General features: G+C 41.2%; 857 protein-coding genes, 11 tRNA genes, 3 rRNA genes, 1 other RNA gene and 9 pseudogenes (1 of these 881 cut by a window edge). 359 read left to right on the forward strand and 522 right to left on the reverse strand.

Going from position 1 to position 922,746, the window contains the following annotated elements; genetic code table 11:
- Positions 1 to 1,091 carry the 3' portion of an aspartate ammonia-lyase gene (gene aspA / locus AC0VYT_RS06505; RefSeq protein ID WP_005404103.1) on the forward strand. 364 nt of this gene lie to the left of the window's left edge, so only the last 1,091 of its 1,455 coding nucleotides appear in the window; its start codon lies beyond the left edge, outside the window; it ends in the stop codon at positions 1,089 to 1,091.
- A 74-nt stretch (positions 1,092 to 1,165) separates the two neighbouring features.
- Here aspA and AC0VYT_RS06510 read toward each other — a convergent pair whose 3' ends face one another.
- Both AC0VYT_RS06510 and AC0VYT_RS06515 read right to left on the reverse strand, forming a co-directional pair.
- Entirely contained in the window at positions 1,166 to 1,606 is a 441-nt protein-coding gene (locus AC0VYT_RS06510) for a hypothetical protein (protein WP_005014411.1), read from the reverse strand.
- A 97-nt stretch (positions 1,607 to 1,703) separates the two neighbouring features.
- Positions 1,704 to 3,257 carry a phospholipase D family protein gene (locus tag AC0VYT_RS06515; protein ID WP_005405002.1) on the reverse strand — a complete coding sequence of 518 codons (1,554 nt, stop codon included), beginning with the start codon at positions 3,255 to 3,257 and terminating at the stop codon, positions 1,704 to 1,706.
- 139 nt (positions 3,258 to 3,396) lie between these two features.
- On the opposite strand from AC0VYT_RS06515, the gene AC0VYT_RS06520 reads away from it, so the two are divergent.
- The gene (locus AC0VYT_RS06520) at positions 3,397 to 4,506 is read left to right on the forward strand and encodes an S-(hydroxymethyl)glutathione dehydrogenase/class III alcohol dehydrogenase (RefSeq protein WP_005014406.1); all 1,110 of its coding nucleotides are present in this window, start codon (positions 3,397 to 3,399) and stop codon (positions 4,504 to 4,506) included.
- A gap of 75 nt (positions 4,507 to 4,581) precedes the next feature.
- Here the strand turns inward: AC0VYT_RS06520 and AC0VYT_RS06525 are convergent, their stop codons facing one another.
- Together AC0VYT_RS06525 and AC0VYT_RS06530 are read right to left on the reverse strand one after the other, a co-directional pair.
- On the reverse strand, positions 4,582 to 5,796 hold the full coding sequence (locus tag AC0VYT_RS06525) for an amino acid aminotransferase (RefSeq protein ID WP_005404101.1): 1,215 nt from the start codon (positions 5,794 to 5,796) through the stop codon (positions 4,582 to 4,584).
- 93 nt (positions 5,797 to 5,889) lie between these two features.
- The gene (locus AC0VYT_RS06530) at positions 5,890 to 7,275 is read right to left on the reverse strand and encodes an amino acid permease (RefSeq protein ID WP_005014401.1); all 1,386 of its coding nucleotides are present in this window, start codon (positions 7,273 to 7,275) and stop codon (positions 5,890 to 5,892) included.
- A 472-nt stretch (positions 7,276 to 7,747) separates the two neighbouring features.
- On the opposite strand from AC0VYT_RS06530, the gene AC0VYT_RS06535 reads away from it, so the two are divergent.
- The gene (locus tag AC0VYT_RS06535; protein WP_005014399.1) at positions 7,748 to 8,527 is read left to right on the forward strand and encodes an IclR family transcriptional regulator; all 780 of its coding nucleotides are present in this window, start codon (positions 7,748 to 7,750) and stop codon (positions 8,525 to 8,527) included.
- Between the two features lie 113 nt (positions 8,528 to 8,640).
- Here the strand turns inward: AC0VYT_RS06535 and hppD are convergent, their stop codons facing one another.
- On the reverse strand, positions 8,641 to 9,699 hold the full coding sequence (gene hppD, locus AC0VYT_RS06540) for a 4-hydroxyphenylpyruvate dioxygenase (RefSeq protein ID WP_005014397.1): 1,059 nt from the start codon (positions 9,697 to 9,699) through the stop codon (positions 8,641 to 8,643).
- 821 nt (positions 9,700 to 10,520) lie between these two features.
- On the opposite strand from hppD, the gene AC0VYT_RS06545 reads away from it, so the two are divergent.
- Entirely contained in the window at positions 10,521 to 11,567 is a 1,047-nt protein-coding gene (locus tag AC0VYT_RS06545) for a 3-deoxy-7-phosphoheptulonate synthase (protein ID WP_005014395.1), read from the forward strand.
- A gap of 57 nt (positions 11,568 to 11,624) precedes the next feature.
- On the opposite strand, the gene AC0VYT_RS06550 is transcribed toward AC0VYT_RS06545, so the two are convergent.
- From AC0VYT_RS06550 to AC0VYT_RS06580, 7 genes and pseudogenes are all read right to left on the reverse strand, one after another.
- Positions 11,625 to 12,809 carry an MFS transporter gene (locus tag AC0VYT_RS06550; RefSeq protein WP_005014393.1) on the reverse strand — a complete coding sequence of 395 codons (1,185 nt, stop codon included), beginning with the start codon at positions 12,807 to 12,809 and terminating at the stop codon, positions 11,625 to 11,627.
- 283 nt (positions 12,810 to 13,092) lie between these two features.
- Complete coding sequence (gcvH, locus tag AC0VYT_RS06555; protein ID WP_005014391.1) at positions 13,093 to 13,467, reverse strand: glycine cleavage system protein GcvH; 375 nt, start codon at positions 13,465 to 13,467, stop codon at positions 13,093 to 13,095.
- A gap of 70 nt (positions 13,468 to 13,537) precedes the next feature.
- Complete coding sequence (locus tag AC0VYT_RS06560) at positions 13,538 to 14,566, reverse strand: AraC family transcriptional regulator (protein WP_005014389.1); 1,029 nt, start codon at positions 14,564 to 14,566, stop codon at positions 13,538 to 13,540.
- Positions 14,567 to 14,662: 96 nt separating this feature from the next.
- Positions 14,663 to 15,112, reverse strand: coding sequence for a MaoC family dehydratase (locus AC0VYT_RS06565; RefSeq protein WP_005014387.1), 450 nt, complete (start codon positions 15,110 to 15,112; stop codon positions 14,663 to 14,665).
- Positions 15,112 to 16,969 (reverse strand): annotated as a pseudogene (locus AC0VYT_RS06570) (ABC transporter ATP-binding protein). The gene AC0VYT_RS06565 and the pseudogene AC0VYT_RS06570 overlap by 1 nt, the downstream one beginning before the upstream one ends.
- Before the next feature lie 302 nt (positions 16,970 to 17,271).
- Positions 17,272 to 18,207 (reverse strand): sensor domain-containing diguanylate cyclase, encoded by a 936-nt coding sequence (locus AC0VYT_RS06575; RefSeq protein WP_005404097.1) that lies wholly within the window; start codon positions 18,205 to 18,207, stop codon positions 17,272 to 17,274.
- Between the two features lie 18 nt (positions 18,208 to 18,225).
- Positions 18,226 to 18,477 carry a hypothetical protein gene (locus AC0VYT_RS06580; protein ID WP_005405005.1) on the reverse strand — a complete coding sequence of 84 codons (252 nt, stop codon included), beginning with the start codon at positions 18,475 to 18,477 and terminating at the stop codon, positions 18,226 to 18,228.
- Between the two features lie 450 nt (positions 18,478 to 18,927).
- Here AC0VYT_RS06580 and AC0VYT_RS06585 point away from each other — a divergent pair, with 450 nt between their 5' ends.
- Positions 18,928 to 19,350: a DUF6438 domain-containing protein gene (locus AC0VYT_RS06585; protein ID WP_005405006.1), complete on the forward strand. Its 423-nt coding sequence runs from the start codon at positions 18,928 to 18,930 to the stop codon at positions 19,348 to 19,350.
- Positions 19,351 to 19,563: 213 nt separating this feature from the next.
- On the opposite strand, the gene AC0VYT_RS06590 is transcribed toward AC0VYT_RS06585, so the two are convergent.
- From AC0VYT_RS06590 to AC0VYT_RS06625, 8 genes are all read right to left on the reverse strand, one after another.
- Positions 19,564 to 21,135: a sensor domain-containing diguanylate cyclase gene (locus AC0VYT_RS06590; protein WP_005404095.1), complete on the reverse strand. Its 1,572-nt coding sequence runs from the start codon at positions 21,133 to 21,135 to the stop codon at positions 19,564 to 19,566.
- A gap of 243 nt (positions 21,136 to 21,378) precedes the next feature.
- Positions 21,379 to 22,323 carry a sensor domain-containing diguanylate cyclase gene (locus tag AC0VYT_RS06595; RefSeq protein ID WP_005014374.1) on the reverse strand — a complete coding sequence of 315 codons (945 nt, stop codon included), beginning with the start codon at positions 22,321 to 22,323 and terminating at the stop codon, positions 21,379 to 21,381.
- A gap of 891 nt (positions 22,324 to 23,214) precedes the next feature.
- Entirely contained in the window at positions 23,215 to 24,501 is a 1,287-nt protein-coding gene (locus AC0VYT_RS06600) for a mechanosensitive ion channel family protein (protein ID WP_005014370.1), read from the reverse strand.
- A 101-nt stretch (positions 24,502 to 24,602) separates the two neighbouring features.
- Positions 24,603 to 25,139: a DUF2058 domain-containing protein gene (locus AC0VYT_RS06605; protein WP_005014367.1), complete on the reverse strand. Its 537-nt coding sequence runs from the start codon at positions 25,137 to 25,139 to the stop codon at positions 24,603 to 24,605.
- Between the two features lie 6 nt (positions 25,140 to 25,145).
- Positions 25,146 to 25,832: a YoaK family protein gene (locus AC0VYT_RS06610; protein ID WP_005014364.1), complete on the reverse strand. Its 687-nt coding sequence runs from the start codon at positions 25,830 to 25,832 to the stop codon at positions 25,146 to 25,148.
- 34 nt (positions 25,833 to 25,866) lie between these two features.
- Positions 25,867 to 27,060, reverse strand: a complete 1,194-nt coding sequence (sstT, locus tag AC0VYT_RS06615; protein WP_005014362.1) for a serine/threonine transporter SstT — start codon at positions 27,058 to 27,060, stop codon at positions 25,867 to 25,869.
- Positions 27,061 to 27,251: 191 nt separating this feature from the next.
- Positions 27,252 to 28,994, reverse strand: a complete 1,743-nt coding sequence (locus tag AC0VYT_RS06620) for a SulP family inorganic anion transporter (protein ID WP_005014358.1) — start codon at positions 28,992 to 28,994, stop codon at positions 27,252 to 27,254.
- A gap of 120 nt (positions 28,995 to 29,114) precedes the next feature.
- Entirely contained in the window at positions 29,115 to 29,423 is a 309-nt protein-coding gene (locus tag AC0VYT_RS06625) for an ArsR/SmtB family transcription factor (protein ID WP_005014356.1), read from the reverse strand.
- Positions 29,424 to 29,723: 300 nt separating this feature from the next.
- Here AC0VYT_RS06625 and AC0VYT_RS06630 point away from each other — a divergent pair, with 300 nt between their 5' ends.
- Positions 29,724 to 30,215 carry a Dps family protein gene (locus AC0VYT_RS06630; protein WP_005014349.1) on the forward strand — a complete coding sequence of 164 codons (492 nt, stop codon included), beginning with the start codon at positions 29,724 to 29,726 and terminating at the stop codon, positions 30,213 to 30,215.
- A gap of 58 nt (positions 30,216 to 30,273) precedes the next feature.
- Here the strand turns inward: AC0VYT_RS06630 and AC0VYT_RS06635 are convergent, their stop codons facing one another.
- Both AC0VYT_RS06635 and AC0VYT_RS06640 read right to left on the reverse strand, forming a co-directional pair.
- Positions 30,274 to 32,136, reverse strand: a complete 1,863-nt coding sequence (locus AC0VYT_RS06635; protein ID WP_005014347.1) for a non-contractile tail sheath protein — start codon at positions 32,134 to 32,136, stop codon at positions 30,274 to 30,276.
- Between the two features lie 241 nt (positions 32,137 to 32,377).
- Positions 32,378 to 32,926, reverse strand: coding sequence for a hypothetical protein (locus tag AC0VYT_RS06640; protein ID WP_005014345.1), 549 nt, complete (start codon positions 32,924 to 32,926; stop codon positions 32,378 to 32,380).
- A 600-nt stretch (positions 32,927 to 33,526) separates the two neighbouring features.
- Here AC0VYT_RS06640 and AC0VYT_RS06645 point away from each other — a divergent pair.
- The 6 genes from AC0VYT_RS06645 to AC0VYT_RS06670 all read left to right on the forward strand — a co-directional run bounded on the left by AC0VYT_RS06645 (position 33,527) and on the right by AC0VYT_RS06670 (position 39,836).
- On the forward strand, positions 33,527 to 33,712 hold the full coding sequence (locus AC0VYT_RS06645; RefSeq protein ID WP_005405009.1) for a hypothetical protein: 186 nt from the start codon (positions 33,527 to 33,529) through the stop codon (positions 33,710 to 33,712).
- A gap of 668 nt (positions 33,713 to 34,380) precedes the next feature.
- A complete protein-coding gene (locus tag AC0VYT_RS06650) occupies positions 34,381 to 35,676 on the forward strand; it encodes a DcaP family trimeric outer membrane transporter (protein ID WP_005014343.1) in 1,296 nt (431 codons plus the stop codon).
- A gap of 666 nt (positions 35,677 to 36,342) precedes the next feature.
- Positions 36,343 to 37,098, forward strand: coding sequence for a class II aldolase/adducin family protein (locus tag AC0VYT_RS06655; protein WP_005014341.1), 756 nt, complete (start codon positions 36,343 to 36,345; stop codon positions 37,096 to 37,098).
- The gene (locus AC0VYT_RS06660) at positions 37,095 to 38,018 is read left to right on the forward strand and encodes a 2-hydroxyacid dehydrogenase (RefSeq protein ID WP_005014340.1); all 924 of its coding nucleotides are present in this window, start codon (positions 37,095 to 37,097) and stop codon (positions 38,016 to 38,018) included. Before AC0VYT_RS06655 ends, AC0VYT_RS06660 begins: the two co-directional genes overlap by 4 nt.
- A 21-nt stretch (positions 38,019 to 38,039) precedes the next feature.
- Positions 38,040 to 38,831: an enoyl-CoA hydratase-related protein gene (locus AC0VYT_RS06665; RefSeq protein ID WP_005014338.1), complete on the forward strand. Its 792-nt coding sequence runs from the start codon at positions 38,040 to 38,042 to the stop codon at positions 38,829 to 38,831.
- Between the two features lie 18 nt (positions 38,832 to 38,849).
- Positions 38,850 to 39,836: an NAD(P)H-dependent flavin oxidoreductase gene (locus AC0VYT_RS06670; protein WP_476496673.1), complete on the forward strand. Its 987-nt coding sequence runs from the start codon at positions 38,850 to 38,852 to the stop codon at positions 39,834 to 39,836.
- A gap of 26 nt (positions 39,837 to 39,862) precedes the next feature.
- Here the strand turns inward: AC0VYT_RS06670 and AC0VYT_RS06675 are convergent, their stop codons facing one another.
- The gene (locus AC0VYT_RS06675; RefSeq protein ID WP_005014332.1) at positions 39,863 to 40,141 is read right to left on the reverse strand and encodes a helix-turn-helix domain-containing protein; all 279 of its coding nucleotides are present in this window, start codon (positions 40,139 to 40,141) and stop codon (positions 39,863 to 39,865) included.
- Complete coding sequence (locus tag AC0VYT_RS06680) at positions 40,134 to 41,438, reverse strand: type II toxin-antitoxin system HipA family toxin (RefSeq protein WP_005014329.1); 1,305 nt, start codon at positions 41,436 to 41,438, stop codon at positions 40,134 to 40,136. The genes AC0VYT_RS06675 and AC0VYT_RS06680 overlap by 8 nt, the downstream gene beginning before the upstream one ends.
- 195 nt (positions 41,439 to 41,633) lie before the next feature.
- Here AC0VYT_RS06680 and AC0VYT_RS06685 point away from each other — a divergent pair, with 195 nt between their 5' ends.
- Positions 41,634 to 42,545, forward strand: coding sequence for a bestrophin family protein (locus AC0VYT_RS06685; protein WP_005014327.1), 912 nt, complete (start codon positions 41,634 to 41,636; stop codon positions 42,543 to 42,545).
- A 274-nt stretch (positions 42,546 to 42,819) separates the two neighbouring features.
- On the opposite strand, the pseudogene AC0VYT_RS06690 reads toward AC0VYT_RS06685, so the two are convergent.
- Positions 42,820 to 43,446: pseudogene (locus AC0VYT_RS06690) on the reverse strand (PLP-dependent aminotransferase family protein); the annotation flags it as partial.
- On the opposite strand from AC0VYT_RS06690, the gene AC0VYT_RS06695 reads away from it, so the two are divergent.
- The 5 genes from AC0VYT_RS06695 (at position 43,441) to AC0VYT_RS06715 (ending at position 51,031) form a co-directional block, all read left to right on the forward strand.
- On the forward strand, positions 43,441 to 44,709 hold the full coding sequence (locus AC0VYT_RS06695) for an MgtC/SapB family protein (RefSeq protein ID WP_005404090.1): 1,269 nt from the start codon (positions 43,441 to 43,443) through the stop codon (positions 44,707 to 44,709). The pseudogene AC0VYT_RS06690 and the gene AC0VYT_RS06695 overlap by 6 nt on opposite strands.
- A gap of 172 nt (positions 44,710 to 44,881) precedes the next feature.
- Positions 44,882 to 45,292, forward strand: coding sequence for a cation efflux protein, CzcI-like (locus tag AC0VYT_RS06700; RefSeq protein WP_005404089.1), 411 nt, complete (start codon positions 44,882 to 44,884; stop codon positions 45,290 to 45,292).
- 47 nt (positions 45,293 to 45,339) lie between these two features.
- Positions 45,340 to 46,665, forward strand: coding sequence for a TolC family protein (locus AC0VYT_RS06705; protein WP_005014309.1), 1,326 nt, complete (start codon positions 45,340 to 45,342; stop codon positions 46,663 to 46,665).
- The gene (locus AC0VYT_RS06710; RefSeq protein WP_005014307.1) at positions 46,666 to 47,904 is read left to right on the forward strand and encodes an efflux RND transporter periplasmic adaptor subunit; all 1,239 of its coding nucleotides are present in this window, start codon (positions 46,666 to 46,668) and stop codon (positions 47,902 to 47,904) included.
- Positions 47,894 to 51,031 carry an efflux RND transporter permease subunit gene (locus AC0VYT_RS06715; protein ID WP_005014306.1) on the forward strand — a complete coding sequence of 1,046 codons (3,138 nt, stop codon included), beginning with the start codon at positions 47,894 to 47,896 and terminating at the stop codon, positions 51,029 to 51,031. The genes AC0VYT_RS06710 and AC0VYT_RS06715 overlap by 11 nt, the downstream gene beginning before the upstream one ends.
- 336 nt (positions 51,032 to 51,367) lie before the next feature.
- On the opposite strand, the gene AC0VYT_RS06720 is transcribed toward AC0VYT_RS06715, so the two are convergent.
- Entirely contained in the window at positions 51,368 to 54,847 is a 3,480-nt protein-coding gene (locus AC0VYT_RS06720; RefSeq protein WP_005014304.1) for an indolepyruvate ferredoxin oxidoreductase family protein, read from the reverse strand.
- Between the two features lie 201 nt (positions 54,848 to 55,048).
- Here AC0VYT_RS06720 and AC0VYT_RS06725 point away from each other — a divergent pair, with 201 nt between their 5' ends.
- Complete coding sequence (locus tag AC0VYT_RS06725) at positions 55,049 to 55,987, forward strand: LysR family transcriptional regulator (RefSeq protein WP_005014301.1); 939 nt, start codon at positions 55,049 to 55,051, stop codon at positions 55,985 to 55,987.
- A gap of 183 nt (positions 55,988 to 56,170) precedes the next feature.
- Here AC0VYT_RS06725 and AC0VYT_RS06730 read toward each other — a convergent pair whose 3' ends face one another.
- Complete coding sequence (locus AC0VYT_RS06730) at positions 56,171 to 56,506, reverse strand: hypothetical protein (protein WP_005014282.1); 336 nt, start codon at positions 56,504 to 56,506, stop codon at positions 56,171 to 56,173.
- Positions 56,507 to 56,517: 11 nt separating this feature from the next.
- On the reverse strand, positions 56,518 to 57,738 hold the full coding sequence (locus AC0VYT_RS06735) for a phage/plasmid replication protein, II/X family (protein WP_005014279.1): 1,221 nt from the start codon (positions 57,736 to 57,738) through the stop codon (positions 56,518 to 56,520).
- A 119-nt stretch (positions 57,739 to 57,857) separates the two neighbouring features.
- Here AC0VYT_RS06735 and AC0VYT_RS06740 point away from each other — a divergent pair, with 119 nt between their 5' ends.
- The gene (locus tag AC0VYT_RS06740) at positions 57,858 to 58,058 is read left to right on the forward strand and encodes a hypothetical protein (protein ID WP_005014276.1); all 201 of its coding nucleotides are present in this window, start codon (positions 57,858 to 57,860) and stop codon (positions 58,056 to 58,058) included.
- Positions 58,059 to 59,430: 1,372 nt separating this feature from the next.
- On the opposite strand, the gene AC0VYT_RS06745 is transcribed toward AC0VYT_RS06740, so the two are convergent.
- From AC0VYT_RS06745 to AC0VYT_RS06775, 7 genes are all read right to left on the reverse strand, one after another.
- Positions 59,431 to 60,708 (reverse strand): zonular occludens toxin domain-containing protein, encoded by a 1,278-nt coding sequence (locus tag AC0VYT_RS06745; protein ID WP_005014295.1) that lies wholly within the window; start codon positions 60,706 to 60,708, stop codon positions 59,431 to 59,433.
- Positions 60,708 to 60,989 carry a DUF2523 family protein gene (locus tag AC0VYT_RS06750; RefSeq protein WP_005014293.1) on the reverse strand — a complete coding sequence of 94 codons (282 nt, stop codon included), beginning with the start codon at positions 60,987 to 60,989 and terminating at the stop codon, positions 60,708 to 60,710. The genes AC0VYT_RS06745 and AC0VYT_RS06750 overlap by 1 nt, the downstream gene beginning before the upstream one ends.
- Positions 60,989 to 62,257, reverse strand: a complete 1,269-nt coding sequence (locus tag AC0VYT_RS06755; protein WP_005014291.1) for a virulence factor TspB C-terminal domain-related protein — start codon at positions 62,255 to 62,257, stop codon at positions 60,989 to 60,991. The genes AC0VYT_RS06750 and AC0VYT_RS06755 overlap by 1 nt, the downstream gene beginning before the upstream one ends.
- A 151-nt stretch (positions 62,258 to 62,408) precedes the next feature.
- Positions 62,409 to 62,663, reverse strand: a complete 255-nt coding sequence (locus AC0VYT_RS06760) for a hypothetical protein (RefSeq protein WP_005014288.1) — start codon at positions 62,661 to 62,663, stop codon at positions 62,409 to 62,411.
- Positions 62,664 to 62,864: 201 nt separating this feature from the next.
- Positions 62,865 to 63,176, reverse strand: a complete 312-nt coding sequence (locus AC0VYT_RS06765; protein ID WP_005014284.1) for a hypothetical protein — start codon at positions 63,174 to 63,176, stop codon at positions 62,865 to 62,867.
- Positions 63,177 to 63,334: 158 nt separating this feature from the next.
- Complete coding sequence (locus AC0VYT_RS06770) at positions 63,335 to 63,670, reverse strand: hypothetical protein (protein WP_005014282.1); 336 nt, start codon at positions 63,668 to 63,670, stop codon at positions 63,335 to 63,337.
- Between the two features lie 11 nt (positions 63,671 to 63,681).
- Complete coding sequence (locus tag AC0VYT_RS06775) at positions 63,682 to 64,902, reverse strand: phage/plasmid replication protein, II/X family (RefSeq protein ID WP_005014279.1); 1,221 nt, start codon at positions 64,900 to 64,902, stop codon at positions 63,682 to 63,684.
- A gap of 119 nt (positions 64,903 to 65,021) precedes the next feature.
- On the opposite strand from AC0VYT_RS06775, the gene AC0VYT_RS06780 reads away from it, so the two are divergent.
- Positions 65,022 to 65,222, forward strand: a complete 201-nt coding sequence (locus AC0VYT_RS06780; protein ID WP_005014276.1) for a hypothetical protein — start codon at positions 65,022 to 65,024, stop codon at positions 65,220 to 65,222.
- Between the two features lie 318 nt (positions 65,223 to 65,540).
- On the opposite strand, the gene AC0VYT_RS06785 is transcribed toward AC0VYT_RS06780, so the two are convergent.
- The 7 genes and pseudogenes from AC0VYT_RS06785 to AC0VYT_RS06815 all read right to left on the reverse strand — a co-directional run bounded on the left by AC0VYT_RS06785 (position 65,541) and on the right by AC0VYT_RS06815 (position 74,193).
- A complete protein-coding gene (locus AC0VYT_RS06785; RefSeq protein WP_005014273.1) occupies positions 65,541 to 66,878 on the reverse strand; it encodes an MFS transporter in 1,338 nt (445 codons plus the stop codon).
- Between the two features lie 120 nt (positions 66,879 to 66,998).
- A complete protein-coding gene (locus AC0VYT_RS06790; protein WP_005014272.1) occupies positions 66,999 to 68,024 on the reverse strand; it encodes an enoyl-CoA hydratase/isomerase family protein in 1,026 nt (341 codons plus the stop codon).
- A 12-nt stretch (positions 68,025 to 68,036) separates the two neighbouring features.
- Positions 68,037 to 68,810: an enoyl-CoA hydratase gene (locus tag AC0VYT_RS06795; protein WP_005014270.1), complete on the reverse strand. Its 774-nt coding sequence runs from the start codon at positions 68,808 to 68,810 to the stop codon at positions 68,037 to 68,039.
- Between the two features lie 44 nt (positions 68,811 to 68,854).
- On the reverse strand, positions 68,855 to 69,982 hold the full coding sequence (locus AC0VYT_RS06800; RefSeq protein ID WP_005014268.1) for an acyl-CoA dehydrogenase family protein: 1,128 nt from the start codon (positions 69,980 to 69,982) through the stop codon (positions 68,855 to 68,857).
- Between the two features lie 50 nt (positions 69,983 to 70,032).
- The gene (locus AC0VYT_RS06805; protein ID WP_005014266.1) at positions 70,033 to 71,691 is read right to left on the reverse strand and encodes an AMP-binding protein; all 1,659 of its coding nucleotides are present in this window, start codon (positions 71,689 to 71,691) and stop codon (positions 70,033 to 70,035) included.
- Positions 71,692 to 71,768: 77 nt separating this feature from the next.
- A pseudogene (mmsB, locus tag AC0VYT_RS06810) lies at positions 71,769 to 72,660 on the reverse strand (3-hydroxyisobutyrate dehydrogenase).
- A 15-nt stretch (positions 72,661 to 72,675) separates the two neighbouring features.
- Positions 72,676 to 74,193 carry a CoA-acylating methylmalonate-semialdehyde dehydrogenase gene (locus AC0VYT_RS06815; RefSeq protein WP_005014262.1) on the reverse strand — a complete coding sequence of 506 codons (1,518 nt, stop codon included), beginning with the start codon at positions 74,191 to 74,193 and terminating at the stop codon, positions 72,676 to 72,678.
- A 164-nt stretch (positions 74,194 to 74,357) separates the two neighbouring features.
- Between AC0VYT_RS06815 and AC0VYT_RS06820 the strand changes: the two genes are divergently transcribed.
- The gene (locus AC0VYT_RS06820) at positions 74,358 to 75,239 is read left to right on the forward strand and encodes a LysR family transcriptional regulator (protein WP_005014261.1); all 882 of its coding nucleotides are present in this window, start codon (positions 74,358 to 74,360) and stop codon (positions 75,237 to 75,239) included.
- A gap of 21 nt (positions 75,240 to 75,260) precedes the next feature.
- On the opposite strand, the gene AC0VYT_RS06825 is transcribed toward AC0VYT_RS06820, so the two are convergent.
- From AC0VYT_RS06825 to paaA, 9 genes are all read right to left on the reverse strand, one after another.
- Positions 75,261 to 75,875, reverse strand: a complete 615-nt coding sequence (locus tag AC0VYT_RS06825; RefSeq protein WP_005014259.1) for a carbonic anhydrase — start codon at positions 75,873 to 75,875, stop codon at positions 75,261 to 75,263.
- Between the two features lie 36 nt (positions 75,876 to 75,911).
- Positions 75,912 to 76,850, reverse strand: coding sequence for a phenylacetic acid degradation operon negative regulatory protein PaaX (gene paaX / locus AC0VYT_RS06830; protein ID WP_005014257.1), 939 nt, complete (start codon positions 76,848 to 76,850; stop codon positions 75,912 to 75,914).
- A 61-nt stretch (positions 76,851 to 76,911) separates the two neighbouring features.
- Positions 76,912 to 78,204 carry a phenylacetate--CoA ligase PaaK gene (paaK, locus tag AC0VYT_RS06835; protein WP_005014254.1) on the reverse strand — a complete coding sequence of 431 codons (1,293 nt, stop codon included), beginning with the start codon at positions 78,202 to 78,204 and terminating at the stop codon, positions 76,912 to 76,914.
- A gap of 98 nt (positions 78,205 to 78,302) precedes the next feature.
- Positions 78,303 to 79,094 carry a 2-(1,2-epoxy-1,2-dihydrophenyl)acetyl-CoA isomerase PaaG gene (gene paaG, locus AC0VYT_RS06840; RefSeq protein WP_005014252.1) on the reverse strand — a complete coding sequence of 264 codons (792 nt, stop codon included), beginning with the start codon at positions 79,092 to 79,094 and terminating at the stop codon, positions 78,303 to 78,305.
- 45 nt (positions 79,095 to 79,139) lie between these two features.
- The gene (gene paaE, locus AC0VYT_RS06845; protein WP_005014249.1) at positions 79,140 to 80,195 is read right to left on the reverse strand and encodes a 1,2-phenylacetyl-CoA epoxidase subunit PaaE; all 1,056 of its coding nucleotides are present in this window, start codon (positions 80,193 to 80,195) and stop codon (positions 79,140 to 79,142) included.
- A 35-nt stretch (positions 80,196 to 80,230) separates the two neighbouring features.
- Entirely contained in the window at positions 80,231 to 80,731 is a 501-nt protein-coding gene (gene paaD / locus AC0VYT_RS06850; RefSeq protein WP_005014246.1) for a 1,2-phenylacetyl-CoA epoxidase subunit PaaD, read from the reverse strand.
- 24 nt (positions 80,732 to 80,755) lie between these two features.
- Positions 80,756 to 81,511: a 1,2-phenylacetyl-CoA epoxidase subunit PaaC gene (gene paaC, locus AC0VYT_RS06855; protein ID WP_005014245.1), complete on the reverse strand. Its 756-nt coding sequence runs from the start codon at positions 81,509 to 81,511 to the stop codon at positions 80,756 to 80,758.
- Between the two features lie 12 nt (positions 81,512 to 81,523).
- On the reverse strand, positions 81,524 to 81,814 hold the full coding sequence (gene paaB / locus AC0VYT_RS06860; protein ID WP_005014243.1) for a 1,2-phenylacetyl-CoA epoxidase subunit PaaB: 291 nt from the start codon (positions 81,812 to 81,814) through the stop codon (positions 81,524 to 81,526).
- 42 nt (positions 81,815 to 81,856) lie between these two features.
- The gene (gene paaA, locus AC0VYT_RS06865) at positions 81,857 to 82,801 is read right to left on the reverse strand and encodes a 1,2-phenylacetyl-CoA epoxidase subunit PaaA (RefSeq protein ID WP_005014240.1); all 945 of its coding nucleotides are present in this window, start codon (positions 82,799 to 82,801) and stop codon (positions 81,857 to 81,859) included.
- A 260-nt stretch (positions 82,802 to 83,061) separates the two neighbouring features.
- On the opposite strand from paaA, the gene paaZ reads away from it, so the two are divergent.
- Both paaZ and AC0VYT_RS06875 read left to right on the forward strand, forming a co-directional pair.
- The gene (paaZ, locus tag AC0VYT_RS06870; protein ID WP_005014236.1) at positions 83,062 to 85,176 is read left to right on the forward strand and encodes a phenylacetic acid degradation bifunctional protein PaaZ; all 2,115 of its coding nucleotides are present in this window, start codon (positions 83,062 to 83,064) and stop codon (positions 85,174 to 85,176) included.
- 223 nt (positions 85,177 to 85,399) lie between these two features.
- The gene (locus AC0VYT_RS06875) at positions 85,400 to 86,260 is read left to right on the forward strand and encodes an MBL fold metallo-hydrolase (protein WP_005014234.1); all 861 of its coding nucleotides are present in this window, start codon (positions 85,400 to 85,402) and stop codon (positions 86,258 to 86,260) included.
- A 52-nt stretch (positions 86,261 to 86,312) separates the two neighbouring features.
- Here the strand turns inward: AC0VYT_RS06875 and AC0VYT_RS06880 are convergent, their stop codons facing one another.
- From AC0VYT_RS06880 to AC0VYT_RS06940, 13 genes are all read right to left on the reverse strand, one after another.
- Complete coding sequence (locus tag AC0VYT_RS06880; RefSeq protein ID WP_005014233.1) at positions 86,313 to 86,969, reverse strand: ATP-binding cassette domain-containing protein; 657 nt, start codon at positions 86,967 to 86,969, stop codon at positions 86,313 to 86,315.
- 1 nt (position 86,970) lies between these two features.
- Positions 86,971 to 87,654: a molybdate ABC transporter permease subunit gene (modB, locus tag AC0VYT_RS06885; protein ID WP_005014232.1), complete on the reverse strand. Its 684-nt coding sequence runs from the start codon at positions 87,652 to 87,654 to the stop codon at positions 86,971 to 86,973.
- 8 nt (positions 87,655 to 87,662) lie between these two features.
- A complete protein-coding gene (modA, locus tag AC0VYT_RS06890; RefSeq protein WP_005014230.1) occupies positions 87,663 to 88,424 on the reverse strand; it encodes a molybdate ABC transporter substrate-binding protein in 762 nt (253 codons plus the stop codon).
- 14 nt (positions 88,425 to 88,438) lie between these two features.
- Positions 88,439 to 89,680: a molybdopterin molybdotransferase MoeA gene (locus AC0VYT_RS06895; RefSeq protein WP_005014225.1), complete on the reverse strand. Its 1,242-nt coding sequence runs from the start codon at positions 89,678 to 89,680 to the stop codon at positions 88,439 to 88,441.
- Positions 89,677 to 90,600, reverse strand: coding sequence for a bifunctional molybdenum cofactor biosynthesis protein MoaC/MoaB (moaCB, locus tag AC0VYT_RS06900; RefSeq protein ID WP_005014224.1), 924 nt, complete (start codon positions 90,598 to 90,600; stop codon positions 89,677 to 89,679). Before moaCB ends, AC0VYT_RS06895 begins: the two co-directional genes overlap by 4 nt.
- A 54-nt stretch (positions 90,601 to 90,654) precedes the next feature.
- The gene (locus AC0VYT_RS06905) at positions 90,655 to 91,206 is read right to left on the reverse strand and encodes a molybdenum cofactor biosynthesis protein MoaE (RefSeq protein WP_005014222.1); all 552 of its coding nucleotides are present in this window, start codon (positions 91,204 to 91,206) and stop codon (positions 90,655 to 90,657) included.
- A gap of 1 nt (position 91,207) precedes the next feature.
- Positions 91,208 to 91,459: a MoaD/ThiS family protein gene (locus AC0VYT_RS06910; RefSeq protein WP_005014220.1), complete on the reverse strand. Its 252-nt coding sequence runs from the start codon at positions 91,457 to 91,459 to the stop codon at positions 91,208 to 91,210.
- A 1-nt stretch (position 91,460) separates the two neighbouring features.
- Entirely contained in the window at positions 91,461 to 92,513 is a 1,053-nt protein-coding gene (gene moaA / locus AC0VYT_RS06915; protein WP_005014218.1) for a GTP 3',8-cyclase MoaA, read from the reverse strand.
- Between the two features lie 133 nt (positions 92,514 to 92,646).
- A complete protein-coding gene (gene mobA / locus AC0VYT_RS06920; RefSeq protein WP_005014217.1) occupies positions 92,647 to 93,285 on the reverse strand; it encodes a molybdenum cofactor guanylyltransferase in 639 nt (212 codons plus the stop codon).
- Entirely contained in the window at positions 93,282 to 96,062 is a 2,781-nt protein-coding gene (locus tag AC0VYT_RS06925) for a nitrate reductase (protein ID WP_005014216.1), read from the reverse strand. Before AC0VYT_RS06925 ends, mobA begins: the two co-directional genes overlap by 4 nt.
- A 280-nt stretch (positions 96,063 to 96,342) precedes the next feature.
- Positions 96,343 to 97,953, reverse strand: coding sequence for a nitrite reductase small subunit NirD (gene nirD, locus AC0VYT_RS06930; RefSeq protein WP_005014214.1), 1,611 nt, complete (start codon positions 97,951 to 97,953; stop codon positions 96,343 to 96,345).
- 24 nt (positions 97,954 to 97,977) lie between these two features.
- Entirely contained in the window at positions 97,978 to 100,524 is a 2,547-nt protein-coding gene (nirB, locus tag AC0VYT_RS06935) for a nitrite reductase large subunit NirB (protein ID WP_005014209.1), read from the reverse strand.
- 31 nt (positions 100,525 to 100,555) lie between these two features.
- Positions 100,556 to 101,896, reverse strand: coding sequence for an MFS transporter (locus AC0VYT_RS06940; protein ID WP_005014208.1), 1,341 nt, complete (start codon positions 101,894 to 101,896; stop codon positions 100,556 to 100,558).
- Positions 101,897 to 102,302: 406 nt separating this feature from the next.
- Here AC0VYT_RS06940 and AC0VYT_RS06945 point away from each other — a divergent pair, with 406 nt between their 5' ends.
- Together AC0VYT_RS06945 and AC0VYT_RS06950 are read left to right on the forward strand one after the other, a co-directional pair.
- Positions 102,303 to 102,890, forward strand: coding sequence for an ANTAR domain-containing response regulator (locus AC0VYT_RS06945; protein WP_005014207.1), 588 nt, complete (start codon positions 102,303 to 102,305; stop codon positions 102,888 to 102,890).
- Between the two features lie 3 nt (positions 102,891 to 102,893).
- Entirely contained in the window at positions 102,894 to 103,889 is a 996-nt protein-coding gene (locus tag AC0VYT_RS06950; RefSeq protein WP_005014206.1) for an ABC transporter substrate-binding protein, read from the forward strand.
- A gap of 122 nt (positions 103,890 to 104,011) precedes the next feature.
- Here AC0VYT_RS06950 and AC0VYT_RS06955 read toward each other — a convergent pair whose 3' ends face one another.
- Positions 104,012 to 104,461 carry a hypothetical protein gene (locus AC0VYT_RS06955; protein ID WP_005404068.1) on the reverse strand — a complete coding sequence of 150 codons (450 nt, stop codon included), beginning with the start codon at positions 104,459 to 104,461 and terminating at the stop codon, positions 104,012 to 104,014.
- A 364-nt stretch (positions 104,462 to 104,825) separates the two neighbouring features.
- Between AC0VYT_RS06955 and AC0VYT_RS06960 the strand changes: the two genes are divergently transcribed.
- Both AC0VYT_RS06960 and AC0VYT_RS06965 read left to right on the forward strand, forming a co-directional pair.
- The gene (locus tag AC0VYT_RS06960; RefSeq protein WP_005014201.1) at positions 104,826 to 106,070 is read left to right on the forward strand and encodes a carbohydrate porin; all 1,245 of its coding nucleotides are present in this window, start codon (positions 104,826 to 104,828) and stop codon (positions 106,068 to 106,070) included.
- A 102-nt stretch (positions 106,071 to 106,172) separates the two neighbouring features.
- The gene (locus tag AC0VYT_RS06965) at positions 106,173 to 108,566 is read left to right on the forward strand and encodes a glucose/quinate/shikimate family membrane-bound PQQ-dependent dehydrogenase (protein WP_005014199.1); all 2,394 of its coding nucleotides are present in this window, start codon (positions 106,173 to 106,175) and stop codon (positions 108,564 to 108,566) included.
- 227 nt (positions 108,567 to 108,793) lie between these two features.
- Here AC0VYT_RS06965 and AC0VYT_RS06970 read toward each other — a convergent pair whose 3' ends face one another.
- Positions 108,794 to 108,916: a hypothetical protein gene (locus tag AC0VYT_RS06970; protein ID WP_005404932.1), complete on the reverse strand. Its 123-nt coding sequence runs from the start codon at positions 108,914 to 108,916 to the stop codon at positions 108,794 to 108,796.
- 284 nt (positions 108,917 to 109,200) lie between these two features.
- Here AC0VYT_RS06970 and xseA point away from each other — a divergent pair, with 284 nt between their 5' ends.
- From xseA to AC0VYT_RS06995, 5 genes are all read left to right on the forward strand, one after another.
- Entirely contained in the window at positions 109,201 to 110,466 is a 1,266-nt protein-coding gene (gene xseA / locus AC0VYT_RS06975; protein WP_005014196.1) for an exodeoxyribonuclease VII large subunit, read from the forward strand.
- The gene (gene xseB / locus AC0VYT_RS06980) at positions 110,459 to 110,653 is read left to right on the forward strand and encodes an exodeoxyribonuclease VII small subunit (protein ID WP_005014193.1); all 195 of its coding nucleotides are present in this window, start codon (positions 110,459 to 110,461) and stop codon (positions 110,651 to 110,653) included. The genes xseA and xseB overlap by 8 nt, the downstream gene beginning before the upstream one ends.
- Positions 110,654 to 110,798: 145 nt before the next feature.
- A complete protein-coding gene (locus tag AC0VYT_RS06985; protein WP_005014192.1) occupies positions 110,799 to 111,137 on the forward strand; it encodes a hypothetical protein in 339 nt (112 codons plus the stop codon).
- A 310-nt stretch (positions 111,138 to 111,447) separates the two neighbouring features.
- The gene (locus AC0VYT_RS06990) at positions 111,448 to 112,098 is read left to right on the forward strand and encodes an SOS response-associated peptidase (RefSeq protein ID WP_005014191.1); all 651 of its coding nucleotides are present in this window, start codon (positions 111,448 to 111,450) and stop codon (positions 112,096 to 112,098) included.
- A 172-nt stretch (positions 112,099 to 112,270) separates the two neighbouring features.
- A complete protein-coding gene (locus tag AC0VYT_RS06995) occupies positions 112,271 to 112,705 on the forward strand; it encodes a PaaI family thioesterase (protein ID WP_005014190.1) in 435 nt (144 codons plus the stop codon).
- A gap of 114 nt (positions 112,706 to 112,819) precedes the next feature.
- Here the strand turns inward: AC0VYT_RS06995 and AC0VYT_RS07000 are convergent, their stop codons facing one another.
- The 6 genes from AC0VYT_RS07000 to AC0VYT_RS07025 form a co-directional block, all read right to left on the reverse strand.
- On the reverse strand, positions 112,820 to 114,022 hold the full coding sequence (locus AC0VYT_RS07000) for an MFS transporter (RefSeq protein ID WP_005014188.1): 1,203 nt from the start codon (positions 114,020 to 114,022) through the stop codon (positions 112,820 to 112,822).
- Positions 114,023 to 114,046: 24 nt separating this feature from the next.
- On the reverse strand, positions 114,047 to 115,312 hold the full coding sequence (locus tag AC0VYT_RS07005; protein ID WP_005014184.1) for a DcaP family trimeric outer membrane transporter: 1,266 nt from the start codon (positions 115,310 to 115,312) through the stop codon (positions 114,047 to 114,049).
- 41 nt (positions 115,313 to 115,353) lie between these two features.
- Positions 115,354 to 116,004: a 3-oxoacid CoA-transferase subunit B gene (locus AC0VYT_RS07010; RefSeq protein WP_005014181.1), complete on the reverse strand. Its 651-nt coding sequence runs from the start codon at positions 116,002 to 116,004 to the stop codon at positions 115,354 to 115,356.
- Positions 116,001 to 116,675 (reverse strand): 3-oxoacid CoA-transferase subunit A, encoded by a 675-nt coding sequence (locus tag AC0VYT_RS07015; RefSeq protein ID WP_005014179.1) that lies wholly within the window; start codon positions 116,673 to 116,675, stop codon positions 116,001 to 116,003. Before AC0VYT_RS07015 ends, AC0VYT_RS07010 begins: the two co-directional genes overlap by 4 nt.
- A 49-nt stretch (positions 116,676 to 116,724) precedes the next feature.
- The gene (locus AC0VYT_RS07020) at positions 116,725 to 117,996 is read right to left on the reverse strand and encodes an MFS transporter (protein WP_005014178.1); all 1,272 of its coding nucleotides are present in this window, start codon (positions 117,994 to 117,996) and stop codon (positions 116,725 to 116,727) included.
- Between the two features lie 61 nt (positions 117,997 to 118,057).
- Positions 118,058 to 119,212, reverse strand: a complete 1,155-nt coding sequence (locus tag AC0VYT_RS07025) for an acyl-CoA dehydrogenase family protein (protein WP_005014176.1) — start codon at positions 119,210 to 119,212, stop codon at positions 118,058 to 118,060.
- 609 nt (positions 119,213 to 119,821) lie between these two features.
- On the opposite strand from AC0VYT_RS07025, the gene AC0VYT_RS07030 reads away from it, so the two are divergent.
- Positions 119,822 to 121,027 carry a 3-oxoadipyl-CoA thiolase gene (locus AC0VYT_RS07030; RefSeq protein ID WP_005014174.1) on the forward strand — a complete coding sequence of 402 codons (1,206 nt, stop codon included), beginning with the start codon at positions 119,822 to 119,824 and terminating at the stop codon, positions 121,025 to 121,027.
- A gap of 108 nt (positions 121,028 to 121,135) precedes the next feature.
- On the forward strand, positions 121,136 to 121,987 hold the full coding sequence (locus AC0VYT_RS07035; protein WP_005014172.1) for an IclR family transcriptional regulator: 852 nt from the start codon (positions 121,136 to 121,138) through the stop codon (positions 121,985 to 121,987).
- 43 nt (positions 121,988 to 122,030) lie between these two features.
- Here AC0VYT_RS07035 and AC0VYT_RS07040 read toward each other — a convergent pair whose 3' ends face one another.
- Positions 122,031 to 123,248 (reverse strand): CaiB/BaiF CoA transferase family protein, encoded by a 1,218-nt coding sequence (locus tag AC0VYT_RS07040; protein WP_005014170.1) that lies wholly within the window; start codon positions 123,246 to 123,248, stop codon positions 122,031 to 122,033.
- Positions 123,249 to 123,494: 246 nt separating this feature from the next.
- Here AC0VYT_RS07040 and AC0VYT_RS07045 point away from each other — a divergent pair, with 246 nt between their 5' ends.
- From AC0VYT_RS07045 to AC0VYT_RS07055, 3 genes are read left to right on the forward strand one after another with little or no spacing between them, the layout of a single operon-like run.
- Positions 123,495 to 124,649, forward strand: a complete 1,155-nt coding sequence (locus AC0VYT_RS07045; RefSeq protein WP_005014166.1) for an acyl-CoA dehydrogenase family protein — start codon at positions 123,495 to 123,497, stop codon at positions 124,647 to 124,649.
- Between the two features lie 22 nt (positions 124,650 to 124,671).
- Entirely contained in the window at positions 124,672 to 125,949 is a 1,278-nt protein-coding gene (locus AC0VYT_RS07050; protein ID WP_005014163.1) for an MFS transporter, read from the forward strand.
- Between the two features lie 49 nt (positions 125,950 to 125,998).
- Positions 125,999 to 127,177: an MFS transporter gene (locus AC0VYT_RS07055; RefSeq protein ID WP_005014162.1), complete on the forward strand. Its 1,179-nt coding sequence runs from the start codon at positions 125,999 to 126,001 to the stop codon at positions 127,175 to 127,177.
- A gap of 35 nt (positions 127,178 to 127,212) precedes the next feature.
- Here the strand turns inward: AC0VYT_RS07055 and AC0VYT_RS07060 are convergent, their stop codons facing one another.
- Together AC0VYT_RS07060 and AC0VYT_RS07065 are read right to left on the reverse strand one after the other, a co-directional pair.
- Entirely contained in the window at positions 127,213 to 128,058 is an 846-nt protein-coding gene (locus AC0VYT_RS07060; RefSeq protein WP_005014160.1) for an IclR family transcriptional regulator, read from the reverse strand.
- 103 nt (positions 128,059 to 128,161) lie between these two features.
- A complete protein-coding gene (locus AC0VYT_RS07065) occupies positions 128,162 to 129,379 on the reverse strand; it encodes a CaiB/BaiF CoA transferase family protein (RefSeq protein ID WP_005014158.1) in 1,218 nt (405 codons plus the stop codon).
- Between the two features lie 336 nt (positions 129,380 to 129,715).
- Here AC0VYT_RS07065 and AC0VYT_RS07070 point away from each other — a divergent pair, with 336 nt between their 5' ends.
- The 3 genes from AC0VYT_RS07070 to AC0VYT_RS07080 all read left to right on the forward strand — a co-directional run bounded on the left by AC0VYT_RS07070 (position 129,716) and on the right by AC0VYT_RS07080 (position 134,157).
- On the forward strand, positions 129,716 to 130,870 hold the full coding sequence (locus tag AC0VYT_RS07070) for an acyl-CoA dehydrogenase family protein (protein WP_005014156.1): 1,155 nt from the start codon (positions 129,716 to 129,718) through the stop codon (positions 130,868 to 130,870).
- A gap of 54 nt (positions 130,871 to 130,924) precedes the next feature.
- On the forward strand, positions 130,925 to 132,169 hold the full coding sequence (locus tag AC0VYT_RS07075) for an MFS transporter (RefSeq protein WP_005014155.1): 1,245 nt from the start codon (positions 130,925 to 130,927) through the stop codon (positions 132,167 to 132,169).
- 278 nt (positions 132,170 to 132,447) lie between these two features.
- Complete coding sequence (locus AC0VYT_RS07080; RefSeq protein ID WP_034433123.1) at positions 132,448 to 134,157, forward strand: electron transfer flavoprotein-ubiquinone oxidoreductase; 1,710 nt, start codon at positions 132,448 to 132,450, stop codon at positions 134,155 to 134,157.
- 1,173 nt (positions 134,158 to 135,330) lie between these two features.
- On the opposite strand, the gene AC0VYT_RS07085 is transcribed toward AC0VYT_RS07080, so the two are convergent.
- Positions 135,331 to 135,879 (reverse strand): cytochrome b, encoded by a 549-nt coding sequence (locus tag AC0VYT_RS07085; RefSeq protein ID WP_005014152.1) that lies wholly within the window; start codon positions 135,877 to 135,879, stop codon positions 135,331 to 135,333.
- A gap of 829 nt (positions 135,880 to 136,708) precedes the next feature.
- Between AC0VYT_RS07085 and AC0VYT_RS07090 the strand changes: the two genes are divergently transcribed.
- Positions 136,709 to 137,395 carry a type 1 glutamine amidotransferase domain-containing protein gene (locus AC0VYT_RS07090; protein ID WP_005014151.1) on the forward strand — a complete coding sequence of 229 codons (687 nt, stop codon included), beginning with the start codon at positions 136,709 to 136,711 and terminating at the stop codon, positions 137,393 to 137,395.
- Positions 137,396 to 137,572: 177 nt separating this feature from the next.
- Here AC0VYT_RS07090 and AC0VYT_RS07095 read toward each other — a convergent pair whose 3' ends face one another.
- The 3 genes from AC0VYT_RS07095 to AC0VYT_RS07105 form a co-directional block, all read right to left on the reverse strand.
- Positions 137,573 to 138,307, reverse strand: a complete 735-nt coding sequence (locus tag AC0VYT_RS07095) for an ATPase (protein ID WP_005014150.1) — start codon at positions 138,305 to 138,307, stop codon at positions 137,573 to 137,575.
- A gap of 2 nt (positions 138,308 to 138,309) precedes the next feature.
- Entirely contained in the window at positions 138,310 to 138,570 is a 261-nt protein-coding gene (locus tag AC0VYT_RS07100) for a hypothetical protein (protein ID WP_005014149.1), read from the reverse strand.
- 98 nt (positions 138,571 to 138,668) lie between these two features.
- On the reverse strand, positions 138,669 to 139,568 hold the full coding sequence (locus tag AC0VYT_RS07105) for a LysR family transcriptional regulator (RefSeq protein ID WP_005014148.1): 900 nt from the start codon (positions 139,566 to 139,568) through the stop codon (positions 138,669 to 138,671).
- A 114-nt stretch (positions 139,569 to 139,682) separates the two neighbouring features.
- Here AC0VYT_RS07105 and AC0VYT_RS07110 point away from each other — a divergent pair, with 114 nt between their 5' ends.
- Together AC0VYT_RS07110 and AC0VYT_RS07115 are read left to right on the forward strand one after the other, a co-directional pair.
- Positions 139,683 to 140,105 (forward strand): CidA/LrgA family protein, encoded by a 423-nt coding sequence (locus AC0VYT_RS07110; protein ID WP_005014147.1) that lies wholly within the window; start codon positions 139,683 to 139,685, stop codon positions 140,103 to 140,105.
- Positions 140,102 to 140,803, forward strand: coding sequence for an LrgB family protein (locus tag AC0VYT_RS07115; protein WP_005014146.1), 702 nt, complete (start codon positions 140,102 to 140,104; stop codon positions 140,801 to 140,803). Before AC0VYT_RS07110 ends, AC0VYT_RS07115 begins: the two co-directional genes overlap by 4 nt.
- On the opposite strand, the gene AC0VYT_RS07120 is transcribed toward AC0VYT_RS07115, so the two are convergent.
- The 6 genes from AC0VYT_RS07120 to ybaK form a co-directional block, all read right to left on the reverse strand.
- Positions 140,800 to 141,552: an adenosylcobinamide-GDP ribazoletransferase gene (locus tag AC0VYT_RS07120; RefSeq protein ID WP_005014145.1), complete on the reverse strand. Its 753-nt coding sequence runs from the start codon at positions 141,550 to 141,552 to the stop codon at positions 140,800 to 140,802. The two genes, AC0VYT_RS07115 and AC0VYT_RS07120, sit on opposite strands and share 4 nt — an antisense overlap.
- Positions 141,549 to 142,157, reverse strand: coding sequence for a histidine phosphatase family protein (locus AC0VYT_RS07125; RefSeq protein ID WP_005014137.1), 609 nt, complete (start codon positions 142,155 to 142,157; stop codon positions 141,549 to 141,551). Before AC0VYT_RS07125 ends, AC0VYT_RS07120 begins: the two co-directional genes overlap by 4 nt.
- Positions 142,158 to 143,210, reverse strand: coding sequence for a nicotinate-nucleotide--dimethylbenzimidazole phosphoribosyltransferase (gene cobT, locus AC0VYT_RS07130; RefSeq protein ID WP_005014135.1), 1,053 nt, complete (start codon positions 143,208 to 143,210; stop codon positions 142,158 to 142,160). It lies immediately after the preceding gene.
- A complete protein-coding gene (cobU, locus tag AC0VYT_RS07135) occupies positions 143,210 to 143,728 on the reverse strand; it encodes a bifunctional adenosylcobinamide kinase/adenosylcobinamide-phosphate guanylyltransferase (protein WP_005014132.1) in 519 nt (172 codons plus the stop codon). Before cobU ends, cobT begins: the two co-directional genes overlap by 1 nt.
- The gene (locus AC0VYT_RS07140) at positions 143,710 to 144,357 is read right to left on the reverse strand and encodes a 2'-5' RNA ligase family protein (RefSeq protein ID WP_005014131.1); all 648 of its coding nucleotides are present in this window, start codon (positions 144,355 to 144,357) and stop codon (positions 143,710 to 143,712) included. Before AC0VYT_RS07140 ends, cobU begins: the two co-directional genes overlap by 19 nt.
- Before the next feature lie 696 nt (positions 144,358 to 145,053).
- Positions 145,054 to 145,521: a Cys-tRNA(Pro) deacylase gene (gene ybaK / locus AC0VYT_RS07145; protein WP_005014130.1), complete on the reverse strand. Its 468-nt coding sequence runs from the start codon at positions 145,519 to 145,521 to the stop codon at positions 145,054 to 145,056.
- Between the two features lie 238 nt (positions 145,522 to 145,759).
- On the opposite strand from ybaK, the gene AC0VYT_RS07150 reads away from it, so the two are divergent.
- Positions 145,760 to 146,278 carry a lytic transglycosylase domain-containing protein gene (locus AC0VYT_RS07150; protein WP_050762826.1) on the forward strand — a complete coding sequence of 173 codons (519 nt, stop codon included), beginning with the start codon at positions 145,760 to 145,762 and terminating at the stop codon, positions 146,276 to 146,278.
- Positions 146,279 to 146,601: 323 nt separating this feature from the next.
- Here AC0VYT_RS07150 and rrf read toward each other — a convergent pair.
- The 5 genes from rrf to AC0VYT_RS07175 form a co-directional block, all read right to left on the reverse strand.
- Positions 146,602 to 146,716 (reverse strand): 5S ribosomal RNA (gene rrf / locus AC0VYT_RS07155).
- 190 nt (positions 146,717 to 146,906) lie between these two features.
- Positions 146,907 to 149,796: ribosomal RNA gene (locus AC0VYT_RS07160) — 23S ribosomal RNA — on the reverse strand.
- A gap of 363 nt (positions 149,797 to 150,159) precedes the next feature.
- A tRNA-Ala gene (locus AC0VYT_RS07165) sits at positions 150,160 to 150,235 on the reverse strand.
- A 55-nt stretch (positions 150,236 to 150,290) separates the two neighbouring features.
- Positions 150,291 to 150,367: transfer RNA gene (locus AC0VYT_RS07170), tRNA-Ile, on the reverse strand.
- Positions 150,368 to 150,428: 61 nt separating this feature from the next.
- Positions 150,429 to 151,965: ribosomal RNA gene (locus AC0VYT_RS07175) — 16S ribosomal RNA — on the reverse strand.
- The 16S, 23S and 5S rRNA genes sit together here with 2 tRNA genes alongside, the layout of an rRNA operon.
- Positions 151,966 to 153,040: 1,075 nt before the next feature.
- Here AC0VYT_RS07175 and cydP point away from each other — a divergent pair.
- From cydP to AC0VYT_RS07200, 5 genes are read left to right on the forward strand one after another with little or no spacing between them, the layout of a single operon-like run.
- On the forward strand, positions 153,041 to 153,232 hold the full coding sequence (gene cydP / locus AC0VYT_RS07180) for a cytochrome oxidase putative small subunit CydP (protein ID WP_005020165.1): 192 nt from the start codon (positions 153,041 to 153,043) through the stop codon (positions 153,230 to 153,232).
- Positions 153,232 to 154,839: a cytochrome ubiquinol oxidase subunit I gene (locus AC0VYT_RS07185; protein WP_005020163.1), complete on the forward strand. Its 1,608-nt coding sequence runs from the start codon at positions 153,232 to 153,234 to the stop codon at positions 154,837 to 154,839. Before cydP ends, AC0VYT_RS07185 begins: the two co-directional genes overlap by 1 nt.
- Positions 154,836 to 155,981 (forward strand): cytochrome d ubiquinol oxidase subunit II, encoded by a 1,146-nt coding sequence (gene cydB, locus AC0VYT_RS07190; protein ID WP_005020162.1) that lies wholly within the window; start codon positions 154,836 to 154,838, stop codon positions 155,979 to 155,981. The genes AC0VYT_RS07185 and cydB overlap by 4 nt, the downstream gene beginning before the upstream one ends.
- Before the next feature lie 20 nt (positions 155,982 to 156,001).
- Complete coding sequence (gene cydX / locus AC0VYT_RS07195) at positions 156,002 to 156,103, forward strand: cytochrome bd-I oxidase subunit CydX (protein WP_000270276.1); 102 nt, start codon at positions 156,002 to 156,004, stop codon at positions 156,101 to 156,103.
- Positions 156,104 to 156,107: 4 nt separating this feature from the next.
- The gene (locus tag AC0VYT_RS07200; protein WP_005020161.1) at positions 156,108 to 156,404 is read left to right on the forward strand and encodes a cyd operon YbgE family protein; all 297 of its coding nucleotides are present in this window, start codon (positions 156,108 to 156,110) and stop codon (positions 156,402 to 156,404) included.
- Between the two features lie 40 nt (positions 156,405 to 156,444).
- Here AC0VYT_RS07200 and AC0VYT_RS07205 read toward each other — a convergent pair whose 3' ends face one another.
- From AC0VYT_RS07205 to ftsY, 3 genes are all read right to left on the reverse strand, one after another.
- Positions 156,445 to 157,107, reverse strand: a complete 663-nt coding sequence (locus AC0VYT_RS07205; protein WP_005020159.1) for a DUF2057 family protein — start codon at positions 157,105 to 157,107, stop codon at positions 156,445 to 156,447.
- 203 nt (positions 157,108 to 157,310) lie between these two features.
- Positions 157,311 to 157,904 (reverse strand): nitroreductase family protein, encoded by a 594-nt coding sequence (locus tag AC0VYT_RS07210; protein WP_005020157.1) that lies wholly within the window; start codon positions 157,902 to 157,904, stop codon positions 157,311 to 157,313.
- Between the two features lie 242 nt (positions 157,905 to 158,146).
- Positions 158,147 to 159,247, reverse strand: coding sequence for a signal recognition particle-docking protein FtsY (gene ftsY / locus AC0VYT_RS07215; RefSeq protein WP_005020155.1), 1,101 nt, complete (start codon positions 159,245 to 159,247; stop codon positions 158,147 to 158,149).
- A gap of 246 nt (positions 159,248 to 159,493) precedes the next feature.
- Between ftsY and AC0VYT_RS07220 the strand changes: the two genes are divergently transcribed.
- Together AC0VYT_RS07220 and AC0VYT_RS07225 are read left to right on the forward strand one after the other, a co-directional pair.
- Entirely contained in the window at positions 159,494 to 160,822 is a 1,329-nt protein-coding gene (locus AC0VYT_RS07220; protein ID WP_217449106.1) for a M16 family metallopeptidase, read from the forward strand.
- Positions 160,823 to 160,835: 13 nt separating this feature from the next.
- The gene (locus AC0VYT_RS07225; RefSeq protein WP_005020152.1) at positions 160,836 to 162,413 is read left to right on the forward strand and encodes a M16 family metallopeptidase; all 1,578 of its coding nucleotides are present in this window, start codon (positions 160,836 to 160,838) and stop codon (positions 162,411 to 162,413) included.
- Here AC0VYT_RS07225 and AC0VYT_RS07230 read toward each other — a convergent pair.
- Positions 162,334 to 162,660, reverse strand: coding sequence for a hypothetical protein (locus AC0VYT_RS07230; RefSeq protein ID WP_005020151.1), 327 nt, complete (start codon positions 162,658 to 162,660; stop codon positions 162,334 to 162,336). The two genes, AC0VYT_RS07225 and AC0VYT_RS07230, sit on opposite strands and share 80 nt — an antisense overlap.
- 118 nt (positions 162,661 to 162,778) lie before the next feature.
- Positions 162,779 to 163,183: a hypothetical protein gene (locus AC0VYT_RS07235; protein WP_005020150.1), complete on the reverse strand. Its 405-nt coding sequence runs from the start codon at positions 163,181 to 163,183 to the stop codon at positions 162,779 to 162,781.
- Between the two features lie 221 nt (positions 163,184 to 163,404).
- Between AC0VYT_RS07235 and AC0VYT_RS07240 the strand changes: the two genes are divergently transcribed.
- The 3 genes from AC0VYT_RS07240 (at position 163,405) to AC0VYT_RS07250 (ending at position 164,736) form a co-directional block, all read left to right on the forward strand.
- Positions 163,405 to 163,638, forward strand: a complete 234-nt coding sequence (locus AC0VYT_RS07240) for an SEL1-like repeat protein (RefSeq protein ID WP_005020149.1) — start codon at positions 163,405 to 163,407, stop codon at positions 163,636 to 163,638.
- A 139-nt stretch (positions 163,639 to 163,777) separates the two neighbouring features.
- Entirely contained in the window at positions 163,778 to 164,152 is a 375-nt protein-coding gene (locus AC0VYT_RS07245) for a DUF2750 domain-containing protein (RefSeq protein ID WP_005020148.1), read from the forward strand.
- A gap of 152 nt (positions 164,153 to 164,304) precedes the next feature.
- A complete protein-coding gene (locus AC0VYT_RS07250) occupies positions 164,305 to 164,736 on the forward strand; it encodes a CBS domain-containing protein (RefSeq protein ID WP_005020147.1) in 432 nt (143 codons plus the stop codon).
- Positions 164,737 to 164,812: 76 nt separating this feature from the next.
- Here the strand turns inward: AC0VYT_RS07250 and trpB are convergent, their stop codons facing one another.
- The 9 genes from trpB to AC0VYT_RS07295 all read right to left on the reverse strand — a co-directional run bounded on the left by trpB (position 164,813) and on the right by AC0VYT_RS07295 (position 172,558).
- Positions 164,813 to 166,018 carry a tryptophan synthase subunit beta gene (trpB, locus tag AC0VYT_RS07255; RefSeq protein ID WP_005020146.1) on the reverse strand — a complete coding sequence of 402 codons (1,206 nt, stop codon included), beginning with the start codon at positions 166,016 to 166,018 and terminating at the stop codon, positions 164,813 to 164,815.
- A gap of 38 nt (positions 166,019 to 166,056) precedes the next feature.
- Positions 166,057 to 167,244 (reverse strand): vWA domain-containing protein, encoded by a 1,188-nt coding sequence (locus AC0VYT_RS07260; protein ID WP_005020139.1) that lies wholly within the window; start codon positions 167,242 to 167,244, stop codon positions 166,057 to 166,059.
- Positions 167,245 to 167,256: 12 nt separating this feature from the next.
- A complete protein-coding gene (locus AC0VYT_RS07265) occupies positions 167,257 to 168,108 on the reverse strand; it encodes an AAA family ATPase (protein WP_005020138.1) in 852 nt (283 codons plus the stop codon).
- Positions 168,109 to 168,130: 22 nt separating this feature from the next.
- Entirely contained in the window at positions 168,131 to 168,475 is a 345-nt protein-coding gene (locus tag AC0VYT_RS07270; RefSeq protein WP_005405118.1) for a hypothetical protein, read from the reverse strand.
- 34 nt (positions 168,476 to 168,509) lie between these two features.
- Positions 168,510 to 168,821: a YcgL domain-containing protein gene (locus AC0VYT_RS07275; protein WP_005020136.1), complete on the reverse strand. Its 312-nt coding sequence runs from the start codon at positions 168,819 to 168,821 to the stop codon at positions 168,510 to 168,512.
- 128 nt (positions 168,822 to 168,949) lie between these two features.
- Positions 168,950 to 170,092, reverse strand: coding sequence for a ribonuclease D (locus AC0VYT_RS07280; protein ID WP_005020134.1), 1,143 nt, complete (start codon positions 170,090 to 170,092; stop codon positions 168,950 to 168,952).
- A gap of 311 nt (positions 170,093 to 170,403) precedes the next feature.
- Positions 170,404 to 171,000 carry a recombination mediator RecR gene (recR, locus tag AC0VYT_RS07285; protein WP_005020133.1) on the reverse strand — a complete coding sequence of 199 codons (597 nt, stop codon included), beginning with the start codon at positions 170,998 to 171,000 and terminating at the stop codon, positions 170,404 to 170,406.
- A 13-nt stretch (positions 171,001 to 171,013) separates the two neighbouring features.
- A complete protein-coding gene (locus tag AC0VYT_RS07290; RefSeq protein WP_005020132.1) occupies positions 171,014 to 171,343 on the reverse strand; it encodes a YbaB/EbfC family nucleoid-associated protein in 330 nt (109 codons plus the stop codon).
- Between the two features lie 27 nt (positions 171,344 to 171,370).
- Positions 171,371 to 172,558 carry an O-succinylhomoserine sulfhydrylase gene (locus AC0VYT_RS07295; protein WP_005020131.1) on the reverse strand — a complete coding sequence of 396 codons (1,188 nt, stop codon included), beginning with the start codon at positions 172,556 to 172,558 and terminating at the stop codon, positions 171,371 to 171,373.
- 140 nt (positions 172,559 to 172,698) lie between these two features.
- Here AC0VYT_RS07295 and AC0VYT_RS07300 point away from each other — a divergent pair, with 140 nt between their 5' ends.
- The gene (locus tag AC0VYT_RS07300; protein ID WP_005404514.1) at positions 172,699 to 173,796 is read left to right on the forward strand and encodes an alpha/beta fold hydrolase; all 1,098 of its coding nucleotides are present in this window, start codon (positions 172,699 to 172,701) and stop codon (positions 173,794 to 173,796) included.
- Positions 173,793 to 174,665 carry an NAD(P)-dependent oxidoreductase gene (locus AC0VYT_RS07305; RefSeq protein WP_005020127.1) on the forward strand — a complete coding sequence of 291 codons (873 nt, stop codon included), beginning with the start codon at positions 173,793 to 173,795 and terminating at the stop codon, positions 174,663 to 174,665. The genes AC0VYT_RS07300 and AC0VYT_RS07305 overlap by 4 nt, the downstream gene beginning before the upstream one ends.
- A gap of 262 nt (positions 174,666 to 174,927) precedes the next feature.
- On the opposite strand, the gene arsB is transcribed toward AC0VYT_RS07305, so the two are convergent.
- Complete coding sequence (arsB, locus tag AC0VYT_RS07310) at positions 174,928 to 175,917, reverse strand: ACR3 family arsenite efflux transporter (RefSeq protein WP_005406322.1); 990 nt, start codon at positions 175,915 to 175,917, stop codon at positions 174,928 to 174,930.
- A gap of 61 nt (positions 175,918 to 175,978) precedes the next feature.
- Positions 175,979 to 176,293 (reverse strand): metalloregulator ArsR/SmtB family transcription factor, encoded by a 315-nt coding sequence (locus AC0VYT_RS07315; protein ID WP_005020124.1) that lies wholly within the window; start codon positions 176,291 to 176,293, stop codon positions 175,979 to 175,981.
- An 85-nt stretch (positions 176,294 to 176,378) separates the two neighbouring features.
- Here AC0VYT_RS07315 and arsC point away from each other — a divergent pair, with 85 nt between their 5' ends.
- Entirely contained in the window at positions 176,379 to 176,807 is a 429-nt protein-coding gene (arsC, locus tag AC0VYT_RS07320; RefSeq protein WP_005020122.1) for an arsenate reductase (glutaredoxin), read from the forward strand.
- 1,128 nt (positions 176,808 to 177,935) lie between these two features.
- Here arsC and AC0VYT_RS07325 read toward each other — a convergent pair.
- Both AC0VYT_RS07325 and AC0VYT_RS07330 read right to left on the reverse strand, forming a co-directional pair.
- The gene (locus tag AC0VYT_RS07325; protein WP_005020120.1) at positions 177,936 to 178,163 is read right to left on the reverse strand and encodes a DUF2171 domain-containing protein; all 228 of its coding nucleotides are present in this window, start codon (positions 178,161 to 178,163) and stop codon (positions 177,936 to 177,938) included.
- Positions 178,164 to 179,396: 1,233 nt separating this feature from the next.
- Positions 179,397 to 179,720, reverse strand: coding sequence for a GrlR family regulatory protein (locus AC0VYT_RS07330; protein ID WP_005020117.1), 324 nt, complete (start codon positions 179,718 to 179,720; stop codon positions 179,397 to 179,399).
- Between the two features lie 286 nt (positions 179,721 to 180,006).
- Between AC0VYT_RS07330 and AC0VYT_RS07335 the strand changes: the two genes are divergently transcribed.
- Positions 180,007 to 180,153 (forward strand): hypothetical protein, encoded by a 147-nt coding sequence (locus tag AC0VYT_RS07335; RefSeq protein ID WP_005020116.1) that lies wholly within the window; start codon positions 180,007 to 180,009, stop codon positions 180,151 to 180,153.
- Between the two features lie 142 nt (positions 180,154 to 180,295).
- Here the strand turns inward: AC0VYT_RS07335 and AC0VYT_RS07340 are convergent, their stop codons facing one another.
- From AC0VYT_RS07340 to AC0VYT_RS07350, 3 genes are all read right to left on the reverse strand, one after another.
- Positions 180,296 to 180,694, reverse strand: a complete 399-nt coding sequence (locus AC0VYT_RS07340; protein WP_005020114.1) for a hypothetical protein — start codon at positions 180,692 to 180,694, stop codon at positions 180,296 to 180,298.
- A 286-nt stretch (positions 180,695 to 180,980) separates the two neighbouring features.
- Positions 180,981 to 181,394 carry a hypothetical protein gene (locus AC0VYT_RS07345; RefSeq protein WP_005020112.1) on the reverse strand — a complete coding sequence of 138 codons (414 nt, stop codon included), beginning with the start codon at positions 181,392 to 181,394 and terminating at the stop codon, positions 180,981 to 180,983.
- Positions 181,395 to 182,063: 669 nt separating this feature from the next.
- On the reverse strand, positions 182,064 to 182,450 hold the full coding sequence (locus tag AC0VYT_RS07350; protein WP_005020109.1) for a hypothetical protein: 387 nt from the start codon (positions 182,448 to 182,450) through the stop codon (positions 182,064 to 182,066).
- A gap of 706 nt (positions 182,451 to 183,156) precedes the next feature.
- On the opposite strand from AC0VYT_RS07350, the gene AC0VYT_RS07355 reads away from it, so the two are divergent.
- On the forward strand, positions 183,157 to 183,366 hold the full coding sequence (locus AC0VYT_RS07355; RefSeq protein ID WP_005020108.1) for a cold-shock protein: 210 nt from the start codon (positions 183,157 to 183,159) through the stop codon (positions 183,364 to 183,366).
- 55 nt (positions 183,367 to 183,421) lie between these two features.
- Here AC0VYT_RS07355 and AC0VYT_RS07360 read toward each other — a convergent pair whose 3' ends face one another.
- On the reverse strand, positions 183,422 to 184,360 hold the full coding sequence (locus AC0VYT_RS07360; protein WP_005020107.1) for an LpxL/LpxP family acyltransferase: 939 nt from the start codon (positions 184,358 to 184,360) through the stop codon (positions 183,422 to 183,424).
- Positions 184,361 to 184,951: 591 nt separating this feature from the next.
- Positions 184,952 to 185,197 carry a hypothetical protein gene (locus AC0VYT_RS07365; RefSeq protein ID WP_005020106.1) on the reverse strand — a complete coding sequence of 82 codons (246 nt, stop codon included), beginning with the start codon at positions 185,195 to 185,197 and terminating at the stop codon, positions 184,952 to 184,954.
- Between the two features lie 741 nt (positions 185,198 to 185,938).
- Here AC0VYT_RS07365 and AC0VYT_RS07370 point away from each other — a divergent pair.
- From AC0VYT_RS07370 to AC0VYT_RS07380, 3 genes are all read left to right on the forward strand, one after another.
- Positions 185,939 to 186,208 (forward strand): YARHG domain-containing protein, encoded by a 270-nt coding sequence (locus AC0VYT_RS07370; RefSeq protein WP_005020103.1) that lies wholly within the window; start codon positions 185,939 to 185,941, stop codon positions 186,206 to 186,208.
- Positions 186,209 to 186,226: 18 nt separating this feature from the next.
- Positions 186,227 to 186,640: an HIT family protein gene (locus AC0VYT_RS07375; protein ID WP_005020100.1), complete on the forward strand. Its 414-nt coding sequence runs from the start codon at positions 186,227 to 186,229 to the stop codon at positions 186,638 to 186,640.
- A 263-nt stretch (positions 186,641 to 186,903) separates the two neighbouring features.
- Positions 186,904 to 188,007, forward strand: a complete 1,104-nt coding sequence (locus AC0VYT_RS07380; RefSeq protein ID WP_248130415.1) for a porin — start codon at positions 186,904 to 186,906, stop codon at positions 188,005 to 188,007.
- 40 nt (positions 188,008 to 188,047) lie between these two features.
- Here AC0VYT_RS07380 and AC0VYT_RS07385 read toward each other — a convergent pair whose 3' ends face one another.
- Positions 188,048 to 188,731 carry a YidB family protein gene (locus tag AC0VYT_RS07385; RefSeq protein WP_005020096.1) on the reverse strand — a complete coding sequence of 228 codons (684 nt, stop codon included), beginning with the start codon at positions 188,729 to 188,731 and terminating at the stop codon, positions 188,048 to 188,050.
- A 108-nt stretch (positions 188,732 to 188,839) separates the two neighbouring features.
- Entirely contained in the window at positions 188,840 to 189,316 is a 477-nt protein-coding gene (locus AC0VYT_RS07390) for a DUF6231 family protein (protein WP_005020095.1), read from the reverse strand.
- 33 nt (positions 189,317 to 189,349) lie between these two features.
- Here AC0VYT_RS07390 and AC0VYT_RS07395 point away from each other — a divergent pair, with 33 nt between their 5' ends.
- A complete protein-coding gene (locus AC0VYT_RS07395; protein WP_005020094.1) occupies positions 189,350 to 190,219 on the forward strand; it encodes a DUF2797 domain-containing protein in 870 nt (289 codons plus the stop codon).
- An 84-nt stretch (positions 190,220 to 190,303) separates the two neighbouring features.
- On the opposite strand, the gene lpxB is transcribed toward AC0VYT_RS07395, so the two are convergent.
- Positions 190,304 to 191,479, reverse strand: a complete 1,176-nt coding sequence (gene lpxB, locus AC0VYT_RS07400; protein ID WP_005020093.1) for a lipid-A-disaccharide synthase — start codon at positions 191,477 to 191,479, stop codon at positions 190,304 to 190,306.
- A gap of 222 nt (positions 191,480 to 191,701) precedes the next feature.
- Here lpxB and AC0VYT_RS07405 point away from each other — a divergent pair, with 222 nt between their 5' ends.
- The 5 genes from AC0VYT_RS07405 (at position 191,702) to AC0VYT_RS07425 (ending at position 198,861) form a co-directional block, all read left to right on the forward strand.
- Positions 191,702 to 193,834 (forward strand): TonB-dependent siderophore receptor, encoded by a 2,133-nt coding sequence (locus AC0VYT_RS07405; RefSeq protein WP_005020089.1) that lies wholly within the window; start codon positions 191,702 to 191,704, stop codon positions 193,832 to 193,834.
- Between the two features lie 360 nt (positions 193,835 to 194,194).
- A complete protein-coding gene (locus AC0VYT_RS07410; protein ID WP_005020088.1) occupies positions 194,195 to 195,751 on the forward strand; it encodes a PepSY-associated TM helix domain-containing protein in 1,557 nt (518 codons plus the stop codon).
- Between the two features lie 436 nt (positions 195,752 to 196,187).
- Positions 196,188 to 197,066: a sulfite exporter TauE/SafE family protein gene (locus AC0VYT_RS07415; protein WP_005020087.1), complete on the forward strand. Its 879-nt coding sequence runs from the start codon at positions 196,188 to 196,190 to the stop codon at positions 197,064 to 197,066.
- Positions 197,067 to 197,192: 126 nt separating this feature from the next.
- A complete protein-coding gene (locus tag AC0VYT_RS07420) occupies positions 197,193 to 198,284 on the forward strand; it encodes a 3-deoxy-7-phosphoheptulonate synthase (protein WP_005020086.1) in 1,092 nt (363 codons plus the stop codon).
- Between the two features lie 52 nt (positions 198,285 to 198,336).
- Positions 198,337 to 198,861, forward strand: a complete 525-nt coding sequence (locus AC0VYT_RS07425) for a protein tyrosine phosphatase family protein (RefSeq protein WP_005020085.1) — start codon at positions 198,337 to 198,339, stop codon at positions 198,859 to 198,861.
- On the opposite strand, the gene ispF is transcribed toward AC0VYT_RS07425, so the two are convergent.
- Positions 198,849 to 199,343 carry a 2-C-methyl-D-erythritol 2,4-cyclodiphosphate synthase gene (gene ispF / locus AC0VYT_RS07430; protein WP_005020084.1) on the reverse strand — a complete coding sequence of 165 codons (495 nt, stop codon included), beginning with the start codon at positions 199,341 to 199,343 and terminating at the stop codon, positions 198,849 to 198,851. The two genes, AC0VYT_RS07425 and ispF, sit on opposite strands and share 13 nt — an antisense overlap.
- Positions 199,344 to 199,441: 98 nt before the next feature.
- Between ispF and AC0VYT_RS07435 the strand changes: the two genes are divergently transcribed.
- Positions 199,442 to 200,095, forward strand: a complete 654-nt coding sequence (locus tag AC0VYT_RS07435) for an A1S_1983 family putative colistin resistance protein (protein WP_005020083.1) — start codon at positions 199,442 to 199,444, stop codon at positions 200,093 to 200,095.
- Between the two features lie 76 nt (positions 200,096 to 200,171).
- On the opposite strand, the gene AC0VYT_RS07440 is transcribed toward AC0VYT_RS07435, so the two are convergent.
- The 6 genes from AC0VYT_RS07440 to AC0VYT_RS07465 all read right to left on the reverse strand — a co-directional run bounded on the left by AC0VYT_RS07440 (position 200,172) and on the right by AC0VYT_RS07465 (position 205,693).
- Positions 200,172 to 200,519, reverse strand: coding sequence for a four-helix bundle copper-binding protein (locus AC0VYT_RS07440; RefSeq protein WP_005404505.1), 348 nt, complete (start codon positions 200,517 to 200,519; stop codon positions 200,172 to 200,174).
- Between the two features lie 207 nt (positions 200,520 to 200,726).
- Positions 200,727 to 201,458: a 2-C-methyl-D-erythritol 4-phosphate cytidylyltransferase gene (gene ispD, locus AC0VYT_RS07445; RefSeq protein ID WP_005020076.1), complete on the reverse strand. Its 732-nt coding sequence runs from the start codon at positions 201,456 to 201,458 to the stop codon at positions 200,727 to 200,729.
- The gene (gene ftsB, locus AC0VYT_RS07450; protein WP_005404503.1) at positions 201,421 to 201,813 is read right to left on the reverse strand and encodes a cell division protein FtsB; all 393 of its coding nucleotides are present in this window, start codon (positions 201,811 to 201,813) and stop codon (positions 201,421 to 201,423) included. Before ftsB ends, ispD begins: the two co-directional genes overlap by 38 nt.
- 15 nt (positions 201,814 to 201,828) lie before the next feature.
- Complete coding sequence (gene eno / locus AC0VYT_RS07455; protein ID WP_005020073.1) at positions 201,829 to 203,118, reverse strand: phosphopyruvate hydratase; 1,290 nt, start codon at positions 203,116 to 203,118, stop codon at positions 201,829 to 201,831.
- A gap of 45 nt (positions 203,119 to 203,163) precedes the next feature.
- A complete protein-coding gene (kdsA, locus tag AC0VYT_RS07460) occupies positions 203,164 to 204,021 on the reverse strand; it encodes a 3-deoxy-8-phosphooctulonate synthase (protein WP_005020068.1) in 858 nt (285 codons plus the stop codon).
- A 31-nt stretch (positions 204,022 to 204,052) separates the two neighbouring features.
- Positions 204,053 to 205,693: a CTP synthase gene (locus tag AC0VYT_RS07465; protein ID WP_005020067.1), complete on the reverse strand. Its 1,641-nt coding sequence runs from the start codon at positions 205,691 to 205,693 to the stop codon at positions 204,053 to 204,055.
- A gap of 226 nt (positions 205,694 to 205,919) precedes the next feature.
- Between AC0VYT_RS07465 and AC0VYT_RS07470 the strand changes: the two genes are divergently transcribed.
- Positions 205,920 to 206,351, forward strand: coding sequence for a hypothetical protein (locus tag AC0VYT_RS07470; protein WP_005020066.1), 432 nt, complete (start codon positions 205,920 to 205,922; stop codon positions 206,349 to 206,351).
- 86 nt (positions 206,352 to 206,437) lie between these two features.
- Here the strand turns inward: AC0VYT_RS07470 and AC0VYT_RS07475 are convergent, their stop codons facing one another.
- The 4 genes from AC0VYT_RS07475 to AC0VYT_RS07490 form a co-directional block, all read right to left on the reverse strand.
- A complete protein-coding gene (locus AC0VYT_RS07475; RefSeq protein ID WP_005020064.1) occupies positions 206,438 to 206,848 on the reverse strand; it encodes a GNAT family N-acetyltransferase in 411 nt (136 codons plus the stop codon).
- Positions 206,849 to 206,962: 114 nt separating this feature from the next.
- Positions 206,963 to 208,063, reverse strand: coding sequence for a YheT family hydrolase (locus AC0VYT_RS07480; RefSeq protein WP_005020062.1), 1,101 nt, complete (start codon positions 208,061 to 208,063; stop codon positions 206,963 to 206,965).
- Positions 208,064 to 208,117: 54 nt separating this feature from the next.
- Entirely contained in the window at positions 208,118 to 208,531 is a 414-nt protein-coding gene (locus AC0VYT_RS07485; RefSeq protein WP_005020061.1) for a nuclear transport factor 2 family protein, read from the reverse strand.
- 84 nt (positions 208,532 to 208,615) lie between these two features.
- A complete protein-coding gene (locus AC0VYT_RS07490; protein ID WP_005020059.1) occupies positions 208,616 to 210,640 on the reverse strand; it encodes an NADPH-dependent 2,4-dienoyl-CoA reductase in 2,025 nt (674 codons plus the stop codon).
- A gap of 130 nt (positions 210,641 to 210,770) precedes the next feature.
- On the opposite strand from AC0VYT_RS07490, the gene AC0VYT_RS07495 reads away from it, so the two are divergent.
- Together AC0VYT_RS07495 and AC0VYT_RS07500 are read left to right on the forward strand one after the other, a co-directional pair.
- Positions 210,771 to 211,304 (forward strand): PadR family transcriptional regulator, encoded by a 534-nt coding sequence (locus AC0VYT_RS07495; RefSeq protein WP_005020057.1) that lies wholly within the window; start codon positions 210,771 to 210,773, stop codon positions 211,302 to 211,304.
- A 16-nt stretch (positions 211,305 to 211,320) separates the two neighbouring features.
- Complete coding sequence (locus AC0VYT_RS07500; protein WP_005020056.1) at positions 211,321 to 212,235, forward strand: alpha/beta fold hydrolase; 915 nt, start codon at positions 211,321 to 211,323, stop codon at positions 212,233 to 212,235.
- A gap of 18 nt (positions 212,236 to 212,253) precedes the next feature.
- Here AC0VYT_RS07500 and AC0VYT_RS07505 read toward each other — a convergent pair whose 3' ends face one another.
- Entirely contained in the window at positions 212,254 to 213,168 is a 915-nt protein-coding gene (locus AC0VYT_RS07505) for a LysR family transcriptional regulator (protein ID WP_005020054.1), read from the reverse strand.
- Between the two features lie 109 nt (positions 213,169 to 213,277).
- Between AC0VYT_RS07505 and AC0VYT_RS07510 the strand changes: the two genes are divergently transcribed.
- The 15 genes and pseudogenes from AC0VYT_RS07510 (at position 213,278) to AC0VYT_RS07580 (ending at position 229,087) form a co-directional block, all read left to right on the forward strand.
- Positions 213,278 to 214,384, forward strand: a complete 1,107-nt coding sequence (locus tag AC0VYT_RS07510) for a muconate/chloromuconate family cycloisomerase (RefSeq protein ID WP_005020053.1) — start codon at positions 213,278 to 213,280, stop codon at positions 214,382 to 214,384.
- Between the two features lie 24 nt (positions 214,385 to 214,408).
- The gene (gene catC / locus AC0VYT_RS07515) at positions 214,409 to 214,699 is read left to right on the forward strand and encodes a muconolactone Delta-isomerase (protein WP_005020051.1); all 291 of its coding nucleotides are present in this window, start codon (positions 214,409 to 214,411) and stop codon (positions 214,697 to 214,699) included.
- A gap of 174 nt (positions 214,700 to 214,873) precedes the next feature.
- Positions 214,874 to 215,794 carry a catechol 1,2-dioxygenase gene (gene catA, locus AC0VYT_RS07520; protein WP_183078890.1) on the forward strand — a complete coding sequence of 307 codons (921 nt, stop codon included), beginning with the start codon at positions 214,874 to 214,876 and terminating at the stop codon, positions 215,792 to 215,794.
- A gap of 79 nt (positions 215,795 to 215,873) precedes the next feature.
- Positions 215,874 to 217,256, forward strand: coding sequence for a benzoate 1,2-dioxygenase large subunit (benA, locus tag AC0VYT_RS07525; protein ID WP_005020045.1), 1,383 nt, complete (start codon positions 215,874 to 215,876; stop codon positions 217,254 to 217,256).
- Positions 217,253 to 217,762, forward strand: coding sequence for a benzoate 1,2-dioxygenase small subunit (benB, locus tag AC0VYT_RS07530; RefSeq protein ID WP_005020044.1), 510 nt, complete (start codon positions 217,253 to 217,255; stop codon positions 217,760 to 217,762). The genes benA and benB overlap by 4 nt, the downstream gene beginning before the upstream one ends.
- A gap of 73 nt (positions 217,763 to 217,835) precedes the next feature.
- Positions 217,836 to 218,852: a benzoate 1,2-dioxygenase electron transfer component BenC gene (gene benC / locus AC0VYT_RS07535; protein ID WP_005020042.1), complete on the forward strand. Its 1,017-nt coding sequence runs from the start codon at positions 217,836 to 217,838 to the stop codon at positions 218,850 to 218,852.
- Between the two features lie 17 nt (positions 218,853 to 218,869).
- Positions 218,870 to 219,652, forward strand: coding sequence for a 1,6-dihydroxycyclohexa-2,4-diene-1-carboxylate dehydrogenase (locus AC0VYT_RS07540; RefSeq protein WP_005020037.1), 783 nt, complete (start codon positions 218,870 to 218,872; stop codon positions 219,650 to 219,652).
- A gap of 65 nt (positions 219,653 to 219,717) precedes the next feature.
- Complete coding sequence (benE, locus tag AC0VYT_RS07545; RefSeq protein WP_005020036.1) at positions 219,718 to 220,938, forward strand: benzoate/H(+) symporter BenE; 1,221 nt, start codon at positions 219,718 to 219,720, stop codon at positions 220,936 to 220,938.
- Positions 220,939 to 220,968: 30 nt separating this feature from the next.
- On the forward strand, positions 220,969 to 221,655 hold the full coding sequence (locus AC0VYT_RS07550; RefSeq protein ID WP_005020035.1) for a 3-oxoacid CoA-transferase subunit A: 687 nt from the start codon (positions 220,969 to 220,971) through the stop codon (positions 221,653 to 221,655).
- Positions 221,656 to 221,673: 18 nt separating this feature from the next.
- On the forward strand, positions 221,674 to 222,327 hold the full coding sequence (locus tag AC0VYT_RS07555; protein WP_005020034.1) for a 3-oxoacid CoA-transferase subunit B: 654 nt from the start codon (positions 221,674 to 221,676) through the stop codon (positions 222,325 to 222,327).
- Positions 222,328 to 222,372: 45 nt separating this feature from the next.
- Positions 222,373 to 223,578, forward strand: coding sequence for a 3-oxoadipyl-CoA thiolase (gene pcaF, locus AC0VYT_RS07560; protein ID WP_005020033.1), 1,206 nt, complete (start codon positions 222,373 to 222,375; stop codon positions 223,576 to 223,578).
- A gap of 20 nt (positions 223,579 to 223,598) precedes the next feature.
- Positions 223,599 to 224,375, forward strand: a complete 777-nt coding sequence (gene pcaD / locus AC0VYT_RS07565) for a 3-oxoadipate enol-lactonase (RefSeq protein ID WP_005020031.1) — start codon at positions 223,599 to 223,601, stop codon at positions 224,373 to 224,375.
- 327 nt (positions 224,376 to 224,702) lie between these two features.
- Entirely contained in the window at positions 224,703 to 226,061 is a 1,359-nt protein-coding gene (locus AC0VYT_RS07570; RefSeq protein ID WP_005020030.1) for an aromatic acid/H+ symport family MFS transporter, read from the forward strand.
- 273 nt (positions 226,062 to 226,334) lie between these two features.
- Positions 226,335 to 227,492, forward strand: a pseudogene (locus AC0VYT_RS07575) (OprD family outer membrane porin); the annotation flags it as partial.
- A gap of 299 nt (positions 227,493 to 227,791) precedes the next feature.
- On the forward strand, positions 227,792 to 229,087 hold the full coding sequence (locus AC0VYT_RS07580; RefSeq protein ID WP_005020024.1) for an MFS transporter: 1,296 nt from the start codon (positions 227,792 to 227,794) through the stop codon (positions 229,085 to 229,087).
- A gap of 76 nt (positions 229,088 to 229,163) precedes the next feature.
- Here the strand turns inward: AC0VYT_RS07580 and AC0VYT_RS07585 are convergent, their stop codons facing one another.
- Positions 229,164 to 229,925, reverse strand: a complete 762-nt coding sequence (locus AC0VYT_RS07585) for an alpha/beta fold hydrolase (RefSeq protein WP_005020022.1) — start codon at positions 229,923 to 229,925, stop codon at positions 229,164 to 229,166.
- A gap of 247 nt (positions 229,926 to 230,172) precedes the next feature.
- On the opposite strand from AC0VYT_RS07585, the gene AC0VYT_RS07590 reads away from it, so the two are divergent.
- Entirely contained in the window at positions 230,173 to 231,270 is a 1,098-nt protein-coding gene (locus AC0VYT_RS07590) for a catalase family protein (RefSeq protein WP_005020019.1), read from the forward strand.
- 84 nt (positions 231,271 to 231,354) lie between these two features.
- Positions 231,355 to 232,056: an SIR2 family NAD-dependent protein deacylase gene (locus AC0VYT_RS07595; protein ID WP_005020018.1), complete on the forward strand. Its 702-nt coding sequence runs from the start codon at positions 231,355 to 231,357 to the stop codon at positions 232,054 to 232,056.
- A gap of 8 nt (positions 232,057 to 232,064) precedes the next feature.
- Here AC0VYT_RS07595 and AC0VYT_RS07600 read toward each other — a convergent pair whose 3' ends face one another.
- Both AC0VYT_RS07600 and AC0VYT_RS07605 read right to left on the reverse strand, forming a co-directional pair.
- Positions 232,065 to 233,474, reverse strand: a complete 1,410-nt coding sequence (locus AC0VYT_RS07600; protein ID WP_005020017.1) for a heavy metal sensor histidine kinase — start codon at positions 233,472 to 233,474, stop codon at positions 232,065 to 232,067.
- Positions 233,471 to 234,142, reverse strand: a complete 672-nt coding sequence (locus tag AC0VYT_RS07605; protein ID WP_005020016.1) for a heavy metal response regulator transcription factor — start codon at positions 234,140 to 234,142, stop codon at positions 233,471 to 233,473. Before AC0VYT_RS07605 ends, AC0VYT_RS07600 begins: the two co-directional genes overlap by 4 nt.
- Positions 234,143 to 234,250: 108 nt before the next feature.
- On the opposite strand from AC0VYT_RS07605, the gene AC0VYT_RS07610 reads away from it, so the two are divergent.
- The 5 genes from AC0VYT_RS07610 to AC0VYT_RS07630 all read left to right on the forward strand — a co-directional run bounded on the left by AC0VYT_RS07610 (position 234,251) and on the right by AC0VYT_RS07630 (position 239,334).
- Entirely contained in the window at positions 234,251 to 234,760 is a 510-nt protein-coding gene (locus tag AC0VYT_RS07610) for a GlcG/HbpS family heme-binding protein (protein ID WP_005020014.1), read from the forward strand.
- Positions 234,761 to 234,764: 4 nt separating this feature from the next.
- Positions 234,765 to 235,166, forward strand: coding sequence for a hydroxyisourate hydrolase (gene uraH, locus AC0VYT_RS07615; RefSeq protein ID WP_005020012.1), 402 nt, complete (start codon positions 234,765 to 234,767; stop codon positions 235,164 to 235,166).
- Between the two features lie 373 nt (positions 235,167 to 235,539).
- The gene (locus tag AC0VYT_RS07620) at positions 235,540 to 237,666 is read left to right on the forward strand and encodes a TonB-dependent receptor family protein (RefSeq protein WP_005020011.1); all 2,127 of its coding nucleotides are present in this window, start codon (positions 235,540 to 235,542) and stop codon (positions 237,664 to 237,666) included.
- 114 nt (positions 237,667 to 237,780) lie between these two features.
- The gene (gene trmA / locus AC0VYT_RS07625; protein WP_005020009.1) at positions 237,781 to 238,866 is read left to right on the forward strand and encodes a tRNA (uridine(54)-C5)-methyltransferase TrmA; all 1,086 of its coding nucleotides are present in this window, start codon (positions 237,781 to 237,783) and stop codon (positions 238,864 to 238,866) included.
- 240 nt (positions 238,867 to 239,106) lie between these two features.
- On the forward strand, positions 239,107 to 239,334 hold the full coding sequence (locus tag AC0VYT_RS07630; RefSeq protein ID WP_005020007.1) for a hypothetical protein: 228 nt from the start codon (positions 239,107 to 239,109) through the stop codon (positions 239,332 to 239,334).
- Positions 239,335 to 239,427: 93 nt separating this feature from the next.
- On the opposite strand, the gene AC0VYT_RS07635 is transcribed toward AC0VYT_RS07630, so the two are convergent.
- From AC0VYT_RS07635 to rutD, 8 genes are all read right to left on the reverse strand, one after another.
- Positions 239,428 to 240,309 carry an NAD(P)-dependent oxidoreductase gene (locus AC0VYT_RS07635; protein WP_005020006.1) on the reverse strand — a complete coding sequence of 294 codons (882 nt, stop codon included), beginning with the start codon at positions 240,307 to 240,309 and terminating at the stop codon, positions 239,428 to 239,430.
- An 80-nt stretch (positions 240,310 to 240,389) separates the two neighbouring features.
- Positions 240,390 to 241,742 carry a solute carrier family 23 protein gene (locus AC0VYT_RS07640; RefSeq protein WP_005020005.1) on the reverse strand — a complete coding sequence of 451 codons (1,353 nt, stop codon included), beginning with the start codon at positions 241,740 to 241,742 and terminating at the stop codon, positions 240,390 to 240,392.
- Positions 241,743 to 241,783: 41 nt separating this feature from the next.
- On the reverse strand, positions 241,784 to 242,311 hold the full coding sequence (rutF, locus tag AC0VYT_RS07645; RefSeq protein ID WP_228127194.1) for an NADH-dependent FMN reductase RutF: 528 nt from the start codon (positions 242,309 to 242,311) through the stop codon (positions 241,784 to 241,786).
- A 156-nt stretch (positions 242,312 to 242,467) separates the two neighbouring features.
- Positions 242,468 to 242,851, reverse strand: coding sequence for a pyrimidine utilization protein C (gene rutC, locus AC0VYT_RS07650; RefSeq protein ID WP_005020003.1), 384 nt, complete (start codon positions 242,849 to 242,851; stop codon positions 242,468 to 242,470).
- A gap of 34 nt (positions 242,852 to 242,885) precedes the next feature.
- Positions 242,886 to 243,626, reverse strand: coding sequence for a pyrimidine utilization protein B (rutB, locus tag AC0VYT_RS07655; RefSeq protein WP_005020002.1), 741 nt, complete (start codon positions 243,624 to 243,626; stop codon positions 242,886 to 242,888).
- Entirely contained in the window at positions 243,623 to 244,735 is a 1,113-nt protein-coding gene (rutA, locus tag AC0VYT_RS07660; RefSeq protein WP_005020001.1) for a pyrimidine utilization protein A, read from the reverse strand. The genes rutB and rutA overlap by 4 nt, the downstream gene beginning before the upstream one ends.
- A gap of 785 nt (positions 244,736 to 245,520) precedes the next feature.
- A complete protein-coding gene (locus AC0VYT_RS07665) occupies positions 245,521 to 246,120 on the reverse strand; it encodes a malonic semialdehyde reductase (RefSeq protein WP_005020000.1) in 600 nt (199 codons plus the stop codon).
- Positions 246,121 to 246,140: 20 nt separating this feature from the next.
- Positions 246,141 to 246,923 (reverse strand): pyrimidine utilization protein D, encoded by a 783-nt coding sequence (rutD, locus tag AC0VYT_RS07670; protein WP_005019999.1) that lies wholly within the window; start codon positions 246,921 to 246,923, stop codon positions 246,141 to 246,143.
- 280 nt (positions 246,924 to 247,203) lie between these two features.
- Between rutD and AC0VYT_RS07675 the strand changes: the two genes are divergently transcribed.
- Entirely contained in the window at positions 247,204 to 247,737 is a 534-nt protein-coding gene (locus AC0VYT_RS07675; RefSeq protein WP_005019997.1) for a lecithin retinol acyltransferase family protein, read from the forward strand.
- A 17-nt stretch (positions 247,738 to 247,754) separates the two neighbouring features.
- Here the strand turns inward: AC0VYT_RS07675 and AC0VYT_RS07680 are convergent, their stop codons facing one another.
- Both AC0VYT_RS07680 and AC0VYT_RS07685 read right to left on the reverse strand, forming a co-directional pair.
- Complete coding sequence (locus tag AC0VYT_RS07680; RefSeq protein ID WP_228127193.1) at positions 247,755 to 248,498, reverse strand: hypothetical protein; 744 nt, start codon at positions 248,496 to 248,498, stop codon at positions 247,755 to 247,757.
- A gap of 81 nt (positions 248,499 to 248,579) precedes the next feature.
- A complete protein-coding gene (locus AC0VYT_RS07685) occupies positions 248,580 to 250,304 on the reverse strand; it encodes a glutamine--tRNA ligase/YqeY domain fusion protein (protein WP_005019995.1) in 1,725 nt (574 codons plus the stop codon).
- Positions 250,305 to 250,471: 167 nt separating this feature from the next.
- Between AC0VYT_RS07685 and AC0VYT_RS07690 the strand changes: the two genes are divergently transcribed.
- The 3 genes from AC0VYT_RS07690 to nfsB all read left to right on the forward strand — a co-directional run bounded on the left by AC0VYT_RS07690 (position 250,472) and on the right by nfsB (position 252,494).
- Positions 250,472 to 250,981: a peptidylprolyl isomerase gene (locus AC0VYT_RS07690; RefSeq protein WP_005019994.1), complete on the forward strand. Its 510-nt coding sequence runs from the start codon at positions 250,472 to 250,474 to the stop codon at positions 250,979 to 250,981.
- An 18-nt stretch (positions 250,982 to 250,999) separates the two neighbouring features.
- A complete protein-coding gene (locus tag AC0VYT_RS07695) occupies positions 251,000 to 251,719 on the forward strand; it encodes a UDP-2,3-diacylglucosamine diphosphatase (protein ID WP_005019993.1) in 720 nt (239 codons plus the stop codon).
- Between the two features lie 121 nt (positions 251,720 to 251,840).
- On the forward strand, positions 251,841 to 252,494 hold the full coding sequence (nfsB, locus tag AC0VYT_RS07700; RefSeq protein ID WP_005019992.1) for an oxygen-insensitive NAD(P)H nitroreductase: 654 nt from the start codon (positions 251,841 to 251,843) through the stop codon (positions 252,492 to 252,494).
- A 305-nt stretch (positions 252,495 to 252,799) separates the two neighbouring features.
- Here nfsB and AC0VYT_RS07705 read toward each other — a convergent pair whose 3' ends face one another.
- The 4 genes from AC0VYT_RS07705 to AC0VYT_RS07720 all read right to left on the reverse strand — a co-directional run bounded on the left by AC0VYT_RS07705 (position 252,800) and on the right by AC0VYT_RS07720 (position 256,528).
- Entirely contained in the window at positions 252,800 to 253,654 is an 855-nt protein-coding gene (locus tag AC0VYT_RS07705) for a DMT family transporter (protein ID WP_005019990.1), read from the reverse strand.
- A gap of 88 nt (positions 253,655 to 253,742) precedes the next feature.
- Positions 253,743 to 254,780 carry a class II fructose-bisphosphate aldolase gene (fba, locus tag AC0VYT_RS07710; protein WP_005019989.1) on the reverse strand — a complete coding sequence of 346 codons (1,038 nt, stop codon included), beginning with the start codon at positions 254,778 to 254,780 and terminating at the stop codon, positions 253,743 to 253,745.
- A gap of 124 nt (positions 254,781 to 254,904) precedes the next feature.
- A complete protein-coding gene (locus tag AC0VYT_RS07715) occupies positions 254,905 to 255,201 on the reverse strand; it encodes a hypothetical protein (protein ID WP_005019988.1) in 297 nt (98 codons plus the stop codon).
- A 139-nt stretch (positions 255,202 to 255,340) separates the two neighbouring features.
- Positions 255,341 to 256,528 carry a phosphoglycerate kinase gene (locus tag AC0VYT_RS07720; protein WP_005019986.1) on the reverse strand — a complete coding sequence of 396 codons (1,188 nt, stop codon included), beginning with the start codon at positions 256,526 to 256,528 and terminating at the stop codon, positions 255,341 to 255,343.
- Between the two features lie 139 nt (positions 256,529 to 256,667).
- Between AC0VYT_RS07720 and AC0VYT_RS07725 the strand changes: the two genes are divergently transcribed.
- From AC0VYT_RS07725 to tehB, 5 genes are all read left to right on the forward strand, one after another.
- A complete protein-coding gene (locus tag AC0VYT_RS07725) occupies positions 256,668 to 257,051 on the forward strand; it encodes a DUF2237 family protein (protein WP_005019984.1) in 384 nt (127 codons plus the stop codon).
- On the forward strand, positions 257,051 to 257,644 hold the full coding sequence (locus AC0VYT_RS07730) for a Maf family protein (RefSeq protein WP_005019983.1): 594 nt from the start codon (positions 257,051 to 257,053) through the stop codon (positions 257,642 to 257,644). Before AC0VYT_RS07725 ends, AC0VYT_RS07730 begins: the two co-directional genes overlap by 1 nt.
- A 31-nt stretch (positions 257,645 to 257,675) precedes the next feature.
- Positions 257,676 to 258,848, forward strand: a complete 1,173-nt coding sequence (locus AC0VYT_RS07735) for a ribosomal protein uL16 3-hydroxylase (RefSeq protein WP_005019981.1) — start codon at positions 257,676 to 257,678, stop codon at positions 258,846 to 258,848.
- Positions 258,849 to 259,017: 169 nt separating this feature from the next.
- Positions 259,018 to 260,688, forward strand: a complete 1,671-nt coding sequence (locus AC0VYT_RS07740; protein WP_005019980.1) for an FMN-binding glutamate synthase family protein — start codon at positions 259,018 to 259,020, stop codon at positions 260,686 to 260,688.
- A gap of 76 nt (positions 260,689 to 260,764) precedes the next feature.
- Positions 260,765 to 261,634, forward strand: coding sequence for an SAM-dependent methyltransferase TehB (tehB, locus tag AC0VYT_RS07745; protein WP_248130413.1), 870 nt, complete (start codon positions 260,765 to 260,767; stop codon positions 261,632 to 261,634).
- A 115-nt stretch (positions 261,635 to 261,749) separates the two neighbouring features.
- Here the strand turns inward: tehB and AC0VYT_RS07750 are convergent, their stop codons facing one another.
- From AC0VYT_RS07750 to AC0VYT_RS07765, 4 genes are read right to left on the reverse strand one after another with little or no spacing between them, the layout of a single operon-like run.
- Positions 261,750 to 262,781, reverse strand: a complete 1,032-nt coding sequence (locus AC0VYT_RS07750) for an alpha/beta hydrolase (protein ID WP_005019975.1) — start codon at positions 262,779 to 262,781, stop codon at positions 261,750 to 261,752.
- Positions 262,781 to 263,920: a YdcF family protein gene (locus AC0VYT_RS07755; protein WP_005019973.1), complete on the reverse strand. Its 1,140-nt coding sequence runs from the start codon at positions 263,918 to 263,920 to the stop codon at positions 262,781 to 262,783. The genes AC0VYT_RS07750 and AC0VYT_RS07755 overlap by 1 nt, the downstream gene beginning before the upstream one ends.
- A 7-nt stretch (positions 263,921 to 263,927) precedes the next feature.
- On the reverse strand, positions 263,928 to 265,010 hold the full coding sequence (gene murB, locus AC0VYT_RS07760; protein ID WP_005019972.1) for a UDP-N-acetylmuramate dehydrogenase: 1,083 nt from the start codon (positions 265,008 to 265,010) through the stop codon (positions 263,928 to 263,930).
- Positions 264,982 to 265,491 carry a low molecular weight protein-tyrosine-phosphatase gene (locus tag AC0VYT_RS07765; RefSeq protein ID WP_005019970.1) on the reverse strand — a complete coding sequence of 170 codons (510 nt, stop codon included), beginning with the start codon at positions 265,489 to 265,491 and terminating at the stop codon, positions 264,982 to 264,984. Before AC0VYT_RS07765 ends, murB begins: the two co-directional genes overlap by 29 nt.
- A 116-nt stretch (positions 265,492 to 265,607) precedes the next feature.
- Here AC0VYT_RS07765 and AC0VYT_RS07770 point away from each other — a divergent pair, with 116 nt between their 5' ends.
- Entirely contained in the window at positions 265,608 to 266,768 is a 1,161-nt protein-coding gene (locus tag AC0VYT_RS07770; RefSeq protein WP_005019968.1) for an iron-containing alcohol dehydrogenase, read from the forward strand.
- On the forward strand, positions 266,765 to 267,199 hold the full coding sequence (locus AC0VYT_RS07775) for an acyl-CoA thioesterase (protein ID WP_005019966.1): 435 nt from the start codon (positions 266,765 to 266,767) through the stop codon (positions 267,197 to 267,199). Before AC0VYT_RS07770 ends, AC0VYT_RS07775 begins: the two co-directional genes overlap by 4 nt.
- Positions 267,200 to 267,204: 5 nt before the next feature.
- Here AC0VYT_RS07775 and dnaX read toward each other — a convergent pair whose 3' ends face one another.
- From dnaX to AC0VYT_RS07800, 5 genes are all read right to left on the reverse strand, one after another.
- Positions 267,205 to 269,370, reverse strand: coding sequence for a DNA polymerase III subunit gamma/tau (gene dnaX, locus AC0VYT_RS07780; RefSeq protein ID WP_005019965.1), 2,166 nt, complete (start codon positions 269,368 to 269,370; stop codon positions 267,205 to 267,207).
- Positions 269,371 to 269,550: 180 nt separating this feature from the next.
- Positions 269,551 to 270,510, reverse strand: coding sequence for a methyltransferase (locus tag AC0VYT_RS07785; protein ID WP_005019964.1), 960 nt, complete (start codon positions 270,508 to 270,510; stop codon positions 269,551 to 269,553).
- Positions 270,511 to 270,535: 25 nt separating this feature from the next.
- Entirely contained in the window at positions 270,536 to 271,798 is a 1,263-nt protein-coding gene (locus AC0VYT_RS07790; protein ID WP_005019961.1) for a serine hydrolase domain-containing protein, read from the reverse strand.
- Between the two features lie 84 nt (positions 271,799 to 271,882).
- Complete coding sequence (locus tag AC0VYT_RS07795) at positions 271,883 to 272,737, reverse strand: MaoC family dehydratase (protein ID WP_005019958.1); 855 nt, start codon at positions 272,735 to 272,737, stop codon at positions 271,883 to 271,885.
- A gap of 136 nt (positions 272,738 to 272,873) precedes the next feature.
- A complete protein-coding gene (locus tag AC0VYT_RS07800; protein WP_005019956.1) occupies positions 272,874 to 274,265 on the reverse strand; it encodes a 3-oxoacyl-ACP reductase in 1,392 nt (463 codons plus the stop codon).
- 239 nt (positions 274,266 to 274,504) lie between these two features.
- Between AC0VYT_RS07800 and AC0VYT_RS07805 the strand changes: the two genes are divergently transcribed.
- The gene (locus AC0VYT_RS07805) at positions 274,505 to 275,995 is read left to right on the forward strand and encodes an acetyl-CoA C-acetyltransferase (RefSeq protein ID WP_005019953.1); all 1,491 of its coding nucleotides are present in this window, start codon (positions 274,505 to 274,507) and stop codon (positions 275,993 to 275,995) included.
- A 228-nt stretch (positions 275,996 to 276,223) separates the two neighbouring features.
- Here AC0VYT_RS07805 and aceI read toward each other — a convergent pair whose 3' ends face one another.
- Positions 276,224 to 276,649: a chlorhexidine efflux PACE transporter AceI gene (gene aceI / locus AC0VYT_RS07810; protein ID WP_005019951.1), complete on the reverse strand. Its 426-nt coding sequence runs from the start codon at positions 276,647 to 276,649 to the stop codon at positions 276,224 to 276,226.
- Between the two features lie 87 nt (positions 276,650 to 276,736).
- Between aceI and aceR the strand changes: the two genes are divergently transcribed.
- The 4 genes from aceR (at position 276,737) to AC0VYT_RS07830 (ending at position 280,751) form a co-directional block, all read left to right on the forward strand.
- Entirely contained in the window at positions 276,737 to 277,624 is an 888-nt protein-coding gene (gene aceR, locus AC0VYT_RS07815) for an HTH-type transcriptional regulator AceR (RefSeq protein WP_005019947.1), read from the forward strand.
- 92 nt (positions 277,625 to 277,716) lie between these two features.
- Positions 277,717 to 278,706 carry a transaldolase gene (tal, locus tag AC0VYT_RS07820; RefSeq protein ID WP_005019946.1) on the forward strand — a complete coding sequence of 330 codons (990 nt, stop codon included), beginning with the start codon at positions 277,717 to 277,719 and terminating at the stop codon, positions 278,704 to 278,706.
- Positions 278,707 to 278,784: 78 nt separating this feature from the next.
- Positions 278,785 to 279,438, forward strand: a complete 654-nt coding sequence (gene leuE, locus AC0VYT_RS07825; protein WP_005026293.1) for a leucine efflux protein LeuE — start codon at positions 278,785 to 278,787, stop codon at positions 279,436 to 279,438.
- 131 nt (positions 279,439 to 279,569) lie between these two features.
- Positions 279,570 to 280,751: a benzoate/H(+) symporter BenE family transporter gene (locus tag AC0VYT_RS07830; protein ID WP_248130414.1), complete on the forward strand. Its 1,182-nt coding sequence runs from the start codon at positions 279,570 to 279,572 to the stop codon at positions 280,749 to 280,751.
- 17 nt (positions 280,752 to 280,768) lie between these two features.
- On the opposite strand, the gene AC0VYT_RS07835 is transcribed toward AC0VYT_RS07830, so the two are convergent.
- The 4 genes from AC0VYT_RS07835 to AC0VYT_RS07850 form a co-directional block, all read right to left on the reverse strand.
- Positions 280,769 to 281,113: a DMT family transporter gene (locus AC0VYT_RS07835; RefSeq protein ID WP_005019942.1), complete on the reverse strand. Its 345-nt coding sequence runs from the start codon at positions 281,111 to 281,113 to the stop codon at positions 280,769 to 280,771.
- A 24-nt stretch (positions 281,114 to 281,137) separates the two neighbouring features.
- Entirely contained in the window at positions 281,138 to 281,581 is a 444-nt protein-coding gene (locus AC0VYT_RS07840) for an RDD family protein (RefSeq protein ID WP_005019940.1), read from the reverse strand.
- A gap of 638 nt (positions 281,582 to 282,219) precedes the next feature.
- Positions 282,220 to 282,597: a hypothetical protein gene (locus AC0VYT_RS07845; protein WP_005019939.1), complete on the reverse strand. Its 378-nt coding sequence runs from the start codon at positions 282,595 to 282,597 to the stop codon at positions 282,220 to 282,222.
- A gap of 277 nt (positions 282,598 to 282,874) precedes the next feature.
- Positions 282,875 to 282,988, reverse strand: a complete 114-nt coding sequence (locus AC0VYT_RS07850) for a hypothetical protein (RefSeq protein WP_005405080.1) — start codon at positions 282,986 to 282,988, stop codon at positions 282,875 to 282,877.
- Between the two features lie 304 nt (positions 282,989 to 283,292).
- Between AC0VYT_RS07850 and AC0VYT_RS07855 the strand changes: the two genes are divergently transcribed.
- The gene (locus tag AC0VYT_RS07855) at positions 283,293 to 283,736 is read left to right on the forward strand and encodes a universal stress protein (RefSeq protein WP_005019936.1); all 444 of its coding nucleotides are present in this window, start codon (positions 283,293 to 283,295) and stop codon (positions 283,734 to 283,736) included.
- Positions 283,737 to 283,857: 121 nt separating this feature from the next.
- Here AC0VYT_RS07855 and pepN read toward each other — a convergent pair whose 3' ends face one another.
- On the reverse strand, positions 283,858 to 286,464 hold the full coding sequence (gene pepN / locus AC0VYT_RS07860; RefSeq protein ID WP_005019935.1) for an aminopeptidase N: 2,607 nt from the start codon (positions 286,462 to 286,464) through the stop codon (positions 283,858 to 283,860).
- Between the two features lie 307 nt (positions 286,465 to 286,771).
- Between pepN and AC0VYT_RS07865 the strand changes: the two genes are divergently transcribed.
- Entirely contained in the window at positions 286,772 to 287,935 is a 1,164-nt protein-coding gene (locus tag AC0VYT_RS07865; protein WP_005019932.1) for a hypothetical protein, read from the forward strand.
- A gap of 41 nt (positions 287,936 to 287,976) precedes the next feature.
- Positions 287,977 to 288,807 (forward strand): hydroxyethylthiazole kinase, encoded by an 831-nt coding sequence (gene thiM / locus AC0VYT_RS07870; protein WP_005019931.1) that lies wholly within the window; start codon positions 287,977 to 287,979, stop codon positions 288,805 to 288,807.
- A 51-nt stretch (positions 288,808 to 288,858) separates the two neighbouring features.
- Here thiM and AC0VYT_RS07875 read toward each other — a convergent pair whose 3' ends face one another.
- Together AC0VYT_RS07875 and AC0VYT_RS07880 are read right to left on the reverse strand one after the other, a co-directional pair.
- Positions 288,859 to 289,227 carry a 5-carboxymethyl-2-hydroxymuconate Delta-isomerase gene (locus tag AC0VYT_RS07875; RefSeq protein ID WP_005019928.1) on the reverse strand — a complete coding sequence of 123 codons (369 nt, stop codon included), beginning with the start codon at positions 289,225 to 289,227 and terminating at the stop codon, positions 288,859 to 288,861.
- Between the two features lie 48 nt (positions 289,228 to 289,275).
- Complete coding sequence (locus AC0VYT_RS07880) at positions 289,276 to 290,991, reverse strand: AAA family ATPase (RefSeq protein WP_005404489.1); 1,716 nt, start codon at positions 290,989 to 290,991, stop codon at positions 289,276 to 289,278.
- Positions 290,992 to 291,212: 221 nt separating this feature from the next.
- Between AC0VYT_RS07880 and mdh the strand changes: the two genes are divergently transcribed.
- Both mdh and AC0VYT_RS07890 read left to right on the forward strand, forming a co-directional pair.
- On the forward strand, positions 291,213 to 292,385 hold the full coding sequence (gene mdh / locus AC0VYT_RS07885; protein WP_005019926.1) for an iron-dependent methanol dehydrogenase: 1,173 nt from the start codon (positions 291,213 to 291,215) through the stop codon (positions 292,383 to 292,385).
- Positions 292,386 to 292,544: 159 nt separating this feature from the next.
- Positions 292,545 to 293,513 carry an alpha/beta hydrolase gene (locus AC0VYT_RS07890; RefSeq protein ID WP_005019924.1) on the forward strand — a complete coding sequence of 323 codons (969 nt, stop codon included), beginning with the start codon at positions 292,545 to 292,547 and terminating at the stop codon, positions 293,511 to 293,513.
- 4 nt (positions 293,514 to 293,517) lie between these two features.
- Here AC0VYT_RS07890 and AC0VYT_RS07895 read toward each other — a convergent pair whose 3' ends face one another.
- Positions 293,518 to 294,708: a sigma-54-dependent transcriptional regulator family protein gene (locus AC0VYT_RS07895; RefSeq protein WP_005019919.1), complete on the reverse strand. Its 1,191-nt coding sequence runs from the start codon at positions 294,706 to 294,708 to the stop codon at positions 293,518 to 293,520.
- Positions 294,709 to 294,861: 153 nt separating this feature from the next.
- Between AC0VYT_RS07895 and exaC the strand changes: the two genes are divergently transcribed.
- The 5 genes from exaC (at position 294,862) to AC0VYT_RS07920 (ending at position 301,056) form a co-directional block, all read left to right on the forward strand.
- Complete coding sequence (exaC, locus tag AC0VYT_RS07900) at positions 294,862 to 296,373, forward strand: acetaldehyde dehydrogenase ExaC (RefSeq protein WP_005019918.1); 1,512 nt, start codon at positions 294,862 to 294,864, stop codon at positions 296,371 to 296,373.
- Between the two features lie 206 nt (positions 296,374 to 296,579).
- Complete coding sequence (gene eat, locus AC0VYT_RS07905; protein WP_005019916.1) at positions 296,580 to 298,016, forward strand: ethanolamine permease; 1,437 nt, start codon at positions 296,580 to 296,582, stop codon at positions 298,014 to 298,016.
- A 16-nt stretch (positions 298,017 to 298,032) separates the two neighbouring features.
- Positions 298,033 to 299,418: an ethanolamine ammonia-lyase subunit EutB gene (locus AC0VYT_RS07910; protein ID WP_005019914.1), complete on the forward strand. Its 1,386-nt coding sequence runs from the start codon at positions 298,033 to 298,035 to the stop codon at positions 299,416 to 299,418.
- 9 nt (positions 299,419 to 299,427) lie between these two features.
- Positions 299,428 to 300,243, forward strand: coding sequence for an ethanolamine ammonia-lyase subunit EutC (gene eutC / locus AC0VYT_RS07915; protein ID WP_005019913.1), 816 nt, complete (start codon positions 299,428 to 299,430; stop codon positions 300,241 to 300,243).
- 87 nt (positions 300,244 to 300,330) lie between these two features.
- Positions 300,331 to 301,056, forward strand: a complete 726-nt coding sequence (locus AC0VYT_RS07920; RefSeq protein WP_005019911.1) for a glutamine amidotransferase — start codon at positions 300,331 to 300,333, stop codon at positions 301,054 to 301,056.
- A gap of 92 nt (positions 301,057 to 301,148) precedes the next feature.
- On the opposite strand, the gene AC0VYT_RS07925 is transcribed toward AC0VYT_RS07920, so the two are convergent.
- From AC0VYT_RS07925 to tkt, 3 genes are all read right to left on the reverse strand, one after another.
- A complete protein-coding gene (locus AC0VYT_RS07925; protein WP_005019909.1) occupies positions 301,149 to 301,748 on the reverse strand; it encodes a YceI family protein in 600 nt (199 codons plus the stop codon).
- A gap of 274 nt (positions 301,749 to 302,022) precedes the next feature.
- Positions 302,023 to 302,574, reverse strand: coding sequence for a DUF4385 domain-containing protein (locus AC0VYT_RS07930; protein WP_005019908.1), 552 nt, complete (start codon positions 302,572 to 302,574; stop codon positions 302,023 to 302,025).
- 160 nt (positions 302,575 to 302,734) lie between these two features.
- Positions 302,735 to 304,723, reverse strand: a complete 1,989-nt coding sequence (gene tkt / locus AC0VYT_RS07935; RefSeq protein WP_005019907.1) for a transketolase — start codon at positions 304,721 to 304,723, stop codon at positions 302,735 to 302,737.
- A gap of 390 nt (positions 304,724 to 305,113) precedes the next feature.
- On the opposite strand from tkt, the gene metK reads away from it, so the two are divergent.
- The gene (metK, locus tag AC0VYT_RS07940; protein WP_005019905.1) at positions 305,114 to 306,280 is read left to right on the forward strand and encodes a methionine adenosyltransferase; all 1,167 of its coding nucleotides are present in this window, start codon (positions 305,114 to 305,116) and stop codon (positions 306,278 to 306,280) included.
- Between the two features lie 147 nt (positions 306,281 to 306,427).
- On the opposite strand, the gene AC0VYT_RS07945 is transcribed toward metK, so the two are convergent.
- A complete protein-coding gene (locus AC0VYT_RS07945) occupies positions 306,428 to 306,691 on the reverse strand; it encodes a hypothetical protein (RefSeq protein WP_005019902.1) in 264 nt (87 codons plus the stop codon).
- A gap of 266 nt (positions 306,692 to 306,957) precedes the next feature.
- Between AC0VYT_RS07945 and AC0VYT_RS07950 the strand changes: the two genes are divergently transcribed.
- Positions 306,958 to 307,155: a hypothetical protein gene (locus tag AC0VYT_RS07950; protein WP_005019896.1), complete on the forward strand. Its 198-nt coding sequence runs from the start codon at positions 306,958 to 306,960 to the stop codon at positions 307,153 to 307,155.
- Between the two features lie 56 nt (positions 307,156 to 307,211).
- Here AC0VYT_RS07950 and AC0VYT_RS07955 read toward each other — a convergent pair whose 3' ends face one another.
- Entirely contained in the window at positions 307,212 to 307,793 is a 582-nt protein-coding gene (locus tag AC0VYT_RS07955; protein WP_005019894.1) for an FxsA family protein, read from the reverse strand.
- Between the two features lie 120 nt (positions 307,794 to 307,913).
- Here AC0VYT_RS07955 and ruvC point away from each other — a divergent pair, with 120 nt between their 5' ends.
- Entirely contained in the window at positions 307,914 to 308,459 is a 546-nt protein-coding gene (gene ruvC / locus AC0VYT_RS07960; protein WP_005019893.1) for a crossover junction endodeoxyribonuclease RuvC, read from the forward strand.
- A 22-nt stretch (positions 308,460 to 308,481) separates the two neighbouring features.
- On the forward strand, positions 308,482 to 309,099 hold the full coding sequence (locus AC0VYT_RS07965; protein ID WP_005019892.1) for a LysE family translocator: 618 nt from the start codon (positions 308,482 to 308,484) through the stop codon (positions 309,097 to 309,099).
- On the opposite strand, the gene AC0VYT_RS07970 is transcribed toward AC0VYT_RS07965, so the two are convergent.
- Complete coding sequence (locus tag AC0VYT_RS07970) at positions 309,096 to 310,559, reverse strand: bifunctional ADP-dependent NAD(P)H-hydrate dehydratase/NAD(P)H-hydrate epimerase (RefSeq protein ID WP_005019891.1); 1,464 nt, start codon at positions 310,557 to 310,559, stop codon at positions 309,096 to 309,098. The genes AC0VYT_RS07965 and AC0VYT_RS07970 overlap by 4 nt on opposite strands.
- 24 nt (positions 310,560 to 310,583) lie before the next feature.
- On the opposite strand from AC0VYT_RS07970, the gene queG reads away from it, so the two are divergent.
- The 3 genes from queG to bioB all read left to right on the forward strand — a co-directional run bounded on the left by queG (position 310,584) and on the right by bioB (position 313,114).
- On the forward strand, positions 310,584 to 311,675 hold the full coding sequence (gene queG, locus AC0VYT_RS07975) for a tRNA epoxyqueuosine(34) reductase QueG (protein ID WP_005019889.1): 1,092 nt from the start codon (positions 310,584 to 310,586) through the stop codon (positions 311,673 to 311,675).
- A 111-nt stretch (positions 311,676 to 311,786) separates the two neighbouring features.
- Positions 311,787 to 311,960 carry a hypothetical protein gene (locus tag AC0VYT_RS07980; RefSeq protein WP_005019882.1) on the forward strand — a complete coding sequence of 58 codons (174 nt, stop codon included), beginning with the start codon at positions 311,787 to 311,789 and terminating at the stop codon, positions 311,958 to 311,960.
- 152 nt (positions 311,961 to 312,112) lie between these two features.
- The gene (gene bioB, locus AC0VYT_RS07985; RefSeq protein ID WP_005019880.1) at positions 312,113 to 313,114 is read left to right on the forward strand and encodes a biotin synthase BioB; all 1,002 of its coding nucleotides are present in this window, start codon (positions 312,113 to 312,115) and stop codon (positions 313,112 to 313,114) included.
- A gap of 55 nt (positions 313,115 to 313,169) precedes the next feature.
- Here bioB and AC0VYT_RS07990 read toward each other — a convergent pair whose 3' ends face one another.
- The gene (locus tag AC0VYT_RS07990; protein WP_005019879.1) at positions 313,170 to 313,382 is read right to left on the reverse strand and encodes a hypothetical protein; all 213 of its coding nucleotides are present in this window, start codon (positions 313,380 to 313,382) and stop codon (positions 313,170 to 313,172) included.
- A gap of 706 nt (positions 313,383 to 314,088) precedes the next feature.
- Here AC0VYT_RS07990 and AC0VYT_RS07995 point away from each other — a divergent pair.
- Positions 314,089 to 314,165, forward strand: a tRNA-Ile gene (locus AC0VYT_RS07995).
- Positions 314,166 to 314,488: 323 nt separating this feature from the next.
- On the opposite strand, the gene AC0VYT_RS08000 is transcribed toward AC0VYT_RS07995, so the two are convergent.
- Positions 314,489 to 315,343 (reverse strand): hypothetical protein, encoded by an 855-nt coding sequence (locus AC0VYT_RS08000; RefSeq protein ID WP_005019876.1) that lies wholly within the window; start codon positions 315,341 to 315,343, stop codon positions 314,489 to 314,491.
- A gap of 384 nt (positions 315,344 to 315,727) precedes the next feature.
- Here AC0VYT_RS08000 and AC0VYT_RS08005 point away from each other — a divergent pair, with 384 nt between their 5' ends.
- A complete protein-coding gene (locus AC0VYT_RS08005) occupies positions 315,728 to 315,955 on the forward strand; it encodes a hypothetical protein (protein ID WP_005405020.1) in 228 nt (75 codons plus the stop codon).
- Positions 315,956 to 316,545: 590 nt separating this feature from the next.
- Positions 316,546 to 317,295, forward strand: coding sequence for a YebC/PmpR family DNA-binding transcriptional regulator (locus AC0VYT_RS08010; RefSeq protein WP_005019870.1), 750 nt, complete (start codon positions 316,546 to 316,548; stop codon positions 317,293 to 317,295).
- 50 nt (positions 317,296 to 317,345) lie between these two features.
- Here AC0VYT_RS08010 and AC0VYT_RS08015 read toward each other — a convergent pair whose 3' ends face one another.
- Positions 317,346 to 317,828, reverse strand: coding sequence for an Lrp/AsnC family transcriptional regulator (locus tag AC0VYT_RS08015; protein WP_005019868.1), 483 nt, complete (start codon positions 317,826 to 317,828; stop codon positions 317,346 to 317,348).
- Between the two features lie 481 nt (positions 317,829 to 318,309).
- The gene (locus AC0VYT_RS08020) at positions 318,310 to 319,074 is read right to left on the reverse strand and encodes a glutathione S-transferase family protein (protein ID WP_005019867.1); all 765 of its coding nucleotides are present in this window, start codon (positions 319,072 to 319,074) and stop codon (positions 318,310 to 318,312) included.
- 379 nt (positions 319,075 to 319,453) lie between these two features.
- On the opposite strand from AC0VYT_RS08020, the gene AC0VYT_RS08025 reads away from it, so the two are divergent.
- The 9 genes from AC0VYT_RS08025 to AC0VYT_RS08065 all read left to right on the forward strand — a co-directional run bounded on the left by AC0VYT_RS08025 (position 319,454) and on the right by AC0VYT_RS08065 (position 329,085).
- The gene (locus tag AC0VYT_RS08025) at positions 319,454 to 320,656 is read left to right on the forward strand and encodes an SfnB family sulfur acquisition oxidoreductase (protein WP_005019866.1); all 1,203 of its coding nucleotides are present in this window, start codon (positions 319,454 to 319,456) and stop codon (positions 320,654 to 320,656) included.
- A gap of 11 nt (positions 320,657 to 320,667) precedes the next feature.
- Positions 320,668 to 321,888: an SfnB family sulfur acquisition oxidoreductase gene (locus AC0VYT_RS08030; protein WP_005019864.1), complete on the forward strand. Its 1,221-nt coding sequence runs from the start codon at positions 320,668 to 320,670 to the stop codon at positions 321,886 to 321,888.
- Positions 321,888 to 323,300: an LLM class flavin-dependent oxidoreductase gene (locus AC0VYT_RS08035; RefSeq protein WP_005019863.1), complete on the forward strand. Its 1,413-nt coding sequence runs from the start codon at positions 321,888 to 321,890 to the stop codon at positions 323,298 to 323,300. Before AC0VYT_RS08030 ends, AC0VYT_RS08035 begins: the two co-directional genes overlap by 1 nt.
- Positions 323,301 to 323,329: 29 nt before the next feature.
- A complete protein-coding gene (locus tag AC0VYT_RS08040) occupies positions 323,330 to 324,160 on the forward strand; it encodes a MetQ/NlpA family ABC transporter substrate-binding protein (RefSeq protein ID WP_005019862.1) in 831 nt (276 codons plus the stop codon).
- A gap of 10 nt (positions 324,161 to 324,170) precedes the next feature.
- Positions 324,171 to 325,007, forward strand: coding sequence for a MetQ/NlpA family ABC transporter substrate-binding protein (locus AC0VYT_RS08045; RefSeq protein ID WP_005019860.1), 837 nt, complete (start codon positions 324,171 to 324,173; stop codon positions 325,005 to 325,007).
- Positions 325,008 to 325,018: 11 nt separating this feature from the next.
- Entirely contained in the window at positions 325,019 to 326,089 is a 1,071-nt protein-coding gene (locus AC0VYT_RS08050; protein WP_005404486.1) for a methionine ABC transporter ATP-binding protein, read from the forward strand.
- Positions 326,070 to 326,729: a methionine ABC transporter permease gene (locus AC0VYT_RS08055; protein WP_005404485.1), complete on the forward strand. Its 660-nt coding sequence runs from the start codon at positions 326,070 to 326,072 to the stop codon at positions 326,727 to 326,729. Before AC0VYT_RS08050 ends, AC0VYT_RS08055 begins: the two co-directional genes overlap by 20 nt.
- Before the next feature lie 105 nt (positions 326,730 to 326,834).
- A complete protein-coding gene (ychF, locus tag AC0VYT_RS08060; protein WP_005405018.1) occupies positions 326,835 to 327,926 on the forward strand; it encodes a redox-regulated ATPase YchF in 1,092 nt (363 codons plus the stop codon).
- Between the two features lie 220 nt (positions 327,927 to 328,146).
- The gene (locus AC0VYT_RS08065; protein ID WP_005404483.1) at positions 328,147 to 329,085 is read left to right on the forward strand and encodes an AEC family transporter; all 939 of its coding nucleotides are present in this window, start codon (positions 328,147 to 328,149) and stop codon (positions 329,083 to 329,085) included.
- A gap of 65 nt (positions 329,086 to 329,150) precedes the next feature.
- Here AC0VYT_RS08065 and AC0VYT_RS08070 read toward each other — a convergent pair whose 3' ends face one another.
- Positions 329,151 to 329,633, reverse strand: a complete 483-nt coding sequence (locus AC0VYT_RS08070) for a hypothetical protein (protein WP_005019855.1) — start codon at positions 329,631 to 329,633, stop codon at positions 329,151 to 329,153.
- A gap of 181 nt (positions 329,634 to 329,814) precedes the next feature.
- Between AC0VYT_RS08070 and AC0VYT_RS08075 the strand changes: the two genes are divergently transcribed.
- The 5 genes from AC0VYT_RS08075 (at position 329,815) to dapC (ending at position 336,044) form a co-directional block, all read left to right on the forward strand.
- Positions 329,815 to 330,489 carry an AzlC family ABC transporter permease gene (locus tag AC0VYT_RS08075; protein WP_171053894.1) on the forward strand — a complete coding sequence of 225 codons (675 nt, stop codon included), beginning with the start codon at positions 329,815 to 329,817 and terminating at the stop codon, positions 330,487 to 330,489.
- The gene (gene ygaH, locus AC0VYT_RS08080; RefSeq protein WP_005019845.1) at positions 330,486 to 330,827 is read left to right on the forward strand and encodes an L-valine transporter subunit YgaH; all 342 of its coding nucleotides are present in this window, start codon (positions 330,486 to 330,488) and stop codon (positions 330,825 to 330,827) included. The genes AC0VYT_RS08075 and ygaH overlap by 4 nt, the downstream gene beginning before the upstream one ends.
- Before the next feature lie 115 nt (positions 330,828 to 330,942).
- Positions 330,943 to 332,160 (forward strand): formate-dependent phosphoribosylglycinamide formyltransferase, encoded by a 1,218-nt coding sequence (purT, locus tag AC0VYT_RS08085; protein ID WP_171053881.1) that lies wholly within the window; start codon positions 330,943 to 330,945, stop codon positions 332,158 to 332,160.
- Between the two features lie 22 nt (positions 332,161 to 332,182).
- Positions 332,183 to 334,849 carry a [protein-PII] uridylyltransferase gene (glnD, locus tag AC0VYT_RS08090; RefSeq protein ID WP_005019843.1) on the forward strand — a complete coding sequence of 889 codons (2,667 nt, stop codon included), beginning with the start codon at positions 332,183 to 332,185 and terminating at the stop codon, positions 334,847 to 334,849.
- A 25-nt stretch (positions 334,850 to 334,874) separates the two neighbouring features.
- On the forward strand, positions 334,875 to 336,044 hold the full coding sequence (dapC, locus tag AC0VYT_RS08095; RefSeq protein WP_005404480.1) for a succinyldiaminopimelate transaminase: 1,170 nt from the start codon (positions 334,875 to 334,877) through the stop codon (positions 336,042 to 336,044).
- Positions 336,045 to 336,098: 54 nt separating this feature from the next.
- Here the strand turns inward: dapC and AC0VYT_RS08100 are convergent, their stop codons facing one another.
- The gene (locus AC0VYT_RS08100) at positions 336,099 to 336,581 is read right to left on the reverse strand and encodes a glutathione peroxidase (RefSeq protein WP_005019841.1); all 483 of its coding nucleotides are present in this window, start codon (positions 336,579 to 336,581) and stop codon (positions 336,099 to 336,101) included.
- A complete protein-coding gene (gene msrB / locus AC0VYT_RS08105; protein WP_005019840.1) occupies positions 336,578 to 336,997 on the reverse strand; it encodes a peptide-methionine (R)-S-oxide reductase MsrB in 420 nt (139 codons plus the stop codon). The genes AC0VYT_RS08100 and msrB overlap by 4 nt, the downstream gene beginning before the upstream one ends.
- Positions 336,998 to 337,152: 155 nt before the next feature.
- Here msrB and AC0VYT_RS08110 point away from each other — a divergent pair, with 155 nt between their 5' ends.
- The 9 genes from AC0VYT_RS08110 (at position 337,153) to AC0VYT_RS08150 (ending at position 350,907) form a co-directional block, all read left to right on the forward strand.
- Complete coding sequence (locus AC0VYT_RS08110) at positions 337,153 to 338,388, forward strand: pyridoxal phosphate-dependent aminotransferase (RefSeq protein ID WP_005019839.1); 1,236 nt, start codon at positions 337,153 to 337,155, stop codon at positions 338,386 to 338,388.
- Positions 338,389 to 338,882: 494 nt separating this feature from the next.
- Positions 338,883 to 339,752 carry a MetQ/NlpA family ABC transporter substrate-binding protein gene (locus AC0VYT_RS08115; RefSeq protein ID WP_005019838.1) on the forward strand — a complete coding sequence of 290 codons (870 nt, stop codon included), beginning with the start codon at positions 338,883 to 338,885 and terminating at the stop codon, positions 339,750 to 339,752.
- Between the two features lie 75 nt (positions 339,753 to 339,827).
- A complete protein-coding gene (locus AC0VYT_RS08120) occupies positions 339,828 to 340,853 on the forward strand; it encodes a methionine ABC transporter ATP-binding protein (RefSeq protein ID WP_005019835.1) in 1,026 nt (341 codons plus the stop codon).
- Complete coding sequence (locus tag AC0VYT_RS08125; protein WP_005019833.1) at positions 340,850 to 341,545, forward strand: methionine ABC transporter permease; 696 nt, start codon at positions 340,850 to 340,852, stop codon at positions 341,543 to 341,545. The genes AC0VYT_RS08120 and AC0VYT_RS08125 overlap by 4 nt, the downstream gene beginning before the upstream one ends.
- 884 nt (positions 341,546 to 342,429) lie before the next feature.
- A complete protein-coding gene (dnaE, locus tag AC0VYT_RS08130) occupies positions 342,430 to 345,996 on the forward strand; it encodes a DNA polymerase III subunit alpha (RefSeq protein WP_005019831.1) in 3,567 nt (1,188 codons plus the stop codon).
- A 19-nt stretch (positions 345,997 to 346,015) separates the two neighbouring features.
- Complete coding sequence (locus tag AC0VYT_RS08135; RefSeq protein WP_005019830.1) at positions 346,016 to 346,858, forward strand: RNA methyltransferase; 843 nt, start codon at positions 346,016 to 346,018, stop codon at positions 346,856 to 346,858.
- Positions 346,851 to 347,669: a serine O-acetyltransferase gene (gene cysE, locus AC0VYT_RS08140; RefSeq protein WP_005019829.1), complete on the forward strand. Its 819-nt coding sequence runs from the start codon at positions 346,851 to 346,853 to the stop codon at positions 347,667 to 347,669. Before AC0VYT_RS08135 ends, cysE begins: the two co-directional genes overlap by 8 nt.
- Before the next feature lie 109 nt (positions 347,670 to 347,778).
- Positions 347,779 to 348,753, forward strand: a complete 975-nt coding sequence (locus tag AC0VYT_RS08145; protein WP_005019827.1) for an ABUW_2363 family tetratricopeptide repeat lipoprotein — start codon at positions 347,779 to 347,781, stop codon at positions 348,751 to 348,753.
- A gap of 120 nt (positions 348,754 to 348,873) precedes the next feature.
- Positions 348,874 to 350,907 (forward strand): esterase/lipase family protein, encoded by a 2,034-nt coding sequence (locus AC0VYT_RS08150; RefSeq protein ID WP_005019826.1) that lies wholly within the window; start codon positions 348,874 to 348,876, stop codon positions 350,905 to 350,907.
- Positions 350,908 to 350,964: 57 nt separating this feature from the next.
- On the opposite strand, the gene AC0VYT_RS08155 is transcribed toward AC0VYT_RS08150, so the two are convergent.
- Together AC0VYT_RS08155 and def are read right to left on the reverse strand one after the other, a co-directional pair.
- A complete protein-coding gene (locus AC0VYT_RS08155) occupies positions 350,965 to 351,768 on the reverse strand; it encodes a thioesterase family protein (RefSeq protein WP_005019825.1) in 804 nt (267 codons plus the stop codon).
- Positions 351,769 to 352,125: 357 nt separating this feature from the next.
- Entirely contained in the window at positions 352,126 to 352,605 is a 480-nt protein-coding gene (gene def, locus AC0VYT_RS08160) for a peptide deformylase (RefSeq protein WP_005019824.1), read from the reverse strand.
- Positions 352,606 to 352,737: 132 nt separating this feature from the next.
- Here def and AC0VYT_RS08165 point away from each other — a divergent pair, with 132 nt between their 5' ends.
- Positions 352,738 to 352,941: a hypothetical protein gene (locus tag AC0VYT_RS08165; protein WP_005019823.1), complete on the forward strand. Its 204-nt coding sequence runs from the start codon at positions 352,738 to 352,740 to the stop codon at positions 352,939 to 352,941.
- A gap of 101 nt (positions 352,942 to 353,042) precedes the next feature.
- Here AC0VYT_RS08165 and AC0VYT_RS08170 read toward each other — a convergent pair whose 3' ends face one another.
- From AC0VYT_RS08170 to AC0VYT_RS08235, 14 genes are all read right to left on the reverse strand, one after another.
- Positions 353,043 to 354,239 (reverse strand): hypothetical protein, encoded by a 1,197-nt coding sequence (locus tag AC0VYT_RS08170; protein WP_005019822.1) that lies wholly within the window; start codon positions 354,237 to 354,239, stop codon positions 353,043 to 353,045.
- A gap of 153 nt (positions 354,240 to 354,392) precedes the next feature.
- Positions 354,393 to 356,033 carry a thiamine pyrophosphate-binding protein gene (locus tag AC0VYT_RS08175; RefSeq protein ID WP_005019821.1) on the reverse strand — a complete coding sequence of 547 codons (1,641 nt, stop codon included), beginning with the start codon at positions 356,031 to 356,033 and terminating at the stop codon, positions 354,393 to 354,395.
- A gap of 38 nt (positions 356,034 to 356,071) precedes the next feature.
- Entirely contained in the window at positions 356,072 to 357,538 is a 1,467-nt protein-coding gene (locus AC0VYT_RS08180; protein WP_001040544.1) for an aldehyde dehydrogenase, read from the reverse strand.
- Positions 357,539 to 357,551: 13 nt separating this feature from the next.
- A complete protein-coding gene (locus tag AC0VYT_RS08185; RefSeq protein ID WP_005019818.1) occupies positions 357,552 to 358,343 on the reverse strand; it encodes an aspartate dehydrogenase in 792 nt (263 codons plus the stop codon).
- Between the two features lie 15 nt (positions 358,344 to 358,358).
- A complete protein-coding gene (locus AC0VYT_RS08190) occupies positions 358,359 to 359,153 on the reverse strand; it encodes an SDR family oxidoreductase (RefSeq protein ID WP_005019816.1) in 795 nt (264 codons plus the stop codon).
- 15 nt (positions 359,154 to 359,168) lie between these two features.
- Positions 359,169 to 359,993: an alpha/beta fold hydrolase gene (locus AC0VYT_RS08195; protein WP_005019813.1), complete on the reverse strand. Its 825-nt coding sequence runs from the start codon at positions 359,991 to 359,993 to the stop codon at positions 359,169 to 359,171.
- 36 nt (positions 359,994 to 360,029) lie between these two features.
- The gene (locus AC0VYT_RS08200) at positions 360,030 to 360,551 is read right to left on the reverse strand and encodes a cupin domain-containing protein (RefSeq protein ID WP_002117566.1); all 522 of its coding nucleotides are present in this window, start codon (positions 360,549 to 360,551) and stop codon (positions 360,030 to 360,032) included.
- Between the two features lie 22 nt (positions 360,552 to 360,573).
- Positions 360,574 to 361,797 carry an MFS transporter gene (locus tag AC0VYT_RS08205; protein ID WP_005019812.1) on the reverse strand — a complete coding sequence of 408 codons (1,224 nt, stop codon included), beginning with the start codon at positions 361,795 to 361,797 and terminating at the stop codon, positions 360,574 to 360,576.
- 42 nt (positions 361,798 to 361,839) lie between these two features.
- Positions 361,840 to 363,051: an NAD(P)/FAD-dependent oxidoreductase gene (locus AC0VYT_RS08210; RefSeq protein ID WP_005019811.1), complete on the reverse strand. Its 1,212-nt coding sequence runs from the start codon at positions 363,049 to 363,051 to the stop codon at positions 361,840 to 361,842.
- A gap of 30 nt (positions 363,052 to 363,081) precedes the next feature.
- Positions 363,082 to 364,011: a VOC family protein gene (locus AC0VYT_RS08215; RefSeq protein ID WP_005019810.1), complete on the reverse strand. Its 930-nt coding sequence runs from the start codon at positions 364,009 to 364,011 to the stop codon at positions 363,082 to 363,084.
- Positions 364,012 to 364,022: 11 nt separating this feature from the next.
- The gene (locus AC0VYT_RS08220) at positions 364,023 to 364,787 is read right to left on the reverse strand and encodes an SDR family oxidoreductase (protein ID WP_005019809.1); all 765 of its coding nucleotides are present in this window, start codon (positions 364,785 to 364,787) and stop codon (positions 364,023 to 364,025) included.
- Entirely contained in the window at positions 364,780 to 365,847 is a 1,068-nt protein-coding gene (locus AC0VYT_RS08225) for an aromatic ring-hydroxylating oxygenase subunit alpha (protein WP_005019805.1), read from the reverse strand. Before AC0VYT_RS08225 ends, AC0VYT_RS08220 begins: the two co-directional genes overlap by 8 nt.
- Positions 365,848 to 365,863: 16 nt before the next feature.
- Positions 365,864 to 366,163: a recombinase-like helix-turn-helix domain-containing protein gene (locus AC0VYT_RS08230; RefSeq protein WP_005019803.1), complete on the reverse strand. Its 300-nt coding sequence runs from the start codon at positions 366,161 to 366,163 to the stop codon at positions 365,864 to 365,866.
- Between the two features lie 27 nt (positions 366,164 to 366,190).
- Complete coding sequence (locus AC0VYT_RS08235; RefSeq protein ID WP_002117586.1) at positions 366,191 to 366,496, reverse strand: non-heme iron oxygenase ferredoxin subunit; 306 nt, start codon at positions 366,494 to 366,496, stop codon at positions 366,191 to 366,193.
- A gap of 253 nt (positions 366,497 to 366,749) precedes the next feature.
- On the opposite strand from AC0VYT_RS08235, the gene AC0VYT_RS08240 reads away from it, so the two are divergent.
- The 6 genes from AC0VYT_RS08240 to AC0VYT_RS08265 all read left to right on the forward strand — a co-directional run bounded on the left by AC0VYT_RS08240 (position 366,750) and on the right by AC0VYT_RS08265 (position 373,516).
- On the forward strand, positions 366,750 to 367,562 hold the full coding sequence (locus AC0VYT_RS08240; RefSeq protein WP_005019800.1) for an IclR family transcriptional regulator: 813 nt from the start codon (positions 366,750 to 366,752) through the stop codon (positions 367,560 to 367,562).
- A gap of 164 nt (positions 367,563 to 367,726) precedes the next feature.
- Positions 367,727 to 369,142 (forward strand): anthranilate 1,2-dioxygenase large subunit, encoded by a 1,416-nt coding sequence (gene antA, locus AC0VYT_RS08245; RefSeq protein ID WP_005019798.1) that lies wholly within the window; start codon positions 367,727 to 367,729, stop codon positions 369,140 to 369,142.
- 2 nt (positions 369,143 to 369,144) lie between these two features.
- A complete protein-coding gene (gene antB / locus AC0VYT_RS08250; RefSeq protein WP_005019796.1) occupies positions 369,145 to 369,636 on the forward strand; it encodes an anthranilate 1,2-dioxygenase small subunit in 492 nt (163 codons plus the stop codon).
- 10 nt (positions 369,637 to 369,646) lie between these two features.
- Entirely contained in the window at positions 369,647 to 370,681 is a 1,035-nt protein-coding gene (gene antC / locus AC0VYT_RS08255; RefSeq protein ID WP_005019793.1) for an anthranilate 1,2-dioxygenase electron transfer component AntC, read from the forward strand.
- A gap of 101 nt (positions 370,682 to 370,782) precedes the next feature.
- Positions 370,783 to 371,703, forward strand: a complete 921-nt coding sequence (gene catA / locus AC0VYT_RS08260) for a catechol 1,2-dioxygenase (RefSeq protein WP_005019792.1) — start codon at positions 370,783 to 370,785, stop codon at positions 371,701 to 371,703.
- Positions 371,704 to 372,172: 469 nt separating this feature from the next.
- A complete protein-coding gene (locus AC0VYT_RS08265; protein WP_005019791.1) occupies positions 372,173 to 373,516 on the forward strand; it encodes an MFS transporter in 1,344 nt (447 codons plus the stop codon).
- A gap of 71 nt (positions 373,517 to 373,587) precedes the next feature.
- Here the strand turns inward: AC0VYT_RS08265 and AC0VYT_RS08270 are convergent, their stop codons facing one another.
- A complete protein-coding gene (locus AC0VYT_RS08270) occupies positions 373,588 to 374,574 on the reverse strand; it encodes an AraC family transcriptional regulator (RefSeq protein WP_005019790.1) in 987 nt (328 codons plus the stop codon).
- Positions 374,575 to 374,939: 365 nt separating this feature from the next.
- Between AC0VYT_RS08270 and AC0VYT_RS08275 the strand changes: the two genes are divergently transcribed.
- The gene (locus tag AC0VYT_RS08275) at positions 374,940 to 375,728 is read left to right on the forward strand and encodes a DUF4198 domain-containing protein (protein ID WP_005019789.1); all 789 of its coding nucleotides are present in this window, start codon (positions 374,940 to 374,942) and stop codon (positions 375,726 to 375,728) included.
- Between the two features lie 216 nt (positions 375,729 to 375,944).
- Positions 375,945 to 376,865, forward strand: coding sequence for a LysR family transcriptional regulator (locus AC0VYT_RS08280; protein WP_005404475.1), 921 nt, complete (start codon positions 375,945 to 375,947; stop codon positions 376,863 to 376,865).
- 52 nt (positions 376,866 to 376,917) lie between these two features.
- On the opposite strand, the gene madM is transcribed toward AC0VYT_RS08280, so the two are convergent.
- From madM to AC0VYT_RS08330, 10 genes are all read right to left on the reverse strand, one after another.
- Entirely contained in the window at positions 376,918 to 377,679 is a 762-nt protein-coding gene (madM, locus tag AC0VYT_RS08285) for a malonate transporter subunit MadM (protein WP_005019787.1), read from the reverse strand.
- Positions 377,680 to 377,715: 36 nt separating this feature from the next.
- Complete coding sequence (madL, locus tag AC0VYT_RS08290) at positions 377,716 to 378,117, reverse strand: malonate transporter subunit MadL (protein WP_005019786.1); 402 nt, start codon at positions 378,115 to 378,117, stop codon at positions 377,716 to 377,718.
- Positions 378,118 to 378,171: 54 nt separating this feature from the next.
- Entirely contained in the window at positions 378,172 to 379,098 is a 927-nt protein-coding gene (gene mdcH / locus AC0VYT_RS08295) for a malonate decarboxylase subunit epsilon (RefSeq protein ID WP_005019784.1), read from the reverse strand.
- Position 379,099: 1 nt separating this feature from the next.
- Entirely contained in the window at positions 379,100 to 379,714 is a 615-nt protein-coding gene (locus tag AC0VYT_RS08300; RefSeq protein ID WP_005019783.1) for a malonate decarboxylase holo-ACP synthase, read from the reverse strand.
- Entirely contained in the window at positions 379,711 to 380,538 is an 828-nt protein-coding gene (mdcE, locus tag AC0VYT_RS08305) for a biotin-independent malonate decarboxylase subunit gamma (protein WP_005019781.1), read from the reverse strand. The genes AC0VYT_RS08300 and mdcE overlap by 4 nt, the downstream gene beginning before the upstream one ends.
- The gene (locus AC0VYT_RS08310) at positions 380,535 to 381,386 is read right to left on the reverse strand and encodes a biotin-independent malonate decarboxylase subunit beta (protein WP_005019779.1); all 852 of its coding nucleotides are present in this window, start codon (positions 381,384 to 381,386) and stop codon (positions 380,535 to 380,537) included. The genes mdcE and AC0VYT_RS08310 overlap by 4 nt, the downstream gene beginning before the upstream one ends.
- Positions 381,376 to 381,678, reverse strand: a complete 303-nt coding sequence (locus AC0VYT_RS08315) for a malonate decarboxylase subunit delta (protein ID WP_005019778.1) — start codon at positions 381,676 to 381,678, stop codon at positions 381,376 to 381,378. The genes AC0VYT_RS08310 and AC0VYT_RS08315 overlap by 11 nt, the downstream gene beginning before the upstream one ends.
- 2 nt (positions 381,679 to 381,680) lie before the next feature.
- Positions 381,681 to 382,565: a triphosphoribosyl-dephospho-CoA synthase gene (locus AC0VYT_RS08320; RefSeq protein WP_005019776.1), complete on the reverse strand. Its 885-nt coding sequence runs from the start codon at positions 382,563 to 382,565 to the stop codon at positions 381,681 to 381,683.
- Positions 382,565 to 384,244: a malonate decarboxylase subunit alpha gene (gene mdcA, locus AC0VYT_RS08325; protein ID WP_005019774.1), complete on the reverse strand. Its 1,680-nt coding sequence runs from the start codon at positions 384,242 to 384,244 to the stop codon at positions 382,565 to 382,567. The genes AC0VYT_RS08320 and mdcA overlap by 1 nt, the downstream gene beginning before the upstream one ends.
- Before the next feature lie 459 nt (positions 384,245 to 384,703).
- Positions 384,704 to 385,135 carry a PACE efflux transporter gene (locus AC0VYT_RS08330; RefSeq protein ID WP_005019772.1) on the reverse strand — a complete coding sequence of 144 codons (432 nt, stop codon included), beginning with the start codon at positions 385,133 to 385,135 and terminating at the stop codon, positions 384,704 to 384,706.
- A gap of 96 nt (positions 385,136 to 385,231) precedes the next feature.
- On the opposite strand from AC0VYT_RS08330, the gene AC0VYT_RS08335 reads away from it, so the two are divergent.
- The 3 genes from AC0VYT_RS08335 to AC0VYT_RS08345 all read left to right on the forward strand — a co-directional run bounded on the left by AC0VYT_RS08335 (position 385,232) and on the right by AC0VYT_RS08345 (position 389,206).
- A complete protein-coding gene (locus tag AC0VYT_RS08335) occupies positions 385,232 to 386,125 on the forward strand; it encodes a LysR family transcriptional regulator (protein ID WP_005019771.1) in 894 nt (297 codons plus the stop codon).
- A gap of 371 nt (positions 386,126 to 386,496) precedes the next feature.
- On the forward strand, positions 386,497 to 388,065 hold the full coding sequence (locus tag AC0VYT_RS08340) for a sensor domain-containing diguanylate cyclase (RefSeq protein WP_026444359.1): 1,569 nt from the start codon (positions 386,497 to 386,499) through the stop codon (positions 388,063 to 388,065).
- A gap of 529 nt (positions 388,066 to 388,594) precedes the next feature.
- Entirely contained in the window at positions 388,595 to 389,206 is a 612-nt protein-coding gene (locus AC0VYT_RS08345; protein WP_005019768.1) for a LysE family translocator, read from the forward strand.
- Between the two features lie 94 nt (positions 389,207 to 389,300).
- Here AC0VYT_RS08345 and AC0VYT_RS08350 read toward each other — a convergent pair whose 3' ends face one another.
- From AC0VYT_RS08350 to AC0VYT_RS08360, 3 genes are all read right to left on the reverse strand, one after another.
- Complete coding sequence (locus tag AC0VYT_RS08350) at positions 389,301 to 389,792, reverse strand: flavin reductase (protein WP_005019766.1); 492 nt, start codon at positions 389,790 to 389,792, stop codon at positions 389,301 to 389,303.
- A gap of 185 nt (positions 389,793 to 389,977) precedes the next feature.
- The gene (locus AC0VYT_RS08355) at positions 389,978 to 391,021 is read right to left on the reverse strand and encodes a methionine synthase (protein WP_005019764.1); all 1,044 of its coding nucleotides are present in this window, start codon (positions 391,019 to 391,021) and stop codon (positions 389,978 to 389,980) included.
- Between the two features lie 21 nt (positions 391,022 to 391,042).
- Positions 391,043 to 392,029, reverse strand: a complete 987-nt coding sequence (locus AC0VYT_RS08360; protein WP_005019763.1) for a DUF1852 domain-containing protein — start codon at positions 392,027 to 392,029, stop codon at positions 391,043 to 391,045.
- 678 nt (positions 392,030 to 392,707) lie between these two features.
- On the opposite strand from AC0VYT_RS08360, the gene AC0VYT_RS08365 reads away from it, so the two are divergent.
- A complete protein-coding gene (locus AC0VYT_RS08365) occupies positions 392,708 to 394,042 on the forward strand; it encodes a PepSY-associated TM helix domain-containing protein (protein WP_005019761.1) in 1,335 nt (444 codons plus the stop codon).
- Positions 394,043 to 394,438: 396 nt separating this feature from the next.
- On the opposite strand, the gene AC0VYT_RS08370 is transcribed toward AC0VYT_RS08365, so the two are convergent.
- A complete protein-coding gene (locus AC0VYT_RS08370; RefSeq protein WP_005019759.1) occupies positions 394,439 to 394,951 on the reverse strand; it encodes a hypothetical protein in 513 nt (170 codons plus the stop codon).
- A gap of 335 nt (positions 394,952 to 395,286) precedes the next feature.
- On the opposite strand from AC0VYT_RS08370, the gene AC0VYT_RS08375 reads away from it, so the two are divergent.
- On the forward strand, positions 395,287 to 395,586 hold the full coding sequence (locus AC0VYT_RS08375; RefSeq protein ID WP_005026535.1) for a hypothetical protein: 300 nt from the start codon (positions 395,287 to 395,289) through the stop codon (positions 395,584 to 395,586).
- Between the two features lie 357 nt (positions 395,587 to 395,943).
- Positions 395,944 to 397,998, forward strand: a complete 2,055-nt coding sequence (locus tag AC0VYT_RS08380; protein WP_171053892.1) for a TonB-dependent siderophore receptor — start codon at positions 395,944 to 395,946, stop codon at positions 397,996 to 397,998.
- 384 nt (positions 397,999 to 398,382) lie between these two features.
- On the opposite strand, the gene AC0VYT_RS08385 is transcribed toward AC0VYT_RS08380, so the two are convergent.
- A complete protein-coding gene (locus tag AC0VYT_RS08385) occupies positions 398,383 to 398,976 on the reverse strand; it encodes a DUF4142 domain-containing protein (protein WP_005019756.1) in 594 nt (197 codons plus the stop codon).
- 466 nt (positions 398,977 to 399,442) lie between these two features.
- Complete coding sequence (gene gcvA / locus AC0VYT_RS08390; protein ID WP_005019755.1) at positions 399,443 to 400,357, reverse strand: transcriptional regulator GcvA; 915 nt, start codon at positions 400,355 to 400,357, stop codon at positions 399,443 to 399,445.
- A 292-nt stretch (positions 400,358 to 400,649) separates the two neighbouring features.
- Here gcvA and AC0VYT_RS08395 point away from each other — a divergent pair, with 292 nt between their 5' ends.
- From AC0VYT_RS08395 to AC0VYT_RS08405, 3 genes are all read left to right on the forward strand, one after another.
- A complete protein-coding gene (locus AC0VYT_RS08395) occupies positions 400,650 to 401,333 on the forward strand; it encodes a cupin domain-containing protein (protein WP_005019753.1) in 684 nt (227 codons plus the stop codon).
- A gap of 171 nt (positions 401,334 to 401,504) precedes the next feature.
- The gene (locus AC0VYT_RS08400) at positions 401,505 to 402,686 is read left to right on the forward strand and encodes an MFS transporter (protein WP_005019752.1); all 1,182 of its coding nucleotides are present in this window, start codon (positions 401,505 to 401,507) and stop codon (positions 402,684 to 402,686) included.
- A 139-nt stretch (positions 402,687 to 402,825) separates the two neighbouring features.
- Positions 402,826 to 402,885: a hypothetical protein gene (locus tag AC0VYT_RS08405; RefSeq protein WP_443744788.1), complete on the forward strand. Its 60-nt coding sequence runs from the start codon at positions 402,826 to 402,828 to the stop codon at positions 402,883 to 402,885.
- 515 nt (positions 402,886 to 403,400) lie between these two features.
- On the opposite strand, the gene aliA is transcribed toward AC0VYT_RS08405, so the two are convergent.
- The 4 genes from aliA to AC0VYT_RS08425 form a co-directional block, all read right to left on the reverse strand.
- Entirely contained in the window at positions 403,401 to 405,035 is a 1,635-nt protein-coding gene (aliA, locus tag AC0VYT_RS08410) for a cyclohexanecarboxylate-CoA ligase (RefSeq protein WP_005019750.1), read from the reverse strand.
- Between the two features lie 48 nt (positions 405,036 to 405,083).
- Positions 405,084 to 406,241, reverse strand: a complete 1,158-nt coding sequence (aliB, locus tag AC0VYT_RS08415) for a cyclohexanecarboxyl-CoA dehydrogenase (RefSeq protein ID WP_005019748.1) — start codon at positions 406,239 to 406,241, stop codon at positions 405,084 to 405,086.
- A 12-nt stretch (positions 406,242 to 406,253) separates the two neighbouring features.
- A complete protein-coding gene (gene badI, locus AC0VYT_RS08420) occupies positions 406,254 to 407,036 on the reverse strand; it encodes a 2-ketocyclohexanecarboxyl-CoA hydrolase (RefSeq protein ID WP_005019747.1) in 783 nt (260 codons plus the stop codon).
- A 75-nt stretch (positions 407,037 to 407,111) separates the two neighbouring features.
- Positions 407,112 to 407,876 (reverse strand): glucose 1-dehydrogenase, encoded by a 765-nt coding sequence (locus AC0VYT_RS08425; protein ID WP_005019745.1) that lies wholly within the window; start codon positions 407,874 to 407,876, stop codon positions 407,112 to 407,114.
- 503 nt (positions 407,877 to 408,379) lie between these two features.
- Between AC0VYT_RS08425 and AC0VYT_RS08430 the strand changes: the two genes are divergently transcribed.
- Complete coding sequence (locus AC0VYT_RS08430) at positions 408,380 to 408,862, forward strand: MarR family winged helix-turn-helix transcriptional regulator (RefSeq protein WP_005019743.1); 483 nt, start codon at positions 408,380 to 408,382, stop codon at positions 408,860 to 408,862.
- A gap of 96 nt (positions 408,863 to 408,958) precedes the next feature.
- Here the strand turns inward: AC0VYT_RS08430 and AC0VYT_RS08435 are convergent, their stop codons facing one another.
- From AC0VYT_RS08435 to AC0VYT_RS08500, 14 genes are all read right to left on the reverse strand, one after another.
- Entirely contained in the window at positions 408,959 to 409,312 is a 354-nt protein-coding gene (locus AC0VYT_RS08435) for a hypothetical protein (RefSeq protein ID WP_005019741.1), read from the reverse strand.
- A complete protein-coding gene (locus AC0VYT_RS08440; RefSeq protein WP_005019740.1) occupies positions 409,309 to 410,826 on the reverse strand; it encodes a PepSY-associated TM helix domain-containing protein in 1,518 nt (505 codons plus the stop codon). The genes AC0VYT_RS08435 and AC0VYT_RS08440 overlap by 4 nt, the downstream gene beginning before the upstream one ends.
- A gap of 11 nt (positions 410,827 to 410,837) precedes the next feature.
- A complete protein-coding gene (locus tag AC0VYT_RS08445) occupies positions 410,838 to 411,110 on the reverse strand; it encodes a hypothetical protein (protein ID WP_005019738.1) in 273 nt (90 codons plus the stop codon).
- An 83-nt stretch (positions 411,111 to 411,193) separates the two neighbouring features.
- Entirely contained in the window at positions 411,194 to 413,392 is a 2,199-nt protein-coding gene (locus tag AC0VYT_RS08450) for a TonB-dependent receptor (RefSeq protein ID WP_005019736.1), read from the reverse strand.
- A gap of 199 nt (positions 413,393 to 413,591) precedes the next feature.
- Positions 413,592 to 414,191, reverse strand: a complete 600-nt coding sequence (locus tag AC0VYT_RS08455) for a GNAT family N-acetyltransferase (RefSeq protein WP_005019735.1) — start codon at positions 414,189 to 414,191, stop codon at positions 413,592 to 413,594.
- On the reverse strand, positions 414,191 to 414,841 hold the full coding sequence (locus tag AC0VYT_RS08460) for an RraA family protein (protein ID WP_476496651.1): 651 nt from the start codon (positions 414,839 to 414,841) through the stop codon (positions 414,191 to 414,193). The genes AC0VYT_RS08455 and AC0VYT_RS08460 overlap by 1 nt, the downstream gene beginning before the upstream one ends.
- Before the next feature lie 14 nt (positions 414,842 to 414,855).
- Positions 414,856 to 415,620: a (2Fe-2S)-binding protein gene (locus tag AC0VYT_RS08465; RefSeq protein WP_005019731.1), complete on the reverse strand. Its 765-nt coding sequence runs from the start codon at positions 415,618 to 415,620 to the stop codon at positions 414,856 to 414,858.
- A gap of 41 nt (positions 415,621 to 415,661) precedes the next feature.
- Entirely contained in the window at positions 415,662 to 417,587 is a 1,926-nt protein-coding gene (locus AC0VYT_RS08470; protein WP_005019729.1) for an IucA/IucC family protein, read from the reverse strand.
- A gap of 11 nt (positions 417,588 to 417,598) precedes the next feature.
- The gene (locus AC0VYT_RS08475; RefSeq protein ID WP_005019726.1) at positions 417,599 to 419,440 is read right to left on the reverse strand and encodes an IucA/IucC family protein; all 1,842 of its coding nucleotides are present in this window, start codon (positions 419,438 to 419,440) and stop codon (positions 417,599 to 417,601) included.
- Positions 419,441 to 419,462: 22 nt separating this feature from the next.
- A complete protein-coding gene (locus tag AC0VYT_RS08480) occupies positions 419,463 to 420,899 on the reverse strand; it encodes an MFS transporter (protein ID WP_005019725.1) in 1,437 nt (478 codons plus the stop codon).
- A 13-nt stretch (positions 420,900 to 420,912) separates the two neighbouring features.
- Positions 420,913 to 422,322, reverse strand: coding sequence for a lysine N(6)-hydroxylase/L-ornithine N(5)-oxygenase family protein (locus tag AC0VYT_RS08485; RefSeq protein ID WP_005019724.1), 1,410 nt, complete (start codon positions 422,320 to 422,322; stop codon positions 420,913 to 420,915).
- Positions 422,315 to 424,105 (reverse strand): IucA/IucC family protein, encoded by a 1,791-nt coding sequence (locus AC0VYT_RS08490; protein ID WP_005019723.1) that lies wholly within the window; start codon positions 424,103 to 424,105, stop codon positions 422,315 to 422,317. The genes AC0VYT_RS08485 and AC0VYT_RS08490 overlap by 8 nt, the downstream gene beginning before the upstream one ends.
- Positions 424,106 to 424,650: 545 nt before the next feature.
- A complete protein-coding gene (cueR, locus tag AC0VYT_RS08495; protein WP_005019722.1) occupies positions 424,651 to 425,043 on the reverse strand; it encodes a Cu(I)-responsive transcriptional regulator in 393 nt (130 codons plus the stop codon).
- A gap of 63 nt (positions 425,044 to 425,106) precedes the next feature.
- The gene (locus tag AC0VYT_RS08500) at positions 425,107 to 427,584 is read right to left on the reverse strand and encodes a heavy metal translocating P-type ATPase (protein ID WP_005019721.1); all 2,478 of its coding nucleotides are present in this window, start codon (positions 427,582 to 427,584) and stop codon (positions 425,107 to 425,109) included.
- Between the two features lie 151 nt (positions 427,585 to 427,735).
- Here AC0VYT_RS08500 and AC0VYT_RS08505 point away from each other — a divergent pair, with 151 nt between their 5' ends.
- Positions 427,736 to 427,930, forward strand: a complete 195-nt coding sequence (locus tag AC0VYT_RS08505; RefSeq protein ID WP_005019720.1) for a heavy-metal-associated domain-containing protein — start codon at positions 427,736 to 427,738, stop codon at positions 427,928 to 427,930.
- Positions 427,931 to 427,957: 27 nt separating this feature from the next.
- Here AC0VYT_RS08505 and AC0VYT_RS08510 read toward each other — a convergent pair whose 3' ends face one another.
- The 7 genes and pseudogenes from AC0VYT_RS08510 to AC0VYT_RS08540 all read right to left on the reverse strand — a co-directional run bounded on the left by AC0VYT_RS08510 (position 427,958) and on the right by AC0VYT_RS08540 (position 435,879).
- Positions 427,958 to 428,101 carry a hypothetical protein gene (locus AC0VYT_RS08510; RefSeq protein ID WP_005405170.1) on the reverse strand — a complete coding sequence of 48 codons (144 nt, stop codon included), beginning with the start codon at positions 428,099 to 428,101 and terminating at the stop codon, positions 427,958 to 427,960.
- A 467-nt stretch (positions 428,102 to 428,568) separates the two neighbouring features.
- Positions 428,569 to 428,739: pseudogene (locus tag AC0VYT_RS08515) on the reverse strand (hypothetical protein); the annotation flags it as partial.
- Positions 428,740 to 429,385: 646 nt separating this feature from the next.
- Complete coding sequence (locus AC0VYT_RS08520) at positions 429,386 to 431,116, reverse strand: esterase/lipase family protein (protein ID WP_005019717.1); 1,731 nt, start codon at positions 431,114 to 431,116, stop codon at positions 429,386 to 429,388.
- 1 nt (position 431,117) lies between these two features.
- On the reverse strand, positions 431,118 to 432,173 hold the full coding sequence (locus AC0VYT_RS08525; protein WP_005019714.1) for a T6SS immunity protein Tli4 family protein: 1,056 nt from the start codon (positions 432,171 to 432,173) through the stop codon (positions 431,118 to 431,120).
- A 20-nt stretch (positions 432,174 to 432,193) separates the two neighbouring features.
- The gene (locus tag AC0VYT_RS08530; RefSeq protein WP_005019712.1) at positions 432,194 to 434,926 is read right to left on the reverse strand and encodes a type VI secretion system Vgr family protein; all 2,733 of its coding nucleotides are present in this window, start codon (positions 434,924 to 434,926) and stop codon (positions 432,194 to 432,196) included.
- A 288-nt stretch (positions 434,927 to 435,214) separates the two neighbouring features.
- Entirely contained in the window at positions 435,215 to 435,541 is a 327-nt protein-coding gene (locus tag AC0VYT_RS08535; protein ID WP_005405167.1) for a site-specific integrase, read from the reverse strand.
- 98 nt (positions 435,542 to 435,639) lie between these two features.
- Positions 435,640 to 435,879: an RNA-binding protein gene (locus AC0VYT_RS08540; RefSeq protein WP_081402465.1), complete on the reverse strand. Its 240-nt coding sequence runs from the start codon at positions 435,877 to 435,879 to the stop codon at positions 435,640 to 435,642.
- A gap of 455 nt (positions 435,880 to 436,334) precedes the next feature.
- Here AC0VYT_RS08540 and mutS point away from each other — a divergent pair, with 455 nt between their 5' ends.
- The 4 genes from mutS (at position 436,335) to AC0VYT_RS08560 (ending at position 441,634) form a co-directional block, all read left to right on the forward strand.
- Complete coding sequence (gene mutS / locus AC0VYT_RS08545) at positions 436,335 to 438,986, forward strand: DNA mismatch repair protein MutS (RefSeq protein WP_005019710.1); 2,652 nt, start codon at positions 436,335 to 436,337, stop codon at positions 438,984 to 438,986.
- A 662-nt stretch (positions 438,987 to 439,648) separates the two neighbouring features.
- Positions 439,649 to 439,972, forward strand: a complete 324-nt coding sequence (fdxA, locus tag AC0VYT_RS08550) for a ferredoxin FdxA (RefSeq protein ID WP_005019709.1) — start codon at positions 439,649 to 439,651, stop codon at positions 439,970 to 439,972.
- Positions 439,973 to 440,102: 130 nt separating this feature from the next.
- Positions 440,103 to 440,819: a D-Ala-D-Ala carboxypeptidase family metallohydrolase gene (locus AC0VYT_RS08555; protein WP_005019708.1), complete on the forward strand. Its 717-nt coding sequence runs from the start codon at positions 440,103 to 440,105 to the stop codon at positions 440,817 to 440,819.
- A 146-nt stretch (positions 440,820 to 440,965) separates the two neighbouring features.
- A complete protein-coding gene (locus AC0VYT_RS08560) occupies positions 440,966 to 441,634 on the forward strand; it encodes an O-methyltransferase (protein WP_005019707.1) in 669 nt (222 codons plus the stop codon).
- A gap of 186 nt (positions 441,635 to 441,820) precedes the next feature.
- Here the strand turns inward: AC0VYT_RS08560 and AC0VYT_RS08565 are convergent, their stop codons facing one another.
- The 11 genes and pseudogenes from AC0VYT_RS08565 to AC0VYT_RS08615 form a co-directional block, all read right to left on the reverse strand.
- Entirely contained in the window at positions 441,821 to 442,663 is an 843-nt protein-coding gene (locus tag AC0VYT_RS08565) for a universal stress protein (RefSeq protein ID WP_005019705.1), read from the reverse strand.
- Positions 442,664 to 442,815: 152 nt separating this feature from the next.
- Positions 442,816 to 443,433 (reverse strand): acyltransferase, encoded by a 618-nt coding sequence (locus tag AC0VYT_RS08570; protein ID WP_005019704.1) that lies wholly within the window; start codon positions 443,431 to 443,433, stop codon positions 442,816 to 442,818.
- Positions 443,426 to 444,022 (reverse strand): IMPACT family protein, encoded by a 597-nt coding sequence (locus AC0VYT_RS08575; protein ID WP_005019703.1) that lies wholly within the window; start codon positions 444,020 to 444,022, stop codon positions 443,426 to 443,428. The genes AC0VYT_RS08570 and AC0VYT_RS08575 overlap by 8 nt, the downstream gene beginning before the upstream one ends.
- Positions 444,023 to 444,116: 94 nt before the next feature.
- Positions 444,117 to 445,307: an HlyD family type I secretion periplasmic adaptor subunit gene (locus AC0VYT_RS08580; protein ID WP_005019702.1), complete on the reverse strand. Its 1,191-nt coding sequence runs from the start codon at positions 445,305 to 445,307 to the stop codon at positions 444,117 to 444,119.
- Positions 445,304 to 447,448, reverse strand: a complete 2,145-nt coding sequence (locus AC0VYT_RS08585; protein WP_005019701.1) for a type I secretion system permease/ATPase — start codon at positions 447,446 to 447,448, stop codon at positions 445,304 to 445,306. Before AC0VYT_RS08585 ends, AC0VYT_RS08580 begins: the two co-directional genes overlap by 4 nt.
- A pseudogene (locus AC0VYT_RS08590) lies at positions 447,445 to 448,953 on the reverse strand (TolC family protein). Before AC0VYT_RS08590 ends, AC0VYT_RS08585 begins: the two are co-directional and overlap by 4 nt.
- Before the next feature lie 217 nt (positions 448,954 to 449,170).
- Complete coding sequence (lptB, locus tag AC0VYT_RS08595) at positions 449,171 to 449,917, reverse strand: LPS export ABC transporter ATP-binding protein (protein ID WP_005019697.1); 747 nt, start codon at positions 449,915 to 449,917, stop codon at positions 449,171 to 449,173.
- Positions 449,917 to 450,483, reverse strand: a complete 567-nt coding sequence (gene lptA / locus AC0VYT_RS08600; RefSeq protein ID WP_005019696.1) for a lipopolysaccharide transport periplasmic protein LptA — start codon at positions 450,481 to 450,483, stop codon at positions 449,917 to 449,919. Before lptA ends, lptB begins: the two co-directional genes overlap by 1 nt.
- Positions 450,467 to 451,015 (reverse strand): LPS export ABC transporter periplasmic protein LptC, encoded by a 549-nt coding sequence (lptC, locus tag AC0VYT_RS08605; protein ID WP_005019695.1) that lies wholly within the window; start codon positions 451,013 to 451,015, stop codon positions 450,467 to 450,469. The genes lptA and lptC overlap by 17 nt, the downstream gene beginning before the upstream one ends.
- Before the next feature lie 39 nt (positions 451,016 to 451,054).
- Complete coding sequence (locus AC0VYT_RS08610) at positions 451,055 to 451,594, reverse strand: KdsC family phosphatase (RefSeq protein ID WP_005019694.1); 540 nt, start codon at positions 451,592 to 451,594, stop codon at positions 451,055 to 451,057.
- A gap of 4 nt (positions 451,595 to 451,598) precedes the next feature.
- Positions 451,599 to 452,576: a KpsF/GutQ family sugar-phosphate isomerase gene (locus AC0VYT_RS08615; RefSeq protein WP_005019693.1), complete on the reverse strand. Its 978-nt coding sequence runs from the start codon at positions 452,574 to 452,576 to the stop codon at positions 451,599 to 451,601.
- A 210-nt stretch (positions 452,577 to 452,786) separates the two neighbouring features.
- On the opposite strand from AC0VYT_RS08615, the gene cysS reads away from it, so the two are divergent.
- Together cysS and AC0VYT_RS08625 are read left to right on the forward strand one after the other, a co-directional pair.
- Positions 452,787 to 454,208 carry a cysteine--tRNA ligase gene (cysS, locus tag AC0VYT_RS08620; protein ID WP_005019687.1) on the forward strand — a complete coding sequence of 474 codons (1,422 nt, stop codon included), beginning with the start codon at positions 452,787 to 452,789 and terminating at the stop codon, positions 454,206 to 454,208.
- A 169-nt stretch (positions 454,209 to 454,377) separates the two neighbouring features.
- Positions 454,378 to 454,453 (forward strand) — tRNA-Gly (locus AC0VYT_RS08625).
- A gap of 107 nt (positions 454,454 to 454,560) precedes the next feature.
- Here AC0VYT_RS08625 and AC0VYT_RS08630 read toward each other — a convergent pair.
- On the reverse strand, positions 454,561 to 455,025 hold the full coding sequence (locus AC0VYT_RS08630) for a 2-thiouracil desulfurase family protein (protein WP_005019684.1): 465 nt from the start codon (positions 455,023 to 455,025) through the stop codon (positions 454,561 to 454,563).
- A 428-nt stretch (positions 455,026 to 455,453) separates the two neighbouring features.
- On the opposite strand from AC0VYT_RS08630, the gene AC0VYT_RS08635 reads away from it, so the two are divergent.
- Both AC0VYT_RS08635 and AC0VYT_RS08640 read left to right on the forward strand, forming a co-directional pair.
- Positions 455,454 to 456,242 carry an amidohydrolase family protein gene (locus AC0VYT_RS08635; protein WP_005019682.1) on the forward strand — a complete coding sequence of 263 codons (789 nt, stop codon included), beginning with the start codon at positions 455,454 to 455,456 and terminating at the stop codon, positions 456,240 to 456,242.
- Complete coding sequence (locus AC0VYT_RS08640; RefSeq protein WP_080548199.1) at positions 456,172 to 457,044, forward strand: amidohydrolase family protein; 873 nt, start codon at positions 456,172 to 456,174, stop codon at positions 457,042 to 457,044. Before AC0VYT_RS08635 ends, AC0VYT_RS08640 begins: the two co-directional genes overlap by 71 nt.
- A gap of 111 nt (positions 457,045 to 457,155) precedes the next feature.
- Here the strand turns inward: AC0VYT_RS08640 and bla are convergent, their stop codons facing one another.
- The 3 genes from bla to AC0VYT_RS08655 all read right to left on the reverse strand — a co-directional run bounded on the left by bla (position 457,156) and on the right by AC0VYT_RS08655 (position 462,682).
- On the reverse strand, positions 457,156 to 458,019 hold the full coding sequence (gene bla, locus AC0VYT_RS08645; protein ID WP_005019677.1) for a putative subclass B3 metallo-beta-lactamase: 864 nt from the start codon (positions 458,017 to 458,019) through the stop codon (positions 457,156 to 457,158).
- A gap of 350 nt (positions 458,020 to 458,369) precedes the next feature.
- The gene (locus tag AC0VYT_RS08650; protein ID WP_005019675.1) at positions 458,370 to 459,470 is read right to left on the reverse strand and encodes a 5-methyltetrahydropteroyltriglutamate--homocysteine S-methyltransferase; all 1,101 of its coding nucleotides are present in this window, start codon (positions 459,468 to 459,470) and stop codon (positions 458,370 to 458,372) included.
- A gap of 644 nt (positions 459,471 to 460,114) precedes the next feature.
- Positions 460,115 to 462,682, reverse strand: coding sequence for a bifunctional diguanylate cyclase/phosphodiesterase (locus AC0VYT_RS08655; protein ID WP_005019674.1), 2,568 nt, complete (start codon positions 462,680 to 462,682; stop codon positions 460,115 to 460,117).
- A gap of 686 nt (positions 462,683 to 463,368) precedes the next feature.
- Here AC0VYT_RS08655 and AC0VYT_RS08660 point away from each other — a divergent pair.
- Positions 463,369 to 464,976 (forward strand): purine-cytosine permease family protein, encoded by a 1,608-nt coding sequence (locus AC0VYT_RS08660; protein WP_005404850.1) that lies wholly within the window; start codon positions 463,369 to 463,371, stop codon positions 464,974 to 464,976.
- A gap of 410 nt (positions 464,977 to 465,386) precedes the next feature.
- Here the strand turns inward: AC0VYT_RS08660 and AC0VYT_RS08665 are convergent, their stop codons facing one another.
- The 16 genes from AC0VYT_RS08665 to AC0VYT_RS08740 form a co-directional block, all read right to left on the reverse strand.
- Positions 465,387 to 465,956 (reverse strand): HupE/UreJ family protein, encoded by a 570-nt coding sequence (locus AC0VYT_RS08665; RefSeq protein ID WP_005019671.1) that lies wholly within the window; start codon positions 465,954 to 465,956, stop codon positions 465,387 to 465,389.
- A 10-nt stretch (positions 465,957 to 465,966) separates the two neighbouring features.
- Entirely contained in the window at positions 465,967 to 466,581 is a 615-nt protein-coding gene (ureG, locus tag AC0VYT_RS08670; RefSeq protein WP_005019668.1) for an urease accessory protein UreG, read from the reverse strand.
- Positions 466,582 to 466,637: 56 nt separating this feature from the next.
- Entirely contained in the window at positions 466,638 to 467,303 is a 666-nt protein-coding gene (locus tag AC0VYT_RS08675) for an urease accessory protein UreF (protein WP_005404453.1), read from the reverse strand.
- Positions 467,290 to 467,775, reverse strand: coding sequence for an urease accessory protein UreE (ureE, locus tag AC0VYT_RS08680; RefSeq protein WP_005404452.1), 486 nt, complete (start codon positions 467,773 to 467,775; stop codon positions 467,290 to 467,292). The genes AC0VYT_RS08675 and ureE overlap by 14 nt, the downstream gene beginning before the upstream one ends.
- A gap of 125 nt (positions 467,776 to 467,900) precedes the next feature.
- Entirely contained in the window at positions 467,901 to 469,019 is a 1,119-nt protein-coding gene (locus tag AC0VYT_RS08685) for a V-type ATP synthase subunit I domain-containing protein (RefSeq protein WP_005404451.1), read from the reverse strand.
- A 54-nt stretch (positions 469,020 to 469,073) separates the two neighbouring features.
- Complete coding sequence (gene ureC / locus AC0VYT_RS08690) at positions 469,074 to 470,774, reverse strand: urease subunit alpha (protein WP_005404450.1); 1,701 nt, start codon at positions 470,772 to 470,774, stop codon at positions 469,074 to 469,076.
- Positions 470,771 to 471,097, reverse strand: a complete 327-nt coding sequence (locus AC0VYT_RS08695) for an urease subunit beta (RefSeq protein WP_005404449.1) — start codon at positions 471,095 to 471,097, stop codon at positions 470,771 to 470,773. Before AC0VYT_RS08695 ends, ureC begins: the two co-directional genes overlap by 4 nt.
- Positions 471,098 to 471,106: 9 nt before the next feature.
- Complete coding sequence (gene ureA / locus AC0VYT_RS08700; RefSeq protein ID WP_005019651.1) at positions 471,107 to 471,409, reverse strand: urease subunit gamma; 303 nt, start codon at positions 471,407 to 471,409, stop codon at positions 471,107 to 471,109.
- A gap of 86 nt (positions 471,410 to 471,495) precedes the next feature.
- On the reverse strand, positions 471,496 to 472,368 hold the full coding sequence (locus AC0VYT_RS08705) for an urease accessory protein UreD (protein WP_005404448.1): 873 nt from the start codon (positions 472,366 to 472,368) through the stop codon (positions 471,496 to 471,498).
- A 231-nt stretch (positions 472,369 to 472,599) separates the two neighbouring features.
- Entirely contained in the window at positions 472,600 to 474,027 is a 1,428-nt protein-coding gene (locus AC0VYT_RS08710) for an amino acid permease (protein WP_005404447.1), read from the reverse strand.
- Positions 474,028 to 474,790: 763 nt separating this feature from the next.
- Entirely contained in the window at positions 474,791 to 476,197 is a 1,407-nt protein-coding gene (locus AC0VYT_RS08715) for an aldehyde dehydrogenase family protein (protein WP_005019648.1), read from the reverse strand.
- Between the two features lie 345 nt (positions 476,198 to 476,542).
- On the reverse strand, positions 476,543 to 477,478 hold the full coding sequence (locus AC0VYT_RS08720; RefSeq protein ID WP_005019647.1) for a p-hydroxyphenylacetate 3-hydroxylase reductase component: 936 nt from the start codon (positions 477,476 to 477,478) through the stop codon (positions 476,543 to 476,545).
- A gap of 140 nt (positions 477,479 to 477,618) precedes the next feature.
- Positions 477,619 to 479,067 carry an NAD-dependent succinate-semialdehyde dehydrogenase gene (locus AC0VYT_RS08725; protein ID WP_005019646.1) on the reverse strand — a complete coding sequence of 483 codons (1,449 nt, stop codon included), beginning with the start codon at positions 479,065 to 479,067 and terminating at the stop codon, positions 477,619 to 477,621.
- 334 nt (positions 479,068 to 479,401) lie between these two features.
- Positions 479,402 to 480,274 carry an MBL fold metallo-hydrolase gene (locus AC0VYT_RS08730; protein WP_005019644.1) on the reverse strand — a complete coding sequence of 291 codons (873 nt, stop codon included), beginning with the start codon at positions 480,272 to 480,274 and terminating at the stop codon, positions 479,402 to 479,404.
- A 13-nt stretch (positions 480,275 to 480,287) separates the two neighbouring features.
- Entirely contained in the window at positions 480,288 to 480,701 is a 414-nt protein-coding gene (locus tag AC0VYT_RS08735; RefSeq protein WP_005019643.1) for a DUF6691 family protein, read from the reverse strand.
- Complete coding sequence (locus tag AC0VYT_RS08740) at positions 480,698 to 481,120, reverse strand: YeeE/YedE family protein (protein WP_005019642.1); 423 nt, start codon at positions 481,118 to 481,120, stop codon at positions 480,698 to 480,700. The genes AC0VYT_RS08735 and AC0VYT_RS08740 overlap by 4 nt, the downstream gene beginning before the upstream one ends.
- Before the next feature lie 313 nt (positions 481,121 to 481,433).
- Here AC0VYT_RS08740 and dsbD point away from each other — a divergent pair, with 313 nt between their 5' ends.
- A complete protein-coding gene (gene dsbD / locus AC0VYT_RS08745; RefSeq protein WP_005404446.1) occupies positions 481,434 to 483,284 on the forward strand; it encodes a protein-disulfide reductase DsbD in 1,851 nt (616 codons plus the stop codon).
- A gap of 149 nt (positions 483,285 to 483,433) precedes the next feature.
- Here dsbD and AC0VYT_RS08750 read toward each other — a convergent pair whose 3' ends face one another.
- From AC0VYT_RS08750 to gabT, 3 genes are all read right to left on the reverse strand, one after another.
- Positions 483,434 to 484,705 (reverse strand): Glu/Leu/Phe/Val family dehydrogenase, encoded by a 1,272-nt coding sequence (locus AC0VYT_RS08750; protein WP_005019637.1) that lies wholly within the window; start codon positions 484,703 to 484,705, stop codon positions 483,434 to 483,436.
- 152 nt (positions 484,706 to 484,857) lie between these two features.
- Positions 484,858 to 486,306 (reverse strand): NAD-dependent succinate-semialdehyde dehydrogenase, encoded by a 1,449-nt coding sequence (locus tag AC0VYT_RS08755; protein WP_005019634.1) that lies wholly within the window; start codon positions 486,304 to 486,306, stop codon positions 484,858 to 484,860.
- A complete protein-coding gene (gene gabT, locus AC0VYT_RS08760) occupies positions 486,303 to 487,583 on the reverse strand; it encodes a 4-aminobutyrate--2-oxoglutarate transaminase (protein ID WP_005019631.1) in 1,281 nt (426 codons plus the stop codon). The genes AC0VYT_RS08755 and gabT overlap by 4 nt, the downstream gene beginning before the upstream one ends.
- 384 nt (positions 487,584 to 487,967) lie before the next feature.
- Here gabT and AC0VYT_RS08765 point away from each other — a divergent pair, with 384 nt between their 5' ends.
- From AC0VYT_RS08765 to AC0VYT_RS08790, 6 genes are all read left to right on the forward strand, one after another.
- Entirely contained in the window at positions 487,968 to 489,398 is a 1,431-nt protein-coding gene (locus AC0VYT_RS08765; protein WP_005019629.1) for a gamma-aminobutyraldehyde dehydrogenase, read from the forward strand.
- Positions 489,399 to 489,415: 17 nt separating this feature from the next.
- Positions 489,416 to 490,186: a nuclear transport factor 2 family protein gene (locus AC0VYT_RS08770; RefSeq protein WP_005019627.1), complete on the forward strand. Its 771-nt coding sequence runs from the start codon at positions 489,416 to 489,418 to the stop codon at positions 490,184 to 490,186.
- Between the two features lie 56 nt (positions 490,187 to 490,242).
- Positions 490,243 to 490,962: a FadR/GntR family transcriptional regulator gene (locus tag AC0VYT_RS08775; RefSeq protein ID WP_005019626.1), complete on the forward strand. Its 720-nt coding sequence runs from the start codon at positions 490,243 to 490,245 to the stop codon at positions 490,960 to 490,962.
- A gap of 73 nt (positions 490,963 to 491,035) precedes the next feature.
- On the forward strand, positions 491,036 to 491,743 hold the full coding sequence (locus tag AC0VYT_RS08780) for a cache domain-containing protein (protein WP_005019624.1): 708 nt from the start codon (positions 491,036 to 491,038) through the stop codon (positions 491,741 to 491,743).
- A 195-nt stretch (positions 491,744 to 491,938) separates the two neighbouring features.
- Positions 491,939 to 493,270 (forward strand): APC family permease, encoded by a 1,332-nt coding sequence (locus AC0VYT_RS08785; protein ID WP_005019621.1) that lies wholly within the window; start codon positions 491,939 to 491,941, stop codon positions 493,268 to 493,270.
- A gap of 19 nt (positions 493,271 to 493,289) precedes the next feature.
- A complete protein-coding gene (locus tag AC0VYT_RS08790; protein WP_005019620.1) occupies positions 493,290 to 494,705 on the forward strand; it encodes an NAD(P)/FAD-dependent oxidoreductase in 1,416 nt (471 codons plus the stop codon).
- Positions 494,706 to 494,821: 116 nt separating this feature from the next.
- Here AC0VYT_RS08790 and AC0VYT_RS08795 read toward each other — a convergent pair whose 3' ends face one another.
- The gene (locus AC0VYT_RS08795) at positions 494,822 to 496,069 is read right to left on the reverse strand and encodes an aromatic amino acid transport family protein (protein WP_005019617.1); all 1,248 of its coding nucleotides are present in this window, start codon (positions 496,067 to 496,069) and stop codon (positions 494,822 to 494,824) included.
- Between the two features lie 249 nt (positions 496,070 to 496,318).
- On the opposite strand from AC0VYT_RS08795, the gene pdxR reads away from it, so the two are divergent.
- Positions 496,319 to 497,806 (forward strand): MocR-like pyridoxine biosynthesis transcription factor PdxR, encoded by a 1,488-nt coding sequence (gene pdxR / locus AC0VYT_RS08800; RefSeq protein WP_005019616.1) that lies wholly within the window; start codon positions 496,319 to 496,321, stop codon positions 497,804 to 497,806.
- Positions 497,807 to 497,900: 94 nt separating this feature from the next.
- Here pdxR and AC0VYT_RS08805 read toward each other — a convergent pair whose 3' ends face one another.
- Positions 497,901 to 499,010: a beta-ketoacyl-ACP synthase III gene (locus AC0VYT_RS08805; RefSeq protein WP_005019614.1), complete on the reverse strand. Its 1,110-nt coding sequence runs from the start codon at positions 499,008 to 499,010 to the stop codon at positions 497,901 to 497,903.
- Between the two features lie 30 nt (positions 499,011 to 499,040).
- On the reverse strand, positions 499,041 to 502,865 hold the full coding sequence (gene hrpA, locus AC0VYT_RS08810; protein ID WP_227592525.1) for an ATP-dependent RNA helicase HrpA: 3,825 nt from the start codon (positions 502,863 to 502,865) through the stop codon (positions 499,041 to 499,043).
- Between the two features lie 373 nt (positions 502,866 to 503,238).
- On the opposite strand from hrpA, the gene ahpC reads away from it, so the two are divergent.
- Together ahpC and AC0VYT_RS08820 are read left to right on the forward strand one after the other, a co-directional pair.
- Positions 503,239 to 503,802: an alkyl hydroperoxide reductase subunit C gene (gene ahpC, locus AC0VYT_RS08815; protein ID WP_005019607.1), complete on the forward strand. Its 564-nt coding sequence runs from the start codon at positions 503,239 to 503,241 to the stop codon at positions 503,800 to 503,802.
- A gap of 183 nt (positions 503,803 to 503,985) precedes the next feature.
- Positions 503,986 to 504,192, forward strand: a complete 207-nt coding sequence (locus AC0VYT_RS08820; protein ID WP_005019605.1) for a KTSC domain-containing protein — start codon at positions 503,986 to 503,988, stop codon at positions 504,190 to 504,192.
- Positions 504,193 to 504,226: 34 nt separating this feature from the next.
- Here AC0VYT_RS08820 and AC0VYT_RS08825 read toward each other — a convergent pair whose 3' ends face one another.
- Together AC0VYT_RS08825 and AC0VYT_RS08830 are read right to left on the reverse strand one after the other, a co-directional pair.
- Positions 504,227 to 504,811, reverse strand: coding sequence for an O-methyltransferase (locus AC0VYT_RS08825; RefSeq protein WP_005019602.1), 585 nt, complete (start codon positions 504,809 to 504,811; stop codon positions 504,227 to 504,229).
- A 45-nt stretch (positions 504,812 to 504,856) separates the two neighbouring features.
- Entirely contained in the window at positions 504,857 to 505,072 is a 216-nt protein-coding gene (locus tag AC0VYT_RS08830; protein WP_005019600.1) for a DUF1653 domain-containing protein, read from the reverse strand.
- Between the two features lie 310 nt (positions 505,073 to 505,382).
- On the opposite strand from AC0VYT_RS08830, the gene ahpF (AC0VYT_RS08835) reads away from it, so the two are divergent.
- From ahpF (AC0VYT_RS08835) to AC0VYT_RS08845, 3 genes are all read left to right on the forward strand, one after another.
- On the forward strand, positions 505,383 to 506,948 hold the full coding sequence (ahpF, locus tag AC0VYT_RS08835) for an alkyl hydroperoxide reductase subunit F (protein WP_144745057.1): 1,566 nt from the start codon (positions 505,383 to 505,385) through the stop codon (positions 506,946 to 506,948).
- Between the two features lie 152 nt (positions 506,949 to 507,100).
- Complete coding sequence (locus tag AC0VYT_RS08840; RefSeq protein WP_005019597.1) at positions 507,101 to 507,460, forward strand: hypothetical protein; 360 nt, start codon at positions 507,101 to 507,103, stop codon at positions 507,458 to 507,460.
- Between the two features lie 182 nt (positions 507,461 to 507,642).
- Positions 507,643 to 508,026, forward strand: coding sequence for a hypothetical protein (locus tag AC0VYT_RS08845; protein WP_005019596.1), 384 nt, complete (start codon positions 507,643 to 507,645; stop codon positions 508,024 to 508,026).
- Positions 508,027 to 508,064: 38 nt separating this feature from the next.
- Here the strand turns inward: AC0VYT_RS08845 and AC0VYT_RS08850 are convergent.
- Both AC0VYT_RS08850 and yaaA read right to left on the reverse strand, forming a co-directional pair.
- Positions 508,065 to 508,693: pseudogene (locus tag AC0VYT_RS08850) on the reverse strand (HD domain-containing protein).
- A 122-nt stretch (positions 508,694 to 508,815) separates the two neighbouring features.
- Entirely contained in the window at positions 508,816 to 509,595 is a 780-nt protein-coding gene (gene yaaA / locus AC0VYT_RS08855; RefSeq protein ID WP_005019593.1) for a peroxide stress protein YaaA, read from the reverse strand.
- Between the two features lie 124 nt (positions 509,596 to 509,719).
- Here yaaA and AC0VYT_RS08860 point away from each other — a divergent pair, with 124 nt between their 5' ends.
- A complete protein-coding gene (locus AC0VYT_RS08860; RefSeq protein WP_005019592.1) occupies positions 509,720 to 510,352 on the forward strand; it encodes an alpha/beta hydrolase in 633 nt (210 codons plus the stop codon).
- 58 nt (positions 510,353 to 510,410) lie between these two features.
- Here the strand turns inward: AC0VYT_RS08860 and AC0VYT_RS08865 are convergent, their stop codons facing one another.
- From AC0VYT_RS08865 to pheA, 3 genes are all read right to left on the reverse strand, one after another.
- Complete coding sequence (locus tag AC0VYT_RS08865; protein ID WP_005019591.1) at positions 510,411 to 510,791, reverse strand: hypothetical protein; 381 nt, start codon at positions 510,789 to 510,791, stop codon at positions 510,411 to 510,413.
- Positions 510,792 to 510,915: 124 nt separating this feature from the next.
- Positions 510,916 to 513,162 (reverse strand): bifunctional prephenate dehydrogenase/3-phosphoshikimate 1-carboxyvinyltransferase, encoded by a 2,247-nt coding sequence (locus AC0VYT_RS08870; protein ID WP_005019590.1) that lies wholly within the window; start codon positions 513,160 to 513,162, stop codon positions 510,916 to 510,918.
- A 192-nt stretch (positions 513,163 to 513,354) separates the two neighbouring features.
- Positions 513,355 to 514,464, reverse strand: coding sequence for a prephenate dehydratase (pheA, locus tag AC0VYT_RS08875; protein WP_005019589.1), 1,110 nt, complete (start codon positions 514,462 to 514,464; stop codon positions 513,355 to 513,357).
- 553 nt (positions 514,465 to 515,017) lie between these two features.
- Between pheA and AC0VYT_RS08880 the strand changes: the two genes are divergently transcribed.
- On the forward strand, positions 515,018 to 516,736 hold the full coding sequence (locus AC0VYT_RS08880; RefSeq protein ID WP_005019588.1) for a long-chain-fatty-acid--CoA ligase: 1,719 nt from the start codon (positions 515,018 to 515,020) through the stop codon (positions 516,734 to 516,736).
- 54 nt (positions 516,737 to 516,790) lie between these two features.
- Here the strand turns inward: AC0VYT_RS08880 and AC0VYT_RS08885 are convergent, their stop codons facing one another.
- Both AC0VYT_RS08885 and AC0VYT_RS08890 read right to left on the reverse strand, forming a co-directional pair.
- Positions 516,791 to 517,930 (reverse strand): acyl-CoA dehydrogenase family protein, encoded by a 1,140-nt coding sequence (locus AC0VYT_RS08885; protein ID WP_005019587.1) that lies wholly within the window; start codon positions 517,928 to 517,930, stop codon positions 516,791 to 516,793.
- A gap of 148 nt (positions 517,931 to 518,078) precedes the next feature.
- Positions 518,079 to 519,422, reverse strand: a complete 1,344-nt coding sequence (locus AC0VYT_RS08890) for a dicarboxylate/amino acid:cation symporter (protein ID WP_005019585.1) — start codon at positions 519,420 to 519,422, stop codon at positions 518,079 to 518,081.
- A 430-nt stretch (positions 519,423 to 519,852) separates the two neighbouring features.
- Here AC0VYT_RS08890 and AC0VYT_RS08895 point away from each other — a divergent pair, with 430 nt between their 5' ends.
- Positions 519,853 to 520,854 (forward strand): glycosyl transferase family protein, encoded by a 1,002-nt coding sequence (locus AC0VYT_RS08895; RefSeq protein WP_005019582.1) that lies wholly within the window; start codon positions 519,853 to 519,855, stop codon positions 520,852 to 520,854.
- Between the two features lie 99 nt (positions 520,855 to 520,953).
- Complete coding sequence (locus AC0VYT_RS08900; protein ID WP_005019581.1) at positions 520,954 to 521,295, forward strand: hypothetical protein; 342 nt, start codon at positions 520,954 to 520,956, stop codon at positions 521,293 to 521,295.
- A gap of 97 nt (positions 521,296 to 521,392) precedes the next feature.
- Here AC0VYT_RS08900 and AC0VYT_RS08905 read toward each other — a convergent pair whose 3' ends face one another.
- Both AC0VYT_RS08905 and AC0VYT_RS08910 read right to left on the reverse strand, forming a co-directional pair.
- Entirely contained in the window at positions 521,393 to 521,665 is a 273-nt protein-coding gene (locus tag AC0VYT_RS08905; protein ID WP_005019580.1) for a YeaC family protein, read from the reverse strand.
- Positions 521,666 to 521,667: 2 nt separating this feature from the next.
- On the reverse strand, positions 521,668 to 522,573 hold the full coding sequence (locus tag AC0VYT_RS08910) for an NAD(+) kinase (RefSeq protein ID WP_005019578.1): 906 nt from the start codon (positions 522,571 to 522,573) through the stop codon (positions 521,668 to 521,670).
- Positions 522,574 to 522,764: 191 nt separating this feature from the next.
- On the opposite strand from AC0VYT_RS08910, the gene mrcB reads away from it, so the two are divergent.
- Together mrcB and AC0VYT_RS08920 are read left to right on the forward strand one after the other, a co-directional pair.
- On the forward strand, positions 522,765 to 525,167 hold the full coding sequence (gene mrcB, locus AC0VYT_RS08915; protein WP_005019576.1) for a penicillin-binding protein 1B: 2,403 nt from the start codon (positions 522,765 to 522,767) through the stop codon (positions 525,165 to 525,167).
- An 18-nt stretch (positions 525,168 to 525,185) separates the two neighbouring features.
- Positions 525,186 to 525,740 carry a tetratricopeptide repeat protein gene (locus tag AC0VYT_RS08920; protein WP_005019573.1) on the forward strand — a complete coding sequence of 185 codons (555 nt, stop codon included), beginning with the start codon at positions 525,186 to 525,188 and terminating at the stop codon, positions 525,738 to 525,740.
- A 31-nt stretch (positions 525,741 to 525,771) separates the two neighbouring features.
- Here the strand turns inward: AC0VYT_RS08920 and AC0VYT_RS08925 are convergent, their stop codons facing one another.
- Positions 525,772 to 526,671, reverse strand: coding sequence for an NUDIX domain-containing protein (locus AC0VYT_RS08925; RefSeq protein ID WP_005019571.1), 900 nt, complete (start codon positions 526,669 to 526,671; stop codon positions 525,772 to 525,774).
- Positions 526,672 to 526,808: 137 nt separating this feature from the next.
- On the opposite strand from AC0VYT_RS08925, the gene hemP reads away from it, so the two are divergent.
- Complete coding sequence (gene hemP, locus AC0VYT_RS08930) at positions 526,809 to 526,979, forward strand: hemin uptake protein HemP (protein ID WP_005019570.1); 171 nt, start codon at positions 526,809 to 526,811, stop codon at positions 526,977 to 526,979.
- A gap of 65 nt (positions 526,980 to 527,044) precedes the next feature.
- Here the strand turns inward: hemP and AC0VYT_RS08935 are convergent, their stop codons facing one another.
- From AC0VYT_RS08935 to tfpB, 4 genes are all read right to left on the reverse strand, one after another.
- Positions 527,045 to 528,391, reverse strand: coding sequence for an ATP-binding protein (locus AC0VYT_RS08935; RefSeq protein ID WP_005019568.1), 1,347 nt, complete (start codon positions 528,389 to 528,391; stop codon positions 527,045 to 527,047).
- Positions 528,392 to 529,051 (reverse strand): response regulator transcription factor, encoded by a 660-nt coding sequence (locus tag AC0VYT_RS08940; protein ID WP_005019561.1) that lies wholly within the window; start codon positions 529,049 to 529,051, stop codon positions 528,392 to 528,394.
- Between the two features lie 154 nt (positions 529,052 to 529,205).
- Complete coding sequence (locus AC0VYT_RS08945; protein ID WP_005019560.1) at positions 529,206 to 529,565, reverse strand: NirD/YgiW/YdeI family stress tolerance protein; 360 nt, start codon at positions 529,563 to 529,565, stop codon at positions 529,206 to 529,208.
- A 92-nt stretch (positions 529,566 to 529,657) separates the two neighbouring features.
- On the reverse strand, positions 529,658 to 531,415 hold the full coding sequence (tfpB, locus tag AC0VYT_RS08950) for a type IV pilus assembly ATPase TfpB (RefSeq protein WP_005019558.1): 1,758 nt from the start codon (positions 531,413 to 531,415) through the stop codon (positions 529,658 to 529,660).
- Between the two features lie 308 nt (positions 531,416 to 531,723).
- On the opposite strand from tfpB, the gene AC0VYT_RS08955 reads away from it, so the two are divergent.
- Complete coding sequence (locus AC0VYT_RS08955) at positions 531,724 to 532,668, forward strand: GGDEF domain-containing protein (RefSeq protein WP_005019557.1); 945 nt, start codon at positions 531,724 to 531,726, stop codon at positions 532,666 to 532,668.
- A gap of 2 nt (positions 532,669 to 532,670) precedes the next feature.
- On the opposite strand, the gene tsaA is transcribed toward AC0VYT_RS08955, so the two are convergent.
- Entirely contained in the window at positions 532,671 to 533,372 is a 702-nt protein-coding gene (tsaA, locus tag AC0VYT_RS08960) for a tRNA (N6-threonylcarbamoyladenosine(37)-N6)-methyltransferase TrmO (protein WP_005019556.1), read from the reverse strand.
- A gap of 101 nt (positions 533,373 to 533,473) precedes the next feature.
- On the opposite strand from tsaA, the gene AC0VYT_RS08965 reads away from it, so the two are divergent.
- The 3 genes from AC0VYT_RS08965 to AC0VYT_RS08975 all read left to right on the forward strand — a co-directional run bounded on the left by AC0VYT_RS08965 (position 533,474) and on the right by AC0VYT_RS08975 (position 536,123).
- Complete coding sequence (locus AC0VYT_RS08965; RefSeq protein WP_005019549.1) at positions 533,474 to 534,253, forward strand: ferredoxin--NADP reductase; 780 nt, start codon at positions 533,474 to 533,476, stop codon at positions 534,251 to 534,253.
- Positions 534,254 to 534,463: 210 nt separating this feature from the next.
- Positions 534,464 to 535,858, forward strand: a complete 1,395-nt coding sequence (gene trhP, locus AC0VYT_RS08970) for a prephenate-dependent tRNA uridine(34) hydroxylase TrhP (protein WP_005019548.1) — start codon at positions 534,464 to 534,466, stop codon at positions 535,856 to 535,858.
- A 1-nt stretch (position 535,859) separates the two neighbouring features.
- Positions 535,860 to 536,123 carry a YfhL family 4Fe-4S dicluster ferredoxin gene (locus AC0VYT_RS08975; RefSeq protein WP_005019547.1) on the forward strand — a complete coding sequence of 88 codons (264 nt, stop codon included), beginning with the start codon at positions 535,860 to 535,862 and terminating at the stop codon, positions 536,121 to 536,123.
- 210 nt (positions 536,124 to 536,333) lie between these two features.
- On the opposite strand, the gene ahpF (AC0VYT_RS08980) is transcribed toward AC0VYT_RS08975, so the two are convergent.
- The 5 genes from ahpF (AC0VYT_RS08980) to rnk all read right to left on the reverse strand — a co-directional run bounded on the left by ahpF (AC0VYT_RS08980) (position 536,334) and on the right by rnk (position 541,588).
- Positions 536,334 to 537,899, reverse strand: a complete 1,566-nt coding sequence (gene ahpF / locus AC0VYT_RS08980) for an alkyl hydroperoxide reductase subunit F (protein ID WP_034672806.1) — start codon at positions 537,897 to 537,899, stop codon at positions 536,334 to 536,336.
- Between the two features lie 164 nt (positions 537,900 to 538,063).
- Positions 538,064 to 538,984, reverse strand: a complete 921-nt coding sequence (locus AC0VYT_RS08985) for a hypothetical protein (protein ID WP_005019545.1) — start codon at positions 538,982 to 538,984, stop codon at positions 538,064 to 538,066.
- A 57-nt stretch (positions 538,985 to 539,041) separates the two neighbouring features.
- On the reverse strand, positions 539,042 to 540,172 hold the full coding sequence (locus tag AC0VYT_RS08990; RefSeq protein WP_005019543.1) for a toxic anion resistance protein: 1,131 nt from the start codon (positions 540,170 to 540,172) through the stop codon (positions 539,042 to 539,044).
- 23 nt (positions 540,173 to 540,195) lie between these two features.
- Complete coding sequence (locus AC0VYT_RS08995) at positions 540,196 to 540,978, reverse strand: tellurium resistance protein (protein ID WP_005019541.1); 783 nt, start codon at positions 540,976 to 540,978, stop codon at positions 540,196 to 540,198.
- 205 nt (positions 540,979 to 541,183) lie between these two features.
- The gene (gene rnk / locus AC0VYT_RS09000) at positions 541,184 to 541,588 is read right to left on the reverse strand and encodes a nucleoside diphosphate kinase regulator (protein WP_005019540.1); all 405 of its coding nucleotides are present in this window, start codon (positions 541,586 to 541,588) and stop codon (positions 541,184 to 541,186) included.
- A gap of 419 nt (positions 541,589 to 542,007) precedes the next feature.
- On the opposite strand from rnk, the gene AC0VYT_RS09005 reads away from it, so the two are divergent.
- Positions 542,008 to 542,367, forward strand: coding sequence for a hypothetical protein (locus AC0VYT_RS09005; RefSeq protein ID WP_005019538.1), 360 nt, complete (start codon positions 542,008 to 542,010; stop codon positions 542,365 to 542,367).
- 318 nt (positions 542,368 to 542,685) lie between these two features.
- Positions 542,686 to 543,111 carry a hypothetical protein gene (locus AC0VYT_RS09010; protein WP_005019536.1) on the forward strand — a complete coding sequence of 142 codons (426 nt, stop codon included), beginning with the start codon at positions 542,686 to 542,688 and terminating at the stop codon, positions 543,109 to 543,111.
- A gap of 248 nt (positions 543,112 to 543,359) precedes the next feature.
- On the opposite strand, the gene glyA is transcribed toward AC0VYT_RS09010, so the two are convergent.
- Together glyA and AC0VYT_RS09020 are read right to left on the reverse strand one after the other, a co-directional pair.
- Positions 543,360 to 544,613, reverse strand: a complete 1,254-nt coding sequence (gene glyA / locus AC0VYT_RS09015) for a serine hydroxymethyltransferase (protein ID WP_005019534.1) — start codon at positions 544,611 to 544,613, stop codon at positions 543,360 to 543,362.
- 455 nt (positions 544,614 to 545,068) lie between these two features.
- Positions 545,069 to 545,326 carry a hypothetical protein gene (locus AC0VYT_RS09020; protein ID WP_005019532.1) on the reverse strand — a complete coding sequence of 86 codons (258 nt, stop codon included), beginning with the start codon at positions 545,324 to 545,326 and terminating at the stop codon, positions 545,069 to 545,071.
- Positions 545,327 to 545,665: 339 nt separating this feature from the next.
- Between AC0VYT_RS09020 and AC0VYT_RS09025 the strand changes: the two genes are divergently transcribed.
- The gene (locus AC0VYT_RS09025) at positions 545,666 to 546,358 is read left to right on the forward strand and encodes a DNA exonuclease (protein WP_005019531.1); all 693 of its coding nucleotides are present in this window, start codon (positions 545,666 to 545,668) and stop codon (positions 546,356 to 546,358) included.
- An 83-nt stretch (positions 546,359 to 546,441) separates the two neighbouring features.
- Complete coding sequence (locus AC0VYT_RS09030) at positions 546,442 to 547,011, forward strand: hypothetical protein (protein WP_005019528.1); 570 nt, start codon at positions 546,442 to 546,444, stop codon at positions 547,009 to 547,011.
- 142 nt (positions 547,012 to 547,153) lie between these two features.
- Here the strand turns inward: AC0VYT_RS09030 and AC0VYT_RS09035 are convergent, their stop codons facing one another.
- The 38 genes from AC0VYT_RS09035 to AC0VYT_RS09220 form a co-directional block, all read right to left on the reverse strand.
- Entirely contained in the window at positions 547,154 to 548,929 is a 1,776-nt protein-coding gene (locus AC0VYT_RS09035) for a hypothetical protein (RefSeq protein WP_005019527.1), read from the reverse strand.
- Positions 548,919 to 549,365: a hypothetical protein gene (locus AC0VYT_RS09040; protein WP_005019526.1), complete on the reverse strand. Its 447-nt coding sequence runs from the start codon at positions 549,363 to 549,365 to the stop codon at positions 548,919 to 548,921. Before AC0VYT_RS09040 ends, AC0VYT_RS09035 begins: the two co-directional genes overlap by 11 nt.
- On the reverse strand, positions 549,365 to 553,876 hold the full coding sequence (locus AC0VYT_RS09045) for a tape measure protein (protein ID WP_005019525.1): 4,512 nt from the start codon (positions 553,874 to 553,876) through the stop codon (positions 549,365 to 549,367). The genes AC0VYT_RS09040 and AC0VYT_RS09045 overlap by 1 nt, the downstream gene beginning before the upstream one ends.
- A gap of 85 nt (positions 553,877 to 553,961) precedes the next feature.
- Positions 553,962 to 554,423, reverse strand: coding sequence for a PH domain-containing protein (locus AC0VYT_RS09050; protein WP_005019524.1), 462 nt, complete (start codon positions 554,421 to 554,423; stop codon positions 553,962 to 553,964).
- A 163-nt stretch (positions 554,424 to 554,586) separates the two neighbouring features.
- On the reverse strand, positions 554,587 to 555,171 hold the full coding sequence (locus AC0VYT_RS09055) for a hypothetical protein (RefSeq protein ID WP_005019522.1): 585 nt from the start codon (positions 555,169 to 555,171) through the stop codon (positions 554,587 to 554,589).
- A 94-nt stretch (positions 555,172 to 555,265) separates the two neighbouring features.
- Positions 555,266 to 555,838 (reverse strand): hypothetical protein, encoded by a 573-nt coding sequence (locus AC0VYT_RS09060; RefSeq protein ID WP_005019520.1) that lies wholly within the window; start codon positions 555,836 to 555,838, stop codon positions 555,266 to 555,268.
- Positions 555,839 to 555,889: 51 nt separating this feature from the next.
- Positions 555,890 to 556,198, reverse strand: coding sequence for a hypothetical protein (locus AC0VYT_RS09065; RefSeq protein ID WP_005019519.1), 309 nt, complete (start codon positions 556,196 to 556,198; stop codon positions 555,890 to 555,892).
- A 189-nt stretch (positions 556,199 to 556,387) separates the two neighbouring features.
- Positions 556,388 to 557,134: a phage tail tube protein gene (locus AC0VYT_RS09070; protein WP_005019518.1), complete on the reverse strand. Its 747-nt coding sequence runs from the start codon at positions 557,132 to 557,134 to the stop codon at positions 556,388 to 556,390.
- Positions 557,124 to 557,324: a hypothetical protein gene (locus tag AC0VYT_RS09075; RefSeq protein ID WP_005019516.1), complete on the reverse strand. Its 201-nt coding sequence runs from the start codon at positions 557,322 to 557,324 to the stop codon at positions 557,124 to 557,126. The genes AC0VYT_RS09070 and AC0VYT_RS09075 overlap by 11 nt, the downstream gene beginning before the upstream one ends.
- Before the next feature lie 9 nt (positions 557,325 to 557,333).
- A complete protein-coding gene (locus tag AC0VYT_RS09080; protein WP_005019515.1) occupies positions 557,334 to 557,762 on the reverse strand; it encodes a phage tail terminator protein in 429 nt (142 codons plus the stop codon).
- Positions 557,752 to 558,300: a phage virion morphogenesis family protein gene (locus AC0VYT_RS09085; protein WP_005019514.1), complete on the reverse strand. Its 549-nt coding sequence runs from the start codon at positions 558,298 to 558,300 to the stop codon at positions 557,752 to 557,754. The genes AC0VYT_RS09080 and AC0VYT_RS09085 overlap by 11 nt, the downstream gene beginning before the upstream one ends.
- Positions 558,301 to 558,309: 9 nt before the next feature.
- Complete coding sequence (locus AC0VYT_RS09090) at positions 558,310 to 558,750, reverse strand: gp436 family protein (RefSeq protein WP_005019513.1); 441 nt, start codon at positions 558,748 to 558,750, stop codon at positions 558,310 to 558,312.
- 8 nt (positions 558,751 to 558,758) lie between these two features.
- A complete protein-coding gene (locus AC0VYT_RS09095; protein WP_005019511.1) occupies positions 558,759 to 559,130 on the reverse strand; it encodes a hypothetical protein in 372 nt (123 codons plus the stop codon).
- Between the two features lie 10 nt (positions 559,131 to 559,140).
- Complete coding sequence (locus tag AC0VYT_RS09100) at positions 559,141 to 560,220, reverse strand: major capsid protein (protein ID WP_005019510.1); 1,080 nt, start codon at positions 560,218 to 560,220, stop codon at positions 559,141 to 559,143.
- A 5-nt stretch (positions 560,221 to 560,225) separates the two neighbouring features.
- The gene (locus tag AC0VYT_RS09105; RefSeq protein WP_005019509.1) at positions 560,226 to 560,600 is read right to left on the reverse strand and encodes a hypothetical protein; all 375 of its coding nucleotides are present in this window, start codon (positions 560,598 to 560,600) and stop codon (positions 560,226 to 560,228) included.
- 3 nt (positions 560,601 to 560,603) lie between these two features.
- Positions 560,604 to 561,572 carry a hypothetical protein gene (locus AC0VYT_RS09110; protein ID WP_005019506.1) on the reverse strand — a complete coding sequence of 323 codons (969 nt, stop codon included), beginning with the start codon at positions 561,570 to 561,572 and terminating at the stop codon, positions 560,604 to 560,606.
- A 120-nt stretch (positions 561,573 to 561,692) separates the two neighbouring features.
- Positions 561,693 to 562,076, reverse strand: a complete 384-nt coding sequence (locus tag AC0VYT_RS09115; RefSeq protein WP_005019504.1) for a hypothetical protein — start codon at positions 562,074 to 562,076, stop codon at positions 561,693 to 561,695.
- 45 nt (positions 562,077 to 562,121) lie between these two features.
- On the reverse strand, positions 562,122 to 563,327 hold the full coding sequence (locus AC0VYT_RS09120) for a phage head morphogenesis protein (RefSeq protein ID WP_476496652.1): 1,206 nt from the start codon (positions 563,325 to 563,327) through the stop codon (positions 562,122 to 562,124).
- Positions 563,305 to 563,508, reverse strand: a complete 204-nt coding sequence (locus AC0VYT_RS09125) for a hypothetical protein (RefSeq protein WP_005019499.1) — start codon at positions 563,506 to 563,508, stop codon at positions 563,305 to 563,307. Before AC0VYT_RS09125 ends, AC0VYT_RS09120 begins: the two co-directional genes overlap by 23 nt.
- Positions 563,508 to 564,986, reverse strand: a complete 1,479-nt coding sequence (locus AC0VYT_RS09130; protein WP_005019496.1) for a phage portal protein family protein — start codon at positions 564,984 to 564,986, stop codon at positions 563,508 to 563,510. Before AC0VYT_RS09130 ends, AC0VYT_RS09125 begins: the two co-directional genes overlap by 1 nt.
- 14 nt (positions 564,987 to 565,000) lie before the next feature.
- Complete coding sequence (locus AC0VYT_RS09135) at positions 565,001 to 566,677, reverse strand: terminase large subunit (RefSeq protein WP_005019495.1); 1,677 nt, start codon at positions 566,675 to 566,677, stop codon at positions 565,001 to 565,003.
- The gene (locus AC0VYT_RS09140) at positions 566,674 to 567,171 is read right to left on the reverse strand and encodes a DUF2280 domain-containing protein (protein WP_005019494.1); all 498 of its coding nucleotides are present in this window, start codon (positions 567,169 to 567,171) and stop codon (positions 566,674 to 566,676) included. Before AC0VYT_RS09140 ends, AC0VYT_RS09135 begins: the two co-directional genes overlap by 4 nt.
- Before the next feature lie 53 nt (positions 567,172 to 567,224).
- The gene (locus AC0VYT_RS09145; protein ID WP_005019493.1) at positions 567,225 to 567,866 is read right to left on the reverse strand and encodes a putative metallopeptidase; all 642 of its coding nucleotides are present in this window, start codon (positions 567,864 to 567,866) and stop codon (positions 567,225 to 567,227) included.
- On the reverse strand, positions 567,826 to 568,302 hold the full coding sequence (locus AC0VYT_RS09150) for a hypothetical protein (protein WP_005019491.1): 477 nt from the start codon (positions 568,300 to 568,302) through the stop codon (positions 567,826 to 567,828). The genes AC0VYT_RS09145 and AC0VYT_RS09150 overlap by 41 nt, the downstream gene beginning before the upstream one ends.
- A gap of 459 nt (positions 568,303 to 568,761) precedes the next feature.
- Positions 568,762 to 568,977: a hypothetical protein gene (locus tag AC0VYT_RS09155; RefSeq protein WP_005019487.1), complete on the reverse strand. Its 216-nt coding sequence runs from the start codon at positions 568,975 to 568,977 to the stop codon at positions 568,762 to 568,764.
- A gap of 250 nt (positions 568,978 to 569,227) precedes the next feature.
- Entirely contained in the window at positions 569,228 to 569,470 is a 243-nt protein-coding gene (locus tag AC0VYT_RS09160; protein ID WP_005019484.1) for a hypothetical protein, read from the reverse strand.
- Positions 569,471 to 570,223: 753 nt separating this feature from the next.
- Complete coding sequence (locus tag AC0VYT_RS09165) at positions 570,224 to 570,664, reverse strand: BLUF domain-containing protein (RefSeq protein WP_005019483.1); 441 nt, start codon at positions 570,662 to 570,664, stop codon at positions 570,224 to 570,226.
- 359 nt (positions 570,665 to 571,023) lie between these two features.
- The gene (locus tag AC0VYT_RS09170; protein ID WP_005019482.1) at positions 571,024 to 571,344 is read right to left on the reverse strand and encodes an I78 family peptidase inhibitor; all 321 of its coding nucleotides are present in this window, start codon (positions 571,342 to 571,344) and stop codon (positions 571,024 to 571,026) included.
- A gap of 42 nt (positions 571,345 to 571,386) precedes the next feature.
- On the reverse strand, positions 571,387 to 571,842 hold the full coding sequence (locus AC0VYT_RS09175) for a hypothetical protein (RefSeq protein WP_005019479.1): 456 nt from the start codon (positions 571,840 to 571,842) through the stop codon (positions 571,387 to 571,389).
- Between the two features lie 23 nt (positions 571,843 to 571,865).
- Positions 571,866 to 572,132 (reverse strand): hypothetical protein, encoded by a 267-nt coding sequence (locus AC0VYT_RS09180; RefSeq protein ID WP_005019476.1) that lies wholly within the window; start codon positions 572,130 to 572,132, stop codon positions 571,866 to 571,868.
- Between the two features lie 193 nt (positions 572,133 to 572,325).
- Positions 572,326 to 572,595 (reverse strand): hypothetical protein, encoded by a 270-nt coding sequence (locus tag AC0VYT_RS09185; RefSeq protein ID WP_005019475.1) that lies wholly within the window; start codon positions 572,593 to 572,595, stop codon positions 572,326 to 572,328.
- A gap of 669 nt (positions 572,596 to 573,264) precedes the next feature.
- Positions 573,265 to 573,741, reverse strand: coding sequence for a hypothetical protein (locus AC0VYT_RS09190; protein ID WP_476496675.1), 477 nt, complete (start codon positions 573,739 to 573,741; stop codon positions 573,265 to 573,267).
- Positions 573,741 to 574,151, reverse strand: coding sequence for a DUF559 domain-containing protein (locus AC0VYT_RS09195; protein WP_005019472.1), 411 nt, complete (start codon positions 574,149 to 574,151; stop codon positions 573,741 to 573,743). Before AC0VYT_RS09195 ends, AC0VYT_RS09190 begins: the two co-directional genes overlap by 1 nt.
- A complete protein-coding gene (locus AC0VYT_RS09200) occupies positions 574,151 to 575,104 on the reverse strand; it encodes a helix-turn-helix domain-containing protein (protein WP_005019470.1) in 954 nt (317 codons plus the stop codon). The genes AC0VYT_RS09195 and AC0VYT_RS09200 overlap by 1 nt, the downstream gene beginning before the upstream one ends.
- Positions 575,101 to 575,421 (reverse strand): hypothetical protein, encoded by a 321-nt coding sequence (locus AC0VYT_RS09205; protein WP_005019468.1) that lies wholly within the window; start codon positions 575,419 to 575,421, stop codon positions 575,101 to 575,103. The genes AC0VYT_RS09200 and AC0VYT_RS09205 overlap by 4 nt, the downstream gene beginning before the upstream one ends.
- Entirely contained in the window at positions 575,418 to 575,696 is a 279-nt protein-coding gene (locus AC0VYT_RS09210; RefSeq protein WP_005019466.1) for a hypothetical protein, read from the reverse strand. The genes AC0VYT_RS09205 and AC0VYT_RS09210 overlap by 4 nt, the downstream gene beginning before the upstream one ends.
- Before the next feature lie 158 nt (positions 575,697 to 575,854).
- Positions 575,855 to 576,343 (reverse strand): phage regulatory CII family protein, encoded by a 489-nt coding sequence (locus AC0VYT_RS09215; protein ID WP_005019465.1) that lies wholly within the window; start codon positions 576,341 to 576,343, stop codon positions 575,855 to 575,857.
- Between the two features lie 58 nt (positions 576,344 to 576,401).
- Positions 576,402 to 576,650, reverse strand: coding sequence for a hypothetical protein (locus tag AC0VYT_RS09220; RefSeq protein WP_005019464.1), 249 nt, complete (start codon positions 576,648 to 576,650; stop codon positions 576,402 to 576,404).
- Positions 576,651 to 576,766: 116 nt separating this feature from the next.
- Between AC0VYT_RS09220 and AC0VYT_RS09225 the strand changes: the two genes are divergently transcribed.
- From AC0VYT_RS09225 to AC0VYT_RS09270, 10 genes are all read left to right on the forward strand, one after another.
- Positions 576,767 to 577,465 (forward strand): LexA family protein, encoded by a 699-nt coding sequence (locus tag AC0VYT_RS09225; RefSeq protein WP_005019463.1) that lies wholly within the window; start codon positions 576,767 to 576,769, stop codon positions 577,463 to 577,465.
- 47 nt (positions 577,466 to 577,512) lie between these two features.
- Positions 577,513 to 577,803, forward strand: a complete 291-nt coding sequence (locus AC0VYT_RS09230) for a hypothetical protein (protein WP_005019462.1) — start codon at positions 577,513 to 577,515, stop codon at positions 577,801 to 577,803.
- A 167-nt stretch (positions 577,804 to 577,970) separates the two neighbouring features.
- Complete coding sequence (locus AC0VYT_RS09235) at positions 577,971 to 578,198, forward strand: hypothetical protein (RefSeq protein ID WP_005404923.1); 228 nt, start codon at positions 577,971 to 577,973, stop codon at positions 578,196 to 578,198.
- A gap of 51 nt (positions 578,199 to 578,249) precedes the next feature.
- Entirely contained in the window at positions 578,250 to 578,576 is a 327-nt protein-coding gene (locus AC0VYT_RS09240; protein WP_228127192.1) for a BstA C-terminal domain-containing protein, read from the forward strand.
- A gap of 255 nt (positions 578,577 to 578,831) precedes the next feature.
- Complete coding sequence (locus AC0VYT_RS09245) at positions 578,832 to 579,188, forward strand: hypothetical protein (protein ID WP_005019460.1); 357 nt, start codon at positions 578,832 to 578,834, stop codon at positions 579,186 to 579,188.
- A 221-nt stretch (positions 579,189 to 579,409) separates the two neighbouring features.
- The gene (locus AC0VYT_RS09250; RefSeq protein WP_005019459.1) at positions 579,410 to 579,667 is read left to right on the forward strand and encodes a hypothetical protein; all 258 of its coding nucleotides are present in this window, start codon (positions 579,410 to 579,412) and stop codon (positions 579,665 to 579,667) included.
- On the forward strand, positions 579,667 to 580,485 hold the full coding sequence (locus AC0VYT_RS09255) for a RecB family exonuclease (RefSeq protein WP_005019458.1): 819 nt from the start codon (positions 579,667 to 579,669) through the stop codon (positions 580,483 to 580,485). The genes AC0VYT_RS09250 and AC0VYT_RS09255 overlap by 1 nt, the downstream gene beginning before the upstream one ends.
- A 20-nt stretch (positions 580,486 to 580,505) precedes the next feature.
- Positions 580,506 to 582,119, forward strand: coding sequence for a recombinase RecT (locus AC0VYT_RS09260; RefSeq protein WP_005019457.1), 1,614 nt, complete (start codon positions 580,506 to 580,508; stop codon positions 582,117 to 582,119).
- Positions 582,120 to 582,176: 57 nt separating this feature from the next.
- Positions 582,177 to 582,320, forward strand: a complete 144-nt coding sequence (locus tag AC0VYT_RS09265; protein ID WP_005404974.1) for a hypothetical protein — start codon at positions 582,177 to 582,179, stop codon at positions 582,318 to 582,320.
- A gap of 28 nt (positions 582,321 to 582,348) precedes the next feature.
- Positions 582,349 to 582,615, forward strand: coding sequence for a helix-turn-helix transcriptional regulator (locus tag AC0VYT_RS09270; protein ID WP_005019453.1), 267 nt, complete (start codon positions 582,349 to 582,351; stop codon positions 582,613 to 582,615).
- On the opposite strand, the gene AC0VYT_RS09275 is transcribed toward AC0VYT_RS09270, so the two are convergent.
- Positions 582,610 to 583,890: a tyrosine-type recombinase/integrase gene (locus AC0VYT_RS09275; RefSeq protein ID WP_005019452.1), complete on the reverse strand. Its 1,281-nt coding sequence runs from the start codon at positions 583,888 to 583,890 to the stop codon at positions 582,610 to 582,612. The genes AC0VYT_RS09270 and AC0VYT_RS09275 overlap by 6 nt on opposite strands.
- 168 nt (positions 583,891 to 584,058) lie before the next feature.
- Positions 584,059 to 584,135 (reverse strand) — tRNA-Arg (locus AC0VYT_RS09280).
- Between the two features lie 178 nt (positions 584,136 to 584,313).
- On the opposite strand from AC0VYT_RS09280, the gene AC0VYT_RS09285 reads away from it, so the two are divergent.
- The 8 genes from AC0VYT_RS09285 to AC0VYT_RS09320 all read left to right on the forward strand — a co-directional run bounded on the left by AC0VYT_RS09285 (position 584,314) and on the right by AC0VYT_RS09320 (position 591,468).
- Positions 584,314 to 585,249 (forward strand): ABC transporter ATP-binding protein, encoded by a 936-nt coding sequence (locus AC0VYT_RS09285; RefSeq protein ID WP_005019451.1) that lies wholly within the window; start codon positions 584,314 to 584,316, stop codon positions 585,247 to 585,249.
- The gene (locus AC0VYT_RS09290; RefSeq protein ID WP_005019450.1) at positions 585,246 to 586,019 is read left to right on the forward strand and encodes an ABC transporter permease; all 774 of its coding nucleotides are present in this window, start codon (positions 585,246 to 585,248) and stop codon (positions 586,017 to 586,019) included. Before AC0VYT_RS09285 ends, AC0VYT_RS09290 begins: the two co-directional genes overlap by 4 nt.
- On the forward strand, positions 586,016 to 586,828 hold the full coding sequence (gene queF / locus AC0VYT_RS09295) for an NADPH-dependent 7-cyano-7-deazaguanine reductase QueF (RefSeq protein WP_005019448.1): 813 nt from the start codon (positions 586,016 to 586,018) through the stop codon (positions 586,826 to 586,828). Before AC0VYT_RS09290 ends, queF begins: the two co-directional genes overlap by 4 nt.
- 25 nt (positions 586,829 to 586,853) lie before the next feature.
- Complete coding sequence (locus tag AC0VYT_RS09300) at positions 586,854 to 587,504, forward strand: hypothetical protein (RefSeq protein ID WP_005019444.1); 651 nt, start codon at positions 586,854 to 586,856, stop codon at positions 587,502 to 587,504.
- A gap of 180 nt (positions 587,505 to 587,684) precedes the next feature.
- Positions 587,685 to 588,827 (forward strand): rod shape-determining protein RodA, encoded by a 1,143-nt coding sequence (gene rodA / locus AC0VYT_RS09305; protein WP_005019443.1) that lies wholly within the window; start codon positions 587,685 to 587,687, stop codon positions 588,825 to 588,827.
- 17 nt (positions 588,828 to 588,844) lie between these two features.
- Positions 588,845 to 589,846 (forward strand): lytic murein transglycosylase B, encoded by a 1,002-nt coding sequence (mltB, locus tag AC0VYT_RS09310; protein WP_005019440.1) that lies wholly within the window; start codon positions 588,845 to 588,847, stop codon positions 589,844 to 589,846.
- Positions 589,847 to 590,132: 286 nt separating this feature from the next.
- Positions 590,133 to 590,744 (forward strand): septal ring lytic transglycosylase RlpA family protein, encoded by a 612-nt coding sequence (locus AC0VYT_RS09315; RefSeq protein ID WP_005019438.1) that lies wholly within the window; start codon positions 590,133 to 590,135, stop codon positions 590,742 to 590,744.
- Between the two features lie 271 nt (positions 590,745 to 591,015).
- Positions 591,016 to 591,468: an Mpo1 family 2-hydroxy fatty acid dioxygenase gene (locus AC0VYT_RS09320; protein WP_005019436.1), complete on the forward strand. Its 453-nt coding sequence runs from the start codon at positions 591,016 to 591,018 to the stop codon at positions 591,466 to 591,468.
- A 158-nt stretch (positions 591,469 to 591,626) separates the two neighbouring features.
- On the opposite strand, the gene tsf is transcribed toward AC0VYT_RS09320, so the two are convergent.
- Both tsf and rpsB read right to left on the reverse strand, forming a co-directional pair.
- Positions 591,627 to 592,502 (reverse strand): translation elongation factor Ts, encoded by an 876-nt coding sequence (gene tsf, locus AC0VYT_RS09325; protein WP_005019434.1) that lies wholly within the window; start codon positions 592,500 to 592,502, stop codon positions 591,627 to 591,629.
- A gap of 143 nt (positions 592,503 to 592,645) precedes the next feature.
- Positions 592,646 to 593,392, reverse strand: coding sequence for a 30S ribosomal protein S2 (rpsB, locus tag AC0VYT_RS09330; RefSeq protein WP_005019432.1), 747 nt, complete (start codon positions 593,390 to 593,392; stop codon positions 592,646 to 592,648).
- Between the two features lie 207 nt (positions 593,393 to 593,599).
- On the opposite strand from rpsB, the gene map reads away from it, so the two are divergent.
- From map to AC0VYT_RS09350, 4 genes are all read left to right on the forward strand, one after another.
- Positions 593,600 to 594,427 (forward strand): type I methionyl aminopeptidase, encoded by an 828-nt coding sequence (gene map / locus AC0VYT_RS09335; RefSeq protein ID WP_005019430.1) that lies wholly within the window; start codon positions 593,600 to 593,602, stop codon positions 594,425 to 594,427.
- A 280-nt stretch (positions 594,428 to 594,707) separates the two neighbouring features.
- Complete coding sequence (locus tag AC0VYT_RS09340) at positions 594,708 to 595,805, forward strand: OmpW/AlkL family protein (RefSeq protein ID WP_005019428.1); 1,098 nt, start codon at positions 594,708 to 594,710, stop codon at positions 595,803 to 595,805.
- Between the two features lie 187 nt (positions 595,806 to 595,992).
- Positions 595,993 to 597,207 (forward strand): MFS transporter, encoded by a 1,215-nt coding sequence (locus AC0VYT_RS09345; RefSeq protein ID WP_005019427.1) that lies wholly within the window; start codon positions 595,993 to 595,995, stop codon positions 597,205 to 597,207.
- Positions 597,200 to 597,334: a hypothetical protein gene (locus tag AC0VYT_RS09350; RefSeq protein WP_005019426.1), complete on the forward strand. Its 135-nt coding sequence runs from the start codon at positions 597,200 to 597,202 to the stop codon at positions 597,332 to 597,334. Before AC0VYT_RS09345 ends, AC0VYT_RS09350 begins: the two co-directional genes overlap by 8 nt.
- Before the next feature lie 152 nt (positions 597,335 to 597,486).
- On the opposite strand, the gene sthA is transcribed toward AC0VYT_RS09350, so the two are convergent.
- The gene (gene sthA, locus AC0VYT_RS09355; protein ID WP_005019425.1) at positions 597,487 to 598,902 is read right to left on the reverse strand and encodes a Si-specific NAD(P)(+) transhydrogenase; all 1,416 of its coding nucleotides are present in this window, start codon (positions 598,900 to 598,902) and stop codon (positions 597,487 to 597,489) included.
- 205 nt (positions 598,903 to 599,107) lie between these two features.
- On the opposite strand from sthA, the gene lipA reads away from it, so the two are divergent.
- Positions 599,108 to 600,121 (forward strand): lipoyl synthase, encoded by a 1,014-nt coding sequence (gene lipA / locus AC0VYT_RS09360; protein WP_005019423.1) that lies wholly within the window; start codon positions 599,108 to 599,110, stop codon positions 600,119 to 600,121.
- A 66-nt stretch (positions 600,122 to 600,187) separates the two neighbouring features.
- Here the strand turns inward: lipA and AC0VYT_RS09365 are convergent, their stop codons facing one another.
- Positions 600,188 to 600,352, reverse strand: coding sequence for a hypothetical protein (locus tag AC0VYT_RS09365; protein ID WP_005019422.1), 165 nt, complete (start codon positions 600,350 to 600,352; stop codon positions 600,188 to 600,190).
- A gap of 422 nt (positions 600,353 to 600,774) precedes the next feature.
- On the opposite strand from AC0VYT_RS09365, the gene AC0VYT_RS09370 reads away from it, so the two are divergent.
- On the forward strand, positions 600,775 to 603,267 hold the full coding sequence (locus tag AC0VYT_RS09370) for an acyl-CoA dehydrogenase (RefSeq protein WP_005019421.1): 2,493 nt from the start codon (positions 600,775 to 600,777) through the stop codon (positions 603,265 to 603,267).
- A gap of 46 nt (positions 603,268 to 603,313) precedes the next feature.
- Here the strand turns inward: AC0VYT_RS09370 and AC0VYT_RS09375 are convergent, their stop codons facing one another.
- Positions 603,314 to 603,571 (reverse strand): hypothetical protein, encoded by a 258-nt coding sequence (locus AC0VYT_RS09375; protein WP_005019420.1) that lies wholly within the window; start codon positions 603,569 to 603,571, stop codon positions 603,314 to 603,316.
- A 301-nt stretch (positions 603,572 to 603,872) separates the two neighbouring features.
- Here AC0VYT_RS09375 and AC0VYT_RS09380 point away from each other — a divergent pair, with 301 nt between their 5' ends.
- Positions 603,873 to 605,084: a YeeE/YedE family protein gene (locus AC0VYT_RS09380; RefSeq protein WP_005019419.1), complete on the forward strand. Its 1,212-nt coding sequence runs from the start codon at positions 603,873 to 603,875 to the stop codon at positions 605,082 to 605,084.
- Between the two features lie 33 nt (positions 605,085 to 605,117).
- Here the strand turns inward: AC0VYT_RS09380 and AC0VYT_RS09385 are convergent, their stop codons facing one another.
- From AC0VYT_RS09385 to AC0VYT_RS09395, 3 genes are read right to left on the reverse strand one after another with little or no spacing between them, the layout of a single operon-like run.
- Positions 605,118 to 605,648 (reverse strand): hypothetical protein, encoded by a 531-nt coding sequence (locus AC0VYT_RS09385; protein WP_005019418.1) that lies wholly within the window; start codon positions 605,646 to 605,648, stop codon positions 605,118 to 605,120.
- Between the two features lie 54 nt (positions 605,649 to 605,702).
- The gene (locus tag AC0VYT_RS09390) at positions 605,703 to 606,509 is read right to left on the reverse strand and encodes a TIGR03915 family putative DNA repair protein (RefSeq protein ID WP_005019416.1); all 807 of its coding nucleotides are present in this window, start codon (positions 606,507 to 606,509) and stop codon (positions 605,703 to 605,705) included.
- Positions 606,510 to 607,769 carry a putative DNA modification/repair radical SAM protein gene (locus tag AC0VYT_RS09395; protein WP_005019414.1) on the reverse strand — a complete coding sequence of 420 codons (1,260 nt, stop codon included), beginning with the start codon at positions 607,767 to 607,769 and terminating at the stop codon, positions 606,510 to 606,512.
- Positions 607,770 to 608,082: 313 nt separating this feature from the next.
- On the opposite strand from AC0VYT_RS09395, the gene AC0VYT_RS09400 reads away from it, so the two are divergent.
- Complete coding sequence (locus AC0VYT_RS09400) at positions 608,083 to 609,144, forward strand: NAD(P)H-dependent flavin oxidoreductase (protein ID WP_005019413.1); 1,062 nt, start codon at positions 608,083 to 608,085, stop codon at positions 609,142 to 609,144.
- Between the two features lie 56 nt (positions 609,145 to 609,200).
- On the opposite strand, the gene dusB is transcribed toward AC0VYT_RS09400, so the two are convergent.
- Positions 609,201 to 610,175, reverse strand: coding sequence for a tRNA dihydrouridine synthase DusB (dusB, locus tag AC0VYT_RS09405; RefSeq protein ID WP_050762827.1), 975 nt, complete (start codon positions 610,173 to 610,175; stop codon positions 609,201 to 609,203).
- Between the two features lie 566 nt (positions 610,176 to 610,741).
- Entirely contained in the window at positions 610,742 to 610,924 is a 183-nt protein-coding gene (locus AC0VYT_RS09410) for a hypothetical protein (RefSeq protein ID WP_005019410.1), read from the reverse strand.
- Between the two features lie 382 nt (positions 610,925 to 611,306).
- Here AC0VYT_RS09410 and AC0VYT_RS09415 point away from each other — a divergent pair, with 382 nt between their 5' ends.
- Positions 611,307 to 612,881: a sensor domain-containing diguanylate cyclase gene (locus AC0VYT_RS09415; protein WP_005019409.1), complete on the forward strand. Its 1,575-nt coding sequence runs from the start codon at positions 611,307 to 611,309 to the stop codon at positions 612,879 to 612,881.
- 145 nt (positions 612,882 to 613,026) lie between these two features.
- On the opposite strand, the gene AC0VYT_RS09420 is transcribed toward AC0VYT_RS09415, so the two are convergent.
- The 3 genes from AC0VYT_RS09420 to AC0VYT_RS09430 all read right to left on the reverse strand — a co-directional run bounded on the left by AC0VYT_RS09420 (position 613,027) and on the right by AC0VYT_RS09430 (position 616,610).
- Positions 613,027 to 614,553 carry a TerC family protein gene (locus AC0VYT_RS09420; RefSeq protein ID WP_005019408.1) on the reverse strand — a complete coding sequence of 509 codons (1,527 nt, stop codon included), beginning with the start codon at positions 614,551 to 614,553 and terminating at the stop codon, positions 613,027 to 613,029.
- 344 nt (positions 614,554 to 614,897) lie between these two features.
- Positions 614,898 to 615,080, reverse strand: a complete 183-nt coding sequence (locus AC0VYT_RS09425) for a hypothetical protein (RefSeq protein WP_005019406.1) — start codon at positions 615,078 to 615,080, stop codon at positions 614,898 to 614,900.
- 294 nt (positions 615,081 to 615,374) lie between these two features.
- A complete protein-coding gene (locus AC0VYT_RS09430) occupies positions 615,375 to 616,610 on the reverse strand; it encodes an acetamidase/formamidase family protein (RefSeq protein ID WP_005019405.1) in 1,236 nt (411 codons plus the stop codon).
- Between the two features lie 240 nt (positions 616,611 to 616,850).
- On the opposite strand from AC0VYT_RS09430, the gene AC0VYT_RS09435 reads away from it, so the two are divergent.
- Positions 616,851 to 618,035 carry a DUF1615 family protein gene (locus AC0VYT_RS09435; RefSeq protein ID WP_005019404.1) on the forward strand — a complete coding sequence of 395 codons (1,185 nt, stop codon included), beginning with the start codon at positions 616,851 to 616,853 and terminating at the stop codon, positions 618,033 to 618,035.
- Positions 618,002 to 618,655: an HAD family hydrolase gene (locus AC0VYT_RS09440; RefSeq protein WP_005019403.1), complete on the forward strand. Its 654-nt coding sequence runs from the start codon at positions 618,002 to 618,004 to the stop codon at positions 618,653 to 618,655. Before AC0VYT_RS09435 ends, AC0VYT_RS09440 begins: the two co-directional genes overlap by 34 nt.
- Positions 618,656 to 618,682: 27 nt before the next feature.
- On the opposite strand, the gene proB is transcribed toward AC0VYT_RS09440, so the two are convergent.
- The 8 genes from proB to uvrB all read right to left on the reverse strand — a co-directional run bounded on the left by proB (position 618,683) and on the right by uvrB (position 628,346).
- Positions 618,683 to 619,816 carry a glutamate 5-kinase gene (proB, locus tag AC0VYT_RS09445; protein WP_005019402.1) on the reverse strand — a complete coding sequence of 378 codons (1,134 nt, stop codon included), beginning with the start codon at positions 619,814 to 619,816 and terminating at the stop codon, positions 618,683 to 618,685.
- A gap of 17 nt (positions 619,817 to 619,833) precedes the next feature.
- Entirely contained in the window at positions 619,834 to 621,042 is a 1,209-nt protein-coding gene (gene cgtA, locus AC0VYT_RS09450; protein WP_005019400.1) for an Obg family GTPase CgtA, read from the reverse strand.
- 224 nt (positions 621,043 to 621,266) lie between these two features.
- Positions 621,267 to 621,956 (reverse strand): hypothetical protein, encoded by a 690-nt coding sequence (locus AC0VYT_RS09455; RefSeq protein ID WP_005019397.1) that lies wholly within the window; start codon positions 621,954 to 621,956, stop codon positions 621,267 to 621,269.
- 12 nt (positions 621,957 to 621,968) lie between these two features.
- The gene (locus AC0VYT_RS09460) at positions 621,969 to 622,679 is read right to left on the reverse strand and encodes a hypothetical protein (protein ID WP_017400855.1); all 711 of its coding nucleotides are present in this window, start codon (positions 622,677 to 622,679) and stop codon (positions 621,969 to 621,971) included.
- Between the two features lie 149 nt (positions 622,680 to 622,828).
- A complete protein-coding gene (locus AC0VYT_RS09465; protein ID WP_005019394.1) occupies positions 622,829 to 624,286 on the reverse strand; it encodes a glyceraldehyde-3-phosphate dehydrogenase in 1,458 nt (485 codons plus the stop codon).
- A 263-nt stretch (positions 624,287 to 624,549) separates the two neighbouring features.
- A complete protein-coding gene (rarD, locus tag AC0VYT_RS09470; protein ID WP_005019392.1) occupies positions 624,550 to 625,485 on the reverse strand; it encodes an EamA family transporter RarD in 936 nt (311 codons plus the stop codon).
- A gap of 131 nt (positions 625,486 to 625,616) precedes the next feature.
- Complete coding sequence (locus tag AC0VYT_RS09475; RefSeq protein WP_005019391.1) at positions 625,617 to 626,201, reverse strand: lipocalin family protein; 585 nt, start codon at positions 626,199 to 626,201, stop codon at positions 625,617 to 625,619.
- Between the two features lie 123 nt (positions 626,202 to 626,324).
- Complete coding sequence (uvrB, locus tag AC0VYT_RS09480) at positions 626,325 to 628,346, reverse strand: excinuclease ABC subunit UvrB (RefSeq protein WP_005019389.1); 2,022 nt, start codon at positions 628,344 to 628,346, stop codon at positions 626,325 to 626,327.
- A gap of 193 nt (positions 628,347 to 628,539) precedes the next feature.
- Between uvrB and AC0VYT_RS09485 the strand changes: the two genes are divergently transcribed.
- Together AC0VYT_RS09485 and AC0VYT_RS09490 are read left to right on the forward strand one after the other, a co-directional pair.
- Positions 628,540 to 629,343, forward strand: coding sequence for an A1S_2505 family phage non-structural protein (locus AC0VYT_RS09485; RefSeq protein WP_005019388.1), 804 nt, complete (start codon positions 628,540 to 628,542; stop codon positions 629,341 to 629,343).
- Positions 629,344 to 629,564: 221 nt separating this feature from the next.
- Complete coding sequence (locus tag AC0VYT_RS09490) at positions 629,565 to 630,998, forward strand: sensor domain-containing diguanylate cyclase (RefSeq protein WP_005019387.1); 1,434 nt, start codon at positions 629,565 to 629,567, stop codon at positions 630,996 to 630,998.
- Positions 630,999 to 631,047: 49 nt separating this feature from the next.
- Here AC0VYT_RS09490 and AC0VYT_RS09495 read toward each other — a convergent pair whose 3' ends face one another.
- A complete protein-coding gene (locus tag AC0VYT_RS09495; RefSeq protein ID WP_005019383.1) occupies positions 631,048 to 631,215 on the reverse strand; it encodes a hypothetical protein in 168 nt (55 codons plus the stop codon).
- Positions 631,216 to 631,427: 212 nt separating this feature from the next.
- Here AC0VYT_RS09495 and AC0VYT_RS09500 point away from each other — a divergent pair, with 212 nt between their 5' ends.
- On the forward strand, positions 631,428 to 632,663 hold the full coding sequence (locus tag AC0VYT_RS09500; RefSeq protein ID WP_005019381.1) for a pyridoxal phosphate-dependent aminotransferase: 1,236 nt from the start codon (positions 631,428 to 631,430) through the stop codon (positions 632,661 to 632,663).
- A gap of 112 nt (positions 632,664 to 632,775) precedes the next feature.
- Here AC0VYT_RS09500 and AC0VYT_RS09505 read toward each other — a convergent pair.
- Positions 632,776 to 633,090, reverse strand: a pseudogene (locus tag AC0VYT_RS09505) (winged helix-turn-helix transcriptional regulator); the annotation flags it as partial.
- Between the two features lie 108 nt (positions 633,091 to 633,198).
- On the opposite strand from AC0VYT_RS09505, the gene AC0VYT_RS09510 reads away from it, so the two are divergent.
- A complete protein-coding gene (locus AC0VYT_RS09510; RefSeq protein WP_005019378.1) occupies positions 633,199 to 633,636 on the forward strand; it encodes a PaaI family thioesterase in 438 nt (145 codons plus the stop codon).
- A 181-nt stretch (positions 633,637 to 633,817) separates the two neighbouring features.
- Here the strand turns inward: AC0VYT_RS09510 and AC0VYT_RS09515 are convergent, their stop codons facing one another.
- Positions 633,818 to 634,276 (reverse strand): hypothetical protein, encoded by a 459-nt coding sequence (locus AC0VYT_RS09515; RefSeq protein WP_005019377.1) that lies wholly within the window; start codon positions 634,274 to 634,276, stop codon positions 633,818 to 633,820.
- 238 nt (positions 634,277 to 634,514) lie between these two features.
- On the opposite strand from AC0VYT_RS09515, the gene AC0VYT_RS09520 reads away from it, so the two are divergent.
- A tRNA-Asn gene (locus AC0VYT_RS09520) sits at positions 634,515 to 634,590 on the forward strand.
- Between the two features lie 118 nt (positions 634,591 to 634,708).
- Here the strand turns inward: AC0VYT_RS09520 and AC0VYT_RS09525 are convergent.
- The 11 genes from AC0VYT_RS09525 to AC0VYT_RS09575 form a co-directional block, all read right to left on the reverse strand.
- On the reverse strand, positions 634,709 to 635,365 hold the full coding sequence (locus AC0VYT_RS09525; RefSeq protein WP_005019376.1) for a MiaE family protein: 657 nt from the start codon (positions 635,363 to 635,365) through the stop codon (positions 634,709 to 634,711).
- Between the two features lie 2 nt (positions 635,366 to 635,367).
- Complete coding sequence (gene pdxJ / locus AC0VYT_RS09530; RefSeq protein ID WP_005019374.1) at positions 635,368 to 636,093, reverse strand: pyridoxine 5'-phosphate synthase; 726 nt, start codon at positions 636,091 to 636,093, stop codon at positions 635,368 to 635,370.
- Positions 636,094 to 636,106: 13 nt separating this feature from the next.
- Positions 636,107 to 636,817, reverse strand: a complete 711-nt coding sequence (gene recO / locus AC0VYT_RS09535) for a DNA repair protein RecO (RefSeq protein ID WP_005019373.1) — start codon at positions 636,815 to 636,817, stop codon at positions 636,107 to 636,109.
- Positions 636,818 to 636,826: 9 nt separating this feature from the next.
- Positions 636,827 to 637,000, reverse strand: coding sequence for an NF038104 family lipoprotein (locus AC0VYT_RS09540; RefSeq protein ID WP_217449019.1), 174 nt, complete (start codon positions 636,998 to 637,000; stop codon positions 636,827 to 636,829).
- Positions 637,001 to 637,040: 40 nt separating this feature from the next.
- Positions 637,041 to 638,069: a GTPase Era gene (gene era, locus AC0VYT_RS09545; protein WP_005019371.1), complete on the reverse strand. Its 1,029-nt coding sequence runs from the start codon at positions 638,067 to 638,069 to the stop codon at positions 637,041 to 637,043.
- Between the two features lie 5 nt (positions 638,070 to 638,074).
- Complete coding sequence (gene rnc, locus AC0VYT_RS09550) at positions 638,075 to 638,767, reverse strand: ribonuclease III (RefSeq protein WP_005019370.1); 693 nt, start codon at positions 638,765 to 638,767, stop codon at positions 638,075 to 638,077.
- A complete protein-coding gene (locus AC0VYT_RS09555) occupies positions 638,748 to 639,113 on the reverse strand; it encodes a DUF4845 domain-containing protein (protein ID WP_005019368.1) in 366 nt (121 codons plus the stop codon). The genes rnc and AC0VYT_RS09555 overlap by 20 nt, the downstream gene beginning before the upstream one ends.
- 21 nt (positions 639,114 to 639,134) lie before the next feature.
- On the reverse strand, positions 639,135 to 639,962 hold the full coding sequence (gene lepB, locus AC0VYT_RS09560; RefSeq protein WP_005019366.1) for a signal peptidase I: 828 nt from the start codon (positions 639,960 to 639,962) through the stop codon (positions 639,135 to 639,137).
- A 21-nt stretch (positions 639,963 to 639,983) separates the two neighbouring features.
- On the reverse strand, positions 639,984 to 641,801 hold the full coding sequence (gene lepA, locus AC0VYT_RS09565; RefSeq protein ID WP_005019363.1) for a translation elongation factor 4: 1,818 nt from the start codon (positions 641,799 to 641,801) through the stop codon (positions 639,984 to 639,986).
- 174 nt (positions 641,802 to 641,975) lie between these two features.
- Positions 641,976 to 642,419 (reverse strand): acyl-CoA thioesterase, encoded by a 444-nt coding sequence (locus AC0VYT_RS09570; RefSeq protein ID WP_005019361.1) that lies wholly within the window; start codon positions 642,417 to 642,419, stop codon positions 641,976 to 641,978.
- Between the two features lie 123 nt (positions 642,420 to 642,542).
- On the reverse strand, positions 642,543 to 643,925 hold the full coding sequence (locus AC0VYT_RS09575) for a Do family serine endopeptidase (RefSeq protein WP_005019360.1): 1,383 nt from the start codon (positions 643,923 to 643,925) through the stop codon (positions 642,543 to 642,545).
- 220 nt (positions 643,926 to 644,145) lie between these two features.
- On the opposite strand from AC0VYT_RS09575, the gene nadB reads away from it, so the two are divergent.
- Positions 644,146 to 645,804 (forward strand): L-aspartate oxidase, encoded by a 1,659-nt coding sequence (gene nadB, locus AC0VYT_RS09580; protein WP_005405373.1) that lies wholly within the window; start codon positions 644,146 to 644,148, stop codon positions 645,802 to 645,804.
- 30 nt (positions 645,805 to 645,834) lie between these two features.
- Here the strand turns inward: nadB and tmk are convergent, their stop codons facing one another.
- The 3 genes from tmk to pabC are packed head-to-tail and all read right to left on the reverse strand — an operon-like array spanning position 645,835 to position 648,312.
- Positions 645,835 to 646,443: a dTMP kinase gene (gene tmk / locus AC0VYT_RS09585; RefSeq protein WP_005019357.1), complete on the reverse strand. Its 609-nt coding sequence runs from the start codon at positions 646,441 to 646,443 to the stop codon at positions 645,835 to 645,837.
- A gap of 9 nt (positions 646,444 to 646,452) precedes the next feature.
- Positions 646,453 to 647,496 carry an endolytic transglycosylase MltG gene (gene mltG / locus AC0VYT_RS09590; RefSeq protein ID WP_005019356.1) on the reverse strand — a complete coding sequence of 348 codons (1,044 nt, stop codon included), beginning with the start codon at positions 647,494 to 647,496 and terminating at the stop codon, positions 646,453 to 646,455.
- A gap of 3 nt (positions 647,497 to 647,499) precedes the next feature.
- A complete protein-coding gene (gene pabC / locus AC0VYT_RS09595; RefSeq protein WP_005019354.1) occupies positions 647,500 to 648,312 on the reverse strand; it encodes an aminodeoxychorismate lyase in 813 nt (270 codons plus the stop codon).
- Positions 648,313 to 648,480: 168 nt separating this feature from the next.
- Between pabC and AC0VYT_RS09600 the strand changes: the two genes are divergently transcribed.
- The 6 genes from AC0VYT_RS09600 (at position 648,481) to AC0VYT_RS09625 (ending at position 653,989) form a co-directional block, all read left to right on the forward strand.
- Positions 648,481 to 649,494 carry a sulfate ABC transporter substrate-binding protein gene (locus tag AC0VYT_RS09600; RefSeq protein ID WP_005019352.1) on the forward strand — a complete coding sequence of 338 codons (1,014 nt, stop codon included), beginning with the start codon at positions 648,481 to 648,483 and terminating at the stop codon, positions 649,492 to 649,494.
- Positions 649,495 to 649,521: 27 nt separating this feature from the next.
- Positions 649,522 to 650,133 carry an RBBP9/YdeN family alpha/beta hydrolase gene (locus AC0VYT_RS09605; RefSeq protein WP_005019350.1) on the forward strand — a complete coding sequence of 204 codons (612 nt, stop codon included), beginning with the start codon at positions 649,522 to 649,524 and terminating at the stop codon, positions 650,131 to 650,133.
- Positions 650,134 to 650,219: 86 nt separating this feature from the next.
- The gene (cysT, locus tag AC0VYT_RS09610; protein ID WP_005019345.1) at positions 650,220 to 651,053 is read left to right on the forward strand and encodes a sulfate ABC transporter permease subunit CysT; all 834 of its coding nucleotides are present in this window, start codon (positions 650,220 to 650,222) and stop codon (positions 651,051 to 651,053) included.
- Entirely contained in the window at positions 651,050 to 651,943 is an 894-nt protein-coding gene (gene cysW / locus AC0VYT_RS09615) for a sulfate ABC transporter permease subunit CysW (RefSeq protein WP_005019344.1), read from the forward strand. Before cysT ends, cysW begins: the two co-directional genes overlap by 4 nt.
- An 11-nt stretch (positions 651,944 to 651,954) precedes the next feature.
- A complete protein-coding gene (locus AC0VYT_RS09620) occupies positions 651,955 to 653,016 on the forward strand; it encodes a sulfate/molybdate ABC transporter ATP-binding protein (protein ID WP_005019343.1) in 1,062 nt (353 codons plus the stop codon).
- Between the two features lie 49 nt (positions 653,017 to 653,065).
- The gene (locus AC0VYT_RS09625) at positions 653,066 to 653,989 is read left to right on the forward strand and encodes a CysB family HTH-type transcriptional regulator (protein ID WP_005019342.1); all 924 of its coding nucleotides are present in this window, start codon (positions 653,066 to 653,068) and stop codon (positions 653,987 to 653,989) included.
- Positions 653,990 to 654,076: 87 nt separating this feature from the next.
- Here AC0VYT_RS09625 and carO read toward each other — a convergent pair whose 3' ends face one another.
- The gene (carO, locus tag AC0VYT_RS09630) at positions 654,077 to 654,805 is read right to left on the reverse strand and encodes an ornithine uptake porin CarO (RefSeq protein ID WP_005019341.1); all 729 of its coding nucleotides are present in this window, start codon (positions 654,803 to 654,805) and stop codon (positions 654,077 to 654,079) included.
- Positions 654,806 to 655,097: 292 nt separating this feature from the next.
- On the opposite strand from carO, the gene dapD reads away from it, so the two are divergent.
- The 5 genes from dapD (at position 655,098) to AC0VYT_RS09655 (ending at position 658,355) form a co-directional block, all read left to right on the forward strand.
- Positions 655,098 to 655,919, forward strand: coding sequence for a 2,3,4,5-tetrahydropyridine-2,6-dicarboxylate N-succinyltransferase (dapD, locus tag AC0VYT_RS09635; RefSeq protein ID WP_005019340.1), 822 nt, complete (start codon positions 655,098 to 655,100; stop codon positions 655,917 to 655,919).
- A 79-nt stretch (positions 655,920 to 655,998) separates the two neighbouring features.
- The gene (gene queE / locus AC0VYT_RS09640) at positions 655,999 to 656,709 is read left to right on the forward strand and encodes a 7-carboxy-7-deazaguanine synthase QueE (RefSeq protein ID WP_005019339.1); all 711 of its coding nucleotides are present in this window, start codon (positions 655,999 to 656,001) and stop codon (positions 656,707 to 656,709) included.
- A 31-nt stretch (positions 656,710 to 656,740) separates the two neighbouring features.
- On the forward strand, positions 656,741 to 657,409 hold the full coding sequence (queC, locus tag AC0VYT_RS09645) for a 7-cyano-7-deazaguanine synthase QueC (RefSeq protein ID WP_005019336.1): 669 nt from the start codon (positions 656,741 to 656,743) through the stop codon (positions 657,407 to 657,409).
- Between the two features lie 16 nt (positions 657,410 to 657,425).
- Entirely contained in the window at positions 657,426 to 657,836 is a 411-nt protein-coding gene (locus AC0VYT_RS09650) for a hypothetical protein (RefSeq protein ID WP_005019333.1), read from the forward strand.
- Positions 657,837 to 657,887: 51 nt separating this feature from the next.
- On the forward strand, positions 657,888 to 658,355 hold the full coding sequence (locus tag AC0VYT_RS09655; RefSeq protein WP_005019332.1) for a peroxiredoxin: 468 nt from the start codon (positions 657,888 to 657,890) through the stop codon (positions 658,353 to 658,355).
- 183 nt (positions 658,356 to 658,538) lie between these two features.
- On the opposite strand, the gene AC0VYT_RS09660 is transcribed toward AC0VYT_RS09655, so the two are convergent.
- On the reverse strand, positions 658,539 to 659,108 hold the full coding sequence (locus AC0VYT_RS09660) for a nicotinate-nicotinamide nucleotide adenylyltransferase (protein WP_005019331.1): 570 nt from the start codon (positions 659,106 to 659,108) through the stop codon (positions 658,539 to 658,541).
- Between the two features lie 98 nt (positions 659,109 to 659,206).
- On the opposite strand from AC0VYT_RS09660, the gene AC0VYT_RS09665 reads away from it, so the two are divergent.
- Both AC0VYT_RS09665 and AC0VYT_RS09670 read left to right on the forward strand, forming a co-directional pair.
- Entirely contained in the window at positions 659,207 to 660,055 is an 849-nt protein-coding gene (locus AC0VYT_RS09665) for an enoyl-CoA hydratase-related protein (protein WP_005019330.1), read from the forward strand.
- A gap of 112 nt (positions 660,056 to 660,167) precedes the next feature.
- Positions 660,168 to 660,950, forward strand: coding sequence for a nitroreductase family protein (locus AC0VYT_RS09670; protein ID WP_005019329.1), 783 nt, complete (start codon positions 660,168 to 660,170; stop codon positions 660,948 to 660,950).
- Between the two features lie 227 nt (positions 660,951 to 661,177).
- Here AC0VYT_RS09670 and AC0VYT_RS09675 read toward each other — a convergent pair whose 3' ends face one another.
- On the reverse strand, positions 661,178 to 661,492 hold the full coding sequence (locus AC0VYT_RS09675; RefSeq protein ID WP_005019328.1) for a YqfO family protein: 315 nt from the start codon (positions 661,490 to 661,492) through the stop codon (positions 661,178 to 661,180).
- Between the two features lie 118 nt (positions 661,493 to 661,610).
- Here AC0VYT_RS09675 and AC0VYT_RS09680 point away from each other — a divergent pair, with 118 nt between their 5' ends.
- Positions 661,611 to 662,462, forward strand: coding sequence for an SDR family oxidoreductase (locus tag AC0VYT_RS09680; RefSeq protein ID WP_005019327.1), 852 nt, complete (start codon positions 661,611 to 661,613; stop codon positions 662,460 to 662,462).
- A 56-nt stretch (positions 662,463 to 662,518) separates the two neighbouring features.
- Here the strand turns inward: AC0VYT_RS09680 and purL are convergent, their stop codons facing one another.
- Together purL and AC0VYT_RS09690 are read right to left on the reverse strand one after the other, a co-directional pair.
- Positions 662,519 to 666,352 (reverse strand): phosphoribosylformylglycinamidine synthase, encoded by a 3,834-nt coding sequence (purL, locus tag AC0VYT_RS09685; RefSeq protein ID WP_005019326.1) that lies wholly within the window; start codon positions 666,350 to 666,352, stop codon positions 662,519 to 662,521.
- Positions 666,353 to 666,735: 383 nt separating this feature from the next.
- Positions 666,736 to 666,900 (reverse strand): hypothetical protein, encoded by a 165-nt coding sequence (locus AC0VYT_RS09690; protein WP_005404413.1) that lies wholly within the window; start codon positions 666,898 to 666,900, stop codon positions 666,736 to 666,738.
- Positions 666,901 to 666,902: 2 nt separating this feature from the next.
- Between AC0VYT_RS09690 and AC0VYT_RS09695 the strand changes: the two genes are divergently transcribed.
- From AC0VYT_RS09695 to ruvB, 3 genes are read left to right on the forward strand one after another with little or no spacing between them, the layout of a single operon-like run.
- Positions 666,903 to 668,234: a deoxyguanosinetriphosphate triphosphohydrolase gene (locus tag AC0VYT_RS09695; protein WP_005019325.1), complete on the forward strand. Its 1,332-nt coding sequence runs from the start codon at positions 666,903 to 666,905 to the stop codon at positions 668,232 to 668,234.
- A gap of 20 nt (positions 668,235 to 668,254) precedes the next feature.
- Complete coding sequence (gene ruvA / locus AC0VYT_RS09700) at positions 668,255 to 668,857, forward strand: Holliday junction branch migration protein RuvA (protein ID WP_005019323.1); 603 nt, start codon at positions 668,255 to 668,257, stop codon at positions 668,855 to 668,857.
- A gap of 20 nt (positions 668,858 to 668,877) precedes the next feature.
- Complete coding sequence (ruvB, locus tag AC0VYT_RS09705) at positions 668,878 to 669,882, forward strand: Holliday junction branch migration DNA helicase RuvB (protein ID WP_005019321.1); 1,005 nt, start codon at positions 668,878 to 668,880, stop codon at positions 669,880 to 669,882.
- 88 nt (positions 669,883 to 669,970) lie between these two features.
- Here the strand turns inward: ruvB and AC0VYT_RS09710 are convergent, their stop codons facing one another.
- The 3 genes from AC0VYT_RS09710 to AC0VYT_RS09720 are packed head-to-tail and all read right to left on the reverse strand — an operon-like array spanning position 669,971 to position 673,388.
- Positions 669,971 to 671,515, reverse strand: a complete 1,545-nt coding sequence (locus tag AC0VYT_RS09710; RefSeq protein WP_005019320.1) for a flavin-containing monooxygenase — start codon at positions 671,513 to 671,515, stop codon at positions 669,971 to 669,973.
- A gap of 13 nt (positions 671,516 to 671,528) precedes the next feature.
- Positions 671,529 to 672,362: an SDR family NAD(P)-dependent oxidoreductase gene (locus AC0VYT_RS09715; protein ID WP_005019319.1), complete on the reverse strand. Its 834-nt coding sequence runs from the start codon at positions 672,360 to 672,362 to the stop codon at positions 671,529 to 671,531.
- A 30-nt stretch (positions 672,363 to 672,392) separates the two neighbouring features.
- Positions 672,393 to 673,388, reverse strand: a complete 996-nt coding sequence (locus AC0VYT_RS09720) for a metal-dependent hydrolase (RefSeq protein ID WP_005019318.1) — start codon at positions 673,386 to 673,388, stop codon at positions 672,393 to 672,395.
- A gap of 519 nt (positions 673,389 to 673,907) precedes the next feature.
- Between AC0VYT_RS09720 and ybgC the strand changes: the two genes are divergently transcribed.
- The 6 genes from ybgC to pal all read left to right on the forward strand — a co-directional run bounded on the left by ybgC (position 673,908) and on the right by pal (position 679,046).
- Positions 673,908 to 674,315 carry a tol-pal system-associated acyl-CoA thioesterase gene (gene ybgC, locus AC0VYT_RS09725; RefSeq protein ID WP_005019316.1) on the forward strand — a complete coding sequence of 136 codons (408 nt, stop codon included), beginning with the start codon at positions 673,908 to 673,910 and terminating at the stop codon, positions 674,313 to 674,315.
- A 22-nt stretch (positions 674,316 to 674,337) separates the two neighbouring features.
- Positions 674,338 to 675,036, forward strand: coding sequence for a protein TolQ (gene tolQ, locus AC0VYT_RS09730; RefSeq protein WP_005019314.1), 699 nt, complete (start codon positions 674,338 to 674,340; stop codon positions 675,034 to 675,036).
- Positions 675,036 to 675,485, forward strand: coding sequence for a protein TolR (gene tolR / locus AC0VYT_RS09735; protein WP_005019311.1), 450 nt, complete (start codon positions 675,036 to 675,038; stop codon positions 675,483 to 675,485). The genes tolQ and tolR overlap by 1 nt, the downstream gene beginning before the upstream one ends.
- A 4-nt stretch (positions 675,486 to 675,489) precedes the next feature.
- Positions 675,490 to 676,872, forward strand: a complete 1,383-nt coding sequence (tolA, locus tag AC0VYT_RS09740) for a cell envelope integrity protein TolA (protein WP_005404411.1) — start codon at positions 675,490 to 675,492, stop codon at positions 676,870 to 676,872.
- A 280-nt stretch (positions 676,873 to 677,152) separates the two neighbouring features.
- Entirely contained in the window at positions 677,153 to 678,436 is a 1,284-nt protein-coding gene (tolB, locus tag AC0VYT_RS09745; protein WP_005404410.1) for a Tol-Pal system beta propeller repeat protein TolB, read from the forward strand.
- 37 nt (positions 678,437 to 678,473) lie between these two features.
- On the forward strand, positions 678,474 to 679,046 hold the full coding sequence (gene pal / locus AC0VYT_RS09750; RefSeq protein ID WP_005019302.1) for a peptidoglycan-associated lipoprotein Pal: 573 nt from the start codon (positions 678,474 to 678,476) through the stop codon (positions 679,044 to 679,046).
- Between the two features lie 53 nt (positions 679,047 to 679,099).
- On the opposite strand, the gene AC0VYT_RS09755 is transcribed toward pal, so the two are convergent.
- The gene (locus AC0VYT_RS09755) at positions 679,100 to 679,288 is read right to left on the reverse strand and encodes an NF038105 family protein (RefSeq protein ID WP_005019301.1); all 189 of its coding nucleotides are present in this window, start codon (positions 679,286 to 679,288) and stop codon (positions 679,100 to 679,102) included.
- Between the two features lie 173 nt (positions 679,289 to 679,461).
- Here AC0VYT_RS09755 and AC0VYT_RS09760 point away from each other — a divergent pair, with 173 nt between their 5' ends.
- The 5 genes from AC0VYT_RS09760 to AC0VYT_RS09780 all read left to right on the forward strand — a co-directional run bounded on the left by AC0VYT_RS09760 (position 679,462) and on the right by AC0VYT_RS09780 (position 682,759).
- Positions 679,462 to 680,436 (forward strand): class 1 fructose-bisphosphatase, encoded by a 975-nt coding sequence (locus AC0VYT_RS09760; protein ID WP_005019300.1) that lies wholly within the window; start codon positions 679,462 to 679,464, stop codon positions 680,434 to 680,436.
- 52 nt (positions 680,437 to 680,488) lie between these two features.
- Positions 680,489 to 681,265, forward strand: coding sequence for a TrmH family RNA methyltransferase (locus AC0VYT_RS09765; protein ID WP_005019298.1), 777 nt, complete (start codon positions 680,489 to 680,491; stop codon positions 681,263 to 681,265).
- A gap of 163 nt (positions 681,266 to 681,428) precedes the next feature.
- Positions 681,429 to 682,049 (forward strand): RNA polymerase sigma factor, encoded by a 621-nt coding sequence (locus AC0VYT_RS09770; protein ID WP_005405094.1) that lies wholly within the window; start codon positions 681,429 to 681,431, stop codon positions 682,047 to 682,049.
- Complete coding sequence (locus AC0VYT_RS09775) at positions 682,042 to 682,362, forward strand: hypothetical protein (RefSeq protein WP_005019291.1); 321 nt, start codon at positions 682,042 to 682,044, stop codon at positions 682,360 to 682,362. Before AC0VYT_RS09770 ends, AC0VYT_RS09775 begins: the two co-directional genes overlap by 8 nt.
- Positions 682,352 to 682,759 carry a DUF3106 domain-containing protein gene (locus AC0VYT_RS09780; protein WP_005019290.1) on the forward strand — a complete coding sequence of 136 codons (408 nt, stop codon included), beginning with the start codon at positions 682,352 to 682,354 and terminating at the stop codon, positions 682,757 to 682,759. The genes AC0VYT_RS09775 and AC0VYT_RS09780 overlap by 11 nt, the downstream gene beginning before the upstream one ends.
- A 47-nt stretch (positions 682,760 to 682,806) precedes the next feature.
- On the opposite strand, the gene AC0VYT_RS09785 is transcribed toward AC0VYT_RS09780, so the two are convergent.
- The 4 genes from AC0VYT_RS09785 to cxpE form a co-directional block, all read right to left on the reverse strand.
- Positions 682,807 to 685,212, reverse strand: coding sequence for a CSLREA domain-containing protein (locus tag AC0VYT_RS09785; protein ID WP_005404407.1), 2,406 nt, complete (start codon positions 685,210 to 685,212; stop codon positions 682,807 to 682,809).
- A 13-nt stretch (positions 685,213 to 685,225) separates the two neighbouring features.
- A complete protein-coding gene (rbtA, locus tag AC0VYT_RS09790; protein WP_005405093.1) occupies positions 685,226 to 687,037 on the reverse strand; it encodes a rhombotarget A in 1,812 nt (603 codons plus the stop codon).
- A gap of 116 nt (positions 687,038 to 687,153) precedes the next feature.
- Positions 687,154 to 687,861, reverse strand: a complete 708-nt coding sequence (gene hda, locus AC0VYT_RS09795) for a DnaA regulatory inactivator Hda (protein WP_005019285.1) — start codon at positions 687,859 to 687,861, stop codon at positions 687,154 to 687,156.
- Positions 687,862 to 687,882: 21 nt separating this feature from the next.
- Entirely contained in the window at positions 687,883 to 689,070 is a 1,188-nt protein-coding gene (gene cxpE, locus AC0VYT_RS09800) for a chloramphenicol efflux transporter CxpE (RefSeq protein ID WP_005019283.1), read from the reverse strand.
- Between the two features lie 137 nt (positions 689,071 to 689,207).
- Here cxpE and purM point away from each other — a divergent pair, with 137 nt between their 5' ends.
- A complete protein-coding gene (gene purM, locus AC0VYT_RS09805; protein ID WP_005404405.1) occupies positions 689,208 to 690,278 on the forward strand; it encodes a phosphoribosylformylglycinamidine cyclo-ligase in 1,071 nt (356 codons plus the stop codon).
- 6 nt (positions 690,279 to 690,284) lie between these two features.
- Positions 690,285 to 690,917, forward strand: coding sequence for a phosphoribosylglycinamide formyltransferase (gene purN, locus AC0VYT_RS09810; RefSeq protein ID WP_005404404.1), 633 nt, complete (start codon positions 690,285 to 690,287; stop codon positions 690,915 to 690,917).
- A 61-nt stretch (positions 690,918 to 690,978) separates the two neighbouring features.
- Here the strand turns inward: purN and AC0VYT_RS09815 are convergent, their stop codons facing one another.
- Both AC0VYT_RS09815 and sppA read right to left on the reverse strand, forming a co-directional pair.
- A complete protein-coding gene (locus tag AC0VYT_RS09815; protein WP_005405286.1) occupies positions 690,979 to 691,776 on the reverse strand; it encodes an alpha/beta fold hydrolase in 798 nt (265 codons plus the stop codon).
- A 17-nt stretch (positions 691,777 to 691,793) separates the two neighbouring features.
- Complete coding sequence (gene sppA, locus AC0VYT_RS09820; protein ID WP_005404402.1) at positions 691,794 to 692,810, reverse strand: signal peptide peptidase SppA; 1,017 nt, start codon at positions 692,808 to 692,810, stop codon at positions 691,794 to 691,796.
- Positions 692,811 to 692,939: 129 nt separating this feature from the next.
- Here sppA and AC0VYT_RS09825 point away from each other — a divergent pair, with 129 nt between their 5' ends.
- Positions 692,940 to 693,890 (forward strand): lysophospholipid acyltransferase family protein, encoded by a 951-nt coding sequence (locus tag AC0VYT_RS09825; protein WP_005404401.1) that lies wholly within the window; start codon positions 692,940 to 692,942, stop codon positions 693,888 to 693,890.
- Here the strand turns inward: AC0VYT_RS09825 and AC0VYT_RS09830 are convergent.
- The 3 genes from AC0VYT_RS09830 to AC0VYT_RS09840 form a co-directional block, all read right to left on the reverse strand.
- A complete protein-coding gene (locus tag AC0VYT_RS09830) occupies positions 693,883 to 696,321 on the reverse strand; it encodes a DNA internalization-related competence protein ComEC/Rec2 (protein WP_005019274.1) in 2,439 nt (812 codons plus the stop codon). The two genes, AC0VYT_RS09825 and AC0VYT_RS09830, sit on opposite strands and share 8 nt — an antisense overlap.
- 84 nt (positions 696,322 to 696,405) lie before the next feature.
- Positions 696,406 to 697,089, reverse strand: a complete 684-nt coding sequence (gene lolD / locus AC0VYT_RS09835; RefSeq protein WP_005019272.1) for a lipoprotein-releasing ABC transporter ATP-binding protein LolD — start codon at positions 697,087 to 697,089, stop codon at positions 696,406 to 696,408.
- Complete coding sequence (locus AC0VYT_RS09840) at positions 697,082 to 698,317, reverse strand: lipoprotein-releasing ABC transporter permease subunit (RefSeq protein WP_005019271.1); 1,236 nt, start codon at positions 698,315 to 698,317, stop codon at positions 697,082 to 697,084. The genes lolD and AC0VYT_RS09840 overlap by 8 nt, the downstream gene beginning before the upstream one ends.
- A 25-nt stretch (positions 698,318 to 698,342) precedes the next feature.
- Between AC0VYT_RS09840 and AC0VYT_RS09845 the strand changes: the two genes are divergently transcribed.
- Positions 698,343 to 698,915 (forward strand): PilZ domain-containing protein, encoded by a 573-nt coding sequence (locus AC0VYT_RS09845; RefSeq protein ID WP_005019270.1) that lies wholly within the window; start codon positions 698,343 to 698,345, stop codon positions 698,913 to 698,915.
- A gap of 9 nt (positions 698,916 to 698,924) precedes the next feature.
- Here AC0VYT_RS09845 and AC0VYT_RS09850 read toward each other — a convergent pair whose 3' ends face one another.
- Both AC0VYT_RS09850 and AC0VYT_RS09855 read right to left on the reverse strand, forming a co-directional pair.
- The gene (locus AC0VYT_RS09850) at positions 698,925 to 699,851 is read right to left on the reverse strand and encodes a DMT family transporter (RefSeq protein WP_005019269.1); all 927 of its coding nucleotides are present in this window, start codon (positions 699,849 to 699,851) and stop codon (positions 698,925 to 698,927) included.
- Entirely contained in the window at positions 699,848 to 700,318 is a 471-nt protein-coding gene (locus tag AC0VYT_RS09855; protein WP_005019268.1) for a YaiI/YqxD family protein, read from the reverse strand. Before AC0VYT_RS09855 ends, AC0VYT_RS09850 begins: the two co-directional genes overlap by 4 nt.
- Positions 700,319 to 700,608: 290 nt before the next feature.
- Here AC0VYT_RS09855 and AC0VYT_RS09860 point away from each other — a divergent pair, with 290 nt between their 5' ends.
- Positions 700,609 to 701,553, forward strand: coding sequence for a hypothetical protein (locus AC0VYT_RS09860; protein ID WP_005019267.1), 945 nt, complete (start codon positions 700,609 to 700,611; stop codon positions 701,551 to 701,553).
- A gap of 38 nt (positions 701,554 to 701,591) precedes the next feature.
- Positions 701,592 to 701,741 (forward strand): hypothetical protein, encoded by a 150-nt coding sequence (locus AC0VYT_RS09865; RefSeq protein WP_005019266.1) that lies wholly within the window; start codon positions 701,592 to 701,594, stop codon positions 701,739 to 701,741.
- A 67-nt stretch (positions 701,742 to 701,808) separates the two neighbouring features.
- Here the strand turns inward: AC0VYT_RS09865 and serC are convergent, their stop codons facing one another.
- Positions 701,809 to 702,888, reverse strand: coding sequence for a 3-phosphoserine/phosphohydroxythreonine transaminase (serC, locus tag AC0VYT_RS09870; RefSeq protein ID WP_005019265.1), 1,080 nt, complete (start codon positions 702,886 to 702,888; stop codon positions 701,809 to 701,811).
- A gap of 446 nt (positions 702,889 to 703,334) precedes the next feature.
- Between serC and AC0VYT_RS09875 the strand changes: the two genes are divergently transcribed.
- The 4 genes from AC0VYT_RS09875 to AC0VYT_RS09890 are packed head-to-tail and all read left to right on the forward strand — an operon-like array spanning position 703,335 to position 708,207.
- Positions 703,335 to 704,843: a TolC family protein gene (locus AC0VYT_RS09875; RefSeq protein ID WP_005019263.1), complete on the forward strand. Its 1,509-nt coding sequence runs from the start codon at positions 703,335 to 703,337 to the stop codon at positions 704,841 to 704,843.
- Between the two features lie 18 nt (positions 704,844 to 704,861).
- The gene (locus AC0VYT_RS09880; protein WP_005019262.1) at positions 704,862 to 705,992 is read left to right on the forward strand and encodes an HlyD family secretion protein; all 1,131 of its coding nucleotides are present in this window, start codon (positions 704,862 to 704,864) and stop codon (positions 705,990 to 705,992) included.
- Positions 705,992 to 707,122: an ABC transporter permease gene (locus AC0VYT_RS09885; RefSeq protein ID WP_005019261.1), complete on the forward strand. Its 1,131-nt coding sequence runs from the start codon at positions 705,992 to 705,994 to the stop codon at positions 707,120 to 707,122. Before AC0VYT_RS09880 ends, AC0VYT_RS09885 begins: the two co-directional genes overlap by 1 nt.
- Positions 707,119 to 708,207: an ABC transporter permease gene (locus AC0VYT_RS09890; RefSeq protein WP_005019254.1), complete on the forward strand. Its 1,089-nt coding sequence runs from the start codon at positions 707,119 to 707,121 to the stop codon at positions 708,205 to 708,207. Before AC0VYT_RS09885 ends, AC0VYT_RS09890 begins: the two co-directional genes overlap by 4 nt.
- Positions 708,208 to 708,254: 47 nt before the next feature.
- Here AC0VYT_RS09890 and gyrA read toward each other — a convergent pair whose 3' ends face one another.
- The 4 genes from gyrA to AC0VYT_RS09910 form a co-directional block, all read right to left on the reverse strand.
- Positions 708,255 to 711,212: a DNA gyrase subunit A gene (gyrA, locus tag AC0VYT_RS09895; protein WP_005019251.1), complete on the reverse strand. Its 2,958-nt coding sequence runs from the start codon at positions 711,210 to 711,212 to the stop codon at positions 708,255 to 708,257.
- 374 nt (positions 711,213 to 711,586) lie between these two features.
- Positions 711,587 to 712,519: an FAD-binding protein gene (locus AC0VYT_RS09900; protein ID WP_005019249.1), complete on the reverse strand. Its 933-nt coding sequence runs from the start codon at positions 712,517 to 712,519 to the stop codon at positions 711,587 to 711,589.
- A gap of 18 nt (positions 712,520 to 712,537) precedes the next feature.
- Entirely contained in the window at positions 712,538 to 713,290 is a 753-nt protein-coding gene (locus tag AC0VYT_RS09905; protein WP_005019247.1) for an electron transfer flavoprotein subunit beta/FixA family protein, read from the reverse strand.
- A 500-nt stretch (positions 713,291 to 713,790) separates the two neighbouring features.
- The gene (locus AC0VYT_RS09910) at positions 713,791 to 714,396 is read right to left on the reverse strand and encodes a LysE family translocator (RefSeq protein WP_005019245.1); all 606 of its coding nucleotides are present in this window, start codon (positions 714,394 to 714,396) and stop codon (positions 713,791 to 713,793) included.
- A gap of 115 nt (positions 714,397 to 714,511) precedes the next feature.
- Between AC0VYT_RS09910 and AC0VYT_RS09915 the strand changes: the two genes are divergently transcribed.
- A complete protein-coding gene (locus tag AC0VYT_RS09915; protein WP_005019243.1) occupies positions 714,512 to 715,006 on the forward strand; it encodes an Lrp/AsnC family transcriptional regulator in 495 nt (164 codons plus the stop codon).
- 323 nt (positions 715,007 to 715,329) lie between these two features.
- Here AC0VYT_RS09915 and AC0VYT_RS09920 read toward each other — a convergent pair whose 3' ends face one another.
- From AC0VYT_RS09920 to AC0VYT_RS09945, 6 genes are all read right to left on the reverse strand, one after another.
- The gene (locus tag AC0VYT_RS09920; protein WP_005019240.1) at positions 715,330 to 715,701 is read right to left on the reverse strand and encodes a hypothetical protein; all 372 of its coding nucleotides are present in this window, start codon (positions 715,699 to 715,701) and stop codon (positions 715,330 to 715,332) included.
- A gap of 178 nt (positions 715,702 to 715,879) precedes the next feature.
- Complete coding sequence (xerA, locus tag AC0VYT_RS09925; RefSeq protein ID WP_171053886.1) at positions 715,880 to 716,770, reverse strand: site-specific tyrosine recombinase/integron integrase; 891 nt, start codon at positions 716,768 to 716,770, stop codon at positions 715,880 to 715,882.
- An 80-nt stretch (positions 716,771 to 716,850) separates the two neighbouring features.
- Positions 716,851 to 717,696 carry a diaminopimelate epimerase gene (gene dapF / locus AC0VYT_RS09930; RefSeq protein WP_075040392.1) on the reverse strand — a complete coding sequence of 282 codons (846 nt, stop codon included), beginning with the start codon at positions 717,694 to 717,696 and terminating at the stop codon, positions 716,851 to 716,853.
- 10 nt (positions 717,697 to 717,706) lie between these two features.
- Positions 717,707 to 718,957: a diaminopimelate decarboxylase gene (lysA, locus tag AC0VYT_RS09935; RefSeq protein WP_476496653.1), complete on the reverse strand. Its 1,251-nt coding sequence runs from the start codon at positions 718,955 to 718,957 to the stop codon at positions 717,707 to 717,709.
- Between the two features lie 23 nt (positions 718,958 to 718,980).
- Complete coding sequence (gene lptM, locus AC0VYT_RS09940) at positions 718,981 to 719,232, reverse strand: LPS translocon maturation chaperone LptM (RefSeq protein WP_005027117.1); 252 nt, start codon at positions 719,230 to 719,232, stop codon at positions 718,981 to 718,983.
- 137 nt (positions 719,233 to 719,369) lie between these two features.
- Entirely contained in the window at positions 719,370 to 720,773 is a 1,404-nt protein-coding gene (locus tag AC0VYT_RS09945) for an amino acid permease (protein ID WP_005406632.1), read from the reverse strand.
- Between the two features lie 499 nt (positions 720,774 to 721,272).
- On the opposite strand from AC0VYT_RS09945, the gene radA reads away from it, so the two are divergent.
- Entirely contained in the window at positions 721,273 to 722,664 is a 1,392-nt protein-coding gene (gene radA / locus AC0VYT_RS09950; RefSeq protein WP_248124515.1) for a DNA repair protein RadA, read from the forward strand.
- A 106-nt stretch (positions 722,665 to 722,770) separates the two neighbouring features.
- The gene (locus AC0VYT_RS09955) at positions 722,771 to 723,772 is read left to right on the forward strand and encodes a Tim44 domain-containing protein (protein ID WP_476496654.1); all 1,002 of its coding nucleotides are present in this window, start codon (positions 722,771 to 722,773) and stop codon (positions 723,770 to 723,772) included.
- 53 nt (positions 723,773 to 723,825) lie between these two features.
- On the opposite strand, the gene epmA is transcribed toward AC0VYT_RS09955, so the two are convergent.
- Positions 723,826 to 724,800, reverse strand: coding sequence for an EF-P lysine aminoacylase EpmA (epmA, locus tag AC0VYT_RS09960; protein ID WP_005019229.1), 975 nt, complete (start codon positions 724,798 to 724,800; stop codon positions 723,826 to 723,828).
- Entirely contained in the window at positions 724,797 to 725,867 is a 1,071-nt protein-coding gene (locus AC0VYT_RS09965) for a 4-phosphoerythronate dehydrogenase (protein WP_005019228.1), read from the reverse strand. The genes epmA and AC0VYT_RS09965 overlap by 4 nt, the downstream gene beginning before the upstream one ends.
- A 377-nt stretch (positions 725,868 to 726,244) precedes the next feature.
- Here AC0VYT_RS09965 and AC0VYT_RS09970 point away from each other — a divergent pair, with 377 nt between their 5' ends.
- Positions 726,245 to 727,672: a glutamine synthetase family protein gene (locus AC0VYT_RS09970; protein ID WP_005019227.1), complete on the forward strand. Its 1,428-nt coding sequence runs from the start codon at positions 726,245 to 726,247 to the stop codon at positions 727,670 to 727,672.
- 112 nt (positions 727,673 to 727,784) lie between these two features.
- Here the strand turns inward: AC0VYT_RS09970 and AC0VYT_RS09975 are convergent, their stop codons facing one another.
- The 13 genes from AC0VYT_RS09975 to AC0VYT_RS10035 all read right to left on the reverse strand — a co-directional run bounded on the left by AC0VYT_RS09975 (position 727,785) and on the right by AC0VYT_RS10035 (position 746,293).
- Entirely contained in the window at positions 727,785 to 728,480 is a 696-nt protein-coding gene (locus AC0VYT_RS09975; RefSeq protein ID WP_005019225.1) for a response regulator, read from the reverse strand.
- Positions 728,481 to 728,492: 12 nt separating this feature from the next.
- Entirely contained in the window at positions 728,493 to 731,153 is a 2,661-nt protein-coding gene (locus tag AC0VYT_RS09980; protein ID WP_005019223.1) for a sensor histidine kinase, read from the reverse strand.
- A 94-nt stretch (positions 731,154 to 731,247) separates the two neighbouring features.
- Entirely contained in the window at positions 731,248 to 731,853 is a 606-nt protein-coding gene (gene kdpC, locus AC0VYT_RS09985; RefSeq protein WP_005019222.1) for a potassium-transporting ATPase subunit KdpC, read from the reverse strand.
- A gap of 10 nt (positions 731,854 to 731,863) precedes the next feature.
- Positions 731,864 to 733,888, reverse strand: a complete 2,025-nt coding sequence (gene kdpB / locus AC0VYT_RS09990; RefSeq protein ID WP_005019220.1) for a potassium-transporting ATPase subunit KdpB — start codon at positions 733,886 to 733,888, stop codon at positions 731,864 to 731,866.
- A 10-nt stretch (positions 733,889 to 733,898) separates the two neighbouring features.
- The gene (gene kdpA / locus AC0VYT_RS09995; RefSeq protein ID WP_005019218.1) at positions 733,899 to 735,611 is read right to left on the reverse strand and encodes a potassium-transporting ATPase subunit KdpA; all 1,713 of its coding nucleotides are present in this window, start codon (positions 735,609 to 735,611) and stop codon (positions 733,899 to 733,901) included.
- A gap of 415 nt (positions 735,612 to 736,026) precedes the next feature.
- Complete coding sequence (locus AC0VYT_RS10000; RefSeq protein WP_476496655.1) at positions 736,027 to 736,815, reverse strand: TorF family putative porin; 789 nt, start codon at positions 736,813 to 736,815, stop codon at positions 736,027 to 736,029.
- Positions 736,816 to 737,182: 367 nt separating this feature from the next.
- On the reverse strand, positions 737,183 to 738,670 hold the full coding sequence (locus AC0VYT_RS10005) for an amino acid permease (protein ID WP_005019214.1): 1,488 nt from the start codon (positions 738,668 to 738,670) through the stop codon (positions 737,183 to 737,185).
- A 175-nt stretch (positions 738,671 to 738,845) separates the two neighbouring features.
- The gene (astE, locus tag AC0VYT_RS10010; protein ID WP_005019212.1) at positions 738,846 to 739,820 is read right to left on the reverse strand and encodes a succinylglutamate desuccinylase; all 975 of its coding nucleotides are present in this window, start codon (positions 739,818 to 739,820) and stop codon (positions 738,846 to 738,848) included.
- A gap of 36 nt (positions 739,821 to 739,856) precedes the next feature.
- Positions 739,857 to 741,194: an N-succinylarginine dihydrolase gene (gene astB, locus AC0VYT_RS10015; protein WP_005019210.1), complete on the reverse strand. Its 1,338-nt coding sequence runs from the start codon at positions 741,192 to 741,194 to the stop codon at positions 739,857 to 739,859.
- Between the two features lie 32 nt (positions 741,195 to 741,226).
- Positions 741,227 to 742,696, reverse strand: a complete 1,470-nt coding sequence (gene astD, locus AC0VYT_RS10020; RefSeq protein ID WP_005019209.1) for a succinylglutamate-semialdehyde dehydrogenase — start codon at positions 742,694 to 742,696, stop codon at positions 741,227 to 741,229.
- Positions 742,696 to 743,739, reverse strand: a complete 1,044-nt coding sequence (gene astA / locus AC0VYT_RS10025) for an arginine N-succinyltransferase (RefSeq protein ID WP_005019207.1) — start codon at positions 743,737 to 743,739, stop codon at positions 742,696 to 742,698. The genes astD and astA overlap by 1 nt, the downstream gene beginning before the upstream one ends.
- Before the next feature lie 21 nt (positions 743,740 to 743,760).
- Entirely contained in the window at positions 743,761 to 744,966 is a 1,206-nt protein-coding gene (locus tag AC0VYT_RS10030; RefSeq protein ID WP_476496656.1) for a bifunctional succinylornithine transaminase/acetylornithine transaminase, read from the reverse strand.
- A gap of 52 nt (positions 744,967 to 745,018) precedes the next feature.
- Positions 745,019 to 746,293, reverse strand: coding sequence for a Glu/Leu/Phe/Val family dehydrogenase (locus AC0VYT_RS10035; protein ID WP_026055441.1), 1,275 nt, complete (start codon positions 746,291 to 746,293; stop codon positions 745,019 to 745,021).
- 229 nt (positions 746,294 to 746,522) lie between these two features.
- On the opposite strand from AC0VYT_RS10035, the gene AC0VYT_RS10040 reads away from it, so the two are divergent.
- Positions 746,523 to 746,945 (forward strand): Lrp/AsnC family transcriptional regulator, encoded by a 423-nt coding sequence (locus AC0VYT_RS10040; RefSeq protein WP_005019203.1) that lies wholly within the window; start codon positions 746,523 to 746,525, stop codon positions 746,943 to 746,945.
- Positions 746,946 to 747,217: 272 nt separating this feature from the next.
- Here AC0VYT_RS10040 and AC0VYT_RS10045 read toward each other — a convergent pair.
- From AC0VYT_RS10045 to lldP, 6 genes are all read right to left on the reverse strand, one after another.
- Positions 747,218 to 747,307, reverse strand: a tRNA-Ser gene (locus AC0VYT_RS10045).
- Between the two features lie 87 nt (positions 747,308 to 747,394).
- Complete coding sequence (locus tag AC0VYT_RS10050; RefSeq protein WP_005019200.1) at positions 747,395 to 749,425, reverse strand: NADPH-dependent 2,4-dienoyl-CoA reductase; 2,031 nt, start codon at positions 749,423 to 749,425, stop codon at positions 747,395 to 747,397.
- 233 nt (positions 749,426 to 749,658) lie between these two features.
- Positions 749,659 to 751,350, reverse strand: coding sequence for a D-lactate dehydrogenase (dld, locus tag AC0VYT_RS10055; protein WP_005019197.1), 1,692 nt, complete (start codon positions 751,348 to 751,350; stop codon positions 749,659 to 749,661).
- A 4-nt stretch (positions 751,351 to 751,354) separates the two neighbouring features.
- Positions 751,355 to 752,500: an FMN-dependent L-lactate dehydrogenase LldD gene (lldD, locus tag AC0VYT_RS10060; protein WP_005019195.1), complete on the reverse strand. Its 1,146-nt coding sequence runs from the start codon at positions 752,498 to 752,500 to the stop codon at positions 751,355 to 751,357.
- A gap of 1 nt (position 752,501) precedes the next feature.
- Positions 752,502 to 753,245, reverse strand: coding sequence for a transcriptional regulator LldR (gene lldR, locus AC0VYT_RS10065; RefSeq protein WP_005019193.1), 744 nt, complete (start codon positions 753,243 to 753,245; stop codon positions 752,502 to 752,504).
- 21 nt (positions 753,246 to 753,266) lie between these two features.
- Positions 753,267 to 754,901, reverse strand: a complete 1,635-nt coding sequence (lldP, locus tag AC0VYT_RS10070; RefSeq protein ID WP_217449015.1) for an L-lactate permease — start codon at positions 754,899 to 754,901, stop codon at positions 753,267 to 753,269.
- 615 nt (positions 754,902 to 755,516) lie between these two features.
- Between lldP and argG the strand changes: the two genes are divergently transcribed.
- Positions 755,517 to 756,860 carry an argininosuccinate synthase gene (argG, locus tag AC0VYT_RS10075; RefSeq protein WP_005019187.1) on the forward strand — a complete coding sequence of 448 codons (1,344 nt, stop codon included), beginning with the start codon at positions 755,517 to 755,519 and terminating at the stop codon, positions 756,858 to 756,860.
- Positions 756,861 to 756,921: 61 nt separating this feature from the next.
- On the opposite strand, the gene AC0VYT_RS10080 is transcribed toward argG, so the two are convergent.
- Positions 756,922 to 758,181, reverse strand: coding sequence for a GGDEF domain-containing protein (locus AC0VYT_RS10080; protein ID WP_005019186.1), 1,260 nt, complete (start codon positions 758,179 to 758,181; stop codon positions 756,922 to 756,924).
- 148 nt (positions 758,182 to 758,329) lie between these two features.
- Here AC0VYT_RS10080 and pyrC point away from each other — a divergent pair, with 148 nt between their 5' ends.
- The 7 genes from pyrC (at position 758,330) to AC0VYT_RS10115 (ending at position 762,278) form a co-directional block, all read left to right on the forward strand.
- Entirely contained in the window at positions 758,330 to 759,364 is a 1,035-nt protein-coding gene (pyrC, locus tag AC0VYT_RS10085) for a dihydroorotase (RefSeq protein WP_005019184.1), read from the forward strand.
- The gene (rnt, locus tag AC0VYT_RS10090; protein ID WP_005404392.1) at positions 759,349 to 760,008 is read left to right on the forward strand and encodes a ribonuclease T; all 660 of its coding nucleotides are present in this window, start codon (positions 759,349 to 759,351) and stop codon (positions 760,006 to 760,008) included. The genes pyrC and rnt overlap by 16 nt, the downstream gene beginning before the upstream one ends.
- A gap of 20 nt (positions 760,009 to 760,028) precedes the next feature.
- Positions 760,029 to 760,104 (forward strand) — tRNA-Glu (locus tag AC0VYT_RS10095).
- A gap of 190 nt (positions 760,105 to 760,294) precedes the next feature.
- Positions 760,295 to 760,370, forward strand: a tRNA-Glu gene (locus AC0VYT_RS10100).
- Positions 760,371 to 760,468: 98 nt separating this feature from the next.
- The gene (locus tag AC0VYT_RS10105) at positions 760,469 to 761,887 is read left to right on the forward strand and encodes an amino acid permease (protein WP_005019181.1); all 1,419 of its coding nucleotides are present in this window, start codon (positions 760,469 to 760,471) and stop codon (positions 761,885 to 761,887) included.
- Between the two features lie 214 nt (positions 761,888 to 762,101).
- A tRNA-Glu gene (locus AC0VYT_RS10110) sits at positions 762,102 to 762,177 on the forward strand.
- 25 nt (positions 762,178 to 762,202) lie between these two features.
- Positions 762,203 to 762,278 (forward strand) — tRNA-Glu (locus AC0VYT_RS10115).
- 303 nt (positions 762,279 to 762,581) lie between these two features.
- On the opposite strand, the gene AC0VYT_RS10120 is transcribed toward AC0VYT_RS10115, so the two are convergent.
- The 6 genes from AC0VYT_RS10120 to AC0VYT_RS10145 all read right to left on the reverse strand — a co-directional run bounded on the left by AC0VYT_RS10120 (position 762,582) and on the right by AC0VYT_RS10145 (position 772,561).
- Complete coding sequence (locus AC0VYT_RS10120; protein WP_005019177.1) at positions 762,582 to 763,826, reverse strand: NADH:flavin oxidoreductase/NADH oxidase family protein; 1,245 nt, start codon at positions 763,824 to 763,826, stop codon at positions 762,582 to 762,584.
- A 123-nt stretch (positions 763,827 to 763,949) separates the two neighbouring features.
- The gene (locus tag AC0VYT_RS10125) at positions 763,950 to 765,545 is read right to left on the reverse strand and encodes an ABC transporter ATP-binding protein (protein WP_005019176.1); all 1,596 of its coding nucleotides are present in this window, start codon (positions 765,543 to 765,545) and stop codon (positions 763,950 to 763,952) included.
- Complete coding sequence (locus AC0VYT_RS10130; protein WP_005019174.1) at positions 765,520 to 766,533, reverse strand: ABC transporter permease; 1,014 nt, start codon at positions 766,531 to 766,533, stop codon at positions 765,520 to 765,522. Before AC0VYT_RS10130 ends, AC0VYT_RS10125 begins: the two co-directional genes overlap by 26 nt.
- Complete coding sequence (locus AC0VYT_RS10135; RefSeq protein WP_005019173.1) at positions 766,533 to 767,600, reverse strand: microcin C ABC transporter permease YejB; 1,068 nt, start codon at positions 767,598 to 767,600, stop codon at positions 766,533 to 766,535. The genes AC0VYT_RS10130 and AC0VYT_RS10135 overlap by 1 nt, the downstream gene beginning before the upstream one ends.
- Positions 767,601 to 767,637: 37 nt before the next feature.
- Positions 767,638 to 769,482, reverse strand: coding sequence for an extracellular solute-binding protein (locus AC0VYT_RS10140; RefSeq protein ID WP_005019171.1), 1,845 nt, complete (start codon positions 769,480 to 769,482; stop codon positions 767,638 to 767,640).
- A gap of 25 nt (positions 769,483 to 769,507) precedes the next feature.
- Positions 769,508 to 772,561 carry a lytic transglycosylase gene (locus AC0VYT_RS10145; RefSeq protein WP_005019168.1) on the reverse strand — a complete coding sequence of 1,018 codons (3,054 nt, stop codon included), beginning with the start codon at positions 772,559 to 772,561 and terminating at the stop codon, positions 769,508 to 769,510.
- A 220-nt stretch (positions 772,562 to 772,781) separates the two neighbouring features.
- Between AC0VYT_RS10145 and dnaQ the strand changes: the two genes are divergently transcribed.
- The 3 genes from dnaQ to nudC all read left to right on the forward strand — a co-directional run bounded on the left by dnaQ (position 772,782) and on the right by nudC (position 776,686).
- On the forward strand, positions 772,782 to 774,149 hold the full coding sequence (dnaQ, locus tag AC0VYT_RS10150) for a DNA polymerase III subunit epsilon (RefSeq protein ID WP_005019167.1): 1,368 nt from the start codon (positions 772,782 to 772,784) through the stop codon (positions 774,147 to 774,149).
- A gap of 134 nt (positions 774,150 to 774,283) precedes the next feature.
- A complete protein-coding gene (locus AC0VYT_RS10155; protein ID WP_005019166.1) occupies positions 774,284 to 775,927 on the forward strand; it encodes a hypothetical protein in 1,644 nt (547 codons plus the stop codon).
- The gene (gene nudC, locus AC0VYT_RS10160) at positions 775,928 to 776,686 is read left to right on the forward strand and encodes an NAD(+) diphosphatase (protein ID WP_005019164.1); all 759 of its coding nucleotides are present in this window, start codon (positions 775,928 to 775,930) and stop codon (positions 776,684 to 776,686) included.
- Between the two features lie 10 nt (positions 776,687 to 776,696).
- Here the strand turns inward: nudC and AC0VYT_RS10165 are convergent, their stop codons facing one another.
- From AC0VYT_RS10165 to AC0VYT_RS10180, 4 genes are all read right to left on the reverse strand, one after another.
- A complete protein-coding gene (locus AC0VYT_RS10165; protein ID WP_005019162.1) occupies positions 776,697 to 777,569 on the reverse strand; it encodes an alpha/beta hydrolase in 873 nt (290 codons plus the stop codon).
- Positions 777,570 to 777,574: 5 nt separating this feature from the next.
- Entirely contained in the window at positions 777,575 to 778,270 is a 696-nt protein-coding gene (locus AC0VYT_RS10170) for a BON domain-containing protein (RefSeq protein WP_005019161.1), read from the reverse strand.
- Between the two features lie 81 nt (positions 778,271 to 778,351).
- Positions 778,352 to 778,756 (reverse strand): YraN family protein, encoded by a 405-nt coding sequence (locus AC0VYT_RS10175; protein ID WP_005019160.1) that lies wholly within the window; start codon positions 778,754 to 778,756, stop codon positions 778,352 to 778,354.
- A gap of 20 nt (positions 778,757 to 778,776) precedes the next feature.
- A complete protein-coding gene (locus AC0VYT_RS10180) occupies positions 778,777 to 779,727 on the reverse strand; it encodes a penicillin-binding protein activator (RefSeq protein WP_005019157.1) in 951 nt (316 codons plus the stop codon).
- A 12-nt stretch (positions 779,728 to 779,739) separates the two neighbouring features.
- Here AC0VYT_RS10180 and rsmI point away from each other — a divergent pair, with 12 nt between their 5' ends.
- Complete coding sequence (gene rsmI, locus AC0VYT_RS10185; protein ID WP_005019155.1) at positions 779,740 to 780,582, forward strand: 16S rRNA (cytidine(1402)-2'-O)-methyltransferase; 843 nt, start codon at positions 779,740 to 779,742, stop codon at positions 780,580 to 780,582.
- A 74-nt stretch (positions 780,583 to 780,656) separates the two neighbouring features.
- Here the strand turns inward: rsmI and AC0VYT_RS10190 are convergent, their stop codons facing one another.
- The 5 genes from AC0VYT_RS10190 to AC0VYT_RS10210 form a co-directional block, all read right to left on the reverse strand.
- Positions 780,657 to 780,917, reverse strand: coding sequence for a hypothetical protein (locus AC0VYT_RS10190; protein ID WP_005019153.1), 261 nt, complete (start codon positions 780,915 to 780,917; stop codon positions 780,657 to 780,659).
- A gap of 147 nt (positions 780,918 to 781,064) precedes the next feature.
- Positions 781,065 to 782,306: an FAD-dependent monooxygenase gene (locus tag AC0VYT_RS10195; protein WP_005019151.1), complete on the reverse strand. Its 1,242-nt coding sequence runs from the start codon at positions 782,304 to 782,306 to the stop codon at positions 781,065 to 781,067.
- On the reverse strand, positions 782,303 to 783,511 hold the full coding sequence (ubiH, locus tag AC0VYT_RS10200) for a 2-octaprenyl-6-methoxyphenyl hydroxylase (protein WP_005019150.1): 1,209 nt from the start codon (positions 783,509 to 783,511) through the stop codon (positions 782,303 to 782,305). Before ubiH ends, AC0VYT_RS10195 begins: the two co-directional genes overlap by 4 nt.
- 24 nt (positions 783,512 to 783,535) lie before the next feature.
- Positions 783,536 to 784,861: a Xaa-Pro aminopeptidase gene (gene pepP / locus AC0VYT_RS10205; protein WP_034430512.1), complete on the reverse strand. Its 1,326-nt coding sequence runs from the start codon at positions 784,859 to 784,861 to the stop codon at positions 783,536 to 783,538.
- A gap of 71 nt (positions 784,862 to 784,932) precedes the next feature.
- Positions 784,933 to 785,562, reverse strand: coding sequence for a UPF0149 family protein (locus tag AC0VYT_RS10210; RefSeq protein WP_005019146.1), 630 nt, complete (start codon positions 785,560 to 785,562; stop codon positions 784,933 to 784,935).
- Between the two features lie 64 nt (positions 785,563 to 785,626).
- On the opposite strand from AC0VYT_RS10210, the gene AC0VYT_RS10215 reads away from it, so the two are divergent.
- The 6 genes from AC0VYT_RS10215 to AC0VYT_RS10240 all read left to right on the forward strand — a co-directional run bounded on the left by AC0VYT_RS10215 (position 785,627) and on the right by AC0VYT_RS10240 (position 789,988).
- Entirely contained in the window at positions 785,627 to 786,187 is a 561-nt protein-coding gene (locus tag AC0VYT_RS10215; protein ID WP_005019144.1) for a hypothetical protein, read from the forward strand.
- Positions 786,184 to 786,468, forward strand: coding sequence for a cell division protein ZapA (locus AC0VYT_RS10220; RefSeq protein ID WP_005019143.1), 285 nt, complete (start codon positions 786,184 to 786,186; stop codon positions 786,466 to 786,468). The genes AC0VYT_RS10215 and AC0VYT_RS10220 overlap by 4 nt, the downstream gene beginning before the upstream one ends.
- 101 nt (positions 786,469 to 786,569) lie before the next feature.
- Positions 786,570 to 786,753, forward strand: a non-coding RNA gene (ssrS, locus tag AC0VYT_RS10225) — 6S RNA.
- Positions 786,754 to 786,904: 151 nt separating this feature from the next.
- Positions 786,905 to 788,257 carry a tyrosine-type recombinase/integrase gene (locus AC0VYT_RS10230; RefSeq protein WP_034684345.1) on the forward strand — a complete coding sequence of 451 codons (1,353 nt, stop codon included), beginning with the start codon at positions 786,905 to 786,907 and terminating at the stop codon, positions 788,255 to 788,257.
- A gap of 4 nt (positions 788,258 to 788,261) precedes the next feature.
- Entirely contained in the window at positions 788,262 to 789,020 is a 759-nt protein-coding gene (locus tag AC0VYT_RS10235) for a hypothetical protein (RefSeq protein ID WP_034684343.1), read from the forward strand.
- 149 nt (positions 789,021 to 789,169) lie between these two features.
- Complete coding sequence (locus tag AC0VYT_RS10240) at positions 789,170 to 789,988, forward strand: hypothetical protein (protein ID WP_248130353.1); 819 nt, start codon at positions 789,170 to 789,172, stop codon at positions 789,986 to 789,988.
- A 24-nt stretch (positions 789,989 to 790,012) separates the two neighbouring features.
- Here AC0VYT_RS10240 and AC0VYT_RS10245 read toward each other — a convergent pair whose 3' ends face one another.
- A complete protein-coding gene (locus tag AC0VYT_RS10245) occupies positions 790,013 to 790,288 on the reverse strand; it encodes a hypothetical protein (RefSeq protein ID WP_248130354.1) in 276 nt (91 codons plus the stop codon).
- 80 nt (positions 790,289 to 790,368) lie between these two features.
- Here AC0VYT_RS10245 and AC0VYT_RS10250 point away from each other — a divergent pair, with 80 nt between their 5' ends.
- Positions 790,369 to 790,572 (forward strand): excalibur calcium-binding domain-containing protein, encoded by a 204-nt coding sequence (locus AC0VYT_RS10250; RefSeq protein WP_144745115.1) that lies wholly within the window; start codon positions 790,369 to 790,371, stop codon positions 790,570 to 790,572.
- A 552-nt stretch (positions 790,573 to 791,124) separates the two neighbouring features.
- On the opposite strand, the gene AC0VYT_RS10255 is transcribed toward AC0VYT_RS10250, so the two are convergent.
- Complete coding sequence (locus AC0VYT_RS10255) at positions 791,125 to 791,679, reverse strand: XRE family transcriptional regulator (RefSeq protein WP_215898233.1); 555 nt, start codon at positions 791,677 to 791,679, stop codon at positions 791,125 to 791,127.
- Positions 791,680 to 791,764: 85 nt separating this feature from the next.
- Between AC0VYT_RS10255 and AC0VYT_RS10260 the strand changes: the two genes are divergently transcribed.
- The 5 genes from AC0VYT_RS10260 to AC0VYT_RS10280 all read left to right on the forward strand — a co-directional run bounded on the left by AC0VYT_RS10260 (position 791,765) and on the right by AC0VYT_RS10280 (position 795,191).
- On the forward strand, positions 791,765 to 792,667 hold the full coding sequence (locus AC0VYT_RS10260) for a DMT family transporter (protein ID WP_017400997.1): 903 nt from the start codon (positions 791,765 to 791,767) through the stop codon (positions 792,665 to 792,667).
- A 156-nt stretch (positions 792,668 to 792,823) separates the two neighbouring features.
- Positions 792,824 to 793,438, forward strand: coding sequence for a LexA family protein (locus AC0VYT_RS10265; RefSeq protein ID WP_034675294.1), 615 nt, complete (start codon positions 792,824 to 792,826; stop codon positions 793,436 to 793,438).
- An 11-nt stretch (positions 793,439 to 793,449) separates the two neighbouring features.
- A complete protein-coding gene (locus tag AC0VYT_RS10270; protein ID WP_034684863.1) occupies positions 793,450 to 794,748 on the forward strand; it encodes a Y-family DNA polymerase in 1,299 nt (432 codons plus the stop codon).
- A gap of 15 nt (positions 794,749 to 794,763) precedes the next feature.
- Positions 794,764 to 795,006 carry a hypothetical protein gene (locus AC0VYT_RS10275; protein ID WP_052024208.1) on the forward strand — a complete coding sequence of 81 codons (243 nt, stop codon included), beginning with the start codon at positions 794,764 to 794,766 and terminating at the stop codon, positions 795,004 to 795,006.
- A 14-nt stretch (positions 795,007 to 795,020) separates the two neighbouring features.
- Entirely contained in the window at positions 795,021 to 795,191 is a 171-nt protein-coding gene (locus AC0VYT_RS10280) for a hypothetical protein (protein ID WP_171072027.1), read from the forward strand.
- Positions 795,192 to 795,235: 44 nt separating this feature from the next.
- Here AC0VYT_RS10280 and AC0VYT_RS10285 read toward each other — a convergent pair whose 3' ends face one another.
- The 42 genes from AC0VYT_RS10285 to AC0VYT_RS10490 all read right to left on the reverse strand — a co-directional run bounded on the left by AC0VYT_RS10285 (position 795,236) and on the right by AC0VYT_RS10490 (position 830,258).
- On the reverse strand, positions 795,236 to 795,532 hold the full coding sequence (locus AC0VYT_RS10285; protein WP_034684865.1) for a ubiquitination-like system serine protease family protein: 297 nt from the start codon (positions 795,530 to 795,532) through the stop codon (positions 795,236 to 795,238).
- Complete coding sequence (locus tag AC0VYT_RS10290) at positions 795,529 to 796,278, reverse strand: N-acetylmuramoyl-L-alanine amidase (protein WP_034684868.1); 750 nt, start codon at positions 796,276 to 796,278, stop codon at positions 795,529 to 795,531. Before AC0VYT_RS10290 ends, AC0VYT_RS10285 begins: the two co-directional genes overlap by 4 nt.
- Before the next feature lie 13 nt (positions 796,279 to 796,291).
- Positions 796,292 to 796,690, reverse strand: a complete 399-nt coding sequence (locus tag AC0VYT_RS10295) for a hypothetical protein (RefSeq protein WP_005406115.1) — start codon at positions 796,688 to 796,690, stop codon at positions 796,292 to 796,294.
- 66 nt (positions 796,691 to 796,756) lie between these two features.
- Complete coding sequence (locus AC0VYT_RS10300; protein ID WP_034675300.1) at positions 796,757 to 796,987, reverse strand: hypothetical protein; 231 nt, start codon at positions 796,985 to 796,987, stop codon at positions 796,757 to 796,759.
- Positions 796,980 to 799,286, reverse strand: a complete 2,307-nt coding sequence (locus tag AC0VYT_RS10305; RefSeq protein WP_476496676.1) for a hypothetical protein — start codon at positions 799,284 to 799,286, stop codon at positions 796,980 to 796,982. Before AC0VYT_RS10305 ends, AC0VYT_RS10300 begins: the two co-directional genes overlap by 8 nt.
- Before the next feature lie 32 nt (positions 799,287 to 799,318).
- Positions 799,319 to 799,705, reverse strand: coding sequence for a hypothetical protein (locus tag AC0VYT_RS10310; protein WP_476496657.1), 387 nt, complete (start codon positions 799,703 to 799,705; stop codon positions 799,319 to 799,321).
- A complete protein-coding gene (locus AC0VYT_RS10315; protein ID WP_248122979.1) occupies positions 799,702 to 799,986 on the reverse strand; it encodes a carboxypeptidase regulatory-like domain-containing protein in 285 nt (94 codons plus the stop codon). The genes AC0VYT_RS10310 and AC0VYT_RS10315 overlap by 4 nt, the downstream gene beginning before the upstream one ends.
- Complete coding sequence (locus AC0VYT_RS10320) at positions 799,983 to 801,248, reverse strand: hypothetical protein (protein WP_476496658.1); 1,266 nt, start codon at positions 801,246 to 801,248, stop codon at positions 799,983 to 799,985. Before AC0VYT_RS10320 ends, AC0VYT_RS10315 begins: the two co-directional genes overlap by 4 nt.
- Before the next feature lie 53 nt (positions 801,249 to 801,301).
- A complete protein-coding gene (locus AC0VYT_RS10325) occupies positions 801,302 to 802,918 on the reverse strand; it encodes a hypothetical protein (protein ID WP_476496659.1) in 1,617 nt (538 codons plus the stop codon).
- Positions 802,919 to 802,921: 3 nt separating this feature from the next.
- Positions 802,922 to 804,886, reverse strand: a complete 1,965-nt coding sequence (locus AC0VYT_RS10330; protein ID WP_476496660.1) for a hypothetical protein — start codon at positions 804,884 to 804,886, stop codon at positions 802,922 to 802,924.
- Entirely contained in the window at positions 804,876 to 805,301 is a 426-nt protein-coding gene (locus AC0VYT_RS10335; protein WP_034680858.1) for a hypothetical protein, read from the reverse strand. The genes AC0VYT_RS10330 and AC0VYT_RS10335 overlap by 11 nt, the downstream gene beginning before the upstream one ends.
- A complete protein-coding gene (locus AC0VYT_RS10340) occupies positions 805,301 to 809,851 on the reverse strand; it encodes a tape measure protein (protein WP_052026710.1) in 4,551 nt (1,516 codons plus the stop codon). The genes AC0VYT_RS10335 and AC0VYT_RS10340 overlap by 1 nt, the downstream gene beginning before the upstream one ends.
- Before the next feature lie 94 nt (positions 809,852 to 809,945).
- Complete coding sequence (locus tag AC0VYT_RS10345) at positions 809,946 to 810,440, reverse strand: hypothetical protein (protein WP_052017250.1); 495 nt, start codon at positions 810,438 to 810,440, stop codon at positions 809,946 to 809,948.
- Between the two features lie 133 nt (positions 810,441 to 810,573).
- The gene (locus AC0VYT_RS10350; protein ID WP_034670949.1) at positions 810,574 to 811,155 is read right to left on the reverse strand and encodes a hypothetical protein; all 582 of its coding nucleotides are present in this window, start codon (positions 811,153 to 811,155) and stop codon (positions 810,574 to 810,576) included.
- Positions 811,156 to 811,394: 239 nt separating this feature from the next.
- Positions 811,395 to 812,150, reverse strand: coding sequence for a phage tail tube protein (locus AC0VYT_RS10355; RefSeq protein WP_034684821.1), 756 nt, complete (start codon positions 812,148 to 812,150; stop codon positions 811,395 to 811,397).
- Positions 812,150 to 812,326: a hypothetical protein gene (locus AC0VYT_RS10360; RefSeq protein WP_171072026.1), complete on the reverse strand. Its 177-nt coding sequence runs from the start codon at positions 812,324 to 812,326 to the stop codon at positions 812,150 to 812,152. Before AC0VYT_RS10360 ends, AC0VYT_RS10355 begins: the two co-directional genes overlap by 1 nt.
- Positions 812,327 to 812,335: 9 nt before the next feature.
- Complete coding sequence (locus AC0VYT_RS10365; RefSeq protein WP_034680420.1) at positions 812,336 to 812,758, reverse strand: phage tail terminator protein; 423 nt, start codon at positions 812,756 to 812,758, stop codon at positions 812,336 to 812,338.
- A complete protein-coding gene (locus AC0VYT_RS10370; protein ID WP_034684819.1) occupies positions 812,751 to 813,233 on the reverse strand; it encodes a phage virion morphogenesis protein in 483 nt (160 codons plus the stop codon). The genes AC0VYT_RS10365 and AC0VYT_RS10370 overlap by 8 nt, the downstream gene beginning before the upstream one ends.
- Positions 813,234 to 813,242: 9 nt before the next feature.
- The gene (locus AC0VYT_RS10375) at positions 813,243 to 813,683 is read right to left on the reverse strand and encodes a gp436 family protein (RefSeq protein ID WP_034673168.1); all 441 of its coding nucleotides are present in this window, start codon (positions 813,681 to 813,683) and stop codon (positions 813,243 to 813,245) included.
- Positions 813,684 to 813,691: 8 nt separating this feature from the next.
- Positions 813,692 to 814,063, reverse strand: a complete 372-nt coding sequence (locus AC0VYT_RS10380) for a hypothetical protein (RefSeq protein ID WP_034673172.1) — start codon at positions 814,061 to 814,063, stop codon at positions 813,692 to 813,694.
- A gap of 10 nt (positions 814,064 to 814,073) precedes the next feature.
- A complete protein-coding gene (locus tag AC0VYT_RS10385; protein ID WP_034684817.1) occupies positions 814,074 to 815,153 on the reverse strand; it encodes a major capsid protein in 1,080 nt (359 codons plus the stop codon).
- Between the two features lie 5 nt (positions 815,154 to 815,158).
- The gene (locus AC0VYT_RS10390; RefSeq protein WP_034684816.1) at positions 815,159 to 815,530 is read right to left on the reverse strand and encodes a hypothetical protein; all 372 of its coding nucleotides are present in this window, start codon (positions 815,528 to 815,530) and stop codon (positions 815,159 to 815,161) included.
- Positions 815,531 to 815,533: 3 nt separating this feature from the next.
- Positions 815,534 to 816,517, reverse strand: a complete 984-nt coding sequence (locus AC0VYT_RS10395) for a hypothetical protein (protein WP_034684823.1) — start codon at positions 816,515 to 816,517, stop codon at positions 815,534 to 815,536.
- Between the two features lie 65 nt (positions 816,518 to 816,582).
- The gene (locus AC0VYT_RS10400; RefSeq protein WP_034684814.1) at positions 816,583 to 816,792 is read right to left on the reverse strand and encodes a hypothetical protein; all 210 of its coding nucleotides are present in this window, start codon (positions 816,790 to 816,792) and stop codon (positions 816,583 to 816,585) included.
- Positions 816,793 to 816,867: 75 nt separating this feature from the next.
- Positions 816,868 to 818,073, reverse strand: a complete 1,206-nt coding sequence (locus AC0VYT_RS10405; RefSeq protein WP_034684812.1) for a phage head morphogenesis protein — start codon at positions 818,071 to 818,073, stop codon at positions 816,868 to 816,870.
- On the reverse strand, positions 818,070 to 819,548 hold the full coding sequence (locus AC0VYT_RS10410; protein WP_248130443.1) for a phage portal protein family protein: 1,479 nt from the start codon (positions 819,546 to 819,548) through the stop codon (positions 818,070 to 818,072). The genes AC0VYT_RS10405 and AC0VYT_RS10410 overlap by 4 nt, the downstream gene beginning before the upstream one ends.
- 14 nt (positions 819,549 to 819,562) lie before the next feature.
- Entirely contained in the window at positions 819,563 to 821,239 is a 1,677-nt protein-coding gene (locus AC0VYT_RS10415; protein ID WP_476496661.1) for a terminase large subunit, read from the reverse strand.
- A complete protein-coding gene (locus tag AC0VYT_RS10420; RefSeq protein WP_005019494.1) occupies positions 821,236 to 821,733 on the reverse strand; it encodes a DUF2280 domain-containing protein in 498 nt (165 codons plus the stop codon). Before AC0VYT_RS10420 ends, AC0VYT_RS10415 begins: the two co-directional genes overlap by 4 nt.
- 52 nt (positions 821,734 to 821,785) lie before the next feature.
- Positions 821,786 to 822,427 carry a putative metallopeptidase gene (locus tag AC0VYT_RS10425; protein WP_476496662.1) on the reverse strand — a complete coding sequence of 214 codons (642 nt, stop codon included), beginning with the start codon at positions 822,425 to 822,427 and terminating at the stop codon, positions 821,786 to 821,788.
- Complete coding sequence (locus AC0VYT_RS10430) at positions 822,387 to 822,863, reverse strand: hypothetical protein (RefSeq protein WP_476496663.1); 477 nt, start codon at positions 822,861 to 822,863, stop codon at positions 822,387 to 822,389. Before AC0VYT_RS10430 ends, AC0VYT_RS10425 begins: the two co-directional genes overlap by 41 nt.
- Before the next feature lie 68 nt (positions 822,864 to 822,931).
- Positions 822,932 to 823,411, reverse strand: coding sequence for a hypothetical protein (locus AC0VYT_RS10435; protein ID WP_248130427.1), 480 nt, complete (start codon positions 823,409 to 823,411; stop codon positions 822,932 to 822,934).
- Between the two features lie 298 nt (positions 823,412 to 823,709).
- Entirely contained in the window at positions 823,710 to 824,474 is a 765-nt protein-coding gene (locus AC0VYT_RS10440) for a DNA adenine methylase (RefSeq protein ID WP_265776590.1), read from the reverse strand.
- 295 nt (positions 824,475 to 824,769) lie between these two features.
- Positions 824,770 to 825,522, reverse strand: coding sequence for a hypothetical protein (locus AC0VYT_RS10445; protein ID WP_248130430.1), 753 nt, complete (start codon positions 825,520 to 825,522; stop codon positions 824,770 to 824,772).
- A 10-nt stretch (positions 825,523 to 825,532) separates the two neighbouring features.
- Positions 825,533 to 825,946, reverse strand: a complete 414-nt coding sequence (locus AC0VYT_RS10450; protein WP_017401034.1) for a DUF1064 domain-containing protein — start codon at positions 825,944 to 825,946, stop codon at positions 825,533 to 825,535.
- The gene (locus AC0VYT_RS10455; protein WP_248130432.1) at positions 825,924 to 826,346 is read right to left on the reverse strand and encodes a hypothetical protein; all 423 of its coding nucleotides are present in this window, start codon (positions 826,344 to 826,346) and stop codon (positions 825,924 to 825,926) included. The genes AC0VYT_RS10450 and AC0VYT_RS10455 overlap by 23 nt, the downstream gene beginning before the upstream one ends.
- Positions 826,343 to 827,425, reverse strand: a complete 1,083-nt coding sequence (locus AC0VYT_RS10460; protein WP_248130433.1) for a DNA-methyltransferase — start codon at positions 827,423 to 827,425, stop codon at positions 826,343 to 826,345. The genes AC0VYT_RS10455 and AC0VYT_RS10460 overlap by 4 nt, the downstream gene beginning before the upstream one ends.
- The gene (locus AC0VYT_RS10465) at positions 827,422 to 828,042 is read right to left on the reverse strand and encodes a restriction endonuclease (protein ID WP_248130434.1); all 621 of its coding nucleotides are present in this window, start codon (positions 828,040 to 828,042) and stop codon (positions 827,422 to 827,424) included. The genes AC0VYT_RS10460 and AC0VYT_RS10465 overlap by 4 nt, the downstream gene beginning before the upstream one ends.
- The gene (locus tag AC0VYT_RS10470; protein ID WP_248130435.1) at positions 828,042 to 828,956 is read right to left on the reverse strand and encodes a hypothetical protein; all 915 of its coding nucleotides are present in this window, start codon (positions 828,954 to 828,956) and stop codon (positions 828,042 to 828,044) included. The genes AC0VYT_RS10465 and AC0VYT_RS10470 overlap by 1 nt, the downstream gene beginning before the upstream one ends.
- On the reverse strand, positions 828,953 to 829,252 hold the full coding sequence (locus AC0VYT_RS10475) for a hypothetical protein (RefSeq protein WP_248130436.1): 300 nt from the start codon (positions 829,250 to 829,252) through the stop codon (positions 828,953 to 828,955). The genes AC0VYT_RS10470 and AC0VYT_RS10475 overlap by 4 nt, the downstream gene beginning before the upstream one ends.
- The gene (locus tag AC0VYT_RS10480; RefSeq protein ID WP_248130437.1) at positions 829,249 to 829,416 is read right to left on the reverse strand and encodes a hypothetical protein; all 168 of its coding nucleotides are present in this window, start codon (positions 829,414 to 829,416) and stop codon (positions 829,249 to 829,251) included. The genes AC0VYT_RS10475 and AC0VYT_RS10480 overlap by 4 nt, the downstream gene beginning before the upstream one ends.
- 46 nt (positions 829,417 to 829,462) lie before the next feature.
- Positions 829,463 to 829,951: a phage regulatory CII family protein gene (locus AC0VYT_RS10485; RefSeq protein WP_248130438.1), complete on the reverse strand. Its 489-nt coding sequence runs from the start codon at positions 829,949 to 829,951 to the stop codon at positions 829,463 to 829,465.
- Positions 829,952 to 830,009: 58 nt separating this feature from the next.
- Complete coding sequence (locus AC0VYT_RS10490; RefSeq protein ID WP_052026706.1) at positions 830,010 to 830,258, reverse strand: helix-turn-helix domain-containing protein; 249 nt, start codon at positions 830,256 to 830,258, stop codon at positions 830,010 to 830,012.
- 120 nt (positions 830,259 to 830,378) lie between these two features.
- On the opposite strand from AC0VYT_RS10490, the gene AC0VYT_RS10495 reads away from it, so the two are divergent.
- The 10 genes from AC0VYT_RS10495 (at position 830,379) to AC0VYT_RS10540 (ending at position 836,121) form a co-directional block, all read left to right on the forward strand.
- Positions 830,379 to 831,146, forward strand: coding sequence for a S24 family peptidase (locus AC0VYT_RS10495; RefSeq protein WP_248089123.1), 768 nt, complete (start codon positions 830,379 to 830,381; stop codon positions 831,144 to 831,146).
- Between the two features lie 218 nt (positions 831,147 to 831,364).
- The gene (locus AC0VYT_RS10500; protein ID WP_034684611.1) at positions 831,365 to 831,625 is read left to right on the forward strand and encodes a hypothetical protein; all 261 of its coding nucleotides are present in this window, start codon (positions 831,365 to 831,367) and stop codon (positions 831,623 to 831,625) included.
- Positions 831,625 to 831,936, forward strand: a complete 312-nt coding sequence (locus tag AC0VYT_RS10505) for a hypothetical protein (protein ID WP_034684614.1) — start codon at positions 831,625 to 831,627, stop codon at positions 831,934 to 831,936. The genes AC0VYT_RS10500 and AC0VYT_RS10505 overlap by 1 nt, the downstream gene beginning before the upstream one ends.
- An 11-nt stretch (positions 831,937 to 831,947) precedes the next feature.
- Positions 831,948 to 833,066, forward strand: a complete 1,119-nt coding sequence (locus AC0VYT_RS10510) for an ATP-binding protein (protein WP_034684617.1) — start codon at positions 831,948 to 831,950, stop codon at positions 833,064 to 833,066.
- Positions 833,063 to 834,160 (forward strand): hypothetical protein, encoded by a 1,098-nt coding sequence (locus tag AC0VYT_RS10515; protein ID WP_052026707.1) that lies wholly within the window; start codon positions 833,063 to 833,065, stop codon positions 834,158 to 834,160. The genes AC0VYT_RS10510 and AC0VYT_RS10515 overlap by 4 nt, the downstream gene beginning before the upstream one ends.
- A gap of 17 nt (positions 834,161 to 834,177) precedes the next feature.
- On the forward strand, positions 834,178 to 834,300 hold the full coding sequence (locus AC0VYT_RS10520) for a hypothetical protein (protein WP_265588531.1): 123 nt from the start codon (positions 834,178 to 834,180) through the stop codon (positions 834,298 to 834,300).
- The gene (locus AC0VYT_RS10525) at positions 834,300 to 835,106 is read left to right on the forward strand and encodes a hypothetical protein (protein ID WP_034684619.1); all 807 of its coding nucleotides are present in this window, start codon (positions 834,300 to 834,302) and stop codon (positions 835,104 to 835,106) included. The genes AC0VYT_RS10520 and AC0VYT_RS10525 overlap by 1 nt, the downstream gene beginning before the upstream one ends.
- A gap of 87 nt (positions 835,107 to 835,193) precedes the next feature.
- Positions 835,194 to 835,637, forward strand: coding sequence for a DNA translocase FtsK (locus tag AC0VYT_RS10530; RefSeq protein ID WP_081403960.1), 444 nt, complete (start codon positions 835,194 to 835,196; stop codon positions 835,635 to 835,637).
- Positions 835,630 to 835,851 carry a DUF7167 family protein gene (locus AC0VYT_RS10535; RefSeq protein WP_052026708.1) on the forward strand — a complete coding sequence of 74 codons (222 nt, stop codon included), beginning with the start codon at positions 835,630 to 835,632 and terminating at the stop codon, positions 835,849 to 835,851. The genes AC0VYT_RS10530 and AC0VYT_RS10535 overlap by 8 nt, the downstream gene beginning before the upstream one ends.
- Positions 835,852 to 836,121, forward strand: a complete 270-nt coding sequence (locus tag AC0VYT_RS10540; RefSeq protein ID WP_034684621.1) for a hypothetical protein — start codon at positions 835,852 to 835,854, stop codon at positions 836,119 to 836,121.
- Between the two features lie 351 nt (positions 836,122 to 836,472).
- On the opposite strand, the gene AC0VYT_RS10545 is transcribed toward AC0VYT_RS10540, so the two are convergent.
- Positions 836,473 to 836,943, reverse strand: a complete 471-nt coding sequence (locus tag AC0VYT_RS10545; RefSeq protein WP_005019140.1) for an Lrp/AsnC family transcriptional regulator — start codon at positions 836,941 to 836,943, stop codon at positions 836,473 to 836,475.
- A gap of 138 nt (positions 836,944 to 837,081) precedes the next feature.
- On the opposite strand from AC0VYT_RS10545, the gene AC0VYT_RS10550 reads away from it, so the two are divergent.
- The gene (locus AC0VYT_RS10550) at positions 837,082 to 837,723 is read left to right on the forward strand and encodes a LysE family translocator (protein WP_005404390.1); all 642 of its coding nucleotides are present in this window, start codon (positions 837,082 to 837,084) and stop codon (positions 837,721 to 837,723) included.
- A gap of 185 nt (positions 837,724 to 837,908) precedes the next feature.
- On the opposite strand, the gene AC0VYT_RS10555 is transcribed toward AC0VYT_RS10550, so the two are convergent.
- Complete coding sequence (locus AC0VYT_RS10555; protein WP_016801167.1) at positions 837,909 to 838,019, reverse strand: hypothetical protein; 111 nt, start codon at positions 838,017 to 838,019, stop codon at positions 837,909 to 837,911.
- A gap of 187 nt (positions 838,020 to 838,206) precedes the next feature.
- Positions 838,207 to 838,968, reverse strand: a complete 762-nt coding sequence (locus tag AC0VYT_RS10560; protein WP_005019137.1) for a sulfite exporter TauE/SafE family protein — start codon at positions 838,966 to 838,968, stop codon at positions 838,207 to 838,209.
- Positions 838,969 to 839,803: 835 nt separating this feature from the next.
- On the opposite strand from AC0VYT_RS10560, the gene AC0VYT_RS10565 reads away from it, so the two are divergent.
- Both AC0VYT_RS10565 and AC0VYT_RS10570 read left to right on the forward strand, forming a co-directional pair.
- Positions 839,804 to 841,009 carry an alkane 1-monooxygenase gene (locus AC0VYT_RS10565; protein WP_005019134.1) on the forward strand — a complete coding sequence of 402 codons (1,206 nt, stop codon included), beginning with the start codon at positions 839,804 to 839,806 and terminating at the stop codon, positions 841,007 to 841,009.
- Between the two features lie 114 nt (positions 841,010 to 841,123).
- The gene (locus AC0VYT_RS10570) at positions 841,124 to 842,152 is read left to right on the forward strand and encodes an AraC family transcriptional regulator (protein ID WP_005019130.1); all 1,029 of its coding nucleotides are present in this window, start codon (positions 841,124 to 841,126) and stop codon (positions 842,150 to 842,152) included.
- Positions 842,153 to 842,229: 77 nt separating this feature from the next.
- Here the strand turns inward: AC0VYT_RS10570 and AC0VYT_RS10575 are convergent.
- Positions 842,230 to 843,553 (reverse strand): annotated as a pseudogene (locus AC0VYT_RS10575) (amidohydrolase).
- A gap of 878 nt (positions 843,554 to 844,431) precedes the next feature.
- Here AC0VYT_RS10575 and AC0VYT_RS10580 point away from each other — a divergent pair.
- Together AC0VYT_RS10580 and lon are read left to right on the forward strand one after the other, a co-directional pair.
- The gene (locus AC0VYT_RS10580; protein ID WP_005019127.1) at positions 844,432 to 845,013 is read left to right on the forward strand and encodes a 5-formyltetrahydrofolate cyclo-ligase; all 582 of its coding nucleotides are present in this window, start codon (positions 844,432 to 844,434) and stop codon (positions 845,011 to 845,013) included.
- 152 nt (positions 845,014 to 845,165) lie between these two features.
- Positions 845,166 to 847,592: an endopeptidase La gene (gene lon / locus AC0VYT_RS10585; RefSeq protein WP_005019126.1), complete on the forward strand. Its 2,427-nt coding sequence runs from the start codon at positions 845,166 to 845,168 to the stop codon at positions 847,590 to 847,592.
- 259 nt (positions 847,593 to 847,851) lie between these two features.
- Here lon and AC0VYT_RS10590 read toward each other — a convergent pair whose 3' ends face one another.
- Positions 847,852 to 848,802 (reverse strand): M28 family peptidase, encoded by a 951-nt coding sequence (locus tag AC0VYT_RS10590; protein ID WP_476496664.1) that lies wholly within the window; start codon positions 848,800 to 848,802, stop codon positions 847,852 to 847,854.
- A gap of 154 nt (positions 848,803 to 848,956) precedes the next feature.
- Here AC0VYT_RS10590 and rlmH point away from each other — a divergent pair, with 154 nt between their 5' ends.
- The 3 genes from rlmH to AC0VYT_RS10605 all read left to right on the forward strand — a co-directional run bounded on the left by rlmH (position 848,957) and on the right by AC0VYT_RS10605 (position 851,592).
- Positions 848,957 to 849,436 carry a 23S rRNA (pseudouridine(1915)-N(3))-methyltransferase RlmH gene (rlmH, locus tag AC0VYT_RS10595; RefSeq protein ID WP_005019124.1) on the forward strand — a complete coding sequence of 160 codons (480 nt, stop codon included), beginning with the start codon at positions 848,957 to 848,959 and terminating at the stop codon, positions 849,434 to 849,436.
- Positions 849,437 to 849,553: 117 nt separating this feature from the next.
- Positions 849,554 to 850,330 carry a dioxygenase family protein gene (locus AC0VYT_RS10600; protein ID WP_005019122.1) on the forward strand — a complete coding sequence of 259 codons (777 nt, stop codon included), beginning with the start codon at positions 849,554 to 849,556 and terminating at the stop codon, positions 850,328 to 850,330.
- 158 nt (positions 850,331 to 850,488) lie between these two features.
- A complete protein-coding gene (locus AC0VYT_RS10605; RefSeq protein ID WP_005019121.1) occupies positions 850,489 to 851,592 on the forward strand; it encodes an META and DUF4377 domain-containing protein in 1,104 nt (367 codons plus the stop codon).
- 67 nt (positions 851,593 to 851,659) lie between these two features.
- Here the strand turns inward: AC0VYT_RS10605 and gdhA are convergent, their stop codons facing one another.
- Positions 851,660 to 853,003, reverse strand: coding sequence for an NADP-specific glutamate dehydrogenase (gene gdhA, locus AC0VYT_RS10610; RefSeq protein WP_005019118.1), 1,344 nt, complete (start codon positions 853,001 to 853,003; stop codon positions 851,660 to 851,662).
- A gap of 335 nt (positions 853,004 to 853,338) precedes the next feature.
- Between gdhA and AC0VYT_RS10615 the strand changes: the two genes are divergently transcribed.
- Together AC0VYT_RS10615 and nth are read left to right on the forward strand one after the other, a co-directional pair.
- A complete protein-coding gene (locus AC0VYT_RS10615; RefSeq protein WP_005019117.1) occupies positions 853,339 to 854,139 on the forward strand; it encodes an RnfABCDGE type electron transport complex subunit B in 801 nt (266 codons plus the stop codon).
- On the forward strand, positions 854,136 to 854,852 hold the full coding sequence (gene nth, locus AC0VYT_RS10620) for an endonuclease III (RefSeq protein WP_005019116.1): 717 nt from the start codon (positions 854,136 to 854,138) through the stop codon (positions 854,850 to 854,852). The genes AC0VYT_RS10615 and nth overlap by 4 nt, the downstream gene beginning before the upstream one ends.
- Before the next feature lie 7 nt (positions 854,853 to 854,859).
- Here nth and AC0VYT_RS10625 read toward each other — a convergent pair whose 3' ends face one another.
- From AC0VYT_RS10625 to AC0VYT_RS10640, 4 genes are all read right to left on the reverse strand, one after another.
- Positions 854,860 to 855,045, reverse strand: coding sequence for a hypothetical protein (locus AC0VYT_RS10625; RefSeq protein WP_005019115.1), 186 nt, complete (start codon positions 855,043 to 855,045; stop codon positions 854,860 to 854,862).
- Between the two features lie 91 nt (positions 855,046 to 855,136).
- Positions 855,137 to 855,796 (reverse strand): adenylate kinase, encoded by a 660-nt coding sequence (gene adk / locus AC0VYT_RS10630; protein ID WP_005019114.1) that lies wholly within the window; start codon positions 855,794 to 855,796, stop codon positions 855,137 to 855,139.
- Positions 855,797 to 855,902: 106 nt separating this feature from the next.
- On the reverse strand, positions 855,903 to 857,216 hold the full coding sequence (locus AC0VYT_RS10635) for a DUF445 domain-containing protein (RefSeq protein WP_005019113.1): 1,314 nt from the start codon (positions 857,214 to 857,216) through the stop codon (positions 855,903 to 855,905).
- A 60-nt stretch (positions 857,217 to 857,276) separates the two neighbouring features.
- Positions 857,277 to 857,789: a hypothetical protein gene (locus AC0VYT_RS10640; protein WP_005019112.1), complete on the reverse strand. Its 513-nt coding sequence runs from the start codon at positions 857,787 to 857,789 to the stop codon at positions 857,277 to 857,279.
- 238 nt (positions 857,790 to 858,027) lie between these two features.
- On the opposite strand from AC0VYT_RS10640, the gene mrdA reads away from it, so the two are divergent.
- Positions 858,028 to 860,040, forward strand: coding sequence for a penicillin-binding protein 2 (gene mrdA, locus AC0VYT_RS10645; protein ID WP_005019106.1), 2,013 nt, complete (start codon positions 858,028 to 858,030; stop codon positions 860,038 to 860,040).
- 2 nt (positions 860,041 to 860,042) lie between these two features.
- Positions 860,043 to 860,594, forward strand: coding sequence for a 16S rRNA (guanine(966)-N(2))-methyltransferase RsmD (rsmD, locus tag AC0VYT_RS10650; protein ID WP_005019105.1), 552 nt, complete (start codon positions 860,043 to 860,045; stop codon positions 860,592 to 860,594).
- A 19-nt stretch (positions 860,595 to 860,613) separates the two neighbouring features.
- Here rsmD and AC0VYT_RS10655 read toward each other — a convergent pair whose 3' ends face one another.
- Entirely contained in the window at positions 860,614 to 860,850 is a 237-nt protein-coding gene (locus AC0VYT_RS10655) for a hypothetical protein (RefSeq protein WP_005019102.1), read from the reverse strand.
- A gap of 320 nt (positions 860,851 to 861,170) precedes the next feature.
- Between AC0VYT_RS10655 and AC0VYT_RS10660 the strand changes: the two genes are divergently transcribed.
- Positions 861,171 to 861,932: a 3-oxoacyl-ACP reductase gene (locus AC0VYT_RS10660; RefSeq protein WP_005019100.1), complete on the forward strand. Its 762-nt coding sequence runs from the start codon at positions 861,171 to 861,173 to the stop codon at positions 861,930 to 861,932.
- 143 nt (positions 861,933 to 862,075) lie between these two features.
- Positions 862,076 to 862,399, forward strand: a complete 324-nt coding sequence (locus AC0VYT_RS10665) for a hypothetical protein (protein WP_005404384.1) — start codon at positions 862,076 to 862,078, stop codon at positions 862,397 to 862,399.
- A 242-nt stretch (positions 862,400 to 862,641) separates the two neighbouring features.
- Here the strand turns inward: AC0VYT_RS10665 and AC0VYT_RS10670 are convergent, their stop codons facing one another.
- Positions 862,642 to 863,223 carry a 1-acyl-sn-glycerol-3-phosphate acyltransferase gene (locus AC0VYT_RS10670; RefSeq protein ID WP_005404383.1) on the reverse strand — a complete coding sequence of 194 codons (582 nt, stop codon included), beginning with the start codon at positions 863,221 to 863,223 and terminating at the stop codon, positions 862,642 to 862,644.
- A gap of 283 nt (positions 863,224 to 863,506) precedes the next feature.
- Between AC0VYT_RS10670 and AC0VYT_RS10675 the strand changes: the two genes are divergently transcribed.
- Together AC0VYT_RS10675 and AC0VYT_RS10680 are read left to right on the forward strand one after the other, a co-directional pair.
- Positions 863,507 to 863,650, forward strand: coding sequence for a hypothetical protein (locus tag AC0VYT_RS10675; protein ID WP_005019096.1), 144 nt, complete (start codon positions 863,507 to 863,509; stop codon positions 863,648 to 863,650).
- A gap of 221 nt (positions 863,651 to 863,871) precedes the next feature.
- Positions 863,872 to 864,369: a copper resistance protein NlpE gene (locus AC0VYT_RS10680; protein ID WP_005019094.1), complete on the forward strand. Its 498-nt coding sequence runs from the start codon at positions 863,872 to 863,874 to the stop codon at positions 864,367 to 864,369.
- A 77-nt stretch (positions 864,370 to 864,446) separates the two neighbouring features.
- Here the strand turns inward: AC0VYT_RS10680 and AC0VYT_RS10685 are convergent, their stop codons facing one another.
- Entirely contained in the window at positions 864,447 to 866,051 is a 1,605-nt protein-coding gene (locus tag AC0VYT_RS10685) for an isocitrate lyase (RefSeq protein ID WP_005019091.1), read from the reverse strand.
- A 578-nt stretch (positions 866,052 to 866,629) separates the two neighbouring features.
- Between AC0VYT_RS10685 and AC0VYT_RS10690 the strand changes: the two genes are divergently transcribed.
- Both AC0VYT_RS10690 and paeA read left to right on the forward strand, forming a co-directional pair.
- Positions 866,630 to 867,622, forward strand: a complete 993-nt coding sequence (locus tag AC0VYT_RS10690) for a LysR family transcriptional regulator (protein ID WP_005019090.1) — start codon at positions 866,630 to 866,632, stop codon at positions 867,620 to 867,622.
- 124 nt (positions 867,623 to 867,746) lie between these two features.
- Entirely contained in the window at positions 867,747 to 869,069 is a 1,323-nt protein-coding gene (paeA, locus tag AC0VYT_RS10695; protein ID WP_005019087.1) for a polyamine export protein PaeA, read from the forward strand.
- A gap of 343 nt (positions 869,070 to 869,412) precedes the next feature.
- Here the strand turns inward: paeA and AC0VYT_RS10700 are convergent, their stop codons facing one another.
- Together AC0VYT_RS10700 and AC0VYT_RS10705 are read right to left on the reverse strand one after the other, a co-directional pair.
- Complete coding sequence (locus AC0VYT_RS10700; protein ID WP_005019085.1) at positions 869,413 to 869,919, reverse strand: hypothetical protein; 507 nt, start codon at positions 869,917 to 869,919, stop codon at positions 869,413 to 869,415.
- 167 nt (positions 869,920 to 870,086) lie between these two features.
- Positions 870,087 to 871,082: an NAD(P)H-quinone oxidoreductase gene (locus AC0VYT_RS10705; RefSeq protein ID WP_005019084.1), complete on the reverse strand. Its 996-nt coding sequence runs from the start codon at positions 871,080 to 871,082 to the stop codon at positions 870,087 to 870,089.
- A gap of 305 nt (positions 871,083 to 871,387) precedes the next feature.
- On the opposite strand from AC0VYT_RS10705, the gene AC0VYT_RS10710 reads away from it, so the two are divergent.
- Positions 871,388 to 873,790 carry a glycerophosphodiester phosphodiesterase family protein gene (locus AC0VYT_RS10710; protein ID WP_005019081.1) on the forward strand — a complete coding sequence of 801 codons (2,403 nt, stop codon included), beginning with the start codon at positions 871,388 to 871,390 and terminating at the stop codon, positions 873,788 to 873,790.
- A gap of 189 nt (positions 873,791 to 873,979) precedes the next feature.
- Here AC0VYT_RS10710 and cysN read toward each other — a convergent pair whose 3' ends face one another.
- The 4 genes from cysN to lysS form a co-directional block, all read right to left on the reverse strand.
- Positions 873,980 to 875,593 (reverse strand): sulfate adenylyltransferase subunit CysN, encoded by a 1,614-nt coding sequence (cysN, locus tag AC0VYT_RS10715; protein ID WP_005019080.1) that lies wholly within the window; start codon positions 875,591 to 875,593, stop codon positions 873,980 to 873,982.
- A gap of 20 nt (positions 875,594 to 875,613) precedes the next feature.
- On the reverse strand, positions 875,614 to 876,537 hold the full coding sequence (cysD, locus tag AC0VYT_RS10720; RefSeq protein WP_005019079.1) for a sulfate adenylyltransferase subunit CysD: 924 nt from the start codon (positions 876,535 to 876,537) through the stop codon (positions 875,614 to 875,616).
- 257 nt (positions 876,538 to 876,794) lie between these two features.
- Complete coding sequence (locus AC0VYT_RS10725) at positions 876,795 to 878,249, reverse strand: capsule assembly Wzi family protein (RefSeq protein WP_005019078.1); 1,455 nt, start codon at positions 878,247 to 878,249, stop codon at positions 876,795 to 876,797.
- A gap of 153 nt (positions 878,250 to 878,402) precedes the next feature.
- Positions 878,403 to 879,932 carry a lysine--tRNA ligase gene (gene lysS / locus AC0VYT_RS10730; RefSeq protein ID WP_005019077.1) on the reverse strand — a complete coding sequence of 510 codons (1,530 nt, stop codon included), beginning with the start codon at positions 879,930 to 879,932 and terminating at the stop codon, positions 878,403 to 878,405.
- A gap of 245 nt (positions 879,933 to 880,177) precedes the next feature.
- Between lysS and AC0VYT_RS10735 the strand changes: the two genes are divergently transcribed.
- Positions 880,178 to 880,687 carry a YqiA/YcfP family alpha/beta fold hydrolase gene (locus tag AC0VYT_RS10735; protein ID WP_005404380.1) on the forward strand — a complete coding sequence of 170 codons (510 nt, stop codon included), beginning with the start codon at positions 880,178 to 880,180 and terminating at the stop codon, positions 880,685 to 880,687.
- Positions 880,688 to 880,713: 26 nt separating this feature from the next.
- Here the strand turns inward: AC0VYT_RS10735 and AC0VYT_RS10740 are convergent, their stop codons facing one another.
- A complete protein-coding gene (locus tag AC0VYT_RS10740; protein ID WP_005019075.1) occupies positions 880,714 to 881,256 on the reverse strand; it encodes an adenine phosphoribosyltransferase in 543 nt (180 codons plus the stop codon).
- Between the two features lie 577 nt (positions 881,257 to 881,833).
- On the opposite strand from AC0VYT_RS10740, the gene rubA reads away from it, so the two are divergent.
- From rubA to oxyR, 4 genes are all read left to right on the forward strand, one after another.
- Positions 881,834 to 881,998 carry a rubredoxin RubA gene (gene rubA, locus AC0VYT_RS10745; protein WP_005019074.1) on the forward strand — a complete coding sequence of 55 codons (165 nt, stop codon included), beginning with the start codon at positions 881,834 to 881,836 and terminating at the stop codon, positions 881,996 to 881,998.
- Positions 881,999 to 882,068: 70 nt separating this feature from the next.
- On the forward strand, positions 882,069 to 883,247 hold the full coding sequence (locus AC0VYT_RS10750; protein WP_005019073.1) for an NAD(P)/FAD-dependent oxidoreductase: 1,179 nt from the start codon (positions 882,069 to 882,071) through the stop codon (positions 883,245 to 883,247).
- 60 nt (positions 883,248 to 883,307) lie between these two features.
- Entirely contained in the window at positions 883,308 to 884,252 is a 945-nt protein-coding gene (gene estB, locus AC0VYT_RS10755) for an esterase EstB (protein WP_005019072.1), read from the forward strand.
- A 6-nt stretch (positions 884,253 to 884,258) separates the two neighbouring features.
- Positions 884,259 to 885,167 (forward strand): LysR family transcriptional regulator OxyR, encoded by a 909-nt coding sequence (oxyR, locus tag AC0VYT_RS10760; RefSeq protein ID WP_005019070.1) that lies wholly within the window; start codon positions 884,259 to 884,261, stop codon positions 885,165 to 885,167.
- Positions 885,168 to 885,223: 56 nt separating this feature from the next.
- Here oxyR and ppk1 read toward each other — a convergent pair whose 3' ends face one another.
- Positions 885,224 to 887,302, reverse strand: coding sequence for a polyphosphate kinase 1 (gene ppk1 / locus AC0VYT_RS10765; RefSeq protein WP_005019069.1), 2,079 nt, complete (start codon positions 887,300 to 887,302; stop codon positions 885,224 to 885,226).
- Positions 887,303 to 887,410: 108 nt separating this feature from the next.
- On the reverse strand, positions 887,411 to 888,085 hold the full coding sequence (mtgA, locus tag AC0VYT_RS10770; RefSeq protein WP_005019068.1) for a monofunctional biosynthetic peptidoglycan transglycosylase: 675 nt from the start codon (positions 888,083 to 888,085) through the stop codon (positions 887,411 to 887,413).
- A gap of 78 nt (positions 888,086 to 888,163) precedes the next feature.
- Here mtgA and AC0VYT_RS10775 point away from each other — a divergent pair, with 78 nt between their 5' ends.
- Complete coding sequence (locus AC0VYT_RS10775; RefSeq protein ID WP_005019065.1) at positions 888,164 to 888,970, forward strand: rhomboid family intramembrane serine protease; 807 nt, start codon at positions 888,164 to 888,166, stop codon at positions 888,968 to 888,970.
- Positions 888,971 to 888,997: 27 nt separating this feature from the next.
- Here the strand turns inward: AC0VYT_RS10775 and AC0VYT_RS10780 are convergent, their stop codons facing one another.
- Both AC0VYT_RS10780 and AC0VYT_RS10785 read right to left on the reverse strand, forming a co-directional pair.
- Complete coding sequence (locus AC0VYT_RS10780) at positions 888,998 to 891,478, reverse strand: ABC transporter permease (protein WP_005019064.1); 2,481 nt, start codon at positions 891,476 to 891,478, stop codon at positions 888,998 to 889,000.
- Positions 891,459 to 892,205 carry an ABC transporter ATP-binding protein gene (locus AC0VYT_RS10785; RefSeq protein ID WP_005019062.1) on the reverse strand — a complete coding sequence of 249 codons (747 nt, stop codon included), beginning with the start codon at positions 892,203 to 892,205 and terminating at the stop codon, positions 891,459 to 891,461. Before AC0VYT_RS10785 ends, AC0VYT_RS10780 begins: the two co-directional genes overlap by 20 nt.
- Positions 892,206 to 892,289: 84 nt before the next feature.
- Between AC0VYT_RS10785 and AC0VYT_RS10790 the strand changes: the two genes are divergently transcribed.
- Entirely contained in the window at positions 892,290 to 892,847 is a 558-nt protein-coding gene (locus tag AC0VYT_RS10790; protein WP_372410819.1) for an arylesterase, read from the forward strand.
- Between the two features lie 54 nt (positions 892,848 to 892,901).
- Here the strand turns inward: AC0VYT_RS10790 and AC0VYT_RS10795 are convergent, their stop codons facing one another.
- Positions 892,902 to 893,516, reverse strand: a complete 615-nt coding sequence (locus tag AC0VYT_RS10795) for a carbonic anhydrase (RefSeq protein WP_005019060.1) — start codon at positions 893,514 to 893,516, stop codon at positions 892,902 to 892,904.
- A 321-nt stretch (positions 893,517 to 893,837) separates the two neighbouring features.
- On the opposite strand from AC0VYT_RS10795, the gene AC0VYT_RS10800 reads away from it, so the two are divergent.
- Together AC0VYT_RS10800 and AC0VYT_RS10805 are read left to right on the forward strand one after the other, a co-directional pair.
- Positions 893,838 to 894,869, forward strand: a complete 1,032-nt coding sequence (locus AC0VYT_RS10800) for an alpha/beta fold hydrolase (RefSeq protein WP_005019058.1) — start codon at positions 893,838 to 893,840, stop codon at positions 894,867 to 894,869.
- Between the two features lie 17 nt (positions 894,870 to 894,886).
- On the forward strand, positions 894,887 to 895,888 hold the full coding sequence (locus AC0VYT_RS10805; RefSeq protein WP_005019056.1) for a hypothetical protein: 1,002 nt from the start codon (positions 894,887 to 894,889) through the stop codon (positions 895,886 to 895,888).
- Between the two features lie 39 nt (positions 895,889 to 895,927).
- On the opposite strand, the gene AC0VYT_RS10810 is transcribed toward AC0VYT_RS10805, so the two are convergent.
- Positions 895,928 to 898,135: a TonB-dependent siderophore receptor gene (locus tag AC0VYT_RS10810; protein WP_005019054.1), complete on the reverse strand. Its 2,208-nt coding sequence runs from the start codon at positions 898,133 to 898,135 to the stop codon at positions 895,928 to 895,930.
- A 179-nt stretch (positions 898,136 to 898,314) separates the two neighbouring features.
- Positions 898,315 to 898,953 (reverse strand): Fe-S biogenesis protein NfuA, encoded by a 639-nt coding sequence (gene nfuA / locus AC0VYT_RS10815; RefSeq protein ID WP_005019052.1) that lies wholly within the window; start codon positions 898,951 to 898,953, stop codon positions 898,315 to 898,317.
- Between the two features lie 158 nt (positions 898,954 to 899,111).
- Here nfuA and AC0VYT_RS10820 point away from each other — a divergent pair, with 158 nt between their 5' ends.
- The 4 genes from AC0VYT_RS10820 to AC0VYT_RS10835 all read left to right on the forward strand — a co-directional run bounded on the left by AC0VYT_RS10820 (position 899,112) and on the right by AC0VYT_RS10835 (position 904,599).
- Positions 899,112 to 899,732, forward strand: coding sequence for a rhomboid family intramembrane serine protease (locus AC0VYT_RS10820; RefSeq protein ID WP_005019051.1), 621 nt, complete (start codon positions 899,112 to 899,114; stop codon positions 899,730 to 899,732).
- Between the two features lie 166 nt (positions 899,733 to 899,898).
- Positions 899,899 to 901,560: an arylsulfatase gene (locus tag AC0VYT_RS10825; RefSeq protein WP_005019049.1), complete on the forward strand. Its 1,662-nt coding sequence runs from the start codon at positions 899,899 to 899,901 to the stop codon at positions 901,558 to 901,560.
- Positions 901,557 to 902,540, forward strand: coding sequence for an SUMF1/EgtB/PvdO family nonheme iron enzyme (locus tag AC0VYT_RS10830; protein WP_005019048.1), 984 nt, complete (start codon positions 901,557 to 901,559; stop codon positions 902,538 to 902,540). Before AC0VYT_RS10825 ends, AC0VYT_RS10830 begins: the two co-directional genes overlap by 4 nt.
- Positions 902,541 to 903,042: 502 nt before the next feature.
- A complete protein-coding gene (locus tag AC0VYT_RS10835; RefSeq protein WP_005019046.1) occupies positions 903,043 to 904,599 on the forward strand; it encodes a hypothetical protein in 1,557 nt (518 codons plus the stop codon).
- Between the two features lie 77 nt (positions 904,600 to 904,676).
- On the opposite strand, the gene AC0VYT_RS10840 is transcribed toward AC0VYT_RS10835, so the two are convergent.
- Entirely contained in the window at positions 904,677 to 906,293 is a 1,617-nt protein-coding gene (locus AC0VYT_RS10840; RefSeq protein WP_005019044.1) for an inorganic phosphate transporter, read from the reverse strand.
- 476 nt (positions 906,294 to 906,769) lie between these two features.
- On the opposite strand from AC0VYT_RS10840, the gene metH reads away from it, so the two are divergent.
- Entirely contained in the window at positions 906,770 to 910,456 is a 3,687-nt protein-coding gene (gene metH, locus AC0VYT_RS10845; protein WP_005019043.1) for a methionine synthase, read from the forward strand.
- A 188-nt stretch (positions 910,457 to 910,644) separates the two neighbouring features.
- Here the strand turns inward: metH and AC0VYT_RS10850 are convergent, their stop codons facing one another.
- From AC0VYT_RS10850 to AC0VYT_RS10865, 4 genes are all read right to left on the reverse strand, one after another.
- Positions 910,645 to 910,830 (reverse strand): hypothetical protein, encoded by a 186-nt coding sequence (locus AC0VYT_RS10850; RefSeq protein WP_005019038.1) that lies wholly within the window; start codon positions 910,828 to 910,830, stop codon positions 910,645 to 910,647.
- Positions 910,827 to 912,536 (reverse strand): FAD-dependent monooxygenase, encoded by a 1,710-nt coding sequence (locus AC0VYT_RS10855; protein WP_005019037.1) that lies wholly within the window; start codon positions 912,534 to 912,536, stop codon positions 910,827 to 910,829. The genes AC0VYT_RS10850 and AC0VYT_RS10855 overlap by 4 nt, the downstream gene beginning before the upstream one ends.
- Positions 912,537 to 913,168: 632 nt before the next feature.
- Positions 913,169 to 914,557: an MFS transporter gene (locus AC0VYT_RS10860; RefSeq protein ID WP_005019035.1), complete on the reverse strand. Its 1,389-nt coding sequence runs from the start codon at positions 914,555 to 914,557 to the stop codon at positions 913,169 to 913,171.
- 47 nt (positions 914,558 to 914,604) lie between these two features.
- Entirely contained in the window at positions 914,605 to 916,881 is a 2,277-nt protein-coding gene (locus tag AC0VYT_RS10865) for a cytochrome P450/oxidoreductase (RefSeq protein WP_005019032.1), read from the reverse strand.
- A 159-nt stretch (positions 916,882 to 917,040) separates the two neighbouring features.
- Here AC0VYT_RS10865 and AC0VYT_RS10870 point away from each other — a divergent pair, with 159 nt between their 5' ends.
- Positions 917,041 to 917,682, forward strand: a complete 642-nt coding sequence (locus tag AC0VYT_RS10870; RefSeq protein WP_005019026.1) for a helix-turn-helix domain-containing protein — start codon at positions 917,041 to 917,043, stop codon at positions 917,680 to 917,682.
- A gap of 276 nt (positions 917,683 to 917,958) precedes the next feature.
- Positions 917,959 to 919,227, forward strand: coding sequence for an MFS transporter (locus tag AC0VYT_RS10875; RefSeq protein WP_005019024.1), 1,269 nt, complete (start codon positions 917,959 to 917,961; stop codon positions 919,225 to 919,227).
- Between the two features lie 51 nt (positions 919,228 to 919,278).
- Here AC0VYT_RS10875 and AC0VYT_RS10880 read toward each other — a convergent pair whose 3' ends face one another.
- Positions 919,279 to 919,776 (reverse strand): DUF2505 family protein, encoded by a 498-nt coding sequence (locus tag AC0VYT_RS10880; protein WP_005019022.1) that lies wholly within the window; start codon positions 919,774 to 919,776, stop codon positions 919,279 to 919,281.
- 144 nt (positions 919,777 to 919,920) lie between these two features.
- Positions 919,921 to 920,208, reverse strand: coding sequence for a hypothetical protein (locus AC0VYT_RS10885; protein ID WP_005019020.1), 288 nt, complete (start codon positions 920,206 to 920,208; stop codon positions 919,921 to 919,923).
- Between the two features lie 158 nt (positions 920,209 to 920,366).
- Between AC0VYT_RS10885 and AC0VYT_RS10890 the strand changes: the two genes are divergently transcribed.
- The gene (locus AC0VYT_RS10890) at positions 920,367 to 920,831 is read left to right on the forward strand and encodes a copper resistance protein NlpE N-terminal domain-containing protein (protein WP_005019019.1); all 465 of its coding nucleotides are present in this window, start codon (positions 920,367 to 920,369) and stop codon (positions 920,829 to 920,831) included.
- A gap of 26 nt (positions 920,832 to 920,857) precedes the next feature.
- On the opposite strand, the gene pnuC is transcribed toward AC0VYT_RS10890, so the two are convergent.
- The 3 genes from pnuC to AC0VYT_RS10905 form a co-directional block, all read right to left on the reverse strand.
- Positions 920,858 to 921,430 (reverse strand): nicotinamide riboside transporter PnuC, encoded by a 573-nt coding sequence (gene pnuC, locus AC0VYT_RS10895; RefSeq protein ID WP_005019016.1) that lies wholly within the window; start codon positions 921,428 to 921,430, stop codon positions 920,858 to 920,860.
- A gap of 125 nt (positions 921,431 to 921,555) precedes the next feature.
- Positions 921,556 to 921,897 (reverse strand): FKBP-type peptidyl-prolyl cis-trans isomerase, encoded by a 342-nt coding sequence (locus tag AC0VYT_RS10900; RefSeq protein ID WP_005019015.1) that lies wholly within the window; start codon positions 921,895 to 921,897, stop codon positions 921,556 to 921,558.
- Positions 921,898 to 922,020: 123 nt separating this feature from the next.
- Positions 922,021 to 922,644, reverse strand: coding sequence for an MgtC/SapB family protein (locus AC0VYT_RS10905; protein ID WP_005019007.1), 624 nt, complete (start codon positions 922,642 to 922,644; stop codon positions 922,021 to 922,023).
- Between the last annotated feature and the right edge of the window lie 102 nt (positions 922,645 to 922,746).

Raw genomic sequence — 922,746 nt, forward strand, 5'->3', positions numbered from 1 at the left:
TGGCGCTAGAAATGACCGGTCATGACAAGGGCTCATACTATATTATTCATCCCAATGACCATGTGAATAAATCACAGTCAACGAATGATGTCTATCCGACCGCCTTAAGAGTTGCGACCTACTATGCTTTAGATCAACTATTTATGCAGGTCAAAAGTTTAATTACTTCACTTGAATATAAGGCAACTGAATTTCGTTTTGTCTTAAAGATGGGACGTACCCAACTGCAAGATGCAGTACCTATGACCCTAGGACAGGAATTTCGTGCTTTTGCTACTCTGCTTAAAGAAGATGTACGTTTAATTCAAAAAATGCGCCAGCTATTATTGGAAATTAACCTGGGTGCAACAGCGATTGGTACTGGTGTAAATACACCACAGGGTTATGCGGCTAAAGTGGTAGAATGCTTAAAGGAAATTACTGGTCTGCCGCTTTCGGGAGCAGAAGACTATGTAGAAGCAACCAGTGACTGTGGTGTATTTATTATTCTGTCGAGCAGCTTAAAACGTCTAGCGTGCAAACTATCAAAAATTTGTAATGACCTGCGTTTATTAAGTTCGGGACCACGTACCGGGCTAGCTGAAATCAGTTTACCTGAAATGCAGGCAGGTTCATCTATTATGCCGGCTAAAGTAAATCCTGTGATTCCTGAGGTGGTTAACCAGATTGCTTTTAAGGTTATAGGTAATGATTTAACCATTACCTTTGCTGCTGAGGCCGGCCAGTTACAGCTTAATGTTATGGAGCCTGTCATTGCGCAAGCCTTAAATGAATCAATCGGGCTACTCACCCAAGGCATAAAAACACTCGATGAAAAATGTATACAGGGCATTCATGCCAATGAAAAGACCTGCTATGAAGCAGTAATGCGCAGTGTTGGAATAATTACCTTGCTTGAACCGATTCTTGGTCATGGTGCGTGTGATGAAATTGGTAAGCAGTGTATTGCTGAGAATCGTACAATTCAGGACGTAGTTTTAGAGAAAAAACTGCTGACCGAAAAACAGCTGGAAGAAATTTTCTCATTTGAAAATCTGGTGAGTGAAGTATTGTCCGGAAGTGCTTCACAAACATTAGACCAGGTAAGCTAAATAATTTAGGCTAAAGTAATATTTTTAAAATCCAAAAGGATAGCCCACGCAGCTATCCTTTTATATTAATCAGGTTAATCCTGATATTCTATGTAGTCCCATAGATTTAACCGGCTTTTAATTTCACGGCGAATATGAGGGAGCTTTATCAGTAAAGTCCCCTCAATCCATAATGCTAAAGCCTGGCTGGTTACTAGTTCTCCAGAAAGTTCTACAAGCTGGGCACCTTTAACTGTCACTATAACGTGTTCGTTGCGATAGTCTTCAATACCTTTAAAAAGTATTTGCAGCTCATAACCTGTATCGACAATTACCCACTCTAGCTCAATCTGGATATTTTCACTAGATTTTAAAATAGCCTGACCTTCAAGAATATTACTGTCGGAAGCCAGGCAGTCATATTCCACACGGATCTTGCTCAGGAACCATTCCTGTCCACCTAAGTCATCCAGAGTTTTCTTGGGCGTCAAAATATCATTTAAATTAAATTGCCGGCTTAAATCAAAAAATTGCATTACGGGGAGATGTGAACTGTAAAAGTGGCCATCTTAAAAGATCAGGTCGTCAGGCACAACTTTTACAGGATATAAATGCAAATTTTGAAAATCAGACTTACATCATCCATTCAATAGGCAGTCTTGAGACAGTATCCATCATGAAGCGCTGGAAACGGCTAGTCCCGGGTTCATTCTGATGTTCTATCACTTTGCCGTCCTTTTTCTGTTCTAACCAGACAATGTTACCTTTTTGATCTAATTTGAGCTTATAAGCAATCTGGGGAAGGTGCTTGTCGAGATTTAATGTAATCTGTTTTTGTAAAGCTTCAGATTCAATCACCAAGCCTACTTCTGTATTCAGATTAACTGAACGTGGATCAAAATTGAATGAGCCAATAAAAACCTTGCCGTCTACATCAAAAAATTTAGCATGCAAACTGGAACTGTTCTTGCCTTTGGAGGGTATTACGTTACCGGTGGCGACTTCATACCAAGTACGACGCTTTCGCTCCTGATAAGGCTTAAATTCATAAAGCTGCACACCATGTTCAAGCAGACTTTTACGGTACTTTCCGTAAAAGGCATGGACCAAAGCAACATCATTGGCTGGCAGAGAATTGGTTAGAATTCTGACATTAATTCCATTTTTAGAAATATTAGAAAGGTACTTCTGGCCGATTTCTGTAGGTACAAAATAAGCTGAAACCAGTTCAAGATGGTTTTTAGGCTCACCCAATATAGAAATCATCTGGTTATAAATCAGTTCATTGCCAGTTGCTAGTCCTTTAATTTTCTTGGGAGAGTCTGCTACAAAATATGCTTTGGCCCAGTTGATCGGGCGTTCCTGCAAATATTGGTTAATCAGTTCCTGAGCCTGAGAAATCCGTTCTTCCGTCGGGTTGCGAGAATTTTCAATCAGGTCATATTCTTTACGTAATGCAATTAACTGGTCAACCGTACCGAAACCGAGCAGCTGTTGTGATGAGTAGCTCAATTCATGCAGCCAAAATTCTGCAAATACTTGGTTAGCCTGCTCAACAGCTTTACCAGAAAACAGAATGTCCATGTCGGTAAACTGGAATTCCTGACTCGCATCAAAGTATTCGCGGCTAATATTCCGTCCACCTGTTACGGCCATGACTCCATCAGCAATAATAAGTTTATTATGCATACGCTGATTGACATATTTCATGCGAAAAAAATAGTCCAATACCCGCAAATGCCGGTATTTGTAAGGATTAAATATTTTAATTTCAAAATTTGGATGCAGACTGAGTACTTTTAAGGTCGGGTCGAGCTGTGTACCATTCTGATCATCAATTAAAAGCTTTATTTTTACACCACGATCAGCTGCTCTTAGGAGTTCAGCAAACATCAGGTGCCCAATAAAATCATTATTCCAGATATAATACTGTAATTCTAAAGTATTTTTTGCATTACGAATCAGGTGGATACGTGATGCTATACTACTAAATGCATCTTCCATGGCCAAATAGGCAGTGAGTCCCTGTCGGATTTTTTCGTCTTTAGCATCATCATTAATCCAGGGGCGAGAAGGCGTATGTTTATGCTCCGTATATTCCGAGATATTGGGAGGGAGCTCACAGCCAGTTAAACCCGTCAATGTCATACCAATAATTATACCTTTCAGATGATTATCTAATTGCATTTTAATTATGTGTCACGTATCTCTTTCACATTTAAGATAACATCATGCCTGAGTAAATACTTGAATGTTTTAGCGTATTAGAGTTACTGTTAGGTATTAATTTTTCAGTCAGCCTTACAGATTACAGGATGAAAATGTAATGAAATCACGTGCAGCAGTCGCATTTGGGCCAGGTCAGCCCCTGGAAATTGTTGAAATAGATGTTGCTCCGCCAAAAGCTGGTGAAGTACTGGTTAAAATTACACACACTGGTGTATGCCATACTGATGCTTTTACTTTATCAGGTGAAGATCCGGAAGGCGTTTTTCCAGCGGTTCTAGGGCATGAAGGTGGTGGTATTGTAGTTGAGGTCGGAGAAGGGGTTACTTCGGTGAAGCCAGGTGATCATGTTATTCCGCTCTATACTGCAGAATGTGGCAAGTGCAAATTCTGTACTTCAGGCAAAACTAACCTGTGCCAGGCAGTTCGTGCAACTCAAGGTAAAGGCTTAATGCCGGATGGTACCACCCGCTTTTCTTATAATGGTGAGCCTATTTATCATTATATGGGTACGTCTACATTCAGTGAATACACTGTAGTAGCAGAAATCTCTCTCGCTAAAATTGATCCGGAAGCCCCACTTGAAAAAATGTGCCTGCTCGGATGTGGTGTAACGACAGGAATCGGTGCAGTGCATAATACGGCAAAAGTTGAAGAAGGTGCGACTGTCGCGATTTTCGGTTTAGGTGCAATTGGTCTGGCAGCTATTCAGGGTGCAGTGCAAGCCAAAGCTGGCCGTATTATTGCAATTGATATTAATCCGGACAAGTTTGCATTGGCTCAGGAAATGGGCGCGACTGATGTTGTCAATCCGAAAGACTATAGCAAGCCTATCCAAGAAGTCATTGTTGAGATGACTGATGGAGGGGTTGACTATAGCTTTGAATGTATTGGTAACGTAGACATCATGCGTGCTGCACTGGAATGCTGCCATAAAGGCTGGGGCGAGTCAGTTATTATTGGTGTTGCCGGCGCCGGTCAGGAAATACGCACCCGTCCATTCCAGCTGGTAACAGGCCGGGTATGGCGTGGTTCGGCTTTTGGTGGCGTCAAGGGCCGTACCCAGCTACCAGGTATGGTACAGCAGGCAATGCGTGGTGAAATTAAAATTGATCCATTCATCACGCATAATTTACCTTTGAGTAAAATTAATGAAGCTTTTGATTTACTGCATGAGGGTAAATCTATCCGTACAGTGATTCATTTTTAGTTCTAGGCAAACCTAAACTTTATAATCTAAAAAATAAAAAACCGGGAACTTTCCCGGTTTTTTATTTATTTGAAATTAAACAGTGACTAAGCTCTTTTTCAAAACAGCAGCCATTGCTTCAGCCACATAATAAATATTTTTCTGGTTCAGGCCTGCAACACACATACGTCCGCTTCGAACCAGATAAATACCGTATTTTTCCTTAAGCAGATCGACCTGTTCAGCAGTCAACCCGGTATAACTAAACATACCGTTCTGGTTTACCAGGTAGCTAAAGTCTTGATCTGGTAATGCGCGACTTAATTCATCTTTTAGAATCTGACGCATTTTCTGGATACGGGTACGCATACCTTCAACTTCAGTTAGCCAAAGGGAGTGCAGTTCTTCATCATTGAGCACATTTTCAACCAGTAATGCACCCGTTGTAGGGGGGCTAGAGTAAATACGGCGAACAGTAGCCTTTAACTGGCCCAGAACGCGCTGAGCTATTTCTTGGTCGTCACAGACAAAGGAAAGTCCGCCAACACGTTCACCATATAGCGAGAAAATCTTGGAAAATGAATTGCTGACAATAAAGTTCATTCCTGCCTGATCCAGTGCACGGATCAGATAAGCATCTTCTTGCATGCCGTGGCCAAAGCCCTGATAGGCGATGTCCAAAAACGGAATCAGGTTTCCTGTTTTTAATACTTCAATCACCTGATCCCACTGTACAGGAACAAGATCGGCGCCAGTCGGGTTATGACAGCATGGATGCAATAATACGATACTTTGTTCTGGCAGCTGCTTTAAGGTATCTAGCATACCCGCAAAGTCCACACCACGGGTTTCAGCATCAAAATATGGATAGTAATGTGTGTTGATACCTGCACCATTGAAGATGGCTACATGATTATCCCAAGTTGGATTACTTACCCAGATTTCAGACTCAGGAAAGTATTTCTTAAGAAAATCTGCACCCACTTTAAGAGCGCCTGATCCGCCTAATGTTTGAATTGTAGCAACACGTCCCTGAGCTCGAGCCGGACTGTTTTCAGTAAACAGCAAGTTTTGAATGGCTTCACGGTAAGGTTTGAAGCCTTCCATTGGCAGGTACAGTTTGGTCGTATCGTTCAGCTTGGCAATATGATTGTACGCTGTTTTAACGGCTTCGAGCTGTGGCACAATACTGTCTTCATTATAATAAAGTCCAATACTCAGGTTTACCTTGTCTGTACGGGCATCCGTATTGAACTCTTCCATTAGAGACAGAATCGGATCACCCGGATAAGGATTTACATGCTCAAACATTCAATTACTTCCTTAAGTCGTACAGCCTTCTAACTGTACTCTGTTAAAAACTGCTCCAGTCCATCATCCATGTTCTGGAGGGGATTTACTGGCTCAGGTGTCAGTTTCCAGAACCATATTATGACGTTGAAGTGCCTTGCGCTTTTTAATCTGATAGGCGATCAGCAGGCACAACAGCCATCCTGGGATCATCATAACTGCAATACGCATATCTGGCGTCATTATCATAATGCCTAAAATACCAATCATAAAGACTATACAGAGATAGTTTGTGAATGGATAAGCCAAACTTGGAAATTGCGTGGTTTTGTTTTCACGTATCATCTGTTTGCGGAATTTTAAGTGAGTGATAAAAATGACCATCCAGTTAATAACGATCGCAGCAACAACCAGCATCATTAGCAGACTAAACGCTTTCTCTGGAAACATGTAATTGAGCAGCACACAGAGCAGGGTAACAAAAGCAGAGATCAGTACGGCTGGCACCGGAATACCATTTTTGTTAATTTTACTCAAAAACTCAGGTGCATTACCCTGTTTGGCCAGACCGAGCAGCATGCGACTGGTACAGTAACTGGTACTGTTATAAACAGAAACTGCTGCTGTCAGTACTACAAAATTCAGTACAGTCGCAACTCCCTGACTGTTAAGAGAATCAAAAATCAGCACAAACGGACTGCCGCCTTCGGCCATTTTGTTCCATGGAAATAGCGATAAAATTACTACGAGAGTACCGATATAAAAAATCAGGATACGGTAGACAATCTGGTTAATAGCTTTAGGCAAGGTTTTCCCGGGTTCGTGCGTTTCTGCTGCAGCAATACCGACAAGTTCAATACCACCAAAAGCAAACATGATTACAGCCATGGCCATAACCAGACCACTGATGCCGTTCGGAAAAAATCCACCTAGTGCCCAAAGATTGCTGATGGTCGATTGTGGTCCTGCGCTACCGGTAGTGAGCAGATAGCTACCGAAGCCGATCATACAAATGATCGCCACCACCTTGATAATAGCGAGCCAGAATTCCATTTCACCAAAAAATTTGACATGAAGCAGGTTAATGCCGTTGATCAGAATAAAAAAGCCTAAGGCGGTCATCCAGGTTGGAATTTCAGGCCACCAGTAGTGGATATAAAGACCGATTGCACTGAGTTCTGCCATACAAACCAGTACGTTCAGTACCCAGTAATTCCACCCAGACATAAATCCTGCGAATTTTCCCCAGTACTTGTAAGCAAAATGACTAAATGAACCGCTTACCGGTTCTTCTACAATCATTTCACCTAACTGGCGCATCATCAGGAAAGCAATCAGTCCTGCTATTGCATAGCCCAGAATAACTGAGGGGCCGGCCATTTTAATTGTTTGAGAAATTCCCAGAAATAGACCGGTACCGATTGCTCCTCCAAGAGCAATCAGCTGAATATGACGATTCTTTAAACCTGCGTTTAAATCACCTTGTTGAGGATTATCCATATGATCCTTTCTTCCTTGTGTTTTTCGTATTCGTAATAATTTTATACTTAATTACGTATAACATAATTTAAACCTTGAGAACATAGCCGATTTTTTAAATTTTTGACTGAAAAGTCTAGTTATATTGTTGGGTTAGCCATTATATAAAAATAAGTTATTGTTTTAATAAATAAAAATTATTAATAAATTTTATTCTAATTGCCGTTGAGCCTGTATCTTTATATGGCATGAGAAAAATTACTCAACGCTGAAATTTTTTCTTTTGGCCCAGTCTGTGATGAACTAAAACATTCAGCTTTAAAGAAGAAAACTATATTTTTCAGTTTTTTCCAGCTTTGTCGGGCTTGGTGATTGCTAAAAAATAATGAACTCTCTATGATCAGGCAGGCTGAAACTTGCTAAGGTCTCAGCATATAAAACCGGAATAGACGAGCGAAGACGGATATTTAAAAAGGATGAAAAGGGTTAAAACATGAGTGAAGAAAAGGTCTCTGGTGGTGTTCAGTCTCTAGAAATAGGACTACACGTATTCAATTCACTGGTAGAACATAATAACCCCATCATGCTGAAAGACCTTTCACACAAACTCGGCATGCATCCTGCTAAAGTCCACCGTTATCTGGCCAGTCTGATACGCATGAATTATGCCAGACAGCTTGAAGATGGCCAGTATGGCCTTGGTGAACAAGCATGGCGTCTAGGTTTACGTTGTATCCAGCATACGGACACCTTGCAACTGGTTCAAAGCCAGATTTATGAAATGCAGGGCAAAATCGGTTCAAGTATTCAGATTAGTAAATGGTCGCCGCGGGGCCCTCTGGTTGTCCAGTCAATTGAATCGTTGCATCCGGTATCGATCGTGACGCGTGTAGGCTCAATCATGCCATTAGTCAACTCTGCTGCGGGCCGGATCTATGCGTCTTACTTGCCTGAACATCTGGTGCGGCCACTTATGGAAGAAGAGTGGAAAAAACATACCTCATCAAATAAAACACTTTCCCCTAAAAATTGGGAAGAGTTCTTAATATTAAAAAATCAGATACAGGCACAAAAAATGTCGGTGGCACAAGGTGATCTTCTGACCGGGATTAACGCAGTTGGTTTACCTATTTTTAATACTTACAATGCTATCGAGTTTTGTATTGTGGTAATTGATAGTGAAGATATGCTGCCCATTCAAGCGAACCATGAAAAAATTATATTTTTAAAGCAGATGGCCGAATCAATTAACCAGTACATCCGTGAAAGATAAATAACTGTTTTAAAATCAAGAAGGTGCTATTAGAGCGCCTTCTTGATTTTATAAAAAATATTATAAAATGCAGGGAAAAAATTCCTGCATTTTCTAAATATAGGGATTATAAATTAATCAGTTACACTGAGTACACCACGTTTAATCTGATCGCGTTCAATTGATTCAAACAGGGCTTTGAAGTTGCCTTCACCAAAACCGTCGTCATCTTTACGCTGAATAAATTCAAAGAAGACTGGTCCGATCATATTCTCAGAAAAGATCTGAAGTAGAAGGCGTTTTTCGCCGTCTTTAGTATTACCATCCAGTAAAATGCCGCGTTTTTTCAGCTCTTCTGTTGGTTCACCATGATTTGGTAAACGCTCAGGCAGCATTTCATAATAGGTTTCTGGTGGCGCCGTCATGAACTTGGCTCCTAAGTCATGTAGCTTATCCCAAGTCGAAACCAGATCATCTGTGATGAATGCAATATGCTGGATACCTTCACCATTAAAGTCAGCCAGGAATTCTGCAATCTGGCCATTTCCTTTATCACTGTCTTCATTTAATGGAATACGAATCATGCCATCTGGAGCAGTCAGGGCTTTTGATGTCAAGCCGGTATATTCGCCTTTAATATCGAAATAGCGGATTTCCTGGAAGTTGAAAATCTTTTCATAGAAATTAGCCCAGTATTCCATACGGCCTTTATAAACATTATGGGTCAAATGATCAATTTCATTTAGACCAGTTCCAACCGGATTTGCATCTACACCTTCCAGGAACTCAAAGTCACTCTGGTAAATATCCCGATCAATCAGGAAAATTGGCATACCACCAATCCCTTTAATCGCCGGGATATTCAGTTCCATTGGACCTACCTTGTTTAGCATTGGTTCAGCGCCCAGCTCAAGCGCTTTTTTATAAGCCTTTGCAGCATCTTTAGTTTTAAAACCCATAGCACAGGCAGAAGGGCCATGCTCATTAAAGAAATAAGATGCGTATGATTCTGGCTGATAGTTTAAAATAATATTGATATTGCCTTGGCGCCATAAATAAACATTCTTAGACTTGTGGCGGGCTACTTTAGTAAAACCAATCGTTTGAAACACCTGATCTAGTTCACCATCCTTCGATACGAATTCAATGAAAGCAAATCCGCAGAGTTCTAAAGGATTTTCTAAAACGTTCATACAACTTCCTCTTGTTGTGTTCAAAAGCCTGTTCAGCTTTTGCCTTCTACCTGAAATTATTTTTAATTCTGAACATGAATCCGGATTGGAAATATAGAAATACTCAAATATGTTTTTCTACTCTTAAGCATCCGAGCCTGTTACAGAGTTAAAATTTTTAGTGAAATTTTCAGAATGTCCCATAATTAATTCTATTGCTTATTTCCATGCCCTAGATAAATTACAGACTACATCCCATTTGGTTCAATGATACTCAAAACAAAAAGTTATGCAATACATAATTGAATTATGTAGTTTGTAATTTAGGTAATAATTATATAAGTTTATGTTGAGGCAAAACAGGCTAAAAATTTTTCCTTATAGAGTTTAACAATTGTTTTATCTAGGTTTTATTCATTAAATCTTAATCATAAATAGAAGTTTATTTAATAATAAATAATTTTTTTAGTTTAAGTTCTTGTCAAAGAAACAATGTACGCGTATTTTAGAAAATAGATATTTTCTCAAACATTGGTACAAGATGTTAAAGCAACCTGAACTTATGAACGCATATTATTATTTCTGGCAGTTTAAATGATTGCCTGAATGCGTTCGGGCAAATAAAGGTTGCCCATCAAAATTAAAACCTGATTGGCAAACCTGATCAGGTTTTTTTATGTCTTATAGATTGATAATTATGGAGCTTCCCTCATGTATACATTTAACTTTACTTATTTTGGCAATTTTTATTGGTTTTATTTTGGCCAGCACATGCAATCGCTTAGATCCCTTACGCTCAAATAAATCATCGGACTGAAATAAACAGTCCAGAGGAATAACCAATGAATGCTCTCAATACTGCTTTAAACCAATCGGCTACAACAGAAAAAACTTTAAGCCTGCCTCATCAATTAAAAGCACAATATTCTTTATCTCCTGCATTAGCCCGGCAAGTTGCTGAGCATCGTACAACTATACAAAATATTCTTTCAGGCGAAGACTCTCGTCTTATGGTAATTACAGGACCTTGTTCTATTCATGAGCCGGCTGCTGCACTCGAATATGCCCAAAAATTAAAACAGCTCCAAACTAAAATTTCAGACCAGATTTTTCTGGTCATGCGTGCTTATATTGAGAAACCCCGTACTACGGTCGGCTGGAAAGGGTTTTTATATGATCCACATTTAAATGGTTCTTCAGATGTGCAGTCAGGCCTGGAGCAATCCAGAGCTTTATATCTGCAACTCATCAGTATGGGTTTACCTATTGCGAGCGAAATTTTAAATCCGATGGCTACGGCATATTTTGATGACCTATTGGCTTGGGGAGCCATTGGCGCACGAACCAGCGAATCACAAATTCATCGAGAAATATCCAGCCATATGCCGTACAGCATTGGTTTTAAAAATGGTACCGATGGTTCAATTCAGATTGCACTAGATGCCATACAGTCAGCCAGAAACTCACATCAGTTCATGGGTATGAGCCAAAATGGCTTACCTTGTATGTTAAACAGTCTGGGTAACAAGTTACCACATTTGATATTACGTGGTGCAAATTCAGGCCCTAATTATGACCTTGCATCAATTGAACGGATACGTGTCTGTCACAAAGCTGTGCTTCCACCTTTAGTTATTGATTGCAGTCATGGCAACAGTTCTAAAAATCCTTTATTACAGACCTCGGTACTCCAGCAAATTATTGCTGAGCGTAGTGAAACTGATGTACGGGGAGTAATGCTGGAAAGCCATCTTGTAGATGGAAACCAAGCAATCTCCTGTAATATGATATATGGTCAGTCAGTCACAGACGGTTGCTTGGGATGGGATAAGACATCTGCCTTGTTGCTTTCTGTTGCAGAGCAGATGCGCTATGAATGTGTAGTATAAAATATAAATAAGAGCAGGGGCCCGTATACTTCAAGAATACGGGCTATATCTGTAAATTTAGGGTTGTAGGGGGTTCTGTCTGTCTACAACAAACTTATAAAAGATCAAGCTTAAAGCGATAATAAAAGCACAAAGCAGGTACATCACCGTATAGCCGTACAATGCAACTACATAGCCCAGTAATACAGCCCCTAATGCTATCCCTGTATCATATAAAGTAAAGAAGGTTGAAGTCGTATGGCCAATACGATATCTAGGCGAACGCTGGATTGCCAAAGTTTGTAAACAGGGCTGAAGTGAGCCGAAACCCATACCGATAAATATTGCACTGATCATTAGACCGGTTAAAGTTTCAATCTGGCTAAGAAGTATCAAACCCATAATAAAAAGAATGATAGATGGATAAATAATGATATTTGGGCCTTTAATGTCATATAGTCGGCCAGTAAATGGACGAATACTCATCATAGCCACAGCAAATACTACAAAAAACAATCCAGCAGAGCTGAGTAAGCCTTTAGTTTCAGCAAAAGTTGAAATATAAGACATGATACTAGAGTAACCAAATGCCAGGAGCATAACCATCAGGGAAGCAGGTAAGGCACGTTTTTCAACAAAATCCTGTAAGCTGATTTTCTTTTTCTCAGTAACTTCAGGTAATTTTTTAATTTCGCGAATGGGGATAAGCAGGCAGAAAGCAAAGCCTAGACAAATAATGGTTGCTAAAATCAGCGCGACGGTAGTGTAGCCTAATGGTTGAATCAAGCTAAGCCCTAAAAGTGGACCCAGCACCAGCCCCAAGTTTATTGACATAATAAAATAGCCCATGCCTTCGCCTTTACGTTTTTCTGGAATGAAGTCATTGGCAATCGGTACACAAACCGTAGTAAGAATACTAAACCAGATACCATGCAGAAAACGGATAACCAGCAGAACACTAAGATTGTCTGCCAGAAGATAAGCGAATGAAAAAAGACAAAAAATCAGCTCAGAGACTAAAAAGGTCTTTTTCTTGCCAAATTTTTCAATGATTAAGCCACTAAATGGTCGCACTACAATAGAAGAGACCATAAATAGAGTCATGGCTAAACCAGCCTGAGCTACAGTACCATTCAGGTCACTTATAATATAAACGGGTAGCACTGCAGTTTGTGCGAAATAAAATATGAACAAAAACATGTTATTGAATAAGCAAAAAATAAAGAACTTATTCCATAACCGAGAGGAGTCTATGGATGCCATGATAAACCTATAATAACCGGGAGAGCATGACTTGAGACGCAGAGAAATTGATATTTTTTATAATAGGAAAAGAGGGAGATAAATAAAAAGTAAATACGTCATAAAGTCATATAACCTGTAAATTATAAGTGAAAGTATGTAAATTGTATAGAGACGATGAACTAAAGCAAGATTATGAGAAATAGCGATTAAGCTACATATGATATATAAATACAGAAACAGCTTCTTCTACAGTCTATGAGTGAATCTCAAGTTATGTAAAAGAAGCTGATGAAATTAATTTTTAAAGTCCAGCTTCATAAGCTGTATTAGAAAGTAATGTGTCTACATCTTGCATATTATCTGGACGAATTTTATAGATCCATCCCTTACCATACGGATCTTCATTGATAAAGTCTGGATCATCTTCAAGTGCAGAATTGATTTCTACAACTGTGCCTGAAACTGGTGCATGAATATCAGAAGCAGTTTTTACGGATTCGACCACACCAGCCTGTGCACCTGCTGTAATCTGACTGCCAACCTCTGGCATTTCTACATAGACCAGGTCACCTAAAGCATCTTGAGCGTGGTCGGAAATACCAGTGACCACAAGATCACCTACAATTTTTACCCATTCATGTGTACTTGCATACTTCAGTTCCGAAGGATGATTCATGCCGATTCCTCAAAAAGTTTTAAAGCATTTTTGCTTTGTGTTATACAGGTTTTTGTTTAAAAACTAAAGTCTATAAATACGGATCTTTACGCCAATTACTAGGACTGCGGCCGCTCCAGCGCTTAAAGGCACGGCTAAAATTGGCAACGTCAGAATAGCCCAGCTCGTCGGCAATCTGTTCAAGGGTATAGTCAGTCCGTGAGAGAAGTGATGTAGCATGCCGGTAGCGCACTTCATCAACCAGACTAGAAAAAGAGGTGCCCTCAGCAGCCAGCTGGCGTTTTAAGGTACGGTCTGACATATGCAACCGATCGGCCACGCTTTCTATACTAAGATAGTGCTGTTCTGAATGAGTGAGGATATCACGCACCCGCATAGCCAGACGTCGGCGTTCACCCAAAGCAGAAAGTTCAGCTTCACACTGGTTAATTGCGATTTGACTGGCAATCGGGTCAGCATTAACCATCTGTAAACCCAGAAACTTTTTATCAAAGCTGGAAAGTATGTGTGGCTGATTAAAACGGAAATGATGTGAAGGCATTTTGGCTAAATAGCGGTCAAATCCTTCAGGTTTGGCAAAATCAAAATCAATTTCTCCTTCAAGGTTATTAATGCCAGTAATAGCCTTGGCCATACTGATAATACCAATAGTCAGGGCAAGAATAATTTCGGTCCTTAAAGGTTCAAGTTGTATGTCACACTGTAATTGCAGGGTTGCCTTATCACCAAAAGTAGAAAAATAAAGCTGTAGAAAGGGCATACGAAGTTGAATAAAACGTGCAGCAAGAACCAGGGCTTCAGATATATTACTGGCTGTCATGATTGCATAGCCAATAAAGCCATGAATTGAAATTCGCATTTGGGTACCAAGATGGTAGCCTAAAGATTGCTCGCCTGTAATTTTTAAGGCATGTTTTATCAGTTCGTTGGCAAGAGGAGTTGGAATACGGTAATCCGGGTGTGCGAGCTGTTCACTACTAAAATGAAAGGGGGCAAATAAAGTCTCTGCGCTATAGCCCCAGCGTGACACCACATCTAGCAATAACAGGCCATATACCCCTGGAATACCCACATCTTGCCGGGATGAAATTATCTCCATGCGCTATCCATTGCTCTCATGCTTTCCAACGTGCTGTTTACATCTTGGCATGAAATTAAACTTTAAACTAGAAGAATTGTTGGACAAATCAGTTGCTTAATTTTCAATTGCTGCTTTTTTAAATACTACTATTTTTGTAGTAGAGATTAATAGGAGATCCTGAAATTGGTTATAAGCCTGAGTGACATAAGTAACAATACCCCGATCATTTTTAGTTCTGGATGGAGTGATTGCTGTAATTTCGACTTCAACATGAATGCGATCTCCCGGCCTGGTAGGCTTGGGCCAACGTAAACTGGTTTCGGTACCAATTAAACCGCCTGCTACCGGAAAGCACTCTGTCCATAAACGCATGGTAATTGCAGAGGTGTGCCAGCCACTTGCGGCCAGACCTTGAAAAACAGGATGCCGGCTTGCTTGCTCTTCATCCAGATGAAAAACCTGTGGATCATATTGAGTGGCAAATTTTTTGATTTCTTCAGCAGTCATTTCATATTCACGGCTGATAAAACGATCACCAATGTGTAAATCTTCCAGATAAAGCATTATTCTGTGTCCTCAACTTTCTTTGGTATTTGCTGTTCAACTAAAAAGCCACCAGTTTGACGTTGCCATAGTTGAGCATAAATACCATTTTGCTGAATCAGTTGCTCATGAGTACCCTGTTCAGCGATCCGGCCCTGATCCAGTACAATTAAACGGTCCATCTGGGCGATGGTCGAAAGCCTGTGAGCAATTGCAATGACTGTTTTGCCAGTCATAAGAGCGTCTAGACTTGACTGAATGGCAGCTTCGACTTCAGAATCCAGTGCACTGGTAGCTTCATCTAAAATCAGAATAGGTGCATCTTTTAAGAATACGCGGGCAATTGCAATACGTTGACGCTGTCCACCTGAGAAGCTTGACACCACGTTCACCCACCTGCGCATCATAGCCCCGACGCCCCCCCAGATCAGTTAACTGAGGAATAAAGGTTTCTGCCTGAGCTTTACGTACAGCTTCATACATTTCCTCATCAGTTGCATCTGGCCGACCATATTTAATATTTTCTGATACGCTACGGTGTAGTAGAGAAGTATCCTGAGTAACCAAAGCAATATTAGCGCGCAGGCTGTCCTGAGTTACATTTTGGATATCTTGGCCATCTATTAAAATACGGCCATTTTGAATGGTATAAAACCGTAGCAACAATTGAATAAGGGTTGACTTACCTGCGCCAGAACGGCCAACAATCCCGATTTTTTCACCTGGCCGAATGGTAAGATTCAACTGATCAATTACATTTTTTTCATTATAAGCAAAAGATACATTATCAAAACGAATTTCACCCGCAGTTACTTTTAATGGCTTGGCATTTTTTTTATCCTGTATTTCTACCGGTCTGCTTAAGGTTCCCATTCCATCCTGAATTGTTCCGATATTCTCAAAAAGGGCAGAAATTTGCCACATGATAAAGAATGCCATACTGTTAAGCTTCATAATCATAGCTGTGGTTGCGGCAACCACTCCAAGACCGGCTTTACCTTCTACCCATAGATGAATGGCTGTTCCCAATACACCTAGAAAAAGTACAGCACTCAGCATATTTACACTGATTTCAAATTTAGCTCCAAGACGCATTTGCCGATATACTGTCACCATAAATTCCATCATGGACTCTTTGGCATAACGACTTTCACGGCCGGCGTGTGCAAATAGCTTGACAGTCTGAATATTGGTATAGGCATCTGTAACACGTCCAGTCATGACAGCACGGGCATCAGCTTGCTGTTTTGACACTTTACCCAAGCGTGGAATAAAGTAGTAAGCTGCGATCATGAACAGAAGTAACCAGACGAGTAGGGGTATCATTAGAACAGGTGAAATACCTATAAACACAATACTGATCGTAGTGAAATAGACCACTACGTAGGCCATCATGTCGCCTAAAATAACCCAAAATTCTCGTACTGCTAACGCTGTCTGCATGACCTTGGCAGATAAGCGCCCGGCAAAATCATTATGGAAAAAATCGAGACTTTGCTGTAAAAGAAAATTGTGAAAACGCCAGCGCAGACGCATTGGGAAATTGCTATATAAAATCTGATGCTTAACAATAGACTGCATACTGGCAAAGAAGATGTTGGCAAACAGAAAGCTGGCCAGAATCAGCAGATTGGTTTCATGATTTACATAAAAAGTATCAGGTTGGCTTGTACCTAGCCAGTCAACCAGTTGTCCTATTTTCGAATAGAGTAAAGCCTCAAAGCTTGCGGCGCCCGCAGTTACAAGGACTAATAAAAAAATATAAGGACGCAAGCCTTTGGTCGCCTGCCAGATAAATGGAAAAAACCTTCTTGGTAATGGTTCGTAAAGACCTTCAGTGGGATAGGCATCGACACGCTTTTCGAACCACTTCAACATTATTTTTTCCTCTGAATACAATATATTAACTAATATAAGTTTAATTCAATTTATAGGAGAGATAGAGATTGATCAATCATTAATTTAGCCATATTCCGCCACATAATAATATTCAAAATATGAGTTTTTTAGCCGTACTACACTTAATTTTACGCCATATAAGAGAAAAGATAATGGCGTAAATTGTGAATTCAACAGGAAAAACAGATATGAAAAAATTATTAGCTAGCGGTAGACTTGAAAAGCTGGTGCGATTTTGAAAGATAAAAAAATCTGCTTGTAACTTTACCGGATTAATAAAATCAGGACTTGCTGAGCCGCTTATGTGTATACATCTGTTGATCTGCTTCTCTGATAGCAGCTGATAGACCAAAAGTCGGATGACGCATAGCCAGCCCGATTGAAGCACTAATCTTTGCCTTTTCAAAGGCCTGTGTAATGCGATTAACCAATGATTCAGCACCTGAATAATCATTTTCAATACTTAGTATGGTGAACTCGTCACCTCCTAAGCGGGCTAGAATATCATTATTACGTACATTATCACGCAATACGACAGCTGTCTTGCGAATTAACTCATCACCAGCCTCATGACCCAGATGATCATTAACAGTTTTAAGATTGTTGAGGTCTATCATAACCACAGCAGCAGGGTGACCTAACTGCTTGCAACGTTCTTCTTCTGCATTTATTAATTTATCCCAAGCCCGCCGGTTATATAAACCAGTCAAACCATCACTCATTGCTTCTACTTCAAGACGCTCACGTTGTCTAACCTGTTCAATTTCACGCAGTTCAGCCTGTAGAATCCGGCTTAAAAGCTCTCCAAAGACTTCGATCAGTTTTGCTTCTTGAACCAGTTCAGGCGCTTGCGGGTGAGGGTCAATCGCACAGAGTGTGCCAAATAAATGACCATCTTCACTTACTAAGGGCTGTCCAATATAAGCCTGAATCTCTACCTGTTTCCTGATAGGGGCGTTTAGATATAAGGGTATATCATCAGAACGTGGTGCAATTCTTGGTGCATTACCTGTGACCATATGTGAACAGAAAGAATCTGCCCAGCGAAAAACTTGTCCAGGTTGAACATTATAGCCATGATCTTCACTCTGCAGCACGATCCAGTCATCGCCTTCAACCCGTGTAATCATCCATAGATTAAAACCGAACCGGTCATGAAGATAACGTAAAACAGCCTGGCCTGCTTCCTCAAAGTTTTTCGAATATGAAATACCCATATAACCAGCCTTTATATCTCAAGATTTAACTTCTATAACCTTAATAGGGCGACCTTGACCAATTTTCAAGATTCCACTGCCACTGTTAAAATGAATCGATGTGTTTCCATTTTCCAGTCGTATACCATTTTTTGTTTTAACCCGCTTAAGATAATAAACAATGCCTCTCTGATCAGTAAGTTCCGCAGTTTCGAAATTATTTGTGGTTTTGAGAATGATTACTATATTATCAGGATCTATGAATTTGAGTACCTGTTCTTCTTCATTCATATTTATAACCTGCTTAGATGTCATCTGGGTAGCTACTATTTGATTTGGAGAGATTTGAACAGCATAGGATCTACTCCATATATAACTTAATAAAAGTAATGCTATAATAACATTTATATATCTCATGCTTTTATTCTCTCAATAATATAAAATTTAATAAAAGATATACAAAAATTCTAGATACTAAAAAGCATAAAATTTAATATTTGTCTGTGAAGACTACTTTTTTGGTAAACAGATTTCAACAAAATATATAATGAAGCACTATTAAACTTTAAATAAAAACTATTAATCTAAAGATATTTATTCCTTTTTTATGTTAGATAATAAAAAAATACAGAATAAAATATAAATATGTATATAATAATATTTTTATATTTTAAAAATAAAATGATGAATAAATTCTTTCTTCTGTCTACTGTATTTTTCTGCTTAACAGGGTGCGCTTCTGTGTCTTATCCAGATCAGAATAGGATTTTAGAAGAAACAATTAGTTATTCTACGTCACGTTGTTTTGGTGCCTGTCCGGTGTATTCTGTAACAATTCAGCCTAGTGGAGCTGTACATTTTAACGGGGACCGGTTTACAAAAATTATCGGAGAGCAAAATATCATTGTTTCCCCTGGGATCTATAAAAAGCTTTCTAGTCAATTAAGCAGATATAAGCCCGTACCAGGAAAAGTAGAAAATAATTATAATTGTGTAAATAAAGCTACTGATCATCAAACGGTCAGTTTTGTATGGACGGATAAAAGTGGAGTAGAAACAAAGTTAGACTATTATATGGGATGTATGAATTCATCTGATAAAAGTTTTAATCAATTTATCGAACAATTACCTGAAATGCTTGGAATTAATGTTTTAATACGTTAAACATAAAAACAATCTAACTTTATAAAAAATTAATCTTTTATATAGGTCCCATTTATATAAAAGATTAATAAATATATATTTTTATAAGTAGTGTTTTATAAATTTTAGGTTTATACACTTTAATATTAACGATATCTCTAAAATAAAAAAATTTTATTTTCAAGTTTTATGGGGCAGTAAAACTGTTTATAAAAAATAGCCTAAGCATAGTTTCTAATAATAGACCTGGTTGCGACCTGCAATTTTAGCCTGATAAAGTTTTGCATCAGCTATTTCAAAAACTCTTGCTACTTCTCTCGAAGTTTCTGGCCAGAATGCGATACCAATAGAAATTGTTATCGGGCCGATACCATCGTTTAAGGTATTTTCCATTTTCTTTCTTAAACGTTCAGCACTTTTGTATGCGTTTTCTATATCAGCTTGAGGCATAAGCACAACAAATTCTTCACCACCATAACGACAGCATAAATCATTTTTCCTGAAGTTATTTAAAATATGTTGAGCCACTTGCTTTAAAATTCTGTCACCTTGAGCATGACCATAAGAATCATTAATCTTTTTAAAATAATCAATATCTATCAGTAAAACTGCAAAGTGAGTCTGGGTACGAGTCATTTCCTCAATAAAGATTTCTAGTCCTCTGCGATTAAAAAGGCCAGTAAGTGGGTCAGAATTAATATGAAAATTCATTTCATCAATTTTATGAGTAAACTTTTCTACACTGGAAAGAAGGGAAAATTTGAATTTTTGCACTTCGTAGTACCATGGTTTGATCGCCTTAATTTTCACTTCAGTTTCTGGCTGATTTAAAGAGCTGGCAATTTTGGCGAGGTCATGAAGAGGAGAGGCTATAAAGGTAGAGGCCTTCCATACCAGATAAAAGATCAGGAGATAAAAAAGAAAAATTCCTCCGGACACTCTGGAAATAATTGATTTCGCGCGTTTAAGTAATTCATCTGTAGGCTGTTGTGAGACTACAATCCAGTTAGTGGTGGGAATATGCGCGAAACCGACCAGATTCTTTACTCCCATACTGTTTACTAATTGAATTTTACCGTTCTTCTTTTTATTCATATAAGTCAACCCTGTATTCCCGGTTACAGTTTGACCTATTCTTTTCATATCAGGGTGAAATATAATTTTATTATTCTGGTCTAATACATACATATAACTATTTCTATAACTGTATTGAATGGTCAGTAGCTCATTGATGATATTTTTTTCTTTCAGATAAATTGCTGCACCTACATAGCCTTTGTAGACATGGTTATGGTCAAAGATAGGCTGAGAGATAAAAACAATTAAATTATTTTTAACTGAGTAATATGGAGGAGAAACATAGGGTTGCTTACTTTTTAAAGATTCTTGTGTTCCTAGTGACATTTGAACCTGTTGTTTGCTCAGGTTCAGATAATCAGGAGTATATTCAACGATAATTCCTTTAGAGTTACATATAACTACAGTATTGAAGTGATGTGATTGTCTCCTAAGACGATCAACTTCTGATGCTCTTACAGTTTCGTTGTTAAAAGACTTTCCTATAACTTCAGCACTATATTTGAGCTCATCCAAAGCTGTCTGAAATTGCCCATCTGTGTTTAAAGCAATTTTAGAAGCATATTCATAATTAATTGAAAGTGAGTTTTCTATTAATTCCTGCTTGAGAATGCTATAGCTTATAAGGAGAGAAATAACAAATAAGGCGGAAACCGCTAAAATAGTTAAAATTAAAATTAATTTCCTTAAATTAAGCTTAAAGTAATTTTTTAAATTATAAGTGAGCATAGATGAGCTGACATTAAGGTAGAGTACATCTCTCATACTACTGTATTTAATATTACTAAATATTTATTCTTTGTTTCTATAAGTTAGACCATAGGCAGGCAGGATCAAAACAGTTCTCATAAATTTTATTATATTGCCAACACATATATAAGAGCATAATTTATTTAGTTAGGCTGTAGTATAGTTAAGTTATTAAATGAAATCTGGCTATAAATTTTTTAATTAAACCAGATACTTATGTTTTTAAGTTTTAGTTTTACCTGACCGTTTATGCTCAAACATATTTTTATCTGCTGCGATTGCTGCTTTGTTAAGACCATGATGAGGTCGCCGCGAAGCAACTCCAATAGCGGCATCTATTCCGGCTTCTTTAAAAGCCTCCTGAATACGGTGAAATAAAGCTAAAGCACCTTCTTGATCATTTTCTATACTTAAAATACCAAATTCGTCTCCACCCAAGCGAGCCACAATATCTTTACGCCTTACACTGGCACGAAGTACAGAAGCTGTTTTCTGAATTAATTCATCGCCGGAAGTATGCCCCAGACTGTCATTAACAATTTTTAAATTATTGAGATCAACAATAAGAATTGAAGCAGGGTGTCCATGCCGTTTACAACGGTCTTCTTCGGCAGTGACCAAATTATTCCAGGCTCTACGATTATATAGCTCAGTCAAGCTATCTCTTAATGCTTCAGCTTCAAGTCTCTCATGCTGTCGAATTTTCTCGTTTTCACGTAGCTCAGTTTGTAAGATATAACTTAATAACTGTGCAAAAAGCTCAATCATTTCAGCATATTGTAAAATTGATTCTGGTTGTGGTTGTGGGTCAACTGCGCATAATGTACCGAACAGGCTGCCATCTTCATTAAGCAGGGGCTGACCAATATAAGCTTCTATATTGACCTGCTTGTTTATAGGTGCATTAGCATACAGAGGAATATCTCTAGAGCGAGGTACAATTCTGGGTACTGTTTCCGTCACCATCTGCGAGCATAGCGTATCGGTCCAGTTCAGGACTTGGCCTTGCTTGACATTATATCCATGATCTTCACACTGTAAGATGATCCAGTTTTTACCTTCTACTCGGGTAATCATCCACAGGTTAAAACCAAGATGGGCATGCAAGTAGTGCAGGACAGCTTGCCCAGCCTCTTCAAAACTTTTGTAATTAAATCCATTTATCATATATTTTATTTACCTGATTAATAGCTTCTGTTCAAAATGAATAGCTAGAGCTTACTTACTTTCAAAGTTGAACTTATTCTTGCAGAAAACTATTTTTCTTAAACTTTAGTCTTTTAAAAGCTTATATCCTTAAGAGAAAATTATGCTATCAGCCCTTATCATACAAGAAGCTTTTCAGTAAAAATTCATTTTTAATTTTAAGAGAAGGATTAATTATATTAAATAGATGATCATGAAATATAAAATTTATAAGAATACAAGAGGTTAATTGTGTTTAAAATCCATTTAAATAAAAAAATATTTTATTATTTTGTATATATATTAAATTAAATCATACAAAATTAGTCAGATTTTATTAAAGAGAAGGTAAAAATTGTGAGGATAAGATTAGTTGCACTTTTCTTATTATTTGTTGGTGGATTATTCTATTATGCTTATAAATCTCAGCATGAACATGTACTTAAAAGAAGAGCGAATATTATGTCTACAGCACCTTTCCATACTTCTCCAGACCGTATTTATTCAGGAAAAAACTTTAAATTTACTAAAATTGATCAAAATGGACAGATCATTTTTAAGAGAAAAGAAGAATGAGCTCAATGGCGGTATGTATTTTAATCATTGTATTTTCTGAATTAACTCTATAATTTTATATAGGTAAAATAGGGCTGTATATTAATTGAGCTTTATAAATATTAGTATTATAAAATTTTCTTTAGTATTTCATCTGGTGTTTAAATTTTTAATATTAATAAGTGTCGTTTAAATAATGCATAAGCCAACGCCTGAGATAGTAAAATAGAATGAACTTCTCACAATACTATAATTTAAAAAATAAGTACTTATATAACAGGCTTCGTTGTAAAAGCCTGTTATACAGTGTGTAAAAAATCAGGAATGTTCAATAACTTCTGCATTAGACAAGACTTTCCAGTCTTGCCCAGAAGGGGCTTGATAAACCTGTAGTCCAAATTCTCCAATAATGGCAATCAGGTGGTCAAAAATATCTGACTGAATGGCTTCATAATCTACCCATGAAGTTGTATTACTAAATGCATAAATCTCAAGGGGAAGTCCTTCACTGGTAGGTTGTAATTGACGCACCATAATTGTCTGATGCTGAGCAATACCTGGATGCTGTTTTAAATAAAACTCTATATAAGCACGAAATGTACCTAAGTTTGTCAAGCGACGCTGATTATAAATAGCCTGATTGCCAAGCTGCTGGTTAAATTTTTGAATTTCACTTTCTTTAATATTCAAATACTGGTCAAGAAGCAAAAAGTCCTTTAGTTTTTGCTGCTCTTCATTCGTCATAAAATGTACTGTGCTTTGGTCAATATAGATAGCGCGTTTGATACGTCTTACCCCGGCATTGCTCATACCACGCCAGTTTTTAAAAGTATCAGTAATCAGTTTATTGGTGGGAATGGTTGTAAAGGTCTTGTCAAAATTTTGTACTGTGACCGTATGTAAAGACATATCAATGACATCGCCATCCGCATTTAATGACGGCATTTCAATCCAGTCTCCGATACGTACCATATCATAAGAAGAAATTTGTACACTGGCCACCAGCGAAAGAATAGTATTTTGAAAAACCAGCATCAGCACAGTCGCCATAGCACCAAAGCCTGCTAGCAGGGTAAACACATCTTTCTTCAGGAAAGTACCTAAAATCATTAAAGCACAGACGATATACAGCATTAATTTAACCAGCTGCAAATATCCTTTGATAGGCTTATTTTTTGATTTTGGATTACGCTGATAAATTAGGTTAAAAATATTAAGAAGTTCACTCAGAGCCAGCGCTAATGTAAGGAAAATAAAAGCCTGTGCTCCCATTTGTACAAAAGTTACAAGCTTGAGTGAAAGATGTGGAACTGTAGTGATGCCGTTCATAATGACGATAGCCGGAACAATATTAGCTATACGACGAATTACACTATGTTCAGCGAAAATACTGCTATTGGTAAACTTCATCTTGCTGATGAGTTTACGTAGGCCTCTAACTACGACCTGTTTGGCGATAAAGTTAGCCAAAGCGGCTAGCAGAATAAGAATGCCTAATGATGTCAACATCTCTAGCCAAGGAAACTGATCTGACCAGTCCTGAATATTTTGTATAAAAGCCAGCTGTTCCAAGCCGTTTACCCCTACAATTATGATTAATTCCATGATTGTAAAAGTTTATTGCTTGAAACAGGCTATAAACAACTTTTTATATACGTTTTATTAGCAAATTGAAACTTTATAGCATTACCTCAGGGAGAGGTGTTTTACCACATTAAATCATCAGGAATAACATATGCTGCATATGGGTCTTCTTCATCAGTTGATTGATCATTGGCCTGCATACTATTATGTAAAATAAACCCTGCCATGCGCGCATCAATTTTTTCTGCCAAGGCTTTTGGTAAATAGGCATAGCTGCCATTATCTCGTGCAATCATTAAACTGCCTGAAACCAGTGCATTATAAACCTGTTGTGAGATATAGACTTTTTTGATTTTGCCTTCATCGATAAACTGATAAGTGATATCGCCGTCAGTTTCCTTGATCTTATGATGAGAGATCATTTGGACAATATTGGCTTTTAAAGTTTTTTCTTCAAGCTGACGCTGTTTTTCCTGATTTAGGGCCTGATCTTTAGCTAACTTTTCCTGTTTTTCATGCTCAATTTTTGCCTTGAGTGCAGCCTCGTCACTTTGACCGGTACGCTGTTCATGCTGTGCCTGTTTGCTCAGCTTTTTTGCTTTTTTATTATCTACCAAGCCGGCTTTTAAAAGTTGGGCCTGTAGTGCATTTTTAACCATGTTTGATTACTCCCAGCTTGAATGCTGTGTAGACTTATGACGAAAGTATATAGACCAGTAGATGATGCTGAGCGATAAACTCAAAACTGCCGGTACGAGAAATGACTGTAATTTTAGATAAGGATAAATCAGACTGGCAACAATACCACCGATTAAAAAGCCGAAGAGAATAAGTAAATGAAGAATAATACGACGCTTTCCAACGCTCAGGCCACGTAGGCAATAACCTAGCGCCAGCCCAAGATCAGTTAATACCCCTGATAAGTGGGTAGTGCGAATGATTGTACCTTTATAATGGCTAACCATTGCATTTTGCACGCCCATTGCAACACAGGCCCACAATAAAGCATATCGTGGGAAATAGGGTAACAATATCCAGCACAGGAAAATGAATAGCGCAACCAGACTAAGTGGCAAACCATAACGGCGTCCAAGCTGAAAGTGACTATTTCCAAGAATCAGGCCACTATAAAATGAACCGGTAACATAGCAAAGGACCACCAGTATCAGGTACAGAACACTAGAGGGTTCCCAATTAATCAGGCTCATGGCCAGCATACTAATATTACCGGTCATATGTGAGACAGACTGATGCAAGACAGTCACCAGTCCAAGTACATTAATCATGCCCGCATTGATTGCCAGTAAAAAAGCACCTATTTGAATCCATGCAGGCAGTTTTTGAAAAGGCATCGCTACACTCGCGAATTATTGTCCTTTCAATAGATTAACGCATTCCACGGTCAACAGCAGCAGTAAATAGTACATCAGTTGATGAATTTAATGCAGTTTCAGTCGAGTCCTGAAGCACACTGATCACCATTCCGATTGCAACCACCTGCATAGCAATTTCAGATGAAATACCGAACAGGCCGCAGGCCACAGGAATCAGTAGCAATGAACCGCCAGCAACCCCAGAAGCTCCACAGGCCGATACCGTAGCAACCACGGAAAGGATTAACATGGTTGAAAGGCTGACCGGTATGCCTAAAGTATGTACAGTCGCGAGTGTTAGCACAGTAATGGTGACCGCCGCACCTGCCATATTGATAGTAGCACCCAAGGGAATAGATACACTGGCAGTTGCTTCATTTACACCCAAACGTCGTGCCAAGTCGAGGTTAACCGGAATATTGGCAGCGGAACTACGGGTAAAGAAAGCAGTAATGGCACTTTCGCGTAAACATGTTAAGACTAGCGGATAAGGGTTACTGCGGGTAACAACTGCAACCAGCAAAGGATTAATGATAAGAGCAACAAAAAGCATGGTGCCAAGCAGCACTGCTAAAAGCTGTGCATAACTTTCCAGAGTTTTTAAGCCAGCATCAGCGAAAGTTGCAGCAACCAAACCGAATATACCCAATGGAGCAAAGCGGATTACAATTGCGATCACTTTACTGATAGCATTGGAAACATCAGTCAGTACCACACGTGAAGTCTCAGACGCGTGGCGAAACGCTAGCCCCAATATGACAGACCACGCTAAAATTCCAATAAAGTTCGCTTCACTCAGCGCCACAACTGGATTGGCAATAAAGCTCAATAACAGGTTTTTCAGTATTTCTCCCAATCCCCCTGGAGCTTGTACTTCGAGCTGACTTGGCACATCCAGGAACAATGTACTTGGAAACATTAGACTGGCAAAGACAGCACTAAATGCAGCTAGAAGCATACCAACCATATACATCATTAGAATAGGTTTGATATGTGCAGTCTGACCCAGTTTGAAATTGGCAATGGAAGCCATAACTAAAACAAAAACAAGAATCGGGGCAACTGACTTAAGTGCCTTAATAAAAAGATCACCCAGTAAGCTGAGATAGGGAGCTGCTTGAGGAAAAAGCCAGGTTACCAGCATGCCCAGAATAATGGCAATGACAATTTGAGTAACCAGGCTTAAGCGAAATAAGTATGAGAACATAGGAAAGCCTTATGAGACCTATAAGGGCCAAAAGTACAAGCCGGCTATTTTATACATAAAATACATAAAGCTTGAAATTAATTTTTACTGACCCGTCCATGGTCTTTCGAATGATATAAATATAATAAAAGCTAAATACTTTTATCACATTTGAATATCCATAGATCACTTGCATTATTAATATTTAAATTTTAATGGGGCATTTCAGGCTGAAAAAGCTCTGGTGCCAAGTTCTGCATTGCCTGAAAGTGAGAGAAAAAAACCTGACCATTTAAATGCTGCAATAAGGGGGAGTCTTTAAGCTTATCCATAACAGGGCCTTTGATTTCTGAAAAATGCAGCTGAATATGAAGTTTAGCGAGCTCTGCATTTATTTCCTCAAGCATTTCCAGTGCACTTAAGTCGATAGCGCTAATGCTTGAGCAGTTAATAATGACATGCTCAAGCTGGGCATTTTTACTTACTTCAGTAATGATATAGCCTTTTAAGGTATTCGCATTTAAAAAGCTCAAGTTTTCATCAATACGGATCGAAAAGATTTTGGGGCTGGTTATAACCTGATACCGTGAAATATTACGGAAATGTTGTGTTCCTTTAACCAACCCAATCACTGCAATATGAGGACGGCTAATTCGCCAAAGCATTAAAATAAATGTAGAGATAATTCCGATTATCAGACCGGTAGAGATATCAATGCAAATAACACTGAAAAATGTAATCCACATTGCGATGCCATCTGCCTTAGAATAACGCCAAGTTTCAAGAAATGGTTTAAATTCAACCAGCTTCCAGATAGAAACAATAATGGTTGCAGCCAGGATAGCCAGCGGTAAATCTCGCAGGAACCCGGTAAAATACATACTAACCACAATAATAAACAGTGAAGAGAGTACGCCAGCCATTGGAGTGCGTGCACCAGCATCGGCATTTACAACTGTACGTGACAAACTTCCTGTTACGGGAAAGGCAGAGGTGACTCCGGCACTAATATTCGCCAAGCCAAGTGCAATAAGTTCCTGATTACTGTTCAGGTTACTACGCTGCTGCAATGCAGTGGCCTGTGCAATTGAAAGAGACTCTACAAAGCTGATCATTGCAATAAGAGCAGCACCAGGAAGCAAATCAATTACCATTTGCATGTTCCAGTGTGGTAGAGCAATAGGGGGGAAACTTGAAGGAATTTCTCCTACAGTTTTAATGCCTGCCTGCTGCAAGTTCAGAAAATACATCAGTCCAATCGAAACTATAACCAGAATGAGGGGTAAGGCACGAATCAGAAAAATCAGTGAACTTGCTCTGGTCTTTATAAAGGCTGAATTTAAAAAGGTAGGAATATATACCAGAAATAATATAGCAGTGATTCCAAGCGCCAGAGTAGCAAAGTTGCTATAACGTACATACTGCCAAAAAGATACCAAGAATTCTGAAACATTATTGGTTTGTAAGGGGATATCAAACAGAAATTTAAATTGGCTTAAGGCAATAAGCAGAGCTGAAGCAATAATAAAACTTTTTATAACCGGATGACTAATCAGCTGAATGAGAAAACCAAAACGGAATATACCTAAAAGTAAAGAAATAAAGCCGGTGAGTAGCGCTAGCAGACAAGCTGCTTCAACATAAACTGGCGAACCTACTTCGTATAGCGGGGCAAGGGTGCCAAAGACCATCATGGAGATAATAGCAACTGGACCAATTGAAAGGGTTGGACTGCCACCGACCATGGCATAAATAATCATGGGCAGGATACTGGCGTATAACCCCATTACAGGAGGCAGACCGGCGACCATAGCATAGGCCATACCTTGTGGTACCAGCATTGCAATAACGATTAATGCTGCCAGTAAATCTGATCTAAATTTTGGTCCGTTATATCTACTCAGCCATTGCCATGCCGGAAAAAGAGAGGGTATAGATAAACGACGCATAGCCATATAACAGCCTAAATCACATTTTTTCATATATTATGCATAAAAAGTGATAAAAAGTCGCTGCCTTTAAAAGTACTACTTAATAAACTGCTATTAATTTACTGAATATATAGAATTTTATTATTATTTTGGACAATAGAGGTCATAAAGTGTATGTAAAACTTGGATTAGTTTCTGATCTTTAATTGAATAAAAAATCTGCTTTCCCTGACGCCGTGTGATAACTACATTACTCTTACGTAACATCATCAGCTGTTGAGATAAGGTAGGCTGAGTAATTTGAGTTTTTTCCTCAATTTGAGAAACGTTTAATTCTTCTTGAGCTAAATGGCACAAGATTAATAGGCGATCTGTATTGGCCAGCGATTTTAGTATACTCACGACGGTGTCAGCAGAATCGCGCATGACATCGATTTGGAGAGCAGGTTGCATAATCAAATCCGTTAAATTGAGTGCGCCATAGTATAAATGTACTAAGAGAAAATAAAGATTAATTAAGAAGAATAATTCATGGCTTTTGATGAAGAAGTTAATCAGTAAAACTGATACATGGTATATATAAATCCAAGTTTTTAATTTGAAAAATATACTTTTTCTTTTTTAAAATCAATTCAGCGTGTAAAAATAAACATATTAATAAATCTTTTTACTTAAGAATGCTACTACCTCATAAGCTGCTCAGGTATAACAAATATGGTAAACCATTCAAAAAGCTATAATCTGGAGTAAAAAATGGCTAAGAACCAGACTAATGAAATTGAAATTAATATCGGGATTTCCACTGAAGGCCGCAAGAAAATTGTTGAGGGATTATCCCGTCTTTTAGCAGATAGCTATACTCTATATCTGATGACGCACAACTTTCATTGGAATGTTACGGGCCCAATGTTCAGTAGTCTGCATGCAATGTTTATGGAGCAGTATACAGAACAGTGGAATGCACTTGATATTATTGCTGAACGTATTCGTGCCCTTGGATTTCCTGCGCCCGGCACCTATAAACAGTTTAATGACCTAGCTACAATTAAAGAAGTAGAGGGTGTGCCTACTGCTGAGGAAATGATCCGTTATCTGGTCAATGCTCAAGAGGCAACTGCACGCACTGCACGTGAACTTTTTCCTGTCGTAGACGAAGTAAATGACCAGCCAACTGCTGATGTATTAACCCAGCGTATTGATGTGCATGAAAAAACTGCCTGGATGCTGCGTAGCCTGCTACAGTAAAAAAGCTTTTTAGAGCCAAACCCGCTCTATTTTGAGCAGGTTTGGTTCTGGCTTTAACTTATAAGTAAATTTCAGGCGGGTAGGGCGTATTATCATTTATTGCAGAATAATATTGTTCTGCCAAAAAAAAGCCATCTGGTGCATTCTTGATATCAATTGTAAGGGAATGAGCCATAACTTGTGGATATGCCCAGATTAACTGTTTCATTAACCCAAAAGTTTCATTGTTCTGCATATCTCCTAAAATCCTTTGCCAGATAGCCCTATGGTAAGGTTCCTTATTATTGAAACCATAAAGATATGCCAAATTCTCTAGTGGTACAAAACCTGCCAGATAAGCTGTTTTGTCACTAGGATATGCTAATTCATCTAAGGCAACTTCCATAATTGTACGGTGGGCTTGTTCCAGGTTATTTTCTAAAATCCAGTCATAAGCTTCGACTATAATGTAGTCAAAATTAGGATACCTATAGTATTCCTGTGGATAGTTGATACTGGTTAACAGAGTGGGCTGCTGAGTACGTATAGCAGGTAAGAATAATAAGGGACAAAACTGCGCATCTGGATAATTCTTTTTGAGAATAGTGCGGATATCCTGACATGTCTGGCCTAGCTTTGTTCGTAGCCACTGTCTGAATTCTTCATAAGGTGTACCAGTCTGGTAGACTGGTTGAAAAATGTCTCCTAAATCTGGTGCATATAGGCCTGTATCTTGGTTAAAGGCTAATCGGGTAGAGTAATCATATATGCAGGGTAAGTTGGTTGCAGGATTATACCACCACCGAGGTTCTCCAATCTGCATATTGACCTGGCAGCCGCCTATCTGCATAGTTTCAGCGAATTCCAGAAAACCTTTTTGTAAATATGCCATAGCATTTATATTGCTAGGACTGAAAAAATAGCTGGGTGGCTCATAAGCCGTTTTACCCAGATTGTCATGAATGTCTCTTTGTGCCCAATATTCGTTGGCAGCAAGAGAGTACATTTCAAAGCTTAAGCTGAAAACAGGAGCAAAGGCTGCTTCATGCAATGCTTTAGCATAAACCTGATGCCATTTTAACGCACATGGATTAACTACATTTACCCCTGTAGCAAGTGTGTCAGGAATCTGCCATCTGTTTACTTGTATGTCCCAGTACATGTCTGGATAACGTGACATTCCGCAATAATGATTAAGTAATCCCCGATAACCAAGCGCCACAATATTACTGACTATACGTTGAGGATTTAAATCATAATGATCATCATAACTGGTACATATACCTTTATGATGTGCAGATACTACTATCTGTTTAAGTTCTAATTGTGTGTTAGTTCCTTGAACTGTAGAGTTGGTGATTCTGACATAACAAAGTTCAGGATCAGGCAGTGGATAAGGCAAAGTCGCAGGATTATAACTGCTTGCTACCACATTCAATACAATACGCTGGATATGATTGACTGGAAAAGGAATGGTCGCATTAAAACCTGCTTTTACAGTATCCCAGTCAATCTGGATATGAGCCTGTCTGGACACAGGCTGATCTGCATAATTGAAAAGCGGAATATATGCTATTTGTTCAATTTCATTTTCCAGATAATATACTGCTAGCGTAAGTGCCATCTGTTCATTATTGATCATAGGCATGTGTGTAGAAATTTCTATATCAAAATTCCAGACCATACCACTGTAGTCATATAGTGTTTCATAACTTAAAAACTGATGATCTTTATGATCCTCAGACTCCCAGATAATACCTATAAGATCACTACTGAGGCGGGGTTTGAATAGTACTTCAAAACCGTTTCTGTAATTGGTAAGACTAAAGGATGCTGTATCTGGACCTTCTACCCGCCAATAATGAGGATGAAAACGTGGCAGGGTTAGAGTTGTCCATGAAAGTTGAGGGGGTATTTTCTGATAGGGAAAAGCATTTTGCATAACCGGCACCCTTTTAATAAATTAAGACAGTTTTCCAGAGTATATTTTTCAGATTTTTGGAAGTCGTATTTAGATACTAAAGAGGTATTATAAAAAAACTCGTTTTAATTCTTTGATTTTGTAAGATAAGAATGTAATTGATACTTATAATTGAGCATAAATCAGAATATATATCATGTAATTATAATAAAAGCCCATAATTTAAAAAATTATGGGCTTTAAAATAAATTCAATAGGTATATCAAATTAGAAAAAATTGAATACTCAAAGAAATAATCATAAATAAGACAGCTAGTCCCGTAAACTTATACTTTATATTTTGAACCACTTCCGGTTTAGGAACAAAACTGTCGCGTCTTTCTATATTAATAAAATACTTTGCATATTTATCCATGAAAAATGATGCAATAGCAAAAATAGCAAATGTATTGGCCAGATAAATGTGTGGAACCTGATCTGCCCTGAATATAAAAAGGAATAGCCACATACCTATAGGCGTTAAAGTCATATAAGCTAAATCGAACCAGCTGCTCATATTTACTTTTACTTTCGCTCTTAAGCGGCAAAGCGTATCGAAAAGAGTAATTAAAGCAAAAATAAACCATACATTCATAAGTAAAAAGAATGCAAGCTCATAAGTCAAGTCACCTTTTTCTCCAGACATTCCCATGCTGACCAGCGTAACTGGCATGAGACTATAAGCGATAGACAGCAAACCAATACGGGTAATGTTACCTGTAACAGTACTTGAGAGATGTTTTTCCCAGCGTAAAAAATAAGTCCGGATCATGGCGATATATCTTTAGAAATAAATCAGATTAAAAAAACTGTTGTATTATGGTAAAAAAATATACTTTTTGCACGAGAATTGAATAATTTTTGTGTATCTAATACATAAAAATTTTTAACATTTTGATAATAAGGCTGAAAATATTAAACCATTATTTTTTTCAAAGAGATTAATACTTGTTACAAGAAGGGACAGGGAGTTTATACAGAAAGTTAAGGACAAAGATTCATTTTTATTTATAAATTAAAACAATAAGCATATAAAGGAATAAGGTGATATATCTATGACTAGTTCTAAAAATTAAATATATATTTTTTATATAATTAACTGCTTATTAAAGTTAACTTTGATTTTTAAAACTTGTGATTTGAATTTAGTCTGATACTGATTTTCACGATAGATCAAGTCACTTGCGTTATTTTGAAACATATCAAATAAAGGAATATTCAATCATGAAGAGAATGACAAGCATAGTTTGAATTGGGTTAAGTGGGAGCATGCTCAACAATACCAGAATCAGAGTACCAAACAGCTGAAGTATATAAAACTTTAGGTTCCAGACAATGTGAACAAATTGACAGGACGAAGAATATCGTAGCGATGAAGCAGCAGTTAGTTCAAAACCAGATTAAAGTCCTCTCTTCTTATATTACTGATGACGGTCAGATACGGATTTCTCTCTGCGGTGCATCAGACGGTAAAATTGTAGTATTTAAAATTCCTGCTAATAAAATACAGCAGGCCCAAACTTTTGGCTTTCAGGATTTGAACCTGCTGAAGCACTGACTAATTTGAAACTGTATAAAATGACTTTTGCTACAGAGATGTATTTGGAGTACTTCTTCATTTACGTGCTGAAAAATAGCAGGCGCTTTATATTATAGAACTTATTTCTAAACAATTTAGCCTAAGTAAAATTAAATCATCTATATCAGACAATATCTAAATTTGACAACAGACAAACAAAAATAATTTTAAAATTCAAGCATAAAATGAATTAAGATTCATAAATTCTATCTTAGAAACCACTGTAAATGTAACAAAATATTTTATTTTTATTTCTTTAAAATTGAAAAATATATTTAAAATGAAATATATATTCTATTTTTAGGCGCATTAAGAAATATATAGAATAAGCAGTTCTCTAATACAGATTGAAATGAATTTCCTTTTTCGTTAAGTTCTGTAAGCAAATAATTTATAAAATTTAATAGAAAAGGGGACAATAGCATGAAAGGGATGAAGGTGAAGAGTAGTGTCTGGCATCTACAAAGTGATGCCAGCCAAAAATTTAAACAAGCTTTAGTAGAAAATTAAAAATAGTTTTTATATTTCAGCTTTTTAAATTTCTAAATATCTTATTAAAGTTATTTAAAAATTTTATCTAGAAAGCTGAACAATAACAATTAGATCTGAATACTCAGCAAATCTTTAGTAATACGGATATTAAAGTTATGGATAAACTTATTAATTTACGGTCAAAACATCTGGTACTTGCTGTAAGTAGCATGGCAGTCATGTCGCTAGCACATGCAGGAGAGAACACAACAGAAATAGAACAATTACGTCAGGAAGTAAAAGAGCTGCGAACTTTACTAAATGCCTCACTACAACAGCCTGCTGTAACTCTTAAGCCCCGGAGTGATGTGACACCTCAGGTCAAAACTACCCCTTTAAATACATCCCAATCTGTTAAAACAAATATATTGCCTTCCGGAGCTGAAGTGAATCTTTATGGTTATATTCGTGCTGACGCTTCTTACCAGATGGAAGGCGCGGCAACCATGTATAACAATATTAGTGGAGTACCGCTTAAAGATACAGTAGAAGCAACTAATCAAAAAGATCGCTTGAGAACTACCGTTAATGTGACACGCCTGGGCCTGAACTTTAAGACACCCACCTCTATTGGTGATATTGGCGGTAAACTCGAAATGGACTTTTTCGGAGGTTCAACCCGAGACCAGTTCCGTATACGTCATGCGTACTTAACTTATGATAAATGGCTAGTTGGTCAGACTTGGTCGACCTTTGTTGCACCAGAATACATACCAGATACTGTAGACGCAGCAACATTTGTGGGAGGAGCCTTACAGCGTTCTCCATTAATTCGTTATAGTGATCAGCTTTCTGAAAATACTAATTATGCCATCAGTATAGAAGACCCGAAATATACTGAAGCGACTGATCCGGCTAACAGAATGCGTATGCCAGCCCTTGTCGGACGTTTGAACCATAAGTTTGCTGATGGCTCAACGATTTCCGGCCGTAGCTTTATTGCAGAGAAAAAAACCGGTGAAGATGAACAGCTGGCTTGGGGTATTGGCTTAGGCGGGAAATACCAGATCACCCCAGAGACTCTATTAAAGGCAGATTATTATCATGTAAAAGGGGATGGACGCTTCGTACTATGGAGTAACAGTGGATATGCAATTGATGAAAATAATAATATGCATAGTAATGAGTTCGATGTAATTGCTGCCGGTATTACCCATCGTTTTACACCTAAAATCAGATCAACTTTGGGCTATGGCTATATGAAAGCTCAAGATGATAATGAATTTTCACGCTTGAAATATGATGATGCATCTCAGAACAAGCAACTCTGGCAGGGATGGATTAATGCCATGTATAACCCTTATAAGCCGGTAACTTTTGGAGTGGAATATGTTTATGGAGAGCGTGAAACTTTCAATAATCGGACCGGTGTAGATAATCGTTTCAATATGATGGCTATTTATGACTTTTAAATAGATAAAAACCAATTTAAAAGCTGTTTGCATTAGTTTATTTAAAAAAGCTCATGAGATTGATGGGCTTTTTTACCTATAAAAAACATATAGATATAAAATTTAAATGATCACTTCTATTAAATGTAATTATTTTACTCATAGTTAGAAAAATTATTTTATATTTTAATAAAATAGCCTAAGTGATTTTATAAAAATTTCTAAACAATAAAACCTATTACAATAATATAAATTAGACATAGAAAATAAAAAATCAGTTTTATAAACCAAGACTTTATTAAAAAAAGTAAATCTAGAAAGCATACTCATAACACTAAACTAAAAAAGCATCACTACCTTAATAAACCAACAACAGAGATTGAACCTAGAAAAGCATACTGTAACAGGCTAATTTCAGTAATCCAGTACAAATAATTATTTGACAGTAAAGATAACAATACCTCGTACTAAAGCTATAAATTAGAGAAAACAGGCAACACAAAACTTTATAAGTATTAAAACTAGCGAGTCAATATACATTAGATAGTTAATACTATTAGGCATGCATATAGATTTAATTGAATAATAGAATTTGATTTTGCTTAACGAAATTAAATTCTATATTATAGAAAAAATTGTTCTAATTCGCTCAATAATAAAATTAACTCTATCATAAGGACCAAGATTATGAGTTTACAAGACAAGATGTCAGCTTCGGAGTGGGAAGCACGTTGCCAACTGGCTGCACTATATCGCTTGATTGCTTATTATCGCATGACTGATTTGATTGATACGCATATCAGCCTGAGAGTACCAGACCAATCTGAATACTTTCTGATTAATCAGTACGGCGTAACATTTGATAAAATGACAGCTTCTCAGCTGGTCAAAATCGATCATGATGGAAATATTGTTTCTGATTATGATCAGGGAAAACCAGTTAATGTGGCAGGTTTTGTAATTCATTCAGCCTTGCATACTGCACATACATATATAAACTGCGTAATTCATACTCATACAGCCGATGGTATTGCCGTTTCAGCGCAGAAACACGGTCTTTTACCAATTTCCCAGCATGCTTTAAAATTTTATAACCTGATGAGCTATCATGAATATGAAGGAGTGGCGCTCTCTACCGATGAGCGAGAACGTCTGGTTCATGATTTAGGACAAAACCGGGTCATGATTTTAAGGAATCACGGCTTACTATCTGCAGGCGAAACCATCCAGCGTGCCTTCCATGAAATTTACTTTCTGGAAAGAGCCTGTCAGGCACAGATTAAGGCATTAGCGGGAGGATCTGAGTTACATTATCCTACGCCCGAAGTATGTGAACGTACCGCAAGACAGTTTAACAGCCCCGCGGTAGAGCCAATTATCTTGAACGCATGGAATGCTGCACTCAGTCTGATTGAAAATCAGAAAGCAGAGTACTGTTCATGATAGTAATTTCCTGCAAAATACCTGAAATCGAGAAAATTCTACTCAAGGTCTTTCAAAAATATGCACCCGAAGGAACCTATTGTCTGCCAGAAAGTGAACAGGCACAACAGGCTACTACGGCGGCTTGCTGGTTTCCGGATATTGAACAGCTAAAACAGCTTCCCCAACTGAAAGTCATTCATTCCATTGCGGCAGGAATTGAACATCTGGATCTAAATCTTATTGACCCTTCATATCTAGTGTGTCGGGTTATTGATGAGCAGCACCAGAAGGGAATGTTTGAATATCTGTTATGGGCTGTCCTGTATTATCAGCGTCAGTTTGACCGGGCTATTAACCAGCAGAAACAGCAATTATGGAAACAGTACCGGCAATTTTCCAGTCAGGATATCCAGATTGGAGTGATGGGTCTTGGGCATATAGGGGGATATGTAGCAACCCATTTCGCACAGATGGGCTATCAGGTTTCAGGCTGGGCACGTTCTAAGAAAAACTTGCACAGAGTTCAATCATTTGCAGGAAATGAAGAGCTAGATGGCTTTTTAGCCAAGAGTCAAATCTTGATCAATCTTTTGCCGTTAACTGCACAGAATCATTCTATTTTATCAGCCCAGGTTTTAAAAAAGCTGCCAGAACAGGCCTGTGTCATTAATTGTGGCCGCGGTCAACATCTGGTTTTGCCAGATCTTGTTGCAGCACTTGATTCTGGTCATTTAAGAGGGGCAGTTCTTGATGTCTTTGAACGGGAACCCCTTGAGCAAGCCGATCCGTTATGGACTCATGAAAAAGTTCTGATTACGCCTCATGTGGCTTCGCATGCGCCAATGTCAATTGTCGTCGAGCAGATTCTGGAAAATGACCGTCGTTATAAAGAACATGAGCCATTAAACCATCAGATTGACTCTGCCAGAGGATATTAAAATAACACTTAGGAGTAAAAAATGGATTTTGAAACGATTAAAGTCAGTATAGATGCTCAGATTGGTAGACTACAGCTAGACCGGCCTGAAGCTATGAACAGTTTTAATGAAAAAATGCATCAGGAAGTTCAAATTGCCATACGCCAACTGGTCGATTTGGAGCAGGTCCGGGTCATTATTATAACCGGTTCAGGCAGGGCATTTTGTGCTGGCCAAGACTTGAAAGAGCGTGCCGGTCAGCTTGACCAGATTGCATTGCCTAATGAAGGTACACTGGCTAAATATTATAATCCTCTAATTGAAACGATTACCCACGCCCCTAAACCGGTGATTGCAGCAGTTAATGGGGTGGCTGCTGGCGCGGGTGCCAATATTGCCTTGGCCTGTGATCTGGTCGTTGCTAAACAGAGCGCATCTTTTATTCAGGCCTTCTGCAAAATTGGTCTAATTCCAGATGCCGGTGGAACCTGGCTTTTACCACGACTGGCCGGACATGCTAAAGCAATGGGACTCGCCTTACTAGGCGATAAAATTTCCGCTGAACAGGCGGAAAAACTGGGACTGATCTGGCAGGTTGTACCAGATGAACAGTTTGATTCTGAAGTACAGCAACTGGCCCAAAGACTGGCACAACAGCCAACCTATGCTTTGTCTCTTATTAAACAGGCTATTCACCGGTCTACTCATCATACTTTGACTGAACAGCTTGAGCTGGAGAAAAACTTGCAGTATCTAGCGAGTAACAGCCAGGACTATAAAGAAGGAGTAAAAGCATTTACTGAAAAGAGAACACCACTATTCATGGGTAAATAATCAGGTGAGAATTTAAAAATGAATTTAAATACGCGTGTAACAGAACTCTTAGGCATTCAGTATCCTATTGTTCAGGGTGGTATGATGTGGGTAGGAACTGCCGAACTGGCCAGTGCGGTTTCTAATGCTGGTGGTTTAGGGACAATTACTGCACTGACCCAACCTACACCAGAAGCTTTATATAAAGAAATTGCACGTTGCCGTAACCTGACCGACAGGCCTTTTGCAGTAAATCTCACTTTATTGCCTGCTGTGAAACCACCACCGTATGCTGAATACCGTCAGGCCATTATTGAAAGCGGAGTCAAAATTGTAGAGACGGCAGGAAATAAACCACATGACCATATTCAGCATTTTAAACAGCACGGTATAAAAATTATTCATAAGTGTACGGCAGTCCGTCATGCACTCTCTGCCCAGAAAATCGGAGCAGATATAATTTCAATTGATGGTTTTGAGTGCGCTGGCCACCCTGGTGAAGATGATATTCCTGGACTTATCTTGATTCCTGCTACTGCTGACCAGATTGACATTCCAATCATCGCCAGTGGAGGGTTTGCCGATGGGCGTGGGCTGGTAGCTGCGCTGGCATTGGGGGCTGAAGGTATAAATATGGGGACCCGCTTTTGTGCAACACAAGAAGCGCCCGTACATGAACGGATCAAGCAGTTCTATCTGGACAATGACGAACGTGATACCAATCTGTTGCTTAGACCTTTTCGAAATACTTCACGCGTAGCAAAAAATAGTATATCAGACCGTGTGCTGGAGATCAGTCAAAAGCCTGACCTGAAATTTGAAGATATTCAGCCTTATGTCTCTGGCTTAAAGGGTAAACTGGCTTTAGAAACTGGAGATATCGATGCCGGGCTAATTACAGTGGGGCAAGTGCAGGGCCTGATCCATGATATTCCAACCTGTAAAGAGCTGATAGAGCGTATTATTCAGGAAGCAAACCAGATTATTGACAGCAGACTGACAAAATTTATTCGAGCCAATGAATAAAAAAGTAATTCTGGTTTTGGTTGGTATTAACACTTTTTAATGACTAAAGTCAGTCCAAAAGCATTAAATAGTTTTAAAATAGAATGCAGGGTCGGATTACTATGCGGCTGTTCCAGCTTTTGTAGTGTTTGCGGAGCAATTTTTGTAATTTTTGCCATATCCTCTAAGGTCAGGCGCAATTCAGTCCGCAGATACCTGGCAACCTGATGAATTTCCCACTCTGGATGCTGTTCTATAGTATCAAGTACCTGCTGGCGCCGTTGCATCTGCTCAATCGGCGTCATCGATTTAAAACGTTTATCCATGACTCAGCTCCTGAAGTTGCTGACAGATATTTTCTATTCTTGGCTCGCTATTTTCGATAATTTCCGGATCGATACCGATACGTTGCATATAATTGAGCAGACCTTGATATTTTAGGAACTGTTCAGCCAGTGCTGAGCGAAGAGTATCCTGCGCAATAGGCATAATAGTTTGAATTTGCTCAATGACTGATGCCCAGCATGGAGCGCCGCCCTGATCATCTCTTTCCCAGCGGGTGGTTCTGGCTATTCCATCAGGATGTAACCACATTGGCGCAAAATCAAAAAGTGGCGTAAGCTGGATCAAGCCACTTTCATGGCGTTGGATCGCTGTATTACGGGTATGATTGTCTTTATTTCCTAGAGCTACATTGGCAATGTCTCTTTTTAAATATTCAACTATTTCAGTTTCTGCATACGTACAGCTTTGGAGGATGAGCATACAGATCTGGTTGTGAGAAAGGCGTACTCCAAACCCGGCCTGATTGCTCAGTGACGCAATACTTTCCTGGGCAATACGTTTGACCTTCCCATTGACTGTCTGGTGGTCAAAGCGGGGAATAAAAAGAGTACGATCATGAAGTTCTAGCTTTTCATGCACTCGCAGACCAAGATATTCTGCTAGTTGCATATACAAGGCTTCTTGAGCCAGGATTTTTTCTAGCCGGGGATGATCACCCCGGCTAAACTTGACTAGCCAGTGTTTGGCTGCATGCTCATCTGGCAAGGTATGATCCAGATAAAACAGTCCATCATGCGCTTGGGTCAGCAATAGTTTAGGCCATTCTCCCTGCACTCCGGAGGAACCGCCCACAAACAGTCCATAAGATGCTAATGATTCAATAAAATATTCACGGCGTTCAGCAATTTCATGTAGGGTAAAACCCTTCAGGTTAGGATCAGGAAACTTTGCATTTAACCACTCATGAGCCTCTTTAATACGAAGATGGCCAATGGGATTACCGGCACCGGCCTTTAATAAAGCCCAGTCAGCTGTTTGTTGTGCTGTTTCATTATAGTCCAGCTGTTTGAGCAGCTCTTTACGTCCATATCCTTGGGGTAACAGGTCCATCAGAAAAGCGGGCCAAGTCTCTGCATAATTACTTTGCACATTTACGGGCAAATTAAAAGACACTGCTCGTGCATCACGGCAGTCCATATAAGAAATAGCATATTCAAACAGATAAGATGTACGGGTTCCTGCCTCCCACCCCAAGTGTGTAGCATTGAGTAATTCTACTAGAGCACAGTCGAGCCACTGATGGTCCTGATAAATCTGTATAGTGCAAAAATTATTCATTCTTTTATTATAATATAAAAATAATAAGTAGAATAGAGGATAGTTATTTATTAAAATAAAATATTATGAATTTATGAGCCAAGAAATTAACCGGATTAAAAGATACTCAGGCGTGTGAGATAACAGATTATAAAAATCATAGAGAATGGTTTAAGATAGTCCACTCAACATAAGTAATGTTTTCAATTAAATCTTATGATTATTCGTGATAAAACTAGTAATCTGGCTTTACTTTTTGCGTGGCAAGGAACAATACTGCCTACAGTTTTACCTGCGCTCACCTTTGTTGTTTTAATCTCTGCGGTAATTGGTTATTTGACCTCTCATCATATGCTGAATGTGCCGGAAGTGCCTGCTATAGGGTTTACCATTTTCGGCATTATTCTTTCTATTTTTTTAAGTTTTCGAAATAACGCCTGCTATGACCGCTGGTGGGAAGGGCGTAAATTATGGGGAGCCCTTATTGCGAATTCCAGGCATATTGCCCGTGATTCTCATGTATTACCTGATCGAGAGCGCCGGATTCTCATGTACAGGGTAATGTTTTTTACTCATCTTTTAAGAAATCGCCTGAGAAAAACCAATACTCCATTCAAGTTAGATACTCATCATCTGGCGCTGGAGCAACACGCACTGAATCATTTGGATCAGCATATTAATGCTGCACAGTTTGTGCTTGAATGCATTCAGAAAGACCTGGTTCAACTCCTGAGACAGGGCCTGATCAGCGATATCATTTATAGTACATTGAACCGGCATATTGTTGAATTGGGTAATATTCAGGCTGGCTGTGACCGTATATTAAGTACACCTTTACCATTTTCGTATTCAGTTTTATTACACCGTACTGTTTATTGTTTCTGTTTTATTTTACCTTTTAGTCTAGAAGCTGACTTAGGTATATGGACACCTATTGTAGTTGGATTAATTGCTTATCTGTTTTTAGGGCTGGATGCTTTAAGTGCCCAGCTTGAAGAACCCTTTGGGCTTGAAGAAAATGATCTGCCACTTGATTCGATTGTACGTTTGGTCGAACGGGAGATGTTGAGTTCGCTTGGAGAGGAATTGCCCGATACTATTTTGCCTATTAGGGGCAATTTAAGTTAATCAAGTGCTGCGCTACAGGTATTTCGCAAATTAAAAAAGCTATTTATATAGGGCTGAACTCTTTAACTCAAAATCTTCAATCTCCTCACTAGCATTTATTCGTTTTAGAATAAAATTCATCTAAAATGATCAGATGGTTATTTCTACATCATGAAATAATATTATTATTCATATGGTTAATTTTGAATTAATCATAAAAATGGATATTAAAATTATAGAGTTTTAATACCCGATTACCCCTATGATGATATAAAACTATTTTTCCTTAGAAACTTCAGGACTCATCTTTTTTAGTTCCCAGATATTCCTGATAGGCATCTTCGGCAAAGCGTCGTAGAGAATCACCGATTGCAGCATATTGGTAAGCATTTAGATTGGCTAATGAAGCACGTGCCGATGGATGGGATACCCCAAAGCCAGAACCTGGCAACAGAACGACACCGGTTTCATCTGCTACCCGAAATAATAATTCTGTCGGGTTTTTATTGACCATGACCCAGTTGGCAAAATCGTCACCATATAATATGCGGGCTGTTCTTTCCAGATCTACCAAGGTGTAATAGTCAACAGCGTTAAGATCTTCAGGGACTTCAACACCAAGCTGTCTATAAAGTGCAGCATCGCGTTCCCGGACTACAGACTTGACAGCTTTTTTATAAGCCTGACGAGAATCCATCATATTAAACAGGGCAAAAAGAACCATCTGTACCTGCTGCGGTGTTGACAGACCTGCGGTGTGATTCAGTGCAACATTACGGCTATCTGCTACCAAACGGTCAATAAACTTGATTTTTTCTGGTTCAGTAGTTAATGATGAATAACGTTCTTCAAGTTCCTGCTTTTCCTGATCTGAAAGCGCTGCAATCTTCTGATCAATGATATTGTTATTCGACAGCTGAATATTCTTTTGCAAAGTCTAACTTTTCAAGAACTTCTCACAATTATATTGTCTGCATTAGGATGTGGTCTTTTAATCGGGCTAGAGCGGGAACGTAATAAAAATACCCGCAATGAACAAAGTTTCGCGGGATTAAGGTCTTTTACGATCAGCGCCTTATTGGGGGCTTTGTGTTTTGTTATACACCCGTATGTTGGAGTAGTGGGGGCAATAGCCGTAAGCCTGTTCTGCCTGTATAGTTTATCTCAACAAAAAGAAGATATTGGTTCCACCACTGAACTGGCTTTTTTAATGACCTACCTTATTGGGGCGGCGTGTGTCTGGAATATCCCATTAGCAGCCAGTATGGCAGTATTGCTTACCCTTATTTTAATGGGGAAAACCAGCCTTCATCGCTTTGCTGGAAAAACCATTCGAGATTATGAACTCCGGGATGGACTCCTTTTACTGGCCCTCATTTTGATCGCTTTACCGATCATGCCAAATAAACCCCTATGGGGTTCAGTGCTAAGCCCATATGTCATTTTAAAATTACTGGTTTTAATCCTTATTGTGCAATCTATGGCACATGTGGCAAAACGTATTTTATCAAATGACAAAGCACTGATTTTATCTGCTCTAGCTTCAGGTTTTGTCTCTAGTACTGCCACTATTGCCAGTCTTGGCATGCAAGTCCGCTCCGGAGAAGCCATTGCCAAAGTGAATGCCGGTGCTGCTCTGATGTCATGTGTAGCGACTTTGCTGCAATTACTGCTGATTGTCTCAGGTGTAAGTTTAATGTGGTTCAAACTGCTTTTTGTCCCAAGTCTGGCTGGGATAAGCATACTATGTGCTGCTACAGGCTTATTCATGTACCGGTCAAATCATTCAGATATCCGTTTAGTAAATCAAGTTAACCAAGCAGATGACCGCATGTTTAGTCTCAAGGAAGCCGTCATTATTGCAATTAGCCTCACTCTCATTCAGGCCGGAATTTATGGAGCAAATCTTATATTAGGAGATAAAGGCTTAATCTTGAGCACTTTTCTAGCTTCACTATTTGAAGTTCATGCTGCTATGGCCGGGGTGGTAGTACAAGGAAACCCAGCTAATCTGACTCTGATTTATGCAGTTGTCATTGGTTTGGCTGCACATGCACTTTCAAAAAGTATTAATGCCTTTCTAACCGGTGGCTGGAAGTTTTTTTTATATTTTGCACCTGTGCAAGTTGTTCATATGGCGGTCGTTATAATGCTGATTATTTACTTTCATCAAATCTTAATCTGAAAGCATAATTTAAAATCCAGATCTCTGAAGTATTTTTGAAGTTTTACCAAAACAGGTAAATTTATTAAAAATATCGTTCAAATGAGCCGATTCTCAATAAGAACTACATAGAACTTGCTAGCCAACACATACTCTCTATAATAACAAGCAATTTAATTCGTTAAAGTACCGTATGCGGTCTACCACATGGATTACAGTCTTGGTTGGATTGTTCATGTTCCAAAGTCTTTGGAACATGGCAGCGGCCTTTTGCGTCCATGAAGAGCAAACTTTAGTACAGCAGAGTTATCATTTTGGCCATCATCAAAATACCCTATGTATCAGTAATGACCGCCAGCATAAGCATGATACCCAATCAGATCATAAAGACATAAAGAATAATAATTTAAAGCTTGGTGAAGATCATCAGGATCATCTGCCTTCCATGACGCATCTGATTGTGCAAAATGAAAAAATCTCGGTTTTAATTCCAGTTTTTGAAACTCATGTCATTCCAGAGTTTCACTGGAAGAACAGCTATCAGGCACCTGACCTGTTTCAGCAAAGTCCACCTCCCGAATTTTCCCCGCTTATGGTGGGGTAGCCTAAAACATTCTCACCACTTCTAAATTTAATTAAGTGGGAAAAATCATGTCTTTACAGTCAAGGACGTTATTACGTCATGCTCTGATGGCCTGTCTATTTACAGTTGTTGTGCCATCATATAGTTATGCTGAAAATATTAGCAATTTTGAATCTGCGTATGCCAAAGTACAGAGATATCATGTACAAGCTGAAGTAGCTCGGCATTATGCACAAATTTCTGATTTAAATATTCGCCAAAGCCAATTATGGCAAAATCCGAGCCTAACGGTTGAACAGTCAGGATTCGGTTCAGATCAGGAGCAGGAATTCAGCCTCGGTATTCGCCAGCCCTTAGATATTTTTGGTCAGCGCAAGCTTAGCCAGGCCATAGCCAATACATCAGGTCAGCAGTTGCAATTGCAACAACAGTTATGGAATGCGCAAAGCCAATTAATTGTCAGATATGCATGGTCACAGTTAACAATTGCAGAAACGGAACGTACTGTGTATGCATCGCAGCTTAGAGTAAGTAAAGCTAATTTAGAGAGTGCCCAGAAGCGCTATCAGGCAGGAAGCATTGCTCTGGTTGATTATGAGCGGGCTCAGATTGAAGCGTTAGAAATGGAACGGCTTTATCAGCAGACTGTATTAAATCAGCAGTCGGCAGGGCGTCAACTCTCAAATTTATGGGGTGAAACCCATGCACAAATTGATTTAACTAAAACTTCTATTCCTTGGCCAGATCAGAGTAATCAGACAGTACAGCATTATATTTCTGAAGGATGGCTAGAAAAACTTTATGCTTTAAATATCCGGCAGTCCAATTACCGGATTGAACGTTTAAAAGTTCAAGCTCGCCCACAACCCGCCTTAAATGTAGGGATGAACCGTACAAGGTCTCCTGATGAAAATAATGAGACGGCGTTAACACTGGGGGTCGATCTTCCCCTTAATCTTTTCGACCGTCAGCAATATGCCATCCCTATTGCGCAACAGCAGCAGATCTTGCTGAATCAACAGCAGCAGCGTGAACTAAAACAGCAAATACTTGATATTGCAAATAGCATGCATCAACTCAAGGCTTTACGGAATCAATATGAACTGATCACAAGTCAAATTGACTTGGCTGAAAAAGTCCAGAGCAGGACCTTACAGGGCTTTAAGGCAGGTAAATTGTCAATTACAGATGTCCAGCAGGCGACTTCACAGCTGCACAGTCTACGTTTGGCAATGTTACAGACATTACGGCAAGCCTGGCAAAGCGCACTTGGTGCTGAAGCTCTAAGTATTGGAACAAGCTATGAAGAAATCAGCCGTTCTGATGCTTACATACAACTAAATCAAAATGCGACTGAAACATTACAGAATTTAATTAATGAGGGGACACGATAAATGAACTTGAAACAATATGGAAAATTATCCCAGCCTCTCATGATTGCAATTCTGATTGCACTAACCGTACTGGTCAGCCTGATCATCTGGTTAAATAAGCAGGAAACGAGAACTGCTGAACATGGACATGAGAATGAACATACCGGAGACGTCAAGGATGAGGCTCATGCGACAGAAGAGCATGTTAAGGAAAAGGAAGGCGAGATAAAACTGACAGCCCGTCAAATGGCTGAACAGGGTCTAAAAGTCGCCATAGTAACTACAGGCCCAGTGGAAGAGGTTACTCTGTTGCCAGGTAAACTGGTCGTAAATACTGACCAGCAAGCCCATGTATCGCCGAGTTTCAGTGGTCATGTTGAGCAAGTAAAGGTGTCTTTAGGGCAAAGTGTTCAAAAAGGACAAACTCTAGCCGTGCTTTTGGTTCCTGAACTGATTGATCAGCAGGCAAATTTACGTATGGCACAGGCAAATCTTCAGCTTGCCAAACAAGACTATCAACGTGAACAGCAACTCTGGACACAGGGTATTTCAGCCAAACAGGATTATCAGCGTGCTGAAAATGCGTACCGTCAGGCACAGCTTGCTGTACAAGCCTCACAGGCACGCTTAAACGCTTTGGGGGCAAGTAGTAATACTCATGGGCGTTTTGTTATTCGGGCACCGATTTCTGGTGTCATCAGTCAGAAAGATATTGTAGTAGGTGAAAATGTCCAGTTAGCTGATCAAATTTTTGTCATTGAACAGCTCAATAATTTATGGCTTGAGTTTACTTTACCCGCTCAATACGCAGGACCCATACAAGCCGGACAGAAAGTTTTATTTAAACTAATGGGTACAGAGCAGACCTACACCGCACGAATACAAAGTTTAACCTCGCAGGCAGACAGTCAGACAGGGCGGCTAATAGTCCGTGCCAAGCTTGATACGCAGTCTGCCAGTTTACGTCCTAATGTATTAGTAAGTGTTTTGATGGCCAAGCCTGCTGCTAAAACGTCTCTTCGGGTAAAAAAAGCAGCCGTACAACGTATTGAAGGTGAAGATACCGTTTTTATTTTGCAGTCTGAAGAAAAAGGACAGGTTCATCTAAAGGCTCAACAGGTGAAATTGGGCCAAGCCTCAGGTGACGGGGAGTGGCTTGAGGTAATTTCCGGGCTTGCTAACGGCGAGAAGTATATTAGTGAAGGTAGTTTTCTGCTGAAGTCTGAACTGGAAAAAGATGAGGCCGGTCATGAACACTAACTCTGAACTGCCAAGAGCAGAAGGCCTGTTTGAACGTATTATCCAGTTCTCTATTCAACATGCTATATGGGTCATGCTGTTTGCCTGTATCTGGATTGCGGTTGGAATTTACAGTTATCAAAAGTTACCTATTGATGCAGTACCAGATATTACGAACACCCAAGTACAGATTAATACCCAGGCAAATGGGTTTACTGCACTTGAAGTAGAACAACGTATTACTTATCCCATTGAAAATGCAATGGCCGGAATTCCTGACCTTGAATTAACCCGTTCTATTTCCCGCTATGGACTGTCTCAAGTTACCATTGTATTTGAAGATGGTACCGATATTTATTGGGCACGTCAGCAGATTAACCAGCGAATACAAGAGATTCAGGCAGAGTTACCGGCACAAACCAGTCCAATCATGTCACCTGTTTCTACAGGGCTTGGAGAAATTTATCAGTGGGTACTAAGAGCAGGGCCAAAGGCGAAAAAATCTGATGGAACTGCTTATACCGCTATGGATTTACGTGAAATTCAGGATTGGGTAGTTCGGCCTCAGCTGCAGCGTGTACAAGGTGTGGCTGAAGTAAACAGTATTGGCGGTTTTGAAAAAAACTATGTGGTATCACCTGACTTCAACTACATGCAACAGCTTAATATCTCTTTAGAACAGCTACAGCAGGCTCTAAACCAAAATAATGAAAATAGAGGAGCAGGATATATTGAAGATAATGGACAGCAACTTACAGTCCGTATTCCTGGCACACTCAACAACATTTCAGATATTGAGAATACTTTAGTCACCAGTTCCAGTGGTCGTGCCATTCGGGTCAGTGACATTGCGCAAGTTTCCATAGGACATGATCTAAGAACAGGCGGTGCAACCTATAATGGTGAAGAAACTGTTCTGGGAATTGCCATGATGGCAATGGGAGAAAATAGCCGGACTGTTTCTAAAGCGGTAGATGCCAAAATCCGGAATATTCAAAACAGTTTACCCAAGGGAGTATTTATAGAAACGGTCTATGACCGTACGTCTCTGGTTGAAAAAGCAATTAAAACTGTACAGAAAAATCTGGTTGAGGGAGCGGTACTTGTTATCGTTATACTATTCTTATTTTTGGGAAACATACGGGCAGCTCTGATTACCGCCTGCGTTATTCCGCTCTCCATGCTATTTACCTTAACAGGAATGGCACAAAAAAATATTAGTGCTAATTTGATGAGTCTGGGGGCACTAGATTTTGGAATTATTGTTGATGGTGCAGTGGTAATTGTTGAAAACTGTATACGCCGTCTGGCCCATGCACAGCATTTACTTAAACGTCCATTAACGCAAAGCGAGCGATTTAAAGAGGTATTTTTAGCTGCTCGACAGGCACGACGTCCCCTGATTTTCGGGCAGCTTATTATTTTAGTGGTGTATTTACCAATTTTTGCTTTAAGTGGTATAGAAGCGAAAATGTTTCATCCGATGGCTTTGACTGTAGTTCTGGCACTTATCGCTGCAATGATTCTGTCTATAACTTTTGTCCCTGCTGCAGTCGCTTTATGGGTTAAAGGAGATATTCGCGAAACTGAAAGTGGCTGGATGACTTCGCTCAAGAAATCTTATGAAAAGACTTTAAATGTTGCTTATGAATATAAAGCAGTAGTCTTAACATTTGCTATTTGTCTTCTGGTGGTTACAGGTGTTTTAACTACTAAACTTGGGAGTGAGTTTGCGCCACAGCTTGGTGAAGGTGATTTCGCCGTACAACAATTACGTTCTCCTAGTACAGGATTAGAAGAATCTTTACGTATGCAGGAAAACACAGAGAAGCTTTTATTAAAGAATTTCCCTGAAATTAAAACAGTATTTGCACGTACCGGCACCGCTGAAGTCGCAACAGATGTCATGCCACCTAATATTTCTGATGGCTATATCATGCTTAAACCACATGAAAAATGGCCTAACCCTAAAGAGAGCATTGATGAGCTCCGATCCCGGATGGAAAGTTACCTTGCAACAATTCCGGGGAATAACAGTGAATTTTCTCAACCGATTGAGCTGCGTTTTAATGAGTTAATTTCAGGGGTACGTAGCGATGTAGGAGTCAAGATTTTTGGTGATGATATGCAAGTTCTTAATGGCGAGGCTGCTAAAATTGCCAAAATTATTCAGCAGGTCACAGGAAGCAGTGCGGTAAAGGTTGAACAAACCTCAGGTTTGCCTTTACTCAATGTTGAGGTTGATAAGTTTTTAGCTTCGCAATATGGCTTAAGTGTTAAATCTATTCAAGATGTGGTAGCTACAGCCATTGGCGGACAGCAGGTTGGAGAAATTCTGGAAGGAGACCGCCGTTTTGATTTCGTTATTCGTTTAAGAGATCAGGACAGAAATGTGGCTGATGTGTCCCAATTGCCAATACGACTCCCAAATGGCGGCAGTATTATATTGTCTGATGTCGCAAAAGTTGCCAGTATTGAAGGTATCAATCAGGTAAGTCGTGAGAACGGTAAACGCCGTATGGTTATCACTGCCAACGTTGAAGGGCGAGACTTGGGCTCATTTATTAGTGACTTGCAGACACAGCTTAAAACCTATGATTTACCAAGTGGCTACTGGATAGAATATGGTGGCCAGTTTGAAAATCTGGCTTCAGCTAAAACCCGTATGCAAATTGTTATTCCATTGGCTCTAATTACGATTTTTATTTTATTGATGGCAGTTTTTCATAATATGAAAGACAGTCTTCTGGTATTTACAGGAGTTCCTTTTGCATTGACGGGAGGAGTTCTATTTCTCTGGCTGAGAGATATTCCATTATCCATGTCAGCAGGGATTGGATTTATTGCTTTATCTGGTGTGGCTGTACTGAATGGTCTGGTAATGCTGACGTTTATTAAAGAGTTACGCTTGAAGTACAACTTGCATGAAGCAGTATGGCAGGGGGCGATTTTACGATTGCGTCCTGTATTAATGACGGCTTGCGTGGCATCACTGGGCTTTGTTCCTATGGCGCTTGCTACAGGTACAGGTGCTGAAGTACAAAGGCCCCTTGCAACTGTAGTCATCGGTGGAATTATATCGTCTACCTTGCTCACACTTGTACTGTTGCCTATTCTCTATAGATGGGTGAATAGTCCTCAGAGGTAAAATGAGTCTTATGAAAGCCTTTGACTGTTCAAAGGCTTTCTTTTAAAGGTAATTTTATAGTAGAAAAATTTCAAAAGTGTAAATATATAATAAGTGACTTCAGGAGAAGTAGGTCTAAGCTTTAATTACTATTCAGAATAATAATCCTCAGAGAGTAGAACGAATTCACATGAAAAGACTTATATATAAAAAAATGCTGAATGGTGAAATAGGGGCTATGTATTAAATAAGCCATGAGATTTATTTCTGTATAGCTTAATTAAGTAGCTGGACAGGTACAGCAAGATTTAAGTCTGGGTTTAATCCTGTTTCAGCTACTATATACACTGATCCTGTTTATTGATCAGCTCTATGAAGACTTAATGAAAGCTCATCCCAACGTTGTATTGCTGTTTCCATTGCTTGCATTTTGACAGGGCCAAAACCCCGTACATCTGCAGGTAAATTAGCGATTTGCTGAGCAACAGATAAATCATAATTTTCAGGTGCAGAAGTAATGGATTTCACAAATGTGATATAACGATCACGCCAAGCCTGTTCTTTTTGTCGTTCTTGCTGTAACGCAAAGGGATCAAGGAACGTTTCCCGAAGCCACTGCAGTCGTCCAAGAATCATCATTGGAATGCGCATCCAATATCCGAAAGCACGTTTGCGTATAGTACCATGAGCCCCCAAAGCTGGAGGTGCTAAATGATAAGTTAAACGTAGACCTTGACCAAACTGCGCTTCAATAGACTGTTTAAAACTTTTTCCTGTGAGTAAGCGTGCAACTTCGTATTCATCTTTATATGCCATGACTCTATATAGCTGAGTCGCTATTGTTCCAGTCAGGTCTTCTGGTAAGACTTTGGCAGCCTGTTCCACAAGTGCCCGATACTGGGCTGCATAATCCTGATTCCAGTACTCGACAAGGCGAGAAGAGCGGTCTTCAACTAATTCAGCCAATGTAGCTGGTTTATTCGTTACTGTTATGGTTGCAATAATGCGTTTTGCTAAGTCAGGGTCACTCATCAGATGACAACCGATGCGGAAAGCTTCAAGATTTTTTTCAGCTGCAGTGGCATTAAGATAGATGGCCTTTTCAATACTTTCACGATTTAACGGGATCTGACCTGATTGCCAGGCCATTCCAAGTAGTATCTGATTTGCAAAGATTGCATCACCCAGCACTAGTGTAGCAATACGTGTTACGGGCAAAGATACGAGTTTTCCTTGTGTAGTGCGATTACGCAGCCGATTAATCAAGTCAGTAATAGGAGCATACCAGTCACGAGACTCAAGGAAATCATACGTAGGGGAACCATCTTCATTGACTATTACCATAGCCTCGGCCTTTAAGCGAGAAAGTGCTGCATTGCTACCTGCGACAATAGGATCTGCACCGATTAAAAGATCACATTGACTAGCAGGGATCTTGGTAGAAGAGATTTGATCATCTTCTGTAGCGAGCTGTACGTAAGAATAAACCGTACCACCTTTCTGAGCCAGTCCCGCCATATCCATAATACGTGCAGCTTTACCCTCCAAATGAGCAGCCATTCCAAGTAAAGCGCCTGCGGTAACCACACCTGTACCACCAACACCACCGACCATTATACGTACTGGTTGTTGATCGAGTTCAGGAAGAATTGGCTTCTCAGGCCAGCCAGCTTCTATACCTTTGAATATTTCCGGGCGTTTCATATCGCGAGTATGGACTGTCACAAAACTTGGACAGAAACCTTCTACACAGGAGAAGTCTTTATTACAGCTACTCTGATTGATTTGTCGTTTCGTTCCTAACGCTGTTTCAACGGGTTCAACAGATAAGCAGTTAGATTTTCTGGAACAGTCACCACAGCCTTCGCAAATATCAGTATTGATAAAGACTCGCTCTGCAATATCCGGATAAGCGTTGCGTTTACGGCGGCGGCGTTTTTCACTGGCACAAGTTTGAACATAAATTAGCGCCGTAACGCCTGAAATTTCACGTAATTTGCGTTGAACATCATCCAACTCATTTCTGTGGTAAATTTCTACGTGAGGCGCAATACCTTCTTCTGTATGAATCAGCTCAGGTTCATCTGTAACAATCACTTGTTTTTTGATTCCCTCAGCATCAAGTTGTCGTGTTAACTGCGCCACGCTAAGATGACCATCGACATGCTGCCCGCCAGTCATTGCTACTGCATCGTTATAGAGAATCTTGTAGGTAATATTGAGTTTTGCAGCAATAGCTTGACGTATTGCAAGATAACCTGAATGGAAATAAGTTCCATCTCCCAGATTAGCAAAAATATGCTTTTCGTTGGTGAAATGAGAGGCGCCAGCCCAACTCACACCTTCACCACCCATCTGCGAGAAGGTCTCTGTACCACGATCCAGTGAAACAGCAATAAAATGACAACCAATTCCCCCTAATGCACGGCTACCTTCTGGTAATGCGGTTGATGAATTATGAGGGCAGCCACTACAGAAGAAAGGTTTGCGTTCTGCAATATCAAGAACACGGCGTGATTCCTGTTCTGCTTTTTCTAACAGCTCAACTCTGTTTTGGATTTGTGTTTTTAAGGTTTCTGGAATCTCCAGTTTCAAGAATCGAGCTGCCAGCATTTTGGCAATAGGTTCAGTCTGAAATTCATAATGACCAATCAAAGGCGCTTCATTAATAGATGTACTCCATTCACCCTTTCCATCACAGGCTTTACCGATGACACGAGGGCGTTTGGCATCTGGAAGTGCATATAGCTCGTCTTTAATTTGTGCTTCCAGGATAGAGCGTTTTTCTTCTACAACGATAAGTTCCTCTAAACCTTCGGCAAATTCACGAAGACCTTGAGGCTCCAGGGGCCAAATCAGCGCAACTTGGTATACTCTCAGTCCGAGCTGTTGGGCTGTCTGACCTTCAATTCCTAGAATACGTAACGCTTCAATTGTATCTAAATAACCTTTACCACTTGCTACAATACCAATACGGGCATCAGGACAATGCCATGTCACCTGATTCAGTTCATTTTCACGCGCATAAGCCAACACAGCGGGTAAGCGATATTTATAAAGACGTTCTTCTTGCTGAATGCCGTGATCTGGCCAACGAATATTTACGCCATCTTCAGGCATTTGAACATTTTTGGGTAATACAGGAATGACCCGATCTAAATTAACATGAACAGAAGCAGAGGTTTCGACGATTTCACTGACTAATTTCATCGAAGTCCATACACCTGCAAAGCGTGACATTGCTACCGCATGAGCACCTAAATCAAGAATATGTTGTATTGAAGTAGGATAAAAAATTGGAATGCCACAACCAATCATGACATGTTCTGACTGGTGTGGAATACTAGAAGATTTACAAGAGTGATCATCTCCAAAGAAGGCAACCACGCCACCTTGCTCTGATGTTCCTGCAAGATTGGCATGACGGAGTACATCTCCAGAACGATCTACCCCAGGGCCTTTGCCATACCACCAGGCGGTTACCCCGTCATATTTACCTTGACCTGCGAGATTGGCTTGTTGCGTACCCCAAATTGCAGTAGCAGCTAGATCTTCATTTACACCAGGCTGAAAAACAACATGATGGTCTTTAAGTATATTTTCAGCCTGCCAGAGAAAATTGTCATAATTCCCTAAAGGGGAACCACGATAACCAGATATAAAACCAGCATTATGATAACCGTTTAAAGTATCCCGCCGTGTTTGCGCGAGTGGTAAACGCACCAATGCCTGAATACCTGTCATGTAAGCAGTACCGTTATCACTTAGATATTTGTCTTCAAGTGATACGTCCTTAGTTAAAATCTTATTTGGAGTAAATTTTGTAGATATATTCATTTTATGTCTCCTTAGAATCTTGTAGTTCAAGCTACTTTATGTTCAACATCCGGTTGAATATTTGGAGTAAATGACATACTTAAAAAAGGATTGATCAGTTCAATTAAAACAATGGAACTGATTAATGTATGTACATTAATGTCATTGTGGTTGATCCATACTGGTGCAACAATGCGTAATTAAGAAAAAGATATTTACGTTATGCGCAAAAATCTTGATGGTGGATTGCTACATGCAATGCATGCTTTTCTAAAAGTCATTGATAGTGGGAGTTTTACGGCTGCTGCAGAGCAGATGGAGCTTACAACAGCGCAAGTGTCCCGACTTATTAGCGAGTTAGAAGGGCGTTTAGGCACAAAATTACTACAGAGATCTACGAGGCAACACGCATTAACCGATATTGGTGCAAGTTATGCAGAACAGTGCCGGCAAGTACTTGCGATGGTAGAAGAAGCTGAAACTCAGGCAATGGGAATGGCAACCGAACCGCAGGGGAGGTTACGTGTTTTGAGCATGGGAAGCTTCGGACATCATTATATATCACCAGTAATGGCGGAGTTCTGTCAAAACCATCCAAAGCTTACGGTTGAGTACCGTACTTCACAGAATGTGCCAGACCTGTTAGGTAAAGGAATTGATGTAAGTTTATATCTTACGGAATCATTGACTGACTCAAGATTTGTTGCTCGTCAAATTGGGACAATATTTTCATTACTTTGTGCATCACCGGCCTATTTAAAAAAATACGGTGAACCAGAATCATTAGATGACCTGCAAAAGCATGCCTGCTTAAGATTGGTGAACCCATCTATTACACCGCAATGGCATCTCATCAGTAAAAATAGTTGTTCATACCAAGTCGATATTACAGGGCCATTAATTGCAGACACGCCAGAATTATTACTGGATATGGTACAGCAAGACATGGGTATTGCTTTGCTTCCAACTTTTACTGTTATCGAAGCTGTACGTACTGGACGATTATGTCGCGTTTTAGCAGACTGGAGATCACCTGATATTGGTGTTTATACCTTATTACCATCACGTCATTTTATTGATGCTAAAACAAGAGCATGGTTAAGGTGGGTCGATCAGCATATTTCGCCTAAGATTCAGAATGATACAGAATATTTTTTATAACTCTGATTCACTGTCAAAATTATTAAGATATAAAATCAGAAGGGTTCTGTGATAAACAATTTATAAAACAGTCAGCTATCTTTATAAATGTACGAAATACTATGGACCATGCTATAACATGTGCAGGCTACAGTCTCAGATATCCTATTTAACATAATATACATTATACGAAATGCTATATAGTTAAAGCTTTGTTTCTAATACCTTTTTTGAATCTATAAAATCCAAAGCCACTAACTGAGCCACTGGAACTTTACGACTAACATCAAGTCGGAAAATTAATTGAGCATCGGCAGGAAGTTTTTGTCCCTGATAATCATGATAAAACTGTGCACCTTTAATCTTGTACTCAGTAGACTTCATACCAATTGCTCCAGAAGCAATTTCTTCTTCTGTAAATGGCTGCAATACAGTTACCACCGTATTACTGAAATCAATATTTTTACCTTCAGAACTAAAGTTACCTTCGGATTTACGAATGCCTGTAACTGTTAAAACTGGTTGGTCAATTGCGCTCATGCTATATGCTCCTAAGCAATTAGATAATTAAACTTACTCTGTGGCTTTTCATACCAATCAGGCAGTTGTTGATTGAAGTCGATCTCAACGAGCTTCACGAACGGAATGATGTTTTTGGCCTTCTCATCATGAAGGTTCTGGAGATAAGCTTTTGAAAAGCCACACTCACATAAGTCGGCAACTAATTTATAAAATTGAGTTTTACCGTAAGTCGTTTTAATTTCTTCTAAACCTTTCTCTCGGATCAGACAGAAAGCAGCAAATAAATTGCGAATACGTGTTGGAGATGGTTTACCGTTTTTAGTTAAAACTACTTGAGAAGTTTCAATTGCACGATAAACACTAGAATCATCAGTTAATTTCATAGTTTGACCTCTCAGAGCATCAAAAATACTACTTGTGGCTTTTATCCAAAGTGTTTGCAAAAGATTAGGATTATCTCGCTCGAATTTAATTAATTCGATCAAGTTGGTAGGTATACCATTACGTTCTAACCAACGTTTCTTCATACGTGATTCAAAACGTAATAAACCGACAGTCCAATTGTATAAACGAATATCAGACATAACTTCTACGACTCGCATCGCTGCTTTATCGTTCTTTTTTGCAAGCTGTTTCTGATGCTCAAACTGGACAATATATTCATCATGCTTGAGATAGCATTTATGATTAATTAATCGCGAAGTCTCCCCGCCCCAGTAAGTTGTACTGTCATAACGTTTATTACTAATTCTTGTTTGGCCATTTGATACACGGCTCAAAAACTCAAGAACTTGCTTAGCAGTATGTTGATCTTTGACACGTGCTGAATAAGTAACATCTATGTATGAAACCCAAGCTTTAGATATATCTAACTTCTTACAAATTTCAGGATAAGCCATATGCAAATAGCCAAGCATTTCAGCAGCACCCTGCTCTAACGAAATGTCAGCGAATACATTATGTCCTTGGAGTAACTTCGCAGGACTGGCCTTAATCTGAACATAAGGAAAATATGCAGAGTCAAAAAAAACCTTACAAGCCATGCCTGTGTAATGTGTTGGCAATGACTCATAAGGATGAAATAAAGCTGAAGCATTGAGCGTACCATCTACATTCATATGTACTGAACGTGATGCAAGCGGAATATCCATACATAAAGGATCAAAATTAATAAATGCATAACGACCTTCCTGATCACATACAACGTATTGATCAGCGAATGGAATGTTTATGCAAATATGATCGTTCATTAAATGTGTCCACATGCATGCAGGAATGCAATAGGCGGAAATTAACACAAGTATGCATGCATATACAATACATGCATGCAAAAATACATGTATGATTTTCCACATTTAGGAAATTAGGTATGAAAACGATGGTTAAAAGCGTCAGGATAAATGATGAGGAACAAGAGCAATTAAGAAAAAAAGCTGTTGAATTAAATAAAGTCTTAATTCAAAAAGGTCAACAGCCACTTAGAGATAGTGAAATTGTTCATATTCTAATCGATGAAGGCCTAGAATTATTAGAAGTAGGCAGCAGTGGTAAAGTGAAAATCATCAAATAATTCCGGAATTCCGGACTAGAGTCCACCATTAGAAAACGTGGACTCCCCTCGACTGCTAATTTCGCATAATGCAGATTGATGTTAAATGCACTTCTCTGCTCTGCCTATCGTAGCAACATTGACAAAAAAAATGCTCACTGGAGATACCATTGAGCATTTTTATTTGTAGCAATGTGAAGTGCAAGTAACATAATCCTGCACACATTATGCGAAATCAGCCACAGTAAATTTGACTATTTTCACAAGCACTTTGTTGACATTGTTTGGTAGTCAAAGAGAGTAGAAACAAGAGAAAAAATAAAGGTAATATCCGTATAAATGCTTTAATAATAATGACCATCGATGTCTCCAGTAAGGGGGAAAACTTAAGTTATTTTGTGAGGCCGGTCATGCAAAATACAGTGCATAGGCGCAGCTTCTTATTTTTTACTTTCTAATCGTCTCACCGACTACTGCAATCGCATCTCACATTTTTACTTTCTAATCGTCTCACCGACTTATCTTAGTCTGGTTTCCCAAAAATGTCGCGCGGCCGGCTTTCCTGTTCCTCTCTCTTTGGTTTTTCAAAGCTGTGATTCTCACCTGTGACCCTCACAATAAAAAACGTTTAAAAGCAGGTCGTAGCAGCCTATGGACAGTCCTTCGGAACGGTTTTTCTGATCTGTGAACAAACCTGATGGATAAATCCGCATAACTGCTGTGGGAGTTATACGTTGATTTCTCCACAAGTTTGATTCACAGGAAAAACCTCTGCCCACAGTCTGCTTTACTCCCTTAATCATAGATTTTTTAAACTTAATTTTTATTTGTTTAGGTACATCAAAGACGGTTTCGAATTCACTGGTACGCTTTATCAAACGCCTGCATCTATCGGAATAATGCTGGGAAAGCCGGCCGCGCTAATTTCTGTGAGCCTTGCATCCTTTCACTAAGATCGGATTCGACTCAAAAAGAAAAAATGCTTATGCTCACTGGTAGATCGGATTCGACTCAAGAAGCAAAAAACACTCATCTGCTGTCTGATCTCATATCAAGAAGTGTGCTTCTCTAATATGAATTTTTCCATTAGTCGAACTGTCTAGACTACGCCTTTGCACACCCATCTTAAAATTAAAGTCATATATTAACTAAATGTGTGCAAATTCCCCTGAAGACAGTCCTTTAAATATCACGGTAGAACATCTTGAGGGATTTAGTAATCAGGGAAAAGTCATTTTTTAACAGTAATACAATATGATCCACCAACAGCCGGAGAACATTGTTGTACTTCTTCTTGTTCAGCATTACGTATAACAGCCACTATGATTAGGACTAATATAAATATAGCTAAACCCATATAAAGTTTAGTAATCCGGTTAAACATAAATAATGCCTAAATCTGCCTTGAAGTTAAATTATTGCTTTCAACTACAACATTATTAGCCTGCTGAGTTTGTTCCAGGTACTGCAAATATTTGTAATATTGCTCAGGTGTCATACGATGTTGACTATAAACAGCCTGATCATTAGAAACATTTTGAACATTATTAATATTGTTAGCAGAAACTGCATTAGCAGAAGTATTGCTGAAATAATTGAATGGTCTATCACCATCATCAATAAGGCGCTTGCAATCATCAGTAGAAACATCCAGACGAGTTCCTTGCTGTGAATAAGCAACATATTTATTTCCTGACTTGATGCATCCGGAAAATACTGGCTGAGCCGTAACTTGATAGTTTCCTTTGTACTGGACATCATACGGTCGGGAAGCATTATACTGAATAACAATTTCATCCATCGTATTGTTGTTTCTTGCCAACATTGCATCATTATTTCTCTTTAAATATTCAGGGTCTAAACCTTCACGACATTGCTCAGGTGTCCACTTAAACTGACTGACACACTGGTTAATTTTGTTCTGTAATTCTGCTGTTATTGATTCATCCTGCTGCACTGGTGTAGGTTGTGTAAAAGGATTAGTCGTTTGATTTTTCTTTTCAGATTTCTGCTCAGTTCCATTGGTAGCGTTAATTGCCATGCCATCAGATGAACCCTGATAAATAAAGTAACCACCCAACATGGCAACAATAGCAAGCGTAATTCCAGTAGAAACAACACCCTTATTTAAATAAGACTTTTCTGCATGTTTAGCATCTGTTTCAACTGATTTATAGTATTGATAAAGTTCTTCAGGATAAGCAAAAACGTAACTGTCAAAAGCAAATAATTTCTTTGTTTTTGTTATATTAATTTCAGCATCATTAAATTCCCAAACCTTAGCAGTTTTCTTTCCATTCCGTTCAATTTGAAAATGTTTGTCTACCAGACCCAAAACATCAGCATTTAAAAAACGTGCTTTCTGAGTAATAATCCATATCGCAATCCCACGTTTACGCATTGTTGTTAGATCAAGAATTTGTGTGTCACGTTTAGAATTATGGCGACTAAATAAAATCTTAAACTGCACCTCGTCGAATACAATTAATGAGTTATTTGGAATATCACGCCAGTCTTCTGGTGCTTCTTTAACACCCGTATGCTTTAAACCGGTTATGTCAGAGTAGTATGCTTCATAGAATCCTTTTTCAAATTCTTTAAACAACTGATCAACTGTCCAGAGCGTTTTCCCAGAACCTTTTTTTCCAGTAATTAAACGTAATTCACTCATTATGATTTCCTAATCAATGAAAGCTTCGCACTACCAGAAGTCAGTTTCCAAACAATGGCCCCAAATATCATTGATAGCGAAATATGAGCACCTGACAATGCAGCGAGGGCAAGCATGTCAGTGGAGAAACTAGAGCTTTGAGCAATAACTTTATTGATATATGTATTAACAATCGTAAGAGAAACAGCAGCAGTTCCAAGTCCAAGACCTGCACCCTTCAACGCAGATTGAACAGAACCTTTTAAAAGCCATTCACTAAATAAAGTTAGAAAACGCCACATTAGTCATCACCTCGTACAGAGACACCAGAAATAATCATCAGAGAAGCCAGTGCACCGGCTAAAAGTACAAATGGTCTAACTTCTGATGCCATCTGACACCAACTGGTCAAATCAGAATCAAGCTGAGATGTTTCACCATTAATTTGAAGGCTTGTTGATTGCGGAGTAAAAGGACAATAAGCGTTCCATTGAAGATAATTAGATTCAGGTATAGGGACTACAGTTTCTTCAATTTGAACCTTTGTATCTCGTTCAACAGGTTCCTCTGTTTTAACCCAATCTTTAACCTCAGCCCATGCACCAGAAATTGAGCTAGCCCACGAATCAGCTTTTTGATTTGTTGTATCCCACCAATTAGTCAGAGTGCGCGGAAAAGATATAACTGTTTGAGCAGCTTCGCAGACAGTCGGAGCCCAACCGCAGAACGCTGGAAATTCCAAAGAAATATCTGTGACATTGGGCTTTTCAGGATTTTGTGTTTGTTCGCCAGTAGCCGTGTTTTCCTCTTCGATTGCTTTTGATGCTTCTAGTTGCTGAATAATCGGAGCAGCTTTAGCACTGTCTTTTTCAGCATCATTAATAATCTCTTGTGCAGCAGACATAGTTGCTTGTTGCGCTGATACATCACCGCCGGCAGCATTAGAAATAACCTTCTGAGCTACAGTTTCTAGAGGAATGGATTTAGGATAGTCATCTTCAGCAGTTTCAGAATAATCAGGATTTAAAATAGGACTTGCAGAACCGACAGTACCGCCAAGCCCAGCACATTCAATCGTAGCTGTACCGCCAACATTCGGAATATGTACAGAACAGTCAGGATTTTCAAAACCCATATCTAAATAGAATTTATTTGCAGCGGCAGCAAGAGCGTTGGGACAATAATCCTTACCTTTATATTTGTATAAATACTGACACTGATCAGGTTCAGTTCTATATCTAATTTTATTATTTTCAGCATCTAAAACCCAGTCGACTGCACCCAAAAGCTGTTCTACAGCGACAGACAATGCATAACCTGCAACACCATTTCTTAAAACTTTTGCAACTTGAGAAGCATTGGGCGTTATTTTTGCAGTGCCTTTTGCTATTTTTGAAGCACCGTTTAAGATAATTTCTTTCGTACCATTCACAATTGCAGAAGCACCGGAAGCTACCGGAGAACCAAGCGACCAACCACCAAGACCAGCAGCATTAGCAGATACAATAATAAATGTTTGTGAAAAAACCAGAATGATACTTAACAAGAAAATATTAATGCGGTGAATCATAAAACCTCCCGCACTAATGAATGATTATGAAAAAACCTACAAGTGCGACGATGATATATAGCGTTGTCATTTAGAACCTCATGCACATTGCGTGCGTCGGTCGGTCGGCAAAGCTCCTCCTCGCACGCAATGTGCGAAGAGGTTCTTTTGATTAACGACCAATAAAGCCGAGAATCTTGCGGTAACCCCACATCATGAATGAAGGACTTGCCTTGATTGCAAAGACTGTTGCAGCAGCAGCAGAAAGACCAGTCAGCCCCAAAGTACCTACATCAATTGCAGCTTCCTCAGCATGTGCAGCACTGATCAGTACAATTGGAGTAGCAATAATTGCAGCCTGAGTAGAAAGACGGTTAACTTTTTGCTGCAAACCTTCTTTACGTTTTGCGTTTTGTTGTTGTGTCATAATGATCACCTTTGTATGAACTTTAACAGGGCTTTATAGCCCCAACATAGGAGCCAAAATCCAACAATCTTGGTCAGAAGGTTGTTGGCATCGGCCTGGCTTAATTGGTTCAGTTGATCAAGCCAAGAGACTTGAACATCTGACCACTGTAGGCAAAGATTCGTTGCCGAATCGACAAAATCACAAACCTTTGCCATTTCTTTAATCCTGTAAAATCTTTTTTATATCTTCAAAGCTAACTTCTGGTTCCCAGAAATCCATATAGCTGCAAAGACGATCTCTATAATCATTAAAATCAAAAGAGAAAAAATAAATACGAGAACCTTTCACCTTAGTATCTGGATTGCATATAGGCTCAATAGAAGTAATAAAGGACTTTCTCAATGCTTTATTACCAATAAAGACCAGATCATCAGGCTTTGCATTTGCAATGACTGAATAGAAAACTTCGGCTTTACTCTGCAAAGCTTGTACTTTTTTTGCAGTGTCGTTTTTCTCTGTTGAGCCAAACATTTCTAACCCCTGCACTGGTAATAATGGACACAGTATTGAGCATGTACGCTGAACTGTTTGCCACACTTCTTGCACTTATACATAAACTGTGTCATATTAATTATTACCGTAACTTATTGATTTTTAACATATTATACATTATACGAAATGCTATATAGTTAAAGCTTTGTTTCTAATACCTTTTTTGAATCTATAAAATCCAAAGCCACTAACTGAGCCACTGGAACTTTACGACTAACATCAAGTCGGAAAATTAATTGAGCATCGGCAGGAAGTTTTTGTCCCTGATAATCATGATAAAACTGTGCACCTTTAATCTTGTACTCAGTAGACTTCATACCAATTGCTCCAGAAGCAATTTCTTCTTCTGTAAATGGCTGCAATACAGTTACCACCGTATTACTGAAATCAATATTTTTACCTTCAGAACTAAAGTTACCTTCGGATTTACGAATGCCTGTAACTGTTAAAACTGGTTGGTCAATTGCGCTCATGCTATATGCTCCTAAGCAATTAGATAATTAAACTTACTCTGTGGCTTTTCATACCAATCAGGCAGTTGTTGATTGAAGTCGATCTCAACGAGCTTCACGAACGGAATGATGTTTTTGGCCTTCTCATCATGAAGGTTCTGGAGATAAGCTTTTGAAAAGCCACACTCACATAAGTCGGCAACTAATTTATAAAATTGAGTTTTACCGTAAGTCGTTTTAATTTCTTCTAAACCTTTCTCTCGGATCAGACAGAAAGCAGCAAATAAATTGCGAATACGTGTTGGAGATGGTTTACCGTTTTTAGTTAAAACTACTTGAGAAGTTTCAATTGCACGATAAACACTAGAATCATCAGTTAATTTCATAGTTTGACCTCTCAGAGCATCAAAAATACTACTTGTGGCTTTTATCCAAAGTGTTTGCAAAAGATTAGGATTATCTCGCTCGAATTTAATTAATTCGATCAAGTTGGTAGGTATACCATTACGTTCTAACCAACGTTTCTTCATACGTGATTCAAAACGTAATAAACCGACAGTCCAATTGTATAAACGAATATCAGACATAACTTCTACGACTCGCATCGCTGCTTTATCGTTCTTTTTTGCAAGCTGTTTCTGATGCTCAAACTGGACAATATATTCATCATGCTTGAGATAGCATTTATGATTAATTAATCGCGAAGTCTCCCCGCCCCAGTAAGTTGTACTGTCATAACGTTTATTACTAATTCTTGTTTGGCCATTTGATACACGGCTCAAAAACTCAAGAACTTGCTTAGCAGTATGTTGATCTTTGACACGTGCTGAATAAGTAACATCTATGTATGAAACCCAAGCTTTAGATATATCTAACTTCTTACAAATTTCAGGATAAGCCATATGCAAATAGCCAAGCATTTCAGCAGCACCCTGCTCTAACGAAATGTCAGCGAATACATTATGTCCTTGGAGTAACTTCGCAGGACTGGCCTTAATCTGAACATAAGGAAAATATGCAGAGTCAAAAAAAACCTTACAAGCCATGCCTGTGTAATGTGTTGGCAATGACTCATAAGGATGAAATAAAGCTGAAGCATTGAGCGTACCATCTACATTCATATGTACTGAACGTGATGCAAGCGGAATATCCATACATAAAGGATCAAAATTAATAAATGCATAACGACCTTCCTGATCACATACAACGTATTGATCAGCGAATGGAATGTTTATGCAAATATGATCGTTCATTAAATGTGTCCACATGCATGCAGGAATGCAATAGGCGGAAATTAACACAAGTATGCATGCATATACAATACATGCATGCAAAAATACATGTATGATTTTCCACATTTAGGAAATTAGGTATGAAAACGATGGTTAAAAGCGTCAGGATAAATGATGAGGAACAAGAGCAATTAAGAAAAAAAGCTGTTGAATTAAATAAAGTCTTAATTCAAAAAGGTCAACAGCCACTTAGAGATAGTGAAATTGTTCATATTCTAATCGATGAAGGCCTAGAATTATTAGAAGTAGGCAGCAGTGGTAAAGTGAAAATCATCAAATAATTCCGGAATTCCGGACTAGAGTCCACCATTAGAAAACGTGGACTCCCCTCGACTGCTAATTTCGCATAATGCAGATTGATGTTAAATGCACTTCTCTGCTCTGCCTATCGTAGCAACATTGACAAAAAAAATGCTCACTGGAGATACCATTGAGCATTTTTATTTGTAGCAATGTGAAGTGCAAGTAACATAATCCTGCACACATTATGCGAAATGCTGTGGTAAAGTTAAATCCTATAAAAATACCGCCATACACTTTGTATAACGGTATTCAAAAATCCAGCTTCAGTAAAACTTGTTAAAAGCTTTTAGAAAGCTCTATAAAGTTTTAATTTCTTTCTGTGTAAACGTTTCTGTAGGCTTGAGCTTCTGGTCAGGCTTTAAGAATGAAGAAGCAATAATTGCCAATACTGCAAAGCTTATAATATACATAATAATTAAGTGCGGACTTCCTTCACCAATACTCAATAGCTTTGTAGCAATCAATGGCGCCAAACCGCCACCTAACACACCTGCAAATTGTACCGAAATTGAAATACCGCTATAGCGAATTTCAGCAGGAAATTGGCGAGCAAATAATTGTGACTGCGGTGCATACATAATTGGAAAAATTACACCAATTGCCAATACGATTGCTGTCCATACTAAAACAGGATCTTTTGTATTTAACATCGCAAAGAATGGATAGCTATATAGTGCAAGCATACAAAGACCAAATCTGAACATATTACGCTGGCCGACTTTATCGGATAAATGTCCGCATAATGGAGTCATTACCATAATGACAGCAGCGCCACAAATTGTTGCAAATAGAATATCTTGTCTAGGAATATTTAACTGCGTGGTGGTATAGGCTAAAGCAAAGGTGGAAGCCAAGTAGAACCAGGCATTTTCAGCAGCGCGTGATAGAATAATTGTAATTAACTGTTTTGGATGATTTTTAAACACCTGTAATGCAGGAACTTTAACTTCTTTCGCTTTTTCTTTAATTTTTTCAAAGTCTGGCGACTCAGGAACTTTCACCCGGATATACCAACCTACCGCCAACAGCACTATACTGGCTAAAAATGGTAAGCGCCAGCCCCAGCTAAACAATGCTTCCTCGGGTAGTAAAGACACTAGACCCAAAGCCACCGAAGCCAGCATTAAACCGCCTCCAGTACTGGCCTGTGGTAAACTTCCCCAAAAACCCTTTCCACCTTCTGGAGCATGTTCAACAGCCATGAGAACTGCCCCGCCCCATTCGCCGCCCATCGCCATACCCTGAATAAATCTTAAAATAATCAGACAAACCGTAGCCCAGTAACCAATCGACTCAAATGTAGGTAACAGTCCGATTATGACTGTCGGGATACCCATTAACATTAAAGTCACTAATAACATGGATTTTCGGCCAACCTTGTCACCAAAATGGCCAAATACAATACCGCCTAATGGTCGACCAATAAATCCGACAGCGTAGGTTGCAAAAGCTGCGAGTACACCGGTGAGCGGATCAAGGTTTGGAAAAAATAGTTTATTAAAAATGAGTGCAGCAGCAGCACCATAAATAAAAAAGTCATACCATTCAATAGTCGTCCCTACCATACTTGAAATGCCTGCCAGGCGGTGAGAAGACTTTTTAGAATGCGAACCGTTTCCATGTATTGTTTGCATTGTCATATTCCTTTTTAGATTTTCTTGTTTTGAGTTTTTATACGTATAATCAGCCCTGACCATAAGTATTTTCAGTTTCTCTCTAGTCTCCTTGAATGTATTAACTTATGTATGAATGACTCAGCCGAGTCGCTCTAGAATTTGTTCAAGTTCTGGATTCTCCTTTTTCCATTGCGGCTGTTTGTCTTTATCAACAATAAGTGCACGGACACCTTCAATAAAATCACCATGTTCAAACCAGATATCTTGTAAATCACGCTCAATCTGCATGCATTGTTGTAATGACAAACTTCGTCCTAAGTGCTGTAGTTTCAGGCTGGTCTGTTTCGCAATCAGGGAACGCTGCTGCAAGGTAATCAGTATTTTATTTGTCCATGCCTTGTACTGCTCGTCTTGTTCATTTTCCAGACTCTGTTCGATATCCTGCAAATTTTTAAAACCAAAATGTTTTCGAATATTTTCAGACCGTGAACTTAGATCACTCTCAGCAGGACGGGTAATATACTTTCTAACCATCTGTTGTATTTTTTCTTTATTTAAACTGGATGAATGAGCCAGCTCATTCTGTAAAGCCTGAAGTTTTTCTCCAGGCACATGGTAGTCAATCAGATCAAGATAAAGTGCATCACTACTGCTGATTTGCTCGCCGGTAATCGCCATATAGACGCCGATATCATCAAGACGAGATAGAAAGTGTGTTGCTGCAACATCAGGGAAAAAGCCGATTGCTGTTTCCGGCATGGCAAAACGTGACTTTTCACTACTCACAATAATATGACAGGCCTGTGCCAGACCAAAACCTCCACCCAGCACATAGCCATCCAGTATGACTATAACCGGTTTCTGATAATCACGAATCATGTTAAGCATGTCGTATTCAGCACTAAAATATGCTTTATGCGCTTCAGTTTGGTTTTTATAATTATCATACAGATAACGAATATCGCCACCTGCGCAAAAAGCTTTTGGACTGTTTGATTTAATCAATATAGCCTGAATGGAATGATCCTGTTGCCATGTCTCAAATTGCATATGAATCTGATGAATCATCTCAATTGAAAGTGCATTAAGATTTGCGACACGGTTTAGACTAATTATTCCCAGAACGCCCTGCTGTTCGATGATTAAATGCTTTTCCATATCCATCTCATCATTCTCCTATTGATTTTTAAAATGAGCCTGGCGCTTTTCAATAAATGCCTGCATACCCTCTTTCTGATCTAGCGTTGCAAATACAGAATGAAAAGCACGGCGTTCAAAGCGTAGACCTTCAGCCAGATTTACTTCAAAGGCACGATTAATCGACTCTTTAATCATCATGCTTGCAGTTAAAGATTTGGATGCAATTTTTTCAGCTGCCTGCATGGTCTGTTCTAGCAGTTGCTCTTTACTGAAAATGCGGGCAACCAGACCGCACTGCTCTGCTTCAACAGCCTCCATCTGGCGTGCGGTCAGGCACATTTCCATTGCTTTGGCTTTATCTACTGCAAGTGTCAGGCGTTGTGTGCCCCCTATACCCGGTATCACACCTAAAGTTAATTCTGGCAAGCCAAACTTGGCATTATCTGCACAGCAAATAAAATCGCACATTAATGCTAATTCACAGCCGCCCCCTAACGCATAACCGCTTACTGCTGCAATTAAAGGTTTACGGCGCTGTGCAATTCGGTCGGCAAGGTTAAAAAAATCATCAAGATAAATTCCGGGAAAGGTAAGCTCAGCCATTTCCTTGATATCTGCGCCCGCAGCAAAAGCTTTTTCTGAACCTGCCAAAACCATGCAGCCAATTTCTTGATCTTTTTCCAGATCATCAAGTGCTAGATTTATTTCACCGATCAACTCGGAATTTAATGCATTCAAGGCCTTAGGCCGGTTCAAGGTAATGAGGCCTACCCCGTTACGTTTTTCTAGTAAGATTGTTTCAAACTGCATACTTCATCCTTATATTTTTATAATCCTTCCAAACTGTTAGAACCTTATAGGCTACGCGCAATCACCAGACGCTGAATATCGCTTGTACCTTCATAGATCTGACAAATACGAGCATCACGATAAATCCGCTCAATAGGAAAGTCTTTTAAATAGCCATAGCCGCCAAAAATTTGTAAAGCTGACGAACATACCCGCTCTGCCATTTCCGAAGAAAATAATTTCGCCATAGACGCTTCATTCAGACAGGGTTTACCTGCTTCTTTAAGACGGGCTGCATGATGAACCAGTTGACGGGCTGCTTCAATTTCTGTCGCCATACTGGCTAAACGAAATGCAATAGCCTGATGTTCAAAAATAGGCTGGCCAAAGGTAATGCGTTCTTTAGCATACCGGGTCGCTTCTTCAAGTGCAGCACGTGCCAGTCCAACAGCTTGCGCGGCAATTCCAATACGGCCCCCTTCCAGATTGGAAAGTGCAATTTTCAGCCCTTCACCTTGTTGTCCCAACATTAAAGTATTAGGTACACGTACATTAGTTAAGGCAATCTGGCAGGTATCTGAAGCATGTAAGCCAAGCTTTTCCTCGGTACGAACGACTTCATAGCCTTGTGTTTCACGAGGCACAATAAATGCACTGATTCCTTTTTTACCTGCTTCCGGATCAGTTATGGCAAACACAATAATAACTCCTGCATTATTTCCAGAAGTAATGAACTGCTTGGCACCATTAATAATCCAGTCATCTCCATTTTTTACCGCACGGGTTTTGATAGCAGCTGCATCTGAACCGGTATGAGGTTCAGTCAGTGCAAATGCGCCAATCATCTCACCTTGAGCCAATGGCATCAGATATTTCTGTTTTTGCTCGGCTGTGCCAAATTTAGCTATAGGTACACAACCAACAGAATTATGGACACTCATAATGGTCGAGGTTGCACCATCTGCAGCCGCAATTTCTTCAAGGGCCAACACATAGGCCAGATTCCCGGTGTCTGAACCACCCCACTGCTCTGGAATAAGCATACCCATAAGACCCAGCTTGCCCATTTGCGATAAGACTTCTTTAGGAAAAGTACTATGTTTATCCCACTCGGCTGCTTTGGGCTTGATTTGTTCCTGCGCAAAACTTCTTGCCATATCCTGAATTAATAACTGTTCTTCCGTAAATTGCATCTCATGATCCTTGAGTAAGTTATCCTCTTTATGAATGAGGTATTGCCTCATCAGACAGCCTTGCTGTTTGCCTGCTGTTTTGCGATTTCCTGATTACGTAGTAAAAAGCGCTGTATCTTTCCGCTTGGCGTTTTAGGGAGTTCGGTCACGAATTCAACCTGTCTTGGGTAAGCATGGGCGGATAGACGTTTTTTTACAAATTGTCCAAGCTGCTCTGACAGCTCATCTGAGGGAGCTCTGCCTTCTGCCAGAACGACGAAAGCTTTTACAATTTCAGTGCGCTCCGGGTCAGGTACTCCAACCACAGCTGCTTCAATTACGGCATCATGCTCGAGAAGTGCACTTTCTACATCGAAAGGTCCAATACGGTAACCCGAAGTTGTAATGACATCATCACTTCTGCCTACAAAACTCATACTGCCATTTTCATGGAGTTCGGCAGTGTCACCTGTAAGGTAATAATGCTTTACGAAAGGAGATTTACGGCTCTCTTTATAACCGCCAAACCACATCATGGGAGACTGATTAATGTCTACTGCCAAAATACCTGGAGTACCTGCAGGAAGTTCACTTCCCTGCTCATCTACGACAGCAATACGGTAACCCGGGCTTGCGAAGCCGGCTGTACCTGCACGGATCTCATGATTTAGTCCATGGTGGTTACATACCACCATACCTACCTCGGTCTGGCCATAATGGTCAAAAATTGGTGCATCCAGAACCTGTCTGAACCAGCGAAATACTTCTGGATTTAAGGGTTCACCTGCACTGCTAACCACACGGAACTTTCCTTTAAGCTGGCCCATCTGTGCAGGGTCAGCAGCCATCATCATACGGTAAGCGGTAGGTGCGCCTGCCAAATTGGTAATTTGATAATCATTTACAATCTGGCATAAGCTTTCGATACTAAAGCCCCCTTCATAAAACAAGGTGGCATGACCTAAAAGTAAGGGTCCGGTTATTCCATAGTACAAACCATACGCCCAGCCCGGATCAGCAATATTCCAGAAGGCATCTTCAGCTTTCAGTCCAATAGCATCCTTCATATAGTTGCCAAAAGCGATTAAGGCTTTCAATGGTACTTCCAGTGGTTTTGCAGGACCAGTTGTGCCGGAAGTAAACATGAGCAAGAACGGGTCCTGAACGGTTTGCATAACCATTTCACATTGGTCAGATTGCGCATTAACCATATTCCAGAAGTTTAGATCACCCTGTGGAACATTACCCTCCCGGTCTGCCACGGTCACAATTTGCGGACACTGTTCGACTTCTTCGAGCTTACTACGGTTCCCAATATCGGTAATGACCAGTTTGCTTTTTGCCAGCTGTAAGCGATGTTCTATAGCTTTAGGTCCAAAAGCCGTAAACAGGGGCTGATATACTGCGCCAATACGCCAAGCGCCTAAAATGGTTACCAGTAATTCAGGTGTTCGGGGTAATAAACCGGATACCCGGTCACCGGGTTTTACCCCTTGAGATTTTAAAAAATTAGCAAACTGACTTGACCATTGCTTTAACTGACCAAATGTATACTGTTCCTTTCGCCCATCCTTGCCCTGCCAGTACAATGCAATCTGGTCACTATCTACATCAGCATGGCGATCACAACATTCATGGCATGCATTAAGTTGTTCCGGTGACCCTGCTAACAGGTTTCTTACTGCCGTATTTAAATCAAATTCTTTTACTGCATCCTGATAATCCAACATGATTGTTACCTCAGTCTAGTTTTATTGTTATTCATGACACGGGTGTTTTGATTCTCTGCCATCCACTGGCTAAATGATTATGCTTGTTTTGGAAGATACTGCTGAATAACGCTTGAAAAATCGAGGTTGGCATTACCCTGCATGCATAGCTGTTGATAAAGCTGCTGCACCAGTCCACCCAATACTACAGGCTGTTTGACCTGCCCCGCTGCTTCAACCGCCAGACCAAGATCTTTCAGCATTAATTGTGTGGCAAAACCATCCTTATAGCCTTTGGAAGCTGGCGCATTTTCACAGATATCTGGCCAAGGGTTGCAAACCTCAGAAGCTCCAGCAGCGGCCACTTGAGCTGTTAATAACACCAGCAAGTGCCTGTGGATCAATCCCTAGCTTGACTCCAAGTGCCATGCCTTCAGCGACGGCGGCCATAGATATGCCTAGAATTAGGTTATTACAGATTTTAGCAATTTGTCCTGCACCTACATCACCACAGTGCACCATGTTTTTGCCCATCGGACTTAACACCGTTTTAACCCGTATAAAAGTAGCCTCATCTGTGCCGACCATAAAGGTCAATGTTCCTGCCTGTGCACCTATGGTTCCACCAGAAACTGGTGCATCACAGATAGTAATCTCTCTTTCTGCTGCACTTGCTGCAATATCTTTAATTGTTTGTGGGTCAATGGTGCTACTGTCGATACATAAACTACCCGCCTTAAGTACTGCCAAAACGCCATTTTCCCCCAGATATACATCCTTTACATGCTTTGCCGCAGGTAACATGGTAATAACGACATCTGCCGTTCGCGCCGCGGCCTGAGGGCTGTCACAAGCAATCCCTCCAGCCTCTGTAAAGTAGGTAACTGCAGTTTCACTTAAATCAAAACCGTAGACATTTAAACCTGCTTTGAGGAGATTCTGGGCCATTTTCCCGCCCATATTTCCCAGACCAATAAAAGCAATATTCATCCTTGAACTCCTGAATTAGCGTAAGCTGATGGTTGTGTTTACTTCGCCTGCTTCCTGCGTATCTTCAAACCAGCGGCTGGTAATGGTCTTGGTCTGTGTATAGAACTGGACAGCCTGTTTCCCATAAGGCCCGAGATCTCCAAGTTTGGAGCCACGTGAGCCTGTAAAACTGAAGAACGGTACTGGTACTGGAATCGGAATATTGATACCAACCTGGCCAATATCAATCATGTTCTGGAAAGTACGTGCTGTTGCACCACTTTGAGTAAACAAACCAACGCCATTACCAAATGGATTGGCATTGATTAGTTCGATTGCTTCTTCAAGAGTATCCACACAGATAATCGAAAGCACAGGCCCAAAGATTTCTTCTTTATAAATACGCATGTCTGTGCTGACATGGTTGAAAATCGTAGCGCCAACAAAGTTGCCATTTTCGTAGCCTTTAACCTCAACATCACGGCCATCTAGTAAAAGTTCGGCGCCCTCTTCTACACCGCTATTAATGAGCTCTACCACTCGGGCTTTTGCACGTTTTGAAATCACGGGTCCAATATCTGTATTTGGCTCATGACCGGCATTTACACTCAGCATTTTGGCTTTTTCTACCAGATCATGAATCCAGTTCTTACTTTCACCTACCATAACAGCTACAGACAGTGCCATACAACGTTGCCCGGCAGCTCCAAATGCGGCGCCTACTAAAGCATTAAGAGTTTGCTCTTTATTGGCATCGGGCATGACAGCCACATGATTTTTCGCACCCATCATCGACTGAACACGCTTGCCATGCTGACCTGCAAGGTTATAGACATGAGTTCCAACAGCGGTTGACCCTACGAAAGAAACTGCCTTGATATATTGATGTGTACACAAACGGTCGACTACGTCTTTGCCACCATGCACAACATTTAATACGCCTGCCGGAATACCGGCCTGAACTGCAAGTTCAACCAGCATCATGGTAGATAACGGGTCCTGCTCAGATGGCTTGAGAACAAATGTATTACCACATACAATCGCCATCGGGAACATCCAGAGGGGAATCATGGCTGGAAAGTTAAAAGGTGTAATACCGGCACAGACTCCTAACGGTTGTTGTAAGGTATAAGTATCTACCCCGCGTGCTACCCCTTCGGCATATTCCCCCATTTGTAATGTGCCAATTGAACAGGCATGTTCGACTACTTCCAGACCACGCTGAATATCGCCCTCAGCATCTGCCAGGGTTTTACCCTGCTCAGTAGTCAGCACATGGGCAATCTCTTTCATGTTGTCACGGATTAAATCTTGCAGCTTGAGCATAATACGCATACGTGCCTGGATCGGGGTTAAACGCCAGCTTTTAAAAGCGTCTTGTGCAGCATTAATTGCAGCTTCTACTTCATCTGGCGTCGCCATCGGCACACGACCCACAACTTCTTGTGTGGCCGGATTAATAATATCCTGCCATTCTGAAGTAGTAGATTCTACAAACTGCCCATTAATTAACAATTTGGCTGTTGTGGTCTGAATATTTGTCATTGTGTTCATAGCCTCTCCATGGGCGATATTCTTGTTGTGCTGTAATCAGAAAATATCCTAAAGCCGTATTTTCATCTTTTCGGTTTCACTTGAGACTAACAAAGAAGGTTTTGACTACCAATACAAATTCGCGCACGATTACTGTGCAAATTTGCACAAGGGATAAAATAAAAATGAAAGTGGATTGGGATCATCTACAGTTTTTTCTGGTATTGGCACGAGCCAAAACCCTGACCAATACAGCACGTATTATTGGAGTAGAACATAGTACGGTATCTAGACGGATTCAGGCACTGGAGCTGGCATTAGGAACGCCGTTATTTAAACGGGAAGCCACGGGTTATGAATTGACCCTTGAAGGGCTGGCTCTGGTTCCACGAGTAGAACAGATGGAACAGGCATTTTTGCAGATAGAAAAGCCTCATCAGCCTTTACAAGGTCGTGTGCGAATTGGCACACCAGAAGGCTTTGGTACTGCATTTTTAGCAAAATTATTGGCAGAATTATCCAAACAGTATCCTCTGCTTACTATTGATTTAATCCCTGTACCTAAAATGATCAAGCTTTCTCACCGCGAAGCCGATATTGTCATTTCGATTGACCGTCCAAAATCCGGGCCTTATATCATTACCCGTCTTAGTGATTACTGTTTAAAAATATATGGCAGCAAAGATTATCTGGCGGCCAGTTCACCTATCCATCAGCTTGAAGATTTAAAACAGCATCGTTTTGTGAACTATATCGATGACCTGATATATAGTCCTGAATTGTACTGTCTGGAACGTTTGCCCCTACAACTGAGTGCCAGCTTCAGGAGTAGCAGTATTTTAGCTCAGCAAATCGCTGTTAGTGCCGGAGCAGGTCTGGCAATTTTGCCCAAATTCTTGGCAGATGAACAACCAGAACTTGAACAGGTACTGCACAAAGAAGTCCGTTTTATTCATACTTTCTGGATGCTGACACTGGTAGATTTACAGCATGAGCCACGCATCAAGCTGGTATGGGATTTTTTAAGAACACAGGCTGACAAATACCAGCATCTACTTATGGATTAAACTTTTTAACTAAAATATTGACTAAATCTGAGCTTTATCCAGTGCGGCTTTAATGACATGCTCTGACTCAAAGTCATGATAGGTCTTGCGTTCAGAATATTCATGAGCCAGAGGTTGTACTTCTTTTAAAGTAAGCCCGCTACGCTCAGCCAAACGTATATACTCTTCAGTTCCTTTCCGCTTCCATTCAATTTCTTGGGCTTCTAATACTCTAATAACCTTAGCCGGGCTACCCAAAGCCAGCACATTTTCAGGAATGACTGCTTTTGCCTTGACCGTGCTATTGGCACCAATAATAGTATTTTCACCAATTTCTGCGTCATCCAGTATGACGCTATTCATACCTACCAGAACATTTTTACGAATTTTACAGCCATGTAAAATGGCGCCATGACCGATATGTCCATACTCTTCAATTAAAGTGATACTGGCCGGGAAGCCATGCAAAGTACATGAGTCCTGAATATTCGCATTTTTCCGAACATGTATACGGCCAAAATCTGCCCGCAGACTGGCAAATGGACCAATATATACTCCCTCTTCAATGATAACATCACCAATCAATACGGCTGTTGGGTGAATATAGGCTCCGGGGCTTACTACCGGAATAACTCCATCAATCTCATAACATGGCATTTTTACTTCCTTTTAATTTATTCTATTTACCTAAAGCTATATGGTAACTTCCTGTTTTAAACCGCCAAAACGTTTGTAAAACTGTGGATGTGCTGGTGGCATAGAGCCTTCTGCAGTTCTGGCCAGCTCCAGAAAAAAATCTTCTGCTGGATGAAAAACCATTTGATATACATTACTGCTAAGATTGCGGGCAGTTAGTGAAAGCCAGTTAGAAGGCAGTAATTCAAAAGGCAGATTTGGATCTTTAAGTAAAATACGGCGGTACTGATGAATCAGTAAAATACGGATCTGGAAGGCTTGTATTGGGTCCAGGTCATCTATACTTTCAATCAGATTCAGGACTTCTCTAAAATCACCAATAAACTTTTCATAACGCTGATGTAATTCCTGCACCGGCCAGTTAGTCTCGACCATACGTTTTACAGTTGGATAAGACTCTTGCCAGAGTTCCAGAGCCTCCGCCTTGAAAAGAACCACCTGATCACTCATTTTTAGGTTAAGTAGCAGACTTTGCAGTTTAAGATGATCACAACCCGGATATGCCATAACATTGGTCGCAATATTGGCGAAACCGAGCCATTCCAGTTCTTTTTTTAAAATAATCTTGTTTTCAAGCTCAACTGAACTGAGTAGCACCAGGTCCCATTTCTGGTCCCATTCTTTATGGCTCAGATTATAAATTTTCTGGTCAGCATTCACAAAGCGCTGGCGACTGCTTTCTGTAACGCGATAATAACTGGTTCTGCCTATTTTTTCAGAAATCAGCCAGCCGTTTTGTGCCAGCCGGAACACGGCTGTACGTACGGAACGTTCGTTGAATCCGAATACATCCATCAGCTGAATCAGGCTGGCGAGACTGATAATTCCACCACGATGGAAAATACAGTCACCAAATACAGTCATAATGAGCGAAGTGCCGCTCAAAGGCTCATTACTGATAAAATCATCGATGACTTGTTTGAGTTTTGGGTTCATCACGTTTAAATTCACCTTTGAAACGAAGTGATTTATCACAGGATAAACCACCTAGACCGATTTATGCCGATTGCCGTATGTCAAACACCCGTTGAGCCTTACCTTCTGAACGCGGGAGGGTGCCTTCAGTCACTATCTCTACACTCACCGTAATACCCACCATTATTTTAATCTGACTGATAAGCTGCTGGGATAGTTGATGTGCCATCATATCATTAATTTCTTTACGCATTTCTGCACGTATGTGCAGGCTATCTAAATGTCCATGTTTACAGATATGAATCTGGTAATTGGGAATGAGCTGCGGGATATGCAGAATCTGCTCTTCAATCTGTGATGGAAAAACATTGACTCCTCGGATAATCATCATATCATCGCTACGTCCGACGATTTTGTCCATACGGCGCATTGGTCGTACAGTGCCGGGTAGTAAACGCGTCAAATCTCGGGTACGGTAACGAATAACCGGCATACCTTCTTTGGTAATTGTGGTAAATACCAGTTCTCCCAGCTCACCATCTGGCAATACCTCACCAGTTTCAGGATCAATAATTTCCGGATAAAAATGGTCTTCCCAGATGGTAGGGCCATCTTTACTTTCTAGACATTCCATTGCTACGCCGGGACCCATAACTTCAGAAAGTCCATAGATATCTAGAGCATCAATATTCAGACGTTCTTCAATTTCACGGCGCATCTCATTAGTCCATGGCTCTGCACCAAAAATTCCAGTTTTAATTGAGGTATTTTTTGCAGTATTAAATTTCTTTTCCAGACATTCGATAATATTGAGGCAGTAAGACGGCGTAACCATTAATGCAGTTGGTTTAAAGTCATGAATCAGTTGTGCCTGACGCTCTGTCTGTCCGCCCGACATGGGAATAACGGTTGCTCCCAGACGTTCCACTCCATAGTGTGCACCCAGACCTCCTGTAAATAGCCCATAACCATATGAGACCTGAATAATATCCTGATTACTTAAGCCAGCAGCTCTTAGCGAGCGGGCAACCAGATCAGCCCAGGTATGAATATCATTTTGCGTATAACCTACTACCGTTGGCTGTCCGGTTGTACCTGAGGATGCATGTACCCTTACAATTTTTTCCTGAGGTACGGCAAACATGCCGAACGGATAATGATCACGCAGATCCTGTTTAGTGGTAAAAGGAAATTTTGCCAGATCTTCCAGATGCTGAAAGTCCTCGGGATGCACGCCTGCATCATCAAATTTTTTCCGGTAAACCGGACTATTCTGATAGGCATGCACCAAAGTTTTCTTTATGCGTTCCAGTTGTACCTTGCGCAGCTCATCGGTTGAAACCGTTTCAATATATTCCATCGTATTGTTATTCATATTCTATACTCCATGTACAGTCATCCTGCCTGTATGATTCTGAAAAGACGATGCTCTTTTCATCCATATTCTTTAAGAATTGTGTAGCCCTGCCTGTTCTAGCAGCCTTTGTATTCAGGTGTACGTTTTTGCATAAAGGCCTGTACACCTTCACGGTAATCCTCTGAACGGCCTGCCAGACGCTGTAAGTCACGTTCAAGAAGTAACTGCTCATCCAGAGTATTATGCGCAGCAGCATGGATTGCTTTTTTAATTAATCCCAATCCATAAGTTGGTTGCTTGGCCAGATGTTCAGCCATTTTCTCAGCTTCAACCTGTAACTGCTCATCTTCAACTACCCGCCAGATCATACCGAGCTGTAATGCCTGCTCAGCCGGGATCTTATCTCCCAGTAATGCCAGTCCCATGGCTTGTGCCCGACCAACCAGCCGCGGCAAGAACCAGGTGCCTCCAGAGTCTGGAACCAGCCCCAAACGGCAAAAAACCTGGATAAATGAGGCTGACTTCGCTGCCAGAACCAGATCACAAGCCAATGCAATATTGGCCCCTGCTCCAGCCGCAACACCATTAACCGCACAAATAACCGGTTTTGGCATCTCGGTAATCAGTTTAATGAGCGGGTTATAGTATTTTTCAATTGAAAGGCCCAGGTCTGGTACTGCTGAATCAGGATCGACTACCCGGTCATTCAGGTCCTGCCCGGCACAAAAACCTCGACCTTGTGCTGAAATAACTACAGCACGAATATCGGGCTGCACAGCCCATTTGTTGAGGACCTGAGCAACTTCCTTATGCATAACTTCATTAAAACTGTTGAGCTGCTCTGGACGATTAAACTTTAAATAGCCCACAGTATTTTTTTCTTCAACAAGAATTGTCTGGTAGTCCATTCAGTATTTCCCTTTGAACCTGATTTTTATTTTAAAATAGATTGATTATTCATCGAAACTTAAGCGTACATTGGCTGTTACCGGTCGTGCCTGACAGCTCAGGACATAACCTTGAGCGATTTCATCCTCTTCCAGACTATAATTAACAGCCATATCAACCTTACCTGCTATTATCTTGCACTTACAGGTGGCACAGACTCCGCCCTTGCAAGCATAGGGTAAATCGGCTCCGGCGCGCAGTGCAGCATCCAGAATACTGTCATCCTGTCTGGAAACCTCTACCACCAGCTCACGTCCATCCAGAATAATCTGAACTTTTTCTTCATTACGGCCTTCAATTTCTCTCGTTGTTACTTTTGTGGTGCCGGTATTAAAACGCTCGGTATGAATTTTACTGTGCTCAATACCGAACTGCGGTAATGTCTGCTCGACGGCATCCATCATGGCCTGCGGTCCACAGGCAAAACAGTGGTCAATGTCCTGATTAATCAAACCGGCACTATAAAGCTGTTGCAGTTTTTCAGTATCGATATGACCATTAAGCAGCTGGCTGTCGTTCATTTCCCGTGAAAAGATATTGATAAGCTGAAAACGTTCTTTAAAGCGATCTTTTAAGTCCATAATCTGTTCTGAAAACATGGTTTGTTTCCATGAACGGTTACCATAAATTAAAGTAAGATTTGCATTTTCCTGCTGGTACAAGACTGATTTAACAATAGAAAGAATAGGTGTAATACCGCTACCTGCTGCGAATGCCAGATAATTTTTTCCGCCAGTTTTTGCAGCCTTCTGAAAAAAAACACCTTGGGGTGGCATGACCTCCAGCACATCACCAGCTTTTAAGCGGTTATTGGCCCAGTTTGAAAATTGCCCCTGTTCAATCTTTTTGATTGCGATACTCATGTCTTCTTGAGTATCGCTACAGATTGAATAGCAGCGACGGATTTCACCGGTTTCACTCATATGCCGGATAGTCAGATGCTGACCTGGCTGATATTGAAATTGCTGTTGCTGTTCAGGTGCAATTTCAAAAGCAATACAGATCGCCTGTTCAGTTTGTGGGCTGACTGATTTAATTTTTAGCGGAATAAATTGGTTCATATAAAAATCCTTCTTTATTTTGACCATTCGGTTATTTAAATACATTTAAAATAGTCAAAAGGTTCCAGGCATTGCTGGCATCGGTACAGTGCTTTACAGGCAGTAGAACTGAATTCACTTAACAGTTTAGTATGCTGGCTATGACAGCGTGGGCACTTAATTCCATCAGACAGCGCAACATGGGTACCACAGCTATGTGCTTCACCCTGTGGCGGAGCAATACCATATTGCTGTAATTTCTGTTTACCGCTTTCACTCATCCAGTCAGTAGTCCAGACTTCGGACAGATCCACTACTACCTGTACCGGAACCAAACCCTGAACAGTAAATGCCTGGGTAATTTCTGCCTTAAGCAGATCTGTAGCCGGACAGCCGCTATAGGTTGGAGTTAAACGAACGATAATTTGATCTTCTTCATTTAGTTCCACTCCACGGATCATACCTAGGTCAACGACTGAAAGAACCGGAATTTCAGGATCAGCCACCTGTTTCAGAGTTTCCCAGCATTCATCCAGACAGTGTTTAATTAGCTCCATACCCGTTACTCCTGTGTTCCCTGCTTACCAGTTCATATTTGGATATGAACGCTGCAAATACTGCATTTCAGCCAGTACATAACCCAGATGTTCAGTATGTAGACCCTGTCTGCCACCACTACGGTAAGCACCGGTTTCCGGAAGAGTCAGCTTAAAACGTTCAATTTCAGCAGTCGTCTGTTCAAGCCATTCAGCTTTTAATGGTTCAAGGTCCATGAGAACCTGTTGTTCAACCAGTATCTGTTCATCAGCATTTAAAACAAATAGTTCATCGCTAAAGCGCCATAGCTGATTTAATCCTGTCTGGGTTTTTTCATGTGCCTCATCTGTTCCCAGACTCAAGCGTTCCATCCAGGCAGTAGAAAACCGCAGGTGATACTTCACTTCTTTTAATGATTTTGCTGCGAAAGCTGCCAGCTCGGCTTGAGAGCTTTTCGCTAGAGCCGTAAAAAGGAGTACATGATAATGATCCATCAGCCATTGGCGGACAATTGTCTGGGCAAAATCACCATTTGGCTGTTCACACAGCAGCAGGTTACGGTATTCACGCTCAGTACGAAAATAAGCCAGTTTGTCTTCATCACGGCCTAACCCTTCGAGTTCACCAGCCAGACTTAAGGCAGTCCGTGCCTGACCCAACAGGTCCAGGCCAATATTGGCTAGGGCAATATCAATTTCCAGGTCAGGTGCATGACCACACCATTCAGAGAGCCGGTGCGATAAAATCAGCTGGCTATCGCCAATATGTAAAAGAAACTGTGCTAAAAGTGGATGATTCATACAATACCTTCCTTACATATGCTCAATGCCATCTGGTATATGGTAAAAAGTTGGATGGCGGTACACCTTGTCCAGAGAGGGATCGAAAAATTCCGGTTTCTCATCTGGCTGCGAAGAAGTAATCAGTTCTGACTTCACCACCCAAATGCTGATGCCTTCATTACGGCGGGTATAAACATCACGGGCATTTTGCAAGGCAATTTCAGCATCAGGTGCACGCAGGCTACCTACATGACGGTGGCTTAAACCCTGCTTGCTTCGTATGAAGACTTCATATAATGACCAGTTATTTTTATGTTCCATGTCGTTTTGTTCCTGTTTTTATTGAATAGCTAAAACCAGATTTCAGGCAACCTTTTTAGATTGTTGCTGTGCCTGCTGTTTTTGGGCATATACAGCAGCAGATTCACGGACCCATTTTCCGCCTTCCCATGCTTTACGGCGGGCATCAATGCGTTCCTGGTTACATGGGCCTTTCCCGGCAATCACAGCAAAAAATTCCTCCCAGTTAATCTCGCCAAATTCGTAGTGGCCAGTTTCTTCATTAAAATGCAGTTTCTCATCAGGTACAGTCAGGCCAAGTTGTAGTACTTGCGGTACAGTGTTATCGACAAATTTCTGGCGCAGCTCGTCATTACTGAAACGTTTAATTTTCCAGGCCATACTCTGTGCACTGTTAGGGGAATTATCATCATTTGGGCCAAACATCATCAGTGCTGGCCACCAGTAACGGTTGACCGCATCCTGTGCCATCTGTTTCTGTTCAGGTGTACCATTTGCAAGCTGCATCATGGCTTCAAATCCCTGCCGCTGATGGAAACTTTCTTCCTTGCAAATTCGTACCATTGCCCGCGCATATGGCCCGTAAGATGTACGGCACAAGGCTACCTGATTAACGATCGCGGCGCCGTCGACCAGCCAGCCAATTGCGGCGACATCTGCCCAGCTTAAAGTTGGATAGTTAAAAATAGATGAATACTTCATGCGTCCCGCAATAAGCTTGTCCATCATATCGTCCCGGTCAGCACCGAGTGTTTCGGCTGCGCTATATAAATACAATCCATGACCTGCTTCATCCTGAACTTTTGCCAGCAGTACTGCTTTACGTTTCAGGGTGGGTGCTCGGGTAATCCAGTTCCCTTCCGGCAGCATACCTATAATTTCCGAATGGCCATGCTGTCCAATCTGGCGAATGAGCGTTTTTCGGTACGCTTCTGGCATCCAGTTCTTTGGCTCAATGGTAATATCTTGTTGTATGGCTTGTTCAAAATCTTCAGCATGATTTTTCATTATTTCCTCACTTGTCCCAAGTGGCTATAATTTAAAATTAAAGCGATACTAAATTTAAATCAATATAAATTTTTAGGTATCATTTAAAATAATTTACTTATAGCTTTTAATAAATTGATTTTTATATAATTTTTAATTTAACTGGTTTTTTTACTTCTCTTTTGACTCAATTTTAATTGACAATTTCATTTTTAGAAATCAAATTATATAACAGGATAATTAAAATTTATTTAAATAAGTATCATAAAATGGAGTTTGTAATGCTCGAACTGGAAACAGGTACACCTTATACGGAAAATGATCATACCCAAGCAGGCAATCCAAGAAGACCGGTAAAAACCTTAAGCTCGCTTGTCTGTGGACAGGAATATATTGCCCAGCAGGATTTACGTACTGTCTATCACGCCATTACTGGTGAAGCTATTTATCAGGTCAGCAGTTATGGTATTGATATGCAGACAGTGGTTAACTATGCCAAAACTCAAGGTTCACTTATTGCGACATGGAGTTTTCATCAGCGCGCACATGCGCTCAAGCAGGTAGCACAATATTTGCTGGAACGTAAGGAGGCCTATTATGAACTGGCGAAAGCAACCGGCTGTACCCGTAAGGATGCCTGGGTCGATATTGAAGGTGGTATAGGTACACTGTTTGCCTACTCCAGTCTGGTACGCCGTGAACTCAGTGATGAAACAGTATTGATTGAAGATAACTGGATTCCACTTTCCAAACAGGGCACCTTCGGGGCAAAGCATCTACTTACCCCTAAGACTGGTGTTGCCGTACATATTAATGCCTTTAATTTTCCGGTTTGGGGGATGCTAGAGAAAATTGCGCCAGCGCTGCTTGCCGGTGTCCCTTGTATTGTTAAACCTGCGACAGAAGGCGCAGAACTTACACATGCTGTGGTTCAGGCTATTTATGCCAGTGGTTTTCTGCCTGAAGGCACTTTACAGTTAATATGCGGTCAAACTTATGACCTGCTAGAACAGTTAGGTCCACAAGATATCGTAACCTTCACTGGCTCTGCAACAACCGGACAGAAATTACGCGCCCACCCTCATCTTAACCGCTACTCGATTCCGTTCAGCATGGAAGCAGACTCAGTAAACAGTGCCATTTTAACCGAAGGAGCCAGCGAAGAAACTATTGAACTGTTCGTCCGTGAGGTTTATCGGGAGATGACGTCAAAAGCCGGGCAGAAATGTACTGCCATTCGTCGGGCTTTTGTGCCGGCTTTCCTGCTGGATACAGTGCAACAAAAACTGCTAGCCCGACTGGAAAAAGTTGTAGTCGGTGATCCAGAACATGAAAATGTGACGATGGGTGCGCTTGCCAGTCTCAAACAAAAATATGATGTCGCTGAAAAAGTCGAACTGCTGAGCCAGGAAGCAAAGATTATCTTTGGTGGACATAATGATCAAAATTTTCAGTTTCACTCAGACTCTCCTGAAAAAGGTGTATTTTATCCGCCTACCTTACTATGCTGTTCAAATCCGGTCACTGCAAGATATGTGCACGAGATTGAGGCTTTTGGTCCAGTTGTAACTTTGATGCCTTATCAAAACCAAACTGAGCTGACTGAGCTGGTTGCCCGTGGTGAAGGTAGTCTCGTTGCTTCAATTGTTCGCAATACAGAGCAAAATATTGAAAGTCTGATTGCAAAAATTGCGCCGTGGCATGGTCGTATTCATATTCTGGATACAGAAAATGCAAAAGAGAGTACCGGTCACGGCTCACCCTTACCGCATCTGGTTCATGGTGGGCCAGGCCGTGCAGGTGGTGGAGAAGAGCTCGGAGGCCTGCGAGCAGTCAAATATTATATGCAGCGTACAGCCATTCAGGGCTCACCTGACGTCATGACACAGATTGGACATAGCTGGACAGCAGGTTCAAGAGTGTTTGAAGATCGCGTACATCCATTTAAGAAAAGCTTTGACGAGCTTCAAATTGGTGAACGTCTGCTTACAGCACGTCGGACAGTTACCGAAGCCGATATCGTAAATTTTGCCTGCTTAAGTGGTGACCACTTCTATGCCCATATGGACAAGATTGCCGCGGCAGATTCATTATTTGGTGAACGCGTGGCTCATGGGTATTTTGTTGTATCTGCCGCAGCGGGCCTGTTTGTAGAGGCAGCACCAGGACCGGTTATTGCCAATTATGGTATGGATAACCTGCGCTTTGTTGAGCCGGTAAAAATAGGTGACACTATTCAGGTTGAATTAACCTGTAAGCAAAAAACGCCAAAACCTCAACGTGAGCCAGAGCAGAAACCACATGGTGTGGTTGTCTGGGATATCAAGGTTAAAAACCAGCGTAATGAACTGGTAGCAACCTATGACATTCTGACGCTGGTTGAACGCGCTGCATAAATACAGGTAAATTTCGGGATAAAAGTCTGCTGAAGGACTTTCATCCTGAAATATAGTTATTTATAGAGCAAGTCTAAAAAAACTAACTATTTGATATAATAAGTAAAAATAATCATAGTTTACCTAAATCATTTACTTATAACAAAACATAAAATTAGGATACTGTACTTCACTCTATACCATGCTAGAAGTGAAATATATAAGCTGATAAAGAGATGATCTGATGCGTGTCCATTTCCTGAACAGTATTTCAACCTGTCCTTTAGGGGGTGCTTTGATGGATGGCTTTTCCTATGCCAAGTTACGGGGGCGTTTGACCTGTACCTGTGTGCTGATTGAAACAGCTGATAGTCTGGTACTGGTTGATACTGGTTTTGGATTACGTGACATTGCTTCTCCACGTACCCGCCTCGGCTGGTTTTTCCGTTTTCTGGTCAGTCCAGAGTGGCGTGAAGAAATGACAGCAATCCGGCAGATTGAACGTTTAGGCTATGACCCGCGTGATGTAAGACATATCATTTTATCGCATCTGGATTTTGACCATGCTGGCGGACTGGATGATTTTCCCCATGCTACTGTTCATATGATGCAAACAGAACGGGATTATGCCCTTTCGCAAAAGACCTGGCTGGACCGGCAGCGTTTTCGTCCACAGCAGTGGTCTTATCGCGAGAAATGGAAAGTATATAACCCTGATACAGGAGAAGGCTGGTATGGTTTTAATTCAGTAAGAGATCTGGATGGGTTACCACCTGAGATTTTATTTGTTCCTCTTTCAGGTCATACACATGGTCATGCCGGCATTGCCATTCAGGCTGGAGATAAATGGCTGCTTAATGCTGCTGATGCCTATTTTTATCATAAGGAAATAGATCCCGTCAGCCCATGCTGTACCCCTGGCCTGCGTTTTTACCAGACCATGCTGGAAAAAGACCGTAAAGCGCGTCTCTCTAATCAGGCCCGTTTACGCCAGCTTCATCAGCACCATGCACATGAAATTGATATATTTTGCTCGCATGATAGTCATGATTTTGAACGCCTGAGTGGCCGTTCGGCAGAGTTACCTGCGTCCTTCTTCAAATAGCTCGCTTCGAGTAAATTTTATAATAATTTTAAATACCTGAAAAAATATCTGCTTATGGGCCGGTTAACATGGAACAGTTCGGTTTGTACTGCTGTAGCATTATGGTATCTGCCTCTAAAAAATCCAGTTCTGCCGGATGATGAGTAACATAGATCATTGGGAGTTCAATATGGCTTTGCAATTGTTTAAGAAAGGGTAAAACCTGCTGTTTTAATTGCTGATCTAAGCCGCTTAGAGGTTCATCAAGAAGCAGCAAGTCTGGAGATGAAAGCAGAGCCCGACCTATTGATACCCGCTGTGCTTCACCGCCCGAAAGTTGGTGAGATTTACGCTGGAGTAATTTTTTTAATTCAAGTAAGTCAACTATATGTTCAAGGCTAATTTTTTGATGGACTGTTTTTGAGAATTTTTTCGCGTAATGCAGATTTTGTAATACATTCATATGGGGAAATAATAAGGCATGTTGAAATATCAGAGCAATATGTCTCTGATGAGTAGGAAGGTTCACATTCTCTACTGTATCGAGCAAAGTAGTTTCTTTAAAGACAATCTGGCCTTCTACCGGAGATAATAAACCTATAATGTTTTTTAAGAATGTTGTTTTCCCGCTTCCTGATGCTCCCACAATCCCCAATACCTGCTGTTGCATGGTCAGGTTTACATCTAATCTGAACCCTGGCTGTTGATAGTGAAATTTGCATTTGAGCATATCACCCCTCCAGTTTTTTCTGGTATTTCTGTAAAATGAAGTAATTGGCGATGAGGGCTGAAAAAGCCAGTACCAGAGATAACATCACCAGCCGCAGAGCCATTTCTTCACCATTGGGCTGCTGTAAAAAAGAATATATAGCAATAGGCACAGTACGGGTCTCACCAGGAATATTGCCTACAAAAGTAATGGTCGCGCCAAACTCTCCGAGACTCCGGCTAAAACATAAAATACTGCCAATGATCATGCCGGGTAAGGCCAAAGGTAGACTAATACTGTAAAAGACCTGAACAGGTGTAGCGCCAAGTGTACCTGCTATATGTTCTAACTGCCGGTTCATTAACTGAAAAGACAGGCGGATTGGCTGTACCATTAATGGAAATGCGACTACCATTGAAGCCAGCACGGCACCTTTCCAGTTAAAGGCCAGTTCCAGTCCAAGAATATGCAGATATTGACCGATCAGCCCTTGCTGACCAAATAGTATAAGTAACAGATAACCTAATACAACAGGCGGCAAGACCATCGGGAGCTGTAATAAGGCTTCAACCATAAATTTTAAACGAAATTCATAACGAGCCAAGTACCAGGCTAATGCAATAGCAAACGGTAAACAGACCAGCGTTGCAAACAGGCCAACTTTGGCTGATAAATAAAGTGCACTCAGCTCTTCTGGTCCGAACATGATTATCCTTAAGGTTTAAGCGAAAAGCCGTAGTGATGAAATATAGTTTTTGACTGTATTGACTCTACAATAAACTTTTGGAATCGTACCGCTTCAGGGCTGTTACTTCCTGCCTTGGTCAAGGCAAGCGGATAAATAACAGGATTATGCAAATGCTCAGGAAAGATTCCTAGGATTTTTACTTTTTGACTGATCAAAGCATCTGTCTTGTACACGATTCCCAGTTTACATTCTCCCCGTTCTACAAAGGTCAGCGTAGAACGTACATCATCTGTACCTACAATGCGCCCTTTCAAATCATTCAGCCAGCGTAATCTGGTCAAGGCCTGTTTAGCGTATTTGCCTGCGGGAACAGTCTCCATCTGTGCTGTACACAAATATCCATTAAAAACTTTAGCTATTTTAAAGTCCGGCTGCGGCTTGAATGGAATATGTAGGTATTTGGGGCTAATCATAACCAGCTGATTACCCAATAAAGGCCTCACTTGATCCGCATGAATTTTATTTTTTCTGACCAGATAAGCCATCCACTCCTGATCTGCTGAAAAAAATAGATCACTACTGGCTCCGGCTTCAATCTGTTTAGCCAGAGTTGAAGAGCCACCAAATACTGTGACAATTTTAGTTTGTGGATATTGAGCCTGATAAATTTTAGCGATTTCAGTCATGGCATTGTTTAGGCTGGCCGCTGCATAGATCTTAACCGTACCGGCCTGTGTAGAGGAAAATGTCAGTGTCAGGCACATATAAGAAAACAGGATTTTTTTCATGTGCATTTTCCTTATTACTGAATAAATAAGCCTTGAACCATATCGCCTTGACTCAGGTTTCGTTCTGCCGGAACCCGTACCAGACAATTAGCCTGCATTAAATTACTCAACATATGTGATTGCTGCCTGGACAAACTCTTAACTGTTAAAACCGAATCATCAAAGCTTGCGTACATTCTTAAAAAACGTTCTCTGGCATCCATTTTTAGATCATGGCTCAGTACCGCATTAAACCAGCTCGGCTGATTTTTTTGACCTTGTAAAACGTTTAATAAAGTGGAAGTATAGACTTGCATACCTACATAAACCGCTGCAGGATTGCCCGGTAGCCCTAGCAGATAACAAGCGGACTTGTCATTACGCTGTAAGTACGCAAAGAATATGGGTTTACCCGGCTTCTGTTTTACTTTCCAGAAAATCTGTTCAAAACCTGACTCTAAAGCAACTGGACGAATAAAATCATAATCTCCCACCGATACACCGCCAGTGGTTAAAATCAGGTCATAACTTGACAATAATTTCTGGATGAGTGCCTGTACAGCCTCTTTGGTATCAGCAATATGAAAGATTTCTACTTGCTGCCCTGCCTGCTGAAACCATGCCTTAATCAAGGGTCCATTGGCATCAAAAATTTTTCCTGCTGCAAAGTCCTCTACACTTTCAGCAACTTCATCTCCTGAAATAACTATGGCAACTTTAGGATATTGAAAGACTTCAACGGTATTGATCCCTGCCATGCTTAAGGAAGCAATTACTCCGACAGACAATTGCTGACCTTCATTTGCCAATAATTGTCCTGCTACAATTTCTTCGCCTACATCCCGGATATCAATATTAGCTTTTAGGTTTTCGATGATTTTAATTCTGGATGAATTGATTAGCTCAACTATTTCCTGACGCGCCACTGTAGTAGTTCCAGATGGAATTTTGGCCCCAGTAAAAATTCGGACTGCCTGCTCTGCCTGGAGTTGTACTTCGACCTGCTGACCGGCCCGAATTTCACCGATGAGCTGGAATTCACTTTCCGGTTCAATCGCTTTTTTGGCACAGATGGCATACCCATCGACTGCACTTTGTGAAAATAAGGGTAAATTGATTGAAGAATAGATATTTTCAGCCAGATAGCGATTTAAGGCGTTCTGTAATTCAAGTTTCTCAGTATCTAAGGGCTGCACATGTTGCAAAATGCGATCCAATGCCTGATCTACACTGATCAGGCCATGTTCAGCACCACACCTTGAGCTGATAGTATTCATTGATACCCTCCCTGATGTGGAATATTTTTTTGCACATCAAACAGATGGATCAAAGCGGGTAAAACTGCAATCAAAGATTCTTTGGCACCTTGACGGCTGCCTGGTAAAGTCATGATCAGACTATTCTCGATATAACCAGCGACACCACGACTTAAAGCAGCATAGGGCGTACGTTTCTGACCAAAATTGCGTGAAGCTTCCATCAAGCCGGGTATTTCCCGCTTTAATAAAGGCTGTAAGGTTTCAACAGTTAAATCTTTAGGGCCGAGTCCTGTTCCGCCTACCGTTAAAATGAGTGGATAATCATTTTTCTGTTGTTCAACCAGTGCCAGTAACTGTTCAGGATTGTCCGGAATGATCTGATAGGCAATATTTGCGAAATTAGCTTCCTGTAATATTTCCAGGACATTTTGCCCTGCTGTATCCGGCTTTTTACCGGCAGCAACCGTGTCTGACAATACAATGATAGAAGCAGGCAAGCTGTTTTTTAAAACGCGGGTAAAATGTGATTTCCCCCCTTTTTTCTTTTGTAACTTGCATTGATCCAGTGATAAATCTTCTGGTTCACAATGAGGCTTTAACATATCATACAGTGTTAAACCGGCCAGACTGACTGCCGTTAAAGCTTCCATTTCCACACCCGTTGGGCCTATGGTTTCAACTATCGCAATAATTTCAACATGCGTATCAAACAGTTTATATTCTACGTCAGCCCGGTAAATGGGTAATGGATGACATAGTGGAATGAGCTCATCGGTACGTTTAGCTGCCAGAATTCCTGCAATGCGAGCCGTCTTGAGAGCATCACCTTTTTCAGTATTACCATTGCGTAATAATTCAATACAATGTGGCGGAGCATGCAGAATTCCTGTGGCCACTGCAGTACGGTAACTTTCTGCTTTCATCCCGACATTTTTCATTGCCTATTCCTGTGGTTCATTCTTTCTTTAAACAAGCGTATTTTCAGTTCTAGCTTATAGCGGCCATTGATAAATCAATGGAGTGTTCTCTTTGGTGTGACGGCAATGCTGATGCTTTTCGGCTGAATGTTCTGGATGATGATGTGCATGACTAAGGTCTGTTTCATCTTTACGGATACAGCAACCCTCAACATATTGGCTACTGCCATCTATATAGAACTCTTCTTTCCAGACCGGTACCTCATGTTTGACCCGTTCTACTGCTTCTTCACAGGCTGCGAAGGCTTCCCGGCGATGTGCTGCATAAGCAATGGCAATAATGGCTTTTTCACCAATCTCCAGTGTCCCAATCCGGTGTATTACACGTACATAAGATACGCCGTATTTAACCTGAATTTCCTGTTCAATCTGACTAATCATTTTTTCTGCAACGGGTGTATAGGCAGTATATTTTAGTGCTTTTACTGCTTTGCCTTCATGGTGATTCCGAACCGTACCGATAAATACTCCAATCCCACCACATTCAGGAAAAGACTGGATCAGATCAAAAATTTCCAGCTTTAAAGCAGCCTCCTGAATCCGGGGAAACCGTTTGTATTCGTCCATTTCAACCTCCTGCTACAGGTGAAAGTAGTACCAGCGTGCTGTCAGTAGTGAGTGAAGTCTGACGTGAAATAATATCTTCACCAATTGCACAGGCACAGCGTTCCATTATGGCAAGGGCTTCAGGATAGTTATGTCCCACCTGATCCAATATCTGAGAAACTGTACTTTGAGATTTGCAGATAATTTCGAAATTTTGCGGTAACTGCCGTTCTACCGCACCGAAGGCTTCAATTCTGATTTTGATTTGTGACATCTTAGCCTCCTATCATATGCATGCTAATCTTGCGGCTGTTTTGGTTCATATTCTGACTTTTTAAACGCTGTGCTATAGCGTAAAAGCCTTGTTCTTTGTTCCAGATGTATGGAGATAAAATGCTGTATAAATTCACTTCACCCAAAGGTAAAGAAGAACCCAGAGAGCGGATTTCATTTTTAATATTCAAACCTTGTGGTGCAAACAGGCAGTTATAAAATTCACCTTGTGCTGTCAACCGTAACCGGTCACAGCTGCCACAAAATGAATTGGTAATGGTCGAGATAATTCCAATCGGATGGCCATCAATCAAATACTGTCTTGCAGGTTCCGAACCTGACTGTGCAGAGTCATTGTTTTTTTCGGTGAGAGTAAATTCAGTCGCCAAGGTTTCTAAAATATATTTTTCACTGACCACATGTTCCGTAGACCATTTTCTATCCCCATCCAAGGGCATAAATTCAATAAAACGCAGCATAATTTTTTGCTGAACCGACCAGCGTGCCAAAGGCAGAATTTGATGGTCATTGATTCCGTTCATCAATACACAATTGATCTTGATCGGTAAGCCAGCAGCTTTGACTGCCTGAATTCCTTCCAAAACGGGTGTTAAATCTTTTTGGGTCAACTGCTTGAACTGCTTGTTATTCAAGCTATCCAGACTGATATTCAAATCATCCAGCCCGGCCTGTTTTAAGTTATCTGCATATTGCTTGAGGTAGTGTCCATTAGTGGTCATCGAAATACGCTTTAGGCCCAGCTTTCTTAGAGCTTGAAGCTGTTCAACGAAATGCACTACTCCCTGCCGCATTAAGGGTTCACCACCAGTAATGCGGATAGCTTCTATACCATGACGAACCATAAAATCACAGAATTGATATAACTCTTCAAAACTGAGCAGGTCTTGTTTTTTCATCCATTCAGGATGTTCTGGCATACAGTAGACACACTTAAAATTGCAGCGATCAGTCACTGAAATACGTAGCTTGCGCTTGCTGCGGCCAAACTGGTCGACAAATAATGCAACGTTTTCAAGCTGTGTCATCGTCTTCATGTTGAATATCCATCTTCAGACTGCGGGCTGGTTATGCGCATCTGCAATGCTTGATACCTGCATTGCTCAATCTTGTAATAATCAGGTTTGCAATAAGTGTTCCAACTTTGCGCTAAAAGAAAAATATTCAGTTTTAGTGCAGAAATTTGAGCTGCTGATACTGTTGCAGCTCATCCAGCGAATTAATACTGTGAAAAAATAGGGCATGATTTTTAAAACATGCAACTTGAGCGTGCAAATCACTAAAACAGTGTTTAAGACTGCGCTGTTCTTGTTCAATATGTAAATTCAGGGTTACCAAGCTGCTGCGCTTGACCAGACAAAATGGATAAAGTGGCTTACCATTGATTTCGACATAAGCGACTTCTGCCAGATTATTTTTAGCTAGAGCCACATGTAGCTTGAGCAGTACTTTGGATGGGATATAGGTTACATCGCAGGGTACAAATAGCACATAGTCTGATTGCACATGCGACCAAGCACTTTTCATGCCCATTAATGGCCCCTGAAAACCGGTCTCATCATCCTGATAATAATAAATATTTGGAATAATTTTTTGATAAATGGAATAGTCACGATGACTATTGATCCAGACCTGTGCAATATTTGGTTTCAGTTGTTGATAAATTTTAATCAGCTGAATCTGTTCATCAAATTTCTGCAACAGTTTGTTGATGCCATTCATCCGTCTGGCCTGTCCACCGGCTAGTATCACCAGATCAGTACGCGGATAAACTGTTTTATTATTTTCTCTCTTGCTTCCTTTTTTCATCCTACTATCTCCATTTGGCATGCTTTAATCAGACCACGGATTTCAGGCAGACATGAACCGCAATTTCCTCCAGCTTTTAAACATGCAGTTATCTGTTTTTCATCCATAATATTTTTAGTTTTAATGGTTTCAATAATGCGGTTTTTACCGACTTTAAAACAGCTACACACCAAGGGACCTTCATTATTCACCATGGACATTGGCTGCCCGGCGAGTAAGGCTTTACGATGCATGGCACTTAAACGTTCACGTTTAAACAGGTTGGCTATCCAGTCCCGGTCTGGTAATAAAGCCTTCGGTGCAATATACAGGCTGGCAATTAAGTGACCTTCTTTCAGTACTACAGTATGGCTGATGTGAGCAGTTTGATCTTCAAGATTTAGCCATTCAAAACTTTCATCCTGAAATGGGAATAATTCTTTTAAATGCTCAGTAGTATGAGCGAATTTTTGACGATCTGCCAGTTCATAACGGAGAGCTTTGGTGGTGGTGATCTTTACCCACCAAACCATATTTTCAATAGACGATTGCACGGTTTTTTCAAAACCCTGACGTACATAAAATACGCCTTGCCACTGAATATGAAAGGGTTGTATGAGCACTGGTGTGTGTTTAAATTCTGGCTCACCGGAAATAGCATCGACTACCGGATTCACGATCTTGCCGATCCTGGCGTCAGAGGCCACCTGGTCATTCCAGTGAATCGGTGCAAAGACCTGTCCACGGCGAATATTGTCACTGACCATTGCACGTAAAACACAATTTCCCCATCTGGATTTAACTTCTACCAGCTCGTCATCTTTAATCCCGTATTTCAAGGCATCATGCGGATGGATTTCACAATACGGTTCAGCACGGTGTGTACTTAAATTGGCAGAGAGTCCGGTACGGCTCATGGTATGCCATTGATCTCGGATCCGGCCAGTATTTAAAATTAAAGGAAATTCACTACAGATTGGATAAACTGGATCTACTGCAGAGACCGCAATAAATTTAGCTTTGCCATCGGCATGGCTAAACTGACCTTGGCTATATAGTCGAGTGACTAAATCATCTGCCTGATCTTTGCTCCACACTGGCCACTGCACTGGTTTTAGCTCATTGTACTCAGCCAAGCTTAAATCGGTTAAACCCTTTAAATTGAAATAACGGAAATATGGTGTTTCAGATCGCTGACTTAAATGAGAATTTTGTTCGGCAGATAATCGGGCATGTTCCAGAAAAATGTCGTGGCTGTTATTAAAATCAAAACCACTAAATCCCATTTTTTGAGCCACCTGACTGATGGCCCACCAGTCAGCTTTGGCTTGCCCTGGTATATCTAAAAAAGCTCGCTGTCTAGAAATACGACGTTCCGAATTAGTCACGGTTCCGTCTCTTTCACCCCAACCAAGTGCAGGTAACAAGACATCGGCATATTGTGTGGTATCCGTATTTTGGCAAATCTCCGACACTACCACAAAGTCACATTTTTCCAGAGCTCGTTTGACCTGATCGGCATCCGGCATGCTCACAACTGGATTGGTCGCCATGATCCAGATTGCTTTAATCTTGCCGCTTTCAACTGCCTGAAATAAATCAACGGCTTTTAGCCCTGCCTGCTTGGCAATATAGGGACTTTGCCAGAAATTTTGCACCAGTTGCTGATGGCTTTCATTTTCCAGCTCCAGATGGGCTGCCAGCATGTTGGCCAGTCCACCCACTTCACGCCCGCCCATCGCATTCGGCTGTCCGGTCATAGAAAATGGTGCGGCACCCAGTTTGCCAATTTTCCCCGTCAATAAATGGCAGTTGCTAATACTATTAGCCTTGTTTACTCCTTGAGAAGACTGATTAACTCCCATTGAAAATAAGGTCATAACTTTTTCAGTTTGGGCAAATTTCTCATAAAAGTTTCGCAGTTTATCAGCAGTAATGTCAGTACGCTGAGCCACTGCTTCAATGGAAGATTCAGTTTCACTCTGTACTAAAGTCTGTTCTAGGCCTTGTGTATATTGAGCAATAAATTTATGGTCTGCGTGACCATTTTTCCAGAGATACTGCAATAAACCATTAAACAGTGCCACATCTTGTCCGGGTAAAATCGGCAAATGCAAGTCCGCAGCTTCACAGGTGCTGGTAAAGCGGGGATCAACTACGACTACAAACAGGTTACGCTGTTCTTTGGCTTGCATGATGCGTTGATATAAAACTGGATGGCACCATGCAGTATTGGAACCCACTAGTACTACCATATCGGTATGTTCAAAATCCTCATAACTCGCAGGGACAATATCCTCACCAAAGACGCGTTTATGTGCGGCAACTGCCGATGACATGCAAAGTCGTGAGTTGGTATCGATATTGGCTGTACCGAGATAGCCTTTAACAAATTTATTGACGACATAATAGTCTTCAGTTAGTAATTGGCCCGATACATAGAAGGCAATACTGTCACGACCATATTGATCAATACATTGCTGGAATTTTTTGGAAATAATAGAAGTCGCAGTATCCCAGCTAGTGATTTCTTGCTGATCTTTACGCCCGATTATCGGTTCTAGGACACGGGTTTCCAGTCCCAAAGTATCTGCCAGATTACTGCCTTTAATGCAGAGCTTGCCATAATTAGCAGGATGATTGACATCGCCTTCTATCGCTACTTTCAGTCCTGATGGTGTTGGCGTCACATGTGCCGTTACTCCACAGCCCACGCCGCAGTATGGACAGGTCGTTTGCGTAGTTATTGTTTTTAAGTCTGTAGAGCTTTCAAGTTCCACAATGGGAATACTGTTCATGGATGCTCCTTAAGTTTTGTAACGGGCTATTTAATTCTTTTAAAAGGGGGTTCATTACAACGGTGTCTTTTCAATTCGACTCATTTTTCTGGATGAACCTTTGGTTCCACCTACTTTTCTTTCGGGAGAAATAGGCAAAACTATTGTCATCCGTAAAAATCGCCTTAATCCATCATTTATCAAAAAGCTTGCAGAAACATTCATTTTCTTATGTTGTCTTGGCTTAAACAGTTGCGGATAACATTTCGCATATCCTGTTTTTCCATGACAAATTGATTTTTTAACCTGCTTTCTTTAATGCAAAATCCCGACCAAAAAGCAGCTTGTTGCGAATATTTGTAATTGGGGTTTGATCTGCAATTAGTTCCGCATACCATGCGCCGTCTTCAGTGTCGCCAAACAACACTGCACCAATCACTTTATCCTTTTGAATAATAATGCGCTTGTAGATCTGACGTTTTTCATCATTTAATATGATATCTTCAAAATCATCTTTCGGCTCAAAGTCACCTGCCGAGAATACATCACAACCACTGACTTTGAGCTGAGTCGGAACAGTGGGAGCTTTGAAGATTAGGCTGCCATGCTCGGCCAGATGCGATGCACAAATAAATGCCTGGCCCCATAATGGTTCAACCAGACCAAAGGTTTGACCACGGTGCTCGATGCATTCGCCTACAGCATAAATACTCGGATCAAAAGTCTGCATGGTGTCATTCACCAATACACCGCGGTTGCACCTCAGACCTGCACTTTGCGCCAAGCTCATGTTTGGACGAATCCCCACAGCGAATACCACCAGATCAGCATCCAGCACAGTGCCATCTTTGAGTTTGACTTGAGTCACGTGACCCTCTTCACCGATCAGACATTCAGTATTGGCTTCAGTCAGAATACGAATGCCTTTTCGTTCAATCGTTGTTTTCAGCATTTGGCTGGCTTTGATGTCCAACTGACGGTCCATGATACGGTCCATCAGGTGCAGCACAGTAACATGCATGCCCTGCTGTTTAAGTCCATATGCTGCTTCTAGACCAAGCAAACCACCGCCTATGATCACCGCATTTTTTTTAGTCTTGCAATAGGCCAGCATCTGGTTGACGTCATAAATATTACGGAAACTGAGTACGCCTTTTAAATCACTACCTGGAATTGGTGGAATGAATGGTTTAGAACCGGTGGCAAGAATCAGGCGGTCATAACTGATTACTTCACCTTTTTCGGTATAAACATGCTTACGCGGACGGTCAATGCGGACTGCCGGATCACCGGCAATCAGGCGAATGCCTTTGTCGGCATACCAGGCATGCGGATGCAGCATAATGTCATCAATGGTTTTCTCACCCGAAAGTACTGGTGATAGCATGATACGGTTGTAGTTACCCCACGGTTCTTCGCCAATCACGGTAATTTCATAATGGTCTGGTGCCATATCCAACAGGTCTTCCAGACAACGCATACCCGCCAAACCATTACCGACCAGTACTAGCTTCATTTTTTCAGGTGAAATACCGTTATTGGTAATATAGGTTTTTTGTGGCACAGGGCTGATGGATACCTTGCCATTTTCAATTTTGCTTGGGAATACCAGCAGTTTCTGGTCTTTATCTTCCAGACAACGGCCCGTCGCCAGACTGAAATGCTGCTTATAAATGGGTGAAGCGACGACGCGCTCACCTTGTAAATCACCAATGATGCCGCGTGACATCACAAAAGCCTTACTAAATGGGTCCTGGTTGCTCAGCGCATATACCCGTTTTTCTGATCCTACACGGAAGATCGCAATTGATTGATCTTCTACTAATGCTGCTACACCAGTATTTGGGGTGATGTCGTCCAGTGCACACACTTCTACCCAATTTAGTTCATTCATGTCTTTAAAAATAGTCATCTTCTTGCTCCTTTGTTATTTGAATCAGGCTTCCACTACTACAATACGGTTTGCATCACGTTCAGCTTTTGTTTTTGGACGAATCTGGCCGCGAACTTCTGTAAACTGGATATGTGGGTCGTTTTGCTGTTCAGCTTTGGCATTAATAAAGGTTTTGAAACGTTTACGAACTTCAGGATCTTCAATTGCAGTACGCCATTCATCCTGATAGGTACCGACCACATGCTGCATACGGCGCTCTAATTCTGCTGCCAAACCGAGTGAATCATTTACGATGACATCTTTCAGATAATCCAGACCACCTTCCAGATTATCGCGCCAGACTGAAGTACGTTGCAGACGATCGGCTGTCTGAATATAAAACATGAAGAAACGGTCGATATATTTGATCAGTGTGGAAGTATCCAGATCTGAGGCGAGCAGTTCAGCATGGCGCGGTTTCATGCCGCCATTGCCGCATACATATAGGTTCCAGCCTTTTTCAGTCGCAATGACGCCCACATCCTTGCTCTGTGCTTCTGCACATTCACGAGTACAGCCAGATACTGCCATTTTGGTTTTATGTGGTGAACGTAGGCCCTTGTAACGGTTTTCCAGGAAAATAGCCAAGCCGACAGAATCATCTACACCATAACGGCACCAGGTACTACCGACACAAGATTTCACGGTACGCAATGACTTGCCATAAGCATGACCCGATTCAAAACCAGCATTAATCAGTTTTTCCCATATTTCAGGCAATTGATGGACTTGTGCACCAAACATATCGACACGCTGACCACCCGTCAGTTTGGTATACAGACCATATTCTTTGGCAATCTGGCCAATCACGATCAGACCATCCGGTGTGACTTCACCGCCAGCCATACGCGGTACCACGGAGTAAGTACCATCTTTTTGAATGTTACCGAGGTAGTAGTCATTACTGTCTTGCAGACCTGCATGGTTTGGTTTCAGCACAAAGTCATTCCAGCAAGAAGCCAGAATATTTGCTACTGTTGGCTTACAGATGTCACAGCCCAGACCGTGACCGTGTTGCTGGATCAGATCATCAAAAGTTTTGATCTCATTGACACGCACCAGGTGATACAGCTCCTGACGTGAATAAGCGAAGTGTTCACACAAATGGTTATTCACGGTTACGCCTTGACGTTGTAACTCAGATTTTAATACTTGTGTTACCAGCGGTGCACAACCACCACATGCCGTTGCCGCTTTGGTGCATTTTTTTAGCGCACCGAGTGAAGTGGAACCATCAGCAATTGCAGAACAGATATCCGCTTTAGACACGTTATTACATGAACAGATGGTTGCGCTGTCTGGGAGTAGATCAACACCGCTACCTCCTGCTTTGGCAGTGGCTTGATCCAAGCCTGGCATGATCAGACTTTCTGGATTTTCCGGTATGTCTAGACCATTCAGCATCATTTGCAGCAGGTCGTTATATTCTTTGGCACAACCGACCAGTACCGCACCAAGCAACTTGGTTTTTTCTGCATTGACCACGATTTTTTTATAAACCATCGCAGCTTCATCAGCATAGAAATAGCTGAGTGCATTTGGAGTCATGGCATGTGCATCACCTACAGATGCGACATCGACACCCATCAGTTTCAGCTTGGTACTCATGTCTGCGCCAGCAAATGCATGGCTTTCTTGGCCCAGTACATGTTTTGCCGCGATACGCGCCATATCATAGCCCGGAGCGACCAAACCAAAAATCTTGTTATTCCACAGCGCACATTCACCAATCGCGTAAATATCTGGATTGGAGGTCTGACAATAATCATTAATCGTGATCCCGCCGCGCTCACCAATGGCCAGCCCGCTTTGACGTGCCAATTCATCACGTGGACGGATGCCTGCAGAGAACAGGATAATGTCAGTTTCCAGTTCTGCACCATCACCGAACTTCATTACATGCTTGGCATTCACACCCTCTTCAATGGCTGAAGTCGCTTTTTGGGTATGAACTTGAACACCCAGATTTTCGATTTTTGAGCGTAAAACTTTGCCGCCCAGATCATCAATTTGAACTGCCATCAAACGTGGTGCAAATTCTACAACATGTGTTTCCAGATTCAGGTCACGCAGAGCTTTGGCAGCTTCTAGGCCTAAAAGGCCACCACCAATCACCACACCCGTTTTGGCATTCAGGCTAGCTGCACGAATCGCGTCCAAATCTTCAATCGTACGGTAAACAAAACAGTTTTCACGATCATTACCCGGAATCGGTGGAACGAAAGCATAGGAACCGGTGGCTAAAACCAGTTTGTCATACGCAATCACATCGCCATGATTGGTAGTCACTGTTTTACTAATTGTATCAATCGCAGTGGCTTTAGTGCTTAAACGTAGATCAATTCCATAAGCATCGGCGAAGTCTGTACGGCAAAGGGTTAAATCCTTGGCTGATTTACCGCTAAAATATTCAGTTAAATGAACACGGTCATACGCCAGATGCGGCTCTTCTGCCAGAATCGTAATTTCAACTTCGTCATCTATCTGCTCAAGCATGGATTCAATAAATTTATGTCCGACCATACCGTGGCCAATTATTACCAGTTTCATATTCTTTCTCCTTTATTCTTTTTTGTATGATTCAAGCTGTTTTGTTGCGCTCAAGAACAGCATCTTCAAACAGCTTCTGCTCTTTGGCCTTATGTTCGACCGAAAAACGAATCATCAGTACAAAGCTTGCGGCAATCACAACCAGTCCGCCCAGCATCATTAAACAGGTTTGTATATCCAGCATACCTTTAAGCAAGAAGCCTGCTGCGACTGCACCAACATTACCCCCTGCTCCGATAATGCCTGCCACGCCTCCTAAAGCATCACGGTCAATAAATGGCACCAGTGCATAAGTCGCACCACAAGCCATATGGGTAAAGAGTGCAAAAATGGTCATAACCAGAATGGCAAGCATGGCGCTATTCATTTGCGAGAATAAAATTAAAAACAGGCCTTCCATCAGAATCATGGCGAACAGCACTTTAGTACGTCCATCCAGTCCCTTTTTAATTGCCACCTTATCAGATACAATGCCGCCCAAAGCACGCGCAAATAATGCCAACAAGCCAAATATGCCTGCTGCCATACCGGCTTCTTTAAGGCCGAAGCTGAAGTGTTCGACGTAATACATCGCCACGATGTTATGTATGAAGATTTCAATTCCGAAACAGGCTGCATAGGCCCCAAATAAAATCCAGACCCGATAGTTACGTGCCGCATGCAGCAGAATCGCCATGCCACCTTTTTTCTCGCTTCCGACCTGTACACCTGCTGCCCGCAGTTCCTTGAAATTACCTTGTGGACAGTCCTGGGTAAATTTCCAGTACAATGCCCCAACAATTATCATCATTATCCCTGGAACAATTAACGCAATTCTCCAGCCTAAGGTCTGTTCAACTCCAAACATTACCAATGCAGCAAGAAGCAGCGGCATGAGCGCCTGAGTGGCTCCACCACCGGCATTTCCCCAGCCAGCTGTGGCAGCATTGGCGGTACCTACTACATTGGATGCAAACATGATGCTGGTGTGATATTGAGTAATTACAAAGCTGGCACCAATAGCGCCAATCAGTAAACGAAAGAACAGAAAGGATTCATAACTGTTGGCAGAGGCTACTCCAAAGACTGGAAGACTGCCAATAATGAGTAATGCGGTATAAGTTTTGCGCGGGCCGTATTTATCACATAAAGGACCAACGATGAGTCTTACGAGAATGGTGATTGCAACTGCAGCAATATTAATATTGGCTATCTGGTCTTTGGTCAGATGAAACTCTCCTGCAATAACTGGCATTAGCGGTGCACAGGCAAACCAGGCAAAGAAGCAGACAAAAAATGCGAGCCAACTCATATGGAAGGCCCGCATCGCTGCAGTACTAAAGTTAAATAGACTTATTTTTGTTGCTTTTTTAGCATTTAAATTTGAAGACATAAGCCATCTCCTACCTGAACTGAACGCATGGACTGGTCTGTTAGTGTTGCCACCTTACAGATTCGAACAGAGCGGACGTCGTTGGCCGTCTTACAAATTTTGAGAGTCTTCTTTGACCCATTCAGTAATATGCAGTTAATATGCCAATTTTAAAAATTATTTTATATTCTATTGATTTTATTTAATTTTTATCAATTAACTAATTTTAATAGTTTTAATTTTATATAAGTTTACTGGTTCGAATCTAAGAATTGCATTATTAAGGTGCAGAGGGTTAAAGCAAAGAGCACTTATTCTGTATTTCTCCATTGAATTTTAATCATCGTGTCTTAAATTTTTATATCAGATTGGCATTCTAATTGCTTTAGATCTTTAACAATTGTTAGAGACACAACCCGAGTGTTGCATGTCAAAACTTAAAATAGTTTTAATCGATGATGACCTGGAGCGAGCAGAATATATTAGAGTTTCTCTGCTGGAACATCATTTTGATGTGGTGGCCTGTCTTGTCATTGACCACTCTAATATGTCTTATTTGCAGCAGTTGCACGCAGATGTAATTCTGCTTGATATACAAAATCCGCATCGAGATATTATTGAAAACTGTGTCAGCCATTTTGATTTGCCTACTGTTCTTTTCACCAAAAATAGCCACAAGGATACGATTAAAAGTGCTATCGATGCTGGAGTAACCGCCTATATCGTTGATGGGATTGATCCGGCCAAACTTGACAGTATTTTGCAGATCTCGATTGAACAGTTTAAAAAATACCGAAAATTGCTTAATGCCTTAAAAGAAACCGAAGGAAAACTGGCTGACCGTAAGGATATTGAAAAAGCCAAAGTGCTACTCATGCAAATGCATCATCTCAGTGAAGAAGATGCATTTCGCCTGTTAAGAAAAAATGCCATGAGCCATCGTATGACCATGGGTAAAATGGCAAGAAGGCTTCTTGACGCACAGCAATTATTACAGACCAGATTAAAGGATTAGGTTATGAAACAGCTTGAAAAAACAGATATTCAGCTAGGCTATATACCATTACTGGACTGTATTGCTATTTTATGGGCCAAATATCGTGGCTTTTTTACAGAAACTGGTTTAAATGTCCAGCTGGTTAAAGAACCATCCTGGGCCAGTCTGCGTGATCGGCTAGCTTTTGGTTTTCTCGATGCTGCACATTGTCTTTCTGCAATGTTACCTGCTGCTGCAATAGGTCTTGATCAGTCAGGGATACCTTTTCAAACACCATTAATATTAAGTACCAATCAGGCTTATATCAGTTTAAGCCAGAAACTGTGTTTTGAACTGGATATTAACTCTAGTGATACAGCACAACAATCTGCACAAAAAGTAGTGCAAGCTTACTTACAGGGACGTCCAATTCAATTAGCGCAGGTTTTTAAATACTCGCTTCATCATTATTGTTTAAGAGAATGGCTGGCTCTGGCCGATGAACAAGTCGCCCAGCACTTTGAATTAAAGACTCTGCCACCGCCGTATATGGTTGAGGCTGTTTCTAATCACTTAATTGATGGTTTTTGTGCAGGTGAGCCTTGGAATACTCAAGGAGAATTACAAGGTTATTCAAAAATAATTACTTCAAGCCAAACCATTATTCCTAAAGTCGCCGATAAAGTATTGGCAGTAACGGCCGAATGGGCTAGCCAGCATCCAAATACATTAACCGCTTTAGTCGAGGCTATTCAAAAGGCACAATATGAATTAAAACAAATGCAAGATTATCAGCAAATCTGGCAACTACTTATTCATTACAATATTATCCGGTTTCAATGTTCTGCTGAGATACACGTAGACAAATTTTATTTTATAAAAAATATTATACAGAACTTTATTGGTGAGTCTGCTCAGCCCCAACTAGCCGATTTTATATGGTTAACTGAAAAAATGCTGAAATGGGAACAGCTTGATTCTTATTCTTCGGATTTCCACCAACTTGGTCAAAGTTGTATATACAAACTTCAATGCTGATATTGGCTCCGGGAAGTTATTTGGATTACTATTAAAAATGAGATAAAAAGTTCTTATAGCAAAACTTTTTATCTCATGAAACGTTTTTAAAGATACTAAGATTAATTTTATAATTCAGTAACCTAGCGGTCTATAATATCATTTATATCTTCAATATCCTCATTATTATAGTCCTCTGGTACTACACCCCCATCGTGTTCATTTCCGTCGCCGTAGTCATCTTCATTAACCAGATCATCTTCTTCTGCTGGTGTAATTCGAATCTGGCTGGCGGTTTCAGGTGAAAGGTCGATACCGGCTTCATCATCTTCAGTGAATTCGGTATAGTTGACTCCGTGCTCGGCGTCATCTGGATCAGTCATACTTGGGATAATCCGAATTGCGGCCATTCCCTTTCCTGATACTTCAAATGTAAGAATATAGCCATTAAAACTTTCCGGATCATGGGTTCCATCCAGATAGGAAGCCTCATAGCTGATGTCACCAACTGGGATAACTGTTCCGTCTTCTAATTTTATCTCTTCAGGAAGATTAATTTTCGGCTCATTAATATCTTGCATATTGTTCTTCATATTTTAATCAGTTGTTTTTAAACTTGCATAAATCTGAAAGAAATGTAAAGTAATTTTATACGGGCTTTTTTTTAAATTTATATCGCTTCTGTATAGAATATTAAGCATTATTTACTGTAATTTCGTATTTTAAATTAGAGTTTTTACTTAAAATAAAATGCTTATAGAAAATCGTCTATCTACTTATTTTTTATAAAAAACTTTTTATTATCTCACAACTATAGAAGATTTAAGAATTGTTAATATTTATTAACTTAAATATATAAAAAGAATACATAGAAAAATCTTATACCTACATTTTATTTTTTGAAAGTTTCATACTTCTCTTTATTAACAATTACAAATATTGTTCAGGATATTCATAATGCCTACTGAAAGTAAATACTTTGTAAGTCTTTTTGGCTTATTGGGTGGTCTGCTAACTTCAAGCGGTCTCTACGCAGCTGTACCTGCATTTTCTACGCAATCTCCCTGGATGTTGGGCGACTGGAATAGCAACAGAACTCAGCTTGAACAGCAAGGCTATCAATTTAGTTTGGGTTATACAGGTGAAATGGCAAGCCTTATAGATGCAAAGAATAATGATAAACATAAAACTGAATACACCGACCAGTTTGCTCTAGGCGCACATTTTGATCTGGAAAAAATTATGGGTTGGGAGGATACAGAAGCCCAGATTACTGTTACTCACCGGAATGGCCGTTCACTTTCGCAGACACATGAGGCCCTACAGGGACATTTGAGTTCAGTACAGGAAGTCTGGGGACGTGGGCAAACTTGGCGTCTGACTGATTTATGGATAAAAAAACAGTTTTTAGACCAGAAGTTAGATATTAAAGTTGGCCGGTTCGGTGAAGGCGAAGATTTTAACAGTTTTGACTGTGATTTCCAGAATCTTACTTTTTGTGGTTCACAGGTAGGTAACTGGGTGGGTGACCAGTGGTATAACTGGCCTGTGAGTCAATGGGCCATGCGAGTTAAATACCAGGTACAGCCAGAACTTTATGGCCAAGTAGGAGTATATGAATATAACCCTGAAAATCTGAAACGTAGTAAAGGATTTAACTTGAGTACAGATGGTTCCAAAGGTGCAATTATTCCTGTAGAACTGGTCTGGCAGCCTAGAGCGTTTTTACAACAGTTACCAGGTGAATACCGCCTTGGTTATTATTATAGTACCGCAGATGTAGAAGAAATTGAAAACCCTATAAAAAATAGCCATAAACAGGGAATGTGGGCAGTAATTCAGCAGAAACTTACTCAGCCTGAACCTGATTCGAATCGTGGTCTAAAAGGCTTTATTAATCTTACCCTGCATGATGATGCAACCAATACTATAGATAACATGCAAAATATTGGTCTGGTCTATACCGGTCTTAGCTTACAACGCCCAGATGATCAGCTCGCTATAGCATTTGGCCGGATTTCTGTGAGTGACAAGGTCCAAACCGGTCAACATGAAGAATATGATGCCGAGCTTTACTATGGTATTCACGCTACAAACTGGCTTACTCTTCGCCCGAATATTCAGTACATCCGTCATGTCGGTGGTTATAAGAATGGCGAAAATGTCTGGGTCGGTGGTTTAAAACTACAGGCTGCTTTTTAATTATATGTTGATTCTGATTAAAGGATTTGATGAACCCTGTTCTATCTTGATGAAAATGCTTAACTCACTAAAAAACTTAAAACTAGGAGGAGATCACAGAAAATGAATCGTGCATCTTCAAGGTCAAAAATGAATCTGATTACCGTGTTCATTTTTACAATTATCGGAATCGGATTGCTCATCGGCGGTATATGGCTCGCCGCAATTGGCGGCTCGATATATTATATTATTGCTGCCGTTCTTATGTTACTTACTGCCTTCTTGCTATATAAAGGCAGAATTTCAGCATTACTGGTATATGCCGCTTTAGTGCTTGGAACTGTAATCTGGGCCATCTGGGAAGTTGGAACCGACTTTTGGGCCCTTGCACCACGTCTGGATATTCTAGGCTTGCTTGGTCTCTGGTTGTTAATTCCAGCAGTTACCTACAACTTTATAAATCGCAAGCCGGCAATCATGGCTTTGGGTGCAGTACTGGCCTTGACAATTTTAGTCATGATTTACTCAATATTTAATGACCCGCAAGAGATTCATGGTGAGTTAAAAGCACAGCAGCCAGCTCAAGGGCAAGCTCTTCCTGGTATACCCCCTGAAGACTGGCCGGCATATGGTCGTACCCAGTCAGGTTTGCGCTATTCTCCCCTAGCTCAGATTAATGCTGACAATGTTAAAGATCTTAAAGTCGCATGGACCTATCGGACCCGTGACTTTAAAACTGACAAGGACTCTGGAGAAACTACAAATCAGGTGACGCCAATTAAAGTTGGCAATAACATGTATATTTGTACTACCCACCAGTTTCTGGTGGCTCTTGATCCCGCTACAGGTAAGGAAAAATGGCGTTTTGATCCAAAACTCAAAACAGATCCAAGTTTTCAGCATTTAACCTGTCGGGGTGTTTCTTACTATGATCAGAACAATACTGCCGAGTTTGCTACAAGCCTGCAGGGCCGTACGTCTACCTCTGCGATATGTCCACGTAAGGTGATCTTGCCTGTTAATGATGGGCGCCTTGTTGCTATTAATGCAGATAATGGTCAGCGCTGTACAGATTTTGGTGAAAATGGTGAAGTTAACCTTCAGCTCTATATGCCAAATGCTTATCCGGGCGGCTATAACCCAACCTCGCCTCCTATTGTAACTGGCAGTACGATCATTATTGCAGGTTCTGTAACCGACAACCTGTCAATTAAAGAGCCTTCAGGAGTTATTCGCGGCTATGACGTAAATACAGGTAAACTGCTCTGGGTATTTGATACAGGCGCAGCCGATCCAAATGCCATGCCAACGACTGGTGGTACATATGTACATAACTCGCCAAATGCCTGGGCACCTCTTGCATATGACTCTCAACTGGATATCGTTTATATTCCAACTGGTGTTTCTACCCCAGATATTTGGGGTGGTCACCGCACACCACAAATGGAACGCTATGCAAATGCCGTAGTAGCTCTCAATGCAAGCACAGGTAAACTTGTCTGGTCATTCCAGACTACACATCATGACTTGTGGGATATGGATGTACCTTCACAGCCTACTCTTGTTGATGTAAAAGCTAAAAATGGTCAAATAGTGCCTGCAATTTATGCGCCGACAAAAACCGGTCATATCTTTGTACTGGATCGCCGTACTGGCCAGCCGGTAGTTCCTGTTCATGAAGAACCGGTTCCACAAGGTGCAGCTAAAGGTGATTGGGTATCTAAGACTCAACCGATTTCCGAGTTTACCTTCCGCCCTAAAAATCATCTGACAGATAAAGATATGTGGGGCGCGACTATGTTTGACCAGCTAATGTGTCGTGTAATGTTCCATAGCCTGGACTATAAGGGCCCTTATACACCTCCTTCTGAAAATGGAACCATCGTATTCCCAGGTAATCTTGGTATGTTTGAATGGGGTGGTATCTCTGTGAATCCGGACCGTCAGGTGGCCGTAATGAATCCAATGGCATTACCATTCGTATCTAAACTCATTCCACGTGGTCCGGGTAATCCGATCTGGCCTGAAGGTGGAGTAAAAGGTACAGGCACAGAGTCAGGCATTCAACCACAATACGGTGTTCCGTATGGCGTAGAAATTAATGCATTCCTCTCTCCTTTAGGTTTACCTTGCAAGCAGCCAGCATGGGGTTATATTGCCGGTGTAGATCTGGATAACCATCAGATAGCATGGAAGAAACGTGTAGGTACAATCCGTGATAGTCTGCCAGGTATTCCATTACCGCCATTTAAGTTAGGTGTACCAATGCTAGGTGGGCCAATTTCAACTGCTGGTAATGTGATGTTCCTTGCAGGTACTCAGGATAATTATATCCGCGCCTTTAATGTTTCCAATGGTGATGAGCTATGGAAAGCCCGTTTACCGGCAGGTGGTCAGGCTACACCTATGACCTACTCAATAAATGGCAAACAGTATGTAGTTATTATGGCAGGTGGGCATGGTTCTTTTGGAACCAAAATGGGTGATTATTTAATCGCTTATGCCTTGCCAGACTGACATTAGTACTAGATTATAATGAGTTAATAGGCCTCCTTGGAGGTCTATTAATTTTTCATCTGTATAAAAAATCAGCTTATTAATAGAAAAGATTTTTGCAATTAAAAATTGCATTTTAGGTATTTAATACATAAATAAAAATCTTTCTCCAAATAGATATGAAAAATAAAAGCTGAAGTAATCCTTATCAGTTACTTCAGCTTTTATTTTTAAAAGACAGTATCAAGTTAGAATTCGAACTGGTCTTTAATGGTTCCACATTTATGACATTGCTTGAGTTTATGTCCATCTTGTTTGGTAAATGACCAGACATGAAAGCATAACCAGCATTTCAATACTTGTTTAAGCATGTCCTTAACTCCTAAACAGTGAAATTCAATATACTCTTTTCAAAGTGCGTTATAAGCTTTCTTAAAGAAACGGAATTCTTGTCCTATAAAAAGTAACAAAATATTTGTGCAGAGATAACATAACCTTTTGATTGTTACATCTGAGAAGTTTTACTAGAGTGATGTTCATATAAGTCCCTTTTATAGTTAACCTTAAATCTTTTAGCCATTCTCACGACCATTCAACAGATGATTTATAATATTCCTGATATTTTTTAATTACGTTTTACTCTAATCAGTGACCTATGGCTGATCCACAACTTTCTTTAAGTGAATATTTATCTGGCGTACAGGAAATTATTCAGCTGACTTTTGACGAGTCCGTTTGGGTCAGGGCAGAAATACGTAATTTAAATATTAAAGGTGGCCACTATTATCTGGAACTTGCTGAAAAAGAACAGCAGAGCGATAAGGTCATTGCTAGTTGCCGGGCAACAATCTGGAAATTTAGTGCGGCAAACATTGTGCTTAAATTCGAGCGTGAAAGTGGAATAGAACTGTCTAAAGACTTAAATGTGCTTATTAAGGTCAAGGCTCGTTTTGATCCGCAATATGGGTTTTCAGTCAATATTGAAGATATAGATTCCAGCTTTACCCTAGGTGATATCGCCAGACAATATCAACAACTGGTTGAACGGTTAACTCAGGAAGGACTGATCGAACGAAACCGTCAGCTTGTTACGCCGTTTGATATCCAGCATGTACTGGTTATTGCCCCACAACAGGCTGCCGGTTTAGGTGACTTTAAAAAAGATGCTGATGTACTACAAAAATATGGTGTCTGCAATTTCATCTATCAAACAGCTACATTTCAGGGCCAAACAGCTCCAAAAAGTATTATAGAGGCTCTACGTAGTGCTCTGAAACACTGGGCTAATGATTTTAACTACCCTCCTGACCTGATTGTAATTATTCGCGGTGGCGGTGCTGTAAATGATTTGGCCTATTTAAATGATTATGAACTGGCTGCCCTTTTATGCAAACGTTCGGTTCCCGTATGGGTAGGTATCGGCCATGAAAAAGACCGGACTATTCTGGATGAAATTGCCCATCGCTCTTTTGATACCCCAAGTAAGGTTATTGCAGGAATTCGAAATACTATCAGTGAAAACGTACAGCAGGTTCAAAATACCTTTCAGCGTATTAAGACTTTATCTCAATATCAGCTTATGGTTTATCAGAGTCAAAATGATCAATATATGCGTTTAATCAGAACTTTATCTCATAGCCAGCTTTCTGAGTCAGCCAAAACCCTAGACGTTTTAAAGGATGTGGTCCATTGCTGTGCCCAGCAGCAAGTTCGTCAGACTAAACAACATATTGACAGCCTATTAAAAGAGATCTTACTGCAAAATCCAAGACATATTTTGAATAAGGGCTATGCAATTGTCCGGTATAATGGTAGGGCCATTCGTTCTGTGCAGCAATTAAATGTTATACAAAATATACAGCTCGAGCTGCAGGATGGTAAGATTCAGGCAGAAATTGTAAAAGGAAGTCAAAATGAATAATGAAGAACTCAGCTTTAAACAGGGTTATGAGATCTTGAAAAAGAATGCCGAGTTTCTGGAAACTCAGGAAGAACCAGACATTGATAATCTGATGGAGATTGTAGAAGAATCTATGCGAGCCTATAAGGCTTGTAAAAGTCGTGTAGAAGCAGTTCAGCAAGCATTAACAGAAACTTTCAAAGAGTGAAGATGGTTTAGCGGGATGAAAAGTATAATATGCTTAGTTTGGATATGTTAACGACCTGTTAAAACTTAACAACTTATAATTGAAATAGTCTAAAGCTGTCTTCATAGTCACTAATAAGAATAGAGTAATGATAGGAAATAAAATTATGAGCATAACTAAAAATCAACTACATGACCGCATTAAAGATTTACAGGTTCGTGCCTATAATATTTCGGAAAAATTGAATAATGCAGGGAATAAAGAATATCAGAGCAACCTGTTTATTCATTCCACAGGCAATGATGAAAGGATGGACTATGGTGTCGATTCAGCATGGTATGCCAAACTTTCTAATAAAAATGAATCTGTGAGAGATAATCTGGAAGTAATTTATCGCACTCTTATTGATAATGACTACAGTGATAACGAATTAAAAATTTTATCGGACAAACTGGATCATTATACGCAAGAACTTACAGCCATTGAGCAGGAATATCATCGCTAACTTTTGGAATTAATTTATTATATTGTAGAATACCAGACAGTTTCTGACATCTGGTATTCTTTAAAAATAATCATCAGGTAAAAATATCTATGCAATTTTTTGATTCTACTACAGCTATCATGCTAATAGTTACTATCATCCTTCTTCTGTTGGTTCGCTATTATTTTAAAAAATAATTTTCTCTCAACCTGACTTGGTTAGCAAAAATTTTATTTTATATATCTGTACTGCAGCTTTTTATGTAGTTAGCTGTACCTCTATTTCGAGTAATTTTAAAGTAGATAAGAAATTATAAATATAGTAGAGCATTATGTGTGCTAATTATTTACCTATCCGACCTGAACATGCACATTTACTAGATTTACCGCAAATGACATTTGACTATCAGGCTGAAGTCTACCCTAGTGATCGGAGTCCGATCATTATTGCTCCAGAACAACAGCCTGAATGGCGCCGTGCCATATTTGGTCTGGTTCCGGTTTGGGCAGAGGATTTAAAAACAGTACAAAAAACTTTTAATGCCCGGAGTGAAACTGCAAGCGAGAAACCAAGTTTCAGACATGCGTGGAAATCAGGCCAGTTTGCACTCATTCCAGTTGAAGTATTTTTTGAGCCTCGCTATATCGAGGGAAAAGCACAACGCTGGGGAATTTATCGTAAAGATGGGCAACCTTTTACAATAGCAGCAATTTATGAGCGCACAAAACTTGAAAAAGAGTTTATACATTCTATGTCTATGCTCACTATAAATGCTGAGAAGCATCCATTAATGTCACAGTTTCATAAGCCAGGAAAAGAAAAACGCTCTGTTGTAGTGATTTCACCCGAGCTACGTCTAGCTTGGTTACAAGCTACCCATCAAGAAGCTCAAAATTTTTTAACCAGCTTTCCTGCTGAAGACTTTATAGCTGAACATATGCCCTATTCAGCACAGCACGATTTTAATATCAATTCATTCTAAACGCAGTATAACTCTATCTTAGATCATAAAAATATTCTTGATCAGCTGGTTTAAGCTTTAACAGTTAGCTTTCTCAACTATTGTTAATAAAATATGAAAATTTCTTATTGCGAAATTAATTTCTATTTAGCAAAATATAATAAAGACTTAAATAAACTATTTTGGAGAATATATGGAATTTAAAAATGGATTTGAATTTCTGATGGCCATAAAGAATGGGAAAATCAAGAGTCCTGCTGCTATGGCTCAAACTATTCCTATGCGTATTATTGATGTGCAGCCTGGTCATATTAAATATGCAGTTACACCAGATGAACGTCATCTTAATTTACAGGGTTTAATTCATGGTGGCTTCTGTGCCACAGTACTAGATACAGCAACTGGAGGTGCAGTTCATACAACTGTTGAGAATGGAGTAAGTTTTGCGACACTGGATTTGAATGTCAAAATGATTCGGCCTTTACAGAAATATAAAACATATATTGCCATTGGGGATGTAATTAATACGGGACGTAATATTTTAACGTCTGAAGCTCGTATAGTTGATGAGAGTGATAAAGTGTATGCTTTTGGTTCAGCTACTCTTATGATTACCAATCGTTCTTGAATTTTTTTATGAGCTTTATGTTGGGAGGTTTGCTTTAAAAATTTAAAACTATACTTAGGCTATTTAATTGAGAATTAATTTACTTAGGCTATTACTTTAGTAGAGCAATAAATCTTACTGAGGGATCGTAGATTGCTTCACTGCTCGGTAATCATAGCGATCAAATAAAAAAATGAGTAATGCGATGCAGACTCCTAATATTACACATACTGGCCAGCCTCCATGTTTCCAGAAAAAGACCGCCAAAAATGAACCTATAGCTGCGCCACCAAAGTACATCGTCATATAAATTGAATTAATCCTTGAACGTGCTGTAGCTGAAATCCGGTAAACCAGATTCTGATTTAATACATGCAAGGCAGAAAGCCCGAAATAGGCTAAAATCACCCCTACTCCATACATCCATAATGATTGCTGAGCAAAATAGAGTGGTAACCAAGATATGATTAATAAACAGATGCATATGCGTGCTACATGGTCATCTTGACCACGGCTGATGAGTTTACCTGCCCAAGGTGTAGCAAAAACCCCTGCTAAACCTACAATTCCAAAAAGGCCAATCTGAAAATCGTTAAAATGGTAAGGAGCATTTGCTAAAAGAAAGGTCATCGTTGTAAAGATAAGAGTAAGCATGCCAAAGCCGAGTCCTCCTACAATACCCCTACGGATCAGATGGGGTTCATGAACAGCAAAGCTGAATAAAGACTGGTAAATTTTCCATATTGTTAAGCCAGATACTTTATTGGACTGAGGCAAGCGTTTCCACATCACCAGTGCAAATAAAAGTATGGTTATACCACTACCCAGATAAATATAGTGCCAAGACCACATGGTAGAGACTAACCCGGCTATTGTTCGGGCGGAAAGTATTCCCATCAGTAAACCACTCATCAGTATACCAACAAGTTCAGCACTTTTACGCGGACATACCAGATTGGAAATGAAGGGAATAAGTACCTGAGCTGCTATAGAAAAGAATGTGGCTAAAAATGTAAAACCATAAAGTACAGAAACTGAATGACTCATGGAAAGCCCAATCTGGGCAATTCCGGTTAAACACATGAGCAGGCAGATAAAACCCCGTTTCTCAAAAAGGTCTCCTAAGGGAACCAATACAAATAAACCGGCAGCATATGAAAGCTGACTAATCACAATTGTAAAGGCTGCCTGTTCTGCACTCACTGAAAGGCTTTCTGAAATTGAATATATTAATGGCTGATTAAAATAATTTGAGCCGGCGCATAAACCGCAGGTAATTGCCAGCATCAGAATCAGACCTCGTGACAGGTCATAATGTTCTGGCTGGCTATTTGGCATAAATGACATCCTTGTCTGGTTAAATTAAAACTTATAACGTGCTGACATATTAACACGTGAAATATCTGCTTCTTTTCCTGCAAAGTTTTCACGTTTACCATGATGATATTCTACACCCAGATCTACGTGCTCCACTGGGGTATAAAATGCATTAACTACATGGTCAGTCAGGCGTTTATTACTTTCTGGATTGGCTTTGGCATATGCACTGTTATCATCATATTGCAGTAATGAAGTTGCAATATTTGCTCGCCACTGGTCATTAAATTTATGAGAGTAACCAATACTCAGGCTATCAAATTCATTTAACAGTATCTCATTATTATCTGTATTTACAGAGAAGTCGCCGCCCCAGTTTGCGTTATCCGAGGTTGAACCCTGATTGGTATAAAATACAAACTTCTGGTCACCTTTTACATGGTAATAGTTCGCCTGAACTGATTGCTGAGCATTAAATTTATATTTAGCACCCGCTCCTACACCCCAACTGACTTTTTCAATATCACCAGTGGTAGCTTGTGCCTGCTTCTCGTTGATGAAGCCCTGCCCCATCAAATGCAATGGTCCATTCTTGTAAGTGTATTTACTGGTCAGGCTTGGAAATTCTGAAGTTCTTTCACCTGAATACTCAAGAGCCATCTGCAATGTATGTGCGGGGCTAAACTGCCACTGATAGCGGACTTGTGGATCACGCAGGATTGAAGCACCGAGTAACTGGGTAAAATCAACTGACTCAGTAATTGTTTCCATATTCGACATAAGCGACCATGTCTGACCAAATAACCAGTCATCGAAACTGACATAAGCATGACGTATCCTGAGTTTACCGTCACCTTTACCACTGTCCACCCAAAAGTCGGCTTCCAGCTTGGCTTTAACATCTTTACGTCCCCCCAGATGATTAATGTCTACTCCAAAGCGGCTGGCGGCTACGGTAAAATCTGAACGGTTTCCCTCAACTCCATCAAAAGGGACACTATTAATCTTATTACTGGTACGCCCTCCGCTTGAACGGCCTGTTGTACTTTTAAAGTCTACAGCACCATCCATACGCAAGATGCCATAAAAATCGACATTGTCTTTCCATGAGGAAGTATTAATTTTCTGTGTTAAAGCGCGATCTTCCTGCTGCTGTGCTTGCAAAACATTTTGTTGCTGTTTTTGCTCTTTAAGCTCGGTCTTTAAGCGCTGTAATTCATTTTCCAACAGTAAAATACGCTGCTCGGTAGAATCGGCGAAAATACTCCCTGAGGCCGCAGCACAGGCTGCAGCTAAAATCATTTTTTTCATTCTTTAATCCTTAAAGATATTAAATCCGTATAAAAAGCTTTTTAAGTTCTGGCGTCGGCAAGTGCACATCCAGTCATAGACTGCAATTCTTCAAAACTTAAGCCTTCAACTATTTCCTTAACTAATGCTTTGCCATTGCTGAGTTCAATAATGCAGAGATCAGTATAAATCCGGTTCACACATTGCTCCCCTGTTACGGGATAAGTCAGTGCATTAACCACTTTAGGCTCACCATGCTTAGTCACATGTTCCATACATACGAAAATAGTTTTTGCGCCGACTGCAAGATCCATTGCACCACCTACAGCTGGTACTGCATCTGCTTCACCAGTATGCCAGTTGGCCAGGTCACCATTTACTGCAACTTGAAAAGCCCCCAGCACACAAATATCCAGATGCCCGCCGCGCATGATGTCAAATGAGTCACCATGATGCATAAAACAGCCACCATCCAGTAAAGTGACAAATTCTTTCCCTGCATTAATGAGATCAGGGTCTTCTTGTCCTGGCTCTGGTGGTGCACCAAAAGCCAATATACCGTTTTCTGAATGCAGAATAATTTCCCGGTCTGTTGGCAGGTATTTAGAAACTTTTGTTGGCAGACCTATGCCTAGATTTACATAAGAACCATCGGGGATATCTTGTGCAATTAACTGTACAATTTGCTCACGTGTACGCTTCTGGATACTCATGCGCCACCTCCTGGCAACTGAAATACATGCTGAACGAAAATTCCTGGTGTGATGACACACTCAGGATCTAATGTACCCAGCTCAACAATTTCATGAACCTGAGCAATTGTGATCTCTGCAGCTTTAGCCATAAGGGGTCCAAAGTTTCGCGCAGCTTTTCGATAAGTCAGATTACCCCAACGGTCTGCTTTGTCTGCATAGATCAGTGCATAGTCAGCTTCAATCGGATATTCAAGTACATAAGCTTTGCCTTTGATAATACGGGTTTCCTTACCTTCAGCAATCTTGGTCCCATAACCGGTCGGAGTAAATACTGCTCCCAGTCCAGCACCAGCTGCCTGAATCCGGCAGGCCAGATTGCCCTGTGGTACTAGCTCCAGCTCTATTTTTCCTGCTTTATAAAGTTCATCAAATACTTTGGTATTATTAGCTTTTGGGAAAGAACAGATCATTTTTTTGACCAGTCCAGCCATTAATAGCTTGGTCAGACCACGGTCACCTGAGGCTGCATTATTATTGATAATGGTCAGGTCGCGTGGGCCAAAGTCAATCAGGGCCTCAATGAGTTCAACTGGTTGTCCAGCTAGTCCAAAGCCGCTTGTCATGATACTGGCCCCGTCTGGAATACCCTTTAAAATCGTTTCAATATCCGGAGTGATTTTATTGATCATCTGAACTTTTACCTTCTCAAATATAAAAAAAGAGCAATGGTAAATACCATTACTCTGCTTTTTGAGGATTATATAAACGGTCTTTAATAAACAAGGCTGGAATTAAACCGCAAAGAAAATAGGCTACACCCATAATCAACAGACCTGTACCTATGGAACCGCCTTGTGCAAAGTAGCCAATAGTAACCGGCGCAAGTACTGCACCCAGACGGCCAATATTGTATGCACCGCCTACAGCTGTACCTCGAACCTTGGTTGGAAAGCTCTCTGTCATATAAGTTGCATTGATTCCGTATGGAATACCGTACAGAAAACCGAATAACAGCATTAGCCATAAAATATTGTCAGGCGTATTACCAAATACAATGATGGGAATAAAGATTGCTGTGCCCATTGTACCGAAGGCAAATACAGCACGGCGTCCAATCCGGTCTGCAATATAGCCTGCAATAATTTTTGTACAGATCATGATAAAGAATGTGCCGATCATATACATGGTCATTTCTTTAAACTTGATACCAAGATCGGATTCTAAATAGGCTGGCAACCAGTTACTTACCCCATAATAGCCGAACTGTAGAAAAGCAGTACTGAATGACCACAGGATGAACATGCGGCGGTTCATGACATCTGCAAAAATTGTCTTGAAAGCACCTTTAGGTTTAGGTTGGCTCTGATCTACTGAAGTGGTAGTGGTGAGGCGCTGGGCACGTGCATCTTTCCATGACTGTGGTTCAGGCACCAGAAAGTGCATGGCTACTGCCAGAACAATAGGAATAATTGAAATATAAAACAGCATGCGCCAGCCGAATTCAGGAATAAGCCAGCCTGCAAGTACCGTAGCCACAATTGAACCCAAGGTCCAGCCAGTCATAAGGGCAGCTAATACAGTCGAACGATATTTTGTGGGCACATATTCAGCCATTAAGGTGTTACAGGCAATGTAGAGTGCCCCTAAACCAATCGCTGAAATAAAACGTAGTGTCACAAATTGCTGGTAACTTTGTGCAAAGCCCAGCCAGCAGGTCAGCAACGAGAATAAGGTAATTGCAATAACAATAACCCGCACCCGTCCAAAACGGTCACAGGCCCAGCCACCAAAGAAGCCACCAATTGCCATGCCTGCCAGTGTCCAGCTTCCGAGTGCGCCTGCCTGTATACTGCTTAAACCAAATTCAGCTTTCAGACTGGTTAGACTATAAGATAAAAAAGCAATATCAGCGCCATCAACCAATAAAGCCAGGAAGGAAAAAATAAAAGCAAATTTCCAGACTTTTGCATTTGTTGTGTTATCTGTTTTTTGAACAGCCTGATCCATCATGTCCATTTCCTTGTAATAAAAGGCATCTTAGCTCTGATGCCTTATCCCCATCATGTCCTCATTACGAAGACACTTCTTTAATCATATTGCGTGCAATAATAATTTGCTGAATCTGTGTAGTTCCTTCATAAAGACGGAACAGGCGTACATCCCGATAGAAACGTTCAATGCTGTATTCACTGATATAGCCAGCTCCTCCATGAATCTGTACACAGCGGTCTGCAACCCGGCCACACATTTCCGTTGCGAACATTTTTGAGCATGAAGCTTCCGTACTGATATTTTCACCCTGGTCACGACGCCGGGCAGCATCGAGCACCATACATTTGGCTGCATAGATTTCAGCCTTGGAATCTGCCAGCATGGCCTGGATTAACTGGAAACTGGCAATTGGCTGACCGAACTGTTTACGTTCAACGGCATACCGCAATGCGTCATCCAGCATACGTTCTGCTACCCCTACACTATAGGCTCCAATATGCAGACGTCCTTTATCGAGGACTTTCATGGCAGTTTTAAAACCGACCCCTTCCACTCCTCCAATCAATGCAGAGGCGGGTACACGACAGTTTTCAAAGATGACGTCACAGGTATGTGAACCCTTCTGCCCCATTTTCTGATCAATTTTTCCAAGAGTAATACCTGGATTATCGGCTTCAACTAGAAAGGCAGAAATACCGCCTGAGCCTTTAATTTCAGGATTGGTTCTGGCCATTACGGTAAAGGTTGCAGCATGTGGAGCATTGGTGATATAGCGTTTAGTGCCATTCAGGATATAAAAATCGCCATCTTTCACTGCAGTCGTTCGTAAAGATGCAGCATCAGAACCCGATTCCGGTTCAGTCAGGCAAAACGAACCGATGATTTCACCACTGGCATAGCGTGGTAAATACTTCTGTTTTTGCTCTTCAGTGCCATCAATCAAGATTGCGCTAGAACCAATACCATTATTTGTTCCAATAAGTGAACGGAAGGCTGGTGAAGTGCGACCCAGTTCAAAGGCAACTCGTACCTCTTCCTCCATAGTAATTCCTAAACCGCCATACTCTTCAGGGATAGTGAGTCCAAATAAACCGAGTTCACGCATTTTCTGGATGAGGTCTTCAGGAATTTTATCTGCTTCGGCAACTTCGTGTTCACGTGGAATAAGTTCATTTTTAACAAAATTTCGAATCGTTGAAAGCAGCTGTTCAAGCATTCCTTCATCACGGATCATCAGAGATCTCCCTACCTATTTATTTTAAACGCTCTAGATTTTTCACTTCATTTAGATTTCACAATGAAAAATCTGGTTTTACTTATGCTGTTCTGAATAGTAAAAGATAAAATGCACAAAATTCAAGCTTTTTTGAAAATTAATTTCGTCGAGCGAAATTAATATTTTTAATTAATATAAATCAAATAATTAATAAAATAATAAAAATGTTTTTAATTCTACTTCGAAATTAATTGCAAAAAAATTTAGACATAACAGGATAAAAAGAATATAGTTTTGCTATACGAAATAAAGTAATCAATATAATTAAGACCTAGGAATCAAGAGTTAAAGGCAATACTTGTCTTTTTCATTGCACTGAAATTTTAAGCTAAAACATAAAAACCCAGTGCTTTTCTAGAATCTTAATTAAGAAGATGGAATGTAAGAAATCCCAAATTTATAGGCCTTATATGTACTCATCATTGACTGCTAAGCTCTTCACAGATTGAACTGATAAATAAATGTAGCATGATGAATGATTTATAAGCCTTAAGCCGTAGTGATACCAAAATATTTTTTGAGTAATCAAAAATTACTCTCTTACTATCTCTGAAATGGAGTTTTCAAATGCTAAATGCCTATATTTACGATGGTTTACGTAGTCCGATTGGCCGTCATGGTGGTGTACTCGCGTCTATACGTCCTGATGATCTGGCAGCAGAAGTTATTAAAAAGCTCATTGAAAAAACAGGTGTACCAGGGACAGATATTGAAGATGTTATTCTGGGTGATACGAATCAGGCGGGCGAAGACAGCCGTAATGTAGCACGTATGGCTGTGTTATTGGCCGGTTTGCCAGTTACCGTACCCGGACAGACAGTAAACCGGTTATGTGCAAGTGGTTTAGGGGCTATTATTGATTCGGCTCGTGCCATTACCTGTGGTGAAGGTGAACTATATATTGCTGGTGGTGTAGAAAGCATGACCCGTGCACCGTTTGTTATGGGCAAAGCAGAAACTGCATTTAGTCGTGAGGCAAAAATCTTTGATACCACTATTGGTTCACGTTTTCCTAACAAGAAAATTACTGCGCAGTATGGTGGCCATTCAATGCCCGAAACAGGCGATAATGTAGCTGTCGAATTTGGAGTTACCCGTGAACAGGCGGATACTTTTGCTGCACAGTCACAGGCGAAATATCAGCAGGCAAAAACTGAAGGCTTCTTTGAAGGAGAAATTACTCCTATTGAAGTTTCTCAAGGTAAAAAGTTACCACCTAAACTGGTTAGTGAAGATGAACATCCACGTCCATCTTCTAATTTTGAAGCCCTATCTAAATTAAAACCCTTGTTTGAAGGTGGTGTAGTTACTGCAGGAAATGCTTCTGGTATTAATGACGGCGCAGCAGCTCTACTGATCGGTTCAGAAACAGTTCAGGAAAAATACGGCTTAAAGCCAATGGCAAAAATTTTGTCAGCGGCAGCGGCAGGTATTGAACCACGTATTATGGGTGCAGGCCCTATTGAGGCAATTAAAAAAGCAGTCAGCCGTGCTGGTCTGACTCTTGATGATATGGACATTATTGAAATCAATGAAGCTTTTGCTTCACAAGTATTGTCCTGTTTGAAAGGTTTAGATGTAGATTTTAATGATCCGCGTGTTAATCCAAATGGAGGAGCAATTGCAGTAGGCCATCCTCTTGGTGCTTCTGGCGCTCGTCTTACACTAACAGTTGCACGTGAATTACAGCGCCGCCAGAAAAAATATGCAGTGATTAGTCTTTGTATTGGTGTAGGTCAAGGTCTGGCTATGGTCATTGAAAACGTTTCCTGATTTTTTGAGTTTAAAGATCCATTCACTATAAAAGTGGTGAATGGATTAATTTTGTTTAACGAAATATAATGAATAACATATTTATTTTTCATTATATTTGAGGCTTGAATGTCTGAAAGTACCAGAGTAGAAAAAACTGAAAAAATAACCAATCTGGATGAAATTCGTCTCGACCCTATCTCTCATATACATCGTGAAAATAATCCGCAATTTATTGCCTCTTTGGCACGTGGATTAGAGTTACTGCGCTGCTTTTCTGCTCATAAACAGGTCTTGGGTAATCAGGAACTCGCCAAGATGACGGGTTTACCGAAGCCGACAATTGCCCGTATTACTAATACTCTAGTAAGCTTAGGCTATTTAAAACAGTTGCCAAATTCTACAAAGTATATGCTTGATATAGGTGTACTTTCCTTAGGCTATTCAGCCTTGTCTAATATCTCTATTCGCAATACTGCTCATCCGCTTATGGAAGAGATGAGTAAATATGCTCAGGCACCGGTCGCTATGGCAACCCGTGACCGGTTGAATATGATTTATATTGATGTAGTACAAGTAGAAAGCTCACTGAATATGCGTCGCCCTATTGGTTCGACTTTACCCATTTATAGCAGCTCTATGGGACGAGCCTGTCTGGCAGCTACACCAGAACATGAGCGCAATTTCTTGATGGATGCACTAGCCAAGAAAAATCCGGAGAACTGGCCTTCAATCAAACGTTCACTTGAACGTGCTTTCCGTGATTATCAGGACTATGGCTATTGTTTATCTTTAGGAGAATGGCATAAGGAAGTAAATTCTGTGGCGGTACCCTTGGTAAGCAGTCAGCATGGATTATATGTCTTTAACTGTGGAGCACCCAGCTTCCAACTCAGTCCCGAGCGCCTCGAAGATGAAATCGGTCCGCGCCTGATTCATATGGTGCACAATATTCAGGACTCATTAAATGAAATTATGTAAAATATAAAAAGTCCCTGACTTGTAAGGATGGGGACTTTTAAATTTACTGAATAATTTTCTTTTCTTTCAGTTCTATAATTTCTGTTTCTGATAAATACCGGCTTAGAATATTTTCGGTATCTTGAGCTAAATACGGCGGCGCCTTTTGATACTCTACCGGTGTTTTTGAAAGTTTAATAGGTGAACCAATAGATGTATAGTTCTGCTGCAAAGAATGAGGCATGTTAACTACCATCTCCCGGGCAATCACCTGCTCTTCTTCTAAAGTCTGCTTTAAATTGTTAATCATGCCGACCGGGACTTTAACCTGATGAATGATTTTTACCCATTCCTCGGCTGGTCGTGTCATAAAGTGTTGCTGTAATAAAGCAGTCAATTCTTCCCGATAAGTGACACGCCCGGAATTTTGCCTGTAATGTGGATGAAGAGCTAACTCAGCTAGACCAATACTTTCACACAGTGCTTTAAACTGGCTATCATTACCACAGGCAATAATAAACTCGCCTTTTTCAGCTTTAAATACCTGATAAGGTACAATATTGGCATGAGCATTGCCGAAACGGCTCGGGACTTTTCCCGAAGTTAAATAATTCATGGCGAGAACAGATAAGGAAGCAACCTGTGTATCTAGCAAGGCCATGTCAATATGTTGACCCTCGCCCGTTTTTTCTCTGGAAAGCAATGCTGCCTGAATAGCAATAGCTGAATAGAGCCCGGTGGTTAAATCTGCAAAAGCCAAGCCAGCTTTCTGGGGACCACCACCCGGCAGGTCATCCCGTTCGCCGGTAACACTCATCATACCGCCCATACCCTGAATAATAAAATCATATCCGGGTTCATCTGCACGAGGTCCTTTCTGTCCGAACCCTGTAATAGAACAATAAACGAGTCGCGGGTTGATTGCTGCTAACGTTTCATAATCAAGACCATATTTTTGAAGTGAACCCGCTTTATAATTTTCAATTAATACATCAGATTCAAGTACAAGTGTCCGGATAAGCTGCTGCCCTTCCAGAGTTGCCAGATCAATAGCGACTGAATGTTTACCCCGATTTGCAGAAAGATAGTAAGCAGACTCCTGAGTGTCTTGTCCTGAATCATCTTTTAACCAGGGTGGTCCCCAACGACGGGTATCATCACCACTATAGGGTTTTTCAATTTTGATGACTTCAGCACCCAAGTCAGCCAGAATCTGACTGCACCAAGGGCCTGCCAGAATGCGGCTTAGATCCAGCACTCTAAAACCTGTCAAAGCACCCATCATTCTACTCCTTACTCTTGTTCTAATTTCCCTAGAAATAAAGTATATTTATTTCACCAAACGAAATAATATTTTATTTATAACACAAAACTATAGATTTTATATAAAATATGAAGCTATATTTAGATAAATTAATTTTGCAGAGTAAAATTAATTTTTATTATTAATTAATTTCAGTGCCAGAAAATTATTCATATAGATTTTTAGTCTTTTCCTTTGTAAAGAATATAACTCCAAGGAGTCAGGATGATTCGTAATCAGGAAACACTGGATCAGTTACTTCATATGATTCAGCAATTTGTTAAAAATGAATTAATGCCACGTGAACATGAGGTGGCCGAAAAAGATGAAATGCCTCAGGACATTATTGACCAAATGAAAGCATTAGGCCTGTTTGGTCTCACTATTCCTGAGGAATATGGCGGTTTAGGACTGACCATGGAAGAAGAACTTTATATAGCCTTTGAAATTGGTCGTACCTCACCTGCTTTCCGCTCTATTTTTGGAACTAATAATGGAATTGGTTCAAGCGGTATTATTATTGACGGAACTGAGGAGCAAAAAAAGAAGTATTTACCACGCTACGCCAGTGGTGAAATCATCGGTTCATTTTGCCTGACTGAACCGGAATCAGGTTCTGATGCCGCATCTTTAAAGACTACAGCAGTGAAAGATGGCGATTTTTATATCCTGAATGGTACTAAACGCTATATTACCAATGCGCCGCTAGCAAGCACCTATACCGTAATGGCCAGAACCAATCCTGATATTAAAGGCTCAGGCGGTATTTCCGCTTTTGTAGTTGACCGGAATACTTCAGGCATTAGCTTAGGTAAAAAAGATAAAAAGATGGGGCAGCAAGGTACTTATACCTGTGATGTCATCTTTGAAAACTGTCGTGTACCCGCCTCTGCCCTGATTGGAGGAGTGGAAGGTATTGGCTTTAAAACAGCCATGAAAGTCCTCGATAAAGGACGTCTGCATATTTCAGCAGTCAGTGTTGGCGCAGCCGAACGTATGCTGGATGACGCACTGCGGTATGCCGTTGAACGTAAACAGTTCGGTCAGCCAATTGCCAGTTTCCAGTTAATCCAGGCCATGCTGGCAGACTCCAAGGCTGAAATCTATGCAGCCAAATGTATGGTGCTCGATGCTGCCCGGCGTCGTGACCAAGGACTGAATGTTTCTACTGAGTCATCTTGTGCCAAGCTGTTTGCAACGGAAATGTGTGGCCGTGTTGCAGACCACTGTGTACAGATTCATGGAGGGGCTGGCTATATCAGTGAATACAGTATTGAACGTTTTTATCGGGACGTACGCCTGTTCCGTCTTTATGAGGGAACTTCACAAATCCAGCAGATCATTATTGCTAAAAATATGATTAATCAGGTTAAGGATTAACCTTTGAATTTCAGGATGAATTATGACCACACCACTGATGCCGGAAACCCTTATCCGGCCAATTTCTAAAACTACGCAGCGAATCGCTTTTGTTTTTGCATTTTTGGCCCTATTAATTGATGGTGCCGATATGCTGCTACTGTCTTTTAGTTTAACCAGTTTAAAAGCCGAATTTGGACTGACCAATTTACAAGCTGGTGCATTAGGAAGTTTTACCCTGGCAGGGATGGCACTAGGAGGTTTCATGGGTGGCTGGGCCTGTGATTATCTTGGACGGGTTCGAACAGTCGTGATTTCGATTCTGGTATTTTCATTATTAACTGCGGCACTCGGCTTTACACAAAGTTTTGAGCAGTTTGCTATCATCCGCTTTCTTTCAGCTTTCGGTATTGGTTCTTTATATATTGCAGCCAATACGTTAATGGCTGAGTACGTACCTACTGAATATCGAACTACAATACTGGGGACTCTACAGGCTGGCTGGACAGTCGGCTATATTGTAGCAACATTGCTAGCGGGCTGGATTATTCCTGAACATGGCTGGCGGGTATTATTTTTTATAGCCATTATTCCTTCGGTATTGGCATTATTTATTCAGAAACTGGTTCCCGAACCGGAATCCTGGCAGCGAGCCCGTCTGGAGCGTCTATCCGCTTCACGGGTTACTGTACAGGCACAGCCGGTAAAACAGCAAAGTACAGTCAAAATAATTTTTGCAGATAAGCGTAATCGCAGAATGTTCATGCTGTGGATTTTAACTGCCGGCTTTTTACAGTTTGGCTATTATGGTGTAAACAACTGGATGCCAGCTTATCTCGAATCTGAACTGGGGATGAATTTTAAAGCCATGACTGGCTACATGATTGGAACCTATATTGCCATGATCTTTGGCAAGATTATTGCCGGTTATGCAGCTGACCGCTTGGGCCGACGCTTTGTATTTGCTTTTGGGGCTATTGGTACAGCTATATTTTTACCTGTGATTGTAATATTTAACTCGCCAGATAATATTGCCTATTTGCTGATTTTCTTCGGTTTCCTTTATGGAATTCCTTACGCCATCAATGCCACTTACATGACTGAAAGTTTTGCTACCAATATTCGCGGAACAGCTGTGGGTGGAGCTTATAATGCTGGCCGTATTGGTGCCATGTTTGCTCCGGCAATTATTGGTGCGGCTGCAAGTGGTGGCTCTATCGGTCTTGGTTTTTTGATCATGGGCGGAGCTTATTTCTTATGCGGTGCAGTATCAGGAATCTTTATTAAAGACCGTCAATATGACCCGCAGAAAACAGCTTAAAGGCTTAACTTGGTAAAGCCTCTACAGAGGCTTTTAATACTAAGAGAATATGAAAAATACGCTTTATACTCCAACAATTATATTAATGGCAATTGCTGCCGGTATCTGTACCGGTAGTAATTATTTTAGTCAGCCACTCATTCATTCTATGAGTCAAAATTTGCAATTACCAGAAACTATGGTTTCCTGGGTACCTACTTTGGCACAAATTGCTTATGCCTGTGGCCTGTTCCTGCTGATGCCTCTTGGGGATATTCTCGAAAAACGCCGCCTACTCTTCTGTTTCATGCTATTTGCTGCACTTGGTCTGATCATCAGCGGTATTTCACTGCATATAAGTCTGCTTATACTGGGTACACTCATTACTGGTCTATTTTCTGTAGCTGCGCAACTATTATTACCTTTAGCAGCCAGTCTGGTTCCAGCACAACAGAGTGGTCGGGTGGTGGGTTTCCTGCTTAGCGGTTTAATGATGGGGGTTCTTCTTGCCCGTTCCCTTTCAGGTTTGGCCTCAAGTTTATTTGCATGGAATTTTATCTATCTGGCCAGTGGTATCTTACTTTTCTGTATTGCTTTTATATTACATCGAAATATCGGGGTTTTCCCACCTACCAGCACTGAGAGCTATACTTATACTCTACGCTCGTTAGCCTCTATTTTTGTGACAAATCAACGCTTACGCCGGCGTAGCTATATTGGCGGATTAACCTTTGCTGGGGTAAGTATGACATTTACTACTATGTCACTACTACTTGCACCAGCTCCTTATCATATGAGCGATTTTAGTATTGGATTATTTGGTCTGGTTGGTATCGTTGGTGTATTTATAGCTAATTTCACGGGTAAGTTTATTGACCGGGGGTATATTCACCAGATTTCTATTTTATGTAGTCTGGGTCTTATCATTTGCTGGCTATTATTTTTACTTACACCTTATCAATTAGCGTTTTATATGATGGCAACGCTTATCCTTTACGCATCACTCTCTGCAATTCATGTAACCAATCAAAGCATAGTATTTAAATTAAGTGAAAACCTCAGATCTCGTTTTAATGCTATTTATATGACAGGTTATTTTGCAGGAGGGGCATTAGGGACTACTGCCGGAGCCTATGCTTGGACTCATTTTGGCTGGACAGGCACCTGCACTTTAGGGATGATATTTGCACTTACCTGTCTAGTGATTTGTATTCTGGAAGAACGATCTGCTTTACCGCTTCAATCATAACAATGCATTGATCTTCCTGACCAATGCATCATATTTTAACTGATTTCAGTACGGATATTATTCACCATATGTAGCAGACGCGGTGCAATATCTTCTTCAAGTTTTTCACGTTTCATAATGAAACTTGGTCCACCGCAGTTAAAAACCAGTAAACCATGCTGTTCATGAATTAAAGGCACTGCGACCGAGTTCACATCCTTATGCCATTCTCCAATCGAGAAACAGTAGCCAAAATCCTGATAATCCTTAAAGGCACGGTCAAGATCACGGTTAATCTTGAACCAGTCTTCCTTATATTTTAAACGGATAGCATCAAGCAGAAAATCACGTTCATCTTCTGGCATAGCTGCCAGACAAGCCCGGCCCATAGAACTTAAATGAATAGGTAAATAAGTTCCTACCTGTCTTCGCATAGTGATATTGCCTTTGCCCTGCACTACATCCAGATAAATCATGTTTAACCGGTCTCGGGTTGCCATGGCTACTGCTGCACCTGCATAGTCAGCGAGTTCTTTCATATAAGGGTTGGCAATTGAACGAATCGATACATTAGCCAGCATGGAGTAACCGAATGCCAGCACCCCAACAGACAGCTGAAACTTGCTCGAATTGGGAACCTGCTTAATATAACCCAGACGAGACAAGGTATGAGTCAGACGGGTAATAGTGGGTTTAGGTAAACCGGTTAATTGGGCTAGTTCCTGATTTCCTAAATGCTGGTGCTTAGGTGTAAAACAACGTAGCAGTTCCAGACCACGGGCCAAGGCAGTAATAAACTGCCTGTCATTCTCATCCTGCATATCTTCAATTGGATGTAGTAACTCATGTCTTAAAGGAGCCAAAATTTTTTCTGTTTGTTCTATATCATTGGTATTATCCATGACTCACTCTCAACCTACTAATGTTTCGCATTGCGAAATTATAATCTATAATTATATTAAATAGCAAAGAAGCAAACTGGCCGATTGCTTCTTTTTTATCAGTTTACTCAATAATACCTTCGGCTTTTAATTTTTTTAAGTGTTCCTGAGAGGCAACGCGACTTAAAATCTGCTCAGTATGTTCTCCTAGCGTTGGAGGCGCGCGACGGTATTCTACTGGTGTACGCGACATTTTTATTGGTGAACCAATAACTGTTAGTTTTTGCTTATATGGATGTGGCATCTCAACCAGCATTTTTCGGGCTACTACTTGTGGTTCCTGAAAAGCCTGTTCCAAGTTATTAATTACTCCCACAGGTACTTTAACTGCATGAATAGCTGTTACCCATTCATCTGCAGTTTTCTTCAAGAAATGCTTTGATAAAATATCAATAATTTCATTACGATGTTTGATTCGGTCAGCATTACGGCTAAAGCGTGGGTCATTTGGTAATTCTGCTAATCCAATACTCTGACACAACTGAATAAACTGTTTATCATTCCCACAAGCAATAATAAAATCCCGGTCGGCCGCTTTGAATACCTGGTACGGAACAATATTAGCATGCGCATTGCCATAACGGCCTGGTACTTTTCCTGAAGCCAGATAGTTCATTCCCTGATTTGCCAACGTGGCAATTTGTACATCTAGCAAAGCCATATCAATATATTGACCCAAGCCGGTTTCATGCCGGTTCAGCAGTGCTGCCTGAATGGCAATCGTAGAATAAAGGCCTGTAGCCAAATCAGAAAATGCTACACCAACCTTTTGTGGGCCGCCTCCAGGCAAATCATCTTTTTCCCCGGTAACAGACATTAACCCGCCCATCCCTTGGATGATAAAGTCATAACCAGGTTCTTCAGCACGTGGTCCATCTTGACCGAACCCTGTAATAGAACAGTAAACCAGTTGCGGATTGATTGCAGCTAAACTGTCGTAGTCCAGATCATATTTTTTCAGTGAACCAGTCTTATAGTTTTCGATCACTACATCGGTATCCTGAATTAAAGCTTTGATCAGCTCCTGCCCTTCCAAACTGGCAATGTCAATTGCTACAGAGAGTTTATTACGGTTCGCAGATTGATAATAAGCAGCTTCACGTGTGTCATCACCTGCATCATTCTTCATCCAGGGTGGCCCCCAGCTACGGGTATCATCACCATGCTGAGGTCGCTCTACCTTAATTACTTCAGCCCCCAGATCTGCCAGTATTTGCCCACACCAAGGGCCGGCCAATACACGACTCAGATCAAGTACACGAATTCCTGTTAGTGCTCCCATTTTTATCTCACTATCCTGTTTAGTTTGCTATAACGAATCTGAATCTCTATTTACTCAAGATTAAGTTTCGCCTAGCGATATTATCTATTTAATATACTCTCAATTTTTGTAAAACAAAACTCTAGAAGTAAGATATTTTATGAAATATAAGAACTGTCTAAGCAAAATCAAAAATTTAATAAGTTAGCTGCAATAGAAATTAATATCGCATTGCAAAATAAATTATCAAAATATATTGTCATGTGAAATCATTTTCTTTAGTATGCCCAAAAAGAAATATACCGGCTCGTCCGCTTATACCACTTCTGTGGTGAAAATAACGACCAAGGAGATGAAATGGTTCGTGATCAGGAAACCCTGGATCAACTACTTGATATGTTACGTCAGTTTGTTGAAGGCGTACTTATTCCGAGGGAAAATGAAGTAGCAGAAACAGATGAAATTCCAGCAGATATTGTTCAGCAAATGCGTGAACTCGGATTATTTGGACTCACTATTCCTGAAGAATATGAAGGTCTGGGTTTAACCATGGAAGAAGAAGTACGAGTTGCCTTTGAACTGGGTCGCACTTCACCTGCCTTTCGCTCACTTATTGGAACAAATAATGGTATTGGAGCTAGCGGTTTAATTATTGATGGCACGGAGGAGCAAAAACAGTATTATCTCCCGCGTTTTGCTAAAGGGGAAATTATTGGTTCGTTTTGCCTGACTGAACCGGAATCTGGTTCTGATGCCGCATCTTTACGCACGACTGCAGTAAAAGATGACGATTTTTATATCCTGAATGGTACCAAGCGTTTTATTACTAATGCTCCACATGCGGGTGCATTTACAGTCATGGCACGTACTAACTCTGAAATTAAAGGTGCAAGGGGCATTTCTGCATTCATTATTGATAGCAAGACACCCGGAATATCTCTAGGTAAACGTGACCAAAAAATGGGACAAAAAGGTGCTCATACCTGTGACGTCATCTTTGAAAACTGTCGTGTACCTGCCTCTGCCCTGATTGGAGGAGTAGAAGGGGTCGGTTTTAAAACTGCCATGAAAGTCCTCGATAAAGGACGTCTGCATATTGCTGCTTTAAGTGTAGGTGCTGCGGTACGCATGCTGGATGATGCACTGCGGTATGCCGTTGAACGTAAACAGTTCGGTCAGCCAATTGCCAGTTTCCAGTTAATCCAGGCCATGCTGGCAGACTCCAAAGCTGAAATCTATGCAGCCAAATGTATGGTACTCGATGCTGCACGTCGTCGTGACCAGGGTGAAAATATCAGTACGGAAGCTTCATGCTCAAAAATGTTCGCAACGGAAATGTGTGGCCGTGTTGCAGATCGCTGTGTACAGATTCATGGAGGAGCTGGCTATATCAGTGAATACAGTATTGAACGTTTCTATCGGGATGTACGCCTGTTTCGTCTTTATGAAGGAACCACACAGATTCAGCAAATTATTATTGCACGCAATATGATTCGTGAAATGACTCAATAAAACCTCAAGCGCTTTAAGGAAAATTAAAGCGCCCTTAATAGTAGGTAATGGATTATGTCTATAAACACAATAACTTCAAGCATTGGCCCGAATACCTGGAAAATTGCATTCTTATTTGCATTTTTAGCTTTACTGGTCGATGGCGCTGATTTAATGCTGCTTTCTTATAGCCTCAACAGTATTAAGGCAGATTTCGGACTGAGTACTGTTGAAGCTGGCATGCTGGGTAGTTTTACTTTAGCTGGTATGGCAATTGGCGGTATCTTTGGGGGCTGGGCCTGCGACCGCTTTGGCAGGGTCAGAATAGTTGTAATTTCAATTTTAACCTTTTCAGTTTTGACCTGTGGCTTGGGCTTTACGCAAAGCTTTATGCAGTTTGGTATTCTACGTTTTTTTGCTTCATTAGGTCTAGGTTCTCTTTACATCGCCTGTAATACTTTAATGGCAGAATATGTTCCTACCCGATACCGCACTACTGTATTAGGTACCCTACAAGCTGGCTGGACAGTGGGCTATATTGTAGCAACTTTGCTAGCCGGCTGGATTATTCCTGATCATGGATGGCGCATGCTGTTTTATGTTGCAATTATTCCAATTGCTATCGCTATCTTTATGCACATTCTGGTTCCAGAACCGGAAGCATGGCAACAATCTCGCTTGAATAAAGCGATAAATAATCATCACCAGAAAAAAGAGTCAGCCTTTAAACTTATTTTCCAGGATAAACGTAACCGCAATATGTTTATACTCTGGGCACTTACTGCCGGCTTCCTTCAGTTTGGCTACTATGGCGTAAATAACTGGATGCCTTCTTATCTGGAAAGTGAACTTGGAATGAAGTTCAAAGAAATGACTGCTTATATGGTAGGAACTTATACTGCAATGATTCTAGGTAAAGTTCTTGCAGGTTATATGGCGGATAAACTGGGTCGCCGCTTTACCTATGCTTTTGGTGCTATAGGAACTGCTGTATTTCTACCATTAATTGTATTTTATAATTCACCAGAGAATATCCTGTACTTATTGATAATTTTCGGTTTTCTGTATGGCGTACCATATGGTGTAAATGCAACCTACATGACTGAAAGTTTTGCAACTGCAATTCGTGGTACAGCAATTGGAGGAGCATATAATGTCGGGCGTCTGGGCGCAGCGATTGCTCCTGCAACTATTGGTTATCTGGCTTCTGGTGGTTCAATTGGCTTAGGCTTTGTAGTCATGGGAGCAGCCTACTTTATCTGTGGAGTTATTCCAGCCCTCTTTATCAAAGAGAAACAATATGACCCCCAGAACTCTTGAGTTCTTTTCCCCAATAACTGGCCAAAAACCAGTTATTGGAATTTTTTATATAAAAATCCAAATCTAAAACATATATAGATTTAATAGTTTCTAAATATATTCAACTCAGCCTTTTAAAAGAGTTTTAGATACAGTTCTCTGCATTTATTTTTCCTGTTCACCTTTATAGTGAAAAGATAATTTATTTTAGCATCTCAGTATACGTGCTATTTAATAGAGAGTTGCCTTTTTACAAATAACAAATTAATATATCGCTAAGCGAAATGGTGTTTCTAATTATGGAAAATATAGAAAGAGAATCAATGGAGTTTGACGTAGTGATCGTTGGTGCAGGACCTGCAGGTCTTTCAGCTGCGATCCGCATCCGTCAACTGGCGATTGAAAACAACCTACCCGATCTTTCCGTTTGTGTCGTCGAAAAAGGTTCCGAAGTTGGTGCGCATATTCTTTCCGGTGCTGTACTTGAACCCCGGGCCATGAATGAACTCTTCCCCGACTGGAAAGAGCTCGGTGCTCCGCTTAATGTCCCGGTGACTGAAGACAGAACCTTTTTCCTGCTCTCTGACACCACCTCCAAAGAAGCACCGCACTGGATGGTGCCAAAAACCATGCATAATGATGGCAACTACGTCATCTCGCTGGGCAATGTCGTACGCTGGCTGGGTGCCAAGGCAGAGGAGCTGGAAGTCTCGATCTTCCCGGGCTTTGCTGCATCAGAAATCCTCTACCATGAAGATGGTTCGGTCCGCGGAATCCAGACCGGTGACATGGGCATTGGCAAAGATGGACAGCCAACCCATAACTTTATGCCGGGCTACGAGTTGCTGGCCAAATATACCCTATTTGCCGAAGGCTGCCGTGGCCATTTAGGCAAGCGCCTGATCCAGAAATTTAACCTGGATAAAGATGCCGATCCGCAGCACTACGGCATCGGTATTAAAGAGCTATGGGAAATTGATCCTGCCAAGCACAAGCCGGGTCTGGTGATGCACGGTGCCGGCTGGCCATTGTCAGAGACCGGTTCGTCTGGGGGCTGGTGGCTATACCATGCCGAAAATAACCAGGTGACGCTGGGCATGATTGTCGACCTGTCGTACAAGAATCCGCATATGTTCCCGTTTGCTGAAATGCAGCGCTGGAAGACTCATCCCCTGATCAGACAATACCTCGAAGGCGGCAAGCGGATTTCTTATGGCGCGCGTGCAGTCACCAAAGGTGGCCTGAACTCGTTGCCAAAGCTGACCTTCCCGGGCGGCTGCCTCATCGGTGATGATGCCGGTTTCCTGAACTTTGCCAAGATCAAGGGTTCACACACTGCCATGAAGTCCGGCATGCTCTGCGGTGAAGCAGTGTTTGAAGCGATTGCCCGCGGTGTAGAAAAAGGTGGTGAAGTGGGCTATGCCCGTGCGGCTGAAGGCGAAGACTTCTTTGAAAAGGAACTGACTGCCTATACCGACAAGTTCAACCATAGCTGGCTGAAAGAAGAGCTGTACAGCTCCCGTAACTTTGGCCCGGCCATGCACAAGTTTGGCCAGTGGATTGGCGGTGCCTTTAACTTTATTGACCAGAATGTGTTTAAGGTTCCATTTACCCTGCATGACCTGCTGCCCGACTTCAAGGCCCTGCAAACTGTAGAGGCAGAAAGCTTCAAGCCCAACTATCCAAAACCGGATGGCAAGCTGACCTTTGACCGTCTGTCTTCTGTCTTTGTATCCAACACGGTACATGAGGAAAACCAGCCGTCTCACCTCAAGCTGGCTGATGCGTCTATTCCGGTTGAGGTCAACCTGCCGAAATATGACGAGCCGGCACAGCGTTACTGTCCGGCCGGGGTTTACGAGATTGTTCAGGAAGAGACTGGACCGCGGTTCCAGATCAATGCAGCGAACTGTGTGCACTGCAAGACCTGTGATATCAAGGACCCTTCACAAAACATCACATGGGTAACACCGGAAGGTGGTGGTGGTCCTAACTACCCAAATATGTAGTAGCTATTTTAGCTCTTCATTTATTATTTTTTAGGTAAATAAGCCCTCTAGAGGGCTTATTTAAATTAAAGCATCTGCAAGGGCCTACTTACAGAGCTCTGCTTAACCAGCTATATCAGATTTTCAATCTTTATACTTTGTAGCTCTTTAATTTATGTTTAATGCTTAATTTAAAATTACCAACCAGCTTTTAGATTCTCTACAGTTTTCTCATTCTGAGTTATATGCTGTACCCGTGCAGAAAAATAAGATTTAAGTTATCTTTTAAATTAAATAAATTCATATACTTGATTTACTAAAAACTATTTTATTTAAATACAGCGCACAAGGGATGCGAATAGAACAAATTTTTCTGATTTATTATGCTTTAACTCTATATCGCCACGAGTAGTATTAAAAGTTATTTATACTGTCATTCTGATTGATATTTACTTATTCTATTTTCTATCATCTATAAAAGAAAAATGGCAGGGTTCAGTTATCTTCCTTTCTCTATTTACTGCTTACCTAAACAATAAGTATTAATTACACTATGCAATGTGTAATGGCAGCTAAGTTATAAGTTCATAAGATGTAAACAAGCGTTTAGCCAGTATTTTATATCGTTTTTTACTTTTTTCTTTTATTTACTTTCTATAGTCTGGATAAATTTTAAAACTACAAGCAGCATAGTTACTACAATCATTCAATTTATAAAGGTAATAAGACTTTACTATAGCTGCTTTTTCTCAAAAAAATCGATAGTTTTAGTTTGGTTTATAAATTCGGTATCAAATTGTGCTTTTAATTTCTGTTAGCAGAAGCTCTACTTGACCTAATAAAAATAACTATTTTGGCACAGTGCTTTCACTATTAAATTTTATGATTAGTAACTGATTATTATACGCTTTTTAGGGAAAAATTTAAATTAATTTAGTGGCCTGATAAAATTTGATCTTTAAAATTAAAAACCCGCTCATTTGAGCGGGCGTGTATTCAATTGCGCTGATTACACAAGATTTGCCTATTTAACAGACATTTCTATAATAAGATAGATAATGTTTTATTTATATACCTAAAAATAAATAACAGATTTGAATCTATTTACCTTTTAAATCATTTAAATATATATTTAATATTAAAAAAGCTTATTAGATTTAGCCTATTAGCTTAGATATAACTCATCTCAAGACTTCAATGGCCTATCATACTTTTCAGAATATGATCTTTATCAATAAAATGATGTTTTAAAGCTGCAAGTATGTGCCCGGCGACTAATAGACCTGCTCCCCAAGATAAATAGATATGTAAAGACTTTACTACTGCAAGTACCTCCTGATTTGGCTGAATAAGCGTCGGTAAATTGAATAAATACAATACAGGAGCAGGATGTCCAGCGGACCAGCTAAATAAACAGCCTGTAACAGGCAAAGCAATCAAGACAAGATATAAACCTAAATGTCCAGCATGAGCCGCTTTTTTCATCATGGGAGACATACTTGCTGGAAGTTCAGGTACGGGATGCGTATAGCGCCATAATATACGCATTACTAAAAGGAAAATAAGTATGGTCGCTATATTTTTATGAAGAGTAATAATATCGCCCTTAAAACCTCCATTAATTTCATAAGTTAAAAAATTTCCACTATAAAAACCTATAAGCCAAGCTGTAAGAAAAATAAATGCCATCACCCAATGCAGGATTTGTGCTGTACGGGTATAATAAACTGACGAATTCGCCATAAATATTCCTAAAGTTATTTTAAGCTCTTATAAAAAAATAGACAGAGAAGCATTTTTTCTGCCTATAGCCTGTTTTATTGAATTTTAATTATATTCTTGGCTGGATTAAACGAGAGCAAATAAAACACATCGTTTCGAAATTGAAATGCTTATCCTCTACATGAAGTTAAAATGACCAATGGTGAGATATTATTTATTATTCTAAATAATTATCTTTATTTAATTAAAACTAAATAGTACAAGCTAAGAATACCTGCTCCTATAATTATCCAACTCAAAATTACCAGCCATTGAAAGTGTTTCTATAAGTCTAGCGACTCATATGGAAATGCATGAAATAACCCAGCACTTCATAAAATGAATATCTTTAAACCTATACAGTAAACATTTCTAGAAAAAATCTTAGCCCAGTGTTCAACTGAGTATATGAGAATAATCAAAAGTAATAGATTGTTTATTCATTTAGAAAACCTATAAAATTCACTATAATTAGTTAACCAGTAATTTCCCAGCTCTGAACAAAAAATAAGCTATGAGTAAAGAAGTAATAAGAAAAGCAGGATCAAATGCAGAGGGCTGATCAGATATTTTTTAATTGAGAGGTCTAAAATGAAAATTTTAAACTTTTTATAAACTCATCTAAATTGATCATTTTATTTTTATAAAGTTTAGTGTTCCTTATCAAAAACAATAAAAATATCAATTCACCTGACTTACACTTTTAATGTGAAAAGATGCATAAGCTTACTTGAACATTAACTCTTTCACTTACAAGCTAATTCTGAACTTTCTATTTAAATTAATACTAGCGTTTACTCAGGATAAATTTATGAAAATTCTTATGGTTTTGACATCTCATAGTGCTTTAGGTAATACAGGTAAAAAAACTGGTTTCTGGTTAGAAGAATTTGCAGCTCCTTATTATGTCTTTAAAGATGCTGGAGCAGACATTACGCTTGCTTCACCAGCAGGCGGTCAACCTCCTTTAGACCCAAAAAGTGACGAGCCAGATGCACAAACTGAGGCCACTCAGCGTTTTAAAGCAGATCAGGAAGCACAACAGGCTCTGGCAAATTCACATATTTTGGCGGAAGTACAACCTGACCAGTTTGATGCAGTCTTTTATCCAGGTGGTCATGGCCCACTCTGGGACCTGAGCAATGATCAGAATTCCTTAAATATTCTGCAGTATTTTGATGAGGCACAAAAACCAATGGCTTTAGTCTGTCATGCTCCAGCTGTGCTTAAAAATTTGACTTCAAATGGTCAAAGCTTTGTAAAAGGTAAAAAAGTGACAGGGTTTTCAAATAGTGAAGAAGATGCTGTAGGCTTAACTGAGGTCGTACCCTTCCTTATAGAAGATGAGTTTAAAGCTCAGGGTGCGTTATATGAAAAAGGTCCAGACTGGCAATCTTTTGTGCTGGTTGAGGGGCAACTCATTACTGGACAAAATCCGGGTAGTTCTGAAGAAGCCGCTGTAAAATTACTAGAGTTGTTAAAACTAGAAAAAGCTTAAAACAACTTAGGCTATTTAGATATCAAAATAATTCTAGCTGTTCAAGTATCAGCTAGAATTTATATTATTTAGTATCGAAATCAAAAAAGTTGTCATAGCTATTTTCTTAGATTAGCTTTATTAATAAGCAGGCTAAGCTTGAAAGAAACTGAGCAATTCTATATATAAATAATATTATTATTCAAATTCACTTAAAACTTTTTCTGCAAACCACCGTGGGACTTCCAGTAATTCTGGGTTAACACGAAGTTTTTCCGCATTTTCTACTTCTGCAATAAATGCAGCTTTTTGTCCATTTGAAGAATTATCAAAAATATAGGTGCGGTCTGAAGCTTCTATAGCCTGCATCAGCAGATCCATACTCCGGTAGTAACGCTCACGGATTTTAATTTCAGGCACTGGATGCCCACCTTGGCTTACGCGATATTCAACTCTGGCAATATTAATATCAGGGTCAATTGTTGAGACATAATAAAGATAAGTGCGAAAACCCTGTTTTTGAGCTTCACGCAAGAACTCGATCTTACTGATATGTGACATGACTGTTTCAAAAGTAAAGCTTACTTTGAGTTCGATAAACTTTAAGCGTATGAAGTCGATAATACGGGCAGCTAGGTAAGAGTCCACCTCATCTGGCTGGAAGATAATATTTTCATCTGGCTCTATAATTGGAGAGGTACTAAGTAAGGGCCCGTTTTTACGCTTTTTGGTCTGTAAAAACTCAATAAGCTCTACTGCTTTTAAAGCTTGATGATAGCTCTTGAGATTACATCGACAGGTTTCTTTAAGCTCTTTTTCCAGCTCATCTGCATTTAAATAAGCCCCAATATAATGGGGCAATAAATATTCTTTAATCGTACTTTTACCGGAACCATTTGGACCGGCAAACATTCTGATTCTAGGTTGAGGCATATTTAAATAGCCGTTTCCTGTTTTTTACGCCGTTTCATTACCTGACGCTGCTGCGGCTGTATAGACTGATATGCATGTCCAGTATCTTTTAAAAAGACTTTTTCACCATCTGGCAAGTGTTTAACCAGTTTATGCTGCTCTGTATAAACGACTTCAGAAGAAGCACATGCCTGTTCAAATGCATGCCGAAATGCCTGTATTGCAAGTTTAGGAATCATTGCTTCCTCATGCATGGACATATTCATCATTGTAAGTGCTGACATTGATTCACCTCTGCGCCAATCTGTACGCATTTAGTTCATCTTATCACAAAGCTGAATTTTGTCTATTTTTACAGCTCACCATTTTAAATCTTATCTATTTATAGATGAATCAGCTGCCGGTTATCCTCAATAATATTTAACCATGCTCGAGTGGCAGCTGACATACTGACAGTAGAGTCCCAAGCCATGCTTAAAGTCCAGTTTAAAGAGGGCTCTTGTAAAATAGATATATTAAATTTAGAAGGATCAAGCTTATTACAATAAAGCTCAGGTAATAACGCGATACCCATACCTGACTCGACCATCTTCGCAATAAAATCCCACTGGCTACTTTTACAGATTACATGAGGTACGAAACCTGCCTGATGTGCAGCTTCAGTAATCATATTATTTAAACTAAAACTGTCATCGTAAAAAAGGAAATCTTGGGTTTTAAGCTCTGCAAGACTGACTGTAGTCCTGCCCTTCCATATCGAGTTGCTCACGGAGAGTAAACATAAGGAAGAATTAACCACCGGGATTGAATTAAATACCGGTTTCAATTCACCTAACAATATACCGACATCAACTGTTTTAGCTAAAATTGCCTGTTCTATACCATTTGCACCTACTTCTAGAAAATTCAGCTCAATTTCTGGATATTTTTGATGAAACAATGCAATAAGTGAGCTGAACAATACAGACCCTAAAGGCGGCAAGCCAAGAGTCAGCTTACCTTTCTGTAAAGATTGGATCTGCTGAATAGTATCAGTTATTTTTTTCTGTTCATCCAAAATAATTAAAGCATGCTGATAAATCTGCTCTCCAAGATACGTTAGTCTGATGTCACGTTTGCGGCCGGCTTTACCCTTCTTGAATAGCTCGCAGCCTAATTCGCTTTCAAGTTGGCCAATCGCTTTACTTACCGCAGGCTGAGTAAGAAAAAGTCGTTCAGCTGCCTGACTAAACCCTTGAGAACGCACAATTTCAACAAAAATTTTTAAAGCTTTAAACTCCATAAATAAATTATTCCAAATAGATATAATCATTTTTATATTATTCATAATTTAATATAAAAATTATATTTAAAATAGCGTAGAGATTTTATTTTTATTTAAATTATGGACGCCATCATGTGGTTACGGCTTTTCTATTCCTTAAAATTACTCATCCAGGTTGGACTGTTATTTGTATTTTGGTGTATAGGATACTTACTGCAAAAGTTATTAAATTTACCAATCTCTGCAGCGGTGCTCGGGCTGATAATTACTCTGCTAGCTCTAGCAAGTGGAGTATTTAAACTTGAATGGATTAAAAAAGGTTCGGATTTTATTTTAAATGAACTGGTCCTGTTCTTTATTCCCTGTGTTATTGGTGTGATGAATTATAAGACACTCTTGCTTAATCAGGGATGGCAGTTAATTGTAAGCGTCATATTAGGTACTATTTGCGTTATGATAGTTACCGCCTATAGTATTTACTTAGGCTTTAAATTTGAACATTATTTAAAAGCTAAAAGACAAGTGCCAACTGATCATGCTGGAGAAAAAGCATGAGTACTACAGTTCTGGCTTATTTACTATTATTGCTGACCTTAGTCAGTTATTACTTTGCTAAAAGACTGTATCAGCAGTTTCCTTATTTACTATTATCTCCAGCTTTTTTTGTACCAATCGTACTGGTCACTGGAATGGTTTATTTTCATATTCCTTATGCAACCTATATGCAGGAGAGTCACTGGCTGGTATGGATGCTAGGCCCGGCCACTGTTGCTTTTGCCATACCGATTTATGAATACCGTAACATTATACGCGAACATTTATTTTCAATCAGTTTAGGGGTATTTGCGGGAATGTTAGCTGGTATTTTAAGTGCTTTCTATCTGGCAAGATTATTCAAGTTTGATAATGCTACCACTTATAGTTTAATGTCACGTTCTATTTCTACTCCGTTTGCCATGGAACTTACTGAACACGTAGGCGGTTCAGTAGAACTGGTCATTTTATTTACCATGATGACAGGCGTTGCAGGAATACTGTGCGGTGATCTAGTTTTGATCGCATTAAAACTCAAGTCCCATTTTGCACATGGCGCGGCTTTAGGTAATGCTGCACATGGTTTTGGTACTACCAAGGCTTATATGCGTCACCGTGAAGAAGGTGTAGTTGCCAGTCTGACTATGGTTTTAGCTGGCGTATTTATGGTGCTCGCCGGACCCTTTCTAATTCGGCTTATTTTGCGCTTAACAGGTTAAACCAAAGCTGGCAGATAAAATACAGACAATGCGCATGTTAATAAAATTGTGGTTTCACTTATTTCGATAGCTGCTCCTACAGTATCTCCAGTAATACCCCCGATGCGCTGAATAAATTTAAATCTTAAATAAAGCAGAGTGACGATTCCGCTTGCAAGACCAATTGATCCGGCTAGACTCAAATAACATGAAAGAAAAGTAATGATAATCAATATACTAAAAGCTATAGTGCGGGGTAAATATTCAGTTATAGCTGAACCCAAACCGGACTTACGCACATATGGAGTCGTCAAAAACAGAAACAATGGCGCTAAACGGCCCAAGAGTGGGATTAAAATAATCAAATCATATTGATGCATTTCAATCAGCAAATATAAAGCCGCTAGCTTTAATAAACTGATTAATATGAGGCTTAACACGCCAATTGGACCACAATTTGGGTCTTTCATAATGTTTAAAGTTCGTTCTGGGTCACCAAAACCGCCAACCCAGGCATCAGCAGTATCTGCGAGTCCATCCAGATGTAAACCGCCTGTGAGCCAAATCCATATGACCAGAACAAAAGTGGCTAGCACTAAACTGGGTAAGGCCTGTAAAAGCAAAGTCAAGGCAAAAAGCAGGCCACCGATCATCAACCCAACCAGTGGATAAAACAGTAAGGATTCCGCATTCTGCTTTAGGCTGGGCATCTGTTTTAATTTAATTGGAAAGACCGTCAAAAACTGTAAAGCAATCATTAAACGAATCATTTTTCAGATGCTTCCAGTGCATATGATTGGGGATTATGCGAGTTTAAGTACAAAGTATGGAGCTGCCCTAATTCAGCCGGTATTTTTAAAAGATGATCTGGTGACTGATCTGAAGCCAGACATTTCATCAATTTAATTACGCCTCCATGACAAATAACCAGTACCTGTCGCCAGTTATTTTCTAACATTTGCTGATGAATAAGCTGGAAAGCCCGTTGAATACGATGTTGAAATTCATGTAATGGCTCGGCTTCAGGCGGTGTATAAAATGAAGGTTTTTCCCAGAAACTGGCTAAGAGTTCAGGTTCACGTTGATAAATCTCTTCAGTACTGCATCCCTCCCATTGTCCAAAATTCATTTCTTTAAGGTCAGAATTGAGAATTAAGGGTAATTTCAGCTGTTGTGAGAGCTGTCTGGCAAAGTGTGAACAACGTATAAGTGTAGAGCTATAAATAGCCTGCCACTGAACCGGTTGTTGTAATTTTTCTAGAACTTCAAGCTGCATCTGCTGCCAACCTTCAGGTGTAAGTGCATCGTCAGTATAGCCACGTAAAGTATGTCCCAACTCAGTCTGACCATGGCGCAAAAGGTCTAGCTGTAACATCTAAACTTTTTCACCAATTACTGCTGCTTCGGCAAAAGTCGCCATTTGATTATGTAAAGCGCAAGCTAATTTAATTATACCTAAGGCAGCACCAGCACCGCTGGCTTCCCCCAACCGCAAGTTCAATTTTAAAAGTGGCTGGGCTTGAAGTTCAGCAAGTATACGCTGGTGGCCATACTCAGCGGACTGATGTCCAAATAGCATCCAATACCGTACTGCTGAATTCAAACGTACAGCACATAATGCAGATACTGAGCTGATAAAACCATCAACTATTATAGGTAAGCCAAGTTGTGCACAGCGTATATAAGCTCCTGTCATCGCTGCGAGCTCTAAACCACCTACAGCACTAAGAATTTTAAAAGCATCTGATCCTGCATAACTTTTATGTAGCTCAATAGCCTGATCAATAACCTGCTTTTTATAAGATAACTGCTCTTGCCGAATACCAGTCCCTACACCTGTTAATTTCTCTGCAGGTTCATTCAATAATAGACATGCTACAGCTGAAGCAGAACAAGTATTTCCAATCCCCATTTCCCCGGCAACAAAGAGTGAAGCTTGCTCTGCCACAGCCTCCTCTACACTTTTTGCACCAAGTTCCATTGCCTGTTTACACTGCTCTTCGGTCATGGCAGTTTGTGTGGCAAAGTTAGCAGTTCCTGGCGCAATACAGTGACATTCAACGCCAGGATAATGGTAAGGCTCCCCAACTGAGCCGCAGTCAATTACTTTCAACTTGGCATTGTATTCTTTGGCAATAACGCTGATACATGCCCCACCTGTCATAAAATTTTGCAGCATTTGGCGGGTAACAGCTTGAGGATAAGCAGAAATATTCTCTTCCATCACTCCATGATCACCAGCAAAAATTGTAATCCATGGGTAGTTAATCTCTGGACGTTCATTCCCCTGCAGGGCAGCTAAACGGACAGCAACCTGCTCCAGTTCTCCAAGAGAACCGGACGGTTTAGTCAGTTGCGACTGTCGTAGTTCAGCCAGTATTTTTATTTCTGTATTTGGCTGCTTACAAGGTTCTAACCACCAGTTCATTATTTTTCCTCTTTGAGTATTATGGGGAATCCAGCTACACAGAACACTACTTTTTGTACGATTTGCCCAATCTGCTGGTGCAAACGTCCAGATTCATCTATAAATTTACGGCTGATGTTCCCCATCGGCACCACACCAAGACCTGTTTCATTACTCACCAAAATAATCTCGGACTTCAGATTTGGTAAAATAGTTAACAGCTTTTGACACTGACTCATCAGCAGTTCTGAAGCATCCTGTAACAACAGATTACTCATCCACAGGGTCAGGCAGTCAATCAGAATAAGTTGATTTTGAGCATCAATTTCTTGTAATTTTTCTGAAAGATACAAAGGCTCTTCAATTACTTGCCATTCTCGTGGCCGTGATTCCTGATGGTGCAAGATTCTCTCTTGCATTTCTTCATCAAGTGGCTGTGCAGTAGCAATATAAATAACATTTAGCCCGCTCTCTAGAGCTATTTTTTCTGCCAGCCTGCTTTTACCTGAACGGGCGCCTCCTAAAATGAGCTGTAACATATATGACCTAACTTAAAAGTAGTATGAGGATATAAAGGGCCTTGCAGAACTTTTGCCTGATAAGTTCCAAATATTAATTTAGATATATTTAAATTAAACCGATCTACTTTAAACTTCTCAATTCGATCCAATACTTGTTTTGCCGGAAAGGCATCACGATATAAACCTAATGTAATATGTGGATAATATTCTAAAGAAGCAATTTCTGGACAATTTAAATTTAAAGTTTGTCTTAACCGGCTAAGCCATTTTCCAGAATCTTCTATATCAATAAATAAAGCTGTTTCAAAACTATTTAATAGACCTGTTTTTAAACTGAATACAGGAGGTGAAAGTCTTTGTAGCTGTTGTAATTGTTGTCGAAATTGCACTGCACTAAAATCATCATCATAAAGTACTACTGAATCATTCATTTTAAAGCCGCATATAAACAGCGTAATATGAAACTGGCGTTGGTTAGGCTCAAGCAGCAAATCCCGAAAAGATTCACGAATATTTTTTAAATTGGCTACTACTTCTGGATCAGTAATCTCGATATACCAGAGTCCGTATTCCTGGCGGCCATGATGCCATTCGGGATAATCCTGTGTAATGGTAGGAACCGTATATAAATTAGGCTTCAAAAACACGTTAGTTACACATCTATTACAACCCTGCTATTAAAGCATTTAATCATCAATTTTGCTTGGGTGAAATTTATGAAATAAGCTTTTCTCACTCACTATTTCAACAGTTTTTAAATATAAAATAAGAAAGTCACCATAATGTTCAAGTTAGCTCAGGCTGTGCATGTGAATCTTAATTCAAAAAGATTCCTCCATCCTGTCTGCTATTATTTGATCAACTTATGTCTATAAAAAGGAATACGATTATCTCTGGTGATCCACACATGCAAATCTTTAGTAAAGCTGGCGCACGACTTAATGATTTTTTGTTATATAGTTGAAATTACTAACTAAACAAAATTTAGTTGTTCAGGAAAATGATGGCTTCAAGCCATCTTTAATGAGATGCAAGAATTTAAAAAAGCAATCAAGCATCAAAGTGAAAGACGTATTGGTCGTGCAGAGTTCTCCAAATTATTAAATCTAGGGTCCGAAATACTAAATACACGAATTAGAGCAAGAAGATATAAAGAACCTTATAAAGATGGAAGGAAAAGGTTCTGGTTCTACTCTTATGTTCAATTTGTGATTCTTGAGGTAGAATCAAATCATAAAGTCGCTTAATGCGGCTTTTATCTTTTTTATATGATCTGCATAAGTGAGTAACAATGTGAGTTAGACTTCAATATATCCTCAAATTAATAAGCTGAAATAAAGTGATTATTCATCAATAATATCAGCAAATTTAGCACCCAAAACCTGCGCTAGGTCATTAGGTTTAATCCCTATATCCAGCCCTCTTTTCCCACCACTTACATACATACATTCAAGTTCTGTAGCACTAATAGAGATAACTGTTTTTAATCTTTTTTTCTGACCAACGGGACTAATCCCACCTACTAAATAACCAGTTAGGCGTTCGGCATCTTTAGGGTCTGCCATATGTAGTTTTTTAGCTCCTACTGCTGTAGCTATTTTCTTTAAGCTTAATTGATGGGCTACTGGTAAAACTGCGACATAATAATTTTTATCATCGGTGACTAATAATGTTTTAAATACTTCTTTAACTTTCAAGCCCAGTTTTTGTGCTGCTTCTAATCCAAAATTTTTAGTATGAGGATCATGCTCATATTCATGAATACTAAAATCAATTTTATTTACTTTTAATAGTCTACATGCAGGCGTCATTTTTTATTACCTTTAAATCAGTATATTTTATATTTTTATATTTAAAAATCCAGATTAACTTAGGCTATTTTTAATATCTAATAATATATGAAAAAATGTAGTAAAAAGTATAGGATGCTTGACTGTCCTTATACTGCATCTTAATATATTTTTCTATAAGTTTTTCTATAGTCGGTTATACATTTTGATTTTGATCAATTATTCAAATGCACAATCTTTTAATAAAAAAAAATCTCTTATAAAAAACTTAATTATAATTACGAGCATTGTAATTATTAGTGGCTGTTCCTCCTTGGGAGGAGGCTCAGTTGCTAAACGTTCAGCCAAGTTAGCTGTGGGCATACAAAAAGCTTATACGGTTGAAGCTGAAACAGCCAATCGGTTATCGCCTATTATTGTAGAAAGTGCAGATAAGTATGCAATCGATCCTTTACTTTTAGCAGCTATGATCCGTCAAGAGTCAAGCTATCGTAATTATGCAATCTCACCAGCTGGTGCAATTGGTTTGACACAGGTTATTCCAAGATACTGGCAACAAAGTTGCCCTAGTGACCTTTTTGAAGAATATAATAATATCAATTGCGGTAGCTATGTTCTAGCAAACTACAATCAGGCAGCTGGAAGCTGGAAAAAGGCACTTGCTTATTATAACGTAGGCCCAACAGGTTATAACTCCAGTTGGAAAATGCGCCGTCAAGGAAAAAAGTATGCGAAACAAGTAAAGCAACATCAGAAAAATCTGAAGCAGGCTTTATAAGAGAAGCTTAATCTATATTTAAGTAATCACTTAAACAGTTTTGATAATAATTATATATTTGAAAAGTATAGATGCTTTTTAGGGGATTAAAAAAGTTGATAAAGCGAATATTAGCTGCATACTCTTATTTATATAAATTATGTTATTCCGAATAATAGTGTCATTGCTTATCTATAGAAAAAAATATCAACCTTAAAAGAACTAGAAGCCACTTAAACCGGACTATCAGCCATTGCCAGCATCACGATGGCTAACTCTTTTTCTTTTACACCTCACGCATAAAAAAAAGCCCCCTCGTATGAGGGAGCTTTTTTAGAATAATGAGCTGGCGATGACTTACTCTCACATGGGTAACCCCACACTACCATCAGCGCTAAGAGGTTTCACTTCTGAGTTCGGGAAGGGATCAGGTGGTTCACTCTTGCTATGGTCGCCAGCACAACTGTTGATGGACTTGTTCGGGTCTGATTTAACTGCGGTGCAGTATATGCCGTACTTTAGTCCAAATGAGTTATTAACAGAGGGCAGATCTGGGTCTGAATTGTATGTTCCAGCATCAGGCTGAATCAAGGGATATTGCATATTTATGAATCGATTGATGCTTTGTATACAACTGTTTGGGTGTTGTATAGTCAAGCCTCACGAGCAATTAGTATTGGTCAGCTTCACATATCACTATGCTTCCACATCCAACCTATCAACGTCCTGGTCTTGAACGGCTCTTTAGGTGACATAAAGTCACAGGGAAATCTTATCTTGAGGTAGGCTTCCCGCTTAGATGCTTTCAGCGGTTATCCCTTCCGAACATAGCTACCCGGCGATGCGACTGGCGTCACAACCGGTACACCAGAGGTTCGTCCACTCTGGTCCTCTCGTACTAGGAGCAGATCCTCTCAAATTTCCAGCGCCCACGGTAGATAGGGACCGAACTGTCTCACGACGTTCTAAACCCAGCTCGCGTACCTCTTTAAATGGCGAACAGCCATACCCTTGGGACCTGCTTCAGCCCCAGGATGAGATGAGCCGACATCGAGGTGCCAAACACCGCCGTCGATATGAACTCTTGGGCGGTATCAGCCTGTTATCCCCAGAGTACCTTTTATCCGTTGAGCGATGGCCCTTCCATACAGAACCACCGGATCACTAAGACCTACTTTCGTACCTGCTCGACTTGTGGGTCTCGCAGTTAAGCGCGCTTTTGCCTTTATACTCTACGCGTGATTTCCGACCACGCTGAGCGCACCTTCGTACTCCTCCGTTACTCTTTAGGAGGAGACCGCCCCAGTCAAACTACCCACCAGACACGGTCCTCGACCCAGATTATGGGTCAGAGTTAGAACCTCAACATTACCAGGGTGGTATTTCAAGGATGGCTCCATAGGAACTGGCGTCCCTACTTCAAAGCCTCCCACCTATCCTACACAAGTAAGGTCAAAGTTCAGTGTCAAGCTGCAGTAAAGGTTCACGGGGTCTTTCCGTCTAGCCGCGGGTACACTGCATCTTCACAGCGATTTCGATTTCACTGAGCCTCTGCTGGAGACAGCGCCGCCATCATTATGCCATTCGTGCAGGTCGGAACTTACCCGACAAGGAATTTCGCTACCTTAGGACCGTTATAGTTACGGCCGCCGTTTACTGGGGCTTCGATCAAGAGCTTCGCTTACGCTAACCCCATCAATTAACCTTCCAGCACCGGGCAGGCATCACACCCTATACGTCCACTTTCGTGTTTGCAGAGTGCTATGTTTTTAATAAACAGTTGCAGCGGCCTGGTTTCTGCGGCTGCCGACAGCTCAAGGAGCAAGTCCTATCACCATCAGCAGCGTACCTTCTCCCGAAGTTACGGTACCATTTTGCCTAGTTCCTTCAGCAGAGTTCTCTCAAGCGCCTTGGTCTACTCGACCTGACCACCTGTGTCGGTTTCGGGTACGATTCCTGTGTAACTGAAGCTTAGAGACTTTTCTTGGAAGTATGGTATCGGCCACTTCGCCAGTAAACTGGCTTGCTATCGACTCTCAGCATAGAGCACCCCGGATTTGCCTAAGATGCATGCCTACTGTCTTCCACCTGGACAACCAACGCCAGGCTGACCTAACCTTCTCCGTCCTCTCATCGCATTACACAGAAGTATTGGAATATTAACCAATTTCCCATCGACTACGCCTTTCGGCCTCGCCTTAGGGGTCGACTCACCCAGCCCCGATTAACGTTGGACTGGAACCCTTGGTCTTTCGGCGAACGGGTTTTTCACCCGTTTTGTCGTTACTCACGTCAGCATTCGCACTTCTGATACCTCCAGCAGACTTCTCAATCCACCTTCATCGGCTTACAGAACGCTCCCCTACCACGCACATAAATGTGCATCCGCAGCTTCGGCACATAGTTTTAGCCCCGTTACATCTTCCGCGCAGGCCGACTCGACTAGTGAGCTATTACGCTTTCTTTAAAGGGTGGCTGCTTCTAAGCCAACCTCCTAGCTGTCTATGCCTTCCCACATCGTTTCCCACTTAACTATGATTTTGGGGCCTTAGCTGGCGGTCTGGATTGTTTTCCTCTTGACTACGGACGTTAGCACCCGCAGTCTGTCTCCCGGATAGTACTCATTGGTATTCGGAGTTTGCATCGGTTTGGTAAGTCGGGATGACCCCCTAGCCGAAACAGTGCTCTACCCCCAATGGTATTCGTCCGAGGCGCTACCTAAATAGCTTTCGGGGAGAACCAGCTATCACCGAGTTTGATTAGCCTTTCACCCCTATCCACAAGTCATCCCCCGGCTTTTCAACGACGGTGGGTTCGGTCCTCCAGTTAGTGTTACCCAACCTTCAACCTGCTCATGGATAGATCACCCGGTTTCGGGTCTATACCCAGCGACTAGACGCCCTATTAAGACTCGATTTCTCTACGGCTCCCCTATTCGGTTAACCTCGCCACTGAATATAAGTCGCTGACCCATTATACAAAAGGTACGCAGTCACACCACGAAGGTGCTCCCACTGCTTGTATGCATGCGGTTTCAGGATCTATTTCACTCCCCTCACAGGGGTTCTTTTCGCCTTTCCCTCACGGTACTGGTTCACTATCGGTCAGTCAGGAGTATTTAGCCTTGGAGGATGGTCCCCCCATATTCAGACAAGGTTTCACGTGCCTCGCCCTACTCGTCATCATTATGTGTGCCCTTTCGTGTACGGGACTATCACCCTCTACGGTTGCACTTCCCAGAGCATTCCGCTAAAACACACATAACTTAATGGGCTGATCCCCGTTCGCTCGCCGCTACTGAGGGAATCTCAATTGATTTCTTTTCCTGAGGGTACTGAGATGTTTCACTTCCCCTCGTTCGCCTTGCATGACTATGTATTCATCATGCAATACCTACCTTATGGTAAGTGGGTTTCCCCATTCAGACATCTCCGGATCACAGGATATTTGCCGCCTCCCCGAAGCTTTTCGCAGGCTATCACGTCTTTCATCGCCTCTGACTGCCAAGGCATCCACCACATGCACTTAATTACTTGACTATACAACCCCAAACAGTCGACGTTACCTACAAGGAGCAACTTCAACATTACAGTTTAGAGTACTGTGCATTTAAGCACTGTACAGCTTCAATCTAAATTCATATACCAAAACGCTTGATTCAGTTAATTTGCTAGTTCTCAGTTCAATCTACGTTAGTTAACAGGTTACCCTGTAACGTCTATTGAATGAGTTGAACAATTTATTTCAGACTCAAATTTGCCAATCTGTTAATGATTCACTGCATCCTCGTCGGACTGCAGTCAACTGTGATAAATCACAGAAGTTAATAAACCAGGATTCTTGAACCTTCCATTTACTAAATTCTGTAATCTTTAGCTTCGAATCAAATCATGTTTGATTCGTGGTGGAGACTAGGAGAGTCGAACTCCTGACCTCCTGCGTGCAAAGCAGGCGCTCTACCAACTAAGCTAAGTCCCCAGCTTATCAATAAGTCAACATATCTGTTTTTCTGCATTACTGCTTTCGTCAGTAGTGGTGGGTCTGACAAGACTTGAACTTGTGACCCCACGCTTATCAAGCGTGTGCTCTAACCAACTGAGCTACAGACCCTCAGATACATCGTCATGAAGAACAACTTGTTGTGGATTCTTACCAATCGTCAATCTTTCGTTAAGGAGGTGATCCAGCCGCAGGTTCCCCTACGGCTACCTTGTTACGACTTCACCCCAGTCATCGGCCACACCGTGGTAAGCGTCCTCCTTGCGGTTAGACTACCTACTTCTGGTGCAACAAACTCCCATGGTGTGACGGGCGGTGTGTACAAGGCCCGGGAACGTATTCACCGCGGCATTCTGATCCGCGATTACTAGCGATTCCGACTTCATGGAGTCGAGTTGCAGACTCCAATCCGGACTACGATCGGCTTTTTGAGATTAGCATCACATCGCTGTGTAGCAACCCTTTGTACCGACCATTGTAGCACGTGTGTAGCCCTGGCCGTAAGGGCCATGATGACTTGACGTCGTCCCCGCCTTCCTCCAGTTTGTCACTGGCAGTATCCTTAAAGTTCCCACCCGAAGTGCTGGCAAATAAGGAAAAGGGTTGCGCTCGTTGCGGGACTTAACCCAACATCTCACGACACGAGCTGACGACAGCCATGCAGCACCTGTATCAGAGTTCCCGAAGGCACCAATCCATCTCTGGAAAGTTCTCTGTATGTCAAGGCCAGGTAAGGTTCTTCGCGTTGCATCGAATTAAACCACATGCTCCACCGCTTGTGCGGGCCCCCGTCAATTCATTTGAGTTTTAGTCTTGCGACCGTACTCCCCAGGCGGTCTACTTATCGCGTTAGCTGCGCCACTAAAGCCTCAAGGGCCCCAACGGCTAGTAGACATCGTTTACGGCATGGACTACCAGGGTATCTAATCCTGTTTGCTCCCCATGCTTTCGTACCTCAGCGTCAGTATTAGGCCAGATGGCTGCCTTCGCCATCGGTATTCCTCCAGATCTCTACGCATTTCACCGCTACACCTGGAATTCTACCATCCTCTCCCATACTCTAGCCAACCAGTATCGAATGCAATTCCCAAGTTAAGCTCGGGGATTTCACATTTGACTTAATTGGCCGCCTACGCACGCTTTACGCCCAGTAAATCCGATTAACGCTCGCACCCTCTGTATTACCGCGGCTGCTGGCACAGAGTTAGCCGGTGCTTATTCTGCGAGTAACGTCCACTATCCTAAAGTATTAATCTAGGTAGCCTCCTCCTCGCTTAAAGTGCTTTACAACCAAAAGGCCTTCTTCACACACGCGGCATGGCTGGATCAGGGTTCCCCCCATTGTCCAATATTCCCCACTGCTGCCTCCCGTAGGAGTCTGGGCCGTGTCTCAGTCCCAGTGTGGCGGATCATCCTCTCAGACCCGCTACAGATCGTCGCCTTGGTAGGCCTTTACCCTACCAACTAGCTAATCCGACTTAGGCTCATCTATTAGCGCAAGGCCCAAAGGTCCCCTGCTTTCTCCCGTAGGACGTATGCGGTATTAGCGCTCCTTTCGGAACGTTGTCCCCCACTAATAGGCAGATTCCTAAGCATTACTCACCCGTCCGCCGCTGAATCCGGTAGCAAGCTACCTTCATCCGCTCGACTTGCATGTGTTAAGCCTGCCGCCAGCGTTCAATCTGAGCCATGATCAAACTCTTCAGTTAAAATCATTTGTACCTTATTTATAGACAAGGTACCAATTCTGGCTCATTAATCTTCTGACTAAAAATTTACTCAAATAAACTTCGAGAAATTTCTACCATTCAATCAATGAAAATTATTTCGATCGATCAATCAGTAAAAATCCACACAAGTTGTTCTTCATATTCTCTTAATGATCTTTCTGCTCTTCGTCAGAGACAGAATTAACGCAAATAAGAACCACCACCTTCACCCTTTAGTGAAGATCTTTGTCTTAATCGCGTCGGGATGCAGCGTATTCTATACAGTTTTTAAAACCTTGCAACCCCTATTTTATCACCCTCTTAACGAGTGTCTATTTTTTAAACTAAAAAGTAATTTTAAACTTTTAAATCTAACTCACCTTAAATAGCTCTTAACCAGATTTCCTTTAACTCAAAATAAAGTAGCAATCAATTTAGTGAGTAGTGACCGTTTCCTTATTATTAAAAAACTATTTTCTTAATTTCTTACTTAATTATAGCTAATAGTCATTAGGAAATAGCTTTTTACAGCTGATTTTTGTCACAGTTTTACATTTCTCTCTCGCCAATATACATGAAAGTATGTAGCCGCCTTATACTTTTATATAGGACCTTTTAATTGTTATGAGTATTTAATTTTTTATCTCCTTTATCGCCTGAGTTTTATTCTATGGATATACCAGTAGCTTTTGTATAAGTTTTGACTTACACATATCTAGTATATTGGTTATTTATTAGTTTTGACTTCCTTACTTACAGCATACTGTTAATCCAAACTGAATAATTAATAAATTTTATTTTCAATCCCAAGTTTTTTAATCTACTTTAATTTATAAATACAACTGTTTTAATCTGATTTAATTATTAATTAAACTAAATTAGTCGGAATTATAAAATTCTTAATCTAACCATTTTAGTAAACTTTACTTTTATTAAATAAAAAATTATTTTTTATTTTCAAGTTATTGATTTATAATTATTTAATAATATATTTTTATTTTAAATGTTTTAAGTATTTATTTTTTGTTTTTATTTGGTTAATAATATAGATAGGTATTTAAATAGGCTTATTTCTATGAGCTTAACTCCCAAAAATTTTAACCAGCGTATAGTTAGAGAAATTACACTCATTTTAATAATCAAGGTTGTAATTTTAATTACTATTAAGAATATCTGGTTCGATTCCCCAACAATTCCCAAGAACTTTGACACTCAAGTTGCCGAGCATATTGCCGGTACTCCCTCTCAATTTAAGGAGACACGTTGATGATTTCAGAAAGCGTGGTCGATCTCTCGCGGTTTCAGTTTGCCATGACCGCGTTGTATCATTTTATATTTGTACCTCTTACTCTTGGTTTAGCTTTTATTCTTGCCATTATGGAAACCACCTATGTGATTTCTGGCAAAGAAATTTATAAGGATATGACCAAATTCTGGGGAAAACTTTTTGGTATTAACTTTGCCTTAGGTGTAACGACAGGCTTAACCATGGAGTTCCAGTTTGGTACAAACTGGGCGTACTATTCACATTATGTCGGTGATATTTTTGGTGCGCCACTTGCTATTGAAGGTCTGATGGCATTTTTTCTTGAATCGACGTTTATCGGTCTGTTTTTCTTCGGCTGGGACCGACTTTCCAAAGTTCAGCATTTGAGCGTGACCTGGCTGGTGGCGCTCGGTTCCAACATGTCGGCACTTTGGATTTTAGTCGCCAATGGCTGGATGCAGAACCCGGTAGGCGCAGCGTTCAACTTTGAAACCATGCGTATGGAGCTGGTTGATTTCGGCGCACTAATTTTCAACCCCGTAGCCCAGGTTAAGTTTGTTCATACCGTATCGTCAGGTTATGTGACTGGTGCCGTTTTCGTTTTAGCCATTTCAAGCTACTACTTGCTCAAAAAACGTGATCTGCCTTTTGCACGGCGCTCTTTCGCCATTGCTGCAATCTTTGGTCTAGCCTCTACACTTTCAGTGATTCTGCTTGGCGATGAGTCAGGTTATGAACTTGGCGATGTACAAAAAACCAAATTAGCTGCAATTGAAGCAGAATGGGAAACTCATCCGGCACCTGCTCCATTTACACTATTTGGTATTCCAAATCAGGAAGAAGAGCGTACTGACTATGCCATCAAAATTCCATATGTGATGGGTATTATTGCAACACGTTCTCTTGATAAAGAAGTAACAGGTCTGAAGGATCTTATGGTTCAACATGAGCTTCGTATCCGTAATGGTATGACTGCATATGCCGAACTTGAAAAACTTCGTGCGGGCGATCGTTCTCCAGAACTCATGGCTTCATTTACAGAAAACCAGAAAGACTTGGGTTACGGACTACTTCTGAAAAAATATTCACCCAATATTGTAGATGCTTCTGAAGAGCACATCAAAGCAGCAACGAAGGATACAATCCCCAACGTTACTGCCCTGTTCTTCTCGTTCCGTGCCATGGTTGCATCAGGTTTCCTCATGCTGCTTCTGTTTATTCTTGCAACTTATGCAGTGGCTAAACGCAATGCAGAAAACAAACCTTGGTTGCTTAAGTTTGCTCTTTACGGCCTGCCATTGCCTTGGATTGCTACACAAACTGGCTGGTATGTGGCTGAAGGTGGCCGTCAACCATGGACAATTGGTGAAGTTCTACCTACACACCTCTCTGCTTCAAGCTTAAGCACTGGAGACATATGGGGTTCAATCCTGGCACTTGCAGCATTCTATACCGTACTTTTAATTATCGAAATGTACTTGATGATTAAATTTGCTCGCTTAGGCCCAAGTTCTTTACATACTGGCAAATACTATTTTGAAAAATCAAATGCCGAGCAAGATGATATTGTTCTTCCACAACACGCATCTGGAGAGGTCCAATCATGATTGAATACGAACTCCTCAAAATAATCTGGTGGGTTTTGGTTGGTGTGCTGCTGATTGGCTTTGCCCTCACCGATGGCTTTGATATGGGCTCCATGGCAATTATGCCATTTGTAGGCAAAAATGATGAAGAACGTCGTGCAGCAATCAATACCATTGCTCCTCACTGGGACGGCAATCAGGTCTGGTTCATTACAGCTGGCGGTGCACTCTTTGCTGCATGGCCAATGGTATATGCAACAGCCTTCTCCGGCATGTACTGGGCATTATTACTCGTACTGTTCGCTCTTTTCTTAAGACCTGTTGGTTTTGACTATCGCTCTAAACTTGAGAATAAAAAATGGCGTAACTCTTGGGACTGGGGTTTGGCTGTTGGTGGTGCAGTTCCTGCTTTAGTTTTCGGTGTTGCCTTCGGTAATATGTTTCTGGGCGTACCATTTACTTTAGATGAAACCGTACGTTCAACTTATACTGGTAGCTTCTTTGCACTACTTAACCCATTTGCACTGGTTTGCGGTATCGTCAGCTTATCTATGCTAAGTGCGCATGGCGGTGCCTGGTTAATGCTTCGTACCGATGGCGACTTGCATGCACGCTCTGCTAAAGCAACTCAATTGATGGGCGTGGTATTCTTAGTCTGCTTCTTGGGCGCTGGAGCATGGTTATATTTCGGTAATATTGAAGGCTATACTTTAGCTCAACCATTTAACACTAACGCTGTAGCAAATCCTCTTGCCAAAGAAGTAATTACCAATAGCAACCATGGCTGGATGAATAACTACTCAACTTATCCAATCACCATGATGGCACCGATCATGGCAATTCTGGGAAGCCTAATTGTGATTGCAGCTGCTGCGAAAGCCAAAGCCGGTTTAAGCTTCCTGGGCACATCTTTGATGGTGATTGGTGCAATTTTAACAGCTGGTTTTGCGTTGTTCCCATTCCTTATGCCTTCAAGCATCAACCCTGTCGCTAGCTTGACCATGTGGGATGCAGTATCAAGTAAAAATACACTCACTGTAATGACTGTTGCAGCCTGTATTTTTGTTCCAATTATTTTGTGTTACACCACCTGGTGTTATTACAAAATGTGGGGCGTGATTACCAACAAACACATCAAAGCCAATTCACACAGCTTGTACTAGGTTTTATCAGGAGAATGCTTATGTGGTATTTCGCGTGGATTTTAGGAATCTTGATGGCCTGTTTTGCAGGTGTGCTCAGCGCGCTCTATATCGAACATCATCAAAATCTGGATGAGGAGTAATAGCATGGCTGTAGTAATGACAACATCAATGAGGCTTACCGTTCATCGTTTGATTATGGCTGTTTCTTTCCTGTTGGCATTGCCACTTGCAGCCATTATGCTGATCCATCCTGCACTTATGCTGGATCAGCATGGTCAGTATAACCATCGTATGATCATGCTGATTATGCTAGGAATTTCAGGGGGGTTTATTTATGGCGTAGGGTTTGTGCCCCGTTTCTGGTTATGGAAATGGTTATTTAGCCCAGTTATCGCTTGGCCCCTTATGCTACTAGGCTATTATATATGGCTGCTTCAGTAGTAAATTCTTATTTTAAAAAGGCCTCATCTTGAGGTCTTTTTTATTGCGCCTGTTCGGCTATCCAATTCATAAAACTTTGCCGCTCTGCTTTAGAAGCTTTTTTCCAGAGTTCAATTAACTGCTGATCTGTTTGAATGTTTCTACTGGTCATAGCAGTTTTTGCTGTACTTGCTGTTGAACTTGAAGCAGTATAAGTAGGCTCAGGCTGATGAACTGATGGCTTTATCTGCTTTTGGGTCAAATCAAAACTGCGCCCTAGCAAACCGCTACCTAACCAAGGTTTAGCTTCAGTATTTGCACCGGTCTGTTGCACAACCAGTTCATTTTTGCTGTTATATAAAGCCACTGTTGGCTGAGCTGCATATATTTTTGCTGCTTCAAAAGACTGAGGTGGATTTACCAGTGCCAAAGTATAAGTTTCACTATCTTTTAGATCTGGTGTCTGAACGGTTACCACACCTGATTTCAGTATGTCATGTTCGCCATTTAAATGTTGAAAGAACTGCCTATAGCGTATACTTAAACTTGCCTTGCCTGCATCAATTTTATACGTACTTTCTTGTGAACGTAGAAAGTTATTTTTTACTTCCTGATCATTTACTGCCAATACATCAATAACTTCTGGCGCTGCAATAGTTACTGCAGCATATGCGACATTTCCTAGTGAAAATATTAAAGCTGCAATGGACAACCTTGAAAGCATAATAGGTACTCTACATGTTATATCTAAATTCTAGCTGCACTATGCTATGCATTTATGACTATTTTATGACATCTTGAACCTTAGATTTTAATTTTGATTAAATTATTAAATGCTAAGTTTTTCTTTTAATTTATTAAGAATGATCTATATGTTTAAAATAAAAAAAGAGTACCTACAAGCACTCTTTTTCAATTTTAGAAAGTTTAGTTAAATGTCTTAAAGCGTGCTGTGTCATCCATAAAAGTTTTTTCACCTGCCGGAGCCTCAATTGAACCAAATACCAGTTGAGCGCGTAATTTCCAGCTTGCCGGAATATCAAAAGCCTGAGCGACTTCTGCATCTACAATCGGATTATAATGCTGTAGTGAAGCTCCAATACCCTGTTCAGATAAAGCCGTCCAGACAGCAAACTGCGCAATTGCAGTAGAATGTTCTGACCACACTGGAAAATTATCCGCATAGGCGGCAAATTGTTCCTGTAAGCCTTTAACTACATCCTGATCTTCATAAAATAAAACTGTGCCATAACCAGCTGCAAAACTGCTGATTTTCCCATCAGTTGCTGCAAATGCTTCAGCCGGTACGATTTTACGTAAAGTCTCGCGTACAATTTCCCAGAATTTGGTATGAGATTCGCCAAACAGAATCGCAGCACGGGAAGACTGTGAGTTGAATGAAGATGGACTGTGCTTGATTGCCTCACGAATTGTTTCTTCGATTTTTGCCTGGTCTACGTTGACATTATTACCAATTGCATAAATTGTACGGCGGTTTTTAACGTGATTCATAAATGACATAATTTTAGTCCTTTCTGTACTTTAAAGATAGATAATCTGTTGTTTGTTAAAATCAGTTTATAAGAATCTAGGAATAACGTCAGCCTTAAATCAATAACATAGTGTTTTATTTTTGGAACAATACTTTAAAATTTTCTTAAATTTCTTTATTTCTGACTCTAATATAAAGCAGATTTATTATTTTATAATTTAAAAAATGAAGAACTCCGCATTTAGCGGAGTTCTTTAAGATATAAGCCAGATCACTTATCAGTTTCAAATAAAGCAGCAACAAAAGCTTTGGCAGAGAATGGACGCAAGTCATCAATTTTTTCGCCTACCCCGATAAATCGGATTGGTACATGAGTACGACTTGCAATATTAAACAGCACACCACCTTTAGCAGTACCATCAAGTTTGGTAATGGTTAAACCGGTTAAACCAACAGCTTCATCAAACATTTGCACCTGATTAATAGCATTCTGGCCTGTACCAGCATCAACAACCAGCATAATTTCATGTGGAGCTGTCGCATCAATTTTCTGCATAACACGCTTAACTTTTTTAAGCTCTTCCATCAAATTACTTTTATTGTGCAAACGTCCTGCAGTATCGGCGATTAGCACATCAATTCCTTTAGCACGAGCACTTTCGAAAGCATCAAAAATAACTGATGCACTATCGGCACCGTGTCCCTGCGCAACCACCTGAACATCATTACGCTCCCCCCAGATTTGCAACTGTTCAGTTGCAGCCGCACGGAAAGTATCGCCCGCAGCCAGCATAACTTTCTTGCCTTCTCCCTGTAAGCGCTTAGCCAGCTTACCAATCGTGGTGGTTTTACCTACACCATTTACACCTACCACTAAAATCACATAAGGATTTTTATTCGGGTCAATATGTAAGGGTTTAACACGCGGCGCAAGCAAGGCAACCAGTTCTTCTTGTAAAGCTTTATAAAGTGAATGTGAGTAAATCAAATCACCCCGAGCAGTCCGCTCAGTCAAATTATTAATAATTGTCTTGGTTGCTTCTACACCAATATCGGCAACCAGTAATTGCTCTTCAACCTCTTCAAGCAACTCATCATCAATTTCCTTACCCCCGATCAGGATATTGACCATTCCATCTGCCAAGTTCTTACGGGTTTTAGTCAGCCCCTGTTTCATCCGGCTAAAAAAACCGCCTTTAGATTTCTCTTCATCTGCCTCTACACTCTGAATACTGGCAGTGACAGGTTGTTCTTGTTTTGGAGTATCAATAATGGGAACGTCAACAGCAGGTAAGCTAGGTAAAGTGACATCGTCATCCCCGATATCAGAATCAATCAAGAATTTATTTTGCACATTAGATTGCTGTTGCATGCCGATTCCTTGAAAAGCATCGCGTTAAAAAAGAAAGAGTTTAGCATAGATTCCTGACCGCGCATGATGCTTAGGCTAAGTCTCAACCAAAACTCAACAACTATGGCTTGCGTTAAAGCCCTGTTTTTTGAACAATAGAACAAAATTATACATACTTGACCGGAAATAATAGTGTCTCAAGTTACACGACAGTTCAAAAAACATCTTAAATCTATCTCTCCTTTTCTTTTTATATCTTTAAGCATTATGGCTGGTACAGTGGTGATCTCTACAGCCCTACAGGCTCAAACCACGACTGAACTTTCCAGAACAACTGTAGAAACCTCATTAAGCAACGGTTTAAAAGTTATTATTCGAGAGGACCATCGTTCACCTGTAGTAATGACCCAAATCTGGTATGGGGTCGGCAGTAGTGATGAGTCTGGTAATCTGCTAGGTATATCACATGCTTTAGAACATATGATGTTTAAGGGAACAACCAAAGTACCTCATAATGAGTTTACCCGTTTAAGCCGCATTTATGGCGGTAGTGTTAATGCCTCAACCTTTACCAATTATACCAACTATTATCAGCTTTATCCGAAAAGCTATTTACCACTCGCACTGGAACTTGAAGCTGACCGTATGACTAACCTGGTGCTTAAACAGGAAGACTTTGAGCCAGAAATTAAAGTCATCATGGAAGAGCGCCGGTTACGTACTGATGATAATCCACGAACTTTGGCTTTTGAACGATTTAAATGGATTACCTATCCTACAAGTCATTATCGCCAGCCCGTAATTGGCTATATGAAAAATCTGCAGAATATTCAGTTAAATGACCTGAAGAACTGGTATCACAGCTGGTATACCCCTAACAATGCTATTTTAATTATAGTGGGCGATGTAAATGTGGAAGCAACTTTAAAGCAGGTAGAAAAATATTTTGGGTCAATTCCTGCACGTAAAACACCAGAACGTAATGATGTCATCGAATTTGACCGCCCAGGTTATCGACATATGGAGCTTTCTCTTCCGGTCCAAATTAATAACCTGTATATGGCTTGGAATGTCCGTTCATTAAAAACTGCCAAAAATCCTCAGGATGCCTATGCCCTTACCATTATTCAGTCCCTACTTGATGGCAGTATTTCTTCACGTTTACAGAACCGGCTGGTAAGGGATAAAAAAATACTGACTGCTGTCAGTGCAAGTTATGATCCTTATAACCGCGGAGATACTCTTTTTAATATTACAGCCTTACCTGCAGATGGAGTCAGTTTCCAAGAGGCACAAGAAGCCATACAGAAAGAACTGGATCAGCTCAAAACTGAGGCGGTGAATTCCAATGAACTGGAACGTGTAATTACACAATTCGTATCTAGTTTAATTTACAGTCAAGATGATATCGCTGGGCAAGCTAAAATGATCGGGAATCTGGAGATTAATAGCTTAAGTTATCGCTTACTGGATAAACTGCCACAGCACTATGAAACAGTGACGCCACAAGATATACAGCGAGTTGCAAATGCCTATTTTGTCCGTGAAAATCTGAGTACGCTTTATTTATCTCCGCTTCCTCAAGATTCAAAATAAAGAAAGGATTGCTATGATTCATCTACGTATGCCTTTATTAATGGCCAGCCTTTCTCTAAGTTTGTCGGCAATTGCTGAAGTCAATTTACAGGAAGCTGACTTTGAGCAGGATAATAGTAAACTATATTCTCTTTCTACCTTACAAAGCTTACGCAGCATTTCTAAGAAGCAGGAATATCAGGCACCTTATGTACATGATCTGACAAATCGCTATAAGGTCCGTAGTCTGTTCGTCGAATCACAAGATTTACCTATCATAGATATACAACTCACCTTTAATGCAGGTTCGGCAAGAGATGAAAGTATAGAAAAAGGATTATACGGATTAGCAAATATGACAGCTAATCTGCTAGATGAAGGCACAGAGTTTTATACTGCGCAAGAGGTTGCAAATACTTTTGAGCGTCTTGGTGCGCAGTTCAGTATAAATGCCTATCGCGATATGTTTATTGTACGCTTGCGGGTTTTATCAGATCCAAAAAAGCTTGAACCAGCTTTAGCAATGATGATTCATCTATTGAATCACTCCAGTTTTAATAATTCAGGCATTAAGCTGATTTTAAACAATACCCAGGCAGGTCAGAAACAGGTTCAAGAGAATCCAGGCAGAATGCGGGATGTACGTTTCTATCGGAGTTTGTATGGGACTCATCCTTATGCAGAACCCACTCCAGGTACCCAGCGTAGTATTAGTAAAATCACCACTAAACACCTGAGAGCTTTTAGAGACACTTTTTTAGTAGCACAGAATATGAATATTGCTATTACGGGTAAACTCAATCAGCGGGAAGCGCTTAAACTTTCTGAACGTATTGCAGGAAATTTACCACAAGGTCAAAGAGCTCCAACACTTCCTGTTCCGGAAGAGCACAACGGTTTTAATATTCAACATATTCCATTTAATTCATCACAGGCTCATGTCAGCATGGGCCAACTGGGCATTACCCGTTTTGATCCAGACAGACTCGCCCTAGAAGTTGCTAACCAGATGCTGGGAGGAAGCGGCTTTAACTCGCTACTGATGCGTGAGTTAAGGGTAAAACGTGGTTATACCTATGGCGCTTATAGCACAATAAACTCAACTCAAGCCCGTGGTGTCTTTAATATTAGCTACTCCACCCGTCAAGACCAGCTGCTAGACAGTATCCGGGTTGCGCACAAAACGCTGCTTGATTTTGTTCAACAGCCACTTGACCAGAAACAGCTAGAAGAAACTAAAGCAGGCATATTACGCGCATTTCCAATGAATTTCAGCAGTAATGCCAGCATGAATGCACAGTTAGGTGCTATCGGGTTTTATGGTCTACCTGCCAATTATCTGACTCAATATTCCAAACAGCTGGCTAATCTGACCACCAAGGATGTAGAAAAGGCCGTAAAATTACATTTAAATCCTGAAAATCTGACTTTAGTTATTGTGAGTGAAACCTTGGACAAACAGGCTATACAGAGCATTTTAGAGCAAAACCTGAATTCACAGATAACATCGCCTGCGGCTTCTAAACCTATACCTAGCGCAAATCCTCTGCCGCCTGTGCCGGATAATGCTTCACCTGTGTCTGTTCAAACTGATACGCCCGCATCAATTTAAGATAATAGATGCGCTGAATCTTTTCAGTTTGTAATAGTTCAAGAGCCATTTTCTGAGTTTTGGGATGAACAGCCTGTTTTGAAAGTATTAAAATATTTTGATATTGGTTGGTGGCAACAGGTCGAGATAGACCAATACAAACCATTAAAAAAATTAGGCCCATAACAAGCAGTACAAAAATATCATAGATACGATCTAGTGTTAGAACTGCTTTAATTTTCTGGAAACTATGTGGGGATATGAGCATAACCTACCTCGAATAACAGGTAGTTTAAAGTGCTCGCAGGTAAAAGTACAAGTAAAGCAGTCTAATAATAGCGCAAGCTGTATATTATTAGACCGGTTCACCATTTGCATATCAATGCTCAGTAAAAGACTACCCGGATTACAGTGTAGTAGAGCACAGCAGCAACAATCGCCATTACTACAAATATTGCAAAAATACCGACTCCACGTTCTGAATCTGCCGGATGCAGGTCGTCTTCATCTGCAATACGTAAAAGTTCTCCATTATAAATTGAGTAAAAACGTACACGGTCATCATATTCATACTGCCGAGTAAAATCATAAACATGCTTGCGCTGTTTCAAACAAAAATTCCCCAAATGCACGTTCTGATCTAATGATGCCGCATCCAGATTACGCCGATGGGCATGTGCCAGTGCGACAATTTGCTGCTCAGTTGGAGGATAGTCAAAATGCAAACCATCAAGGGTATTATATCTTTCATTACTGACAGTTGAAGTATCCGCTATTATTGTGGAAGCCATAATTATTGTCCTCTTATTTATCTAATTTTCTTTTTCATTCTAATAAAAACATTTTTTGTTTAATGTTTAAACATGTAAGCTTGAAAAACAGAATCTTTACCCAATATGTACATTGACAAGTTAAGACTAATGTAATATTAGTTTCACATAGATTTGTTATTTTAATATTAAGACAATTTGTCTTTTATATTCGCAATCATAATTACAATAAGGAGTTTACTATGATTCAAAATATCTCTCATCATGACTTAGAACATGTGTACGCTAATGCTGTAAATACAATACAGTCTCAAATGAATTTTAGCGAGGCTGTACAGCAGCTAGAAGAAGTTGCTCGTGCAGGTCATGGTAAAGCGGCCCTTTTCCTTGCCGAGCTTTATTACCAAGGTTTCCGTGTAGAACGGGATTCCTTAAAAGCTCAGTACTGGCAAAAGATGGCCACGATGCAGGCTTAACAAAACGTCACCTAGGTGGCGTTTTTTAATACCTTAAAATAATAATTTCTTACCGAATATACCTAAAGCTTAAACTGTACTTTCATAATTAAACCTTACAATAGGCCTGACTTCGAAATTCTTATAGCCATGAATGATCATGAATACTTATAGCCAACTTCAACCTGCTTCTAAAGAACTTATAATTAAACTCTCTATTTTAAAAACAATGATGTATTGTGGTGTGGTCTGGGGCCTTTATAATGATGGCTGGGCAATCAAATCAGACCAGGAAGACTATGTTTTTCCTTTCTGGCTTAATGGTGTGCAGGCACACCGTTATGCTCAGGTACATTGGCCAAACTATACGCCACGCCGTATTACTCCGAAAGACTTTCAGAAATCACTATTACCGACATTAACTCGTCTGAATGTTACACCAGCACTATTTAACTCATCTAACCGTAAGTTTAAACTTTCTGCCAATCAGATGTGTCATTTTTTCTTTAGTGAATTAAACTGTGATGCACTTTAAAAAAGTGAATTCATAAGATAAGCTTCCTGAAACCTGTATATCTCGATATACATTTTCAGCATTTTTTAACGAGATTATTTTAAACTCTTTGCATTTTCTAAAAATCAGGCTAAGTTAAATTAAAACGATAAGTAACACCAAGGAATCATTATATGACTACTGTCTCTCAGGTTCTTCACAATAAAACAGAAAAAGCCATTTTTACTATTTCACCAGAAGCTACTGTACTTGAAGCGATTTCACTTATGGCCAACAAGGGAATCGGTGCATTAATCGTAACTGATGAACAGCGTGTCGTTGGAATTTTGTCTGAGCGCGATTACACCCGTAAAGTTGCATTAATGGAACGCTCTTCCTATAACACCACAGTGAGTGAAATTATGACCAATAAGGTTTTAACCGTGGGTCTTAATAATACTGTAGAAGATTGTCTTCAACTGATGACTGACCGCCATTTGCGACATTTACCCGTGCTTGAAGACGAGCGGCTGGTAGGACTGATTTCAATCGGTGATCTGGTCAAAGCTGCAATGGAAGACCAGCGTCTGATGATTGATCAGTTACAGCAATACATTTCAGGTTAAATTTAGAACTTTTAACAACCCTTAATTAAACAGGTATACATAAAGATACCTGTTTAATTATCTTAAAATGTAAAGATTAGAGACCCAGTTTTGCTGCTACATAATCTGAATCTTTATCACCCCGGCCAGAAAGGTTTACAATAATCCGAATCTCTTTAGGCATTTTAGGTGCCTCACGAATTGCCCATGCAACTGCATGAGAGCTTTCAAGTGCAGGTACAATCCCTTCCACGCGCGATAACGTCATAAAGGCAGCCAGACACTCCTCATCACTGGCGGTAGCGTACTCTACTCGACCAATATCCTTGAGGTAACTATGCTGTGGCCCTACTCCAGGATAATCCAGCCCTGAGGCTATAGAGTGAACAGGTAGTGGCTCACCATGCTCATCTTCCAGCACATAACAGGCCATACCATGTAGTTTGCTTGGTTTACCAAGTGTTAGAGATGCTGAATGCATAGGAGTATCTAAACCATGACCAGCCGGCTCAACTCCGACTAATTTAACATCCCGGTCATTTAAAAATGCACTAAATGCACCAATTGCATTAGAGCCGCCGCCTACACAGGCAACAATATAATCCGGATTACTTCCAAAACGCTCATGGGTTTGCTCTTTAATTTCCTTTCCAATAACAGACTGAAAATCACGGACCATTTTAGGAAATGGATGAGGACCGACAACAGAACCAATCGCATAAATAAAGTGATCAGGGTCTTTTAAATATTCTTCAAAAGCACTATCCACTGCATCTTTAAGAGTAGCGGTACCACGCGTTACCGAGACCAGTTTTGCTCCCAGAATTTTCATTTTTACAACATTTGGATGTTCTTTTTCAATATCCACCTGCCCCATGTGAATTTCACAAGGAATACCCACCAATGCACAGGCAGTTGCCAAGGCCACGCCATGTTGCCCGGCTCCAGTCTCGGCAATAACTTTGGTCTTACCCATATATTTGGCCAGTAATGCCTCACCCAGACAATGATTAATTTTATGGGCACCAGTATGGTTCAGATCTTCACGTTTCAGATAGATTTGTGCCCCGCCTAATTGATCAGACAGTCGCTTCGCATGAAATAATGGACTTGGACGGCCAACATAATGTGCAAAAAGATCAGCCAGCTCTTGCTGAAACTCTGGAGTATGACGTATTTCTTCATAAGCCAGATTAATCTGATCCATGGCCTGCTTTAGATGTGGTGGAATAAACTGGCCCCCATATTCACCAAAGAACCCCTGTTCATCCGGTAAAGCTACGCCATTGATTTGATGATTCATAATAAGTTCCAGCTTGTATACATTTTTAAACAGGGAGATTAACGTGCCAGATAGCGGGTCATCTCTTCAATTCCTTTAAGCGTCATTGGATACATGTGATCTTCAAAAATTTCCTTAATCATGGCTATAGTCTGAGTATAATGCCAATAACTTTCCTGCTCCGGGTTCAGCCAAGCTGTTTTATCGAAGTGCTGACGCAGGCGTCTTAGCCACACTTCTCCCGCTTCATCATTCATGTATTCAACTGATCCGCCAACCGATCTGAGTTCGTAAGGTGCCATGCTGGCATCGCCAACTACAATTACACGATAATCTCTGGCATAAGTATTAAACAGCTCTTGCGTTTCCATACGGGTTGAGGAACGCCGATAGTTATCTTTCCAGACATAGTCATACAGGCAGTTATGGAAATAAAAATATTCCAATGTTTTAAATTCGGTACGTGCGGCACTGAACAGTTTTTCACATTCACTGATATGGGCATCCATAGAACCACCCACGTCGAACAGCATCAATACTTTAACCCGGTTACGACGCTCTGGTACCATCTGTACATCCAGAATCCCCTGCTTGGCTGTCTCACGAATAGTACCGTCAATATCTAACTCTTCGGCAGCACCGGTACGGGCAAACTTACGTAAACGACGTAATGCCAGCTGCATCTGCCGCGAACCAAGGATCTGCTCATCATCAAGGTTCTTGTATTTGCGCTGTTCCCACACTTTAACTGCTGAGCGCTTTCGCCCCGGCCCTCCGATACGGACTCCCTCAGGATGATCACCGTAAGCACCAAACGGAGAAGTACCCCCTGTACCAATCATCCGGTTGCCACCCTGATGTTTTTTATGCTGTTCACGCAAGCGCTCTTCAAGCATTTTCATCAGCTCCTCAAGTGAGCCTGCTTTCTTGAGTTCTTCGCGCTGTTCAGGAGTAAGATGTTTTTCAAGCAGCTCCAGATCAAACCAGTCTTTTGGCAGTTTATGAACCTGTTTTAACAACTCATCCAGATCAATACTTTCGATCCCATCAAAATAGTCCTTCATAGCACGGTCAAACTTGTCAAAGAATCGTTCATCCTTGACCAAGATCATTCGTGCCAGCTGATAAAAACCTTCTTCATCAGCAAAGACTAACCCTTGCGCAACTGCCTGATTTAAATCGATCAGCTCCCGGGTAGTCACCGGTATTCCATATTTTCGTAATGTATAAAACAGCCGCACGAACATAGCAGGAGCCTCTTAACGTCGTGACATAAAAGCAAGACGTTCAAGAAGCTGCACATCCTGTTCATTTTTGATCAGGGCACCGTATAGAGGCGGAATTGCCTTAGACTTATCATGATGTCGCAAAATATCTTCTGGCATTTCATCAGCCATCAGCAGGCTCAACCAGTCAATCAGTTCAGAAGTTGAAGGTGGTTTTTTCAAACTTGGTATCTGGCGTAGCTTGAAAAATATCTGCAAGGCTTCACTGACCAGAGTAGCCGAAATATTTGGAAAATGGACATTGATAATAGCCCGCATGGTAGCTTCATCCGGGAACTCAATATAGTGAAAAAAGCATCGACGCAAAAATGCATCTGGTAATTCTTTTTCGTTATTTGAAGTAATAATCACAATCGGACGCTGAATTGCTGTGACTGTCTCACCCGTTTCATATACGAAAAATGACATTTTATCAATTTCATGCAACAGGTCATTTGGAAATTCGATATCTGCTTTATCAATCTCATCAATCAGCAGTACACAGCGTTCTTCACTGGTAAATGCTTCCCACAGTTTCCCAGGCTTAATATAATTTGCAATATCGTATACTCGGTCATCACCAAGCTGACTGTCACGCAGACGCGATACCGCATCATATTCATATAATCCCTGCTGCGCTTTAGTGGTCGACTTGATGTGCCAGGTGATCAACTTTAAACCCAGACTCGCTGCTACCTGCTCTGCAAGCAAGGTTTTGCCTGTTCCTGGCTCTCCTTTAACCAGTAACGGCTTTTGCAGAATACGGGCCGCATTTACTGCAAGTTTAAGGCTTTCAGTGGCAATATATTGCTCTGTACCAGAAAATTTTTGAGAATCCAAAGACATAATTAAACCTTATTTTTATTACTTAAAGTGGCGAAGTCTTTTTGGGTGCCGTATAACGTGTCCACAGATACCCGATTAGCAGGCCAAGCGCAATTACAAACAAAATAGCCGCCAGATTGGACCAAACAAGCGGGTACTCTTTGGTGAGTACACCAAAGATCAGTCCAAAGGTTGCTGGCGCAATGGAAGCATTTGGCCCTTCTGAAACAGTCGGGGTGACCAGAATTGCAAAAACGATAATCCAGCTAATTGCTCCAACCGGCGCTGGAATACGTCTTGCGATATTAGTCCAGCACCATAAAATAATTAATGTACCAAGACCATAAACTGTTACAGCGATGCTATCTTCAGGAATTGAATCGAGCATCGAAAGTAAACTGTTCCAAACTCCTGAAAATTGATCAAGCACCACGCAAGCCCTCTGGTTCTACTGCATTAGGGTTAATTAAACCTTCTGGAGGCATTTGAATAAAAAAGCCTTTGGTTTGTAGGGAATCAAGTACATGTAATACATTTACCCGAGCCAGACGGCGCGTTTCAGATAATTCAAGATGCATTACAAAAGTAGCCCGCCCAAAAGCATGACGTAATACTTCAGGCACTATCTCAAGCGGATCAAGTTCCGAAGAGTCAGACTCGGCTGAATAATCAGGACGTGCAATATAAAGGTACATCTCATCTTTCTTACTAGATCTATAAATATCACAATGCATTTTTGAAACAGAACTCATAAAACTCAAATCAAAGCATACATGAAAAAGACGACGGTTACATTAGCCATCATTAACGCATCAGTCGTGTTTTTACTTAAATATGCCGCTCTTCATCAATTCATATTTAGTTAATTTGTTACTTTTATCTGGGTCGATAAATAACTTTCATCCTGTTGTAAAATCTGGATAAGCGGCTTGGTTAATATTTCATAGCGCCAGCCCAGCAGATAGTCTGGCAAATTCTGCTCATCTCCATGAAAGACGACATGCTGATATAAAGAATTCATCCATTTTTTACGCAGTAGAACCTCTTTGGGTACTTTAGTCTCTTCAACAACTGTTTGAATCAGGTTATCTACCTGCTCGGCAGTAGTTTTTGAGGCCTGTTTGATGGGACGAGCCATACGTAATGGCCACTCTTCTGCTTTAGGCAAAAATTTCAGCAAGTCCAGAATAACTTTTCCATATTCACGTACCACACCGGCACGAATATCTTTAATACTTGCCAGCTGGAAATTATTACGTGGATTTTTCTCGACCAAATCAATCATGGTTGAGTTGCGTAGAATAAAGCTACGAGGCTGGTTAAGTGCCTTAACCATTTGCTCACGCCACACACTTAAATGTTGAAGCTGCATAAGCTGGCGACGTGTATGCCGGTAATTGCCCACATCCTGATACAGTAAATGTAGGGGTGTTTCCTCAGCAATTTCTTGGGTCAGGTGCTTACAGTCTTCAAGTACACACTCATACAGGTTTTTCTGCTTAAGTTCAGTTTTAATCTGTTCGGCTAACTGTCCCAAGTACAACACATCATTTGCTGCATAATGTAGCTGTTCATCCGTCAGTGGTCGAGCTAGCCAGTCAGAACGGGTTTGATCTTTTTCAATATCAATATCAAGCACAAGTTTTAAAGCATTCTGATAACTTACCTGTAAACCTTGGCCTAAAAAAGACAAGCCAACTTGAGTATCAAATACATTGCTTAGGCTATAAGGGCCAGCATAATGATAAATCAGATCAATATCTTCACTACAGGCATGAAAAATATTTTGCTGGGCCCGATAAACTTTTTTCCAGAAAGCTGTAAGGTCTAAAGTTGTACCATCCAGTAAAAATATCTGCTCTGCAATATTAATCTGGAAAACACCGAGTTTAGGCCAAAAGGTATCGACTTTAATAAATTCAGTATCAAGTGCATAAACCGGATGTTGATCCATGAGGTAGAGCACTTTTTCTAAATCAGTTTGCTGTTCGATAAACTGAAACATAGGAGCTCAACAGTAATTTTTTGTTCATATTAACAAGTTAGGGTTATTTTATATATAGGTTTCTACTATTAGTCTTTTGTCTAAATCTTTATTAATTCAATGTTTTTAAATAGAATTAATACGTATTAACTATTTTCCAATCAATTTGATTGGTTATATTTTAGATGATTTCTTATATTTACTTTGGAATTAGCCTTATTTAGCAGTGAGTTTTTTTATATTGTCATAGTTATATCTATTTTCCAGTGACAGAATGTACGACAAAATGCAGTTTTTTTAGCATTACAAATAAAATAAGCACTTATAAGTGCTTATTTTATTCGCATCCGATTGTGTAAAGCTTGGCTTAACGTATGGCTATCTACATATTCGAGCTCACCACCCTGAGGTACTCCTTGGGCAATTCGAGTTAGATGCAAAGGCAAATGTTTGGTAGCTTCAGCCAAATAATGAGCTGTCGCTTGGCCTTCTACTGTAGCATTGGTCGCCAGAATAACTTCTGTAATATGACCTTCACTCAAACGCCGGACTAGATAAGGTATACCAATCTCTTCTGGACCAATCCCATCAAGTGGAGATAAGTGACCACCAAGGACATGATATTTACCTTTAAAACTGCCACTTTGCTCTATTGCCATGACATCGGCTGGTGATTCCACTACACAGAGCTGCTGCTCGTCACGTTCAGAAGATGCACATATATCACACACTTCATTTTCTGTCAGTGAATGACAGACTTTACATTCATGAATATAGGAAGTTGCCTCATTTAGAGCATGAGCCAGTCCTGATGCACCTTCCCGATTTTTCATAAGCAGATGCAATGCCATACGCTGAGCCGATTTCGGCCCAACGCTAGGTAAAATTCGCAATGCCTGTACAAGCTGATCAAAGCGCTCACTGAACACGTAATATTAATCCTTAAAATAATCCGGCCAGGCCTGGTGGTAAGCCCATACCACTATTGGCACTCTTCATTTTTTCTTCAGAAATTGCTTCTGCCTGACGGGCAGCGTCATTAATCGCAGCAGCAATCAGGTCTTCGATCATATCCGGTTCATCCTGTAAAAGGTCCGGATTAATTTCAATACGCTTTACCACATTACGGCATGTCATGGTTACTTTTACCAGCCCACCACCCGCTTCTGCATGTACTTCCATCTGGGCTAGCTCTTCTTTGGCTTTTTTCAGATTACTTTCTACATCCTTCTGCATACGCTGGGCTTGCTGCATCAACATATTAATATTCATTATTACTCTCCAAAAAAATTTAAATGGCTAAATTAAATCTAAACCGCGCGATAAATCGCGAATAATATCATCAATGTCTTCAAGGCCGACAGAAACCCGGATCAAGCCTTCGCGGATACCTGCTGCTTCTTTCGCCTCTGCTGACAATTTACCATGCGTGGTAGTCGCCGGATGAGTAATAGTAGACTTGGTATCGCCCAGATTACCGGTAATAGAAATAAATTGGGTCTGATCAATGACTTTCCAAGCCCCTTCTCGTCCTTTTTTTACCTCAAAAGAAACAATCCCACCAAAACCACTTTGCTGCTTGGCTGCCAGTTCATGGCCTATATGTTCAGGCAGGCCGGCATAATAGACTTTTTCAACTTTTGGATGCTGTTTTAACCATTCAGCCAGTTTTTGAGCACTGGCCGTATGAGCTTTCATACGCAGGTTTAATGTCTCAAGGCCCTTTAAAAAGATCCAGGCATTAAAAGGACTCATTGATGGCCCTAAAGTACGCACCATACCGAAAACGTCTTCAAGCAGTTGATGACCGCCAACCACTGCACCACCTAAAGCACGTCCCTGACCATCAAGATACTTGGTAGCAGAATAAATCACCAGGTCAGCACCGAATTTTAAAGGCTGTTGCAAAACCGGAGTACAAAAACTGTTATCAATCGCCAGTAGAGCACCATTGCTATGCGCAATATCTGCCAGAGACTGAATATCAGCGATCTCGGCCAGTGGGTTAGAAGGTGATTCTACAAAAAGCAGTCGTGTTTCAGGACGTAATGCAGCTTTCCAGGCACTTGTATCTGTTAAATCAACGAAATCTACCGTTACAGCAAACTTGGCAACATATTTTTCAAACAGCGATACAGTAGAACCAAATACCGCACGTGAACAGATGACATGATCACCTGCCTTTAGATAAGACATGACTACAGCCAGTATTGCCGCCATACCCGAACTAGTAGCAACGGCACGTTCTGCGCCCTCTAATGCAGCAAGACGTTTTTCAAACATGGAAACTGTCGGGTTGGTGAAGCGCGAGTAGATATTACCTGGAATCTGACCCGAGAATTTTGCTGCTGCTTCCTCAGCATTGGCATAAACAAATGAAGAGGTCAGGAAGATTGGTTCGCCATGTTCGCCTTCAAAACTGCGTGTATGGCCAGTGCGAATAGCTAAAGTGTCAATTTGATAATCTAGTTCGTCTGGTTGGTTCATGTCTGACTCAGTCCGCAAGACTGCCCTTGATAGAAATTGCCAACATTTTGAGCGTCCAGAGTATTTCTGGTCAAGGTAAAATGCATAATTATCGCTTAGTCTTCATACAAATCTTTTGAAATGAGAAATGAATGCCAAAAATGTTTACCTTAAAAGCCAGAATTCGACAGCAGAAGACCAGATTTTTTCATCTTTCACGCCGTGTACTTAACCCCGAGTCATTGGTTCTTTCCCAATCCACACCCTTTCAGGTAATCAGCAAGTATCATGGTAGCCAGCTGCGTTATTATGCTGCCGCTCATAAACGCTACAAGGAGCCATTAGTTTTTGTAGCACCGCTGGCAGTCGATATGGCGATTTATGATCTATATCCTTACCGTTCTTTAGTACAGCATTTTCAGCTGCAAGGTTTTGATGTTTATCTGGTTGATTGGGGAACCTTCACATTTCAGGACCGATATCGCGATTTTCTATTTTTTATTGATGATTGCTTGCCGCACTATATTAAAACTGTCTGTGAACATTCGCAAAGTGAAAAAATTTCCCTGCATGGCTGGAGTATGGGGGGTATTTTTGCTTTACTCTACAGTGCCTTGGCGAAACAGAGTCATGTTAAAAATCTGATTATTTTAGGTAGTCCAATTGACAGTTACGCTTCGGGTCGGATTGGCAAGCTATTTAAAACAGTAAATCAGTTACTTACCAGACATGCAAAAATCAGGCACAGTATTGAAAATATTCCTGAAGGGCTGATCCATACACCAGGTTTTATTAATGCCTTGGGGTTTAAAATAATTGATCCAGCAGGCTGGTTAAACAGCTGTATTCAGTTATTTAAATATATAGACAATGAAAAATTTCTGCGAGAACACACTACGGTGCAGACATTTTTAAATCATATGAATGATTATCCTGGCGCAATCAATAAAGATATGATTTTTAAAGTCTGGCTTAAAAATCCACTGAAAACAGGAAGTATTGATTTAAAAGATCGGTTAATTGACTTAAAAAATATTGAATGCTCATTACTATTAGGTGCCGGCACCACAGATCAGATTGTGACAGAAGCAGCTATTCAACCCCTTAGCCAATTGACAAATAGTGCAGATGTTTCGTTTACTGCTATTCCTGGAGGGCACATCGGTTTAATGTCAAGCCAGGCAAGTGCCAATGAATTCTGGCCAAAATTGACCGAATGGCTGGTACAACGCTCATCAAGAATAAAGGATACATTATGATTCAAACTGTGGCATTTATTGGTCTTGGAGCAATGGGCTACCGCATGGCTGCACATCTACCCAAACATTTTGATACTGTTTATGTCTGGAATCGCAGCTTTGAAAAGGCTGAACAGCATGCAACTGAGTACGGTACACAGGCAATAGATCTACATCAGGCGGTACAGGCAGATATTATCTTTTCCTGTTTACCTACCAGCCAGGATGTGAAGCAGCTTATTGACTCATTAAATATTAAAGCTGGCGCTATATGGATAGACTGTACAAGTGGTGTTCCTGCAGCAGCAAAAGAGCTGGCAATGAGTTTAAAACAAAAGGACATCGAATTTTTAGATGCGCCTGTCAGTGGTCAAACTATTGGTGCCGAAAATGCCACTTTAACCATAATGGTTGGAGGCGATGCTGCAGTATTTGATCGTGCCCTGCCAGCTATGCAGACCTTTGGCAAGCTGATTAAACATGTAGGTGACTCAGGGGCTGGGTTTGCTGTGAAAGCAGTGAATAATATGTTACTTGCAGTGAACTTATGGTCAGTAGCTGAAGGTTTTACGACTTTAAAAGCCCATGGTGTCAATCTGAATCAGGCCCTTGAATGTATTAATGCCTCAAGTGGTAAAAGTGGCGTCACTGAAACGGCACTGCCCGCACGAATATTAAACCGTAGTTTCCCGTTAACCTTTGCTTTACCTTTGCTTGCAAAGGATACAGGAATAGCACTAGATCTGGTTAATGAAGCAAAGTTACCTGCCCCACTTCTTGCGCTCACACAAAGTCTGATTCAGGCAGCAAATCTGACAGCAGAGCCCGATAGTGATTTTTCCGCTGCTGTAAAAATGTATGAAGCCTGGACCAAGATTATTTTAGAATAATTTTATTTTCCTAAAGCAAAGCTTCATAAAAATGATATAACTTTTGGTGTAAATAAGGCATAACTTATAAATATAACGTGATAAAAAGCCCCTTTTTCGGGGCTTTTTATTGTCTTTAATTTTTGTTCATCTTTAAAAATTTTTTAGATTTATATATTTAATGGTTCTTCATTATTTTCCACAACTCGAGAATAATACTTTGTATCTCACAGTAATCCTTACTTAATTAATATCAAGTAAAGCTAATTTCAGATTAAGAAATTCAGAAAAACTGTTTTTCTTTAAAGCAGGTTTTCTTCAGCCATAGTGAAACACTCACCAGTATAATGAGCACTGGTACTTCAACCAGAGGACCAATTACGGTAGTAAACGCCACGGGTGACGCCAAGCCGAAAGTTGCAATTGCAACAGCTAATGCTAATTCGAAGTTATTTCCCGCAGCTGTAAAAGAAATGGCTGTGGTTTTTGGATAATCATTTCCCATCCATTTGCTCATAAAGAAGCTGATAAAGAACATCAATATAAAATAAATGATCAGAGGAATTGCAATCCGCAAAACATCCAGCGGCAAGCTCACCACATCATTTCCTTTCAAACTAAACATTGCCACAATTGTGAACAATAGAGCCAGTAAACTCATTGGGCTGATCTTTGGCAAAAAGATATTTCGATACCAAGCTAAACCTTTGGCCCGAACCAGAAGAAAGCGAGTCATAAAACCAAGAAAAAATGGAATACCTAAATACACGAGTACCGCATGTGTGATAGTCCAAAAATCAACATTGATCACTTGCCCCGCAACACCAAAATACGGTGGCAAAAAAGTCAAAAACAACCAGGCATAAGTACTGAAGAATAGGATTTGAAAAATGCTATTAAATGCGACTAAGGCTGCAACGTATTGATTATCGCCACAAGCTAGTCCATTCCACACCAAAACCATTGCAATACATCGTGCCAGACCAATCAGAATCAATCCTGTCATATATTCAGGATAGTGAGGTAAAAAGATAACCGCTAAAGCAAACATTAAAACTGGTGCAATAACCCAGTTCTGAACTAGAGATAAAATTAGCGTTTTCTTGTCTTTAAATACCTCTGGCAAAGCTGCATAATCGACTTTGGCTAAAGGTGGATACATCATCAGAATTAAACCAATAGCTATTGGAATATTGATTGAATCTATACTTAACTTATCTAAGTTCACAGAGACTTGCGGAAAAAACACTCCTATAGCTATGCCTAGCGCCATAGCAATAAAAATCCAAAGTGTAAGATTACGATCCAGAAATGATATTTTAGCAGGCACAATATTACTCTTCACAATAGTCCGGAATATTTGAAGTTAAGGGATTAAGTATCGGGTTTAATGCTATTATTTTTAAAATATCATGTGCCCAAGTTGGTAAATCAGGGTTCAGGCGATAATATACCCACTGCCCTTTACGCTGATCCAGTAGCATTCCCAAGTTTCTAAGCAGGGCTAAATGACGAGAGATTTTTGGCTGACTTAATTTTAATTGTGCCGTAAATTCACATACACATACATTTTCTCTGTTCATAACTAATTTTAAAATATTTAAACGTGTTGAATCAGCAAGGCATTTAAAAAAATCTGTCTGTTCCATCTTTTGAAATCTCAAATATTTACTATTGCGAATATACGTATATCCATATATAAAGGCAAACAATACTAAAGAGATCGAGTAACCTATGTCTCAATCCATCAAAATTTATCATAATCCGGAATGTGGAACTTCTAGAAATACATTAGCCCTAATCCGTAATACAGGGCAAGAGCCTGTAATTATTGAGTACTTGAAGACTCCACCTTTAAAAGCAGAGTTAATTCAATTAATCAAGAATTCCGGACTAACTGTACGTGAAGCCATACGCAAGAATGTAGCACCCTACAAAAAGCTAGACTTAGACAAATTACATTGGACAGATGAGCAATTAATCACCTTGATGCTTGAATATCCGATTTTAATTAACCGGCCCTTTGTCGTCACAGAACTTGGAACCAAACTATGTAGGCCTTCAGAAATAGTGCTAGATATACTGTCCGCACCTCAACGTAAGGCATTTAGTAAAGAAGATGGTGAATTAATAATTGATCAAAATGGCAAAAGAGTGAGATAAAATTCAAGTTCAATATAATAAACCAAAGTGAATACTTAATTTTTCACCAGGGACTCTTCAGAGGAAAGTGTTATTGAGCAAATTCCACTTTCTCAAGAATAATTTTGTCATCAGGTCCCACTTTTACAAAAGTAAAATTCTTGCCTGTGCTCATTTTATCAGGATAAAAAGAGGCTTTTGCGATTCTTTTTATATCATCGTTTTTGCCGAAAAAATTATTCCGGGTATTGTATGTCCAGTAGAAAAAACAGCTCATACCTATAAATAAAGTTATTAAAATCCTTATGTGCATCCGAATGAGCCTTATATAGTAGTAATTCGCAGTGACTTTATTAAGTAATCTGCCTTTATACTTATACGTTAAAAATATAAAGAGTAAAAGAAATTTATATCACTGATATATAAATAATTCTTTTTTATAATTTCTATTTCCTTTATCGGTTTTTAAATAATATTTCCCTTTATTCTTAACTTTAGTGCCGGATTATAAATACATATTTATCAGTTATAGCCCATATACCTATAAAGATCAGTAATTTTTCTGGTGATATAATATTCACATACATCACTATAAGAATGACTTTCGATATTTATTAATAAATACTTAGGTTCTGCTTTCCTAGCTTTTTCATTTCTTTTTGCAGTTTGCTTGTAGTTCCAAAGCTACTGAAAACCAGATTATCTTTATCTTTTAAAAAAGATATGAACAAAACAACTGTTAGATAGAGGTAGCTTTACAAGATACCATAATAGTTAATATACCTTCCGGGCCAAAGCTGGTCAGTGATTAAAATTCAAGATTTCGAGTAGAAGTGATTTAGCTTATATCAATATTTTTGCGCCGGGCAATAAATCCAAAGAATCAGAAGCTATACTTATAAGTAATACAGTAAACTGCCAGCAAATGGTCAATACAGATTTACCAGATAGGAAATACCGCACGTCAAAGTAGAAAAGTAGAAAAGTAGAAAAGTAGAAAAGTAGAAAAGTAGAAAAGTAGAAAAGTAGAAAAGTAGAAAAGTAGAAAAGTAGATTTCGGGCTGGATCTACAAATTTTGAATAAATAAATTTAAAAAAACATAGTATTGCCTATGCAATACTATGTTTGACTTACTAAGAATCAACCCTTTACTGAAGAGTCTTCCACTGCTGGTGAACCTCTTCAGCATTCTTATTGAGATGAACTTCACCATTTTCTGCTTTGGCAACCCAGCTTAACGGGATGACATGGTGCTCATTATTTTCGTCATCACTACGAGTCAATTTAATTGAATCTTGGCCTTCTAAATGATCTACCTTTCCAACTTGAGTTCCACAAGAAGCTATTACTACGTCATGTTCATTAATATTTTGCATTGTTAAGCCTTATTATTTAATTCAAGGGAAAAACCACTATAGCAACTTGCCAAATTTGAAGTGTAAATTAATAATGTTTGTATGTTGATCAAATATAGTAGATTTTTAAATTAGGTAATTTAGGGGGACAAAAGCTACAGACTATGAGATATGGGGTCTGGTTTAAATAGATTATGGACCTAAATATCAGTTTTAAAATTTGTGTTGATCGGCTACGTTAGGTCTCCTTATCGTTTTTAAACACTACTTTTTACCGCTAATCTTTTTTTATGATCAATTCTGGCAAATTTAAAACTCTTGAAAGCATTCCTTTTACGTGGATAAAAAGAAGCAATAGCAGCACTATCCAAATTTTTATGATGGGTAAATGCAGGAGTAGTATGAGAATACAAGCAAAAGAATAATACACTCGATACTATAGAGGTCGTTACCAAAAATCTCATGTACACTAAAGAATACTCAAATATTTAGAAAATTTTAGGAAAGTATAGTGAGCTTATACATTAATAAACTTACTATCAAAAGATTTTTTGGCTTGAAGACTACCTTTGTAGCTTTTAAAGGCTGCATAATTAAGGGTTATAAACTGAAGAAGATTAAGCTTGAATTATCTGCAACGTAACTCTTCCAGACATGATGAAAAAATATATGATTGCTCAGCCGGTCCGAAAGCTTGCTGTATAGGGCAAACTTCATTATTAGACTCAGACATGACATATAGTAATAATATGTCCTTCTCAATGGATGATTACCTTAATAAATCTGTTTTCTACTTTCTGATCACCTTCCATCATGAAGTACATATAGTCTCTATTCTTCTGTGTTTTGTTTGCCAGGCAAGTATATATTTGGAAAAACTGACTGTTAGTAGTTAGTTATCATGTTATGAAGACTATAGAAGAAACCTCATCAGTTATAAACTGCAAAGACTGTAAGACTAGACTATGACTAATTGCTTTCTATATCAATAAAGATAAAGAAGTAGTCCAATAAATAGTTTAAGTACTTATTTAATTAATATTTTCAGTTTTAGAAGATTGAGTGAAAAGAAGATTCAACAGAGTTATTAAACGATTTAAAAGTCGCATTAATCCAAAAACATGTATTAACAACACGTTATCGATATAAAAATGATGAGCAAGAAATTATGCTATAGAGTTGCCTTTGATAAGAACAAGATCGTTATATAATTTAAAAGATAATAGAAGAAAACAAAAATAGGTTTTTAAATAATCAGATTACAAGTTCACCAATAAATTTGGCGTCGGCTTCTATAGTAATATTTTGGTTATCTTCAACATGGCCTTTCAGCGAGAAACCAAATCCTGACTCTTGAAAAGTTAGGTTAATTCTGTAATTAGATTCTTGATCAAAGATAGATAGCGCCGACTTCCTGTGCTTATGGACAGTTAGCTTGACAAGATTATCTTTGATGTGGCCTGAATATGTATGGTTAGAATCTCCACCATTAATCTTATTATTGTTTATAACGACAGTACCCTCTCCAAAGCCATGGCCACTATTTCTAAATACAACATAAAATATTCCATCCTTCATAAAGAAATCCTATCAATAAAAATACGCAAATTAAAAATCCCAATTATGTCATCATATCTTAACAATATAGTGATAAATATCTCATTATTCAATTGTATATTAGTATAATAAAGCACCACAAATTTCAATTAGTCTATTCTCAAAGTAAAAAGTCTTTAAGTAATTAGCCAATCAGAAATTTTGTAGTAAAAGACACATAGCTCACACATCACTCTCACAACTATCTTAGTGTAAGTAGACATAAAAGAGCATGATGACTTTCCTTCACATAATAAAGAAGATTGAAATGTCTAATTTTAAAGATTTTTCCGAAAAAGCTGCAAAAGACAATGAGTCAGCCGAGCCTACTCCAGAGATCTCTACACAAACTCCCGATGAAGTAAAGCAAGATGAAAAGTCTCCTACCCCTCATGAACCACAAAATAAAAGTTAAGTGATATCCTAAAAGCTGAATAATACTTCTAAACTTTATTGGGACCTGTTACTAAACAAGGTCCCATTTTTATTAACTTAATAAGCTCTAATGAAAATTTTGTATTATTTTTAGAACTACGAAATTGAATTACAAGTATTGCTTAAGTGGTCTGATTAAATTCTTTAGACCGTAAGTAAGCAGAGATAGCTTCACCATTATTTTCAAGCTTGGGGCTCAGAGGCGAAACTTTTGGGATCTCAACAATAACTTTATCGGTTATTGTCGCAAATACAGTGGCTAGCCATAGTACAAACTCATCTTTTACATTACGGCTTGGCATCAGGCTCATATCAATCATTTTACCTTTGTTCTTATTTATCTCCTTACATAGCTCATCAAAGTTATTAAAATTGTATTTAAATCCAATTCCACTATCTTTAATTTCCTTTTTAATTTCTATTAAAAGAATATCAATATCCTTATAGCTGTCGCCTTGAAATCCATTTTTTTTATAGACTCGGTCATAAACCGTTTCTGCTATTTGAATACATTCCTTCATTCTTATACCTTTTAATGGCGCTTGGAGTATCATTTATATTGAATCTAAATCAAGAAAGGTATAATCAAATTGTTTATTTTTTTAATTTTTTTGGAAAATAAGCCTTATGACAAGGAATGAGCTCAAAAAATTAAAAAAAGCTCACCATTTGGAAAGCTTCTTAAAATCGTATTGTGTTTTCGACCTACGCCGGAATCATTACTCAGGGAACCACTATTTACCTGATCAAGGACAGGAGGGACTTTTAACGGAAATAAAAAATGAGACTTTAGCAGAAAATAGTTGGTTATAGGTCGAACCAATATGTACCTAAAAATACACAACCTATCAGCAAGAACCAACTCATATAACTCCAGACAGAATGTTTTCTTCTAACTGTATTGTCACCAGAGATTCTAAGTTTTGGATAATTTAAGGTCATCGGGTTATGAATCTGGTTTCTGAACTCTTCAGCAGAAACTGCACTCTCTTCTATAAGATATTCATAAAAGCGATTTGCCTGCGATTTTTCCATATTCCGGACAAATTTATGTATATCTTGATCAAGTTCTGTCTGGGCTCGATGGAGTGGAATGGACTTTTCTTGAACCAGATATCCCGCAAAATCAGATTTAGCATAGATTAGTTGTTTTACTTCATTGCGTGAGACAGGTAAATGAATTTTTACGCCAAAGAGCTCACCAAAAAAGCTTTGTTGCATACCACACTCTCATTATTTAGATGGGCCATATGATACCCTTTTATGACTAATGAAAATCAAAGAATCCGAAAACTTATTGTAAACACTAACTTACTAATCTGTTTTAAGGTCAGAAGTTCTTATAAAATAAAGATTAATTTTCTATACGCATATACATTAAATTGTACTATTCTCATTTAAAGTAAGTGAGGCTAGACATTTATAAAATTTTAATGAACTGAATTTTCTAAAATTCTATAAGTCTATTGATTCTTGGCTTAGCTTACAGGAGTACAAATATGCACCCTACCTTTATTTTACTCTATCTCTTTAAAAAGAATGTATGAACACTCATGGTTAATAATAGTGAGGTCCTTCAAGATCTTTGTTATCGTCTTTATACAGAGACATTGAGCACACACCATTCCAGAGCAAATAGTGCTACGGATAAGTTAAATTTTCTGGCTGAAGCTCTAAAATTATTTTCTGAAATTGAAGTGGTGAAATGCTCTATTATGATAAAGACAGTAACTGTTATCTTTAAATTTAATTCACGGCGATATACGTTTTGGAGTGTAGAAATGCCAGAGATAGATGATAAAAATGCGTTTGTTAAGTACCTATCTCATCATTTGAAAGATATGTATAGTGATTGCAAATAATATTGATTAATTAGCTCGCTTATTTTTGCTAGATTCGAAGATAGGTTGTTGTAGTTTCGCTATTATCTAAAACTAGAGATTTTGGTTCTAAGGTAGGCTTCTCTTGAAATGAATCCATCACAATTTTATCGGTCAAGCTTTCAAATATTACTGCTAACCATAGTATAAATTCATCTTTTTGATGTCGACTAGGGATAAGACTTAAATCAAGTGTTTTACCATTGTGTTTTTCAATTTGCTCAATAAGTTCCTTTAAACTATTAAATTCATACTTACATTTGATATCTGTATTTCTGATTTCCCTTTTAAACTCTATTAGGAAAAGGCTCATGTCTTTAGAGTTATTACCTAAGAAACCATTTCTATTTTCAATCTTTCTATAAATTTCTTCAGCTATACGTAAACATGTATCCATCTTTTTTGCTTCTATATATTTAAAAGACTTAGTATGAGCTGTTTAATCAACTTCATTGAGGTAAATATGTAATGATAAGACCCAATAGCAGTTTTATAAAGCGTAATTCTTTCCTGTATTTGTAATCCCATCTCATGTACACAAAACAGAATATAGCTCAAACCATGTAATGCTCACTTCCTATAATAAAACTTTATTTATGGCATTTTACGTCACTCATCTTATTCATATCTTCGATTGTTTCTGAGTCTTGGACTTGAACGTTACACAACTTGCTTGCCCAGATCATCCTCAATACAGATATTTATGCTATACCTTAATATCAGAGAAAAGCCCCATACCTGAAATTCATAGACTTAGGCCTTAGCATTTATAGTTGTCATACCAAGGGAGGTGATAAGTTTCCACATATCATTTTCATTATTTAAATCTGATATAAAAATTAACTTCTTAAGAAGTAGCTGTTAATTAACACTATTTATCAAAAAAATAAATATATAATATAAAAAACTTGAATATTAATTATTTTCATGTATTATTGCCTTAACTAGAAAAAAGTCTTGTCCGGTAAATCTTCTTAAGTATCGCAGTTTTAGTCATAATTCTTCGTTTTTTTCAGATTTTAAGTTCCATTCTTTATTATTTTCAAAGTTATACTCAGTCATTAAAAACGACTAAAAATTATTAAAATTCAATAGGATTTATTATGTCTAATACTATCAATGGTACAGTAAAGTGGTTTAACGAAGCTAAAGGATTCGGTTTTATTCAACAAGAATCTGGATCAGATGTTTTTGCTCACTTTAGTGAAATTGCCAGCTCTGGTTTTAAAACTTTATTCGAAGGTCAGCAGGTATCTTTCAGTGTTGCTCAAGGTCAAAAAGGCCCTAATGCTGTAAATATTGTTGCTCTATAACACATAGCAAGTAATTAAAAAAAGCACCCTAGAGTGCTTTTTTTATTGTTTGAGATTATTTACTTCCATAAATCTTATCATAGCCATCAGGACGGGTTTTGAAGCGCCGGTGAAACCACATATATTGTGTAGGCGCCATACGTATCTGACGTTCTAATATTTTGTTTACTCTAGTGGCATCAGTAATTTCATCCTTACCCGGAAAGTCCTCAAGCTGTGGCTCCAGCAAAATATGATATTGAGGATTTCTAATATCTCCTGTTCTGTAAAAGTACAGAGGGATAGCTAAGGTATTTGATATTTGCATTATACGCCTATGGGCAGTTACTGTGGCGGCTTGAACTCCAAAGAAAGGGGCCATTACGCCCTGCTTGAGGCCAAAGTCCTGATCAGGACTATACCAGACTGCCCGGCCCTGTTTTAACTCCTTGATTAAACCTCGCATATCATTTTTTGAAATCTGGTTGTTGTATACCTTTGCTCTGCCCCGATAAATCAGCATCTCTAATAAAGGATTATTTTGAGGTCGATATACAACATCCAGTTCAAAGAACAAGCTGCACATATATCCCCCTGCATCTAATAAAGTAGTGTGAGAGCTTAAAAGCAGAATACCCTGACCCTTTGCATTTTCTATATATTCAAGTCCCTGAATGTATACACGAGATTTAAACCATTTGGGGGCGTACCAAGCATTTAATGCCTCAAACAGGCCAATCAAGGCATTAAAAAATACTTCTTTTGCAGCCAGCTCGACTTCATCTGGACTCTTTTCAGGAAAACAGATCTCCAGATTCAGGATAGTCGTTTGCCGACGGCTAGATAAAAACCTCCATGCAGGATTAGTAAGCAGTCTAGCTATCCTCCATTGAATGCACCAGGGCAAGACAGCTAAAAAGGAAAATATAAAAACTATTAACCAAATTGCCCAATACTTGGGAAGAAGGAAGGACCACTGAAAATCAGCCGGATTATGTGACGTTTTTATATTCATGCAAATATATTATTAAAGCTGAACCATATGATACCTGTTCAACAGGTTAACAGTAGACCTATCCCGTGCATGATTAGTAAAGTTTTATAGGTCAAAGCTCCCTAAGGCATAAACATAATAGCCCTCTTCAACCTAACATATAGCTACTTGTTTAAGACCTTACCGAACAATGGTTGTCTTTATTACATTCGTCCTGTATTGATGGGTACTCTTATAATTATTAGTGATAATATCAGTCTTAATGAATAAATTATCTTGGATATTAATTTTAGCAATTTTGGCGGTTTTAATAGCGGTTTTTACCTGTACAAGGCAATGGAAGAAGATCCTGATTATCTATTTAAATTATTCGAATAACTATATAAATAAACTTTTTCAAACCTAGATCAAAAGATTCAGACTATCGAAGTTAAGCTTATGCAATTTGATAGTCATCCCATCGTAAAAATGTATTTTGTATTACACTACTGGCTCGAATGGTGAGAATTACATCGAGGGTGTATTCATCACTAAAATACACAAGCAAATTAGAAAAGTTAAATAGAAAAGCACTCTAAAGTGCCTTTTTAAAGATATATCAAGTTCTTTATATTAACCTTGAGCTAAGGTTTTAATGAATAGAATTTTTTGAGATTTTTCAGTGGGGCCTTCAAATTTAAAATTAATTTCTTCCTCATATTTCTTACTCATTTCAGTTTCTACAATATTCATTCCACTAATATCAAATATTCTAAGGGCTTCACCTTCAGCAGTAATTCCATCTTCTTCATTAGCGATTAGAACTTTAAGATCCGGATCAAAGGTCTGTAATCTTGCGATCAATTGTTTAATTAACATGGTTCATTCTCAATTCTTAAAGATATAAACCAGTATTAACACTTTTCTATCTAACTTACTTGGCGATAAAAATTAGTTTTGTAAGCCAAAAATTTTTATCTGTATATCAGATTTTCTGTAATAGAAATATTTTGGTATATATTTTCGTCTATTGATACCCTTCAAATGTTAGGCCTCAACCCGTTTAGTACTAATCTTTCTGGCTATCTTAAGTATGGCCTTGTATTCAATGTCGATGTCTTGTTTAAAGTGGCCGCTGGGGTAAATCCAATAGTCTTCGCCAGCTCAGTCTGCCAATGAAAAGCAGGGCGAGCTGTTTTCAGCGATATATGGCATTACCTTTCCTTTTACTCAACTCAATACTTCTACTCTATTTGATTAAATTTATTTTCTAAGCGTTATATTGATTTGGTTGTATTGCCTGATAAGAAAAGAGAAATATAAACCTTTTTGCTTGTGCGCCTCAACATCATCAGATAATAGTGGTGCAAAGTAGCAAGTAAATAAACACACAAAAAGCGACGAGTAGCAAAACCTAGTAAAATAAAAAAGGATATAAAACAACTTAAGTTAATGTTTTTTTATATTTTTTTAAAATTATTAGGATATGAAGTTTTTATACTATATGGAGTAATTATGGACTAGAATTACACTCGAGTAATTTTTAGTCATTGAATAAACACAAGTAGACCCGATATTGTGAGTATATTGATATACACTGCAGGTCTAGAGGAAACTCTTATGAAAAATTTTACTGTTGCATTATTTGCTGGTCTGATTAGCTTGGCAGGTATAAGTGCACAGGCTGCCACTCCGGAACAGGAGTGTCAAAAGCTCAAAAATGACTATAATGTTATTTATGCTTCTAAAGGCTTCTGTTTTAAAGATAAGGATGCAAAAGAGAAGTTTGGTAATGAAAACTGCTATACTTCAAAACCTAAATTCTCTGAAAAAGAGCAGCAACGTCTTGATGAAATTAAAGAGCGCCAAAAAGAGCTGAACTGTAAATAACTACTGAAAGGAAGAGCTATGGCTTACGATGACCAAAATATCTTTGCAAGAATTATTCGTGGTGAATTACCTGCAATTAAAGTTTATGAAGATGATCAGGTTCTTGCTTTTATGGATATTATGCCGCAAGCCGAAGGTCATACATTGGTCATCCCTAAAACACCGGCAGTTACATTACTTGACCTGCCAGCAGAAGCCGCTGCTTATAGTATTCAGATAGTACAGAAAATTGCAAAAGCAATAGAGAAAGCATTGAATGCCGAGGGAATTGTTTTAATGCAGCTTTCAGGTGCTGCTGCTGGACAAACTGTTCCGCATGTTCATTTTCATCTGATTCCAAGTTCAGTGCACCAGCTAGGTCGCCATGCGGCTGAAATAGGAGATCAGGAGAAAATTAAGGCTATTGCAGAGAGAATCCGTGCTGCTCTTTAAAGCCTTATTTTCAATTAAAACCTAATGGAGCTTCGGCTCCATTTTTGTTTAAATTTCAAAAGTATAAAAAATAATCTAATTCTTCTTTTCTCTTTTTATCCTTCATTAAACTGTCATTTTTCTTTCACTTCTCTGTCACACAGTTTGCAGATACTGCTTAGCAAGTTGGTGAGCTTATGTAACTTTTTGTACACAGGCAAACTATAAAAAAGAGTTAGCAAGGCAAATAGCCATTTTAAAGAATTGTTTTTGGAGAAATCTCAATGAAAAAATTGCTTCTCGCTGCTACAGTAGCAACTTTAAGCTTAAACGCAGCGCAAGCAGCGCCAACTTTGTACGGTAAAGTAAATGTCAGCGTTGACAGTTACGATAATGGCAAAGATGACAAAATTGAAGTTAACTCGAATGCTTCTCGTCTGGGGATTAAAGGCGAAGAAAAACTGACAGATCAGTTGTCTGCAGTGTATCAGGCTGAATGGGAAATTGATGTAGATGGTGGCGATGATGTATTCAAGAAACGTAACATTTTTGCCGGCTTAAAATGGGCAGAAATTGGTACTTTAAGAGCCGGTATTATAGATACACCATTTAAAGATGCAGCAGGCGGTTATCGTGATGTATTTAATGATTATGCACATGCCGATATTAAAGAAATGATGTATGGTGAAGAGCGGGTTGAAAATGTGATCAGTCTTGAGACAGATCCGAAATTACTCGCCGGTGTAGTATTTGCCCTACAGGCTCAGCAAGGCGAGTCAAATACTGAAACCAACAAATATACAGACGGTGCTCGTGACAGCCTAGGAGATGGCCTTTCAACTTCACTATCTTATGCTAATAAAGATTATGGTTTTGAAGGTGTGATTGCTGGAAACTTTAAATCAATTGGCGATTTTGCTGCGGTTGGTCTCAAGGATATTCTTGCTGATGCATTCCGCCTAGGTGCCTCTTTTGACTTGGGTAAAATCGGTGTGCCAGGCCTGTATTTAGGGGCAATGTGGCAGACTGCTGAAATCTCGGATTATAATAATATCAAGCCCCGTGTAGTAACTGATGGTGTTGTTACCTATGCTGGTGATTATAGCAACGTAGAAGAAAAAGCATGGTTAATTTCTGCGACTTATAAACTTGCAAACACGCCTTGGACATTCAAGGCACAGTATCAGTCAGCAGACACTGACTATGCAGTTCTTGCAGGTGCGTCAGGTGACAGCTCAGTTGACCAGTGGGGAATTGGCGCAGATTACAAACTCAATAGCCAGACTAAACTCTTTGCCAGTGCTGTTCAGCGTGAATGGGATAACTCCCCTGCTAAAGGTAATGCAGATGAAAGCGTATACGGTTTAGGTATGGAAATAAAATTCTAATTCTGGCAATTTAAAAAAGGGCTATATGCCCTTTTTTAATTTAACGTTTCAAAAAACCGGAAACCATATTTAAAACATTTTGAATATCATTGTTGGCTTCCTGTTTGTTGGTCTTCTCACCTTGTGGAGTCAGCGCATCAATGATTTGTGGTAATACTGAAGAAATAGCACTGTATACATCCTGTTTAGGTGCATGTGTCTGTTCAGCAACTTTCTCGACTTCCTGATCATCAAATAAACTTTGTATATTTTGCTGCGGCGCATTTTCTTTATTGCTCTGGTTTGGGTCGACCCAGTTCTGTACCTGATTTCCAAGACCGGCATTACGCAATTTGTCTAATGCACCTTGAAGACCACCCTGCTTCTGAATCCAGGCTAGAACCAGTGGCAACACGGCGATCAATAAAGTTTTGGTACTGTTATTTCCACTGTTATGCGGTACTTCATTTTGAGTCTGGCGTGGTTGCTGTTGACGCTGGTTACCATGACCAAATTGCTCAAGTACTGAACCTAAAACGCCACCTAAACCGGATTGACGGCCCTGATTCTGGGTATTCTGATGGTTAGCCTGCGTATTCTGGCCACCGAGCTGACCTAGAACTGCTCCAAGAATTCCGCCGAGACCACTTGGCTGCTGCGTGTTCTGCTGCTGATTATTTTGTGGTTGCTGGTTTCCTAATGCCTGCTTCGCCAGCATTTCCACTATATTGGTCAAGTTGGTCATCACTTACTCCTTGAAAGTGTTATCTTCCTTAAAGCATAAGTGTACCCGACCGGGTGAAACAAAGTCTGATTTGTATATTTTTGCAAGATTTTATAAGTATATTGGCCCTTACCAGCGATATTTGTCCCAATTTTCCGGATTGGCCCAATATTTAGAGTTAAACCAGTCCGGTACGTGCTTATAGGTTAGAATATTGAATTGCCATAATGCGAAATCACTGCTGTTTTCTGTTCTCTCAACCAGTTGGGTAAAACCTAAAGAGCGAAGTAACTGCTCATCCTGAAGACGGCCAACCACAATAATACGCTTCGCCATAAGATCACGTAATTTCACCAGAAGTCTAGAAATATCAGGCAGTTTTAATTCTATGAATTCTGGACCGGTTAAAATGACCATTGCCAGATCATAACGTTCAGTAAAGGGCAGATTTAAAAACTCAGTTGCGTTAAAATAATGCCATTGTATAGCCAGATGTGAAGTATCTTGAACTGTTTCAAGCTGCTGACCAATCGCCAGTGCAGTATGGATGGGCTGTTCGGCAAATAGATCGTCTAGCATAGAAGTGATGACGTTGAGCTTGGCCATAACTGCATCCTGAATTACGTGAGTGAGAATTATATGGAATTACAAGGCATTTGCCATAAAATGCATGCCGGTCTTAGCAAGCCAAGTGTAACTGATCAACAAACGTTAAAGGCAAATGTTGAGTACAAATTTACTCTGGACCGTTCAGAAATTGATCTTCCTTTTACGTTAGGGCAAGAAATTGAAATTGAATGGACTGGTAATATCTATTGCGTATCTTGCGGTGCAAAAACTAAGAAATCATTTTCACAAGGGCATTGTTTTAAATGTTTTAAAACCAAAGCATCCTGTGACATGTGTGTTTTAAAACCGGAAACCTGTCATTACCATTTAGGGACTTGCCGGGAAGACTCATTTGCCCAAGAAGTCTGTTTTCAGCCTCACATTGTATATCTGGCTAATTCAAGTGGTCTTAAAGTCGGCATTACCCGTACTGGCCATATGCCTACCCGGTGGCTGGATCAGGGAGCGACTCAGGCCTTGCCAATTTTTAAAGTCGGTTCACGGCGTTTGTCTGGGCATATTGAGGTAATGTTTGGTAGCCAGATTTCTGATAAAACAGACTGGCGCAAATTGCTTAAAGGCGAAGCGGAACCCGTTAACCTAATTGAAAAACGTGATCAGTTAATTGAAGAATTTGCACCTAAAATTGCCCAGATTCAGGATGAATTCAGTCAGAATTTACATTTTAACGAGTCAGTAGAATTGCTTGATCAGGAACTACCACGTGAGTTTATTTATCCGGTTGAGCAATATCCTGAAAAGATCAAGTCACATAACCTTGATAAAACACTGAAAATTCGAGGAGTGTTACAGGGTATAAAAGGCCAATATCTTATTTTAGACACAGGTGTTATTAATATCAGAAAATATACGGGTTATGAATTAATTCTGAGAGCGTAAGTCTTTCATAAAAATAAACAGTACCGTAATTTGAGTACCGTACTGTTTATTCAAGAGAGCGTCTGATCTGTTGATGGATAAAACTTAATAAGACAGTACTTTCAGAATGGCCTCTACAGGATTTTCACTGTTACCGGCAAGTAGACGCTTATGCATCGCAATATGTTGCATCACCTGAGTTTGTGCGACTTCTCTATTCATTAAATTTTCAATTTCTGTAGCTAACTTTTGTGCAGTGGCATCGGTCTGGATTAGCTCGGCTATAACTTTCTTACCTGCAATAATATTTGGCAGTGAATAATAGGGAATCTTGACCAATAACTTGGCAATAATATAAGTGAGCCAGTTCAGCTTATAAAAAGTCACCATTGGCCGATGTAATAGCATGGCCTCTAGTGTTGCTGTACCTGAAGCCAAGGCCACAATATCACTGGCATTCATTACCATACGGCCAATTTTGGAGTCAGTGCCGGTGTTTTCTAGCACCTTAACCTGTGCCTTAAACTCAGCAGGATAATTTTTTAATTGTTCTTCAATCTGAACTTTTCTTGCTTCATTTATAGCAGGTAATAAAAATTCAATTTCAGGATATTTCTGATAAATAATCTGTGCAGCATCAAGCACCAAAGGACCTAGACGCTCGACTTCTCCACGACGGCTGCCGGGTAATAGTGCAATATGCTGTCTGGCCGGGTCGAGTCCTAACTGCTGTTTGGCTACAATTAGAGGATTATCTAAAGGTAACTGACTTGCCAAAGGATGTCCTACAAATGCAGCAGAAACCTGATAACGCTCATAAAAAGCTTTTTCGAACGGGAACAGGCAAAGTACCAGATCAATAGACTGCTTGATTCCGTGCACACGGCCCTGACGCCATGCCCACACTGATGGGCTTACATACTGTACCGTTTTTATTTTAAGTTGTTTCTGTTTCAGACTTTTAGAAAGCCGCAAATTAAAATCTGGAGCATCAATTCCAATGAAAATATCTACAGGTTTCTGGCTCCAGCGTTCAACAAGTCCATCACGTACAGCAAACAGCTTTTTCAGATCTTTTAAGACCTCAACAATTCCCATGACTGACAGAATATCCATTGGATAATAGCTCTTAAAGCCTTCTGCCATCATTTGTGGCCCACCAATCCCTTCAAATTCAGCTTCTATCCCCTGCTCGCGAAAACTACGAATCAGCTTGGCACCTAAAGTATCACCAGAAACTTCACCTACCACTATACCAATTTTAAGTTTCCGATTTTCCAAGAGTTTTATCTCCACTATAAGATCAAGCTATTTTAACATAACCCTTTTAGATTTAATCAGGCTCACTGTATCCGCATCTAATTTAATCCGATTACACTCTTTAAAAAATTTAAACTTCCTTTTAGAAATTCAAAAATTATCTAAATAATCTATTGTTTACCAATTGTAAATTACCAAAATAAATAATAATATAAATGATAATAATTTTCATTAACTAATATTATGAATTCTCATTTCCCTGCCAGTTGTTTTAAACTCTCTCTCCTTACTCTGGCACTATTAAATGTACAAGCTGCTCTTGCAGCAGAGGCTTCAGATACCCATGCACTTCCTGTTATTCAGCTGCAAGCCAATACTATAAGTGATCAATCTTCTGAACAAACGCAAGCCTATATAGTCAAGGATTCAAACAGTGCTACCGGGTTGAATCTGAGGATTAAAGAAACTCCACAAACAGTGAATGTGGTAACCCATAAGCAAATTAAAGATTTCAACCTGACCGACGCACGTGATGTTTTAGCAGCAGTACCAGGTGTAGTCGTGTCTAGCCAGGAAACTAACCGTACTACTTACACAGCACGCGGCTTTGATATCAGTAATTACCAGATTGATGGAACAAACCTTCAGTTAACTGGTAGTGATTATCAGAATGGAGATATAGATACATTTTTATATGACCGGATTGAAGTCGTGAAAGGCTCAAATGGCTTAACTTCTTCTACGGGTAATCCCTCTGCAACTGTAAATTACATTCGCAAACGGCCAACTACAGACACCCGGACACAAGGCTCTATCAGTTATGGATCTTGGGACACAGTTCGGGGTGAAGCAGATATCTCAGGTAGTTTAACTGCTGATGATCGTATACGCGGACGAGTAATGCTGGCACAGGAAGCCGGAAACTCCTATATGGATCATTACAGCCAGGAAAAAACTGTTGCCGGGCTAATTATTGAAGCTGACCTGACAGAACAGACACTCTTAAGCACAGGGTATAACTTTCAGAAAGACCGGCCTAATGGAAACAACTGGGGCGCCCTTCCCATGCTGGATAGTGAGGGGAAATTATTAAACTATAGCCGTAGTTATAATCCGATGCCGGACTGGGTACACTGGGATATGGAAAAACAGAATGCTTTTATAGAACTCAAACATCAGTTTAATGATGACTGGAGTATAAAAGCCAGTTATAACTATGCCGAACAAAAAGAAGATGGAGCCATGCTGTATTTTACCGGAGCTCCAGATCGGGAAACAGGACAAGGGGTCAGTGAATATCCCTCAGCTTTCATAGAAAAAAATCAGAATCATGATATTGATATCAGTATATTAGGAAAATATTCGTTATTTGGTCAAACTCATGATCTGATGGCCGGCAGCAGCTGGTCCAAAAATGATGTAAAACAAAACTCAAGATATATTGCAAACCGTAGCAGACCAATTCCTGACTGGTTCAATTATTACAACAATACTTATCCAGACTTTATTGATGATACAAACAATCCGGCTAATCAGGCAGATTATACGCAGGAACAGAAACGTGTTTATGCAGCGACACGTTTACATTTGGGAGATAAGTTAAAAGTTTTAACGGGTGCCAATTATACTGATGCTACTTCAAAAGGCCAAAATTACGGCGACTCAACCAATTACAGAGATTCGAAAGTGTTGCCTTATGCAGGGATCACTTATGATATTGACCCAACTTATACAGCATACGCAAGTTACAGTACGATTTTTAAACCGACTTCAAAACTTGGTCTAGACAAGCAGATTTTAAAACCTACAGAAGGAAGCTCCTATGAACTTGGTATTAAAGGTTCATGGTTCGATGATCAGCTCATTGTCTCTAGTGCTGTGTTCCGCAACGAATATGACAAGTTTCCAGTTTATGAAAAATGGGATCAGGCTAACTTATACAGTCAACAAAATATTAAATCACAAGGTTATGAATTTAATATTGCCGGTCAGCTAACTGACCAGCTGAATATATCAGCCGGTTATGTACAGCAGAATATGAAAGACCGTAATACTGGAGCAAGAACCCGTACCTTTGTACCTGAACGCACCTTTAATGTACTTACCAGTTACACGGTTCCGCAATTTCCCCAATTAAAAGTAGGCGCAAATCTGGTCTGGCAAGATAAAATCAGCCAGACAGATAAAAGTAATCTGATACAGGACAGTTATGCTTTACTTGATCTAATGGCCAGCTATGAATTAAATGACCATGTCAGTTTTCAGGCCAATGTAAAAAATATTACTAATGAAAAATATTTTAATTCTCTAGAATATGGCCAGACTTATTACGGTGCGCCCGCTAACTATACAGTCGCGGTAAACTTCAAATATTAATAGTAAACAGTTCAGCTCTCTAAAGAGCTGAACTGTTTATTCTATATATAGAAAATGATGAGAAGCAGATTGAATTTTTTACAGAAGACTTATCCATACTGTGTAGCTTTTTATCGAACCCTGCTAGCCTTTATAGCGGGTTATATATTTATGGCCTATCTAGCTTATGATCTGGCTCACTTATTAAATTTTTATTTTCCAAAAGCCGAATCAATTTACTTGGCGGCAATCACTGCGATTTTACTGTATTTGGTCTTTATTATTTCGAGTTTTTGCATTAATTGCCTTTGGAAGTTAACCCTGCTGAGTCTCATCAGCTGCGGCTTTTTCTATTTTATTTCGCTTTATACAGGTTAAATTATGCAAAAATCTATCCGGCAATCGATGGCATCTTTGCATTCTTGGACCGGTCTTTTACTAGGCTGGCTATTGTTTGCTATTTTCCTGATGGGTTCTACCGCCTATTACCGCCATAATTTAAATTTATGGATGCAGCCTGCACTGGCTCAGATTCAGGTAAACCAGGAAACAGCATTAAATACTGCATATCAATATTTACAGAACGAAGCATCCGACGCTAAAACCTGGTATCTGGAAATAGCAACTCAAGAAAAGCCGTTTAACAAAATGTACTGGCAGAAACAGGATGGCAGTTATGGCAGTGCTTTATTAAATCCGGCCACTGGTCAGGAATTAAAACTCTCCGGAACCCAAGGCGGTGAGTTTTTCTATCTTTTTCATTTTCAGCTGTTTGGTATTCCGGTACTCATTGGACGTCTGATTGCGTGTTTTGCTGCCCTGATCATGTTGATTGCCCTTATTTCCGGTATTATCACTCATAAAAAAATACTGACTGATTTCTTTACTTTCCGTACTTTTAAAGGCCAGCGTTCCTGGCTTGATTTTCATAATATCTGCTCAGTCATTGCACTCCCCTTTTTTTTAACCATTACTTTTACTGGTCTGGCTATTTTGTTTTATTTATATCTGCCATGGAGCCTTAAAAAATTTTATCCTGAAAACAAATACCAGTACTTTGAAGAAATCAATCAGAAAATTTTAACAAAGGAAGATCACCCAAAACCTGCTGCGATGCTTCCGATCCAACAAGTCCTGGCTATTAGCCAGCAGCAATGGGGTATTACAGATTATGCACGACTAGAGGTTAAGAACCCGAATACTACTTCTGCAAAAATAACTCTGGTTCAGTCTACTGATTATTCGATCACCCGTGATGCACCACAATTAACAGTAAACGGTATAAGTGGCCAGATTATAAGTGATACAAAAAACCGTAGCGCAATAGCCACACTTAACTCAGGTGTCTATGGTTTGCATATGGCAACTTTTGCCCAGCCTTTACTACGGTTCGCTTTATTTTTTTCAGGCATACTGGGCTGTTTGATGATTGCCTCTGGTTTATTGTTATGGAGTTTAAAGCGGCATCTACAAAACAAGACTCAAGCCTTTCATTTGGGCTTTTATTTGGTAGACCGGTTAAATGTAGCTACTTTTATAGGTCTTCCTACAGCTATGCTGTGTTATCTCTATGCCAACCGTCTTGTAAGCGTCCAGCCAGGTGGCACAAATTATGAAATTTATAGCTTCTTTATCAGCTGGCTGATCCTGTTTATTTTAGCGATAATGACTAAAAAACAATGGTTATGGAAAATACAGCTTGCTATTTTCATATGTCTCGCTTTTAGTCTGCCAATTTATGATCTTTATTACTTGAGTCAGCAAAATTATATTTCAGGATTATCGCACTATTGGAACTTTCTCAGAATTGACCTGATGCTATGGCTATTTGCTTTTTTAGCCTTCTTTATTTATCGCAATATTGAACCGATACAACTTAAAAGCAGCCAGAAGCTTTCTGCCAAAATTATAAGGAATACCCAAGAGGTTAATTCATGACATTGTTATTAGCTTTTTTTATGCTACTTGCCTGCTTTTATGGATTTTATCTTAGCAGTTCAAAGCAGCTTGCCAAGACTCTTAGTTCTAATAAGGCTTTTCTTGTAAAATACCCCTTATTGCTCAGGTTATTTTGCAGCCTTCTATTTATATCAGCAACCTATTTCATTACCCGTAGCTATCATCTATCCATTGGATTTATTAGTGTCTGGATTTTCGCTACCCCTATTTTATTTTTCATGATCTTGACAATAAATGAATTAAAGCCGAATAGGAAATATCAAAGAAGATCATGAAAATGCTTTATTGGCGTATCTATACAACAAAGTCATCACCGAGCTTAGCGTTTTTTTGCATAAGTAAATCATTAATCGTCACAACTGCTTATATAAAAAAGTCATAACATAGACATGTTTTATTATATTGGCATGAGTTAATGGTTGGTCCTCTAGAATTCATTTTGGCTGGTGTACTGGTTGGTTTTTGTGTAGGTATAACAGGTGTAGGTGGTGGTTCATTAATGACACCTATTTTAATCAGCTTGTTCAGGATCGAACCCCATATTGCGATTGGTACCGACTTGCTCTACGCAGCAATTTCAAAATTCTGCGGCTCACTGGTCCATGCCAGAAAATTAAATATTGTCTGGCCCATAGTTCTCTGGCTGGCATTGGGGAGTATTCCAGCGTCTTTTGCGACCCACTGGGTGCTTGAGCACTATCTGAGCCAGTCCACTCACTATAAAGCTGTTCTTACCACAGTTTTAGGGTTTATGCTGACCCTGACCGGTATTTCAATTATTTTCCGTGCGCAGATTGAAAAATTCTTTAGCCGTTTTCGTAAACCTGAAGTTTCTGATCAGGAACAAGCGCTGTTTGCTAATCCGCGCCGCCGCTTCTATATTTTATTTATGGGTATCGTACTGGGTATATTTGTTACCCTCTCTTCGGTAGGTGCTGGCGCTTTTGGCATTATGGCATTGATTCTTATGTTCCCTAATTTGCCAATGATCCGGATTATTGGTTCCGATGTAGTTCATGCAGTATTGCTAACACTGGTTGCAGGCTTAGGCCACATGAGTTCGGGAAATGTCGATTTCACTCTATTAATGTGGTTACTGGTCGGTTCCATTCCAGCCATTATTGTTGGTACATTAATCAGCTCACGGTTACCTGAACGTATTATTCGCAAGATTCTGGGAATTACCCTGTTTGCTTTAGGTATCAACTTTATGTTGCATCCGGTTAAAGCCAAACCAGTAACTACTTCAGAAAGCGCAGTCATTAGTACTGTTGAAAAAACACACAAGATATAATTAATTCGTAAAATGAATTGCTTTTTCAGGCTTTAACAGAGTTTTTGTATAGCAATTCATCACTTAAATCATGTTATATTCAAGTAACTATAACCACTTCTGTATGAACAATCACCAGTGACGGCAATGAATACACTACAGTCTAAAACAGTATCCCCTTCAGATATCAGTGATGTAAATGTGAAAAGCATTCAACCACTTGTAACTCCTGCAACACTGAAAGAAGAACTTCCTTTAAGTGAAACGGCTTATCAAACCGTCATGAAAGGCCGTGAAACTATACGTAATATTTTAGATGGTATTGATAAACGCCTGTTTGTCGTGATTGGGCCTTGTTCAATTCATGATACGGTAGCTGCACATGAATATGCTGACCGCTTAAAAGTCTTGAGTGAAAAAGTTCAGGATACTCTTTATATCGTTATGCGTGTTTATTTTGAGAAACCACGTACTACTGTAGGCTGGAAAGGTCTGATTAATGACCCGGACATGGATGACTCCTTTAATATTGAAAAGGGCCTTCGTATTGGCCGCCAGCTGTTACTTGAACTTAATGAAAAAGGTTTACCTTGTGCAACAGAGGCCCTTGATCCGAACTCACCACAATACTATCAAGACCTGATTTCGTGGTCTGCTATCGGTGCACGTACTACAGAAAGCCAGACCCATCGTGAAATGTCTTCCGGTTTGTCTTCACCTGTAGGTTTTAAAAATGGTACTGACGGCGGCCTGACAGTAGCTACCAATGCCATGCAGTCAGTTAAACATGGACATAGCTTTCTGGGCCTAAATGAGAATGGCCAGGTTTCTATTATCCGTACTGCAGGTAATGCTTATGCACATGTAGTACTGCGAGGTGGTAATGGCAAGCCGAACTATGATGCTGGTGCTGTGGCCGATGCGGAAATGACTTTGGCTAAAGCCAAGGTTAGTAACAAGATTATGATTGATGCCAGTCATGCCAACTCGAACAAAGATCCGTATTTGCAACCCTTGGTTTTAAAAAATGTGACTGAGCAGATTATTGATGGGAACAAGTCAATTGTCGGTGTTATGGTCGAGAGTCATCTCAAGGGTGGCCGCCAAGATATTCCTGCGAAACTGGATGACCTTGAATATGGCAAGTCAGTCACAGACGGCTGTATAGACTGGGAAACTACCGAAAAGACCTTACTTGCCATGCATGAAGCATTAAAAGACGTTTTACCAAATCGTTAAACATTGAGACGCCATCATCATGATGGCGTTTTTTATATAGGATTTGTACCATATGAATGAACTAGAATATGCTTTAAGCCAGATTCCATATTTTGATTATGTTCATGAGCGCCTGTTTTGCTCAGGGCAGTTGACTACAGAAAATCTCGAACAAATCAAGGCCTATGGTTGCTCGACCATTATTAATCTTGCCTCCAGTAAAGCTGAAATGGCTCTTAGAAATGAAGATCAGTTGTGCCTGGACCTTGACCTCAACTATATTCACATTCCTTTAGATAATGAACGCCCTTCAGCCAATCAGGCTATTCTGGTTTTAGAGCTGATTAATCACTTGGTCTGTGAGCAGACAGTGTGGCTGCACTGTGCTGATAACCGGCAATGTAGTGTGCTGATGTACTTATATCGACAATACTTTATGAATATAGATATGCCTACAGCACAAGAGTATTTGCACAGAATCTGGGAACCCGATGATACCTGGACCGGACTGATTCATGCGGTTGCCTTACAACTTCAAGGCCGCAAAGCAACACGCGAACTGGAACAGTCACTAATGCAGGTTCGTCAGTTTGAGTGAAGTACAAGTAAAACTGTAGCAGTCGCCAAAATGCCTTCCTGACGGCCAGTAAACCCCAGCTTCTCAGTAGTTGTAGCTTTTACACTAATTTGTGAAATATCTGCATTGAGTACTTCAGCAATGCTCTGCCGCATTTCGAGATTATGTTTGGCCAGTTTCGGGCGTTCACAGGCTACAGTAATATCGGCATTACCCAGCATATAACCTTCTTTTAAAATTAAATCGTATACATGCTTGAGCAATATCCGGCTATCCGCACCTTTGAATTCATCGTCAGTATCCGGAAAGTGCTGTCCAATATCTCCTAGTGCCAGTGCCCCCAGTAGAGCATCAGCTAGTGCATGTAAAACTACATCGCCATCTGAATGAGCTTTTAAACCATGAGTATGTGGAATCCTGACACCTGCCAGATGAACAAATTCACCCTCTTCAAATGCATGCACATCAATGCCTTGGCCTATACGGAACTGCGGTCTTAACATGACTGTTTCCTTATAAATAAATCTTAGATCAGTTGTATTTTAGCTTGTGATTTCGCTATATTACGTAAGCAAACTCTATAGCAAAAGTATAAGCGATCATGTTATTGAATACCGAGTTTCCTCACATTAAAATAATAGGATCATTATTTGTAGCGACCTGTTTATGGTCATCAATGGCCGTAGCTCAAGCGTTACAGTGTACATCTGACATTACTGCGCCTGCTTTAAAGCGTATTTGCTCAGATAAGTTCGACACCGAACGTCAAATGCTAAATAATAAATATCTTACAGCTTACCTGATTACTGATGCTCCGGTCCGTTTACTCCAAGATACACATCTGACTTGGCTAAATCGTATGCAACAGTGTAAGAGTAATGACTGTTTTAAACAGCAGTTCGAACTGCGTATGGATGATCTGGATATTTATACTTCAATGAATCAGAGTTTAACCCAGCATTATTTAAAATATGAAAATGGCTTAATTGCGAAACAGCCTGTACATTTACAGGTACATCAACTCTCTAAAGACAGAATCAAGATTGAGGGAATTGCATACCGCAACCCGAATAATCGTAAAGAGACCCAAAACATTGCTTTTCTCGCTTACACCACCCCCGAGAACAAGCAGGAAATTATCGATAATGAACATGACTGTAAATATAGTTTTAACTTTCAGAAAGCCTTGCTTACAGTAAGTTCACAGCAGAAAGGTTGTGAGCGATTCAACGGCATTTACCGTTTATACGACTAAATTTTGTAATTTCAGATTAATACTTAAATAAAAAAGCCCGGACTGCTGAGACCGGACTTTATATTTCTAAAACTTATTAATCAATAGGCATTTCTGAAGCGCGACAGATTTCTGCACACTGCTCGCAGGCCTTAGCACAATGCTGGCAATGCTGATCTTCATGTGCACCACATTCTTCAGCACAACGTTCACATGCCTGAGCACATAGCGCCATCACATTGTCTAAAAGTGCCGAGCCTCTGATTTCATAGCTGATACAAAGACGGCATAGCTCCACACAATCTAAACAGCGACGGATACATTCGCGCATCATGCCTACCATTTCTTCCTGCAAGCATTCTGCTGCACAGGTTTGACAAGCGATAATACATTCAGTACAGGCCCGGATTGAAGCAGAGGCCTGTGAATAAACCGGATTAGTCATTGTTTCATCTTGTTGTATTGGCACTTTCCACCTCATTCACTGTATTTATGAGCCTTTTAAGTATTTCAGGAATGCAGAAAAGGTAGAACCATCTACAGGTAATGAATTGTGCCTTTTTTTAAACAATGGGTAAGCTTATGAAATATTCAGCTGTAGTATCAAAATTTAAGAATAAAAATTAATCCATTGAATATAAATATAATAATACTAAGAAGAAGTTGTATTTTGAGATTCAATAATCAGCTTGGCCAGCTCAAGATCATCGGGATAAGTAATTTTTATATTGTCCGAACGCCCCATTACTACTTGAACAGGATATCCGGCATGTTCAATTGCACTAGCTTCGTCAGTAATTGTGATCTGGTCGGCCAATGCTTTTTCAATCGCAGCTTTAAGCAATCCCAGTCTGGCAAGCTGTGGAGTCTGGGCTTGCCACAAGCATTCACGGCTTACTGTTTTGGTAATGTGCTGTTTATCAGATACCAGTTTCAAAGTATCCCGTACAGCTATAGCAAGAATAGCGCTACAGTTTTGTTCGATAGCGTTCTCAACCAGATTTTGCAAGCTGCTGAACTGGACACAGGGACGCGCTGCATCATGTACCAGTATCAGATCATCTTCATCAGCAATATTACTTAGATAATGGAGAGCATTGAGTACCGAATGCACCCTTTCTTGCCCACCCAGACAAAAGTGAGCTTTCTCAGCCTTTACCAAAGGTAAATTTCGTGCGATATCATCCTGTGCACTAACTGCAAGTATATATCCGGCTAAATCTAGCTGATTCAACCGGTTAACCGTGTGTTCGAGTACAGTTTGTTGCCCAATTAACTGGTATTGCTTAAGTTCATGTTTAGAAAAACGGCTGCCTGAGCCAGCAGCAGGAATTACCGCCCAGAGTTTAGGGTGTTTCGGTAACAGGGTCTGGTTCTGACTCATTGGTTCTTAAATCAACCTTGGCATTAGGATCAATATAAATGGGTTTATATTGAGTACTGATTGTACTCATCTGTACAAAAGTTTCATGGGGCTTGATCAGACCGAGGTCTAAACGCGCATGTTCCTCAATGGCTTCAATACCATGTTTGAGGTCATACACTTCCGCCGCTAAAATGCGATTTCGCTCTTTTAATTCTTGATTAATATCAGCTTGTTGTTGGATTTGCTGAGTCAGAGTCTGATGAGGGAAATAGCCCCCCTCACCAAACCAGAAGCGGTACTGCAGCACGACAATCATAATGATTGCCAGTGCTAGCAATACCTTGCTCGAAATTGAACCGAAAACTTCTTTCATAAAAGCCATGAAAAGTTAGTTCAATCCTTTAAATTCAGCTTTACCGCGGTAAACTGCTTTAGTAACTTCTTCAATACGTAGTAATTGATTATATTTTGCTACGCGGTCAGAACGGCAAAGTGAACCGGTTTTAATCTGGCCCGCTGCTGTACCTACGGCAAGATCTGCAATAGTAGAATCTTCAGTTTCACCTGAACGGTGAGAAATTACAGTCGAGTAACCATTTGCTTTAGCAAGATAGATTGCGTCGAGTGTTTCGGTCAAAGTACCGATCTGGTTATATTTGATAAGGATAGAGTTAGCAACCTTCTCATTAATACCACGCTGTAGTATCTTCGGATTGGTTACAAACAGGTCATCACCTACTAACTGAATCTTGTCATCAAGAATAGAAGTCAGGTAAGACCAGCCTTCCCAGTCAGACTCGTCCAGACCATCTTCAATCGAGATAATTGGATACTGATTTACCAGACCTGCAAGATAGTCAGCAAACTGGTTGCTGGTGAATGCCTTATTGCCCTCACCTGCAAGGATATATTGACCATCTTTATAGAATTCTGAAGATGCACAGTCCAGCGCCAGCATAATATCAGAACCAGCTTTATAGCCAGTTTGCTCAATTGCTGAAAGAATTACAGTGATTGCTTCTTCATTTGAACGAAGGTTTGGTGCAAAACCACCTTCATCACCTACCGCAGTATTTAAGCCTTGTTTCTTTAAAACTGATTTTAAAGAATGAAAAATTTCTGCACCAGCACGCAGGCTCTCAGCGAATGAGGTAAAGCCCACAGGTTCAATCATGAATTCCTGAATATCAACAGTGTTATCTGCATGAGCGCCACCATTTAAGATATTCATCATTGGAACAGGCATAGTCAAAGTTTTCTGGCCACGCAGGTCTGCAATGTATTGGAAAAGAGGAATTTTCTTTTCATCAGCAGCAGCACGGGCAGCGGCTAGAGATACAGCTAGAGTTGCGTTAGCGCCTAGTTTTTCTTTATTCTCAGTACCATCTAAAGCGATCATTGTATTATCAATGTCTTTTTGTTCGAATACTGATTTACCCAATAAAGCATCACGGATTAAGGTATTAACATTATTAACCGCAGTTTGAACGCCTTTGCCCAAATAGCGTGCTTTATCGCCATCACGCAGTTCTAAAGCTTCACGAGAACCAGTTGAAGCACCAGATGGTGCACATGCACGGCCAACTACGCCGGATTCCAAGATTACATCAGCTTCGATGGTTGGGTTACCACGAGAGTCCAAAATTTCACGTGCACGGATGTCAACGATTTGGCTCATGAACAATTCCTCAGTTGAATGAATAACAAGATGCAAGCAGCAGCATCAATGGGTATCTAATTTTTTGAATCCTTTAACCAAAGTATCCAATTCTTTTAATTGTGCTAAAAATGGCTCTAGCTGGTTCAGACGCAACGCACATGGCCCATCACATTTGGCCAGTTCCGGGTCAGGATGTGCTTCCAGGAATAAACCCGCAAGTCCTGTAGCCATACCAGCACGTGCTAATGTAGCAATCTGGGCACGACGGCCGCCCGCAGAATCGGCACGGCCACCTGGCGTTTGCAAGGCATGGGTTACATCAAAAAATACTGGAACATTCATTTCTTTCATAATGTCGAAGCCCAGCATATCAACCACAAGGTTGTTATAACCAAAAGCTGAACCACGTTCGCACAAGATCAGTTTGTCATTGCCGGCTTCCAGACATTTATGCAGAATATGACGCATCTCATGGGGTGCAAGAAACTGGGCTTTTTTAATGTTGATAATAGCCTGGGTTTTTGCCATAGCTTCAACCAGATCCGTCTGGCGGCTCAGGAAAGCCGGCAGCTGGATAATGTCGGCAACTTCTGCAACAGGAGCCGCCTGATACGGCTCATGCACATCAGTGATGATCGGAACATTAAAGTGTTTTTTAATTTCACCTAACCACTCGATTCCTTTTTCCAGGCCCGGTCCACGAAAAGAATTCAGGCTTGAACGATTCGCCTTATCAAAACTGGCTTTAAAGACATATGGGATATCCAGACGTTTACAGATATCGACATAGGTTTCGGCAATTTCGAAAGCAAGATCTTTGGATTCAAGTACATTCATACCGCCGAATAATACAAACGGCAAATGATTTGCCATTTGTATATCGCCTAAACGTACAATTTCTTGTGGTTTTAGTAGTGACATTTAAACTTCCTGGTTTATTTCCTGAACAGTCTTATTTACGCTTCTGATACTGCTGTTTCGCAGCCCCGATAAAGCTAGCAAATAATGGATGACCATCACGTGGTGAACTTGTAAATTCCGGATGGAATTGTACTGCAATAAACCAAGGATGCTCAGGGATTTCAACAGTTTCTACTAAATGCTGTAGTGCAGAATAGCCTGAGATTTTCATACCCGCCGCTTCAATCTGAGCAATAAAGTGATCGTTCACTTCATAGCGATGACGATGACGCTCGCTAATTTCAGCTGCAGCATAAATATCACGGATTTTAGTTCCTGCAACCAGTTCAGACTTTTGAGCACCTAAACGCATGGTGCCACCAAGATCAGATTCAAGACTACGCTGCTGAAGTTCACCACGTTCATCTAACCATTCAGTAATCAGGCCAATAAGCGGGGCTTTAGTTGAACGGTTAAATTCTGTAGAAGTTGCATCAGCAATATTGGCAACGTGACGCGCAAACTCGATCACTGCAAGCTGCATACCCAAGCAGATACCGAAGAATGGAATCTGGTTTTCACGGGCATACTGAATGGCTTTCATTTTTCCTTCAGTACCACGCTCACCAAAACCGCCCGGAACTAAAATGGCATCAGCGGTGGCAAGCACTTCATTCACATCTTCAGCTTCAAGCTTTTCAGCATCTACATAGTCAATCTGTACTTTAACGCGATTTTGGATACCCGCATGAAGTAATGCTTCATTCACAGATTTATAAGCATCTGGAAGTTCAACATATTTACCAACCATGGCAACACGAACAGTAAATTCCGGATTCAGTAAAGCTTCAACTACGTTATCCCAGTCAGTCAGGTCTGCTTCTGGAAGATCGTTATAACCGAAACGTTCACAGATCAGGTCATCTACATTCTGTTCATAGAAGTTACGTGGAATCTGATAGATAGAACGTGCATCTTTGCACACTACAACTGCACGTGCTTCAACGTTAGTGAAGAGTGCAATTTTACGCTTGGTGTCAGCATCTACATCATGTTCGGTACGACAGATCAGAATATCGGGCTGAATACCGATAGACAGCAATTCTTTTACAGAATGCTGGGTCGGTTTGGTTTTAAGCTCTGCTGCAGACTTAATATAAGGTAGCAGTGTCAGATGCATGAGCATGGTACGCTTATGACCAAGCTCGACCATTAATTGACGCACTGACTCCATAAATGGTAGTGATTCGATATCACCCACTGTACCGCCAATCTCAACAATCGCTACGTCATAACCTTCACCTGCACGGAGTACACGTTCTTTAATGTTGTCAGTAATATGCGGAATTACCTGAACCGTACCACCCAGGTAGTCGCCACGGCGTTCTTTGTTTAGAACATCCTGATAAACACGTCCTGAAGTGAAGTTATTCAGTTTGGTCATTTTTGCACGACGCAGGAAACGCTCGTAATAACCCAGATCAAGGTCAGTTTCAGCCCCATCCTCTGTAACAAAAACTTCACCATGCTGGAATGGACTCATAGTGCCTGGATCGACATTGATGTATGGATCCATTTTGACCATGGTGACTTTTAAACCACGAGCCTCTAAAAGTGCTGCTACTGAAGCTGCTGAAATACCTTTACCTAGTGATGAAACTACACCACCAGTCACGAAAATAAAATGGGTCATTGAGTTTCTCGTACAATCGAGCCGAATTCGGCCTGCAATGTTGCGCAATTTTACTTTACTCGGCACCTATAAAGCAAAGTCATTCCGCATCAATTCATAGAACAATAAACAACTGGTTATTCTATCAGCATTTTCGATAAAAAATTAGGCGTAATGTGCATGATTTTTCTGACAGCTTTTACTGTTATAATAGTCTTGTCTCTTTTAAGTCCTGATTTATGCAATTATGAATAAGAAACTTTTGATTTGTGGTGCGATCGCAACAGGTTTGTTCCTCACCGCGTGTGTAAAAAAAGAAGCGCCAAAGGAAGAGGAGCAAGAACAGGTTGAAGTAGTTGAACAACAATCTGTAGCGCCTGCACAAATCGAACCTCTAGAACCGGTTGAAGCTGAACCTGAAATTCCCGAGACAGTTGAAATTGTTCGTGAAGAAACGCCAAATACCACAACCGAAATTCGCCGCGAATATCGTGACCCTGCACCAGTTGAACCGAGACCCGAGCCTAAACCTGAGCCACAAAAGCCAGAGCCTAAGCCAGCTCCAGCACCAAAAGCAGACAGTACCGCCAGCCAGCAAAAATCCAGTTCAGATTCACAGAGTGAAGATGATGCCGTTGCAGCTGCTATGGCGGCTGCCTCACCTGCTCTTGAAAACTAAACAATCCGTTCTTCTGTTCAGTCAGAACAGTAAAAACCCGGTATATTTACCGGGTTTTTTATGAATGATGAGTTGAAGACTTTGACTTAAATAGATGGCTTTTTCACCCAAGCACTAGGATGCTGAGAGAAACCAATTTTGGGGTAGTAAGTAACAGCCTGTGGAGCTGCAAGTAAAGTCAATGTACATTCCGGTTGTAATTGCTGTTCTGTTATTTCAATGAGCTTTTTTCCAATATCCTCTTTTTGAAATCTTACTGTCACTGCCAGATCAGCGAGATAACAGCAAAAATAAAAATCTGTAACCGATCTTGCTATACCTACTAATTCTTGTTTATACCATGCTGAGATAACCAAATTTGAATGCTGTAGCATGCCTGTGATCAGGTCTGCATTCTGGATGGGTCGTCTTGGACCTAATGAAGTTTTCTGTAAAAGGTCAATATACTGCTGCGTACTAACAGGTTCATTTATCAGGTAATGAATCGGTTCAGACATGATATTTTATCTCTTTTATGTTCCTATATTTTAAAGCCCCTTCTGTTTTATGGTTATGGAAGAGGCCAGCTATTTCAGGTTTTTATCATGTTATCTGTTTTAAGCAGACTATTCTTAGTTTACTGAAGCCAGTTTATGTTGTGCAATCAGGTAGTCTGCCATTAAACGTGCCGCCCATGAACGTGTACGGGTAATGCCTTCATAAAATCCGCAGTGGCTGCCTTTACGAGTTGTAATCACCATAATATTTGGCATCTGTATAATCATTTCTTTATATGGCTCAAAATTATCAATATGGCAAACCGGATCATCTTCAGCATTTAAAATCATTAGAGGAATCTGGATATTGTCCATGACATAAACAGGATTGGTTGCCTGATTATAACTTTCAAAGTCTTTATAACCTGCCAGTTCAAAGTAACAGCTCTGAAAGTCAGCCAGACTTTTAACAGCAAGTACTTTCGGCAATGACCCTGTATTTTTCCAAGCGTCCTGATAAGGATGAATAAATGATTTAAACAGTTTCTTTGTCATGGCCTTACTATAAAATGGGTGCACCTTCTGAAAACCAATTTCGGTATTATAGCCCGGACAAAAGGCGAAGGCAGCCTTAAATGGAGTATGATGACCCTCCTCTCCCAGATAGCGCACCAACAGACCAGTTCCTGCAGAAGAGCCTACGCCATACAATACAGATTCAGGAAATTTGCTCTGTATATGAATGAGCTGTTCACGCAGGTCATCAGTTGAACCAAACAGACAGATTTTTGGTACAGTCATTGGCAATTTGGCATGGCCACGGCGCAAACATAACGCAATACGCCAGCCTGTATAGTGATGTAAATCACGCACCAGCTCGCTCATACTTTGTGGTGAGCCGGTAATCGTATGCATTAATACTATAGTAGGTACATCAGCCGGGAGTTGTTCGCCATACCAGGCAATACCGGTAGTGCCACCATCCTGCATGGTTAATGGCTCAATTCTGTCATACTTGAGCTTAATACGTCTTTTCTTGAACAGGTCAAAATATAGCAAGTGTGCATGCTGGTTCGCTAACCACGGTGTTGGCCGATATTTTTCCTTAAGCTGTGGCAAGTGCTCCAGTACCTGCTGGACTTTACCATTCGGGTCAAAGTAGAGTTTAGGCTGTTCAGCGCCTGTAACCTGATCCAATAGTTCTCGTGTCAGGGCAGTCAGCTTTTTTACCATCATTTGATTTAACTCTCGGTATATTTCTAAAGTATGAAGAATGAATTTTAAGTAGACTTAATGGGCTGGAGGCATGAATGCTGCCATCCGCTGTCGCATTTGTGCAGCTAACGCTTCGAGACCACTTTTTGGCCGGATCATAACTTCAAAATCAACAATTTTGCCCTGCTCATTAAAACGGATCATATCGATTCCTTTTAACTGTTTTTCTCCGACATGAGCAGAAAACTCTAACACTACATTGTGACCGTCTTCTGTGTAGAATTCTCGGTGATAAGTAAAGTCCTCAAATATTTCAATGACATTAGTTAATATAAAACGAACGACTGTTTTACCTTCATATGGGTTGAACGCAACAGGTGACCGAAAAATCACTTGTTCGTCTAGAAGTTCGTCCAGAACAGACATATCACGGCTGCAAAGCATTTGGTGCCAAGCCTGTATGGCTTGTTGAGTAGTGGTTAGGATCATCAGTTTTATCTCTCTAACTATTTATTGTTTTAAAGTTGAAAGTGGACAGACGGTATTAACAGGCCGCCTGCCCTATATAAAAACCTAAATAATGGCTGCCAGTTCAGCGCCCTGACGGATGGCGCGTTTAGCATCTAGCTCACCTGCTTCTCTTGCGCCTCCTATTAGATGCACACGTTTTCCGTCAGCTTGCAGCTGTTCGAACATGGCAGTATAAGATTCCTGTCCGGCGCAGATTACAACGTTATCCACTTCCAGTAGCATGGGTTTGCCGTCCACCGTAATATGCAAACCCTGATCATCAATTTTTTCATAATTTACACCAGACATCATTTGCACATGCTTATGTTTTAGGCCAGTGCGATGTATCCAGCCTGTGGTTTTACCCAGATTTGCACCTACAGCCTTTTGCTTGCGCTGTAACAGGTAGACTTCACGCAGTGAAGGTTCAATTTTAGGCTGTTTCAAGCCCCCCGTATGATGATAGGTCGTATCGATTCCCCACTCATCATAAAATTTTTCAGGATTCAAGCTGGCACTTTCCCCTTCATGTGTAAGGTACTCTGCTGTATCAAAACCAATACCGCCTGCTCCGATAATTGCAACCCGCTTTCCAACAGGCAGGCGCTCTTTAAGCACTTCCAGATAGCTTAACGCTTTAGGATGATTCGCACCTTCAATTTCCAAGTGGCGTGGTGTTACACCTGTTGCAATCACAATATCATCAAAATTGGCCTGGCTTAGCTCTTCATAAGTCGCCAAATGATTCAAATGTAGCTGGATATTTGGCTGTAATTCAATCTGGCGCTGAAAGTAGCGAATAGTTTCATAAAACTCTTCCTTGCCCGGAATAGTCTTGGCAATATTGAATTGTCCACCAATCTGGTTACTGCTTTCAAAAATCTTGACCTGATGACCACGACTGGCTGCATAAATTGCAAAACTTAAACCTGCCGGCCCTGCACCTATCACAGCAATCTGTTTCGGTGATCCAGATTCTTTAAAAATCAGTTCAGTTTCATGGCATGCGCGCGGATTAACCAGACAGGATGCAATTTTCATTGAGAAAATATGGTCAAGACATGCCTGATTACACGCAATACAGGTATTAATCTCGTCACTGCGGCCTTCACGGGCTTTTAAAACAAACTCGGCATCGGCCAGCATTGGACGTGCCATCGAAATCATGTCAGCCTGTCCGGAAGACAGGACATATTCTGCCATTTCCGGAGTATTAATACGGTTAGATGTGATCAGTGGCAGCTTCACTTCACCTTTCAGCTTTTCAGTCACCCAGGTAAATGCAGCACGTGGAACCTTAGTGGCGATGGTTGGAATACGTGCCTCATGCCATCCGATACCTGTATTAATAATTGTCGCGCCAGCTTTTTCAATTTCTTTAGCCAGATAAACAACTTCGTCCAGTGTAGAACCGCCTTCTACCAGATCCAGCATCGATAGACGGTAAATAATAATAAAATTCTCTCCGACTGCTTCACGGGTACGCTTGACGATTTCAATCGGAAAACGGATACGCTGCTCATAACTTCCGCCCCATTCATCATCACGATGGTTGGTGCGGGCAGCAATAAATTCATTGATCAGATAGCCTTCTGAGCCCATGATTTCTACACCGTCATAACCGGCATATTGTGCCATCTGTGCACAATTTACAAAGTCACTGACAGTTTGCCAGACTTCAGCCGAGCTTAATTCTTTGGGCTTACTCGGATTAATCGGGGCCTGAATCGCAGAAGGTGCAACCGGATCAGCCTGATAGGAATAACGTCCGGTATGTAAAATCTGCATGGCTATCTTACCGCCAGCATCATGAACAGCCTGAGTAATAATCTTGTGCTTTTCTGCTTCAGCAATAGAATCAAGTTTAGAACCGCCAGCAAAGGTTACACCTGCATCATTAGGTGCAATACCGCCAGTTACAATCAGCCCTACCTCACCACGCGCACGCTCGGCATAAAATGCTGCCATCCGCTCGTATCCTTGTGGAGCTTCTTCTAGGCCCACGTGCATCGAACCCATCAATACACGGTTTTTTAATGTAGTAAACCCGAGGTCTAAAGGGGCAAGTAAGTGTGGATAGTACGACATTTTTTCTCCTTGGCTCGCTATCTTTGCTAGCTTATGCAACTTATTGCATAACTTATAATAGATATTCTTTTTTTATGCAACATGTTGCATAATGTCTGAAGCGTCATTTTTAAATTTGCGGAATTCACCGATGTCTCTTGCCCATGTATTATTGACCAGTTTACTGGAAAGACCGAGTACCGGGTTTGAACTGGCACGCCGTTTTGACCGTTCTATGGGCTTTTTCTGGAACGCAACACACCAGCAGATTTACCGTGAACTAAGCGGTATGCTGAAAAAGGACTGGATTTCTACAGTTGAAGAAGCGCCCAGCCAAAGCAGAAAGAAAACCTATCAGGTTGAACAGGCAGGCCGTATTGAACTGGCAAAATGGATGATGGAACAAAGTCCGCCCGCCCAGTTACGGGAAGAGTTGATGGTACGTCTGCGTGCAGAAGCCCAGTTGGGTGGAAATATTGTACTACCCGAATTGCAGCGACATCTGGAATTACACCAGAATAATTTAAAACTCTACCAGAATATTTATGCGAAGGACTTTGCTGGAAGTGAGTCTACTGACCGTACTTTATACATTCATAAAATGATTTTGCAGCTGGGTATTGATCTGGAAATTCACTGGATCAAATGGCTTGAAGAAGTCATTCCTGCATTGGAAAAGTTCTAGTACTGAGGAGTTAATCATGCCACTTTACCGCATGCCTGATGGAGAAAACCTGTATGTGCGCCGGATTGGTCGCGGTCAGCCTGTACTGGTATTATCTGGTCTTGGAATGCAAAGCTGGCAATGGTTACCTTTTATTGTACGCAGCCTGAACCGCTTTGAGTTTATTATTCCAGACTGGCGCGGTTTTGGGGGTTCTCGAAACTGCGCCATTCCTCAATCCTTAGATGCAATTTCCAGTCACTGGCAGGATGTTTCCAGACTGATTAATCAGTTGCAGCTGGATAATTTTATTCTGATTGCCTATTCAATGGGCGCCACCACAGCGATGCATGGTATGCACTATGCAAACCTGGGCGACAGGTTAAAGGCCTATTTACATATTGACCAGACGCCAAAAATTCTGGCAGATGAGAACTGGAAATATGGCCTGCTGGGTGAAAAGCATACAGAATGTAAGCTGGTATTGCGTCAGCTGATTGACACTCTCTCTGGGCAACCTGATATACACAGCATCAGTCAGCTGGAAACACATACACGTACTGAACTGCTTCAGCTTTGGTACAGGTTTGTATCTCTACAGGGGAATAGCAGATTTTCTTCCCTGTTGTTTCATACCGCACTTAAAAAACCGAAACTGCAAAAATATCTGTTACCTCTTCAACGACTGGACTACCTGCGCTGGTATCTGGAAAATTATTTGTACCATACTGAAGATTATCGCGAAGCATTATCACAACTTGAATGTCCAGTCACTTTTTTTATTGGGCAGAATTCCAGCCTATATGCAGCAGAAGGACAAACGATCATTGCTAAAAGCCTGAAAAATGCTCACCCTATTTATTTTGAGCATTCGGGTCATACGCCGCTTTTAAGTGAACCGGTTAAATTCACTCATGAGCTGCGACAATTTTTATTGGCTCAGATTCCTTAACCTGTTTGGTTTTTAGAATTAAAATAAGGCACGGTCATATTTGATCGCTTCCAGATCGTAAACCTGATAAATACAGTCGAAGAGTGACCGGATGTTTTCCGTTTCGTCCATATTTCGAATAGTCAGAAAAATCGGGCTTTTTGCTGCCTCATCCAGTAAAGGCACATAATTTAAATGTGGAAAACGGATAGTATTGGCACTCTCAGGAATAATACAAATGCCCTCACCCGCCGCAACCAGTCCTAAAGCTAGCTGAATTTCACGAACTTCCTTAATGTTTCTAGGCTCCAGACCATGCTCAGAAAATAACGTGGTGATCTGTGTAGAAAAATTAGGTTTAGCCGTGTTTGGATAGCAAAACAGGTCTTCATCAACAATATCTGCCAGATATATACCTTCAATATGCTGTGCAATCGGATGGCTTGAATGTGCAGCCACCATTAGACGTTCTTCACGCAGTAAAATCCGGTGAACCGCCGGATCACTGATTCTCAGCCGTCCAAAGCCGACATCAATCCGACCTTCTTTTAGTGCCTGAATCTGGTCTCTGGTGCTCATCTCTACCAGTTGAATATTTAAATGGGGATGCTGCTGACGATATAAATAAATAATCCGCGGTAATAAACCGAATAAAAGTGAGCCTACAAACCCCATGGTGATACTGCGCTCAACCAGACCTATACGCTTGGTCATGGATTTAACTTCTTCAGCATTCGACAAAAGTTTAACGGCATGCTGGTAAAAAAATTGACCGGCTGAGGTAGTCTGTAATGGCCGGCTGCCCCGTTCAAATAACTGGATACCCAGTTCACTTTCAAGGTTTTGTATTTGCCGGCTCAGTGGAGGCTGGGCAATAAATAGTTTTTCTGCAGCCTTTGTAAAACTCTGTTCTTCTACCACTGCCACAAAATAGCGTAAATGTCTCAGTTCCATGAGTCTTCCATACCTTTAAGATATATTAAAATGCAAATTCAGTCTTAGACACATTTTAATCATTCTTTTAAGGTATGCACAAGAGATAAGTCAGCATAGATTTTCAATAATGTATAAATCTGTAGAAACATTACTCGTCGATATTCCGACCATACGTCCACATAAACTTTCTGTGGCAACCATGCAGACTCAGACCCTGGTTCTGGTGAAAATTACTGCAACAGATGGAACTGTAGGTTGGGGTGAAGCCACTACTATTGGTGGACTCAGCTATGGTGAAGAAAGCCCAGAAAGTGTTAAAGCCAACATTGACACTTACTTCGCGCCTCTGCTCTCCTCCGTTCAGAACCAGAATATTGCACAGATCTCAAAACTGATCCGCAAGACCATTAATGGTAACCGTTTTGCCAAATGTGCAATTCAGACTGCACTGCTGGACATACAGGCCAAACGTCTGAGCCTGCCATTAAGTGAAATTCTGGGCGGTCGTTTACGTGACCGTTTGCCAGTACTCTGGACACTGGCTTCTGGTGATACAGACAAAGATATTGCCGAAGCTAAAAAAATGATTGAGCTGAAGCGCCATAATACTTTCAAACTGAAAATTGGCGCACGTCCATTACAGGAAGATGTTGACCACGTTATTGCCATCAAGAAAGCTCTGGGGCCTGAGGTCAGTATTCGTGTAGATATCAACCGTGCCTGGACAGAACTGGAATGTATTCGCGGAATCCAGCAGCTACAGGACGGTGGAATTGACCTGATTGAACAGCCTTGCGCCATCCAGAATACCGATGCTCTTGCCCGTCTGACCCAGCGTTTCGAAGTAGCAATCATGGCTGATGAAGCCTTAACCGGGCCGGACAGTGCTTTCCGTATTGCACAAAAGCATGGCGCCGATGTATTCGCAGTCAAAGTCGAACAGTCTGGTGGACTGATTGAAGCTTGTGACGTGGCCAAGATTGCCTGTCTTGCAGGAATCGACCTGTACGGTGGCACTATGCTTGAAGGCCCGGTTGGTACCATTGCCTCTGCTCATGCCTTTTCTACCTTTGAAAATCTGGCATTCGGCACAGAACTCTTTGGCCCACTTCTTCTGACCCAGGAAATTTTAACAACACCACTGCAATACGAGAACTTTGAACTGGTTGTGCCCAATGCACCAGGTTTAGGAATTGAAGTGGATGAAAACAAGATTGAACAATTACGTCGTTAAGGCAAGCGGATAAGGAGTTTTAACATGTTATTTCATGTGCGTATGGATGTGCATATTCCACTAGATATGCCAAGCGAGAAAGCGAACGAAATTAAGGCTGTTGAAAAAGCTTACTCCCAAGAGCTGCAACGCCAGGGTAAATGGCGTCATATCTGGCGTATTACCGGCCAGTATTCCAACATCAGTATTTTCGATGTGGAAAACAATGAAGAACTGCACAACATTTTGCAGGGTCTACCGCTTTACCCTTATATGAATATTGAGATCATGGCTCTGAATCGCCATCCGTCTTCTGTACGTGAAAACGATTCATAAAGTTGATGCAGTAAAAAAGATGCAGTTCTACAGTTGCATCCGTACTTTCCTTTAAACGAAGGATAATAACAACAGACGGAACGAGGCCAGCCAGTGATGGCCAGCACATCAGGGAACCTTTCTCGCTTGTCGCCAGCCCCGTTAGCGTCTTATACATACTTAAGGAGTGATAGTATGAACCGTCAACAAATTGATGCGCTCGTAAAACAAATGAATGTCGATACTGCCAAAGGCCCGGTCGATGAGCGCATTCAGCAGGTCGTCGTCCGCCTGCTCGGGGATCTGTTCCAGGCCATCGAAGACCTCGACATCCAGCCCTCTGAAGTCTGGAAAGGCCTCGAATACCTGACCGATGCAGGCCAGGCCAATGAACTCGGCCTGCTCGCTGCCGGGCTCGGTCTTGAACACTACCTCGACCTGCGTGCCGATGAGGCAGATGCCAAGGCCGGTATTACTGGCGGCACTCCCCGTACCATCGAAGGCCCGCTCTATGTGGCCGGTGCCCCTGAGTCTGTCGGCTTTGCACGTATGGATGACGGCTCCGAGTCCGATAAGGTCGACACCCTGATCATTGAAGGCACTGTTACTGATACACAGGGCAATATTATTGAAGGAGCCAAGGTAGAAGTCTGGCATGCCAACAGCCTGGGGAACTATTCATTCTTTGACAAGTCCCAGTCCGACTTTAACCTGCGCCGTACCATCCTTACAGATGCAGATGGTAAATATGTTGCCCTGACCACCATGCCGGTAGGTTATGGCTGCCCGCCAGAAGGCACTACCCAGGCGCTTTTAAACAAGCTTGGCCGTCATGGTAACCGCCCTTCTCATGTGCACTACTTTGTATCGGCACCGGGTTACCGCAAGCTCACCACACAGTTCAATATTGAAGGTGACGAGTATCTGTGGGATGACTTTGCCTTTGCTACCCGTGACGGGCTGGTTGCAACAGCAACAGATGTGACTGATGAAGCTGAAATAGCCCGTCGTGAACTGGACAAGCCATTCAAGCACATCACTTTTAATGTTGAGCTCGTGAAAGAAGCAGACACTGCCCCTTCTAGCGAAGTTGAACGACGCCGCGCAAGCGCTTAATCGTTATAGAGATACCGGGTTCAGCTATTTTTAGCTAAACCCGGTGGCTTCCACAAATTTGGAAAGTCGGAGAACGGACATGCCACGTATTCCTGTAATCAATACCAGCCACCTTGACCGTATTGATGAATTACTTGTAGACAATTTTGAAACTGGTGAATTTAAACTTCACCGCTCAGTCTTTACAGATCAGGCGCTGTTTGATCTGGAAATGAAATATATCTTTGAAGGCAACTGGGTATACTTGGCACATGAGAGCCAGATTCCGAACAATAACGACTATTACACTACCCATATTGGCCGTCAGCCGATCATCATTGCACGTAACCGTACCGGTGAACTGAATGCTATGATCAATGCCTGTTCGCACCGCGGTGCACAGCTTTGCCGTTACAAGCGCGGCAACAAGGCCACTTATACCTGTCCATTCCACGGCTGGACATTTAATAACTCTGGTAAGCTGCTTAAAGTAAAAGATCCGGCAGATGCAGGTTATTCTGACTGTTTCAATAAAGACGGTTCACATGACCTAAAGAAAGTGGCACGTTTTGAAAACTATAAGGGTTTCCTGTTTGGCAGTTTAAATGCTGATGTACCCCCTCTTGAAGAATTTCTGGGTGAAGCTACCAAAATTATTGACATGATTGTTGGCCAGTCTGATGAAGGACTGGAAATTCTGCGTGGTGCATCGACTTACACCTATGAAGGGAACTGGAAGCTTACTGCAGAAAACGGAGCCGATGGCTACCACGTTTCTGCCGTGCACTGGAATTATGCCGCGACAACCCAGCAACGCAAGGAAAAACAGGCTGGTGATAATGTTCGGGCCATGAGTGCAGGCGCATGGGGCAAGCAAGGTGGGGGTTCTTATGGTTTTGAAAATGGCCATATGTTGCTCTGGACCCAATGGGCCAATCCGGAAGACCGTCCCAACTACAGCAAGGCTGAAGAATACACCGAGCGTTATGGCGCTGCGATGTCCAAATGGATGATTGAACGCTCACGAAATTTATGTCTGTATCCAAATGTCTACCTGATGGATCAGTTTGGCTCACAAATCCGGGTATTACGTCCCCTAGCAGTAAATAAAACTGAAGTAACCATTTACTGTATCGCCCCTAAAGGTGAATCACCTGAAGCCCGTACACGCCGCATTCGCCAGTATGAAGATTTCTTCAATGCTTCTGGCATGGCAACTCCGGATGACCTTGAAGAATTCCGTGCCTGCCAGGCAGGATATGCCGGCATTGAACTGGAATGGAACGATATGTGCCGTGGATCTAAGCACTGGGTACAAGGACCAGATGATGCAGCTAATGAAATTGGTTTAAAACCGAAACTTTCCGGCATTAAAACTGAAGATGAAGGACTGTATCTGGCCCAGCATCAGCACTGGTTACATGAGATGAAGAAAGCCATTGCAGCAGAAAAGGTACTGGCTGATCAAGGAGAGAACGCATGAATGCAACAGCGAACCTCGAAACCGTAACACTGGAACAGGTCAGCCAGTTTCTTTTTAAAGAAGCCCGTTTTCTGGATGATGAACAGTGGGATGAATGGCTGGCCTGCTATGCGCCGGAAGCTTCTTTCTGGATGCCTGCCTGGGATGATGATGACAAACTTACTGAAGACCCGCAGTCTGAAATCTCCCTGATTTACTACCCTGACCGTCAAGGGCTTGAAGACCGGATTTTCCGAATTAAAACAGAACGTTCAAGTGCCACCATGCCTGACACCCGTACCAGTCACAATATTTCAAATATTGAAATAGTTGAACGTGAAGGTAGCAAGGTCACAGTACGTTTTAACTGGAATACTTTGAGTTACCGTTATAAAACTAGCTACAGCTATTTTGGTATGTCACGTTATGTGATTGATTTTTCAGGTAATGAAGCAAAAATCCTGAGCAAATATGTAGTGCTTAAGAACGACTATATCAATCAAGTTATTGATATCTACCATATCTAACATGTATCAAATCTCAGCCAAACGGAATGTTGGCTGAGCGCTCCAGTTTTAATATTTTTGCAGGATTCAAGCCATGTCAAACCACAATGTAGCACTTCAATTTGAAGATGGCGTTACCCGATTCATCAGTGTTGCTCAGGGTGAAACTCTGTCAGATGCAGCTTATCGCCAAAAAATCAATATTCCTCTGGATTGCCGTGATGGCGCATGTGGTACATGTCGTGCATTCTGTGAATCTGGTAGCTATGACATGCCAGAAGAAAACTATATTGAAGATGCACTTACACCGGAAGAAGCCGAAGAAGGTTATATTCTCGCCTGTCAGTGCCGCCCTACTTCAGATGCCGTATTTCAGATCCAGGCATCTTCAGATGTATGTAAAACTGAAATCCATAAATTTCAGGGTACTCTATCACGGGTTGAAAACCTGTCTGACTCGACAATTACATTTGATATTAAACTTGATGAAGGCCAGCCAGATATTCATTTTCTGGCTGGGCAGTATGTTAATGTTGAGATTCCGGGAACTACGGAAACCCGTTCCTATTCTTTTAGCTCAAAACCGGGCAATCGCCTGACTGGTTTTGTTGTGCGTAATGTGCCCAATGGCAAAATGAGTGAGTTTCTAAGCAAAACTGTAAAACCGGGCGACAAGATGAGTTTTACTGGTCCATTTGGCAGTTTTTACCTGCGTCATATTAACCGCCCGGTCCTCATGTTGGCAGGCGGCACAGGTATAGCACCGTTTATGTCAATGCTACAGGTATTGGAAGAAAAGGGCTGTGAACAGCCTGTACGTCTGGTTTTTGGTGTAACCAATGACTTTGATCTGGTGGCTCTTGAAAAACTTGATGAGCTTCAGGAAAAATTTCCGTGGTTTGAATACTGCACAGTTGTAGCTAACCCGGAAAGCCTGCATGAACGTAAGGGATATGTGACCAATCATATTGATCATGGCTGGTTAAATAGCGGTGATGTAGATATTTATCTTTGCGGACCGGTGCCAATGGTCGAGGCAGTACGCGGCTGGCTGGACGCTGAAGGTGTCAAACCTGCAAACTTCCTGTTTGAAAAATTCTCTGCAAATTAATCTCTGTGGAGAAGCTTATGAATATGCAAAGATTTAATAATAAAGTAGTCATTGTTACTGGCGCAGCTCAGGGTATTGGTCGTGGAGTAGCTTTACGTGTAGCGGCAGAAGGTGCTCAGGTAGTGATGGCAGACCGTTCTGACTATGTAGAAGAAGTATCAGCCGAAATTAAGGCTGCGGGTGGTGACGTTGTCACCATTCAGGCAGACCTGGAAACTTTTGCCGGTGCTCAGGCAGTTGTGAGTAAGGCAGTGGAAACTTATGGTCGTGTTGATGTACTGATCAATAATGTAGGTGGTGCCATCTGGATGAAACCTTTTCAGGAATTTTCTGAAGAGGAAATTATCAAGGAAGTAAACCGTTCACTTTTCCCAACTTTATGGTGCTGTCGTGCAGTTTTACCAGAAATGATTAAAAATCAGTCCGGTGTTATTGTTAATATTTCTTCTATCGCTACCCGTGGTATTAATCGTATTCCCTACTCCGCTTCTAAAGGTGGTGTAAATGCCATGACGGCATCTTTAGCATTTGAACATGCCAAAGATGGAATCCGAGTCAATGCTGTAGCGACAGGCGGAACTGAGGCACCTCCACGGAAAGTGCCCCGGAATGACAGCCCACTTTCAGATGTTGAAAAACACTGGATGCAGGAAGTGGTTGACCAGACGATTGACCGGTCTTTAATGCACCGCTATGGAACTATTCAGGAACAAGTAAATGCCATTGTTTTTCTGGCTTCTGACGAGTCATCGTATATTACCGGCAGTGTCATACCGGTAGGTGGAGGTGATCAGGGTTAGACCTGATCTTATATAAAAAGATTCAACAGGATCATTGAATTTAATTGCATGGAGGCGAATGCGCAATGGCAACCCTGTTCAGGGCATTAAAAGCAGACTGGTCAATTTCAGCAACTGTCGCAGGATTTCTGGCAGTGCTGATTTCTTATTCAGGTCCTTTAATTATTTTTTTCCAGGCGGCACAACAGGCTAATGTTTCTAGTGCCATGATGATTTCATGGATCTGGGGAATTTCAATCGGTGCAGCAGTTGCAGGAATTTACCTGTCCATACGTTATAAAACTCCGGTAATTACTGCCTGGTCTGCTCCGGGAACTGCCCTGCTGGTCACGTTATTCCCTCATATTTCCCTAAATGAGGCAGTAGGCGCCTATATCACTTCTGCATTAGTAATTTTTGCCATCGGTGCCACCGGCTATTTTGATAAATTATTGAAATGGATTCCTCAGGATGTAGCAGCTGGCATGATGGCGGGGATTTTATTCCAGTTCGGTCTGGGACTGTTTAAAGCTACAGATAGCATGCCCATCATTGTATTTGGCATGCTAGGGGTTTATCTGGTCGCAAAACGTTTAAGTCCACGCTATGCAATGATCTGGGTTTTAGTGTCTGGCATCGGTTTAAGTCTGATTCTTGGAAAAATGAATCCGGTTGAAATGAATTTTTCCCTTGCCATTCCACAATTCATCATGCCTGAGTGGTCATGGAATTCCACATTAAACCTGACTATTCCACTGATTCTGGTCAGCCTGTCCGGACAGTTTTTACCGGGTATGGCAATTATGAAACTGAGCGGCTATGACACGCCGGCCAAACCGATTATCAGTGTTACCAGTATTGCCTCTCTTGCTGTGGCCTGTGTAGGGGGTATCACTATTGTACTGGCTTCAATCACGGCAGCATTATGTATGGGTAAAGATGCCCATGAACTTAAAGACAAGCGTTATATTGCTGGGATCGCCAACGGTATTTTCTACATTTTGGGCGGTCTGTTCGCTGGCAGTATTGTCATGCTTTTTAGTTTGTTACCCAAGGAACTGGTAGCTGCATTAGCAGGACTTGCATTATTAGGAGCGATTGCCACCAATATTAGTATGGCAATGAAAAATGATGCTCAGCGGGATGCAGCGCTGATTACATTTTTAGCCACTGCCTCTGGCATGCATTTTCTGGGCCTCAGCTCGGTTTTCTGGGGTATCTGTATTGGTGTAATTGCACATCTGGTACTGAGTAAACATGAGCCAATTACGGCTGCTGTAGCTTCTACCCAAAGCTCGAAAAGCTGAAACAGGTTATCTATTTGACTAGGACATATTATGATTGATAAAAGCAGGACTTCCTTAGCCGAAGTGCTTTCACAGATTAAAGACAGCTCTACCATCATGATTGGCGGCTTCGGTACAGCCGGCCAGCCAGCTGAACTCATCGATGGCCTGATCGAGCTTGGCGTACAGGATCTGGTCATTGTAAATAACAACGCCGGTAACGGTGATTATGGTCTGGCCAAACTGCTCAAGTCAGGCGCTGTACGTAAAATCATCTGCTCCTTCCCGCGCCAGTCCGACTCCTGGGTTTTCGATGAACTCTACCGTGCCGGCAAGATCGAACTGGAACTGGTTCCGCAGGGTAATCTGGCCTGCCGTATCCAGGCGGCCGGTATGGGCCTTGGACCCATCTATACACCTACCGGCTTCGGTACCCTGCTAGCCGAAGGCAAGCCTACCCTGCACCACGAAGGCAAGGACTATGTGCTGGAAAACCCGATCAGGGCTGACTTCGCCCTGATCAAGGCTCATCAGGGTGACCGCTGGGGCAACCTAGTCTACCGTAAATCTGCACGCAATTTCGGTCCGATTATGGCCATGGCAGCCGAGGTCACCATTGCCCAGGTCTCCGAGGTGGTAGAGCTGGGTGCACTGGATCCGGAACATATCGTGACCCCGGGAATCTTTGTCCAACATGTTGTGGCGGTCACGCCATCGAGCCCGAATACCCACGCATAAGCCGCCAAGGAGAATATGATGAGCTATATCAAACTGACCCGTGACCAGATTGCAGCCCGGGTTGCCCAAGATATTCCGGATGGTGCCTATGTCAACCTGGGTATTGGCCTGCCGACCAGGATTGCCAGTTACCTGCCAGAAGACAAGGATGTATTCCTGCACTCGGAAAACGGCCTGCTGGCCTTTGGTCCGCCACCGGCAGCGGGTGAAGAAGATCCGGAACTGATCAATGCCGGCAAGGAATACGTCACCATGCTGCAAGGCGGTGCCTTCTTTCATCACGGTGACTCGTTTGCCATGATGCGTGGTGGTCATCTGGATATTTGTGTACTCGGCGCTTTTCAGGTGGCTGAAAATGGTGATCTAGCCAACTGGCATACCGGAGCAGCAGATGCCATCCCGGCAGTTGGTGGGGCGATGGACCTGGCTGTAGGTGCCAAGAAAGTATTTGTAACCACGGACCATGTCACCAAAAAAGGTGAACCGAAAATTGTAGCCGAGCTCAGCTACCCAGCAACCGGCCTGAAATGTGTTGACCGTATCTATACCGACCTGTGCGTGATTGATGTCAGCGCGGAAGGTCTGAAGGTCATCGAGAAAGTCGACGGGCTGTCTTTTGACGAGCTGCAGTCACTGACCGATGCCCGCCTGCTTGATGCCACCTCAAATTGATAGATTCACTGTCCCCATGCACCGGAGAATAGAAGGTCAGAACCCATGAAGAATGCTTATATTGTTGATGCCATCCGTACTCCCTTTGGCCGTTATGGCGGGGGTCTGGCAGCCGTCCGTGTTGATGACCTTGGTGCCGTGCCGATTCAGGCCTTGATGCAGCGTAACCCGGGCGTGGACTGGAGCCAGCTCGATGATGTGATCTATGGCTGTGCCAATCAGGCGGGTGAAGATAACCGTAATGTCGGCCGTATGTCAGCCCTGCTGGCAGGCCTGCCATATCAGGTACCAGCCACGACGGTTAACAGGCTGTGTGGCTCGTCCATGGATGCCATCGCCATGGCAGCGCGTGCCATCAAGGCCGGAGAAGCCCATCTGGTCATTGCTGGTGGGGTAGAAAGCATGACCCGTGCGCCCTTTGTCATGGGCAAGGCTGAATCGGCTTTTAGCCGCAGCCAGAAGATTGAAGACACCACCATGGGCTGGCGGTTTATCAATCCCAGGTTGAAAGAAATGTATGGTGTTGAAACCATGCCACAAACTGCCGAGAATGTCGCTGAGCAGTTTGGCATTAACCGGGCAGACCAGGACCGCTTTGCCCTGACCAGCCAGCAGCGCACGGCTGCCGCCCAGCAGCGAGGTTTCTTCGCACACGAGCTGACCCCGGTAACGATACCGCAGCGTAAGGGGGAAGCAGTAGTGGTTGATAGCGATGAACATCCTCGTGCCTCAACCACGCTTGAGGGCCTGACACGGCTTAAACCTGTAGTCAAGGCAGAAGGCACGGTCACTGCGGGCAATGCTTCAGGAATTAATGATGGTGCAGCCGCAGTACTGGTGGCTTCAGATGAGGCTGTTGCCCGGTACCAGCTCAAGCCGCGTGCCAGAATTGTTGCGGCGACCACGGTAGGCGTTGAACCCCGGATTATGGGCTTTGCCCCGGCTCCGGCCATCCGGAGACTGCTGGACCAGACGGGCATGAGTCTTGAGCAGATGGATGTGATCGAGCTGAATGAAGCATTTGCGGCACAGGCACTGGCCTGCACCCGGGATTTAGGATTGCCGGATGACAGTATCAAGGTGAATCCGAATGGGGGTGCAATTGCGCTAGGTCATCCACTGGGTGCTTCGGGAGCGCGGCTGGTGACCACTGCACTCAATCAGCTGGAGCAGAGTAATGGCCGTTATGCACTATGTTCAATGTGTATCGGGGTCGGTCAGGGTATCGCCATGATTATTGAACGGGTTTAAACAATTTCAAGGAAATTATAATGCCAACATTTACTTTAAATGATATTGCCCTGCACTATCAGACTTTTGGCAATACAGATAAGCCGGCACTAATTTTTTCCAACTCGCTTGGAACTAACTTGAGTATGTGGCAGCAGCAACTAGATTACTTCAAAGCTCACTTTTTTGTCATATGCTATGACACACGCGGCCATGGCAGCACCTCTGCACCTCAAGGTCCTTATACGCTTGAACAATTAGGTCTGGATGTTATTTACCTGCTTGACCACCTTAAAATACAGACCGCCAGCTTTTGTGGAATTTCCATGGGCGGCCTGACAGGACAATGGCTTGCGATCCATTATCCTGAACGCTTTAATCACGTTGTAGTCTGCAATACAGCAGCAAAAATTGGACAGGAACAGGCTTGGCTGGAACGCGCCAGTTTGGTCCGTGAACAGGGCTTAAAGCCTATTGCTGCAACTGCTGCTTCACGCTGGTTTACCGAACCCTTTATCCAGAGCCAAACAGCAATTGTAAAGCATTTGAGTAACGACCTAGCAGCTGGCAGCTCCGAAGGTTATGCAAGCTGTTGTGAGGCTCTGGCTAAAGCGGATTTACGTGATCAGCTTAAAGAGATTAAAGTGCCAGTATTAATTGTTGCAGGTACAGCAGATCCGGTCACTACCGTAGAAGATGCTGAATTTATGCTTGAGCGTATTCCAAATGCTCAACTTGTTAAAATAAATGCTTCTCATATTTCAAATATTGAAAAGCCTAAAATATTTAATCAGATAATCTCAGATTTTATAAGATAATTTAAAATCTCATTTTCTTTTTAAATTTCAAAACCGGATAAATTAATTTATCCGGTTTTTTATTAAAATTTTTATTAAGTTAAAATAATCTTCTACATTTTTATTTTACTCTATCTATAAAATATTTTTTATATAACTATAAAAATAATATATAAATTTCTATTTTCCTTAATATAATAAATATTTTTAAGATCAAATAATTAAATAATAAGTTTTAGTCATACCTTTATTACATAAATATATACTGATTAAGTTTTTGACTTAATACAAGCCACAGCCTAATTTATCAGCATAATTACTCAGTACTTCACAGATTGGAGGTGAAGAATGAATAAAAGTCAGATCAATATTCATGATCTTATAGACTATGCGAAATTTACGCCTTTTCATTGGAAGGTATTAATTTTATGTCTGATCATTATTATCTTTGATGGTTATGATTTGGTTATTTATGGGGTCGCACTACCGCTATTAATGCAGCAATGGTCATTATCGGCAGTACAAGCAGGCTTACTGGCCAGTGCTGCATTATTTGGAATGATGTTTGGCGCCATGATTTTTGGCACGCTATCTGACAAACTGGGCCGCAAGAAAACTATTTTAATCTGTGTTTCACTGTTTAGTGGTTTTACTTTTATAGGCGCTTTTGCCAGTGGTCCTGTCGAATTTGTAATATTACGCTTTATTGCCGGGCTAGGTATCGGGGGGGTTATGCCAAATGTTGTAGCCCTTATGACAGAATATGCACCAAAGAAAATTCGCAGTACTTTAGTCGCAATCATGTTTAGTGGCTATGCCATTGGCGGTATGGTATCTGCCTTACTTGGTGCCTGGTTAGTCAAAGATCATGGTTGGCAGATTATGTTTTACATAGCGGGTATTCCTTTACTGTTTTTACCTTTACTCTGGAAAATTCTGCCTGAATCTCTTGCATTCCTGATCAAGTCCCAAGACGAGCAACAAGCTAAAAATATTGTTCAGAAATTATCTCCTCAGCTAGCTGTAGGGTCTGAGACTGAACTTTATTTAAATGAAAACATTGATCATCAGGGTGCACCTGTTCGTGCCTTATTTCAGCGTGGACGTACTTTCAGTACATTCATGTTCTGGATAGCCTTTTTCATGTGTCTATTGATGGTCTACGCTTTAGGAAGCTGGCTGCCAAAACTGATGTTGCAAGCGGGCTATTCACTAGGTGCCAGCATGCTGTTTCTGTTTGCCTTAAATATTGGGGGAATGGTAGGAGCAATTGGTGGTGGAGTACTGGCAGACAGATTCCATCTGAAACCTGTCATTACTACCATGTTCATATTAGGTGCTCTTGCCCTAATCTTACTAGGTTTTAACAGCCCGCAATTTGTGCTGTATAGCTTGATTGCGATTGCTGGCGCGGCAACCATCGGTTCGCAAATTCTACTTTATACTTTTGTCGCACAGTTTTATCCAACAGCTGTACGTTCAACCGGTTTGGGATGGGCATCCGGTATAGGCAGGATTGGTGCAATTGTTGGACCTGTATTAACAGGTGCCTTACTTACACTGGAATTACCACATCAGATGAACTTTTTAGCGATTGCTATTCCCGGTATTATTGCTGCCCTAGCAATTTTTCTGGTCAATTTAAAAGTATCTGTAACTGCTAGCCCTGCTCCACCTTTAAATACAACGACCTCATTAAATACTTAACTTATTTATGTGCCCAGGATGGGCACATTACTTCAAGAAATGGAACTAAACTCTATGAATGAATTAAAAACTAAACATCTTGCAGTTTCTTCAGGGGTTATGCTGGCAGCATTTACGGCATCTCTACCGCTTTGGGCAGCTGAATCTCCGCCAGGTAATCAGGATACAGCAGTTCATCAGAGTCCACCGCTTCCAGAGAATATTACAGGAAATCCCGTACAGCAAAACAAAGCTTCTACTGCTGCTCCAAGTTTACCTGTACTTTTTCCAGTTGAAGATGAATGGAAATTTACCTTAAAAAATGCATATATTGATCGTAACTTTGAACGTTCTGATTTAAAAGATACCGGCAGCTGGTCACAGTCTGCTTCTTTGTTCTATAAATCCAGAATGATTGACACCCCACTTGAGATTGCAGGACTGCCAGTCAAAATTGGTGCAGATGCCTCAGTACAGTACGCGGTACGTTTAAGTTCAGACAAACACGTTGCCGATACTGTTCTACCTTTTGATCCGGTAACTCAAACGCAAGCACGCGACTTTTTAAAATATGGCGCTACCTTAAAACTGGGTTATGACAGAACATTGCTCAGTTTGGGTGAGTTATGGCTGGATTTACCGGTTACTGCTGTAGATGCCAGCCGGCAACTATTGACGTCCTATTGGGGAGCTAATCTTAAATCACAACTGACCGACCAGTTAAATCTGGAGATTGGCCGTATTACTAAAGTTTCGCCACGCAATGAAGAAGACTTCCGCAAGTTTTCATTTACTTCAAACGGCGTAACCGAATTTTCTGATGGCTTAAACTATATTGACCTGCGTTATCAGATCATGCCAACTCTTAAAGCAGAATATTATTTTGGTAATCTGGAAAATCTATATAACAAGCATTACCTTGGTCTGGATCATACCTGGAAACAACCAGAGTTTTCAGTTAACTCACGCTTTAAATATTTTAATGCTCAAGATACCGGAAATAATTTTAACATAGATGCACAAAATGTAGGTCTACTGGAAACTCTCAAGATTAAAAACCATAGCTTTGGTATCGGTTACCAGCAAATTATTGGTGAGTCTGCTTATCCGCTTCCAGACGGTTTCTTGCCAGAAACTTATTTTATTAACTGGAATACCACCGGTTTCTTCAAGCAAGATGAAAAGTCATATCACTTTATCTACGGTTATGATTTTAAAGACCATGTACCGGGCCTGAATACGACACTGAAGTATGTATATGGCAATGACTTTAAAACCGCAGATGGTCGAGAAAACAAGGAAAGTGAGTCAAATATTATTGTAAATTATGCATTCCAGCAGCCTGCGCTGAAGGGTGTAGCTCTGCAATATATTCTGATTAATTACGATGTCAAATACGGTAATGACTTTACCGAGAACCGGTTCTTTGTAAATTACACCAAGAAATTTTAAGCTTGCTTAAATATACTTCAAAGCCAGAAGCCCTAAAATTTCATATTTTAGGGCTTGTTTTTTTACCTGTAATTAAAAGTCTTTTTATATTTATAATAAAAATGCCGAATTAATGCCCATATATTTACTAAAATTTCTCATATGGCTACTTTTTAATATTTAATCTCTATAATTGCCAATGCTAACTACTGTGTATATCTTCTTCCTATATAGAAGAAGAGAAAATACGATCATTTATATATTTTAAATAATGATTATCTAGCAAATAGTACAACTGGCATAGCCATAAGGATATCTAGATGAGTGAAGTCATATATACGAAAGAAGAAAAACGGAAACGGGTCTTGGGAATTGTCGGGGCTTCCTCCGGTAACCTGGTGGAATGGTTCGATTTTTATATTTATGCTGTTTTTGCCATGTATTTCCAGCATGCACTTACTGCACCAGATATGACTTCTACCGCACAGGGTATTTATGTCTGGGGAGTATTTGCGGCAAGTTTCTTTATGCGTCCAATCGGTAGCTGGCTTTTTGGCCGTATTGCTGATACCCGGGGCCGTAAACAGTCGATGGTTATTTCTATCAGTTTGATGGCTATCAGTTCTTTCCTTTTTGCCTTACTGCCTACATATGAACAGGTAGGTATGGCAGCTCCATTTTTATTATTACTGGTTCGACTGTTACAAGGTTTATCGGTTGGGGGCGAGTACGGAGCTGTTGCAACCTATATGAGCGAGATTGCATTAAAAGGCCAGCGTGGTTTTTATGCTTCTTTTCAGTATGTCACCCTCTCCGGCGGTCAACTTCTAGCGAGTCTGCTGGGTGTGATCCTGCTTGCTTTTATGAGTGAACAACAGTTAATGGACGGCGGCTGGCGTATTCCGTTCGTCATCGGGGGTATTACCGCCATTATTTCTTTGCTGGCCCGTAGCCGTCTTGAAGAAACTCTGTCACATGAAGACAGTGAGCGTAAAGAGTCTGGTAGCCTGCGTGAATTATTTCAAAAACACTGGAAAACCTTTTTACTGGTGGTTGGCTATACCTCGGCAGGTTCATTAACTTTCTATGTTATTACTGTTTATTCAAAAACCTACCTAACCAATATCGGTATTGATGGCAAGACTGTCGGTTTTATGATGACCTGTGCCCTATTTGTATTTATGCTGGCGCAGCCGATATTCGGTATGATTTCCGACCGGATTGGACGACGGGCATCTATGCTGCTGTTTAGTGCCACCAGTGCTATCTTTATCTATCCAGTAATGGTTGTCGGGATGCGACACTTCAGCTATTCACCTGTAATCGTAACACTCCTGCTTATTTTCCTGATGATGTTACTAAGCTTCTATACGTCTATTAGTGGTCTGGTTAAAGCAGAAATGTTTCCGACCCATGTGCGTGCACTTGGTGTCGGTTTCTCTTATGCAGTAGGTAATGCATTATTTGGAGGCTCGGCTCCTGCCGTTGCTTTAAAATTTAAAGAAGCAGGGTTTGAAAATACTTTCTTCGTTTATGTTATTGTCATGCTTGTTATCTGTTTCCTGTGTAGTTTTGCACTACCAAAAGAACCAGAATATCTTCATCATGACCACTAATTAATACATATAAAAAAACCTGTCTAATGACAGGTTTTTTATATTTTAAGATATGAAGTCTAGAAAACTTTAAGGCTCAGGTATCCAGCATATTTAAGATGAGTGCCATGACCTGTTCTGTTTTCTCTGCATGTAACCAGTGGCCTGCCTCAACCTCTTCAATCCGTGCAAATGGAAACTGCTGGTGAATTGCCTGAAAATGTTTTTCTTTGGAAATATAAGGTGACTTGCTACCTTTGATGAATAAGGTTGGAATGGATGAGGGCTCAATAGTTTCCCATGCCAGAATATTCGGGTAATTGTTCGCCAGAGCATCGACATTAAACAGCCAGTGCCCAGCCTTAAAGGATTTCATCAGGAACTGTATAACCATTTCTTCCTGAAGGTATTCACGCATAATTGTCATTGCTTCAGGTCGGGTTTGTACATCACTGGCTTCTACCGCTTTTAATGCCTTAAAAATCTGCTCATGTTCACCATGATTACTATGCACAGGTGAAATATCCAGTACGATCAACTTTTCTACCCACTCCGGTCTTAAAGCCGCAATTTTCATCACAACTTTTCCGCCCATAGAGTGCCCGATCAAAATGACTTTCTCCAGTTTAAAGGGTTCTAAAGTTTCGATTACATCTTGTGCCATCAGTTCGTAATTATGTTCGGCCGAATGACCAGACTGTCCATGATTCCTCAGATCCAGCTGAAAAATATCACGGTCTTTTATACCCCGTGCCAGCATATTCAAATTACTGTAACTACCAAATAAACCATGCAACAATACAACTGGAGTTTGTGTAGTGGCCTCAGAAGCAGTTTGTATATGATGATGTAATTGCACGAAACTATCCTTTGAATGGCTGAACAATAAGTTCAAGCATAACATGTCTGACTGTAAGCTCATGTGGCAAAAAATGTTTCTACAATAGTCCCCCTCTAGGTTTCAAGCCAGCACTTTATATTTACCAAATACACTCGAATTGTTTACCAAGTTGCATATTTCATTGCTTTAGAGTTGGCTAGATTAGTACCAAATTATTTTCTTATTTTTAAATTTAGTCATATTCAAATAATAAAGGAGCCTTGTGATGCAGGAACGCTATGTGCGCTACTATCCCGGAGTAGAACAAAAACAGCCAGATGAGGACCGTTTGATTCAGGAAATTGTCGAGCAGATGGCTGAAACAAACTGTAAAGTCTTTGATAAACACCGTCATGCTGTCCGTGATGCTCATGCAAAATCACATGGATTCTTAAAAGGAATTTTGAAGGTTCCTGAAAATTTGCCTGAACATTTGCGCCAAGGCCTGTTCGCTCACCCTGGCCATTATGATGTTATGGTGCGTCTTTCTGCTGCCCCGGGAGATTTGCGTAGCGATAAGATTCCGGCACCTCATGGCTTTGCTCTTAAAATTTTAAATGTTCCCGGACACCGGTTACTTCCTGATGATCCCAGTGATGGTCATAATCAGGATTTTTTAATGGTCAATATACCGGTACTGGCTTTCGGGACAGTACGAAAATATAAACAGATGCTGCCTTTCATTACTCAAGGCGAGCAGGCACCTGAGAGTATGATGCGCGGTATGCGTTCAGTATTACGTGGCGTTAATCAGTTAGTAGAATCTGCAGGAGTTCCCGCGCCTGCAACTTTGCAAGGTCTGGCTCGCAGCCAGAACCATATATTAGGTGAGACCTATCATACAATGGCTGCGTTACGCTATGGCGATTATATTGCCAAAATTAGTGTTGCCCCTGAATCCGACTCAGTAAAAACACTTACAGGACAACAGATGCAGATTGAATCCGAGTCCACCATCCGTGATCTGGTCAGGGATTTTTTTAAACATAATACTGCTGATTACGTAATACGTGCGCAACTTTGTACTGATCTTAAACGGATGCCAGTTGAGGATGCAGCAGTTTTATGGCGTGAAGAAGAATCTCCACATCAGAATATTGGTATTCTGCATTTTCCCCAGCAGGATACTTTTGGTCCGGCCCGGCGGGTATATTCAGATGATGTCCTTTCTTTTAATCCTTGGCATGGAATTCGTGAACATCAGCCATTAGGGTCGATTATGCGGGTACGAATTCAGGCTTATGAACATTCCTCATCATTTCGCCATCGCATGAATGTACAGCCCCGAGCTGAACCGCGAAATATTGATGAGATGCCTGACTGATATAAACTTCTAGCCAAAGCTTTAATATGTTGATTTAACTGAATTATATTAGAAATAAGCCTTAAGCAATGGAGCACAATAGCTATGAAGAAACTGGTTGTTTTTTCTGGTGCAGGTATGAGTGCAGAAAGTGGAATTAATACCTTTCGCGATAGCAATGGACTTTGGGAGCAATACCGTATTGAGGAAGTCGCTACGCCCGAAGCCTGGTCCAAAAATCCTGAACTGGTACAACGATTTTATAATGAACGGCGTAAAAATATTCTTGATGCCGAGCCGAATGCTGCACATCAGGCTATTGCCAGTTTAGAAGATAATTTTAATGTCGAGGTGATTACCCAGAACATTGATGATCTGCACGAGCGCGCAGGAAGTAAGCGGGTATTACATTTACATGGGAATATTCGCCTGGCAAAAACATCAGGCCCGGACGCGCAATATACTGAAGAGTTTTATCCGGTTGACGGCTGGGAGCTTGACCTTCAACAACATAAATGTCGGCAAGATTATCCTTTACGGCCCCATGTGGTCTGGTTTGGTGAAGCTGTGCCTGCTTATGAACAGGCCATTAAACTTGCAAGACAGGCTGATATTTTCATTGTGATAGGTTCAACACTGTCAGTATATCCTGTTGCAGCTCTGGTTAATGAGATTCCTGCTCATTGTGAGGCTTACTATATTGACCCAAAAGCCGATCATGTGCAGCTCCCTGAACAGTACCAGTTACTTTCCATGACTGCCACGGAAGGAGTGCGGTATTTAACAGAAAAATTAAAACGGTTATAAGAATGTTTTTATTTTCTATTTACTGAATTGCCAGCTAAATGTTCAGGAAAATACAGACTAAACCGGACCCCTTCCGGCATATTTTTAACTTCTGTTATCCCTTCATGAACACTCATAATTGACTGAACAATTGCAAGCCCTAAACCGCCAGAACGTCCTTGCTGGTGTCTGGCCGGATCACATTGATAAAAGCGTTCAAACAAATGTGGCAAATGTTGTTCAGCAATATATACATCATGTGTCAAAACATGAATTGCATTATATATTTTACCTGCCAGTGTTATCCGTTCAGCTATTATAGAAATATGACCATTCTCTGTACTATATTCAATCGCATTGTTTAAAAGGTTGGAAACTGCTCTTTGAAACAATAAATAGTCAGCATGGATAAATGTAATCTTAAGGCGACTGTTAATCTGCAAATTTTTTTCTTCAGCGATTAATTCGAAATATGCCAACAGTTCATTCAGACTACTTTTTAGATTAATCTCTATAATACTTAGGCTATTTTGAGAATGATCAGCACGTGCCAGAAATAGCATATTTTCAACCATCCTTTTCAGACGTTCATATTCTTCCAAATGGGAAAATAACAAATCCTGATAATCGGCCTTTTCACGATCTTGACTAAGCAGAATCTGCGTCTGTCCAATCAGATTATTTAAAGGCGTCCGAAACTCATGGGCCATATCTTCAGAAAAGCGGCTCAGTTGCTGATAACCTTGCTCAATCCGCTCCAGCATACTGTTCATGGCGGTAGAGAGTAGTCTGATTTCGTCACTTTGACTGGTTTCGCTGACACGCTGGTTCAGCTTTTGAATATTGATTAACCGGGTCTGCTCACTTAAATCTCTTAGTGGTGCAAGGCCATAATAACTGACTAAAGCACTCAATATACATACCGTCAAGATTCCTAGCCCAATGTAACCTGCAAGCTTTAAGGCAAAGCTATAGAGGACCTGCTCTCGCTCATCGAACTGCTTACCTGCAATCAGCAAATACTGCTGTCCCTGATAATTAATTGTTTTCCATGCCAGCCTTGTAGTGGCCTGCTGTTTCTTATTATCAATGAGCCAGGTTTGTTCGGCTTTAGGCAAAATGGGTATATGAATCTGTAAGGGATTAATATAAATCAGAGCAGTTCCGTTCTGATTTTTTAATATAAGCAGATTATCCTGATTTCCAAGCATATTTTCATAAAGTTTGGGCCGCTGAATCAGGCTATTTAAATCGCTAGAATTTTGAATCAGGAGTTCCAGCCGCTCTACCCTGGCTCGCAATGCTTCATCCTGCTGGCGCTTTAATACCTGATCCATACCATTGTAAGCCAGTAGACCTATCGCTAAAAACACTGCACAGGCAATACCGATAAATGATAAGCTCAACCGAACTGCAAGCGAATGCCGGAATATACTCATGTGTTTGTATCAAGTTTGTAGCCCATACCACGTATGGTATGAATCAGTTTAGGCTGATAAGCATCATCAATCTTAGCACGCAGGCGACGTACTGCTACATCAACCACATTGGTGTCAGTATCAAAATTGATATTCCAGACTTGGGATGCAATTTGGGTACGTGTCATGATTTCGCCCTGATGCTCAGCCAGAAATCTGAGTAAAGCATATTCTTTGTTGGTTAATTCAATAAGGTTCCGGTCACGATAAACCTTGTGTTCGAGCAAGTCGATTTTCAGATTCTCGACCTGCAACTGTTCGACTACTTTAGCAGATGAACGCCGTAACAAGGTTTTAACTCTTGCCAGTAACTCAATATAGGAAAAAGGTTTTACCAGATAGTCGTCAGCACCCAGTTCCAGACCTTTGACCCGGTCCAAAACACTGTCACGGGCGGTCAGGAATAATACGGGAACTTCCGAAAACTGGCGTAAGGTCTGAATCACCTGCCAGCCATTAAGCTCTGGTAACATGACATCCAGGATAACCAAGTCAATTGCATGCTGTTCAAATAGCATAAGACCTTCCCGTCCGTCATGTGCAAGCCATGTTCGGTAACCTGATTCAGTCAGCCCCTTGGCCAGATAGCGCGCTATTTTCTGTTCATCTTCAATAATCAAGATATTCATTTCAAAACCATTTTTCCATTACGCCTAAATGACAAATCTGTAATCTACTTGTCATCCAACAAGACCACATCTCTTTTTATTATGTTTTCAGGATTTAAGGAGATACTCATGTTAAAGCCATCTTACTGGCCTGTTCTGACGGCAAGCTTTATTTTAGCTTCAGGTTTTATCACGACATTGTCTGCGAAAACACCTGAACCAATACAGCAATATAATTTAAGTCTAAAGCTTGCTGAACATTTAGCTGATCATACCATTACTGCCTGTCATGCCCAGCAAAAGAATATTGCAGTCGCGGTACTGGACCGGGGCGGCAATATACTGGTACTCAAACGTCACGAAAGTGTTGGTCCACATAATGCCCTTGCGGCACAGCGCAAGGCTTATACTGCACTGTCCACCAAAACACGGACTTCTGTCCTGAACCGTAATGCTCAAAATAACCCTGAAGCCAGTAATTTGAACACCCTAAATGAACTGTTGCTACTCGGTGGCGGTATTCCAGTAACCTATAAAAATGAAGTGATTGGTGCAGTAGGAGTCGCAGGTGGAGGTGGTGCAACACAAGATGAAGCATGCGCTGAACAGGGTGTCCAAAAAAGTTTATCACAGGAGTAAAAACATGAAAAAACTCATTATTGCCGGTTTAAGTCTATGTGCAGCCCAATTCAGTTTTGCTGCAGCTAATCCGCTCAGTGTGCATGTACTTAACCTAGAAACAGGCTTGCCTTCATCTAATGTTGAGGTCACGCTTGAAGAACAGATTAAAGGAAAATGGGTTCAGATCAGTCAGTCTAAAACCAATGAAAATGGCCGTATTACTGCACTTTATCCGGAAAACAAGAATTTTCATCAGGGGCTTTATAAAGTTACCTTTAAAACAGGTGACTGGTTTAAAACACAGAAACAGGATACTTTTTTCCCCGAAATTCCGGTCATTTTTGAAGTGAAGGGCACTGTACCCCACTATCATATTCCACTCCTACTCAGCCCTTATGGATATTCTACTTATCGTGGAAACTAATCAGTACTAAAATATTAGCCGGCGCTATAGTTTAAGCCGCTGGCTTTTTATTGATCTCTTTGAATTTTAAAAATATAAATAATCTTATTTCTCAAGTTATTCTACGACTTTTATACCAAGATACTACAGACAAATTCTGGTCAGGTGCATTTCTTTCCATTTTAATACGCTTCTAATGCTGAGTTTTTATCTGAAATCAGGTTTAGAGTCATAGGGAAGCTTTAACTTATTCTTATAACAAATCTTTCCCTTATACTTTCATTGGTTTATATATGAATAAACATAGTCTGATCTTTTGAAAACTCAGCTTTTTTACCTTAAGAATCTAGTCTTAAATTCTTAGGCTATTAGTATTTACCAGTCCAGGATACTTATGAAAAGCTCTGCTTCCCTATCTGCCTTTCCATATAAAAAACTTCTTCTGAGTGCCTGTATTCTTCAGGCAAGCTGGGCTCAAGCACAAGAAGTTGTACAGCTTGCACCAATTACGCTTGAAGCTACACGTACCGATACCAGCTGGCTTGAAACACCGGCATCTGTCTATCGTATAGAACAGCCACAAAATCAGAATAATCTGGATGTGAATCTGTCAGAAACCCTAAAAGGTGTTCCAGGGCTGCAGATTAATAACCGTGAAAACTATGCGCAAGATCTACAAATTTCCATGCGGGGCTTTGGTGCACGTTCAACATTCGGAGTACGCGGTATACGCTTATATATTGACGGTATTCCTGCCACCATGCCGGATGGTCAAGGTCAGACCTCAAATATTGATTTGGGCAGTCTCGACCATATAGAAGTATTAAGTGGTCCATTCTCTTCCCTGTATGGAAATTCATCTGGCGGGACTATTCTTACTACAACACGTGAAGGCAAAGGTCGTGATTCTGTTGAATTGGGTTATGCCGGAGGCAGCCATCATAAAAACAAAACCAGTCTGGTTTTACAAGGTGGTGCAGATAAAGCAGGTGAGCCAAGCTATATCATCAGTTCATCTTACTTTGACACTGACGGCTTTCGGGAACATAGTGCAGCACGTAAAGTCCTGAACAATGCAAAGCTGAGCTGGAATCTGGAAGATGGTTCTCAAGTTAACTGGGTAGTTAACCATGTAGATATTAACGCTGATGACCCAGGCGGTTTAACCCGTCAACAATGGAAGGATGATCCGAGACAGCAGGCCAGCTTTATTCGACAGTTTGATACACGTAAGGAAATTCAGCAGACTCAAACAGGAGTAACGTGGTCAAAGCCAATTAATGATCAGCATGAACTTTATGGCATGGCTTACCTTGGCCAGCGCCATGTAATTCAATACCAGTCCATTCCAAATACTGCACAGGCCAACCCTCGACATGCCGGCGGTGTAATCGATTTTGACCGTATATATTACGGTACAGATTTGCGCTGGACCGGTAAGGAGCTACTGCCAAATACTACCCTAAGTATTGGTATGGCACTCGATGCAATGGATGAAGACCGGCAGGGTTATGAAAATTTTGTACTGAACAACAATACACCACAATATGGCGTAAAAGGTAACTTGCGTCGTGATGAGAAAAATACCTTATGGAATATTGACCCCTATATTCAGGCTTCTTGGCAATTCCTGCCAGACTGGCGGGTAGACAGTGGTCTGCGTTATAGCAATGTGCATTATGAATCTAAAGATAAATATATTAGGGGTACCAATGGGGACGACAGTGGACAGACAGACTATCAGAAGCTTCTTCCCTCAATTGCATTAAGCTGGAATATCATACCGGATTCAACACTTTATATTAGCTATGCTAAAGGCTTTGAAACACCGACCTTTACAGAAATGGCTTACCCTACCTTAGGTACTTCGGGGATTAATTTTGATTTGAAGCCAGCCAGCAGTGACAGTTATGAGCTTGGTTTCAAAACTCAGAATAATTGGGGCGATTTCAGTACGGCCATTTTCCATACTCAGACTCGCAATGATATTGTCTCGGCAGAGAGTAATAATGGCCGTAATACTTTTCAAAATGCCAAACGCACCCAGCGTGAAGGTATTGAGTTGTACTGGAATAAAAACTTGTGGCAGGAGCTTTATGCACAGGCAAGTTATAGTTATCTGAATGCCAAGTTTGATGCAGATATTCCTGGCTCAGACAGCCGCGCAACCGTATATAAAGGCAATATCATACCGGGAATTGCCAAAAATCAGGCCTATATCGCTTTAAACTGGCAACCCGAAACCGGCTTTCAGGCAGGACTTGATGTTCGCTACAATGATAAAATTTATGTAGACGATATTAATTCTGATACTGCACCAAGTTATACAGTTATGGCTGCAAATATTGGCTATGTATGGAAAAATGCTGACTGGAAAATCAATACTTTTGCCCGGGTAGATAACTTGCTTGATAAAGATTATGTAGGTTCAGTAATAGTAAATGATGGGAACAAACGTTTCTTCGAACCCGCAGATCGCCGCAACTGGAGTGCTGGTTTAAAAATGATCCGATCCTTCTAGTACTGTATAAAGACCGGCAAAAGCACAGCACGTTAAAAGGCAGGACTGATTTTTATTCCTGCCAATCTTTGTTAAGATGCGGCATCGATTTTCACCTGTTTTTGTTGATTCTTTATGACCGCGACCTATCAAGCCCAACTTGAAGCAAAAATTCAGCGTATTTCTACTCAATTTGCCGAATTTAACCCGCCTGCCCTGGAAGTATTTGGATCACCTGAACAGCATTTCCGGATGCGTGCTGAATTCCGTATCTGGCATACCGATCAGGATATGTTTTATGCCATGTTTGAACGTAATCCTGAAGACCAGCAAAAAACAGTTATTCGTGTAGATGAATTCCCAATTGCAGACCACAGCATTAACCAGCTTATGCCGATTTTACTTGCAGAACTCAAAGCAGACCCTCTGCTTGAAAAACGTCTGTTCGAGGTTGATTTCCTTGCTACTTTAAGCGGTGAGATGCTGGTTACACTGATTTATCACCGTAAACTCGACAATGAGTGGGAAAAGGCAGCAAGAACTCTGGCAGAAAAGTTAAATATTAAGATTATTGGGCGGAGCCGCGGTCAAAAGCTGGTATTAACTGATGACTTTGTTGTAGAAGAATTACAGGTATTAGAACAAAAATTTAAATATAAACAGATTGAAGGTGGTTTTACTCAGCCTAATGCAATTGTCTGCCAGAAAATGCTTGAATGGGCATGTAAAGCTGCTGAGGCATCACAAAAGCATCTTTTGGAACTCTATTGCGGTAATGGTAATTTTACGCTACCGCTTTCTTTAAAATTTGAGCGGGTGCTGGCAACCGAGCTGGCCAAAAGTTCAGTTTATGCAGCGCAATGGAATATTGAGCAAAATGGAATTGACAATATTCAGGTGGCCCGCCTCTCAGCTGAAGAGTTTACCCAAGCTTTCAATGGTGAACGTGAATTCAGACGTTTGCAGGAAGCAGAAATTGACATTCAGAGTTATGAGTTCGATACTGTTTTTGTTGATCCGCCACGTGCAGGAATCGATCTGGATACTTTAAAATTATTACAACGCTTTGACCGGATTATCTATATTTCCTGTAATCCTGACACCCTGCATGATAATCTTAAAATCTTATTAGAAAGCCACAAAATTTTAAAGTTTGCCATGTTTGACCAGTTTCCATATACCCATCATGTGGAGACAGGTATTTTGCTGGAAAAGATTTAAACAATTTGTATCATATGTAAAAGAGATTATTTTTATAATCTCTTTTTATTTTATAAAAAATATAACTAATACATATAGTTGTAAGTTATAAGATTTCTCCTCTGTCATAAAACTGTTAATTCGTAACGGTAAAATTAAAAGTTTTAACTGTTGAGCTCATCTTTTAAGACTTAGGATGACTTGTATTTTATTTTAATTTAGCTATATTTCCGCATATGTTAGGTTGATTAATATAAATTTATGAGTTTTTGGCAAAAGCTGTTCTCCGCAGACCAGCAACAGAACGCACATAAAAACCAGGTTGTTTGTGTCGAAAATGATTGTGCATGTAAAAGCAATGCACAACTTTTGGAAGCGTTGGCGAAAGCCACCAATGAAGATGTCATCGCAGGGATTACCCGGGTATTGGTATCACGTGGTTATAGCCGGAAAGAATTGAGTGAAATTTCTCATCATCCAATTCAGTAAAATACCTTGCTGGAAATAATCTTAAAAAAGTCCTGTTTATACAAAGGACTTTTTATTAACAAATATCTAATTATATAGAACAACAAGATTTATTCAGGCAGATTGCAGGGTTAGATTATTCCATTGCTCCAGCTGCTGTACCACACTGGAAAAGTCACTTTCTGAGGGTAAATTATTACTGGCAGAACGATACAGCTGCTGTGTTAACTGCAAAACCGGCATTATAGTTTGAGTAGTGCCTGCAAGCTGTGTAGCAATAGTGGCATCTTTCGCAAGCAGGTTTAATGCAAAAGTTAAAGGAAATTCACGACTCAACACGCGTTGTGCAAAAATGTGATGAGACATATTACTTTGACCACTTGAGGCATTAATACATTTTAGGGCTGCATCCAGTTCGACCCCTTGGCTTTTTAAATTACACATACCTTCAGCCAACGCCCATAAATTTGCTGCCATCAAAATATTGTTTACCGCTTTTACTGCAAATCCCGAACCACTTTCGCCTACATGCTGAATCAGACCGGCAAAAGTTTGAATGGCCGGGTTTGCCTGCTCTAGCATATTCGGGTCTCCACCAACCATAACGGTTAAGGTGCCTTTTTCTGCCCCTATAGTCTGTCCTGAAACTGGCGCATCAAGATAGGTTACGCCCTGCTCTTTTAATTGTTGTTGTAGCCGCTGTGCTGATTGTGGCTCTCCACTGGTACAATCTACCCAGATACTACCCGTTTTAGGTTGTGCCTCTTGAATAATCTCCTCAACCTGCTTACTGGTAGGTAAACAGGAAAAAATAATATCGGCCTGTCCCGCTTCTTTAAGACTGGTGGCTTGTGTTGCGAACACTCTGGCATGTTCTTTGGCCTTGCTGGCAGTACGGTTCCAGACCCGGACATCTGTATATACTTTGGTCAAATGGCTTGCCATATGCCAGCCCATTGCACCCAAGCCAATGAATGCTACAGATTTTATTGTCATAGTTACTTCCATAAAAGATAAGGTTTTTTAAAAACTGATAAATTTTTTATCAACTACTTTGTATCTGTACTGTTCTAGATTTATTCTTTAACGGGCATGGCAGGTGAAGTTAAAGGTGTTGTACCTGAACCAGTTTTAAGAGTCCGTGTTTCACGATTAAAAACCAGATTCATCAGAATTGCAGCAAAGGTTGCAGTACCAATTCCGCCTAAATCAAAGTTGCCAATATGCAGAGAATAATTACCTGCACCCATAATTAGAGCGATCGCAGCGACGATCATATTGCCATTCTTGCTAAAATCTACCTGATTACTAATCCAGATACGTGCTCCTGCGATCGTAATTAGACCAAAAACTACAATTGAAGCGCCGCCCAGAATTGCTACTGGAATGGTGCTGATCAGACTACCGAATTTTGGGGATAAACCTAACAGGATTGCAAAAACACCAGCAATAACAAAGACAACAGTAGAATAAATTTTAGTGGCTGCCATTACCCCAATATTTTCAGCATAAGTCGTCATGCCTGTACCACCTACTGAAGCTGAAAGTGTGGTACATAAACCATCTGCAAAGAAAGCCCTTCCCATATATGGAGAGATATTTTGCCCGGTCATCGCACTGACCGCCTTAAAGTGGCCGAGGTTTTCAGCAATTAAAATGATAAACACAGGTGCGATCAATAAAATGGCATTAAGCTGGAATACCGGCTGATGAAAAGCAGGTAAACCGAACCAGGCCGCATTGGAAATAGCGTTAAAATCGATTGGTTTACCTAAACCCATGACATTGGCGCAGACAAAGTATATCGCGTAGGACATGACCAGACCGATCAGTAATAGTAGACGACGAATCATGCCTCGGGTAAAAACGGCAATCGTACCAATACATAAAATAGTTACAAGTGCCATCCATGCATCGAAATTATTGGCTGAAACACTTTTAATGGTAACCGGGGCAAGATTTAACCCGATAATCATGACAATTGTACCGGTTACTACAGGTGGCATGAGTTTCTCAATCCACTGAGTACCAGTTCGCATGACCATTAAACCTACAATTGCATATAAAACTCCACATACAATTGTTCCGCCTAAAGCAAGCGCGATATTGGGATTACTGCCAGCTCCAGCATAGCCAGTGGCTGCAGCTACGGCGCCAATGAATGCAAAACTTGATCCCAGATAACTCGGCACATGGCCGCCTGTAATGAGGAAAAATAAAATCGTACCGATACCCGTAATGAGCATCGTCAGGCTCGGATCAAAACCCATCAATAGAGGGGCCAGAATAGTTGCTCCAAACATGGCAAAAGCATGCTGGGCGCCCAGTACCATGCTTTGCCCTACTGGCAGATATTCATTCATTGCTACAGGCGTTTTTTCAAGATTTCCCCGATAGGGACGCCATCTGACAAACCAACGTTCTTTCATGTCTACTACCCCCAAAGTTTATTTTTATTTCTGCAATAGATTTAGTGGTGTTGAGTAAGCTGGTGATAGGCGCGGTCAAAATAAACCAGACTGCGAGCTCCTGATTTTTGTTGAATACTTAGTACTTCACAGAAAAAAATATCATGTGTACCTACGCTACTGATCTGTTTAACCTGACAGTCAAAAGCCAGCATGGCGTCTTGCAATACCGGTGAACCAGTCGTCAGAGTTTGCCATTCGCCCTGTGCAAAACGCTCTGCCATTGGTGTTTTGCCGCCGAACAGATTACTCAGATTTTTATGCTCCAAAGCGAGCGTGTTAACACATAACACCTGATTCTGCTTGAAAGTTTCATAGACTGATGCATTACGGTTCAGGCAGACCAATAATGTAGGTGGCGTATCGGTTACACTACATACAGCAGATGCAGTAAAGCCCGCACGTCCCGCTGGTCCGTCGGTACTGATAATATTGACTGCTGCCGCCAGATTGCTCATGGCGTTCCTAAATAACTGCTGGGTTTCATTTAAAACCGGTTTTTCTGAGGCTGATGACTCTTTTAATTTCATCAGAGATGCCGAAAGTTTTGTACTCACTGCCAGATCTTTTGCTACAACTGAATTCATGTGTAATTCTCCTCAATAGTAGAAAGATGCCAGGTTCGTGCGGAATTTTTTAGCCTTTAATCTGTTCTAGCATCTTTCTCAATATGGTCCATGATGCGATTAGCCAATATGAGCAACCGAAGCAATTTCAATCAGAGCTTCGGGTTTCACCAGCCCGCATTGGATACAGAAACGGGCTGGTTTTTCATTTGGGAAAAATTCTCTATAGACAGTATTGATGGCAGCATAATCTGCCCAGTCTTTTAAAAATATGGAATTAAAGGTCACATCATCCATCGTACCGCCCGCTGTCTCGATGACATTCTGAATAGTACTAAGTACATGTCGGGTCTGGGCAGCAGCATCTCCTACAAAGACCACCTCATTATTTGTGTCTAAGGGTAAGGTACCGGATACATATACAATATTGTCGGCCAAGGTTGCTGGAACGTAAGGCGCCAAAGGCGTACCGGTACCTTCTGGTATAATTACTGTTTTTGCCATGTTTCTTCTTCCAATTTTTTATTTAAAAAATAACTTATGCTGCTGAGCTCTGGGACTGTTTTTGACTAAAACACTGTTGCATGCTGGCTACATCAGAAACCCAGCCAAAAAAGGTTTTAACGTTATATAAAGTGGCTTCATGCGCTTCACGCGGACCAGCCTGATAGCAGGCATCATCAAGTAATACACCGAAGTATTCCAGGAAGAAGCCATCTCTTAAGGTGGACTCTACGCAGACATTCGTCGCAATTCCGGTGAGTAATAAATTACGGATACCGCGTGCACGCAGCACACTGTCCAGACTAGTATTAAAGAAACCGCTATAACGAGGTTTATCGATAACAATATCACCCGTTACAGGCTGTAGCTCATCAACCAGCTCATAGTCCCAGCCGCCTTTAGCCAGTAATTTTCCCTGTAGCTCCGGCTGCTTACGCATAGTTTTCAGGGCATTTGACTTATGAAAATTTGGCGAACCTGCTCCGCCAGCTTCTACATAATGCTGGTCCCAGCCATTTCTGAAATAAATCACCTGAATACCTGCCTGATGGGCAATATCCATAGCTTTTTTAATTTGCTCAATGACTGGTTGTGTAGTAGATACATCAAAACCGGCCAAGTCCAGATAACCACCTGAACTGGCATATGCATTTTGCATATCCACAATAATCAATGCTGTCTGTTTGGGATCGAGCTTGATTGCTTCAGGAGCAGCATTCAAAATTGGTGCAGAATCTGAAGTAAAGTCGGCACATATTGCTGATTTCATATTCATGCGCTTTTCTCCAGTGCAGTGACCTGGCTTGGTACAGGGCTATCTACTTCAATACGACTTTTCATCAGTGGCTGAATTCGGGTTCCGAAATCTTCTATACCTTTTATAAAATCATCAAAAGTCAGAAGAATACCGTCTGTACCTTGAACTTCTGCAATTTCATCAAGCATGGCAGCCACTTTTTCATATGAGCCTACCAGAGTACCCATATTGATATTGACTGGAGATACACTGGAAGCCATATGCCGTATATTGGTGTCATTACCCGAAATCTTGTCTTTTCCGCCTTGGTCCTGTAACCACTGGATAGCTTTCATGTCAGCCCCATTATTATAGTTTTGCCATTTTGCCTGAGCCTTCTCATCAGTTTCATCAGCAATGATCATAAACAGTACATAAGTCGAAACATCACGGCCTGTCTTATCTGTCTGTGTTTTTAGACGTTCATTAATACCGGCATAGGCCGTTGGAGTATTTAAGCCCTTACCAAAAACGAAATTATAATCAGCATACTTTGCCGAGAATGCCAGTCCTTCATCAGACTGGCCTGCACAGATAATTTTCATGTCTGCCTGAGGCACTGGCTTCACCTGGCAGTCATCCATCTTGAAAAAATCACCTTTAAAGTCAGAGTGGCCCGTTGCCCATAACTCTCTTAATACCTGCACATATTCTGAAAGATATTCATAACGTTTACCAAAGTACTCGTCTCCCGGCCACATACCCATCTGGCTATATTCTGGCTTTTGCCAGCCAGTTACTACATTCAGACCAAAGCGGCCATTAGAAATAGAATCAATTGTGGAAGCCATTCTTGCTACAATTGCCGGTGGCATAACTAATGTAGCAGCTGTTGCATAAATCTGGATTTTGGACGTAACCGCAGCCAAGCCAGCCATTAATGTAAATGTTTCCAGGTTATAATCCCAAAATTCAGTCTCCCCCCCGAAACCGCGCAACTTGATCATGGATAAAGCAAAGTCAAAACCGTAATGTTCAGCACGCTGTACGATTTCTTTATTCATTTCAAAACTTGGTTGATATTGTGGTGCTGTTTTCGAGAGCAACCATCCGTTATTACCAATTGGACAAAAAACGCCGACTTTCATATTCGTACCTCTCTTTTAAAACTTCTCGAGTAAAAGGACCAAGTACATCAGTTCTTCTTGCTTGTATTTTTATTAATGCAAGGTACATGCCAATATTTTTTATTCTTTAATATCAAAATATTAATAAAAAATTGAGGTATTATTTTTTTTACCATTTAGTCTAAATAGGTGTATCAAAAAGTATCACGCGCACAAAATATGTGCATACAGTGCAAAATTTAAAGGCTTTTGAAAATAACTAATAAGATGAGTAGCTTTCATAGAATCTTAGACTGGCTCTATCCAGAATAGAAATGAATAACAGAGTTAAACCAAGTTTAAATATCAAGCGCACCATGACGTAAAAAACAGCGGTACATTACTCGCAAAGGTATTAAAATTATTTTTAAGATCTATCTTGAGTTGTATAAATATAGAGAAAATTATTAAAAATCAGAATTAGGGCAGTTCTATTAAATATAAATACTGTGAATAAAAGGAGTAATCTGTGCTTTAAAACGCAATACCACTGCAACAGTGGCTTTGTTAAGCTTCTTATGAAATATAAGTTTCTCAAGAAAATAATCGAAGCATACTAATAAATATAAATTAGATAAGGGCTCAAGAGTAGTATTTTTAATTAGATAGTGCATCAGGAACAGCAGTATAAGCATCCTTGATTAATCGCAGCAGAAATCTATTCAAAGCTAATTTTTTAACTATTAATAATTTATTTAAGATTTAGTATTTTGATTTTTTAGAATTACTCGAGCAGCAACAACCCGTATGTTCCTGCTCGATAGGCTTTAGAGTATTTTGCAGGTTTTTTCAAAATTTAGTCGAGGTAACCGCTCAAACAGTTTTTCTGTAGCTCCATAGCCAATATTAATCAGCAGGTTAGATTTCCAACTGATACCTGCAAAAAAAGTTTCATCAATTAAAGCTGGATTAAAACCGGACATTGGACCGGTATCTAGACCCAAGCTCCGACAGGCCAAAATCAGATAAGCTGCTTGCATGGAACTGTTACGAAAAGCCGTTTCATATGCCAGTTCTGGACTTGAAGTAAACCATGACCGGGCATCTCCATGTGGGAAAAGTTCAGGCAGCTGCTCATAAAATTCTGCGTCATAAGCTACTACCACTGTTACAGGCGCGCTCATTGTCTTTTTCAGATTCCCAGATGATAGGGCCGGTTTAAGTTTGGCTTTGGCTTCGGCCGATCTGATAAACAAAAACCGCGCAGGTGAACAGTTTGCCGAAGTGGGAGCCATTTTCACTAGATCGTAAATCTGCATAAGCTGCTCATCGCTTACATCACGTTCCTGCCATGCATTATAGGTACGTGCTTCAGTAAATAACTGCTTGAGTACATCCTGCTCTAGGCCTTGCTGATAAATTGTCATTTTCTACTCCCTATATCAGATTAATCTGTTGTTTTAGTTAAAAATTTAATTAGTATCTCATTTACGCTTTGAGCTTGGGTTATGGTACTGGCATGACCGCCATTTGGCATTAATTCCAGTTCAGCATTTTTAATCAGCTTGGCAAGTGCCAGCCCCCGTTTCCATGGCACCAGAAAGTCATCCTGATTGGTTAACACCAGAGTAGGATTTTGAATCTGACGCGCAACTTCAAAAGGTTGATAATTCTGTAATGCATGAAGCCGTTTAAAGACATTTTCTAGAGGTGCAAAAATACCGATCATTTTGTTTTCCTGTTCATTCAATTGCAGTGAATGTGCGGAAATCCAGGCTGGCGGATATAAAAATAAGGCCTGAGCCCGTATATAAGCTTCAATACCTGCATACCGAAGTAAAGCAATACGGGTACTAAAACACTTTTCAGTATGCGAATCGAGCCGGTCCCAAGCATTAATAAGGACCAGTCTATTGACCAGCTCAGGATAAAGCCGCACAAGTTCTATGCCTATAAACCCACCTAGGGCATGTCCTATAAAATGACAGTTTTGCTGTTGGTGCTGTTTTAAAATTTTTGCCAGCTGCTCTGCCAGATGCTGTATAGAATAATTTTCCGGTAATTCTGGACTCTGCGATCCTATACCTTCATGGTCATAGCAAATAACCTGAAAATATTCTCTTAATGCTTCAATCTGCGGCTGCCAAAAATTCGCGTGGCCACCTAGGCCCGAACTGAGCACCACTGTCTGAACAGAATGGTTTTTACAGGGATAAATTTCAACAGTCATACACTCATCTGCTTTAGTTGAATTGTTTTATTCCCAGCAAAAAACATACCAGTTTTGACCAAACGGTCAATTTTCCATGAAGCGTTAAATGAAAAATATTTTTATTTTAAAAGAATTGTATAAGCCACCCTTAACAGTTTTTTATTTTTTCTAAAAAATCTGAATATTCAATAAAAGTGTTAAAACGCGCTATATTGTGACAGCCTACACTAATTTTAGGTATAATCCTGACCCTGCTTTCAATAAAGTAATCCCAACGATTTATTGGAATAAAAACAATATGCAGTCACGACGCGTAAAACGCTTCACTGTTGGAGCGCATTTAATTGTTAAACATTTTGGCTATACTCACCATGGTATTTATGCCGGGCGTGGTCGTGTGATTCATTATTCTGGTTTTGCCCATCTATTTAAAAAACATCCTATCGAAATGACCTCACTCAAGAACTTTTCTCATGGCAAGAAAATTTCTGTACGCCACTATGAAGCTCCAAAATATAGTGGCCGCACGGTAGTTAGACGTATGCGTTCCCGCATGCATGAGAATCAGTATCATCTTATTATTAACAACTGTGAGCATTTATGTAGCTGGGCCATTACCGGGGTCGAGAGCAGCCCGCAAGTGGTGAAGATGATGAATCGTCTGACAACTATCGGTTATGTCAGTTCAATCATGAGCTATATGAACAGCATGATGATTACCGTGGCTACCACATCCTTTGCGCTAGTATTGTATATCAAGAAAAAACTGCGGGATAAGGCAAAAATGCAGATTCCTTCTTATCTCATCTATAAACAGGAAGAAAAAAAGTAGTCTAACGCTAACGGGTTTTATTGTTTAAATAAAATAAGTGGTTTCATTGCATATTGAAATAGCAATTGCAGAATGATTGCTGCAATTATGGCAAGGATAAGCGCAAACCAGAAACTCATATATGGCCATGCCATTACCAATATAAAAAAGAAAAGTACAAGCGAATATAAGCCCCGTACTGTACCTCGATATAGAGTAGTGACCGCATCGGCACCTTGTGTGATATGCGTAAAAACTGCCAGAATCGAACCAATAATTGGAAAAACTGCTAGTAATCCACTCCATGTTCCACCCACCAGATCAGCAGCCTGTGTAACTATCAGCGTGAATACACCACCTGCTAACATTCGTACCGGCAGATCTTTTGCATGAGCTGCAGGTCGATACACCCAATTTTTCCGAGGTAATAAGTACGGTGTGAAGATCAAACCGAGTAATGCTATACAAAGGGCAAGATAAATATTTTTTGGTAAAAGTACCAGAAAGCTAGAAATAACACTCCAAACCAGCGTTGCCAGAAGAAAAGTCATCCACCAGTTAAGTTTCAGACTTAACCAGCAATAAGCTATCCCAAAACTCAGTAAGGCAATTACACCGGTAACAGCTGCTGTCGCAGTATATATACCAAACCCAACCCCCTGCTCTAAAGCAACCAGCACCACTATCGGGCCAGCAACTACCGGCATACCGGCCAATATGCCGGCAACCGTTGTTCCCCAGCGCCGACCGGCCAGACTGACCAGTAAGATAAAAGCAGGCACTATTAGCAGCTTTAACCATATCATATTTATATTATGCCCTTTAAAAAAAGAAGCCTCTTTCACAAGAGGCTTCTTTTAAGTTTATTTACCCGGTTTAAAACTGTCTCTCAAATCGAGAATTCTATTAAATACCGGTTTTTCAGGAGAATGGTCATAACGATCGGCCACAAAATAACCTTCACGCTCGAACTGGAAACGGTCTTCCGGTTGAGCTTGTGCCAGTGCAGGTTCAATTACAGCCTGAAGCACTTTGAGTGATTCAGGATTGAGGTTAGCCAAGAAGTCATCTCCAGTTTCCGGATCTGCTTCAGTAAACAGGCGATCATAAATACGGACTTCTGCCGGTATACCTTGAGTTGCAGAAACCCAGTGGATAACACCTTTTACTTTACGCCCTTCCGGATTTTTACCCAGAGTTTCTGTATCAATTGAACATTTCAGTTCTACTACCTCACCGCCTTCATCTTTAATAACTTCATCGCATTTAATGACATAGGCATGACGTAAACGAACTTCACCGTCTGGTATGAGGCGTTTAAAACCTTTTGGCGGCACTTCTTCAAAATCTTTACGGTCAATATAGATTTCGGATGTCAGCGGAATGCTCCGCTCACCCATATCTACATTTGGATGGCGCGCATGAACCAGATCCATGGCTTCTGCCAGATTAGTTAAAGTTACTTTAAGTGGATTTAGTACTGCCATACCACGTGCTGCACTATTTTCCAGTGACTGACGGATACAGAACTCCAGCATTGCCACATCAACAATACCGTCAGTTTTCGAAACACCTACTCGCTTGCAAAAATCACGCAATCCTTCTGGAGTAAAACCGCGACGGCGCATACCCACAACTGTTGGCATTCGAGGGTCATCCCAGCCATGTACATGCCCACCTTCTACCAGCTTACGCAGTTTACGTTTTGAAGTAATAGTATAGTCGACATTCAGACGGCTAGATTCGTACTGGCGCGGTACAGCGGGTGAGTGGACTTTCTCGACGACCCAATCATAAAACGGACGATGGTCCTGGAATTCCAGAGTACAAAGCGAATGTGTGATACCTTCAATCGCATCAGACAACGGATGGGCATAATCATACATCGGGTAGATTTTCCATTTATTGCCTGTTTGATGATGCTCAGAATGCAATACACGATACAGAATCGGATCACGCATGTGGACATTTGGTGAAGCCATATCAATTTTAGCGCGGAGTACCGCTTCACCTTCACTCAGTTCACCATTACGCATCTGCTCAAAGCGTGTCAGATTCTCTTCAACACTTGCATCACGATAAGGTGAGTTTTTGCCTGGCTCTACAAAAGAGCCACGATTTAACTTAATCTGTTCTGGAGTCTGCAAGTCTACATAGGCATCGCCCTGCTGAATCAACTGAAGCGCCCATGTATAGAGCTGATCAAAGTAGCTTGATGCATAACGCGGCTCACCTTCCCACTGAAATCCAAGCCATTTCACATCATTAGCAATGCCATCTACATATTCCTGCTCTTCGGCGTCTGGATTGGTATCGTCAAAACGCAAGTTACATACACCTTGATATTCTTCTGCAATTCCAAAGTTCAGACAGATAGCCTTCACATGACCAATATGCAAATAGCCATTCGGCTCTGGTGGGAAGCGGGTGATTACTTTCTGGGTACGCCCGGCAGCCAGATCATCACTAATGACCTGACGGATAAAGTCTAAGCCTGCCTGTTGTTGTTGCTGCGCTTGATCGACTGTGGCTTCATTATTTGGTGTCGGGTTATTTGGCAGGGATGAAACAACATCATTGGGCTTCATAATAGATAATTCACTTCTAAATCAAAAAATGAGGATAATTAAAACGCTATTCAGTTTTTTTAACAAAGAAAATAACGTTTTTACTTGCCTTGTAGTTTACAGTTTGCTTATGCTTCTCTCAACCAAAAAACCCATGGCATTTTTGTCCATGTTCAGGAGATTAACCAATGAGTTTTCCTCAAGTCGAATTAAACACCAATAAAGGTCGTATTGTTCTTGAGCTTAATACTGAAAAAGCACCTAAAACTGCTGAAAACTTCCTGCAATATGTTCGTGACGGCTTTTATGACGGCGTTATCTTTCACCGTGTGATTGACGGTTTCATGATCCAAGGTGGTGGCTTCGACGAAAACTTTAAAGAAAAAGCAACTCGCGATGCAATCGAAAATGAAGCAGATAACGGCCTGAGCAATGACGAAGGTACGATTGCAATGGCACGTACCCAGGCTCCTCACTCTGCATCTGCCCAGTTTTTCATTAACGTGAAAAATAACTCTTTCCTTAACCATACAGGTAAAACTGCTCAAGGTTGGGGTTATGCAGTGTTCGGTAAGGTTGTTGAAGGTATGGACGTTGTTAATGAGATTAAAAATGTCCGTACTGGTAACCGTGGTTACCATGCCGATGTTCCTCTGGAAAATGTTGTAATCGAATCTGCTAAAATTATCTCTGAATAATTTTATGCAGGACACCTTGTGACCTATCTGTTTATTTCAGATTTACATTTGTCACCTGAACACCCTCGACTTGTTCGGGGGTTTTTAGACTTATTAAAACATTATGCAAACCAGCATACCCAGCTCTATATTTTAGGAGACTGGTTTAATGCCTGGATCGGTGATGATTATTCTGCGCCTTGGCTGGATGAAATTGTTCAGGCTTTACAGCAGTTCCATCAAGCTGGTAACACTATCTATTTTCAGGCCGGAAATCGTGACTTTGCCTTAGGCCAAAAATTCTTGGACCAGTTTCACGGTGTTCTATTGCCAGATATATATCAGTTGAGTATTGGTGCTTTAGCGTTCCGGCTAGAACATGGAGATTCACTTTGTACTGATGATATATCTTATCAACGCTTTAAAAAGATAATTCGCAACCCGCTTTTGCTGGGCTTTCTAAAACGTCTACCACTCGGTTTTAGACAAAAGCTGGCCAATGGATTCCGTCAAAAAAGTGCTGAGACCAAGCAGACCAAAGCTTATGAAATTATGGATGTTAACCAGCATACAGTTGAGCAGGTTCTGGAAAATTCCGATATTTTGATTCACGGCCATACACATCGCCCTGCAATTCATGAAATATATAATAAAAAGCGTATTGTGCTGGGTGACTGGAGAGAGCGTTCTGCTCAAATTCTGGAGATAAATCCGCTAGCAGAGCAAACAGAGTTAAAGTTGATAAGCTGGAATTATTAAACAAACAATATAATCCTGCTTCTTTAAGATAAAAATTGATTGAATTTACGAGTATTATTTAAAAAATATCGTATGATCAATCTCAATGATTTGAACCTAAATGCAGTGATGGAGTACATATATGGATCTGCTTGATATCGTACATAACCGCTATACGACTAAAGCTTATGACCCAACCAAGAGAATTTCACAGGAGCAGTTTGAACGCTTCCTGGAAATACTTCGTTATACTCCTTCATCAATTAACATTCAGCCTTGGCATTTCTTTATCGCTGATCATGAATCTGCCAAACAGCGTATTGCGAAAGCTCTAGTGGGTAAATACAGTTATAACGCACCTAAAGTATTAGACTCTTCCCATACTATTTTATTTTGTACTAAAGCCGATATTACTGAAGAACATCTTGAACATTTGTTAAATCAAGATACAGCAAGTGGACGCTTCAAGGATGAAACAGCCAAACAAGGACAGAAAGACAGCCGTAGTGGTTATGTTGATTATTACCGCAATGAAAAAGGTGATGTCCAGCGTTGGGCTGAAAATCAGACTTTTATTGCTCTTGGGCAAATGCTATTGGCAGCAGGTATTGAAGGTGTGGACGCTACCCCTATTGGTGGATTTAATGAAGATATTATCAGTGCAGAATTAGGCCTAACTGAATTAGGCTTAGTTCCATCAGTATTACTTACGTTAGGCTACCGCAGTGCAAGCGATTTTAATGCCAAGTTACCTAAATCACGCTTGGACAGAGAACAGATTTTTACCAAGCTATAAAATTCTAAATTGAGGAGAGGATATCTCTCCTTTTATAATTGTCATCATAATTTTATATAAAAATTTTAAAATCATTCAAAAACCGGAAACAAAAAACAATGTTACCTATTCCCAAACGTCTGCTTAAATTTAAATGTCTAGCTTGCGGCAGCATGTACATAGAACAAATAAATAGACGGCATATGCTTTCCTATCCAGCATGCCCAAATTGCCAGCAGCCAGGCCAGATACTTGGTAGTGTCAATAAACTGGATTATCTGCTTCATCCGGTAGCAGTGATAAAAACTTACTTACCTTAAAGCATATTACATGGCATATGCCAGACAGATTACTCCAGTCAATCCTAAAATTAAGCCGATTAATGTCGGGAGATTCAGTTTTTCTTTAAAGTACAGCAAACCACTCATCACGCCCAGTAATACCACCAGAATATTCATTCCAGCAAATACAATAGCCGGGCTATCTTTAAGTAGCATATGGGCTTTAATGTACAGAGCGATATTACAAAAATTAAGCAAGCCCAAACCTGAACCAGCTAATATATTTTTTTGTGACCACCAGTTTTTTTGTAAAACCAGAAAACCGCTTGAGAGTACAAAAGAAAAGAGAAAGGCCAGATTCAAGGCCAGCGCAAACTGTAAGCCTAAGCCTGTGGTGTATTTTAAAAGAATATCCACCAACGCGTAGCCTATCCATACACTCAATAGAAAAACCAAACCTTTTTTATGATCGGAAGTCGTTTTTTCCTGAAAATGTTGACCGAATAATAAACTGATTACTGCGACTATTCCTAGACCTATACCCAGCAGTTTACTAATACTGAACTGTTCCTGAAATATAGAAAAAGCAGCCAGTAGAGATAATACAACAGACAGGCGCTGCGCAATTTCGGTTTTCAGGATTCCTGCGTATTGTAGTGATCTGGCCAGACATAGAAATATACCAGGCAATAGCATACCTAAAATAAAAATCAGCCACCACGGGGTGGTATTTAAAGATACATGAGAAAAATCCGGTTTAAACCATATATAGCAAAGCAGACTGGCAACTGCATAATTGATAGTAATCATTTGCAGAGCATCGAAACCGTGTGATTTGCCCCATTTTAAGAATATAGACACTGCCACACTGCATAAGGCCGCCCCAAAAATCAGTTCCATCTTGCCACTCTTAGCTTGTTTTACTTGAGCTTATAGAAAAAGCCCACATCTGTGGGCTTTTAAATATTATAAAAAATCACGTAGTGAGTTATTTATAACGATCAACCATTTTTTCCAGTGAAATCGGACGGATTTTATCTGCATGGCCTGCCGTACCAAATGCTTCATAACGATCTACACAGATCTGTTTCATTGCATCAATAGTCTTGGCAAAGAATTTACGCGGATCAAATTCACTTGGCTGCTCAGCCATCATACGGCGCATTGCACCGGTAGAAGCCAGACGCAAGTCTGTATCGATGTTAATTTTGCGTACACCATGCTTGATCGCTTCTACCAACTGCTCAACTGGCACACCATAAGTTTCTTTGATATCGCCACCGTACTGGTTAATAATAGCTAACCATTCTTGTGGAACTGAACTTGAGCCATGCATAACCAGGTGTGTATTTGGTAGAGCCGCATGAATTTCTTTAATACGGTCAATTGCCAAGATGTCTCCCGTTGGTGGACGGGTGAATTTATACGCACCATGTGAAGTACCTACAGCAATTGCCAGCGCATCAACATTGGTATCAGCCACAAAACTGCGTGCTTCTTCTACAGAAGTCAACAGCTGAGAATGGTCAAGTATCCCTTCTGCACCTACGCCATCTTCTTCACCAGCCATACCGGTTTCAAGTGAACCCAGACAGCCAATTTCACCTTCTACTGAAACACCACAAGCATGTGCCATTTGTACAGTACGACGAGTCACATCAACATTGTATTCATAGGAAGTTGGTGTTTTACCATCTTCACCTAATGAACCATCCATCATCACCGAGCTAAAGCCAAGCTGAATTGAACGTTGGCAAACATCTGGGCTGGTACCATGATCTTGGTGCATAACTACCGGAATGTGTGGCCATTCTTCAATAGCAGCCAGAATAAGATGACGCAAGAACGGCGCCCCTGCATACTTACGGGCCCCCGCTGAAGCTTGTACGATCACAGGTGAATTGGTTGCGTCTGCAGCCAGCATGATTGCGCGCATTTGTTCTAAATTGTTTACATTGAACGCTGGTACGCCGTAGCTATGTTCTGCGGCGTGGTCCAAGAGCTGGCGCATCGAAATAAGTGCCATAATATCCTCCCAGGTAATGCGGCCTATTCTACCCTGTCATTTATTTCAATTCAGCAACAAAACACATGATTTAAAAAAAAATCCCTGCATTTGCAGGGACTTTTAAACAAAAGCCTACAATTTACTATATGGCTGTGCCTGTAGTAGCTGTTTCAGCTTCTGGTGCAGGCGTTTCTGCTGCTGGAGTCATAGAATCTTCAGCTGGTGCATTCGCTTGTTCAGGCGAAATATCTGTATTATTTTCATCCATGACTGGCTTGTCGATTGCATCAATTGCAGCTTGTTGTTCAGGTGTTATTTTTTCTTCTGCAGCAGGTGCATTTTGCCCCTGATCAGTTGCAGCTGCTTCTTCTTTCTTTGCACATGCAGTTAGTACCAGTGGTGCGACCAGCGAGATCACAAGCATAAATTTTAACTTCATTACCTTTACCCAAACAAAGAAGATCTAATGCAGATTATGTTATTGCACAAATATGACAGTTATATGAATCTAAAATGAAAACAGGCTGGACCAAGCCAACCTGTTTAAACTTAAAAAATTATAGAATCAGAAGAGTCTACTAGGCACGCTCTAGTAGCACGGCTACTGCTGGCAAGGTTTTGCCTTCTACAAACTCAAGGAAAGCCCCTCCACCAGTCGAGATATAGCCAATTTTGCCAGCGACTTCATATTTATCAATAGCTGCCAATGTATCTCCACCGCCTGCTATCGAGAAACCGGCAGACTCTGCAATTGCCTGAGAAAGCGTTTTGGTACCCTCTCCAAACTGGTCAACTTCAAATACACCGACCGGACCATTCCATAAAATAGTTTTTGAATTTTTAAGAATCTCTGCAAATGCCTGAGCTGTTTCTGGACCAACATCTAAAATCATATCATTTTCCGAAACTTCTGATACTTTCTTGACTACAGCTTGAGCTTTTGCCAATGAACCCAAGAAATCTTCAAAGTTAATTTCAGATGCATTAGCAACAACCACGTCAGTTGGCAAAGGGACAGAAACTTTCGCAGCAATCGCTTTTGCAGTGTCGACCAGGTCTGCTTCAAAAAGCGATTTACCCACGTTATAACCGGCGGCTGCCAAGAAAGTATTGGCAATACCGCCGCCAACAATTAACTGGTCACAAAGTGTGGATAAAGAATTTAAAACGTCGAGTTTAGTAGAGACTTTAGAACCTGCAACAATTGCTACCATTGGCTTTTCAGGTGTTTTTAGTGCACGGCCCAGCGCATCCAGTTCTGCTGCAAGCAGCGGCCCTGCTGCTGCAACCTTGGCAAAGCGTGCTACACCTTCTGTAGATGCTTCCGCACGATGCGCAGTACCAAATGCATCCATAACAAAGACATCACACAATGCAGCGTATTTTTGTGCCAGCTCAGGATTATTCTTCTTTTCACCTGCATTGAAACGCACATTTTCCAGTAAAACTACCTGGCCGGCCTGAACTTCAACGCCATCCAAGTACTCTGTAACCAACTGGACTTCCTGACCCAGTGCCTGAGACAGATAAGCCGCAACAGGAGCGAGTGACTGTTCCGGTTTAGGTTCACCCTCTACCGGACGACCCAGATGAGAACACACTATCACTGCTGCACCTTTTTCCAGCGCAGCCTGAATTGTCGGTAATGCAGCACGTAGACGTGCATCGCTTGTAATCTCACCATTTTTTACAGGAACGTTTAAGTCTTCACGAATAAGGACACGTTTGCCTGTCAGGTCAAGGTCAGTCATACGCTGAAAATTCATGTAATACTCTCTTTATGTATTTAAAAATGCCATCGATTTTAAATGATTATGCTTAAAAAGGTTAGCTTCTTTTGCATAAAAGCTAACGTTTGCCAAAGATTTGTTATGATAGATAAAGCCTGTCTATTTCCGAGTACTTATGTCTTTTCATCCTGATCCGAAGATTAACCGCTTAAATGTATTAGGTGAACCCTTGGCAAGCTGTTGCTATGATCCTATTACCGGATATTTCCGTAATGGTTTTTGCCATACTGCTGCTACTGATCTGGGCCAGCATACTGTTTGTGCACAGATGACATCTGAATTTCTAAGTTTTTCTCAAAAACTGGGTAATGACCTGATTACACCCTTACCGGAAGTGGGTTTTCCCGGTCTAAAACCTGGTGACTTCTGGTGTATCTGCGTAACGCGCTGGGTTGAAGCCTATCAGGCTGATATGGCTCCGCCTGTAAAAATTCATGCCTGCCATCAGGCAGTACTCAGTTATGTACCTTTAGATATTTTAATGGATTATGCAGTTTGATGAAGCAGCCTCCTCTTATTCTGGCCTCCAGTAGTGAGACCCGTAAAGCGCTGTTGAATCGTTTAGGCTTGCAGTATCGATGTATTTCACCAGATATTGATGAACTACCCCAAGGTGAGACACATGCAGATGAACTTGCAAGGAGACTGGCTTTTGACAAAGCTCATATTGTTGCCAGACTTTACCCTGAAGCAGTAGTGATTGGTTCCGATCAGGTAGCATGGCGGGAACATACACCCGATGATTTTATAGGTAAGCCCTTAACAGTTGAAAAGGCAGTGCAACAGTTGCAGGCCAATTCCGGGAAAACGGTCTATTTTAGTACGGGGCTGAGTGTACAGCAGCATTCCACAGGTTTTCAGCACACACTGGTAGAGCATTATCAGGTAAAATTCCGCACATTAAATCTGGCCGAAATTGAGCGATACATCGAACTGGATCAACCACTTCACTGTGCAGGTAGCTTTAAATGTGAAAGTCTGGGCATTAGTCTGTTTGAAAAGATGACGGGTAATGACCAGACAACTTTAATGGGCCTACCCATGATTCAGCTATGCCAGATTTTGCGCCAACTCGACTTCCAGATTCCCTAGCTAATTTTTTTAATATTTATAGGTTTTTTCTATGTCCCAACCTCTAGCTGTCTTAGGCGGTATAACTGCCGAACAATTTTTAAGTGAATATTGGCAAAAAAAACCGCTACTGGTCCGTAATGCCCTGCCCGAAATTATCAATATTCTTGAACCGAACGATGTTAAAGAACTTGCGCTTGAAGAAAATGTTACTGCCCGTTTAATCAAGCAAAAAGATAAAGATTCTAACCAGTGGTCAGTGAAATCTTCTCCTCTAATTAAAGGCGATTTCCAGAAAATGCCAAAACTATGGACCTTGCTGGTTCAGGCGGTTGACCACTATTCATTTGACCTGGCAGCCCTATGGAAAAAATTTCCCTTTATTCCACAGTGGCGCCGTGATGATATTATGGTGTCTTATGCACCTAAAGGCGGTTCAGTTGGCAAGCATTTTGACTTTTATGATGTATTCTTGGTGCAAGGTTACGGTCACCGTCGCTGGCAGCTTGGGCAGATGTGCGATGCAGACACGGCTTTTATCCCAGGTCAGCCTCTTAAACTGCTACCAGACATGGAGGTAAATTTTGATGAAGTACTGGCTCCAGGTGATCTGTTATATGTTCCACCGGGTCTGTCTCACTATGGCGTAGCAGAAGATGACTGCCTGACCTTTTCCTTTGGTTTTCGCATGCCTAATATTGCAGATATGATGGATCGTGTGAGTGATAAATTTTCTGAAGACCAGTTACTCAGAAATCCGCTAACCGATATTCTGCGTGACCAGGCTACAGCAGCAGGTGAGATTACACCTGTTGAACTTGAGTACCTTAAAACAGAACTACTTGCCCGTCTGCAAAACTCTACTGTACTTGATGATGCTATTATCAGCTTGATGTCGGAACCGAAGTATCCGGAGAATATTCCTGAAGCGGAAGAGATCGGTACAGGTGATCTGGAAGAAGCTTTGGATCAGGGTTACATGCTAATGCTGGAACCTGCTTCACGCCTGCTTTATACAGATGAAGACAACCAGCTACTTTTTTGGGCAAATGGTGAAGCACTATATATTTCTGAAAGCTTTGCAGCCTATTTAAAGCGTCTTGCTGATGGTGAAATTCTGGTTCTTGATCAGAATTTAAATGATGAAGAAATACTTGAAGATATCGCACAGCTATTGACTGACTCTATTTTGATGTTGCTTCCACCAGAAGAAGAGCAAAACTAATATTTATTTATAAAAAATAGCCAGACCTGTTCTGGTTATTTTTTTATCTGAAAAATTATCCTAGTTATCTTCTTATGTGACTGAGAATGAACAAAACTGTCATTGAGAAATACAGCTCGGCTTGGCAAGTTGAATCTATTGAAAAATATTAAAAGGAAAGCTGAATATAATGGCAAGCCCAGCACAAACAATACGTCATAAGCTCCTCAATACATTTTTCTCAAGACATTCAGTCTGGTTTCTGTGCATTCTGATCGCATTAGGTATTACCATGCTTAGGCTATTCTATGAGCCACATTATATTTATTACTTCATTTCAGATACCTTGCTTAACAGTGTCTGGTTAATCACAGCTTTGCTGAGCCTGCTGGGTCTCTATGATATTTTGCAGAATCGTCACTCGATCTTAAAAAACTATCCGATTATGGGACACTTTCGCTATATCTTTGAAGATTTTCGCCCAGAGATCCGGCAGTATTTTATTGAATCGGATCATGATGCACTGCCATTTTCACGGGTACAGCGCAGTCTGGTATATCAGCGTGCGAAAAATGAAAATTCAGATAAACCCTTTGGCTCAATTTTAGATGTCTATCAGGCAGATTATCGTTTTATTACTCACTCCCTGGCACCTTGCTCACCAGCAGATCCGGCCACTTTTCGTATTCAGATTGGTAATGAGCAATGTACTCAGCCTTATAGCGCTTCAATTTTCAATATCTCTGGCATGAGTTTTGGCAGTCTCAGCGCCAATGCAATTCTGGCGTTAAATCAGGGTGCCAAGATGGGTAACTTTTACCATGACACAGGAGAAGGCAGTATCAGCCCCTATCATCTGGAGAATGGTGGCGATTTGGTCTGGCAAATTGCCAGTGGTTATTTTGGCTGCCGGACGCTTGACGGACAGTTTGATGAAGGAAAGTTTGCCAAACAGGCGCAACTTGAACAGGTTAAAATGATTGAACTCAAACTGTCCCAAGGCGCCAAACCGGGTCATGGCGGTATTTTGCCAAAGCATAAAATTTCTGAAGAAATTGCCCTGATTCGGGGAGTAAGTCGTGATCGTGACTGCATCTCTCCTGCTACCCACTCTGCTTTTCGTACACCGATCCAGATGATGCACTTTCTGCAAAAATTACGTGATCTTTCTGGTGGTAAACCAGTAGGCTTTAAGCTCTGTATTGGGCATCCATGGCAATTTATGAGTATTGTAAAAGCTATGCTGGAAACCAAAATTGTACCGGATTTTATTGTAGTCGATGGCTCAGAGGGTGGTACAGGTGCAGCACCAATTGAATTTAGTGATTACATTGGTACACCTCTGCGTGAAGGCTTACGCTTTGTACATAATACCTTGGTGGGTACCGGTTTACGTGATCAGATCAAGATTGGAGCAGCGGGTAAAATCGTCAGTGCATTTGATATTGCCAGTACATTTGCACTGGGCGCAGACTGGGTGAATTCAGGTCGGGGGTTCATGTTTGCAATTGGCTGTATACAGGCACAAAGCTGCCATACCAATCAGTGCCCGGTTGGGGTAGCTACACAGGACCGTGACCGACAAAAAGCTTTACATGTGCCCACCAAAGCTGAGCGGGTTTTTAATTTCCATAAAAACACTTTGCATGCCTTAGCAGATATGATAGCAGCAGCAGGCTTGCGTCATCCTTCGGAACTGGATGCACACCATCTGGCACAACGGATTAATGACCGGGAAATTAAAAATTATGCCCAGTTGCATTATTTTATGGAAGAAAATGCGCTTATTAATAACCAGCTTCAGGATAAAGAAAATTTTTATTACCGCATGTGGCAAATGGCCAGTGCTCAAAAATTCTGATCTGTAAAAAGCTGAGTACATACATTCTTCACTTGGCTAATTCGATCACCATAAAACTCTATCTGAGGAAAATACGATGAGTAACTTGCGCTGTTATAAACAAATGCCTATATGGTCTAATAAAACCCTTCCTCAGAATTTCCGCGAGAAACATAATACTCAAGAAGGGACTTGGGCTAAATTGACAATATTGCAGGGCGAACTGGTATTTGCCATGCTATCAGAAAATGGTGAAATAATTTCTGAAGAAACTTTTAATGCTAGTCATCAACCTTCCTTAGTCTCACCTCAAGCATGGCACAAAATTGTCTCTACCAGTTCCGATATTGCCTGCCAACTTGAATTTTTCTGTGAACCTGAGCGTTACTTTGAAAAGAAATATGGACTCATACCAACGCATTCCGAAATACGTATGGCGAGTAAAATTCTGCACAGTGCAGGTACCGCACTTGATCTTGGTTGTGGTAATGGCCGCAATACACTTTTTCTCAGTGAAAAAGGTTTTGAGGTCGATGCATGGGATATTAATAAAGCTAGCATCAATAAGCTTAATGAAATTATTGGTGCAGAGAAAATGGATCATATTCACACTGAAATACGTGACCTGAACCAGAATCCCATTATTGAAAAACGCTATAACTTTATCTTTTCAACGGTTGTGCTGATGTTTTTACAGCCCCCTACTATTCCCCGACTTATAGAAGAAATGCAAAAAGCAACTCTGCCTGAAGGTTATAATCTGATTGTTGCGGCTATGGATACACCAGACTATCCATGTAATGTTGATTTCCCCTTCACCTTTAAAGAAGGAGAGCTCATTCGTTATTATACGGGTTGGAATATCTTACAATATAATGAAGATGTTGGTGAACTGCATCGGCTTGATGAGCATGGTCGCCGGATAAAATTGCGTTTTGCTACATTACTGGCAAAAAAACAGGCTTGAATATAAAAGCATACTATTCACTAAAAACTACAAAGCCAGATCATTACTCTGGCTTTTTCAGAAGATTATATGGCGCTAAGTTTTATTAGTACTTAATGCCAGATCATGAGCTTATTTATTCATAATAGTATTTTGAAGGTCTGGCGTGTAGAAATGCCGGAATCAGCCCGGTAAGTGCAGCCCGAATATCAGCCCGCTCATTAATGAGTTGATGCGAACCCTCTTCAAGCATAAGCAGGGTCTGTAACCGGAATTTTCGCCGGATAAATTCAATGTTATAACGCCAGTCTACCGTCTGGTCCAGTGCTCCCTGAGCAAGCCAGACTGGTATTCGGCAAGCCGGTCTCTGCTCCATTTCCTGCATCCACCGCGACATCGCCAGAATCCAGTCCATACCCATCATACGGGGCTGTAAGGGATCTTTTAAGCGAATAAAGCGCAGAAATTCCGGATTATGGTTATTACGCCGGAAATGTCGAGGCACTTGCCGCTTGATACGCCGGATAATACCGAGGCCAACCGGGTTATGCCACCATGCTGTTTTTGCAGGTCGAATGAGTGGAGATAAAAGCAAAATACGATCAACAATCGGATTACGGCGCTGCTCAGCATATTCGAGCAAATGATGCATCCAGATTGCGCCTCCCGTACTCTGTCCAATACCTAACCATGGTTGCGGCAACTGGTCAGCCTGACGGACATACTGATATACGGCCAGTAAAACCTGCTGATAATGATCAAAATTCTGGATATTGGCCGGCGAACCGTCACTTAAGCCATGCCCCGGCAAGTCATATGTTATTACGCTGAAGCCCTGTTCAAGTATTTCACGGATGATTGGCTGGTAAATGCCGCTGTGTTCAAGATAACCATGCAGCAAACAGACCGTACCTTTAATTTCAGCAACTCTCGGTTTAAAAACCTGTACATGTAATCGAAAAAGTGGCATGGGAACATAACCCTGCCATTGGTCACAGTACAGCAGATTTAAACCATAAAGTTTGCGATAAGCCAAAATATCAACTGAGGGCTCATACGGGCGGTTCAGATTTAATGGTTCTAGAAGCTGTGAAGTAATTTCACGGCTAGGTATAGGCAAGTCAAGCTGGGTAAGTACATTCGGATTTAAAAACGGGATATCTGACATTAAGGTACCTCCCGGCAGCCACTTGAGCCAAATAGGATATCGCGAATTGTGGCCAGCATTTCGTAATTGGCACGGCGACTGTGATCATAATTCTGCCGGCTTGGACGCCAGTCTGTTAATTTTGAAGGCATAGGTGCTTCAACCGGTATGGTTTCTATACCGTTTAGTGCAAATAAACGGCGTGTACGTGGCATATGATAAACATCCGTGATCAAGATTACTGTAGGTGCCCCACCTTTTTTCTGTAAAAGCAATGAACTGAACCGTGAATTCTCACAGGTATTCATACTGCGGTTTTCCAGTAATTTTGCTTCTACATTTCTTTCTTTTAGCCAAGCCTGCATATAAGGGGCTTCTACCCCGCTTAAAACAATGGGTAAATGGTATTGTTTTTCGACTTCCAGGGTTTTCTCGAGCCGCAAGCGGGTATATTTATTCACTACAATATCTTTCTGGTTATCAGCTAAAGTTAAACCGCCACCTAAAACAACAATTGCATAAGGTTTGCTGGAACTTGCCGGATAGACTGGTTCATTTTTTTCTTTTTGTATTTGGGCAATATCCTGATAAATTTCGCTTTCTACTGCCTCTTGCTGTTCAACCGGATGTGTCATCAGGAAATCTATATATTGCTCCATTAACACCTTATTCTCTGCGCTATTCAATTGCAGAAGCTCACGCATGTCTTCAACCGAATCGGAGACTGGCTGTTCTTGTTCCTGTCCTTTTTTATCAACAGATGGAACCAGTAATGGAATAACCGGTTGGTCGTCCTTATCGTTTTCTTCTTTTTCCTGTTCTTCAATAATAATTTTTTGCAATGCTTTATAACGGGCCTGTAGCGTAGGCAAATCCTGTGCATTCTGGTTTTGCATAGACTGCTCCATCAGCTTTAAGTATGCCTGACGGGCAATCCAGAGATTTGAACCAGGCTCTAGTTCCTCATATTCGCTCAGGGCGGCCATTTCCTGACTTTTTGCTGCCACTTGGTTGACTTCTACTGGCACAAAAGTATTAAGAGCCTTGACCACCAGCTGCGAATAAAAAGGGGTATAGATAAAAACCATCAGACAGCCGAGCAGTACAAATATGCCTGCGGCAAGCTGTACTAAACGCACCATCCAATGATACTGAGCCATAAACTGTTTATTCCGTATGTGAGCAAATCTGGGCTATTTCATTATAGAGTACCGGTTCCGGCTCGAGCATGATGTTAAATTTCTGATAAACATCGTGCTGTACCGCGCAGTAAGTAGCTTTGATATCTTCTAATGACGCTTCAGCATAATTGACCAGGACCAGTGCCTGTTTTTCAAACATGCCTACCTGACCCAGACGCTTGCCCTTCCATCCTGCCTGCTCAATCAGCCAGCCAGCTGCGATCTTGGCCTGACCAGTCAACTGGGGGTAATGCGGTAGTCTCGGGAATCGCACTGCCAGTTTCTGATAAGCCTCATTACTAATTACAGGATTTTTAAAAAAACTGCCGGCATTAGGATATTGTGCCGGGTCAGGTAACTTACTTTGTCGAATATGAATAACCTGCTGTTGCAGGTTTTCGGCACTCTGATCACCTGCCATAGCCAGTTTCAGATCGCCATAGTTCAGCTTGAGCTGCGGTGTTTTTAATAACCTGAATGTTACATGGGTAATAATGTAGCGATTTGGCTGATCTTTAAAAATACTGTGCCGGTATGAAAAACCGCAGTCTTTAGCACAGATCGAGTCAAACTGGCCAGTTTCACGATCATATACTTGTACCGATTCAATAAAATCCCCAGCTTCTACCCCATAAGCACCAATATTCTGTACAGGTGACGCGCCAACTCGTCCTGGAATTAAAGCCAGGTTCTGTAAGCCATATAAGCGTTTTGTGGTGGTATAGAGTACAAACTCATGCCAGACCTGACCGGCACCCACCCTCAGGCTGCGGCTTTGTTCATCTTCATCTAAATACTCAATACCTTGAATATCAATATGCATGACCAGTGCATTAATCTTTTCAGGTAGAAGCAGGTTACTGCCACCAGAAAGTACAAGAATATTCAGCTGATTCTGGATAGCATATTGAACCGCAGCCGGAATCTGCCGAGTCTGTTCAATGTGAATGTAATGGGAAGCGACACTGTTAAGCTTTAAACTGTTAAAAGGTTTAAGTTGAATATTATTTTGAATCTGAATCACATCTAAACCTTTTAAATTACTGACCAAACTGACTTTTAAATACATTTATCCAGGCACGACTGCTTGATTCACACTGATCCAGTACCCGCTCAAAACCATCAAGTCCGCCATAATAGGGATCGGGTAAAGCCTGCTTGGAATATTCAGGGTCATGCTCACTCATCAGAGCAACTTTTGCACGCAGGCATGTTTCGCCATATTCAAGACCAGCTTGATGCATTACTGCTTGTATATCTTCAAGACTCTGATGATCCATTGCCAGAATCAAGTCAAAATCAAGAAAATCCTGAGTCTTTAACTGACGAGCTCTTAACGTTGAGAGATCATAACCACGTTTTTTAGCATGCTTCTGACTCCGTTGGTCAGGTGCTTTACCTAGATGATAATTACTGGTGCCAGCTGAATCAACGATTACATTTAACTGATACTCGTCACAATAATGCCTCAGGACAATTTCCGCTGTGGGAGAGCGGCAAATATTTCCTAAACAGACACACAACACCTTATACGGCGCTTTGGACGACATAACGACCTCAAGTACAGCTTTCTTTTGAAGAGTCTTATGTTAAGTTATTTACAGGATGAATCCTATAGAACTGTAAAACAATAATGTTCAATTTTTTAAAGAATTAAGGAAAACGTATGGGCCAATTTCAGTTTCAAACCGTTCCCAATATTATTGCTGGGCTAGGCTCAATTGAGAGACTCAAGCAAATCTTGATAGAGCAGAAGTCCAAAAAACTGTTATTGGTTACCGATCCGGGAATGCTGGCTCAGCAGCTTCATCAACCTGTTTTAGATATTTTACATAGCATTGGACTTGAATATAGTATTTATGCTGATGTACAGGCTGATCCACCAGAAGACGTAGTCCTGGCAGCCGCCCGTTTTGCCCGAGAAGAAAAAGCAGACATTATTTTAGGCTTTGGTGGCGGCAGCTCTATGGACGTTGCCAAGATTATTGCCCTGCTTGCGCATCCTGAACAACAGCAAAAGCTCCAGGAGATGTATGGTGTAAATCAGGTCCAAGGCGCACGACTGAAATTAATTTTAATTCCCACCACTGCTGGTACCGGCTCCGAAGTCACGCCTATTTCGATAGTAACCACTGGGGAAACAACAAAAAGTGGAATAGTATCACCTGTGCTTTTTGCAGATACTACTATACTCGATGCAAATTTCACCCGAAATTTACCACGTCATATTACTGCAGCGACCGGTATTGATGCGATGGTGCATGCTGTCGAAGCCTATACATCTAAAATTAAAAAAAATTTCTATGCGGATTTACTCGCAGTTAAAGCGCTCCAGATTCTTTATACAAATTTAAGACCGGTACTTGAAGATGGCCACAATATGGAAGCCCGGCAGAATATGCTGGTCGGTTCAATGCTTGCCGGACAGGCCTTTGCCAACTCACCAGTGGGTGCGGTACATGCGCTGGCTTATCCGCTTGGTGGACACTTCCATATTTCACATGGGCATAGCAATGCTCTGGTTTTTACTGAAGTCTTAAAATTTAACCTGACTCATGCCAAGCAGCACTATGCTGAATTGATGTTACATATTGAACCTAAAAGTAGTGGCTCAGTAGAAGGCCTTAGTGATCTGTTTATTGATCATATGCAAAATTATCTAGACATCACTGGTTTACCCTTGACTTTGCAATCACTCGCAATACCTGAGCAGGCTTTAGAACAGCTGGCACAAGATGCAATATTACAAACCCGGCTATTACAGAATAACCCCCGTGAGCTGGGTTATGAGGATGCCCTCAATATATATCGAGCCATTTATTCATGAATAAGCCTGTAATTACCGAACGCAAGCATTTTAAATTTTTCTTGCCGATTCAGACTCGCTGGGCAGATAATGATATATACGGGCACGTCAATAACGTAACCTATTATAGCTATTTTGACACAGCGGCTAATTCGCTGCTGATTCAGAAAGCAGGGTTTAACATTCATCAATCCTCTGTAATTGGGCTGGTAGTTGATTCTGCTTGCAGCTTTTTTCAGGAACTGTCTTTTCCTGAAATAATTGAGGTTGGCGTAGCAATTGAACGTATCGGCCAATCTTCTTTAACATATCGTTTAGCGATTTTTAAACAGGGTCAGCAGCAAGCATCTGCACAAGGTCACTTTGTTCATGTGTTTGTAAATCGTAAAACACGAAAAAGCACTCCCATATCTCAACAGATGCGGGAGGATCTAGCCACTTATTGTTTATAAAACAATCATAATTTTAACTGGATATTTTGCAGCTCGGCATCAAAAAGATGAATTAAACTCTGAATTGCAGGCTCCTGCTGTAGTAATTCTTTTGCACGCTGGTACGCTTTTTCCTTGCGTACCGTTTGCATGATATATGGCGTGATCTGCTCAATTTCTTTGTATTCCACTTGAAACTGTGTATCGGGCCATTGCTCTTTCATGGCTTGCTCTAAAGCATGCTGGAGCTGAGACAGCATTCCTTCATATTGTTGTGGAATTTGAAAAACTGACAGGCCATTAATCGTGCCTGTCATCAATCCATGCTGGGCCAGCTCTTGAACGGCAGGTGATAACTCGCTATTCCTAAACCAGTATTCCCATTTTTCTACAGTCCAGTCATGCTCTAACTGCTGAGGTGCCAGTGTTAGAATATCCTGAGGCATCAAGTGACCAGAGTTTTCATATTGCTGAGCGCTAATACTAGCTTTTTCCAGCTTAGTATCAGACAATTTTTCATCAGAAAAACTATGAGATACCTGCTCACTCTTTCCCCCGGTTTTAAAGGACTCGGCTACAGGTAACTCAACAAATAAATCTTCCGCAGATATGGTAGGCGCTGTTTCACTCTGGCTAAGATCTTTTAGTATATCGGGTTGGGTGCTTACTGCCAGTTCTGAAATGACTGCAGTATCAGGTTCAAGAAATTTAGTATCCAAAAGATCAGCAGAAGGCGCTACCGGTTTAGGCTGAATATTTAAACCTGCCTCATCAAACCCGACCAGCCCATCAGCCGAGTTTATATTGAAGCTCAGCATTTCATTTGCTGCTGAACTTTCCTCAGTATTACTGTCCGGAACAGCTGGTTCTAGCGGTTTTTTCTCAAAAGGTTCAGAAGAGTCTGCTGTAGTTTTAGGCACAGTGTCTGGCTCTGCTCCAGCGAGTAATAACTCTTCAGAAATAAAATTTGTCTCAGGCTCAAATTTCTCTGCTAAAACTGTTACCTGTGGTTCAGACAGATGAGGTGCTGTATTAACTTCTGCCGATGCTGAGGAGCTACTATCAGGAACCGCCTGTCCAGAATAGTCTATTGATATTTCATCAGGTGCCAAAGGCCGAAAAGCTAACAGCCGTAAAATACACATTTCAAAGCCCTGCTCTTGCGTAACAGACAGTTGCAGGTCAGCTCGTCCTTTACAGGCAATTTGATAATACAGTTGCAGGTCTTGCGCTGAAATCAGGCGTGAGAGCTGTAAAATTTTACGGTTAATCTCATCACTGTATTTAAGGCCTAGGTCGGGCAAATATTGTAATAGAGCCAATTCGTGTAAGGTCGAAATCAGCTGATCCAGAACAAGTGAAACATCCAGTGCCTGATGTCTAAACTGTAATAAAAGCTGGCTGACCCGGGCCTGATTATTCTGATGAATGGCCAGAATCAGGTCATAGATGATAGTGCGGTCGATCAGCCCCAGCATCTCTTTGACATCCTGATGGTGTACCTCACCCTGACCATAAGCAATCGCCTGATCTGTCAGAGACAATGCATCACGTAGGGAGCCTTGGGCAGACTCACCAATTTGCCAGATGGCGTCACTATCAGCATTAATCTCTTCTTTTTGTAAAATTCGGGTTAAATGTTCAGTAATCTCATCAACTGCTAATGGTCGCAAGGTAAATTGCAGGCATCGTGAAATAACCGTAATAGGTAATTTCTGCGGATCTGTGGTAGCGAATAAAAATTTTACATGCTCTGGCGGCTCTTCGAGCGTTTTCAGGAGTGCATTAAAAGAGTGAGTAGAGAGCATATGCACTTCATCGATCAGATAAACCTTAAAGCGTCCCTGAGTCGGTGCATAAGGTACATTGTCGAGCAGTTCGCGGGTATCTTCAACTTTGGTTCTTGAAGCGGCATCAATTTCAATCAGATCAATGAAACGGCCTTCATTGACGGCTTTACAGGTAGCACATACTTCGCATGGTGTAGAAGTAACACCGGTTTCACAGTTTAAGCACTTTGCTAAAATACGCGCAATTGTTGTTTTGCCTACGCCACGTGTACCTGTAAATAAATAAGCATGATGCAGACGGCCACGTTCTAACGCATTGGTCAGCGCCCGTGACACATGGCTTTGCCCGACCAGCTCATTAAAGTTGCGTGGACGATATTTTCGCGCAAGTACTTGATACATGTATGCTCCTTTTTGCCTGTATAAGCATACTGTTTTTTTGCAGCTTAGTGAATGAGCCGATGTCATCAATTGCTTTTAAAACGACAAGTCACTACTTTGCGTTTGAATATGAAAATAATTTTTGAAACCAGATACGCTTTTACATTTATGTATATTTAAAATTTCTGTGCTTTTAAACTATCAGGCAATCTTGTGAACACATAGAATAATGGCTGCAATTCGCTCCACACCTGAATAATATGGCTGTTCGAGTTCTTCACCAAAAATATCCGGATCGATTTCCTGCCAGCGCCATGTAAATTTTGATTGTCCTTTAAACCACTCTTCAATTCGTTCCTGTAATACGCTTTGACCATTACGGATGGCAACCCCTGTAGATAAAAACAAGTGTCCATTTCTGTAAAGATGAGTAACCCCTTGCTGCACAATATCAAAAGCCAGCTGTGCACCATCCATTTTATAGCCACCATGCCGATACTGACGCCGCTCCGAGTCTACCAGGTAAGGAGGATTGGCAATAATCAAATCATATTGCTCATGAATTTCCTGATATAAATGACTATTTACTGCACGAAACTTTTCAATACCCGAGAATTCTGCATGAAGTTCACTTAATAATAGAGCGTATGGATTAATGTCTACCAATGTAAGTTCTGGCTGAGGGTTAAATTTTTTGGTTGTTAGAATCGCAGTGGCTGCCGTACCCGAACCCATTTCCAGAATACTGCTCACAGAGAATTGCTGTTGTTTTAGGAAACAGTCTAAATGCAAATTAAAACGGTAGGTATCAGGTCCTAAGAAAACAGCATTCTGGCTAGTTGTAGGGTAACTGCTATGGATAAAAATCTCATCATTTAAACTTGAAACACGAAATTTGCAGCGAAACAGTTGCTCCTGCTGTTCAAGCAAATCATGATATTTCAATAGTTCAAATAAAGGTGCCTTGAGATCTGCTGCATAGAACCAGCGATTCCAGCCAAAAATATCTGCTAAAGTTTCTCCTACCGCCGCATGTCTTAAGACCCGTGAATGCGTTTCTGGCGTTACACTGATAAATTGATAAGCATTAGCTTTAAGATGTTCTAACAGATCTAGTAAAGCCTGCTTCTTGGTTTGTAAATCTGAAAGCTCTATGTCCATATATGTCCTTTTATATTATTTTAATTCAAGAGAACCATCCTTTCCTGCCAGTAAGTACTCCATCTGCACAGCGTAGAGCTTCTTGAGTGAGTACCCACAAACGGTAATCTCCAGTCATGGAACCCATCTGGAAATTATGAGTATAGGCAAAACTCAAATTACGCTCAGGATCACACCAGGCCGCTGAACTGTTATATCCCATGTGCCCAAAACCTTGTTGGGCGGCCTTACCCAGCGTAAAAATCCGATGATAGCCCAAACGCCAGTTCATGGGTACAGGCATAACCCGGTCGCGGGCAAAGCTCTGAATACTGCTGAGCTCCTGAAAAACTTCTGGTTTAATCAAGACTTTACCTTTCCACTGTCCATGATTAGCCAGCATGGCATAAATTTTTGCCAGACTATGCGCATTAAACACACCATTGGCTGCGGGAACCAAGGCCTGCAGGCCGGCCTCATTAAAGAAGCTAAAGTTTTTCATTCCTTTAGGAACCATAGCATCTTGGAAATCTTGAGGGTTCTGTCCACTCCAGTAAATCAGCTTTTCACTCAATGATGTTTTTCTTTTTGTTTTCTTTGATATTTGATTGTTATGTTCCTTTCGGGCTGGTTTAGAGGCAGCAAAAGGACGAGCTACACGCTCCAGTTCAGTCAAGGGAAGACCAAAATATGCACCATCTAACCCAAGTGGTTCTACCAGATATTGTTGCATTAACTGAGATAAAGTTTGACCGGTAACTTTCTCAAGTAGCCCGCCGACCAGCCAGCCAAAAGTTAAAGCCTGATAAGCAACGCCCTCTCCTGCTGAAAAACGTGGTTTAGCCTGCTCGAACACAGTTAACATATGCTGCCACTCAAGCATTTCTGCAGCGTCATTAACTAGGTTCCGAATATCATATAAACCGCTTTGATGAGACAATATATGTCGTAGCGTCAGCTTGTCTTTCCCTTGCTGTGCAAATTCAGGCCAGTATCGACCAATGGGTGTGTCATAGTCCAGAAAGCCTTCACTTACCAGAATATGAGCCAAAGTGGCCAATATGCCTTTTCCGGTTGAATAGCATACTGCCAGCGTATCGGCTTGCCAGTTTTCAGTTGCAGATTTTTTGCCAGTATAAATATCAACAACTTTTTTTCCTTTAAAATAAACTGCCAACCCAGCCCCTCCGCTATTTAAACGGCTGGACTGCAATCGGCTAAACAGCTTTGCTAAATCTCTGAATTCAGATTGACATTCACCCTGATAATGCTGGTGTCCATGAAGAATCCATTCTTGAATGGCTGACATATCATTACTCTTATTTTTAATCTAAATGTTTTAATTCAATACTTACTATAAAAAAGCCTGAGTTATGAAACTCAGGCTTAAAACTTACAACGCTTTAATACAACCCGCAACATGGGGTTTATGCGATTTGGCATTACAAATCAGGAATACTGTATCTTGGCCTTGCTCGGCAGAGAGAAGCTCTACCCGGGAAGGTAAATACATAGGTAATTTAAAATTCACATCGGCTTCATAAGCTTCTGGTAGTTCAAGACTTGCCAGTGCCCGAGCCTTACTCCACATACCATGTGCTATTGCCTGCTTGAAACCAAATGCCTTGGCTGTAACTGCATGAATATGGATCAGGTTGAAGTCTCCTGAGACTAGAGCATAGCGGCGTCCGGTATTTTCAGAAATATCCCATTTTTCTTTCAACTGATATTCGGGTTCCTGTTCAGCCTTTACCTTTTCAGCCGCTTTTACTGTACTTTTCTGGCGAACCAGATAGGTAGTCAGCCCTTCCATCACGACCTGATTACCAGCTTTAGCAGTAGTGATAAAGTCGAATTGTATACCTTTGTCATGGGGTTTAAGTTCACCAAACCTGCAAGACAACGTCAGCTCTTCACTGGTTTTGATGCTACGGGTTTGACGTACCATATTGCGAATATGTACCAGCCCCAAAATTGCAAACGGGAAAGCTTCCTGCGTCATCATATGCATTTGCAGACTTTGTGAAAGTACTGCCAGATAAATTGCAGGAACCTCTCCATTATTTTTAAAGCCGCACACTTCATTGTAGGCTTTCAGATGTTTCTGATCGATCTTAAGAGAGTCAACAACATATTCAACTTGTGGCAATACTTTCTCAGCTTTAGGCTTTTTAAAAATCAGTCCCTGAATAACTTTTGGATAAGCCAGATAAGGCTTAGGCAACTGGCTAAAATGACGTGTGTGCATACTCAACCTTCATTAATATCTTTTTTATAAATAAAATTCCCTCTCCCTTGCTCAGGAAGAGGGCCAGAGAGGTTTAAATCCACCTCTCCTTTTATACTGCTCTTCCCTTTAGTGGAAAAGAGTTTTTATGAAAAATTTACGCGCCTAACAGGCTTTGTCCACAGACACGCACAACGTTGCCATTTAGGCCTGTAGATGCAGTTGAGGCAAACCATGCTATCGTTTCAGCAACATCTACCGGTAAACCACCCTGACTCATAGAGTTCATGCGGCGTCCGGCTTCACGGATTGCAAATGGTATGGCTGCAGTCATTTGAGTTTCAATAAAACCCGGGGCAACTGCATTAATGGTAATCCCATTTTTCAGAAGTGGTGCGGTAAATTTAACCAGGCCGATTACGCCTGCTTTAGAGGCAGCATAGTTAGTTTGGCCCAAATTACCCGCAATACCTGATATGGAGGATACGCATACAATACGGCCATTGTTATTTAAGCCATCATTTTCCAGCAGATAGTCATTAATACGCTCTGCCGCAGACAGGTTGATATTTAGTACCATGTCCCAAAGTTCAGGCTTCATATTGGCCAGTGTCTTGTCACGGGTCACACCGGCATTATGCACAATAATATCCAGACCACCTTTTTCTGAGGAAGCTGCCTTAATTTTTTCACCTGCATCAGCTGCGGTAATATCCAGTGCCAAAACTGAACCACCAATACTTGCTGCAACCCGGTCAAGGTCAGCTTGCTGCTGTGGCACATCAAGACAAATCACATGAGCACCATCACGTGCCAGTACCTGTGCAATCGCCTCGCCAATACCACGGCTGGCACCAGTTACCAATGCCACTTTGCCATCTAAAGGTTTAGCCCAGTCAACATTTACCACTTCAGCTTTAGATACACGGATTATCTGACCAGATACATAAGCTGAACGAGGTGAAAGCAGAAAACGTAGAGTAGATTCAATATTTGCTTCAGCGCCTTCATCTACATATACAACTTGAGCGGTAATACCCTTTTTGAATTCTTTGCCAACTGACTTAACAAAGCCTTCTAATGCGCGCTGGGCAATTGCCTGTTTTACTGTTTTGGCATGCTCAGGTGTAATGCCTACTACAATCACTCTGCCAGAAGTCTGAATCTGGCGGGCAACCGGATTGAAAAATTTATACAGTTCATTTAACTGCTCAGAGTTCTGGATTCCGGAAGCATCAAATACCACTGCCTTAAACTTGGACTCTTTATCGCCAGCATTAAAAGCACTGAGGTTCAAGCCGGTCTGGGCTGCTGCCTGCTGTAGTTCAGCATTATTACCTGCATAGCTATTTGCATGGATATTGTTTAAAACCTGTGCAATTTCACCAGACAATGTGCTTGAGGGTGCTGCACCTAAAAGTACTGCTCCTTTAATAACAGGCGCAGCTGACTCAAAACGGTCCAGCTGGATTGGCGATGGTAAACCTAGATTCTTGATGACAAATTTACCAATTGGAGATTTTGCAAATACCTGGTATTGATCAGTCATGTTTATTATCTCTCATACAATTTAATTTGAATGAACCTGGAGTTCTGTTGACTTTAGAAGTAATCTCAAACAGTTATATTTCAAAGGGTCCACCGGATTCTAGCAAAATAATACTTGAGTTACTGTTTTGATGTCTTGACCTGAAAGCTCCATGCAATGTCATTGTAGTCAATTCAGGCTATTCTATAATATGTTAATGTAACACATCAGAATATCGTAAACGTGCTTGGAAAAGCCTTATGACTAAAACAACTCAAGAAAATCAGGCGGTCGAGAATTCTGCTCGGGAAAACGTGTCAAATACATCAAAAACAGCATCACGTACTGCTAAAAGTACGACCAAATCTCCCAAAGCAGTAAAATCCACTTCTAGCCGTAGCAAAAAAACTGTCTCTACTGCAGCTAAAGTTACTTCGTCTAATCCCTCTTCTGTTCAACAGGATCAAAACATGAGTCAAAACACAGTTCGCCGCGTTGCAATTATTGGTGGTAACCGTATTCCATTTGCACGTTCAAATGGTCCTTACTTTACTGCATCCAATACTGATATGTTAACCGCAGCATTAAATGGCCTTGTTGAGCGTTTTAATCTGCAGGGACAACGTATTGGTGAAGTTGTTGCTGGTGCTGTTCTGAAACATAGCCGTGACTTTAATATGACACGCGAATGTGTACTTAATACTCAACTTGCACCTGAAACACCTGCTTACGACATCCAGCAGGCATGTGGCACTGGTTTACAGGCTGCCTTTTTGGTTGCAAATAAAATTGCCCTAGGCCAGATTGATGTAGGTATTGCTGGTGGTGTGGATACCACTTCCGACGCGCCAATCGCTTTTGGGGATGGTTTACGTAAGGCCTTACTCGAACTCAATATTGCCAAAACTGCAAAAGACCGGCTAAAAGCCTTAACTAAAATTAATGTTAAAAACCTACTGGATGCGCCTAAAAATGGTGAACCACGTACCGGCTTGTCTATGGGTGAACATCAGGCGATTACTGCGCTCGAATGGGGAATTTCCCGTACTGCACAAGATGAACTGGCTGCATCAAGCCATCATAAGCTGGCTGCAGCCTATGAAGCAGGTTTTTTTGATGACCTGATTACTCCTTTTCTCGGTGTTGAACGTGACCAGAACCTTCGTCCGGATTCATCTGTCGAGAAACTGTCAAAACTGAAACCTGTTTTTGGTAAAGGTGAGACAGCTACTATGACCGCAGGCAATTCGACTCCCCTAACTGACGGTGCATCTGTTGTATTGCTGGCATCTGAAGAATGGGCAAAAGCTAACGGTCATGAAGTACTGGCTTATTTGACCTTTACTGAAACTGCTGCTGTCGATTTCGTTAACAAGAAAGAGGGACTGCTAATGGCACCTGCTTATGCAGTTCCACGTATGCTTGAACGTGCCGGTCTGAAACTTCAGGATTTTGATTATTATGAAATTCATGAAGCTTTTGCTTCCCAGGTACTTTCTACCTTAAAAGCATGGGAAGACCCAGCTTTCTGTAAAGAGCGTTTAGGACTGGAAGCGCCACTTGGGTCAATTGATCGCTCTAAATTGAATGTTAATGGTTCCTCACTGGCAGCAGGGCATCCATTTGCAGCGACTGGCGGCCGTATTTTGGCTACTGCTGCAAAACTGATTAATCAAAAAGGTTCTGGCCGGGTACTGATTTCAATCTGTGCAGCGGGTGGACAGGGTGTTACAGCAATTGTAGAAAAATAATTTCTGCTTTGTGAATGAATACAAGAAGGCCGCTTAATGATTAAGCGGCCTTCTTGTATTTTCTTGTCTTAAACTCATAATAGCTGGTTTTTTACCACCCTATTCTATCTAAGGCATTTAATCTGGCTTTTATATAATATCTACAATGATCTTTAATTTTAATTATCTCTAACTTTAAGATCAGAACATGATAAAAATTTGTTTAACACCGGCCTTCCTGTCCGAAACTTACCTATAATCTGGTGCATATCCCAGCCGCATTTCAATGCGGTCATAAAACCACTGGAAGATAAAAGTATATACCAATATACATAATGTCATACCAAGGTCCAGCAGAATAGCTTGGCCCAAGCCGATATTTAAAGCATAAGCCACCATTGGAATAGTCGCGAGCATTAGACCGCCTTCAAAACCAACTGCATGACAAATTCTCACCTTAATTGTTCTTTTAAGCTGATGCCTGTGTTCAAATTTTTCAAAAAAATGATTAAAAATCATATTCCAGATCACTGAAGTAATTGCCATGACCACACCAAGCGTACCTGACACTTCCATTGGTATTTCAAATAGGAAACTTAGTGCAATCGCAATGATAATTAATAAAATAATTTCATAACTCAGCGCATGGATCAGCCTGCGCTTGGACAATAACATGACTTCCACCTACAAATTTATTGATAAGTTTATTTTATGTGCATAATATTGACTAATCTAATTAGCTCCTTTCATTTTTTTTGATAGATGAATATAAATCAAGAACAGCTCACTATATTTAAAACAGTAATTGAAACAGGTTCTTTTTCAGCAGCAGCGCGCAAACTGGGAAAAGTCCCCTCGGCTGTAAGTATGTCAATTGCAAATCTGGAAATTGATTTAAATCTTCAACTCTTCAAACGTAATGGGCGTGAGCCTGTGCCTACCTCTCAGGCTTGGGTGCTCTATGAAAAAACTGAACAGCTACTGGTTGAGATTAATCAATGGAAACAGCATGCCTTTGCATTAAGCAATGGCCTTGAGTCCTCTTTAACCATTGTAGTGGTATCGGAGCTGCTTTATACCAATTGGACTGATTATGTCAGTATTGTTGAAAAACAGTTTCCAGAACTGCAAATTAATGTTATTTCCGCACCACAAGAAGATGCTTTGCAGATGCTGATTAATCGTAGTGCCCAGCTGGCGCTTATGTTTGAGCGTGAACAGCTTGATAGTCGGGAACAGTTTATTGAACTCAAGCGTGAAGTCATCGTACCCGTAGCTGCCTATACTCATCGCTTGGCTGCTTCTAAACAGATAACATTTGAGGATATTTTAAAAAGCAGACAAATTGTAGTCGCAAGTCGTGATCATCTGATTAAACCTGAACTGCTTTTTTCAAAACAATACTGGCGTACCGATAATCACTACTCAGCCTGTGCCATGATCAGCCGGAATTTGGGTTGGGGAATTTTGCCTCTAGAAATTTTTAATAAGAATGCACAGCTTGCCAAAGATTTAAAGATTCTGGAAATTGCCGATTTCACCCCAAAATTTGAATATTATGTCGATCTGGTCTGGAGCCGGGAAACTGAACTGGGTGCAGCTGCACGTTTTTTAATCCAGCATCTTCGAGAAAAGCGTTTAAATGTATAAGAAATATTGTGATTATTAATTTTCACTTTAGCCTGTCAGGCTTTGTGATATAACTGATTTCACAACTATTTTAATTTTAGACTTTGATAGCAATGACACATTCAGCGTTAAACCAATTAAAAAATTTGACTACCGTCGTGGCAGATACGGGCGACCTTGAAGCCATTCGCCAGTTTCGTCCTCTGGATGCTACCACCAATCCTTCGTTAATCACCGCAGCAGCAGCTCAGCCGGAAAACAGGACATTAATCCAATCTGCTTTTGAACAAGCAAAGCAGGAAAACTTTACTGAAGATGCCCTGATTGAACGTACGATTGATATTTTAACAGTTAAGTTGGGCGTTGAAATTTTAAAACTAGTAGAAGGTCGTGTATCTACGGAAGTTGATGCTTCTTTGTCATTTAGAACAGAAGCTACTGTTAAGAAGGCTCATGAACTGATTGAACTTTATCAGCAATATGGTATTGATAAAAAACGGGTACTGATCAAGATTGCCTCAACCTGGGAGGGTATACAGGCTGCCAGAATACTCGAAGCGGAAGGTATTCACTGTAATCTGACCTTGCTGTTTGGCCTGCATCAGGCCCAGGCATGTGCAGATGCCAAGGTTACTTTAATTTCACCATTTGTAGGTCGGATTCTGGACTGGTACAAAAAGTCTGAAGGTGTGGAAAGCTATCCAACTGGGCGTGACCCTGGCGTGCAGTCTGTGAAAAAAATCTATTACTATTACAAACAGCAAGGTATACAGACACAGGTAATGGGTGCCAGTTTCCGCAGTATCGACCAAGTGCTAGGTCTTGCTGGATGTGACCTGCTTACTATTGCCCCTTCATTACTGAGCCAGCTTGAAGAAGACGACCGTGAAATTCAGACAGCTCTAAGTATTGAACAAGCAAAACAGGCCGAACTGATTGAACGCCCGGCACAGACCCCAGAGAGCTTTGCCAGTGAACTGGACAAAGACCTTATGGCTTATCAGCTGCTTCTAGGCGGTATTGATGGCTTTATTAGTGCACGTCATCAGCTCAGCATCCAGTTACGCCAAATGTTTGGTATGGATGCTGAAATTAAGCCTTAAATCTTGTTTCTCTGCATTTTTACTGACCGCTTTTGGTTATAATAACCTCAAGCGGTTTTTTATTGCAGAGCATCGCCCGTGTTTGGTATTGCTGATCTGACCACCTATATTATTGGTACGGTCTTAATTATTCTTCTTCCCGGTCCTAACTCCTTATATGTTATGTCAATTGCTTCCCGTTACGGTATTAAAGCCGGCTATCAGGGCGCTTTTGGTGTATTTGTAGGGGATGTTATTCTTATGTTTTGCACTGTACTCGGCGCAGCTTCCTTACTTTTGGCTTTTCCGTGGGTGTTTACAGTGGTGAAAGTTTTGGGAGCCTCATATTTAACCTATCTGGGATTTAAACTCCTTAAAGCGAGTATCAGTACTTGGCGTAAAGCAGTTTATAACCGCCAGGTAGAAGCTGAGTTACAGACTATTTACCGTATTCGCCCTTTTCGAACAGCTTTGACCGTTAGCCTGCTCAATCCTAAAGCCATACTCTTTTTTCTTTCTTTTTTTGTTCAGTTTATTGACCCTGATTATCCTCATCCTGCGCTCAGTTTTATGACCCTCGCTATTATTTTACAGGTGACCAGCATGAGTTATCTTACCTTACTCATTTTCTCAGGTAGAAAACTTTCAGGCTTTTTTAGGCAGAGCCCGAAAATCAGTTCTGTCAGCGTGTTTCTGGTTGGTCTTTTATTCTTCAGTTTTGGAGTCAAGCTTGCTACTAGCAGCTTAACTTGAGCACTTTCTCATATAGAGAATAATTGTTGATTCTTATCATAAATAAACGTGAAAAATACTTTAAGCCCTTATCTGACGAGCGTATGATGTCTGCATTTTAAACGATTTAATATAAATATTAATAAGTCATGATGCAGAAACTTCTTGAGGACATTTCAATACCTGCCATTTTTGCAGGTTTCATTACTTTTCTGGTGGGCATTAGTGTTTCAGCAGTTCTGGTTATACAGGCTGCTCAGATTTTAGGTGCAACTTCAGAACAGATCAGTTCATGGTTCTGGGCGTTAGGTCTGGGAATTGGTATATCCGGTCTTTTCCTTTCATGGAAGTTTAAATATCCGGTAGCAACCTCTTGGTCAACTGCAGGTCTGGCACTGATCATTGCAACAGGTAGCGGATATACCCTTTACGAGGCAATTGGTGCCTTTTTCGTATGCGGTCTACTCACTGCAATCTTGGGTTTTTCAGGCGTATTCAAAAAAACCTTGTCTTATATTCCTCAAAGTCTGACCAGTGCTATGCTGGCTGGAATATTACTCAAATTTGGTATTGCACTTTTTGCCAGTCTGCAAACTAACTGGGGGTTTATTCTTTCTATTCTCGCGATTTATATACTCAGTAAGCGCATATGGCCACGCTATAGTATTGTGCTCACTGTAATCGGTGGTATAGCAGTCTGTCCTCTATTTATGGAGTTTCATACCCCGGTCGTACAATGGTCGTTAGCTCAACCCGTATGGATGGCCCCTGAGTTTAGCTGGTCAGCGATTTTAGGACTGGCCTTTCCTCTTTTTGTTATCAACATGGCTTCGCAATATCTGCCAGGTATTGCCATGATACAGAGCTATGGATATAAACCGCATATTAATCAGCTGATTGGCTGGACAGGAGTGTCACAAACACTACTCGCTCCTTTTGGTTGTTATAGTGTAAATATTGCAGCAATCAGTGCAGCAATCAGTCTGGATGATCAGGTTCATCCTGATCCTGCAAAACGCTATATTGCCGGTATGAGCTGTGGATTTTTTTACATTCTGGTAGGACTTTTTGCAGCCACACTGACTAGTTTACTGATGTCATTTCCACAGGTATTTATTACTGCGCTTGCCGGTATAGCCCTGTTTGGTACTATTGGTCACAACATTGCTTTAGCTTTTCATGACATAGAGGAACGAGAAGCAGCCCTGATGACCTTTTTATTTAGTGCATCAGGTGTACAGTTTTTAGGTATCGGCTCGGCATTTTGGGGTCTGATTTTTGGTATAATTGTTATGTTGGTCTTTAAATTTAAAACCAAAATAAAAGCTATTTAAGCTCGGTACACAGCAGACTAATGACCAACACTTGAAGAAAAAAGATTAATTACCAGTACACCGCCAATAATCATACTAATACCAATGATTGCGGCGGAGTCTAAAAACTGCTTGAAAAAGAATATGCCAATAAATGCAGTCAATACAATACCGACACCACCCCATATGGCATAAGCAATACCGATAGGGATAACTTTAGTGACTTGAGATAACAGATAAAAGGATAAAATATAAAATAATGCCACAGCAAAAGTCGGGCCTAATTTGGTAAAACCCTCAGATTTAACTAAAAATGTAGTACCAATGACTTCAGAGATTATGGCTATAGCTAGCAATAAATAAGAAAGAAATACTGGATTCACCCATATTTACTCATTAAAAATATCTTAGATTTCACGCACTACCACACTTTTGGCCATTTTATCATGCCATCCCTGCTTTTTAGGATCAAAAGCTATCCAGATCAGACCAATAAGAAAAACCAGAGTAGCCGGTATATAACCAATATAGCGTAATATACTTTGTCCTAAAGTGAGTTTATTTCCCGTTTCTTCATCTAGAACCTTTAAGCGCATTAACATTTTGCCAGGCGTAGCCGCAGCAAATAGCCAGAACAGTACACTATAGAATATAGGAAAAATATAATTCATGAGTATGTCAAAATATAAGTTTTGTGGCTGATCACTTAACCCGGTAGCAAAGATCAAATCAAAATCCCCTGCATAGAAAATCCATGCGGCTGGAATAATGGCTAAAAACATAATTAGAGCATCTATAATAGTGGCACCAAATCTGACCCAAAAACCGGCATACTCATATTTATAAGACATTTAGGCATTCTCCTTATATTTCAAATTTATAAGAATATAAATAATAAGTTTTATCCTAAAGGATAAATGCCCTTTTTCAAAGAATTGCAGAATATAACAATTAATTTTGTTATGAGGTTGCTATAAAAAAAGCATCCGAAGATGCTTTTTTCTCTAAAATACTGCTAATTAAACATCTGACCAAACGCATATATAACGATCATAAGCAGAAAGGCAGATGAAGAAGTTAATAATAATTCTAAAGCGTCCATAGTCCACCTTTTTCTTTGAAGTGGTATATTTTTTATACAGCACTACTTTCTTATAATCAATAACAAAAAGTGACAATATATTTCAATTATCTTATAAAAATTCTTATATTTGCTTATTTACCACCTTAATTTTTTCATAATTTTTATAAATATCTCTATTTCTTAAACTTAATCTAAAAAAATATTTAAATTACTCTTTATTAATTCTTACTGTTATATTGTAAATATATATGTCTATCTAAAAAATAAATTACTTTTTATTTTAAAAAATTTATTCTGCTGTTATTAAAGATAATATCTCCTTTATTAAGAGCATTAAAATATTACTCAAGTTATTCTAAATTTTCTTTTTACTCCTTTGATAAAAAATTTTTCTTTGCTCTGATTTTATTTTCCTTTATTACTTGGGGAGAAATGATTAAGGATTGCCTCTGCATGATCATACTTTCTCTTGGATTTCAGATTTTGATCTAAAGGACTGGATTTAATCACTTCGATTAATTTCGCTAGCCATATTACAAACTCTTGGCTATCTAAACGGTCAGGAATACAGCTAAAATCAGTTTTTCCCAAGCTATTAGATGATATAAGTTCCATTTTGCTCAGGTCTTCATAACTTATTGGTAATTTAATAAATAACTTTTTGTCTTTTTCTAGTAGTTTCAATAAAAGTGCATTCAGATCCCCCAATGGATCAAAAGAGAATCCTTTTTCTTTACTTACACTTAAATAGATATTTTTAGCTATACGCAAGTTACGGCTCATAGTAGTCCCTTTTATTTCAGAACATGAAATAAAGGTACTATGTTTAAAGGTAATAAAAAATTTAGGTTTAACGTATTGAATGCTATGAAGTGTACCTAGCGTAACCACATGGTTCTAAAAATCCATTAAAGCAATTCTTGTTTGATGCTATTGAAAGTTTAAGTGAAGAGTATAGCGTTTATGTATTCTAAATATATTGTGTAATTTAATTAATAACTAAAAGATAGACAACCTTGTTTTGTACCAAAGATTAACTATCTTTTCAGCCAATTTATAGTCAAGAAGGATGTATGAAATAAAAATTGACCACCAATATTATGAGTAAAATAATTGCAGCTACGAGATAGGTATTGATTGTATTGAAACTCTTGATAAACTTTAAAATATTCATAATTTTTTAATTTTACATACACTTATTTGTAACCAATATTTTAACAAATGGTAAAATAATGTATCAAGCTTTTATAATTTTTAGGTGAGAGTATGGCTATTTTTTAGCCTCAAAGATATGAAAATACAATCTTTAAAATTAAAGAACCTTAAAAATTAAAGTGTATATTTTTTATCACAGAGTAGTGAATTAACTTTTTCCAAATTAAGTAGTTATAATTTCCTAATATTCTTGTTGTCAGCGATTTAATATAATAAACAAAACGATAAGCCAAACTTTTCACTTTATAAAAGGACATAATATTATGATATATCAAAATATTTTAGCACCTATTGATGGTTCTTCAGTCTCTATGGCAGCAGTAAAGCATGCGATTACACTTGCTAAAACATTTCAATGTCAGCTTTCAATTATCAGTATTGTTGCGGTTGACCCTTTCAAAGGAATTGATTTTTATAGTGCCTTACCTAATTTAAAAGATTACTATCTGGCCGCTAAGGCCGAGGCAGAAAAGCTACTAGATGAAGTAAATCAATTATGTATTGAACAGAATGTAAAGGCCGACACGCGTGTTGTTATGGGTGAAATACCGTCAGTTGGCATACTTAAAATAGCCGCAGAAGTAAAAGCTGATCTGATTGTAATGGGTTCTCATGGACATAAGGGACTACAAAAATATATACTCGGCAGTGTAGCGCAAGAAGTTCTCACCAATACTGAAACGCAAGTGATGATTGTTAAACAGTAATATCTTAAATTATAATAATTTTCTCCAAAATCTTGCTAAGGCTATATTATTTATATTTACTATAAAATGATGCTCCGACAGTGCAACACATCCGGAGCATCATAATTACACATAATCCACTTTATATATTAAGCATGCTGCTTAAAGTTTCAGATACGTTTTTAGATTTAACCCGTTCCTTAAGCTGCTGTAAAGTAGCCTGAACCTGAGTACGTTGAGGCTCTGCCAGTGTATACCACCGCGACAACGACTGGAGCAGACGAGAGCCTACAATCGGATTTTTCTCATCTAAATAAGCTGCGAGGTCTACTAGATAATCTACACCAAAACTCCAGGTATTGACCGGATTTGCATTTAGACCGCCGCTGACCGAACGGATCCGGTTAGGTGTACCTAAGTCATAATCTGCATGGGAAGTCAAATAACGTAAAGTCTCTTCAGTGGCTTTTGGATGAGCTGCCTGCACCATAAACCATTGATCCAAAGACAAGGCTTCATCTTTAAATCGATTATAGTAATCCTGAAGTATTTCCTGTGCCTGCGGTGCATCATGCCAGACCAGCACACGTAAAGCGCCCAGACGCTCAGACATATTATGCGTATTCTGATACTGCTCACCTGCCCATGCAAATGCCAGCTCGTCACCTTGGCGAGCCATCATCATCAACATGATATTTTTTAGTGCACGCTCTCCCATAGCCTGAGAAAAGTCCTGCTGTAAATCAGGATTAAGTGCCTGATATGTCTCTTGCCAGAATGGACCCAGCTCACGGGCCAGTTCATTCAGTAAGGCTTCACGGCGCTCCTGAATAATGACCGGATTATAATCATGATCTATACGGCTACCCAGATAGTTTTCACTCGGCACATCGAGCAGTCGTGAAGCAAGTAACGGATTTTTCTGTACCATATCTGGCAGAGTATGGCGAATAGCTTCAATATAGATATCGACCTGATGATTATCCAGCAAAATACGCTCAAGCAGGGTCTGGGTAGCTTGCCACTGGTTAAAGCCGTTAGTTTCATGCTGAATCAGAAAAGCCAGATCAGCATCGGAATAATCAAATTTCAGATTTACTGGCGCAGAGAAATTTCGCAGCAATGAGACAACCGGTTTTTCAGGAATATGGCTAATCTCAATCGAAGCTGTATCCTGATCAAACAGATACACCCCATCTTTTACCTGATCTACAAATAGATCCGGAGATTGCAGTGTGTACTGCTCCCCTGTTTTCTGGTTAAAAAGCGCCAACGCGACTGGAATTGGAACTGATTTCAGGTTCGGATATTTTACGTTCGGCTTTATACTTTGCTTAAAGGTTAAACGGTAGGTTTGGGTTATACTGTTATATTCACCCTGCACCTCAAGTGTTGGTGTGCCGGGCTGGTTATACCACGTCAAAAATGCAGACAGATCTACACCTGAACCGGCAGTTAGCGCTGCAATCCAGTCTTCCACAGTAACAGCCTGACCATCATGACGTTTAAAGTACTCATCTGTTCCCAGACGGAATTTTTCCTTACCCAGCAAGGTTGCCATCATACGGTTAATTTCTGCCCCCTTTTCATATACGGTGGCAGTATAAAAATTATTAATTTCCACAAAATGGTCTGGACGTGGTGGATGTGACAATGGGCCCGCATCTTCAGGAAACTGATGCGATTTCAGTACAGCCACGTCATCAATACGCTGTACCGCAGCAGACTGTAAATCTTCAGAGAAAGACTGGTCACGAAATACAGTCAAACCTTCTTTCAAACAGAGCTGGAACCAGTCACGACAGGTAATTCGGTTACCTGTCCAGTTGTGGAAATATTCATGGGCAATCACAGATTGCACCCGCATAATTGCAGCATCTGTGGTGTACTCTTCATCGGCCAGTACACAGGAAGTATTGAAAATATTCAAACCTTTATTTTCCATAGCCCCCATATTGAACTGGCTGACCGCCACAATCATATAGTTATCGAGATCATAGGCACGGCCGTAATGCTCTTCATCCCAGCGCATAGAATGCTTCAATGCTTCCATCGCAATATGGCACTTTGGAATATCTTTCTCTATAGCATAAATCTCAAGTGCAACATCTCGTCCTTCCGAGGTCACATAACGGTCTTTCAGAACTGCCAGATCACCAATTACGCAGGCAAATAAATAACTTGGTTTCTTAGTCGGGTCCTCCCAGATCGCGTAATGACGCTCTTCACCTGCTTCTCCGGTTTCAAGCAGGTTGCCATTAGCCAGTAGAACCGGATACTTTTTATCGGCTTCAACCCGTGTAGTAAAGACAGATAAAACATCTGGGCGGTCGGGATAATAAGTAATCTTGCGAAAACCTTCTGGTTCATTCTGGGTTACAAAGAGGTTGCCGGCTTTATAAAGACCCTCAAGCTGAGTATTACTTTCCGGATGAATAATTACACTGATCTGCAATGTAACCGTATCTGGTGCGTTTGAAATAGTCAGCTGTTCAGTGTCTTGGTGATAGTCATCTGCTGAAAGCAGTTGGTCATTCATTTGAATCGATTTTAATTCCAGATCACGGCCTAAAAGTATCAGGTCACCTGCCGTTTGGCGTTGCATCACAAGAATTGAGTCAACCTGCGTATAATCATCATAGACCTGAATATCCAGCTGAACACTTTCAACCAGAAAAGCAGGCTTTTGATAATCTTTCAGATAGACCGTCTGGGTATCCTGAACAGGAGGTTGTGCTGCAATATTCATAGCTATTCCTTTTTTGACCGTATATCGGATCAGATCATTTTTATCAATACTTTTATCATACGCTGAACTTTAAACGTATAGATACTCTATTCAACTTATGTAAGGCATGATTCAAGCTTTTCAATTCCTGAATGTCCAGTATTTGAGTAAATGAATATATAACTGATATCGTATTTATAGAAATATCTTTCAACCTTTGAATTAAAAGACCTGAAAGAATATCTCTACAAGTTTAGGCACCTTTTTCAGACAGGCTTGATATAATCCGTGCGAGCATCAGGCGATCGATTTTTGGAAAAAACACGGCATGAGTACCCTATATTCAGTTCTGCATAAACAGCTTGATGAAAGTACACCTTGCCCATTATGCCGCGCCTCCATGTGGTGGGTAGAAGCAGAGCAGCATGAACAGCCTGTAGAGTTTCATGAGTGCAGCTTCTGTGAACACCGGCTTTTTAAACAGCAGCAACATACCTGTCACTGTGAAAGCTGTGGTAAGTCACGCAAAAAAATACTAAAAGAAACACGACTACAGGAACAACGTAAATATAAAAATAAACAGACTACTGAAATTGGCTTAGACCAGCTTAATTTTTTGCAAAAACTGTTTTTATTGAGCTTGCTAGATGACCGCATTCAAGAAAATGTACCTCATGATGAATACATTCATTGGGATCTGATCAAATACCAACCTATTACTCCTAACTACTTCTTTCAGAGCAGTCTGCTTAAACAGCTGGTCAAAGATCAGGTACTGATATGCAGCGAATTTAGTGATGAGGCACAAAGCTATTATATTAATGTACGCCTTGATGGTTATTCCGAGCCAAGTTTATTCAGTATTACCCAGCAACTCCGGTACTGGTTTTTAAATAATCTGAGTTTGGGAATTCCATTTAAAAGTAGTGATGAAGTGAAAGAAGCCTTATATCTGGTACTTTATCAGGAAATTGTCTGTTTTATGCAGCACTACTGCCGTACATGGGGCATACAAATTTCGGGTAATAAAGGTTTTGCAACCTTTTGCTACCGTTTAATGGACTCTCTGGCAGTGGGCCAGATTTATTATATGATCCAGAATGCCTTGGAATACCTGCATAAGCATAAAGTCTTACAACCCCGCAATGAAAATTTTATTAACACCAACTTGCTGAAAAAAACCCTACAACAGTATCGGGAACGTGGCTTACAGGAAAAATGGGAAACCTGTACTTTGCCACGTCCATCCAATATCCCCTTTAGCAAGATGAGCTATATCCTGCTGTTTAAATTCTTGGGTTATGATGAGCAGATCTTTATTCAGCCGGTCTGGAAGGCCTGGAAAAAAATTGCACCACGTCTCGAATTTTACTCAACTAAACGCTGTATGTACTGTGGTTCTCATGAACTTGATGTAGATTATGATGCAGCAGAATATGTCAGTCTGTTCTGTCGTCAGTGCAAACATCAGGACCACTATTTTATCCGCTAGGTATCAGCGCATCATATTTAAAGATTATATCAAGGTAAAAAATGAGCTTTACTGAACAAAAAAATACACTCCTCCAGCAGGTTATACAGGCATGGACGCGATTACAGGAACAGCAACCCTTGGTACAATGCATTACTAATAGTGTCGCTACCAATTATGCTGCGAATATTTTGCTGGCAGCGGGCGCTTCACCAGCCATGATTGATAATCCTTTTGAAGCAGAAAGTTTTGCAAATGTTACATCAGCCTTGAGTATTAATTTGGGCACACCGACGACTGAACAGATGCAGGCCATGCTGATTTCAGCACAAACCGTTGATCATAAAAATACACCTTGGGTACTGGACCCTGTAGGTTATGGACCAGTTTTGAAATGGCGCAGTAGTATGGTTGATCAGCTTTTGGCATTTAAGCCCTCAGTCATCCGGGGTAATGCCTCTGAGATCAGCGCGCTCGCTGGTAAGCAGGTTCAGGCTAAAGGCGTAGACAGTACCATAAGCAGTCATACCGTTTACAGACAGGCACAATGTCTGCTTGTGCATAGTGAGTGTATTGCCATTTCTGGTGAAGCAGATTTTATTCTGTCACGCGAGCTTGGACTGGTGATACAGGTCAATGGTGGTAGCTATCTACAACCTAAGGTTACAGCCACAGGTTGTGCGCTGGGCGCACTGATTGCAGCTTATAGTGCAGTTACTACACCCACTATTGCAGCTCTGGCAGCCCACTTGCATTTTGCTATTGCCGGCAAACTGGCATATGAGAAAATTGCCAGTGTGGGTAGTTTTAATGTGGTCTTTATGGATTATATCCACACTCTCAATAGTGAAATGCTACTACAATATGCTGATTTTCAGCTGATTAGTCTCTAAATAGAAATGCCGGCTAAATATCTTCATATTGCCAATTTAATTCATATATTTTTAACAGTTTACTATCTGTTTAAGATAATTTTCTTTATCCATTTCTAATAGCTGTACACACAGCTGGATCTGCAGGTCATTATCTGTCTTATAATAGTCCTGCTGTGTAAGCACATGCATTAAAGCCTCTCGGACTCGCTGTTTCTGTTCATTTGTACGGCCTTTGAACAGGGAAAATTCAACATATATATATGCTTGTGAACTGTCTCCTTCACCAATCAGGAAATCCTCATTGCAATAGAGACGTGCCTTAATATCATTCGGTTGGAACAGTTCACTTTCAATTAATACCTGGTTAATCCGTTTAAGCAGTTTGGGACGGTCTAACTGTTCTATATTTGCGGAATATTCAACAACAACATGTGGCATAACGCTTCCTGCTGGTTCTATATATAATAACTTTTGAATTTTTTAGGTTCATTCTATAAAAAGCAGGGCCAGACGGACCTGGTCATAACCCATACGTGGACTGGTCGCTTCAACAATAGGACGTAATTTAATCGAACCATCATCATTAAAGTTTTCACTGCGCTTGCTCTTTTGCAAACGTTTATAAAGTTTGCGTACCTGCTCGACCACTTCCTCTCCCGGATGGGCAACTGAAATATCGAGTCCCTGTTCTTTATGCAAGCGTGCCAGATGATTGATCACCGTCGCTACTGTTAAACCGCGTTCCTGTGCAATATCCTGAATATCATAACCATCTTCAAATAAAGCCTTGGTTTCATCAAGCGTAGCAGAACCATAATTCGGCTTATTTCCTGCTTTGGCAATTTTTTTCTCATTGCGCTGGATTTCGGTTTCATTAAGTGTACCGCCACAATGCCGGATAAAAGCCTTATGCTGCGGTGTTAAATCTGTATCGGCAAAATGGGTCTCGGCTTCTTGAGAAAGTTCCTGAAAACGGCGATCTGCTTTAATAGCCAAACTGTCCAGTTCCAAGGCTTGGTCATTAAATCCTACCAGTTTCAAGCCTTCCAGTGATTTTAGCCGGGACAATGCCACATAACCTTGACCCTTTTCAAAAGTATGGCTCAGATTAATTTCTGCGGCTTCTAAAGTCATTCCTTGGCTTTTATGGATCGTGATAGCCCAAGCCAGACGTAAAGGAATTTGCTGAAAACTTGCAATAACCTTTCCGGCTTCATTTTCAATTGACCAGGTTTCTGGGGCAACAAGCAGTGTTGTATCATCGGTCAGCTTGACTTTCGGTAACAGGCCATGTTCATCATCTTCTTCAAAACCGATCACTTCACCCAAGCTGCCATTAATATAGCCCAGATCAAAATTATTTTTTACAAACATCACTTTGGCATGCTTTTTTAAAGTGAGATTTTCGGGAGCGCGCACTGATGATTTTAAAGTCTCTACCAGCTTTTCATTACCGTCACATACAGCTTCAAACTGGTGTTCGTCACCTTCGATGGCGTTCAGATGCTGGTAGTTTAAGCTGTCTACATCCATATTGTGGGTATAGAGACGGGTAAAGGTTTCTCCAATATCATGCTGTCGGGACTTTTTTAAAGCCTGAATATGCTGCGGATGAATTCGCTGGGCACGTATTGCATTTAATACCTGATTCAGGACTTCGTCGTCCTGACGATGCTGCTCGGTCAGATAACAGACGCGGAACTTGGCTTCTACCCAGGCATCAGACATAAAGCAGAATTTATCACGATTACGCTCATCATTTTTGCCAACCGGGGGGAGCTGAAAAAAATCGCCTGCTGCAATCACCTGAATACCACCAAATGCGGTGTCAGATTCTTTGAAGTATTTCAATACCTGATTAACGAGATTGAGCTGCTTCGCATGCAACATGGAGATCTCGTCAATAATCAGCACCTGCGCATTTTCAAGATGCTCCTTGAGGTATTTGCGCTCTTTCATGCGCTTTAGATCATCATCACTTAAAAAATCTTTAATACCGATGCCTGCCCAGGTATGAATGGTCATGCCATTCATATGTGTCGCGGCAATACCGGTTGAGGCAGTAATTGCTACCGGAACTTTTCGTGCTTTCAGGTAGTTAATGTACTGGTTAAGCGTATAGGTTTTTCCTGCACCTGCCGAACCTGTCAAAAAGACATTTTCACCCGCTTTCATCAGTTTAAGTGCAGTTTCTTGTTTCATAACCCGGATCATTTCATAAGAGCGTGCATAGCTTACCGGCTTTTCACTAAAAATTAAATCTGCCTGTCATGCAACAAATTCAAGTAGTTGATTTTTAAATTTTTACCTATGACAAAAAATGGTAGGTATTTGGTAGGTGCAAAAAACACTTAATTTTTTTAATACTATGCTTAAGGTGAGGGTCACCTGTAAACAACAATGATAGAAGAAGGAATCTCTTCATGGCTTTTAAAAATATTGCAGATCAAACTAACGGTTTTTATATTCCTTGTGTATCTTTATTTGGTCCAGGCTGTGCAAAGGAAATTGGTAGCAAAGCACAAAATCTGGGTGCAAAAAAAGCTTTAATCGTGACAGATGAAGGCTTATTCAAATTTGGTGTAGCGCATACGATTGCCGGCTACCTAACCGAAGCTGGAGTAGAAAGCCACATTTTTCCAGGTGCTGAACCTAATCCGACTGACATTAATGTGCATAAAGGCGTCGAAGCATACAATGAAAATGGCTGTGACTTTATTGTATCTCTAGGCGGCGGTTCTTCACATGACTGTGCCAAAGGTATTGGTCTCGTCACTGCCGGTGGCGGTCATATCCGTGATTATGAAGGTATTGATAAAAGTACCGTACCAATGACGCCACTGATTGCAATTAATACTACGGCAGGCACAGCATCTGAGATGACCCGTTTCTGTATCATTACCAATACAGATACCCACGTTAAAATGGCAATAGTTGACTGGCGCTGTACTCCCCTGATTGCGATTGATGACCCTAAATTAATGATGGCTAAACCTGCCGGCTTGACTGCTGCCACAGGTATGGATGCCCTCACTCATGCCGTAGAAGCTTACGTCTCGACTGCAGCAAATCCGATTACAGATGCCTGTGCTGAAAAAGCGATCAGTATGATTAGCGAATGGTTGCGTCCGGCAGTCGCCAATGGTGACAATATTGAAGCCCGTGATGCCATGAGCTATGCGCAATATCTGGCTGGTATGGCGTTTAATAATGCATCTTTAGGCTATGTACATGCTATGGCACACCAGTTAGGTGGTTTCTATAACCTGCCGCACGGCGTATGTAATGCCATTTTATTACCACATGTGTGCGAATTTAACCTGATTTCCTGCCCGGACCGTTACCGGAAAATTGCAGAACTGATGGGTGTAAATACTGAAGGCTTAACAGTGACTGAAGCAGCTTATGCTGCAATTGATGCAATTCGAGAACTTTCTACCTCAATTGGTATTCCATCAGGTTTAAATGAGCTGAACGTAAAAGAAGCTGATCTGGCTATTATGGCCGAGAATGCGCAAAAAGATGCCTGTATGCTCACCAACCCACGTAAGGCAACACATGCACAGGTGGTAGAAATGTTTAAAGCGGCGATGTAAGTCAATCCTCCAATAAGTGACTTGCTGTACGTTTAAGGAATATCAGTACTTTGATATTCCTTTTTTTAGCTTATACATTTTTGAGGTCGTTTCAGGAATTGACAAAATTGCTCATTTCATCAAGCATAAGGAAAATAACAACACTTTATAATCTTTCTTATGACTTCTCCAAAAACAGCAATAAATTACCAACCGGACGTACTAGGTGAAGGCTACCAGCAGCTGCGCCTACATGTACAGCCTCATACCTCCGGCCCGGTAATTGCGACTTTAGTCCATAAAAAGGCTGCTCAAGCTACCCGCAAGGCTGTGCTTTATATTCATGGCTTTCTGGACTATTTTTTCCAAACTGAAATGGCAGAGCAATTTAATCAGCATGGCTTTGATTTTTACGCTCTTGATCTGCATAACTATGGCCGATCATGTTTGCCTCATCAGGAACTCTACCGTGTTAAAGAGCTAGAGGAATATGATGCTGAGATCACTCAGGCACTGCTACAGATTCAGCAGGAACAGCATGATATGGTCCTGCTGGCAGGTCACTCAACTGGCGGGCTGATCAGCACTTTGTATGCAGCTCATTACCCAGAGCATCCTCTAATCAAGGCTCTGTGGCTAAACAGTCCATTTTATGATTTTAACCTGTCAGCTATTGAGAAAAAATTTGGTTTGCCGGCGCTGAGTCACGTGGCTAAATATTTGCCTAAATTACGCTTTCCAAGTGGCTTAAACCGTTGGTATATCCCGAGTCTGCATCAAAAGTGGTATGGTGAATGGGATTTTGATCTGAACTGGAAACCTCAGGCTTATCCAAAGGTTGAATTAAGTTTTATCCGCGCTATTTTTGAAGCACAAAAAGAAATTCATCAGGGCATAACAATCAGGGTGCCTGTACTGGTTATGCATTCTCACCAGACTAAGAATCCGAGACGCTGGAACAAGACTGCACTCAATAGTGATGTAATTCTGAATGTCAGAGATATCAAAAAATATGCACAAAAGATTCAGGGCAAGGTAACCATTCAAACTATAAAAAATGGCTTACATGATCTGGTGCTATCACAAAAACCTGTACGTATGCAGGTCTACAGACAATTGTTTGACTGGTTAGACGAACAGGAACTTTAACAGTTTATTGCTGTATTTCCCGGTATTTCAATACTAACTGATGGGCAGGATGGCCGGCAGGCAAGAGATCGGCCAGCCGTTCAATGGCGTCAATTGCTTCCGGGACGTGGGCAATATGCTTAAGCAGTACATCGCTCTGATTCGACTGGAAAATTGCTTCACTTAAACGTGATTCGAGACAGTCACGCCAAGCACATAAAAATGGGCTTTCGGTCTTTGCCAGGAAAATTCCACGACAGGCCTGAATCGCTGTTTCAACATAACCAGCGTCGAGTGCCTGTTCAGCCTGCAAGAAATCTGCTTCAACCTGTGCCAGCAAGCGATAAGGACGCGAACCCAGCATTCCCCCCAGTACATCACGTAATTGTGACATTTCTGCTTTTAAGGTTCCCATGCTGATCTTGCGCTCACCATAGAGTGCCTGATGCAAATTATCCAGATTTAAGCCTTGAGGACATAAAGCCAAAATGGCTAAAATCTCGATTTGCCGTGGTGTAAGAACCAGCCCTTTACCATTAAAAATAACTTTTGGTACAGCAAAGGCACGAATATACAAGCGCTGTTTCTGATGTTCAATCAAAGCAGTTTGAATAATCGATGCGCAGCGTTCTGCGGCCAGCAGCCCCAGACTGTTATGATGATCCCAGGTTGTTGATAAATCAATCACTCCCAGAACCTGTCTAGAATACGGATCAATCACAGGTGCTGCATAACAGACCCAGTCATGAATAGACTCCATATAGTGCTCGTTAGAGAACACACAGGAAGACTGCTGGGTTTTTAAACTTAAAGCCAGCGCGTTGGTTCCTACCAGTTCTTCACGCCATTGCCCGCCTTCAACGAAATGCACTTTTTCTGCTGCATTACGCATTTGTCCACTCGATGCTGACCAGATAATTGTACTTCCGATGTCCCCTACTGCAATTACCATGGCAGACTGTTCAGCCACATGACGTAAATCTTCAGCACAATGTTCCAGCGCAAGCTTTAAGGGATTAGCAGAACCTGGAATATATTTTAAATCTTGCAAGGGTGCAGCTACCCGGCCTTTAGGTATCTCGGCTGTAGCCGAACGCTGCCAGGAACTAAGTATACTCTGACTGAGCTTCTGGGCATTTCCAGGCGATAGACTGCTACTGTGCCTAAGCTTTTCAACGGTACTACGTTGTTGCTGCAGGTCTTGTTTTGTAAACATTTGTACATTCCTTGCAAATTGTCACTTTTTCCAACCTTTCTCCAACCTTATTTTTTATATGCTAAATAAATAGTATGCGAAAGTAGCCTTATACCAAAGCGGTATAAAAATTCGCAGCTACACAAATTAAATTATAAGCAAAGGAAGATAAACATGCGTTATGCCGATCCTAATCAACCTGGTTCAAAAGTTCAGTTCAAAGCTCAATATGACAACTTCATTGGGGGAGAATGGGTAGCTCCGCTAAAAGGAGAATACTTCGAAAATATCTCGCCAGTCGATGGCAAAGTCTTTACTAAAGTTGCCCGCTCTTCTGTTGAAGATATTGAACTTGCACTCGATGCCGCGCATAAGGCCAAAGAGCAATGGAATCGCTCGTCACCAACAACACGCTCAAACCTGCTTCTCAAAATTGCAGATCGCTTAGAAGCCAACCTTGAACAACTTGCTGTAGCAGAAACCTGGGATAACGGCAAGCCTATCCGTGAAACCCTAGCAGCCGACATTCCACTGGCAATTGATCATTTCCGTTATTTCGCCAGCTGTATCCGTGCTCAGGAAGGCGGGATCTCTGAAATTGATGAAGATACTATTGCCTATCATTTTCATGAGCCGCTTGGTGTAGTCGGCCAGATTATTCCATGGAACTTCCCCATCCTGATGGCAGCATGGAAGATTGCACCTGCGCTGGCTGCCGGTAACTGTATCGTACTAAAACCGGCTGAACAGACACCAGTCAGTATTCTGGTTCTGGCTGAACTGATTCAGGACCTGTTGCCGGCAGGTATTCTAAACATTGTAAATGGTTATGGTGTTGAAGTAGGACGCCCGCTTGCAACCAATCCGCGTATTGCAAAAATTGCTTTCACTGGCTCAACCCAAGTGGGCCAGATGATTATGCAATATGCAACCGAAAATATTATTCCGGTTACGCTGGAGCTTGGCGGTAAGTCACCAAACCTGTTCTTTGCTGACGTTATGGATCAGCAGGATGACTATCTGGAAAAAGCTTTAGAAGGTTTCACCATGTTCGCGCTGAATCAGGGCGAAATCTGTACTTGTCCGTCACGTGCCCTGATTCAGGAATCAATTGCTGACCAGTTCCTGGAAATGGCCGTAGAACGTGTTAAACGCATCAAGACGGGCCACCCGCTAGATACTGACACCATGATTGGTGCACAGGCCTCTCAAGAGCAGCAGGATAAAATTTTAGGATGTATTGCTACCGGACGCGAAGAAGGTGCTCAGGTACTGGTAGGTGGTGGACAGCGTAATGAGGTAGGTCAAGGCTTCTATATTGAACCAACGATCTTCAAGGGTGATAACAGCATGAAAATTTTCCAGGAAGAAATTTTTGGTCCTGTGCTGTCGGTAACTACTTTTAAAGATTTTGATGAAGCCATTAAAATTGCCAACGACACAATCTATGGTCTAGGTGCAGGTGTCTGGTCACGTTCAGCCCATACTTCCTACCGCGCAGGCCGTGCGATTGAAGCAGGTCGTGTCTGGACTAACTGCTATCATATCTACCCTGCTCATGCTGCCTTCGGCGGATACAAGAAATCAGGAATTGGCCGTGAAAATCATAAAATGATGCTTGATCATTACCAGCAAACCAAGAACCTGCTGGTAAACTACTCAACCAAACCAGCTGGCTTCTTCTAGGAATTCCGAATTGATTTATTTACGGCTACTTCAGGTAGCCGTAAATCTTTTCCGATATTTAACTTTTACTACTTTATAAATTTAGCAAAATAATAAAACTGCTACTCAAATAGAATGGTATATCAGGCTTGGAAGCCTGCTTTAGATCTTGGTACTAAAATTGCATTTATGACCAGATCAAACATAATAAAAAAATGGAGTACATTATGAACAATCCAAAGATTGTTGATGCAACTGCTTCTTCTACCCTGCGCACCCAAAAAGAATATTTTGCCAAACGGCAACTTAAACAAGGTGCGGTCGGCTGGCTGCTGCTGGTCGGCTTAGGTGTTGCCTATGTGATTTCAGGAGATTTCGCCGGATGGAATTTTGGCCTCGCACAAGGTGGCTGGGGCGGTATGTTTATTGCGACAGCAGTAGTGGCAGTCATGTATCTGTGCATGTGTCTCTCTATGTCAGAAATGGCCACCATGTTGCCTACCGCCGGAGGAGGCTACAGTTTTGCCCGTACCGCATTCGGACCTTTTGGCGGATATCTGACCGGTACTGCTATTCTGATTGAATACTCCATTGCACCTGCAGCCATCGCCTGTTTCATTGGTGCATATTGTGAATCATTGTTTGGTGTGGGTGGCTGGATCATTTATCTGGTGTGTTATCTAGCCTTTATGGGCATACACCTTAAAGGTGCTGGTGAGGCATTAAAAATTATTTTTGTTATTACCGCGATTGCTGCTGTGGCATTGCTGGTCTTTATTATAGCCATGATCCCGCACTTTAACAGTGCAAACCTGTTTAATATTGCAGTATCTGACAAAGCCGGTGCCAGTGCTTTCTTACCGATGGGTTATTTAGGAATATGGGCTGCCGTACCTTATGCCATCTGGTTCTTTCTGGCAGTCGAAGGTGTACCGTTAGCTGCTGAAGAAGCCAAGGACCCAACTCGCTCCTTGCCCCGTGGTCTGATTGGTTCAATGCTGATACTGGCAGCATTTGCCCTGCTTATTTTGTTTTTAGGTGCTGGCGCAGCTGGAGCAAACCAGTTAAAAGACTCTGGAGCTCCCTTGGTAGATGCCCTGGTTGCCGTATATGGTGAACATACCTGGCTTGCAGGTTTTGTCAACTTTGTTGGACTGGCAGGTCTGATTGCGAGTTTTTTCTCTATCATTTATGCCTATTCTCGTCAGATTTTTGCGTTATCCCGTGCCGGTTATATGCCGACATCTCTCTCTTTAACCAATAAAAATAAAGCTCCCTATCTGGCAATTATTATTCCTGGAGTTATTGGCTTTGCCCTGTCCCTTACTGGTGAAGGTGATTTGCTGATTCTTATGGCTGTTTTTGGTGCGACTATTTCTTATGTCCTGATGATGCTGTCACACATCAAACTGCGCCTGTCTCGTCCAGATATGGATCGGCCTTATAAGACTCCAGGTGGAATATTGACATCAGGTATTGCTTTGATACTGGCGTTAATTGCAGTCATTGCAGGTTTTCTGGTTGATCCAAAAGTCTGGTTTATGGCAGCAGGAATTTATATAGCTTTTATTGTCTATTTTCTGGTTTATAGCCGCCATCGGCTGGTACAGGGAACACCTGAAGAAGAATTTGAAAATATCAGAAAGGCAGAACAGGAACTTTAAAAAGGGATAGATTCTTATGCGTTATCAGACCACAATCGCTCAACAGAACTATATTTTTCCAGACCTAAAGACTCTGATGGCTAAAGCTTCACCGCTACGTTCGGGAGACGAACTGGCTGGAATCGCTGCGCAAAATGCAACCGAGCGAGTCGCTGCACAAATGGCTCTTGCTGAAGTTCCATTAAAAAAATTTTTAAATGAAGTACTGGTCGATTATGAAACTGATGAAGTAACTCGGCTAATTATTGATGAACATGATGCACAGTCTTTTTACCCGATTGCACATTTTACCGTAGGTGACTTTCGAAACTGGCTGCTCAGTGCAGAGGCAACTACTGAAAAACTGCAGGCACTAAGCCCGGGTTTAATACCAGAAATGGTGGCAGCGGTTAGTAAAATCATGAGGAATCAGGATTTAATACTAGTAGCCAGCAAATGTGAAATTATTACCCGCTTTCGTAATACCGTAGGCTTAAAGGGCCGTCTTTCTACCCGTTTACAACCAAACCATCCTACAGATGACCTGCTCGGTATTTCAGCTAGTATCTTGGATGGACTCATGTACGGCAATGGTGATGCAGTCATTGGAATTAATCCTGCGACTGACAATTTACAGAATCTTTCTGAACTTTTAAAACTATTGGACCATATCATTCAGGATTATCAGATTCCAACCCAGTCCTGTATATTAACCCATGTCAGTTCAGGCATTCATCTGGCCAACCAGAATGTTCCGGTTGATCTGATGTTTCAGTCGATTGCCGGTACTGAACTTGCAAATCGAGGCTTCGGAATCTCACTGGCCATGTTACAGGAAGGCTATGAAGCCGCCTTAAGCCTTAAGCGTGGGACAATAGGGCAAAATGTCATGTATTTTGAAACTGGTCAAGGAAGTGCCTTGTCCAGTAATGCTCATCACGGGGTTGACCAGCAGACCATTGAAACACGGGCCTATGCGGTTGCACGCAAGTTCAATCCTTTTTTAGTAAATACTGTAGTTGGCTTTATTGGTCCAGAATATCTGTACAATGGCAAACAGATTATCCGTGCCGGTCTGGAAGACCATTTCTGTGGCAAGCTCATGGGTTTACCTATGGGTTGTGATATTTGTTATACCAATCATGCTGATGCTGATCAGGATGATATGGACACCCTGCTGACCTTACTGGCCACAGCAGGAATCAATTTTATCATGGGAATACCGGGTTCCGATGATGTTATGCTGAACTACCAGACTACATCTTTTCATGACGCTTTATACGCTCGCCAGCTTTTAGGATTACAGCCAGCACCAGAGTTCGCTCACTGGCTGGAGCAGCAAGGAATTCTCCGTCAGCAGCATCAACAGATTGAATGGGCAAAGCAAATGCCCGAACAGTTCTCCAGACTTCTACAATCATAAGGAGAAATGATGAAACTTTATCCAGACACCCACTATTCTGCTGCCTTGCATGAAAATGACTGGGCACAGCTCAAACGTTTTACAGATGCCCGCATTGCCTTGGGACGCGCAGGTTGTAGCATCCCTACAAATGAGCTTCTAAAATTCCAGCTGGCACATGCACAAGCTAAAGATGCCGTGTTGTGTCAGCTTAATATTCCCAAACTTCAGCAACAGCTTGAGCAGTTACAGTTAGAACACATACATGTGCAAAGCCAAGCCAGCAATAAAGAGCTTTACTTAAAACATCCTGATCTTGGCCGGGTACTGTCTGATGAATCGCGGACATTAGTCAAAGAATATGTAACGAAGTCAGCTCAAACATTCGATGTAGTTATTGTCGCAGGCGATGGTTTGTCCGCTTTGGCAATTGAAGAAAATGCCATACCTTTTATACAGTTAATGCGGCAGGAAGTGCAACAGCAAGGCTGGTCACTTGCACCGGTCATTCTGGCTACAGGCAGTCGCGTTGCTCTAGGGGACGAAATTGCACAAACGCTTCAGGCCAGAATGTTGATCATGCTTATTGGTGAACGTCCAGGTTTAAGTTCCCCCGACAGTATGGGCGTTTATTATACCTGGCAAGCTAAAACTGGCTGTCAGGATTCTGTCCGAAACTGTATTTCCAATATCCGCCCTGCAGGGCTCTCCCTGCATGTAGCTGCTCAACGCTTAATAGCACTTATGCAAAACTCAGCCCGGCTTCAACTTTCAGGTGTCCATCTAAAAGATGAACATACTTTAAATACTGAAATAAAAAATCAGTCTGTAAAATATCTTTTTTGACCTCTTCAATTATTCATTAAAAATAGTGCTCTGCTTGAGCACTAATTCGCCTTAGAATATTGCCAACCGAGAATACGAATTTAAACAATGTCAAAGCAATCTGTATTTCCTAAAACTATTTACGTTGTTCAACATGTTGCCTTTGAAGATCTAGGATCACTGGAAGATCTTTTTTATCAACTGGGGTATCGTGTACGTTACTTTGAAGCTGGCGTAGATGCGCTTGAACCGGCATTCTTACATGCAGGTCTAACCATTATTCTTGGTGGCCCAATTGGTGTATATGAAACTGAAGAATATCCGTTTTTACAGATCGAGATTGATCTTTTAAAGCAGCGGCTTGCATCCGACCTGCCTACTATCGGTATATGTTTAGGAGCACAATTGATTGCCTATGCCTTGAACGCTAAAGTCTATGCAGGCCCGCAAAAAGAAATCGGCTGGAGTACACTGCTCTTAAATAAGACAGAGGATAATCCATTAGCACCTTTAGCAAATACGCCTGTTCTGCACTGGCACGGCGATATATTTGATTTACCGGCTGGTGCTACTTTACTTGCCAGTTCTACTTTATATAAAAATCAGGCTTTTTCGCTCGGCAAAAATATTCTGGCGCTACAGTTCCATCTGGAAGTTGCCGGAGATTCTTTTGAGCCTTGGCTGGTGGGACATACCTGCGAGCTAAAGCAGGCGAAACTCTCTGTTAACCAATTGCGTGCTGACCATGAGCAATATGCAAATGAGCTTGAACAGCAGTGTGCACTTGTTATTCAAAAATTCCTGAATGGTCTTGAACAAACAGTGAATAAATAAGTTCTTCCGGCAATCTATATTTTAAGATTATTTATAATTTAAAATATAAAAAAGCGCCCGACTGGGCGCTTTTTCAGCATAGAAAACATCTATTATTTTTTAGGTGTTGCCTGAGCTACAGAAGCTTCAGTCGTAATTTGTACAGTAATTTTATCACCAACATTCGGGACATAGCTTGCAATTCCGAAATCAGAACGCTTAAATGAAGTCGTAGCATTAAAACCAATCGATTGAGCTTTTGTCATTGGATGCTCGCCTTGCTTATTTAACACAGCATCTAGTACAACTGGTTTAGTAATTCCTTTTACCGTCAGGTTACCGGTAATTTTAAAATGCTTCTTGTCTTTTTTAGGTTCGACTTTAGTACTTTTAAAGGTAATAGTTGGATATTTTGCAGCATCAAACCATTCAGCTTTAGCCAAGTGTTCATCTAAAGCCTTTACATTCGTATTCAGGCTGGAAACAGGAATAGTCACATCTACAGATGAGTTGGCAGGTTTTGCGTTATCTACCTTAATTGTACCCTGAATATCAGAAAAATTGGCATACGGTGTAGAAAAACCAAAATGGTCCCAAGAAAACACTGTCGCAGTATGTGTTGGATCAATTTTATAATCCACCGGTTTAGCCATGCTTAAAGTAGTTGTAACTGCAACTGCCAGACCTAAACCAAAAACTTTTAAAGATTTCATTTTTTATAACTCACTAGAAGAATAAACATTATTGTAGAGATTGAAAAATAAATTACAGTCTTATGCTTAAAACGTACCGTCTCATATATAGAACGTATAAAAATCATCATTATGAAGAAGAATTTAAATAACTCTTCTGCTCACTTAATTTAATCTTTACAGTAACAAAGAGTTAGTAAAATTCGTATATTTTTTGTTTTTACAATTCTAATAAGATGGTTGAGTGTAGTTCACCAGATTTTTTCTTTAACTCATCTCGAACCAGTCTTTTCTATTAATTTTTATAGTCTTCTATAAATTTTTGTCTCAGCTTCAAATATAATTCATGCTGTTTTGCCATATCCCATTTCTCTTTAAAAATACGTGCTGCCGCAGCTTTAATTGGATCCTCAATATCGCGTGGTAATGCCTGCCGGCCATGAGCGCCACTAAGACCTTTTTTGTCACTAGGCACAGGCCCCTGATATTTTTTCCCCCCTTTATGATTTGCATAGCGCCGGGCACGGGTATAACCCATCTGTAAAAATTTTCGGGCCATATCTGCGCCAACAAAATCTTGCTGCTTTAAATAGTCCAGGAATAGTTGATAAATTTTTTGACTGCTCTGCTCAGCCTTTTCAATATCAGCAAAGCGCCAGTAAGGCAAAATCTCGGATTTATAGGGTTCAACCAGTAAAACGCCCTGCTCTCCACGGCCAATTTCATAAAGCTCAGGATGCTGACGAAAGTTAATCTTTTTAAAGTCGAGCGAATAATCAAAGCTATCTGATTTTACCCGGGCTGTTCGTCGCGGAATCTTTTTTTCTTGAGATGGCTGCTCTGTCATATTTTAAAATAATCTGAACTACTTAATTTATTTTTAAAATAGAAAACAGTCCAAATAAAGTAGTAATGCGTAAGTTATACTGGATTTACTCAGGCATACTTTTAAAGCCAGAATAAAAAAGCGCCCTGATTTAGAGCGCTTTTTTATCTTACCCAAAGAATCAGGCAGTCAGTTCATTTACCGCAGCTACAACAGCTTCAGTAGTAATACCAAAGTACTTAAACAGGTCTTTAGCAGGCGCGGACTCACCATAGGTGGTCATACCAATTACTTTACCGTCCAGACCGACAAACTTCCACCAGTAATCCACATGTGCTGCTTCTACTGCAACACGGGCACGAATATGGGCAGGCAAGACAGATTCACGGTATACCGCTTTCTGTTTCATGAATTCTTCGGCACATGGCATAGACACTACACGTACACCTTCAAGCTGTGCATATGCTTCCATTGCCAGGGATACCTCCGAGCCTGTAGCAATAATAATTGCTTTTAGCTCGCCTTTTTCTTTTGCCAGAACATAACCACCTTTGGCTACATTCTGAATCTGTTCTTCAGTACGTTGCTGGAATGGCAGATTTTGACGGGAGAAAATCAAGGCAGATGGACCATCTTTACGTAGTAGAGCAGTTTTCCAGGAAACTGCAGCTTCAACAGTGTCTGCTGGACGCCAGGTATTCAGGTTTGGCGTAGAACGTAACGAAGCAATCTGTTCGATTGGCTGATGCGTCGGGCCATCTTCCCCCAGACCGATTGAGTCATGCGTATAAACATGAATGACACGTTGCTTCATGAGTGCAGACATACGTACGGCGTTACGCGCATATTCCATGAACATGAGGAAAGTCGCCACGTAAGGAATAAATCCGCCATGCAGTGCTACACCATTGGCAATTGCAGTCATACCGAATTCACGTACACCATAGTACACATAATTACCGGCCGGATTAGTCTGTATGCCTTCACAGCCTTTCCATAAGGTCAGATTTGACCCGGCAAGGTCAGCAGAGCCACCTAACAGTTCTGGTAACAACGGACCAAATGCCTGAAGTGTGTTCTGGCTCGCTTTACGTGAAGCGATGGTTTCCTCTTTGCTGTTAACTTCCGCAATAAAGGCATCTGCTTTGGCAACAAATTCTTCAGGCAAGTCACCATTTAAACGGCGTAACAATTCAGCAGCTTCGGTTGGATATTTTGCCTGATACTGGGCAAAAACCTCATTCCATTCAGCTTCAGCCTGTTGACCTTTTGCTTTAGCATCCCAAGCTTTATAGACATCTTCAGCAATAATAAAGTCTGTATCGGTCCATGCCATAGTCGTACGGGAGAGTGTAATTTCATCCAGTCCCAACGGAGCGCCATGACAGTCTTCTTTACCCTGTTTATTCGGCGAACCCAAGCCGATAATCGTTTTACAGATAACTAAAGTTGGTTTCTGAGTTTCAGCTTTAGCTTCAATCGTTGCCTGACGAATAGCTTCGGTATCATGACCGTCTACACGTAAAACCTGCCAGCCATATGCTTCAAAGCGTTTTTGTGTATCATCACTGAACCAGCCTTCAACTTCACCATCAATTGAAATGCCGTTGTCATCGTAATAGGCAATCAGTTTACCCAGACCTAAAGTTCCAGCCAGTGAACAGACCTCATGCGAGATGCCTTCCATCAGACAGCCATCACCCAGGAAACAGTAGGTATAATGGTCAACTACCTTAATATCATCTTTATTGAACTGTGCAGCCAGCGTTTTTTCAGCAAGTGCGAAGCCTACTGCATTTGCAATACCTTGACCTAGAGGTCCAGTAGTTGTTTCAACACCTGGTGTATAGCCTAACTCTGGATGGCCCGGAGTTTTTGAATGCAACTGACGGAAGTTTTTTAGATCTTCGATTGAAAGGTCATAACCTGTCAAATGCAGAAGAGCATATTGCAGCATTGAGCCATGACCGTTTGAAAGGACAAAGCGGTCACGGTTGGCCCACTGCGGGTTGGTCGGGTTGTGGCTCAAGAAATCACGCCAAACCACTTCAGCGATATCTGCCATCCCCATTGGCGCGCCTGGATGTCCAGAATTTGCTTTTTGCACTGCATCCATGGCGAGTACACGAATTGCATTTGCAATACGGCGTTCATTAAGGGGGGTTGTCATAGGTCAGATTCCAATAAATTCGTCAGAAAAAGAAAATGAATAGAGAATTATGCGATAGTGCATATTGTCTTAAAAAAACGGTTGAGGGTAAAGGGTGAAGACGGCATTTCTTGTTAAGTATTCTGCAAATGCCCTTTTATCATACGTATAAGGCACTAAAAGTCAGATATAAACAGGATATAAAGTACAAACATTCTTGCTTATGAAGAAAAATGCAATATTCATCACTAAATTATATAATGATGAATATTTGCTGTTTTCTTGGAACAGCTGGTGGAAGTTGCAGCTATTTCAGCTTGAAACAAGAGATTTTCATCATTTACAGCTAGTCCAAACGTCTAAGTCGATGTAACATATTCCGTCTTTTGAAATAACTGCGATAGGACTTTCATGCGCGAGTACGCTGTTTTTACTTCGGAATCTGTAAGCGAAGGCCATCCGGATAAAATGGCTGACCAGATCAGTGATGCCATTTTGGATGCAATCTTAAAAGAAGACCCATATGCGCGGGTTGCTTGTGAAACGTTAGTAAAAACGGGTGCAGTTGTACTTGCCGGCGAAATCACAACAACTGCCAACGTTGACGTTGAAGCGATCGTTCGCCAGACCGTCAATGGAATTGGTTATCATCATTCTGATTTAGGTTTTGATGGTTCAACCTGTGCTGTTATTAATATGATTGGCAAGCAGTCTCCTGAAATTGCTCAGGGGGTTGATCGCCAGAAACCTGAAGATCAGGGAGCAGGTGACCAAGGTTTAATGTTTGGTTATGCCAGTCGTGAAACTGACGTGCTGATGCCAGCACCTATTTCTTATGCTCACCGTCTGATGGAACGACAGGCAGAATTACGTCGTTCTGGTGCTCTGCCATGGTTACGTCCAGATGCAAAAAGCCAGGTCACCTTTGCCTATGAAAATGGCCGTCCGGTGCGTTTAGACGCGGTAGTTCTTTCCACCCAGCATGATCCGGAAATTACTCAGGCACAGCTAAAAGAAGCAGTACTTGAAGAAATTATCAAACCGGTGATTCCTGCAGAAATGTTCCATGTAGCAACCAAATTCCATATTAATCCGACCGGTATGTTCGTGATTGGTGGTCCTGTAGGTGACTGTGGTTTAACGGGCCGCAAAATTATTGTTGATACTTATGGCGGTATGGCCCGTCATGGCGGTGGTGCTTTCTCCGGTAAAGATCCTTCAAAGGTTGACCGCTCTGCTGCTTATGCAGGACGTTATGTAGCTAAAAATATTGTGGCTGCAGGTCTTGCTGAAAAGTGCGAAATTCAGGTGTCTTATGCTATTGGTGTTGCAGAGCCAACCTCTATTTCAATCAATACATTTAATACTGCCAAGGTTTCAGAAGAGCTAATCATTCAGCTCGTACGTGAGCACTTTGACCTTCGTCCTTATGGCATTACCCGTATGCTGAACCTGATTCAACCAATGTACAAGCAGACAGCTGCTTATGGTCATTTTGGTCGTGAAGGCTCAGATACTGCATTTACCTGGGAAAAAACAGACAAAGTAGAAGCACTTAAAGCCTCTGCTGGTCTTTAAAATTTACTGAGTTACCAGTCAAAAAGCCAATTGATTTGAAATCAATTGGCTTTTTTATAGGTCATGCCCATGCAGGCTGTAAGAAGTTTGTTTAATTGCCCATCCTTTAGCGCAAAATCTCCTCACCTCTAAAAATTTATGATAATCCTACTGAGGCTTAGTCCAAGTATGAGCTGGTGTCCGGTCATGGTTAAGTACATCTAGCAAGGTTGTTTGTACAGGCACATCCTGATGATCCTGAAAATACACCTGAACTACTGTAATCGTCATGACTACTGCCAGACATGCAGTGATACAAAACATCCAGAACCCGAAAGGGCTCCGAATGGAGTGAGAGCCGCAAGCAGGGCATTCTTTTTCTGTTGATGAAACCACTTTATTGCAACATGCACAATGATATTGGTACAACATAGGTATCCTCCTATTTTATCGTTTTTGTTATTGTGAGTTTTACACAACTGCTGAGTACAATAGGTATTACTACTATTATCTTATGGTAAAGAAATTGCAATTACAATGCATAAATTCTAGGCAAAATCATTTAAATCGACAGTACGATAGCAGCAACAACGTATGATAAAAATATTCAGTAATTTTACTCTTGATGAGAACTACATTGTTTTAATATTGGCATGATATTTTGTTAAACTGCTATTTTGCCAAAGGAGACCCCAGATATGGTCCAGCTAATCAGTAAAGGTGGCTTTCGTGAACGGGCAAACCGGAGCCAAAAGTATAAAAATTCCGAAAATTCACAGACCGCACTCCGCCCTCGTACCTATAACTGCGTTGCGCCATTAGCAGACGATCAACCTGAATATAAAGATGAAAAACCAGAAAATGATGCAATAAGTGAGATAGAGGATGAAGGTTAAAATACTTTCATTAAAAAACCAGATCATTAGATCCGGTTTATAAATTTATCGATAAATCATTTTTGTTTAACGTCTTTTAATTCTATTTTCTTAGCATCAGGTGTTACTTCACGTGCCTCGCCATCAATAATGGTAGAGTCACGCCCTCCTTTTCCACCCTGTTGGTTCTGCATATCCTGCATCTGTCGCATCATGTCAGCAAATGGATTCTGTCCGCTACCGCCCATATTCTGCATATTACCACCCATCATTCCACCCATCATTTTTTCAAGCATGGCCTGTTGACGTTTAGCCATAATTTTCATGAGTGCATCACGGAAAACTCTCTGTACAGCTGGAATCAAAATCAGCACTGCGAGCACATCTGTAATGAGGCCTGGAACAAGCAGTAAAAACCCGGCCATAATTTTTGGAAGATTATTAGTCAATGACGAATCTGCACTCATTTGCCCCATCTGCATTTGTTGCATCTGTGGCATTACACCGGCAGAGTATTTCCGGATAAGATTCATACCGATAAAAAAGGCAGCAATAAACCAGAAAAATACATACCACATACTGCCAACGAGGTCACCCACTCCGATCCAGACGAGTATTTCCAAGACCAAGACAGCAAAAACAGTAAGAAATAATTTCATGAAAATTAATCTAATCTCAACAAAATAAAGTGTGTAGCCTTCAGGTAATGCATCACCTTCAAGCTTTTTTAATACGCTTATGTAACAATAAGGGCATTATTCCATTTTTAAAGTCCCAGTATGTCATTAATTATCGGTATTGATCCCGGTTCACGTTTAACAGGTTATGGAATCATTGAAAAAGAAGGAAATAAATTACGCTTTATTGATGCCGGTACTATTCGTACAGAAAGCCAGGATATGCCTGAACGCTTGAAACGTATCTTTGCAGGCATTGAGCGGATTGTGAAATTTCATGGACCAACAGAAGCAGCCGTCGAACAAGTATTCATGGCACAAAATCCGGACTCTGCTCTGAAACTCGGTCAAGCACGAGGTGCCGCTATTGCAGCTTTGGTTAATCTTGACTTACAAGTTGCAGAATATACGGCTAGACAGATCAAACAGTCTGTTGTCGGTTATGGTGCTGCGGACAAGGAACAGGTACAAATGATGGTAATGAAACTATTAAACCTCTCAATTCGCCCACAAGCGGATGCTGCGGATGCCTTAGCTGCCGCCATTTGTCATGCACATGCTTCTGGTAGCATGAGCAAACTTGCTGTATTAAATGTGCTGGGTGGTATGGCTCGTGGCCGGAGCCGTAATAGTAGTCGACGCCGTTAAAATGATTTCTACTGGATAAGACATGAACCATTTAGAGTTACTCTTATACATCAGTAGTGTCGTCCTGATGATTATTATCCCCGGCCCGGTACTGTTATTGGTGGTTGGTACAGGCCTACAGGCCGGCTATCAAAAAGCTTTTAAAACTATTTTAGGAACTAATGCAGCTTCACTAGTACTGATTTTTATTTCAGCACTTATTCTGAAAGGTTTTCTTTCACTAAATGCTTCTTTTCTGGATATTTTGAAATGTCTAGGCAGTCTTTATATTTTATATTTAGGCTGGCAACTAATCCAAGACAGCAAACAGAAGCATCAGGCTGAAATCCAGATGTTGAACCCCAAATTCGGCGGATTTACTAAGGGTTTTCTGGTAGGTATTTCGAATCCTAAGGATATTCTGTTCTTTAGTGCATTTTTTCCACAGTTTATTCAGGTAATGCCAGAAATAAACCAGAGTCTATTTCTATTAACTCTGGTCTGGATAATTCTGGATTTTATGACCTTGAGCCTAGCCTATTTGCTATTTAAGCGAGTTAGCCGTTCTTTTGCATATCAGAGAATTCTACTGATATGTGGTATTTTACTGTTTACCATTGCAATATATGGCTTGTATAGCGGTCTAGGCAGTCTGCTCTAACGGTTTACCACCTGATAAATTGTCTGAGGCATATGCTGGGCCTGTAAGCCACGTTCACCACTTTGTGCCAGCATATCACCCGCTTGGGCATGCAGGCTGATAATCTCATGTAAATGAATATTGTCATGGAACTGTGCTTTTAGTGCGGCTATCATACCGGATAAAACATCTCCCATGCCGCCTGTTCCCATACCCGGATTACCTTCAGTGCAGATCCACAATTGCTGGCTTAATATGAGGCTGCCTGCACCTTTGAGTACCCATTGGCCGTGATATTTCTGCATCAACTGATGAATAGCCGCTATTCGGTCCGCTTCAACCTCACTGACTTTTACACCCAGCAATTTTGCTGCCTCACCCGGGTGGGGCGTCGCATAAAAATGAGTATCTAATTTGGCATTAGCTGCGGCTAAAAACCAGAGCGCATCAGCATCAAGTACCACTTCTAGCTGTTTAGCCTGTTTTAGTTCAGGAAACCATTGCTGAAACTGCTGACCTGCCCAGTTATCACGTCCTAATCCCATACCGAAGCAAACTGCATCGACTTGATTCAATATTTCACAAATAGAGTCTTTATTTAAGTCATGAATATCTTTAAGCATGATATTGGGAGAACGGGCCAGAATGGGGGTATGATGTTTACTGTTACAGACCACAGTAACCTTTCCGGCACCCGCAGCAAAAGCAGCTTCGGCTGCCATAATCACAGCTCCTCCCATATCGGCATGTCCGCCCACCACCAGCACATGGCCATAACTGCCTTTATGCCCTGAGGCTTGACGTTTTGGCAGTTGAATCTGCTTTGGACACAGGCTTGCTATTGGTTCCAGTTCATCATCTACAGGGATAAGAGATAAAAGTTGAACCTGACCAGAAAACTCTTTGCCCTGCCCGGTATATAAGCCGGCTTTTAAAGCCAATAGTGTACAGGTATGATCCGCCTTGACGGCACAAGGCAAGGGTTTCCCTGTATTTGCCTGTAAACCACTAGGCATATCAATTGAAATTTTCAGACCTGTTTTCTGGTTAAGACTATGGATAATCTTTTGCCAATCCTTATCCAAAATACGATTTAGCCCAATTCCAAATAAAGCATCAATATGACAGTTAAAATATTCTGGAACATCGAAACTGTTATGAATTTTTATATGCTGCCTCTGTGCATATTGGATTGCCGAATGTAAATCTGCCGACTCTCCTGGCACAGCCGCGAAAATTTCAACATCATAGCCTGCGCCCGCCAGATAAGCTGCTACCAGATAGCCATCCCCGGCATTGTTGCCCTGTCCGCACCAGACTGCAATACGCGGAACAAGCTTTTTATACTGAAGGCACTGAATAATATACTGGGTCATTTGCCAGGCTGCTTGCTGCATCAGTCCAAAAGAAGAGTTTTTCTGGCTAAACCAGCGTCGTTCCCATGCTTGAATTGCCTGGCTATGATACACTTGTTTCAGCATTATTTTTTCCTTCCTATCCGGTTTATGTCCGAATCTTTACCTTCCCGAAAAATTGATCTGGCACAGCTGGATGCCGAGGCACTCAAGCAATGGATCAAGTCTCAGGCACTTGATCTGGGCTTTGCCGACTGCGTGGTTGCCAAGCCCGATGCCCAGGCAGAAATGGCCCGTTTTCAGGAGTATCTGGATCGAGGCTATCATGCCGATATGGATTACTTAAAGGAAAATTTAGAAAAACGTGCTGATCCCACCCTGCTGGTACCCGGAACTAAAAGTATTATCTGTGTTCGCATGAACTATCTGGTAGAAACACCCAAACCGCGCTACGTACCCTATGAACCCAACTCGGCCATTATTGCCCGCTATGCTCGTGGCCGTGATTATCATAAAATCATGCGTGGACGACTTAAAACGTTAGCCAGCCGTATTCGCGACAAGGTCGGAAACTTTGAATCACGTCCTTTTGCAGACTCGGCGCCTATTTTTGAGAAATCGCTGGCAGAAAGTGCCGGGATGGGCTGGACAGGTAAACATACCCTATTAATTCATAAAAAATCCGGCTCTTTCTTTGTACTTGGGGAACTTTTTACTTCGCTAGATCTGCCTTTTGATGAACCGGCAACTGCGCATTGTGGTTCCTGCTCGGCCTGTATTGATATCTGCCCGACTCAAGCTATTGTTGAACCGTACATGCTGGATGCACGTAAATGTATTGCTTATTTAACTATTGAGTATAAAGGTATTATTCCTCAGGAATTACGCCATGGTATTGGTAATCGGGTTTTTGGTTGCGATGACTGCCAGCTAATCTGTCCCTGGAATAGTTTTGCAAAAAAAGCCACTATAGAAGATTTTAATCCACGTAACGGTTTAGATAATATCAGCCTGCTGGAGCTATGGCAGTGGGATGAAGAGACTTTTCTTAAAAACACTGAAGGTAGCCCCTTAAGACGAACCGGCTACCAGAGCTTTAAGCGTAATATTGCAATCGGGCTGGGAAATGCGCCTTATACAACTGAAATTGTAACGCAGCTTGAACAGGCCAGAACAAAACATGATGAAATTGTAAACCATCACATTGACTGGGCAATTGAACAACAGATCAGCAAATCATAAGCTTTCAATTTTTACGTCTCCTCACAGTTTCCCACATAAGCCCTACATTTTCATACTCTCGTTTATGGCATAAAAAAGATACCAAATGATTTTTGTGAAGAGGAATTTATCATGCATCAGCAAAATAAAGACCAGAATCAACATCAGCAGCCCCAAAACCAGCAACAGCAAGGCACCCCACAACCACCACAAAATACACATCATGAAGAAGACGACCGCGCGCTGAATAAACAGCATCGGGCGGATCTGCAAAATCAAAATATTCATGGAAATCACCGTGAATAATTAAAATTAATATGGTAAAAACATTTAAATGAACAAAGTCCATGCGCTGGGCTTTGTTTTTTTATATTCCGTCATATTTTGCTAATGAAGCTGGCATCGGTTTTGCTTAATATGCACAGTAATGAACTATATAAATGACTAGGGACAGACATATGAGCAGCACCCGTCCGGTACGTAATGATTGGTCTCGAGAAGAAATTGAGGCTTTGTATCAGCAGCCTTTTTTGGATCTGATTTTTGAAGCCCAGCGAATTCATCGCGAGAATTTTCAGCCGAATACTATACAAGTCAGCACGCTTCTTTCGATCAAAACCGGTAAGTGTCCGGAAGACTGTAAATATTGCTCACAGTCAGCGCATTATGATTCCAATCTTGAGGCAGAAAAACGTATTGCTGTAGAAAAAGTAATTCGTGAAGCCAAAGAAGCTTTAGAGTCTGGTTCTTCTCGTTTTTGTATGGGTGCTGCATGGCGTAATCCGAATGAACGTGATATGCCTTATGTACTGGAAATGGTTCGTGAAGTTAAGGCTCTTGGCCTTGAAACATGTATGACTTTAGGTATGCTGAATCAGTCTCAGGCAGAACGTTTAAAAGATGCAGGACTGGATTATTATAATCATAACCTAGATACATCCCGTGAATACTATTCTCATATCATCAGTACCCGTACTTTCGATGACCGTTTAGATACCCTTGACCATGTACGCCAGGCAGGAATGAAGGTATGTAGCGGAGGTATTGTCGGGTTAGGCGAAAGCAAGCAGGACCGTATTGGCTTACTACATGAACTGGCCACTCTTCCAGTTCATCCTGAATCCGTACCAATCAATATGCTGGTACCGATTGAAGGTACGCCTCTTGCTGATGTTGAAAAACTGGATGTCACCGAATGGATCAGAACTATTGCGGTTGCCCGCATCATCATGCCACAAAGTTATATCCGTCTTTCTGCCGGGCGTGAATCACTTTCTGATTCAGATCAGGCTTTGGCCTTTATGGCGGGTGCCAACTCCTTGTTCTCTGGAGAAAAACTTTTAACGACACCAAATGCAGGTGAAGGCAAAGACCGCATTCTCTTTAATAAACTGGGGTTAAGTGCCGAGAAAGCCAAGCCAACAGTTGCTGAACTCAGTATAGATGCCATGTCAGCTTAAATAGATATATAAATTTAAAAAGCCCCAAACCGGGGCTTTTTTATATCTCTGCTTTCTAGGAAGACGTCAGTAAAACGCCATAACTTGCATTAAGATAATTACCTTTACGAATCACATCACTACCTGCAGCATGATTCACTATTAACTCGCCAGTCTGCACATCATAAGAAAAACTGTCGAAACTGTCCTGATGCTGACATAGCCAACAAAACGTATCAGCAAGATTATCATCTACAATATAAGTTGTAGCTTTAAAATCCTTAGTCATGCTATTTCCTATCGCCTTTCAAGTTTTAAAATTTTTAAATGAATTCAAGATAATTATAAAAAAAGACTGCTGTCCGAAAACAGCAGCCTTTATAAAATTCTTCAGGTTTTATAATAAAAATCGAATTAGATTTGATTGAAACATACCAGGTTCATGGGTATCTTAAACCAATAGATATACATCTAGTTCCTATGATCTCCGCATTTACGACACTCTTTTACCTCATTAAATTCTGAGAACTGCTCATATTCATAGGCATGCATACAGAAGAGTTTTCTTAACAACTGAAACATTGTTTTGCTCCTTGTTACTATAGTTATGGTTTCTTCCTGAAACGGTATCGAAAGTTTGTTGTGTACTTTCAATTTATTTATTAACATGAATTAAACAAAAAGACAATATTATTTTTTAATTCACTATAAATAAATAAGCAATTGTTTTCATTTTGTTTTTGAAAAAACCAAAATCTAAATACTTAATTATTAAACAGTTTAAAATTACTTACTAAGCTTAACTTCTTAAAGAAATTTTTTATGGCAAGCTAATACTTTTCTTATCACCGCATTTATTTGCTTCGTCATTTTAATCTCCTAAATTTGATGAATAAAACAGCATCTCTCCAGTTTTTTTTGAGAAATGCTTGTGTTTACTTGAGAATTTAGCTAGTATTGCTATCGCAAAAATGCTTTAGATATAAGCATTTATAGGGCCTATAGCTCAGTTGGTTAGAGCAGCGGACTCATAATCCGTTGGTCCCGTGTTCAAGTCACGGTGGGCCCACCATATATTAAACCTCATAATTCGTGAATTATGAGGTTTTTCTATTAATGTTGACTTATATAACTTTATAAATTCCACTAATTTATTTTTTAATAAATTAATACTTTTAGTAGTAAATCTTTTAAAGTTTTTATATGACCAATTAAAGCAAAATTTATTTATAAACCAACTCATATTTTAATTTTGAATCTCATTAGCCTATTATTCTTAAAAACCAAGATTATTCTAATCATTTAAAATCATTAAATTGGTTTATTTTAAAATACAGTCTGTTTTTAAGTTATCACTCAATATTTGATTTATTATTTAACTAAAAGGTCTTTTGATTATTTTTTTTCATATTCCACATAGATGTGCTTGGCTTGATCATACATAAATAGACTTTTGTAAGACTTCTTTGGCTGATCTTGGTCAATATAAGTCACTTCAACAGGATAATAAGTGTTCTGGTTATTAACCACTCTTAATGTTGATGTAACAATGGATGCAAACTCAGGACGATCTGCATAGTAACTTGATGTATCGTTACCCGCCGAGCCTATTTCAAGAACTTGAACTCTCCCGACATCAGGCAACAAGACCGCATACCAAGTCGAAATTTCTTGCCCCCCTGCACCTGTAAAAGTTGCAAGCGTATAACTTCCTATCATGTTCTTGCCAAACGGTCTTAAATTTTTCTGTAAGTCATGTTTAAAACTAAAATACAAATGCCCACCGGCTGTAGGGATATCTTTCTGATTTAAAGCTGAATTGACTAACTGGAAATGGTTGTCCTGTTTTTTAAATATAAATAAATCTACTGTACTTGAGCAGGCTCGGCAGTCCTGAATGTATCCATTATTGATTTTTACTTTTTCAATAATAACCAGGTAACGAGTTTCACCTTGTGGATTTTTATATTCAATACTAGGATGAAAAAAACCCAATATATTTGGTTCAAGCTGTTGATAAGGGTAAGATTTAAAATAATCATTGAGTACGGGTGTCACATGCGCCAGAGGCTCATTGAGTATTTTAGGGTAAACCATTTGCACAAATGTATTTACAGACAGTGTTCCAGAAGAAGTCTTTAGAGTAGTGGTCGGTTTAGCAGTATCGATATAAGGTAAAACTGTTTGGCATCCAATGATCAACCCTGTATTTACACAGATAATTGCAGACAATAAATATTGTTTTTTCATTATATATTCCATCGTTGTTCTACAGGAATTAATAAAATTATAGGTGAGTTAAATTTTATCAATAAACAAAGAACCTTATAATATATTAAAATCCTTGTTATCCTTTAATACAAAGTTAAATATAATTTTTTAATAGCTTACTTAAATGTATTGCGCTATCAGTTTTATTATAATATTACACACAACCTATTGAAATATTATATTAAAAATAATTATATATTTTTAGATCTAGCTTAGTATTACAGTAATCACATCTTATAAAATAAACACTTAATTGTTCTAAATTTAAGCGATTTTTGCTCATAAAACTTAACTATCTAGAGCTATACACCTATAAAATAATAGATCTAAATACTCCTCAGTTGAAAAAAGGGTGTCATGATTATGGCTAAGCGTAAGCAAAACAGTGAGTTTTTTCAGGTTCGAAGAATTGGAAAACAATGGTGGGTTTGTCAGATTGATAAATTATCTTCAACACCAACTGTCCTTGTCAAAAAGGTTGAAAACTTAGCTACACAAAGTCAGGCAAATTGTATTGCTGATGATTATGATGAGCAATATCGGGTAGATCTCTATATTAAGGAAAAATGGCTGGCTACAAAGAACTGTTAGGCTCTTGATCTTTATATAAAGATAAAACAGGAAGATAACCGCTGTAACAGAGCATTTCCCAAAGTGCTTTGTTTAAAACAAGGTTAATTATTTGCGATGATGAGCTTCCAGGTAGATTTCAATCGCACTCCAGACACAGATCAGAATAAAAATAGCCAAACCAACGCCGATAAGCGTTAAAAACATAATCGCTTCCCCTTACAGTACTAAACAGTTTAGGCCCACCTGTTAGACTAAAGTCGTATACAGCCTGTTAATTTATAATTTTTTCTAAACAAATTACAAGTAATTTTATAATTTTAATTTAATTAATATAATTTTTTATGAGTTTAGCCTCTAAATTTTGGTTGTTTTAATGAGCCTAAAGCTCAGCTATTTTCTATGAATGTGCTCGCAAGACTAAGAGCTTAAAGTTGAAGCTGCAGTTTAATTAATTTGTTTTATCTAAATCTTCTTGTTAGAGCATCAGCTTCTAAAGATTTTTCGGAAACTTCGCTTAAAAGCTGGCAGTGGCCTGTTTTCAACAAATCAGTGGCTATGCTAACATTTCAACCCGAAATTTTAGTTTATAAAACTGGAGCATAATTCGCATGGCGGGTCATTCCAAGTGGGCCAATATTAAGCATCGCAAAGCAAAACAAGATGCAAGTCGCGGTAAAGTATTTACCAAATACATTCGAGAAATTGTAACGGCTGCTAAACTCGGCGGCCCGGACGCGGCCAGTAACCCACGTCTTCGTGCTGTAGTCGAAAAAGCGCTTTCAGTAAATATGACGCGTGATACAATTAACCGGGCCATTCAACGTGGTGCTGGTGGTGAAGATAATGATGATTTAAAAGAAATCACTTATGAGGGTTATGGCACAGGTGGTGTAGCTGTACTGGTAGAAACCATGACAGATAACCTAAACCGCACTGTTCCTGATGTTCGTCATTGCTTTAGTAAAACTAATGGTAATCTTGGAACTTCAGGTTCTGTGGCTTACTTGTTTACCAAACGTGGTGAAATCTCTTTTGATGATCTGTCACTTGAAGAAAAAATCTTGGAGGTTGCTCTAGAAGCTGGTGCGGAAGATATTGAAATTTCTGAAGATGAGATTTTAGTTATTACCACACCAGAGAGCTTCGGTGACGTTCAGGATGCACTTAGTGCGGCCGGCTTGAAGTCAGACAATGCTGAGGTTGTAATGAGTCCTTCTACCAAAGCAGAAATTACCGATATTGATCAAGCTAAACAAATCATGAAAATGATTGATATGCTAGAAGACTTAGATGATGTACAAAATGTTTATACCAACGTTGAGTTTTCAGATGAAGTACTGGCTCAGCTTGATGCCTGATTAAATATTATTAAAAAGCGCCAGAACTGGCGCTTTTTTATTTTTAAGCTTTATACTTGCTCTGGAACTTTATTTAGCAAGTTATAACAATTAAACACTTTATATTCTTTAATTACAAAGCTTGAATGCAACGCTACAACATGCTCGATTTTCCCCATCCGTTTAAGCAGAAAATCGCTATAATTTTCCATATCGGTAGCAACAACTTCAAGAATAAAATCGGCAGACTGGCCGGTAACCAAAAATGCATTAATAACTTCAGGAAGCTCTTCGACTTCTTGCAGAAATTTTTCAAAGGTATCACTGTCATGTTTACTCAGGGATACTTGTAGCAAGACATGCAACTTAAAACCTAGTTTTTGAAAATTGATATCACGCTTGAGATTAGTCATCACCTGATTTTCAATAAGCTGTTTGATACGGCGGTGTACCGAACTTACAGAAAGATTAATTCGCTCAGAGAGTTCATTTAAATTCAGGTCTTCGTGTGTCAATATTTCAAGAATTTGCTTGTCGAAACGGTCCAGTCCCATTCTGAGCTCCAGTCATACCGTATATTGAATCATGCTGTGGTACTTATGGTCAGATTTATTTTTATAATCAAATAAATTTTTAGGGTCAAGGGAAAACATGATACTGTTTCCTTCTAGTAGCTATACGTGGATAACCTATAGCCTGTTTCATAAACTTTTGGTTTATATAACTGAAGTCGAATTAAGACCTTGTGAGTTTAGTCAGTGCCCATCTCCCAATAAGCTGACCCTCTTTTCGATCCCTATCACACCCTGACTATCAATTTAACAGCGGCTGAGTCGAATTATTTCCCTTTAATCATTTAATTTCAATATTTTTAGAAAAAATTTTTCACTTTAAGTTTTATTCTTTAAAAATTTTACCAAATTAATGGCTTTTAAGTTTTTTTATTCTCATTATTTTTCACTTTTGCAATATTTTTTATCTCTAGATATTTGGAAAGCCTTGCGATAACAAGGTTTATATTACTTATATACCCAGCTACATTCCACGCCAGTCTACTCGGGCATTACGTTCTGTCTCATAAATACGCTGAATATATTGACCTAAAGGTAAATCAAGTAAATAAGATTGATAATTCATGAAATCTCCCGTTCTGTTCTCTTCATGCTCATTTTCCCAAGGTGTTTCGCCAAGCTCAAGCAAAGGCGCCAGCATGGAACATACTGCGATATCGGAAAGACCTAAACGGTCACCAACAAAGTAACGTCCTCCATTTTTGATCAATGCGCTATTTAGCTGTTCTATCAGCTCAGTCATTCTGGCTTTAGATTCAGTTACTTTTTCAGATTCGAGCTGGTATCCCTTGGTTACAAGCGTTTTGATTAAAGGTTTTGAAAATTTCTCAAACTGACGCATATACCCCTGTTCACCGAGCATGATTTCTAAAGGCTCATCGCCCTGTGATAGTGCTTGGGCCAGCCCCCAGCGACGGACATGTTCTCCGAGTTCAGAAGCAACATTATTGATCTGCAATGCCTGCTCTCGCAGCTCCGGGTCACGTCGTAGTAAACTATGTTCAGGATAGGTCTCATCCAGATATAGGGCAATTTCTGTAGAGTCAGCAATCCAGTAGCTGTCATCTTTCAAAACGGGCAAGCTGTTCTGTCCGGTTTTCAATTGGGTAAAGGCCCGGTGAAAGCCTGGAATCAAATTATGCGCAACATAATCTAACTCTTTATGGTCGAGTAACCAGCGAGCTTTCTCACAAAAATGAGATAAAGGAAACTGGTATAAAGTACGCATAAAAACTCCGGATTATTCTTCTATTTTAACTGACTTTTAAATTAAGACCTGAATATCATTCTACTTTAAAACTGATGGTTCTAAAAATTTTGACCACCTGTTCAGATTTACTTCTTTTCTTATAGCCTTATCCCATCTGTTTTTATAGTTTTTTTTACCATAATTATGCCAATTACATATATAAGATAAATTTCAACCGGTTAAAAACCATATAACTTTAATTAACTTACTGATTTATATAAATCTACTTTATCTGATTTTTTATAAATTTCAGCAGTTTTTTTCTTATAAGCTTTTAATGATAACTTTCGCATAATACCTGGTTTAAGTTTGCCAGATAATTCCTTTAAGTTCTGAGTCATCTTAGGAAGGTATAAAGATGACTCATATTACTCAAACTCCCGCTTATATTATAGAAAATGATCAGCAGGCCCTGAATGCAGCTTATCAGGTAGCTGATTTTGCCTTGAATACAAGAAATGAACGGGATCAATGCCGGATCTTACCAATAGAAGAAATTGAACAGTTCAGTTTCAAAGGATTAGGTGGCATCCGTATTCCTAAAGCTTTTGGAGGCGCATTCGTTTCAAACAAGACACTTGCTCAGGTGTTCAGAATTTTATCTAAAGCCGATGCCAATGTCGGTCAAATCCCGCAAAACCAGATTGCCCTGCTCAACATGATTAATATGATGGGAAACGAGCAACAAAAAAAGTTTATTTTCTCTGAAATTCTGCATGGCAAGCGTCTGGCTAATGGTGGCCCAGAGCGCTACACCAAAGACAGTAAAACACTAGAGACCACGCTTAGCGTTAAAGATGGCCAATATATTCTTAATGGTGAAAAGTTCTACTCGACTGGCAGTAGTTTTGCACACTGGCTTGCTATTAAAGCAGTTCATCCTGAAGGCCATGTCGTATTGGTAATTATTGATGCACAGGAAAAAGGCGTAGAAGTCATCAATGACTGGTACGGTTTCGGGCAGCGCACTACAGCTAGCGGCACAGTCCGTCTGAACCAAGTCAGAGTAAATCCTGATCTCATTTTTGATGAAAGAAAACTTTATGAAAAACCTAATTATCGCGGTGCTTATTCGCAGCTACTCCAGGTGGCTATAGATGTTGGTATTGCAGAGGCTGCATTTGCAGAAACTTTAACTGCTGTTCATAAAGCACGCCCTATTATTGACGCACAAGTAGAAAAAGCCAGCTCCGAACATTACACACTACAGGAAGTTGGTAAATTAAATATCTTGCTTGATGCATCTATTTTGCTACTGGATGAAGCAGCTGAATATCTCGATGAACTTGACCAGCATAAGATAGTTACAGCGGAGCAGGCAGCACAAGCTTCTATAAGGGTTGCAGAAGCCAAAGTTTATGCTAATGACGCTGCCCTACAGATCTCAGAAAAATTGCTTGAACTTGGCGGCAGTCGTTCCTGCCTGTCCCAGCATCATCTGGACCAGTACTGGCGGAATGCCAGAGTTCATACCTTGCATGACCCGGTACGCTGGAAGTTACATGCCATTGGTAACTATTACCTCAATCAGGCCTTTCCTGCTCGTCACGCCTGGATTTAAGGAAATATCTTATGACCTCATATCAAAATTTTCATCTTAAAGAAGTTTTAGAAAATCAGGCATATATTATCCAAAGCGATGAAGAAGCTTTGGCTATTGCACAGGATTTAAGTCAAAAGTTTAAAGCCGAGGCAGTTCAACGGGACCAAAACCGTATTTTGCCTTTTGAAGAGATAGAAGCCTACAGCCAGTCAGGCTTATGGGCGATTACCGTTCCCAAGCAATATGGGGGTGCAGAAGTTTCAAGTCTGACCGTAGCTAAAGTCATTGCCCTGTTTAGTGGAGTGGACGGTTCAATTGGACAGATTCCTCAAAATCATTTCTATGCACTGGAAGTCCTGCGTAATACAGGTACAGAACAGCAGAAACAGAAGTTTTACACAGAAGTTTTAAAAGGAGCCCGTTTCGGTAATGCACTGGCAGAATTCAAAACCAGATCTGCCGCTCATAAGCATACACAATTGATTGCTGCGGGAAATAACTACGTAATTCAGGGGGAAAAATTTTATTGTACCGGAAGCCTTTTCGCACACCGTATTCCTACGCTAGTTACAGATGCAGAAGGTCGGGAATTTTTAGCTTTTGTAAAGCGTAATAGCCAAGGCCTTGAAATCGTGGATGACTGGAATGGCTTTGGGCAGCGTATAACAGGAAGTGGTACGGTAAAATTTAATCACGTCGCTGTTGAGCAAGAGGATCTGATTGCCTTTGATACAGCATTCACTCAGCCCACCTTAGTCGGGCCATTTGCCCAGATTATGCATGCTGCAATTGAAGTAGGAATTGCCCGCGCTGCTTTTGAAGAAACATTGCGGCAGGTAAAACAGGCGCGCCCCTGGATTGACTCAGGACTAGATCGTGCTACTCAAGACCCCTTGACTCTGCTAGAACTCGGCCGTGTGGCTGCTGATGTACGTGCCAGTGAGGTTCTCCTCAAACAGGCTGCTCAGGCTATTGAGGTAGCCCGTCCATTACCTACTGTGGAAAATATAGCACAGGCTTCCATTGAGGTAGCTAAGGTTCGTGCACATAGTACAGAAACTGCATTAAAAGCATCCAGCAAACTGATTGAACTGGCAGGTAGCCGGGGTAGCCAGTTAAAAGACGGACTAGACCGTTTCTGGCGTAATGCACGTGTCCATACTTTACATGATGCAGCGCGCTGGAAATATTACTTTATTGGACAATATGTATTAAATGGAGTTCTACCTCCACGCAGGGGGACATTGTAATGGCAAAGCAATTACCTAAACAGATTTTACTTAATGCTTTTGACATGAATTCAGCAGGACATATTAACCATGGGTTATGGACACATCCACGAGATCAATCACATCGTTTTAATGAACTGAACTACTGGACAGATTTGGCGAAAACTTTAGAGCAAGGATTATTTGACGGGTTATTTCTTGCAGATATTACTGGTGTATATGACGTCTATCAAAACGGTATTGAGCTGACCTTAAAAGAATCAATCCAGCTTCCCAGCCATGACCCCTCTACTCTGGTTTCAGCAATGGCCGCAGTTACCCAGAATCTGGGCTTCGGTATTACGGTAAATCTGAGCTATGAAACGCCGTATCAGTTTGCACGGCGTTTTGCCAGCCTGGACCATCTAACCCATGGCCGGATTGGCTGGAATATTGTGACAGGTTATTTAGATAGTGCTGAAAGATTAATCGGACAGAAAGGCTTGAAACAACATGATTTGCGTTATGCACAGGCTGAGGAGTTTCTGGAGCTTTGCTATAAATTCTGGGAAGGCTCTTGGGAAAATGATGCAGTTGTAAAGGATCGGCAGAACCGGATATTTACTGAACCGGCGAAAGTGCATTCAATCCGGCATCAGGGCCAATTTTACCAGAGTGAAGGAGTATTTCAGGTTTCACCTTCTCCCCAGCGCACCCCGGTCCTTTTTCAGGCAGGTGCTTCGCCACGTGGTCTTACCTTTGCAACTCAACATGCTGAGGCCATATTTATTGGAGGCGATAAACCGGAAAAAATTAAACAGCAGGTCGAGAAAATTCGAACACTTGCCACTGCACAGGGTCGTGAAGCAGAAGCTATTAAAATTTTTATTGGCATTACTGTGGTTAGCGCTGAAACTGATGCGCTTGCACAGGAAAAACTGGCAGAGTATTGCCACTATGCCAGTCCTGAAGCAGGTCTTGCCCACTATTCCAGTTCTGTCGGCATTGATCTGTCCCAGTTTACAGAGCAAGAAACCATTCCCTATCAGCAAACTAACAGTATTGCTTCAGTCAACAATAAATTTAAAGAACAGAAAATTACAGTGGCAGATCTGAAAGACCAACATGTGCTGGGAGGACGTTACCCCCTCATTGTGGGTAGTGGAGCAACTGTAGCGGAACAATTAATTCATTTAATTGATGAAACAGGAATTGATGGTTTTAACCTGACCCGTACGGTTGCCCCGGAATCCCATCAGGACTTTATCCGGTGGGTTATTCCGGAGCTGCAACAGCGCGGTCGCTACAAAACAGCTTATAGCGAAGGTACATTGCGACATAAGTTATTTCAGCAAGGTAACCTGCTTTCTGCACAACATCCGGTGCAACAGTTCCGATGTCTAACCCCGGCCTCTCCCGCCGAAATCCGTCCTATTCAAAAACAGCTTGCATAAAACATTTTAAAAATTTTTAGAGGTGCATGATGGCACAAACAGCAAAAACGAAATTCACTATTTTAGGGGCAGTATTGACCATAGTTATCTTAGGTCTTACTGGCTGGACGTTACAGAAAAAAACAGGTTCAGATGAACTGGTCATCGGGATTAGCCCATCGTTTGCAAAACCGTTACAAGTTGCAGCAGAAGAAGCCAGAAAAGAAGGACTTCATATTAAGCTTGTTGAATTCTCTGACTGGAACACGCCCAATATTACGCTAAATCACGGAGATATTGATGCCAATTTTTTTCAGCATCAGCCATTTTTGGATAATGCCATAAAAGAAACCGGTTTTAAGCTCAAAGCTTTTGCAGCTGGAGCAGCATCTCATGTAGGCCTGTATTCAAAAAAGTATAAAAGCTTTGATGAGTTACCACAAAATGCCAGAGTTGCTATACCAAATGATCCAGTAAATCAGGGTCGTGCTCTCCTGCTCTTGCAGCAAGCCAAACTCATTAGCTTAAAAGATGTAAACAATCATCTGTCCAGTTTACAGGATATTGCTGCAAACCCTAAAAATCTGCAGTTTATCGAAGTTGAAGGACCACAGACCGCACGTGCAATTGATGATGTTGATTTGGCTTTTGGCTATCCTCATTATTTACGTCTGGCAAAAACTGCTGATCCGGAAAGTGCACTGTTATTCGACAAAAATACCAACAAACGCTATGCCATCTTATTTGTAGTCCGTGATGATTACAAAGATAAAGACGATCAATTGAAAAAATTCGTGACTATTTACCAGAACTCCCCAAGAGTGCAAGCCGCTTTAGATGAGGATTTTGGGAAAAAACTCTGGTTCCCTGGCTGGAAGTAAGGAACAGATGATGACCTTATTAAAATCAGATTCTTATAAGTTTTGGCTAATTGGCCTGACAACCCTCTTAGTTATACTCGGTTTGGCTGCTTACCGTTTTAATAGTAATACCCTGCAGAAAGATACTTTAACAATCGGCATCAGCCCACCCTATGCCGATCTGCTACAAAGTGTCGCAGATGATATGAAAGCACAAGGTATTCAGGTCAAGCTGGTTGAGTTTTCAGACTGGCATGCACCCAATGTAGCTGTTCAGAACGGTGATATTGATGCCAATTTTTTTCAGCAAAGCGTTTATCTGAAAAATGCAATTCGTGAAACCCGGTTTAACCTGCATGCATTTGCACCAGGTACTGGCAGCCATGTGGGCTTATATTCAAAAAAGTATCAATCACTAGAGCAACTTCCTGTTCATGCTCGCGTAGTCATACCCAATGATCCGGTCAACTCGGCGCGTGCTTTAATTCTGCTTGCCCGGGCCGGCCTGATTGAAGTTAAAGATATTCAGAATGAATTAACTACACTCCAGGACATTATACGCAATCCTAAACAGCTACAGTTTATTGAGGTAGAAGGTCCACAAACAGCCCATGCCATTGATGAAGCAGATCTTATTTTTGGTTTTCCGCATTATCTGAAAATGGCAAAAGCAGCTAACCCGAAGGATGCTTTATTTTTAGATCCGATAGACAAGAAATACGCCATCTTGTTCGTAACCCGAACAGATTATCAAGATAAAGACCAGAAACTTGCCAGATTTGTACAAGCCTTTCAAACCTCAGAAAAGGTCAAAACAATACTGGATCAGGACTTTGGTCAAGGCATGTGGTTTCAGGGCTGGAAATAAGGAGAAGAATAATGGTGAGTTTTGGTTCTCATACTGAATTTACGGTTTCCCATATCAAGATCAGAAACCTCAACAAATACTACCAAGTACAAGGCAAATCTGTACATGCACTCAAGAATATCAGTCTGGATATTCCTGAAGGTAAAATTTTCGGCATTATTGGCAAAAGCGGTGCCGGAAAGTCCTCTTTGCTACGTACATTAAACGGTCTGGAACAACCCAGTAATGGCAGTATTCATATTCACCAGCAGGACTTGGCCAGCCTGAATCATGCGGAACTTATTCGGCTGCGCCAACGTATCGGAATGATTTTCCAGCACTTTAACCTGATGTCAGCTAAAACGGTGTGGGAAAATGTTGCCCTGCCTCTTAAAATATCAGCACATAAAAAAGCCGAAATTGAACTGCGTGTTAATGAGGCACTGGAACTGGTCGGTTTAAGCAGTAAAGCAGAAAACTATCCTTCACAACTTTCAGGTGGACAGAAACAACGCGTCGGTATTGCACGTGCTCTGGTACACCGCCCTGAAATTTTATTATGTGATGAAGCAACCTCAGCTCTAGACCCGGAAAGTACCTCGGTCATTTTATCGTTACTCAAAAGAATCAATCAGCAAATGGGAATTACAATTGTTCTGATTACCCATGAAATGCAGGTTATCCGGGAAATTTGTGATCAGGTGGTTGTTATTGATCAAGGTGAAATTGTCGAATCTGGTCAGGTATGGAGTGTTTTTTCAAAACCTGAACAGCAGATTACTCAAGGATTATTAACTCTAGAACAACTGGATTTACCGTTTGCAGTGAATTCGAAGGTAACTACAGAGACTACACATACTATTTTAAAACTTTGTTATGAGTCTGCCATACACCACACACCAGATTTAAAAGTCATTCTTGAACAGTTAAATGGTCCAGTTCACTTATATCAGGGCCATGTTGATACGATCCAGCAGCATCTGATCGGTTCACTGATTGTCGCTATACCCGACGTACAGTTAAATCTGAAGCATTTGAAAGAAGCGCTAAAACAATATATTGCCCACATTGAGGTACTTGGCTATGCACGACCAGCTCATTAACCTGCTTTTGACCGGCACTATCGATACATTAATTATGGTAGGCATATCTGCTCTTGCAGCTTTTTTAATTGGTTTACCGATTGCAATTATCCTGGTCAATACCAGTGAACATGGTATTTATCCATCACGGATGATTAATCAGCCCTTGGGATGGGTCATTAATATTACACGCTCTGTCCCTTTTTTAATCTTGATGGTAGCTCTGATCCCACTCACACGTCTTATTGTAGGTACCAGTTATGGCGTCTGGGCTGCTGTGGTGCCATTAACTATTGCTGCTACCCCGTTTTTTGCGCGTATTGCTGAAGTCAGTTTACGTGAAGTGGATCATGGCTTGATTGAAGCCGCACAAGCGATGGGCTGTAACCGTAAACAGATTATCTGGCATGTACTTTTACCGGAGGCCCTGCCCGGAATTGTGGCAAGTTTTACCGTTACGATGGTAACCATGATCAATTCTTCTGCAATTGCTGGTGCTATAGGAGCAGGCGGACTTGGTGATATTGCTTACCGTTATGGTTATCAGCGTTTTGATATTACGATTATGCTGGCTGTTATTTTGGTGCTCATGATCCTGGTGATGCTTATTCAGGCAACTGGAGATGCCCTGGCCAGCCAGCTAGATAAGCGCAAGCTTTAAAACAATACAGACTTTCAGGGATTGTGAGATACCATGACTGACTTTGTCATGGCTTTCATGTAAAATCATCGGCAATTTCAGATAACAATTTTTGTGAGTCATTTCATGGGTTTTAATTGCGGTATTGTTGGCCTGCCAAACGTGGGTAAGTCTACCCTTTTTAATGCATTAACCAAGGCTGCCATTGCAGCAGAGAACTTCCCATTTTGTACTATTGAGCCAAATACCGGAATTGTACCTGTACCCGATCCACGTCTGGACAAGCTGGCTGCTATTGTAAACCCGCAACGTATTATTCCCACCACGATGGAATTTGTTGACATTGCAGGCCTGGTAGCAGGTGCATCCAAAGGTGAAGGTCTAGGTAACCAGTTTCTGGCGAATATCCGTGAAACTGATGCAATTGCTCATGTCGTACGTTGTTTTGAAGATGAAAATGTTATTCATGTAAATGGCAAGATTGATCCATTAGATGATATTGCTACTATTAATACTGAACTGGCACTGGCTGATCTGGAAACCGTAGCCAAAGCTATTTTGCGCTTAACCAAAGTTGCTAAAGGTGGTGATAAAGAAGCGGTAGCAACCAAAGCCGTACTAGAAAAAATTCAGCCTTTACTGGATGAGGGCAAGCCAGCACGTGCAGCAGATTTATCTGATGATGAGCGCAAACTGGTACGTGGTTTTGGTTTACTGACGTTAAAACCAACCATGTATATTGCAAATGTGGCAGAAGACGGCTTTGAAAATAATCCGCATCTGGATGCTGTTCGCAAACTGGCAGAAGAAGAAAATGCCATTGTGGTACCTCTGTGTAACCAGATTGAATCTGAAATCTCACTTCTTGAAGATGAAGATCGCGCTGAGTTCCTAGAAGCAATGGGTATGGAAGAACCGGGTTTAAATGTAGTTATCCGTGCCGGTTATGCCTTACTGGGCTTACAAACCTATTTCACGGCAGGGGTGCAAGAAGTTCGTGCATGGACGGTTAAAGTTGGTGCAACTGCACCACAAGCGGCAGGTGTCATTCATACCGACTTTGAAAAAGGTTTTATTCGTGCTGAAGTTGTTGCATACAATGACTTTGTACAGTACAACGGTGAAGCTGGTGCCAAAGAGGCCGGCAAATGGCGTCTAGAAGGTAAAACATATATCGTTCAGGATGGTGATGTTATGCATTTCCGTTTTAACGTATAAAAATATACCCAGTAAAGTAATAAAAATGCCAGTTCATTAATATGACTGGCATTTTTATTAGGCCCTGCTAACTAAAGCCTTTTGTTCATAATTTTAATATACAGCTAACATATTCTTTTTATCTTCATCCAGTATTCTTTTTAATTAAACGTTCCAACTACATTTAAAACTCAATGAAATAGTGGAATAATCAAGTTTGCAGGGAGCAAACGATCAGGTCATGGAACAAATTATTTCAGTCATCTTTCCCATCTTTATTATTTTAAGTGTGGGTTATTTAAGCTTGCGCTTAAACATGCTAAATACTACGCATGTACAGGCAATCATCCAGTTTATTATTAAAGTTTCGCTACCCGCATTTTTACTGTACGCCCTCTCTACCCGTTCCTTTGATGAAATCTGGCAGATGCCTTATTTTCTAGGCTACCTGCTAGGTTCACTGATTTTATTCTTCAGTGCATATACACTTTATCGCCGATTCTTTAAGTTACCTCGCCATCAGGCTGCTGTGATTGGGCTGGGTTCATCCATGTCAAATACCGGCTTTATCGGTACAGCAGTACTCACCTTACTAATTGCCCAGGCCGCCGTCCCCTATCTGGCAATGACACTGGTGATTGAAAATATTATTTTACTGAGTCTGATGCTGATTTTGATAGAATCTTCAGATCAACAGGATAAGACTCTATCCACTATTATTCTTTCAACTTTGCAGAATCTTGCTAAAAATCCCATTATTCTTTCAATTATATTGGGCTTGATCTGCTCAGTTTATACCGTTCAGTGGCCTGTCTCGCTAGAGCTTCCATTAAAATCACTAGCTTTTACTGCGTCTCCACTTGCGATTTTTGTGATTGGTGCCAGTCTTGCAACATTGACCATAAAAGACCTTAGCAAAGATGTACTGATTGTATGCACTATCAAGTTATTGATTATGCCAATTGTAGTGACCAGTATAATTTATATAATGCCGGGAAGCACAGCGAAGATGGCTTATGCAGCTTTAATCCTTTCAGCTCTTCCTATGGCGACAGCATTTGGAATCTATGGGCAATTAAATGGCATTGCTGAGCAGTCAGTTGCGTCTGTCATGCTTAGTACCCTCTTATCTCTTGTGAGTATTGCCCTGATTATGCAATTTATTCCTTCACCTTTTTAATTTAATGTTTAGGCTAATCATTTAATAAAAAATAGCTCATATGTTGAGCTATTTTTTTAAATTACTTAAACGCCTTTCTTTTTTGGGTCGGTATTACCCAGTTCAGGATGATCAATTGCGCCCTTACACTGTGCCTTATCACGTTCATAATCAGCCTGTTTCTGACCAGCTTCTGAACCATTTTCAAGAATTTCTCGCGTCCAGATATCCAGACTACTCAATGCCTTACGGCAAAGGGCATATTTTCCTTCAGTCACTGAGTCTGTCATCTTGACATTAATTCGCCAGTCAGTGGTAAGCTGACGGATTGGTTTACGAACTTCCTGTTCCAGACGCTCTGTCTGCTTCTGATAAACCAGTGCATCAATCTCATTCATGAGTTTCCATGCCTGCTGGGCGTAACTGGTGGCATCATTGGTCAGTTTTGGAGCAGGTTTAATCTCGACTTTTCGCTCTGGTTCGTTTGATGAGTTGCTGCATGCCTGTAAGCCCAGCACGCTGATTAAAACAGGGAGAAGAAGAAATGAACGGTTTAAATGAGCCCGCATTTTAAGTCGCCTAAACAAACATTTTCCTCATATGCTAGTGAATTCGGGTAGAATACTCAATCTGCGTTTTGACCTATTGTTCAACTCTTTAAAAATTCCAGGGTGTATTGTGTCTGAACATGAAAGTTCCGTTTTGACTCAGGCCGGTTTCTGGCAAGGTGCCAGAGATAGCCAGGCCATCATGCTGACCTATTTACCTGTCTCGTTTGCCTTTGGCGTTTCTGCTACCCAGTTTGGGTTTACTGCCTGGGAAGCTCTATTTTTATCCTGCTCCATGTATGCTGGTGCCAGTCAGTTTCTTGTAGTTGCCCTGCTCGGCAGTGGTACATCAATCTGGATGACAGCACTGACTGTTATCGCTTTAGATATTCGGCATCTGCTCTATGGACCAGCCTTATACAACCTGATTAACCATCAGTTAAACCTGAAAAAGACCGCTGCCTGGGCATGGGGACTTACCGATGAGGTATTTGCCAGTGGCATGATTAAACTCTCCCAACGCCGACAGGAATGGTCAGAGTCATGGATGCTGGGCTTAAGTCTGTTTAGCTGGCTATCTTGGGCAGGTGGTTCATTTCTAGGGGGGATGTTCGCCAATCAGGTGAGTAATTTGCCACGCTTCTTGCAAGCGGCCCTGGACTTTCTATTACCTGCGCTGTTTTTAAGCTTTTTACTCGCGGCTTTTGAGAGAAAACATACTCTGGTGGTAGCAGTATGCCTAATTGTTTCGGCCTTAGCCTGTTATTTTATTAATCTTTCTGCAGCAATTTTTATCGGGATTATTGCCGGTATTCTGGCCGGACTGTTTAAGCATTACATCCTCAAGCAGCATGACGATTTAATGGAAACACTATGAATCTGGATATTATTCTGGTCGGTCTCGTCGTGGGAATTGCAAATTTCATTTCCCGTTTTGGCCCATTTTACTTCATTCAAAAGTATCAGCAGCAGAATCAGCGTCGTGGTGCAATCTGGTTAAAAATTGCGCTGGGGAGTATCGGTATTTCTGCTATTAGCTCTATGCTAGTAGTTGCTACATTGCCCCCCCTGATTGAAACACCTGATAAAAGCTTGGCCATGCTGGCGGGTTTCCTTGTACTGATCGGTTTATATTTTAGATTCAGGAAAATCGTACCAGCAACTCTGACCGCAGCCATTGTTTATGGATTGGTCTATACTTACATACCTGTCTAAATGAAATTTTCTTTTGATTGATCAGAAGATTACTTGATAAAAACTTAAGCTTTTCTTGCTGAAACACTTAACACGCGCATGAGTTCTGTTATGCTGTAAGTCCACTTTTGCAAGGATGATTCGCATGAGCGTGACTATCGGTACTCCACTTCAATCTTCAGCGGTCAAAGTCTTGCTGCTTGGTTCGGGAGAGCTAGGTAAGGAAGTCGTCATTTCCTTGCAAAGGCTTGGAGTAGAAGTACATGCAGCGGATCGTTATGAACACGCGCCAGCCATGCAGGTCGCTCATTTTTCTTATAGCCTCAACATGGCAGACCCCCAACAGTTAAAAGCACTGATTGAGCAAGTCAAACCCCAGTTTATTGTCCCTGAAATTGAAGCAATTGCTACGGAAGTTCTTCTAGAGGTGGAAGCTGGACAACAAGCTGTTGTCATTCCTTCTGCTAAAGCTGTCAACCTGACCATGAACCGTGAAGGCATTCGCCGCCTGGCTGCTGAAGAATTAGGCTTGCCCACCTCTGCTTACCGTTTTGCCGACTCTCTGGAGAGCTTTCGTGCTGCCTGTGATGATATTGGTTATCCTAATTTTGTAAAACCAGTCATGTCATCTTCTGGTAAAGGACAGTCCCGGGTAAAAAGTTTTGATGAAGTTGATGCAGCTTGGGAATATGCACAGACTGGGGGACGGGTAAATCAGGGTAAGGTCATTGTTGAATCACAAATCGATTTTGACTTTGAAATTACTTTATTGGCTGTGCGTGCCAAGAATCCGCAAAGCGGCAAAATTGAAACCAGCTTTTGCGATCCGATTGGTCACCGACAGGATTCCGGGGACTATGTTGAAAGCTGGCAGCCGCAGCCCATGTCACCTGTGGCGCTTGAAGAGTCTAAACGGATTGCAGATAAAGTCACTGCGGCACTGGGTGGATGTGGAGTTTTTGGTGTTGAACTTTTTATCAAAGGTGATCAGGTCTGGTTTAGTGAGGTATCTCCCCGTCCACATGATACTGGGTTAGTTACCCTTGCTTCACAGTTCCAAAGTGAATTTGAGCTACATGCACGGGCTATTCTGGGCTTAGTTGTAAATACGGCGCGACACAGTGTTGCAGCCAGTGCTGTTATTTATGCTGGCCAAGATGGTTCTAACCTGTCATTTTCTGGTCTGGATCTTGCATTAGCTCATCCTTCTACAGACTTACGCCTGTTTGGCAAACCGGAAGGTTTTAAACGGCGCCGTATGGGTGTTGCTACTGCACGCGCAGCAACTATAGAAGAAGCACGTGAACTTGCGCAGCAAACAGCCGCACAAGTAATTGTAAACTCAAATCCATAAAGCTTTACTGCGGAACATGCTCATGATCACTACCTCGCCTCTGCTTAATTATGTCAAAAGCAATCATGATATTCAGGCCATTAATGTATGGCGTACTGATGTTGAAAAGCAGTTACAGGAGAGTTATGAAAATGGGCAGTCTATCCGTGACATTATTCTGGCCCGCTCCAATTTAATCGATGAAGCTCTGATCTTCTTATGGCAACACGCGGGACTCCACCAGACCGATCTTGGTCTGTTTGCTGTAGGGGGCTATGGCCGTCGTGAAATGTTGCCATACTCAGATGTCGATATCATGATTTTATCTGAAGACGATATCACTCCTGAACAGGAAAGCTTAATTTCTACTTTTATTTCTTCTCTTTGGGATGTCGGAAATTTTAAGCCAGGTATTAGTGTACGCACTATTGCCAGTTGTGTAGAACAGGCCACCAATGATTTAACTGTTGCTACTGCACTGATTGAAGCGCGGCTGATTACTGGAAATCAGCATCTGGCCAGATGGCCACGCCGAATTGTGTCACAGACCTGGACAGATAAAACTTTCTTTGATGCCAAAATGCAGGAGCAGGCAAAGCGTTATGCCCAGCATAATCATACAGAAAGCAATCTGGAACCCGATATTAAAAATGCGCCAGGCGGTATTCGTGACATTAACCAGATTGGCTGGATTGCCAAACGGCATTTTCGGGTTAATCGGATTTATGATCTTGTTCATCTCGGTTTTATTTCTGAATTTGAACTTGCTGTTCTAGAGGAAGCTGAAATTTTTCTCTGGGAAATCCGTCACCACCTGCACCGTCTGGTCAAACGCGATGAAAACAGGCTGCTATTTGATTACCAGCGCGAAATAGCAGCAAAATTTGGCTATGTTCATAAGGAAGGTGAATCTCCGAACTATCCGATTGAGCAGTTCATGAAGCGGTATTACCGTACTGCGCAGCAAGTTTCAACTTTAAATGAAATGCTACTGGCTTATTTTAATGAGTCTGTTATTACCCCGCGGCTACCAAGTTATGAGCGTAAAATTGAAGAAATCAATGAACACTTTAAACTGGTAGACGGTAAACTCGCAGTACAACATCATAAAATATTTTCGGAAAATCCAAGTGCAATTCTGGAGATTTTCTATTTACTGGCTAACCGGCCAGAAATTCAGGGAGTGCGTGCCCGAACACTTCGCCTGCTGACCCTAGCAGCCAAGCGAATTGACCAGAGCTTTCGTGATAATCCCATGCATCAAGCCCTTTTCATGGCAATTATACGCTCTCCCTACCGTTTATACGACACATTGGTGGCGATGAAACGTTATGGGGTGCTCGGTAAATACATACCTTCTTTTGGGAAAATTACCGGATTAATGCAATATGACCTGTTTCATATTTATACGGTGGATGCTCATACACTCCTGTTACTCAGAAATTTAAACCGCTTTAAAGAGCCAGAATTTGCGAAAGATTTTCCAGTCGTCAGCTCGGTTTTTCAGCGTCTTGCCCGTCGTGATATCGTATTTTTAGCCGCATTATTTCATGATATTGCTAAAGGCCGCGGGGGTGATCATAGTGAACTGGGTGCAGTTGATGCAATCGAATTCTGCCGTGCACATGGTTTTACTGAACGTGAGTGCAAAATGGTGGCGTGGCTCATCCAGAACCACCTGCTGATGTCATTAACTGCTCAAAAGAAGGATATTTCCGATCCGGATGTGGTTAAAGAATTTGCCGAAAAATTGGGTGATATGGAGCATCTGGATTACCTATACTGTTTAACAGTAGCAGATATTAATGCGACTAATCCAAAACTCTGGAATACGTGGCGTGCCTCATTAATGCGTCAGCTATATACGCATGCACGTGATGTAATTCGCACCGGCCTGGGTCGCCCCGTGGAATACCAGATGCTCATTGAAGATACCAAATTTGCAGCCAGTGAACTTCTGGTGGACGAGTTTGCCCTGGAAGAGGTAGAAAAGGTCTGGCAAGAACTGGGGGATGAGTATTTTCTCAAAGAGTCCGCGAATGAAATTGCCTGGCATACCCGTGCAATCCTGCAACATGGGGATAATCCAGCTCCTCTGGTATTGATGCGGGCACATCGTAAAGCTGCACAAGATGCTGTCCAGATTTTTATTTATACTCAAGATAAGCCAAATCTGTTTGCGACTACAGTTGCAGTACTAGACCGAATGAATCTCGATGTTCAGGACGCCCGAATTATTACTGCCACAAAAGCATTCAGTCTAGACACTTATGTAGTACTGGACCGTTTTGGAACCTTACTCACTGATGCTGAACGCAAGCAGACCGTTGCAGATGCGCTGGTTCAGGCACTCAGCCATGCCGACAATTACCCGGGGTTAATGCAGCGTCGTATTCCTCGTCAGTTGCGCCATTTTGATGTAAAAAATACTGTCGATATCACCCTAAATCCGGCTTTGCAGCAAAACATGGTGGAAATCTCCACACTTGACCAACCTGGCTTACTTGCTAAAGTAGGCGGTCTGTTTATGATGCAGGGGCTGGATATTCATTCTGCCAAAATTGTCACACTTGGTGAACGGGCTGAAGATATTTTCTTTGTGACAAAGAAGGATGGAACGCCTATGAATGCTGAAGAAGCTCAGCTTTTTTCTGCAAAACTGAAATCAGCACTCGATGAAGCTTCAAGCCAAGTCATAAGCCAGCATTAAGTTATAATTAAACGGTATTTTTTCAATGAACTCAAGCTTGTCATTATTACATCCTTATCCTTTTGAAAAGCTCAATCAACTTTTTAAGGATGTAGTCCCTGCGGACCTTCCCTTGATTCCCCTCTCTATTGGTGAGCCCAAGCATCCTGCCCCTGATTTTGTAAAACAGGCAATTATTGATAACTTTGAACACCTTTCAACTTATCCGAACAGTAAAGGCTTACCTGAATTAAGACAGAGTATTGCAGACTGGTTAACCCGCCGCTTTAAGCTGAACACCATTAGTGCCGAAAATAATATTCTTCCTGTATCGGGAACGCGCGAGGCAATTTTCTCTTTCGTTCAGGCCTTGGTAAAACGAGAAGATACACCTTATGTGGTCATGCCGAATCCGTTTTATCAGATTTATGAAGGTGCAACCCTTCTAGCAGGTGCAAAACCATACTTCATTAACTGCACCCAAGAAAATAACTATCTGGGTGACTTTGACCATGTACCCAGTGAGGTATGGGAAAAAACAGCACTACTGTTTGTATGTACACCAGGTAATCCAACAGGTGCGGTTCTGTCTAAAGATCAGTTTAAAAAACTGATTGCACTTTCAGACCAGTATGATTTTGTCATTGCATCAGATGAGTGTTATTCAGAACTCTGGTTCGATGAAGCGCCCGTTGGCCTTCTTGAAGTCTGTGCTGAAATCGGACGTAATGACTATAAAAACTGTGTAGTATTTCATTCCCTGTCCAAACGCTCAAACCTGCCCGGAATGCGTTCCGGTTTTGTCGCAGGTGATGCCAACCTGCTTAAACCTTACCTGAAATACCGCACATATCATGGTGCAGCCATGCCCGTTCAACATCAGCTCGCCTCAATTGTGGCTTGGAATGATGAAAACCATGTAGAAGAAAACCGTAAGCTTTATCGGGCCAAATTTGAACTATTTCAAAATGAACTGGGGCATCTTCTGCCACTTCAAAAACCAGATGCAGGTTTTTATTACTGGTTAAAAGTAGACCATGATGAAAATTTTGCCAAAATGCTCATGGAAAAAGCACATATCAAAGTACTACCGGGACGTTACCTGTCACGTGAGACTCCGCAAGGTAATCCGGGTGAAAATCATGTACGTTTGGCCTTGGTTGCTGAGATTGCTCAATGTGAGCAGGCTATTGAACGATTAGAGAGAGTACTTTAATCTTAATTTACTGAAAAAATGAAGGGCGATTAAATCGCCCTTTTATTTTTACTTTTACTGTGCCAATGCCCTTTCAATATCTTCTTCTAAAGCTTCAGGCTTACTGGTTGGTGCATAACGGTTCAGCACTTCACCATTTTTTCCTACCAGAAACTTGGTAAAGTTCCATTTAATGCCGTTGCCCAAAATTCCTTTACTGTTATTGGTTAAATAACGAAAAACTGCATGGGCTTCTGGGCCTTTTACATCAACCTTGGCAAACATTGGAAAACTGACACCGTAATTTTTCTGGCAAAATGCACCAATCTGGTCATTTGTCCCCGGGTCCTGTCCGCCAAACTGGTTACATGGAAAACCTAATACTTCTAATCCCTGATCTTTATACTTCTGGTAAACTTTCTCCAGACCAGCAAACTGCGGTGTGAAACCGCATTTACTTGCAGTATTAACAATCAGTAAGACTTTGCCCCGATAGTCAGCCATTGATTTAGTTTTTCCATCTAACAACTCAGCTTCAAACTGATAAATGTTGGTCATGGATAGGTTTCCTCATCACTTTTTTCTTGTGTTTTTAATTCGAGTGAAGCCGAATTTACGCAATAGCGCAGTCCTGTCGGCTGTGGACCATCTTCAAATACATGCCCCAGATGAGCATCACAATGATGACAAACTATTTCTGTTCTGACCATCCCATGACTTAAGTCTTCATGTTCTTCTATAACAGTTGAATTAATCGGACGGAAAAAGCTTGGCCAGCCACACCCGCTATCGTATTTGGTCTCTGAAGAAAACAGTTCTGCACCACAGCAACGGCAGGTATATACCCCGTCCTGTTTACTGTTCCAGTATTTCCCCGTAAACGCAGGTTCAGTACCTTTTTGTCGCGCAATACGAAACTCTTCGGGTGATAACTCTCTTTGCCATTCTCGGTCTGTTTTATTGAGTTTTCCCATCATTAACTCCTTTAATTCTATGACATTCAATGTCATGCTTCAGTACTTTCATATTTACGCTAGAGAACAAAAAATTTCTAGCTAAATTTCACCATAGATTGTGCTATTTCAGTTAATCTATTTTTCTCTTAATATACATATAATTGGATGAGATCATGTCCGTTTTAGGTAACACTATACCCCGCGAAATCAAAAAATCGTCTAAGCTTGAGCATGTTTGCTATGACATTCGTGGACCAGTGTTACGAGCCGCCAATGAAATGGAAGAACAGGGCCATAAAATTATCAAACTCAATATTGGTAATCCCGCCCCGTTCGGCTTTGAAGCGCCACAAGAAATCATTAATGATGTTGCCCTGAACCTGCCAAATGCAGTGGGTTATACCGATTCAAAAGGAATCTTTCCGGCACGTAAAGCGATCTGCCAGTATTACCAGCAAAAAGGTGTATTTGATGTCAGCGTAAAAGATGTCTACATTGGTAATGGCGTATCAGAACTCATAGTTATGGCCATGCAAGGTCTGCTAGATGATGGCGATGAAATGCTGGTGCCAATGCCGGACTACCCGCTCTGGACAGCAGCTGTTAATCTCTCTGGCGGCACAGCGATTCACTATAAATGTGATGAAGAAAATTTCTGGTATCCCGATATCGCTGATATGGAAAGTAAAATCACTCCAAATACCCGCGGTATTGTGGTGATTAATCCGAACAACCCAACCGGTTCGGTTTATCCGCGCCACGTACTTGAACAGATTGTTGCACTGGCAAAAAAATATGACCTGATCCTGTTTGCTGACGAAATTTATGACAAGATTATTTATGATGGAATTGAACATGTAGCCCTGGCAGCACTGGCAGGTGATCAGTTATGTGTCTCTTTCAATGGTCTCTCTAAAGCTTATCGTATTGCAGGTTACCGTTCAGGCTGGATGGCAATTACCGGTAATAAAAGCCGTGCAGTAGACTATATTGAAGGTCTGGATATGCTTGCCTCAATGCGTCTGTGTGCCAATCATCAGGCTCAATATGCAATTCAGACTGCACTTGGAGGCTATCAGTCTATTAATGACTTGATTCGTCCAGGCGGACGTTTATATGAGCAGCGCAATATTGCCTGGGAAATGTTAAATGAAATTCCTGGAGTTTTCTGTGTTAAACCGGAAGGCGCCATGTACTGTTTTCCACGTTTAGATCCAGCAGTGTATCCGATTGAAGACGACGAAAAATTTATGCTGGATTTTCTGCGTGCAGAAAAAGTATTGTTAGTACAAGGTACAGGCTTTAACTGGCCAACTCCAGATCATTTCCGTGTAGTGTTCCTGCCTGCCGAAAATGAATTACGCGAAGCAATCAACCGTTTAAGTCGCTTTTTGGCAAAAATGCGATAAGTCTGTTAAATAAAATAGTGTTTGCATCTTTCTATTCGAAAGATGTAGAGCTTAAAATTGCTATATTCAGTTTTATCTCATTTATAGATTTATATTGAATAAAATTTTATATAGGATAAAAATTTATCAGATAAATATTTTTTATAAAAAATTATAAATAAACACATGATTTTAATAATTAAATTTTTTCAAATTTGAATTTTCAAAAGCACTTAATAAGATAAGGAATGACTTTATATTCACTATATTGCATATAGCTTTATTGGTATGATGCAGCTCATGAGTAGGTTCTAAATTTTATTGAGTTAAATAACATGCTGTAGTGATAGCAGTCAGTTTCTCTAATACAATAGAGTGTTAGAACAGACCACTACAAATTTCTTAACGCTTTAAACCGGTCTTCATTTCACGAGAGCGGTTGGTTTAAGCTTGATTTAATGATCAAATGTTATAATTTGTAAATTTAAATATATTAAATTTACCGGGACGAATACATGAAAAAGTTGCTTGGCCTTGTATTAGGCGTATCTGTAGGACTGGCAGGATGCTCAAAACCTGAACAGCCTGCAACTGAAAACGCTACACAGGATTCTGCTGAAGTTAAAACCGTAACTATGGCATCTACTGGTTCAGATGCAGATATCTGGCGCTACATTGCAACTCTGCCTGAAACTAAAGAAGCTGGCATTAAACTGGATGTTAAAAACTTCACTGATTATGTTGCCATGAATACCGCTGTAGCCAATAAGGAAGTCGACCTGAACGCATTTCAGTCGTATGCCTATATGGTCGCATATAATGCCAACAATAAAGACAAGATTGCACCGGTATCTACTACTTATCTAGAACCGATGGGTATTTACTCAACCAAAGTAAAGAAAGTTGAAGAGTTCCCAAATGGTGCCACCATTGCTATTCCAAATGATGGGGCAAATGAGTCACGTGCATTGCTACTGCTTCAGTCTGCGGGTCTGGTGAAATTAAAGCCCGGTTTTGACGAGGTACAGGGTACTCCTGCCGATATCGTTGAAAATAAAAAGCAGATTGTGATCAAGCCTGTCCAAATGGCAACTGCAGTCCGTGTAAAAGATGAAGTAGATGCCATAGTATTGGGCAATACTTTAGCAATGGAAGGCGGTTTAAATGTGCTTAAAGATGCTATTTATTATGAACCAATTGACCAGAGTACCAAAATGAATGTAAACATTCTTGCTACTGCTGCTGATCGTCAGAATGATCCTGTACTACAGAAAGTTGGCGCGCTATACCATACTGCACCGGTTAAGCAGTACATTCAGGAAAAATTTGGCGGTACTAAAGTCGATGTAAACAAGCCGGTAAGCTATCTTACTGACGCAAAATAATCATATAATTGCGATTAACAAACAGGCAAAGTGAACTTTGCCTGTTTTTTCATTCTTATACAGTATCTTGACGCTATGATCGAATTTAAGAACATCTCCAAACACTACCAGCTCAAGGGCCAGACTATTCGTGCCCTTGACCAGATTAACCTGCAGATACCAGATGGCAGTATATTTGGTATCATCGGTTATAGTGGTGCGGGTAAAAGTACACTCATCCGTCTGATTAACTTACTAGAACGTCCGGATGAGGGTCAGGTTATTATTCACCAGAAGGATTTCACTGCTCTGGATGCCCGTACATTGCGTCAGGAACGTGCCAATATTGGTATGATTTTTCAGCATTTCAATTTACTGCAAACTAAAACTGTAGCAGCCAATATTGAAATGCCGATGAGACTGTTGGGTTATAGCAAGGCTGAACGCGAAAAACGCTTGAATGAACTGCTCGACTTTATTAATTTAAAGCACAAACGAGATGCTTTTCCCGATGAGTTGTCGGGTGGACAGAAACAGCGGGTTGGTATTGCACGCGCTCTAGCAAATCATCCAAAAATTCTGCTTTGCGATGAAGCTACGTCTGCACTTGACCCGCAGACCACCCAGTCTGTTTTGCAACTGCTTAAAAAAATTAATAAAGAGCAAGGGATTACCATTGTGATGGTTACCCATGAAATGGATGTGATTGAATCAGTTTGTGATTATGTCGCAGTGATGGAACATGGTAAAGTCATTGAAACAGGCTCTACACTAGATATCTTCAGTCAGCCACAACATCCAACAACTCGGACCTTTATCCAAACTGTTTTGCAACAGCAATTACCGGTTAATATTCTAAATAATTTGGAAAACCAGAATCATCACAGTATTTACTGCCTGAAATTCCTGGGTAAATCTGCTCAGGAAACGGTAGTTCAAGCTGTAATCAAAAAGTTTGACTTAAGCTTAAATATCTTGTTTGCCAATATGACTGAAATTCATGGGACTGTTATTGGACAAATGTTTATTCAACTTTTAGGTGACCCGGAAGTGATTCAGCAAGCTATTCTGTTTCTGGAAAATAATGGCGTGCAGGTTGAACAGTCAGGAGTACAAGGATGAGAGACTTGATTGTTCAGTGGCTCACTAGTGTTACTGCGCCATTTTGGAAAAGCTCACTTTCAATTGACCAGTTCGTAACCGCTTTACAGGAAACCTTCCACATGGTGTTTTTTGCCATGCTATTTGGTTGTGTCTGGGGTTTTATTCAGGGTATTACTCTGGTGGTTACACGTCCGGGAGGTATTTTACCAAACCGGTTGATTTATCATGGTTTAAACCCTATTGTTAATGCGCTACGTTCCCTGCCTTTTATCATATTGCTTATTGCAGTCATTCCACTGACCAAGCTGCTGGTCGGAACTTCGATTGGAACATGGGCTGCTATCGTGCCTTTGACTATTTATGTAGGTCCTTATATCGGTCGGCTGGTTGAAACTTCACTGCTGGAAGTAAATGAAGGAATTATTGAATCAGCTCAAGCGATGGGAGCGACTCCCCTACAAATTATTTTTAATTTTATTTTGCCAGAAGCCCGTAGCTCACTGATCCTTAACCTGACCACAGCCACTATTAGCCTGATTGGTGCGACTGCAATGGCAGGTGCTGTTGGTGCGGGCGGCATTGGAGACCTGGCTATTTCTTATGGCTATCAGCGTTTTGATACCAGTGTAGTTATTTTAACCGTTATTGTTCTTTTGATTCTGGTTCAAATCGTCCAGATGCTCGGTGAATGGCTAGCCCGTCTCAGATAGGTTCAGGACTGATTAACCGCCCTCTATAGAGGGCTTTTTTCAGGTTTGCTGTTTGTTATAAACGTGCTATAGCTGTGATTAACCGGTCAATATTTATGATAAAAATATGATTAGTAATCTTTGCTTTTAGCATATGTACAGTGTCTGAGGCTTCTACATTACCTTATAGATTATGATACGAGTATAAAGGTAAATGTATTAGAGCTTAGACAGTCTGTAACGGCTTCTCAATTAACCAAACAGCTAGTCATCCAAAATATAAAAACTCAAAAAAATTACTCGAAATGTATAGGTAACTATGAATATTCAACTGCTCCTATTCCACACAAGGGGCTGTTTTTTGAAATATCTCCAGAAGATAACTCCCCTTTTTCTAACAACTATTTCAAAAGCAGAGACAGTATTAATCAACTCACTGATACTCAGGGCCGAGTTAGTCTGAACTGAAAAAATACAGCAGACCTTAGCGAAAAAACCTTGGTAAACAATCTTTCCATCTCAAGAGATTATATTCTTGCCAAATTTAAAAAGGAGTTTTTTTAAATGCAAAAGGGATAAAAATTACAGGCACAGTAATACTGCTAACTTCTGCTGACCTGAAAGCTTATCTCAAGCATCCGGATGAGTACGTCCCTCCTTATTTTCCATATCTTGACTTTACTTTCAAAAATGGCAGGTTACGTGCTTTCGATATATGCCAAGGTATAACCTGTTAATTACTGGTACTTTTATTAGGAGGGTATATTTATAATGGAATTTCTGTCTTTCCATTTATAGCCCTGCTTAAAATGAAATTATAAAAGATTCTAATGTAGTAAATATTGAGCTATGCCGTTCACAAGAGCATGTTAAAATACAGGGCAGTTTAGGCAGGGTTGTTTTCTATGCAGTTTGTTCATCTTGGTATTCATACAGAGTTCTCGATTACAGAATCAATCGTACGTGTGCCTGATCTGGTTAAAGCTGCTCAAAAAGATGAAATGCCTGCTTTGGCACTGACTGATCTGTCTAACCTGCACGCAGCGGTCAAATTTTACGGAAAATGTTTGGGTAAAGGTATCAAGCCTATTTTAGGCTCAGAAATCCGCCTGAATGATGCTGAACATCGTATGACCTTATTGGCAATGACCAATACAGGCTGGCGAAACCTGACAGAACTGGTATCTGAAGGTTATATCCGCGGTCAACAGCTAGATATTCCCTGTGTACAAAAAGAATGGATACTGGACCAGAACCAGGATTTGATTGCCCTGCTCGGAATGAATTCTGATGTCGGTAAAATGCTGATTACCTCTAATCCTCAAAAAGCTGAACCTTTGCTGGAAGAATGGATCGCCAAATTTGGAAATCGGGTTTATTTGGCCCTAACCCGCACTAATCGTCCGGGCGAAGATGACTTTATTATAGAAGCGGTGAAACTGGCCCAGAAGTATAATATTGGTGTAGTGGCACACAATGATGTGCACTTCATGACCCGAGACGACTTCGAAGCGCATGAGGCCCGGGTCTGTATTGCTGATGGTTATGTCCTTGGTGATAATCGCCGTCCGAAAACCTATTCGCCCGAACAGTATTTTAAGTCTTCTGAAGAGATGACCGAGCTGTTCTCGGATATTCCGTCAGCCATTGAGAATACTTATCATATTGCTAAACGTTGTAACGTAACCTTGCAACTGGGTAAGTACTTCCTGCCGGATTATCCGATTCCAGAGGGTTATACTATTGATACCTTCTTTGCGCATTTGTCCAAAGAAGGCCTCGAAGAGCGGTTAAATTTCCTTTATCCACCTGAGGAGCGTGATGAATACTGGCCGGAAATACGTAAGCCTTATGATGAACGTATCGAATACGAGATTAATATTATTAACTCGATGGGGTTTCCGGGCTACTTCCTGATTGTAATGGACTTCATTCAATGGTCAAAGAATAATGGCGTACCGGTAGGCCCTGGCCGTGGTTCAGGTGCAGGTTCTCTGGTTGCTTATAGTTTAAAAATTACTGATCTTGATCCGCTGCGTTATGAACTGCTGTTTGAACGTTTCTTAAATCCGGAACGTGTTTCGATGCCTGACTTCGATGTCGATTTCTGTATCGCTGGCCGTGACCGTGTAATTGATTATGTAGCACGTACTTATGGTCGTGATGCCGTCTCCCAGATTGCTACTTTTGGTACTATGGCGGCCAAAGGAGCGATTCGTGATGTGGCCCGGGTTCTAGGTAAATCTTATGGACTGGCAGATCGTATTTCCAAACTGATTCCCACTAAACCCTTGGGCTTAAGTCTGGAAGAATCCTTGCAAGCTGAACCTCAGCTTAAGGATATTGTTACCAACCCATCCAACCCGGATTATGATGATGCTTCAGAGATCTGGGAAATGGCGCTAAAACTGGAAGGTATTACCCGTAATACCGGTAAACATGCCGGTGGTGTAGTTATTTCACCAACCAAGATTACCGATTTTTCTGCGGTCATGTGTGATGCTGATGGTACGGCGCGCGTAGCGCAGTTCGATAAGGATGACGTAGAAGCAGCAGGTCTGGTAAAGTTTGACTTTCTGGGTTTGCGTAACCTGACCGTGATTGAAGACGCAGTCAAGAATATCAATAAACGTATTAAAAGCGATAAACCTTTAGATATTGCTGCTATTCCACTTGAAGATAAAGACGCTTATCTGGTCTTTGCCAATGCCAATACCACCGCGGTATTCCAGTTTGAATCTGTGGGCATGAAAAAGATGCTCAAAGAAGCACGTCCAAGCAAATTTGAAGAAATTATTGCTTTCGTATCTTTATATCGTCCAGGACCGATGGATCTGATCCCTGACTTTATTCATCGTATGCATGGTGGTGAGTTTGAATATCTGCATCCTCTGCTTGAAGGCGTACTAGAGCCGACTTACGGGATTATGGTGTATCAGGAACAGGTCATGCAGGCGGCACAGTACTGTGCGGGTTATACGCTTGGTGGTGCGGATTTGCTGCGCCGGGCAATGGGTAAGAAAAAACCTGAGGAAATGGTTAAGCAGCGTAAAATCTTCATTGAAGGTGCTGCAAAAAAAGATATTGATGAAGCTACAGCCAACCATATTTTTGATTATATGGAAAAATTTGCCGGCTATGGTTTTAATAAATCGCATGCAGCTGCCTATGCATTAGTAGCCTACCAGACGGCATGGTTAAAAGCGCACTATCCAGCTGAATTTCTGGCAGCGGTAATGTCATCGGAAATGCAGAATACCGATAACGTGGTATTTTTGATTGATGACTGCCGAAAAAACAATCTGGAAGTTTTGCCACCTTCGGTCAATATGTCAATTTACCAGTTCCATGCAATTGATGAAAAAACTATTGTATATGGTCTTGGTGCGATTAAAGGCGTTGGTGAGGCTGCAATGCAGTCAGTGATTGATTCGCGTAACCAGCAAGGACCGTATAAAGATCTATTCGATTTCTGCCACCGCATTGATCTGAAGAAAATCAATAAACGTACTTTAGAAGCACTGATTCGTGCCGGTGCATTGGATTGTCTAGGTATTGAACGTGCCGACCTGATGGCACAGCTTCCTGAGGCAGTACAAGCAGCAGATCAGGCCCGTCAAAACCGTGAAACCGGGATTATGGATCTTTTCGGTGAAGTTGAAGAAATTCAGCGTAAACCAGCTAAACCTGTAAAACCCTGGAGTGACGAGGTTCGTCTCAAAGGCGAAAAAGACACTTTAGGCCTTTACCTGACCGGGCACCCTATTAATGTCTACCGGCCAGAACTCAAGTCTTTTGTTCCAAGTCGGCTGAATGAACTGACGCCTACCCGTCGTGGCGTGACCACTGTATTCGCTGGTCTGGTAATCGATGTCGCCAATTTTCCAAACCGCGTCATGATCACTCTGGATGATGGTACAGCGCGTGTGGAAGTCAGCTGTAACCATGAGCGTTTCCAACGATTTAAAGATATTATCCAGCCTGAAAAAGTCGTAGTCATTGAGGGAGAAATTTATGAGCGCGAAGGTTATGAACGCCCGATGGCGCGTCTCAGCAAGGCTTTTAGCTTAAATGAAATCCGTCAGAAGCGAGCAAACAGCATCAAGATACAGCTGAGTGATGATCTGCTAGGCCCGGCATTGGGTCTGGAGTTGCAAAAAATACTTGCACCTTATTGTAATATAGACATGTACCAGCATATTCCGGTACAGCTATTTATAGAGCAGCCCTATGCTACAGCAGAGCTACATTTGGGTCCAAGCTGGAAAGTTGCCCCACTTGATGAGTTGCTGGCAAAATTGCGTGATTATTTTGGCAAGGAAGCTCTGCATATCGAATACCAGGTCAAATCCAAAGCTGCGCGGGTAGTAGAGCCCGTGCGCCCGGTACATACAGCTTCCCTCGCTTCGAATGATATAAGCATGGATGAAGCTTTAGAACTTTATCAGGCTGAAGTCAGCCAGTATTCTTGATACAAAAATTGGATATCCTATGAGTAGTTTTGATAATGCTTTAATTTCAGAGCATTTATCCCACGTCCGAATTGTAATGGTCAATACCACACTTCCGGCTAATATTGGCAGTGCTCTGCGTGCCATGAAAACAATGGGTCTTTGCCGACTGATCCTGGTCGCTCCAAGAACTTATCCACATCAGGACATTGATGCGCTGGCAGCAGGTGCACAGGATCTTATTGAACAGATCCAGATTGTCGAAACACTGGAAGAGGCGATTCAGGACTGTCATCTGGTATTTGGTACCAGTGCCCGCAGTCGCACCATCCCATGGCCACTATTAGATGCCCGCCCGGCAGCACAAACCTCTATGCAGGCAGTTGTCAGTAAACAGCAGGAAATTGCGATAGTATTTGGCCGTGAAGACCGTGGCCTGACCAATGAAGAGCTGGCACTAGCCAATTATCATGTCACTATTCCAGTCAATACCGATTATGGCGTACTTAATGTTGCTCAGGCAATTCAAGTAATCTGCTATGAAATGCGTATGGCTACACTGGAACTGGTGGATACTCCACCTCAAGAAACCAATCAAATGCCGGTAACTGGCAAGTCTATGATGGACTGGGATGAGCCCTTGGTTACACATGAACAAATGGAGCAGTTTTATCCCCATCTGGAAAAAATGCTTGAAGAGATTGAATTTTTAGATCCCAACAATAAACGCCTGTTACCTTTACGCTTGCGTCGCTTATTCGGACGTATACAATTAGATCGTATGGAATATCATTTATTGCGTGGCATTTTTAGTCGGGTGCAGGCCTTGAACAATGGCACATGGAAAAAGTCGAACAGCCAAAAGGAGCAGCCAGATGCTTAAGCAGCTTAAAGAAGATATTCAGGCCGTATTTGCCCGTGATCCCGCTGCCCGCAACACATTGGAAGTATTAACGACCTATCCGGGTATTCATGCATTAATTATGCATCGGGTAGCCCATGAACTGTGGAAAAAAGACTGCAAGGGTACAGCCCGGCTTTTATCTTCATTCAGCCGCTTTGCCACCGGTATAGAAATTCATCCGGGTGCAAAGATTGGCCGACGCTTTTTTATTGATCATGGTATGGGTGTAGTGATTGGTGAAACAGCAGAGATTGGAGACGATGTTACTCTTTATCATGGCGTTACTTTAGGCGGCACTACTTGGAATAAAGGCAAACGTCATCCTACACTTGAAGATGGCGTAGTAGTCGGTGCAGGTGCTAAAATTCTTGGACCATTTACTGTGGGGAAAAATGCCAAAGTAGGCTCGAATACAGTGGTTACAAAGGCTATACCTGCAGGGGTTACAGCGGTAGGCGGACCGGCACGTTACATTTTTAAAGATAAAGAAGCTCAGGATAACGAACAGGAAGCGCGTCGTCGTTCTTATGCAGAACGTATAGGTTTCCAGCCTTATGCCGCCACACAGGAACAGGCCGATCCTATTCTTGAAGGTATGCGTGTATTGCTGGACCGTATTGAATATAACGAGAAACGCATGAACACCTTATGTCAGCGTTTATCGCTACTTGACCCGACATTTAAGCGTTCAGCACAAAATGAACAGCACCCATTTAGTGAAGAAGAGTTAAAGATTATTGAAGAAGTGCGCCGTGAATGCGAAGCACAAAGTACCCAGACCAAAGCTTGAGCTAAATTAAAACATATACTCACAAGCTGGACATTGCATGTTTGCATAGGATTTTTTAGACTGGCAAACGTGCTTCTCTTATGTAGATAACAATTAACGGAAGAATTATATGACTTTTAAGCCACTGGCCTGTGCATTGATTGCTACTTCATTTCTTACTGCATGTTCAACCGGACCAGTAAAACAGAAAGTAAACAATGAACCGGTCGTCTTTACTGAACCTGAAATTTCTCCACCATTTTATGCACTAAACCCGTTTGATTATAATGCTCCGCCTCCATTTGAAGTTGCGCTAAAAGCAGCCGCAGCACAGCCAGTCACCAAGCTTCAGGTCACAGACCCATCCACTGGCCAGACTACGACTCTTGAAACTAATAGACTTATTGTTCCAATTATCAACAGTAATCAGCGCGCCATGAAATTTGCTGTACTGGCTGGTGAAAATGAAATTGATATTACTGAAATTGATGACTTTCTACAGCTGGTAGAAGGTAAGGCACGCCATTATCCACCACGCTTTACCGAACGTCAGGAACGTCGTGGTTTTGAAAATAAACTTAAAGAGGTTAGTCAACGACTCGATACACTGGCAGCTAATCCAAATGCGTCATTCGATGTATTAATTCGTGCTTTCAAAGCAAGTGTAATGGCACGCAATCTGGACCTGGGTAAAAATTATACGACTCAGTCACTAGTTTATGCACAGCGTATTTTACGTATTAATCAAGATGATCCAGAAGCCAATTTCTGGTTTGGTTTTGCCCTGTCTGAAGGTGGCGGTCAGCGTGAAGCGATTCCATATCTGGATAAAGCAATGAAATTTGGTGTACAGGAAGCTTATCTTTCAGCAGCTAATAACTATATTGCAATGGAACAGAAAAAGAATGCGACCACAACTCTAAAAAATTATAAAGTAAAATATCCGCAAGAAGCCGAAGTTGCTGACCGTTTGATTGAAGAAATTGACAAGCGGGGCCGCTGGAACGTCTGGCAGATATTAAATATAAATATTCCTGCCACTCCATTTGCACCTGTAGCTACAGCAGCTCCAGGCACTACCACTCCTACACAACCTGCCTCATAACTCTCACACATTTTGCACAATTTAGGCTGCTTCGGCAGCCTATTTTTATAGGGTTTGAATTGAAAACAGCCAGAATTCACGTATGATTTAATCGAGATTATCTTGTTGATTCTTCAGCCCATGTTTAGAAATAAAATAAATAGAATCTGGCTATTATCTACCCTATCCGTTGTGCTGCTCAGCGGTTGCCAGGTGGTCAGTGTTAAACAGCAAGCATTGAATATCAGTATCGCAAATGAACGCGATAGCATTTTAACCCGTGACCGGATGAGTGAGGCCAGTCTGAACGTATTGTCCATGACGGGACGTGAAGCTGAAGCCTGTACTGAGAAGCCTGATGAGTGTATTAAAGAACTCGAACAGATTCCACAGATCATGGATGAGCAGATGCTTTCCGCTGCTAGTGAGATATATTTGGCAAAGTCGCTTGAACTTTCTGGAGGAGCCGAATGCACAGCACCAAAGAGTAAAGGTGACTCAACTAAAGCTATTAAGAAGCGAAAATTACAGGAACAGAATTATAATCAGTGTCTGGATCAACAGCTGAATCTGCTGGACAAAAGCATCCGTTATAGCTATGCCTATCTGTTTAAAACAGAACGCCATCCTGAAGACCGGATTTTTGATAACCGTCAGGTGCAGATTCGTGATTTTTATAACCAGGCGCTAGCAAAGCTGGTTACAACTTATAGTTTACGCCATCCTAGTAAAACGGTTTCACCCCAAATTAAGGTGGGTAAAAGTATCTACAGTATTAATGTAGATCAATACCCACAGCTTAAAAACCAGCCACTAGAACAATTGCTTTCAAGTTATAACCTTAACTTCTCAGGGCTACGCTCAATTAACCGTCGTGACGGTTTTGGCTCTGAGTTTGTTGTAGTATTACCACAGGAAGAGCGTAAGGAAGTAGATAAATATATTCTTGATCCAATGAACTTTTCTTATGAAAACGGCGTAAATCCGAATATTCATAAGGCTCGCTATCTAGCAGTAACTATTACAGCTCAGCCAAAGACAGAGAGCAGTATAGAAGAAATATTAAACAGTCCGCACTTTCAGTTAAATGTATATGATCCTTACAGTACAGAGAAAGTTAAAGTAGGAGGTGAAAACTATCCACTTGCGGCCAACTTTTCTGCACCTTACGGTTTGTGGCTGGCTCAGAACAATCTGGGTATTGCGGCTTATCTTACCCTGCTTGACCGGCGACAAGATTTAACTATGCCGCATTTATACATGCTTGAGCCCTATAACCCGGACAAAAAAGTGATCGTATTGGTCCATGGACTGGCCAGCAGTCCAGAGGCTTGGATTGCAGTAACTAACGACATTATGGGTGATAATGTATTACGTGAACACTATCAGGTATGGCAAGTTTTCTACTCTACCAATATGCCAATCATTGAAAGTCGTTTTCAGATCTATGCCTTGCTACAGCAAGCTTTCAAGAATCTTGACCCAAATGCTCCCTCTGCTAAAGATGCAGTTCTGATTGGTCATAGTATGGGAGGTATTATTAGCCGTTTACTGGTAAGTCAGGCTGACCTTTCAGAAACAGCACTTCAGAAAATGAACTCTTACCAGCTGGTACAGTATCGAAATGAGCCCATGATTCGCGAGCGTCTACGCCTGCAACCTATCAATAATTTTACTCGCGCTGTATTTCTGGCAACTCCTCATAAAGGAACTAGATATGCTGATCGTTGGTTTACCTTGGCAGCACGTAAAATTATCCGCATACCAGGTACTTTCGTAAATGCAATTGGCGAATCACTACGAAATGATGACTTGAGTATTAAGGATATCTTACAGCAGGTTGATCGCTCACTAATTCAGAATGGACCAAGCAATTTAAGCTATAAATCTAAATTTATTGACTTGACTGAAGATGTGATGCCTGTTGATGGTCTGGTATATCATTCAATTCTTGGAAATAATACAGACAGTCAAGATCCAAATGTGATTACAGACGGTGTAGTTACCTATCAAAGTGCTCACCTAGAAGGCGCGGCCTCTGAAAAAATCTTTAAAGGTGGCCATTCTATTCAAATGACGCCAGAAACTATTCTTGAACTGCGCCGTATTCTAAGACAGCATTTAACTGAACTGGGTCTTTACCATCCTGATGAAATAAAAATTGAGTCACCCTGAATGTAAACTTATAAAAAATGGGCTCTTAAAGGCCCATTTTTTTTGCTCTACTGAATTTCAAGCTTTCATTTTTCTTAAGGTAAGTATCTGTTCGCTGCGTCCAAAAGGCCCTTGGGTATCGTGTAATACAGCGCTAGTTAAACCGATACCATCTTCTCCATACTGTTGTACAGCTTCTATGCCCAGCCATTTTCCTTGTGGAATACGGTATAAATGCAGCTGCAAGTCCAGGTTTGGAAAACCCCATTCAAAATTGCCTTCCTGACGTGGCACTATTCCATTCGCTGTATCAACCATCCCGAGTAAACGAACAAAATCAGTAGTAGATTTATCATTAACCATATCAAGTTCATTTTTCAGCCAGACCGTACCTTTACCTGCCCGGTGGTTTTCATCGGTACGTGCCTCGATACTTTCAATATAACCACCTGGCCAGCGCTTCATACCATCCCAAACGGGTAGCGATTCAGGATGTGTGACAGATTGATCTTCAATTCCTGCCACTTTTGAAGAGTCAGCTTTCAGCATACGCCAAGCACGCGCCACAATACAGGTCTTCCCTTCAGCTTGCATTTCTGCTTCGATCAGCTCAATCGTTTTTCCAGGACGAATGACACGAGAAGTAATTGAAAAATCACCAAAATGGATGAGTCCAAAAATATCCAGACTAATTCGACCGATACGCATATCATCACGTGGCATAAACTGTTCCAGTTCAGCACACATAATTCCGGTTGCAGGCGCCATATGCTGTTCATGCGGATTCCATGCACCTTGCACATGCCGATTAGAGCTATAGAATGTTGTAACCGTACCGTCCTGATTCTGTTTACGCTCAAGTAACTGATAATAAGCTGACATAAATTTCCTTATCCATTTTTAGTTTATCTTGCCCACATATTTTCTGGGTATTTGAGGCTTGGTAAAGTAAATAGCTGTATTAATAAAACACACATAGTTTTAGCCCACTAACTTTCATAATAAACATAACTACTTGAAAAGTGTTAGGCAAAAAACTGCACTTTTACTGTGTTTTATGACTCAGGAGTTCTAAAAATTAGAATCAATATTTTTACGTGAACCTACCCATTTCAAAAAATTGTAGACGTAAATATTTATAAAAACAGATTTTTATACTTAGGCTATTTTAAAAATTTATTTCTATATAATTAATTTTATATTTATAAATATAGAATTCTAAGATGAACCATTGGATTACTATAACCGCTCGACAAATAAAATTCCGTTCAGATGATCAATCTCATGTTGTATGATCCGGGCGGGGAAACCTTTATATATTGTTTCTACTGGTTCACCCTCTAAAGTTAAATAACACAGCTTAACTGTCTCAGCCCGCTCTACAGTACCCCGCACATCCGATACACTCAGGCAGCCTTCCTCTCCCAGACTAGTTTCTCTAGAAAATTCTAATATTTCCGGGTTCACCATCACTACTGCCTCCATTTCCGGTGCATCGGGATAACGTGGATTAGAGCGTGATGCCACAATAATAATACGTTTAGAGATATAGACCTGTGGTGCTGCAATTCCTACTCCATTTTGCTCAAGCATAGTCGTGTGCATAGCTTGAGCAAGCTGCCTTAGCCATTCAGTGTTAAATTCATTTTCTGAAACTTCTGCAGCTTTTAAAGTTAAAACTTTTTCACCACGCTGGGCTACTGGCAAGCTGATACTCATCCCTCTTTCTCCCTGCGATTAATAGACATTTATATTTTGATTTACAATAAATTAAAAATGACGGAAGCAGCTACATTCCCTCTTCAATTTCTCGTATTATAAAATAAATATAGAATATTATCGGTTAAGTTTATGACCGCTACACAACTGTTGCTTGGAGTGCTCTTTAGCTCTATTGGTTTAGGCTATTTCTTATATGGCAGGAAACAGAGTATGACTGTTCCCTTAGTCTGCGGCCTGATATTGATCATTTTTCCCTATTTTGTAGAGAATCTTTTCCTGTTGGGCAGTATTGGTTTAGTGCTTGCCGTTTTACCTTATTTTCTGCGTTATTAATTTTTAAATATAATAGAGTTCTTGACAGATTCATCTATTTTTAGGCCATTAATAAAATTAAAGGCCATTTTTTAAGCTTGGCCTTTAATCCTTTTAGTAGTTTAAAAAGTAAATCCAAGATTTAAATTAATACGGTATAGCCATTTATCACTATTTTCAGAAGTAGCTGTAGTAAAACCTGTTGCATTAGTTGAACCACCAATAATATTGGAGTTTTTACCCCACGTATAATCTGCCCAAACCATAAATGGTGATGCAATAAACATCATTCCTGTTGTATTCATTTGTGAATCGGACCAGTTATTACGAGCTTTATCTAAATAACTATAATCGTTATAAAAACGAATAGCTTTCAATTTTCCAAAATCCCTAACCGGCAATGTGTAGGCCAGATTTAAACTCGTAACTGTACCTTCAGAGGCTATAAAGTATGCCGGCGTTAAACCGTTTGCCCCCATCAAAGTCATATCACTATTTACACCATCCGGATTTTTAGCATCGTACTGATAGTGAATGACCGAACTTTGTAAGTTAAAGCGCTTATAGTTGTTTTCAGTATGCAAACCGACTGCATAATATTTGCCGTCTTTATCGGTAATATCATTATGTAATTGTGCAATTGCACCCGATATACCAAACTCCTGCTTACCAAAATCAGTTTCTAACTTGCGAACAATGCGAGTATTAACCTGGTTACGCTTTTCATTCTGATAGGCTTTTTGTGATGGAAATGCATTTCCGGCCAAGTCATCATAAGTTGCACTTTCTGGTGAATAGCGCAGGTTAGTTGCCAGCATCTCAGGATAATAGCCGAGTTTTACATCCCAATCTTTGTCGTGATAATTCCAGTTAATCCCCGGTGCAATATTATTGCCATAACCTAAAAAAAATGGAATGTGATAGGTCCAGCCATTTTGCGGATAGGGATAAATCGTAAAAGGTTTATAAACCAGACCCGCTTCAATGCTGTTATTGACATCTAGGTTATAACCCACATATGCCTTTTCGATTGATGTTTTTTCCTGATCCTGAATGATATAACTCGCGTTTAGATATGCACCATCAAAAGTACCTTTTAAATCAATTCTAAAAATATCAAAATCAAGTTTACCTATTCCACGGTTAGGGCTATCCCAACTCTCATAGCGCTGATTTAAACGAACCAATCCACCTAACTTTAATGAGTCGGTGCCGTCAGCACTTTTCCATTCAAGCAATGAATCTTTTGCAAATGCATTGACGCTTACCCCCAGCGTAAGCGGTGCAATGAATGCCATGATCAATGAAGTCTTTTTCATCTCTACATCCTTGATTGAGTTCCAGCGTCCTGCTGAAACTTTATTTGTTTTACCTATAAAACTTAGTTTTTATTGTTTTTTAGACAAAAAATTTTATCTAAAAAAAGGATGGCTTAGCAGCTTCCATCGCATGTACTAAACCATCCAAACTGGTTAATACAGTTTCTTTTGCGGTGGACCCGCGAAGTTTAATGGTCCAATCGAGTTCATATCGAGCTCAATCACTGTTGGCCCTTCAAAAGCGACAGCCTCTTGAATAACCGTTTTAAACTCTTCTGCACTACCGACTTTCCAGCTTTTTACACCCATTGATTCGCCAAGAAGTTTATAGTCAGGCGTATGCAATTCATTGAAATACTGACGACCACCAAAGTAGTTATTTTGAATGCCACGCATTACGCCATAACCACCGTCATTCATAATCATTAAAACCATGTTGGTGTTTTCTTGCACCATGGTTGCAATTTCACCAATGCCAAGCATTAAGCCGCCATCGCCAACTAAACCAATTACTTTTTTGTCAGGGTTAGCAATCGAAGCACCAATTGCTGTTGCAAGACCTAAACCAATTGCACCCGCAAGTGAGTGGATGTTTTGGTTTGGCGCTTGTACCGGGAATAAACGACTACCCCATGTACTACCCGACATAGTGATGTCACGTACAAAAATGCCGTCTTGAGGTAAAGCTGCACGTAAGTGATCACAAATTAATGCGTACTGATCGATTTGCTTGCGCAGTGCATCAATGGCAGCTTGTTTAGCCGCCACTACAGCAGCATCGTAATCGGCATCAACTTTTGAAGTACCTTGAAGTTGTTCTAACACACGTGTTAAGACATCTTTGGCATCGCCACAAATGAAGTTGCGGATTTTGTAATTACGTTGCTGAGCCACTGGGTTGGCATCTACCTGAATAATGTTTTCAGGGAATTCAACCGAATAAGTTTTGGTTTCATTACTACGTAAACGAGAACCCAACACAACCATTAAGTCAGCATCTTTTAATAATTGCTCAACGCCTGCCGAGTTATGGAACGCACCTAAACTACGTGGATGATCATCTGGCAACACCCCACGAGCATGAGTCGATGAAACAACCGGAATACCTAAATCTGCAATTGCTTTCACTTCTGCAACGCTATTTAAAGTTCCACCGCCAATCCAGAAAATCGGACGTTTTGCTTTTTTGATTTCGTTTACCAGAAGATCAATTTCAGCTTGCTCTGCCTGTGGCAACTCAAGTGCTTTCACTGGCCCAAGGTTAAATGGCAAATCAATCTCTGCTGCTTGTACATCAATGGGTAGCTCAACACTTACTGGCCCCATTGGAACTGTAGTTGCAACACGAATAGCCTCACGAATCACACCAACAGCATTGTCTGGGCTGGTAATACGGAACGCCGCTTTGCTTGATGCACGTAAGAATGTAAGTTGGTCTTTGGTTTCATGGATGAAGCTTGCATCACGGTCGAGATATTCACGCTCAACTTGACCAGTTAAATGCAATACAGGACTACCCGCATTCATTGCTTCAATCAGTGAACCCACCGCATTACCTGCCCCAGCACCCGTACTGGTCAGCGCTACACCTAAGCCTTTAAAACGTGAGTGTGCATCTGCCATGGTGACTGCACCCGCTTCACCACGCGCTGCGACAAAGCGCATTTTTTCACGGCGCCCTACTGCATCGGCAATAGGTAAATTGTGGATGGAAATAACACCATAAATACTATCAACTTGGTGCGCTTCTAATACTCTTGCGATTGCTTCGCCTACATTTACACGTTCAGTCATGTCTGTTCCTCAAAATTTGTTTTCAGTCCTTGAATTTATTAATCGCACCAAGGGTTAGGCTGTTCATTCAACCCCATATAAATACTCTTTTGTTGCATGTACGATAAAATGCCCAAACGGCCTTTTTCGCGCCCAATCCCACTGTCTTTAAAGCCACCAAACGGCGCACTAATCGAGAATTTTTTGTAGGTATTAATCCATACCGTTCCCACTTCTAAAGCACGTGCAATGCGCCAAGCTTTGCGATAGCTTTCAGTCCAGATGCCTGCGGCAAGACCAAAACAACTGTCATTGGCTTGGGCAATTAAATCTTGCTCATTGTCATATTTCATAACGACTAAAACAGGGCCAAAAATTTCTTCCTGACAGGTTTGAGCACTGTTATTTAAGCCCGTGATAATGGTGGGTAAGTAATAGCTTCCTTTGGCATAGTCACCAGTCGTAAGTGCCTCACCACCAATCAGAACCTGACCACCTTCGCTTTTGGCAAGTTGCACATAGCGATCAACTGACTGCAAATGTTTGTCATTAACCAGTGGCCCTAAATGCACACCAGCTTGTTCCGGATGGCCCACACGTAAGCCTTTGGTTATTTCAACCAAACGTGTTAAAAACTGATCGTAAAGACTGCTATGAATAAACAAACGAGAACCTGCGATACACGCTTGGCCTGCCGAACTAAAAATTCCGTACGCGACACCTTTAGCAGCCAGTTCGACATCTGCATCCGGCAAAACGATGGTTGGTGACTTACCACCTAACTCAAGCGAAGTGGTAATCAGTTTATCTGCAGCAATATGTGCCAAATGACGACCTGTGGTTGTTCCACCTGTAAAAGAAATTTTACGAACCAATGGGTGCTGAGCAATTGCATCACCAATCACAGAACCGCGCCCAACTAGCACGCTGAGTAAGCCTTTTGGTAAACCTGCTTCTTCAAAAATTTTGGCAAGCTCTAAAGCAATCAGTGAAGTTGCTTCTGCTGGTTTTAACACCACGGCATTTCCTGCTGCCAAAGCTGGAGCAAGCTTTTGAACTTCACTCGCAATTGGAGAGTTCCAAGGGGTAATGGCTGCCACAACGCCCACTGGTTCATGCACACTCATGGTCATAAAGTCTGGAGCACGCTGAGTTGTTAATTCATCATTCAACGTTTCACATGCCGCAGCAACATAACGTGCAGTTGCCGCCGCACTCATGACTAAACCACGAGTTTCGGTTAAAGGCTTTCCATTATCACGGGTTTGCAGTTTCGATAATTCATCTACACGCGCTTCAATAATGTCTGCAACTTTGTAGAGAATACGTGCACGCTCATGCGGCAAGCTGTTTCTCCAGCTCGGTTCACGCCAAGCCTGATCTGCTTTTTCAATTGCTTCATTTACATCTTCAAGCGTTGCTGTTGAAAGCTCAGCGTTAACCGACTGATCTGCCGGAAACAGGCTTTGAATGACTGCACCACGGCCTAATCGCCATTCACCCGCAATATAAATTTCCTTTGCCATGATCAAATCCTTCTTAAATCTGTATTGCTTCTACACTATTGCGACAAGCACGAATCACGCTAAGCGCAGCCAAAGTTGATGTTTTCGGGTTACTTGGCAACGGTACTCCCACCAGTTCAATGGTCATTTGCCCAAAGCCACCTTCTGCTACAATGGTGTGTTTATTTTTGTTGATGGTTGGATCAACAGTTAACTCAACCATGGTTTCATCCATTCCAAGCCCTGCAAGTGCAATGGTTGCTGCAACATTGGCGTTGGCAGGAAATTTCATGGCAGCTTCACGGGCAGTTCCTGTAAAAAAGACCGTAGGTTCTGAAACATGGCCTAAATCGACTAATTGCTCTGCATAACTGCCCTTCCAACTTTTTGGACTTTTACAGCCTTTATAAGTGACCTTTTGCAAGCCACCTTCTTTAGCAGCAGAAATACCGTCAATACCTGCGATAGCCCCTGCAAGTAAATGCAGATGGGCATCATTTTTTTCGGCAGTTTGCTTAAGCTGAACCAAAAACTCGCTATCGGCTAAAGTACCCACCGAAATCAGACCAATGGTCCAGCCTTTCGCTAAAACTTTTTGAGCATGCTCTTTCACTGCTGCTTGACCTGCCACCTCAATGACATAGTCTGGTGTACCATCACATTGCTCAATATCTGAAATCACCTGAATGTCAGATGAGACTTGTGATTGAACTTTCTCAATGCTGCGAGATGGCACTACAATCCATTTGAGTTGCAGATCTTGAGGCAAATGGGCATACACTTCTGCTGCCATTGCACCAAAACCAATCATCATCAACTTTTTCATGACAGCACCTGATATTTATAAATGTTTGTTAAAACCACCTGAGACATCTATTGCCGAACCTGTGGTGTAAGATGCCAATGGTGATGCCAAGAAAACTAAAGCACGTGCAGGCTCTTCCGGGCGGCCTAAACGCTGCATTGGGATACCACGGTTTTTTGCGATATTGCCGGTCCACTCTTCCCATGACAGATTTAAATCTGAACGGGTCTCATAACGGCGTTTCCACTGCGCAGATTCGACCATACCGAGTAAAATCGAGTTCACACGAACGCCATATTGAGTAAATTCATGTGCCAAAGAATGGGTTAAATTCAACAGTGCAGCGCGTGCAGATGAAGTCGCAATCATGTGCGGTTCTGGTTGCAATGCCAGCAACGAGTTCACATTGGTAATTGAGGCATTTGCCGACTGTTTTAAGTCATCAAGAAAAGCCCGTACCGGATGTAATACACTGAAATATTTCAGCTCAATTTCTTTCATCCAGTCTTCATCTTGTGTGTTTTCAAAATTTGAAACACGACCTTGCCCAGCATTGTTAATGAGCATATCCACGTTGCCCAAATTGAGTTTGACCTCTTTGGCAAATTGCTGAACATCTTCTTTTTTCAACACATTACATGCTTTGGTAAAAATATTGGCATATGGAAATTTTTCTAAAATATAGTGCTTAGAAGCATTTAAACGTTCTTCATCGCGACCACACCAAGCAACTTTTGCACCCTCTGCAACCAGTATTTCAACAGCAGCCAGCCCAATCCCAGATGAGCCACCGGTAACAACTGCAACTTTTCCTTCAACTTGGAAGCTCATAATCCTTAATCTCTCTTACGATTGTTCCTGAATCGTCAACATAATTTGGTTAAATGCTTGCGGTTGGTCGACATAACTTAAATGTCCTGCATCTTCTATGACGAAGCGCTGTTCCAACTGCAATTCCTGAGCAAGCTCTTGTATACCTAACGCAGGAGTGATTTGATCTTGCTGCCCTGCAATCACTGTGCATGGGACTTTTAAATCGGTTAAATAATTACGTATTTCGTCATATGCCAGTAAGTACGATGCATGGGTGAAACCTTGTAGGGTCAATTGCTGCATCACCTCTGAAACTAAAGCTAAGGCTTGTGGCTCTTGTTTATAAATCAAATGAGGTCCACGGCTTTGGGCCATTCCTTTAGCACCGAGTTCTTTCAACATTTTTGGTCTTTTTTCAAAAACCTGAATTTGTGTCTGTTCATCGTGGCGTTGATAGCCTTGCGCCAAGTTAGCGACCACCAAGTGTTTCACTCGCTCTGGGTAAAGTGCAGCAAATGCACTGGCCTGTAAGGCACCTAATGAGTGTCCCACCACTATTGCTTTTTCAATTTTTAAAGTATCGAACAATGCTGCCAAACGCTTTGCGTAGTCGGTCGCATTCGGTTGATCCGTTAAAAGTTCATCTGATTTGCCATAGCCCGGTGCGTCCCAGGCAATGACATGAAAATGATGAGACAGCACTTCAAGTTGGTTTACCCATGAAGCAGAACCGGAACTAATGCCATGCAACAGCACAAGGTATTCGCCCTGACCAGCTTCCCGATAGGCTTGTTGCTGGCCTTGAACATTGACCGTTTTCACCGGAAATTCTGCTAACTTTTCAATGAGTGTCATCATTTTTAATTCTTTCCTTTCATTCACTTCATCAAACAATTAACGTTTGATTTGAGACAATGGATGCTCTGGTGGATAGTTAGGAATTGTTGGTTTACCTGTTCCCAACATCACGCACATCAAGGCGTCTTCTTGACCTGGGTTAAACAAACCACGGTAGATCCCCGGTGGAATTGAAATCAGGTCACGCTCTTTTAAACGGGTTTCAAATTTTTCGCCGTTGTGCTCAATGAACAAATCAATTTCGCCGCGAAGCATAAAAAACACTTCTTCAACATCATGGTGAATGTGCAAAGGACCTTCACACTGTGGTGGTAGAACCATGGTTGAAAACGTAAAGTTTTCTGCTGGAACGGTGTTACCGTCATTTGCAACACCTGTTGCACCCGTACCCATGTAACGCATTTGTGCACGGCGATATTTAGGGTCGTAATCTGCCTGGAACTTCAAGGCATCAAAGTCATATTTACGTGTCTCAAAGCGAGCAATACGCGTGTTTAACCAATCTTCTAAAGAAGCACCCTCTGGTTGTGCCCACGATTCGAATTGTTGTGTAGTCATTTTTAAACTCCTATACAGTGAATTAATAACGTTTTAAAAGAGGAACCAAGAACAACGACCCAATGACAGCGACTGCAGCCAAGAAGGTAATTCCTAAATTAAAACTATGTGTTTGCATCACGATGTAACCGATAAGAACAGGCGCAATTGCACTTGCAAAATTACCTAAACCGTTAAATATTCCACCTGCAGTCGCCCCTACATTTGAGGTCGTTACTCTTGCAAGCAGAGCAAATACCGCTGCTACTCCAAAACCCCAAGCCATGGCACTTAAAGACATCGCAGCAATGATCAGAATTGGATTAGTCATCAGAACCATGACATACATAAAGATTCCGGCTACCAGCAAACCGCTAAAGACCTGAACAGCACGTCGCCCCAGTTTGTCTGAAAGAAATGCGCCAATGATTTCACCAACCAGCATGGCAATAAACGGAAAGCTTGAATAAACACCAAACTCTTTAAGATTAAAGCCCTTATCCTGGATGAGATAAGACGGGACCCAACTATTTAATCCCCAGAGATAAGTCATTAAGGCGATATTGAATATGCATACCAGCCAGAACGAACTGTTCTGTAACAGGAATTTAGTGTTTGCAATATGTCCTTGAAAATTGATGCGCTTAGCGCCAGATTCTAGTTCAATGGTTTTCTTGAGTTGCAGATTACGTAATCCAAATACAATAGCCAGTAAAGCAACAATCGTAAGTCCAGCCATTACAAAGAATGTGGTATGCCAGTCGTGATTAGCCAGTACCGCGGCAGTGATTGGAAAGCCTAGAAATGCGCCAATTGGAGTACCAAGTAAAAACATGGTGGAGGCGCGTGCCTGCTGCCGGTCTGTATAGGTCTGTTTAACGATGGTATATGCCAGCGCAAAGAGTGGTCCTTCTGCAAGCCCCAACAATACGCGTAGAAATAACATTCCTGCGTAGCTGGTGGTAAATCCCATAAAAAGCATGAGTATGCCCCATGCAGCTACGCTCCAGAACAGCATTTTTTTAGGATTAAAAATATCGCCCAGAAAACTCAAAAATACAGATGAAAAACCATAAGCCAGCAAGAAACTGGTCATCAGCCAGCCCAGCTTTGCCTTGTCACCTGCGATCCCCATCGCATCCTGGAAATGCGCATCGGAAAACAAAACTGCGATACTGATCTTGTCGAAAAATGCCAGTACCACGCATACCATCAGGACAAAAGCTGGAAGCCAGTGCTTTAATCCATTTTTTTCTTCATTACTCATATGTCTTTCCTTGAGTCTAGTAATGAGTGCCGGATTCAATGTTTAAGGTTTTAATTTCATGACATTAAATTCAGGATCTTGTAATTGTTCAGGGTTAAGCTGGGTTTCAGACTGAATCCAGCGTTTTGCCAGTTTGACCAGTTTGGAATCATTAATGGCAACCATATTCAGTAAACGATTTTCATGGTCCAGATATAAATAGCTCACCTGGTTTTCACCACCTTGACGAATGATTACTTCTTTAGTTTTTTCAGGTTGATAATTTCCTAAAATCTGGATATTAAAGTGATACTGATCCGACCAGAGCCATGGAATATCGTTATATTCAGTTGCTATTCCGAGCATTGACTTGGCGGCTGCAATCGCCTGATTCTGCGCATTCGCCCAAGACTGAATGCAATAGCCCAAACCCGGATGGATCGCGACGTCTCCTGCGGCATAAATGTCCTGATCTGAAGTTTGCCCAAAACAGTTCACTACAATCCCATCTTTCACATTCAGACCTGCGTTGCTGCCCAGCTCTTTTGCAATTTCTGCACCAGCTCCTACAACGACACAATCAAAGAGTTCACTGGCCTGAGGATAATTAACAACCTCTACTTTTTGCTGATACGCCTCAACCAGATGCAAGTGCTTACTCTTTAAATGAATCACCGTGCCTTGCTGTTCATGAATCTGTTTTAAAACACTGGAAAGCTCTGGACTGACACTACGTGCACACAACCGGTCTCCATATTCAAAAACATGCACTTGCTTGCCCTGTTTTCGCGCAGTAGCGGCGATTTCAAGACCAATCCACCCACCACCCACCACTGCTACCTTATTTGCCTTTTCTAAACGTTCAGCCAAATATTCACAGTCCTGCACATTTCGTAAAGTCAGTACATTAGGAATAAACTGCCAGGTTTTTACTGGTATCCGTGCTCGGCTGCCTGTAGCAATCAGTAACTTGTCATAAGGTAGAGTTTTACCATCTTGCAGTATGACCTGTTTGTGCTGACGGTCTAGCTGTGTAGCAAAAGCCGGTTTGTGCCACTGAATATTAAAGCTCTCAATTTGATCAGCTGAGAATAAGCTTAGGCTTTCATAATCAGCCTCTCTAGACAGGACCTGTTTAGACAGAGGTGGCCGCTCATAGAAGACCTGTTCTTCATTAGAGACCACATGAATTTCACCCGAAAACCCATTTTGGCGTAATGTGCTTACGGCCCAGCCAGAAGCCTGCCCGGCTCCCACAATTACAATTCTTTCCATGATTCTGCTCTCCTTGGCTCAGGCATTTTTTTACAAAGACTTCACCTGACGGCGAGTAGTGTTATCCAAACCGCCTTCGATTGCCCATTCGGTAAAAAGTTCAAGGCAGTGTTCTTCTGTACGTGGTTGCCATTCTTCTGTCAGATAGTCATCATTGGTGTAATACTCAAATGCACCGCCCAATGGTGAGTTGACGTACCAGAAATAAGCAGAAGAAATTGGATGACGTCCTGGCCCGATAAAAGTTGACCACTCTGAACGGTTCATATGTAAACCGCCCCCAATTACCTCATGAATATCACGAACAACAAACGCAACGTGGTTCAGGCCAGCAGGTTTATTTGGAACACTGAGCAGGAATAAATCATGGTGATAACCTTCACCGCGACAACGTAAGAATGCACCACGATTTTTGTAAGCATCAGATAAATGAAAGCCTAATTTTTCAATGTAAAACTTCTCGGTGGTTGCCAGATCAGGCGTAAAAAATACAACGTGTCCAATTGCTACCGGTTGTCCTTTTTCATAAACTGGGCTTGCTGCATTGACACGTTGAATATTACCGTACTGGTTAATGCCTTCCGTTTTAAGTTCTGGTACTTCTTTTACAAAACTTTGTTCAAAACGAATGGTCATACCATTGGGGTCAAGACACTGAACTGTCGTTTCAGTACGTTTAAAACCGTCTACATCGGCCAAACGAGCTGCCAAGTCTTCAAGGTCTTGAAGACTATCAGCACCCCACGTGACTTCACGTAAAGTTGAACCTTGCTCAATAGCAGATGGCAAACGGTCATCATCACAATTAAATAAATAAATTTTGCTACCGTTTTGAGTCTGGTATAAGTCTGCACCTTCAATATCTGAAGTACTTTGGCTTAAACCAAAATCTGCCAAAAACTTGTTTGAAGCGGCTCTATCTTCAACTCCAAACTTTAAAATCTCGATCCCTGTAATCATTTGACCACTCCTTAGTTAAAGACAAAACCGCCATTGACCGGAATATTTTGACCTGTCACAAAAGAGGACAAATCCGACAGTAGATACAATGCTGTTCCATTTAAATCTTGGGGAAGTTGCTGACGTTGAATCGCTCTTCCGTTGATATATAAATCATGACGTTCTTGAGGCACATACTCGGTTGCCTCAACCAGAGTAAGGCCCGGAGATAAGGTGTTGACACAGATATTAAACTGACCCAACTCTCTTGCCATTGAACGTGTCATGGCAACAATTGCACCTTTACTCGCCACATAAGCCATCAGGTTTGGCGCACCCCAAAGTGCTGTATCTGACGCAACATTAATAATCTTGCCGGCGGCCGATTGCTTTAAATGTGAAACGCATGCCTTACTAATGAGCCATGTGCCTTTCACATTAATCTTCATGACCTGATCCCAAAGTTCAGGATCGTAATCAATCATATTTTTTCCACCAACATTGGTTGCAAGCGCTGCACAGTTCACAAGACCATCTAGTCCTTGTAATACTTCCATGCTTTTTGCAACCGCATTTTCAATAGAGTCTGCATTGGCAAGGTCAACTGTTACTGCATGAACATTGAGTCCTTGTTTTTGTAAGACCTGTGCTTCTTGTTGCACGAGGTCAGACAAAATATCTGCCATTACGACTTCAGCACCAGCCTCAGCAATGGCTTGAGCAAAATCTCGGCCTAAACCACGTGCAGCACCAGTCACTAAAACTTTTTTGCCTTGCAACAACGCTACATTAGCCATGAGCTTCTTCCTGCATCTCGATACGGTTTGATGCATTTAACGCAGCAATTTTCTTTAATTGCTTCTCGGCTTCTTTCTTCATTAAACGGCGTAAACGTGCAAGACCCACATCGTGTTGATAGAGGAATTCTTTTTCACGGGCATTTGGCGCAAGGTTTTCTAAAATAATTCGGTCTTGTTCCAATACATCCCAATGCAACTGTTCTAAATGATTGCGATATAAGAAACGCCATACATTACGTTGCCAGCAACTCACCTTACGGCAGCGCCAGAAAAATACGCGAGTATTGTTGGCATCAATTGGCGTTGCATAACCTACAATCCAGAATTCGCCACCTGGGCCAAATTGTTTGCGGTATGGAATTGAAAGACGTAACCAGCTTGCACCTGTTGAACCATATTCAACCCAGTCAAAGTTCACACCGGTTTGACCTTCTTTTTCAAAAACAAAGCCATTATCGGTCGTGCGGTGTTTCATCTCTGCAGTACGTTCACCATCTGCCATCGAGTGTGAGGTCGCGTGTAAATAGGTCCCATGCATTGGGTCCATCACGTTATCAATCGCGTATTGATGGTTTACTTTCCAGTCTGCTTGGCAAAGGAATGAACTCCACTCTTCGCTTGCAAGTTGCTCTGGAAACTCAAGCGGCGCTGGTTGTTCATTTGCATCAATACCAAACCAGATAAAGATTGCGCCATGTTGCTCAATGACAGGATAGTTCTTTAAACATTTAGTACCAGTCATTGGACATTCATGAACGGCTGGCACATCAGCAACAACACCGTCAGCACGAACTTCAACACCGTGATACCAGCAAGCAACTCGGTCACCCAAATTCCAACCCAGTGAAAGACGAGCACCGCGATGTGGACAGCGATCTTCAAGCGCGTGAACCTGACCTTCAGCATCACGCCAAACTACAATATTTTCGCCTAAACGAGTAATTCCGACTGGATTAGCAGCGACTTCCCAACTTGCTAAAACCGGGTGCCATTGGTCACGTAAACCAAGTTCTAAATATTCTTCAGCGCTTTGTGAAGTTGATACGATTGCGTTCATTTTATTCTTCCCTGAATCAATAACCTAAACGTTGCATTTCTTCTGTAAAGCTTGCAGAAGTCCATTCATCACCAGATTCACAACGGAAACCCTGTTGATTAAGGGCAGAAACAACCTCATCTAACTCAGTTGCGCCCGCAGAAAATGCCTGAATCAAGTTTTTTACAAAGTCTTGTTCGTAGAGAGTTGGTTCTTTATAACGTGTCTGCCAAACCAACAATTCAGATTGACCTGGAACTTGAATATTGTTGATACCTGCTTCGGTTGCTGGCGTTGCATGAATCCAGCTTGCCAACTTTTCATTAAATGTCTTCATTGTTCTGCTTCCTTGTACATGTGAGGACTAGAGTTGAATTTGAATATCCTGTCCTTCAACACGAACCGGGTACGTACATAGGTTTCTACACCCTGGTCCACTTTTTAGCTCACCTGTCTGAATGTCAAAAATTGCTTCGTGCAATGGACATTCAACAGTCTGATCTTCGATAAATCCTTCGGTTAATAAGGCATACGCATGAGGGCAAACATTTTCGATAGCAAAGTAATTTTCATCGACAAAAAAAACACCAATTTTTTTCCCTTCAATTTCGATGGCTTTCGGCTCATCTTCGCTAACGTCACCCTGCTGACAAACTGAGATCCAACTCATACCTTGCGTCCTCATTTTGTTTTGTATATAAAACAATATTTAATATAAGAAACTTTATAAAAGAATACCCTTAAATTATTTTTTATGTCAAATTTTATATTTTACTAATAATCAAATATTTAATATTTTTATTAAAATAATTTTGTTTTAAATAGAATCAAAAGTTTTATATGTGAAAATTGTTTTAATTATTCTTTAACATTACAATGAATCTGAAACTATATTAAAATTTACTGGTTTGAGTAATTTCATCATGACTGTTGCACTAGACGATACAACTGAAGACCTTTCAAACAATAAGAATGAGGAACGATATCTGGTACCAGGCCTAGTCCGAGGGCTGGCTGTTTTGCAGGCTTTTAATCAGGAAGCAAGTGAAATGACCATCTCTGAAATTGCAGAGATTCTAAATGTGAACCGTTCGAGCGCTTTTCGCCTGATCTACACGCTTGAGGCATCAGGTTATCTTAGAAAAGCCAGCGCCAAGACCTATGCCCTAGACTCAAAAGTTATGGAGCTCGGATTTAACAGCTTGTCCAAACTTTCGCTGACCGATCTTGCTACACCTATTATGAAAGAACTGCGGGACCAAACTCAGGTTGCTGCACATCTGTCTGTTCTTGAAGGAACACACATTATTTTTATTCATAATGTTCAGGCTATTGGGGCATTTACGAGTACTTTACAGGTGGGAACCCGATGGCCAGCCCATGCTACAGTAATTGGACAATATCTACTTTCAAGTTTGCCTGAGAACGAGGTACGGCAGCGTTATAGCAAATTTCAGGACTGGAAGTCCTTTTCCGAGCGCACACCCAAAAATTTAAAAGAGTTACTAGCTAGACTTGATTTAGTACGTGAACAAAAATTTATGGTGAGCTGGGGTCATTTTAATCATGATATGGCTGCCTGTGCTGCTCCTATCTTTAAACAGTCTAAACAGGAAATGGTTGCAGTTTTATCAGTGAGCTGTCCTCTTAGTACTTATGATGAAAATGTATTTAAAGACGAAATTGCGAATCTGGTTACGGCCTCTGCCAATAAAATTTCAAAATTTATTTATTGATCTCAAGCAAGTTATATCATCGCTGAATCTTCTTCTATTTATATATATAGTACTTTAAAGACGTTTCTGCAAAAACTGGATAAAGTTCTGGAAAAATCGGATAGAGGCCAAATGGTAATCGCGGTTCAATCAAGAAAAGCGCTGATTGAATGGAGTATTATAAAATGGCCTCACGTAGCGTAACTGAATGGCAGGATTTCGTTGCAGGATGCATTGATTTTCGTCCAAATGACGGGGTTTTCCGTATAGCGCGTGATATGTTCACGCAGCCAGAATTGTTTGATCTTGAAATGGAATTCATTTTTGAAAAAGTATGGATTTATGCCTGTCATGAAAGTGAAATTCCCAATAACCATGACTTTCTAACTGTCCAGATTGGCCGACAGCCTATCATCATCAGCCGTGATGGTAAGGGTGAACTGCATGCTATGGTTAACGCCTGTGAACATCGTGGAGCAACCTTAACCAGGGTTGCCAAAGGCAATCAGTCTACTTTCACCTGTCCGTTCCATGCTTGGTGCTATAAGTCCGATGGTCGTCTGGTTAAGGTTAAAGCACCAAGTGAATATTGTGAAGATTTTGACAAATCCAGTCGTGGTCTAAAGCAGGGCCGGATTGCCAGCTATCGTGGTTTTGTATTTGTTAGCCTTGATGTGCAGGCTACAGATAGCCTCGAAGATTTTTTAGGTGATGCCAAAGTATTTCTCGACCTGATGGTCGAGCAGTCACCTACCGGTGAGCTGGAAGTGTTACAGGGTAAGTCGGCTTATACTTTTGCAGGTAACTGGAAACTGCAAAATGAAAATGGCCTAGATGGCTATCATGTCAGTACTGTTCACTACAATTATGTTTCAACTGTACAGCATCGCCAGCAGGTCAATGCAGCCAAAGGTAGTGATCTTGATACTCTTGATTATAGCAAGCTGGGTGCGGGTGATAATGAAACTGATGATGGCTGGTTTAGCTTTAAAAACGGTCATAGCGTTTTATTTAGTGATATGCCGAACCCGACGGTCCGCCCTGGATATGAAACAGTCATGCCCTATCTGGTCGAGAAATATGGTCCAAAGCGTGCTGAGTGGGCAATGCACCGTCTCAGAAACTTAAACCTCTATCCAAGTCTGTTTTTTATGGACCAGATCAGTTCGCAGTTACGAATCGTACGCCCGGTCGCCTGGAACAAGACAGAAGTAATCAGTCAGTGCATTGGGGTTAAAGGAGAGTCAGCTGAAGCTCGCCGTAACCGCATTCGTCAGTTTGAAGATTTCTTTAATGTATCCGGCCTAGGCACTCCCGATGATCTGGTCGAGTTCCGTGAACAGCAGAAAGGTTTCCAAGCACGTCTGGAACGCTGGAGCGATATTTCACGTGGCCACCATGCGTGGTGTTATGGCCCTACCCAGAATTCACAGGACTTGGGCATTGAGCCTGTCATTACCGGGCGTGAATTCACGCATGAAGGACTTTATGTGAACCAGCATGGTCACTGGCAACGGTTAATGTTAGACGGCCTGAAAAAGAAAGCTTTAAAACTGCATGATATTACTCATGAAAATCATACTGTAACGGATGAGGTGTAATCATGTCTCAAGAACTCCATTTCGCCGTTTCTCAATTTCTTTACCGTAAGGCAGAGCTTTGTGATGCCTATGAATGGGATGACTATCTCGAGTTATATGATGAAGACAGCGAATATCATATTCCACAGTGGATAGATGACCATACCTATGTACAGGATCCAAATCAGGGCTTGTCTTATATTTATTATGCGGACCGCTCAGGACTAGAAGACCGGGTATTCCGTATCCGTACAGGTAAAGCAGCATCTGCAACTCCTCTGCCACGTACTTTGCACAGTATTAACAATATACGGGTCAAGATGCTTGAGGATGGTTTAATTCAGGCAAATGTTGTCTGGCAGACCCTCTACAACCGTCAAGGTCTGGAAGGCTGTTTCTACGGACATGCAACTTATATTCTGCGCAAAACTGAAGAAACGTTTCGGATCCGTCGTCAGCACACTATCTTGCTTAATGACAAGATTGATTCCGTACTCGACTTTTATCATGTATAAGGAGTGACACATGGGGCATTCTGTTGCACTCAACTTTGCAGATGGTAAAACTTTTTTTATCTCGGTAAATGATGACGAGCTATTGCTGGATGCGGCTGTTCGTCAGGGAATCAACCTCCCTTTAGACTGCCGTGAAGGTGTATGTGGCACCTGTCAGGGACAGTGTGAAACTGGCATTTACGAGCAGGATTATGTTGATGAAGATGCGTTAAGCGAGCGGGATCTCGCTGAGCGTAAAATGCTGGCTTGTCAGACCCGGGTCATGTCAAATGCTGCTTTTTATTTTGACCATAACTCAAATATCTGTAATGCAGGTGACACGCTCAAGCTTGGTACCACGGTCACTGCTGTTGAGCTGGTTTCTGAAACAACTGCAATTTTACACCTTGATGCCAGCACACATAAGGAAGAGTTACAGTTTTTGCCAGGACAATATGCACGCTTACAAATTCCAGGCACACCAGACTGGCGCTCTTATTCTTTTGCCAACCGGCCAAATCACTCTAACCAGCTACAGTTTTTAATCCGGTTGTTGCCGGATGGAGTAATGAGCAATTACTTACGTGACCGCTGTGAGGTTGGTCAAACCTTAATGATGGAAGCTCCTTTAGGCAGCTTTTATTTGCGCGAAGTAGAACGTCCACTGGTTTTTATCGCTGGTGGAACCGGACTTTCAGCCTTTTTGGGTATGCTCGACAATATCGCAGAACAGCCTAACACACCTGCCGTTCAGCTATTTTATGGTGTAAATAGTGAGGCTGATTTATGTGAACAGCAGCGGCTGCAGAGTTATGCTGAACGTATTCCCAACTTTAGTTATCAGCCGATTGTGACTAAAGCTTCAAGTACATGGACAGGAAAAACTGGCTATATTCAGGAGCATTTAAATAAGGACCAGCTCGCTGAGCAGGCATTTGATATGTATTTGTGTGGTCCTCCACCCATGATTGAGGCAGTTAAAAGCTGGCTGGATATTGAAGAGTTGCAGGATTATCGGATTTATAGCGAAAAATTTTTACAGAGTAATACCAGCCATAGCCCATAAAACAAGTTGTACCAAGGAAAGATAACAACAAGACGTTTTTTCAGAGGCTGATCTCTCGTCAGCCCCTGTTAGCGTCTTATACATACTTAAGGAGTGATAGTATGAACCGTCAACAAATTGATGCGCTCGTAAAACAAATGAATGTCGATACTGCCAAAGGCCCGGTCGATGAGCGCATTCAGCAGGTCGTCGTCCGCCTGCTCGGGGATCTGTTCCAGGCCATCGAAGACCTCGACATCCAGCCCTCTGAAGTCTGGAAAGGCCTCGAATACCTGACCGATGCAGGCCAGGCCAATGAACTCGACCTGCTCGCTGCCGGGCTCGGTCTTGAACACTACCTCGACCTGCGTGCCGATGAGGCAGATGCCAAGGCCGGTATTACTGGCGGCACTCCCCGTACCATCGAAGGCCCGCTCTATGTGGCCGGTGCCCCTGAGTCTGTCGGCTTTGCACGTATGGATGACGGCTCCGAGTCCGATAAGGTCGACACCCTGATCATTGAAGGCACTGTTACTGATACACAGGGCAATATTATTGAAGGAGCCAAGGTAGAAGTCTGGCATGCCAACAGCCTGGGGAACTATTCATTCTTTGACAAGTCCCAGTCCGACTTTAACCTGCGCCGTACCATCCTTACAGATGCAGATGGTAAATATGTTGCCCTGACCACCATGCCGGTAGGTTATGGCTGCCCGCCAGAAGGCACTACCCAGGCGCTTTTAAACAAGCTTGGCCGTCATGGTAACCGCCCTTCTCATGTGCACTACTTTGTATCGGCACCGGGTTACCGCAAGCTCACCACACAGTTCAATATTGAAGGTGACGAGTATCTGTGGGATGACTTTGCCTTTGCTACCCGTGACGGGCTGGTTGCAACAGCAACAGATGTGACTGATGAAGCTGAAATAGCCCGTCGTGAACTGGACAAGCCATTCAAGCACATCACTTTTAATGTTGAGCTCGTGAAAGAAGCAGACGCTGCTCCTTCTAGCGAAGTTGAACGGCGACGTGTAGCTGCTTAATATCTTCATCTGAGTCAGAAATTCTGGCTCAGATCTTTTTTCTTCTTAAAAATACTTATATTCCAATTTTCAATTAATTCAGGTTTTTACCTTAAATTATATGTTTACTTTTTTAACTCATAAACATCACCCGATAAAACAATATGGAAAAAACGGATGAATATCAGGATTTATTGGATAGTGAAGTATGGTTAAAAAGAGTTCAATTGGAAAGAGCGTTTATAGCTATATCCTGTAATGAGCTAAAAACATTTAGTCAGTTTACAGGAGATTGAACAGATCACTGGCAACAAGATTTAAGCGTTATTGATCTGTAATGGTCAAGGTGTTGGGGCAGTCTCAATAATGGGACTGATAAAAATAATCGAATTCTATTTTTTAATACATTGTATAGAAATTTTGATCTGTACCGCATGAACCAGATTCAACAATTTGAGTGTCATCATTTTATATTTTGAAAGGAATCAGTATGAAGACAATAGATGCAAATACTGTAATTAACCGTGACAAACTTTCACCCTTGCAATGGGTCGTATTCACTCTGGGTTTTCTGGTCTTCTTTTGCGATGGATTAGATACTGGCATTATTGGTTTTATCGCACCCGCATTACTGGATGACTGGGGCATCAGTAAACCACAGCTGGCGCCTGTATTAAGTGCAGCATTAGTCGGTATGTCAATTGGTGCCATTATTTCTGGTCCAATGGCAGATAAATTTGGACGTAAAGGAGTAATTGTATTGACCACTTTACTGTTCGGGATTTTTACCGTGTTATGTGGCTTTGCCAGCACTACTCAGGAACTAATGATTTATCGTTTCATTACTGGTGTGGGTTTAGGAGCAGCCATGCCAAATATTAGTACGATTGTATCTGAATACATGCCCGTTAAACGTAAAGCCTTTTTAACCGGTCTGGCTGGTTGCGGTTTTATGCTGGGTATTTCCTGTGGTGGGGTACTTTCTGCTTATTTGCTCGAAAGCTTAGGCTGGGCTAAAGTAATTATTATTGGGGGAGCTATTCCTCTTATTCTTGTTGCATTTCTTCTATTCAAGCTTCCTGAGTCCACTCAGTACTTGATCAAACGTAACCAGCAGCAAAAAGCACAAAATATTCTGGAAAATATCCAGGGCCAATGTTTCGCTGAACCTGTCAAACTGGTGCTCACTCAAGCTGAAAACCAGAGCAGTGAAAGTCCAGTCAAACTGGTGTTAGGTAAATATCTTTGGGGCTCTAGCATGTTATGGCTTTGCTGTTTCATGAGCTTGCTGGTGTTTTACCTGTTAACCAGCTGGATGCCAACTATCTTGAAAACAGCCGGTTTTACCACACAACAGTTCAGTCTGATTGCAGCCATTTTTCCGTTCGGGGGAGTCATTGGTGCAACACTTATGGGCTGGTACATGGACAAGTTGAACCCAACTACTGTTATTAAATACTCATATTTGAGCGCATTTGCCTTACTGATTATTGCCGGTCTGGTCAGTTCAAATATCTTACTGCTTGGCATCACCATCTTTCTGATTGGGGCACTACTGGCAGGTGCACAGTCTTCTCTGCTTCCACTCTCTGCAATCTTTTATCCTACTGCCTGCCGTGCCGTGGGAGTTTCCTGGATGCATGGAATTGGACGTATCGGTGCAATTTTGGGTGCTTTCTTCGGTTCTCTGATCTTTACATTTAAACTGAGCCTGAGCGGCATCTTCTTTATTCTGGCAATTCCAACCTTTATTTCTTTTATCGCATTAAGTTTAAAAGTTATGCAGGAAAAAGCAAAAATCAGACAGGCATTAAAACTGGAAGGTTCTGTCTAGAGTATAAAAATTACAAATAAAAGCTGATTTAGATTTTTATCTAAATCAGCTTTTTTATAGGTGCCAGAAGTTTATAAAATTCTGGACTTTGTCTCACTTGGATTTTCACCAAATTCTTCTCGATATTCCTGAGAAAAACGACTTAAATGGTTGAATCCCCAATCATAGGCAAGCTTAGAAATCGAAAGTTTTCTGTGATGACCTGAACTACTTAAAATTTTATAGATTTGCTGTAAACGGTATTTACGCAAATAAGACATCGGGCTGGTTCCGTAGTAATACTGGAATTCTTCATATAATTTGGATTTTGATACACCAGCTAAACGCTGTAAATCATCAGCACAAATTTCTTCATGGGCATGTGCCACAATAAAATTCCGAACTTTGCTAATATAAGAAGGCTCCCGCTGCTGAGACAGCTCCTTCAATGCATGAGAATAGTTATTTTCCTGCGATAAAAGCAGCGCCTTGATCACAAAATTCTCATAATCTTCAGACAGCATCTGTAAACCATAAAAACCTGTATATTGAGACTTAAGCTGTAAAAAGTTCTGTATATTTTTCCACCACGCTTCAATAAGCTGGCCCGAATCCAGACACATTTCAGGATTAAAAATAACGGGCTGCTCAACTTTTCTATTTAAAAGGTCTGCGAGTACCATTTGCAGGCTCTGTTCCGGAATTACTACCTGAATTTTTTTACAGTCTTTATCTATGACCAGGTCCTGTAACTCTGCATTTGAAACAATTAATCCTTTTGTCTCATGCGAAAGATATTTTGCCCCATGTACATTCAATGCCTGTTTACCATGAATCGGTAAACTGATGCTATAAGCTCTCAGCTTAGAAATATTAATTGCAACGTTGGCACCATAGCTGATGGTACCAATGGCCATATGTTTATGAGGCAATCTTAAACCGTCATAATGAAAATCAAGAGTATCGCGACATGTTGTATCTAAACGGTGCTCTCCACAGATTTGGGACATCAAGCTTTGCGCAAAATCAGCTTTACGAGAATAATGATTCAAATCCATCTGTTGGCTGAGTGATTCCATATCCATTCACCTAGCTAAAAACATACTTGTTTTTTAAGCAATTCCTGTACCAGCTTTAACAAAGCTGATTAATTCACTCTACATTATCTGACCCATAAAATAAAACTAATTTTTAGATTTAATTAAAATTATTATGATACTTTTAAAGTATAAATTAATATTATAAAAGCATAGTTTAAATAGAAAAATTATAGCTAGAATCAAATATATACTTATCTAGATGAAATTTAATAGTGATTCAAAGTTAATAACTTTTATAATCATTTTTAATAGTTCTACCAGCTCACAGGTTAGACAGTATAAATTATGAAATAAGAATCATTTTCATATATACTTTATGCTCAAAAACCCTTGATAAGCTTAAAATGAAAAACTATATTTTTTTAGTCGCCCTGATGCCCAGCATTGTATTCGCACATGAACCTTATGTAGCGCCTCTAGCATTTGTCACTGAAAATACTCAAATACCTGTGATTTCCGGTTATGCGGAGGTTCCTTTTGCCAGTGAATATGCTTTAAAAGATGTGATCTTTCATATTACTCAACCAGATCAAAGTCAAACCACTGTTACCCCGAATACTCAATTAAAATCGGCAACTGTTTTTGACTTAACTTTAAAACTTGACGGAACATACTATATCTCGTCAAAAGTCTCCTATCCGCTGCAATATGCGATTTATAACAAAGAATGGAAGATTTTTTATGATACAACAGAAGGAAAAGAAAAAAGTATTGCTGAGCGGGACTATGTTATTCCTGGTGATTTCAAGAAAACACCTCAATTAAAAAATGTGACTCGTGAGTGGAGTATTGAAACATATCTTTCGAAAACCAAACTGACTGAAGTTAAAGAAAAAATAGATTTTCCCCTCCAAGTCAAGTTTTCCAGTCATCCGAATAATATTAAGACAGGACATCCTGTAAGCTTAGTAGTTTCAAAAAATAATAAGCTTTTAACTAAGGCAGAAATAGTAATAAGGGAAAAAGGTCAAAGTGAACAAAATACAAAAACTGTTCTGACCGATTTAAAAGGTAGAGCAAATCTGACTTTTCCAGCCGCAGGACAATATCTGCTTGAGATAACAGAAACTCAAAATCCCAAAGCGGAGCCGGTTAACCAATACTATAAAATTATTTCTTTATCAGTAAACTAATTTGCAAACCCGCTTAAGGCTAAACTGGATCAGTTAAAATTGCCCAGTTTAGCCTTGAATAAATTATTCTTTTATGCGTGTTTATTAATTTTAATTAGATAGTGCATCAGTTTATATATAAATTTTTGAAATAAAGCTTTTATTCAATATCATTTTCCATACAAATCATTATGATAAAAAAGCTGGATGTCTTGAATATTGGAAATAACAGAAGATATGGAAATTGATGAAGAGCTCACTCTAAGAAAAATACAGATATTTCTAATGTTCATGCGCTATGGAAATTTGTCGAAAACTGCAGCAGAAATGCAGATCAGTACCGTTAGCGTACACAAAGCACTGCATTCTCTGGAAAGCGCGCTACACTGTCCGTTATTTAAAAATGAAGGCCGTAACCTGATTCCCTTAAAAAGTGCTTATGTACTGCAAGAGCATTCACAAAAACTTGTGCAGGATATGATCACCACCGTAAATAAAACCCGTGAAGCCGCAGGGTTCGCAGCCAAAGTACTACATTTGGGTTCACTCTATTCACTTACAGTAAATACCATACCAAATGTGATTAGCGGTTTAAAATTACGACGCGGCGAACTTGATATTCAGCTTCTGCTCAGTTCCAATCTGGATCTGGTAAAAAAATTGAAATCTACCGAGCTGGATGCAATTATTGTGGCTCTCAATGACACCACAGATGATCTGGATTTTGAACAGCTACCTATGTTTCAGGACAGTATTTACCTGGCTGTAAATAAAAACTCTTTGCTCGCCGAAGAACATGAAATTGATCTGAGTTTACTTAAAGATGAGACATTTCTAACACTTTCAAAAGGTTTCGCAACCCGCAATGATAGTGATACAGTTTTTGAAAAGGCAGGAATTGATCCAAAAGTTTTTTTACAGGTTAGTGATATTTTTACTTTAATCAGTATGGTGAGTAGCGGCGTTGGTCTTGCACTGCTCCCCGGCCGTATTTCATCTATTTATGAAAGCTCGGTCCGTCTTATTCCTTTACAGGCGAAGTACCAGATTAAGCAGGAAATAGGTCTGGTCTTTCTTAAAAGTAAAGAACGTGATCCGAATCTTTTGGCCTTGATTGCAGAATGCCGGATGTTTGCCCAGCAGTATCTGCTTGAATAATTGAGCAACAGAGTTGATTTCAGCTATTGCTCATTTGAGGGTGTTAACAGTTTTAGCCAAAAAGAGCATTTATTGTCAGGAAAAATACAGAAGGTCCAAGCAGACATCCCAGTCCTGTATAAAAAGTTGCAACCAGCGCACCATAAGGCACCAGACGAACATCTGTTCCAGCAAGGCCTGCTGCAGTACCGCTGGTGGTACCTGCAAGGCCGCCAAAAACCATGGCTGAGCGCGGGCTTTTCAGGTACATAAATTTTGCAAGTAAAGGAGTACCGACCATAAAGAAGACAGATTTGATCAGGCCAATTGCGATAGACAACGCAATAACTTCAGAACTGGCACCAATGGCCGTACCGGTAATCGGGCCTACAATATAAGTCATTGCGCCAGCTCCGATAGTCGTCATTGAAACAGGGTCTTTATATCCCATTACCCAGGCAATCATAGCACCAATTATAAAAGGCACTACACAGCCCAGTAATAGGGCAACAAAACCGATTTTTCCAGCCTTTTTCACTTCTTTCACATCAACTTCAAATGCTGTTGAAGCAATGGCAAGATCCCGAATCATGGCCCCACCCAGCAAGGCAAAACCTGAGAAAATTGCAATATCTGAAATTCCTTTCGTACCCTGCGTATATACACCAGCAAAGTAGGCGACGACCAGCCCTAACGTAATAGCGATAGCCGAGCTCTGCAGTTTGCCTTTAGTCAGATATTTTGAAAGCAGATGGGAGACAAACATCATCAACCCTGTCACTGCAAGCGCAGTGACTAGCGCATTTTTACTTAAAACCGCAATAAGTACATCCATAATTTTTCCTTTTTAGTCCATTAATTCTGATTATTATTAGGCAGTCTTTTCTTCGGCTTCGATAGACCAGCTATAAGTTTCGTAATCACCACTCATACGGTTTAGGTAACGAATCACAAATACTGTACCTATTAAGGAAGTCACCGCAACGATGATACCGACCATTCCGCCAGACAATGCAGCAACTACATTTTGGCCTGCCGACATTGCGACCACGATAGGAATATACATTCCTGACCAGTACAGCACTCCGAACTGGGTTACTTGAGGCAAATATCCTTTTTTCATCAAGATTTCTTTGGCCAGAATTAACAGGATCATGGAAATAGCAACACCGCCCACATTAGCCTTTACACCCAGCAGCAGGCCTAAAGTATTTCCAAGATAATCACCTAACAGATGGCAGATTGCCAGAATTGCTGTTCCATATATAATCATTTTAAATTCCTCTATCCATTGAGTTACATCATTTTGTTTTAGCTAGGTTTTACTTCAGCTTACCTGCTCTTTTTGCATTGCAGTGATCAAACTGTCCAGTTGAGTATTCTGAAAACATAAAACTGAACCCTCTTTAAATATTTTTCGTGCCAAGCCGGTCAGTACAGTGCCGGGTAAAGCTTCAATATGTAATCTGACTCCTCTTTCCCAAGCAGCCTGGACCGTACTCTCCCAGTCAATCATCCGGCTCATATTAAAAGTAAGGTCATCGAGTATCTGGACATCTGTTCGCAGTAAACGTGCAGAGGTACCACTTAAATATTTAATTTTAGGTTGTGCGGAAGCTACTCCTTTTATATCGATATATAGCTGTCTGGCTTGCGGTTCAAGCAATATACAGTGTGAAGGGACACTAACCGCCAGACGTTTTACGATTGCGCCGTCCAGACGTGCAAGGCTGGAAACCTGTTGCATTGCTTCCTCTGAACCTGAAATGACTATCTGATTGCTGGCATTGATATTGGCTATATATATATCTGGAGTTTTTATACGAACCTGTGATATCCATTGTTCCACCCTCATACGATCTGTGCCGATCACTGCTGTCATACCATATCCTTGCGGATAGGCCTGTTGCATTAGCTCGCCTCGTCTGGCCACAAGTTTTAAACCATCTTCGAAACTGATTACACCGGCGACGGTCGCTGCTGCCCATGCTCCAATTGATAAACCGGCCACGTAGTCTGGATAAATATTCTGTTCAGTTAGAAGAGCAGAACTAATTATGCCCGACAGATATAAACATAACTGAACTGCATAATTTGATCTGAGATTTTCAGGTTGATCCAGTAGCAGCACATCCTGTTTTAAAACGTCAGACGCCTGTTCAAGATACTGTTTCACCAGTTTATGGATTGGCAGCTCATGTAACATATTGATTTTTTGGGCGCCCTGTCCCGGATATACCCAGATCGAATTCATATTAAGCTCCTTCCAGTTTCCAAGGATTGAGCACTAAAACAGCCGCATTTTGACGTTTTAGTAAAATACTTCCTGCTGCTTGTGCCCATTCCTTTAATGCGATACCCCCTGAAGGGGTCTGAAGCTGTACATCTATTTTGAGTTTAAGGACATCGAGCTGCTGTAAAATAGTTCGTGCCTGCTCTTTTTCCATTAAGCACTCTGCACGTATTAACAGGTCTATATCACTCTGTTCTGTCACTGTTCTCAGACCGGTTGCCAGTTCAAAGCCTGTACTACCGGTATAACCCCAAGGTAAGCCAATACTTTCCATAACCTGCCCTACCAGTTCCAGGCTTTTCTGGAGATGGGGAAACTCGGCAAGGTCTGTTTTCACCAGCGCCTCAGGCTTGATATGTTGGGTAATCGCCTGAACAGGCATCTCGGTGGCATAGCGTAGGCTACGGCATTTTCCACGAATACCGACTGCAATTACAGCAGGACGGGTAGATGCACGGCGTATCACCACCGGCACTTCCCGTGACAATTCATGTGCTACCCACTCAGGCGCATCTTGCGGTAACATAGCCGGCGTCATTCCCCACAGCAAGTCATGTGGCTGCAGCTGAGTATTCATGACCATTGCTCACGTAATAATTCACGTACCTGTTTAGAGACATTACGATTTTCTGCATTCAAACGGTGTTTAAGGTCAGTCGTGCCCTGTTGCCTAATATTGATAAATGCATGAACCAGAGCCTGCTGGACATTAAACATGTCCTGGCCGGTAGGCTGGTCTGCATCACTGACTTCCAGCATGTCAGACAGTAATCCTAATGTGTTGTAGCTTTCAATGTCATACGCCATTGGTGGAATATTGGCAGCCAGTTGCTCCAGCTCGTCTACTGTACGTAATGTTACACGTGCAGCAGATTCCTTGCCCATGGCATGTACCATCACGCCAGAATCCTTTAATGCTAACATCCGGTTTGCCTGATAGCCATGAGCCAGAAAAGCACCCGACATTGATTTTCCAACCAGTAGGCTGACTACCGGATGTCCGGCCAGACGTGCACGTACATAACTGTCTACTGCACCGGCCAAAGCCTGATGTATCCCCAGCAATTCTTCACGACGCCCATAAGCCTGACTCGGCACATCGACAATACATAAAATTGCACGCTTATCTTTTTTTCCTTTATCGAGTTGAATAAGTTGATCTACAGCTTTTGCCAGTGACCATCCTTCAAGGAGTCCTACCTCTCCTTTACGTGCCCGTGGAAAGTGATTATGAATATCCGGTACAACTGCAAATACCCGCAACATCTGCCCGTCTATTTGTCCATCGGCAACCAGCAGAGAGTGAATGCCAGTTTCAATTTTCTGGAAGCCTTGGGTTAAAATTTCAAACCAGTGTTTACCCCGAACTGAAAACTTGATTGCGTTTATATCCATATTCATGTCTGTTCTCCCTGATACAACGCTTGCACCTGAACAGGCAATAATTGCTCTGATGTATCTATTTGACTGAGTTTGGGCAGATAAAAAGAATAGTCTGAACTGCGATGCAGTTGAGGTATACCCCGCTGCATATAGTCAATCACCTGTTGTTTCATTTGTTCTCGGTCATCTTGTACATAAGCATCGACCAAGCCACTGGCAAAGCGCTGAGCCCCTCCGGTAATGCTCCAGATAAAAGGACGGTCTTTAGCGTCATATTCCTGTATACCTGCTTCCTGTTCGATTACCTGTGGTCCGTTTAACCCAAGACGGCCTTCCTGTGTCATGATCAGGTAACTGCATAACCCTGCTGCAATTGACATTCCACCGAAGCAACCCACACTTCCTGCAATAATTCCAATCACAGGCCGGTATTGTCTAAGCTCAACAATTGCTTCCTGAATTTCTGCAATAGCAGCCAGACCCAAGTTAGCCTCCTGCAAACGTACGCCACCAGTTTCTAGCAGTAAAATAGCGGTGGTCGGAATTCCCTGACGGTTATCTTCGATTGCCATTTCAAGTGCGCCAGCAATTTTGGCACCGCCGACTTCCCCAAGACTTCCTCCCTGAAATACACCCTCAATTGAGATGACAACAGTAGGTTGCTGCTGGATCAATCCTTTGATAATTACAACGCCATCATCGGCCTGCGGTACAATATTTTGCTTGGGCAGCCATGGCGACATAATTCGTGCAAATGGATCAAGCAGTTCACGCCCGCTGTTCGGGTCCAGAAATGACCAAGCACGTTCACGGGCATTTAATTCAATAAAGCTCTGCTGTTCTAGTAGTTTATTTTTATCCGGCATTTTCTATCTCCTCAAAGGCCTGTTCCAGCCTTAAACGGACAACTCCCGGTGTCGCTCCAAAATCGTGGATATCAATATTGACTGCTGGCGGAAGCTGGCTGGTAAATACCCGTTCAAACAGGTTATTCCAACGCTGACTGCTGCCATCTACTGAAGTTGTTACCCTGACTTTAAGCTTTCTTTCTGAACCGGGTTCCATCAGGATTTCCAGATCTCCTGAACCTACACAGCCAACTACAATAGATTTTTGAGGTACTTTTCCCGCATTAAATTCAAAATTTAATATTTCCATACTTAGTCATCCTTTAATATTTTATGGTCCGTTCTGCTTATGCTATCCAGAAACAGTAAGGCTGCCAGTAAATCTGCTGCTCCCCCGGCCGACGCTCTAATGGCCAGTAAATTATGTTCTAGCTGTTGTAAAGCCTGCTGTCCTTTTAAGGTAGAACTTCCTCCTGAGGCCAGAACATATTTTGCACCGTCCTGCATCTGTTCTAGCCCGGAAAGGCCAGCTCGATAAATGACACAGGTATCTGTAAGCTGTGACATCATGGCAAGCAAGCTATCAAGCCGTGCATGACTTTCACTTATGCTTTTACTACGGCTCAGGCATAATTGCGGCCAACCGTACTGAACTATTACTGGAAAACCTTGCTGGGCCTGCTGTTTGGCACCATTTATGCCATATTGCTGCCGGATTTTCTGGCCATGTGTTAATGCCTGTACTGGAATGAACCGGTCTTCCAAACAGGCAATTTTTCCGGCAAGCCTGCATAAGTTAGGTACAGTTAGTCTTTTCTGCTTTTCAAGAGTAAGCGCTGTAGCAGTGACCATTAATCCAAGTGACCAGATTGCACCACGATGCGTATTAATGCCTTGAGTTACCTGCAGCATTTGCTTCTCACCTTGACGCCCAATATGACCAATTTCTTCTCTTAATGACTGACAGACAGTTCCATATTTTTCTGCGGCCTGAGCCATTGCCTTAAACATGGGAAACAGGCTTTGTGCAGAATGCTCCATCAGCTCAAGGCTAAGGTCATCATGTGCACCACTGCCACGCTGGTCGACCAGTGCCGGCTTAGGAGTCAGATTTACTTCATCTAGTAATGCCTGGACGGCAAATTCAGCCAGCCGCTCGGCCACAGTCAAAGAAGTTCCGGTTAAAACAGCCATCATTACCAGCTCCTGAATTTTGCAGGTGGTTGATATAAGCCATCTGACCAGGACACAAGCTCTGCAATATTTTTGGCAGCCAGTAATTCACGTGTTGCATCAGTACGGCGTATCCCCAGATCTTCCGGAAAGACCACCAGACCTTCCTGACGCAGGCGTTCAGTTGTTTTAGGGTTATGATTAAGACCTATATCAGTTACACCTGCAACCGCTGCAATCATCTCTTCTCGTTCTTGCATACTGCGGGCTTTATATAGGTAGGCAATTCCTTCCTCAGTGAGTAAATGGGTTACATCGTCACCATAAATCATGATAGGTGCCAGTGCCATACCAGCCTTTTGAGCTACACCTACTGCATCAAGCGTATTTACAAAAGTAGGTTTTCCGCCTTCCTGAAAGGTTTCTACCATCTGTACAACCAGTTTCTTGCCACGAGCGAGATAAGTATCTGTATCAGTTTGATCTGTGGTCCGCATGTCAAGCCAGGCAGGTGTGGCATGTCTGCGTCCACGAGGGTCATGGCCCATATTGGGCGCTCCACCAAAACCGGCAAGTCGGCCTTTAGTAACCGTGGAAGAGTTCCCGCTTCCATCTACCTGAAGCGTTGCTCCAATAAACAGATCTACTGCGTACTGTCCAGCCAACTGGCACATCATACGGTTAGAACGTAATGAGCCATCTCGACCGGTAAAAAATACATCAGGGCGGGCAGCAATATATTTTTCCATGCCTAGCTCGGTCCCGAAGCAATGCACACTTTCCACCCATCCAGTTTCAATGGCAGGTATTAATGTCGGGTGCGGATTGAGTGTCCAGTTGCGGCAAATCTTGCCTTTTAAACCCAGGGATTCGCCATAAGTAGGTAAAATCAGTTCAATCGCTGCTGTGTTAAAACCAATCCCATGATTTAAAGATTGCACTTGATGACGTTCATAAATACCCCGGATCGCCATCATGGCCATCAATATATGCACAGGCTTGATGTGTTTCGGATCACGTGTAAATAAAGGTTCGATATAAAATGGTTTATCTGCTACCACGATAAAATCTACCCATGAAGCAGGAATATCAACCCGCGGTAAATCTGTAACATCATCAACCAGTTCATTTACCTGGACTATTACAATGCCGTCACTAAAAGCAGCAGGTTCTATTAAAGCTGGAGAATCTTCTGTACTTGGGCCGGTATAGATATTACCCTGCCGGTCTGCCATAAAACCTGCTGAAAGTACAACGTTGGGAATAAGGTCAACCAGTAACCGTGAATAGAGTTCAATATAAGTATGAATGGCTCCAACTTCGAGCAGCCCGTCTTCAATTAATTGACTGATTCTAAGACTTTGTGTTCCTGCAAAAGAAAAGTCCAGCTTGCGGGCAATACCTTTTTCAAACAGATCCAGATGTTCCGGGCGCCCAACGCTGGGCATAATCATATGCAGATCATGCAGAATTTCCGGATTGACTTGTATCAGTGAGCGAGATAGAAAATCTGCCTGTTTCTGGTTATTTCCTTCCAGAACTACTTTATCGCCTGGCGTAATCAATATTTCTAATACTTTTATAATATCTTCTGCCGGAATAATGCAGCCATCGGCATATTTTGCAGCCATTTCCAGTTTGAGTTGTTTTGCATGTCGACGTTTTGTCCATATACGTTCTTTATTCTGAACCGAACCTTCCATGAGGCTTTCCTTAATACTTATCTCCTGACCTATAAAACTCTTTTTAATATGCAGGATCAATCAACCTGAAAGCAGAATCATTAACCTAAAGTTAATGATTCAAAACTGCTTTGGAGTGGCATGTTAAAAAGTCTAATTAAGAGGAGGTAGTTAAGTACTATTACTAGGTATATAATTCTTTTTCAGTTTCTCAATTATTTTTTATATAAAATAAATTTTTAATTTAGTATATTTCATTATTTATAGGATTAATTCAAATATTAAATTAGTTTTAAATATAATCTTCCTATGTTTTTATAATATCATGATAAATCAATAATACTTTATCCCATAAAGCATAATCTCATTAAAATCAAAAACTTATTTACATGTTATTTAATTTACAATATAGAAAATATACTTCTATTCTGTATATTTTCTATAGATCATAAAAATCCTCAATATTATTTTTAATAAAATCTATTTAGCTATAGGTTGAGCAGAAAGCGGTACACCAAATAATTGATCAAAAATCCAGTTAAAGGTAAAAGTATAAAAAGGAATAATAACAATTAAAGAAGCATCTAAAATAAATGCTTTGAGTAATGTAATTTCCATCCACCAGGCAATAAGAGGAATTAGAAAAATTATTAGGGTGAGCTGAAACCCTATTGCATGGACTATACGCCGTTTCACAGTACGGGTATGCATCGTTTGACGTCTTTCCCATGCTTCGAACATCAGGTTATATACCAGATTCCAAAGTGCCGCCATACTGGTCACTAAAATTGCTAGAGGTCCAGTATGGCTTAATGTGCTGCCAGTCAATAAAGCGAAACATAGCGAAGAAACTCCCATTCCTATGATTTCATAGCTAGTGATATAGACTACTCGACGTTTCATTCCTTGCATGAATGAGATTACCTGAACAAATTGATAAGATTCCCTATTTTAATTTCAGTTAGAATTATTGATAAAGTTAATAGCTTTCAGTTGAACTGATAACAAATGAATTTTAGTAGTGAAAATATTGAGTTATTTCTTGCTGTTCTCGATGCAGGCTCTTTTTCTGCGGCCGCACGAAATTTACGCAGGGTTCCGTCGGCAGTAAGCATGGGTATAGCCAACCTGGAGGCAGAATTAGGACTAACACTTTTTGAAAGGACTCCACGCAAGGTTATTCCTACAGCTACGGCGCTGGCATTAGTACCACAGGCCAGAATGATTTCAGAGCAACTTAAGCAGATGACGAAGCATGCATGTGAACTGTCTTTGGGCCTGGAGAATATTTTAAAAATAGGTGTCGTTTCTGATGTAAATAACCGGAAGCTCTTGCTGGCTATACAAAAAATTGCCTCAAAATATCCCCTGCTTCATATTGAAGTTATTACAGCGCCACAGGATGATATTCTGCATATGCTTTATGCAGAACAGATCAGTATCTGTCTGGCCAGTTCCGGTCAAAATATTAAGATACAGGAATATTTGCAGCTCGTTACTACAGAGACAGTGGTGGCTACGATTTCAGCAAACCATGACTTGGTACATACAAATAAAGATGCAATTTTTATTGAAGATCTGATTAATGTACGGCAGATATTGGTTGCAAGTACCGAGCTGGACATAACAGATTTAAGGCCTGTGATAGGTGCTTCTTACTGGCGAACCAATCATTTACAGACAGCAATTGATATGGTGGAGATAGGCTTAGGTTGGGGTAACTTTCCTTTATCTCTGGTAAAAGATCTGATTGATACCGGCCGGCTAATCCAGTTAAATTTTAAAAATACACAGAATCAGCTCCCTATGCCGGTCTATTTGGTCTGGTTAAAAGATAAGGTACTTCCTAAAGCCTCTCGTGAATTAATAGAGCTAATCCGCGAAGACTGGTCAAAAAAATAATGACTAGATTAGATTAAATAGGAAACTTTTTTCTTAAACCTTATCTTTTAAATGTAAAAATTAATCTACTTTGACATGATGCCAAAGCCATAATCATAAGACCAAGTCGGTACTTCATTTCTATTGTAAGGAGTTAAAGATATACGGCAGCCTTGCTCATGGGCAATTTGGTATTCTTATGAGCTCAGAAAGTTCGTTATTCCATAAATGGTTTAAGACTTTTAAAGAGACATAGTAAAAACTTCTATAAACAATAAAATTATTAAAAACAGAATTATTGTTCAATAAATCATCCAATTTCATCTACATTATTAAATTAAAAAGGTATTATGAGCCGAAATATGTCAGAATTTGATTAATTTATGATGTTCATGAGAAAACTGGGTAAGTCTTTTGACCTGGACTTGAGAAAATTAATACTTTTATTAATCGTATTCTGCGTATCTACACTCTTCTTTGTATCTTTAGGCGTGAGTTATTTAATCGTAAAAAACCAGTTAATCAGCAACTCTTTAGCGATTAACTCGGAATATGCAAATAAAATTGCCCTTAATACAGACAATCATTTTCAAAATATATTAAAAGAACTCAAGTACAGTGCTCAATCTTTGGGGAAAGACTTTAACAGTTTTGCGTTAAGAGAAGCAGAAGTTGATCGTCTTAAATACCAGTCGGATCACTATAACAGTGTAGTCATTGGTGATGCTGAAGGCAGGCTCATCAACTTTTCTTCCAACATTTTAAATATTGACCGGAATAAAATTCAGACCACGCCCGGAATTCAAGCCTCACTTAAAAATAAAAAAACTTATATTTCTTCACCCTATTACTCTGTAAAAGATAATCTGATTGTTTTCTTGTCCCAGCCTATCTTTGATAAAGATAATAACTATAAGGGCTTTATAGGCTCAGCCATTTACTTAAAGCAGAAAAATATTATTAACCATCTCTTAACGATCAACTACAGTTATAAAAAGAGCTACATGTATGTGATTGATCAGAATAATAAGATTATTTTTCACCCTGATACAAAAAGAATTGGAGAAACTGTTAGGAATAATACAGGCCTGAAATACATGCAGGCGACCAAAAATGGAAATATCCGTTTGATAAACAGTCGAGGCGTAGATAATCTTGCCGGCTTTTCATACATCCCCTCAACCAAGTGGCTTATTGTCTCTCAGCAGCCCACTAATGAGCTACTTGAGCAGGCATCGACTATTATTTATAAAGTTACAGGCGGAATTTTCCTGTTTTATCTGCTTATTTTTTATATTGTCTGGAGATTTGCACTCGTTATTTCCAATCCGTTACATAACCTAGCCAATATGGCCAGTCTGCTGAATCAACCTAAAATCGAAGAAAGAATCAAAAGGATTAATCCTTGGTACTATGAGGTCACCAAGTTCAAGTTATCACTTTTATTAAGCGCACGTAAATTTTCTCATAAGCTAACCGAAATGGATCATCGTATTAATACAGATCCACTGACTGGCTTATTAAACCGTAGAGGGATGCAGTTCTTTACAAAAGGAATGATAGATTCTAAAGTTCCTTTTTCTGTACTTCTGATTGATATAGACCATTTTAAACGTATTAATGATACGTATGGTCATGATGAAGGTGATGAAGTATTAAAAACTTTAGCTAAGATCATGTTGGAAAATTTCCGCAAAAATGATCTTTGTTGCCGTCATGGTGGTGAAGAATTTATTGTAATTATTCCAAATGTTAATAAACAAGAGGTCTATGAAAGTGCTGAAAGATTTCGCCATGCCGTAGAAACATATATTATTAATAATGTTGGCAGAATCACGGTCTCTATTGGTATTGCGTCGTGGCCCGAGAGCTCAAATAGTTTTACAGAAGTATTAAAAATTGCCGACAACAATCTCTATCATGCCAAAAACCATGGCCGCAACCAGGTAAAGCACAGCTAAAAAATATAATTCAGGAAATTTATGAATCAGCTATTTTAAAGCATAACCTTTAGAGTATCAGATATATAACTGATCCTTTAAGGGTTATGCTTTTTTATGCTATATAATTTTTACTGATTTTTTCACAATTGAAGTTACTTTGTTCTATATTAAGTAACCCTGCTTAATCTTGATGAGCAGGCATTACGCTCTCTATTTCTATATTCCCCTTAAAACAATTAATGGCATACTGAACTATTCTATTTTTAAATATATAATAAATATTATAATATTTATCAGGATGAGTGTTCATATAACAGTTATTAACATTATCAGATATTTATTAAAAACAACAACATGATTAAAATTTTAATATTTTCTTACTTGTACTCAGGCTGGATATTAATCCATATTTAATATACATGAGCAAACGCTCTACACATCAGGTCTTTTGATCTATCAATTTTAGCGAGTTTTGATAATAGAGTTTAATTTTTATTTATTCAGACGTTATCATATAGGCTCTAGTTTTACACCTGATCGACTGAATATGGCTGAGCTTCTTATACCATTCTTTATAGCAATTATTCTATTAACAATAACCCCGGGACTGGATACAGCATTAATTATACGAACAGCTACTGTAGGAAATAAAAGTAAAGCATTCAATGCAGCCTTAGGTATTGCGTGTGGCTGTTTAGCATGGGGTGTACTTGTAGCTTGTGGAATAGGCGCTATTTTAGCTACCTCTGAACTTGCATTTAACCTGTTAAAATGGTTAGGAGCTGTTTATCTGGTATGGTTAGGTATTGGCTTGATTTTTAAACCTCGAACAGCTTTTGAGATAACGTCAAATCCTAACAAACAGGAAAATTGGTTTTTAAAAGGTTTGATTACGAATATATTGAACCCTAAAGTCGGGTTCTTCTATGTCTCATTTTTACCCCAGTTTATTCCAACTGGTGAAAATTCTACATATTGGCTTTTAAGCTTAGTAGCCATTCATGTAGGTTTAGGCATTTTATGGTCATTATTTTTGATTACTTTGATGAAACCTATTTCGAGATTTCTACAGCAAGGTAAAACTTTGAAAAAAATTGATCAGATAACTGGCTCCATTTTTATATTGTTCGCGCTGAAATTAACCTTCACCAATAGATAACCCCCCATACTATTTACCTGAATGACAATCATGCATTTTAAAAATTTAAACGTTTAACTTTTATAATAAATTTTCATTTGCATAAAGAGTGGGTTTAAGCAGTTTCTGTCTGGCCCACTTGGTGATAAGCACGATTAAAATAAACCAGACTTTGATCATGCTGGCTTTGTTGAATCGCAACAATAGGACAAATCAAAATAGTGTGAGTTCCCACTTGTTGAATTTGCTCAATCTCGCAGTCGAAACTTACCAAAGCATCTTCCAACACAGGTGCACCTGTTTCCAACTCAATCCATGCGCCATGTTTAAAGCGTTCTTCTGGCGTGAGTTTAGATGAAAATGCTTTTGAAATATGTTCGTGATGCGCGCCTAAAACATTTACCGTTAAGATTTTGTTATCCAGGAAATGTGCATGTGAGCTTGCAGCCTGGTTCATACAGACCAATAATGTCGGTGGTGTGTCAGTCACACTACACACAGCAGAGGCAGTAAATCCAAAACGGCCAGACATACCTGCCGTGGTCACAACACTGACTGCACTTGTGAGTAAAGACATTGCATTTCTAAAGTCTGTTGCCTGAACCATGACATTATTCCTAAATTGAACCGTACTTTTTCCTGTGTGTTTGCTATACCGCCCAACTCCATCAGGAAGGTACTATCGACATGCGTTCTGATTAGAACGACATGTAGCAAGTAAAATGAGGGTTACTTGTTTGATTATCAACTGCCATCAAAAAAGTAACCCTTTATACCACTTATTGGTAAATATTAAGCAGTAAGTTCCAATCCCATAAGTTCTCTACGAACGATTTCTGCACCTGCACTTAAAGCATTTAACTTGCCACGTGCTACTTCACGAGAAAGAGGTGCCATACCACAGTTTGTGCAAGGATAAAGCTTGTCAGAATCTACAAACTGAAGCGCTTTACGAAGTGTATTCGCCACTTCTTCTGGTGTTTCAATCTGGTTAGATGCGACATCAATTGCACCGACCATCACTTTTTTACCGCGAATAAGCTCGAGTAAATCGATAGGTACATGTGAGTTGTGACATTCTAATGAAATGATATCAATGTTAGAAGCCTGAAGTTTCGGAAATGCTTCTTCATATTGACGCCATTCCGAACCGAGTGTTTTTTTCCAGTCTGTATTGGCTTTAATGCCGTAACCATAGCAAATATGAACCGCAGTTTCACATTTTAGGCCTTCAATAGCACGTTCCAAAGTCGCGACACCCCAGTCATTGACTTCGTCAAAGAATACATTAAATGCAGGTTCGTCAAACTGAATAATATCTACACCCGCAGCTTCTAATTCTCTTGCTTCTTGGTTCAAGATTTTAGCAAATTCCCAAGCCAGTTTTTCACGGCTCTTGTAATGACCGTCATAAAGCGTATCAATCATGGTCATTGGGCCAGGTAACGCCCACTTGATAGGTTGATTGGTTTGCTGACGTAAAAACTTGGCATCTTCAACAAAAACCGGCTTTTGACGTGATACCGCACCCACTACAGACGGTACACTTGCATCGTAACGGTCACGAATACGAACTGTTTCGCGCTTCTCAAAATCTACGCCATTTAAGTGTTCAATAAACGTGGTCACAAAGTGTTGGCGGGTTTGTTCACCGTCACTCACAATATCGATGCCAGCAAGTTGTTGTTCATGCAGCGCCAAACGTAACGCATCTCTTTTACCTTCAGCTAAGCCTTCATTTTCAAGTTTCCAAGGTGACCAAAGCTTTTCAGGTTCTGCAAGCCAAGACGGTTTAGGTAAGCTGCCAGCAGTTGAAGTCGGTAATAATTTTTTCATGATCAATGACCTGTATATATATTAATTAAGAGCGTAATTTGCAGACCACTGCTCAAGAATCGCTTGGTATGGTTTGATAAATTGCTCTTCAACAAACTTCCCTTGCTCAATAGCCAGACGGCTACGTTCTTCTCGGTCATACACAATGCGAGTGAGTGAATAGTCTTGATTCTTCAAACTTGGCTGATAATATTTACCGGCAACTGAATTTGCATTATAAATTTCAGGTCGGTAAATTTTTTGGAAGGTTTCCATTGTGCTGATGGTACTGATCAACTCAAGGTTGGTATAATCACTCAACAAATCACCTGAAAAATAGAATGCTAAAGGCGCGGCGCTATTTGCCGGCATAAAATAGCGGACCTTTAAGCCCATTTTTTGGAAATATTCGTCAGTTAATGAATAGTCTTCTTGCTTGTATTCGACACCCAAAACAGGATGTACATTTTCAGTACGGTGATAGACCTTACTTGTTGAAACGCTTAGGCAAATGACAGGCGCTTTTTTAAAGTTTTCTTTGTAAGTGTTTGAGTTAATGAAACTTTTAAACAGGTTGCCATGTAATTCACCAAAATTTTCTGGTGTGCTAAAGCTAGGCTGATCTTTATTATGATCGAGCAACAGCACACTAAAATCATAATCACGGACATAAGAAGAAAAATTGTTGCCCACAATACCTTCAATACATTTACCGGTTTTTTTATCGATAATATTGGTTTTCAATATTTCAATCAAAGGAAGCCCACTGCTATGGTTTTGCACATCAATATTCATTTCAACTGAAATGATTTCAAGCTCAACAGCATAGCGGTCACCTTTAGGGTTGTCCCAATGAGCCAAGGCATTGAAACGATTATCAATCATGCGTAATGTGTTGCGCAAATTTTCCTGACGGCTCATCCCTCTTGCCAAGTTAGCAAAGTTGGTGGTAAGGCGCGTATTGTCTGCCGGACGATAGTTTTCATCGAAACAAATACTTTTAATCGTAAATGTAAATTCTTTATTCATTGTGATCAGTACCCTAATTTCTGAGATAAACCTAAAAAATCTTTTTGCTCTTTTTAAACTTTCCAGCCTTATCGGTTTTGCGCCTTTTGGTCTTATCAAAAGTGAATTACTGGAGCGCTTCAGAACATGAATAGATTTATACCGTAATCACAACATGAATAAAAATGATTTAGTCTCATTGGAAAGTGAGTAAAATTCATTTTTAAAAACTAATGCTATTAGAATTAAAGAATATTGGTAAAAAAAATGAGATTTTTAAATTCTTTTCCTACTAATAATTTTTTAATTTTCTACATGTTATAGTGTAGGAGCTTATATTTATTCTGATTTAATCATCGTACTTATGATTTACATCATATATGTATATGGTTATATCTGAGCAGATAGAGGGTTGGTACATGATTTAACGGGTTATAGCGTTATAATTTGAACTGGTAATTTTAGTAACACATAACAGAGCTTAATCATCATTAGAAAAAATTTTCAAAAATAACAGTTTGATTTAAGAATTTTGAATATTACTGAATTTTTTATATAAGCCTTTAACTATACTTCTATACATCATAGCTAGCATGATTTTATTCAAGTTTTATCGCATAAAGATTATATAATTTAATATTCTTCTAGTGCTCATTTTTTGAATATAATCTATTTTTAAAGTCATATGTTGAATACCAATTGTTAAAGCTGCTTCATAATCAATTAGGGATTTTAATTGCCCCTTTTATTTTTATTGCCTCTTTAACAGGGCTACTCTATGGCTTAACACCCCAGCTTGAGAGCTTTATTTATAAAGAGCAGCTATCCGCACTACATAGCCCAAACCATAAAACTCAACCTCTTAGTCAACAGGTTGCAGCTGCCTCAATTTTTTTACCTCATGATGCAAAGATATTTGCAGTTCGAACACCGCAGACTTCTGAACATACCACACGCATTCTTTATCAGGTGCCCAACAACCCTGATACAGTTAAAGCAATATTTATAAATCCATATACATTAAAGGTCCAAGGTCAGCTTCCTGTTTACGGTACCAGTGGGGTTTTACCTTTAAGAACTTTTTTAGACCAGTTACACCGCAGCTTATTACTAGGTGAGTATGGTCGTATATATAGCGAATTTGCAGCAAGCTGGTTAGGACTATTTGCTTTAACTGGCCTGATTCAATGGTGGAGCTATCGTAAAAAAAATAAATCCATTCATTCACGCCATTCACGTATCAAATGGCATTATATTTTCGGTTTAACTGTATTACCGATGCTATTTTTCTTTTCTCTTACCGGTTTAACATGGTCAAAATGGAGCGGAGCAAACATTGCACAACTTCGCCATTTACTCAATAGTGATACACCAACTTTGTATCTGGCATTAAATCCAAAAACGATGAATGTGACAAATCCACATGCTGAACATTACATGCAGATGGATATGCCAGGCCAACACCTTTCAACTACATTAAACTTCAAAGACTTTGATCGTATTGTCGAGCTTGCTCATCAAAATGGTTTAAACGCACAAGCATTACAAATTAAACCCAGTTATCAAAAAGATCGGGCCTGGTCGATAGAAGAAATGAATCATCGTTGGCCAATTCAAATCGATGCTTTAGCGGTAGATATGTCAACTCAACATATTATTGACCATTTAAGATTTAGTGATTTTCCATTATCTGCAAAATTAACACGCTGGGGAGTAGATTTACATATTGGGGTTCTGTTCGGCTGGCTAAATCAAGTTTTGCTAGTTCTGTCTGCAGCCATAATCTTATTAGTACTAATATTTTCTTATCAGGCATGGTGGACTTACCAACGACCTTTAGATACATTACGAAAGTTTAACCAAGACCTATGGCAACAGTGGAAAAATTGTAATCAATTCCAAAAAATTATTTATATCAGTATTTTATTTGGCTTATATTTTTTACTACCTGTATGGACGATAAGTGTAGTGCTATTACAATTAATTGCAACAGTGTTCCACTATTTAAGTCTCAAAAAATCCCATAAAAATTAAATGCATAAGTGATCAATATTTAATTTATTCGTGTCCCGTGAATAGATTTATACAGCTAATTTGCTTCATAGGTTTTTCGATTAAAAATAATTGAGTAATAAAAAACCCCGGCATCCTGCCGAGGTTTCTCATATTGGGTTGCTAGATATAACTCCTGTCTTATCTCACAGTCCTGGTGCTGAAACTTATTATTATTGTTTTATGTTCTGGAACATCCTGTTCCTTCATAACTTCATCATAAAAATATTCTCATCGACTGCATAGCAGCTATAAGCGCCTATGCATGTCAGTGAAAACTTACAAAATTTTATGCTCATCTATTTTATAAGTTAGGTAGCCTGTTCCAACATATGACTGCTATGGAAAGCTACTTTATTTCTTATCGTAGATACATTATTAACGTTCACTCCTACCCTCTACTATACGTAGGGGGGTCTGTTCAAATGTTCCTATTTTCACATCAGCAGGAATATAGATTTCAGCTGCTAGAGGAACTTTTAACGCTGAATACCGTGTATCTACGCTCAGAGTAATTGCTTTTAATTTTTTGTTTTCATTATAGACAGGACTTGATACCCAACGTAATTGCATTACAGCATATTGCCCATTATCAATTACTAAATTTTGAGCCAGCTGTTCAGGTCTGGTACCATTTTCCAAAGGCAAAATCTTATCTTCTGAGCCATAAATTTTAACTCGTGGACGTGCCGGGAATTGGCATTCTGGTCCTTTATTATAAATTTTAATTTCTGTACCAGAATGTGACATACCATTAAAATCACCTGCTTTATTATCGACCTGAATAGTTAACTGCTCTGCTCGGCACTCTTGTACTGCAGATGAGTCCATGACCAACTGTTGCGGAGTTGGAATGAGTAAAATGGCCAATAATGGATTGGTGAATAGCATAGAAAGCTCCTAAAAGAGATAAAATACATTGCCTGACAGTTACAGAATTTCAGGTACTCCTTTGGTATTGAATTTAAAAAGTTCTATTTTTGATTCATGGGGATGATTAATAAGCTAACAACAACTGCAAAGTTATATTTTTATTTATTAAGTATTGATTAGGTTAAAATTTAATTTAAACCTTTTTAAGCCACCTCTAGAATCCTTTAAAATAGTTTCTGCTTGATATAACAAACTAAAATTAAAATACAATTCTAAGATATACCTGATTTTGGGGACTAAAGATAAAAAAGACATGGATAGATCAAGTGATCAAGAAAATAATATCTTTAAATATGTTAGCACTGGTAGCGACTTATAGTTCTTTATTCTACCAGACTACTATTGATGTTGAACGTCTAGCCGTCGATACCATCGAGAAGGATGAGGTAATAGCTGGAGGAGCACCTTTCCAATTTCTTATCGATGGAGAAATTTCGCCTGTAGGTAGCATCGGTATTGATCCTTTATCCTTAGTTATAGGTTTAGACGAGTTCCACTACCTATACTTTATTCTAGACTATATATTCTGGTTATTGATTCTTCTAAGTCTTTATTTTATTTATTTAAAATATGGTCACTTAAAGCGCACTTAAAACTATTTGGTGTTTAGTTGAATTACTTTATCCAGATGGTGTTCCCAGCCGCGGTTCGGTTATTTCTTCTGCTGCTTTTAATATCATAATTTAATGAAGAGTGTTTGGCTCGGTAACTTCCTATCTATTTAATACTTATATTACTTCTCTTTTTTAGCAGAAATGAACAATCTGTTTTTGCTCTTTTATATTAAATTCAAGTTAAGCAGAGACTTATATCTAATAAAGTACTATAACGATAGATTATATTTACTTTTTAAAAATGTAAAATACAATCATTATCATAAAAATCTTGTGAAACTATATTCTGTGTTAAAACGTCACCTACTTCTCGGTTTGTTACCACTTAGCTGTCCTATTTTCGTATTTGCAAATGACCAAATTAGCTCATTACCTACTATCAGTTTACAGGCAACCAGCAAAACTGATAATGCTCATCTAGCCTATAAGGTCAGTACGGCAAGCTCTGCCACACGTACTCATACCTTATTGAAAGATACTCCTCAGGCAGTCACGGTTGTCTCTGAAGCAGTCCTAAACGATATTCAAGCTACCCGCTTATCGGAAGCTCTTGATGTAGCAGGTATAGGGCGGGCAAATAACTTTGGTGGTCAGGGTTTAACCACATTTACCTCACGCGGGTTTACTAGTGGCGAATACTACCGGAATGGTTTTCCAATTAATCGTGGTTATCCCAATGCACCTGACAGTAATACCATTGAACGTATAGAAGTATTAAAAGGTGCATCCTCTAGTTTGTATGGCCGTGGTGATCCGGGAGGTACATTCAATGTCATTAGTAAAGTACCCCATGCTGAACAAAAAACAACTTTAGGTTTGAGTGTTGATCATGAGGGCCTGTTGCGGGGCACTTTAGATACAGCCGGCGCTTTAACTGAAGATGAGAGTCTTATGTACCGCTTAAATGTCATGGGAGAAAACGGAGATACTTACCGCGACCATGTTGATTCAAAGCGCTGGAATATCGCACCTGTTATTCAATGGAGTCCTTCAGACACCAATAAAGTGACCTTAGAAGCTGATCTGTTACGTAACCAGCATGCTTTAGACCGGGGTTTTACCCGCTACGAAGGACAAAAAAGATATAATTTTGACCCGGCAGAGTACTGGTGGGAAACTGGCAAGAACCGGAATCGCTTATATAATGATAATGACATGCTACAGTTACGTATTGAACATACCTTTAACGATGACTGGACACTTAATATTGGTACTCAATATTTAAATGGAAATCTGCATGGTTATGCAGTTGAGGCAAATGGCATCAAAGCTAACACAGATGGTGAGTTACTTACCCGTAATTATAACTGGCGTAATTTAGATTGGATTGATAAAAACTTTCAGGCCAATATAGTCGGTAATTTCAATTTATTTAATTTAGAGCATACTTTAATTTCAGGCATAGAACTTGAAGATTATGATTATAAATCTTTTATTATTCGTTCGAAGGATCATTTTGATTTAGATATTAATCATCCATATAAACCACAAACATTGCCAGAATTAAATAATATAACCACCCATGACCGTGAACAATTAAAAAGCCAAGCTTTATTTATTCAGGATCAGATTCATCTGACTGGTCGTTTAAACACCTTGCTTGCTTTACGCTTGGAAAGCTATCAGCATGATTATCACAACTTTATTTCTAATACATCTTGGTCTACAGATAACCATGCTCTTATTCCGCGCATTGGTATGACTTATGATCTGACCGGCCAACTGACAGCATATGCCAATATTAGTAAATCATTTAAGCCTAACTCCGGAGCAGATCGTAATAATCAGGGCTTTAACCCTGAAGAAGGTATTTCTTATGAAATAGGCACAAAATACACATTACTAGATGAACAGCTTTCTTTTGACACTGCCATTTATTATGTAAAAAAAGAGAATATTTTAACTCTTGACCCAACAGACTCGACTAAAAGTATTGCTGCTGGAGAGTTATCGAGTAAAGGTTTTGACTTAAGTCTGATAGGCAATATTATACCGGCGTGGAAAATTATAGGAAACTATTCATATGTCGATGCTAGTGTAAATAAAGACAATACCTTAGAAAAAGGAACACATCTAGCCAATATTCCTCAAAATTCATTTAATTTACTCAGCATTTATGAATTTAAATCAGGATTATTTGATGGTTTAGGCATAGGCATTAATCAGCGTTATATTGGTAACCGAAAAGGTCAGACTGCAAATAATACTTATACGATGGGCAGTTATGCAACAACTGATTTAATTTCATACTATGACTTAAATCCTGATTTAAGATTCAGCTTTGATATTAAGAATATTTTTAATAAAGAATATGATGATAGTGCTTTTAACCGCTATGTATATCCTGGACAACCACGCACTGCAAAGTTAGGTATTACATACAGTTTTTAGTTAAAGAGCGCAGATATTCACTCTTAATTCCACTTTAAATAATAGGTAGCATAATAAGCCTTATTTCTGATTTTTTAAGTAAGAACGATAAGGCTTCAATTAACTAAAAAATACTGATTTATGAGAAAACATTTCTAATATATTTATAAAATATCTATGAGCAAAAGATTTTCTTCGGATTAGATATCTAAAATAGAAGCTAGAGAATAGGATGAGTATTTATCAAACTTTATCTAGCCTATTTACTTGGTACAAGAGATATTATTAGTAAAATTCTTTTATTGTATAATTTAATCTTAGTATTAAATTATACAAACTTAAAAGGCCTAGCATGATGAATGCTAGACCTATTTAAAAAATATAAATATATGGATGATTTTAATGTTACTTCATCATTGAAACCATTTGTTCAGCCATTTGTAAGTGTGTAGCAACCGCACTACGTGTTTGAACAAGCATGTTCTTTAAGTCAGAGTTTTTAGCATTTGGAATCAATTTTTTATCGATTACCATGAGAACTTTACGATGTACTTCCACTTGGCTCTTCATATAATCTTTATCAGTGTCAGAAGATGATCTGTTAAGTTTATCAACGATCTTATCACTGTCACGCTGTAATAACTTACTAATCTCACTGGTCTGTGGTGTTAGCATCAGACGAGTTGCCAATGCTTGACCTTTTTGCTCATTCGCTGAGTGTTCACGAATCATCATCTGAGCATATTGACGGACTTGAGCCATTTTTAACTTTGGCAAGGCCGCATTTGCCTGCATAATCTCGCCATTGTTGGCAGTACTCAATATTTTAATAATCTGGTTATCAGATAAGTCTTCATGCTTATCATGCCACATTTTAGAATGATGTTTTCGATCATCCATAGAGTGATGGTCTTTGGTTGTACTTTGGCATGCAGTCAGGCCTAATATACTACTAAAAGCAATACAGCTGACTATCTTTTTCACTGTTATAGTTTCCACTTTGGCATCCTTTTAGAGTTTTATTATTGAAGTAACTTTTTTAAGATAGTCTAATTAAATTGGAAATAGTGTACTTTTTCAGTTGCTTTGTTAGATAAATGTATAAACATATTATAGCTTTAAGTAAATAGTTAATTTAAATAGTTTCTTAAAGTATAAAAAATTAATTTAATAAAAAGAAACCAACTATTATTCCTCTTATTTATAAGAGTCATTATATATTTCAAAAAAATAAGAATTTATTATAAAAATAGCTTTAAAATTATAGTTAAATATCTAGTATAAAATTATTTTCAGTAAAACTTTTAAAATAAAAAAAATTCTATTATTTTTAAGTAATATTAATATAGCAAGACACTTTAATTATATATTTCAATTATTCCAATAAACTGGATATACATAATTTATTTAAATAATAGATACTGATACATCTATATTTAAAAACAATATCAAAAAATTATCTAGTTTATAACTTTACCTCGTCCATCAGCCATGTTTTAAAGGCTACGAATTTCGGCTTATTCTGACATTCCTGTCGATAAACAATATAATAGGCCAAGGCCGATGAATACTTCATATCTGGATATAAACGTATCAACTGCCCTGTTTTTAAATCATCTGCCACCATAACACTTCTTGCCAATGCGACCCCATGCCCATCAATTGCTGCCTGTAGTACAGCAGCTGAATTATTAATTTTTAATCCTCGCTGGGCCAAGCCATTGCTCACCTGATTGTACTTCAACCATGTATTCCAAGTAGTAAAGCCAGTATGGACATCCAGCGTTAAGTCATGAATTAAAGGTAGGTTTAATAAGTTCTCTACATATTTTAACAGGTGTCGATATTTCTGATAAAACCCTGGTGAACAAACAGGAAAAACCTCTTCATCCATGAGTTTTTCCGCGACTAATCCTGACCAGTTTCCCTGTCCATATCGCACGGCAATATCAATACCATGTTGAGCAAAATCTACAGGTTCCAAGTTAGTATCCAGTCGAATATCAATTTCAGGATAAGCTTGCTGAAAAGTATCAATTCTTGGCAGCAACCATTTCGATGCAAAAGCCGGGCTGATCGCAACAGTTAAAACACCTGCTGAAGTTTGTGCCTGTAGTTTTTCCAGGCCAAGTAATAGCCTATTAAAACCGGCACGAATATCGGGCAATGCCATTAATGCAGCTTCAGTTACCACCAAGCGGGCTTTTCCCCCTGTACTCCGCTGAAACAATGTAATGCCTAGGTAATCTTCCAGACTTTTAACCAGTTGTCCCACGGCTGCAGGAGTTACATTCAGCTCAATAGCTGCCGTGGAAAAACTTTGATGTCTGGCACTGGCTTCAAAAGCTCTTAATGCGTTGAGATATACAGGAGTTTTCATTCTAAAGATTTTCTATCAATTACTATAAGATTAACTGGTTTGTTTGTATAGAACCATCTTTATAGAATCAATTTTTCACTTTATGGGTCAAAGCCCTTTAAATACAAAACTGGATAAGGAAGCTCTATTGGTCACAATTATATTAAATGTTCTAGCAGGCCTAACCCTATTCAGCGCGTCTGTTAAAAGACGTAAATAGTAACAATCAGTATTAACATTTTTAAGTTTCTCTTCCTATTAATCTTTATCAGATCAACAGGATATTTGACTTTTTGAATAGATGAGACAAAGCATGTGGATTAACGCTGATTTTTCCCAAGTAGCTATGGTTAGACCTAACGATTATCAATGGGTCAAATCTCCTGGTGGTGAAGTTGAACGAGTTATGCTCGATAGAATAGGTGGTGAAACAGCCCGTGCCACCAGTCTGGTTCGTTATGCACCGCAGAGCATTTTTCCAGAGCATCAACATCCATTAGGTGAAGAAATTTTAGTGCTCTCTGGAACATTTACTGAAAATGGCAACCAGCATTATCCAGCAGGCTGGTATTTACGGAATCCGGATGGATCAAAACATACTCCATCCAGTGAAGAAGGCGCACTGATTTTTGTCAAGCTCATGCAAATGACCAGAGAAGATGTACTGTCGGTGCGTATTAATACCCATGAGCCCGAAAACTGGCAAATACTTAATCAGCGTAAGATTTGCCCTTTATATGACTCTCAGGACGAACAAACCTATGTGGAAAAACTAATACCCCATCAGAGTTTTGCTGAGCACAGTGCAAACGGAATTGAACTTCTGGTGATACAAGGTGAATTGCTTGCAAATGGAGAAACTTATCCTGCAGGTTCATGGATTCGTTTACCGATTCAAAACAGCCATAACTTTCATGCTTGTTCAGCAGGAGCAATCCTTTATGTAAAGACAGGACATCTTTTATCTGCTCAAAAATTTATGGAACAGAAGCCATGATAAGGGCCAAGATTGCCACTATTAGTGCAGGTTTAAGCGATCTATTTACCAGAATAGGCTCAATAGACTTATGTACGAATGAAATCAGCTCAAGCCTGGTTCCAGGTGGTAATAATGCTACCTCAAAACACTCATTAATCAATTACTTATAGAAATTCAGGTTTCACTTTTATGCTACAAAATACCATGCACCGCCAGGTTTTCATTCTGGCAAGTTCACAGTCTTTATTCCAGACCATTTCAGTCATGGTGATGACGATTGGCGGACTGGCAGGTGCAAATATTGCCAATACGCCTACCCTTGCCACCCTGCCAATTGCCTCGATGTTTTTAGGTACAGCCATGATGATGTTCCCTGCTTCCATGTGGATGGCAAAAGTAGGTAGACGCAATGGCTTTTTATGTGGCGCTTTTTTAGGTATTTCAGGTGGAATTATTGCAGCGGTTGGTATTATCTATAGTTCACTTTACCTATTGGCATTAGGCACATTCTGTGTGGGAGCATATCAATCCTTTGCCCAGTTCTACCGTTTTGCTGCCAGTGAAGTAGCAGATGATACCTTTCGTTCCCGTGCAATTTCGTTTGTTATGGCGGGTGGTGTAGTTGCAGCATTGATTGGTCCGGTTTTGGCTCGCTTTGGTGGACCACTATTTAATCATCTGGAATATGTGGGCTCTTTCCTGATCATTACTATCGTTTCCCTGATTGCGATGGGAATCTTATCAAGACTACATATTCCAGATCAGGTGGAAATTAAGACCAGTTTTAGTGCAGGACGACCTTGGCTAAAAATTGTATTTCAGCCCATGTATTTAGTGGCTTTACTGGGCGCAATTACTGGTTATGGCATCATGATTTTAGGTATGACTGCCACACCAATTGCCATGCGTCATGCTCATCATGAATTAGGTACAATTACCACTGTAATTCAATTGCATGTACTGGGGATGTTCCTGCCATCATTTTTTACGGGTAACCTGATTGTCCGTTTTGGTGTATTGAAAGTCATGTTTGCAGGTCTCTTACTGTTTGCCTGCTATATCGCTTTTGCCCTTTCTGGTCTGCAATTCCATTCATTTGCCATTTCTCTGGTTTTATTGGGTGTAGGCTGGAATTTCCTGTTTATTGGCAGTACTTCTTTATTAACCAGAACTTATACTCACGAAGAAAAAGCCAAGGCACAGGCCATTAATGACATGACAGTTTTTGTGGTGGGATTGATCTGCTCATTTAGTGCTGGAGCATTACTGGATATAATTGGCTGGAAAGTCATGAATATGGCCCTTATTCCATGGCTGGTTATTACAGCACTTTCTTTAGTATGGTTATCTAAGAAGACGCAGAATGATTAAGTTTCCACAATCAATAATGATAGATATAGCATTGCAATAATAACATATTCATCAATTCACTTATTGCTATGGTAAACAGATACAGGGCATCAGTAAAAAAGCCACAGCCTTTATATAAACTTATGCTTGGCCGGGCAATATCCGAGAGCTGGAAAATCTACTGGAATGTGCCGCCTTTGAACCTAAAATCATCTGTTAATTAAACTAAATGCTTTGTTCCCGAAATGATAGCTATACTGAATACACTGGAACAGATTTAGCTACTATTTTGACAGAAAGCTTCGATCTGGAACAGCAATTAATTCGGCCTACTATGCAAAAAGCCAGACCCAATAGTTCTGAAGCTGCTCGGTATTAGCCGGGCGAAACTGGATTATCGACTTAAAAAGTATAGTTTTTCTTAGCCAGATATTAGACAGTATCGAATTATTTATTGAATAACTATAGAATGACAGTTTCACCTAAAATGAAACTGTCCTGAACTTAATACATATTATATTTAGCGCTTAGCAAAGAAGAAAACTTTAGGCCTGTGAATATTTTAAAATTTAAACCAAGCAGCTACATTATATCGCATTTAAAGTATTCTAAAATTTATAGGTTTAAGCTTTCCTTTCCACATCAAAAATTTTCAATCCTGTTAATAGAAATTATTTTTACTGCTTAGCTTTTATTAAAAAAATAAGCTGATTTTCTAAGTTATTATTTTATAGCTTACTGCAATAACTCTCTCAATTTAAATTTCTGGATTTTTCCAGAGGGTGTCATGGGAATTTCTTCCCAGATTTCTAAACGTTCAGGAATATATTGTATGGCCAGATTATGGGTTTTAAGAAAATCAACCAGTTCATTTAAACTCAAAAGCTGTGCTGGATCTTTTAGTTTGATAATCGCACAGGCACGCTCACCAAGCCTTTCATCTGCATAAGCCACCAATGCCACTACAGCGATATTTGGATGCTTATATAATAGTGACTCAATTTCCGCAACCGGAATATTTTCTCCGCCACGGATAATCACATCTTTCTTACGTCCGCAAATCCGGATGTAACCCTGCTCATCCTGATATGCGATATCTCCGGTATCAAACCAGCCCTCAACATTTGTATCATTTAAATCTGGGCGTTTTAAATAACCTCCAAAACTGGAACATGAACGGATCATTAAACGGCCGGCTTCATTAACAGTTTTACTCTGCCCTTTTTTATCCACGATCTTGATTTCAACACCTGGCAATGCAATTCCATCAGTATTGAAAGAGCGTTCATCCTTATCTTCAGGTCTGGTTAGTGTTACAGCGCCACATTCAGTCATACCCCAAGCTGATATGACTTTAACACCCAGAGTTTCCCGGGCCTTTTGCACCAATGGACCTGGAATGGGTGCACCGGCACATAGGAAAATTTTTAGTGAATCGACTTTATCATGCTGTTCCGCCACGGTATTGGACAAATCATTCAAAAATGGTGTCGAGGCCATGGTGAAATTCACCTGATGCTGATGAATCAGGTCCACGGCTTTGGCTACATCCCAAACATCCTGCAACACCACTTTGGTATTCAGCTGAATCGGCATCATCAGGCCATACATAAAACCGGTCTGGTGTGCCATTGGTGAAGCCATTAACACCACATCATTTTCAGTTAAATGCAGTCTTTCTGCATACGGCACAATATTAGAAAATAAGGTATTGGCAGTATGCATCACGCCTTTCGGTTCACCGGTCGTGCCTGAGGTAAAAATCAGCTGGGTAATATCATCCGGCCCAGATTCCATGTTATCTAGTTCAGCAACTGCTGAAGCATCCTGTTCCAGACTATGATTGAGTAACAGATGATCAAAATTATTCTCGCCTTCACCATTGACCACCACTACATGCTTCAAGCTATCCAGCTTGTTTTGCAGCTGATTGGCCAGCTGTTCATGATTAAAATTGCGGAACGTTTTAGGTACAACAAAAACTTTGGATTCACCACGTTTGAGCATGAATTCCAGTTCACGTTCACGGAAGATCGGCATAAGCGGATTGAGTACTGCACCGATACGGCTGCAAGCCAAGTAAAGTAAGGTAAATTCCCACCAGTTCGGCAACTGGCAAGACACCACATCATTTTTTTCAATACCTAGCTGTTTCAGACCCAGCGCAATTTTATTGGTCATGTTCCAAAGCTGCTGATAACTGAAAGTCTGTTCAGTTTGATTCTCGACCTTAACGCTTACTAAAGCTGTTTTGTCCGGATTCTTTTCTACGGCACTGCGTAAAAAATCGAGTATTGTCTGGTTTAACCAGTATCCCTGTTTGAGCATGGCCTCTTTTCTGGCCGGGATCAGAACCGCATCGAAATCCATTCGCTTACTCCTCATTATAATTTTAGTTCAGGCCTGTGCTTATTTTCATTAAGCCGGCACTGCCTTACGCCCTGCCTTATGCCGCGCAATAATGGTTTTCATGATCTGGGCTGTTCCATCACCAATCTGGAAGCCAAGTACATCACGCATCCGTTGTTCCATCACACCGCGATCGTAACCGGCATGGCCAAAGGTCAACAGACATTGATGAATTACATCATAAGCCAGTTTTGGCCCCCACCATTTACACATGCCCGCTTCAGAGGTATGGGGCAGATGATTGTCCTTGAGCCACAAGGTTTGCAGGCAAAGTAAGCGTGCAGCTTCAACCTGGGTTTCGTATTCCGCCAGTGGATGTGAAACTCCCTGAAAAGCAGTCAATGGCTGACCAAAAGCTTCACGTTGGGCTGCATATTCCCAAGCTTCATCCAGACTCACCCGGGCAACGGCCAAAACCTGTAAACCGATCAGCGCACGAGAAAAATCAAAGCCCTGCATCACCTGCACAAAACCTTTGTTTTCATCCCCTAGACGGTGATTTATGGGTACGCGAACATTGTCAAAAAAGATTGAACCGCGACCAATTGCGCGCTGACCATGACAGTCAAAACGTGTGGTACTGATGCCCGGTAAATTCATCGGAACTAAAAGCGCTGTCACGCCATGTGCGCTATCTTCATTGGCACCAGTACGACCAAACACTACAGAAGCATCTGCCTGATCGGCCACAGAAATTGAAGTCTTTTCGCCGTTAATGATATATTCATCGCCATCACGTTCAATCTTCAAACGCAAGTTCGCTGCATCAGAACCGCCTCGCGGCTCGGTCAAAGCTATTGAAAAGATAGCTTCGCCTGCAGTGAGTTTTTTCAGCCAAGGCTCAACGACTTCTGGCTGACCATGTTCAGCCAGAATCTGACCATTTAGGGAAGCAAGCAGGTTGATATAGGAGAAACTTAAATCTGCTTTGGCAATCGCTTCATGGATAATTCCAGCCGCCAGTCTGCCCATGCCCTGACCGCCGAATTGTTCCGGCAGTTCAGGTGCAATAAAGCCCATTTCACCCATCTTTTTGACTAGATCACGGTCAAAGATTCGACTTTGGTCTCGTTCCAAAAAGCCTGGGGCAATATATTTCTGGGCAAATTTTTCTGCTGTTTCTGCCAAAAACTCGAGCTCTTCAGTGATATAAGGATTCTTTTTCATGGATCAGTCTCCTTATTTGGCATATTTACGGAATTCAGGCTGACGTTTTTCTTTCAGTGCATTGACTCCCTCACGAGACTCTTCAGTATCATAATAAAGTTTCAGCGCATACATCCCCATGCCGGCAATACCTGCCTGATGTGCGGTATCCATATTGAAACTGCGTTTGGCAATTGCTATGGCAGTCGGACTACGCTGACAAATTTCCTCTGCCCAAGCCTGCACTTCAGCGTCCAGTTGATCGGCCGGTACGCATTTATTCGCCAGGCCCATTTCAACAGCTTCCTGACCAGAATAACGGCGGCACATATACCAGATTTCACGGGCTTTCTTTTCACCTACCACACGTGCTAAAAATGCCGTGCCATAGCCCGGATCAACCGATCCCATTTTCGGACCAACCTGACCAAAAATGGCTTTGTCTGAACAGATGGTCAGGTCACAAATGGTTGCCAGCACATTGCCACCGCCAATCGCATAGCCTTGTACACGTGCTATCACCGGTTTAGGCACATCACGGATGGCGGTATGTAATTCTTCCATCGGCAAGCCAATCGTTCCACGGCCATCATAATTTCCATCATGCGCGGACTGGTCACCACCGGTACAGAAAGCTTTTTCGCCTGCACCCGCCAGCACAATTGCGCCCACGTTACGGTCATAACCTGCTCTATTTAACGCCTTGATCAGCTCGTTACAAGTGGTGCCACGGAAGGCATTCATTTTTTCTGGACGGTTAATCGTGATCCAGGCAACACCGTTTTTAACTTCATATAAGATATCTTCAAAATTCATTTTCTTTACATCCTGTACTGTTTTTATCTATCTGGTTGAACTGTGATGGTTATGAAATTAAATGATGATTTCCGTTTAACCGTTCATGGTTAAACCGCCAGAGACACTGAGTACCTGTCCGGTAATAAAGCTGGCATCATCGCTCAAGAAAAAGGCAATGGCAGAAGCCAAATCATCCGGTTGACCCAAACGACCCAGTGGAATGGCACGAATAAAAGCTTCACGTAATTTTTCCGGATTTGACGCGCCTTCAGTCACGCCTGCAAGCAAAGCCGTATCTGTAGGTCCCGGGCAAATCACATTAATTTTGATGTTATGACGTGAATGCTCACGTGCCAGCGTTTTAGAGAAAGATAAAAAGCCGCCTTTACAGGCCGCATAGACTGCTTCACCCGAAGAGCCGACCCGGGCCGCGTCAGAAGCAATATTGACAATACTGCCGGAATTGCGTTCTACCATGCCTTTTAGCACAGTAAAGTGCATATTCAGCATACCGACCAGATTGATCTGGATCAGTTTTTCCCATTCCTGCGGATTGGTTTTAACAAAAGGTTTAAAAATATCCCAGCCGGCATTGTTGACGAGTCCATTAATTGGACCGAGTTCAGTTTCGGTTTTTTGAACTGCCTGCTCAACTACATCACTTTGGGTAATATCACACTGAATTGCCAGTGCCTGACCGTATTGATTGATTTCATTCGCCAGCTTTTCAGCCGCTTCCAGATTCATATCAAAAATGGCAACTTTGGCGCCTTCCTCTGCCAGACGTTGGCAGGTGGCTGAACCAATTCCGCCTGCTCCGCCTGTCACAATCACAACCTTGTCTTTTAATCCCTTCATTGCTCATCCCTACGCTATTTTGTTGTCGAATTTAATCGACTGTTGTTTTAATTCGGTGTGTTTTATCTAAAATAGAAAGAGATTGCATTTATGTAAATATCTTTACATAAAATAATATCTATAAATCATTATTTATATATTTATTAATAACTTAATATTTTTATTTATTCAATGTATTGACCTATATTGGTTTTTAGCTTTAGATTAATTTGAATCTGACCTCACTTTAGAGCCCAAATATGTTTTTTGCATGACAGATAATTTATTCCTTTAAAATCAGGAAGAAAACCTTAGATATTTGGCGAGTGAGCGCAATGGAAGTGAGGAGAAAAAGAGAGATTTCCAAGCCATAAAATTGATCGACTCAGAATTTAAATAGGAAAATTTCTGCAAAAACACTATGATTTTTAAAACAAATGATAAAAGAAACTGATTAAAGCGAAAAAGTGATAGGCTATACTCTGCGCGGCTCGGCTATTTCAGTTTTGAGGATATCCAATATTGTGAGTGATACTTTGTCAAAAAAATATGATCAATCCTTATATTCTGCGCATAACCGGCTTTTTTTCCGGCTGTTTCAGGTGGGCAACAGCCTGGACCGCAAATGCCTCAATGAGCTGAAAATATCTCCAGTACATTGGGCTGTGCTGGGTGCTTTGTCCCGTCCAAAAGTTAAATCAGGAATGTCCTTTTCTGATCTGACTGAATATTTGGGCGTGAGCCGGCAAAATCTGGACGCAGTATTAAAACGGCTAGAACGTGACGGTCTGGTGGAGCGGGTCATTAGTGAACAGGACCGCCGTGCTAAAATTGTTGCGCTGACGGCTGAAGGCTTGGAGACATGGGACAACTTGCAAGCTGATTTCTTTGAGTTTTATGGTCAGGCCCTAAATAAGCTCACCTTTGATGATGTAATTACCCTGATTCATTTGCTAAATAAGGTGAATGATGGACTTAAAAGCATTAAAATTCAAAATCACACCTAAAATATTTTAAGTAATTATAATGCACTTACTTAACAATGTCTTTTTAAAAGTTTGCTCTCCTTAATTAGTAGGTTACTACTAAACTCTCAGTGAGATTTAAACTATAATATTATTAAATATATGAGTTAACAGATAATAAACTACCAGAAGAAATAAAAAGATCCAGATTAAAAAAAACCATTTTTTAAAATGATAGAAAAATAAAATCTGTAAAAAAAATGCTGAAGTTATAATCAAGAAAAACCAGCTGATAATTCCTACAGAAACACCATTATCCAGACAGTTCAGATATAAAGAAACGCCCATAAAAATAAACGATAATATTTTTAAAGAAGAACGAGCATGATTAAAAGCCAGGAAGTTATTATTAAGTTTTTTCATTCCAATTTGACTGGTCATACAAAGCTGCATCATTGCAACAACTGCCCATAATGTTGCAACCAAACTCATTTATTCACCTTACTCATTTGTATTTTTCTAAAATAATAACAAGCAGAAATATATCCTATAGCAATAAATATAAATACGAGGTCAACGCTTGCTATAGGCCATTGCTGATGTAACCATGTATTGAGGATGAAAGCTTGTGGAGAAAGAAATACAGGACTTAATACTGTTATCAATAAAATAAAAGCAGTGAATATAAAGGCTAAAATAATAGCTTTTTGCATTTTGATCAGCATCGGAATGATTAGAATTCCAATCCAGCTTATAAAAAATGTCAGTAACTCGTACTGAACTCGATGTTCAAGATTGGTTGGTAAAACACGGTTGGCCAAAAAATACATGGCTGTTGCAAATGGCAAGCCCAAGAAAGTGAAATAGTTAAGGTAACTCACTATCTTATAACTTAATGTATGTTGCTGTTTAATCCGTTTCTTTTGCCATAATAAAGCTCCGGCGACCAGCATGATGCAACCAGCAAAACCTAAACTCGCCAACACCCATCTCATTGATTGACTGGCGTAATAACCCAAATGAATCCCATAGGTTGCCGAGCTGATTTGAGCGACAGGATGAAGATTCCTTTCATTATTTAGTTGCCTTCCAGTATTTGCTAAAAAAATAATTTGTGGATTATTGAAAGTAATTAATTTTTTATATCCATAGTCAAACGTAATTAAGGCTTCTGTAGTATTTGGATTTTTAACTTCAAATTTCTCCAGAGTAGTACCATTACTGCCCTGTTGAGGTAATTGACTGGAGAAGGTAGAGAATTCTTTTAAATGAATACCTGAATCTGCTGCCAGTTTTGGCGGATTGATATATTGTATTTCGTTATAAAATTTTTTTATTCCATTTTCGCCATATTGTTGATTGATTCCCCAAGGCATAAGCAGGTAAAAGAAAATCATGATGCCAGTAAAGGCCATAATTAAATAAAAAGGAAGTGTTACTACACCAGTAATATGATATAAATCTAACAAGGTCCGCTGTCCCTTAAAACTCCGAAAGACAAAGAAATCTTTAAATATTTTTTTATGGGTCAATATCCCGGTGATTAAGGCAATGAGAAATAGAATGCCTATAATGACTACGAGCGTTCTACCTACTACATCTGGTAAGGGATAAAGACTGTAATGTAATTTAAAAAAGAAGTCGCCTCCCAAACTTTCTCGGACCTCTTTTAAGATTAATCCTGTATTCGGATCTTGTATTTTATGGTACTTATTTGTTTTATCTTGCCACTCTAAAGTGTTAAAGGGCATTCGGGAATTCGCAAGATTCACCCGCCATCTTTTTGCTTCCAGGGCATGCATATTTAAATAATCATAAGCGACTTGGGCCGATTCAAAAGAAGGAGGAGGCTTTTTTAAATATAAAAAGATTTCAGGTTTAGACCAGAGGTTAATTTCAGTTCTAAAGTAGGCAATGGAGCCGGTAAAAAAGATTAAGAAACCTGACCATAGTACAACTATACCCAACCAGCTGTGCAAAGTTGCCTGTACCTGGCGAAACTGCATTTAATGTTCTCCTATTTTTTTATTATCCAATAGCCTAGCAACAAGACATAACTCAGATAATTTATTCTCTTTTGCCATCGCTTAGAGCGCAGACCAGGAACTAATACAATATAAAAAATGAGAAAAATAAAACCCAGGAGGGCAGAAAAATAGATATTTTCAGCTTTTGCGAAAGGTAAATAATCAGGTAAAACCCAAGATATCCATACGCTATAGGCATAAGCTGCCAAGCAGATATAAAAAATCTCTCTAATAGATAACCATTCTGATTTCTTTTTATCCATTGACGTTATCTTTCATGACATCTCAAGAAATGAAGAACTATCTGTTCTGCTATAGACTGCTACAGATAGTTCCTGGATAAGTATTAATAATTAATGGTATAGCTTAAGCCGAAAGTACGACCTTCAGCAGGAATCGCCAGTATAGGGTTATCATTAGTAACTGCTGCTTGTTGAGCAAATACGGTTTTGTATTGACGGTCCCACAGATTATAAATACCAAAATCTACACGACCTTTAGCCATAGGAAAATGAGCCAAAACATCCATCGTGGTATAGCCTTTAATTTCGGCCGCACTATTACTATCTGTTAGACCCGCCGCTTTTAATGCCTGGTCATCTTTATATGCTTTATCTGTACCTTTAATAGCTTGTATTTGTGCGCGCACACCATAGCCTTGCTCATTGCTCCACTCAGCAAATAGAGTACCTTTCGTCGGGGAAACTGCAAAAGCATTAAGTTCATGCCAGTTATTTGCAACATCTTTATATTGTCCCCGCGTATAACCCAAAGTACCACCGACCTTATAATTTTCTATAAATGGATAACTCACAGTCGCTTCTGCCCCATAAATGCGCTGATCGGTATCGACTACATTTACTGAACGGTCAGAATTGAACTGTACTACTTTATCAGAAGTATTATAAAAACCCGTTAGAGCCAAGTTTATGCCATTATCCTGATTTAAGCGCCAACCCAGTTCATAGCTGTTAACTGTAATCGGTGCAATACCTGACGTCGTTAAAGTATATCCAGCTACACCATCACGCAGTACCCGTTGTACATCAGGATAACTATAACCTTGTGAAAAGTTGGCATACACTTGCTGTATATCTGTTAACTCATAAACTGTACCTAAATTGAACAGGAGCTTGTCAGAATCGGTAGAGTCAGCTGCCATTAATGTAATAGGTTTACGTGCAGTAAAATAACTGTCAGTATCCGCCTGAACATATTGATAACGTACACCTGCCTGAATATTTAAACGATCCGTAATGGCATAATCACCTTGTACAAATGTTCCAATATTCTGGATTCTTGTATCAGGTCCCGCACTTTCTTTTTTACCTGTAGGGGTATAAACCAAGCCATTATTACTAGGTTTATAGTAATCGGCCCACTGGTGGTCTTTTTCCCCGTCATAGTCCAAGCCATAGGTCAGCCTTAAAGCCCGGTCGGCTACCTGCAGATCAGATTGAACGGTAGAGCGAATTCCTGCATAGTCCACATTGGATTGACTTTGCTTTACGTCAACACCATCTTTTGAATAACCATATGGTACAAAACGTGCTTTTTCATTACGGTAATACGCTTCAATATTCAAAGTTTGTCCCAGGAAATCCTGATTTTGATATTGGGTATTAAAGGCATAGCGTTCTGTGAAAGGTTGTTTATCTAAACTCCATCCTTTAATGGCTTTATATGAAGGCTGTGTACCTTTTTGCAGATAGGAATAGTCAGGGCCATATTCGGTATCCTGTTCATCATTATAATATTGTGTACCAAAACTTAAGCTTTGCTGATCGGTTAAATTAAAGTTTAAACGGCCATTCACATCAAGCGTGTTAGTATCCATCGTGCTGCCCTGCCAAGGGCTTAACGGGATACGATTGTCTTTACCATCAAACTGCGAACCTCGGCTGGTATAATCTACACCTAAAAAACCATCCATCTTGTCATTATTAAATGAAGCGGTTTGTCCCACCTGATAAGCCAGGCTATCGCGACGGAAATTGTCAGCCGATGTCAGGCCCAACTTGGTCTGAAAACTGAAAGGTTTCGATTTATCTGCACGTTTGGTAATAATATTAATGATCCCACCCGTTGCACCTGAACCATAAATACTGGTCGCACCTGAAACTACCTCAATATGATCAATCATATTTGGACTGATGCTGTTGAGCTGTCGCGCCACGTCACGCGAACCTGTTTGTGAAACTCCATCGATCATGACCAATACATTACGACCACGCATGGTTTGTCCATAATTACTGGTTGTTCCACTACTTGGTGCCAGTGAAGGTACGAGTTGCGCTAAAACATCTGCGACTTTCCGGCTCGCTCCCGCCTGTTGAGCAATATCTTCACCCTGAATAGTCTGTACTGTACCCGCAATCTCAGCAATTGTTTTAGGTGTACGGGTAGCTGTGACCACAATAGGAGAAAGTTTCATTGTTTTATCTGAATTTTTCAGCTCTTTTAATTCAGAACCAGAATCTTCCGCATATAAAAGTGAAGAAATTGCTACAGTAAGAAAACACAGACTAAATTGAGATAGTCGCATTCTTAATCCCTTTATAAGAATATTAATATTGATGCAAATAATAATAATTATTATTATCAATGTAAATTTTTTGTTGCAATATTTACTATTTTTTCACTCAACTTTTTCAAGTTACTTTATCAACTAACCTGAATCGCTAAATTTTAGAATCCGGATTTTGAAAATGGTGAAAAAATAAATTGATAAGCTCAGTTAACAATTATTTATTTAAAAAAGATTTATATTCCCCACATCTTTCATAAAATTCTTCTCTGAAACAATGATATAGAATGGCATTTTTTTCTGGCATCCTGATTTTTTTCTGCGCTTTAAAAGCAATATCTTGTGCAATGTATTCATAAGATCTGACACGCTCATCAGGTTCGCCAACAATTTTTTCTGCAGGCGAATTTTCAAAAATAAAATAAATTATCAGGCGCATGACGGCTCTAAAATGCCCTTTTCCGACCACATTTTTTTCACCTAATAGAATATGCCAGCCTAAATCGTGATCTAATGCAGAGTAATACAATGATAATCTGTCTCGCTTGGCTTCATAAATCTCCAGATAGCCAACGTCCTCTCCTTCGATCTGAATAATGTAGAGCCGCTGATGGTCATCTACCTGCATTTTTTCAAAATATGCTGCCAGTTCCGATTCTGGCTTATTTAGTTGCCATTGTGGAATAACATGTGGTTCATGCATCCATTTATACAGGAGTGGAAAATCATCCGGTAAGCTTAAGGCCCGCAGTGCATAGCTGATACCTTTTTCCTGATAATTAAAGTGGTTTGGTAAGCAGGAGGATAAGGTCTTCATTAGATTATGTCTCTTTCTGAATTATTTCCGTGGTTTAGCTGGTGATAATAATCTTCAGGAGGATGTTGTTTAAAAAATTGATCACGTTTTTGCTGTTCGAGTAACTCCATATTTTGAAATTGGGCCACATATCTTTCTGCCATGTCAGGTTTTAAAATAAACACGCCATCAGCATCTCCAACCATAAGGTCACCAGTGGAGATAACGGCATCAAAATAATAAATGTCCTGATCAAAATCGACCAGGCTTTTCCCTTCGGCTCGGGTAGTTAAACAACTGACCGCCTGGGCAAAAACCGGAACTTTCATGGTACGTAAGGCGCTGATATCGGTAACTGCACCCAACACCACAATTGCAGCCAGTTGATGGTAAATGGCAGCTCGATGACGCTGTTCGCCCCAACAGGCGCGATTACCGATGTTGCGCGCATCGATCACTAAGACATCACCCGTTTTACTGGCTAAGAGAGCCTCACGAATCTGCATAACGTTAACAGAGTTTAAGGTGACTGTTCTGATTCTACCTGCTACCTGCTGAATTGAATTTACAGCATGAATACCGGGTAAATAGCCAGTATCTAAAATATGGCCGATGGTTGAACTGGAAATAGCGGAATAAGATTTTAATAAATTATTGGATAGTTCTAACATGAAGGTTGATCACTTTATGGGTGTTTATTTACTAATGGGCAACTGCCGCAGTATTCATTTTCAGCTTCAGGAAGTTGAAAATAAAAGCAGCATTTTTTACGCTGATAATTTTTAAGACTGGATTGACGGCTGTGTTGCAAGAGTAAAAACGGATTGTGTTTTAAACCAAACCGTTCAGCCTCCAGATCGAGTAGAAACTGACGTTGCATGTCGCTCTTGTAAATGTCATCGGGATTTTTGCGCTGCATCAGGTCATAGAACTGTAAAATACGCAGAGCGGTATTTTCCCAAAGCAGAAACCGTTGTACTTTTGCTACCTGACCGATCACCTGAAAAATCTGATTGAGGTCATGAAAAATCTTCAACATAAATGCTTCATAACCAGAATTTTGAGTACTTAGAGCCGTTAGTGATAAACTTGAAGCCTTAAAATTCAAATGCTGGTCCCAAGACCACGTCGGTGCCATTTGCACTGAAAGTGCTGACAGCTGCCAAGATAAATTTAGCTGTTCAGTGAGCAGGGCATATAGATAAGGAAATAGCAGCGGAACAGCCCAATATTTTATGAACATTGAACCTGAACAGGTCAGGTTTAAGGCCTGAATACGGGACTGAAATTCACCCAATACCATTGCACAGTGCCGGGGCTCTAATAAATCTGCAAAGCTCAATGCATTGTGCTCATGTAAATTTATCTGGATATTAAGTTTTTCAGCCAATATCTTTCTGGCCTGTGCTAAACCTGGCTGTTCAAATTCCAGTGCAAAATCAATATTCATGACAGAGATATGGGAACGCACGTTTTAGAGACCCGTTTTATTCACTGTAATGAAAAGTGCGAAACTTTTTTTAAAATATTACAGGTTTCGCCGATGCTGCTGGGCATGCTCCCTACTCGATTCTGCTGCTCCAGCAATGGACGAATGAGCTGTTTATACGGCCACTGTGCTTTTTCGAATAGAAGGTTCTGTAACTCAGCCCTCGCCTGTGCACACAATGGGGTATGATTCAAAGCCTGCTGTAATTGTTGAGCTAATACGCGCCACAGTTTAAGTTCATCAATATGATAATATTCAGCAACTGCTTCTAAAATACTGGCCAGATTGACCTGTATGCCCAAGGTCTGTAAATACAGGATCAAGTCTTCGACAGCATCATGATAAAGCGTAATTCTAAAATCATGCGGGCTTAAATAGCATGGATCTTCCAGGCCGTGTTCTAGCAACCAAGGTAAATAGATCCGCACCGAATCATGGTCACGCAGCATAAAGCCTGAGAACTGCCCTTGATTAAGGACTATGCAGATATTTTGGCCATGAATTTCTCCCATGAGGCCTAAGCGGAATAAACGTAAATTCACCTCAAAAAAATCTTTGCACAAGGTTTTAAATGCATCAATGACATTAGTCTGGTTCGACTCAAGCTGTTGAGCCTTGAGAATCAGCTCAAACGGATAGATTTCTCCTTCAATGCAATGCCCTAAACTGGCCATTGGAATAAGCTGGTAGGGATGCTGCAATAATTCGGAAGGAATACGGCGCCGCTGAGCTGCCAGATGCATCGGCCGCTCTTCAAATAAAATAAGATTATCTGGTGTTAGATTTTCAGGTTGATGAGGTAAATATGCCCACCACTGGTTCTCATCACACAACCACAAGCGTTTTTTCAGTACATCATCTTTTTGTTTGGCAACTTGCAAAAGTTTCTGGTTTTTTTGTCCATTAATCATTTTGACAATCGGTAAAAACCGTAGCGAGCCTAAAGATTTTACTGCTAATGGAAGCTTCAAACTGTCTTGTGGTTTGGTCTCAGACAGCAAACTTCTTAGGGAAGAACTGGCATACAGGTCAGCAGACTGAAATTGCAAGGGCACAATCACCTGCTCGTCAAGTTCTAGCTTAAACTGATCTGCCAGTACATGCTCAAACTGCCAGGCATGCATAGGTAAAACCAGATAATCAGCACTCACCCCCTTCTGATTTAGCTCCTGCTGTAACTGTAAACTTTCTTCACTGCTCAAGAAAATTTTGGAGGGTTGATGAATTTTAAGCTGGGTCACGTCCTGTCCAAAAACTAGCTTTTCTTTTTTAATTGCTACCCAGTTCAAACGGATGGGCTGTGAAAATTCTGGGCTAAATTGCCGGTACTCATCATTGGAAAAACCCTCTTTGAGCTTGGCCAGTGGATGATAAGGACGGTCTCGAAGTGCAGCATACTGTTCTAGCTGAATAAATAATTCAGCAGGTTGATCTGATAACCATGTTTCAGAACATATCTGATGATGGTTACTGAGCTGGGTTTGTAGCAAGGTTAATTCCAGTTCGGCGCTTAAGTTTGCTAGCTTTGATTCCTCACAGCCTGAAAAATACTCCAAACGCCGCATAGCATTAAATAAGTCCAAAGCATTGCATAGACAAGTTTGAAAGCCTTGATCTGTCAGAACCTCTACCCGAAAACGGCACGCCAAGGGCTGAATTTGCCAGTCCTGTTTAATGGCTTTGCGTACGGGCAACAGAATAAATTCGGCTACATGTGAGTTGAACAGAACAGCAAAATAGCTCTGATCTGTATACCCTTCAAATAATGAATCAAAACACTGGCCAAAACGGGCTTTTAATCGGGTTTTAGCCTGCTGCCGGGTGAAAATAACCTGCTCGGAAATATAGCCTTCTACCAAAAAACTGTTTACCAGATCGACCAGAACCATTTGTGTGCTAACAGTGGGTGAAAACAACATCGTATTCATCTGATACACTCTTAAACTGATAGTTGACAAAATGCATGTAGTGGATTATTCACCAGACGTAGCTGTACTTTGCTATCACCAAACAGCCGTCTTTTGGTTAAAGATTCAATGCAGAACTGCGCTGCAAATACATCAAATTTTTCATATCTACTTTGATGCTGTGGGTATTTTTTCTGGAAGTGATGAATAATATCGGCCGCCTTTTGCCAGAATTGCTGTTCAGCTAACCCAATTTGCTGTTGCAGGGTGATCGCAATATCACTCAAAGCGACAAAAAATAGGCAGGCACAACTAAAATCCCGAACTGCATTTAAATCATCAGTCAAAATAAAGGACATGCGATTGGCTTTGGCATGCTCTGCCGGCAAGGCATGTAATTTAGGACACTTATCTGGATAGGTTAGATGGTCCGGATGAAAACGAACACCGTCATGAAAATCTTTTAAAATAATGCGGGTTGGCCAGCCATTCTGATGTAGCAGAATGATGTTTTGTCCATGTGATTCAGAGCCGATTCCTTCAGCATGTAATAAAAACAGAATGGGCTGGATCACCACGGAGAGGAATTGGGTCAGCCAGGCTTCAGTTCCATGTGCATCTAACCAAGGCTGAATCAGAAGTTGGCCATCGTTCTGGACATGACTGATGCCGTTCAGCGGAATGGCATCTTCCCCCGGCTTCAAATAGTGGTGAATGCTTTCACGCCATAGACTTCCAATCGTGCCATAAGCCTGTCTGGCATGAGACGCGGGAAGCTTGGTAAAATCAACAGCAGTCGCATGCACTTCTCTTAAAATTGCAAAGTCTAAAGAACGGGCAATCTCGTTCTTTTCGATCAGGCCTTGCAACCAATCGGTAATTAACGGGCCATTCATGGCGGCATGCGAAGCCAGAATTCGTGAGCTTGAAGTATTGGTTAAACTCATCGAAAGTTTGATATAAGGCTTTTCTGGATGCTGTAAGTTGGTTAAGGTTCTTAATGATTGCTGAGCAATATAGGCATCAGTACCACGGCCTAAATACACCATTTTTTGTGCGGTTATTTCTTCAAAAAATGTATGGACCAGGGTATTTTCCCACTGCCAGGGATGTACAGGCAGCCAAGTATATTCAGTAGCATCCAAGCCCTGCCTTACCAAAACCTGAGTGAATATTTCTGTCTCTCCTTTAGTCAGCTGTTCATGTAAAAACTGATCTGCATCAATTGAGTGAGAGGCATTCTCTGAACATAAAGAAGAATGTACAGCCAGCCAGACCAGATGGACCGGTTGTGCATACTCTACGCCATATTTCAAGTTATCTTGCAGGCTGAAGCCAATCCGGGACTTATAACACGGGTGATAGGGATGTCCCGCCATCAAATAGGTTTCGAGAACATCATAGCTGTGCTGGACAGCAGGAAGCGAAAACGCATTTTGGTACTGCTGCGATTGCACATCATGAATAAAAGTCCGTTTTAATTCATGAATAAAATCTTCTAGTTTTGCCGCATTTGGAATAGCCCGAACAATTTCATCAATCACCTGATTTAATTGTGCAACCGTTCTTTGCCCGGTATGGTCCTGGCGCATGACATCATGATCATCCATGCGCACCAAACCAAAACTCAAATAGTGTTTACCCGAGGCAATATACTCTACCGCCTGCTGGTTTCGATCCTGAGCACTGATGACAAAACAGTCATTTTCTATTGTGGCTGCAATCACCTCTTCATAAATCAGTGCCTGAAATAACTGTTTAATAACTCGTTGCTCTACCTTTTTAATGGCAGCCTGATCGGGTTGTTGCCAAGCCAAGGTAGGTGTAAAAGCAGAATGGTTATTTTGTGCGAATGCTGTAGCTAAGTGACCCATAATTTTTCCTTAATTATTAATTTTAAACATGAAGTGTGGACTGTTTTGAATGTGGAAATTTCCATGCATAGGACAAGCCTAATAGCATCATGCCGGCACAGAAGAAAAACAGTTCGCGAATTGCATACAGTTGTGCAATAGGCAGTTCATGGTTCAATAACAAATGCTGTGTACGAATTTGTAAATAAAGTGCAGCCATCACCACGGCGACAGCCGAACAGAGGCGCCGAAACAGATTATTGACAGCGGCCCCTTGCGTGACCAGCTCTGGATTATGTAGATGATTAAGCCCTGCGGTGGTCGCAGGCATATATGACAAGCCAAAACCCAGACCATGAATGATCATGCAAAAGATGAGCAAACTAATAGATAGACCGGCGGCCAGGCCCAGCCCTATAAAGGCGATTGCAGTTAGCAACAGGCCAAAACTGATCAGCCGTTTTGCACCGTGCTGATCTAGATATTTACCTGCGTGTTTGCTGCATAGACTGGTGGCTAAGGCACTACTCATCAGCAATAGGCCTGTCCAGATTGGACTTAGCTGAAGTGTATTCTGGACCAGTAATGGAATCAGTAGCAGGCTGATAAACAAGCCAACAGTATGTACAATCGAAATGATCAGACTATAATTAAACTCACGGCTTTGAAATAAGGGCCAAGCAATAATCGTGCTGGTTCTTTTTCGGCTGAACCAAATAAAACCAAACCCGCTTAATCCACTTAAACCGAACAGCCACCAGAATAAAGACCGGGAAAAATCTGCCCATTGCTTAATTGTGCTTAGCCCCAACAGTAACGAAATGATTGAAACCGCCAGCAAGCTAAAACCGAACCAGTCAAATTTCAAATTGCGAATAAGTGACTGCTTGGGCAAATATAACCATCCGATGGCCAACGCTGCTAGAGCCAAGGGAACATTTAGCAAAAAAAGTACTTGCCAACTGAACCAGACTAGAAGCAGTGCACCCAACATCGGGCCACAGGCCAGAGTCAGCATGATCATTGCGCCCCATAGTCCCGTTGCACTACCACGTTGCTGTTTCGGTGTCACTGAAAAAATAATGCCCAGCGACAATGGAATCATCAGTCCACTTGCAAAACCCTGTAAGGCCCGTACAGCCAATACTGTTTCAAAGCCAGAGGCAAATAGACCGCAGACTGAGCTCAACATAAAAATACTTAATGCAGATAAGTAGACTTGGCGCTGACCAAAGCGCTGGCTTAAAAAACCAGTTAACAGCAGGCTGAGGCTCATGGTTAAAAGAAAAACTACCACCACCCAGCTTACTGCTGCTTCTGCAATCTGAAAATCCTGCATCAACTGGGGAATTGCCGGGTTAAAGCTACTATTATTGAGACTCACCGTTCCTGTTCCCAACATAACAGACAGCATGACCCAGCGTTGGGACAGGTCAGGATCCGAAACAGAACGGGAATCTGAATTTGATATTTCAGCCATGATAATTCCCCATTTATTTCATTGAATATTGAGGAAATAAATCTGCTACTTTTTTTGAAATCGGTGATGAAATCACATCTGTCCGAAAATTACTTTTGGCTATAGCAGCAGGCATAGCAAACGAAGCTTCAATTTCCTTAATCTGAAAATCCTGAAAACTTTGTCGGCCTTCAATTTCAAAATAAGTTTTACCTAAAATTTGATTAGCTATTTTTGCAGAACGAAAAGCTCCTAAACCCAAGTCAGGCGTCCCGATACCATGATGCTGCAAGTCCGTGTTCTGGACATAAATTTCCCCATCACCCTGATAATTGAGTTGATGGTTTTCATTTATTTCCCACTGATGCTGTAGATTTAAACCAATCTTAGAGCCAAGCTTATTTAAAAAGTCTAAAGATGGGTATTGATAGCCCGTTGCAGCAATAACCGTACTGGCTTGTATATTTAAATTCTGCTGTTTCTGTGTCTGTAAAAATTTAAGCTGAATATTTTTTCCATGAACCAGCTGGGCATTTTCAAGATGATAATGGCCTGCCAGAGTGACATGTGTATCTACTGCTCCAATACTGCGCTGATAAAGCCGTTCATAAATATCACGAATGGTTTTGGCACTAATACCCTTGTACAGGTTGGCCTGAGTTGCAGGTAATGTCGTTTTTAAGTCTTGGGATAAATGATAAAAATAAGACATATAATCTGGACTAAAACTTTCCAGACCGAGCGGCGTATTTTCCATGGGAAAAAAGCCTGCTGAACGGGTGAGCCAATATAAATGAAATTTTGCTTGCCCGGTTTCAGGGTTAATCTGCCTGTCAAATAAGTCAATAAAGATTTCAGCAGCTGATTGACCCGAACCAATGAGCACCACATTGCCCGATAACTGCTGATCACCCTGATGCAGATAATTCGAGGAGTGCAGACAGTGTGGATGTTGCTCGGCTATCCGCTGTAATGGCTGGGGTAACTTGGGTGTTGTTCCTGTTCCCAACACCAGTTTTCGAGTTTGATGCACAGATAGCCGGCCTTTTTGTTCGGTAATAACCTGAAAACCACCTAAAATTGGCGCGATGTCGGTTACTCGGCTACCAAACTGCAAATGCTCTAATTGTTGAACGACCCACTGACAATAATGATTGTATTCTTGGCGTGGAATATATAAATTTTCCCGAAAATAGAACTTATATAGACGTTGATGGGCTTTTAAATAATTTAAAAAGCTATACGGGCTGGTCGGCTCGACCAGACTAACCAGATCAGCCATAAAAGGTACTTGCATCATGGCATTAGGTAGCTGTATGCCAGCATGCCAGTCAAAATCCTGATGTTTCTCGAAAAACTGGTATTTGAGTGAGCTCTGCTGATGAAGCAAGGCTGCCAGACTTAAATTGAAGGGTCCTAAACCGATCCCGATAAAATCAAGCATATTCAGCCTCCACTACAGTCTGTGCAACATACAGCGGGTTTTTAAGGTTGATGTAAATGGATTGCTGAGAAATATGGGCCTGTAATTCATCTAACTCATACAAACGCGTCATCAAATTACCTTTATAGGGAAAGGTTTCTTGATATAAAACAGTTTTTAATAAATTACTTTCCGGATATTTCTGGTAAGCCTGCATCAGACAGGATTGCAGTATTTCAATCAGTTTTTGCTCTTCAACTACTCCTGTTATACTAATGGCATTGATCAGACCGAATAAAGTATTACCAATAAAGTAGTAACGGAAACGTTCATCCACTAAAGCTATTGGACAGACTGCTTGGCCATCTGTTGCAAGTGTCGGGAAACGTTCTAAAATTTCGCTGGCCAGCTCCTTAATATAATAGAATCCCTGATTGTCTCTAAACCAGACATTTTTAGGCATACCCTCTTCAAGCTCAATTAAAGTATTTTGCTGATGGGCTTCAAATGCCATACCAAATTCATGATACAACTCCATTAGTGGCAAAATCGTGATTTCCAGAAAACGCTCAAACCACTGCAAAGCAATATTGGCTTGGCTTTGACCAGTTTTTCGGGAAAGATTCGCAAAGATTTCACTAAAACGGTTTTTAGCTTCAAAAGGATGGTCTTGGCAGAGTGAAGCAATACAGGTCACATCAGCATTTTCCTGGAATGGGTTTTCGCGCAAAATACAAATGGTTTCATCTAAAACCTGTCCGTTAACTTTTAAAGCCATCCAGGCCGGATCACTGATAGTTTTTAAATGTGGATGACGCTGCCTGAAACCGGAAAGGCACTCATCATTCCACAATTTGTAGCTCAGCAAGCCACGATGACATTCTTTATAAAGATTAACTCGAATAGAGTTGGTTACGGCGACTGTCAGAGATGTTTTAAACATCCAGGGCGCCTGTTCGCTATATAAAGTACGTACCGAGGTGGTCGCTTTCATCTCCCAACCCAAGGCACCAAAATCAACCAGTCTGCCTTGATGTAAAAGCTGTTGATACCAGTCTTTATCTTTTAAGTAGCGGGCTTGCCATGGATGTAATGGTAATAACGCATAATCAGGATACTCATCCATTTTGGCTTGGTGATAGGCATTAAAAAATGGTGCAAGGTCCTGTTTTAATTGGTTAGAAATATCAGTTTTATGTGCATTGTCATGTACTACCTGATCTGGATGGATATACAGGAAATGCATCTTAAAAGTACTTTGGGTTTCTGGAGAATAAAGCTGCCAGTCATTTTGAACAAAACCCTGACGGCTCTTTGGTGAGGGATGCATACTATGTCCGAGAACCAGAGCTTGCTCACTTTGAATAAAGTTTTGCTGGGCCTTAATTACGGCATCGATCTGCTCTTCACGGTAACTCAGAAATTGTTGCAGAGCCCCACGGCTTTGAATCCAGCATTCAAGCAAGGATGAGGAATCTAATGCTTCATCATTTTTTTGAAAAATTAAATTTTCCAACAAGTTTGCTGCCAAATTGACCGGGCTCAGCTTCAGTATTTTCCCGCCTTGTTCTACCCACGGTAAAGCAGCGAAACGATGTCTGCCTACTTTGCTCACATAGGCAAGTGGCGCATATAAAAACCCGGAAACCGTTTGCAAAGGAATACACAATACGGTATTTCCCTGACTCTGGTTTTGTAACTGTTGCGATTGTTCTGCGCTAGGAATAAAACGACCATTACCTGTTTCTTGTAGATATGCATTGACTAAATGTTGTAAAGCGATCTTATCCGTGAACGATCTCATCTTCATCACTCTATTAAGTAAAAATAGTGTGATGAGTAAAATATACTTATATAAATTAATTGTAAATGATAATTACTATTATTTACATTTTCATTTATTGATGTACTAGTAATCGATATTGCATACAGAGCTTTTAAAAAAATTCCATTAAATTAAATATTTAAATAAAAATTTCTCTATAGATACAAGAACGGATAAAATTATTAAGAAGTTATAGCGAAGTAATTTAGGTTGGGATGACTAACTGCTTTAGTATCCGAATATATTGATTTAGATGTTGAGTATATAGCTGAAATTAACGTGAAAACAGCGGCAGCCTTAGGTCATAGTCCGCTCAATACAGAAGATTTGTCCCTATCAGTTACAAAATTTTTATATTTTTTAGATGATAGTTTTTCTAGAAAATTACCTTATACCGCAAATAAATAAATATAAATTTATATATTAATTAAACAAAATCAAAAAATTATCAGAACATCTGTCTCTCGTATTGTATATAGCTTTAGGTATACTTTCCTGTAGCATAAATGACCATCCTCGCTATTTTATTTTCCTTTTTCAATATGATTTAAAATTGCACAATCTGCACTATTATCGCCAGTACAATAATTTGCTGATGTCTGTAAAAGATTAACCATTTCCTGAAATCTGGCGATTCTTTGTTTTAATTCATCGATATGTTTTAAAGCCAGTTGCTTAACCTCAGCACTTTGACGATCTGTATTTTTCCATAAGGAAACCAGTTCTTTCATTTGCTCTGAGGAAAAGCCTAAATCTCTGGCATGCTTTATAAAAACCAAGGTTTTTAGATCACGTTCCGAATAAATCCGATAGCCAGAATCCGATCTTTTAGCAGGCTCAAGCAGACCAATCTGTTCATAATAACGGATCATCTTGGTTGAAATGCCTGATTGTTTCGAAGCTTGACCAATATTCATTTATTACCTCTGGCCTAAACAGGGTTTCAACCTTAATTCGGTTTCTACCCTTATCAATATAGTTTATGTACTTATCTGCAGCGCATTGAAATATTTTAGGCGTAAGGCATTACCCAATACAAAAACAGAAGATAATGCCATGGCACCCGCTGCAAAGATGGGTGACAGTAAAATACCAAATGCAGGATACAACACCCCCGCTGCAATAGGGATCAAGGCAATATTATAAACAAACGCCCAAAACAGGTTTTGTCGAATGTTACTAATGGTTGCCTTACTTAATGCGATTGCATTGGGTACACCCTGTAAATTACCTGACATCAATATAACTTCTGCTGCCTCAATCGCCACATCGGTACCTGTGCCTATTGCCAGGCCAACATCAGCTTGGGCCAAGGCTGGCGCATCATTAATACCGTCTCCAACAAATGCTACCCGACCATATTGCTGTTGCAACTGACGTACTACCTCAACTTTTCCATCAGGCAGAACTTCAGCCACGACCTGATCTATATGTAAACGCGCAGCAATCGCTTGAGCAGTATGGCGATTATCACCTGTAATCATGGCTACCTTCAAACCCAACTGGTGTAAGGCATTAATGGCAGCATATGTGGTTTCCTTGATGGGGTCAGCAACAGCAATAATGGCTGCTAATTCATGGTTAATTGCCACATAGATTGGGGTTTTACCCTCTTGTCCCAAACGTGCTGCTTCCTGCTCAAAAGATGTAACATTAAGGCCCAACTGCTGCATGTAACGGTCAGCACCAATCTGGACACTCTGTCCTTCAACCTCTGCCTTAATGCCTGATCCTGTAACTGAATCAAAAGCTGTTACAGGCAACAGATTGATTTCTTGCTGCTCTGTAGCCTGAACAATTGCCAGTGCAATCGGGTGTTCAGATTTTGCTTCAACCGACGCCACAATCTGTAAAACTTTCTTATGTTCAAAACCTTGCTGAACATGAAAATCGGTCAATAGTGGCCTGCCTTCAGTCAGTGTACCTGTTTTATCTACTGCAACAACCTTAACTTCCTGTAAAAGCTGAAGAGCCTCACCTTTACGGAATAACACACCCATTTCTGCACCGCGTCCTGTACCTACCATAATTGAGGTCGGGGTCGCTAGTCCCATTGCACAAGGGCAGGCAATAATCAATACTGCCACTGCATTCACCAAACTAAAAGTTAAGGCAGGTTCTGGGCCGAAAAGAAACCAGACAATAAAAGTCAGCGTAGCTAACAGCATTACCATTGGAACAAACCACATCGTGACTTTATCAACCAACATCTGAATAGGGAGCTTGGAGCCTTGAGCCTGCTCAACCATACGAATGATTTGTGCCAATACAGACGACTCGCCAATCGCAGTTGCCCGAATATTTAATGTTCCGTTCTGGTTGATTGTCCCGCCTACAACCTGGTCTCCCGAATGTTTTTCTACAGGAACAGGCTCACCTGTAATCATGGACTCATCAATATAGCTTCGGCCTTCCACTACTTCCCCATCAACAGGCACACGTTCGCCAGGACGAATCTCAACAATCGTGTCAGTAGTCACCTCTGCAACTGGTACTTCTATCACCTGCCCATCACGATAAATACGCGCTGTTTTAGCCTGCATTCCTATTAAATGTTGAATAGCCTGTGAAGTACGTCCTTTAGCTTTTGCCTCTAAATAGCGTCCTAATAAAATCAAGCTCACAATCACGGCTGCTGCCTCATAATAGACATGCACTGTGCCTTGAGGCAGTATTTCTGGAATAAAGGTTGCAACCAGTGAGAAGCTATATGCGGCCAGCGTTCCCACAGCAACTAGAGAATTCATGTCTGGTGCCAAACGGAACAGGGCCGGAATTCCTTTCTGGTAAAAACGTCGGCCTGGAAATATGAGTACCAGTGTGGTTAGAACAAATTGAATCAGCCAGTTCGGTTGATGACCAATATATTCCATTACCCACATGTGAAAGGCTGGAATCATATGCGAACCCATTTCCAAAATGAAAACAGGCAGAGCTAAAATCAGGGAAAGAATTAAATCACGTTTAAGCTGTTGTTGTTCTGAGGCCTTTTTGCCCTGTTGTTCATTTTGATCTTGCTCAGCCAGCTTGGCAGTGTAGCCAGCCTTTTGTACAGCCTGAATCAGATCATTAATTTGTAATTGAGTATTGCCTTGTACCCAAGCCCGTTCAGTTGCAAGATTCACATTGGCCTGTTGTACACCTGTCACCTTTTTTAAGGCTTTTTCTACTCTTGCTACACAAGAGGCACAAGTCATCCCATCAATTTCAAGTTCTATGGGCTGCGTAGCACTAACTTCATAGCCAGCTCGCTCTACGGCTTTAGTCAACACCATAAGGTCTAAAGGCTCAGAAGAAGAAACCACGGCCTTTTCAGTGGCCAGATTAACCTGGGCACTTTCAACGCCCTCCACTTTCTTCAATGCCTTTTCCACACGCCCAACACAGGAAGCACAGGTCATACCGGTGATGAACAATGTTTCACGATAGGGAGAAGGTTTTATATTTTTTGAATCCATAACAACCTCTGTCATGACAATCTTTAAGGTGCAGCATACAGATTGACATCATGGTAAGGTCAAGCAAATTTTTTAAAAGAATACACTTGACCTTACCATGATGAAAAGGTTTAAACTTTGCTTGAAGTTATGTTCTATTCGGAGAAAATCCATGAAATTATTGATTGAAAATATGACTTGTGGGGGCTGCGCCCGTGGTGTGACTGCAACCATTCATGAAATAGACCCTAATGCCAAAGTTGATATTGATTTAGCGACCAAGGTCGTCAGTGTAGAATCAACCGAAAGTATCGACAAGATTACAAATGCTTTAGCAGAAGATGGTTTCCCAGCAAAATCTCAATAAAATACTTGCTCACTTAACGCCTTATTTTTAGAAAAATAGGGCGATAAGACCTAATAAAAAATAAGTTTGGTAACCTTGAGCAACAGCTTGGAATACCTGTGTACGGCTACCTGCTTGACTCTTTGTAGCTTTATCCGCTGCATTCACTAAATCAATAAGAGGTAAACTCACACGGCTAAACTTTCCGATTTTTAAGTCTTTGCTATTTTCAGATGAACTACCTGTGTCATGACCTTAACATCAGCGACTTATGGGTATATTGACGGCCTGCCTGAATATTGAAATTGCCTTCTAAAGTGCTCACTTAACTGTGCTGCTGTTCAACGCTATTATTACTTTGGCTCTGATCATTCATATAATCATAGAACTGCTCAGTATCTGAAATCTCCGTGCTGCCAGTACCTTTATTTGAACTCTGCTTTTTAGCTTTGGCTGTTCTAGTTTGACTTAATATTGATATCACGAGCAGGATTGAGATTTACATCATATTTTCAAGCAACTTAACTATCATTAATATTAATATCGTCTTGCCTAGTTTCTAAGGTTATTATTCCACCCTCCAAAAGCTGTGTTCCTCTAGGTTATATGTTACGCCTCTCACATAGTTTTTTGTTTTTAAATGTTCCTGCAGATGCAGCTCAATCACGTTTATTGATAATAAAACCACTTTGTTTACGATCAGCCATCTGCTCTGGAGAGCTTTCAGCAATACCCAGATTAATATCTGCCTTGTTATGTAACAATGCATCAACTTTGGCAAAAAGCTGCGCACCTTGGCTATTAACACTTCCTTCTGTTGCAATAATATTTAAATTGACTTTAGCTGTAGCTTGAGTGCTAGATGTATTACTGACCTGATTTGTTTTATTGCTACCTACTTAAATGGTAACTAGTATAATTGTGGCCACATAGATGCTTTTCGAACAGCTTTACCTTGTGCTATCACCTAAACAACGGCGCTATCAAAGAATTGACCATTGTTCATACTATTTTCGTAAGCAGCTGCGACAGCCATAGCTGGAGAATAGATCAGGCTAACCGAAATACCAAACCATTTCTGAAAGTACTGGCAATATTACACTTTGCTAAAAATAAAATCGTGCAAGGCTGCTTAAGCTCTAATTTTAGTTTCGGTTGTTTGTGGAATTATACTCTTTTAATTTATCTATATTTCGGTCAAGTATCATTCATTTTCACAATTGAATTATATAATTTAGATTATCCAGAACATGAATATAGTAACCCTATAAAACCAATCAAGGCTATTACTGCAATTATTATATCCTAATATCAGATTTACTTTTTCTTTTAATCTGAGCCAAAGCTAAAATAGCTGTAATAACTAACACAATAATGCTAACTAGCCCAATTAAAGCTAGCGTTATTTCATGTTCAATATTTGCTGAACTTAACATAGTTGTTTAAGCCTTAAACTAGGGGGAGATAACTCTTCACTTATCTATACTTCGGTTGAATATTATTTTCCTTAATAATTTTGACTATAGAATAAAGTACCGAACGCCTAACTTGAATATTGTTATAACTACCTTGATGATCAAAACCTTTCATTTTGAATACTTGTTTAACTCCAGGCTGCTTTAGTGGAGCAGAACCAGACTGGTGCGGTACGGTACCATCTCCAGCTGCGTTTTGATTGGAGATTGAAAAGACACCCAGATTACCACTTACTAACGAAATATAGCGGATACCATTATTCTCAAGCGCTAAGTCACGATTGTTAGCATCGGTACCTTTGCCTTCTTTAATTTTTACCATTTGTTCTTGAACAATTTTTTGGCGATATGTACCTATTTGCTTTACTGTTGCTCTTGGTAGCCTTTTCATTTGCTCGGCTGTTAAACCCCTCAATGGCCGATCTAATGTCCATGTGAGTGTTCCAAAACTTAAATGTTTAGAGTCATGTCCATAGTTAACATAAGTGCATGAATGATATTTATTGGTAATTTTTGAATGAAACTCTTTTACTTTTTCAATTTTTTTGAAATATACATCTTTGGCTCTCTGACTAGGATTATCTTTCTTGATCATCCGAGCAGGATCAATTAATTCATTCTTGACCATTTCCCACCACACCCCGTCAGCTTTATATATTTCTTCGTAAGGGTCACTTTTAGGGAGAGGAGCGATATTGGTTTGTAAGTCTTTCCCATTCATAAGCCCGGCACCGTTCAGGAATAGCCATGGCCGTCCATTATTGTAAGCTTTACTTGGTAAAAGCTCTAAACCACCTGGAGCATTTGCAAGCACCGCAGTAACATGTTCAGTATTCTTACCAAGTACATAAGCAGGTAAAGCTCCGACATCTCCAGAACCTGCTACAATACGACGATAAGCTGCTGCTGCTCCTTCAGCTGGCATCACCCCATGCACCACACCTGCAATATCGGCACTACGTAATTGAACTAATCTACGCGTTAAAAGACCACCCATAGAGTGAGTTACGATAATAAACTTATGGAACCGTGCACCATATTCTTGCTTTATTTTATCTAGTTTTTGGGCAACAATCGCTGCACCATTTTCACTCGACTGTAACCAGTTATAACCCATCGCATAGACAGGAAAATGGAATTTCTTAAGATGCTCTATTTCCTGTTGATTAATAGGCACAAATGATTCTTGAGGGGACCAATTTGAGGGCTCAGCCTGATTTAATAAACTTTTCCACTCATAAACTGACTCTTGCTGTTTCATTTGTTGAACGGCAGCATATCCTCCTCCCAAGCCTGTTGCATAAATCGGTTTTTCATTTAAATCAACGTTATTCAATACCATTTGTAAATAAGTTAGAATTCCACCATAACTATCCCAATGTACAGTTCCCCAATAACGTTCCCGCAATGTTTTTTCGGTAAGCTTTAGTCGTCGGTCCACTACGATATCACCGCTTGTATCCACTCTTGTGTTTAAAGGGTCTAACTCTGTCTGTAGCTCAGCAGGAGTTTTTCCCATCTGTTTGGTTAAGGTTTTAACTTGACCAGAAACGCCATTACCAATCATCCATACTGGCTTACCCAAAACGGTATTAAAAATATTTGAACCCATGATGCCGGGCACAAAAATAATTGGGATTGTGTCCTGTAATGGCACCTCTACATAAGTTCCCGACTTATTGGTAGTTGGACTTGTTGCCGACCCTGTTTGTGCAATAGTTTTGTTCGCCATGTTATTTCTCTTTTTTATTATTTGGTGTAATTTGGATACTGTTTAAAATAAAATCATTCAGTCGAAGAGCTTCTTTCTGGCTGATTGTTGAATTGAGTGGGTCGTCAGGTCTTACCATGTCTGCACTATCAAAACTAAACTGAATATAAGGATCATTATGGTTATCTAGTGTGCCTAGATACTGCCATTCTCCTACTTCATAGCCTCTTTCAAAATGTCCACGTCGAGACATATGATTCAGCACTTCTTCACCTGCCAAACCATTTATTATCTTTTTATGTTCTCTGAGATTCTCAATGCTCATCAAGGTTTTCGCAATAGCAGGTAACTCTTGCTGGTTCTTTTTCATCAGTTCAATTAAGTGCAAATCTGAGTCATAGGTTACACGGTATGCGACATCTGCCCGAACTTGCGGATAACTAGGGAATTTAAAGTGTAAATATCCACCGCCAAATGGAATATTTTTACTCATGTCATCTAAAATAAAAAACTCTTTCCAGCATAAACCAGCGTGTGTTTCTTTAGCGGATCGGATTTTTATACTTTTTAATGTGTGTTTCATGTCCTCAATAGCATTATCCAATAAATCATTACTGGCTCCACTTTTTAGAACAACTAACCTTCCTGGACTTAAATAAAGATAGCCATAAACTTCATAAATTGACGTGACATATTGCCCATCTCTAAAAACAATAATATGGCTAACTGAACGTCCAGCTTGGTTTACAGGACCTTGCATTTCTCGTTTTAATAAAACACCCTCTGTTTCATGAGGTTCATGCTTTAAATACTGAATTTTGTCATTAATCAGTTTTTGATATGCTTCGTATGTTTTTACACTTTCATCAACTTCTATGTTACTGCCGTTGTAGTTAAAGTTACTGTATTCAACTTGGGTCTCTTTCGGGACTGTTAATTCAATTCGGCCAAAACATACTTTTTTAGGATTACTATAATCAATCACTTTAATTCCTTCTTGTTCTTTCTCAACATTTGAACATGCACTAAAAGAAACTGTTGTTAATAAGCAAAGGGTTAAGCGCTTTAATAAATTCATTATTAACTTTCCTTAGTCCTTTATTCAGGAGAAAAAACTTCTATATTTAATGCTGTCATCGCATCTTTGGTAAAAACTGTAGTTTTCCCATCTTCGCCAGATACCCCTTCAAAAACCTGACCATCTTCAGCCGTAATTCGGTACTTCAGATTCTTGGCAGGTTCACCATCTGGATAATGCAAAATAAAATGCTCGTCATATTGTGATTTTAGTTCTGGCATTGCTGGTAATTGGCTCGAAAGGGAAGCACCGCTTTTTGTCTGGATTTGACCAGCTTTAAGTTCCATTAAACCAGGGCATGCAATTTCTATATTTCCATCCTGAATTTTGATATATCCGCCACCGGCAGTAATCAAAATTCCTTTTCCACTTTCGATTCGGACAAAATCATTAAGTGAGTAAACATGCATTTGCTGTTTGGAAGCTAAGGTCATTTTTCCTTTCTGTGCAGCTACTTCTACATCACCTTCACCAGATTTAATTTTGATTCCTGCATGTTTGGCAAAAATACTAATTTTATCGAGAGCTTTTGCAATCCAGCTTTTACCAGTAAAAAATTGTAGATTTTTCGGTGTACTAACATCGATATTTTGTTTAGCAGCAAGTTGGAGGCTTTCTTTGCTATCTAAAATCATCGCAGATTCACTATGCAAAGCCACTAAAGCATCTGAATTTTCATTCCATTTATCAAATTTCTCTTTAAGTGTATCTTGTGCCCCCAAATCAGGCTCATCCACCTCATGAGCCGAAGCAAGTTCTTTAAAGTATTTATTACTTTCGGTATGAAAATTAATATTCGCTTTTATATTAGTCCGTGTGAGTTGTTCGCCTTGCGCTTGTTCTGACGATTCGGATGTTAAAAGTATTCCTTTAGCAGCGCGAATAGATCCCCATTCATCTGTTCTTAATTCAAAGCCTTGTCCACGTCCTTCGCTTTCCGCTTTATCTTTCGGATGGCTTAAATTTCCCAAATTAAGCTGAGAAGAACCGTGACTGCTATGTAACTGAGCGCTAATTTGCCCTGTCGTATCATCAAAACGTAGCTGGTTATATCCACTACCGCCAACCTCTTTGGATCGAATACCACTCAGTTTTTTTGTGTCAGGAAGTTGCCCTTTAATATCAAACTTCGTTGGAGAACGTTGCGCCTCATGGATGCGGCCCGTTACAAAAGGGCGGTCAATGTTGCCATCAAAGAAATCAATTACTACGATTTCATCTTTACGAGGTAAAAAACGTGCTCCGTAACCTTCACCAGCCCAAGGAGTGAGGACGTCTACCCAAGCCGAGTCTGTATCAGTATTATTAGCTCCTGCACCCCCATCATGGGCATGGTCATCGGTACGTGTGAATAAGAATCTGACTTTAATTCGCCCCCATTCATCCACATGAATTTCTTCGCCATCACTAACCACTTTGGCACGTTGTACATGGGCAACAGGGCGATGCTTCAATGGATCATATTCAGGAACAACATTAATATTTCTACGAACAACTACAAATTCATTGGCCTGACGCTCTTGTTCACTGTCTTTACTGGTTTGCCAGTGACTTAAGGTCAACAGTTTTTCAACTTGGCCTTGTATATCTTTGGGTAAGTTATTTTGGTTATAAAAATGCTTATTAAGGATTAAAAACTCCTTATCTTGCTGACTATGATTTTTCTCTAACTCTGGATAATCATGTAATTGGAACCAATAACCGACTTGTGTGTCACGTACGCTGCTATGCGCAGTAAAATACTTGGCTTGCAAGGCGTGGTATTGGTTAAGATGCTTATTCAGTCGATCTAACTGATTATTGCTTGAAGCTGTGGCTTGATCCTCTCCTTTAAGATCACTTATCCACGCAGGAGATATATTCCATGCCTGTTCTAAACTTAAGCTTTCATTATCTCGTAGAGCGCTGTGTTGATGTGAGCTGACCACTAAACCACTGGCATCTTCCTGACTAAGACTATCCGCTTGCCAACGTTGTATATGTATCGCTGTTGGTTGTAATTGTCTTTGTGCAATAAAGCTAGTGATACTGTCATATTGTTCAGTTGCGTTAGAACGATGATAACGAATAGTTCTACGTTCAAGCGATTGAAACTGAGCATTATCATCAATTAAACGTAATTTTTGTGCTTCAATACTTTGGCTATTACTTGCTACAAGATAACTCACCTCATCCACAAGCCAATTAATCGATTCTTCACGCATTATCCTCGTTAAATATGCATAATCACTTTCATTTGACTGCATGGAAAACGGGTGTACATCATATGTTTTGGTTAAACCACTCGTATCTAACTGTAAACTCGACGCAAATAAAGGGCTCTTACTTTGCCATTCCTTAAAAATAACCTCAATAATATCTACAACACTCTTATTCATAAACACACGGCTATTGCGTCGTTTATGCCATAAGCTTGTTGCATCCTGCATAGTCAAACGGTATAGACTGAAAGTACCATCACTTTGCCCTTGACTAGCGCCAGTGACTATACCCGTATTTCTAAAAAGCTGACCTGAATCTGTAACTTGGTCAACTGCAACCTGACATCCAATAAACTGTTTTAATTCAATATATGGGTTTGTAGATAAGCAAATAAGCTCTGCCGAGAGTCCATTATTAATGCCATGATAACCATCAATACGTTGCAACATAATCTGTGAATTAAGTTCTTCATTTGAAAATTGAACATTAATTGCACGTTTTTGAGCACTAAATCCTATTTTTTCTAAAATACCAAAGATATTATTCAACATTATGATGAAAAATTTATTATTAGTTAAAATAATTTTAACAAAACGGTCTGTTCAGTTCAATTTTATAAAAAAATACAGATCTATCTATTTTTTACATTAGTCCCATCTCTGGCTCTGTTGACTAGCTTACAAACCCATCTTTGCTTTTCTTGATATTTTTGGGCTATTGGTTTTCCTGTGCGGAACGAGGGAAAAAATAGAGACTATTTAAACTTGGCAGAGATTTTAAGTGCTTTAAACATTGCTTTGACAACTGTACAAAACGATCACTACCATTTTTAGTGGCTTTTAAATGCCAAGTTGCCTTCTCCAAATCAATATCCTTCCACTCGGCTGACAGATTTCACCTGTTCTAGCTCCTGTCCAGAGCGCAATCATCAAGATACTTTTATGATGTGTTGAAAAACCTGATTTGGGTAACCAAGAAAGCACATGTCTTAATTCTGAATCAGAAAGTACTCGAGTGCGCTTATTTGAAGTGAGTTTTATCCGTGCTTGCTTTAAACTCGATTTTACCAGTAAAGCAGGATTTGCAAAACTTTCCGAAAAGTGGTCTAGATCAATAGCATAATCATAAGCAGCGATCAATTCTGCTAAAACTCGCCCAGCTTGCACTTGTGCACCGCCATCTATAATTCTTTTAATTAACTTAACAATATCTTTTTTTATAATACTATCAGCTCGTTTCTGTCCAAGTTCTTTAACACATCCACCTATAACATTCTTCTTGTCTTTTGCCGCCCTTTTAAATTTCTTGTTCCATTTATTATCCTTTTTACTCCTGTTCTCTGGTCCACAATAACTCGATTTTCAATCACTTCTGTTAAGTAAAGATCTATCACATCTTTTAAGGTCAATATTTTAAAATTAGCTATTGATTCTACTTTTTTCTGTTTAAATGTTAACTTTTCTTCTTTACGTTCAGAGACAGGACAGATTCCTTGAAAGCGCAATAACTTAAACGCTGTAACTTAATGCGCGCCTCAGCCAAAGACATATGTGGATAGTTCCCCAAAGTAATTTTTTCAAAGAATTATCTAGCGGTCTTCTATATCGGTAAATAAAGCTTTTAAGACCTGTCTTTCCACAAATAACTCTTCACCCATATTCACTAAGACTTTTTATTAGTATCACTCAATTTCATATTATTTATGATACAAACTGACAGAGCAGACTTTTTGTTGTTAATTTACTCACTCATATGAGCAATCCTTTTTGTGAATCTATATGGATTTGTTAATATGACACCCGTAGAGTGCCTTCGTACTCTCACATACTATTGACTCAATTTTAATATAGAAGAAGATATACTTTTCTCTTCGTTCAGGTCAGGTACGCATCGAATTGGTTAGACAGCCAAAATTCCTAGAAAACTAAATTTATTCTATAAATTTAAGGATTTACATACATGAATAGCACAGAAATAATGGCTGACCTCTCCCCCCATACTCCTATGATGCAGCAGTACTTAAAAGTCAAAATGCAACATAACTATGCCTTGTTATTTTATCGTATGGGTGATTTTTATGAATTATTCTTTGATGATGCTCATAAGGCCGCCAAACTTCTTGGAATTACCTTAACCCATCGCGGTAAAGCTAACGGCAACCCTATACCGATGGCGGGCGTACCTTATCATTCTGCAGAGGGCTATCTGGCGCGTCTGGTTAAAGCTGGCGAAACAGTCGCCATCTGTGAACAGGTGGGTGAAGTTACAGGCAAGGGTCCTGTAGAGCGTAAGGTTGTACGTATTTTAACACCAGGTACACTAACTGATGATGCTCTGTTAAGTTCTTATCAAAGCTCTAATCTGGTCGCCTTATGTTTTCAGCAGAACCAGGTGGGTATCGCCTTACTGGATTTAAGCGCGGGTATCTTTAAAGTTCAACAGCAGGAATACAGAGCAGAACAATTGGCAATTGAACTTTCCCGTTTAATGCCAAGCGAAATTCTGGTCGATGAAGATCTCGTCGATGCCAATATTATTGAGCAAATCAAGAAACAGATTGATTGTCCAGTCACTAAACGTCCAAATGTTGATTTTAATTTAAATAATGCGCAAAAAACGTTGTGCGACCAGTTTGCTGTGTCCACTTTGTCCGGTTTTGGTATTGATCATTTACCTCTAGCGAAGGCCGCCGCCGCCGCCCTCATTCACTATGCGAAAGAGACACAAAAAACCGCTCTGCCGCATATTCGGTCTATCCGTCTGGAACAGAGCAGTGATTTTATTGCGCTTGACCCAGTTACACGGCGTAATCTGGAAATTATTGATCCGTTGTTTGAGCACGGTACGTCATTATTTCATCTCATTAATGAGTGTCAGACTGCAATGGGCTCACGGTTACTCAGCCGCACCTTGATGCAGCCCATACGTGATACAGTCATTTTAGAAGCTCGGCTTGATGCCATTGAGCAACTGGTTAAGGGCTATCATGAAGCTCCTGTAAGGTTGGTTTTAAAAGAAATCAGTGATATCGAACGGGTATTAAGCCGTATTGCCTTAGGCACTGCACGTCCCCGTGATCTGGTACAGTTGCGTCAGGCATGTAGCCAAATCCCTTTTTTACGTCATGCATTACAGCCAGTAATTGATAATAAAAAAACAAAAATGCTTCATCAGCTTTATCAAGAACTCGGTGATTTTAAGGTCTTATCTGAACGCCTAAGTTCAGCAATTGTTGAAAATCCGCCAGTATTATTACGTGACGGCAATGTAATAGCCGAAGGGTTTGATCATGAGTTAGATGAGCTACGTAAAATTCGTGACCATGCCGGCCAGTTTCTGATCGACCTGGAAATTCAGGAACGTGAGCAGACAGGTATTTCTACACTTAAGATTGGTTATAACCGGGTCAGCGGCTATTACATTGAACTTACCCGTGCACAGGCAGAGCAGGCACCCGAGCATTATATTCGTCGTCAGACCCTAAAGAATGCTGAGCGTTACATCACCCCAGAACTTAAAAGCTTTGAAGATAAAGTACTTTCTAGCGAATCGCGTGCTTTGGCACGTGAGAAACTCCTGTTTGAATTAATACTTGAAGAACTGCGTCAGGATATTGCCAGTCTGCAAGTTATGAGCAGTGCTATAGCCCAGATAGACCTGCTGGCCAACTTTGCCTATCAGGCCCGCTTAAAAAGCTGGAACCGCCCGGAGTTTTCACCTGAAGTTGGGATCAAGATTATAGCTGGACGTCATCCAGTCGTAGAAAGTTTAAGTAAAACCCCTTATACCCCAAATGATACTTCTCTGGATTTTAATCATCGCATGGCGATTATTACTGGTCCGAATATGGGAGGTAAATCAACTTTCATGCGCCAAACTGCGCTAATCAGCCTGTTGGCATATTGCGGCAGTTTCGTACCGGCACAGTCTGCACGACTCGGACCAATTGACCGGATTTTTACTCGCATCGGTTCAGCAGATGATTTGTCATCGGGTAAATCCACTTTCATGGTAGAGATGACAGAAACCTCTCAGATTCTACATCACGCTACCAGTCAGTCTTTAGTACTTATGGACGAAGTTGGCCGTGGAACCAGCACTTATGATGGGCTATCTTTAGCATGGGCCTGTGTACTGGACTTAACCAAACGTATTAAATGCCTGTGTCTGTTTGCTACCCACTATTTTGAGTTAACCGAACTTGGCCAGGAAGCTGGTATAGATAACTATCATGTAACAGCCAAAGAAATGAATGGCAATCTGATTCTTCTACACAAGGTACAGCCTGGACCAGCAAGCCAGAGTCACGGTTTACAAGTAGCTAAACTTGCGGGTATCCCCGCCAGTGTAATTAAAGAAGCGCAAAAACGCCTCAAAATTCTGGAAAAGCAGCAGCAACAGCATTTACAGACAGTAGTACAAAATGATCTATTTGATGTAGTTCCCCCCGTAGTTTCTCCAGTCACGGAGACGATAATGGAGGTTGAAAAAACTTCTCCTGTACTAGAGTCTTTAGAACAGCTTGATGTCGATAGTCTTTCTCCACGGGAAGCTTTGGCTCAGCTCTATAAACTCAAAGATCAGCTTGAGCAGACGATGAGTAAAGGCTGAAAACAGACCACAAATCTGAATATAAAAATCGCACTATTCAGTGCGATTTTTATATATTGCTGTTTCTATCTGCATTCTGTACAGCTTATCTATTTTCAAATCTATAATTTATAAAATTAAGTTTATCTTTATCTCGTTATAAGATAAATGCAGACATCTTTATGCAGATAAGACCAAGAATCTTGGGTTCTATTTTCAGATTATTTTTACACTCCTTGAGTTAACCACTTAAACAGTATAATTGATCAGGGATTTAAACTTCTCTCATAAATCTTAACTTCTATTACAACAATCAATCCTGAGCTTGGAATCAGTAATAGATTTTCAAGCTACAATAAAATAACTCGGCCAAGAATTAATCTTAAAAAATATTGGTATAAATAAGGCATTATTTTTTATAGATCTTAGTGTTCATTTTTAGACGAAATTTATTCCTATCCTCTTTATTGGTAGTTATGCTCTTGTTTTTAAATTACTATTTTTATGAAATTTTTTGAGAAAATATAAGACTGTTTTGCTTAGTACTGTTTAAATATTAATATTCTAATTGTATTTCATGCATATAAATAACAAATATCAATAAAAGGAATTGTTAGTAGAGTAGATTTTTGCCTAAAATAGCGCATTACTCATTAGAACCGTATTTTTAGGTAGCTGTCGCCATGACCTTTGTTGTCACTGAAAACTGTATTAAATGTAAATATCAAGACTGTGTAGAAGTTTGCCCGGTAGACTGCTTCTATGAAGGTCCGAATTTCCTGGTTATTAATCCTGATGAATGTATTGACTGTGCTCTGTGCGAACCAGAATGCCCGGCCAATGCAATTTTCTCTGAGGATGAACTTCCAGAAGGTCAGGAAGTGTTTATCGAACTTAATGCAGACCTTTCACAAAAATGGCCAAATATTACTCAAATTGGTGAACAGCCAGCAGACCGTGAAGAGTGGAATGGCAAACCGGACAAGCTCCAGTATCTTGAGAAATAAAATGAGAAAAGATCAGCATAAGCTGATCTTTTTTTATACTCAAATTAAACATTAGATTGCAATTTTTCCCATTTTTCCCGACATTTTTGAATTAGAATAGATATCCAATTTATAAGTAATTGATTTTTCGATGAAGCATTTATTGAAAGGTATAATGGCAATTGGCATTATGCCTTTGGTGATGAGTGGTTGTGTTACTGCGCCGCAACAAGGCAATATGGCCCATCCACATGGAAAACGTATTTTTATACCACAGGAACGCGTGATTATTGAACGTCTGATTCCACCTAAAGTTGTTCCTAATTCTTACCAAACCTGGCTTGCTTCAGGCGATAATCTTAGACGTGTGCGCGAGTATGAACAGTTTCTGGAACGCAATAACGTCGGCAATATTATCCCCAGTTTTGAACTCATGCGTACTGCCCGTGACTGGCAAAAATGTGGCCGCTCACAATATGCCATCCCAAATCGTGAATTATGGAATAACCAGCTGGCAACTATACGTATATTTAAATACTTGGTAGCGTCTAAAATTCTGACCGATTTTGAAGTGACTTCAGTCTATCGGGATTTACCTTTAAATCAATGTGCTGGTGGGGCCAATTCTTCACGCCATTTGTTCAATTCAGCTATAGATTTTCGTATAGGGCCAGAGTTTCCTCAACCTGAAGATTATGCTTTCATTGAAAATACCAAATTTAAATTATGCCAATTCTGGTCTCAGCATGGGCAAAGCTTTAATATGGGACTTGGTCTGTATGCCTCTGGACAAATTCACATTGATACTCATGGTTACCGTACTTGGGGACCAGATCTGACCCGTAACAGTTCAATGTGTCATTTCTAATTGAATTTCTGTCAGATACAGGAAGCTTATGCCTCCTTTTTTACAATCAGAAATTGCAGAAAAAACCACCGAATCTTTTTAAGGTAAATTGAACTCTGACTAGAAAGGCTTACAATTGCCTCAATGAAAATACAGGTGATCAAATTATGCAGCAGATGTGGACAGAGGTTGACCAATTTATTGATTCACATTTAATTCCTGATGATCCATGTTTAGGACGAACTGTAGATAATACAGCACGTCGAGGTCTGCCTGAACATCTGGCAGTTGCCCCTAATCAGGGAATGCTTCTGCAAATGTTGATCCAGATGAACAATTGCAAGCGAATTCTGGAACTGGGTACTTTTGCTGCTTATAGCACAGTCTGGTTAGCCAGAGCACTGGGTGATGAAGGTTATGTGCTTACTATCGAAGGCCGTGAAGCTCATGCTGCTGTCGCACAGGAAAATATCGAGCATTCCGGACTAGCAGCTCAAATTGATTTAAAAGTTGGACGTGCTGCTGATATTTTAAATGAATTAATTGAACAGAATGCTGAACCTTTTGATTTTATTTTTATCGATGCCGACAAACAGAGTTATTCTGAATACTTGGAATTAAGCTTGAACCTTTCACGTTCAGGGACTTTAATTTTCATGGACAATGTCATACGTGCCGGTGAAATCATCAATCCTGAAAATAAAAAACCAAGTATTGAGGGTATCCGCGATTTGTTTGAGGCCTTAAAAAATCACCCACGGCTTCTATCTTCTACAGCTCTACAAACAGTCGGGAGTAAAGGTCACGATGGGTTTGCATTAGCTATTGTAAAATAAAAACTCAAAAGCATAAAAAACAATCACTATAAAAAATTTTTTAAATTCCAATATATTACATATACTGTCCATATAGTTATCCACAGTAATTGCGGATAACTATATGGACTTTTTTAATACTATTTAAAACTTTACAACTTATTCTAAATATATTAATGGCTAAATAGATTGGTCTTTAAAGACCAATTATTTTGCTACTAATAGCGGAACTGTCGCGTTACGGAAAATAGTTGTAGCGATGCTGCCCAAGAAAAATTGCCGAATTTTACTCTGACTAAACGCTCCCAGAACAATGATCTGAATTCCATGTTCACGCTGATAATCTAAAATATTTTCTGCTACATCTCCATAGCGATATTCTACTACAACATCGAGCCCTGCATTCTTCAAGAACTGAGTAGGCTCATTTAGAACCTCGGGTTGGTCACCTACATAAAGCAAATGGCATTGTAACTGTCTAAGTAGATCGCTCACTGCAATGCGGCGCATCATGGCAAGACAGGTCGGTGAATACTCATAAGCAAAAATAAACCGTGTTGGTGGCTTAAACGTTTCACCTACCGTCATTACCGTACTTTTTACACCACGGATAAAGTTTTCAACGTTACTGCCAATTGCTTTGTTACGTTCAGCAGAGCGTTCACCCACACGGCCAATCACAACAATATCTTCTTCATGGAGCAAATTGAAACTCTGCTCCAGAAAGTCTCCCTTTTCCTGAATTTTAGTACAGGTAATACCGTATTTTTCTTGAATCAGATTAGAAATATGTTTAAGCAGATTATTACTATAATCCATGGCAAGTTCACTTTGTTTCTGTTCAAGTTCTGCCAGTTCTTTCAAGAGCATGGCATTACTTTCAAAGCCGATTACGCCACTAATTTCTCCCAAATGATAACTGGCAGGGTAATAATCCAGAATCTGTAATAGCACTAGTTCTCGTTGTGTTTTCGATGCTATCCAGGCAGCTGCCTCAGCAATTGCATTGATACATGGAGATGAGTCAATACATGCAATTACACGGTTCATTTTACGCCTCTCTTTAGGTCTTAACGCCCAATATGTTTTAATGTCATAAATTAAGCTATCACAAAGCAAGTACTTTATGCGTTAATTTTTTAAACTGGAAAACCTGTCAGTAAAATAATCATTTATAAATATTCTATATTAGAATGCAGTTTTTATTTCCGATAGCGAATCAGTTTAGCCGGGTTTCCTGCCACAATTTCACAGGTAGCCACATCATGTGTCACCATACTATTCATACCGACTACTGCATGTGCTCCTATTTTGATACCATCTTTTACACCAACATGTGCACCTAACCACACATCTTTCCCAATCTCAATTCCCTGAGAACGTACCGGTTGCTGGTAGATCGCCTGTTCAAGTGCCATGCCATGATCAAATGCATACAGATGACAATAAGCAGCAATCCTGGCCTGATCGTGTAGATGGATTCCAGCACGACCACCATCTAAAATACAATGGTGATTAATCGCGACTTCCTGCCCGATCTCAATTGGACCATGTAAGGTACAGTCTGCTGCAATAAAGCTATGATCGCCAATAATAATCTTGCGTCCCGGTTCGGCAAAAATATGGGCAAGTGGTGAAATAAAGCAGTTTTTACCAATCTCTACTGTTTCCATTTCCATCAGATAAGCCTGATATTCCTGCTGCCATGCTTCGGCCCAGGCCCGATGCTTGGGCTTTAACGTATAGTACAGCCAAGGCATATAATTCAGGCGGTGCTTATGCTGATCTCTATATTTTAGTAAAGGATCCTGTTCAGGCATGCTCCTGCTCCTGTAATTTTAGCTGTTCCCGTCCCCGGCTAATATCTTGAAGTTTTAAATTAAAGGAATGAATCTGATGCACCTGCAAAAGTAGCTCCACTTCTACTCCTGTAGCTGTATAATTTTCCTGAAACTCAATCTGCTGCTGGTTAAGTTCATATTGCAATATAGCCCATTCATTAAAATGACAGCAGAAGTAAGCCTGTTTTTTCTCAATTACTTCGACCTTTTCTGCCAGCAACAGGCACTGTCCAGCACATCCACCATAAGCCCGTACCAGCCCTCCTGTGCCCAGCTTGATTCCACCATACCAGCGGTTAACCAAGACAATAACATTGGTAAGTTCATTCCCTTCAATAGTGGCAAGAATAGGACGGCCTGCTGTTCCTGAAGGTTCCCCGTCATCATTAAAACGGATTTGATGCCCAATTTTCCAAGCCCAGCACTGATGAGTAGTACTATGATCTTTATAAGTTTCAAGAAAATCTTTTACTGCCTGTTCATTATCTACAGGCGCAGCAATTGCAAGGAAACGACTCTTCTTGATTTCTTCTTCAAACTGGACTGGGGAGGAGATTGTAAACGGCATATCACCATCACATGTTGCAACAAATATTAAGTATAACCGGTTTAATTTTAAAAATAAAAAAGCCTCCCTCAGGAGGCTTTTCAAAGTAAGTTTCTTAACGTTCCCGTAGAGCTTCCTTAGCTTTATTAAATGGTTTAAGCAGATAGTCCAGTACTGTTTTCTGTCCGGTACGAATATCTACCGTTGCCACCATCCCCGGGGTAATTCCGAAACTCTGCCCGGCCTTATTGATCAGCTTGTCCGTAGCGGTACGGATGTAAACCCGGTAGTAAAACTGGTCCTGCTTCACTTCATCACGGATGGTATCCGGTGAAATTACGGTTACCTTCCCCTTGAGTCCACCGTAAATTGAATAGTCATAGGCCGTGATTTTTACCAGCGCATCCTGTCCCGGCCGAATAAAAGCAATATCCCTGGGAGAGATGCGTGCTTCGATCAACAGCTGTTCATCCAAGGGAACAATCGTCATCAGCTTACCGTTTTGCGGTACTACCCCACCGCGGGTCATTACATCAATTTCCTTTACAATTCCACGGACCGGCGCCTTGAAAGTGGTACGCTGCAGAGTATCAGATTTACCTTTGACCACCTGCTGCTGGGTTTCAATATCTGTGTTCGCTTTGGCCAGTTCCTCTCGTGCTTTTACATAGTACTGGTTTTGCAGATCATTCATCTGGTTTTGCAGGTCATTGGCTTCACGCTTTAAACGCAGGACTTCAACTTCGCTGGCTGCCCCTTTGGCGACTAGCGGCTCGGTCATAACCAGTTCCTGCCTGACCAGCTCCAATGCCTGTTTAAGTCCCGACATGGACTGTTCCAGATTGCTGCGCCTTGAATAATAGAGCGCAGTTTCTTCCTGAACCAGTGCCGGTACTTTACGTACACTTTCTGGAAATGATAATGGCGTACCATTTACCTCAGAGCGCAAGCGTGCCGCAGTTGCCTGTGCCGAAACTAGCAGCGACTCGGACTCTCCTACATTGGAGGCAAAGCGGGTTGGGTCAAGCTGGGCCAGTACCTGTCCCTGCTCGACAATATCACCTTCCTTAACGTTGAGACGGGTCAATATGCCACCTTCCAAGGACTGAATTACCTGTTCTTTCGATGACGCAATCACCTTTCCGGTTCCGGTTGAGACCTCCTCAAGTTTAAACAGCCAGGCCCAGACCAGCAGTACCAGCAGACATAAGCCGACAACCCAGATTACCAGACTTGATTTGGGTAAAGGAGGCTCCCGGTAAGAGACTGTCATAGAACGTTGCAGTTCAGGTTTGTGATCATTCATGCCTGGCCTCCTTGAATGGTCTTATGGGGCTGTGCTGCTACAGTTTGCTGCAGGATCTGGTCTCTTGGCCCGTCCATCATGATCCGGTCCTCATTTATAATGATAATCCGGTCTACCAGTTCCAGCACTGCACGCCGGTGGGTTGCCACGATCAGGGTACGGTGTGACAGCCAGCCCTTAAGGTGGTCAATCAGCTGTTTTTCTGAAACGTCATCAATAGAAGCGGTAGGTTCATCCAGCAATAAAATATTAGGCTGGCGAATCAGTAACCGGGCTAATAACAATGCCTGACGCTGCCCACCCGAAAACCCGATTCCCCCTTCCAGAATAATATGGTCCAAGCCTTCTTTTTTCTCTTTAATAAAATGCAGTGCACCGGTAATTGCCAGTGCCTTTAACACATCCTCATCGCTGGCCAGAGGCGCGCCCAAAGTCAGGTTTTCGCGAATGGTGCCATAAAACAGGTGAGCATTCTGGTTAAGCAAAGCTACATCGCGGCGTACATCTGACGGGTCAATCAGGTTCAGGTCTAATCCATCCAGGTCAATATTCCCTTGCAGGGGAACCTGCATTCCGGCTAGCAACTGTAGCAAAGTCGTCTTACCGGCACCATTGCGGCCAAGTATGGCAATCTTTTCACCTTCACGGATACTGAGCTTTGGAATCATCAGGCTGGGTTTCGGGTCATCTTCACCATATTTAAAGACTGTGCCGTTGAGCTCATAATTGCCATATAATACAGGCCGGTGAATCAGACTGGCCCGCTCAGGCTGATCTACCGGTTTTTTCATTAGCTCATCCAGACTCTGTTTAGCTACTTTAGCCTGCTGCAAACGCCCCAGCACACCCGTAATCTGTGAAATTGGCGCCAGCATACGTGAAGACAGGATCGAGCAGGCTACCAGTGCACCAGTGGTCATGTCACCTTCCATTACGGCAAAGGCACCGACCAGCACTACAATGGCATAAGTCAGTCCTTGGATTTTCTGAGTCCAGGCTGTCATTACGCCAACAATCTTGCGCTGTTTCATACTGATATCGGCAGAGACTTCATTCATATGGTTCCACTGGTTCTGAAAGCGCGATTCTGCCCGTAGCAGCTTGATATCTTCAATTCCCTGTACGGCTTCAACCAGTATGGCATTTCGGATAGATGATTCACGCATGCCTTCCTGCGCAAGCTTGGCCAGCGGCTTCTGGGCCAGAATACCGGGAATAATCATCAGCGGTACCACTAGCAGCATCACCCAGAACAGGTTGCCACCGATGATCCAGAAGATAACCAGAAACAGAAAGAAAAAAGGTAAATCAGCAATGGTACTGATTGTGGTTGAGGTGACCAGCTCCCTTACACCTTCGAGTTCACGTATCTGGGAGATAAAAGTTCCGGTTGATTTTGAACGTTCGCTGTTTTTAATCCGTAATGCATGACCAAATACCCGATCTGAAACTTTAAGGTCAGCACGTTTGCCAATAATATCGGACAGGTAAACCCGGGCTACCCGCATGATAAATTCAAAGATCGCAGCAATCAGTACCCCTCCAGCCAGAACCCATAAAGTTGGAATGGATTGGGAAGGTACGACCCGGTCATAAACCTGCATGGAAAAGATAATAGTCGCCAGTGCCAGAATATTTGCCATGAGAGAGGCAAACATGATGTCGATATAGCGTTTCCAGTCCTTGAGGACAATGCTCCAGAACCAGTTAGCTTCATAAGGCTTGATATATTCATCAATCCGCGCATCAGGTACCGAACTCTCAGGCCGGAGGATGTAAACAGTTTTAATGACTGGCTGTAGCTCATCTACTTTAAAACTTTGCGCCAGGCCCTGATCGCCACTCAGCTGTATACTGACATTACCGGCGGTGTCAGCCTTGTCAATCACTCCTACCTGTCCATTCTGGAATTCAACCAGAACCGGCAAACGCCAGGGATTCAGTATATCGGGCGTAAATTTGCTCTTACGTAAGTTTAAACCTACCCGACGGGTCATCAATAACAGAACCTCATCCAGAGTCTGGATCTGGTTCCAGTCCAGCTGCAAACGAATGCGCTCTTCAGAGGTTTCAATACGGTAATGTCGGGCAACCGTCATTACGCCCTGTAGCCAAGGCTGGTAATTTATTTTTGTACTCATGGCTGAATTTCAAATCCCTGAATCGAAATATTATTTAAGTCATAGACATCACGTGAACGTCCTGTTGCCGCAATATTCTGAACAATACTGTCATAAATGTCATAACGGGCGATTTCAATCTCTGAAGCCGAGGAATGGATGGATTGTTCGGCATTGAGCAAATCCACTACCGTCCGCGTTCCAAGTTTATACTGTTCCTGATAGAGCTCTTTTGTCCGCACAGTGGTAGCCTGTCTTGCAACGAGTACCTGCATCTGTCTCTGCTTGTTTTCAACCTGTTCACGGGTAGTCCGTACCTGATCCAGCACATCAAGATAAACTGCATTAACTCTGGCGCGGGCTGCCTGTTCCGCATAACCCGCTGCGCGTGTCTGCGAAGTTACTGCCCCGCCCTGATAAAAGTTGCTGGTAGCCTCTAGCATGACAGAGCTGTAGAGCCCATCATCTTCATTATTGTTGGGATTCTGGCCATTAACTGCCTGGCTCAGCGAACCTCTAACATTCAAGGTTGGATAACGGCTTAACCGGGTTTGTTCTCTTTGCGATTTTGCAATTTCGACCTGTGCCTGAGCAAGCATCATCTGCGGGATCGTAGTAAATTGTGGCTCTTCATATAACGCTGATCGGGCTACCAGTGTTTCTGGTATGATCCAGCCAGTGTGACTGACTTCAAAGCCCAGCAAGGTACGCAGCCGTTGCTGATACTGCCGCAGAAAAGACTGCTGCGCAATTAGATTTGCCTGGGCGGATTCAAGATAAGACTGGGCCTGTACCGGATCAGCCTGACTGCTGATACCTGCTTTAGCGCGCAGGTTAGCAATCTCCAGAATATATTGAATACCGCTGATCTGCTGCTGGGCAATCCGGCTAAGCTCCTGATACCGCTTAATGTTAATCACGGCATTAGCAACTTCAAGTGCAATCTCATCAATACTGACCAGCACATTGGCCTGTTCAGCCTGTAATCGGGCTTATTCAGTATTCACACCAGAGCGGACATTGCCAAAATCGTAGAGCATCTGAATGGCATTCAGGCTCAGCAACTGTCGGCCCCGCTCTCCTGTGGTCATATCACCCGTACTTAAACCACCTGAAAGCTGTGGATAATAGCCAGCCCTGGCCACATCAATATTGGCATTTTGTGCAGCAACAGACGAAATACTCTGAGTGATTTGCGGATTACGCTGCACAGCCAGTCGCACTGCTTCAATCAGTGAAAGCTCTGTGGAGACTTGAGTCGAAACAGACGCCGGACTAGCTGAACCCACTACAGGCAACTCCTGAATAGCAGACCGATCCAGCTGAAAATTGCTAAGTTCTGCAATATTTACCTGTCGATATGATTCATTATGCTGAGGTGAGAACAACTGGACAAGATTGGTTTTTAAAGTATGGTAACTTTCACCAGGAGTGGCGGCATTTAAGATAGTTAAAGGTGCTAGGGTTAAACATAGAACCGCAGGTATTAATCCATTAACTTTTTTATTAATTACTTTATTCTTCATAAAAGGGTTACAGTGTTGAACGCTTTGCTATAGGTATAATTTGGAACTTTTACATTTTACATATTTTTAATAACTGAACCGTAATTTTTGTTAAATAGTTTTACTGGTTTTTAAAATTGTAATTAAGGAAAAAGCTCACAAGATTTATTTTAAATTTCAGTAAAATAAAAGAGCTTATGAGCAGTTTAGAAGTAGGATCAAAAAAAAGACTGTCTAATTAAACTGTGAAATCCTCACCTAAATAGACCTGCCGCACTGTTTCATTTTCCAAGATTTCTTGCGGTGTACCCTCTGCAATCACTGCACCTTCACTGACAATATAAGCTTTTTCACAAATAGCCAGGGTTTCACGAACATTATGATCAGTGATGAGTACACCGATGCCACGTTCTTTCAGATTACGAATAATATCTTTAATATCGCCTACTGAAATCGGATCAACGCCTGCAAAGGGTTCATCCAGCAGCATAAATTTCGGATCGGCAGCCAGAGCACGTGCGATCTCGGCCCGACGGCGTTCACCACCAGAAACACTCATACCTAATGAATCTTTAATATGAGTAATTTTGAAGTCATTCAGTAGTTCATTCAAACGTTGCTGACGTTGCTGTTTATTCAGGTCTCTACGGGTTTCCAGAATCGCCATGATATTTTCAGCAATTGTCAGCTTGCGAAAAATTGATGCTTCCTGAGGCAAATAGCCAATTCCCTTACGCGCACGCTCATGCATGGCCAGATCTGAAAGATCCAGATGATCCAGATGGATTTCACCTTTATCCATACGGACCAAGCCGACCACCATATAAAAACTGGTCGTTTTACCGGCTCCATTTGGACCCAGGAGACCAACAATTTGACCGCTCTGCATGGAAAAAGACACATCTTTCACAACCCAGCGTTTGTTATAGTTTTTTGCCAGATGCTTAATAGTAAGGGTTTGTGGCTGGCTTAGTGATTGCTCCATTAATCACGTGCTCCCGGGAAATTTTTTGAAGCTGATGGTGGAATAATAATCTGTACCCGGCCTGTCGATGAACCTGTACTGTTTGATGAGCCAACAGCCTCGATATCGCCTTTATTCATGCTATAGCGCAGGGTGTTTCCACGAATACTTGCTCCATTCTGATAGAGATAAGCTCCACCAGAAAGCGTAATAATACCAGTTTCAGCATTGTAAACTATCTTTTGGGCTTCGCCACGAGCCAGACCTTTATTGGTATCGAGCTGCTGCTGGAACTTGGCAGGTTTGCCTGTAGCAGTAATCGTACTGATCTGGCGGCTTTTATTAAGCTGAGCCACAATTGAGTTGGCTTGAAGCTTCATAGTACCCTGTTCGATAATAACATTACCGGTATAAGTGGTTATACCAGTTTTTTCATTATAGGTTGCGCGGTCAGCAACCAGTGATATCGGCTGATTACGGTCAGAAGGTAGAGCCAAAGCGGCTACAGAGGTTACTCCGAGCAATGCAGTAAGTACAGCCTGTCTCAGGAAAGTTGAAGTTCGGTTATAATTAAGTGCTTGGGACATACTTTCCTCGAATATTAAAGAATTCGTATTGACCTTTATTTAAATTGGCTTTTAAACCTTGACTTACAAATTCTGCCTGAGGTGACTGTACAATAACCTGATGGTCAGTTTCCAGCTGCTTTAGCTTGGGATAACCTGTCAATTTATCGGTACGAAACTCCATAGGCCCTTGTGCGCCCAAACGGGTAGCCACTACATCCTGCGATAAGACAATTTTTTCATTGTCGTTAAAGCTATTGGCCTGACGTGCAAAGAAAGTAGCATTAACTGTCCCGTCCTCATACATAGAAGCATCCAGATTATCAAGCCTGGACGTTTTCTGTTGCATATCCTGTTCCAGTCGGTCAACCTTGGCTTTTACATACAGATTACCTTGCTCATTTGTTTGAGTAAGATGAATGCCTTTTGCGGAATAAGTCATGTTACGCCCTGAATTCACCTCAAGCCGTTTGCCCTTTCCACTGAAATAATAATAACCACCGCTTAGGGCTGCTATTAAAATCGCAACAACGTATAAAACTCGGGTATCCATAAGCGTGGTTCTAAGTTCTTTAAATCAGGACATCTGTTATTAATGTGGTACAGCAAGATATTTTTCAAGAAGTTCTTGGTAAACACCTTTTGCATTTAATAATATATCGCATACTTCCCGTACTGCACCGCGACCACCCATTGACTGGGTTACCAGATCTGCACGGCGGCGTACTTCCACATGACCATTAGGTACAGTAACTTTCATACCAGCAATCGCAAAAGCAGAGAGATCAGGCCAGTCATCTCCCATATACAGGCAGTCTTCTGGTAAAAGGCCAAGCTGCGCACAGGCTTCACGTAATGCTACACCTTTGTCTTCACGGCCCTGATAAACCAGATCAACACCCAGACTGGACATACGGGTATGTACGATATTACTGCTGCGACCGGTAATGATGATGACTTTCATACCTGCCTGCTGCACCAGCTTCATTCCCAGACCATCACGAATATCAAAAGACTTGATTTCATCGCCACTATTAGTGAGAGTAACAAAACCATCACTTAAAATTCCATCAACATCCAGAACCAGGGCCTGCATATGTCGAGCCTGTTCAAGTAAAACATACGATGCCATAGTTTTAATTCACTCCAGCCTGAATCAGATCATGCATACTGATAACACCAATAACTTTATTCGACTGATCTACGACCACAAACTGATTGATCTTTTTATCACGTAATAATTCAAGTGCCTCAACAGCACGCGCTTCCTGAGAAATGGTATACGGATCTTTGATCATTACTTCCGATACCGGCAGGTTTACATCAAAACCTTGCTGACGATCAATCAGACGACGCAGATCACCATCGGTAAAAATACCCAATAAAGTATTTTGTGTATCTACAACAGTGGTTAAACCCAAGCGTTTATTGGAAATTTCATAGAGAACTTGATTCATCGGTGTATCAGGACTGACTTTTGGCAGCTCATCATCTTTATGCATCAAATGTTTTACATGCAAAAGTAAACGTTTGCCTAATGCCCCAGCCGGATGAGAGCGGGCAAAATCATCCGCCGTAAAGCCACGCGCTTCTAGCAGTGCGACCGCAAGTGCATCACCTAGGGCCAATGTAGCAGTAGTGCTTGAGGTTGGCGCCAGACCCAGCGGACAGGCCTCTGTTAACTCGCCAAGCGTTAATGCAACATCAGCATTCTGTGGCATTGGGCCACTTTCAGTACCACTGATAGTAATTAAAGGCACTTCCAGATGTTTGATCAAAGGCATGAGCATCATGATTTCATCGCTTTTGCCAGAATTAGAGATTGCAATCAGCACATCTCCACGGACCAGCATGCCCAGATCACCATGTCCTGCTTCACCCGGATGCATAAAGAATGAAGGCGTTCCAGTTGAAGCAAAAGTTGCGGCCATTTTACGGCCGATATGTCCTGACTTGCCCATACCTGTAACCACAACACGGCCTTTACACTGCAAGATGATTTCGCAGGCGCGTTCAAAGCGTGTATCAATCTGTGCAGCCAGAATCTCTAAAGCCTGCTGTTCTATCTGTAATGTTTCTCGAGCAACTTTTTGAAAATCAATCTGCTGCGTCATATTGGATGAATTCAAGCTCAACTTACCTTAACTCTTTAAGAGTTGAATAATGTCAGGAGAAAAATTTTTCCCATTTTAACATAGGTCTGTAAAAGTCCGCTTTCTAAATCTGAACTTTTCACAAGTCTATAAAATTAATGCATAAAACTTTATGAAATATATCGCTTCAGTTATGATGAACTACCTTTGTTTGAGCATGTGAAGACCTGTATGCAGCCATTTGTTTTATACAACTCGGAGCAACGTAAAAAAGTTGAATTTGTACCGCGCAAAGCGGGCCATATCGACATGTATGTTTGCGGCATGACCGTGTATGACTACTGTCATATTGGACATGCACGGGTCATGGTTGCGTTTGACTATATTATCCGTTTTTTGCGCAGTCAGGGTTGGGAAGTCAAATACGTACGTAATATTACTGATATTGATGACAAGATTATCAAACGTGCCAACGAAAATGGCGAAACAATCCAGGCTCTGACCGACCGTTTCATTCAGGCCATGAATGAGGATGCGCATCGTCTTGGCTGTCTTGCACCGGATGAAGCACCACGCGCAACTGAATATATCGACCAGATGCAGAACATGATTGGCAAGCTGGTAGACAATGGTAGTGCTTACCCGGCAACAAATGGCGACGTTTACTTTCAGGTTGAACAGTTCAATAAATATGGTCGTCTCTCTGGCCGAAAACTTGATGACATGCAAGCGGGAGCCTCTGATCGGGTTGATGTGGAAGTCGACAAGAAACATCCTTTTGACTTTGTTCTCTGGAAACATGCCAAAGAAAATGAGCCTTTCTGGAATTCTCCATGGGGCAAAGGACGTCCAGGCTGGCATATTGAATGCTCGGCCATGTCGACCTGCTGCCTCGGCAATCATTTTGATATCCACGGTGGCGGCAGTGACCTGCTATTTCCACATCATGAAAATGAGATTGCACAAAGTGAAGCCGCAACTGGTGAACAATATGTAAATTACTGGATGCACGTCGGTTTTATTAATGTAGACGGCGAGAAAATGTCAAAATCTCTCGGTAACTTCTTTACTATTCGTGACGTGATGGAGAAATTCCATCCAGAAGTTATTCGCTATTTTATCGTGTCTTCACACTATCGCAGTCCGGTCAACTTTTCTGATGTAGCACTTAAAGAAGCTAAAACAGCCCTTACCCGGTTTTACCATGCTTTTAAAGCATACCAACAGCAGTTTAATGAAGAACTGACAGATCATTTTAGTCAAATACATCTTGAACGCTTTAATGCCGCAATGTGTGATGATTTTAACACCGCGGAAGCAATGGCTGTTCTGTTTGAACTTGCAAAGGAACTCAACCGTGCCCTGAAAGAAGAAAATGCTGAGCAGGCTAAAGTTTTTTATTCCACATTGCGTCACCTGACCAATATTTTAGGTCTGGTTCAGCACAATGTAGATGACTTTTTGAGATCTGATATTGGTCAGGAAGCACTTGGATTGTCTGAAAGTGAAATTGAAGAGCTTATTCAGCAGCGTGTAGATGCGAAAAAAGCAAAAGACTTTACCAAAGCAGATTCCATCCGACAAAATCTGCTGAACCAAGGTGTGGTTCTTGAAGATACCCGTCAGGGCACCTTATGGCGACGTGCAGATTAAACAAGCCGGACAAAGACTATTTTTAGTTTTTGTCCTGTTTTACTGAATATTTCTCGGAATTAACACTGAAAAATATCTCTATAGAGTTGTGAAAAAGTTTAAAATACCATCGGTTGATACAACAGCTAATTGACAAGCCCGGAACAGGCCTTATAATACGCTGCATATTGCGGGAATAGCTCAGTTGGTAGAGCACAACCTTGCCAAGGTTGGGGTCGCGAGTTCGAGTCTCGTTTCCCGCTCCAAAATTTAAAAAGCCTTTATCTTAGAGATAAAGGCTTTTTTTATGGCTCTTCTATTCTATTAAGAATAAATAAGGTCTGACATAGCATCAGAATTTTTCTATAAAAGTTTAATTAAGCTGTTCCATAAATTCATCTTCAGTCATCACGATGATCCCATGCTGCCTAAGTAAAATAGCAGTCATTCCTTCGCCTAGAATTTTCTTTCCGGTAAATGAGCCATCATAAATCAGTTTTGAACCACAAGATGGACTGTCTGCTTTTAGAATGACATGGCTGATATGATTCTGTTGTACCATTTTCAAAGTTTGATAGGCGCCATTTATAAAAGCCTGTGTGACATCCTGACCCGATGAGTCTAAGACTACTGCCTGCTGATTAAATACGTCTTGTGCCTGACCACCTACAATTTCAGCAGGTAATCGTGGTGTACTTAACCCTCCTGCTACTTCTGGACAGAAACTGATTGCCTGATGCGATTCAATTAAATATTTCAGCTTTTCCTGCAAGCAGTTTCCACCGTTGTAGCGCACATTCTCACCAACCAGACACGCACTAATTAAGTATTTAACCATAATAATTTTTCTACTCTCTATCTCATCTGTTCAATTTTAAAGGCAGCTCTCGATAAAATATATTTCTTTAAGTTCTGTATTCTCGAAATAAAATGATTAATCAATCAAGATATTCTATATTTAACTGATTATAAAATCTCTAGAATGAAATATTAAAAATATTTTTTAATTATATTATAAGTTTAGACCTTTATATTTTAATTATACCTTTAAAGGTATAATAATATACCGCTTAGGTTTTTGACTCATTTCATATTATCTCCTAAGTTATGCGGCGTAACATTTCAGATCAAGACTATTAATCAAGAAAACTTTTATTAAATTATTTTCAGGTAGTAACCCAGAAATAATAACAAGGACGACCCTATTATGTTTCAAAAACACCGCATATTTTTTAGCTTACGCTGGCAAGCACTTTAGCCCTCACCTTGGCTGCTTGTGGTGATGATAAATATGAGCAGATACGCTCAGCGGATCTGATTTTTGAAAGCGGTTCAGTTTATACCATGGACCCCAAATTGCCAGAAGCAGAAGCGGTAGCAGTCAAAGAAGGTAAAATTGTCTATGTAGGTGATGATACGGGACTAAAAGAGTGGCGTGGCAAGGACACCCAAATAATAAACTTGAAGGGAAAAATGTTGCTCCCTGGCTTTGTAGATACGCATAATCATGCTTATTTACGTGCAGAAAATATATACTGGGTAAATCTGGAAGCCCCTTCTTTGGACTCTTATAAAGCGGCTACCCAGAATTTTCTTGCAAAGCAGCCTGAAGCCAAGCAGGTACGTGGTGTCGGATGGAACTTGAACTATGTACTGGCACAGGCAAAAGCAGCAGGACGTTCGCCAGCACAACTGCTGGATGAAATTGTGGGTAAAGATATTCTGGCTGTATTTATTACTCATGGACACCATGAAGTATGGGCAAATACCCGAGCCATGCAAAATGCAGGTATCAATGCAACTACTCCAGACCCGGTGGGAGCATTTATTGACCGCGATAGCCAAGGTACCCCAACCGGAATCTTCCGTGAGTTTGGAGCACAAAATCTGGTTATTAGTACACTTCCCCAACCTGACTTTACAGTAGCCGAATATAAAGCTGCCATACTTTCATTTCAAAAAAAATCTGGCGCCACAGCGTGGTGTGACTTCTGTTCTTGTGCCATTGCATTATCCAACAGACAGTTTTCTGGAGGCTATAAAAGCTCTAGATAGTGAAGGTGAATTAACCGTGCGTTATGATTTATTACAATGGGCAGATGAAACACGTGGTACTGAACAGATTCCAGGTTTCGTAGAACGCCGTGCAAAATATCATGGCAAATTCTTCAAGACAGATTCAATCAAAATTTTTGGCACAGGTGCAAGCAGTACATATGGTTCAGTCGTCTGGGATCAGGAAGTTCTGAAAAAAACCGTAGCTGCATTGGACCGTGAAAAATTCCGCATCTATATTCATGATATAGGGCCAACCAGTACTTACAACCTTATGCTTGATGCTTTGGAGTATGCCCAAAAACAGAATGGCAAGCGCGATGCACGCCACATGATTACACACGTCAGTGATGAGGCTATCCCGACTATACCGCGCTTTCTCTCATTAGGTATCCGTGCAGATGGTCATCCCTTACCTAAAGCATTTTTCGATACCAATGTACAGCTTAGTTCATCTAGTGATTATCCAGTACGTGAATTCTATCCGATGACGCGAATCTCTGCCGGTGTTCAATCTGGCATCCCTTTAAGCAGAATGCTTGCCAGCCATACAATCAACGGCGCTGAAGCAATTTTTGCTGAAAACGAAACTGGTTCAATTGAGGTAGGTAAGGCTGCTGATCTGGTTGTAATGAGCCATAATTTATATAAGCTTAAGGCTGAGGAACTGGAAAAGGCTGAGGAACTGGAAAATGCACAGGTTCTAATGACTATGTTTAATGGCAAGATTCTCTATGATGCTCAAACCGATCACACATCGAAAGAGCGTGTGACTGAGCAACCAGATAGCCATGATCATTAATTATTTCGGGGCAACCTTTAATAAAGTGAAAGTAAGGTTATAGTTTGAATGGGCTAGTATTAATTTAAGAAAAATTAGAGCCGTCTTTATGAGAGAGGCTCTTTTAATATATTATTTTTTCTGGTTATCAAGAGACTGATTAAAAGAAAATTCAGCATCTTTAATAATTTTTTCCAGGAGTTTCCGATCTGTGAAAGCATCAAGCTGTCCTGCCTCAGACTTCGCTTTTCGATTCATAAGATCGGCTGCTTCAGGATGGCTGGTCAGTACAATATCAGCAGGCATTTTGCTTAAGCGGTGAAAACTCAGCTGATAATCCTGTACGATACCTGGATAAGTCTGATTATTCGATAATACATTTCCGGCAACAGATAAGCTGCATGGAAATACTACATTCAGAGTTTTTCCATGTTCTTTTAAACTGGTTGACCAAGTGGTACACCCAGGAGTGTGGCCGGGAGTTAAGGTTGCCTTAAGATGTATTTTTCCCATTTTAATGACTTCTTTATCTCTTAATATATGGTCAACTTTAACCGGAGTATAAGAAAAGGACTGAAGAATATTGTCTCCTTTAGGCTTACCTGTTGTTAAAGCTGTAACCTCTTTATCCATAGCAAATACTTTAGCACCTGTATTCTTCTGAATTTGCGCTAAAGCTCCAACATGATCCCAGTGTGCATGGCTGACCAAAATAATCTTTACATCTGAAAGGTTTAGCCCAAGTTTCAGTATATTCTGCTCAATTAAAGCAGCATTTTCAGTTAGGCCTGTGTCAATTAATATAGCTTTAGAACCAGAAACAAGAAGATACGAGCCTAAACCACGCGTACCCACATAGTAGATAGAACCAGCAATCCTGAAAGGCTCTATACTTTGTGTCCATTCTGCCGGTAGCTTCAAAGGCTCGGCAAGGATATTGCCTGTAGAGACTGTAGCAAGACCGAAAATGAATAAAAACGTATTTCTAATCTTCATTTAAAACATCACCTGATATTTATACTGTCGAAAATAAATAAAGGATTTTAAAAATTAATCTATTAAATTAAAATATATTTTCAAATTATATTTTAGGTTTGGTTTTTAGCTGCAAGAATATTAAAGCTGTTAGAATAATCCTTTATTTTAAGTTTATAGTTAAAAAAATAATGAGCCAGTCTTTAGTTTTATTAAAATTAACTTTTTTATAAAACTGGCTACTTGTAATAAGTTAAAAAATTTTCTTATAAAGTTTCTCTTATAATTAATTTTTTATTATTATTTTTAGAATACTGGATTTTTTATCCAGTTTTATACTTAATACCTATCCAATAGAGTTAATTCTAAAATTACTCTCCCCATACTTCTGCCACAATTTCATTCACCAATTGAAGTTTGCGCCACTGTGCGTCGTAAGGGACCCTATTTCCTTCTTCGGTTGAAGAGAAGCCACATTGTGGACTAAGTGCGAGCTGTTCAAGTGGTAAATATTGGGAAGCTTCATGAATACGTGCGATGATGGCCTGTTTATTTTCCAGCTCTTCTACCTTCGAAGTAATCAGACCGAGAACAACTTCTGCATTACTGCCTTGTAGTTTAGCTAAAGGTTCAAAACCACCTGCGCGCTCTGTGTCATATTCCAGAAAATAGCGGTCTATATTTTTAAGATGTTTAAAGATATAGTCTTCTATCGATTCATATCCACCCTGGTAGTGCCAGGTAGAAGAAAAATTACCACGACAGATATGCAGACCAACCACCAGATCTTCGGGCTTATTTTCAAGGGCAATATTCAGGGTCTGAACACAAAAGTCAGCTAACTGGTCCAAGTCGACCCCGGCGGCTTGCTCACGCGCACGGTCTTCTTCACTGATCAAATACGCCCAGAATACATCATCAATCTGCAAATATCGGCAGCCCAAGTCATAAAATGCTTGTACTGCTTTGCGGTAAGCCAGTCCCAAGTCAACCACATATTGCTGAATATCTTCACCATACGTATTATTAAAACGTAATTTAGGCCGCATCATCATATTTGGACTTGGAATGGTCATTTTAGCCATACCATTAGTGCCTACCGCATCATGCAAAAATTTATAATGCGCCAGATGTGGATGATTTTCTGGAAAATCAAGTTTGCCTACAATACGTACATTATGGGGCTTGGTCTCGACACCATGAAACTTTAAACCGACACTATCCTCATACCCTTCAGCACCGATCAGGTTTTCCATAAAATCATAATGCCACCAAGCACGACGTAATTCGCCATCAGTAGTTGCCTTGATATTATTTTCTTTTTGCAACTCAATAATCTTTAATATTTCTTCATTTTCGATCTGAGTAAGTTCAGCTTGGCTCAATTTGGCATCAGCAACAGCTTGACGTGCTTCTTTTAGTCGTAAAGGACGCAGGAAAACTGCCCACATGATCAGCTTTATAGCCAGCATATAACTTTCGGGCTTGAGGAGATGTATTGCTCATAAATCAGTTTTAATGTTAATAAAATTCAATATAGATATATTAAATACAATTTTATTCACTTTTGCGAATGCTCAAAAAACAACCTTAAAATAAATTATAAATATAAAAAACAAAACCTTATATTAATATTTGCTGATTAAAACAACACTATAATGAGTAAAACTCAAGTTAAATTGAAAATATATCAGCCTGTGAAGTGGTAGAATTTAAAAAGGGCTTTATTTATCAGTCAACTGTTATTTGAATATTTAAATATGACTTCTTAGAGTTTAGAAAATAATAAACTAATAACAATAGATTGAATTCATCAAATTCTTAGCCAAAAGTTTTTTTATTTAGTTGTAGTACTGTAAAAATTATATCAACCCACAACAGCCAGAATTTTCTGACTCTGCAAATGCCTTTTAATAGCCTCCAATTTTTATCCGTATTTAATCATTCTATTGATGGTGTTATTTATAACAAATGTCATTACTCATAAGTAGCAACTATGGGGCACCAACTAATTCAGCTCTTGAATACAATTTGATCTATATGAGAAACAGCGATGTTCTTGTCATAGGTGTACTATGCAATTTATTTTTTAGACCTTATTCTTCTGCAGTACGTATTAGCCTAATGATGAAATATAGATGGTTTTTAATTCAGTTATAGGCGCAGGACGGGCATAAAAATAACCTTGTAAAAGATCACAGCCCTGCTGGTAGAGAAAGGCCGCCTGTTTCAGGGTTTCAACTCCTTCGGCTACAACTTCCAGGTTTAATTGATGAGCCAGATGGATAATGGACTGAACTATCGCAGCATCCTGGTCACTCTCTGTAAGATGCTCAATAAAACTGCGATCCAGTTTGATCTGGTTAATTGGTAAACGTCGTAAATAGCTTAAACTGGAATAACCTGTACCAAAGTCATCTATAGATACCTGTACCCCTAGCTCTCGTATAGATTTTAAAATTTCAATAGCACGGTCAGCGCCAATAATTACCATACCCTCAGTGACTTCTATTTTGAGAAGCTCAGGTGTTAATGTGCTAATGTCCAGTGCATGTTCCAGTTCTTGCAAGAAACCTGCTCTACGAAACTGTAAAGGCGAAATATTAACCGAAACAGTAAGCTGACTTTGATGAGTCTTATTCCATTCAGCAATATCCATACAGGCTTTTTTGAGCACCCATTGTCCAATTGCAACAATCTGTCCCGTTCTTTCAGCTAAAGGAATAAAAATATCAGGAAAGATATATCCCCGCTGTGGATGATTCCAGCGGATGAGTGCTTCCACGCCTTTGGCCAGACCTGTTGCAGGATTAATCAAGGGTTGGTAAAAGAGGTTAAATTGATTATCGTTTAAAGCTTCCATCAGCTCTAGGCGTAAGTGCGCATAGTCAATTTCTGGCATAACTTTTTTATTGGCTTCTTCATACCAGTGCCAGGTATTACGACCTTGTCTTTTTGCTTCTTTCATGGCTAAAACAGCATGATATAAAAGTTCTGACGAACGCTGTATAGAACAGTCATCAGCGACAATACCAATACTGGCACTCAGATGGATTTTATGCTCATCAATTTGAAAAGGTTGTGTAAAGAGTTTTAGAATCTCTTCAGCAGTTGTAATTACTTCTGACCGTTTATTTCGATTCACCATTAATAACGCAAACTCATCACCTGCAAAACGGCCCAGGAAATCGCCAGTTTGTAAAAGTGCTTGCAGGCGATCGCTTACACTTTTAATAATCTGGTCACCAATCAGGTGCCCCAGACTATCATTGAGCGGCTTAAAATCGTCTAGATCAATATAACAGAGGAATAAAGGCTTGGAACTATGATGTTGAGTTTCGAAGGCCTGCTGTAAGTTGGTTTCAAAGGTCTGCCGGTTAGCTAGACCAGTCAAATGATCGTGACTATGCTGATGGGTAATATAGTCTTCATGAATACGCTGTTGAGTAATATCTTCCTGAATTCCCAAAAAATGTGTACATCTACCTGCCTCATCAAAAACCGGACCCAACATTAAACGGTTCCAGAACCAGCTCCCGTCTTTACGATAATTTTTAACGGTTACTTGTATCTCTTTGTGTTCTTTTAAAGCCTGCTGTACTAAAGCAATCTTTTCAGCTTCTGTCTCCGGTCCTTGCAAAAAGTGGCATGTCTTGCCCATAACATCTTCTTCGGTATAACCCGTCATATGTAAAAAGGCTGGATTAACATAAACGATTTTTCGCTCGGCGGTAGCATCCGTAATTATAATTCCATTAGGACTGGCATTCACTCCACGTTTTAATAACCGCAAGTGTTCCTGATTTTTACGCCGTAATGTAATATCACGGGCAATACCGAATACTCCTGTTACCTGATGATTTTGTTTAATCGGTAAATTAGTCAGATCGAGCCAGATCATTTCACCAGAAGCATGATAAGCCGGAATTTCATAGTATTGTGCATTTCCCTGCATTGCCTCTTTAAACGCTTTATCTGCAATATCACGATATTCAGCAGGTAAAAATGAACTGTAATGCTTTCCCCTGATTTGCTCATCAGAAAAACCAATAATTTTACGAGAGGCAATATTTGTACTCACCATGATACCTTGCGTATCAATTTCAAAAATTGCATCAGGGTGATAAGTATAAAAAGAACTATATTTTTCGCTTATTGCAATTCTCTGCTTGCGTTCAAGGTCAAGTTCGATTGCCAAGGCAACCATGGCCGCAGCCTGTTTTAATAACTTGATATTATGATCAGTAGGTTTTCTTAATGTCCGATAATAAGTTGCAAACGTCCCGTAAAGAGTTCCCCGTGCACTAAGAATAGGCGTCGACCAGCAGGTATAAAGCTTTTCGAGCTTGATCGAGGCCTGATAGGGAGTCCAGTAAATATCTTTCAATAAATTTTCACTGACGACCATTTTACGCAAATATGCTGCCCTGCCACATGTTCTTTCATCTGGTGCAATATTTATATTGTCTATGGTCTCCCCATACTGTTTAGAAAAATTCTGCTTGCCGCTAGTAAATTTCAGAATTTGTTCCTGTTCAGAATAAAGCATAATTGCTACAAGAACATTTGAAATGCGGGACTCTAGCCAGGTACTTGCCGCGCTTAAAATAAGATGAAGTTCAGTATGCTGACCAATCAGATTAAAAATATAGTAAGTATCGTGGTCATCACAATTGTTATTCATTTAGAATCCCTAACCTCCTTGGCTCTCTTACATTCTAGCTTTATCCCTAGCCTTATTATTATAACAAACTACCTTAATTCACCATTTTTCTACATTAGTTGCCTATTTTTTGTTTTTAGAAAGTAATCTTGATTCAGTTTTACCATTTTTTATCTGCTGAAATCTAGCTCCAAGAAGGTTTTAATTAGAATTAAATCAATCTGGCCCTGATCCAGCTTCATAGTTTAATTTTTTACATAATTAAAATTTTAATAAAATCTATTAGACTTTTATACTAAAGATATAAATGTATAGATATTAGCTTTAAGTTAATTTAAATAATATAGGTTAATACTTATTAATTTCTTATAAATATAAATTTTAAATTTATTTCTTAAGCAAAATAGAATAATTAAAATATATTACCTTATACCATTTATAAATTTTAATTTACATAAAGATAATAAAACTATATAAAAATAGATTTCAATCGAATATATATAATTTTCTAAGGCCGCTTTATATTGGGGCTTAAATTAGTTCTATTTCTAAAAATTTACATAAATTTTAAATTAGATCAAGAATTTTATTTAAATATTAATTTATATTTTTCAGCAAATTAATATATTTTATTTTTTATTTAGAAAACTGGCACTACTTTTGCTAAGCATTTAGACAGACACAAAATAAAAACAGGAGTGTTTGTGATGCATAACTCATCAGCAACAGATGTACTAGAGAATAGTCCTTCTTCTGCCGCCAATGAAACCCTAGAGGATTATACGTTACGTTATGCGCCTCACAGTTTTAGACGCTGGAGTCCAAAGGTAGTAGCCATTACAGCATTAGGCGGAATTGCTTATCTGGCAGATTTTTCTATTGGTGCCAGTATCGGCATGGCATATGGTACTACAAATGCAGTGTTTTCAATTCTATTTGCGGCGCTCATTATTTTTTTAACAGGTATTCCACTGGCTTATTATGCAGCACGTTACAATATTGATCTGGACCTGATTACACGTGGAGCTGGATTTGGCTACTTTGGTTCAGTGCTAACCAGTATCATCTTTGCCAGTTTTACCTTTATTTTCTTTGCGCTTGAGGGATCAATTATGGCGCAAGGCTTGTTACTGGGTTTAGGTATTCCCCTCTGGGCAGGCTATCTGGTCTCTACCGTGCTGGTTATTCCACTAGTTATTTATGGTATGAAAGCTCTCACTAAATTACAGGTCTGGACTACCCCAATCTGGCTGATACTGATGATCGGACCGGTCGCTTATCTGATTTATCAGGAACCTGATCTGATAAGCCAGTTTGCTGCTTATGGCGGAAATGAGGGATTTGCAGTATTAGACATGGCAGCAATCATGCTGGGTGCAGGAATCTGTCTTTCACTCATCATGCAAATTGGTGAACAGATTGATTACCTGCGTTTTATGCCCGCTAAAACTAAGGAAAATAGTAAATCCTGGTGGATCGCAGTAATTTCTGCAGGTCCGGGTTGGGTCATTTTGGGTGCAATCAAGCAAATTATTGGGGCATTTTTAGGTTTTTATCTTCTTACAAAAATTCCAGACGTAAATAGTACTGAACCTGTGCAACAGTTCAATGCAGCATTCCATGACATGTTACCAGGCTGGCTGGCTCTCAGTCTTGCTGTCATTCTGGTGGTAATTTCACAGATCAAAATCAATGTTACCAATGCCTATTCAGGATCACTGGCTTGGACGAGTGCTTATACCCGTATTACCAAGCATTATCCGGGTCGGATTATCTTTGTGATGGTCAATCTGGCCATTGCACTGGCACTGATGGAAGGCAATATGTTTGCAGTTTTAGGTAAAATTCTAGGTTTTTACTCTAACTTTGCAATTGCCTGGGTAGTTGTGGTTGCGACTGATATTGCTATTAATAAATATGTACTAAAGCTTTCTCCTAAAGAGCCTGAATACCGCCGTGACATGCTTTATAACATTAACCCGGTAGGCATGGTGTCATTTCTGGTAGCGGCTGGTTTATCTATTGCGGCATTCTTTGGCCTGCTTGGTGAATTTCTGGCACCTTATTCCCCACTGATTGCACTATTGGTAGCCTTTATCCTGACGCCCCTGATGGGTTTACTGACCAAGGGCAAATACTATATTAAAAATAGTAATGATGGTCTGAAAGAGGCACGCTACGATACAGAAGGGACACCGGTAGCAACTGTCTATCACTGTGTAGCATGTAATGAAAATTATGAACGGCCAGATGTGATGTATTCGCATCGGCACAGTGGAGTGATCTGTTCTTTGTGCAAAACAATGGAAAAATAATAAATATAAGAGAACAAGAATAAAAATAAAGAAAATAATAAAATCATACATCAGGCTTCTATTTAGAAGCCTATTTTTATTGCCAGATATTAATATTTGTACTGATTAATTTATTTCAAAGTATTTATTATTAATTTTTTAAAATAATTAATTCACTCTTATTTTTAAATTCAATGATAATTAAAAAATAAAATATTTTATATTTAAATATCTCTATTATTAAATTCTTCAGCTACTTTAGACTATAGCGATAATTAACTTAATATAGATAATGCTAATTTTCTAAAGCTGATTACTCATGCCTTAACTTGATACAAGGCATGATGCATAGCTACTTGTATCCATAGAATTTCAGAAGATTTAAGAGCCAAATAAGTATTTAGCTCTTAAACAGCAGGAAATAAGAAAAACTAAGTAAGGCCTATCAGGGCCACAATTGCTGCACATGCCCCAACGATTTTCTTGCCATAAGGAATATAGCGTATGATCAATGCTCCAAGGCCCAAGCCTGCGATATAAATCAAAGACATCGCTATTATCATACCTGAAACAAGTCCGGCGATATGGCCTGAATGACCGAGCTCATTACCATGAGCAATACCATGAAAAGTTACCAGTAATGCTGTAGCCACAGGTAGAATTATTCTGGATTTTGACCATAGTGCAAGAGTAACCATCAACAGTGAGGCAATAATGCCATACTCGGCAAGACTGCTCGAAAATAACTGTTGCTGACCCAGCACGAAACCAAATACCAGTGCGGTAGCCATACTGGCCATGCCAAGTATTTTCCACTGTCTGGCTGCGGACCAAAGTAAAACGCCCAACGCCAGTGCCATAATCATATGGTCCATGCCTGTAAAAGGATGCAGGAAACCCGCGCTAAAACCTGAATGATGGTCATGCCCCGGATGTGCCTGACTGACTTCCGGTATCAGGCCAAGCATTATTAAACTGGCTCTTTGAATGATATTTTTCATATAAGTGTCCTCAGGCTTTAAATAGTCCTTGTTTTTCAATAAATTCTATAATTTCATTTAAACCATCTTGGGTTTTCATGTTGGAAAATAAAAATGGTTTTTCACCACGCATACGTTTGGCGTCTTGGTCCATAACGTCCAGATTTGCTCCAACCATTGGCGCCAGATCAGTTTTATTGATAATCAGAAGATCAGATTTAGTAATTCCCGGCCCGCCTTTACGTGGAATTTTTTCTCCTCCTGCAACATCGATGACATATAGTGTCAGATCAGAAAGTTCAGGACTAAACGTTGCGGCCAGATTATCTCCACCACTTTCAATAATGATCAGTTCCAGTCCATCAAACTTCTCACATAAATCATCAATCGCTGCCAGATTAATTGAAGCGTCCTCACGAATAGCAGTATGCGGACAACCTCCCGTTTCTACCCCGACAATACGATCTGGACTCATAGCCTCATGACGGGTCAGGAAGTTTGAATCTTCCTTGGTATAGATATCATTAGTGACCACGGCCATATTGTATTTATCCCGTAAGACACGGCATAGATTCAAGGTAAGAGCTGTTTTACCTGAACCCACCGGTCCGCCAATGCCTACTCTTAATGGACTACGTTCTGTCATCTTGTTTTCCTTTTTAATTTCACAACTTACTTTGAATTTTTAAACCAGCGCTTCATTCACGACCTAAATAAACGTGAATATTGGGTTTCATGTGCCATACTCAGCATGGCATATTGCGGCAAATTACTACTCAGTTCATCATCCTGTAGTGTTAAAGCCTGCTCTACCGCCTGCGGGATCAGTTCATGCAGATGCCATAGAATGCGCTGGCCACTCATCTGTCCAAGTGGAATAGTCTTGACTGCTGCCAGTACCTGATTTTCCAGAACACTAAAGGTATAAGCAGTTAAGACATCAACTATATTTAGTTGTAGTTGGCCACATAACTGGGCATATACCGGAACAAAACCAAACTGTTTTTTAACAGTTACTGGAAGTTTTAGAACATCTCGTATCCAGGCATTTAGAGAAAACGCCAGTTGCTGTGACTCCGCCAGCAATTCTCTGCTTTCACGACTGGCACGATATAAGTTTGCCCAGTATAAAAATTGCTCTTCATTGGCGTAAAACTGTATCAGGCGTTGAAGTACAGGCAATTCAAAGCGTACTAGCAGCATTTCAAGTACTTCTTCAAAATAGGCAATACTAGAAACTTCATCATGAATAAAGCCCTGATCAATCGCACTTTCCACCCCCTGCGAATAGCAGTAAGCGCCTACCGGCAAGGCTGTAGAAGAGAGTGTTAGCAGTTTGAGAAGCTGGCTGGCATTAGTGATGGCCATGAGCATGTAAAGCTTTAATTGGACTTAGACGATGTTCATGACTGTGTTGTGCATAGGCACCACTTTCTGGTTCAAAAGGATGCTCGATCTCAGCAACGGTTAGACCCAGTCCTGTAACCATTTCTGCCAGCACATGGTCAGGTTCAAAATATAAAGCGCTAGGTGTGAGCATCAGCGGAACATGACGGTTACCCAGGTGGTAGGCTGCTTTTACCAAATCAAAGTCGCTCTGGGCGATCACCTGCATCAAACGTTCAGGTTTGGCATCTATACGCAAAATATCACCCTGCTCTGTGGCAATAAATGAACCACTTCTTAAAATACCTGTACGAGGTAAATCTGCACCAATATCGATACCTGAATTTAAGGTCGCACGAAAACGGCTTTTTTGACGGGTATCAAATGTCAGCTCAACAATTTCAAAGGAACTGTTATGGTGAATAGTCTCTAATCGCTGGGTATAGATTTTCATGCTTATCCTTTTTAAAGCAAAGATCCCTAACAATTGAATGTTTTATAATTCTCATATTAAGTATCAGTAGTTTTACGCCTCAAAATTAAGCATTTTTCGTGCCAATAAGGTTTTTATTGGTGCATTTATTTCCTGAACTCGCCAATTAATTTAGTAAGTTGTTCCATTCCATCAAATGTAGTCGGAATTTTATCGTCAGAAGACACAAGTGGTGAGAAGATTATGTTCTCAAACTTTTCAAAACCAGATGAGTTTTTCTTATGTAACTTTTCAGAGTCTTCTGCATAGTTATAAATAAATTGGCAGAGCGCCATTCGTAGTTCAAGTTGCATCATTTGAGATTGAACCGAACGAACATGCTGTAGTCCTACTCTCACAAAATAAAAAACAATAATCATGAAGGTAGTAACGGGTAATGATAAATAAATAATAAATTTAAGTCCTTGCTCACCTAAACTGAAATATAAAAATATAAAAAGTGCGATTGAGCATAACGGCGTAAAAAATAACATTGCACCAAAAGCAGAATATCCATCCCTCCTACTTTTCAACTCCTCTTTTTTCTGTTCATAGAGTTGCTTAAACCCCTTATTTAAAAGAACAAAATCATATTTAATTTTATATTTTTCAAGTTTATTTTCTAAATTTTCTACTTCATCTCGCTTAGTTTCGAATGTACTATTCCAAGTATTGATAGCATTATTAGCTTCATTTAACTTATTATTTAATTCCACTACATTTTTAATTTCATTTGAATGAAATAACTCTTTAAAAATTTGGAATGGCAAATCTCTTTCAGCAAATCTAACATAGCGTCTAAAATTGGGATCATTAGAATATTTGGTACTAACAAAGTCAATAACACTGCCCACTTCCAAAGAAATTGAATTACTCAATCCACCTAGAATAAAAGTTAGTTCAGAAAAATAGATATTGATTAAATTTAAACTGATGTCGAATAGATAGATTAAATCAGATTCTGAATTACTATTTTTATATTTCTTGAGGGCTTGATCTACGACTTTTACGAAATCTGATACAGGTTGTTTCCTCGAATATTCGATATATTGATCATAATCACTTAAATCAAGATTCGTGTTAAAAACGCGGGTTGCAGTTAGAAAATGGTTGGCTAAGTTTTTAATACTTTCTGCGTACGTGTCATCTTCTATTATGCTCCTTGCCAGTGATTCGACCTGATCAAATTTAAGCTTAAATTCCTGACTTTCAAATTTAAAAGCCATCTTCACCCTCAATTATTTTAATAGTAAAGATGGCATATTGATCTAAATTATCATTTAGAACAAGAAGTAACGCTGCGCCATTGGTAACACTTCCGCAGGTTCACACGTCAGTAATTTCCCATCTGCCCGTACCTCGTAAATCTCCGGGTCTACTTCCATCACAGGACAGTAAGTATTTAGCTTCATATCCGCTTTAGTGAGGTTACGTGTTTCTTTGCATGGACTGATGAGCTTTTTTAGTCCCAATTTTTTATGTACACCTCTCTCAATCGCTACTTGTGACAAGAAGGTAATACAGGTATTGTGCACGCCTCGTGGAAATGCCCCGAACATTGGACGGTAATGTACAGGCTGCGGGGTTGGAATAGAGGCATTAATATCGCCCATGGGCGCAGCAGCAATCATGCCACCTTTAATAATCATGGAAGGTTTCACCCCAAAAAATGCCGGTTTCCACAGTACCAGATCAGCCAGCTTACCGACTTCTATTGAACCGATTTCATGGCTTAATCCATGTGTAATTGCCGGATTAATTGTATATTTGGCAATATAGCGTTTTACACGGTTATTGTCATGACTGGCATTATCGCCTTCTAGTGTACCGCGTTGTACTTTCATTTTGTGCGCGGTTTGCCAGGTACGGATAATAACTTCACCTACACGACCCATGGCTTGCGAGTCTGATGACATCATAGCAATTGCGCCCAAGTCTTGCAGAATATCTTCTGCTGCAATGGTCTCACGACGGATACGGCTTTCTGCAAAGGCTACATCTTCAGCAATAGCCGGGTCGAGATGATGGCAGACCATCAGCATGTCCAGATGCTCATCAATAGTATTTACCGTATAAGGCCGGGTCGGGTTAGTAGAGGATGGTAGAACATTCGGCTGCCCGATTGCTTTTAAAATGTCTGGGGCATGTCCGCCACCCGCACCTTCGGTATGGTAAGTGTGAATCGTACGATCTTTAAATGCTGCCAGGGTCTCTTCCAGAAATCCGCTTTCATTTAAAGTATCGGTATGTATGGCGACCTGTACATCATAATTTTCTGCTACAGTTAGACAGTTATCGATGGCCGCTGGCGTTGATCCCCAATCCTCATGAAGTTTTAAACCCACAACACCGGCTTGGACCTGCTCGACAACTGGTTCCGGTTTGCTTAAGTTACCTTTACCCAGTAGACCAATATTCATGGGCAAATCATCAATGGCCTGCAACATGGTCGAGATATGCCATGGCCCTGGAGTAACAGTAGTTGCCGAAGTACCTGCAGCAGGCCCGGTTCCACCACCAATCATGGTAGTGACACCTGACATGAGTGCAGTTTCTACCTGCTGCGGACAAATCCAGTGAATATGCGTATCAACTCCCCCTGCAGTCAGAATCTGCCCTTCACCTGCGATCACTTCAGTTGCTGCTCCTAAAGGAATAGTAATGTTGGGTTGAATATCCGGGTTACCAGCCTTACCAATTTTCCAGATCCGGCCATTTTTTAGACCGACATCAGCCTTAATAATTCCCCACCAGTCGACAATTAACGCATTAGTAATTATGGTATCGGCCACCTCCTCTGCTAGCAGCTGCGATTGCCCCATTCCATCACGAATGACTTTACCACCGCCAAACTTGACCTCTTCGCCATAGGTAGTCAGGTCTTGTTCGACTTCAATAAACAGTTCGGTATCCGCCAAACGAACCCGGTCACCGAGTGTTGGACCAAACATTTCCGCATAGGCACGGCGTGACATTTTCATTTCTTGTGTTCCTGTTCTTCCAGCTTGCCCATTACACGACCCGCAAACCCGTATACTTCGCGCTTGCCTGCCAGCGCAACCAGCTCTATAGAGCGGCTTTGACCGGGTTCAAAACGCACTGCTGTACCCGCAGCAATATTGAGCCGGTAGCCTCTTGTAGCTTCCCGGTTAAATTGCAATGCATCATTCGCTTCATAAAAATGAAAATGTGAACCCACCTGAACTGGACGGTCTCCGGCATTTGCTACAGTGATTTTCAAGGTCTGACGACCGACATTCATTTCAATGTCGAGGTCAGGGGTAAAAATTTCACCCGGAATCATATTGCTCTCCTAGACAATCGGTTGATGGACAGTCACAAGCTTGGAGCCATCTGGAAATGTTGCCTCTACCTGTACTTCCGCGATCATTTCCGGTATACCTTCCATGACATCTGCGCGTGTAAGCAAGGTAGTGCCGTAGTGCATCAGGTCACTTACCGTCATACCGTCACGTGCACCTTCAAGTAATGCTGCTGAAATAAAAGCAATTGCTTCAGGATAGTTCAGCTTTACCCCCCGTGCCTTACGACGTTCTGCTACCAAGCCAGCAGTAAAAATCAATAACTTGTCTTTTTCAGTAGGGTTGAGTTCCATATCTCTTTCCTAAAATTCTTCACAAATGTCATGCAATATATATGCAAGTTTTTTAGAATGCGGCGGGCTTGAAGATTATTTAACTATCAAGTTTTCCAGATTCGCGGAAACTCTTCATTCAGGTCAAACCAGTAAAGTCGCAGCCGAGCACGGATTGCCGCAAAGGCATCATGGCATTTACGGACATCATCCCCCAGATAACGGGCACAAATCACATCATTGAGCAGAGTTAAAGTTACTGGTGTATCCATACGCATTATCAGCTCACGGATCAGATCAAGGTGTTGATCCAGATAAAAACTGGTTCTAAATTTTTCAGGTGCTATAGCCCAGAAACTTCCCATAACTGCAAGATTATTCATTCCCAGACACGAGCTAAGCCAGCGGTCACTCCCCTTAAAGTTCAGGCTATCTGCGACCAGTAACTGCTCATTTCTTAACAGTTTAAAGCGGTTCTGAAACAGGCCTTCAGTAAACCGTTCATCTCGCGCCTGGCGCCCAATCACCAGCATATCCCAGCCAATAAAGCTGGCATTGTTTTTTAGTTGAATTATAGTTTCAGAGTGCGCCCATGCTCCATTGAATAGCATAGTTTCTTGAGGAACCCATTCAAAAATCGCATTATTTTCAACCTGAATCTGAATGTGCTGAAAAGCCTGTTTCGCATTGGTCTTGTACCATTTTCCGGCACCAGGAGTGGTAACCAAGGCATGTGCTTCTTCATCTACATGAATCTTGAAAGTCAGATGATCGCCCCCGGCAATTCCTGCAGGCGGATGCACAATAATGGCATGACACACTCCAGTTTTTTCTGGCCATAACATTTTTTGCACCCTAATTGGTCCAAAATGCCATCGATGCTGTAAAATAGTGCGGTCCTGTGCTGCTTTAAAACCCAATTCCAGACGTGCAAACCAGCGAGCAGATTCATCGGGTTTATCTTCATTCAAAAACTGCATTTTCTTAAAACTTTTAATAAGATCATCTGGAAAAATGCAAAAACTGCACCAAAATGTGCTGAAGAGATAATTTTTATATTAAGCAATGAGAGAAATGAGCAGATTATAAGCTAGTAAAACATTATTTAAATTAAAAGGGATAATTAAAAAATCATCAGGTTATAGCTTCTGTAACAGTAGCTATAACCTGAAAAATTTAAAACAGATTTAAGGCATGGATGAATTGATATACTAGAAATAACTTCGTTTAAGTGGACGCTGGGCTGCCAGTTTTCTCCGGTAAGCTTTAAACTGCAATGTAATCCCAATAAAAATAACGATTAATGCCGCTCCACCTGTAGAAATAACCAGAACCCGATATTGCTCTATAAAAGTCATGGCAATTAAAGATGCAACAATAAAAGCAATCACCAGATAGCTTAACCACGGAAAAAACCACATTTTGAGTTTAATTTCCTGGCCTTCGCGTTCCATTTTCTGGCGCAGCCTGAGCTGAGAAATAGCAATTACCAGATAAACCAGCATCGCGATCATACCCGTGGTGTTCATGAGTATATCCAGAATTTCTCTGGGTTTGAGTGCATCAAAGAAATTCATCAGTGCAATAGCAAATGCCACTACACAAGAAGCCAATACAGCAAACACTGGTGTACCGTTTTTACGGGTTTTTTGAAACAGGGCGGGTGCATCTCCCCGCTTTGAAAGCGAATACAACATGCGTGATGCGGTATAGTGGCCTGAAACAAAACAGCTGCTGACCGATGTCAGTACTACGAAGTTCATGATCCATTTGGTTGCAGGGATACCTAATATTTCAAAAGTACGGCGGTATGCTCCATAACCTGTCTGGCTAAGCAAAGGATCATTCCATGGAACAATACAGACAATCAAGAAGATTGAGCCAATATAAAACAGGCAGATCCGCCAGACTACAGATTTAATAGCGCGCTTGGTTTGTTCTACCGGATTTTTAGATTCTGAGGCGGCAATCGTTACAATTTCTGCGCCTAAAAATGAAAACATGACACCCAGTAAAGCAACAATGACCGGCCCCAAACCATTGGGCATAAAGCCGCCATGAGCGCTAAGATTGCTTAAACCGCTGACGCCACCCACTGGCCATAACCGGGAAATTGCCAATATACCCAAAACAATGAACAGGACAATTGCAATCACTTTAATTAGAGCAAACCAGAACTCCACCTCACCATATTTACTCACCCGCATAAAATTGATGGCAGTCAGAGTAATCGTCATCATCAGGGTGAATACGTTTACACTGAGTAAGGGAAACCATTCATGCAGGATTAATCCTGCCACATAAGCTTCCCACGCCATCAGCAGTACCCAGAACCACCAGTACAGCCAACCGATCGTAAAGCCCGCCCAGCGCCCGATGGCACGTTCTGCATAAGTCGAAAAAGAACCGGTGTCGGGTGAGGTCGCCGCCATTTCGCCCAGCATGCGCATAATAAATACCACCAGAGCTCCACCGGCACAGTAAGCCAGTATTACTGCCGGACCAGCTGCTGCAATAATGCTACCTGAGCCAACAAATAAAGCAGCGCCAATAACACCGGCAATTGACATCATGGTGAGGTGTCTGGTTTTTAATGAATCACTCAACTGATTCGAAGATTCTTTTTTATTTATCTGCATCTTGTATTCATTCCATGAATTTTTTAATGGTTGCAAATAGATAGCGACTTAAAAAATTTCAAGATTCAGCAAACTGTACATTAGTCCTGAAATAAAAATGCCATATCTACACCTTACGAAATTGTTTTGCTTGAATTGAAGAGTCCAGAGTTTATAGCCAGCAATTAAAATGAATAATGATCTTGATCAATCAGATTTATTTATACACATTAGCTTTAGAGTTTAAGGAAACTATAGTCAGGTTAGAGACTCATTTTAAAAATCAGAGATATTTAGCTCGTGTCACTTAACTATAGCCGCCACCACACTAAAAATACTCGATATTGCCAAACAGCATTCCATCTTTGCTTCTGACTTTATTTTTTAGATTCATTATTTAATATTCTCTGCAAGTACAAGTTTTTACTCATGTACATGGTACGTTCGCCACCACCCGTTTTAATACATCTGGCCCTATCGTCTTAAACAATATGGCGTGTTTATCCAAAGCCTGCGAGTACCATTTTTTAAAATTTGTCAGGAGCCAATTTATATTTCTGATCATCAAGTTAAAGCACCGATTTAATATATGAAAACCAGGCTTAATATTTTTTATATTTTAAAATTTATTGTTTTGATTTTTAGAATTAAAGATAACTATAGGCATGAATAATTGAAGAATAGAATTACTTATATTCTTTGAATATAACCTGACCTTGCACGTTTAAAACAGACTGTTAAATGCCTCTTATCTCATTTATCAGCTAAGAGGCACCTTAACATTTTAGCGACTGATATGGATTGCCTGTTTCTTGGTAAATAAAAGTAGGCCATCCAGGCCAAATGAATAACCCAAGCCGGAAAGTTTCCAACCACCAAATGGTGCAGCAGGTGACAGGTCAGCATGACTGTTAATCCACACCGTACCGCATTCTAGCTGATTAGCAATCTCTTGAGCTTTTTCAATATCCTGGCTCCAGACTGAACCGCCGAGTCCGAAAGAGCTTTGATTGGCGCGCTGGATCACATCATCTATCTCACTAAACTTTATAATAGGTAAAGCCGGACCAAATTGCTCTTCATCTACCAGTGCCACACCTTCTCTTAGGTTTGCAATCAAAGTCGGTGCAATATAATAGCCGTTTTCTGGCAGTACTGGTGCCTGAGTAAGCAGTTCTCCACCTTGAGCAATCGCATCCTCAATAAGCGCCTTAACTTTATTAAACTGCATACGGTTTTGTACCGGACCAAAAGTTGTATTTTCTTCTTGTCCATCACCCACAACCTGCCGTTCAGCTATTTCTACCAGTTTATGTATTAAGTCCTCATAAATATTTTCATGCACATATAAGCGCTTTAATGCGGCACAAGTCTGGCCAGCATTTAAAAACGCCGAGCCGAAAATTTTCTCGGCTGTGCTATCTACGTCAATATCGTCTAGTACGATTCCTACATCATTACCCCCCAATTCCAGTACTACACCTTTAAGTGTATTAACCGAATGGCTCAAAATACTCTGCCCGGTACGTGTCGAACCGGTAAATGTGACTTTGGCGATATCAGGATGCTCACTGAGAACCTGCCCGACTTTACCTGTGCCAAGTACTACGCTACACACGCCTTTTGGTACATGACGGTTAATAATTTCTACCAGTTTGACTGTACTTAAAGGAGTATATTCTGAGGGTTTATTGACAATACAGTTTTTAGTTTTTAAGGCCGGAAACAGATGCCAGACTGCAATCATAAACGGCCAGTTCCATGGTGTAATCGATGCGACCACACCAAGTGGGCGGTTATAAACCTGAATGGTTTTACCACCAGGTTCCTGAATAGTTTCAACTGGTATTTCAAGACTGGCGATGTATTCAATCCAGCTAGCACCTGCTTCTACCTCAAACTCTGCCAAGCCTAATGGCTTGCCCTGCTCCAAGGTAATTAACCGGGCAATTTCTTTTTTTTCCTGACGGATATCATTCGCAATTTTACTAAAACTGTTATTAATTTCCTTATCAGAAATATTTTTCCATTGCTTGAAAGCTTCAGTGGCAGCCTGAACTGCCTGATTTACCTGCTCTGGGGTTGCACTGGCTATTTCCGTGATTACTTCTTCATTAGCCGGGTTCAGCACTTTAAAAGTTTCTGCTGATCCTTGAATATTTTCACCGTTAATAATGACATGAGTATTCATACTACCATCCTGGTTAGTGTTATAAAAATTACTAAATTGAACAATTTAAGAATTGATAAAAATTTTCCAGATTTCAAAGTAAATCACTTTTGCTTTAATATCCTTATTTTAGGATTTAAATTAATTCATCTTATTATTTAAATACCTTTTATTTAAGCGTTGGACTTATTACATTATGCATAAATTTATTATAAATAATGTAATTAAATTTTAAAATAAATTATCAAATTTTAATAAGGTCAGCATGCTTAGGCTATTATAAAGACGTGAAGATCTTACCTGAACTGTTCATAATTCAGATAAGACAAAATAACAGAATAAGTTAAATATAAAATTAAAAACTTTTTAAAGTTCAATCAGGTCTTTAAGCATTTCTTTAAAGAGTTCGCGTTGCTCTTCTGTATATTTTGAAAATACTTCCTGTTGATGACTTTCAGAAATCCGGTAGAGCATATTGGCCGCACTCTTTCCGTGTTCCGTAAGTACATAAGTAGTCTCGGTTTCAATAAGCAAACCTTTTTGGGCTAAAATCTCGGCTGCCTGTTCAACCTCGGCAATGGGCATAGCGACTTCATGCTGCAGTGCACGTTTACTACTGGCAGTTTTACTGTCCAATACAAGTAACAAACGTGCTTCACTGGTCCGAAAACCTGTAGCCTGCTGTTTGGGTTGATAGTCGCTTTCATAGGCTCGCACTGCCTGAGTTAGCAAGTAGTACATGTTATGATATAAACGGCCAGGAAAACTATCCTCTCTGGACTCAACAGGCGTATTCAAACTCGGATGAGGCAGTACCGCAGAATAAACACCTTGATGATAAAGTAAAGGAGAACGGCCATAGTCATGAAACTTAACCACTTTACCCAGAATGATCCAGTGATCACCCCCTTCAACAATATCAAATTTTTCACACTCCAGCACAGCGGAACAGTTTTTTAATAAAGGTGCTTTACCAGCACCCATGTCAAAATCGACTCCAGCAAAACGGTCCTCTGCACGGCGGGCAAAATTATTGGAAAATTCAATTTGAGCCGCAGATAAAATATTGACCGCGAAATGACTGGCTTGTGAAAAGATCCGGTAACTTGAAGAGTTTTTATCGATACTCCATAGAATCAATGCTGGGTCAAGTGAGACAGAGTTGAAACTGTTAGCTGTTACGCCAACTTTTTCACCTTGACTATTCTGAGCAGTCATTACAGTGACACCGGTTGCAAAATTACCCAGTGCCCGGCGAAAGGCTTTAGTATCAATAACAGGGGCTGTGTTAATTGTGTTCATAACGTTCAGTCTACTTTCTCCCTGTTATTGTAACGTTAAATAATTTCCTGGACAGGCCTTATACTCATGATTTCATCATGAAATATCAGGCCATCATAAAACTATACGATTACATTCTCAAAGAAATTGCCAGAAACTGACTAGATACCCATGCACAAGTATTTAAGTTCCTGGTAGTCTTCGATCCCATATTTAGAACCTTCACGGCCACAACCCGACTCCTTTATTCCCCCAAAAGGTGCAACTTCAGTAGAAATTAAACCTTCATTTATACCGACCATACCGTATTCAAGGGCTTCGCTTACACGCCAGGCCCGACTTAGATTTTGCGTATAAATATAAGAAGCCAAGCCAAATTCAGTATCATTCGCCATACGGATGGCTTCTGCTTCTTCGGTAAATCTAAAAACTGGTGCTAGTGGTCCAAAGGTTTCATCTTGTGCGACCTGCATATCTGGGGTCACATCAGTTAAGACGGTTGGCTCAAAAAATGTCTGACCCAATTGATGCCGCTGCCCACCATAAATGACTTTAGCTCCTTTGGAGGTTGCATCATCAATATGTTCCTGAATTTTTTCAACTGCCTTTTCATTAATCAGCGGGCCTTGTTCTGCACCCGGTTCAAAAGCAGGAGCAACTTTGAGTTTTGCTACAGCAGCAGCAAGCTTTTCAACAAAAGTATCATAAATACTGTTTTGAACCAGAATACGGTTAGTACATACACAGGTCTGGCCACTATTACGGAATTTTGATGCTATCGCTCCCTCAACTGCTTTATCCAGATCTGCATCCTCAAACACAATAAATGGTGCATTACCACCTAATTCCATACTGATTTTTTTCATGGTTGAAGAGCATTGCTGCATCAGTAATTTACCAATGGCGGTCGAACCGGTAAAAGATACCTTACGCACCAGAGGATGCTGAGTCAGGATTCCACCTATTTCACGGGCACTGCCAGTCACTACATTGATTACACCTTTTGGAATTCCAGCTTCTTCAGCCAGAGCGACCAGAGCCAGTGCAGAAAGTGGAGTTTCAGAAGCTGGTTTAATCACGACAGTACAGCCTGCCGCCAATGCCGGACCAACTTTACGGGTAATCATGGCATTGGGGAAATTCCAAGGTGTAATTGCAGCCACTACGCCAACTGGCTGACGAATCACAAGCAGGCGACGTCCCTGCTTATCATGGGGAATCACATCACCATAAGTGCGTTTAGCCTCTTCAGCAAACCATTCGATAAAGCTTGCACCATACAGAATTTCCCCCCGACTTTCGGTCATTGGTTTACCCTGTTCCGTGCTTAGAATTATCGCGAGATCTTCCTGATGTTCAATCATCAGCTGGTACCATTTTTTTAGCAGGATTGAACGTTCTTTTGCAGTGGTCTGTTTCCAGCTTTGTAGTGCCTGATCAGCTGCTTCTACTGCTTTTACTACCTGCTGTTCACTAACAGAAGGTACATGAGCAATGGTTTCACCAGTAGCCGGGTTTATTACGGCAAAACTTTTATTCTGCTCTGCTTCTAGCCATTGACCATCAATAAATACCTGTTGTTTAAATAAACCAGAATTTTTTAATTGCACTAATACACTCCCTGATAAACGCTTAAACACTTTAATGGCTTGGTTTCTCTTCAATGTTTAAATACGGTTGTTTTAACAATTATTTCATAATTTTTTTTAGAAATATTTTTTTTAGACTAACTAAGACAAATTTTGTACCAAACCTCAATCGAGTCACTATGTGTTTTTTATAAAAGATATTTTTAGAATTTTAAGACTAATATAAAACATGAAATGTAATAAAAAAATTTTTAATGCTGCTTGGCCAGAACCAGAATTTTCAGATGAGTTTAAGTTCTGGCATTACTAGTCTTTATGAGTTTCTTCCTGTTATAGGTAGAGCTCTTGAGCAAAATTAATTAAAGAAGTTAAGAGGGATTTTCAGATAACGTACCCCATTTGCCTCCGGTTCTGGTAATTGTCCTCCATCCATATTGATCTGAATCGCTGGCAAGATTAGTTTAGGCATAGATAATTTGGCATCACGCTGGGTGCGCATAGTTACAAAATCCTGTTTGCGGGTATTTTCCTGAATATGGACATTGCCATGTTTCTGCGCACCAATGGTCGTTTCATGTACAAACTCATCCCGGCCTTCTGGCTTGTAGTCATGACACAGGAATACCCGGGTATAATCAGGTAATTGATATAAAGCCTGTACCGAATCAAACAGCTGTTCAGCACTGCCGTTTGGAAAGTCGCAACGTGCTGTACCGTAGTCTGGCATGAATAAGGTATCTCCTACGAAAACAGCGTCACCGATGACATAACTCAGGCAGGCAGGTGTATGCCCCGGTGTCGGAATATTGTAGGCTTCAAGTTCGCCAATTCTGAATTTTTCACCATCTTCAAACAGATAATCAAAAGGATGATGAACCTTAAAATATTCAGGCTCAAAATTATAAATTTTGCTAAAAGTCTCCTGCACTACAGAGATTTTTTTACTCATGGCAATTTTGCCACCTGCACTACTTTGAATATATGGCGCAGCTGTCATGTGATCAGCATGCACATGTGTTTCAAGGATCCATTCAACCGTTAAGCCCTGCTGTTTAATATAAAGCAGAATTTCATCAGCCTGCTGGTAATGCATGGAAGCTGAAGCTGCATCATAATTCATCACACTGTCAATGACAGCACAGTGCTTTGTGACAGGATCAGTAACTACATAACTGAAAGTATTGGTATCATTATCAAAAAATGACTTAACCAGAGGTTTTATTGTCATGATATTCGCTCTCCTATCCAAACCATTTGCGATGAACAAATACACCGGCCAGCATCGCTAAAATAAAATAGAGTGATTCATAATGGCCAAGACCGATTAGGGTCAATCCTGGTGCAGGACAAATTCCAGCTATACCCCAGCCCATACCAAAAATCAGCGCACCCATGATGAGTTTAGAATCAATTTTTTGATTGGTGGGTAGTTCTATTGTTTCATGGAATACAGTTTTAGGCTCGGCAGAACGTAGTGCTTTTTGAAACGGAATAATGGCCACTAAAATGGCACCTATCATCACAAAAGCCAGACTTGGGTCCCATGTACCAGTGATATCCAGAAAATCCAGTACTTTTTCAGGATTAGCCATTCCTGAAATACTCAGCCCAAGCGCAAAAATACTACCAAATATAAAGGCCAAAATATTTTTCATGACTGTATTCCCAGAACGTGCCGAAGCAGATAAACCGTGATAAAACCTGCGAGCATGAAGCTTAATGTAGCAACCATTGAGCGTCTGGAAAGCCTGCTAATACCACAGATACCATGACCACTAGTACAGCCAGAACCTAGACGGGTACCAAAGCCCACTAATAACCCGGCGATAATCATCATCCAGGGCGAAGCATTCAATTCAATCTCTGGTACTACAAATAAGCTATATAGAAAAGGCGTTAATATAAGGCCCAGCAAAAACCAGAGAGCCGGTGTTTTCCATAAAGTAACGGGATCAAGTACATGTGCAATCAGCCCACTGATACCAGCGATCCGGCCATTGACCCACAGGTAGCCGATCACCGAACAGCCAAGTAATGCTCCACCAAGTAGGGCAAGCCAATAGTCCTGAATCATAGATTCACCAAATAACAATATATATTTTTATATAATATAAATATATATTTTAATCAATTATTAAATCTTAATAATTTCCTATATATTTGTTATATCTATTTTTTTAATAAAACTTGGAATAAATAGAAATTTATAATGAGTTTATTCGTTTTTTATGACTAGTTTGCTTGAAAATGAATAACAAAACTGTTCATAGCGTCTTGTTTTTAAGACAGGCATAATACAATTAAATATTTATCCTCCGTTATGAATAGAAGTGCACGTTAGAAAAATTTTACTCTCCTGTTTTGTGAGCATAGTCAGTACTAGCGCTTTGGCAAATGCTAGTTTTCTGCCTGCCGCACAGGCCTTCCAGCTCAAGGCTGAATCAGTTTCACAAAAAGAAGCCCTGCTACAATGGAATATTGCACCACATTATTATTTGTATCATAACCAGTTCAAGGTTATGGTTGGCCAGCAGCCATTAAGCATTGAACTGCCTAAAGGTACAAAGAAAAATGATCCAACCTTTGGAATTACAGAGGTTCATTATCATCAGGTTGCAGCTAAAATTCAGGTGAAGCCAAAGACCAGTTATCAGGTCAGCTGGCAGGGCTGCTCGGCAGACGGGCTGTGTTATCCTGTACAACGCACTACCTTGACCACTGATCAGGATGGACTTTTTCCGCAGTTACAGTCTCAAAAAAATGGCTTGCTCCAGTTTGATAATACTCAGGCTTCATTTACAGGTAGCGAACCGGCACAACAAAATCTGTCGCTTGTTAGCCGTGAGGATATTGATTCATCTTCTGATGCAGGGCAGTCCTCAACTTATAAAGCTCAACAGCTAGAAGTTATAAATACCAATACAGATCAATCTATTAGTTCTAAAAATACTTCAGATAGCTCTTTTTTCTGGTCAAATCAATGGAATAATGATCAGGTATTTTTAAATCTTTTCTCGCAGGATTCCTGGCTACTTAATCTGTTGATCTTTTTTATTTTTGGAATACTTCTGGCTTTCCTGCCCTGTTCTTTACCTTTAATTCCGATTCTGTCAGGCATTATCGTGCAGCGTAAAAAAGGTTATAAGGCTATTCCTATCGCTACAGCATTCGTTGTCAGTATGGCATTGGTTTATGCATTAATGGGCATGCTGGTGGCTGGGGTTGGTTACAGTTTTCAGCGCTGGTTTCAAAGTCCACCGGTGATTATTGGCTTTGCACTGCTATTTGTAGTATTTGCACTCAATCTGCTTGGCCTGTTTCAGCTGTCGCTACCCCAAGGTATTTTACAGCGTTTGGACCGTATCCAGAACCGGCAGACTGGCGGAACCATTTACGGCGCTGCTGTGATGGGGGTCCTTTCAGCCCTGATTGTTGGCCCATGCATGAGTGCGCCTTTAGCTGGTTCACTCTTATTTGTTTCACAGACACAAAGTCCATTATTGGGCGGTCTGTACCTGTTTATGCTCGGCCTGGGTATCGGTCTGCCATTATTTATTGCTGCAGTATTTGGTGCCCGCTTCCTGCCTAGACCCGGACTGTGGATGGAGCGTCTCAAATTCAGCTTTGGCTTTATTATGCTGATGATGGCAGTATATTTTATCCGGCCTCTACTCTCTCTGACATTATATTATTCTCTGTTTGCAGGTTTACTGTTGGCCCTCGTACTTTATCTGGGCTGGATCACCCGACAGCAGAACAAGGGGCAAGCCAAGATTTTGACCTGCTTATTGGCAGCGTTATTGATTGGCATAAGTGGATGGAATATAAAAAATGCTCTGTCATCTTTAAATGCCGGACAACATGCCTCTGAACTTCATGCATGGCAGGTAGTACGAAATGCTGAAGAATTAAATCAAGTACTGGCCAGAGCCCGTCAAATTCAGCGTCCTATCGTGATTGATGTGTATGCAGACTGGTGTGTTGCTTGCCAGCCAATCGAGCGCGATATTACGCCACGTGCAGATGTACAAGGAGCATTAAAATCATGGCAAAGAATCAAACTTGACCTGTCTCATTATCAGCCTTCTCAGGATGAGATTCTATCTGAACGGGAAATTCTGGGGCCTCCAACGGTTCTGTTTTTACAGCCTGATGGGCAGGAAAAACGTGAGCTCCGTCTAACCGGTGCATTTAATGCCGAGCAACTCATTCGTCAGCTCAGGCATACAGAGAATTAATTTGAATCTTAAAACGGTAAAGTTATTTGCTTATTTATATACTAATTTACAAATAGTTTTTGACTGTTAAATACCCAAACCTGATCAATCTATAGATCCTGTTTGGGTTTTTCTCACAATGGTTTTAGCATTTATCTACCGGTTAAAAGTTAACCCGGGAAGATGCCGCGACCTTTACGTGCAATCAGAATTCGTTCACATGCCAGAATATAGGCAGCGGTACGCAGAGTACATTTCTTGGCCTCAGCAGTATTCCAGACATCATGAATTGCTTGAATAAGCAGTTTATCCAAACGCTGATTAATTTCTTCTTCAGTCCAGAAGTAGCTTGAAATATCCTGTACCCATTCAAAATAACTGACAGTTACCCCTCCGGCATTACAGATAACATCTGGCACCACCGTAATGCCCCGTTGCAGCAACACGTCATCAGCTTCAGGATAGGTCGGACCGTTTGCGCCTTCCAAAACCAACTTGGCTTTTAATTTTTCAGCACGTTCAACAGTAATTTGTCCCTCAAGCGCTGCCGGAATCAGGATATCCATTTCAGCATCCCAAAACTCGTCATTAGTTATAGGCGTAGCACCTGGAAAACCGAGTACACCTGGATGCTCTTCCATATAAATTCGTAAAGCGTCCAGATCAATACCATTATTATTCAGGATCGTACCGGTATGGTCCTGAATACATACCACCTTGGCATTTGCCTGTGCGAACAGATTTGCTGCTTCACTGCCCACATTACCAAACCCCTGTACGGCGACTTTAGCACCATCAATCGCCAGATTATTTTTTTTGGCAGCCTCACGTCCGGTAATATACACGCCACGGCCAGTGGCCTTGACACGTCCCAGTGACCCTCCTAAATGGACCGGTTTGCCCGTAACTACACCCGTCACGGTATAACCCTTATTTGATGAATAAGTATCCATGATCCAGCCCATGACATTCTGGTTAGTGCCCACATCAGGAGCCGGAATATCTTTTTGTGGGCCAATAATATGACCAATTTCACTGGTATAACGACGCGTTAACCGTTCCAGTTCACGGGTTGATAAAGAGCGCGGATCAACTCGAATCCCGCCTTTGGCACCACCAAAAGGCAGATTGACTACAGCTGTTTTAATGGTCATCCAGGCAGCCAGCGCGGTAACTTCATTCAGATCCACATCTGGATGATAGCGAATACCTCCTTTTCCCGGACCGCGGGACAGATTATGTTGTACCCGGTAGCCCTCAAAATGCCGAATGGTTCCGTCATCCATTACAATGGGCACATCGACAATAAGAGCACGTTTGGGACGTTTTAAAGTATCAATATAATCAGCAAGATGTTGCAGATATGGAGCCACCCGATCAATCTGGGCCAGATAGGTATTCCAGGCACCTGCCTCTTCATTAATATAAGAAAGATTAGACATAACTGTTTCCTTCAGGAAATTCTAATGTGCATGGGAGAAGTTCTTATAGTGGTGGACTTCTATATAGAAGTGAAGAACCTTTAACATATATCAACATAGCCCGAGAGATGAAAAAATTTTCCACCACTCAGGCTATGTGATACTTTTGAATTTTAGTTACTTATATCAACACATAAATATTTCATTTCCAGGTATTCATCAATCCCATGCTGCGAGCCTTCGCGCCCCAGCCCTGACTGTTTTATACCACCGAAAGGAGCAACTTCTGTTGAAATCAGGCCAGTATTGATGCCTACCATGCCGTATTCCAGCGCTTCCCCCACACGCCACTGCCGGGCTGTACTTTGTGTAAACAGATAAGCAGCTAACCCGAATTCTGTGTTGTTTGCCATCTGGATTACCTCTTCTTCAGTACTAAAACTGAATAATGGAGCCAGTGGACCAAAAGTTTCTTCACGAGAAATTTTCATTTCCTGAGTGACACCAGTTAAAACGGTTGGCTCAAAAAATGTGCTGGTTTGATTTAGCCGTTTGCCGCCTGTACGGATGCTTGCACCTTTGCTAACGGCATCTTCAATGTGCGACTGGACCTTCTCAATTGCAGCTTCGTCAATCAGTGGGCCTTGTGTTATTTCAGACTGTCGGCCATCACCTACTTTTAACCTGGCAACTTCAGCAATCACACGTTCACTGACTGCATCATAAATACCTTCCTGTATATAAATACGGTTTGCACATACACAGGTCTGGCCACTGTTACGGAATTTGCTAGCCATTATTCCCTTTACAGCCTGGTCCAGATTGGCATCATCAAATACAATAACCGGCGCATTGCCCCCAAGTTCGAGTGACAGCTTTTTAATTGTTGGCGCACACTGTTTCATGAGAATGCGGCCGACCTCGGTTGAACCGGTAAAGCTCAGCTTGCGGACAACGTCGCTTTCGCATAAAGTCTGGCCAACTTCAATTGATTCGCCGCTCAGTGTAATCATGACATCTTTTGGAATACCTGCCTGTAATGCCAGAACCTCCAGTGCATAGGCACTAAGTGGCGTCTGTTCTGCTGGCTTAATCAGCATTGAACAACCCGCAGCAAGTGCTGGTCCTACCTTGCGGGTAATCATGGCGGCCGGAAAGTTCCATGGTGTAATTGCCGCTGTTACTCCGATTGGCTGTTTAATTACCAATAACCGTTGCTGTGCCTGAGATGATGTCAAAACCTCTCCATCTACACGACGAGCCTGCTCAGCAAACCAGCGGATGAAAGATGCAGCATAACTAATCTCGCCCCGTGCTTCTGACAGCGGTTTACCCTGTTCGGCAGTCAGGATCTGTGCCAAGTCCTCCTGATGCTTGAGCATCAGGCGATACCAGTTCCAGAGTAGATCAGCTTTTTGCAGGGCAGTCTGCTGTTTCCAGGCAGCCTGTGCCTGTTCAGCACGTTGGATAGCATTTTCTACAGCCGCACGGTCATAAGTTCTGACCCAAGCCAGCTGTTCTCCTGTAGCAGCATCCTGCACACAGATATAATGATCAGCTGAAGGCTGGGTAAAAGTGATGTCGGGATGGTCCAGTAAATACTGTAAATTTTGCTGGATCATGCAGAGCGCTCCAGATTTTGCTGGGTGACTGCTGTGAAACCGGCTTTCAGAATATCCAGAGCTTTCTGGAACTGTTCAGCCGGAATAGTGAGTGGATATAGAAAACGGATAACATTCGCTGATTTACCACAAGTCAGCAGCAAAAGACCTTGGCTCATGGCATATTCCTGAATCGCTTTTGCCTGCTCAGCATATTCAAGCTCTACCGCGACCATAGAACCCAGACCACGTATATCCTGAATCATGGAGCTGGTAACTTTAAGCTGTTCCAGGGTTTTGATGAGCTGTGAACCCAGTACATGTGCACGCTCGCAAAGCTGTTCTTCTTCGATCACATCAATTACTGCATGTGCAGCCGCTACAGCCAGCGGATTACCGGCATAAGTACCGCCCAGTCCTCCCGGGTTCGGTGCATCCATTATTTCGGCACGACCCACTACGCCAGAAATCGGGAAACCACCGCCGAGGCTTTTAGCCATAGTAATCATATCGGCCTTGATACTGTAATGCTGCATAGCAAACAGTTGTCCGGTACGGGCAAAACCGGTCTGCACTTCATCGGCTATCAGTAAAATACCGTGCTGGTCGCAGAGCTCACGCAAACGCACCAGAAATTCCTGAGGTGCGACATTGAAACCACCTTCCCCCTGTACCGGTTCAAGTACAATAGCGGCAACATCTTGAGGTACCATGTCAGTACTGAAAATATTTTCAATGCTTTCCATGGCATCGTCCACACTGATTCCCTGTGACTGCGATGGATAGCGGCCATGGAATACACCTGCCGGCATGACACCAAAATCACGTTTATAAGGTGCTGTTTTACCAGTCATTGCCATGGTCATAAAAGTACGGCCATGAAAACCGCCACTAAATGTGATAATGCCATAACGACCGGTGGCAGCCCGGGCAATTTTGACCGCATTTTCTACAGCTTCTGCACCTGTGGTAAAGAAAGCTGTTTTTGCCGGCCCTTCAATAGGCGCACGCTGGTTAATACGCTCAGCTAAAGATACATAGCTTTCATAAGGTGCAACCTGGTATGCCGTATGAGTAAATTTGCCGAGCTGTTCAGTTACTGCTGCAATCACTTTCGGATGGCGATGACCAGTGTTCAGTACGGCAATCCCGCCTGCAAAGTCAGTATATTCACGCCCATCCATGTCCCACAGAGTGGCGTTCTCTGCACGTTCTACATACCATGAGCACATAATGCCTACACCGCGTGGAGTGGCCTGCTGCTTGCGGCTGTTAATATCAGTATGTTTAGAATCCATTTTTTGTACCTCATTTTTATTTAAGCACCGTCAGTTCCTGCTCTAGGCTTGTCTGACGACTGATGACTGCTTTAATCTCACCCTTTTACCCAATTCTGACGAGAGCCATTTCTTGTTCTTCTTTAGGAGCCAATCTGTTTTGCTATAAAAAATAGAGAATCTTAATAGGTTAGATAAAAAAATTATTTTCCCTTCAAGGTTATGTTAGGTTTTTAAAAATTAAGTTAATCTTTTTAGTTACTTACTAATTGCTAAAATAATTAGATAAATTTTTTTGCTTACTCCTGCTTTTATTTCTTTTTAAAAAAATAATTTGACAGTTTAAATAAAACATAATACATATAGTTTTATATGTAATATTTTATAACCAAGGAAGAGTAAAAAATGACGACTGTAAAACTAAAACATTTCATTAATAGTGAATATTCTGAACCGCAAAATAGTAATTATTTTGATCTGATCAGTCCGGTAACTGGAGAAGTATATGCACAGTCGCCTAATGCAACTGAAGCAGAGGTAGATGCAGCTTATGCTGCTGCTAAAGAAGCATTTAAAACCTGGGGACGGACTACGCCCTCTGCACGCCAGAAAGCTTTACTGAGCCTGGCCGATGCTATTGAAACCAATGCAGATCGTCTGATCGAAGCACAGAGCCGTAATACTGGTCAGCTTAAGCATTTGATCGCCTCTGAAGAAGTAGCAATATGTGCGGACCAGATCCGCTTTTTTGCAGGCGCAGCACGTTTACTGGAAGGGACAGCAACATCTGAATATCTGGAAGGCTTAACGTCCAGTATCCGCCGTGAGCCAGTAGGTGTAGTCGGTCAGGTAACACCCTGGAACTATCCACTCATGATGGCTGTCTGGAAAATTGCACCTGCACTGGCTGCAGGCAATACCGTTGTGCTTAAACCTAGCGATACCACACCGGAAAGCACTTTACTGCTGGCAGAAATTGCAGCACCATTCTTTCCAAAAGGCGCTTTTAACGTGGTGTTAGGCAAGGCAGATGTAGGCTCTAAGGTGGTTTCACATAAAGTTCCAGCCTTAGTATCGATTACCGGTTCAGTGCGTGCCGGCTTACAGGTGGCAGCCTCTGCTGCGGCCAATCTTGCCAAGGCTCACCTGGAACTTGGAGGTAAGGCTCCGGTTCTAGTTTTTGAAGATGCCGACCTCGACAAAGCGGCTGAGATGATAGCCATGACCGGCTTTTTTAATGCTGGGCAAGACTGTACCGCCGCAACCCGAGTAATTGTATCTGAAGCCGTACATGATGAATTTGTGCAGAAACTGGTGGCTGCTGCAAAGAACACTCGGTTCGGTGAACCAGATGATGAAAATGCCTTATATGGCCCACTCAATAATGCCAACCAGCTTAAACATGTGACAGGCTTTATTGAACGTCTGCCCTCACATGCCCAAATTGAAACTGGTGGTCGTCATGCTGACCGTCCAGGCTATTATTTTGAACCTACAGTGATTACTGGTCTGCAACAGCAGGATGAAGCAATTCAAAATGAAATTTTTGGTCCAGTGATTACCGTACAAAAATTTAGTGATGAAACGGATGCCATTTATAAAGCCAATGATGTTGAATACGGCTTGGCTTCAAGTGTATGGACCAGGGATCACGGGCGTGCTACACGTCTCAGCCGCGAACTTGATTTTGGTACAGTATGGGTCAACACGCATATTCCGCTGACTGCTGAAATGCCACACGGCGGCTTCAAAAAATCAGGTTATGGTAAAGACCTGTCAGGTTACGGTTTTGAAGAATATACCCGTATCAAGCACGTAATGAGTTCAAACGACTAGTCAGGCTGGAGCTAAACATGAATCAACAGGAAATTAAAGCACTGGTCGGAACTGCGCATCATGAACTGTTCAGCCTGCATGACACCAGTGCGCTTGAACGTTACTTCTCGGCAGACTTTATTGAACACTCGCCTCTGGTCGCAGATGGGCTTTCTGGTTTGCGTCAACTGGTACAAGACTGTCCAAATCTTAAACATGAAGCTGTTCGCATCTTGGCCGATGGCGATCTGGTCGCTATTCATGGACGCTTTGAAGGGCTAGATGAACAGCCACTGGTCGGTTTTGATATTTACCGGGTTAAAGATGGCAAAATTGTAGAACACTGGGACGGATTAGTCCCTGAAGCAGCAGCCAATCTTAGTGGCCGTACCCAGCTTGACGGGCCCACTGAGGTAGCAAAGACTGGTCAGGAAGAATATAACCGGTCACTGGTACAAGAATTTTTTACCCGTACGCTGATCGAAGGTGATTATGAAGGCTTCAGAGATTATGCTAACGGCGAATTATTTCAGCAGCATAGTCCTGATATTGGCGACGGTACTATGGCAGTGATCGATTTCCTCAACAAAATCCGTAACGAAGGTCAAGGTTTGCTATACTCGAAAATTCATCGCACCATTGCCGATGGCCAGTTTGTCTTGACCCACTCTGAAGGAAGTATTGCAGGTACACGTCATGCCTATTTTGAATTATGGCGTGTAGAAGACGGTAAAATCGTTGAACTCTGGGATGCAATTGCTCCAGTTCCCCAAGATGACCAGGCTGTACATCGCTATGGCGTATTTTAAAGATTAGCCGCTTCCTGAGCCGGGTATTTTATGCCTGGCTTTAAAGAGAGTTAGCCATGACAGCACACACCATTATATTTGCGCCTATCGAGCAGGCCACGCGCTCGGAACAGGTGGTAGGACGGCTAGAAAATGCAATCATTTCCGGTCTGCTCAAAAGTAATGAACAGCTTCCAAATGAGGCCGATTTGGCCCGCCTCATGGGGGTATCACCCATTACGGTTCGTGAAGCATTAAACACCTTGAGAGTAAAAGGCCTGATTGATACGCGACGTGGACGTAACGGTGGAAGTTTTATCTGTGAAATTTCTCCTGATCTGTTGCTAGAGCAGCATCCCTTGCGGCAGGCCAGCAGTGATTATCTGGCAGATCTGGGCGAATACCATAGCGCCATTCTTGGCCATAGTGTATATCTGGCTGCCCAGCGCACGACAACACAAGATCTTTCAAAAATGAGGGAACTGATCAATCTGTTTGCACAGGCTACACAACCGGATACCCGCGCACAAACCGATATGCGCTGTCTGTTAACTCTAGCTTCGTTTGCACAGTCTTCAAGACTAGCCAATCAGGAGCTTTCTATTCAGGCAGAGTGGGCCCCTCTGGTTGCGATACTTTATCAGGATACAGACTTTCATACAGATGTAGTTGAGCAGTATCAACAATTATTGCCATTGCTAGATCAGGCAGATGAAGCTCAGGCAGCACTGCACACCAAAAAAATTATCTCGATGCTGACTGACCAGATGCTCGAGTACAAACTGTCCATCGCATAACAAGAATAGATATACCGGAACGTTGCATGTTCCTATCCAGACAGTGAAATAACAGGGACAAGGATATAAAGGAATGAAAACAGAATTATATGTAGAACAGCTCCAGATGTTACTCGAGCAGGTTATAAGTGAGACCACTTCAACTGCACAGCAATTGGCTCAGCAGACCAGCCATATTTTATCTCGACGTATAATAGATCCGGGCCGCGGTATTAAACTGTCGACTGAGGAGCGTCAAGCTTTACAATATGAAATTAAGGCTGCATTAGAAAAATCGACTTATACCCATGGGATTGGTTTTGCAGGATATACTCCCGAAAACCAGGAAGAAAAAGATTACTGGACACTGGAATGGTGGTTTAAAAAAGGTGATGAACTGCAACAGGCTAAACTTGAAAACTACCAGAATGCCCAGCGTTTTCTCGATTTCCGGTCCTTTGACTGGTTTCAACAGCCAGCATGCAGCAAGCAGCCCTATATTCAAGGGCCTTATGTCGACTATATCTGTAACGGTGCCTACACGATTACCACAGCCTATCCCGTAATGGTACAAAGCCAGTTTGTAGGGGTAATTGCTATTGACTTACTGGTCTCTTCACTTGAAAAAGTTTTTCTGCCTAGCCTTCGCAAAATCAAGCAGGCTGCTGTGATTATTAATGATACAGCCCGTGTAATTACCTCCAACACAAAAGGTTTTCGCACGGGCACTCTGGTGAGACATACGCCTATGGCTAGTACAATTGTGCGGTCATCCCAGCCCTTGCAGCTACTGGTTTTATAGCTTTAAACCAGTTATAGGTAAAGGCTTTAAATTGAGCCTCTGATTAGAAGCCAAGCCACCTTATAAATTACAAGAACCTGAGCTTAAAAGTTTGGGCACATATTCTTTATGCTTATTTTATTTATATCAGCAACATATCAGTGACTGGCTTAAAAATTGCAGGGTAGCAAACAGAAATATAAGGGCTTTTATAATATGGAAAAAACTACTGTAAATTTAAAAAAACTGACCCTCTGGCAAGTCATTATTATTGGTATTGCCTACATGACTCCGATGACGGTATTTGATACCTTTGGCATTGTTTCGGGTGTTACCGATGGACACGTACCTTTAGCTTATATACTGGCATTAATTGCAATGGTGCTAACTGCATGGAGTTATGCGCGTTTTAGTCGTGAATCTGAAAAAGCAGGTTCAGCATATACCTATACTGCTGAAAGCTGTGGTCCACAATACGGCTTTTTTGTTGGCTGGTGCGCGCTGCTGGATTATCTCCTGCTTCCGCTCATTAATGTGTTACTCGCTTCCATTTACCTCACTGCCCTGATTCCAGATGTTCCTTATTGGGCTTGGGTCATGATTTCTGCAAGTGCTGTCACGCTGGTGAATTGTTTTCGTATCAACATATTAGCCAACTTAAGTCTGGCTTTTGTTTTTGCGCCTATTATTCTCATGGTTATATTTGTTTATCTGGTAATTCAGGGTATAGGCTCTTCTCAAGGTTATGAGCATGTTCTGACTCTTACGCCCTTATGGAATGGAGATCATGAGCTTTTACCACTTATCGCTGGCGCATCAATTTTATGTTTTTCATTCTTAGGTTTTGATGCAGTCACGACATTATCTGCTGAAACCAAAGACCCGAAGCGGAATATCCCACGTGCGGTACTGATGACCACCCTTATTGGCGGTTTGATCTTTATTAGTGCATCTTGGTTTATCCAGCTTTATTTTCCCAGCAATGTCCGTTTCAATAATCCGAGTGAAGCCCTGCCAGAAATTGTGCTTTATGTAGGTGGAGCCTTTTTTCAGTCGGTTTTCCTGTGTGGGCAGATTATGAATACCTTTGCTTCCGGCCTTGCTACCCATGCCAGTGCCTCGCGGCTTTTGCATATCATGGGCAGAGATGGTATTTTCCCGCGTAAATTCTTTGGTGCAGTTCACTTTAAACTCGGTACGCCACTTTTTTCGGTATTATTTGTCGGCCTCATTTCAATGAGTGCAGCTTTTCTGGATCTCGCCCAAGTCGTTAGCCTGATCAGTTTTGGTGCTCTGGTCGCCTTTACTGCGGTGAATTTTTCAGTATTTATGCAATTTTATATTAAAAAACAGCAACGCAGAGGACTCAGAAATAAGTTCCTCAACCTGGTTTTACCATTTATTTCGGTCTGTGCCATCTTGTGCCTCTGGTTCAATCTGGATCATTCTTCCTTGATATTTGGTTGTATCTGGTTATTGGCCGGTATCTCCGTTTTCTTTTACAAAAAATTTAAAAAGCAGAATATTGCTATCAGCAATGTTTATTAATTCATTGAGGTCAAAAGCCATGTTAAATATATCTAAACCTATAATATTAAATGATGTTGTTTTTAAGCAGTCAACCACTCAACAGGCAGGTAAAGAATGGAACTGGGTTAATCCCCGTCATCTACAGGCTGACCATCCGGCAAATTACTATGAAAGTTCTCTGGCAGACTGGCATGAATTTAATGCCCTGCAAACTGATTGTGAATGTGATGTGGTTGTCATTGGTTCAGGCCTGCTAGGCGCCTCTACTGCATTACATCTGGCTGAACAGGGGGTCGAAACTGTTATACTTGAGAAAAATCGTGTTGGTAGTGCCGCTTCGGGGCGTAATGGTGGCCAGTTGACACCTGGTCTGGCCCGCTGGGAAGCAGGTGAAATGGCAGAACATTTTGGCTATGAAGATGCAAAAAAACTCTGGCATTTTACTTCTACAGAGGCGATGCGGTTAATTGATGAAATCTCTGAAAAATACGGTCTGGATTTTCAGCGAAAACGGGGACACATTACTGCTGCGGTTCATCAAGGTCATCTGGTTGGTCTTACCCAAGGCGCAGATGCCCGTAAATATCTGGGTGAAGACCATACACGTATTGTAGGTAAACACGAATTAGGTGAATACATTAAATCAGACTATTATACCGGCGGGCTGATTGATGAGTTAGGCGGCCAGATTCATCCACTTGCTCTAAACCGTGGCCTGATTTATGCCTTCTGCAAAAATGGGGGTATCGTGTATGAACAGACTGAAGTAATTGCAATTGAAGAAGCCGAAGACGGCGTTTATGTCAGAACAGCAACTGGTACAGTCAAGGCACGTAAAAGTGTAGTGATGGCTGTACATCATGCATCATTTAAGTTGCTTCCACAGAAAAAACAGACGACGCTTCCCTTCTATACTTACGTTAGTACCACTGCTCCGCTTGAGCTTGATATTCATGAGCTTCTGCCTGAGGAGCATCCGGTTTACGACACCCAATTTCAGATTGACTATTATCGCCCGGTCACACAGAACCGGTTGTTGTTTGGCGGACAAGGTACAGGTAGCTGCTGGTCACCAGAGAAGACCTTGAACTATTTAAAAAATCGTATTCATACAGTTTTCCCACAGCTCAAGCAGGTTGAAATCGATTTTGTCTGGAGTGGTACCACTGATTTGACAGTCAATGGTGCTGTAGACAGCCGTAAGTTCGGGAGTAAGTTTCCAATTTATGCCGTGCATGGCTGGAGTGGCCACGGTGTTGCGCAGACTGTGCGTATTGGTAAAGCCATTGCAGCAGATTTTATTGGTCAATCTAGTGATTTTAAAATGCTCACCCAGATTGATCATGCCAACATCCTGTTTGCGCGCACTCTGGCCCCTGTTGTGATTCCAATTGCAAAAAGTGCTTATGGTGTGGGAGCTTTAATGAATCCAGGTAAAATGGTGTCTTTTTAATATTTTATTTAAGAAATATAAATAGTTTTCTCCAGCTTAAAATCATTAAAAACCGGTAAAGCAAATCGCTTTACCGGTTTCATAAATGAGCAGTTAAGGTTTAGAAACAATAAAAATTACCAGCCAGCTGGCAATAATTTGAATAATGCAGCAATAGCATAAACAGCACTGGCAAAATAGATAAGAATAATCAGAATTTTAATGCCCGGGTGAGTAATGGCAGAGCTGCATGTCCATGAAGGTTGAATATCTCCACGCGCACGCGCACCTTTTAAAATAAGCATGGGCATGATAGACAGGACTACACCGCTAAATGTTCCCGCGATATAAAGAGCATTAACGAAAGAGACCATACCGCTATAAGCCAGCAAAAATGGTGGAAGAGTTACAATGGCCATGACCAGAAGACGCTTTTTCATATCGGTATGAATTGCCAGTTTAAAACGATCACCGATATTTGTAACCAGACTGCCACCTAGCCCCCAGTACGAAGTCAGCATTGCAAACAAGGCAAACAGGTTAGCAGAGAAAAAGGCCCAATTACCCAGTACCTTGCCCCAGCTTAAAGTTGCTACCTGGGTAATGTTATCCAGACCACTAAGAGCAATCACGGACATCGGTACCGCAGCCAGCAGAATAAATGTAATTACCATACCGGTAATAATAGCTTTTGGCAGCTGCTCAGGCTTATCACTAAAACCACGTGCCATTTCTGGCACGATATATTGGGCAGAAAAACAGAACACCACGACATTAAATACTGGAATCATATAGATCCAGTTGCCCTGCATCAGATTTACAAACTGGGTTTTTTCATTGAGCAATGTCGCACCGAATAAAATTGCCAGCATAGCAACCATGCATATACAGATTACTTTTTCACTACGGCCAATCGCTTTTAATCCGAGCCATAATATTCCTGCCGCGGGAATAAAGAAAATAAGACTGCCGAGTGACCTTGGCAGGCCGGTCAGCGAATTCAGCAGCTCACCACTACCACTCATATAGGCGATTAATGCACCCATTGAATTAACACAAACCGCTGCGAAAATAATCCATGAGCCTAAAGCACCTACATAACGCTCGGACAGGCCGCTTAGTTGCAGATGTGCCCGGGTTCTTAATGTTGACTCGGCAACATATAGCATGGTAATGGTGGTCAAAATACCAGCGACAATTAACCAGAATAGCAAGGGCATAAAACCTGCCTTACGCGCTGCATAGGCTATAGAAAGAATACCTGCACCAATATTGGTGCCGACAATCATTGCAACGCCTTCCAGAAAACTTAAAGATTTGACAGGCGCTTCTTTGCACTCTGCAACGGTAAAAGGTACTGCGCCTTGTATGGTCTCTTCTGACATGATGAATTCCTTATAAATTATAGTCCTTGATGACTTAGGTTTCTAATTTCCTGTTATGCTTTTTAACGGGTTCAGATTCATCTTCTGATCAATCCTGCTTGTTTTAAGACCCTTGAATTTCAGTAAATTAAGCCTGAGTATATGTTCAGCTCCAGGGTTGAACCTGCTGGCCCATCCATAAGGTTTTATAATTTCATGCTTTATGGGGCCAGAAACGAGAGCCATTTTTAATAAACCGGAGAGAGCCAATTGCTTAGCTTGTTAGGAGACCATCTGTTACAGCGCTTACAGAAACAGACCGAGGGAGCTCTATATCACCGGGTATTCTGCTGTTTACGTGATGCCATCACAGAAGGTATTTTACCGCCTAAAACACGGCTACCGGCTTCGCGTGATCTGGCTCATGAACTCAAGGTTTCACGTAATACTATCTTGAATGCCTATGAGCATTTACAGGCACAAGGTTATATTCAGGCACATACGGGACGTGGCAGCTGGGTCGCTGAAAACCTGCCGGAGAGCTATCTGACGGTACCGGGACATGAACATCTGGCAGAACAGCCCAACCAGCAACAGTTAAAGCATCTGTCTAAGCGTGGTACTGCATTTCTTGAAAGTGCAGCCGCATCCCCCTATCAGTGGGGTGCTTTTGTGCCAGGCGCACCAGACGTTACCGAATTTCCACACGCCGAGTTTGGTCGGATTCTGAACCGTTTAAGCCGCCAGCCGGAAATTTCACGGCTCATCTATAGCAATGACGGGGGCTGTCTTGAACTTAAACAGGCATTAGCAGATTATTTGCGGGTTGCGCGCTCTGTACGCTGTGAGGCTGACCAGATTCTAATTACTGAAGGTATTCATCAGGCAGTAGATCTGGTTTCACGCTCTTTATGCGATGCCGGTGATCAGGTCTGGATTGAAGATCCGGGATACTGGGGTGCGCGTAATATTTTACGGATCAATGGACTGTGTATTAATCCGGTACCCGTTGATCATGAAGGTCTTATTCCTGATCATACGTCTTCCGTTCCTAAACTGATCTTTGTTACTCCCTCACATCAGTATCCGCTTGGTTCGCACTTGAGCGTATCCAGACGCCGACAACTGTTAGACCTGGCCCGTTATCACGGCAGCTGGATAATTGAAGATGACTACGACAGTGAATTTCGCTTTTCCGGCCAGCCTTTTCCCTCCTTGCAGGGACTGGAAGAAAATACGCCCGTCATTTATATGGGAACGTTCAGTAAAACGATTTACCCGGCTTTACGGATCGGTTATATGGTCATTCCTAAAAGTCTGGTCGAATCACTGAAAACGGTAGCTGCCGAGCTTTATCGGGGCGGGCATTTACTTACACAGCGGGCACTGGCTGAATTTATTCAAGAAGGTCATTATGCCGCTCATATCCGTCGGATGCGAATTTTGTATGGTAAACGCCGTGCATTTCTAATTGAACTGATTGAGCGCTATCTGGGCACAGAGTTTATTCATGAATTTAGTCATGCAGCAGGGTTACACCTGGTCCTCAAGCTGCCAGAGCATAGTGATGACGTTGCAATTGCCAGAATGGCCCTTTCGCGTGGTGTCAAAGTAAGACCTTTATCACGCTATTATTCGGATGCAACCCGCTCACAAGCCGGACTGCTACTGGGCTTCGCCTGTGTAAAGGAGAAAGACATGCTTGTAGCATTTAGCGTATTAAGACAATGTCTAAAAGAACATCAGATTGCACTTTGAGCCGGGTTAAAGCTACCCTTTTACTCACTATACAAATGCAATAAAAAGGGCACAGCCTAAACTGTACCCTTCTTAAGAGTTTAACAAGATATTTTTATACTACGTGCTTTTGTACCAGAATACAGCCTACAGAATAACCTGCACCAAACGAGCACAGAATTCCATATTCACCATCGTTTACTTCGTGTGCTGTGCGGTGCATGGCAATAATGACCCCGGCAGAAGAAGTATTGGCAAATTCATCCAGAATAATTGGAACAAGCCCTGGCTGGGCTGCTTCTTTGCCTACTACCAGCTTCAAGATTAATTCATTCATGCTGGCATTGGCCTGATGTAACCAGAAGCGTTTTACTTCATTAGGCTGAATACTGTTTTTCTCAAGTTGAGCAGTAATCATTTTTGCGACCAGCGGACATACTTCCTTAAATACTTTGCGGCCATCCTGACGGAAACGCTTGTCATCAATATTGGCATTTTCACTAGTATTTAAAAAACCAAAATTATTACGAATATTGTTGGAAAATTGAGTAAACAGTTGTGTGTCCAGAATTTCAAAGCCAGATTTGCTGTCTGTATTTTCAATAATAGAAGCAGTCGCTACATCACCAAAAATAAAGTGACTGTCACGTGAACGGAAATCAGAATGCGCAGATGTAATTTCAACATTGACCAGCAATACACGACGCGCGCCTGTCTTAATGGCATCATGAGCCTGTTTCAGGCCAAAGGTCGCTGCAGAGCATGCCACGTTCATGTCATAGGCATACCCCTGAATTCCCAGAGCAGTCTGAATTTCAATAGCAACTGCCGGGTAAGCGCGCTGCATGTTTGAACATGCCAGAATCACGACATCAATATCTTCAGGTGTAACACCAGCATTTTCCATCGCCTGCTTGGCAGCAATTACGCCCCACTCTGCCTGTAACGACAGCTGGTCATCAGCACGTTCCTGCAAATGTGGACGCAAACGTTTCGGGTCAAGAATACCAGTTTTTTCAGACACATAACGACGCTTGACGCCTGATGCCTTTTCAACAAATTCAGCACTTGAACCACGGCGGGGCTCTAGTTCACCTGCAGCAATTTTTTCAGCATTTTCTAGGTTATACTGTTCCACATAAGCATTTAAACTTTCAACTAACTCTTCGTTGGTAATGACATTTTCAGGATGAAACAAGCCAGTACCAGTAATGCGGATGCCCATGTAAAACTCCTTTTAAAGAATGACGGTATTTTAACTGATTCCGAGCCGATCCCATAGTTTTTGCAGTCGAGTTGCAGAAACAGGTATTTTGGTCTTCATAGGCTGGGAGAACAGGGAAATACGTAATTCTTCAAGCATAAAGTAAAAGTCTATAGATTTCGGATTGTTACGGACACTGAATAACTTGTCCATCCACGGGTCAACCTGGGCAATAGCAGCTTCATCACGTTGCAGGTTATTAGGCAAACGCTCCAGACGCAGAACCAAGGCCTTCAAATAACGTGGAAATTCTGCCCATACCTCAGGCGGCTGGGTATAAACGAAATCGCCCAGTTGCATCAGGTCAAGCTGATCTTCAATATCATCAATACTACGCCCAAAAATTTCCGGATCAAGCACGAGCAGTTTACGGCGAATATCTTGCCACTGAATAAAAATATCGCTGAGTGCTGCCAAAGCCTGCTGGCCATAACTCAGGAAATTTCCCTTAACCTCTGCCAGTACATTCTGGAACTCTTCGGCATTCACCGGCAGTTCAGTTAATGCCATTTGCAAAGTCGCATATACCAGCATTTGCTCCAGTTTGGCCCGGTCACCTAATGGCGAATAAGCCAGAGCCAGAGGCTTACCCAACTGCTTTTTAAGCTGACGTATCAGGTCACCTAACTGCATGTGAATCAGACGAATTACTCCTTCACGATGCTGTTTAATGGCTTCGGCCTGATCATTAAAACTTTGTATAACAACACCTGATTCATCTTTAGCTTCTATCTCACTAAAGCTTTTTACCGGAACCAGAGCCTGATACTGTTTTATCACTACGCCTGTTACTTTCTGAGTGGCTTCAAAAATAAAGCTTTCCGGAAAAGTTTTATATTCACCTTTCAGCTGTTTTACCGGTCGCTGGGTTTCCTGACGGCAACGTGCTTTTAGCTCTGCCAGATCACGTCCTTTTTCAATCACTCGGCCTTTTTCATCAGTTACCTTGATAAAAGGAATCAGGTACTGATCAATCCGTTCAACTGAAAAATCCTTCTCTGTAATCTGTTCACCCCGCAAGGCAAATGTCAGATAATTCAGAACATGACGCTGCAAATCCTTATCCTGTACCTCACGCAGCAACTTGCGTGCAGTATCCGGGATCGGCACCAGATTACGTCGTTTATCCTTTGGCAAAGATTTAAGCAAGGCCTCAACCAGTTCCTGACGCCAGCCTGGAATTCCCCAAGACCAGATCTCTTCATTGACCTGCGCTAATGCCTGTAATGGAATTTTTACTGTAGCCCCGTCTTCATCATGGCTTGGGTCAAAGCGGTAACTTGCAGCCAAACGTAACTGTCCATTTTGAAGATAATCCGGAAACTGCTGTGTAGTCGGACGGTCATTCAGCCAGAGTGACTCTTCATCGACATATAAGAAACGCGGTTCTTTGGCCTCAACTGTAGCCAGCCAGTCTTCAAAACTGCGTCGGCTGGCAATTTCAGAAGGAATTTTAGAAGCATAAAACTGATAGACAGTTTCTTCATCTACAACCAGATCACGTCGGCGCAGCTTGTCTTCTACCCGCTCTACTTCTTCAAGTTTAAGCAGGTTATGTTTTAGAAATGGCGGTATAATGCCCAGGTTACCGGTTGTGAGAGCATCTCGCAGGAAAATCTCATGAGCTGCTGCCTGATCAACTTTTTCAAAATTGGTCAGGCGTTTTGGCTCAATAATTAAACCAAATAGCGAAATCTGGTCATAGGCATTTACAATACCTGTTTTTTTCGACCAGTGTGGCTCAAAATAGTGATGCTTCAGCAAATCACGGGCTGCTAGCAAAATCCATTCCGGTTCAATTTTAGCCAATGTCCGTAGATAGACCTGTGAAGTTTCTACCATTTCAAAAGCCATTACCCAAGATGCACCCGCCTTATGTAAAACAGAAGCAGGAAAAATTCGTGCCTTTTGCTGGCGCACCGCCATATAGACATTTTTTTCATCAGTCTTGTTGGCAATAAAGGAAAGTAATCCGGTTAGCAGGGCTCGGTGCAGGTTTTCATAACTGGCAGGTTTATCATTAAAACTCAGCTTTAAGCCTTCAGCCAGTTCAACAAGTTGTTTATAAGTCTGTTTCCATTCACGTAAACGTAGCCAGCTTAAAAAATGCTGACGTGCAAATGCGCGACGTTTATTTTCACTTAGCTGGTTATCCTTGTTGCCTTTTAAAGTTGACCAGAGCTTCAAATAAAATAGAAAATCTGAATCAGCTTCTTTAAATAAAGCATGTTTCTGATCCGCCTGAGTCTGTTTATCCGCAGGTCGCTCACGTGGGTCCTGTACAGCCAGTGCGCTCACAATAATCAGAGCTTCATTTAACGCACCGAAGTGTGCCCCACCCAGAATCATGCGGGCAAGTCTTGGATCAATTGGCATACGTGCCATCATCTGACCAATTTTAGTCAGCTCAGCTTTTTTCTCGTTTAGTGCACCCAGTTCAATGAGCAGCTTACGTCCATCATTAACCAGGCGGTGGTCAGGCGGCTCAATAAAGTCAAAATTTTCAAGATTTCCTAAACCTAAACTCTGCATTTGCAGAATGACTGAAGCCAAGTTTGTCCGCTTGATCTCAGGTTCTGTAAATTCTGGCCGGCTTAAAAAGTCTTCTTCACTATACAGACGAATACAGACCCCAGGCGCAATACGGCCACAGCGCCCCTTACGCTGGTTTGCAGCAGCTTGCGATATCGCTTCAATCGGCAAGCGCTGTACGCGCGAGCGATAACTATAGCGGGAAATACGGGCAAAACCGCTATCAATCACATAGCGAATATTAGGAACAGTCAGTGCCGTTTCTGCCACGTTAGTAGCAATAATAATGCGCCGGCCCTTTCCTCCCGGATTAAAAATTTTCTGCTGTTCACCTAAACCCAGGCGTGCGAACAGTGGCAAGATTTCTGTATGCCGTGGACCATGTTTTTCCAGAGTTTCCTGAAGTTCGCGAATCTCCTGTTCTGTACTTGAAAAGATCAGGATATCTGCATGTTCCGGATGACCTTTTTCTTCTGCATCCTTGAAGCACTCTTCTACAGCCTGAACTACTGCACGTGGTAAATTTTCTTCGAAGTCATCAAACTCATCATCATCACTTCCTGCAATGTTCAGGTCGGAAATCGGACGATAACGTACCTCAACCGGAAAACTCCGGCCTTCCACTTCATAGACTGGTGCACCATTAAAGTAATGACTAAACCGATTTACATCTAGTGTTGCCGAGGTAATAATGACTTTTAAATCAGGACGTTTTTTAATGAGCTGCTTCAGGTAGCCCATAATAAAGTCAATATTTAGTGAACGTTCATGCGCCTCATCAATAATAATCGTGTCATATTTAGTCAGATAACGATCATGGGTCAGCTCAGCCAGCAGAATTCCGTCTGTCATCAACCGGACTATAGAATCCTGTGAGCCCTGTTCATTAAAACGGACTTTAAAGCCAATGGATTCCCCAAGCTTTTCACCCACTTCTTCAGCAATACGCTGTGACACGCTACGCGCTGCCAGACGTCTCGGCTGGGTATGACCAATCATTCCCGTCAGGCCGCGGCCTGCCAGCATTGCTATCTGGGGTAATTGTGTTGTTTTACCAGAGCCGGTTTCACCTGCCACAATAATGACCTGATGCGTTTGTATTGCTTCAATCAGTTTGTCCGCATATTGCGTGACTGGCAAATCCTGATTCAGTTTAATATTCGGGAGGCGTTCTACACGTGCCCGCACCTTGGCGTTAGATTTTTCAAAAAGTTCCTGATACTGCTTGGGATTTGCATCTTTACCTTTACCTAGCCGATTTAAACGATAAGAGTCCCGCGCCATGACCAGTTGATCTACATTTAAATGACTCAGCACCGAGCGCAATTCCTGATATAAAAATACGAACTGTCTATTTTACGCCGTAATGACATCCAGTGAAAGAATTCTCACTTTAATATATTTAGTGTTTTTTTCATTTTAACCCTTGAATTTTAAAGGGTCCGACGGCATGTTATATGCGTAGCAAAAATGCTTGTCCCGACTGGCTCTAGATTTCGCCTTAAAAAATGAACCGGACAAGACTTAGGTAAAATAGAAATGGCTTAATTTGTTTTACCGATTTAAGCAATGTAAAAATACTATTTTACCAATGATAAAAAATTATCTATTCTAGATCATGAAATTTAAATGCTAACACTCAATCATGGAGACAATGATGAGCTTAATTAATACTGAAGTTAAACCATTCAAAGCAACTGCTTATCAGAACGGCCAGTTCATCGAAATTACTGAAGCTGACCTGAAAGGTAAATGGTCTGTATTCTTCTTCTATCCAGCAGACTTTACTTTTGTTTGCCCAACTGAGCTTGGTGACCTTGCAGACAACTATGCTGAATTCAAACAGCTAGGTGTTGAAATCTACTCAGTTTCTACTGACACTCATTTCACTCACAAAGCTTGGCATGACTCTTCAGAAGAAATCAAGAAAATCGAATACCCAATGGTAGGCGATCCAACTTGGACTCTGGCTAAAAACTTTGAAGTATTAATCGAAGCTGATGGTCTTGCTGACCGTGGTACTTTCGTTATCGATCCAGAAGGTAAAATCCAGATCGTTGAAATCAATGCTGGCGGTATCGGCCGTGATGCATCTGAACTGCTTCGTAAAGTAAAAGCAGCTCAATACGTTCACGCTCACCCAGGTGAAGTATGCCCAGCTAAATGGAAAGAAGGCGATGCAACACTTGCTCCTTCAATCGACCTAGTAGGTAAAATCTAATCTTGATTAGATTAAGCTAATAAAAAACCGTCTCATTTGAGACGGTTTTTTTATTTGAATTTTATTCTATAGCCGAGCCAGCACAGCAATAACATATTTTATACTCACAGAAAGATTCATTTCGACTATGGTCAGCTTATAAGCATTATAAATGAAAATATAACTAAAGCGTGGAGGAAACCTATGCCACAAGTTTTAGCTGTTATTTACTGGAAATATGACTCTACTTCACGTTATTTAAAAATTTTTTATAATAATGGTACAGGCGAGCTTTATCACCCCGTACCGGCATTTGTATATGACAATATGATGCGCGTTACTGACAAAACTGCTTTTGTTCACAAATATCTGGAGTTCAATTTGCACTTTGACCGGCTATCAATAGCGTGAGTTTCAGTAAATTAAAATATTGAAAATAAAAGATTCAGGTTCGTGTTGCCATGAGTAGACCGGCCCCTAGATCCAGTGTCGTTAACATCATGTCCTGCTCCTGCTGAAGTAAAGATATAAAATCTTTAACCTGATCTGCATGTGAAATTACGTTATCTACAATCAGGACCCCTTTTGGGGTCAAAACTTTCTTTAAATAAGGCCAGTAGATAATATAAGCATCCCGCTCTGCATCAAGTAGAATAAAATCGTACTGTTCCTGAGTATGGCGAAGAAACTCAAGCGCATCTCCGACCCAAAACCGGACTACATCAGTTAATCCCATTTTTTGTGCATGCCACTGTGCCTGCTGACTCCGTTCCTTCTCTATTTCAAGAGTAACTAATTTTGTCCCTGTTGCTCTGGCCGCCTCTGCCAGCCAGAGTGTAGAGTATCCGGTAGAAGTACCAATTTCCAGCAATCTCTCGGGTTGCTGAATACGCACTAGCATAGACAAATAGTAAGCCGATTCTGGCTCAATATTTCGATAGCGCAGCAATCGGTCATCCTGGTCTGCATCATGAGCTTGGAAAGATTGATAGAGCTCAGCCATATAGACATTAAATTCGGAAGTCGCCATGGCAGTTTTTCCTGTTTTTATTATAAATTTTTTATGGTTTAAAATTTATACGATCTGGATAAGCTTAAATCGGGGAATAGTTTCACCTTCTACCTCCACCGTTTCCTTAAACATACTTAAAGGTCGAACCCACATTGAATAATCACCATATAGACATTGATAAATAACCAGTTCCTCTTGTGTTTCACTGTGTTTCGCTACAGAAAAAACCTGGTATAGCTGTCCCTTATAATGCTGATAAATACCACGGGTAATTTGCATGGTGTATTCCATCGAGAGAAGTTTAACAATCATGACTATGCCATAAAAAATTTTATTTGCTGCATGAAGAAAGAAAAATATTTTATTTACTGTCTCGCCGTCTGCAACTGAGAACCGAGCGAATTACACACCGCCTAAACAGCTAAGTCATGAAAAACAAGATCAGAACAGGCCCGAAAAACCGGCTCTGTTCCTTAATCACAATTCTTAAAACCGATTGTATTTATAAAAACATATTGTTTCACCTATTAATGGCTTTGCAGTATCATCAATTCATTCCTTAATATTGACTCCTTTGGAGAAGTTAGCAATGTTAGACCAAAATACTTCAGCACAACTTAAAACATTACTCGAACGTCTGGAAAGCCCGATTGAACTGGTTGCCTCTTTAGATGGCTCTGACAAGTCAGATAAAATCAAAGAGCTGGTCAATGAAATTGCCGCCCTGTCTGATCAGGTGACTGCACGCCTTGATGGCCAGCACAGCCGCCGCCCAAGCTTTGGTGTGGCCAAAGCCGGCGAGCAGCCCCGGGTATTCTTTGCCGGCCTGCCGATGGGGCATGAGTTCACCTCGCTGATTCTGGCCCTGTTGCAGGTTTCCGGATACGCTCCCAAAGTCTCTGACGAGGTACTGGCACAGATTAAAGCGCTCAACCTGACTGCTGACTTCGAAGTATTCGTGTCACTGAGCTGTCATAACTGTCCGGATGTGGTGCAGGCCCTCAACCTGATTGCCATCTATAACCCGGGCACCACTGCCACTATGATTGACGGGGCCTTCTTCCAGGAAGAAGTCGAACAGCGCAAGATCATGGCGGTTCCAATGCTGTTCCAGAACAGCCAGCACATTGGTCAGGGACGTATGACCCTGGAAGAGATTATTGCCAAGCTGGACAGCGGTGCGGCGGCCAAAGATGCAGAGAAACTCAATGCCAAGGCAGCCTTTGATGTCCTGGTGATTGGTGGCGGCCCGGCCGGGAATACTGCTGCCATCTATGCAGCGCGTAAAGGTATTCGTACCGGGATCGTGGCTGAACGCTTCGGTGGACAGGTGATGGACACCATGGATATTGAAAACTTTACCTCGGTCACCAAAACCCAAGGGCCAAAGTTTGCTGCGGCCATGGAAGAGCATGTGCGTGAGTATGAAGTCGACATCATGAACCTGCAGAAAGTTGCCAGCATTAAAGGTGCAGAAGAAACGGCCAATGGTCTGGTTGAAGTGACTCTGGACAATGGTGCCCGACTGGAATCTAAAACAGTGATTCTCTCTACCGGTGCGCGCTGGAGACAGATGAATGTACCGGGCGAGCAGGAATATGCGACCCGTGGTGTTGCCTACTGCCCGCACTGTGACGGTCCGCTGTTCAAGGGCAAACGGGTAGCGGTGATTGGTGGCGGTAACTCCGGGGTTGAGGCAGCGATTGATCTGGCCGGTATTGTTGAGCATGTGACTCTGCTTGAATTTGCTGATACTTTACGTGCAGATCAGGTATTGCAGGACAAGCTGGCGAGCTTGCCGAACACGACAGTAATCAAGTCTGCGTTGACCACAGAGGTGGTGGGAGACGGCTCACAGGTGACTGCGCTGCGTTATCAGGACCGGGTATCTGGAGAGGACAGGGAGATTGAACTGGCGGGTATCTTTGTACAGATTGGTCTGCTGCCGAACACTGACTTTCTGAAAGGGTCAGAAGTCGAGCTGAGTAACCGCGGTGAGATTGTGGTGAATGAGCGTAACGAGACCAATGTAAAAGGTGTATTTGCGGCGGGTGACTGTACAACGGTACCGTACAAGCAGATCATCATTGCTACAGGTGAAGGTGCAAAAGCGTCGCTTTCTGCTTTTGATTACATTATCCGCTCCGGTCAGTAATTTTTTAATGCGAAAAAGCATATTCCTTACAAGAATATGCTTTTTTTATATATATCTTACAAGTCCTCAACAATATGTAGTCTTTATTACAACTTTTCTTTATGCTTATATTTTCCTGAGTGTTTTTTAATCAACAAAAGGAAGGAAAATAAATGAAAAAGTTAATTGCTGCGTTAGGTTTAGCTTCTACAGTTCTCATTGTTGGCTGTAATAACAATAAAACTCCAGAAGCTGATGATCATGCTGCGACTGCTGGTACAACTACCGATTCGACTGCTACTGGCACAACTACAACAGACTCTACTATGGATATGAATAATACCGCAGGCGAGCGATTAGACAATACTACTGGCACAGTGGCTGATCCGGCTACAACAGGCACTGCTACAGATACAACTGGCGCAACTACAGGTACCACAACTGGTGGTACAACAGATACCATGACTAATACGGGAACTACTGGCACCACAGGTACAACTGGTGGTACCAGCGGAACTGGCAGTTCACAGTAATATTGTACTGAATATAAAAAAGCCCTTACATTAAGGGCTTTTTTATATCTAAGTTTTATCTAAAAAATCTAATAGATAACAACTCTTACAACTTTTCAACAAAGCTGAGTCGTAATACCACCCTTCTTTATGTTTAGATTTAAATAGTGAAGAAAAGTTGAAAAAATTAGAAGGATGTATACATGAAAAACTTAAATAAACTGGTAGTTGCTTTAGGCATGACTTCGGCTTTGTTCTTGGTTGGGTGTGATAAAGAAAAGTCTTCAGATATGGCGAAAGATAATGCCATGGCTAAACCCATGGACCAGATGGAAGCCCCTTCAGATGGCGTAGGTGAAAGTTTAAAGGATGCAACTAAAGCTGGTTTCGATGAGACCAGTCAGGCTACCAAAGGTGCAACCATAGCGATGGAAAAAGGCGCTAATGCAACTGCAGTAGCTACTAAAGAAGTGAGTGAGGGTGCGGGACAGGTTGCAAATGAAGCCACTGGCGAATCACGAGTAATTGACCCTGCACAAGAGCGTGAAACACGCGATAGCTCTCAGCATAATAGTCAGACCCAGTAAATTTTTTGTGGTTAAAAAGCTCCCCTTCCGGGAGCCTTTTAATTAGCCTTTAAAACTTTTTCAAGATTAATTTTTGCCTGATTTTCCAGTTTATCCTGAAAATATTCAGTTTTAAATAACGGATGGGCTTGATAAAAATGAGATAAGACTTTTTGCGCTTTTCATGATATATACCCTCTGACAACCAGGCATATTCTTGTTGAATCTGCTGCTCATACTCAGCAAAACGGGACGGTTTACTACCTAAAATCGCCAAGTCTATATCAAGCAAGGTTTTAAGGTCCAGATCGTCATCTTCAGACAGCTCATGAGTTTGTGTTGCCAGTATCCACGAGTAAATTTTAGAGATTTGATCAATAGTCATGTAAGGTGCCAGACTCTGTTTCATTAACTCGGCACTTTTTAATTCATTTTGATCAGATTTTGGCTCATAAACCACGTCATGAAACCAGATCGCCAGCTCAACAGCCAAGGGGTCATTCACGCACATTTTTAGAGGCTGGTATAAGTCCAGACATTCTTCTATATGTTGAAGTGTATGATAATAACGCTGAGGTTCTTCATAGGCAGTAATTAATTTCTGAAGCAGGCTGTCTGATAAATACAATGCATTAGTCTGTTGAAGTTCTTGCCAGTATTGCTTAAGTCTTTCTAGCTTAGGTTGCATAAATTAGTATTCCTATTTCTTAGCTCAGCCGGACTTTTACCTTATTTTTTGATGAGAACTTATTCTATAAATAACCAATAGCCATAATTCGAATACTGGTTATTCTATACATGAGAATATATTTAAACAGGTTGCTCATCACGTTTAAAAATTAGTTCTTTAGCGCTTGAATTTACTGTGTCCAGATAATAACCCTCACTATTAAAAGCTTTTAAATCTTCTGGCTGGGTTAACTGGTTTTCTACAATAAAGCGTGCCATCAGGCCACGGGCTTTTTTGGCATAAAAACTGATGACTTTGTATTTACCATTCTTCTGGTCAAGAAAGATCGGTTTAATGATAGCAGCTTGTATTTTGTTTTCTTGAACTGCCTTGTAGTATTCATCTGATGCAAGGTTGATTAAATAGTTATGCTGGTGTTCAGTCAGTTCCTGATTAATCTGCTGGGTAATAAGGTCTCCCCAAAACTCATACAGGTTATGTCCACGGCTGTTTTGCAGTTTGGTTCCCATTTCCAGACGGTAAGGCATCATTAAATCTAGTGGCCTTAACAAGCCATATAGACCCGATAGCATTCGCAAATGTTGCTGGGCAAAATTCAGATTGTTGTGTTTCAGACTATAGGCATCCAGACCGGTATATACATCGCCTTTAAAAGCAAAAATAGCCTGTCGGGCATTACCAAAAGTAAATTCTGGTGTCCAATCCTGAAAACGCGCAGTATTCAATTGGGCTATTTTCTCACTAACACTCATCAAACTGGCGATTTCTGAAGCAGACAGTTTACGACAAAAGTCTATAAGTTCTTGTGAGTGCTCAAGCAGTCTTGGTAAAGTATGTTCATCGGTAGGTAATGCAGATTCATAATCTAAGGTCTTAGCAGGGGAAATTAGAGCTAACATAAACAACCTGGTCAAAAAGTAATTAATCAAACTATAACAGTCGACTTATTTTAATGCCAATTTGTGTTTTTGCTGAAGTTAATCGCTAAAATACGCGATTCTCCTGCTATTTATCGTTTGTACTATGTCCGAGCAAATCTTTATTCAAGGTCCGGTGGGGCAAATTGAAGTTTTTGTTGATTATCCCCAAGGCGAAGTAAAAGGATATGCCCTCGTTTGCCACCCACACCCTCTTCAGGGAGGCACACCTCAACATAAGGTTCCTGCACTTTTAGCCCAGATTTTATCTGAACGTGGCTGTGTGGTTTATCGTCCAAGTTTTCGTGGTTCAGGGCAAAGTACCGGAACACATGATGAAGGCTATGGCGAGACAGATGATACTTTAGCGGTACTACAACATATTCGTGCCCTACACTCCCATTTGCCATTTTATGCAGGTGGCTTCAGCTTTGGTGCTCACGTGATGGCAAAAGCTTATGATGCCTTGCCAGCAGTAGAGAGGCCTAAACAGTTGATTTTATGTGGTCTGCCTACCAATACTGTAGCCGGCTTGCGTCATTATAAAACGCCTGAAATTCAGGGAGATATCCTGTTTATTCATGGTGAAAAGGATGAAATCACCTTGTTATCGGATGCTATTAGCTGGGCTACGCCACAAAAGCATCTGATTACTATTCTGCCGGGAGCAAATCACTTTTTTACGGGCTATTTAAAACAGTTACGTATCGCGATTTCCCGTTTTCTAATCGTTGAATAAAAAATAAATAAAGGCCCGGTATATATTAATTTCGGGCCTTTTTAGATGAGTCATAAGTTTAGCTTTTCCATTCGAACTGGCTAAATGATTCATCAGTTTTTAATGTAGTTTCAATAGCCTGCCCCAACTGTTTAATCACACTCTGCATTTCAATTTTTTCAAACCAGTCCTGTTCTTCGTCAGCATGTGCATTAATCCTGCAAACCAGATGCCCCTCTTCATCCTGGACAGACTCACATGTCACAGAAATAGGTAGAGGATGACTCTCTACACTTACCGCAATTTTATCAGGCTCATTACGACTAGCCTCAAAGCCATGCTGGACAAGACGTTTAGATAAAAGATCAGTTACGTATTCTTGGGCAATACGGCATTCATCTTGTATATGATCAGTTTGTTGATGTTCAGCACAGTGGGCAGTAAATTGTAGGGTTCTCATTGGCGTTTTCCTGAAATGCTTTCTTGTTGTATGGATTTAGCATAAGCAATAAACGCACAACAGCCAAGCATTCACTTGACTGTTGTTAGACAAAAACAACATTTTTCTTAAACTTTATTCGTATTTATTCACTAACCTGTATGGCAAGCCCGGCTTTATTAGCGAGTTCAGTAAAGGTGGGGAAGCTGGTGGCTACCGTTTCAGTTCCCATAATATTAATTGTTCCTGAACTTCGCAGCCCTGCCATGCTAAAGCTCATAGCGATCCGATGATCATGATGTGATTCGATTTCACCGCCGGTAAAGACAGCCGACCAGTCTCCAATTTTTCCTTTACCTTCAATGATGATTCCATCTTCAGTCGGGGTGCAGTCGATGCCCATAGTTTTAAGGCCGTCAGCCATTACCTGAATCCGGTCAGACTCTTTTACCCGCAGTTCGGCAGCACCAGTCAGTACTGTTTGTCCTTCTGCACAAGCTGCCGCAACAAATAGTGCCGGGAATTCATCAATCGCAAGTGGAACTTGGTCTTCAGGAATATGTATACCCTTGAGCGTCCGGCTACCTCTGATATGAATATCAGCAATTGGCTCACCCCCCGCAATACGTTCATTCTCAACTGTCAGGTCAGCTCCCATCTGTTTCAGAATTTCGATAATTCCGGTACGGGTTGGATTTATACCGACTGCTTCCAGAAGTACATCCGAATTCTGAGTAATAGCAGCCCCCACCATAAAAAATGCTGCGGAAGAAATATCTGAAGGTACCTGAATCTCTGTACCGACCAGTTTGCCACCACCTATAAGTGAAATTTTATGACCTTCAGTTTTAACCTCATAGCCAAAAGCACGTAGCATACGCTCGGTATGGTCGCGGGTTGGCTCAGGTTCAGTAACTGAAGTTTCACCTTCAGCCCATAATCCCGCAAGCAGAATTCCTGACTTTACCTGAGCAGAAGGCATTGGCAAATCATAATGAATACCGTGCAATTTTTGCTGACCACTAATACTGACCGGCGGTGTACCTTTTTCACCTGTGGTTTGAATCTGGGCGCCCATCAGACGTAAGGGTTTGGCAATCCGTTCCATTGGACGTTTGGATAAAGAGGCATCACCAGTCATGACCGTATCAAATTTCTGTGCAGCCAGCATGCCAGACAGCAGACGCATGCTGGTTCCTGAATTCCCCATATAAAGTGCACTTGCCGGAGCCTTAAGTCCGTGCATACCCACCCCATGAATGGTAACCTCACCATTTTTCGGGCCTTCAATACTTACGCCCATATCGCGAAAAGCCTGTAAGGTAGCTAACGCATCTTCACCTTCCAGAAAGCCTGTGACATGAGTAGTACCTTCGGCAATTGCACCAAACATGATAGAGCGATGAGACACGGACTTGTCACCAGGTACGGTAAATTTACCCTGAAAAGTCTTGTTTCCCGGCAGAATGGTAAATTGTTGTGTCACCTTGTTTTTCTCCATCAACGGTTTTTGGGCTAACATGTGGTTAAAGTGCTGACGCGCAGCCTGAGCATGTCCCAGTAAGCCCATTAATGCCTGCGAGTCTTCATTTTCAATCATTTTTCGAATAATGCCGAGCTGCTGTTCAAAGCCATCTACTGCATTTAAAATTGCTTTTTTATTGGCAAAAAAAATGTCATGCCACATTTGAGGGTCACTGGCGGCCACACGCGAGAAATCACGAAAACCGCCGGCTGCATAACGGAAGATGTCCAGGTTATCTTCACGGCTGGCCAGTTGCTCGACCAGGTTAAATGCCATCAAATGCGGTAAATGACTGGTATGTGCCAGAACTTCATCATGTTTTTCAACATCCATGCAGATAACTTCTGCTTGCGCAGCTTCCCAGAGCTCAATCAGTTTATCAACCGCCCAGCTGGCACTACTTGGCAAAGGTGTCAGAATGACCTTGTGATTGGCAAACAGATCGACTTTACCAGCATGAACACCAGTATGCTCACTTCCTGCAATCGGATGGCCCGGTACAAAACCGGGCGGCAGATGGGTGCCGTACACTGCTTTGGCTGCCTCTACCACATTTCCTTTGGTACTGCCGACATCTGTCAGGATAGTATGTGCACAAATATGAGGTTTGATGTGCTCAAGTATTTTCTGGGTAGCACGTACTGGTAAAGCCAGAACAATCAGGTCTGCCCCTTGTACTGCTTCTACAGGATCACTATAGCCCTGCTCAATCAGGCCCAAAGCTTTGGCATCTTCCAGTGTTTTTTGAGAACGGGTCGCGGCCACCACGTGACGGGCCAGTTTTTGAGCCACAATTACTCGGGCCAGACTTGAACCAATTAGCCCAAGGCCAATAAATGCAACTTTTTCAAACAGGGGTTGGGACATAACTTCAGTTTTGCCTCAAGGGCTTTTGCCTTGTTTCAAGCGTTTAATATTTCAAGTATCGGGAAGAGTTTCAAATTTTTCCGGATAAAAATAGCTTCTCAATTTTTATCCTTTTATTCATCACTCTCTGAACTTTTGGTTTATGGCAGTAATATAAAAACTACTACTGCCATGATCTAACAGGTCTCAGCTTTATAGTACAGCAACAGGATAAGAACCCAGTACACGCAGTTCTTTAACCATTGGACGGATTTCTTTGATTGCTGCCGCAACATTTTCCTGCTCGATATGGCCTTCCAGATCGATAAAGAACACATAAGCCCATTTTTCTGGCAATGCAGGACGGGTTTCAATACTGGTCAGACTGATGTTGTGCTTGGCAAATGGAGCCAGAATTTCCAGCAAGGCACCCGCACGGTCATGAGCAGAAATCAATAGTGAAGTTTTATCATTACCGCTTTGTGGAATCTTCTCACGACCAATTACCAGAAAACGCGTAGTATTTTCAGGATTATCCTCAATATTGCTGTGCATAATTTCAAGGTTATACAAACTGGCCGCAATATCAGAAGCAATTGCAGCTGAATGCCATTCATTACGGATACGACGTGCAGCTTCTGCATTCGAGTTCAGCGCTACCCGCTCAACGCCCGGATAGTGTGCATCCAGCCAGTGACGACACTGTGCCAGTGTTTGCTGGTGAGCATAGATTTGTTTGATACTGTCTTTACGGGTATTTTCAGATACCAGAAACTGATGATGGATACGAAGCTCTACTTCGCCAATCACATTGAGGCTTGAACCTCTAAAACAGTCCAATGTATGGTTTACAACACCTTCAGACGAGTTCTCAACAGGTACTACACCATAATGGGCACTACCTGCTTCTACCTCGCGAAAGACTTCATCAATCGTTGCAATTGGACGAACCAAGGCATCCTGTCCAAAATGTTTCAGTACGGCAGAATGGGTATAGGTACCTTCCGGCCCTAAAAAAGCGATGCTTTGTGGTGCTTCAAGAGCAAGACAGGCAGACATGATTTCACGAAACAAGCGCGCCATGGTTACGTCTGATAAAGGTCCATCATTGCGTTCCATAACTTTACGCAAGACTTGTGCTTCACGTTCAGGGCGATAAAACAACGGGTTTTCTTCAGCAGCAAACTTTGCTTCTGCAACCGCTTCGGCCAGGCTGGCACGGCGGTTAATCAGCTCTTGTAATTGCTGGTCAACAGAGTCGATTTCATTACGGATCTGTTCCAGATTGAAAGAGGATGAATTTTTCTGATCATCATGACCCATTGTTATATTGCCCTTGGAAAACATGTATACAAATTAGTATAACAATAGTTAGCTTTTAAATGTTGCGCAATCTGACTTTGATTGAAATAGATGCAAAAACAGCCAGTTGCTACTTTGGAACACCTCGTTAAATTCTCTTAGCCTTACCTTAATACTCTGGCTCTTTTTATAAAAAGAACTGTGGATGATTTGGAAAACAGATATGTAATGTGTATTGGCTCTTAATTTAATTCCATCAACTTATACAAGTTACTTCAAAGAAAAGTTATCGGCTGATGTATTTTGCCAGTTAACTTATTTTAATATTTCAGCCTGACCGTCGAGTATGAATACTTCAATTTTTTATTTTTATAAGCAAATATCTGTATTCTATTTCATTTTTCTCAATGTGAGTCTCTTATATTGAGTATTCGACCTATTCAAAAATCAAGTTACTTCTATTTAATAGAATGCCTTTGTATTGGCAGATTTAATCATTGTGAAAGTTTCATAGTCCTATAATTTTAATAACAGGTCAGGTACAGACTGAATCAACAATTAAAAGGAATAATAAATGATTTATGCACAACGCCCATGGAAAAAGAACTTGCCAGCCAGCCTGCAAGACTATCAATTTGATGCCACATCCATTCCACAAAATTTAAGTCAGCTGTTTAATAAAACAGTGCATGATTTTTCAGATGCGGCTGCATTTAGTCTGGTTCTGCCTACGGGCCTCACAAAGACATTAAGTTTCAAGCAGATTCAGTATTATTCTGACTTGCTGGCACGTTACTTCCAGCATGAGCTTCAATTACAACCAGGTGATGTTGTAGGCTTGCAGATGCCAAATTGTCTGCATTATCCAATTGCAGTTTTTGCCTGCTGGAAAGCTGGTCTTATTATTACCAATATCAACCCGCTTTATACCGCACGCGAACTGGAATATCAGCTTAACGACAGTCAGGCAAAAGCTTTAATAGTTTCAGACATGTTCTTAGCTACTTTTGAAAAAGTAATTGCGAAAAATAATGATCTAAAATCTCTTGCGCTGATTACAGCGAGTTTAAGTGACTTTTTTGATGCGCCGTATCAGGCGCTGATTGCTAAAAAAATAGAAACAGATGCCGAAGCTCAGGGACGTTCGCTAACACCAAGCATTGACTACTTTTCTTTTTCACAAGTTTTTAAAAGAGCAGAACAGCTACCTGAATTACAATCACAGACGACTGCAATCGCGCTGTATCAGTATACAGGCGGTACAACAGGTCGCAGTAAAGGTGCGATTATAACGCATCAGAATTTACTGTCCTTAGTACGCATGACCGGAGATTATTTGCGTGCGCACAATTCAGCTTTTAATCAGCAAGACAGTATTCTGACTGCTATTCCGCTTTATCATATTTTTGCATTCAGTGTTAATTTTCTGATGTTCTTTGAAGGCGGATCGCATAATATTCTGGTTCCTTCACCGCGTCCTATCAGCAATTTAAGGCCGGCATTTGAACAGTTTAAGATTACCTGGCTGACCGGAGTTGATACATTATATGCAGGATTACTGGCTGAAGACTGGTTTGTGCAAAATCCTCCAGAGCTCACTTGTGCCATTTCTGGCGGAACAGCACTAAGACCAGCTACAGCTGAACACTGGAAGGCTAAAATAGGTAATATTATTGAAGGGTTTGGTATGACTGAAACCAGTTGCGCAGCCATGCTACATCCTCCAATTAGCATAATTCGTCAAGGTTCTGTCGGTTTTCCATTACCTGGTTCTGAAATTAAAATTGTAGATGTTCAGGGAAATGAAGTCCCTCTCGGTAGTGCGGGCGAACTCTGTGTAAAAGGTCCGCATATTGTGCAGGGCTATCTCAACCGGCCGGAAGAAAGTGCTGACACTTTTGTAGAGGGCTGGTTACATACAGGTGATATTGCCCAGCTCGATGAAGATGGCTTCTGTTATATTCTGGACCGTAAAAAAGATATGGTACTGGTTTCAGGTTTTAATGTTTATCCAAATGAAATCGAAGCAGTCATTGCCGAGCATCCGGACATTATTGAAGTGGCGGTTATTGGGGTGCCAGATGTGCAGACTGGCGAAGCTGTGAAAGCTTATATCGCTACACGTAATCCGTCTCTATCCACTGATGAAATACTGGCGCACTGCAAAGAGCATCTTACCGCCTACAAAGTTCCAAAAGTGATAGAAATTTTACCTGAATTACCCAAGTCAACGGTAGGTAAAATCCTTCGGGCCGAGCTTCGTAATTTACAACAGCAATTGCAGAGTGCTTAATTTCACGCCACTAAAATAGAAAAGCCTGCGGAAGCAGGCTTTTTTATCTTATCTTTATTTTCCAAGCAGGCTACGCGCCACGATCTCTTTCATGATTTCATTGGTACCACCATAAATCCGCTGGATTCTGGCATCTACAAAGAAACGTGAAATCGGATATTCGGACATATAGCCATAACCACCAAACAGCTGAAGCAAGTTGTCAGCAACTTTCATCTGCATATCGGTACTAAAACTTTTTAAAGCGGCAGCTGTAGCAACATCGAGCTGGCCCTGCTGATAGAGCTCTACATTTCGCTCATAAAACGCAGCTGTAGCCAATTCATCAATCTTGGCCTGTGCCAGTACAAAGCGGGTATTCTGAAATTGGGCGATCGGCTGACCGAAAGCTTGGCGCTCTTGGACATAAGCTGTAGTTACATCAATACTGCCCCGTATAGCACCCAGAGCAGTAGCAGCTATCGCAGTACGCTCGCGCGGCAACTCCTGCATCAGATAAGCAAAGCCTTGCCCCGGCTGACCAAGTAACTGGTTTTGGGGTACTTTAATATTATCGAAGAACATCTCTGAGGTATCTTGTGAATGCAAACCGATCTTGTCCAGATTGGTTCCTTTCTTAAAACCATCCAGATGGGTATCAAGCAGTAAAAGCGAAACACCTTTAGCACGGGCTTGTGGATCGGTTTTAGCAGCCAATACTACCAGATCTGCGTGCTGCCCATTAGAAATAAAGGTTTTGGAACCATTTAATATATAACTGTCATCTTGCAAAATTGCGTTGGTTCGCATTGACTGCAAATCAGAACCAGCCCCCGGTTCAGTCATGCCAATTGCACCCACCACTTCACCACTCACCATTTTAGGTAACCAGTACTGTTTCTGTTCCTCACTACCAATATTCAGAATATAAGGAGCAGCAATTTCTGAATGACAGGATATACCTGTCGATAGTGAACTATAACCAGCCCGGGCTGACTCTTCTACCAGCATCAGTGAATAATAGGTAGGCACGCCATAGCCGCCATATTCCTCAGGTACATCTACACAGAGAAAGCCATTTTCACCTAACAGGTTCCAGACATGCCGTGGCATGATTCCATCACGCTCCCACTGTTCATAATGGGGCGCAATATGCTCTTTCATAAAACGTCTAAAGTTATCACGGAATAATTCCAGATCGGCATCATGCTGCATGTCTTATTTCCTTTTATCAGTTTGTTAGTCAGCTTCTGTTTTACTCATGCTAGTTATTTTCCAAAAAGATGTCATGACCTGATGAGTTTTTATTGCTGTTCATAAAGTTAAAAAAGGAAGCCGAAGCTTCCTTTTTGGTTAGATATTTTTAAATATGTCCTGCTTTCTGCTCAAGCATCTGACGGTCTACCTCACCCGGATTAGCCAGAGCTTCATTCAGCTTGTCTTTGTCTAGCTGGCCTACCCATTTGGCAACTACAATAGTTGCCAGTGAATTACCCACCAGGTTAGTCAGGGCACGCGCTTCAGACATGAAACGGTCGATACCCAGAATGAGTGCCAGACCAGCGACAGGAATATGACCTACAGCAGACAGGGTTGCTGCCATAACAATAAAGCCCGAACCGGTTACCCCTGCTGCACCTTTAGATGAAATCAGCAGAACCAGCAGCAAGGTAATTTGATGAGTTACATCCAGCTGAGTATTGGTCGCCTGTGCAATAAAGATCGCGGCCATAGTCAGGTAAATTGAAGTACCGTCCAGATTAAAAGAATAACCCGTTGGAATAACCAGACCCACTACAGACTTCTCACAACCTGCAATTTCCAGTTTCTTCAGCATACGCGGTAAAACTGACTCGGAAGAAGATGTACCTAGTACAATCAGAAGCTCCTCACGGATCAGGCGGATCATTTTAAGAATACTGAAACCACTAATGCGTGCAATCGTTCCTAGTACGATGAAAATAAACAGCAGACAGGTAATATAGAAACAGAGAATAAGCTGACCAAGCTGAACCAGTGAACCTACACCATATTTACCAATAGTAAAAGCCATTGCACCGAAAGCACCAATCGGAGCCAGCTTCATGATCATGTTTACAATGTTAAAGAACACATGCGAGATTTGATCAATAAACTTAAGTACTGGCTTACCGGCATCACCAAGCTTGTGCAAGGCAAAACCAAACAGGATAGCAAAGAGTAATACCTGAAGAATTTCGCCATTTGCAAATGCTCCAACTACAGTCTCAGGAATAATATGCAGCAGAAAATCGACTGTAGATTGCGACTCACCCGAAGCGACATATTTCTGAATACCCGCAGTGTCCAGAGTTGCCGGATCAACATTCATACCTACGCCAGGCTTGGCAATATTAATTACCAGCAGACCAATCAGCAGGGCAATTGTCGAGACAATTTCGAAGTAAAGTAAGGCAACACCACCGGTCTTACCCACTGACTTCATACTTTCCATACCTGCGATACCACTTACCACAGTACAGAAAATCACAGGCGCAATAATCATTTTAATTAAACGAATAAAGCCATCACCTAATGGCTTAAGCTGTTCGCCCAAACCTGGTACCTGCTGCTCAACACCATTCATGAGGACAGTAGTACTCGGGAAGTAATGCCCCACAAGAACACCTGCGATAATCGCAATAATCACTTGAAAATAAAGTGATTTATAAATCGGTTTTTTAGCCATAACTTTTCTTCATTACATATTTCTGGACATGGTCAATACCCAGCGCAAGGTCTATCCTTAGGAATACACAGCCCTGAAATTTCATGTAAAAACAAAAAGGTAAAGAACTTTTTACCTATACAGGAAATATTCAGCATGAAAATAATTCGCCTTAAAAAACGAATTTGGGACTTAACATCAATGACTTAGACTTCAGACCTATAAATAGTAGAATCTATTAATGCAGGAGAAGATTAAATTAACTTAACAAAGTCTATCTGAGGCGGATTTTACTTGAAGGAAATATCATAATGGAATGGTTATTTTTAAGTCTGGCTAATCTGTATACAATTCCTTATTAGACATTAGTCTAACCCCACCAAAGTTTTACACCCCTTGTTGTTTTATGTCATAGTGGAAAAACTTACTTATTATCTAATTAAAATTGTCAATGAACACCCGTAAAAATCTTTATAAAGAGCTTGAGCATCCTTTTGCACAATATGTCCGGATTATTGGCAAAGGAAAAAATGGTGCGAGGTCATTAACTTATGAAGAAGCCTATCAAGCATTCAGCATGATCCTCAAACAAGAAGTTCTGGATGTTCAGCTCGGTGCATTTCTGATGTTGTTACGTGTAAAAGAGGAATCTGTTGATGAGTTGGCAGGTTTTGTACAGGCTACCCGTGATCAGCTAAATTTTGCCCCTTTAACCGTTGATCTGGACTGGTCTTCATATGCTGGCAAACGGAAACATTATCCCTGGTTTCTGCTGGCAGCATTAACGCTTGCCCAGTCGGGTTATAAAGTATTTATGCATGGCGCATCAGGTCATACCCTTAACCGGCTCTATACTGAACAGGTGCTAGAATACTTAGGCTATTCCATCTGTCAAAGTGAACAGGATGTTCAATACGAACTCGAACAACATAATTTTGCCTATCTTCCCCTTGAGGAGATTTCCCCTGTCTTAAGTGATTTGATCTCGCTCAGAAATGTTATGGGCTTGCGTTCCCCTATTCATACATTGGCACGCCTGATTAATCCATTTAATGCCAAGGCTACATTACAGGCAATTTTCCATCCGGCTTATCGCAGTTCTCATCAGCAGACTGCATCACGGTTAGGCTACCAGAATAGCGCTGTTATCAAGGGTGAAGGTGGCGAATTTGAGCGTAACCCGGATGCACGCACACTGATTTGTGGTATTAAAAATAGTGAGCTGTATGAATATGAACTGCCCAAACTGACACAAGAACGCAGCCTTGCTGAAGAAGAGTTAAATCTGGAGAAATTTAAAGCAGTCTGGGAAGGCAAACAAACTCATGTATATGGTGAAACAGCTGTCACAGAAACAATGGGAATTGCTTTATATACGATGAGTGTTTGTAGTACCTATGACGAAGCCATGTTAAAAGCTAAAGAACTATGGGCTAAACGGCACTCTTCCTAGATGTAAAAAAATTATTTTGGCTTACCAGTTCTGGTAAGTCAAAGTCATAACGCCCGAGTATTTTTATAGAAATTTATATATAACAATAAAGAGTAAAATATGACTAAAGAGCTATCTGCACGCGCTGTATTACAGCAGGCTGCCATAAATAGTACTCATCCTTTTCATAATGCCATTTTAGAGTTCGTACAGCATCATCTTGATGAAATTGAGACATCTTACTGGCAAAAACACTTTCACACCGCTCAACCAAGCTTAGTTCAAGTTATAGAAAGACTTGAGTTTAGAAGTAATACGCTTCCAGATGATGAGCTAGACATAGAGGAGATGACATATTATGAAAACCATCTGGACTTTTCTTTACCAGATGAAATTAGCCAATATGTAATATGCGTGGTTTTTGAAGAGGACAGCATTCTTGATGTTTGTATGGAAAGCTGAAAGTTACAACAAAAAAGCTTTTACTTTGACTTAAATCTAAGGCCTCAGTAAAAGCTTTTAAGTACAAAGACTGGATTATCTTTGCCTATATATAAAGTTAAACAAAACGAATCGGTTTAAATTCTTCATCCTGTTGTGGCTCATGTGAGTCACAGTGCTCATCTTCTTTTTTGCTGCCACGGTTAATATAACCAGTGCGCTCCTCTTCAGGCAGGTGTTTAACCTCCCAGGCAATCACAGCCTGCAGACAGGTTTCACGTTGCTCCTGAGTAAGTGGCTCGCCATTTGGCCATTTGCCGATTTCAACGGCAGTTCTCAGACGTTCTACAATCTCAGGATTTAAAACGGCAAGCATCTGTTCAATATTCATGATCAATCCTGTTGATGAAAAGAGTCAAAATCCTGATTCCAGCCCAGCTTGGTACGACATGCCATATAAAAGTCATAACCAGGTGGATGCAGCAAATTTAACTTGAAGGGATATTTACGGATATGCAGGCAATCTCCGACGTTCAGGGAAACGCTGTTCTGACCGTCGGCACTCACCATTGGCATCACACGATTTTCACGTATAGCCAGTTTAATTTCACTATGTCCGCCCACAACAATTGGACGCGATGATAATGTATGGGGATGCATTGGCACCAATACAATAGCATCCATTCCCGGATGTACAATCGGGCCACCACCTGAGAGTGCGTAAGCTGTAGAACCAGTCGGTGTAGAAACAATCAGTCCATCACTATGCTGACGATAGACATACTGTCCATCAATATTCATCTCGAAATCGATCATATGAACTGACTTGCCTGAATGCAGCACAATATCGTTTAGAGCAATTGCATTATAGATGATATTGCCCTGTGACCGAATTTCCATTTCCAGAAGAAAACGGCGATCTAGCTGGAATTCTCCACGCAACACCTGATCCAGCTTAAAAATTACTTCAGAGGGTTTTATATCGGTCAAAAAACCTAAACGTCCACGGTTAACACCGATTACTGGTGTATTGTGATGGACCAGAGCACGTGCTGCGTGGAGCAGCGAACCATCTCCACCTACGACAATAACCAGATCAACAATTTCACCCAGCAGTGCCCGACTGACTGTTTGCGGATCTGTATAGGGCACCAGCTGTGCAGTTTCCTGATCAAATACCGGATGCAGACCGCGACTCACCAGGTGGTCATGAATCAAACACAAGGTCTCTACAACAGAGGATTTATCGGGACGTCCTAATAAGCCAATATTACGAAAAGTCTTATGTGTTATTTGCACGAGATCGCCGGACTCCTTTACGGTTCTTGGTTATAATAACACTATCAAAGTTGTTTTAAAAAAACATTCAAAAACCGCAACAGTAAAAGTGAGCAAGTTCCTAATTTGGGTTTATTCACAGTTTAAGCATTGCAAAATTGGTGAAAGCTTCGCATGATTAGCAAAATTTATTTGGGTAATGTCTTCCGTTTATGAAGTTTGAACGTGGTATTGGCTTGATTGCACTCATTTTTTCAGTGCTTATTATTGGGGGCTTTGTCGCCTTTGGAATATATTTAATCCGCTTAGATAATATTATTCGGGACAAATTTGAAGGACAGCGCTGGGATATTCCGGCGAAAGTTTTTGCTCGCCCTCTGGAAATCTATACCAATGCCCCGGTCAATCAGCAGGACTTTGCCCAAGAACTTAAACTGCTCGGCTATAAATCGGCAAGTAGTTATAATAAGTCAGGTTCATATGTATCTCAGGGGAATACTTTATATGTCCATACCCGGGGCTTTGATTTTGGTGATAGCGTAGAACCAGAACAGATTCTGGAATTAACTTTTAATGACCAGAAGATCAGCGAAGTGCGCACAACCAAACCCGCTACAAGTGGTATTACCCGTCTGGAGCCTTTATTGATTGGCGGTATTTATCCGCAGCATAATGAAGACCGGGTTCTGATTAAACTGAACCGTGTACCAAAACCGCTCATTGAAGCTTTAATTGCGACTGAAGATCGGAACTTCTATCATCATCATGGTGTTTCAGTACGAGGCATTGCCCGGGCGCTGGTCAGCAACCTGACTGGTGGACGCCGCCAGGGTGGATCTACTCTGACCCAGCAGTTGGTTAAAAACTTTTACCTGTCACCTGAAAAAACCTATAAACGAAAGATTAATGAAGCCCTGATGGCCATGCTCATCGAACTTCATTATGACAAAGATGAAATTCTGGAAGCATACCTGAATGAAGTAAATCTGGGCCAGAATGGTAATTATTCAATTAATGGTTACGGTCTGGCTTCCCAATTCTATTTTGGTCTGCCTTTACGTGAACTGAATATTTCACAGCAGGCTTTCCTGGTAGGCCTGGTACAGGGTCCTTCCTTATATAACCCGTGGCGTAATCCTGAAGCGGCTAAGAAACGCCGCAATGTAGTACTAAAAAACATGCAGGTGATGGGTTACCTGACTGAAGCTGAATATGAAGATGAAAGTGCCCGCCCGCTAAATGTAATTAGCAAGCCAACTTTAGGACCAGCCAAATTTCCAGATTTTCTCGATATCGTTCGCCGTCAGCTACGTACCGAATATCAGGATGGTGACCTGACCAATCGAGGCTTGCGTATTTTTACAACACTTGACCCGATTGCCCAGACCCGTGTGCAGACAGCTTTCAAAAATTCTGTAGAACGTTTATCCAAGCGTAATCCGGGCCGTTTAAAAAACCTGCAGGGTGCAGTACTGATTGCTCATCCGGAGAATGGAGAACTCATAGCTGCTGTTGGTTCAACTCAGGATTTCACTGGCTTTAACCGGGCTCTTGATGCCAAACGTCAAGTAGGATCACTTTTAAAACCGGTGATCTATCTGAGTGCTATTGAGTCAGGGCGTTATACCTGGGCCAGTTCGATTCAGGATGCTGCTATCAGTATTCCAATAGATAAAAGCAAGGAATGGACACCCAAGAATTATGCGGGTGGTGAATATGGTGTAGTCAGCATGATGCAGGCGCTGGCTAACTCTTATAATCTGTCTGCTGTACGACTTGGTCAGGAATTTGGCCTCTCGACATTTACCAATCAGTTAAGAAAATTTGGAGTGACTTCAAACATTCCAGCCTTTCCGTCTATTTTCTTGGGCGCTGTCGAAATGTCGCCAATGGAAGTCATGAGTATTTATGAAAACTTCGCGACTGGTGGTTTCAAATATCCACCACGTGCCATACGTACAGTAGTAGATGCAGATGGCCGGCTATTGGACCGTTACGGACTGGATGTACAGCAGACCATCGACCCGTCGAGTGCCTATATTCTAAACTATGGCCTGCAGCAGGTCATGAACATTGGTACTGGGCGTTCTGCATATAACAGTTTTCCAGCCAGCCTTAAACTGGCCGGTAAATCAGGTACCACCAATGACACACGTGACTCATGGTTTGCAGGCTATTCAGGCAATCATCTGGCAGTAGTATGGCTAGGGCTAGACAATAACAAGGTAACGGGCCTTACTGGTTCTACAGGTGCATTGCCGGTATGGATTAATGTAATGAAACAGTTGAAACAGGAACCGGTCAATCTGCGCCAGACTGATAATGTACAGTGGCACTGGATTGACCGCGCTACCGGTTATTTATCTGCTCAGGGCTGTGAAGGTGCCATGTACATTCCTATACTGCGTCATACAGTACCACGCCGAGCTACTGCCTGTGGCCTTTCACATTATCAGGTCGAACCAGTTTACACACCTGATACCGAACATAACGACGCACCTGCGCCTGAAGAAGATAGTATCGAAAACTATATCCGTGAAAGCGAGACTGAAATGGAACAGACGTTACCGTCTTCTGAAGGCCGAATCATCTCAAGCGGAAGTTATGAAAATTAAATGCTATAGAGAAAATTTGTGAATCATATAAAACCTGGCATATTTGCCTTAGCATTGCTTGGAGTGGCTGGCTGTCAGACGGCGCCTCTACCTCAGCCTGAAGAACAGAAACCGGCACCAAGACCTGTTCCTGAAGTGCAGGCTACACCTTCGGGCGTAAAAATTACTCCGTATGAACCGGAAGAAATTAAACGCCAGAAGGTGCAAATAGTGGTGCCTGAGGAAAAGGTTCAACAGCAGTTCAAGGATGGTCGTGAACTTCCTGTATTCCGGAAAATGATGCTGCAGACACAAACTGCTTATAAACAGGGCCAATGGTCTCAGGCTGAAAGCTATGCATTGCAGGCACAAAGACTGGCCCCTCAGTCCGCTGAAACCTTCTTGTATCTTTCAATGATTGCTAATAGACAAAACAAGCCAGCTAATGCGGAAGCACTGGCTCGCCGGGGCTTAAGCTATGCACAGAGTAATGCAATGAAAAAGCAGCTCTGGTTAAATATCTTAAAAGCGGCTCAATCTCAGAAAAACAGTAAAAGCATTCAAGAAGCCAAAACAGCTTTGAATACATTCTAGCTTCTTGACCTGTTTAAACTGGTTTCTTTACTTAAATATGACGGATTCCGGCAATACCATAGGCGCCGTACTGCCGGGCACACTCCAGATCCTCTCTAGACAATCCGCCTAGAGCAAAAACGGGCACATCGGCCTGATGAGCAAGTTCTGCAAATGCATCCCAGCCTAATGCTGGTGCTTCTGGATGAGTCGGAGTAGCCTGTACAGGGCTAATAAGTACAGCCTCGCACCCGATTTGAACAGCATGCTGTACTGAAGCAGCATCATGGCAGGCAGCAATATAACGAATCCCAATACATAGTTCGCCTTTTTTCAGAGACATCTGTTCAGACTGTTTTAAATGTACAGCAGCGATGTGATGTTGCTGTTCAACATTAAGAGACCGCCAGACTTGATAAGGCACTATTAATTTATTTAGTTGCTGAATGCTATATTCCAAAAGCCAATTTTTATCAATTTCAGCCTGTTCAGGCCGCCAGTAAAAGAGCATATCTTGAGCTAATTGCTCTATCGCTGAAAATGCTGTACCAATCCTGATTGAATGTGGCCAATATAACCGCTCAATCACTGGCTGATTAGCAGCTGGAAAATCAAGTGTTTGTAATTTTTCACGTGTGTACCAAGCCCATGGTTTCTGAATCTGGTTTAACATCTCCTCTGGTACATGTGCAAAGAACAGATGCAAATGTACTGTAATATCGTCATATTCATGACAGATCAGGCTAAAAGGATGCCAGTCACTCAAGCCGACCCCGACTTCTTCATAAATTTCACGCCGACAGGTTTCTTCAGGAGTTTCATTCCCTTCAACTTTTCCACCTGGAAACTCATACTTGTTACCTTGGTGCTGCTTAGCTTCTCGCCAGCCAACCAATACTTTTGAACGATGAAACAATAAAGCGACAGCAACATGCACGATAGGCTTAGACATTGAATAATCCGAGATAAGCTTTTACTTAGTGTAAGCAAAAATAAGAAGTTTATAAATTCTTAAAATTCTATTTGACAGACTCATTCGATAATGATTATCATTTATTTGAATTCTCGCACACCACGGAGCTATAACAAATGAACGCACCATTCAACCTATTTGCACGCCAGACTCAAGCCAGCACTTCTCTGCCAATGTTACAATCCAGCAATCTTTTTGCACTCGGGCGTGAAATCCGTATTATGCATGCGGGTGAAGAGTACCGCTTACGTCTGACCCGCAACAATCGTTTAATTCTAACCAAATAACTATTTACAGCTTCAAAAAATAATAAACGTGGAAACAGGCAGTATGGCTCTCCCATACTGTTTTTTTATTTGTACTCTATCTGATGGGCTTTTAAAAATAATAAGGTAACCTTTAAACCACCATAGTCTGAAGGGGTAAATTCGATATAGCCTCTATGTAGTTCCATAATTTTTCGCGCTATAGACAGGCCTAGACCTGAGCCTGATGTTCGTGTACCTAATCCACGAAAGAAACGCTCGCCTAAACGCTCTAAAGTATTTGAATCTACCCCTGCTCCGTTATCTTCAATCATTAACCGGTAGTGATGCTGCTCGTCTTTTAAGGTGATATAAACCGCACCGTGTTCAGGTGCATAGCGGATTGCATTATCAATCAGGTTACGGATACAGGTAAATAAGAGTTCCTGATTTCCATATATTTCTGCGTGTGGTAATGCAGCTATTTGATGAATACTTACTTGACGCTCCTGTGCAAAAAGTTCCAGTGAGCATACAACCTCATCAATAAGTGGCTGGAGCTGTAGCAGACTACCAGGCATCTGCTGATGTGCAGCAGGGTCAAGTCTGGCCAGTAATAACAAATTTTCCAACACCCGGGTACTACGGGTAACATCATTCTGAATAGCTAACAAGTCAGGAACAAGTTCAGGAATATGGCTATATTTACGTTTTAAAACCTGTAAACGCATGGCAATTGCAGATAAGGGTGAACGCAATTCATGGGATGCATCGGCTGTGAAGCGTTGCTCGGCAGTCAATGCTCGATCCAGCCGGCTCAATAACTGATTCAGCGAATTTATAACAGGTTCAATCTCCTGTACCAACGGCTGTTGTTCAATAGGTTGTAAATCGGATGGTGACTTCTGGGCAATCGTTCGACTGAGCTTTTTTAAGGACCGCAGCTGCCGCTGTATACCAAAATGACTCCATAGCCATTGAACCAGCCACACCAGCAACAATACAACAGCGTAAATCAGAATACTTCTGATAATATCCTTAAAACGAACAGCCAAGGGCTGGATCAGTTCAGCCTTCAACTGTTTATCATTAGTCTGCGCCGCATAGCTACGCCACAAGTGACCATTTTTCCAGACCAGTCCAAAATCTTGTGGCAGGTCGTTAAAAAGCTGTTGCTGTAAGTGGGTAGAATGGGCCAGCGTACGCCCTTGCCAGTTTAGTTGATACTGAATATCAAATTCATTACTCAGTTCGTCAAGCTGTCCCGAATTCGCAGACAAATCAGAAACCAACAATGTATCTGCGAGTTCGTCCATAATCTCGTCATGAACCTGCATGGCATGATAAACAGCAATACCAATCAGCAGCAAAAAGGCCAGCAGTCCCGCCAAAATACTGCCCAGCATAGTAGTACGGATGAGTTGAGACTGTAAAGAATCTGGCTTTGTATTCATTCAGGCTTCGCCCATACGGTAACCTAAACCACGAATAGTCCTGATTGTTTGGCTACCTAACTTTTTGCGTAATTGATAAATATAGACTTCAATGGCGTTACTTTCGACTTCATCCCCCCAAGCGTAAATCGACTCTTCCAGCTGTTCACGTGTCACCACATGATTCGGATGTTGCATCAACTTATACAAAATCTGGAATTCTCTGGCTGTCAGGTCACGGCTTTCGCCCTCCTGCTGTACCGTTTTCGCTTTCGGATCTAGACAAATATTATTCCATATCAGTGTCTGGCTTTGTCCCGCTTGCAGGTTTCTCATCTGGCTACGTATACGTGCTGAAAGTTCTTCCAGGCTAAATGGCTTGACCAGATAATCATTGGCACCGAGGTCTAATCCTTCCACCCGATCACTGATACTGTCACGGGCTGTCAGAAAAATAACAGGAGTCTGAGCCTGATGTTGTCGCAGGGTTTTTAAAATTTCATCACCACTGGCATAAGGCAAACCCCGGTCTAGCAGAATACATTCATAGTCGTGCTGTTTAAGAGCAGTCATCGCATAATCTCCCCGCTCTACCCAATCTACACTATAACCGTCCAGTTCCAGCCAGGTCTTTATACTTTCACCTTGAGAGGTATCATCTTCAACCAGTAAAATTCTCATCCTTATTTTATATCTCTGTTTTTATGTATCTTGATAGTGCCCTGAAAAGTTGAAATATTCAAAGCCCAATAAAAAAACCACATTACTAAAATGGCAAGTAATGTGGTTTCTAAGGAGGATTAACAAAACACGAAACAACTACAGCTTAAAAACTTTAAAATTTCACTGAATCTACATCAATTTCTACACGTTTAGTCGGTTTATAATCGATATCAACTTCGCCGGTCAATGTTACGGTTGTAGTTGGAGAAATAGGTTTACCTTGCCATAATTCATCATCAATATCGGCAGTAATTGTGCCAGTCCGGTCACGGAATTGATATTTCTCATCGCCTAAGGCTTTTACCACCTGACCACGCAATTGCACACGGGTATCATCTTTTGCGGTCAGTGCCTGTTTTACCGTAGTAACCTGGGCCGTTTTGATTGCTGCATGATTCACGGCAGTATTTGCCATAGCCACGCCACCAATACTTAGAGCACCTGTTAACAAAGCCAGTTTCGCCATATTCATACGCACTTTACCTCGTTTATTTACTCATTATCGAATAAGAGTATTAAAACAGCTAAAGATGAATTGAATCTTAAGAAATTAAAATTATTTTATTAATTTAAAGGCACTACGCGTAATACTTCCTCGAGTGTGGTTAAGCCTGCAATTACCTTTCGGGCGCCTGCAATACGCAATGGCTCCACCCCTTCTTTTTTGGCCTGCTGACGAATCTGATCGAGCGATGCATCAAGACTGATCTGCTGTTTGAGTGCCAGACTTACTGGCATAAACTCATAAAGACCTATTCGGCCTTTATAACCTGTATTACGACAGACTTCACAGCCCACTGCCTGATAGACTGTATTTGGAACTTCCATAATATAGTCAAAAGTTAAATGTTCCCATTGATGTTCATTAATTTGCCCCTTTTCTTTACAGTGAGGGCATAAGGTACGAACCAAACGCTGAGCCAATACACCTAAGATTGTGGCTGAAGTCAAAAAAGGCTGCACACCGAGATCATGTAAACGGGTTAAGCTAGAAGGCGCATCATTGGTATGCAAAGTTGACAAGACCAGATGTCCAGTTAAGGCTGCCTGAATTGCCATATTGGCTGTATCCTGATCTCGAATTTCACCAACCATAATAATATCAGGGTCTTGTCGCATCAGGGCACGTACCCCGTCTGCGAAACCCAAGTCAATTCCATGATTCACCTGCATCTGGTTAAAGCTTGGTTCCAGCATCTCGATCGGGTCTTCTATGGTACAGACATTAACCTGTTCGGTTGCCAACTGTTTCAGGGAAGAATATAGCGTTGTGGTTTTCCCTGAACCGGTCGGTCCAGTCACCAGTATAATACCGTGACTATGCTGAGTCATTTCCTGCCATGCATTAAGCAGACGCCCTTCAAAACCCAATTGCTGAAAGCTACGGACCAAGACTTCAGGGTCAAAAATCCGCATAACCAGTTTTTCCCCAAACGCCGTAGGTAAGGTCGATAAGCGCAGTTCCGTTTCCTGGCCTTTAGGTATACGCGTTTTCAAACGGCCATCTTGCGGTTTGCGCTTTTCAGCAACATTCAGACGCCCCAAAATTTTTAACCGGGAAATTACTGCCGTCAGTGTACTGGCCGGCATATTGTAAATCGTATGCAATACCCCATCTATCCGAAAGCGGATTTTGCCGTTATCTTTACGTGGTTCCAGATGAATATCACTGGCTCCCTGCTCAAATGCAAACTGTAAAATCCAGTCCACCAATTTTACAATATGCTGGTCATTAGCATCAGGATTCTGAGTATCCCCCAGTTGTAGGAGTGCCTCTACGCCTTTATTAGTACGATCGTGTGTGCTGCTTTTCTGAGAAGAGCTGACCGCGCGGCTAACCTGATAGTATTCCACTAAATACCGCTGCAACTGTTCAGGGTTAAGGAGCACTTGCTGGATTTTTTTAAGCCTTAAGCTTCGTTCAAGATTAGTAATCCATTCAGTCATAAAAGGCTGGTCTGTACCAATCAATACCTGATCTGCCTGAACTTCAACTGCTAAAATATGATTTTTAACAGCAAATTCCTGCGACATGATTCCAGTTAGTGCAGTTACGTCTGCTTTTAAAGGATCAATAACATAGAAAGGAATTTCAGCTTTTTCGGCCAGCCATTGGCATAAGCGAGTTAATGTCAGGGATAACAATGGATGCTGTTGATCTTTGAGATTAAAATTTGCAATCCATTGCAGGGGATGCCATTTAAAATGCTGTTTTTGCCGCTGGGTGGTCTGAATCAGATGTTTGTCGCGCTCAGTAATCCGGCCGTCTTTTTGTAAATGGTCCAGGCACCAGACCGTATCTATTTCAAAATTAAACTTCACTATTATATCCCCTGCATCCTTAAATACTATAACAGAGTTATTTTCTGATGCAGTATAGGGCTATATAAAATTAATAGATTGTTTATAGTTAATATAAAAAATATTATTTTTTAAAGATATAAAAAGCTTTTAGAAGTAAAGTCTTAATCTTGTAAGACAAAATATTATCACTTCTGCCTTAAACTTCAATTATTATTATACTTAGATTATTTTAAAATTATTAATACCAGTTTTTTAATTAAATAAAATACTTTAAATTAAATGAATAACTAACTCTTCGCCAGGTATTTACACTATAGGTTCAATGGATGAGCAATGCGAATTTCGGAAGTTTTCAGGAAGCTGGTAAAGCCGTATTAGGTTATTTGCATAAACGCTTCGGCTTCAGTTTATGGATGATAACACGGGTGGAAAGTGATAACTGGATTGTTTTACAAAGTGAAACGACGGGTTATGACATCCGGCCTGGTCAGGTCTTTCGCTGGGCAGATTCTTTTTGTGCACATATGGTTACTGGTGATGCTCCTAAAATTGTACCCCGCTCTGAAGATATTCCCTTATATGCAGCGGCGCCTATTGCCAAGCAAGTCAGTATCAGAGCTTATATTGGCCAGCCGTTGCTTAATGAAGATGGCAGTCTGTTCGGTACACTCTGTGCCATTGATCCTCATCCCAAACCTGATTCAATTGTCCATGATGCTGACCTGATTGAAGTTTTCGGTGGCCTGCTTAGCCGGATTTTACAGGTTGAACTACGTGAAAATGAGCAGATCCGCCAGTATGAGCGTCTACAGGTTGAAGCTTTAAGTGATGTACTGACCGGTTTATATAACCGTCGGGCTTGGAACCGGCTGGTCAATGCAGAAGAAGAACGCTGTAAACGGCATGGACATCCTGCTGCGGTCTTTATTATTGATCTGAACGGTCTAAAAGAAGTAAATGACAATTTGGGGCATGTAGCAGGAGACCGTTTTATTCGACAGGCTGCTGAGATATTAAAGAATAATGCCCGTAGCAATGATATTGTTGCTCGGCTTGGCGGTGATGAATTTGGTATTCTCAGTATTGAGAACAACCAGGCAGGCGCAGAACTTCTATTGCAGCGGATGTTAAAAGCACTGGAAGAAGCTGGCGTTAGTGCCGCTGTCGGTTATGTTATGCGGCATCCCTCTAAAGGCTTATTGACTGCTGTCACAGAAGCCGATCAGAAGATGTTTGAACATAAACGTCGTATCAAATCCAATCTAAACTAATTTCAGATAAGATCAATAATAATAATCTGCTCTGCCTGTACGCTAAAGCTAATATCAAGACAAGCAAACTTCATCTTATAAATACGTTCAGGATCTTCCTGATAAGCCGGACGTGGATCAAATGATAAAACATCATTTAACTCCTGAATAAGTTGATCGCTCAGCTCAAGCACTTGCTGTTTTATTAAAGCCTCTTCCGTCCAGCTTACTTCTTTGCGAAGTGGCTCTTCCTGCGCATAACCGCTCTGTGCATGGGGAATAGCATCTGAATAGTGAATATAGGGTTTGATATCGAGAACAGGGGTGCCATCAAGCAGATCGCTTCCGGTAACATAAACTCGCAGTGCTTTGCCCACTTTTTTTACTTCTTTAAGCTGTACCACTGACAGGCCCACTGGCGCTGGACGGTACATACTTCGGGTTGCAAACACCCCAAGCTTTTTATTACCCCCTAGACGTGGTGGACGCACTTGAGGCCTAAACTTATCAGTCTGGTCCTGAGATTTATTGTCATGGAACTGCCATACCAGCCATAGATGGCTAAACGCCTCAATACCTGCAAATGCCAGCAGATCATTATAGGGAGGTAACATATCAATATAGGACTCAATCTGAACCAGATTAGGCTGGCGCGGTATTCCAAACTTTTCCTGATAGGGAGATTTCATATACCCGATAATAGGGAGTGATACACTAGGCTTCATCACTTTTGCTTATAAACACAATTAAATATATTCAGTTTATCGAGAATGTTTTTAGATTAGAATAGCAAGCTGTTTAATTTGATAGATAATTGAGACCTTTAATGGCTGCGTTTAACGTCGAAAAGATTACTCACGTTCACCACTGGAATGACACGCTATTTAGTTTTAAAACAACTCGTGATCCGAGTCTACGTTTTAAAAATGGGCAGTTTGTGATGATTGGACTTGAAGTCAATGGCAAGCCATTAATGCGAGCTTATTCTATCGCCAGTGCAAACTATGAAGAAGAACTGGAATTTTTCTCGATTAAAGTACAAGATGGCCCACTTACTTCAATTTTGCAGAAAGTTCAGGTGGGTGATGAGATTCTGGTCTCACGCAAACCGACAGGTACACTGGTACTTGATGATCTGCTGCCAGGCAAAAATCTATGGCTACTTTCCTCAGGAACTGGCCTAGCTCCCTTCCTGTCTGTTATTCGTGATCCTGAAACTTATGAACGCTTTGAGAAAGTTATTGTTGTACATGGTACACGTTACATTTCTGAACTGGCTTATCAGGACCTGATTTTAGATGAATTACCAAATAATGAGTTTTTCCAAGACTTAGGTATTCAAGATAAACTGGTGTACTACCCGACTGTAACCCGTGAAGAGTTCAAAACTCAAGGCCGTTTAACCGCTCTGATCGAATCTGGGAAAATTTTTGAAGATTTAAATCTGCCCGCATTTAATCGTGAAGATGACCGTGCAATGCTATGCGGCAGTCCGCACTTTCTGCGTGATGTTGCCGGATTGCTAGATCAGCATGGCCTGAAAGAATCGCCGCGTATGGGTGAAATGGGCGATTACGTTATTGAACGGGCTTTTGTTGAAAAATAAGATGAGTTAAATAAAAAACCGGGCGATAATGCCCGGTTTTTATTATAAAAAAACTTTCTACTAAAATTTAAGATTTCATTCGCCAGACTTAAATCAGAAGCTTTCTTAACCTGATAATTCTAAAAATCCCAACTGTTTTACTGGGTTGAATCCTTTTTTCAAATCCATACAATAAAGCCATATTTTATTTATGCCTTTTGCTTTATTGCCATGACTCTCTCTTACGTTACCGAACTTCTCTCTCCTGCCGGCTCACTTAAAAATATGCGTTATGCTTTTGCCTATGGTGCAGATGCAGTCTATGCAGGTCAACCACGTTACAGTCTGCGTGTTCGTAACAACGAATTTGATCATGACAACCTAAAAACAGGTATTGAAGAGGCACATCAGTTAGGTAAAAAGTTTTATGTAGTCGTGAATATTCAGCCACATAATAGCAAGCTTAAAAATTTTATACGTGATCTGGCACCTGTAGTTGCCATGAAGCCGGATGCACTCATTATGTCCGATCCGGGCCTCATCATGATGGCACGTGAACATTTTCCTGATATGCCCATTCATCTCTCTGTGCAGGCTAATGCAGTAAACTGGGCGACTGTTAAATTCTGGAAAACCATGGGGCTTACGCGCGTGATTCTATCACGTGAACTTTCTCTTGAAGAAATAGAAGAAATCAAACAAAACGTACCCGATATGGAAATTGAGGTTTTTGTACATGGTGCCCTGTGTATGGCTTATTCAGGCCGCTGCCTGCTGTCTGGTTATATGAATAAGCGTGATGCAAACCAGGGTGCATGTACCAATGCCTGTCGCTGGGAGTATAAAATTTATAATGCTATTGAAGATGAAACAGGTGACATAATTGCTCTACAAGATGTGCCTAAAGGTTGCTGTAACAAGACTGAATTAGACCAGCAACATATGCTTGGCCAGCAACAGGTTAAAGAGCCCGTACTGTTACAGCACAATGAAGAAGATATGTTTGCAGCAGAAGAAGATGAACATGGCACCTACTTTATGAACTCGAAAGATTTGCGTGCGGTACAGCATGTAGAACGGCTAACTAAAATGGGTGTACATTCTCTCAAGATCGAAGGTCGTACCAAATCTTATTTTTACTGTGCACGCACTGCCCAGACCTATCGCAAAGCGATTGATGATGCACTGGCAGGTCGACCTTTTGATACATCACTATTTACACAGTTAGAAGGTCTGGCCAACCGGGGATATACTGAAGGCTTTCTGCGTCGACATGTACATAGTGAATATCAAAATTATACCACCGGCTCATCCCGCTTCGATCATCAGCAGTTCTGTGGTGAAGTTTTGGAGCGGAATGGTGATTACATCCAGATTGATGTAAAAAACCGTTTTACGGTGGGCGATTCTTTAGAGTTGATGACTACGCGAGGTAATATCACTTTTACTCTGGCTGAAATAAAAGACAAAAATGGGGACCTGATTATGGAAGCTAAAGGTTCAGGACATATTGTCGAGATTCCTATACCAGCAGAGGTCGATATACAATATGCCCTGCTCATTCGTAATCTTCCAAACTCGGCTGTAGATATCTCTGCCGCCTCATTAGCATATACAGCAGAATAATATGGCTCTTCATATTACGCAGCAATGTATTAACTGTGATATGTGTCTACCAGAATGCCCGAACGATGCTATTTATGAGGGTATAAAAATCTATGAAATTGATGCAGAACGCTGTACTGAATGTGTAGGATTTTATGAACAGGAAACCTGTATGGCTGTCTGTCCAATTGACTGTATCGAGCTTAATCCTCAATATATAGAAACTCAGGAACAGCTTTTGGAAAAATTTAAACATCTGAACCAGTTTAAAAAGCAAAACGAATAAAACCTTAAATACTAAAAATAGAGATTTATAGCCAAAGCTATATAACAGATAAAAGCCAAAGTGTGGGGGCACTTTGGCTTTTCTGCATTTATTCTTAATGTATTGAATATAAAAAAGGAACCTGGCTGTTAGCGAGACCAGATTCCGTAAAGAGGTAAAACATAAATAAAATTATCAAGCTGAGAAACCGGAGTCCCTCAGTTTATCTGGTTACTGACCGGAGCGGATAATGTAATCAAAAGCAGAGAGCGACGCTTTTGCACCTTCACCTGTAGCAATGATGATCTGCTTGTACGGTACCGTTGTACAATCACCCGCCGCAAATACACCTTTTACGTTGGTCTCGTTACGCTCGTTCACCACAATCTCACCGCGGTTACTCAGCTCGACTTCTGACCCTTTCAGAAAGTCAGTGTTCGGCAGCAGACCAATCTGTACAAAGATACCCGCCAGTTCAATTTCCCTGTCCTCTCCAGATACCCGGTCCTGATAACGTAGCGCAGTCACCTGTGAGCCGTCTCCCACCACCTCGGTAGTCAACGCAGACTTGATTACTGTCGTGTTCGGCAGGCTCGCCAGCTTGTCCTGCAATACCTGATCTGCACGTAAAGTATCAGCAAACTCAAGCAGGGTCACATGCTCAACAATACCGGCCAGATCAATCGCTGCCTCAACCCCGGAGTTACCGCCACCAATCACTGCCACCCGTTTGCCCTTGAACAGTGGACCGTCACAGTGCGGGCAGTAGGCGACACCACGGGTCGCATATTCCTGCTCGCCCGGTACATTCATCTGTCTCCAGCGTGCACCGGTAGAGAGAATCACTGTTTTAGATTCCAGTCGGGCGCCATTGTCCAGAGTCACTTCAACCAGACCACTGACCGTTTCTTCTGCACCTTTAATGCTGGCAACTTTCTGCAGGTTCATGATGTCGACTTCATACTCACGCACATGCTCTTCCATGGCCGCAGCAAACTTTGGCCCCTGGGTTTTGGTGACCGAGGTAAAGTTTTCAATATCCATGGTGTCCATCACCTGTCCACCGAAGCGTTCAGCCACGATCCCGGTACGGATACCTTTACGCGCTGCATAGATAGCAGCAGTATTCCCGGCCGGGCCGCCACCAATCACCAGGACATCAAAGGCTGCCTTGGCATTAAGTTTCTCTGCATCTTTGGCCGCCGCACCGCTGTCCAGCTTGGCAATAATCTCTTCCAGGGTCATACGTCCCTGACCAATGTGCTGGCTGTTCTGGAACAGCATTGGAACCGCCATGATCTTGCGCTGTTCGACTTCTTCCTGGAAGAAGGCCCCGTCAATCATGGTGGCAGTGGTGCCCGGATTATAGATGGCAATCAGGTTGAGGGCCTGCACCACATCCGGACAGTTATGACAGCTCAGTGATACGAATACTTCGAAGTCAGCAGCCAGGTTGAGCGCTTTAATCTGTGCCAGTACCTCGTCAGAGACTTTGGGAGCGTATCCGGAAACCTGCAACAGGGCCAGAATCAGCGAGGTGAACTCATGCCCCATCGGCAGGCCGGCAAAGAATACCCGGGGCTGCTCGCCCACTTTGGCCACACCAAAGCTTGGGCGGCGGCTGTGCTGGCCATCAAGGCGTGCAGTCACCTGATCAGACAGGGCGGCAATTTCATTGACCAGCTCTTTGATTTTATCTGACTTGTCAGAGCCATCTAAAGAGGCAACCAGTTCAATCGGGCTTTCCAGACGTTCGAGTAATGTTTTAAGTTGTGCTGAAGTATTTTGGTCTAACATTGCTAACTTCTCCAAAGGAGTCAATATTAAGGAATGAATTGATGATACTGCAAAGCCATTAATAGTTAAAACAATATGTTTTTATAAATACAATCGGTTTTAAGAATTGTGATTAAGGAACAGAGCCGGTTTTTCGGGCCTGTTCTAATCTGGTTTTTCATGACTTAGCTGTTTAGGCGGTGTGTAATTCGCTCGGTTCTCAATTGCAGGCGACGAGACAGTAAATAAAATATCAGGCTTAAAACAGCGCTCAGTAAACTTATAGCTATGATTATAATATTTGCCCAATATGAAAGCTGTTGAGCCTGTCTTACCTGTGGCTCAACACTTTGAGCTAACGGTGTTAAAGCCTTTCCATAAACCTGGTGCTGCATGACCCAAAGCTGTTCTGGTTTAAAACCATACTCAATAAAGCCTGGATCAGTCTTCTCTGCTTTGACCAGCTCCACTATATAGGGAATAGCTGTATTTTTATCTGCAGGCTGGTGCAATAAGGCCGTTTGCGCGAGTATATAAGCTTGGACCGGTTTTTCTACATTTTCCTCAGCCAAGTAGTGCGCAATCGCACTATCTTGAATATTACGCTCATAATGTACCAGCTCATGCGCAGCTTCTTTTTCTTCATTGTTCAGGTCATATTGCACATAAGTCAAACCTGACCAGATGATGATAAATGCACTGAGCCAGCCAACGAATTTTAAAATAAATGACTGAAAGCGAATATAAAAAAAATGAAATTTTCTGAGAAAATGAACTGTGAGAAATGCACCAAAGAAAGCTGCAAACAGTTTTAAGAATAACCAACCAAACCATGACAGCAAATTAAAAAAATAATCGTGCTGTGGTGCAAGATCTGTCAGGCTAGCTTCGAGAGTTAAAGGTAAATGTAGTTGTTCTACTTGTTGAGAAAGACCAAAAAAACTATAGATAAAATCCTGCTGTAAAAATATGGCAACCACACTTGCAATAAATAAAGTACTGGTCGTTACGCAAAGTAGCATCACTTTATGCTGACGCTTTTTCAATACCAGCACCCCTGTTTCGATCTGTTTAGAACTCAACGCATATTCATCTAAAGGTGGCAAATAATATCTCCAAAGATTAATCAGGTATACTTAGGCTATTAATATAACAAAAACAGCTTAAGGTTTATTTGTCCCCGAATTTGATTCAAGCACAAGCTGATTCAGATTATCTTGTAACATACGCAAGCGGCTGGTAGCTTCCTGACGTTTTTGCATACCTTCTTTCTGTACCTGAATCACATCATTTACTGTTTTAATGAGGGTATTCTGAACATGTTCAAGGGTTTCAATATCAATGACTGACCGCTGGTTGGCTTTAGCAGTATCTACAGAGTTCTGATGCAAAAGCTCTGCGTTACGGCGTAGTAATTCATTGGTTGCATCATCAATACTATTGGCAAGCTGTACACTATTTTTCTGCTCGTTAAGAGAGATAGCCAAACTAATCTGGTTTTTCCAAGCGGGTAAGGTAATGTTTTTAATGGCATAGAACTTGTCCACCAGCATCAGATTATTGGACTGAATAATCCGGATCATTGGCAAAGTCTGCATAGCAGATTGCTGTAAAACCTGAAGGTCACTGATACGTTTCTCCAGATTATTTGCCAGATGATTTAAATCATAAATCTTTTGTGTAATCGGCTGGTCTTGAGGCTGTTCACTGAGCTTAGCGATTTGCTGCTGAATATCTTGCTGTTTAAGTTTTCCCGCAGCGACATAAATACCCAACTGCCGATACTCATCCTGTACCCCATTAAACATTTTATCCAGTGTATCAACCCGGGCTTTTAGCCCGGTCTGTGAAATTTCAATTTCTTTTACCAGAACATCAATCTGCTCTTTAGTAGTATGAAACTGCTGGTCAAAGTTCTGTTTGGCACCTTTAATCTTACCCAGCAAATTACCCAGAAAACCTGAACTTTTGGGTTTGTTTAAAATGCTGGAAGTATTCAGCTGCTGAGCAACCTGTACTACCTGATTGAGTTTCTGGCCGGTAGCATCAAGGTCTTTGTTCTGGACTAAATCTAGCAATTCATCCGTATAAGAAGAGGTTTTAGTCGCAATATTTTTCCCATATTCAGCGACAGTATGATGACTCATATCATTTAGCTCTTTATGGGCATTCTGGACTTCTGTAAAGTCTGAATCTTTTAACCCTATTTCCTGTAAATTTAGTTGCTGAAAATCCTGCTCCGATAAGTCTCTCGAAGTAACTATCGTTAAATCATTTTTTTCCAGATCGGCCATAATTCACCCTGCTTCGGTTTACTTTAATGTTTCTCTAAAGACTTCTTCAATGTTCTGATCAGATTTTCCCGGCTATTATCCAGCTTCTCTAATTCTGCATCAGAATGCTTTAAATTTGTCTGCTGCACATGGTATTGCCAAGCAGGAATCAGTACTTGCTGAGCTTCCTTAAACCGGTCTAAAAGACTAAAAGAAAGCTGCTGTGAAAGACGTATTTGTGTAATGGCAATATCATTACCTGCCTGTAACATTTGTAATGTATTAATTTTTTTAGATAATCTTTCTGCAAAATTATCTAATGGATGCTGGTTTTTAATAAAGGCTGGATATTCATTAAGAAACTCCTGTGCAGCTACAATATATTTCGCCATTTGTTCCCGTAAACCCAGTAATTGCTGAAAACGCGCCTGTGATTTCTGAATCTCAATCTGTAACTGTTGACTCAAATGATCAGCCTGAGCAAGTAACCGGTCCAGATTTCTATAATATTCCATCTGCCTTGATTGATACTCGATATCAATTCCCAGCCATTTCTGTAATGCATTGAAATTACGTTTTTTCAGATATTTTTTAGAGTCAGCTAAAGCCTGAATCAGCTGTTCAATAGTCTGGCTTAACTGCCGGGTTAATTCAGGGTCTACTCCATTGAGGAGTACGGACTGTGCCTGAACCAGATGCTCGGCATAATGATTTAACCGGTATTGATCATGAATCAGAGGAACCAGATCATTGCGTTTTATGGTCAAAGTTTCTTGAGGAGTAGCCTCAATCTTGGACAATGGAATGAGTTCTTGGAAATGCTGCATATAGACGCCGGGTATCGCCTCAAACAGTAAAATAGACTGATAATAAAATAACAGAAGAATATGAAGTGAAGCTGAAAGCTATATTTTCAATTTAAACCAAATCTTTCAGACTACAAGCCGAAATAGCAGTTTTTACGTTTAAGTTTTGTCATAGTTAATTGAATAACTACAAAGAGTAATGCCGTGAAATTTCACGGCATTTGATCTAACGATAATCACCCTCTCGCTCAGGCTGATACAGTACCTTTTCAATTTTTACTTTCATAAGGTGACCATCAGGTTGCGGCCATTCAATTTCCTGGCCTTCTGCCAGCCCTAAAATAGCAGCACCTATAGGAGCAAGTACATTGACTTGTCCTTTATCACCGCGAAAATCATGCGGATAAACCAGCTGGATTTCAGTCGGTTCAGTTGAAGGGGCTATCGTGATCAGCACTCGGGTATTCATGCTGACCACATTAGCCGGTATTTCATGTGGCTCCACTACTTCAGCCCGAGCAAGTTCATCTTCCAGATGTTCTATAGTCTGAGTCATATGAGATTGATGCTCGAGCATGGTTTCAAGACGATGCAAGTCCTGTGAAGAAATAATAATATTTGGTTTAGCCATATAAACTGACTCCTTCCATTTTAAATAAATATTGCAACGCTATAGATGTATATTTTCTGGTCTAGAAATAATTAATTACTTATCAGAAAGGTATTTTTCCACCCTATTGTTTTTTATAAAACAATAAAAAGCTCCCCTTAAGAGGAGCCACAAAACATATAAAATGTAAAGAATGAAAAAAGTTATCCTTTACTGTATCCAGTTAAATGAAGAACGCTAACCTTTAAACAATAAGTTAAGCCTATTCATAGATGTAACATCTTAAACCAAGTTTCTCAACCATTTAATTTATAGCTTCTCAAATACTGATATAAGTTACCAAAATTAAACTTATACTTTTGGCTTACTATTCCACCACAATCATATATTTTCTTTTATTATTTTCATCCTATACTTTTTTAATCTTCCCCAAAATAAAAATGAATATGAAAGAAAAAATTCTTATGACTGTTTTTTTATCTTTATCAATCGCAGCTTGTCAAAGGCAGCCACAAGAGACAGACACGGCTCAACCATTGAACTCCAGCTCTCCTCTCGCCGCTCAGCTTGATCAGGCAGGTGAGAAAATTGGAAAATATCTAGATCAGTTAGACAATCCTAAGACCTCTCAACAAAAACGGATACAGATTTTATGCAAAGATTACCCTACCGTATATAAAACTGAATATATGCCTGCATTACTCAAACTACATTCAAATGAATATACCGCTGAAGGTTTACTTTTTGATCTGGATATAGTCTTAGACTTTTATAAAAAGGGCGCGAATATAGAATGCTAGACTTTCTATATTGCTCATATTATTTTATTAACCAAGTTATTCTGATTATCTTCTTTTACTAAAATATTGAATACAAATTTTTTATAAACTTTCTTATTAGCAGAAATTCCTCTATTAAAAAATTTTTGATGTGAGCAAAAACAGAACTCATATTTTTACCATACAAAATAAGCCAGTTATCTTAAATATAAAATAGTGCTTTTAACTTTTTTATTTTTGCCTTAAGTTTAAATTGTTAGACAATGTCATTGTCTTTGTAAGCTATTGCTTTATATTGCTATAGACACGGCGTACAACAACAATAAATGGTAGATCATAATGGAATTAGAACTATTAGGTGAGCTATTTGGTGTAGAAATCCACCGACCTCTGCAAAGAGAAGAAATAAGAAAAGCGCTTATAGCCCGAAACGAACTAAGAGATCAATTAAAACAGGAGAAAAATCTTAGTAGCGACCATATTACATTGCAACTTAACGACAAGATTCATGTATTTGCCTACAGACTCGAAGAGAGTGAATCAGAACAATTTTATAATTATTTAACTGAAGAATGTAAAAAACTAAAACCTGAACAAGATGAGCAGAGTTTTATCTCTACCTCTAGTAATACACTTAAAACAGAAATCTCTCCCCTCTCTAGTGAAACTATGGAAGAGAAACAACCCATGATATGGAAATTTTTACCTTGGGTACTCGGAGTGATTTTTTTATTATTACTTTTCTCATTATTCACTTTTAGGTGATATACCTTTATATAGTGAAAGAGATAAGTTTAACCACCAAACAATCTAAGAGAATAAAAATAAAATATTATAAGATTAAAAATTTCTTGCTAAAGCTATTGATCTTTAGATTTTGAATAAGTTTGCTTTAAAACTCTTATTTATAAAGAACTGATTATGGGTTTATTATAGATATATGAACTTAAATAAAGCACAGTTTATAACACTAAAAAAGCTCCCACTTATGGGAGCTTTTTTAAAGAAATCACTTACTGAGCATAAACCGGGAATTTAGCGCAAACCGCTTCCACTTTCGCTTTTACATCAGCAATAACATTTTCATCGCCTTTGCTATCTAAAATGTCAGCCATCCAGCCAGCAAGTTCACGCACCTCAGCTTCACCAAAACCACGAGTAGTGACTGCTGGTGTACCTACACGGATACCCGAGGTAACAAATGGAGAACGTGGATCATTTGGCACGGAATTCTTATTCACAGTAATGTGGGCTGCGCCTAACCATGCATCTGCATCTTTACCTGTAATATCCTGTTTAATGAGTGATAACAGGAATAGATGGTTAGATGTACCGCCAGAAACGACATCATAACCACGCTCAATAAACACTTGCGCCATGGTTTGAGCATTTTTAACCACTTGTTGCTGATAGGTTTTAAACTCATCAGACATAGCTTCTTTAAAGCAGATTGCTTTGGCCGCAATCGCATGCATTAATGGACCGCCTTGGTTACCTGGGAATACAGCAGACTGAAGTTTTTTCTCAATCTCTTCATTCGCTTTTGCCAGAATCAGACCAGAACGTGGGCCGCGCAAAGTTTTATGGGTAGTGGTTGTGGTTACATCAGCAATTTGAACCGGGTTCGGGTATACACCTGCTGCCACCAGACCTGCAACGTGGGCCATATCAACAAACAGATAAGCACCAACTTTATCAGCAATTTCACGGAAACGCTGCCAGTCAACAACCAGACTATATGCAGAGAAGCCTGCAACGATCATACGTGGCTTATGCTCTAAAGCCAGACGCTCAACTTCTTCATAGTCGATTTCGCCAGTTTCCGGGTTCAGGCCATATTGCACTGCATTATAGGTTTTACCGGAGAAGCTTACTTTTGCACCATGGGTTAAATGGCCACCATGAGCAAGACTCATACCTAAAACGGTATCGCCCGGATTCAGCAAAGCCAGGTAAACAGCAGAGTTTGCCTGTGAACCTGCATGGGGCTGAACGTTTGCATAGTCAGCACCAAAAAGTTCTTTAGCACGATCAATTGCCAATTGTTCAATAACATCAACATGCTCACAACCACCGTAGTAGCGTTTGCCTGGATAGCCTTCTGCATATTTGTTAGTGAGTTTTGAACCTTGCGCTTCCATAACCGCTGGAGAACAATAGTTTTCAGAAGCAATTAACTCGATGTGCGCTTCTTGGCGCTCACCTTCGGCAGCAATTGCCTGAGCTAATTCCGGATCAAATTCAGCAATAGAGATATTGGCAAACATTAGCGAGGTCCTATTAATTTAGGGCTTTTAAGCCGTGCTAAGATTGGCGCGTATTGTAACATGAAGTTTATTATTAAACAGAATGAACTTTACTCAGTTTTAAATAAAAATGGATTATATTAAAAAACATAAGTCATCGCTTTAAATTCAGATTATTGACTTGGCATTAGAGATTTTACATCCGAAATAATATTAGCCATATTCAACCCATAAACACTGCCATGATCTCATTTGGCAGTAAGGACGAAGTTTATTTCCACCAGGTTCACCGAGCCCTTCATAGTCAAGTGCTACCAGCATATAACTAGCCTAAAGCAGGCCGTTAATCATATTTTTAATAACCGGATTTAGACTACTCCGGCTCGGTGCCCACTGATTAGCCACACTCGTCGTGCCATATGCCTATGCAGCTATCGGTCATTCTTTTGCTGGAGGTGTTCCCTCCGGGATAAAAACTAACGCAGTAGCTTGTGTTTCTTTATTATTAATTTCGAGCATTTTATAGGCCATAACCACGCTTTCACCGGCAATAGCCACGTCTGTTTTGGTATAGGGGCTACAGGCGTAGCTAATACCGGGTTGTCTATATTATTTACTGGTATGGAAGGAACAGGCGTACTGACATTCTGGTTATCGTTGTCATCACTATCATTACACGCCGTCAAACCGATACTTATTGCAAGTACAGTACAGGTCAATACATGTCTTTTCATTATTCTATATCCTTATTTTAAGTTATTATCATTCACTGATTTTTAGGGTGTTCTTTCTTCTTCATGACACCCGTTCCCAATTTCTATAAAAAAATAGCAAGAAATTTGTTTAATTATTCTCATATATAAATTTTAGAAACCAGATTGAAGGATTTTTTCTTCAAAATAAGGTGAATGAAAGTCGAGTTATTTTAGAAGCGACGTAATTTTTGGCTCAACTTGATAAATGATGAGCTAAAAACCCTTCAATTAAAGCCCTGACAGGGTTTTTAAATTGTCAGAATAGAAATAATAATGTTAGATTTTGACTTTCTCTTTTGTTCAGGCATATTTTTCAACATGCAGGCCATTATTCTCGATACTGAAACACATACACTCAATGGACTACCGATTGAAATTGCCTACGCGCCTGTCCAAATTGCTCAAGGCCGTTTGAGCCTAGACAAAAGTCAGTTATTTGACCAGCTCTACAGTATTGGTGAACAATCAATTTCTTATGCCGCGATGGCAGTACATCATATTCTAGAAGCCGATATTGCTGGTCAGCCTCATTATAAGGACTTCAGTTTACCTGCCGAAACTGTCTATATTATCGGTCATAATATTAATTATGATATTCGTACCATTGAAAAATGTGGCATAGACACCTCAAATATTAAAGCTATTTGCACTCTGGCGCTGGCCCGCAAGGTTTGGCCCGATGCTGAGGCACATAACATCTCTGCACTGATTTATATGATCAGTAAAGGAAGTGATAAAGCAAGAGAATTACTCAAAGGTGCTCACCGTGCAGATGCCGATATTATTTTAACTGCAAATATACTCATGCATATTCTTTACCATCTAAATATTCAGAGTATTGAAGAACTTTATACTGCATCAGAAGACGCACGGATACCCCGTATTCTGAATTTTGGCAAACACCGTGGTACCGCAATTAAAGAATTACCTGGCGACTATGTAAACTGGCTGTTACGTCAAGAAGAGCTGGACCCTTATCTACGTAAGGCCCTAGAACAGACCCTAGTTTAGGTGCTGATATTTAAAAATTTGTTCATCAAACTTTAATTTTTTTAATGTAGGGTTGCCTTGACTGATTAGGAGAAGTCGGGGCAATGTCTGATTATCAAAAAACACCATTAGGTATAGAAGTTTTAAAAAACAGATCAATTCATCTAAATGTACGCCAGAGACGCTTACTTATTCTGATTGATACACCAGATTTTGATATACTCACGCCACAATTCAAGCAACGAATTGCAGAACCTGAGGTACTAGACCAGCTTTATAATATGGGACTGATCAGTTTCGAAGGTCAGCAAAAAGAAAAACTCATATCAGCAGACCAATTTGAAATAGAAACAGCTCCGATAATATTAATAAGCAATGATAGGCAAAATGAAATTATATATTCAGAGCGGTCCACTTCTAACGCTAAAATAAATGTTGAGCTCTTAGGGTTTCTAGCTATAAAAGAGTTAATGACGAGTCTGTTAAAACAATATTGTGGCTTAATGGCCAAACAGCTTATTGAACGTATTCAGCAAGCACCCCACATTGAACACTTAAAACTTTGTCAGATGCAATGGCTGACGTGTCTGCAAGAAAGCCGGCTTCCACCATCAGAGCTTAACCGCGCCATGCAACAGATTAATCAGTCTCTAGAGCATTTAAGACAGCATTGAAAATGACTTATTAAATCAGTCATTTTTACAAGTCAAAGATGACTGATTACCCTATACTCATTCCTTAGTCCGTAATTTTAAAATATATTTATAGGCGATTTTTTAGTTTATTTTTTACTCTTACTTGCTGCTATCGAATAGCTCAAATTTGATCAGCAACCGGTACACTTAACTCAACACTATTGGGTTGTATTGCAGCACCGGAACCAATGGTAAATTTCAGCTTTTGATCAGCTGGCATGATATTTTCAACAGTCTGATCAAGCGGTACGCCATAGCTATAGTTGATGGTGAAGACCGTATTTTTCTGTGGCAGTTTATTCGGTACCAGCCGGCCTTGACCGGTGGCATAGTTAAAGGTGCCGGTGGCATCGCCACTAAACTGGCCCAGCGTATTCGTGGTTGCAGTTTTCTGTTCGCCTTCCAGCAGCCATTTTACAGTCACGCTGCCTGAGGCTATTCCTGCCTGCTGTAAATCAAACTCGAATGCTGCCGGTTCAACCGCAAGACCTGAGCGTATAAACGTAGCCAGTGGTGTACCCCAGAGCAACAGGATCGGTGTATTCACATCCGGTAAAGCCCCCGTCGTAATAGACCAGGAACCGGTCTCATAGTTGACCGCACCAGAGCCAAACGAAGTACTTGCACCTTTTAATTGCCCCGATCCATCATCTTTCAGTTCATAAAACTTGCCCTGTGACATATAAGAAACTGAAAGGCTACCCGGCGCAGGCGGTGGTACCAGTACACCGGTCCAGTTGGCACTCTGGTTTTGTTGAGTGACAGGCCGGGTTTCAGACTGGAAGTACTGGTTGGGTGCTGAAGCCGGCTTAAAGGTCATGCTTAAGTTTGCAGATCCTGCACCTGCAGCTTGTGTCCACTGGATCAAGCCACGCTGGTAATCAATTGTTCCAACCTGGGTACCAGAAGTGTTTTTAAGCAGTCCGCCCTGATCAGTGATCTGCTGGCCAAACAGGTTAAACGAGACACTCGATGGCATGACAGATGAGCCGACATACAGATTCTGAGCGGTACCAATGGTGGTCGAGTAAGTTGCAGTAATAGCAGCAGTGTTACCCGGTACCAGCACCATACTTTCCCCGGCTGCGTTTACATCCACAATTGGTGTTTCAGTCTGGGCAGATGGAACCAGCTGGGCAAAGATACTTTCTGCATTTACAGTAAACTCACCGACTTTGGCAGCAGACTTGAGATTGCTGGATGCATAATACTTGCCGGTATCGGCTACGATAGTATCCCGTAAAATCGTTTGAGACTTTTCGCCGCTGTACCATTGTCTTGCAGAGAGTCCGACATAATCCTGATCGAGTGGATCATTGATACTGTAGGTGGCAATTTTATATTCAACTTCCTTTCCATCGATGACCATCTTGGCAACACGGGTTTCAACTTTGGTGATGCGAACATATTGCTCATGCTGCAGTGCCTGGCCTTCTTTCGAGACCATTACCAGCGTACTGCCCACCGAGCTTTCGACTTCACTCAAAAACATCGCCACCTGCAGGGTTTTCATACCGGCATAATGCGTATCAAGGAGACTTCCTGCTGCCTGTCCCCCCTTAGCCAGATAGTTTTCAATCCGGTTCTGGGCGGACTTGCGCTCATCGATCCACGACTTTGTACTAAACAGCAAAGCTGAGACATTGGGGTCTTTCGGGTTTTCCGAGATAAAGACCGTAGCGCCCATAAGCAAATCTGTATCATTCGTTGTCACGGCGGGGAACAGTTTACGCAGTGACACATCACCCATGGTGCGGTCCAGCTCACTCACATCATTAAACAGGTTATTGCTCTGGCCATCTTCAATCATCTGGCCAGAGTACTTGCCGCCACCATCTTCTGTATCGCTCAGGCGCTCGGACTTATAGAGCACCAGATTTTTAGTTTCAATTGCCACTGTATAGTTCCCCCACTTCAATAAAGCGTAAAGTCACGTTGTAATAGTCATCCTCAGATACAGATGGAATTCCCTTCACTGGGGCAGCTTCCAAAGCCCCGGCTTCATGGTTAAAAATCACATGAAATTCACGTCTGTCGTGCTGATACTCAAAAGCCAGAATGAATTGTTCAGATAAAGCAGACCAGTCTTGAACCTTGCGTAAATCACGGCGTTTGATCCAGCCCATCGTGTTATCTGCCGGTTCCAGCACAATTGAACGACCTGCTTTTTTACGGCCCTCCTGGATAATTAGCGAACCATCAATAGCCCGACTCTGTTCATCAATAGCCCGACTCTGTTTCTGCTCGATGGGCTTCCATTCAAATTCATCAGACCATAAAAAACCGTCCTCAAGCGGGACGGTTTCTGATGTAGACACTCGTATTAATTTCATTAGCTACTCTTTTTTACCCTTTCCAGTTCAGTCAGGAAATCATTAAAACTGCCCTGTTTAGCCTCATCCACAGGGACATTAATTGTGCGGCCATTAATAGAGATCTGGTTGATGACAGTACGTGAAGGCTCAGCAGTTGGAGTGCTGGTTTTAGGATAGCTCACGTCCGGGGCCAGATTGTTTACATTGACTCTGGAACCAGTACTGCCCGACTTGCCTGCATATTCCTCCAGCTTTTCCAGCTGCTCGGCAATGAACATGTAGTTGCCGGTCTGTTTCTGGTTGTCGTATGCAGAGACACCATAACGCGCAGCATATTCATGAGAAGCTGAACGGTAATAGCCACCTGCTCCTTGCTGTGCAGTCTGGAACAGTTCTTTAGCTTTCTGCTTAACATTGCCCCCATAACCCATCTCGGTGAGTTGCTGCTCAATCTCATCAACTGAATAACCGTTTTTAGCCATGACTCCAGTTTTAGAGGCTTTAAGCTTACCCTGCATGGCAGTAAGCGCTTCTGACCAGGCTTCAGTAGAGGATTTGGCCTCCTCTCTTGCCACCCGTCCAGCTTCACGGTAGCCATCACCAATGGCACTGGCTGAGCTCTCTACCCGATTATTGGCTTTAGCCCAGTCATCCATGGTTTTGACTACAGCCTGACCGCTATCATCAATCTGGATTTCCAGATTGCGGCCTGCATTTGCAGCATTAGTCGCAGCAATGACACCTGCATCACCTGATGCTGCTGCAGACTGAGCAGCCTTCTCATATGCTTTCTGGATACCTTCAGCAGTCACCTTTCCGCTATCTCTGACAGTGATGTAATCCATCAAAGCCTGTTGAGCAGCAAGCTTTAAATTCTCTTTGGTTTCAATGCCTAGCCGTTTAAATGCTTCTGTCACCGGATCAATATCATCCGGTAGTTCCAAAGCCTGCATCTTGATAGCAATTAGGCCCTGTTCGACTTGGCCCGTTGAAACCTTACCTTGATCACCAAACTCTTTAAGCTTGGACCTTGCGTAATCAATTTCAGCTTGGCTTTTAGCCGTCTGTAACCAGTTCGACCAAGACTGATAAATTATATCTCCTGCCGCTTTACCAGTAATACCTGCAGAAGCCAACTTGCCTTTCAGATCAGTGACATTATTACCCTGCTCAGTAAAGGATTTAGAGACTCGATTTAACGCAACATCGATATCTACCCCAAGCTGCTTGGCTGCAAGAGAAGCTCTCGAATATGCATTTTCTGCCACCTGTCCAGACCCGGAATTAGCTGCATCCAATTCCGCAGCACGTACATTGCGGTTATTGGCGAGTTCCGTTTCCTTCTGGTCAATACCCCGAAGGGAATCTTGTGCAGATTTCAATGCACTTAAATCACCCGTGCGTTTAGCCTCGGCGATCTGTTGTTCCAGAACTGCACGTTCAACGGCGGACTGTTTCTGAAAAGCCAGATATGCCTCATCTGCCTTTTGTAGATTCTCTTTGGCCAGCTTGACAGCTTCTTCCTTTTTGGCTGCATTATCTGCAGCCTGAGCAGCACCCTCCCAAGCTGCCACACTAACCTTGCCTGCCTCACCAACAGTAACAATATATCCCTTGGCCATAAGGTCGGCTTGCATGGTGCCGTCCATGACCCCACCATTAGCTTTAATGGCCGCTTCAGCATATGCCTTTACTGAGGATAATTTCTCAGCATCTAACTTGGCTTTATTGGTGGCATGCTCTTTTTCCCGTGTATCCAGTTCATTCGATTTCTGGATAATAGAATCAATAGCAGTCTGATTACCATCGGCCCTAGCCTGACTCAATTGTTTATTAAGTGCTGTACGCTCTTCACTTAACGCCTTAGACTTTTGATTAAATTCTGTATTTTGAGCCAATAACTGACTTAAGGTTTTTTGATTGCCTGCTACAGCTTCCTGATTTTTCTGCTCTTGAGTTTTAGCAATTTCACCAATTGCTTCTAACCCGGCAGATTTAAATTCCATTGCTCCAGCTGAAAACCTGTCGTAATGCTCCTTAGCCTTAACTCCCATCTCATTCATTTCGGAGATAATTTGTTTTTTAGTATCTCCCCATGTGAACTTTGATTTGAAATTCAGCCAAGCAGCAGCAACGTCATAGAACACGCCTGCAAGCAAATTAGCTACAATCCTAACTGCATCAAAACCATCCTCAATGAAACCCAAGGCAACATTAATAGCTTGCAAGGTTTTAGTGAAGCCATTGGTCTTATCATTAGCTGTATCTATACCACTTGAAAAATCAAAAACATCACCCAGAAGAATGTTTAAAAGTCCAGATGTTACTTCAAACCCCTCACCTACTGTTGAGACCAGAGTTTTCAAAGTTTCATATGCACTAGAAAGTGCAGCCTTCATAGCCTCGATAGTTGCCGGATCAATTTTTTTAAGCTGATCACCGACCCAGATAAAACCATTACCAATATCGCTTAAAAGCCTTTCAACGACATCCATATTGTCAGCAATAGTTACCAGCCATTGTGCAACTGTTGCAGATGCGCCAGTGGACTGATCCATGGTACCAATCAGGATTTGCCATTGGGTCTGGATACGCTGTAATGCATTACCTATCGTAGTCGGAAACTTATTGTAGTCAGCTTCAATTGCAGCGGATTGTTTCTGTAAGGCCTTGATTACGCGCTCAGCAGATAACTCGCCGTTTTCTGCCATAGTACGTAACTCACCTGTAGTCACACCAAGGGATTGAGCCAAGGCTTTAGAAATTCCTGGAGCCTGTTCCATGATTGAGTTGAACTCATCACCACGGAGTACTCCAGATTGCAGTGCCTGGGTAAACTGGACAATAGCATCTTCACTGGCCTGTGCTGATCCACCTCCTGTTTGAATTGCCATATTGATGGTTTTTACCAGATCCAGACTTTGCTGCTGGGTCATTCCCATCTGTTTACCAACATCATTCACCTTGGTAAACAGGCTGGCAGTAGCTTCCAAGCTTGAATTGGTAGCAAGTGCCACTTGATGCACACCAGTCATAGCTTGCTGAAAGTTACCACCTTCGCTGGTTGCAATATTGATTCGTGCTGAAAGAGTAGTATACGAATCCGCTGCCTGAGCAATTTCTCTCACACCGATACCAATACCAACGGCGGCCATAGCTCCCGCAAGAGCAGTCGCTGCAAACTTGGCTACACCCATCCCTTTAGAAAGATTGGAAATACCCGAATTTGCTTTTTCTGCTGCCGGTTCAACACTGTGAAGTTCACTTTTGAGCTTCTCAATCTGTTGCTCGGTAATTCTGGTAACACGCTCAACTTCTTCAGCCGGTAATTTACTATTGGCTTTAAAGTCCTCTAGCTTTCGCTCAAGCGCAGTAATGGCATCATTGATGACTGTTGGTGGTTTAATGCCTAGGGCTTCATAGATTTCATGTCCGGTCTGCTTTGCGCTGGTTGTAGCCTTATCTGCACTGGTCGATACACTACGCATTGCAGAAGATGCTTGGGTATCAAAATCTGCAAATGCTGCTTTAGTCAGATCAACTGCCTGTTCAAGACCTTTGACCTTTTCTCCTGCAGCCTTAATTTCCTCAAGAGTGACAGCTTCGCTACTTTGTTCTAATGCAGAGAAAGCATTCTTTGCTGCCAGCAGCTCACTTTCAAGCGTATTAATACTGCTGGTACCAATAGTGCCAATTCGCTCAATTTCTTTGGTACTGAGATTGGCTCCCTCACCCATTGACTGAATTGCACGGGTCGCAGTCTGAGCTTCACCTACTACTTGACCAAGATCTACCGAGCTAAAACGTTGCAACTGATTAATTGAAGACTGTGTGGCGTTGTCCACGCCACGCATAGCATTTATGGCAACGTCCTGATAGTAATTAAAAGCACTGGACGTTTCTTTAATAGCATCTTCAATACTTAAAACACGCTGCTTAGCGATTTCAATATCTTTTAAGGTGCCATCCGTACTTTGCAACCGAACCACTTCAGCTTGAGCAGCTTTTAGTGCCGAGTTAAGTTCATTGAGACCTTGTTCACCAGTGCTCGACATTGAGCGTAACTCACCAGCACTGATAACTGACTTATCACCAAGAGCTTCAATTTCTTTGGCAGCTGTAAAGAATTTGGTACCCAGCAGTTCTGCAAGTTGAAGCGCATCACCTGGAACGGCTTCACCGATTTCAAAGCCTGCCTTATTTGCCTTATTCGCTGTATCTTGAAGTTCACTACCCAAGCCATCAATCTTGCTGGCAGCCTGAACAGCCCGTCCTTCAAGTTCACCAGCCGCCTGAGATACTTCACTCAGTTTTCCTTTAGCTTGATCTGCTTTTTTCTGCAAATCAGCAGGAACTATTTTTCCAACTTCCTGAGCTGCTTCTGCAGATGCAGCCTTCAGTTTTTCAGATTCCTGTTTTATTGCGGCATAAATGGCCTTAGTGACACTTTCAGATTCCTTAATATTCGATACATAATTTTTAGTATCAGCTTCCATCACAAGCTTAAAAATTAATTCTTTACCGGCCATATTTTTACTCGCAATAAAAAACCCACCAAATGGTGGGTTAGATGAAGATATTACAAAGCACATTCAGGTGCTTTTATTAAATTATTTAAGGTTTTCTCTGATCTGAGTCATCAAGTTCATCAAGAAAATTATTTACTTGCTGCCTAAATTCCAATGGTCTTGCAATATAAGGAATTGGAGCATGTGAACCGCCAGTACCTTTTATAACGATAGAACCAAAATTAAAAATGCGTCCTAGAATTCCTTGATCTACTCCTAGACTTTCTACACGATTAGCCTTCAACTCAATTGTATTTCTGCGTATTAATCCAGATTTTGCAATAATACGTCTATTTGTTAATGCCAACTCTGTGGTTAAAACATGGATAGCGGCAATTGCTATTAAAATTAAACCAATGAAAAAAGGCACTCCATTTTTAGAACCAAGCGAAGATAAAATGAACAATCCACCGAAGAATAAGTACCAGAATTGCGATAGCCATGTAACTTGAGCTTTAATAATTATTCTTTCATCTCTAGCTAAGTTTTGTTCTATGTAGCTCCCCATGTAACCCTCTTATAAGTGTTGGTCTATTGTAAGCATACTAATATTTGCTCATTTCTTTATCAACCAATAGTTAAAGAGTGTTTTATGCACTTAAGATTATTTATAAATGGTCTAAATTATCGCAATGTGAAAGAACATCCGTGTTCACTTATATCTCTTTATTCTATGCACTCATGTTCATGTCCATCAGGTATTTCTCTGCCTGTGCATGAGTAATCGAAATCAAACTGCATCTACAACCTTCTTGCGGTCTGCTCCAATGCTCAACAGCCTGTTCCTGAAACTCCTTATCAAGAATATTAAATATTTTGCTACTGAAACTCTTACAAGTTTCTGGGGTATGGTCATCAATGATAGGGGCCCATAATAAATAGCTCGAATTCTTATCCTTGCTATGCTCATAAATATCTTTAACGACCAGACAGTTAAAAACAAACATCTGCCTGTTGGCAAACCAGGAGCGATAGTCACGACTGTTTTCCAGAAGTGTCCAGTTCACATGAGGTCGAATATGATCAGGGACTAAAGAAATATATCTTTCAGCAAATTTCTTGAATAAAATTCTATTGCTTTTAAGCTTCTCATTATCAAGATGACTCAGGAGGTCTAGTATCTCATGCTTAAAAAACTTTGAGTCGGCACCGCATGCCACACCCATATTCACTAACTCTCTCTGCTCGTCACTGCTGAATGAGTTAAACCATTTCTTATATGCTGCTTTACTTTCCGCTGTTAATACTCTTTTCATGATTAAGCTCAAGTGCACTTTTATAATGCAGACCATTCTAGTCGGGAAAGGTAAATTTAATTATGTGAAATTGTTAATTAATTCACAATAATTATTATTTTAGCTCATCAAGAAACTTCTTTAGTTCTTTAGCAGATGCATGCTGAGCAGATCTCACCACACTGGTCAGGGCTGCAAGCTTATTCCGGTAATCCTTTTGGGCTGATTTTAAATACTCACTGTAAGCACCATAAGTCATATTCATGATTTCGGTATGAGTATGACCAGCACTGATCAGCAACTGGAATGAGTCAAACCAGGTTGAATCATTGTCTTTTGCTGCCTGCTTTTTATTACGGCGTTTAGGCTGATCTTCTTTAAAATAAGCGCCGTTGACCTGTAGTACTGCTGATAAAACTTCTTTAAATTGCTGTTCGGATGTTGTGGCTAGATCAATCAAACTAGCTACTGGAAGCCTGGTGGCCAGACTGCATATACTCAGCACTTCAATTGAATGAGCCTTAAAAAGTTGAGTCAAAACTTCATCTGAATAATCTTTTTCCTTTAAGAAGCCTTTTATCTTTTCGGCATGTACCGCCCATTGGTCAAAATCTTTCATCTGGATCTGATGGACTTCAACATCATTCACTGTGATAGAGCGATTAGCTGCTAGAAAAAAATCATTCATGATGGAATCTCAAAGTAAAGTTCAGGAAATAAAAAAGCACCCGAAGGTGCTTCATCTGTATTGGTTTAATATCTCTTGCAATTTGAACTCTATCTGTGAATCGCTCAGCTTAGGTAACTTTATCAGTTTCTCTATATCATCTTGAACTTGGTAAACAAAATAAAGGGTGGATCCCTTATCGTATTTGATTACTAACCCATTGCCCTGCAAATTTCTTATTCTTTCATTTATCTCTGGTTGTTCACCTGCCAAAACCAAAGTATAAAAAGAACCCTTTTTTGATAAGAAAAAGGCAAACTTGGTCAAGGCCATTGCGTGCAGATAAAAATCTTGCACTTCCTGATATAGCGCTGGTGTCATTTAATAAATCCAATCAACACTGAAGGTCAGTTTTTACCTTTAAAAACCGTACCATACAGGTTAATAGAATACTTTTTATCCACCCAAAAGAAAAGATATCCAAAGGTATTAAACGATAAACAGGCACAAAAAAAGACGCTCATGCGTCCCTGTGCCTGCATTTTTGGATTTAGTTACTCAGCTTTAGTATCAAGCTGCTACATTAAAACGATCAATGTGGCCAAACATGCTAAGTTCAGCATCATTTACCTTGGTAATGTCAGCCAGACATTCGCCCTCAATATCGTAACTAGAGAAATCCTCATTGATCAGATCAAATTCTGTTTCCGGTGAAAACTCCACACGCCATAAGGTCACGGCAACCTTATCCCCTTTATAGGTATCAACACCTTTAAAGAAGAAGCGGTATTCATTGCCGATATCGTTTGCAATCGCCGTACGTGTTAATTTTCCGGCTTTACCTGACCACTTAACGTCACCAGTCGGTGCAATATTAAAAATCACTGTACCGAATGCCGAATCGAGTACATAGGTATTGGCATCAATATCTGTATCAGCGCCGTCTTTAAACTTAACTTCTGACAGATTACGCTCACCCAGATCAATCATAGTCCCAGCTTCAACAGTACCTAGTGAGCGATCAGCGATAGTGCTTGCAGATACTTCAGTAACTTTACCACTCATCACCATGGCAAGATTTTGCTTGGTTACCTCTTCCAGGGTGCCGCTTACAGATACTCCTGTCTGCTTTCGCAGTACTGCATCTTTCGTACGAAAACCTGTTTTTGACTCATAGTGATCGGTCGAATCCGAAGTGATTTGAAGCTGCAGGGCTGGCATACTTCCTACTGGAAACATACCTGATACCGCACCATTAATAATTTTAGCCAGGAACAGTTCACCCTGTAACGAAATAACGTCTGGTTTATTTCCCATCTGCTTTTACCTCTTTTGTAGTTTTTGCTGCAGCTGGTTTCGACTCTTCAGAGGGCTTTTCTATTTCTACCTCCTTGATCGTACCTGCATCTAATTGCTGTCGGATTTCAGCATCGGTGAGTCCACCCACGAAATCCCCTTTTTTGAAACGCCCTAATGGTTGTTGGGCTACATATTGCTTTGCTGCCATGACTGGCTCCTAGATAAACATTTTGGATTCAAACACCAAAGTGATATAGACGCATGTTGGAGAGTAGTCCTCTTCAACTGCAATCAGGTTTAAAGGTCGTGCACTTGAAGCAGGCTGCCAACCTGATAATAATTCCAGGACTTGTTGCGTTAGTGCACCAGCACGATCCAGAACTGCAGAGCCATCATTAAGCTGTGCCGAAGCATGACGCTCAACCACCGTAACTTCCCATTGCTGGGCCAGCATGTTCATTGATGACTTTGCAACATCATCCAGCTTTCGGATACGGCGGTAATAGACCTGAGCATTTGCTGTAACCTGTGATAGCTCTGTAACATTTGCAGAGTTGGCCGGGGTATAAATCTTTTTAAGACCTGAAATCCCGTTGAGTTTCTCTGCAATTTCATCGCGCACCGCAAAGAAGTTTTTATCGCTCATCAGTTAAATGCTCCACGATATCATTTAATACATCCTGCTCATCCTGTTCGGTTAAACCCAAAAATGGACGGGCTGGCATATTGATGATATAAGCCTTACCCATAGATTCCTGCATGAAGTTAGAACGGGATTTACGGACAAATCTGTTACCCACCGTACCATCACGTCCCTGACGAAAATAGGTACGACGCATTCTGGCTTCATGACGTATTTCACCACCGAAGTGATGAATTGCGCCATAAATCACGTCAGTACCAATTTCTACTCCACTCTGCAGCACGTTATGAGTAATGGAATCCATCAGCCGTGAAGTCTTACGCAAAGTGGTACCGCCTTCACGTTTAACTCGGCCAGACAAACGCCATTTCCCTTCAAGTCCTTCGCCCTGCGTCCATCTATTACGGATATTGCTTACTATTGTTTGGCCAATCGTATCGAACAGTCTCTGTTGTGTTTCTTCAAAACCTGAAAGACGATGAAGTGCTTGCATTACTGCTGACTCACCATCAGCATCGATCTTTATTACAACACCAGCCATACCTCCTCCTTATTTAAATGAAGGCATCTTGTCTAGCGTTTCATCACCAAACACGCCTCCTACATAACTGGTTCCGATGGGCATTGTGGTAGGCCGGCCCTTAGGCTGATCATCTACAATTTCATTGGTTGCGGCCTGGATCTGTAGGTGTGCTTTTTCGTCTTGTACCCGTTCAAGAAATTTAATCGCATCCTTATAACGGTTACGTACTTCTTCAGTGGGTTGCTGGTAATAAAGCCGGTAACGGGCAATATCACAGGCCATGCGGTTCAGATTACTGGGCACATTGGGAAGAGGCAGAGGATAACGGCCACCGATATAACCGTTAATCTCTTCTGCCGCATCCTGAAGTGCTTCATTGATAGAAGCTGCTGCATCTGCATGCATCAGCTTTAGTTCTTCAATGTCATCAGCAAACCGCTTCACCATGTCTGCTTCTGTTGCGTACATAGATCACCTTACTTGGCTGCATCAGCGCCCTGTTCAGCTGGCTTGTCACTAGCCTTAGACTTAGACGCTGGCTTAGCCTTTTCAAGCTCAGCCACTTTTGCCTTAAGTTCAGCAATTTCCTGCTCAGCCTTGGCTTTATCAGCAGCAGCGGTCTGATTGGCTTCAGTTAAAGTAGTATTTTCTGCTGTCAGCTCTGTATTAGCCTTTTCAAGCTCAGCCAGACGTGCTGCGGTACCATCTGCTTTAGGCTCTTCCGGCTCCTGATATTCTTCAATAGCGCCAGATGCTAAAAGGGCCTGAAGTTGTTTAGCTTCAAGCCCTTTGATTTCATCACCTGGCATAAAATGCCCGATGGATTGTTTTGCTGTGTACTTCGGCATTTAAGCCTCCTTATAGAGTAATGAAGCCACGGCCACCAACAACGCCGTTTTTGTTAGAAGGAACAACCAAAGGAGCAGATTCAGTCATCAGCATAATGCCGCTTGGATCTTCACAGTACCATTGACGGTCAAAGTACTGCTGAGCCACGCCATTAGCGGTCATGTTCTTAATCTTGCAATGGGCCACTGAACCATTGGTATCCGAGATCAGACTGAAATAATCTTTCTCAATGAAGCGGTTCACCTTACCCTTATGACGGTAGGTTGCATCGTAAACCCAGAACTCTACTCCATCAAAAGTACCTTTCAATGTCGGTTTCTGGCTTACACCGAAGCTTGGTACAACTGGTACAGAGATCCCTGCATACGGTGTCACAAATTCCTTTTTGAAATCTGCATCATTCCATAAGGCCTGCCACACCAGACCAGACATCAGCGCCATTTTTGCTTCACCACCATCTGCTTCGAGCTGACGTTCCAGCATACGGCGGATATCATCCACCGGCTTGGCACCTGCCTGTCCCCATGCTACAAGTGGCGTGTAATTTAGGGATGCATCACGCTCATAATCAACCAGGTTATATTCATAATCATCAGAATGCAGCAGATATTTGCCATTTTTCAGAAGATCAATGGCCATCATTAGAACCGAGTTATCAATCGCGTCATGGTTGCGTTTCATGACAGCAATTTGAGAAATCACCATCTTTTCCTGTTCAGAGAGCTGCTGGTTACCGGTAGAGATAATCCCCGCAGTGCGTAAACGCTCTAACAAGGCAATTTCAAAAGTATCTGCAGCAGTCACCTGATTTTTAGGTTTGTAGTATGCCGGTTTAACATGAGTTACTTTTGCAGACTGAGTAGTTTCAAATGGCTTACCTGGCTGATTTGGTGATACCAGCGGGGCCAGATCATGATCAGCAGAAAGCTCAGCTAGTGGCACATCATCCCGGGTAAACAGTGGACGGTTTGGAAACAGGCGATCTAGCAGCCATGTATCCATTGGACGGTAATTGCTATGAATGAGAGCAAGCTCACCCACATCCAGAAGTTCAAGTGGAGTACCGTCAATATTAAAAGACTGTGGCATGTTGATTACACCTTAGAAAGTTCGATTTTGTTTTTGGTTGCTTTGGCACGGGCAGCATCATATTTCGCCTTGTCCAGCAACGCCCCATTTAAAGACACGGCCTCAACGTTAAATACGCCGCCGTAGTACATTGGAATTTCTATCCCTTCAGCCGCTTTAATGGTTGCTTCGGCTGCGGTAACGTTCTGGCCACAGATCACATCCCAGGATGATTCATCTGCAGCATGAGTCAGTACATTGTCATCAGATAGTGTCAGTAAATCGCCGTAATTGTAGGCGGTACCTGCAGTTACCTTGCCATTGGCACGGCGCAGCTTTTCATTGTCGAGTACCAGTTTACGTGTAGTAAGTGATACCGGTGGAATATAGTGAATAGGCATAAATTATTTTCCCTTGTTTTGTTCAGCGAAGGCTTTCGCACCTGCTGTGAATTGATGTTCCTTGTTACCGCCCGATCCGCCTTGTCCACCAGTAGCCTGATGATTGAACAGGTAGTTCAACGCAGGATTTACACTTGGTGTTTGTTGTTGCTGCTGGCCAGCTGGTGGCTGCTGTCCACCTGTAGAAAACTGTCGAAGCTGCTTTGCAGTAAAGGCAAAGACGGAATCATCCATATTGGTATATGCAGTTTTATCTTCAGCACTGAATTGTGTTTTAAGCTCTGTTTCTAAAGCTGCAATCTCATCAGCACGTTTCTGGGCTTTAAACTGTTTCAGCTCTCCCAGCGCATCATCGCGCTCCTTTTCTGCCTGCTGTTTGGCCTGTTGTGCTTTTTCTAGTTCGGTCACGTCTGTGTCCTCTTTGGTTGGGTTTGAATTGGCTTTGCCTGAGAAGGCTTCAATAGTGGTTTGAGTGTCCGCACCCACCCCACAAATTGTGATTTCATGCACTCGCACATTTCGGAATACATGCAATGGACCAGTAAATTGCTGCCCATTTACTTCAACTGTTTTACCTGGTGCAATTTCTTCAATGGATTCTGGATCAGCCCACCATGACATTTGGAATGGATATTCCTCATCGATGTCTTGCACGATTTCTTTAGCTTTTGCATTGCTAAGAAAATGACCTTTTGCCCTAAAGGTTTGGTTGATTTCATATGAAGTGGCTACACCGACACGCTTACCACCAAAATGTTCTTCAACTAAACCAGTTTTAGCTTTTAACTGTAATCCTTGGAGGTCAATCACCACACCTGAGCGACCCCAGTAATAGTGATTGTCGATACGACCACCGCTATATACTTCTGCTTCAAATGTTCGGCGCTTTGTTTCACCATCTTCCATTGTAGTGATCGGAACATTTACAGCAGTAAACTGACAGCGCAAATGCTCCTGATTTAGTTCAGGCATTTTTCATGCTCCATAAAAAAACCTCTGTTTCGAGAACAGAGGTTTACAATTCAATGATATATGTTGGTAGTTTTTAGAGATTAGTTCAGAGAGTGAGGTTGATATATAAACGAAATCAGCTTAGTTATGTGCCTGTCTAATACTTTGAATTTTATAATTTAATGATAATCCTCCATTTCCAAAATTAAGGTTTAATGATTGATTAGCCTGAAGAGGAAGTGCTTCTAAAGTGTTATCAGGTAGGCGTTTAAAACAAGGATTAACTGTAACCAAGTATTTATCTTTGTCATCAGGACATAAATGTAGACGACAACTGTCAAAATCACAGATTTGGACAGAGTAATCAGTCATATAACCAGTATAACCTTCTGTTAGAGTAGCTCTTCCACCTATAAAATCAGATAAAAAATTAACTGGTCTATCGCTTTCAACCACAATACTCAGATCGTTTTGAGTATCTTTATTCTCCGTACCCTCTTGTATTAAAAAAAGAAAATACTTCATTCCTACCTCATGTAAACTATTATTTTAGTGAACACAATCTATATACTAGGTAGAAATCCTTTTCAATATGTAAAATATTTCGTCACTCACTATTTGCCTTGAAACTACCTGAAAAGATATGCCTAAGGGAAACAGTACGCCTTGCCCTGCATTTAACTTTTCCAGATCAATGCCTAAACCTTTAGCATTTTCAATCTGAATCACAATATTTGAAGCAGAACCTGCAAGCAGTAACGGCGCATCCAATGTAATGACCTTACCTACCTCCAATGATGCAGCGTAGGCTAGTGAAGCTGATCCAGCCACTGTAGTTGCACTATTCGATGCCACTGCCTGTAGCCTGCCTAAATCCTCCTTCAACCAGCGTTTAAGCACTTCCTCAGCCAGAGTAATAGGGGGCTGCTTTAACTGCGCCGTAAGAACTGAATCATTACCCTGTACATAGTTCAAAAAAGTACGAATCGCACTTGGCCGGATATCTGGATCAAGTGGAATCACTGTATTGGCCACCACATCAAATAAGTCCCGAGTCTTATCATCCATTGGAGCAAATAAACTGGCCAACTTTTTACTTGCTGTCCACTCGGCCTTGATGATCTCTTTCTGCTCCAGCAAAAATGCTTTATTCAGGTCAGAATCCAGAATCTTCTGGTCCACCAGACCTGATAGATTGCCATAGGTCATTGGACTGGTACTCCAGCCCATCTCCTCAGCCACCTCCGGTAGCTGATCATCTGGCGTAATACCGTATTTTTCCGCCTGCTTTTCAGTTAATGCAATCACTGTACAGCGACACATGAAGCCCCACGGCGGGTAATACATGAGCCAGAATGGATCATCGATATGACGGATAATCCGGTTCAATGCCAAGTGACTTGGACGGACCCGGCTATCATCGATAGCTGAATACATCAGGTATGGTCGCTTGTCTCTATTGCGTTGCTGCTGTTGCCAGCGCCCATGACTATACGCCGTCTGAATATTGGTACGAAAAACGTTCTTGAGATAAGGCTCACTTAGCTTGATCTCATTTTCAGCGACCAGTTTCTTAAAGTCCTCAAATGTCGAGCCATCTGCAATAGCCTTGTTTACAGCGGCTATCACAGTCTGGATCTGTTCTATGCTCGATAAAAAACTGACCGTGGTGGCCAGTTGTCGTGTCTTGAGATCCAGAGAGTAAAACTCATCAGGCAATACGATTTTACGAGACCGGGCAAACTGTAAGGCCTCAAGAAATGTGACTGGTTGCATTGGCGGAATCCTTACTATAAACATGCCTTGCATTCAGCCAAAGCTTGAAATATTCATCACGAACATCAAAGTAATGGCCCAATTTCTTACGCTGATATATTGAGAATTCATCGAAAACCAGTCCACAATATTTGGTGCAAAACTCTTCAAACTCATCATATAACGTCTGAATATCTTCCATCACTTCCCTCCACTCGCCATCACATACCCTAGTACATCACCTGCATATAAAGCCCGCTCAAGATTCGCCGTGAACTGCGACTGACTGGCCTCAGGCATGATCTGCATCAGATTAAAGGCTAGCTCTTCAGGAGTTGTACTCTTCTGCAGAAGCTCATTTACCTGGGCATTGCTTAAGAGTTCCATGTTTCGCTGTGCATCAGTCAGCTCTTCTACTTCCTGCTGTTCAGGTGATAGCTTTCTGGTAGTTGCTGCAAAGCTAAAGGCTTTATGGGGTAGTGCATTGAATTGCTGTATTGGAGTGATATCTGAAGCTACCCCAACCTTGAAATGCTCAGGCTTGATACCGTAGGTTTCAATGATGTACTTGTCATTAAACTGCACACCCAGATCCTTAAGCTTCAAGTCCCGCTCGACCACTTTGACATTGAGGTCCTGTTCACCACCTAGAATGATCGTATGCTTATCAAATCCATTGAGGATACAAAGAGCATCAATCAACTCCTGGACTGTCGGTGAAATCATGCGTAAGTCAGAATTACGTTTATCCATTCTGACTTCATTGTGCACCACTCCAAGTGCCTTACTGCCACCACCGTCATTCTCAGATGTCATTGTTTGGCCGAGAACCACTTTCTGCACACGTCGGACCATGACCTTATCAAAAGCTTCAAATGCAGAAGCACCTGCACCAGAGAAGTTAGTTCCCACTGTAGTTACTTCATCTTCTGCAGGAATTGATAAGATCGATTGTGCATGAGCATTCAGTAAAGCAGCGGTCATCGCATCAATATCTTGCTGCTTACGATTCTGACCACCCACCTTACCGATTAATAACGGCGAACCAAATCGTTCCAGGAACTTCACCCAAAATTTAGTGGAGCTAGTTTTAAAGTACCAGATCCAATATAGCTTGGTGAGTAATGCTTCCCCATAAGGCTGCTTATAAGATGGTTTACGCCGTGTCAGAAAAAACTTGAGCGGATAAGTTTTAAATACATTTACTTCAGCACTGGACTGGGGCTTACGGAAGATCAGCTCACCATTATTTTTAGGCTCAAACCATTCCAGCGGCTTGACCATAATATCGGCAAGGGTAAACCGGTTATTCTCATCAATCTTGTAGTTAGCTTCCAAAACTGAGTAACCGTAGGGACACGCTTCCCAAGCACCTGATACAATTTCAAAATGCCATTTGGTAAAAAGCTCTTTTAAGAAAATGGTCTGTTTACCATGATCTTCTATGAATCGCCACGGCGCATTTAAAACTGCATCAAGCCGGGTTTCCATTGCCTGTGATATTTCATCATCCGTCATTAAGACCGAAAGACGTTGCCGAGAAAGTCCAGCTTGACGCAATACCTCATCCACATCAGCGGCTCGTCCCATAGCAAAAGCAAGATTCTCTACCGCTACACTGGTCATTAAGCCTGCTGATTTTGGCTTTGTCTCTTTCTGTTTGTTTTTGGATTTTGCCATATTAAAAACCTTGTTTAGAATCTGCGTGTACCACCTCCACCTGGTATTAATCGGGCAGGCGGCCTTATGTCACTAAAGCAAATCATGACACCGTCAGCGCGGTTCGGAGACAGTGCACCATCGGGTTGTTTATTCACTAAAATCTTGCCAGCACCATTCTTGCTATAGGTAGGCTGTGACAGCTCTCGTTTAAGTTGTTCAAGCTCTTGCTTGTTTATATCTTTGGTTGACAGTGAAATAAGACTATCGGGGTCATACTGCATTCCCTGCAAGGCTCGATAAGTATTCTGAAACCTAAGACGCAATGACCACCACATCTGGGCTTTAAGATTGGCAAAGAAGTCTACGTTTTTACGTGCCTCAACCATTTCCTGTTCCGGATTGTGTACTGCCCCTGATCCCCGAAACGGATTAGCTTCGATTTCTGGAATGCCTTTAGCTTTATTCAGCTCATTAATGACACGTGCATCACCACGCACACCAGCACCCAGACCATCTGCATCATAGAAAAATATATTCAGCTTTAAATCCAGGCATGCATCTATGGCTTTTTGAGTGGTACCAAAAATGTCATCACCAATACCAGACCAGGTATCTAAGTACTGCAGAACAATACCGTGACGCGCAGCAAATGAGTTTTTATCCTTGCCTTCATCCGCCACATCCAGTGCACCATTACGCTCACCAGAAGGCTCTATACCAAGCTTTATGTGAGCATCAACAGCAGCCTGCACCCATGCAGATGGTATCAATACCCCTTCTACTGAAGCAGCGTAATCAATATCAACTTCTTGGGCCAAAACAATGTCATCCAGTGTGGCCAGTTGTTTCTCATACCATGGATAAATCAGTTTGCCATCAAGTTCGACCTGCCAGTTTTTATCCGGATTATCACGCCAGGCCATGGTGAAAACGGCGTAACGGCCACTGAAACGATCCTGGTGAAACTTGTCACCAATACCATTCGGTGTTGAGCCTTTAATATGGACATTAGTGTTTTGTGATATTGCCGCGTCTACTGCTTCCTGACGTTCTACAAACGCCCACTCATCCAGAAAGTACATTGTGGTCCGTCCACCACGGCCAATGTTGTCTCCTGCTTCACCGGTAACCGTTGCACCGTTGTCTGGATTAATGATCCGCATGTAATTGTCATGCACTTTTTCAATAAAGCCCTTGGGCTTCATCCAGGCTGGCAGCTTGGAATACATATCCCTGAATTTATGAAGCAGTGTTTTTGGGTCACCCTTCTTGTCAACCAGATCCTCTTTTCGGCTCCCCACACCACCCGCAAAGCCTTCTACAAATAACCACCGGTGCAAGTAAAAGCCCAATACAACATAGCTCATACCTTCATCACGGCTTTTTTCAATCAAGCCATGTGTCTGAGTACTTTCACGTTCAATTAACCAATCTACAAGTTCAACCTGACCGGGACGCAAAGCAAAAGGAATATTTGCTGGCAGGCCAAAAGGCATACCTCGTGGATCATAAGTCCATACCCAATGGTTGAACCAGTGTGCCGGATCGTTTTTGCATTTATAGATTTCAGCCTGGATACTTAATTCATTCTGCTCTATCAATATCCGGTAGTAATAACGCCGTGTCATTTCCTCTATAACATCCGGCAGACGTACATTGATTGTCCACTCTTTAATTAGTGGCGCTATATCTTCAATTGCATAAGTCATAACTTGCCATTAATTGCTAAACGCGAAAGCTCCTGAGCGGACAGTCCAGCGAGCTCATCTGGGGTGAATTGATGTGTTGATTTGGTTTCTTGCTGGATCGGACCGCCGTCCTTACCGGTGATTTCTATTTTCTTTTCATAATGGCCTTTAACGATCTTTTGAATTTGATCAATTAGTTTAATGGCCAGCACCACGTTACTTTTTTTTGCCACCAATAAATCGCTCAAAATTTGTAATTGAACAATGTCATTAGCACCAATGATATTTTGTAGTGGTTGATCTAAATATTCCTGTCGGGCCACTTTAAATAGGTCAACGAACTCCTGAGCCAAGTCAGCTCCAGCTGCTTTAGTAGGGTCGTAATATTCCACCTGTTGAGGTGAAACATCCAGATTAAACTTTTCCTTGATGTCCTTCACTACTTCAGAGGGGGTCATAAACTGTGCAAGTGACCGAACTATAAATACTTTTTCTGCTTTTTTAAGCCTTGCCATAAGTCACCATCCATCAAGGAACATCAAGGAAAGTGGGCAAAAAAAATTTAAAACTACCCGATCACACACGTCCCACAACACGCAGCAATATTAGTTTCAGACACAAACGGCGCATTCTTCGCAATTTCCAGTAAACGCTTAACTGACTCATCAGCTCCCCAGCGTTTAGTCTCACCAAAGAACACCTCGACATCATGGCCAGCCAAGTAATGCTTTGGTAAGCCGGTCATATCGCTATAAATGATTTCGCCGTCCTCATCACGTTCAACACCGATGTGATAAAGCTCATGCTCAATCAAACGGCAGAACTCCTGATCATTAGAGTTTTTGCAAAAGCTTGCGTCTACTGTAATGAGATAAACAGGTACATAGCCGAACCAGTCCCGCATCTGCTGTTCCTGCCTAGCCTTTTTCCAACCACCCTGGTTAAACATCACCTTTTCACATTGGCCCAGTACCATACGTTTTTTCGCTACTGCCGCAGATGAAGCCCAAGCAAATGCCAGGAAGGTTTCATCATCATGAAGCAGCTCAGCGATATGATCATGGTCCGGATTGTGCAGCTGGCCACCCAAGGTTAAAAAGTTTTTAAGCACCCATTCTTTTAATTCAACGGCGGGTGCCAGCCGGATTGCTTCCTCTTCCTCTGCCTGATCAATCAGATCCGGCGGCGGGAATGGTCTGAACTGTTCCATTGAATGAATACCTCTTTAAGTGTTTAAGCCATTGACCAGCATGACTGGATTCTATTTGCAATGGTCCAGCTTCGTTGATCTTGTAACGGCTAGCTGATTCCAAACGTACAACGTTATAACCCATCTCTGCAGCATGATCATAACGATCCATGCTCCAAGCCTTATTGCTCAGTTTTCCCTTACGTCCACCAGACCAAGGCCCGCCTGCTATTTCAATTAAGATCCTGTGTTCGATCAAATGAAAGTCGAAACGCCAGTGCTTGGTAGATTTAAAGTGAAAGCATTTTTCAAATTTGATTTCTAAAATATCCAGAATCCGCTCTAGTTCTTCTTGGGCTTCGAGATATTTTTGAGTTGCCTTAGGTAATGGCTTTGCTCTTGGTACCTTTTTTAATGGCTTCTTTTTGGTTAGAGCTTTGTACTGGTCGGCATCCATAACTTACACCCATTAAAAAACCGCACTAACTTTAGTCAATGCGGCTTCTTATTCTTACCAAACTTAAATAACGCTATTCGATTTCTTTCCAGAAAGAGACATATAGTTTGAATTCTGACTTTATGAGAAATGCACTAATTAAAAATGCAGCCCCAATTACCAGAAACATTATATCTATATTCATAAACCCCACCAATTCAAGGATAATTCCAAGAATGCACAGTGCATAAAAAACAACTACGCCTAAATTTTCTTTCATTTGCTTCACCAGGAGAAAATTTGCTTTCTGCAAATTTGAACTGGCATATTTACATCAAAACTTCTTTAAATGGAAGAGACTGAGAAGTCTATCCGATAAATATAATTTTTGGTTATCTGGTTAATATTTTGCAAACCTCTTACTTTCTTTTTCTCCATGAGAGAAGAACCACTCAAAACTAGCTTAAGACTATTGTTCAGTTATTTAGGTGTTATAAGCACCACCAATAAGTTATCTTCTTCTAGCCAGTCAAACTCATACCCTTTAGCATCATAGTAAATTTCCAGTTTCTCTACTACTCCAGGCTCAATATCAGAATATTTCTCTTCAAAACTTATAGCCGTGTTTTTATTTACTTCCAGCTTATTATTGATACTAGAGATTAATCTTTCATAAGTAATTCTATAATTAGACATGATAAAAACTTCTTAATTTTTCGGCAAACACCTAGCTATATCAGAACCCTAGCAAAATAAATATAGTATAAATGTCTAAGTAATTTTAATTAATTTAATCAAATAGATTGCATAAGTTATTTTAAAAAATCTAGGATTTGATCTGTAGTTATGAGAATAAATTTTAAAAGATCTCATAAGGTGTTTAGAGCTTATGAGATCTTCAATAATAAAGTTAATTCCTTTCATACTTTCAGTTCACCCATTATCCTTAAGCCACTTGGGCTTCATCCAGAATAAGCTGAACCGCACTCTTTAACTTTATTTCCAAATCAGGATCTGCCTTATTCATGCGCCACTCATGCCTGGGAGTAGGATTATTTCCGGCATATCCTATATCTGAAAACAAATATACGCATTCATCAGAGAGATGAGCGCTATAAACAACCTCTTTTGAATTACCATGTGTTTTCTCTAACACCTGTAATGTTTTCAGTATATCTGAATCACTCATATTCAAAATCTCTCATTAAATAGAAAAGCTCATACTGGGAGCGATATGAGCTTTCGGTAGATGGATATTTAAAGCTAATAAACTAATAATGAAGGGTTAAAAAAACCTGCTTTCATAGAGGTAAAAGCAGGTTAAGGGGTACTACTACACACACTCTTCTATCGGAAGGAAAGTGATAGAATTAATATTAATATAATTTAAAATTCAAATATATGTAGTTGTTTTAATAGCAATAACGGTGTGCTTAATGTATCTCATGTTGTTTATTTATTAAACATAGCTTGAAATTAAATTAGAGATTTTTAAATAAACAATATAAACAAATTTCTAAAAATATGTCTTCAACTAAAATCTTATGAATAAAAAAAACCTATCCTCTTAAGGATAGGCTAATGAGGATTTGTATAGAACTAAGTGTATACAAATTCATTAAAACTTTAAGAGCCTTTCTTTCAGGGAGAAAAGATAATTAAAGTAGGTTACCAAAGTACCCTTAAGTAAAAAGGGTCATTTGAATATAGACAAAATATCGAGTTTCTTGAGTAATTTTTTTGGATAATAGAGTTAATAGTATGTATCGTATTCACTCACTAATATTCTTTTATTTGCTAGTTCTTCAAGCATGTTCTTATTCTCTGATCCAATATATAAAATAAAACCTGCGGGGCAGGTTTTATTTTATATATCTTCAAGATTAATTGAATAACTTTTTAAAAAATTAAATAAGCTAACTTAATATTGAAACAGAATAAATCAACTATGGCTTAAGGTATAAAAACTGTCGGGCTGTCGAGATAATAAATCTACAAAGTCAGGAATAGTTTCATTAGTCAACAAATAGGGATTAAAGCTCTCTTTATGCTTATCCATAAAGAAATTTATAACATCTTTATGATAGCTCGCATATTTCATATGCCATTTGGAGAACATTCGTTCATCAATATTTTCTAAGAACAGTACTTCACATTCTTCATGACGTGGATCTTTAAGAATCTTCTGAAAATAAAGATGTTCAACTTTTTCCCTCTCCCCTTCAAGGCATTGGACAAAGTAGCCATTGCCGTAATAGAGAGCACCATAAATCTTATGAGGCGTATTAAAGTTTAATGCTTCAGTAAGAATGTTGAACAGCTCATTCATAGGGTTGGCACAATCTTTTAGCTTACTTACATACAACAATCTTACATCTTCCACATTAACCTCCTGACCTAACTAAATAGTAACCACGTAAAAACCGTAAAAAAACATTTTAAAATTTTTGCAAGTAATTACTTATAGCTGCAAGGTGTTTAGTTTGTGATGTAAGGTCCCTAAAGATAAAATTTTCATTTAACCAAGTCAGCTTTGTTGACAATGCAATAGATAACGCAATTGAGTTAAACCAAAGAATGATTTAAGACTCAAAGAAGATATATCCCCGAAATTTAAGCGCAATATTAGTTCAAACAATTAGTTAAAGATACTAGTGATAAAGACTGATTTCTAATCAATGCAAATAGAACTCATTTTAATCAAGATCAATACAGATAAACAGTAATTCGCCCCCTTTCTTTCTAACCACATGAAGCGTCAATGATCTTGTAGGTATTTGAAGCCTTAATAACTGTAATCCGGTTTGGTCGATAATCTTCTGTAACAGCCTCACCTACTCTTGCATAGCGAAGTATCTCTGAATTGGTCATCTTTTTGATTTCCCGATCACTTAAATCAGTTCTCCCTACAAGCTCTTTGGCCCGAAGTGGCAAACACTCATGGAGTGTATCTTCTGCTTGTTTATCTGTTTTTTGTTCAGATACGTGATCAATATCTGACTGATAATTTGAACATGCACAGAGAACCGTCAGTAAAAATCCTGAAGCAATAAATTTTTTCATATTTTGGAACTTCACGGTGGGTACTTAGTAAATAGTGAATCATCAATCTGCTTTTAGCTGTTGTGTTCTCTTATGCACTTTTTTATAAAAGTTATCAGATCTAGCTTTTACTGAAGAGTTCTTTCTTTTAAAGTAGTTCACAATATCTTGATAGCCTTCCTCTTTTTCATCCGCTAGAGGAAAGGTTTTTTCTTTTTGTGTAAATATAGTTTCAATCAGGTTTACATACCAATTAATAAAACTTTGGGTAAGCTCCCGATCAGGTATTACACTGAAATCTATCCGTGCTTCTATACCCCATCTTTCTATAGGTTTTAACGTTTTTAAATAGCTTCGAGTAAGAGGAATCTTAATTTCTTTACTTTTAGTTTTAAATTTCAATTCGGTGAGTAAAAGATTTAAGTCCTTTAAACCATTAGTACTAAACCCGTATTCTCTATATACCTTCACATAGGTTTCTTGAGCAAGGCGCTGATAATTTTTGATAATAGTTTTCAATGTCTAATCCATTTGCATTGATTTTAGATACCATACACATCTACTGGTACATTTAACCAGATATTTAAGATTAATTCTTTATAATCGGCCGGTTCTGCGCCTTCCAGCAAGTAAAAAGATTTAATGGTACCATCCTTATTGATTTGAACTCTTTTATACAGCAGGGTCTCTTTATCCTGCGCCGTAAACTCTTCAATAAATTTGAGGATCTCTTCCGAGCCTAAATGCGATGGCTCTACCACCTGGCCGTTATACACACCACCGATGTAATAGGTTGACCGAGCTGACATAAGAACCTCTCTTAGACTTTATTGATTAGAAGCAAGTCTTGATAAAAAATATTCGTTTATTTTTTTAAAAAAAACTTATTTCTAATTTAGCCCACTTAAAATTGCTTAAAGTATCTTTTGTAATACCCATATGTTAAGTTTTTTTAAAAATAGAAAAGCCCATCAAATGATGGGCTTTAACAATGATCAAACGTTAGGTATTAATTTGAATATTTACCCAATTAACGAACTTATTCTTGTCCGTATAATTTGGCATTTCTCCTAAATTGATTATCTCTTTAGTACCAAATTTACCTATAACAAAATTAGGCACCTGAACTCTGAATTCTTCAGGAGTCTCTTCATGTAAGGTTCGAAAATACTCTACGGCTTTCGCGAATCCACTCTCATTCTTAAAACCAGGACGCTCTTGCAAGAAATCATAGACCTGTTCTAGAGCTGGTAAGTAATTGTTTCTAGGCATTCTTTTTCTCTAAAATTGCAGCTTTTCAAATGGAGGTTTATTTTGGATTAATTAAAAGAAAAAATACTTAATAATTATTTAAGATTTGTGTAAAGGATTTTCTATTTTTCTCTTAAGAAACAAGGAATTTATCTAATAAGTTTTTTTCAGTCTATATTCCACCGTTATCCGCTAACAGAGAATAATAAAAATTGGTAAATGTGATATATAAAGTTTAAGTCATTGTCGATTAAAATTTTAAAAACTTATAAGAAAAGCCCGCAAATGCGAGCTTTATTTAGTAGCGATTAAATACAAATTCGCCAAGTTATCACAAATATGCCATAACCTGTGTACACAATCAACTGTTTTCTAAATTAATAAAAAAGCCTGCTTACGGTCTTTTAAGCAGGCTAAAGATAGACATTATATTTTTTGTTTATTGTTATAATTTAAATTATGCTCATTCAAACAAAGTTAATATTTAACAGTAGCTTTCTTTAAAATGCACATAAAGAATACGTAAAATTTTAACCGAAAACCATTTCTTTAATTTCTAAAATTTTCTCAAACTTACCATACCTTTATCAAGTCTCCAAAAGTAAAAAAGCCCGCAAATGCGAGCATTTTCAAAATCGGTTCATGTAATGCGATCTATTACTTCTTGGTTTTCGTATTTTGAATAAATATTCATTTTCGAAGTAAATTAGATTTCAAGTTCGGATACCGACCTTCAATAAATGCCAAAGCACATTTCATATCTTGGCGAATTTGGATAGTAGAGGTATCAAACAAGGTAGCAACTTCCCTCAGTCTTCTATTTTCAATATAAACCTCCCATATCACCCCCATCCACTCTTGTAACGGTTCACTCTCAATCTGCCGTATATCTAAAATAATCCGTTGAAATGCTCTTGCCTCATTGTCGGTTATTTGACAGGTCACTCCACGGCGTACAACTGGTTCTCTAAAACTTTCATCATTCATATATTTTGTAATGAGCTGCTCACGTTGTTTCTGGTTCAACTTACGCGTGGGCAATGATTTGTAGACCAGACGCTTGACTTCAGTATTGCCATTCATCCAGGCACCAAATTGACGGAACCAGTCCTCAGTACTAAAACGTGTCCAATCCGTTGTTTGCATAATTGTTACTGCTGCATTCATCACTTAAAGCCCCCTAATAACCTTTCAATCTGCCGAACCGCCAAACCACTTTTCACTTGCTCTGTACTAAACCGTAATACCTGATAACCCAGCACTGTGGCCGCGTTGTATTTTTCCATATCGTGAATAAACCCTTTGCCCCGTGTGTGCCTGCCACCTGTCCAGATCCCGCCTTCCACCTCAACTAAAATCTTTGTTTCTAAAATATGAAAGTCTGCTCGCCATTGTCGTTCAGGGTGAAAGTAAAACTCCTGTACGAAGCCAATCTTGAGCGCTTTAAGATCGCTGGCCAGCTTTGCCTCTCCCTCACTTACAACCTTCTCCCCTTTCACCTTGCTCTGCCGCTTGGCTTTGGCACGTTTTTTAGTGCCATAGAGCTTGTGGTATTCAGCCAGAGACATACTGGTCATTACGCGCCTACTGCCAGTGAACCATTGAATCCCACCTGTTTCAGGTAAGGCTCCCATTTCTTTGCCTGTACCGGATCAGCCAGTTTCACGGCGATGCGTGCGGCCAGTTTTTCGTATGACTCACCCGGTTCGCTAAAACGCCCTGAGAATTCGGGATGCTGTGAGAGCTTCTGGGCAAAGGTGTGGATCTGTTTTTCAGAAAGCCGATTCGACTGACTTCCCGTGCCTGCCGGTTTAACAGATGCAGCTTGCTGCGGATTTGAATACTTGGTTCGGTAGGCGTTAATCAGCCAGTCAGCAAAGTGATAGATCATCAGATCACAGCTCATGTTCTTGCCCACGTTGTAGGTTTCAAAGGCCCGCTTTTCCCGCTCAGACCACTTCGAGTTCATGAGGGTGTCAAAATTGATGCTGTCATCGGCCAGAAAAATTTCTTCACGAAGTTTTTTAAAGCAAAGCCTGTCTTTTTTATTTTTAGATTCTTCTGAAAGATTCATTGGGAGATTCTGTGTCCCGTTAACGGCACTATTCAAAGTCCCGTTATTGGCACTATTCAACATGCCGTTAACGGAATGATTCCGTTTTTGGGACTGTTCCGTTTCCGGTACTATTTCAGATAAATTTTTTTCCTGTAATGGTGCCGTTTTTGGCATGGTTTCGCGTCCATTGACCCCATTTAACCGGTAGACTTTTACCCGTCTGGTACTGCCCTTGCGCTCACCGGTATCGACAATCAGCCGGTCTTCTAGCAGCTCGGCAATAATCTTGAGTACAGTCTTGCGTTCAAGACCGGTGTCTTTTTCAAGACGCTGCATGCTGGGGTAACAGCAATGGTCTTCACCGGCACGGTCTGCCAGCGAGAGCAGGATGAGCCGTTTCAGCGGTATGCGACTACCGCCTTTCTTCTCGGTCAGTCCGACTCTCCAGGCCCAGTTGGTTGCATCTAAGCTCATGGCTTCACCTTTTCCTCAGGGTGGCCAGCCGCATCAGCAGGCTGGATATATCCACCGAAATATTTAACTTTGCCGGCACTCATCAGACTGCTTTCGATCTGGGCCGACAGGTACATCGTGATTCTGAAACGGCGGGACATCTGCGCCTCGAACTCGTCCCGGGCCAGTGCAGCATTGGCCTCGTTATAGCCGCGTTTACGCAGGTTGGCTTTGTTGCGCTCGATCAGCTCGTTTAATATGCGTAGCGCCGGCTCGTAGAAGGACTGCATCTGCTGGAGCTGCTTATATTCAGGCAGTGCATCAAACTGATGGTTCATGGAGCCTCCGTAACAAACAGTGCTACCGGTTCAGCCAAGCGGCATTTGGCTTTGAGTTCAGCGAGTGTGGCCGGGCGTATATCCTGCTCATGCACAATCTGCTCACCTTCCAGCCGGTAGTAATGGCTGCTCTGTTGGGCTTTGACGGTTTGTAGCCCTTCCATCGCAATGCGGCTTGCAAACACCACTACGTCACCTGTAATGAAAATTCCTTTTTGTTCTATAAAAACGTATTTGCTATCAACAACTTGTTCTGCTACATTTAATTGATTCATTTAGACTTCCTAACTAAACTGAATTACTACCGCCCTTGCGCTCACTCGGGCGGTTTTTTTGAATTAATAAAAATTAACTTGTATCTAAAAAATTGGTTTGATAACTTTATCTATGTTCATTCCAGCCTGTTTGAACAGAAAAAGCCTGACCTCGAACGTCAGGCTTTTTCACTTTTAAGGTTGGTGGTATATTTCTGCATCTGCTTGAAAGCTGCTTGATCAACAGCAGTGATGAAATCAATCATTCTTTGAGCAATTTCGTGAATCTCCTGATATTCATCAGGTGTCACTACTCCATCTTCATAAGCTTCATATACCTTCTGATTAACCTGGCCGCTACAAATGTTGTGCTGCATCATGGCTTCAAAAATAGAAAGCTCCCGATGCTTATCTCCATCACAGCCCGCCGGAACTAAGGCCAGGTTCAAGCTGTGCGCCCAAACCTGAAGTACTGCCGGGTTTTTGGTGAAGTCTAATAAAGCTTCAAATTTTTTAAGGCTCGGCAAATAGTCCATATTTGGATTGCCGTAATTCAGAACGGTTTTATGAGAGTCACCTAATACTTCAGCAATCTGTTTTGCATCAATACCTGGTGTATGACGAATCATCTTATACAGAGCAGCTTGTGCTTCTTTACTAAATTCCATATGTGAATCCTTGTTTTTATTCACGTTTATTAAAGATATTAAGTTGTTGATAATTGTTTTAAGCGATTAATGCTTGGTTACGGACGTAATTAAAATCTGCCTCTGGACAAAGCAGGTCACAACTAACTGCACCATCACTCTCTTTATCGATTTTGATTGCGAGAGAGGCGCTGCATTTACTGTTGCCATACATGATCTGGTTTAAGTACCCCAGTGAGGTTTGGCAGCGTTTTGCGAAGTCTTTTCGATCATCTAAAGAAAGGTTGGCTAAGAAGGCTTTTAATTCAGTTGTATTGGCAGAAGACATTTCTAGATCTCCCATTAGTAATATTTAGTAAATACTAATTTTTATTACTAAATAAGTCAATATAGATTTAGTGTTTACGAATTTACTTTTTACTAAAAAATAGATGAAATACTGGTATGGATATTGTTTCTTTAAGACGCGCTAATTTACGCCGGGCAATAGATGCCAAAAATAAATCAGAAGGGTTTTCTTCAGATGCTGCTTTCTGTGAGCATTACGATTTGAACCCTAGCCACATATCTCAGCTTGTAAAAGGTCATGGGAGTTTTGGCGAGCGTGCAGCACGTAATCTGGAAAAGAAAGTCGGCTGGGAGTCTGGATTACTAGATCAGGAACCAACCAAAAATATATTCGGTGAAGAGAGCTTTGCTAATGTGCCTCGAGTTAGAGCGCGCATGGCTCCCGTCTTATCTTGGGTACAAGTAGGTAGTTTTACTAACGTGGCCGCTGTCGATATGAGTGAAGTCTCTCAATGGCTGCCATTACCAGAAGATGAGTGCTCAAATTGCTTTTTTCTTCAAGTGCAAGGAATAAGTAATTTTCCTGATTTTATTGAAGGCGACTACATTGTTGTAAACCCTGATGCCTATTATGGAGATATGCAATCAGGAGATATTATTGTGGTGCGTCGTGGTGAAGATGCTACGTTTAAAAAACTGGTTATTGAGACAAACGGCAAAAGATACCTTCAAGCATTGAATCCAGATTTTAAGCCAAATATTATTGAGTTTGATGAAGAGTGCCACTTTGTGGGGCAAGTGGTCGATTGCGTAAGATATGTCTATCACGCAAAACCTAGAGTGAGAAAGAGCTAAGAATTAAGACCGCTATATGCGGCCTATTTAACATAGGATAATAATAAGTGAATAAAAAATATAACCTACCCGAATTGTGCAAGTACAGAGAATTAAGCAGTGGTGAGCAGATGGCTATTCACCAAATACTTATCTCTTACGTACGTGAAAACCATCTCTACAATATTGTTTTACCCAACAATGCCAAGCCTTTTAATCTTGTAAAGTTGGTCAGCATCAATTTCGAAAATGAATCTAGCGCCATCTGGATTAATTTTAAAACCATTACGGGTGAGAGTTTTGCATTACCTATTGATCTTATTTCAAGAATAGAAATATCAGGACAGGAAGAAGTTTAGAGGCCGCTATATGCGGCTTAGATTGGACGTGGGGGTTGTGGGGGGTAAAGTATTTCGCAAGGATATAGCAAAATCTACTTAGGGCTCAAAACTACTCCAACAAAAATCTTTACATTAACGCTTCTAATGGTCATCGTGATTTTCTTGCCATACCCGATGCAGTTTGTATGGCTTTACTTGAATACTATGCTATTGATGCAGATCTACCAAATAAGGAAATAGCGAGAACAAACTATCGAGTATTAGCTATTTCTTCATTCAAAATTTATGTTTATACAAAATGCAACTATGATCCAAACCGAAAAGTTGATGGCTCATGGCAGGCTTTTCATGAAAGATTATTATTAAATGACAATATTCCTATAAACTATTTTTCAATTTTTAAGGAGCTCTAGACTGTAATTCTTAACATGATACGCGGAGGTTGCAAGATAGATGACACTACAGTGCCAGATATCAGTGTTGGGCAAATATGGTCACGATATTGGACTCAAAACAAATTTGATGACAAGTATGGCCCAAGATGTAAATTCCCACATGTTTATCCAGATACCTTTAGACAGTCTTCAGGTGGTGAATATGAGGCTTGGATATATCCAGCTGATGCATTAGGCATCTTCCGAAAATGGTTATATGAAGTTTACTTAATGGATAAGTTTCCTAAATATCTAAATACTAAAGTAACAAGTGGATCGATTATTGCTCCTGATGCAAATAAACTATTAAATGTATTACAAAGACCTGCTCTCACTACATCAGATATTACTAAATAAGAAAGCCGCTACCCGAGTGACTCTTAGATCGGTTGGAAAAATACATGTTTGAGTCATCTGTAATTGATGAATTCTTATCAATTGCCCTTAACTTTACTTTTTTTGTAATACCAATCAATTAAAAAACTCCAAACAACCCACCCCGTGTGGGTTTTCTTTTTTTATGTCATTGATATGTAATATACTATTTAAATGTTATATTATAACAATTAATATAAATACCTCCCTATCATCCTGTATAAGAAGGTCAAGAAAATGAAAAATACGTTATTAGGTGCAGCTTTAATAGGTCTGACAATGACTGGCTGTACTTCAAATCCAAATACTGAAGTTTTGCAAGAAAAAGTTAAAAATGATGTTTCATCTAATGCTCAGATTATTGAGTTTACTGGACCGAATGGTTTGTTAATCTTTCTAAAGTCTTCAGATAACTTTGAAACAGCGGTAATGACCGATAATTCTGGTAAAGTGTATCGTCTTCAACGCGCTGTCTCAGGAAGTGGAGTGCGCTTAGCAAATAATCAAGGCGTATCAATACACTTTAAAGCTGGTGAGGGCATTGTAGAATTCGTAAAAGATCAGCCTATCAGTATTACTGAACATAAAAAATAAGATTTATACTTTAAAGAAACCCACCCCAGCGGTGGGTTTTCTTTTGTCTATTAAAGTATGAAATTCAGCAAATACTAATTTTATACTAAATAAAATTAGTAAATACTATTGACTAATTATTTAGTAAATACTAAATTAAAGCTATTAAGACAACAAAAAGCTCCAGCGTAGCTTGAACTACCTGGAGCCAGACCCACACCTAACCTGTGAGTAAGTGAATTATGAAACAACATCACCCAAAGAGTCAAACCACCCAGATTCTTTTTCAAGAACCAACGGCTGAAGAAATGCAAAGCAAGCCCGGTTCGGTCTTCTCTAACATCTGCGCCATTTTACTCATTGCCAGTTCAGTCTTTGCACTGGTGTGTATGCTGCGTAGCTGTGCAAATGAAGCTGAAACTCAGACAGTCCAAGCCCATGCCTATAACGCGAAGTTCTCTCAAGAGCCTCAACTGGTTCAGGTTGTGGAGGCTCGCTAATGAATGCAGCCGTAAATCCAGAAAAAATTATTCCAATCCGGGCCAGCTCCCTGTCCGACCTGTTTGACTGTCCGGCACGCTGGGAAGCCAAAAATCTTTTAAACAAACGCACTCCAGCCGGTGCACGCACACGCTTAGGTACAGCAGTTCATGAAGCAGTAACCCAGTGGGACTATCTGAACCTGATCGGAGAAGACGTCACCCTGGAAGAATGCGAGGAGATTCTGCATCACCAGATCTGGCAGCCGAATGAAGAAGTGGATTGGTCTGACCTGGACCAGAATGCTGCTGAGGCAATTGGTCATTCATTAATGCAAAAGTACATCACTCATATTGCGCCAACCCAAAAATTTATAGGTGTGGAAGTGCGCTGTGAATCTCTCATCCTTGCTGATCTGGGCATTGAGCTTACAGGCACCATTGACCGCATCTATGAAAATAATGAGGGTGAACTGGGTATTGGTGACCTTAAATCTGGCAAGAATGCTGTGGCTTCAGACGGTACAGTCAAAACCGTAGGCCATACACCACAAATGGGGATTTATACCGTATTGGCCAGTCATGCACTGCAAGAACCGGTGCTGGCCCCTGCCCGTATCTACGGCCTGACTACCGGAAAAACAGATAAAGGTCAGCACGTCGGTATCGGTGAAATCGACTCACCTGCAGAGGTGCTTCTAGGTACTGAAGAAGAACCTGGACTACTGCACCACGCAGCAAAACTCATTAAGCACGGCGTATTTTACGGCAACTCAAAATCAATGATGTGTCACGACAAATACTGCCCTGTTTATCACACCTGCAAATTTCGCAAATAATTTTTATAAGGATTAAAACAATGACTTCTCAAGTAATGACTGCTGAACAGATCCGTACCTCACGTCAGACTGCTGTAGCAGCACCTAGACCCGTTGAAGTCAGCTTGACTTCACTGGAAGGTTTTGAACTGGCACAACGTATTGCCAAAATGCTTGCCGCCTCAACCATGGTACCGGAAGTTTACCGCGATACACTAAAGATCAAAGACGGTAAAGACCAGAATGGAAACTGGCTGTACCGTAGTGAACCTAACCCGAATGGTCTGGCAAACTGTGTGATTGCCCTGAATATGGCAAACCGCATGGGTGCCGATCCGCTGATGATTATGCAGAACCTTTATATTGTCGAAGGTCGTCCAGCCTGGTCATCACAGTTCGTGATCGGGGCAATTAATACCTCTGGCAAGTACTCACCGCTGCGCTTTGAAATGGAAGACCGTGGTGAAGTGGAAGTGACCTACACCACCAAGGAATGGAAGTGGAATGAGCGCGCCCGCAAGAGTCTGCCAGAAGAAAAAGTCCATACTGTCAAGCTACGCAATATCACCTGTAAAGCATGGGCCATTGAAACAGCTACAGGTGAGCGCCTTGAATCTGCTGAAATCTCAATGGAAATGGCAGTGAAAGAAGGCTGGTATCAAAAGAACGGTTCTAAATGGCAAACCATGCCTGAACAGATGCTGCGTTATCGTGCTGCATCATTCTTTGGCCGGATCTACGCACCAGAAGTGTTAATGGGTATCCGGACTCAGGAAGAAGAACAGGACGCCATTATTGATGTGACGCCAGAACCAGTACAGCAGACCTCACCGGTGACTACCTCTGACCTTAAGGCTAATGTCGTTAAAGAAGCACCTGTAGAGCAGCAAGCCAAGCAACAGCCAGTTCAGGAAGAAAAGAAACCACGTGCACGTAAACAGCCAAAAGTCATTGAAACTGAAAATGTCCAGAATTCTACAGAGAATGAAGTTGTAGATGCGGAGTTGACTGTGGAAGATCTTAAACGGCTACAGCAAGAAGCAGAGAACTTGATCCAGCAAAATAAAACATCAGAAACTGCTCAGGTCGATGTAAACAAGTTTGCTGAAATTAAAAAGAGCTATATGAAGACACTCACCAGTACCGTTCAGGCCAGCTCTATTAATGGTTTAAAAAGTCAGATCGAGAAAGAAACCAAATTAACTGAGGTCGATAGAAATTACTTATTGGCTTACGTCAAACAGCGTCTTGATGAGGAAAGTGTTTATCAGCAAGGACAGGCACCAGTAGACAAGATCAAGAGCACTTCTACCCGGGCAGGACTGGAACGAATGATTGCAGATACTCAGGATGTGCATCAGCTAGAGACTGAAACAGCTCAGAGTATTAAAAACCATAAGGCCAAAATGACGGTGGAAGATTATAACGAGCTGTTGAGTCTCTACGCACAGAGCAAAGAAGTGCTGTCACAGCAGGATATTTTCGCTGATGCGGTAAGTCTGGTGGATTCCTATATAGCCCATATTGATGCTGCCCAAAATATAGACCGTCTGAATGACATCATGAGTGATCCGGCAATCAATAGCCTTCCAGACGATGATACGGCGCGGATCAATGAGGCTTATGACCGTCGCTATGCAGAGATCAGTGAATAAGGGCCATGCCGCCCTATGGGGTGGCAAATTCCATAATAGATATACGGCGGTATCACTATGAAATACACATACTCATCTATCACCCGCACCCTGACTGTCTTTGGCTGCAAGATGGATCATATCTTTACAAATGTAGGCCTGTTTGAAATTGAAGCACTGCTGACTAATGCAAAATTTAAGGAGGCCACATGGAGAAGTTAAATCAAGCTAAGGTAAAGGAGGTGTCATAATGCGAACTGAATCTGAAAATAACTTACTCGAAGCCATTTTTAATGAAATGCAAGAGATTAAAAGGGCTTTTCATGCTGATGAAGATCGTCTTTTAAAAACAAGTGAAGTAGCAAAGATGACTGGAATAACCAGGGCTTCTATTATTAAAATGGTTGAAGATGGGAGCTTTCCCGAGCCGGATTGGGTAAGTGAAAGTGGCTATAAACGCTGGTGGAAGTCCACTATTTATACATTCTTTAATAAGAAACAAGCCCTCGCATCATGAGGGCTTTATTTCCGTAAACTTTTTGTCTCTTGATGCAATAAATTGAGCTTTAAGTTCATCGCAATAATCTGACCATCTTTGCATCATCACACGTCTTTTATCTAAGTGCTTAGTCCGGTTATATGCCCTACCGTGCATGTCACGTACTTGGTGCGCAAGCTGCTGTTCAATAATATCCAGTGGAAATTCCAGAACTTCATCCAATAAGGTACGTGCAATTGCTCTAAAGCCGTGGCCAGTCATATCCTCTTTACCATATCCCATACGGCGCAATGCCATATTAATAGACATGTCAGAAATCGGCCGATGCTTATCAGAGCGTGAAGGAAAAACAAAGTCTGAATTATTCGTAAAATTAAGAGCTTCTTTTAGAATTGCTATAGCCTGTGTAGATAAAGGAACAATATGGTCCAGTCCAGTTTTCGCAGATGTTTTTGACGGAGTATAAGACCAGGTAGCCGTCTCAAAATTAATATCAGACCACTTGGCATTGCGTAGTTCGCCAATGCGGACAAATACTAATGGTGCCAGTTGCAATGCAAGCTTTACGTGGACCAGTTGTGATTCATAATGATCTATATCAAAAAGTAAGCACGCAAAATCAAAGGGATCTGTTAATGCTGAATAGTGATTTTTTTCTCTTTGGGTAATGGTACCTGCCAGATCTTGAGCAACATCACGCTCACACAGACCCATTTTCACTGCAAAGCGAAAAACCTGAGAGGCTTTAGATCTGATCCGCATTGCAGATTCAATATGCCCCTTGTTCTCATCTTTCTCAATTACTTTGGCCAGATCCCGTGGAGTAATATCTGAAATAGGCATATTGCCAACATCTCGATAAAGTTTTTCAAATATACCGTCATTTCTCTTTACAGTAGCTTCGGCCAGACGCTGTTTACTTTTATATAGCTCAGCAACAGATTTAAAAGTTGCCTGTTGTTTTAATCTCTCTTTTTCCTCAACACCCTGCTTTTCTACCTGAGGATCTTTTCCTTCAGCCAGTAACGCCCTGAACTGATCCCGATATTCACGTGCTTTGGCCAGTGACATTGCTGGATAATTTCCGACAGTCATCGTATTTCTTTTTTTAGAAACTGGGCGGGTGTAATCAAAACGCCACATGACAGTACCGTTTTTTCGAATTAGAAGATTCAGACCTGCACCGTCACTTAGCCGAATATCCTTCTGTAACCCATTGGGATTATTACTTTTTATATCACGGAGAAATGCTTTGATTTTGCTGTCTGTAAGCGAAATTACTTGTTTTGGCATTTTTTTTGCGTTACACCTGTGAGTACAAACTTAGTTGTAACGCATCCTGTAATGCTTTAATGCGTTACAACTTTAAAAAGGTTTATACAACTTTATACAGGTTTATTATTAGATGTCTATTATAAACAATAGGTTTATACGACTTTTGACGAGTTTGAACATAGAATTTGGTGCGCTCGGCGGGAATCGAACCCACGACCCCAGGCTTCGGAAACCTGTACTCTATCCAACTGAGCTACGAACGCGCGATGCACATCATAACAAAAAAATGAGCAAGGTAAAGTACATAAATGCAGATAAACACCACTGATGCTTACGCTTTAAGCAAATTTTAATCTCTAGCTTGCCGATTACCATTAATGTACTTGGTTTATTGAAGCAGATCGCTCAGAATATCTTTTCTATTCACCATGCGAGAAATTCATGACTGATGCATTGACGCTAAGGGATTTGTCCAAAACCTATCGAAATGGTTTTCAAGCTCTCAAAGGAATTAATCTGACTGTACCGGAAGGAGAGTTCTATGCACTTTTAGGGCCCAATGGTGCAGGCAAGTCTACAACGATCAGTATCATCAGCTCACTGGCTAAAAAAACCTCCGGAACTGTAGAAATCTTTGGCTACAATTTAGACACCCATCCTTCTGAGGCCAAACAATGCCTAGGAGTCGTGCCACAAGAGTTCAACTTCGGTCATTTTGAAAAAACCTTTGATATTCTGGTCACTCAAGCTGGCTATTATGGTATTCCTAAAAAGCTGGCAGAACAACGGGCAGAACAATATCTGGAAAAGCTTGGCCTTTGGGACAAACGTCATGTTCAGGCCCGTATGCTTTCTGGTGGTATGAAACGCCGTCTCATGATTGCACGAGCCATGATGCATGAACCAAAGTTACTTATTCTGGATGAGCCCACTGCTGGGGTCGATATCGAACTGCGCCGTTCAATGTGGGATTTCCTGACAGAAATGAATGCCAAGGGCACCTCAATTATTCTGACGACCCATTATCTGGAAGAAGCCGAGATGCTCTGTCGCCGGATCGCAATCATTGATCGTGGCGTAATTAAAGAAGATACCACTATGAAGGATTTTCTTAATCAATTAAATGAGGAATCATTCATTTTTGATCTGGCTGAACCTATTGAACCTTTGCATCTGAATATTATTGGCGTTAATTTTAATCTGATTGATCCAATGACTCTAGAAGTAACAATGGATAAAGCCCATTCTTTAAATGATCTGTTTCAGCTCATGCAGGCACAGAATATTCAGGTACGCAGTATGCGCAACAAATCGAACCGTCTCGAAGAGCTTTTCGTAAAAATGGTCGAAAAAAATCTGGATGGAGCGACAACATGAATCTAGGTCAATTACAAACTGCACTTGGAACTTTAGTTCGCAAAGAAATCCGACGTTTCATGCGGATCTGGCCCCAGACCTTGCTTCCACCTGCGATCACTATGAGCCTTTATTTTGTAATCTTTGGCAATCTGGTCGGTTCACGTATTGGAGAGATGGGCGGCGTAAGCTATATGCAGTTTATTGTCCCCGGCCTGATTATGATGGCGGTAATTACTAATAGTTATGCCAATGTATCCAGTAGTTTTTTTAGTGCCAAGTTTCAAAAAAGTATTGAAGAACTCATTATGAGTCCAATGCCTCTGCATTTGATTTTATGGGGCTATGTGATTGGCGGAGTATGTCGCGGTGTACTGGTTGGTATTATAGTGACAGCGATGAGTCTGTTTTTTACTGATCTGCATATCACTAACTGGTTTGTGACCATATTTACCGTGATTGTTACCTCCCTGCTCTTCTCTCTGGGCGGTTTTATCAATGCTGTTTATGCTAAATCTTTCGATGATATTTCAATTATCCCAACATTTGTATTAACACCACTTACCTACTTAGGGGGAGTGTTCTATGCGATCAGTTCATTAAGCCCATTTTGGCAGAACCTCTCTCTGATCAATCCGATCGTATATATGGTGAATGCTTTCCGTTTCGGAATTTTAGGCCATAGTGATGTAAACGTTTCAGTTTCTCTTGTGGTAGTTACATTATTCTGCGCAGTGTTTTATGGCATTGCATACTATTTATTGTCTCGTGGTTCAGGAATGCGTGAATGAGTGTAGAGCAGTCTTTATTGGGTAAAGACACCAGTTATCCAAACCAGTATCAACCTGATATTCTTTTTCCTATTGCACGCGCGCAGTCTCGCGCTGACTATGCCCATATAGAAGGTATTCAGCAAGGTAAAGACTGGTGGCATATCTTTGAAATTTCATGGTTAAACAGCCATGGTATACCACAAGTCGCTATTGGACGTATGAGCTTACCCGCTTCTTCGCCTCATCTTATTGAATCCAAATCTTTAAAACTCTACTTTAACAGTTTGAATTTTCACCGGTTTGGAAATCGGGCTATTTTTATAGAGACTGTAGAAAAAGACTTATCTCAGGCTGCAGGTGCAGCAGTGAAACTAGAGCTTTTTCAGGTAGATGCTCTTGAAATCAGTCAACCGCAGGGTATATGTATTGATGATTTGATACCCCAGCAGTTAAAGAATCATCCGGATGCAGGTTTGCTGCAATATGCAGATGACCCTGAAGAAGGAGACATCCAGCTATATTCGCATCTGTTACGCAGTAACTGTCCAGTGACTGGTCAGCCAGATTGGGGAACGGTTTTTATTCGTTATCAAGGTAAAAAACCTTGTTATCGTAGTGTGTTAGCTTATATTATTTCTTACCGTCAACATAATGGCTTTCATGAACAATGTGTGGAGCAAATGTTTGCAGATATATGGCAACATTTACAGCCGGAAAAGTTGATGGTGTATGCAACTTATACACGACGTGGTGGGCTGGATATTAATCCATGTCGTGTATCAGATTTAACCTGGATGCCAAACCCGATCCGATTGGCGCGACAATAAAACGAAAAATACCGAGGTTTTAATCATGCCATTTTTTGGTTTTACCCCGTCTGAGTCTTTACTGAACAATCTTCAGACATCAGTTGAAAAAAAGAATTCAAAGGAGCCGCTTTATCCTCTTCGGGATAAAATCGCTTTACAAATCAATGATGAAATTATTGATGCTATTTTAACTGAACTGGTACGCCGTTTCCCTGCCAGTGACAAGCGTGATACAGCAGAAAAACTTGCAGGCTATATTAAGTCAACTGTGGCTGTCTTATTGAAACAACTATTAAATAAAGCACCAAATGAAGTAGTTCAGCAGTCAATTGAATTCTCTGAACGTAGCATGTTTAAAGGTCCGGATAACCAATATAGAGTAGGTGAACCACTGGACGCCAGTCTGGTCACTAACCTTAAGCATAATTTTGCTGAAATTAAGGCGGGCAATAAAGTAGACCGTGCAGTGTTGGCCGAGCTTTATAAACAGTTCGGTGACGCAACCATCCGTCATTTTATGAGCGATTTCAACAAAACACTTGATCTGGGCATGATTAAACGTAAAGCTGCCGATATCGGAGCGGCAGCGGTCACTAAAGCAGTGCATATCGCTATCGACAAGCTTATCCCAAATCTGACTAAAGATGAGTTAATGGTACTTGCAGAATATCACGATACTTTATTCTTCCATTAATATTTAACTTATTCATCAGTTTATATTAAGACTGATCAGATAATCTTGAGATTAAAATATCAGAATCGGAAACCTGGCTAATGCCAGGTTTTTTTATTGCAAAGTTTGCATAGCGATTGTCTTGTGCAAGCTTTGTGTTAGCATGCGGCATGCATTAATTTAGCCTGTTTTCAAACCTACATGTCTCCAAGCTCTCAATATAAATTCCTGCGTCAAGCTCCCCGTGATGGGCTGAGTACAGCCATGCAACCGTCTCGCTGGCAGCGGCTGCATATTGATCCGTGGTTATGCCTTTTTCTGTTTCTCAATGCCTTATTAGGCTTAACTGTACTATATAGTGCTTCTGCACAAGATGTTGGTCTAGTTAGCAAGCAGGCCATGAGCTTCGGTATTGGCTTTATCGTCATGTTTACACTTGCCCAGATTCCACCCAAGGTTTATCAGGCATTTTCGCCATATTTTTATATCTTTGGTGTACTAGCGCTGTTATCAGTCATGATATTTGGCGAAGTGCGCATGGGTGCACAGCGCTGGATTGATATTCCTGGTTTTGGCAGTGTACAGCCCAGCGAGTTTATGAAGATTGGTATGCCAATGATGATTGCCTGGTTTTTATCACGCCATCCTCTTCCTCCAAGCTTTAAAAACGTCATTATTTCTCTGGTTCTTATTATTGTTCCATTTTTACTCATTGCAGAGCAGCCAGATTTAGGGACATCATTACTGATTCTTGCCAGCGGTCTCTTTGTCCTGTTTTTAAGTGGCCTCTCCTGGAAGCTCATTGGAGCTGCTATAGGCCTCATGTGCATGATTATTCCCCTAGCATGGCAGTTTCTTCTGCATGACTATCAGCGGCAACGTGTACTCACCTTGCTGAATCCGGAAGCAGACGCTTTAGGAACAGGCTGGAATATTATCCAATCTAAAACAGCAATTGGTTCAGGTGGATTTTTTGGTAAGGGCTTTTTACAAGGTACCCAGTCCCATTTACATTTTTTACCTGAAGGCCATACTGATTTTATTATTGCAGCTTATTCTGAAGAGTTTGGTTTAATTGGAGTTCTCATCCTTATTACTCTTTATTTTGCGATTATTTTCAGGGTATTACAGATCGGCCTCAACTGTTTTCATAATTATGGACGTCTTGTAGCCGGAACACTGGGTTTGTCATTTTTTGTTTATGTGTTTGTTAATGCCGGCATGGTCAGTGGTATTTTACCTGTAGTTGGCGTACCTCTACCTTTTATGAGTTATGGTGGTACCGCCATCATTACTTTAATGGCCACTTTTGGTTTGGTCATGTCTATTCATACGCATCGATAGTTGAGATTTAAGAGCCAATGATTAGTTTAAATATTTATAAAAAATTCAAGCAATTTAGTATAGGTTTGAGTGCTGCCGGTATTGTCGCTTTCTCTCAGGCAAATGATTTTATTACTCACCCTAATTATGAAGCATTTAAAACTAAAACTATGCAAAATTATGGTCTGACTGCACAGCAGGTAGATTGGGCCATGCAGGGCAGTAAAAATTTACCAAACATTGTTAACATCATGAATCGTCCTGGGGAAAGTAAACCTTGGTATGAATATAAAACTAATTTCATGTCAGCAGGTACGATTAAGCGCGGAGTTACCTTTAAAAACCAGTATGCAGATGCTTTAAACCGGGCTGAACAGCAGTTTGGAGTCTCTAAGGCGGTGATTTTAGGTATTTTAGGAGTAGAGACTGGTTATGGTGCCAATAAAGGTTCCTTCGTCACGCGTGATGCACTAGCTACATTGGCCTTCGGTTATCCACGCCGCGCTGAATATTTTAGCGATGAATTAGGCGCTTTAATTGCCTGGACCTATAAAGAAGGCTATCCAACCAGCAGCATTATTGGCTCATATGCAGGCGCAATTGGCTATCCGCAATTCATGCCGAGTAATATTACTAAACTGGGTATAGATTACGATGGCAACGGTCATATTGATCTCAGAAACTCAGCAGTAGACGCTATCGGTTCTATTGCTAACTATTTAGCTCATCATGGATGGCAACGCGACCAGCCTATCGGTTTTGCTGCACGATACACCGGTTCAAATCCAGACAGTATTATTGCGACTGATCTTACCCAGCCTGTACCTTATGGAGTTTTGAAAAATAAAGGAATTAGCCCACTTAATCCTTTGGTAAAAATTGATGATCTGGATATGGTCAATATCATTCAACTTCAAGATTCATATGGTCCGGTTTACTATATTACCTACCCGAATTTTCAGGTTATTACTACCTACAATAAGAGCCGTATGTATGCCACTGCTGTATGGCAATTAGGGACAGAAGTAGCCGATCGTTAAACCAAATATTTACCCAGTATTTTAAAAGTCAACAATTATTTATAGATAAAAGGCCATTAATTATACTTTTTAAATTAAATGTTACAATATTGATTATTTTTTAATCTATATTTGTGAGATTTTGTCCTTTTTGTAAATATTTCTCGTTAAAGACTAGACACTTTTGGTGACACATGAATATTATCTCCCATCGTCAAATGCAGTAACACAAACGAACATTTGGATACATGTGCTGGTTTACTGGAGTTTTATCAGCAAAGCAGCACTGATCTTTAGGAGTTTATGAATGCCCACTTCGCTAAAATATATACTTGCGTTAACTATCGGTCTGACCGTAACGCAGTCTCAAGCAGAAATGGTACAGGCTTCGTCATTGAGCAATGATAATGACAATTTAAATCTTGCAGCCCGTGTTTTAAACCGTGATGCACAAGGCTTTAACTCTCACTTTTCAAACCTTAACAGTCTTTCAATCACTGAGCGTACCGGTGATAAAATTCGCCGCCAGACTATTGCAGCGAAAATTGAAATCCCTGAAGAAGAACCTTCAGTGATTGAAAAATTGAATACCGTAGCGTCTAACACTGTTCGTAAGTTCAGCCAGACCGGCGTAGCATCTTGGTATGGACGTCAATTCCATGGCCGCAAGACTGCAAGCGGTGAAACATTTGATATGAATGCCATGACAGCAGCTCATCGCAGCCTGCCACTAAACTGTTATATTCGCGTGACCAACCGCTCTAATGGTAAAAGTGTAATTGTTAAAGTTAATGATCGTGGACCTTTCCATGGTAACCGTGTACTTGACTTGTCGTATGGAGCTGCCAAAAGTATTGGTGTAACTAATGCCGGTACGGCGAAAGTAAGTATTGAACGTGTAGATGGTCCTAACTCTTAAATCTGTCTTACTGCATAAGAAGATTAAAAGCCACAATTAGTGGCTTTTGTTTTTATAGTTTCTTCTAAACTTTACTAACTTCCATTTCTCTGCTTAAAACTCCTTCCAATTTTTAAAATACCTGGTTAGCAATTTTTATGGGTCTGTATCAAAAATAGCTTTATTTATCTTTAAATACTCCCCTGTCAGAAAACTTTGACGCATTCTGTCTTTTTGATTTATATTCTGTTTATATTTTAAGACTAATAAAAATCATCACAAGGAGTGGATAATGAAGACAGTGGAAGAATGGTTTGAAGAATATTCTGAAAGCCATCAAAATAAAACCAATAAAGCGATTCACTGGATTTGTGTTCCAACTATCCTATTTTCAATTATCGGGATCATCGCACATTTCAGCACCCTGCTTGCGACTCTGCTCGTAGTTTTAACTATAATTTTCTATGCCCGTCTTGACTTGGTGCTAGCTGTAGCAATGGCAGCGTTAATTCTGGTTATGGGTTGGCTTATTTATATCTTGCCAGCAGGTATAGGCTTTTATATTGGAGTTTTTGTTCTGGCATGGATTGGCCAGTTTTATGGACATAAAGTTGAGGGTAAAAAGCCTTCTTTTTTAAAAGACCTCCAGTTTCTCCTGATTGGCCCCGTATGGTGCATGGATGCTTATTTAGGTAAATTCCTACCTAAGTGGAAAACACGGCATAGAACGCTTACTAGCGCTTAATAAGCCCTATCATCGTTTAAATTATTCGAAAACTGCATTCCAATTGGTTATTCCTCTACTTTAGCAAGCTAAACATAAAGCCACTCAAGAATATTGAGTTTTATAAATACAAAAAAGCCCTCAAACTGAGGGCTTTTTTACGACCTGCTGATTCAATATTATTGAGCAGCAGCCTGAGCAGCAGCAACTTCTTCAGCGAAGCTCATTTCTGCTTTTTTCTCGATACCTTCACCCACTTCGAAACGTACGAATTGAGCTACAGTTGTACCAGTCGCCTTAAGTACTTCAGCAACTTTCTTGTCGTTGTCAATTACGTACATTTGACGCTCAAGTACAACTTCATTCAGATATTTATCTACTGAACCAGATACCATTTTTTCAACGATATTGGCTGGTTTACCAGATTCAATTGCTTTTGCTTCAGCGATTTCTTTTTCTTTCGCTACAAGCTCAGCAGGAACCTGTTCAGCAGTTACAGCAACTGGATTGAATGCAGCAACGTGCATTGCAATACCTTTACCTGTATCAGCATCACCAGTGTAAGCTACAACAACACCAATTTTCAGACCGTGTTTATAAACTGCAAGGTTTTCACCTTCAACAATCGCAGCACGACGAACTTGGATGTTTTCACCAATTTTCTGAACAAGCGCAATACGTGCTTCTTCAACAGTAACACCATCTTCAAGCTTGAGTTCAGCAATTTTAGCAGCATCAGTTTCATTTGCAGCTAGCGCAGCAGCAGCAACTTTTGCAGAGAAGCCAGCAAAGTTTTCGTCTTTAGCAACAAAGTCAGTCTGACAGTTTACTTCTACAAGAATTGCCTTGTTGCCTTCCTGAACAATCGTAATCGCGCCATCAGCTGCAATATTACCCGCTTTTTTAGCTGCTTTTGCTTGACCAGATTTACGAAGGTTATCAATCGCAAGTTCGATATCACCATCAGCTTCTGTTAAAGCTTTCTTACATTCCATCATTGCAAGGCCAGTACGGTCGCGCAATTCTTTAACCATGCTTGCGGTAACAGCAGTCATGTTAATCTCCTAAATTCGGTGGTAGAAAACAAATTCTTTTAGAACAGAAACGGCCCAGAGGATTCTCATGGGCCGCCTGCATACTTAACGCTTACTTTGCCAACATCACATGTCGCAAAAATGACAAGCTAGCGTCAAACGCATTAAGCCTCAGAAGCTGGAGCTTCTTCTGCTTTAGCTTGTGCATTTGCTTGTGATTGAGCGTATTCTTTACCAGCAATAATCGCGTCAGCCATAGCAGAAGCATAAAGAGTTACTGCGCGGATCGCGTCATCATTACCCGGAATAACGTAGTCTACGTTGTCTGGATTAGAGTTTGTATCTACGATACCGATTACAGGAATACCCAGGTTCTTAGCTTCTTTAATAGCAATTGCTTCGTGATCAACATCGATTACGAATAATGCGTCAGGTAAGCCACCCATGTTTTTCACGCCGCCCAAAGAACGCTCAAGTTTTTCCATCTCACGTGCACGCTCAAGAGCTTCACGTTTAGTCAGCTTAGCAAAAGTACCGTCTTGAGACTGAGTTTGAAGATCTTTCAAACGGTTGATTGATTGACGAAGAGTTTTCCAGTTCGTCAACATACCACCTAACCAGCGATGATCTACATATGGTTGACCAGCGCGTTGAGCTTGTTCACGGATGATGTTAGAAGCAGCACGTTTAGTACCAACGAACAAAACTTTATTCTTTTTGCTTGCTAACTGGTTAGCAAAGTTCAAAGCATCATTTAGCGCAGGAACAGTATGCTCAAGGTTAATGATATGAATTTTGTTACGCGCGCCAAAGATATATTGACGCATTTTTGGGTTCCAGAAACGAGTTTGGTGACCAAAGTGCGCGCCAGCTGTAAGAAGGTCGCGCATGCTTACGTTGTAATCTGCCATTTTCTTTACCTTAAAGTTTGGGTTAGGCCTCCATATGTCCGCATTCTCCACCCCGCAGGGCACCCAGAGCAATGTGACGACATATGTGCGGATTTTTCCGTTTTTAAGCGGTTTTCATGTATCTAGAGATCACAAAAAACCATTTGATAAAACGGGCGGCTATTTATACCATAGACACTTACAAATTACCAAAAGTTTTTAGTGATCATGAACAGTACTTATTCAGCTCCTGCCCGTTTAATCAAAACCCCTGAAGAGATTGAAAAAATGCGTATTGCGGGGCGTTTGGCGGCAGAAGTACTTGATATGATTAAGCCCTATATTAAACCTGGAGTCAGCACACTAGAACTAGACACGATTTGTCATGATTATATAGTGAATGTGCAACAGGCCATTCCTGCCTGTTTAGGTTATGGGGCTGCGCCAGGGCGCGCAGCGTTTCAACATACAATCTGTACTTCAGTAAACCACGTAGTATGTCATGGGATTCCCTCAGAAGCTAAAATTCTCAAGAAGGGTGATATCCTCAATATCGATGTAACTGTTATTAAAGATGGTTATCATGGCGATACCAACATGATGTATATCGTAGGTGGCGAAACCTCTATTCTTGCAAATCGCTTGTGTAAAGTTGCTCAGGAAGCAATGTATCGTGGGATGGAAACAGTTAAGGCAGGGTCATATGTGGGTGATATTGGCTATGCAATTCAAAAATATGTAGAGTCCGAGCGCTTTAGTGTAGTACGGGAATATTGCGGTCATGGTATCGGCACAGTATTTCATGATGAGCCACAAATCCTGCATTATGGCCAGAAGAGTACTGGCATGCGTTTGGAAGCCGGTATGACTTTTACCATTGAACCCATGGTAAATGCCGGAGTATGGCAGACTAAACTACTAGGAGATAAATGGACAGTGGTTACTAAAGATCATAAACTTTCTGCTCAATATGAACATACAATTTTAGTAACTGAAACAGGCATTGAAGTTTTAACAGCACGCCCGGAAGAAGATCTTTCTCGCTTTCAACGTTAATTAAACTTTATTAAAAAGGCTACTTCTAGGTAGCCTTTTATTTTAACTTAATATTCCATAGTTTTTAAATATGAATAAAAATTGAATTTAGTGTTAATAAATATTACATAATTTTTAATTATTTCACTTTTCTATTAAATTTTAACTTAAAAACCACAATTCCCTACAAAAGCATGCATTAACCAAGCATTTAAAATACAGAGTAATTACTCTAATTTTCTGATACTGCACCTACCAACAAAAAAAATTAATGTCTTAAAGACATGGAGCTTGTCTAGATATGAAATATACTGCCCTAGCACTCACAACGAGTGTTCTGTTTGGTTTACCACAATTGTCTTTTGCTGAAAACAACTGGTTTGGTATGAAAGCAGATGGCTTTAAACGCTTCTCTGTTTCCGTCGGTGCTTTACATGTTATGCCTCAAGGTAAAGCACAACCCTTTAAAGTCAATACATCTGTAGCTGAAGGGGAAAGACGTGCTGTTGGTGATATTTCAATAGATTCTGTAACAAGAAATCTTGACCCAGCAATGGAACCAAATCTCACTACTGCATTTATTAAAATCTTGGATAGGCTAAACGTAGATAATTTGTCATCATCTTTGAGTGGAAGCGCAGAAATTTATGGACTTTCAGAATGGAATAATGCCAATACCGGTTTAGAAGCAGATGATGTTACTACTTTGGGAATTATGTCTAATTATTTCTTTACAGATAATGTTTCTTTAGAAATTAAAGCTGGCATACCACCCAAAGTTGACTTACAAGGGAAGGGAAAAATTTACGCGCCATTCTCAGCATTAGCAACTCCAAGCCTTGATTTGATTAAAGAAATTCCTGGTGGTATTGATTTTCCTGGTATTCAACTCAAAAATAATATTGAGATTACGGACTTAGGAGCTTATGGACCAGCTGCATCGGCACGGGCATGGACTCCAGCTTTTGAATTTCAGTATCATTTTGGCAAAACAGGTGTAAATAAGTTCCGTCCTTATGTAGGTGTAGGTCTTATGTATGCTTACTTTAATGAACTGGAAATTAATCCACGTACTGAACAGGACTTAATTGCTGCCGGACACATGATCGCAAATATTAAACAAGATAAAGCTGGAGCTGCATTAGATGGCACCCCTAGTAGTGCTAACCCAGAAGTAGAGGTAGAAGCCAGTGATGCTTTTGCCCCTGTCGCAACATTAGGCTTTACTTATGACTTTAATGATAAGTGGTTTGCAGTAGGTTCAGTTTCATATGCTCACTTAAAAAATGATACAACCATCACGGTGAGAGATGCTCAACTGGGTGAACTGATTAAATCTAAAGCCGATATTGAGGTAAATCCGATCTTGGCATATGCAGGTGTAGGCTACCGTTTCTAAATTAATTTATATCGATAAAAGCAGGAATTTTTCCTGCTTTTTATTTTGAGCGCCTGACTATTTCCTATAAAAATTTTATTTTTAAAATATTTATAACTTTAATTTATTCATACCAATTTTTTATTTTACTCTTTCTCTTGTCCGAATCGAATATTATAGTCTCGTGCGATCATTCCATGGACGTTATATGTTAACCACACAATTCTCCAAACCGCTTATATATATGCTCATTGCCAGTGCTTTCATTCTGGCTTTATCACTAGGGGTGCGGCATTCATTTGGTTTATATCTTGTACCAATGAGCCATGAGTTTGGATGGGGACATCATGTTTTTAGTCTAGCGATTGCCATGCAAAACTTGATCTGGGGAGCAGTTCAACCTTTTACAGGTGCCCTTGCAGATAAATATGGAAGTAAAATTGTTGTGGCCCTTGGAGGTGCATTATACACCGCTGGCCTAGTTCTTATGGCTTTCAGCTCAACAGGCTTACTTCTTAATTTAAGTGTAGGCTTGATTTTAGGTTTTGCCTTGTCAGCTACTTCGTTTTCTGTACTCCTTTCAGCCGTTGGTCGGGCCGCTCCTCCAGAAAAACGCAGTATGGCCATGGGAATTGCCAGTGCGGCGGGTTCATTTGGCCAATTCATTATGTTGCCTGCTACTTTGCTGCTGCTTAAAAGTATAGGCTGGTCTGCTGCACTTATGGTCTGTGCTGTTCTAGTGGCTTTCATTATTCCGCTGGCATGGATGCTTAAGGCTCCCCATTACCAGTCACCCAAAGTAATCAGTGAGGCTTTAAAGCCCGCTCTTACTTTTAAGCAGGTCTTACACATTGTTAGAAAACATCGACCCTTCTGGTGGCTGGCTCTTGGTTTTCTGGTCTGTGGTTTTCAGGTAGTCTTTCTGGGCGTACATCTGCCAGGTTATTTGATCGATCATGGCTTTGACGCCACGACCGGCACTATCTTTTTAGCCTTAGTTGGATTATTTAATATTATTGGAACCTACGGTGCCGGCTGGTTAGGTGATCGTTATTCTAAACCTAAGCTTTTAATGCTGCTATACGGTATTCGCGGTATTGCCATTATTGCATTTCTGGCTCTTCCCTTAACCACGATTAGTGTCTATATTTTTGGTATGGTAATGGGAATCTTGTGGTTATCTACAGTCCCACTGACTAATGGTATTGTTGCAAACATGTTCGGAGTAAAATACTTGAGCATGCTAAGTGGTATCGTGTTTTTCACCCATCAGATTGGTTCTTTTTTCGGTGGTTGGCTGGGTGGCGTCAATCATGATATTGCAGGCAATTACAATGCAGTATGGCTAACCGCAATTGTCTTAAGTGTGCTCGGAGTATTTGTACATTTTTTTGTTAATGAAGAGGCCGTAGTTCATGACTAAATCGTTTGACAGCCTGAATATTATGATTGCTATTAGTATTGTACTTCTATTTGTTCTGGCTTTTTATTTGTGGAGCAATACACCACAGCTTTTTGAATATTTTAATCAGGCTTTCTGTGCACATTGACTCACAGCAAGCATTTACTTAAAAGTTTTCAAGATTGAATGTTATTAAATCATCATAAACCTTTCATAGAACTGTCATTTAAAGATGGCCTAATCTATGAAAAAATCTATAAAAACGCCCATCAGTTGATGGGCGTTTTTATATACAACATTTTAGAATAAACGGTTAAGACCATTTAATGCAGCTACACGATAAGCTTCCGCCATAGTCGGGTAGTTAAACGTTGTTTCTATAAAATACTTTAAAGTGTTGTTTGGACTTTGCATGACTGCCTGACCAATGTGAATAATTTCAGAAGCATTATTACCGAAACAGTGGACTCCCAAAAGTTCCAGAGTGTCACGATGAAATAGAAGTTTTAGTTCACCGACAGTGTCACCAGTAATCTGTGCACGTGCCAGATGACGAAAAGAAGCCTGCCCTACTTCATAAGGAATTTTCTCTTCGGTGAGTTCCTGCTCGGTTTTGCCGAAGAAAGAAATTTCTGGAATGGTATAAATACCGGTTGGAATATCTTTTACCGGTTTTACATTGAGCTCGCCACTCATATTGGCACCAGCACAACGCCCTTGGTCGTATGCTGCTGAAGCCAGTGATGGCCAGCCTACCACATCGCCCGCAGCATAAATATTTTCAACTTCAGTCTGGTACTGATCATTGACCGCAAGCTGTCCGCGGCTATTTGGTGTAAGGCCAACATTTTCCAGACCAAGTCCATCTGTGTTACCGGAACGGCCATTACACCATAAAATAGCATCTGCCTTGATTTTCTTGCCACTCTGCAGGTGCAATACCACGTGATCATCATAAGTTTCCAGATAATCAATCTGTTCATTATGACGGATCAGTACGCCTTGTTCACGCAAATGGTAAGATAATGCATCGGCAATTTCATCATCCAGATAACTGAGCAGTTTATGCTGTGTATTGATCAGGTCAACTTTATGATCCAGTCCAATAAAAATAGAGGCATATTCACAACCAATTACACCAGCACCATAAATAATGATTTTTTGAATAGCAAAATCAAGATCCAGAATTTTATCTGAATCAAATACACGTGGATGATTAAAATCGAGTCCAGCCGGATGATACGGGCGGCTACCTGTTGCGATCACCAGTTGTTTGAATACCAGCGTTTCCTTAATACCATCATCGCTGAAGATTAAAACGGTATTTTTGTCCTGTATATAGGCACGCCCATGATAAATATCAATTTTATTACGGTCATAAAAGCGTGAATGGGTATCGACCTGTTGCTGAATCACTTTATGTGCATTGCGTAGCACTTGTTTCATGGTGAACTGTTTCCAGTCTCCCACTTTTTTAAACATCGGATCACGCTGATAACGGATAATACTCGATACAGTTTGACGTAAAGCTTTGCTTGGAATAGTACCGACATGCGTACAGTTACCACCGAGCTGCTCACGCATATCAACAATAGCTACACGCTTACCTGCTTTCGCCAGCTTCATTGCCGCGCCTTCACCCGCAGGTCCAGAACCGAGAACTACCGCATCATATTTAACGAAATTCCCACTAACGACCTCTTTCTTACGTGGCATTCAAAGCTCCTTACATGAAAACGTTATCTCTTATCTTGCCTATATTATGACGTAATCCTGATGAATTTGCTGTATTTCCCCCACCTATATTATGTGATGGCTACATTTTTTAAATGAATAGCGTTTTTTTCCTATTTAAAGTTAAGTCCGTTATAATAAGAAGCCTGTCAATCTGATCTCTCCTCAAACAGTGGAAAAGTTGAATATGTCTGAAAACCGTAAACCAGAACAGGGTATTAAACTTCGTGGCGCAGAAAAGGTCGCTAGAATACCTGTAAAAGTTGTACCTACGGTTGAAGTGCCTCGTAAACCGGACTGGATCCGGGTGAAGATGACTGCACCAGAAGAAGTTCAACGTATCAAAACAACTTTACGTTCACAAAAACTGCATACTGTATGTGAAGAGGCTGCCTGCCCGAACCTGCCAGAATGCTTTGGTGGCGGTACAGCAACCTTTATGATTATGGGTGACATCTGTACCCGACGCTGTCCATTTTGTGATGTTGCTCACGGCCGTCCAAATGCATTAGATGCAGATGAGCCACGCCATATGGCAGAAACAATTGCAAATTTGGGTCTAAAATATGCAGTTATCACTTCAGTTGACCGTGATGACTTACTTGACGGCGGCGCACAGCATTTTGTTGACTGTATTAAAGAAGCACGTCAGCTTAGTCCAAATACGTTACTTGAAATTCTGGTTCCAGATTTTCGTGGCCGTCTGGATATTGCACTACGTATTATGACTGAATGCCCGCCGGATGTGTTTAACCATAATATTGAAACTGTGCCACGTTTATATAAGGCAATGCGCCCGGGTTCAGATTATCAGCACTCTTTAAACCTGTTAAAAATGTTTAAAGAATACTGCCCTGATATTCCAACTAAATGTGGGCTAATGGTGGGTATTGGTGAAAAAGAAGAGGAAGTAATTGCTCTTCTAGATGACCTTCGTGCGCATGATGTAGATTATGTCACTATTGGTCAGTATCTACAGCCTTCCAAACAGCATGCACCGATTGACCGATTCGTCACGCCAGAAGAATTTGAGCGTTATGCTGAACATGGCCGTAAGCTTGGCTTTAGAAATATCTGGTCAGCACCTATGGTACGTTCAAGCTATTTTGCAGATCGTCAGTATTATGGTGAACCGGTTCCTGAAGTGCGTCGTAAAACAGATCCAGCAAAAAAAATTGCAGTTCAAACGATTGAAGCCTAATTGTTTTAAGCTCTAAAAAGGCCCTCTAGTGAGGGCCTTTTTACTAATTTTATAATCTGTTGGCTGTTAATCCGATTTCTTTTTGCCACCACCGTCCTGTTTATTTACAGTAGCCCAAGCAATCCGTTCTGCCTCATCCTCTGAATGCCCGCGCTCTTTTTCACTTTCTTCAATATGCTGAGCCTGCCGTTTCTGTTTTTCTGTATAAGCTGACTTATCTCCACGTGACATAATAGTTCTCCTATTTTTTGATCTATATTTATTTCTATAATATGTTCAAAAATTATTCATTACATAAAGTGTCAGTCTCTGTATGGCTCTAACATATTTTATGTAACCTCATTTCAAATATATCTTCAGGTTTTATAGGTACCAAACCATCAAATAAATACATTTCTATCAATTATATAGTCTTTTATTTAGAAGTATTTTTATACTTTTGGTGACAAAAATTTAACTATTTATGGTTGAGTTTATATGGCTTTAAAAGGATTAATACAGCAGGTTAAATATTTTAATCTAATTAAAAATAATTGCACTGACTCACTGAAAAAACCTCAAGTGATATAAACAGAAAAATGATGACTTCGTAACTGTTGATTCCTGCTGGTCGTTTTTACACATCAGATGTAATGATTTAGAGGAGTGATTTTATGTTATTTATTCTGAGTATTTTGCTACAGCTGTTTACCATATGGGCCATATTTTTTTATGGGTTATCCAGAGTTACGGGTGCCATAACGATGATCGGAGCTGTCATTATTACAGCTTTGATCAGTCCTTGGTCTTTAATTTTGGGGATACCGCTAATTCTACTTAGCCTAGTGTTACTTGTTGATTCATTACGTATGAACCTCATCACACGTCCGGCTTTTGACCGGTTAAGTAATGCAATGCCGAGTATTAGCACAACCGAACGCGAAGCATTAGAGGCCGGTACCAGCTGGTGGGAAAAAGAACTGTTTATGGGCGCGCCAGACTGGGATCAGTTTGACCGTTATCCTTATCCGCATCTATCTGAAGAAGAACAATCTTTCCTTGACCATGAAGTCGAACAACTTTGTGACATGCTAGATGAATGGCAAATTCATCATCATGATAAAGACCTGCCAGAACACGTTTGGCAGTTTATTAAAGAGAAAGGCTTTTTAGGTCTAATTATACCTAAAATTTATGGTGGTCTGGAATTTACGGCTTTTGCACAAAGCCGGATTATGAGCAAAATTGCTTCACGCTCCATGACGGCGGCAGTAAGCTGTATGGTACCTAACTCACTTGGGCCAGGTGAACTGTTAATGCACTACGGCACTGAAGAGCAGAAGGAACGTTATTTACCAGGGTTAGCTAATGGTACTGAAATTCCATGTTTTGGTCTGACCAGCCCGGAAGCAGGTTCTGATGCCGGTGCTATCCCTGATACCGGTGTAGTTTGCTATGACGAGTATGACGGTGAGCAGGTACTCGGCTTAAAAATGAATTTTTCCAAACGCTGGATTACTCTAGCACCCATTGCAACTGTGGTCGGTCTGGCTTTTAAGCTGTTTGATCCAGACGGATTGCTTGGTGATAAAAACAAAAATGAATATGGAATTACCTGTGCCCTGATTCCAGCCAGCCATCCCGGTATAGAAATTGGACCGCGCCATTATCCGGGCTCACCTTTTATGAATGGTACAGTCGATGGTAAGGATGTATTCATCCCAATTGACTGGATTATCGGCGGACCCAAAAATGCAGGTAAAGGCTGGCGCATGCTGATGGAATGCTTGGGAGTTGGCCGTGGTATTTCTCTGCCTGCCCTCTCTACCGCAGCAGGCGAAATGTGTTACCTGACTGTCGGTGCTTTTGCCCGTATTCGTCAGCAGTTTAAACTTTCAGTCGGGAAGTTTGAAGGTGTACAGGAAGCGACGAGTGATATTGCCAGTGATGCCTATATGCTGGAAGCTTTCCGTTATATGGTCACCTGTGGTTTGAACCAGGGTGGCACGCCAGCTGTCATGACGGCAATGGCAAAACATTATGCAACAGAAACCATGCGTAAAGTAGTCAATCATGGCATGGACGTAGTCGGTGGTCGTGCAATTCAACTTGGACCCCGCAACTTTTTGGCTCTACAGTATCAGGCAGTTCCTGTATCCATTACTGTAGAGGGGGCAAATATTCTAACCCGCTCCCTAATGATTTTTGGACAGGGCTCAATGCGTTGCCATCCTTATCTGTTTGAAGAATTACAGCTGTTGCAATCTCCAGATAAGACTGGTGCCTTAAACAAGTTTAATGAAATGCTTTATCATCACTTAGGCTATACCTTAAACCGGGGTGCACGGGCATTGGCCTACGCATTTACAGGGGGTTCTTCACGTGCAGCTTTTACAGCCGATGATTTTACTCTACCGTACTATAAGCTGGTTAACCGTTTTAGTGCCTGCTTTGCCTTAACTGCCGATATGTCTTTGGGTTTACTTGCTGGTGATATCAAACGCAAAGAAATGCTGTCTGGCCGTCTGGCTGATATCCACTCCTATCTATTCATTGCGACTTCTATTTTAAAATATTATGAACGTGGCAATAGGACTGAAGCTGAACAGGATCATGCACAACTGGCTCTGGAAAAAGCGTTTTATCAGATACAAGAGGCTTTTGATGGACTATTTGCCAATTTCCCAGTGCCTGCAGCAGCCGGGCTGGTTAAAATGGTCTGCTTTCCCTTTGGTCGTCCTGTAGCCAAACCAAATGATAAGCTCAAACAACAGGTGGCTCAGTGGATTATGATGGAAAATCCCTTCCGCGAACAACTAAAAGCTCATGTTTACTATAATGTCCGAGAAGATGATGTAAATGGCCGACTGGAATCTACCTTTAAAATGCTGCTACAGATTGAACCGCTTTGGGACAGATTTAAAAAAGCTGAATCCAAGGGACAGTTTGTCGGTTTAACTTTTGAAGAGCATGTAGAAGATGCGGTCAGCAAGGGCTTTATTACTGATGAAGAAGCTGAACAGCTTATCCGTTATAATGCCAAGCGTTTTGACAGTATGCTTACAGATAACTTTGATATGCAGTTAAAAGAAGCCTTTGCATTAACCAATCCACATCTGCCTGAACATCTTGAAGTCAAGCATGAAGGTGGCATGACATCGGTCTAAAAATCTTTGTTTTAAAAGGCAGGCTCTTCAGGAGCCTGTTTTAGTTTTAATGCCAATGGATATTGAAATAATAATAGCTCTCTTCGAGTCCAAACCTGACCTGATAACCTATTTCATGCAGCTCTGCTGAGAGGGCATGTATGTCTTCAAGTGCAATGTATTTAGGTAAAATCATGAATATAACAGTATTCCCCTGTCTGGCTGCCTGTTCAATCAGATCATTAAGCTTGTCTCGTACTACCGTTATAGTCAGACCCGCTTCTAAAGTCCATAGTTTTGCGTGCTCGGCTGGAATAATATCCATTTTCTTTTCCTTCATTATTTAATACATCTATAGTGCATTTTTTTATCTTTAATATATTTTATCTTTTCTGACATTGATCTGATACTTAAACTATGTGTATTGTTTATTTATTTCATCAGGTTTGCATACAGAGAGAAATAATTAAAATTTCTGTTTTTAGTTCAGACTTTTGTATCAGTTTAACTACTATAACTTATCACTTATTCTCAGTTATATATTATATATTTTATAGATTTACATAATAATTAAGGCATCAAAATAAGTTAAAATAGACTCATTCTCTTCGTATTATTTTTCTCCCATGAATCTTGTTGCTGAAAAATCCAATCGTTCTCAAGTTACGGTCTGGGTCGCTTTGCTGCTGCTGTTAATTGGCGCAATGAGTGCATACCAGATTGTTGGCTTGAATCAAGCCCTGCTGCTTCTCATTGGTGGAGCATTAGGGATGACACTCTACCATGCATCCTTTGGCTTCACTTCCAGCTGGCGCGTTTTTATCAAGGAGCGTCGAGGTCGTGGTTTGCGTGCGCAAATGATCATGCTGGCACTGGCTGTATTACTGTTTTTTCCTGCTTTAGGAGCTGGCCAGCTGTTTGGTCAGCCGGTAACCGGTTTTGTGTCTCCACTTTCCACTTCGGTTGTGATTGGTGCTTTTATTTTCGGCATAGGCATGCAACTAGGTGGTGGTTGCGCATCTGGAACGCTTTATACGGTCGGTGGCGGTAGTGCCCGCATGGTGGTTACCCTGATATTTTTCTGTCTGGGTTCCCTGTTGGCAACCTTGCATCTGGACTGGTGGTTTAACCTGCCGCACTTGGCGCCTGTCTCTGTTGTTAAAAGTTTGGGGGTAATACCTGCTTTACTTTTAAACTTTGCTCTCTTTGCAGTCATCGCGCTGGCAACTGTTTATTTTGAGAAAAAGCGCCATGGTGCATTAGAAATCGGCTCTACCTCATCCGAGCTTGGCTGGAAACGCTTTTTACGTGGTCCCTGGCCACTGGTTTGGGGCGGGATTTTATTGACCTTACTGAACTTTGCCACATTGGCCTTGGCTGGCAGGCCTTGGGGAGTAACCTCGGCTTTAGCTGTATGGGCTGCCAAAATAGCTAGTCTGGGTGGTATAGATGTCGCCTCATGGGCATATTGGCAACAACCTGCCAATGCTAAAGCCCTTACTGAACCACTCTGGTTTGATGTAACTTCCATGATGAACTTCGGTATCATGCTGGGTGCATTGCTGGCTGCGAGTCTGGCCGGTAAGTTTGCTCCTAACTTCAACATACCGCGTCGTTCACTGCTGGCTGCAGTTCTGGGCGGTATCTTACTGGGCTATGGTGCCCGCTTGGCATATGGCTGCAACATTGGTGCTTATTTCAGTGGGATTGCTTCAGGTAGTTTACATGGATGGTTATGGCTGGTCTTTGCCTTCTTAGGTAATACTATTGGTGTAAAACTACGTCCTGTCTTCTTTCCAGACGAAGCACCCCAACCAGAAAAATTGACCAGCTGCTAAATAAAAAACCCATCGATATGATGGGTTTTTTATTTACGGCTCGAGAGCACCTTTTAGGTTACAGCCATAATTCATGGTCTCTTGCACTTGTCGATAGCTGGTATAACGATTAATAATAAACTGATAGAAATTTTCGGGTTGAGCAAAAATTTCTTTCAGATTTTCATGAGCAGGTAGATGTTCAAGTTTAAGATGTTCAACCAGATTGAGATTCTGGTGTCCAATTTGAAACATCTTCACGAAATAGCTGTTCATCATGTTGCAGTAACCATTTTTTGCATTCTTCAACGCAAACCGGCTCACCAGATGCTCGTTTAATGTATGCAAATTATGAACATCCAGCTCAGCCTTGGGATCAGAAAACGCATCAGAATATTGAGATTTGAAAGTTAAGAATTGCTGCTGCAGTTCCTGGTTAAGATGATCTATTTGGGTTTGCAGTTCTACTGCACTATTTACCCGATAATCAGCTGGCGTACTATGGAAATCATCAGGCCGTTTTTCTGCGCATGCTCCCAGCAAAACAAGAGATAAAGAAATTAAAACAACATGGAAGAATTTCATCATTAACTCTAAGCTTAATACTGTGCGTTACTTTATTCGATTATGCAATTTTTCTCATCTCTTTTGCAAAAATGAGTCTTCGAACAATATTTTCTCATTCATATAACGCCAATAACGTTTAGGAACATACTGTATATGCAGTTTTATATTACGTCGAGCTTCAATATTAATAGCACAAAAATAGTCTTTCCAGAGCTGGTCATAAAGCAATTCATCATCATCCAGTTCCACTGTAAATTTCTGACTAAACCCAGTATGTGATGTCTGGTCCACTTGTTCTACCTGCATATGCACCTGATGGACCTGTTTTAAATCATAATAAATTCCATAATTCCTTTTCTCATCATAAATCAGCCAAGACTGGTCCTGATAACGGTCCTTAAAATGCCGTTCAATTAGAGGCAATACATTAAAGTCTGGCCGTACCAGCGCAATGAAAAGACCATTCTTGGCTTTTTTGAAGCGGACAAAAGCTTCCATGCGGTGCTTCTCACGCCCTACCTGCTTGGTCCATTGGGAAAGACCCAATACCGCAGCATGACCATAGTTGTAGTCTACGGGTAAAGCAGACTGAAATACATATATACAAAATTCAAAGAGCTGCTGAAATGCCTGTTCCTGTTCAGATAAAAAAGTGTAATAAAAATTTTTCAGGCTCGTATGTTCAACTTTAATTTTTAAAGCATTCCATACACGTTGTGCATGTTCATCATTTGCACTTACATGAATCACCTCATCAAACAGTCCCGACTGGAAGCGCCCTTGTATACTAATTTTTACTGCAAACTCTTTAAATTGAAAAGCCCGGAAAACACAGCTTAGCAGTCCGGTCATACTGCCATCAAAAACATACTGGGCCACTTAAAAGCCTAGTCCTAATTGTGGAGAGAGCTGTGCATTATATTTGGACTGGCCGGCCAGCAGAATCTGCTGCCTGATCTGGCTCGGCAACATTTCTTTGATAAATTTGGGTGTATCTGCACAGCGAATAAAGTGCTGGGCCCGATTATAAGCAATCCCCATGCGTTTAAGCTGATCAATATGAATACTGCCAAAGCGCCGTGCCTGAATGACCTTTCTTGCAGAACGTACGCCAATACCCGGCACGCGCAAGATCATTCTATATTCAGCCGTATTAATATCTACCGGAAACTGTTCCGGATGACGTAGTGCCCAAGCCAATTTTGGGTCTACATCCAGTTCAAGGTTCGGATGTTCGTCATCAACCAGTTCATGAGCATCGAACTCATAAAAGCGCATGAGCCAGTCAGTCTGGTATAACCGGTTTTCACGTAATAATGGTGGTGCTGATCCAATGGCAGGTAAAGCCTGATCTTCAGAGTTAATTGGAATATAACCAGAATAATAGACACGCTTCAGTTTAAACTCTTTATAATGGCGGTCTGCCATTAAAATCACGTCCTGATCAGTTTCATGATGCGCCCCGACAACCATTTGTGTGGTTTGACCTGCCGGAACAAATTTGGGTACTGTTTTAATAATTTTACGCTCATCCTTAAACTGGATAAGCCGGTCACGGACAATTCCCAGATCTTTCTGCACCTCACTGTGACTTTTCTCAGGTGCAAACTTTTGTAGTCCATCTGCTGTTGGCATTTCCAGATTAATACTCATCCGGTCAGCATATAGTCCAGCTTCTGTAATCAGTTCAGGTGAAGCTCCTGGAATAGTCTTTAAGTGTATATATCCATTAAAATTTTCTTCTAACCGAAGCTTTTTAACCACCTGCAACATACGTTCCATAGTATGGTCAGCCGATTTAAAAATCCCTGAACTTAGAAACAGGCCTTCAATATAGTTACGACGATAAAAATTAATAGTAAGATCTACGACTTCCTGCACAGTAAAGGCAGCACGTTTCACATCATTTGAACGCCTTGAAACACAGTAAGCACAGTCGTAAATACAGATATTTGAAAATAAGACTTTAAGCAGAGAGACACAACGACCGTCTTCAGTATAGCTATGACAGATCCCGGAACCGGTATTTCCGAGTCCTTTATCCTTATTTTTTCGATTACTGCCACTTGATGAGCAGGATACATCATATTTGGCGGCATCAGCCAGAATTTGCAGTTTCTCGCGAATACGTTCAGACATAGACCTGATCATCCATGTAGAGAGATAATCATTAATTATACTAGTCTGTTGCGTCTGCAAAGCCTGCATTTATTTCTTTGCGACAAGGCATGTCGTTAAATCAATTTAACTTAGGCTATTTCAGTTTGAATATAATCGATCTGGTAATGATAGAGAAACTCAAGTTTATGGCTTGCTCTGCCTTCATATAAAAAAGGCATCAGGAAATCAGCCATGCCTGAAATTACGCTATTTATTAACAAAATATTGGATATTGGTTGCATCTCTCGAGCGTTTGACGTAAATCTTAAAATAAAATTTAGGTAATAAGAATATGAATCTGATCGAAAGACTTGGCTTGAAACACTCTATTTTCTTGGCGCCTATGGCAGGTGTAAGTACACCCGAGCTGGCGGCTGAAGTCTCTAATGCCGGAGCTTTGGGCTCATTAGGCCTAGGAGCCAATACAGTTGCACAGGCACGTGAACAGATTTTAAAAACACAACAGCTAACCCGACAGCCCTTTCAGCTTAATTTTTTTTGTCATCGCTCTAAAATACTGGATCAGGATACTGCACAAGAATGGATTGAATATCTAGAACCGCACTTTAGAAAATTTGATGCCTCTGCACCTAACGAGTTAAAAAATATCTATCCAAGCTTTAAGGACTCAGATGATTATCTCAATCTTGTTTTAGAGACTTGCCCAGCAGCCGTCAGTTTTCATTTTGGTATTCCACACCCACATCAAATTGAAGCACTTAAAAAAGCAAAGATTTTAACCATGGTTTCTGCAACCAATCTGGCGGAAGCAAAAGCAATTGCAGAAGCAGGGATTGATGTCATTATTGCTCAAGGGGTAGAGGCCGGTGGACATCGTGGCTGTTTTAACCCGCATCGTGACAGCGCCATTAAAACGACTGATTTGGTACGCTTAATTTTACAATATCTTGATTTACCAGTCGTAGCAGCGGGCGGAATCATGAACGGCCGCCAGGCACAGCAATGTCTTGCACTTGGTGCTCAAGCTGTACAGTTAGGAACTGCCTTCGTGCAATGTCCAAGCTCAAATGCCAATGCAGCCTATCGCGAAGCTTTATTTAACCGGCCTCTTACTCAAATTACCTCAACTATTTCAGGACGCCCGGCACGCGGCCTGATTAATGCATGGCATACCGAAGTTGATCTGGTTCAGCGGCCAAGTCTACCCGCCTATCCATATGTTTATGATATTGCAAAACAGCTACATCAAATTGCATCCAAACAGGGCCACTATGAGTATGGGGCATTCTGGGCCGGCAGTAATGCTGCCCAGATTCGACAGCTAAATGCTGTTGACCTGATTAACCTGCTAAATCTTGAAATTAATCAGGCCACTCATTCAAATTCAGATTAACAGTTTTTAACCGGACGCTAGAGCAAGACAATATTCATGCCTAGCTTCTTTTTGGCTTAAGGATCAAGCAGGTTAACAGTTTCCTGCTGTACATCACTCATTAAACGTCCTTGGGCCAATAACTGGTTAAAATAAGCTTCTACTACTTTTGCCTGCTCTAACGTACTTTCTACTTGATACATTTTCTGACGAAACTCATTGCTGGCATATAAACCCTTGGTATACCAAGCTATATGTTTACGGGCGATACGGCAGCCAGAATACTCACCATAAAATTCATAGAGCTCATTTAAATGCCCAAGCAATACATGTTTTACCTCTTCAATATCAGGGGCTTTTAGGTATTCTCCAGTATTTAAATAATGGGCAATTTCCCGAAATATCCATGGACGCCCCTGTGCTGCACGCCCAATCATGATCGCATCGGCGCCTGTATGTTCCAATACAAATTTGGCTTTTTCAGGACTATCGATATCGCCATTAGCAATTACTGGGATATGAATAATTTTTTTAACTTCACGAATCAAATCATAACGTGCATGATTTAAATACATGTCTTCACGAGTCCGACCGTGTAAAGCCAGTGCCGCAATACCAGCCTCTTCTGCCCGCTTCGCCACACGCAGAATATTTTCTTGACCATTTAAATACCCCAAACGAGTTTTAAGGGTAACTGGCACATCAACTGCGGCAACTACGGTATCTAAAATACGCGCAACCAGTTCTTCATCCTGTAATAAAGCAGAGCCTGCAAGTTTATTACAAACTTTTTTTGCCGGACATCCCATATTAATATCAATAATCTGAGCACCATTAGCAATCTGATAACGTGCTGCTTCAGCCAGTTGTTCTGGATCAGATCCTGCTATCTGGGCAGAAATTGGAGCTAATTCACCATCAAAATTAGCCCGATATAAACTCTTTTTACTCATCCTCAGTGTCTTATCAGCTGTCATCATTTCGCTAACAGCATGGCCTGCACCAAAGTATTTACATAAGGTTCTAAATGGTCGATCTGTCACCCCTGCCATTGGCGCGACCCAAATTTTTTGTTCGATTGGCCGATCAAATAGCTCTCTGATTACGGTATTTTGACTCAAATTTCCAACCTCACTTTCAACTTATTTACTAAGCTATTCATCTTTAGATCTACTTTAAAACCTGATAACACTTAATTAATGGCCTGCTTAGCTCCCCCAACTTATACCTTGAACAAGCTAGGCTTAATAAAATTACAGTACAGGAGAGAAAAAGTAGTCAGAGATATTTTAAGCTAAAGCCCAAATTAGAACAGATCAAATAGCGGACCAACTAGTTTAATTATTTACAGAAAGAATATCCATTTTTTAATTTGTTGAGTTTTTAAAATTCAACTATCGCATTTATCTTGAAGAATATCGGTATATAATCAAAAGCTTAACTAATATCTTTTATAAAAGTCTACCTGAGCTAGAATATAGGTTAACTTAACTTGAGTTTCAGATAAATTAAATAAATTCAGTACATTAGAAATGATAAACCCTGCTCAATCACCTGTATTGGCAGGGCTACAGCTATAAATTGATCTATCTTAAAACGTCCCCTTCAGGATAGTCTTTTAGTTTCTTAGATCAGTTAATTCAAAATCTTTAATGATCATCATCTCAATACTTTCTATCAGGGCTTTTTCCCATTTACTCTCATTCCAAAATAGTAAGTTTCCATTCTCTTCTTTATAAAATACTTGTTCTTCATAATTTAGATGATGAATGACTTGGGTTCCATTTGGTATATTTTTCATATAGTTATCCTCATCTATTATTTATATTTAGCTTAGCATAAGTGGCTGTTTTGCTTTAACTTAAATAATAAAAATATGTATCAAAATACAAATTAAACTTCATCATAATGAATAAATTTTTATTGGAACTATTAAGTGATTAAAAACTATAGCCTTATTATAAATAGTTAAAAAAATTATTTATTATTTTTTAATATATTAAAAATATATAAAATGTCATAAGGTTGAGTTCTAAAATAGAATTTTTTTATTAATTTATCTAATTTTAATATCTTTTAACTTGGTTAACTAACCCATATCTAAAAATAAAAAGAACAAATATTAACCAAGAACATACAAAATAAGATAGAATATTTCACTGTTGATATAGATTTCATGCACCATGTCACATATTAGCTTTATTCATGCCCTTAACCTTAACTTAAGAAAACTAATCCTTATTCTTACCATATTTGCTGTTTCTTGTTTATTTATTATCTCCTTACTCATTGGTCACTATATTGCTAAAAAAGAATTAATAAATGATTCACTTGCCTTGAACTATGAATATGCTTTTAAGATCGCGAATAGTACTGACAACTATTTTAGAAATCTTTTATCTGAACTCAAGCATAGTACTTTAGCCGTTAGTTATTCTTTTGATAATAATAAATTACGGCAATATGAAGTCGATCGCCTGAAGAATCAAGCTCATTATTTTAATGCGGTAATCATTGGTGACCGTCGAGGAAATATTCTTAATTTTAGTCCGGCCAGTTTTGATAGCGGTCAACTGACAAATCAGGATCTTCTAAACTTCAAGCATCTAGCACAGAGTAAACAACCCTATATTTCTCAACCTTATTATTCTATCAGGCACAATTTAATTATTTTTATAGCTCAACCAATCTTCAACAAGCAAAATATTTATCAGGGCTATATGGGGGTTGTTATCAATTTAAATGAAAAAAATATTATCAGTGACCTTCTTGCCAGCGAATACGGTTATAAAAAAAATTATATGTATGTGATCGATCAAAGCAGACAGATTATCTTTCATCCCGATTCCGCGAGAATAGGTAGCATTATGACTAACAATACTGCCCTCTCTTATATGAACCAAATCAATAGAGGGCGAGTAGAGCTCATTAACAGTCGAGGAATAGAAAATTTAGCAGGTTTCGCTCGTATTTCTACTACCAACTGGATTGTGGTTTCTCAACAGCCAACCAGAGAGTTACTTAAACAGGCAAATTCAGTAATTTATAAAGTATCAGTTGTTATCCTATTATTTTATCTATTGATCTTTTTGGTGATCTGGAAACTTTCACTATTCATTTCTTCCCCCTTGAATCACTTGGCTAAAATGGCGAGTCGTCTTAACCAGCCAGAAATAGAACAGAAAATTCAAGCGATTAGCCCTTGGTATTATGAAGTACAGAAATTCAAACTATCTTTACTTTTAAGTGCACAAAATTTTAGTAAGAAAATTTCAGAAATGAATCATCATGTTAATTCTGATCCTCTCACTGGCTTGTACAATCGCAGGGGTATCGATATCTTTATTAAAGAAATGGTAGATAACCATACACCTTTTTCTATTCTCCTGATTGATGTCGACTATTTTAAAAAAATTAATGATACTTATGGCCATATTCAAGGTGATATAGTTTTAAAACAAATTGCCGGTCATTTAAGAACCAATTTTCGTAAAGATGATATTTGCTGTCGTTGTGGAGGAGAAGAGTTTGCTGTACTCATGCCTACTATTGATAAAAAAGCAGTCTATAACAGTGCTGAACGTTTAAGAAAAAAAATAGAATCGAATATTACCAACCTGTCTGGCCCGGTAACTATTTCTATTGGTATCGCATACTGGCCAGAGAGCTCCAAAAGCACTGAAGAAGTTTTCAAAATTGCTGATCACTATCTTTATCAAGCTAAACGTGAAGGTCGTAACTGTGTTCGTGGTCCATAAAGTATAGTTTATATAAACCGGCATATAACGGGCTATTCTAGTTATTTAAACGATGCTTGCTCTTCTCTGTTTAAATTTAGGCTTGCATATGAATACATTAAAATAAAAAAGAGCTTCTTAAAGAAGCTCTTTTTAAAAGACCAGATTATGATTGATGTGTAATCTGAACAGTCTTGATTCGGTTACCTTCCAGTTCTGTCACTTCAAAATGTACACCCCGGAAATCTAGTTGAGTACCGATTGTGATCTTATCCTGAATTTTATCTAAAATCAGACCAGCTACACTCACATAGTCTGCATCATCTTCTACCAGGTCTAGCATGCCAAGCTCCAGTTCTAGTTGATACAAATCCAGACTTCCAGCAGCTTTCCAAGTGCTTTCATCAATCTTTACCAGGTCAAGCTGTTCATCGGCATCTGGAAACTCACCTGCAATTGCCTCAAATACATCTAGTGGTGAAATAAGTCCCTGGATATTACCAAACTCATCATTGACCAATACTAGCGAGCCTTTGGAAGTACGCAAAGTATTAATCGCATCAATCACTTTCATTTTTTCAAAAATGTAGATTGGACGTTGCTGTTTTAACAGGGCTTTTAGCTGGACTTCATCTTCAAGTACATCTAGCAGTTCCTTGGCACGTATCACGCTGATTACTTTATCAAGGCTACCACGGCATACAGGAAACAGGCTATGAGGAACAGATAATACCTGTTCACGAATCTGTTCAGGTGAATCCTCAAGGTTTACCCAGGAAATCTGGTTACGGGGAGTCATAATTGAGGCTACTGAGCGTTCGGCAAGTGTCAGTACTCCACCAATCATATAGCGCTCTTCATCTACAAATGCATCTTGCGCTTCTGTAGATTGTGCATCAGCCACAGTTTCTACACGTCCACCCATCAGTTTTAAAATCGAGTTCGCTGTACGATGACGCAGAGGAATTTTTGCCTCATGCTTTGCTGCATTTCGCGAAGTAAACTGATTAAATATCTCAATAAGAATTGCAACACCTATACCTGAATAAATATAGCCTTTAGGAATATGGAAACCAAATCCTTCAGCAATCAGGCTAATACCAATCAAGAGCAGGAAGCTTAAACACAGGATAATAACGGTCGGATGACGGTTTACAAATTCAGTTAATGGTTTGGAAGCCAGCAACATTACTGCCATAGCGACAATCATGGCGGCCATCATGACATAAATATTGTCAACCATTCCAATTGCAGTAATCACCGAATCTAAAGAGAATACAGCGTCGAGTATAACAATCTGGGCTACAACCGCAGTAAAACTTGCATAAGCTACATTTGTAGTAACTTTAACTTCAGTTTTACCTTCCATCCGTTCATGTAATTCACTGACTGCTTTATAAAGCAGGAACAGACCACCGAATAAAAGAATCAGATCCCGACCGGAGAAAGTCCAGTCAAAGACAGTAATAAGCGGTTGAGTCAAAGTGACTAACCAAGAGATAGCAAATAATAAGCCCAAACGCATTACTAGGGCTAAAGAAAGACCTATTACACGGGCTTTGTCCCGTTTTTCAGGAGGGAGCTTGTCAGCCAAAATGGCAATAAAAACCAGGTTATCAATACCTAGAACAATTTCTAAAACAATCAGGGTAAGTAAACCCACCCATATGCCCGGATCTAATAAAAATTCCATTAGTTTAGACCTCCGGATAAATGAGGCTGATTAAAAATAATTTTTGATCGACACGGCGATGGATCCATATAAGTGAACCTTTTCAACTAAAGATAAAATTATTATGCACACTTTTAGTAAATTGTAATTACTTTTTTATAATGAGATGAAAGGTTTTATGTATAACTGCTATAGCCTTTATGAATTATTAGATTCATTTATAATTAAACAGAGAGTAATTTTTTATTATTTAGAAAATATAAATATTATATAATTTGAACAGGTTTAATATAGTTATAATAAAACTGTTTTTGAAAGCAGGGCTTTAAAGTTCACAGCTTGTATCTTATAAAGCCCTGTATTGTCTAATCTGAAGAGGCGGATGATTTGTGCTCTTGTTCATATTGATAGTCTAAAGCAGCTTTTTGGGCTTCGGCTGCAGCAATGGCTTCTGGTGCAGGTCGATCCGCGGTAGAAGCAGCAATAACAGAAGACGTAAATGACGTACCAGTTAAAGAAAGTATAAGAACTGCGTAAATATTCTTCATTTTGATTCCTCTACTTTTTAAATCGCTTTATAAGTCATTTAATACCCCCTATTAAGCTGGGTCTGTAAGAGGATGGTCGAGAAATGTAAGGGCTTAGCCCCTATAATTACTTAGGCAACCTGAATAATCATTTGATTAAATAAAAGTGACACTTAAAGACTGAATGTATATTTTTATCATAAAAAATGTAGAGTCATAACATATTATTAGGCTAGTTAGTTCAGTTTAAGTATCCCTATATTTCTTTAAGAGCAAGAGAAAATATCCTCATCGATATTTTCTCTCTTCTCCCATTTATCTGCTTTTTTCTGGCTGATTAAATTCTTTGAAATCAGCTTTTCGAATCATAGCGTGAATTCCTTTAGTCCGGTCTACTACTTGTGAAACTTCAAAATCAGTAGCAGCACTTAAATAAGCATAAGCAAGTGCTTCATCAATACCATATTCCTGATTTAAGAACCGGATAGCTTCACGGGTGGATTTTTTCATGGCTATATCAAGGTCTTCATCTAATCCTGGTGTAATCCAGAATTGATCATTTTCAGCCAGTACATGTTTAATCTCCTTACCAGGAATTTTGTCCTTTCCAGCTTTTAGCAGTGTAAATTTCAATGTAGCGCGTGCTGAACCTTCAAGTGCCGTTAAAGCGACTTCACCATCGCCCTGAACGAAATGGCTATCACCAGTATAGAAAAGTGCGCCAGGAACCTGGACCGGATAATAAACAGTTGAGCCTTTACCTAACTCGTTAATATCAATATTTCCGCCAAAGAAAGCAGGTGGAATTGAATTTACTGGTTCACTGGTATTAGCAGCCACACCCATAATTCCCATAAATGGTGCAAGAGGGAAACGAATCGACTTGCCCTGTTGTGTTTTTAGTACACCTTCATATTCTCCCTGAGCATTTTTCTCAATAGGTGTAAAAACTGATACATTGCCATAACGTTCCGGGTGTAAGTGGGAAGCACCTTCCTGTACTGTTTTTTTAGGGTATTCTCCTACTAGAGTGCCTTTACCATGACGGTTAGAAATTACCCCATACGGAACTCGTGGTTCAACATTGAGTACTTCTACCTTTAATATATCACCCGGCATTGCCCCCTGTATTTCAATAGGCCCCGTCACAATATGTGGTCCATCTTTACTAAAATCATGTTTTAAAGCAGACTGCGTAATCATCTTTGCTTCATCTAGAATATATTCTGGCTTTACACCCTGGGAACGAAAATATTTTTCTGCATTACGCCCCTGATCTTCGAGCAGGCCTTCATGGGAAACAGTATCAAAAATAACAGTACTATCGGTAGGCACACTTAGAACTGGTCGAGAATCTTTATTAGGCAGATAACCCCATTGAATAGTTTTTAAAGTACTGGGTATATAATATTGATCTTTATACTTTCCCTGCGTTAAAAGTCCCGGCTGATTACTTATCTGTTTAAGAACTTTAAACTCTTCTGCAAAAGTTGAAGTAGAGCCTAGTAAAGCTGACAATATAGCCAGTGATAAAGTAAGCGGTTTATACATCCTATTTCCCTAAATTTAAAAAGTTGAATATTCATCTTTTTAAAAGCAAGGGTCATGCCAACTAGAATTATTAAATCTTATTCATCAATTCTCTGTCGCTTAATAATATGTACAGGGATATAGAATTATTTTTTAAACGGGCTTCTCTAATATACATATATATTCGTACATTTTATTAGCGACATAGTATACTTCATTCGCCTTAGGTGCTTATCCCTGTACTCATCTGTCTTCATTGTCATGAAAAAAAATTTACGCTGCACAACCGCCGTTAAATCCTTAAGTGTTCTTGTTCTGTCACTCAGTCTGATTGCCTGCGGCGAAGGCTCGTGGTGGTCTAAAAATGATGAGCCAGAATTAAAAGAAGAGCAGATTAAACGGCTTATTCCTACTCGTGTACAAAACCGTGGCTCTTGGGCTGGCGACTTATATGAGATTACTGACCAGTTGGGAATACCTAAAACCAAGGAAAATATCTGTACAATTATTGCAGTAGTCGATCAAGAATCTAACTTTGTTGCTGACCCGCAAGTACCGGGTTTGGGTGAAAAAGCTATACGTGAAGTTGATCAGCGTCTTGAAGATAAACTGGGTGTAACACTGGCCGGATATTTTAAGAATATGCTGAAAACCCAACCTTCTCCGGATGATAACTACCTGAGCAGAATGCGCAAGGTTAAAACAGAACGTGAACTGGATGAACTCTACCGTGAAATGTTTAATCATTTTAGTAAACACTATCATGTAAGTGCTCTAACCGGAGCCGCCCGTCTGGTAGGACAAGATGTTTCTGAACGTTTAAATCCGATTACAACCTTGGGTTCAATGCAGGTTCATATCGGTTATGCCAAAGAGCATAAGCGTTCTGGTATGAACATGGCTGAATTGCGTAGCGACCTGTATACCCAAAATGGCGGCCTATATTATGGGATCCATCGTTTGATGATGTACCCTGCTGATTATGACAAGCCGCTCTACCGCTTTGCAGATTATAACTCTGGACGCTATTCAAGCCGTAATGCAGCCTTTCAGAGTATGCTTAATGACTTAACTGAAGCAGAGCTAGACCTAGATGGTGACCTGCTACTTTATAATAAAGACGGTAGCATCCGTTCAAACAAAAGCCAGTCTGAACGTGAGCTGATTGCGGTCTTTGCTGCAAACAATGTTCTGATTACGCCACGCCAAATTCGCTCTGATTTAAAGGAGGAAAAAGAGCAAGACTTTGAAGATACTCAAACTTACCTTGCAGTAAAAAAACTCTACCAGGAAAAAACAGGTAAAGAACCAATTTATGCCATTATGCCAGAAGTAGTCATTTCCGGACCAAAATTAAGCCGTGACTATAATACCAACTGGTTTGCCACACGCGTCAATGGACGATATCAGACATGCATGCAACGCGCCAAACGTATCAAGCTATAAACCTTGCGCTATTTGATTTTGACGGTACATTGTGCCGTAGTGACAGCTTTACTGGCTTTATCTTTTATACGCTCTCTAAACGACATATCATGCGTCAAGGCCTGAAAATTCTCCCTTGGATTCAGGCCTATTATTTCAAGCTATACACTGCACACCAGATGCGCCCGAAATTGTTTTCGGCCATGTTTAAAGATAGTAATGCCAAAAATATACATTCAATGGCAGAACAGTATGCACACTTGTTAGTACACCAGCTTAATCCTGAATTGTTAAGGCGTCTGAGACAACATCAAGCACAAGGTGACGATGTTGTTATTGTATCGGCTTCAATCGATCTTTATCTTGAACCTTTTTGCAGGCTGCTTGGAGTAGACCTGATTTGCACTGAAACTGAAGTACATCAGGGCAAATTGAGCGGATTTTATAGCAGTCCAGATTGCAGTTGCGAGCAGAAAAAGTTAAGGATACAAGAAAAATATACATTAACCGATTACCAGTCTGTTTATGCGTATGGGAACAGTTATGAAGACCTAGAAATGTTTAGTCTGGCTGATTACTGCTATATGGTTGGAGAAGATGCTGAACTGCCTACATTAGAGCCTATAAAAAAGCTCGCCTGAGCGAGCTTTTTTATTAATACAAGAATCTCAGTAAATCGCCATATGATTGCGATGAATCATTTCTAGAGAGCGTGCTTCACCAAGAACTTGATAAACTTTATTGGAAGATAGACCTTTTACAATTTCCGCAGAGCGCGAACTGAAATTCACTCGGCCTACTGCAATCCGTTTGCCCCGGCTATCTACACACTCCACAACATCACCACGATTAAAATGGCCTTCCACGGCGCGAACACCCACAGGTAACAGACTACGGTGTTTTTCACGAATAGCTTCTATCGCACCATCATCGATTACAAGCCGCCCGGCGGTCTGTAAATGGGCAGCCAGCCACTGTTGATGCGCAGTCATGCGATCTTTATCAGTGGCAAATAGAGTCCCCAGCATTTCACCGCTCATCAGACGTGAAAGTACGTTGTCACTTTCACCACTGGCAATCAGGGTAGGACAACCTGATCTTGCGGCCAAACGTGCAGCACGAACTTTAGTGACCATACCGCCTCGGCCAAGTACGCCGCCACCGCCTGCCATTTCAAACAGACTATCATCAAGTGCACGCACTGTAGAAAGTAGTTTGGCTTGCGGGTTGGAACGCGGATCTGAGTCGAACATACCTTGCTGGTCTGTCAGAATAATTAACAGGTCAGCATGTACTTGTCCTGCTACCATTGCAGCAAGTGTATCATTATCGCCAAAGCGGATTTCATCCGTCGAGACTGTATCGTTTTCATTAATAACTGGCACCACTTGCCAGTCAATCAGATGCTGTAATGCATCACATGAGTTTAAATAACGTCTACGGTCTGCCAGATCATCGTGAGTTAAAAGTACCTGTGCAGTTTGAATCCCATGCTTTTCCAATACACTGGACCAGGTTTGGATTAATCCCATCTGGCCAATGGCAGCACATGCCTGAAGACTGGGTAAATCTGTGGGTCGACTGCTCAATTTCATGCGCACCATCCCCTCTGCCACAGCACCGGAAGACACTAATATAATTTCATGTCCGGCTTTATGCAGGTCAGCAATCTGATTAGCCCAATGCGAAATTGCATTAAGATCCAGTCCCTGACCATTTGCTGTGAGTAAAGATGAGCCGATTTTTACCACGATACGTTTACAAGCTTTGAGCTGTCGCTGCCCATCTACCACTTCTATCATCATGTCCTCAGTTCTACTTAACGTACGTAGATTACTTCCACTTCATCATCGTCATCATCGAAGTCCTCATCATCCTCATGATCTGCAAGACGTTGCGCACGACGCATTGCACGATAGGCTTCTTTGGCGGCGATGGTTTGCTCACGTGTTTCAGCTTCAAGCTGTTCACGGAATGCCTTAACCTGAGCTGCATATTCAGGGTCTTCAATTTCACGTTCACGTTGCTGCTCAATCTGGTCCATCAGATAATAAACAACATCTTTTGTTCCTTCGCTTAGCAGACCTGAAGTCTTAAATACCGGGCCATCCCAGTTCAATTCATTCAGAATATGTTCACACCATTCTTCACGGCTATCCTCTGGTAACTGGTCGAGTTTGTTGAGAACCAGAACCACAGGTAACTGTGCCAGTGTTGGTGAGAACTTTTCAAGTTCACGTAAAATTGCTTTGGCATTATGTACCGGGTCTGAACCGTCAATCGGCTGCACATCGACGATGTGTAATAAAATACGGGTACGTGCCAAATGTTTCAGGAAGCGGATACCCAAGCCTGCGCCTTCTGCCGCGCCTTCGATCAGACCAGGAATATCAGCCATTACAAATGAACGGTGACGATCAGCATCAACGACACCCAGATTTGGCACCATAGTGGTAAATGGATAGTCTGCTACCTTAGGTTTAGCTGCAGAAACAGCACGAATAAAGGTCGACTTACCAGCATTCGGCATCCCCAGCAGTCCTACATCAGCCAGTACTTTAAGCTCCAGACGGATCTCACGATACTCCCCTTTTACACCAGTTGTACATTTACGTGGAGCACGGTTGGTTGATGACTTAAAATGAGTATTTCCCAGCCCACCTTCACCACCACCGGCAACTAGTACTCTCTGGCCACTTTCAATCAGATCACCAATAATATCGCCTGATTCTGTATCCACTACAGTCGTTCCTACAGGAACATATAAAACAACGTCTTCACCACCACGTCCGGTACAGTTTGCACCTGCTCCGTTCTTGCCACGTTCAGCACGGAACTTACGGGTATAACGATAGTCGACCAGCGTACTGGTATTGTCATCCGCCTGGATATAAATGCTTCCCCCACGGCCACCGTCACCACCGTCCGGTCCACCAAAAGGTACAAATTTCTCACGGCGAAAACTGGCTACGCCATTGCCACCGTCGCCAGCCTCTACGGTAATGACTGCTTCATCAACAAAGCGCATATGCCAATCCTCTAAAAACTCTTAAAACCGCCTATTCTGCCATATTTTTACTAAATTCTCGAATAGAAAATATAGCAATTGTTTATTATAAGCCGGTATTTGCAAGCTTCATAAATGCTTATAAAGTTTGACGGTTTTTCTATAGGGTTTTTATAGCTTTAAATCAGCAACTCGCTTAGTTTTAAATAAGCAACCTAAATAATTTAATTCCACTTTTAATTGTTCTATTGATATTGAATATAACTTAACGGCAGTAGCATTTTCATATCCAGATTGGCTTTGGTATTACGCTCAACGTTATACATGGTGGCTTCGAAGTTAGCGATCTTAGGAATATTAATCGGATCATTCAGTTCCAAAGAAGGTTTAAGCTGATGCTTTACATGCACATTAATCGGTTGTTGGTTAAACTCGAAATACACCGGGCCATTAAATGCAATCTGGATGGGCAATTCATAAGTCCGGTTCAGTTCAAATGGAACATCAATATTTACCGGTACATCGAGTTTTAAAGGAAATTTTGGAAGTAGTTTGTTTTTATAGATCAAATCTGTAGTCGTTTCGACGGGCATCACCTGATTAATTTTGAGCATGGTCGAATATTTAATTTGTACCGATACAGGAGTGGTCACATTAAATTTTAAATCTGCCAGATATTTGCCATCCAATGGTAAAACCAAGTGGTGATCAAGATCAATTGATGAACTGATTCGCCCTATAGTCTGTGCAGTCAGATATTCTCCTACATGAATACGGGTACCTAGAGAATGGGGTAAAGTAATATCGGTCTGGGTCGAGCTCACCTGTAGAGAAGCCTGCACATTTAAATACAGCCAGAACACTAGCGCAATTAAGCTACTCACTAAAATAAAACTGGCCAGCCAAACTTTTAACGAGAAGTTACTGATATTCATCCTTAACTTCTCCTATTTTAAGGTGGGAGCTTGCGAACTGGCCGGTTCAGCCGTGACCCGCTTAAGTGCTATATGTTCAAGGGGTATTGAAAGCTCTCCCTTACGTATCTTTACCGGCAGAATATTCTTGACATCAACCGAAGCAGAAAGTGGCGCATTAATCGGTACACTGAGTCTACCTTGAATGGGAATACTCGTATTCAATGTTGTATTCAATGGAATATTCAGATTTTCACGAATCACCGTTTTGACTGGAGCCGTAAATTTTAAATGTACTTTCTGGTTTAAAGGCACTTTAATATCAATCGGCACATCAAGATCAATAGGAATATTACCTTTGAGCGGTAACGTTACATCTTTGCCCAGAATTCTGACTTTGACCTTGGTATCAATAGGCAGTTCCTGTTTCACCTTAAGTGTTTCTTTTACCGGTATAACAGTATTGATAGGTACTTCATTATCAAAATATACCCGTGGATTTAAAGTCTGAGATAGTGGAATATCAAGCTGTTCATGAATCGGTATACTGGCATTCACTTTTCCTTTGACATTCACATCTAGGGCCTCATGAATTTTAACTCGTGCTTGCAAGGGTTCCTGTAATTCAATATCAACTGCCTGATTTTGTAAGGGAATGTTGATCTTGAAATGTTTAAATGCCCAAATGGCAATCAGCACCCCGCACAGGGTCGCGAGTAGAATAAAGGCTATTCCACTTAGCATGGTCTTTATTTGCAAAATATCTTCCTTAACAACATATTATTTTTTTACTCATCAACATTGTTATAAATTTCTATGTGTTGTTCAGCAGTTTTTTTGTACAGATATAAAAAAACCCGGGTGAACCCAGGTTTTTTTAAAATACTTATGACTTATGCATTAGTTTCAGCAGGAATCTTAGGGTAACTTACGCCACCCATCTGCTCAGCAATACGTAATACCTGACAGCTATAGCCAACTTCATTGTCATACCATACATAAGCAGTCAAACGGTTGCCAGAAGTAATTGTTGCCTGTGCATCAAATACCCCTGCGGTACGTGAACCGATGAAATCGCTCGATACCACTTCAGTAGAGTTGGTATAGCCAATCTGGCCCTGCAAGTTAGAGTTGATTGAAATTTGACGAATAAATTCGTTCACTTCTTCACGATCAACTTCTTGGTCCAGAGTCAGGTTAAGAATTGCCAGTGATACGTTTGGTGTTGGCACACGTACTGAATTACCGGTTAACTTACCTTTAAGCTGAGGCAATGCCTTAGCAACAGCCTTAGCAGCTCCAGTTTCAGTAATTACCATGTTAAGTGTTGCTGCACGGCCACGGCGGTCAGCTTTATGGTAGTTATCAATCAGGTTCTGGTCATTGGTAAATGAGTGTACTGTTTCAACATGACCATTAATAACTTTATATTTTTCATCCAGTACTTTAAGAACCGGAGTAATCGCATTAGTAGTACAACTAGCAGCAGAGATGATTTTGTCTTCATCCAGAATATCTGCCTGATTTACGCCGTACACGACATTTTTCATTTCACCTTTACCAGGCGCAGTTAAAATAACACGTGCAGCACCTGGGCAATTCAGATGCTGAGCCAAGCCCTCTGCATCACGCCATTTGCCTGTGTTATCAATAACTAAAGCATTTTCAATACCATATTCAGTATAGTCTACTTCAGCCGGGCTAGAAGCGTAGATCACTTTGATATAGTTACCATTGGCAATGATTGCTTCATTTTCTTCATCAATTGAGATGGTGCCCGCAAATGAACCATGGATTGAGTCACGACGCAACAAAGAAGCACGTTTCGCCAGATCACCATCTGCACTTTTACGTACTACAATTGCTTTTAAGCTCAGACCACGGCCCAGACCAGACTGGCTGATAATCAGACGCGCCAGAATACGGCCAATACGGCCAAAGCCATAAAGTACAACATCTTTAGGCTGTGCAGAAGCAGGGTTACCTTCTAGTGACTTGACAGCCTCTTTTACAAAAGAGTCAACATCACCCCCCTGTTCCTTATATTCAACAGCCAGTTTACCCAGATCAATCTCAGCAGAACCGATATTGTCGATTTTTACCAATGCCTCAAGGATTGGAAAAGTATGAACAACAGAAAGCTCTACATCCATTACGCGGGTACGACGATGGGCTTTTAAAATCTGGATTACTGAACGGTTAACTAAAGAACGGCCATAAACAGAAGTGACAATATTTTTTTCACGGTATAACTGGCCAATCAGCGCAATCATCCGTTCCGCAATTTCTTCACGGTTTTTCCAGCGACCTTGGTGTTCTGCGTGCAGGGCGATGATAGTGTCTTTGCTCACAAATACGTCCTCTAATTAATAATGTATCTAGGCGTGAATTTCAAAACCCGATAATTGTAATGGAATTATCGGCAAGAATGAAACAAAAGCTGAAAGGGCTGGTCATATTTTCCAATATATTGCTTATAATTTCATAAAATATCGCTAATTTTTTACAAAATTATCTTACAGGCTTATCTGTTCAGAATTCTAGAGATATGAATACTTAAATTGGGTGAATAAAATCACTTAGCAAATCATGTAGTTCTTACTCAAGACTCTAGCTAGTCATCTTTTAAACGGGTCTGGTAAGATTTCAGATTACGTACCAGATCCTGTTTATTTTTTTGCTGTCGGTATAAATGTAAGCTTCCTTCTACTACTAACACCAATACTGCACACCAGATAGGAATATAGGTCAGCCATTCATCGCCTGAGATTGCTTCGCCCAAGGCAACTGAAGCCAAGGCTAGCAGTACAGGTTCCAGATAGCTGAGCAAGCCAAAAATTACCATAGGCAAATAACGGCTTGCCAAAATATAACTGCCCAAGCCTAAAGCACTTAAGGCTCCCAGACCTGCTATCGCCGGGAATAGGTGGGGATAAGCAAGAAACTGGCTGTAACTATGTAGACCAATGCTGCTCAAATAAATTGCAACCGGAAGAATTAATACAATATCCCACCAGAAGCCTCCCAGATGATCTGTATGAATTTTTTTTCGCAAAAAGAAGTAAAAGGGATAGGCTACGGCGACATAGGCTGTTTCCCAAGCTATACCGCCGATTCGCCAGAGTTCATGGCCAACACCTATAGCTGCCAGTGCTACTGCCACTACCTGAAATCTTGACAACTTTTCTTTAAATAAAATACATCCTATAAGCACCATGACCAGTGGTAATAAGAAATAGCCCAATGAAACCTGTAAGCCTCGTCCATTCATTGGACCCCACAGAAAGAGCCATAACTGGGAAGTACATAAAATGGAGCTAACCAATAACATTAGAATAAATTGAGGTTTGGCTTTAAGCCGCTGCCAAATAGCAGAAATATATTTAAAATCACCAATCCAATACATAAAAAATGTCAGAAATGGCAAAGTTGATAGCATACGCCAAGCAAAGGTTTGCTCACTATTAAGAGGAGCAAGAAAGGTTGTAAAAAAATAGAGAACCCCGAAGGTGAGTGATGCTGTAACGGATAGCACAACGCCTTTAAACACTTTCTACTGCCCCTCTATTTTTTAATCTTGCATTATAAAGGAGCAGAAAAGATAAATGGAAAATTCATCTATTTATTTAAAAATCATACTTAAACATGTTTTCTAAGACTCAGAAGATCAAGACAAATCTATTATTTAGTCGTATGTTGAGTATGAATAATATCATCAAGCTTATAACCCAATGAAGAAGCGTAATTCAGGTATTCATTTACCACGTCCTGTTTAACCTGTGGTGTACGTGACAGTACCCAAAGGTACTTTCGAGAAGGTTCCCCTACCAGTACTGTCTGGTAATTGTCATCAAGCTTCAAGATCCAATAATCGCCTCGGCCTAAGGGTAACCAACGAATTGCCTCTGGCAGGAAACTGACTTCAAGTTTACTGTTAAATGGAGGGTTAATCACATATGCTTCACCTAGTGAACGCATCATTTTACCTTCCTGGGTATAACAGCGATTATCTACTGTTATGTTGCCATTTTCATTTAACGTATAAGTAGCTGTAACATCACGCGCACATTTTCGCTGAAAGTACATAGGTTTTCGGGCTACTTCGTACCATACACCCAGATACTTATCCAGTTCAACTCGCTCAACCACAGGCATGGTTTTACTTTGCGCATATGCCATTGTCCCGACAGCAAGACCAGTCAGCAATGCTCCCCCTACTGCAATCTTTGTTAATTGCCAACCTGCTTTTGATATATTTTTAGTCATAGCACATGAAACCTCGTAGAAATGAAAGAGTTATTTCACAGAATAATCTAACTTAACTCGTTCTTTTTGCACTCTATGTAGTGTTATGTTATGAATTTGCTGCGAAAAATTTTCAGCCTGCCACTATTGTAACATTTGGGCTTTTAGCCGCAGAATTTCATCACGAAGACGGGCTGCCTGTTCAAACTGTAACTCTTTAGAAGCTTTAAGCATTTCTTTTTCCAGCTTCGCCATATGCTTACTTAGAAGTTTCGGATCAGCTAAAATATGCCGTTCATCGGCTGTCAGAGAAAGTGCCTGCGCGGTGATTTTCTCATCAATCTCGTCCTCAGCTAATACTTCTCCAGTATCAATTTCTTTAATGACCTGACGCACTGCGCTACGCGGAATAATTCCATGCAATTCATTAAATTCAATCTGTTTGTTACGGCGACGTTCTGTTTCATCAATTGCTTTTTGCATAGAGTCCGTAATGCGGTCAGCATATAAGATTGCCTTGCCCTTAATATTACGTGCGGCGCGACCAATGGTCTGAATGAGTGAACGCTCAGAACGCAAAAAACCTTCCTTATCTGCATCCAGAATCGCGACAAGGGATACTTCCGGCATATCCAGGCCTTCTCGTAACAAGTTAATGCCGACCAATACATCAAACACCCCGGTACGAAGTTCATGAATAATTTTTACTCGCTCCACAGTATCGATATCTGAATGAAGATAGGCTACCTTTACTCCGTATTCTTTCAAATAAGCAGTTAAATCTTCAGCCATACGCTTAGTAAGAGTGGTCACCAGTACACGCTCATTTAAATTTTTACGTATGTTAATTTCTGATAGGACATCATCGACCTGAGTTAATACTGGACGTATTTCAATTTCCGGATCAATCAGTCCGGTTGGCCGTACTACCTGCTCTACTACCTGTTCTGACTTTTCCAGTTCATAACGGGCAGGTGTGGCACTCACAAAGACCGTAGTGGGTATAATCCGCTCCCATTCCTCAAATTTCATGGGCCGGTTATCCAGCGCACTAGGCAAACGGAAGCCATAATTTACCAGGTTCTCTTTACGGGAACGGTCACCTTTATACATGGCTCCAATTTGCGGTACAGTAACATGTGATTCATCAATAATCAGCAGAGCATCATCAGGTACATAGTCAAACAGAGTCGGAGGTGCATCACCCGGACGACGTCCAGATAAGTGGCGTGAATAGTTTTCGATACCGTTGGTATAACCCAGCTGTTGCATCATTTCCAGATCATACCGGGTACGTTGTTCGATACGCTGGGCTTCAAGCAGTTTATCGTGTTCGCGAAAGAATTTAAGCTGGTCTTTTAGCTCGTCACGAATAGTATCAATTGCACGAACCAGATTATCTTTTGGTGTCACATAGTGACTTTTCGGGTAAATTGTTACACGGGGTACCTTGCGCAGCATTTTGCCAGTTAAAGGGTCAAACCAGCGTATTGAATCTACCTCGTCATCAAATAGTTCAATACGGATCGCATTCTGTTCTGACTCTGCCGGAAAGATATCCATAATTTCGCCACGGATCCGATAGGTACCACGTACAAACTCAAGCTCGTTACGGGTATATTGCATCTCTACAAGACGGCGGATAATATCGTCACGGCCAACACGGTCTCCCTGAACAATATGCAGTAGCATTTTCATATAGGCTTCAGGATCACCCAAGCCATAAATAGCAGAAACCGAAGCGACAATAATAGCATCACGACGTTCTAGTAAAGAACGGGTAGCAGACAACCGCATCTGGTCAATGTGGTCATTAATTGCCGCATCTTTTTCAATAAAGGTATCAGAGGACGGAACATAAGCTTCTGGTTGATAATAGTCATAATAACTGACGAAGTATTCAACGGCATTATTGGGGAAAAAAGCTTTAAATTCGCCATAGAGCTGGGCAGCTAAAGTCTTATTATGTGCCATTACAATAGTGGGCCGCTGGGTTTGTGCAATGACATTCGCCATAGTATAGGTCTTACCTGAACCTGTCACCCCAAGTAACAGTTGACTTTTATACCCTTGCTGGATGCCTTTAACCAGTTTCTCAATAGCCTGTGGCTGGTCTCCGGCAGGCGCATACTGTGTAACCAATTCAAAAGGACGGCTCTCGCTCACTGATACTCTTCTCTGCTCATGATTGACCTGTATATTTTAACAGAATTCAGGCACTAACTCTTTTATGTTTAAGCGTTTCCTGATAGCTTTTTGCTATGTTTTGGTTACACTTCAAAGCGCTCAAGATTTCACTTGACCCTATGCATTTTCAGCGGCAACATGACAACACACTTCTCTGAAAAGTCTGGTTAATATGGTCTACCAATATCACGATGAAAGTATTATCAAAGCTTTGCCTGAAGATACTGTATTTGTATTTGGCAGTAATCTGGCAGGCGAACACAGTGATGGCGCTGCCCGGGTAGCCCACCAGTATTTTGGAGCAGTAAAAGGTGTGGGTCGAGGTTGGGCGGGGCAAAGTTATGCAATCCCCACTTTAAACGAGCATATTCAGCAAATGCCACTTAGCCAGATTGAGCATTATGTAGAGGATTTCAAGGTTTATACCCGTAACCACCCTAAAATGAAATATTTTATTACCGCCTTGGGCTGTGGTATTGCAGGCTACAAAGTTTCAGATATTGCTCCATTTTTTAAAGGTATTTCAAAAAATGTGATACTTCCTGAATCTTTTAAGCCTTATGTAGAACGAAATGCTTTAAAACAGTTTCCGACCCTGACCCAAGATATGGTAAGACAATTTATTAATGATGAGGTCATTTTCTATTTTAATCATGGTAGTGACTCGTTTGAGGCGGCTTTAGACAAAACCCGGTTGAAAAAAGCTGAAAAAGCCGTTGCCCTGATTGTACTTAATGAAGATATGTATCCACGTGACCGCTATGGACGTGGCCGCGAACATGAAATCAGTGATATTTTATCTAAATTCAATGGTAAAATTTATGATTTCCCGGAAAATACTGAAGGAGCCTTGGTGTTTACTGGTGTCATCATCGCATTGATGGAACTTTATGATTTTAATGAACAGGATTTTATTCGCCTCTGGGAAGGAGAAATTGAAATTGAGCATCCGGTCAATCGGCTTGCCAAAGCTTAAAATTTAATTTTATTATATATTTATAAATTACTGGGCTGAAACTAGAAATATTAAAAGTAAAATATGACAGATTTTTAGATTATTAACTTATTCAGCTCAGTAATTACAGCTTCATAAATATCTGTTATCCAGATAACCACTTATTTTCATCGGCTTATTTGTTCTAAAAAAATCTGTTTACCCCTATACTCTCGCCAGTCACCTAAAATGTGGATATAAGCATGGAACTGTTTGATTCTTCAATATTTGATCTTTCTCCAATTCCCATGTGGCTTGAAGATTATAGTGAAATCAAAAAACAGTTTGATGTCTGGCGTTCAGAAGGTATAAATGATCTGGCCGCATTTCTCAAAGAAGATATAGAACGGGTACGCAACTGTGCTCATAAAATCAAGGTCATTCGGGTCAATCCCAAAACTTTAGAAGTTTTTGAAGCAGACAGCCAGCAAGATCTGATTAAACATACTGCAAATATTTTTCAGCAGGACATGTATCAAACCCACATTCAGGAACTAGTAGCACTATGGCAGGGAGAAACCGAATTTTTTAGTACTGCTGTAAATTATACCCTAACTGGTAAACGTTTAGATATTCAGTTAAGAGCTATCGTTTTACCTGGTTATGAACATGATCTTTCACGCCTGCTTCTAACCACAGAAGATATTACCCACTACGAAAATGCCCGACGTCAGGAAGAAAAGAACCGCATTCTTGCCGAATCATTATTTATCTATTCACCGACTTCTTTATGGGTAGAAGATTTCAGTCGCATCAAACAGCGTTTTGATCAGCTAAAACAGCTAAATATTCAGGATTTCCATACCTTTTTAGATGTTCATAGTGAGTTCGTTAACCAGTGTATCGATGATATTGTGATTATCGACGTAAATCAGGCAACACTGGACCTGTTTAAAGCGCCAGATAAAGAGAGTTTATTAAAAAATACTGATCAGATTTTTGCTGACGAGATGCAGCAGACCTTCCGTGAACAGCTGATTGAACTCTGGAATGGTAATCTGCATCACCAGCGTGAAGCAGTTAATTATGCGCTTGATGGCAGTGTCCGTCATGTTATTTTGCAATTTACCGTATTTCCCGGTTATGAAAAAGACTGGGGAATGGTGCAGGTCGCTTTAACCGATATCAGCGCACGTAAAAAGGCTGAAAATTATCTGGAATATCTGGGCAGGCATGATGTGCTGACTCAGCTCTGCAACCGGGCCTTCTTTTCTGAGGAAGTCAAACGTCTTGAACGTAGCCGTTTGCGTCCTGTTTCCTGTATTTTTATAGACATGAACAGTTTAAAGGAAATTAATGACACCTTAGGTCATGATATTGGTGATGGGCTATTACGCAGAGTCGGAAACGTACTTAATCAGGCGATTGAAAACACCCGTTATACTGCATCACGCATTGGAGGTGATGAGTTCGTCATTCTCTTGCCTACAGCTACAGAAGCTGAAACACTGACTGTAACGCAAACTATTGAAGAACTGTTCAAGATTGATAACCAGTATTATGCCAGCCAACCTATCAGTATTTCCATGGGATGTGCTACGAGCAGGGAAAATGAAAGCATAGAAGCTTTATTAAAACGTGCTGATCAGCAGATGTATCAGAAAAAACAACATTATTACCAAAACAGCACGCTATAAATTAAACTGTGTGGGGTTATAAAAACAGGCAATCTACCTGTTTTTATAACTAACGCTTACCCATAGAGCGCCGAGTGCCACGTGGCGGAGCCCATGTACGGTCGGCATAGTTTTCAGCTTTAGGGCGAACCTGGTTATGTACAGCAACCTGCTCCGGATGATCGGCTGCCGGCACTGGAAACGGGAGCTTGACCAGTGGCTTTTTGTTTTGGCTCATACACTAACTCAAAATAAAACAATCCATATTGTAACGTGCTTTTCCGTTCAAATCGAACAGACATTCCGGGATTTTTTGTAGCTTCATCATGAGGTGATTCCATCTTTTTCATTTTTTTACTGATATGGTAATTTTTACACGCCCTTTAAGCAGTTTTTACGCTAAGATAATATTGCTTTTTATTTTTAATCCCCATAAGAAGGAATATTGCCGTGGACGTACGTCTCTCTGATCGTGTAAATGCCATCAAACCGTCCCCAACGCTTGCTGTAACTAATAAAGCGGCTGAGTTAAAAGCTGCTGGAAAGAATGTGATTGGTTTGGGCGCAGGTGAACCTGATTTTGATACACCACAACACATCAAAGACGCTGCTATTACAGCGATCAATAATGGTTTTACTAAATATACCGCTGTTGACGGTACGCCAGGCCTAAAAAAAGCAATTATTGCCAAGTTTAAACGTGACAATAATCTGGATTACCAACCAAACCAGATTCTGGTTTCTTGCGGTGGTAAACAGTCATTTTTTAACCTTGCACTCGCACTTTTAAATAAAGGTGATGAAGTAATTATTCCTGCACCTTACTGGGTTAGTTATCCAGATATGGTGATTATTGCTGAAGGTGTACCTGTTATTGTGAAATGCGGTGAAGAGCAGCGTTTCAAAATTACACCTGAACAGCTGGAAGCTGCAATTACTGACAAAACCCGTCTGGTGGTATTAAACAGCCCTTCCAACCCTACAGGTATGATTTATACCAAAGCTGAACTGGAAGCTCTAGCTGAGGTCCTTCGCAAATATCCGGAAGTTTATATTGCATCTGATGATATGTATGAACCGATCCGCTGGGATGATGAATTTTATAATATCGCAACTGTTGCGCCAGATTTATATGACCGCACCATCGTATTAAATGGCGTATCTAAAGCTTATGCAATGACTGGCTGGCGTATTGGTTATGCAGCAGGTCCTGCCAAGCTGATTGGGGCAATGAAAAAGATCCAGTCTCAGTCAACTTCTAATCCGACCTCAATTTCACAGGTGGCTGCAGAAGCTGCACTTAATGGCCCGCAAGATGTACTTGAGCCAATGATTGAAGCATTTAAACGCCGCCATGACCTTGTTGTAAATGGTCTTAATGAAATCAATGGTATTTCTTGTTTGCCTGCAGATGGTGCTTTTTATGCCTATGCCAACATTAAACCTCTTATTCGTGCTAAAGGTCTTAAATCTTGCACAGAATTCTCTGAATGGTTACTGGAAGAAACTGGTGTTGCAGTAGTTCCAGGTGATGCATTTGGTCTGGGAGGTTTTATGCGTATTTCTTATGCTACTGCTGATGAAGTACTGGTAGATGCTCTGGCACGTATTAAAAAAGCAGCAGACTCCATTGAAGGTGTAGATGCAGCTGTTGCTTCTGTTGAGGCTGAAAAAGCTGCCAAATAAATCCTGTAATTAGAAAAGCCTGCTTACATAGCAGGCTTTTTTAGCTCGGGTTCACTGTCTATTTTAATTCTTCCAATATTTCCTTTTTCAAATAAAATTTTGGTTCTTCTGCATCTGTCCACTGCACACCCCACTCGACGATTGCCATTAAAATAGGTTTTAAGTCCCTACCTTTGGCAGTCAGCACGTACTCAAAACGTTGCTGGCGGTCTATGTAACTTTGTTTTTCCAGTATGCCTTCTTCAACCAAACGTTTTAAACGCTCTGCAAGTACATGCCGGGTAATTCCCAATGATTTTTGAAACTGTTCAAAACGGGACAGTCCTAAAAATGCATCACGAATAATTAATAAAGTCCAGCGGTCACCAATCATGGCAAGTGTTTGTGCTACAGGACAGTTCTGCTGCTGGGTTTCAGACCATTTCATTTCTGTCTAACATATAAAAATTTATTGACTTTAATTTAATCGATCCGCTAAGTTAATAACAAGTTCCTTTTTAGAACTTTATAAATTAATAGTAGAACAGGAAGAAAAATGAAAGATCCCAAACAAATGACTGGTCTTGAACTGCTCACAGCAATGCGTGATGGGGTATTGCCCTCAGCCAGCATTGGCAAAACCATGCCCATGCAGTCTGTAGAAGTCACCCAGGGTACTGTTACCTTCAAGGTGAAAGCAGATGAGCGGCATCTGAACCCGTTAGGTGGTGTACATGGAGGCTTTGCAGCAACTGTTCTGGATTCTGTTACAGGCTGTGCAGTTCACAGTATGCTAGAAGCAGGTGCAGGATATGGAACTATAGATTTAAATATTAAAATGTGCCGTCCAATCCCTAAAAACAAAGAATTACAAGCTACAGGAACCCTCATCAATCTCAGCAAGAACCTTGGTATTGCTGAAGGAAAAATTTTTGATGAAAAAGGAAAACTTTATGCTTTTGCAACAGCCACTTGCATGATTCTCCGTAATTAGCAGTTATTCTTCTCCGGCTTGCTCCAGATTAAAAATCCCGAATCGAGCAAGCCTGTTTTTCAGCAAACTCTAACCTAGCTTTACGCCTTCAAAGTATTAAAGTAATGCTCTCTTTAAGCGTTTTTATCTTAAATAGGCCAGCTATAAAGTTAATTATTATCTTAGGATTTTTAAGTTCTCTCTAAATTGCTGATTTCAGAAATTTACCCGAATTTATATGGTGCTTCTGCGGACGGGTTATTCCCTTATAAATACAGTAAAACTTAAAGGCACTGTCTAACGACACTGAGACTACATCTTGCTGTGAAACTGACCAGACTTTTGCCTGATTCCGACCAGATAAGTTGCTGCCTGTGATTTGATAAATATACTGATCTTTCTTCAGCTGCTGAATTTGTTGCGGTGTTGCTGAAAGAGTATCTAAAATTGAGGAATGGGTTTTTTCTATTAACCACTTTTCACTCAACCAGAGTTGTAGCAGATCACCTAAGTAAAGTTGATGTCTACCAGCTGGCCAAAGGTCAATAAAGGCTTCTGTTACCGGCGTAAAATACTGTTCAGTATCTTGAATAATAGAAAGATAATTTTTCTGATATAAAGAAAAATGAGAGAAAATCTGAGAAATAGATAGCGTATTCATTCGCCTTCTCCTGTTTAGCCATTTTAGTGCTGGCAAGTTGGTTTAAATCCACACTGCTTGGTTTTACTCAAGCGCTCTGTTCTGTTATTAATCTAGCAACAGTTGATTCGCACTGTAAAGCTTTTTTCTGTTTTATTTCAATATTTGACTAAATAAAAAGCATATGGGACTCCAGCATCAGAAATATGACAATTTAAGCTTGACCCACTTTAAAATCCCTCTATAATCGCATTCAGATTCTCCCATAGCTCAGTCGGTAGAGCGACGGACTGTTAATCCGCAGGTCCCTGGTTCGAGCCCAGGTGGGAGAGCCAAATATATAAAAGCCCGCAGCATTAAAGCGGGCTTTTTATTGTCTGTTTTTTAATAACTACTATTTTTTCAAACTAAAAAAATCCTTCATAAAGAAGGATTTCTTATTAGCACTCGGGGTTAAGCTGCAGTTTTAGCCGGAACACCACTGTGGAACCTGAAAAGATCATCTGAACTTAAAATCAGAGCTTTTTCAATTTCCCGGATATGTTCAGTGCGTGTCTGGATATCTTCTTCAGCATTTTTAAGTTTTGCTGTCTTGGCCACGTCGAGCGCCAAAGCCAGATAATCCTCGAAGTGTCGAGACTCAGATTTAAGCAAATAGCGATAGTAACGTCCTAACTCTTCATCGACCAGCGGTGCAAGTGCATAAAACCGCTCGCAAGAACGCGCCTCTACAAAAGCCCCAATAATTAGTACATCAATTAAAGCTTCTGGCTCATAAGTACGAATTTCTTTGCGCAAGCCGGCTGCATAACGCCCAGCACTGACCGCCTTCCATTCTTGACCACGTTTAGCCATAAACTCAAGTACCTGTTCATAATGCAGCATCTCTTCACGAACTAACTGTGCCAGCTTGACTTGCAAGTCGGTAAAAAAGCTGTAACGGAACATCAGGTTCATTGCTGTACCAGCTGCTTTTTTTTCACAGTTGGCATGGTCCTGCATCAGTAGCTCTAAATTATTCAGTGCTTCATCCAGCCAGGCTTTCGGGGTTTCACAACCGAGAAAAGCTTTTACTGGCTGCATCAGTTCATCATAGTTTAAAGTCGACATAATTAACGTGCTGCCTTAATTGCTGCTTTCATTTGCTGTACAGCTTGTGCCAGTCCAATAAAAAGACTATCTGCAATAATCGAATGTCCAATATTTAATTCATGGATCTGTGGAATTGCTGCAATTGGCGTCACGTTGTCAATGTTTAAACCATGTCCTGCATTTACTACTAGGCCTTTACCTGCAGCATATTCAGTTCCCTTAATAATACGTTCAAGCTCTGCCTGTTGTTCTGCTTCATTATGAGCATCTGCATAAGCACCGGTATGAATCTCGATGGTAGGTGCACCACAGGCAATAGCCGCGTCAATCTGTGCCAGATCGGCATCAATAAAGAGAGAAACATCACAACCAACTTGTAATAATGCCTGAGTTGCTGCTTTAACTTTTTCAAAATTAGTCACTACATCCAGACCGCCTTCTGTGGTCAGTTCCTGTCGTTTCTCCGGTACAAAGCAAACATGCTGTGGACGGATTTCTTTAGCAAACTCAACCATTTCATTAGTTACGGCAATCTCAAGATTCATACGAGTTTTCAAAGCTGGACGCATACGGCGTACATCACCATCCTGAATATGACGGCGGTCTTCACGTAAATGCAGGGTAATACCCTCTGCACCGGCCTGTTCACAAATCAGTGCCGCATTCACCGGGTCCGGATAAACGGTGCCTCGTGCTTGTCTTAAAGTAGCAACGTGATCTATGTTTACACCAAGCAATGCAGCCATAATAAATTCCTGATTAAGATTGAGAATGAGTATTTTGAATCCATAACTGGCGGCTCTTCAATGGCCGGTCACCCAGTAAAGATGTAATCATCTGGCGATAAAGTCGAGATAATAGCTGTAACTGTGGCTGGGAGAAATCTGCACCTTTTTCATAGTCCAGCATTGTGAGAAGGCTCTGGCCAGCCAAGGTAGCTGAACTGGCTTTTTGTACAGGTATAAAACCTTCCTGGATCTGAAAATGGTAATGTCGTTCCGGTTCAACTGGCTGCTGATGGGCATCTACCGAGAAATCGATAGCATAACCAAGCTCTTCAAGCAAAATATGTTCAAACTGGCGTAAAATTTGTCTTAATAGCAGCCCGGGCTGTGTATTTACTGCCAGTTGCTGTAACTTGACTAATGTCAACTGATACTGCTGATAAGTCTGTGGCATCGCCTCTTCAAGCGGACATAACCGAAGTAATAATTCGTTTAAATAAAAGCCAGAGAAGAATGCATCACCGTAAAAGAAAATAGGCTGATTTACGATTTCAAGTTTACTGAAATTTTTGAGTTCACCTTTACCAGAAGCCTGAAGTGCTAAAGATTGATACTGTGGCGGGGGAACCTGACGTAAAATTCCGTCAATCCGGCCATATTCCTCAGTAAATAAATAGACAAGATGACTCTTCTCACGATATTTACGATAATGGATCAGGTAACCATGCAAAGCTTCATTGCGCATAGGGTTGAGCTAGTCCCGATCTGATGCCTGATCTTTATCATCCCCATCAGGGATAACTGCACCCACCACTGCCGCAGTCCCCTTGACTACCCCTTTCGTGGTTTTATAAGCCACCTTTACAGGAACCGTAACAACCTTATGAATACAGCCTTGCAGCATTAGAATGCTTATCAGTATTGCCATTGTCTTAATCACTACGGAACTCCTGCAAAAAGCTTAAGCCTTAGATATCACTATATCCTAGGCTCTTGAGCGCGCGTTCATCATCAGACCAGCCACCTTTCACTTTTACCCACAACGTCAGCATGATCTTCTGTTCGAACATTTTTTCCATATCAATACGGGCATCCATCCCGATTTTTTTCAGCTTAGCACCTTTTTCACCAATCACGATGGCTTTTTGTCCAGGACGGTCAACAAAAATGGTGGCATCGATATAGGTACAGGCAGCTTTCATCCGGCCAGTCTTCTCATTTAATGCCGGCTCCTCAGTTTTAAAAGATTCAATCTGAACAGTCAGGTCATATGGAAGCTCTTCACCAAGCTGTCGCATAATTTTTTCACGAATTACTTCTGATGCCAGGAATCGCTCTGAACGGTCAGTAATCTGGTCAAATGAGTATAGCGGCGGTTGGAAAGGTAAATACTTGTCAATTGTATCGCGCAGATGTTCCAGATTTGCACCACGCAATGCAGAAACTGGTACAATTTCCACGAAATTCATGAGTTTAGTACGTTCTTGAATCAAAGGAAGCAATGTCCTTTTTTCTTCAATAGTATCAATCTTGTTGATAACCAGAATGACTGGCATTTCAGCATTTTTCAGCTTCTCAAGCACTAGGTCATCATTTTGTGTCCACTTATGGGCATCTACCACAAATAGAACCAGATTTACATCACGTAGGGCTGAATGTGCTGCACGGTTCATCATCTTATTGATGGCACGCACTTCTTTCTTATGCATTCCCGGAGTATCTACATAAACGGCCTGTGACTTTTCACGGCTATCAATACCAATAATTTTATGTCGTGTTGTCTGGGGCTTACGGGAAGTAATAGAGAGTTTTTGTCCCAACAGGTGGTTCATCAAAGTTGATTTACCGACATTCGGACGTCCGACAATAGCCACAAACCCACTCTTAAAATCAGCAGGTATAGTGACACCCTGTGAACTAAAGAACTGGTCAATCAGGTTATTGTCCGGTGTGTTTGACTCTTGATCTGTACTGTTTTGATCTGGCTGGATCGACATGCAGTCTATTGCTCCAATAACTTTAAAATTTCCGCTGCTGCTGCTTGCTCAGCAAAGCGACGACTTGACCCTTCTCCGATAAATTTAGGCAGGCTGTCGACCGAACACTCTACTTTAAAATGCTGGTTCGGTGCATCCCCTTGAATATCGACCACCTCATAAACAGGGAGAGGTTTTTTACGGGCTTGCAGATATTCCTGTAACCGGGATTTCGGGTCTTTTAACTGGTCGGTTGGCTCAATATTGTTTAAATATGGACCATACCACTTCAATACGATGTCTTGTAAAATCTTGAGCTCACCACAGTCAATATAAATTGCTCCGATAATGGCTTCTACAGTATCGGCCAGAATCGATTCACGGTGGTGTCCTCCCGATTTTAATTCACCTGTACTTAATATTAAACACTGACTAAGTTTCAAATCGTTTGCAATCTTGCCTAATGCTTCCTGCCTGACCAGAGTAGCACGCATGCGGGTCAGCCGGCCTTCATTTTCAAAAGGATACGCATGATACAAATAGTTGGCGATAATCATGCCTAATAGTGAATCGCCTAAAAACTCCAGACGTTCATAATTATATTTGTGACTAACCGACCGGTGGGTCAGGGCAAGCTGCAATAACTCAGGCTGCTTGAACTGATAGCCGATACGGCTGGGTAAGCGAAAATCACTTACCTTAGAGTGACCTTTGATCAAAACTCTTCTCGAACTTTAGTACTAAATCAATATTAAGCAAGAAAGGTTTTCTCACTTCATAGCGGATATTTACATGTAAACCCTGATCATTTGAAACTTGGGCAATATCTTTGAACTGCAAGTCATCAATATTGTTCATGTCCAAACGCTGATCCATCTGCTGGGTAAATTTTGCTGGCGTTATATCTGCTGGACTGTCTTTTAATAACTCTTCAATCTGGCTGTTAATCACACGGTTATCCCAATATGCTGGCCATATGGCTACTACAGCCTTTACCACCATTGCAAAGACAATAATCGCAAATAGAATTGTAATATAAGAAGTGCCTTGCTGAGCATTACGCATTGTTATTACCCACCCAAATGGTTAATCAATTTTACCGTTACGTGCAAAGCTTGGTATCTTGAAGCCGGGTTCCTTATGCATCCAGATATAAACTGCTCGACCGGCCAGATTTTCTTCAGGCACAAACCCCCAAAAGCGGCTGTCTGCACTCTGGTCACGGTTATCTCCCATAGCGAAATAATGACCTTCTGGAACTTTGACTTCCCAGTAAAGACCATCTTCACCCGAGTATTTTCCATTTTCAACATAGTTAATAAATGGAGCCTGACGCGCAACATTTACCCCTTCAAGCTCACGCATGGTAAAAGTATGTTTGCCCAAAGTTTCTTTATGATAGATCGAAGCTGGCGTGTCCTGAATATCCTTTTCACGGCTAAACTCAACCGGAACCTTTTTAACTGGCTGTCCATTAATACTCAGCTGTCCATGGTCATATACAATATGATCACCCGGTAAGCCGACTACACGTTTAATATAGCTAATACTTGGCTGCGGCGGATAACGAAATACCACCACATCACCACGTTCAGGTTCACCAATATCAATGAATTTTTTATTTATAATCGGCAGACGCATTCCATACTGATACTTGTTGACCAGAATAAAATCTCCGGTTTCCAGGGTTGGTACCATAGAGTCTGACGGAATATTAAAAGGTTCATAAAAGAAGGAGCGCAGTACAAGCACAATGGCTAGTACTGGCCAGAAGTCATAAGCCCAGGTAATGATAAAATTTTCATTGCCACGGCCCCTCGTTTTGCGTTGCTTGAAAACAAGTTTATCGAGCAGCCACACCAGGAAAAAAATGACAGTGACTGGAACGAGGATCAAGTTAAAATCAAAATCCATGAGCTAGATGACCTCTTATTATTATCTTTCTACTTTTAAGACTGCAAGGAACGCTTCCTGAGGGATTTCAACACTACCCACCTGCTTCATGCGTTTCTTACCTTCTTTCTGCTTAGACAGAAGTTTTTTCTTACGTGACACGTCACCACCATAACATTTCGCCAAGACGTTTTTACGCATGGCTTTTACAGTAGAACGGGCAATAATTTGTGCACCAATAGCTGCCTGAATCGCTACATCAAACATTTGACGCGGAATCAGATCTTTCATTTTTTCAACCAGAGCAATACCACGGTGACGCGCATCATTACGATGGCAGATCATTGCCAGAGCATCAACTTTTTCACCATTAATCAGCACATCTACTTTTACCAGTGAGGAGCTTTCAAAACGGACAAAGTTATAATCTAGTGATGCAAAACCACGTGAACAGGACTTCAAGCGGTCAAAAAAGTCCATGACGACTTCTGCCATTGGAATTTCAAAAGTAATAGAGACCTGATTACCTAAGAATTTCATATCTTTTTGAACGCCACGACGCTCAATACACAGCGTCATAACATTACCCAGATATTCTTGTGGCACCAAGATATGACATTCTGCAATTGGCTCACGCAAATCTTCAACAGTAGAACCATCAGGCATTTTTGATGGGCTGTCGATATAAATCGTATCACCCGCTTTAGTTAATGCTTCATAAACTACTGTAGGGGCAGAAGTGATCAGGTCCAGATCATATTCGCGTTCCAGCCGTTCCTGAACGATTTCCATATGCAGCATTCCCAAGAAGCCACAGCGGAAACCGAATCCTAACGCATCAGAACTTTCAGGTTCGAAAAATAGTGCCGAGTCATTAATCTGAAGCTTGTGCAATGCTTCACGGAAAGGCTCAAAATCACTGGCGTCAATCGGAAATAAACCCGCATATACCTGAGGTTTTACCTTTTTGAAGCCCGGCAGCGTACCTACTTCTGGCGTAGAGGCCAGAGTAATGGTATCACCAACAGGAGCGCCAAAAATATCTTTAATACCGGCAATAATAAAACCTACTTCGCCTGCTTCGAGCATTCCGGTTTCAGTATGTTTTGGATTAAAAATACCCACAGAGGTAATAATATGAGTCTGGCCTGTTGACTTCACCAGCATTTTATCGCCTTTGCGCACACGCCCCTGCTTGATACGAACCAGGGAAACTACTCCCAAATAATTATCAAACCATGAGTCAACAATCAGAGCCTGTAAAGGTGCATCACGGTCACCCTCTGGCGCTGGAATAACCTCAACCAATGTTTCCAGAACTTTATCCACACCCATACCGGTTTTTGCAGAGCAAGTCGGTGCATGAGTCGCTTCAATTCCGATAATTTCCTCAATCTCGTGAATGACGCGTTCAGGCTCAGCCTGTGGCAGGTCAATCTTGTTAAGGATTGGCAAAACTTCAAGGCCCTGTTCGATTGCGGTATAACAGTTGGCAACTGACTGTGCCTCAACACCCTGTGCTGCATCGACTACCAGTAGAGCACCTTCACAGGCTGCCAGTGACCGTGAGACTTCATAAGAAAAGTCAACGTGCCCTGGGGTATCAATAAAGTTGAGCTGATATTCCTGACCATTCGGATGCGTATAATAAAGTGTTACAGAAGCGGCTTTAATAGTAATACCGCGTTCACGTTCAAGCTCCATTGAGTCAAGCACTTGTGCCTGCATTTCACGGTCTTGCAATCCACCACACATTTGAATGAATCGATCTGCCAGGGTCGACTTGCCATGGTCAATATGCGCAATAATCGAAAAGTTACGAATGTTTTTGATATCAACAGATTTTTTAGCTTGCGCCATGGGCTACCTTGAAAAATGTATACGGCTATGTACAAAATTTAAGGTACATAGCAAAAGCTGTTTCGGGAAATTGCGAGCGATTATAACAGATGGAATTTTTAAAGTATCCATAAATCATGCGCTTTTGCTTTGAGCTGTAAATCAGCAAAATCTGGAAAAACCATATCGACCATTTTAGATTGTCGAGAAATCCATCGGGTTTATCTCTGCTGAAATTGGCTGGTAAGCCTGAGTAAAAGTGGGCGACATACGTTTTGGGCGACCCGTTGCTATTTCGATACATGCCCATTTGGTCTGACCGGTAAACAGCAGGGTTTGGTCTTGTGGACGGTAAAAAGCGTACTGACGGTATGAGTACAATGCATTAATATCATAGAGCCAGGTACGTAGAATCAGTTCCTCCCCTTCAAATGCAGCTTTACGGTATTGTACCTGATGCTCAACTGCGACCATGGCATGTTTAAGTTCCTGATACTGTTTCAGTCCCAGTCCAAGTGCCTCAATATGTGCTTCCGCCACCTGTTGCATCCAGGCGACATATACGACGTTGTTTACATGTCCCAAACTATCAATATGCTCTGGCTGAACCTGAATGTTTAAATCAAAAAATGTATTCACGTGCAATTTTTTCCTGTCTTGCATCAACTCACATAAAACATCTAGTGTAAAGGCATCATCCGGCTAATGGTACTTAAATAAAAAGCCATCCTGCAGGATGGCTTTAAAAGTTGATATAGTTTGTTACTGGATCCGCAGGCCCAAGATGGCGCGTTGCCCCTGACGGATCAGCGCAACCCGGGCTACCGTATTCTTTTTCAGCTTACTTACTGCATTTACAAACTCATCGCTGTTTCGCACAGGCGTATTATTAATTTGAGTAATGATGTCTTCTGGCATCAAGCGGGATTGTGCTGCCAGCCCCCCTCGCATAACTTCCTGAATATATACTCCGCCATCAACACCCAACTGCCTGCTTTCAGCCTCGGTCAGATTGCGAATAGCTATACCTAAAACAGGTCCTTTATTTTGTACAGGTGTATTGGTTTTTGCTGGCGTATTATCTGGTGCCGTAGTAAGCGTAGCAGTAATATTACTCAATTTCTCGTCACGTAATACCTGCAAGCGAATACTCTGATTTGGAGCCTGACGGTTGAGATAATTCAACAGATCTGAAGTACGGGAGATCGCCATCCCGTTAATTTGCAAGATGATGTCACCAGCTTTTAGTCCTGCTCTGGCCGCTGGAGAATTTGGTGCGACCTGGGTAATAAGTGAACCTTCCGGTTTAGGCAATTTATACGCTTCTGCCAGATTACGGTCGATATCTTGCAGCATTACCCCCAGATAAGAGCGGATTACTTTACCATTACTCTTTAATTGCTCAGCGACATCCATTGCGACATCAATTGGTATGGAAAAAGACAGGCCCATATAGCCACCCGTTCCACTAAAAATACGTGAATTTACACCTACAACTTCACCACGCTGGTTAAATAGTGGCCCCCCAGAATTACCGGGATTAAGCGCAACATCTGTCTGAATGAATGGTACAGAGGTTTCTCCCATCATACTTCGGGATTTAGCACTGACAATTCCCGCTGACGCAGAATAATCAAAACCAAATGGCGAGCCAATTGCCAACACCGGTTCACCAACCTTGAGCTGGTCTACATTGCCAATTCGCAGAGCTGGAAAGCTTGAGCCATTAACTTTAAGTAAAGCCACATCGGTTCGTTCATCACTTCCAACTACAGTAGCATCAATTTCACGACGATCATTCAAGGTGATGCTGATACGTGAGGCATTTTCAACTACGTGATGATTGGTCAGCAGATAACCATCTTTACTAATAAAGAAGGCACTGCCGTAGCCGGTTTTTTCTTGCGGTACTTGCTGTTGCGGAATAATCACCTGATTGCCAAAAAAGCGGCGTAATAACTCCGGTACCTGCTGCTGTAACAGCTCTTCCTGTGTCATTTTCTTGACAACATTTACACTCACAACAGCCGGACTGACCTGCTCAACCAGATTAGAGAAATCGACTGTAGAAGCCGCCTGTGTCTGTACTGCTGCCATAGTAAAAACAGCAGCGTACATTCCTTTTTGTAATAAGCGATTTTTCATGAAGCACAACTCACATACTGCAGTTAAATGATAATTTTTTAGCTGAACGGTTTTTTAATTTTGATTAATAATATGTTTGATGAATGATTTAAAACAAGGTTTTAGTCAAAACGTTACAAAATTTAAATTTAATTGGAAATTCTGGTTAAACCTGAGCGTTTTAAGTCTTGCATTCTTAGGCAAAAAACGGTCTGATGATCGAATTTCTATCAAATAGCCGATGAATATGAGCAGTTTAAATACAACTCATCAGTTTGACGTCATTATTGTAGGTAGCGGTGGAGCCGGATTAAGCCTGGCATTATCATTACCTCACCATTATAACATTGCTGTTTTAGCTAAAGCTCCCCTGACAGAAGCCAGCACATATTATGCACAGGGTGGCGTAGCCGCAGTTCTGGACGAAACTGACTCTATTCAACAGCATATTGATGACACCATGATTGCAGGCGCCCAGTTATGCGAGCTGGACGCGGTTAAACATACTGTAGAAGGTGGTAAACCTTCAGTCGATTTTCTGCTCAAACATGGCGTACAGTTTACGCTGGATGATGCCGAACAACTGCATCTTACCCGTGAAGGCGGACACTCTCAGCGCCGGATTATTCATGCTGCCGATGCAACCGGCAAAGCGATTTCAACGACACTGGTGCAGCGTGCCCAAGAACAGAAAAATCTGACCATATTTGAAAACTATATTGCAATTGACCTGATTACTACCGAAAAATTAGGAATAGATGAGCAAAAAAATCGGGCCGTCGGCCTTTACGCACTTAATGAAAAGACTGGCAAAGTCCATACTTTTTTAGCTCCATTTACCGCACTGGCCTGCGGAGGAGCTATGAAAGCCTACTTGTATACATCTAACCCTGATATTGCAACCGGTGACGGAATTGCCATGGCGTACCGTGCTGGCTGCCGTGTGGCCAATATGGAATTTAACCAGTTCCATCCAACCTGTCTGTATCACCCTCAAGCCCGCTCTTTCCTGATTACAGAAGCCATGCGTGGTGAAGGTGCTTATCTGCGTTTGCCAGAGGGTGAACGTTTTATGCTGCGTTTTGATGAGCGTGCCGAGTTGGCCCCTCGAGACATTGTGGCTCGTGCCATAGATTTTGAAATCAAGCGGCTGGGTATTCGTCATGTGTGGCTGGACATTACCCATAAACCGGCTGAATTTGTAAAAGAACACTTCCCGACCTTATATACCCGTCTGCTTGAACTCGGTATTGATATTACCAAAGATATGATTCCCGTGGTGCCAGCTGCGCATTATACCTGCGGTGGTGTGGTTGTGGATGAGCATAGCCAGACTGATATTTCTGGCCTATATGCCATTGGGGAAACGTCCTATACAGGTCTGCATGGCGCGAACCGAATGGCAAGTAACTCCCTGCTAGAGTGTTTTGTTTATGGCATGAGTGCAGCCCAGCATATCCAGAGCCAGTTTAACCCTGAAGTTAGCTTGCCTGCTGTACCTGAATGGGACGACTCGCAGGTTACTGATGCAGACGAAGATGTTGTAATTCTGCAAAACTGGGACGAACTGCGTCAGACCATGTGGAATTACGTTGGTATTGTCCGTACCAGTAAACGCCTCAAGCGTGCATTGCATCGAATTGAGATGCTTAAGCGGGAAATCACTGAATATTATGAAGATTATCAGGTCAGTAAAAACCTGATTGAGCTGCGTAATCTGGTACTGGTTTCCGAGATGATTGTACGCTGCGCGATGGAACGTAAAGAATCGCGTGGTTTGCACTATACGCTGGATTATCTGGAGCTGGCGCCTGAACTTCGAAAAACCATCCTGACGCCACCAGATTTCAAAGTTAGTCAACCACTGGTTAATGAGGAAGTCGAACCAGCACTTGGTTAATCCAATCCTTTTCTAAAACTGGCCTTTAATTCAGGCCAGTTTTCCAATCTGTTCTAACGCCTGTTCAAGTACCTTTTCTGGTGCTTGTGTAGCATCAAGGCGCTTAATCCGTTCTGGATGTTGTTGCCATAATCTAGTGTAACCTGCGCGCACTTTTTCAAAAAAACTGACCTTTTCCTGTTCAAAACGGTCTAGTGCACCACGCTCACGGGCACGGGACATTCCCAGCTCAACCGGTGCATCTAGCCATAATGTAATATCTGGCATACGAGAAACAAAAGACTGGTTGAGAACCGCCAATTTATTTTCATTCAGACCACGTCCAGCACATTGATAGGCAAAACTGGCATCGGTAAAACGGTCACACAAAACTGTTTTACCGGCCTGAAGCGCAGGTAAAATGACCTGTTGTAAATGTTGGGCTCTTGCTGCATACATCAGCAGAAGCTCGGTATCATCACTCATCTTTTCATCATGACTAACAGAGAGTAACAGTGCACGAATCTGTTCAGCTAAAGGTGTTCCGCCCGGTTCACGAGTGAGTATGATCTCGGCACCCTTTTGCTCATAATGTGCATAAATTTCACGGATTAGAGTAGTTTTTCCTACGCCTTCTGTACCTTCGAAACTGATAAACATCCTACTCTCCTAATTTTTAGCTCGCAGTACAGATAGATATTGCTGTACTGCACGGTTATGTTCTTCGAGGCTGGCGCTAAATTTATGCCCCCCATTGCCGGTGGCAACAAAGTAAATATTATTTGAGTTATCCGGATGCATTGCTGCCTCAATCGCTTTTTTACTTGGCAAAGCTATTGGCGTTGGCGGCAAGCCAGAAATTGTATAGGTATTATAAGGCGTTGGTGTACGCAGATCCTTTCGGGTGATATTACCTTTATAGTTATCCCCCATACCATAAATTACGGTCGGGTCAGTCTGTAAGCGCATTCCCATTTTCAGGCGGCGCACAAACACTCCGGAAACCTGTTGCAGTTCACTATCAATGCTGGTCTCTTTTTCAATAATAGAAGCCATGATCAGTGCTTCATATTTATCTTTATACGGTAGACCACTGGCCCGGTTTTGCCATGCCTCATCCAGTGCTTTCATCTGGCGTGTATAGAGATGGGTTAGAATCTTGCGGTCGGTTTCACCTTTTGCAAAGAAGTAAGTGTCTGGTGAAAATAGCCCTTCCGGATGGCTGTAAGGAATATTCAATTCCTTTAATAGCTGCTGTTCTGGTAAATGAGTAATAGTATGAGTAACCAGCTGGTCCTTTTTCAGATTTTCAAGTAACTGCTTAAACGTCGTGCCTTCAATCACTAAAATCCGGTTCATCTGGGCATTTTCAGCGTTCGAGATCAGTTCAAGTACTTGCCGGACACTCATGCCTTTTTGGATTTCATACACACCAGCCTTTAATGTGTCATGGATGACCAGTTTCTGGTAAAGCTTTAAAATAATTGGAAAACTGATTTTGTCGTCTTCAGCCAGCCGGTCAATAAAGCCTGAATAGGTGTCTCCCGGATTAATTGCCAGCATTTGTTTTGGCCCATTTACCGGATAATTTTTAAACAGGCTTGACCAGAGCACCACCAAGCCAAGTATGAACAGGCCTGCAATAATCGTCAGTACAGCAGGGAACGTAGGTTTAGCATTCTTTTTTTTCGGAGTTGAGTGAAGTTTCGGCATAAACTAGCTAATCTGATCCAGTTGCAAAATACGGAATAAATCCAGACAAGGCTGGGAATCCAGGCTCCGCTGTCCAAGTTGAGTAACAATTTTCATGGGGCTTAATGCATTACAGAAAAACAGGCTCTGAAAATGCCCAATATTTTCCATGTCAATGAAGCGCTGCTCGCAGACGATATTTTCCCGCTGCATGCGTGACAGGATTGTCGCCCGCATCACACCGTGGACGCCATTATAGCGAAGTTCTGGTGTAAACCATGTATTGTTTTGAAAAACGAAGCAATTACTGCTCACGCCTTCAACAACACTTCCCTGCACATCGGTGACCAGTGCCTCATCCCAACCCTGCATTTCGGCTTCCTTTTTAAGTAGCACCTGCTCCAGACGATTCAAAGATTTAATACCTACCAGACTCGGCATACATAACCCCATAGCCTGATTCAGCACACCACTTCGGATCAGCTGCGGTCTAATCACTTCACTGGCTTTAGGATAAAACAGTATATAAATATCGGCCGGATGTTCAGGCAAACTATAACCCCGCTGCCCCGTCCCGCGACTGATCAGTATTTTTAACGTACCATTTAATACCGGATAATGATTTTGTAGCTGTTCAAGCGTTTTATCAATCAGGTCAAAATCAGCATCAAGATATAGACGCTCACAACTGTTCCTCAGCCGAGCCCAATGTAAATCTTGCAGCTCTATCTGGTTATTCCGCAGCCGGGCTGTCGTAAAACAGCCATCTCCATACTGAAAAGCCCGGTCTTCAATAGGAACATTTTCTATTTTCTTAGCATTTTTGAAAAACAGCATCGATATGAAGTATCCAGTTGATTCTGCAACTTAGTTTAGAAACAGAAGTATATTTTCTTTTTCTTTATTTTTCATAATGAATTCGTTTTTTATTATTTTTTATGGATAAAGACTAGCGCTATTCTGCTTTCATGTTTTTATGCTTATGCAAAATATTGGGGATAAAATATGAAATTTTCAAAAGTAAAAATTGGAATAATTGCAGCATTACTTTCGGCCTCTACTGCAAGCTTTGCAGCTAAAGATTTTCTCAATGTGTCTTATGATCCAACGCGTGAGCTTTATGATCAGGTAAATAAGCAGTTTGGTGCTTACTGGAAACAACGTACCGGTCAAGACCTGAATTTACGCCAGTCTCATGGCGGTTCAGGTAAGCAGGCACGCTCGGTGATTGATGGACTGGAAGCTGATGTGGTGACTTTGGCACTTGCTGCTGATATCGATGTAATTGCTGAAAAAGCAAAATTATTACCTGCTGACTGGCAGAAAAAATTACCACAGAATTCGACACCTTATACTTCAACTATTGTATTTCTGGTACGTAAAGGCAATCCGAAGGGAATAAAAGACTGGGGTGATCTGGTAAAACCGGGAGTAGGAATTATTACTCCAAACCCTAAAACATCTGGAGGCGCGCGCTGGAATTATCTGGCAGCCTGGGCATGGGCAAAGCACCAGCCAGGGGGTAATGATGCCAAGGCACAGGAGTTTGTTCGCCAGATTTATAAAAATACCAAAGTGCTTGACTCTGGCGCACGCGGAGCCACTACGACGTTTGCTGAACGTGGTATTGGTGATGTGCTGCTGGCTTGGGAAAACGAAGCCTTTCTGGCAGTACGTGAACAGCCTGGCAAGTTTGAAATTATTACGCCCTCTTTATCTATTCTGGCTGAACCGCCTGTAGCGATTGTAGAAAAAAATGCAACCAAAAAAGGGAATCTGAATGTTGCAAAAGGTTATCTAAACTTCTTGTATTCACCTTATGCACAGGATCTGGTTGCCCGTAATTATTACCGACCACGTAATGAGGCAGTCCTGAAAAAATATAGTAGTACTTTTAAACCGCTGAAGCTGGTCACAATTGATCAGGAATTTGGTGGCTGGAATAAGGTACAAAAGCAGCATTTCGAAAATGGCGGTGTATTTGACCAGATTGTAAAAATCAATAACAGTCAAAAGTAGAGTTCTGTGTAAACCGGGGGATCAGACATGAGTTCAATACATACAGTAATTGTACCGGGCGTAGGTGGCAGTGAATATGAACACTGGCAATCCTGGTTACAAAGACAGCTCAGGTCCTGTTCCCGTGTACAGCAAACAGACTGGAATATGCCAATACTTCAGGAATGGATTGCCCAGTTTGTGAAAACTGTAAGTTTGCATCAGGAATCTCTCCAGATTGTAGCGCATAGCTTTGGCTGTCTGACCAGCATCGCCGCACTTGCCGAATATCCCGAGCTGGCACACAGAATCAAAAATCTGGTACTGGTCGCTCCAGCTAATCCTGAACGTTTTGGTGAGGCCGGTTTTGCACGGAACAGTCAATATAACTATGCAGAATATTTTCAGAATCTAAAAATCCGTGTCCCGGCCCAGCTAATCATCAGTGACAATGATCCGTGGTTTAAGCTTGAAGATGCCCAGTTTTTTGCTAATGCCTGGAATCTAAAACCGGTTAGCTTGGGTAAAGTAGGTCATATTAATGTAGCTTCCGGCTTCGGGCCTTTTCCGGAGATTTTCGATTTTTTAATTGCAGAGAAAAACAGCTTAAATATCAATATTACTGATAATGCTGAGTTGTTTTTCAGATTTGCAATTTAAAAGCTCATGAATATGCTTGAGCAGTTTTTTCAGTTTTATTTCACCTGCTTATTTTAAGTGGGCATACTCTCTTTTGAGGAGTTAACATGTTGCAGCGTTCCCGAGTGCTGCCAGGATTTGGTCTTTCTTTAGGCTTTACCCTTGCTTATCTGTCTTTAATTGTTCTAATCCCTCTTTCTGCGGTATTTATCAAGTCGCTAGGTATTGGCTGGGATGGTTTATGGGAAATTCTGAGTTCAGAGCGTATTTTAAAATCTCTGCAGCTCAGTTTTACGACTGCATTGCTGGCCGCTTTTATTAATGTTGTTTTTGGATTACTACTGGCTTGGTGTCTGGTACGTTACAGTTTTCCAGGAAAACGGCTGGTAGATGCCTTGATCGATCTGCCTTTTGCGTTACCTACTGCAGTTGCAGGTATTGCCTTAACTTCTCTTTATGCACCCACTGGCTGGATTGGACAGTATTTGGAGCCTTTAGGCATTCAGGTCGCTTACACCCCTATCGGGATTACACTAGCACTGATTTTTATTGGTCTGCCTTTTGTCGTGCGCACGGTACAACCAGTTTTAAGCGATGTAGAAACTGAACTGGAAGAAGCGGCTTCTGCATTAGGTGCAACCCGTTTTCAGACTATTACTAAAATTATCTTACCTATTCTATTTCCAGCTCTTTTAACCGGTTTTGCACTTGCTTTTGCTCGGGGAGTGGGCGAATACGGCTCTGTAATTTTTATTGCAGGCAATCAGCCTTTTGAAACCGAGATTGCTCCCCTTATGATTATTTCACGGCTGGAAGAGTATGATTATGCGGCTGCGACCACTATTGCTGTGGTTATGCTCTTAATTTCATTTGCGATTTTATTTTTGATTAATCTGTTGCAGGCCTGGGCCAGCCGTCGTACCGGGAGAACTGCAAGATGAGTTTAACCACCAATAGTAATGCACTGGCAGAAAAACTGCAGTCACGCGATGCGACCAGGGAAGCAGCTTGGGTACGCTATCTATTACTCACTATCGGTCTGCTATTTTTTCTAAGCTGTCTGGTTCTTCCTCTTATTCTGGTATTCGTTGAAGCTTTTAAGCAGGGTGTCGGGGTTTACTTTCAGGCGCTGGTCCATCCGGATACTTTATCTGCAGTCAAACTGACTTTATTGACAGCAGCGATTGCAGTACCTCTTAATGTAGTCTTTGGCGTAGCTGCTGCATGGTGTGTAGCCAAATTTAACTTTAGAGGCAAGTCTATTCTGACCACCATTATTGATCTGCCCTTTTCGGTTTCGCCTGTTATTGCCGGTATGATGCTGGTCCTAATTTTTGGATCTCAAGGCTGGCTGGGAGAATGGCTGATAGATAACGATATTAAAATTTTGTATGCCACTCCTGCGATTGTTTTAGCCACAATATTTATTACTGTGCCATTTGTAGCACGTGAACTGATCCCATTAATGGAATCACAAGGTAATGAAGAGGAAGAAGCTGCAATTGTACTGGGTGCGTCTGGCTGGCAGACCTTCTGGAAAGTGACTTTACCCAATATTAAATGGGGTCTGCTTTATGGCGTAATTTTATGTAATGCACGAGCTATGGGTGAATTTGGCGCAGTTTCAGTTGTATCTGGTCACATCCGTGGGGAAACCAATACATTACCCCTGCATGTCGAAATTCTTTATAACGAATATACCTTCAGTGCCGCTTTTGCTGTGTCATCACTACTGGCATTACTGGCAATTGTGACATTAATCCTGAAAACCTGGGTAGAACTCGGGCAGGAAAAACAAGCTAAGCGTAATGATGATTCAGCCTCTTCTTAAGGAATGCCCCCATGAGTATTCAAGTTAAAAATATTGAAAAACACTTTGGTGCATTCCATGCACTAAAAAATATTTCACTCGATTTTCCTGAAGGTCAACTGGTTGCCCTGCTTGGCCCTTCAGGTTGTGGTAAAACAACTTTACTCCGGATTATTGCCGGTCTTGAATCGGCAGACGGCGGACAGGTTCTGCTAGAAGGTAGCGATGCGACTGATGTACATGTTCGTGAACGTCAGGTAGGTTTTGTATTTCAGCATTATGCGCTATTTAGACATATGAGCGTATTTGACAATATTGCTTTTGGCTTGCGTGTACGTCCCCGCAGTACTCGACCATCGGAAGCTGAAATTAAAAAACGGGTAACCCGCCTGTTAGATCTGGTGCAATTAGGATTTCTGGCAGATCGTTATCCAGCCCAACTTTCAGGTGGACAACGTCAGCGTATTGCTTTAGCGCGTGCGCTTGCAGTAGAACCGCGAGTTTTATTACTAGATGAGCCTTTCGGTGCGCTTGACGCGAAAGTTCGTAAAGAGTTACGTCGCTGGTTACGAACTTTACATGACGAACTTCATATCACTTCCATCTTTGTTACCCATGATCAGGAAGAAGCGCTTGAAGTTGCTGATCAAATCGTGGTGATGAATAAAGGTAATATTGAACAGATTGGTTCACCTCGGGAAGTCTATGAGAAACCAGCTACGCCATTCGTATTTGACTTCTTGGGTCAGGCCAACCGTTTTGAAGGACAATATCAGCAAGGCATTATCCAGATCGGACAAGACCGTATCCAACTTCCTCATAGTGTAGAAGTTGCACAGGGAAAAGTGGTTGCATTTGCACGTCCTGATGAATTACGTATTCACGCTCAACCGCAAGATAATACAATTCAGGCAACATTTCTGCGTGAAATCTGGATTGCTGGTAATGTTGTAGCAGAATTACAGGACCGCAATGGTAATCTGATTGAAATCACGCTTTCACCAGAAGAAGTAAAACAGCATCAGTTCAGGGCACAGCAGAATGTATGGATCAGTGCTTCTGCCCTACACCTGTTTGAAGATCAGGTCGCGTAAATATAATAAAGGGGCTGTATATGCCCCACTCTTTTTTGAGGTAATCCAGATGAACTTTCAGCAACTTAGAATTATTCGGGAAACGGTAAGACAGAATTTTAACCTGACTGAAGCCTCAGCGGCACTCTATACATCACAGTCAGGTGTTAGCAAACATATTAAAGATCTTGAAGATGAACTGGGAGTACAGCTTTTTATTCGTAAAGGTAAGCGTCTGCTAGGTCTGACAGAACCTGGCCAATCTCTTTTGAACATTGTTGAGCGTATGCTGGTCGATGCAGAAAATATCAAGCGGTTGGCTGATGATTTCAACAAAGTTGACGAGGGTACACTTACCATTGCTACCACTCATACCCAAGCGCGTTATGTTCTACCCCCGATTGTTAACCAGTTTAAAAAAGCTTTTCCCAAAGTTCATCTCATTCTGCAACAAGCCAGTCCGGTAGAGATTTCAGAAATGCTCTTACAGGGGGAAGCTGATATTGGTATTGCTACAGAATCATTGACAACAGAAGAAAATCTGGCCAGTGTTCCATATTATACATGGGAACACAGCATTATTACTCCACAGCATCATCCTTTAACCCAACTGGAAAATATTCGTCTAGAAGATCTGGCTAACTATCCAATCATTACTTATCATGGCGGTTTTACTGGACGCTCTAAAATTGACAAGGCTTTTGAAGCAGCCAATATTGAAGTTGATATAGTAATGTCTGCACTTGATGCAGATGTTATTAAAACTTATGTAGAACTCGGTATGGGGGTAGGCATTGTTAATAACGTCGCTTATGATGCGGAACGCGACTATCGCTTAAAACAGATTCAAACTGATATTTTTGGTTTAAATACCACTTGGTTAGCAGTTCGTAAGGGACATTTATTACGTGGTTATGGCTACGAGTTTATTTCGTTGTGTTCACCTGAAGCTGACATAAAAGCACTTAAGAAAGTGGCCTATCCAGAAGAGTAAAGTTTTTAAAACAATTTTTAAATTTGATTAAATAATTATAAAAGCAATAAAAAACGGACCTTAGTCCGTTTTTTATTGCTGACTGGATTAGAAGCGGAAGCTTACACCCAGTTTAGCTACTGGTAACCATTCATATTTGTTATCATTTTCAATATCACGTTCTTCACGTTCAACTGCTGTAGCAAAGTCAGTACCAGGCTCAGTAGTGATAGCTGTACCAGAAGCTGTCAAGTTGACATTTGGGTTACCATTATAAAATGCACCGATTTCACCAAATACGCCCCAACGGTTAGTAATTGCTGGAGAGAAACCGATACCTACATACGGTGCTAAATTATTTTTATAAGAAAGTTGACCATTAATCCGTGCACCACTAGTACCAGCAACAAAATCAGTTCCATTTACAGTGAAGCCTTCACTAGCACCTATGCGTCGATCCAAGTCGTAATCATTATCTACATAAGCTACCCCAGCAGCCATATAGAACCAGTTTGCCCAAGGACGAATCTCAGCATTTAAGTAAACATTATTGTTATCCATATCGATGTCATAATCTGAGCCATTTACAGATAAGTCATCTGACCAAGAGATATCTCCACCGTTGTAACCTAAAGTTACACCAACATATGGATTGGCATTATATGAAATCGCGCCACCGTAACCAGTAGTACCAACTTCTGCACGTACTGAAGCTGGTTTAAAGAAAGAGAACGTTGAGACCCCTTCTTCAGTGACAATTATTTCATCAGCTGCCAATGCAGAACCTGCAATAGCACTTAAAACTGTAGCGGTCGCTAAAACTCTTAAAGCTTTCATTATTAATCTCCTCAGAAGAGTTTGTTTTTTAATCTATAATTGTTTCGTGTCTTGTATGTTAGATAAAACCTAAGTGGGTTTTTAGACACAAATTACGTGGTTTCTGTTATTTTTTGATACATTTAACGTTTTTTCTTGTTTTTACATGTTTTTTTGTAAAAATATTTCCAAAAAGCTTCATATTTACTTTACTCGTACCAGAGACCTTTATAGATGAAAAGTTTGCTAGTTTTTGGCTGTTTTTATACACAAATAGTGTAAACTCTCATAAATTTTTTCAGGAAGGAATATCATGACTCAGCTTTCAACTATTATTGAGCAGGCCTTTGAAAACCGCGCCAACTTTACCGCAGCAGATTGTCCGTCAGAAGTGCGTCAAGCTGTAGAAGAAGCTATTGAAGGTCTGGATAACGGTACACTGCGAGTAGCTGAAAAAATTGATGGTGAATGGATTGTTCATCAATGGCTGAAGAAAGCGGTCTTATTATCTTTTAAATTAAATGATAATAAGCCAATCGAATCATGTGACCTGCGTTTTTATGATAAAGTCGAGACCAAATTTTCTGGCTGGACTGAAGAGCAATTTAAAGAAGCCGGCGTACGTGTAGTGCCACCTGCTGTAGCTCGCCGTGGTAGTTTCCAAGCTAAGAATGTGGTTCTTATGCCTTCTTATGTGAATATTGGTGCTTATGTAGATGAAGGCACAATGGTAGATACATGGGCAACTGTAGGTTCATGCGCACAGATCGGTAAAAATGTTCACTTGTCGGGTGGTGTTGGTATCGGTGGTGTACTTGAACCGCTTCAGGCCAACCCGACTATCATTGAAGATAACTGTTTCATCGGTGCACGTTCTGAAATTGTTGAAGGTGTTATTGTTGAAGAAGGTTCTGTCATTTCAATGGGCGTTTACATCGGCCAATCTACCAAGATTTATGACCGTGAAACTGGCGAAATCCATTATGGCCGTGTTCCTGCAGGTTCAGTTGTTGTACCAGGGAACTTGCCATCTAAAGATGGAACATACAGCCTTTATGCTGCAATTATCGTGAAAAAGGTAGACGCTCAGACACGAGCTAAAACCAGTCTAAATGACCTGCTTCGCGCTGACTAATTTTCTGTCTGTTTAAAGGTCTCTACGGTCATGCCTGATCGTAGAGATTTTTGTTTTTTATAGAAGGTGATATTGGGCTATGAATCCCTTACGTTCTTCCGTTATTCCAGTGTCTGATCCGGCAGCTGGTTTACGTATTACGGAGATTTTTTATTCGTTGCAGGGAGAAGCAAACGCTGCGGGGTTACCAACAGTATTTATTCGTCTGACTGGCTGCCCTTTACGTTGTACCTATTGCGATACGACCTACTCTTTTGAAGGAGGGGTACGTCAGTCACTTGAAGAAATCATTGCAACTGCCCGAAGTTATAATACACCTTACATCTGTGTAACCGGTGGAGAACCACTGGCACAACCGAATTGTCTGGTTTTACTACAACGTTTATGTGATTTAGGACATAAGGTTTCTTTAGAAACCAGTGGTGCACTCGATGTATCTAAAGTTGATCCACGCGTATCAAAAGTTCTAGACTTAAAAACTCCAAATTCTGGAGAAGTTACACGTAACTTAATGTCAAATCTAGAATTTCTGACCTCAAATGATCAAATCAAGTTTGTTATCTGTAACCGTGATGATTACCAATGGGCCAAAGAGCAGCTTGCGCTGTACTCCCTAGAACAGAAAGTCAGTACAGTCTGGTTCTCTCCTGCGTTTGCAGTGGAAAAAGGTGCAGCCCAATTACCTAAACTGGCTCGCGAATTAGCACAGTGGATTCTAGATGACCAGCTTCCCGTTCGCTTCCAGTTACAACTACACAAGCTACTTTGGAATGATGAAACTGGCCGTTAATCACGGTACAGAAAGATTGGAGAAACAATATATGCGCTCGCGTGCAATTGTCTTATTATCTGGTGGATTAGATTCAACAACCTGTCTGGCTTGGGCACAGGCACGTTATGAGTGTATCGCTATTAGCTTTATGTATGGTCAGCGTTCAACTACTGAACTGGATGCAGCTAAAGCACTTACTCAGCGTGCCGGCGTAGAACATCGCGTTATTAATATTGACCTGGGCAATCTGGGTGGTTCGGCACTGACAGATCATAATATTGATGTCCCTGTACAGGAACAGTCAGGCATACCCGTAACTTATGTTCCTGCCCGTAACACCATCTTCTTGTCTTATGCCTTGGCAGCTGCAGAAGTATTTGATGCAGAGGCTATAGTAATCGGGATTAATGCCGTAGATTATTCAGGTTATCCGGATTGTCGTCCTGAGTTTATTGAAGCATTTGCCAATATGGCGCGCCTGGCCACTAAAGTGGGAGTAGAAGGCAAACCTTTAAAATTTGAAACACCCCTGTTACATTTATCTAAAGCGAATATTATACGTTTGGGCATTGAACATGGCGTAGACTATAGCCAGACGGTTTCCTGCTATCAGGCAGATGACCAAGGACGTGCTTGTGGACAATGTGATAGCTGCCGACTTCGTAAACAAGGTTTCCAAGAAGCAGGTATTGAAGACCCTACACGTTATATACCGTAATCACCAGGTACAATTTATGAAGAACTTAGCATCAAAACTTTTCCTTTCCTCCCTGTTCTCAGCAGCGACTCTGTTAACAGTAAATACCCATGCTGCAGAAGCAAATCCTCTTCAGCAGGCTTATAAAAGCACAAATGTTAAATCTGCCCTGATCAATGTTTGTAAAACAGAAACAGGTAAAAGCAAGAAACTCTCTGCTGCTGAAGTAAGCAAATACTGTACCTGTGCTGTAGAAGCAGATGGTAAATTGACCAATGCTCAAAAATGGGAAATCCAGAGCACAATTAACCAGAAGAAAAGCCCAAGCAGTTTAGCTTTTGTTCAAAAACAAAATAGTGATTTACAAGCGTGCTTCGGTCCACAGTTAACTTCAAAACTGCAAAACCTGACCCAAGAAGCCATGAAATCAGCGCAGGCAAAAAAATAATTGCCTTATTATTTTGCTAGCCACATTCGTGGCTAGTTTTTGGAGAAAACCATGAGTACTGAAGATATTAAATTACCTGACCACGTATTCCCAACCGCAAATGGTGAGATCAACTTATCTGAAGTGCCATCTGCATGGTTGGTTCTCTATTTTTATCCTAAAGATTCTACACCCGGCTGTACTACTCAGGCCCTTGAGTTTACTGAATTAAAAGACCAGTTTGATGCTATGGGCGCTACTGTCGTGGGTATCTCTCGTGATTCAGTCAAATCTCACCAGAATTTTACCACTAAGCAGGAACTGCAAATTGAGCTGGTCAGTGATGCGGATGAAATCCTGTGCAAACATTTTGATGTCATTAAAGAAAAAAATATGTATGGCAAAAAAGTTATGGGTATCGAGCGTTCTACCTTTTTATTTCATAACAATCAGCTAATGAAGAGTTACCGTAAAGTCACTGCAGCTGGTCATGCTGCTCAAGTATTAGATGATATCCACACAATGAGTGAAGTGGAATAAACTATAAAAACTCTAATAGCAAGCCGGCACTTTAGCCGGCATTTTTATAGATCTGTGGTCTTTAGTCTTGCTTGATTTCTTTAAGAAAGGTGTGAAGCAGACTACAGGTGTGTTTTCAAGTTTAACCGGTTCGACATATAAACTCTCTAATATTGCTAAATTATTTAAAGGTTTTAATCTTCATTACTGTATATTGCTATAGTCTTGCTCTTTATATTTTTGCTGTAGCTGACGGTACACCAGACCATGCTGGAAATTCTTCAAAAAATTTTGTGAACCCGCCGGGAAAGCTTCTGTTTTAATTATACCCTGATAATAGGCTTCGCGCAGTGGCGTCGCAGAAATGGCACCTTCCAGACTCTCCAGTTCAACCATCGTCCATTCTGGAAATAGTTTCAGATAATATGATGATGCATCTTTAAAATGGCCGATCAGACCAATTTTAGAGCCAGTTTGAACCACCTGATTAACTAAAGCTTTAACCTGCTTTACCCATTTTTCATCATTGTAGACATCAATGACATGAACAAAAATAATTCGCTTCTGATCTTCTGGTGAAAAGTTGGACAATATCATTTCTTCACGTTCAGAAGCTGTGAATGGATTTTTGAGATTCCGTTCATTTTGAGCTGAACCCAAAGCCAGAATCACATACTGACTTTGACTTAAGGCAACCTGTACCGTCTGCAAATGTGCATAATGAAAAGGCTGAAAACGCCCGATGAAGACAAGATAATCAAAAGTATATGACATAAGTTCTGAGCTTTAATGACTCATCAGTTGCATTTTCAAAAAAGATATGCGACATAATAAGCCATAATAAAATCATGATTTAAAGCATGGATAGTACGATGACATTAAGCTGTATACAACAACCACATCAACATTTAAAAGCAAAACTGGATCACGGAATTCTTACGCTGGCTATTGACCGGCCTGAAGCCAAGAATGCCTTATATGGTGAGCTTTATTTATGGATTGCTCAGGCACTTGATGAAGCAGATATTTCTAGTGATGTACGGGTAGTAATACTTCGTGGCTTAAATGATGACTTTACTGCAGGAAATGACATGAAAGATTTCATGCAGTTTACCCAGCAGCCTTTACAGGATAAAGCAGGCAATATGCCCCCTTTTGTCTTGCTTAAATCAGCAACAAAATTTTCAAAGCCTTTAATTGTAGCGGTTAAGGGGGTAGCTATTGGTATAGGAGTAACTATACTGTTGCATGCCGATCTGGTCTACAGTGATGATGATGCTATTTTCCAGATTCCATTTGTAAGTTTAGGTCTTTCTCCAGAAGGTGCAGCAAGTCAGCTTCTTGTTAAGCAGGCAGGCTACCATCGTGCTGCTGAACTGCTGTTTAGTGCTAAAAAATTCACAGCAAAAACTGCCGAACAGGTAGGCTTGGTCAATCGTGTGATTAAGGATGACATCTATGAAGATGCCAAAATTATTAACTTGATTATTGAAAATGATGTTTATGATTATGCTCACAAAGCTGCCGAATATCTAACTCAGTTACCGCTTGCCTCCATTAAACAGACTAAAGCGCTAATGAAAAAAGATTTAGCTAATATTATTGAGTGCATTGATGAAGAAGCTGAAATTTTTATGCAGCGCGTTAAATCTCCTGAAATGATGGAAGCTGTACAGGCTTTTATGCAAAAACGTAAACCTGACTTTACACAGTTCAATTAAGTTTTATGCTCAAATCTGGATACCTGAGATGTGTCCAGATTTTTTGTTGTCTATACTCCTCTGCCTCTGAGGATTTTCTCTAAATCTTCCTATTGAATTGAACTGTTTAATTATGCCAAATACTGAAAATTATACCCAAAACAGTGAACAGCCAGAAAAGAAACGTTACTATGAACCTGCACCTCAGGATATTGACGTTGAGCAGTTCAAAAAAGTTGTAGAAAGTCGCCGTTCAGTACGCAAGTTTACTGACAAGCCCATTCCAGAAGATGTGCTGGATGCATGTCTGGATTTAGCCTTACTGGCACCCAATTCATCCAACCTGCAACCATGGACTTTTTACGTAGTTCAAGATCCTGATAAAAAACAGCAGCTGATAAAAGCCTGTATGAGCCAGCTCGCTGCCAAAACTGCATCTGAACTGATTGTCTGTGTTGCACGTACAGACCGCATTGATGAAATGGCAAAACGTAATGTCAATGAATTTCCTTTTCCAGAAGCGCCGCCAGCAATCAAGAAATACTACAAGTATATTCCGTATAACTATAAAACGGGCTATTTGAATGCTTTTGGCAACTTTAAGAAAGTTGCTTTTAAAGTGGCGCGCAGTCTGGATAAGCAGATGCCAGTCTCTGCATTTAGTCCTGCAGATGCCAAACTCTGGGCAAGCAAGACCACAGCGCTGGCATGTGAAAATCTGGTACTGGCTTTACGTGCCTACAGTTTTGACAGTTGCATGATGGAAGGTTTTGATGAGCCGATGGTACGCCAGATTTTGGAACTAAATGACCAGCAATATCCAATCATGGTGATTGCTGCAGGTGAACGGGCCAAAGATGGTGTATTCTTTCCACAGTACCGTTTTGATCGCGAACTTTTTATACAAAAAGTTTAAAAAGTTTTCATGAGTGTCATCGAGTATAAGTAAGTAAAATAGGTTTTCTTGCTTCTGCTTACTTTATTAATAAAAGTAAGCAGACAGGTATAAACAGGCTATTTTGTATAGAGCGGTAAGTAGGCTAAAGTAATAGATTTTAAAGGGAAGTTTTTCTTAAAATAAAACCTGCTTCAATCGCCTATTACAGCTTTAGCTTGTTCATAAAGATGCTGAAAACAGCTCTGCTATTGTATGTTGAGAAGTTGAATAAACTCGAATGCTGGTTCTTCATAAGGATGGCTGTTCTTTAGCGCCCGAGCAACAGCAGCAGCTTTTTCTTCAGGTACAATTGATTCTACCCGCCATTCCTCTACTTGTTCAATTTGTCCGACCTGACCAATATGTGGGTCCGCTCCTTGCATTGGTCTAAACTGCCCAATTCCCTTTACCTGCCATACACAATGTTCATAATCTCCTATTCTTCCTGCTCCGGCGGCAAAGATTGCTTGTTTGGTAGAATCCAGATACTCATCAGGAACGAAGTAAATCAGCTTTAACATAGAACCTCCTTTTTGTTATCTCTGTCTTTAATATCGTATAGCCAACGTTATTGTCACTAGGCAAGCTGAATAAATTACCGAATAGTAAAAAAATTCATAACAATCTCAGGATTATTTTATGGCAACAGTACTAATTACAGGTGCGGGCACCGGCTTTGGTAAAGGTGCAGCATTTCTCTTGGCAAAGAATCATCAAGTGATTGCAGGTGTCGAGATTGCAGCACAGATTTTTAGTCTGGAACAGGAAGCTAAGGCTCAGGGACTTGATAATATTCGCTTTGAAAAGCTTGATATTGCGGATCCAAAAGATCGTGAAAAAGCTACAGCTTGGGACATTGATGTCTTGGTTAATAATGCAGGGATTTCAAAAGCCGGCTCTTTGGTCGATATACCTGAGAAAAATTTGCGTGAACAATTTGAAGTGAACGTTTTCGGCACAATACTGTTAACACAAGAGTTCGCTCGTAAAATGGTAGATAAACATAGCGGAAAAATTATTTTCATTTCAAGTGTTGCCGGACTTTCTGCTGGGCCCCTGATTGGAGCTTATTCAGCCTCCAAACATGCAATTGAAGCATTTGCCAAAGCACTGGATGGTGAACTGCAAGAATTTGGCGTACAGGTTGCAACTGTAAATCCGGGACCTTTTTTGACAGGCTTCAATGACCGGATGTTTGAAGACTGGAAAACTTGGGAAAACAACCCTGAAGAGTGGATCTTTGATTACTCTCAAATGGCCTTTCCTCATGAACAGTTTGAGCCTGAAATAGTTTATCAGGTCATTGCTGATGTGGTTGAAGGTAAAAGTGATCTGTTTAGAAATGTTGTGCCTCAGGAGATGAATGATCAGTTACAGAAATCTGAAGATGAACTCTGGACCAAAAAAGTGAGTACAGAGAAGAAACGTCATCCACAAGTTGAAAAGGCTTATGAGCTTGAGCCCTATACCAAGGCATCTAAGGATAAATAGTCAGAAATTTTTTATATAAAAAAGCCACCTCAGGTGGCTTTTTTATATATGTATAATTAACCGATAAACTTGCGGGCATTACGGAACATGCGTAACCATGCTCCATCTTCCTTCCACTCTTCTGGTTTCCATGAATGCTGGATCGCACGGAAAGTACGTTCTGGATGTGGCATCATAATAGTCGCGCGTCCATCCCTAGAAGTTACACCAGTCACTGCCTCTGGAGAACCGTTCGGGTTAAGAGGATACTGCTGGGTCGGGTTGCCATGGCTATCGACATAACGCAGAGCAATTTGACCATTAGCGTTCAGGCTACTCAAGCTGTCATCAGAAATTACTGCACGACCTTCACCATGTGCAACGGCTATTGGCAGAATAGAACCTTCCATTCCTTCTAACACTACAGAATTTGATTTTTCTACTCGTACGTTTACAGTACGGGCTTCAAATACTTCAGAAGTATTACGGTGAAAACGTGGCCAGTTTTCTGCGCCAGGTATCAACGGTGCCAACTGTGACAACATTTGACAGCCATTACAGATCCCTAAAGAGAATGTTTCTTCACGATGGAAAAACTGCTCGAACTGGTCACGCAACTTGGTATTAAACAGGACTGATTTTGCCCATCCTCCACCTGCTCCAAGCACATCACCATAAGAGAAACCACCACAGGTTACCAGACCTTCGAATTCGTCCAGACTTACGCGACCAGCTAAAAGGTCACTCATATGCACATCGATACTGTTGAAACCCACTTTATCAAATGCCGCGGCCATTTCTACATGTCCGTTTACACCCTGTTCACGCAGAATTGCCATATTTGGACGACGTGTATTGATAAATGGTGCCTCAATTGGCTCATTTAAGTCAAAGGTTGGTTTAGCAATAATACCTTGATGATCAGCATTGGTAATCAGTGAATATTCCTGATCAGCCGTTTCAACATTATCACGTAAACGTTGAATCTGATGAGAAACCTCCGACCAGGCCTGTTGCAAGTCAGAGCGTGCCAGCGTTAAACCATTTACATTTAAAGTATCGGTCGTATTTACCGAACCAATCAGGCTGATAGCATCTTTAAGTAGAGACTCGGAAATTTCTGCCTGCAGTGCTTCCCAATCAGTGGCTTTAAGTTGTAATACTGCACCAATTTCTTCTGCAAACAGACTTTCAACTGACTGCTCTTCTAGTGCAACACCCAGACGTGAGGCAAACATCATTTCTGTAACAGTTGCCAGCAGGCCACCATCACCGATGTCATGATATGCTTGAATCAGACCACGGTTGTTCCAATCCTGAACCAGTGCAAAAAACGCTTTAAACTCATCAAAGTTATCTACATCTGGTGTAACTGTACCGATTGCTTTATAAACCTGTGCCAAAATAGAACCACCCAGACGGAACTGGCCTTTAGACAGATCAATACGTACCAGTACTGAATCTTCAAGTTTCTTCAGCTCGGGCGTCATGGTTTTACGCACATCACCAACAGGTGCAAATGCTGTAATCACACCGGTCATTGGAGAAGTTACAGCTTTATCTTCACCGTTATCATTCCAAGTGGTACGCATGGAAAGTGAATCTTTACCAACCGGAATTGCAATTCCTAAGGCTGGGCACATTTCCATACCGATCGCTTTTACACCTTCAAACAGGGCCTGATCTTCACCTTTTTGGCCTGCTGCAGCCATCCAGTTGGCAGAAAGCTTGATATCACTAATCTGTTCAATATTGGCACAGGCAATGTTAGTAATTGCTTCTGCTACTGCCAGACGTGCTGATGCTGCCGGATTCAGTAAAGCTACAGGAGGACGCTCTCCCATTGCCATTGCTTCACCCGTATAGCCTTGCAGGCTGGTCGTAGTTACTGCTGCATCAGCGACAGGAACCTGCCAAGGCCCTACCATCTGGTCACGCGCAACCATACCGGTAATTGAGCGGTCACCAATTGTGATGAGGAAAGATTTTGAAGCAACTGTCGGATTTTTCAAAACACGGAAAATTGCATCGTTTAAATCAACTTTTGAGGCATCAAAATCATTACCCTGACGAGGCGCTGTCTCATAAGAACGCTGCATGCGTGGTGTGCCGCCCAGCATAACCTGCATCGGCATATCTACCGGTTTGTTCGCAAATAGCGGGTCTTCAACCGTAAGATGACGTGCTTCCGTTGCTTCACCCAGTACAGCAAACGGACAGCGTTCACGAGCACAGATTTCTTCAAATTGCTGCAGAGATTCTGGACGGATTGCTAGTACATAACGCTCCTGAGCTTCATTCGACCAGATTTCCATTGGTGACATGCCTGACTCAAGCGAAGGAATCTTGCGCAGGTTAAGTACAGCTCCCAGCTCATGGTCATTGACCAATTCAGGCATGGCATTAGATAAACCACCCGCGCCGACGTCATGAATAGAAACAATCGGGTTGAAATCTTCCAGACGCCAGCAGGTATCAATCACTTCCTGACAACGGCGTTCCATTTCAGGGTTTTCACGCTGTACCGAAGCAAAATCAAGATTTTCTCCCATGGTACCACTGTCAACAGAAGATGCTGCACCACCACCTAAACCGATCAACATAGCTGGCCCACCGAGTACAATCAGCAGGTCACCCGGTTGAATCGCATCTTTTTCAACATGGTCAGGACGAATATTGCCATAACCGCCAGCAATCATGATGGGTTTATGAAATCCTTTAACTTCACCGTTTACATTTTGCTCAAAAGTACGGAAATAGCCATTTAATGCAGGACGACCGAACTCATTATTAAATGCAGCACCACCCAGCGGGCCTTCAATCATGATCTGCAACGGAGAAGCCATACGAGATGGCTTACCATAATTTTCTTCCCAAGGCTGTTCAAAGCCAGGGATATTGAGGTTAGACACAGTAAAGCCGGTTAAACCTGCTTTTGGCTTACCTCCACGGCCTGTTGCGCCTTCATCACGGATTTCGCCACCTGAGCCTGTGGCTGCACCGGCAAATGGAGAAATCGCTGTTGGGTGATTATGGGTTTCTACCTTCATTAAAATATGGGCAGCCTGACTTTTATACTTATACACATAATGACCACTTTCATCCTGTTTTGGATAAAAACGTTGTGTGTCATAGCCTACAATTACAGAGGCATTATCTTTATAAGCAGACAGAACATCGGTTGGAGATTCTTTATAAGTATTTTTGATCATTTGAAACAAGGATAATGGCTGTTTTTCACCATCTACTGTCCATTCTGATCCAAAGATTTTATGACGGCAATGTTCAGAGTTAGCCTGAGCAAACATCATCAGCTCAATATCATTCGGATTACGGCCCATATTAGTAAAAGCTTGGGTCAGATAATCAATCTCTTCATCAGACAGGGCAAAACCAAACTCATTATTGGCTTTAACCAGTGCCTCTTTACCTTGCCCTAAAATATCAATTGAATTTAAAGGTTTTGGTGCAGTCTCATTAAATAGCGCCTGTGCATCTTCAATCTGAGCAAATACACTTTCGGTCATACGGTCATGCAGAGCCAGTTTCACATCAGCAGAAACCTCAGGAATATCTTTTAAAGTATAAAGAATACCGCGTTCTAGACGATGTACTGGCACATTACAGTTCTTGAAAATATCAGTCGCTTTAGATGACCATGGCGAAATGGTTCCCACGCGTGGTGTTACCAGAATTTGTATTTCATTATCTGAAACTTGGCGCAATTCAAAGATTTCACCATCATTCAGAAGTTGCAAGGCAGATTGATGCTGCTGCTCGCTGAGCGCTTGATCAAACAGATAAACCCACTGGCTGTCAAAAGATTGAACAGAACTAATTGACGCTAAACGTGATAATAGTTGAGTTTTCTTGAAAGAAGAATGTGCTGGTGCACCGGCCACGATAAACATGCTGATTTTGGCTCCACGGGCAGGCCTGAGCGACCATGCCGCAATGTGACTTGAAGAGAGCGCATATTCTACTGTGAAAGCCTATTTGGGGCTAGTGATAAAGCCATGAAAAGCTCATTTTCCTACGCTTTATTTTAAAAAAATAAGAGCTTAACCTTCGCCTAGCTCTTATCATCTCGGTGTTCAGGTATACTATTCACAGATTAAAAATAAATATTCTTACTTCATGTAATTTCTAAATACTGTATAATTTTCAAACTATTCCAGAGTTAAAAATATAAAAATTTACTGTAATTTTCAGCTATTTCTGATGTCTAATCTGGTACTAGATGCGATATTTAGGAAATTTATTAGGGTACTGCTTTTATGAATACTTTAGAGACTTAAGTTGAACGCAGTTTTAAATGACTGTTATGTCTGCCAGCCAAAAGGCCAAGCTCGGCTGAATATAAAACACCTGAGCCAAGCCCGACAATTACTGTCGCTTCTGGCTGGCGAATTATAGAATTTTTTGGCATGATCAGGTTTTGAATCAACTGAATAATCATAAATGGAACAAATGCGTTGGTTAGAGCTTCTCTCGGCGGTGCGTCTGGGAAGTAAAAAGAGTACTTCAGAACTGGCCCGTAGCCCTTTTCATAAAGATTATGACCGCATTATTTTTTCGCAAAGCTTTAGACAGTTAAACCGCAAGACCCAAGTGCACCCGCTTACCCAGCATGATGGTATCCATACTCGTCTGACCCACTCACTGGAGGTATCATGTATTGGCCGTTCAATGGGTATGCTTGCAGCTGAAAAAATCAAGGATGAGTTACCGGTATGGATTTCCCCAGCAGATGTAGGAGCCATTATTCAGGCTGCGTGTCTGGCCCATGATATTGGTAACCCGCCCTTTGGACATGCAGGTGAATATGCGATTCGGGAATGGTTTGATGATGCATCTCATAATGACTTGCTGAGAGAATTAACTCCTGAGCAGGAAGCCGACGTCCGTCAGTTTGAAGGTAATGCACAGGGACTGCGTCTGCTCACCCGAATTGATTATCATCCGAATGATGGTGGAATGCGCCTGACTTATGCGACTTTGGGTGCCTATTTAAAATATCCCTGGCTGTCTAAACGCATTGATGACCAGCCATCACACCAACGGGCCAAGTTCGGCTGCTATCAGTCTGAAAAAGAAATTTTAAAGCAGATTGCCGAACAGCTTGGACTGATTCAGCTCGGTGATTATCATTATTGCCGCCATCCACTTACTTATCTACTTGAAGCGGCGGACGATATCTGTTACGCCCTGATCGACCTGGAAGATGGCATTATTTTAAATATGCTGAGTTATGAAGAAGTCGAGCCGATTTTCCTGAATCTGATTGCAGATTATGGTCAGCCAGAAGAACTGAATTTTGAGAATACCACCTGGCAGCAAAAAATCGCGGCCTTACGTGGTCGGGCCATGAAACGTCTGGTAGACGAAGTAACTTCTGCTTTTGCACGCCATCATTTTGAAATTTTAACTGGCCAGCTTAAAGGCAGCTTGTTGCAGTATTGCCCCAAAGATATTTGTGAAGGTATAGAAACTGCCAAGAATATGGCCCGAAACAAGATTTTTGAGCACCGGCAGAAATCAGATCTAGAAATTATCGCGCATATGAGCTTGCAGCACATTCTGGATGCTTTTGTTCCTTTAACATTGCCACAAAAGTCTTTAAGCTTTAAAGAACGGCGTCTGATGACAATTTTGCAGGAGTTTGGGGCCAATTTTCAGACTGATCATTACCAGAATATTATGCAGGTACTGGATATTATCAGTAAGTTTTCAGACCATCAGGCATATGAACTGGCCCAAGCCTTACAGGGTCGCCGCACTACTTTTCTTTAATTCAGGAATATAAACTCAAAATGATCGGTTGTTTAATTGGTGAAGTATTTGCACTGGAAGCTCCTACCGTACTTTTAAATGTTAACGGTGTAGGTTATGAAATTGACACCCCGCTTTCTACATTTTGCCAATTACAAAAAGGCCAGAAAGTTACATTGTGGACTCATCTGGTAGTACGTGAAGATGCTCAACAACTTTACGGTTTTAGTAATGCTCAGGAAAAAACCATTTTCCGTACCTTACTCAAAGTTAATGGTGTTGGTCCGAAAATGGCTCTTGGTATTCTTTCTACCTTAAGTGTAGAACTGCTGGTGCATACGATTGAACATGATGACCTGAACACACTGGTTAAAATCCCTGGTGTTGGCAAGAAGACTGCCGAGCGTTTAATGATTGAATTGCGTGACCGTTTCAAAACACTGGCACAAGCAGCAACTACCAGTAGCACTGCCCTGCCGCAAATCCAGTTCATTGCCAACTCTCCGATTGCCGAAGCAGAAGCCGCTCTGCAGTCACTGGGCTATAAACCGCAAGAAGCACAAAAAGCTGTAGCTGCAGTAAAAGGTGACTTCAGTGAATCAGCCGATTTGATCCGTGCTGCACTTAAGTCAATGATGAAATAAATTAAGTAGATAACGAGCTCATGCAAGACCGACTTATTAGTGGTTCAGAAAAACCAGAAGATCATTTTGATCGTGCCATCCGCCCGACCTCACTGGATGACTATATTGGTCAGCCGGTAGTACGTGAGCAAATGGGAATCTTTATCGGCGCGGCGCGTGGTCGTGGTGAAGCACTAGACCATACCTTAATCTTTGGCCCGCCGGGATTGGGTAAGACTACCTTGGCTAATATTATTGCCCGGGAAATGGGTGGAAATCTCAAATCCACGTCAGGGCCGGTACTAGAACGCGCGGGTGATCTGGCAGCAATGCTGACCAACCTCGAAGAAGGTGATGTACTGTTTATCGATGAGATTCATCGACTTTCCCCGGTAATTGAAGAGATTCTGTATCCGGCGATGGAAGACTATCAACTGGATATCATGATTGGCGAAGGACCAGCTGCCCGTTCAATCAAGCTGGACCTGCCGCCTTTTACGCTGGTTGCCGCCACTACTCGTGCCGGATTACTGACTTCGCCCCTGCGTGACCGTTTTGGTATCGTACAGCGTCTGGAATTTTATTCAGTAGAAGACCTGACACATATTGTAACGCGCTCAGCCAGTCTCATGGATGTACCAATTACTCAAGAAGGTTCACGTGAGGTCGCACGCCGTGCCCGCGGAACACCCCGTATTGCCAATCGGCTGTTGCGTCGTGTTCGTGATTATGCTCAGGTAAAAGGTACTGGAGAAGTAACTCAGGAAATGGCGCAGCGCGCACTAGATATGCTGAATGTCGATAAAGATGGATTAGATACGTTGGATCGCCGGTATTTAAGCATGCTACTTGAACGATTTGACGGCGGGCCTGCCGGTGTAGAAGCTCTTGCTGCAGCAATGGCAGAAGATTCAGGGACATTAGAGGACGTGATTGAACCTTATCTGATTCAGCAAGGTTATGCCATGCGTACTGCGCGCGGCCGTATCGCGACCAATATGGCTTACTTGCAGTTCGGTATGACCCCACCAGAACCAAAACATTAAGAATAAGCTAAAAATAGAGAGACCCGGTGTGCTAAGCCGGGTTAATCATGGTTCCAAGATATGATCTTAAAAAATGCTCAGTTAGAGTTTATGCAGAGCGTTTAGTTTCTTGCATATTCTCTAAATATTCTATGTCATAATCATTTAAGTCCAGTCGGCTTAGCCGCTGCTTTAAAACTTTAAGCGACCATGGCCAGGCAGCAAAATTACGGCCATTCTGATCAAGATAGTAACTTTTACATCCACCACTATTAAATACAGTCTTACGCAGGTGTTTTTGCACCTGAATATTATGTTGATGAATCACATCAGACTTTATAGAGAGCTTACTGATTCCTTGTTTTTTCATCTGCAATAAGCCGTTTACGATATATTGTACCTGTGCCTCTGCCAGTCCTATAAATGAATCATAGACCAAAATATTTGGGCCTAGCATCAAGAAAGCATTAGGGACACTTTCAAGGCTGGTCCCCAAGTAGGCTTCCGGTGAGCTATTTTTCCATAAATCTGCCAGATACTGTCCTTTTTCATTAATCACGCGCTGACCAATCGGCGGATGAGATACTTCAAATCCTGTACCCCAGATAATGACATCTACCTCGTGGCTTTCTCCATTTGCTGCAATCACTTTATTGCCCTCTACCCGAACCAGTCCGTGTGGAATTAGCCGGGTATTCGGCTGTATTAAAGCGGGATAATAATTATTGGCAAACAGAATACGTTTACAGCCAATCAAAAATTGAGGGGTAACATTTTGACGTAATACTGCATCTTTAATTTGAAGTTTAAGCAGCTGTTTAGCTCCACTGTTGACTGGTTTTAAGAATACAGGATGACGTAACCCAAAATTAATCAGGTTAAGAGAACCCGCTACAGCCTGACGCCATCTCTGCTGAATGACTGGGGCCCTGGCAAGCAAGGTCTTGGTATATTTTCCTAAGGGTAAATCAGGTTTTGGCAAGACCCAAGGTGCGGTACGCTGGAACACGAAAAGTTCCTTGGCTAAGGGCTGGATCTGCGGGATAAACTGAATTGCTGAGGCACCTGTTCCAATAACCGCGATGCGCTTGTCTGTTAAATCATATTCATGATTCCATTTTGCTGAATGAAACATCTTTCCTGTAAAGGTTTCTAGTCCTTCAAGCTTGGGAATTTGCGGCTCAGTAATAGGGCCTGTAGCAAAAATTACAGTTCTAGCTCGATAAACCCTCTCATGAGTTTCCAGTATCCATCTTTGCTGGTCTTCATGCCAGCTGGCCTTGACCAGCTCCTGATTAAATTCAATTTTTGACAGAATATTATATTTTTCACTTACATTTTTCAGATAAGCAAATATTTCAGGCTGTTTGGCAAATAAATGGCTCCAGCGAGTACTCGGCGCAAATGAATAGGAATACAGTGCCGAAGGAACATCACAGCCACAGCCCGGATAAGTATTTTCCCGCCAGGTCCCCCCTACGGTATTTGCCTTTTCAATTATTTTAAAATGATTCAACCCTGCTTCATTTAACTTGATAGCAGCTGCAATACCTGAAATACCAGCTCCGATAATAAAAGTATCATATAACTGGTTATCATTTTTAGCAGACTGCTTCTTATGGGCGCGCTGTTTGGTTTTAACTTCAGTCATCATTATATTTATACTCTCAAGTTTTTATAAACTGATAAGACAGGCCAAGAAACTTGGCATACAGACTTGGAGAAGTTCGTTTCATCAGCCAGAACAGTTTGGCATCAAGTTGTGGTGTGGTATAAAGCTGTTCTTTATCCAGACGGTCTAAACTCAATTTGGCGACTTTATCACTGGTCGTAAATGCATAATTCATCAAGGCATGATCAGCAAGTTTTGAGTACTGGCCTGGAATACGACCGTTCTTGATAATATTGGTAGGGACCAGAGTTGGACAGACCACATTTACTTGAATCTTGAACTTTTTCAGCTCAGATGACAAAGTTTCAGAGAGGGCTAATACCCCTGCTTTACTGACGTTATATACACTCATCTCTGGAGCGGCTGTATAAGAGGCTGCTGAGGCCACATTGATAATAGCGCCATACCCCAGCTTTTTAAATTTTGGCACAAAAGCATGGCAGCCATGGATAACACCCCATAGATTTACCTGCATACACCATTTCCAGTCATCAAGTGATACTTCGTCAAACTTGCCACCCAGCCCAACGCCAGCATTATTGATTAAAAGTGTAACCGGGTGTCCTAAAAGCTGCTCAGCCTGTTCAGCAACACTGTTTACCTGTTCAGCATTTCCTACGTCACACTGTAATGCAAATGCTTTCGCACCAGTTGCCTTAATCTGATCAACAGTATCCTGTGCGGCTGCCAGGTTAAGGTCTACACAGACTACTGCACCTCCACGTTTAGCCAGCTCATATGCAAAACTCCGTCCAATACCGCTACCGGCACCGGTAACTACCGCATAGGCATTCTGGCTTGATTTACTTCTATTACCTGATAATTTCATGCTGAATCCAATATTCGATATTCAAGATTTTTAAGCTGCAGCTGTACGCAGAGGTGGCACAAACTCTTTAATAAAGTATGGCGTTAACAGCCCTTTCTCCGGATCAAGCAAATATTTTTTGTAGAATTCCAGATACTCAGTAGTGTCATGGTCATTCGGGTGAAAATCACGGCGCAGATAATCGAATACATGATGCCAGTTACTACCGAAGACGCCATATTTCCGCCCGACCAGCAGTTTTAAACTATCTTTGACATCGTTGTAATAACGTCGGCTGATGAGATAACGTGGTGAACGCAGATAAGGGAGCATGATGCCACCTAATGACACCAGCCCCAGAATAGTAACCAATGCCAGTACAAAACCAGAAACTCTTAACCAGTAATTACCTGATAGAACCTGATAAACGTCATAAGCAATATCTTTATGTTCAGACTCCTCAAGCATATGCCACATCCATAGCGCCATAGTCTTATTATCTTCAGTACGAGTTAGCGGATTGTCCATCATGGCCATAATCGAAGAATCCGTATTAACCATCATATGCTGGGCTATAACCGCGGTGAAATGTTCAATAGCCGCCATAAGTGATAATTTCATTGGCTGAGGAAAGCGCAGAAAGATATGGTCAAAGACTTTGTCTGCCAAAAAACGGTACAGAGTGACAGGGAAACGGTTATCTTTTAAGATTTCATTCCATTCCTCGTGAATTTTTGAATGGATGGCCTCCTGTCCAATTAGACTGGTAACTCTCTGTTTTAAAACCGGATCAATTACGAGATCACGATGAAAACGAGCAGTTTCAATAACCAGATCTTCACCATACGTCAGAAAAATCGAGAGCGCCTGCCAGTACGCACTGCCTAAAACAGTCTGAAAATAGAACTTGCTATCCAGCTCATCTTTATCAAATTTAAAATCAAAATGTCGAATAGGTATATTCAGACTCGCTACATTATGCTGCTTACATGCAGTTTCATTCCCGCTACGGGTGAGAAAGATTTTACGTACAACTTGCGTGAGCATTGCACACCTCTTATCCAATTTATTTTTCTACATGTGAAATTTGGCTAAATACATCTTTAGAACTTATGGAAATATCCCTTAGCAGGTTCATCTATACTTCTTTAGCCAAGTGTCACGATTTTTATAGTCAGGTTGCGGTATAGGCAGTTTTTATACAATTGGCAAAGTGCTCGTATGCACTGAACCTTTTTGCCAATAAATTGGTTTCTTGTATTTGCATGCTCTCTACAGGATTGTCAGCTTGTGCCATTTGAGTTCAGAACGTCTATGCTAAAATCCGGGCCTGAGTCAGGGTGGTATTTTGGTAGGACTTTCAATTTAAAGCTTTCTTTCAGCCAGAAGTAAAATAGCAATTTCTTTATATCAGACGTAATGAATTACATGTTTTGGTTCAAGTTTTCTTGTATTGAAATAAGTTCAAGTCTGGTCAAGAAAGAAATATCAAGTATTACCCTAAGTAAAGCAAAACCAGATATTTAGTTTTTAAATATCTAAAAGTATTTTAGACGGATGCGATCTATGGCAAATCATTTCGAGTTTCAGATTCGGGTATATATTGAAGATACAGATGCAGGCGGTATCGTTTATCACGCCAATCATATCCGTTATATGGAACGCACCCGTACGGAATGGCTGCGCGCTGCTGGCGTTGATCATTACTGGCACCAGAAGGATTATAACTTTGTCGTACATAAGATTAACGTAAAATACATGCGTCCAATTCTCATGGATGACCTGATCACTGTTACAGCACGTGTTATTTCGTGTAAAGCTGCATCATTTGTGTTGCAACAGAATATTTATCGTGGTGAAATCTTGCTGGCTTCGGGTGAAGTCGAACTGGCTTGCTTGAATGACAAAATGATGCCGCGCAAGCTGCCAGAGCAAATCCGCGATCTCATCCGTAAAGAACTGGAACAAGACTAGCAAAATCACTGGCAACTTCTCTATGGCAACACAACTTGAATCAACCCTGCATATCTCCGATTTAATTCTGCAAGCAAGTCCTGTGGTTCAGCTGGTTATGCTGATTCTACTACTCGCTTCAATCTATAGCTGGTACCTGATTGCCAAGTTGTATATGAGTCATAAGAAAGCCCAAAAAGATGATGAACATTTCCAGAAAATGTTCTGGTCTGGTGCCGAGCTGAATACGCTATATAATAACGCCCAGCTCAACTCAAAACGCTCAGGCCTGGAGGATATTTTTTATCAGGGACTGGGCGAATTTTTTAAATTGAATAAACGACATGCCTCAACGACACAGTCGATTGAGGGAACCGAACGTATTTTGCGTGTAGGTCTGAGCCGTGACCAAGGTAATCTTGAGCAGGGGCTGGGAGCATTGGCCAGCATTGGTTCAGTTGCCCCTTATATCGGTCTTTTCGGTACAGTATGGGGCATTATGAATGCCTTCATTGGTCTTGCTGCTGTTGACCAGGTAACACTCGCTACTGTCGCACCAGGTATTGCCGAAGCACTTATTGCAACTGCTATTGGCTTGTTTGCAGCTATTCCTGCTGTCTTGGCTTTTAACCACTTTACAGCTAAAGGTGAAGCACTTTACTCAGACCGTGCCCTGTTCGCCGAAGAAATGGTAGCCTTGCTACAACGTCAGTCTGTGGGTCCTGCACAGGAAGCTGAATAATGGCTATTCAACGTTCCGGACGCTTTGAGCGGATCAAGAAACCTTTAAAAAGTGATATGAATGTCGTGCCCTATATCGACGTCATGCTGGTACTGCTGGTGATCTTCATGGTAACTGCTCCAATGATTACCAGTGGCATTAATGTAGATTTACCACAAGCTAATGGTAATCCGATTGAATCTAAAGATGCACCTGCCATGGTTACCCTAGATAAAGATGGCCATTACTATCTAGAATACGAACAGCATAAGGCAGAGCCTCTAGAGCTATCTCAGCTGACTCAGATTTTAACTGAAGCCCAGACTCAGGCTGAGGCAGACAACAAACAGCTCAATGTGGTGATCCGTGGACATAATACCCGCCCTTACGGTGATGTCATAGCCTTGATGTCCAGTCTTCAGGAAGCCGGTTTAACTCAAGTGGGTTTACTGACCGAACCATTAAAGTAATTTTATGAAAGATTTTAAAAAGCCTCCTTTTAAACAAAAAGCAGTAGCAATTGGATTTACGCTAGGCGTACATCTGGTGGCTGTGGTCGGCTTGCTTTATTTGGGTATGAGTACACCGCCTGAAGCTCCTAAACAAATTAAAACTGTACTTATTAAACCTGAGGATCTTCCCCCGCCTGAACCTGTTCCTCTAGAACAGACGGATACTGTAGAGACCGTACATGAAAATCAGGCAGCCGCAATTACGCAAACTGCCGAGCCAAGTATAGAACCAGCTCCTGTTATTCCAGTTCCTGCTACAACATCTGCTTCACTACAGGCAACTGAAGCTGCAAAACGTGCAGAAGAAAAGGCGAAAGCAGCAGAGGCAGAAAAATTAAAAGCTCAAGCAGACGCAAAAGCAAAAACAGATGCCGCGTCACGAGCTAAAGCTGAAGCATTGGCTAAACAAAAGACCGAAGCTGCTGAAAAAGCCAAAGCTGATGCACAAGCAAAAGTTGACGCTGCTGAAAAAGCTAAAGCCGATGCACAAGCAAAAGTTGACGCTGCTGAAAAAGCTAAAGCCGATGCACAGGCTAAAGCAAGGGCTGATGCTGCTGAAAAAGCCAAAGCCAATGCGCAGGCCAAAGCAAAAGCGGATGCTGCTGCAAAAGCCAAAGCCGATGCGCAGGCCAAAGTAAAAGCCGACGCTGCTGCAAAAGCCAAAGCCGATGCGCAGGCCAAAGTAAAAGCCGACGCTGCTGCAAAAGCCAAAGCCGATGCGCAGGCCAAAGTAAAAGCCGACGCTGCTGCAAAAGCCAAAGCCGATGCGCAGGCCAAAGCCAAAGCGGATGCTGCTACAAAAGCAAAAGTCGATGCGCAGGCTAAAGCAAGGGCTGATGCTGCTACAAAAGCCAAAGCTGATGCGCAGGCCAAAGCCAAAGCCGATGCGCAGGCTAAAGCAAAAGCTGACGCTGCTGCAAAAGCCAAAGCCGATGCACAGGCCAAAGCCAAAGCGGATGCTGCTGAAAAAGCCAAAGCCGATGCCGATGCCAGAGACCGGGCTGAGGCTGAAGCAAAAGCATCAGCTGCAAAAAAAGCAGCTGAAGAAGCGGCTGATAAAAAAGCTGAAGCTAAAAAAATTGCTTCATCTGCCAAACGTGATTTTGAAAATAAAATTAAACGTGCTTGGGATATACCTAGTGGCTCTTCTGGTAACAAGGCAACAGCACGTGTAACTTTAAGTGATAGTGGAGCTGTTCTCTCAGTGGTAGTGAATTCAAGTGACCCAGATATGAAAGCCAGTGTAGAAGCTGCGGTAAGAGCAGCCGCTCCTTATCCAATGCCATCTGATGCCGATGCACGACGTGAAGCACGTACCTTTACCTCTACATTTACTGCTAAATAAAAAACCACCCTCTTTTGAGGGTGTTTAAGTAAATTGACCGAGTTTTATTTTATATCGATAGGACTGGGTTATTTTTATTTTAATATCAATATATTAATTTTACTCTTTATAATTTTCTGAATCCTACAACTTGGGGTGTCAATTTCTTCAGTTATAAGATGGTTCTGACTTCTCACGAGATAGTCATATTTACATGCTTTAAATAGATTTAAATTATGTCATCATGTTACAAATTAGTATTCCCATACCCCAGAATCATGGAATTGAGCGCCCTGCGATTATGAATATGACGCGTAAAACTCTTTTAGCCCTTGCCTTAACAGCTGTTTTTAGTCCGGCCATCACCACTACAGCTTTTGCCCAGTTACACCTTGAAATTGCAAAGGCTCCTGAAGAAGCTCCAAAAATAGCAATTGCACCCTTTGCAAATGATCAGTCTATTTATCCAATAGTTGAAAGTGACTTGAATCGTTCAGGGCGCTTTACCAGTTCATCAAAAAATCTTCCGGCTAGCGCTGCACTCAATAATATTAATGCGCAAAGCTGGCAAGCAGCTAAAATCCCTTATGTAGTGACAGGTAGTATCAAGTCTGTTGCAGGTGATTCGTATGAAGTGCATTACCAGCTTTATGATGTCGAGAAGCAGACCTATCTGTTAAATGAACTTTTAACTGTACCCGCTTCACGTATACGTCAAGCTGGCCATATGATCAGTGATGCAATCTATCAGGCACTGACAGGTATTCCTGGTGATTTTAGTGGCCGTATTGCTTATGTACTGCGCAATCCGGCAACCCCAGAACAGCGTTATACCTTACAGATCGCTGACACTGATGGTGAACAGCCGCGTACTGTCCTTTCTTCACGTGACCCGATTCTGTCTCCAGCCTGGACACCAGATGCAAAAAAACTGGCTTATGTCTCGTTTGAAACCAAGCGCCCTGCGATTTACGTGCAAGATCTGGCTACTGGGCAACGTGAAGTACTGGCCAGTTTCCGTGGTCTTAATGGTGCACCAAGTTTCTCTCCAGACGGACAGTCTATGCTCTTCACAGCGTCCATGCATGGAAACCCTGAAGTTTACCAGATGGATTTGACTACCCGTCAGCTTAAACGTATGACTAATAATTCTGCCATCGATACAGAAGCCCGATATGCACCAGACGGTAAATCTTTTATTTTTACTTCCGATCGTGGCGGTTCAGCACAGATTTACCGTTATAGCTTTGCAGATGGCTCAGTCAAGCGGTTGACTTTTAAAGGTGCATTTAATGCGCGCGGCACCTTAAGTGCAGATGGTAAAAAAGTCGCACTGGTACACCGCCCAGCCGGAAGTAACTATAAAGTTGCCATTCAGGATATTGCTACTGGCATTACCAACATTCTTACCCCAACCAGTCTGGATGAATCTCCAAGTTTTTCTCCAAATGGCCAGATGGTCGTTTATGCTACCCGTGAAGGTAACCGGGGATTACTGGCAATTATGTCAACTGATGGGCGCTTCCGAATGAATCTGCCAAGTGAACAAGGCGAAGTTCGTGAGCCTGCTTGGACTCCCAAATAATTTAACTGGCTATAACAATTTTTTCATGGAGATTAAGATGAACGCAGTAAAATATTTAACTCTTCCCTTACTGGCTGCCAGCCTAGTTATTACTGGTTGTGCCAACCGTAAACCTACTTCAGATGTTACGACCACTACCACTCCAACTACAGCGGGTACGAGTGTTAACACAACCGGTCTAAGTGAAGACGCGGCACTAAATGCACAGAATATGGCTGGTGCTTCAGCTAAAGGTGTTACAGCAGCGAATCGTGCTTATTTAGCAAAACGTGTTGTATACTTTGACTATGATAGCAGTGATCTGAGCAATGAGGATTATCAAACTCTACAGGCTCATGCCCAGTTCCTGATGGCAAATGCCAATTCAAAAGTTGCTTTAACTGGCCATACCGATGAACGTGGTACACGTGAATACAATATGGCATTGGGTGAACGTCGTGCCAAAGCAGTACAAAGCTATTTAGTGACAAATGGTGTAAACCCCAATCAGCTTGAAGCTGTGAGCTATGGTAAAGAGATGCCAATTAATCCTGGCCATGATGAAGCAGCCTGGAAAGAAAACCGTCGTGTAGAAATCAACTACGAAGCTGTACCGCCATTACTTAAATAATTAAACGCTCAAATTTCCAAGAGCAAAGCGCACAACATCTGTTGGGCGCTTTTTTAATTCTCCGACTTTTTATCTTCTTCATTTTTTTGCATGGCTTCAATCATGTCATGCTTATTAAATTCTTTGTATTCAGGTTTCGCTTCATAACTTTCCCAAGCTTCTTTCACTTTTTCAGTTGAGATATTATCCAGCTTAATTGGCTCATTTGGAGTTGGAGTCGCATCAAAATGTTTGGTCGTCATAGATTTACTTCCTTTTTTATGAACATAATTCAACATAGCATGTTCGTGTAGAGTTGCAAGCGCAAAAACAACACATCTCATCACGCAATAAAATTGTTAATTACATTGGTTCTCCTCTAAAATAGCCCAGTTCTTTTTATACATCTATTTTCTCTTTGCTGGAGCTTTTTGGTATGACCAATTACACCTTGTCCCAATATTTACAACAACAAACTGGGAATTTAACGCCTGAGCTGGCTCAAGTTATCAGCACTATTGCCGATACCTGTAAAGTAATAGATCAGACTTTACAAAAGGGTGCACTTGCAGGTGTTTTGGGCAGCGCAGAGCATGAAAATGTACAAGGTGAAACCCAGAAAAAACTTGATGTTATTTCTAATGACTATTTGATTGATGCATTAAAAGTACATCCCCAAGTAGGCGGGCTGGCTTCAGAAGAGCTTGATGAATTTACGCCTGCTCAGGAAAATGGTCAATATCTGGTATTATTTGACCCGTTAGATGGTTCAAGCAATATTGATATCAATATGTGTGTAGGAACTATTTTTTCAATTTTACCTGCAAAAAACCATGTAACTCAGGCTGCTGACTTCATGCAGGCAGGGACTCAGCAGGTTGCTGCCGGTTATGTTCTATATGGTCCTTCCACAATGCTGGTACTGACTGTAGGTGCAGGCGTTGTATTCTTCACCTTTAATCCAGACAGCCAGGAATTTGTTTTAACCGCAGAGAATATTCAGGTCGCAGCTGATACCCAGGAATTTGCTATCAATGCCTCAAATCAGCGCCACTGGGAAGAACCAGTTAAGCGTTATATTGATGAACTGCTGGCTGGAAAAACTTCTACACGTGCTAAAGACTTTAATATGCGCTGGGTTGCCTGTATGGTTGGCGATATTCATCGTATTCTCTGCCGTAGCGGAATTTTCCTTTATCCATATGATTTAAAAGATCCTAAAAAAGCGGGCCGTTTACGTCTGATGTATGAAGCAAATCCAATGAGTATGCTTATTGAGCAGGCTGGTGGTGCTTCAACTACAGGTCGCGTACGCATTTTAGAAATTGAGCCGACCGATCTGCATCAGCGCGTGCCAGTGATTATTGGTTCCAAAAATGAAGTTGAGCTGGTTACAGGCTATCACCAATAATTTATTTATACAGAGATGGGTTTAACTACTCATCTCTGTGGATTCTTTACTTATGTCAATTATTTTTCTTGAATCTAAAGACAACCCTAAAATCAAACATTTACGGGGACTTATTGAACAGAACAGTTACCGTAAAAAACAGCGGCAAACTATTCTTGAAGGAACCCATCTCTGTCTGAGCTGGCTCCAGGAAAATAAAAAAATCCATTCACTGTTCAGTACTGAACAAGCATTAAATCACCCAGACTTTGAACAGATCCTTGAATATTATCAGGGTCATGTATTTGTCTTGAGTGAAGCACTTTATCGTGATTTAAGTACCTTGGGTACAAGTTTGGCCTGTCTCGCAATTATTGATCTGCCGACGAATACCCAACCCCTGCAATATCATCTTGATACACTTATTTTAGAGAATGTACAGGACCCAGGAAATGTAGGCACATTATTGCGTTCTGCTGCCGCCGCTAATATTCAGCAGGTTGTATGTACCCAAGGCTCAGCTTCACTCTGGTCACCACGAGTACTGCGTGCTGGTATGGGAGCTCATTTTTCTTTAAATATTTATGAAAATGTCCAGCTTGAAGACATACTGGAGAAGTTTGAAATTCCTGTATTCGTAACCAGTTCACATCAGTCTGAAAGTATCTATCAGCAGGACCTCACACAACCTTGTGCATGGATTTTAGGAAATGAGGGACAGGGTGCGTCAGCATATGCGTTACAGCATGCAAAAGCTGTCGTGATTCCCCAACCAGGTGGTCAAGAATCATTGAACGTGGCAGTTGCAGGCTCTATCTGTTTTTTTGAAATGGTTCGCCAGCGGCTCTAAAAGGTTAAATTATTTTAATAAAGGGCTAATTGTGGTTAAAAATCCTTTAAACTCTTAAAAAATAATTATCTACTATGTCAACCCAAACATTATTTTTGACGTTATTTAAGTGATGACCAACAAAATAATGAGTGGGTGTCCAATGACGGGATTTTCCATCTCTATGGATTTAGTACCGAAACAGCCTGATGCAGAACATCTCAGCAGTACGCATGCCAGTACGGCTGAGCAGCGTCTGAAGTTTTTTATGCAGGATGTGACGGGTCGTGCTCTGGTCATGATGGAAAGTGCAACACACGGGCAACAAGGCATAGCTATGGATCTGGTACAGGAAGCATTTATTTCCCTACATAAATCCTATCGTGATAAAAGTACTGAAGAATGGTACCCCCTGTTCTATACAATTTTAAATAACAAATTACAGGACTGGCGTCGTAAGGAAGCACGCCGTGCCCAACCTTTTTCATTTTTTAGAAAAGTCAGTCTGGATTCAGATGAAGAAGAAATGATGGATATCGTGGATGAATCGAGTCCAAACCCTTCTGATTTTCTGGATCAAGCGGTTACTGCAGAAGAAATACAGGCCGCTGTTTCAAAACTTCCAGTTCGACAGCAACAGGCTTTTATGTTGCGGGCGTGGGAAGGTTTTGATACCCAAACTACTGCGGAAATTATGGATTGTACCGAGGGTAGTGTAAAAACTCATTACCATCGGGCAATTCAGGGATTAAGAACAGCTTTAGCGCATTTAAATCCACATATGGGAGGATCATCAGATGAATAAAGATGATTTCACAAAAAAAGTGACTTCCAAGCTTGATACACTGGCTACTCATCATAAGGCTAAACCTGTAGTGATGAATCATGTACTCGAAACCATACAGGATCGTCCATCACCACATTACAGCATGTGGCGGATGACAGGTTTTGCTCTTGCTACAGCCATTACTGGTTTTGTCATATTACCCAACTCTATGGAAATGACAGAGCAGCCACAAAATCAGGTTGCTGTTACTCCAAAACTTTCACCCCAAATGGTGGAAGATTTGGAAATGTTACTGGTTTTAGGTGAGGATAGGGTCGGTCATGGCAGCTAAGAAACTGGCTTTAGCTTTATGTACCTTAAGCTTTTTACAAACCAGCTTTGCAGGGTTCGAACGTTTCTGGATTTTTTCTAAAGATGCCGGGACCCAGATTAATGAAACTTGGGACACCTTATCAGATGAAGAACAGCGCGCCCTGATTAAACGTTATCAGACTTTAAAAGAATTACCTGAAGAACAAAGTGTCGCTCTACAACAACGCATGGACTGGTTTACCCAGCTGCCAGAGCAGGAAAAACAGAAAATGCGTGAAACTTGGCAACAGATGAGCAGTCACGAACGGCATGATCTGAGACAAAGAATGCAAAAAGCAGCTACCTCAGAGCAACGTGCATCAATCCGCCAAGAATATATGAATAAATACATGCCTGCTGCACTTAAGGCAAACTAGATAAAAATCAATCAATTCAATAAAAAAGCCTCTTACGAGGCTTTTTTTTAAACGTTACGGCGAAACCGATACATGCTTAAAGCTAATAGGCTTAATATTCCCCATATTCCAAAGCTTCCTCCTCCACCGGCGGTATTAGTATTCTTAGCTGTATTTTCTAGCAAGATAGTTGCCGTATTAGATTCCTCACCTTCAGCATCAAAAATATTATATTCAAACCGATAGTTAAACTGGCTGAAATTATTTTTGGCCTGGATATGGATCTGTCCACCATAGCAGGTCTCTCGAATATAATTACCCGGACATGGACCGGTACGGTCTGCACTGACCGTTACACCTGGAGGAATAACGCTAAAACGTATAGGTAATTCCTGTCCGTCTGCACCATGAAAGAAGGCTGGTTTATTTGTATTGAGCTTTAATTGTGATGTAGGACCATCACCATCATCACTGTCATTTTCTAGCGGATTAATACTGACTTTTAAGTCTGAGCCATACTGTAATGTATAGGTATCATCTTTTGCAATTGGAGCAATATTAATAAAATCTGCTTTAACAAGTCCTGTTGAAGACTCACCCGTTTTTGCCTTGATGGTGTAAGCACAATAAGCGCTACCGGTATTAGCAGATAACTGGTCATCTGTCCGATAAATCATAATACGCTTTAACTCAGGCACCCATTCACAAAACAGATGTTCATCTTGCTGTCCATTAAACTTAAAATCTGCACCACTACCAGAAACTGAACCTACACCGTATTTATGCGTTTCGATACTATACTGATCTGTACTGAGTTCTTTTGGACGCAATTCAAGCTTGCCATTTTCGTTGAGAAATTCTTCTTCACTTGGTAAAGCCAGCGTAAAAGGATCAATGTAAATGGTACGATACTTCTGTTTCAACTTGATATTGGCAATTAGACGTTCTAATTCGCTCAACTCTTTTTGATAAATAGCCTGCTCTTCAGTATCTTCTATTTCTTTTATGCCCTCTTTCAAGTTATCAGCTTCTTTTTGATAGGTATCTAGAACTTGTACAATAGACAGATTCTTTAAATCTGTAATATCAGCTGCTGTTAGGCGCATGCGCTCTACAGAACCGATTTCACAAGTATTTTTCATCTCAGGATTTAAAGTTAAAGTACCATTTGTAATCCGGGCCAGTCCGCGCTGGTCAAGTGTACTGCAATCCTGTGTTGCGCCTGTGTTCACCAGATCTGAAGCATTCTGATTGTCCTTAGGGTAATAGAGCGGTAGATAGAGATTGTATTTTGAGGGTTGCTGATAATCAGATAGAACGCTTTGACGTGAGATATTGCTCAGGTCTACCGTTGTCTGTGTTTTTAATAGTTCTTCAGGCAATACACATTGACCTTCCACATTGCCAAGTTGTAGTGCATTGTATGCCAGAGTTAGCCCCAATGTCTTATTCTGGCTATTACTGTCTTTACGGACAAAGTCACAGGATTTGCCTGTATTGAAAGCTAAAATATTAAAGGCTAAAGTCTTGGTACTGTTTTCATCAAAATAAAACGTACTATTGGCCTGATTTTCTACAATTGTATTACTGATTAAAGCGAGAGATGAGGCGGAGTATAATGGACGGCCTAGCTCAGATACCGCACGAATAATATGGCCATCTACCAGATTTGCTTTATTCCGGGCAATAGTATTGGCACTTAAGGAAACACGTGTTAAGCCGCATAACTCAATAGTACTGCGGTCATTTATCGTACCATTTTGAACCAAGCTACTACGCTCTACACTGATAGCAGGCTGGGTACCCAACAGATTTGCTGAACAGTCCATGGCAAAAGCACTTCCAATTTTTGCCTGATTTCCTTGAATTAGGGTGTTTACTAAAGTCATCTGTTTTTCTAGGTTTTGTGCAATGATATAAACAGCACCACCTGCTTTATCCGACTTAGAGTCTTTAATAGCCGTATTTGTCATATTTAGTGGGCCAGCTATGAGTAATGCTCCTCCTTCAGCAGAGGAATAACCATTTTTCAGTTCAATATTTTCAAGAAAGATACTGGCTTGGGTTTCTGAAGTATTGAAAATTCGAGAAGTATGATTTCCGTTGATAACTGTTCTTATAGGCCCACGTGCCGGATACTGGTGTGTTAAAGGATCTTTTGTCTTGTAATCGAACGGTGTTTCTCCATAAATCTTAACCGCACTTTCTGGCCGTAACTCTCTCTTAAGTATATATTCTCCGGCTTGCAATTGAATTCTGTCTAGCTGACCAGTTCCAGTATTTCCTGCTGTACACCCGCCATATGCAATATTTTTACGAGCTGCAACCAGGGCTTCACGTAACGAACACTTATTCAGGTTTTCGCCATCTTCATCTTCAAACGTATTGACATAAATAGTCTTGTCTTCTGCAGCCATCAAAGTCATGGCCGTCAGTATCATCAGGCTCAATAGCCCCTTTTTATAAATTTTCATTACTTGGCCCTAATTATTTTGTATACCGACGTAGCCCGACTAATCCTAAAAGTGTAAATAAACTGAACATTCCGAGTGCCCCACCGGAAGTTTTAATTTTGTCACTTTCCATGTGGTTTTCAGGTTCTTGTCTGACCTGTACATTAATTTCCATATAAGGAATATTCTGGTTAAAGCGCGTGGAAGTAGTCACTAGACGGATCTTAAAAATATCAGTTCCATGCCAGCCACCATTCGGGGTATAGACCAGATTACCTTCCTCATCAAGCTTTAATGACCCCTTAGATTGAGTCACTGTTTGTACAACTTGTATACAGCCAGCCTGCCATGCTTCTCCAGATGGATGAGGGCCTAAAATTGCGTTACATTGTTCTTTAGGAATCAGGTCGCTATCTCCAAGTAAATCGGCAACCGACATTTTGGCCTGACCACCAGTCCGTATATCTTCACCCACCAAACTTACTGTCGTTGGGACAATAATTTCAATTGCTCCACGATCGCAAAATATATTATTTGAATCTCGCGCCTGTTTGCGCTGGTCAGCAGCTTCGCAGCCCACTATTTTGATGTCAGGATTAAATGAATTTTTACCTTTATTGACTATAGGTGAATCCGCCAGACTGTTATAACTTAGCAGGATACGGGGACGAAAATATCCCAAGAATGTATCTTTAGGCTGACTATAGGGACATAACAGGCTATTAGGGTCCTGTGACATACTCTTGCATGCGCCTTGCAAGGTCTCTCCCGCAATCAGCTGTGTACCGGACCAGTATTCATTAGGATAATAGGTAGCACCTAATCCACATTCCTGACTAACCAGATTGTTCTGTAGAATGCTTTGGTCATTTTCAGCAAAAGTACAGTTAGCCTGCTGACCACCAGGATAAGGATTTCCTAAAATGATACTGTTGGCCAAGTATCCTTTACCTAAAGGTGCATCGAATAAAATACCAGCCTGATTACCGACAATGGTCAGATTATTTAACCCGATCCCGTCACGCAAGTTAATAATATGGCCCTGATTTTTTAAAAAAGTACTACTATTTACCCAAGCCCTAGCTTGAGGAAAATCAGTAATCTTATTTTCTTCTAGACTGCTGGCCGAATAAATATTACTGGAACCTGTTTGAGTTGTATTATTTTCACGAAATACTGAATTTGAAATCCGGAACTCAGGAGCATGGGTATATAAAATAGCACCTGCCAGAGCTTTATTGTTTTCAATAAGGCTTGATTTTATTTCAACTATACTGGCAGCAGTTTCAGCCTCTGGCTGGCCCATATTATATATTGCTCCGCCTTGGGCTGCTGATCCATTATATAAACGGGTGTATTCCAAAGTCAGATATTCATTATTATAAATTAGCCCTCCCTGTTCGGCACATTGACTGGCCCCACATCCCTGCAAAGTAATTTCTCTTAGACTGACTGTCGCTAAAGTTTTTTTACTGTCATCAATGCGGAAAATATTATCAGTACCCAGCATCTGAATTGTGGCGTTATTTAAACCGGGTACATCCTTATCATTAACATCGGTGGTATAACTGGTTCTGATCGACAGGTCAGCCTTGATGTTAATATGATTGCTGAGTTTATAGACTGCTTTTTTTTCAAGCAAAATCGTAGAAGTAGATGATTTCCCACCACATCCATTATAGCCAGCTTCAGGTAAACCCAGATTGATATATTCAATTGCTTCCCGAAGCGAGCATTGTTTATCATTTGCAGAGGATATATCTTCAGTTGTTGTTACCACAATGTCAGCACTATAGGCCTGCCCCGCAATGCATAACATAGCTATGCCTATGCTCTGTTTGAGCATATCCATCTCCTTATACTTTATTTCTATTTTTTATTCTTAAGCTGCAGTTCCGTGCAACATCGAATTATTTTTCTGTACTGTGTCACAGCTTGAGTAATTACTCAAGATTTTTCCGTTTACTGGCCATACTCATCAATTAAGGCAAATATCTGGCGTAAAGTCATATTTGAAAGCCGTGTTCGCTCTCCCTTGAGCAAGGTTTCCAATTGTTCTAAAGTTTGTAAAAGACGTGCTGCCTGATGTGGCCCATGTAATAAAAGATAATCAATAATCTGTTGGTCTAGCTGTACGCCCCTACGTGCTAGTACTGAATGAACTAGTGCTTGACGATCTGCATAGAGACTACCGTTGGGCACTTTTACACTGACCGCCTGAGTCAGCCGTGACTGCAAATCAGGTAGTTCAAGTTTCAATTCCATTGGTGCAAACCGTGAGGAAAAAATCAGCTGCCCTCCCTCTTCATTATTATAATTAATAAGATGAAAAACGGCACGCTGCCAATGTGGAACACCACTTATAGCTTCGATATCATCCAGTGCAACCAGATCATATTTTTCCAGTGATGTAATTGCTTCAATAGGCGCATCCAAGAGTTCAAGGAGTGAAACTTTAATGGCAGATTTACCTACCTCCATATAGGAATCGCAAATCGCAGATAGAAGATGGCTTTTACCTGAGCCTGCTGCACCATAAATATAAAACCGGTTCATGAGACCAGCATGCAACTGCCGGACTGCATCTACTACAGGCCCCCAGCTTGGCCCGGAAAAGTCACTGATCCGAGCATCAAGTTGAAGTTCTATATCCAGTTGCAGCTGACGCATATATTTGGCCATATCCTATCGTTATTTAGTATCAATATGAACTGTCTTTTCAGTATCTTGCGACTTTTCAATCTCAATATCAAGATTTACCTGTTCGGCATCTATAATGAGACTGTCCGTACCTTTATCTCCCATCAGATTAGGTGGACCATAGAATGTACTGTGTTCATAGCATTCACGTAAATGTCTAAGCAATACTACAATCACTGCAGCCATTGGCAAAGCAATGAGCATACCGAAGAAACCAGCTAGCTGTGCACCGGCCAACACAGCAAATACAACAGCAACAGGTGATAAACCTATCTTATCACCGAGTAGGAAAGGCTGCAGGATATAGCCTTCTACCGCCTGACCCACCATAAAGACGACACCAACCAGAATTAGCTGGGTCCAGTCCAAACCGAACTGGAACAATGTCGCAATGACTGCGGCAATAATCCCTACGGCAAAACCCAGATAAGGAATAATACTGGCAAGCCCGGCAACCATTCCAATGATCAGCCCGACTTCAAGACCAATCAGCTGTAAACCTACTGCGTAAACAATTCCCAGCAGGATCATGACCAAGAATTGCCCTTTAACGAAGGCACCTAATACATTATGGCATTCATGAACTACCTGAATAGTATTTTTTTCATAAGGCCGTGGAATCAGGCGACGCATACTGTTCAGCATCCGGTCCCAGTCCAGCAGAAAGTAAAAAGCAATAATTGGTATCAGAACAATTGTACCGCCAATCTGGATGAAATTTAATCCGGATTGCGCCAGACGTAGCAACATGGTCTGAATGCTATCTGCACTATAATTGGTCTGAATATAATCCATGACTACAGTAGAAATCTGTTCAGTATCAATTTCCATCTGCTCGACATTAAATGTATTAGAAACCCAAGGCAAAAAGGTCGCGTTTAACCAATGTATACCTGCTGGAATACTGTCACGCGCATAAACCAGTTGCTGCCAGACCAAAGGCACCACATACCAGATTGCCAGTACCAGGAGAATACCAATTCCAATAAAGACAATACTGATCGAGAGCCAGCGCGGTAAATGATATTTGTGGAGCCATGCCACTAGCGGACTAAACAGATAAGCAATCAGAAAGGCCATTAAAAATGGTATGACTACCGGTTTTAGCAGGTAAAGCACCCAAAGTAATAATGCAATCGCCGCAAGAATAAAAATACGACGTAAGGTACGGTCGACCATGGAAACACGCCTTTTATAAGTATCTAATCATTATGAAAAAAGAAATATTTTAGTAAAATAGCATTTTAGAGCATAAATAACATAAGAGTTTCGTATATTCAGGTTATAATCCCCCGCGCGAACGCGGAGACTTCATTATGAGCAACTCAACTTCTACCCCAAATACTGGTTTAAGCTACAAAGATGCAGGTGTCGACATTGAAGCGGGAGACGCATTAGTCGATCGAATCAAATCTGTTGCCAAGCGCACCTCACGTCCTGAAGTGATGGGCGGACTTGGTGGTTTTGGTGCACTTTGTAAAATTCCTAAAGGTTATGAAGAACCTGTTCTCGTATCTGGCACGGATGGTGTGGGTACCAAATTACGTTTAGCACTGAATTTAAACCGTCATGACACGATTGGTCAGGACCTGGTGGCAATGTGCGTAAATGACCTTCTTGTATGTGGTGCAGAGCCATTGTTCTTCCTTGACTATTATGCAACAGGCCACTTAAACGTAGAGGTTGCTGCAAATGTTGTTACAGGAATTGGTGCAGGTTGCGAACTTGCTGGCTGTGCGTTAGTAGGTGGTGAAACTGCTGAAATGCCAGGCATGTATGAAGGTGAAGATTATGATTTGGCAGGTTTCTGCGTAGGTGTAGTTGAGCAAAGCAAAATTATTGATGGTTCTAAAGTTAAAGCCGATGATGTACTGATTGGAATTGCATCTTCAGGTGCGCACTCTAATGGCTACTCTCTGCTTCGTAAAATTTTAGATGTAAAAAATGTTGACTTAACTCAAATCGTTGATGGTCGCCCACTTGCAGATACTGCAATGGAACCTACCCGCATTTACGTCAAGCCAATCCTTGAATTACTCAAACAGGTTGATGTGCACGCAATGGCACACATCACAGGTGGCGGTTTACCGGGTAACTTACCGCGCGTACTTCCAAATGGTGCTCAAGCAGTCATTAATGAATCTTCTTGGGAATGGCCAGAATTGTTTAAGCTTCTTCAAAAGGAAGGTGGTGTTGAACAATTTGAAATGTACCGCACATTTAACTGTGGCGTAGGTATGGTATTGGCTGTTGATGCGGCAGATGCTGAGAGAACGGTTAACACGCTAAATAACCTCGGCGAAAAAGCATGGATAATGGGTCACATTGTTGACAATGCTGAATCTGTTGAAGGTGCAGATGAAAAAAATCGTGTGATCTTCGCGTAATTTCATATGATTAAAATTGCTGTACTCGTTTCGGGCAGTGGATCTAACTTGCAGGCCCTGATCGATGCCAAACTATCAGGCCAAATTGTTGGTGTACTGTCCAACCGGCCTGATGCTTATGCTCTAGAACGTGCTAAACAGGCAGGAATTAAGACTGCTCTTGTTGAACATAAACAGTATCCAAGCCGGGAAGCATTTGATGACGTTATGCATCAGCAGCTGCTTGACTGGGGAGTTAATCTGGTCGTGCTAGCAGGCTTTATGCGGATTTTAAGTGAAAAATTTGTCAAAGCCTGGGAAGGGAAAATGCTGAATATTCACCCTTCCCTGTTGCCTTATTATAAAGGTATGCATACTCATCAGCGTGTAATTAATACAGGTGATGTATATCATGGCTGTACAGTTCATTATGTGACAGCTGAATTAGATGCCGGTCAGGCACTAGCGCAGGGAATACTTTCGGTTAAAAGAACTGATACAGTTGAGACTTTGGCAAACCGTGTACATGAGTTAGAACACCTGGTTTACCCTCAGGTGGTTGAATGGATCTGTACTGGCGCCGTTCAGCATTTAGAAGATGGCTCTGTACTTTATAGAAACTCTCTACTAACTGAACCAGTGCAGTTCTGCAAGTTATAATACAATTTATGCCAATAAAAAAAGCGCCTAAGTATAGGCGCTTTTTTTATTGACTCATCATTTATGCATGGATCAGCTGTTTTACCAATCGGCCCACCTCAACAGGATGTTCTAAAGGGAACATATGGCCGCCCTCGGCTATGCTAAAAGAAATACCGATTTTTTTCTTGGCTACGTGTGGAAAACGCCGTTTAAGAAAAACACTTTTATCTCCGACCACAAGATGTACTGGTATTTTCGGTTTTGCCATCGGTAACCACCAGAGCGAAGGATTCTTCCTAAAGATTTCTACTTCATCATTTTTAGGGATAGTCAGAGTTACGCCACCCCTTACCGGATCTTCAGTTAATGCATATTTCAGATAGGCCTGAAAACAGTCTGCATCAAAATCTTTATAGAAACCTTTAGTGCGAAGTAACTCGCCTGCCTGCTCGCGCGACTCCCAATGATCACGTCGCCGCACCGATAACCCTGCTGGAGTCATCTGATCTACCAGTTGGGGTTTAAAGCATTTAGCCATATGGAAAACAAAAGATGCTTTTCCCATAATCAACGGCGGGTCTAGCATAATGACCTGTGAAAATAACTCGGGACGTTGATAAGAAGCCATCATCGTGAGAACTGAACCTAGCGAATGTCCAAGCCCGATAACTTTGCGACCATGAGCCTGCCGAACGATGCTGTCGATGATCTGCTCTACCAGATGAGGCCAGTGATTGGTAATTGGATAACGTTTATCTGGGCCAATCAAAGGCACATAAATAATATCGTATTCATCACGCAACTGTTCAAACAACTTTTCATAAACTTTTGAAGGCACGCCATTGGCATGTGCAAAGTGTATTAATGGCTTCGTCATATATCCCTTTATGTTCATTATTGCAGCTTGGTATCCTGCTGAATTTTAAGTTGCTGGGTAACTGATTCACTAAAGCCCTGGCCTATTTCAGAACCTACCCGGCCAAGTACCGATTCAAATGGGCTACGCTGAACTGTATAATCCAGAACATTATCCAGTTTAAGCTCACGTTTAAGACTGTTTATGCTTCCGGTACGATCTGCAACGCCCAGTTTAACTGCCTGCTCACCGCTCCAGAATAATCCTGAAAAAATTGCAGGGTCATTACTCTTCAGGCGCTTGCCACGACCTTCTTTTACAGCAGCAATAAAGTGACTATGCACATTGTCCAAGACCGCCTGTACATGCTCCCTCTGTGCAGGATTGACTGGTTTAGTCATGCTCAGAATATCTTTATTGTCGCCTGAAGTTAATGTCCGGTCTTCAACACCCAGTTTCTGCGCAAGGCCCATCACCCCATAGTTTGGCATAATCACACCAATTGAGCCGACCAAACTGGATGGATTAACCCAGATTTCATCAGCAGCCGAAGCAATATAATAAGCGCCTGAGGCTCCCATATCACCAATTAATGCATATACTTTCTTCTCAGGATACTGCTGTTTGTAATAGCGAATTTCCTGCCAGATCTCATCTGACTGGACAGGTGACCCCCCAGGTGAATTGATATTGAGCACAATTGCCTGACTGTTTTTTGCTTCAAATGCACGTTTCAAAGCTTTATTGGTATCTTCACTATTTACGGAACGGTCACTAGAGTCAATCGTACCAATAATATCAATCACAGCCAGATGAGCATTTGAACTTGAACCTGCCCCACTGGTAGTTGCCGTAGTACAGCCCCTACCCATCATGAGCAAAAGCAATAGAATATAGGCAAAAGTCAAACACTTAAAAAATATTCCCCAGCGACGGCTACGGCGCTGTTCTTCAACAGAAGCCAGTACAGCTTTTTCTAGTATCTGCCACTCTTTACCGCTTCTGCTGTCTGAACTTGGAACTTCATTATTAGGTTTTGGCGGCCAATCCGACATATATATTTATCCGAAAAGTAAAATATCTTCATTATATACACTGGAAAATGAAAAACTGTCTAAATAAAGCTTTTTAACTTATAATATTTTTTCTTTTACGTTTGTTAAGCAGAATCCTACATTTAAATAATGACTAGCTCAAATTCCCAGCCTTTATCTTATCGTCTTTTGAAAATCATTAGTCGCCAGCCTATACGAGTATCACGCTTTATTGCTCGTATACTTGCAGGTCTGGTGAATACTTTAAAACTGTCGAATACCTCAAAAACAATAAATCTGAATCTGGAGATTGCTTTTCCATATCTGCTGACCGAAAAGCGTAATCAGATCATTCGTCAGGCTATACGTAATGAAATACAGTCATACTTTGAATTTTTTAGTATTTGGGGCTCAAGTACAGAGAAGAATATTTCAAGAATTCATAAAATTGTAGGCGAGCATTATTTTCATCAGGCGGTGGCAGCCAAAAAAGGATTAGTCCTGATCGTTCCGCACTTTGGCACATGGGAGATTATGAACTCTTGGTGTTCGCAATATACATCAATGACCATTCTCTATAAACCGGTCAAAGACCCGTATGCAGATCAGTTCGTCCGCGAAGCGCGCAGCCGTGAGCAGGCCAATCTGGTTCCTACAGATGAAACTGGTGTTCGCCAGATTTTTAAGGCGCTTAAACAGGGAGGCACAACTGTTATCTTGCCTGACCATACACCAAATGTGGGTGGTGATCTGGTGGAATACTTTGGTGTACCCTTAGCCTCAAGCAGCCTGAGCGCCAAGCTGATTCAAAAAACTAAGGCCAGTACTTTGCTTCTTTACGCCATCCGTAATGAACAGGATGGCTTTAATATGTTTATTGAACCAATTGATGAGAAAATTTATGAAGGCAGCGCTGTAGAAGGTACCCAAGTTATTCATCATGTGATCGAAGATTTGATTACACGCTATCCCGAACATTACCACTGGAGCTATAAACGTTTTAAGGCTCACCCAGAATTACGCTCCATTTATACGCTTGATAAAGCTGAAGCACTACAAAAAGTGGATCAGCTGCGGCAGCACAACAAAAATCTTACTTAATCTTTAACCATTTCCACTGCTCTCTATAGAGAGTGTAATTTATTTGTTCATCAGCTTCTTGATAAAATTCAATATTACCGGTTTGGGCAGTTAAAAGAAGTGGAATATCAAGTGCCTTTAGACGTACCTTAACTTCTTTGGTCGGGTGTCCATAACGGTTATTCTGTCCTGCTGAGGCAATTGCCAGCTTAGGATGCAAATATTTTAGAAAACTGTAAGCAGAACTGTGCTTACTGCCATGGTGACCCAATACTAGTACGTCGACTTGAAGTTCGGGATACTTTTTCATGAGTTCATATTCAGTTGGCCAGCCAGCATCTCCCATAATCAAGAAATTCCGGTAAGGCTGGGCCTGGTTTAATTGCACATATAACACACATGAATATTCATTCGGATTGGCTTCTACCATTGATGGGTAAGTATTTAAGCCAGGTGATAGTACCTGGACCTTAAAATTCTGATAAGACCAGCTTTGTCCTTCCCGGCATGGTGATGACTGTTTTATATTCCATGTTTCAGGTAACTGGGTATTGGCTATTACTTCATCGATTTTAATTTTTTGGCTTAATGGTAAGAGTGCCCCGCTATGATCCTGATCCAGATGAGTTAATAGCACCCGATCTAAGCGAGCTATCCCTTGGGAAAATAAAAATGGTGCAAGAATTTGCTGGCCTATACTGAATTTGGTTTCATCATAGTAACCGCCTGTATCTAACATTATTTTTTGCTGACTACTCTGAAGTAGAATGGCTTGGCCCTGCCCTACATCTAAAACGGTTAACTTAAAATCCGAGTCTGGTGCCCTACTCGTAAAAACTGGTACAAAACATAACAGCGCCCAAGCTTTAGGAATAACAGATCGAGGCAGATATAAAATAATCAGGCCGATACTGAGGCTCACAATAAGCAACGGTGTAAATGCAATTCCCTGTAATTGGGGATTAAACAGATGGTCCAGTATTTCTAATATCCACAAGCCTAAATTCAAGCCTAAATCGCTACAATGAAATAAAAGCAGGCCCAAAGGAGAAATGATATAGGAAAGACATGCAGCCAGTATATCTAGCGGCACTACGACAGCACCTAATAATGGAATGACAAGAATATTGGTCAATGGCGCAATCCAGCTTACCTGTTTGAAAAAAATCAGTACTAACGGAAAGAGAGCAATAAAAATTTTCCCTTGTGATTCAATCAGTAACTTTCCAGCAGTTAAAACTCTTTGCTTCCAGTTAAAAGCCGGTTGGGCAGGCTGCCGATCTATACTTTCATAAATGCGCAACAGAATAAAACAGGCCCCGAAAGAAAGCCAGAAAGCTGCCGAGAGAACACTAAAAGGATCTATCCATAATAGTAAACTGGCACTTGCCAGCAATAAGCTTAATGCCTGGATTTTTTGTCTTAATAAAAGCAGGCTACTCCCTAGCAGAGTAATGAGCAGTGTTCGTAGTGCCGGAATCTCGAAACCGACAAAAGCGCTGTAAAGTAATACACAAAAACAGAAAGGAAAAACCAGCAGATAAGGGCGAGGCAAGCTTAAATAGAGTTTTGGACCATACAGCCGTATCAGGGTTTGCAATACCCAGCTGACCAGAGCTGCGAAAATTAATACGTGTGGGCCAGAAATTGCCAGCAGGTGACTGATTCCCAGCCGCTGAAATTGTTCTTCTGTTTCAGAGGAAAGTAAGCTTTTATCACCTGTAAGAAGTGCTAAAATCAGGCCTTTATTTTTCAGTGTGCTATTTTGAATAAAAGTACGAAAATGATAGCGCTGCCGCTCCATCAGTAATAGAAGACCATTGATCCAACCCTGTTGATTATTCAGATATTGATTAAAACCAAGCCGGTAAACTGCCTCATGGTCCAATTTCTCTATTTTCCAGATTTTTACACTGGCCATGATATTCTGCTGAATAAACCATTTTTCCTGATCAAATACTCCCGGCATGGCATATCCATGAGCAGGTATGACTTCCCCATAAATCCGGTAATATTCTCCTAACTCAAATTTTATAGGTTGCTCAGGTATATTTTTAAATGTGAGCCACCATTGAACAGGCTGTTTTTTCTGGTCAAGTACTTCCACTTTTTGCCTGATCTGCTTCTCAGAACGCTCATCAATATGTCGGATATAAACAATTGCCTCAATATTTCTTGTTTCTGTTTCCCTGTTATCTAGACGTTGTTCTAGCGCATGGTCAGCGTAGCGATAACCCAATGTGCCTGTCAGGATGCCTAAGGCTAGAATAAAAACTGCTCTAGATAACCATGGAATCGGATGGTGCGACTCCAGCTTACTATATTGATACCAATATAATAGCCCTGAACCTACGCTGAAGATCATCAGTCCAGGTAACAGAAAAGGTAAGTTAAAAGTTTTCCCCATGACCGAGATTCCAGCAATCCAGGCCAATAAAATAGTTTTCCACATGATTTTTATATTTATAACTTATTAAAATAATTAAAGCCCATACTGATGGGCTTTAACAAGGTTAATGATCAGATTATCTCCGACTTACGCGTTCACCCATAAGCCATCCTGCATATGCAGAATTGAATCGGCAGCTTGGGCCAGCTGCTCATCATGAGTTACAATCAGCATTGCCATGTTCAATTCCTGACGCAGTTCACTTAATAACTCAAAGATACCTACAGCAGTTTTACGGTCCAGGTTACCTGTCGGCTCATCAGCCAGCATTAAAGCAGGTTTGGTTACCAATGCCCGCGCCAAAGCTACACGCTGACGCTCACCACCAGATAATTCGCCTGGTTTATGCGTTATCCGGTGTGACAGGCCGACCCGTTCCAGCAAGTATTCTGCTTGCTGTTTGGCTTCTTTAAACTGTGTATTTTTGCGCAGCATCAGGGGCATTGCTACATTTTCAAAAGCAGTAAACTCTGGCAGTAAATGATGAAATTGGTAGACAAACCCAAGATACTGGTTACGCATAAAACCACGTTCAGCTTCACCTAAATTGTCAAAGCGCTGTCCATTTAGAAACACCTCACCCTCAGTTGGCCGGTCTAGCCCCCCTAAAACATGTAGTAAGGTACTTTTACCAGAGCCACTGGCTCCAACAATCGATGTAAACTCACCCGCCTTGATCTCTAAAGATAAGCCTTTAATCACCTCTACGGTTGATTTCCCATCCGTGAAATGCTTATAGATATTACGGGCTTCAAGTACTGTATTATTCATAACGTAAAGCCTCGGCAGGTTGAATTTTAGCTGCACGCAGTGCCGGATAAATAGTTGCCAGAAAGCTTAAAATCAGAGACAGACTGACGATGACTACGACATCCTGCCATCTGAGATAAGAAGGCAAATAATTAATAAAGTAGGCATCAAACAGGTGCAGACCAAAAGCATTATTCAGCCATGAAATAAAGCTGCTGATACTTGAGGCAAAAATAATTCCTAAAATTGCGCCTGATACTGTCCCGATGACTCCAATTACTGTTCCCTGTACCATAAATATACGGGTAATTGTAGCGGGTGATGCACCTAGTGTTCTTAAAATAGCGATATCAGATTTTTTATCGGTCACTACCATGACCAGAGAAGAAACAATATTAAATGCAGCAACCAGAACGATTAGAAACAGGAGCAGGCTTACCATCGCTTTTTCCATCTGGATGGCACTAAACAGGTTCCCATGAGTATAGGTCCAGTCCGAAGCATAGAAATTCCCTGGTAATTCACGGGCAATCGAGCTAGCTACCTGAGGTGCACTGAAGATATCATCCAGCTTCAGACGTACACCCTGAGCACCATCCGGCAAACGTAACAAAGTCGAAGCATCATTTAAGGCAATATAGCCCATCATGGAATCTACTTCAGCTCCAATACTGAAAATGCCCACAATTTTGAAACGTTTAAAGCGAGGCACAACCCCTGCCGGTGAAGGTGTGGCTTCAGGCAATACTAAAGTGACACTGTCATTCAGCCCGAGGCCGAGTGCATCTGTCATCTGTTTCCCCAGCACAATACCAAATTCACCTTTTTTCAGGCTATCAATGCTTCCCTCAACCATATGGTCCTGAATAATAGAAACCTTTTTTTCATATTGAGGTTCTATTCCGGTTACCATCAGACCTGCAACTTGGCCTTGTGCAGTTAGCATCCCTTGTAACTGGGTAAATGGTGCTGCACCAGTAACATGTTCGTGGCTCTCGACTTTTTTTGCAAGTTCGGGCCAATCTGTTAAAATCTGGGTTGAAGAAACTGTGGCCTGAGGTATCATGCCCAAAACACGGTTTTTTAATTCTCGGTCAAAACCATTCATGACAGACAGAACTGTAATAAGAACTGCTACACCCAAGGTCAGGCCGATCATGGAAACTAAAGCAATAAAAGAAATAAAGTGATTACTACGCCGCGCGCGAGTGTATCTCAACCCTATATACAGCGAGATTGGTTTAAACATACCATCTAGTCCGAGGTAATTCATTATGGAAACATTACAGCATCAGGGCGCTTCGAACGAACGTCGCGTGATGTCCCGCATTGATGCTGCTTTAAGGATTAATTATCAGATTATCTCTGATGATGTTGCTCTTAACGATCCTTACGACCCTAATTTTGTATTGCCGCGTTATTTTCTACTACTTGCAGAATTAGATCAATTTGATCATGCTATTAACTACGAATTAGAACAATTAAATCAAAAAGATCAACAAATTGCTCGAATACTATCCTTATTTAACCAGAAAATGAATTTGATTACAGGGTCTCTTTATGACGCTATCGTCCAGACCATGCTACCTGTGCCTGAACAGGTTAATATTTCAGAAAGTGGAATTAGTTTTTATACAAATCAACAACTTAAAGATGGAAGCTATATTCATTTAACATTAAGTCATCCTGATAATTTCTTTCATGTAGCAACAATTGCCCAAGTGGTTTATAGCAAGCCCAAGGATGAAACAGGCTTCCGGACAGGAGCTTACTTTGTGACACTGCATCCTCAAGATCGTGCCAAGCTTGCTGAATGTATTAACTCTACTCAAGGTGTAGCAAGCTAGACTAAAGTTTTAATTACTTTTAATTTTCTGGGCAAGTTCACGACTTGCCTTAATATCACGATAAAAGTAAAGAAAAAGTCCTGATAACAGTACAGTAGCACCCACAAAAATCATGACTGTAAGTTTTTCATGATTTAATACTGAACCAATGAGAATAGCCAACATTGGTGTCATGACGTTGGTTAAAGACAGAGTAGTTGCCTGAATGTTCTGGACCAGTTTGAAATAACAGAACATTGCAACCAGAGATGCCATAATCACCGTATAGAATAAAGCCATTAACGATTTGGTATCTGGAATATGTCTCGGTGCATACTGCCAGATGAAAGGAAGCAGCAGCATACAACCGAGCACGGACACGATAATCGAACCAGTCGCCTGTGCCATTGGTTCAACCTGCGCATTTACTTTCTTTACCCAGAAAATAGATAAAGCATAATTAAAAACACTCAGCAACATCAGGAGAATGCCTACAGGATGAACCTGCTGGCCTGTACTTCCTCCCAGACAAATAATCGAGAGCCCTGCTACTGCGATCCCCATTCCAAGCCATTGCATACTATATAAATGCTGCTTAAATAAAAAACGGCCAATTAAACCTGCCATAATTGGTGCCAGCCCAAACATCAATGCAATAATGCCTGAACTGAGATAACCTGTCGCTGCATAGGTAAAAATTTGCGAACCAATCAAGCTAAAGGAACCCGCGATATAACTGTGCAGCGCTACTTTATGAATGGGAAGCTTTACTCTGAGCAAGAGCAGCAAAAGAGCTGCTAGTGGTAAAGCTATAAAAAAACGAATGACCATTGCCCACATGACATGCAGATCATGGACGCTCCAGACAATTGCCAGTGGAGTTGTAGCCCAGATGAATACCAGAATAGTGTAGGTAAACACAATATTGCCGCGAGAGACCGGCACCTTCTGATTCATGAGGCTGTCTTACGCTTCTGCTTTAATATGGTCTGATCCAGGCTACTGGCAAACTCACGTTTATCTCGGTCTGAAATAGGTGGTGGGCCACCTGTCTGAACCCCAGCTCCGCGCAAGGTATCCATAAAGTCCCGTAAATGCAACCGCGCTTTAATATTAGCTGTAGTGAAAATCTCTCCACGCGGGTGAATAGCGATACCCCCCTTTTCGATGACCTGTGCGGCCAGCGGGATATCTTGTGTTACCACAATGTCATTATTTTGCATCCGATTGACAATTTCCTGATCGGCTTGGTCAGCCCCACCCATGACCTGAATCGAATTAATACGTACTGATGGAGTAATCCCGACATTCTGGTTTGCCACAAAAGTTACTTCAAGCTGATAACGATCTGAAGCCCGCATAATCACATCACGTAAAATACGCGGTAGAGCATCCGCATCAATCCATAATTTAAAGGGAAGCACCTGAAAACTCCGTAAGTATAAGATTCTCAGTTTAACAAAGTTCAGTTATTTTTTAGGAACAATCTTTATAAATTATCCTGTATTGCCATATTTTTCACTCTACTGATTGCAAGTATTTAACAGGCATTAAAACGTACCAGATCTCTGGTCTTTATTTACAGTTTAGTTTCAGATAAATTAGTTTTGCTCCAAATGCTGAATTTAGAAGTAAAAGAGCGTAATGATGGGCTTGAAAAATACAAGTTACCCTCGATTTAATAGATATACTCACGCGATCCCTAATAGTGCATATGAATAATCAGAACAGCCCGGAAATTATCCTGATCGATGATCAGAATTTTGGTAGTCACGTTGAACACTGGAATTTATTAACTGACCAGCCTGAAACTGAAGTCCCTAAATGGTTAGGTGTGTCACTTGACTCACCGATGATGCCTATGGGTTTATGTCAGAATGAGCAGGAAATGGATGCCTCTGTCTGGCTGATTCAAGGTCCGGATAAATCACCTGTTCGTCTAGCACAAATTATTGCAGTAGAAAATAATAAGCCAAAAGCACTCAAGACTGCATTTCCTGTATTTGATAGTCCTTATCGCTATAATGCAAAAATAGAGCGTATTATTAGTTGTAAATCAGGTACTCAGGCAGTTCTGCGTCTGCAACTTGGTAATAATCCGAATACTGTAGTGTATGCATTTGACAGTTTATACAGTGTTAATCATCAGTGTTATGAAAAAGGTCAAAGCTATCAGGTTCAGCTTAATGCTTGGGCATATGAACTTGAAGCTGTTTCTGCTCATGAAGAACTGGTAGTCGATGACCCGGCATCGATTCGTCAGCACCGGGCATTAAATGATATTTTACAGCAACATAATGGTGTTGCCCCAGCCAATCTTCAGGAATTGATTGATGCATGGGAACCAAAGTCTGAAGAAGATACTGCGCCTGTAACAGTTGATTTTTCTAAAATGGTGGCCTATCTGTATGGAGAGACAATCGGTCAAGAAGATGAAGCCTGGTTTCAAGGGAATATTGTAGGCAAGACCAGTATGCAGTTTATGGACCAGGATTATACTGTTTATGATGTAACGCTTATTTTAGAAGAAAACACACCAGCTACTCTTATCCGGATCGCGACTCGCAATAAACAGTACGAAAACTTTGAAATTGGCCAATATATTCGAGGCAATATCTGGATTCAGGCGAATATTTATGCTAAAACTAGCAGCAATTGATAGGATTTAAAAAATAATAGCATTATTTAGGCTCCTTGATGAAAATTATTCCAGAACAGACGACTACACGAATTGTTGAATATAGCGGTCTACGTATTAAAGTTGATACGGGAGCCTTATATTTTTTTCTTCTCGGTATGTTTATTTCTGCCATTATTATTCATCAACTGGGCATAATCCAATTCTAAAATTTTTATTCATTAATGAAAAACCCTCTAGTTTATAGAGGGTTTTTTATTAATTATATGTATCAGTTTAAGCATTGCGTTTGGCAAAGTCATCCATAAAATCAACTAATGCCTGAACACCCTCTAATGGTACAGCATTATAAATGCTTGCACGCATACCACCTACTGAACGGTGACCGGCCAGATTTAATAGATGGTTTTCTTCAGCTTCTTTCAAGAAAAGTTTTTCCAGTTCCGGATTTGCCAGAGTAAACGGAACATTCATGAGTGAACGGTTTGCTTCTGCAATCGGATTCGCATAAAAATCACTGACATCAATATAACCATACAGCAGTTTAGCTTTTTCCAGATTAATTTTATGAATTGCTTCTACACCACCCTGCTCCAGCAGCCACTCAAATACCAATCCAGATAAATACCAGGCATAGGTTGAAGGTGTATTTACCATAGAGCCATCTTTAGCTTGCGCTGAATACTTCAAAAGACTTGGAATTTCAGGTTTAGCCTGATCGAGCAGGTCATCACGTATAATAACCAGAGTCAGACCAGCAGGACCAATATTCTTCTGTGCACCCGCATAGATCAGTCCAAATTTGGAAACGTCCAGCGGCGCAGATAAAATACTTGAAGAAAAATCAGAAACCAGTGGCGCATCTACCTCAGGAACACTTGCAAACTGTAATCCACCAATGGTTTCATTATCTGCATAATGCACATAAGCTGCATCTTTAGATAGGTTCCAGTGAGCCTGTTCACTAATCGCCAGTTTGCCATTCACCGTTGTGCCAGCTTGTATTACATTAATATCGCCATAACGCTGTGCTTCTTTATAGGCTTTTTCAGACCAGATACCTGTAGAAATATAGTCGGCCTTATTATTTTTACCCAGTAGATTTAGCGGTATAGCAGAAAACTGTAGGGAGGCACCACCTTGTAAAAATAAAACTTTATAGTTTTGAGGAATGTTCATGAGTTTACGCAGGTCTGCTTCCGCCTTTTCGGCAACAGCGACATAATCTTTACTTCGATGGCTCATCTCCATGATGGAAACGCCTTTACCCTGCCAATTCAACAGTTCCTGTTGAGCTTTTTCTAAAACAGCAGTAGGTAATGCAGCAGGACCAGCACAGAAATTGTACGCGCGCATGATTTTTCCCTTCAAGAAATTAAAAAAAATAAAATCAAGGCATTTAATCACATATTGGCAAATGATGCAGTAAATTCTCGAACCGATATTTCAATACTTACTTAAAGATAGAACAGTTTATTCAATAAAAATAGGATGTTAGTTTAATTAAGAACTCATATAATAATTCAACCTTTCTAAAGTTTATTTAAAAAATCATAGAGAACTATTTATCAATACATTTGTAGATTAAATACTAAAAAGATTATTTGCTTTTAGCCAAATTCTCTGCAATTTTATATAATATTAAAATCAGATTTACCTGTTAAATTTTATTTTAAACTATAATACAAAGGATAAAGACAAACTTTAGCCTTAAAAGACAACTTCAACAGAAACAATGTAGTAATAGAAATGTTGATATAAAAGATTAAACTACCTAAAAATTTTGAAAAGCTGTTTAATATATGCAGATTTTAAGAAAATTAATATTTAGATCTTCTGATTTAAAACTAGTTCCTCACTATTTTTATAAAATAGGTTTTATTACAACTTTCCTATTATATACAGGAACTGGCTTTGCGCAGACGTTTAGTTATGAACAAGCTGAACAATACATCCTGCAAAACTCTTATAGTTCACAGGCAAGCATGGCTTTACAGCAGGCTTCACAATTAGAAGCTGAAGCCGCTAAAGGTTTAGGCTTACCCCGCATTGATTTAAATGTACGGGCCTATGCCTTTCATAATGAAATTGATCTTCCCCTCAAATCTGTAAAAAATAACCTTGAACAAACCCTTTCACAGGGTGTGAATGAGCGTATCGACCAATGGCAAGGAGAAAATGGTTTACCTACAGATATTACCGACCCATTACGTAACGGTATCGGACAAGTTATTCATGGGGGCATTGGCCTTATACCGGATACCGCAAATGTTGTGCTTGAAGATGAAGTGGTACGCCCAACTATATCATTGATGATGCCTTTATATACGGGCGGGCTTACCCAAAGCGCCAAACAAATTGCTAATATTCAGGCACAGCGTAGTCAGCTTGATACCCGGCAACAACAGGATATACAACGCTTTGAAATCATTCAGGCATATTTTAATACTCAGTTACAGCAAGAATTGAATGGCATTAGTCGTAGTAATCGTGATGCAATGCAAAATCATTATAATAATGCCCTCAAGCTGGAACGTGCCGGGTTTATCAGTAAAGGGCAGCGCATGCAATTTGAAGTTGCCCGCAATAATGCCGAACGTGCCCTGCAAAATAGTCAAGCCAATCTTGAGGCCAGCCGTTTTCAATTACAGAATTTACTTAAGCAGCAAACTGTAGACAGTCTTAATACGCCTTTGTTTATAAATTCACAGCAGTCACCGGTTCTGGCTCAACTTATGGCGACTTATCCTGAACAATCCACTCTCATTCGCAAAATGCAGACTGATACACTATTAGCTGAAGAAAATGTGCGTGCTCAAAATGCTGCAAAGAAACCCAGTATTTTTGCTTTTGGTGAATACAGTTTAGACGAACAGCAAAATTGGATCATAGGTATGGCTGCCCGTTATAATCTGTTTTCGGGTATAGATAAACAGAAAAAAGTGCAAGCAGCGGAACTACAACGTTACGCCGCTGGTCTTGCTACCGAACGCACCAAACAGGAAATCGAGAATATTCTGTTCAAATCTTATAGTGAATTAACCTCTGCGCAAAACAGTCATCGACTGTTACAGCAAAACATGCGTGCTGCTCAAGAAAATCTTCGTATACAGGAATTATCATTTAAAGAAGATATGGGAACAGCCACCCAAGTCATTGATGCCCAAAACAGTTTAAATATTTTAAAAGGTGAAATGGCTTTAAATGCTTATAAATATGTTATTTCACTGGCAAGTCTGTTACAGGGTCATGGCTCGATTGAACAGTTTAAAAGCTATATTCATCAACCTGATACAGTCTATATTCGCTAAGGTCGACAGGATATGAGTATGAATGAAGAAAAAAAACTACCTGCACAAAATACTGCATCTTCTCAAGATAATATTCATGAGCCAGCCGAGCCGAGTCAAACTGAGCCAGATTCTGCTGATACCGAACAGAAGCTTGCAACAAGACAACGGCAGCCTCAGCATAAAAGAGCCTGGCTTAAACCTGCAATTATTATATTGGTTATTATTTTACTGGCTACCATTGCATTTGGATTATGGAAAAGTTATCAGCCACAGGATATTGAAATTCAAGGCCGGGTTGAAGCAGAAACAATCTATGTCAGCACCAAGGTCCCTAGCCGTATTGAAGAAATTTATGTACGGGAGGGCCAGAAAGTAAATAAAAACCAGCCACTGGTTCGTCTGTTTAGTCCCGAAGTAGACGCAAAAAAGCAGCAGGCCTTAGCAGCACTGCAGTCTGCTCTTGCTTTACAGTCAACTGCTGAACGTGGCTCTCAAGAAGAAAATATCGCAACCTTATATGCTAACTGGCAAAGTGTTAAAGCTCAGGAGCAGCTGGCTCGAACGACTTATAAGCGTGGTGAAAACCTGTATAAGGAAGGAGTAATTTCAAGGCAGCGTCGTGACGAGTTGTATGCTGCTCAAGTTTCTGCACAGGAGCTGACTGAAGCAGCCTATCAGCAATATGCGCGTGCCAAACGCGGCAGTACTGAACAGCAGCGCTCTTCAGCAGATGCACAGGTCGATATAGCCAAAGCAGCGGTAAGTGAAGCAGAAGCTTTAGAGGCAGAGACCAAATTATACGCACCTGTTAGTGGTACAGTGTCTAAAACTTATGGTAAGCCAAGTGAACTCGTTGCGATTGGCGTGCCTGTAGTCAGCCTGATTCAGGATGACAGTTTATGGGTAAGCCTGAACATCCGTGAAGATCAGTATACACAGATTTATAAAGCCCAAAAACTGGAAGGTTTTATTCCGGCACTTAACCGGCGGGCAACTTTCAATATTGAGAATATTGATGCAGAAGGTGAGTTTGCCACTATTAAGACTACCCGGCAAACTGGTGGTTATGATATTCGCAGTTTTAAAGTACACCTGACACCTGCCCAGCAGAATCCTGATTTAAAAGTTGGCATGAGTGTTCTTTTTAAGATTAAAGAGGACCACTAGTGTTGTATGGAATCTGTCGTGAACTGAAATATCTACTCACCCACCGCTGGGATTTATGTCTGGTCACAGTGGCGCCACTATTTATTATCATTTTATTCAGCAGCATGTTCTATCAGGGTAAGCCTGAGCATTTGCCTATTGCAATTATTGATCAGGATCAGAGCCAGCTCAGCCAAAATATTGATAAATATCTGTCTCATAATAGTGCGCTAGAAATTGCAATTGTTTCACCTAATCAAGATGAAGTTGAACGCCTGCTGAACCAGACAAAAATCTGGGGGTATGTGATTATTCCGGAAGGCGCAGAGCAGCGCCTGGTTCAGGCACAGGATAGCGGGATTGCAATAGCATTCAACCAGAGTTATTTCAGTATTGGAAATACTATTTCTTCTGCCATGCTGATTGGTACATTAGAAGCAATCGCAGATTTTATGGGCAGAAGCTATCTGGCCAATCAACTGCCCTATTTTGAGGCTCCTACTCCCCATGTAAAGATTTCACCTTTATATAATCCGGGACTGAGCTACGAATTTTATTTGGAACCTTTTATGGTGCCGGCCATTTTACACTTGTTGCTGTGTTGCTGTGTTGCATTTGCAGTCGGCCAAGAACTCAAAAACCGGAGTGTTAAAAGCTGGGTACATCATCAAACGATTTTTAGTGCACTTATTTCTAAAAACATAACCTATGTAATTATTTTTACAGCTTGGACCTGGTTGTGGATGTTTTGGCTTGCTGGTATCCGTGGCTGGTTTATAGCTGGACATTTATGGTTAATTTTACTTGGCCAAGTCTTGTTATATAGTGCTTACGCTTTGATTAGCAGTACTGTGGTACTTGCTACGCAAAATCTGGCAAAGTCATTTGGTTTTATTGCAGTTTATGGCGGGTCTTCCTTAAGCTTTGCTGGCGTTACTTTGCCTTTAAATAATGCCCCACTTTTTACAAAATTCTGGGCAAATATTATTCCTTATACCCCTTATGCTAAACTACAGACAGAACAATGGGTAGTCGGTAGCCCGCTTAGTGTGTCATGGCTTCCTGCACTGATACTTGCGGTCTATTGTGCCTTCTATGCAGTAATCAGCTATCTGCTTTTGAAAAAATATTTAAAAGGAGCAGCCCTATGAAGCAGTTCCTGTATTTTTATTTAAAAACATTTAAGGATATTGCCAGTAATAGCTCAATTTTAACCACCCTCATTCTTTCTGTGTTTTTCTATAGTTTTTTCTATCCGACTGCTTATAAAGCTCAGACAGCAGAAGCTTTACCCATTGTTATCGTAGATGAAGAACAAAGTCTGGTTACTTCCAGTATTATTACTGAAGTTGCAAAAAGTCCAAACGTCAAAATCCAGGCAATAACCGGAAATTTCGCTGAAGCGAAATTAATGATCCAGAAACAGCAGGCAGATGGAATATTGTTGCTGCCGGATCAGCTCTCCAATAGTATACGCCGCGGCGAGGTAGGAGGTATCGGACTATATTTAAGCGCAGCTTATTTTCTAAAAACCAAGCAAATTGGTTTAGGCCTTGCAACTTCTGTCGAAAATGCTATTGCTCAACAGGCTGAAAAGTTTGGTGAAATTGCACATTTTTCTCCTGCTGTACCTATACATCAGATTCCTTTATTTAACACTCTCTCTGGCTATGGAAGCTATATTTTTCCAGCGATTGCGCCATTAATTATCCATCAAACTATTGTTCTGGGTTTGAGCATGTTAATTGCAGGCTATCGAGAAAAACTGTGGCGCCCAGTAAAGTCTGAATTATCTGGTCTATTTTTTGCCATTTTAACGATTGGTTGTCTAGGCTGTTTATATCTGTTCGGTTTTACATTCTGGTTTTATGACTATCCGCGTGGTGGTAATTTTTGGGGAATGCTGCTCGGCGTTCCTATTTTTATTAGTAGTGTTATTGGCCTGGCTATATTGGTGGCTTCTTATTTAGACATGCCAGAACGTGCTGGCCATGTTATTGTTTTCACTTCAATCCCATTATTTTTACTCTCTGGTACCGCATGGCCGCACGCGGCTATGCCGGAATGGATGCAATGGCTAGGAGTCGCTTTACCCTCTACACAAGGCATTCAGATGTTTATTCAGCTTAACCAGATGGGTGTGCCGACCAGCTTGGTGCTTCCCAAAATGATTTATCTGGCTGCCTTTGCAGCCGTCTGTCTGGTTTGGGGAAATTATCGTTTAAGTTATAAATAATCACCTAATAAAAAGGACGCCGAAGCGTCCTTTTTAACTATCAGGCTTTAATCTTCTTGAGGTTGCTGATGTTCTGTTTCAGTTTTCTCAACTTCCAGTTGCTCAGTACTTTCAACTGTTTCGAAAGCTTCTACTTCATCTTCTTCCACGGCTTCAATAGAAACCACACCGACCAGTGTTTCTCCTTCGCCTAGACGAATCAGACGCACACCCTGAGCATTACGCCCAGTTTGAGCTACTTCTGCTGCACGCGTACGGACCAGCGTCCCCCCATCAGAAATCAGCATCAGCTCTTTGGTTTCGTCAATTGCAACCGCACCCACCAGTTCACCATTACGTTCAGAGGTCTTAATTGCAATAACCCCTTTACCGCCACGTTTTTTGGTTGGGAAATCATCTACAGGGGTACGTTTGCCATAACCATTTGCAGATGCGCAAAGTACTTCTCCAGTTTCTGGTACAACCACCAGTGAAACTATACGGCTGACTACATTTGAATCTGAAGAATCTTCATCTTCCGAGTCAGTATCAGTATCTTCCGTATCCTCTGCCTGGGCAGCCAGTGCGACACGCATGCCACGTACACCTTTAGCTGAACGGCCCATGGCACGCACATCAGTTTCTGCAAAACGGATAGCCTTACCTTCGTTAGAGAACAGCATAATTTGCTGTTCACCATCAGTAATGGTCACACCAATCAGGGTATCTTCTTCATTGAGTTCAATTGCCCGTAAACCATTCGAGCGCACATTACTGAACTGCTCAAGCTCAACACGTTTTACTGTACCGGAAGCTGTGGCCATAAATACATAATAGTTTTTACGGACACTTTCGGCCTGCTGGGCAAACTCGATAATGATCTCATCATCCAAATCTGTTACAGCCAGCTCTACACATAACTGTTTTAGCTGGGTACGCAGTTCAGCTGAGAGCTCGTCAGCATTATCATCAAGCATTGCTAATGCTGTCTCAAGTTCTGGCAAATGCACGGAAATGACCGGATTATCCTGAAGTTTTACAGTATTCGTTTTTACAAAGTTTTTAAAGGCTGCCAAGCGTTCAGTAAATTTCTTCGGCGCATCAATGACAGGTAAAATGGCAGTAATGGTCTCATTTGCATCGAGCGGCAACAAGTTAATCATTGGACGACCACGCGAACCACGTGATGCCTGCGGTACTTCAAAAACTCTCAGACGATAAACCTTACCAACATTGGTAAAGCACAGTACGGTGGCATGATTTGAAGTCACAATCAGATGCTGAATGAAATCATCTTCTTTCATTGAGGTAGCTGACTTACCCCGTCCACCACGACGCTGAGCTGCATAATCAGACAATGGCTGAGTCTTGGCATAGCCAGACTGGGAGACCGTCAATACAACCTGTTCCTCAGGTATCAAGTCTTCACGTGAAAAATCGATCCGTGATTCTACAATTTCTGTGCGCCGCGCATCACCATACTGTTGCAATACTAAAACCAGCTCTTCTTTAATTACAGCCATTAACAGGTTGAAATCATTTAGAATCGCAGTCAGTTCAGTAATCTGCCCCAGAATTTCTGAATATTCAGCATGTAATTTATCTTGTTCCAAGCCGGTTAAACGGTTCAGGCGAAGTTCAAGAATAGCTGCAACCTGTGTTGGAGACAGGCGATAAATGTCGCGATCTAGCCCGAATGGACGACTCGGATCTTCACCTTCAATTTCATCTGGACGAATTGAAACCGAGCCTGCTCTTTCAAGCATTGCCCCGACCCCACCTGCGGCCCAATCTGCGGCAAGCAGACGCTCACGTGCTTCTGCCGGATTCGCAGAAGTTTTAATCGCATCGATAATATCGTCGATATTCGCCAATGCGACAGTCAGGCCTTCCAAGATGTGACCACGTTCACGTGCCTTACGTAGCTCATACATGGTACGACGCGTAACCACTTCCTGACGGTGGCGAATAAACGCTGCAATAATATCTTTCAGATTCATCAGTTTTGGCTGGCCATTGTCCAGACAAACCATGTTAATGCTAAAAGAATTTTCAAGCTGAGTATTTAAAAACAGGTTATTTACGACAACTTCAGCATTTTCGCCACGTTTTAAATCAATCGCGATACGCATACCGTCTTTATCGGATTCATCACGCAGCTCAGAAATACCTTCCAGCTTTTTCTCTTTAACCAGCTCAGCAATACGTTCGATTACTCTTGCCTTGTTAACCTGATAAGGAATCTCGGTAAATACAATGGTGGTACGGCCAGTTTTTTCATCTTCTTCAAAATGATATTTACCACGTATATGCAGGCGTCCCTTACCTGTACGGTAAGCGTCTACAATCCCTGACTTACCATAAATAATGCCACCAGTAGGGAAGTCTGGACCAGAGATATACTCCATTAATCCTTCAACACTGATATTGGTATTGTCTGCATAGGCCAGACAGGCATTTACCACCTCAGTCATGTTGTGTGGCGCCATATTGGTTGCCATACCGACTGCAATACCGGCTGCACCATTAATCAACAAGTTAGGAATACGGGTTGGCATGACCTGAGGAATACGCTCAGAACCATCGTAGTTGTCTTCCCAGTCAACGGTATCTTTTTCAAGATCAGCCAGAATCTCATGGGTGAGTTTGCGCATACGTACTTCGGTATAACGCATTGCGGCGGCACTATCGCCATCGACAGAACCGAAGTTACCCTGGCCATCAACCAGTTGATAGCGCAGACTGAAATCCTGCGCCATACGTACGATAGTTTCATAAACGGCAGAATCACCATGCGGGTGATATTTACCGATAACATCACCGACCACACGGGCAGACTTTTTATAAGCTTTATTGTAGTCGTTACCCAGCTCGTGCATAGCATATAGCACACGACGATGAACAGGTTTCAGACCATCTCTCACATCTGGCAAGGCACGCGATACAATCACGCTCATTGCATAATCTAGATACGAGTGCTTGAGTTCATCCTCAATGGCAATCGGGCGGATTTCCGATACGCTCATGCATACTCCTCTTCATACCGGCGGCCTAAAAACCACAGATATTTATATATTAATCTTGCGAAAAATTAGCCTAAAAAAACTTCAGGCCAAAATTAAAAATTAGCGAATGAGTATAGCATAAAACTGCTTGGTTTTGTTTGTTTGAACATCGAGTTCTATTGAGTTATTTCAGCTATTTACTGTTCAAATAAGGAGCGTTTTGCAACATGGCTTGACGCTATTTTATTTTTTATGGTTGGCTCAAAATTTCCAACTTAAATTTACTTTATTTTTCATTTTTTTATTAGGCTTAGCAATTCTTGTATTTAATTTAGAGTGCCCTGACTTAAAAATAAAAAACGCCCGAAAACGGACGTTTTTTGATACATAAATGCTTAAAGCTTAGAAACCAACTCAGGAATGACCTGGTTCAAGTCACCTACCAGCCAGTAGTCAGCAATAGCATTGATTGGAGCTTCTTCATCTTTATTGATCGCTACGATCACTTTAGAATCTTTCATACCAGCCAAATGCTGAATCGCTCCAGAGATACCTACAGCGATATAAAGCTCAGGTGCAACGATCTTGCCAGTTTGACCCACCTGCATATCATTTGGTACAAAGCCTGCATCAACTGCGGCACGTGAAGCACCTTGTGCAGCACCAAGCTTGTCAGCGAGCGGATCAAGGATTTTATGATAGTTCTCACCTGAACCCACGCCACGACCACCGGATACTACAATACGTGCACCAGCGAGTTCAGGACGTTCAGATTTGACGATCTCTTCATTTACGAATGACGAAACACCAGCATCTTTCACTTCACCAATCGTTTCAACTGTTGCAGAACCGCCTTCAGCAGCTACTGCATCAAATGCTGTCCCACGAACTGTACCTACAATAATATCTTCTGAAGATTCAACAGTCGCGATCGCGTTTCCTGCATAAATCGGGCGACGGAAGGTTTTAGGACCTACCACAGCCACGATATCAGTTACCATGCTGACATCAAGCAGAGCTGCCGCACGTGGTAAAATATTTTTACCGGAAGTTGTAGCAGCAGCAAGAATATGCGAATAGTTCTTACCAATTTCTGCAATTAAAGCAGCAACATTTTCAGCCAGCTGGTTGGCATAAGCTGCATTATCAGCAAGTAAGACTTTACTTACACCAGCAACTTTAGCAGCAGCATCAGCAACTGCCTGAGCACCAGAACCCGCAACCAATACAGTGATATCACCACCGATTTCTTGAGCCGCAGCAACAACATTTAGAGTCGCAGCATTCAGGGTGTTATTGTCGTGCTCAGCGATAACTAAAATACTCATGATTTTTATCCTTCTGTATTAGATCACTTTCGCTTCATTTTTAAGTTTGTTGACCAGTTCATCAACAGACTTCACTTGCACCCCTGCCTGACGTTCAGCCGGAGATTCAACCTTAACAGTTTTCAGCTTAGAAGCTGCTGTTACGCCATAATCTGCTGGAGACTTGGTTTCAAGCGGTTTTTTACGTGCTTTCATAATGTTTGGCAGAGCCGCATAACGAGGTTCATTCAAACGCAAGTCAGTGGTAATAATTGCAGGAAGTGATAGCTCAACAGTTTGCAGACCGCCATCAATTTCACGGGTTACCTGAACCTTGCCACCTTCAACTTTAACTTCTGAAGCAAAGGTACCTTGGCCCGCACCAAGCAGTGCGCCCAGCATCTGACCGACCTGATTACTGTCGTCATCAATAGCCTGTTTACCCAAAAGGATAATTTCTGGTTGTTCCTGCTCCACGATCCCTTTTAAAATTTTGGCAACTTCGAGCGCCCCAATTTCATCAGTCGCAGTTTCTACTAAAATTCCGCGATCAGCGCCTAGAGCCATAGCAGAACGAATTTGTTCCTGTGCTTCTTTAGGACCGATAGAAACCACTACGATTTCTGATACTGTTCCTTTTTCTTTTAAGCGAACCGCTTCTTCCACTGCGATTTCACAAAATGGGTTAATTGACATTTTAACGTTAGTAAGGTCTACCCCACTATGGTCCGGCTTAACGCGAACTTTAACGTTGGCATCAACCACACGTTTTACAGCAACAAGAGCCTTCATGTAATCCTCGGCTGTTTTAGCAAAAGTAAATGTTGAGAAAAGCTATGATAACTCTTCAATTAAAATTTTTTAGGTGCCTTATCTTGCAATGGGTATGGCATTTGGGTCAAGTCACAATTACCTTTGGAGACGTAAAAAAGCGTAAAAACCGTGAAATGCAGAGTTCATAAAAAAATGTAACAGGGATCTTAGGGCAATTACTCTACTAGTTAACTGATATTTATATATTTATTTTTATTAAAATTTTATGATTCAAATTCGGGTATTAAAGTCAGAAAACCTGAACCGGTACTGAAGTGATTTAAAGGCTGGTAGCTTAAGTTTTAAAGTATGACTGGACAGATCAAATATGTCATTTAAGACACAACCAGAACAGTTTATTCAGCTTTTAGCTTATAAGAAGGCAGTCTTCTGGCCTTAAAAACGCTTTAACACAATCAAATTTTCCAATGTACTTAAAATCTAAAAAGCATGCCCATATAGCATGCTTTTTAGATTCATCAGTTCACTAGAAGCCAAGTGGCCGCTATTGCAAGCAATCCACCCGAGGTTCCATCAATCCATTTCTGTTTTTTTGCATCAATGGAAGTTTTTTGTGTAATTTTGGCAAAGACCATACTTAAACTGCAATATACAATAAAAATGAGCCCAATAAAGATAAAGGATAAAATTAAGCCCTGACTTACTGTATTTTTTGTTTTATCAATGAACTGGGGAAGAATAGCAAAGTAGATCAGCATTCCTTTTGGATTTAGTAAAGCCGTAAAAAACCCCTTCCTGACCGGATTTGTATGAGGTATCTCTTCAACTGTCACTTTTTTCTGATTAAACACAGACTTTAGCAAATTAAAAGCCAGATACAACAGATAGGCAATTCCTATATAGCGGATCGTATCAAACAGCAAAGGTGAAGATACAATAATTGCTGCGATTCCTAAAGCAACCAGAACTGAATGAATCAGATAGCCAAAACATATACCAAAAGTTGCCATCATGCCTGCTTTTGCATCTTTACCCATAACTTGTGACAAGATAAACAGCATATCTGGTCCAGGTGTGAAAATTAGGGGAAGCACGGTCAATGCAAAGAGTACAAATACAGACATTTTCTTTTTCCTGTTGAATGTCCTGAATCAGGAAAATAAGTATCTACGAAAAGCTGTAAAATAGGATTTCAAATATTTTATAATAAGAATTAATTTTCGAATAAAATTCTAATTTATGAAACAAGATTCTAAATTAATTCGGATAAAGCTAGATCGCATCGACAGAAATATCATTCAGGCATTACAAAAGAATGCCCGTATCCAAAATAATGATCTGGCCACAGTCATTGGACTATCCCCCTCTTCGTGTTTACGACGAGTCAAACTGCTTGAAGAAGCTGGTATTATTCAGCATTACACTACTGTCGTAGATATGCAGAAAATCGGTTTTCAACTGATTTTATTTTCACGAATCTGGCTGGTTGGGCAGGATGCTGAAACTATCGATACTTTTATTTGTGCAATGAAGGAACTGCCCCAAGTAATGGAGTGCTATATTATTTTGGGTGAATGTGATGCAATGCTTAAAGTTGTAGTACCTGATCTAGAGAGTTACCGAAAATTTCAATCTACACATCTGACTAAAAAGAATGGTATTACAAGCGTAAAAACAGATTTACCTAGCCAAATTATTAAACAAAGTTTTCAGTTGCCTCTTGATGACCTTTGATTTTAGCTTAACTTAGATTCCTGAATGATGGCATATGGCAGTATTTATTTTGCTTCATCTAATGACTGTTCCTTGAAGCAATATTTTCCTCTTACATTATTGAAGGAATTCTGTTTTGTGAGTATATAAATCAGCCACTCTTTCTTAAGAGGCAATCAGAAACTGCTCTTTTAAATAATTATTTTAGTCAAAATATGGGGCATGTTTTGTATAGGGGTATCCTTAAGTAGCATCCTTGCCCGATGCTCAGTTGAAAGTTTCATTAATAAGCTTAACTACTTTTTTCCTTTATAGCTTACTGTTCAAATCCAATATCTATAATTTCAAGCAATATGATTTTCTAAAAAATCCCGATGTATATGACTCAAAGCAATCAATTCATATTGAGACAGCCCAAATATTCTCCATACTTCTATAAAGTCTTCTTTTAAGTCTATAGGCATTGGAACATGAGCAGTTTCTTGCCACTTTTGATCTGAAATCCAGAGATAAGTTTGCAAGGTATCAGAATGCATAGCCTGAATTTTACCCTCGGCATTGATTCCCTGAACCAGGGTATGAGCAGGCAGCGCCGCTTCAATAGTAGGTAAACTGATTTCTACAAAATGTTTGACCTGACGTAAGCCATACCCAGCAAATATATCTTTCTGTGCCGGACTTAGCTCATCATATTTCTGTTGAATATTGACAATCATTTTAGGTCCCCATTTCTATTAAAATATTCCAGTGATGAGAAGAGAAACCGGTTCATTTTCCTATCTCGATCACTATAAAATTAAGCTGTTTTTATACTTGAAAAATTAAGTTTTGATTATTCTACAATAGTTCTAGTTTTAGGTCAGATGGATTTTAGCTATTCTTTTTAGCAACTATTTATTTAATTTTAACAGCTCTGGGATGGGCCTGATCATAAATTTTAGCCAGATGGTCAAAGTCAATATGGGTATAAATCTGTGTGGTACTCAAATTACTATGGCCCAACATTTCCTGAACTGCTCGAAGGTCACCACTATTAGAGAGCATATGACTTGCAAAACAATGCCGGAGTAAGTGTGGATGCAGATCAATATTTACTCCGGCCCGCAGTGCTTGTAACTTGACCCGGTTCTCAATTTGCCGGGGGCCCAGCTGGCCGCCTTTTTGACTGATAAAAACTGCCGAATCTGCATTAAATTGGCCTTGCCAGAGCCGATAGACTTCGAGCCACTTCAGCAGACTCTCATAAGCTTGAGTACCAAATGGTACAATCCGGGTCTTGTTACCTTTACCTGTAATACGCAATAGTCGTCGATTAAAATCGATATCTTTCATACACAGACTCTGTAATTCTGTTAGGCGTAATCCGCTAGAGTAAAGTAGCTCCAGCATGGCTTTGTCACGCAGCCATAAATGTTGGTCCTGAAGTTTTTCAGGTGCCGGCTGGTCCAGAATCTGCTGCACCGTTTCAATATCTATCATGCCGGGCAATGGCCGTGGCTGCCGTTTAAGCTGAAAGTCATCTGCAGGATTAAAACCGAGATATTGACCCTGCTCAGCCCATTTCATGAACTGCCGTATGGCAGATAAATGGCGTTGCAGGCTGCTGGAGCTTAACTGCTCTCGTTCTACCTTTAAAGCCAAGTATTCACGCAAATCTGAAGCTTCAATACTGTTCAGCGGTAACTTCTTAACAGCACAGAAATCCAGAAAATCTTTTACATCACGTGCATAGGCACTTAAGGTATGGGCAGATTGATTCTGGATCTCTCGCTCTTTGAGCCACATAGAAAGCAAGTGTAATGCTTCAGGCTGCATCCTGCCCTCTCTGGGAGTGAATAGAACTTTTAATACTATTTAATTCGGTTTTAATTACTTTGAAAATAACGCAAATCCAAACGGCCTTCATAAACATTTGCTGTAGGACCTGTCATCCATACCACATCACCCTCACGCCAGCCAATCTGTAACTTGCCGCCTGCGAGCTCGACTTCCACTTCTGGGGCAAGCAGACCACGGCGCATGCCACTTACCGCAGCAGCACAAGCACCTGTACCACAGGCCAGTGTTTCTCCAGAACCACGTTCAAAAACACGTAAGCGCACCTGTTTTTCATTCAGGATCTGCATGAAGCCGACATTCACACGTTCAGGGAAGCGTACATGTGATTCTACTTGTGGACCAATAGATGCGACCTCAGCAGTCAGTACATCTGGCACAATAGTTACTGCATGGGGATTCCCCATATTCACCACATCAATTTTAAGCAGTTGATTGTTGTTCAGCTCTAGTGCATATAAAGGATCAGTTTCTTCTGTTACAAACGGAATGAGCTCTGGAGCAAATTTCGGATAGCCCATATTAACCCGAACCCAGCCGTTTGGCCCCAGTTCCGGCTCGACAATACCGGATTTGGTCTGTACTTTAATTTTGGTTTTCGTGGTTAACTGGCGCTCATGCACAAAACGTGCAAAGCAGCGCACTCCATTACCACACTGCTCTACTTCTGACCCATCTGCATTAAAAATACGGTATTTGAAATCAGCAGTAGGTAGGTCTGGTGGCTCAACAATCAGGAGCTGGTCAAAACCGATACCAAAGTGACGATCTGCCAAGCGCTGAATAGTAAGCGTATCGAAATAGGCACGCTGGGTAATCAGGTCCACGACCATAAAATCATTACCCAGCCCATGCATTTTAGTAAATTCCAGCATGTTTTTTTACTCACACTTCTGGTAACAGATGTTCACGTTCCCACAGCGACTCAATAGTCTCACGTTCGCGCACCAGATATGCCTGATGATTATTCACCATAACTTCTGCTGCCCGTGCTCGTGTATTGTAATTAGAACTCATCACAAAACCGTAAGCACCAGCACCCAGAACGGCCAGAAGGTCATCCTCTGCCAGCGCCAGTTTACGCTCTTTTCCTAGAAAATCGCCTGTTTCACAAATAGCACCCACGATATCCCATTCTTGTTCTTGCATATCCTGATGTGGTTCCACTGGTTGTATATCCATCCATGCTTCATAGAGTGCAGGTCGAATCAAATCATTCATTGCAGCATCAATGATAGCAAAATTACGGTGATTGGTTGGCTTGAGTAGATCTACTCTGGTAAGCAGTATACCTGCATTGGCTGAAATACTGCGGCCCGGCTCCATATAAACTTTCAGCCCCAGCTTTTGCAAAGCCGGTTTCAGGGCATCTGCATATTCCTGTACAGTCGGTGGCACTTCATCTTTATAAGTTACGCCCAATCCACCTCCAATATCGATGTGCTTGAGCTGTATCCCCAACCCATTAAGCTGTTCAATCATCAACATGACGCGCTCCAAGGCGTCTACAAACGGTTTGGTTTCAGTCAGCTGTGAGCCAATATGACAGTCAATCCCCACGATATCCAAATTAGGCAGTGAAGCTGCATACTGATAGGTTTCAAATACGCTATCTGAAGGTATACCAAACTTATTTTCTTTTAAGCCCGTTGAGATATAAGGATGAGTTTTTGCATCGACATCCGGATTTACCCGTAGGGAAACAGGCGCCTTTTGACCCAATTTTTCAGCAACTTTCTGAATACGGTCAAGCTCGGCATGAGATTCAACATTAAAACAGGCAATTCCAACATTTAAGGCTTTTTCAATATCTGCTTCAGTTTTTCCAAGACCTGAAAATACTACTTTGGCTGGATCACCGCCAGCAGCCAGAACACGAGCCAGCTCACCACCAGTGACAATGTCAAAACCGGCACCCAGTTTGGCCAACACACCCAGAACCGCAAGATTGGAGTTAGATTTCACGGCAAAACAGATCTGATGATCAATGAAGTTAAATGCACGGTCCATATCTGTATAGTGTTTTTCAAAAGCCTGTTTTGAATAAACATACAAAGGTGTACCAAACTGCTGTGCAAGCTGCTTCAGTGAACATTGCTCTGCATGCAACACCCCATTGATGCGGGTAAAACTCATGAATGTATCCTTATCTGTTCTGCTTATGGTGTAGGTTGAGTAGCTGGTTCAGCATCAGGTGCTGCAAAAGTCTCGCTTACTGGCTCGTCAGATTGCTGGGCTTGATGGGTATCGCTGGGCTTGCTTTGCTCGGGCGCGGTATTTGGATAAAGCAGATATCTTGCACGTTTATCATAATTGGGATCATTGGGTAGCTGTAGAGCCCCTGACTGACCGCAACCGGCAAGTAGAGTCGCCGTAACCAATACACTGATGTAGCAAACGACAAGACGCATCTGGCCACCTATTCGATAATTTCCATAAAGTATACTGTGATCAATATTTTGACCATAGTGTTTCAGGCTATAGAGATTAAAGCGAGATGAAAAAAAACGCCAGTTCTAAACTGACGTTTTTTAACAGTTACTGCAAATTATGATTTCTTGCTTTTAGTAAAGAAGTAGCCAATGGCCAGAATAATCAGCCACAACGGGCTAACCTTGAGCGCCTGGAATGTATCTGCTTCCAAGGACAATACATAAACCATCCCAATAAAGAAAATAATGACCACCCAGCAGGTAAATACTCCACCTGGCAATTTGAAAATTGACTTGGCATGCAATTCCGGACGCTGTTTGCGGTAGTTAATATAACTCCACATAATGATGATCCAGACACAGATGAACAGAATAGTTGACAAGGTTGTTGCCAGCGTAAATGCCTGAACTGCGTTTGGAACAAAATACTGTAGAGCAGCTCCCAACAACAGACAGACAGCTGAGAAATACAAGGCATTTGCCGGAATAGCGCGTGATGTCAGTTTACCAAACCAGCGTGGTGCCTGAGCTTCACGGGACAGGCCAAATAGCATCCGGCTGGTTGAAAAAACACCACTGTTCATTGATGACATGACCGAAGACAGCACTACGAGGTTCATAATAATTGCAGCTGCTGCTACGCCTGCTTGACTGAACAGGTTTACAAACGGGCTGATATTAGGATCAATCTTATTCCAAGGGGTAACTGACATGACAATCAATAGCGCCAGCACATAGAAAATAATAATCCGTATTGGAATTGAATTAACCGCTTTAGGTAAATTACGCTCCGGGTCTTTAGTTTCAGCAGCTGTTGTACCGACCAGCTCTACGCCAACAAAGGCAAAAATTGCAATCTGGAAGCCTGCCAAGAAACCGCTCATCCCTGTGGGGAATAGACCATCATGTGACCACAAGTTAGTAAAGGAAGCTACTTCACCTGCTGTTGAAGTAAAGCCAGTAAAGATCATCCACAGACCTACGGCAATCAGTACTACAATGGCAATAATCTTGATCAGGGCAAACCAGAATTCCATCTCGCCAAACAGTTTTACGGTAACCAGATTCAGCCCCATAATAAAGACAATTGACGCAATACTGATCAATACTCCTTCTAATGGTGTAAAAGGTAAGCCATTATTAAAGAATTGCAGGTAGTAAATAATTGCGGATAAATCAGCAATCCCTATAGTGATCCAGCATAGCCAGTAAGTCCAGCCAACAAAATAACCTGCCCAAGGACCGATCAGATCAGCAGAAAAATCAATAAATGATTTATAGTGCAGATTAGAAAGTAGCAGTTCTCCTAATGCACGCATCACTAAAAAGACCATTACCCCGATGATCATATAAATGAATAAAATGGATGGTCCTGCCAAACTGATCGTTTTCCCTGATCCCATGAATAAACCGGTACCAATAGCACCGCCAATGGCGATCAGCTGCAGGTGACGGTTCGATAAACTCCGTTTTAGCTCTCCATCCTCTTCTGGAATAGAGCTATGCATTTGGTTAGACATTTTTAATTTCTTCTTAAAACATTTTGCAACAAACTTAGCTCAAAACTCATCTAAAACAAAAATTATTTTTCACTCGGCAACATTCTTTTGAACATTAATTAACCAAAGAATTAATTTTATTTTTTCATATAGTTTAATTTTCATATAATATTTAATAGTATTTTTTTAAATTTAATATATTAATTAAATAGTTATATATAAATTATCCTTATATTTTCATTAAAAAATAACTTTAAATCACTTCGACTAATTATTGTGTTTTTCCTAACACAATAATGGGAAAAATTTACTGCTATTTCGTATATCAAACATTCTTATTGCCAGACATCCTATAAAACAACTTCTTTATGCTCCACTTAGGTAGAATCCTTATAGTTCTGGAGAATATATAAATTGCTTTCTGACGACATGATCTAACGTTCTATATCTACGAAGCTTTCCGTTTCAGCAGCTTTATCTCTACAATAGAACCCTTTTCCAAAGGTTATATATTTCGATTATGGCTAAAGCAAAAACGGTTTATCGCTGCGAACAGTGTGGAGCAGACCATTCAAAATGGGCAGGTCAATGCTCAGAATGTGGCGAATGGAACAGCCTGACAGAAGTTGTGCTAGAACCTGCCGTGAGTCACCGTGCCAAACCGAATTTAGGAGGCGGTTATGCCGGACAAGCTACCAATATCACGACTTTAAACAAAGTCTCGGTCTCTCATGAAACGCGCCTGCCGACTGGTATTGGTGAGTTCGACCGAGTCCTCGGTGGGGGTCTGGTTACAGGCTCTGTCGTCCTGATCGGTGGTGATCCGGGTATTGGAAAATCCACTATTTTGCTACAGACTGCGACACATATGGCAAGTGCAAACAGCGCTGCGCTCTATGTTACAGGTGAAGAATCACTTTCGCAGGTTGCGTTACGCGCTCAGCGTCTAGACCTGCCGACTGACCGGCTAAAGGTTATGGCTGAAACATGTGTTGAAAGAATTTGCGAAGTTCTTGCCCATGAGCGCCCGGCGGTTGCCATTCTTGATTCTATCCAAACTTTATACACTGAGACCTTGCAGTCTGCCCCAGGCGGTGTCTCGCAAATCCGTGAATCAGCTGCCTTATTGACCCGTTTTGCTAAAAATAGTGGAACAGCATTATTTTTGGTTGGTCATGTGACTAAAGAAGGCGCATTGGCCGGGCCTCGTGTACTTGAACATATGGTCGACTGCGTACTGTATTTTGAAGGTCAGTCAGATTCACGTTACCGCATGATTCGTGCAGTCAAAAACCGTTTCGGTGCTGTCAACGAGCTGGGCGTATTCGGGATGACAGATAAAGGTCTGCGGGAAGTAGCCAACCCCTCTGCAATTTTCTTGAGTCGTTACGATGAAGCTATTCCTGGCTCAATTGTTATGATTAGCCGTGAGGGCACCCGACCTTTATTGGTCGAGGTACAGGCTTTGGTCGATGACGCTCATGGGCAGCCACGGCGGGTTGCTCTGGGTCTCGAGCAAAACCGTTTAAATATGCTGCTGGCAGTAATGCACAGGCACGGCGGTGTACAAACCTCGGGACAGGATGTTTATGTGAATGTAGTGGGCGGTTTAAAAATTACTGAAACAGGTTCTGACCTGGCAGTACTTCTGGCATGTGCATCGAGTTTGCGTGGTAAAGCTCTCCCCCAACAACTGGCTGTATTTGGCGAAGTCGGCTTGTCTGGGGAAATCCGTCCAGTTCCCAATGGGCAGGAACGTCTTAAAGAAGCGGCCAAACATGGGTTCAAGTACGTAATTTTACCTCGAGCCAATGCACCACAGAAACCGGTACCTGGTGTTCAGGTGATTGCGGTGGCCCGGTTACATGAGGCTTTAAGCGAAGCGCTACAGCTGAGTGATGAACTGTCTTAATATATGGTAATCATTTAATTTGAAAAAATACCGATCTAGCATTGAATTTCTATATAAAAGCCGGCATAAATAACATATCGAAATCGTTTAGATATAGGAAATTTTGATGGAAGTACACCAGCGTGGCTTGATGGCCGGTATTTTAATGGCGGCCTTGGTTATGTCACCTTTGGCTGAAGCAAAACGTGCCGGCGGTGGTAAGAGTATGGGTATGTCACGTTCTGCGGCACCTACCCAGTCTTATCAACAGCCTCGTCAGGCAGCTCCGGTTCAACAGCCTGCAACTGCGCCCCAGCGTTCTGGTCCGGGTGTAGGTTCAATGGTTGCTGCAGGTGTAGCAGGTGCTGCAGTAGGTGCAGTAGCAGCGAATGCTTTAGCAGATGACAATAATACCAACCCAAATGCACAGACAGCGGCAAATGATCAGGAGCTGGCTGCACAGCAACAGGCTGAACAAGAGAAAGGCGGCATTCCTGGCTGGCTCTGGGTTTTGCTTGCAGCCGCAGTTGCATTTTTTGTATTCCGTAAATTCGGAGCAAAAAAAAAACTAGCTACTAACAATCCGTATGCACCAAACTCAGCTGGACCAAATTCATCACCATTTGGCCAGCATAATGCAGCACCGCGTACTCAAGACAATACCAATATTTTCGGTCAGTCAGTTGGCGGTAGTTCAACTGCAGCGAACACGGCAAATAATGCGCCATTTGGTACGGCCTACACGAATAGTGGCCAACAGTTACCAGATGGCACTGAACCGGCAGCATTCTTGCGTATTGCGCGTCAACGTTTCAACCATATTCAGTCAATGAATACGGCGAGTAATATTGAAGAGATCCGTCGTTATTTAACTCCGGAACTTTATAATGCAATGCGTAGTGACATTATGGCCAATCAGGACCAAGATGTTGCCGAATTCAGTAACCTAAATGCTATGGTAGTCGACAGTGTAACTGAGAATGGCCAGTATGTGGTCAGTGTACGGTTTACAGGTACAGTGAGTGAAGACTTAAACAGTCTGCCACAACCTTTCTCTGAAACCTGGCATTTTGTTAAACCTGCCGGTTCTCAGCAAGACTGGGTAGTTGCAGGCATTCAGCAAGACTAATTGCCTTTGCTCATAAAAAAACCGCTCTTTCGAGCGGTTTTTTTATTTTAAACTCAAGCAATCTGTGCAGGAAATGTAATGACATTTTCCAGCCGCATCTGTCGGGTTGCTATCATTAATAAACGATCAATTCCCAAGGCAATTCCTGAACATTCAGGCATATACTGTAGAGCGGTCAATAAATTTTCATCTATTGGCATGACAGGTAGGCCAAGTGTACATCGTTCTGTATTGTCAGCTTCAAAGCGTTCCCGCAACACTTTGCTATCAATTAGCTCATCATAGGCATTAGCCAATTCCAGCCCTTCAATATAAAGCTCAAAACGGGCCGCTACCTGTTCCCCATCCTCATCAGTTTTCACTTTGGCCAGAGAAGCTAGCTCTGGTGGAAAATCGGTAAGAAATACGGGTGCATCAAAGCCTAAACTTGGCTCGACGAAATGTGAGAATAGCAGATCAATATAGGCAAGCCGGTCATCACCCAGATCTAGGTTTATGCCTAAACGGTTGGCAGTATCTTTCAGGAGTTTTACAGAAGCTTGTAATGGATTAATATCCAGACGGTCTTGAAATGCATGTTTATAACTTATTACCACCGGCCGCATTTCACCAAAACGTTGCACCAGACATATGTTTAAAAGCGCTGTGGTTTCATGCATCAAATCAAGAAGACTAAAACCTGGCCGGTACCATTCCAGCATGGTAAATTCACTATTGTGTTTGCGGCCATGCTCATCATCACGAAACACCTTGCAGATCTGGTAAATCGGACCGCTTCCACTCGCCAACAGCCGCTTCATGGTAAACTCGGGCGATGTCTGCAAATAATGTATCTGCAACTTCCCTTCTACATGGCGCTGCGCTGATACAGACGCAAGATGTACATCAGTGACTCCAGCCTGTGAAAGTACAGGTGTTTCAACTTCTAGCACATTCCGTTCAGCGAAGAACTGACGAATCTGGGTGTACATGGTAGCACGTGCCCGCATTACTTCTAATGTACAGGTGGGCTGATAACTATGTTTCATGCCTGAGGCCCCCCATGCGCAGACCATTCACGGCGCAGTGGGTAAGTCTTACGCAAGTGGTCAAAAGCTTGCTGATCAATTCTGCCGTCCTTTAGACAGGCACGTAAATTCTGGTCATCTCGGGCTATATCATAAATTTTGCCGAGACAAGTTTTGAGAACAGTTTTAATATCTGTCTGTTCAGTAAAATATTGTTCGCATACGGGTAACTGGCTTATAAAAGTCTTGCTGGCCATAAAACCAAATTTTTCACAGAAAGCTTCATAAATCATTTGTGTCCCTCTGGCCTTTCCTTCCAGACTATAACCAGCAATATGCGGTGTAACCAGCCTTACCCATTTTAGAAGCTCTTCAGAGATCACGGGTTCATGTTCAAATACATCCAGTACCACCAGACGATGTGTGGTTTGTATATCATGGATTAAAGACTGCTCTTCAATAACTGGTCCTCTTGCCGAGTTCACCAGAATTGCCTGAGTTTTCATAAGAGCCAAAGTTTCGGCATTAATTAAATGATGAGTAGGATAATGCCCTGTTTTAATTAATGGTACATGGAGAGAAATTGCGTCCGCTGAAGCCAGCAACTCCTGCAATGGAACCTGTGTAACCGCCAAGTGATTAACCAGAGGATCATAACCGATTACTTGCCAGTCTAGCAGTTCTGCCATATAAGCCAGCCGTGAACCGACATTGCCCAGACCAATAATCCCCAAGGTAAACTGTTTTCCAGCATCGAGTAACTCTGGTTTTAAACACAGTAATGCCGTAATTACATATTCAGCAACGGCCTGTGCATTACAGCCCGCTGCATTTGACCAGCTAATCTGCTGCTTTTCTAAAACAGGAATATCCAGATGATCTGTTCCGATTGTAGCACTACCAACAAATTTTAACTTTGTATTTTCAATGAGCTGCTGATTGACACGTGTTACAGAACGTATCAGTAAAGCATCCGCATCCTTCACATCCTCATGCATGAGTGTACGGCCAGCACGATGGTCAATTTCAGCAAAATCTGAAAAAAAGTAGTCTGTAAAAGCAAGATTCTCATCTGCTACGATCTTCATCTTCAGTCATCCGGGCATTAAAATATTATTATCAACCGAGATGAGCTGGATCTCAATCCATCCTGTTTTTTTATTAAGCAGTAGTGAGGATATAACTTTTAGCTATCCCAATAGCGATTTTTCAGATCTTAAGTGTATTTTAAGGTAATTATTTTTATATTTGATTTAATTAAAACATACACTGTTTTATAGTAAAAATAATATCTACGCTTTAATTCCTTATATAAATAAATTATTTAATTACATCAATAGAATTATATAAAAAAATGAATTTATTATTTTTAAACGCTTACAATCTAAAAAATTACGAACTCTTTACGTAATAATTTTTTGTACTCATCTACTATTTTCTTATCCTTATAAAAAAGGTTTTAAGCATGAGTAGTATTAGCGTTCCAACCCAAGAAAAAGATCTAAATCCTTTTATTAAAATTAAAGAGAATTTACTCAACAAGAGACCAGAATATTTAAATATTGATCATCCAGAAGATTTATTTTCCAGCGAAGTCAATGAATATTTAAGCCAGTATCCCCTTACCCGACATATTGATATCTGCCTGCATGATCTGAACGGACATGTCCGCGGCAAACAGATTGATGTTCAAAGTTTGAAGAAGATTTATAAAGGCTGCTATTTTCCCTTGTCTGTCTATGCCATGGATCTAGATGGCAAAGTGGTTGAGGAAACAGGTCTCGGAAAGTCAATCGGTGAGCCTGATATGCTCTGCATACCGATTTCCGGTACATTACAACCTTGCGCCATTCAGCCTGAGACGCATGCACAGCTTTATCTGACCATGCAAGATGAAAATGGTGAGGGCTGTAAATATGAACCCCGCAATCTTTTAAGCCATATTATCGCTCAGCTTCATCAGCAGGACTATTATCCGGTGATGTCGGCTGAGCTCGAGTTCTATCTCTACAAGCAAAATGCAGATGGGGAAGATGAGGTTTTATCAAGTCAGTGTTTTGACTTGAATACGCCTGACGACTATCAGTATGTACTTGAAGAAGTAGAGCAGATTGCACGTTTACAATCTATTGAAATGATCGGTATTGTTGCAGAAGCGGCCTCTGGTCAGTATGAAATCAATATTCAGCATACTTCGAATATTTTACGGTTATGCGATCAGATCATGGCGCTAAAACGTATTATCAAGCAGGTGGCCAGAAAACATCAGCTGCATGCCAGCTTTCTTGCCAAGCCCACCCTGCTAAAAGCGGGTAGCGGCATGCACTTTCATATGAGCTTGTGTAATGCTTCCATGCAAAATCTGTTTAGCTCAAATGAGCTGTCTACACCATCAAAAATGTTGTTAAAAGCGATTAGTGGCATGATTCAGCTGATGCCTGCATCAATGGCTATATTAGCCCCCAACATTAATTCCTACCGCAGATTTACACTTGGTCATCATGTTTCAATGGAAGCAAACTGGGGAATTAATAACCGCAATGTTGCCATCCGTATACCTTGCTCCGATCAGGAAAATCAGCGTCTAGAATACCGCGTAGCTGGCGCAGACTGTAATCCTTATCTGGCCATTGCTGTCATACTGATTGCTACCTTACATGGTTTAGAACACCAGTTAGATACTCCGCAACCAGTCCATCTTGCAAAATCAAAACATGAGCATATTAATTTACCCAAGCATCAGCTCGAAGCATTAAATCTTCTTAAGAACAATCCAGTATTAAAAAAATATTTAGGTAAAGAATTTATAGAGGTATGGTGTACAGTAAAATCTGCTGAATATTATAATGTTTATAACCAGATTACTGAAACCGAACAAAACTGGGATATTTAATTTTAATTATATTTAATACTCCAAATATCAAGTTTAAAAAGCTAATATACCTATTAGCTTTTTACTTATATAAATAAAATTTAGCTAATTAAAAAATAAGTGCTGAGAAATTTTATTTGCCCAGAAAACGCAGCCCAACCCCAGGTTCAGTGATAATATATTGAGGATGAATTGCATCTTCGCCTAGTTTATTTCTAAGCTTAGCCACCAGTATTCTAAGATAATGTGTATCTTCCTGATGGGTAGGTCCCCATAGCTCCTTTAAAATTTGTGGTTGAGTCAGTAACTGCCCCCGATTTCTAGCCAGTAATGAGAGCAGATGAAATTCTTTTCGGGTAAGAGCAACCGCCTGGCTGTTGATATAGGTCTGTCTCTGTACAAAATTGATTTTTAGATAACCATCGTCATAGTCATGGGTTTCAGTCTGGTTTAGCCTGCTCCTCAAGACCACACGTATCCTGGCCATGAGCTCTTGAACGCTAAACGGTTTGGTTACATAGTCATTGGCTCCGGCATCCAGCAAGGTCACCTTTTCTTGTTCATCTGAGCGTACCGACAGCACAATAACTGGAATTTCACTCCAGGACCTGAGTTCTTTCAATATGTCCTGACCATCCAGATCAGGGAGGCCCAGATCCAGAATAACCAGTTGCGCACTTTGGGAAGAGAGATATTCCAGTCCCTGCATAGCGGTGCCAAATAGCTGGGTCTGGTAGCCCTCCGACCTTAATGCGATTCCTAAAAATTTCCGGATTTGCGGCTCATCATCAATCACTACGATTCTGGTTTCTGCTGGGTGTATATTCACAGTTATTGCCTTTTAATCTTGTGAAATATGAACAGGTAAAACAATCTGAATATTGGTACCTTTATTTTTGAGACCAATCTGCGCCTTAATACTTCCTATATGTGCGGAGATAATGGCTTTAACAATCGCCAGTCCCAAGCCTGTCCCAGTAGGATTACGGTCGCCATGCATGGTATAGAACATATCAAAAATTTTTTCTCGGTCAGCAATATCGATACCTTTACCTTGGTCACTAATATCAAACTGGATATGTGCGGTATCAGGTTGTGAAAGAATAATATCAATTGGCTGATCTTCAGGATTAAATTTGGCAGCATTTTCCAGCACATTAAATAATGCCTGTTCAATCAGCGCAGGATGTACATAAATTTTCAGCTCTTGCAGCAGGCGTTGAATATTAAATTCAACTACAGGTTTATAACGTTTTAAGCGTCTGGTTGCTGTATCCACCAGTTCATTGACCTCAATCCAGTCACGCGTCAGTTTCAACCCCTGATAGCCCAGTCGGGTCATGTCCAGCAAATTCTGTATATAACGGTCTAGACGTTCTCCTTCCAGCCCTATGGTCTCGAGTAAAGTAAGCTGGTCTTCTTCGGTCATAGTAGACTTGTAAGTAGCAATGGTATCTGCTGCTCCTATCATAGCAGCCAAAGGTGAGCGCAGGTCGTGAGACACCGAAGAAAGTAAAGCTGAACGAAGTTTTTCAGTTTCAGAGCTGATATTGGCATATTCCAGTTCCTTGCTGAGCTGCGTCCTGGTAATAGCTTGGGTAATATATTCCACCATAGCTTCAGCCAGACGTCTTTGTTCAATATTCATTTCCCTCTGATTTTCTGAAATATTGAGCCCGATAACACCTATACATTCTTTCGAAGCCAATAAAGGCAGAAACCACCAAGCACTTTCACTCAAAGTCTGGGTAAAACGCCCGGAAGGCTGGTGATTCTTCAATGTCCAGTTTGCCGAAATTTTTTCTTTTTCGGTCAGCAGATTTTCATCTGAGCTTAATGCTGTTTCATCACTCAGCTTAAACCAGACCTGAACATTTAAACTTTTTTCCAGACTGTTCTGTCCGATTTCAATGACCTGCTGCAGGTCAACCGCAACAGAGAGTTTCTGCCCCAAATCCTGCATAATACTGTTATAGCTGTTTGCCGATCTTAGGGCGACCACCTGTTCACGCAAGCGTGATGCCAAACGGCCCGCAATAAGTGCTGCTGCCAGAAACGCCACTACAGTGATCACACTTTTATGAGCCGAAATCTGGAAAGTTAATGTCGGTGGAATAAAGAAAAAGTTATAGGCAAAGAAAAAAAGAATAGCTGCAAGCATGGCAGCAGTCATTCGGGTATTGGCTGCAACAAAAATAACCGCAGTAATAAAAATCAGTGATAGCTCTTCAACTTTTAAGTATTGCACACTTAGTTTTGCAATCAGAATACTAGTTATCGTTGTGATCAGTACAAAAATCAGTTCTTTTAAATTTAAGACATAATTTTGCCTGTTAAAACGGTAGGCTTGCGGCTTACCTTGCTGAACCGGAACAATACTCAGTTCAAATGCGAGTTGATATTTTAACAGCTGATGGGCTAAGGGCGGCCTTAACCAGCTGTAAAATAGCGGCCGACTTTCCTGTTCTAGTACCAGTATTGAAATTCCCCGTTCACAGGCAAAATTGTACAGTGTCCCTGCGTAATTTTTTCCATATAAAATATCGGTCATTCCCCCTAGCTGCCGTGCCAGATGAAGCGCCCGCTCAATTTCCCTGCCTGTACTGTGAGTTTCAAATGAGATCGGGTTATGACCGGATGCTGTAGTTAAAAATGCAGCTACAGTCCATTTTGCATTACGACGTTCGGCAATACGGCTTCCTATCCGTACCAATGCTTCAGAGTTCTGGTTACCCTGAATCATGATTAGCACATGATTATTCAGGGGCGTTAGCGAAAGACCCTTTACATCAAACTGCTCCCGTGCATCTATATCAATATGATGGGCCACCGTCTGTATGGCCAGTTCACGTAATGCTGTCAGGTTGGCAATATTAAAAAAGCTTTTTAAGGCATGCGCCGCCTGATCAGGTACATAAACTTTACCCTGATTTAAACGCTCCAGCAGCTCATTTACCGGTAAGTCGATGAGGCGTATATCACGGATACGTTCAAGAATCTGATCTGGTACGGTTTCTTTTACCCGTATTCCCGTAATCTGGAATATGACATCGTTCAAGCTTTCCAGATGCTGAATATTCATGGTGGTAAAAACATCGATACCGGCATCAAGAAGCTCATTAATATTCTGCCAGCGTTTTTTATGGCGGCTCCCGGGTATATTCTGGTGCGCCAATTCATCTACCAGTACAATGTCTGGATGGATCTGTAAAATACTGTCCAGATCCATCTCTTCAAGATTATGGTTTTTGTATTCAACTATCTTTCTTGGAATCACAGGCAGGCCGGCAACCAGCTCCTCAGTTTCCAGACGCCCATGAGTTTCAATATAACCAATTGCTACATTCTGGCCCTGTCCATATAGCTCATGCGCACGTGACAGCATGGCAAAAGTTTTTCCCACTCCTGGTGCTGCACCCAGAAAAATTGTCATGTGCCCCGTCTGATGACGCTTGACCTGCTGTAATAGTATATCGGCCTTATTTGTTTGTATATTTGTCATTTTTCATTCTTAAAACAGAGGATCATCAATCTCTTGAGCAAGGTATTAATGATCCTGAACGTGCATATTTCAGTATAAATGAAATCTTGAAAACTTATTTTCGTTTTAGCTGATCAAGTGCAAGATTCAACTCCAGTACATTTACCCGGTTTGAACCTAATACTCCAAATGTTGGCTGCTGGGCGTATTTAAGGACAAGTTCCCTTACCTGCTGTTCAGGCATACTACGCTGTTCAGCAATACGCTTTACCTGTATGAGAGCTGCCTGTACGCTAATTTCAGGGTCAATCCCGCTTCCTGAGGCAGTGACCAGATCTTTAGGGATCTGATCTGGCTGAATTGCTTCAAGGCTGGCAACCTGAACAATACGTTCAGCGATCACTTTCTGAAGTTCAGGATTGGTTCTGGCCAGATTGCTTCCCGCCAGCGCCATGGGGTCATAATTGGCCACTGATGGCCGTGAATGGAAATAAGAAGGAGCAGTAAAAGGCTGCGCCACCAGTTTGGAACCAACAACCTTGCCTTCATATTTAATCAGGCTGCCATGAGCCTGCTCTGGAAAAATTGCTTGTCCGATCTTTGTTGCAATCGCACTATAACCAAACCCGCATACTACTAAGGCGAACAGGCTTAAACCGATTGCTGGCCTGATTAAAGTACTAATGGCTGGCTGTGTAACAGGCTGAGTTAATATTTGCATATGATTCTCCTTAAACACCCATAATCAGGCTGACAATCAGGTCAATGCCCTTAATAGCAACAAAAGGCAATATGACTCCCCCCACGCCATAAATCAGCATATTTCGGCGTAATAGCTGAGTTGAAGTGGAAGGCGTAAATTTGACACCGCGCAATGCTAGTGGAATCAGTAATGAAATAATAATGGCATTAAAGATCAGTGCAGAAAGAATGGCACTTTCCGGACTGGCGAGTTGCATGACATTGAGTACCTGCATTTGTGGAATAGCCAATACAAATAAAGCCGGTAATATTGCAAAGTATTTAGAGATGTCATTTGCCAGCGAGAAAGTTGTCAATGCACCGCGGGTAATTAGCTGCTGTTTCCCAATCTCAACCACTGCCAGCAGTTTGGTCGGATCTGAGTCCAGATCTACCATATTACCGGCCTCTTTAGCAGCCTGAGTTCCAGAATTCATAGCCAGACCAATGTCGGCTTGTGCTAATGCCGGTGCATCATTAGTACCATCCCCTACCATTGCCACAAGATGACCATTTTGCTGCTCGCGGCGAATACAGGCCAGTTTGTCTTCTGGTTTAGCCTCGGCGATATAGTCATCTACGCCAGCTTCAGCTGCAATTGCAGCCGCAGTCAGAGGATTATCACCGGTAATCATAACGGTCCTGATTCCCATCTCTCTCAGGCGTGCAAATTTTTCTTTAATGCTGGGTTTGACCACATCAGATAGTTCAATCACTCCAAGAATATTCTGGTTTAAACTGACTACCAGTGGCGTTGCACCTTTGGAGGCTACCTGCTCTACCCGTGTTTTCAGTTCAGGATTATTTTCAAGAGACTGAGAGGTAAATTTCAAGATTGCATCTATGGCTCCTTTGCGGATTTGCTGGCCAGTTTCCAGATTAATTCCAGAAATACGGCTGGCGGCATTGAAAGCAATAAATTCGGCCTGTTCTGGCTGGTGCACATGCTCGCCCAGTTCTTTTGCCAGAGACACCACAGATTTACCTTCTGGTGTAGGGTCAGCAAATGATGTTAATACTGCTGCCTGACGTAGCTCAGATGGTGTTACGCCAGTTAGTGGATAAAATGCAGTTGCCTGACGGTCTCCATAAGTAATGGTTCCGGTTTTATCCAGTAATAGCACATCGACATCCCCCGCTACTTCAACCGCCTTGCCAGATTTGGCAATCAGGTTGGCTTTTAATGCGCGGTTCATGCCAGCAATACCAATGGCAGGCAATAAACCACCAATCGTTGTCGGAATCAGACAGACCAGTAAGGCCACCAGTACAATTGGATCAAGAGTAATGCCCAGAGATCCGGCTATGACTGGCAGGGTTGCTACCACCAGTACAAAGGTTAGGGTCATAACTGTCAATAAAATCCCCAGAGCAATCTCATTGGGAGTTTTCTGGCGGTTTGAGCCCTCAACCAGTGCAATCATCCGGTCCAGGAAACTATGTCCAGTTTCAGCAGTGACCTGTACAATAATGCGGTCAGTCAGAACTTTGGTTCCTCCGATCACACCAGAACGGTCCGTCCCTGCTTCACGCAGTACAGGTGCAGATTCGCCAGTAACCGCAGCTTCATTAATCGTGGCAAAACCATGCACAATTTCACCGTCTGCAGGAATCAGCTCCCCTGCCCGGATTTCTATTAAATCATTTAGAGCCAGTACTGTAGCAGCAATCTGTTCGCCCTCCTTATCCTGCAAGGTTTTTAAACGTCGGGCCGTGAGGTTCTGACGAGCCTGCCGCAGGGAAGCTGCCTGCCCGCGTCCTTTGGCCTCTGCTACAGCTTCTGCATAATTGGCAAATAAGACCGTAATAAAAAGAATAAAAGTAACAGTCATCCCAAAAAACAGCTGGGTCTGTCCGAACACTGTACTGAACAATGTAATCAAGGTTCCCAGCCATACCACTGCCATTACCGGATTTTTAATCATGTGCTGTGGGAGCAGTTTAATAAAGGCATTTTTCCAGGCAGCGCTCTGGTATAGAGCAGGAACTTTTTGTGTTTGATTCACAGATTTCATTATTTTCCCCTTAGCCCTGAACCAGTAGTAAATGGTCAGCAATGGGTCCCAAGACCAAGACAGGCATGAATTGTAAAAGAGTTAGCATGACCACAATGGCAATCAGTGTTAAGGCAAACGTTGGCGTTTCTACTTTCAGACTGCCTGCACTTTCAGGTACCTGCCGTTTAACTGCCAGACGCGCAGCAATCAGTAAAGGAATAATCAGTGCCGGAAAGCGGCCTGCCAGCAGCGCAATACTACAGCTGATATTCCACCAGACAGTATTATCAGCTAGTCCTTCAAACCCAGAACCATTATTGGCAAAGGCCGAAACATATTCATAAAATACCTGGCTGATTGCATGACTCCCGGGATTACTGTTACCAGTAAGTTCAGGAAAGAACAGGCTTATTGCAGTGAACAGTAAAATAATTGCTGGCTGAATAAGAATAACCACAGCCAGTAATCTGATTTCAGGCGCTTCAACTTTTCGGCCAAATAGCTCTGGTGTACGACCTGTCATCAGCCCGGCAATAAATACCGCTAGGAACAGATAGACCAAAAACTGCTGCAAGCCACAACCAATTCCACCCCAGATGGCATTGATCAACATGTTTGACAATGCAACCAGTCCAGTCAATGGTGCGGATGAATCATGCATCATATTGACAGAACCATTATTCACCTGCGTTGTCACAGCAGCCCAGAGTGCTGAAGAACTCTCAGCAAAGCGGACTTCTTTACCTTCCATTGATGAGATATTTGTGGCTGTATCAGATAAGCTTTCTGACCAGATTGCGCCAGTCGCCGAGATGACTGACATCAGCAGCATTGAACCAAATACAAAGCCTGCAAATTTTGGACGTCTGGTCAAAAAACCCAGCATGACAATAATAGATACTGGAATAAGTAGGATTGCTAGCATCTCCAGAAAATTAGAAAGTGGTGTCGGATTTTCTAAGGGCACACTACTGTTTGGCCCATACCAGCCGCCGCCATTACTACCAAGCTGTTTAATTGCCACCATCGGTGCCACAGGCCCTAATGGAATTTTCTGAGTAGAAAGTTCAGCATTAGGTTGAACTACCTGAACCTCTGGCCCGCCCTCAAAAGTCGAAGGTACACCCTGACTGTTCAGCAGCAGCGACCAGAGTAGACAGAGTGGAATTAAAAAACGGAATGTTGGCCGAATTACATCTGCCCAGTAATTTCCTACATTTAGTCTGGCCAGCGCTGAACTGTTATCACATTCGATAGGTCCTGGCTGTTTCAGATTAAACAACGCACGCAAGGTAGCAACTACCATAGCCAGCCCCATCATAGGTGTAATTATCTGCAAGCCCACAATACCGACCATTTGTGACAAATAAGATAGCTGTGCCTGACCAGAATAATGCTGCTGGTTAGTATTAGTCAGGAAAGAAATCATGGTGTGTAAAGCCAGGTCCCATGACATATTAGGTGCATGGTTTGGATTAAGTGGTAGCCATGCCTGTACCATAAAGAGTATCCAGACCAGCATGCCTACAACAAAACAACTTAAGACAAAGCTCAGTATATAGGTTCTGGTACTCATTTCCTGTTGAGGCTGGGTGCCCAGTACGGCGTAAACAGGTTTTTCTATCCAGCTAAACAGGATGTCACTTCTCATTTTGTGATATTGCATCACGTCTGATAGATATTTCCCCAAAGGAAAAGCAAGAATTACTACCAGCGCGATCAATAAAAAGAATTCCAACATGCCTCTTTCCCCTATTTCGATAAATTAGAAGACAAAAAGAGCATCTGGTATTTTTTCTTATTTAATAACGCGTCCCCATGATGACTTATTCTCATGTACGCATCATCTGCAAATTGGGTAAACATTTTTTGAACCTTGATCATTGGAAAATTCCACTATCAAGTATGAAAAAGGGTACCGTAAATTTTCTATTGATAAAGCACTAAAGGGCGTAAATTTTGCGTAAATTCTAATTTCTATATAAACTTTTAAAAAAAATAAAAACAATGACATAAAACTATTTTATATTTATAAAAATGAATATCCTGGAGAATAATCTAACTCATATAAACTATTTTTTATTAATATATTTATAGCCAGATTACTAAAAATAAAGCTCAAAAGTACGCAGTCATACTTTTGAGCTTATCGCATCTTAAAAAGCTTTGGTAAGGGTAAATACTGCGCCAGTATCTACACCGTGCTTGCCAGCATGATCTAACGCATCTGTATCCAGATTAGTACCCACTACAGCAAGTTCTGCGCTTGCATCAGGGAAAGAAGCGAAATTATAAGTCAGACCAGCTTTATAGTCGAAATAACTATTTTCACCTTGCTGATTAAAATCATAGTCATCTACAGTGGTATAGCCAATACTGGCCACCGCACCGAAATTAGTCTGGGCAAGCGGTACAGCATACCCTAGCGTAGCATTCCAGCTATTCTTGTCTTGACCTGCATAGTCATTGGTATAGCTCAGACTTGTTAATAGACTGTCATCATTTATTAATATACGTTCAAGAATAAGTCTGGCATATAACTCTGCATAATCACCCTCATTACCACTAATATAATTATAGTAACTTGCACCTATATCTAAAGTTACAGGTACTGAACTTGATAATTTGAGAGGCATGCTATAGCCAATTGATGGATCAAGTTCCATATGCGGGTCGGCAGTACCATAGTCTACATTCGAGGTAAAAGCACTAAAATATAATCCACTCTTATGTGTCAGAGTTGCGGTTCCCTGAATAGCTGGGTCAGTTTGGGTTTGGGTAATCCCGCGGAAACGGTAATCGCTGGTAAGGGTAATATTACCACTGAGTTCAAAGTCTTGGGTATTTTCAGCTGTTTCAGAAGCAGCAAAAATCTGATTTGAACATATACCAACAATTGAAAAAGCTATAACCTTTTTAAAGATTAAATTGGAGTTAAAAAGCATAATACATCACATAGATACTAAAATAAGTTATAAGATTAATTAGGCAGAGCGTAAAATTTATAGCATAAATTACTTGAAAAACATAAATTTTATATAAAAATTTTAGATTAATAATAATAGATTAAATACAAATTAATTAATAAAAAGCAAAAAAATAATACCTATAATTTAAATAAAATCTAATAATATCTTAGTTTCAATAGATATTTAATTAATTATATTATCATTATAAATCAGATAAGTTTATTTTTATAATTATTTAAATATGAGATTAAATCTGCCTGTTTAATATACTCTTCTTTACTTACCCAAATAATATATAGCAAGTAAAGAGAGCTTTTGTGTAGAATAAAATATTATATTGTTGTTATGAGCAGGGTCTGTTTTTATAGAAAATGCTATAGCTCAAGTAACATGCAATCATAAATAGAATACAACAGATAAAACCAACTTGCATTGAAGGATCAGTGACCATACTGATACATGTAATGACACAGAAGAGTCCTCCTAAAATTGGTGTGAGTGGAAATAATGGTGCAGCGAATTTAAGCTCCTTCACCGTTTTACCTGATTTAATCCACTGTCTGCGAAAGTTGAATTGGCATACACATATTGAAATCCAGACTACTACCATGGTAAAGGCAGCGACACCGAGCAGGTTCTTGAAAATCGTTTCAGGAGCAAACTGTTCAGATAACAAGCCAGGTATTGCCCCGAACATAGTTACAATTATAGCAACAATGGGTGTGCCAGAGCGTGTCAATTTGGCAAAGATTTTAGGCAATTGGTTTTTGCTGGACAATGACCACATCATTCGAGAGGCAGCAAATAACCCTGAGTTTGCTGCAGATAATAATGCTGTAATGATGACAAAACGGATAATATCTTCTGCATAAGGTATTCCAATATAATTAAAGACCGTTACAAAGGGGCTATTACTAACACTGTTTGAATTGATACCCGCCATTTCAAATGGAAGTAATGCACAAATCACCACAATGGTGCCAACAAAGAAAATTAATAAACGCCAGATAGCTGCATTAATGGCTTTGGGAACATTCTTGGCTGGCTCTTCAGCTTCACCGGCGGCTACACCAATTAATTCTGTACCAGAAAAAGCAAAATTAACGATGAGCATGGTGGCAAAAATGGGATAAATCCCGGTTGGAAACCAGCCATGTTCTGTCAGCTTACTAAATAACGGAGCAGATTCATGACCATGATAGGAAATCACACCAAAAATAGCGGCTAAACCTAATCCGATAAAACATAAAATAGTGAGTACCTTAACCAGGGATAACCAAAATTCAGATTCGGCAAATAAGCGTGTCGAGCTCACATTGAGTATAAAAACCAGAGCAGCAAACAGCAAAGTCCATGTCCACATAGAAATGGAAGGAAACCATTCCTGCATAAGCAGTGCAGCCGCAGTAAATTCAGTGCCTAAAGTAGCCGTCCAAGTTAACCAGTATAGCCAGGTAATCATATAACCTGTACCCGGACCAATATACATTCTTGCATATTCACCAAATGAGCCCGATACAGGCATTTGTACAGCAAGCTCCCCAAGACAAAGCATCACCATATAGGCAATCGCTCCCCCAAGCAGATAAGATAAAATGGCGCCTATTGGGCCAGCTTGAGAAATGACATCACCTGAGCCTAAAAACAGTCCTGTTCCAATTGCGCCCCCCAGTGAAATCATGACTAAATGACGCTTGGTCATGGCACGCTTTAGGGGTTTATCTGTCTCTGCTGCAGAAACTTCTGTCTTACTACATGTGTCTTGCTGAACCACATATTGCTCACCCAGAACTTCTCCTGACGGAAACATTTTTTCATTGTTGTTACTCATACACGCTTGCTCCAACTGTCTTCTTATGACAACCTGTCCTTGCTGCTTAGTTCCATAAAAAATTAATATCAAAAAGATATTTTTTATCCCTGTTGTATTTTTACTGAGCTTCCATATTCAAACTCCATGTATATTCTTCTCTACCGACATCCCGTCTGTTTCTAATCGCTTTAACCTATTTAATTTCTTTCAAAATCAGACCTGCCCTAAGCCCCGTTTTTACTTCTGGATTAGGAAATAAAATCCAGAGCGGCTGATCCTGTACCACATAGCTGCCCGCTTGCTGTGTAGCAATCACCTCACCTGGTTGAAAGGTAGAAAAATTAGGTGCATCTGCACTTAAGTTCAGTTTAAAGTCATCATTTATTTTTAGGATTGAATCTATTACCTTAAACTGACGAATATCCTGCTTCTGTCTGTTTGGTAAGGCCTGTCCTGAAAGTGCAGCACGCAGCATCTGGTCCGTACTGAAAAACCCGGCCAAATCATTTTGTCCAAAGGGTTTGGCCTTACCTAATTCCAAAGTACTGCTGGCGGCCTGAAAACGTTCAGTGGTGAAATGCGTGAAAGTTTTTCCAGCCGTATTGTGGTATACCAAGGCATCCAGATCAGCAGCCTTTAAGCTTTGAATCAAAAAGTCATCATAAGGCTGCATCTGGTAAGGGAATAGGGCAAAAACTGGAAGTAAAGATTCACGAATCGCGGTATGTAAATCATAATGATAGCGTTGTGCATTTGACTGGCTTTGCTGAAAAAACTGTGTAGTAACCTGTTCCAATAACGCTGCACGTTGAGTTTCGCCATCTTGGGCCAATTGCTGGTAAGCACCGCAGAACATGCGATTCATATCATTTTCAAGATAACGAACCCCTTGTCGGATTGCAGCGGGATTGCCCAATACGAACAGTACACGAACCGCTAAAGCCAGCTGACCGGAAAACAAATCCTGAATGATCTGTGCCAGCAATTCGATCGGTGCCGTTTCATTGCCATGAATACCGGCAGAAAGCACGATGGTTTTTCGATAAGCTGTTTTTGGCGTACATTGCAATAGCCCTTCACCGAGCCACTGCCATGTAAATCCAGCTGCTTCACCCTGAATTTGCTCAGGGGTCTGTTGCGCTAAAGTCAACGCAAGTAGATTAACCATGTACTTTCATCCTTAAAAGCGCTTATTGAGTATTTATTACTGGAAGTAATAAACCGAACCTAAACCTAAAATCCTGGTGAGTTCATCCAGTGCGGTGCGACTCTCAATCAATAAATCTGGATCTGCCAAATCGTCCTGGGTTAACTCGTCACGATAATGCTGATCGACCCACTGATTCAGGGTTTTGAACAATGCATCATTCATAAACAGGTTTGGATTGACCGCAGCCAGTTCCGCGTCATTCACCGCCACACGCAAGCGCAAACATGCAGGACCACCGCCATTACGCATACTTTCACGCAGATCAAACACCTTGATGTCATCAATAGGCGTACCCATTTGAATCATGTCACTCAAATAGTTCCACACGACTTTGTTCTGGCGTGATTCTTCGGGTACCACAATGCTCATACCACCATCTGCACGGGTCAGAATCTGGCTATTGAACAAGTAAGTCGATACTGCATCATCCACACTCACCCGATTTTCCGGCACTTCAATCGAGATAAAGTCTTGCCCGATCCCCGCCATTTTTTCACGGATTTCATGCAAGGCATCTGCCTGATTTAAAAAAGCCTGCTGATGATGGAACAACACCTGCTGATTACTCACCGCAATCACATCGTTATGGAATACGCCCTGATCAATCACATTCGGGTTTTGCTGAATGAACACCGTGCGTTTGGTATCTAAACGATGTAAACGCGCAATCGCTTCACTCGCCTCACGGGTTTGACGTGCAGGGAATTTCTGCGGTGCAATGGTTCCACCGAGCTGTTGCTGACCATAAACAAACACCTGTACACCGGCCTGATCATAAGCACCACCGAGGCGGTTATGATTGGCTGCACCTTCATCCCCAAACAGTGCGGCTTCAGGCAATGCTTCATGGTGCGCGAAATATACATCATTGTTGAACATTGCTTGCAGGATACGTGTGGTCGTATGATGCTCAATTGATCGATGGAACTTATTATTCAGGTTTGCCGCAGTAAAATGCATGCGACCGTCCGCACTATCTGCCGATGGCGACACCGTACACGAGTTCGCCGTCCACATCGATGATGCTGAACTGAGCGATGATAACAGTGCTGGCGCAGTGCGCATGGCCTGGGTAATCACATCAATATCACTGCCGTTAAAACCCAGACGGCGTAGCGTTGGCACATGTGGGCGCTCTTGTGGGGCAAACACGCCTTGCTTGAGTCCCAGATCCGCCAGTGCTTTCATTTTCTTCAAGCCTTGCTTTGCAGCCAATTTCGGATTGGATGCATTATTCCGGTTTTTAGTTGATGCGACATTGCCAAAAGATAAACCTGCATAATGATGGGTCGGTCCAACCAGACCATCAAAGTTGATTTCATAACCTGACATTTTTTTCTCCATGTGTCCTGATGTGGTCCGTCTTACAGCACAATGCCCGGTGATAATTTTGAAGGTAAGGTAACGTTGTCACTTTCCAGGGAAGCCATCGGCCATGCACTATAATCTGCGGCATAGAACGCACTGGCACGGTGATTGCCCGATGCGCCCACCCCACCAAACGGTGCCGCACTTGATGCACCTGTTAATGGCTTATTCCAGTTCACAATGCCTGCCCGCGCTTCAATCAATACACGATCAAATAAATCACGGTCAGGTGACACCAGCCCTACGGCCAAACCAAAGCGGGTGTTATTGGCAATATTTAAGGCTTCATCGAAGCTGTTATAGCGATAGATCGTGGTGAGTGGGCCAAAGTATTCATCATCAGGAATATCGGTAACCTGGGTTACATCTAAAATGCCTGCGGTGAGCAATGAACTATCTGCTTGTGGACGCGTCATTTCCAACAATGCTTTTGCACCTAGAGCAATCAGTTTGCTTTGTGCTGCCAGCATCTGTTCCGCGGCATGTGCAGAAATTACCCCGCCCATAAAGGGTTGTGGTTCAGCATTCCAGACACCAACCACCAAGTTTTTAGCGACTTCAACAAAACGTTGAATGAAGGCATCCCCATTGGCACCCTGTTTAACGATAATACGGCGTGCACAGGTACAACGTTGTCCCGCAGAAACAAAAGCCGATTGAATGGCTAAATTCACCACCGCATCAATATCGGTTGCTTCATCAATAATCAGGGCATTATTACCGCCCATTTCCAAAGCAAGAATTTTTTCAGGTGCACCAGCCATTTGCTTATGCAATTGATAACCTGTGTTGGCGCTGCCTGTGAACAGTAAACCATCTATTTGTTCAGCTGCTGCAAGTGCTTCACCCGTGCTACGCCCACCTTGTACGATGTTCAGTACACCTTTGGGTAAACCGGCCTGTTGCCATAATTTTGCAGTTTCTTCCGCAGTCCAAGGGGTGAGTTCACTTGGTTTAAACACCACGGTATTGCCGGCAATCAGTGCAGGAACAATATGACCATTTGGTAAATGACCCGGGAAGTTATACGGGCCAAATACAGCCAGCACGCCATGAGGACGATGACGTAACGACGCCACCCCATCTGGCATTTCAGTTTCGCTAAAACCAGTCCGTTGATGATAAGCGCGGATTGAAATCGCCACTTTACCGATCATTGATTGTACTTCGGTTAAGGTTTCCCATAGCGGTTTACTGGTTTCCTGACTAATCACTTCAGCCAGTTGGGTTTTATGTTGTTCTAATAAGCCGGCAAAACGCTCAATAATGGCAATTCGTTCTTCTAAGGCTAAGCGTGCCCAAGCTGGAAATGCCTGCCGAGCAGCATGACAAGCTTGCTCAACATCGGCCTGGCTGGCTTCATGCCCTGCCCAAATTTGCTCATTGCTGACAGGATTTTTTTTACTGAACGCAGGCCCTTGTCCCTGAATCCAGGTATCATTAATGAATAATGCACCTTGTGACATTAGTTATTCTCCATTTTTTCTAATGCTAAAACTCGCACTTCATCCCGTTCCTGGACATTAAGTGCTTGAGCCTGCTGTGGCGTCACCAATAAGATATCGGTAGCTAATAGCTGGTTATTAATGAGTAATACGCGATAATCTGCATATTGATCATTTGCAACCAGATACTGTTTATTTGATATTTCGACCTGCTCAGTAATTTTTATCTTCAATACACGACTTTCTTTGACTGCGCGTAAGTCAGCAATATTGGCTTCCAAAGTAGGACCTGCATCAAAAATATCAACATAACCTTGATATTTAAGTCCTTCTGACATCAATACCTTTGCAGCCGGTAAAGTATGTGGATGGACCTCTGCAATAACTTTCCGAGCTTCTGCGCCAAGTAAATCGACATAGACTGGAAATCTAGGCATTAATTCAGCAATAAATACTTTTTGTCCGGTCCCACTTAAATAATCGGCAGCAGCGAAGTCCATATCAAAAAAGTGATGGCCTAATGCATCCCAGAATGGCGAGTAACCCTTTTCATCCGAAAAACCTCGCATCTCTGCAATCAGCCGCTCTTCAAAATGTGTTCTAAACGCCGCAATAAACAGAAAACGGACTTTAGATAAAAATTTTCCATTCTGGTTTTTACGGTATTCAGGATCAAGAAATAAGGTGCAAAGCTCACTACACCCTGTATGGTCATTACTTAAAAACAGGGTATCTAAAGTTTTATAAACATTTAATGCTTTAGATGCATGGACCTGCTTCGCCACATGAAAATTATAAAAAGGTTCCTTTAGCCCCACTGCCACTTCAATAGCACTTACACCTACAATTTTCTGCAGGCTGGTGTCTTCGAGTACAAACAGATAACTTGCCTCACACTTTTCGGTCAGACCCGCTAAAGTACGCGAGGTACGTATAATACGTTCAGCTAGAATGTCTCGATTTTGTGGTAAGGAAGTCAGACCAATCCCTGTTTCACCGGCTCTTTGCGCCAAACGATAAATATCATCTAAATCCCGATGCGCTGCATGTCTAACAATTATCATGGTTAGATGCTCACAAAAGATTTAAAGACGTGCAAGTGCACGGGTGAAACGGTTCAGGCCTTCATCAATATCTTCTTGCGGAATAATTAAGGAAGGGGTAAAACGTACAACATCTGCTCCAGCAACCAAAGCCAGTAACCCTTCCTCACCGGCCAGTGTCACAATATTTTTGGCTTTACCTGCGTGTTCATCTTTCAGCACGCAGCCAATTAATAAACCTTGACCACGGATTTCTTTGAACAGGCCATATTGCGCATTGATTTTATTTAAGGCATCAATGAAATATTGATGACGTTGTTTTACGCCGTCTAACACTTCTGGTGTATTGATAAATTCAAATACCGCACCCGCCACTGCACAGGCCAATGGGTTGCCGCCATAGGTGGTACCGTGATCACCCACTGCATACATGTTGGCATAATGATCTGTGGTGATCATGGCACCAATCGGGAAACCACCGCCTAATGCTTTTGCTGTGGTGAGAATATCAGGCGTTACGCCTGTATTCATATAAGCATAAAGCGAACCGGTACGGCCAACGCCCGTTTGTACTTCATCAAAAATCAGTACAGCACCTTTTTCATCACATAGTGCGCGTAAGCTTTTCAGGAATTCGATATCTGCTGGCAGAACACCGCCTTCGCCCTGAATCGGTTCTACAATAACAGCACAGGTATTTTCAGTAATTAGCGCTTTAGCTGCTTCAAGATCGTTGAATGCAGTGTGCTCAATCCCACCTGGTAATGGTGCAAAATCTTGAGAATATTTTGGCTGTCCACCTGCTGTCACTGTAAATAGAGTACGGCCATGAAAAGCATTTTTGAATGCTACAATATGATTTTTTTCAGAATTACCGCTTAACAGCCCTACCTTACGTGCCAGTTTTAATGCAGCTTCATTCGCCTCTGCGCCCGAGTTGCAGAAGAACACCTTATCGGCAAAAGTACTTTCTACCAATTGCTTGGCAAGACGTAAAACAGGCTCGTTGGTATAACCATTGCCAATGTGCCAAAGTTTTTGTGCCTGCTCAGTCAGGGCATTTACTGCAACAGGATGTGCATGCCCCAAAGCATTCACTGCAATGCCACCGGCAAAATCAATATATTCTTTATCGTCTTGATCCCAAATACGAGAACCTTCCCCACGAACTAAAATAAAATTTGCTGGAGCAAAAACTGGAACCATCCAATCATTAAAGTTGCTACGTGTAATCGCTACGTCATTCATTTTATTTACCCACTTCCTGTTTTATATTTGGCTCTGACTTTATGAATCTGACTTATCCAGGGAAAATACCGCGTTCTTTACGTGCTTTTAAAATACGTTCACATGCGAGAATATAAGCTGCTGTACGCAAGCTACATGCTTTATTTTCTGCTGTATTCCAGACATCAGCGATGGCCTGAATCATTAACTTATCAAGACGCTCGTTAATCTCTTCCTCGCTCCAGAAGTAACTCGCCATATCCTGAACCCATTCGAAATAGCTCACCGTTACACCACCTGCATTACAGATTACATCTGGCACCACTACAATATTACGGCTCACGAAAACATCATCTGCTTCGGGATAGGTCGGGCCATTAGCGCCCTCCAGAACAATTTTAGCTTTAAGCCGTTGTGCCCGTTCCACTGTAATCTGACCTTCTAGTGCCGCAGGAATAAGAATATCCATATCGACATCCCAGAAATCTTCATCTGCAATCACCTGAGCTTCAGCAAAGCCCATTACGCCTCCATGCTCTGTGACATGTTTTTGTAATGCTTTAACACTTAAACCTTCGGGATTAAAAATTGTTCCTGTATGGTCTTGAACACAAACAATTTTGGCTTGAGCATGACTAAACAGATAAGCTGCTTCATTTCCTACATTACCAAAGCCTTGCACAGCGACTTTGCTACCTGCAACAGGCAGCTGAATTTTCTTGGCTACTTCCAGCCCCGTTACAAATACGCCCCGACCGGTAGCCCGTACACGTCCGAGAGAACCGCCTAAATGTACAGGTTTGCCTGTTACGACACCTGTTACAGTGTGCCCTTTAATGCTTGAGTAGGTGTCCATCATCCAGCCCATGATATTAGGATTCGTACCTACATCTGGAGCAGGAATATCAATTTGAGGACCAATAATTGAACTGATCTCACTGGTGAAGCGACGAGTTAAACGTTCCAGTTCACGTAGTGAAAGTTCTTTAGGATTGACTCGAATTCCCCCTTTAGCACCTCCAAATGGAAGATTCAATACCGCAGTTTTAATCGTCATCCAGGCAGATAAGGCCATAACTTCATTTAATTCAACATCCTGATGATAACGAATACCACCTTTACCTGGTCCACGTGAAAGATTGTGCTGTACACGGTAACCTTCAAAATGACGAATTGTCCCATCATCCATAACAATTGGAACATCAACAATCAGAGTACGCTTTGGTCTTTTAAGAGTATTAATAAAATTACTTAAATCAGCATCTAAATAGGGCGCTACCCGGTCAATTTGAGTAAGGTAAGTTTGCCAAGCACCATTATTCTGATCCGTATACGATAAAGACATCATCTGTTCCTTAATTAATCCATTGTCCCTGTTGTCTCAAGATTCCCGGTACTTGAGAACTTATTTGTAATTCAGCACCCTTTTAAGAACGCTTAATACTTCAAGTGATCTAGCTAAAACTTTTCGGGACTTTATGTTTGCACTATTATTAATAAACAAATTGATTCAAAAAATTATTTATAAATATTAAAATGATTTAATTTTTATCAATTTGCTAATACCCAATATCAAAATGAACAATATTGACCATATTATTTTAGGTTTACTTAAAGATAATGCGAGAATGTCTATTACCGATTTAGCCCTAAAAGCGCGTGTTTCTAGAGCTACTGTTCAAAAGAGAATTGAATATATGGAGGCTTCAGGCACTATCACAGGCTACACGGTACGTTTTCGCCCAAATACAGAGAAAAATGTGATCCGTGCATGGATGAATATTATGGTTGAAGGAACTAAGGCTCAGGCGGTCATTCGCGAATTACGTTTAGAGTCAGCAGTGCAACGTCTTCATACAACCAATGGAAAGTGGGATATATTGGTCGAATTACAGTCAGATACTCTTGAGAATTTTGATAAAGTACTGGAACGGATTCGTAATATTTCAGGTATCTATAATAGTGAAACGAGTATTTTACTCTCTACCTATAAAACCTAAATATGACTTTATTTAAAAAAATTTACGTTATTTTTACTCTTAAATCTATAAAGAAAGTTTAATAACTTTATTAGAGTGCTTAGTGTTAAAACTTTTATAAATTGCATCAGCTTTAAAAGTTAATGCTTTAGGTAAAATTTTTAAACCACATCTTTTATGCTCTAAATATGATACAAAAAAGTATGCCTGCTTTAAATTTTTATATGAGACACATAAAGAAACTATAGTTAAAAAAATAAGCCCTTGTAAATACAAGGGCTTATTTAAATATCTGGCGGAAGCGGTGAGATTCGAACTCACGGAGGGCGTGAACCCTCGTCGGTTTTCAAGACCGGTGCATTAAACCGCTCTGCCACGCTTCCATGCCGCTAAGAATACAAAGCCTCTTCATTTTATTCAAGAAAAATTTTAGTGCTTTATAGTCAAATGTCTATTGTTTCATCATTTAGTTAAAGCTTTGCAGCCAATTCAGCTCCTTCACGAATGGCACGCTTGGCATCAAGCTCTGCTGCCAGCTTTGCTCCTCCAATAATGTGATAGTTAGCCAGCACTTTCTTTCCACCCTGTGGCATCAAATCTTTAACTGATTCCTGTCCAGCGCATACTACAATCGTATCGACACGGAGCAGCTGGTCATGCCCATCGTGAGAAATCCATAAGCCTTCATCAGTAATTGCTTTATAATTTACACCGCGCAACATACGTACCTGATGCTTTTTGAGTTGTGCACGATGCACCCAGCCTGTTGTCTTACCAAGCCCTGCACCTAAGGGCGTAGGTTTGCGCTGCAGTAAATAAATTTCCCGAACGGGTGTTTCCAATTCGGCCGAAACCATTCCACCTTCCGTATGGTAATGAGATTCTGAATCTACGCCCCACTCACGTTGCCATTCAGTTAAAGGTTGTGGCTGAGGCTGTGAGACAGGTTTGAGTAAAAATTCAGAAACATCAAAACCAATTCCTCCTGCTCCTATCACTGCAACCCTGTATCCCACTTTTGCGCCCTTAAGCACTTCTGCATAAGACAAAACCTGCGGCGCTTCACTGCCAGCAATTTTAAGCTGACGCGGTATAACACCTGTGGCAACCACAATTTCATCATATCCTTCACGTTCAAGCTGTTCACGATTTATACGGGTATTTAAACGCAGTTCGACGCCGGTTTTTTCAATTTGAACCTTAAAGTAACGAATGGTTTCATGAAACTCTTCTTTGCCTGGCACAACTTTGGCTAAATTAAACTGTCCCCCGACTTCATCACTTGCTTCAAATAAAGTCACCTGATGCCCTCGTCCCGCAGCAACTGTAGCCGCAGACATTCCGGCAACCCCAGCCCCCACTACAGCAATCCGCTTAGGTTTTTTTGTACGCACGTAGACCAGTTCAGTTTCATAAGCTGCCCGCGGATTGACCAGACAGGTTGCACGCTGCCATTTAAATGTATGGTCCAGGCAGGCCTGATTACAGGCAATACAAGTGTTAATTTCATTGACACGGTCTGTAGCAGTTTTATCTACCCAAAAAGGGTCAGCCAGAAATGGGCGTGCCATTTGTACCATATCGGCTTTTCCTTCAGCCAGAATGGTTTCGGCAGTCTCCGGCATATTAATACGGTTTGAGGCAATGACCGGTATATTCACATACTGCTTCACTTCAGCGGTATAATCGACGAAAGCAGCACGCGGTACAGAGGTAACAATGGTCGGAATGCGCGCTTCGTGCCAGCCAATCCCGGTATTTAGCAAAGTTACACCTGCTTTTTCTAACGCCTGGGCAATCTGGATGACTTCATCCATGGTGTTACCGTTATCAACCAGATCCAGCATTGATAAACGAAAACAGATAATAAATTTCTCCCCCACTGCCTCACGGATAGCTTTTACAATTTCAAGTGAAAACCGCATCCGGTTTTCCAGTGTGCCGCCCCATCGGTCTTGACGCTGGTTGACATGCCGACTCATAAACTGGTTTAACAGATACCCTTCCGAGCCCATAATTTCAACCCCATCATAGCCAGCCTTTTTTGAAAGGCTGGCAGCATGTGCATAATCCTTAATAGTACTCAGGATATTACGCTCACTCATTTTTCGTGGTTTAAACAGGGAAATAGGTGATTTAACCGGACTGGCAGAAACGACCAGTGGCTGATAACCGTAACGACCAGAATGCAGAATCTGAAGCAAAATTTTAGCGCCATGTTTGTGTACAGCATGAGTGACCAACCGGTGATGGGGAATGTCGGCCAGACTGTTCATAGTGCCTCCCATTGGTGATAGCCAGCCCTCTCGATTAGGTGCTATACCTCCGGTAATAATGAGACCAACTCCACCTTTGGCTCGCTCGGCAAAATAGGCCGCAAGCTTCGGATAATGATAAAAACGGTCTTCCAGCCCGGTATGCATAGACCCCATTACTATCCGGTTTTTAATCGTGGTAAATCCCAAATCTAATGGCTTTAAAATATTTGCATAGCTGGTCATAGGATATCCTTGTAATTAGTGGGCTTTGCAATTTGTTGCATCTACTTTAACTGATTTTTTTATATTGTTTATGGCTGTTTATTTGAAGGATAAAGACTTGAACGTCAATTTTAAGCTTAGGCTATTTTAAAAATTTAAATATAAATATAGGATGGCTTTAAAAGTATTGCGGGGAAGAATTTAACTGTGCTTTTAATAAATAGTTCTTAAAAGCACAGTTAAAAGAATTTGGTTTATGACCAATATTTTTTTCTGGAAGTATAACCAATGCCCACATTGAAACTGTTGGTTGGATCAAGCTTTTGATAGTGTTGTTTTAAAGCAGGCTTGGCTACATATAAATGTCCAACATTATGTTCGGCCGGATATTCGGCACCACGCTGATCTAGCAGTTTCCACATGGCATGCTCCATAGCCAATGGATCAACCCCTTTCTTGACGATGTAATCCTGATGAAAAACATGGCACAAGAAATGACCGTAGTAGAGTTTATGTATAATCTGCTCTTCCATTGACTCAGGCAAGGTTTCCAGCCACTCCCGGTCATTGCGTTTTAGGGCAATATCGAGCGCCACAATGTCTTCGACCTCCCGGCGATGTACATCACGATAACGTATAGCTGCTCCTGCAATGGCAAATCGGTGTAAAAAAGCTTTACGGCCTTCTTCTTCATTACACAGAAAATAGTTGCCTGTAGAGTGTATTTTAAAATACTCCTGCAAGTAACTTTCTACCTGTGCTATATCCTGATCTTCGATACGAAGTAGTAAATGATGTTCATAGCGGTTACGGAACTCGGCCATACGCTGCGGTAAATGGGGTGGCAAAACGCCGGTTAACAGCTGTAAAACCTTGTCGGTTAATCCTCTGATTTTGACTTTTTCCAGCATGCCATCAATTTTGTCTTTCATGGCAAAAGCTTTAGGGACCCGCGCAGTTCCAAATTTTTCGATAAACAGAAAGGTATCCTTTCCATATTTCTCGCCAATGTCATACGCTACCCGATGAATATACTCACCTGCAATCGGCAGACGCGGCAATTGTGTCAGTAAATAGCGTCGAATTGCAGTCAGATCATCCTGACTATTGGTTCCAATATAAAACACCTGACTTGGTAATTTTTCAAAAGTATCCAGCCGCACTGCGAAAACACAGACCTTGCCGGCAGAACCTGAAGTTTCAAACAACCGGTTAGGGTCAGCATTAAAACGCGCCGGTGTATCAAGATCAACCTGACGCACGTCATGACCATAATGAGGATCAGAAGCGCGGTGCTGCGGACTGTAATCAATATCCTTTTCCTGATACTCACCATTTTGCAGACGTATCAGAATCTGTTCTGGCTGGGTACCTAAACTTACTCCCAAGTGATTAACCAGATGCAGTTGTCCCTGTTCATCAACCTGAGCATATAAGGCCAGTTCGGTGTACGCCGGCCCACGTCTTACCAGTGCACCGCCAGAGTTATTACATACTCCCCCTAATACAGAGGCACCTATACAGGAGGAACCAATCACTGAATGCGGTTCCCGGTTAAAGGGTAACAGGGCTTTTTCTAATGCATCTAAAGTCGCACCCGGCAAGCATATAACTTGTTTCCCTAAATTGATAACCTGTATACCAGCTAACCGCCGGGTACTGATCAGTACTACTGGACGGTCATAATCATGACCATAAGGTGTAGAGCCTCCAGTCAGGCCAGTATTGGCGGCCTGCATAATTACAATACAGTCTGCAGCCACTGCAATCTGTAAAATACGCCATTGTTCAATCAGGCTACCGGGAGCTACTACGGCTAGAACCTGTCCTTCACCAAAACGTCGACCCTGCCGGTAAAGGCGGGTTTCCTGCTCATCGGTAAGTACAAATTTTTCTCCGACCACTTGCTGAAACTGCTGTATGACTTTAGAGGCGGTGATAGACACGGTTTTACTCCATAATGCGCTTGACCAGACATTCAGAAGAAATATCCTGAATAGTTTTAGCGCCAGTTAGTGTCATGGCAACTCGCATTTCCTTGTTAATCAGCTCAAGTAGGTGATTTACACCTTCACCGCCGGCAGCACCCAATGCATAGACGAAAGCACGACCCAACAGACATAAATCAGCCCCAAGCGCAATCATACGTACTACATCAAGTCCGTTACGGACTCCCGAATCGACCATAATTTTCAGATCGCCTTTAACAGCATCTGCAATAGCCGGTAATGCACGGGTAGTAGACAATACGCCATCTAGCTGGCGTCCACCATGATTAGATACCACAATTCCGTCAGCGCCAAAACGTACCGCATCTTTAGCATCTTCAGGGTCCAGAATACCTTTAATGACCATTGGACCATCCCAGTATTCACGGATCCATTCCAGATCTTTCCAGGAAATGGACGGGTCAAAGTTTGCCCCTAACCAGCCAATATAATCTTCCAGGCCGGTTGGTTTACCCAAGTATTTAGAAATATTGCCCAGATCATGTGGACGTCCCATCAGTCCAACATTCCATGCCCAGTGTGGATGCATAAAGGACTGCATATAGCGGCGCATGGCAGCATTAGGTCCGCTCATGCCTGAATGAACATCACGGTAACGTGCACCTGGTACCGGCATATCTACGGTGAAGACCAGAGTCGAACAACCTGCAGCCTTGGCACGCTCCAATACATTTTTCATAAAGCCCCGGTCACGCAATACATAAAGCTGAAACCACATCGGGCGCTGGATGGCTGGTGCAACTTCTTCAATTGGACAGACTGATACCGTTGACAGAGTAAAAGGTATGCCATTTTTCTCTGCAGCAACCGCGGCCTGAACCTCCCCACGGCGAGCGTACATTCCGGTCAGGCCAACTGGTGCCAGAGCAACTGGCATCGACAAGGTTTCATTAAACAGCTTGGTTTCCAGACTCAGTTCAGACATGTCATTTAAGACACGCTGCCGCAAAGCGATTTTGGAAAGGTCTTCTACATTTCGTTGCAGGGTATATTCCGCATATGCCCCGCCATCAATATAATGAAACAGAAATGGAGGTAACCGGCGTCGCGCTGCTTCACGATAATCATTAGAAGATGAAATAATCATTTTAAATCCTGTTTAAGCGACTGGCACGCTGATGACGGGCTTCTTCCTCATCAATCGAGCGTACCTGTTGTATAACAAATTCGATATGGCCACAAACTGCCATGCGGGCTGCCTGCGGATCTTTACGGTCAATTGCATCCATGACCTTGAAATGCTGTAAATGCAACTGGTCAAACCGGTCTGACTCTGAATAGACTTTACGACGACCCAGCACCACGTTGTATTGCAACAGATCAAACAGGCCACGCATGGTCTGTATCAGGACCAGATTATGAGATGCTTCAGCAATTGCCAGATGAAACTTGGCGTCTGCTACCGAAGCCTGATCCGGATCACCAATTGACTGGAAATGGCTGATCTGGTCATAAAAGTGATGAATCTTGACACGGTCCTCAGCAGTAGAGCGTAAAGCTGCATACCAGGCTGTTCCCCCTTCCAGTACCAACCGTGCTTCCTGCACATCGAAGCGGTAAAGTGGATCCTGGTCAATTAGGCCGCTTAGAGGCTGAACAATTTTATGCTGTGACCAGGTAACAGGCAGTTGGCAAATATAAGTACCATCTCCTAACCGGCTCTGCACTATACCTTGAGTATTTAACTGCTGTAGGGCCTCCCGTAATGAGGAGCGCGATACACCAAGCTGTTCACATAGCTTACGCTCAGAAGCGAGGCGATCTCCGACTTTCATTCCTTGCTGTTCAATCAGCTGATACAAACTTTGTATAACTTTATCGGAGACCTTCACCCTGCACTTCCTCTTTCTATCCTATGGAATCATCCACGGGAACACATATGCCTGTAGAGTGATAATGATACCAATCATTACGGTAAAGGTTATACTGTGTTTAACCGTAAAGCGGAACAGATCGGACTCTTTACCTACCAGCCCTGCTGCTGCACAGGCAATGGCAATCGACTGCGGAGAAATCATCTTGCCGGTGACTCCACCGCTGGTATTGGCAGCTACCAGTAAAACTTCTGGCACACCAATCTGCTGGGCAGTAGTTGCCTGTAATGCTGCAAACAGCGCATTGGCAGAAGTATCTGAACCTGTGAGGAACACGCCCAACCAGCCCAAGAATGGCGAGAAGAAGGTAAAAGCATTACCAGTATGCGCCAAGGCTAATGCCAATGTTGCCGACATTCCTGAGTAATTCGCAATGAATGCAAAGGCTAGAACCATGCCTATCGAGTAAATCGGGGTCTTTAATTCATTTACTGTTTCACCAAAAGTCACCAGTGCTTCACGTGGCTTCATTTTCAGATAAACAATCGTAATAAGCGCCGCAATAATAATTGCTGTACCGGTTGCTGAGAGCCAGTCAAATTTGAAGATAGCATCATAGTCCTTAACTTCGGGCACCACTGGAGGCACTTTCTGAACCAGCTGATGCAAATAAGGAACCTTGATCGAAATCACCCAATCCTGCATTGGACCATCTTTAGCAAATAGATCTTTAAAAGGCTTGATACTCCATAGAGTTACCATCGCCGTCAAAATCACAAATGGTGACCAGGCTTTGGCAATCTGGCCTATACTGAATTTCTGCTTCTGTGAAGCCAGCAACTCGGCATCCACCTGACTGTCGTTTTCATCTTTAAAACGAAAGATATGCTTAGGCTTCCAGTATTTTAATAAGATTGTCAGGCTCACCAGTGACGCAATGGCCGCTGTAATATCTGGCAATTCAGGCCCTACAAAGTTTGAGGTCAAGTACTGTGCCAGTGAAAATGCACCGCCTGCTACAATTACAGCCGGCCAGGTCTCTTTAATTCCGCGCCAGCCATCCATAATGGCCATAATCCAGAACAGTACGATTGGCACCATAAACGGTAACTGGCGGCCTACCATCTGGCTGATTTCCATGGTATCTACACCAGACACCTGCCCCGCCACGATAATTGGAATACCCATTGCGCCAAAGGCAACGGGTGCGGTATTTACAATCAGGCACAGACCGGCAGCATACAATGGCTTAAAGCCCAAACCGACCAGTAATGCCGCAGTAATCGCAACCGGTGCACCAAAACCTGCTGCACCCTCAAGAAAAGTACCAAAAGCAAATCCGACCAACAGCATTTGCAAACGCTGGTCTTCAGTAATAGATAAAATTGAAGAACGGATTATATCGAACTGGCCTGTTTTAACAGAAACTTTATACAGGAATACTGCACCAATGATGATCCAGGATATTGGCCATAAACCATAGAAGAAACCATAAATCACCGAGGCAAATGCCATATCGGTCGGCATGCCATAAGCAAAAAGTGAAACCAGCAAAGCCAGTACCACCGTAATTGTTCCCGCTACACTTCCTTTTAAACGGAAAACTGCCAATGCCAGAAAAAAGAAAATAATTGGAATCAGGGCGACCAAGCTGGAAATCCATAAATTCCCCATCGGATCATAAATCTGTTGCCATTGTGAAAGCACATTCTTCTCCTTGATATGCTCACGAGATATTGATTGATCTAACCTACAATAATTGGTCAGACCAATATTTACTTTAAAGAACAATAAATCTTTTAATTACTTTAATTATCCTAAATTTTGCTTATTTAAAGATCAATATAAAATTTTATCTATAAAATTGGTCATACCAATTTAAATTAGAAAATGTTTAATTTCTGGCAAAGTCAATCCAGAATAAAAACCCTCTATTCTTTGTTAATATATTGTTTAATAAATAGAATAGTTAAATTTAAAGTATTAAAAACTGTACTTTTAATGCTCTTGTAAAACTTTAGTCTTATAGATTTTTTAAAACTTAAAATATGATGAAATAGAGTCAAGAAAAGCCCGTATTATTTTCTGCTCTAAATAAAACCTCCTTATTAATTTCTATAAACTGAGTTAACTCATAAAAGCGTAATTATAAATTTAGCGCCCCTATAATTTTTAAAGTTTGTCTTTTTTTTAAGAAAACATGTTCGTTTAAAAGTGTTACAATAAAATGTTTATAGATTTTTCAATGGCAGCCAATTCGTGGTGCCTGTTTTATAGTTAGGACTAGCAATGACTGATAATGCAACCATTTTGCAGCATGTACCAGTAGGCAAAAAAGTCGGAATTGCCTTCTCTGGTGGCCTAGATACTTCTGCTGCTTTATTGTGGATGAAACAAAAAGGTGCAGAGCCTTATGCGTATACTGCAAATCTTGGTCAGCCTGATGAAGATGACTATGATGCCATTCCAAAGAAAGCTGAAAATTATGGTGCGGTAAAAGCTCGCTTGATCGACTGCCGCCTGCAACTTGCACTTGAAGGTATTGCTGCAATTCAGTGTGGCGCATTCCATATCAGTACAGGCGGTATGCCTTATTTTAATACCACTCCATTAGGTCGTGCAGTCACCGGTACTATGCTGGTAACGGCCATGAAAGAAGATGATGTCAACATCTGGGGTGATGGCTCAACTTATAAAGGCAACGATATTGAGCGTTTTTATCGTTATGGTCTGCTTACCAATCCTAACCTGAAAATTTATAAACCTTGGCTAGACCAGACCTTTATTGATGAACTTGGTGGCCGTGCTGAAATGTCACAGTTCCTCATCGATAACGGTTTTGACTACAAAATGTCAAAAGAAAAGGCCTACTCGACCGACTCAAATATGCTGGGTGCAACTCATGAAGCCAAAGATCTTGAATACCTGAATGCCGGCATCAAGATTGTCGAGCCAATTATGGGGGTAGCGTTCTGGAAAGATGAAGTCGAAGTTAAAGCTGAAGAAGTTTCCGTGACTTTTGAAGAAGGTATGCCAGTTGCATTAAATGGCCAACGTTTTGATAATCCGGTGGAACTTATTCTTGAAGCGAACCGTATTGGTGGACGTCATGGGCTGGGAATGTCCGACCAGATTGAAAACCGTATTATTGAAGCCAAGTCTCGTGGTATTTATGAAGCACCTGGCATGGCGTTGCTGCATATCACTTATGAACGTCTGGTAACGGGTATTCATAATGAAGATACCATTGAACAATACCGTATCAATGGTCTGCGTTTAGGTCGTCTTCTTTATCAAGGCCGCTGGTTTGACTCTCAGGCACTGATGTTGCGTGAAACTGCCCAACGCTGGGTTGCTAAAGCAATTACGGGTACAGTCACGTTAGAGCTGCGTCGTGGTAATGACTACACCATCATGAACACTGAATCTCCGAACCTGACCTATGAAGCTGAACGCTTGACTATGGAAAAAGGTGATTCAATGTTCACACCAATGGACCGTATTGGACAGCTGACTATGCGTAATCTGGATATTACAGATACACGCGCCAAACTGGGTCTTTATACTGACTCTGGCCTGCTATCATTGGGTCAGGGTTCAGCTTTACCCCAGCTTGAAAATAACAAGAAGTAATTTTTAATCTGTCTAAAAGCCGCCTGATTCTGGCGGCTTTTATTTTTATAAGAATTAATGGTTATGCAACTTTTGTTGAACCGACTGACTGATAGAAAATCTGATTGCGGCCCAACTGTTTGGCCCGATAGAGTGCCTGATCAGCAGACTCAAGCAAAGCCTCCTGTGTTACAGCCGCTTCTCCCCTATAAATTGTAATACCCAAGCTTACAGTGATATAGCTGGCAATACATGAACGTTCATGAGGAATAGCAAGCCGCTCAATTTCCCGATAAATATTGGACGCAACCGCATAGGCACCATGCGCCTCGGTTTCAGGAAGAAGCACTACAAACTCCTCTCCACCATAACGGGCCACAAAATCCCTGTGCCGAATCGAATTTTTAATTGCTCTGGCAATACTATAAATCACTTTATCGCCCATCTGGTGACCATAAAAATCATTATAGTTTTTAAAAAAATCCACATCGATAAACAGTAGAGATAAGGGCGTTCCTTCTTTACGTGACTGCCTATAAAAACTGTCCAGAGTCTCATCAAAATTACGGCGGTTAGAGATCTGGGTTAACTCGTCATGCTGGCTTAAATGCAAAAGTTCAGAAGCATGAATATACTGAATCTTTTCATTAAGCTGTGCAAGCTTGGTATTTAAAAACAGTATACGTTCCCGCTTGATCAGCATGGTACTTAAAGTAAAACCAAACAGACAGCTTCCCAACAGTACCCGGCTTAAAATGATCACTTCAAAAGAAATATGAAATACGAACAGTAAGTAAATAGATATAACCGCGGCCAGTGTCCCGACCAAAAGCATGTGGAGTGGCCGTACCCCACTGATCATAAACCCCAGCATATATATAAAACACAACACAATCGCTGACTGATACTTAAGTGCAGGGGTAGCAAAACTCATACTCAGCAGACAGCTTGAAATAATAGTCCAGAGCATTAAACCTAATGCAGCCTGATAAAAGTAAGGCTGAAGCAGTTTACTTCTAGCAAAGCCGTAAAGGGTCAACAGGCTTACTGCGCCATTAAGCATGGCAACAATACACAGCAGAAAATCTGCAGAGAAAAAACGCTGACCAGAAAGCCAGTAATCACCTGGCAACACTAAAGCCGTAAACAAAAGGTAAGCCCACACACCTGCAGCAAAAGATTGTGAGATATTGATCCGGGCCCGTTCAGTATTCTGCTGCCAGAACTCTTGTTCAAGTGCCTGCGGCAACGAACTACTGGTACAATGAGAATGCAGGGCGACCAGAGTTTCAATTTTTTCTTTTTGTTGCTGCAACGTTGTAAGGTAATATTTATATTCCATAACATCGTGCATAGTTTTTATAGTTCTATAAAAATAGCATACCCTTAGGGCAAATTACGAACTTTATTGTGCCTTTTATCCATAATTGCCGTTATCATTTTTAGAGTTTATCGATTATCATCTATTTTATTTTTCTTGCCTGAACACTTTGAATACGATCACTCTTCTCCAACCAGATGACTGGCATGTCCATTTACGTGACGGCCTAGCCCTTAAACGTACCGTGCCTGATCTGGCCAGACAGTTTTCCCGCGCCATTTGCATGCCCAATCTGGTTCCACCAGTAAAAACGGTTGATGAGGCTCTAGCCTATCGTGAACGGATTATGGCTCATGCGCCTGAAGGGGTAAATTTTGATCCGCGTATGGTTCTTTATTTTACTGACTACACTTCACCTGAAGAAGTTAAAAAAATTAAAGATTCAGAATATGTTAATGCCATCAAGCTTTATCCGGCTGGTGCAACTACCAATTCAGACAATGGTGTCAGCGATATCCGTAAAGTATATGCAGTCATAGAGCAGCTTGAAAAATATCAGGTGCCCTTACTGTTACATGGTGAAGTTACTCACAATCATGTAGACATTTTTGACCGCGAAAAGCGTTTTCTGGATGAAGTACTTTCTCCTCTCTTGAAGCAGTTTCCAGCACTTAAAGTTGTGCTTGAGCATATTACTACCAGTGAAGCAGCACATTTTGTGCTGGAACAGGACCGTAATGTTGCAGCTACCATTACTCCACAACACCTGTTATTTAACCGTAATGATATGCTGGTAGGTGGAATCAAGCCGCATTTTTACTGTTTACCAATTCTGAAACGTCAGTCCCACCAGCAGACCCTGCTGGAAGTGGCAACTAGTGGTAACCCGAAATTCTTTCTTGGTACAGACAGTGCGCCCCATTCTAAAAATGCTAAAGAAAATGCATGTGGCTGTGCAGGCTGCTATAGTGCACCTACTGCTATTGAGCTTTATGCACAGGCATTTGATCAGGTAGGACGTATTGAACGGCTTGAAGGTTTTGCCAGCATGTTTGGTGCAGACTTCTATGGCTTACCGCGTAATACTCAAACAATTAGCTTGGTTAAAGAACCGCAGGTGATTCCAGCGAGCCTAGAATATCTGGAAAATGAACAGATTATTCCACTTTATGCCGGTCAAACCATTCAATGGAGAAAAGTGTGACACAAGATTCACGACCTGTGATTGGTCAGCGTTTTCGTGGCTTTCTGCCAGTTGTGGTAGATGTGGAAACTGCGGGCTTTAATGCACAGACTGATGCGTTACTTGAAATTGCCTGTATTCCGATTATCTATGATGAGGAAGGAAAATTTATTCCGGGTCCTGCCTATCATGCACATATTAATCCGTTTGAAGGCGCTAATCTGGATCGCCGCTCGCTAGACTTCATTGGGGTTGACCCTTTTAATCCGATGCGTATGGCGATGGCAGAAGATGAAAAGACTGCATTGAAACGTATCTTCAAGTCTATTCATGATATCCGCCGTGAACAGCTGTGTACTCATGCCATACTGGTTGGCCACAATGCCCATTTTGACCTAGGTTTTTTACAGGCAGCTATTAACCGAAGTGGAACTAAAAACCAGAATCCATTTCATAGCTTTTCAGTGTTTGATACGGTCACGCTCAGTGCCTTAATGTTTGGCCAAACCGTGCTGGCTAAATCCTGTCTACAGGCGGGAATTGAGTTTGACGGGAAAGAAGCACATTCAGCATTATATGACACGCAGAAAACTGCCGAGCTGTTTTGCTATATTTTAAACAAACTCGCACCTCAACTGCTTGACACTCTGGTAGCGGATCAATAAGATACCGCTACCTTCTAAACGTCCCTATCGTCTAGAGGCCTAGGACATCGCCCTTTCACGGCGGTAACCGGGGTTCGAATCCCCGTAGGGACGCCATCTTTTATAAATCTCTTATTTTATTCTGATTGCCTAATTAAACTCTCTGGCCTAGGTATAACTATATCTGCCTATAACCCGAACATAGAAGTTAGCTGATTGATGTAAGGCATTCATTTGGTTAAAAATAATACCAGCTGCCATTTGACACATCCTTAAAATCTCCCTATTATAAGCCCACCTCTGAAACGTCCCTATCGTCTAGAGGCCTAGGACATCGCCCTTTCACGGCGGTAACCGGGGTTCGAATCCCCGTAGGGACGCCAATTCTTCTGCTGTTATTTCTCCTGCTTTTTATTTCGATTGCACATTTACATTTTTTCTCTAAAATAGCCGGCTTCATTACTCTTTTCCGTTTAACTCTATGCCGTCATCTCCTTCTCCGAATGATGCGTTGCATCAGGGCAATTCTGCGCCATTAAAACGCGCTATGAGTACCCGACATCTGGTTATGCTTTCTCTGGGAGGCGCAATTGGTACTGGCCTGTTTTTAGGCTCGGGTGAAGTCATTGCACAAACGGGGCCGGTCGGCGCCATCCTTGCTTATGTGCTGGGTGGCCTTATTGCCTATATGGTGATGCTTTGCCTTGGCGAACTCGCTGTACATATGCCTGTTTCAGGCTCTTTTGGTGCCTATGCCAATAAGTTTATTGGTCCGGGAACAGGATATACCATTACCTGGTTATATTGGCTAACCTGGTCAGTAACCCTTGGTACCGAATTTACTGCTGCTGCACTTCTTATGCAGGAATGGTTTCCAGATAGCTCCATGTGGATGTGGACACTGGTTTTTGGTGCATTCGTATTTACCTTAAATATGATTTCCACACGCTGGTTTGCCGAATCTGAATTTTGGCTTGCACTGGTGAAAGTAATCACTGTTGTCGCATTTATTCTGTTTGGTTTACTGGCAATTTTCGGTGTAATTGGCTACCAAGGTTATGAGTCTGCACCACTCTTTAGTAATCTGACCGCGCAAGGCTGGTTCCCTGAAGGCCTGTTTCCTATTTTCACTACCATGCTAATCGTGAACTTCGCTTTTTCGGGGACCGAGTTGATTGGGGTAGCAGCAGGTGAAACCCAAGACCCCGCCAAAAATGTACCCAAAGCCATCAATGCAGCGATTTTCCGTTTATTGATTTTCTTTGTAGGAACAATTTTAGTAGTAACTGCACTTCTACCTCATCAGGAAGCAGGTCTAGCAGCCGAGGGTGTGAGCAGTAGCCCATTCGTTACGGTATTTCAGCACATTGGTATCCCTTATGCTGAAGATATTATCCGTTTTGTTATTATCACAGCATTGCTGTCAGCAGCCAACTCCGGTTTATTTGCTGCCTCACGTATGATGTGGTCATTGTCTTATAACAAGCAATTACCGGCAGTATTTTCAAAAGTAAATGCACGCGGCATTCCTTATGTTGCAGTAATCGTTACCATGATCGGCGGTATGCCGGGTTTGTTGTCTGAGCAGTTTGCCCCAGAAACTATTTTTACTAACCTGCTCGGAATCGCAGCCTTTACCATGGTAGTAGTCTGGATGAGTATCTGTCTCAGCATGTTCAACTTCCGCCGAGACTGGTATAAGCAGGGAAAAACTGCTAAAGATCTTGCGTTTGCTGCACCGCTGTTTCCTATTGTTCCGATTCTAGGTTTTGTTTTCTGTCTGATTACCTGTATCAGTATGGTTTTTGATCCATCCATGCGAATCAGTTTCTTCGGGTGCCTGTTGTTTATTGCAGCATGCTATACAAGTTATTATGTGTTTTACCATCCTAAGTCTTGATGTTAAGTCTTGATGCCTACCTAAAGCACTTAAGAGCGGCAAATGCCGCTCTTTTTTATACAAAAGCATGAATCAGAATATCTTGCAGCAATTTCAAACAAATTATGGCATTTTGCTTTGTTTTTATACGAATGGTATATTTTTAAGAGAAAGATGCCAGAAAAGTGTTTGACACATCCGGGGATTCACCCTAATATACGCCCACCTCTGAAACGTCCCTATCGTCTAGAGGCCTAGGACATCGCCCTTTCACGGCGGTAACCGGGGTTCGAATCCCCGTAGGGACGCCAATTTCAGAACTATGCCTCACTTAAAGTCCCTATCGTCTAGAGGCCTAGGACATCGCCCTTTCACGGCGGTAACCGGGGTTCGAATCCCCGTAGGGACGCCATATTCAAGATGGCAGCATCTTATAAAAAAGCCCAAGCATTATGACTTGGGCTTTTTTTATTCTTACTTTTAAATCTTGTTTTATTCTGATGCCGTGATGAGAGCTGCAATCAGAGCAAGTTTTTAACAGACAGAAGAAGTTCGATATTTTTACTTATTTCCTGCATTTATACTGAATCAGCCCGTCAGCCTGTTTATTTCATTACATACTGAGAATATAAAACAGGCCTGCCCTCAGGTTTGGAAGACCCTAAAGACAGGACTATTCACCACTAGATGCAATACATTCATCTATATATACAAACTAGGCCGATTTACGCGAATTAATCTGCCCTTTGACCACAGCAGTCAGATTTCCTTTAAGATATTTAAAAAATACTTTTAAGGGAGAAAGTTTTGGATTAGGTTTTTTACCCTCAGCAATTGCTTTAAACTGTGCCGCATACCAGATAATTTCCATAATTGCCATTTTATCAATCATCGGAATGCCAGTTTTAATTTTCTCTACACCATAACGAACGTCTTTCCCGGCAATCAAATGGTTAGACAAGTCAGTTTCTACCGCAAATGGCCGTGCAATACCAATAAAATCACATGCTCCACTCTCCAGGGCATCATTCATACCTTTTACGGTTCTAAAACCGCCTGTTACCATGAGATGACATTTGACTTCCTGACGGATCTTTTCAGAAAAATCAAGGAAATAGGCTTCACGAGCAATTGTACTGGCTTTACGTTTACCTTCCTTGACACCAGCCATAGCTGGTGCTTCATAACTTCCTCCTGAAATTTCAATCAGGTCAATACCAGCCGCATCAATTGCTTTGAATACATAGATAACATCTTCTTCGGTAATACCACCACGCTGAAAGTCTGCCGAGTTTAGTTTTACAGAAATAATAAAGTTCTCTGAAGTCCCTGCTCTTACGGCCTTGTAGATTTCCAGCAGGAAACGCATACGGTTTTCAATTGAACCGCCCCATTGGTCCTGACGTTTGTTGGTCAGTGGCGACAGGAATTGACTAATCAGATAACCATGCGCACCGTGTAGCTGTATACCCTCAAAGCCTGCTTTTTCACAGATTTTGGCAGCATGGGCAAAACGCTGGATAATATCCAGAATTTCTTCTTCACGCAGTTCACGCGGTGTACCAAAAGTAGTTGCCAGAACCGGACTAAATGGCACAGCTGAAGGTGCAACTGTTTCTTTGTTCAGGCCCTTAGGACACTGACGTCCCGGATGAGACAGCTGGACCAGTTGAACCATACCATATTCTTTGCCAATTTCTGCCCAGTGCTTGAGCTGTTCTAGATCACGTTCAGACTCGATTGCTACCACACCTGGCTCATTTTTGGCGCCGATATCAACCATTACATTACCGGTAATGGCACAGCCCAGACCACCTTTAGCCCATGCCTCATATAAGCCATAATGCAGATGATTAGGTTGCCCTGCTGCGTTAGCCAGTGCTTCACTCATTGCGCCCTTAATAATTCTATTTTTAAAGGTTGTATTACGAATTGTGATCGGTTCAGCAATCAAGCTCATGATATTTTTTTCCAATTTACTGAATTAGAGTCCTTACTCTAGTTTAAACGCCTGTCTAGTCAAGGTTTACTCTATTACAATGCATGCCGCAGGAGTCACAGAAAAAGTTCCTGATGACGGTTTTTAATATTGACTTGCAGCTATCAATTGCCGGGTATACTCGGACTGAGGATTTGAAAATAGCTGTTCAGTATCCTGAAATTCGACCAGTTGCGCATGCCGTAGCACCATCACCTGCTGACATAAGGCACGGACTACCTGTAAATCATGACTGATAAACAGATAGCTTAACTGATATTCCTGTTGCAGATTTCGTAATAACTGCACAATTGCCCGCTGGGTGGTACGGTCCAATGCAGAAGTAGGCTCATCTAAAATAATAAGCTTGGGCTTAAGAATCAAAGCCCGTGCCAGTGCTACACGTTGCCGCTGTCCGCCAGAAAGTTCATGTGGATAGCGCTGTTTAAAATGTACAGGCAACTCTACCGTCTGTAGAATCTGGTCAATCTGCTCAGTTACAGCGAGCGGCATATGATGTTTTAAATTCAGCCCTTCACCAATGATTTGCTCGACCGTCATACGAGGATTCAGGCTACTGAACGGATCCTGAAATACAATTTGGAAGTCAGTGCGTAATAACCTTAATTTTTTCTCGGAAAGCAGGTTAAGGTCCTGCTCCATTAAAAAGATTTGGCCTTTACTCTCTATCAACCGGGCAATCGCTAAAGCCAGAGAAGTTTTACCAGAGCCACTTTCCCCAACAATTCCAATGGAGTCACCTTGTCTTAAGACCAGATTTAAAGGCTCAACTGCCACAAAATAATCTTTTACACGGTTAAGCAACCCTTGGCGAATAGGAAAACATACACTGACCTGTTCCAGTCTCAACAGTTCGGAGCCTGCGGAGGATGGCAATGCCTGACCAAAATTATGTGCCAATAAATGCCGGGTATATTCAGCCTTAGGCTGTTTAAAAATTTGTTCGGCACTCCCCTGTTCTTCAACTCTGCCTTGATTCATCACAACCACCTGCTGGGCACAGCGCTTAACTATATTAAGATCGTGGCTAATTAGAATCATGGCCATATTTCGGCGATGTTGCAGGCTTTGTAGCAGTTTGAGAATTTGTGCCTGTAAAGTTACATCCAGAGCGGTAGTAGGTTCATCAGCGATAAGGATATCGGGATCTAAAGCTAACGCCATCGCAATCATTACCCGTTGTCGCTGGCCGCCGGAAAGCTCATGTGGATAACGTTGCAGTTTGTCTTCCGGATGAGTTATTCCGACATCATGGAGTAATTCTACCACTCTCTGCCGAACCTGATCTTTAGACCAGCCTTGTAAATACAGACTTTCTCCAATAATTTTTTCTACCCGATGCAGCGGGTTAAGTGCAGTCATGGGTTCTTGAAAAATCATGGCAATTTTATGGCCACGAATCTGGCGTTTTGCTGTTTCAGACAGATTTAAAAGATTCTGACTATCTAAAATAGCACTCCCCTGAACCTTAAGATTAGCAGGTAACAGTCCAAGCAAAGCCAGGCTGCTGATGGATTTTCCTGAACCACTCTCTCCGACAATAGCTAAGGTCTGTCCGGCATATAGATAGAAATTTAAATTTTCTACCAGAACTTCGCCCTGCTCATTTTGAATATTAAGCTGTTCAACCTGTAGCTTTAGCGCAGCTGACTGGTCACTGGCGTCTTGGGTCAAATGCATCGCGGGTTGCCTCCCCAATATAGATCAATAATGAAAGAACCAGTGCCAGACTAAAAAAACCAGATAAAGCCAGCCAGGGCGCATTAAGATTATTTTTCCCTTGCAGCAGAATTTCCCCTAATGATGCAGCATCAGGTGGTAAACCATAGCCCAGGAAATCCAGTGCAGTCAGGGCAGTAATATTGGCGGTAAGCATAAAAGGGAGCTGGGACAGACTGGAACTCATGGCATTGGGAAGAATATGCCGGAAGATAATGGCATGATCTTTTACCCCCAACGCACGTGCAGCGCGCACATAATCGAAATTTCTTGCACGCAAAAACTCTGCCCGAACCAGACCAACCAGGGCTGGCCAGCCAAACAGTAACATAATCAGAAATAGCCAATAAACATTTGGAGTAAACATACTGACCAGAATCATGACCATAAACAGCATGGGCAGGCCACCCCATACCTCAAGTACACGCTGCCCGAGCAGATCAATCCACCCACCGTAGTAGCCTTGTACTGCACCTATCACGATGCCAATTAAGGCAGCAAAAAATGTCAGGGCAAATCCGAACAGTAAAGAAATACGCAAACCATATAAAACACGTGCCAGTACATCTCTTCCCTGATCATCAGTACCTAACCAGTTTTGTGCTGTTGGTGGCGATGGCACAGGAACAGCCAGTTCAAGATTTGGCGTCTGATAAGAAAATTCAATTAAGGGCCAGATTGCCCAGCCTTTGGCGTTAATAAGCTGCTGTACCACTGGATCTTTATAGTCAGCTTCCGTTTCAAAGACTCCGCCAAAAGCTGTTTCCGGATATTCCTTCAGTACAGGTACATAATAAGAATTTTCATATTTCACCAATAGAGGTTTATCATTGGCAATAAACTCTGCCGCAAGAGAACAAATAAAAATCAGAATAAAAATAATCAGGCAGCCCATACCAAGACGGTTATGGGTAAAACGTTGAAGGCGTGCCCGCATTAATGGAGACATTATTTTGCCCCCCGTGAATCAAAATTGATGCGTGGATCGATAATTTGATACAGCACATCACTGATGAGACGCAAGATCAAACCCAGTAGGGTAAATAAAAACAATGTGCCAAAAATGACTGGATAATCACGCTGTACTATTGCTTCAAAACCCATCAATCCCAGCCCATCCAGATTAAAAATTATCTCGATAAACAGGTTGCCTACAAAGAAAATCCCTATCAGAGCCTCAGGTAAACCGGCAATCACTATCAGCATTGCATTACGAAATACATGGCCGTATAGGACCCGGTTTTCACTTAATCCCTTAGCACGTGCAGCTAATACATACTGCTTGCTTAACTCTTCCATAAAAGAGTACTTTGTCAAGTAGGTTAGTCCAGCAAACCCGCCCAGAATCATGGTGAATAAAGGCAAGGCCATGTGCCAGAAATAATCTTTGATTTTTCCAAGCAGGCTGAGCTCCTGAAAATTTTCCGAGACTAGCCCCTGCAGCGGAAACCACTGAAAATAACTGCCGCCAGCGAAAAATACAATCAGTAAAACACCAAATACAAAGGTCGGTACAGCATAACCAACCGCCAGAAGTAATGAAGTAGACTTATCAAATAGCGTGCCGTGCTGTCTGGCCTTTTTAATCCCCAATGGAATAGACACCAGATAAATCAGTAAAGTACTCCATAACCCCAGAGAAACTGTAACCGGCATTTTCTCCCAGAGCAGCTGGGTAACGGGCTTATCTTTAAAAAAACTGATGCCGAAGTCCAGAGTGAGATATCCCTTGAGCATAATCCAGAAACGTTCAGGTGCCGATTTGTCAAAACCGTATTGTGCTTTGATTTTTTCCACCATTTCATCACTAAGGCCCCGTGCGCCCTGATATTCAGATGAATGGCCTACTGTTTCAGCATGGCTGGTGTTTCCCACTCCCTGGAAATTCTGGGCTTGCTGGATAGCCTGCTCTACCGGCCCTCCTGGTGCTAGCTGGATCACCATAAAGTTAATCAGCAGAATCAAGAATAGAGTTGGAATAATTAACAGAAGTCTTTTTAATATATATGTGCCCATAAAGACGCCATTCCCTTTGACTTCAATTGTTATAAGGTTATTGCCTGCGCAAATAACTGCTCACCTGCTGAGCCTGCTTGCTATCAATCCACCAGTAGTCTAAACCTACAGAAAGTTTTGGTTTTTGTTTTGGCTGATGATACATATTCCAGTATGCCAGCCAGTTTTCCCCCTTGCCATAAGTTGGAATCTGATAGTAGCCCGCACGCAGCAGACGGTCTAATACGCGAGTACGAATAACCAGCTGTTCACGGTCTGGTGCCCGGATGACACTATTAATTACTTGATCAATAACCGGGTTCTTGATACCGGCATAATTATAATTTCCTGCCTGATCAGCTGCAGCACTTCCCCATAACTGTGCCTGTTCATTACCAGGCGTCAGTGACTGCGGCATTACGCTGGTCGTCATGTCAAAATCATAACGGCGCATCCTTTCAAGATACTGAGGTACATCTACCTGACGTAGCATCACTACAATACCGAGTTTTTTCAGATTACGTACAAAAGGCATTAAGGTACGCTGTAAACCGTCCTGATGAATGAGGAATTCGATTTCAACCGGCTGTTCTTTGGAATCATATAGTTTGCCATCATGAATTCGATAATCGGCCTTAATTAAAATCTGACGTGCAATCAGCAGATTGTTACGATTAAATCCGCTGGCATCTGAAACCGGATACTTCCAGTTCTTGAGTACACCTTGACGCATTACAGTATGCAATTTGGGTAATAGCGGCTGAAGGATCTGCATTTCTTTAGGGCCGGGTGGTCCTTTTGCTTCAAGTTCACTATTGGCAAAATAACTTTGCAACCGCTGATACTGACCATAAAACAGGGCCTTATTCAGCCATTCATAGTCATACGCATAAGTTAAAGCGCGGCGGAACTGAATATCATTAAAGGGGCTACGACGTGTGTTAAACACAAAACTCTGGGTTGCCACCGGATTCTGATGCCGAAAGCGATAGGTCTTGACCATCCCAGCTTTTACTGCCGGAAAATTATACTCTGTCACCCATTTACGCGCTGTCATCTCTTCATGCAAAGTATATTGCCCTGACTTAAAACCTTCAAAAGCAATATCCAGATTTCGGTAATAAACATATTTTAACCGGTCAAAATTATAACGGCCCTTATTTACAGGTAAATTCTGCCCCCAGTAATGCGGATTTCGTTTATAGGTAACACTACGCCCTGCATCAATCCGGTCAATCAGATAGGGACCTGAACCAACAATAGGCTGCATAGTAATTCGAGTAAAATCCCGGTTTTTCCAGTCCTGCCTGGAATAGATGGGTAATGTTCCCAAAATTAGTGGCATCTCTGCGTTGTTATCTGACCTGAAAGTAAATTTGACCTGATACCTAGATAGAACTTCAGTTTTTTCCAGATCCGCCAGATACATCTGCAACCCCGGATTGGATTTGGTCTGATAAGCGTCAAAGCTGAACTTCACATCTTCAGCTGTGACAGGGAGGCCATTACTAAAACGTGCTTTAGGATTCAGATAGAAAATAACAAATTTAGTATGTTCTGGATCATAGCTGGCTTTTTCTGCCAATAGCGGATAAAGCACTCCCGGCTCATCCAGAGAACTGCTCATCAGGGAATCAAACAGAAAATTAATCCCATCTACCGAGCTGCCTTTACCATTCATGCTATTTAAGTTATCAAAAGTACCATTACTGGCTGTACTTAATAATCCACCTTTAGGAGCTGCCGGATTAGCATATGGCATGGCATTCAGGCCGCTATACTTGGGCTGGGTGTGAAGCGCGATATAAGGCGTGGTTTGCAATGCAGCAAACCCGCCTTGAGCACATACACTTAATCCAGCCGCAAACCCCAGCTGCTTAGCTTTTGCAAAACTCCAGTGCATACCAGATCCTGTTCAGGTTTTTTTATTATAGATTTGGTACTTTAATCACTTCACCGATACGAAGCTGCGTACTTGGCTGAATATCATTCATTTCTGCCAGTTCACTCGTATTCATACCATATTTGTTTGCCAGACCAATTAATGTATCCCCACGTTTTACCGTATATGAAGTTACTGTTTTTGGAATCAGCAAGTTCTGACCACGTAAAAGACCAGCACGTGACTCCAGATTATTTAACTCTGCCAGCTCTTTAACCGAAATACCGACACGGCTGGCAATGGTATTCAGAGACTCTCCATTTTTTACGGTATAACGCTCAGTATCACGATGACTGCCAGAAGAATTATTTTTACTGTTCTTTGCAGTTACTGTTTCTTTCTCTACAGGTGCAGGTGATACTGGCAGTTCTCCATCAAGCTTGATTTTCTGGCCGACACGCAAGCCTGAATTACGGTTAAGTCCATTTAGGCCTGCCAGAAAATTAACCTGTAAATGATATTTTCCGGCAACTGATGTAAGAGTATCGCCCGGCTGAACAATATATTCATCCGGCATGCTTGCCCCAGCTGGAACTTTTAAAGTCTGGCCAATACGGACTCCACTACCGGTATTGATATTATTAAGCTGTGCCAGCTCGCTTACAGACACTTTAGACTGTGCTGCAATACTGGTGAGAGTATCGCCACGCTGTACCTTATAACTTTCGGTTTTATAATTCGTACTGACTTTGATATTGTCGTTCAAAGTTGTTTTCTTATCTTCTTTAGTTTCGACTTTAGCAGAAACACTGGTCTCCTCTACAGGAACATTGATTCTCTGACCTACCAGCAGGCTGCTGGTTGCAGTCAGGCCAGGTGTTAAATCTGCCAATTCCTGATTAGACAATGCATAACGTTCAGCAATCATTTTCAGATATTCGCCACGTTTAACAGTGTAACTCTTGGTCTTGATCCGCTGTTCTGCGGTTACTCTGGTGTCAGCCACCTTAACAGGTTTTGCCACGGCTGCATTCGGATTATCTTTCAACTGAAGTTTCTGTCCTACAAACAGACCACTAGTTACAGAGAGATTATTCCAGTCGGCCAGTTGTTTTAATGAGAGACCAAACTGGTCAGCAACGCTGGTCAGACTATCATTGGCTTTGACCAGGTAAGTTTCCGGCTTGCTGGCTTTTACAGTTTTTTCTTCAACTTTTTGTGGATTGGCATCGTACAGGTATAAAGAGGTTCCTACATATAAGGTAGCACTTGGGTCAATCTGGTTCCATTTCGCCACATCACGCCAGCTCACCCCATTTTTCATGGCGATTACTGCAAGGGTATCACCTGGCTGAACCGTATAGGTACTGCGCTTGCCCTTTGGTGGTATAACTACGATTTCGCTGTCAGTCTTAATATAGTCTTTGCCCTTGTTGCGCTCTAACTCTTCCGAACTTGCCAAGGTATTTTCTGCCACGGCTTTTGGATAAGAGAATCCACGCTTAACCTCTTTACCCTGCTGTTCAGCTACTGAGAGACTGGTCTGGATAGCTGTCAGTTTAATCTTGCCATCATATGGATCAACAATTTCTGTACCTTGCGGAGCCAGGGCTTTTAGCTCGGCAACTACTTCATCTTTTTCAGCCTGGCTGGCTTGAGGCTGGAGTACCTCTTCAACTGACTTTTTCTCACCTTCAGCCTTAACCAGAGCCAGAATCTGGTCACGTTCAGTTTGTGAAATTGGTGGCTCTACACGTACCGGTGTAATATTTGCCGCTGGTGTCACTGCAACAGGTATACGCGGAGCACTTGGTATGTCTGCTTTTGCTGCAAATGAAGCCAAAGCATCCGAACCTTTAGGTGTTGAGACTTTAGCTGTAGTTGTTTTACTACTATTACTTGCCAACACAGGTGCAGAGCTTGATGAAGATGAAGGAACTGTTGCAGAAGCAGCTGGTGTTACCCTGGTCTGCACACTTACGGATGACGCAGGCTTAGAAGCTACTGGCGGCTGGTTGCTTGCCCATAGCCCTCCTGAACCTGAATTCAGGCTGCGCAGCTTTGTATCAATTGCCGGACTAAGATCAGCTGGAATCAGAATACGCATCGGGCTGGCCGGATCTACATATTCACCGCGATGACCTGGATTCAAGGCATAAAGTTCGGCACGGCTTAGGCCAGTAATAGAAGAAACCTGATTTAACCCGACTCCGCCATTTAAATTAACTTCGCGGAAGTGTGGACGGTTAGCAATTGGCGGTAAAGATACCCCATATGCTGACGGATTTTTAATAATCTGTGCTACTGCCAAGAAACGTGGAACATAATTCATGGTTTCCTGTGGCAGTTTAAGCGACCAGTAATCAGTAGGTAAGCCTGCAGCACGGTTACGGTTAATGGCCTGCTGGATGCGACCCGGCCCGGCATTATAGGCAGCTAGTGCCAATTCCCAGGAACCGAACTGATTATACAGGCTGCCCAAGAACTCATAGGCTGCACGAGTCGATTCAACCACATCTCGACGGCCATCATATAGTGAAGTTTGCTTCAGACCATAAATTTTACCGGTGCTTGGAATAAACTGCCATAAACCTGCTGCTGCTGCACTACTGGTCGCTGCCGGATCATAGGAGCTTTCAATGACTGGTAACAGGGCCAGTTCAGTTGGCAGACCACGACGTTCGGCTTCTTTTACGGTATGGTACAAATAGCGGCTGGCACGTGCACTTAGACGGTCAAGATAAGGCTGACGTGAAATAAACCAGCTACGCTGTGCCTCAATACGTGAGTCCCAGTGATTTAAATCCATCTTGAAGCCTACAGTCATCCGCTTCCACACATCACCGTGCTTGAGAATCAGCAGACGATCGCCTTCAACAGCGCGCATATCAGTCGCAGAAAGCAGATCTTCAAGTGAATCCAGACTGCTGGCATCTAAAAGACCGGACCCAACCTGGTTTGATTTTATTGTTTTTGAATTCGCGGGAGTTGATGAACAGCCTGTCGTCATCCCGAGTGCTGCAATAGCAGAGCCAAGTAGAGTAATTTTAAACAAGATTGACGCAGAAGGCTGCCACACTGCTGTGGTTGGTTTATACATAAAAAATTCCAAACAACTCGCACAAAGTTTATTTTTTAAATAAGCCATTGTAGTGATGACTGCCAATGACACAAGGCAATAATTTAGCGCGATTCCACCTGAAATGTTACAAGAAATTAAAATTTCCCTTTAACAGCAGGTCGTCTTTCAGTTTTTGCGTATACAATAGAAGTCTCAGGTATGTATTTTCCCCTTGTATTTTTTGACAGGTTTCTGATTTATGTCTCAAACAATCACACTCTATGTAGATGGTGCTTGCCGCGGTAATCCCGGCTTAGGTGGATGGGGTGCATATATCATTACCGAGCAGGAAGAATATAAAATCTGTGGCGGTGAAACCCTTACTACCAATAACCGTATGGAATTGACTGCTGCAATTGAAGGCATTTCATTCTGCCCAAAAGATGCCAAGCTTGTCATTTGGACAGACTCTAACTATGTCAAAAAGGGTATTACCGAATGGATTCAAGGCTGGAAAAAGAAAAACTGGAAAGACGTCAAAAATCCTGACTTATGGCAAAAACTGGATGCAACCTGCCAAGGACGCGAAATCGAATGGAATTGGATTAAGGGACATGCTGGCCATGCAGGCAATGAAATGGCAGACCAGCTGGCAAATTTAGGTGCAGATCAAATCATGCAAGGCATCAGTACCCCGGTTCAGGCACAGCTCAATAGTGAGCATACATCAGAAAAAAAGTCTGAAAGCGACTGGTTACTGGATGATCCGTTAGGCTTCGATTTACTTGAATCAGAACCGGAGCATATAGAAGAGTCGACTCTGTTATTGCCAGATCAGGTTGAATTAATGGATGATGAATTAGCTACTGAAATAGAGACGGCTGAGTCAAGCCATCCATATGTAGTCACTACTGAAGCGACCTTGGAGCTACATGGTCCGCGCCAGCTGATTCTTGATACGGAGACTACTGGTTTTTATTTCCAGGATGGAGACCGGATTATTGAAGTCGGTGCCATTGAAATGGTAAATCGTAAACTTACCGGCAGCTCAATCCATATTTATATCAATCCGGAAAAACCGGTGGGTGACTCAGTAGACATTCACGGTATTACTGATGAATTCTTGCAGGATAAGCCACGTTATGCGGAAATTGCAGAGGTTCTTTTTAATTATTTAAAAGGTGCCGAGATTATTGCCCATAATGCCAGCTTCGATATGAACTTCCTTGATATGGAGTTCAAACGCGCAGGATTCCCTGCATTATCTGAAGTGTGTGAAGTAACTGATACCCTGGCACTAGCTAAAAGCAAGCATCCCGGACAGAAGAACTCGCTGGATGCTCTGGTTCGCCGTTATGAAATTCCAGCACGAGACCGTACTTTTCACGGTGCTTTGCTCGATGCCGAGATCTTGTCCGATGTATATCTGGCCATGACAGGTGGACAAGTATCCTTTGATATGGATGCCCTGTCTCAAAGCGAAATAAGTCAGTCACAGGCTTCACGACAAGTAATCAATGTTGATTTGCCCGTAATTGTGCCTTCACCCGAAGAGCTTGCGGCTCATGAAGAGTGGGTTCAACACTATCAGGAAAAGAATGGCGAACCCTGTTTGTTTGCCCGATAAAAAAAACCACATAAAGTGTTATTTTTTGTATATAAACCTTTTCTAGTTAAGTTATATTAATCTCTAGAAGTAAGGCGGTTATTTATACCAGTCCTTACATGAACAGATATAACACTAGGAAAGGTGCAGATCATATGTCTTACCAAACCTCGATTCATTTTGATCCAACTGCATTACTGATAATAAAAAATGAAATCGACAACTCTATAAAACTGGTTGAATCCGCTGTAAGCACCTTGGCAGAGGATCAGAGTTTACCTTTTGGTATTGAGGATACCCTAGCGCAGTTTCAGCAATGCGCACATGTACTTGCACTGATTGATATACCACATCTGGCCCAGATTTCAGCTTACTCTGCAGAACTGATGCGCAAGATTATGAGCGATCCACAACATATTGATCATGACCAGGTGGTAGCGCTCAGTGAGGGTACAACCATGCTCAAACGCTATGTTGAGTTTATTTGCCTGCGTGAAGTCAAAGTTCCCCAATTTCTACTGGATACATTGAATCAACTTGAAAAAGCACTGGATAGGCCTCTAACCCGTGAAGGTCAGCCACTGGTTCCACTGCTCGACTTTATGTCACCTGAGTTTAAACTGCCTGCTGCGCCACATCTGGAACAATCCAGCTATGTACACCAGCTTTATAAAATGTGTTTGAACAGAATATTAAAACAGCAGGAAACCGAGCTCGATTTACAAGGCATTAAACTGGTAGGAGCATATCTGGCATTTCTAGCCAATAACCAGCCTAGTCAACAGTACTGGAATCTGGTGTATATGGCCTTTAACCAGATAGAAGAACTGATTTTAAATGAACCGCGCCTGCGCACCTTAATCCGTATTGAAACCAGTATTGATAAGTTTTTAACACAACCAGACAGCTTTAGCCCATCAATTGAAGATTTGGCTGACATACTGGTACTGTGTATTAGTCAAGAAGATACACTGTCGCAACATGTCCGTGAACAGCTCAATATTGGTGATGAAATCTTGACTGATACCCAGCTTCAGGTACTGAGCCGTCATCTGTTCGGACCGGACTATGAAACCATTCATGCAATTACTGATCTGATCACCACCCAGATGGCCCAGATTCGTCATGATATTGAATACAATTATCAGAATATGTCGCCAGAAAAAAGTCAGGATATTCAGCAGAACCTGCTGATGCTGGCCAATATTTTCAAACTGCTGAACCTGAATGAAGCTTATATAGAGTTAACGCAGCAGGCTCGGGCTTTAAGTCAGCCGAACGTTCTGACAGATGAAAACTATGCTCAACAGCTCATGAACAGTATTTTATCGGCAATGAACTCTATTGGAATACTGGAACGCCATCACACCTCCAGCCGCCTGCAAATTCGTGTAAATAACATGAGTATCTCTCTGGACCGGCTTGATGAAGCTCATGAAATGCTTTTAACAGAGACCAAATCACTCATCGATTTGGCCAGCCAGAGCCTTACCCTTTATCTGCAAGACCCGAACACCTTAAACATTGAAGGGGTATGTAACCAGTTTAAGGAAATTTCTGGTGCCGTTTTATTCTTGGGAATGGAAAAATGTCAACAGGCTTTACTTGAAGGGGCGCGGTTTCTGGAACATTCAAACAAACATGCGCTGGTTATTGAAGCCCAGCATATTGAAGATCTGCTCAATATTCTGGCGAGCGCCGATATGCTGATTGAAAATTTAAAAAACAAACAGCCTGTTTTAGGCTCGATGTTTAATGTAGCATTAGCAAGTAGTCAAAAACTTGTTGCCGCTGCCTAAATGTCTGAACTATCACTTGCTTACATCTTTCATGAACAACAGTTGTTAGTTGATGAAAACTTCCAGCTTCCTGAGGTCGAGAAGCTGGAAGATGATCTTGATTTTATTCCGGGCGATCAGATCATTGCCCGTGATCTTCTTGATATAGATGCTATCCCTGAAGGTCTGCATCTGGTTCCGATCCGGCAATTGATCAGTTTGTGGAGCCGTAGCCAGTTTGAACAGGCCAGCCGTGCTGTGCAGCTATTAGAATGGCGTCGTAATCATAAATTTTGTAGTCACTGTGGACATGAAACAGAGGTCCATCCTCTCGAATACGCCATGATCTGCCCTACTTGCCGTTATCGGCAATATCCACGTGTACAACCTTGCGTGATTACAATTATTACTCGCGGTGAAGATGAAATTCTGCTGGCGCAGTCTGTACGTAATAAAGGCAAAATGTACGGATTGATTGCTGGTTTTGTCGAGGTAGGTGAAACGCTAGAAGATGCAGTACGTCGTGAAACATTAGAAGAGGTAGGCCTGCACCTGAAGAACATCCGGTATCTGGCCAGCCAGCCTTGGCCATTTCCCAGCAATCTGATGCTGGCTTTTCATGCTGAATATGAGTCGGGTGACATCAAGCTTCAGGAAGAAGAAATCAGTGATGCCCGTTTTTTCAAATTTGATGAGTTACCAGAAATTCCGTTCAAAGGCAGTATTGCCCATTCCATGATTATGCACGTACTTCATGGAACGCCAATTATTGAATATTAAAAAAGGCCAGTTAACTGGCCTTGAGTGCTTCATCAAGAAATTTAAGTATGCTTTGCTTGGTTTGAAAGTGCCAACTGAACAGACTCGATAAGCTCCCTAAAACTGTAATATGTCCAGTTTTAGGGATCATCACGATCTGGCTATAATTGCCACACTGTCGTAATTGCTGGTCCAAGTCATCACTATTACTTTTTTTAACGATCTGATCATTCTCAGCTACAACCAGACAGTGCCGGATCGGGTTATGGTCAACAAAGTAATAAGGCATGACCTCATGATAAGGAATGGTTTGATCAAACGCATCCTGAGCAATTGGATCACCCTTATAATCAAAATGATAAGGGCCGGCGATTCCAATTACTGCCTTGATTTTTGAACGGCATTCCAAGGTATAGGGTGTAGGATGATAGATTGCCGACATTACATTAAATGCGCCTGCAGAGTGTCCCATCAGAATCAGCTGTTCAGTTGAAATATGCAAGTCCTGCTGATGCTGGTCCAGATAGTTTAATGCTAGGGTCAGATCATCAATATAGCTCGGAAAAATATGCTGGGGGGCCAGATGATAGTTTAAAACTACTACATCATAGCCTTCGCGTGTAAATGCTTCGCCGATAAACACATAATCCTTTTTATCTCCATGCTGCCAAGCTCCTCCATGTACAAAGACAATTAGCGGACGTTGAGGCAGTGGATGTTTAGTACGATAAATATCAAGAAGCTGTCTAGCTTTTGTGCCATATGCTATATCTTGGTTCAATTCAAAAGACTGTCTAGGCGTCAGATGATTGAGCATATAACTAGCCGCGTCATACAGGCGAAACTCCTGATAACGAAGCTTCGCCTGTGTAGTTAAACGCTGTAAATTTTGAAGAATCTGCATAAGATTTACTGAATAGAGACCGGTTCAGGCTGATCAGGATCAATAGCAACAGGAGTTTCGACTTCCGGTGCTGCATAGTTGTTTGCTACTGGACTTGCGAGAGAAGAACTGGCAACTGGGCCTGAACCCTGCTCGACATTATCAATCAGGGTAACGATTTTGGTAATATTGCCTACCTGCTGTAAAACCTGATTAAGATCATTTATTTCAGCATTATTCAGACGACCCATTACATAAAGTACGCCATCTTCTGTATGCACCAGTACTTTGCTGTCAGAGACCATTTTGGCCTTCATAATCAGTCCGCGCGTATTTGCGGTAACGGCTGCGTCCTGCATGATAGTGTTATAACCGACTTTATCACCCACTGTAATATAGTTATGCACGGTTTTGACATCAGACATGGCACGTACATTGTCTTCTGCTAGCTGTTTCAGATAAACATCAGGTACTTGTCCTGTAAGCAGGACATTGCCATGAAAGCTTTCGACATTAATACGTGACTGTTTAAAGCGGGGATCAAGTTTATAAAGATTAATGTTGGCAGTACGTTCAATTGAAGAATCAATAAAAACTTGTCCCAATGAACGCACACCACTATCAGTACCAACAGGAGTAGCACCAGTACCACTTGAAATAAAGCTTGCGCATCCAGATAAGCTTGCCACACATAGCAAAGCCAAAGTGAAACGATTAAACACTCAGCAAGACTCCCTAATTTTTAGATCTGATCTTTATTGACAGGTTCATTTTCCCAGACTGTATGACAGAGTAAAGAACTCTCAATCTAAAGTAAATGCATTTTCAATCCACTCAAGATCATACGGTAGCTTATAAAAGTCTTGCTGTACCTTTTTTGCAATTTGTGTAGAGAAGTTAAAACAAATCACGTCAAAACGGCAGTAATAATTTTCATAAACAGGATGTTGGCTTATAAAAGACATTGCTGTCTGAATAATCTTTTTTTGTTTACTTCTAGAGATGACTTCTTGGGCACGTCCATAACTTGTCATACTACGGGCTTTGACTTCAACAAATATTAGTTCCTGGTTCCGGCATACAATCAGATCTATTTCTCCGTACCGGGAATGATAATTCTGCTTTAAAAATACAAAGCTCTGCTGCTCTAAAAATATCTTGGCCTGCTGCTCAGCCCACTGCCCTAACTGTTTAGTAAAAGTAATCATTTTTATAATAATCAAAGATTTTATAATGTTATTTGCTGCAACTTACCCTGAACCTGTTGATAACATTGTGGAGTGCGCTTTATCTGCCGGGACTCTACACGGATCTGTCCTGTTCGTCCTTCAAAACTGAAGTCACCTATGGGGATATTTTTGGGCTGCTGTAAGTAATGCTCCGCCAAAGTCCATGTATCTCCACCAAAAGCCAGTAGACGCTGATAAGCCATGTTAACCGGCTGCTGCTGATATGCTATGATCATTTCTGGCCATTTTGCTTCATAAAGTGCCGGAGCATCACAGAATTTCAAGCCCTCCGGAATTTTTGCTCCTTCTTCAATCGCAATCGCATGAGCATAAATACCTGTTTTTGGTAATTTAACTATGCTATTGAGCCAGTCAGTCTTACCCAGCAGTAAAAGTGCCTGCTGTTTCGGCAGTTTTTTAGGCAAAACTTCAATGATCTGAACCGGATAATCCAGTTGTGACATCAGTGCAATTAAAAAGATTTCACTATCTGCTTCTATGCCAGGTTCTCTTAAAACTGACACCTGACGGATATTGTCACGAAGCATAAGCGCGGCCATAGTAGCTGCATCTGCATTTTTAGACAGGCTAAACTGTAATACCTTATTGTGATGCTGCCCAATTTCATTTAAAGCCAGTACCTGTACTTTTGGATTAAGCCTGATGGCCTCTTCTACTTTTTCACGGCTCAATGGCCCTACAACTAGCCGAGTCTTGGGTTTTATATGTTTGGCGAACAGGCTTTTCATGTTTTGTCCGTATGAGTTTACGAATTTAAGCTGTTCTTGACTGCCAGATGCTTCATAAGCACTCATAAACCCCTGCTTTACACTGGAGGCAGCTCGCGCGAGCGGGCCGGTTTCAGGTAGAATAACCAGAACTTCTGCCTGCACTGTCTGCATGAAGCTGAACAAACTGATCAACAGCAAAACTTTTTTATTATTAATCATGGAACCACCCTTATGAGTGCTCAATTATTTGTAGTGGCAACGCCGATTGGGCACCTGGATGATATGACCTATCGAGCAATTGATGTTCTTAAATCCGTAGCTCTGATCGCAGCAGAAGATACACGACAGTCTGCCCAATTATTAAAACATTATAATATAACCACGCCTCTTACTGCATGTCATGATCACAATGAAAATAATAAAATTGATTATTTAATTGAAAAATTACAATCAGGTGAGAATATGGCGCTGATCAGTGATGCAGGTACTCCCCTGATCAGTGACCCTGGCTTTAAACTGGTACGTGCTGCTCAAGAAAAAGGTATTCGAGTGATACCGGTGCCTGGCGCCTGTGCTGCAATTGCAGCCTTAAGTGCAGTTGGCCTGCCTAGTGACCGTTTCAGTTTTGAAGGTTTCTTGCCCTCCAAGTCTTCACAGCGTCTGGCGCAGCTGGAAAAACTGAAAGATGAAACCCAAACTTTAATTTTTTATGAAGCACCTCACCGTATTTTGGACAGCATCAAGGATATGGCAAAGGTATTTGGATTAGAGCGTCCGGTCGGTTTTGCACGGGAAATTACCAAAACTTTTGAAACCATCAAAAAAATGACCCTAGGTGAACTGGTCACTTTTATTGAAGCAGACCATCATCAGCAAAAGGGTGAAATTGTCGTTGTGGTAGGAGGCTCTATCCAGCAAAAAGATATTGACCAAGAGAAACTCGACCAGCTTCTGAGCCGCCTGCTTCAGGATTTATCAGTTAAAGCTGCTTCTCAACTTGCTGCAGACTTGACTGGTATTAAAAAGAAAGTGGCTTACCAGCGTGCCTTGGAATTGCAATCTCAAACCGGATAGGTGATTGAAATTAACATCCTAACTAAAAAAGCATCACGAATGATGCTTTTTTAGATTAACTCTGTTCAATGCGATTAGCTGCGTACACCTTCATCAGGCGGGACTTCAGTAATTTTCCCACCACTTGCCAAAAAGCGTGCTATTTCATCTTCCAAAGCTTGACGTTTCTTCTGCTTTGCAGTGACGGTCAGAGTTTCAGCTTCCGCCAGATCTGTGTCGTTAAGAACCGCTTCTTCGTCAACTGCACCTTTCTCAGCTGCTTTTGCTTCGTCTTCATCGACTGCTACATCTTCTACATCATCATAATCATTCATATCTGTTTTCTCACTCCCCATAAATGCCTATATTCCATGGTGAACCGTGGTAATTTAGGTTGGAATTTAGCAATCTCTAGCGAATTCGCAAAGAGCTAAAAGCAGGAAAAACGTATCTTTTTTAATCAAATTCGTAATCAATTATAAAAGAAATGCACGAAAGTGTTTTTATTCGCCAGTTTTACAATAACGTGTATCTTTTAAGTGAATCAGGCCACTAGCTTGCATCATAAAAAGATCTTTAATTAATGGCTGCTGATTAACCTGCTTTTTACCCAGATTTCGTGCCCATATCACTGGAAACAGCTCTCGGGTTTCAAGCCAGCCTAATACTGACATACCATGCATCATAGCTGCATTCTGTCCTTTACGGCGATGCTCATAACGTAGCAATGTCTGCTCATGTGCCCATACTCCCCGTCTAGCATCATGTAATAATGCATCACAAAGTATGGCAGCATCCAGACAACCAATATTTACTCCCTGACCGGCCAACGGATGGATCACGTGAGCAGCATCTCCTATTAACGCCAGCCCTTTTTTTACATAGCGCTGAGTGGAGCGCGCTTTTAAAGGAAAGCTAGCCCTTGAACGCACTATTTGAACTTCTCCCAGCATATGCTGACTTTCTTTAGTTAAAAGCCGGGCAAATTCTTCATCACTTAGAGCCAAATATTCATCGGCATAACCTTCTGGCAAAGTCCATACAATTGATTGCCAGTAGCCATATTCTTCAGGCTGTATACTGGCCATAGGCAGATAAGCCAGCGGGCCAGTGGGCAAAAAGATCTGGCGTGCTACGTGCTGATGTGGCTGGGCGGTTTTAATGGCACAGCTAACCGCTGATTGTTTGTAGTCCAGCACGTCCAGATCGATCATAGCCTGTTCACGTACAAATGACTGGGCACCGTCTGCCCCGATCAGTAACCGGGTATATACTGCTGAACCATCAGCAAGCTGTAGATGCCATCCATTTATACCCTGTTCAATGTGAGTGACTTTAATTTGGGTACGATAATCCTGTACATTTTCCAGCAATTTTTTCTGAATCGCAAGGTTGAGTATACTCGGCTCGACCATTGAGCCAAGCCACTGATCTTCTGGCGGAAAAGCTTGTAATTCATGGCCAAAAGCTATTTCGCCATAGCCATTTTTATTCCAGACCTGCATACCGGTATAGGGCATATGTCTGGCGATTTCTTTCCATACGCCTACTATTTTTAAAAGATGAATAGTCGCTTGACTCAGTGCCAATACCCTGGGATTTACTACAGGCAATACCTGCGCTTCTGCCAAGACCGGTGCCGCATCCAGTACAGTAGGCTGAACTCCACCTTGCGCCAATAATAATGCTGTTAGACCACCAACCAGACCGCCACCGACAATAACCACATCTAGAATTTCACTCATGCTTTTAGCCCCATTGCATAATTGGCTACTAGAGGTTTTATTCCCGGGACTATATCAAAAGCAATCAGACCGGTATTGCGTAGCAGTTTCAGAACCGGATTCTGATTACTAAAACCTCGTACTACCGAATCACAAAACTTGATGACCCGTTGCTGGTCGGTCAGGCGGGCCTGTTCATAAGCTTTTAGAACTTCTGGCTCACCCAGATCATCAGATACTGTCAGATGACTGCCGAGAAAACGCAACAAGACATCCGCATCACGCAGACACAGATTAAAGCCTTGACCGGCCACAGGATGGAGTGTATGTGCAGCATTGCCCATCAAAACTACCCGGCCAACTGCCTGTTTATGGGCCAGAACCTGTGACAATGGATAACTGAAGCGTTTTCCGGTCTTTTCAAATTTCCCTGCCCGGTCACCATAAGTCTGTTGTAAGGCATTTAAAAAATTCTGATCATTTTCTTCACCCAGCCACTCATGTTCAGTCCCCTTTTTGACTGGCCAGACCACAGAACGTCGATACTCACCCGGAAGTGGCAAGAGCGCCAACGGTCCTAAAGGACTAAAACGCTCAAAACCAACCTGACGGTGCGGTTTGGATGTCTGTACCGCGGTGACAATTGCCACCTGGTCATAATCATGCACATCTACACCAACACCCAAGGCCTGTCGGCAAAAAGAATCGCGGCCATCAGCAGCAATCACCAGTTTTGAAGTAAGTTGCAGTTCTTGACCTTCTCGTTCTGCCTCAATGTAGACCTGTTCTGTATCTTGAGTTAATGCCTTAACCTGTACTCCATCAATTAATTCTATCAAAGGTTGCTGGCGCACTTGAGTTAGAAGTACCCGTCCAAGCCAGGCATTCTCAATCACCTGTCCAAAGCTCTCAACATTTTCCTGCTCCGCTTTCAGACGAGCCTTACCAAAACTTCCCTGTTCTGTAATATGAACTTCCAGAATAGGTGTAGCATGCTGTTGAAGAGCCTCCCACAGCCCTAACTTCTGGTAAATCTGTACACTCCGGCGTGAAAGTGCCGTATTACGTGCATCAAAACTTGAGTGATAGGGAACACTTTCTGTATCGGTGTAGTCAGGGTAGCGAATAGCTTCGAGCAACTTGACTCTGATTTTGGCTTTAGCCAACATTAAAGCAAGACTTAAGCCGACCATCCCCCCACCAACAATAATCACTTGTTGCTGCATAACAGTTTCCTTATTTCTGGCAGATCAATGCTGGGCCTGAGCCATTAAATGTTCAATGTCTGTAACTGTTTTTACGACTTCAGCTGTTAAAATCAGTGGACCATGTTCTGTAGCCACTACATCGTCCTCAATGCGGATTCCAATACCCCGCCATTTTTTGTCTACGGTTTCATCGTCTGGAGCAATGTACAATCCGGGCTCAACAGTAACCACCATACCAGCTTCATAACTGCGCCACTCCCCATCTTTCTTATAAGACCCGACATCATGCACATCCATCCCCAACCAGTGGCCGGTACCATGCATATAGAACTGGCGGTAAGCTTCAGTTTCAATCAGTTCATCTACATTACCTTTTAAAAGTCCAAGTGCTGCCAGACCTTCTGTAAGGATACGAACTGCACGCTCATGCGGTTCACGGTAAGAATTCCCGATGCGTACTGCGTCAATAGCAGCCAGCTGAGCTTTTAATACAATTTCATACAAGACTTTCTGTTCAGGGCTAAATTTACCATTTACCGGAAATGTACGGGTAATATCAGAGGCATAATACTCATATTCACAAGCCGCATCGATCAATACCAGATCACCATCTTTAAGCGGCTGGTTATTTTCTACATAATGCAAAATACAGCCATTGGCTCCACCACCAACAATGCTGTTATAGGACGGTACGCAACCATGCTGGCCAAATACATAATTTAGCTCTGCTTCCAGAGCATACTCCATCATGCCCGGCCGTACCTGATGCATGGCACGAGTATGGGCCTGCGCACTAATTACAGATGCGGCTTGCATGATCTCAATTTCTTTGGCAGATTTGATCAGACGCATTTCATCTAAAATACGGTCCAGCTGTAAAATCTGTGATGGAGAACCATCGCCACGACGCTGCTGGGTATCAGCCTGCTTAATCCATTGACTGACCCGAGCATCAAATTCGGCATTGTGTCCAATACGATAGTACAGACGTGCTTTATTCAGCAACTTTTCAATAATCTTTTCATCAAGCAGATCAATCGCATAAGCTTCATCAGCTTCATAATCTTCAATTGCGCCATCAATACCAGCACGGTATCCATTCCAGATTTCCATTTCCCGGTTACGTTCACGGCAAAACAGGCTGTAAGTATAGTCATCTGCTGTCTCAAAGGTTTCAATGACTGCCACTGCTTCTGGTTCTGCAAACCCGGTCAGATAGTAAAAGCTGCTGTCGGCACGGAATTTATAGTCAGCATCCCGGTTACGGTAGGCGACCGGACTGGTGGCAATAATGGCGATACTGTTTGGCCCCATATGTACAGCCAGACAGTCGCGACGCTGTTGAAAGTCTTCTTGAGTCAGTTTTATCATGCTGGTAATCTTTAATTGTAAAGTATGGGATATAACACGGCTGGTATTAACCAAACACCAGGTCCGAGTTAACTCGGACGGTGCGGCGTAAACATTTCAACTACATTTTGGCTATCAGATAAGGCGGTCTTTTTAGCCTGAGCCTGAACATGTTGCAATAATGAGCTTTCTGAGACTGTAATTTTTTTACGTCCAATCGAAAGGCTAACCGGTATCAGACGTACAAACTCATATAACTCCTGATAGCTTTCCTCACCTTCTTCATCATCATCTGACTCTTCAAATTCAACTGCGGCTACATCCTGTAAGTGCTCAATCAGTTCTTTTTCGTCAGATCGAATATGTCCTGATGCAAGACCAAACCCCAGCACTACACCTGCACACCAGTCTGCCAGTGCCTGTACCCGATCAGCCAGCATATGCTCATCATCAGGCAGTAAAGGTAAATAGTCGAGTTCATCTTCTGACAGCGCATGAAATACATCTTCTGCTTCCTCTGCCAGCATGGCCAGTGCTTCATCACTTAAAGCAGGTACATGAAGAGTTGCGAGAATATTCATCCACTCATCTCGAGTAGGCGCCTCTGTAACACAAACTATACCTGTGAGTAAGCCATGTAACTCACTTGGGCTCGAAATTTCTTCAATTCCATTAAATTGTTGCTGCCAGTCTGTCCAACCTGAAATATCGTCTTGCATTCGCTTTTCCAATCTTTATACTGCTTATATATTACCTTTGATTGCAATTCTGTGCGACCTCGTTATGTTAGAAGAATTACAGCGTCTACAGGCGCATATTGGTGTTTTAAAAACACGGCTTCATCATCTTGAGAGTGAAAATAGTTCGCTCGTTCAAGCCAAAGAAGAGAGTGATCAGCATCATCACGCTCAAGTTGTGCAAAAAAATGGCATCATTACCCAAAAACAAGAAGAAATTGACCAGTTGACAGAAAAACTGGGCAGTGTAGAAAGTCAGTTCAAACAGCTTAATACAGATGCCACTGCTCTGGCAGATCGGTATAGCCGTCTAGAAAAAAGCTGTACTGACCTTAAAAATCGTTTTCAGGAAATTTTAAGCGAACGGAATGAACTCCGTGCGACTAAAGAGCAGTTACAGGCCCAGCAACGTCAGTCCCAGCAGGAAATACATGATCTTCAGCAGGAGCGTGAGCGGCTGCTTCAGAAAAACGAACTGGCTAAACACAAGGTAGAAGCCATTATTCAGCGTCTGGCCATTTTAGGAACCAGTCAGGATCAGCATGCGCAGGAAATCCAGCAGCTTGCCCACCCAAACACGGATATGAGTGAGGAGTCTTCGACATGAGTGAACCGGTAATGGTTGAACTGCGTCTGATTGAACAGACTTTCCGGCTGGCAACTACTGCGGACAAAAAGGAAGAACTGGAGCGTGCCGGGCAATTGTTAAATGAAAAATTTCATGAAATACGCCGTAATGCGCCACGGACTGAACATAACAAACTGGTTATTATGGTAGCGCTTTCCCTAATGCAGGAAGTACTCACTTTAAATAAATCACTTCAGGAATATGCACACTGTGAACGTTTGCTGAGTACTATTATGCAAGATGTCGAGAAAATTGTCTGACATATACATGATTACGTATAAATACTCGTCAATTGAAAATTAACTTTACACTCCTAAAAGTTTATTCAATTGCCATCAGCTTCAGATCAGTTATACTTAACTTGTCTCTGAGATGTTCGCCAGCGAGTCTATTCCCCTGAGCCGATATCATCACTTTAGGATTGCGTTCTGCATATTTAGAGTGTATGCCTGCCCTGAGCAGGAAACCCAGCAAGTATGCGTCGCGTCCACCTTGAACTTTAGGGTTCAAGGGTAACGACATGCAGCGGCATCACCGGAGACACCAATTTCTTATAATAACAACAAGTTACGCCTTTAAAGATAATTTATAAAATAGACTTTTTCTCAATACCTTCAAAAAATAGACTTCTAATAGACCCTAGAAAAATTGCTGTGTATTGTTATATATTGCTCTGTACTGCTAAGGGGTCAACACATGCCACACGAAAAACTCACCAAGACCTTTATTGACTCTATTCCTCTATCACCAGAAAAACAGGTTTTTTACCGGGATACAGTTACGACAGGCTTTGGTATTTGTGTAGGTGGTGTAAAAAGCTACTTTGTTGAAAAGAAAATGCCTAATGGTAAAGCTAAGCGAAAAATAATAGGAAAGCATGGTGTTTATACTTTAGAGCAAGCTCGTACCATAGCTAAAGATTTACTGCTCAACATGGACAAAGGTATAGATCCGGTTGCCCAGAAGAGAAATATCAAGCAGCAGTCTATTTATGAAGAAAGTCTATTTAAGAAAATTCCCACTGTTAGCGAAGCCTTTGAGAATTATAAAAAGAATAAAACTCTGGCCAAAGATTCAATTACTGCATATACGAAGTGTACTAACAGTTATCTTGCAGACTGGAAAGATTTAAAAATTAATGAAATCACTGAAAAGATGATTCATGCAAAACATAAATCGCTTTCAGACTCCAGTGTTGGCCATGCACAAGCGAACCTGGCAATGAAGTTCTTCTCTGCCCTATTCAATTATTCAAAAAAATACTACACCGATGATAAAGGTGAGAAGATCATTAAAGGCAATAATCCAGTCGCTGCACTATATGAGCTGAATGCATGGAATACGATTAAGCGTAGAAAAAATTATATTCGTTCAGATCAACGTGAAGATTGGGCCTATGCTGTTGCAACCACTACATGGGTAGGTCATCAAAATGATGATATGTATGCTTATACAAACCAAGATTTTCTCTTCCTGATCGCTTTAACTGGCTTTCGTCGAAATGAAGCTGAAACGGCTGAATGGTCTAAAGTAGATCTAAAGTATGGAACTATTACCGTTACTGACACTAAAAACGGTGAGGATCTGATGCTGCCAATGGGTGAAACGCTTTGGTATATATTGAAGGAACGTAAAAAACGTTCTAACTCAAAATATATTTTCCCGGGGCGTGGTGAGGATTCCCATTTAACAGATAGACGTGCAGCCAGAGAAAAGGTTATTGAAAATTCAGGTATTCAATTTACCTATCATGATTTACGCAGAACCTTCAGTTCGATAGCAAATAGTCTGGCCATTGGTAGCTACACTATCAAAAGGCTAATTAATCATACTGTAGAGGATAATTCTAATGATGTAACGGATGGCTATGTTCAAGTTTCATTTGAAGATCTACAAAAAGCAATGAATATGATTGAGAACGTTATTCTGTCAGATAAAGTTAAAAAACTTATAAAAAACAGAATATATTTTGAGAAGGGTAAAAGAAGAAATTTTGCTGAAGATTGGGAAAATAATATTAAAAAGTTGAATCAGGATCAAATTATATAAAATTATGGCTAACAAAATATCTTTAATAGCTGCACTGGTGATTACCTATCTTGTTCTTTTAATGATAGGTTTTTTAATCTATACCTTGATCATTACACCAGTCCAAGGTGCAGATATTACTAACGCAATAGTTGGTATTTTAGGCTGGACAGCTACTCTTTATGCTCCAGTCGCTGCTTTATTTTTACTTAATAATTGGAAAGAGCAAGTTAAGCATGATAAAGCTTTAGATTGTCTAACCCAAGCAATGAATATTATTAATTTAATTCATCAAACAATGTATGGATTAAAATCAAAGAATAGATCTGAAGAAATAATTACTAATTTCGAAGTACTTGATGACATTAAATTTAATATTTATATGGATAATCTGATAGATGAATATAAGATTGAAAATCAAAAAATATTTATACTTTATAATCAGCTAAGCTGTTCTCTTAACCAATTTAAGTTAATAACTGCTACTGAAGAAGAAAGTTTTGAATATATATTGAGTAGTTACTTTAAAATAAATTGGTACTTAGACCGTTTTATTAAAGAATTTTTAGACTTTTTTGTTCAAGTACAACAAAAAAAAACTAGTTTAGATGAGTTAAAATTTAATAATATTTATTTAGCGAGAAAGCTTCAAATTGATTTATGTATGGATCCAGATATACAAAAGAATCAAGATGGCTCATATTTATTCATGACTTCTTATGATTTAAAAATAACTAAAGAAGAATCTTTTAAAATACTAAATAAAATAAGAAAAAAATTATAATTTCAAAAATCATTTAACCCTTAGAGTAATGCCAAGAATGAAAACATGGGACCAGTTTTATATTGAAAGTATTTTAAAATACGCTAAACCTTGGAATAAATATCCGTTTTGGGCTCTTGAATATAATCCTCATGTGAAGGCGGAAAAGATTGAAATTAATTAAAGATTTATTCTTAGATATTAGAACTTTGAAAAATACAAAATCTGTAAGAATGCTATTAATAGTTTTTATTATTACATTCATTACGACTATCTTTATTTTTCTATTTTTAAGATTTTTTTATCTTCAAGATCAAGCTTTAGACAAGACATTATCTATTTTCAGTGGAATAACTACACTCTCAGCAGCAGCAATTGCAGCTTTCTTGTTTAATGACTGGAAAATACAATATGACTATACAGAAAAAATTAGAATACTTTCAGAGATGCTAGATGTTACTGATCAAATTCAAAACTCTCTGGATGATGCAAGAACATTTCCTTTTATAAGTGAAATTATTTTTAAAAAAAATATTTCATCAAATTACAGTGAGATTATTGAAAATCAAAAATTAAAAATTAACAAATTATTCTTTTTAATTATCAAATTAGGTAAGCTTGAAGATAAAATATATCTACTTGATAATAAGAATAAATCCCCTATCTTTAAAATCAATGCAAATATTAATCCTCAAATTGAGTTATTGAATATACCAAGACGTCTATTTGAAGATATTAATATTTTAGAAGAAATGATACAGGATAGTTTTTCAGATAATGACAATACTATAAATATTGAATTAAGTGACAACTTAACAATTGAAATTTTCGGTAGACTTGAAAAAAAAGGTCTGTATTATTTGTATCTAAAATCGCATCGTAAGCTTGTAAATAACTTTAGTTATTATAATGATAAATATGATAAATTTTTAAATGAAATTGATGAATTAATTTTACAGTATCGAGATAAAATGGATCATAGATCTTAGAGATACATAAGATTAAAAAAGCCCTCACTTGGAGGGCTTTTTAAAATAACCTTCACATCCCTTCATGAAGGAGCCACTGACTTTAGAAAGTTCTGGGAACTCTGTAGTTGCTATTGAGCATTCCTCTTTAGACTTGAGCTGGTTGTCTCTTGCAAAGGTATAACCTTTATATTCTTCACTACCTTCTTTATACCCATTTAATATTTCAGGTTTGGACGCAATAGCTAGATAACTATAGAAAGCTATACCTACAACCAATATGGCTGAGAGCATTCCCCAGAAACCCTTTGAAATCTTCATTTTTATTCTTCTTTAGTTGAAAGCAGATAATTTACATAAAAGTTGTGATAAGTTTAAGAAAAAAATGACGGATGAATAAAATGAAATTCCTAATGATAGTTTTATTGGGGTTATCTACTACTTCTGCTTTCGCTGTAAAGTGCGCTGACTTTAAAACGCATAAAGAAGCACAAAACTATTTTAATGCTAAGAAACCTGGTTATAAGCGATTAGATCGGGATAAGGATGGTAGTGCTTGTGATTGTTTGCCGGGTGGGAACGGTACTCATTGTCCGAAAAAATGATCAGGTTAAAGCATGAATTTTATAAGTAATGAGTTTTATAGAGTTGTAGTTGTCTTTAGTACTCGCCCAAGTATTTATCTTGTACCTCTATTTTTCATAGTTTTTTGTCTAATCTTAAAAGGTTTTATGATTTCTCAATATACTACCTATTTTGAAACTCACTCTCAGGATATCTTTGCGTCGCTAGTCACTACAATCTATGAAAAACACATAGGTAAGATGGATAAAATTACCTTCTGGGGAACAATAATCCTCCTACTTTCCTTATATAAGAAATATCGAAAAAATATATTTTGATATTTAGCTCAAGTTAGAAAAAGTAAATTTTATAGAAAAAAATATAATATGGATCAATTTTACATTGAATACATGATCAAACGATCAAAACCTTACTATAAGAGTCCGGGCTGGGCACTTGCTTACAATCCTTGGTACTCAGAACAAGAGCAGCTGGAGTTTTATGAGGTTAATAGTATTTGCTAATCATCTAATAAGTTAAATCATTATTTATTAGCTACCTTTTTATAATAATATCGATTTATATTGGTAGAATTAATGAACAACATTTCTGATAAATTTCACTTTAGTATTACCCTTATTGTGATATGAATAAGAAGTAGAACTAGAAAAAATAAAGGATGAGCCACAATTTAAAAGCTTGAGTTGATCTTCAATTTTAATAGTCAACTCTCCTTCTACAATATATAGCATTTCTTTCCAGCCTTCTGCATCAGGTTCCGCTATATAAGAATCACCTGCTGCTAATGACCATAACCACATTTCTGTTTGTGTAATATTTTCTATTGTACCCACTAAGGTTGCATGGCTATCTTCATGGCTTCCTCGCCAAGCCAGAATATTCGTATAAGAATACTCTTCTTCCGCATATAGCGGACTAACTAAAGTACTGAAGCTAACATTTAACGCATTAGCTATAGCATCCAGTTTAGCTAAACTAATATTTACTTGATCTGCTTCTAAAGCAATTATGGTTCTTCTGCTTATACCTGCACGATCTGCAAGTTCTTTTTGGGTAAAGTTTACTTTCTCCCGAAAGAAGCGAATATTTTTTCCTAGAAACTCAAGAACATTATTCATATTAAAAATTCATAAATACTAATGTGCAATATATTGCACCACAAATAACAATAATGCAATAATAGTGCAATATATTGCACATTGGAAATTTTCAATGAATTTTAATCAATCTTTTAAAAATTTTATAGCTCCTGAAATTGTCCTTGTATTTGTTACCATGATCTGGGGAGGAACTTTCTTAGCAGTTCACTATATTCTCAACTACACTACTCCTATGTTTTTTGTAGGGTGCCGTTTTCTTATAGCTGGTTTTATCTTGTTATTTTTTACTTTTAAGCAATTAAAAAATATAAATAAAAATGATCTTATCGCAGGTATTCTAATAGGAGGTGTACTTGCATTTTCTTATGGTCTTCAAACTATAGGTTTAAAAACGATAACAAGTAGTGAGTCTGCATTTTTAACAGCATTATATATTCCTCTTGTTCCTATTTTAATCTGGATCTTTTATCGCAAGCTTCCTAATATTTTTATTTGGATTGGAGTCTTTTCTGCATTCATTGGTTTAATTCTATTAACAGGCAACAGTTTTAATGGTATTAACTTTAATTCAGGGCAAATTTATACTTTATTAAGTGCTATAGGAATAGCTCTAGAAATCATATTGATCAGTAAGTTTGCTGGTAAAGTTAACTTAAAAAGGGTCACTGTCATTCAGTTATTAGGTGCCTCAATTTTTTGTTTTCTTTTTATGCCTTTTGTTGGTGAAACAGAGCTTCCTGATATTTCTTGGCAGTTCATAGTAATAACAGTAGGACTAGGATTCGCTAGTACATTAATTCAGTTTTCTATGAACTGGGCACAGCGTACTGTTGATCCCTCTCGAGCTGCAATTATTTACGCAGGTGAACCTGTCTGGGCTGCAATATTTGGAAGATTAGCAGGAGAGCGTTTGCCGTTTTTAGCTATCATTGGAGGAGTCTTTGTCATTCTAGGGGTATTAATCAGTGAATTAAAACCTAAGACTAGAACAGTGAGAGATTCGATTGGTAATTAATATTATAAGAATATAAAAAGCCCTCACTTAGAGGACCCTTTTTATTCTTCATCAGAAATTCATAATTTTTTATTGAGTTTTATAAAACTCTCTGCGTATCCTATATATACAGTTTATTAAATTCCAAAAACGCCGCGTAGCGTAGGAGTTCACACCATGTCTAAGAAGTTGCCAATCTACTTCTCGGATGATGCCTGGTCATCTCTGCAGAAGATTATGGGCCCTGAGGGGAAACCCAGCCCAACCATTAATGCCATACTCGAACATATCAAACTACTTGATGAGCATGGCTTCAGACCGGTTACCGCCAGAACCAACCTTGATATCCCCATCGCATTAGAATCCATTCCCACGGGCTTCCCTTCACCAGCCCAAGATTACGTCGATAAAAGTATCGACCTTAATGAACACTTAATTTCTAACCCTAATGCCACATTCTTGAACGTGATCCGTACCAGTTCCATGGTGAATGCTGGACTTGAATATGGTGATGTCGTTATTGTTGACCGCAGTAAAGAGCCCAAGCATTGTAGTATTGTCGTTGCGCTAATTGATAATAAAGATCTAACAATAAAAAGATTAATGATTACGGCCAAAATGTCGAAGAGCGAACTGGCTGAACACTTTGGTGAAGATTACGACCCTTCCACTTTGCCTAAAGTCTGGCTTAAAGCTGAGAGTCCAGATTATCCTTGTATTTACCTCACAGATGGCCAGTCTTTTGAAGTGGTGGCTGTGGTTACCTGGAACTTAAAGAAACTTTCTGTCTAAGAAGAATAAGAATGAAAGCCTTAAATAAAGTTTTCGCGTTGGTCGACGTGAATAACTGTTACGTCAGCTGTGAGCGCGTATTTAATCCGAAGCTCAATGATGTACCAGTTATTGTACTGTCGAATAATGACGGATGTGCTGTAGCACGGAGCAATGAAGCGAAAAGCCTCGGCATTAAAATGGGTGTGCCATTATTTCAGATTCGGGACATAGTGCAAAAACACCAGGTGCAAGTACTATCTAGCAACTATGCAATGTATGCAGAAATGAGCCGCAGATTTCATGCGATTCTTGGTGGCTATGTGACTTCTGCAGAGCAAGAAATATATTCAATTGATGAGTGCTTTTTAGAGCTCAGTAGCTATGGCCATAAATTCGATTTAACGGATTACTCACAGAGTATGCGTGGCCGGATCTGGCAGTGGCTAGGTCTACCCGTTTGTGTTGGAATCGGCAGAACTAAAACCGAAGCTAAAATTGCCAATCATATTGCAAAAAAGAATAGCCAGTTTAATGGCGTGTGCAACCTGGTCAGCATGGACCCATGCAATAAAGAAAACTATTTATCTGCAGTAGAAGTTTCTGAAGTTTGGGGGGTTGGGCGGCAGTACGCTAAAAAGCTGCAGTTGATGGGAATTAATTCAGTACTGGATCTGGCGTGTACCGATCCTCACATTATGAAAAGTCTATTCTCAGTCGTTATGGCCAGAACTATAGCGGAGCTGCAAGGCTATTCATGCATTGAGATTGAACACACTCCACCCTCACGAAAACAAATTGTGGCCAGCCGTTCTTTCGGTGCACGTATTACTGAACTGGATGATCTGAAAGAAGCTATAGGCATGTATGCTCAAGATGCCTGTTCGAGACTACGTGAACAGGATCTGCTATGCGGCTGTATCATCGCATTCATTCAGTCGAATCCTTTTGATACTGATGTGCCCTTTTATAACAAGTCTACCTCTTACACGTTTCCTGAGCCTACTGACTCTGCACTGGATCTGGTGAAAGCCTCTACTGTTTTGCTCGGCCATATATTTAAAGCTGGGATTCAATATAAAAAATGCGGAGTAATTTTGACAGCATTAGAGCCAAAGAGCTGTCATACGTATGACCTGCTGACAGACATGGAAGAAATCGAGAGGAAGGAAAGTCTGATGCAAGCCATGGAGGGAGTACATCAAAAATATGGAAAGAAAAAAATTGCTGTTGGCAGTTGCTTCTTACCGAATCGTAATTGGTCAATGAGCAGAGATAAATTAAGTAAAAATCCCTTTCGATGGGATGAGCTGATGAGTATAGAACTTTAATTTTGGAGAATTATCGTGAAAGATAAAATAGATCAGTATTTACGCTTTAAAAGACTTTCTGATGAAGGTTTAACACAGCACCTTATACCTGAGCGTTTCATACCTGAGAAACCACCTGAACTGGAAGGCAAAGATGTTGTATATGTTTTTGACAGTGAAGATTCATTCAATCTCACTTATGATGAGCTGGTTGAGATCGTAAGGCAGGCCCGTTTATATGGTCCTGGATCAATACCAGTATTGGGAACAGTAGGTTAAATAAAGGATTGTATATGGATAAATATGATGTGTGTTTTTATCTTGATAATGAAAAATTGGATTTAGAACATATGGGTAAGTTTTATGCTTCAAGTGAAGAAGAAGCAGTTAAGACAGCCATACAAGAACTCAACCCCACCGAGAAAGGTTTTTTTACAGTAATGCTGTGGGGGAGTCCTGATTAGCTCAAAATTCTACTTAAGTGAAGCCCTCCCATGAGGGCTTATTATTAGAATTCCTCCACCGCTAATAAATTAACGGTTTGGCCTGCTAGTTTATGATGGCAATCAGGCAAAAATTGAATCTTCCCATCAGTAATAAATGAGTGGCATTGGCTAGGATGTCCTTGATTTACCATCAATGAAGGTGTGAATGTTGGAGCACTTAGATTCCCATTAAACCCCCATCGAATCCGGTGTTGTTCGCCAACATGGATAGGATGTAATACTTTACATCCCGGGCACTCAATGAAATAAATACCATTTGATTCCAGTAAAATATTACTTACTTTCTTGAATTCACTCATTGACTAGCCTCGTACTCGATGAGTACATCAGCAACTGCTTTTGCAGCTAACCAGTAACGAGCATTAAAACGGGATATCTCATCCTCATTACTAATAAAGCCTAACTCTACAATTAATCCACCATTGTTAATAAAGCCTAGTTTCCCACGTGCTGACTGACTTTGATCAATCCAGCCTTCATTCCCTCGTAAACGTGAACCTAGAGCTGAAGCTACAGCCTTTGATAAATCCTGAGCAAGCTTCTTGTCTTTCGGTAGCGCAATAGTCTCAACCCCATTCGCCTGACTAGATCCAGCGGCATTTAAGTGAAATTCTACTGCAACAGAAGAACCCTTAATTAACTTGATGGCTGAAGCCAATGGATTATTAGTGGTACCCACACCATCCGTTTTAATACTAATACCGGAGCTCTTTAAGTAATAAGCTACTGCATTACGAAAGTTAGTTACCAGTTCGGCTTCTTTAAATTTGCCACTAACTGCACCCGGATCAACATTGGAATGGCCGGCTGTCACAGTGACAAAACCTAAAGGTTGGTTCTGGTTTAGATTTGGCTGGGCAATCTTACGACCAATCCACGCCAAAGCAGGAATTACGAAGTTAATAATCAGTAGCTGATATTCAACAGGGATAATCTGATAATCCAGGGCCCACTGCAGAATTAAAACTAACAGTGATAAAAAAGCTCCCAGAAGAGGGAGCTTAACAGATAGATATTTTGTGACGTTTTCGGGTATAAATTTCATGGTTGATTCTCGTTTAATAGGTTAGTTTTTTCTGTTGGTCAATTTGATTTCGCATTGCAGCCAGATCTGTATCCATGCGGATCTGTTTAGATTCAGCGATTGCCATTTTTTGATTCAATAGCGCATTATCTTTTTCAAGCGATCTATTGCCTTGAAAGACATATCCACCAAAAGCAACAAGAGCAGCAAGAGCGGTACCTCCAAGTCCTTTTGCAAAGGTAAGGCCACCCTTGGCCTGGTTCATATCTGCCTGAAGTAAATCAATATCACGTCGGTTTGCTACTGCTTGTGACCGATAATATTCATCGCGTTCTGACAAGCGAATCACGTTGTTATTCAGCTCGCCCATTTCTTGCCGGAGTTGATCGAGCTTTTTCTCGACTCTTACTCCATAAGTCTCACTATCAGGCATATAGCCTCCTCATTTCTTAGATATAAAAAAAGCACCCCGTAGGGTGCTTAAACTGTTTTAGCTTTCTTAAATTTCTATCTGTATGACCCTGCCTTCAGGCGCTGGGCGCTTGATCTCGTTGTTAGATACAAATACCCGGGTACCGGTGGAGTATTTGGTACTGCTGGTGCACAGAACCAATCCGCTACCATCGACCACTAAAACCTTATAATTGGGATGATCTGCTGAGGTAATCTGTCCAATAAACTCCGGGGCCTTGGGTAATAAGTCGATTAAACGTTGTAATGGATTACTCACGATTGATGCTCTCCACTTTAATACTCTGGTTAATCACCGCATGATTGAATGATACGTTGACCCCATCAATGATGCCCCACCATTCAGCATTAAATGCGACTAGCTCACCAGGTGCACATTCGCTCACATCCGGACCAATCGGCATCACCAGATTGTGGGTTTCGATCATACCGGCTTTAGCAAGTGCTGACTTGCCATAAGACCCCATGCTCTCAACGGTAAACAGTGGACTGTTCGCTGTTTCCAGCAACGTATCACCTGCAGTGCCGGTACGCTTGATCTGGCCACTTAAGCCAGAGCGGTCATTAGTTAACGTGATACCGTTATAATCAGGATAAGGCTCATAATCGGTAGACTGTTCTGTGACCAAGCTTTCAGGGATCAGCCGGTCATATTCTTCAACCGTGATTGAATCCCAGAATGTTTTTTTGTACTTGGGCTTTATAGTGATGGTATTGCTGCCCTTCTCGCTGTAGACAAAGCCACCTGCAGACTCGGCTATCATTTTGATCACCGCAATGGGGGTCATGTTTGAATAGCTCAAGCTGCCCGCTGGAACAATCCAGCTCAGCTCATCGATCAGCTCCCACTTCAGTGTTGTTGAGCTATTCACCCGATCCAGTTCAGCCTGACAGAGCTGTCTTGCTGTGCGTTCATTCTCCTGGGTAAATGAGCGTGTCGGTGCATAGGGAGCGTCCAGTAAAGCGGACTGGCTGCGGCCATTCAGTGTATAAGTGATTTCGGCAAATCGACGTGAGCGACTACGGTTTTCAAGCAGCATGTGGTGCTCGATACCATTCACCATAACTCTTAAAATCACAGGCTGACCATTAACCGGTTCGAGCTTTGATATTTCAGACGCGGGTACGCTCAGGCTATATGACCAACACCAGCGGCTGCGATCTGTGCTGTAACTGCCATCATAGACCAAAATGTTCTGGCCATTGTCCAGACGGCTTACGGATAATTCATTCACGATATACCACCAGTTTTTTGGCGGCAGTCCTGGAATACAGTCATCCGCGCCAAAGTTTAAAATAAGGTTATGTGGATCTGGCTCACTGCACAAGCAAGTAAAGTTCAGATCAGAACTGCCCACGTATTCAGGAAGCTCAGGCTGTGGCCAGGGTTGAACCGGATGCTTGCGGTAATGAATGGCTTTGGCTTTATCCCAGGCAATGCTACTGGTCGTGATCAGTTCAAGACCTTTATCCCATACAAAGGTAAAATGCTTTTCAAAGACGTGAGCTACTTGATGCGAATAGGTAAAGTTTCGGCGCTTCCGTACCAGCTCCTCCCAATCTGTAATACGGTTGATCCTGAGCTTGTTGCCCTCTTCAAATACCAAGGTTCGAGTTTTAGCTAATCGCTTATTCTCCTGCCAGACGAAATCAGCAGAGCTGACCAGCCCGGTACTTTCTTCATGCTGTAACTGAACCGAACGATACAGCAAGGCAGCCTTTTCAAAGCCAAGTAATGCCTGATTACTCAGGCTTAAACTGTGCTCAAAATAAAAGGCGCTGTGATGCGCCCGTAATACCGGTTTAGCCCAAGGGATTTCAATTACACTTAAACAAGGCAAAGCTCCCTGATAAGTTGCAGTCAAATAAGCCTGAATACCCTGGATAAAGTTGATATCGAAAACTGCTTCAATCCCAGTTTTGAAACTGGTATCCGGAACTGAATCAATAACACATCGATTTTCGCTATAGCCGGTCTGCAGCTCAAAACTAAAACCTGTATCCAGAACAGTATTAAGCTCTGCATCAAGATCAAGATTTTCTTTAAACTCGGCAGCAAGTTCGAGTGTAAATTGTGTTTCCAGCCGGGTATCAATACTGATTGCAACAACATCACTGTCCCAGCCGAAATTTAATTCAGTTGAACCGGTCCATGGCTGGGTGAAGTCCAGCACAATGCCAGGATCGACAGGCTGTTCCGGCTCCTGATCAGCAAAGAGAGTCATTGCTTCAACGATAAAAGCAGTCTCTAAAACTGAATCTACTTTCCCAACCAGATCTGCCTCGGATAAGGCTAGAGCCGTTAGCTCAACATTAATTTCCGTGTCTAATACCGTATCTATAACTACAGTATTACTGCCACTCTCTGCATAGATGGCACCCACTTCAAATGAAAACTCAGTCTCAAGTACCTTATCGATTACTGTCGAAACGTCGTCCCCAAAATTAAGACCGGTGCTCCCATCGGCCTGATGTTCAAAGTTAAGAACAATGTGATGGCTGTCAGTATTGTCCGCTTTAAATTCCAGATTTAAATTGTGGGCATCCGTGGTCCCCAGCTTATTTTTAAAATCCACATGAGCACCTCAGATTACGGTTTTAACTTGATAGATTGAATCGTTAAAGTGCCACCGATGACCAGATTAGTATTGGCCAGGCTAATATCTGTCCCTATAGTCAGATCAGCTGCAGCTTCCCCGGCACCGTTATAGATCCGCGCCCAGCTTGCCGTACCTGCTTTAATGACCGTTGCTGTAACAGAGGGTTGTAGTTCAACATGGGTGGCTGTTACTTCCTTGATACAGGGCTCTGGCAGAGTCACCGTGACCAGCATCTTGGATGTATCGGCAGCAGCAGCCGGACTTTCTGGCTGCTCACCTTCATAAAAAATAATGGTAGCACTCTGGCTACCGTTATCTAAAAAGCTGGCAAAGGCCTGAATCATGGCAAGCTTTGCCTTAACTGATGTTTTACTCATTTTGGCACCACGTTATCTTGAATGACTGCGTTGTATTTAAGGTCAGGGTCCTGTGATGTCACAAAAAACTTATGCTCACCTGATATATTAGTGAATCCATAAAATCCATTAGTATTGCTGAGTGTGCTTGCCACTATTAATCCCGATATTCGTTCATGCAAGTGCACATTCGCGCGAGCAGGGATCCCAATTTTATATATCACCCCTGAGATGGTTTTTGGATTTTTAATAGAAAAACCTAGCGCAATTGGAGCTTTTATTGGTATTAAATTAATAATCATCTTTTCCCCAAGCTAAAGAAAATTTGCGCCTTTGTTGATGCGCCTCTTATATACGCTTCGCGAGCAATAAAAACTTCATCATCCACAACAAATGCTTCTCTGTCTGTAAAATCTGATACTTGTGCAGCATTTTTTAAGATCGGTAAACATCCCCTCAAAACACTATTGCTTTCGAGTACAAAAACAGGGAAAAGCATAAAGCCACCTTGTGAATCTTTATTAGCAATGCTGTTGATTGTTGCTGATATTGTTGAAAACGGGTTTGAATACGTTTTTGCAGTAGATGATAAGGATGGGTTTGATGAACCTCGATGAATCAAAACACTGTTATTTGGGGCTGTTTTCGACAGGCCTGTAAAATCATCTTTAGCTGTACCATCCGTTTCCAATGCTGTTGCATACTGTAAAGTACAAGATAAAAAATTATTAGCATTATCACTATTTAAAAATGATGTAAATGACCCGAATCCGTAAACAAGCCCAGGTACAAGCAAATTAAATGACGGTATGATGTAAAAAAAATCATCATTACCCACCAGCATCCAATTTCGATTGCCTGCTGATGGTATTGTGCTGTCGGGGTATAGTGTGTTTTGTAGTTGAGCACTTGCATAATACCATTTTGCCCAACCATTAATGGCTGTTGTTCCTGAGCCTGTTCCTACCCAATTTTTGTCAGGCGCAGCAGCATCAAATGGTGCCTGAACACCGAGCATCATATCAATGCCCGTCATATCTTCAACAATTCCGACTTTCGCATATTTTGCGTAGGACGTACTGTAAGCAGGATCAGGCTCATCAACGACACGTAAAAACGGACGGCTTGGTAAAAGCGTATTGGTTGAGCGATAAGCAGCCTTACCGCCACCACTTGCATTAATGCTTGAAAATGGTTTCTCCCAACCAAGTGGCGGTAATGATGCTGTGATTGTGCCGGTGGCAGTTGCTACGCTTGGCGCAGCGGCTAGATCGAATGTCACACTCTGTGCATTCGGCACAGTTAAAATTCGATGCTCACCATTAAACTCTGACTGCGTTGCCCCTGTGATTTTAATCACTTGGTATTGCATTAAATTATGTGAAGAGCTGAATAATACAGTGACTGTTGTGCCTAATACTGTAAGGGATGACACTGTACCAATATTGATGCCATTTACCAAACAGGCATCCAGCACATTAATCATTGAGCCATAAGCATTTTGCAATTGTGGTGCATTGTTGTTGGTGTGCACATAAAACTTAATATCTGTACTTGCGACCATTTTTATTTACTCATTAAAAAGACCGCTTAACACGGCCATGTTTGATTTAAGTGTTAAACCATGCGGTCAATGTCACCGCGCAGCATGATTTGAAACTGATCTGACATCACATTCGGTTCGGACTGCTTTACGGTGCGAATCACCCAAACCGGGAAGGTTGCAGCCACTGTGTTAAAGCGCAGTACATTGCCACTCACCCAGCCCTGTCCCCAGCCTTCCTTTTTCACTACAAAATATGGCACTCCAGTGACCGGATTGATCGGTGCAAAGTCCGTATTCACAGTGCCTGTTCCAATCTGTCCCGAATATTCCCCGATACAGCGAAAGTTTATCGCATCAGTAAACACCAGCGCCCAGCGTTCCTGAATTGCCCCTTTGTTGGTGACTCCAATCGGATATAAGGCATCATTATAATTAGCTGAAAGTTTCCCACCGCTTGCTTCATTTGACCAGACACTATTCCATGACTGCTGTACAAATTTACCGGTAGAGCGGGCCTGCATATCACCAATCACTAGTGCTGAGCCAACAATCGTGTTCTCAGCATCGTAGTTATGCGTTAAAGGTTTGGTGAAGGTTAGCTGGCCATTGATCTGCACATCACGGATCAGCAGCATGTCCTGATAGCGATATTTCATCGTCAATGGTGCGGTCAGTGCATTTAACGCAAAGTCACCACCCAGCGTAAACTTGCCATAGTCATAATCCACGCTGTACATATCAAATGGCACTTTTACGCCATCTGCATCTTCAAGCTCGGCCCATGAAATGCGCTGATCCGGTAATTCATAAATCTGGCCAGCCACATGATCCGGTAGCTCAAAGGTTTTACTAGAGCTGACAATAGCAATATCACCGACCCGGTAAATCGGTACCCGGCCATCTAGTGGTAAACGGGTGGCAGATAGTCCCAGAATCTCGGCATCCAGCGGGATGTAGGTATAAGCCACCGCGTTATAACGTACAGTCTCCGGCGCAACCCAGACCGGTATATTGATGTACCTTTTACCGGCTTCCTCATACTCGAGCAGAACGTCATACCAGTCCTGCTCTTCAATTCCTGTACGATTACTTTCAGTAATTTCAGTCTTGGTATAAAAAAACAGATCCACAAAACCGGTATCGTAATTAATCTGGCCATGTGCACGGCTGGTTTCAATGATGCCATCGTCATCAGCACGTAGTGTGAGCTGCCCAAAGTCCAGTGTGGCTACGACGACTGTTAATGATCCGGGACGCAGCGGACTGACTGGCGTTCTAAAGCTGATACGGTTGACCGGCGGCATATCTGTAGTTGTAGTGAGAGACTGTAGTGTCAGGCGGTTATCGGTATTTGGTGTCCAGCTGTCGATTTCAATCTTACCGGTACCATACTGAATACTGCCAGAACTGGTGCCACTGTTATTGGCTGGATTTACATTACGCACTAGAGTACCGGTACGGTCCAGATAGGTATCCGTACCTAGCATAAAACGCACCGCGCCGGAGAGAATCTGCTCATCAAAGCCCCGGGTCAGATCAAAGCGTAGCTTGTCACCGGTAACCTGTTTAACCCCGGCACTTACGCCCGAAGTATCCCTGTAACGGGCTTCAATAGATGTACTGGCATAAGCGCCCAGCTGCACCACTTCTTCCCTGATGTTGGAAGTGGTCGGTAAATAAAATGACATAGCTTACCCCGCTCTATAGATTTCAATGGGTGTATAGGACTTGCTGTAAAGCGTCGTAGTCGCTTCAGGAATAATTTCCACTGCACCTGTTGCGTAAACAATAGTGCCCTGTACTTTACCTTTGCTATCCACCAGATTGCCGACTTCGGCATTTACCGGAATATCCGTCAGCGTGACAGAACCTGCGGTGTTTCCCAACTGACTGGTAAGAGGTATCTTGAGTTCAATACTGTTAGGCTGAATAGCTGCACCGGTACCAATCTTGAAATTAAGTTTCCGGTCCACCGGCATAACGCTATCGATCTGCTGGAATGTAGATGCCCCGTAGCTATAGTTGATGGTGAAGACCGTATTTTTCTGCGGCAGTTTATTCGGTACCAGCCGGCCTTGACCGGTAGCATAGTTAAAGGTACCGGTGGCATCGCCACTAAACTGGCCCAGCGTATTTGTAGTTGCAGTTTTCTGTTCGCCTTCCAGTAACCATTTCACTGTCACGCTTCCCGAGGCTATACCAGCTTGCTGCAAATCAAACTCGAATGCTGCCGGTTCAACCGCAAGACCTGAGCGTATGAACGTAGCCAGCGGTGTACCCCACAGCAACAGGATTGGTGTATTCACATCCGGTAAAGCGCCCGTCGTAATAGACCAGGAACCGGTCTCATAGTTGACCGCACCAGAGCCAAACGAAGTACTTGCACCTTTTAATTGCCCCGAACCATCATCTTTCAGTTCATAAAACTTGCCCTGTGACATATAAGAAACCGACAAGCTACCCGGGGCTGGTGGTGGTACCAGCACACCAGTCCAGTTGGCACTCTGGTTCTGCTGGGTCACTGGCCGGGTTTCCGACTGGAAGTACTGGTTGGGTGCTGAAGCCGGCTTAAAGGTCATGCTTAAGTTTGCAGATCCTGCCCCTGCAGCTTGCGTCCACTGGATCAAGCCACGCTGGTAATCAATTGTTCCAACCTGGGTACCAGAAGTATTTTTAAGTAATCCGCCCTGATCAGTGATCTGCTGTCCAAACAGGTTAAACGAGACACTCGATGGCATGACAGATGAGCCGATATATAGGTTCTGAGCGGTACCAATGGTGGTCGAGTAAGTTGCAGTAATAGCAGCAGTGTTACCCGGTACCAGTACCATACTTTCCCCGGCTGCGTTTACATCCACAATTGGTGTTTCAGTCTGGGCAGATGGAACCAGCTGGGCAAAGATACTTTCCGCATTTACGGTAAACTCACCGACTTTTGCAGCAGACTTGAGATTGCTGGATGCATAATACTTGCCGGTATCGGCTACGATAGTATCCCGTAAAATCGTTTGAGACTTTTCGCCGCTGTACCATTGTCTTGCAGAGAGTCCGACATAATCCTGATCGAGTGGATCATTGATACTGTAGGTGGCAATTTTATATTCAACTTCCTTTCCATCGATGACCATCTTGGCAACACGGGTTTCAACTTTGGTGATGCGAACATATTGCTCATGCTGCAGTGCCTGGCCTTCTTTCGAGACCAATACCAGTGTACTGCCCACCGAGCTTTCGACTTCACTTGGAAACATCGCCACCTGCAAGGTTTTCATGCCTGTGTAATGTGTATCCAGTGGAATGCCGGCTGCCTGCCCACCCTTGGCCAGATAGTTTTCAATCCGGTTCTGGGCGGACTTGCGCTCATCAATCCACGACTTTGTACTAAACAGCAAAGCTGAGACATTCGGGTCTTTCGGGTTTTCCGAGATAAAGACCGTAGCCCCCATAAGCAAATCTGTATCATTCGTTGTCACGGCGGGGAACAGTTTACGCAGTGACACATCACCCATGGTGCGGTCCAGCTCACTCACATCATTAAACAGGTTATTGCTCTGGCCATCTTCAATCATCTGGCCAGAGTACTTGCCACCACCATCTTCTGTATCGCTCAGGCGCTCGGACTTATAGAGCACCAGATTTTTAGTTTCAATTGCCACTGTAAAGTTCCCCCACTTCAATAAAACGTAAAGTCACGTTGTAATAGTCATCCTCAGATACAGATGGAATTCCCTTCACTGGAGCAGCTTCCAAAGCCCCGGCTTCATGGTTAAAAATCACATGAAATTCACGTCTGTCGTGCTGATACTCAAAAGCCAGAATGAATTGTTCAGATAAAGCAGACCAGTCTTGAACCGTGCGTAAATCACGGCGTTTGATCCAGCCCATCGTGTTATCTGCCGGTTGCAGCACAATTGAACGACCTGCTTTTTTACGGCCCTCCTGGATAATTAGAGAACCATCAATAGCCCGACTCTGTTTCTGCTCGATGGGCTTCCATTCAAATTCATCAGACCATAAAAAACCGTCCTCAAGCGGGACGGTTTCTGATGTAGACACTCGTATTAATTTCATTAGCTACTCTTTTTTATCCTTTCCAGTTCAGTCAGGAAATCATTAAAACTGCCCTGATTAGCCTCATCCACAGGGACATTAATTGTGCGGCCATTAATAGAGATCTGGTTGATGACAGTACGTGAAGGCTCAGCAGTTGGAGTGCTGGTTTTAGGATAGCTCACGTCCGGGGCCAGATTGTTTACATTGACTCTGGAACCAGTACTGCCCGACTTGCCTGCATATTCCTCCAGCTTTTCCAGCTGCTCGGCAATGAACATGTAGTTGCCGGTCTGTTTCTGGTTGTCGTATGCAGAGACACCATAACGCGCAGCATATTCATGAGAAGCTGAACGGTAATAACCACCTGGACCCTGTTGAGCCGTCTCGAATAGCTCTTTAGCCTTTTGCCTGGCATTACCGCTATATCCCATTTCAGTCAGCTGCTGCTCAATCTCATCAACTGAATAACCGTTTTTAGCCATGACTCCAGTTTTAGAGGCTTTAAGCTTGCCCTGCATGGCAGTAAGAGCTTCTGACCAGGCTTCAGTAGAGGATTTGGCCTCCTCACGCATGGCTTGTCCTGCTGATCTAGCACCTCCTCTTATGCCGTCAAACCCATCTTTGACCCTATCCAGTGCATTCTCTAAAGGCTTAATGGCTGAAACGGTTGCTTTACCAGTAGCATCTACCTCTATTTTCATATCCAGCATACTTGCTTGCGATAAAATAGTGCTATCAGCTACCCCTTTATTTGCAGCAATTGCTTTCTCTGCATATTGTTTGAAAGCCTCTTGCTGCTGGGATAAAGTAGCTTGGCCACTATTTCGCATAGTATCAAAGGCTGCTTTATATTCTTCAGCAACTACTTTAAGTTGTGCAGGTGTTTTCATACCAAACAAACCAAAAGCTTCTTCAACAGAATTAATGCCTGCTCGAGCTAGATCAGCCTTTTCTTTGAGATCAACTAATTGCTGTTCAGCTTGTCGAAGTAAGCCATCAGCTACCTTGCTACTCAAAATAATGCGCAAATCATTAATTTTAACTTTTAAATCTTCTAGCTCTCTTTGATTAGTAGCAGTATTGATTGCTTTAGAAATACTTACATCCAAAGCCAGCCCTACATCTACTCCTTTACTTTTTAACTGGTCCAGATTCTGAATTAAAGTATTTACGTCGTTCTTAGCCGAGGTAAAAGCCTTGGTAGATTTACCACCAAGTTCTTCATAACTCAGACCTGTACGACGAATAGCTTCATCCAGAATAGCACCTTGAACCATGGCAGCGCTTTTAATCGCATTAGCATACTGAACATTAAGAGCACTAGCTTCAGCTTGAAGTTTCTGAATGTCGGCACGATATTTTTCTGTTGCAGCCTCCCAGTCCTTCATGGCAGCATTCTGGTTTGCTTTTTTCCATTCATCCAGTTCGGCCTGTCTAGCCTTAACCTTGGCATTAACCTCAGCAAGCTGTTTATCAATGTTGACTGGAATCGCGGCAAGCCTTCCTTGAAATGCTCCTAAATCTTCATCTTTTAATATACCGGTCAGTGATTTCCGAATCTCTTCGCCAGTAGCCTTACCTTGTGTCTGTAATGCTAAGAGCGCAGTAATTCCATTATTTATACTGGTAGTACTATCAAAATTAAAAGATTTAGCTACACCATCTAATGCCTCAGATACGGATTTACCTGAGACAATCTGCTTATCAAACTCTGCAACGGTTGCTTTTGACACTTCATTTAAGCCAAGAGAAGCGTTTTTGAGCATTTCTACTTTAGCAGCGTGTTTTTCCTTGGCCGCAGTACTTGCTTCCTGTTTCTTTCGTGATTCCTCCTCAGCTGCTGCCAGATCGCGTTCCTGCTCGGCCAGCGATTTTGTACCTGTTACTCTCGCTATAGCCCAATCGAAGAAATTTGACCCCTGTCGGAGTAGCCATTCATCAGTTGTCTTAAAACCGTCAACCATCAAATCACTAGCGATTACAACACCGGCTGCTGCAGCACCATATGCTCCAAACCTGGATAAAACAGAAACCAATCCTGCCTTAAGTCCATTTGTGGCAGTAGTAACACGACCAAATACTCCTGCAGCTGCTGTATTTGCGGTTGTACTTGCATTGGTTGCAGCAGCCAGTTCGGTTTTAGCTACTGCCGTAAGATGGGTAGCACGTGTATTGGCTGTATTTGCACCGGTATTTGCAGTCAGTGCTACGGTTTCTGTAGCGATAGCAACTTGTGCAGCCTTCGCTGCATTGGCTTTTTCCAGAAATACTGCTGCCATTCCAATAGCTTTATAAGCGATAAATGCCTGAGCTGCAGCAGTAAGGGTTGTAATAAGTGCATCAAGGTTTTGAGAAACAAATTTTAAGGCTTGGGCTACCTTAGCACTTGCTCCACTCGCTGCATCTGCTTCACCGATATAAATTGTCCAGGCTGTTTTCAGGTTCTCAATAGAAGCGCCAATCGTAGCTGGGAATTTATTAAACTCGGCAGTGATCACTTCACTCTGGCTTAAAATAGCTTTGGTCACTACGGCGGTGGTCAACTGTCCCTGATTAGCCATCTCACGTAATTGGCCAGTAGTCACACCCAATCCGTCGGCCATTGCCTGTGTCAGTCGGGGTGACTGTTCAACCATGGAGTTAAACTCATCACCTCGTAGTACACCTGAACCTAACGCCTGATTAAGCTGGGTAATTGCAGCTTCATTCGCTTCTGCACTACCACCACCCACCTGAATGGCGCGGTTAATAGTTTCAGTCAGTGCTAAAGCCTGCTCTTGCGGCCACTTCATCTCCTGACCAATTTTAGTCAGCCGTGCAAACAGATCACCGGTAGCCACAAGATTAGAATTGGTTTTTATGGCTACATTTGCAACATCATCCATTGCCTGTTTTAAGTTGGCATTATCACCAATCGCAATCTGAATACGGCCAGATAGCGTTTTATACTGATCAGATACCTGTGCAATTTCCATTGCACTTGTACCAATACCCACTGCAGCCAAAACACCGGTTAAAGCATTGAAGCTATTTCTTAGGCCTTCAACCTCACTTGCCGCCCGTTGCCCGAAAGTTTCTGTATCCTTAAGCTCATGGTTTGTCTTTTCCAGAGACTGATCCAGATGATCCACCACCGGTACTGCTTGCTGGGTCGCACTCTTAAACTCATTCATTGAGTTTTCAGTCAGGTCCAGAGCCTGCTCCAAGCGTTCAACTTTTTGTTTAGCCTGATTCAGTTCTTCAAGAGAAATATCATGGCTGGCACTTGATAGGGCCTGCCAAGCTAATTTAGCCTCGTTCAGTTCTCTTTCTAAAGCATTAATCGCGTTAGAGCCTAATTCACCAATACGCTGAACTTCACGCGTAGATACTGTTGCACCGCTTCCCATTGACTCGATAGCACGAGTTACAGTCTGCGCTTCACCTATTACACCTGATAGATCTACTGCACTGAACTGCTGTAACTGGTTAATGGTCGATTGGGTGGCATTGTCCACGCCACGCATGGCATTTACAGCAACGTCCTGATAGTAATTAAATGCACTGGATGTTTCTTTAATAGCATCTTCAATACTTAGAACACGATCTTTTGCAATCTCGATATCTTTTAAAGTGCCGTCAGTATTTTGTAGTCGGACTAATTCAGCCTGAGCAGCTTTTAGGGCTGAGTTAAGCTCATTAAGGCCTTGCTCACCAATGCTCGACATTGAGCGTAGTTCACCTGCACTGATAACTGACTTGTCACCAAGAGCTTCAATTTCTTTAGCAGCAGAAAAGAATTTTTCACTTAAACTTTGAGCCTTCTGGATAAGTTCAGATGGCACAACATCTGTGATTGCTTCTTCTGTTACCTCTGCCTGAGTAGCAACAGAACTCAATGCACCATTAGCTACACCCTGAAATCCATCAAATGCTGTTTTGACCTGCTTTACGCCTGTTTCAAGGTTCTTGACTTCTGCCTTGGCTCGCTCAATATCCTCAGGTGTAGCATTCGTTGCAGCTAAATAGTTCAAATGTAGCTTTGCTTGCTGCAAATCATTTTGTAGGCCGGTAAGCGCTTGCTGGCCATAATCGCCAAGTTGCTTAAGGTTATCTGCACTTATGTTTGCGTCACTACCCATTTCCCCTAAAGCTTGGGTGGCACTATGCAATCCTGTAACTAGCTGAGAAACTTTTTGTGTAGATTCAGAAGGAATGATCTCTTCAGGAATAGCTGTGTTTAAAATGATTCCGGCTTGTTTGGCTTCATTCGCTACGGCGCTCAAATCATTTTCAAGACCGTCTACTTTAGCTGCAGCCCGACTTGCCTGATTGCCTAACTCACCAGCAGCCTGAGAGACTTCACTCAACTTTCCTTTGGCTTGATCAGCTTTCTTCTGCAAATCATCAGGAACTATTTTTCCAACTTCCTGAGCAGCTTGTTCAGATGCAGCCTTCAGTTTTTCAGATTCTTGTTTTATTGCGGCGTAAAGGGCCTTGGTAACACTCTCTGAATCCTTAATATTTGATACATAGTTTTTAGTATCAGCTTCCATCACAAGTTTAAAGGTTAATTCTTTACCGGCCATGTTCTTACTCGCAATAAAAAACCCACCGAATGGTGGGTTAGATGAAGATATTAAAAGCTCTAAAAAATGAACCGACTTAATTAGAGATTAAATTTTATTCACACTTTATTTTCCATAAAGCATCCATTAACACTGAGGAAGTACCTGATGGTGTATCACTCTCAATTCTTACTAGTCCATCTTCAGGCATATATATGTATCGGCTGAATCCAACATATCCTCCCATTCGATTTTTAGAATTAACTTCTCCGCAATACCCTTTCTGATTCCTAAATTTTGCAGAATCAGGATCAAGCAAGCTATCTTTTACTTTAGAGGCTGCAAGCTCTATCTGAGCTTTTTGTTTGTCTTGCTGAGCCTTCTGACTTGCTTCATTTTCTTTAATTCTCTGTAACTCATGACGAGCTTTTAATTCTGCAGCATCTTTTTTAGCTTGAATAGCCGCAGCTTCTTCAAGTCTGATTTTCTGTTCATGAGCTACTTTTGCTTGTTCAAGTCTTTCTGCATCAGCCTTATTACTTTGATGCATAAAATAAAAAAGACCACCTACCACCAGAATAACTGCAATAAGTACATATTTTAGATTCACAGAGTAATGCTCCTAAATCCCCCAACTACAACAGATAAAAAAGTCTGTTTCATTTTCTTACCTTATTTTGAGATATTTTTGAGCATCTTAACCGACTGGTCTAAATTATCGCAATGTGAAAAAGCTTCTTTGCTCACGATGAGTCTTTTAAATCTTCTAAGAATTTTTTCAAGTCTTTCGCAGAAGCATGCTGAGCGGATCTCACTACACTGGTCAGTGCTGCAAGCTTATTCCGGTAATCCTTTTGGACTGATTTTAAATACTCACTGTAAGCACCATAAGTCATATTCATGATTTCGGTATGAGTATGGCCAGCACTGATCAGCAACTGGAATGAGTCAAACCAGGTTGAATCATTGTCTTTTGCTACCTGCTTTTTATTACGGCGTTTAGGCTGGTCTTCTTTAAAATAAGCACCGTTGACCTGCAGTACTGCTGATAAAACTTCTTTAAATTGCTGTTCCGAAGCATTGGCCAAATCAATCAGGCTAGCTGCTGGAAGCTTAGTGGCCAGACTGCATATACCCAGCACTTCAATTGAATGAGTCTTAAAAAGCTCGGTTAAAATTTCATCTGAATAATCTTTTTCCTTTAAGAAGCCTTTTACCTTTTCGGCATGTACCGCCCATTGGTCAAAATCTTTTATCTGGATCTGGTGAACTTCAACATCATTCACTGTCATAGAGCGATTAGCTGCTAGAAAAAAATCATTCATGATGGAATCTCATTACTTTTGATAGTTTGAACACTTATATTGAGTGCCGTGATAAATAAAGAACTTGGTGTCACCATCACAATTCATCTTTTTAAAGTTAAAAAAACTAAGTACAGATATGATCATCACAATGATCAGTAAAAAGAAAAATATCGCAGTAGTTTTATTCATGATTAAGCACCATAAAACACAGGCACAAAAAAAGACGCTAATGCGCCCCTGTGCCTGTATTTGGTTGATTAAGTTGCTGCAGGAATTGTCACGATGTGGCCATATAAACCCAATTTTGGATCTATGCCACGTTCTGTATCAGATAAAGCCTGACCCGAAATTTCATACTGACCCAGCTCTTCATGAATCAGAGGGAAAGTGGTTTCCGGTGATTTTTTGGTTCGCCATAAACGAACGGCCATGTGTTTACCAGTTGCCGTATTGATACCCTTAAAGAATAGTTCGTACTCTTCATCAAAATCATCTGCAAGTGAAGTATGAGTTACCGCACCTGTTTTGTAGCTGGCCAGAATCGGCATGGTCAGATCAGCCACATCATGAAAAATCACAGTACCAAATACTTCATCCACTTTATATTTTGATGGATCAACTGTCTTGGCAGCACCACTAGTCGAGTCCTTAAATGAAACTTCTTTCAGGTTATAACCTTCCAGCTGTATTTCTTCACCCGCAACCACTGTTCCAAGGGAATCATCAGTCACCGTATTTGTAGCGACTTCAGTGTTAGTACCTGAAACGATATATTCCAGATTCTCTTTATTTACTTCTTCCAGTGTTCCATTGAAACTTACCGCTGTGGTATTCACCATAGTGAAGTCAGTTGTACGTTTACCTGATGTTGATTCTTGATGCTCGATCACATCAGCATCGATCTCTAGCTCAAAATCGGGCACATTGCCAATATGACGCATCGCACCAGCAATGCCATTCGACAGCTTGGATAAGTAGAACTTACCCTGCAGAGAAATATATTCCTTAGCCATTACTTTTCATCCCCTGTGGTTTTCTTGGCTGAAGCAGCTGGCTTTGGTTCAGGGACTTCCTGAATCACGCCGTCTGCCAGTAATTTTTTGATTTGAGCATCATCCAGTCCACCGACGAACTCACCCTTTTTAAACCGGCCTACAGGTTGTAGTGCCGTATATTGTTTTGCTGCCATGACTGGCTCCTAGATAAATCGTTCTGATTCAAATACTGCTGTGAGATATGCAAAACCTGTACTGAAGGCTTCTTTCACATCAACCAGCATCAATTCTCCACGTGCCGAGGCTGGCTTCCAGCCTGAGAGCAACTGAATAACATCTTCAAGAAGATTACCCGCCTGATCTGTTACCGCTGAACCATCTATAGACTGTGAACGGGCATTCTTACAGGCCACGGTGACCGCCCACTGCTGGCTGATCATGTTCATTTTCCCCTTGCCCGCACTATCCTTAGGGCGAATCCGCACGAAGTTGACGTGAGCTGATGGGGTTACCTGAGACATTTCAGTCACCAGTACAGAGTTCAACGGCGTATAGATCTGCTTGAAATCCGGAATCTCCTTGAGCTTCTCGGCAATTTCTCCACGTACTGCAAAAAAGTCAGACACCTATATGCCTCCCGATAATATTAAGGATCTCTTCATCATCATCCTGATTGATGCCCAGAAAGGTACGAGAAGGGATATTGACCTGTTTCACTTTCCTGAACTGGCCACCCACCGCAAAGATTAAGTACTCCGCCGTTTTAGGCAGAATGGTTGCACCAAAATGAAAGACATGGGCATACATTTTGTTTGAACCCCACTCAACACCATCAGGGCGCAGGTTATAGTGCAATTCATTCATTAATTCACCCGTATCACGGCCTGTTTGACCATTTTGCATCCGGGCTCGCCATGACTGTTTCCATGGATTACCATCTACATCATGCTGACCGATAAACCGGTCTTGAGTGGAATAAACTCCATAGCCACCAATCTCGACAAACATATCCTCCTTTCTGCTGTCGAAATCGGCCATATGCTGCAGTACTGCCATTATGGCAGATTCATTGTCAGGACGAATTGTTATAGCAAAAGCCATACCTCCTCCTTATTTAAATGAAGGCATCTTGTCTAGCGTTTCATCACCAAACACGCCTCCTACATAACTGGTTCCGATGGGCATTGTGGTAGGCCGGCCCTTAGGCTGATCATCTACAATTTCATTGGTTGCGGTCTGGATCTGTAGATGTGCTTTTTCATCTTGTACCCGTTCAAGAAATTTAATCGCATCCTTATAACGGTTACGTACTTCTTCAGTGGGCTGCTGGTAATAAAGCCGGTAACGGGCAATATCACAGGCCATGCGGTTCAGATTGCTGGGCACATTGGGAAGAGGCAGAGGATAACGGCCACCGATATAGCCGTTAATCTCTTCTGCCGCATCCTGAAGCGCTTCATTGATAGAAGCTGCTGCATCTGCATGCATCAGCTTTAACTCTTCAATGTCATTAGCAAACCGCTTCACCATGTCTGCTTCTGTTGCGTACATAGATCACCTTACTTGGCTGCTTCCGCACCCTGTTCAGCTGGCTTGTCACTGGTCTTAGACTTAGATGCTGGCTTGGCCTTTTCAAGCTCAGCCACTTTTGCCTTAAGTTCAGCAATTTCCTGCTCAGCCTTGGCTTTATCAGCAGCAGCGGTCTGATTGGCTTCAGTTAAAGTAGTATTTGCTGCTGTCAGCTCTGTATTAGCCTTTTCAAGCTCAGCCAGACGTGCTGCGGTACTATCTGCTTTAGGCTCTTCCGGCTCCTGATATTCTTCAATAGCCCCAGATGCTAAAAGGGCCTGAATACGTTTTGCTTCAAGCCCTTTGATTTCATCACCTGGCATAAAATGCCCGATGGATTGTTTTGCTGTGTACTTCGGCATTTAAGCCTCCTTATAGAGTAATGAAGCCGGTCCCACCAACTACGCCGTTCTTATTCGATGGAATGACCAGTGGAGCAGATTCGGTCATCAGCATAATGCCGCTTGGATCTTCACAGTACCATTGACGGTCAAAGTACTGCTGAGCCACACCATTGGCCAGCATATTTTTAATCTTACAATGGGCCACCGAGCCATTAGTATCCGAGATCAGACTGAAATAGTCTTTCTCAATGAAACGGTTCACCTTACCCTTATGACGGTAGGTTGCATCGTAAACCCAGAATTCAATTCCATCAAAAGTGCCTTTCAATGTAGCAGTCTCACTTACGCCAAAGCTTGGTGTAACTGGTACAGAGATTCCAGCATAAGGCTTGATGAATTCATCCTTGAATTCTGAATTATTCCATAGAGCTGCCCAAACCGAACCCGACATGATAGCAAGCTTAGCTTCACCACCATCAGCGGCCAGTTGACGCTCTAGCATACGTTTAATGTCATCAACAGGCTTTGCTCCAGCTTCATTCCAAGGTATTGCAGGAGTGAAAAGCAGAGATGCATCACGACGGTAATCCACCAGGTTGTACTCATAATCATCTGAATGCAGCAGGTATTGACCATTTTTTAGAAGATTAATGGCCATCATCAGCACCGAGTTATCAATCGCATCATGGTTGCGTTTCATAACAGCGATTTGAGCAATTACCATTTTCTCCTGGTCAGAGAGCTGCTGGTTACCGGTAGAGATAATGCCAGCTGTACGCAGACGCTCCAGCAAAGCAAGCTCAAAGGTTTCTGCAGGTGTTACCTGATTTTTAGGTTTGTAGTAAGCCGGTTTCACATGGCGTACTTCACCGGATTGATCAGTATCAAAAGGTTTACCAGGTTGCTGTGGCGATACCAGTGGTGCCAAGTCGTGTTCAGCTGTTACTTCAGCTAGTGGTACGTAATCCCGAGCGAATATCGGGCGGTTTGGAAACAGGCGGTCCAGCAGCCATGTATCCATCGGACGGAAGTTGTTATGAATGAGAGCAAGCTCACCCACATCAAGAAGTTCAAGCGGAGTACCGTCAATATTAAAAGACTGTGGCATGTTTATTACACCTTAGAAAGTTCGATTTTGTTTTTGGTTGCTTTGGCGCGGGCAGCATCATATTTCGCCTTGTCCAGCAACGCCCCATTTAAAGACACGGCCTCAACGTTAAATACACCGCCGTAATACACCGGAATTTCAATCCCGTCAGCCGCTTTAATGGTTGCTTCGGCTGCGGTAACGTTCTGGCCACAGATCACATCCCAGGATGATTCATCTGCAGCATGAGTCAGTACATTGTCATCTGATAGCACCAGTAGATCGCCGTACTTATATGCAGTGGCCGTGGTGACCTTGGCATTGGCACGGCGCAGCTTTTCATTGTCTAGCACCAACCGTTGGGAGGTGATGGTTAGCTTTGGAATAGCAATGCTCATGAATTATTTCCCCTTATTTTGTTCAGCGAAGGCTTTTGCACCTGCTGTGAATTGATGCTCCTGATTACCGCCCGATCCGCCTTGTCCTTGCCCACCCTGGCCACCAGTAGCCTGATGATTAAACAGGTAGTTCAGTGCAGGATTTACAGCTGGTGTTTGTGGCTGTTGGCCAGCTGGTGGTGTTTGATTACCTGTCGAGAACTGTTTTAGTGTGCTGGCCATCAGCTCAAATGCATCGTCTGGCATGGCAGCGAACTTAGACTTCTCTTCGGTACTAAATTCTTTGCCTAGGTCTTTTGCCAAAGCATCGATTTCGGCATTACGTTTATCAGCAGCAAACTTTTTAATCTGTTCCTGCAAACCTGTAATGGTCTGCTCCTGCTCCTTGAGTTTTGTTTTTGCTTGTTCTAGGTCCACGTCTGTGTCCTCTGGTTGGTTAAAGTTTTTGGGTGAGTGACTAGCTGCCACGGCGTTGGTATTGTCATCTGCACCTAAAGCACAAAATGACACTTCACGGATACGACCACCCCGAAAGATGGCAACAGGTGCCTGGAATGTCCTGCCATTCACAATGACTGAACCTTCTTTAACCTCTTCCACTGTGGTGGGATAAATCCGTACTGACATTTGCCATGGAAAGTCATCATCAGAGTCCTGGGCGACTTGAGTTCCGAATTCATTTGAAAGTAGATTGCCCTCAATTTTGAGGCCTTCCGTATGGCTCACAGAATATGAGTTGATTGCTCCAGCTCTTTGACTGGTTCGATGCTCTAGCAAAGCGGGGATACGGCCTTTGATCTGAATCGAATCAAGGTCAAACACCACCTTGTCCCAATACCAGTGGTCAGTAATTGCTTCACCACTATAGGCAATACCCGAAAAGGTGCGCTTCTTTTTCCCTTCCTCTGGCTTGTCTACACTGACTTGGCCAAGCTGAAAGCAAAACTGATCTTGCTCCTGCTTAGCTTTTTCATTTGGATCTGGCATTTTTTCATGCTCCATAAAAAAAGCACCCCTATGGGTGCTATTTGTTACTCTCAATAGTTAGTTAACTATCCAATATCAACATAACATTCGAAAAGATCTTTATTTTCAACTCCAAAAGTTAGAGGTGATTTTTCTGAGTGAGGTTGATAATTTATGTCAACAAGATCAACTCGATGCCCTGTTCGGGATTTAAACTCATGACACTTCTGCTCTAAGATTTCATGTAATTCTCTTTTAAAAGCATTCTCTTCATGTTTAAGCATTAACTTATCCATAGGGTAGCTTCCTTGTAGTTTTACTTATTATATCACTGCAATACATAAACGCTCCAAAGCCACCTAAAAGCTGATTTAATTTTCTAAAATTTTCAAAGAGTAAACTATTTGTCTATTCACTATTCCCCTTGAAACCACCTGAAAAGATATGCCTAAGGGGAACAGTACGCCTTGCCCTGCATTTAGCTTTTCCAGATCAATACCTAACCCTTTAGCATTCTCTATCTGAATCACAATATTTGAGCCAGAACCTGCTAACAGTAACGGCGCATCCAGAGTAATGACCTTACCTACCTCCAATGATGCAGCGTAGGTTAGTGAAGCTGATCCGGCCACTGTAGTTGCACTATTTGATGCTACTGCCTGTAGCCTGCTTAAATCCTCCTTCAACCAGCGTTTAAGTACTTCCTCAGCCAGAGTGATAGGTGGTTGCTTTAGCTGCGCCGTAAGAGCTGAATCATTACCCTGTACATAGTCCAAAAAAGTACGAATCGCACTTGGCCGGATATCTGGATCAAGTGGAATCACTGTATTGGCCACCACATCAAATAAGTCCCGAGTTTTATCATCCATCGGAGCAAATAAGCTGGCCAGCTTTTTACTTGCCATCCATTCAGCCTTGATGACCTCTTTCTGCTCCAGCAAAAATGCTTTATCCAGGTCAGAATCAAGGATCTTCTGATCTACCAGACCAGATAGATCGCCATAGGTCATTGGACTGGTACTCCATCCCATTTCCTCAGCCACTTCCGGTAGCTGATCATCTGGGGTAATACCATATTTTTCTGCCTGCTTTTCAGTTAAGGCAATCACTGTACAGCGACACATAAAGGACCACGGCGGGTAATACATGAGCCAGAATGGATCATCGATATGACGAATAATCCGATTTAATGCCAGGTGACTTGGACGGACCCGGCTATCATCGATAGCTGAATACATCAGGTATGGTCGTTTGTCTCTATTGCGTTGCTGCTGTTGCCAGCGTCCATGACTATACGCCGTCTGAATATTGGTCCTAAAAACATTCTTGAGATAAGGCTCACTTAGCTTGATCTCATTTTCAGCGACCACTTTCTTAAAGTCCTCAAATGTCGAGCCATCTGCAATAGCTTTGTTTACGGCGGCTATCACAGTCTGGATCTGTTCTATGCTCGATAAAAAACTGACCGTGGTGGCCAGTTGTCGTGTCTTGAGATCCAGAGAGTAAAACTCATCAGGCAATACGATTTTACGAGACCGGGCAAACTGTAAGGCCTCTAAGAATGTGACTGGCTTCATTTCCCCTCACTTGCTGTCATATACCCCAGCACATCACCTGCATATAAAGCCCGTTCCAGATTCGCCGTGAACTGAGACTGACTGGCATCAGGCATGATCTGCATCAGATGAAAGGCCAGTTCTTCTGGTGTTTCACTCTTCTGCAGAAGCTCGTTTACTTGGGCATTGCTTAAGAGTTCAATATTGCGCTGTGCATCAGTCAGCTCTTCTACTTCCTGCTGTTCAGGTGATAGCTTTCTGGTAGTTGCTGCAAAGCTAAAGGCTTTATGGGGTAGTGCATTGAATTGCTGTATTGGAGTGATATCTGAAGCTACTCCAACTTTGAAATGCTCAGGCTTGATACCGTAGGTTTCAATGATGTACTTGTCATTAAACTGCACACCCAGATCCTTAAGCTTCAAGTCCCGCTCGACCACTTTGACATTAAGGTCCTGTTCACCACCTAGAATGATCGTATGCTTATCAAATCCATTGAGGATACAAAGAGCATCAATCAGTTCTTGGACTGTCGGTGAAATCATGCGTAAGTCAGAATTACGTTTATCCATCCGGACTTCATTGTGCACCACTCCAAGCGCCTTACTGCCACCTCCGTCATTCTCAGATGTCATTGTTTGACCAAGAACAACTTTCTGGACACGGCGGACCATGACCTTATCAAAAGCTTCAAATGCAGAAGCACCTGCACCAGAGAAGTTAGTTCCCACTGTAGTTACTTCATCTTCTGCAGGAATTGATAATATCGATTGTGCATGAGCATTCAGTAAAGCAGAGGTCATCGCATCAATATCTTGCTGCTTACGATTTTGACCTCCCACCTTACCGATTAATAACGGCGAACCAAATCGTTCCAGGAACTTCACCCAAAATTTAGTGGAGCTAGTTTTGAAGTACCAGATCCAATATAGCTTGGTGAGTAATGCTTCCCCATAAGGCTGTTTATAAGATGGTTTACGCCGTGTCAGAAAGAACTTGAGCGGATAAGTTTTAAATACATTTACTTCAGCACTGGACTGTGGCTTACGGAAGATCAGTTCACCATTATTTTTAGGCTCAAACCATTCCAGAGGCTTGACCATAATCTCGGCAAGAGTAAACCGGTTATTCTCATCAATCTTGTAGTTAGCTTCCAAGACTGAGTAACCGTAGGGACACGCTTCCCATGCACCCGATACAATTTCAAAATGCCATTTGGTGAAAAGCTCTTTTAAGAAACGAGTTTGTTCACCATGATCTTCTACGAACCGCCATGGCGCATTTAAAACTGCATCAAGCCGGGTTTCCATTGCCTGTGATATTTCATCATCCGTCATTAGGACCAAAAGACGTTGCCGAGAAAGTCCAGCTTTACGCAATACCTCATCCACATCAGCGGCTCGTCCCATAGCAAAAGCAAGATTCTCTACAGCTACACTGGTCATTAAGCCTGCTGATTTTGGCTTTGTCTCTTTCTGTTTGTTTTTGGATTTTGCCATATTAAAAACCTTGTTTAGAATCTGCGTGTACCACCTCCACCTGGTATTAATCGCGCAGGCGGCCTTATGTCACTAAAGCAAATCATGACACCGTCAGCGCGGTTCGGAGATAGTGCACCATCGGGTTGTTTATTCACTAAAATCTTGCCAGCACCATTCTTGCTATAGGTAGGCTGTGACAGTTCTCGTTTAAGTTGTTCAAGCTCTTGCTTGTTTATGTCTTTGGTTGACAGTGAAATAAGACTATCGGGGTCATACTGCATTCCCTGCAGGGCTCGATAAGTATTCTGAAACCTAAGACGCAATGACCACCACATCTGGGCTTTAAGATTGGCAAAGAAGTCTACGTTTTTACGTGCCTCAACCATTTCCTGTTCCGGATTGTGTACTGCCCCTGATCCCCGAAACGGATTAGCTTCGATTTCTGGAATGCCTTTAGCTTTATTCAGCTCATTAATGACACGTACATCACCACGCACACCAGCACCCAGACCATCCGCATCATAGAAAAACATATTCAGTTTTAAATCTTGGCATGCATCTATGGATTTTTGAGTGCTACCGAAAATATCATCACCAACACCAGACCAAGTATCCAAGTACTGCAGAACAATTCCGTGACGGGCAGCAAATGAGTTTTTATCCTTGCCTTGATCTGCTACATCCAGTGCACCATTACGCTCACCAGAAGGCTCTATACCAAGCTTTATGTGAGCATCAACAGCAGCCTGCACCCATGCAGATGGTATCAATACCCCCTCAACTGAAGCAGCGTAATCAATATCAACCTCTTGGGCTAAAACAATGTCATCCAGTGTGGCCAGTTGTTTTTCATACCATGGATAAATCAGTTTGCCATCAAGTTCGACCTGCCAGTTTTTATCCGGATTATCACGCCAAGCCATAGTGAAAACGGCGTAACGGCCACTGAAACGATCCTGGTGAAACTTGTCACCAATACCATTCGGTGTTGATCCTTTAATATGGACATTGGTGTTTTGTGATATTGCCGCATCTACGGCTTCCTGACGTTCTACAAATGCCCACTCATCCAGAAAGTACATTGTGGTCCGTCCTCCACGGCCAATATTATCCCCTGCTTCACCGGTGACCGTTGCGCCGTTGTCTGGATTAATGATCCGCATGTAATTGTCATGCACTTTTTCAATAAAGCCCTTGGGCTTCATCCAGGTTGGCAGCTTGGAATACATATCCCTGAATTTATGAAGCAGTGTTTTTGGGTCACCCTTCTTGTCAACCAGATCCTCTTTACGGCTCCCCACACCACCTGCAAAGCCTTCTACAAATAACCACCGGTGCAAGTAAAAGCCCAATACAACATAGCTCATACCTTCATCACGGCTTTTTTCAATCAAGCCATGTGTCTGAGTACTTTCACGTTCAATTAACCAATCTACAAGTTCAACCTGACCGGGACGCAAAGCAAAAGGAATATTCGCTGGTAGGCCAAAAGGCATACCTCGTGGATCATAAGTCCATACCCAATGGTTGAACCAGTGTGCCGGATCGTTTTTGCATTTATAGATTTCAGCTTGGATACTTAATTCATTCTGCTCTATCAATAGCCGGTAGTAATAACGACGTGTCATTTCCTCAACAACATCAGGCAAACGTGTATTGATCGTCCACTCTTTAATAAGTGGTGCTATATCTTCAATTGCATAAGTCATAACTTGCCATTAATTGCTAAACGCGAAAGCTCCTGAGCAGACAGTCCAGCGAGCTCATCTGGGGTGAATTGATGTGTTGATTTGGTTTCTTGCTGGATCGGGCCGCCGTCCTTACCGGTGATTTCTATTTTCTTTTCATAATGGCCTTTAACGATCTTTTGAATTTGATCAATTAATTTAATGGCCAGCACCACGTTACTTTTTTTTGCCACCAATAAATCGCTCAAAATTTGTAATTGAACAATGTCATTAGCACCAATGATATTTTGTAGTGGTTGATCTAAATATTCCTGTCGGGCCACTTTAAATAGGTCGACGAACTCCTGAGCCAAGTCAGCTCCAGCTGCTTTAGTAGGGTCGTAATATTCCACCTGTTGAGGTGAAACATCCAGATTAAACTTTTCCTTGATGTCCTTCACTACTTCAGAGGGGGTCATAAACTGTGCAAGTGACCGAACTATAAATACTTTTTCTGCTTTTTTAAGCCTTGCCATAAGTCACCATCCATCAAGGAACATCAAGGAAAGTGGGCAAAAAAATTTAAAACTACCCGATCACACACGTCCCACAACACGCAGCAATATTAGTTTCAGAAACAAACGGCGCATTCTTCGCAATTTCCAGTAAACGCTTAACTGACTCATCAGCTCCCCAGCGTTTAGTCTCACCAAAGAACACCTCAACATCATGGCCAGCCAAGTAATGCTTTGGTAAGCCGGTCATATCGCTATAAATGATTTCGCCGTCCTCATCACGTTCTACACCGATGTGATAAAGCTCATGCTCAATCAAACGGCAGAACTCCCGATCATTAGAATTTTCACAAAAGCTTGCGTCTACTGTAATGAGATAAACAGGTACATAGCCGAACCAGTCCCGCATCTGCTGTTCCTGTCTAGCCTTCTTCCAACCGCCCTGGTTAAACATTACCTTTTCACATTGGCCCAGTACCATACGTTTTTTCGCTACTGCCGCAGATGAAGCCCAAGCAAATGCCAGGAAGGTTTCATCATCATGAAGCAGCTCAGCGATATGATCATGGTCCGGATTGTGCAGCTGGCCACCCAAGGTTAAAAAGTTTTTAAGCACCCATTCTTTTAATTCAACGGCGGGTGCCAACCGAATTGCTTCCTCTTCCTCTGCCTGATCAATCAGATCCGGCGGCGGGAATGGTCTGAACTGTTCCATTGAATGAATGCCTCTTTAAGTGTTTAAGCCATTGGCGAGCATGACTGGATTCTATTTGCAATGGTCCAGCTTCGTTGATCTTGTAACGGCTAGTTGATTCCAAACGTACAACGCTATAACCCATCTCTGCAGCATGATCATAACGATCCATGCTCCAAGCCTTATTGCTTAGTTTTCCTTTACGTCCACCGGACCAAGGCCCACCTGCTATTTCAATCAATATCCTATGCTCAATCAAATGAAAGTCGAAACGCCAGTGCTTGGTGGATTTGAAGTGAAAGCATTTTTCAAATTTGATTTCTAAAATATCCAGAATCCGCTCTAGTTCTTCTTGGGCTTGGAGATATTTTTGAGTTGCCTTGGGTAATGGCTTTGCTCTTGGTACCTTTTTTAATGGCTTTTTTTTGGTTAGAGCTTTGTATTGATCTATATCCATAACTTACACCCATTAAAAAAACCTCCCGGAGGAGGCAGATATAAGTTGTCATTCAGCATTCAATTTTCTTAAAATTGATATAAAGCGTACGCTATGATTTTTTTCTTACATGGTTGAGCTTGTTCCGAGAAATTTATAACTAAATCATAGTTACTATTATCTTCAAATCTATCTACCCAATCTTCACAACAAGATAAACAACGTAATTTTATAAACAAACTATCTATATGTTTGACAATCGACTCAAATTCTTTTTCTTCATTTATTAATTCAGAAAATAAATTTAAGTTTCCCCTTAAATCAAATGCAGTTCTTTTTAGTTCTTCAATTCTATTCAAGCACGTTTTCTTCTCAAAATCACCATTATGCAACATGAGATAACCAAGGACGCTATTAGCTTGATCTTTAAATTTATTTAATTCCAAAATTAAGTTTTTTGCCTCGTTTGCAATAACTTCCTTTCTTTTCTGCGTATGCCAATAAATAATTACAAAAATAGTGATAAGTATTGGTACTAGTGCTTTAAAAATTTCTACGCATAAAGACATAAATACTCTCTAGAAGATTAAATTATATTTATATCAGCTTACAGCCCAGCTTTTAATAATTATTCTGAGATTTTAGTCTTTCCATCTTTTCCAAAGCTAAAAAAAATCGCTCATCAATGTGAGCGATCTCTTCTTTTGTTTTATCTCTGGTATTCACACAACCAAAATGATTAGCTTCATGTTTTGCTTTAGTAATCTGGTCTCTTAGATCCATAGCTCACCTTAATAAGAAAGAAAAACCCCGCCAAGTTAATTCATATCTGGGCGGGGTTTCATGTGCCGAAATCCGGCAAAATTATTAATAATTCATAATAATCAGTTCTTGGCTTTTTTTACTGTTCTTGTCTCTTCCAACAGTATAAGAGATAGAAGCAGTTTCAATATTAAAGTCCTTAAATGTATTACGAATTTCTGGATGGTCATTTAAAGAAACCATAACCTTACCTTGACTATGACACATCTTTTCAGCCATCAACTCGTATTGTTCATAAGGAAATTCGCAGCCGTAGCCAGCCATATCCCAATACGGTGGATCTGCATAGAAAAAAGTATGGGGTCGGTCATAACGGTCAAAGCAGTTATCCCAAGACAGGTTTTCAACAAATACGCCGTTTAAACGTAAATGAGCCATACTTAGGTTTTCTTCAATACGCAAAAGATTAATAGAAGGTTTGGTAGTAGCTGTACCAAAGTTTTGTCCAGAAACTTTAGCTCCAAAAGCATGCTGCTGAAGATAGTAAAATCTTGCAGCTCGTTGAATATCAGTCAAAACCTGTGGCCGTGTTTCTTTCATCCATTCAAACATCTGACGACTTGAAAGACTCCACTTGAATTGCCGCATGAACTCTTCCAGATGATTCTGAACTACTCGATATAGATTGACCAATTCGCCATTTACATCATTTATCACTTCAACTTTCGCCTGCTCCTCTCTTAAGAAGAAAAGTGCAGCTCCACCACAAAACAATTCTGTATAGCAGGTATGTTCTGGGAATCTCGGTAATAAATTTTTTGCCAAACGGCTTTTTCCGCCTTGCCACGGAATGATTGGCTTAGTTTTCATTAAAAATTTCCTGTGCAAAAGCTTTAGTTTTTGATAGCCTTCGCTAATCGTGTGCACGATAGCTGGGCTTGCTTTTGACAGGCACGGACTGTCAGGAGAACGGCACACTGTGACAGCAGTGTGTCGTACCCAGTTTTACTCGATACAAAAAAACCCGGACCATTTAATAATGATCCGGGTTTCTTTTTTCAGGTATTAAAAAAGCCCGCAATTGCGAGCTTTTAAATTCTTACCGGGCGATCAATTTATAAAACGCCCATTTTAGAAATACTTATACTCAAGTGTTAAGTCTGTGTCAAGCAAGTACTTTTCCATCTTCTGTGAATTCAAAATGAAATGAGCGGGTTAGCCTATCTCTAATTTCATTTTCCCATTGAGCAACTATAGACTCTCCTAAACGCTCATATTTTTCATAGCCGTATTTATAACCAGCCTTAGTTAGATTTAATTTAGCAACTTTCATTTTTTCGTTAATTGTATATGGCCGCTTACCTGTACCTTCACATTTTAGACAAAACTTTGAACCTGACGGATAACCTTTACTATTATAAACCTCAAGTTTTCCGATTCCTTGGCATGCTCCGCACATCGCCTTAACGAAAAGATGGCCACGCAGAACTACATCAGCCATTCCTTTTGCTATATTGCTTAAATCACCCTGACAATTATTTGGCTTAAAGTTATTTTTGATCATTTCTTTATGGATCTGGCCAGCCAAAATATTACGTACACGGAAAAAATCAGCAGATCTAATTTCACCCTGTTTAAACTCTACCTTACCTGGTTTGTCAGCGATACGGCGCTCATACTGATAGTTAAAATCATACTTACTATAAAATGTTTCTGTCTGTTCTTCTGGAGGGGTAATAATCGCAATACGTTCAAAGTCTACCTTTTCTACCAGTAATGAAGCCCACATACGTGCATGCGGTTTAAGCAAGGCTATTTCCCCTAACACAATGTCTTTTGAAATTTTTTTGCCATTCCCTGCGCCACTGGCGATAGCAAGGCGTAAAAACTCTAAAAAATCAAATTTCTCAACTAACATAATCGCCTTCCTATACTTCCTGAACGTCAATATTTAAAACTGTTTTCATCAAATGCTTCTTGTTGCGATAGCTCGCGGTTTTACGTGTTATTGCAGACTTCACATCTTCAACTACGAATTCTCCAGCTGCTGTGTAGTAAGTAAAATCTGCAAAGTATCTAAGTGCTGGTTTAGCTCTTTTCTCTCCTGCAATTCTCGTTTTAGGTGCCAGCTCAAAGCACTGGTGATGTTTGAGCTCGCGGATCTCTTTGTGCTGCTGCATAGCTTTAAGCTGTATGTAACGTTTAGCTTCTTTCTTGCTATCAAAATTGAGCCCATCTATTTCCACTTTTACGGCGTTGAACTTGTTCTTTTTGGCTTTAGCAGCAGGCTGACTACCACCTCCATACTTTTCTCTATACTCAGCCGCCGAAATGCTTGTCATTGACACCTCTTAAAAGCAAAGGGGTATAAACACTAAATTCACTATCCTGTAAGGCTTCCTCTACTTCACCAATTAGTCCTAAGGTTTCATCCTCAATCATGAATTTACCGATACATAAGCGATTGTCACTGCATACGCTTAAAGCCTTACTAATCTTCCTGTCAGCCTCAACAGCCTTCTGCAACAACACTGTATTCTCACGACGACAACACTTAAGCTCACTCTGCAGCTGCTCGGCCTCTTTCTTCATTTCGATATAACAAGACTCCATCCGATCCGTAGCAGCTTGAGCTAGTTCAACCTGTTTCTGCAGTTTTACAATTTCCTTGTCTTTGAGAATAAGTAAGGCCTGATTCACCAAGACTCTGGCCAGTAGCCCAACTTCTAAATTTTTGATCATGCTATTTCTCCAAATAGGTCAGGCTGAGTTGAAGTCTGGTTTATTTCTTCAATTAGTTTCTTTAGACGTTCTTGTTGTAATGGCCCATAGAAATTATTTAACTCGCAACCCAAATACTGACGACCATGTTTTAATGCAGCAGCTGCTGTTGTTCCGGATCCCATAAACGGATCAAGTACAAGATCATTGTCTCGAGATCCTGCAAGAACACATGGTTCAATTAAATCTATTGGGAATGTTGCAAAATGAGCGCCTTTATAGGGTTTGGTGGATACTTGCCATACGCTACGTTTATTGCGAGTGAGCAAGTCATATTCACTATCAGCTCGTTCCTTACGATGTACGCCATAGGCTTGATTAGGAATTTTTTGCTCACCTTTGCTATTGGCTCTTTTAAATCCATCTCTTGAAGATCTCGAGCAAACCGCTTTCATTGCGCCGTTTGGCTTATTTAAAACTCTGCTGCTACCCTTTTGCTGATCAACATTTTGGGCCAGCCGTTTTAATGAACTCTCTGCAACCGGTTCTTTAATTGACTCATGATCAAAGTAATATCGGCGTGATTTACTAAATAAAAAAATATATTCATGTGCCTTAGTACAGCGGTCAGTAATGCTTTCAGGCATTGGGTTAGGCTTAGACCAAATAATATCTTGGCGTAAGTACCAGCCATCGGCTTGCAATGCAAAAGCAACTCGCCACGGAATACCGATTAAGTCTTTAGGTTTCAGATTGGACTGGGAAGCATTTTGTTTAGGTAATACCAAATTTTTGGTTTTAGGATTTTTCCCATCATTAAGCCCCGTCCTAGTCATGCCACGTCCAGAACCTGCGTAACTATCACCAAGGTTTAGCCAGAGTGTGCCGTCATCATGCAGCAGCTCACGCACCAGCCGGAATACTTCAACCATATTCTGAACGTATTCATCTACAGTGGCTTCAAGCCCAAGCTGTCCATCTACACCATAATCACGTAAGCCAAAATAAGGAGGCGAAGTAATGCATGTTTGGACCTTAACATTCTGGTTAATCAGGTCAGTCATCAAGTTACGGCAGTCACCAAAGAAAATTTGATTCATGCAAACTTCCTCCCATTCCGATAAATCTGATCAACCTGAGCTTTCAACTCTTCAGGAATTGGAGAGCCTTTACGGTTACGCTCAGAATATGCAAGCTGCTTACGCTTCTGCTGTTCTTCCTGCTTTGGATCGACCCATATCTGTTGTGTTTGGCCTAAAGCTTTAGCTTGCTCAACGTAATCCTCATACACGCCCTTAAATGCAAAATGAGCGGCTTTCTGTCCTTCAACATTCAGAATGTGCCGAACATCCTCTAAAGCCCGTTTGGTAATCACCGTAATCTGTGTTTTTGGATTGTTCATGAACTTGAGTGCCTGTACCCATGCTGTGTCAGCAGTCATCCAGTAACCCATTTCACATAAAGCTCTGAAGCGTGGCAATGTTGGACAGAACTGCTCTGAACGCATACGATCCAAACCGTTTTTGATTTGATCCGGTGTAAGACCTGCTAAAGTTTCAGCTGCTACCATGATCAGTTCATCATCTTGGTATTCAGCATATTTTTTGTTGAACTCAGAACCAAAACGGCGCTGCATAACTTCAAAAACTAGACCACATAATTCCGGATTTTGGCGCTGTGCAGTAATTTCATTTCTGATCTGGGTAATATCGAACATTAGTTTTTCTCCGACATACGTTGAGCTGCAGCCATAAAATCTCTACGTCCACCAGTCTTTGGTTTTGCAGCAGTTGTGGTTTTGCCAGCTTTCTCCTGTACTTTGCTTTGATGGTTTTTCAAGAATGTAAGCCAGGTACTGATCCAGCTTTGTGGAGTTTGGACAGTTTCATTTTTCAAAGCCCATTGACCCAATTCTTTGAGTAAGCCATGAATCTGTTCTGAAGAGAGATTAGGAAAACTTGCAACAGCCTGTTTTGTGAAATCGTTCGCTACTGGATAATTATTAGCGAACTCCTTAATCGAATAGCGTGTTGAGTCTTGCGGATAGTATTCGATGAATTGCAGCATCGATTTATTTTGTGCTACGAACTCACCTTCGCGCTTATTATCATTCTCTCTAATAGATTCTATATAACTATCTATTGTGTGTTCACTAGGGGAACTAGTTACTGGTTCACTAGGGGAACTATTCTGGTTCACTAGGGGAACCGGTTCACTAGGGGAACTAGTTTCATTAGTGAACCGATCTTTAAGAGAAACCTCATTTAAGCGGTAAGATTTTACTCCCTGCTTACCTGTAGAAATTACACTGATTACGCCTAATTCAATAAGCTCCTTTAGACCAGCAGATACGGTTTTTCTACCTAGCTGACGTGCCCCAGGTAGATCACTGCCCTGTAGCTGGGAATAGCTTATAAAATCAGATTCCTTGTTATGTCCATTTATGCGGTTTTCTAGCTCTGCATAAACATTACGTGCCGCATCACTAAGAAACGGCCACACTTCTTTTCGATACAAGCGGCTAGACATAACATAGCCTTGATCGAACTTATCGCTATACATGCTTTTTCCAGCCTCTCGTTGTGGCTGTAACTCCGCTTTTCGAAATTTAATAATCTTGGCAGCAGTCATACTTCACCCGCCTTAGGCTTCACATAGCCTCCAAACGCTTCAACCGTTCCTGATTTCACCAGACTCGCCACCACTTCACTGGCCATCCAGTCATTAATACGGCAACGGCGCGACAGCTGCTCAGCCAGATCCGTTTTTCGTACAGCAGCGTTGTTTACGTCCTGATTTCGGACACGTAGATTGTTTTGATTACGCTTAAACAGCTCATCAAGAATTCTTAAAGCCGGATCATAGAAAGACTGCACTTGCTGCAGGTGTCTATAATCAGCATCAGCGTTATTAAATGCAGAGTTCATAGGGCCTCCTGCTGTAGTGAAGACACGAACAGAGCTACGGGTTCGATAAAACGGCGTTTGGCCTTACGACTTTTAAAAGGAGGCTTAGCCGCTGAACTGCTTTTATCCTGTTTCAGATCAACAGGTTTGCTATTACTAGCGGGTTCTGATAAATTCTTTTTCACAATTCGTTCATGCCTGTATGAATTAGGAAAAGTCTGATTTCGCACATCAGGCTTTTTCATTTTGTGCAGCAGCAATATATTTCTTCATTTGCTTATGGGCTGCCTGATCAACCGCAGTGATGAAATCAATCATCCTTTGAGCAATTTCGTGAATTTCTTGATATTCCTCAGGTGTCACCACTCCATCTTCATAAGCTTCATAAACTTTCTGATTGACCTGACCACTGCAAATGTTGTGCTGCATCATTGCTTCAAAAATAGAAAGCTCACGATGCTTATCTCCATCACAACCTGCCGGAACTAAAGCGAGATTTAAGCTATGCGCCCATACTTGGAGTACTGCCGGGTTTTTGGTGTAGTCTAGTAAAGCTTCAAATTTCTTAAGGCTTGGCAAATAGTCCATATTTGGATTGCCATAATTCAGAACGGTTTTATGAGAGTCGCCCAGTACTTCAGCAATTTGTTTTGCATCAATACCTGGTGTGTGACGGATCATCTTGTACAGTGCAGCTTGTGCTTCTTTGCTAAATTCCATCTGTGAATCCTTCTGTTTATTCACGTTTATAAAAAATGTCTATCAGTTGATAATTTAGTTATGCAGAGAGTGGTTGGCTTCTTAAATAGTTAAAATCCACTTCAGGACATAAGTCATCGCAAGAAATTTCTCCCTTGCTCTCTCTGTCAATATTTATTGCTAAAGCTGCACTACAATTGCGATTGCCGTACATGACCAATTTCAAATAGCCGAGAGACGTACCGCACTTAGCTGCAAAATCTTCTCTATGCTGGTCAGAAGGCATTCTTTTAATGTAGTCAATTAGCGTGGGGATGGGTGTTTTCATTGCTAATCCTAATGATAAACAAATTATCTTTTAATGTTATCTTTTGATAATTTATTTTGCAATAGGCTAATTAGCATTATTTAGGGGCAATTGTTATCATTTGATAATATTGGTTAGCTTATGAATTCTATAGTTATGAATGTGAAAGAAATTCGCAGAAAAAACCTGCGTAACCTTATAAGCAAGCTGATAGCAGATAAAATTTTTGAAAGACAAGATGACTTTGCTGCAGCTGTAAAGATAGATAAAACCTATTTATCACAAATGCTTATGGAACCTGAAAAGAAAGGTTCTAGAGGGGTAAGTGAAGCTAAAGCTCGCCAAATAGAAGAACATCTAAATTTGGAAGATCATTTTCTTGATCGATTAGATGACTCCAGTCCATTCGGTGATAGTAAAGTTCAAAATGGTGTAATCAGACCTATTACTGGTGACGAAGATATAGATTCTCGTTTTGTAATTGTGCCTATGTATGATGTAAAAGCTGCATGTGGAATGGGTTACGAAAATGAAGAAGAACTAATTAAAGGCGGTCTTGTGTTTAAGGAAAGCTTTTTACGTAAGAAAGGGCTTTCATTAGTAATGAATGAAACAGGTATTATCTGCGGTGATGGTAATAGTATGGAACCCACTATTAACCATAATGACGCAGTACTGACGGATCTTAGGGTAAAGACCATTGATGAGGTTATAAGTGGTAAGGTTTATGCCTTTGTTGCTAATAAAGAACTTAGAATTAAAAGAATCTTTAAAAACATCAATGGTAGTTTACGTATCTCAAGTGATAATCCTGACAAGACAACTTACCCAGATGAAATTATTAATAAAGAAGATTTGGACGCTATACAAATTACTGGTTATGTAAGATGGCGTTGTGGGGAAGTCTAATAATTTAAAAAAATTACAAAATTAGCCCGATAAATTATCGGGCTTTTTTATTATCTTTTATATCAATACATTATCAAAATTATCTAAAAAAGATAAATTAATTTATCATTTGCTATTGCTAACAAAATTATCTTTTGATAAATTTATTCTCGTACCCAATAAAAAAAGCCCGCTACTGACTGGAAATCAAACGGGCTTTTCTAACACACGAGGCCATTATGAAACAAAAACCTATTCAGAGTCAAACGACTCAGATTCTCTTTCAAGAACCTACTCAGGAAGAGATGTACGGTAAACCCCGTTCTATCTTCGCTGACCTTTGCACTTTTCTTTTATTGTTAAGCCTGTTCATTGGCTTGGTCGCAATGCTCCGCAGCTGTGCAGATGATGCAGAAACTCAGGCAGTCCAAGCCCATGCCTATAACGCGAAGTTCTCTAAAACTGATTCTGCTTTAGTTCAGGTTGTGGAGGCTCACTAATGACAACTTCTACTCAAACATTTTCTGAATACCTGGGCGGCTTTGAGCAAGGTCACATGACTATGCGTCTTGGCCATACCGTCTACGTTGAACAAGGCAAAGATATTTGCATTGAAGACCGTCAAACCGGTGAGCTAGTAAAAGTCACTCTTGAAGAGCATGTGGCCAAGCCCTGGATTCGTAAAAACTTCGAACGTGAACGCGCATTCCAGCGCCGCAAGGCTTTAGCGATTGGTCTGCAAAAATCACATATTCCTTCATATGACCGCAAAGCATATAAGCGTCGTATGGGCTGGGTTGGATCGAGATAAGGGGAAATATCATGGCGATTAATATTATTCCAGCGGATCAGCCGCTACTGGTACAGGCCATTATTGTTTATTTGTACGCAGATCCGGGCCTAGGTAAAACTTCAATTGGCTTTACAGGCGATAAGGCTATTTCTTTTGACTTTGATAAAGGTTCACACCGTACTGGTGAACTGCGTCGCGGTGCAGTTGTCCAGGTGAATCAGTGGGCTGACGTGGCCAATCTGACTATGCAGGACCTGGAACCTTTTAAGACCATTGTAATTGATACCGTTGGTGCAATGCTTGAAAGCATCAAGACACATCTGATGCTGAATACTACCAACAAACAGAAAGATGGCTCACTGAAACTTAAAGCCCAAGGCTTAGCTAACAATATCTTTAAGCAATATGTAAATACCCTGATTGCCTCAGGTAAAGATGTGGTTTTCATCGCCCATGCATCAGAAGATCAGAATGGAGATCAAGTAATTTACCGGCCAGATCTAGGGGGTAAGAACCGCAACGAGCTATACCGTATTGCAGATGTAATGGGGTATCTCACTACTGTACAAACAGGTGAAGGTAAGCATGAACGGGTAATTAGCTTTAGACCATGCCCTACTCATCATGCCAAAAATGCAGGTGGTTTAGGTGGTGAAACTGGTGAGGTCTGGGTGCCTGATTTGAAAGCAAACCCATCTTTTCTAGCGGATCTGATCAAGCAGGCGAAGGATCATATTAACACCATGACACCTGAACAACTGGCAACGATGAAGGCTCAGGAAGATCTAGACAACTGGATTCAAAGCTGTTCCGAAGCTCAGTATGCCAGCGATTTAAACCAGCTTACTGAGGCTATAGATGATAAGCACCATTATTACAAAAATATGCGTATTGAACTGGTTCGTAGAGCTATGGAACTTAAGTGTAATTTCGATAAACAACGTAATGCCTGGGTAGATCCAGAAGAATTCTTTGGTATTGATGAACAACAACTGGCCGAACTCCAAGACTTCATTGATAAGCGTGGACTGGATGCGAAAACCGTGTGTGAACATCTTGGTATTGATGCACTTAACCAAATAGAAGCCAAACGCCTGTCAGACATTCAAAAAGAAATTGAACAATTAGCAAAGGAAGTACTTGCATGAATATTTTAAATAGCAAAGAAGCGTTTGAAGCAATGATGGCTGGCCGCAAAATTATGTGCCGCGCCGTTGGTGAATTGATAGATTTCGATGATCTGGATCGTTTTCCTGCTACGGTTTTCGCAATGCCAGGCCATGAGTTTTGCATCAAGATTGAAACCATTGATGTGGCTGGTACTACGTTCACCAAGCCTCTAACGCTTGATGATGTTCGTGAAGGACAAGACATTTATGTTATCAACACTTATGGCTCATCAATCTATGCTGTTGAATTTGGAAAAATGACTTGTACCGCACTCATTGATTCTATCAATAGCGGATTTGCACAACGTGATGCTGAAAATGCAAAGCTACATTTACAAGCTTTATCTAAGATTTTAGGCCATGAATTAACTGGTGATGTACGAGTTGTACGACTTGGTGATGAGGAAAAACCTAAAAAGAAACGCTCAACCAAAGTTAAAAATGATGTGGACCAGACCAGCGAGCCTGCTGGTCCAGGTGACACCATACCGAGTATTGAAAAGTCGGTTGAAGCTGAGCCTGTTCAAGTGGCAGAGAAATGGATAGATCCAGAAGAACTGAAAAAGCAGTACTTACTTCGCTTGCATAAGCTCACCACTACTGAAGAAGTAATGCAGCTGCGTTATGAAATAAATCCTGACAATCGCTTAAGCAAAACTCAGATTAATTATTTAAACGTAGCAGCTGAGCAGCAGATTGCAAAAATTGAAAAAGCTGCAGCTGAACAAGCTACTACACCAGCAGAAGAAATTGAAGAAAAGACAATAAGTGTAGATGAGCTCAAGCGTTTACAGAAAGAAGCTGAGGCTTTAATTCAAGAGAAAAAGCAAACTGCTGAGACTACAGAACAGCCTATTCATATCTTCAGCGCCACCAAACGTGACCAGATGATTGAGCACATTTTAAATCTGAACACGACTGAAGCATTAGAAAAGTATGCACCGGCTATCACTGCCGCAAAGCCTTCAATGCATCCTGAGCATCATATTGCTGTACTAAATGCTTACTCAAAACGAAAGGTCACTTTAGATCAGTTGGATCTGCTGTCTACTGATGGAGCACAGGAAGCATGAGATACCAGTATTCCTCTATGACTCGGATTCTAACCGTATACGGCTGCAAGATGGATCACATCTTTACCAATGTCGGCCTGTTTGAAATTGAAGCTCTTATCACTAACGCAAAATTTAAAGAAGCCAACTGGAGAATGTAATGAATTCAGCAGCAGATTTAAGAAGACTTGAAGAACAAAATCATCTTCAGAAAGCTAAACAAAAGGTAGTTGATGCTCTTAACAATGATCCAATGGGGCTATCAATTGCTCAGTTAATGACTGTATGCCGACTGAGCATAAAGACAGTCAAAAATATCTTATCAACTATAGAGGTAACTCAAGAAGATGGGGTGTATTTTTTAAATAATGTACCACGAGTTCAAGTTCAAACTTCGGCCATAGAGAAGCCAGAACCAGAACCAGAACCAGAACTAGAACCAGAACCAGAACCATTGAAAGCCAAACGAAACATACAAGCTGAAATATTGCAGCTATTAAAGAAAAACCAGAATGGTCTGCTTGGAGAAGAGATTATTCAAACTTTAGCTGTAACTGATAAGCAATTTGCCAATGCACTCTGGATGTTAAAAAAGACTTATAGCATTCAACGTACTGGTGTTACTGGATCGTTTCATTACAAGCTTGTTAGTGAAGAAGCACTTTGTAAAATTGAACAGACTTCTACACCGGAAACTGAAATTAAAGCAGAAGAAGTTCAAGAAGAAAAATGGAAAGCTTTTGTTGATATGCCAGTAAATAAAACTGAAGAAAGCCACTCTTTATCAGCTTTAGAAGTTTTTAAGTCAAAAATTAAGACCGTAGTCATTAGCAAAAGTGAATTAACTCTACACCATGAACAGGTTAATAAGCTGCTCACGGATCTATTTGGCTTAGAAAAAATTGAGTGGCTTATCGAAGGTGAGAAGCTGGTCGGCATCCACTTATCCCATGAAAATGTCACTTAAATATTTAGAGCTACTTCTCTACTTAAATAAATAAGTAGAGAAGTTTTGAGACTTAATTTTCTATTTTAATAAAATATTGGTGGTGTGATGGATATTTCAGAAGAAGATTACAAAAAAGCGGTTGCGGTGGTTAGAAAGTGCTTAAGCGGTAGTGTTTCAAACCTTCAGCGAAAACTTTATTGGGGTTATGGACGAGCTGCCTCGGCTATAGATCGTATGCAGGATGAGTTTATTGTGAGCCCAATGTCTGCGTCTGGCCGTCGTGATGTTTACCCCGAAGAAACACATGAGCTATGGAAGGAATTACAAACAGCCAAAGCTCAAGCGGTGCCGAATTGGATTGATTATGAAAAACAATCACCGCACATCAATGGACGTTATCAAATTTTTATCGAAGGTGAGCAAATAGCAGCTGACTGGGAAAATCATTTTGGTTTTTCTTGCCCTATTAGCGGTGAAGCATTAATTCAGGAAAAGATTACTCACTGGTCTGCGCTAGGTGAAGATCCAAAGGAGCCAGCCAATGATTAAAAATTTTGAAGAACAAAAAGTTCGGCTTTATTTGTCGATAGGTTATGCAGCATCAGCTCGCGAAGATAGTGTTTATTTAAAAGATTATATAAATGAGAGTGACTGGAATGCTTTGAATCCTACTGAACAGGAAAATTTCTTGTATGAGGAAATTTTAAAAGATTGGGAGTCAGATCATTTAGATAGTTCAGCAAGTTTAGAGGAGGTACTTTAAATGGCCCGTTTAACAAAGTTAGCTCGAATGAGTGCAGAGGAAAAAGCTGCGGCTAAAAAAGAGTTTGAAGAAGCATCTAGTGAAAGCTATTTTCCGCCTGAAGTAATTGCCTTGGCTTTTGGTGTATCAGAAGCATGGCTGCAAAAGACTAGAAGTAATGGAGATGGCATCCCCTTCTCTAAACCTCGTGGCCTACGGCGAGTCCAGTATCAAAAGAAAGATGCTTTGAGATATTTTGAAAGAAGTAAATTGATAAGTACTTCAGCATGAATCATCATAAGCACCTTCGGGTGCTTTATTTTTACCCAATCAAAAATAGACCATAAATAGACTTTACCAGTAAAAAATAGACTGATTTCTTAAAATAGACCCATAATAAACCCAATAATTATTGCTTGATAAAGTCCTGTATTGCTCTATAGTGTTATAAGCCTAAATATATAATAATCAATAGTAAATTATACTGTTCTATAGAGTCCGGTATTGCTCTGTATGGTCTAAAATCAATCTATTTTTTTAGATAACTCTGAACTTTAGGGTTCAAGGGTAACGACATGCAGCGGCATCACCGGAGACACCAGTTTTCACTAAAATAATTTAAATTTTAATAATTTATAAAAATTATCTTTGACTTCTGACTGGAAAAGACAGAAAAGGTTTTATTTCTTTTAATACAAACATACTTTGCATTTCTTTTATGCCCGGTAAACGCCTGATCACTGACATTGAAAATTCAGCGTAAGTATCCAGATCGGGAGAAACGACCTGTAATAAAAAATCTGCATCCCCACCAATACTATAACAAGCTACTACATGCTCTAAAGCAATTACTTCTTCTTCAAATTTCCTTGCCTCTTTTTCACTATGGCTATCAATAGAAACCCTTATAAAAACCATCACACCCAGACCTATTTTCTTTCGGTCAATAAGCACGCCATAACCTTTAATAACTTGTGCTTCTTCTAGCTGCTTCACTCTTCTCCAGCACGGCGATGTTGACATACCAATATATTCCGATAGTTCAGAATTGGTAATTCGTGAATCTGCCTGTAAACGCTCCAGAATTCTGGCATCTGTCTTATCGATTTGCATATGGGTATAATATTTCCAATAAATATAATAAAAATTAAATTTATACCTTAATTTTTAATTTTAATAGAATAAATAGATCATTTTTTTCTGTGATTTTATAGAAAAATAAAGCCAGTTTTTTATTTGATTCTTTATAGTATGGATATTCTAACCCAGATCTTCACCTACAGTTTAACGCTAGCATTGGCAGCTTTCCTGCCTGGACCAGGCATGACAGGGTTAATGTTTAAGACACTTAGCCAAGGCTACTGGAGTGGCATATTGATGCTTCTAGGTCTGATTACAGGAGATATTATTTTTTTATCTATTTCTATTTTTTTTATTTCTTATATTACTCAATTGAGTTCCAATTTTTCAGCCTATATTGTCATTATCTCATGCTTTTACTTATTATTCATCGCCTATAAATTCTGGATGTTTAATGAAAATCTTGTTCAAGAACAGGCTGTCCTGGATGTAAATAAAACTTTCTCAACCTATAGAGACGGTTTACTGATTACTCTTAGTAATCCTAAAACCATTTCATTTTATCTTGCCTTGGTCCCTGCTATTTTTGGGTTAAACTCGCTTCAACAGTATAGTTTATTACTTATTATTATCACGGTTATTACTCTCTCTATTATTGGCAGTCTCTATATATTTTTCTCATGGAAGATAAAGAAAATTCTTAAAAATATCAAAATACAAAGAATACTGTTGAAAAGCCTTTCTTTAATGATGAGCTTCTTAGCTGTAGTCATGCTTTATAAAGAGGTTATTCTGCTAAAATTAGCGAATTGATTTATAAATAACTTCTAGATCTTCAGGTTAGCTTTCTATAGACATTGTTTTAAGTCGCTATACAAAGCTAACAAAGCGCCTAGGTATATTTGTTGGCCAGATATGGGTACATGATGAACAGATTCCAGCTAGCCGACTGATTTAAGCAGTGATCAATCATAGTGCTATTGCCTGATCCATTTCTGCTATAAAAGGTCTTCCCATATGAAATACCCTAAACTAAAGCCGATCAGTGCATAAAGCGTAATAATAAAAAATACAAAGCTTGCCTTATTTTTCTTTTTAAAAAAATTCATACTGATACCTCAGCCTTTAACCCGATTTGCACCATCTTAACGCATTTTTACAGATTAGCGCGACCATAAAAAGTCCTGTTCAGCATTTAAATTCTCTGGTCACTTTAGATGAAGCTTAATTTTTTTATCTTTAACAGTAGCCACAGACTCAAACTAATCTGTTTTTAATTTCAGATTGTTTTTTAGGCTATTTAAAAAGCTCAAGACCCATTCGCCCAATCAAAAATATAAGAAGAACAAGAAAAAATATACGGATAAAACCACTACCATATCGCAATGCCAAGATAGTTCCGACCAGGGAGCCTAAGACATTGCAGATGCCTACAAAGGTACCAACTTTCCATAATACATGGCCTGCAGGAATAAAAAACAATAATGAGGCAGTAAATGTTCCCAGATTTACAAGCTTTGCAGATGCTGAAGCATTAAGAAAATCGAATGAAAAAATTCTAACAAACAGGAAAATTAAAAAACTACCACTGCCTGGACCAAAAATTCCATCATAAAAGCCAATCAATCCACCAAAAAGTATGCCCAGACCAATTTCTTTTTTACCATACTGTAGCTCAGTATGAGTTTTTCCTAGATCTTTTTTAATAAAAGTATATATTGCAATCAGAATCAACAGACAAAAAACAATATATCTCATTAATTCTTTAGGAATAAGGGAAACAGACATTGCCCCTAGAAAAGCAAAGGTAAAAGCTGAAATCATAGTTGGAAATATCAGCTTCCAAACTATTTTCACTCTTTTTATATAAGTAAAAATAGATGAGAAAGTGCCCGCCAGGACAGCAATCTTGTTAGTTCCAAATACGGTAGCCAAGCTATATTGGGGTAAAGCATGTATTAGTGCCGGTAACTGAACGAGGCCACCGCCGCCCACTGCCGCATCAATTAATCCTCCACAAAAGGCAAACAAGCCTAAAAGAATAAGAGTAATATCCAATACAGCCCTCCTCAAATATTAGTTTTTAACTTTTTATGACCAGCCTTTGGCTTTAGTTATTTATAAATATCTTTCTACTTCCCTATATCAATATCGCCCTAGAAATAAAATTTAATTAAAGTAGGGCATTAAAATATAATAAAAAATCTAAATTTTTATAATCAATATATCTGATTATATTTTTACTTGGTTTATCTCAGAAATCAAAGTATATTAAATATTGCTTTCAAACCACAAAAATTTTCATAACCACATGAATTTAAAAGAAATATTTTACACTATTTTCTCTCTATGGTTCGGGCTTTTTATTGCCTATATTTTCTGGAAAATAATTTTAAAAGATTTATTCTATAAAATAGTTCTCTATAGAAGAGGAGTAGTTACAATTGCTGAGCTCAGCTATGTACTAGATTCTGCTATTTATGTACAGTATCGCCCTCTATTTTACATGAGATTCAAATTTAAAATATCATCCGGTGTAGTAGAAAGTCCAAATATCAAAGTCATTATAAATAAAGAGGACATCCCACTTTATCATGTCGGAAATAAAGTTAAGATTAAATATGATCCTAAAAATTTAAGTAATATTAAAATAGTAGACAATATTCTATAGTTTTATTAAAACAATACTTCTATTTTTCTTAATAAAGATCTTAATTATTTTTAATCACCAGATATTACCTCATAAAAACTATTATTTTTATAAAGCTAAGTCAGTAGCCACTCTTTTATTGTCTTAAAATGAATAATAAATGTCCGCTAATGAATTTTGCTTACAACCTTTTAAAGTCATACTTGAGTTTATCAATAAATAAAATAATTCATGGAATAGATGATGAATGCAATTACTCAAGTAGACAAGATCACAGAGCCCGTTAAATTCACAGATAAAAAACGTAAACTCTGGCTGTTAGGTCTGGTTGTACCCAATATTGCCAATGCTACCTTTTTGGGTTATCAGTTTGGCCCTAAAATTACTAAGAAATTATTTACTTATATGGGTCCTCTGGCATTACATATCATTATTCCAGCCATTGATAAGTATATGGGAGAAGACCCGGAAAATCCGCCTGAAGAAGCTGTAACTGATCTGGAGAATGATTCCTATTATGCACGGGTTGTTAAATTGTTTATTCCTTTACAGATAATTGCCAATCTGTATGGTAATTATCTTGTCAGTCAAAAAGCAGTTTCACTGGAAGAGCGTATTCTTTTTGGCCATATTCTTGGTCTGGTCAATGGTGTAGCAATTAATACTGCACATGAGCTGAGCCATAAGTCAGGCAAACTGGAACATTACCTTTCGCATCTTTGTCTTGCCCCTACAGGATATAACCATTTCCGTATTGAACATCCTTATGGGCATCACCGTCGTGTAGCTACCCCTGAAGATCCGGCTTCTTCGCAGTTAGGTGAAAGTTTCTGGCAGTTTTGGCCAAGAACTGTAACTGGAAGCTTTAAGTCAGCCATAGAAATTGAAACACGACGCTTGGGCCGCAAAGGGAAAACATTTTGGTCTTTAGAGAATGAGCTGTTTCATGGATGGACAATAACTGCTGCCTATCACATGCTCATGCTAAAGCTGTTTGGAGCAGGAATTATTCCAACCCAGCTTACGCAGTCATTTTGTGGTATCACGTTGTTTGAAGTCGTTAATTACATGGAACATTATGGCTTGAAACGTGAAGATTTAGGTAATGGCCGGTATGCCCGTACCCGGCCAGAACACAGCTGGAACAATAACAGCAGGTTCAGTAACGTACTGCTCTATCAGCTACAGCGCCATTCGGATCATCATGCCTATCCGACCCGCAGCTTTCAGTCCCTGCGCCATTACGATAATGTTCCACAGTTACCCGCGGGTTATGCCAGTATGGTTCTCCCCGCTCTAATTCCAAAATGGTGGTTTAAATTAATGGATGAACGTGTGATTAAACACTATGATGGTCATATAGATAAGATTAATTTTTATCCTAAAGCCCGAGAAAAGGTTTTAGGTAAATATGTGCATTTGTTTAAAACCAGAACTGAACAATCTTAAACTGATTAAATAATACAGAAAATAAAGTTACTGCCAGTTCTCCTTATAGTTTTAGAAAATAATAGAGAGAATTGCTTAAGTTTTTATCGGTATGGAGACCAGAGCTGTTTTAAAATGATTAATAAGAATGTTCCACTTATACCTGTACGTTACTATTTGAAACTGGTCGAACTGCTCATAGCCAGAAATATTCCTATACAGGTATTTCTGGAGGAACTGCATATCGATATAGAACAGTATCTGGCTCAACCGGACTTGAAAGTATCTATTTCTCAAGTAGAAAAAATAATTCAGTACTGTTTAAGGTTCCCGGTAAATACTGATCTGGCCTTTGAACTTGGCCGCTCGTTACACTTAAGTTCACATAGCTTGGTAGGTTATGCAATTTTGACCTCTAAGACAGTTGAACATGCTCTTAAGCTGGTGACCAAATACTTCAGTCTGATTATGCCAAGTTTTAAAGCATCAATTTATTTCAATAAAAATCAGCAGGCCGAGTGGCTGATTGAGCCTGAACTGGACATGGATCAATCTGTGTTGAATTTCCACATTGAAGCGATTGCTATCGCCCTGCATAATAATCTTAATGACTTGATCGATTCACCTTTCTTATCCTTTTCTATTTTTTTATCTCTGCCTGAACCACCTCATCTTAAACAAATTAACCAGTTAAAGCAGGTCAGGTTTCATTTTAATGCCCTTAACCGCCCTAGTTTAAAAATCACCCTTAGTCAGGAGTTATTGGCTTATAAACTGCCATTAGCAGATGAAATGACCTTAAAAGCAGTAGAGTTTAAATGTCAGGAACAAATGAAAGAGATTACCCAAAGTCAGGATTTCCCTGAATGGATCAAAATGATTCTCTTAAATACTTATCAAATGCCAACTCTTACCGAATGTGCAGAATTACTGCATGTTTCATCCAAAACCTTACAACGACAGTTACATAGAAAAAATGCTGATTTCAATGGAATAAAAAAACAAGTCATCATATTAAAAGCACAAGAGAGACTGAGTCATTCATCTGCCAGCATTACCCAGATTGCCTATGAACTCGGCTATTCATCTTCTTCTAATTTTTCCCGTGCCTTTAAGGCTTTAGTGGGTCTTACACCAGAAGCTTATCGACAGCAATTTCAATAAAAAATCTCTATCATCCAAAAAAGTAGCCAAAAATAGGGATCAGTATCTCTATTTTCTGATTTCTATAAGAATTTCTATTATTTTTTCACTCTCCAGACAGCCTGAACCTGACCGGCAATTTTTGGATAATCCATCACAAAACGTATATGTGAAACTATTCCTGTTTTTAACAGTTTTATCATCTATCATAAAGTAGGGACTATGGTTAGGGGCTGCCTTGTGCATGTCCTGATCGGTTGGGGTAGCCCCTAGAAATACAAATAAAGCTGGCATAATCTGGCCACAATACGCGAAGTCCTCACTGGCACTTTCATTTTGTTCCAGCACATGAACTTTATTCTCCCCTGCAACTGACTTTAAGCTGGGAGCCATAAGGTGAGTTAAAGTTTTATCATTAAGTGTCATAGGAGCATAAGCAGAAATTTCTATCTTGGCCTGAACATCATTGGCCTTTGCAGTATGGTCAATCATTTCAGGCAAGCTCTTTAAAATATTCTGGCGAATGTATTCATGATTGGAGCGGATAGTTCCGGTCATCGATACCTGTTTCGGTATAATATTGCCACTGGTTCCTCCTTGAATCTGATCTATACTTATAACGCCCATGCCCTTGCTAAGATCAGTACGACGCGATACCAGTGTTTGCATGTTCTGAATAATGTCTGCCGCAGCAACAATCGAGTCTCTTCCTTTCCATGGCATGGAACCATCAACCTGTTAGCCGTTTAAAGTAATCCGGACACCATCAGCACTATTTAAGACAGCACCATCTTTATAATATAAGTGGCCACTTGGCATACCTGCCATAACATGCAATCCAAAAATCACTTCTGGCTTTGAATTACTCAATGCACCATCTGCGATCATTTTTCTTGACCCTATCTGTTCGCCCTGACTAAAATTATCAATATCTGCTCCCCCTTCTTCGGTAGGCTGGAAAACAAATACAACTGTACCTGCAACTTTTTCCCTATGTTCAGCCAAAACTTGCGCAGTACCCAATAACATAGCAGTATGAGCATCATGGCCACATGCGTGGGCAACTGGCGTTATTTTACCCTCATATAACCCTGTAGCCTGACTGGCAAAAGAAACCGGAGCCTTTTCTTGTATAGGTAAAACGTCCATGTCGGCACGTAGTGCAATGACCGGTCCGGGTCTTCCTCCTTTCAGTACACCTATAACACCTGTTTTTGCGAAGCCTTTTTTAACCTCAGCACCATAGGCATTAAGTTTTTTTTGTACCAGTTCAGAGGTTTTAAATTTTAAATTTCCCAACTCGGGATTTGTATGAATATAGTGGCTTAACTGGATAGTATGAGGTTCAACTTTCATAGCGGCTTGGTTAATCCAGTCTGCATATGCTAAATGTTGTATACCTAATATAAGATATATAATCATAAAACTCTTTTTTAAATACACAAAATATTCCTATTTTAATCGTTAAAATTATTCATTTTTCAATATTTAATTAAATTAAATTAAATTAAATTAAATTAATAAAAAATATTTTACAGATTTTTTATAATGAATTATATTTTATTCTTAACTTTTCTTATTAAATTTTATATAAAAACATACTTACAAGGTTCCAAGATGCATAAGATTAACCAAAAAATACAAGTTGTTTTTTAATAAAAAAATTATTATAAATACAATTAAACTATTAATTAAAAATTTTTATAGGAAAATAAAATAGTAGTTTTAAATTTATGTTATAGTATAATTAATAGATTCTAGATCAATAATAATTATTTTATATATTTCAATAAATTTCTCAAGACTTTAGAAAACTAATCCACATATTTATAATCCTTCAGAGCCATAATTATTAGCTAGTTTTACTTTTCTAATTTTTAGTTTACTACTATAATAACTATTATAACATGTGTGACACACAATTAGTTTATTGCAACTTCAAGTTTTATAATATTCAGAATATAACATCATTTTATTTATATAAGATTTACTCTAAAGTGGATATACATATGACTGATAAGAATATAATGAATCAAATTTAATAATAATATTAAATAATCTATTATTACAGTCTATCATTTTTTAATCACTGCCGTAATAGCAGAATTTTTCCGTTGCTCTGTTATAGCTGCGAGCTGATACTAAAATAAGATTGTGATAGTATAAAGTCTGGTTAAGGGTACAGAGACAAATTATCTTATTGGAACAATATAACATGTTAATAATAAGATAGCTGTCTGATCAGTTTATAGATCATCAGTCTTTAAATCGATTTAACTTGGAAAGTAATTGAAATTGTTATGTCCACTTCTCTTCACTCTTTACGGCGATCTCTGCGTTCTCAACGCCGCCAAGTCAGTATTTTTGAGCATCGGCAATCTGAACAAAAAGTGCTGACACATCTTATAAAAATGCCAAGGTTTCAACATGCTAATAAAGTCGGTATTTACCTGAATGCTTTTGGTGAAATCCATACACGTAAAATTATTGAGTACTGTTTTAAAAAAGGTAAGAAAGTTTACTTACCTATGATCTGCAACATGAGTCAAAAACTGGTTTGGGTTTCTATAAGTCGTGATCAGTATCGCAATCAGTGCTTTGCCTATCATCCATTAGGCATGAAGGAGCCCATGGCAGGCCGTGGCTGTAATGTTACTGTATTAGATTTAATTTTAATGCCGTTGCTTGCTTGTGACTCTAGCGGGACACGCATTGGTATGGGCGGAGGCTATTATGATCGTACCTTGGCTCAGGCCGCACAGTATCCGTACCGGTTAGGAGTAGCACATGATTTCCAGTTTATTCCCTCAAGATTAAAGCGAGAAAAATGGGATCAACCTTTAAATGCATTAGTTACACCTACGAAAATACATTATTTTTAATCTTAACTATACGTTTAACTTGTTTAAAACTATGAACTTTTCATATCTCATCTAAAAATAAAACAATTTATCTGCATGGGCCCTTGTATTTTTTAAATTACCCATCACTATAAAAGTCATGGCAACACCGTTGTCACTCATTAGGAGTGCCCATGTCCGAATATCTTATGAATGAACAAACCTTAGAGCCTCAGGTTCCAAGTGTATTACCACTATTAGCGCTACGTGATGTGGTGGTGTATCCACACATGCAAATTGCGTTATTTGTGGGTCGTGAAAAATCGATCAATGCAGTTGATGTGGCTCGTAACAGTGACAATTTAGTATTTGTAGTTGCACAAAGAGATTCGCTTACAGAAGAAATTGATCACGACAACCTTTATCAATACGGTACTGTCGCGAAGATTGTGCAAGTTGTGAATCATGAAAATGATGAAAACTGTATTAAAGTCCTGATTGAAGGCCTGCATCGCTCTAAACTTACCCGTATTATTGACTCAGAAGAATATCTGAGCGCTGAGCATACTCTTAGTCCAATGACTGTAGAGTCTAGCGAGGAAGAGCAAGATGCCCGCCTGCAAGATTTGCGTACCTTGTTTGCCCAGTATGCTGAAGCAAAATTGCGTAATGCGCGTGAGCTGATTGCGGCGGCCAATAAAATTGAAGATCTGCTGCAACTGTTATTCTTTGTTGCGACTCGAGTTCCACTTAATATTGAAGTGAAGCAGAAGTTCCTTGAACATGATGAGTTCGAAATTCATCTGCAAGAACTGATGACTTATCTGCTTCAGCAATCTGAAGAACAACAGCTAGAACAGACCTTGCATGATTCAGTTAAACGCCAGATGGAAAAGAATCAGCGTGAATATTTCCTGAATGAAAAAATGAAGGTTATTCAGCGCGAACTCTCTGACATGAATGGTGGCGCTGAAGATGATGTGGCCGAGATTGAAAAACGTCTCGCAGAAGCTGATCTGCCAGAACATGTACGCAAAAAAGCTGAAGCTGAATTCCGTAAGCTAAAAGCGATGCAACCGGCTTCAAGTGAAGCGGCTGTGGTACGTAACTATCTGGAAGTTATTTTAGATACACCGTGGAACAAGGCTAGCAAAGTTAGTATTAACCTGAATAAAGCTCAGGAAATCCTGGATGCTGACCACTATGGCCTAGATGAAGTAAAACAGCGTATCGTTGAGTATCTTGCAGTACAGTCGCGTGTGAAAAAGCTGCGTGGACCAATCCTCTGTCTGGTTGGCCCCCCAGGTGTAGGTAAAACCTCTCTTGGTGAATCTATTGCTAAAGCTACAGGTCGTGAATTTGTGCGTATGGCTTTAGGTGGCGTGCGTGATGAAGCTGAAATACGTGGACACCGTCGTACTTATATTGGTGCGATGCCAGGTAAAATTGTGCAGTCCCTGACAAAAGTCGGCGTTAAGAATCCGCTGTTTTTGCTTGATGAAATTGACAAGATGGCACAGGATTATCGAGGTGACCCTGCTTCTGCATTACTTGAAGTGCTTGACCCGTCGCAGAACCACAAGTTCAATGACCATTACCTTGATTTGGATCTTGACCTGTCTGAAGTCATGTTTATCTGTACTGCAAACAGTATGGATATTCCGGGCCCATTACTTGACCGTATGGAAGTCATCCGTTTGCCGGGCTATACCGAAGACGAAAAAGTAAATATTGCTGATCGTTATTTGGTACCTAAAGCGATTAAAGATAACGGGTTACGTGCTAAAGAGTTAACAGTACATGAAGAAGCGATTCGTGACATCGTACGTCGTTATACTCGTGAAGCAGGTGTACGTAGTCTTGAGCGTGAAGTTTCCAAAATTGCGCGAAAAGTCGTGAAAGAAGCCGTGAGCAAGAAAGCCAAAAATCTGCATGTTGATGTTACTGCAGAAAACTTGCCAGATTATCTGGGTGTACACAAGTTTGACTTTGGTATGGCGGAAGAAGAAGCTCAAGTTGGCCGTGTAAATGGTCTGGCATGGACTTCAGTCGGTGGTGAATTACTGACTATTGAAGTTGCAGCAGTTAAAGGTAAGGGTAAATTCATTACTACCGGTTCTTTGGGTGATGTTATGAAAGAATCGATTACTGCGGCTATGACAGTAGTGCGTACCCGTGCAGATGAACTTGGAATTGAGGCATCACGTTTTGAAGAAACGGATGTACACGTTCACTTGCCTGAAGGTGCAACACCAAAAGATGGCCCATCTGCCGGTCTTGCTTTAACTACTGCACTTGTTTCAGCATTTACTGGTATTGCAATTCGAGCAGATATTGCAATGACAGGTGAAACCAGTCTGGGTGGTCGTGCAATGCGTATTGGTGGGTTGAAAGAAAAATTGCTTGCTGCCCACCGTGGAGGTATCAAGCTGGTTTTCATTCCACAAGAAAATGTACGTGATCTTGCAGAAATTCCAGAAAATGTGAAGGAAGGGCTAGAAATCAAGGCAGTGAAAAGTATCGATGAGATCTTGCCACTTGCTTTAACCTCTATGCCAAAACCTCTTCCAAAGCAACCTCTGGTAAAACCAGTTGAAGAGTCAAATACAGCCCGCCACTAAGGGTAAATAAGAAAGAGAGAGCTTCGGCTCTCTTTTTTGTGTTAAAAAATGTATATATAGTATGTGTGGCCTTTATTTTAGCTTGAAAAAGCTGAGCAGTTTCCCCATCTTATTCAGTATAGACATACGGTTCTGTGGGCTTTACTTTCTCTCACAACGTACACTAGATGGCCATCTGTATCTCCAGACGGATGGCCTATTTCGCAGTCCTTTTAGCCCCTTTTAAGGACTGCGTTTTTTTGTCTTAAATACTTTAATTTTAGAAGTTAGATTCAAGAATGGTAGAGGCTAAGCCGTTAATTACCTGAGCCATCTTTACAGTATCAAGCTTATCAATACGGTCCTCTTGTGTATGGTAAAACTTGTTGCGGTATTTTCCGGTATCTGTAATCAGAATTGCCGGAATATCAAATTGCCAATAGTTAAAATGGTCAGAAAAGTCAGCCCCTGCCAGAAATGAAGGTGTTACCATACGTTGGCAATCCAGCTGGTTTAACTTCTGCATTGATGCGCAGTAAGCATTCCCGATATCGCTTGACTGTATATTACTTAAGGTTGCAATAAAATTAGCATGACTTGGATATATCCATTTCATGCCTGCCGGATACTGCTGTACATTTTTAATATCATAATAGCCTATCATATCAAGTATGAAAGCTGCCTTAATCTGCTCTTTTTGCTGCTGGACCGATTTGGCATGAATATAACTTCCCATTTGTGCAGTTTTAAAAAATGGCTGCTCTTTTAAGGTATAAAAGACAAATTCGATATTATGCTTTAAAGAAGAGCGCTCTGCTGCCAGAAGGCGTGCTATTTCAAGTACACCAGCGACTCCGGAGGCATTAGCATCTGCTCCAGAAGTTTTTTCAAAAGCATCATAATGTGTACCGATAATTATTTTATCTGAGCGGCCAACATTGATATAGCACAAGACATTTCGATAATTTTTTCCGTATACTTCATAAGTCTGATAGTTACAGGGTATACCGAACAGACGCATCTGCTCTTTTAATCGTGCTGAGATCCGATTAAGTTCCTCTACATTTTTATAATTTCGTGCAACTCCCGGCCGAATAATCTGGTTCATGTAAACTGCTAGATTAGAAGGATCTGCCTGCTTAAAAGATGTGCTTAGATCAGCTGCTGCTACACATGAGAAAAAACCGCTTATAATTAAAATTAAGTATCTGTATATCAACCGATTCCACATTCGCTTATTTTTCCATTTGTTATCATGACAGGCTTGTTGTTCGTATGGGCAACCTGTCCTTCTGGTTATTTTCCAGCTTCATTATGTCTTTTTGTATCAGTACAGATAGCATTTCAACGTTATAATAATGTTACTTTGATACCAAACAGCAGTTATGAAAATCCGTATTTTAACCATAGGTCAAAAAATGCCAGCTTGGGTTTTGACTGGCTTTGAAGATTACTTCAAACGTATTCAACCGTTTGTACAAACTCAGGTCATTGAGTTACCCATGGCTAAACGCGGCAAGAATGACTCAGACGCAGATATATTAAAATATTGCCAGATTGAGGGTGAAAGTATTCTCGCTACGCTTAAACCCAGCGAAATTCTAATTGCACTAGAAGTGGGTGGAAAAGAACTCAGCACGGAGAAGCTGGCTGAGACAATGAAAGGCTGGATGCTTGAAGGACACGATATAGCTCTGGCAATCGGTGGACCGGATGGGCTTTCAGATCAAGTCCGTAAAACAGCAGCTTGGCACTGGTCACTCTCCAAGCTGACCTTACCTCACCCTTTAGTCCGAGTGATGTTGATCGAACAGCTTTATCGGGCAATGAGTATTAATCATAATCATCCTTATCATCGCGCTTGAATGCTCTTAATCCCATAATTGCATTTTTGAAACATACCGTTGAAATAAAGCTTCTTTAATAAGCGGCTTTTTTTCTGCATCATGAAGTTTAATTTAAATTGCTCAGGTCAGGCGCTCATGAATTTACAGACTCTCCCCGGTTTATTTATTTCGCATGGTTCTCCCATGCTCGCTCTTGATCCGGAACAGGTGGGACCTGCCTTAGAACGTTTGAGCATTAACCTGCCTAAACCGGAAGCTATTATTGTAATGTCGGCTCACTGGGAAAGTCAGGCCCTGGAAGTGAGTATAGCAACGCGTCCCGAAACTTGGCATGATTTTCGTGGCTTTCCAGCCGAACTTTATGAAATTCACTATCGTGCTCCGGGTAACCCGGAACTGGCCGAAGAAATTTTGCATCTATTTGCTGAAGCACAGATACAGGCACATGCAAACAATATCCGCCCGCGTGACCATGGTGTCTGGATGCCTTTATTGCACATGTATCCCGAAGCAGAAATTCCGGTAATCGAGATTTCGCTGCCTATGAGCATGAGTGCTGATGAGATTTATCAAATTGGGCAAGTGCTGGCGCCTCTACGTGAACGACAAATTTTATTGATTGGTTCAGGTAGCATCACTCATAATCTGGCCGAGTTAAACTGGCACGGTAATACGTCTGAAGTACCTGAATGGGCTTCGACTTTTCGTAACCATGTGGTGAGTAAACTCAGCCATAGCAGTTATGATGAAGTACTTGACTGGCAATATCTGCCTTATATTGCACGGAATCATCCCACTCTTGAGCATTTAGCTCCCCTTTTCTTTGCTATGGGAACTGGCTCAAGATTCAGTCTGGTTCATAGCAGTTTTTCTATGGGGGCTTTAGGAATGGATATTTACAGGTTTGATTAGTACAAATATTCACTATGCTTAGGAAAACTTCATTTGAAACCCTCATTTGAAGTTACAAAACAATACGTTTTAAAACTAAAAACCTAACCAGTTCGGTTTTTATGAGCTGAACGATGCCTTAAGCTATGCTCTAATTTAGTTGTAACAAAAGATTTAAAATGAAATTGAAATATTTGTTTCTTGCCCTGCTTCCTTTTTCTTTAATGGCTTGCCAATCTATTCAGCCGCATCAAAAGCAGCCACATGTCTCACAACAAACCGATACTGAGCAGCAGCTCTCTGCCTATAGCTGGACTTACCAGAATTCTCAAGCTTCTAAACCTCTAGTCATCAATTTTATAGATAATCATCAATTATCTATACAGACTGGCTGTAACGGACAAGGCGGCAGCTGGAAAATTGAAGAAGGTAAATTGGTAACTTCTCATCTGATTTCAACAATGATGGCCTGCCAGTCAGACTTAATGAAACAGGAACAACTCTCTAGCAGTATCTTCAATGAAGCACGTTCAAATTTTGATATTAGCTTAGCGAATGGTCAGGCCATTTTAACCATTACAGATACAAAGGGGCAAAAGCACGTGTTTAAAGGTAGTAAAATGCTTGAACATAGTGCTTTAACTTCTTATAACTGGACCTATCAACCGGAAGGTTCCAAAGAACCTATCCTGTTGAATTTTTCCAATGACCGGATTGGAATTGATACCGGATGTAACCGTCAGGGTACAAGCTGGAAAATTGAAAATGGTCAGATATTAACTGGTGACTTAGTTTCAACGCAGATGGCATGTGATCCGGTATTAATGAAACAGGAGCAGTTCTCCAGTTCCCTATTTCAAAAACGCAGTATTCCTTTTGAACTCAATCTGGCGAACCCTGAACAGCCAACCCTGATCTTGAAAGATACCCAAGGTCAAAGTTATACATTTAAGGGTAACATGACCCCTGAAGCCCAATATCAGTCTCAAGGTGAAACTATTTTTCTAGAAATAGCACCTGAAACCAAGTCATGTACAGGAGTTGCACCACAAACCTGCCTGCAAGTGCGTGAAATCAAATATGATGATAAAGGTATAAAAATGCAGGTCGATAAAGATTGGACATTATTTTATGATCATATTGAAGGTTTTAAGCATGACCCTAACCAGCGAGTCATCGTACGGGTAAAGCGCTATGAACGTAAAAATGTTGCTGCCGATCAATCAAAATATGCATATGTACATGATATGACTGTAGAACAGGAGACTATTAAAAAGCCTTAAGTTTATATCTAAATAATAAAAAACCGATGCCAATGCATCGGTTTTTTATAAGTAATTTTAGAAAAACTTAGTATACGCCCTGTGCCAGCATGGCATCAGCAACTTTTACGAAACCAGCAATGTTAGCACCATCTACATAATTGACAGTACCATCTTCCTGGGTACCATATTTTACACAGTTGCGGTGAATCTCTTTCATGATCGCATGCAGACGCTCATCCACCTCTTCAAAGCTCCAGCCTAAACGCAGTGCATTCTGAGACATCTCTAAACCTGAGGTAGCCACGCCGCCTGCATTTGATGCCTTGCCTGGTGCATAAAGAATTTTTGCTTTAACAAACTCTTCTACTGCTTCAAGGGTAGAAGGCATGTTGGCACCTTCGGCCACACACATCACTCCATTAGCTAACAGTTGACGTGCATCATCACCATCGAGTTCATTTTGTGTAGCACATGGTAGTGCGATGTCGCATTTAATTCCCCAAGGACGTTTACCTTCAAGATATTCAAATCCATGCTTGGAAGCGAATTCTGACATACGGCCACGCTTCACATTTTTAAGTTCCATGACCTCTGCAAGTAATTCATCAGTAAAGCCATCTTTTACGTAGACAGTACCGTTTGAATCAGACAGGGATACTACTTTAGCACCCAAGAACATAGCCTTGTCTGCAGCATATTGGGCAACATTACCAGAACCCGAGATTGCAACCACTTTACCCTGGAAAACCTCATTACGGGTTTTAAGCATTTCTTCTGCAAAATACACAGTACCGTAACCGGTAGCCTCGGGACGGGCCAGACTGCCACCAAATGACAGGCCTTTACCCGTGAATACAGATGAAGTGTCATTGCTGAGTTTTTTCATCATGCCGGCCATGTAGCCAACTTCGCGACCGCCTACTCCAATATCCCCCGCAGGAATATCGGTATTTGAGCCTAAATGACGATAAAGCTCGATCATTAATGCTTGGCAAAAACGCATGATTTCGCCTTCTGATTTACCTTTAGGGTCAAAATCAGAACCGCCCTTACCACCACCCATTGGTAATGTGGTCAATGCATTTTTAAAAGTTTGCTCGAAACCAAGAAACTTAAGAATAGAAAGGTTTACAGAAGGATGAAAGCGCATTCCACCTTTGAATGGCCCAATTGCCGAATTATATTGTACTCGAAATGCACGGTTAACCTGAGTTTGACCTTGGTCATCTACCCAGGAAACACGAAACTGGATTGCACGTTCTGGTTCGACTAAACGCTCAAGCAGGCCATGTTCTGCATAACTTGGGTTCTTTTCAATAAAAGGCCATAAACTGGTCATCACCTCTTCTACAGCTTGTAAAAACTCTGGTTGATGTGGATCACGTGCTTTGACGTAGTCTAAGAAGTCGTTAAGGCTGTTATATTTCAACGCTTAGTCCTCTGCAGAAAGGTGATTCAAAATTGTGCAAAAATTTACTCAAAGTGATATATTTTGGCGCAAATTATTAAATATCGTTTACACTGCTAGCACAAGACTTTTTTAAAAAAAGTTTAATTAAAATGATAATTAAATTACTTTTTTTTATGAATTATATCACTTTTAATCATAATTCTGATCAGTTAATCACTTGTCAATATTACCCATTTACTGAAACATTACAGTGAAACTCGGCAAATTATAGCGCTGAGATATGTTAAAATACTATTTCTGATCAGGCATTTTTCTGCTTTTCCTGTTTTTTGCTGTGCACTTATGATTTGACCATGAATTCAACCATTTCCATGATTCGCCAAATTGATGCCCTTCTACCACAAACCCAATGCGGACTATGTGGGCATCGTGATGGATGCCTGCCTTATGCGCAGGCTATTGCTGAAGGTGAAGCCGCCAATAAATGCATTCCTGGGGGGCAGCCGGTAGCAGATGCTTTGGCAAAACTGCTCGATCGTGGAGCACTAAAAGCTGAAGAAAGTGTCTGGCCAATTCAGGCGGATGGACGTCCGCAACGCATGAAAGCAGTAATTCGTGAAGATGAATGTATTGGTTGTACCAAATGTATTAGTGCTTGCCCAGTGGATGCCATTATAGGCAGTGGTAAGCTCATGCATACTGTATTGACTGACCTGTGTACTGGCTGTGAATTGTGTATTCCCCCCTGCCCGGTTGACTGTATCGACCTGATTGAAGATGTTCAGCCCTTGCCTACAGAAGATTTACGGATTCAGGAGCAGAACGATTTACGCCGCCGTTATTATGCGCATATCCAACGTGAGGAAACTCGACGGATGTATCGGAAAGGTCCTGTTGTACGTGCGGAGATCGACAGCGAACTGTTTGCACGCTTCTCCCAGCAGACTGATGCAGTTCCAGCGATTGAAGTAAAACAGAAAGATATATCTGTTCAGAACACGGTAAGTGCACAGACAACAATTGAACTCGCCAAAATACGTACACAGATTAAAAAACTGGAAAAACAGCTCTCTGTACGTGAAGATGCACAAAAACAGACACAGCTAATAGAATTAAACCGGCAGTTACAGGCTCTACAGGAATCGTCAAAATGAGTACAGTAACCAGCAAACCTGTAAAAAAAATGAATAAAAAACAGGTTTATACTTTTTTTGAGCGTTTACGCCAGCAGCGCCCTCACCCTACCACCGAACTCAGGTTTTCTAGCCCTTTTGAGCTACTGGTTGCAGTTACACTTTCGGCTCAGGCTACGGATGTAAGTGTAAATAAAGCAACCGACAAACTTTTTCCTGTGGCTAATACGCCGGAGGCCATCTATGCCTTAGGTGTCGAGGGTTTAAAAGCCTATATCAAGACAATTGGCCTTTATAATGCCAAAGCAGAAAATGTGATTAAAGCCTGTAAAATTCTGATTGAACAGCATAATGGCCAAGTTCCAGAAACTCGTGCAGAGCTTGAAGCTTTGCCTGGTGTAGGCCGTAAGACAGCCAATGTAGTACTCAATACCGCATTTGGGCAGCCGACTATGGCTGTAGATACTCATATTTTTCGAGTAGGTAACCGGACTGGCCTCGCACCAGGTAAGAACGTACTAGAAGTCGAGCAGCAGCTATTAAAAGTAATACCGAAAGAATTTATAGTTGATGCACATCACTGGCTGATTTTACACGGTCGTTACACCTGCATAGCACGTAAGCCAAAATGTTTTGAATGTGTGGTGGCCGATGTATGTAACTGGCCGGACCGTTATGCCTTGGGCGCAGAACAGGCCATCACCACATTAATTCCACAACTTTCAGATAAGTAAGATATTTTTATTTCTTCTGCTTTTGCTGTGCCTGAAGTTTAGGATGCAGTCGACGTTTAGGCGCTGGTCTGTTGGCTTTTTCCTGAGCTTCCTGCTTTTCTACAGCACGTAACATTTTTTGACTTTGATAAAGCAAGGCCAGCAAGATAATAAAAAAAACAATGACCAAGATAATCAAGCCAATTTTCAGCATTGATCCATCCTCTGCTCTGCATAAAATAAAAGAGTCCTAATATGGCTTAGGACCCTTTTAAAGTCAAAAGAATCTCGAGCTTACCCGAGTTTTATTTGGTCTGGTCTAAAATAGCAAACAGTTCAGTCTGAACTTCATCAATAGCACGCAAGCCATTTAATTTATTATAAGTTGGTGCATTTTCACCAGAGGCAGCACGGCCCTGATAAAAACCTACCAGCTGCTCAGTTTCAGTATGATATGAACCTAAACGCTTACGAATAGTTTCTTCAAGATCATCCGGACGCTGTACCAGATCTTCACCAGTTTCATCATCCTTACCTTCTACTTTAGGCGGGTTATAGACGATGTGGTATACACGGCCAGAGGCAGGATGCTGACGGCGACCAGAGAGACGTTTTACAATTTCTTCGTCCGGTACATCGATTTCAATGACATGATCGATGGCTATGCCTTCTTTTTCCAGCGCTTCAGCTTGCGGAATGGTACGAGGAAAGCCGTCAAAGATACAACCATTTTCACAATCTGGCTGAGCAATGCGTTCTTTAACCAGTCCGATGATCAGCTCATCAGACACCAGACCACCAGCATCCATCACACTTTTAGCTTTAAGACCTAATTCAGTACCTTCACGAATTGCAGCACGGAGCATATCACCGGTTGAAATTTGTGGGATATTGTAGCGCTTACAGATCAACTGAGCCTGAGTGCCTTTGCCTGCTCCAGGTGGTCCGAGTAAGATAATGCGCATAAAAAAACATCCTCATTTTAACAATGTATTCGACATTTACATAATAACTAGCGTTGTAATTGTCATTTCTTGTGGCGACTCTTTATAAGAAGGAAGCCATCAACAATTATAAAAAGGCGACAAACAAATGTATTAAACCAGCGAAAAATCCGGTTACACCGCCCAATACAATCAGAATCCACTCATCTTCCTGAAACGCAGGGCGTAACAGGTTCTGGAATTCTTTAGGCGTCAATTCGCGAATACGGTCTCTAAACATTTGATAGATCTTCTGTGCACGGCTCGCATTGAATGCCGGGTCACACACAGGCACCATCGTAATTTCAATTGAGCGATCGATCAAGTCTGTCTTGAGTCTTGCGTATTCTTTTGGCCCTAAAGACAGCTGTAACGATGTCCGAACCAGCGGAGTTTCCATAATTTCATTAATATGACGTTTTACAATACGACGGGTTTTCTCTCTACGGGTACCGTACATCATTTCGGTCATAATCGATTTTAAAGTAATGAGGTCTTCAGTCACTACTCTTGCAAATACATCAGAGACCTCATCCTGACGCTTCATAAAAGCGCCTTGCATATTATAACGGCCTATACGCAAGACAGGTACAATCCACGGGAATTTACGGTCTTTAGTTAAACGGAATAACTGTGGATAGCGAATGTAATGTGGCTCTACCGGGTTAAACACCATCCAGATTGCAATCCAGTTGGTCAGGAACCCCCAGATGGATGCCCAGAAAGGAACTGTCCAGTGCCAAGGCACTACAAACCAGACAATCATCTGGAAGATACCAAAAAACATACCAATCAGGGCACTAATATGCCAGATAAAGTTAATCTCTTTCTGGCCAACTTTCAGAAACATGCGAACCATGAGCAAACGGTCACCTTCCATCTGGCGAACCACCATCTCACGCATATTGACTAGAGATTCTACATTGAGGGTAAGCTCAGTGACCAGGTCATGCAGAACAACCGGAAGCTGCTTATGGGCCTGTGCGTAAATACGGCGTTTAATTGAATAAGGCAGATTTTCCCAGAGCACAGCATTACGGTCCAGCATAACCTCATCAATCAGGTGTTCCAGTTCAAAACCAACCTGCTCACCAATAATACGTGCCATATCGGCTGGGTCCATTGCCTCGAGAAACTCTTGAAGCGACCCAAGTTTAGATAAGGTATTGTCAGTGATAATGCCCGAAATACGGCCAGCTTTACGCGGCACAATTCCTTGCCAGCCAATTGGAATAGGACCTAAGTAAAAGCCCCAGAAATTGATTGGATAAAACACCATTTTCAGTGCCATCCAGACATGGGCCCAAGTAACAAAAGCTGTGACAGGAATAATGCTGAGCACGGCCCAAAAATCAGGTCGATTTGAAAAGGTTTGCCACAGTTCACTGACGTACTCTAACATGCATGACTCTCGTATTTATTTCTATTCGCTAAATTATTCACGTTATCAAGTTCGCTATTTTTACTTCAGGCCAAAACTCAGGGTGTAAGAAAATTGTAGTTGAGGTTCAGTATCGGCAGTTACTTCACCCGCCTGGTTCTTAAACTTTTCTGCCGCTCCCAGTCCGACACTTAAAGTACTGATCCGTTCAGGACTGAGCCAGACATATGCTAAATCTATACCAGCACCTAAACGAGACTTGTACTCGTTATTGTTAAATTGACTGTCGAGATGTCCCAGATAGGCACCGATATAGTAACCGTTTTTAGCTTCTCCGGTGAAATAATATGGATAACGGAAGCCAACTTGGGCACCAAACGGATTATCATCGTCCAGAAAAACACCAGCTTTAGTGTAAGCAATACCATATTGATTAACCCATTCAGCATTAAGATGAAGAAGCTCCTGGGTTATCCCTGCGCCTACATTCCAGCTAGCAGCGTCCCCTGCTCCCAGCTTGGCCTGAAGTAAATTTTGGGCATGGGCAGCATTCACCAGCACAAAGAGTGCCAGTAAGGGATAGATTTTTCTCATTATTTTCTCCATTTTCCCTGTAAAAACAACAGCAGTCCAGCTGGCCTAACTCCTGACTTTAACAGAATTAATATGCTTGTTATATACAGCACTTTAGAATTTTGCTGTCTATAAAGTCAAAGAATGGGCAGCTTATTTATTTTTTACTTTATTTAAAAATAACTGATCATTCCAAATGATGATAGGCTAAAATAGCCGGTCATTTGTTCTCCCTGTACGTTTGGTCAAAGTACGCCGTATGAAGCAGCATTTCCCCCTTAAAAATGAACAGCAGGAAAAGCGGATTTATCGTAGCCGCATTTTCATCACAATGGGTATTGTGGCGTTCTTTTTACTTTTACTCGCAGGACATTACGCATATTTGCAGATTGCGCATTATGACGAGTTCAGTACAGCTTCAGATAAAAACCGTATTCGCCTGCAACCGATTGCACCTGCCCGCGGCTATATATATGACCGAAACGGTATTCTTCTGGCTGATAATTATCCGGTATTTTCAGCGACCATGAGCCGTGCAGATATCGAAGATATTGAGGCTACGCTGGCGCGTCTTACTCCAGTTTTAAGTCTGACTCCTGAAGATATTGCCCGTTTTGAAAGCCGAATCAAAGCTTCCAGAAAAACTGAACGTGTGGCAATCAAAATGAATCTGACCGAGACAGATATTGCCAAGTTTAGCGAATTAAAATATCAGTTTCCGGGAGTCAATATTGAAACCCAGATGACTCGTTATTATCCACATGGCGACCTATTTGCCCATGTTATTGGTTATGTGGGCCGGATTAATGATAAAGAACTTAAGAAAATTGATAAAGATCTGTATGCCGGCACCAACTTGATTGGAAAAATTGGCGTTGAAAAGTCCTATGAAGAACTGCTGCATGGTATTCCCGGGAACGAGTCAGTTGAGGCAGATGCACATGGTAATGTGTTACGCAATTTGGGACGTAAAGACCCGGTTCGTGGTAATGACCTTTATCTCTCTATTGATTATGGCCTGCAAATGGTTGCCACAGAACAGCTGGCTGGCCGTCGTGGCGCCATTGTTGCCCTTGATCCTCGTACTGGTGAAATTCTAGCGCTGGTTTCCAGTCCCAGCTTTAATCCGAATTTATTTGTAACTGGTATCAGCCATACAGACTATAGCGGTCTTCGCGATAATCTGGATCAGCCTTTATATAACCGTGCCGTACAGGGAGCTTATCCTCCGGGTTCAACCATCAAACCCATGTTTGGATTAGGTGGTATTCATTATGGTTATGTCGACTGGAATACTGCTATTTCTGATCCGGGTTACTTTACTTTGCCTGGTGACAGCCACCGTTTCCGTGACCATAAAAAAACTGGTCATGGCATGGTAAATTTGCATAAAGCTCAAAATGTATCATGCGACACTTACTTCTATGTGCTCTCTTACCGTATGGGTATTGAGAAAATGAATACCTGGATGCGTCAGTTTGGTTTCGGTGAAAAAACTGGCGTAGATCTGCCTAGCGAAAGCGAAGGTCTGTATCCTAACCCTGAATGGAAAATGCGTACCCGTAAAGCAAAATGGCTTAAAGGTGAAACAATTTCAGTCAGTATTGGTCAGGGTGCATTTACTGCCTCTCCCCTACAACTGGCTCTTGCCACAGCTATTACGGCCAATCAGGGCTCCCGGGTAACGCCTCATGTTTTACGTGAGACCCGCGGGACCAAAACCTATCATGTGCATAACGGCACCAATGGAAAAATCCAGTTTAATGGAACACCTGAAGACTGGATCAAGATGCGTGAGGCCATGGTGGACGTAATTCAAACCGGTACAGGTAAAGGAATCCGTAGTGGCCTGTCTTATCATATTGCAGGAAAAACAGGGACAGCACAGGTTAAAAGTATTGCACAAGGCAAGCGTTATAATGAATCCTTGCTTACTGAACGCCAGCTTGATCATGGCTTATTTGTAGGATTTGCACCTGCTGAAAATCCTGAAATTGCCATTGCGGTAGTTTGGGAAAATGGTCGTCATGGTGGTTCCGCTGCACAGCTCGCCCGCCCCATTTTCGATTACTGGCTGGTCAAAAAAGAGAAAAATCCGATCCGCCCAAGTGCACACCAGATCAGCGGTGGCTTGATGACTGCTGGTATTAAACCGGCAGAGCTACCTAGTGGTACTACAGGTATCCCTGCACCTGAAACAGCATCTGGTTCAAACCAGCCTGTTGTTCAATCCAATATGGCTAGCCGCGTACAAAATGTAGAGAGTGATTAAAGATGAAAAACCAGCTCCGCATTATTGGTGGTGAATGGAAACGGCGTCAGCTGCCATTTGCCAGTATTGAAGGCTTACGGCCCACTCCAGACCGGGTACGTGAAACGCTGTTTAACTGGCTCATGTGGGAAATCCAGAATGCCCATATTCTAGATATCTGTGCAGGATCTGGTGCACTTGCTTTTGAGGCTTTGTCACGTGGCGCCGCTTCAGTTGTTATGATTGAACCCAACACTATACAGGCCAGCTTCCTTCAGCAAAACCGTCAGCTGTTAAAAGCTGAAAACAGCCAGCTCAAGATTGCGACTGCACAACAGGTTTTACCTACACTTCAACAAAGCTTTGATGTAGTGTTTTTAGACCCTCCCTATAGCTTGGACTTGTGGCAGGAACTTGCTGAGCTAGCTGATCCACTCATTAAAGATCAGGCTTATATTTATGTAGAAGCAGATCGGGAGTTACAGTGGCTCCAGTTGCCTGCGAACTGGCAACTGCTTAAGCAAACCAAGGCTGGTACAGTAAGAGCTGGTCTTTACCAGAAACAGAGTAAATAGCGCAGACCTAGTTCTATTGTTATGGCCGTAGGTTACGGTTTCCCTGTAAACGGTTCCCCCGACCAGACTGGATAAGATTAGGTCGTGGCCGGCCATTTTTAACATCTTCAGTCATCGGGCTGTTTCCAGCCTGTAAATTAAAATGGTACACCGGTGAAGAAGATTTTACAGACTGTTCCGGATAATCATTCATATGCGCCGCAACAGCTCCACTGAATACCGCCATGGTTAACCATAGTAAGAACAGCTGTTTCATCTTACCTCCTGAATTACTTATTAATAAAAAATGAGTATGAAAGGGTTTTATGAAGAATCAGCCAATACAATGTTGCCGAATCTTTCAGTCTCTTTAAGCTCTGCAAACTTTCTTCACTTTTTGTTCATTATTTATTTTTATATTAAATTACAGATATTTAAAATATTATTTCCAACTTCTAATTTAAAAGAAGAATTACAATGGCGTATATCAGCCCATTACAGGCCGAATGCGATTTCAACAGGGTTTAAAATAGCTTTCATTTTTATCTTTTACCCATAAATTGCTATTTTAACTAAAAAGTTACAGGACAAAGTTATATGAATATTCAAGAACAGGTAGTACTGGTGACGGGAGGTGCCCGTGGTTTAGGCTTAGCGATCACTCAAGCATTAGTGAGTCAGGGAGCCCGTGTAGTAGTTAACTATATGAGCAGTCATGAAACAGCACGACAGTTACAACAAAATTTTCCAGAACAGATTTTTATTTATCAGGCTGATGTGACCAATTCTTCTCAGGTACAGGCCATGTTTAAAGCTGCTAAACAGCATTTCGGGCAAGCAGTTAACTCGGTCATCAATAATGCCTTGGTTCAATTTCAGTTTAATGGCGATGCGCGTCCCAAAATAGAAGAGCTAAGCTGGCAGACAATGCAAAGCCAGTTTGAAGGTGCAGTGAAGGCCGCACTAAATACTACGCAAGCTGCATTTACTGATATGAAAGCCGAACATTTTGGCCGTATTATCAATATTGGTACTAATCTGGTTCAGAATCCGGTAGTCCCCTATCATGACTATACTACTGCAAAAGCTGCATTATTAGCCTTTACCCGCACTGCTTCACATGATTTAGGGCCATATGGTATTAATGTAAATATGCTTTCTGGCGGCCTGTTACAAGCTACAGACGCCAGCCGAGCCACACCAGATGAAGTCTTTCAACTTATCGCAGCCTCTACACCACTACGAAGGGTGGTTACACCTCAAGAATTTGCAGATGCCATTTTAATGTTTTTGTCCCCATTTGCACGTGCAGTGACGGGCCAGAATCTGATTGTGGATGGTGGATTAGTTAAAGGATAAGACTACTCTGTTTAATAAATTTAGGAATACTGCTGATTTATTCAACAAGCAAACACAAAATCCAGAAAATTTTACCGCTCTCAACAGCAGTATAAACAGGAAGTCGTTACAATACCGCCCTTTTTATGCTGCATGAAAAAGTAATGAAAATTTTAGCATTATTTTCCAGCCTAATCCTTTTGACTGGCTGTTCATTTGACTCATCCGCTGAGCTTAAACGAGCAGAGAAGCTGTTCAGCCAGTTTGAATGTAATAATATTGAAAGTACTCAGATTACTCACAGCGATATTAATACTTATCACCAGCAGTCTCTTGGAGCCACTAAAGCCAAAGTAAGAAGCTATATAGAAAATTATAAGGATGGAGAAGCAGAGCTCGATATGCCTCTTGATGAAGTTGTAGCACAACAATATCAACTTTATAAGGCGGCTTGCGAATCGTTAGGGGGAATTAGTCCAGATGAATAAAGTGGGAGAATTTATAATTAAGGTTTTAAGACTTAATACTACGCCCATATTAAAAAATAACGGATTCTATTATTGTTAAGTTCTCTGCTGCTTATACTTGGCGCTGAAATAACGTAATCACTCTTCGACCTAGTAAACTCTTTTTATTATGCTAGAACAAGCCATTAGGGCTACCATTAAAATATATTTTATAGAAAACAGACTTGAGTCTGTTTTCTATATTCAGGAAATAGTAAACAAAATTAATTTAGATAACGTACATCAACACTGAAATTTTCTGGAAATTTAGGCTCGATATTGGCATAAAACTGCATAATTTCCTGCATGTCCTGCTCATAATTTCCAGTCGGGTAAATGATTTTACCGACTCCTGCCCGTTTCTTTTTATAGTCCATATAAGCAAGAGCAATTGGAACACCGGCAGTCATTGCAATATGATAAAAACCAGTTTTCCAGTTTTCTTGCTTGGCTCGTGTGCCTTCTGGTGTTACCAGCATTACCAGATGAGGATGTTCTTTAAACAGGTCAGCCATCAGCTGCACCATACTTGCCCGGGCTTGCCCTTCTTTTTTTGGACTGCGGTCAATACCAATACCGCCCATAGCACGAACAAACGGTCCTAGAGGAAACTTCATATAACTGTCTTTAATAGTAATACGTACATTAACCCCTAAAACTTTTAAGGCCAGCCGGGCATAAACAGCATCCCAATTACTGGTATGCGGCGCAGCAATCATTACACACTGTTCAAGACCTTGTGGCCATTGGTTATCTGTTTCCCACCCCATCAGGCCCAAGCTATATTCTGCAATTTTTCTTAACACTCAAGCTTACCCACTTTCTAAAAGGAGGCAGATTCTAACAATTTATTCTGTATAAAAGAGAGAGATTCAATCTAAATTTGATCAAAATACATGCAATTAATATATATATGTATAAATTTAATTTTTATCTGATCCAAGACTAATATAAGAATAATTTGCGAAATAAAATAGCGTTATTTTAGACCTAACATTGCTTAACACTTAAATACAGATCTCTACTCGTGACACAGACTTAATACTTCTATATTGAATCTATAAAATAGCCATGTTAGAGGTAATTCTTATGACTACACCAAACGCTGCGAATGATAATCCGCATGTTCAGCATACGGACAATACTCATGAAAAATTCTCTGAAAAAGAAGAACAACAGAAAGAACAACAGCAGAAAGAAATTGATAAAGGAATTCCTCAGAAGCAGAAATAACTTTGTACCAAGCTTCTATCTAGTTGACCAGATCATTCCAACATAACAAAATTAGTTAAAGACAGGCCAGTTTTGGCCTGTAACTATTTTAGTAGCATTTTATTTACAGTGTTGTAGTAATTTCTAATGATGACCTATAAGTCGAAATACTTACTCTATTAAAATATTTATATCAATTTATCTATATAAATTATTTATTCACGAACTGCCAAGAGGGAATAATGAAAAAGACTATCTGTATTTTTACGATCTCATCTATTTTCTTTACGGCCTGTAGTACAAATGAGCAGGCTACTCAACATTCTGAAAAAGATAATGATCGACATGCTACTACTGTAATGACGCCTACTCCATCGACTTCTCGTAAAGCTCAAATGGCGGATAGCGCCCATAATGTTGAAAACTCACTTGACTGGGAGGGTGAATATGAAGGTATATTACCTTGTGCTGACTGCGAAGGCATTAAAACAGAGCTGGAACTGCATGCCGATAAAACTTATGAATTGACAGAAGAATATTTAGGTAAAGGGCCAAATAACAAATTTAAGGTACGTGGGCTGTTCCATTTTGATGCTGCCAACCCTTCTTTAGTTGTACTGGACCAAGCTGGTGATCAGCGTAAATATTTTATTGGTGAAAGCTTTGCTGAATTGCGCGATCGCATTACTGGTGAAAAAATAGATAGCAAGCTGAATTACACCTTGAAGAAAGAGTTTTAAAAAATTTATTTTAGTTTTTTAACGTCGATCAAATAAAAACCCCGCAGAAGCGGGGTTTTTTTGAATCAGCTTAAACCTTAGTGGTTAGCAAACTGGTTCATTGTGTTTTTCGCATCGTCGCCCGCTTTAAGCGCGTTATCACCAGCGAAAATTTCTTTATGATCATCACCGATATCAGAACCCGCCATTGCTTGGTGTTTCACACAAGCGATGCCACCACGGATTTCTTTGCGCTGTACACCAGCAACATAAGCCAACATGCCTTCAGAGCCGAAGTAACCTTGAGCCAGCTCATGAGTAGAGAGCGCAGCTGTATGGTAAGTCGGCAATGTGATCAAGTGATGGAATACACCTGCTTCACGAGAAGCATCTGCCTGGAAGGTACGGATTTTCGCATCAGCTTCGGCAGCCAGTTCAGAATCGTCATACTCAGCGCTCATCAATTTAGCGCGGTCATATGCAGAAACGTCCTTACCTTCAGCAACCCAACGGTCGTAAGCTTGTTGACGGAAGTTTAAAGTCCAGTTGAACGATGGAGAGTTGTTATAAACAAGCTTCGCATTTGGAACAACTTCTTTCACACGGTTAACCATGTATGCAATTTCTTCAACGTTTGGTGTTGCAGTCTCGATCCACAGCAAGTCAGCACCGTTTTGCAGGCTGGTTACACAGTCAAGTACAACGCGGTCGATTTGAGTACCTTCACGGAACTGGTACAGACCAGATGCCAAACGTTTAGGACGGTGTAATTTACCATCACGTTTAATCAGGATTTCATCTTCTTGAGCTTCAGAGATATCAATTTCAGTTGTATCCAAGTAGCTGATGTATTGAGAAGCGATGTCGCCTGGCTCTTTAACCACTGGGATTTTTTGAGTCAGATCAGCGCCTTCAGAGTCAGTACGTGCAACGATGATACCGTCTTCAAGACCCATTTCCAGGAATGCATAACGAAGCGCGTGAATTTTCGCAATAAAGTCTTCATGTGGAACTGTTACTTTACCAGCCTGGTGACCACATTGTTTCGCGTCAGAAACCTGGTTTTCGATTTGAAGTGCACAAGCACCCGCTTCGATCATTTTCTTGGCAAGCAGGTAAGTTGCTTCTTCATTACCAAAACCAGCATCGATGTCAGCAATAATTGGTACAACATGAGTTTCGAAGTTATCAATCTGGCTAGTAATTTCAGCAACTTTTGCAGAATCACCCGCTTCTTTAGCTTTATTTAAAGCACGGAACAGATCATTCAGTTCTTTCGCATCGGCTTGACGCAAGAACGTATAGATTTCTTCGATCAATGCAGGAACAGAAGTTTTTTCGTGCATAGATTGGTCAGGAAGTGGACCGAACTCTGAGCGAAGTGCAGCAACCATCCAACCAGATAGGTAGATATAGCGACGTTCAGTTGTACCGAAGTATTTTTTGTTCGCAATCATTTTTTGTTGTGCGATGAAACCGTGCCAGCAACCCAAAGATTGAGTATATTTGCTAGAGTCAGCATCATAAGCAGCCATATCACGACGCATAATAGCAGCTGTATATTTAGCAATATCTAAACCGGTCTTGAAACGGTTTTGTAGTTGCATACGAGCAGCATCTTCTGGGCTGATATCACGCCAAGTGTCGCCAAATTTAGCTTTTAATTCACGTACTGCATCTATCGCTGTTTGATATGTAGTCATGATATTTTCCTGTATTCATTTTAGGAGTTCATCAATCGAGGCACTAAATCATACTCGGTATAATTTGTTTAGATTTAGAACACTTCGTTACGATGAACACAGCTTAGTGGTGATAAAAAAATTAATCCAATATTCTCCATTGATTTTCAATATTTTTTTAGAAAATACCTAGATCAAAGTCGTATTATAATTATGTTTCAATATATTACACCATTGTTTTTATTAAATTATTTTAAATAAGATTTGACTTTTAATGTTTAATATTTAGCCATTTTTTTGTTTGTTAGACTTAAGTTGAGTGCTTTTATAGTTCCAAGTAGGGCTTACAAATTAAGAGAAAAAATTATCATTCAAGGTTTTTTATAAAAATACATTTGTATATAGATTGAACTTTTAAATTTTTACTCCATTTAAAGTTAAATAATTATTCTAATCAATAAAATTGGATTTTTACTGATCAATACCTTTTAAACTTATTCAGATTATTTATCTGAATTTTTCAGTGCTTTTAGCACAAATATATTTAACTGTGGCATAATTCAATATGATTTAACATTTTTATTTTCGGTATTTATTTTATGAATCTTGAGCGGGTAGACCTGAATCTACTAATTTATCTTGATGTCCTTCTTCGCGAAAAAAATGTAACTCGTGCAGCAGAACAACTCGGGGTAACCCAGCCCGCCATGAGTAATATTTTACGTCGTTTACGTAACCTGTTCAATGATCCACTGCTGATCCGTTCATCTGAGGGTATGACCCCGACTGAACGTGCTTTAGAGTTACAGCCGCGTATTCGTGATGCGCTGGCTGATCTTTCCATGATTCTGGAGCCACGTACCGAATTTCGTCCTTATACGTCTAATCGCGTATTTCGCATTATGACTTCAGATTATGCTGAAGCAACCTTGGTACCACGTCTGGTCAAGGCCTTGCGCTCAGAAGCACCTAATGTTGTGCTGGACTTCTTAACACCAAGCGATGTGTCTTACCGTGATATGGAGCAAGGTAAAGTTGACTTGGCCATTAACCGTTTTAATGAGATTCCACAGAGTTTTCATCAGGTACTGGTGTGGCGTGACAGTTATTCTTGTCTGCTGAATAACAAGCATCCCGCCATGAACAATCTGAACCTGAAAAGTTATCTGGATGCCCAGCATATCTGGGTGTCTAAAACAGGTATGGGCGTTGGTTTTGGGGTGAATCCTGAGAAACAGGCCGGACTGGGCTGGATTGATCAAGCTTTAGAACGTATTGGCCAGAAACGCAAGATTTCAGTTTTTACCCGGCATTACCAGATGCCGGCGCTCTTGGCTGCAAATGTTGATCTGATTGCGACATTACCAACACGTATCGCACGTCTACAGGCGAAAAGCCAAAATCTGATTATTAAAGATCCGCCATTTTATATTCCTGAGTTTGAGCTGAAGATGGCATGGTGCCCGCTTTTGCATCATCACCCTGCCCATCGCTGGTTACGTCAGTTAATTTTATATGTAGCCCGTCAGATGATTGAAGATGAAAACCGAGAATTTCTGATGAATAATTCACAATTATCACCTCATTACTAGAGAGTAAATTTCTTTATTTTCTATTTTTCGGTTTATACTCTAAGGCTTAAGGAGAATTCTTATTCCTTAAGCCTTTTTTGTGTTAAAACAATTTCATAATAACGATGAATCACACAGGTGTCTTGTGAGCCTTTTTCAAAATATTGTCATCATTATTCTCCTGATCATTGGTGCAGGTTTTCTCTCATTAACTGAAATTGCACTGGCTGGCGCTCGTCGGGTCAAGCTCAAGATTCTGGCAGAATCCGGAGACGAGCGGGCAACTAAAGTTTTAATGTTACAAGAGCAGTCGGCAGACTTCTTCGCAGCTTCTCAAATTGGTCTAAATGCGGTAGCAATTTTAGGTGGTATTTTAGGTGAGGCTGCTTTCCGCCCTTATTTTGTAAATCTGATTGACCGTTTTTATGAAGGGCCCTGGACAGAAACGATAGGTTTTGCTCTTTCCTTTACGCTGGTAACTTCACTTTTTATTCTGTTCGCAGATCTTATGCCAAAACGTCTGGCCATGATTGCGCCTGAGAAAATTGCTGTTTCGGTGATTAATCCTATACAGATTTTTATCAAGGTCTGTAAACCTTTGGCTTGGTTCATTAATGCAATTGCCAATACTTTGTTTCGGCTATTTAAAGTAAATACCACCAGGGAAGACAATATTACTTTTGATGATATTTCTGCCGTAATGGATGCAGGTGCACAGGCGGGTGTCTTGCAAAAACAGGAACATCATTTTATTGAAAATGTTTTTGAGCTAGAAGAACGTAACGTACCCTCAAGTATGACCACCCGCGAAAATGTGGTGTACTTTACTTTAAAAGAGTCCGAAGCCAGCATTCGTCAGAAACTGGCAGAATATCCCTATTCAAAATTTCTGGTTTGTAATGAACATATCGATGAAGTAATTGGCTATGTAGACGCCAAAGATATATTGGTACGAATTTTAAATAACCAGTCCCTGCTTCAACTCAATGAAAATACCATACGTACTGTATTGACCATACCAGATTCGCTAACGCTTTCTGAACTGCTTGACCGTTTTCGTTCAACCAAAGAAAAGTTTGCAGTTGTTATTAATGAATATGCTTTGGTGGTCGGGGTAATTACTTTAAGTGACATTATGATTACTGTTATGGGGGATTGGGTGACGCCACTTGAAGAAGAACAGCAAATCATTAAACGGGATAATAATTCCTGGTTAATTGATGGCAGTACCCCCATCGAAGATTTGAAACATGCCCTCGAAATTGATGAAATGCCGGATGAAGACAATTATGAAACCTTAGCTGGTTTTATGATGTACCAGCTCCGCAAGATTCCACGCCCTGCCGATGTAGTAATTTATACCAACTACAAGTTCGAAGTCGTAGATGTTGACCATTTCAAAATAGACCAGCTTTTAGTGACCCGTATGCTGGAACCCAACGCTACGCCTTCTACAGAGCAGGAATAAGAGAGTTGTATAGGAATAAAAATAATAGGAGATTTACCTACCTGTATTTATCTAATTTTTTCTGCCATCTAACGTGTGGCATAAATGATTAGATAAAGAGAAGTTATTTAAGCTTTACGGCTTGCTGGCTCATTTTTCTTGAGCTTCTTTGACATCATATAGTTATAAACTTAAGCAGTTGGCAAATTGGCTTAACCGCCTTAAAGCAATCAACTGGAACTATATGATTTTCAGTTAACTGGCCGATTTAATTATGCAGTTTTTATGAATTATAAATAATTATAAAATCATATTTATAAGGACATTAAAAAAGAGCCAGCTGGCTCTTTTTGCATGAAATGATTTATTGCAGATTCAGCAAAGTATCGAGTACTGCCTCATAATGAATCTGAATATCTTCTGATAAGATTTTATAGGCATTGTCAAACTGTACCATTGGCCAGCCTTCTTTCCAGAATGGAAAGATATTATGCAGGTCATGAGTCACTACTGCTTCTTCGCGGGTAATTGCCTGAGCTACTTGTGCCAATACCTGAGCAGTTTGTGCCCCATCAATTGCCATGTAATCGATTCCGTGTGCTTTAAGAATACGAATACGATCTTTCTTATAGCGAATTTTTTTGGCCTGGGCCTCATTTAGGTTTAGTGCAAGGGTTACCGCTTCAACAAAATTATTTTCAAAAGCCTGATTCAGTGCAATCAGAGCATCCCGATGACTTTCCTGACGTCCAGCCTTGCCACCGGAACGAATGATTTCTTTTGCCTGTGTATCTAAGGCATCATTTTTCATGGCATTTAGAATATCCAGTTTTTCAATATCGCTAAGCTGTTCGGAAGAGTGTTCAGTCATGGAAAGTCCTTGGACAATATACTAAACGCTTATTTTGACATAAAATGACTTCTGAAAATGTGATTTTAGATATGGGACCGTATTTAAATTCATGTTTCTCTCTATTTTAAATCCGATGGAGAGAAAAAACCGCCTAACGGGCGGCTTTTTAATAACAGAAATACAGATTAGAGTATTTCTACTACAACTTTGCCTACATGTTCGCCCGTATCCATTGCTGCATGAGCATCTTGTATCTGATCGAACTTAAAGGTCTGATAAATCATTGGCAAACACTCACCTTTTGCCAATAAAGGCCAGACATGCTGTTTTAGACCTTCAGTAATGGTCTGTTTTTCTGCAGTATTGCGTGCACGCATGGTCGAACCAGTAATAGTCAGACGTTTCATCATAATATGGCCAAGGTTTATTTCTTTGGCTTTACGTCCACCTAAAAAGGCCAGATAAACCAAACGACCATCTTTACGTAGCAAGTTCAAGTTACGTTCAAGATAGGGTGCCCCAACAATATCCAGTATCACGTCTATGCCGCTCTTGTCAGTCTTCTCAGTAATGTAGCTTTCAAAGTCTTGGGTTTTATAATTAATTGCATCTGTCAGATGCGCAATTGCTGCAACTTTTTCATCACTGCCCACTGTGGCGAAAGTTTTAATGCCTAGTGCCTTACATAACATTAAGGCTGTAGTACCAATACCACTGGTGCCACCATGAATCAGTACAGTTTCTCCTGCTTTGGCTTTACCCATCTGAAACAGGTTAGCCCAAACCGTAAAAAATGTTTCTGGAATAGCAGCAGCCTGAACTAGACTGACTCCTTCTGGAACCATCAGGGTCTGGGTTTCAGGTACTACACAATATTCGGCATAGCCGCCGCCATTGGTTAGTCCACAGACCGGATCACCTACTTTAAACTGAGTTACGTCTGTACCTACTGCTTCGACCACGCCAGCCACTTCCAGACCAGGAACCGGAGTAACTCCTGCAGGCATCGGATAAAGCCCCTGACGTTGCAGGATATCTGGCCGGTTAATTCCGAAAGCATGAACCTTGACTAAAACTTCATCAGCTTTTGGTACTGGAATAGCAACACTTTCATAGGCCAGCTTTTCTGGGCCGCCCGGTTCAGTAATAATGACCTGTTGCATGGTGGTTTGCTGTGACATGATCTTTCCCTATCTGTTACTGTTCAAGTTTCTAGCTGCTATTTGAACATATAAATTTGCCACAATGAAGCTTAGCCGGACTTATGTATACATTTAAACAGTAACCGGCAGATTACCGGTTTTCACTCCACTTATTTACATTCCCCGCATAAAACATTAGCTATCAGCATACTTGTGTCTCATCCATATGAAATTAATAAAACTTTAATATGTAAGAATTTTTTAAATAACTGCTGAATCCATCTACTTGTCATTTTAGTGCTCTAGCCTTCTGGCCCGAACTATAACTAAAACTGAGGTTACTCATGAAATTTGCCAAGTTGAGCTTTACTATCTTGCTGGTTCTGGGCCTTGTCGCCTGTAATGATGATCACGACTCAAGTGGAAATAACGGCTCGAATGATACGCCAGTAGTGACTCCTCCAGCTCCAACTCCCACCGACCCAAGTGAAGAAGTACCACAACCCAAAATTTACATTGATGAAACTTTTGACCAGCTGTCCGCACTTCCGGCAGGCTGGATTGCCCCTAAAGCAAATGCGGGAAAAGTTTATATAGAAAATGGCAGCCTATTTATTGATGGCCGGGCTAATGATACCCAGATGACTTCGGTTATCTTGCCTGAAGAATTGCAGAAATTACGCGACTATCGGATCGATATTGAGTTTAGCTACCCCGAAAAAAATAATGCTACCCGCTGGGGCAGTATTATGTATCGTGCAGCTGATGCTTTAAGTGAACCGGCATTTACACCTTATTACCAGTTTGCAATCCGTGCCGAGGCAACTGGAGCAAGTGGTGTAGAACTGGCATTACGACAGCCTACCAATGCATGGAATGTTTTACAAAAAGGGGCCTATAAAGAAAATATTGAAGGTAATAAAACCTATAAAGCCACGGTAGTGGTATCCGGCAACCGGGTACGCCATTATCTGGATAATAATCTGATTCACGATACCACTTTACCTTACAACCTGAACCAGGGCGGAATAGGACTCTCAACTGCGGGTCTCTTGATGCGGGTAGATAGTATCAGGGTTACCCAACAGTTGGATGCCTTGCCTGAATCAAATAAAGTTACGCCTATAGCCGAGCAGAGCTTGCCGGTTTCTATGGCACCCACTTTGATTCAACCCGCCTCAACTCAAGGAGTGATTTCAAATGCTGTAAGCCAAGTCTATTATCAGCTGGACGATCAGTTAAATATTCTTGATACATCCAATAAAAAAATCACTTCTCTAAAAGATTATTTAGGTGATCCTAAACGTAACACCATGCCCCTGTTCAGCATTAAAAACGAGTCAACAATTGAACATTTAAAGGTATTTTCAGATTCAGTTGATATTGCAGACATTACGTTAAGTTCAGACAACGTTGAGCTACTACGTAAAGCCCGTATCAGCCTACCCACAGTACGGACTGCACTGGATTATTCAAAACAGCTAAACCTGACCAATAGCGTAAAAGATATTGTCACTATTACTCATAACACCAATACGGCTTTGGCAAAAATTATAATTTTACCTGAGCAGCTTGTGAATGATATCACTGTTAGCCATTTACAACGGTTATTGCTTACACCGTGGGCTTATAGCACCACTACTGATCCGGTAAAGGCTGCCAGGATTCTTACAAGCGGGGTTCATGGAATTATTGCTACCTCTCCTGATGTATTTCAGAACATCATGAGAAGTATGAAACCAAATACTCTGCTTCGTAAACCGCTTATTACCGGTCATCGTGGTATACCGGCACTTGATGATGAAAATACTCTAGAAGGTGCATTAAAGGCCGTTGAAGTAGGAGCAGATGCAGTTGAAAACGATATCTATCTGACTACTGACGGTCATATTGTCATTATGCATGATGGTTCAGCGAAACGCACAACTGGTGTAGACCGTAATATTGAAGATATGACCTTAGCCGAAGTACGTCAGCTTCGTACTCTAGGCTATAACCGTACTGTACCTACTTTAGAGGAATTTCTGGACGCTTTAAAACCTCATAAGAATGTGATGCATTTTATTGAAATCAAGAGTTCCAAACCAGAAATTGTACCTGCATTAAAAGCTTTGTTAGATAAACATGATGTTTATGATCAAGTCGTGGTGATCAGTTTTAATGGGCCTCAACTTTTAAAGATGAAAAATATTTTACCAGGTGTGTCTACCGGTTTTCTAACCAACACTCCTACCGCAGAAAGCGATATAGTCAATACACGTCGTATCCTAGATGCAACGCAGCAGTATTCCTCTACCTTCAATCCATCCTATAATGGGTTGTCTACCAATTTAATGAACATGGCCAAAGACCGGGGTGTAACATTCTGGCCATGGACTTTCCGTACAAATAAGGCCGATTTCAACCGGATGTATATTGCAGGAACCCATGGTTTAACCACTGACTACGCTCATGATGCATCAGACTTTGTGGTAAAACTCAAAGTCCCTGCTCAGGTTAATGCCAGTATTGGCAAGCCTGTCAGTATTCAGGGTGAAAAGATTACGCAGAAAGGCCAAGTTAGCAATATTACTTTTAGTCAGATGCTGCTATTACCTACTTCCGGAAAATACAGCCAGAATGCGCAAGGGCAACTGAGTTTCTCTGAGAAAGGGACAGCTTACGTTATGCCGAGCTATACCTATAATATTGACACAACCAGTCAATATACAATTTATGCGCCACCTGTACAGGTAAATGTTCAGTAATCTTTTTTTTAAATTAAAAACCAGACTGGTTCGCCGGTTTGGTTTTTCTGATGTATAAGTAAAAGTAATCAAATTAGAAATCCATCGATTAAAATAAAAGTTTTCAACACGGAAATTTAATATTTTTATAAGTATGCTTTTAATAAAAAAACCCGCCATTAAGACGGGTTTTTTTAAAATAGTTGAGTCTTATAGACGAACTAATTCGACAATTTTATCAGCCAGCTCTTCAACCGTATCTAAATTGAGCTTAACATCAGCACCTTCTGTAATATCTGTAATCACTACAATACCTGTTTCACGTAACAGGATTGCCTGCTCTGCCGTTAAGCCAACCTTAGCAAGTGCAACTATGCCCTGCTGCATGAGTAGACTTTCCAGCCCTTGAGCATGTTCAAGTACTTGTGTATTTACACTCACAACCGCAGGTTTTTGACCTAAACGTGCAGCACGGTCTTCTGCAGTAACTGGCTTGGCATTGGCACTCCATTCAACAGCAGATTCAACCATACCTGCGCCAACTGTCACATTGCTCAGACGGTCAATAAAAATAAATGCGCCGGTATAGCGGCTGTCCTGGTAGCAGTCAAAGACTACAGGTGCATCAAATTCAACTATTACATTGGCAATTGCATTAAGTTCAAGCTGTTCCACCTGAGTTTGCTCAAGCGTATTCACATTGACGCGGTAATTAATCTCGGTGACTTTGGCTGGAACAGTTTGTGTGCCTAGCTTAATATTATAAAGCTTGCCTTTTACAAGAGGCTGGTCAGTCATCCATACGACAGTAGCACGTACAGAACGTGAGATTTCTGGCTGGTCACCTGCTTTAACAATCAGGTTACCGCGAGAAATATCAATCTCATCATTCAAGGTTAAAGTGACTGCCTGTCCTGCAACTGCCTGCTCAAGATTACCATCATAGGTCACGATTTCTTTAACCGTTGATCGTTTACCTGATGGTAAGGCAATGATTTCATCACCCACATTTACCGTGCCTAATGCAATCGTACCAGCAAATCCACGAAAATCCAGATTTGGACGGTTTACGTACTGCACTGGAAAACGGAATTCCTGCTTAGCAGAATTACGGTTGATCTCTACATTTTCCAGCGTCGCCATCAGGGTCTGGCCCTTATACCATGGGGTATTGGCTGATGGGTTGACTACATTGTCACCATTTAATGCTGAAATCGGCGTAAAGATAATATTAGCCGGTTTACGGTCGCCCAGCTGATTAACAAAATCATTGTACTCAGCCCGGATCTCGTTAAAACGGGCTTCAGAAAAGTCCACCAGGTCCATCTTGTTAATGGCAACAATAATATTTTTAATACCTAACAGGCTGGCGATATAGCTGTGACGACGGGTTTGGGTCTGTACCCCATAACGCGCATCAATCAGAATAATAGCAAGGTCACAGGTCGAGGCTCCGGTTGCCATATTCCGAGTATACTGCTCATGTCCCGGTGTATCGGCAATAATGAATTTGCGCTTTTCTGTTGAGAAATAACGGTAAGCGACATCAATCGTAATGCCCTGTTCGCGTTCTGCTTGTAGACCGTCAACCAGAAGAGCCAGATCCGGTGCATCCCCTGTAGTGCCGACTTTTTTACTGTCGCGGGTTACTGCCTGTAACTGATCTTCATAGATCAGCTTTGAATCAAATAATAGGCGGCCAATTAAGGTACTTTTACCATCGTCAACATTACCGCACGTCAAAAAGCGTAGAAGGTCTTTTTGCTCGTGCTGTTTAAGGTAAGCCAGAATATCCTGGCTAATCAGTTCAGACTGATGAGACATACATCACGCTCCACAAATTTTTAGAAATAACCTTCTTGCTTTTTCTTTTCCATCGAACCTGCTTCATCATGGTCAATCATACGACCCTGACGTTCGGAGCTGGTGGTTAAAAGCATTTCCTGAATGATATCCGGCAAGGTTGCTGCTGTAGATTCCACAGCCCCTGTAAGCGGATAACAGCCTAATGTACGGAAACGTACAGATTTCATTTGTGGAACTTCGCCCTCTTTTAGGCGCATACGCTCATCATCTACCATAATCAGTGTACCATCACGTTCTACCACTGGACGTACAGCAGAGAAATACAAAGGTACAAGTTCTATATTTTCAAGGAAAATATATTGCCAGATATCAAGCTCGGTCCAGTTTGATAAAGGAAAGACACGAATACTTTCACCTTTATTTACTTTACCGTTATAAATATTCCAGAGTTCTGGTCGCTGGTTTTTTGGGTCCCAGCGGTGTTTAGAATCACGGAATGAATAGACGCGTTCTTTAGCACGTGATTTTTCTTCATCACGACGTGCACCACCAAAAGCTGCATCAAACTGGTATTTGTCCAAAGCTTGCTTTAAACCTTGGGTCTTCATGATATCAGTATATTTTGAGCTGCCTTGGTCAAACGGATTGATTCCGGCATCGCGGCCTTCTTTATTCTGATGAACAATCAGATCCAGACCCAGTTTCTTCGCCATCTCATCACGGAACTTGATCATGGCACGGAATTTCCAGCCGGTATCTACATGCAGTAACGGAAAAGGAAGCTTAGCTGGATAAAATGCTTTCATAGCCAGATGAAGCATTACCGCAGAATCTTTACCAATAGAATACAACATCACCGGATTTTCAAATTCGGCAGCAACTTCACGAATGATGTGAATGCTTTCAGCTTCAAGCTGTTTTAGATGTGTAAGTCTTTCCTCAGTTGGAGGAACGATTGCCATAACAACTCCGGATGTCTATCTTGATTAAAACTTGGATCGATGCTTATTACGCATCTGACGAACTATATTCATTATAGTGATTTGCCAGTCTGGGCTATTGCTTCTTTTGTGATATGTATATTCTTGGTTTTCATATAAGAAGTTATAAATTGTGCATTAAATAAAACCTATACAATGAACTAACTGGGTTCATCAGTTATTTAGAATAGCGAACAATAAAAAAGCCTGCATTTAGCAGGCTTTTCTTTTAGACACAACTAGCGAAATGCTGCCCAAGCACGATCCAACGAAAACTCGATTCCGACTGATACACCGGCATCATTACCATTCGCATCTGAATCACTTAGCCAGCCATTCAGTTTTAAAGGAATATCAGGCTGCATATAATGGGTCCAGGTTAAATCGACTGCCTTAATTTCATCATCCTGTGCAAAAGCTAAATTATTTTTCGCACCTCGTTCAGATTGATTAACTTTTGCAACCAGGGCGCGTCCACTTAAACGGTTCATAATATCAAAGCGAATATCTCCACCAATAGAGACCATTTGAGCATCGCCTCCCAATGCGTGTCCTAAAGGATAGCCATGCTGATAGTAACCATCAGTATAAGTACTATGAGTATAAGAAACACCTCGAACCTCGCCGTTGGTTCGAGTATCTGCCCACTCGGCATAAAGTTGAAATGGCAGGTTTTTATAGACGGATGAGTAGTCTACACCAGCTAAATACATTTTCTTTGATGGCAAGCCTCCAGCTTCATCCTCACCCACATACTGACCGTAAATACCTACCGGTGTATTTAAAAGTGGTATAAGATTCAGACGTGCATCAAATCCTGCAAGTTGGTTAGAAGGATCAGGCTCACCTGTTCCCCCATTATCTTTATTACCAACGAAAGCATCCCAAAGCGAACTTAAACTTTCTGGACGGCCCTCTCCTCCCCACTGGATCATTCGGGATGCCCCCAATTCGAGATAAGGTAAAGGCTGAGCTGTCAGACGCAGTCCAATCAGTTTCGCATCTGGTACTGCAGAGTAATCATCAAGTTGACCTGCGAAAGCCTGATACTGCCAAGGCCCAATCCATGAAAGTAATGGTGTTTCAAAAGAAGCTTGTACTGCACGCTGAGCAGTAACACCAATAACAGGACGACTAGCATCACCACGAATCAGACTGCCATCATGTCCTGGTCCCCACCAGCTTGGGATCTGACCGGCAATTACCCACTGATTCCAGAGTTTACCAGCAATATAGGAACCTTCGACATTAACATCCTGTCCATTGTCAATTTGCGGATCTTTCTCTGCATTCACCCGGACTTTCGCATCCCAGTTTTCTCCTCCTGCATTGAATTCAAGCGCGGCCTGATACTGGGCTTTCTGTTTGTCGCCGAAAGCTTGTGGTAGAACCTTCTGGTCAGTTTCAGCAAATAGCCCGGCTTTTAGCATATTATTGTCAGCTTTTAGAGTATTGAGTACAGAATCAATTACTTTTTGCTGAGTAGTATTTTTGATATTAGCTTGTGCAAGAGCGCGTTGAATTTCATCTCCACTCAGCGGCCAAGTTGAAGTACTGATCTGAATTACACCTTGTTGGTTTAACCAGTTCAGATCAGTACGCAAATCTTGGTTATTGAGGACCAGACCTTGTGCCCAGACAGGAGAAGACAGGACCGATAAAAGGGAAAGGCCCAAAACTTTTTTTAAAAACATTGTAGTGTCATGCTCAGGTGTAATTATTGTTACCAACCTTAAAGATTTCGTTTAGGTTTTTCAACATTGTAAATTCGGCTATTTACATATCTATAACTAAATCTTGGAATATAAAAAAGCCTGCATTCAGCAGGCTTCTCTTTATTTTAGTAATCAGACATCTTTACGACGCATGTGTGGGAATAAAATTACATCACGAATACTTGGCGCATCTGCAAAAATCATTACCAGACGGTCAATACCAATTCCCTCTCCGGCGGTTGGTGGCAGACCATATTCTAAAGCTTCAATGAACTCTGCATCATAGTGCATTGCTTCATCATCACCTGCATCTTTCTCTTCAACCTGAGCCTGAAAACGCTCCGCCTGATCAATCGGGTCATTCAGCTCTGAAAAGCCATTGGCAAGTTCACGACCACCGATAAAAAATTCGAAACGGTCTGTAATATGGGGGTTATCATTATTACGGCGTGCCAATGGAGAGGTTTCTGCCGGGTACTCAGTAATAAAAGTCGGCTGGCGCAGTTTGGTTTCTACTGTTTCTTCAAAAACGATTGTTTGCAGCTTACCTAAACCAAAACCAGCTTTCACCTGTTCTTTAAGTTCTTCCCGAACAAATTTTGCCAAGAATTCCCGGTCATTAACATTTTCTGGTGTAAATTCCGGATTATGCTCAAGAATGGCATCAAACATCGAGATTTTCTTGTATGGCCCTTTGAAGTTAAAAACTTCTCCCTGATAAGGCACATCGGTTGTTCCCAGAATATCGAGCGCCAGTTTTTCCAGCATATTCTCGGTCAGTTGCATCAGGTCTTTATAATCTGCATAAGCCTGATAAAACTCGATCATGGTAAATTCCGGATTATGTCGGGTCGATACCCCTTCATTACGAAAGTTACGGTTAATCTCAAATACTCGTTCAAAGCCGCCCACAACCAAACGTTTTAGGTAAAGCTCAGGCGCAATACGTAGAAAGAGTGGCATATCCAGCGCATTATGGTGAGTTTCAAACGGACGTGCTGAAGCACCACCAGGAATGACATGCATCATCGGCGTCTCAACTTCCATGAAACGTTCACTGTTCAGGTAACTACGGATGCCTGCAACAACTTTGGCACGAATTTCAAATGTTTTACGGGTTTCTTCGTTAACAATTAAATCCAGATAACGTTTACGATACTTAACTTCAGTATCGTTTAAACCATGAAACTTATCAGGCAATGGACGGAGCGATTTGGTGAGTAATTCAAAATGTTCGATATGAACATAAAGATCCCCTTTACCTGAACGCCCAATGTAACCTTTTACAGCAATAATATCACCAAGATCCAAGCCCTTAATGCTTGCAAGAGTCTGTTCATCTAATTCTTTACGTGCAACATAAAGCTGAATACGGCCAGTCATATCCTGAATGACAATGAAGGAGCCACGATTCAGCATCACGCGCCCTGCTACAGACACATAAACTTTTTCACCAGCTTCAATTTCTTCTTTGGTTTTGCCAGCAAAAAGATCCTGTAGATCCTGCGCATAATGTTCACGTTTAAATGTATTTGGCCAAGGACTCTTACCAGTCTCTTCGGCCTGCTCTTTGATCTGTTTTAGTTTGGCATGACGCTGTGCAATTAAATCGTTTTCGGAAATAGTGTGTTCAGAAGTCGATTGAGCGTTATGTTGCGTCATCTCTGCCTCGATTCAAGTATAAAAAGAAGTCACATAGCATAGCAGATTGGTTACATTTTTCGTATGCCTTGCATCACGCTAAAGCAAAATAATTTCATCAATGCATTTTACTTAGACTTTGATCTAATCTAGACCAATAGCTAACAGCCAAGCGACAGGCGCAAAATTAAACTACCTACCGGAAGGGACAAGAAAAGATAACGGATATCTTGGATATTTCTGGATAGCGATTTGAAGTAAATTAAATGAATAAGTGCACATTAAAGATATTATTTATGCATGGGCTAGATTCCTCACGGGAATCTACCAAGTTCCATGCACTTCAGTCAGAAAATAAATGCTGTATTACAGTGGACTATCGTAATCTGAATTATCAGACAGTTGCTCACTTTTATCAGGAAATAATCCAGAAAATTCAGCCTGATGTGCTGGTAGGACATAGCCTGGGTGCGTACTGGGCATTAAAGATGTCGGCCTTATTCAAGCTACCAGCACTGGTTGCCAATCCCAGTTTGAAACCACAATTCCGGACAGATTATCCATCTATTAATGAGACAGATCTGGATTCTGATGCACCCAAAATTGCATATCTTGAACTGGGTGATGAAGAGCTGAATATGCTGGAAGCACAAGAATATCTGGAACAGTTTATGCTAGTTGAAGCAGTAGAAGGCGGTTGTCACCGCCTGTCTAATCCGGATAATTTAAATCAGCTGTTGCATCATCTGGAGAACCATTTTTTGCAACCTATCTGAATTATCCGGCTTTATAAGAATAAATTTTAGGCGACTTGTGCTTCAGGCTGGGTACGTTCATCCAGAACAGACCAGATATTAACCCCTAAATCACTATGTAAATCTGGCAGGTCAAGTAAAATACTTGCTCCAAGAATATGATGCTGACATTTTTCAGCAAGCTGTTTTACAGCTTTTAAAGTACCGCCTGTAGCCAGCACGTCATCAACAATAATAACTTTCTGTGGTACAATACCATCAGCCATTTCCAGACGGTCTACGCCATACTCAAGACTATAACCAACACCCACTACTGGAGGCGGCAATTTGCCAGCTTTACGCACCAGTAATAAACCTTTATTTAAACGCTGGGCTAAAAGACTGGCCAAAACAAAACCACGTGCTTCTACTGCCAGAAAACTGTCGACTTCATTTAGCGCTTCAGCCGGAATGCTAGCAATTAAAGCATCTGTTAAAGCGGCAATATTCTGCATGAATAAAGGTGTCAGGTCGTAAAAACATATACCGGGCTTAGGGAAATCTTGTACCGTGCGGATATGAGTCCACAATGTTGTATGCAAACTGGTCATGGGAGAGGATCTGAAAAAACGAAAAAGAATGCATGAATTTTATGCTTTTATTCAGGTTATAGCCAGTTATCTAATGCAGAATATTCAATAATCAAAAAAATAAAAAATATAAGTGTCTGAATTTAATTAATTTTAATTAAAGGTATTTCTAAATAAAATTTTACCTATCTTTAAAATAAATGAATCATCGCTGCCTAGCTAGTAGACTATGGTCTTATTATCTACGCTTCTGCTTTTTTAGTCTCATGTCTGTTATTAGATATTTTATTAAAAATAATGACTGATCCTATATTTGATAATCTTTAAAACAATTAATATTTTTATATCCTTACAGATTCAGTTATTTAGGAATAGATAGTACAAAATATTGCCTGTTTGCCCCTCCTTTTGACCTACTCTGCCATTACCTCAGTTTTCAAACTGGTTAAACTCCGTTATTTGCTTTACTTTGACTGCTGAACAGCGTAAAAATTTATGGCAAGATGAACATTCCTGAATGTTTATAATTTTAAAGATTTAACAATAGCTGCTTGTTTTTCCTGCCAGGTCTTTTGGCCCAGCAGTTTTGGAGATACAGATGAAGAAGTACCAATGCATCGTTTGTGGTTGGATTTATGACGAAGCTCAAGGTTGGCCACAAGATGGCATCGCACCGGGAACAAAATGGGAAGATATTCCGGATGACTGGACCTGCCCGGATTGTGGGGTATCTAAAGCAGATTTCGAGATGATCGAAGTTTAAAGAATACCAAGACCATGCCCGACATGGTCTTTTTTACATCGAGCATAATTTATTGAACATGGAGAAAAATATGGACCCTATCGTCATTATCGGCTCAGGGATGGCAGGCTATACCCTTGCACGGGAGTTCCGTAAATTAAATACTGAACAGGAACTTGTGATGATTTGTGCCGATGATGCAGTAAATTATGCTAAACCGACTCTTTCAAACGCCTTGGTAGGTAATAAATCACCTGAACAGATTCCATTGGGTGATGCACAGAAAATGGCGACCCAGCTCAATATGCAGATTGAGACCTTTACTTGGGTAAAAGAAATTCATCCTGAGCAGCATGAACTGCTCATTGAAAAAGATCAGCAGTCCCGAAAGCAGAAATATTCCAAGCTGATTCTGGCCGTTGGGGCTAATCCGGTTCGCCTGAATATTGCCGGGAACGCCAGTGAAGATATTCATGTCGTAAATTCATTAATCGACTACCGTACATTCCGTGAAAATCTGTCATCGCGTAAAGATAAGCGTGTTGTGATTTTAGGTGCGGGCCTGATTGGCTGTGAATTTGCCAATGACTTGCAGCATACCGGACACGACGTTACTGTGATTGATCTATCCTCACAACCGCTTGGCCGTTTGTTACCTCAGCATGTGGCTAGTTCATTCCAGCATAAACTGGAACAGGCCGGTATCAAGTTTGTGTTTAATACCACTGTAGAGCAGGTTAATAAAATTGAAAATGATGACTATGTTGTGAGTCTTGCAAACGGAAAAGTATTGGAGGCTGATATCGTGCTTTCTGCAATTGGCTTGCAGCCAAACCTTGAACTGGCGAAAGCAGCACAGATTCAGACTAGTCGCGGTATAGTTACAAATGGCCTGCTGGAAACCAGTCAGCCTGATATTTATGCCGTAGGTGACTGTGCCGAGGTAAATGGTACCCTGCTCCCTTATGTCATGCCGATTATGCAACAAGCACGGGCTCTGGCTAAAACCTTAAATGGCGAGCATACTCACGTCCATTATCCGGCTATGCCCGTTGCAGTAAAAACTCCGGCTGCCCCTCTTACTGTTCTTCCTGCTCCTTTAGATATTGAAGTCTCCTGGGAAAATGAAGAGTTTGAAGATGGTCTGATTGCCAAAGCTGTAGATGCTTCAGGAACATTACGCGGTTTTGTTTTACTTGGTCCAACAGCAGGCAAGCAGCGCTTGAACCTGGCAAAACAGGTCCCTGACTTGATTCCGCCTCAGGTTTAGCGCATAAATAAGCAGAGTGATTTTCAGTCAATACCGCTGTTTCGGGAGATAAGTGGTTTTATGAATAGTAATTTTCAACTTAAAGCTTCACCTTATTCTTCTTTTATGCATGAAACTCGGGTCGATTTAGGCAACGGAATCGAACTTCATGTAGAAATTGGCGGTAAACCTGAACATCCAACTATTCTGTTAATTATGGGACTAGGTGCGCAGCTTTTATATTGGCCGGATTTCTTTTGTAAATCATTAATTGACCAAGGTTATAGGGTAATTCGTTTTGACAATCGCGATATTGGACTTTCATCAAAGATACGTCATAAAGGACCACGTTTAAATACTTTTAAGCTGATGGGACGTTTTGCGCTTGGTCTACAGAATCAGGGAGCACCTTATACCCTCTATGACATGGCTGATGATGTAGCTTTACTGCTTGAAAGAATGGGGCTGGAAAAAACCTATGTTATCGGTGCTTCAATGGGTGGTATGATTGCGCAGATTCTTGCAGCCCGCTATCCGGATAAGGTCGAAAAGTTAGGCTTGATGTTTACCAGCAATAATCAGCCTTTGCTTCCCCCTCCTTTTCCAAAACAGCTGTTTAGCCTGATTGGCAAGCCTGAAAGCAATGATGAAGAAGGAATTATTAGTCATAGTTTGAAGTTATTTGAGATTATAGGATCTCCCGGCTATATTAATCAGGTTGAAGCCATACAAAGTGCACGTAAACTATATCAACGGAGTTATTATCCAGCGGGTGTACTTCAGCAGTTTTTAGCAATATTATGTACAGGTTCATTGCTAAAGCTGGATAAACAGATCCATCAGCCCACATTAGTGATCCATGGATCACGTGATCGTTTACTTCCACCGAGCCACGGCAAAGCTGTTGCGAAAGCAATCCCAGGCGCTAAGTTTGAATTGATTCATGGAATGGGGCATGATATTCCGCCGCATTTTATTCCTAAACTTAGCAGTTTATTTGCTCATCATTTTAATCATACACATTAGGACACTATGGCTGCATTACCCTCTTTAAGACAGCTGTCATATCTTGTAACACTGTCTGAAACGTTGCATTTCACTGAAGCAGCGCGCCGTTCATTCGTAACTCAGTCCACTTTATCGGGCGGAATTATGGAGCTGGAACGTTTGCTTGGTGGGGTTCTGGTAGAACGTGACCGCCAGAATGTACGTTTAACTCCCCTGGGTGAACAGGTGGTCGCACGAGCGCGTGTATTGCTGGCCGATGCTCAGGATTTAATGCGTTTAAGCCGTGAAATGAGCGAGCCGTTGACTGGTGACCTGCATCTGGGCATTATCCCAACCATGGCACCTTTTCTATTGTCACAGCTACTTGAAGAAGTGCATAAACAGTTACCCAAGATTCAGCTACATCTGCATGAAGCTCAAAGCGAGAAAATTGTAGAAAAGCTTGAACATGGTAATCTGGATATGGTTGCTCTGGCTCTACCGTTTGATACTCGTAATTTGAAAGTGGCTGAAATCGCAAAAGAAGATTTGTATCTGGTTTATCATAAGGCTGACCAGAAAGCAGCCAATGCAAACAGTCTGCAAGATCTGGATCTGTCGCGACTGATGCTGCTTGAAGAAGGCCACTGCTTACGTGACCATGCTTTGAGCGCCTGCCCGATTGGTGAGCGTAAAAATGATAGTCGCCTGAAAGCCAGCTCATTACCTACATTGGTAGAAATGGTATCTTCTAACTTGGGCTTTACTCTGCTTCCTGAAATTGCCATTCATAATAATATGATTAAGTGCAATGAAGAGTTGATGGTGAAATCGATTGAGGCGGCGCCAAACCGTACGCTTGCACTGGTTACCCGTAAAAGTACGCCATTACAGAGCGAGTTCGACGTCCTGTTACAGATTTTTCAGAAAATCAGCAGTGAGTTACAAGCTTAGGCTCATGTCTGATCATTTTATTTAGTGTAAAAAGGAGCCTTAAGGCTCCTTTTTTATCATGATTGAAAAATCTCCAGTAGCGTCTGCTGGGCATTGTAAGGTACCTCACCTTCAGCCAGCTGGGCACGATGCCACTGCCCGTTGCCCTGTAATATCCATGCCTGCTGGTTATCTTTAAGATAGGTTGCCAGCCCCTGTTCATAGATACGTTTTTTCAATGCTGGATCTTCGATAGGGAAACAGGCTTCTACCCGATTAAATAAATTGCGGTCCATCCAGTCGGCACTGGAACAGTAAATACGCGGATTGCCATTGTTCGAGAAATAATAAACCCGTGTATGCTCCAGAAAACGACCTACAATAGAACGGACCTGAATATTCTCCGAAAGGCCTGGCAGTCCCGGACGCAGGCAGCAGATAGAGCGAATAATCAGATCGATCTTGACCCCAGCCTGTGAAGCCTCATACAGTTTGTTAATCAGCTGCATTTCAGTTAAGGCATTGACCTTTACGATAATACGGGCTTTTTTCCCGGCTTTGGCATTAGCAATTTCTTCTTCAATATAGTGAATCAACTGCTGATGAAGTGTAAATGGGGCATGCAGCAGCTTTTTCAGCTTGGCCATTTTACCCATTCCAGTTAATTCTTGGAAAATACGGTGTACATCTTCACAAAGCTCTTTGTCAGTGGTCATCAGGCCATAGTCAGTATAAATCCGTGCATTGGCTGCATGGTAGTTACCTGTACCCAGATGTACATAACGCACCAGTTTGTTGTTTTCACGGCGGATAACCAGAATCATTTTGGCATGAGTTTTATAGCCTACAATGCCGTATACCACTACCGCACCTGCCTCCTGCAGGACATTGGCTACCTCAATATTGGACTCTTCATCAAAACGGGCACGCAGCTCGATCACTGCGGTTACTTCTTTGCCATTACGTGCAGCTTCTGCCAGAACCTGTACAATTTCAGAATCCGGTCCAGAACGGTATAGAGTCTGCTTGATGGCCAATACCTGCGGATCTCGCGCTGCTTCACGCAGCAGATTAATTACCGGTGCAAAAGATTCAAATGGATGGTGCAGTAAAATGTCCTGTTTCTGCATGGCAGAGAAAATATTTTCTGATTTTTTTAGGACTTTAGGAATTATCGGGGTATGCGAGTTATAGCGTAGATGAGGACGTTTAAAGTTTGACAGCAGCCGGGCCAGATTGACCGGACCATCCACTTTATATAACTGCTCCTCATCCAGATCAAACTCATTTAGCAGGTACTCATAAATATGTTGTGGACAGTTTTCAGTTACCTCCAGACGTACTGCACGGCCAAACCGTCGCGAGCTTAATTCGCCTTTAAGAGCTTTAGCCAGATCTTCCACATCCTCATTGAGTGCCAGATCGGCATTTCGGGTCACACGGAACTGGTAACAGCCGGTAGCTGTCATACCGGGGAACAGGTCTGAAACGTGTTCGTGAATAATCGCAGACAGCATGACATGATGCTCTTTACCACCAGTCAGTTCATCGGGTAAGCGAACTACACGCGGTAATGAACGGGGGGCAGGAACAACAGCCAGATCAATCTGCCGGCCAAACGCATCTTTACCTTCCAAGGTGACAATAAAATTTAAGCTTTTATTTACCAGTCTTGGGAATGGATGCGCTGGATCTAAACTGATAGGTGTAAGTACTGGAGCAACCTGCTCCTGAAAATACTTTTTGACCCAGGCGGATTGGGCAGGTGTTAAATCACCACGGCGCAGAAAACAGATATCTTCTTCACGCAGCTTGGGTAAAATTTCCTGATTTAATATCCGGTATTGGCGGGCAATGGCCTCATGTGCAGTTTTGGAAATGCTTTCCAGGACCTGTTTGGGAGTTAAACCGTCAGGACTGCGGCTTTCATTTCCCAAGTACAGCTGCTCCATAACTCCAGCAACACGGATTTCAAAAAACTCATCCATATTACGGGAAAAAATCAGCAGAAAATTCATACGCTCCAGCAAGGGATGTATCGGGTCAACAGCCTGTTCCAGTACCCGCAGGTGAAAGTCCAGAATGGACAGTTCACGGTTAATGTAGCGGTCATTATATGTATATTCTGAAGGACTGGCTGGAACTATACTATTCATGCTGCAACCTATACGAATGAGAACTGATATATTTCATTCAAGTATGCGTTAAAATTTTGACAATTTCATAAAAAAAGCCCAAAAAATGGGCTTATCTTTAAAAAATTATTAAGGAATATGGCTATAGCGCATATATTTACTGATCATACGCTTGCGATACTGTAATTTCCGGTCATTCCGGTTTTCATCATAGTATTTCGGATTTGGTAAAAGTGCAGCCAGAAAAGCGGCCTGTTCACGGCTTAGACTATGCGAGCTTTTACCAAAGTAATGCTGGGTCGCAGCTTCTACCCCATAGATATTTTCCCCGAACTCAACCGAATTCATATAAACTTCTAAAATACGCTGTTTGGTCCACATACGCTCCATCATCCAGGTCGCGATAGCCTCCTGACCTTTGCGTAAAAAAGAGCGTTTATTGTATAAAAACAGATTTTTAGCGAGCTGCTGGGAGATAGTCGAACCACCGGCCACCACTTGCCCCTTTTCTCCGTTACGTTCAATAGCGTGCTGGATGCCATCCCAGTCAAATCCATGATGCTGAAGAAATTTGCCATCTTCTGCAGCGACAATTGCATGTTTAAAGTAATCGCTGATCTGGTCATAGTCACGCCACTCATGCTGGATAGGCTGACTTCGATCTGCCCAGTAATCTAGTCGCATAAACATGGTGGTTTCAACCGGATGGGTACGCCACCACACCAGACTGCTAAAAATCCAGAGTTGTACTAAAAGAAACAGGCTGACAAGAATTAACAAAGTGCGAACAATAATAGCTTTCATGTCAGAGAGTTACTCCTGTATTCATTTTTTTTCGTGTTAAGCTGTTTTCGACCATATCGTATCTGTTTTTAAAAAAGCATGTCGAACTATTCACCTTTTCCGGTTCAATCCAATACGCAGCTTTGGTGGTGTACAGCGCTTCTGATTGCAATCAATGTCGGGTTGTTCGCCTGGCAGATTTTCGCTGGTGTTGATATTACCCAGCCTGAGATCATTGATGCAATCCGCTGGGGTGCTGATTATGCACCTTTAACCTATTTAGAGGAACCTCAACGGCTATTCACCAGCATGTTTTTTCATTTTGGTCTGATCCATCTTATGTTAAACATGTGGGCCCTCTATATCTTTGGTAGTGTGGCTGAACAGCTGTTTGGACGGTCCTATTTTATCGGTTTATATGTACTGGCCGGTCTTATGGGAAGTCTGCTCAGCGGCTATATTGATGTTCAAAATACATATAGCCTGCTGAATCAGTTTGACCCCGAGCTATTGCCACGTGTAGGTGCAGGCGCATCGGGCGCAGTCATGGGACTGGGGGCAGCATTGGCTATACTATCTTTATTACCAGTACTGCCCCGACAGCAGTTTATTCTGGACCGCAAATCCTTATTACTGGTTATGGGGCTTAATCTGGGCATGGGTTTTATGATTAGTGGCATCAACAACGCAGCCCATATCGGCGGCATGATGATGGGTATACTGTTAGCACTGCTCTGGTATCTCAGCCAGCGTTTACGTGTCAGCGTTATAGGGGGAATGGCTGGCCTATTGATAGGTGCAGCATGCTGTCTGGCCTTATATCAGTATAATCTGGAGCAGATACAGCAGATTCAGCCCCTCTGGCAGGAAATGTTAAGCCAGATGAAAAACCAGCTTGGCTTTTAAACCAGGCTGGCATTTATCTAAAAACTTTTACTGATTAATCGACCGCAGACTCTCTAATGGTGGAATATCACAGAGATAGCTCAAGCGATATCGGCCAATGATGGCACATACGACTGTCATGACAAGTGGTAGACACAGCCAGATCTCAGCATGTAACTGTATCGGCAACTCCATACGGTAACTGGCAATTGCACTGATCACCTCTGCAAACAGACAAGCGACCGCTCCGGAAATAAAACCGATTAATCCAATTTCCAGACTCAGCATCTGTTTTAATTTATGTTTTGAACTGCCAAAAGAACGTAATAGTGCAACTTCCTGCTTACGTTCGTCCAGCAGCAGGTTTAGACATGCCAGCAGTACCAGAAAACCGGAGATACTCACCAGTACTGCCAGTACAGTAATAATCTGTACCAGAACATTTACCAGCTGTTTAACCTGTTCCAGAATCATACTGACATCAATAAAAACCGTATTCGGAAATTGTTGAATCAGATTAACCAGTTTAGGCCTGTCTTCTTCAGGTACATAAAAACTGCCCAGATAACTGCCCGCATTTTCATCTATTGTGTCTGGTGAAAAAATAAAGAAGAAATTAGGACTGAAACTTTCCCACTCAACGGTTCTCAGATTAATGACCCGGGCTTTTAACAGGCCTTCTGGCAAACTAAAACCCAGCTCGTCCCCGACCCTGATTCCTAACTCTTCTGCTGTTTTTGCTTCAACTGAAACCTGTCCAATCCGGCTAAATGAAGCAGCTCCCTCAATAATCCGGTTATCTGCCGGATATTGCTTTGTCTGGGTAAGATTAAGCTCACGTTGCAAGGAGTTACTTTTCTGAATAAGTTCACTTGAGAAAGGCTGACCATTTTTCTCAGTCAAACGTCCCCGGATATTTGGATAAAGTGCTGTTCCAGCCCAACCATTTTGTCGAACCTGTTGCTGAAATGGTTCAAGGTCAAAAGGAGGCAAGCCATAAACGAACTGGTTCGGTGCATCTACAGGGAGTTGCTGCTGCCAGCGCTCCAGCATATCGGTACGCAATACGGCCAGCACCGTGATCAGGCTTAAACCCAAGGCCAGCGCTGTTATTTGCAAAGCAGTCTGATAGGGTGTACGCACATAAGCTGAAATCCGGCCTTTTGCTGCTTTTAATATTTTCAAAATAAGCCAGACTAAGCCGTAAAGTACTGTACATAACAGGATAATCGCCAGCATTACCCATGCCGTCAGTCGCAGATTTTCTGTGAGTACCACACTAAAGATCACCAGACTTAATAGCCCGGTGGAAAGCATGACCAGAATAGAGACAACTGATTTTTCCTGCTGACGAATCACCCGAATAGGGGGCGTATTCAAGAGTTGCCATAAGCTTGGTCCGATAAAACCCAACAACACAATGGCACTGGTAAACATGGCTACAGGCAACGGGCCCTGTAGCATGGCCAGTGCCGAAAACTGGATGTTCAAATTAGGGATGAGCTGCAGCATCAACTGAAGCAAGCCATAACCAAGTCCAATTCCCAGTATTGCGCCAAAACTGATGGCAATCAGCATGATAATCACCAGCAGTATAAGATAAGCCCATAAAATACTATGTTTGGAAGCACCCAGACAGCGCAGCAGCGCCAGATGGTCCTGGTTTTGCATGACATAGCGTTGGCTAGTGAGCGCGATAGCAATACCGCAGAGTAAAATGGTAAGAATATTTGCCAGTTGCAAAAAGGTATCCAGATTCTCAAGCGGTTTCATCAGACGTGTATTGGCTTCACCCGCATTACGCAACTGCAGGCTGGTAGTTTCCCCTGCCTGTTCTGTATCAATTTTATTTTTCTGCTTTTGTCCGGTGAGCTGTTCAAAACCTTTTTCAAAAGCTTGTACCTGTTGCGGTGATCCGGCCATCAATAAACGGTACTGTACCCGGCTACCCACCTGAATAGCTTCTGTACGTGCGATATCTTGCTGGTGAATAATGACAGTGGGTGAAAATCCCGAAAATCCTAATTCCTGATTGCTGTCTTTAACAATTTTTGCTGCAACGTTAAAACTGCCATCTGCAATCTGGATCTGGTCACCTACTTTTACCTTTAATAGTTCCAAGGCACGTGGGCTAAGCCAGACTTCTCCCGGATTGGGAGTTTGAGCAGCAGAGGTACTCTGCAGTTCTCCTCTCAAAGGAAAGGCCTGATCTATGGCCTTAACATTAACCATAACAAACTGGTCATCCGTATGGACCATTGAGCTAAATACAGTAACCTTTGACTGTGCCAAACCCAGCTGCCGGGCCTGCTGGAACCATTTTTGCTCGAGCGGCGCGGTATCACTTAGCACCAGATCAGCGGCAAGCATTTCCGCTGCCTGTAAGGCAACCGCCTGCTGTACCTGCTGATTACTGAATTTAACTGCGGTTGTGGCACTGATGGCCAGAACCAGTGCAATGATCAACAGATAGATACCACTGCTACGAAAGCTCTGTGTTAATAGCGGTTTAAGCACCGGACTTAACATGGGTATCTCCTGAAGTCTTTTCAATCAGATGGCCATTCACCAGTTCGAAGTGACGCTGGCACTGTCGGGCAAGTTCAGGGTCGTGAGTAACCAGTACCAGTGTAGTGCCCAGTTCATGGTTCAGTTCAAACAGTAACTGCTCAATTTCTTCAGCTGTCTGTCCGTCGAGGTTGCCTGTTGGCTCATCGGCAAAAATGATCGCAGCCTCACTGATGAGTGCCCGTGCAATGGCAACACGCTGCTGCTCGCCGCCCGAAAGTACTTTTGGAGTCTGACCGGCCTGTCGCTCAAGCCCTACCCTTTTCAGAAGTTTTAAAGCCTTTTGCTCAGCTGTCTGGTAATGGAAGTCTGGCTGTAACCTGAGTGGTAACATCACATTCTCGACAGCAGTTAAGGCTGGCAATAACTGAAAAGACTGAAAAATAAAGCCAATGTATTTCAGGCGCACCTGAGCACGCTGCTCTTCATTTAACCGATGAACTTCTTCTTCGCAGATAATCAGTTCACCAGAACTGGCCTGATCCAGTGTTGCCAGAATACCCAGCAATGTCGATTTACCCGAACCAGAGCGACCTGTAATAGCCACCTGCTCTCCCGGCATAATCTGTAAATTAACCTCTTTTAGAATTGTTAAATTTTGATGCGGCAGTTGGATGCTTTGTGTGATCTGCTGGGCAGAAATAATCGGTTGTGGCATGATGGAAGATCGCAAATTGGCCTGAGTCATAAAATTCCTGATATGCAAAATCGAAAATTGTGGTCTTTAATTCTTAAACGTCTGGCTATTGCAGGCTTGGCTGCAGTTCCGCTAATGGCGTCAGCTAAAACTATTATGGTTTTAGGCGATAGTATCAGTGCCGGTTATGGTATGAAACCGGAACAGGGATGGGTTCAATTATTGCAAAAGCGCCTTGACCAACAGTACCCGAAACAGCACAAAGTGGTCAATGCAAGCGTCAGCGGTGAAACCACTAGTGGTGCCCTAGCCCGTTTTCCAAAGCTTTTACAAACCTATAAACCCCATGTAGTCGTGATTGAGCTGGGCGGGAACGATGGTCTGCGTGGACAGCCACCACAGATGATTGAGAAAAATCTTGGACAACTTGTACAGCAGGCAAAAGCTTCAAAAGCCAAAGTGCTGCTATTTGGCATGAAGATACCCCCAAACTATGGCGCGGCTTATAGTCAGAGTTTTGAAAATACTTATAAAAGAGTCAGCCAGCAGTATCAGGTAAAATTGATGCCATTTTTTATGGAAGGAATTGCTGGCAATAAAACCTTGATGCAGGCAGATCTGGTACACCCCAATAGCAAGGCCCAAATGAGACTACTCAACAATGCTTACCCTTATATTAAGGGCGCACTATAAATTAAAGGCCCTGTATGTCATGGCATACAAGGCCTGATTAAATATTTTTCTGTGTTAAAAATCCAAAAATTCTACTTCACCTGTCTCGAGTGAATATTCTGCCCCTACAACAATCATCTTACCTTTAGCAATCAGGCTTTCCAGTACGGCTGAACCATGACGCAACTGGTTAACTGATGCGAACACGTTAGAACGTACTGCATGTTTGGACAGTTTCTTAACATCATTTTTAAGTTCGGTCTGCATCAGGATTTCAACTGAAGGCCGTACACGGTTCACAATTGACATCAGGTTCATGGAAGGTTCCTGATCCGGATTATTCAGAGCATTAATAGTGGCCTGAATTGCACCACAATGACTGTGGCCTAGTACCACAACTACAGCACAGTCATAACGCTCTGCAGCAAATTCGACACTTCCTACCTGCGAAGGTGCAACAATATTACCAGCTACACGAATAACAAACAGGTCACCGAGGCCCTGATCGAATACCATTTCTGCCGGAACACGTGAGTCAGAACAGCCCAGAATAATGGCGAACGGATTCTGGTCTTCTGCCATCTCTGCACGTTCCTGATGTGACAGAAGCTTGGGGTGAGTCGTCTCTCCCTTCACAAAACGTTGATTTCCCTGTTTGAGGCGTTCTAAAGCTTCTTGGGCAGTTAGCATTCTATTTCCCATCTGTTTTAAATGTTAAAAAATATTTTAATCCTGCAATTTTTGAATGTCACTGACAAAAAATAGAGTATCGCGTACTTTTTTATCGAACTTCATAAATGAGACGTTTTTATAATGATTGATTCATATAGTTACGTATCAATACTTTGTCAAAATAAAAGACACTGTATGATCAGACCCGCTATTTTCCTGCTGACGGAATTGACTGCATTTTATCTGATTAGTTGTCAGTCAGATATGCTATCTGTGCCAGAGTCGATAACAATAGCGATTTTTTTATATAATGAGTAACTTTTCAGGGAAGTCCGATAAATGACAGGCTCAAGCATGCAGCGTACTTTTAAATTTTCCTCTACAGCTGCCATGATTTTGCTCGGAAGCTGTTTAAGTATATTAAGTCCAACTGCAATTGCCCAAAATGAAGAATTACAGAAAGAATTTCAGCAGGCCTTACAGGAAGAACGGAGCTGGGCCGGGCTACGCAGCAAAACTCTGAAAGTCGGTGAAGTGACCTGGTCCTACAGTGAAGGCGGACCGGTTGACAAGCCCACACTACTCCTCCTGCACGGTCTTTCCGGAAGCCGTGACAACTGGAACCGGCTGGCTCATTATTTAACGCCGCATTATCATGTGGTCATTCCAGATTTGCCTACAGGAGGTGAAACCCGGACCCCAGCAGATTTTGATATGTCTGTTCCGCACATTACCGAGCAGTTACGCCGTTTTGTCGAGGCAGCTAATATTCCAAACCAGGTGCATCTTGCTGGGCATTCATTGGGTGGTGCAATTGCCATGCTATATGCAGCCCAATACCCTTTTGAAACCCAGAGCCTATTTCTGGTCAGTAGTGGTGGCGTATTTCGAAATGCCAGAACGCCTTATCTGCATAATCCGGCTTACCTTAAACAGCTGGTGGTTTCTAAACCTGGAGATTTTAACTATCTGCTCAAAACTGTAATGCAGAACCCTCCCTTCTTGCCACGCCGTTACAAGCAGGCGCAAGAACAGATCATGATTGCTCAGGCACCACAAACAGCAAAAATGGTAGACCAGCTGGTGGCTTTAAATCGTACCTATACACCGCAGTCTTTTGCACTCTTAGCCCGAACTATTGATGCACCGAGTTTAATTATTTGGGGCAAACAGGACAGAATCATTAATGTTGAGGTTGCCGAAGAGTTAAAAACACTATTAAAACACGCGGAACCGCCCGTAATTCTGGACCAGGTCGGCCATATGCCCATCATGGAGGCAGAACAGCTGGTCATCCAGCACTATCTGCCTTTTCTGGCAAAGACCCGGATCCTGAAAAAACCGTTAAATATTCAGCCCACTCAACCTTAGGCCATAGAAAAACGATTATGACAATAGCCACAAAAACCGAACAGCTGATCGAAGCTCATCTTGATTTTTTACAACATGAATTTAGTTTGCCTGAAACTATTGCGCTGGAATTTAGCAGTTTTTATCAATGGTTCAGAAAGCAGCATTTACAGGATCTCTGGTCTTTTGAAGAGATTAATCATTTATTACAAAAGCAGATTTTGGCCACACCCGCCAGCAGTTTTTTGATTGAACAGATTGCTGAACATATCCGTTTTGCACTGATTCATCCGTGTAACGATTCGACTAGAATAGAAGATGTTATTCCAGTACTGACAGTTGATCGTATTGCCCAATATGTAGCCAGCAAAAGTAAGCATCGTGAACGCCTCATTAAAAGCGTCGTAAATAGTCCGGCTTTTTCTGCCATGATTACTCAGCTCATTCAGCATGCCATTCAGGATTATCTGGATAACTCTATAGTCTCAAAAAAGGTGCCGGGTGTAAGCCGTTTTATGAAAATGGGAAAATCAGTCCTGGAAACTGTTACTGATAGCAGTCTAGATGATACAATCCACCATTATTTGCAAAAAAATATATTGAAACTCAGCCAGATGAGTGAACATGTGCTGAACCAACATTTCGATAATGACAAGCTCTATCATTTTCAGGCCAATCTCTGGCATAAAATTAAAAAACAGCCTTTAAGTGTTTTACGGCAATATATTGAAGTTGAGGACTTACCCAATACTGTGAAGCTGGGGCATGAAATCTGGGACTTTATGCGCCAGAGCGAGTACTTGAAACAGCAGATTCATGATGGTGTACATGCCTGGTACGTCCGCAATCAGGAACGTAATTTTGATCTTTTACTCCGTGATCTGAACATTGATGAGTCACTGATCCAGCATGAGTTACAACAACTGTTACAGCCAGTAATTCAGACAATGTGCAGTTCCGAATATCTGCGTAAGCGGGCTAGAGTATATCTGGAACGGTTTTATGCTTCCGAATCTGCTCAAAATATTTTAAACGGATAAATTGAAAAAGCCGCTTTGAAAGCGGCTCTTTTAGAGATTTTAGAATTCGTACTTCAAGCTTGCATAATATGCACGGCCAGGTTCGTTATAAGTCTGATTTACTGTATTGTCACGCAGTTTTTGCTCATCAAACAGGTTGCTAATACCAATCCGGCCACTGAAATTGTCATTAAATTTATAGCCTGTATTGATACCGGCCAGACCATAACTTTTAACACTCTCAGTAATTATACCCTGTTTATCTTCAAGCGAAGTTTCTTTATATTGGCGCGGTTTTTGACGGCCATACTGGGTATAAACAAAATTTACATCCCATGCATCAGTAATGTCATAATTGAAAATAGAGTTAATTGTATAATTTGGCACCACCGAGAGAGGATTTCCTGTCTTTTTGTTTACCGAGTCAGTCATGTAAGTAAAGTTGTTAGTCCAGGTCACATCCCCCCAGTCCAGACTGATACTTCCTTCAAGACCTTGAATAAGTGCTTTAGGAATATTGGTCCATTGCAATACATTATAGGTTGTATCCCCAATAACTACCTGCTGCGTTACTTCATCTCCAGAAGTAATTTTGTCTTCATAATCATTACGGAACCATGCCAGGCTGGCATTTACAATATCTTTCTGAAATTCGAAACCAATCTCTTTATTGATTGAAGTTTCAGGTTTTAGATTGGCATTTCCTTGCAGTACACACTGACTCAGACCAATCGGACAGCCATTTCCTCTTGTACCCAGCAAATATCCTTCCGCATTTTGATAAAGGTTCGGTGCCTTATAGGCTTTGGCAATACCACCTTTTAAAGTGAAGTAATCACCCAGTTTGTGGCTGAGGTTTAAACTTGGGCTCCAATTGGAACCTGACCGATTATGGTCATCAAAACGTATACCGACCACCATATCTGTAGCATCAGTAATTTTCATATTGTTTTCAAGATATCCAGAAGCTATGCGCGACTTCATCTTGCTACGGTCTCCCGTAGTTAAATTTTCACCGTACGAGCCATCACCCTGCTTGGTATTTTCCTGATCGCTAAAATCATCTTCAACCCATTCAGCACCTATCGTCAGGTTTTGCGGGACATATAGTTCAAGAGGGACGGTGACTTCTCCATTAAAACGCAATGTATCGAGGGTAGAAGTCACCCGGTCTTCCAGACTGTTAATACGGCCTTCACTTGCTCCTGCTGTTCCTTCGGGTAGTCGCTTGTTTTTGGTACGGTCAAATTGAGCAATAAGCTTGCTATCACCCCAACTCCATTCCCCTTCATGAGTCAGAGCATAGTTATCGCGATACAAGGTATTAGTTTCTTTACCAAATAATTGAGACAAGATATCATTAGTAGTCGGGTCAAGATTACTGTTCTGTGAATCACCTGCATACAGGTTACCCTGCCGGCCCGAACCTATATCAAAAAGCAAATGTTGATGATCAGTCATTTTCCAGGCCAAGCGGGCATTAATATCTTTATTTTCTACCCCTTCACGGCCTGCGGCACGATAACCGTTTGACCCCACCACAGGATTGATATCTGGCGCATCATTATCGGTTTTATTATAGTTTCCATAGATCCGATAAGACAGAACATCCTGAATAATCGGTCCACTCAAATTAACACTTACACGATTAGTATCACCTTCTTTACTATTTTCTGGCTGGTTGGTATAAGTTTCAATAGAACCATGTAATTCATTGGACACTTTTTTAGTTTTAATATTGACCACGCCTCCCATAGCGCCAGAACCGTAACGGGCAGCAGCAGGACCTCGCAACACTTCAATTGACTCGATTGCATTGACTGGTACCCAGTTAGAATCACCTCGCGTATCACGTTCACCTCGCCAGCCATAACGTACAGAATTACGTGAATTTACCGGCTTGCCATCGATCAGAATTAAGGTATTTTCAGGCCCCATTCCACGAATATCGATCTGACGGTTATTGCCACGTTGGCCGGTAGCACTGTTACCGGTTAAGTTTACACCTGGCATACGACGTACATATTCCGAAATATCATTGGTCACGGGTAATTTATCTAAATCTTCTTCTGTAATGATAGAAACGCCCAAAGACTGTTTTACCTGCTCTTCTGCGGTAAGAACCATAGTTTCTAATTTGACAGCATCCTGTGGCTGGCTCTCATTTTCCTGCTGCTGAGCCTTGTCTGTTTCAGCTGCATTGGCTACAGATAACATAGCTGAGAGAATCGAAACGGTAAGTACAGACTTCATCATACGGTTAGACATTACTGCCCCCAAATTACGGATTTATGGAGAAAAATGAAATTTAATGTTGCGCAGTGTAACAAAAAACTTTTAAATTAGGAATGATATTGATAACAATTCTCATTATTTATATTTTCTTATGGTTATAAAAAAACCTCCCGAAGGAGGTTTCTAGATAGATATCTGACCTAAAGTAAAACTTACTTAAAGTAAGCACCTTCCGCCTGACTATGGTCAGTCTGGTCGACTACGCGTGACAACTCGGGAATATGCTGTTTCAACGTAGTTTCTACACCCTGTTTTAGGGTTACGTCAATTGCTGAACAGCCCTGGCAGCCTCCACCAAATTTAAGTACAGCTGTTAGGCCATGTTCTTCATCTTCTACCACTTCCACCAAGGCACAGTTACCGCCATGTCCTGCCAGTCCCGGATTAATCTCTGACTGGAGTACATAGGTAATACGCTCTTCGATTGACGCATCTGGACCGACACGTGGTACTTTAGAGTTTGGAGCACGGAATGTCAGCTGCCCGCCGAAACGGTCTTTATTGTAGTCAATAACCGCATCACGTAGATATGGAATAGACGGGGCATCGATAAATGCAGGAAAATCTGGATAATCCTGTTTGTAGTCAGTAGGAATAATCTCTTCCGGAGCACTATACGCCATACAGCATTCAGCACGTGGTGTTCCCGGATTTTCTACAAAAATACGAACACCAATTCCCGGAGTATTCTGCTTTTCTAGCAAATCATGCAAATACTCTTGTGCATTTGGAGTAATTAACAGGTTCGGGATCTCTTCTGCTACTGCAGTGCTGTTGGTCTCAGTCGACATAACAATTATTCCTCAAGCTATTGCAAGTATTTTAACTGAAGATGCGGGGGATTTCGAAAAAATCAACTAAAATTGTCGGAATTATTATGAAACTCCCATCCACGATCTGTTTTAATGGCATGATGACTTTAAACAGATCCAAATGAATACGAGATGTTATGCTAGGTCTACCTTTTAATCATACCGTTACCCTGATTATTATCACAGTGATCGTTTCACTGCTGGCATTTTCCAATCAGGCCCTGATGAATCGCTTGATTTTCTGGCCACCAGCCATGCAGAAAGGTCAGTATGACCGTTTTATTACTCATGGTTTTGTGCATGCAGATGGCGCTCATCTGCTGTTCAATATGATTACCCTGTTTTTCTTTGGCAGTATTATTGAAAGCTTTTATCGACAGTACTTTTATGACCTGGGCTTCGTTCTGTTTTATCTAGGTGGATTAATCATTGCAATTCTGCCAAGTTACCTTAAACATAAAAATGATAGCCGTTGGGCCAGCTTAGGCGCATCCGGCGCAGTTTCTGCTGTTTTGTTTGCATACATCTTGTTTGAGCCGTGGAAACTGATTTTTGTATTTTTTATTCCGGTCCCCGCTATTATTTTTGCAGTTTTATATATAGCGTACAGTATCTGGTCCGGTAAGCGAGGCAACAGTAATATTAACCATAGTGCTCATTTATGGGGTGCTGCTTACGGGGTAATAATGACTGTTATTCTTGAGCCACGTCTGATCCCACACTTTTTGAACAAACTATCACAACTGCCTTCTTTTTAATAATCTGAATGTAGTAATTGATTAAATTTCTTCTTAAAAAAATTGCTTAGTATAGTGACAATTGTTCTAAGCAATTTTCTTACTTACCAAAGCAAAATTTATTCATTTTTCAACGAGTGGCTTTGTTTTAGGCTTGGCAGCAAGCTTATTGCCACTTGATTAGATTATGAAAAAAATTAAACTATTTTTTACCATTACCAGTTTGGCACTCAGTTTTTCTCTGTCTGGCTGTAATGATGATAAAAACGAAGACAATAAACAGAATAAAATACAGCAGCCTAATATATTGTTTATTATGGCAGATGACTTAGGCTATTCAGATCTGGGAGCATTTGGCAGTGAAATACACACGCCTAATCTGGATGCATTGGCGCAAGCGGGTAAAATTCTTACCGATTATCATACAGCCGCAACCTGCTCTCCTACCCGTTCCCAATTGATTTCAGGTACAGATCATCATCTGGCCGGAATTGGTGCAATGGCAGAACTCACTCCTACCCATTTAAAAGGTCAACCAGGTTATGAGGGCTATCTGAACGAGCGGTCTTTATCAATTGCAGAAGTCTTGCGTGATCATGGTTACCGTACTTATATCAGTGGAAAATGGCATTTAGGCTTGACGCCTGAGAGTAATGCTCATGTCAAAGGATTTGACCGCTCTTTTACCTTGCTTCAGGGCTTAGATTTACATTTTAAAGACGCACCTGCTGCATTTAAACGCACAGCGACCTATACAGAAGACGGGAAAATTATTTCTATCGCAGATTTACCTGATGACTTTTTTTCAACAAATTATTTTACTGATAAATTACTGGAATATCTGGAAAGTGGCAAAAATACTGGCAAACCTTTCTTTGCTTATGCAGCTTACACTGCACCGCACTGGCCCATACAGGCGCCTGAAGCTTATAGCAATAAATATAAAGGTATTTATGATGCAGGATATGAGGTCATCCGCGAAAACCGGATTAAACGCCAGAAACAGCTGGGTATCATTCCTCCTGACTTTCAGTCAGCTACACCCTTGGCAACTGATAAATTAGGTTATGGCCAATGGGCTGAACTGAGTCCAGAACAAAGAGCTATAGAAGCCCGTAAAATGGAAGTTTATGCGGGTATGGTAGAAAACCTGGATGCTAATATTGGCAAAATTATCCAGTACTTAAAAGCTAACCGTCTTTATGATAACACCCTTATCTTTTTTGTTTCTGATAATGGTGCAGAAGGTACTATTCGCGGAGCAAGCGATTCGAGTTTCGATGCTTCTCTGAATGCTGTTGGTACAGCACAGTCCTATCATTATATTGGTCCACGTTGGGCAGAGGTCAGTGCCGCTCCTTTTCATCTATGGAAAGAAACTGCTGGTGAAGGTGCAACTATTGCACCTGCAATAATAAAAGTCCCTAATGTATTATCAAATTCGCAAAAATATCATGGGTTTACTTCAGTACTTGATGTACTACCTACTGTACTGGATTTCGCCAGCATTCCTGTACCGCAAAGTGAATATAAGGGAAGAAAAATTAACACACCAAATGGCTATTCATGGAAAGCACTCCTACAAAATAAAGCTGCCTCGGTTCGCCCTGCCGATTTCATATTCGGAGATGAATTACATGGCAATAAATATCTACGTTCAGGTGAATGGAAAATAGCTTTGCAGGCAAAACCTGAACTTGGTACAGGCCAGTGGGAACTTTATAATCTGAAAAATGACCGCGGCGAAAATCAGAATCTTGCCGAGCAGTATCCCGATCAGGTTCAAAAGCTGAGTCAAATTTATCAGCAGTATGCACAGCAGCATGGTGTACTGGAATACCGCAAATGAAATTAGCGTTAAGATTAGGGCTGTGCAGTCTGCTTTTTACAGGCTGCCATAACACCGAACAAAGTAGCCTCCCCACAAATAAAAAAAATTTAAATCTGGGAAATATAACATACTGTCAGTCATATTCTGGACTGCCTTCAGGCTGGTTAGAACAAGCACATGCCGGGATGTTATATATTCCTAAAGGCGAAGTGAAATTAGGATCGGAACTGGCTTATCCAGATGAGATCAATTTTGGGGCTCAAAAAAGGAAAGTGAAAGGATTCTGGATTGATCAGACTGAAGTGACTGTGGCTCAGTTTGCAAGTTTTATAGCAGCTACACACTATATTACCGATGCCGAAAAACAGAATGAAGCTGCCATATTTGAAGCAGATGAGCAGTCACCACAACAGTGGTGGAAGCTTAAATCAGGTTATAACTGGCGCTTGCCTGAAGGGCCAGAGGGTCCACCTGCCCGCGCTAACGAAGCAGTACGGTATATTACCAAAAACGATGCTGAACATTACGCGCTCTGGCTCGGCCATGATTTACCTTCTGAAGTTGAATGGGAATACGCAGCCAAAGGTAATGACGAGACAGATGTGCCCTTAAAACATGAACCGCGTAATCATCAGCACCGGCCTGATGCAAATTACTGGCAAGGTGATTTTCCCTTTCATAATAGCCAAGAAGACCATTTTAAAGGTATAGCCCCTGTGGGCTGTTTCAGCCCGAATGCTTTTGGACTTTACGATATGATTGGTAACGTCTGGGAATGGACCAGTTCTGTATATACCGGTGCTCATGATGAGCATATGGGAAATTATTCAGCGTTAAGAACTTCGCAGCATATTCCACAATCCTTTGTGATTAAGGGAGGCTCCTTTCTTTGTGCCAGTCAATACTGTGCCCGTTATAGAAAAAGTAGCCGTCATCCACAAGAATTTAACCTGGCTACGACTCATACCGGGTTCCGTACTATTGACCGTGGTAAATAACTACCTTCACTAGCTCATTTTACAAAGAAAAAACTGAACAGAGTAAAGACCATATATTGTTTTATAAGCTTTAATTCATTGCTTGAGTCACAAGAGCATAAAGCAACCATCATAGTAAATAGTTAAAAATAAATACTATAAAAACAAAATCCAAGATTGAGTTATAAAAGAAGTTTTATTATTTTTCGGTAAACTGCTGAATAGGTTTAAATAGCTGTAAAGCCCATACTGAACAAGCAAGTATTATGTTTGAACCGGCGTGGCTTTTATTATTATCCAGACGATTTCTACTCATCAAAACAGATCAGGCAGATTCACGGTTGATCTATTTATAGAGAAGAGAAAAGCATTCTACTGTTAGACGGTTTTAATCTCTTTACTCACCAGATCAGTTTTCTTATTTTCTTGCAATTTTGTCACATAATGCCACCCCTTAATCCAATCTGGCATAGATAATGTATACAACTGTATATTAAATCAATGATCCGAAGAGATATTTTGCATGTCTAACCCACTTGAAGGTTTACAATTTCCTGTACAGGAAGGCTCTAACAAGCCAAGTACGACCCGTACCGGTAAAGAAATTATTGCTGAAGCATTATCACTGGTCGATTCCGACAGCTCACAGCAGGCATCTAAAGAAAAAAATTGGCGCAAGACATATCCAAAATATTTTAAAGCGCTGGTATATCAGGGTATCCGGCACGTTAATCATCCGATTACTATTGCCAAGCAGGGTTTACATAAGGCACATCATAGCTTTGTGTTCTACCGTGCAGGTGAATCCTGTTTACTCAAGGATGTGATGCAGCTTCCTGTAGAAAAACAGCTTTATACAGCCAAGTTCCAAGGCAAGAACGATAACACTCCTGAATGGTATGTGCCTTATCACGGCCAGAACCTTCAGGGCCAAAGTTTGCTCAGCCAGATAGAAAAATGGCTGGCGGCAGGCATCATTGAGGCAAGTCATGCTGAAGCTTTGCAGCAGGCTGTGGCACATCCGGAATGGTTTGACCTGTCTGATCGGACACTGGTTTTGCTGGGTGCAGGTTCTGAAGCCGGCCCATTAACCTGGCTGGCCAAATGGAAAGCCAATATTGTTGCTATTGACTTGCCGCGGGCTCAGGTATGGGAAAGAATTTTAAATATTATTGAAGCAGGAAATGCTACGCTTATCGCACCCAGCGATCAGCCTTTTCCCGAACAGGCCAGTATTTCCGAGTTAAAAGAGCATCTGGGAGCCAATCTGTTGACCCAGTTACCGGAGATTGGTCAGTGGCTGGTGACCTTTAAGCAGCAACTGGATTTGGCAGCTATCGCCTATCTGGATGGTGAAAAACATGTACGGGTTTCTATGGCAATGGATGCCATCATGCAATATGTCAGCCAGCATAAACCGGATACCAGCCTGATGTTTATGTGTACTCCGACCGATGTGTATGCGGTGCCGGAAGAAGTTGCTCAAGCTGCATCTGACAAGTTCAAACATCGCTCGCAGTTACAAAAGCTTCTAACCAAGGGTATTTCAACCGCTTCTTTGAAACATTTTTTCCAGAAGAACCAGCAAATGCTTGTAAAATCAGATAATGGCAAACATTACGGCATTACCGACTGTCTGGTCTTGGAACAAGGCCCGAATTATGCACTAGCCAAGCGCCTACAACAATGGCGCGCTGTACTCGCACGCCATCAGGGTCAACAGGTCAGTATTAATATTGCCCCGTCAACCACGACGCATTCTGTCACCAAGAATCCATTACTAAAGGCTGCCTTTACTGGCGCCAGCTTATTTGATGTAGAAGCATTTGCACCTGAAACTACCAATGCCATCATGGCAGCCCTATGGATCCACGATCTGCGCAATCCTGATTCAGCTGCACATCCAGACACTGCACTAGAACATCCTTTAGAGCTGATGATGGAAGGTGCTAACCATGGCGGTCTGTGGCGTGTCGCTTATCTGGCACGAACTGCACTACCTTTTGCTGCCTTATATGGCCTGGCTTCAGATAAACTGCCAGTAGAAAAACTTCTTTCAAAATTCAAAAAGAAAAGCTGAAGCTTTTTCTGAACAAACAATAGCAGATACAAAAAAAAGCTTTGCCGAGGCAAAGCTTTTTTTAATGTCTATTTTAATTAAACAAATAACTTGAGAAACAGCCAATATAAACCGCCAGATAAGCAAATGGTTGCTGGCAGTGTAAATACCCATGCGGACAGAATAGTTTTGACAGTATTAAAGTTCAGGCCAGATTTATTGGCCACCATGGTACCTGCAACTGCACTGTTTAAAACATGTGTAGTCGATACAGGCATACCCAGGCCATCTGCTGCAGCAATTGTAGACATAGCTACCAGCTCGGCAGACATCCCCTGACCATAAGTCATATGATGCTTACCAATACGCTCACCTACTGTCACGACAATTCGCTTCCAGCCCACCATAGTTCCAAGGCCCAGTGCCAGGGCTACCGCCACTTTGACCCAAGTCGGAATATATTGCAGGAATGAATCCAGATTATCGCGATATTCATCTACCAGTTTATTCTGAGCTTCAGGTAACGCAGGTAAGGCCTCTGCCTTATCTAGACGCTTAAATGTAGTGGTACTCAGGTACATGTCATTACGAATTTCGCTGACTACTGCTTCAGGCATGTCTCTTAAATTATCATAGGCTGCTACACGCTCACCCAGATGGTCAGTCAGGCTTGCCAATGCTGGCACTACTTCAGGACTAATTTCCTTGGTCTGGATATAACGGGTCAGTACAGTCCGTGCCTGCTCATCCGGGATATCCTGATAATTAGCATAAATAGCAGAAGCAGTTTGAGTAGATAGCTGTTCAAATGACTGTAAATGTGCCTGATCCAGATTTTTATTCAGAGAGTAAGCTAAAGGTACCAGACCAATCAGAATCAGCATGATTAGGCCCATGCCCTTTTGCCCATCATTTGATCCATGAGCAAAGCTAACACCGGTACAGGTAAAAATCAGGATGGCACGGATCAGTGGCGGAGGCGGCTTGTTTCCTTCTGGCGGCTGAAACAGTTCCATTTGTTTCTTAAAGATCTTTTTAACCAGCAGGAACAAGACCGCAGCAAATGCAAAACCAATTAGTGGTGAAAAAAGTAAGGCCTTACCCACCTTGATGACCTGATCCATATCGATACCACTGGCACCAGTCGCGGCATTTAGAAGATGGTTCATGATACCCACCCCCAAGATTGAACCGATCAGGGTATGCGAACTTGAGGCAGGTATACCAAGAAACCAGGTACCCAGGTTCCAGATGATTGCGGCAATCAGTAAAGCAAATACCATCGCAAAACCGGCACCGCTACTGACATTCATAATCAGCTCAACCGGAAGCAGCGCAATAATACCGTACGCGACTGCCCCACTTGCTACCATTACCCCAAGAAAATTACAAAAGCCTGCCCACATCACAGCCACAGGTGCTGGCAAGGCATTGGTATAGATAACCGTCGCTACAGCATTAGCTGTATCATGAAAACCATTAACAAATTCAAAGCCTAATGCAATCAATAAAGCAGTGGCTAGCAGAATAATAGAATATAAACCAAGCGGCGGAACATGAGCCAGATCAGCATTTACCTGAAAGCCAATGTAAATTAGCGTGGCAACAATTACCGTCAGGAACACCGGCATAAAAAACTTCGGTGTTGGCACGTGTACATTACTGGATGCCACGGGAAGTACTGGATCTGAATCGGGAGGAATATTCGAATTCATCTAGATGGTTTAAGAGGATAATAAAATCCCCTTATTCTTTATTTAAATTGTGACAATTATATGACAAAAGGGTGTCATATAAAGCCAATTTTCATCTAATTGAGCTTATTTAGGTCATCCTTAGAACCCATATCTTTGTCCTCATTCTATTCCTACTATTTTTTATATTTATAAATTCAATAACTTATATTCAAAATAATAAAAAAGAACAAGCTACGGGCTAATAAATTACTTTCATTGAATTATTACAGCTATAAGTCACCAATTGTCTGTTTCATGTTCAGTTAATGACTATGCTGCAAAGATATTGCAATTTCATGAAAAAAATACAGGACCAATCAGGTAAAAGTAGCCGGCTATATCAAGAATAGCCACAATCCTTATAGGAAATGCTTAACATGCAAAGGCATAACTATATAAGTTGAATCTGTTACAATAGCGCCCATTTTACAGTTATCCGCATTGGGGGTCTCTTCATGTCTACGCTTGCCACCCTAAAAGAGCTTCTTGCCAAACGCATCCTGATTATTGACGGTGCGATGGGAACCATGATCCAGCGTCATAGGCTTGAGGAAGCAGATTATCGTGGTGAACGTTTTGCAGACTGGGCCCATGACCTGAAGGGTAATAACGACCTGCTGGTATTGACTCAGCCACAAATTATTCAGGACATACATGAAGCTTACCTGGATGCTGGTGCAGATATTATCGAGACCAACAGTTTTAATGGTACCCGCGTTTCCATGTCAGACTACCATATGGAAGATCTGGTACCAGAAATTAATCGTGAAGCTGCACGGCTGGCCAAAGCAGCTTGTGAAAAATATTCAACCCCTGATAAACCGCGCTTTGTGGCCGGTGTACTTGGCCCTACTTCACGTACTTGTTCTATATCACCGGATGTTAATAACCCGGCGTTTCGTAATATTACTTTTGATGCCCTAAAAGAAAACTATATAGAAGCGACTCATGCCCTCATTGAAGGCGGTGCAGATATTATTCTGATTGAAACCGTGTTCGATACCCTGAACTGTAAGGCAGCTATTTTTGCGGTAAAGGAAGTCTTTAAAGAATTAGGTTATGAATTACCCTTAATGATTTCCGGCACGATCACAGATGCTTCCGGACGTACGCTGACCGGACAAACTGCTGAAGCCTTCTGGAATTCGGTGCGCCACGGCGATCTGCTTTCAATCGGATTTAACTGTGCCTTGGGTGCAGATGCCATGCGCCCACATGTTAAAACAGTGGCTGATGTTGCTGATGTATTTGTTTCTGCCCATCCGAATGCCGGTTTGCCCAATGCTTTTGGCGGTTATGATGAAACACCGGAAGAAACTGCTGCATTTCTGAAAGAGTTTGCAGAAAGTGGCTTAATCAATATTACTGGTGGCTGCTGTGGTACGACTCCGGACCATATACGAGCCATTTATAATGCTGTAAAAGATATCGCTCCCCGCCAGATTCCCCAGATTAAACCAGCCTGCCGACTGAGTGGTCTGGAGCCATTTAATATTTACGATGAATCACTATTTGTAAACGTAGGTGAACGAACCAACGTAACCGGTTCAAAGAAATTTGCACGTCTGATCCGTGAAGAGAATTATGCAGAAGCATTGGATGTTGCCCGTCAACAGGTCGAAGGCGGTGCCCAGATCATCGATATCAATATGGACGAAGGGATGCTTGATTCGCAAAATGCGATGGTGACATTCCTGAACCTGATTGCTTCTGAGCCTGATATTTCCCGTGTACCGATCATGATTGACTCATCAAAATGGGAAATTATCGAGGCAGGACTGAAATGTGTACAAGGTAAAGCCGTAGTAAACTCAATCTCGCTGAAAGAAGGTTATGATGAGTTTGTAGAGAAAGCACGTTTATGCCGTCAGTATGGTGCGGCTGTCATTGTTATGGCTTTTGATGAAAAAGGTCAGGCCGATACGGTTGAGCGCAAGAAAGAAATCTGTAAACGATCTTATGATGTGCTGGTCAATGAAGTTGGCTTTCCTTCTGAAGATATTATTTTTGACCCGAATGTCTTTGCGGTAGCGACAGGTATTGAAGAACACAACAACTATGGTGTGGACTTTATTGAGGCTACTGGGTGGATCAAGCAGAACCTGCCAAATGCCATGATCTCGGGCGGTATTTCTAACGTTTCTTTCTCGTTCCGCGGTAATGAGCCGGTACGTGAAGCAATCCATGCGGTTTTTCTTTATTACGCCATCAAGCAGGGCTTGACCATGGGAATTGTAAATGCCGGGCAGCTGGCAATTTATGATGACATTCCGGCTGAGCTGAAAGACGCGGTTGAAGACGTAGTAATGAACCGCAATCAGGGAGAAAGCGGACAGGAAGCCACTGAAAAGTTACTGAGTATTGCTGAGAAATATCGTGGTCAGGGCGGAACCCAACGTGAAGCTGAAAATCTGGAATGGCGCAACGAACCGGTAGAAAAACGTCTTGAGTATGCGTTAGTGAAAGGTATTACTGCCTTTATTAATGAAGATACCGAAGAAGCACGGCTAAAGTCTGCCCGTCCGCTGGATGTTATTGAAGGCCCGCTTATGGCCGGAATGAATGTCGTAGGCGACCTGTTTGGTTCAGGCAAGATGTTCTTGCCACAGGTTGTAAAATCGGCTCGGGTTATGAAACAGGCTGTAGCCTGGCTTAACCCGTATATTGAAGCTGAAAAAACTGCTGGTGAAGCCAAAGGGAAAATCCTGATGGCAACAGTCAAAGGTGACGTACATGATATTGGCAAGAATATTGTCGGTGTAGTACTTGGCTGTAACGGTTATGACATTGTAGATTTAGGCGTAATGGTGCCGGCAGAGAAAATTCTGCAAACTGCAATTGATGAAAAAGTTGATATTATCGGGCTGTCCGGCCTGATTACGCCAAGTCTGGATGAAATGGTCTTTGTAGCTAAAGAGATGCAGCGTAAAGGCTTTAAAATTCCTTTAATGATTGGCGGGGCAACTACATCAAAAGCCCATACTGCTGTAAAAATTGATCCGCAATATTCAAATGATGCCGTCATTTATGTTGCCGATGCATCACGTGCGGTAGGGGTCGCCACCTCCCTGCTCTCGCCGGAAATGAAGCCTGCTTTTGTACAGGGTCACCGTGATGAATATGTTAAGGTACGCGAGCGCCTGGCGAACAAGCAGCCAAAAGCAGCTAAACTGTCTTATGCCGAGTCGGTTAAGCACGGTTTCAAGATCGCTCCAGACTACGTACCACCACAGCCAAATTTTATCGGTGTTCAAACCATTACCCAGTATCCGCTAGAAACACTGGTTGAGTATTTTGACTGGACTCCATTCTTTATTTCATGGAGCCTGGCAGGCAAATTCCCGAAAATTCTGGAAGATGAAGTAGTCGGTGAAGCAGCAACTGATTTGTATCAGCAGGCACAGATTATGCTTAAAGATATTATTGAGAATAAACGTTTTGATGCCCGGGCCGTATTTGGTTTATACCCTGCTAAACGTACGGCTGCCGATACTGTCACGGTATACGATGAACAAGGTGCTGCGACACATCATTTTGAGCATTTACGCCAGCAGTCAGACAAAGTTACCGGTAAGCCAAATTTATCTCTGGCAGATTTTATTGTCACCGAAGAGAACCAGGCGCAGGACTATCTGGGAGGGTTTACAGTTTCAATTTTTGGTGCTGAAGAACTTGCCAATGAATACAAAGCAAAAGGTGATGACTATAGTGCTATTCTGGTTCAGTCTTTGGGTGACCGTTTTGCCGAAGCTTTTGCCGAGCATCTGCATGAACGTATCCGTAAAGAGTTCTGGGGCTATCAGGCCAGTGAACAGCTAAGCAATGAGGAACTGATTAAAGAGAAATATATCGGTATTCGTCCGGCACCGGGTTACCCGGCCTGTCCTGAGCATTCTGAAAAAGCGGTTCTATTCGACTGGCTGGGTTCTACTGACAAGATTGGTACACAGCTCACTTCCAGCTTTGCAATGTGGCCCCCTTCATCGGTGAGCGGCTTCTATTATGCTCATCCCGAATCTCAGTATTTCAATGTTGGCAAGATTTCTCTGGATCAGTTAGAAGATTATGCAAAACGTAAAGGCTGGACGCTGGATGAGGCCAAACGCTGGCTAGCACCAAATCTGGATGATTCAATTGTCTAAGTAAATATCCGGTTTAAAAAATCCCCTCTATTGAGGGGATTTTTATTTTAAACTCTTTTCTTGTACTAGCTTGCTTTAAACTTTACCAGCAGAGTTATATCATTCAAAATTAAAGATATTTTCAATATAAAACACAAGTACTTTTCATTTTTTCTTTCCGTATTTTAAAATACTTATAGAGTCAGATATTAATCTTCAAATACTTTTGCCTGGTTAATCAGTCTTAAAAATATAGTGCTGTCTTGAATCTGGTTTGCACTGAGTAAAGCCAGCTTGACCAGAAACAGCTCACGTTTTTCTGCATCCAGATGATCAATACTTTCTGCCAGATGGTCATATACCTGTTCTAGGTCTTCAATCCGAATATTACTCATGCTGCTACTCCTTTTGTTAGCTGACAAAACTGCTCAAAAGTTTGGGTAATGGCAGAGTTCCTATAATGCAGCCAGCGGCCATGAATATGATGATCAGGGCGTATCAGGTAAATTGAACCACTTTGTGCAAAAAAATGTTCTGCTGCAAGTTCTGCAGTGATCTTTAAAGTCATCTCTGCGTTATGTACTGTCTGGCCATCCAGCGCAAGTGCAATAATCTGCACAGGAATAGCACAGGCTTGTAATGCTTTAATTTCAGTATAAAGACCGGCAGGAAGTTCGCCCTGCTCTGTGAAAACCAGAACGTTGAACTTACCATCGATCCGGTCATACAAAAATGAACCATCTACAGTTTTAACATTAGGAATCAAGGCACCATTTTCAGTCATTTCCTTCATGCTGGCATTGTCATCATTTTGACTGTTCAAAGGTGAATAGCTATAGGCATGTGGCCGTGATGTACGCCAATGATAGAGTGGACGTACAAATTCGTGTTCTAGCGATAAAGACAGTACTGCGTTACGTAGCAAGCGGTAGCCTTGGGTGGGTGGTGCCATAAAGCGGGTAGATTTCCCGGCCTCAGCAATAATCTCCCGCACTGCTCCAACCCGGTCGAAGGTATAACTTTCTAAAAGCTCGCGGGATGCCCAGCCTTGAATTACACCGGCCAGTTTCCATGACAGATCTTTGGCATCCTGAAAGCCGGTATTGGCACCGCGCACGCCAAAAATTGGTAACAGATGCGCAGCATCACCAACAAATATAATGCGGTTATGCACATAATTGTCGAGTGTTAACGCACGTGCCGAATAGACTGTACTCCAGTCCATTTCCCACTGTAAATGTTCCTGTCCAATCATTTTGAGCTGGTCATTGACAGCCTTGCTCAGATTTTCCGGTTTGAGTGCTTCTTCCGGACTGATACTTGGATCAAGCTGATAGTCAAAACGCCAGATATGATCTGGTTCGCGGTGCATGAGAATGGTATTGCCCGGGTTCCAGTCCGGTGAGAAAAAGGCCAGACGTTCGGTCGGATAGTCCAGCTTGATGCGAATATCCGCAATAACAAAGCGGCCTTCATAACTGGCGCCTTGCATCCGCAGCTTCATCTGTTCGCGTAATGCAGAGCGTCCTCCATCGGCTGCAACCACCCAGCTACTTTCATGCTGATATTCACCTTCTGGGGTATGGATGGTTAAAGTGACTGTTTCATCATTCTGTTCATGTGCAATGACCTTATTACCCCAGCGAATCTCAATATTATCCTGCTCATGTATGGTCTCAAGCAAGTAACTTTCCAGCCAGTTCTGCTGCAGATTATTTAATGGCGCGAACTGATCATGTGGGTCAGATGGTGAAGCCATGCGAAAGACAACCTGTCCTTTATAAATAGAGTTGCCATGTGTCCACGGTAGAGCTTTTTGCATGATACGTTGGGCAGCGCCAGCAGACTGTAAGATTTCCATAGAGCGCTTGGTGTATACCAGTGCCCGGCTGCCTTCAGATAACTGCTGTTCAGCAGACAGCAGAACGACCCGTATACCTTGTCTGGCTAGCAGTAATGCTGTTGCCATACCAATTGGTCCTGCTCCCACAATAGTCACTGTACCTGTTTGGGCCACAGTCTTTTGCGGACGATGAAAGTAGGGATAAACCTGATAAGGATAATAGAGTGACTTTCTTAGCTGCGTTTCGGGGAAATGCATATTTGACTCCTTGTCATGTTTTTTAACGCAGCATTGCTCAAACTGCGTGCTTTCTTCTAATAGTTTCTGCTTTTTATTCCTATAGCATTTTTATGCGATTTATAGCATCTTCAAGAGCTCAATAAATTACGACAAACATAATTAAATTACTTTTACCGTAAAATATAATTTTTAGTATGCTAAGTTTTAGAGTAAAAATCAAGTATTTTAAAAGTCAATCAAGGTTACTATTAAAATCTATAAAAATATATATTTATCATAAATTTAATATATTATTTTTTTAAATTTTAACAATCAAAATCTGTTTTTATTGGTTGATTTTTCATTTATACAAAAGAGCAAATCATATAAGTATTATTTGATGACCGATATAAATAAGTCTTTCAGGTCATATGATTTCCCATAAAAATAGCTGATATTCAGATTCCTTGCTCATTCTCCCGTTAATTTTATATTGAACTGCCCGCCCTCATTTTAATTTCCAAAAATAATATGGCATTTTCAGAACTGAACAATCCAGTTTGTCAGACAGTAAAATTGACCAGGCATAGAGTAGACATCTAGTCCAAAAATTTATGGTTTAGATCAATAAAATATAAAAAGCCTCCCATAGGAGGCTATATAGCTTGCTATTATTTATGCCAGATAAATGGCGACTGATTCTGTTCTGCCTCATGATCTGCACCTAATGGCATGCCGGTACGGTCCTTGAGTAAACAGATGGCTATAAGGGCAAAACTCGCCATCATCATTAAGTAAACAGTTACCAATGTGGTCGAATTCGAAACACTAATGAGCCAGGCTGCAATCAGGGGTGCGAATGCGCCGCCGATGATAGAACCAAGTGCATAAGTAATTGAGATTCCCGAAAAACGAATCGAGGCAGGGAATAATTCGGTATAAACAATTGCATTGATACCATGGGTAAAGCCAACACCCATTGACAGCAAAAACAGGGCAATAGCAATACCAGAGTAGGTTGCTGTATCGACCAGAGGGAATACTACAAAAGCCGCACCCAGCTGTAGTAATGCCCCTAGAATATACATTTTCTTACGCCCAAATCGGTCAGACAGGCTGGCAGAAATCCAAGTAAATGCAGCCCACACAATCGCAGATAACGTTACGAGCGTTAAAATAGTCGAGCGTTCCAGTGCAATCGGTCCGGCCGGGTTCGTTGTATAATTCTGGATGAAGCCCCCAGTCGTCATGTAACCCAGTGCGGTTGTTCCAGCACATAGTAGTGCCGCAAGCAGTACTGAAAGCTTATGATGCTTAAACAGGGTTTTAATCGGATGTGGATTGGCAGACTTACGTTGCTTGATTTCTTCAAATACTGGACTTTCACCAATAGAACGACGTATCCAGTGGCCAATCAGCAGTAGCAACAAGCTAAGCAGAAATGGAATGCGCCAGCCCCACTCAACAAAGGCATCCCCTGGTGAGACCCAAGCTGTCATAATCACTAATACCAGAGAAGCCAGCAATAGCCCGAATGGAATACCTAGCTGCGGAAATGAACCAAAACGCCCGCGCTTATTTTCTGGTGCATGCTCAACAGCCATCAATACCGCTCCGCCCCATTCTCCACCAGCTGAAATTCCTTGTAGAATCCGCAAGATGATCAGGATAATAGGGGCTGCAATACCGATTGAGGCATAGGTAGGCAGCAGACCGATCAATGCTGTAGCGCCACCCATCAATATAAGGGTAATTACCAGCATGGCACGACGCCCGAGTTTATCCCCATAATGGCCGGCAATAAATGCACCTAAAGGACGAAATAAAAAGCTGATTCCAATAGAGGCAAATACCAGCAAATTGGCAACCACTGGTCCGGCAGGTGCAAAGAATAGCTGGTTAAAGACCAGGCCTGCCACTGCGGCATAAATAAAATAGTCATACCACTCGATTGTGGTTCCAATAATAGTGGCATAGGCAACTTTTTTGTCAGCCTGTGTATGAACCTGTTGAGGTATAGCACTGACATCCGTCAGCGCTACAGATTTAATCTGATCCATTTTAGTTTTCCTTTTATCATTTTCCCTGGATTTGTTGTTATTACCATTTAAAGCTTGAGTTTGAGTTTTCCTTTTCCTCGTGAACAGCAACTGATTACCGATTTCATTCCGTCACGCTCGGCTCGGGTCAACACCTTGTCGCGATGATCAATTTCACCTTCTTCAACCGGAAGCTGACAGCTTCCACATAAACCCTCGGTACAGTCAAAGCTGACATCAATTCCTTTGTCCAGCAAACAGTCCAATAAGGTCTGATCCCGGGCTACTGTCAGCGTTAAACCGCTATCCAGCAGTTCAACTTCAAAGTCGGTATCATTTTCATATAAAAAGAGGTTCTTCCCTGAACCAAAATGCTCGACCGTGAGCTGAACCTGTGACAAGTCTTCGGTATAGTTGGTCAAGGTATCAAGTAATGCTTCCGGACCACAGGCACAAACCTGTGTACCGGCAGGCAGCGCTGACAAGAGCTGTTGCAGGTCTATCCGTTTACCTTCAGAAGAAATATAGAGTTCGGCAGCACTACCATGCGCAGCAACTTCCTTAAGTAATGCCATACTAGCCCGCTGGCGTGAAAGATAAATTAGCCGGTAAGGGCGCCCCTGTTCACGTAAGCTGCTGGCCATGCTCAGAATAGGAGTAATACCTATCCCCCCTGCGATCAGCACATACTGGCTCGCCTGTAAATTTAATTTAAAAAAGTTTTTAGGTCCCTTAATGTAGATCTGTTCTCCTGCTTTTAAATACTGATGAATCCATTGTGAACCACCCCGGCTTTCCTGCTCTCTCTTTACAGCAATCGTATAAAATTGATCAGTCGCTAAACCGCATAGAGAGTACTTACGGCTCAGGCCATTAGGCAATACCAGTTCAATATGTGAACCGGCACTCCAGCGTGGTAATTCTTCACCGTGTATAGCAGCCAGCTCAATACGTATAATATCTTCTGCTTCAGGATAAACTGCCTGGACACGTACCGGGCGGGTCATGGCCTTGAGATCAGGCGCTCCAATAGGAAAACTGGTAATTTGTCTGGCAGTTTGTTCTGGCTGGGCATGCCACTCAGCCCACAAGGCCTCTGGTCCTCTGAACGAGGTATTGGCCAGATAGGTAAATTCCTGCTCGCAGAGTTTCAGGTCTGGTATACGGCGTGACAGTTCTTCAATGAAAATACACATTTCCATACGGCCGATATTCTTACCCATACACTGGTGTGCACCATAACCGAATGTCAGATGCTCAATAGCATTATCACGATAAATATCCAGCTCATCGGCATTTTCAAAATGCAATTCATCATGATTAGCAGAAGCCGACACCAAAAACAATTTATCGCCTTTCTTAAACTTGACTCCACTGACTTCACTCTCGGTAGTGACCTGTCTGCGCCAGGCCACTACAGAACCTGAATGCCGTAAACACTCCTCGACTGCACCCGGAATCAGCTGTGGATTATCACAGATTTTTTTCCACACTTTCCGGTCAGCTAAAAGTAGTTTTAATGCATTGGCAGAGGCTAGTGCGGTAGTTTCATGGGCGGCAACCATAATAGCCATCATCATTGAATGCAGATAATTGTCTGTCACCACCTCTGGCATTACACGATTTTTAGCAATCATGTCATACATCCAGCCTTTACCTTCTGGATGATTTTTCATTTTCTCCAGCACACGGCCAGAGTATTCCCAGAATTGTCCTACTCCCTCGGCAACCTCCAACTGCTGTTCTAATGTTGGTCTTCCCCAGGTATTAACGGTATGAGCAACTGCAAATTTACGTAGTTCCTGCATGTCATCTTCAGGTACGCCCAAAAAGTGTAACGCTACCATTAAGGGTATTTCCCATAGCATTTCCTGTACCAGATCTGCCCGCCCCTTATAAATAAATCCGTCGACTTTCTTCCTGACTAGTTCTCTAACGAAATGTTGGTGCTCTTCAAGATTCTGTGGTGTAAAAGCATCCATTAAAGCACGACGCCGTTCCATGTGTACCGGTTCATCTTCATTTACCAGTGTACGATTCATACTATAATTATATTTTTCGAGAATTTTTAATGCTTCAGGGCAAGAGGGTGTCAGTTTCTCGAGTGCATTACATGCAGAAAAGGTAATAGGATCACGAAAAATTGCTTTGACATCTTCATAACGGGTCACAATCCAGTAACCCATCGCTTCAGAGAAAAAAATCGGGAGTTGTGCACGAAACTCCTTCAGAGCCAATGCAGGGTCTTGCTGATATGGCACTGCAAACATGTCAAAGTTTTTACCCTTCTGTTGTAACTCGGCATGAAAAGGGCATTGCCCATGCATAGGTACTTTTACGTTCATCCTGAACTTCCTGTTCTATTATCGTACATTATGTTCTAATATAGTAAAAGAATAAATAATGAGCAGACATGTTGTCAATTGGCTAAAATATCTTTTTGCAATTGTTTACTATTTAAGACAGACCCAAATCCGGGTTGACCAAGCGGAGTAGAAAAAGAATTGGAGACCTTACAGACGCTGGAACGGGGCATTCATGCATTAGAACTGATTGCCAGACATCAAGGCCAGTTGACCGTAGCGCAGCTGGCTGAACTATTAGAGATTAACCGGACTATTGCCTACCGTATTACCCGGACCTTAACTCATTTAGGTTATATTAAAACCAATGAAAATCTGGGGTTGGAGCTCAGCAGCAAGATTCAGGATTTATATCACTGCTATGAAATGACGATTCCATCTAATAGCCAGCAGATTCTGAATAGTCTGTCTAATCGGACTCAAGCCAGTGCATCGCTAGTAATTGCTGAAGGATCAGACTGTGTAGTAGTTAAAACCGCATCGACTGGTTCTTCTTATTTACGTATTAATTATCAGCTGGGTTCACGGCATCCGATTGGTACAGCTGCAGCTGGTATTGCAATTGCTACAACCTATCCGCCTCAACCGGAGGAAAAAGAAGAAATCAGGTTAGCCCGCCAGCTTGGTTATGGTTATTCTGAAGGTCGGCTGCAATCTGGAGCCGTAGGCCTGTTTATGCCAATTCCAGAGCGGCATATGGCTATTGGAATTGTCAGTATTGGAGAAGTTAATAAAGAAGCCGTTTTAGAGGCCTTAAATGATGCGGTACGGGCTTTAAACTAAGCCCCCCTGTTCAAGCATAGTATTATCTTTATTTATTTTACCCAGAAGCTGGCTTAAAGAATATTTTAATAATTTTCGTTAGCAGGCTAAAGTTAAAAATAAAGATGCTATGCTCACAGTGTTCGACTTAATAGAAAAGTAAACTAAAATTACTCTTGGCCCATGGAGCTGGCATATAAAATTTTGTTAACTATGCTTTAAAAAAGATTGATTAATCATCTAATTAACATTTTATTACAATCAGTTAAATTTAATATATTTTATGGAATTCAATGCATGGAAGCACATTCAGGTTTAAGTGCGCAGGATAAACGTACCCTTGGATTATCATCCTTGGGGGGCGCACTCGAATTTTATGATTTTGTCATTTATGTTTTTTACGCCAAAATTATTTCAGAGCTATTCTTTCCAATTGGTCTGAGTCCTTTTTGGGCTATGCTGAATACTTATGGAATTTTTGCAGCCGGTTATTTTTTCAGGCCCTTAGGGGGCGTAGTTATGGCTCATTTTGGCGATCTGGTAGGACGCAAACGTCTCTTTAGTTTATCTATCTTGCTGATGGCATTGCCGACTTTAGTCATTGGCCTGATGCCTACTTTTGAAAGTATTGGCTATGCTGCCCCTTTATTATTACTTCTAATGCGGGTAGTACAAGGTATTGCAATTGGTGGAGAAATACCGGCTGCCTGGACTTTTGTATCAGAACATGTGCCCGAGAAAAAGATTGGCTTTGCTAATGGCCTGTTAACCGCCGGACTTTCACTGGGAATTCTACTTGGTGCCCTGATGTCACTGTTTATTTCCCTTAAATTTAGTGAAACGCAGATTCATGACTGGGCATGGCGCATTCCATTTATTATTGGTGGTGTATTTGGACTGGTTGCTTTATATCTGCGGTCTTACTTGAAAGAGACACCCATTTTTAAAGCCATGCAGGCACGTAAAGAACTGTCTAAAGAGTTACCGATCAAGCAGATACTCGCTCGCCACAAAACAGCAGTTGTTATTGGCATGATGTTTACCTGGTTTTTAACTGGTTGTGTAGTGGTACTGATTTTAGCAATGCCTAACTTGCTTACCGGCGCTTTCGGTATTGAACGCTCAGATGCCTTTACCATGCAGAGTGCTGCTATTGTCATGCAGATGGCAGGCTGTATTCTGGCGGGACTTTTGGCTGACCGTTTTGGTGCCGGAAAAGTTATTCTGATCGGTTCATTCTGCGTCGCTGCGATTGCAGGAATTTTTTATACCAGTCTGGGTCATGTGTCACAGTCAACCATTTTTATATTGTATATGCTGCTCGGGCTGTTCTCAGGTACGGTCGGTATGGTGTCTTACAGCATGGTCAGAATGTTCCCTGCCCAGATTCGTTTTTCGGGAATTTCATTTTCTTATAATGTCGCTTATGCAATTGCGGGTGGTCTGACCCTACCATTGGTACAGTGGCTGAGCCTCTACAGTAAAATTGGTGCAATGTACTATATTTGGGTGGTGTGTCTGGTGGCATTTTTTACTGCCATAATTTACAGATCAAAATTTGAATAAGTCTGTTGTCCCTCATTCTTTTTAAGTTAAATGAATGAGGGACAAGCACCCCTAGGTCTGCAAGTTCTTTCTGAGCTCATCTTCTACAATTTCTATTTCGATATCGCTAAACTTGCGGATTTCACCTTCAGCATGTTTCTCCAGCATTCCACCGATTAATGGCACTTTTACTTTGACCTGCCAGTCTAGTTTTATATGAATCTGCTGGTCATCACCAGTTACACTACGGTCACAACTTGCCTCCAGTGGCAAGTTGGCGCCAAGTGCCACTGTCGAGGTTAGTGCTTCAAGATTGGTAATATCTGTACGTCTCAGGCGAAAAGCATCTTTTAATAATTTTTTGGCAATGTCTGGAATATTGACATCCAGATTATAAGCACGTTTGAGTGTATAAATCCCCTGATCAATCTTGGATTCCAGAATTTCCAGCTTATCCCCCGGAATACGTCTACAGACTTTTTCATGCAGTGAAGTATCGGCACTCAGCCGTTTAAAATCACTCAGAGAAACACCTGGAATAGTGGCATAAACAGTAAAACGATGTGCCATAATTTAATCCTTTCTTTTTTATTGTAGACTCTGTCGCAAAGTGATCCATTCAAATTGCGCTGTTAAACCCTTTTAATTATTAAACAGGGTTAAAATATTATATTAGTTCGATTAAATCCTGATTCTTCAGATCTGTCATTGACTTTAATAATACTGATCTTTCCGACTGATGCCAGAACATACTGTATTTTGTCCGGTACAGGTCATATTTAAAGTATATTGCCGATATTCAATTATGGCATAAAATTCTTCAGCTCCATCGTCAAGCCCGCTTGCAGACCAGACCGTACCTTTAGGAAACTCTACCAGCCATACTGCCTTGTAAAAATCAGAAATTGAATCAAATTGCAGATAACGCTCAGGCTCATTCATGATTTTCTCTGCAACCCGAAAAAATTGCTGTTCCTGAGTTTGAATAAAATCAATCAACATATTACTTCTACTTACGATATTAAATGAATTTGGTACTCATTATATAAACCTTCTTTAAGCTAGACTGCATAATTGTGCTGTTAAAATGATTTAACAGGTGAAGTTTAAAAAGAAGTTATGTAATATTATAACAACTTAATGCCTCTTTCCGGTAAGCCATGAAAAAAGCACTTCTGACCTCTTTTGTTGCAGCAAGTATTTCTTTTGGCTGTTCCAACCAGACGACTGAACCTGAACAAAAGACCTCTGCGGTTAAAACCGACCAAGGCCAGAAAAGCGATCCCAAACTGCAAGCCTGGGTTGGGAAATATGAAGGAATAATCCCCTGCGCTACTTGTATTTCACGTTGTGAAGGCTGTGACAGTATGGGCGTAGACCTTGAACTGCATCCTGATATGAGTTTTAAACTGGTGCGCACCAGCTATAGCACTCAAAGTGCTGCCGAGGTCTACACCGGACATTTTGAATTTTTAGATGGTGATAAACTTAAAATTCAGCTAAATGAAGTAAAAGACCGTAATATTCTGGTATTGGGTGCAGATTATACCGAAATTATAGATACTAAATCCGGCCAGCCCTATGCAGCTTATCCAGATTTTCAGCTGGAAAAGATTAGCAGCTAGACAAGAGTTTAACAGTCAAACAGTACTTAGCTGGCTTGTAGCTGTTTATATTCAATCTGTTTCCATTGCCACCAGCCAAATAAAGCCAGCCCGACAAATCCTGCATATAAACCTGCTGTCAGCAGCAAATCTTTATAGATAAACATTCCAACATAAATAATATCAATCCATACCCAGAGCATCCAGGTAGCAATATATCTACGACTGGTCCAGTATGTAGCAAGCAAACTAAAGGCAGCCAGCTGCGCATCTAGCAATGGAACAGCAGCATCTGTCCAGTATTTTAAAGTCAGTCCGAGTAGCAGCCCTAAAACTGCTGAGAGTAAAAGCTGTAATATTACCAGCTGCCTGGCAATAGATATGATCTTGATTTCATGACTCTGCTGATGATCTGTCCACCAATGGTACAAACCATAAAAATTCATAATTATAAATATTCCCTGTAAAAGGGTTTCTCCGTACAGTTTAAATTCAAAAAACAGGTAAGCATATAAGGTACATGCCACAATATTAAAGCCCCAACAGAGTATATTTCGCTGAATGGTAAGAGCTACTCCTATCACACTCATCAGAACAGCAAAGATTTCTAAGGGGGTCATGGTATTTTTCCTATAGGAAAAGGACTATTTTTATTTAACACGGTAAAATCCGCAAATCATCTGTTTAAGCACAACCAAATAAAAAGCCCGCTACCGGGCTTTTTAAAAGCTCTTAAAGACCGCAGTTATTCATCACGGGTTTTCACATCAAATAATTCAATTTCGAATATCAGGTTCGAATTAGCCGGAATAATTTTGCCCATTTTTCGCTCTCCATAGGCTAAATGTGCGGGAACCAGCAATTTACGTTTTCCACCTACCTTCATACCCATAATACCTTGATCCCAGCCTTTAATGACTCGGCCCGTACCAATCACACATTCAAAGTAATTACCACGATCAATCGATGAGTCAAATTTTGTTCCGTCTTCCAGCCAGCCAGTATAATGGGTGGTAATCAGTGCGCCTTTTACTGCTTCCTTACCAGAGCCCACTTTCAAATCTATAATTTCCAATTCATTGGACATTTAATACACTCTAAATCGTCATATTGCATTTATTATAACTGAAACTTGGTCAGTCTTTTTCCGAGTTCATGATTTTTGAAGACAAGTTGGAATTCAGAATATTTTGAAAGGCTAGAATTTTATCTAGAAACTTAAACGTTTAATCCGCGGGTCCTGACTCAGTTCTTCAACCAATAAATTATGTCGCTGGCGTTTACCACTTATATTCCAGTGCAAAATAATTTCATCGGACTTTAGAACCTGCAATACATGCTTGGCCTTCAAGCCATACTGCTTAAAGAGTTGCTCATAATAATGTGATAATCCCTGCTCATAATGACAAATCATTTTATAGTCACGGATTAAATTGAATTCTTCTACCAGTTTTTCAAGGTAGGTTAACAGGCTTAAGATCACTAGTACCAGTATGGTGCCATACAGGCCTAAAGCAATATAGCCTGCGCCAATTGCCATGCCTAAAGCCGCGACCATCCAGATAGTGGTCGCGGTAGTAATACCCGAAATACGGTTTTCATCTTTAAAAATAACGCCAGCACAGAGAAAACCCAGTCCAGTCAAAATATTTGCAGCAATACGGTCATCACTAACCTCCCCAATTTGCCGAGACAATATGGTAAACAGGCAGGAAGCCATACTGACCATAATCATGGTACGTAGGCCGGCGGTCTTATTTTTATATTCCCGTTCCAGCCCGATGACTGCGCCTATTGCTGCGGCACATAACAAATAATAGAGTTCACTGTCCATAGCGCGAAGAATCTTGCTTTTATATTAAACATGATCTAAACAACAGGTCCTGAATGAGGCAAGCCTTTTTAATAAATTTCCATCATGAATAAAACACTTCTA

The sequence above is a fragment of the Acinetobacter sp. QJM3NY_42 genome (genome assembly GCF_056173745.1).

Bases quoted from the DNA above. Each gene is read 5' to 3' on its own strand.
- AC0VYT_RS10690 (WP_005019090.1), top strand. From the start codon at position 866,630: ATGAATCTTGAGCGGGTAGACCTGAATCTACTAATTTATCTTGATGTC.
- ispD (WP_005020076.1), bottom strand. From the start codon at position 201,458: ATGAGTCAGAACCAGACCCTGTTACCGAAACACCCTAAACTCTGGGCG.
- glyA (WP_005019534.1), bottom strand. From the start codon at position 544,613: ATGTTTGCCAATATCTCTATTGCTGAATTTGATCCGGAATTAGCTCAG.
- queE (WP_005019339.1), top strand. From the start codon at position 655,999: ATGAATCCCTTACGTTCTTCCGTTATTCCAGTGTCTGATCCGGCAGCT.
- AC0VYT_RS10890 (WP_005019019.1), top strand. From the start codon at position 920,367: ATGAAAAAAGCACTTCTGACCTCTTTTGTTGCAGCAAGTATTTCTTTT.
- xerA (WP_171053886.1), bottom strand. From the start codon at position 716,770: ATGTGGCTCAAAGAGCGAGAGATCCAGAATCAATCTGCCCATACCTTA.
- AC0VYT_RS07055 (WP_005014162.1), top strand. From the start codon at position 125,999: ATGAAAAATACGCTTTATACTCCAACAATTATATTAATGGCAATTGCT.
- AC0VYT_RS07795 (WP_005019958.1), bottom strand. From the start codon at position 272,737: ATGCACACACGTCATTTTAGCCAGTTGCCTAAGCCTTATCTGGCTTAT.
- AC0VYT_RS06525 (WP_005404101.1), bottom strand. From the start codon at position 5,796: ATGTTTGAGCATGTAAATCCTTATCCGGGTGATCCGATTCTGTCTCTA.
- AC0VYT_RS07725 (WP_005019984.1), top strand. From the start codon at position 256,668: ATGTCTTTTCATCCTGATCCGAAGATTAACCGCTTAAATGTATTAGGT.
- modB (WP_005014232.1), bottom strand. From the start codon at position 87,654: ATGTTCGGACCAGAAGAGCTGAGTGCACTTTATTTATCAGCCAAAGTT.
- AC0VYT_RS09780 (WP_005019290.1), top strand. From the start codon at position 682,352: ATGGCAGCTAAGAAACTGGCTTTAGCTTTATGTACCTTAAGCTTTTTA.
- AC0VYT_RS08100 (WP_005019841.1), bottom strand. From the start codon at position 336,581: ATGACCAACATTTATCAGTTTGAAGCTGAGTTGTTAGATGGAAAAACT.
- trmA (WP_005020009.1), top strand. From the start codon at position 237,781: ATGACCGCGACCTATCAAGCCCAACTTGAAGCAAAAATTCAGCGTATT.
- AC0VYT_RS07875 (WP_005019928.1), bottom strand. From the start codon at position 289,227: ATGCCACATGTTGTTGTTGAATATTCCGCAAATATAGAACAGTTAGAC.
- AC0VYT_RS10655 (WP_005019102.1), bottom strand. From the start codon at position 860,850: ATGAAACAGCTGTTCTTACTATGGTTAACCATGGCGGTATTCAGTGGA.
- tsaA (WP_005019556.1), bottom strand. From the start codon at position 533,372: ATGAAGCCTAGTGTATCACTCCCTATTATCGGGTATATGAAATCTCCC.
- AC0VYT_RS07770 (WP_005019968.1), top strand. From the start codon at position 265,608: ATGGGCCAATTTCAGTTTCAAACCGTTCCCAATATTATTGCTGGGCTA.
- AC0VYT_RS08555 (WP_005019708.1), top strand. From the start codon at position 440,103: ATGAAGCATTTATTGAAAGGTATAATGGCAATTGGCATTATGCCTTTG.
- AC0VYT_RS10405 (WP_034684812.1), bottom strand. From the start codon at position 818,073: ATGAAGCCAGTCACATTCTTAGAGGCCTTACAGTTTGCCCGGTCTCGT.
- AC0VYT_RS09100 (WP_005019510.1), bottom strand. From the start codon at position 560,220: ATGCCACAGTCTTTTAATATTGACGGTACTCCACTTGAACTTCTGGAT.
- paaE (WP_005014249.1), bottom strand. From the start codon at position 80,195: ATGAACCAATTTATTCCGCTAAAAATTAAATCAGTCAGCCCACAAACT.
- AC0VYT_RS10295 (WP_005406115.1), bottom strand. From the start codon at position 796,690: ATGCCTGATAGTGAGACTTATGGAGTAAGAGTCGAGAAAAAGCTCGAT.
- AC0VYT_RS08990 (WP_005019543.1), bottom strand. From the start codon at position 540,172: ATGGCCGATCTGGAAAAAAATGATTTAACGATAGTTACTTCGAGAGAC.
- AC0VYT_RS09485 (WP_005019388.1), top strand. From the start codon at position 628,540: ATGGTCTACCAATATCACGATGAAAGTATTATCAAAGCTTTGCCTGAA.
- AC0VYT_RS09105 (WP_005019509.1), bottom strand. From the start codon at position 560,600: ATGCCTATTCACTATATTCCACCGGTATCACTTACTACACGTAAACTG.
- argG (WP_005019187.1), top strand. From the start codon at position 755,517: ATGACTGATAATGCAACCATTTTGCAGCATGTACCAGTAGGCAAAAAA.
- AC0VYT_RS08330 (WP_005019772.1), bottom strand. From the start codon at position 385,135: ATGCAAGGAATGAAACGTCGAGTAGTCTATATCACTAGCTATGAAATC.
- AC0VYT_RS09120 (WP_476496652.1), bottom strand. From the start codon at position 563,327: ATGCAACCAGTCACATTTCTTGAGGCCTTACAGTTTGCCCGGTCTCGT.
- AC0VYT_RS08465 (WP_005019731.1), bottom strand. From the start codon at position 415,620: ATGAATATTGATTTTGCACTGGAATTTGAACAGCCAGGTTTAGCACAG.
- AC0VYT_RS08335 (WP_005019771.1), top strand. From the start codon at position 385,232: ATGAATTTTAGTAGTGAAAATATTGAGTTATTTCTTGCTGTTCTCGAT.
- AC0VYT_RS09150 (WP_005019491.1), bottom strand. From the start codon at position 568,302: ATGGATGCCGACCAGTACAAAGCTCTAACCAAAAAGAAGCCATTAAAA.
- xseB (WP_005014193.1), top strand. From the start codon at position 110,459: ATGAATAATGAAGAACTCAGCTTTAAACAGGGTTATGAGATCTTGAAA.
- AC0VYT_RS06750 (WP_005014293.1), bottom strand. From the start codon at position 60,989: ATGTGGCGTTTTCTAACTTTATTTAGTGAATGGCTTTTAAAAGGTTCT.
- AC0VYT_RS08035 (WP_005019863.1), top strand. From the start codon at position 321,888: ATGGCAAAGCAATTACCTAAACAGATTTTACTTAATGCTTTTGACATG.
- AC0VYT_RS09250 (WP_005019459.1), top strand. From the start codon at position 579,410: ATGAAACAACATCACCCAAAGAGTCAAACCACCCAGATTCTTTTTCAA.
- AC0VYT_RS06895 (WP_005014225.1), bottom strand. From the start codon at position 89,680: ATGAATACTATCAGCTCAAGGTGTGGTGCTGAACATGGCCTGATCAGT.
- AC0VYT_RS08220 (WP_005019809.1), bottom strand. From the start codon at position 364,787: ATGGCTAATGTAGCGTTGTTGCAAGGCAAAAAAGTTTTAGTGACTGGT.
- AC0VYT_RS09265 (WP_005404974.1), top strand. From the start codon at position 582,177: ATGAAATACACATACTCATCTATCACCCGCACCCTGACTGTCTTTGGC.
- AC0VYT_RS09185 (WP_005019475.1), bottom strand. From the start codon at position 572,595: ATGCCTAGAAACAATTACTTACCAGCTCTAGAACAGGTCTATGATTTC.
- AC0VYT_RS07030 (WP_005014174.1), top strand. From the start codon at position 119,822: ATGCTAAATGCCTATATTTACGATGGTTTACGTAGTCCGATTGGCCGT.
- AC0VYT_RS10865 (WP_005019032.1), bottom strand. From the start codon at position 916,881: ATGAACGTAAAAGTACCTATGCATGGGCAATGCCCTTTTCATGCCGAG.
- AC0VYT_RS08905 (WP_005019580.1), bottom strand. From the start codon at position 521,665: ATGAATATTGAACAGATGCTTGCCGTTTTAAATCCTGAGATTGTAGAA.
- AC0VYT_RS06910 (WP_005014220.1), bottom strand. From the start codon at position 91,459: ATGTCACAAATCAAAATCAGAATTGAAGCCTTCGGTGCGGTAGAACGG.
- lptB (WP_005019697.1), bottom strand. From the start codon at position 449,917: ATGGAGCAATCACTAAGCCAGCCACAAACCCTTACTATTAAGCATCTG.
- queC (WP_005019336.1), top strand. From the start codon at position 656,741: ATGCGCTCGCGTGCAATTGTCTTATTATCTGGTGGATTAGATTCAACA.
- AC0VYT_RS08865 (WP_005019591.1), bottom strand. From the start codon at position 510,791: ATGAGAACCCTACAATTTACTGCCCACTGTGCTGAACATCAACAAACT.
- mltB (WP_005019440.1), top strand. From the start codon at position 588,845: ATGATTAGTTTAAATATTTATAAAAAATTCAAGCAATTTAGTATAGGT.
- AC0VYT_RS07805 (WP_005019953.1), top strand. From the start codon at position 274,505: ATGACTAAAACAACTCAAGAAAATCAGGCGGTCGAGAATTCTGCTCGG.
- AC0VYT_RS08955 (WP_005019557.1), top strand. From the start codon at position 531,724: ATGAGCAATGCGAATTTCGGAAGTTTTCAGGAAGCTGGTAAAGCCGTA.
- AC0VYT_RS06675 (WP_005014332.1), bottom strand. From the start codon at position 40,141: ATGGATAAACGTTTTAAATCGATGACGCCGATTGAGCAGATGCAACGG.
- lepB (WP_005019366.1), bottom strand. From the start codon at position 639,962: ATGGATTTTGATTTTAACTTGATCCTCGTTCCAGTCACTGTCATTTTT.
- AC0VYT_RS08565 (WP_005019705.1), bottom strand. From the start codon at position 442,663: ATGAACCGTGTAATTGCATGTATTGACTCATCTCCATGTATCAATGCA.
- AC0VYT_RS07050 (WP_005014163.1), top strand. From the start codon at position 124,672: ATGACCACACCACTGATGCCGGAAACCCTTATCCGGCCAATTTCTAAA.
- eno (WP_005020073.1), bottom strand. From the start codon at position 203,118: ATGAGCCAAATCGTTGACATCCGTGCACGTGAAATTTTGGACTCTCGT.
- AC0VYT_RS07230 (WP_005020151.1), bottom strand. From the start codon at position 162,660: ATGCTCATATCCCCACATAGTTTCCAGAAAATTAAAGCAGTTCTAACA.
- AC0VYT_RS07390 (WP_005020095.1), bottom strand. From the start codon at position 189,316: ATGGCCAAGCTCAACGTCATCACTTCTATGCTAGACGATCTATTTGCC.
- pnuC (WP_005019016.1), bottom strand. From the start codon at position 921,430: ATGACCCCCTTAGAAATCTTTGCTGTTCTGATGAGTGTGATAGGAGTA.
- AC0VYT_RS09845 (WP_005019270.1), top strand. From the start codon at position 698,343: ATGGAAACATTACAGCATCAGGGCGCTTCGAACGAACGTCGCGTGATG.
- AC0VYT_RS09085 (WP_005019514.1), bottom strand. From the start codon at position 558,300: ATGGCTGGTGTTGTAATAAAGATCGATGCTGATGGTGAGTCAGCAGTA.
- AC0VYT_RS08065 (WP_005404483.1), top strand. From the start codon at position 328,147: ATGGAACAAATTATTTCAGTCATCTTTCCCATCTTTATTATTTTAAGT.
- AC0VYT_RS08300 (WP_005019783.1), bottom strand. From the start codon at position 379,714: ATGAATACTCAGCTGCAGCCACATGACTTGCTGTGGGGAATGACGCCG.
- AC0VYT_RS07205 (WP_005020159.1), bottom strand. From the start codon at position 157,107: ATGCTTTCAAGGTTGTCCATTGCAGCTTTAATATTTTCACTAGGAAAT.
- AC0VYT_RS09225 (WP_005019463.1), top strand. From the start codon at position 576,767: ATGGATATTGTTTCTTTAAGACGCGCTAATTTACGCCGGGCAATAGAT.
- AC0VYT_RS07095 (WP_005014150.1), bottom strand. From the start codon at position 138,307: ATGCCTCAACCTAGAATCAGAATGTTTGCCGGTCCAAATGGTTCCGGT.
- AC0VYT_RS08845 (WP_005019596.1), top strand. From the start codon at position 507,643: ATGAAAAACTTAAATAAACTGGTAGTTGCTTTAGGCATGACTTCGGCT.
- AC0VYT_RS10805 (WP_005019056.1), top strand. From the start codon at position 894,887: ATGACAATAGCCACAAAAACCGAACAGCTGATCGAAGCTCATCTTGAT.
- AC0VYT_RS09040 (WP_005019526.1), bottom strand. From the start codon at position 549,365: ATGAAATTAATACGAGTGTCTACATCAGAAACCGTCCCGCTTGAGGAC.
- AC0VYT_RS09760 (WP_005019300.1), top strand. From the start codon at position 679,462: ATGACCAATTACACCTTGTCCCAATATTTACAACAACAAACTGGGAAT.
- AC0VYT_RS08015 (WP_005019868.1), bottom strand. From the start codon at position 317,828: ATGGGACTGGACCGTTTCGACAAGCAAATTCTTGAAATATTGACACAC.
- AC0VYT_RS09980 (WP_005019223.1), bottom strand. From the start codon at position 731,153: ATGACAAATATACAAACAAATAAGGCCGATATACTATTACAGCAGGTC.
- ppk1 (WP_005019069.1), bottom strand. From the start codon at position 887,302: ATGAATAGTATAGTTCCAGCCAGTCCTTCAGAATATACATATAATGAC.
- AC0VYT_RS06560 (WP_005014389.1), bottom strand. From the start codon at position 14,566: ATGGAGATAATTTCATCCCGGCAAGATGTGGGTATTCCAGGGGTATAT.
- AC0VYT_RS08780 (WP_005019624.1), top strand. From the start codon at position 491,036: ATGAAAACAGAATTATATGTAGAACAGCTCCAGATGTTACTCGAGCAG.
- AC0VYT_RS06680 (WP_005014329.1), bottom strand. From the start codon at position 41,438: ATGAATAATTTTTGCACTATACAGATTTATCAGGACCATCAGTGGCTC.
- AC0VYT_RS08525 (WP_005019714.1), bottom strand. From the start codon at position 432,173: ATGAATTTATTAAAGCGCTTAACCCTTTGCTTATTAACAACAGTTTCT.
- AC0VYT_RS06595 (WP_005014374.1), bottom strand. From the start codon at position 22,323: ATGATAAATGGATTTAATTACAAAAGTTTTGAAGAGGCTGGGCAAGCT.
- arsB (WP_005406322.1), bottom strand. From the start codon at position 175,917: ATGGCGCTAGGCATAGCTATAGGAGTGTTTTTTCCGCAAGTCTCTGTG.
- AC0VYT_RS09575 (WP_005019360.1), bottom strand. From the start codon at position 643,925: ATGAAAAATCGCTTATTACAAAAAGGAATGTACGCTGCTGTTTTTACT.
- AC0VYT_RS08055 (WP_005404485.1), top strand. From the start codon at position 326,070: ATGCACGACCAGCTCATTAACCTGCTTTTGACCGGCACTATCGATACA.
- AC0VYT_RS09020 (WP_005019532.1), bottom strand. From the start codon at position 545,326: ATGAAAAGACATGTATTGACCTGTACTGTACTTGCAATAAGTATCGGT.
- AC0VYT_RS07070 (WP_005014156.1), top strand. From the start codon at position 129,716: ATGGTTCGTGATCAGGAAACCCTGGATCAACTACTTGATATGTTACGT.
- AC0VYT_RS09045 (WP_005019525.1), bottom strand. From the start codon at position 553,876: ATGGCCGGTAAAGAATTAATTTTTAAGCTTGTGATGGAAGCTGATACT.
- AC0VYT_RS10505 (WP_034684614.1), top strand. From the start codon at position 831,625: ATGACAACTTCTACTCAAACATTTTCTGAATACCTGGGCGGCTTTGAG.
- AC0VYT_RS09315 (WP_005019438.1), top strand. From the start codon at position 590,133: ATGCCCACTTCGCTAAAATATATACTTGCGTTAACTATCGGTCTGACC.
- AC0VYT_RS07090 (WP_005014151.1), top strand. From the start codon at position 136,709: ATGAAAATTCTTATGGTTTTGACATCTCATAGTGCTTTAGGTAATACA.
- AC0VYT_RS06575 (WP_005404097.1), bottom strand. From the start codon at position 18,207: ATGGGTATTTCATATTCGAAAAACTTTGAGGAAGCAGGCCAGGCTGTT.
- AC0VYT_RS10285 (WP_034684865.1), bottom strand. From the start codon at position 795,532: ATGAGTGAATTCAAGAAAGTAAGTAATATTTTACTGGAATCAAATGGT.
- AC0VYT_RS08025 (WP_005019866.1), top strand. From the start codon at position 319,454: ATGACTCATATTACTCAAACTCCCGCTTATATTATAGAAAATGATCAG.
- cysT (WP_005019345.1), top strand. From the start codon at position 650,220: ATGTTGCAGCGTTCCCGAGTGCTGCCAGGATTTGGTCTTTCTTTAGGC.
- AC0VYT_RS07705 (WP_005019990.1), bottom strand. From the start codon at position 253,654: ATGGAACTGATTTTTGGGGCGGCCTTATGCAGTGTGGCAGTGTCTATA.
- AC0VYT_RS06795 (WP_005014270.1), bottom strand. From the start codon at position 68,810: ATGCAGTTTGAAACAATCTTACTAGAAAAACGTAACGGGGTAGGCCTC.
- AC0VYT_RS09135 (WP_005019495.1), bottom strand. From the start codon at position 566,677: ATGACTTATGCAATTGAAGATATAGCGCCACTAATTAAAGAGTGGACA.
- AC0VYT_RS08935 (WP_005019568.1), bottom strand. From the start codon at position 528,391: ATGAATACAAAGCCAGATTCTTTACAGTCTCAACTCATCCGTACTACT.
- AC0VYT_RS09400 (WP_005019413.1), top strand. From the start codon at position 608,083: ATGAATCTGATCGAAAGACTTGGCTTGAAACACTCTATTTTCTTGGCG.
- AC0VYT_RS07250 (WP_005020147.1), top strand. From the start codon at position 164,305: ATGACTACTGTCTCTCAGGTTCTTCACAATAAAACAGAAAAAGCCATT.
- AC0VYT_RS07970 (WP_005019891.1), bottom strand. From the start codon at position 310,559: ATGCTGAAACAAGTGTATCATAGCCAGGCAATTCAAGCATGGGAACGA.
- AC0VYT_RS08135 (WP_005019830.1), top strand. From the start codon at position 346,016: ATGAGTAGTTTTGATAATGCTTTAATTTCAGAGCATTTATCCCACGTC.
- AC0VYT_RS07040 (WP_005014170.1), bottom strand. From the start codon at position 123,248: ATGGGTGCTTTGACAGGTTTTAGAGTGCTGGATCTAAGCCGCATTCTG.
- AC0VYT_RS07035 (WP_005014172.1), top strand. From the start codon at position 121,136: ATGTCTGAAAGTACCAGAGTAGAAAAAACTGAAAAAATAACCAATCTG.
- AC0VYT_RS08585 (WP_005019701.1), bottom strand. From the start codon at position 447,448: ATGAGTACAAAAATAAATTACCAGCCTTGGCTACAGGGCGTAATGACG.
- AC0VYT_RS08735 (WP_005019643.1), bottom strand. From the start codon at position 480,701: ATGAAAAATATTTTGGCCTTTATATTTGGTAGTATTTTTGCGCTTGGG.
- AC0VYT_RS09005 (WP_005019538.1), top strand. From the start codon at position 542,008: ATGAATATGAAAGAAAAAATTCTTATGACTGTTTTTTTATCTTTATCA.
- AC0VYT_RS10705 (WP_005019084.1), bottom strand. From the start codon at position 871,082: ATGTCACAGCAAACCACCATGCAACAGGTCATTATTACTGAACCGGGC.
- AC0VYT_RS10040 (WP_005019203.1), top strand. From the start codon at position 746,523: ATGAACAATATTGACCATATTATTTTAGGTTTACTTAAAGATAATGCG.
- rpsB (WP_005019432.1), bottom strand. From the start codon at position 593,392: ATGGCAGATTACAACGTAAGCATGCGCGACCTTCTTACAGCTGGCGCG.
- AC0VYT_RS10685 (WP_005019091.1), bottom strand. From the start codon at position 866,051: ATGACTACATATCAAACAGCGATAGATGCAGTACGTGAATTAAAAGCT.
- ureE (WP_005404452.1), bottom strand. From the start codon at position 467,775: ATGAAAATCTATACCCAGCGATTAGAGACTATTCACCATAACAGTTCC.
- lptC (WP_005019695.1), bottom strand. From the start codon at position 451,015: ATGGATACCCGAGTTTTATACGTTGTTGCGATTTTAATAGCAGCCCTA.
- AC0VYT_RS10415 (WP_476496661.1), bottom strand. From the start codon at position 821,239: ATGACTTATGCAATTGAAGATATAGCACCACTTATTAAAGAGTGGACG.
- AC0VYT_RS07740 (WP_005019980.1), top strand. From the start codon at position 259,018: ATGGCAAGCCCAGCACAAACAATACGTCATAAGCTCCTCAATACATTT.
- fba (WP_005019989.1), bottom strand. From the start codon at position 254,780: ATGGCACTTATTTCGATGCGCCAGCTCTTGGACCACGCCGCAGAACAT.
- AC0VYT_RS10535 (WP_052026708.1), top strand. From the start codon at position 835,630: ATGATTAAAAATTTTGAAGAACAAAAAGTTCGGCTTTATTTGTCGATA.
- AC0VYT_RS08720 (WP_005019647.1), bottom strand. From the start codon at position 477,478: ATGAACACAATTAACACAGCCCCTGTTATTGATACTAAAGCCTTTCGC.
- AC0VYT_RS09410 (WP_005019410.1), bottom strand. From the start codon at position 610,924: ATGAAAAATATACCAAATGGAACCCAAGTCATTCATCATCTAAATTAT.
- AC0VYT_RS10500 (WP_034684611.1), top strand. From the start codon at position 831,365: ATGAAACAAAAACCTATTCAGAGTCAAACGACTCAGATTCTCTTTCAA.
- AC0VYT_RS09815 (WP_005405286.1), bottom strand. From the start codon at position 691,776: ATGACGAAGCCATTAATACACTTTGCACATGCCAATGGCGTGCCTTCA.
- AC0VYT_RS07505 (WP_005020054.1), bottom strand. From the start codon at position 213,168: ATGGAACTGAGACATTTACGCTATTTTGTGGCAGTGGTAGAAGAACAG.
- ychF (WP_005405018.1), top strand. From the start codon at position 326,835: ATGGGTTTTAATTGCGGTATTGTTGGCCTGCCAAACGTGGGTAAGTCT.
- AC0VYT_RS09765 (WP_005019298.1), top strand. From the start codon at position 680,489: ATGTCAATTATTTTTCTTGAATCTAAAGACAACCCTAAAATCAAACAT.
- AC0VYT_RS08885 (WP_005019587.1), bottom strand. From the start codon at position 517,930: ATGCAGCATGATGCCGATCTGGAATTATTCCGTGATAACTTTAGACGT.
- AC0VYT_RS10380 (WP_034673172.1), bottom strand. From the start codon at position 814,063: ATGCCGAAGTACACAGCAAAACAATCCATCGGGCATTTTATGCCAGGT.
- AC0VYT_RS09200 (WP_005019470.1), bottom strand. From the start codon at position 575,104: ATGAGCTTAGATGCAACCAACTGGGCCTGGAGAGTCGGACTGACCGAG.
- AC0VYT_RS07590 (WP_005020019.1), top strand. From the start codon at position 230,173: ATGCAGGAACGCTATGTGCGCTACTATCCCGGAGTAGAACAAAAACAG.
- AC0VYT_RS09395 (WP_005019414.1), bottom strand. From the start codon at position 607,769: ATGTCTGAACGTATTCGCGAGAAACTGCAAATTCTGGCTGATGCCGCC.
- def (WP_005019824.1), bottom strand. From the start codon at position 352,605: ATGAGTATCAGCTTGCCAGTAGCCCAGCGTGGTGAAAAAGTTTTAACT.
- AC0VYT_RS07720 (WP_005019986.1), bottom strand. From the start codon at position 256,528: ATGAATTTTCAGCGTATGACTGACCTTGACCTGACAGGCAAACGTGTC.
- AC0VYT_RS07785 (WP_005019964.1), bottom strand. From the start codon at position 270,510: ATGGACATAGAGCTTTCAGATTTACAAACCAAGAAGCAGGCTTTACTA.
- AC0VYT_RS08190 (WP_005019816.1), bottom strand. From the start codon at position 359,153: ATGAGCTTCCAAGTTGAAGGAAAAGTTGCAGTTGTTACCGGTGGCTCA.
- AC0VYT_RS07120 (WP_005014145.1), bottom strand. From the start codon at position 141,552: ATGATTCGTTTAATGATTGCTTTACAGTTTTTGACGGTCTTTCCAATT.
- yaaA (WP_005019593.1), bottom strand. From the start codon at position 509,595: ATGTTAGCTCTAATTTCCCCTGCTAAGACCTTAGATTATGAATCTGCA.
- AC0VYT_RS10035 (WP_026055441.1), bottom strand. From the start codon at position 746,293: ATGATGTCTTTATCGTATACGGATCAGAATAATGGTGCTTGGCAAACT.
- AC0VYT_RS07845 (WP_005019939.1), bottom strand. From the start codon at position 282,597: ATGAGCCGTAACTTGCGTATAGCTAAAAATATCTATTTAAGTGTAAGT.
- AC0VYT_RS07295 (WP_005020131.1), bottom strand. From the start codon at position 172,558: ATGAACCAACCAGACGAACTAGATTATCAAATTGACACTTTAGCTATT.
- AC0VYT_RS10735 (WP_005404380.1), top strand. From the start codon at position 880,178: ATGAATAAGTGCACATTAAAGATATTATTTATGCATGGGCTAGATTCC.
- AC0VYT_RS06905 (WP_005014222.1), bottom strand. From the start codon at position 91,206: ATGGACGAATACAAACGGTTTCCCCGGATTCAGGAGGCTGCTTTAAAG.
- hppD (WP_005014397.1), bottom strand. From the start codon at position 9,699: ATGAACGTTTTAGAAAATCCTTTAGAACTCTGCGGATTTGCTTTCATT.
- AC0VYT_RS08500 (WP_005019721.1), bottom strand. From the start codon at position 427,584: ATGGATTCAAAAAATATAAAACCTTCTCCCTATCGTGAAACATTGTTC.
- AC0VYT_RS10810 (WP_005019054.1), bottom strand. From the start codon at position 898,135: ATGTCTAACCGTATGATGAAGTCTGTACTTACCGTTTCGATTCTCTCA.
- AC0VYT_RS08795 (WP_005019617.1), bottom strand. From the start codon at position 496,069: ATGTCAGAAGAGACCATACAAGGCGCAGTACCTTTTACCGTTGCAGAG.
- ybgC (WP_005019316.1), top strand. From the start codon at position 673,908: ATGGCAAATCATTTCGAGTTTCAGATTCGGGTATATATTGAAGATACA.
- AC0VYT_RS09475 (WP_005019391.1), bottom strand. From the start codon at position 626,201: ATGACTAAAAATATATCAAAAGCAGGTTGGCAATTAACAAAGATTGCA.
- AC0VYT_RS07485 (WP_005020061.1), bottom strand. From the start codon at position 208,531: ATGATCCTAACCACTACTCAACAAGCCATACAGGCTTGGCACCAAATG.
- ruvB (WP_005019321.1), top strand. From the start codon at position 668,878: ATGCAAGACCGACTTATTAGTGGTTCAGAAAAACCAGAAGATCATTTT.
- AC0VYT_RS07925 (WP_005019909.1), bottom strand. From the start codon at position 301,748: ATGAAATCTTTAAAAGTTTTTGGTTTAGGTCTGGCAGTTGCAGTTACA.
- AC0VYT_RS09970 (WP_005019227.1), top strand. From the start codon at position 726,245: ATGAGTAGTATTAGCGTTCCAACCCAAGAAAAAGATCTAAATCCTTTT.
- queG (WP_005019889.1), top strand. From the start codon at position 310,584: ATGTCCGAATCTTTACCTTCCCGAAAAATTGATCTGGCACAGCTGGAT.
- AC0VYT_RS09955 (WP_476496654.1), top strand. From the start codon at position 722,771: ATGGAAGTACACCAGCGTGGCTTGATGGCCGGTATTTTAATGGCGGCC.
- kdsA (WP_005020068.1), bottom strand. From the start codon at position 204,021: ATGTCACTACTAAAACCACAAGAAATTGTACGTTTAGGCGATATACAA.
- AC0VYT_RS09070 (WP_005019518.1), bottom strand. From the start codon at position 557,134: ATGGGAAATAAACCAGACGTTATTTCGTTACAGGGTGAACTGTTCCTG.
- tolR (WP_005019311.1), top strand. From the start codon at position 675,036: ATGGCTATTCAACGTTCCGGACGCTTTGAGCGGATCAAGAAACCTTTA.
- exaC (WP_005019918.1), top strand. From the start codon at position 294,862: ATGCGTTATGCCGATCCTAATCAACCTGGTTCAAAAGTTCAGTTCAAA.
- bioB (WP_005019880.1), top strand. From the start codon at position 312,113: ATGAGCAGCACCCGTCCGGTACGTAATGATTGGTCTCGAGAAGAAATT.
- AC0VYT_RS06875 (WP_005014234.1), top strand. From the start codon at position 85,400: ATGCGTGTCCATTTCCTGAACAGTATTTCAACCTGTCCTTTAGGGGGT.
- purM (WP_005404405.1), top strand. From the start codon at position 689,208: ATGAGCAACTCAACTTCTACCCCAAATACTGGTTTAAGCTACAAAGAT.
- AC0VYT_RS10440 (WP_265776590.1), bottom strand. From the start codon at position 824,474: ATGAAAACTAAGCCAATCATTCCGTGGCAAGGCGGAAAAAGCCGTTTG.
- AC0VYT_RS08530 (WP_005019712.1), bottom strand. From the start codon at position 434,926: ATGTTGAATAATATCTTTGGTATTTTAGAAAAAATAGGATTTAGTGCT.
- dapC (WP_005404480.1), top strand. From the start codon at position 334,875: ATGAACTCAAGCTTGTCATTATTACATCCTTATCCTTTTGAAAAGCTC.
- cydX (WP_000270276.1), top strand. From the start codon at position 156,002: ATGTGGTATTTCGCGTGGATTTTAGGAATCTTGATGGCCTGTTTTGCA.
- gyrA (WP_005019251.1), bottom strand. From the start codon at position 711,212: ATGAGCGTATCGGAAATCCGCCCGATTGCCATTGAGGATGAACTCAAG.
- map (WP_005019430.1), top strand. From the start codon at position 593,600: ATGAACAGTACTTATTCAGCTCCTGCCCGTTTAATCAAAACCCCTGAA.
- AC0VYT_RS08000 (WP_005019876.1), bottom strand. From the start codon at position 315,343: ATGAAAAAACAATATTTATTGTCTGCAATTATCTGTGTAAATACAGGG.
- AC0VYT_RS09145 (WP_005019493.1), bottom strand. From the start codon at position 567,866: ATGGAACAGTTCAGACCATTCCCGCCGCCGGATCTGATTGATCAGGCA.
- AC0VYT_RS08490 (WP_005019723.1), bottom strand. From the start codon at position 424,105: ATGAGATCGTTCACGGATAAGATCGCTTTACAACATTTAGTCAATGCA.
- mrcB (WP_005019576.1), top strand. From the start codon at position 522,765: ATGAAGTTTGAACGTGGTATTGGCTTGATTGCACTCATTTTTTCAGTG.
- ubiH (WP_005019150.1), bottom strand. From the start codon at position 783,511: ATGCAGCAACAAGTGATTATTGTTGGTGGGGGGATGGTCGGCTTAAGT.
- AC0VYT_RS10450 (WP_017401034.1), bottom strand. From the start codon at position 825,946: ATGACAAGCATTTCGGCGGCTGAGTATAGAGAAAAGTATGGAGGTGGT.
- AC0VYT_RS06625 (WP_005014356.1), bottom strand. From the start codon at position 29,423: ATGCAACCTGCTCTCCAAATCGATGTCATGCGCGATTCTGCTGACACC.
- AC0VYT_RS07550 (WP_005020035.1), top strand. From the start codon at position 220,969: ATGATTGATAAAAGCAGGACTTCCTTAGCCGAAGTGCTTTCACAGATT.
- AC0VYT_RS10215 (WP_005019144.1), top strand. From the start codon at position 785,627: ATGTTAGAAGAATTACAGCGTCTACAGGCGCATATTGGTGTTTTAAAA.
- AC0VYT_RS10080 (WP_005019186.1), bottom strand. From the start codon at position 758,181: ATGGAATATAAATATTACCTTACAACGTTGCAGCAACAAAAAGAAAAA.
- AC0VYT_RS10795 (WP_005019060.1), bottom strand. From the start codon at position 893,516: ATGCTAACTGCCCAAGAAGCTTTAGAACGCCTCAAACAGGGAAATCAA.
- AC0VYT_RS09170 (WP_005019482.1), bottom strand. From the start codon at position 571,344: ATGAAAAAATTTATTGCTTCAGGATTTTTACTGACGGTTCTCTGTGCA.
- AC0VYT_RS10175 (WP_005019160.1), bottom strand. From the start codon at position 778,756: ATGATTACTTTTACTAAACAGTTAGGGCAGTGGGCTGAGCAGCAGGCC.
- AC0VYT_RS07990 (WP_005019879.1), bottom strand. From the start codon at position 313,382: ATGACTAAGGATTTTAAAGCTACAACTTATATTGTAGATGATAATCTT.
- AC0VYT_RS10750 (WP_005019073.1), top strand. From the start codon at position 882,069: ATGGACCCTATCGTCATTATCGGCTCAGGGATGGCAGGCTATACCCTT.
- AC0VYT_RS09415 (WP_005019409.1), top strand. From the start codon at position 611,307: ATGTCACATATTAGCTTTATTCATGCCCTTAACCTTAACTTAAGAAAA.
- AC0VYT_RS06670 (WP_476496673.1), top strand. From the start codon at position 38,850: ATGAATTTAAATACGCGTGTAACAGAACTCTTAGGCATTCAGTATCCT.
- AC0VYT_RS07475 (WP_005020064.1), bottom strand. From the start codon at position 206,848: ATGTCTGAACCGATTCATTACCTGATAAATGAACCTGTTAGTACGCAG.
- tmk (WP_005019357.1), bottom strand. From the start codon at position 646,443: ATGTTTATCAGTTTCGAAGGTACAGAAGGCGTAGGAAAAACTACTCTA.
- AC0VYT_RS09140 (WP_005019494.1), bottom strand. From the start codon at position 567,171: ATGGCAAGGCTTAAAAAAGCAGAAAAAGTATTTATAGTTCGGTCACTT.
- AC0VYT_RS10625 (WP_005019115.1), bottom strand. From the start codon at position 855,045: ATGCTGAAAATTGGCTTGATTATCTTGGTCATTGTTTTTTTTATTATC.
- AC0VYT_RS08150 (WP_005019826.1), top strand. From the start codon at position 348,874: ATGTTTAGAAATAAAATAAATAGAATCTGGCTATTATCTACCCTATCC.
- AC0VYT_RS09655 (WP_005019332.1), top strand. From the start codon at position 657,888: ATGAGTACTGAAGATATTAAATTACCTGACCACGTATTCCCAACCGCA.
- AC0VYT_RS10850 (WP_005019038.1), bottom strand. From the start codon at position 910,830: ATGAGTAATATTCGGATTGAAGACCTAGAACAGGTATATGACCATCTG.
- AC0VYT_RS07980 (WP_005019882.1), top strand. From the start codon at position 311,787: ATGCATCAGCAAAATAAAGACCAGAATCAACATCAGCAGCCCCAAAAC.
- AC0VYT_RS10775 (WP_005019065.1), top strand. From the start codon at position 888,164: ATGTCGAACTATTCACCTTTTCCGGTTCAATCCAATACGCAGCTTTGG.
- AC0VYT_RS06640 (WP_005014345.1), bottom strand. From the start codon at position 32,926: ATGATCCGGACTTATTTTTTACGCTGGGAAAAACATCTCTCAAGTACT.
- AC0VYT_RS08120 (WP_005019835.1), top strand. From the start codon at position 339,828: ATGATCGAATTTAAGAACATCTCCAAACACTACCAGCTCAAGGGCCAG.
- AC0VYT_RS10420 (WP_005019494.1), bottom strand. From the start codon at position 821,733: ATGGCAAGGCTTAAAAAAGCAGAAAAAGTATTTATAGTTCGGTCACTT.
- AC0VYT_RS06815 (WP_005014262.1), bottom strand. From the start codon at position 74,193: ATGAACACAATGACAAATATTCAGACCACAACAGCCAAATTGTTAATT.
- AC0VYT_RS10600 (WP_005019122.1), top strand. From the start codon at position 849,554: ATGAATTTACAGACTCTCCCCGGTTTATTTATTTCGCATGGTTCTCCC.
- AC0VYT_RS09080 (WP_005019515.1), bottom strand. From the start codon at position 557,762: ATGAGCGATAAAAACTTCTTTGCGGTGCGCGATGAAATTGCAGAGAAA.
- sthA (WP_005019425.1), bottom strand. From the start codon at position 598,902: ATGCCACGTAAGAAAGAGGTCGTTAGTGGGAATTTCGTTAAATATGAT.
- AC0VYT_RS09905 (WP_005019247.1), bottom strand. From the start codon at position 713,290: ATGAAGGCTCTTGTTGCTGTAAAACGTGTGGTTGATGCCAACGTTAAA.
- rnt (WP_005404392.1), top strand. From the start codon at position 759,349: ATGGAGAAAAGTGTGACACAAGATTCACGACCTGTGATTGGTCAGCGT.
- madL (WP_005019786.1), bottom strand. From the start codon at position 378,117: ATGATTATATATGGAACAGCAATTCTGGCAATCTGCCATCTGTTAGGT.
- AC0VYT_RS07330 (WP_005020117.1), bottom strand. From the start codon at position 179,720: ATGAAGGATGGAATATTTTATGTTGTATTTAGAAATAGTGGCCATGGC.
- AC0VYT_RS07850 (WP_005405080.1), bottom strand. From the start codon at position 282,988: ATGAATATTTTAAAGTTTATCAAGAGTTTCAATACAATCAATACCTAT.
- AC0VYT_RS06685 (WP_005014327.1), top strand. From the start codon at position 41,634: ATGATTATTCGTGATAAAACTAGTAATCTGGCTTTACTTTTTGCGTGG.
- AC0VYT_RS08650 (WP_005019675.1), bottom strand. From the start codon at position 459,470: ATGCTGGCTATAAAGCTGATCATGTGGGCAGTTTTCCTGCGTCCTTTA.
- oxyR (WP_005019070.1), top strand. From the start codon at position 884,259: ATGGCTGCATTACCCTCTTTAAGACAGCTGTCATATCTTGTAACACTG.
- AC0VYT_RS10510 (WP_034684617.1), top strand. From the start codon at position 831,948: ATGGCGATTAATATTATTCCAGCGGATCAGCCGCTACTGGTACAGGCC.
- AC0VYT_RS07605 (WP_005020016.1), bottom strand. From the start codon at position 234,142: ATGAATATCTTGATTATTGAAGATGAACAGAAAATAGCGCGCTATCTG.
- AC0VYT_RS09665 (WP_005019330.1), top strand. From the start codon at position 659,207: ATGACATTAAGCTGTATACAACAACCACATCAACATTTAAAAGCAAAA.
- AC0VYT_RS09215 (WP_005019465.1), bottom strand. From the start codon at position 576,343: ATGGAATTTAGTAAAGAAGCACAAGCTGCTCTGTATAAGATGATTCGT.
- AC0VYT_RS09875 (WP_005019263.1), top strand. From the start codon at position 703,335: ATGCAGATTTTAAGAAAATTAATATTTAGATCTTCTGATTTAAAACTA.
- AC0VYT_RS10260 (WP_017400997.1), top strand. From the start codon at position 791,765: ATGAATTTTAATCAATCTTTTAAAAATTTTATAGCTCCTGAAATTGTC.
- AC0VYT_RS06945 (WP_005014207.1), top strand. From the start codon at position 102,303: ATGTCAAAACTTAAAATAGTTTTAATCGATGATGACCTGGAGCGAGCA.
- AC0VYT_RS08610 (WP_005019694.1), bottom strand. From the start codon at position 451,594: ATGGCATCGTATGTTTTACTTGAACAGGCTCGACATATGCAGGCCCTG.
- dnaX (WP_005019965.1), bottom strand. From the start codon at position 269,370: ATGTATCAAGTACTTGCGCGAAAATATCGTCCACGCAACTTTAATGAG.
- AC0VYT_RS09425 (WP_005019406.1), bottom strand. From the start codon at position 615,080: ATGAAGAATATTTACGCAGTTCTTATACTTTCTTTAACTGGTACGTCA.
- AC0VYT_RS08240 (WP_005019800.1), top strand. From the start codon at position 366,750: ATGACTGTTGCACTAGACGATACAACTGAAGACCTTTCAAACAATAAG.
- rnk (WP_005019540.1), bottom strand. From the start codon at position 541,588: ATGGCTAAACCAAATATTATTATTTCTTCACAGGACTTGCATCGTCTT.
- AC0VYT_RS08505 (WP_005019720.1), top strand. From the start codon at position 427,736: ATGAAATTATTGATTGAAAATATGACTTGTGGGGGCTGCGCCCGTGGT.
- AC0VYT_RS07280 (WP_005020134.1), bottom strand. From the start codon at position 170,092: ATGTTTCAGTTTATCGAACAGCAAACTGATTTAGAAAAAGTGCTCTAC.
- AC0VYT_RS08460 (WP_476496651.1), bottom strand. From the start codon at position 414,841: ATGTTAGAACTATCCAATAATTTATTAAAATCTTATTCCGCTATTTCC.
- cueR (WP_005019722.1), bottom strand. From the start codon at position 425,043: ATGAATATTGGTCAAGCTTCGAAACAATCAGGCATTTCAACCAAGATG.
- AC0VYT_RS09375 (WP_005019420.1), bottom strand. From the start codon at position 603,571: ATGGATATTATTCCAGCCGAGCACGCAAAACTATGGACTTTAGAAGCG.
- AC0VYT_RS06995 (WP_005014190.1), top strand. From the start codon at position 112,271: ATGGAATTTAAAAATGGATTTGAATTTCTGATGGCCATAAAGAATGGG.
- AC0VYT_RS08715 (WP_005019648.1), bottom strand. From the start codon at position 476,197: ATGAATACTCATGTCATTATTAACGGTGAAAATATTCAAGGATCAGCA.
- AC0VYT_RS09965 (WP_005019228.1), bottom strand. From the start codon at position 725,867: ATGAAGATCGTAGCAGATGAGAATCTTGCTTTTACAGACTACTTTTTT.
- benC (WP_005020042.1), top strand. From the start codon at position 217,836: ATGTCAAACCACAATGTAGCACTTCAATTTGAAGATGGCGTTACCCGA.
- AC0VYT_RS07895 (WP_005019919.1), bottom strand. From the start codon at position 294,708: ATGTTTACAAAACAAGACCTGCAGCAACAACGTAGTACCGTTGAAAAG.
- AC0VYT_RS08355 (WP_005019764.1), bottom strand. From the start codon at position 391,021: ATGAAAAAATTATTACCGACTTCAACTGCTGGCAGCTTACCTAAACCG.
- AC0VYT_RS08945 (WP_005019560.1), bottom strand. From the start codon at position 529,565: ATGAATATGGCGAAACTGGCTTTGTTAACAGGTGCTCTAAGTATTGGT.
- AC0VYT_RS09320 (WP_005019436.1), top strand. From the start codon at position 591,016: ATGAAGACAGTGGAAGAATGGTTTGAAGAATATTCTGAAAGCCATCAA.
- aceR (WP_005019947.1), top strand. From the start codon at position 276,737: ATGAATATAAATCAAGAACAGCTCACTATATTTAAAACAGTAATTGAA.
- cysS (WP_005019687.1), top strand. From the start codon at position 452,787: ATGCAGCCATTTGTTTTATACAACTCGGAGCAACGTAAAAAAGTTGAA.
- AC0VYT_RS08615 (WP_005019693.1), bottom strand. From the start codon at position 452,576: ATGACGCAGCAGATTGATTTTCAAAAAGTTGCTCGAGAAACATTACAG.
- AC0VYT_RS07370 (WP_005020103.1), top strand. From the start codon at position 185,939: ATGAAAAATTTTACTGTTGCATTATTTGCTGGTCTGATTAGCTTGGCA.
- AC0VYT_RS10525 (WP_034684619.1), top strand. From the start codon at position 834,300: ATGAATTCAGCAGCAGATTTAAGAAGACTTGAAGAACAAAATCATCTT.
- astD (WP_005019209.1), bottom strand. From the start codon at position 742,696: ATGTCACAAGGTGCATTATTCATTAATGATACCTGGATTCAGGGACAA.
- AC0VYT_RS08750 (WP_005019637.1), bottom strand. From the start codon at position 484,705: ATGTCTAATCTTTCTTATATTAATGAAGAGGCAGGTGCCTGGAATACC.
- AC0VYT_RS09540 (WP_217449019.1), bottom strand. From the start codon at position 637,000: ATGGCAATACTGATAAGCATTCTAATGCTGCAAGGCTGTATTCATAAG.
- AC0VYT_RS06660 (WP_005014340.1), top strand. From the start codon at position 37,095: ATGATAGTAATTTCCTGCAAAATACCTGAAATCGAGAAAATTCTACTC.
- madM (WP_005019787.1), bottom strand. From the start codon at position 377,679: ATGGATGTACTTATTGCGGTTTTAAGTAAAAATGCGCTAGTCACTGCG.
- AC0VYT_RS10430 (WP_476496663.1), bottom strand. From the start codon at position 822,863: ATGGATATAGATCAATACAAAGCTCTAACCAAAAAAAAGCCATTAAAA.
- AC0VYT_RS06925 (WP_005014216.1), bottom strand. From the start codon at position 96,062: ATGAACAGTATTCCCATTGTGGAACTTGAAAGCTCTACAGACTTAAAA.
- AC0VYT_RS07245 (WP_005020148.1), top strand. From the start codon at position 163,778: ATGAATACTTATAGCCAACTTCAACCTGCTTCTAAAGAACTTATAATT.
- AC0VYT_RS08660 (WP_005404850.1), top strand. From the start codon at position 463,369: ATGCATAACTCATCAGCAACAGATGTACTAGAGAATAGTCCTTCTTCT.
- AC0VYT_RS09680 (WP_005019327.1), top strand. From the start codon at position 661,611: ATGGCAACAGTACTAATTACAGGTGCGGGCACCGGCTTTGGTAAAGGT.
- AC0VYT_RS09900 (WP_005019249.1), bottom strand. From the start codon at position 712,519: ATGAGTATTTTAGTTATCGCTGAGCACGACAATAACACCCTGAATGCT.
- rodA (WP_005019443.1), top strand. From the start codon at position 587,685: ATGTCTCCAAGCTCTCAATATAAATTCCTGCGTCAAGCTCCCCGTGAT.
- AC0VYT_RS08480 (WP_005019725.1), bottom strand. From the start codon at position 420,899: ATGGCTGAAATATCAAATTCAGATTCCCGTTCTGTTTCGGATCCTGAC.
- AC0VYT_RS08790 (WP_005019620.1), top strand. From the start codon at position 493,290: ATGTTAAATATATCTAAACCTATAATATTAAATGATGTTGTTTTTAAG.
- rutD (WP_005019999.1), bottom strand. From the start codon at position 246,923: ATGACTGTTGAAATTTATCCCTGTAAAAACCATTCTGTTCAGACAGTG.
- AC0VYT_RS06800 (WP_005014268.1), bottom strand. From the start codon at position 69,982: ATGCAATTTACGGAAGAACAGTTATTAATTCAGGATATGGCAAGAAGT.
- AC0VYT_RS07880 (WP_005404489.1), bottom strand. From the start codon at position 290,991: ATGAAACAAGAAACTGCACTTAAACTGATGAAAGCGGGTGAAAATGTC.
- AC0VYT_RS06770 (WP_005014282.1), bottom strand. From the start codon at position 63,670: ATGAGCGCAATTGACCAACCAGTTTTAACAGTTACAGGCATTCGTAAA.
- AC0VYT_RS09090 (WP_005019513.1), bottom strand. From the start codon at position 558,750: ATGTACGCAACAGAAGCAGACATGGTGAAGCGGTTTGCTGATGACATT.
- AC0VYT_RS07020 (WP_005014178.1), bottom strand. From the start codon at position 117,996: ATGATGGATCAGGCTGTTCAAAAAACAGATAACACAACAAATGCAAAA.
- AC0VYT_RS06805 (WP_005014266.1), bottom strand. From the start codon at position 71,691: ATGTTGGATTATCAGGATGCAGTAAAAGAATTTGATTTAAATACGGCA.
- AC0VYT_RS07060 (WP_005014160.1), bottom strand. From the start codon at position 128,058: ATGGATAATACCAATGATATAGAACAAACAGAAAAAATTTTGGCTCCT.
- AC0VYT_RS08310 (WP_005019779.1), bottom strand. From the start codon at position 381,386: ATGCCGGATAAAAATAAACTACTAGAACAGCAGAGCTTTATTGAATTA.
- AC0VYT_RS07755 (WP_005019973.1), bottom strand. From the start codon at position 263,920: ATGGCTCAGTATCATTGGATGGTGCGTTTAGTACAGCTTGCCGCAGGC.
- era (WP_005019371.1), bottom strand. From the start codon at position 638,069: ATGTCGATCCAGCCAGATCAAAACAGTACAGATCAAGAGTCAAACACA.
- AC0VYT_RS08400 (WP_005019752.1), top strand. From the start codon at position 401,505: ATGCTACAAAATACCATGCACCGCCAGGTTTTCATTCTGGCAAGTTCA.
- AC0VYT_RS06760 (WP_005014288.1), bottom strand. From the start codon at position 62,663: ATGACACAACAACAAAACGCAAAACGTAAAGAAGGTTTGCAGCAAAAA.
- AC0VYT_RS09555 (WP_005019368.1), bottom strand. From the start codon at position 639,113: ATGCGTAATGCTCAGCAAGGCACTTCTTATATTACAATTCTATTTGCG.
- dusB (WP_050762827.1), bottom strand. From the start codon at position 610,175: ATGGCAGGGGTGACAGATCGACCATTTAGAACCTTATGTAAATACTTT.
- AC0VYT_RS07640 (WP_005020005.1), bottom strand. From the start codon at position 241,742: ATGAAAGAACGTTGGTTTGTCAGATGGCGTCCCTATCGGGGAAATCTT.
- AC0VYT_RS08395 (WP_005019753.1), top strand. From the start codon at position 400,650: ATGTGGATTAACGCTGATTTTTCCCAAGTAGCTATGGTTAGACCTAAC.
- AC0VYT_RS07855 (WP_005019936.1), top strand. From the start codon at position 283,293: ATGATATATCAAAATATTTTAGCACCTATTGATGGTTCTTCAGTCTCT.
- AC0VYT_RS07630 (WP_005020007.1), top strand. From the start codon at position 239,107: ATGAGTTTTTGGCAAAAGCTGTTCTCCGCAGACCAGCAACAGAACGCA.
- AC0VYT_RS10435 (WP_248130427.1), bottom strand. From the start codon at position 823,411: ATGTCTTTATGCGTAGAAATTTTTAAAGCACTAGTACCAATACTTATC.
- pal (WP_005019302.1), top strand. From the start codon at position 678,474: ATGAACGCAGTAAAATATTTAACTCTTCCCTTACTGGCTGCCAGCCTA.
- AC0VYT_RS09690 (WP_005404413.1), bottom strand. From the start codon at position 666,900: ATGATTATTCAGTTGATTCAAAACCTGATCATGCCAAAAAATTCTATA.
- glnD (WP_005019843.1), top strand. From the start codon at position 332,183: ATGATCACTACCTCGCCTCTGCTTAATTATGTCAAAAGCAATCATGAT.
- AC0VYT_RS10605 (WP_005019121.1), top strand. From the start codon at position 850,489: ATGAAATTGAAATATTTGTTTCTTGCCCTGCTTCCTTTTTCTTTAATG.
- lepA (WP_005019363.1), bottom strand. From the start codon at position 641,801: ATGGCGCAAGCTAAAAAATCTGTTGATATCAAAAACATTCGTAACTTT.
- AC0VYT_RS09380 (WP_005019419.1), top strand. From the start codon at position 603,873: ATGAATCTTGTTGCTGAAAAATCCAATCGTTCTCAAGTTACGGTCTGG.
- AC0VYT_RS07495 (WP_005020057.1), top strand. From the start codon at position 210,771: ATGTCTCTTGCCCATGTATTATTGACCAGTTTACTGGAAAGACCGAGT.
- tsf (WP_005019434.1), bottom strand. From the start codon at position 592,502: ATGACTGCTGTTACCGCAAGCATGGTTAAAGAATTGCGCGACCGTACT.
- AC0VYT_RS10530 (WP_081403960.1), top strand. From the start codon at position 835,194: ATGGATATTTCAGAAGAAGATTACAAAAAAGCGGTTGCGGTGGTTAGA.
- purL (WP_005019326.1), bottom strand. From the start codon at position 666,352: ATGTTTATCGTGGCCGGTGCACCAGCACATTCTTCTTTCAAGAAAACT.
- metH (WP_005019043.1), top strand. From the start codon at position 906,770: ATGTCTACGCTTGCCACCCTAAAAGAGCTTCTTGCCAAACGCATCCTG.
- AC0VYT_RS09755 (WP_005019301.1), bottom strand. From the start codon at position 679,288: ATGACGACCAAACATTTTGATGCGACTCCAACTCCAAATGAGCCAATT.
- AC0VYT_RS09180 (WP_005019476.1), bottom strand. From the start codon at position 572,132: ATGTCAGCTCGGTCAACCTATTACATCGGTGGTGTGTATAACGGCCAG.
- AC0VYT_RS07865 (WP_005019932.1), top strand. From the start codon at position 286,772: ATGAGTACCCTATATTCAGTTCTGCATAAACAGCTTGATGAAAGTACA.
- AC0VYT_RS07340 (WP_005020114.1), bottom strand. From the start codon at position 180,694: ATGAAGGAATGTATTCAAATAGCAGAAACGGTTTATGACCGAGTCTAT.
- AC0VYT_RS07325 (WP_005020120.1), bottom strand. From the start codon at position 178,163: ATGCAAAATATTAATGAACATGACGTAGTAATAGCTTCTTGTGGAACT.
- pdxJ (WP_005019374.1), bottom strand. From the start codon at position 636,093: ATGGCTGCATTGCTTGGTGTAAACATAGATCACGTTGCTACTTTAAGA.
- AC0VYT_RS07890 (WP_005019924.1), top strand. From the start codon at position 292,545: ATGACTTCTCCAAAAACAGCAATAAATTACCAACCGGACGTACTAGGT.
- AC0VYT_RS06520 (WP_005014406.1), top strand. From the start codon at position 3,397: ATGAAATCACGTGCAGCAGTCGCATTTGGGCCAGGTCAGCCCCTGGAA.
- AC0VYT_RS10250 (WP_144745115.1), top strand. From the start codon at position 790,369: ATGAAATTCCTAATGATAGTTTTATTGGGGTTATCTACTACTTCTGCT.
- AC0VYT_RS08580 (WP_005019702.1), bottom strand. From the start codon at position 445,307: ATGAATGATCACAAACCTGAACTGCAACGTTCTATGACAGTCTCTTAC.
- AC0VYT_RS08205 (WP_005019812.1), bottom strand. From the start codon at position 361,797: ATGAGTAATGAAGAAAAAAATGGATTAAAGCACTGGCTTCCAGCTTTT.
- ygaH (WP_005019845.1), top strand. From the start codon at position 330,486: ATGAATCTGGATATTATTCTGGTCGGTCTCGTCGTGGGAATTGCAAAT.
- AC0VYT_RS07115 (WP_005014146.1), top strand. From the start codon at position 140,102: ATGAGTACTACAGTTCTGGCTTATTTACTATTATTGCTGACCTTAGTC.
- AC0VYT_RS10355 (WP_034684821.1), bottom strand. From the start codon at position 812,150: ATGGCTAAGGAATATATTTCTCTGCAGGGTAAGTTCTACTTATCCAAG.
- AC0VYT_RS10315 (WP_248122979.1), bottom strand. From the start codon at position 799,986: ATGATTATTAATTTAATACCAATAAAAGCTCCAATTGCGCTAGGTTTT.
- AC0VYT_RS07580 (WP_005020024.1), top strand. From the start codon at position 227,792: ATGAGTGAAGTCATATATACGAAAGAAGAAAAACGGAAACGGGTCTTG.
- AC0VYT_RS09600 (WP_005019352.1), top strand. From the start codon at position 648,481: ATGAAATTTTCAAAAGTAAAAATTGGAATAATTGCAGCATTACTTTCG.
- AC0VYT_RS10905 (WP_005019007.1), bottom strand. From the start codon at position 922,644: ATGGACAGTGAACTCTATTATTTGTTATGTGCCGCAGCAATAGGCGCA.
- AC0VYT_RS10310 (WP_476496657.1), bottom strand. From the start codon at position 799,705: ATGAGTAAAACATCAGTTAAGGCAAAGCTTGCCATGATTCAGGCCTTT.
- cobT (WP_005014135.1), bottom strand. From the start codon at position 143,210: ATGAACTGGTGGTTAGAACCTTGTAAGCAGCCAAATACAGAAATAAAA.
- AC0VYT_RS06755 (WP_005014291.1), bottom strand. From the start codon at position 62,257: ATGATTCACCGCATTAATATTTTCTTGTTAAGTATCATTCTGGTTTTT.
- AC0VYT_RS07365 (WP_005020106.1), bottom strand. From the start codon at position 185,197: ATGTTAATTAAACAATTGATCGCAAGATTACAGACCTTTGATCCGGAT.
- AC0VYT_RS08685 (WP_005404451.1), bottom strand. From the start codon at position 469,019: ATGGCTTTTAAATTTGAAAGTCAGGAATTTAAGCTTAAATTTGATCAG.
- AC0VYT_RS06700 (WP_005404089.1), top strand. From the start codon at position 44,882: ATGCGGTCTACCACATGGATTACAGTCTTGGTTGGATTGTTCATGTTC.
- AC0VYT_RS07085 (WP_005014152.1), bottom strand. From the start codon at position 135,879: ATGGCGAATTCGTCAGTTTATTATACCCGTACAGCACAAATCCTGCAT.
- AC0VYT_RS07375 (WP_005020100.1), top strand. From the start codon at position 186,227: ATGGCTTACGATGACCAAAATATCTTTGCAAGAATTATTCGTGGTGAA.
- AC0VYT_RS10700 (WP_005019085.1), bottom strand. From the start codon at position 869,919: ATGACTGAACACTCTTCCGAACAGCTTAGCGATATTGAAAAACTGGAT.
- AC0VYT_RS10320 (WP_476496658.1), bottom strand. From the start codon at position 801,248: ATGGTCGCAAGTACAGATATTAAGTTTTATGTGCACACCAACAACAAT.
- AC0VYT_RS07125 (WP_005014137.1), bottom strand. From the start codon at position 142,157: ATGTTACAGCTAGACCTTTTGCGCCATGGTCAGACTGAGTTGGGACAT.
- AC0VYT_RS08570 (WP_005019704.1), bottom strand. From the start codon at position 443,433: ATGCCTGAACAGGATCCTTTACTAAAATATAGAGATCAGCATAAGCAC.
- AC0VYT_RS10130 (WP_005019174.1), bottom strand. From the start codon at position 766,533: ATGTCTCCATTAATGCGGGCACGCCTTCAACGTTTTACCCATAACCGT.
- hrpA (WP_227592525.1), bottom strand. From the start codon at position 502,865: ATGGCGCGGGACTCTTATCGTTTAAATCGGCTAGGTAAAGGTAAAGAT.
- AC0VYT_RS10125 (WP_005019176.1), bottom strand. From the start codon at position 765,545: ATGCATTTGACCCAAGACGCCAGTGACCAGTCAGCTGCGCTAAAGCTA.
- AC0VYT_RS06605 (WP_005014367.1), bottom strand. From the start codon at position 25,139: ATGGTTAAAAATGCACTACAGGCCCAACTTTTAAAAGCCGGCTTGGTA.
- AC0VYT_RS09785 (WP_005404407.1), bottom strand. From the start codon at position 685,212: ATGAAAATTTATAAAAAGGGGCTATTGAGCCTGATGATACTGACGGCC.
- AC0VYT_RS09275 (WP_005019452.1), bottom strand. From the start codon at position 583,890: ATGCCAAAACAAGTAATTTCGCTTACAGACAGCAAAATCAAAGCATTT.
- AC0VYT_RS07600 (WP_005020017.1), bottom strand. From the start codon at position 233,474: ATGAGTATATTCCGGCATTCGCTTGCAGTTCGGTTGAGCTTATCATTT.
- ureC (WP_005404450.1), bottom strand. From the start codon at position 470,774: ATGAAAATGTCACGCCGTGCCTATGCGGAAATGTTTGGTCCAACACTC.
- AC0VYT_RS09915 (WP_005019243.1), top strand. From the start codon at position 714,512: ATGAAACAAGATTCTAAATTAATTCGGATAAAGCTAGATCGCATCGAC.
- AC0VYT_RS08270 (WP_005019790.1), bottom strand. From the start codon at position 374,574: ATGGAATCACTCAGCCAACAGATGGATTTGAATCATTATTCTCGTAAA.
- AC0VYT_RS07335 (WP_005020116.1), top strand. From the start codon at position 180,007: ATGTCTAATTTTAAAGATTTTTCCGAAAAAGCTGCAAAAGACAATGAG.
- AC0VYT_RS06950 (WP_005014206.1), top strand. From the start codon at position 102,894: ATGAAACAGCTTGAAAAAACAGATATTCAGCTAGGCTATATACCATTA.
- AC0VYT_RS09865 (WP_005019266.1), top strand. From the start codon at position 701,592: ATGAAAATTATTCCAGAACAGACGACTACACGAATTGTTGAATATAGC.
- AC0VYT_RS08265 (WP_005019791.1), top strand. From the start codon at position 372,173: ATGAAGACAATAGATGCAAATACTGTAATTAACCGTGACAAACTTTCA.
- AC0VYT_RS10490 (WP_052026706.1), bottom strand. From the start codon at position 830,258: ATGAAAACACCCATCCCCACGCTAATTGACTACATTAAAAGAATGCCT.
- AC0VYT_RS10475 (WP_248130436.1), bottom strand. From the start codon at position 829,252: ATGAACTCTGCATTTAATAACGCTGATGCTGATTATAGACACCTGCAG.
- AC0VYT_RS08995 (WP_005019541.1), bottom strand. From the start codon at position 540,978: ATGCAGCATTTCCAAGAACTCATTCCATTGTCCAAGATTGAGGCTACT.
- AC0VYT_RS07385 (WP_005020096.1), bottom strand. From the start codon at position 188,731: ATGACCAACTTGACCAATATAGTGGAAATGCTGGCGAAGCAGGCATTA.
- AC0VYT_RS10050 (WP_005019200.1), bottom strand. From the start codon at position 749,425: ATGACCAGCTATGCAAATATTTTAAAGCCATTAGATTTGGGATTTACC.
- AC0VYT_RS09195 (WP_005019472.1), bottom strand. From the start codon at position 574,151: ATGACCAGTATGTCTCTGGCTGAATACCACAAGCTCTATGGCACTAAA.
- badI (WP_005019747.1), bottom strand. From the start codon at position 407,036: ATGAATTTTGAAGATATCTTATATGAAGTTAAAAACGGTGTTGCCTGG.
- AC0VYT_RS10335 (WP_034680858.1), bottom strand. From the start codon at position 805,301: ATGAAATTAATACGAGTGTCTACATCAGAAACCGTCCCGCTTGAGGAC.
- AC0VYT_RS08975 (WP_005019547.1), top strand. From the start codon at position 535,860: ATGGCTCTTCATATTACGCAGCAATGTATTAACTGTGATATGTGTCTA.
- AC0VYT_RS09220 (WP_005019464.1), bottom strand. From the start codon at position 576,650: ATGTCTTCTGCCAATACAACTGAATTAAAAGCCTTCTTAGCCAACCTT.
- AC0VYT_RS08655 (WP_005019674.1), bottom strand. From the start codon at position 462,682: ATGAATAACAATTGTGATGACCACGATACTTACTATATTTTTAATCTG.
- rsmD (WP_005019105.1), top strand. From the start codon at position 860,043: ATGAAAAACCAGCTCCGCATTATTGGTGGTGAATGGAAACGGCGTCAG.
- metK (WP_005019905.1), top strand. From the start codon at position 305,114: ATGCGCGAGTACGCTGTTTTTACTTCGGAATCTGTAAGCGAAGGCCAT.
- eat (WP_005019916.1), top strand. From the start codon at position 296,580: ATGAACAATCCAAAGATTGTTGATGCAACTGCTTCTTCTACCCTGCGC.
- AC0VYT_RS07675 (WP_005019997.1), top strand. From the start codon at position 247,204: ATGCAGTCACGACGCGTAAAACGCTTCACTGTTGGAGCGCATTTAATT.
- AC0VYT_RS06985 (WP_005014192.1), top strand. From the start codon at position 110,799: ATGAGCATAACTAAAAATCAACTACATGACCGCATTAAAGATTTACAG.
- AC0VYT_RS10615 (WP_005019117.1), top strand. From the start codon at position 853,339: ATGAATTCAACCATTTCCATGATTCGCCAAATTGATGCCCTTCTACCA.
- AC0VYT_RS08075 (WP_171053894.1), top strand. From the start codon at position 329,815: ATGCTGACCTATTTACCTGTCTCGTTTGCCTTTGGCGTTTCTGCTACC.
- AC0VYT_RS09245 (WP_005019460.1), top strand. From the start codon at position 578,832: ATGAAAAATACGTTATTAGGTGCAGCTTTAATAGGTCTGACAATGACT.
- AC0VYT_RS07620 (WP_005020011.1), top strand. From the start codon at position 235,540: ATGAAAAGCTCTGCTTCCCTATCTGCCTTTCCATATAAAAAACTTCTT.
- AC0VYT_RS07490 (WP_005020059.1), bottom strand. From the start codon at position 210,640: ATGTCGTACTATCCACACTTACTTGCCCCTTTAGACCTCGGGTTTACT.
- pepN (WP_005019935.1), bottom strand. From the start codon at position 286,464: ATGAATATTGCAGCACAACCTCCTGTTCAGGATACCCAGACGGTCTAT.
- AC0VYT_RS07765 (WP_005019970.1), bottom strand. From the start codon at position 265,491: ATGTCGTCCAAAGCGCCGTATAAGGTGTTGTGTGTCTGTTTAGGAAAT.
- AC0VYT_RS08180 (WP_001040544.1), bottom strand. From the start codon at position 357,538: ATGGCAAAGGAAATTTATATTGCGGGTGAATGGCGATTAGGCCGTGGT.
- ahpF (WP_144745057.1), top strand. From the start codon at position 505,383: ATGTTAGACCAAAATACTTCAGCACAACTTAAAACATTACTCGAACGT.
- AC0VYT_RS08895 (WP_005019582.1), top strand. From the start codon at position 519,853: ATGAACACCCGTAAAAATCTTTATAAAGAGCTTGAGCATCCTTTTGCA.
- uraH (WP_005020012.1), top strand. From the start codon at position 234,765: ATGAAAAAACTCATTATTGCCGGTTTAAGTCTATGTGCAGCCCAATTC.
- mdh (WP_005019926.1), top strand. From the start codon at position 291,213: ATGGCTTTTAAAAATATTGCAGATCAAACTAACGGTTTTTATATTCCT.
- AC0VYT_RS06940 (WP_005014208.1), bottom strand. From the start codon at position 101,896: ATGTCTTCAAATTTAAATGCTAAAAAAGCAACAAAAATAAGTCTATTT.
- AC0VYT_RS10900 (WP_005019015.1), bottom strand. From the start codon at position 921,897: ATGTCCAATGAATTGGAAATTATAGATTTGAAAGTGGGCTCTGGTAAG.
- AC0VYT_RS09420 (WP_005019408.1), bottom strand. From the start codon at position 614,553: ATGGAATTTTTATTAGATCCGGGCATATGGGTGGGTTTACTTACCCTG.
- AC0VYT_RS10375 (WP_034673168.1), bottom strand. From the start codon at position 813,683: ATGTACGCAACAGAAGCAGACATGGTGAAGCGGTTTGCTAATGACATT.
- AC0VYT_RS08470 (WP_005019729.1), bottom strand. From the start codon at position 417,587: ATGAATACGATGTTGTTTTCACCCACTGTTAGCACACAAATGGTTCTG.
- AC0VYT_RS10385 (WP_034684817.1), bottom strand. From the start codon at position 815,153: ATGCCACAGTCTTTTAATATTGACGGTACTCCGCTTGAACTTCTTGAT.
- AC0VYT_RS07965 (WP_005019892.1), top strand. From the start codon at position 308,482: ATGAACCATTTAGAGTTACTCTTATACATCAGTAGTGTCGTCCTGATG.
- lldP (WP_217449015.1), bottom strand. From the start codon at position 754,901: ATGGGGAATTTATGGATTTCCAGCTTGGTCGCCCTGATTCCAATTATT.
- AC0VYT_RS09060 (WP_005019520.1), bottom strand. From the start codon at position 555,838: ATGAATGATTTTTTTCTAGCAGCTAATCGCTCTATCACAGTGAATGAT.
- catA (WP_005019792.1), top strand. From the start codon at position 370,783: ATGAACCGTCAACAAATTGATGCGCTCGTAAAACAAATGAATGTCGAT.
- AC0VYT_RS10740 (WP_005019075.1), bottom strand. From the start codon at position 881,256: ATGACCAGTTTGCATACAACATTGTGGACTCATATCCGCACGGTACAA.
- modA (WP_005014230.1), bottom strand. From the start codon at position 88,424: ATGAAAAAAATCCTGTTTTCTTATATGTGCCTGACACTGACATTTTCC.
- AC0VYT_RS09525 (WP_005019376.1), bottom strand. From the start codon at position 635,365: ATGTCGACTTTAAACTATGATGAACTGATGCAGCCAGTAAAAGCTTTT.
- AC0VYT_RS06590 (WP_005404095.1), bottom strand. From the start codon at position 21,135: ATGCTCACTTATAATTTAAAAAATTACTTTAAGCTTAATTTAAGGAAA.
- AC0VYT_RS08225 (WP_005019805.1), bottom strand. From the start codon at position 365,847: ATGAACGCAATCGTATCAACTTCACAAAGCGCTGAAGAATATTTAGAA.
- AC0VYT_RS10135 (WP_005019173.1), bottom strand. From the start codon at position 767,600: ATGGGCACATATATATTAAAAAGACTTCTGTTAATTATTCCAACTCTA.
- AC0VYT_RS09775 (WP_005019291.1), top strand. From the start codon at position 682,042: ATGAATAAAGATGATTTCACAAAAAAAGTGACTTCCAAGCTTGATACA.
- AC0VYT_RS07300 (WP_005404514.1), top strand. From the start codon at position 172,699: ATGTTTACCTTAAAAGCCAGAATTCGACAGCAGAAGACCAGATTTTTT.
- AC0VYT_RS09075 (WP_005019516.1), bottom strand. From the start codon at position 557,324: ATGGCAGCAAAGCAATATGTAGCCCAACAACCATTAGGGCGTTTCAAA.
- AC0VYT_RS10220 (WP_005019143.1), top strand. From the start codon at position 786,184: ATGAGTGAACCGGTAATGGTTGAACTGCGTCTGATTGAACAGACTTTC.
- AC0VYT_RS09130 (WP_005019496.1), bottom strand. From the start codon at position 564,986: ATGGCAAAATCCAAAAACAAACAGAAAGAGACAAAGCCAAAATCAGCA.
- recO (WP_005019373.1), bottom strand. From the start codon at position 636,817: ATGCGCAATGAAGCTTTGCATGGTTACCTGATCCATTATCGTAAATAT.
- estB (WP_005019072.1), top strand. From the start codon at position 883,308: ATGAATAGTAATTTTCAACTTAAAGCTTCACCTTATTCTTCTTTTATG.
- AC0VYT_RS08840 (WP_005019597.1), top strand. From the start codon at position 507,101: ATGAAAAAGTTAATTGCTGCGTTAGGTTTAGCTTCTACAGTTCTCATT.
- AC0VYT_RS07950 (WP_005019896.1), top strand. From the start codon at position 306,958: ATGGTCCAGCTAATCAGTAAAGGTGGCTTTCGTGAACGGGCAAACCGG.
- AC0VYT_RS07735 (WP_005019981.1), top strand. From the start codon at position 257,676: ATGTCCCAACCTCTAGCTGTCTTAGGCGGTATAACTGCCGAACAATTT.
- AC0VYT_RS08175 (WP_005019821.1), bottom strand. From the start codon at position 356,033: ATGACTGAACGTGTAAATGTAGGCGAAGCAATCGCAAGAGTATTAGAA.
- AC0VYT_RS09490 (WP_005019387.1), top strand. From the start codon at position 629,565: ATGGAACTGTTTGATTCTTCAATATTTGATCTTTCTCCAATTCCCATG.
- AC0VYT_RS10180 (WP_005019157.1), bottom strand. From the start codon at position 779,727: ATGATTAATAATAAAAAAGTTTTGCTGTTGATCAGTTTGTTCAGCTTC.
- lysS (WP_005019077.1), bottom strand. From the start codon at position 879,932: ATGACGCAACATAACGCTCAATCGACTTCTGAACACACTATTTCCGAA.
- AC0VYT_RS06705 (WP_005014309.1), top strand. From the start codon at position 45,340: ATGTCTTTACAGTCAAGGACGTTATTACGTCATGCTCTGATGGCCTGT.
- AC0VYT_RS08215 (WP_005019810.1), bottom strand. From the start codon at position 364,011: ATGATTACAGGGATCGAGATTTTAAAGTTTGGAGTTGAAGATAGAGCC.
- AC0VYT_RS10880 (WP_005019022.1), bottom strand. From the start codon at position 919,776: ATGGCACATCGTTTTACTGTTTATGCCACTATTCCAGGTGTTTCTCTG.
- AC0VYT_RS07290 (WP_005020132.1), bottom strand. From the start codon at position 171,343: ATGAATATTAATATGTTGATGCAGCAAGCCCAGCGTATGCAGAAGGAT.
- AC0VYT_RS07065 (WP_005014158.1), bottom strand. From the start codon at position 129,379: ATGGGAGCACTAACAGGAATTCGTGTACTTGATCTGAGTCGTGTATTG.
- AC0VYT_RS08275 (WP_005019789.1), top strand. From the start codon at position 374,940: ATGAAAAACTATATTTTTTTAGTCGCCCTGATGCCCAGCATTGTATTC.
- rutA (WP_005020001.1), bottom strand. From the start codon at position 244,735: ATGAAAGTCGGCGTTTTTTGTCCAATTGGTAATAACGGATGGTTGCTC.
- AC0VYT_RS07025 (WP_005014176.1), bottom strand. From the start codon at position 119,212: ATGATCCGTGATGAAGGAATGCTTGAACAGCTGCTTTCAACGATTCGA.
- AC0VYT_RS06600 (WP_005014370.1), bottom strand. From the start codon at position 24,501: ATGGAATTAATCATAATTGTAGGGGTAAACGGCTTGGAACAGCTGGCT.
- eutC (WP_005019913.1), top strand. From the start codon at position 299,428: ATGAAACTTTATCCAGACACCCACTATTCTGCTGCCTTGCATGAAAAT.
- AC0VYT_RS08695 (WP_005404449.1), bottom strand. From the start codon at position 471,097: ATGATTCCGGGTGAAATTTTTACCCCTGACCTCGACATTGAAATGAAT.
- AC0VYT_RS10800 (WP_005019058.1), top strand. From the start codon at position 893,838: ATGACAGGCTCAAGCATGCAGCGTACTTTTAAATTTTCCTCTACAGCT.
- AC0VYT_RS07440 (WP_005404505.1), bottom strand. From the start codon at position 200,519: ATGACTAATCCGGTTTATTCACAGGCCTCTGCTTCAATCCGGGCCTGT.
- AC0VYT_RS08520 (WP_005019717.1), bottom strand. From the start codon at position 431,116: ATGGCGAACAAAACTATTGCACAAACAGGGTCGGCAACAAGTCCAACT.
- AC0VYT_RS06710 (WP_005014307.1), top strand. From the start codon at position 46,666: ATGAACTTGAAACAATATGGAAAATTATCCCAGCCTCTCATGATTGCA.
- AC0VYT_RS09160 (WP_005019484.1), bottom strand. From the start codon at position 569,470: ATGAGTGATTCAGATATACTGAAAACATTACAGGTGTTAGAGAAAACA.
- AC0VYT_RS08630 (WP_005019684.1), bottom strand. From the start codon at position 455,025: ATGGTTAAATACTTAATTAGTGCGTGTCTGGTTGGTGAGAATGTGCGC.
- AC0VYT_RS07635 (WP_005020006.1), bottom strand. From the start codon at position 240,309: ATGACAATAAAATCTGTAGCATTCATTGGCTTGGGTGCAATGGGCTGG.
- AC0VYT_RS10520 (WP_265588531.1), top strand. From the start codon at position 834,178: ATGACTCGGATTCTAACCGTATACGGCTGCAAGATGGATCACATCTTT.
- AC0VYT_RS10000 (WP_476496655.1), bottom strand. From the start codon at position 736,815: ATGCTTTTTAACTCCAATTTAATCTTTAAAAAGGTTATAGCTTTTTCA.
- AC0VYT_RS08210 (WP_005019811.1), bottom strand. From the start codon at position 363,051: ATGGAAAGAATTGTAATTGTGGGAGCCGGGCAGGCTTCTGGCTGGGCC.
- aliA (WP_005019750.1), bottom strand. From the start codon at position 405,035: ATGGATTTCGATGCGGTTCTGATCCCGGCCAGAAAAGAGGCCATGCTC.
- AC0VYT_RS06720 (WP_005014304.1), bottom strand. From the start codon at position 54,847: ATGAATATATCTACAAAATTTACTCCAAATAAGATTTTAACTAAGGAC.
- AC0VYT_RS08350 (WP_005019766.1), bottom strand. From the start codon at position 389,792: ATGGTTCAGGCAACAGACTTTAGAAATGCAATGTCTTTACTCACAAGT.
- AC0VYT_RS07610 (WP_005020014.1), top strand. From the start codon at position 234,251: ATGTTAAAGCCATCTTACTGGCCTGTTCTGACGGCAAGCTTTATTTTA.
- paaK (WP_005014254.1), bottom strand. From the start codon at position 78,204: ATGAATAACAATACGATGGAATATATTGAAACGGTTTCAACCGATGAG.
- paaA (WP_005014240.1), bottom strand. From the start codon at position 82,801: ATGAAAAATCATGCTGAAGATTTTGAACAAGCCATACAACAAGATATT.
- epmA (WP_005019229.1), bottom strand. From the start codon at position 724,800: ATGAAACATAGTTATCAGCCCACCTGTACATTAGAAGTAATGCGGGCA.
- AC0VYT_RS09460 (WP_017400855.1), bottom strand. From the start codon at position 622,679: ATGCTAAGTGGAATAGCCTTTATTCTACTCGCGACCCTGTGCGGGGTG.
- lptA (WP_005019696.1), bottom strand. From the start codon at position 450,483: ATGTCCCAAGCACTTAATTATAACCGAACTTCAACTTTCCTGAGACAG.
- AC0VYT_RS10350 (WP_034670949.1), bottom strand. From the start codon at position 811,155: ATGAATGATTTTTTTCTAGCAGCTAATCGCTCTATGACAGTGAATGAT.
- sstT (WP_005014362.1), bottom strand. From the start codon at position 27,060: ATGTTCTCATACTTATTTCGCTTAAGCCTGGTTACTCAAATTGTCATT.
- AC0VYT_RS06820 (WP_005014261.1), top strand. From the start codon at position 74,358: ATGAAAGTGGATTGGGATCATCTACAGTTTTTTCTGGTATTGGCACGA.
- nirD (WP_005014214.1), bottom strand. From the start codon at position 97,953: ATGACTATTTTTAAAGACATGAATGAACTAAATTGGGTAGAAGTGTGT.
- AC0VYT_RS09030 (WP_005019528.1), top strand. From the start codon at position 546,442: ATGTCTGATTATCAAAAAACACCATTAGGTATAGAAGTTTTAAAAAAC.
- AC0VYT_RS10165 (WP_005019162.1), bottom strand. From the start codon at position 777,569: ATGCAGATTCTTCAAAATTTACAGCGTTTAACTACACAGGCGAAGCTT.
- tal (WP_005019946.1), top strand. From the start codon at position 277,717: ATGACACATTCAGCGTTAAACCAATTAAAAAATTTGACTACCGTCGTG.
- AC0VYT_RS08320 (WP_005019776.1), bottom strand. From the start codon at position 382,565: ATGATGGCTGTTTTAACCGGAACTTCTTTGACTGTGGCCGAGCGGCTG.
- gcvA (WP_005019755.1), bottom strand. From the start codon at position 400,357: ATGAAAACTCCTGTATATCTCAACGCATTAAGAGCTTTTGAAGCCAGT.
- AC0VYT_RS10545 (WP_005019140.1), bottom strand. From the start codon at position 836,943: ATGCAAATCGATAAGACAGATGCCAGAATTCTGGAGCGTTTACAGGCA.
- AC0VYT_RS09190 (WP_476496675.1), bottom strand. From the start codon at position 573,741: ATGAATGCAGCAGTAACAATTATGCAAACAACGGATTGGACACGTTTT.
- AC0VYT_RS06765 (WP_005014284.1), bottom strand. From the start codon at position 63,176: ATGTTTGGCTCAACAGAGAAAAACGACACTGCAAAAAAAGTACAAGCT.
- AC0VYT_RS07730 (WP_005019983.1), top strand. From the start codon at position 257,051: ATGAAGCAGCCTCCTCTTATTCTGGCCTCCAGTAGTGAGACCCGTAAA.
- AC0VYT_RS06650 (WP_005014343.1), top strand. From the start codon at position 34,381: ATGGATAAACTTATTAATTTACGGTCAAAACATCTGGTACTTGCTGTA.
- AC0VYT_RS10120 (WP_005019177.1), bottom strand. From the start codon at position 763,826: ATGAGCTTGATTGCTGAACCGATCACAATTCGTAATACAACCTTTAAA.
- moaA (WP_005014218.1), bottom strand. From the start codon at position 92,513: ATGAAGACGATGACACAGCTTGAAAACGTTGCATTATTTGTCGACCAG.
- AC0VYT_RS10885 (WP_005019020.1), bottom strand. From the start codon at position 920,208: ATGTTGATTGATTTTATTCAAACTCAGGAACAGCAATTTTTTCGGGTT.
- AC0VYT_RS07775 (WP_005019966.1), top strand. From the start codon at position 266,765: ATGAATAAGCCTGTAATTACCGAACGCAAGCATTTTAAATTTTTCTTG.
- AC0VYT_RS08230 (WP_005019803.1), bottom strand. From the start codon at position 366,163: ATGAAGACATTTAATGAAAAGTTGGCAAGCTGGATTCATGCAACGCCA.
- dapF (WP_075040392.1), bottom strand. From the start codon at position 717,696: ATGCTGGAATTTACTAAAATGCATGGGCTGGGTAATGATTTTATGGTC.
- rutC (WP_005020003.1), bottom strand. From the start codon at position 242,851: ATGGCAAAAACAGTAATTATACCAGAAGGTACCGGTACGCCTTTGGCG.
- AC0VYT_RS07235 (WP_005020150.1), bottom strand. From the start codon at position 163,183: ATGGCTTCCACAATAATAGCGGATACTTCAACTGTCAGTAATGAAAGA.
- AC0VYT_RS09210 (WP_005019466.1), bottom strand. From the start codon at position 575,696: ATGAATCAATTAAATGTAGCAGAACAAGTTGTTGATAGCAAATACGTT.
- AC0VYT_RS09890 (WP_005019254.1), top strand. From the start codon at position 707,119: ATGAAGCAGTTCCTGTATTTTTATTTAAAAACATTTAAGGATATTGCC.
- AC0VYT_RS09340 (WP_005019428.1), top strand. From the start codon at position 594,708: ATGAAATATACTGCCCTAGCACTCACAACGAGTGTTCTGTTTGGTTTA.
- AC0VYT_RS10725 (WP_005019078.1), bottom strand. From the start codon at position 878,249: ATGTTTTTAAAAAAAGTTTTGGGCCTTTCCCTTTTATCGGTCCTGTCT.
- AC0VYT_RS07840 (WP_005019940.1), bottom strand. From the start codon at position 281,581: ATGTCTTATAAATATGAGTATGCCGGTTTTTGGGTCAGATTTGGTGCC.
- rutB (WP_005020002.1), bottom strand. From the start codon at position 243,626: ATGAATATGAAATCAGCAATATGTGCCGACTTTACTTCAGATTCTGCA.
- AC0VYT_RS07360 (WP_005020107.1), bottom strand. From the start codon at position 184,360: ATGAATATAAAAACGTCACATAATCCGGCTGATTTTCAGTGGTCCTTC.
- AC0VYT_RS08870 (WP_005019590.1), bottom strand. From the start codon at position 513,162: ATGTCCCAACCCCTGTTTGAAAAAGTTGCATTTATTGGCCTTGGGCTA.
- AC0VYT_RS08050 (WP_005404486.1), top strand. From the start codon at position 325,019: ATGGTGAGTTTTGGTTCTCATACTGAATTTACGGTTTCCCATATCAAG.
- AC0VYT_RS09010 (WP_005019536.1), top strand. From the start codon at position 542,686: ATGGAATTAGAACTATTAGGTGAGCTATTTGGTGTAGAAATCCACCGA.
- AC0VYT_RS09660 (WP_005019331.1), bottom strand. From the start codon at position 659,108: ATGTCATATACTTTTGATTATCTTGTCTTCATCGGGCGTTTTCAGCCT.
- AC0VYT_RS06745 (WP_005014295.1), bottom strand. From the start codon at position 60,708: ATGAGTGAATTACGTTTAATTACTGGAAAAAAAGGTTCTGGGAAAACG.
- ruvC (WP_005019893.1), top strand. From the start codon at position 307,914: ATGTCATTAATTATCGGTATTGATCCCGGTTCACGTTTAACAGGTTAT.
- AC0VYT_RS06970 (WP_005404932.1), bottom strand. From the start codon at position 108,916: ATGCTTAAACAAGTATTGAAATGCTGGTTATGCTTTCATGTCTGGTCA.
- dnaQ (WP_005019167.1), top strand. From the start codon at position 772,782: ATGTCTCAAACAATCACACTCTATGTAGATGGTGCTTGCCGCGGTAAT.
- AC0VYT_RS07200 (WP_005020161.1), top strand. From the start codon at position 156,108: ATGGCTGTAGTAATGACAACATCAATGAGGCTTACCGTTCATCGTTTG.
- AC0VYT_RS10455 (WP_248130432.1), bottom strand. From the start codon at position 826,346: ATGATCAAAAATTTAGAAGTTGGGCTACTGGCCAGAGTCTTGGTGAAT.
- AC0VYT_RS10660 (WP_005019100.1), top strand. From the start codon at position 861,171: ATGAATATTCAAGAACAGGTAGTACTGGTGACGGGAGGTGCCCGTGGT.
- AC0VYT_RS07265 (WP_005020138.1), bottom strand. From the start codon at position 168,108: ATGTCTTTGGATTCTCAAAAATTTTCTGGTACAGAGCAATATATTGCC.
- AC0VYT_RS10580 (WP_005019127.1), top strand. From the start codon at position 844,432: ATGTCCACTTCTCTTCACTCTTTACGGCGATCTCTGCGTTCTCAACGC.
- AC0VYT_RS09430 (WP_005019405.1), bottom strand. From the start codon at position 616,610: ATGTATAAACCGCTTACTTTATCACTGGCTATATTGTCAGCTTTACTA.
- AC0VYT_RS08110 (WP_005019839.1), top strand. From the start codon at position 337,153: ATGTCCGTTTTAGGTAACACTATACCCCGCGAAATCAAAAAATCGTCT.
- kdpC (WP_005019222.1), bottom strand. From the start codon at position 731,853: ATGCAAATATTAACTCAGCCTGTTACACAGCCAGCCATTAGTACTTTA.
- lysA (WP_476496653.1), bottom strand. From the start codon at position 718,957: ATGAGTTTTACCCGCATCAATGGGGTGTTGCATGCAGAGCAATGTTCA.
- AC0VYT_RS09840 (WP_005019271.1), bottom strand. From the start codon at position 698,317: ATGTTTAAACCAATCTCGCTGTATATAGGGTTGAGATACACTCGCGCG.
- AC0VYT_RS10675 (WP_005019096.1), top strand. From the start codon at position 863,507: ATGACTACACCAAACGCTGCGAATGATAATCCGCATGTTCAGCATACG.
- AC0VYT_RS10230 (WP_034684345.1), top strand. From the start codon at position 786,905: ATGCCACACGAAAAACTCACCAAGACCTTTATTGACTCTATTCCTCTA.
- moaCB (WP_005014224.1), bottom strand. From the start codon at position 90,600: ATGAAAAATGTCGGGATGAAAGCAGAAAGTTACCGTACTGCAGTGGCC.
- AC0VYT_RS08665 (WP_005019671.1), bottom strand. From the start codon at position 465,956: ATGAAAAATATCATTCAAAGAGCCAGTTTAATAATGCTTGGCCTGATA.
- AC0VYT_RS10565 (WP_005019134.1), top strand. From the start codon at position 839,804: ATGAATGCAATTACTCAAGTAGACAAGATCACAGAGCCCGTTAAATTC.
- AC0VYT_RS08440 (WP_005019740.1), bottom strand. From the start codon at position 410,826: ATGCAGTTTCGCCAGGTACAGGCAACTTTGCACAGCTGGTTGGGTATA.
- AC0VYT_RS09825 (WP_005404401.1), top strand. From the start codon at position 692,940: ATGACTAGCTCAAATTCCCAGCCTTTATCTTATCGTCTTTTGAAAATC.
- AC0VYT_RS08560 (WP_005019707.1), top strand. From the start codon at position 440,966: ATGCAGCAGATGTGGACAGAGGTTGACCAATTTATTGATTCACATTTA.
- AC0VYT_RS09115 (WP_005019504.1), bottom strand. From the start codon at position 562,076: ATGAAGTATTTTCTTTTTTTAATACAAGAGGGTACGGAGAATAAAGAT.
- gabT (WP_005019631.1), bottom strand. From the start codon at position 487,583: ATGGATTCTAAACATACTGATATTAACAGCCGCAAGCAGCAGGCCACT.
- nirB (WP_005014209.1), bottom strand. From the start codon at position 100,524: ATGAAACTGGTAATAATTGGCCACGGTATGGTCGGACATAAATTTATT.
- AC0VYT_RS08340 (WP_026444359.1), top strand. From the start codon at position 386,497: ATGAGAAAACTGGGTAAGTCTTTTGACCTGGACTTGAGAAAATTAATA.
- tolA (WP_005404411.1), top strand. From the start codon at position 675,490: ATGAAAGATTTTAAAAAGCCTCCTTTTAAACAAAAAGCAGTAGCAATT.
- AC0VYT_RS09385 (WP_005019418.1), bottom strand. From the start codon at position 605,648: ATGAAATTCTTCCATGTTGTTTTAATTTCTTTATCTCTTGTTTTGCTG.
- AC0VYT_RS06780 (WP_005014276.1), top strand. From the start codon at position 65,022: ATGAAAACGATGGTTAAAAGCGTCAGGATAAATGATGAGGAACAAGAG.
- AC0VYT_RS08765 (WP_005019629.1), top strand. From the start codon at position 487,968: ATGACGACTGTAAAACTAAAACATTTCATTAATAGTGAATATTCTGAA.
- AC0VYT_RS10340 (WP_052026710.1), bottom strand. From the start codon at position 809,851: ATGGCCGGTAAAGAATTAACCTTTAAACTTGTGATGGAAGCTGATACT.
- AC0VYT_RS07435 (WP_005020083.1), top strand. From the start codon at position 199,442: ATGTTATTGAATACCGAGTTTCCTCACATTAAAATAATAGGATCATTA.
- AC0VYT_RS08020 (WP_005019867.1), bottom strand. From the start codon at position 319,074: ATGCGTACTTTATACCAGTTTCCTTTATCTCATTTTTGTGAGAAAGCT.
- kdpA (WP_005019218.1), bottom strand. From the start codon at position 735,611: ATGTTGGAATTCTTTTTATTGATCGCGCTGGTAGTAATTCTTGCTTTT.
- AC0VYT_RS07500 (WP_005020056.1), top strand. From the start codon at position 211,321: ATGCCACTTTACCGCATGCCTGATGGAGAAAACCTGTATGTGCGCCGG.
- AC0VYT_RS09370 (WP_005019421.1), top strand. From the start codon at position 600,775: ATGTTATTTATTCTGAGTATTTTGCTACAGCTGTTTACCATATGGGCC.
- AC0VYT_RS10280 (WP_171072027.1), top strand. From the start codon at position 795,021: ATGGATAAATATGATGTGTGTTTTTATCTTGATAATGAAAAATTGGAT.
- AC0VYT_RS09455 (WP_005019397.1), bottom strand. From the start codon at position 621,956: ATGAATATCAGTAACTTCTCGTTAAAAGTTTGGCTGGCCAGTTTTATT.
- AC0VYT_RS07920 (WP_005019911.1), top strand. From the start codon at position 300,331: ATGTCAAAGCAATCTGTATTTCCTAAAACTATTTACGTTGTTCAACAT.
- AC0VYT_RS06785 (WP_005014273.1), bottom strand. From the start codon at position 66,878: ATGCAAACAATACATGGAAACGGTTCGCATTCTAAAAAGTCTTCTCAC.
- AC0VYT_RS09880 (WP_005019262.1), top strand. From the start codon at position 704,862: ATGAATGAAGAAAAAAAACTACCTGCACAAAATACTGCATCTTCTCAA.
- tehB (WP_248130413.1), top strand. From the start codon at position 260,765: ATGAGTAACTTGCGCTGTTATAAACAAATGCCTATATGGTCTAATAAA.
- AC0VYT_RS07665 (WP_005020000.1), bottom strand. From the start codon at position 246,120: ATGACAATTTATCAGCAAGGCCTAGAGCAGGATGTACTCAAGCAGTTA.
- AC0VYT_RS10460 (WP_248130433.1), bottom strand. From the start codon at position 827,425: ATGAATCAAATTTTCTTTGGTGACTGCCGTAACTTGATGACTGACCTG.
- AC0VYT_RS08115 (WP_005019838.1), top strand. From the start codon at position 338,883: ATGAAAAAGTTGCTTGGCCTTGTATTAGGCGTATCTGTAGGACTGGCA.
- adk (WP_005019114.1), bottom strand. From the start codon at position 855,796: ATGCGCATTATCTTACTCGGACCACCTGGAGCAGGCAAAGGCACTCAG.
- AC0VYT_RS08235 (WP_002117586.1), bottom strand. From the start codon at position 366,496: ATGAGTTGGATCTCAGTTTGTCAGCAGGGTGACGTTAGCGAAGATGAG.
- AC0VYT_RS07000 (WP_005014188.1), bottom strand. From the start codon at position 114,022: ATGCCAAATAGCCAGCCAGAACATTATGACCTGTCACGAGGTCTGATT.
- AC0VYT_RS08740 (WP_005019642.1), bottom strand. From the start codon at position 481,120: ATGATTCAGGACTATTGGCTTGCCCTACTTGGTGGAGCATTACTTGGC.
- AC0VYT_RS07005 (WP_005014184.1), bottom strand. From the start codon at position 115,312: ATGAAAAAAATGATTTTAGCTGCAGCCTGTGCTGCGGCCTCAGGGAGT.
- AC0VYT_RS10465 (WP_248130434.1), bottom strand. From the start codon at position 828,042: ATGTTCGATATTACCCAGATCAGAAATGAAATTACTGCACAGCGCCAA.
- AC0VYT_RS10540 (WP_034684621.1), top strand. From the start codon at position 835,852: ATGGCCCGTTTAACAAAGTTAGCTCGAATGAGTGCAGAGGAAAAAGCT.
- AC0VYT_RS06880 (WP_005014233.1), bottom strand. From the start codon at position 86,969: ATGCTCAAATGCAAATTTCACTATCAACAGCCAGGGTTCAGATTAGAT.
- AC0VYT_RS07210 (WP_005020157.1), bottom strand. From the start codon at position 157,904: ATGTCATTTATGAATCACGTTAAAAACCGCCGTACAATTTATGCAATT.
- AC0VYT_RS10860 (WP_005019035.1), bottom strand. From the start codon at position 914,557: ATGGATCAGATTAAATCTGTAGCGCTGACGGATGTCAGTGCTATACCT.
- AC0VYT_RS07015 (WP_005014179.1), bottom strand. From the start codon at position 116,675: ATGATCAATAAAATCACTCCGGATATTGAAACGATTTTAAAGGGTATT.
- AC0VYT_RS09235 (WP_005404923.1), top strand. From the start codon at position 577,971: ATGGCTTTACTTGAATACTATGCTATTGATGCAGATCTACCAAATAAG.
- AC0VYT_RS07570 (WP_005020030.1), top strand. From the start codon at position 224,703: ATGAATAAAAGTCAGATCAATATTCATGATCTTATAGACTATGCGAAA.
- serC (WP_005019265.1), bottom strand. From the start codon at position 702,888: ATGCGCGCGTACAATTTCTGTGCTGGTCCTGCTGCATTACCTACTGCT.
- AC0VYT_RS07045 (WP_005014166.1), top strand. From the start codon at position 123,495: ATGATTCGTAATCAGGAAACACTGGATCAGTTACTTCATATGATTCAG.
- AC0VYT_RS08940 (WP_005019561.1), bottom strand. From the start codon at position 529,051: ATGAGAATTTTACTGGTTGAAGATGATACCTCTCAAGGTGAAAGTATA.
- AC0VYT_RS10840 (WP_005019044.1), bottom strand. From the start codon at position 906,293: ATGAATTCGAATATTCCTCCCGATTCAGATCCAGTACTTCCCGTGGCA.
- trhP (WP_005019548.1), top strand. From the start codon at position 534,464: ATGACTCTCTCTTACGTTACCGAACTTCTCTCTCCTGCCGGCTCACTT.
- pcaD (WP_005020031.1), top strand. From the start codon at position 223,599: ATGCCAACATTTACTTTAAATGATATTGCCCTGCACTATCAGACTTTT.
- rutF (WP_228127194.1), bottom strand. From the start codon at position 242,311: ATGAAATTAAAAGAGTCATCAGCCTCAGAAAAACCGGTTTTAAATGAA.
- AC0VYT_RS08965 (WP_005019549.1), top strand. From the start codon at position 533,474: ATGGCTGCGTTTAACGTCGAAAAGATTACTCACGTTCACCACTGGAAT.
- rubA (WP_005019074.1), top strand. From the start codon at position 881,834: ATGAAGAAGTACCAATGCATCGTTTGTGGTTGGATTTATGACGAAGCT.
- AC0VYT_RS06565 (WP_005014387.1), bottom strand. From the start codon at position 15,112: ATGCTTTATCTGGAAGATTTACACATTGGTGATCGTTTTATCAGCCGT.
- cgtA (WP_005019400.1), bottom strand. From the start codon at position 621,042: ATGCGCTTTGTTGATGAAGCAGTCATTACCGTAGAGGCTGGCGACGGT.
- mtgA (WP_005019068.1), bottom strand. From the start codon at position 888,085: ATGAAAGCTATTATTGTTCGCACTTTGTTAATTCTTGTCAGCCTGTTT.
- AC0VYT_RS10635 (WP_005019113.1), bottom strand. From the start codon at position 857,216: ATGTTAGAGTACGTCAGTGAACTGTGGCAAACCTTTTCAAATCGACCT.
- AC0VYT_RS10370 (WP_034684819.1), bottom strand. From the start codon at position 813,233: ATGGCTTTTGCTATAACAATTCGTCCTGACAATGAATCTGCCATAATG.
- proB (WP_005019402.1), bottom strand. From the start codon at position 619,816: ATGATAGAAGTGGTAGATGGGCAGCGACAGCTCAAAGCTTGTAAACGT.
- cydB (WP_005020162.1), top strand. From the start codon at position 154,836: ATGATTGAATACGAACTCCTCAAAATAATCTGGTGGGTTTTGGTTGGT.
- benA (WP_005020045.1), top strand. From the start codon at position 215,874: ATGCCACGTATTCCTGTAATCAATACCAGCCACCTTGACCGTATTGAT.
- queF (WP_005019448.1), top strand. From the start codon at position 586,016: ATGAGTGTAGAGCAGTCTTTATTGGGTAAAGACACCAGTTATCCAAAC.
- AC0VYT_RS07220 (WP_217449106.1), top strand. From the start codon at position 159,494: ATGGCTGGTACAGTGGTGATCTCTACAGCCCTACAGGCTCAAACCACG.
- AC0VYT_RS07420 (WP_005020086.1), top strand. From the start codon at position 197,193: ATGAATACACTACAGTCTAAAACAGTATCCCCTTCAGATATCAGTGAT.
- AC0VYT_RS09285 (WP_005019451.1), top strand. From the start codon at position 584,314: ATGACTGATGCATTGACGCTAAGGGATTTGTCCAAAACCTATCGAAAT.
- AC0VYT_RS10785 (WP_005019062.1), bottom strand. From the start codon at position 892,205: ATGACTCAGGCCAATTTGCGATCTTCCATCATGCCACAACCGATTATT.
- AC0VYT_RS06740 (WP_005014276.1), top strand. From the start codon at position 57,858: ATGAAAACGATGGTTAAAAGCGTCAGGATAAATGATGAGGAACAAGAG.
- ruvA (WP_005019323.1), top strand. From the start codon at position 668,255: ATGATCGGTTGTTTAATTGGTGAAGTATTTGCACTGGAAGCTCCTACC.
- AC0VYT_RS08030 (WP_005019864.1), top strand. From the start codon at position 320,668: ATGACCTCATATCAAAATTTTCATCTTAAAGAAGTTTTAGAAAATCAG.
- AC0VYT_RS06545 (WP_005014395.1), top strand. From the start codon at position 10,521: ATGAATGCTCTCAATACTGCTTTAAACCAATCGGCTACAACAGAAAAA.
- AC0VYT_RS08445 (WP_005019738.1), bottom strand. From the start codon at position 411,110: ATGGATAAAAAGAAATCAGAATGGTTATCTATTAGAGAGATTTTTTAT.
- AC0VYT_RS07715 (WP_005019988.1), bottom strand. From the start codon at position 255,201: ATGAAGTTAAAATTTATGCTTGTGATCTCGCTGGTCGCACCACTGGTA.
- hda (WP_005019285.1), bottom strand. From the start codon at position 687,861: ATGCGTCAGCTGCAACTGGATATAGAACTTCAACTTGATGCTCGGATC.
- antC (WP_005019793.1), top strand. From the start codon at position 369,647: ATGGGGCATTCTGTTGCACTCAACTTTGCAGATGGTAAAACTTTTTTT.
- AC0VYT_RS09510 (WP_005019378.1), top strand. From the start codon at position 633,199: ATGAAAGATCCCAAACAAATGACTGGTCTTGAACTGCTCACAGCAATG.
- AC0VYT_RS07270 (WP_005405118.1), bottom strand. From the start codon at position 168,475: ATGCTCGATTCAATTCCTGAAGATAGCATCGCTGTAACAGTTTATGGT.
- AC0VYT_RS06990 (WP_005014191.1), top strand. From the start codon at position 111,448: ATGTGTGCTAATTATTTACCTATCCGACCTGAACATGCACATTTACTA.
- AC0VYT_RS07540 (WP_005020037.1), top strand. From the start codon at position 218,870: ATGAATATGCAAAGATTTAATAATAAAGTAGTCATTGTTACTGGCGCA.
- AC0VYT_RS07410 (WP_005020088.1), top strand. From the start codon at position 194,195: ATGCAAAAATCTATCCGGCAATCGATGGCATCTTTGCATTCTTGGACC.
- AC0VYT_RS08755 (WP_005019634.1), bottom strand. From the start codon at position 486,306: ATGATCCAGCAAAATTTACAGTATTTACTGGACCATCCCGACATCACT.
- arsC (WP_005020122.1), top strand. From the start codon at position 176,379: ATGTCTCAATCCATCAAAATTTATCATAATCCGGAATGTGGAACTTCT.
- AC0VYT_RS09945 (WP_005406632.1), bottom strand. From the start codon at position 720,773: ATGTCTAACCAAATGCATAGCTCTATTCCAGAAGAGGATGGAGAGCTA.
- pabC (WP_005019354.1), bottom strand. From the start codon at position 648,312: ATGCTGTTTTTCAAAAATGCTAAGAAAATAGAAAATGTTCCTATTGAA.
- AC0VYT_RS10875 (WP_005019024.1), top strand. From the start codon at position 917,959: ATGGAAGCACATTCAGGTTTAAGTGCGCAGGATAAACGTACCCTTGGA.
- AC0VYT_RS09715 (WP_005019319.1), bottom strand. From the start codon at position 672,362: ATGAAATTATCAGGTAATAGAAGTAAATCAAGCCAGAATGCCTATGCG.
- ahpF (WP_034672806.1), bottom strand. From the start codon at position 537,899: ATGTTAGACCAAAATACTTCAGCACAACTTAAAACATTACTCGAACGT.
- AC0VYT_RS07910 (WP_005019914.1), top strand. From the start codon at position 298,033: ATGCGTTATCAGACCACAATCGCTCAACAGAACTATATTTTTCCAGAC.
- AC0VYT_RS10470 (WP_248130435.1), bottom strand. From the start codon at position 828,956: ATGACTGCTGCCAAGATTATTAAATTTCGAAAAGCGGAGTTACAGCCA.
- AC0VYT_RS08705 (WP_005404448.1), bottom strand. From the start codon at position 472,368: ATGCAGTTTTTGAATGAAGATAAACCCGATGAATCTGCTCGCTGGTTT.
- catA (WP_183078890.1), top strand. From the start codon at position 214,874: ATGAACCGTCAACAAATTGATGCGCTCGTAAAACAAATGAATGTCGAT.
- AC0VYT_RS09350 (WP_005019426.1), top strand. From the start codon at position 597,200: ATGACTAAATCGTTTGACAGCCTGAATATTATGATTGCTATTAGTATT.
- tkt (WP_005019907.1), bottom strand. From the start codon at position 304,723: ATGACAACCCCCCTTAATGAACGCCGTATTGCAAATGCAATTCGTGTA.
- AC0VYT_RS10790 (WP_372410819.1), top strand. From the start codon at position 892,290: ATGGCGTCAGCTAAAACTATTATGGTTTTAGGCGATAGTATCAGTGCC.
- AC0VYT_RS08005 (WP_005405020.1), top strand. From the start codon at position 315,728: ATGGCTAAGCGTAAGCAAAACAGTGAGTTTTTTCAGGTTCGAAGAATT.
- hemP (WP_005019570.1), top strand. From the start codon at position 526,809: ATGAACGCACCATTCAACCTATTTGCACGCCAGACTCAAGCCAGCACT.
- AC0VYT_RS09440 (WP_005019403.1), top strand. From the start codon at position 618,002: ATGCATGCAACGCGCCAAACGTATCAAGCTATAAACCTTGCGCTATTT.
- pheA (WP_005019589.1), bottom strand. From the start codon at position 514,464: ATGGGTCATGATGATCAGAAAAATTCATCCTCTTTCAATCTGGAACAG.
- tolQ (WP_005019314.1), top strand. From the start codon at position 674,338: ATGGCAACACAACTTGAATCAACCCTGCATATCTCCGATTTAATTCTG.
- AC0VYT_RS07240 (WP_005020149.1), top strand. From the start codon at position 163,405: ATGATTCAAAATATCTCTCATCATGACTTAGAACATGTGTACGCTAAT.
- AC0VYT_RS08145 (WP_005019827.1), top strand. From the start codon at position 347,779: ATGACTTTTAAGCCACTGGCCTGTGCATTGATTGCTACTTCATTTCTT.
- AC0VYT_RS10290 (WP_034684868.1), bottom strand. From the start codon at position 796,278: ATGAAATTTATACCCGAAAACGTCACAAAATATCTATCTGTTAAGCTC.
- AC0VYT_RS08820 (WP_005019605.1), top strand. From the start codon at position 503,986: ATGCCACAAGTTTTAGCTGTTATTTACTGGAAATATGACTCTACTTCA.
- AC0VYT_RS09290 (WP_005019450.1), top strand. From the start codon at position 585,246: ATGAATCTAGGTCAATTACAAACTGCACTTGGAACTTTAGTTCGCAAA.
- AC0VYT_RS10395 (WP_034684823.1), bottom strand. From the start codon at position 816,517: ATGCCAGATCCAAATGAAAAAGCTAAGCAGGAGCAAGATCAGTTTTGC.
- mdcA (WP_005019774.1), bottom strand. From the start codon at position 384,244: ATGGAAGGTTCGGTTCAGAATAAAGAACGTATATGGACAAAACGTCGA.
- AC0VYT_RS09830 (WP_005019274.1), bottom strand. From the start codon at position 696,321: ATGTGGAAAACTATTTTATTGGCCTGGATTGCTGGAATCTCGGTCATG.
- AC0VYT_RS10210 (WP_005019146.1), bottom strand. From the start codon at position 785,562: ATGCAAGACGATATTTCAGGTTGGACAGACTGGCAGCAACAATTTAAT.
- antA (WP_005019798.1), top strand. From the start codon at position 367,727: ATGGCCTCACGTAGCGTAACTGAATGGCAGGATTTCGTTGCAGGATGC.
- cydP (WP_005020165.1), top strand. From the start codon at position 153,041: ATGAGCTTAACTCCCAAAAATTTTAACCAGCGTATAGTTAGAGAAATT.
- AC0VYT_RS07690 (WP_005019994.1), top strand. From the start codon at position 250,472: ATGAGTTTTCCTCAAGTCGAATTAAACACCAATAAAGGTCGTATTGTT.
- ureA (WP_005019651.1), bottom strand. From the start codon at position 471,409: ATGGAACTCAACCCTACTGAAAAAGACAAGTTATTGATTTTTACTGCT.
- AC0VYT_RS10400 (WP_034684814.1), bottom strand. From the start codon at position 816,792: ATGGATAAGTTAATGCTTAAACATGAAGAGAATGCTTTTAAAAGAGAA.
- AC0VYT_RS07595 (WP_005020018.1), top strand. From the start codon at position 231,355: ATGAAGAAACTGGTTGTTTTTTCTGGTGCAGGTATGAGTGCAGAAAGT.
- AC0VYT_RS06550 (WP_005014393.1), bottom strand. From the start codon at position 12,809: ATGGCATCCATAGACTCCTCTCGGTTATGGAATAAGTTCTTTATTTTT.
- mdcE (WP_005019781.1), bottom strand. From the start codon at position 380,538: ATGAATATGGATATAAACGCAATCAAGTTTTCAGTTCGGGGTAAACAC.
- AC0VYT_RS07685 (WP_005019995.1), bottom strand. From the start codon at position 250,304: ATGAAGCCCAATGATGTTGTTTCATCCCTGCCAAATAACCCGACACCA.
- AC0VYT_RS09055 (WP_005019522.1), bottom strand. From the start codon at position 555,171: ATGAAAAGAGTATTAACAGCGGAAAGTAAAGCAGCATATAAGAAATGG.
- AC0VYT_RS08785 (WP_005019621.1), top strand. From the start codon at position 491,939: ATGGAAAAAACTACTGTAAATTTAAAAAAACTGACCCTCTGGCAAGTC.
- AC0VYT_RS10325 (WP_476496659.1), bottom strand. From the start codon at position 802,918: ATGTCATTTTATTTACCGACCACTTCCAACATCAGGGAAGAAGTGGTG.
- AC0VYT_RS07080 (WP_034433123.1), top strand. From the start codon at position 132,448: ATGGAAAATATAGAAAGAGAATCAATGGAGTTTGACGTAGTGATCGTT.
- AC0VYT_RS09025 (WP_005019531.1), top strand. From the start codon at position 545,666: ATGCAGGCCATTATTCTCGATACTGAAACACATACACTCAATGGACTA.
- AC0VYT_RS09155 (WP_005019487.1), bottom strand. From the start codon at position 568,977: ATGTCTAATTATAGAATTACTTATGAAAGATTAATCTCTAGTATCAAT.
- AC0VYT_RS08040 (WP_005019862.1), top strand. From the start codon at position 323,330: ATGGCACAAACAGCAAAAACGAAATTCACTATTTTAGGGGCAGTATTG.
- benE (WP_005020036.1), top strand. From the start codon at position 219,718: ATGGCAACCCTGTTCAGGGCATTAAAAGCAGACTGGTCAATTTCAGCA.
- AC0VYT_RS06725 (WP_005014301.1), top strand. From the start codon at position 55,049: ATGCGCAAAAATCTTGATGGTGGATTGCTACATGCAATGCATGCTTTT.
- AC0VYT_RS07315 (WP_005020124.1), bottom strand. From the start codon at position 176,293: ATGGAACAGACAGATTTTTTTAAATGCCTTGCTGATTCAACACGTTTA.
- AC0VYT_RS10030 (WP_476496656.1), bottom strand. From the start codon at position 744,966: ATGAATGACGTAGCGATTACACGTAGCAACTTTAATGATTGGATGGTT.
- AC0VYT_RS06510 (WP_005014411.1), bottom strand. From the start codon at position 1,606: ATGCAATTTTTTGATTTAAGCCGGCAATTTAATTTAAATGATATTTTG.
- AC0VYT_RS08775 (WP_005019626.1), top strand. From the start codon at position 490,243: ATGACAGCACACACCATTATATTTGCGCCTATCGAGCAGGCCACGCGC.
- murB (WP_005019972.1), bottom strand. From the start codon at position 265,010: ATGTATTTAAAAGTCAGTTTGGTCAGTAATTTAAAAGGTTTAGATGTG.
- AC0VYT_RS09125 (WP_005019499.1), bottom strand. From the start codon at position 563,508: ATGGAAGATATTCAGACGTTATATGATGAGTTTGAAGAGTTTTGCACC.
- AC0VYT_RS09850 (WP_005019269.1), bottom strand. From the start codon at position 699,851: ATGAATCAGAAGGTGCCGGTCTCTCGCGGCAATATTGTGTTTACCTAC.
- msrB (WP_005019840.1), bottom strand. From the start codon at position 336,997: ATGGGAAAACTCAATAAAACAGACCGAGAATGGCAAAGAGAGTTATCA.
- AC0VYT_RS09095 (WP_005019511.1), bottom strand. From the start codon at position 559,130: ATGCCGAAGTACACAGCAAAACAATCCATCGGGCATTTTATGCCAGGT.
- AC0VYT_RS10555 (WP_016801167.1), bottom strand. From the start codon at position 838,019: ATGAATTTTTTTAAAAAGAAAAATAAGGCAAGCTTTGTATTTTTTATT.
- AC0VYT_RS10235 (WP_034684343.1), top strand. From the start codon at position 788,262: ATGGCTAACAAAATATCTTTAATAGCTGCACTGGTGATTACCTATCTT.
- AC0VYT_RS09205 (WP_005019468.1), bottom strand. From the start codon at position 575,421: ATGAACCATCAGTTTGATGCACTGCCTGAATATAAGCAGCTCCAGCAG.
- cysW (WP_005019344.1), top strand. From the start codon at position 651,050: ATGAGTTTAACCACCAATAGTAATGCACTGGCAGAAAAACTGCAGTCA.
- AC0VYT_RS07185 (WP_005020163.1), top strand. From the start codon at position 153,232: ATGATTTCAGAAAGCGTGGTCGATCTCTCGCGGTTTCAGTTTGCCATG.
- purT (WP_171053881.1), top strand. From the start codon at position 330,943: ATGATTCGCATGAGCGTGACTATCGGTACTCCACTTCAATCTTCAGCG.
- AC0VYT_RS08675 (WP_005404453.1), bottom strand. From the start codon at position 467,303: ATGGCCATCACTAATGCCAGCCAGCTTCTCAAACTGCTAACACTCTCT.
- AC0VYT_RS08450 (WP_005019736.1), bottom strand. From the start codon at position 413,392: ATGCGACTATCTCAATTTAGTCTGTGTTTTCTTACTGTAGCAATTTCT.
- paaG (WP_005014252.1), bottom strand. From the start codon at position 79,094: ATGGACTACCAGACAATTCTTGTTGAAGAAAAAAATACTGTGGGCTAT.
- AC0VYT_RS06790 (WP_005014272.1), bottom strand. From the start codon at position 68,024: ATGGATATGGAAAAGCATTTAATCATCGAACAGCAGGGCGTTCTGGGA.
- lipA (WP_005019423.1), top strand. From the start codon at position 599,108: ATGTCTGAAAACCGTAAACCAGAACAGGGTATTAAACTTCGTGGCGCA.
- cobU (WP_005014132.1), bottom strand. From the start codon at position 143,728: ATGTTACAGCTCATTTTAGGAGGCGCCCGTTCAGGTAAAAGCAGGCTG.
- AC0VYT_RS08890 (WP_005019585.1), bottom strand. From the start codon at position 519,422: ATGGCTAAAAAACCGATTTATAAATCACTTTATTTTCAAGTGATTATT.
- AC0VYT_RS08280 (WP_005404475.1), top strand. From the start codon at position 375,945: ATGGAAATTGATGAAGAGCTCACTCTAAGAAAAATACAGATATTTCTA.
- AC0VYT_RS10830 (WP_005019048.1), top strand. From the start codon at position 901,557: ATGAAATTAGCGTTAAGATTAGGGCTGTGCAGTCTGCTTTTTACAGGC.
- nfsB (WP_005019992.1), top strand. From the start codon at position 251,841: ATGGATCTGCTTGATATCGTACATAACCGCTATACGACTAAAGCTTAT.
- tolB (WP_005404410.1), top strand. From the start codon at position 677,153: ATGAATATGACGCGTAAAACTCTTTTAGCCCTTGCCTTAACAGCTGTT.
- AC0VYT_RS07945 (WP_005019902.1), bottom strand. From the start codon at position 306,691: ATGTTGTACCAATATCATTGTGCATGTTGCAATAAAGTGGTTTCATCA.
- AC0VYT_RS09920 (WP_005019240.1), bottom strand. From the start codon at position 715,701: ATGATTGTCAATATTCAACAGAAATATGATGAGCTAAGTCCGGCACAG.
- AC0VYT_RS07075 (WP_005014155.1), top strand. From the start codon at position 130,925: ATGTCTATAAACACAATAACTTCAAGCATTGGCCCGAATACCTGGAAA.
- AC0VYT_RS08360 (WP_005019763.1), bottom strand. From the start codon at position 392,029: ATGAATAAAGAATTTACATTTACGATTAAAAGTATTTGTTTCGATGAA.
- AC0VYT_RS10425 (WP_476496662.1), bottom strand. From the start codon at position 822,427: ATGGAACAGTTCAGACCATTCCCGCCGCCGGATCTGATTGATCAGGCA.
- mltG (WP_005019356.1), bottom strand. From the start codon at position 647,496: ATGCCGAAACTTCACTCAACTCCGAAAAAAAAGAATGCTAAACCTACG.
- AC0VYT_RS07930 (WP_005019908.1), bottom strand. From the start codon at position 302,574: ATGACAGAGCAGCCATCTCAAGAAAAAAAGATTCCGCGACGAACAGCC.
- AC0VYT_RS10155 (WP_005019166.1), top strand. From the start codon at position 774,284: ATGTCTTACCAAACCTCGATTCATTTTGATCCAACTGCATTACTGATA.
- AC0VYT_RS09695 (WP_005019325.1), top strand. From the start codon at position 666,903: ATGGAACAAATGCGTTGGTTAGAGCTTCTCTCGGCGGTGCGTCTGGGA.
- AC0VYT_RS06610 (WP_005014364.1), bottom strand. From the start codon at position 25,832: ATGCCTTTTCAAAAACTGCCTGCATGGATTCAAATAGGTGCTTTTTTA.
- AC0VYT_RS09365 (WP_005019422.1), bottom strand. From the start codon at position 600,352: ATGTCACGTGGAGATAAGTCAGCTTATACAGAAAAACAGAAACGGCAG.
- cysN (WP_005019080.1), bottom strand. From the start codon at position 875,593: ATGTCTCATCAGTCTGAACTGATTAGCCAGGATATTCTGGCTTACCTT.
- AC0VYT_RS08710 (WP_005404447.1), bottom strand. From the start codon at position 474,027: ATGCAGATAAATAAAAAAGAATCTTCGAATCAGTTGAGTGATTCATTA.
- AC0VYT_RS06715 (WP_005014306.1), top strand. From the start codon at position 47,894: ATGAACACTAACTCTGAACTGCCAAGAGCAGAAGGCCTGTTTGAACGT.
- AC0VYT_RS07305 (WP_005020127.1), top strand. From the start codon at position 173,793: ATGATTCAAACTGTGGCATTTATTGGTCTTGGAGCAATGGGCTACCGC.
- AC0VYT_RS07010 (WP_005014181.1), bottom strand. From the start codon at position 116,004: ATGAGTATCCAGAAGCGTACACGTGAGCAAATTGTACAGTTAATTGCA.
- AC0VYT_RS10410 (WP_248130443.1), bottom strand. From the start codon at position 819,548: ATGGCAAAATCCAAAAACAAACAGAAAGAGACAAAGCCAAAATCAGCA.
- AC0VYT_RS08045 (WP_005019860.1), top strand. From the start codon at position 324,171: ATGACCTTATTAAAATCAGATTCTTATAAGTTTTGGCTAATTGGCCTG.
- AC0VYT_RS08165 (WP_005019823.1), top strand. From the start codon at position 352,738: ATGACCGCTACACAACTGTTGCTTGGAGTGCTCTTTAGCTCTATTGGT.
- AC0VYT_RS09860 (WP_005019267.1), top strand. From the start codon at position 700,609: ATGAATAATCAGAACAGCCCGGAAATTATCCTGATCGATGATCAGAAT.
- AC0VYT_RS08200 (WP_002117566.1), bottom strand. From the start codon at position 360,551: ATGACTACACAACAATTCGAATCGTGGGCACAACCAGAGGGTGCTTCT.
- AC0VYT_RS08435 (WP_005019741.1), bottom strand. From the start codon at position 409,312: ATGAGTTTGGTTGCAACATTATGGGCAGTTGTTGCAATGATGCAGCTT.
- radA (WP_248124515.1), top strand. From the start codon at position 721,273: ATGGCTAAAGCAAAAACGGTTTATCGCTGCGAACAGTGTGGAGCAGAC.
- mutS (WP_005019710.1), top strand. From the start codon at position 436,335: ATGAATAGCACAGAAATAATGGCTGACCTCTCCCCCCATACTCCTATG.
- pcaF (WP_005020033.1), top strand. From the start codon at position 222,373: ATGAAGAATGCTTATATTGTTGATGCCATCCGTACTCCCTTTGGCCGT.
- AC0VYT_RS10145 (WP_005019168.1), bottom strand. From the start codon at position 772,561: ATGTATAAACCAACCACAGCAGTGTGGCAGCCTTCTGCGTCAATCTTG.
- AC0VYT_RS09515 (WP_005019377.1), bottom strand. From the start codon at position 634,276: ATGAATACGCTATCTATTTCTCAGATTTTCTCTCATTTTTCTTTATAT.
- gcvH (WP_005014391.1), bottom strand. From the start codon at position 13,467: ATGAATCATCCTTCGGAACTGAAGTATGCAAGTACACATGAATGGGTA.
- AC0VYT_RS09435 (WP_005019404.1), top strand. From the start codon at position 616,851: ATGAAAAAAAATTTACGCTGCACAACCGCCGTTAAATCCTTAAGTGTT.
- AC0VYT_RS07350 (WP_005020109.1), bottom strand. From the start codon at position 182,450: ATGGATACATGTTTACGTATAGCTGAAGAAATTTATAGAAAGATTGAA.
- lptM (WP_005027117.1), bottom strand. From the start codon at position 719,232: ATGCGTCTTGTCGTTTGCTACATCAGTGTATTGGTTACGGCGACTCTA.
- lolD (WP_005019272.1), bottom strand. From the start codon at position 697,089: ATGAATAATACAGTACTTGAAGCCCGTAATATCTATAAGCATTTCACG.
- AC0VYT_RS10495 (WP_248089123.1), top strand. From the start codon at position 830,379: ATGAATTCTATAGTTATGAATGTGAAAGAAATTCGCAGAAAAAACCTG.
- AC0VYT_RS06965 (WP_005014199.1), top strand. From the start codon at position 106,173: ATGAATCGTGCATCTTCAAGGTCAAAAATGAATCTGATTACCGTGTTC.
- dnaE (WP_005019831.1), top strand. From the start codon at position 342,430: ATGCAGTTTGTTCATCTTGGTATTCATACAGAGTTCTCGATTACAGAA.
- AC0VYT_RS10485 (WP_248130438.1), bottom strand. From the start codon at position 829,951: ATGGAATTTAGCAAAGAAGCACAAGCTGCACTGTACAAGATGATCCGT.
- AC0VYT_RS10265 (WP_034675294.1), top strand. From the start codon at position 792,824: ATGTCTAAGAAGTTGCCAATCTACTTCTCGGATGATGCCTGGTCATCT.
- AC0VYT_RS10005 (WP_005019214.1), bottom strand. From the start codon at position 738,670: ATGAGTAACAACAATGAAAAAATGTTTCCGTCAGGAGAAGTTCTGGGT.
- AC0VYT_RS08375 (WP_005026535.1), top strand. From the start codon at position 395,287: ATGTTAGCACTGGTAGCGACTTATAGTTCTTTATTCTACCAGACTACT.
- catC (WP_005020051.1), top strand. From the start codon at position 214,409: ATGTTATTTCATGTGCGTATGGATGTGCATATTCCACTAGATATGCCA.
- AC0VYT_RS08485 (WP_005019724.1), bottom strand. From the start codon at position 422,322: ATGCTTGATTTTATCGGGATCGGTTTAGGACCCTTCAATTTAAGTCTG.
- AC0VYT_RS10855 (WP_005019037.1), bottom strand. From the start codon at position 912,536: ATGCATTTCCCCGAAACGCAGCTAAGAAAGTCACTCTATTATCCTTAT.
- mrdA (WP_005019106.1), top strand. From the start codon at position 858,028: ATGAAGCAGCATTTCCCCCTTAAAAATGAACAGCAGGAAAAGCGGATT.
- astB (WP_005019210.1), bottom strand. From the start codon at position 741,194: ATGTCAGGTTATGAAATCAACTTTGATGGTCTGGTTGGACCGACCCAT.
- AC0VYT_RS10105 (WP_005019181.1), top strand. From the start codon at position 760,469: ATGCCGTCATCTCCTTCTCCGAATGATGCGTTGCATCAGGGCAATTCT.
- aceI (WP_005019951.1), bottom strand. From the start codon at position 276,649: ATGTTATTGTCCAAGCGCAGGCTGATCCATGCGCTGAGTTATGAAATT.
- AC0VYT_RS07110 (WP_005014147.1), top strand. From the start codon at position 139,683: ATGTGGTTACGGCTTTTCTATTCCTTAAAATTACTCATCCAGGTTGGA.
- AC0VYT_RS06825 (WP_005014259.1), bottom strand. From the start codon at position 75,875: ATGCCATGTTATGAGATTGATGGAGTTATTCCGGTAGTAAGCCCCGGA.
- AC0VYT_RS09675 (WP_005019328.1), bottom strand. From the start codon at position 661,492: ATGTTAAAGCTGATTTACTTCGTTCCTGATGAGTATCTGGATTCTACC.
- AC0VYT_RS10570 (WP_005019130.1), top strand. From the start codon at position 841,124: ATGATTAATAAGAATGTTCCACTTATACCTGTACGTTACTATTTGAAA.
- AC0VYT_RS09605 (WP_005019350.1), top strand. From the start codon at position 649,522: ATGAGTTCAATACATACAGTAATTGTACCGGGCGTAGGTGGCAGTGAA.
- aliB (WP_005019748.1), bottom strand. From the start codon at position 406,241: ATGAAAAAGAATCCTTATATCACTGAAGAGCTCGAGTTTTTGGCAGAA.
- AC0VYT_RS07425 (WP_005020085.1), top strand. From the start codon at position 198,337: ATGAATGAACTAGAATATGCTTTAAGCCAGATTCCATATTTTGATTAT.
- cxpE (WP_005019283.1), bottom strand. From the start codon at position 689,070: ATGGTCGACCGTACCTTACGTCGTATTTTTATTCTTGCGGCGATTGCA.
- AC0VYT_RS06655 (WP_005014341.1), top strand. From the start codon at position 36,343: ATGAGTTTACAAGACAAGATGTCAGCTTCGGAGTGGGAAGCACGTTGC.
- AC0VYT_RS07790 (WP_005019961.1), bottom strand. From the start codon at position 271,798: ATGTCAGCCATTCAAGAATGGATTCTTCATGGACACCAGCATTATCAG.
- paaD (WP_005014246.1), bottom strand. From the start codon at position 80,731: ATGGAGCTAATTAAACACTGTCTGGATGAATGCTGGGAAACTCTGAAA.
- AC0VYT_RS08185 (WP_005019818.1), bottom strand. From the start codon at position 358,343: ATGAAAAAGTTGATGATGATTGGTTTTGGTGCAATGGCAGCAGAAGTG.
- sppA (WP_005404402.1), bottom strand. From the start codon at position 692,810: ATGTCGGATTGGCCGCCAAAACCTAATAATGAAGTTCCAAGTTCAGAC.
- AC0VYT_RS07380 (WP_248130415.1), top strand. From the start codon at position 186,904: ATGAAAAAATTGCTTCTCGCTGCTACAGTAGCAACTTTAAGCTTAAAC.
- AC0VYT_RS08900 (WP_005019581.1), top strand. From the start codon at position 520,954: ATGACTAAAGAGCTATCTGCACGCGCTGTATTACAGCAGGCTGCCATA.
- AC0VYT_RS09710 (WP_005019320.1), bottom strand. From the start codon at position 671,515: ATGATGACTGAAGTTAAAACCAAACAGCGCGCCCATAAGAAGCAGTCT.
- AC0VYT_RS08070 (WP_005019855.1), bottom strand. From the start codon at position 329,633: ATGCGGGCTCATTTAAACCGTTCATTTCTTCTTCTCCCTGTTTTAATC.
- AC0VYT_RS06620 (WP_005014358.1), bottom strand. From the start codon at position 28,994: ATGGCTATGCGTCGTTTATCTATACCCTCTCTTTTTCCGGCATGGCAA.
- AC0VYT_RS06735 (WP_005014279.1), bottom strand. From the start codon at position 57,738: ATGAACGATCATATTTGCATAAACATTCCATTCGCTGATCAATACGTT.
- AC0VYT_RS08825 (WP_005019602.1), bottom strand. From the start codon at position 504,811: ATGGCGACTTCCGAATTTAATGTCTATATGGCTGAGCTCTATCAATCT.
- lon (WP_005019126.1), top strand. From the start codon at position 845,166: ATGTCCGAATATCTTATGAATGAACAAACCTTAGAGCCTCAGGTTCCA.
- bla (WP_005019677.1), bottom strand. From the start codon at position 458,019: ATGAAGATTAGAAATACGTTTTTATTCATTTTCGGTCTTGCTACAGTC.
- nudC (WP_005019164.1), top strand. From the start codon at position 775,928: ATGTCTGAACTATCACTTGCTTACATCTTTCATGAACAACAGTTGTTA.
- AC0VYT_RS08195 (WP_005019813.1), bottom strand. From the start codon at position 359,993: ATGATGACACTCATTGAAAAGTTAGCAGAATTTCCGGTGAAAACGGTC.
- AC0VYT_RS09065 (WP_005019519.1), bottom strand. From the start codon at position 556,198: ATGACACCAGCGCTATATCAGGAAGTGCAAGATTTTTATCTGCACGCA.
- paaB (WP_005014243.1), bottom strand. From the start codon at position 81,814: ATGGAACATAAAAATAACTGGTCATTATATGAAGTCTTCATACGAAGC.
- AC0VYT_RS07395 (WP_005020094.1), top strand. From the start codon at position 189,350: ATGGAATTACAAGGCATTTGCCATAAAATGCATGCCGGTCTTAGCAAG.
- mdcH (WP_005019784.1), bottom strand. From the start codon at position 379,098: ATGAATTCGATCTGGGTATATCCGGGACAGGGCGCCCAAAAAATCAAT.
- AC0VYT_RS07345 (WP_005020112.1), bottom strand. From the start codon at position 181,394: ATGCAACAAAGCTTTTTTGGTGAGCTCTTTGGCGTAAAAATTCATTTA.
- AC0VYT_RS09300 (WP_005019444.1), top strand. From the start codon at position 586,854: ATGCCATTTTTTGGTTTTACCCCGTCTGAGTCTTTACTGAACAATCTT.
- ftsB (WP_005404503.1), bottom strand. From the start codon at position 201,813: ATGAAAGAAGTTTTCGGTTCAATTTCGAGCAAGGTATTGCTAGCACTG.
- AC0VYT_RS10140 (WP_005019171.1), bottom strand. From the start codon at position 769,482: ATGCACTGGAGTTTTGCAAAAGCTAAGCAGCTGGGGTTTGCGGCTGGA.
- AC0VYT_RS10195 (WP_005019151.1), bottom strand. From the start codon at position 782,306: ATGAGTGAAATTCTAGATGTGGTTATTGTCGGTGGCGGTCTGGTTGGT.
- AC0VYT_RS10665 (WP_005404384.1), top strand. From the start codon at position 862,076: ATGAAAATTTTAGCATTATTTTCCAGCCTAATCCTTTTGACTGGCTGT.
- AC0VYT_RS10360 (WP_171072026.1), bottom strand. From the start codon at position 812,326: ATGGCAGCAAAACAATATACGGCACTACAACCTGTAGGCCGGTTTAAA.
- rbtA (WP_005405093.1), bottom strand. From the start codon at position 687,037: ATGCTCAAACAGAGCATAGGCATAGCTATGTTATGCATTGCGGGGCAG.
- rsmI (WP_005019155.1), top strand. From the start codon at position 779,740: ATGAGTGCTCAATTATTTGTAGTGGCAACGCCGATTGGGCACCTGGAT.
- AC0VYT_RS08860 (WP_005019592.1), top strand. From the start codon at position 509,720: ATGTCCGAGCAAATCTTTATTCAAGGTCCGGTGGGGCAAATTGAAGTT.
- AC0VYT_RS10390 (WP_034684816.1), bottom strand. From the start codon at position 815,530: ATGAGCATTGCTATTCCAAAGCTAACCATCACCTCCCAACGGTTGGTG.
- AC0VYT_RS09495 (WP_005019383.1), bottom strand. From the start codon at position 631,215: ATGAGCCAAAACAAAAAGCCACTGGTCAAGCTCCCGTTTCCAGTGCCG.
- AC0VYT_RS06535 (WP_005014399.1), top strand. From the start codon at position 7,748: ATGAGTGAAGAAAAGGTCTCTGGTGGTGTTCAGTCTCTAGAAATAGGA.
- AC0VYT_RS07470 (WP_005020066.1), top strand. From the start codon at position 205,920: ATGAATAAGAAACTTTTGATTTGTGGTGCGATCGCAACAGGTTTGTTC.
- AC0VYT_RS10190 (WP_005019153.1), bottom strand. From the start codon at position 780,917: ATGGGGAGTGAGAAAACAGATATGAATGATTATGATGATGTAGAAGAT.
- paaC (WP_005014245.1), bottom strand. From the start codon at position 81,511: ATGAATCATCCACTTTTAGCACAGTTTCTTTTACATATTGGCGATAGC.
- AC0VYT_RS09670 (WP_005019329.1), top strand. From the start codon at position 660,168: ATGCCAAATACTGAAAATTATACCCAAAACAGTGAACAGCCAGAAAAG.
- AC0VYT_RS06645 (WP_005405009.1), top strand. From the start codon at position 33,527: ATGAAGCAGCAGTTAGTTCAAAACCAGATTAAAGTCCTCTCTTCTTAT.
- xseA (WP_005014196.1), top strand. From the start codon at position 109,201: ATGGCTGATCCACAACTTTCTTTAAGTGAATATTTATCTGGCGTACAG.
- rlmH (WP_005019124.1), top strand. From the start codon at position 848,957: ATGAAAATCCGTATTTTAACCATAGGTCAAAAAATGCCAGCTTGGGTT.
- kdpB (WP_005019220.1), bottom strand. From the start codon at position 733,888: ATGAAATCTGTGAATCAAACACAAAAAGTTCCTGCTCTATACCAGAGC.
- AC0VYT_RS07955 (WP_005019894.1), bottom strand. From the start codon at position 307,793: ATGAAATTATTTCTTACTGTTTTTGCTGTCTTGGTCTTGGAAATACTC.
- AC0VYT_RS07275 (WP_005020136.1), bottom strand. From the start codon at position 168,821: ATGCATTGTGATATTTATAGATCTAGTAAGAAAGATGAGATGTACCTT.
- AC0VYT_RS10445 (WP_248130430.1), bottom strand. From the start codon at position 825,522: ATGTTAGTTGAGAAATTTGATTTTTTAGAGTTTTTACGCCTTGCTATC.
- AC0VYT_RS07225 (WP_005020152.1), top strand. From the start codon at position 160,836: ATGATTCATCTACGTATGCCTTTATTAATGGCCAGCCTTTCTCTAAGT.
- AC0VYT_RS10780 (WP_005019064.1), bottom strand. From the start codon at position 891,478: ATGTTAAGTCCGGTGCTTAAACCGCTATTAACACAGAGCTTTCGTAGC.
- AC0VYT_RS07480 (WP_005020062.1), bottom strand. From the start codon at position 208,063: ATGATGGTAAAAAAGCTGACTGCCCTGACACGAGAACTATTGGATCAG.
- lldD (WP_005019195.1), bottom strand. From the start codon at position 752,500: ATGATTATTTCATCTTCTAATGATTATCGTGAAGCAGCGCGACGCCGG.
- AC0VYT_RS08345 (WP_005019768.1), top strand. From the start codon at position 388,595: ATGGCTGAGCTTCTTATACCATTCTTTATAGCAATTATTCTATTAACA.
- AC0VYT_RS08170 (WP_005019822.1), bottom strand. From the start codon at position 354,239: ATGAAAAAGACTTCATTGATCATGGCATTCATTGCACCGCTTACGCTG.
- AC0VYT_RS06955 (WP_005404068.1), bottom strand. From the start codon at position 104,461: ATGAAGAACAATATGCAAGATATTAATGAGCCGAAAATTAATCTTCCT.
- astA (WP_005019207.1), bottom strand. From the start codon at position 743,739: ATGATAATTGTTAGACATGCAGCGCATCGGGATTTAGATGATATTTAT.
- AC0VYT_RS07555 (WP_005020034.1), top strand. From the start codon at position 221,674: ATGAGCTATATCAAACTGACCCGTGACCAGATTGCAGCCCGGGTTGCC.
- AC0VYT_RS09625 (WP_005019342.1), top strand. From the start codon at position 653,066: ATGAACTTTCAGCAACTTAGAATTATTCGGGAAACGGTAAGACAGAAT.
- AC0VYT_RS06580 (WP_005405005.1), bottom strand. From the start codon at position 18,477: ATGAATGAAGAAGAACAGGTACTCAAATTCATAGATCCTGATAATATA.
- AC0VYT_RS09255 (WP_005019458.1), top strand. From the start codon at position 579,667: ATGAATGCAGCCGTAAATCCAGAAAAAATTATTCCAATCCGGGCCAGC.
- antB (WP_005019796.1), top strand. From the start codon at position 369,145: ATGTCTCAAGAACTCCATTTCGCCGTTTCTCAATTTCTTTACCGTAAG.
- AC0VYT_RS07830 (WP_248130414.1), top strand. From the start codon at position 279,570: ATGCAGAAACTTCTTGAGGACATTTCAATACCTGCCATTTTTGCAGGT.
- benB (WP_005020044.1), top strand. From the start codon at position 217,253: ATGAATGCAACAGCGAACCTCGAAACCGTAACACTGGAACAGGTCAGC.
- AC0VYT_RS08880 (WP_005019588.1), top strand. From the start codon at position 515,018: ATGATTTATGCACAACGCCCATGGAAAAAGAACTTGCCAGCCAGCCTG.
- AC0VYT_RS08805 (WP_005019614.1), bottom strand. From the start codon at position 499,010: ATGGGCATCCGCATTACTGGTACTGGCTTGTTTCATCCTGAAAATGTC.
- AC0VYT_RS10820 (WP_005019051.1), top strand. From the start codon at position 899,112: ATGCTAGGTCTACCTTTTAATCATACCGTTACCCTGATTATTATCACA.
- AC0VYT_RS10270 (WP_034684863.1), top strand. From the start codon at position 793,450: ATGAAAGCCTTAAATAAAGTTTTCGCGTTGGTCGACGTGAATAACTGT.
- AC0VYT_RS09110 (WP_005019506.1), bottom strand. From the start codon at position 561,572: ATGCCTGAACTAAATCAGGAGCATTTGCGCTGTCAGTTTACTGCTGTA.
- AC0VYT_RS07405 (WP_005020089.1), top strand. From the start codon at position 191,702: ATGAATTCTCATTTCCCTGCCAGTTGTTTTAAACTCTCTCTCCTTACT.
- ahpC (WP_005019607.1), top strand. From the start codon at position 503,239: ATGAGCTTAATTAATACTGAAGTTAAACCATTCAAAGCAACTGCTTAT.
- thiM (WP_005019931.1), top strand. From the start codon at position 287,977: ATGAGCTTTACTGAACAAAAAAATACACTCCTCCAGCAGGTTATACAG.
- AC0VYT_RS06960 (WP_005014201.1), top strand. From the start codon at position 104,826: ATGCCTACTGAAAGTAAATACTTTGTAAGTCTTTTTGGCTTATTGGGT.
- nfuA (WP_005019052.1), bottom strand. From the start codon at position 898,953: ATGTCGACTGAGACCAACAGCACTGCAGTAGCAGAAGAGATCCCGAAC.
- AC0VYT_RS09260 (WP_005019457.1), top strand. From the start codon at position 580,506: ATGACTTCTCAAGTAATGACTGCTGAACAGATCCGTACCTCACGTCAG.
- AC0VYT_RS09050 (WP_005019524.1), bottom strand. From the start codon at position 554,423: ATGGGGAGCTACATAGAACAAAACTTAGCTAGAGATGAAAGAATAATT.
- AC0VYT_RS10550 (WP_005404390.1), top strand. From the start codon at position 837,082: ATGGATATTCTAACCCAGATCTTCACCTACAGTTTAACGCTAGCATTG.
- AC0VYT_RS06775 (WP_005014279.1), bottom strand. From the start codon at position 64,902: ATGAACGATCATATTTGCATAAACATTCCATTCGCTGATCAATACGTT.
- ureG (WP_005019668.1), bottom strand. From the start codon at position 466,581: ATGACAGAACGTAGTCCATTAAGAGTAGGCATTGGCGGACCGGTGGGT.
- dapD (WP_005019340.1), top strand. From the start codon at position 655,098: ATGACTCAGCTTTCAACTATTATTGAGCAGGCCTTTGAAAACCGCGCC.
- paaZ (WP_005014236.1), top strand. From the start codon at position 83,062: ATGCTCGAACTGGAAACAGGTACACCTTATACGGAAAATGATCATACC.
- fdxA (WP_005019709.1), top strand. From the start codon at position 439,649: ATGACCTTTGTTGTCACTGAAAACTGTATTAAATGTAAATATCAAGAC.
- AC0VYT_RS07800 (WP_005019956.1), bottom strand. From the start codon at position 274,265: ATGACTGATCAATACCAGGTATTTGCAAAATCTCCAATTGGTAAATTT.
- AC0VYT_RS07105 (WP_005014148.1), bottom strand. From the start codon at position 139,568: ATGGAGTTTAAAGCTTTAAAAATTTTTGTTGAAATTGTGCGTTCTCAA.
- AC0VYT_RS10640 (WP_005019112.1), bottom strand. From the start codon at position 857,789: ATGAGAAAAATCTATCCCTTACTGGCACTCTTTGTGCTGGTGAATGCT.
- AC0VYT_RS09770 (WP_005405094.1), top strand. From the start codon at position 681,429: ATGGATTTAGTACCGAAACAGCCTGATGCAGAACATCTCAGCAGTACG.
- astE (WP_005019212.1), bottom strand. From the start codon at position 739,820: ATGGTTAATCTACTTGCGTTGACTTTAGCGCAACAGACCCCTGAGCAA.
- mobA (WP_005014217.1), bottom strand. From the start codon at position 93,285: ATGAAAAAAGGAAGCAAGAGAGAAAATAATAAAACAGTTTATCCGCGT.
- AC0VYT_RS10680 (WP_005019094.1), top strand. From the start codon at position 863,872: ATGAAAAAGACTATCTGTATTTTTACGATCTCATCTATTTTCTTTACG.
- AC0VYT_RS08370 (WP_005019759.1), bottom strand. From the start codon at position 394,951: ATGCTATTCACCAATCCATTATTGGCCATTTTACTCATTCCAACTCCG.
- AC0VYT_RS07100 (WP_005014149.1), bottom strand. From the start codon at position 138,570: ATGTCAGCACTTACAATGATGAATATGTCCATGCATGAGGAAGCAATG.
- AC0VYT_RS09620 (WP_005019343.1), top strand. From the start codon at position 651,955: ATGAGTATTCAAGTTAAAAATATTGAAAAACACTTTGGTGCATTCCAT.
- cysD (WP_005019079.1), bottom strand. From the start codon at position 876,537: ATGGCAATCGTTCCTCCAACTGAGGAAAGACTTACACATCTAAAACAG.
- AC0VYT_RS10245 (WP_248130354.1), bottom strand. From the start codon at position 790,288: ATGAAGATTTCAAAGGGTTTCTGGGGAATGCTCTCAGCCATATTGGTT.
- AC0VYT_RS10825 (WP_005019049.1), top strand. From the start codon at position 899,899: ATGAAAAAAATTAAACTATTTTTTACCATTACCAGTTTGGCACTCAGT.
- AC0VYT_RS07465 (WP_005020067.1), bottom strand. From the start codon at position 205,693: ATGACCCATTTTATTTTCGTGACTGGTGGTGTAGTTTCATCACTAGGT.
- ispF (WP_005020084.1), bottom strand. From the start codon at position 199,343: ATGTTAAGACCGCAGTTCCGTATAGGCCAAGGCATTGATGTGCATGCA.
- AC0VYT_RS06630 (WP_005014349.1), top strand. From the start codon at position 29,724: ATGGCTAAGAACCAGACTAATGAAATTGAAATTAATATCGGGATTTCC.
- AC0VYT_RS07260 (WP_005020139.1), bottom strand. From the start codon at position 167,244: ATGTTCGTGCGGCTGTTTTATACATTACGAAAATATGGAATACCGGTG.
- AC0VYT_RS09910 (WP_005019245.1), bottom strand. From the start codon at position 714,396: ATGTCTGTATTTGTACTCTTTGCATTGACCGTGCTTCCCCTAATTTTC.
- AC0VYT_RS09720 (WP_005019318.1), bottom strand. From the start codon at position 673,388: ATGCTCACGCAAGTTGTACGTAAAATCTTTCTCACCCGTAGCGGGAAT.
- AC0VYT_RS09270 (WP_005019453.1), top strand. From the start codon at position 582,349: ATGCGAACTGAATCTGAAAATAACTTACTCGAAGCCATTTTTAATGAA.
- paaX (WP_005014257.1), bottom strand. From the start codon at position 76,850: ATGAACCCAAAACTCAAACAAGTCATCGATGATTTTATCAGTAATGAG.
- AC0VYT_RS08455 (WP_005019735.1), bottom strand. From the start codon at position 414,191: ATGAAGACCTTATCCTCCTGCTTACCAAACCACTTTAATTATCAGGAA.
- AC0VYT_RS08315 (WP_005019778.1), bottom strand. From the start codon at position 381,678: ATGGAAATATTAAATTTTGAATTTAATGCGGGAAAAGTACCTCAAAAA.
- AC0VYT_RS08730 (WP_005019644.1), bottom strand. From the start codon at position 480,274: ATGACAATAAAACCTCTGGTTAAGTCATTTTTTGATAATGATACCAAT.
- cysE (WP_005019829.1), top strand. From the start codon at position 346,851: ATGCTTAAGCAGCTTAAAGAAGATATTCAGGCCGTATTTGCCCGTGAT.
- nadB (WP_005405373.1), top strand. From the start codon at position 644,146: ATGAATATGAGCAGTTTAAATACAACTCATCAGTTTGACGTCATTATT.
- AC0VYT_RS08575 (WP_005019703.1), bottom strand. From the start codon at position 444,022: ATGCCGTTTACAATCTCCTCCCCAGTCCAGTTTGAAGAAGAAATCAAG.
- nth (WP_005019116.1), top strand. From the start codon at position 854,136: ATGAGTACAGTAACCAGCAAACCTGTAAAAAAAATGAATAAAAAACAG.
- AC0VYT_RS06730 (WP_005014282.1), bottom strand. From the start codon at position 56,506: ATGAGCGCAATTGACCAACCAGTTTTAACAGTTACAGGCATTCGTAAA.
- AC0VYT_RS06635 (WP_005014347.1), bottom strand. From the start codon at position 32,136: ATGCAAAATGCTTTTCCCTATCAGAAAATACCCCCTCAACTTTCATGG.
- AC0VYT_RS07355 (WP_005020108.1), top strand. From the start codon at position 183,157: ATGTCTAATACTATCAATGGTACAGTAAAGTGGTTTAACGAAGCTAAA.
- AC0VYT_RS06515 (WP_005405002.1), bottom strand. From the start codon at position 3,257: ATGCAATTAGATAATCATCTGAAAGGTATAATTATTGGTATGACATTG.
- AC0VYT_RS08155 (WP_005019825.1), bottom strand. From the start codon at position 351,768: ATGTCAGCTTATTATCAGTTACTTGAGCGTAAACAGAATCAGGACGGT.
- AC0VYT_RS09345 (WP_005019427.1), top strand. From the start codon at position 595,993: ATGTTAACCACACAATTCTCCAAACCGCTTATATATATGCTCATTGCC.
- trpB (WP_005020146.1), bottom strand. From the start codon at position 166,018: ATGAATCATCAAATCAATGGCGTAGCTTTACCGGATGAACAGGGGTTC.
- AC0VYT_RS08830 (WP_005019600.1), bottom strand. From the start codon at position 505,072: ATGCAAATTACCCGTGGTATTTATCAGCATTATAAGGGACAGCTATAC.
- AC0VYT_RS08125 (WP_005019833.1), top strand. From the start codon at position 340,850: ATGAGAGACTTGATTGTTCAGTGGCTCACTAGTGTTACTGCGCCATTT.
- AC0VYT_RS10590 (WP_476496664.1), bottom strand. From the start codon at position 848,802: ATGTGGAATCGGTTGATATACAGATACTTAATTTTAATTATAAGCGGT.
- carO (WP_005019341.1), bottom strand. From the start codon at position 654,805: ATGAAAGCTTTAAGAGTTTTAGCGACCGCTACAGTTTTAAGTGCTATT.
- ftsY (WP_005020155.1), bottom strand. From the start codon at position 159,247: ATGCAACAGCAATCTAATGTGCAAAATAAATTCTTGATTGATTCTGAT.
- AC0VYT_RS08925 (WP_005019571.1), bottom strand. From the start codon at position 526,671: ATGTCTAAGCCTATCGTGCATGTTGCTGTCGCTTTATTGTTTCATCGT.
- purN (WP_005404404.1), top strand. From the start codon at position 690,285: ATGATTAAAATTGCTGTACTCGTTTCGGGCAGTGGATCTAACTTGCAG.
- AC0VYT_RS06665 (WP_005014338.1), top strand. From the start codon at position 38,040: ATGGATTTTGAAACGATTAAAGTCAGTATAGATGCTCAGATTGGTAGA.
- AC0VYT_RS09650 (WP_005019333.1), top strand. From the start codon at position 657,426: ATGAAGAACTTAGCATCAAAACTTTTCCTTTCCTCCCTGTTCTCAGCA.
- AC0VYT_RS10710 (WP_005019081.1), top strand. From the start codon at position 871,388: ATGAAATTTGCCAAGTTGAGCTTTACTATCTTGCTGGTTCTGGGCCTT.
- AC0VYT_RS10515 (WP_052026707.1), top strand. From the start codon at position 833,063: ATGAATATTTTAAATAGCAAAGAAGCGTTTGAAGCAATGATGGCTGGC.
- AC0VYT_RS08475 (WP_005019726.1), bottom strand. From the start codon at position 419,440: ATGGGTCACTTAGCTACAGCATTCGCACAAAATAACCATTCTGCTTTT.
- AC0VYT_RS07415 (WP_005020087.1), top strand. From the start codon at position 196,188: ATGGTTGGTCCTCTAGAATTCATTTTGGCTGGTGTACTGGTTGGTTTT.
- ybaK (WP_005014130.1), bottom strand. From the start codon at position 145,521: ATGACGCCTGCATGTAGACTATTAAAAGTAAATAAAATTGATTTTAGT.
- AC0VYT_RS08425 (WP_005019745.1), bottom strand. From the start codon at position 407,876: ATGAAGGGATTAAAAGACAAGGTTGTGATTGTGACAGGCGGAGCAGGC.
- AC0VYT_RS06530 (WP_005014401.1), bottom strand. From the start codon at position 7,275: ATGGATAATCCTCAACAAGGTGATTTAAACGCAGGTTTAAAGAATCGT.
- AC0VYT_RS07510 (WP_005020053.1), top strand. From the start codon at position 213,278: ATGTATAAATCTGTAGAAACATTACTCGTCGATATTCCGACCATACGT.
- AC0VYT_RS07750 (WP_005019975.1), bottom strand. From the start codon at position 262,781: ATGTCAGATATCCCGTTTTTAAATCCGAATGTACTTACCCAGCTTGAC.
- AC0VYT_RS08770 (WP_005019627.1), top strand. From the start codon at position 489,416: ATGAATCAACAGGAAATTAAAGCACTGGTCGGAACTGCGCATCATGAA.
- AC0VYT_RS10835 (WP_005019046.1), top strand. From the start codon at position 903,043: ATGTCTAACCCACTTGAAGGTTTACAATTTCCTGTACAGGAAGGCTCT.
- AC0VYT_RS08010 (WP_005019870.1), top strand. From the start codon at position 316,546: ATGGCGGGTCATTCCAAGTGGGCCAATATTAAGCATCGCAAAGCAAAA.